General features: G+C 54.8%; 681 protein-coding genes, 10 tRNA genes, 2 other RNA genes and 10 pseudogenes (1 of these 703 running past the window's edge). 297 read left to right on the top strand and 406 right to left on the bottom strand.

The window, feature by feature from the left end; translation table 11 throughout:
• The 9 genes from METLA_RS0120380 to METLA_RS0120340 all read left to right on the top strand — a co-directional run.
• A partial coding sequence (locus tag METLA_RS0120380) for an MFS transporter (RefSeq protein ID WP_024300324.1) occupies nt 1–1,029 on the top strand: 1,029 nt, incomplete at its 5' end.
• An 83-nt stretch (nt 1,030–1,112) separates the two neighbouring features.
• A complete protein-coding gene (locus METLA_RS0120375; protein WP_024300323.1) occupies nt 1,113–1,376 on the top strand; it encodes a hypothetical protein in 264 nt (87 codons plus the stop codon).
• 348 nt (nt 1,377–1,724) lie between these two features.
• Nucleotides 1,725–2,816 (top strand): MBL fold metallo-hydrolase, encoded by a 1,092-nt coding sequence (locus METLA_RS21625; protein WP_024300322.1) that lies wholly within the window; start codon nt 1,725–1,727, stop codon nt 2,814–2,816.
• Between the two features lie 183 nt (nt 2,817–2,999).
• Nucleotides 3,000–4,250, top strand: a complete 1,251-nt coding sequence (locus METLA_RS0120365) for an NAD(P)/FAD-dependent oxidoreductase (RefSeq protein WP_024300321.1) — start codon at nt 3,000–3,002, stop codon at nt 4,248–4,250.
• A 170-nt stretch (nt 4,251–4,420) separates the two neighbouring features.
• The gene (locus METLA_RS0120360; RefSeq protein WP_024300320.1) at nt 4,421–6,124 is read left to right on the top strand and encodes a SulP family inorganic anion transporter; all 1,704 of its coding nucleotides are present in this window, start codon (nt 4,421–4,423) and stop codon (nt 6,122–6,124) included.
• A gap of 95 nt (nt 6,125–6,219) precedes the next feature.
• Complete coding sequence (locus METLA_RS0120355) at nt 6,220–6,780, top strand: DnaJ domain-containing protein (protein ID WP_024300319.1); 561 nt, start codon at nt 6,220–6,222, stop codon at nt 6,778–6,780.
• Between the two features lie 120 nt (nt 6,781–6,900).
• Nucleotides 6,901–7,443 (top strand): DnaJ domain-containing protein, encoded by a 543-nt coding sequence (locus METLA_RS0120350; RefSeq protein WP_024300318.1) that lies wholly within the window; start codon nt 6,901–6,903, stop codon nt 7,441–7,443.
• A 279-nt stretch (nt 7,444–7,722) separates the two neighbouring features.
• Entirely contained in the window at nt 7,723–8,286 is a 564-nt protein-coding gene (locus METLA_RS0120345; RefSeq protein WP_024300317.1) for a J domain-containing protein, read from the top strand.
• A gap of 246 nt (nt 8,287–8,532) precedes the next feature.
• Complete coding sequence (locus METLA_RS0120340) at nt 8,533–8,793, top strand: type I secretion C-terminal target domain-containing protein (protein WP_024300316.1); 261 nt, start codon at nt 8,533–8,535, stop codon at nt 8,791–8,793.
• Nucleotides 8,794–8,825: 32 nt separating this feature from the next.
• Here METLA_RS0120340 and METLA_RS0120335 read toward each other — a convergent pair whose 3' ends face one another.
• The gene (locus METLA_RS0120335) at nt 8,826–9,317 is read right to left on the bottom strand and encodes a macro domain-containing protein (RefSeq protein WP_024300315.1); all 492 of its coding nucleotides are present in this window, start codon (nt 9,315–9,317) and stop codon (nt 8,826–8,828) included.
• Between the two features lie 290 nt (nt 9,318–9,607).
• Here METLA_RS0120335 and METLA_RS0120325 point away from each other — a divergent pair, with 290 nt between their 5' ends.
• On the top strand, nt 9,608–9,868 hold the full coding sequence (locus METLA_RS0120325; RefSeq protein WP_024300314.1) for a hypothetical protein: 261 nt from the start codon (nt 9,608–9,610) through the stop codon (nt 9,866–9,868).
• A gap of 4 nt (nt 9,869–9,872) precedes the next feature.
• Here the strand turns inward: METLA_RS0120325 and METLA_RS0120320 are convergent, their stop codons facing one another.
• Entirely contained in the window at nt 9,873–11,918 is a 2,046-nt protein-coding gene (locus tag METLA_RS0120320) for a DNA topoisomerase 3 (protein WP_024300313.1), read from the bottom strand.
• Between the two features lie 36 nt (nt 11,919–11,954).
• On the bottom strand, nt 11,955–13,328 hold the full coding sequence (gene ppnN, locus METLA_RS0120315) for a nucleotide 5'-monophosphate nucleosidase PpnN (protein WP_024300312.1): 1,374 nt from the start codon (nt 13,326–13,328) through the stop codon (nt 11,955–11,957).
• A 183-nt stretch (nt 13,329–13,511) separates the two neighbouring features.
• Between ppnN and METLA_RS0120310 the strand changes: the two genes are divergently transcribed.
• Entirely contained in the window at nt 13,512–14,171 is a 660-nt protein-coding gene (locus METLA_RS0120310; protein ID WP_024300311.1) for a hypothetical protein, read from the top strand.
• A 111-nt stretch (nt 14,172–14,282) separates the two neighbouring features.
• Here the strand turns inward: METLA_RS0120310 and METLA_RS0120305 are convergent, their stop codons facing one another.
• From METLA_RS0120305 to METLA_RS0120295, 3 genes are all read right to left on the bottom strand, one after another.
• The gene (locus METLA_RS0120305) at nt 14,283–15,674 is read right to left on the bottom strand and encodes a sigma-54-dependent transcriptional regulator (protein WP_024300310.1); all 1,392 of its coding nucleotides are present in this window, start codon (nt 15,672–15,674) and stop codon (nt 14,283–14,285) included.
• Nucleotides 15,674–17,137, bottom strand: a complete 1,464-nt coding sequence (locus METLA_RS0120300) for a sensor histidine kinase (RefSeq protein ID WP_024300309.1) — start codon at nt 17,135–17,137, stop codon at nt 15,674–15,676. Before METLA_RS0120300 ends, METLA_RS0120305 begins: the two co-directional genes overlap by 1 nt.
• A gap of 155 nt (nt 17,138–17,292) precedes the next feature.
• A complete protein-coding gene (locus tag METLA_RS0120295; RefSeq protein WP_024300308.1) occupies nt 17,293–19,020 on the bottom strand; it encodes a SulP family inorganic anion transporter in 1,728 nt (575 codons plus the stop codon).
• Between the two features lie 302 nt (nt 19,021–19,322).
• Between METLA_RS0120295 and METLA_RS0120290 the strand changes: the two genes are divergently transcribed.
• The 10 genes from METLA_RS0120290 to mltG all read left to right on the top strand — a co-directional run bounded on the left by METLA_RS0120290 (nt 19,323) and on the right by mltG (nt 27,493).
• Nucleotides 19,323–19,868, top strand: coding sequence for a YceD family protein (locus tag METLA_RS0120290; protein WP_024300307.1), 546 nt, complete (start codon nt 19,323–19,325; stop codon nt 19,866–19,868).
• Nucleotides 19,849–20,031: a 50S ribosomal protein L32 gene (rpmF, locus tag METLA_RS0120285; RefSeq protein ID WP_024300306.1), complete on the top strand. Its 183-nt coding sequence runs from the start codon at nt 19,849–19,851 to the stop codon at nt 20,029–20,031. Before METLA_RS0120290 ends, rpmF begins: the two co-directional genes overlap by 20 nt.
• Before the next feature lie 80 nt (nt 20,032–20,111).
• A complete protein-coding gene (gene plsX / locus METLA_RS0120280) occupies nt 20,112–21,140 on the top strand; it encodes a phosphate acyltransferase PlsX (protein WP_024300305.1) in 1,029 nt (342 codons plus the stop codon).
• Complete coding sequence (locus METLA_RS0120275; RefSeq protein ID WP_024300304.1) at nt 21,137–22,105, top strand: beta-ketoacyl-ACP synthase III; 969 nt, start codon at nt 21,137–21,139, stop codon at nt 22,103–22,105. The genes plsX and METLA_RS0120275 overlap by 4 nt, the downstream gene beginning before the upstream one ends.
• Nucleotides 22,106–22,189: 84 nt before the next feature.
• The gene (fabD, locus tag METLA_RS0120265; protein WP_024300303.1) at nt 22,190–23,140 is read left to right on the top strand and encodes an ACP S-malonyltransferase; all 951 of its coding nucleotides are present in this window, start codon (nt 22,190–22,192) and stop codon (nt 23,138–23,140) included.
• Nucleotides 23,133–23,861 (top strand): 3-oxoacyl-ACP reductase FabG, encoded by a 729-nt coding sequence (gene fabG, locus METLA_RS0120260; RefSeq protein WP_024300302.1) that lies wholly within the window; start codon nt 23,133–23,135, stop codon nt 23,859–23,861. The genes fabD and fabG (METLA_RS0120260) overlap by 8 nt, the downstream gene beginning before the upstream one ends.
• A 204-nt stretch (nt 23,862–24,065) precedes the next feature.
• Nucleotides 24,066–24,296: an acyl carrier protein gene (gene acpP, locus METLA_RS0120255; RefSeq protein WP_024300301.1), complete on the top strand. Its 231-nt coding sequence runs from the start codon at nt 24,066–24,068 to the stop codon at nt 24,294–24,296.
• Nucleotides 24,297–24,389: 93 nt separating this feature from the next.
• Nucleotides 24,390–25,634 (top strand): beta-ketoacyl-ACP synthase II, encoded by a 1,245-nt coding sequence (gene fabF, locus METLA_RS0120250; RefSeq protein WP_024300300.1) that lies wholly within the window; start codon nt 24,390–24,392, stop codon nt 25,632–25,634.
• Between the two features lie 34 nt (nt 25,635–25,668).
• The gene (gene pabC, locus METLA_RS0120245) at nt 25,669–26,505 is read left to right on the top strand and encodes an aminodeoxychorismate lyase (RefSeq protein WP_024300299.1); all 837 of its coding nucleotides are present in this window, start codon (nt 25,669–25,671) and stop codon (nt 26,503–26,505) included.
• Nucleotides 26,495–27,493 (top strand): endolytic transglycosylase MltG, encoded by a 999-nt coding sequence (gene mltG, locus METLA_RS0120240; protein ID WP_024300298.1) that lies wholly within the window; start codon nt 26,495–26,497, stop codon nt 27,491–27,493. The genes pabC and mltG overlap by 11 nt, the downstream gene beginning before the upstream one ends.
• 288 nt (nt 27,494–27,781) lie before the next feature.
• Here mltG and METLA_RS0120235 read toward each other — a convergent pair whose 3' ends face one another.
• The 3 genes from METLA_RS0120235 to METLA_RS0120225 form a co-directional block, all read right to left on the bottom strand.
• Entirely contained in the window at nt 27,782–29,332 is a 1,551-nt protein-coding gene (locus METLA_RS0120235; protein ID WP_206740956.1) for a hypothetical protein, read from the bottom strand.
• Nucleotide 29,333: 1 nt separating this feature from the next.
• Nucleotides 29,334–34,304 carry an AAA domain-containing protein gene (locus METLA_RS0120230; RefSeq protein WP_024300296.1) on the bottom strand — a complete coding sequence of 1,657 codons (4,971 nt, stop codon included), beginning with the start codon at nt 34,302–34,304 and terminating at the stop codon, nt 29,334–29,336.
• A 209-nt stretch (nt 34,305–34,513) separates the two neighbouring features.
• Nucleotides 34,514–36,208 (bottom strand): ABC transporter ATP-binding protein/permease, encoded by a 1,695-nt coding sequence (locus METLA_RS0120225; RefSeq protein ID WP_024300295.1) that lies wholly within the window; start codon nt 36,206–36,208, stop codon nt 34,514–34,516.
• A 225-nt stretch (nt 36,209–36,433) separates the two neighbouring features.
• Here METLA_RS0120225 and METLA_RS0120220 point away from each other — a divergent pair, with 225 nt between their 5' ends.
• Nucleotides 36,434–36,724 carry a hypothetical protein gene (locus METLA_RS0120220; RefSeq protein ID WP_024300294.1) on the top strand — a complete coding sequence of 97 codons (291 nt, stop codon included), beginning with the start codon at nt 36,434–36,436 and terminating at the stop codon, nt 36,722–36,724.
• Nucleotides 36,725–36,857: 133 nt separating this feature from the next.
• On the opposite strand, the gene METLA_RS0120215 is transcribed toward METLA_RS0120220, so the two are convergent.
• Nucleotides 36,858–37,679, bottom strand: a complete 822-nt coding sequence (locus METLA_RS0120215; RefSeq protein ID WP_024300293.1) for a deoxynucleotide monophosphate kinase family protein — start codon at nt 37,677–37,679, stop codon at nt 36,858–36,860.
• Nucleotides 37,680–37,812: 133 nt separating this feature from the next.
• Between METLA_RS0120215 and METLA_RS0120210 the strand changes: the two genes are divergently transcribed.
• The 6 genes from METLA_RS0120210 (at nt 37,813) to METLA_RS0120185 (ending at nt 42,478) form a co-directional block, all read left to right on the top strand.
• A complete protein-coding gene (locus METLA_RS0120210; RefSeq protein ID WP_024300292.1) occupies nt 37,813–38,790 on the top strand; it encodes a DNA polymerase III subunit delta' in 978 nt (325 codons plus the stop codon).
• Nucleotides 38,791–38,795: 5 nt separating this feature from the next.
• Nucleotides 38,796–39,143 carry a PilZ domain-containing protein gene (locus tag METLA_RS0120205; RefSeq protein ID WP_024300291.1) on the top strand — a complete coding sequence of 116 codons (348 nt, stop codon included), beginning with the start codon at nt 38,796–38,798 and terminating at the stop codon, nt 39,141–39,143.
• A gap of 170 nt (nt 39,144–39,313) precedes the next feature.
• Nucleotides 39,314–40,096: a TatD family hydrolase gene (locus tag METLA_RS0120200; RefSeq protein WP_024300290.1), complete on the top strand. Its 783-nt coding sequence runs from the start codon at nt 39,314–39,316 to the stop codon at nt 40,094–40,096.
• 89 nt (nt 40,097–40,185) lie between these two features.
• Nucleotides 40,186–41,202 (top strand): beta-N-acetylhexosaminidase, encoded by a 1,017-nt coding sequence (gene nagZ, locus METLA_RS0120195; RefSeq protein WP_024300289.1) that lies wholly within the window; start codon nt 40,186–40,188, stop codon nt 41,200–41,202.
• A complete protein-coding gene (locus METLA_RS0120190) occupies nt 41,196–41,744 on the top strand; it encodes a hypoxanthine-guanine phosphoribosyltransferase (protein ID WP_024300288.1) in 549 nt (182 codons plus the stop codon). The genes nagZ and METLA_RS0120190 overlap by 7 nt, the downstream gene beginning before the upstream one ends.
• Entirely contained in the window at nt 41,741–42,478 is a 738-nt protein-coding gene (locus tag METLA_RS0120185; RefSeq protein ID WP_024300287.1) for an S-methyl-5'-thioinosine phosphorylase, read from the top strand. The genes METLA_RS0120190 and METLA_RS0120185 overlap by 4 nt, the downstream gene beginning before the upstream one ends.
• A 44-nt stretch (nt 42,479–42,522) precedes the next feature.
• Here METLA_RS0120185 and METLA_RS0120180 read toward each other — a convergent pair whose 3' ends face one another.
• On the bottom strand, nt 42,523–43,347 hold the full coding sequence (locus METLA_RS0120180; RefSeq protein ID WP_024300286.1) for an MOSC domain-containing protein: 825 nt from the start codon (nt 43,345–43,347) through the stop codon (nt 42,523–42,525).
• 22 nt (nt 43,348–43,369) lie between these two features.
• Nucleotides 43,370–43,771: a PilZ domain-containing protein gene (locus METLA_RS0120175; RefSeq protein WP_024300285.1), complete on the bottom strand. Its 402-nt coding sequence runs from the start codon at nt 43,769–43,771 to the stop codon at nt 43,370–43,372.
• Between the two features lie 410 nt (nt 43,772–44,181).
• Between METLA_RS0120175 and METLA_RS0120170 the strand changes: the two genes are divergently transcribed.
• The 10 genes from METLA_RS0120170 (at nt 44,182) to METLA_RS0120125 (ending at nt 50,839) form a co-directional block, all read left to right on the top strand.
• Nucleotides 44,182–45,381 (top strand): ABC transporter substrate-binding protein, encoded by a 1,200-nt coding sequence (locus METLA_RS0120170; protein WP_024300284.1) that lies wholly within the window; start codon nt 44,182–44,184, stop codon nt 45,379–45,381.
• Nucleotides 45,378–46,346, top strand: a complete 969-nt coding sequence (locus tag METLA_RS0120165; RefSeq protein WP_029646862.1) for a PQQ-dependent catabolism-associated beta-propeller protein — start codon at nt 45,378–45,380, stop codon at nt 46,344–46,346. Before METLA_RS0120170 ends, METLA_RS0120165 begins: the two co-directional genes overlap by 4 nt.
• Nucleotides 46,343–47,077: an ABC transporter ATP-binding protein gene (locus METLA_RS0120160; RefSeq protein ID WP_024300282.1), complete on the top strand. Its 735-nt coding sequence runs from the start codon at nt 46,343–46,345 to the stop codon at nt 47,075–47,077. The genes METLA_RS0120165 and METLA_RS0120160 overlap by 4 nt, the downstream gene beginning before the upstream one ends.
• 6 nt (nt 47,078–47,083) lie before the next feature.
• On the top strand, nt 47,084–47,887 hold the full coding sequence (locus METLA_RS0120155; RefSeq protein ID WP_024300281.1) for an ABC transporter permease: 804 nt from the start codon (nt 47,084–47,086) through the stop codon (nt 47,885–47,887).
• Between the two features lie 93 nt (nt 47,888–47,980).
• Complete coding sequence (locus tag METLA_RS0120150) at nt 47,981–49,558, top strand: hypothetical protein (RefSeq protein WP_024300280.1); 1,578 nt, start codon at nt 47,981–47,983, stop codon at nt 49,556–49,558.
• Nucleotides 49,559–49,822: 264 nt separating this feature from the next.
• Entirely contained in the window at nt 49,823–50,305 is a 483-nt protein-coding gene (locus METLA_RS0120145; protein ID WP_024300279.1) for a hypothetical protein, read from the top strand.
• A gap of 73 nt (nt 50,306–50,378) precedes the next feature.
• A tRNA-Gly gene (locus tag METLA_RS0120140) sits at nt 50,379–50,453 on the top strand.
• 53 nt (nt 50,454–50,506) lie between these two features.
• Nucleotides 50,507–50,580 (top strand) — tRNA-Cys (locus tag METLA_RS0120135).
• A gap of 8 nt (nt 50,581–50,588) precedes the next feature.
• A tRNA-Gly gene (locus tag METLA_RS0120130) sits at nt 50,589–50,663 on the top strand.
• A 101-nt stretch (nt 50,664–50,764) separates the two neighbouring features.
• Nucleotides 50,765–50,839, top strand: a tRNA-Gly gene (locus METLA_RS0120125).
• A 99-nt stretch (nt 50,840–50,938) separates the two neighbouring features.
• Here the strand turns inward: METLA_RS0120125 and METLA_RS0120120 are convergent.
• From METLA_RS0120120 to METLA_RS0120085, 8 genes are all read right to left on the bottom strand, one after another.
• Nucleotides 50,939–51,505 carry a YceI family protein gene (locus METLA_RS0120120; protein ID WP_024300278.1) on the bottom strand — a complete coding sequence of 189 codons (567 nt, stop codon included), beginning with the start codon at nt 51,503–51,505 and terminating at the stop codon, nt 50,939–50,941.
• A 363-nt stretch (nt 51,506–51,868) separates the two neighbouring features.
• Complete coding sequence (locus tag METLA_RS0120115) at nt 51,869–52,423, bottom strand: ABC-type transport auxiliary lipoprotein family protein (RefSeq protein WP_024300277.1); 555 nt, start codon at nt 52,421–52,423, stop codon at nt 51,869–51,871.
• Nucleotides 52,420–53,334, bottom strand: coding sequence for an MlaD family protein (locus tag METLA_RS0120110; RefSeq protein WP_024300276.1), 915 nt, complete (start codon nt 53,332–53,334; stop codon nt 52,420–52,422). The genes METLA_RS0120115 and METLA_RS0120110 overlap by 4 nt, the downstream gene beginning before the upstream one ends.
• Nucleotides 53,321–54,094 carry an ABC transporter ATP-binding protein gene (locus METLA_RS0120105; protein WP_024300275.1) on the bottom strand — a complete coding sequence of 258 codons (774 nt, stop codon included), beginning with the start codon at nt 54,092–54,094 and terminating at the stop codon, nt 53,321–53,323. Before METLA_RS0120105 ends, METLA_RS0120110 begins: the two co-directional genes overlap by 14 nt.
• Nucleotides 54,091–55,224 (bottom strand): MlaE family ABC transporter permease, encoded by a 1,134-nt coding sequence (locus METLA_RS0120100; protein WP_024300274.1) that lies wholly within the window; start codon nt 55,222–55,224, stop codon nt 54,091–54,093. The genes METLA_RS0120105 and METLA_RS0120100 overlap by 4 nt, the downstream gene beginning before the upstream one ends.
• Before the next feature lie 85 nt (nt 55,225–55,309).
• Nucleotides 55,310–56,965 carry a thiosulfohydrolase SoxB gene (gene soxB / locus METLA_RS0120095; RefSeq protein WP_024300273.1) on the bottom strand — a complete coding sequence of 552 codons (1,656 nt, stop codon included), beginning with the start codon at nt 56,963–56,965 and terminating at the stop codon, nt 55,310–55,312.
• 47 nt (nt 56,966–57,012) lie between these two features.
• Entirely contained in the window at nt 57,013–57,798 is a 786-nt protein-coding gene (locus METLA_RS0120090) for a TMEM165/GDT1 family protein (protein ID WP_024300272.1), read from the bottom strand.
• Nucleotides 57,799–57,893: 95 nt separating this feature from the next.
• Nucleotides 57,894–58,850 (bottom strand): ZIP family metal transporter, encoded by a 957-nt coding sequence (locus METLA_RS0120085; protein ID WP_024300271.1) that lies wholly within the window; start codon nt 58,848–58,850, stop codon nt 57,894–57,896.
• Nucleotides 58,851–59,072: 222 nt separating this feature from the next.
• Between METLA_RS0120085 and METLA_RS0120080 the strand changes: the two genes are divergently transcribed.
• On the top strand, nt 59,073–59,804 hold the full coding sequence (locus METLA_RS0120080) for a hypothetical protein (protein ID WP_024300270.1): 732 nt from the start codon (nt 59,073–59,075) through the stop codon (nt 59,802–59,804).
• 261 nt (nt 59,805–60,065) lie between these two features.
• Nucleotides 60,066–60,506, top strand: a complete 441-nt coding sequence (locus METLA_RS0120075; RefSeq protein ID WP_024300269.1) for a hypothetical protein — start codon at nt 60,066–60,068, stop codon at nt 60,504–60,506.
• 115 nt (nt 60,507–60,621) lie between these two features.
• On the opposite strand, the gene METLA_RS0120070 is transcribed toward METLA_RS0120075, so the two are convergent.
• The 11 genes from METLA_RS0120070 to METLA_RS0120020 form a co-directional block, all read right to left on the bottom strand.
• Nucleotides 60,622–60,984, bottom strand: a complete 363-nt coding sequence (locus tag METLA_RS0120070; RefSeq protein ID WP_024300268.1) for a hypothetical protein — start codon at nt 60,982–60,984, stop codon at nt 60,622–60,624.
• A gap of 31 nt (nt 60,985–61,015) precedes the next feature.
• On the bottom strand, nt 61,016–62,239 hold the full coding sequence (locus tag METLA_RS0120065; RefSeq protein ID WP_024300267.1) for a beta-ketoacyl-ACP synthase: 1,224 nt from the start codon (nt 62,237–62,239) through the stop codon (nt 61,016–61,018).
• A complete protein-coding gene (gene fabG, locus METLA_RS0120060; RefSeq protein WP_024300266.1) occupies nt 62,239–62,964 on the bottom strand; it encodes a 3-oxoacyl-ACP reductase FabG in 726 nt (241 codons plus the stop codon). The genes METLA_RS0120065 and fabG (METLA_RS0120060) overlap by 1 nt, the downstream gene beginning before the upstream one ends.
• On the bottom strand, nt 62,957–63,406 hold the full coding sequence (locus METLA_RS0120055) for a hotdog family protein (RefSeq protein ID WP_024300265.1): 450 nt from the start codon (nt 63,404–63,406) through the stop codon (nt 62,957–62,959). The genes fabG (METLA_RS0120060) and METLA_RS0120055 overlap by 8 nt, the downstream gene beginning before the upstream one ends.
• Nucleotides 63,403–64,584: a beta-ketoacyl-[acyl-carrier-protein] synthase family protein gene (locus tag METLA_RS0120050; protein WP_024300264.1), complete on the bottom strand. Its 1,182-nt coding sequence runs from the start codon at nt 64,582–64,584 to the stop codon at nt 63,403–63,405. The genes METLA_RS0120055 and METLA_RS0120050 overlap by 4 nt, the downstream gene beginning before the upstream one ends.
• Nucleotides 64,565–65,128 carry a DUF3261 domain-containing protein gene (locus tag METLA_RS0120045; RefSeq protein ID WP_245598836.1) on the bottom strand — a complete coding sequence of 188 codons (564 nt, stop codon included), beginning with the start codon at nt 65,126–65,128 and terminating at the stop codon, nt 64,565–64,567. Before METLA_RS0120045 ends, METLA_RS0120050 begins: the two co-directional genes overlap by 20 nt.
• Before the next feature lie 14 nt (nt 65,129–65,142).
• Entirely contained in the window at nt 65,143–66,378 is a 1,236-nt protein-coding gene (locus METLA_RS0120040) for an NAD(P)/FAD-dependent oxidoreductase (protein WP_084480200.1), read from the bottom strand.
• A 63-nt stretch (nt 66,379–66,441) separates the two neighbouring features.
• The gene (gene waaA / locus METLA_RS0120035; RefSeq protein WP_024300261.1) at nt 66,442–67,710 is read right to left on the bottom strand and encodes a lipid IV(A) 3-deoxy-D-manno-octulosonic acid transferase; all 1,269 of its coding nucleotides are present in this window, start codon (nt 67,708–67,710) and stop codon (nt 66,442–66,444) included.
• 113 nt (nt 67,711–67,823) lie between these two features.
• Nucleotides 67,824–68,549, bottom strand: a complete 726-nt coding sequence (gene dnaQ, locus METLA_RS0120030; RefSeq protein WP_024300260.1) for a DNA polymerase III subunit epsilon — start codon at nt 68,547–68,549, stop codon at nt 67,824–67,826.
• A gap of 19 nt (nt 68,550–68,568) precedes the next feature.
• The gene (locus tag METLA_RS0120025; protein ID WP_024300259.1) at nt 68,569–69,102 is read right to left on the bottom strand and encodes a YcxB family protein; all 534 of its coding nucleotides are present in this window, start codon (nt 69,100–69,102) and stop codon (nt 68,569–68,571) included.
• 29 nt (nt 69,103–69,131) lie between these two features.
• Nucleotides 69,132–70,439: an NAD(P)/FAD-dependent oxidoreductase gene (locus METLA_RS0120020; protein ID WP_024300258.1), complete on the bottom strand. Its 1,308-nt coding sequence runs from the start codon at nt 70,437–70,439 to the stop codon at nt 69,132–69,134.
• A 256-nt stretch (nt 70,440–70,695) separates the two neighbouring features.
• On the opposite strand from METLA_RS0120020, the gene METLA_RS0120015 reads away from it, so the two are divergent.
• Nucleotides 70,696–73,398 carry a hypothetical protein gene (locus METLA_RS0120015; RefSeq protein WP_024300257.1) on the top strand — a complete coding sequence of 901 codons (2,703 nt, stop codon included), beginning with the start codon at nt 70,696–70,698 and terminating at the stop codon, nt 73,396–73,398.
• 408 nt (nt 73,399–73,806) lie between these two features.
• Nucleotides 73,807–74,844 (top strand): class II fructose-bisphosphate aldolase, encoded by a 1,038-nt coding sequence (gene fba / locus METLA_RS0120010; RefSeq protein ID WP_024300256.1) that lies wholly within the window; start codon nt 73,807–73,809, stop codon nt 74,842–74,844.
• Nucleotides 74,845–75,190: 346 nt separating this feature from the next.
• Here fba and METLA_RS0120005 read toward each other — a convergent pair whose 3' ends face one another.
• From METLA_RS0120005 to METLA_RS0119985, 4 genes are all read right to left on the bottom strand, one after another.
• Nucleotides 75,191–77,044 carry a DUF3732 domain-containing protein gene (locus METLA_RS0120005; protein ID WP_024300255.1) on the bottom strand — a complete coding sequence of 618 codons (1,854 nt, stop codon included), beginning with the start codon at nt 77,042–77,044 and terminating at the stop codon, nt 75,191–75,193.
• A complete protein-coding gene (locus METLA_RS0120000; protein ID WP_198408484.1) occupies nt 77,041–77,523 on the bottom strand; it encodes a three component ABC system middle component in 483 nt (160 codons plus the stop codon). The genes METLA_RS0120005 and METLA_RS0120000 overlap by 4 nt, the downstream gene beginning before the upstream one ends.
• Nucleotides 77,508–78,716, bottom strand: a complete 1,209-nt coding sequence (locus METLA_RS0119995; protein WP_024300253.1) for an ABC-three component system protein — start codon at nt 78,714–78,716, stop codon at nt 77,508–77,510. The genes METLA_RS0120000 and METLA_RS0119995 overlap by 16 nt, the downstream gene beginning before the upstream one ends.
• A 583-nt stretch (nt 78,717–79,299) precedes the next feature.
• Nucleotides 79,300–80,571 carry a HEAT repeat domain-containing protein gene (locus tag METLA_RS0119985; protein WP_152539508.1) on the bottom strand — a complete coding sequence of 424 codons (1,272 nt, stop codon included), beginning with the start codon at nt 80,569–80,571 and terminating at the stop codon, nt 79,300–79,302.
• 856 nt (nt 80,572–81,427) lie between these two features.
• On the opposite strand from METLA_RS0119985, the gene METLA_RS21170 reads away from it, so the two are divergent.
• Together METLA_RS21170 and METLA_RS0119975 are read left to right on the top strand one after the other, a co-directional pair.
• The gene (locus METLA_RS21170) at nt 81,428–81,922 is read left to right on the top strand and encodes a DUF1097 domain-containing protein (RefSeq protein ID WP_245598835.1); all 495 of its coding nucleotides are present in this window, start codon (nt 81,428–81,430) and stop codon (nt 81,920–81,922) included.
• 400 nt (nt 81,923–82,322) lie between these two features.
• Nucleotides 82,323–83,720 (top strand): L,D-transpeptidase family protein, encoded by a 1,398-nt coding sequence (locus tag METLA_RS0119975; RefSeq protein WP_024300250.1) that lies wholly within the window; start codon nt 82,323–82,325, stop codon nt 83,718–83,720.
• A gap of 174 nt (nt 83,721–83,894) precedes the next feature.
• Here the strand turns inward: METLA_RS0119975 and METLA_RS21620 are convergent, their stop codons facing one another.
• Nucleotides 83,895–86,210: an Ig-like domain-containing protein gene (locus METLA_RS21620; RefSeq protein ID WP_024300249.1), complete on the bottom strand. Its 2,316-nt coding sequence runs from the start codon at nt 86,208–86,210 to the stop codon at nt 83,895–83,897.
• A gap of 223 nt (nt 86,211–86,433) precedes the next feature.
• Nucleotides 86,434–88,392, bottom strand: a complete 1,959-nt coding sequence (locus METLA_RS0119965; RefSeq protein WP_024300248.1) for a DUF6600 domain-containing protein — start codon at nt 88,390–88,392, stop codon at nt 86,434–86,436.
• A 356-nt stretch (nt 88,393–88,748) separates the two neighbouring features.
• On the opposite strand from METLA_RS0119965, the gene METLA_RS21615 reads away from it, so the two are divergent.
• Nucleotides 88,749–89,456, top strand: coding sequence for a hypothetical protein (locus METLA_RS21615; RefSeq protein ID WP_024300247.1), 708 nt, complete (start codon nt 88,749–88,751; stop codon nt 89,454–89,456).
• 776 nt (nt 89,457–90,232) lie between these two features.
• Here the strand turns inward: METLA_RS21615 and METLA_RS24005 are convergent.
• The 11 genes and pseudogenes from METLA_RS24005 to METLA_RS0119905 form a co-directional block, all read right to left on the bottom strand.
• A pseudogene (locus METLA_RS24005) lies at nt 90,233–90,526 on the bottom strand (DUF6600 domain-containing protein); the annotation flags it as partial.
• A 482-nt stretch (nt 90,527–91,008) separates the two neighbouring features.
• Complete coding sequence (gene sbcB / locus METLA_RS0119950) at nt 91,009–92,478, bottom strand: exodeoxyribonuclease I (protein WP_024300245.1); 1,470 nt, start codon at nt 92,476–92,478, stop codon at nt 91,009–91,011.
• Nucleotides 92,479–92,491: 13 nt separating this feature from the next.
• Entirely contained in the window at nt 92,492–92,887 is a 396-nt protein-coding gene (locus tag METLA_RS0119945) for a CBS domain-containing protein (RefSeq protein WP_024300244.1), read from the bottom strand.
• Between the two features lie 87 nt (nt 92,888–92,974).
• The gene (nqrM, locus tag METLA_RS22310) at nt 92,975–93,160 is read right to left on the bottom strand and encodes a (Na+)-NQR maturation NqrM (protein WP_084480198.1); all 186 of its coding nucleotides are present in this window, start codon (nt 93,158–93,160) and stop codon (nt 92,975–92,977) included.
• A gap of 204 nt (nt 93,161–93,364) precedes the next feature.
• A complete protein-coding gene (locus METLA_RS0119935) occupies nt 93,365–93,700 on the bottom strand; it encodes a DUF2845 domain-containing protein (RefSeq protein WP_024300242.1) in 336 nt (111 codons plus the stop codon).
• Between the two features lie 204 nt (nt 93,701–93,904).
• Nucleotides 93,905–95,125, bottom strand: a complete 1,221-nt coding sequence (gene nqrF, locus METLA_RS0119930; RefSeq protein ID WP_036281947.1) for an NADH:ubiquinone reductase (Na(+)-transporting) subunit F — start codon at nt 95,123–95,125, stop codon at nt 93,905–93,907.
• A 10-nt stretch (nt 95,126–95,135) separates the two neighbouring features.
• Nucleotides 95,136–95,744, bottom strand: coding sequence for an NADH:ubiquinone reductase (Na(+)-transporting) subunit E (nqrE, locus tag METLA_RS0119925; RefSeq protein ID WP_024300240.1), 609 nt, complete (start codon nt 95,742–95,744; stop codon nt 95,136–95,138).
• On the bottom strand, nt 95,744–96,439 hold the full coding sequence (locus tag METLA_RS0119920; RefSeq protein WP_024300239.1) for an NADH:ubiquinone reductase (Na(+)-transporting) subunit D: 696 nt from the start codon (nt 96,437–96,439) through the stop codon (nt 95,744–95,746). Before METLA_RS0119920 ends, nqrE begins: the two co-directional genes overlap by 1 nt.
• Nucleotides 96,436–97,371 carry a Na(+)-translocating NADH-quinone reductase subunit C gene (locus METLA_RS0119915; RefSeq protein ID WP_024300238.1) on the bottom strand — a complete coding sequence of 312 codons (936 nt, stop codon included), beginning with the start codon at nt 97,369–97,371 and terminating at the stop codon, nt 96,436–96,438. Before METLA_RS0119915 ends, METLA_RS0119920 begins: the two co-directional genes overlap by 4 nt.
• The gene (locus METLA_RS0119910; RefSeq protein WP_024300237.1) at nt 97,364–98,566 is read right to left on the bottom strand and encodes an NADH:ubiquinone reductase (Na(+)-transporting) subunit B; all 1,203 of its coding nucleotides are present in this window, start codon (nt 98,564–98,566) and stop codon (nt 97,364–97,366) included. The genes METLA_RS0119915 and METLA_RS0119910 overlap by 8 nt, the downstream gene beginning before the upstream one ends.
• The gene (locus METLA_RS0119905) at nt 98,566–99,921 is read right to left on the bottom strand and encodes a Na(+)-translocating NADH-quinone reductase subunit A (protein WP_024300236.1); all 1,356 of its coding nucleotides are present in this window, start codon (nt 99,919–99,921) and stop codon (nt 98,566–98,568) included. Before METLA_RS0119905 ends, METLA_RS0119910 begins: the two co-directional genes overlap by 1 nt.
• A 378-nt stretch (nt 99,922–100,299) precedes the next feature.
• On the opposite strand from METLA_RS0119905, the gene METLA_RS0119900 reads away from it, so the two are divergent.
• Nucleotides 100,300–100,785, top strand: coding sequence for a flavin reductase family protein (locus METLA_RS0119900; RefSeq protein ID WP_024300235.1), 486 nt, complete (start codon nt 100,300–100,302; stop codon nt 100,783–100,785).
• A 198-nt stretch (nt 100,786–100,983) separates the two neighbouring features.
• Here METLA_RS0119900 and METLA_RS0119895 read toward each other — a convergent pair whose 3' ends face one another.
• Nucleotides 100,984–104,391 (bottom strand): mechanosensitive ion channel domain-containing protein, encoded by a 3,408-nt coding sequence (locus METLA_RS0119895; protein WP_024300234.1) that lies wholly within the window; start codon nt 104,389–104,391, stop codon nt 100,984–100,986.
• A gap of 407 nt (nt 104,392–104,798) precedes the next feature.
• Here METLA_RS0119895 and METLA_RS0119890 point away from each other — a divergent pair, with 407 nt between their 5' ends.
• Together METLA_RS0119890 and ilvD are read left to right on the top strand one after the other, a co-directional pair.
• Nucleotides 104,799–106,559, top strand: a complete 1,761-nt coding sequence (locus METLA_RS0119890; RefSeq protein WP_024300233.1) for a L,D-transpeptidase family protein — start codon at nt 104,799–104,801, stop codon at nt 106,557–106,559.
• A gap of 340 nt (nt 106,560–106,899) precedes the next feature.
• Nucleotides 106,900–108,753 carry a dihydroxy-acid dehydratase gene (gene ilvD, locus METLA_RS0119885; protein ID WP_024300232.1) on the top strand — a complete coding sequence of 618 codons (1,854 nt, stop codon included), beginning with the start codon at nt 106,900–106,902 and terminating at the stop codon, nt 108,751–108,753.
• A 256-nt stretch (nt 108,754–109,009) separates the two neighbouring features.
• On the opposite strand, the gene METLA_RS0119880 is transcribed toward ilvD, so the two are convergent.
• The 7 genes from METLA_RS0119880 to METLA_RS0119850 all read right to left on the bottom strand — a co-directional run bounded on the left by METLA_RS0119880 (nt 109,010) and on the right by METLA_RS0119850 (nt 116,316).
• Complete coding sequence (locus tag METLA_RS0119880) at nt 109,010–109,909, bottom strand: hypothetical protein (protein ID WP_152539507.1); 900 nt, start codon at nt 109,907–109,909, stop codon at nt 109,010–109,012.
• A gap of 47 nt (nt 109,910–109,956) precedes the next feature.
• A complete protein-coding gene (locus METLA_RS0119875) occupies nt 109,957–111,852 on the bottom strand; it encodes a protein-disulfide reductase DsbD family protein (RefSeq protein WP_024300230.1) in 1,896 nt (631 codons plus the stop codon).
• A gap of 92 nt (nt 111,853–111,944) precedes the next feature.
• The gene (locus METLA_RS0119870; protein WP_024300229.1) at nt 111,945–112,844 is read right to left on the bottom strand and encodes an FAD:protein FMN transferase; all 900 of its coding nucleotides are present in this window, start codon (nt 112,842–112,844) and stop codon (nt 111,945–111,947) included.
• A 5-nt stretch (nt 112,845–112,849) separates the two neighbouring features.
• On the bottom strand, nt 112,850–114,073 hold the full coding sequence (locus tag METLA_RS0119865) for a DUF3570 domain-containing protein (protein ID WP_024300228.1): 1,224 nt from the start codon (nt 114,071–114,073) through the stop codon (nt 112,850–112,852).
• Between the two features lie 38 nt (nt 114,074–114,111).
• A complete protein-coding gene (locus METLA_RS0119860; RefSeq protein ID WP_024300227.1) occupies nt 114,112–114,324 on the bottom strand; it encodes a DUF4266 domain-containing protein in 213 nt (70 codons plus the stop codon).
• 5 nt (nt 114,325–114,329) lie between these two features.
• Entirely contained in the window at nt 114,330–114,839 is a 510-nt protein-coding gene (locus METLA_RS0119855; RefSeq protein WP_029646842.1) for a TlpA family protein disulfide reductase, read from the bottom strand.
• A gap of 73 nt (nt 114,840–114,912) precedes the next feature.
• Nucleotides 114,913–116,316 (bottom strand): hypothetical protein, encoded by a 1,404-nt coding sequence (locus tag METLA_RS0119850; protein ID WP_152539506.1) that lies wholly within the window; start codon nt 116,314–116,316, stop codon nt 114,913–114,915.
• Between the two features lie 222 nt (nt 116,317–116,538).
• Between METLA_RS0119850 and METLA_RS0119845 the strand changes: the two genes are divergently transcribed.
• From METLA_RS0119845 to METLA_RS0119805, 8 genes are all read left to right on the top strand, one after another.
• A complete protein-coding gene (locus METLA_RS0119845) occupies nt 116,539–117,594 on the top strand; it encodes a hypothetical protein (protein WP_084480196.1) in 1,056 nt (351 codons plus the stop codon).
• On the top strand, nt 117,594–118,034 hold the full coding sequence (locus METLA_RS0119840) for a hypothetical protein (protein ID WP_245598834.1): 441 nt from the start codon (nt 117,594–117,596) through the stop codon (nt 118,032–118,034). Before METLA_RS0119845 ends, METLA_RS0119840 begins: the two co-directional genes overlap by 1 nt.
• 74 nt (nt 118,035–118,108) lie before the next feature.
• Nucleotides 118,109–119,893, top strand: a complete 1,785-nt coding sequence (locus METLA_RS0119835; RefSeq protein ID WP_024300222.1) for a sensor histidine kinase — start codon at nt 118,109–118,111, stop codon at nt 119,891–119,893.
• On the top strand, nt 119,887–121,257 hold the full coding sequence (locus tag METLA_RS0119830) for a sigma-54-dependent transcriptional regulator (protein WP_024300221.1): 1,371 nt from the start codon (nt 119,887–119,889) through the stop codon (nt 121,255–121,257). Before METLA_RS0119835 ends, METLA_RS0119830 begins: the two co-directional genes overlap by 7 nt.
• A gap of 431 nt (nt 121,258–121,688) precedes the next feature.
• Entirely contained in the window at nt 121,689–121,871 is a 183-nt protein-coding gene (gene hemP, locus METLA_RS0119820) for a hemin uptake protein HemP (RefSeq protein WP_024300220.1), read from the top strand.
• 78 nt (nt 121,872–121,949) lie between these two features.
• On the top strand, nt 121,950–122,795 hold the full coding sequence (locus METLA_RS21160; RefSeq protein WP_024300219.1) for an energy transducer TonB: 846 nt from the start codon (nt 121,950–121,952) through the stop codon (nt 122,793–122,795).
• A 2-nt stretch (nt 122,796–122,797) separates the two neighbouring features.
• A complete protein-coding gene (locus tag METLA_RS0119810; RefSeq protein WP_024300218.1) occupies nt 122,798–123,499 on the top strand; it encodes a MotA/TolQ/ExbB proton channel family protein in 702 nt (233 codons plus the stop codon).
• Nucleotides 123,499–123,921, top strand: coding sequence for an ExbD/TolR family protein (locus tag METLA_RS0119805; protein ID WP_024300217.1), 423 nt, complete (start codon nt 123,499–123,501; stop codon nt 123,919–123,921). Before METLA_RS0119810 ends, METLA_RS0119805 begins: the two co-directional genes overlap by 1 nt.
• Before the next feature lie 290 nt (nt 123,922–124,211).
• Here the strand turns inward: METLA_RS0119805 and bfr are convergent, their stop codons facing one another.
• A complete protein-coding gene (gene bfr, locus METLA_RS0119800; RefSeq protein WP_024300216.1) occupies nt 124,212–124,679 on the bottom strand; it encodes a bacterioferritin in 468 nt (155 codons plus the stop codon).
• A gap of 327 nt (nt 124,680–125,006) precedes the next feature.
• On the opposite strand from bfr, the gene METLA_RS0119795 reads away from it, so the two are divergent.
• The 7 genes from METLA_RS0119795 (at nt 125,007) to METLA_RS0119765 (ending at nt 131,593) form a co-directional block, all read left to right on the top strand.
• Nucleotides 125,007–127,184, top strand: a complete 2,178-nt coding sequence (locus METLA_RS0119795; protein ID WP_024300215.1) for a TonB-dependent receptor — start codon at nt 125,007–125,009, stop codon at nt 127,182–127,184.
• 152 nt (nt 127,185–127,336) lie between these two features.
• Nucleotides 127,337–127,666, top strand: a complete 330-nt coding sequence (locus METLA_RS0119790; RefSeq protein WP_024300214.1) for a Spy/CpxP family protein refolding chaperone — start codon at nt 127,337–127,339, stop codon at nt 127,664–127,666.
• 101 nt (nt 127,667–127,767) lie between these two features.
• Nucleotides 127,768–128,454 (top strand): PepSY-associated TM helix domain-containing protein, encoded by a 687-nt coding sequence (locus METLA_RS0119785; RefSeq protein WP_245598833.1) that lies wholly within the window; start codon nt 127,768–127,770, stop codon nt 128,452–128,454.
• A gap of 2 nt (nt 128,455–128,456) precedes the next feature.
• Nucleotides 128,457–129,140: a Fe2+-dependent dioxygenase gene (locus tag METLA_RS0119780; protein WP_024300212.1), complete on the top strand. Its 684-nt coding sequence runs from the start codon at nt 128,457–128,459 to the stop codon at nt 129,138–129,140.
• A 6-nt stretch (nt 129,141–129,146) separates the two neighbouring features.
• On the top strand, nt 129,147–130,589 hold the full coding sequence (locus METLA_RS0119775; protein ID WP_024300211.1) for an ATP-binding protein: 1,443 nt from the start codon (nt 129,147–129,149) through the stop codon (nt 130,587–130,589).
• A complete protein-coding gene (locus METLA_RS0119770) occupies nt 130,586–131,263 on the top strand; it encodes a response regulator (RefSeq protein ID WP_024300210.1) in 678 nt (225 codons plus the stop codon). The genes METLA_RS0119775 and METLA_RS0119770 overlap by 4 nt, the downstream gene beginning before the upstream one ends.
• Nucleotides 131,264–131,344: 81 nt before the next feature.
• Nucleotides 131,345–131,593, top strand: a complete 249-nt coding sequence (locus METLA_RS0119765; RefSeq protein WP_024300209.1) for a type II toxin-antitoxin system Phd/YefM family antitoxin — start codon at nt 131,345–131,347, stop codon at nt 131,591–131,593.
• A gap of 149 nt (nt 131,594–131,742) precedes the next feature.
• Here METLA_RS0119765 and METLA_RS0119760 read toward each other — a convergent pair whose 3' ends face one another.
• From METLA_RS0119760 to METLA_RS0119700, 12 genes are all read right to left on the bottom strand, one after another.
• Nucleotides 131,743–132,018: a DUF2442 domain-containing protein gene (locus tag METLA_RS0119760; RefSeq protein ID WP_029646841.1), complete on the bottom strand. Its 276-nt coding sequence runs from the start codon at nt 132,016–132,018 to the stop codon at nt 131,743–131,745.
• Between the two features lie 147 nt (nt 132,019–132,165).
• Nucleotides 132,166–132,555 carry a tautomerase family protein gene (locus METLA_RS0119755; RefSeq protein WP_024300207.1) on the bottom strand — a complete coding sequence of 130 codons (390 nt, stop codon included), beginning with the start codon at nt 132,553–132,555 and terminating at the stop codon, nt 132,166–132,168.
• 74 nt (nt 132,556–132,629) lie between these two features.
• The gene (locus METLA_RS0119750) at nt 132,630–133,079 is read right to left on the bottom strand and encodes a DUF6998 domain-containing protein (RefSeq protein WP_024300206.1); all 450 of its coding nucleotides are present in this window, start codon (nt 133,077–133,079) and stop codon (nt 132,630–132,632) included.
• Between the two features lie 219 nt (nt 133,080–133,298).
• Nucleotides 133,299–134,069 carry a hypothetical protein gene (locus METLA_RS22810; RefSeq protein WP_152539505.1) on the bottom strand — a complete coding sequence of 257 codons (771 nt, stop codon included), beginning with the start codon at nt 134,067–134,069 and terminating at the stop codon, nt 133,299–133,301.
• Nucleotides 134,070–134,071: 2 nt separating this feature from the next.
• The gene (locus METLA_RS0119740; protein WP_024300204.1) at nt 134,072–134,503 is read right to left on the bottom strand and encodes a hypothetical protein; all 432 of its coding nucleotides are present in this window, start codon (nt 134,501–134,503) and stop codon (nt 134,072–134,074) included.
• 221 nt (nt 134,504–134,724) lie between these two features.
• Nucleotides 134,725–135,585, bottom strand: coding sequence for a sulfite exporter TauE/SafE family protein (locus METLA_RS0119735; protein WP_245598832.1), 861 nt, complete (start codon nt 135,583–135,585; stop codon nt 134,725–134,727).
• A 20-nt stretch (nt 135,586–135,605) separates the two neighbouring features.
• Nucleotides 135,606–138,059 (bottom strand): heavy metal translocating P-type ATPase, encoded by a 2,454-nt coding sequence (locus tag METLA_RS0119730; protein WP_024300202.1) that lies wholly within the window; start codon nt 138,057–138,059, stop codon nt 135,606–135,608.
• A gap of 39 nt (nt 138,060–138,098) precedes the next feature.
• On the bottom strand, nt 138,099–138,707 hold the full coding sequence (locus METLA_RS0119725; protein ID WP_024300201.1) for a hypothetical protein: 609 nt from the start codon (nt 138,705–138,707) through the stop codon (nt 138,099–138,101).
• A gap of 101 nt (nt 138,708–138,808) precedes the next feature.
• The gene (locus METLA_RS0119720; protein WP_024300200.1) at nt 138,809–139,117 is read right to left on the bottom strand and encodes a hypothetical protein; all 309 of its coding nucleotides are present in this window, start codon (nt 139,115–139,117) and stop codon (nt 138,809–138,811) included.
• A gap of 142 nt (nt 139,118–139,259) precedes the next feature.
• On the bottom strand, nt 139,260–139,439 hold the full coding sequence (locus METLA_RS0119715; protein ID WP_024300199.1) for a heavy metal translocating P-type ATPase metal-binding domain-containing protein: 180 nt from the start codon (nt 139,437–139,439) through the stop codon (nt 139,260–139,262).
• 391 nt (nt 139,440–139,830) lie between these two features.
• Nucleotides 139,831–140,028 carry a hypothetical protein gene (locus METLA_RS0119705; RefSeq protein ID WP_024300197.1) on the bottom strand — a complete coding sequence of 66 codons (198 nt, stop codon included), beginning with the start codon at nt 140,026–140,028 and terminating at the stop codon, nt 139,831–139,833.
• A gap of 422 nt (nt 140,029–140,450) precedes the next feature.
• A complete protein-coding gene (locus METLA_RS0119700; protein WP_024300196.1) occupies nt 140,451–141,491 on the bottom strand; it encodes a hypothetical protein in 1,041 nt (346 codons plus the stop codon).
• A gap of 487 nt (nt 141,492–141,978) precedes the next feature.
• Here METLA_RS0119700 and METLA_RS24000 point away from each other — a divergent pair, with 487 nt between their 5' ends.
• The 8 genes from METLA_RS24000 (at nt 141,979) to METLA_RS0119660 (ending at nt 152,175) form a co-directional block, all read left to right on the top strand.
• Entirely contained in the window at nt 141,979–142,068 is a 90-nt protein-coding gene (locus METLA_RS24000; RefSeq protein ID WP_036281936.1) for a potassium-transporting ATPase subunit F, read from the top strand.
• Nucleotides 142,068–143,876: a potassium-transporting ATPase subunit KdpA gene (kdpA, locus tag METLA_RS0119690; RefSeq protein ID WP_024300195.1), complete on the top strand. Its 1,809-nt coding sequence runs from the start codon at nt 142,068–142,070 to the stop codon at nt 143,874–143,876. Before METLA_RS24000 ends, kdpA begins: the two co-directional genes overlap by 1 nt.
• Nucleotides 143,877–143,894: 18 nt before the next feature.
• Complete coding sequence (gene kdpB / locus METLA_RS0119685) at nt 143,895–145,967, top strand: potassium-transporting ATPase subunit KdpB (RefSeq protein WP_024300194.1); 2,073 nt, start codon at nt 143,895–143,897, stop codon at nt 145,965–145,967.
• 47 nt (nt 145,968–146,014) lie between these two features.
• Complete coding sequence (gene kdpC, locus METLA_RS0119680) at nt 146,015–146,602, top strand: potassium-transporting ATPase subunit KdpC (protein ID WP_425411754.1); 588 nt, start codon at nt 146,015–146,017, stop codon at nt 146,600–146,602.
• 33 nt (nt 146,603–146,635) lie between these two features.
• On the top strand, nt 146,636–147,568 hold the full coding sequence (locus tag METLA_RS0119675) for an MCP four helix bundle domain-containing protein (RefSeq protein WP_024300192.1): 933 nt from the start codon (nt 146,636–146,638) through the stop codon (nt 147,566–147,568).
• A gap of 112 nt (nt 147,569–147,680) precedes the next feature.
• Nucleotides 147,681–148,703, top strand: coding sequence for a magnesium/cobalt transporter CorA (corA, locus tag METLA_RS0119670; protein ID WP_024300191.1), 1,023 nt, complete (start codon nt 147,681–147,683; stop codon nt 148,701–148,703).
• 9 nt (nt 148,704–148,712) lie between these two features.
• Nucleotides 148,713–151,454 carry a sensor histidine kinase gene (locus METLA_RS0119665; protein ID WP_024300190.1) on the top strand — a complete coding sequence of 914 codons (2,742 nt, stop codon included), beginning with the start codon at nt 148,713–148,715 and terminating at the stop codon, nt 151,452–151,454.
• A 25-nt stretch (nt 151,455–151,479) separates the two neighbouring features.
• The gene (locus METLA_RS0119660; RefSeq protein ID WP_024300189.1) at nt 151,480–152,175 is read left to right on the top strand and encodes a response regulator; all 696 of its coding nucleotides are present in this window, start codon (nt 151,480–151,482) and stop codon (nt 152,173–152,175) included.
• 39 nt (nt 152,176–152,214) lie between these two features.
• On the opposite strand, the gene METLA_RS0119655 is transcribed toward METLA_RS0119660, so the two are convergent.
• The 11 genes from METLA_RS0119655 to METLA_RS21145 all read right to left on the bottom strand — a co-directional run bounded on the left by METLA_RS0119655 (nt 152,215) and on the right by METLA_RS21145 (nt 164,406).
• On the bottom strand, nt 152,215–152,487 hold the full coding sequence (locus METLA_RS0119655) for a hypothetical protein (RefSeq protein WP_024300188.1): 273 nt from the start codon (nt 152,485–152,487) through the stop codon (nt 152,215–152,217).
• Nucleotides 152,488–152,668: 181 nt separating this feature from the next.
• Entirely contained in the window at nt 152,669–154,426 is a 1,758-nt protein-coding gene (gene dsbD, locus METLA_RS0119650; RefSeq protein ID WP_024300187.1) for a protein-disulfide reductase DsbD, read from the bottom strand.
• Between the two features lie 62 nt (nt 154,427–154,488).
• On the bottom strand, nt 154,489–155,922 hold the full coding sequence (locus METLA_RS21610; protein WP_084480195.1) for a nitrous oxide reductase accessory protein NosL: 1,434 nt from the start codon (nt 155,920–155,922) through the stop codon (nt 154,489–154,491).
• Nucleotides 155,906–156,433, bottom strand: coding sequence for a TlpA family protein disulfide reductase (locus METLA_RS0119640; RefSeq protein ID WP_024300185.1), 528 nt, complete (start codon nt 156,431–156,433; stop codon nt 155,906–155,908). Before METLA_RS0119640 ends, METLA_RS21610 begins: the two co-directional genes overlap by 17 nt.
• Nucleotides 156,430–156,930 carry a nitrous oxide reductase accessory protein NosL gene (locus METLA_RS0119635; RefSeq protein WP_024300184.1) on the bottom strand — a complete coding sequence of 167 codons (501 nt, stop codon included), beginning with the start codon at nt 156,928–156,930 and terminating at the stop codon, nt 156,430–156,432. Before METLA_RS0119635 ends, METLA_RS0119640 begins: the two co-directional genes overlap by 4 nt.
• A gap of 2 nt (nt 156,931–156,932) precedes the next feature.
• A complete protein-coding gene (locus METLA_RS0119630) occupies nt 156,933–157,928 on the bottom strand; it encodes a hypothetical protein (RefSeq protein WP_024300183.1) in 996 nt (331 codons plus the stop codon).
• Complete coding sequence (locus tag METLA_RS0119625) at nt 157,925–158,605, bottom strand: ABC transporter ATP-binding protein (RefSeq protein WP_024300182.1); 681 nt, start codon at nt 158,603–158,605, stop codon at nt 157,925–157,927. Before METLA_RS0119625 ends, METLA_RS0119630 begins: the two co-directional genes overlap by 4 nt.
• Before the next feature lie 3 nt (nt 158,606–158,608).
• Nucleotides 158,609–159,856: an ABC transporter permease gene (locus METLA_RS0119620; protein ID WP_024300181.1), complete on the bottom strand. Its 1,248-nt coding sequence runs from the start codon at nt 159,854–159,856 to the stop codon at nt 158,609–158,611.
• Nucleotides 159,853–160,149, bottom strand: a complete 297-nt coding sequence (locus METLA_RS0119615; RefSeq protein WP_024300180.1) for a hypothetical protein — start codon at nt 160,147–160,149, stop codon at nt 159,853–159,855. Before METLA_RS0119615 ends, METLA_RS0119620 begins: the two co-directional genes overlap by 4 nt.
• A 504-nt stretch (nt 160,150–160,653) precedes the next feature.
• A complete protein-coding gene (locus METLA_RS0119605) occupies nt 160,654–162,801 on the bottom strand; it encodes an InlB B-repeat-containing protein (protein ID WP_084480194.1) in 2,148 nt (715 codons plus the stop codon).
• A 315-nt stretch (nt 162,802–163,116) separates the two neighbouring features.
• Nucleotides 163,117–164,406 carry a sulfite exporter TauE/SafE family protein gene (locus METLA_RS21145; protein ID WP_024300178.1) on the bottom strand — a complete coding sequence of 430 codons (1,290 nt, stop codon included), beginning with the start codon at nt 164,404–164,406 and terminating at the stop codon, nt 163,117–163,119.
• A gap of 304 nt (nt 164,407–164,710) precedes the next feature.
• On the opposite strand from METLA_RS21145, the gene METLA_RS23665 reads away from it, so the two are divergent.
• Both METLA_RS23665 and METLA_RS0119590 read left to right on the top strand, forming a co-directional pair.
• Nucleotides 164,711–165,070, top strand: coding sequence for a hypothetical protein (locus METLA_RS23665; protein ID WP_024300177.1), 360 nt, complete (start codon nt 164,711–164,713; stop codon nt 165,068–165,070).
• 141 nt (nt 165,071–165,211) lie between these two features.
• A complete protein-coding gene (locus METLA_RS0119590; RefSeq protein WP_342665888.1) occupies nt 165,212–167,695 on the top strand; it encodes a heavy metal translocating P-type ATPase in 2,484 nt (827 codons plus the stop codon).
• A 674-nt stretch (nt 167,696–168,369) separates the two neighbouring features.
• Here the strand turns inward: METLA_RS0119590 and METLA_RS0119585 are convergent.
• The 3 genes from METLA_RS0119585 to METLA_RS0119575 all read right to left on the bottom strand — a co-directional run bounded on the left by METLA_RS0119585 (nt 168,370) and on the right by METLA_RS0119575 (nt 175,478).
• Nucleotides 168,370–170,274, bottom strand: coding sequence for a DCC1-like thiol-disulfide oxidoreductase family protein (locus METLA_RS0119585; protein ID WP_024300175.1), 1,905 nt, complete (start codon nt 170,272–170,274; stop codon nt 168,370–168,372).
• A 153-nt stretch (nt 170,275–170,427) separates the two neighbouring features.
• A complete protein-coding gene (locus METLA_RS0119580; RefSeq protein ID WP_024300174.1) occupies nt 170,428–174,168 on the bottom strand; it encodes an AAA family ATPase in 3,741 nt (1,246 codons plus the stop codon).
• Nucleotides 174,165–175,478, bottom strand: coding sequence for an exonuclease SbcCD subunit D C-terminal domain-containing protein (locus METLA_RS0119575; protein ID WP_245598831.1), 1,314 nt, complete (start codon nt 175,476–175,478; stop codon nt 174,165–174,167). Before METLA_RS0119575 ends, METLA_RS0119580 begins: the two co-directional genes overlap by 4 nt.
• 241 nt (nt 175,479–175,719) lie before the next feature.
• Between METLA_RS0119575 and METLA_RS0119570 the strand changes: the two genes are divergently transcribed.
• The 5 genes from METLA_RS0119570 to METLA_RS0119545 all read left to right on the top strand — a co-directional run bounded on the left by METLA_RS0119570 (nt 175,720) and on the right by METLA_RS0119545 (nt 182,956).
• Nucleotides 175,720–176,676, top strand: coding sequence for an NAD-dependent epimerase/dehydratase family protein (locus METLA_RS0119570; protein ID WP_024300172.1), 957 nt, complete (start codon nt 175,720–175,722; stop codon nt 176,674–176,676).
• A gap of 12 nt (nt 176,677–176,688) precedes the next feature.
• Nucleotides 176,689–177,915, top strand: a complete 1,227-nt coding sequence (locus METLA_RS0119565; protein ID WP_024300171.1) for an aminotransferase class I/II-fold pyridoxal phosphate-dependent enzyme — start codon at nt 176,689–176,691, stop codon at nt 177,913–177,915.
• Between the two features lie 223 nt (nt 177,916–178,138).
• A complete protein-coding gene (locus tag METLA_RS0119555) occupies nt 178,139–180,511 on the top strand; it encodes a caspase family protein (RefSeq protein ID WP_245598830.1) in 2,373 nt (790 codons plus the stop codon).
• A gap of 17 nt (nt 180,512–180,528) precedes the next feature.
• On the top strand, nt 180,529–182,133 hold the full coding sequence (locus METLA_RS0119550; protein WP_024300169.1) for a protein kinase domain-containing protein: 1,605 nt from the start codon (nt 180,529–180,531) through the stop codon (nt 182,131–182,133).
• A 13-nt stretch (nt 182,134–182,146) separates the two neighbouring features.
• Entirely contained in the window at nt 182,147–182,956 is an 810-nt protein-coding gene (locus METLA_RS0119545; protein ID WP_024300168.1) for an alpha/beta fold hydrolase, read from the top strand.
• Between the two features lie 37 nt (nt 182,957–182,993).
• Here the strand turns inward: METLA_RS0119545 and METLA_RS0119540 are convergent, their stop codons facing one another.
• The 14 genes from METLA_RS0119540 to METLA_RS0119470 all read right to left on the bottom strand — a co-directional run bounded on the left by METLA_RS0119540 (nt 182,994) and on the right by METLA_RS0119470 (nt 204,198).
• Nucleotides 182,994–184,661 carry an FHA domain-containing protein gene (locus tag METLA_RS0119540; RefSeq protein ID WP_024300167.1) on the bottom strand — a complete coding sequence of 556 codons (1,668 nt, stop codon included), beginning with the start codon at nt 184,659–184,661 and terminating at the stop codon, nt 182,994–182,996.
• A gap of 94 nt (nt 184,662–184,755) precedes the next feature.
• Nucleotides 184,756–186,267 carry a type VI secretion system contractile sheath domain-containing protein gene (locus METLA_RS0119535; protein ID WP_161635434.1) on the bottom strand — a complete coding sequence of 504 codons (1,512 nt, stop codon included), beginning with the start codon at nt 186,265–186,267 and terminating at the stop codon, nt 184,756–184,758.
• 8 nt (nt 186,268–186,275) lie between these two features.
• Complete coding sequence (locus METLA_RS0119530; protein WP_245598829.1) at nt 186,276–187,364, bottom strand: autotransporter outer membrane beta-barrel domain-containing protein; 1,089 nt, start codon at nt 187,362–187,364, stop codon at nt 186,276–186,278.
• A gap of 461 nt (nt 187,365–187,825) precedes the next feature.
• Nucleotides 187,826–189,442 (bottom strand): type VI secretion system-associated protein TagF, encoded by a 1,617-nt coding sequence (gene tagF / locus METLA_RS21605; RefSeq protein ID WP_024300164.1) that lies wholly within the window; start codon nt 189,440–189,442, stop codon nt 187,826–187,828.
• Nucleotides 189,439–192,984 (bottom strand): type VI secretion system membrane subunit TssM, encoded by a 3,546-nt coding sequence (gene tssM, locus METLA_RS0119515; protein ID WP_024300163.1) that lies wholly within the window; start codon nt 192,982–192,984, stop codon nt 189,439–189,441. Before tssM ends, tagF begins: the two co-directional genes overlap by 4 nt.
• A gap of 8 nt (nt 192,985–192,992) precedes the next feature.
• Nucleotides 192,993–194,309, bottom strand: coding sequence for a type IVB secretion system protein IcmH/DotU (gene icmH, locus METLA_RS0119510; RefSeq protein WP_024300162.1), 1,317 nt, complete (start codon nt 194,307–194,309; stop codon nt 192,993–192,995).
• 5 nt (nt 194,310–194,314) lie between these two features.
• Complete coding sequence (gene tssK / locus METLA_RS0119505; RefSeq protein WP_024300161.1) at nt 194,315–195,652, bottom strand: type VI secretion system baseplate subunit TssK; 1,338 nt, start codon at nt 195,650–195,652, stop codon at nt 194,315–194,317.
• 34 nt (nt 195,653–195,686) lie between these two features.
• On the bottom strand, nt 195,687–197,255 hold the full coding sequence (gene tagH / locus METLA_RS0119500; RefSeq protein ID WP_024300160.1) for a type VI secretion system-associated FHA domain protein TagH: 1,569 nt from the start codon (nt 197,253–197,255) through the stop codon (nt 195,687–195,689).
• A gap of 161 nt (nt 197,256–197,416) precedes the next feature.
• The gene (tssJ, locus tag METLA_RS0119495) at nt 197,417–197,908 is read right to left on the bottom strand and encodes a type VI secretion system lipoprotein TssJ (protein ID WP_024300159.1); all 492 of its coding nucleotides are present in this window, start codon (nt 197,906–197,908) and stop codon (nt 197,417–197,419) included.
• Nucleotides 197,909–197,980: 72 nt separating this feature from the next.
• Nucleotides 197,981–200,044 carry a type VI secretion system Vgr family protein gene (locus tag METLA_RS0119490; protein ID WP_024300158.1) on the bottom strand — a complete coding sequence of 688 codons (2,064 nt, stop codon included), beginning with the start codon at nt 200,042–200,044 and terminating at the stop codon, nt 197,981–197,983.
• Nucleotides 200,045–200,144: 100 nt separating this feature from the next.
• Complete coding sequence (locus METLA_RS0119485; protein ID WP_024300157.1) at nt 200,145–200,438, bottom strand: PAAR domain-containing protein; 294 nt, start codon at nt 200,436–200,438, stop codon at nt 200,145–200,147.
• A gap of 15 nt (nt 200,439–200,453) precedes the next feature.
• Nucleotides 200,454–201,044, bottom strand: coding sequence for a DUF6931 family protein (locus METLA_RS0119480; protein ID WP_024300156.1), 591 nt, complete (start codon nt 201,042–201,044; stop codon nt 200,454–200,456).
• Nucleotides 201,045–201,219: 175 nt separating this feature from the next.
• Nucleotides 201,220–202,611: a Re/Si-specific NAD(P)(+) transhydrogenase subunit beta gene (gene pntB / locus METLA_RS0119475; RefSeq protein ID WP_029646829.1), complete on the bottom strand. Its 1,392-nt coding sequence runs from the start codon at nt 202,609–202,611 to the stop codon at nt 201,220–201,222.
• Between the two features lie 15 nt (nt 202,612–202,626).
• Nucleotides 202,627–204,198: a Re/Si-specific NAD(P)(+) transhydrogenase subunit alpha gene (locus METLA_RS0119470; RefSeq protein WP_024300154.1), complete on the bottom strand. Its 1,572-nt coding sequence runs from the start codon at nt 204,196–204,198 to the stop codon at nt 202,627–202,629.
• Nucleotides 204,199–204,451: 253 nt separating this feature from the next.
• On the opposite strand from METLA_RS0119470, the gene METLA_RS0119465 reads away from it, so the two are divergent.
• Nucleotides 204,452–205,336 (top strand): GGDEF domain-containing response regulator, encoded by an 885-nt coding sequence (locus METLA_RS0119465; RefSeq protein WP_024300153.1) that lies wholly within the window; start codon nt 204,452–204,454, stop codon nt 205,334–205,336.
• 202 nt (nt 205,337–205,538) lie between these two features.
• On the opposite strand, the gene coaBC is transcribed toward METLA_RS0119465, so the two are convergent.
• Nucleotides 205,539–206,744 carry a bifunctional phosphopantothenoylcysteine decarboxylase/phosphopantothenate--cysteine ligase CoaBC gene (gene coaBC, locus METLA_RS0119460; RefSeq protein ID WP_024300152.1) on the bottom strand — a complete coding sequence of 402 codons (1,206 nt, stop codon included), beginning with the start codon at nt 206,742–206,744 and terminating at the stop codon, nt 205,539–205,541.
• A gap of 100 nt (nt 206,745–206,844) precedes the next feature.
• On the opposite strand from coaBC, the pseudogene radC reads away from it, so the two are divergent.
• From radC to METLA_RS0119420, 7 genes and pseudogenes are all read left to right on the top strand, one after another.
• Nucleotides 206,845–207,366: pseudogene (gene radC, locus METLA_RS0119455) on the top strand (RadC family protein); the annotation flags it as partial.
• Between the two features lie 222 nt (nt 207,367–207,588).
• Nucleotides 207,589–208,022, top strand: a pseudogene (locus METLA_RS0119450) (transposase); the annotation flags it as partial.
• 44 nt (nt 208,023–208,066) lie between these two features.
• The gene (locus METLA_RS0119440; RefSeq protein WP_024300148.1) at nt 208,067–208,294 is read left to right on the top strand and encodes a zincin-like metallopeptidase domain-containing protein; all 228 of its coding nucleotides are present in this window, start codon (nt 208,067–208,069) and stop codon (nt 208,292–208,294) included.
• A 66-nt stretch (nt 208,295–208,360) separates the two neighbouring features.
• Nucleotides 208,361–208,960, top strand: a pseudogene (locus tag METLA_RS22300) (helix-turn-helix domain-containing protein); the annotation flags it as partial.
• A gap of 134 nt (nt 208,961–209,094) precedes the next feature.
• On the top strand, nt 209,095–209,358 hold the full coding sequence (locus METLA_RS22295) for a hypothetical protein (protein ID WP_152539504.1): 264 nt from the start codon (nt 209,095–209,097) through the stop codon (nt 209,356–209,358).
• Between the two features lie 12 nt (nt 209,359–209,370).
• Nucleotides 209,371–209,688 carry a transposase gene (locus METLA_RS22290; protein ID WP_084480191.1) on the top strand — a complete coding sequence of 106 codons (318 nt, stop codon included), beginning with the start codon at nt 209,371–209,373 and terminating at the stop codon, nt 209,686–209,688.
• Between the two features lie 244 nt (nt 209,689–209,932).
• The gene (locus METLA_RS0119420; protein ID WP_084480190.1) at nt 209,933–210,433 is read left to right on the top strand and encodes a transposase; all 501 of its coding nucleotides are present in this window, start codon (nt 209,933–209,935) and stop codon (nt 210,431–210,433) included.
• An 84-nt stretch (nt 210,434–210,517) separates the two neighbouring features.
• Here METLA_RS0119420 and METLA_RS22285 read toward each other — a convergent pair whose 3' ends face one another.
• Nucleotides 210,518–210,757 carry a helix-turn-helix domain-containing protein gene (locus METLA_RS22285; RefSeq protein WP_024300146.1) on the bottom strand — a complete coding sequence of 80 codons (240 nt, stop codon included), beginning with the start codon at nt 210,755–210,757 and terminating at the stop codon, nt 210,518–210,520.
• Between the two features lie 103 nt (nt 210,758–210,860).
• Here METLA_RS22285 and METLA_RS22805 point away from each other — a divergent pair, with 103 nt between their 5' ends.
• Together METLA_RS22805 and METLA_RS0119405 are read left to right on the top strand one after the other, a co-directional pair.
• Complete coding sequence (locus tag METLA_RS22805; RefSeq protein ID WP_152539503.1) at nt 210,861–212,021, top strand: hypothetical protein; 1,161 nt, start codon at nt 210,861–210,863, stop codon at nt 212,019–212,021.
• Nucleotides 212,022–212,306: 285 nt separating this feature from the next.
• Nucleotides 212,307–212,612 (top strand): tyrosine-type recombinase/integrase, encoded by a 306-nt coding sequence (locus METLA_RS0119405; RefSeq protein ID WP_198408522.1) that lies wholly within the window; start codon nt 212,307–212,309, stop codon nt 212,610–212,612.
• A gap of 135 nt (nt 212,613–212,747) precedes the next feature.
• On the opposite strand, the gene METLA_RS0119400 is transcribed toward METLA_RS0119405, so the two are convergent.
• From METLA_RS0119400 to METLA_RS23320, 12 genes and pseudogenes are all read right to left on the bottom strand, one after another.
• A complete protein-coding gene (locus METLA_RS0119400; RefSeq protein ID WP_024300143.1) occupies nt 212,748–219,029 on the bottom strand; it encodes a DEAD/DEAH box helicase in 6,282 nt (2,093 codons plus the stop codon).
• Nucleotides 219,022–222,360 (bottom strand): STY4851/ECs_5259 family protein, encoded by a 3,339-nt coding sequence (locus METLA_RS0119395; RefSeq protein ID WP_024300142.1) that lies wholly within the window; start codon nt 222,358–222,360, stop codon nt 219,022–219,024. The genes METLA_RS0119400 and METLA_RS0119395 overlap by 8 nt, the downstream gene beginning before the upstream one ends.
• 216 nt (nt 222,361–222,576) lie before the next feature.
• Entirely contained in the window at nt 222,577–223,416 is an 840-nt protein-coding gene (locus METLA_RS0119390; RefSeq protein ID WP_152539502.1) for a hypothetical protein, read from the bottom strand.
• 32 nt (nt 223,417–223,448) lie between these two features.
• Entirely contained in the window at nt 223,449–225,095 is a 1,647-nt protein-coding gene (locus tag METLA_RS0119385; protein ID WP_024300140.1) for an AAA family ATPase, read from the bottom strand.
• A 14-nt stretch (nt 225,096–225,109) separates the two neighbouring features.
• On the bottom strand, nt 225,110–228,391 hold the full coding sequence (locus METLA_RS0119380; RefSeq protein ID WP_024300139.1) for a DEAD/DEAH box helicase: 3,282 nt from the start codon (nt 228,389–228,391) through the stop codon (nt 225,110–225,112).
• 14 nt (nt 228,392–228,405) lie between these two features.
• Complete coding sequence (locus tag METLA_RS0119375) at nt 228,406–229,536, bottom strand: restriction endonuclease subunit S (RefSeq protein WP_024300138.1); 1,131 nt, start codon at nt 229,534–229,536, stop codon at nt 228,406–228,408.
• The gene (locus METLA_RS0119370) at nt 229,533–231,137 is read right to left on the bottom strand and encodes a type I restriction-modification system subunit M (protein ID WP_024300137.1); all 1,605 of its coding nucleotides are present in this window, start codon (nt 231,135–231,137) and stop codon (nt 229,533–229,535) included. The genes METLA_RS0119375 and METLA_RS0119370 overlap by 4 nt, the downstream gene beginning before the upstream one ends.
• The gene (locus METLA_RS0119365) at nt 231,138–232,991 is read right to left on the bottom strand and encodes a DNA recombination protein RmuC (protein ID WP_024300136.1); all 1,854 of its coding nucleotides are present in this window, start codon (nt 232,989–232,991) and stop codon (nt 231,138–231,140) included.
• A gap of 8 nt (nt 232,992–232,999) precedes the next feature.
• Nucleotides 233,000–236,380: a type I restriction endonuclease subunit R gene (locus METLA_RS0119360; RefSeq protein WP_024300135.1), complete on the bottom strand. Its 3,381-nt coding sequence runs from the start codon at nt 236,378–236,380 to the stop codon at nt 233,000–233,002.
• A 49-nt stretch (nt 236,381–236,429) separates the two neighbouring features.
• Nucleotides 236,430–237,923, bottom strand: coding sequence for a sigma-54 interaction domain-containing protein (locus METLA_RS0119355; RefSeq protein WP_024300134.1), 1,494 nt, complete (start codon nt 237,921–237,923; stop codon nt 236,430–236,432).
• 199 nt (nt 237,924–238,122) lie between these two features.
• Nucleotides 238,123–238,413 (bottom strand): annotated as a pseudogene (locus tag METLA_RS23660) (transposase); the annotation flags it as partial.
• A gap of 281 nt (nt 238,414–238,694) precedes the next feature.
• Entirely contained in the window at nt 238,695–238,967 is a 273-nt protein-coding gene (locus METLA_RS23320; RefSeq protein ID WP_024300133.1) for a hypothetical protein, read from the bottom strand.
• 384 nt (nt 238,968–239,351) lie between these two features.
• Here METLA_RS23320 and recC point away from each other — a divergent pair, with 384 nt between their 5' ends.
• The 3 genes from recC to recD are packed head-to-tail and all read left to right on the top strand — an operon-like array spanning nt 239,352 to nt 248,673.
• The gene (gene recC, locus METLA_RS0119340; protein WP_029646819.1) at nt 239,352–242,894 is read left to right on the top strand and encodes an exodeoxyribonuclease V subunit gamma; all 3,543 of its coding nucleotides are present in this window, start codon (nt 239,352–239,354) and stop codon (nt 242,892–242,894) included.
• Nucleotides 242,891–246,613 carry an exodeoxyribonuclease V subunit beta gene (recB, locus tag METLA_RS0119335; protein WP_024300131.1) on the top strand — a complete coding sequence of 1,241 codons (3,723 nt, stop codon included), beginning with the start codon at nt 242,891–242,893 and terminating at the stop codon, nt 246,611–246,613. The genes recC and recB overlap by 4 nt, the downstream gene beginning before the upstream one ends.
• Nucleotides 246,610–248,673 carry an exodeoxyribonuclease V subunit alpha gene (gene recD, locus METLA_RS0119330; RefSeq protein ID WP_024300130.1) on the top strand — a complete coding sequence of 688 codons (2,064 nt, stop codon included), beginning with the start codon at nt 246,610–246,612 and terminating at the stop codon, nt 248,671–248,673. Before recB ends, recD begins: the two co-directional genes overlap by 4 nt.
• A 140-nt stretch (nt 248,674–248,813) precedes the next feature.
• Here recD and METLA_RS21600 read toward each other — a convergent pair whose 3' ends face one another.
• Together METLA_RS21600 and METLA_RS22275 are read right to left on the bottom strand one after the other, a co-directional pair.
• Entirely contained in the window at nt 248,814–249,800 is a 987-nt protein-coding gene (locus METLA_RS21600) for a DUF4268 domain-containing protein (RefSeq protein ID WP_024300129.1), read from the bottom strand.
• Nucleotides 249,801–250,109: 309 nt separating this feature from the next.
• Nucleotides 250,110–251,234 (bottom strand): annotated as a pseudogene (locus METLA_RS22275) (IS3 family transposase).
• 299 nt (nt 251,235–251,533) lie between these two features.
• On the opposite strand from METLA_RS22275, the gene METLA_RS22270 reads away from it, so the two are divergent.
• Nucleotides 251,534–252,571 (top strand): IS4 family transposase, encoded by a 1,038-nt coding sequence (locus METLA_RS22270; RefSeq protein ID WP_161635433.1) that lies wholly within the window; start codon nt 251,534–251,536, stop codon nt 252,569–252,571.
• 254 nt (nt 252,572–252,825) lie between these two features.
• Here the strand turns inward: METLA_RS22270 and METLA_RS0119305 are convergent, their stop codons facing one another.
• Genes METLA_RS0119305 through METLA_RS0119290 form a run of 4 tightly spaced genes read right to left on the bottom strand, consistent with a single transcriptional unit; the run spans nt 252,826 to nt 258,867 of the window.
• Nucleotides 252,826–253,479, bottom strand: a complete 654-nt coding sequence (locus tag METLA_RS0119305) for a hypothetical protein (RefSeq protein WP_024300126.1) — start codon at nt 253,477–253,479, stop codon at nt 252,826–252,828.
• Nucleotides 253,476–255,515 carry a hypothetical protein gene (locus METLA_RS0119300; RefSeq protein WP_024300125.1) on the bottom strand — a complete coding sequence of 680 codons (2,040 nt, stop codon included), beginning with the start codon at nt 255,513–255,515 and terminating at the stop codon, nt 253,476–253,478. Before METLA_RS0119300 ends, METLA_RS0119305 begins: the two co-directional genes overlap by 4 nt.
• 20 nt (nt 255,516–255,535) lie before the next feature.
• The gene (locus METLA_RS0119295; RefSeq protein ID WP_024300124.1) at nt 255,536–257,812 is read right to left on the bottom strand and encodes a hypothetical protein; all 2,277 of its coding nucleotides are present in this window, start codon (nt 257,810–257,812) and stop codon (nt 255,536–255,538) included.
• On the bottom strand, nt 257,809–258,867 hold the full coding sequence (locus METLA_RS0119290) for a tyrosine-type recombinase/integrase (RefSeq protein WP_024300123.1): 1,059 nt from the start codon (nt 258,865–258,867) through the stop codon (nt 257,809–257,811). Before METLA_RS0119290 ends, METLA_RS0119295 begins: the two co-directional genes overlap by 4 nt.
• Nucleotides 258,868–259,162: 295 nt before the next feature.
• Here METLA_RS0119290 and METLA_RS0119285 point away from each other — a divergent pair, with 295 nt between their 5' ends.
• The 6 genes and pseudogenes from METLA_RS0119285 to METLA_RS22260 all read left to right on the top strand — a co-directional run.
• A complete protein-coding gene (locus METLA_RS0119285; RefSeq protein ID WP_029646815.1) occupies nt 259,163–259,477 on the top strand; it encodes a transposase in 315 nt (104 codons plus the stop codon).
• Nucleotides 259,435–260,343 (top strand): IS3 family transposase, encoded by a 909-nt coding sequence (locus METLA_RS0119280; protein WP_152539500.1) that lies wholly within the window; start codon nt 259,435–259,437, stop codon nt 260,341–260,343. The genes METLA_RS0119285 and METLA_RS0119280 overlap by 43 nt, the downstream gene beginning before the upstream one ends.
• A gap of 121 nt (nt 260,344–260,464) precedes the next feature.
• Nucleotides 260,465–260,656: a hypothetical protein gene (locus tag METLA_RS21590; RefSeq protein ID WP_024300120.1), complete on the top strand. Its 192-nt coding sequence runs from the start codon at nt 260,465–260,467 to the stop codon at nt 260,654–260,656.
• Nucleotides 260,657–260,709: 53 nt separating this feature from the next.
• Entirely contained in the window at nt 260,710–261,024 is a 315-nt protein-coding gene (locus tag METLA_RS23995) for an IS30 family transposase (RefSeq protein WP_152539534.1), read from the top strand.
• A gap of 122 nt (nt 261,025–261,146) precedes the next feature.
• A pseudogene (locus tag METLA_RS22265) lies at nt 261,147–262,260 on the top strand (IS3 family transposase).
• A gap of 66 nt (nt 262,261–262,326) precedes the next feature.
• A pseudogene (locus METLA_RS22260) lies at nt 262,327–262,485 on the top strand (JAB domain-containing protein); the annotation flags it as partial.
• Between the two features lie 27 nt (nt 262,486–262,512).
• Here METLA_RS22260 and METLA_RS0119255 read toward each other — a convergent pair.
• Genes METLA_RS0119255 through METLA_RS0119245 form a run of 3 tightly spaced genes read right to left on the bottom strand, consistent with a single transcriptional unit; the run spans nt 262,513 to nt 264,799 of the window.
• The gene (locus METLA_RS0119255; protein ID WP_198408521.1) at nt 262,513–263,106 is read right to left on the bottom strand and encodes a uracil-DNA glycosylase family protein; all 594 of its coding nucleotides are present in this window, start codon (nt 263,104–263,106) and stop codon (nt 262,513–262,515) included.
• A 24-nt stretch (nt 263,107–263,130) separates the two neighbouring features.
• The gene (locus METLA_RS0119250; RefSeq protein ID WP_024300115.1) at nt 263,131–263,901 is read right to left on the bottom strand and encodes an exodeoxyribonuclease III; all 771 of its coding nucleotides are present in this window, start codon (nt 263,899–263,901) and stop codon (nt 263,131–263,133) included.
• Between the two features lie 7 nt (nt 263,902–263,908).
• Nucleotides 263,909–264,799, bottom strand: a complete 891-nt coding sequence (locus tag METLA_RS0119245; protein WP_024300114.1) for a phosphoribosylaminoimidazolesuccinocarboxamide synthase — start codon at nt 264,797–264,799, stop codon at nt 263,909–263,911.
• Nucleotides 264,800–265,302: 503 nt separating this feature from the next.
• Here METLA_RS0119245 and METLA_RS23815 point away from each other — a divergent pair.
• On the top strand, nt 265,303–266,901 hold the full coding sequence (locus METLA_RS23815) for a CBM96 family carbohydrate-binding protein (RefSeq protein ID WP_024300113.1): 1,599 nt from the start codon (nt 265,303–265,305) through the stop codon (nt 266,899–266,901).
• A 90-nt stretch (nt 266,902–266,991) separates the two neighbouring features.
• Here the strand turns inward: METLA_RS23815 and METLA_RS0119235 are convergent, their stop codons facing one another.
• The gene (locus METLA_RS0119235; RefSeq protein WP_024300112.1) at nt 266,992–267,585 is read right to left on the bottom strand and encodes a DedA family protein; all 594 of its coding nucleotides are present in this window, start codon (nt 267,583–267,585) and stop codon (nt 266,992–266,994) included.
• A 480-nt stretch (nt 267,586–268,065) separates the two neighbouring features.
• On the opposite strand from METLA_RS0119235, the gene METLA_RS0119230 reads away from it, so the two are divergent.
• From METLA_RS0119230 to METLA_RS0119165, 14 genes are all read left to right on the top strand, one after another.
• On the top strand, nt 268,066–268,323 hold the full coding sequence (locus tag METLA_RS0119230; protein WP_024300111.1) for a hypothetical protein: 258 nt from the start codon (nt 268,066–268,068) through the stop codon (nt 268,321–268,323).
• An 88-nt stretch (nt 268,324–268,411) separates the two neighbouring features.
• The gene (locus METLA_RS0119225; RefSeq protein WP_024300110.1) at nt 268,412–269,779 is read left to right on the top strand and encodes an efflux transporter outer membrane subunit; all 1,368 of its coding nucleotides are present in this window, start codon (nt 268,412–268,414) and stop codon (nt 269,777–269,779) included.
• 62 nt (nt 269,780–269,841) lie between these two features.
• Nucleotides 269,842–270,195, top strand: a complete 354-nt coding sequence (locus tag METLA_RS0119220) for a hypothetical protein (protein WP_051459810.1) — start codon at nt 269,842–269,844, stop codon at nt 270,193–270,195.
• Between the two features lie 226 nt (nt 270,196–270,421).
• The gene (locus METLA_RS0119215; RefSeq protein ID WP_024300108.1) at nt 270,422–271,216 is read left to right on the top strand and encodes an energy transducer TonB; all 795 of its coding nucleotides are present in this window, start codon (nt 270,422–270,424) and stop codon (nt 271,214–271,216) included.
• A gap of 15 nt (nt 271,217–271,231) precedes the next feature.
• The gene (locus METLA_RS0119210) at nt 271,232–271,894 is read left to right on the top strand and encodes a MotA/TolQ/ExbB proton channel family protein (RefSeq protein ID WP_024300107.1); all 663 of its coding nucleotides are present in this window, start codon (nt 271,232–271,234) and stop codon (nt 271,892–271,894) included.
• 6 nt (nt 271,895–271,900) lie between these two features.
• On the top strand, nt 271,901–272,311 hold the full coding sequence (locus tag METLA_RS0119205) for an ExbD/TolR family protein (RefSeq protein WP_024300106.1): 411 nt from the start codon (nt 271,901–271,903) through the stop codon (nt 272,309–272,311).
• A 196-nt stretch (nt 272,312–272,507) separates the two neighbouring features.
• Nucleotides 272,508–272,987: a nuclear transport factor 2 family protein gene (locus METLA_RS0119200; protein ID WP_024300105.1), complete on the top strand. Its 480-nt coding sequence runs from the start codon at nt 272,508–272,510 to the stop codon at nt 272,985–272,987.
• A gap of 226 nt (nt 272,988–273,213) precedes the next feature.
• Nucleotides 273,214–274,404 carry an NAD(P)/FAD-dependent oxidoreductase gene (locus METLA_RS0119195; protein ID WP_024300104.1) on the top strand — a complete coding sequence of 397 codons (1,191 nt, stop codon included), beginning with the start codon at nt 273,214–273,216 and terminating at the stop codon, nt 274,402–274,404.
• 121 nt (nt 274,405–274,525) lie between these two features.
• Nucleotides 274,526–275,830 carry a hypothetical protein gene (locus tag METLA_RS0119190; protein WP_024300103.1) on the top strand — a complete coding sequence of 435 codons (1,305 nt, stop codon included), beginning with the start codon at nt 274,526–274,528 and terminating at the stop codon, nt 275,828–275,830.
• Nucleotides 275,831–276,099: 269 nt separating this feature from the next.
• Nucleotides 276,100–276,723 carry a cytochrome c oxidase assembly protein gene (locus METLA_RS0119185; protein ID WP_245598827.1) on the top strand — a complete coding sequence of 208 codons (624 nt, stop codon included), beginning with the start codon at nt 276,100–276,102 and terminating at the stop codon, nt 276,721–276,723.
• Entirely contained in the window at nt 276,720–277,853 is a 1,134-nt protein-coding gene (locus METLA_RS0119180) for a c-type cytochrome (protein WP_024300101.1), read from the top strand. Before METLA_RS0119185 ends, METLA_RS0119180 begins: the two co-directional genes overlap by 4 nt.
• Nucleotides 277,850–278,842, top strand: a complete 993-nt coding sequence (locus METLA_RS0119175; RefSeq protein ID WP_024300100.1) for a cytochrome c oxidase subunit II — start codon at nt 277,850–277,852, stop codon at nt 278,840–278,842. The genes METLA_RS0119180 and METLA_RS0119175 overlap by 4 nt, the downstream gene beginning before the upstream one ends.
• A gap of 115 nt (nt 278,843–278,957) precedes the next feature.
• The gene (gene ctaD / locus METLA_RS0119170) at nt 278,958–281,501 is read left to right on the top strand and encodes a cytochrome c oxidase subunit I (protein ID WP_024300099.1); all 2,544 of its coding nucleotides are present in this window, start codon (nt 278,958–278,960) and stop codon (nt 281,499–281,501) included.
• Complete coding sequence (locus METLA_RS0119165) at nt 281,498–281,887, top strand: hypothetical protein (protein WP_245598826.1); 390 nt, start codon at nt 281,498–281,500, stop codon at nt 281,885–281,887. The genes ctaD and METLA_RS0119165 overlap by 4 nt, the downstream gene beginning before the upstream one ends.
• 181 nt (nt 281,888–282,068) lie before the next feature.
• Here the strand turns inward: METLA_RS0119165 and METLA_RS0119160 are convergent, their stop codons facing one another.
• From METLA_RS0119160 to METLA_RS0119135, 6 genes are read right to left on the bottom strand one after another with little or no spacing between them, the layout of a single operon-like run.
• Nucleotides 282,069–283,514, bottom strand: a complete 1,446-nt coding sequence (locus tag METLA_RS0119160; RefSeq protein ID WP_024300097.1) for an efflux transporter outer membrane subunit — start codon at nt 283,512–283,514, stop codon at nt 282,069–282,071.
• The gene (locus tag METLA_RS0119155; RefSeq protein WP_024300096.1) at nt 283,511–284,491 is read right to left on the bottom strand and encodes an efflux RND transporter periplasmic adaptor subunit; all 981 of its coding nucleotides are present in this window, start codon (nt 284,489–284,491) and stop codon (nt 283,511–283,513) included. Before METLA_RS0119155 ends, METLA_RS0119160 begins: the two co-directional genes overlap by 4 nt.
• Nucleotides 284,481–285,233, bottom strand: coding sequence for an ABC transporter ATP-binding protein (locus METLA_RS0119150; RefSeq protein ID WP_024300095.1), 753 nt, complete (start codon nt 285,231–285,233; stop codon nt 284,481–284,483). The genes METLA_RS0119155 and METLA_RS0119150 overlap by 11 nt, the downstream gene beginning before the upstream one ends.
• A 2-nt stretch (nt 285,234–285,235) precedes the next feature.
• Complete coding sequence (locus METLA_RS0119145) at nt 285,236–286,396, bottom strand: ABC transporter permease (protein WP_024300094.1); 1,161 nt, start codon at nt 286,394–286,396, stop codon at nt 285,236–285,238.
• A 33-nt stretch (nt 286,397–286,429) separates the two neighbouring features.
• On the bottom strand, nt 286,430–287,035 hold the full coding sequence (locus METLA_RS0119140) for an NUDIX domain-containing protein (RefSeq protein WP_024300093.1): 606 nt from the start codon (nt 287,033–287,035) through the stop codon (nt 286,430–286,432).
• Nucleotides 287,032–288,159, bottom strand: a complete 1,128-nt coding sequence (locus tag METLA_RS0119135) for a PQQ-dependent sugar dehydrogenase (RefSeq protein WP_024300092.1) — start codon at nt 288,157–288,159, stop codon at nt 287,032–287,034. The genes METLA_RS0119140 and METLA_RS0119135 overlap by 4 nt, the downstream gene beginning before the upstream one ends.
• 112 nt (nt 288,160–288,271) lie before the next feature.
• Between METLA_RS0119135 and htpX the strand changes: the two genes are divergently transcribed.
• From htpX to METLA_RS0119090, 9 genes are all read left to right on the top strand, one after another.
• Nucleotides 288,272–289,147 (top strand): protease HtpX, encoded by an 876-nt coding sequence (gene htpX / locus METLA_RS0119130; RefSeq protein ID WP_024300091.1) that lies wholly within the window; start codon nt 288,272–288,274, stop codon nt 289,145–289,147.
• A 199-nt stretch (nt 289,148–289,346) separates the two neighbouring features.
• Complete coding sequence (gene cysM, locus METLA_RS0119125) at nt 289,347–290,237, top strand: cysteine synthase CysM (RefSeq protein WP_024300090.1); 891 nt, start codon at nt 289,347–289,349, stop codon at nt 290,235–290,237.
• Nucleotides 290,167–292,299, top strand: a complete 2,133-nt coding sequence (locus METLA_RS0119120; RefSeq protein WP_245598825.1) for a C4-dicarboxylate ABC transporter — start codon at nt 290,167–290,169, stop codon at nt 292,297–292,299. The genes cysM and METLA_RS0119120 overlap by 71 nt, the downstream gene beginning before the upstream one ends.
• Nucleotides 292,300–292,311: 12 nt before the next feature.
• Nucleotides 292,312–292,896 (top strand): YdbL family probable chaperone protein, encoded by a 585-nt coding sequence (locus METLA_RS0119115; protein WP_024300088.1) that lies wholly within the window; start codon nt 292,312–292,314, stop codon nt 292,894–292,896.
• A 3-nt stretch (nt 292,897–292,899) separates the two neighbouring features.
• Nucleotides 292,900–294,234 (top strand): 23S rRNA (uracil(1939)-C(5))-methyltransferase RlmD, encoded by a 1,335-nt coding sequence (gene rlmD, locus METLA_RS0119110; RefSeq protein WP_024300087.1) that lies wholly within the window; start codon nt 292,900–292,902, stop codon nt 294,232–294,234.
• 2 nt (nt 294,235–294,236) lie between these two features.
• Nucleotides 294,237–294,725 carry a L,D-transpeptidase gene (locus METLA_RS0119105; protein ID WP_024300086.1) on the top strand — a complete coding sequence of 163 codons (489 nt, stop codon included), beginning with the start codon at nt 294,237–294,239 and terminating at the stop codon, nt 294,723–294,725.
• Nucleotides 294,726–294,822: 97 nt separating this feature from the next.
• Nucleotides 294,823–295,173 (top strand): endonuclease domain-containing protein, encoded by a 351-nt coding sequence (locus tag METLA_RS0119100; RefSeq protein WP_024300085.1) that lies wholly within the window; start codon nt 294,823–294,825, stop codon nt 295,171–295,173.
• Nucleotides 295,174–295,219: 46 nt separating this feature from the next.
• A complete protein-coding gene (gene truA, locus METLA_RS0119095) occupies nt 295,220–296,023 on the top strand; it encodes a tRNA pseudouridine(38-40) synthase TruA (RefSeq protein WP_024300084.1) in 804 nt (267 codons plus the stop codon).
• The gene (locus METLA_RS0119090) at nt 296,001–297,302 is read left to right on the top strand and encodes a styrene monooxygenase/indole monooxygenase family protein (RefSeq protein ID WP_024300083.1); all 1,302 of its coding nucleotides are present in this window, start codon (nt 296,001–296,003) and stop codon (nt 297,300–297,302) included. The genes truA and METLA_RS0119090 overlap by 23 nt, the downstream gene beginning before the upstream one ends.
• Before the next feature lie 147 nt (nt 297,303–297,449).
• Here the strand turns inward: METLA_RS0119090 and METLA_RS0119085 are convergent, their stop codons facing one another.
• The 10 genes from METLA_RS0119085 to METLA_RS0119040 all read right to left on the bottom strand — a co-directional run bounded on the left by METLA_RS0119085 (nt 297,450) and on the right by METLA_RS0119040 (nt 306,670).
• Nucleotides 297,450–297,800, bottom strand: coding sequence for a DUF3147 family protein (locus METLA_RS0119085; RefSeq protein WP_024300082.1), 351 nt, complete (start codon nt 297,798–297,800; stop codon nt 297,450–297,452).
• Between the two features lie 11 nt (nt 297,801–297,811).
• Complete coding sequence (locus METLA_RS0119080) at nt 297,812–298,738, bottom strand: cation diffusion facilitator family transporter (protein WP_024300081.1); 927 nt, start codon at nt 298,736–298,738, stop codon at nt 297,812–297,814.
• 92 nt (nt 298,739–298,830) lie between these two features.
• Complete coding sequence (locus METLA_RS0119075; RefSeq protein WP_024300080.1) at nt 298,831–299,451, bottom strand: class I SAM-dependent methyltransferase; 621 nt, start codon at nt 299,449–299,451, stop codon at nt 298,831–298,833.
• 86 nt (nt 299,452–299,537) lie between these two features.
• Nucleotides 299,538–300,164 carry a cation diffusion facilitator family transporter gene (locus METLA_RS0119070; protein ID WP_024300079.1) on the bottom strand — a complete coding sequence of 209 codons (627 nt, stop codon included), beginning with the start codon at nt 300,162–300,164 and terminating at the stop codon, nt 299,538–299,540.
• 495 nt (nt 300,165–300,659) lie between these two features.
• The gene (locus METLA_RS0119065) at nt 300,660–302,033 is read right to left on the bottom strand and encodes a DcaP family trimeric outer membrane transporter (protein WP_161635432.1); all 1,374 of its coding nucleotides are present in this window, start codon (nt 302,031–302,033) and stop codon (nt 300,660–300,662) included.
• Nucleotides 302,034–302,068: 35 nt separating this feature from the next.
• Complete coding sequence (locus METLA_RS0119060; RefSeq protein ID WP_024300077.1) at nt 302,069–302,530, bottom strand: hypothetical protein; 462 nt, start codon at nt 302,528–302,530, stop codon at nt 302,069–302,071.
• 212 nt (nt 302,531–302,742) lie between these two features.
• Nucleotides 302,743–304,098, bottom strand: coding sequence for a chromate efflux transporter (gene chrA, locus METLA_RS0119055; protein WP_024300076.1), 1,356 nt, complete (start codon nt 304,096–304,098; stop codon nt 302,743–302,745).
• A 148-nt stretch (nt 304,099–304,246) separates the two neighbouring features.
• On the bottom strand, nt 304,247–304,765 hold the full coding sequence (locus METLA_RS0119050; RefSeq protein ID WP_024300075.1) for an O-acetyl-ADP-ribose deacetylase: 519 nt from the start codon (nt 304,763–304,765) through the stop codon (nt 304,247–304,249).
• Between the two features lie 112 nt (nt 304,766–304,877).
• Nucleotides 304,878–305,489 carry a hypothetical protein gene (locus METLA_RS0119045; protein ID WP_024300074.1) on the bottom strand — a complete coding sequence of 204 codons (612 nt, stop codon included), beginning with the start codon at nt 305,487–305,489 and terminating at the stop codon, nt 304,878–304,880.
• Nucleotides 305,490–305,656: 167 nt separating this feature from the next.
• Nucleotides 305,657–306,670, bottom strand: coding sequence for an efflux RND transporter periplasmic adaptor subunit (locus METLA_RS0119040; protein ID WP_024300073.1), 1,014 nt, complete (start codon nt 306,668–306,670; stop codon nt 305,657–305,659).
• Between the two features lie 192 nt (nt 306,671–306,862).
• Here METLA_RS0119040 and METLA_RS0119035 point away from each other — a divergent pair, with 192 nt between their 5' ends.
• The 4 genes from METLA_RS0119035 (at nt 306,863) to METLA_RS0119020 (ending at nt 310,210) form a co-directional block, all read left to right on the top strand.
• Nucleotides 306,863–307,099, top strand: a complete 237-nt coding sequence (locus METLA_RS0119035; RefSeq protein WP_024300072.1) for a TIGR02647 family protein — start codon at nt 306,863–306,865, stop codon at nt 307,097–307,099.
• A 77-nt stretch (nt 307,100–307,176) separates the two neighbouring features.
• Nucleotides 307,177–307,866, top strand: a complete 690-nt coding sequence (locus METLA_RS0119030; RefSeq protein ID WP_024300071.1) for an O-methyltransferase — start codon at nt 307,177–307,179, stop codon at nt 307,864–307,866.
• 6 nt (nt 307,867–307,872) lie between these two features.
• On the top strand, nt 307,873–309,015 hold the full coding sequence (locus METLA_RS0119025; RefSeq protein WP_024300070.1) for a HupE/UreJ family protein: 1,143 nt from the start codon (nt 307,873–307,875) through the stop codon (nt 309,013–309,015).
• Between the two features lie 22 nt (nt 309,016–309,037).
• Nucleotides 309,038–310,210, top strand: coding sequence for a tetratricopeptide repeat protein (locus METLA_RS0119020; RefSeq protein ID WP_024300069.1), 1,173 nt, complete (start codon nt 309,038–309,040; stop codon nt 310,208–310,210).
• 164 nt (nt 310,211–310,374) lie between these two features.
• Here the strand turns inward: METLA_RS0119020 and METLA_RS0119015 are convergent, their stop codons facing one another.
• Nucleotides 310,375–311,493: a DUF4331 family protein gene (locus tag METLA_RS0119015; RefSeq protein WP_024300068.1), complete on the bottom strand. Its 1,119-nt coding sequence runs from the start codon at nt 311,491–311,493 to the stop codon at nt 310,375–310,377.
• A 391-nt stretch (nt 311,494–311,884) separates the two neighbouring features.
• Here METLA_RS0119015 and mnmH point away from each other — a divergent pair, with 391 nt between their 5' ends.
• The 4 genes from mnmH (at nt 311,885) to ppdK (ending at nt 318,621) form a co-directional block, all read left to right on the top strand.
• Nucleotides 311,885–312,970, top strand: a complete 1,086-nt coding sequence (mnmH, locus tag METLA_RS0119010) for a tRNA 2-selenouridine(34) synthase MnmH (RefSeq protein WP_024300067.1) — start codon at nt 311,885–311,887, stop codon at nt 312,968–312,970.
• Nucleotides 312,963–315,224 carry a selenide, water dikinase SelD gene (gene selD, locus METLA_RS0119005; RefSeq protein ID WP_024300066.1) on the top strand — a complete coding sequence of 754 codons (2,262 nt, stop codon included), beginning with the start codon at nt 312,963–312,965 and terminating at the stop codon, nt 315,222–315,224. The genes mnmH and selD overlap by 8 nt, the downstream gene beginning before the upstream one ends.
• A 127-nt stretch (nt 315,225–315,351) precedes the next feature.
• The gene (locus METLA_RS0119000; protein WP_024300065.1) at nt 315,352–315,789 is read left to right on the top strand and encodes an NUDIX domain-containing protein; all 438 of its coding nucleotides are present in this window, start codon (nt 315,352–315,354) and stop codon (nt 315,787–315,789) included.
• Nucleotides 315,790–315,870: 81 nt separating this feature from the next.
• On the top strand, nt 315,871–318,621 hold the full coding sequence (ppdK, locus tag METLA_RS0118995; protein WP_024300064.1) for a pyruvate, phosphate dikinase: 2,751 nt from the start codon (nt 315,871–315,873) through the stop codon (nt 318,619–318,621).
• A gap of 57 nt (nt 318,622–318,678) precedes the next feature.
• Here the strand turns inward: ppdK and METLA_RS0118990 are convergent, their stop codons facing one another.
• The gene (locus METLA_RS0118990; protein WP_024300063.1) at nt 318,679–319,581 is read right to left on the bottom strand and encodes a TIGR01777 family oxidoreductase; all 903 of its coding nucleotides are present in this window, start codon (nt 319,579–319,581) and stop codon (nt 318,679–318,681) included.
• Between the two features lie 191 nt (nt 319,582–319,772).
• Here METLA_RS0118990 and METLA_RS0118985 point away from each other — a divergent pair, with 191 nt between their 5' ends.
• Nucleotides 319,773–320,447, top strand: a complete 675-nt coding sequence (locus METLA_RS0118985) for a transaldolase family protein (protein WP_024300062.1) — start codon at nt 319,773–319,775, stop codon at nt 320,445–320,447.
• On the opposite strand, the gene METLA_RS0118980 is transcribed toward METLA_RS0118985, so the two are convergent.
• The 3 genes from METLA_RS0118980 to METLA_RS0118965 form a co-directional block, all read right to left on the bottom strand.
• The gene (locus METLA_RS0118980; protein ID WP_024300061.1) at nt 320,448–321,488 is read right to left on the bottom strand and encodes an MJ1255/VC2487 family glycosyltransferase; all 1,041 of its coding nucleotides are present in this window, start codon (nt 321,486–321,488) and stop codon (nt 320,448–320,450) included.
• 328 nt (nt 321,489–321,816) lie between these two features.
• Nucleotides 321,817–323,124 (bottom strand): lysophospholipid transporter LplT, encoded by a 1,308-nt coding sequence (lplT, locus tag METLA_RS0118970; protein ID WP_198408481.1) that lies wholly within the window; start codon nt 323,122–323,124, stop codon nt 321,817–321,819.
• A gap of 13 nt (nt 323,125–323,137) precedes the next feature.
• Nucleotides 323,138–323,932: a UDP-2,3-diacylglucosamine diphosphatase gene (locus tag METLA_RS0118965; protein WP_024300059.1), complete on the bottom strand. Its 795-nt coding sequence runs from the start codon at nt 323,930–323,932 to the stop codon at nt 323,138–323,140.
• Nucleotides 323,933–324,368: 436 nt separating this feature from the next.
• Here METLA_RS0118965 and METLA_RS0118960 point away from each other — a divergent pair, with 436 nt between their 5' ends.
• From METLA_RS0118960 to METLA_RS0118950, 3 genes are all read left to right on the top strand, one after another.
• Complete coding sequence (locus METLA_RS0118960) at nt 324,369–326,339, top strand: diguanylate cyclase domain-containing protein (protein ID WP_161635431.1); 1,971 nt, start codon at nt 324,369–324,371, stop codon at nt 326,337–326,339.
• A 375-nt stretch (nt 326,340–326,714) separates the two neighbouring features.
• Nucleotides 326,715–327,797: a hypothetical protein gene (locus METLA_RS0118955; protein WP_024300057.1), complete on the top strand. Its 1,083-nt coding sequence runs from the start codon at nt 326,715–326,717 to the stop codon at nt 327,795–327,797.
• A 237-nt stretch (nt 327,798–328,034) separates the two neighbouring features.
• Entirely contained in the window at nt 328,035–328,616 is a 582-nt protein-coding gene (locus METLA_RS0118950) for a hypothetical protein (protein WP_024300056.1), read from the top strand.
• 170 nt (nt 328,617–328,786) lie between these two features.
• Here the strand turns inward: METLA_RS0118950 and METLA_RS0118945 are convergent, their stop codons facing one another.
• Nucleotides 328,787–330,277 (bottom strand): L,D-transpeptidase, encoded by a 1,491-nt coding sequence (locus tag METLA_RS0118945; protein ID WP_024300055.1) that lies wholly within the window; start codon nt 330,275–330,277, stop codon nt 328,787–328,789.
• 586 nt (nt 330,278–330,863) lie between these two features.
• Between METLA_RS0118945 and METLA_RS0118940 the strand changes: the two genes are divergently transcribed.
• Nucleotides 330,864–331,283, top strand: a complete 420-nt coding sequence (locus METLA_RS0118940; protein WP_024300054.1) for a hypothetical protein — start codon at nt 330,864–330,866, stop codon at nt 331,281–331,283.
• A gap of 209 nt (nt 331,284–331,492) precedes the next feature.
• Here METLA_RS0118940 and ccmI read toward each other — a convergent pair whose 3' ends face one another.
• The 11 genes from ccmI to rlmB all read right to left on the bottom strand — a co-directional run bounded on the left by ccmI (nt 331,493) and on the right by rlmB (nt 339,710).
• On the bottom strand, nt 331,493–332,728 hold the full coding sequence (gene ccmI / locus METLA_RS0118935) for a c-type cytochrome biogenesis protein CcmI (RefSeq protein ID WP_024300053.1): 1,236 nt from the start codon (nt 332,726–332,728) through the stop codon (nt 331,493–331,495).
• Nucleotides 332,725–333,183: a cytochrome c-type biogenesis protein gene (locus METLA_RS0118930; RefSeq protein ID WP_024300052.1), complete on the bottom strand. Its 459-nt coding sequence runs from the start codon at nt 333,181–333,183 to the stop codon at nt 332,725–332,727. Before METLA_RS0118930 ends, ccmI begins: the two co-directional genes overlap by 4 nt.
• A complete protein-coding gene (locus METLA_RS0118925; RefSeq protein ID WP_024300051.1) occupies nt 333,180–333,707 on the bottom strand; it encodes a DsbE family thiol:disulfide interchange protein in 528 nt (175 codons plus the stop codon). Before METLA_RS0118925 ends, METLA_RS0118930 begins: the two co-directional genes overlap by 4 nt.
• Nucleotides 333,700–335,655 (bottom strand): heme lyase CcmF/NrfE family subunit, encoded by a 1,956-nt coding sequence (locus METLA_RS0118920; RefSeq protein ID WP_024300050.1) that lies wholly within the window; start codon nt 335,653–335,655, stop codon nt 333,700–333,702. The genes METLA_RS0118925 and METLA_RS0118920 overlap by 8 nt, the downstream gene beginning before the upstream one ends.
• Nucleotides 335,656–335,693: 38 nt before the next feature.
• The gene (locus METLA_RS0118915; protein ID WP_024300049.1) at nt 335,694–335,924 is read right to left on the bottom strand and encodes a DUF2283 domain-containing protein; all 231 of its coding nucleotides are present in this window, start codon (nt 335,922–335,924) and stop codon (nt 335,694–335,696) included.
• Between the two features lie 65 nt (nt 335,925–335,989).
• Nucleotides 335,990–336,433 carry a cytochrome c maturation protein CcmE gene (gene ccmE / locus METLA_RS0118910; RefSeq protein WP_024300048.1) on the bottom strand — a complete coding sequence of 148 codons (444 nt, stop codon included), beginning with the start codon at nt 336,431–336,433 and terminating at the stop codon, nt 335,990–335,992.
• Nucleotides 336,430–336,594 carry a heme exporter protein CcmD gene (gene ccmD / locus METLA_RS0118905; RefSeq protein ID WP_024300047.1) on the bottom strand — a complete coding sequence of 55 codons (165 nt, stop codon included), beginning with the start codon at nt 336,592–336,594 and terminating at the stop codon, nt 336,430–336,432. The genes ccmE and ccmD overlap by 4 nt, the downstream gene beginning before the upstream one ends.
• The gene (locus METLA_RS0118900) at nt 336,591–337,355 is read right to left on the bottom strand and encodes a heme ABC transporter permease (protein ID WP_024300046.1); all 765 of its coding nucleotides are present in this window, start codon (nt 337,353–337,355) and stop codon (nt 336,591–336,593) included. The genes ccmD and METLA_RS0118900 overlap by 4 nt, the downstream gene beginning before the upstream one ends.
• A 320-nt stretch (nt 337,356–337,675) precedes the next feature.
• Nucleotides 337,676–338,350: a heme exporter protein CcmB gene (gene ccmB / locus METLA_RS0118895; protein WP_024300045.1), complete on the bottom strand. Its 675-nt coding sequence runs from the start codon at nt 338,348–338,350 to the stop codon at nt 337,676–337,678.
• Nucleotides 338,350–338,970, bottom strand: a complete 621-nt coding sequence (ccmA, locus tag METLA_RS0118890; RefSeq protein WP_024300044.1) for a cytochrome c biogenesis heme-transporting ATPase CcmA — start codon at nt 338,968–338,970, stop codon at nt 338,350–338,352. The genes ccmB and ccmA overlap by 1 nt, the downstream gene beginning before the upstream one ends.
• Nucleotides 338,967–339,710: a 23S rRNA (guanosine(2251)-2'-O)-methyltransferase RlmB gene (gene rlmB / locus METLA_RS0118885; RefSeq protein ID WP_024300043.1), complete on the bottom strand. Its 744-nt coding sequence runs from the start codon at nt 339,708–339,710 to the stop codon at nt 338,967–338,969. Before rlmB ends, ccmA begins: the two co-directional genes overlap by 4 nt.
• Nucleotides 339,711–339,885: 175 nt before the next feature.
• Here rlmB and mutL point away from each other — a divergent pair, with 175 nt between their 5' ends.
• Nucleotides 339,886–341,712 carry a DNA mismatch repair endonuclease MutL gene (mutL, locus tag METLA_RS0118880; protein ID WP_024300042.1) on the top strand — a complete coding sequence of 609 codons (1,827 nt, stop codon included), beginning with the start codon at nt 339,886–339,888 and terminating at the stop codon, nt 341,710–341,712.
• A gap of 64 nt (nt 341,713–341,776) precedes the next feature.
• On the opposite strand, the gene METLA_RS0118875 is transcribed toward mutL, so the two are convergent.
• From METLA_RS0118875 to tssA, 12 genes are all read right to left on the bottom strand, one after another.
• A complete protein-coding gene (locus METLA_RS0118875) occupies nt 341,777–342,442 on the bottom strand; it encodes a hypothetical protein (protein ID WP_152539499.1) in 666 nt (221 codons plus the stop codon).
• 311 nt (nt 342,443–342,753) lie between these two features.
• Nucleotides 342,754–343,425 carry a hypothetical protein gene (locus tag METLA_RS22785; RefSeq protein ID WP_152539498.1) on the bottom strand — a complete coding sequence of 224 codons (672 nt, stop codon included), beginning with the start codon at nt 343,423–343,425 and terminating at the stop codon, nt 342,754–342,756.
• 3 nt (nt 343,426–343,428) lie between these two features.
• Nucleotides 343,429–343,923: a M23 family metallopeptidase gene (locus tag METLA_RS22255; protein WP_152539497.1), complete on the bottom strand. Its 495-nt coding sequence runs from the start codon at nt 343,921–343,923 to the stop codon at nt 343,429–343,431.
• 131 nt (nt 343,924–344,054) lie between these two features.
• Nucleotides 344,055–346,739, bottom strand: coding sequence for a type VI secretion system ATPase TssH (tssH, locus tag METLA_RS0118865; protein ID WP_024300039.1), 2,685 nt, complete (start codon nt 346,737–346,739; stop codon nt 344,055–344,057).
• Between the two features lie 39 nt (nt 346,740–346,778).
• Nucleotides 346,779–347,843, bottom strand: coding sequence for a type VI secretion system baseplate subunit TssG (tssG, locus tag METLA_RS0118860; protein WP_024300038.1), 1,065 nt, complete (start codon nt 347,841–347,843; stop codon nt 346,779–346,781).
• The gene (tssF, locus tag METLA_RS0118855; protein WP_024300037.1) at nt 347,807–349,696 is read right to left on the bottom strand and encodes a type VI secretion system baseplate subunit TssF; all 1,890 of its coding nucleotides are present in this window, start codon (nt 349,694–349,696) and stop codon (nt 347,807–347,809) included. Before tssF ends, tssG begins: the two co-directional genes overlap by 37 nt.
• Nucleotides 349,697–349,699: 3 nt before the next feature.
• A complete protein-coding gene (tssE, locus tag METLA_RS0118850; protein WP_024300036.1) occupies nt 349,700–350,203 on the bottom strand; it encodes a type VI secretion system baseplate subunit TssE in 504 nt (167 codons plus the stop codon).
• A gap of 6 nt (nt 350,204–350,209) precedes the next feature.
• Nucleotides 350,210–351,007, bottom strand: a complete 798-nt coding sequence (locus tag METLA_RS0118845; RefSeq protein WP_024300035.1) for a type VI secretion system accessory protein TagJ — start codon at nt 351,005–351,007, stop codon at nt 350,210–350,212.
• Between the two features lie 65 nt (nt 351,008–351,072).
• Nucleotides 351,073–351,561, bottom strand: coding sequence for an Hcp family type VI secretion system effector (locus METLA_RS0118840; RefSeq protein ID WP_024300034.1), 489 nt, complete (start codon nt 351,559–351,561; stop codon nt 351,073–351,075).
• An 82-nt stretch (nt 351,562–351,643) separates the two neighbouring features.
• Nucleotides 351,644–353,137, bottom strand: coding sequence for a type VI secretion system contractile sheath large subunit (tssC, locus tag METLA_RS0118835; RefSeq protein ID WP_024300033.1), 1,494 nt, complete (start codon nt 353,135–353,137; stop codon nt 351,644–351,646).
• 2 nt (nt 353,138–353,139) lie between these two features.
• Nucleotides 353,140–353,676: a type VI secretion system contractile sheath small subunit gene (tssB, locus tag METLA_RS0118830; protein ID WP_024300032.1), complete on the bottom strand. Its 537-nt coding sequence runs from the start codon at nt 353,674–353,676 to the stop codon at nt 353,140–353,142.
• Nucleotides 353,677–353,710: 34 nt separating this feature from the next.
• Complete coding sequence (tssA, locus tag METLA_RS0118825; protein WP_024300031.1) at nt 353,711–354,748, bottom strand: type VI secretion system protein TssA; 1,038 nt, start codon at nt 354,746–354,748, stop codon at nt 353,711–353,713.
• Between the two features lie 574 nt (nt 354,749–355,322).
• Between tssA and METLA_RS23810 the strand changes: the two genes are divergently transcribed.
• From METLA_RS23810 to METLA_RS0118780, 8 genes are all read left to right on the top strand, one after another.
• Complete coding sequence (locus METLA_RS23810; RefSeq protein ID WP_024300029.1) at nt 355,323–356,897, top strand: CBM96 family carbohydrate-binding protein; 1,575 nt, start codon at nt 355,323–355,325, stop codon at nt 356,895–356,897.
• Nucleotides 356,898–357,064: 167 nt separating this feature from the next.
• Nucleotides 357,065–358,198 carry a CBM96 family carbohydrate-binding protein gene (locus METLA_RS23805; protein WP_152539496.1) on the top strand — a complete coding sequence of 378 codons (1,134 nt, stop codon included), beginning with the start codon at nt 357,065–357,067 and terminating at the stop codon, nt 358,196–358,198.
• Between the two features lie 293 nt (nt 358,199–358,491).
• Nucleotides 358,492–360,333 (top strand): excinuclease ABC subunit UvrC, encoded by a 1,842-nt coding sequence (uvrC, locus tag METLA_RS0118805; protein WP_024300027.1) that lies wholly within the window; start codon nt 358,492–358,494, stop codon nt 360,331–360,333.
• Complete coding sequence (gene pgsA, locus METLA_RS0118800; RefSeq protein ID WP_024300026.1) at nt 360,323–360,886, top strand: CDP-diacylglycerol--glycerol-3-phosphate 3-phosphatidyltransferase; 564 nt, start codon at nt 360,323–360,325, stop codon at nt 360,884–360,886. Before uvrC ends, pgsA begins: the two co-directional genes overlap by 11 nt.
• 85 nt (nt 360,887–360,971) lie before the next feature.
• On the top strand, nt 360,972–361,571 hold the full coding sequence (locus tag METLA_RS0118795; RefSeq protein WP_024300025.1) for a TetR/AcrR family transcriptional regulator: 600 nt from the start codon (nt 360,972–360,974) through the stop codon (nt 361,569–361,571).
• Nucleotides 361,572–361,604: 33 nt separating this feature from the next.
• The gene (locus METLA_RS0118790) at nt 361,605–362,309 is read left to right on the top strand and encodes a TIGR00266 family protein (RefSeq protein ID WP_024300024.1); all 705 of its coding nucleotides are present in this window, start codon (nt 361,605–361,607) and stop codon (nt 362,307–362,309) included.
• Nucleotides 362,310–362,794: 485 nt separating this feature from the next.
• Nucleotides 362,795–365,080, top strand: coding sequence for a bifunctional SulP family inorganic anion transporter/carbonic anhydrase (locus tag METLA_RS0118785; RefSeq protein WP_024300023.1), 2,286 nt, complete (start codon nt 362,795–362,797; stop codon nt 365,078–365,080).
• Between the two features lie 118 nt (nt 365,081–365,198).
• Nucleotides 365,199–365,597, top strand: coding sequence for a hypothetical protein (locus tag METLA_RS0118780; protein ID WP_024300022.1), 399 nt, complete (start codon nt 365,199–365,201; stop codon nt 365,595–365,597).
• A 31-nt stretch (nt 365,598–365,628) separates the two neighbouring features.
• On the opposite strand, the gene METLA_RS0118775 is transcribed toward METLA_RS0118780, so the two are convergent.
• From METLA_RS0118775 to speE, 3 genes are all read right to left on the bottom strand, one after another.
• Nucleotides 365,629–367,137 carry a YifB family Mg chelatase-like AAA ATPase gene (locus tag METLA_RS0118775; protein ID WP_024300021.1) on the bottom strand — a complete coding sequence of 503 codons (1,509 nt, stop codon included), beginning with the start codon at nt 367,135–367,137 and terminating at the stop codon, nt 365,629–365,631.
• Between the two features lie 19 nt (nt 367,138–367,156).
• Nucleotides 367,157–367,420, bottom strand: coding sequence for an accessory factor UbiK family protein (locus tag METLA_RS0118770; protein ID WP_024300020.1), 264 nt, complete (start codon nt 367,418–367,420; stop codon nt 367,157–367,159).
• 137 nt (nt 367,421–367,557) lie between these two features.
• The gene (gene speE / locus METLA_RS0118765) at nt 367,558–368,409 is read right to left on the bottom strand and encodes a polyamine aminopropyltransferase (RefSeq protein ID WP_029646803.1); all 852 of its coding nucleotides are present in this window, start codon (nt 368,407–368,409) and stop codon (nt 367,558–367,560) included.
• Between the two features lie 83 nt (nt 368,410–368,492).
• Between speE and speA the strand changes: the two genes are divergently transcribed.
• From speA to METLA_RS0118750, 3 genes are all read left to right on the top strand, one after another.
• The gene (speA, locus tag METLA_RS0118760; protein WP_024300018.1) at nt 368,493–370,331 is read left to right on the top strand and encodes a biosynthetic arginine decarboxylase; all 1,839 of its coding nucleotides are present in this window, start codon (nt 368,493–368,495) and stop codon (nt 370,329–370,331) included.
• Nucleotides 370,328–371,191, top strand: a complete 864-nt coding sequence (locus tag METLA_RS0118755; RefSeq protein ID WP_024300017.1) for an NAD(P)-dependent oxidoreductase — start codon at nt 370,328–370,330, stop codon at nt 371,189–371,191. The genes speA and METLA_RS0118755 overlap by 4 nt, the downstream gene beginning before the upstream one ends.
• A gap of 181 nt (nt 371,192–371,372) precedes the next feature.
• Entirely contained in the window at nt 371,373–372,644 is a 1,272-nt protein-coding gene (locus METLA_RS0118750) for an HD-GYP domain-containing protein (protein WP_024300016.1), read from the top strand.
• A gap of 243 nt (nt 372,645–372,887) precedes the next feature.
• On the opposite strand, the gene METLA_RS0118745 is transcribed toward METLA_RS0118750, so the two are convergent.
• From METLA_RS0118745 to METLA_RS0118730, 4 genes are all read right to left on the bottom strand, one after another.
• Complete coding sequence (locus tag METLA_RS0118745; protein WP_024300015.1) at nt 372,888–374,177, bottom strand: right-handed parallel beta-helix repeat-containing protein; 1,290 nt, start codon at nt 374,175–374,177, stop codon at nt 372,888–372,890.
• A gap of 743 nt (nt 374,178–374,920) precedes the next feature.
• Nucleotides 374,921–375,964: an IS110 family RNA-guided transposase gene (locus tag METLA_RS0118740; RefSeq protein WP_024298166.1), complete on the bottom strand. Its 1,044-nt coding sequence runs from the start codon at nt 375,962–375,964 to the stop codon at nt 374,921–374,923.
• Between the two features lie 253 nt (nt 375,965–376,217).
• Nucleotides 376,218–376,586, bottom strand: a complete 369-nt coding sequence (locus tag METLA_RS0118735; protein ID WP_024300014.1) for a hypothetical protein — start codon at nt 376,584–376,586, stop codon at nt 376,218–376,220.
• A gap of 81 nt (nt 376,587–376,667) precedes the next feature.
• Nucleotides 376,668–377,117, bottom strand: a complete 450-nt coding sequence (locus METLA_RS0118730) for a hypothetical protein (RefSeq protein ID WP_152539495.1) — start codon at nt 377,115–377,117, stop codon at nt 376,668–376,670.
• Between the two features lie 1,099 nt (nt 377,118–378,216).
• Between METLA_RS0118730 and METLA_RS23800 the strand changes: the two genes are divergently transcribed.
• Nucleotides 378,217–378,357, top strand: a complete 141-nt coding sequence (locus METLA_RS23800) for a phage integrase N-terminal SAM-like domain-containing protein (RefSeq protein WP_152539494.1) — start codon at nt 378,217–378,219, stop codon at nt 378,355–378,357.
• Between the two features lie 346 nt (nt 378,358–378,703).
• Here the strand turns inward: METLA_RS23800 and METLA_RS0118720 are convergent, their stop codons facing one another.
• From METLA_RS0118720 to mtgA, 5 genes are all read right to left on the bottom strand, one after another.
• Nucleotides 378,704–379,396, bottom strand: a complete 693-nt coding sequence (locus tag METLA_RS0118720; RefSeq protein WP_024300011.1) for a TPR end-of-group domain-containing protein — start codon at nt 379,394–379,396, stop codon at nt 378,704–378,706.
• 122 nt (nt 379,397–379,518) lie between these two features.
• Nucleotides 379,519–380,811, bottom strand: coding sequence for a DEAD/DEAH box helicase (locus METLA_RS0118715; RefSeq protein ID WP_024300010.1), 1,293 nt, complete (start codon nt 380,809–380,811; stop codon nt 379,519–379,521).
• Nucleotides 380,812–380,850: 39 nt separating this feature from the next.
• On the bottom strand, nt 380,851–381,858 hold the full coding sequence (gene moaA / locus METLA_RS0118710; protein WP_024300009.1) for a GTP 3',8-cyclase MoaA: 1,008 nt from the start codon (nt 381,856–381,858) through the stop codon (nt 380,851–380,853).
• Nucleotides 381,859–381,982: 124 nt separating this feature from the next.
• Complete coding sequence (msrB, locus tag METLA_RS23990) at nt 381,983–383,059, bottom strand: peptide-methionine (R)-S-oxide reductase MsrB (protein ID WP_024300008.1); 1,077 nt, start codon at nt 383,057–383,059, stop codon at nt 381,983–381,985.
• A 98-nt stretch (nt 383,060–383,157) separates the two neighbouring features.
• Nucleotides 383,158–383,889: a monofunctional biosynthetic peptidoglycan transglycosylase gene (gene mtgA / locus METLA_RS0118700; RefSeq protein ID WP_036281905.1), complete on the bottom strand. Its 732-nt coding sequence runs from the start codon at nt 383,887–383,889 to the stop codon at nt 383,158–383,160.
• Between the two features lie 194 nt (nt 383,890–384,083).
• Between mtgA and METLA_RS0118695 the strand changes: the two genes are divergently transcribed.
• The gene (locus METLA_RS0118695; RefSeq protein WP_024300006.1) at nt 384,084–384,521 is read left to right on the top strand and encodes a host attachment protein; all 438 of its coding nucleotides are present in this window, start codon (nt 384,084–384,086) and stop codon (nt 384,519–384,521) included.
• 115 nt (nt 384,522–384,636) lie between these two features.
• Here METLA_RS0118695 and METLA_RS0118690 read toward each other — a convergent pair whose 3' ends face one another.
• Nucleotides 384,637–386,250: a DNA recombination protein RmuC gene (locus METLA_RS0118690; protein ID WP_024300005.1), complete on the bottom strand. Its 1,614-nt coding sequence runs from the start codon at nt 386,248–386,250 to the stop codon at nt 384,637–384,639.
• 138 nt (nt 386,251–386,388) lie between these two features.
• On the opposite strand from METLA_RS0118690, the gene METLA_RS0118685 reads away from it, so the two are divergent.
• Nucleotides 386,389–386,931: a hypothetical protein gene (locus METLA_RS0118685; protein ID WP_024300004.1), complete on the top strand. Its 543-nt coding sequence runs from the start codon at nt 386,389–386,391 to the stop codon at nt 386,929–386,931.
• An 86-nt stretch (nt 386,932–387,017) separates the two neighbouring features.
• Here METLA_RS0118685 and METLA_RS0118680 read toward each other — a convergent pair whose 3' ends face one another.
• From METLA_RS0118680 to prmB, 12 genes are all read right to left on the bottom strand, one after another.
• Entirely contained in the window at nt 387,018–388,901 is a 1,884-nt protein-coding gene (locus METLA_RS0118680) for a potassium transporter Kup (protein WP_024300003.1), read from the bottom strand.
• Nucleotides 388,902–389,028: 127 nt separating this feature from the next.
• Nucleotides 389,029–390,123 (bottom strand): threonine synthase, encoded by a 1,095-nt coding sequence (thrC, locus tag METLA_RS0118675; RefSeq protein ID WP_024300002.1) that lies wholly within the window; start codon nt 390,121–390,123, stop codon nt 389,029–389,031.
• 7 nt (nt 390,124–390,130) lie between these two features.
• Nucleotides 390,131–391,441, bottom strand: a complete 1,311-nt coding sequence (locus METLA_RS0118670; protein ID WP_024300001.1) for a homoserine dehydrogenase — start codon at nt 391,439–391,441, stop codon at nt 390,131–390,133.
• A gap of 39 nt (nt 391,442–391,480) precedes the next feature.
• Nucleotides 391,481–392,665 carry an alanine transaminase gene (alaC, locus tag METLA_RS0118665; RefSeq protein ID WP_024300000.1) on the bottom strand — a complete coding sequence of 395 codons (1,185 nt, stop codon included), beginning with the start codon at nt 392,663–392,665 and terminating at the stop codon, nt 391,481–391,483.
• 58 nt (nt 392,666–392,723) lie between these two features.
• Complete coding sequence (gene kdsB, locus METLA_RS0118660) at nt 392,724–393,494, bottom strand: 3-deoxy-manno-octulosonate cytidylyltransferase (protein ID WP_024299999.1); 771 nt, start codon at nt 393,492–393,494, stop codon at nt 392,724–392,726.
• Nucleotides 393,491–393,682, bottom strand: a complete 192-nt coding sequence (locus METLA_RS0118655; protein ID WP_029646799.1) for a Trm112 family protein — start codon at nt 393,680–393,682, stop codon at nt 393,491–393,493. Before METLA_RS0118655 ends, kdsB begins: the two co-directional genes overlap by 4 nt.
• Nucleotides 393,672–394,670 carry a tetraacyldisaccharide 4'-kinase gene (gene lpxK / locus METLA_RS0118650; RefSeq protein WP_024299997.1) on the bottom strand — a complete coding sequence of 333 codons (999 nt, stop codon included), beginning with the start codon at nt 394,668–394,670 and terminating at the stop codon, nt 393,672–393,674. The genes METLA_RS0118655 and lpxK overlap by 11 nt, the downstream gene beginning before the upstream one ends.
• The gene (locus METLA_RS0118645; RefSeq protein ID WP_024299996.1) at nt 394,667–395,104 is read right to left on the bottom strand and encodes an ExbD/TolR family protein; all 438 of its coding nucleotides are present in this window, start codon (nt 395,102–395,104) and stop codon (nt 394,667–394,669) included. The genes lpxK and METLA_RS0118645 overlap by 4 nt, the downstream gene beginning before the upstream one ends.
• A complete protein-coding gene (locus METLA_RS0118640) occupies nt 395,101–395,718 on the bottom strand; it encodes a MotA/TolQ/ExbB proton channel family protein (RefSeq protein WP_024299995.1) in 618 nt (205 codons plus the stop codon). Before METLA_RS0118640 ends, METLA_RS0118645 begins: the two co-directional genes overlap by 4 nt.
• 59 nt (nt 395,719–395,777) lie before the next feature.
• A complete protein-coding gene (locus tag METLA_RS0118635) occupies nt 395,778–396,938 on the bottom strand; it encodes an MFS transporter (protein WP_024299994.1) in 1,161 nt (386 codons plus the stop codon).
• A gap of 87 nt (nt 396,939–397,025) precedes the next feature.
• A complete protein-coding gene (aroC, locus tag METLA_RS0118630) occupies nt 397,026–398,114 on the bottom strand; it encodes a chorismate synthase (protein WP_024299993.1) in 1,089 nt (362 codons plus the stop codon).
• A 1-nt stretch (nt 398,115) separates the two neighbouring features.
• The gene (prmB, locus tag METLA_RS0118625) at nt 398,116–399,048 is read right to left on the bottom strand and encodes a 50S ribosomal protein L3 N(5)-glutamine methyltransferase (protein WP_024299992.1); all 933 of its coding nucleotides are present in this window, start codon (nt 399,046–399,048) and stop codon (nt 398,116–398,118) included.
• 89 nt (nt 399,049–399,137) lie between these two features.
• Between prmB and METLA_RS0118620 the strand changes: the two genes are divergently transcribed.
• The 5 genes from METLA_RS0118620 (at nt 399,138) to METLA_RS21105 (ending at nt 403,147) form a co-directional block, all read left to right on the top strand.
• On the top strand, nt 399,138–400,019 hold the full coding sequence (locus METLA_RS0118620) for an HDOD domain-containing protein (protein ID WP_024299991.1): 882 nt from the start codon (nt 399,138–399,140) through the stop codon (nt 400,017–400,019).
• A 45-nt stretch (nt 400,020–400,064) separates the two neighbouring features.
• Nucleotides 400,065–400,946: a globin domain-containing protein gene (locus METLA_RS0118615; protein ID WP_024299990.1), complete on the top strand. Its 882-nt coding sequence runs from the start codon at nt 400,065–400,067 to the stop codon at nt 400,944–400,946.
• Nucleotides 400,947–400,997: 51 nt separating this feature from the next.
• Nucleotides 400,998–401,276 (top strand): hypothetical protein, encoded by a 279-nt coding sequence (locus tag METLA_RS0118610; protein WP_024299989.1) that lies wholly within the window; start codon nt 400,998–401,000, stop codon nt 401,274–401,276.
• A gap of 85 nt (nt 401,277–401,361) precedes the next feature.
• Entirely contained in the window at nt 401,362–402,675 is a 1,314-nt protein-coding gene (locus tag METLA_RS21565) for a TerD family protein (RefSeq protein WP_024299988.1), read from the top strand.
• A 166-nt stretch (nt 402,676–402,841) separates the two neighbouring features.
• Nucleotides 402,842–403,147 (top strand): hypothetical protein, encoded by a 306-nt coding sequence (locus tag METLA_RS21105; protein ID WP_051459807.1) that lies wholly within the window; start codon nt 402,842–402,844, stop codon nt 403,145–403,147.
• Between the two features lie 334 nt (nt 403,148–403,481).
• Here METLA_RS21105 and METLA_RS0118595 read toward each other — a convergent pair whose 3' ends face one another.
• From METLA_RS0118595 to METLA_RS0118580, 4 genes are read right to left on the bottom strand one after another with little or no spacing between them, the layout of a single operon-like run.
• On the bottom strand, nt 403,482–403,988 hold the full coding sequence (locus tag METLA_RS0118595; protein WP_024299987.1) for a CinA family protein: 507 nt from the start codon (nt 403,986–403,988) through the stop codon (nt 403,482–403,484).
• A gap of 1 nt (nt 403,989) precedes the next feature.
• A complete protein-coding gene (lpxA, locus tag METLA_RS0118590; protein WP_024299986.1) occupies nt 403,990–404,766 on the bottom strand; it encodes an acyl-ACP--UDP-N-acetylglucosamine O-acyltransferase in 777 nt (258 codons plus the stop codon).
• Nucleotides 404,767–404,771: 5 nt separating this feature from the next.
• Complete coding sequence (gene xerD / locus METLA_RS0118585) at nt 404,772–405,656, bottom strand: site-specific tyrosine recombinase XerD (RefSeq protein ID WP_024299985.1); 885 nt, start codon at nt 405,654–405,656, stop codon at nt 404,772–404,774.
• Entirely contained in the window at nt 405,653–406,150 is a 498-nt protein-coding gene (locus tag METLA_RS0118580; protein WP_024299984.1) for a methylated-DNA--[protein]-cysteine S-methyltransferase, read from the bottom strand. Before METLA_RS0118580 ends, xerD begins: the two co-directional genes overlap by 4 nt.
• Nucleotides 406,151–406,702: 552 nt before the next feature.
• Here METLA_RS0118580 and METLA_RS0118575 point away from each other — a divergent pair.
• The 6 genes from METLA_RS0118575 to METLA_RS0118550 all read left to right on the top strand — a co-directional run bounded on the left by METLA_RS0118575 (nt 406,703) and on the right by METLA_RS0118550 (nt 414,288).
• Nucleotides 406,703–409,267, top strand: coding sequence for a hypothetical protein (locus METLA_RS0118575; protein WP_024299983.1), 2,565 nt, complete (start codon nt 406,703–406,705; stop codon nt 409,265–409,267).
• Between the two features lie 123 nt (nt 409,268–409,390).
• On the top strand, nt 409,391–411,265 hold the full coding sequence (locus METLA_RS0118570; protein ID WP_024299982.1) for a GMC family oxidoreductase: 1,875 nt from the start codon (nt 409,391–409,393) through the stop codon (nt 411,263–411,265).
• Nucleotides 411,266–411,465: 200 nt separating this feature from the next.
• Complete coding sequence (locus tag METLA_RS0118565) at nt 411,466–412,392, top strand: malate dehydrogenase (protein ID WP_024299981.1); 927 nt, start codon at nt 411,466–411,468, stop codon at nt 412,390–412,392.
• Between the two features lie 13 nt (nt 412,393–412,405).
• A complete protein-coding gene (locus METLA_RS0118560) occupies nt 412,406–413,101 on the top strand; it encodes a VIT1/CCC1 transporter family protein (RefSeq protein WP_024299980.1) in 696 nt (231 codons plus the stop codon).
• A gap of 7 nt (nt 413,102–413,108) precedes the next feature.
• Nucleotides 413,109–413,414 (top strand): GIY-YIG nuclease family protein, encoded by a 306-nt coding sequence (locus METLA_RS0118555; protein ID WP_024299979.1) that lies wholly within the window; start codon nt 413,109–413,111, stop codon nt 413,412–413,414.
• Entirely contained in the window at nt 413,407–414,288 is an 882-nt protein-coding gene (locus METLA_RS0118550; RefSeq protein ID WP_024299978.1) for a carbohydrate kinase family protein, read from the top strand. Before METLA_RS0118555 ends, METLA_RS0118550 begins: the two co-directional genes overlap by 8 nt.
• 109 nt (nt 414,289–414,397) lie before the next feature.
• On the opposite strand, the gene METLA_RS0118545 is transcribed toward METLA_RS0118550, so the two are convergent.
• Both METLA_RS0118545 and METLA_RS23380 read right to left on the bottom strand, forming a co-directional pair.
• Nucleotides 414,398–414,883, bottom strand: coding sequence for a hypothetical protein (locus METLA_RS0118545; protein ID WP_024299977.1), 486 nt, complete (start codon nt 414,881–414,883; stop codon nt 414,398–414,400).
• Nucleotides 414,884–415,891: 1,008 nt separating this feature from the next.
• Nucleotides 415,892–416,863, bottom strand: a complete 972-nt coding sequence (locus tag METLA_RS23380; protein ID WP_220096015.1) for a hypothetical protein — start codon at nt 416,861–416,863, stop codon at nt 415,892–415,894.
• A 641-nt stretch (nt 416,864–417,504) separates the two neighbouring features.
• Here METLA_RS23380 and METLA_RS0118535 point away from each other — a divergent pair.
• Nucleotides 417,505–418,662, top strand: coding sequence for a helix-turn-helix domain-containing protein (locus METLA_RS0118535; protein WP_024299975.1), 1,158 nt, complete (start codon nt 417,505–417,507; stop codon nt 418,660–418,662).
• 89 nt (nt 418,663–418,751) lie between these two features.
• Here the strand turns inward: METLA_RS0118535 and METLA_RS21100 are convergent, their stop codons facing one another.
• Entirely contained in the window at nt 418,752–419,312 is a 561-nt protein-coding gene (locus METLA_RS21100) for a hypothetical protein (protein WP_024299974.1), read from the bottom strand.
• 198 nt (nt 419,313–419,510) lie between these two features.
• Nucleotides 419,511–420,065, bottom strand: a complete 555-nt coding sequence (locus METLA_RS21090; protein ID WP_024299973.1) for an REP-associated tyrosine transposase — start codon at nt 420,063–420,065, stop codon at nt 419,511–419,513.
• 134 nt (nt 420,066–420,199) lie between these two features.
• Between METLA_RS21090 and METLA_RS23985 the strand changes: the two are divergent.
• Nucleotides 420,200–420,316, top strand: a pseudogene (locus METLA_RS23985) (IS91 family transposase); the annotation flags it as partial.
• Nucleotides 420,317–420,674: 358 nt separating this feature from the next.
• Here METLA_RS23985 and METLA_RS0118520 read toward each other — a convergent pair.
• From METLA_RS0118520 to ffh, 6 genes are all read right to left on the bottom strand, one after another.
• A complete protein-coding gene (locus METLA_RS0118520) occupies nt 420,675–421,022 on the bottom strand; it encodes an EF-Tu C-terminal domain-related protein (protein WP_024299972.1) in 348 nt (115 codons plus the stop codon).
• A 285-nt stretch (nt 421,023–421,307) separates the two neighbouring features.
• Nucleotides 421,308–421,649, bottom strand: a complete 342-nt coding sequence (gene rplS / locus METLA_RS0118515; protein WP_024299971.1) for a 50S ribosomal protein L19 — start codon at nt 421,647–421,649, stop codon at nt 421,308–421,310.
• A gap of 8 nt (nt 421,650–421,657) precedes the next feature.
• Entirely contained in the window at nt 421,658–422,401 is a 744-nt protein-coding gene (gene trmD / locus METLA_RS0118510; protein ID WP_024299970.1) for a tRNA (guanosine(37)-N1)-methyltransferase TrmD, read from the bottom strand.
• An 8-nt stretch (nt 422,402–422,409) separates the two neighbouring features.
• Nucleotides 422,410–422,922, bottom strand: a complete 513-nt coding sequence (rimM, locus tag METLA_RS0118505) for a ribosome maturation factor RimM (RefSeq protein WP_024299969.1) — start codon at nt 422,920–422,922, stop codon at nt 422,410–422,412.
• 8 nt (nt 422,923–422,930) lie between these two features.
• Nucleotides 422,931–423,182: a 30S ribosomal protein S16 gene (gene rpsP / locus METLA_RS0118500; protein WP_024299968.1), complete on the bottom strand. Its 252-nt coding sequence runs from the start codon at nt 423,180–423,182 to the stop codon at nt 422,931–422,933.
• Between the two features lie 263 nt (nt 423,183–423,445).
• Nucleotides 423,446–424,804 carry a signal recognition particle protein gene (gene ffh, locus METLA_RS0118495; RefSeq protein WP_024299967.1) on the bottom strand — a complete coding sequence of 453 codons (1,359 nt, stop codon included), beginning with the start codon at nt 424,802–424,804 and terminating at the stop codon, nt 423,446–423,448.
• 202 nt (nt 424,805–425,006) lie between these two features.
• On the opposite strand from ffh, the gene METLA_RS0118490 reads away from it, so the two are divergent.
• From METLA_RS0118490 to METLA_RS0118475, 3 genes are all read left to right on the top strand, one after another.
• Complete coding sequence (locus METLA_RS0118490; protein ID WP_024299966.1) at nt 425,007–425,801, top strand: cytochrome C assembly family protein; 795 nt, start codon at nt 425,007–425,009, stop codon at nt 425,799–425,801.
• Between the two features lie 35 nt (nt 425,802–425,836).
• A complete protein-coding gene (locus tag METLA_RS0118485; RefSeq protein ID WP_245598824.1) occupies nt 425,837–426,031 on the top strand; it encodes a DUF1289 domain-containing protein in 195 nt (64 codons plus the stop codon).
• A gap of 220 nt (nt 426,032–426,251) precedes the next feature.
• Nucleotides 426,252–426,566: a hypothetical protein gene (locus METLA_RS0118475; protein WP_024299964.1), complete on the top strand. Its 315-nt coding sequence runs from the start codon at nt 426,252–426,254 to the stop codon at nt 426,564–426,566.
• Nucleotides 426,567–426,663: 97 nt separating this feature from the next.
• On the opposite strand, the gene METLA_RS0118470 is transcribed toward METLA_RS0118475, so the two are convergent.
• The 3 genes from METLA_RS0118470 to METLA_RS0118460 form a co-directional block, all read right to left on the bottom strand.
• Entirely contained in the window at nt 426,664–427,374 is a 711-nt protein-coding gene (locus METLA_RS0118470; protein WP_024299963.1) for a DUF3313 domain-containing protein, read from the bottom strand.
• Between the two features lie 184 nt (nt 427,375–427,558).
• A complete protein-coding gene (locus METLA_RS0118465) occupies nt 427,559–427,948 on the bottom strand; it encodes a hypothetical protein (protein WP_024299962.1) in 390 nt (129 codons plus the stop codon).
• A 122-nt stretch (nt 427,949–428,070) separates the two neighbouring features.
• A complete protein-coding gene (locus tag METLA_RS0118460) occupies nt 428,071–428,421 on the bottom strand; it encodes a glycine zipper 2TM domain-containing protein (RefSeq protein ID WP_024299961.1) in 351 nt (116 codons plus the stop codon).
• Between the two features lie 264 nt (nt 428,422–428,685).
• On the opposite strand from METLA_RS0118460, the gene rapA reads away from it, so the two are divergent.
• The 3 genes from rapA to METLA_RS0118445 all read left to right on the top strand — a co-directional run bounded on the left by rapA (nt 428,686) and on the right by METLA_RS0118445 (nt 433,572).
• Nucleotides 428,686–431,505 (top strand): RNA polymerase-associated protein RapA, encoded by a 2,820-nt coding sequence (gene rapA / locus METLA_RS0118455; RefSeq protein ID WP_024299960.1) that lies wholly within the window; start codon nt 428,686–428,688, stop codon nt 431,503–431,505.
• Between the two features lie 123 nt (nt 431,506–431,628).
• Nucleotides 431,629–432,456, top strand: coding sequence for a CvfB family protein (locus tag METLA_RS0118450; protein WP_024299959.1), 828 nt, complete (start codon nt 431,629–431,631; stop codon nt 432,454–432,456).
• A gap of 87 nt (nt 432,457–432,543) precedes the next feature.
• Nucleotides 432,544–433,572 (top strand): glycosyltransferase family 4 protein, encoded by a 1,029-nt coding sequence (locus tag METLA_RS0118445; protein WP_024299958.1) that lies wholly within the window; start codon nt 432,544–432,546, stop codon nt 433,570–433,572.
• A gap of 44 nt (nt 433,573–433,616) precedes the next feature.
• Here the strand turns inward: METLA_RS0118445 and METLA_RS0118440 are convergent, their stop codons facing one another.
• The gene (locus tag METLA_RS0118440; RefSeq protein WP_024299957.1) at nt 433,617–435,197 is read right to left on the bottom strand and encodes a peptide chain release factor 3; all 1,581 of its coding nucleotides are present in this window, start codon (nt 435,195–435,197) and stop codon (nt 433,617–433,619) included.
• 192 nt (nt 435,198–435,389) lie between these two features.
• Here METLA_RS0118440 and METLA_RS0118430 point away from each other — a divergent pair, with 192 nt between their 5' ends.
• The 4 genes from METLA_RS0118430 (at nt 435,390) to METLA_RS0118415 (ending at nt 436,867) form a co-directional block, all read left to right on the top strand.
• On the top strand, nt 435,390–435,659 hold the full coding sequence (locus tag METLA_RS0118430) for a DUF2442 domain-containing protein (protein ID WP_024299956.1): 270 nt from the start codon (nt 435,390–435,392) through the stop codon (nt 435,657–435,659).
• Between the two features lie 31 nt (nt 435,660–435,690).
• On the top strand, nt 435,691–435,915 hold the full coding sequence (locus METLA_RS0118425) for a hypothetical protein (protein WP_024299955.1): 225 nt from the start codon (nt 435,691–435,693) through the stop codon (nt 435,913–435,915).
• A 16-nt stretch (nt 435,916–435,931) separates the two neighbouring features.
• Nucleotides 435,932–436,096 (top strand): PIN domain-containing protein, encoded by a 165-nt coding sequence (locus tag METLA_RS23865; protein WP_342665881.1) that lies wholly within the window; start codon nt 435,932–435,934, stop codon nt 436,094–436,096.
• Between the two features lie 381 nt (nt 436,097–436,477).
• Nucleotides 436,478–436,867: a glycine zipper family protein gene (locus METLA_RS0118415; protein WP_024299954.1), complete on the top strand. Its 390-nt coding sequence runs from the start codon at nt 436,478–436,480 to the stop codon at nt 436,865–436,867.
• A 476-nt stretch (nt 436,868–437,343) separates the two neighbouring features.
• Here METLA_RS0118415 and parT read toward each other — a convergent pair whose 3' ends face one another.
• Together parT and METLA_RS0118405 are read right to left on the bottom strand one after the other, a co-directional pair.
• Nucleotides 437,344–438,231 (bottom strand): type II RES/Xre toxin-antitoxin system toxin, encoded by an 888-nt coding sequence (parT, locus tag METLA_RS23305; RefSeq protein ID WP_198408480.1) that lies wholly within the window; start codon nt 438,229–438,231, stop codon nt 437,344–437,346.
• 267 nt (nt 438,232–438,498) lie between these two features.
• Entirely contained in the window at nt 438,499–439,434 is a 936-nt protein-coding gene (locus METLA_RS0118405; protein WP_024299952.1) for an extracellular catalytic domain type 1 short-chain-length polyhydroxyalkanoate depolymerase, read from the bottom strand.
• Nucleotides 439,435–439,957: 523 nt separating this feature from the next.
• On the opposite strand from METLA_RS0118405, the gene METLA_RS23785 reads away from it, so the two are divergent.
• Complete coding sequence (locus tag METLA_RS23785; RefSeq protein ID WP_024299951.1) at nt 439,958–441,937, top strand: LamG-like jellyroll fold domain-containing protein; 1,980 nt, start codon at nt 439,958–439,960, stop codon at nt 441,935–441,937.
• 153 nt (nt 441,938–442,090) lie between these two features.
• Here the strand turns inward: METLA_RS23785 and trhP are convergent, their stop codons facing one another.
• Nucleotides 442,091–443,431: a prephenate-dependent tRNA uridine(34) hydroxylase TrhP gene (gene trhP, locus METLA_RS0118395; protein WP_024299950.1), complete on the bottom strand. Its 1,341-nt coding sequence runs from the start codon at nt 443,429–443,431 to the stop codon at nt 442,091–442,093.
• A gap of 200 nt (nt 443,432–443,631) precedes the next feature.
• Here trhP and METLA_RS0118390 point away from each other — a divergent pair, with 200 nt between their 5' ends.
• The 3 genes from METLA_RS0118390 (at nt 443,632) to METLA_RS0118380 (ending at nt 446,835) form a co-directional block, all read left to right on the top strand.
• A complete protein-coding gene (locus METLA_RS0118390; RefSeq protein ID WP_024299949.1) occupies nt 443,632–444,108 on the top strand; it encodes a putative lipoprotein in 477 nt (158 codons plus the stop codon).
• A 33-nt stretch (nt 444,109–444,141) separates the two neighbouring features.
• Complete coding sequence (locus METLA_RS0118385) at nt 444,142–446,109, top strand: hypothetical protein (protein WP_024299948.1); 1,968 nt, start codon at nt 444,142–444,144, stop codon at nt 446,107–446,109.
• A 219-nt stretch (nt 446,110–446,328) separates the two neighbouring features.
• The gene (locus METLA_RS0118380) at nt 446,329–446,835 is read left to right on the top strand and encodes a DUF1993 domain-containing protein (RefSeq protein WP_024299947.1); all 507 of its coding nucleotides are present in this window, start codon (nt 446,329–446,331) and stop codon (nt 446,833–446,835) included.
• A gap of 289 nt (nt 446,836–447,124) precedes the next feature.
• On the opposite strand, the gene METLA_RS0118375 is transcribed toward METLA_RS0118380, so the two are convergent.
• Complete coding sequence (locus tag METLA_RS0118375) at nt 447,125–448,204, bottom strand: tryptophan 2,3-dioxygenase family protein (RefSeq protein ID WP_024299946.1); 1,080 nt, start codon at nt 448,202–448,204, stop codon at nt 447,125–447,127.
• Between the two features lie 202 nt (nt 448,205–448,406).
• On the opposite strand from METLA_RS0118375, the gene hppD reads away from it, so the two are divergent.
• The 6 genes from hppD to METLA_RS0118345 all read left to right on the top strand — a co-directional run bounded on the left by hppD (nt 448,407) and on the right by METLA_RS0118345 (nt 455,496).
• Nucleotides 448,407–449,462: a 4-hydroxyphenylpyruvate dioxygenase gene (gene hppD / locus METLA_RS0118370; protein ID WP_024299945.1), complete on the top strand. Its 1,056-nt coding sequence runs from the start codon at nt 448,407–448,409 to the stop codon at nt 449,460–449,462.
• The gene (locus METLA_RS0118365; protein ID WP_024299944.1) at nt 449,462–450,577 is read left to right on the top strand and encodes a homogentisate 1,2-dioxygenase; all 1,116 of its coding nucleotides are present in this window, start codon (nt 449,462–449,464) and stop codon (nt 450,575–450,577) included. The genes hppD and METLA_RS0118365 overlap by 1 nt, the downstream gene beginning before the upstream one ends.
• Nucleotides 450,574–451,554, top strand: a complete 981-nt coding sequence (locus METLA_RS0118360) for a fumarylacetoacetate hydrolase family protein (protein ID WP_024299943.1) — start codon at nt 450,574–450,576, stop codon at nt 451,552–451,554. The genes METLA_RS0118365 and METLA_RS0118360 overlap by 4 nt, the downstream gene beginning before the upstream one ends.
• Nucleotides 451,545–452,192 carry a maleylacetoacetate isomerase gene (maiA, locus tag METLA_RS0118355; RefSeq protein ID WP_220096014.1) on the top strand — a complete coding sequence of 216 codons (648 nt, stop codon included), beginning with the start codon at nt 451,545–451,547 and terminating at the stop codon, nt 452,190–452,192. Before METLA_RS0118360 ends, maiA begins: the two co-directional genes overlap by 10 nt.
• Entirely contained in the window at nt 452,179–453,474 is a 1,296-nt protein-coding gene (locus METLA_RS0118350) for an aminotransferase class V-fold PLP-dependent enzyme (protein WP_245598823.1), read from the top strand. Before maiA ends, METLA_RS0118350 begins: the two co-directional genes overlap by 14 nt.
• Before the next feature lie 66 nt (nt 453,475–453,540).
• Nucleotides 453,541–455,496, top strand: a complete 1,956-nt coding sequence (locus tag METLA_RS0118345) for an acetoacetate--CoA ligase (protein ID WP_024299940.1) — start codon at nt 453,541–453,543, stop codon at nt 455,494–455,496.
• A 58-nt stretch (nt 455,497–455,554) separates the two neighbouring features.
• Here METLA_RS0118345 and METLA_RS0118340 read toward each other — a convergent pair whose 3' ends face one another.
• On the bottom strand, nt 455,555–456,457 hold the full coding sequence (locus METLA_RS0118340) for a hypothetical protein (RefSeq protein WP_024299939.1): 903 nt from the start codon (nt 456,455–456,457) through the stop codon (nt 455,555–455,557).
• Nucleotides 456,458–456,686: 229 nt separating this feature from the next.
• Here METLA_RS0118340 and dusA point away from each other — a divergent pair, with 229 nt between their 5' ends.
• The 6 genes from dusA to METLA_RS0118310 all read left to right on the top strand — a co-directional run bounded on the left by dusA (nt 456,687) and on the right by METLA_RS0118310 (nt 462,677).
• Complete coding sequence (dusA, locus tag METLA_RS0118335; protein WP_024299938.1) at nt 456,687–457,625, top strand: tRNA dihydrouridine(20/20a) synthase DusA; 939 nt, start codon at nt 456,687–456,689, stop codon at nt 457,623–457,625.
• A 40-nt stretch (nt 457,626–457,665) separates the two neighbouring features.
• The gene (folE, locus tag METLA_RS0118330; protein ID WP_024299937.1) at nt 457,666–458,214 is read left to right on the top strand and encodes a GTP cyclohydrolase I FolE; all 549 of its coding nucleotides are present in this window, start codon (nt 457,666–457,668) and stop codon (nt 458,212–458,214) included.
• A gap of 1 nt (nt 458,215) precedes the next feature.
• Nucleotides 458,216–459,181, top strand: coding sequence for a ferrochelatase (gene hemH, locus METLA_RS0118325; RefSeq protein WP_024299936.1), 966 nt, complete (start codon nt 458,216–458,218; stop codon nt 459,179–459,181).
• 107 nt (nt 459,182–459,288) lie between these two features.
• A complete protein-coding gene (locus tag METLA_RS0118320) occupies nt 459,289–460,860 on the top strand; it encodes a MutS-related protein (RefSeq protein WP_024299935.1) in 1,572 nt (523 codons plus the stop codon).
• Nucleotides 460,857–462,056 carry a formate-dependent phosphoribosylglycinamide formyltransferase gene (purT, locus tag METLA_RS0118315; RefSeq protein WP_024299934.1) on the top strand — a complete coding sequence of 400 codons (1,200 nt, stop codon included), beginning with the start codon at nt 460,857–460,859 and terminating at the stop codon, nt 462,054–462,056. The genes METLA_RS0118320 and purT overlap by 4 nt, the downstream gene beginning before the upstream one ends.
• 12 nt (nt 462,057–462,068) lie before the next feature.
• Nucleotides 462,069–462,677, top strand: coding sequence for a lytic transglycosylase domain-containing protein (locus tag METLA_RS0118310; protein ID WP_024299933.1), 609 nt, complete (start codon nt 462,069–462,071; stop codon nt 462,675–462,677).
• A 125-nt stretch (nt 462,678–462,802) separates the two neighbouring features.
• Here the strand turns inward: METLA_RS0118310 and METLA_RS0118305 are convergent, their stop codons facing one another.
• From METLA_RS0118305 to METLA_RS0118290, 4 genes are all read right to left on the bottom strand, one after another.
• Entirely contained in the window at nt 462,803–463,222 is a 420-nt protein-coding gene (locus tag METLA_RS0118305) for a DUF6691 family protein (protein WP_024299932.1), read from the bottom strand.
• Between the two features lie 4 nt (nt 463,223–463,226).
• Nucleotides 463,227–463,658: a YeeE/YedE family protein gene (locus METLA_RS0118300; RefSeq protein ID WP_024299931.1), complete on the bottom strand. Its 432-nt coding sequence runs from the start codon at nt 463,656–463,658 to the stop codon at nt 463,227–463,229.
• 15 nt (nt 463,659–463,673) lie between these two features.
• Complete coding sequence (locus tag METLA_RS0118295) at nt 463,674–464,972, bottom strand: OmpP1/FadL family transporter (RefSeq protein ID WP_024299930.1); 1,299 nt, start codon at nt 464,970–464,972, stop codon at nt 463,674–463,676.
• A gap of 206 nt (nt 464,973–465,178) precedes the next feature.
• Nucleotides 465,179–465,808 carry a class II aldolase/adducin family protein gene (locus METLA_RS0118290; protein ID WP_024299929.1) on the bottom strand — a complete coding sequence of 210 codons (630 nt, stop codon included), beginning with the start codon at nt 465,806–465,808 and terminating at the stop codon, nt 465,179–465,181.
• A gap of 259 nt (nt 465,809–466,067) precedes the next feature.
• Between METLA_RS0118290 and METLA_RS0118285 the strand changes: the two genes are divergently transcribed.
• The 6 genes from METLA_RS0118285 (at nt 466,068) to METLA_RS0118260 (ending at nt 473,792) form a co-directional block, all read left to right on the top strand.
• Nucleotides 466,068–468,734, top strand: a complete 2,667-nt coding sequence (locus tag METLA_RS0118285; RefSeq protein WP_024299928.1) for a bifunctional diguanylate cyclase/phosphodiesterase — start codon at nt 466,068–466,070, stop codon at nt 468,732–468,734.
• A gap of 76 nt (nt 468,735–468,810) precedes the next feature.
• Nucleotides 468,811–469,176, top strand: a complete 366-nt coding sequence (locus tag METLA_RS0118280) for an antitoxin Xre/MbcA/ParS toxin-binding domain-containing protein (RefSeq protein WP_024299927.1) — start codon at nt 468,811–468,813, stop codon at nt 469,174–469,176.
• Entirely contained in the window at nt 469,173–469,706 is a 534-nt protein-coding gene (locus tag METLA_RS0118275; RefSeq protein WP_024299926.1) for an RES family NAD+ phosphorylase, read from the top strand. The genes METLA_RS0118280 and METLA_RS0118275 overlap by 4 nt, the downstream gene beginning before the upstream one ends.
• 196 nt (nt 469,707–469,902) lie before the next feature.
• Nucleotides 469,903–472,188: a nitric-oxide reductase large subunit gene (locus METLA_RS0118270; RefSeq protein ID WP_024299925.1), complete on the top strand. Its 2,286-nt coding sequence runs from the start codon at nt 469,903–469,905 to the stop codon at nt 472,186–472,188.
• Nucleotides 472,189–472,451: 263 nt separating this feature from the next.
• Nucleotides 472,452–472,841, top strand: coding sequence for a DUF488 domain-containing protein (locus METLA_RS0118265; protein WP_024299924.1), 390 nt, complete (start codon nt 472,452–472,454; stop codon nt 472,839–472,841).
• 6 nt (nt 472,842–472,847) lie between these two features.
• Nucleotides 472,848–473,792, top strand: coding sequence for a hypothetical protein (locus METLA_RS0118260; protein WP_024299923.1), 945 nt, complete (start codon nt 472,848–472,850; stop codon nt 473,790–473,792).
• 33 nt (nt 473,793–473,825) lie between these two features.
• Here METLA_RS0118260 and lipA read toward each other — a convergent pair whose 3' ends face one another.
• The 12 genes from lipA to METLA_RS0118200 form a co-directional block, all read right to left on the bottom strand.
• Nucleotides 473,826–474,788 carry a lipoyl synthase gene (lipA, locus tag METLA_RS0118255; protein WP_024299922.1) on the bottom strand — a complete coding sequence of 321 codons (963 nt, stop codon included), beginning with the start codon at nt 474,786–474,788 and terminating at the stop codon, nt 473,826–473,828.
• Complete coding sequence (lipB, locus tag METLA_RS0118250) at nt 474,785–475,393, bottom strand: lipoyl(octanoyl) transferase LipB (protein WP_024299921.1); 609 nt, start codon at nt 475,391–475,393, stop codon at nt 474,785–474,787. Before lipB ends, lipA begins: the two co-directional genes overlap by 4 nt.
• Before the next feature lie 43 nt (nt 475,394–475,436).
• A complete protein-coding gene (locus tag METLA_RS0118245; protein WP_024299920.1) occupies nt 475,437–475,700 on the bottom strand; it encodes a YbeD family protein in 264 nt (87 codons plus the stop codon).
• Nucleotides 475,697–476,536, bottom strand: coding sequence for a D-amino acid aminotransferase (locus METLA_RS0118240; protein WP_024299919.1), 840 nt, complete (start codon nt 476,534–476,536; stop codon nt 475,697–475,699). Before METLA_RS0118240 ends, METLA_RS0118245 begins: the two co-directional genes overlap by 4 nt.
• Nucleotides 476,526–477,704: a D-alanyl-D-alanine carboxypeptidase family protein gene (locus tag METLA_RS0118235; RefSeq protein WP_024299918.1), complete on the bottom strand. Its 1,179-nt coding sequence runs from the start codon at nt 477,702–477,704 to the stop codon at nt 476,526–476,528. Before METLA_RS0118235 ends, METLA_RS0118240 begins: the two co-directional genes overlap by 11 nt.
• Nucleotides 477,705–477,737: 33 nt before the next feature.
• Complete coding sequence (locus METLA_RS0118230; RefSeq protein ID WP_024299917.1) at nt 477,738–478,613, bottom strand: septal ring lytic transglycosylase RlpA family protein; 876 nt, start codon at nt 478,611–478,613, stop codon at nt 477,738–477,740.
• Entirely contained in the window at nt 478,606–479,577 is a 972-nt protein-coding gene (gene mltB, locus METLA_RS0118225) for a lytic murein transglycosylase B (protein WP_024299916.1), read from the bottom strand. Before mltB ends, METLA_RS0118230 begins: the two co-directional genes overlap by 8 nt.
• 11 nt (nt 479,578–479,588) lie before the next feature.
• A complete protein-coding gene (gene rodA, locus METLA_RS0118220; RefSeq protein ID WP_024299915.1) occupies nt 479,589–480,719 on the bottom strand; it encodes a rod shape-determining protein RodA in 1,131 nt (376 codons plus the stop codon).
• Entirely contained in the window at nt 480,709–482,553 is a 1,845-nt protein-coding gene (mrdA, locus tag METLA_RS0118215) for a penicillin-binding protein 2 (protein ID WP_024299914.1), read from the bottom strand. Before mrdA ends, rodA begins: the two co-directional genes overlap by 11 nt.
• A 14-nt stretch (nt 482,554–482,567) precedes the next feature.
• Entirely contained in the window at nt 482,568–483,056 is a 489-nt protein-coding gene (mreD, locus tag METLA_RS0118210; RefSeq protein WP_024299913.1) for a rod shape-determining protein MreD, read from the bottom strand.
• Complete coding sequence (gene mreC, locus METLA_RS0118205; protein ID WP_084480184.1) at nt 483,043–483,924, bottom strand: rod shape-determining protein MreC; 882 nt, start codon at nt 483,922–483,924, stop codon at nt 483,043–483,045. Before mreC ends, mreD begins: the two co-directional genes overlap by 14 nt.
• Nucleotides 483,925–484,058: 134 nt before the next feature.
• Entirely contained in the window at nt 484,059–485,105 is a 1,047-nt protein-coding gene (locus tag METLA_RS0118200) for a rod shape-determining protein (RefSeq protein ID WP_024299911.1), read from the bottom strand.
• Between the two features lie 246 nt (nt 485,106–485,351).
• Between METLA_RS0118200 and gatC the strand changes: the two genes are divergently transcribed.
• The 4 genes from gatC (at nt 485,352) to METLA_RS0118180 (ending at nt 489,090) form a co-directional block, all read left to right on the top strand.
• Nucleotides 485,352–485,639, top strand: coding sequence for an Asp-tRNA(Asn)/Glu-tRNA(Gln) amidotransferase subunit GatC (gene gatC / locus METLA_RS0118195; protein WP_024299910.1), 288 nt, complete (start codon nt 485,352–485,354; stop codon nt 485,637–485,639).
• 14 nt (nt 485,640–485,653) lie between these two features.
• The gene (gene gatA, locus METLA_RS0118190) at nt 485,654–487,105 is read left to right on the top strand and encodes an Asp-tRNA(Asn)/Glu-tRNA(Gln) amidotransferase subunit GatA (RefSeq protein ID WP_024299909.1); all 1,452 of its coding nucleotides are present in this window, start codon (nt 485,654–485,656) and stop codon (nt 487,103–487,105) included.
• Between the two features lie 10 nt (nt 487,106–487,115).
• Complete coding sequence (gene gatB, locus METLA_RS0118185) at nt 487,116–488,549, top strand: Asp-tRNA(Asn)/Glu-tRNA(Gln) amidotransferase subunit GatB (RefSeq protein WP_024299908.1); 1,434 nt, start codon at nt 487,116–487,118, stop codon at nt 488,547–488,549.
• A 94-nt stretch (nt 488,550–488,643) separates the two neighbouring features.
• Complete coding sequence (locus METLA_RS0118180; protein WP_024299907.1) at nt 488,644–489,090, top strand: Rsd/AlgQ family anti-sigma factor; 447 nt, start codon at nt 488,644–488,646, stop codon at nt 489,088–489,090.
• 59 nt (nt 489,091–489,149) lie between these two features.
• Here the strand turns inward: METLA_RS0118180 and METLA_RS0118175 are convergent, their stop codons facing one another.
• Nucleotides 489,150–491,816 carry a UPF0182 family protein gene (locus METLA_RS0118175; RefSeq protein WP_024299906.1) on the bottom strand — a complete coding sequence of 889 codons (2,667 nt, stop codon included), beginning with the start codon at nt 491,814–491,816 and terminating at the stop codon, nt 489,150–489,152.
• 582 nt (nt 491,817–492,398) lie between these two features.
• On the opposite strand from METLA_RS0118175, the gene fusA reads away from it, so the two are divergent.
• Nucleotides 492,399–494,483 (top strand): elongation factor G, encoded by a 2,085-nt coding sequence (fusA, locus tag METLA_RS0118170; protein WP_024299905.1) that lies wholly within the window; start codon nt 492,399–492,401, stop codon nt 494,481–494,483.
• Between the two features lie 231 nt (nt 494,484–494,714).
• On the opposite strand, the gene METLA_RS0118165 is transcribed toward fusA, so the two are convergent.
• From METLA_RS0118165 to METLA_RS22225, 3 genes are all read right to left on the bottom strand, one after another.
• On the bottom strand, nt 494,715–496,397 hold the full coding sequence (locus tag METLA_RS0118165; protein ID WP_024299904.1) for an AIPR family protein: 1,683 nt from the start codon (nt 496,395–496,397) through the stop codon (nt 494,715–494,717).
• A gap of 640 nt (nt 496,398–497,037) precedes the next feature.
• Nucleotides 497,038–497,388: a hypothetical protein gene (locus METLA_RS0118160; protein ID WP_024299903.1), complete on the bottom strand. Its 351-nt coding sequence runs from the start codon at nt 497,386–497,388 to the stop codon at nt 497,038–497,040.
• A 344-nt stretch (nt 497,389–497,732) separates the two neighbouring features.
• Nucleotides 497,733–498,476, bottom strand: a complete 744-nt coding sequence (locus tag METLA_RS22225) for a lytic transglycosylase domain-containing protein (protein ID WP_024299902.1) — start codon at nt 498,474–498,476, stop codon at nt 497,733–497,735.
• A 240-nt stretch (nt 498,477–498,716) separates the two neighbouring features.
• On the opposite strand from METLA_RS22225, the gene METLA_RS0118150 reads away from it, so the two are divergent.
• Entirely contained in the window at nt 498,717–499,250 is a 534-nt protein-coding gene (locus METLA_RS0118150) for a hypothetical protein (protein WP_024299901.1), read from the top strand.
• A 25-nt stretch (nt 499,251–499,275) separates the two neighbouring features.
• Here the strand turns inward: METLA_RS0118150 and METLA_RS0118145 are convergent, their stop codons facing one another.
• From METLA_RS0118145 to METLA_RS0118120, 6 genes are all read right to left on the bottom strand, one after another.
• Entirely contained in the window at nt 499,276–500,847 is a 1,572-nt protein-coding gene (locus METLA_RS0118145) for a metallophosphoesterase family protein (RefSeq protein WP_024299900.1), read from the bottom strand.
• Nucleotides 500,848–501,101: 254 nt separating this feature from the next.
• Entirely contained in the window at nt 501,102–501,509 is a 408-nt protein-coding gene (locus tag METLA_RS0118140) for a hypothetical protein (RefSeq protein WP_024299899.1), read from the bottom strand.
• A gap of 64 nt (nt 501,510–501,573) precedes the next feature.
• Nucleotides 501,574–502,113, bottom strand: coding sequence for a GTP-binding protein (locus METLA_RS0118135; RefSeq protein WP_024299898.1), 540 nt, complete (start codon nt 502,111–502,113; stop codon nt 501,574–501,576).
• A gap of 14 nt (nt 502,114–502,127) precedes the next feature.
• Nucleotides 502,128–503,120 carry a hypothetical protein gene (locus METLA_RS0118130; protein ID WP_206740955.1) on the bottom strand — a complete coding sequence of 331 codons (993 nt, stop codon included), beginning with the start codon at nt 503,118–503,120 and terminating at the stop codon, nt 502,128–502,130.
• A 589-nt stretch (nt 503,121–503,709) separates the two neighbouring features.
• A complete protein-coding gene (locus METLA_RS0118125; RefSeq protein WP_024299896.1) occupies nt 503,710–503,895 on the bottom strand; it encodes a hypothetical protein in 186 nt (61 codons plus the stop codon).
• A 2-nt stretch (nt 503,896–503,897) separates the two neighbouring features.
• Complete coding sequence (locus METLA_RS0118120) at nt 503,898–506,249, bottom strand: DNA translocase FtsK (protein ID WP_024299895.1); 2,352 nt, start codon at nt 506,247–506,249, stop codon at nt 503,898–503,900.
• Nucleotides 506,250–506,464: 215 nt separating this feature from the next.
• Here METLA_RS0118120 and trxB point away from each other — a divergent pair, with 215 nt between their 5' ends.
• From trxB to infA, 4 genes are all read left to right on the top strand, one after another.
• Nucleotides 506,465–507,418: a thioredoxin-disulfide reductase gene (gene trxB / locus METLA_RS0118115; protein ID WP_024299894.1), complete on the top strand. Its 954-nt coding sequence runs from the start codon at nt 506,465–506,467 to the stop codon at nt 507,416–507,418.
• Nucleotides 507,419–507,478: 60 nt separating this feature from the next.
• Entirely contained in the window at nt 507,479–508,174 is a 696-nt protein-coding gene (gene aat / locus METLA_RS0118110; protein ID WP_024299893.1) for a leucyl/phenylalanyl-tRNA--protein transferase, read from the top strand.
• Nucleotides 508,171–508,890: an arginyltransferase gene (locus METLA_RS0118105; RefSeq protein WP_024299892.1), complete on the top strand. Its 720-nt coding sequence runs from the start codon at nt 508,171–508,173 to the stop codon at nt 508,888–508,890. Before aat ends, METLA_RS0118105 begins: the two co-directional genes overlap by 4 nt.
• Before the next feature lie 154 nt (nt 508,891–509,044).
• On the top strand, nt 509,045–509,263 hold the full coding sequence (gene infA / locus METLA_RS0118100; protein WP_024299891.1) for a translation initiation factor IF-1: 219 nt from the start codon (nt 509,045–509,047) through the stop codon (nt 509,261–509,263).
• A gap of 35 nt (nt 509,264–509,298) precedes the next feature.
• On the opposite strand, the gene clpA is transcribed toward infA, so the two are convergent.
• Nucleotides 509,299–511,569: an ATP-dependent Clp protease ATP-binding subunit ClpA gene (gene clpA, locus METLA_RS0118095; protein ID WP_024299890.1), complete on the bottom strand. Its 2,271-nt coding sequence runs from the start codon at nt 511,567–511,569 to the stop codon at nt 509,299–509,301.
• Nucleotides 511,570–511,580: 11 nt separating this feature from the next.
• A complete protein-coding gene (gene clpS, locus METLA_RS0118090) occupies nt 511,581–511,904 on the bottom strand; it encodes an ATP-dependent Clp protease adapter ClpS (RefSeq protein WP_024299889.1) in 324 nt (107 codons plus the stop codon).
• A 259-nt stretch (nt 511,905–512,163) separates the two neighbouring features.
• Here clpS and METLA_RS0118085 point away from each other — a divergent pair, with 259 nt between their 5' ends.
• The 7 genes from METLA_RS0118085 (at nt 512,164) to METLA_RS0118055 (ending at nt 519,829) form a co-directional block, all read left to right on the top strand.
• The gene (locus METLA_RS0118085) at nt 512,164–512,625 is read left to right on the top strand and encodes an NUDIX hydrolase (RefSeq protein ID WP_024299888.1); all 462 of its coding nucleotides are present in this window, start codon (nt 512,164–512,166) and stop codon (nt 512,623–512,625) included.
• Nucleotides 512,618–513,709 (top strand): tRNA 2-thiouridine(34) synthase MnmA, encoded by a 1,092-nt coding sequence (gene mnmA / locus METLA_RS0118080; protein WP_024299887.1) that lies wholly within the window; start codon nt 512,618–512,620, stop codon nt 513,707–513,709. Before METLA_RS0118085 ends, mnmA begins: the two co-directional genes overlap by 8 nt.
• A 32-nt stretch (nt 513,710–513,741) precedes the next feature.
• Nucleotides 513,742–515,106 (top strand): adenylosuccinate lyase, encoded by a 1,365-nt coding sequence (gene purB / locus METLA_RS0118075; RefSeq protein ID WP_024299886.1) that lies wholly within the window; start codon nt 513,742–513,744, stop codon nt 515,104–515,106.
• Nucleotides 515,107–515,286: 180 nt separating this feature from the next.
• The gene (locus METLA_RS0118070) at nt 515,287–516,516 is read left to right on the top strand and encodes a nucleoside recognition domain-containing protein (RefSeq protein WP_024299885.1); all 1,230 of its coding nucleotides are present in this window, start codon (nt 515,287–515,289) and stop codon (nt 516,514–516,516) included.
• On the top strand, nt 516,517–517,806 hold the full coding sequence (gene mtaB / locus METLA_RS0118065) for a tRNA (N(6)-L-threonylcarbamoyladenosine(37)-C(2))-methylthiotransferase MtaB (protein WP_024299884.1): 1,290 nt from the start codon (nt 516,517–516,519) through the stop codon (nt 517,804–517,806).
• 54 nt (nt 517,807–517,860) lie between these two features.
• On the top strand, nt 517,861–519,336 hold the full coding sequence (locus METLA_RS0118060; protein ID WP_024299883.1) for a lipopolysaccharide biosynthesis protein: 1,476 nt from the start codon (nt 517,861–517,863) through the stop codon (nt 519,334–519,336).
• A 10-nt stretch (nt 519,337–519,346) separates the two neighbouring features.
• On the top strand, nt 519,347–519,829 hold the full coding sequence (locus tag METLA_RS0118055; RefSeq protein WP_024299882.1) for a GDP-mannose mannosyl hydrolase: 483 nt from the start codon (nt 519,347–519,349) through the stop codon (nt 519,827–519,829).
• Nucleotides 519,830–519,877: 48 nt separating this feature from the next.
• Here the strand turns inward: METLA_RS0118055 and METLA_RS0118050 are convergent, their stop codons facing one another.
• From METLA_RS0118050 to METLA_RS23005, 6 genes are all read right to left on the bottom strand, one after another.
• Complete coding sequence (locus tag METLA_RS0118050; RefSeq protein ID WP_024299881.1) at nt 519,878–521,539, bottom strand: glutamine--tRNA ligase/YqeY domain fusion protein; 1,662 nt, start codon at nt 521,537–521,539, stop codon at nt 519,878–519,880.
• Between the two features lie 187 nt (nt 521,540–521,726).
• The gene (locus tag METLA_RS0118045; protein WP_029646789.1) at nt 521,727–524,264 is read right to left on the bottom strand and encodes an EAL domain-containing protein; all 2,538 of its coding nucleotides are present in this window, start codon (nt 524,262–524,264) and stop codon (nt 521,727–521,729) included.
• Nucleotides 524,255–526,420, bottom strand: coding sequence for an HDOD domain-containing protein (locus tag METLA_RS0118040; protein WP_024299879.1), 2,166 nt, complete (start codon nt 526,418–526,420; stop codon nt 524,255–524,257). The genes METLA_RS0118045 and METLA_RS0118040 overlap by 10 nt, the downstream gene beginning before the upstream one ends.
• Before the next feature lie 176 nt (nt 526,421–526,596).
• Entirely contained in the window at nt 526,597–527,559 is a 963-nt protein-coding gene (gene dmeF, locus METLA_RS0118035; RefSeq protein WP_024299878.1) for a CDF family Co(II)/Ni(II) efflux transporter DmeF, read from the bottom strand.
• On the bottom strand, nt 527,525–527,734 hold the full coding sequence (locus tag METLA_RS0118030; RefSeq protein WP_024299877.1) for a hypothetical protein: 210 nt from the start codon (nt 527,732–527,734) through the stop codon (nt 527,525–527,527). The genes dmeF and METLA_RS0118030 overlap by 35 nt, the downstream gene beginning before the upstream one ends.
• A gap of 37 nt (nt 527,735–527,771) precedes the next feature.
• Nucleotides 527,772–528,326, bottom strand: coding sequence for a hypothetical protein (locus tag METLA_RS23005; RefSeq protein ID WP_161635429.1), 555 nt, complete (start codon nt 528,324–528,326; stop codon nt 527,772–527,774).
• 288 nt (nt 528,327–528,614) lie between these two features.
• Between METLA_RS23005 and METLA_RS0118020 the strand changes: the two genes are divergently transcribed.
• On the top strand, nt 528,615–528,998 hold the full coding sequence (locus tag METLA_RS0118020) for a DciA family protein (RefSeq protein WP_206740954.1): 384 nt from the start codon (nt 528,615–528,617) through the stop codon (nt 528,996–528,998).
• Between the two features lie 10 nt (nt 528,999–529,008).
• On the opposite strand, the gene lpxC is transcribed toward METLA_RS0118020, so the two are convergent.
• The 19 genes from lpxC to rsmI all read right to left on the bottom strand — a co-directional run bounded on the left by lpxC (nt 529,009) and on the right by rsmI (nt 549,243).
• Entirely contained in the window at nt 529,009–529,932 is a 924-nt protein-coding gene (gene lpxC / locus METLA_RS0118015; RefSeq protein WP_024299874.1) for a UDP-3-O-acyl-N-acetylglucosamine deacetylase, read from the bottom strand.
• 124 nt (nt 529,933–530,056) lie between these two features.
• Nucleotides 530,057–531,211 (bottom strand): cell division protein FtsZ, encoded by a 1,155-nt coding sequence (ftsZ, locus tag METLA_RS0118005; protein ID WP_024299873.1) that lies wholly within the window; start codon nt 531,209–531,211, stop codon nt 530,057–530,059.
• Nucleotides 531,212–531,237: 26 nt separating this feature from the next.
• The gene (gene ftsA / locus METLA_RS0118000) at nt 531,238–532,464 is read right to left on the bottom strand and encodes a cell division protein FtsA (protein ID WP_024299872.1); all 1,227 of its coding nucleotides are present in this window, start codon (nt 532,462–532,464) and stop codon (nt 531,238–531,240) included.
• A complete protein-coding gene (locus METLA_RS0117995) occupies nt 532,442–533,242 on the bottom strand; it encodes a cell division protein FtsQ/DivIB (RefSeq protein WP_024299871.1) in 801 nt (266 codons plus the stop codon). The genes ftsA and METLA_RS0117995 overlap by 23 nt, the downstream gene beginning before the upstream one ends.
• 2 nt (nt 533,243–533,244) lie before the next feature.
• On the bottom strand, nt 533,245–534,165 hold the full coding sequence (locus METLA_RS0117990; RefSeq protein ID WP_024299870.1) for a D-alanine--D-alanine ligase: 921 nt from the start codon (nt 534,163–534,165) through the stop codon (nt 533,245–533,247).
• On the bottom strand, nt 534,158–535,075 hold the full coding sequence (gene murB / locus METLA_RS0117985; protein WP_024299869.1) for a UDP-N-acetylmuramate dehydrogenase: 918 nt from the start codon (nt 535,073–535,075) through the stop codon (nt 534,158–534,160). Before murB ends, METLA_RS0117990 begins: the two co-directional genes overlap by 8 nt.
• The gene (murC, locus tag METLA_RS0117980; RefSeq protein ID WP_024299868.1) at nt 535,069–536,520 is read right to left on the bottom strand and encodes a UDP-N-acetylmuramate--L-alanine ligase; all 1,452 of its coding nucleotides are present in this window, start codon (nt 536,518–536,520) and stop codon (nt 535,069–535,071) included. The genes murB and murC overlap by 7 nt, the downstream gene beginning before the upstream one ends.
• Nucleotides 536,520–537,572 (bottom strand): undecaprenyldiphospho-muramoylpentapeptide beta-N-acetylglucosaminyltransferase, encoded by a 1,053-nt coding sequence (gene murG / locus METLA_RS0117975; protein ID WP_024299867.1) that lies wholly within the window; start codon nt 537,570–537,572, stop codon nt 536,520–536,522. Before murG ends, murC begins: the two co-directional genes overlap by 1 nt.
• A complete protein-coding gene (ftsW, locus tag METLA_RS0117970; RefSeq protein ID WP_024299866.1) occupies nt 537,557–538,732 on the bottom strand; it encodes a putative lipid II flippase FtsW in 1,176 nt (391 codons plus the stop codon). The genes murG and ftsW overlap by 16 nt, the downstream gene beginning before the upstream one ends.
• Entirely contained in the window at nt 538,729–540,099 is a 1,371-nt protein-coding gene (murD, locus tag METLA_RS0117965; RefSeq protein ID WP_024299865.1) for a UDP-N-acetylmuramoyl-L-alanine--D-glutamate ligase, read from the bottom strand. The genes ftsW and murD overlap by 4 nt, the downstream gene beginning before the upstream one ends.
• A 23-nt stretch (nt 540,100–540,122) precedes the next feature.
• Nucleotides 540,123–541,205, bottom strand: a complete 1,083-nt coding sequence (gene mraY / locus METLA_RS0117960) for a phospho-N-acetylmuramoyl-pentapeptide-transferase (RefSeq protein WP_024299864.1) — start codon at nt 541,203–541,205, stop codon at nt 540,123–540,125.
• 3 nt (nt 541,206–541,208) lie between these two features.
• Nucleotides 541,209–542,570, bottom strand: coding sequence for a UDP-N-acetylmuramoyl-tripeptide--D-alanyl-D-alanine ligase (locus tag METLA_RS0117955; RefSeq protein ID WP_024299863.1), 1,362 nt, complete (start codon nt 542,568–542,570; stop codon nt 541,209–541,211).
• Nucleotides 542,571–542,579: 9 nt separating this feature from the next.
• Nucleotides 542,580–544,049: a UDP-N-acetylmuramoyl-L-alanyl-D-glutamate--2,6-diaminopimelate ligase gene (locus METLA_RS0117950; RefSeq protein ID WP_024299862.1), complete on the bottom strand. Its 1,470-nt coding sequence runs from the start codon at nt 544,047–544,049 to the stop codon at nt 542,580–542,582.
• A complete protein-coding gene (locus METLA_RS0117945; protein WP_024299861.1) occupies nt 544,036–545,874 on the bottom strand; it encodes a peptidoglycan D,D-transpeptidase FtsI family protein in 1,839 nt (612 codons plus the stop codon). Before METLA_RS0117945 ends, METLA_RS0117950 begins: the two co-directional genes overlap by 14 nt.
• Complete coding sequence (gene ftsL, locus METLA_RS0117940) at nt 545,871–546,119, bottom strand: cell division protein FtsL (RefSeq protein WP_029646786.1); 249 nt, start codon at nt 546,117–546,119, stop codon at nt 545,871–545,873. The genes METLA_RS0117945 and ftsL overlap by 4 nt, the downstream gene beginning before the upstream one ends.
• A gap of 24 nt (nt 546,120–546,143) precedes the next feature.
• On the bottom strand, nt 546,144–547,070 hold the full coding sequence (rsmH, locus tag METLA_RS0117935; RefSeq protein ID WP_024299859.1) for a 16S rRNA (cytosine(1402)-N(4))-methyltransferase RsmH: 927 nt from the start codon (nt 547,068–547,070) through the stop codon (nt 546,144–546,146).
• A 24-nt stretch (nt 547,071–547,094) separates the two neighbouring features.
• Nucleotides 547,095–547,562 (bottom strand): division/cell wall cluster transcriptional repressor MraZ, encoded by a 468-nt coding sequence (gene mraZ / locus METLA_RS0117930; protein WP_024299858.1) that lies wholly within the window; start codon nt 547,560–547,562, stop codon nt 547,095–547,097.
• A 361-nt stretch (nt 547,563–547,923) separates the two neighbouring features.
• Nucleotides 547,924–548,320, bottom strand: an RNA gene (gene rnpB, locus METLA_RS21630) — RNase P RNA component class A.
• A 50-nt stretch (nt 548,321–548,370) separates the two neighbouring features.
• Nucleotides 548,371–549,243, bottom strand: coding sequence for a 16S rRNA (cytidine(1402)-2'-O)-methyltransferase (gene rsmI, locus METLA_RS0117925; RefSeq protein WP_024299857.1), 873 nt, complete (start codon nt 549,241–549,243; stop codon nt 548,371–548,373).
• Nucleotides 549,244–549,377: 134 nt separating this feature from the next.
• Here rsmI and METLA_RS0117920 point away from each other — a divergent pair, with 134 nt between their 5' ends.
• Genes METLA_RS0117920 through METLA_RS0117910 form a run of 3 tightly spaced genes read left to right on the top strand, consistent with a single transcriptional unit; the run spans nt 549,378 to nt 551,789 of the window.
• Nucleotides 549,378–549,776, top strand: a complete 399-nt coding sequence (locus tag METLA_RS0117920) for a YraN family protein (RefSeq protein ID WP_051459803.1) — start codon at nt 549,378–549,380, stop codon at nt 549,774–549,776.
• A gap of 9 nt (nt 549,777–549,785) precedes the next feature.
• Nucleotides 549,786–550,373 (top strand): SIS domain-containing protein, encoded by a 588-nt coding sequence (locus tag METLA_RS0117915; protein WP_024299855.1) that lies wholly within the window; start codon nt 549,786–549,788, stop codon nt 550,371–550,373.
• Nucleotides 550,374–550,391: 18 nt separating this feature from the next.
• On the top strand, nt 550,392–551,789 hold the full coding sequence (locus METLA_RS0117910; RefSeq protein WP_024299854.1) for an FAD-binding oxidoreductase: 1,398 nt from the start codon (nt 550,392–550,394) through the stop codon (nt 551,787–551,789).
• Between the two features lie 81 nt (nt 551,790–551,870).
• On the opposite strand, the gene crp is transcribed toward METLA_RS0117910, so the two are convergent.
• From crp to METLA_RS0117895, 3 genes are all read right to left on the bottom strand, one after another.
• Complete coding sequence (crp, locus tag METLA_RS0117905) at nt 551,871–552,524, bottom strand: cAMP-activated global transcriptional regulator CRP (RefSeq protein WP_024299853.1); 654 nt, start codon at nt 552,522–552,524, stop codon at nt 551,871–551,873.
• A 148-nt stretch (nt 552,525–552,672) separates the two neighbouring features.
• Entirely contained in the window at nt 552,673–553,716 is a 1,044-nt protein-coding gene (locus tag METLA_RS0117900) for a hydantoinase/oxoprolinase family protein (RefSeq protein WP_024299852.1), read from the bottom strand.
• Nucleotides 553,701–554,702, bottom strand: a complete 1,002-nt coding sequence (locus METLA_RS0117895; protein WP_024299851.1) for an ATP-grasp domain-containing protein — start codon at nt 554,700–554,702, stop codon at nt 553,701–553,703. Before METLA_RS0117895 ends, METLA_RS0117900 begins: the two co-directional genes overlap by 16 nt.
• 109 nt (nt 554,703–554,811) lie before the next feature.
• On the opposite strand from METLA_RS0117895, the gene METLA_RS0117890 reads away from it, so the two are divergent.
• Nucleotides 554,812–555,498: a HisA/HisF-related TIM barrel protein gene (locus tag METLA_RS0117890; RefSeq protein WP_024299850.1), complete on the top strand. Its 687-nt coding sequence runs from the start codon at nt 554,812–554,814 to the stop codon at nt 555,496–555,498.
• A 58-nt stretch (nt 555,499–555,556) separates the two neighbouring features.
• Here METLA_RS0117890 and fae read toward each other — a convergent pair whose 3' ends face one another.
• The 13 genes from fae to METLA_RS0117825 all read right to left on the bottom strand — a co-directional run bounded on the left by fae (nt 555,557) and on the right by METLA_RS0117825 (nt 567,942).
• Nucleotides 555,557–556,066 (bottom strand): formaldehyde-activating enzyme, encoded by a 510-nt coding sequence (gene fae / locus METLA_RS0117885; protein ID WP_024299849.1) that lies wholly within the window; start codon nt 556,064–556,066, stop codon nt 555,557–555,559.
• A 104-nt stretch (nt 556,067–556,170) separates the two neighbouring features.
• On the bottom strand, nt 556,171–557,019 hold the full coding sequence (locus tag METLA_RS0117880) for a triphosphoribosyl-dephospho-CoA synthase (RefSeq protein WP_024299848.1): 849 nt from the start codon (nt 557,017–557,019) through the stop codon (nt 556,171–556,173).
• Nucleotides 557,016–557,936, bottom strand: coding sequence for an ATP-grasp domain-containing protein (locus METLA_RS0117875; protein WP_024299847.1), 921 nt, complete (start codon nt 557,934–557,936; stop codon nt 557,016–557,018). The genes METLA_RS0117880 and METLA_RS0117875 overlap by 4 nt, the downstream gene beginning before the upstream one ends.
• Nucleotides 557,937–557,945: 9 nt before the next feature.
• Complete coding sequence (gene mch, locus METLA_RS0117870) at nt 557,946–558,929, bottom strand: methenyltetrahydromethanopterin cyclohydrolase (protein ID WP_024299846.1); 984 nt, start codon at nt 558,927–558,929, stop codon at nt 557,946–557,948.
• Between the two features lies 1 nt (nt 558,930).
• Nucleotides 558,931–560,025 (bottom strand): ATP-grasp domain-containing protein, encoded by a 1,095-nt coding sequence (locus METLA_RS0117865; RefSeq protein WP_024299845.1) that lies wholly within the window; start codon nt 560,023–560,025, stop codon nt 558,931–558,933.
• A 39-nt stretch (nt 560,026–560,064) separates the two neighbouring features.
• Nucleotides 560,065–561,006: a beta-ribofuranosylaminobenzene 5'-phosphate synthase family protein gene (locus METLA_RS0117860; RefSeq protein ID WP_281171961.1), complete on the bottom strand. Its 942-nt coding sequence runs from the start codon at nt 561,004–561,006 to the stop codon at nt 560,065–560,067.
• Between the two features lie 93 nt (nt 561,007–561,099).
• Entirely contained in the window at nt 561,100–561,762 is a 663-nt protein-coding gene (locus METLA_RS0117855) for an HAD family hydrolase (RefSeq protein ID WP_024299843.1), read from the bottom strand.
• Entirely contained in the window at nt 561,755–562,684 is a 930-nt protein-coding gene (locus METLA_RS0117850) for a hypothetical protein (RefSeq protein ID WP_024299842.1), read from the bottom strand. Before METLA_RS0117850 ends, METLA_RS0117855 begins: the two co-directional genes overlap by 8 nt.
• 187 nt (nt 562,685–562,871) lie before the next feature.
• Nucleotides 562,872–565,286 (bottom strand): patatin-like phospholipase family protein, encoded by a 2,415-nt coding sequence (locus tag METLA_RS0117845; RefSeq protein ID WP_152539491.1) that lies wholly within the window; start codon nt 565,284–565,286, stop codon nt 562,872–562,874.
• A gap of 310 nt (nt 565,287–565,596) precedes the next feature.
• Entirely contained in the window at nt 565,597–565,962 is a 366-nt protein-coding gene (locus tag METLA_RS0117840; protein WP_024299840.1) for a hypothetical protein, read from the bottom strand.
• A 170-nt stretch (nt 565,963–566,132) separates the two neighbouring features.
• Nucleotides 566,133–566,209, bottom strand: a tRNA-Met gene (locus METLA_RS0117835).
• A gap of 52 nt (nt 566,210–566,261) precedes the next feature.
• On the bottom strand, nt 566,262–567,353 hold the full coding sequence (gene ychF / locus METLA_RS0117830; RefSeq protein ID WP_024299839.1) for a redox-regulated ATPase YchF: 1,092 nt from the start codon (nt 567,351–567,353) through the stop codon (nt 566,262–566,264).
• Nucleotides 567,354–567,417: 64 nt separating this feature from the next.
• Nucleotides 567,418–567,942 carry a protein YgfX gene (locus tag METLA_RS0117825; protein ID WP_024299838.1) on the bottom strand — a complete coding sequence of 175 codons (525 nt, stop codon included), beginning with the start codon at nt 567,940–567,942 and terminating at the stop codon, nt 567,418–567,420.
• Nucleotides 567,943–568,006: 64 nt separating this feature from the next.
• Between METLA_RS0117825 and METLA_RS0117820 the strand changes: the two genes are divergently transcribed.
• The 3 genes from METLA_RS0117820 to METLA_RS0117810 all read left to right on the top strand — a co-directional run bounded on the left by METLA_RS0117820 (nt 568,007) and on the right by METLA_RS0117810 (nt 570,297).
• A complete protein-coding gene (locus METLA_RS0117820; RefSeq protein ID WP_024299837.1) occupies nt 568,007–568,225 on the top strand; it encodes a TraR/DksA C4-type zinc finger protein in 219 nt (72 codons plus the stop codon).
• A gap of 13 nt (nt 568,226–568,238) precedes the next feature.
• A complete protein-coding gene (locus METLA_RS0117815) occupies nt 568,239–569,642 on the top strand; it encodes a cytochrome P450 (protein ID WP_024299836.1) in 1,404 nt (467 codons plus the stop codon).
• Between the two features lie 88 nt (nt 569,643–569,730).
• Nucleotides 569,731–570,297: a YbhB/YbcL family Raf kinase inhibitor-like protein gene (locus tag METLA_RS0117810; protein ID WP_024299835.1), complete on the top strand. Its 567-nt coding sequence runs from the start codon at nt 569,731–569,733 to the stop codon at nt 570,295–570,297.
• A gap of 242 nt (nt 570,298–570,539) precedes the next feature.
• Here METLA_RS0117810 and yidD read toward each other — a convergent pair whose 3' ends face one another.
• From yidD to METLA_RS0117790, 4 genes are all read right to left on the bottom strand, one after another.
• Entirely contained in the window at nt 570,540–570,920 is a 381-nt protein-coding gene (yidD, locus tag METLA_RS0117805) for a membrane protein insertion efficiency factor YidD (protein ID WP_024299834.1), read from the bottom strand.
• A gap of 133 nt (nt 570,921–571,053) precedes the next feature.
• Entirely contained in the window at nt 571,054–573,681 is a 2,628-nt protein-coding gene (gene clpB / locus METLA_RS0117800) for an ATP-dependent chaperone ClpB (RefSeq protein WP_024299833.1), read from the bottom strand.
• 170 nt (nt 573,682–573,851) lie between these two features.
• On the bottom strand, nt 573,852–574,085 hold the full coding sequence (locus tag METLA_RS0117795) for a FitA-like ribbon-helix-helix domain-containing protein (protein WP_024299832.1): 234 nt from the start codon (nt 574,083–574,085) through the stop codon (nt 573,852–573,854).
• 67 nt (nt 574,086–574,152) lie between these two features.
• Nucleotides 574,153–575,175, bottom strand: a complete 1,023-nt coding sequence (locus METLA_RS0117790) for an asparaginase (protein ID WP_024299831.1) — start codon at nt 575,173–575,175, stop codon at nt 574,153–574,155.
• A gap of 58 nt (nt 575,176–575,233) precedes the next feature.
• Here METLA_RS0117790 and METLA_RS0117785 point away from each other — a divergent pair, with 58 nt between their 5' ends.
• Nucleotides 575,234–575,731 (top strand): dihydrofolate reductase, encoded by a 498-nt coding sequence (locus tag METLA_RS0117785; protein ID WP_024299830.1) that lies wholly within the window; start codon nt 575,234–575,236, stop codon nt 575,729–575,731.
• A gap of 418 nt (nt 575,732–576,149) precedes the next feature.
• Here METLA_RS0117785 and cynS read toward each other — a convergent pair whose 3' ends face one another.
• The 8 genes from cynS to METLA_RS0117745 form a co-directional block, all read right to left on the bottom strand.
• Nucleotides 576,150–576,593: a cyanase gene (cynS, locus tag METLA_RS0117780; protein ID WP_024299829.1), complete on the bottom strand. Its 444-nt coding sequence runs from the start codon at nt 576,591–576,593 to the stop codon at nt 576,150–576,152.
• A gap of 142 nt (nt 576,594–576,735) precedes the next feature.
• Nucleotides 576,736–577,950: an NAD-dependent formate dehydrogenase gene (locus tag METLA_RS0117775; protein ID WP_024299828.1), complete on the bottom strand. Its 1,215-nt coding sequence runs from the start codon at nt 577,948–577,950 to the stop codon at nt 576,736–576,738.
• Nucleotides 577,951–578,076: 126 nt separating this feature from the next.
• Complete coding sequence (locus METLA_RS0117770) at nt 578,077–578,994, bottom strand: LysR family transcriptional regulator (protein ID WP_024299827.1); 918 nt, start codon at nt 578,992–578,994, stop codon at nt 578,077–578,079.
• 123 nt (nt 578,995–579,117) lie between these two features.
• The gene (locus tag METLA_RS0117765; RefSeq protein ID WP_024299826.1) at nt 579,118–579,549 is read right to left on the bottom strand and encodes a TOBE domain-containing protein; all 432 of its coding nucleotides are present in this window, start codon (nt 579,547–579,549) and stop codon (nt 579,118–579,120) included.
• Between the two features lie 21 nt (nt 579,550–579,570).
• Nucleotides 579,571–580,650 carry a molybdenum ABC transporter ATP-binding protein gene (modC, locus tag METLA_RS0117760; protein ID WP_024299825.1) on the bottom strand — a complete coding sequence of 360 codons (1,080 nt, stop codon included), beginning with the start codon at nt 580,648–580,650 and terminating at the stop codon, nt 579,571–579,573.
• Nucleotides 580,647–581,333 carry a molybdate ABC transporter permease subunit gene (gene modB, locus METLA_RS0117755; RefSeq protein ID WP_024299824.1) on the bottom strand — a complete coding sequence of 229 codons (687 nt, stop codon included), beginning with the start codon at nt 581,331–581,333 and terminating at the stop codon, nt 580,647–580,649. The genes modC and modB overlap by 4 nt, the downstream gene beginning before the upstream one ends.
• A 10-nt stretch (nt 581,334–581,343) precedes the next feature.
• Complete coding sequence (gene modA, locus METLA_RS0117750) at nt 581,344–582,111, bottom strand: molybdate ABC transporter substrate-binding protein (RefSeq protein ID WP_024299823.1); 768 nt, start codon at nt 582,109–582,111, stop codon at nt 581,344–581,346.
• 41 nt (nt 582,112–582,152) lie between these two features.
• Nucleotides 582,153–583,652 (bottom strand): alginate export family protein, encoded by a 1,500-nt coding sequence (locus tag METLA_RS0117745; protein ID WP_051459802.1) that lies wholly within the window; start codon nt 583,650–583,652, stop codon nt 582,153–582,155.
• A gap of 193 nt (nt 583,653–583,845) precedes the next feature.
• Between METLA_RS0117745 and METLA_RS0117740 the strand changes: the two genes are divergently transcribed.
• Complete coding sequence (locus tag METLA_RS0117740) at nt 583,846–584,667, top strand: TOBE domain-containing protein (RefSeq protein ID WP_024299821.1); 822 nt, start codon at nt 583,846–583,848, stop codon at nt 584,665–584,667.
• A 71-nt stretch (nt 584,668–584,738) separates the two neighbouring features.
• Here METLA_RS0117740 and METLA_RS0117735 read toward each other — a convergent pair whose 3' ends face one another.
• From METLA_RS0117735 to METLA_RS0117710, 6 genes are read right to left on the bottom strand one after another with little or no spacing between them, the layout of a single operon-like run.
• Nucleotides 584,739–585,203 (bottom strand): SRPBCC family protein, encoded by a 465-nt coding sequence (locus tag METLA_RS0117735; RefSeq protein WP_024299820.1) that lies wholly within the window; start codon nt 585,201–585,203, stop codon nt 584,739–584,741.
• Nucleotides 585,204–585,258: 55 nt separating this feature from the next.
• Entirely contained in the window at nt 585,259–586,383 is a 1,125-nt protein-coding gene (locus METLA_RS0117730) for an ABC transporter permease (RefSeq protein ID WP_024299819.1), read from the bottom strand.
• A 2-nt stretch (nt 586,384–586,385) separates the two neighbouring features.
• Nucleotides 586,386–589,154 (bottom strand): ribosome-associated ATPase/putative transporter RbbA, encoded by a 2,769-nt coding sequence (gene rbbA, locus METLA_RS0117725; protein ID WP_024299818.1) that lies wholly within the window; start codon nt 589,152–589,154, stop codon nt 586,386–586,388.
• Nucleotides 589,151–590,218, bottom strand: coding sequence for an HlyD family secretion protein (locus METLA_RS0117720; protein WP_024299817.1), 1,068 nt, complete (start codon nt 590,216–590,218; stop codon nt 589,151–589,153). Before METLA_RS0117720 ends, rbbA begins: the two co-directional genes overlap by 4 nt.
• A gap of 22 nt (nt 590,219–590,240) precedes the next feature.
• Nucleotides 590,241–591,656 carry an efflux transporter outer membrane subunit gene (locus tag METLA_RS0117715; RefSeq protein ID WP_024299816.1) on the bottom strand — a complete coding sequence of 472 codons (1,416 nt, stop codon included), beginning with the start codon at nt 591,654–591,656 and terminating at the stop codon, nt 590,241–590,243.
• Nucleotides 591,646–592,254, bottom strand: a complete 609-nt coding sequence (locus METLA_RS0117710; RefSeq protein ID WP_024299815.1) for a TetR/AcrR family transcriptional regulator — start codon at nt 592,252–592,254, stop codon at nt 591,646–591,648. Before METLA_RS0117710 ends, METLA_RS0117715 begins: the two co-directional genes overlap by 11 nt.
• Nucleotides 592,255–592,339: 85 nt before the next feature.
• Between METLA_RS0117710 and METLA_RS0117705 the strand changes: the two genes are divergently transcribed.
• A complete protein-coding gene (locus tag METLA_RS0117705; RefSeq protein WP_024299814.1) occupies nt 592,340–593,365 on the top strand; it encodes an HlyD family secretion protein in 1,026 nt (341 codons plus the stop codon).
• Nucleotides 593,366–593,371: 6 nt separating this feature from the next.
• On the top strand, nt 593,372–594,994 hold the full coding sequence (locus tag METLA_RS0117700; RefSeq protein WP_084480180.1) for a DHA2 family efflux MFS transporter permease subunit: 1,623 nt from the start codon (nt 593,372–593,374) through the stop codon (nt 594,992–594,994).
• A 118-nt stretch (nt 594,995–595,112) separates the two neighbouring features.
• Here the strand turns inward: METLA_RS0117700 and METLA_RS0117695 are convergent, their stop codons facing one another.
• Both METLA_RS0117695 and hemL read right to left on the bottom strand, forming a co-directional pair.
• Nucleotides 595,113–595,499: a hypothetical protein gene (locus tag METLA_RS0117695; protein ID WP_024299812.1), complete on the bottom strand. Its 387-nt coding sequence runs from the start codon at nt 595,497–595,499 to the stop codon at nt 595,113–595,115.
• Nucleotides 595,500–595,710: 211 nt separating this feature from the next.
• Nucleotides 595,711–596,988 carry a glutamate-1-semialdehyde 2,1-aminomutase gene (gene hemL, locus METLA_RS0117690; protein WP_024299811.1) on the bottom strand — a complete coding sequence of 426 codons (1,278 nt, stop codon included), beginning with the start codon at nt 596,986–596,988 and terminating at the stop codon, nt 595,711–595,713.
• A 21-nt stretch (nt 596,989–597,009) separates the two neighbouring features.
• Between hemL and METLA_RS23000 the strand changes: the two genes are divergently transcribed.
• From METLA_RS23000 to METLA_RS0117665, 7 genes are all read left to right on the top strand, one after another.
• Entirely contained in the window at nt 597,010–597,168 is a 159-nt protein-coding gene (locus tag METLA_RS23000) for a hypothetical protein (RefSeq protein ID WP_161635428.1), read from the top strand.
• Nucleotides 597,169–597,171: 3 nt separating this feature from the next.
• Nucleotides 597,172–597,268, top strand: an RNA gene (gene ffs, locus METLA_RS22215) — signal recognition particle sRNA small type.
• Nucleotides 597,269–597,307: 39 nt separating this feature from the next.
• Nucleotides 597,308–598,912, top strand: coding sequence for a DNA polymerase III subunit gamma/tau (gene dnaX, locus METLA_RS0117685; protein ID WP_024299810.1), 1,605 nt, complete (start codon nt 597,308–597,310; stop codon nt 598,910–598,912).
• A gap of 15 nt (nt 598,913–598,927) precedes the next feature.
• Nucleotides 598,928–599,251: a YbaB/EbfC family nucleoid-associated protein gene (locus METLA_RS0117680; protein WP_024299809.1), complete on the top strand. Its 324-nt coding sequence runs from the start codon at nt 598,928–598,930 to the stop codon at nt 599,249–599,251.
• A 2-nt stretch (nt 599,252–599,253) separates the two neighbouring features.
• Nucleotides 599,254–599,850, top strand: a complete 597-nt coding sequence (gene recR / locus METLA_RS0117675; protein WP_024299808.1) for a recombination mediator RecR — start codon at nt 599,254–599,256, stop codon at nt 599,848–599,850.
• A gap of 212 nt (nt 599,851–600,062) precedes the next feature.
• Entirely contained in the window at nt 600,063–600,401 is a 339-nt protein-coding gene (locus METLA_RS0117670) for a histidine triad nucleotide-binding protein (protein WP_024299807.1), read from the top strand.
• A gap of 120 nt (nt 600,402–600,521) precedes the next feature.
• Nucleotides 600,522–601,052 carry a hypothetical protein gene (locus tag METLA_RS0117665; RefSeq protein WP_024299806.1) on the top strand — a complete coding sequence of 177 codons (531 nt, stop codon included), beginning with the start codon at nt 600,522–600,524 and terminating at the stop codon, nt 601,050–601,052.
• Nucleotides 601,053–601,098: 46 nt separating this feature from the next.
• Here the strand turns inward: METLA_RS0117665 and METLA_RS0117660 are convergent, their stop codons facing one another.
• The 3 genes from METLA_RS0117660 to moaD are packed head-to-tail and all read right to left on the bottom strand — an operon-like array spanning nt 601,099 to nt 602,616.
• A complete protein-coding gene (locus METLA_RS0117660; protein ID WP_024299805.1) occupies nt 601,099–601,917 on the bottom strand; it encodes a DUF2797 domain-containing protein in 819 nt (272 codons plus the stop codon).
• A gap of 8 nt (nt 601,918–601,925) precedes the next feature.
• Nucleotides 601,926–602,381 (bottom strand): molybdenum cofactor biosynthesis protein MoaE, encoded by a 456-nt coding sequence (locus tag METLA_RS0117655; RefSeq protein WP_024299804.1) that lies wholly within the window; start codon nt 602,379–602,381, stop codon nt 601,926–601,928.
• Between the two features lies 1 nt (nt 602,382).
• Entirely contained in the window at nt 602,383–602,616 is a 234-nt protein-coding gene (gene moaD / locus METLA_RS0117650) for a molybdopterin converting factor subunit 1 (protein ID WP_024299803.1), read from the bottom strand.
• A gap of 74 nt (nt 602,617–602,690) precedes the next feature.
• Between moaD and moaC the strand changes: the two genes are divergently transcribed.
• A complete protein-coding gene (moaC, locus tag METLA_RS0117645) occupies nt 602,691–603,167 on the top strand; it encodes a cyclic pyranopterin monophosphate synthase MoaC (RefSeq protein ID WP_024299802.1) in 477 nt (158 codons plus the stop codon).
• Nucleotides 603,168–603,348: 181 nt separating this feature from the next.
• Nucleotides 603,349–604,389: a UDP-3-O-(3-hydroxymyristoyl)glucosamine N-acyltransferase gene (lpxD, locus tag METLA_RS0117640; RefSeq protein WP_024299801.1), complete on the top strand. Its 1,041-nt coding sequence runs from the start codon at nt 603,349–603,351 to the stop codon at nt 604,387–604,389.
• A 273-nt stretch (nt 604,390–604,662) separates the two neighbouring features.
• Here the strand turns inward: lpxD and METLA_RS0117635 are convergent, their stop codons facing one another.
• From METLA_RS0117635 to glcE, 8 genes are all read right to left on the bottom strand, one after another.
• Nucleotides 604,663–604,854 carry a hypothetical protein gene (locus METLA_RS0117635; RefSeq protein WP_024299800.1) on the bottom strand — a complete coding sequence of 64 codons (192 nt, stop codon included), beginning with the start codon at nt 604,852–604,854 and terminating at the stop codon, nt 604,663–604,665.
• A 429-nt stretch (nt 604,855–605,283) separates the two neighbouring features.
• Nucleotides 605,284–606,723 (bottom strand): hypothetical protein, encoded by a 1,440-nt coding sequence (locus METLA_RS0117625; RefSeq protein ID WP_024299799.1) that lies wholly within the window; start codon nt 606,721–606,723, stop codon nt 605,284–605,286.
• On the bottom strand, nt 606,720–607,451 hold the full coding sequence (locus METLA_RS0117620; protein WP_024299798.1) for a type III pantothenate kinase: 732 nt from the start codon (nt 607,449–607,451) through the stop codon (nt 606,720–606,722). Before METLA_RS0117620 ends, METLA_RS0117625 begins: the two co-directional genes overlap by 4 nt.
• Complete coding sequence (gene birA / locus METLA_RS0117615; protein WP_024299797.1) at nt 607,448–608,443, bottom strand: bifunctional biotin--[acetyl-CoA-carboxylase] ligase/biotin operon repressor BirA; 996 nt, start codon at nt 608,441–608,443, stop codon at nt 607,448–607,450. Before birA ends, METLA_RS0117620 begins: the two co-directional genes overlap by 4 nt.
• A gap of 49 nt (nt 608,444–608,492) precedes the next feature.
• Nucleotides 608,493–609,071 (bottom strand): PilZ domain-containing protein, encoded by a 579-nt coding sequence (locus tag METLA_RS0117610; RefSeq protein ID WP_024299796.1) that lies wholly within the window; start codon nt 609,069–609,071, stop codon nt 608,493–608,495.
• A gap of 132 nt (nt 609,072–609,203) precedes the next feature.
• Nucleotides 609,204–609,458, bottom strand: coding sequence for a PA3496 family putative envelope integrity protein (locus tag METLA_RS0117605; RefSeq protein WP_024299795.1), 255 nt, complete (start codon nt 609,456–609,458; stop codon nt 609,204–609,206).
• 244 nt (nt 609,459–609,702) lie between these two features.
• A complete protein-coding gene (gene glcF / locus METLA_RS0117600) occupies nt 609,703–610,914 on the bottom strand; it encodes a glycolate oxidase subunit GlcF (protein ID WP_024299794.1) in 1,212 nt (403 codons plus the stop codon).
• The gene (gene glcE / locus METLA_RS0117595; RefSeq protein WP_024299793.1) at nt 610,914–611,984 is read right to left on the bottom strand and encodes a glycolate oxidase subunit GlcE; all 1,071 of its coding nucleotides are present in this window, start codon (nt 611,982–611,984) and stop codon (nt 610,914–610,916) included. Before glcE ends, glcF begins: the two co-directional genes overlap by 1 nt.
• Nucleotides 611,985–612,282: 298 nt before the next feature.
• Between glcE and METLA_RS0117590 the strand changes: the two genes are divergently transcribed.
• The 3 genes from METLA_RS0117590 to METLA_RS21560 all read left to right on the top strand — a co-directional run bounded on the left by METLA_RS0117590 (nt 612,283) and on the right by METLA_RS21560 (nt 616,526).
• On the top strand, nt 612,283–614,826 hold the full coding sequence (locus tag METLA_RS0117590) for an AMP-binding protein (RefSeq protein WP_161635427.1): 2,544 nt from the start codon (nt 612,283–612,285) through the stop codon (nt 614,824–614,826).
• Between the two features lie 24 nt (nt 614,827–614,850).
• Complete coding sequence (locus METLA_RS0117585) at nt 614,851–615,540, top strand: CDP-alcohol phosphatidyltransferase family protein (RefSeq protein ID WP_024299791.1); 690 nt, start codon at nt 614,851–614,853, stop codon at nt 615,538–615,540.
• A gap of 65 nt (nt 615,541–615,605) precedes the next feature.
• Nucleotides 615,606–616,526, top strand: coding sequence for a phosphatidate cytidylyltransferase (locus tag METLA_RS21560; RefSeq protein ID WP_024299790.1), 921 nt, complete (start codon nt 615,606–615,608; stop codon nt 616,524–616,526).
• A gap of 9 nt (nt 616,527–616,535) precedes the next feature.
• Here the strand turns inward: METLA_RS21560 and METLA_RS0117575 are convergent, their stop codons facing one another.
• From METLA_RS0117575 to METLA_RS0117535, 8 genes are all read right to left on the bottom strand, one after another.
• Nucleotides 616,536–616,883 (bottom strand): hypothetical protein, encoded by a 348-nt coding sequence (locus METLA_RS0117575; protein ID WP_024299789.1) that lies wholly within the window; start codon nt 616,881–616,883, stop codon nt 616,536–616,538.
• Between the two features lie 7 nt (nt 616,884–616,890).
• On the bottom strand, nt 616,891–617,739 hold the full coding sequence (locus METLA_RS0117570) for an amidohydrolase family protein (protein ID WP_024299788.1): 849 nt from the start codon (nt 617,737–617,739) through the stop codon (nt 616,891–616,893).
• Entirely contained in the window at nt 617,740–618,417 is a 678-nt protein-coding gene (locus tag METLA_RS0117565) for a hypothetical protein (protein WP_024299787.1), read from the bottom strand.
• A gap of 77 nt (nt 618,418–618,494) precedes the next feature.
• On the bottom strand, nt 618,495–620,045 hold the full coding sequence (locus METLA_RS0117560; protein WP_024299786.1) for a SulP family inorganic anion transporter: 1,551 nt from the start codon (nt 620,043–620,045) through the stop codon (nt 618,495–618,497).
• Nucleotides 620,046–620,337: 292 nt separating this feature from the next.
• Nucleotides 620,338–620,769 (bottom strand): type II toxin-antitoxin system VapC family toxin, encoded by a 432-nt coding sequence (locus METLA_RS0117550; protein ID WP_024299784.1) that lies wholly within the window; start codon nt 620,767–620,769, stop codon nt 620,338–620,340.
• Complete coding sequence (locus tag METLA_RS0117545; protein ID WP_024299783.1) at nt 620,756–621,016, bottom strand: AbrB/MazE/SpoVT family DNA-binding domain-containing protein; 261 nt, start codon at nt 621,014–621,016, stop codon at nt 620,756–620,758. Before METLA_RS0117545 ends, METLA_RS0117550 begins: the two co-directional genes overlap by 14 nt.
• Nucleotides 621,017–621,100: 84 nt before the next feature.
• Nucleotides 621,101–622,696, bottom strand: coding sequence for an RNA repair transcriptional activator RtcR (rtcR, locus tag METLA_RS0117540; protein ID WP_024299782.1), 1,596 nt, complete (start codon nt 622,694–622,696; stop codon nt 621,101–621,103).
• A gap of 1 nt (nt 622,697) precedes the next feature.
• On the bottom strand, nt 622,698–622,997 hold the full coding sequence (locus METLA_RS0117535; protein ID WP_024299781.1) for a hypothetical protein: 300 nt from the start codon (nt 622,995–622,997) through the stop codon (nt 622,698–622,700).
• A 217-nt stretch (nt 622,998–623,214) separates the two neighbouring features.
• On the opposite strand from METLA_RS0117535, the gene METLA_RS0117530 reads away from it, so the two are divergent.
• From METLA_RS0117530 to METLA_RS0117505, 7 genes are all read left to right on the top strand, one after another.
• Nucleotides 623,215–624,441 (top strand): RtcB family protein, encoded by a 1,227-nt coding sequence (locus tag METLA_RS0117530; protein WP_024299780.1) that lies wholly within the window; start codon nt 623,215–623,217, stop codon nt 624,439–624,441.
• Between the two features lie 100 nt (nt 624,442–624,541).
• Nucleotides 624,542–624,616, top strand: a tRNA-Arg gene (locus METLA_RS0117525).
• Nucleotides 624,616–624,685, top strand: a tRNA-Met gene (locus METLA_RS0117520). The genes METLA_RS0117525 and METLA_RS0117520 overlap by 1 nt, the downstream gene beginning before the upstream one ends.
• Nucleotides 624,686–625,073: 388 nt before the next feature.
• The gene (locus tag METLA_RS0117515) at nt 625,074–626,237 is read left to right on the top strand and encodes a slipin family protein (RefSeq protein ID WP_024299779.1); all 1,164 of its coding nucleotides are present in this window, start codon (nt 625,074–625,076) and stop codon (nt 626,235–626,237) included.
• 197 nt (nt 626,238–626,434) lie between these two features.
• Nucleotides 626,435–626,713 (top strand): type II toxin-antitoxin system RelE/ParE family toxin, encoded by a 279-nt coding sequence (locus tag METLA_RS22210; protein ID WP_084480178.1) that lies wholly within the window; start codon nt 626,435–626,437, stop codon nt 626,711–626,713.
• A gap of 9 nt (nt 626,714–626,722) precedes the next feature.
• On the top strand, nt 626,723–627,031 hold the full coding sequence (locus tag METLA_RS0117510; protein ID WP_024299778.1) for a HigA family addiction module antitoxin: 309 nt from the start codon (nt 626,723–626,725) through the stop codon (nt 627,029–627,031).
• A 305-nt stretch (nt 627,032–627,336) separates the two neighbouring features.
• Nucleotides 627,337–627,789 carry a hypothetical protein gene (locus METLA_RS0117505; RefSeq protein ID WP_024299777.1) on the top strand — a complete coding sequence of 151 codons (453 nt, stop codon included), beginning with the start codon at nt 627,337–627,339 and terminating at the stop codon, nt 627,787–627,789.
• A 275-nt stretch (nt 627,790–628,064) separates the two neighbouring features.
• Here the strand turns inward: METLA_RS0117505 and METLA_RS0117500 are convergent, their stop codons facing one another.
• From METLA_RS0117500 to METLA_RS21555, 14 genes are all read right to left on the bottom strand, one after another.
• Nucleotides 628,065–628,382 carry a hypothetical protein gene (locus METLA_RS0117500; protein WP_024299776.1) on the bottom strand — a complete coding sequence of 106 codons (318 nt, stop codon included), beginning with the start codon at nt 628,380–628,382 and terminating at the stop codon, nt 628,065–628,067.
• Between the two features lie 237 nt (nt 628,383–628,619).
• Nucleotides 628,620–628,901, bottom strand: coding sequence for a c-type cytochrome (locus tag METLA_RS0117495; protein WP_024299775.1), 282 nt, complete (start codon nt 628,899–628,901; stop codon nt 628,620–628,622).
• A gap of 12 nt (nt 628,902–628,913) precedes the next feature.
• Nucleotides 628,914–630,134, bottom strand: a complete 1,221-nt coding sequence (locus tag METLA_RS0117490) for a molybdopterin-dependent oxidoreductase (RefSeq protein WP_024299774.1) — start codon at nt 630,132–630,134, stop codon at nt 628,914–628,916.
• Nucleotides 630,135–630,191: 57 nt separating this feature from the next.
• Nucleotides 630,192–632,579, bottom strand: coding sequence for a S8 family peptidase (locus METLA_RS0117485; protein WP_024299773.1), 2,388 nt, complete (start codon nt 632,577–632,579; stop codon nt 630,192–630,194).
• A gap of 482 nt (nt 632,580–633,061) precedes the next feature.
• Nucleotides 633,062–633,337, bottom strand: coding sequence for a cupin domain-containing protein (locus METLA_RS0117480; RefSeq protein WP_024299772.1), 276 nt, complete (start codon nt 633,335–633,337; stop codon nt 633,062–633,064).
• 159 nt (nt 633,338–633,496) lie between these two features.
• Nucleotides 633,497–634,873 (bottom strand): methanethiol oxidase, encoded by a 1,377-nt coding sequence (gene mtoX, locus METLA_RS0117475; RefSeq protein ID WP_024299771.1) that lies wholly within the window; start codon nt 634,871–634,873, stop codon nt 633,497–633,499.
• A 21-nt stretch (nt 634,874–634,894) separates the two neighbouring features.
• Entirely contained in the window at nt 634,895–635,176 is a 282-nt protein-coding gene (locus tag METLA_RS0117470) for a DUF4242 domain-containing protein (RefSeq protein ID WP_024299770.1), read from the bottom strand.
• 50 nt (nt 635,177–635,226) lie between these two features.
• Nucleotides 635,227–635,823, bottom strand: a complete 597-nt coding sequence (locus tag METLA_RS0117465; protein ID WP_024299769.1) for a TetR/AcrR family transcriptional regulator — start codon at nt 635,821–635,823, stop codon at nt 635,227–635,229.
• A 262-nt stretch (nt 635,824–636,085) separates the two neighbouring features.
• Nucleotides 636,086–637,291 carry a tyrosine-type recombinase/integrase gene (locus tag METLA_RS0117460; RefSeq protein WP_024299768.1) on the bottom strand — a complete coding sequence of 402 codons (1,206 nt, stop codon included), beginning with the start codon at nt 637,289–637,291 and terminating at the stop codon, nt 636,086–636,088.
• Between the two features lie 10 nt (nt 637,292–637,301).
• The gene (locus METLA_RS0117455; protein WP_024299767.1) at nt 637,302–637,550 is read right to left on the bottom strand and encodes an excisionase; all 249 of its coding nucleotides are present in this window, start codon (nt 637,548–637,550) and stop codon (nt 637,302–637,304) included.
• Between the two features lie 22 nt (nt 637,551–637,572).
• A complete protein-coding gene (locus tag METLA_RS23355; protein WP_206740953.1) occupies nt 637,573–637,731 on the bottom strand; it encodes a hypothetical protein in 159 nt (52 codons plus the stop codon).
• A 57-nt stretch (nt 637,732–637,788) separates the two neighbouring features.
• Nucleotides 637,789–638,109, bottom strand: coding sequence for a hypothetical protein (locus tag METLA_RS21075; protein WP_024299766.1), 321 nt, complete (start codon nt 638,107–638,109; stop codon nt 637,789–637,791).
• A gap of 409 nt (nt 638,110–638,518) precedes the next feature.
• Nucleotides 638,519–639,586, bottom strand: a complete 1,068-nt coding sequence (locus METLA_RS22760; protein ID WP_152539490.1) for a hypothetical protein — start codon at nt 639,584–639,586, stop codon at nt 638,519–638,521.
• A gap of 68 nt (nt 639,587–639,654) precedes the next feature.
• The gene (locus tag METLA_RS21555; protein ID WP_024299765.1) at nt 639,655–640,323 is read right to left on the bottom strand and encodes a type II secretion system protein; all 669 of its coding nucleotides are present in this window, start codon (nt 640,321–640,323) and stop codon (nt 639,655–639,657) included.
• A 509-nt stretch (nt 640,324–640,832) separates the two neighbouring features.
• On the opposite strand from METLA_RS21555, the gene METLA_RS0117435 reads away from it, so the two are divergent.
• The 14 genes from METLA_RS0117435 (at nt 640,833) to METLA_RS0117370 (ending at nt 651,294) form a co-directional block, all read left to right on the top strand.
• Nucleotides 640,833–641,093 (top strand): hypothetical protein, encoded by a 261-nt coding sequence (locus tag METLA_RS0117435; protein WP_024299763.1) that lies wholly within the window; start codon nt 640,833–640,835, stop codon nt 641,091–641,093.
• Nucleotides 641,075–641,440: a hypothetical protein gene (locus tag METLA_RS0117430; RefSeq protein WP_024299762.1), complete on the top strand. Its 366-nt coding sequence runs from the start codon at nt 641,075–641,077 to the stop codon at nt 641,438–641,440. Before METLA_RS0117435 ends, METLA_RS0117430 begins: the two co-directional genes overlap by 19 nt.
• The gene (locus tag METLA_RS22755; protein WP_152539489.1) at nt 641,430–641,813 is read left to right on the top strand and encodes a hypothetical protein; all 384 of its coding nucleotides are present in this window, start codon (nt 641,430–641,432) and stop codon (nt 641,811–641,813) included. The genes METLA_RS0117430 and METLA_RS22755 overlap by 11 nt, the downstream gene beginning before the upstream one ends.
• On the top strand, nt 641,806–643,314 hold the full coding sequence (locus METLA_RS0117420) for a type II secretion system protein GspD (RefSeq protein ID WP_024299760.1): 1,509 nt from the start codon (nt 641,806–641,808) through the stop codon (nt 643,312–643,314). Before METLA_RS22755 ends, METLA_RS0117420 begins: the two co-directional genes overlap by 8 nt.
• Before the next feature lie 13 nt (nt 643,315–643,327).
• Nucleotides 643,328–643,717, top strand: a complete 390-nt coding sequence (locus METLA_RS0117415; RefSeq protein WP_152539488.1) for a hypothetical protein — start codon at nt 643,328–643,330, stop codon at nt 643,715–643,717.
• Nucleotides 643,708–645,198, top strand: coding sequence for a GspE/PulE family protein (locus METLA_RS0117410; RefSeq protein ID WP_024299758.1), 1,491 nt, complete (start codon nt 643,708–643,710; stop codon nt 645,196–645,198). The genes METLA_RS0117415 and METLA_RS0117410 overlap by 10 nt, the downstream gene beginning before the upstream one ends.
• Nucleotides 645,199–645,235: 37 nt before the next feature.
• Nucleotides 645,236–646,438 (top strand): type II secretion system F family protein, encoded by a 1,203-nt coding sequence (locus METLA_RS0117405; RefSeq protein ID WP_024299757.1) that lies wholly within the window; start codon nt 645,236–645,238, stop codon nt 646,436–646,438.
• Nucleotides 646,439–646,467: 29 nt separating this feature from the next.
• Nucleotides 646,468–647,229, top strand: a complete 762-nt coding sequence (locus METLA_RS0117400) for a hypothetical protein (RefSeq protein ID WP_024299756.1) — start codon at nt 646,468–646,470, stop codon at nt 647,227–647,229.
• Between the two features lie 313 nt (nt 647,230–647,542).
• A complete protein-coding gene (locus METLA_RS22995; RefSeq protein ID WP_161635426.1) occupies nt 647,543–647,863 on the top strand; it encodes a hypothetical protein in 321 nt (106 codons plus the stop codon).
• Complete coding sequence (locus METLA_RS0117390; RefSeq protein ID WP_024299754.1) at nt 647,853–648,551, top strand: type II secretion system protein; 699 nt, start codon at nt 647,853–647,855, stop codon at nt 648,549–648,551. Before METLA_RS22995 ends, METLA_RS0117390 begins: the two co-directional genes overlap by 11 nt.
• Nucleotides 648,552–648,584: 33 nt before the next feature.
• On the top strand, nt 648,585–648,974 hold the full coding sequence (locus METLA_RS0117385; RefSeq protein WP_024299753.1) for a hypothetical protein: 390 nt from the start codon (nt 648,585–648,587) through the stop codon (nt 648,972–648,974).
• Between the two features lie 8 nt (nt 648,975–648,982).
• A complete protein-coding gene (locus METLA_RS0117380) occupies nt 648,983–649,288 on the top strand; it encodes a hypothetical protein (protein WP_024299752.1) in 306 nt (101 codons plus the stop codon).
• A 174-nt stretch (nt 649,289–649,462) separates the two neighbouring features.
• Nucleotides 649,463–650,770, top strand: coding sequence for a hypothetical protein (locus tag METLA_RS0117375; protein WP_024299751.1), 1,308 nt, complete (start codon nt 649,463–649,465; stop codon nt 650,768–650,770).
• Complete coding sequence (locus METLA_RS0117370) at nt 650,770–651,294, top strand: hypothetical protein (RefSeq protein ID WP_024299750.1); 525 nt, start codon at nt 650,770–650,772, stop codon at nt 651,292–651,294. Before METLA_RS0117375 ends, METLA_RS0117370 begins: the two co-directional genes overlap by 1 nt.
• 340 nt (nt 651,295–651,634) lie before the next feature.
• Here the strand turns inward: METLA_RS0117370 and METLA_RS22205 are convergent, their stop codons facing one another.
• The 5 genes from METLA_RS22205 to METLA_RS0117350 all read right to left on the bottom strand — a co-directional run bounded on the left by METLA_RS22205 (nt 651,635) and on the right by METLA_RS0117350 (nt 654,397).
• Entirely contained in the window at nt 651,635–651,874 is a 240-nt protein-coding gene (locus tag METLA_RS22205; protein WP_084480176.1) for a type II toxin-antitoxin system HicA family toxin, read from the bottom strand.
• The gene (locus METLA_RS22200) at nt 651,871–652,200 is read right to left on the bottom strand and encodes a type II toxin-antitoxin system HicB family antitoxin (protein WP_084480175.1); all 330 of its coding nucleotides are present in this window, start codon (nt 652,198–652,200) and stop codon (nt 651,871–651,873) included. Before METLA_RS22200 ends, METLA_RS22205 begins: the two co-directional genes overlap by 4 nt.
• A 349-nt stretch (nt 652,201–652,549) precedes the next feature.
• Nucleotides 652,550–653,041, bottom strand: a complete 492-nt coding sequence (locus METLA_RS0117360; RefSeq protein WP_024299748.1) for a sigma factor — start codon at nt 653,039–653,041, stop codon at nt 652,550–652,552.
• Nucleotides 653,038–653,610: a hypothetical protein gene (locus METLA_RS0117355; RefSeq protein WP_024299747.1), complete on the bottom strand. Its 573-nt coding sequence runs from the start codon at nt 653,608–653,610 to the stop codon at nt 653,038–653,040. Before METLA_RS0117355 ends, METLA_RS0117360 begins: the two co-directional genes overlap by 4 nt.
• A 19-nt stretch (nt 653,611–653,629) precedes the next feature.
• Complete coding sequence (locus METLA_RS0117350; RefSeq protein ID WP_024299746.1) at nt 653,630–654,397, bottom strand: DnaT-like ssDNA-binding domain-containing protein; 768 nt, start codon at nt 654,395–654,397, stop codon at nt 653,630–653,632.
• 298 nt (nt 654,398–654,695) lie between these two features.
• Here METLA_RS0117350 and METLA_RS0117345 point away from each other — a divergent pair, with 298 nt between their 5' ends.
• From METLA_RS0117345 to METLA_RS0117335, 3 genes are all read left to right on the top strand, one after another.
• The gene (locus METLA_RS0117345) at nt 654,696–655,823 is read left to right on the top strand and encodes a helix-turn-helix domain-containing protein (RefSeq protein WP_024299745.1); all 1,128 of its coding nucleotides are present in this window, start codon (nt 654,696–654,698) and stop codon (nt 655,821–655,823) included.
• The gene (locus tag METLA_RS0117340) at nt 655,823–656,374 is read left to right on the top strand and encodes a PIN domain-containing protein (protein ID WP_024299744.1); all 552 of its coding nucleotides are present in this window, start codon (nt 655,823–655,825) and stop codon (nt 656,372–656,374) included. Before METLA_RS0117345 ends, METLA_RS0117340 begins: the two co-directional genes overlap by 1 nt.
• A gap of 62 nt (nt 656,375–656,436) precedes the next feature.
• Nucleotides 656,437–657,291, top strand: coding sequence for a hypothetical protein (locus tag METLA_RS0117335; RefSeq protein WP_024299743.1), 855 nt, complete (start codon nt 656,437–656,439; stop codon nt 657,289–657,291).
• Nucleotides 657,292–657,452: 161 nt separating this feature from the next.
• On the opposite strand, the gene METLA_RS0117330 is transcribed toward METLA_RS0117335, so the two are convergent.
• The 6 genes from METLA_RS0117330 to METLA_RS0117310 form a co-directional block, all read right to left on the bottom strand.
• Complete coding sequence (locus tag METLA_RS0117330) at nt 657,453–657,698, bottom strand: hypothetical protein (RefSeq protein WP_152539486.1); 246 nt, start codon at nt 657,696–657,698, stop codon at nt 657,453–657,455.
• 34 nt (nt 657,699–657,732) lie between these two features.
• Complete coding sequence (tnpC, locus tag METLA_RS0117325; protein WP_024297764.1) at nt 657,733–659,325, bottom strand: IS66 family transposase; 1,593 nt, start codon at nt 659,323–659,325, stop codon at nt 657,733–657,735.
• A 64-nt stretch (nt 659,326–659,389) separates the two neighbouring features.
• On the bottom strand, nt 659,390–659,740 hold the full coding sequence (gene tnpB, locus METLA_RS0117320; protein ID WP_024296659.1) for an IS66 family insertion sequence element accessory protein TnpB: 351 nt from the start codon (nt 659,738–659,740) through the stop codon (nt 659,390–659,392).
• On the bottom strand, nt 659,728–660,015 hold the full coding sequence (gene tnpA / locus METLA_RS22195; RefSeq protein ID WP_024297133.1) for an IS66 family insertion sequence element accessory protein TnpA: 288 nt from the start codon (nt 660,013–660,015) through the stop codon (nt 659,728–659,730). Before tnpA (METLA_RS22195) ends, tnpB (METLA_RS0117320) begins: the two co-directional genes overlap by 13 nt.
• A 73-nt stretch (nt 660,016–660,088) precedes the next feature.
• Nucleotides 660,089–660,667, bottom strand: a complete 579-nt coding sequence (locus METLA_RS0117315) for a hypothetical protein (protein ID WP_152539485.1) — start codon at nt 660,665–660,667, stop codon at nt 660,089–660,091.
• A gap of 21 nt (nt 660,668–660,688) precedes the next feature.
• Entirely contained in the window at nt 660,689–661,540 is an 852-nt protein-coding gene (locus tag METLA_RS0117310; RefSeq protein ID WP_161635425.1) for a hypothetical protein, read from the bottom strand.
• A gap of 274 nt (nt 661,541–661,814) precedes the next feature.
• On the opposite strand from METLA_RS0117310, the gene METLA_RS0117305 reads away from it, so the two are divergent.
• Genes METLA_RS0117305 through mobF form a run of 3 tightly spaced genes read left to right on the top strand, consistent with a single transcriptional unit; the run spans nt 661,815 to nt 667,067 of the window.
• On the top strand, nt 661,815–662,126 hold the full coding sequence (locus METLA_RS0117305) for a hypothetical protein (RefSeq protein ID WP_024299739.1): 312 nt from the start codon (nt 661,815–661,817) through the stop codon (nt 662,124–662,126).
• Entirely contained in the window at nt 662,123–663,943 is a 1,821-nt protein-coding gene (locus METLA_RS0117300; protein ID WP_024299738.1) for a type IV secretion system DNA-binding domain-containing protein, read from the top strand. The genes METLA_RS0117305 and METLA_RS0117300 overlap by 4 nt, the downstream gene beginning before the upstream one ends.
• Nucleotides 663,944–663,953: 10 nt before the next feature.
• Nucleotides 663,954–667,067 (top strand): MobF family relaxase, encoded by a 3,114-nt coding sequence (gene mobF / locus METLA_RS21550; protein ID WP_024299737.1) that lies wholly within the window; start codon nt 663,954–663,956, stop codon nt 667,065–667,067.
• Between the two features lie 243 nt (nt 667,068–667,310).
• Here the strand turns inward: mobF and upx are convergent, their stop codons facing one another.
• Entirely contained in the window at nt 667,311–671,213 is a 3,903-nt protein-coding gene (gene upx, locus METLA_RS0117290) for an anti-phage protein Upx (RefSeq protein ID WP_245598822.1), read from the bottom strand.
• Between the two features lie 2,592 nt (nt 671,214–673,805).
• Between upx and METLA_RS0117280 the strand changes: the two genes are divergently transcribed.
• Both METLA_RS0117280 and METLA_RS23980 read left to right on the top strand, forming a co-directional pair.
• Nucleotides 673,806–675,068 carry a type IV secretion system DNA-binding domain-containing protein gene (locus METLA_RS0117280; RefSeq protein WP_024299734.1) on the top strand — a complete coding sequence of 421 codons (1,263 nt, stop codon included), beginning with the start codon at nt 673,806–673,808 and terminating at the stop codon, nt 675,066–675,068.
• Between the two features lie 1,077 nt (nt 675,069–676,145).
• Entirely contained in the window at nt 676,146–676,259 is a 114-nt protein-coding gene (locus METLA_RS23980; protein ID WP_084480172.1) for a DUF4236 domain-containing protein, read from the top strand.
• 188 nt (nt 676,260–676,447) lie between these two features.
• Here METLA_RS23980 and METLA_RS0117275 read toward each other — a convergent pair whose 3' ends face one another.
• The 9 genes and pseudogenes from METLA_RS0117275 to METLA_RS0117235 all read right to left on the bottom strand — a co-directional run bounded on the left by METLA_RS0117275 (nt 676,448) and on the right by METLA_RS0117235 (nt 687,587).
• Nucleotides 676,448–679,498, bottom strand: coding sequence for a type I restriction endonuclease subunit R (locus METLA_RS0117275; RefSeq protein ID WP_024299733.1), 3,051 nt, complete (start codon nt 679,496–679,498; stop codon nt 676,448–676,450).
• Nucleotides 679,485–680,951, bottom strand: coding sequence for a restriction endonuclease subunit S (locus METLA_RS0117270; protein WP_245598821.1), 1,467 nt, complete (start codon nt 680,949–680,951; stop codon nt 679,485–679,487). Before METLA_RS0117270 ends, METLA_RS0117275 begins: the two co-directional genes overlap by 14 nt.
• A gap of 13 nt (nt 680,952–680,964) precedes the next feature.
• Nucleotides 680,965–681,297, bottom strand: a complete 333-nt coding sequence (locus tag METLA_RS0117265; RefSeq protein WP_024299731.1) for a hypothetical protein — start codon at nt 681,295–681,297, stop codon at nt 680,965–680,967.
• A gap of 6 nt (nt 681,298–681,303) precedes the next feature.
• The gene (locus tag METLA_RS0117260; RefSeq protein ID WP_024299730.1) at nt 681,304–681,525 is read right to left on the bottom strand and encodes a ribbon-helix-helix protein, CopG family; all 222 of its coding nucleotides are present in this window, start codon (nt 681,523–681,525) and stop codon (nt 681,304–681,306) included.
• A 117-nt stretch (nt 681,526–681,642) separates the two neighbouring features.
• Complete coding sequence (locus METLA_RS0117255) at nt 681,643–684,015, bottom strand: type I restriction-modification system subunit M (RefSeq protein ID WP_024299729.1); 2,373 nt, start codon at nt 684,013–684,015, stop codon at nt 681,643–681,645.
• Nucleotides 684,016–684,044: 29 nt separating this feature from the next.
• Nucleotides 684,045–685,499 (bottom strand): ATP-binding protein, encoded by a 1,455-nt coding sequence (locus tag METLA_RS0117250; protein ID WP_024299728.1) that lies wholly within the window; start codon nt 685,497–685,499, stop codon nt 684,045–684,047.
• A gap of 99 nt (nt 685,500–685,598) precedes the next feature.
• Nucleotides 685,599–685,885, bottom strand: a pseudogene (locus METLA_RS23600) (transposase).
• 8 nt (nt 685,886–685,893) lie between these two features.
• Entirely contained in the window at nt 685,894–686,961 is a 1,068-nt protein-coding gene (locus METLA_RS0117240; RefSeq protein ID WP_024299727.1) for a helix-turn-helix domain-containing protein, read from the bottom strand.
• 5 nt (nt 686,962–686,966) lie between these two features.
• Complete coding sequence (locus METLA_RS0117235; protein WP_024299726.1) at nt 686,967–687,587, bottom strand: hypothetical protein; 621 nt, start codon at nt 687,585–687,587, stop codon at nt 686,967–686,969.
• A gap of 637 nt (nt 687,588–688,224) precedes the next feature.
• On the opposite strand from METLA_RS0117235, the gene METLA_RS0117230 reads away from it, so the two are divergent.
• From METLA_RS0117230 to METLA_RS0117210, 5 genes are all read left to right on the top strand, one after another.
• On the top strand, nt 688,225–688,479 hold the full coding sequence (locus tag METLA_RS0117230) for a DUF6794 domain-containing protein (protein WP_245598820.1): 255 nt from the start codon (nt 688,225–688,227) through the stop codon (nt 688,477–688,479).
• 27 nt (nt 688,480–688,506) lie between these two features.
• On the top strand, nt 688,507–689,469 hold the full coding sequence (locus METLA_RS21545; RefSeq protein WP_024299724.1) for a putative zinc ribbon protein: 963 nt from the start codon (nt 688,507–688,509) through the stop codon (nt 689,467–689,469).
• Nucleotides 689,470–689,829: 360 nt separating this feature from the next.
• Complete coding sequence (locus METLA_RS0117220) at nt 689,830–690,918, top strand: OST-HTH/LOTUS domain-containing protein (protein ID WP_024299723.1); 1,089 nt, start codon at nt 689,830–689,832, stop codon at nt 690,916–690,918.
• Between the two features lie 226 nt (nt 690,919–691,144).
• The gene (locus METLA_RS0117215) at nt 691,145–691,492 is read left to right on the top strand and encodes a hypothetical protein (RefSeq protein WP_024299722.1); all 348 of its coding nucleotides are present in this window, start codon (nt 691,145–691,147) and stop codon (nt 691,490–691,492) included.
• 116 nt (nt 691,493–691,608) lie between these two features.
• On the top strand, nt 691,609–691,995 hold the full coding sequence (locus METLA_RS0117210; protein ID WP_024299721.1) for a competence protein CoiA family protein: 387 nt from the start codon (nt 691,609–691,611) through the stop codon (nt 691,993–691,995).
• Here the strand turns inward: METLA_RS0117210 and tnpC (METLA_RS0117205) are convergent.
• The 3 genes from tnpC (METLA_RS0117205) to tnpA (METLA_RS22180) all read right to left on the bottom strand — a co-directional run bounded on the left by tnpC (METLA_RS0117205) (nt 691,992) and on the right by tnpA (METLA_RS22180) (nt 694,274).
• Nucleotides 691,992–693,584, bottom strand: coding sequence for an IS66 family transposase (tnpC, locus tag METLA_RS0117205; protein WP_024297764.1), 1,593 nt, complete (start codon nt 693,582–693,584; stop codon nt 691,992–691,994). The two genes, METLA_RS0117210 and tnpC (METLA_RS0117205), sit on opposite strands and share 4 nt — an antisense overlap.
• 64 nt (nt 693,585–693,648) lie before the next feature.
• Nucleotides 693,649–693,999, bottom strand: coding sequence for an IS66 family insertion sequence element accessory protein TnpB (tnpB, locus tag METLA_RS0117200; protein ID WP_024296659.1), 351 nt, complete (start codon nt 693,997–693,999; stop codon nt 693,649–693,651).
• A complete protein-coding gene (gene tnpA / locus METLA_RS22180; RefSeq protein WP_024297133.1) occupies nt 693,987–694,274 on the bottom strand; it encodes an IS66 family insertion sequence element accessory protein TnpA in 288 nt (95 codons plus the stop codon). Before tnpA (METLA_RS22180) ends, tnpB (METLA_RS0117200) begins: the two co-directional genes overlap by 13 nt.
• 252 nt (nt 694,275–694,526) lie before the next feature.
• Here tnpA (METLA_RS22180) and METLA_RS0117195 point away from each other — a divergent pair, with 252 nt between their 5' ends.
• The 6 genes from METLA_RS0117195 (at nt 694,527) to METLA_RS0117170 (ending at nt 699,740) form a co-directional block, all read left to right on the top strand.
• The gene (locus tag METLA_RS0117195) at nt 694,527–695,069 is read left to right on the top strand and encodes a hypothetical protein (protein ID WP_152539482.1); all 543 of its coding nucleotides are present in this window, start codon (nt 694,527–694,529) and stop codon (nt 695,067–695,069) included.
• Nucleotides 695,070–695,605: 536 nt separating this feature from the next.
• Nucleotides 695,606–696,106 carry a low molecular weight protein-tyrosine-phosphatase gene (locus METLA_RS22740; protein ID WP_024299719.1) on the top strand — a complete coding sequence of 167 codons (501 nt, stop codon included), beginning with the start codon at nt 695,606–695,608 and terminating at the stop codon, nt 696,104–696,106.
• Between the two features lie 9 nt (nt 696,107–696,115).
• Nucleotides 696,116–696,835, top strand: a complete 720-nt coding sequence (locus METLA_RS22735) for a dienelactone hydrolase family protein (protein ID WP_024299718.1) — start codon at nt 696,116–696,118, stop codon at nt 696,833–696,835.
• A 424-nt stretch (nt 696,836–697,259) separates the two neighbouring features.
• Complete coding sequence (locus tag METLA_RS0117180) at nt 697,260–698,084, top strand: hypothetical protein (RefSeq protein ID WP_024299717.1); 825 nt, start codon at nt 697,260–697,262, stop codon at nt 698,082–698,084.
• A 387-nt stretch (nt 698,085–698,471) separates the two neighbouring features.
• Nucleotides 698,472–699,140, top strand: coding sequence for a PIN domain-containing protein (locus tag METLA_RS0117175; RefSeq protein ID WP_024299716.1), 669 nt, complete (start codon nt 698,472–698,474; stop codon nt 699,138–699,140).
• Nucleotides 699,141–699,263: 123 nt separating this feature from the next.
• Nucleotides 699,264–699,740 (top strand): C40 family peptidase, encoded by a 477-nt coding sequence (locus tag METLA_RS0117170; RefSeq protein ID WP_036282517.1) that lies wholly within the window; start codon nt 699,264–699,266, stop codon nt 699,738–699,740.
• A 55-nt stretch (nt 699,741–699,795) separates the two neighbouring features.
• Here the strand turns inward: METLA_RS0117170 and METLA_RS0117165 are convergent, their stop codons facing one another.
• Together METLA_RS0117165 and METLA_RS0117160 are read right to left on the bottom strand one after the other, a co-directional pair.
• On the bottom strand, nt 699,796–700,542 hold the full coding sequence (locus METLA_RS0117165) for a phosphate/phosphite/phosphonate ABC transporter substrate-binding protein (protein ID WP_024299714.1): 747 nt from the start codon (nt 700,540–700,542) through the stop codon (nt 699,796–699,798).
• Between the two features lie 12 nt (nt 700,543–700,554).
• A complete protein-coding gene (locus tag METLA_RS0117160; RefSeq protein ID WP_024299713.1) occupies nt 700,555–701,031 on the bottom strand; it encodes a PAS domain-containing protein in 477 nt (158 codons plus the stop codon).
• A 297-nt stretch (nt 701,032–701,328) separates the two neighbouring features.
• Between METLA_RS0117160 and METLA_RS21540 the strand changes: the two genes are divergently transcribed.
• The 4 genes from METLA_RS21540 (at nt 701,329) to METLA_RS0117135 (ending at nt 704,394) form a co-directional block, all read left to right on the top strand.
• Nucleotides 701,329–701,919 carry a hypothetical protein gene (locus METLA_RS21540; protein ID WP_152539481.1) on the top strand — a complete coding sequence of 197 codons (591 nt, stop codon included), beginning with the start codon at nt 701,329–701,331 and terminating at the stop codon, nt 701,917–701,919.
• A gap of 185 nt (nt 701,920–702,104) precedes the next feature.
• Nucleotides 702,105–703,049 (top strand): tRNA (adenosine(37)-N6)-dimethylallyltransferase MiaA, encoded by a 945-nt coding sequence (gene miaA, locus METLA_RS0117145; RefSeq protein WP_024299711.1) that lies wholly within the window; start codon nt 702,105–702,107, stop codon nt 703,047–703,049.
• Between the two features lie 86 nt (nt 703,050–703,135).
• Nucleotides 703,136–703,699 carry a DUF447 domain-containing protein gene (locus tag METLA_RS0117140; protein ID WP_024299710.1) on the top strand — a complete coding sequence of 188 codons (564 nt, stop codon included), beginning with the start codon at nt 703,136–703,138 and terminating at the stop codon, nt 703,697–703,699.
• A complete protein-coding gene (locus METLA_RS0117135; RefSeq protein WP_024299709.1) occupies nt 703,696–704,394 on the top strand; it encodes a (5-formylfuran-3-yl)methyl phosphate synthase in 699 nt (232 codons plus the stop codon). Before METLA_RS0117140 ends, METLA_RS0117135 begins: the two co-directional genes overlap by 4 nt.
• 215 nt (nt 704,395–704,609) lie before the next feature.
• On the opposite strand, the gene METLA_RS0117130 is transcribed toward METLA_RS0117135, so the two are convergent.
• Nucleotides 704,610–706,631 (bottom strand): sensor domain-containing diguanylate cyclase, encoded by a 2,022-nt coding sequence (locus METLA_RS0117130; RefSeq protein WP_024299708.1) that lies wholly within the window; start codon nt 706,629–706,631, stop codon nt 704,610–704,612.
• Between the two features lie 372 nt (nt 706,632–707,003).
• Between METLA_RS0117130 and METLA_RS0117125 the strand changes: the two genes are divergently transcribed.
• From METLA_RS0117125 to METLA_RS0117100, 6 genes are all read left to right on the top strand, one after another.
• Nucleotides 707,004–707,081, top strand: a tRNA-Arg gene (locus METLA_RS0117125).
• A 166-nt stretch (nt 707,082–707,247) separates the two neighbouring features.
• Complete coding sequence (purE, locus tag METLA_RS0117120; RefSeq protein ID WP_024299707.1) at nt 707,248–707,757, top strand: 5-(carboxyamino)imidazole ribonucleotide mutase; 510 nt, start codon at nt 707,248–707,250, stop codon at nt 707,755–707,757.
• The gene (locus tag METLA_RS0117115) at nt 707,754–708,848 is read left to right on the top strand and encodes a 5-(carboxyamino)imidazole ribonucleotide synthase (protein WP_024299706.1); all 1,095 of its coding nucleotides are present in this window, start codon (nt 707,754–707,756) and stop codon (nt 708,846–708,848) included. Before purE ends, METLA_RS0117115 begins: the two co-directional genes overlap by 4 nt.
• 93 nt (nt 708,849–708,941) lie before the next feature.
• Nucleotides 708,942–710,330 (top strand): MFS transporter, encoded by a 1,389-nt coding sequence (locus METLA_RS0117110; protein ID WP_024299705.1) that lies wholly within the window; start codon nt 708,942–708,944, stop codon nt 710,328–710,330.
• A 345-nt stretch (nt 710,331–710,675) separates the two neighbouring features.
• Nucleotides 710,676–712,736: a carbon starvation CstA family protein gene (locus METLA_RS0117105; protein ID WP_024299704.1), complete on the top strand. Its 2,061-nt coding sequence runs from the start codon at nt 710,676–710,678 to the stop codon at nt 712,734–712,736.
• Between the two features lie 78 nt (nt 712,737–712,814).
• Nucleotides 712,815–713,030, top strand: coding sequence for a CstA-like transporter-associated (seleno)protein (locus METLA_RS0117100; RefSeq protein ID WP_036281857.1), 216 nt, complete (start codon nt 712,815–712,817; stop codon nt 713,028–713,030).
• 98 nt (nt 713,031–713,128) lie between these two features.
• Here METLA_RS0117100 and METLA_RS0117095 read toward each other — a convergent pair whose 3' ends face one another.
• Nucleotides 713,129–713,914, bottom strand: coding sequence for a DNA/RNA non-specific endonuclease (locus METLA_RS0117095; RefSeq protein WP_024299702.1), 786 nt, complete (start codon nt 713,912–713,914; stop codon nt 713,129–713,131).
• Between the two features lie 295 nt (nt 713,915–714,209).
• Nucleotides 714,210–714,632 (bottom strand): hypothetical protein, encoded by a 423-nt coding sequence (locus METLA_RS0117085; protein WP_024299701.1) that lies wholly within the window; start codon nt 714,630–714,632, stop codon nt 714,210–714,212.
• Between the two features lie 258 nt (nt 714,633–714,890).
• Here METLA_RS0117085 and METLA_RS0117080 point away from each other — a divergent pair, with 258 nt between their 5' ends.
• Together METLA_RS0117080 and METLA_RS22730 are read left to right on the top strand one after the other, a co-directional pair.
• Nucleotides 714,891–715,580 (top strand): hypothetical protein, encoded by a 690-nt coding sequence (locus tag METLA_RS0117080; RefSeq protein WP_152539480.1) that lies wholly within the window; start codon nt 714,891–714,893, stop codon nt 715,578–715,580.
• Nucleotides 715,581–716,240: 660 nt separating this feature from the next.
• A protein-coding gene (locus METLA_RS22730) for an IS630 family transposase (RefSeq protein WP_152539479.1) occupies nt 716,241–717,376 on the top strand; the annotation gives its coding sequence in 2 pieces (ribosomal slippage) (nt 716,241–716,670 and nt 716,670–717,376; 1,137 coding nt in all).
• A 20-nt stretch (nt 717,377–717,396) separates the two neighbouring features.
• On the opposite strand, the gene METLA_RS0117065 is transcribed toward METLA_RS22730, so the two are convergent.
• Nucleotides 717,397–718,074, bottom strand: a complete 678-nt coding sequence (locus METLA_RS0117065; RefSeq protein WP_152539478.1) for a C40 family peptidase — start codon at nt 718,072–718,074, stop codon at nt 717,397–717,399.
• Nucleotides 718,075–718,080: 6 nt separating this feature from the next.
• On the bottom strand, nt 718,081–718,290 hold the full coding sequence (locus tag METLA_RS0117060) for a hypothetical protein (RefSeq protein ID WP_024299696.1): 210 nt from the start codon (nt 718,288–718,290) through the stop codon (nt 718,081–718,083).
• Nucleotides 718,291–718,731: 441 nt separating this feature from the next.
• On the opposite strand from METLA_RS0117060, the gene METLA_RS0117055 reads away from it, so the two are divergent.
• From METLA_RS0117055 to METLA_RS0117035, 5 genes are all read left to right on the top strand, one after another.
• Nucleotides 718,732–720,045, top strand: coding sequence for a tyrosine-type recombinase/integrase (locus tag METLA_RS0117055; protein ID WP_024299695.1), 1,314 nt, complete (start codon nt 718,732–718,734; stop codon nt 720,043–720,045).
• A 627-nt stretch (nt 720,046–720,672) separates the two neighbouring features.
• Entirely contained in the window at nt 720,673–720,882 is a 210-nt protein-coding gene (locus tag METLA_RS0117050; protein WP_152539477.1) for a helix-turn-helix transcriptional regulator, read from the top strand.
• A gap of 96 nt (nt 720,883–720,978) precedes the next feature.
• A complete protein-coding gene (locus tag METLA_RS0117045) occupies nt 720,979–721,896 on the top strand; it encodes a toprim domain-containing protein (protein WP_084480235.1) in 918 nt (305 codons plus the stop codon).
• Nucleotides 721,896–723,887 carry a DUF927 domain-containing protein gene (locus METLA_RS0117040; protein ID WP_024299692.1) on the top strand — a complete coding sequence of 664 codons (1,992 nt, stop codon included), beginning with the start codon at nt 721,896–721,898 and terminating at the stop codon, nt 723,885–723,887. The genes METLA_RS0117045 and METLA_RS0117040 overlap by 1 nt, the downstream gene beginning before the upstream one ends.
• Nucleotides 723,880–724,392: a hypothetical protein gene (locus tag METLA_RS0117035; RefSeq protein ID WP_152539476.1), complete on the top strand. Its 513-nt coding sequence runs from the start codon at nt 723,880–723,882 to the stop codon at nt 724,390–724,392. Before METLA_RS0117040 ends, METLA_RS0117035 begins: the two co-directional genes overlap by 8 nt.
• A gap of 854 nt (nt 724,393–725,246) precedes the next feature.
• Here METLA_RS0117035 and METLA_RS0117030 read toward each other — a convergent pair.
• The 26 genes from METLA_RS0117030 to METLA_RS0116895 form a co-directional block, all read right to left on the bottom strand.
• A tRNA-Pro gene (locus METLA_RS0117030) sits at nt 725,247–725,323 on the bottom strand.
• Between the two features lie 106 nt (nt 725,324–725,429).
• Complete coding sequence (locus METLA_RS0117025; RefSeq protein WP_024299690.1) at nt 725,430–725,783, bottom strand: MerR family transcriptional regulator; 354 nt, start codon at nt 725,781–725,783, stop codon at nt 725,430–725,432.
• Complete coding sequence (gene ihfA / locus METLA_RS0117020; protein WP_005369653.1) at nt 725,764–726,063, bottom strand: integration host factor subunit alpha; 300 nt, start codon at nt 726,061–726,063, stop codon at nt 725,764–725,766. Before ihfA ends, METLA_RS0117025 begins: the two co-directional genes overlap by 20 nt.
• A 4-nt stretch (nt 726,064–726,067) precedes the next feature.
• Nucleotides 726,068–728,443: a phenylalanine--tRNA ligase subunit beta gene (gene pheT / locus METLA_RS0117015; RefSeq protein ID WP_024299689.1), complete on the bottom strand. Its 2,376-nt coding sequence runs from the start codon at nt 728,441–728,443 to the stop codon at nt 726,068–726,070.
• A gap of 14 nt (nt 728,444–728,457) precedes the next feature.
• Entirely contained in the window at nt 728,458–729,477 is a 1,020-nt protein-coding gene (pheS, locus tag METLA_RS0117010) for a phenylalanine--tRNA ligase subunit alpha (protein WP_024299688.1), read from the bottom strand.
• Between the two features lie 186 nt (nt 729,478–729,663).
• The gene (gene rplT, locus METLA_RS0117005) at nt 729,664–730,026 is read right to left on the bottom strand and encodes a 50S ribosomal protein L20 (protein WP_024299687.1); all 363 of its coding nucleotides are present in this window, start codon (nt 730,024–730,026) and stop codon (nt 729,664–729,666) included.
• 15 nt (nt 730,027–730,041) lie between these two features.
• Nucleotides 730,042–730,239, bottom strand: a complete 198-nt coding sequence (rpmI, locus tag METLA_RS22170) for a 50S ribosomal protein L35 (protein ID WP_024299686.1) — start codon at nt 730,237–730,239, stop codon at nt 730,042–730,044.
• 149 nt (nt 730,240–730,388) lie between these two features.
• Nucleotides 730,389–730,919 (bottom strand): translation initiation factor IF-3, encoded by a 531-nt coding sequence (infC, locus tag METLA_RS0116995; RefSeq protein WP_084480170.1) that lies wholly within the window; start codon nt 730,917–730,919, stop codon nt 730,389–730,391.
• 15 nt (nt 730,920–730,934) lie between these two features.
• Entirely contained in the window at nt 730,935–732,842 is a 1,908-nt protein-coding gene (thrS, locus tag METLA_RS0116990) for a threonine--tRNA ligase (protein ID WP_024299684.1), read from the bottom strand.
• A 67-nt stretch (nt 732,843–732,909) separates the two neighbouring features.
• Nucleotides 732,910–732,986 (bottom strand) — tRNA-Val (locus METLA_RS0116985).
• 77 nt (nt 732,987–733,063) lie between these two features.
• Complete coding sequence (locus METLA_RS0116980) at nt 733,064–733,444, bottom strand: TraR/DksA family transcriptional regulator (RefSeq protein WP_024299683.1); 381 nt, start codon at nt 733,442–733,444, stop codon at nt 733,064–733,066.
• A gap of 142 nt (nt 733,445–733,586) precedes the next feature.
• Entirely contained in the window at nt 733,587–733,853 is a 267-nt protein-coding gene (locus tag METLA_RS0116975) for a hypothetical protein (protein WP_024299682.1), read from the bottom strand.
• 204 nt (nt 733,854–734,057) lie between these two features.
• Entirely contained in the window at nt 734,058–736,625 is a 2,568-nt protein-coding gene (gene mutS / locus METLA_RS0116970) for a DNA mismatch repair protein MutS (protein WP_024299681.1), read from the bottom strand.
• Between the two features lie 136 nt (nt 736,626–736,761).
• Nucleotides 736,762–737,256: an REP-associated tyrosine transposase gene (locus METLA_RS21535; protein WP_024299680.1), complete on the bottom strand. Its 495-nt coding sequence runs from the start codon at nt 737,254–737,256 to the stop codon at nt 736,762–736,764.
• 501 nt (nt 737,257–737,757) lie between these two features.
• Nucleotides 737,758–738,975, bottom strand: a complete 1,218-nt coding sequence (locus tag METLA_RS22725; protein WP_161635424.1) for a prepilin-type N-terminal cleavage/methylation domain-containing protein — start codon at nt 738,973–738,975, stop codon at nt 737,758–737,760.
• Between the two features lie 12 nt (nt 738,976–738,987).
• Entirely contained in the window at nt 738,988–740,235 is a 1,248-nt protein-coding gene (locus tag METLA_RS0116945; protein ID WP_024299677.1) for a pilus assembly PilX family protein, read from the bottom strand.
• Between the two features lie 23 nt (nt 740,236–740,258).
• Nucleotides 740,259–741,071 carry a PilW family protein gene (locus METLA_RS0116940; protein ID WP_024299676.1) on the bottom strand — a complete coding sequence of 271 codons (813 nt, stop codon included), beginning with the start codon at nt 741,069–741,071 and terminating at the stop codon, nt 740,259–740,261.
• Nucleotides 741,062–741,685, bottom strand: coding sequence for a GspH/FimT family pseudopilin (locus tag METLA_RS23780; RefSeq protein ID WP_281171959.1), 624 nt, complete (start codon nt 741,683–741,685; stop codon nt 741,062–741,064). The genes METLA_RS0116940 and METLA_RS23780 overlap by 10 nt, the downstream gene beginning before the upstream one ends.
• Nucleotides 741,686–742,364: 679 nt before the next feature.
• Nucleotides 742,365–743,120: a rhomboid family intramembrane serine protease gene (locus METLA_RS0116930; RefSeq protein WP_024299674.1), complete on the bottom strand. Its 756-nt coding sequence runs from the start codon at nt 743,118–743,120 to the stop codon at nt 742,365–742,367.
• A gap of 121 nt (nt 743,121–743,241) precedes the next feature.
• Complete coding sequence (locus METLA_RS0116925; protein WP_152539473.1) at nt 743,242–744,747, bottom strand: hypothetical protein; 1,506 nt, start codon at nt 744,745–744,747, stop codon at nt 743,242–743,244.
• Between the two features lie 96 nt (nt 744,748–744,843).
• Complete coding sequence (locus METLA_RS0116920; protein WP_024299672.1) at nt 744,844–745,815, bottom strand: COX15/CtaA family protein; 972 nt, start codon at nt 745,813–745,815, stop codon at nt 744,844–744,846.
• The gene (gene ygfZ / locus METLA_RS0116915; protein WP_024299671.1) at nt 745,812–746,795 is read right to left on the bottom strand and encodes a CAF17-like 4Fe-4S cluster assembly/insertion protein YgfZ; all 984 of its coding nucleotides are present in this window, start codon (nt 746,793–746,795) and stop codon (nt 745,812–745,814) included. Before ygfZ ends, METLA_RS0116920 begins: the two co-directional genes overlap by 4 nt.
• Before the next feature lie 288 nt (nt 746,796–747,083).
• Nucleotides 747,084–747,443: a low molecular weight protein tyrosine phosphatase family protein gene (locus METLA_RS0116910; protein ID WP_024299670.1), complete on the bottom strand. Its 360-nt coding sequence runs from the start codon at nt 747,441–747,443 to the stop codon at nt 747,084–747,086.
• Between the two features lie 149 nt (nt 747,444–747,592).
• On the bottom strand, nt 747,593–748,369 hold the full coding sequence (locus tag METLA_RS0116905) for a hypothetical protein (RefSeq protein ID WP_024299669.1): 777 nt from the start codon (nt 748,367–748,369) through the stop codon (nt 747,593–747,595).
• Nucleotides 748,370–748,443: 74 nt separating this feature from the next.
• Nucleotides 748,444–749,421, bottom strand: a complete 978-nt coding sequence (locus tag METLA_RS0116900; RefSeq protein ID WP_024299668.1) for an ABC transporter permease — start codon at nt 749,419–749,421, stop codon at nt 748,444–748,446.
• On the bottom strand, nt 749,418–751,613 hold the full coding sequence (locus METLA_RS0116895) for an ABC transporter substrate-binding protein (RefSeq protein WP_024299667.1): 2,196 nt from the start codon (nt 751,611–751,613) through the stop codon (nt 749,418–749,420). The genes METLA_RS0116900 and METLA_RS0116895 overlap by 4 nt, the downstream gene beginning before the upstream one ends.
• Before the next feature lie 124 nt (nt 751,614–751,737).
• On the opposite strand from METLA_RS0116895, the gene METLA_RS0116890 reads away from it, so the two are divergent.
• Entirely contained in the window at nt 751,738–752,520 is a 783-nt protein-coding gene (locus METLA_RS0116890) for an enoyl-ACP reductase FabI (RefSeq protein ID WP_024299666.1), read from the top strand.
• A 155-nt stretch (nt 752,521–752,675) separates the two neighbouring features.
• Here the strand turns inward: METLA_RS0116890 and METLA_RS0116885 are convergent, their stop codons facing one another.
• Genes METLA_RS0116885 through METLA_RS0116870 form a run of 4 tightly spaced genes read right to left on the bottom strand, consistent with a single transcriptional unit; the run spans nt 752,676 to nt 755,383 of the window.
• Nucleotides 752,676–753,143, bottom strand: coding sequence for a nucleoside deaminase (locus METLA_RS0116885; RefSeq protein ID WP_024299665.1), 468 nt, complete (start codon nt 753,141–753,143; stop codon nt 752,676–752,678).
• A gap of 2 nt (nt 753,144–753,145) precedes the next feature.
• Nucleotides 753,146–754,210, bottom strand: a complete 1,065-nt coding sequence (metA, locus tag METLA_RS0116880; RefSeq protein WP_024299664.1) for a homoserine O-succinyltransferase MetA — start codon at nt 754,208–754,210, stop codon at nt 753,146–753,148.
• A 12-nt stretch (nt 754,211–754,222) separates the two neighbouring features.
• Nucleotides 754,223–755,068 carry an ATPase gene (locus tag METLA_RS0116875; protein ID WP_024299663.1) on the bottom strand — a complete coding sequence of 282 codons (846 nt, stop codon included), beginning with the start codon at nt 755,066–755,068 and terminating at the stop codon, nt 754,223–754,225.
• A gap of 15 nt (nt 755,069–755,083) precedes the next feature.
• Nucleotides 755,084–755,383, bottom strand: a complete 300-nt coding sequence (locus METLA_RS0116870) for a DUF6763 family protein (RefSeq protein ID WP_024299662.1) — start codon at nt 755,381–755,383, stop codon at nt 755,084–755,086.
• Nucleotides 755,384–755,635: 252 nt separating this feature from the next.
• Here METLA_RS0116870 and METLA_RS0116865 point away from each other — a divergent pair, with 252 nt between their 5' ends.
• The 3 genes from METLA_RS0116865 (at nt 755,636) to METLA_RS0116855 (ending at nt 758,785) form a co-directional block, all read left to right on the top strand.
• Nucleotides 755,636–757,108, top strand: coding sequence for a helicase HerA-like domain-containing protein (locus tag METLA_RS0116865; protein WP_024299661.1), 1,473 nt, complete (start codon nt 755,636–755,638; stop codon nt 757,106–757,108).
• Nucleotides 757,109–757,230: 122 nt separating this feature from the next.
• Nucleotides 757,231–758,199, top strand: coding sequence for a prolyl aminopeptidase (gene pip / locus METLA_RS0116860; protein ID WP_024299660.1), 969 nt, complete (start codon nt 757,231–757,233; stop codon nt 758,197–758,199).
• Nucleotides 758,200–758,212: 13 nt separating this feature from the next.
• Nucleotides 758,213–758,785, top strand: a complete 573-nt coding sequence (locus METLA_RS0116855; RefSeq protein ID WP_024299659.1) for a UbiX family flavin prenyltransferase — start codon at nt 758,213–758,215, stop codon at nt 758,783–758,785.
• Nucleotides 758,786–758,855: 70 nt separating this feature from the next.
• Here the strand turns inward: METLA_RS0116855 and METLA_RS0116850 are convergent, their stop codons facing one another.
• The 9 genes from METLA_RS0116850 to METLA_RS0116805 form a co-directional block, all read right to left on the bottom strand.
• Complete coding sequence (locus tag METLA_RS0116850; RefSeq protein ID WP_024299658.1) at nt 758,856–760,457, bottom strand: tetratricopeptide repeat protein; 1,602 nt, start codon at nt 760,455–760,457, stop codon at nt 758,856–758,858.
• Nucleotides 760,458–760,485: 28 nt separating this feature from the next.
• Nucleotides 760,486–761,613, bottom strand: coding sequence for a pyrroloquinoline quinone biosynthesis protein PqqE (gene pqqE, locus METLA_RS0116845; RefSeq protein ID WP_024299657.1), 1,128 nt, complete (start codon nt 761,611–761,613; stop codon nt 760,486–760,488).
• A complete protein-coding gene (pqqD, locus tag METLA_RS0116840) occupies nt 761,591–761,863 on the bottom strand; it encodes a pyrroloquinoline quinone biosynthesis peptide chaperone PqqD (RefSeq protein ID WP_024299656.1) in 273 nt (90 codons plus the stop codon). Before pqqD ends, pqqE begins: the two co-directional genes overlap by 23 nt.
• 167 nt (nt 761,864–762,030) lie before the next feature.
• Nucleotides 762,031–762,711 carry a 4'-phosphopantetheinyl transferase family protein gene (locus METLA_RS0116830; RefSeq protein ID WP_024299655.1) on the bottom strand — a complete coding sequence of 227 codons (681 nt, stop codon included), beginning with the start codon at nt 762,709–762,711 and terminating at the stop codon, nt 762,031–762,033.
• Nucleotides 762,712–762,729: 18 nt separating this feature from the next.
• Nucleotides 762,730–764,403 (bottom strand): gamma-glutamyltransferase, encoded by a 1,674-nt coding sequence (gene ggt / locus METLA_RS0116825; protein ID WP_024299654.1) that lies wholly within the window; start codon nt 764,401–764,403, stop codon nt 762,730–762,732.
• 1 nt (nt 764,404) lies between these two features.
• Nucleotides 764,405–764,566 carry a hypothetical protein gene (locus METLA_RS23300; RefSeq protein WP_198408479.1) on the bottom strand — a complete coding sequence of 54 codons (162 nt, stop codon included), beginning with the start codon at nt 764,564–764,566 and terminating at the stop codon, nt 764,405–764,407.
• A gap of 25 nt (nt 764,567–764,591) precedes the next feature.
• Nucleotides 764,592–764,954, bottom strand: a complete 363-nt coding sequence (locus METLA_RS0116815) for a DUF2782 domain-containing protein (RefSeq protein ID WP_024299653.1) — start codon at nt 764,952–764,954, stop codon at nt 764,592–764,594.
• Between the two features lie 242 nt (nt 764,955–765,196).
• On the bottom strand, nt 765,197–765,619 hold the full coding sequence (locus METLA_RS0116810) for a hypothetical protein (RefSeq protein WP_152539472.1): 423 nt from the start codon (nt 765,617–765,619) through the stop codon (nt 765,197–765,199).
• Nucleotides 765,620–765,762: 143 nt separating this feature from the next.
• A protein-coding gene (locus METLA_RS0116805; RefSeq protein WP_024299651.1) for a DUF2058 domain-containing protein crosses the window boundary here: on the bottom strand, nt 765,763–765,887 show its end. It continues 451 nt past the right edge of the window; only the last 125 of its 576 coding nucleotides appear in the window; its start codon lies off the right edge, out of view; the stop codon is at nt 765,763–765,765.

The raw sequence follows: 765,887 nt of genomic DNA, 5'->3' as shown, positions 1-765,887 counted from the left end.
GGCATGATCGAAGGCGTCGGGGCCGCCGCCGCGCAAATCGTCAAAATCTTTTCCGGCGCCCTGAGCGACTTCTGGGGACATCGCAAACGCCTGATCCTGCTCGGCTACGGCTTGGCCGCGTTAAGCAAGCCGCTGTTTCCGCTAGCCGGCTCGATCGAGACGGTGTTCGCCGCGCGCTTTCTCGACCGGATCGGTAAAGGCATCCGCGGCGCGCCGCGCGATGCGCTGATCGCCGATGTCGCGCCGGCCGGCATTCGCGGCGCCTGCTTCGGCCTGCGCCAGGCGATGGATACGGTCGGCGCGGTTCTCGGCCCCTTGCTGGCGATGCTGCTGCTTTATCTTTATGACGGCAACCTGAAGACGGCGCTCTGGTTCGCGGCCCTGCCTGCCGCGCTGACCGTGATTCTGATCACCGCCGGCATCCAGGAACCCACGTTCCATGCGGGACGGCACCGTTTTCGCTCACCGCTGCATTTTGATACGCTGCGGCTTTTTCCTTTATCCTATTGGCGCGTCGTGACGATCGGCGCGATCTTTACGTTGGCTCGCTTCAGCGAAGCCTTTCTGGTCCTGTGCGCCCAACAGGCGGGATTGTCTGGCGCGATCACCCCATTGGTGATGGTGGTAATGAGCCTGCTCTACGCGCTGTCTGCCTACCCTGCCGGGGTGTTGTCGGATGTGATGAACAAAAACCATCTGCTCTCGCTCGGCCTTTTATTGCTGATCGCGGCCGATCTGCTGCTGGCGCGGGCCGATACGCCGTTTGCCGTGCTGCTCGGCGCAGGCTTGTGGGGCCTGCACATGGGCTTCACCGAAGGCATCCTGGCGACACTCGTCGCCAGCACGACGCCGCCGGAACTGAAAGGCTCCGCCTTCGGACTGTTCAATTTCGTCAGCGGCCTGTTTGCGCTGCTGGCCAGCGTGCTCGCCGGCGGGCTTTGGGACGTTTACGGCGCCTCCGCAACATTTTACACCGGCGCCGGCTTTGCCGCGCTGGTTCTGTTTTTGACCGCATGCGTCAGAAAATAAAACCGAATCCAACCGCGGCCAGCCAGAAAACACAAAACGACTCGCAGCAAATTCAACCCGACTGAATCGAAAAGGCAAAAACCATGTCCGAAGCCCAAGCCATTGCTCATCTACTGCAAACCTGTAAAGAGCTGAGCGTCTTTTGCAGCCAAAACGGCTGGATCATCAACGAATCGATCCACTATGAAATCATCGAACGACAAGCGGATAGCCTGTTGATCTATGTGACTTTCCTGGAAAGCATCATGGAAGGCTCCGGCTGCCAGTGCGATCAGAAATCCTGTTATGGTCGTTTGCGGCTCAAATTGAATGCGGCGGGGAAAATTATCAGTGTTGAACCGGCATGATGCTTTGATGGCGGAGACTCTATTCGCTAATTCGGCCCTCCTCGCCCCTGCCGTATAACGCCCGTTTCATCATGTTTCATGGAAACATTTGTTAATCGAAATGAAACATGTTGAAACACGCCGCTGACAAGTCTCGGCGCGGCAAGACTTTTAATTAAGATCGCCCAAAACATCTCGATCAATGAGACAAAAATCCTTTAATACCAACGTGTTAAACTAAAAGGCTGGCGTCATGTCGAATTAGAGGAAATCGCCCTATCGGCTATTCTGGCACACGCCTTGCTGTAACAAGACTAAGCACAACGGCTTTGCAGCGTTCCAAGCCCTCACAATAAGCGGAGAGACAAAATGATTTTCAAACAATTATTCGACCCCGAAACCTGGACCTATACCTATTTCATCGCCGACCCCATCACCAAGGACGCGGTGCTGATCGACCCGGTCAAGTCGCATATCGATGAATATATCGCCCTGCTCGACGAACATGAGCTGAAGTTGAAATATTCGCTCGAAACCCATGTGCATGCGGACCATATCACCGCCAGCGGCTTGCTCAGACAAAAACTCGGCGCGGAAACCGGTGTGAGCCAGTTGTGCGGCGCGATCGGCGCGTCCTTGCAACTGCAGGACGGTGACGTGTTGGAATTCGCCGGCGGCGAAAAAATCAAAGTCATCGCCACCCCCGGCCATACCCAAGGCAGCACCTCCTTCCTGTGGCGGGACCGTTTGTTTACCGGAGATTCGCTGTTCATCGGCGGCTGCGGACGCACCGACTTTCAAAGCGGCGATGCCGGCGCGCTGTACGACTGCATCACCCAACGCCTGTTTACCCTACCCGACGATACGCTGGTTTATCCGGGCCATGACTATCAGGGGCGCTGGGTCAGCAGCATCAGGCAGGAACGCACGACGAACCCGCGCCTGGCCGGAAAGTCGCGCGAGGAATTCATCAACATCATGAACAGTCTGAATTTGCCGAAACCGCGATTGATCGACGAAGCGGTACCGGCCAACCGTTACTGCGGCCTCGATGAAGATGAACGTCAGGATGCGGTAGCCCGCCGGGAGACGAGCCGCCCGGAGCGGACAACCACCAGCGCCCAGGATCTGGTCGCGATGGCCAAACAGCAAATCACCGAAATCGGCGTCGACAAGGCCAAGCAGTTGTTGGCCGAAGGCCATATTACCGTTGTCGATGTGCGCGAGGAGAGTGAATATGCGGCCGGACATCTGGATAAAGCCCTGCCGATTCCACGCGGCGTGTTGGAATTCAAAGTCGGCACCACGCCTGAACTCGCGGACAAAGCGAAAGCAATTCTAGTGTATTGCCGGACCGGCGGCCGCGCGGCAATGGCTGCGCAAACTTTACAATCGCTGGGCTATCTGCATGTGCTGTCGATCGCGGGCGGTTATGAAGCCTGGCAAAAAAGCCTCCAATAAAATGAAAAATAAAGCACGGGTTGACATAGCCCGTGTTTCGAGTAAAAAGACAATAGTTGAGCGATCCGGTCATTTATCGATCGATCGATCGATCGATCGATCGATCGCTCAACCAACTCAATACAATACCTGTTAGATGACCGAATCGCGGCACTAACCCCATAATAATTTCGAGGAGGCTTTATGTCACAACACCATACCCTTTTGATAGTCGGCGGCGGCGCGGCCGGCGTTTCGGTCGCGAACAACATGCTTCGACAGAATGCGAATATCAATATCGGCCTGATCGAGCCTTCCGAAAAGCATTATTATCAGCCTGGATTTACGATCATCGGCGGCGGCGAATACACCCTGAAAGAAGCCACACGCAACGAAGCCGATCTGATCAATCCGAAAGTCACCTGGCTCAAGGAGTATGCCGACAGCTTTCAGCCGGAACAAAATACCGTGACGCTGCGCTCCGGTGAAACGGTCACCTATGATTATCTGGTCGTCTGCCCCGGCCTGCAACTGGACTGGGACAAGATCAAAGGACTGAAAGAGACCCTGAACAAAAACAATGTCTGCAGCAATTATTCGCCGGATACCTGTGAATATACGTGGGAATGTATCCAAAACATCCAGTCGGGAACTGCGTTATTTACGCAGCCGCCTCCACCGTTCAAATGTGCCGGCGCGCCGCAGAAGATCATGTATCTGGCGGCGGACCGTTTCCGTAAAAAAGGCATCCTGGACAAGTTTACGATCGAGTTCTGCAATGCCGGGCCCGCGATGTTTGGCATCCCGTTTTTCGCGAAGGCCTTGGAGAAAGTCGCCGCCGGATACGGCGCGAAAAAATCTTTCAATCATAATCTGGTCGCGATCGACGGCCCCGGCAAAACCGCCACATTCGAAACCACCGACAGCGCCGGCAATAAACAGCAGGTCAGCAAAAAATTCGACATGATCCATGTGACGCCGCCGCAAAGCGCCCCGGATTTCATCAAGCAAAGCCCACTCGCGAACGCGGCCGGCTGGGTCGACGTGAATGACAACACCCTGCAACACAACAAATACCCGAACATCTTCGGCCTGGGCGATGCGGCCTCGACCTCGAACGCGAAAACCGCCGCGGCAGTGCGCAAGCAGGTGTCGGTGGTGGTCGACAACATTTTGTACCTGATGAAAAATAAGCCGGTCGAAGGCAAGTACGACGGTTACGGCTCTTGCCCGTTGACCACTTCGCTGAGCACGGTGATGCTGGCCGAATTTTCCTATGGCGGTAAAGTCACGCCGTCATTTCCATTTCTGGACCCGCGGAAAAACCGCTGGATCTGGTGGTGGGGCAAAAAGGTCGGATTCCCTTGGCTGTACTGGCATTTGATGATCAAAGGCTACCGGATCGACATTCCTCACCGCGAAAGCTATGCGAAAAAATTCATGAAGGAGGATTGAGGCAGAGCCAGACCATCGTTCCCACGCTCCGCGCGTGGGAATGACTTTCGCACCGCTTCCGTGGTGCGGGGCACAAAGTACCGCCATATTTCCAATCCCTCCTTCACTGATCCATTGCTGTTTTTTGCCGATTCATCGCGTTTACCTTTTCACTCACCCTATTGCCTTCCATGCGCCTGACTGACTTTCTGCCCATTTTCGGCTGGCTCAAGACCTACTCCCGCAACGATTTCCATGGCGATCTGTTCGCCGGCGCGATCACGGCCATCCTGCTGGTGCCGCAAGGCATCGCTTATGCGCTGCTGGCCGGCATCCCGCCAGAGTTGGGTTTATATGCCAGCATTTTGCCGCCGGTGCTGTATGCGCTGTTCGGCACCAGCAGGACGCTGTCGGTCGGACCGGTATCGATCGCGGCGGTGATGATTGCCAGCGCCGTCAATGCGCCTGAGATTAGCGCCTTGCAACAACCGGTGCAAAGCGCGGTGATACTGGCCGCCGAGACCGGCGTGCTGATGCTGCTGATGGCCCTGTTGCGCCTGGGCGGCCTGGTCAATTTCATCAGCCATCCGGTACTGACCGGCTTTACCAGCGGCGCCTCGATCCTGATCGTCTTCACTCAATTGCCGCCGCTGCTCGGCCTGGCGAAGCTGCCCTGCGTAGACAGTTTGAGCTGCTATACCGATACCGTGCGCACGGCGAATACGGCAACCCTGATCACCGGCTTTGCCGCGGTTTTGCTGTTGATCCTGTTTGGCAAGCCGCTCACCGGCCTGCTCAAAAAAACCGCCATGAAACCGGTATGGATTACCGCGATCAGCAAGTGTGGCCCGTTATTGACCGTCGCTCTCGGGGCGACCGCGGTCGAGCTATGGGATCTCGACACGGCCTATCAGGTCGCAACCGTCGGCCGGATTCCGGCGGGCCTCCCTAGGCTACGCATCGATGCGATCGATCCCGTCCATTGGCGACTGCTCTTGCCTTATGCGGCCCTGATCGCGCTGATCGCCTATGTCGAAAGCGTCGCGATCGCGAAGGCGATCGCGCACCTCAAAGGCGAAAAGATCCAGCCGAATCACGAACTGATTGGTCTCGGCGCGGCGAATATCGCCTCGGCGCTGTCCGGCGGCATGGCGGTGGCCGGCGGTTTCAGCCGCACGATGGTCAATTTTTCGGCCGGCGCGCGCACGCAAATGGCAATGCTGATGGCCGCCGCCTTTGTCGCGCTGGCCCTGATGTTTTTCAGCCCCTACTTTGCCGCGATACCGAAGACAATACTCGCCGCGATCATTCTGGTCGCGATTACGCCGTTGATCCGCCTGCAAAACATCGTCCATACCTGGCGCTATGACGCCAGCGACGGCATTGCCGAAGGCGTCACTTTACTCGGCGTGCTGGTGCTCGGCATTGAGGAAGGCATCACACTCGGCATCATCCTAACGCTGGTCAGCTATCTGAGAATCACCAGCCATCCGCATATCGCGGTGGTCGGGCGCATCCGGGGCACCGAGCATTTTCGCAACATCCAGCGCCATGACGTGAAAACCTGGCGGCATTTGCTGCTGCTGCGCGTCGATGAAAACCTGACCTTCGCGAACGCGAATTATGTCGAGGAATTCATTAGCGACCAATTGCAACGGCAGCCGGACATCAAGCATGTGGTGCTGATCTTCGCCTCGGTCAGCTATATCGACAGCACCGCGCTCGAAGTGCTCGAAAGCCTGAATGACGCGCTGAAAAACCTGAACATCAGGCTGCATCTTGCCGAAGCGAAAGGTCCGGTGCTCGATAAATTGCACAAAACCGATTTTTTCAACCATCTGCAGCCCGGCAAAGTTTTTTTCCGAACCCAGGATGCGATCAATGAGTTGGCTTGACGCTCCACAATATTAAAAAAATCTTAACTTAATATTGAATTAATAATCCTCTGTGCTAGGCTTAATCCATCCCGTCAAATGTTTCGGAGACCCGTATGGAACCCAGCGAATTCAAAGACTTTTACGAGATTCTCGAAATCAGTCCCAATGCCAATAGCGATACGATAGATCGGGTATTTCGCTATCTGGCGCAACGCTATCACCCCGACAATCAAGCCACCGGCGACCACTATCGCTTTGCCGGCATCGTCAAAGCCCACGAAGTGCTAAGAAATCCGGAAAAAAGAGCGCAATTCGATATCGAATACAAAAAAAATCGCGCCCGGTGCCTGCCGTCCTCCGAAGCCAGCCAGAAACCGAGAACGCCTTACGAAGACAACATGATGCAGGAAAGTTTATTGCTGCTGCTCTATGTCAAACGCCGGTGCGACATGAACAATCCCGGCTTGGGCAACCTCGAACTGGAACGCCTGTCCGGCTGTCCGCGCGAACATCTCGAATTCCATCTCTGGTATTTGAAAGAAAAAGGCTGGATTACACGCCTCGAAAACGGCTTGCTGTCGATTAGCGTCAGCGGAGTCGACCAATCAAACCAGACCGCCAGACGCACGCAAAGCGCAAAACTGCTGACTGCCCAGTTTGACTACGCACATTGAATCCGGCGCCCCAGCAAGATCCGTGCTTTCTTTTGCGCGCACAACTAAGACTTTAGCCTAATCAGAATTTGTATTAAGCTAAACTAAGTCAAGTTAAAACCGCAATGGCACAGTCAAGCTATGGACGCGTCTACCTTCATCGATTATTACGAAAACCTGGAAATCAGCCCGAATGCCGATGCTGAAACGATAGACCGTATATTTCGTTATCTTGCCGAGCGCTATCATCCCGGCAACCAGAGCACCGGCGATCACATGCGCTACAGAGATATTGTGCGGGCCCATGAAACGCTGAGCGATCCGAGCAGGCGCGCACAATACGATATTCAGCATAAAAACAATTCAGACTACCGCCTGAAATTAGCCGAGGAAGCGAGCGATCCCGAAAATATCGAGCACGATGTCGATATTCAAGAAAAACTGCTCGCGATTCTTTATGCCAAACGCAGACGAAACATCGAAAATCCAGGCATGGGCAATCTCGATCTTGAGCGCTTGTCAGGCTGTCCGCGCGAACACCTGGAGTTTCATCTCTGGTATCTCAAAGAAAAAGGCTGGATCGGCAGGCTCGAAAACGGCATGATCGCGATTACCGCAGACGGCGTCGATTACGCCAACGCCGAGTCCCAACGCGAATCCACGATAAAATTGCTGACGACCTAAATCAACGCCTAAAAACAAACGGGCAAGGATTTTTGCATGCCTAGCGCCCGAATTAATCTTTATTTAATTTAAGCCGGGTAAAATCGCGAAGAGCCTATTTTTGCCGTCGATTTCACGATTCTCCCTCCGTACTGACACGCTGAATTTCTGACATCGTTAAGCGTCTTGAAAAGGCTGCCTTGGTCGTTTTAGCACCCCATCGATGCATCGACGAGTGTATGCCATGCGAGTTGTTGCCGACCGCCCATCCGATCATGCCAGACTTTCGGGAGGAATCCAATGGAACCCAGCGAATTCAAAGATTATTATGAGATTCTCGAAATCAGCCCAAACGCCAATTCCGATACGGTAGACCGGGTATTTCGTTATTTGGCGCAACGCTATCATCCGGATATCCAGGACACCGGCAACCAGCACCGCTTTGTCGAAATCGTCAAAGCCCATGAAACCTTAAGAAATCCGGAATCCAGGGCGCAATACGATATCGAATACAAAAAATATGTTGGCCGTTACGCAATAGCCCCCGAGGTAAGTCGCGAGCCTGAGGCGCCTTACGAAGACAGCGTGATACAGGAAAAACTGTTGTCGCTGTTGTATGTGAAACGTCGCCGCAATATGAATAATCCCGGTCTGGGCAATCTCGAACTGGAACGCTTATCCGGCTGTCCCCGCGAGTTCCTCGAATTCCACCTCTGGTACTTGAAGGAAAAAGGCTTGATTTCAAGGCTGGATAACGGCTTAATGTCGATCACCGCCACCGGCGTCGATCAATCAAACCAGGGCGCTAAACGGTCACGCGCCGCCAAGTTCCTGACCGATAGCCGCGGCCTCGTAATGGCCTGACGAATCCCCCCTCCGGATAAAGAATTCCCGCGCCGATTTGCTGATCGGCGCCAAGTCCCGCCTTCTTCCACCGCCGGGCCTAGTACTTTCGTACAATTCACAACCCGTCAAAAACCGGTACACTATGGCCACTTCTGAACAAGCGGCAAGCGGCGTTAACCGACTACGACTAGATGATAGATGTTGCAACGAACTGCGGAATTGCCGCTGCGAATCATTCCGCATCGGCTGGACGGGAGAATAGAGATGAAAGACTTTCAAAATAGCCAACAAGAGACTCCGGCACAAACACCGGACTCATTAAGCCTGCAAGACCTGTTGATCGACGCGGAAACCGATGCGTTAAGCGATTATCTGGCACTTTCGATCAGCCGCGACGGCATATCGGCGAGGATCAGCGTCACCACCACCGACGCCGATCCTACGACCTACTCATCCGTCTTTTCCGGCATCCAGGAAATCGATCTGCAAACCTTGCTGACCAATCTGCCGGCCGATTCAGGCTGAGCGAATTCTACGCGGATGGAGGCCCTGCCTTGTTATAATCCGGGCTCCCGTGCCGTTTGTCCCGGATGATAAACGGTATAAACATAGACCGGAATATCCAGTCCGCCCAAGCGCTCGTCGATCAAAGGCCAGACATCGTCCCAGTCCAGATCGCCCACGCCGGTCGCCAGACGCGGCAACGCCACCGATGTCAGCTTTTCGGCGGCAATGATCTTCACCAATGCGCTGAGGGCGTGCCGGACATTACTCAGCGTCGCCTTGCCGTGCCGATGATCTTGGCTGTCGACGCCTTCCTGGGTAATCAGATTGATGATCCTGACGTTATCCGGCCCTCCCCACAGCCACGCCTCGCCCGGTTTGGTGTTGTGCATATGGCACCAGCGGTGAAAATCCTTGTGCATGGACGGATACTTGTTATGCAGCTCGAGCGCGAGCCCCTTGTCCATCGGATCGTTGATCCCGACGCCATGCGCAATCGCCTGCGCCTTGCTCAATAAAATATCGCCTTCGACTCGGTAAATCATAGTATTCTCCTGCATTATTATATGCTTGGCCCTGTTGCCGCCAAGCCTTGGTTAGACAGCCAAATCGCGATTGATTCCGGCTTTTCGGCCCGAATGATGGCCCTCTCCCTGCGTTTTGCCGTTTTTTATTATTTCCCGGCATCACTCAAGGCGCCGCAGTAGATGAATCGACAAAAAGCTTACAATGGCGCGAGAATTGCTGTAAATTTCAGACCCATCCAATATTGATTCGAAAACATTCCGTAGCGGATGATGTCTATAGTGTAGTTTATCGGTTTGAGGCTGTTTTTATGAAATTAAAGCAATGGCTGGCTTCCGCTCGGCAATCCATGCAGGAGCAGCCGATCGGCACGCTGCTGACGCTGTTGTTGGGCTTGCTGGCGATCATCCTGCTCAGTCTGTATTACCGGGTGTATCTGGACGATGAACACTGGGAAAAATTCAAGGTCGAGCATCACTGTGAATTAAGGATCAGCAAAACCGGCACGCAACGCGCGAGTTGGGCCTGCGATGACGGCAAAACCTATTTCCGCTGGCGGCAACAACGCTGAACGCTCAGCGCGGCTCGGATGCCGCCGCCCTGATGCCGACCTCGCCGCGCGCGTCCAGCGTCAGCAAGGCGTTCAATTCTTCGCCGTTGAACTTGACCGGATAAGCCTGCCGCGTGCAGCCCTGGCGCAATAATTCGGCCGCCATCGCGCGGGAAACCGGCGCCCCGAAAGTCTCTTTCCAGAGCACAAACGTGCAGCCCTTGCGCCAGTCGCTGCAGCCGTAGCCTTTGCGGCCTTCAATGATCGGGGCGCGGCATAAAGGACAGTTGCCCAGAGCGGCCTGATCAGCGGAGCGCCCGGACGGCGCCACGATATGGCGGGTAAATTGAATGATCCCGTCCATGAACCGCCGAGGATCGTAATCATTCTGTTCGATTTTTTTGAGTCGCGACTCCCATTCGCCGGTCATCGCGGCCGACTTCAAATGCTCGTCGCCGATCAACGCGATCAGCCGCTGGCCCGCCTCGGTGCTCAGCAGCAGCTTTTTTTGCCGGCGGATATAGTTGCGCTTGACCAGCACTTCGATGATAGCGGCCCGGGTCGCGGGCGTCCCGAGACCTTTTTCCTTCAACGCTTCCTTCAGCATGTCGTCATCGCAGGTTTTGCCGGCCGACTCCATCATGCCGAGCAAGGTGGCTTCGTTATAATGCTTTGGCGGCGTCGTCTTGCCCTGCTTCAGCGAAGGCAGGTGCGGGCCGGTTTCGCCCTGGATAAAGGCGGGCAGGATTTTCTGATCCTGATCGGCCTGGGCAGGCGCGGCATCCTGATACAGCACCTGCCAGCCCGGCGCCTCGATCACCGTGCCGGTCGCCTTGAAAGGGATTTCGGCCGTTTCGCCGAGCACGGTCGTGATCCGTTTCAGACAAGGCGGATAAAAAGCCGCGATGAAGCGTACCGCGATCGCCTGATAGACTTTTTCTTCATCGGCGTTCAACGCGCGCGGCAAGGTCGTGGTCGGAATGATCGCATGGTGATCGGTCACGCCGGCGTCGTTGAACAGCCGGCCGCTCAGCGCCAGTTGTTCCAGATTCAAGCCCGCGATCTGCGCGTCGAAGCGCGCCCGCAAGGTTTTCAGCAGCGGCTTCACCTGCGGCTTCATGTCCGCGCTCAGATAACGGCTGTCGGTACGCGGATAAGTGATATGCTTCTTTTCGTAGAGCGACTGGGCCAGACGCAAGGTCTGGTCGGCCGTGAAGCCATGGCGAATGCTCATGTCCTTTTGCAGGTCGGTCAGATCATACAGCAGCGGCGGATAAACCTTCTCCTGCTTGCCCTTGACCGAGGTGATGCGGAAATCCTGTCCGTCGATCCGGGCCCTCAACGCCTCGGTCTCGGCCTTTTTCTCGAAGCGCCCGCCGGCATGTTGAAAATCGGCCGCGCGGTACAGGGTATGCAGTTCCCAAAAATCCTTCGGTTTGAAATCGGCGATGTCTTTATCGCGCTGCACGATCAGTGCCAATACCGGCGTTTGCACCCGGCCGACAGTCCACAGCAAGGAACCCTGACCGAACTTCAGCGTGTAATACCGGGTCGCATTCAAACCGACGATCCAGTCCGCCTCACTGCGGCACTTCGCGGCCCGGTACAGGCCTTCGAAGGCCTGGCCGTCGCGCAACTCTGCAAAACCCTGGCGGATCGCCTCGTCGGTCAGCGAGCTGATCCACAGCCGCCGGAACGGTTTATGCTCCAAGCCGCACCAGGACAGGATATAACGGAAGATCAGCTCGCCTTCCCTTCCGGCGTCGGTCGCGCAAACGATGTCGCTGGCGCCCTGCAACAGGCGTTTGGCGGTATTCAGTTGCTTCTGCGCGGCCGCATCGCCCCTTGCCCTCAGCGCGAAACGCTCCGGAATGATCGGCAGGCTCTCCAGCGACCAGCGCTTCCAGGCCGGGTTGTATTGATCGGGCTCCTGCAATTCGACCAGATGCCCGAACGCCCAGACGATCTGATAGCCGTTGCCCTCCAGATAGCCGTCGCGCCGGTTGTTCACGCCCAGGCAGCGCGCAATGTCCCGCGCCACCGAAGGCTTTTCGGTCAAAACCACTTTCATCGGAACTGCCAAAACCCAATCTCTATCATGTCGCCTTTACTGAATAATCCGATAACATGGCACATATTTCTTGCCCGGCAGCTTCATCCGGTGCTGCTCGACGAAAGACGCCAACAGCGCATCCATCAACTCCATGATGCCGGCATCGCCCTGAATCTCGAAATGGCCGAATTGTTCGACCGCGCGAATGCCCTCGGCCTTCACATTACCCGCGACGATGCCCGAAAACATCCGGCGCAGGTTCGCGGCCAGCACATGCGTTTCCTGGTTCTTGTGCAAGGCCAGATCCTTCATGTTTTGATGCGTCGGCGCGAAAGGCGTTTGAAATATTTTGTCGATGTGCAGCAACCAGTTGAAATAATAGGCATCGCCGGTCGACTTGCGGAAAGCGCGCACCTCGCGGATGCCGGCCTCCATCTCGATCGCGACCTGACGCGGGTCGCCGATGATGATGCGGTAACGCTGTTGCGCCTTCGGTCCCAGCGTGCCGGCGATAAAAAGGTCGATTTGCTCGAAATACTCTCCGGCGCTGTCCGGGCCGGTAAAAATCAACGGAAACGGCATCGCCTCGTTATCCGGATGCAGCAGAATGCCGAGAACGTACAAAATTTCCTCTGCCGTGCCGGCGCCGCCCGGAAACACGACGATGCCGTGACCGGTACGCACGAAGGCTTCCAGGCGCTTTTCGATGTCCGGCATGATCACCAGATCGTTCACGATCGGATTCGGCGATTCGGCCGCGATGATGCCGGGCTCGCTGATGCCCAAATATTGGCCCTGCTTGATGCGCTGCTTGGAATGGCCGATCGCCGCGCCTTTCATCGGGCCCTTCATCGCCCCCGGTCCGCAGCCGGTGCAAATATCGAGACCGCGCAACCCCAATTCATGGCCCACCTGTTTGCTGTAGTCGTATTCCTTGCGGCTGATCGAATGGCCGCCCCAGCATACGACCAGATTCGGATTGTGCATCGGCCGCAGTATGTTCGCATTGCGCAGAATGTGGAACACCGCGTCACTGATGCCCTGCGAGGTTTCAAGATTGAAAAGGGAATTTTTATAGATCTCGTCGCTGACATAGATGATGTCGCGCAGCACCGCGAACAAATGTTCCTTGATGCCCTTGATCATCTTGCCGTCTACGAACGCATGCGCGGGCGCGGCCTTCAACTCCAGCTTGATGCCGCGCTGCTCCTGCACGACACGGATCGAAAACGATGCATAACGCTCCAGAAGCTCCTTGCCGTCATCTATCGAACTGCCGCAATTCAGCACCGCCAGCGCGCAATTGCGAAACACCTTGTACAGGCCGCCCTGGCTGGTATCCAAGAGCTTGCCGACCTCGGCCTTCGAAAGGATATCCAGTCGGCCTTCCTCGGGCGAAATTACAGCATCGATCACTTCAAACTTCATTTTCTTCCTCTAATATTATAATTTTTGAATAGTATGACGATGACCGTATCACCCATTTAGGGTTTTGTCGATTGCCGGCACACCTGACGTCGCTTAAAGAATTGCGGTCCGATTCATGGCCCGTTCAGCAATTCCGACTATGATTCAATCAACATTCAATCTTTCTCGTCAAAGGTTAAAATCATGCACCTGATCATCAAAAGACTCATTCTGGTCGGCTTGGCGGCGCTGCCTGCGGCTTGCGCAACCTACCCCCATTCCTATTACGGCCCTGGCTATAATTCCGGTTACAGTTCCGGAAGCAGTTACTATCCGGGATCCTACGGCAGCGGTTACGGCGTGGTCGAACGCAACTACTACAACACCTATTCCTACCCGACGCCGGTTTACCGCACCGAAACGCACCATCACCATCATGACGACCACGATCGCTATGATGGCCACGACGGCCGCCGTTATCAGGACAACCGTCGTCCGTTGCCGGCCCCAGGGTCGTTCAATCGCTATCCCGACGCACACGATCACGACAAAAATAACCATTATAGCTGGAACGCTCAGACTCCGAAGCGTTACGACAACCGGCAAAACGCATGGGATCATGATCGTCATGAGCATCGGAACGAAGAACGGCAACACCGTCCGGACGATCCGAATGCACACGGCCAATGGCAGCGTCAACAAAATTGGGGGCGACAAGAAGCCAAACGCCAAGACAACGATTTTTCCGGCCGCGCCTCTTTCCGGGCAAGATCGGAACGACAAGACAACGCGCCGGCACCGCGCGATGACCGCCGCGGGCAACGCGGACAGCGGTCACGCCAATCTTCGGAGCGCGACGAGTAACGGCTTCTGGCTCGCGTAAGCGGAAACCTGGTCGCGCAAAGGCACTGCGCCGCATCCTAAAGACGCGTTGCCGGTTTATAGGGCGGACTTAAAACCAGAGATCAAAAAGGATTATTCAACGCTTTTCAGATTGTATTTACGCACCCGATAACGCAGGGTTTCGCGTGTCGCGCCCAAATCCCTGGCGGCCGCGGTCAGATTGTAGTCCGCGCGTTCCAGCGCGGTTTTGATGATGAACTTATCCATGTCGTCGAGCGCCATGCTGCCATCCAAAGGCAAAAGCAGCATGTTTTTGTCGGTCACCCCGGCTTGCGCCAAAGGGCCCGCCTGGCCCGGCAATTGCAGCCATTGACCGGGAAATTCCGGCCCATCGGCAAACAACACGCAGCGCTCGATCACATTGCGCAATTCGCGCACATTGCCCGGCCAGTCATGGCTCTTCAGCTTGGCCCAGACGTCCTCCGGAATATCCTTGACCCGCCGGCCGGCTTTCGCGTTGTATTCGGCGACAAATATCGGCACCAAATCTTCGAGATCTTCTTTGGCGGCGCGCAGCGGCGGCAGCATCACCTTGAACACGCTCAGGCGGTGATAGAGATCGCCGCGAAAACTGCCTTCGCGCACCATCTGTTCCAGATCGCGGTTACTGGCCGCGACGATCTGCACATCGACGCTGACCTCTTTCTCGCCGCCGAGCCGGCGCACCTTGTGATCCTCGATCGCCTTCAGCAGCTTGGCCTGTAGGTCGAGCGGCATTTCGCCGATTTCATCCATGAACAAGGTGCCGCCGTCGGCCTGTTCGAGCAGCCCGCGATGACGACTGGTCGCGCCGGTAAACGCGCCCGGTTCATGGCCGAACAATTCGGATTCGAGCAATTCACGCGGCAGCGCGGCGCAATTGACTTCGATCATCGGCTGCTGCGCGCGGGCGCCGCCGTAATGCAGAATCTTGGCGACCAGCCCCTTGCCGGTGCCGCTTTCGCCGCCGATGATCAGCGCGCTGAACGGCACTTCGGTCAGGCGCTGCAACAATTCTCGCACGGCCTGCGCCTGCCGGCTCCGGCCGACATAGGCATTCGGCGAATAGCGTTTATGGCCGACGCTGGCCTGCTCGTGCACCCGCCTGACGATCGCGGCGCTGCGCGCGGCGCTTGCGACGACCAGATCGAGCCGCTCCAGGTCGCAGGGCTTTTCCAGAAAATCATAGGCGCCGAGCCGTAGCGCCCGGACCGAATCGGGCACGCTGCCGTAACCGGTCAGAAACAGCCACTCGGCATGCCCGGCCTTCTTTTTCATTTTTTCCATCAAATCCAAAGCATTGCCGTCCGGCAGATTCAGGTCCGAAAGAATCAGTAAAGGGGCCAGATTTTTTTTGACCAGCCAGTTTTCGGCTTCGGCCAAGGTCGCCGCCAACACGACCTCCCATCCGGCTTTTCGGTAATGCAGCGAAAGCTCGGAACCCAACAGTTTTTCATCCTCGATGATCAGCAAGGTTTCTATCATCAATGCGACTCCTGATCCATGACCGGTAAAAATAACGATACACAGGCGCCATGAGGCGCCCGGTTTATAAGCCTGATGCTGCCGCCGGTATCCTTCACGAAACGCTGCACCATCGTCAGCCCCAGGCCGGTGCCCCGTTGCCGGGTCGTGCGAAACGGCCGGATGCCCTGATCGAGCAATTCCTGCGAAAAACCGGGTCCGTCATCCGTCACATCGATCCGTATGCCTTCGGCGCTTTTCGCCGCCTCCACCCGGATCGTACCGGCATGGCCTTCAAGCGCATCGGCCGCATTCAAAATTAAATTCAACAAGGCTTGCCGTAGGCCGCCGGCCGGCATATGCGCGTATAGGGGCGAATCCGCGGCGATCTCCAGACGGATCGCCTCGGCGATTTGGTAGCGGGTCAACGCGGCCAGATCGCGAATCAGCATCGCAATGTCGATGTCGGCGGCGATTTCCGGCACATGGCGGCTCTGGCTCAATAGATCGTTCAGCAAATGGCCGAGCCGTTTCAGCTCGCTGCCGATCAGTTCCATCCGGTCATGTTGCTCGGGATTGTTGATTTCGCGGCGCAAATTGCTGAACGCGATTTGTATGCCGGCCAAGGGATTGCGGATCTCGTGCGCGAGTTCGGCCGCGACTTCACCGACCGCAGCCAGCCGCTCGGCCCGGGCCAGGCTGGCCTGCTGTTCGAGCAAGGCCTGGGTCGCCAGTCTGACTTCGCGCTGCAAGGATTGCGCGTACAGCCGTTTGGCTTCCTCCAGCTCGGCCAGATGGCTGACCATGTCGTTGTAACTATTGAAGACAGGCAACAGCAAGGGATCGAGATGATCGGTCGTGATCCGGGTAAAATTGCCTTCGGTCAGGCGTTGCAACAGCAGTCTCAGGTCGTGCAACGGGTACAAAATCCGCCGGTAAAAAAAACCAAAGGCAACCACCACGATCGCGGCGAAGGTGATCGTGGCCAGATCGAGCTCGGTCTGCGTATCCGCGCTGATCTCGCCGAGCAATTTCTCGCGCTGCCCAAGCTCATTATCCAGCGTATCGCTGAGCAGGTTCAACGCGCTGATCAAACGCTCCTGTTTTTCACTGCCGCCGGGTTGCGGCCACTCATCCAGTATCGCCTTGACGATGGCCATGTTAGCCGCGGTGTTTTCGGCCAAAAAACCGCTTTCGGCAAACAAGGCGTTCAATTCGGCGACCGTGTTGCTCAACGCCTCGATCGTCGGCAGCAAACTCTCGGGCTCGACGAGCGGGCTGACCTTGATCAAATAATCGATCAGTGCGGTTTGCAGCGCGACCGACGCATGCTGCACGCTGTGCGAGTAATTCACATGCGAAAAAACGGTGTTGAAATGATGCAGATTGCGCCAGATCATGCCGATGAACATCGCCAGCATCAGCGACATCAACAACAAAAAAGCCAGAACGCGGTGTTGGACGGGACTATTCAAGAATTGCATAAAGTTGTATGAACACGACGCGAAGCGCTCGATGCCCAGGCTCTCTGGATTTAGTTAAAAACGACTTCTCGGCCGAAGACCTGCCAGGTTTTAAACCCTGGCAGGTCTGGGGGCACAAAGCCTCCCATCGAATCTAAAGCCGCTCCCCGCCCAGGTTACACTCTTTCCTTCAACGCAGACGGCTTTTCATTTGCGTAAGCCGGCAAACCGTGATGATCGGAACGCCGTCTGCACATATGGTCTCTTTTCATTTTGCGCACCGCCAGCGGGTGCCGCGAGTAAGTATCATGATATTCCATGCCGAAAAACTCGCAGGACCCGCCTGCGGCTTCATAATTGTGCTGGAAATCGTGCAGGAATTCCATCACGGTATGATCGATCATATAGGCATTGCTCAATTGAAAGATCACCTGTTTGCCCTGGTCGACCCCGGCCAGCGCGGTTTTCAGCGCCAGAAAGTTCGAAAAAATCGCCGCACCGACGATTTCGACCAGCAGCGAACCGTCTTCCATCGGCTCCAGCACAAAATGGATCTTGAACAGATTGTTCAATCTGACGCCTCTAAACATATGGATCGCAAATTTGACCGCGATGCCGATCGCCACGCCGATCAGCAAGTCGGTCGCCAGCACGCCGATGATGGTCACCACGAACATGAACAACTGTTCCTTGCCGATCCCCATCACTTTCGCAAATTCCTTCGGCGAGGCGAGGCGAAAACCGGTAAACACCAGCAGCGACGCCAAAGACGCCAACGGAATGCTGTGGATCAGGCGCGGAAACAGCACCACGAACAGCAGTAAAAACACCCCGTGAAAAAAATTGGCCCAGCCGGTTTTCGCGCCGTTATTGCAGTTGGCCGAACTGCGGACGATTTCGGCGATCATCGGCAGGCCGCCCAGCATGCCCACAACCAGGTTGCCGGCGCCGACCGCGGCCAAATCGCGATCCAGATCCGAATGCCGGCGATAAGGATCAAGCTTATCGACGGCGACGGCGCTAAGCAGGCTTTCGAGACTGCCGACCAGGCAAATCGTGACCACCGCTTCCCAAAATTCGGCCGTCGCAATTTTTGCGAAATCCGGAAAATAAAAACTGGACAAAAAATTATCCGAAATCGCGACCAAAAACTTCGGCCCGACCGTGGCTTCATGATGCGGCAGGAAACTCGCATCCGGCAGGAACAAATACATATGTTCATGCTCCAGACCGTAAAAACGCCCCAGGCCGATGCCCGCCAATACCACCAGGATCGGCGCCGGCAGCATTTTCAGCTTCGGCTCCCGGACCACCCGCCAGAAAATCAGAATCGCGATGCTGGTCACGCCGATCATCGCGATTTCGGGGTTCAGATTCATGATACTGTGCGGGATTTGCGCGATCGTCGAAAACAGATCGCCTTTTTCCGGCGTCACGCCGAGCATCACATGGATTTGCTTGGCCATGATGATGATCCCGATCGCGGCCAGCATGCCGTGCACGACCGAGGCCGGAAAAAATGAACTGAGCCGGCCGACCTTGAAAAAGCCCATCGCGATTTGCAGCGCACTGGCGACGACGATCGCGGCCAAGGTATAGCGGTAACCCGCCATCGCATCGCCCTGCCCGAGGTTTTGCACCGCGTCCAGCACGACCACGATCAAACCGGCGGCGGGGCCGTTGACGGTCATGAACGAACCGTTGATCCTTGAAACCAGCATCCCGCCGATGATCGCGGTGATGATGCCGGCCGAAGGCGGAAATCCCGACGCCATCGAAATACCCAAACACAACGGCAGCGCGATCAAAAACACCAAAAAACCCGACAACAAGTCGGCACGCCAATTTTCTTTTAGCCCGGCAATCCCCGTTTTGGGCAGGTCCGGCGATACAGTACTAGACATCAGTGTCTCCATTATTGATTCAGATGCCTAGGACATAGCGAATACCATGCCAGCTCGCTTAACTATTTATTCTATTGTTTTTATTATTATTTTTCCACGCACGCCGGCATTAAAAGCGAAAAAGCGGTGCAAAACCCCCGCTTTAAGGGGGTATAACACCAAGACCTTACTTGACGTATGCGGCTTGGGACACCGCCTGCAAGAAGCGCGCGAATTCCTCCGTCAAAAAAAGCCTCGTGATAAGGCCTTAAAATCATTTAGCATTTGACCCTGGCAGGGTTTCACGATAATATTACCGATTTATGTTAGATCGCCTGCCCCGATATATTGACCCACTGCACCTCGCCGACAAGCGCGGTGAACTTAAAGGGGAGCTTTCGCTAAAAGATTTTGGCCGCCTCGGCAACATGCTGTTCGATACCGATGGCAAAGTCGTCGTCGATCTTTTTTTCAGCCGTGAAGGCAGACAGGCCAAGATCGAAGGGAAGATTGAAACCCATCTGCAACTGATCTGCCAGAATTGCCTAAAAGCCCTTGATTGGCCCGTGCAAGCGGAAGTCCATCTGGGCATCGTCAATTCGCTGGAGCAAATAGACCGTTTGCCTCCAGGCTTCGAGCCTTTGTTCGTGGAAGGAGAAAAAGTTTTTCTTCAGGACATCATCGAAGACGAATTGTTGCTGAATCTTCCCCAATACCCGAAACATCCCGAGCCCTGCGCGGATCAGGATACGGGTAGCCGTACGCCGAGTCAACCCGAGGCGGATCGGCAAAAACGACAAGACAACCCCTTTTCCATTTTAACCAACTTAAAAAATCTGGAGAGCCCTCATGGCAGTACAAAAAAGTAAAGTATCCCGTTCAAGACGCGGCCAACGCCGTTCACACGATGCCTTGACCACCCGCGCGCTGTCGCAAGATCCATTGACCGGTGAAACCCATCTGCGTCATCACGTCACGCCGGATGGCTATTTCAAAGGCCGTCAAATCACAAGCACCAGCGACGAAGAATAAGCCTCGAGCTTTAGTTCGACCCGATACCGAACCCTTGCCGGTTCGGTTTTTTAGTTTTTAATGCGGAGACATCGGTTAAGGTGAGTTTAACAATTTCGATTGATGCGATGGGCGGGGATTATGGCCCGGAAGTAACGATCCCAGCCTCGCTGGAGTGCTTGAAGAGCAACCCGGATTTGAGGCTGATTCTGGTGGGCAATGAAGCCGTCATCAAAGAGAAGTTGGGAGACCGCCTCGAGACTTATCGCGACCGACTGACCGTCCATCACGCCTCCCAATGCGTCGAAATGGACGAACCGCCGTCGAAAGCCTTGAAAAACAAAAAGGACTCATCGATGCGGGTCGCGATCAACCTGGTCCGCGACGGCGAGGCCGATGCCTGCGTCAGCGCCGGCAACACCGGCGCGCTGATGGCGACCGCCCGTTTCGTGCTCAAAATGATACCGGGCATCGATCGCCCCGCGATCATTTCGACACTTCCCTCCATTCACGGCCATACCCACGTGCTCGACCTCGGCGCGAATGTCGATTGCAGCGCGCAGCATCTGTTCGAATTCGCGGTAATGGGCGCCGAACTGGTCAAGGCGGTCGAGAACATCGAATCGCCTCGGGTCGGTTTACTGAACATCGGCGAGGAAGAAATGAAGGGCAACGAGCAGGTCAAGGCCGCCGCGAAACTGCTCGAAGCGTCGTCGTTGAATTACATCGGCTATGTCGAAGGCAATTCCCTGAACGCCGGCGCAATCAAGGTCGACCTGATCGTGACCGACGGCTTCGTCGGCAACGTCGCGCTGAAGTCGATCGAAGGCGCCGCGAAAATGATCGGCACGCTGCTGAAGGAAGCGTTTTCGCTTAACCTGTTGACCAAATTGGCCGGCCTGATCGCTTATCCGGCATTATCCTCATTCAAAAAGCGCATCGACCCGCGCCTTTACAACGGCGCCAGTTTTCTTGGCCTGCGCGGCCTAGTGATCAAGAGCCACGGCGGCGCCGATGCGCTGGCTTTCAAAACCGCGATACAGCTGGCTGAGATTGAAGTCAAAAAGGACGTCATCAAAAAAATCAGTCAGCAGGTCGAACGAAACCTGTCTTTGGAAACGCATTCATGACCCGCTATTCAAGAGTCATCGGAACCGGTGGCTATCTTCCCTCCGAAATTTTAACGAACACGCAAATTTCGGAAACGGTTGACACCTCCGACAGTTGGATCTTCGAACGGACCGGCATCAAAAGCCGCCGTATCGCCGGGGCCGACGAAACCGCGGCCAGCATGGCCGAAACGGCCGCCCGCCAGGCGATCGAGATGGCCGGCATCGATGCCGAGGAAATCGACCTGATCATCGTCGCGACCGGCACGCCCGACCGCGTCTATCCGAGCACCGGCTGTTTGTTGCAGCAACGTCTCGGCATCAAAAACTGCGTGGCTTTCGATGTACAGGCCGCCTGTTCCGGTGCGATCTTCGGCATGAGTATCGCCGACCAATATATCAAGACCGGCGCGGCCGGCAAGGTCCTGGTCGTCGGTTCCGAGCTCTGCTCGCGGATCGTCGACTGGACCGACCGCACCACCTGCGTCCTGTTCGGCGACGGCGCCGGCGCGATCCTCTTGGGCGCTTCCGAGGAAAACGGCATCCTATCCACGCACATCCATTCGGACGGCGAATACGAGGAACTCTTGTATTGCCCGAACCCGCAGGCGGCGCCGAACGGCCATCAACATGAGCCGGGCCATATCAGCATGCGCGGCAATGAAGTCTTCAAGGTCGCGGTCAATACGCTCGGCCGCATCGTCGATGAAACGCTCGAAGCGAATCATCTGGAAAAGGAATCGATCGACTGGCTGGTGCCGCATCAGGCCAATATCCGGATCATCCAGGCCACCGCGAAGAAACTGAAAATGTCGATGGAACAGGTCATCGTCACGCTCGAAAACCAGGGCAACACGTCCTCCGCCTCGGTGCTGCTGGCCTTCAACGAGGCCGTGCGCGACGGACGCATTCAGCGCGGCCAGGTGGTCCTACTGGAAGCGTTTGGCGCCGGCTTTACCTGGGGTTCGGCGTTGTTGAAGTACTAAAAGCAGGCGAAAGTCGCAAGGCTCACCTTGCCGCTTTCGCCTCGAAAAAAAATAACAAAGCCTTTAAAGACACTCGACACATCCATGAGCACACAAACCTACGACTTAGCCTTCGTTTTTCCAGGCCAGGGATCTCAGTCGGTCGGCATGATGGCCGATCTGGCGGACAGTTTCCCCGAAATCAAACACACCTTCGAACGCGCCTCCGACGCCTTGGGCAAGAATTTGTGGGCACTGGTCAGCGAAGGCCCCGAAGCGGACTTGAATCAAACCCAAAACACCCAGCCCGCGATGCTGGCCGCCGGCATTGCGATCTGGGAAGTCTGGAGCAGGCAAAGCCGCGTGCGCCCGGCCTGGACCGCGGGCCATAGCCTCGGCGAGTACAGCGCCCTGGTCGCCGCGAATGCGATCGCCTTCGAAGATGCGATCCGGCTGGTCGCGACCCGCGGCCGCCTGATGCAGGAAGCGGTCCCGCAAGGCATCGGCGCGATGGCGGCCATTTTGGGCCTGGAAGATCATCAGGTCGCGGAAGCCTGCGAAAAAGCCGCGCAGGGCGAAGTCGTCGCGGCGGTCAATTTCAACGCGCCGGGTCAGGTCGTGATTGCGGGCAACGCGAGCGCGGTGCAGCGTGCGATCACCGAAGCGCAGGCGCTCGGCGCCAAGCGCGCGCTGCTGCTGCCGGTCAGCGTGCCGTCGCACTGCGCGCTGATGGCCGGCGCCGCCGAAAAACTCGGCGCTGAGCTGGAGCAAATACCTTTTCACAGCCCCGACATCACGCTGATCCATAATACCGATGTGATGGCGCACAGCGCGCCGGAAGTCATCCGCAACGCCCTGAAAGAACAACTCTACAAACCGGTGCGCTGGGTCGACTCGATCCAATTCATGCACGACCAGGGCGTCACCCGCTTTGTCGAATGCGGCCCCGGCAAGGTGCTGATCGGCCTGAACAAACGCATCGTTAAGGGGGCCGAGCATGTGTCGATCTTCGATAGCAAATCTTTACATACTACTTTGGAGCTGTTAAATGGCTAAACAAGTCGCTTTAGTGACAGGCGCCAGCCGCGGCATCGGCAAGGCGATTGCCGAAAGACTGGCCGCCGACGGTTTTTTTGTGGTCGGCACCGCAACCTCCGAGAGCGGTGCGGAAGCCATCTCGGCTTATCTCGGCGAAAACGGCAAAGGCCTCCGCCTCGACGTCGCGGACGCCGATTCAATTGCCGGGGTGATCAAAACCGTCAATGACGAATTCGGCGCGCCGGCCGTGCTGGTCAACAACGCGGGCATCACCCGCGACAATCTGTTGATGCGGATGAAGGACGAGGAATGGGATGCGATCATCAACACCAACCTCGCCTCGGTTTTCCGGATGAGCAAGGCGGTGCTGCGCGGCATGATGAAGGCCCGCACCGGCCGCATCATCAGCATTTCCTCGGTCGTCGGCTCGACCGGCAACGCCGGCCAGGCCAACTATGCCGCCGCGAAAGCCGGCATCGTCGGTTTCAGCAAATCGCTGGCGAAGGAAGTCGGCTCGCGCAACATCACGGTCAACGTCGTCGCACCCGGCTTCATCGACACCGACATGACCAAGGATTTGGGCGACGACATCAAGACCTCGCTGTTAGCCTCGATTCCATTGGAACGGCTCGGCGCGCCCGAGGAAATCGCGCATGCGGTCTCGTTCCTGGCCTCGCCAGGCGCCGCCTATATCACCGGCGAGACCCTGCATGTGAACGGCGGCATGTATATGCCGTAACTTCCGATCTCATTTCGCCACGGACTGATGGAAAACGGGCGGCCGGCCAGCTTAATATTGTGACTTTGGCTTCAGATTACAGTATAATTTTGGCTACCGTCTGGAATTTCCGTGGACGGGATTTCTAGTAATACCAACAACAATATCATTGTAAATATATGATTTATATCTACTGTATATTTACTTTGCTTGAGGATAATAATTATGAGTAATGTTGAACAACGAGTAAAAAAAATTGTTGCAGAGCAATTGGGCGTTAAAGACGATATCGCCAATGACGCATCTTTCGTAGATGATTTGGGCGCCGACTCTCTTGACACCGTCGAACTCGTTATGGCGCTTGAAGAAGAATTCGAGTGCGAAATCCCAGACGAAGAAGCTGAAAAGATCACCACTGTTCAGCAAGCAATCGACTACGTCGTAAAGAACACCTAAGACTAGCGATTCATTAGTGGATGACATCCTGCGCATCCACTAAGCTTTACCCCCCGATTTTTCTAAAATACAGATTCCACACGGTAACACACATTGAGCACACGTCGAGTCGTAATCACCGGTTTGGGCGCCATTACGCCCTTAGCAAACACGGTGGCAGAAACCTGGGACGGCATCATCAACGGCAAAAGCGGCATCAGCCCTATCGATTCCTTTGATATTTCGCCTTTCGCTACCACCTTTGGCGGTGTGATTCGCAACTTCGATGTCACCCAATACATCCCGGCCAAAGACGCGCAGCGCATGGATGGATTCATTCATTACGGCATGGCGGCCGGCTGTCAGGCGTTCGAGGATTCCGGCATCGAAGTGACCGAAGCCAATGCGGAACGGATCGGCGTGGCGATCGGCGCCGGCATCGGCGGCGTCACCGGCATCGAAGAATGTTATGCGGTGTACGATAAAAGCGGTCCGCGCCGGATTTCGCCGTTTTTCGTGCCCGGCAACATCATCAACATGATTTCCGGCAACCTGTCGATCAAATACGGACTGAAAGGCCCCAATTATGCAATCGTGACCGCCTGCGCGACCGGTACCCACAACATCGGCGATGCGGCACGGATGATCCAACACGGCGATGCGGACGTAATGCTTGCGGGCGGCGCCGAGCGCTGCACCACTTCGCCGACCGCGATGGGCGGCTTCATTTCGGCGAAAGCCTTGTCGCGCCGCAACGACAATCCGACAGCGGCCAGCCGGCCCTGGGATAAAGACCGCGACGGTTTCGTACTCAGCGACGGCGCAGGCGTGGTCGTGCTCGAAGAACTCGAACACGCGAAAGCGCGCGGTGCCAAGATTTACGCGGAAGTGGTCGGCTTCGGCATGAGCGGAGACGCTTACCACATGACCACCCCGTCACCCGGCGGCGAAGGCGCGGCGCGCTGCATACGCAATGCGTTGCGCGATGCCGGCTTGAATGCAGACGCAGTCGATTACATCAATGCGCACGGCACCTCGACGCCGGCCGGCGATGTCGGCGAAACCCAGGCGATGAAGTCGGCACTGGGCGACCACGCCTACAAAGTTGCGGTCAGCTCGACCAAGTCGATGATCGGCCACATGCTGGGTGCTGCCGGCGGTATCGAAGCGGTATTGACCGCGCTCAGTATCAAGCATCAGATCGCGCCGCCGACGATCAATCTGGACAACCCCGATCCCGAATGCGATCTCGATTATGTACCGAATGTCGCGCGCGACATGAAGATCAATGTCGCGATGTCCAATTCATTCGGCTTCGGCGGCACCAACGGCACGTTGATTTTCAAACGCTACGAATAAGCGTCGATCCTGCACAGGGTCGCCCTGTCCGCCAATGCTGCTTGTCAATGGTGACCCCGGAGAGACCCTGCCCGTTGCGGACCGTGGCCTGCAATATGGCGACGGCTTGTTCGAGACGATCGAAATCAACGGCCAAAGGCCGGTTTTTTTCGATCGGCATCTGAAGCGACTCGAAGACGGCTGCCGGCGGCTCTCGATTCCGTGTCCCGCGCCGGACATTCTTACCGAAGAAGCCGGCCTATTGTGCCGGCAAGCCCCGGCCCAGGCCGTACTGAAGATCATCGTGACCTCGGGTTCCGGCGGACGCGGTTACCGGCGGCCGGAGGCGATACAAGCGACCCGGATTCTAAGCCTGCATCCCTACCCCGATTACCCGGACGCCTTTAGCACGGAGGGCATCAATGCCCGCATTTGCCAAACGCGCCTCGGCATCAACCCGGCCTTGGCCGGCATCAAACATTTGAACCGCCTGGAGCAGGTGCTCGCCCGCGCCGAATGGAGCGATCCTGCCGTTCAGGAAGGCATCATGCTGGACAACGCCGGCCTGGTGATCGAAGGCACCATGACCAACCTGTTTTATGTGAAGGATCACGCGGTTTATACCGCAGCGCTTGAACAAAGCGGTATCGCCGGCATCATCCGCGGCCTGATCATGGAGCTTGCCAATCAGCATCAACTTACGGTTAATGAACGGAGTTATTCCCCCGAACACTTATTGTCGGCCGATGAAGTCTTCGTCTGCAACTCGATCATCGGCATCTGGCCGGTCAAACAGGTCGAACAGAACGCTTTCGCTCCGGGACCTGTCACCCGGAAGCTCCAGCAATGGTTAGCCGACTATAAACAAGAGACGCTTCGCCGTGAGCAATAAAATCGTTGGCTTGACCTTATTATTCATCAGTTTCATCGGAGGCTGGGCCTGGATGGACTACCGCCAGGCCCTGCAGGCGCCGGCCGTCAAGGACAATCCGGTCGTGATCGAAATCGTCAAGGGCGATTCGATGGGGCGGATCGCCGAAAAATTGGCCGAACAGCACCTGAGGGTCAGCTCCTTATGGTTTAAGGTGATCACACTGCAAAAACAAGCGGCCGCCAAGCTGAAGACCGGCGAATATGAATTCGCCACCGGCCTGACCTTGCCCGAGATTATCGACCAGATCGCGGAAGGCAAGACCCGCCAGCACAGCATCACATTCCCGGAAGGCTGGAGCCTGGACGACATCCTGGCTGAAATGAACAACAATCCGCATATCGAGCATACGCTGAAGGATGCTTCGCCGGAAACCTTGCGCGCCCAGCTCGGCATCAGCGAAAGCAAAGCCGAAGGCCTGTTTTTCCCGGATACTTATTTCTTCGAGAAAAACATGTCCGATGTCTCTTTGTTGAAAAGGGCCTACGACAAGATGCAGCTGGTATTGCAGGAAGAATGGCCGCAAAGAGCGGCGAATTTGCCGATTAATTCGCCCTACGAGGCGTTGATCCTGGCCTCGATTATCGAAAAAGAGACCGGCGCGGAAGATGAACGCCCCCTTATTGCAGGCGTTATGGTCCGCCGCCTGCAAAGCGGCATGCCGCTGCAGACCGACCCGACCGTGATTTACGGCATGGGCGACAACTATCACGGCAATATCGCCGAGCCGGATCTCAAAGCCCAGACGCCCTACAACACCTACCTGATCAAAGGCCTGCCGCCGACGCCGATTGCGATGCCGGGACGCGAGGCGATACATGCCGCCCTGCACCCCGATGCCGGCAACAGCCTGTATTTTGTCGCGAAGGGCAACGGCACGCATGTGTTTTCATCGACCCTGCAAGACCACAATCATGCGGTCGAGCTGTTTCAGAAACAGAAAAAATGAGCCGTATTATTCGCAAATAAATGGCCAAACCGCTACCGACCGAGTCCGACCATTACGTCAAGTAATGAATAAATTTTGCTCAGTTTTTTCTTGAGTTTTAATATGCAAAATCTCTGAACCTGATCTGACAGTGATAGACTGAATTCGACCCAAAACCGTCCTTGACATCAGTTATTTTAACTTCTGGTTAGTGTCGGCCAACAGTCTGTCCTCGAGCATAAAGAGACATGTATAGCCCGGGTATTGGAAGATATACAACTGGTAGGGTTGTGTACTTACCGTTTTCATCTATAAATTAGATTTATTTTTATAGGTTATCAATGGCACTGGCTTCTGAGGCTGCGGATGGTTGTAATTCTTTTTTGCTATCTGGAGATAATCAATGTCTAATAAATCGTCTAAATTTCTTTTATCTCGAGACCACATCAGGTTATAGTTAGTAACAGTTTTTAATCTCTCCTTCAACACGTCTTCTATGCGAGTTACTCTGTCTGGATCGGAAGTCATAAAGCCGATTGGGAAAGTAACCCCACTAGTTTTATTAGGTTGAAGATGAAATTGAGCAATTGCAAAATACCCTTGGAATACCATTAATTCGACTCGATCAAGCGGTGATGCGTTGTAGAGTGCAACCCCGTGTGGTAATCGCTGTGAAAAAGCCTTTTTTCGAGGATGGTAATAGTCGTCGTTGTTTTCAGTGGGGAATAGCGTTACCAAGCCTTCATGCGAATTATCACTTTTCTTTAACACATCGTCTATTTTGGCAATAAATTCCGCAAGTTCATTTCCACTATCCGCCCAAAGCGGCACATTTGCTGGCAACCAATAGATTCGCCCTGCTTTTTTATCTTCCGACTCTGACAAAAAATTTTTTAGCCATCTTTCCACTTCGATACGATTATTTCTTAGATATACTGGTCCCAAGAGTGCCCGTGTATTAGGGTTTCCATAGCCTGTTTTCTTGCGATCCCTGTCTAGTAACCAAGCACTCAAGTCGAAACGTTTATCAGATATATATCTCTTAAGAACCTCATCACCGAATAGTTCGCAAAATTTATCGATAGATATCCCTTCGTCGGAAATCTTTAGTTTCCCTAAGTAATCAGCTATCTTTGCCTCAAGCTCATTGGAAAGCGGAAATTTCCGAGCTTCTCCAACCTTTTGACTTACATCTCGAATTATTCTTACATCATGATCTCGAATTGGCTCAAGTTCTATTACCATATCAATAGGTACCTGCAATGTACGTTGTTGTTGGCATTGCCCTATTTTATAAAGTCGAGTCTTTTGTGCTTCATGTGATGACCGCGTATTCTCTAAATGCGCTCGATATTGGCGACTGAAAGCTTCACATAATTGATCTTGTGATGCTTTCATGAGTTCTGAGTCAGCTTCGATTTCTGGTAAACCCCATCGGGTTCCTGAATAATTGGCCTTCGAAAGTAATTGCAAAGATAAGAGATCGAACACTGCTTTTTCTTGACGCTCTTCAAAAACCGTTAAAGAGGGAACCAAATCCACTCCATTAGCTGATTTCGTTTGTAAAAGAGAAGAAGGCTTTATGCTGCCATCTGCATTGATGACGGCAAGTCTTTTTTCAAACAAACTGTTAAGCAGAACCTCTCTTTCCTGATTATTGAGTCCAAAGTAATTTTGAAGATCATTAGGATGGATTGTTCCCAACATTAATAGCAATCTACATGAAAATTCTTCCATAGCGGGTAATGGTTGTTCTGTTGTCCATGAACATTCAAACTCGTACATCCTTGCTGGTAACATCAAAGAAATTACATTCGCAGTCCTTCGTGTTTCTTTTTTTGAATCAATATCTATATTCAAGTTATCCATTTCTCCCCCCATTTAAGGAATCTGCACCAACGATTTTGTAGTCACTTTCCTTGGCTATTGCTTGTTCTTTGACAAACTTAAAAACCCTTGCTAATGGATCGTCGCTATTCATGTTTTGCCACATACGGCAAGCTCCAATAATAATTAATCGCTCTTGTGCTCGCGACAGAGATACATTGATTCGAGGCTCATCTACTAGAAATCCTTGTTGTTTATCAATGGAATCTCTAACCAAACTTAAAATTATTATGGGGTTTTCCTGACCTTGATAAGAATCTACAGTATCGATTTTTATCAAGTTTCGCAAAGGTCCCGCCCATTCCGCTTGACTGAGCTTCTGTTCAAGAAGGTCTAGTTGTGCTCGGTACATGGTGATAATACCAATTACATATTTTTGAGATTCCGTATGAGATTCACGGATGTGTTCTAAATGCGGACTCTGAGAAAGTAAGCATAAATAATCTAAAATTATATTTATTTCATGATGATTAACATATCCTTTGCCCTTACCATTGCGATTAGGCTCTTCACCTGTTGCACACTCGCCTTGTCCACTATCTATCCATACTACAGGTGTATTCCAAGGATGCGGCATAGCAGAATACCAATCAGGAGAAGAACCACGTCCAGTTTTTAACTTTGTGAGCTCATTTGCATAGAAACAATGTGAGACTAAATCACCAATCGGTTCGCACATCCTATATTGTGTATCAAGAGTAATTCCTTTAGTGGTTTCAAATAGTCTTTGAAAATCTGTTTTTATGATGCTTTTTTGAGAGATACCAAGTCGTTTGGCAACAGATTTGAGATGATTCTTATCATAAAGAGGCGGTAGTTGTCTGTGGTCTCCTACCAATAGTACCCGCCTACCAGATTGAATAGCAATCATAAGTTCACTTGCTTGGGCACGAGCCGCTTCATCAACAATCACCCAATCAAAATCAGTTTCAGCAATACCAAGTTGTTTCTGTCCTAAACCAACGAGAGTTCCACAAACAAGCTGTCTAGTTTTTACTAAAAACTGGTCATAATTGGCTTCCCCCGTTTTAAGTACATCAAGCCATTCATGACTGAGTTTCAATAAATTGGATAATTTTGTAGTTGCAGATGGGTTATTGATTTCATGCGAATCGGCGATTATTTGCACAATAGTTTCCCAACGTTTTTCGCTATTAATCAACCTATTGGCATCAATCGGAAAACGACTATTAACAAAAGACTGAAAAGCATTTTCTTGTTTTTCTTGTTCATTTATTAGGTCTGCCAATCTGTCTTGGTCTTTTTCAGATTGAACAGGTCTAGATGTTATCTCTGTAATTCCTTCAGCACATTTTCTTAAAGTATCAAGCAATGGAGATATATTCCTGTGGACGGCGGCGACCTCTCTGACAAAACTATCTGGCAAAACTAAACTTCGAGAAAAAGTACATATGCGTTGATCATATTCTCGATGAAATTGGTGACGCATTCGCCTTTGAAGAGCCCTTGTATGTGTATCAAGCAACTCGGTAGCAATCATGTTTTCTTGTCCAATACGGACTACTGATAACTCAGTCTTATGATCCTTGCATACCTCCCTAACCTTTTTAGCCACATTATCAACAGATGTGTGGGATTGTCCAACTAAAAGAATATTGCGAGCACCAAGATCATGAAAAAGGTAATGTATAAAAATACTGATAAATGCAGTTTTACCTGTACCTGGAGGTCCTTGAAGAACGCCCAAAGGTCCCCAAGCCGTGAGTTGACGAAATGCCTCTTCTTGTTTTGGGTTTAGTTTTTTACCATTGGAATTATATCTTGAAATTATCTGATCATCTGGTTCATCCTCAAGCTGTACCAAGTCAGGGGCTATTTTAATGTCAAAATAGTCCATGAGCTTGGGTATTGAAGCTGCGTTATCTAGAACCCTCTCAAGTGCTTTATGCCTTCGATCTCGTGATGCTTTATTTCGCACCGATTCAAGTTGAAGGATATTGCCTTTTTTTAGATGATTTTGTAACTTGGCACGTTTGGGATTCAAGAAAAGGAAGTCAGCATTAGTTTGGTAAACATCCAAGTTACCTAAGCTGTTATCTTCCCCTTCTTCTTTAACTAATACAATGTCATCTATTTCAAAATCGAAAGTTCTTCCTGAGTTGTTAATATAAGGAATTAACAGATGACCGTTAAAGTTTTCTTGGATTTCTGTGTCTCCTATCTCTACCGTTAAGAGCGTCTCCTTTTCTGTTTCGGCTAGAGTCCTCCAAATATCCCTTACAGAAACATATTCAGTTTCAAGTCCATCTTCTGTAGTTGCATCTTCTATAGAAGTGAATTTTTCCTCTAAAAGTGTAAGTACGCTATCAAGGCTTAGTAAAAAATTTAAAACTGCTCGAGTTGAACTGGGATTTGGAAAGCCTTGTTTAATCACAATTTTACAGCTCAATTGTTCCTGTGATTTTTTGCTAGCTTGAACAACTTCGCTGAGCGGAATATTTGGCTTGAAGCGAACATCACGAATTTGCCGTTGTTCGGGATCAAATGTTATAGAAAGTGATGAGTTAACCGAAGTGAGATAACAGTGAAGGAGCTCTGTGTTTCTCCTATCCCACACCGTGTTGCAATGATAGAACGCTCCATCATGTTCAAGTTCAAAGTCAGAACTGGGGAAAGAGTAATCGTTCCAAATAAAATAAATCGAGGGTTGCTCTGGAGCGGTTTTTTCTGTTGATTTTGACGCTAAAGCAGCTTTCAAAGCTTCTTGCAGAGGAGACAGCGCAACTGGAATCCCATTAGGGGACTTAAATCCACGATTTATTTCTTCGGTGATTACAGGAAAGTCATCCCCCTCAATCAGTTCTTTAATCATCTTGTAAGCAGCAAACCTATCTCTTTCCTCTGCGTCAGCGGCAGCAGGATTTGAAGGTCCGTACTCAAGGTTGAATGGTTCAGTTTGTTCACCGAAATCCAACATATCAAGTAGAATGACGACAGGGAGTTTTACTTCGTTATTATCCGATTCCACATCTGTGGTGGTTTTAACTAAAATATTATCGGGGTGAATATCACCATGGGTTAGACCTTGTTCATGCAGATCAATCAGTGTAGTGACCAAAGAAATCGCAACCTGTAAGCGATGCTCACTATCTTCTATCTCGGATATAGCTTCTTTCCATAGCTGTCCTGGTTCAATCCGTGTGATTAGGTAAAGTCCACCACTTTCTAACAAGCCATAATCAATGATTTGAGGGGTAGGGATGTTACTCTTTGCAATATGTTCAATGCGTTGTCGAAATCTCAATATCCGTCGATTTTCTCCCGCGCGATTTTGTTGAGATTTAACCTGTTGCCAAATTTTAACGTATGCTTCTGACTCATCCGCAAATGTACGATATTTGCTTGTCTCGCCACCAACAGAGGGATTCTCTCCAGGTGCAGGAGGATATTTCATAAATAGATTAATTATGCCCCAGTTTCGTTTTACAAAATCACCCTCCATTACAGCGTCAAAGGCACTAAAATCATCAGATAAATTCGATGCTAATCCTGTTGTATCATTAAACTGGGACAGCATTTCAGAGGCATTTGCGAATCTATCTTTTGGCTCAAAGGATAATGCTTTAATGAACCAAGAATTTAAGCGACCCTGGAAATCATCTGGATTTGGTTCCTTCCAAACAAGAATGCCATCATCATCTTTTTTGAGTGTCTGCTCTTTAAAACAAATGCGATAAGCGATGGTTGCTAACATAAATACATCTTGACGGAAAGCGTCTAATATCTCTCCTTCTGTTTTATAGGCATCCTCTGGCAGCTTTAAATTGCTACTTTGTAATTGCTCACGCAAGTCTCTAATCGTCCCTCTTTCTGGAAAAAATGCTGTTGCAAATCCTGAAACAACAATACTTGCTTGTTCACTAGCGTACCAAAGATTATGGCCGTCCACATCTCGATGTCCAATGCCAATACTATGGAGTTCTGAAAATGGAACTAATAATGCTCGCACTAAATCAAGTCGTGATTCAGTATCAGATTGATTAATCTGGCCATTAATAAAATCGTCAAGTCGAGTATAGGTACGGCGAATTTCATAAATTTCGGTAACATCCTCAGTAATATCATCTTTTCCAAGAGACATTTTAGAGCGGAGAAGATACTCATCTAGCCTGTTATTCCTATCACGGGCATATCCCAATATCCGTGACTCTCTCAATGCAATATCAGCCCATTGATTCTGAGTAGCAAAACCAGTTCCAAGTTGGCTAAAATCCCATCGCCGCATTAAAGCGAGTTCATGTGCTGCGTCTTCGTGAAATCCTTTAAACTCCTTGTACAATTGGCTCCTATGGGTAAACCAAGGAGTTTCTTCAGCAATGAAATTGTGAATCTTGAACTGTTTTGGTCTAACTTTTGGGCTATCAAAGAAACCTTGTAATATTGGCAGATATTCCTTGCTGTTAGGTCTAGGTTTTCTTAGCGTTTCAAACAGATGCTTTGGTACGTCACTGTGTCCAACGATCTCATCATAAACTGAACTTGAAATTTTTAAGAAATCATCAAGCGTATGAACAAATCTTTTCTCTTTATTAGAGATTTTTTCAGGAGTTGAATTTCCACACAATACGACGTGAGCTTCGACAAAAAGAGAATATCCTAATTTATGCTTTAATTCTTTTTCCAAGAGCTTACCTAAACGAATCGCATGTACTCGCTTTGTTGCATATGGGCTTTTACCCCTTGATGAACCATTGATATACCATTGACCACCAATGTCTTCTAAATCACCATTCCATTCTTTAAGCTCTACTAATAACAAGCGGTCGTGTGTTATGATTAGAACATCAATATCCATTGAGCCTTGATCATCTACGACTAAAACTCCGGCATATGCGTACCAACTATCACGAAATGCTTCCATTTTAGTAACGGCTCGGATTTCACTAGCGTGAAGTCCATTGGCACCTAGAATTTTTATTTTCACTAAAATTTATCCTTAAAATATTTTTTCTATAAACATTATGTTGTTAACTTATAAAAAAGTAGCAGATAAATGATTTGACGAAAAGAAGTTTGCTTGACAGGTAGCTGAGTCAGCTTACTAACTTAAACCTGCCAATCATAACCGAAGTTTTCGATTAATTGAATGTCGCAAAATGGCCGGCTTGAGCCGATCAAAATTATCTGCGCTTTCTAAAGCTTGAGTTTCCGTTGGTGAAAAGCCTGCGCAGCCGGCTGATGCGTAATCGTCAAAATGCCTGCATGAGGTAATTCGTGGGCCAATAATTTGAGCATTTTCGCCTCGTCATCGGGCGGCAGTGAGTCGAGAGCTTCCTGCACGAAAATCCATTGCGGCCGATGCAATAACGCGCGCACCAAGCCTAAACACTGCTGCTGTTCATTTGACAGCACATCTTCCCAGGCATCGACTCGGTTCAGTTGATGGATAAGGGCTTTTTGGCCGACTTGCTCAAGCTTTTTTTCTACCTCGGCCAGGTCAAACGCCGCCTTGGTTTTGGGGTAGCAAATGGCTTCAAATAACGACTTTGCAGGCAGGTAGGGCTTGGGCGGCATAAAGAATGTCGATTGGCCCGCCGGAACTTCAATTTGGCCGGATCCCCAGGGCCATAAACCGGCAATCGCCTTAAACAGCTTGGCTCCATTGTTGGCTTGATCGGCAATCAGCACATGCTCGCCCGCTTTGATTTCATGATTGACAACGATGGAAAGTTTTTCGCCTTCCTGGCCTTCCAGCCTGATGTTTTTGAACTTTAGCGCCGAAACATTGGCCTCATTGACATGGATTTGCTGTGAATTCAGATCGGAAATGTCACGTTCCAGATGATCAAGTGCATTCATGAGCCCTAAAACCCGCTCGACCGATGTTCGCCATTTGGCGATTTGGGCCATGTTGTCGACCGGCCAGGACAAAGCGGAAACCATATGCTGAAAGGCCTGGACGGATTGAATCAACATCCCCAATGAAATGGCGCCGGCGATATAACGAGGCGATGCGACTAAAATCGGCAAAGCCATAGAGGCGACCGAGTAGCCGGAAGTAAATATCTGAATCCTAATCCAAGCTGTCGTTTGTTCGGCATAGGACGCGATAATCGCTTGAAACGAATCGAGTAGCCGCTCTTGTTCGTTGATCTCGCCGCGAATCAGTGCGATAGCTTGAGAATGATTCTGGATATCGATCAGGTCGTGCCGAAAATTAGCCTCTTGGGTTTGTCTTGTATGCGTGGCCGATGTCATCGGTTTACCCATCCACCAGCCAAAAATCGAAGCGCAGATTGAGTAGCTGATCGAAATCCAGACCAAGTATCCCATCACCGGAATCGAAACGCTGCCGAACTCAAATACCACTCTTCCGGAGATGCCCCAAAGAATAGGGGTAAAGCTCGCCAACATCAGTAAACAGTAAAACAATGAATGACTTAGCGCTATAGCGTCTTCGGTCGCAATACGAATGTCTTCGGCGATGCGGCCGTCCGGATTGTCATGGTCATTTTGGGATAAAAAGGTAATCTGATAATGGCGGCCTTGTTCAATCCATTTGGCAATGACTTTTTCGGTTAGCCATGTCCGCCAACCAATCAATAAGCGCCGTTTGACGATTAAATGGACTGTAGCGATAGTGATGCCGCCAATGAAAATCAGCATCAATACGACGGCCTGGTTTTTTACGCCAGCCATTGATCGCTGCTCAATGGCATCAAAAAGATCTGCATTCCATTGGGTAATATAGACTGCCAGTTCAATTTGCATCACCGTCAGACCAATCAGCAAGACAGTCTCTACCCCTATGATTAAGCGGTTTTTGGAACGCCAAAAAGGGCCCGCCAACCTCATAAACTTAATAAAAAAATTTTCTTTATGATGCATCAATGATTACCTCCCGAGACGTAACAGTTTAAAGATTGCCCTAAAGAGTTTTTTCATCTGATATTTACGAACAAATTCATAAAGATTGCATTAAGCTTACGCTATTCATCAATTGATTTGTGGGAGAATCGGCATAAATTATCGGAGATCTCGGTAGCAGTACGACTATATTTTATGGATCATTTATGGTAAAAATGACCAGTACGCTTACAGGAGGAGGCAACCATGACTAGACATCTATTATTTGGACTGATCAAATTTTTAATGGTGTCTGCGCCCTTTTTATCCATGGTGATGATGATCCTCGCCTTATGGGGGGTCGTAGGAAAGACAATCTATCCCGATCTTGATGCCGCAAAGAAAGGCATCGCGTTTGGCACCCAAGAAGCTAAAAATTACCTGGTCAACGAGACGAAAAAGAGTGAGCAATGTCCCGAGGAATTAAAGAGCCCGGACATTGGGCCGGAAAAAGAAAACCCGATGCCTAATAAAATAGACTGGGAGCATATTGTTTAAACCTTTGAGACATTGAGTCGACCCTGAAAGAGAGTCACTAGACGGATTGGGGTCGACTTTTTCCTATCAATGCCAGATCCAATTGAGGCTGACTTTTTGAAGCCGCCGGATCGAAAACCCAGAGCTTTACAGTTTACTCGTTGGTTAAGGCATCATCGTAGCAGTGGTTTCGCCACTCCTTTTCCACCGCGATGGCGAGTTGCTCAAGCGTGCCATTGTTGTAAATCACCACGTCTTTTTCCCCGATTGCGATGCCCAACTCGGATGCATGCGCATTGACTTTTTGCGCGTCATTTCGAACGATGTGCCAGAGGGTTCCGTTATGGCGGCGCAGGAAATCGGCCTCATTCTCGAAGCGTATATCCTTGATGATGATCACCTCGCTTGCCTCCAAAAAAGGTACGCCCCTGGTCGGCTCGGCTATCGGGCGTTGTGCTCTACGTGCAAAATAATCCGGGAAATCCGTCAGGGCCAAGGCTTCGATCAAATCAAACATTTGCCGGGGCGACAAGTTCCAGAACGGGTCCATCGTATCGGCAGCATCGCTATCCCAGGTTTGCCGGCAAGACAGGTCGAAGAAGGCTTGCGCGGCCAGCTTGAACGGCGCCTTGGCGTCTTGCAACGACGGCGTCATTAAACCTTTGTCTTGGCTAACAGGCGAGTGAATCGCACGCTCTGCCCGCATCAACCAATGCTCCGGATTGTGCGCGCGCATCCAGTCCGTACCCACATGCTGAAAGAATTCACGCGGTGAACGCCCCCATAAGGGAATCCTGTTTTCCTTGATGCTGTCGTTCCAGGTTTCTGCGTCAGTCAAGCCGAAGAGCGCCTGACAGCCGATCTTGAGCGGGTCTGCAAGCGCATAGGCGGCGACCTTGCGATGCCGGAGCAACATCGACGCCACGGTATCCTTTCCCGACCTGGCCGGCGCCGCAATGCCGATAATTTTTCTCAACACATCCTCCAATGAAACCATCAAACCGCTTGACAGTTTATGTTACAAAAAACGACTATAAGGGCACTATGTTAACGTCAAAGAAAAACAGAAAACAAGCCGCCTTCGCCGACTCGCCTTCGGCCTTGCAGCGATGAAACCGTTACTGCCCTGGCAGCAAGCCCAATGGCGCCAGCTTTGCGGCTATATCCGCCAACAGCGCATCCCGCAGGCGCTGCTGATCACCGGCAACAAAGGCCTCGGCAAGCGCGAACTGGCCGAACGCTTCGCCGCCGCCCTACTCTGCCAGGCGCCGAATGCCGACGGCGAAGCCTGCGGCCAGTGCCACGGCTGCAAGCTGTTTGCGGCCGGCAACCACCCGGACCTGTTCACGGTCGCCCCGGACGAACCCGGCAAAGCGATCGGCATCAACCGGATTCGCGAACTGATCGTCGATACGCAGCTCAAACCGCAATACGACGCCTATCGCGTCGTGATCATCGACCCGGCCGATCAATTGAACCGGCCGGCCGCGAATGCATTTTTGAAATGCCTCGAAGAGCCGACCGAACGCACTGTGATCCTGTTGATCAGCGCAAAACCCGCCAAATTGCCTATCACGATCGCCAGCCGCTGCCAGCGCCTGGCCGTCACGCCGCCCGACCGCGCAACCCTCGTGGCCTGGCTGAAGGCGCAGGCGATCGCCGATGCGGAAGCCTTGGCGACGCTGGCCCAAAATGCGCCGTTCGCCGCCCTGCACTATGCGAAGGAACACGCCTTGACCACCCGAAGCGACTGCTTCAAGGCCTGGCTCGACATCGCCAAACACCGCGCAAGCCCCATCGCGGTGGCGGAAGACTGGCAGAAACTGCCGCTCCCCTCGCTGCTCGCCTGGCTGACCTCCTGGCTGATCGACCTGATCAAATGCAAATTTCGCCCGGACGGCAATCTGTTGCAGGATTCCTCTCTCCGCGCTCCCTTGCAAGAACTGTCCGGCCGGCTAAACTTGAGAGACCTTTATCAGTTGTACGATTTATTGTTGGCTGCGCGCGAACGGCTCGATAGCCAAATCAATAAACAGATGATGTTGGAAGAAATTTTAATTCACTGGTCTGAACTCAACCGGAGCTAATCATCATGTCGGACTCCACTCCACGGCAAGGCATTCTGTCATTATCGATCAAGGAAAAAAGCGCGCTGTACATGGCTTATATGCCCTTCGTGACCAACGGCGGCCTGTTCATCCCGACCACGAGGCCTTACGAAATGGGACAGGAAGTGTTTATTTTGCTGAGCCTGATGGAAGAAACCGAACGGCTGCCGATCGCCGGCAAGATCATATGGAAAAACCCGCCCGGCGGCGTTTACCGCGCCTCGGGCATCGGCGTGCAATTCAGCGATCAGGACGGCGGCCAGGCGCGGAATAAGATCGAAACCTATCTGGCCGGCGCGCTCGAATCGGACAAACCGACGCACACGATGTAAGACACGCAAACCAACTTTTACACACGGCGCGCGCCCAATCGCGTAAAATATCATCCGATACCGGCAGCATTTGCCGGTATTTTGTAGACCGGGAGCCATGCCGCGACGGCCCTCCCCGTTTCCGAACCTCTGCGCTTTTTCTTTCCCGCTAGATATTTACCCCAAGCCCCATGCTTATCGACTCGCATTGCCATCTCGACCGCATCGACCTCGGCCCTTACCAAAACGATTTTTCCTGCTTTCTGAAAGATGCGGAAAACCATCGCATCGAGCATATGCTCTGCATCTCGATCGACATGGATGCGTATCCTGCGATGCTCGATCTGGTCAAGGACCACCCGCAGCTCTCGGCCACAGTCGGCGTGCATCCGAATGCGCATGACGGCTTCGAGCCTACGCTGGAGCAGTTGCTCGAACTGGGCAGTCATCCGAAGGTGATCGGCATCGGCGAAACCGGGCTGGATAATTTCCGCAGCAGCGGCGATCTTACCAGGCAGCACGACCGTTTTAGGACCCATATCCGCGCCGCGAAAGCCTTGAACAAGCCGCTGATCGTCCATACCCGCGAAGCGCGCGAGGACACGCTGCGCATCCTGCGGGAAGAAGGCGCCGAAACCTGCGGCGGCATCATTCATTGTTTCACCGAAAACTGGGAATTCGCCGAGCAAGCGCTCGACCTGAACTTTTATATCTCGTTCTCCGGCATCGTGACTTTCAACAGCGCGCAGGACATCAAGGAAGTCGCGAAAAAAGTGCCCGCCGACCGCTTCCTGATCGAAACCGACTCGCCCTACCTGGCGCCGGTGCCGTTCCGCGGCAAGCCGAATTACCCGACCTATGTGCGGTATGTCGCCGAGCAGATCGCCGAATTGCGCAACACCTCGTTTGAAGAGATTGCCCAAATCTCGACGCGGAATTTTTATACGCTGTTCAAGATGAATCAAGTCATATAAGCTTCATTTATCTTTTGAAGCCCAACTCATCGGAACGTTTAATTCAGGTGCGCAATGCGCACCCTACGACTATATAATCAATCCAGACCATGACGACGACCCCATCCCTCGGCCCGGTCATGCTCGATGTCGAGGGGCTTACCCTGGCCGCGCATGAAATCGACAAGATCCGCCACCCGAATACCGGCGCGGTGATCCTGTTCGCGCGCAATTACGCCAGCCCCGAACAGGTCGAGGCCTTGGTCGCCGCCATTCGGAAGGCGCGCGGCGGCGACATCCTGATCGCGGTCGACCAGGAAGGCGGCCGCGTGCAGCGCTTTCAAACCGGCTTCACGCGCCTGCCGCCGGCTGCGCGTTATGCGGAAAGACCGGAACTGGCCGAAGCCGCCGGCTGGCTGATGGCGAGCGAACTGCTCGCGGTCGGCGTCGATTTCAGCTTCGCGCCGGTCCTCGACGTCGATTGCGGCATCAGCCAGGTGATCGGCAACCGCTCGTTTTCGACCGATCCCGGCCTCGCCGCGGCACTGGCCTCGGCCTTCCAAAAAGGCATGCACGCGGCCGGCATGGCCGCGACCGGCAAACATTTTCCGGGGCACGGCGCGGTCGCGCCCGACTCGCATCTGGCCTTGCCGGTCGACGATCGCGATCTTGACAGCATCAAAGCCAGGGATTTGCTGCCTTTCAAACGGCTGATCGCCGAAGGGCTCGAAGGCGTGATGCCGGCGCACGTGATTTTTTCCGCCGCCGACGACAAGCCGGCCGGCTTTTCGCCGTTCTGGATTCGAGAGATTTTGCGCAGAGAATTGCAGTTCAACGGCGCGGTGTTCAGCGACGATTTGAGCATGGCCGGCGCTTCCTGGGCCGGCGATTACCCCGAGCGCGCCAAGATGGCACTCGCCGCCGGCTGCGACATGGTGCTGGTCTGCAATAATCCGGAAGCCGCCGAACAGGCGCTGGAAGCGCTGCCGATCAAACCCGACCCGAAGCGCCAAAGCCGCCTCGCCGCGATGCGCGGCAAACCGCAATTTAACCGCGAACAGCTGCTGAATTCGGTACAATGGCGGCAAATTTCCGATCAGATCAACCACACTTTTCATTCATGTTAAACGAAATCCAACAGGTACAAGAAACGGCCGATTTATTATTCGGCGAACAGGAAGTCGAAGCGGCGCTCGACCAAATGGCCGAGCAAATCAACCAGAAACTGGCCGGCACCAATCCGGTGTTTCTTTGCGTGTTGAACGGCGGCATCGTCGCGGCCGGGCGTCTTTTGACCCGGCTGACCATGCCGCTGACGATCGACGCGGTCAACGCCAGCCGCTATCAGAACAAGATCATGGGCAGCACGCTCGAATGGACCTTGAAACCCGCAACACCGCTGCACGGCAGAACCGTGCTGGTCGTCGACGATATTCTCGATGAAGGCATCACCTTGAAAGCGATCGTCGATCATTGCCTCGAACAAGGCGCGGAGGCGGTCTATAGCGCGGTGCTGGTCGATAAAAGGCTCGACCGGGCGAAGCCGATCCGGGCCGATTTCGTCGGCGTCGAGACCGAAAACCGCTATCTGTTCGGCTACGGCATGGACTACAAGGGCTATTTGCGCAACGCGGCCGGCATCTATGCCTGCAAGGAAGGCGACGCATGAGCAGACTCGCGATCATCGGCGGCACGGGCCTGACGCAGCTTGCAGGTCTTACCATCGTCAAGCGCGACACCGTGGCCACGCCTTACGGCCGGCCCTCGGCCGAATTCCTGACCGGCGACCTCTACGGCCGCGAAGTGATCTTTCTGGCCCGGCACGGCAACCCGCATTCGATCCCGCCGCATAAAATCAATTACCGCGCGAACCTCTACGGACTCCAACAGCTCGGCGTCGAACAGATCATCGCGGTCGCGGCGGTCGGCGGCATTACCTCCGAGATGGGGCCGGCGCATATCGCAATTCCGGATCAGATCATCGATTACACCTACGACCGCAAGCATACCTTTTTCGAGGATCAGGACGATCCGGTCACCCATATCGATTTCACTTACCCGTACAGCCAAGCTCTGCGCACCGGACTGATCAAGGCGGCCGCGAAGGCGAATATCCAGGTTTCGCCCCTGGGCACCTACGGCTGCACCCAAGGCCCGCGTCTCGAATCGACCGCCGAAATCCGCCGCATGGAGCGGGACGGCTGCGACCTGGTCGGCATGACCGGCATGCCGGAAGCGGCGCTGGCCCGGGAACTCGGCATCGACTATGCCGCGCTGGCGGTGGTCGCGAACTGGGCGGCCGGCAAGACCGAAGGCGAGATCACGATGGCGGAGATCGAGCAGCATCTGCATAAGGGCATGGCCGATGCGGGGGAGATTTTGAAACAGTTTATTGCGGCGTAAAAATGGTTCGGGTTCCCACGCGGCGCGCTGGAACCCGATAAACTTCACAATGGCGGCTGGTTCGGCCCGGTCGTTTTGATCTGCACCTTATCGCCGATCGCCAATTCGCCGCAGTTATCGTGCAGCGCATTCTGACCGAAATACACCTTGTTCTGCCATTTGCGGGTCCGGTTCAGCGTGATCAAGGGCTCCTTGCCGGTTTCCGCGGTTGCAGGGTCTATCGTCGGTACCGCGCAGCGCGAACAGGGCTTCGGCAGGCGGAAATCGATCGCGCCGATCCGTATTTCGCGCCAGCTATCTTCCTCGTAGCCTGCGCAACCTGAGATCACCAGATTCGGCCGAAAGCGTTCCATCGCCAGGTTCAAGCCCATTTCCTGATTTAAAACAGCCAACGAATTTTCCGAAACGAGCAAAAACGGAAAGCCATCCGAAAAAGCGGTATGATCCGTACTTGATCCATAATTCGGATCGACCGGCCGAATCGATTGATCCGGCAGATAGACCAGCCGGCAATTTTGTCCTAAAAACCGGCTAAACCAAAGGTCGGCCGCGTTGGAAACGGCGCGTGCCCGGCATAGGTCGTGCCAGACGGTCACATCCATCCATTCGCCCTCGGCAGGCAGCAACGACAAACCCAGAGGCTCCATGCCCGGCGCGGACAGCAGCAGTTCACTCCCGGTCAAAGCGGTTTTGATCAGCGCCATGCGCGGCAGTTTGCGCTGACTCAGAAACAGGCCGTCGGCATCGACGAGCATCCATTGCCTGTCATACCGCAAGCCGGTCGGCGCCACCTGCCAGCGGTCGACCCGTATGCCGGCCAGAGACTTGACCGGGTAAATATAAATACCGCTTAATTGAAAATCAGACATTCGGCGTCAAACCCTGTTCGCTTTATTTAATCAGTAACTCGCGTTGCGTCTGCAACATGCAGTCGCCGAGTTCGTCATTGTATTCGACAAATTTTATGCCGTATTCCCGGTCTTCCGTTTTCCTGATGACGCTCCCTTTGATTTCGAAGCCTTTACCGGTGTCGAATCTCAACCGCACGAACACTGTTGCCCCGACAGCCAATTTTTCGGCGCTGACGATCAAACAACCCCGGCTGCTGATGTCCATCAACTCGACCGGAATCTCCCTCCCAAACCAGGCCAGACCGATCCTCGCGAATCCATGCACCCTGCGCACCGAGGCCGCGATGTCCTTGCGAATATAACGCACGGTCCGGCGCTGATTGACTATTAGGTCTTCTTCGATTAGAGCGGCAAAATCCTCATTATCAGCATATTGGGACATAACAGAACTCGACCAGGAGAATGATTTGGAACCCTAAGTATCGAACTTTTTCAAGCAAATATCAAATTCGGCATTCGGCCATGCGCTTAATGAGGTTACGCACGATTATTCTCCACGAAAGATCCGAAAGGCACGAAAAAATGGAGGGGAAAATTGGGCGCAAAACAGCGGGTTATAAAATATAAGGTGATGTTTTTGAGATGTACCGGGAAATAGGTTGCGGTTTTATCGAGTCGGTTTATCAAGAATCCATGACAAGGAATTATCAACCGAAAGCAACGGTTGAACCGGATTGTGCGATGAAATTTTTCGTGTCTTTCGTGTATTTCGTGGACAATGCATAACATCCGCTAAATAAAATTCGCCAAATCCGTTAAAATTGAATCCCACGCCATTTTCATCGCTAGGACATGACAGGATTTTTCAAGCTCCCACTCAGGAAAACGCTCCATCTCCTATGGCTCGCGCCATTGACCCTGACCGGGCCGGCATTCGCCAAAGCCAAGCCGACTCCGGTGCCGATCGCCTATCTGACGCAGGAACAAGAGGCTCCGCCGCCGCTGTCGAATCTGGACCCTTTCATCAAGGACAAGGGACTGCCCGGCGCCGAGCTCGCAATCGAGGACAACAATACGACCGGACAGTTTACCGGCCAGCAATTCGCCTTGAAGGCCTTTACCGCGCCCCTGCAAGGCGATCCACTCGCGACGTTCAAGCAAAACATCGGCGGCAAATACCACTTCGTCATAGTGAATCTGCCGTCTGCCCAGTTGAATAAACTGGCCGACCTGCCGGAAGCGAAAGACACCTTATTGCTGGACATCGCCACGCAGGACGACACCCTCCGCAACCCCGATTGCCGCGCGAACGTGCTGCATCTGTTGCCGAACCGGGCGATGCGCGCCGATGCGCTGGCGCAGTACCTGCTCAAAAAACGCTGGACCAAACTATTCCTGCTGCAAGGCAATCATGACGAAGACCGGCTGTATGGCGATGCGGTCAAGCGCGCGGCCAAGCGCTTCGGGCTCGAAATCGTCAGCGAAAAAGCCTGGGAGCACTCGTCCGATGCGCGCCGCACCGCGCAAGCCGATGTGCCGGTCATGACGCAGGCGGACGAATACGATGTGCTGGTCGTGGCGGACGAACGCGGCGAATTCGGCGAATACCTGGACTACCGCACCTGGCTGCCCCGCCCGGTTGCCGGCACCCAGGGCTTGACCGCGACGTCCTGGCACCGGACGCACGAGCAATGGGGTGCGGTGCAATTGCAGAACCGTTTCCAGGAAAAATACGGCCGCTGGATGGAAGAGATCGACTACGGCGGCTATTTGGCGGCCAGAGCGGTCGGCGAGGCGGCGACGCGCGCGCAATCGGGCGAATTGAAGCCGGTCAGGGACTACATGCTGAGCCCGGCCTTCGCGCTGCAAGGCTACAAAGGCACGCCGCTGTCGTTCCGCCCCTGGGACGGCCAATTGCGGCAGCCGGTATTGCTGGCTGCGCCGCGCTCCTTGGTCGCCGTCGCACCGATCGAAGGCTTCCTGCACCCGAAAACCGAACTCGACACCCTCGGCTACGATCAACCCGAAACCACCTGCCCCTTGCACAAATGATCAATAAATCGCTGCTTTCCGCCTTCATCGCGGTGTCCGCCGCCGCGCTCGACGCCAGCGCCGAAACGCTGTACGTGACGCTCGAAAAAGACAATGCACTGGCCATCGTCGATCCTATCGCAGGCAAACTGGTCAAGACCGTGCCGGTCGGCCAGCGCCCGCGCGGCATCGCGCTGAGCCCTGATTTCAAGTCGATCTATGTCGCGACCAGCGACGACGACACGATCAAGATTCTCGACGCGGAAACGCTGAAGGTGACCGGCAAACTGCCATCCGGCGAAGACCCCGAGACCTTCGCGCTGAATCCGGACGGCACGATGCTCTATGTCTCGAATGAGGACGACAGCATGGTCACCGTGATCGACCTTGCGAAACAGAAAGCGGTCAAACAAATCAAGGTCGGCGTCGAACCGGAAGGCATCACGACCAGCCCGGACAAAAAGTGGGTGATCAGCGCCTCCGAAACGACCAACATGGTGCACTGGATCGATGCGAAGACGAATGCAGCGGTCAACCATACCTTGGTCGACCCGCGCCCGCGCGCGGTCGCCTTCACGGCCGACAGCCAGCAGTTGTGGGTCACCTCCGAAATGGCCGGCACCTTGACCATCATCGATGCGAAAACGCAGCAGATCGTCAAGAACATCAAGCTTGAAGTCCAGGGCGTGACCGCCGACAAGATCCAGCCGGTGGGCGTCGTGATCGACAAGGACAGAAAACGCGGCTATGTCGCCCTGGGCCCCGCGAACCGGGTCGCGGTGATCGACGCGCAAAAACTGACCGTCGAAAATACGCTGCTGGTCGGCTCGCGCGTCTGGAATCTGGCCTTCTCGCCCAATCAACAGCGGCTTTATACGACCAACGGCGTCAGCAACGACATTTCGATCATCGATCTCTCAAGCCAGACCGTGACCCAATCGGTCGGCGTCGGCACCTATCCCTGGGGCATCGCGGTCAAGCCATGAACACGAGCCCCGCTTTATCCATCACCGATGTAAATTTTTCCTACGGCGCGAAAAAAGCACTCGATGGTGTCAGCTTCGAGATCAATCCGGGCCATTGCACGATGCTGCTCGGCCCGAACGGCGCCGGCAAAAGCACGCTGTTTTCGCTGATGACCCGCCTGTATGACACGCCGAGCGGCCGCATCGAACTGGGCGGCCATGACATCAAGCAAGAGACCTGCAAGGCGCTCGCCACCCTCGGCATCGTCTTTCAACAGACGACGCTGGATCTGGACCTGACTGTGCAGCAAAACCTCCGCTACCATGCTGCGCTGCACGGCATCAGCGGCAAGGTCGCCGATGCACGCATCCTGGAAGAACTCGAACGCCTCGGCATGGTCGAGCGCCGCTTCGAAAAAGTCCGCCAGCTGAACGGCGGCCACCGCCGCCGCGTCGAAATCGCCAGGGCCTTGCTGCACAAACCGTCGCTGCTGCTGCTCGACGAGCCGACCGTCGGCCTCGACGTACCGAGCCGCACCTCGATCGTCGATTATGTGCACCGCCTCGCGAATACCGGCAACATCGCGGTGCTCTGGGCCAGCCACCTGATCGACGAAATTTATCCTGACGACCGCCTGATCGTGTTGCACAAGGGCAAAATCAGGGCCACCGGCAGCGTCGATGCCGTGCTGCAAACGACCGGCGCGCCGCAGATCAAGGACGCTTTTTTCAAACTGACTCAGGGAGATTGAACCCCGATGAACATTCTGCATTTCTGGCGCGCGATGTGGGGCATCACCGGCCGCGAACTCCGGCGCTTCGTGACCCAGCGCGAGCGATTCATCTCCGCGCTGGTCAGGCCGTTGATCTGGCTGTTCGTCTTTGCCGCAGGCTTTAGGGCCGCCTTAGGACTCGCGATCAACCCGCCCTACCAGACCTACATTCTTTACGAAGTCTACATTACCCCAGGGCTGATCGGCATGATCCAGCTGTTCAACGGCATGCAGAGCTCGCTGTCGATGGTTTATGACCGCGAAATGGGCAGCATGCGCAGTCTGCTGGTTAGCCCCTTGCCGCGCTGGTTTTTGCTGTTATCGAAACTGTTGGCCGGCACCTTCGTGTCGATCCTGCAGGTCTATGTATTTCTCGCGATCGCTTGGGCTTATAAGATTCACGCGCCCTGGCAGGGTTATCTTTATATCATCCCGGCACTGATCCTGTCCGGCCTGATGCTCGGCGCCTTGGGACTCTTGTTATCCTCGTTCATCAAGCAGCTCGAAAACTTTGCCGGCGTGATGAATTTTGTGATCTTCCCGATGTTTTTCCTCTCGACCGCGCTCTATCCTTTATGGAAGCTGAAAGAATCAAGCCTGCTGCTGTACAATCTGGCAAAATACAATCCTTTTTCGCAAGCCGTCGAATTGACCCGCTTTGCTCTCTACGGCCAATATAACCAGGAAGCGCTGCTTTTTACGCTGGCCGCCTTCATTGTTTTCATTAGCGCCGCAATTATTGGCTATAATCCATCCAAAGGAATGATGACCAAAAAAGGCGGAGGTTAATCATTTCCCGAGTGGTGTTTTGCGTCTGAACGCTTGCCAAACCCCTCATTCGATCAGCAACTTCTAACGAGACCTCATCCCTTCGGTGACTACGTGAAAAACTCTTTTTACCTTGTTATTCCCAAACAGGAAGACAATCCGCAGCGCATTAAAGAGTTCGAAACCAAGCCCCTGCAACAGTGGATCGACGAGATACCGGCCGCGAATCCGGGTCTGGCGACGCGACTGCTGCACGATTTGATTATAGAGTTCAATACTTTAGCGGTTGCGGCCGAACTCCGCATGACGGCTCTCGAGCAATTGCGCCCCAGCCTACTCGCGATCGAAGAAAATCTGCGCAGCCGGCTGACCAAAACCGGCTTCCCGAAAGAAGAAAACGAGCAAAAAATCTTCAATGTGCTCGTCTCTATCGAAAAGGAATTGACGCTAAGCTATTGGATCGTGCTGAAAGAGCTGTCGCAAAAGAATTTCGGCTGGTTTCAGGGCAAACAACTGCCTTTGGCCCTGCATCGCTGTATAGACGGGCTCAGCAGCATCGTGATAAGCCATTACCTGATGCGCATGCCGATCCCGGACTGGATCTGGATCGATCTGCATTCGCTCTATAAACTCGGCGTCTCGCTCAAAAAAGACACGGCCAAGCTGGTCGTCGACCCGTCCAATCCCTCGGAAAAAAACAGCCCCGAAGACTGTTACAAGCAAATCCTGCTGCTCAGCCTGGCGGCCCCGAGCGGCCTGATGCAAAAAGAAGTTTTGCTGATTCACCAATTCATCAAAACGATCTGCGATTCGATCCAGATCAAAAACACCCCGGTATCAGGACAAGCGGTGCAATGCGTGATTCTGACCGACGAAGACCGTGCACCCTATTTTTTGAAAGAAGACGCAGGCCGGCCGGATTCGGCCGCGTTGTATCTGGATTTGACCAAAATCTTCAAACTGCTCGAACACAAGGCAAGACTCGCCAATACCGGCGAAGGCCGCTTCAGCTCGGTACTGATCGCCTATAACGAGCGCACGCCGACATTCGATCTGCTGGAGTACCTTTTCCACCGCTGGTCCGGCTTTGAACTGGAAAGCACCGTATTATTCGGCGATCGTCTGGACCGCCATATGACCCTGGGACTGATCCCGACTTACGAACTGCTGAACGATCAGATCCCCCTTGCCGAGAGCAATGCGGAACTCTTGGCCCACACCGCTTCCGAAAGCCTGTTGACCGGCCGCTTCGAACAGAGCGGCCTATTAACCATCGGCCGCCTGGTCAGCCTCAGAAAAGCAGATAACCCGGATAACACCCGCACGCTCGGCATCGTCAATCAGCTTCTGATCGAAAAACAGACCAACAACCTCGTCTTCGGCGTTGAATCTTTGACTTCGCAATGCTACCCGGTCACCTACAACCTGCTAGACGCATCCAAGAAGGAAGAACCGCTCAAAGCGCTGCTTTACGCCTCCGCGGAAACAGACGGCGATAAAAGCTATCTGATCACCGACAACTTCATGCTGAAAAACGGCGATGTGGCCCGCATCCTGTGGAAGAACGAAGATTACCCCGTTAGCTTGCACAACCGCAAAAATATCGGCCTGGGCTACTGGCAATTTCAATGTGTCAAAATTATGGAAAGCACCAAACTCTCAAGCGCAAAAAAAGGCTATGACTTCATCTAGCCTGCTTGTAAAATCCGGCAGTCAAACACAAATCACTTGAAAAGTTTTTTCATCGTGGTAACTTGTGCGGTCGAGTGAGCAATAGAAAAAAAAGTAGGAAACAAGGTTGCGGCAGAATCAACCAAGCCCGCTACACTCCGCGTGCAGTGAATTTTGACTCAGGCACAAACCTGACCCGCCCGAAGTGAACGGGCGGCCGAGGAGAGAGTGGTCAGAATTCCAATGCAACTACAATAATAAATATCAACATCGTGAGGATGAGAAATGAGTAACGAAGATAACGCAAACAAATCGGTAGAGTCCGCAAAAAACCTGATTGGCAATCTGACCTCAGCCGCGTTGAACTTAAAAGAAACCAAACCCAAAGTCTTTTACGGCGCTGTCGGCGGCGTTGCCCTGCTGATTCTGATTGCGATGTTCAGCGGCGGGGAAAATCGTCCGGCCGTTCAACAATATGCCAAGAAAGCTCTCGTAGCCGGTCAAACCTATGCCTTAAAATCACCGAACAGCTACGATCCTGCCTCCACGATCCGCCTCGTTCCGGCTCCCGGCGCCCTGGCCGCTTACGATGACACCGAAGAAGCGGATCGTACCGGCACCTGCCAACACTTCCCACAAGGCACCTCCGTCAAAGTCTTGCGCTTACAGGACGCTTTCGAGACAGCCAATAGCTTCGCCGAAGTTTCGGTCGAAGGCGGCGAGTGCAACGGCAAGACCGGCTGGGTCTTGGCGATCGACCTCCAATAAAAATATAACGCTGTCGCGAAAAATTGTTTGACACAATCGATAAATCCTATATAATGTGCAAATAATTTCTAGCGCGGGAATAGCTCAGTGGTAGAGCACAACCTTGCCAAGGTTGGGGTCGCGAGTTCGAATCTCGTTTCCCGCTCCAAATAATACAAAAAAAGCCGCGAAACTCGCGGCTTTTTTATTTAAGTTGATCAAGGCTGCGTAGCAAAATGGTTATGCAGCGGCCTGCAAAGCCGTATATACCGGTTCGATTCCGGTCGCAGCCTCCACTCTCGTTGCGGGAATAGCTCAGTGGTAGAGCACAACCTTGCCAAGGTTGGGGTCGCGAGTTCGAATCTCGTTTCCCGCTCCAAACAATACGAAAAGCCGCGGAACTCGCGGGTTTTTAGTGCATAGCAAGATCGTTATGCCGCGATACCGGCTCGGTTCCGGTCGCAACCGCCCTCTCTCGTTGCGGGAATAGCTCAGTGGTAGAGCACAACCTTGCCAAGGTTGGGGTCGCGAGTTCGAATCTCGTTTCCCGCTCCAAATAAAAGTACAAAACCCGCTAGGCCGCAAGGCCTAGCGGGTTTTTTATTGCCCAGCGGCCTCCCCCTCAACGCCTGGCCTGACACAGACCCGGAATTCTCAATCCTTGATCGCCTCGATTTGAATGCTTACCTTCACCTCATCGGCCAGCGCCGGCGCATATTTATCGACGCCGAAGTCGGAGCGCTTGATCGTTGTGGTCGCATTCGCGCCGCAAACATTTTTCATCGAAATCAGATTGACACCGCAGTGAAAGCGGTCGACGGTCAAATGCACCGGTTGAGTCACCCCGTGCAGCGTCAGATCGCCATCCGCGCCGACCAGTTTCTCCTTGTCGAAAGTCAGCTGTTTAGATTTGAAGAGGATTTTCGGGAAGCGAGCGACATCGAGAAAATCCTCACCGCGCAGATGTTTTTCCAGATCGGCGAGCCCGGTGCTGATCGAGGCCGCATCGATCGCGATGTCGATCGAGCCGGATGCCGATGCGGGCGCAAGCGTGATCTTGCCTTCGGTCTGGTTAAAGCGGCCGCGCTGGATCGAAAAGCCGAGATGATCGATTTCAAAGCTCGGAAAAGTATGGCGTGGATCGACGGTATAGTTATCGGCGGCCGTTGCAGAAAAACTCAAGGCGCCGGCAAAAATCGAGGCGAGCAATTTAGGGTGCATCAGAGATCCTTATCGATTAAAAGATTTGTAAATAACGGATAGCACGAAACGTACAGATTTTATTTATTATCAATAAATAGGAAACAATTAATTAACTTTTCCCCGCCTTGTTAATTTATAAAAAACTAATATACTAAGACCATAGTTTTTAGCAAACTTTATGCCAAGTTTGCCGATAAGTCTCTCTAAAAAGAGCGGCCGCTTCAACCGCTGATGGCTTCAGCACGGCATATCCTCTAAGCCCTTTTTCATACACCTCCTCGAAGTGTGAAAATTCGGAATACCCCCTATTCCGGAACGTTTATCTCCCAGCGCCATTAGGCGCTGGGAGTATTTTTTTCTCCCTTTTCCTTGTTTAGCATATCACGGTTTCGCCAGACTTCGGAGCCAAGCCTGAACCTGTTGACTCGCCTGCCCCGCCGATTCCGCAAAGCCTCTGACCGCGCCTTGCGCATCGGGACCGACTTTTCCGCTGCGTATAACAAATTCCTGAGCGCCCAGCTTGTCTTTACCGCCGACCGCAAACGCATCCGCCGAAAAACGCAGCAGCACCGAGGCGCTGCCGGGGGTTTCGAATTGCTGTTCGAAATTCAGCAACTGGATCACCAGGGAATAATTCGGATCAAGGCGTCCTGCCGCGAAATGCAGCTTAAGCAGTTCCGGCGGCGGCGCAATCCACTGATCGAGGTTGTAAAAACGCACGCGGGTCGGCTGGTCGTAAAGCAGGCGGTAACGGATACGGTTATCGCTCAGCCATCTCGGTGCGCTAACCTTGATTTCGGCCGAAGCCGATTGTTGCAGACCACTGGCCGGCAACGCGTTGCCGACGCCAAAATCGTGCAGCGCCGGCGCCTGCACCGCTTCGGTACAGCCGAGAATCGACACGCTTACAGCGCAAATTATCCAGAGCTTTGTCATGGGTGTTCCTTATAGCCGGGTTCGCCGGGAGCAGGCGCCTGCCGCGCGGGACCGAAGATCAGCGACTGCGGATTGCTTTCGAGCAGGTTCGCGATCTTATTCACTTCCTGCGTGGTCGCTTGCAGCTCGCTCAACAGCTCGTTGACTTTCGGCAAGGTGGTTTGCATGACCTGGTCGCTCGCCTCCTGGCCGGTTTTGGCCAGTTTTTCGGCTTTTTGGCCCAGTGTCTTGACATCCCTGCTCAGCGCCTGTAAATCTTTGGTCAACACATCGATGTTGTCGAGCGTTTTTTCGGCCCGGTTGCCGAGCCTCGGCACCTCGGACAGCGCCTTGTCGAGGCTAAGTTGCAACTGATTCAGTTTATCCGACAGGCTTTTCAGGTTGCTCAGGATGTCGCCGACGTTTTTTTGATTTTCATCACTCAAAAACTCGCTCAGACGCGCCATGATATGCTCGGCTTTATTCATGATATCCTCGCCGGTATGCATCAGTTTATCGGCCATGGACGGCATCAGCGGTATCCTGTTGGCCGGATCGTCGCCGGGCGGCAGACGCATGCCGGGATGCTCCGGGTCTTCGAGGTTGATTTGGGTCAGGCCGGTGACGCCTTTGAGCTGCAAGTTTGCGTACACGCCCTTGCTCAGCTCGATCTCCTTGTCGACCTCGATCGGCACCAGGATCGTGCCGGAATCGTTCGGATCGAAATGCACGTCGAGCACTTTACCGACCGAGATGCCGCGGTAAAACACGGTCGATTCGGGATTCAGGCCGGTCACCGATTGGCGCGTCGAGACGTAATAAATATCGCGCTCGCGCTCGAAATGGCCGATCCAATAAACCACCGCGCTCGTGGCAGCCGTCAAAGCAATCAAGAAGACGCCGGTGATCAGCGCGTATTTATTTTTGCCCATGCCTCGTCTCGAGATTTTGAAAGACCCGCCGCGCGCGGTTGTTGTGAAAGAAACGCTCGACAAACGGATGCGGACAGTTTAACACCGATTCGAGCGTTCCGTAGGCGACCAACTGATTGTCGGCCAACACCGCGACCTGAGTACAGAGATCGCGCAGGATGTCGAGGTCGTGGGTCACCATCACGGCGGTAAATTGCAGATCGCGATGCAACTCGGATAAAAGACTCACGAAATCCTCGCTCGAAATCGGGTCGAGGCCCGAAGTCGGCTCATCGAGCAGAAGCAGACTCGGTTCGAGGATCAGCGTGCGCGCGAGCGCGACCCGCTTGGTCATGCCGCCCGACAAATCGGCCGGCTTCAACCGGGCGTCCTGCGCCGATAGCCCGACGCGGGACAGCTTCATCAACACCAGACGCTTGATCATGTCTTCGTCGTCGAAGCCGAGCTCACGCAGCGGAAAGGCGATATTTTCGAACACATCGAGCACGCTGAACAGCGCCCCCTTCTGAAACAAGACCCCGCAATTGTTGCGCAGGCGCTGGCCGATTTGATGCAGCGATTCCCCCATTACGAAGATTTCGCCCTCGCTGGGTGTGGTCAGGCCGATGATCTCGCGCAGCAACGTGGTCTTGCCGCAGCCGGAGGCGCCGACCAGGCCGAGAATTTCGCCCTGCGCGAGACTCAGATTGATGTCCGCATGCACGACCTTGTCGCCGAAGCGGGTCCAGACATGCTCAAGCCGGATCGCATCATGCTTCATATCGGCATCCCGACGCCCATGAACATGATCGCGAACACCGCATCGACCATGATCACGATCGTGATCGAGGCCACGACCGAGTTGGTCGTTTCATTGCCAAGGCTTTCGGTATTCGGTTTGATCCTGAAACCGAAATGACAGGCAACCAGCGCGATCAGGAGGCCGAACACCGCGCTTTTCAGCAGGCCGATGAACACATTCAACAGCGGCACCGCGTCCGGCAGTTTCAAAAAGAATTGCATATAACTGATATCGAGCGTGTTTTGTGCCGAAAACATGCCGCCGAGCAGCGCCGCGCTGCTGGTCCAGACGCCAATCAGCGGCATCACGATCGCCAGGGCCACGACTTTCGGCAACACCAGGCGCAATGAATGCGATATACCCATCGCCGAAAGTGCATCGAGTTCCTCGGTGACCCGCATGATGCCGATTTGCGCGGTCATCGCCGAGCCGGAGCGTCCGGCGACCAGGATCGCCGCGAGCAAGGGTCCCAGTTCACGGATCACGCTGAGACCCAAGATATCGATGATGTAGATTTCCGCGCCGAATAGTTTCAATTGCAATGCAGACAGATAGCTCAGCACGATGCCGATCAAAAAACCGACCAAGGCGGTAATGCCGAGCGCGCGGACGCCCGACTCATAGATCGTGATTGAAATTTCGGACCATGGCGCGCTGCCGGGATGGCGCAGCAAATAGCCCGCATCCAGCAGCAACTGGCCCAGCAAGGTGACCAGGTTAGCCGTTTGCCCCAAAAAGTCGATCAGGGCGTGGTAAAGAAACAGCAGAATGACGCCGATATGACGGGGCGGCGGCGCGGTATCGGGAATTTCCTGTTCCTGCCAGCGCTCCAGCATACGCTGGTGTTCGGGGCGTAGCGCCAACCCGGCCGGCAAGGTCTGACCCCAGGCTTCCCAAAGGATCAGCGCGGCCGCGCTGTCGAGCACCTCGATCGCTTCCAGATCCCAGTGCAGCGTGCGGTTCCGCGCATAGTTTCTGAGCTGCCGACGCAATCCCGGCGCGTCGGACAGATTGCGCAAATTCCATTCACCGGATAATTTGACGCCGGACAACCGACCCTGTTGTTCAATCGGTTCCAGCGCGAGAAGGGACTCGGCCCGGTCAGTCATAAAGCATTGCGAAGCGCTTGGTCAAAGGACATGGGATAGGCAGAAAGGAGTACAGGACCATCATACCCGTATCGACCGCAGCGGGCTATCCTGACCGGCGGTTTTTTAGGTGCTCGCTGACGATTTCGAAAATCGGCCTGCCGGATGCGGGAGCGGCGACGGTCGCCCAGCCGGAAACCTTGTATGGCTTTCCGGCTTCGACCGGCTGCCCGTTATGGAGCCGCATCGCGCTGATTCGCCTGCCGAATCCGGCCGAGGGATCGCAGTCGAAACGCATGCCGCCGGTTCTGACCATGTCGCCGCCCTGCCGGTAATACGGGTCCGGGTTAAACAGATTGTCGGCCACGTCTTCCAGCACGCTCTTCACTTGCGCTCCTGTCATCGTGACGGCATAGGTTTCGGGATAAGTGATCGCGGACTGGTTCATCACGTCTTCGACCGTAATCGTCTGGCCCGGCAGCACGACCGTGCCCCAGCGGAAACCGGGCGACAGCGCGATGTCGGCGCCGTATTCGTCGCGCAGCGCCTCCAGAATCAGGCCGTCGAAAGTGCCGTAAAAATTATCCCGGCGGTATAACAGTTCGTTGGCCTCGGCCAGAGGCCGTTGCAAGTCGTTCAGATACGGCGCCCTGAGATTGTCGATCAGACTCTGCATCTCGGGGTCGGGTTCCAAGAGGTCCGCGAAGACCGGCAGCAAGCGGTAGCGCAGGTCTTGCAGCCTGCCCTTCGCGATCTTCAAATCGAACACGCCCAGAAACTTGCCGTGACTGCCGGCGTTCGTGACCCAGGTTCTGCCTTTCGCATTCGCGACCGGAATCGGCTCCGGGATCGCATCATGGGTATGGCCGCCCAAAATCAGATCGATGCCGGTGACTCTGGACGCCAGTTTCAGATCGACATCCATGCCGTTATGCGACAGCAAGATCACGACGTCGGCCTGCTCCATCTTCCGTATCTTATCGACCAGGGCCTGCAAGCGCCGCTCCTCGATGCCGAATTGCCAGCCCTTGACGAAGCGCTGCGGATTCGCGATCGGGGTATAGGGATAGGCCTGGCCGATCACCGCGATGCGGGCTTTACCGGCCTCTTTGATCAGATAAGGCTTGAACAAGGCCGCGTCATCCTTTTCGGCCGCGAAGGCTTCCTCATCGGTCAGCGCGACATTCTGCGCGAGAAAAGCGCCCTTGAAGCGTCTCAGGTTTTCGCTTAGCCTTTCCTTGCCGTAGGTAAATTCCCAATGCCCGGTCATCGCATCGACGCCCAACCGGTTGCAGGCATCGACCATGTCCTGCCCCCGCGTCCATAACGCGGTCGCCGAGCCCTGCCAGCTGTCGCCGCCGTCGAGCAACAGGGTCTTGTCGGGACCGCGCAAATGTCTGATCGTTTTGACCAGCGTCGCCAGCGGTGCAAAGCCGCCCATTTTGCCGTAGCGCAGCGCCGACGAGGTAAAATCCAGATGCGTAAAGGCATAGGCCTCGCGGCTGTTTGGCCGAATGCCGAAACGGCGCAGGAATTGCTCGCCGCTCAGGTGCGGCGGCGCATTTTTACTGTCGCCGACGCCGAGGTTGACCGCAGGCTCCCGGTAATACATCGGCAGCAGCTGCGCATGGCAATCGGTCAGATGCAGGATCGAGATCTCGCCGAATTCAGGCTGACCATAATAATCGCGCGACGCCGCCGAGCAGCCGTAAAGCGCGGCCGGCGACAATGCAAGGTTTTGCAGGAAACGGCGGCGGTTCATTCGGGGTTCAAGCGTGAGACAGGATGAGTGACTTTAAGCGATATCCCTTATTGCAAATAGTGCGGCACCTTCTGCTTTATCATCTCCCAAATGGGTAAGGGCTGTCCTTTTACAACCTCATAAGCGTTATACGCCCGATAGGCCGCGAAGGCCGACAGAATCAAGAAGATCACGCCGCTGATGCGGTGCAATAAGGCCAACGGAAATCTCTGCAGGATCGTGCGTCCGGCCAGTACGCCGATCGCCGAGGTCGTAACCAGCGCGAGGGTCGAACCGATCCAGACCGCCACGGGCATCGACGTGCTGCTTAATGCGACGACCGCGAGTTGGGTCTTATCGCCGAACTCGGCGACCGTAATCAATAAAAAGGTCGTGAAGAAGATGCCGTGCCCGCTTTTTTCCTTGACCTCCTCGTCATCGTCATCGGTCACCCGCAGGGCATGAATGCCGAAAACGCCGAACAACAAGGCGACCGTCGCCGCGACGATGTACTCCGGCAGCCAACTGGCAATCGCGGCGCCGAACACGACCGCGAGCGTATTCAGCAACGCGAACGCGGCGCTGGCGCCGAGCAGCACCGGCAACGGTTTGTGCTTGGAAGCCAGCGCCATGCACACCAACTGGCTTTTGTCGCCGATTTCGGCGGTCACGATCAACGCGAAGCTGGTCGCCGCGGTGGCCGCGATTTCGCGCCAATTGCCGGTTGCCAGCAAAGCCGAGAATTTGTCTAAAAACGCTTGTAACTGTGGTTCTATCGGCAGAGCCTGCATCCAGGCGGCGACGCCGTTTATCCAGGCGATCAGGTTTTGCAGTAATTGTTCGGCTTTGTCCATGCAATGGGTGGGTATAGACGGGGTGATTAGAGTTAGGAAAAGGAAAAGCGTATCAGGCGGCCTAAGCCGCCCGATTCATTAGGCTGCGGCAGGGATCAACCCAGCATATTGTCCAAGATCATCATGATGATGAATCCGAACATCAACGCAAAGGTCGCATAGCGGGAACGGTCGCCGGTGTTGCCATGCGTTTCGGGAATGATTTCCTCGCTGATCACGAACAGCATCGCGCCGGCCGCAAACCCCATCGCGATCGGCAGAATCGGCTGGAATACCGTAACCATCGTGATGCCCAGTAAGCCGCCGACCGGTTCGACCAGGCCGGTGAAGGCCGCAATCCCCACCGCGCGCCATTTGTTGTAACCCAGACCGACCAAGGGCAGCGCCACCGCCAAACCTTCGGGAATATTTTGCAGGGCGATCGCGATCGCCAACACGATGCCGGTTTTCATCTCGCCGGTGCCGAAACTGACGCCGACCGACATGCCTTCCGGAAAATTGTGAATCGTGATCGCGACAATGAACAGCCAGATTTTATTGAACGAGGTTTTGCGCAGATCGGAAACCGCATCAAAATGCACATGCGGCAACTGGCGATCGGCATAGTGCAGAAACAGCGCGCCGAGCAACATACCGAACGAGACCAAATAGATGCCCTTGCCGGCCCAGACCGCATTGCCGAAACCGATGCCCGGCACCAACAGCGAAAACGCAGTCGCGGCCAGCATCACGCCGGCCGCGGCGCCGAGCATGCTGTTGAACAGATTATTCGAAATGTTCCGGAAAAACAACGCCGGCAGCGCGCCAAACCCGGTCGCGAGACCGGCAACAATGCTGGCCAGAAAACCGATCACGACGACTTTGCCGAAGATCAGGTATAAGGCGCCGAAAATGACCACTTGCGACGCCAGAAACAAACCGGCAACCGTGGCCCAGCGCTGCAAGGGCGGCATCGCCAACAGCTTTTGATAATAAGGACTGGCAAGCGCCCTGGCTAACTGGGCCTCCAAATACAACTGCATCTGTTTAAACTTTTGGTTGGATATAGTCATCGCGTCGCCCGCCTCTGCCTGCTAAGTTCATAATGACCGGGATTATAACCAAATCCGCGTAAAACGCGAATTCCGCCCCCTGTGATGCTTGACCATAGTAAAACTTATGCGAATTGAGACCCAGGTAAATCTTTAATTTTTCCGGCTCTGTTATGATCCGTCAGCCTTTGCTCTGGCTCAAAACCCGACAAAGCCCCGTCAATAAAAACAGAGGTCGAATTCATGAAGAAACTATTCGCATATAGCGCATTAACCTTATCCGCCTTATTCTCGGCATCGCTGCACGCAGACGGCGCCGCCACCTTTTCCGGTGTCACCAGTTCGAATACCAGTCTGTTGCTCGATACCAGCTTGGGCGATGCTGCAGCCCCTATTCTGAGCACTACCCTGAAGGTGCCCGGCGATAAAAAAAGCCTGCTGATCGGCGTTTCCCTGGAAAGCAGTTTGATCACGAAAACGAAAAAGAAAGGTCTGCCGGAGGCTTGCGCCGGTGTCGAGGTCACGGTCAAGATTGACGGCATTCCGGTTGCTCCGGGCAAGGTGCGCTTCCATACCAGCTGCCAAAAATACGATGCTCTTTTCAGCGAAGTCACAACGCAATGCGCCGATGCCGATGCCGACGGTTTCATTCAGGCGGCTAACGAATGCGCCTTTACTGACCAGGATATCGCTAAAATCATGGAAACCACCTCGGCAAATCACTTCAACTTTATTGCCCCGGATGTCGGCGAAGGCGATCACACGATTACCGTCGAAGCCAGCGTGAGCGCCAGCGCGGCTGACGGCATCCTCGGCCCGGACAGCAACAACCGCACGGTCGCGAACATCAACGCCAACAGCCTTGCTGCCATCAACCTCGGCACTTTGAGTGTACAGGTCGTGCGTTCCGCAAAAACACATCATCACGAAGATCACGATCATCATGGCGATGACGATAGCATTACCGCAGAATAAAGGCCTGGCTAAAAATAACGCTTAAAAACGTTATTCCGTTGGCAAATCCCAATCCATTCCCGTTTACGTCTTCTGCGTAAACACCCCGCTTGACAGGCGAACGAGCAGCATAGCGGCTCGTTCGCCTCTTTCTGATACCCTCCCTCTAACCTGTTTCTCAGACGAACTCACGCGTCGTTTTCAGCGCGGATTCGTTCATCATTAATTCAGCTTGGCCGCAGTACTCTGTAACCTCACTCAACTCTCGTGAAAGGTTCTTCTATGAAAGCTTTATTGATTAGTTCATTATTGATCGCCTCCGGCGCCGTCATGGCGGAGCAAAGCCTGCTGGAAGGCGTAGCCAAACAGGCGGCCAATAACACCGCGGCCGCGGTCGCGCCGGGCGTCGTCGCAGGCGCCGAAACAGCCGATCAAGCCTTGAAGGACGCCAAACAAGTGAAGGATGCGGTGCAAAATACGCCTGAGGCGGCCAAAGACCAGACCCAGAAAGCGATCGAGGGAACTGCGAAGCAAGCAACGCCCGAGCAAGTCAAAGAGGGCGCCGAAGCCGTGAAGAGCGGCTCGGAAACCGTCAAAAAACTGCAAGGCGAGGTCAAAGCCCTGCCGAAATCCTCCAAGCAGACGGCGAAGTCGCTGAAGCACAAGTCAACGGCGAAGGCGCAGCAGAAAGGGACAGAAAAAGCGCTGGAATTGTTGAAGTAAACCGCAAACCTGGCAGGAGCGTCTTTAGCCGAGGCTGAAAACGCTCCTGCAACCCATTGATCAGGGTAAGGCGCATGATAAGCGCCCTACCCTTGATCAAGCCACGATTCTTGGATCACTCCTGGGTATCGTTGACCAGGTCATAGGTGATGTTCGGATTGAAGCCCATTGGCCAGTAGATCGCGGCAGCAGGCGGCCAAAAGATCGAAACGACGCGGAATTTGGTCCGCAGTCTGCCTTCCTTGAGGGTTTGGCCGTCTTTTTCCAGACGGTAAGGAATCCCGCCGCCCGGAGGCATGCCGGCCGCAGTCCAGAAAAACGGCTTGGTCGTGACCTTGCCGCCCGCATCGACCGAAACCGGCTGCGGCCTTTCATAGATATACAACTTGGAGCCTTCCGGCACCTTGAAGGTCCCGGTCGTCGTACAACCGGTCACCAAAATCAACGACGCAAACAGCAAACTCATTTTTTTTATCATGCTTATTTCCTCGGGTTGATTCGGGATTGTTTCAATCCCAACGTTTAAAAATCAGGGAGGTGTTGATGCCTCCGAAAGCAAAGTTATTGCTCATCACATAGCTGCAATCTAGCTTGCGAACAGCGCCAATAATATAATCCAATGGGGCGCAATTCGGATCGATCGTTTGCAGATTCGCGGTCGGATGAAACCAGCCTTCGTTCATCATCTGGATGGCCGTCCAGGCTTCCAGCGCGCCGCAGGCGCCGAGCGTATGGCCGGTATAACTCTTCATCGAACTGATGGGCGTATTGGCGCCGAAAATCGCCGCAGTCGCGTGACTCTCGGCCCCATCGCCATGCTCGGTCGCGGTGCCGTGCGCGCTGATATAGCCGATCGCGGCAGGCGGCAGCCCCGCATCCTCCAAGGCGAGCCGCATTGCGCCCTGCATGCTGCGGCTGTCCGGCTGGGTCACATGCAGACCGTCCGAATTGGTGCCGTAGCCGACCACTTCCGCATGAATCGTCGCGCCGCGCGCTTTGGCGTGCTCCAGTTCTTCGAGGATAAAGGTGGCCGCGCCTTCTCCGATTACCAGTCCGTCGCGGTTCAGATCGAACGGCCGCGGCGTCGTCTCGGGCGCGTCATTTTTCAGGCTGGTCGCATAGAGCGTGTCGAACACCGCCGCCTGACTGGCCGAAAGCTCATCCGCGCCGCCGGCCGCCATCAGGGTCTGATGGCCGTATTTGATCGTCTCGTAAGCATAGCCGATGCCCTGGCTGCCCGACGTGCAGGCGCTGGATGTCGTATACACGCGGCCGTTGATGCCGAAGAACAGGCCGATATTGACTGCGGCGGTATGCCCCATCATCCGTATATAAGACGTCGCATTCAGCCCGTCGGTCCTGTGGTTCAAGAGCATATTGCCGAAGTCCGCGATCGCATCGAAACTGCCCGAGCAACTGCCGTAAGCCACGCCCATCTGCCCGCTCTTTAAGACCTGATCGTTCAACAAGCCGGCATCGCCAAGCGCCAGCTCGGTCGCATAGGTCGCCATCAATGCGACCCGCCCCATGCTGCGCGTCTGTTTACGCGAATAATGCTCGGGCCGCTCAAAATCGACCGGCCCTGCAAGCCGGGTATTCAAACCCTGGTATTTGTCCCAATCCTGCATGTAGCGGATGCCGGTCGTCTGCGTTTTTAAATGCTCGGAAATACTCTGCCAGTCATTGCCGATCGGAGACAGCCCGGCCATGCCGGTGACAACCACACGCTTCATCAGCACAGGCCTCCGTTGACCGCGATGACCTGACGGGTGATATAGGCCGCATCCTCGGACAATAGAAAGGCGACCGCCGCGGCGACCTCCTTCGGCCGCCCGACCCGGCGCGCCGGAATCATCTTCTTGATCTCATCGAGCGGCAGTTCCTCGACCATCTCGGTCTCGATCAGGCCGGGCGCTATGCAATTGACCGTGATCTCGCGCTTGGCCAGTTCCAATGCCAGTGCCTTGGTCGCCCCGATGATGCCGGCCTTCGCGGCGCTGTAATTGACCTGGCCTCGGTTGCCGATCAGGCCGGACACCGACGACAGCGTCACGATGCGGCCGGGCCCCCGCCGCCGGACCATCGGCATCACGATCGGCTGCAACACATTATAAAAGCTGTCGAGGTTGGTATGAATCACGCTGTCCCACTCTTCGCCGGTCAGCGACGGGAACGCATTGTCGGCGGCGATGCCGGCATTGCAGACCACGCCGTAATAGACGCCGTTCGCATCGATATCCTCGGCCAGCTGCTGCGCGCACTGCACACGGTCGCCGACATCGAATTGCAGAATCCGGGCGCCGCGCCCGAGGTTTTCGATTTCGCTGGCGACCGCTTCAGCTTGGTCGCGCCGGCTGCGACAGTGCAGCACCAGGTCATAGCCCTGGGCCGCCAGGTACAAGGCGATCGCCTTGCCGATGCCGCGGCTGGAGCCGGTCACTAAGACAGTCTTATTCATCATCATTCTTTATCATATCGATGGGCGCCTGATAAACATTCAGCGTGGCGCTGACTTTAACAAGCTCGCCCGTAATCCCGCAGTTGAACACCAACAGGCGTTCGTCCTGCATCACTTTCTCGGCCCGCACGGTCAGGGTCGAGCCAATCTCGAACGCGGGCACGTCACTCTCGTAGCGCCGGGCGCCGAGCAGAAATCCGAGCCGAATCGGCTCGCCCACCCGTTTGGCGTGGATGCCCGCGTAAAGCCCTATCGTCTGTGCCATGTATTCGATGCCCGCCCAGGCCGGCACCGCGTTACCGCCGCCGAACAACGCATCGCCGCGCACGGTCAATTCGGCGGTGACCGAATCCTCGTCCCAGGCAAGCACCTTATCGAGCCAGATCATCTTGCCGGTATGCGGCAGTAATTCGGCGACGTCCATCCGCAAAAAATCGATCATGCCCGGCCCACGACAATCGAAATATTGTTGCCGCCGAACGCGAACGAATTGCTTTGGCAGGTGTTGATCCTCCGCTTCAATGCCGCGCCCTGCCGCACCAGATTCAATGCGGCCAGCTTCGGGTCGATTTGATCCGCGTTGATGTTCGGAATCAACCGTCCCGTATCGTCATCGCCGTTCAGCAACAGCCAGCAAAAACCGAGTTCGAGCGCGGCCGCCGCGCCTAGCGTATGGCCGGTCATACCCTTGCTCGAACTGGCCGGTACATCGGCGCCGAACAGCGCGTTGACCGCCTTGCTTTCCATGCTGTCGTTCAACACGGTCGCGGTGCCGTGCAGGTTCAGGTAGTCGATCTCTTCGGGGCGCTTGCCGGCGTCCTGCAAGGCCTTCTGCATTGCCTGCCCGACCGCCAGCCCTTCGGGGTCGGGAGCGGAGAAATGATAGGCATCGCTGGTCGAACCGATCCCCTGCAACTCGACAGGCCCTGCTTCCCGGCTCAGCACAAACAGGCTGACCGCCTCGCCGATGTTGATGCCGTCCCGGTGCAGTCCGAACGGCTTGCACAAGCCGCTGCTCAAGGATTCCAGCGCCGCGAAACCGTTGATCGTCAGATTGCACAGCGTATCGGCGCCGCCGACGATCACCGCATCGCAGAGACCCAAGCGGAGCAAGCGGCGCGCGGAAGCGAGCGCCCGGCCGCTCGATGAACAGGCAGTCGACAGCGTATAGGCCGGCCCGCCAAGGTTCAGATAGGCCGCCAAAAAATCGGCGCCCGCCCCCATCTGCTGCTGTTTGTAATGAAATTCGCTCGGCAAGACGCCGCTTTCGGCCTGCTCGGCCAACGCCAGTTCGGTACTTCTGACGCCGGACGTGCTGGTGCCCAATACGCAGCCGATACGATCCCTTCCGAAGCGTGCGATCATGCGATCGACCGTGCCGCGAATTTGCTCCAAGGCGGCCAGCAACAGGCGGTTATTTCGGCAGCGGTGGTAACGCAAGTCATCGCCGATCTCCGGCAGCTCGGCCTCGACCCTGCCCACCGCAAACATTCGTCCGGGGCTGAACTGGTCGGTAAACACCAGTCCCGAACGCTCGCCGGCCAACAGATTCCGGAGCACCTCGCTCTTGCCGTTGCCGGCCGCGCAGAGTAAGCCTAGATCATTCAGATACAACTTCATAGCTGACCGTATCGATCGTAAGCCGGTAATGATATTGCAGATTGGTCAGCTCGACCGTTCTCGGCCAGGCGTCTTCTTGACTGATATAGCGCACTTCGATGCGCGGTTTGCCTTGTTCGGACAAGCGGCGAAAATCCGGACCGGCCTCCAATTTCAACTGTTTCGGCAGATTTTTTTGCAATACGGCGAGCGGCCAATAAACCAGCTGTAAATCCGCGATGATCAACTCCGGCGCGACCAGCTCCGGAACCAAAGGATTTTTATCGGCCTCCAAGGTCTTGCCGTCGTAGGACAGGTTGAACAGGCTCAGGCCGTCCTGGGTAAGGCCGGCCATCGCGATATGCGCGCTGTCCAGTTCCAATATGCAGAGCAGCGTTTTCTCGCTTCCCGGCCAATGCGCGGTCAACTGCTGCACGATGCGCCGAGCAGGGCCCTGCGGCGGCGCGATCGGAAATAACGGACGCGGCCTCGCCGCTACCGGCTCAGCCGGAGGAGGGCTTACGCCAGGTGCTTGCGTCGCCGCGCAGCCGGTCAGACCGATCACGCACACGAGCGGAGCTAGCCGTCGTCGCGGCATAATTCGGCAAGCGTATCCAGCCGCGAGCGGGCATTCTTCACATACGGATTGTTCTGATCCCAGGCATAACCGGCCAGAATCGAGCAGATCATCGCCTTGACCTCGGGCTGTTGATCCGGATGAAAAATCACGTCCTGGAAGCGGCCCTCATACCAGGCATCGACAAACACCCGGAACGTATCGACGCCGCGCTTCAACGGCTGCGCGTAATCGTGCTCCCAATCAACCGACTCGCCTCGGAACTGGCGGTCGAGCACTGCCGTTGCCAGCGACGCCGATTTCATCGCAATCGTCACGCCCGAGGAAAACACCGGGTCGAGAAATTCGCCGGCATTGCCGAGCAAGGCATAGCCCTTGCCGTAGAGACTTTTCACGTTCGCCGAATAACCCACCAGCGTGTTGATCTTGTCGTCAAATACCGCATCTTGCAAAATCCGGCGCAAGCCCGGAGCCTGAGCAATCAATGCCTGCAGCTGCGCCCCATGATCCTGTCCCGGCGTATAAAACGCCTGCTCGGCGACCACGCCGATGCTGCTGCGGCCGTTACTGAACGGGATCAGCCAGAACCAGACATCCTTATGCTCGGGATGCACGGTGATGAGTATTTTATTGCGGTCGAACTCAGGGTCGGTGATCCTGTCTTCGATATGCCCGAACAGGGCCTGCCTGACCGGAAACCCCGAAGGCGACTCCAGATCGAGCAGGCGCGGCAATATGCGCCCGAAGCCGCTCGCATCGAGCACGAAATCGGCGGCATATTCATAGACTTGACCTTCCGTATCGGCAACGGTCAAATGCGTCTGAGGGCCGGAAAAATCCACCGACTTCACTTCCATTTGCCAGTGAATATCGACGCCCATCCGCGCCGCTTCATCGGCCAACAGCGCGTCGAAACGGCCGCGCTGCACCTGAAAGGTCGTGCCGATGCCGGCGCTAAACTTGTTTTCGAAATCGAACTCGGTGTAATGGTCGCCAAAAGCGAAGGCCGCGCCGTTTTTAAACTGAAATCCCGCATTGACGACCGCATCGAGCATGCCGGCCTCCTTGATGAATTCCATGCACTGCGGCAACAGACTTTCGCCGATGCTGAAGCGCGGAAAACGCTGGCGTTCGAGGATAGTGACCGGATAGCCCTTTTGCCTGAGCAAGGCGCCCGCGATACTGCCGGAAGGACCGGCGCCGATGATGATGACTTTGCTTTGACGCGACTTATCCATGCGGGGTATTTATCCTTGGCATGAGTGGGGTTAATGGACGAAATCTAGGCACTTTGGACGGGGTTAAGCTTTCGGCATTTCGGCTTCGATCAGCGTCGCAATCGCCGCGATCGCTCCCCGATTTTCCTGTAAAAATGCCCCGGCGCGACGCGCCAGCTCCGTTCGGTGTTCCGAATCAGCATACAATGAATGGACCGTGCTGACAATGTCTTGTTGCGTCCGGCATTGCAGCGCGGCGTTCCTCGCCAGCACCCCTTCCGCTATCTCCTTGAAATTGACCATGTAAGGGCCGAACATCACCGGAGCGCCGACTGCGGCCGCTTCGAGCAGATTGTGGCCGCCGACCGGCACCATGCTGCCGCCGATGAAGGCGATATCGGCCGCCGCATACAGCATCTTCAGCTCGCCCATCGTATCGGCGATATACACATCGGTCGCGGCCGCGCAGCGGTCTCCCGAGGTCCGCATCACGACTTGCAGTTGCCGTTCCTCGCAGAGCTTTTTGACCTCGGGGAAGCGCTCGGGATGCCGCGGCACGATCACCAGCAGCAGTTCCGGAATCATTGCCTTGAGTTCAGGGTAGCTATCCAGAAACACCGCTTCTTCGTTCTTGTGCGTGCTCGCGATGATCCAGACGAAGCGGCCGCCGAAGACCGATGATTTGAGCCGCCGCCCCTCCTCTATCGTCTCTTCGGCGATTTGAATATCGAACTTCATGTTGCCCAACACCTTGACCGTATCGGCCCGCGCCCCGATGCTCACGAAGCGCTCCGCATCGTCCCGGGTTTGCGCGGCAATCAGGCTGACCTTGGCCAGTGACGAGCGAATCAGCGACGGAATCTTCCGGTAGCCGCTTGCGGATTTTTCAGACAGGCGGGCATTGATCAAAAACAACGGCATGTTTTGTTTACCGCACGCCGCATACAGATTCGGCCAAATCTCGGTTTCCATGATCACCGCAAGACGGGGCTGGAAGCGTTTCAGGAAACGCCGGGTCACACAAGGCAGATCGTAGGGCAGATAAACGTGCGTGACTTGATCGCCAAACGTCGCCTGAACCCTGGCCGAACCGGTCGGCGTCGTGGTCGTGATCAACAGTTTCGCGCCCGGATGGCGCGTCAGCAATAAGCGCAACAACGGAAACAGCGCCTCGGCCTCGCCGACCGAAACAGCATGAAACCAGATCACATCCTGGGGATGGATGCCGCGATAAAAACCGAAGCGCTCGTTCCAGCGCTGCCGGTAGGCCGGTGCCTTGATGCTGCGCCAGAGCAGACGCAGAATAATGAAGGGGGTCAGTAAATAAAAAACTAAGGAATAGAAAGCGAGCATGCAATATTCAAATGGGCGCGATCGAGCGAGATGACTGGCACAATGCGAGGGAAATCCGGCAGGGCTTTTTGCGCATCGGCAAAGATTTCATTCCTGTCCTGTTCGCGGCAATCTCATTGATTCCACAAACAGGTCCCGCCCGCCTTCTCTATCGCCGCCAGACGCTGCTGATGCGCCTCCAGTTCCTCGGCGGCGCAGGCGATCACCTTCAACGGCGGCCGGTCTGCGGCGATGCGCTGAATCACCTGGGCCTCCGTTGCCGCGGCCTGCCCTTCGGATGCTTCATCGAGCAGCGAGAACTGCCCGCCGGTCATCAATAAATAAACGTCGGCGAGGATTTCGGCGTCGAGCAACGCGCCGTGCAGCTCCCGGTGACTGTTATCGATGCCGTAGCGCTTGCACAGCGCATCCAGACTGTTTCTTTGGCCCGGATGTTTCTGGCGGGCGAAGGCCAGCGTATCGAAGACTTCGCAGTACCGGGTTATCGGCGCCAGAGGATCCGCCAGCAAGGCGAACTCATGATTGATGAAGCCGACATCGAACGGCGCGTTGTGAATGACCAGTTCGGCGCCATCGACGAAGGCCAGAAAATCCTCCGCGACGCCGGCAAAGCGCGGCTTGTCTTCCAGAAACTGGTTGGTGATGCCGTGCACCTCGATCGCGCCGGCGTCGATCACGCGCTCCGGATTGATGTAGACATGAAAACGGTTGCCGGTCAGCCGCCTATTCACCAATTCGACACAACCGATTTCGATGATCCGATGGCCTTGTTCCGGGCTCAGACCGGTCGTTTCGGTGTCGAGCACCACGAGGCGGGAATTGCTTGCTTGCGTGTTCATCGCAGGATACCGGCTTGATTTAACCGGCGTAACGCTCGATCATCTTCTCGGCCTGCTCGGCGAACTTCTCCAGATCGCCTTTCTTGACCGCATCGACCGGAATCACCAACGCGGTACTCAGCGTGATATAGATATAGACATAGCGTTTGCCGTATTCGACCCGAACCAGTTCCTGCCAGGCCATCTTGTTTTTGCCGCTCGGCGAGGTTTCAAACAGATAAGCCGGATTGGCCGGATCGATCGTCAGCGTATAGGTACCGAACATCGCCTTTTTTTCCTTCGGCGTATACTGCTTCAGGACTTGCCGGCGCATGTCGTACAGCATCACTTTCGGCGACAACAGCGCCCACAGCACCGCGACTAACCCGATATAGCCGGCCGACTTGATGTCGCCGTAATAATAGTAATAAAACGTGCCGACCAGCACCATGATGCTCGGCACGATCCAGCGGTTTTTATTCAGTTGGCCTTGGACATCTTTCGAATTCAGATATTGCACTTCGTTGAAATTGACCAGATCTTCTTCTCTGAACTCGTATTCTAATTCCAGCATGTTCTTTTTCTAATAATGTGTGGATAAAATCAGTGCAGCTTGATCATCGCGTGCACGGTGCGTCTAAATAAATTGGACAGGGTCAGCATCGCGGTGCGGAAATAACCGTGAATCGCGACCTGATGCATCTTGTACAAGGACAAATACACGACCCGGGCAATAAAGCCGCCGACGCTGACCGAGCCCATCAAATTGCCCATCAGGTTGCCGACCGTCGAATATTTGCCGAGCGAGACCAGCGAGCCGTAATCGTAATAGACGAATTTGACCGGCGCTTTGCCAACCAAACGATTGCGGATCGTCTTACACAAGGCGCTCGCCTGCTGATGCGCGGCCTGCGCGCGCGGCGGCACATTGCCGGCATGGCCGGTCCAGGCGCAGGCCGCGCAGTCGCCCATCGCATAGATCGACTCGTCGGCGGTTTGCAGAAACTCATCGACGACCAGCTGATTCAGGTGATTGGTTTCAAGGTCGTCCAGTTGTCTCAGCCAGTCCGGCCCCTTGATGCCGGCGGCCCAGACCTTCAGGTCGGCCGGAATGATCTCGCCGTCGAGCGTCTTGATATGGTCCTGGGTCACCTCGGTGACCCGGCAGCCCAGTTTCAGATCGACGCAGAGCTTGAGCAATTGCTGTTTGGTCGCCTCGGCCAGTTTGCTCGGCAAGGCCGGCAGCAATTGCGGCGAGGCCTCGATGATCGTCAAGCGGACATTGCTGGACTCCCGAAGCCCGTAGACCGCGAGCAGATTGGTCACCTCGTGCAGCTGCGCGACCAGTTCCACCCCGGTCGCGCCGGCGCCGATGATCACGATCGACAAAGGTTTATCATTGGCGCCTTCCAGGCCCGCAAAGGTCTTGATATAGGTCTCGACCAATTGCTTCTGGAAACGGAAAGCCTGCAAGGTCGTATCCAGAAACAGGCAGTTCTCGGCAACGCCCTTGATGTTGAACGAGTTGCTGACGCTGCCGACCGCCATCACCAGGGTGTCGTAACCGAAGGTTCGCCGAGGAATCAGTTCCTCGCCGCTGTCGCTCAGCGTCGGGCTGACCGTGATTTCTTTTTTGGTCCGGTTCAACCCTTCCATCTTGCCGAGCCGGAAGCGGAAATGATTCCGGTAGCCCTGCGCGAGATATTCGACCTGTTCCGATTCGTCCAGCGTGCCGGCCGCAACCTCGTGCAGCAGCGGTTTCCAGATATGCGTCGAGGCGGCATCGAGCAGCGTCACCTCGGCCCGGCCGCTCTTGCCGAGCTTGCGGCCCAGCTTGGTCGCGAGCTCCAGACCGGACGCACCGCCGCCGACAATCACAATCTTGTGTTTTTCGTTATTCGTCTCCGCCATGACAATCCTTCAGCACTAGATAATTCGAATGTTGCGACATTATATCGAATCAGGCATCTTGAGGCTGATTTTATTGAATCAGCAAGTGTTTGCGTTGGCAGTTTAGGTGCAGTAAAGTACGGACTACCGGGATTAGTCAGGCGCTGGCTAGGGATACCGGTTGGGATCATCCAGTTCAGACGACTTCCCTTCCGACCGTAAAACAAGCACCCCTCGGATGGACCCTCAATATTCAACTCGAAAAACGGGCGGCATCATGAATAATACGAACAACAATAATCCTGTCACCGATCGTGATTTCAAGAAACCGGTCAGCTGGCTGCTGGGCCGGGAACTGTTGGCCGGCCTGAAATACATCGCGGCCTATTCGTTCATGGGCGACAAGCTCGATGCGAAGGACTGGATGCAGAACAAAGCCGAAAACGTCCCGAACATCGATAACATCAAGCCGGGAGAGAGCTACTGGTTTGACTTCATCGCCGATACCGGAGACGGCATGCTGCCGGTGTATAACATCGCTTATTTGTGCATGAGCGATTTATGGCTGGATAACAACGCCAAACCGGACCAGGCGATACTCTTGGAAGCCAACTCTACTTCCGAAAAATTGCCGCGCGGCGAGTTTTTGTTCATCGGCGGCGACACGGCCTATCACATCGCCGATATTGCTTCTCTGAAAGAGCGTTTTCAGACGCCGTTCAACTGGGCCTACGAAGACTTGACGGAATTGGGAAAACAGATCGACAAACGTCCGATTTACGGCATTCCGGCCAACCACGACTATTACGATGCGCTGGACGGCTTCAATCGGCAATTCCGCAGGCCATTCAATACCAGCGCAAACAGCGGCGAGCAGCTCGAACTCAAAGGTTTCGAGCGCGTTCAGGAAGCCAGCTATGTTGCGCTGAATCTGCCGTTCGGCTGGCAAATCTGGGGTTTCGACTCGCAGGAAGGCAAGATGGACATGCGCCAGTGGGCTTTTTTCGCCTCGACCTTTTACCCCGATCTGTTAAAGAAACCAGATTTTTTCTCGCAAGAAAGCCGCGATGAACTGAAAACCCGGATTCCGGACAAATTGATCATCGTCACGCCCGAGCCAACGACGGTGTTCGGCAAATGGCAAGCACCGGATGCTGCGGTGGTAAAAACCTTCAGCGACTTGGGTTTGCCGGTCAGTTTTTTACAGGAACACAAAGGTGCGCTCGACCCTAAAAAATGCCGCCTCGACATCTCCGGCGACATTCATCACTACGAGCGCTACTGGGGGGACGCGGAGCGGCCGAACTATGCCTCGGTAGTGGCCGGAGGCGGCGGCGCTTTTCTGCATCCGAGCCACACCGATCTCGACGAAGTCGAGCAACAGCAACTCTACCCTACCCGTCTCGATTCCCACCGACTCAGCATAAAAAGCCTGTTGTGCCCTTTGGCCATCTTCAACGGCGGCTTCATCTGGCTGGCCGGCGCCCTCGTTGGATTGCTCAGCTATTTCGCGGTTACGGTGCCGCAAAGCACTTGGTCGCTGATAGGCAGGTATTTTTTCCCCAATGACAAACGCCCTCTCGCTACCGCCGGACAAGACCTGTTCGAGAACATTCTCGCCAGAACCCAGACCGCGCTGAACACCGATACCCTCACCACAGCAAAAGCGTGCTGCTCCTCCGTCTACTTGTTCGATTTGGCCTATATCCTCGTCTTCATCGGATTTCTGGGCGTCTGGATCTATTATCTGCGCAGCCTCGGCAAACCCGCGCCGCAAGAGCCAAACAAGGTGCTTATCATCATCAATGCCTTGCGGGCTATTATCACGCCGGGACTCTACGCCCTGGAGAAGCTGTTCGATGAATTCCGTCAATTCGTTTCACCGATCTATACCCGCCTGGCGCGTTTATTCAACATCGCCAGCAAACCCTTTGTCACCGACACGGAACGGCTCGACTGGCGCGTGCAACGCTTATTTATTGTGTTGCCGGTCGTGGTTCTGTCGCTGCCTCTGCTGCACTGGATTTCGCTGCAACGCGATGAAGTTCCCCATGCCTTTTTGGCCAGCGTATTGATCGAACTGAATGCAGTCGCCGCCGTGCTGTTGTTCGTTTTGAACCGCATGTATAGCGACCTGCTGAATCAACGCGCGCTCAAAAAACCTTTCCATAAGTTCGATTTGTATCCGTTATGGGTCTTCGGCGGCATTCTGGCGCCGCTTTTTGCCGGTTACGGTTTTCTGCACTATGGGATTTATCCTGCCGCGATCATGACGTTCAATTTACTGATCGTGCTGATATGGACCTTGTGCATCGCGGGCCTGCCGCTGCTGGCCTATTTTGCGGGCGCCGCCTTGCTGCGCAGCAAAAAGGAGGCCGAGAGAAACCAGGTAGCCTATCAGAACAAATGCATCTTTTTCGGCATCGGCGCCTGGCATGCGATTTTGCAGGTTGCGACTCCGGTATGCCTGGCGCTCTTCAGCAGTTGGCTGCACATCTTTACGATCAGCGCCCTGGCGCTTGCCGTCACCGAAGCCGCCCGCCGTTACTTTGCCACCAATCGGGTTGCGGGCGACCCTGCATTGCCGAATCAATCAGCGATTGGCTACCAGATATTCCTTGCCTGGGGCGTATTCGGCGCGACCGTGCTGATCGCGGCCTGTTGGGGCGAAGCGATTGCGGTCACCACGCCACGTTTGGTTGCCGCCTTCGTGTTGGGCACCTTATTCAGTTGCATCTGGTTCGGCTGGTATCTGGCCGTTTCGCTTGCGTTCAACGGCCATAATAACGAAGCGGGCGGCGGCGCGCGCAGCGAAAACTACCGGCACATGCTCCGCATCGCTCTGCGTCAAAACAGTTTGACCGCTTATGTGATCGGCATCGACAAGCCTTATACCGATGCCGAGTTTAAAACGGGCAAGCCGGCCTTTCGATTGGTCGATAAATTTACGATCGAGATGCCCTCAAAAAGCGCCGGCTAATCTAAACCTGTCGGGGAGTGGTGGGAGCGACGCCTACGTCGCGATTAAAGCCTCAAGTCGCGACGTAGGCGTCGCTCCCACGGACGAGTTTTATTTAGTAGGGTGAGGAAAGCCACCTCATGCCTGTTATATTAAGGGCATTGCCCCGTCCGCAAGGTTTCACACAGACAGATTAACATCGAGATCGTTAAAACATTGGGACAGCAACGGACCATTCTGGTCTGGCTTTTTCAGGTTAATGACATTACCATGCGCCATGGCGGTGTGCCCTCCTGTGGGTGGTTGATCCGGGAGATCCTAACCAGACAGGCAAACCCCGCTTTCCTCTCGATTTATACGCCAGAAATGTTCATAGCTTCTGGTGACAATTTAGAATCTCAAATAACACCCAGCTAAGGAGAGCCGTTCATGGCTTTAGTTTCATTGCGACAACTTCTGGATTATGCGGCCGAGAATGGCTTTGCCGTTCCCGCATTCAATGTGAGTAACATGGAGCAAGTCCAAGCCATTATGCAAGCCGCCGATGCGTGTGACAGCCCGGTGATCATGCAAGGCTCGGCCGGCGCGAATAACTATGCCGGCGAAATATTTTTACGCCATTTGATTCTTGCCGCGGTTGAACAATATCCTCATATTCCGATCGTCATGCATCGGGATCATGCGCCCACGCCCGACATCTGCGCACAAGCCATTCAATCGGGATTCAGTTCCGTGATGATGGACGGGTCTTTGCTGGCAGACATGAAAACCCCCTCCTCTTTCGAGTATAACGTGGAGGTGACGCGTACCGTGGTCAGGATGGCGCATGCGTGCGGCGTATCGGTTGAAGGCGAGATCGGCTGCCTGGGTTCATTGGAACACAAAGCAGGTGACGCGACTCAAGGGGCATCGGAACACCCGGATCACAGCCGCCTGCTGACCGATCCCGATGAAGCGGTTGAATTTGTCAAGCAAACGCAAATCGATGCGTTAGCCGTAGCCATTGGCACAAGTCATGGCGCTTATAAATTCAGCAAACCGCCTACGGGCGATGTCTTGGTCATCAGCCGTTTAAAAACCTTGCAACAGCGCTTGCCTAATATGCACTTCGTCATGCATGGCTCCAGTTCGGTACCGCAGGATTGGCTAAAAATCATCAATGAATACGGCGGCGATATACCCCAAACCTATGGCGTGCCGGTTGCCGAAATTGTCGAAGGAATCAAATATGGCGTCCGCAAGGTCAATATCGATACTGACTTACGCATGGCATCTACCGGTGCCATTCGCCGACACTTGGCCCAACCGGAAAATGCATCGGAGTTGGATGCGCGTAAGACCTATAAGGCGGCCAGAGACGCGATGCAAGCGCTTTGTCAGGCACGTTATGAAGCATTTGGCTCTGCCGGGCACGCAAGCAAAATTAAAGCCATACCATTGCGCGAAATGGTTAAACGTTACCGGTAGAATCGTGCAACTGAGACGGCCCAGGATGTGATCGGCTTTTTGACCGGAGAAACTGCAAATACCTGATCAAACTTCCCTCCTGAGCCTAGGTTGCAAACGCTGTCACGCTAGGGGCTCACTAAAATTGATCGGCTCAAATCGGCCAGAAGCTGCCGATTAATTTTGATTTTAGAATGAACGATATTACGCTTTTAGAGGACAATCAACGCAGCCTTGGCTAGCAAAGCGTAACCGAAAGCAAAGTCTACCACGCAAGCGAAAGCATATCGTTCCCGCAATTACGCTAATCGCGGCTACGCGGGCTGGAAAATATTAGATGCCGGTTAACAGCCTTGCAAACTATTGTTTAGTTGCTCCAACTTATTGGTATAAGAGCATTTCCATCTCTGAAAGGCGTCAATAAATTTACGTTATTTAGTCCGTCGAACATTGTTGAAGGCACATGCTCGAACATAATGATTTGGAATTGCTGTTTATATTCTTTATTAATTGTGCCAATGAAATCATTCAGCATCTCGAAAGCAGTTCTAATTTTCGCTCTATCACTGTGTATCATGTTCTCAGGATCAACATCCTCTTCTTCTCCCCAGTAAGGGCGGCTGGGCTGGTCAACAATCAGAAAAGTTGGAACAAACTTAGACCTCTTGTTGATAGCTACCTCATGAAGAGACAAGAAATGGATGAGATGTAAGAACATGTGGTTAGAACTGCTTCCGATGTTCTCAATCAGTGTCGATTTAGGCTTTCTAAGCTGTATCTTCTTTTCTTTATAATTGAAGCTAGCGTACCAGGTTGCATAGTTCTCTAATGCAGTTTTGACCTGCTTCATCAAATCTGTTGCTACTTCATCGATCAAATTAATAGTCGCAGCGCGCTCAGCTTCCACATCCTTAACTTGTATTGCCTCGTATTCCCCCTCTAATCTATACAGGTCAGGTAATTCAGGCTTTTCAGCTCGCTTCTCATCCATACAGGTGTAAACACTGAGTTTGCCTCTGGCCTCGCCTAGAAATACCCACATATCATGCAACTGGTTGAAGGAGTTGGGGTTCTCTGGAAGAACTTGAAGCTCTTCCAACAACGCTTTTTTCTTATCTTCCAGCTGTCTTATTACACCATTCAACTGGCTTTCAACTGGTCGTTTGGCCCTAATCGCTTCGTCAATCACACGTAAATCAGCCTGTAGGCTACTGATCAGTTCATCAAAGATCTCCGATTTAACTATCTCGCTAGAGCGTTCGATCAATATCTTGAGAGGCTTCAGGCTGTCTTTCGACTGTTTTATCGTAGCTTTGTAGCTCTTGTACTCTTCGTTGAACTGGGAATATTTACGTATTTGCCGATTAATTGAAAACAATTGTGAATTAATATCCGATCGGCGCTTGGTAGAGGCATCATAGTTCGGCGTGATGTTGGATCTATCCAAGAGTTCACGCAGGGTCGTAGCTGTCACGTCCTTATCGAGTTCCGGGGTGAGGCCATACTCAGCAGCTCTCGCCGCGATATCTCGGATTTCGCTAGCAAACGAGCTTTGATTTTCTACGAGAGAGTTATTTTTCCGCTCTAGCTTATTAATTTCTTTGAGCAGCGCTTCCTTACGCTCGCGGGCGACGATATTTTCCAGGTCATCAATACCCAAGGCGAGGTCGAAAACTCTCGGCAATGCCTCGCGATATCGGTCTATCTCTTGTTTATCGAAGAAATTTTTACTATTGAGAATGATGTCGTCTGATATTGTATTGAAGAGGAAGAAGTATCGGAAAGAAACCCTAGAACCAGCTTTAATGACCTTACCACCAAAAGGCATACGGATCCGATCGTCAATGGAGAACTCCGTCTCAAGTATGCTGCGAAGATCGTCCTGATTGATGTTTGGCGTAAGTGTCCTTGGAATATCGCCCAGCGATGAAAAATAGTAATCAGATGAGACAACACTCCCAACCGGACTGCGCCGAGCAAGGAAAAAACTTTTGTCGTTAATATAAAACTTGATGCCGTACCAACTCACGTTGTCGTTAATAACATCATGAGGAATATCGTGATTACTAGCCAGGAAGCAGTAATCAAAGACCTTTAATATGGTCGATTTCCCCGTTTGGCTTTCACCTGTAATAACGTTCACTTTATTGCGATCAAACTCTAACGAACGAGTTTCGCCTTTTCGCGACCAAAGGACGATAGCGTCAATACCAAAGTTCACAGCTGTACCCTAAAGTTCAAGTAAAGCTCCTCCTCGGGTTCGAGAAGAAGCTCGGAAATTTTTTCAGAAGCTTGAGCAATCTTTTGGGCACGATGCCCAAAGTCCTTGTCGATCTCTAAAAGTTTCTGTCGTATAAGGGTTTTGCCAAGTTTTGCATAACCAAGATGGACGAGAAGCTGTATAGAGTTGATTGATAAGGGAAGGCTACTTTCGAAACGCTCATTAAAGTTCACGAAAAGTTGTGGGGAGCCTGATGTAAGCGCGGCTGACCCACGTCCCAGTGTCCCTTTGTGGGACATATAGGCCAGAGTGGGGCGATGGATGATCATTGGAATGATCAGCAGCGCCTTTGGGATGGAGAGGCTGTGTGAGTAATTGAGCACCGAGGCAAGAGCCAACACGCCTATGCCAACGTTGTTATAACCCTCCCAAAAGCCTTTGTTGGCCTTATCTGGTATTTGAATTACAGAGTCTTCCAATTTCTATGCCATCCAATCAATTTCTCATCAGAAAGATGGTAAAGCTCTCCGTTGCTGAGCTCAGTATTGAGTTTGCTACTCGCTATAGAGAACTCTAGTTGGCGAAGATCATACAACAACCCCTTCGCTTTGGCGACAACCTCATGGTCGAGACAGTCTTCGCACCAATGTTCAAATGCATTTCGCCATTTGAAGGTTACATCGCCGTGGAATGCCGCTACCTCGTCGGCAACCAGGTCTCCAGATTGTAGCCACTCATCCAGTAAGCGAGCTATTTTTAGCTTGTGCGTTGTGTACTCAAAAGCCTTTTCAACATCATCAACTTTCATGGCTTTAATGGCGATGAGTTGCTTAATGAATGTTTGTGCAAAAATATCGTCTGGGTAAGCCGCCACGAATGGCCTGCCTAATTGAAGCGGCTCCCTTGATGTGGCAAAAATGTTCCTGTAACGACCATAGAATGAATCAAAGTCAAGCTGGACTTTCTCGCCTTGTTTGATAGATATGTAATTGTCAGTTCGAATGTTCGAGTCCAGCCGTTCAAATACAATATCCACCTTAGAATTTTCAACCATCTTTTCTCGAATAGCTGTCTTTATTAAGGTATGGAGATCATCTAGACTCAGCTCCAGATGAATTTGGCTTAGGAAGAGCTGGAGAACTTCACCTTCAAGAGAAAGCACCTCTACTATGTAGGTCTTGATGGATGCGTCTTGGGTTTTTCCGTGCAATGACTTTATATGGTTGTACAACGTATCGAAATTCATCTCTGCAGCTTTGTAAGCTTCTAAGCCTTTCAGGAATTTGTTTCGTCTACTTTCCGACTTGTTGGTGACAAGGTGAAATTCAGTTTTCTTGATGAACTTGATTTGTTCCGATTTCAGGCTACGGCCATCTGTCTCGTCAGAGATGATCTTTGCCCAGTTGTGGAGAGTCTTCCAAAGATCGCCATCTAGTTCTGTCAGCGCGATAGGATTTCCAACTGCATTGTTCTGCACTGTGTGCTTTAGTTGGAAGAGAATTTGGGTATCGTTGTCGAGTTCGGTGTGAACGTCATCCTTAACCTCAAGACCGGCTGATTGACCTGACTTCAGGTTTAAGAGACGGTAGAGAAAATAATAATATTGATAGTGAAATCCGATTTCCTTGTTATCGGCATTGGTTTGTTCAGCAAAGCTTTTATTGTTAGCCACGTTCCTCGGCTCCCTCCACATGTCCTACGGATCCAGACGCGTAGATAGACGATTCTTTGGCATATTCGTAAAAGTACCCTTCTATTTCCTCCCGAGCATCGTACGGGCCGCTCCAAATCCAAATGTAGCCACCTACAGCCGAATCGTAGGGGGTTCTCTCAGCAGGGTCTTCATAATTCGCAAGAAACCACCGCATCCTTAGGTCCTTCTGTTCAAAAGGGTCTAAGTCTTTAAGATCACTGGGTCCGATTTCAGTAACCATCATAGAGTTCTACTTGCAATTAGAAAATTTCTGTTCTCTACCAAGAAAATTTTGTCGCCAGAGGAAATTTGTGAACCTAAGGATTTTCCATTCTGTATATCAGCGGTAACAAGCAGTAATGACGGATAACGATCGAATTAATGTCATTGAATCAGAAAGAGCTAGCGTCTGCAAGGGTTGATTTCCGCCTATCAACGTCAGATTCCATTGAAGCAAATTTTTGAAGTCGTCAGATTAAGCCCATAGTTTTACAGCGCGTAGGCTGGGTTGATAAACCCAGCCGCACCTGCCAATGCCATCCAGCTTCATCCCTTGACCATCTTATTGAGCCAAATTAACAATGGAATCAATCAATTCATTGGTTTCAGGGGTATCATCAGATTTAAGCGAGATAACTTTATTTGCTAAAGACTGTTTCTGATTTGTGGATGAATAGGGTACCGCGCCTTTAATAACAAAAAGGAGATTATATCGACCATTCTCGCTTGCTGGAGAAAATCGATCAAAAGCTAACTCTATTGTCCGTGGATCCCCAAGATCATACAAGAATTCAGAAGCATAGACTCGGATGGTACGATCTTCATTAGCTGTTGCGTCAACCAATTTTACAAGGTCGTCACTTGGAATATTTTGAATTATCTCTGTGCGCTTTTTTTTGTTATCTCGCATCATCTCTGTAAGCGCGACAATAATTCCCAACTGCGAACGATACGTTATGTCTTTCTTGCTTAAACCAGCTAGCAATGGATTAATCACATCAATTCCCAATTTGCTAAGTTGAGAACGTGCGTCTTGGCGAACATTTATCGCCTCAGAGTCAAGCTGTTCTATAAGGGCTTCAGGGGTATCGGCAGCAAGTGCTGATGGTAATAAATTAAATATCTGCCAAAACCACTCTTTAGATAACGAGGAACTTCCACTTCCTGCATCAACCATTCGGCCTTGGCATGGTAAACTTGCAAATACCTCACCTTTATCATTTACAAGTTTCCCTTCACTGGCATTTAAATGCCATTCAATCATTTTTCCAGACGCAAGATAGGGTTTTATCTTATCTAAGGAAATACAGTCAAATATAGATTCCGTTTTATCTGGAAATGACACAGCAAGACTGAGGTGTGGACTCCTAATATCCGTGCCAAATATTACAAAATCATAAGTTTTTCCAGATCTCTGATAACTTCCCAAGAAATCTTGATCTCCTCGTAATAACATTTGAGTTTCAGGCTCAATATTTGAGCCAATTCTCACTCTTAAATATCCATTATTCATCTCAGTTATGATTAGCTTGAATAGAACAACAGATAGAACAGCTACGCCTGTGAGAACAATACCCTGAGTTGGAAGATTTAAGCTTGCTGTTGAACCAAATGCACCTAGAATAATGCCGAGCCCAACGCATACGATCAGATTTCCTAGGTATTCATTAGCCAAGGAAAATTTGACAAAAAACACACCTAGCAGTATAAGTAAAAAGGCCACCATTATTCCCCATTTAAAGATCGGGCCCGCGCGGCGATTCCAGTCGAATTCCCGTTGTCTGGGTGGTGTTATATTCGGCTCGTGATTGTCTTCTTGAGGTAGTGAACTCATGTCAAAAAACCTAAAATACAGACCAAAAATTGTAATTTAAAGTTAAATTTCTACATGTTTGGTGTAGAGTTGTGCAGCTTAAGGTTAAGTAAACACCTATTCAGGCATATATTAAGATTAGATTATCTACACATAATGCCACTCTGATAATCTGTTAAATTAAATGCTACGGCATTTAATTAGAGTCTACTCAGAAAATACTATCTGTTTGATTTAATTGGTGAATAAGTTATTTTTCGATGATGTAAGTGCACGGTTTTTGAGCAACATACGCTTAAAGCCGTGCACCCTTTTTGCCCAGATTTGAATTTGCCAGGGCCGCAATGTAGTAAATTTGCTTCAGAATCACTTTATATCAATAACTTACGCCGAAACCGATAGATTTTATTGTTCATTAAGACTTTCTGAGCAGGCTCTAATTATTGATAGCAACCTTTAATGCTAACCAAAATACCCTCCTAAATAGGTGGCGCATACTAATGAATAGACGCTCAATGAGTAAGCCTTGACAGGTCGGAAAGGGTCGAATTCCGCCTATCAACGTCAGATTAAGCCCAGGGTTTTACAGCCCCAACCAACCAAAGCTTTTCGACTAACCCAAGGAAATCTGTTTCAAACAACAAGAGGCCGGAGCAATAATAAACCCGTGTTTTTTTGAGAAAATCATCTTACACGCGTCCAGAGTTATTTTCAAGATTTTATAGTCAACTATGCAGATTAAAACGTCAAAGGTCCGAATTAATCATTCGCATTTATTTGTTTAACAGGGAATATTTGGTAACATCCTGACGACCGATGGAAGACTCACCTGTTGAGCAAAGGCAAAAGATTGGACTTTCATCGGACCGCCTCCCTTATGAAAGCCATTTATATCACATCGTCGAGGCGCCATTTAGAGAATCACACTATTAACCAACTCACAGCACTTTCCTTCAGTATCGGCATCTTGGCGGGCGCCGCGACATTTTTTGCGGTAGGCCCGCTCAGCGGATATTTTTTCATCTGGGCGGCAACGATTCCTTGGGCGGCATATTTCGCGCTCGGTGCGAATGAAGCCGCCTTCAAGGGCACGATTACCTGTAGCATTTTCGGCGTCGTGATGGCTTGGATAACGGCTTTCCTGCTTATAAATGTGCCGTCCGACGCGCTGCTCGGGTTTCCTTTGATGGCGGCCTTAACCGTCACCATTGCGGTAATCGTGATGTGTCTCGCCGCGAGCATTCCTCAATTATCCACAATCCCGGCCAGCGTGTTCGGTTATTCGATGACCTTTGCCTATCTGCTGCAAACGCCTGACAAAATGACTGAGGACGTTTGCTTGGCGTCTCATTCAGCAATTCGCTCGTGGTGATTTCGGTTTCGATCGTGATCGGCGTTTATCTTGGCAAGTTTTCAGCGCAACTAGCCGAAAAATGGACGACGAAGTAATCAAGGGCGTATTGGTTTAGCGTCTTTCAAAACCCAGCGCGGTATCCGTAAAAAGACTGTATTGGTAAGTCCCCCTCTTTGAAAAAGAGGGGTTAGGGGAGATTTTTTCAAATAAATCCCCCTCGATCCCCCTTTTTCAAAGGGGGAAGTGAATAGTTACCGATTTATTCAATGTTGATATTGAAAATTCGCGGACCCAGTTGAACACACCAGGCCTTTTGCGTGCATGCACTTCCAATTGTGTCGCTTCTATCAATAATTGGCTGATTCTAATGTCTAACTTTTATTATTGCATCCCGCACCCGCCATTACCGCTTATGCCTATGAAGACATTGAAAAAAACATTGGCCGATCTGCTGCATCAGGATGCCGCCTTGCCTTGCGTGCTGTTGGCGGTCGGCATGCTCAGCGGCTGCCAACTTGAGCCTACAACAGAATACCTGCCGCTTCCACCGCCGCCTACAGCAACCTTCTCTCCGGCCGCTACAAGCGAGCAGCGGCCGAAACTTGCCGGCATCGCCGCCCACAAGTTTTCGATCGCCAAAGGCCGCCGCATTGTCGGCAGGCTTGCCGTGATCAGGGCGCAGGACGGCGACACCTTGTCCGACATCGCCCGGCATTTCGGCCTGGGCTATAACGAGATCACGCTCGCCAATCCCGGTATTCGTCCCTGGACGCCTAAAGCGGGCCAGCGCGTGCTGCTGCCGTTGCGGTTCATCCTGCCTGATGCGCCGCGCAAAGGCATCGTGCTCAATCTGGCGAACATGCGAATGTTTTATTTTCCCCCGAAACAGCCGGACGTCATGTTTACCTACCCGCTCGGCATTGGCCGTGAAGGCTGGAATACCCCTTTAGGACAAACCACTATCGTCGCAAAAAAAGCCAACCCGGCATGGGCTCCCCCGGAATCCATCCGACGCGAACACGCGGCAAAAGGCGACCCGCTGCCCGCCGTGGTGCCTCCCGGCCCCAACAATCCGCTCGGCAAGTATGCGCTATCGCTAGGTTTTAACAGCTACCTGATCCACGGCACCAACAAACCTTACGGCGTCGGCATGCAGGTCAGCCACGGCTGTGTGCGGCTTTACCCCGAAGACATCAAAGCGCTGTTCAAAAAAACGGCGGTCGGGATGCCGGTGCGGATCGTCCACCAGCCTTATATGACGGCATGGGTCGGAGACAGACTTTACCTGGAAGCCCACCAGCCGCTGCAAAAATGGGCCGGCCAGAAACAACGACTGCAAAAGTCGCTGCTGAAAAAACTGCGCCAAGCCGCCGCCGAAAAAGGCGTAACCGTAGATTGGGAAAAAGTCGACCGCACCCTGCAACGCGCCGACGGCATCCCCACCCCGATCCTGGCGGCCAGCCTGGATGTGCCGGAACTCGTCGCGAAAGCGCCGGAAGTGCAACATCCCGTGCATTTCTACGGGCAGCCGGTGGTGCCCGAATTGACCGGCAGCGACTGGGCGATTTTAGTCGCCGACTTTCACAACGCGGCGATGGCGCAACAACTGGCGGCGATGCTCACGCATCAAGGTCCGCCAATCCCGGCGCGAAAAGTTGAAAAAGACGGGACTAATCAAGTGATTGCCGGCCCCTTCAAAAACAAAAAAGAAGCCGAATTGATTGCACATCGCATCAGAATGGATTTCGAGATGGATGCCAAGCCGTTACCGCCAGGGACGGCGGCCCTACCGCAGGAAAACGCATCAACTCAGTAGCTGATGTTACATCATTGTCCACGAAAAACACTAAAGGCACGAAAGATTTCATCGCACCATTCATTCGGCCGTTACTTTCGGGGTTTTCGTGGATACCTTCAGTTAAGAAAAAAACGCCTGATTTCCACAGGGTAAGAGTCGACCCTGTGGAAAATCCGGTCATCTCATCTCATCTCATCTCTTCACCGTAACCGTTACGTTTGCCGAGGCAAGACCGCCCTTGCCATCGCTGACGGTATAGGCGAAGGTATCCGTTCCTACCGCGGCGCCCGTATAGGATAGGGTTTGACCATTGATGATCGTTCCTTTCGTGGTCGAAACAATAACCAATTTATCGGCATCGACATCCGTATCGTTACTCAATACCTTGATGCTGACGGTCCTTTTTACGCGAACCGTTGCCGTATCATTCACTGCAACCGGCGCATCATTGACCGGATTTACGATGATAGCTACCGTTGCCGACGCGGAACCGCCAACACCGTCTGAAATGGTATAGGTAAAGCTATCGCTGCCGTAGAAATTGGCACTCGGTTTATAGGTAAGGGTGCCGTCATTATTGTTGGTGGCCACTCCATGCCCCGGGGTTCCGACCGAGACGATGGAGAGGCTATTACCGCCACTCACGGAATCGTTGCTCAATACCGGAATGATCGTCGCGCCGTCTTCCTCCACGCTGGCCGTATCATCATTTGCGACGAGATTCGGATTAATGGACGCAGCCGTTGTGGCAGTCGCCGGAGATGAAGCTGGCGTTTGGTTATCGAAAGCATCGCGCGCCCTGACCTGAAAGGTATAAGAGGTTGCCGGCGCCAAACCGCTGATCACATAATTGGGGCTGGTCTGCCAGGCGCTATTAACGCAGCCGGTACCGCCGGCAACACATAAAAACTGGTACTCAACGGCACCGGACACATCGCTTGCCACTGTTGCCGCCATAGCGATACTCGTATCGTTTTGCGCGGTCGGGACCGTTTGCCAGCTCGGATTAGGAGTCGGCGGCGTAGTGTCACTCACAGGCGGCACGGTACCGGTAATGAAAAATTCGCCCTGACTGCCATAGCTGGAATAAGGGGTCGACGCATTGCCTACACCGGTGATCGCAAGATAATACCGCCCCGCGCTGACCGATGTATTAATCACGGCGTTCGTATTGTCAAGCGGATCGCTGGTGCTTATTTCAAAACCCGATGCATCGTAGAGCGTTGCCTTGACGTCCAAATTCGCGGCTCGTATTAGCGTGCCTGTCACATCGGGATGGGGGATCGCCACCGCCCATGCCGGTGTGACAGCAATATTCACAGCGCCGGCTCCGACATCCAAGGCAAACACATCAATATCGCCTTGCGTTTCGATAATGCCTTTATTGTCTGGGACAGTATTTCCTGGATCGTCTTGGGGGGTGGTTGCCAAAATACTGCCGTCGCTTTCAACGGCAAGCAGACTGGCTACGTCATTCGTATTGCCATGATCGTCCGCTTTAAACGTCAGTTTCGTGGCGATGATGCCGATGTCATCCTGCGTATTATTGGCATCCGGGTATTCCCCCTTGCTCCATTCCGTCACATTCTTGTAATAGCTGGCTCCCATGATCGGCGCCCAGGACGAATTGCCGCTGCCTAGACCAGTATAATAGCCCGCCGTGCTTGTGCCATCGTGAGAGAGCCCCAGATTATGGCCGAATTCGTGTGAGCTGGCTTCGGCCGTGGAAGCCAATCCCAAATTATTGTAATAAACCAGTGCGGGCGAATATTTGCTGACATAATCACTGCGGCCGAAAACGTTGACATAGGCGACACCGCCAGCTCCTTTGGACGGCATCGCCAGACCATATTGATCGACATCCTGGGTAATCAGCACCCGGCCGACCGTAGGCCCAAATGCGGCGGGTACTTCTGTGGTGACGTCGATATTGAAAGGCTCAAAATCCTCGGCAACCCGATGCCAGATCTCATGGATTCGATTGAGTTCGTTATCGCTGAAAGCACTGGCATCGCCGTCAGTATCGTAGGGCACCGCGGTTAAAGTCGGATTAGTCGAATTCCAGGCCGTGCCGCTAATCACATGACCATCAAAATCCAGAAACACTGTTCTTGAAGCGCCTGGCAGACTGTGCAGCTTAAATACGCCGGTCGCCGGCAATGCTGCGGCGGCTGAGACTTCCGCCGTCATTGAGCTGCTAGCCCCCGGCTCAGGCGTTACGGCCTCGATATAATACACGCCGCCGTCCTGATCCACCTGTAACGTATTTGCATCGTTCGCAGGAAATGAGAATTCATGCAGCCTCTTCATCGCTTTTGTCTTAGCCGTCGAGGGAAGTTTTTCGAGCGCCTTCCGTAATTGGCTTTGCGCCGGCAGATCCCGGATCTTGAAAGGGGCGTCTTTTCCATACATCCGACCCGCTCCCGGGTTGGCGATCGCGGTATCGTTGAGCCCAGTCAACAAGGCGAGCATGGCGGCTGCGGACAAATAAAAATTTTTCTGATGCATAAATGACATTTCCCCTGGTTCCGATTAACAATGGGTTCTAGCTAAATTGCTTATCGGATAAGTCTACACGGCTTACTTTTTTCTAAAACAAACGATGTTTTGGTTATGTGACGCGATTATCAATAATAAAAATTTGCGCCAATGCCATTTGAATTTAGAAAGAAATACACATCAGGAAACCGGATGGCGTTCTCCGCCATCCGGTCAACAGCGGACATTCGCTTTACTCTCTGCCTCTGCCAAATCCCCGCCCCACTCTGCCGCGACCGCCGCCCGGCTCGGTTTGCCGCATAGTCTCCGGCTGACGCATTTCGTTTTGCTGCTGTTGAATCGTTTGCCGTTGGCGTTCCATTTCTAACTGCTGCTGACGCGCCATTTCCTCCTGTTGCTGGCGAACCGCTTCCTGCTGCATGCGCTCCTGTTCGGCCTGTTGCTGACGCTCCATTTGCAGTTGCTGTTCACGCACGGCTTCTTCCTGCTGACGGATCGCCTCCTGCTGCATGCGTTCCTGTTCGCCCTGTTGCTGACGCTCCATTTGCAGTTGCTGTACACGCACGGCATCTTCCTGTTGCCGGATCGCCTCCCGCTGCATGCGTTGCTGCTCGGCTTGTTGCTGCCGCTCCGCTTCCAACTGCTGTTCGCGCACGGTTTCTTCCTGTTGCCGGATCACCTCCTGCCGCATACGCCCTTCCTCGACCTGTTGCCGGTTTTCGGTTTCCCTCGGCGGTTGCGGAACGATCTCTTGCTGTTCAGGTTCCTGTACATCTTGCTGACGCCACCCCCTATTCTCTCGATGCTGATGCGCGCCTTCTTCCTGTCGGCCGACTGCCTCCTGCTGCATGCGCTCCTGCTCGGCCTGCTGTTCGCGTTCCAATTGGCGTTGCTGCTCGCGCGGACCTTCTTCCTGTCGCATGCGCTCTTCTTCGGCCTGTTGCTGCCTCTCCAGCTCCAATTGCTGCTGGTTTTCCTGCATAGCGGGTTCATAACCTCGATTTCCATGCCGTCCAACCGACTCACTCTCCTGCCCTTGCGGAGCGATTTGCAGCCTTTCTTCAATGCGCATGGGCTGTTCAGGCACGTTCTCCTGTTCCTGGCGTTGCACTCGGCCCAAACCATTTTTTCGCCGATCGACAGTTTCATCCTGACCTGGCTCCGCCTGCAACGTTTCCTGCATGTCGGGCAAGGTCAGAAAAGTCGGCGCGGTTTGCGGCATTTCCGCTTCCTGAACATCGGGAGGTTTGGGGCGGCCGGTTAAACGGCCCGAGCGTCTGGGTTCAAGATTTTCGCCCGATGGGCTCTCGCGATCGGACGATAATTGCCTATGCACATCGATTCTCTCCGCCAATGCCTTGTCAGACTCCGCTTCGTCGCGGATCGTCTCGACTGTCGGTTGATTGTCAATGGGCCGATAAATCCTGACTTCTTCGCGACCTCTTTTCTGGCGCTCTCTTGGCCTATTATCACCGGGCTCCAGCACGACCGCCGGAGCAACAGGCTTGATCGACGAACCCGTCGCCCGTTCGATCCACTGTAGCGGTATACCCTGATTGACGATGTTCCGGTTATGCACGATCAGTGGGTCGGCATAGCGGGTTCTATGCAGAATCTCGCGGTTCATTTTGGGCGGAAGGAATTTGCGCGGTTTATTTCGGCGCGGAAAATCGCGTTCGTGGGTCGTCACCCAGCAATCCCAATAGATGTAACGATCGAAATTAAAATACGTGGTCGTATAGCTGGCATACGGGTTCCAGATATATTGGATCGGCAGCGGCGCCCAGGACACGTAACCGTCGCCATAACGCCAGACGACCCAGGCCGGCGACCACACCGCGCCCGGCACCCAAATCCATCCGTACCAGTCATCCCACACCCAGCGGCCGTAATGGTCGGTCGCCCAGCCCCAGACCCAATCCGATACCCACAGCCAGCCGTAATCATGGGTGTAAGCCCAGTAACCCTCCTGATACGGGCGCCAATACTCCGGCATATTGCGCGGAAACCAAACCCTGCCGTAGATACGGTGATGCACCCAGGTTCCGTATGGCGCCAGCTTTAAATAAAACAGCCTGGAGGCATCGTTTCGGAGATGATTCGCCTCCGCAGGGCGGACGAGCGGTAAACTGAGCAACAGCGCCAAAATCAGCGCCTTGCATAACCATCCTAATGACAAACGACTGTGCATAAATAACGACTCCTGGACGCTTTTATTCGATTTCAATAGAGACAGCCAAAAAGCGCCGTTGGTTTACCGGCAAGACGCCGTTTCTTTCCAAGGCCGGACTCGAAAACCGAGATTTGTGCAAGCAGCGGCGTCATTCACGCCGAGCAGAAAATTTGCCGTCCCTGGCAAAGCGGTTCCATCCCGCCATGATCCCTTTCCCGCCGTTCAAAGCATAAGACAATGCCGATTAATCATGATGCTTTTTTTCATGTTTATGTTCTTCTGATGAGCTACTGCTGGAACTGGAAGTCGACTCCTGAGGATGAGACTCTACGGGAGGCGGTAGCGGCGGGCTCGGCTCGGACACCGGAGCTGGAGTGGGCGCAGAGCTCGACTCAGACGACGATGATGAACTCGACTCAGACGACGTAGACGGGGACGACGATGAGCTCGAGTCATACGACGTAGACGGAGACGACGATGAGCTCGAGTCATACGACGTAGCCGAAGACGAAGATGAACTCGACTCATACGACGTAGATGGAGACGACGATGAACTCGATTCAGACGACGTAGCTGGGGACGACGATGAACTCGAGTCGTACGACGTAGACGGGGACGACGATGAACTCGAGTCGTACGACGTAGACGGGGACGACGATGAACTCGAGTCGTACGACGTAGATGGGGACGACGATGAACTCGAGTCGTACGACGTAGACGGGGACGACGATGAACTCGAGTCGTACGACGTAGACGAAGACGGCGTTGAACTCGATTCAGTCGACGGTGACGAATACGGCGTTGGGCTCGATTCAGTCGACGATGACGAATACGGCGTTGGGCTCGATTCAGTCGACGATGACGAATACGGCGTTGGGCTCGATTCAGTCGACGGTGACGAAGCCGGCGGTGTCAGACTCGGGTCATTCGCCGATGATGGAGCCGGCGCTGAATTCGTCCCGTCCACCGATGATGAAGCCGAACTCGGTTCATTGACTGTCGACGGGCTTGATCCATTTAAGCCGGACGCCTCTCCGGATGATGAAGGCTCAGGGTCCTGGCGGGAAGACGGCGATTCGTGAAGACTGTCTTCGCGCGGCAGGCTTGCCTTCGGTTCGGCTTGTTGCGGGTCGATATTTTCGCGCAGGCGTTCCCTATCCCGCTCCACTGATCCCTGCTCTTCAGACTTCCGGCTTTCCGGATCGACCGCCCGGCTGTCCCTTGGCGCCACATTGTCCGCTTTTATTTTCTCTTCGGCCTTCGCAGGCTCCTTGCTGCCTTGCGCCGAATCTAACGCGGAAGATTCTGGCTTAGATATTTCGGTTTGCCTCTTGCTTCTTCGAAGGTCAGTCCCTCCGAGTTTCTCCGCAGGCTTGGCCGACTGGTTTGGTTCGCCGGTTTGTTCCTCCGCCGACGCCTCTTTCGGTTCTATAGAAAGCCGGGCCTTCTTTTCGGCAAAACCTTTCGCGCGCAACTCCTGGTCGCGGATCGCGTCGAGCGTGAGCGGAATATCGATAGGCCGATAAATGATCGGCGCATTCTCTTTTGCGGCGCGCTTCTTTCGTACGGCCAGTTCGCCGGGGCCTGTCACAACCTTGGGATCGAGGGGAATGACCCTGCGACCGGTTGCTCGTGCGATCTTTTCGGGCGACACGCCGCGATTGAAGGGGCGCCGATCCAGCACGGTCGGCGGCTCCAACGCATGCGTCCGTCTGATCAGATCCGGGTTTTTTCTTGGATCGATAAATTTCGTTTTCGACTTATGATGATGGGGATGATGAGGAAAATCATGCTTACGAACAAAAACCCAACATCTCGGAGCTAACGAATCGACATCAACAGGAATAGGCTGCAATGGCGTGAACCCTATTTCATCATCTCCTTCCCGCCATTCGACCCATCCTGGCCCCCAAATTTTGTCCGGCACCCAGAACCAATGATCCTGATCATCCCTCATCCAAAGCCCATAATGCTCGGTGATGTCGCCCCACGCCGATTCGGCGACCCATAACCAGCCATAGATATCTGTATACACCCAATAGCCAATGGTATAAGGCATCCAATCCCCCGGAATATCTCGCGGATACCAAACCTTACCGAAAACCGGTTGTTCTTCCCAGTTACCGTAGGGTGACAAATCGGTGTAAAACATCACCACCGCATCGCTGTGCTCGATATTGGCCTGCGCCGTTCGGGCCACCGACAACCCGAGCATAACGGCCAATAGCAAAATTCGAAAAACCCATCGTATAGAAAAAAGAGCTTGCATAAAATACCTACTCATGTGGGATTGATGGAAGAAAAAATTCGGATCGGGGCCCGGACTTGATCTTAGTGATTGCTAGCTGAATGCAATCTGAATCAAACCACAAAAGAAACGTATTTTATTTACCAGTCATTTTCTAACGTTTTTACTATGACTTGGATGAGTGATAGAGATTATCGATACCTATTTTCGAGCTAGGCAGCAGAGAAAACACACCAGCAGACGCATGAATGATTAACTTATATTATAAGTTGACTTTATCTCGTCAATAAATCCGGCCGAGTTCCCAGAAATCCCAAGTGGTGCAGGAGGGTATTAGCCGCATTTCGATGCGGCTGAATTTAAGGAAGTTAACTTTGAGCGAACCCTTAGGCGGTCAGCGACTCGACCGTGGAATTTTCAATACCTAAAGACCGCATCTTTTCAAGCGCATAGGACTCCAGGGCGGCCAGCACCGCTTCATCCGCAGCGTCGTTTTTCAATTGCCGAAGGCGGGCAAAATAGTGCTCAAACGTAATCCCGGCGCCGGGCTTCAGGCCGGTCAGGCGGTCGATGCAGAACTGCCGCCAGCGCTCCTGCTCTTCGGCATTCAGCGATTCCGGGTAGTTTCTCGCGCGGTAGCGGAACAGCATTTCGGGCAGGCGGGGATCGGCAAAAGTCAGCGTCGAGGCGGCCAGTTGTTCCGGGGTCATCGAGCGCAGGCGAGTCATTTTGCGCTTGTCTTCGTCCGAAAAAAATCCGCCCTGATAAATCGTCAGATCCGGGTCCGTATCGGTTTCGAAGCCTGACGGTGCGCTGAATACCTGTACGATTTTCTCCGCGAGACCTGTCGCGGCTTTAATTTTCGCGATATGCGCATGGCAGGATGCCAAGTCGAGCGCCAAACGCTCGGCGTCTGGCGGACGGATCACCGAAATCGGCGCCAATACCGGGCATTTATTCAGGTGGACGGTCTTCAGCGGAATGCGCGCGGCGCCTTCGGGCAAATCCTCGGTCGCGGTAAAAAGGCGCCGGCCGATCTCTTCGGCGGACAGTTCGAGCATCGGTTCGGGATCGACCGACAGATCATAAACGATCACGCCGTTACTGTTGCTCGGGTGCCAGGCAACCGGCAGCACGATCGCCAGGCTATGCCGGCTCGACGGATATTTGCCGGAGACATGCACGACCGGTTCATAGCTGCCGATTTGCAGCAGCCTCAGCGCCTCGGTTTTGACGCGATGTTGAAACAGAAATTGGTAGAGCTTCGGCTGCACTCGGTTGAGCAATTGCGCGAGCGCGATCGTCGCCTGCACATCGGACAAGGCGTCATGCGCGGCCTCATGCGCGAGAGCATTGGCGACGGTCAGGCGATCGAGCCGAAGCGTCGGCGTGCCGTCTTCATTGAGCGGCCAGGCAATCCCGTCGGGACGCAAGGCGCGCGCCGCCCGCACCACATCGATCAAATCCCAGCGGCTATTGCCGTGTTGCCATTCCCGGGCATAAGGATCGTAAAAATTGCGGTAAAGACAGTTGCGCGTGACTTCGTCATCGAAACGCAGGTTATTGTAACCGAGGGTGCAGGTATTCGGCTGCGCGATTTCCTGATGAATCTGGCGGATGAATTCGGCTTCGCAAATGCCTTTTTGTTCGGCCGATTGCGGGGTGATGCCGGTAATCAGGCAGGCATCGGGATGCGGCAGGCTATCGTCCGCCGGCTTCAGATAGACGACCAGGGGATCGTCGATCGCGTTGCCTTGCAGGTCGGTACGGACGCCCGCGAACTGCACGGGTCTATCCCGGCGCGGGTCCGTACCGAACGTTTCGTAGTCGTGCCAATAGAATGAATGATCCGTCACGACCTACGCATCTTCATTGCGCCGTAGCAAGCGCTCTTAGCAAATCGGTCCGGCTGATGATGCCGACCAGTTCGTTGTTTTCGAAAACCGGAAAACTTCTGACCGGCAAATTCTGGAATTTTTCGGCCAGATCGACGATGCTGGATTCGGCCTGCACCGTGATCGGGTTCTTGGTCATGTAATCGCCGACCTTCCCGCTCATGCCCTGGTTATAAACGCCATCCAGGAAAACCTTCATGCCGTCCATTTCGGAAAACATGCCGAGCAAATGGCCCTGTGCGTCCACGACGGGGGCGGAGGTGATCTTGTGCTCGATCATGGTCTTCACGGCATCGATGACGTTGAGACTCGGCGTCAATTTGACCACGTGTTTGGTCATGTAGTCGGCTATAGCTATCTTGGTCAGCATAACGAACTCCTTGCAATGAACAGTGTTATCAATTTCGGCCTTAGCCGCAGCGAAGCCAAAATACCCGGCATTCAACCACGATCAAGGCTATTGGATCGACGCCTGTTCGGCCTCGATTTTTTTCCTTTTATCGCATTTTTCAACGCAAACGCATGATCCGGAATTCAAACCGCCGCAGGATCCTTTTATTGCGCGGCGACCGAACATCACACCTACCGCCATCAGGATGACTACCGCCAGCATGATCGCAAATGTCACTAAAAAATAAGTCATACAAAAATCTCTAAAAATCGATGAAGCCTTTTTCAGGATCGGGACAAACCCACGCCCGATGAGGCAAATGATACCGCTTACTGAAGTTTGCCGCCATTAAAATGAACGCGTCAAGCAAAAGACTGGCCGCACAGTTAAAAGTTTAGTTTACCGTCAATTTTTCAAGCCCAGCGGCGAGTCTAAGCCGCAGACAGCGCCTTAACTTTAACGGCTCCGTTTCAAATCGTTGATTTCAACCATCCGCCCATTTTCAAAAAGGAGCGATTGCCTGATCCGGTTTCTGCCGAAATCATAAACCCACTCTTCGACCTGAATTTCTTCGTACTCTTCAATGTCGAGCGTACGGCGGGGGTGATGTAAAGTGCTGCCGACGATTTTGGTACGATGGTAGATCGATGCAGGCTCGCCGCACGTCTCCAGAACCTTATAGGTATCGTCGCCGAGTTCGACTATATTGTGGCCGCAGCGCATCGTGGATGTGCTGAGCGCGGGTCCCGCCTGCATCAGCAAGACCAGCAGAACAAGGTTCCTGAAGCCCAAAAGCCTGTTTCTCTCAGGACGGGAGAGGATTGCATGAAAGCGCCAATGAGCCATGAACATAACGGAGAACAACTCCAAAATGAAGATTAACGGTGAACGGCTAGCGTGACTCGATCAAGCCGGCAATTTTTAAAAAGCACTAAATACGACAAAGCCCTCTTCCGCAAAGCGAACTTTACGAAAGAGGGCTGGCAGGCTTTGCTTTTAGCCGCCGAAGTCGTCGAGCATGATGTTCTCGGGTTCGACACCGTTGTCGAGCAACATCTTGATCACCGCGGCGTTCATCATCGGAGGACCGCACATGTAAAACTCGCAGTCTTCCGGTGCCGGATGATTTTTCAGATAGTTCTCATACAGCACGTTATGAATGAAGCCGGTATAGCCGGTCCAGTTGTCTTCCGGCAGCGGATCGGACAAGGCGACGTGCCAGGTGAAGTTCGGATTTTCCTTCGCCAGCATGTCGAAATCCTCGACATAGAACATTTCGCGCTTGCTGCGCGCGCCGTACCAGAAGGTCATCTTGCGCTTCGATTTCAGCCGGCGCAATTGATCGAAAATATGCGAACGCATCGGCGCCATACCCGCGCCGCCGCCGACGAAGACCATTTCGGCATCGGTCTCTTTCGCGAAGAACTCACCGTATGGACCTGAAATGATACATTTGTCGCCCGGTTTCAGGCTGAAGATGTAAGAAGACATCTTGCCCGCCGGTACGCTTTCGTCCGCTCTCGGCGGAGGCGTCGCGATACGCACGTTCAGCATGATTTCTTTTTCTTCCGGATAGCTTGCCATCGAATAAGCGCGCAAGACCGGTTCCTTCACGTCGGAGACATAACGCCACAGATTGTATTTATCCCAATCTTCATGGAAGCGCTCTTCGATCTTGTAGTCTTTATAGTTGACCACATGCGGAGGACACTCGATCTGAATATAACCGCCGGCGCGATAGTCGATCGACTCTCCGGCGGGCAATTCGAGCACCAGTTCCTTGATGAAGGTCGCGACGTTGTTGTTCGACTTGACCGTGCATTCCCATTTCTTGACGCCGAAAACCGAATCTTCGACTTCGATGTCCATGTCATGCTTGACGCTGACCTGACAGGAAAGACGTTCGCCGCAGGCCGCTTCGCGCTTGGTGATGTGGGTCAATTCGGTCGGCAGGATCTCGCCGCCGCCTGATTTGACCTTGACCTTGCACTGGCCGCAAGTACCGCCGCCGCCGCAGGCCGAAGACACGAACAAACCGTTGTCCGCCAACGCGGTCAACAATTTGGCGCCGACCGGCACATGAATTTTCTTTTCGTCATTGATCAGGATCTCCACATCGCCTTCGGCCACGAGTTTCTTTTTCGCGCCGATAATCACGAATACGAGCGCAATCACCAGCGCCGTAAAGATGAGTATCCCTAATAAAATATCCAGCATTAGATTACCCTTACAGTTGGATTCCGGAGAAAGCCATGAAGCCGAGAGACATCAGACCCGCAGTAATAAAAGTGATGCCGAGGCCTTGCAGGCCGACCGGAATATCACTGTATTTGAGTTTTTCGCGCACGCCGGCCATGACCGTAATCGCGAGCGCCCAACCCAGGCCGCTGCCGACCCCGTAGGTCACGCTTTCGCCGAAGTTATAGTCGCGTTCGATCATGAACAAACTGCCGCCCAGGATCGCGCAGTTTACCGTAATCAACGGCAAAAACACGCCTAATGCATGGTAAAGCGCAGGGAAAAACTTATCCAGAATCATTTCGAGAATCTGTACCAACGCGGCAATCATGCCGATACAGCTGAGCAACGCCAAAAAGCTCAAATCGACGCCTTCGATGCCGATCGCCGCCAGGGCATTTTCCTTCAATAATGCATGATAAACCAGGTTGTTGGCCGGCACGGTGATCGCTTGCACGATCATCACCGCGATGCCGAGACCTATCGCGGTCGAAATTTTCTTCGACACCGCGATAAAGGTGCACATCCCCAAGAAGAAGGACAGCGCCAGGTTTTCAATGAAAACCGATTTGATGAATAAACTGATATACGCTTCCATTAGTGGTGCCCTCCCTCACCGTGAGCAATCGACATGATTTTATAATCAACCGTTTCGCGCTGGTTCGGCTTATATTGACGCACGCCCCAGATGATTAGGCCGATGATGAAAAACGCGCTAGGCGGCAACAACATCAGACCGTTCGGATCGTACCAGCCGCCGTCTTTGGTCAGCTTCAGGATTTCGATGCCGAGCAGTTTGCCGGAACCCAGAATTTCGCGGAAGAACGCGACGGTGACCAGGATCAAGCTGTAGCCCAAACCGTTACCGATACCGTCCCAGAAGCTTTCGAGCGGCGGATTCTTCATCGCATAGCCTTCGGCGCGACCCATCACGATACAGTTCGTGATGATCAGACCGACGAAAACCGACAGCTGTTTGCTGACATCAAACGCAAACGCTTTCAACAACTGGTCGACCACGATAACGAGCGAAGCAATGATCGTCATCTGCACGATGATCCGGATGCTGCTCGGGATATGGTTGCGGATCGCACTGATCGCCGCGCTCGAGAACGCGGTAACCAGGGTCAACGCCAGCGCCATGATCAGCGAGGTCGACATTTTCGAGGTGACCGCCAGCGCCGAACAAATCCCGAGCACCTGCAAGGTGATCGGGTTATTTTCGACCAGCGGCGAGATCAAAACCTTTTTGGTTTCGTCATTTAGTCCTGCTTTATCTAATATTGCACTCATGATTTAGCCCCTTGATTCGCTCTAACTTTGCTCAGATACTTCGAAAAGCCTTCGGCGCTCATCCAGTATCTGATCAGATTGGTCACGCCGGTGCTGGTCAGCGTCGCGCCCGCCAGACCATCAACCTGGTATTCGGAACCCGGCTTGCTGGTATCGACGGTGCCTTTGATCAGGCTCAGCGCAGGCTCGCCCACATCGGCTTCGGCGATCAGGCCTTTTTCCATCGCCGGTTGATCGGTCACTGCATAGACTTTTTTGCCTTTCCACAATGCGCGCCAGTTCGGGTTCACGACTTCACCGCCGAGGCCCGGAGTTTCCGATTGGTCATAAAAGTTGATGCTTTGCACCGTTTGACCGTCCGCATCGAGCGACAAGAAACCGTACAGGGTCGACCACAGACCGTAGCCGCTGACCGGCAAAATGACCGATTTCAGCGCGCCGCCTTCCTTGACCAGGAAGACTTTGGCCAGCTTCGCCTTTACGCGGATATGTGCAATATCTTTATCCTTCGGGATCGCGACGCTTTGCGCAGGGTCTTTAGCGGCCTTGCGTTGATCATAAGCATTCGCGTCGATGTTTTCGACATAATCGCCGGTTTCCAGATCGACGACTTTCGCCTCGATCTTGTCCGCGAACGCCTTGTCGATATCCATCCCCTCTTCCAGCAAGCCGGCGACGTCGAGGATGTTTTTCTTCATGTCCAGATCTTTGTTATAGATCTGCAACGGTTTCAACGCGACGGCCGAGAACGACACCAAGATCGCGCAGATAAAGCACAACGACAGCGCGATCGCGATAGTCTTTTCGAGACTATCGTTGCCCATCGCCAAAACTTTGTCTTTATAGATAATAAACTTACGGTACTGCTCGTACTCATTCAGCTTGTTGCAAACCTTTTCCAGATGTTTGCATGGCTTTTGTTGGTTAGGCATGGCGTTTGATCCTTCTTCTGATATTGGCCTGAATTACGAAATAGTCGATCGTCGGCGCAAACATGTTCGAGAACAGAATCGCCAGCATAATGCCTTCCGGGAAGGCCGGATTGACTACGCGTATCAATACGGTCATGAAGCCGACCAGGGCGCCGAAAATCCAGCGTCCGGTGTTGGTCATCGCCGCGGAAACCGGATCGGTCGCCATATAAACCATGCCGAAAGCGAAGCCGCCGACGGTCAAATGCCAGTACCAAGGCATCGCGAACATCGGATTGGTGTCGCTGCCGATGAAGTTGAGCAACGATGCAGTCGTCACCATGCCCAGGAACACACCGGCCATGATGCGGTACGACGCGACGCGGGTATACAGCAGGAAGGCCGCGCCGATCAGGATCGCCAGCGTCGAGGTCTCGCCGAGGCAGCCCGGCTCGAAGCCGAAGAAAGTTTGCATCCAGGTGTAATTGGCTTTATAGACCGCATCCATGCCGCCGTTCGCAGCCAGACCCAGAGGCGTCGCCGCGGTATAACCGTCGACAGCAACCCAGACCGAGTCGCCGGAGATCGAAGCCGGATACGCGAAATACAGGAAGGCACGGCCGGTCAATGCCGGGTTCAAGAAGTTTTTACCGGTACCGCCGAACACTTCCTTGCCGATCACGATGCCGAATGAAATGCCGAGCGCGACTTGCCACAGCGGCATGTCGGGCGGCATGATCAGGGTATAGAGCATCGAGGAAACCAGGAAGCCTTCGTTGACTTCGTGGCCGCGTACGGTCGCGAACAAGACTTCCCATACACCGCCGACCGCCAGGGTCACGATATAGATCGGGAAGAAATACAGCGCGCCGTGCAGCAGATTGGACAGCGGATTCATCGTGTTATAGCCGAACACCGACATGATCACGCCGCGCCAGCCGTCGGTGCCTTCCTTGCCCAGCGCATTGATCGCGAGGTTCGCCTGATAACCGGTGTTGTATAACGCCATCAGGATACAGAAAGCGGTCGCGATAACCACGAAGGTCATCGTGCGTTTCAAGTCGTTGCCGTCGCGAACGTGGGTGGTGCCGCGCGTTACCGTGGGTGGCGTGTAGATGAAAGTATCGACCATCTCATAGAGGCCGTAATACTTTTCGAACTTGCCGCCTTTGGTAAAATGTGGCTCTAACTTGTCTAAAAATTCTCTCGCCGACATTATCCTTCCTTCTCAATTTTAGTTAAATTCGCTCTGAGTACCGGACCGAAATCATGCTTGCCGGGATCGACAAAGGTCATCAGCGCCAGGTCTTCTTCATCGAGTTCCAGGCAGCCGAGCAACTGGGCGTTATCGCTATCGCCGACGAGCAGGGATTTCAGCAACGGGGTCGCCAGAATGTCCAACGGCATCACGGTCTCGTAAACGCCGACCGGCACGATCGCGCGGTCGCTGCCGTTTCTATTGGTCGTGAACGGAAACAGACGGCCCGATTTGCGGTCCTGGCGGCTGGTGATATATACATCCAGCGCCGAATATTTGTCCTTGCCGGGCACGATCCAGCCGAACAGTTCGCGGGCGCGGCCTTCCTGCAACGCGGAAACTTGATTGTGGTAGCAACCCAGATAGGCAGCCCAATCGGAGGCCTGATGACCAAACAGCACCGAACCGGAAACGACCCGGTTTTCGACGGCTTCGAGTTCGCCCTTGACCAGGTCATCGGTGCTCGCGCCGACGCGGGTTTTGATCAGGCGCGGATTCTTGACCGTAGGACCGGCCAGCGCAACGACCCTTTCGACATTCAACTTGCCGGTCGTAAACAGCGCGCCGATCGCGATTACGGCCTGGTAATCCAGATGCCAGGCGGTCTTGTTCGCATTGACCGGATCGATCAAATGAATATGGGTGCTCGGGAGGCCGGCAGGATGCGGGCCGGAAAACTCGGCGACCTGAACCGAAGCCGTATTGCCGACCGCGACGTCCGCGCCGGCCTTTTTGCAGACATAGACCTTGCCATCGGTCAACCTTGCAATCACCGCCAGGCCGTTCGCAAAATCATTCGCGCGCGCCTTGATGATCACGGCAGGGTCGGCCGCCAAAGGATTCGTGTCGATCGCGGTGACGAAGATCGAGCGCGGCTTCGTGTCGACAGCCGGGATCTTGCCGTAAGGCCGGGTGCGCAGCGTGGTCCACAAACCGGACTGCAACAGATTATCTTTAACCTGTTCTTCGGTCAGGCCGGCCAGGTCGGCTTCCTTATATTGGGTAAACGAGACTTGCTCGTCGCCGGCCAGTTCGATCACGACAGACTGCAGCGCACGCTTCGCGCCGCGGTTGACCGCCTTGATCTTGCCCGCGCCCGGCGCGGTAAAGTTGACGCCCGGATTTTTCTTGTCGCTGAACAGGATTTGGCCCAGTTTGACGGCATCCCCTTCACTGACCAGCATGGTCGGCTTCATACCGACATAATCCGTTCCCAGAATCGCAACGGTTTTGACCGCGTTGCCCTTCTCAATCACCTGTTTGGGGCCGCCGGTAATCGGCAGATCCAAACCTTTCTTTATTGTAAATTGCATAGTTGAAACCTACTCTCCAAGCAAGCAGCCGCGAAATCGTCCCCTCATTCCGACCTCAATCAAATACAAGAGACACTTTGGTAAAAATCATCCTATTACATCATAAAACCCCGCCTTTCTCAACCCGCAAAAACATCAAGAAATCCTTGATTTCGTGGGTTTATTTGCCAAAATACCGGTTAACGCATTGATTCATAAGGCAGGCGTTTTAAAAACAACAAGCCGGCGGCGGCCATTCAAATGTCCGCACCAAGGTAGCGCTCGAAACGTATTCAGTTAACAAGCCTGTTCCGCTGTTGTACCATATACGGCAAGCTAATGTTGTTTCTTCAGCGGCAGGAAGAGGCAGCGCCTTATCAAATCAACATGGAGAAACTGATGGCTGTCACCGGCGATGAATTCAAACAAGCGATGCAACAGTGGGCGAGCGGCGTCGCCGTGGTCGCGACCCACTCCGAGAAGTTCGGCATTCAAGGCATGACTGTGACGGCTTTTGCGAGCGTCTCGATGACGCCGCCGCAGATTTTGGTGTGCGTCAACGAAGCCGCCGACACCGGCGAAGGCATCAAGGAAAGCGGACGTTTTTCGGTGAATGTGCTGAGCGACCAGCAACAGGACGTTTCGAATCACTTTGCCGGCGGCTTGAGCCAAGAGCAGCGCTTCGAAAACACGGCCTGGACGCCCGGCATTGCAGGCGTACCGCTGCTGAACGGCAGCCTCTTGTCGCTTGATTGCCGGGTCGTCGAAAAAGTGCGTGCGGGCACGCACTGGATCATCATCGGCGAAATCGAAGACGCGGTCTGCCGCAGCGGCGAACCGCTGCTGTACTTCCGCAGCCAATACCGGGCGCTGGCCACGGCATAAGCCCCTCTCTCGCCGCAGCCTTGAACCTTAAAACCGCAGTTAGTCCACGAAAAGCACGAAAGACACGAAATAAATCAAGGCGGTAGATCGCATGATTTGATCACCAGCAGGGTGCCGCTTTTCTAAGCGATAACTTTCTGAGTTTTTTCGTGATTTTGGTGTGTTTTGTGGATCAACTGATTTTTCTAGGTTGAAGCGCTAAGACGGCTTTTTCTGTATCAGGCCACCCACATCCCCGTTCACAGTACTGATATGAATCTCCCGCTGCGGGGACGGGATATGGATATGATGTTCGCGAAACAGCTTTTCGAGCCGGAGATGGATATTATGCGTCGCCTGCGTGCGATGCGACATCTCACTGACAAAAATTCGTATCGAAAAATTAAGTGAACTCTCGCCGAAGCCGACAAACAACACGCTCGGCTCCGGCTCGGCCAGCACCAGCGGCGTTGACTTGACCGTGTCGAGCATCAACTGGTGCACTTCCTCGACATTCGAGCCGTAAGCGATGCCGACCGGAATCACGACCCGGGTGATCGCGTCGGTCAGCGACCAGTTAGTCAACTGGTTGGTGATAAAGGTTTTATTCGGCACGATCAGTTCTTTTTGATCCCAGTCGATCAACGTAGTCGCGCGCATCTGAATGCGGCTGACCTTGCCGGTCACATCGCCGATCGTGACCGTATCGCCGACCCGCACCGGACGCTCGAACAGCAAGATGATGCCCGACACCAGGTTCGCGAAAATCTCCTGCAAGCCGAAACCCAAACCGACGCTGAGCGCCGCGACCAGCCACTGCACCTGCGACCAACTGCCGCCCAGTTCATTGGCCACGACCGCAAAACCGGCCGCGATCAGCGCATAGCTCGCGAGCTGATTGACCGCATAACGCACGCCCGCCTCGACCGACAAGCGCCGGAACACCAAGAGCTCCATCACGCCGGAAAAATTTCTGACCGCCACTACCGCGATGAAAACGTACAAACCGGCCAGCAGCAAGTTGGCCAACGTGACCGGCAAATAGGCCTCCTGCCCGTCCACCTTGCCCAAGTGCTGCCACAGGACGATGCGTTCCAGGAAAGAAAACGCCGGCAGAATATTCCGCCAAATGATCCCGGCACCGGTCAGCGCGGTAAATGCGATCAGCACGCTCATCAATTTGATCGTCTGCGCATTGATTTTCGGAATGTCGATCAACTGTTCATCGACCGGCAATATCGGTTCTTCGCCGCCGGCCGCGGTTTTTTCGCTCTGCAGCGCCGCCTTGCGCTTTTGCCGTGCATTTTTGATCGCGAGCTGGCGATTGGCCAGTGTCAGCCAGCGCAGCACCATTTCATGCACGATGACCAAAGCGAAAACGAGCCGCAGCGTCACGACCAGTTTCTGCTGCAATTCGATCGCGCTCAAATAATAGCCCGCCACCGCAAAACCCACCACAATCAAGGGCGACAGAGAAACCGCCGGATACCAGAGATAACGCAGGCGCGATACCCAGCCATTCGGATAGGTCAATATATGGCTCTTCAGCAGCCCTTCGCCCGGCTTCAGAACCCGGCTGAAAAACACCGTCATCGCGATCATGACCGCGATCAACGCCAGACGGCCGAGGCTATCGCCATAGATCGAACTTTTCGACGCGCCGGCGCTATAGATGATGAAGATGCCGGGCACCGCAATGAAACGGATCCAGGCAAAATGCCTGCGCATCAATTGCGCATTGGCTTTTTGCCACTGGAAATGCTTGACCGCAATCCCGTCCGCCGCAAACAGACGGTAAAAGAACTGCACGAGACACAGCGGCACGGCGGCGGTCTTCAGCCCCGCGCCCACCGCCTTGCTGAAATCGGCGGCCGGCCAACTGCTGTTCAAAAACCAGCCGAACAGATAAAACAGGGCCGGCCACGGCAAGACCAGCACAATCGTATAGATCAGGGCCTGCAAACCGTTATTGAAGCTATCGGTATAAATTTTTTCAGCCTTTTCCAGCTCCACCGCTAACTGCCTTCTGACCCACTTTCTGGTCAACAGCAAAAAACTCAGCCCCACTATCGCCAACAAGGCCAGAAACGCACGCTCCTGCGCCGACTTGAGCAGGTCTTCACCCGCCTCCAGCCAATTCAACGGCGACAGCAGCCATTGCACCGACTCATACAGCCCCGCGAAAAAAACCAGATTGACCGGTTCGGAACTGGGCACCCATAACAGGCGCTCGTCGAGGAAATTCGCAAATTTAACGATTTGCTCCTCCAGTTGCTGACGCGCAAAGTCAAAATCGCCCAATGTGCGCAAATAAGTCGCCTCAGCGGCCGACAGCCTGTTCAACAAATCTTTCTTGCTGTTCAACAAGACCCGCAATTCCGCCTGAATCATCATGCGCTGATCGAGCGGCCATTGGGGATCGACCTGGGAGCGCATCAACTCCTTCAGCTCGGTATCCAGATTCGCAAGCCGCTGCAACTGGTCATCGATCTTGTATTGCTCAAGGCTGGCCATCGCGGTTTCATTCTGAAGATTCTCGGATTGCAGAAGATAGCGGTCCTGATTGGCCAGATTGCGCCGCTGTTCGCGCAAAATCTTGCCCAACGCCGGGCTCAATTCCGCCAGACCGACTTTCTTTTCGGCGGATTTAAAATCGTTGCCCATGTTGGCCGCCGTGGCATCGATGGTATTTTTTTGCTCGGCAAACTGTTCGATCTTGCCGTTGATAATCTGCAAATCGCGCGTATATTGCAGATTTTCGCGCGTGATTTGCTGAATCAGGGGATGCTTGCCGGCAAGCTCCTTTTCGGCCTGGCTCAGCGCTTCCTGAATCTCTTGCGCTTCTTTTTGCCGGCGTTCGGCCAGCACAGCCTCAATCGTTTCGATGACAGGGCCCTGCTCGGTTCTTTTGATTTCGAGCCATTGCAGCTCGACTTTCAGAAAATCGGCGCGCGCCGGATTGCTGAGCGCTTCGGCTTCGAGCATTTTCAGCTCGGCGTTGCGGCGCTCAATCGCTGTTTTCAACTCGGCCTGCCGCGCCTCGCTTTCAAGCGGCGAAGCCAGACCGGCCGTCGGCGCCATCAGTTGATTCTGGTCGGTATCGATCGCCTGTTTCGCTGCGACGATTTGCTCTCGGATCAATTGCGGCCGGCTGTTTTGCTCGACGAGTTCGGTTTCTTTCTGTTTGATCTGGTCATCCAGATTGGCCGCCTTGCCTTTTTCAATGATCAGCCTTTGTTCAAGCTCCTCGGTCGGAATGCTGTCCCAATCCTCGCTCTTCTGCTTGCCGGCCTTTTGCGGATACGATTCGATCTCTTTCTGCAGCCTCCGGGTCTGGACCGGCGCGGTCTTCAATGCCGCTTTATAGCCCGCCTCTTGCTCCGCAAATTTTCCGCTATGGTCAAGGTTGTCTTCGGCCTCCTGATAAATCGCCAGCACCTTGGTCTTTAACGCATCCTCCAGGCCTTGCCGTTTATTGACCGCTTCAATTTTTTCCTGGATCTCTTTTTTGCCGATCTCGGAGGCTAACGCCTTCGGTTTGACGGCGGAAGCGTTCGATTCCGCCCAAAGCGGCCCGGCGCCGAAACTTAACAGCAGAATAATCGTCAGAACTACATTAATTTTCATGAACTTCGGCAAAAAAATATCAAAAATTGCAAAACAAATAAGTCGCTAGCGCCGCTTGGCTGACCGCCATTCTAGCCATCCTCAGGTTCGCTTGCTTTAACGTCTGCCTGCATGCAGGCACTATGAAATGAGCTGAACAGATCAACAATGATCCATTATAATGGGGCAAACGCGGCGAAATTTGCTGGGAAGCAACGGCAAGGACGGGCAACGGGGTCAATTACGCTAAAGGATTGGTACGGGAAAGGCTAAAACAACCGCGATTGATTGAAACGAAGTGAAAAAAGCCTCGCCAAGGCCTTTACAATCGCCAAGGCGATAAACATATGAATCCGTCTATAGTAGCAAAAATGATCGATCACATGGGATTAATTCAAGTTAACCCTGCTCGCAAAATCCCCTCTCTCATGAATCAAGAAAAGCGCCAGCGTTGGCTGCGTCTCGCGCGCCTCTTGCTGTGTCTGTCTCTCGGCTGGCAAATCTCGCCGCTGCGCGCGCAAGATGCCGCCATCCCGCAAACCGGCGTCGGCAAAGAGATTTTTACGTTGATCGAGTCGAAACGGCATCCCGAGCTGACGCAGACCGATTTCTCCAGCCGCGCCGAGGATTTGTCGCAGCTTTATCAAGCGGTCAATTACGACCTGGTGTGGCTGAACCGCGCCGATTCCGCGCCGTTGCTCATGCAAACCCTCGATCTTTTGTCCCATGCCGCCGGCGAAGGCCTGAATCCGCGAAATTACGATGCGGACAAGCTGAAAGGCATGCTGCCGTCCGCCTTGCAACTGCCTGTGGTCGCGGTCAGAAAACGGGCGCTGTTCGATACCGCCGTCAGCCTGTCCCTGCTGCGCTACCTGCATGATCTGCATTACGGACGCGTGAATCCGCACGGCATCAATTTCAACTTGAAGCTGCGCGATAAAAAGCTGATCGACTTGCCGGCCCTGATCCTCGCGAGCCGAAATCAAGGACAGATTGCCCAATTGACCGCCGCGGCCGAGCCGAAACTGGATCAATATCGAAAACTCAAACAAGCGCTGGCGCATTACCGCGACCTGGCCGCCCGTACCGCACAGCTTAATCTGGAAATCGGCAAATCGCTGCGCATCGGTGAAACGCATCCGCAACTGGAAGAATTACGGCGTTTTTTGATACAGACCGGCGAACTGCCGGAAAATGCGGCGCCCGCCAAGGCTTCGAAAACGACGCCGCGCTACGATAAGGAATTGGGCGAAGGGGTCAAACGCTTTCAAGCGCGCCACGGACTCGGGGCCGACGGCGTGCTCGGCAAAGGCACCGTCGCCGCGCTGAACGCACCGCTCTCCGAGCGCGTCACCCAAATCGAACTGGCGCTGGAAAGACTGCGCTGGCTGCCCGACATCGGTTCCGGCCCCTACATCCTGGTGAACATCCCGGCGTTTCAGCTGTGGGTGTATGAGGACATCAGCAAGGACGAACCCGCCGCACTCCGCATGCGGGTCGTCGTCGGCCAGGCGATGAAAACGCAGACGCCGGTATTAATGGCCGAAATGCGCTTCATCGATTTCATGCCTTACTGGAATGTCCCCTACAGCATCACCAAGAATGAGATCGTGCCGAAGCTGCTCGCCAACCCCGGCTACCTGAGATCCGAAAACATGGAGATCGTCGCCGCGTTCAGCGATAACGCTCAAGCGGTGCCGCTGACTATGGATTCTCTGATCCAGCTCAAACAGGGGCTGTTGAAGGTCCGCCAGCGCCCGGGCAAGAAAAACCCGCTCGGCAGAGTCAAATTCATGTTCCCGAACAAGGAAGACGTGTATCTGCATGACACCCCGTCGAAGTCGCTGTTCAGCCGCTCGACCCGGGATTTCAGCCACGGCTGCGTGCGCATCGAAAAACCGCAGGAGCTCGCCGAATTTGCGCTAAGAAATCAGCCCGAATGGACCCAGGAAGCCATTCAAGACGCGATGCAGTCGCCGAAGATGCAGCGCGTGATGCTGCAAAAATCGATACCGGTATTGTTCTTCTACACCACCGCATTTGCCGAACAAAACGGCGAAATCGCCTTTTATCGCGACATTTACGGGCATGACACAGTGTTGCTCGAAGCCTTGAAAAACCCCTCGGACTTGTCCGATCAATCGCTGTTCATCACCCAAACTAACGCCGTCGCCGAAGCGGTTCATTGAGCGTTTGCGGCAACCAGTTCAACGACAAGGGCGGCCTGTGGACGAAATCCGCTAACTACCACTCGCGCACACTGCGATACAACGCCGTATACCGCGCCGATCTGATACGTAAGGCGTCAAAATGGGCCGAGTGGCTGGAAGCCCGTTTTGTGACGTTGGACGTAACTAGAGTCAGGATAAGGTTTGTTACCGCATTTCCTGACAAACCCTGCGTAAATTCCTCGGATTCAATCTGATAGATTTGGTCTTGGCGCACTATTTTTTCCGATTTCTGAGATTGCCCCTAGACGATTAGAGTAAAATCGTACGATTTACGCTTTTATTTTCATCGAGGTATCTCATGCCACAATATCGTTCCCGCACCACTACCCAAGGCCGTAACATGGCTGGCGCAAGAGCCCTTTGGCGCGCCACGGGCATGAAAGAAGGGGATTTCAATAAACCCATCATCGCGATAGCCAACTCGTTTACTCAATTTGTACCCGGTCATGTACATTTAAAAGACATGGGGCAATTAGTGGCTCGCGAAATTGAAAAAGTCGGCGGCGTGGCTAAAGAATTTAACACCATCGCAGTCGATGACGGCATCGCAATGGGTCATAGCGGCATGCTGTATTCGCTGCCTAGCCGTGACCTGATTGCCGACAGTGTGGAATATATGGTTAACGCCCACTGTGCAGATGCTTTGATCTGTATTTCCAATTGCGACAAAATCACCCCGGGCATGTTGATGGCTGCATTACGCTTGAACATTCCCGTGATCTTCGTCTCTGGCGGCCCGATGGAAGCAGGTAAAGTGAATTGGCACGGTCAAACCCGCGCATTGGATTTAGTCGATGCCATGGTGGAAGCCGCTGATGACAATATCAGCGATGAACAAGTCACTGCCGTTGAACGCTCCGCCTGCCCTACCTGCGGTTCCTGCTCGGGCATGTTTACCGCCAATTCCATGAATTGTCTGACCGAAGCCTTGGGTTTATCGTTACCGGGCAATGGCTCCCTGGTTGCCACGCATGCCGACAGAGAACAGTTATTTTTACGTGCGGGTCGTCGCATCGTAGAACTAGCCAAACGCTACTATGAACAAGACGATGTCGCGGTTTTGCCGCGCAGCATTGCCTCATTTAAGGCATTTCAAAATGCCATGAGTTTGGATGTCGCCATGGGCGGCTCTACCAATACGGTCTTGCACCTGTTAGCGGCAGCCAACGAAGCCGGCGTAAATTTCAGTATGGCGGATATCGATGCCATTTCCCGCCGCGTACCTTGTTTGTCCAAAGTAGCGCCTGCCACCCAAAAGTATCACATGGAAGACGTACATCGCGCCGGTGGTGTCATGGGTATTTTGGGCGAACTGGATCGCGCAGGCCTTATCAATCGCGACGTACCGACCGTGCATGCCGATAGCATGGCTGCCGCTCTGGATGAATGGGATATCCTGCACACTCAAGATGATGCTGTAAAAACGTTCTACCGAGCCGCACCGGGCGGTATTGCCACTACCGTGGCTTTCTCACAATCCATGCGCTATCCAACCCTGGATGATGACCGCGCCGAAGGTTGTATCCGCGACAAAGCGCATGCTTATTCGCAAGATGGCGGTCTGGCGGTGTTGTACGGCAACATTGCATTAGAAGGCTGTATCGTCAAAACCGCTGGCGTGGATGACAGCGCGCTGAAGTTTACCGGTCGCGCGCGCATCTTTGAAAGCCAAGATGCGGCTGTTGCTGGTATTTTGAACGACAAAATCATCGCTGGCGATATTGTCGTCATTCGTTATGAAGGCCCCAAAGGCGGGCCGGGCATGCAAGAAATGCTTTATCCAACCAGCTATCTCAAGTCAAAAGGCTTGGGAAAAGTCTGTGCTTTATTGACCGACGGTCGTTTTTCAGGGGGTACGTCCGGACTTTCCATCGGCCATGCTTCTCCGGAAGCGGCTGAAGGCGGCGCGATTGGCTTGGTAGAAGAAGGCGATACCATTGAAATTGATATTCCTAACCGGACTATTCATTTGGCAGTGTCTGCAGAAACGTTACAAAGCCGCCGCGAGGCCATGGACGCCAAAGGCGCATATGCCTGGAAACCGGTCAATCGCGATAGAACCGTTTCCGCTGCATTGCGAGCTTATGCCGCCATGACGACTTCAGCCGCCAAAGGGGCTGTCAGAGACGTGTCACAGGTCGAAAGAACGTAAAACCAATCTATCGCTCAAACGCCCGCAACTCGCGGGTGTTTGAGCCCATGCAATATTCTTAAAAGAATGTTTTCTTCTCGTTTTGATTGACATTTTCTGCTCCGTTTTATCGTCCTTCTGGACATTCAAAAGTAGCAGGTGCTCCACTTAACCGGCTGTTCAATTTTCGGTACCCCCTCTGTTTGGGGATGCGACGCCGCTTTATGCCGTCGATCGGCGGCATAAAGCGGCGTTGCCCGGCATTATGCCGACGGGATTATTTCAAACACGTTTTCGGTGCGCCGGCAATCTTGCGGCTGGCTTTTTTTCCCTCGAATTCGACCGTGAGCGAGCAGGCAAACGGCTCGGCCAGCGGCAAATTGGTCAAAGACCAGTTGCCTTTATTATCGAAGCTGAGCGGTTGAGCCACGCTGATCGCCGCGCCTAAACCGTCAGCCCCTTGACTAATGTCGGCCACTAAATCGTTGCGGCTCAGAAATGCGCTTTTTTCTTCCGCAGTCATCAATTTATTCAACACAACCTTACCGCTCAGGGACACCGAGCCGTTCTGCCATTTTGTTTTCGCAACCAACCATTTACTGACATAAGCCTGGTCCCTGTCACCCGCCGGCCATACGCGTAGTTTGGCTTGTATCGCATTTGACGCGTACTTTTTCGCGGTGTCGGTTTCTTTGGCTTGGAATTTGACTTTATAGACTTTATTGGCCTGAGCCGCGCTCGGCGTAAATTGATAATCGACCGTCGGCAAGCTATTGTCCGCCGTATATTCGGCAGAAAACGAGCCGCTTGGGTATTTTCCGACAATTTCAAAACTGTCTTGCTCATTATCGCTGACCGACAGCGGGATGTTCAGCGTTTGGCCGACCTCGGCATCCCATTCCGCCCCGATCAGACCGAGCGTCGGCTTGGTGTTGGTCGTGGGAGAGCCGCCTTCGAGCAATTGCCGCAAAGCGGTCAGATTTTTCTTGTCTGTGTCATAGGCCGCTGCTACGCCGGGCCGCAAATTCTTCTGGCTGCCATCCATGCTCGTGTGGCAGAGCGTACAATCCGCTGTGCCGAATTGCCCGGCAATTTGCGGAGTTGCAGAAACCTTTGCGGTCATGCCCAAAGCGGCCAAGATCACAGCGCTTGATACAAGAATAGGATGGTATTTCACAAATAGATTCCTTAATAAAAAAGTAACAATGAAAGATGGGATGGGGGTTAGCTTTGCCGCTGCTCGGAACCGGCCAGAACACTGATCATTTTGTCGGTCGCTTTATAGTCGGTGCCGGACCAGAGCAACTTGCCGTCAGGGGATAGAATCGCGAAATAAGGCAAGCCGATTTTTAGCAGGCGATGCTCGGGATGCTCGCGAAATTTCTCAAACTCGGGTTCCTTGTCGACCAATTTGACCGCGACCGCTTGTTCCCTTAACGCCTGATTCAAGTGCGCATCGTTCGCGGCCTCTTCCTTGAAGGCTTTACAGTTGGCGCACCAGCTCGCATAGAAATCGATAAAGATGGGTTTGCCGGTTTGCAGAGCGACTTTTTGCGCGGCGGCAAAATTTCTGTGCCAGGAAATACCGGCTTCTTGCTCAATGGCCGGCGTGTTGTTCACGGCGCAGTCGGCCAACTGGGCATTGGCTTGAACCGTCGGGATGATCGGCGTGCGCCCCAATCCCGACACTAACAACCAAACGCCCCCAACCAAGGCCAGCACGCCGCAATAACGATGCATTTTTTGATTCGGCGCGGTATCGTGCGGCAATAAAGACAGGACGCTGCAATGCACGACCGCAACCCACACCGCCAGCAGGCCCAACGCCAATGACAATGTCACGGCCGCGTCGACGCCGAACACGCCCATGCCTTTGGCAAAGTAAAGATAAGCGAAATACAGAATCATCAAGCCGAACGCATATTTGATTTTATTCATCCAATAGCCGGCTTTAGGCAATTTCTTGAACTTGACGATGCTGACGATGAAAAACGGCAAACCGACGCCAAGGCCGAAGCCGCCCATCAATACGCCGCCTTGCGCAGCCACGCCCAATTTATCCCAAAACGTCAACTGTTGGCCCATGGCGGTCAAGGCATTCGCCTTCTCGGCGATTTGATCGGCGACCTGCAGCAACAAGGCAAAGACGATAGGCCCGACGCAGGGCGAAATGACCAGACCGGCGACGCTGCCCATCAACCAGGTGCCGGTCAAACCTTTCACCTGCGCCGAATGTTGGTCCAGCGAATACACCTCGTTTTGCAGGAAAGACAGTTCGTAATAACCCAACAGAGAGATCGCGAAAAATCCGAAAAACAGCGCAAAACCGATATTGACCCAACCCGATTGCATAAAGGTATTGAAGGCGCCGCCGGTCATCCCGGCCATCAAGCCCAACGCCGCGTAGGTGCCGATCATGCCCACGACATACGCCAGCGCATGCAGCTTTTCCTTGTCGGCGATGCCGTTGGCGCGGTTGACGATAAAGATCGAGGTGATCGGCAACATCGGATAAACGCAAGGCGTCGCGACCGACAGGATGCCGGCCAGAAACATCAGCCCCAACAGCAAAAAAGTGTTGTTCTGATTGGCTTTGAACAGCGCCATCAGGCGATCGTTGATACTTGCCGATTCAACCGCCGTCTCGGTTGCTGCGGACGCGGCAGCCGGCAATGCCAAATTCACCTGCGCGGTTTGCGGGCGGTAACACACATGGGTGTCGTCGTTGCATAATTGATAGCGTACGTCGAGCGCGACCGGCGCAGCCGTCGGCTCGCCATTCAGACGCTCCAGCGTCAGCACAAAATCGCCCTGATTACGCAATACGGTCGCTTTGACGGCCGGATCGTAAACGCCGCCGGGAGGCTGCATGTGCATGATCGCCAGATGCAATGCGGCCAATTTTGCGTCCGGATCCACGACGACCGGGAGATAAGCATTTTCCTCGCCGGCGTCGAGATAGGCATGGTGGTGCTCAGGGACCGTCAAGGTCAGGCGGTACTCGGCCGGCCATTGGGCTGAATTCAGCGCGGTCAGCGCCAACTCGGCTTTCGGAACGGCTGCCGAGGCAAGACTTGCCTGCAACAGCCAAAGCATCGTGATAAAAACAATTTTTTTCATAACCCTATTCTCTCGTGACCAAGCGCCTGCTTGGGAATGTCGTTTCGAAAGCTCCCGCCTCCCCTGTTTTGGATTCTGGAAGCCGGAAAAATCTAATGCTGCAATCGATCGATGAGCCGTCCGTTGCTTTGGCAACATAAAAACGGCAAGCCGCTGCCATGCAGCCAAGCCAAACCGTTCTTCGCTTTCAACATCGCGATGGTGGCGACGCTGCCCGCGACCACGCAATGCTGTGCGACGATACTGACCGCGCGCAAGCCGGCGACCGGCCAGCCGGTCTTCGGATTGAGCAAATGGCTGTAACGCACGCCATCAATCAATAAAAACCGCTCATAATCGCCGCTGCTGGCGACCGCACCGGCCGCCAGCCTGAATTGGGCAACGACTTTGTCCGGCTGCCGCGGGTCCCGAATCGCCACCGGCCAGCCTTGCCCATCGGGCAAGGGTCCGATGACGCTGATGTCGCCGCCCAATTCGATGATGCCGTGCCTGATCCCGTGTTGATGGCAGATGCCGACCGCAACGTCGGCGGCATACTCCTTGACGATGCCGCCGAAATCCAGCTCCATGCCGGTCTGCGGCAAATAAATCGCGTCGTCGCTCCATTGCACTTTGTGCCAGCCGATCAACGGCAATAACGCGGCGACCTCCTGTTTGGGCGGCAACTGCGTCTGCCGAGGCCCCCACAACCGGCGCAACACGCCCGAAGTCACGTCGAATAACTGCTGGCTTTCCAGATAGCATCGATCGGCATATTGCAACAACGCAAAGGTCTCGGCATCCAATGCGGTTTTAACGCCGGTTCCGGCCCGGCGGTTGATGGCAGAAAGCAGACTATCGTCGCGATAGCGCGAATAGCGCTGTTCGAGCGCCTCGATTCGCGTTTGCACCGAACGGAAAACGTCTTCGGCGCGTGCCGCGGAATCTGCGTAAAACTGCACGGAGCAAGGACTGCCCATCGCCTGAAACGGAAAATCGAAGACCTGCAACATCGACCTTAAAACTTCAAATTGAACGAGGCAGTGACCAAGTAATAACTGAAGTTACTGAAGTTATTGCTGCCGTTGCCGCCCAGTTGATAATTGGAGCTATGGTCATAATATTCGACCCCGGTTTGGAATTTCAGCGACTCCGCATAGCCGATGCTTTTGACTTCCTTGCTCAATTTCAAACCGGCCGAAATCGCGCCGAAGCCGGCCAGTCGGTAGTCGCTGGAATAACTCGAATAAGCTTCGGATCGCCCGCTGAATACCGTCTGATAAAAGTCGGCTTTATCTTGCGAGTAATAGCGGAAGCGGGGAATGATCTGCCAATCGTCGATGATCGGTTGATGCCAGCTGGCTTCAAAGGTATGCGCATTGATGCCCCAATCGTTGGTGCTGAAGCGATAATCGAGATGCAGCGCGGCATCGTTGAATTGACCGAAATGGCGGACATACTGGTTCAACCAGGCCCACTCGAATCGCTCTCGCGGCCGTTTATCCTGCTGAAAATCGGAAAAGGCATTGCCGTCGTAAAAGGCGACCCACTTGTAAGGGTCCGATAAAAAGCCGCTGTGATAGCCAAACGTAATATTGCTTTGCAGCAAGGACTCCTTGTTGATGATTTGCGTCACGCCCAGCAAATATTGTTGACTGGTTTTATGCGCCTTGAACGCGCTATCGCGGCTGTTCCAGGTCGACGGCGAAGGCGCAATCTCGTCAAAAGCGGCCGACGCGCCGAAATTGACGGTGGTCAATTTTTTATTGAGATCGAAACTCAAGTTGGTATTGAAATAACGCGAGGTGTAATCATGCTCCCTGGAAAAACCGCCGCCGACATTGACCGACGCGCTATCGAAAAAATAGGTCAGTCCCGAACTGATCGCATCGCGTTGCTCGCAGATCGATTTTCCGCACGAACTGGTCGGCGAAGCGCCGCTGATGAATTGCCGGACTTGTCCGTTCGCATCCTTGAAGTTATAGACGGGCGAAGCCCCGGACACCATGTCGCGCACGAGATTCACGGAAGCGGTCATCGCGCTGCCGATCGGCGCCGACAGCGCGCCTTGAAAGATATCGACCTCCATGCGCTGATTGCTTTCGGAATAATGGCCGTATTGGAAATCGGCGTTATAAGTTTCTTCGACGCGCCCGGCAACGGCCGTTTGCGACAACCCCGGCAGCAGCAGCGCCGCGCACTGCAAGCGCTTGACAGCGTTTGTCATTTTTTTAGTTTTCATCGCTAGAATACAACCTCGTCCCAAATCATTACGTCGTCTCAATTACAACCGCAACCGCCGCCACCGCCGCCATAACCGCCTGCCGCCGATTCCTTACTGAAAAACGCATGCTGGCGTAATTCAAACTCCAGGCCATCGGTGGTCAATCCCATCTGCGGCAGCGCCAGATTGCCGCGTTGTCTGGGCAAAACCTCGCTACAACCCGTGCTTAACACGGCCAATAAAATGATCGCTGCAATGGATGTTTTCATGATCTTTAATTCGCCGATAACAGACTGGTCACTTTTTGCTCGATGGCCTTGATATCGTCACTGACAAAGCCGTGATGAACATGTTGGACGACGCCTTTTTGATCGACAATGAACGAGGTCGGCATCGACTCGACGACATATTGGTCCGCCAACCCGCCGCTCGCATCGTGCAAAATCGTGAAATCGACCGGAATGGCCTGTAAAAATTTTTCGGCCTTGGCTTTGTCTTCATCGAGATTGACCGCGACGACCGCAAAACCTTTGTCTTTATATTTCTTATACAGAGCATTCAGCAACGGAAACGAGGTGCGGCACGGCGCACACCAGGAAGCCCAAAAATCCAGGTAAACGACTTTGCCCTGATAGTCTTTCAGGTTGTGGGTCTTATCCCCCTGTAAAGCCGGCAAGGTAAATGGCGGCGCCGATTGCCCGACTTCCGCCGCATTGGCCATTACGCCGGTCAAACACCACAGCAGCGCAGATAACACGAGTAGATAGAGTTTGTGCATATTCATCATCTTGATTGAATGAGTGAAAAACGATCCCGGAAGCATTCCGGCGCCGTAGCGCCGGAATGCTGGGATCACATCAATTTTGGCAATTCGCGCCTTTAACGGGCTGGGTTGCGCGTACGCCGCCCACCGCAACGTCAACCGAGCAAGGTGCCGAGTTGGCGTCGATCGTTATTGACGTTTTCCATTTACCGTTACGTTTTATGGCAGCCGTGCCCAATTGCACGCCGCTAACCGCATCGCTGATAACCGCGGTTTGGTTTTTGATAAAAGCTAAACGGTCGCCTTTGTTGCTGGAACGGTTCCACAGCAATTGCCCGGCAACCGTCAGTTTTTGCGGTTTTGACCGATAGCCGGCGCTGACCACCGTATTGCTTTTCACCGGACCATTTTGAGCCAATGGCTGCGCTGGCGTTGCCGGCAATACGTTGATCACGACGCCCTGCTCATCCGATGCGACCGGCTTGCCGGCGCCGTCATCCGCGACGACTTTGAGCTCAATTTCGACGGTCTGCGCTCTGCTGCCTGCATCCGGCGTCCAGGTGATGACGCCTTTGCTCATATGCAGTTGCGGATCGACGGTGTTTTCAAGCGCTGCGCCATAAGGCAAATGTTTTGCGATGATGGTCAGAGGACGGCTTGCGCAATCGAATGCGGTAACCGCCAAGGTCAACGTTTCACCGGCATGCACGGAAACATGATCCGGTGCAGAGAGGGTTGGGATGATTTTGGCTTTTTTGGATTTCCCTGAATCATCATCTTGCTCATCGTTACCGTCATGATCGCGATCGTCATCGAGTTCCTGCCCATGTTCATCATCGAGATCATCGACATCACTGCAAGAAGTCGGTGCCGGGGTTACGCAAACATTACCTTGCAATACTTGCGGCGCTATGCACGTCGGTGGCGGCGGGGTGACGCAAACATCGCCCTGCAATACTTGTGGCGCTATACAGGTCGGCGGCAAAGGCGGAGGCGTGACGCAAACATCGCCCTGCAATACTTGTGGCGCTATACAGGTCGGTGACAGAGGCGGAGGCGTGACGCAAACGTTGCCTTGTAACACTTGCGGCGCTATGCAGGTCGGTGGCGGCGGAGTTACGCAAACATTGCCTTGCAGCACTTGCGGTGCGATGCAAGTCGGTGGCCGCGGCGTTACGCAAACGTTGCCTTGCAGCACTTGCGGTGCGATGCAAGTCGGTGGCGGCGGCGTTACGCAAACGTTGCCTTGCAGGACTTGCGGCGGCAAGCAAATCGGTGTTTGTGCGGCCAGATAGGCGGCCAGCCCTGCTCGGCCTTCGGCCTTGGTAAACTTGCCTTGAGTATGGCAAGAGGAACACGCAGGCGCGCCGTTGGCTTGCATGATGGCTGGAGTGGCATGAGCAACATTCGCGGCAAGCGCAGCAAATGCGATCAATAATAAACTCAACAATGGCGTTGCCGTATTTCTTCTTATTCGTCGCAATAAATCAATCGACATGAGTGCTCTCCGTTATGTTTAGCTGGATGCTCATCAGACTTCATCGACGGATACCTGTCCTTTCACCCAAGAGATAGCCTGACTTGAATGTGACAGAGCAAAAACCAAGCCAACTCTTTTCATTGACACGAATTTTGACCGCACCTCATTCATCGCTCTTGCAAAATTCGCGCGAACATTCAAGAATGACGCCCCATTTCTCCCAAAGCCCGGATCATGCACATGAGGAAAAGACGCCACCCCAGACCTGCGCAAGTTGTCTTTGCGGTTTGGATGCTGCTGGCGTGGAGTCTGGCATCTTTGGCTTGGGCGGCCGATGCGGCTCAGCAAGGCTATCGTTTAGGTAATGGTTACGCGTTAGGCAATAGCGGTTTGCGTTTGGGTGGATACTCCGATATTAAAGTGCATGCGCTCGGCGCTGATCCTTGGGAATTTACCGCAGACGATCTCAGCCTCTTTATTTCTTGGGACAAGAATGGGCCGATACGTTTTTTTGCCGAATTGGAAAGTGCCGATACTTTTTCGGCTTCTGAACATCAGTCGTTCAGCACCCGCAATATACATTTCGAATCCGAGCGGTTTTATTTTGACGGCCTGATCAACGATAAATTAGCACTCAGATTAGGCAAGTTTTTAACCCCGATCGGGCATTGGAATTTATTGCACGCCGCGCCCTTGGTATGGACAGGCCAAAGGCCGGTTGCCAGCGAAAATTTGTTTTCGACCCATGCCGCCGGGGCAATGCTGCACGGCACGATGTTAGTTGATAGCCGGCAATTGGATTATGCCGTCTACGGCGATGTCACAGACATTATCGATCCGCATTTATCGGACAATCCCTTTAAAGACGCATTCGGCGGGCAGGTGGGTTACCAGTGGACGGACAACCTGCACATTGGGATTTCTTTCGCTAATTTCGTACTGAAAGATCATGTAGACGAACGTAAATCTCTGGTCGGCTTCGATGCGTTATGGAAGTTCAAAAAACACGAAATCAGCAGTGAAATCGTCTATCGCAACAAGGGTAATGAGGCAAACGGAAAAGCTATGTTGCAAGGCTTTCTGCAAAGCGTCACCCCTCTGCCGAGCCATTGGTTTTTGGTGAGCCGCTACGAGGCTTTTCAACAACTGCAGGATAAAACCGGCCATGTCGGCGTCATCGGTTTGGCTTACCGGCCCAGCCCGCCGCTGGTCTGGAAACTGGAATACCGCTTGGGCGTCAACAATGACGCATTAGCGCCAAATGGCCTAACGGCGTCATTTGCGGTATTATTCTGATGTACCGCAATCTCGTTCTGATCCTATGCCTTGTGCTGGCGGCGAGTTTTCGAAGCGCAAACGCCGAGCCGATTGCGGTGGTGACATCGGCCTCCAGCCCGCTCAATCACCTGTCCCGCGATACGTTGAAACTGATCTACCTGCGCAAAATCCAGCTCGACGAGCAGGGCAAGCGCTGGATTCCGACCAACCTGCCGCTTGCCAGCCCGCTCAGAAACGATTTTTCGTTGTCGCTGTTTTCGATCTTGCCGGAAGAGCAGGAAGATTATTGGAATGCGCAGTATTTTCACGGCATTACGCCGCCGCCGGTGATGAGCTCGGAAGAAGCGGTCTTACGCTTTGTCAGCTCCACGCCGAGTTCGATCGGTTATGTCCGAAAAACGCTTGTCGATGCGCGGGTAAAAGTCTTGCTTTTACTATCCCCTGGCACCAAACCTTAAAAATAACCCTACAAAAATTGCATGTATTTTCAGAAGTCATACCAAAATTGCAGACTTTTTTTGCATAGTGCCCGATGAGAATCCAGCGTATCTTTTTACTTTCCTTTTTGGCCTTGTTGTTTTTAGGCGGCGCGCCGATCGCGTTGTTGTCGTTTTATGCCTCGCGGACGACGTTGGAGCGCGAAATCAGCAACAGCCTTGAAAACGATGCGGTGATGTTGATGCAACAGATCGACGTGTTGATGTTCGAGCGTCTGCAAAACATTCATTCCTGGAGCCATTTGGACATCGTTCAGGAAGGCCGTATCGGCGATGTCGACAAGCAATTGGCGCAATTTCTTTCAGTATTGGATAGCAGTTACCCGGACGTCTATCGCGCGTTGTTTTATTTGAACGCTGCGAACAAGATCGTCTCGGCTTCCAACCCGGCGTTGATCGGCAATACGTTGAATCCGCAGCCGGACTGGATCAAAGCCATCGTGCCTTATGGCGACTTGGTACTGGAAAACCCGAAACTTGCCCCGCCTTATGACGATCCCAGCCTGTTGATTCGGGCCCCGGTGCCGGACACATACGGCGCCGGCGAGCAAGGCCAGTTATACGGCATTTTCAACCTGGAGCAGATTTTTCAGTTGTTCGATCAGGCCAGCAATTCGGAATCGGGTAAACGCTATATCGTGCTATTGGATGCCGACGGACGCGCCCTGGCCGGCTCGACGCGCATCCGCGATGCCGGGTTATTACTGGCGCGCACGTTTGCCGATTGGAAACCGGCAGAGGCGCACGGCACCTTCATCCACACCGGCGAGCCGTTGACGCAATCGCGCGTCTTGGTCGGCCATGCCAGTTCGCTAGGTTATCAAGGCTATGCCAATCTCGGCTGGTCGCTGTTGATCATCCAGTCAACCGAGCAGGCTTTTCATTCGATCTGGATTTTATGGTTGTGGTTCGGCGGTTTATTTTTAGTAACCAGTTTGATCGCGGTCGTCGTGGCGCAGTGGACGGCCAAGCGCATCAGCCATCCGATCTGGGTGCTGACCCGCTGGGTGCGAAACTTTCAACATCATCCTACTGCAATACAACCCACAGCCTCGGGCGTACATGAGGTCGCCGAGTTGAGCAACGCGTTCGCGCAGCTCAGCGAAGATCTCGAACGCTCGCGGCAACAGGTCATCCGCGCCGCCAAACTGGCGGTGGTCGGCGAAATGGCCGCGATCATGGCGCATGAAGTCAGGACCCCGTTGGGCATCCTGCAAACCAGCGCGCAAATTTTACGCTTGGACAATGCGCTCAGCGCGGACGGGCGCGACATGGTGCGCATCATCAACGAAGAAACCGCGCGCCTGAACCGTCTGATTTCAGCCTTGTTGGATTGCGCCCGGCCCAGGCCGCCGCAGATGCAAGCCCACTCGTTGGCGCTGATCATTCAGCGCGCGCTCGATTTACTCGGCAAACAGGCCGATAACAAATCGATCGCGATCGAATGGTCCGACCTTGCCGGCGATGCGTTGATCGAATGCGATGAAGAGATGTTGGTGCAGGTGTTCCTGAACCTGGTTTTGAATGCGATTCAAATCTTGCCGCAAGGCGGGCGCATCCGTGTGCAACTCGAAGATGCCGATGCGGAGCATCTGCGCCTCACGATCGAAGACAGCGGCCCCGGCATTCCCGAAGAGATTCGCCAGCGCTTGTTCGATCCGTTTTTCACCACCCGCGAATCCGGCATCGGGCTCGGCCTGACCGTCACCCAACAAATCATTTCCGCGCACGGCGGCTCGATCGACATCGGCAGCAGCCGGTTCGGCGGCGCCTGTTTCATCGTGCTATTACCCCAACATCAAACTGAACGAACATGCTAACCGGATCCCGCGTTTTAATCGTCGACGATGAAGCCAATGCCCGCCGCGTATTGGAAGTGTTGTTGCGCAAACTCGGCTGCGCGGTCGTCTGCGCCGAAAATGCGCCGACCGCTTTGGCCATATTACGCGAGCAAACGGTCGATCTGTTGATCACCGATCTGAACATGCCGGACATGTCCGGCCTGGAGTTATTGACCACGCTGCGCGCGGAGGGCCATGCATTTCCGGTCATCGTGGTCACCGCTTACGGCACGATCGAAAGCGCGGTCGAAGCAATGAAGCAAGGCGCCTTCGATTTCATCATCCGCCCGCTCGATGTCGAACAGGTCGAATTACTGGTGCGGCGCGCGCTCGACATCAGCCGCATCCACCGCGAAAACCAGTTTCTGCGCGATGAAGCCGGCAAAGGCTGGGATCATTTCATCGGCCAAAGCGCCGCCATGCGTCAGGTGTATGAATTGATTCGCCAAGCCGGGCCGAGTAAAGCCAGCCTCTTCGTCTATGGCGAAACCGGCACCGGGAAGGAATTGGTCGCCCGCGCCGCGCACGCCAACTCCGGCCGCCAAGGCTTGTTCGTGCCGATCAATTGCGCCGCGATACCGGCCGACATCTTGGAAAGCGAGTTGTTCGGCTATGTACGCGGCGCGTTTACCGGCGCGCACAAGGACCGCGTCGGCAAGTTCGAGTTGGCCGACGGCGGCACCTTGTTCCTGGATGAAATCACCGAAATGCCGACCCATATTCAGGCCAAACTGCTGCGCGTGTTGCAGGAAAGCCAAGTCGACCGCTTGGGCAGCAACCGCAGCATCAAAATCGATATTCGGGTGGTTGCCGCGACCAATCGCAACCCTTTGACTGCAGTCCAACAAGGCTGCCTGCGCGAAGACCTCTACTACCGACTGAATGTATTGGCAATCAAATTGCCGCCGCTGCGCGAACGGCGCGAAGACATTCCATTGCTCTGCGCGCATTTCATCGAAAAATACCGCTCATCGTTAAATTATGCCGGCATGGCGCGGTTGTCCGATGACATCAGCCAAGCATTGATGGCCTATGCCTGGCCCGGCAACGTGCGCGAACTGGAAAACATGATCGAACGGGCGATGGTGTTAAGCCAGGGGCAAAGCCTGAATCTAAAACATTTTCCGCAGGAAACCCTGGACTTGCCGGCGCAGTCGGCACGGAACACACCGGCACCGGCCGATCAGGATTTTGATTTGGATGCCAATGTCGCAAAACTGGAAACGCGCTTATTGACGCAAGCGTTACAGATCAGCGCGGGCAATAAAGCGAAAGCGGCGCGCCTATTGCAAGTCAGCGAGCGCACCTTGTGGTACAAACTGAAAAAATATGGCATTGGTTAACGAATCCTGCCCCGCTGTAATCGATCTTGCGCGCAACCCCATTCGCCCGCGAGGGAATTCCCCTGCTAACTATTCGGAATCGGCTGAAACGAGCCGCCAATGAAGCCCGACACATTAAGTTTTGAGTCGACTCTTATCCTCTGCCGGGGCTAAATCAATGCCCTGGCGTTTGCGCAAAAAACTTGATTTCGCAAATGATAATGATTATCATTTTACTGAAGCCATGATTTGGCCTCTCGCTGCTTTCGTTCAGCGCGCCTGCAACCCTCTCGGCAGAGCGCGCTGAACATTTTTTGATCGCATAAACCCTAGCGAGGACTCTTATGTTAAAACCACAACCTGCTGCTGAGAAAGGTGAGTTGGCGCGTCTGCATGCGGCAACCTGCTTGTCTGCCGGTAAAACCGCAGTCGTTTACCATTAACCGAAGCCGATGAAAATCTCTAAAGACCCCCGGCACGGCGATGCGGTGCCCCCCAAGGATGCCCACAACGAAAGGCGCAGCCTCAGCAGCGGCGCACTTTTCGGAACACGGAATGAAATCGTGATCGTGCATAACGACGAAGAATACCGTCTGCGCATCACCAGCAACGGCAAGCTGATACTGACCAAATAACATTTCCGCCAAATCCATAGCCAGCCATCCCAAACCAGGTAGCCAGCCAACCTTGATACCGATAAAGGAGGCACGGCAATGCCGGCAAGCGTTCATCAAATCGATTTTACCGCATCCCCGGATCGCTCGGACGGCGCGACCCGTCTGCATCTTGCGCGCAGCAAGGTGATTCCTTTTGCCCCCGAAACCGCGCCCCTATCGTCGCGGCGTCCAATCCCGGCTCTGCCTAGCTGTCAGCACCATGAAGCGATCGCCGCCGTGCTGTTGGCGCTGACCCTACATGTGACCGGGTATGTCTTGATGCCCTACCCCGCGCCAGAAGAACCTGTCACGCCGCCGGCGCCGATACAAGTCTCCTGGATTGCGGCGCCCCAGCCCAAAGCCGAACAAACGCCGGCCGCGCCGCCGAAACCGCAACCGCCGACGGTCAAGCCCAAAGCGAAACCGAAGACCGTCAAGCGCGTAAAAACCCAGCCCAAAGCCGTGCTGTCGACGAGCGCGCCGGCAACGACAATGACCGCCGCGCCGGCGGAAACAGCCGAAAAAACGCCAAAACCTGCCGCCGAAGCGCCGGCCGCCATGCCCCAGGCAAGCGCTGCGCCAGCGCCCGCCGCACCGGCAACGAACAGCCAACCGCCGCTGACGTTGCCGAATCTGAACGCCGACTATCTGAACAATCCGGCGCCCCGCTATCCCGAGGATGCGCGCGAAGCCGGCGAACAGGGCAAGGTCCTGGTGCGGGCGCTGATCAATGTTGACGGTACGGTCGCCGAACTTGCGCTGCGCAAGAGCAGCGGTTTTACAGACCTCGACCAATCCGCCCTGGAGACCGTCAAAAAATGGCGCTTCGTGCCGGCCCGGCGCGGCGGCGATGTCGTGTCGGCCTGGGTCGTGGTGCCGATTACTTTTTCTTTGGAAGGATAATAATGAATACAACGCCCCCTCTAGAACCCTCTTCCCTGCAACATTTTCTCGCGCAAAGCGACGGCGTCGGCCAGGCGCTGTTCGTGATCCTGATCGCAATGTCGATCGCCAGTTGGTATTTGATCATCATCAAAGCCTGGCAGGGCATCAAGGCAAGAAGTCACTCCGCGCGCTTTCTGCAAACTTTTTGGGACACCGACTCGTTGCAGCAGATCACCGAACAGTTGCAGCAGGACACGCCCAAAGAGCCGTTTTCGCTGTTGACCCGGCACGCGCTCGCCTCCAGCCAGCATGGCAAAGAGCGCTTGCACACGGCCGGTTCCGCGTCCGAATTCCTGACCCGCGCGATGCGCCGGGTGATCGACGAAGAAACCGCGCGCCTGGAATGGGGGCTGACCGTGCTGGCTTCGATCGCGAGCACCGCGCCGTTCGTCGGCCTGTTCGGCACCGTGTGGGGCGTTTTTCACGCGCTGACGAATATCGGCCAGGGCGGCGCGGCCACTTTGGAGCGAATCGCCGGCCCCGTCGGCGAGGCGCTGATCATGACCGGTTTGGGCCTTGCGGTCGCGATTCCGGCCGTGCTCGCCTACAACGCCTGCGCGCGCTCGAACCGCCTGGTGCTGGCGAAACTCGATGCGTTCGCGCATGACCTGTTCGCGCTGCTGACCACAGGCTCCGCGCCGGTCGTCTCGGGAGAACACTAATGGCGTTCGGCGGCTTCAATCAAAACCATAACGCGCGCCCTGTCGCCGAGATCAACATGGTGCCGCTGATCGACGTGATGCTGGTGCTGTTGATCATTTTCATGATCACCGCGCCGTTGATGACGCATGCGGTCAAGATCGACCTGCCGAAAGCCGACAGCGAAGCGCAGACGCAGGAAACCCCGCATATCGATTTGGCGATCGATGCGGACGGCCAACTCTTTTGGGATGCGGCCGCCGTCAGCCGCGACCAGCTTAGGCAAAACCTGCAACAAATCGCCACAGAAATGCCTCAGCCCGAACTGCACGTCCGCGCCGACCAAAACGTGCCTTACCGCGCAGTCGCCGAGGCGCTCGCCGATGCCGCCAAGGCCGGCGTCAGCCGGATCGGTTTCATTTCGGAGCCTGAAGCATCCCAGTAAAGATCAAAAAATCGCGCGCCAAGGCGGCAGGCTTCGTAGACCCCGATAATGTGCTGAACGGCTCTGCGGTATCCAAGGGATCGATGAAGGCGCGACGGGGTCGTTAAATACGCCCGGCATCGGCTATGCGGCCTTTAGCCCGGACTTCCACTTCGATGCTGCCGAAGGCCTGCACCCTATGGTTTGGACTAACGCGAATAAAGAAAGATACACGCGGGGCAATGGAGGCTCTCTCCGTTGCCCTCCGCGCTGTCTACGCGCTCGGCGTTCGCGTCGTTGCGAGCTCTTCCTTAAAGCTGCGATTGCAAATAGTTTTCCAGCCCGATCCGCTCGATTAGTCCCAATTGTTTTTCCAGCCAATGCGCGTGATCGTCCTCGGTGTCCTCCAGCATCGACCGCAGAATCTCGCGCGTTTGGTAATCCTGCTTTTGCTCGCATAGCGCGATGGCCTGCCGCAACGCCGCAACTACGCTGAGCTCGACCGCGAGATCGTTTTTCAGCATCTCCGGGACGCTGCCGCCGACATGCAAAGGGTCGCGTTTCGATAAATCGGGTATGCCTTCCAAAAACAGAATGCGCTTGATCAGGGCATCGGCATGGCCCAGTTCATCCTGCACCTCATGGCCGATCCGCTCGTACAGTTTGTCGAAGCCCCAGTTTTGATACATTCGGGAATGAATGAAATATTGATCCGCGGCGGTCAGTTCGCCGGCCAATAGTTGATTCAACTGCTCAATGACTTGTTTATCGCCTTGCATAGACTGTCCTCCTAATCGCCAAAGCAAACGATACCGCTATCGCTCACTTACCAAATGCGGATAACCGGGGTGACGATCCGCGCTGTTTCGGATTATAGGCCTGGCAACGTTATCCGGCAATCGATTACGCAGACATTCACCGCTTGACAGCGCTCTCAAAACTATTATAATGAGAATCATTATCGTTTATATTTAATAGCCAGAATCTTTGCATTCCAAGATTCGGCTTATGCCCGATTTAACCGGGCGCTTGACTACAATTTCAATTCAGCCACCCAGCGTTTCCCGCCAGGCAGCCATTAATTAGAAAAAATAATGGGGGAACGTATGTCCGAAAGTTTAACGAAACGCGCCACGCGCCGATGGCGCATGGGGGCTTTGCTGCCTTTGGGCGCAGTCTTGAGCGGCATCGCGGCAGCGGCCGAGGCGCCGCCGGCCGAAGGCGCCGGCGAGGAAATCGTGCTGAAAGACGTGAAGGTCAAGGCCGCGCGCGACAAAAAAACCGGGGCCTACAAAGCCGATACCGCCTCGACCGGCAGCAAGATCGCGATGCCGATTCGCGACATTCCGCAGTCGGTCAGCGTGGTCAAGAAGGAATTGATCCAGTCGCAAAACGCCTTCAATCTGCGCGATGCATTGAAAAACGTCAGCGGCTTGACGATAGCCGCCGGCGAAGGCGGGCGCACCGGCGATTCGATCACCCTGCGCGGCTTTTCGGCGAATTCCGATCAGTATCTGGACGGCGTCAAGGAAAACGGTCAATACAGCCGGGATACGTTCTTTCTGGAACGCGCCGAAGTGTTGAAGGGCGCCTCGTCGATCCTGTTCGGGCGCGGCACGACCGGCGGCGTAATCAATCAGATTTTCAAGAAGCCGACCGGCCAGAATCATGTGATCGGCGATTTCACTTACGGCACCTACGATTTCAAACGCTCGGCGATCGATGCGGAAACCGCTTACGACAATGTGTCGGCGCGGCTGAACATGATGTGGCAGGACAGCGATTCGTTCCGCGATTACAACTATTTGAATCGCTGGGGCATCGCGCCGTCGTTTCGGTTCAAGATTTCGCCGGATACAGAGTTGTCGGCGAACCTGCTGCATCAGGAAGAAGGCGGGGTGTTCGATTATGGTGTGCCGATCTATCGCGGCAAGCCGGCCGATGTGCCGATCAATCGCTATTACGGCTTTACCGACAACCAGATGCAGGATACCGATGTGAATGTCGCCACGGTCGCGCTGTCGCACCGCTTCAATGAGGCGTTGTCGGTCAAGAACACGGTGCGCTACGGCGACTACGACCGCAACTACCTGACGCATCTGTTCGGTGCGGTCAATGATACGGGATTGACGTCGACGGTAGCAAGAACCCAGGCGCTGCGCGCGAACAACCAGGAAAACCTGTACAACCAGACCGATTTCGTGTTCAAAAAACCGATCCTCGGTTTCAACAACACGGTGATGTTCGGCGCCGAGTTCGGCTGGGAAAATTATGACTTCAAGTCGAAGAACTCGACCGGCGTGCCATCCATCTCGATTTTCAATCCGGTGTTGACGCCGTCGGTCGGCTCCGGTTTGGCAACCGATTTCAGCGGCACGCTGGCGACCGATCGCTACACCGAAACCCGGACTTATGCCGGCTACCTGATGGACCAGTTCGAGTTGACGCCGGAGTGGAAGTTATTGGCCGGCGTGCGCTACGACGTGTTTTCGGCTGCGCAAAACGACCGCCTGAACAATGCCAACGATTTCGGCCGCATCGACCGCCAGTGGAACCCGCGCGCCGGCATCGTCTGGCAGCCGACCAAAGCGCAGTCGTATTATTTCAGCTACGGCACCTCGTTCAATCCGTCCGCCGAAGCCTACAGCCTGAGCGAGGCGACCAATACGCTGCCGCCCGAAAAGAACCGCAATTTCGAGATCGGCGCGAAATACGACCTGCTCGACGGCAAGCTGTCGGCGACCGCCGCGCTGTTCCGGCTCGAAAAAAACAATGCCCGCACCGCCTCGCCGACCAATCCGGATCTGACCGTGCTGTCCGGCGAGCAACGCACCGACGGCTTCGAACTGGGCTTGGCCGGGGAAATCCTGCCGCGCCTGGACTTGTCGATGACCTACGCCTATCTGGATGCGGAAGTGACTCGATCGAATTCGACGGCGGTCGGCACGATCAGCGGCCAAACCAAATCCTTGCAGGGCATGATTCCGGTCAACGTGCCCCAACATAGCGGCGTGACCTGGCTCAGCTATCATCTGACCGACGCCTGGGAGATCGGCGGCGGCGTGTTTTACAGCAGCGAGCGCCATACCGACACGGTCAATGAAGTGACTTTACCCGGCTATGCGCGGCTCGATGCGGTGCTGGCGTATCATCAGAAACATTACGATGTGCAGTTGAACATGTTTAACCTGACCGATACGGTCTATTACGAGTCAGGGCAGACCCGTTCGGCCTTGCCGGGCGCGCCGCTGTCCGGGCAATTGTCGATGCGGGTGAAGTTTTGACACGCTTTGCAGCGCACGCCCGGTAAACTGAAACTTCCATATTGTTTTCACAATTGCTGCAAATTGTTTGCATGGTCGCCGATTATATTAAGCATCAAGAACGGCGAGGTGCCGTTCGAATCCCCATCATTAATCCTAATGAGAATAAGACCATGAACAAAACTTTACTGACACTCGCAATCGCTTTGACTTTCCCGTTAACCGCGGCCGCATTTCCCGGCGGCCAGGGACCGGATTCGGATGCACATCAGGGCCAGAGAATCGAACGCCTTACCAAGGAACTGAAGCTGACGGACGAGCAAAAAAGCCAGGTGGAGGCGATCTTCAAGGAGCAGCATGAAAAAGCCAAGGCGCTGCACGAAGAAACTCACACCAAACTCTCGAAGGTGTTGAGCCCTGAACAATTGACCAAGCTGGAAGACCTCAAAAAGCAGCGCCGGGAGCACTGGAAGCATAAAAAAGGCTTGGAAAAACCCGAGTAATCTATGTTCATCTATCATCGCCTGAAAGTCCGATAGACGTTTTAACAAGCATCGCAATTGAATAACTCCATTCCCAGACACGGAGCCCCATGCACCTATCCATGAATCCTAGCACCGAGCCCCGCCGGAAAACCGGCGGGGGCTATCTGTTCTTGCCAAAACGCTGGGCGCGCGGCAGCTTCTTGAAATGGCTGCGCCGCACCCATGGCTGGATCGGTCTGTGGGGCGCGTCGCTGGGACTGTTGTTCGGCTTTTCCGGCATCCTGTTGAATCACCACGAGGTGATGAAAATTCCGGCCGCCAAGGTCGAAACGACCGAAGCGCAATTGGCCTTGCCGGAGCCGCTCCCCGGCGACCCGCAAGCGCTCGCGGCCTGGCTTGGGGAAAAATTCCGGCTGGACGCCCGGCACGCGAAGATCCTGCGCGAGCCGGCCAGGACGGCGCTCTGGAACGGCGTCAGCGTCGAACAGCCGCCGCGCTGGCAGATCACGCTGCGCACGCCGCGCGACTCGGTGCAGGCCGAATACTGGCCGGGCAACCGTTTCGTGACCGTCAAACACGGCTCCGGCAATCTGTTTGCGCTGTTGACCAATCTGCACAAAGGCGTCGGACTGGGTGTCGCTTGGGTGCTGCTCGCCGATACGCTGGCCGGCGGCTTGATCGTGTTGAGCCTGACCGGCATCCTGCTATGGACGCGCCTGTATGGCGGCCGCCTCGCCGCCGCAGGAGTCGGGCTCGGCTCGCTGGGGCTGGCATTCGGTTTGGCTTGGCAAGCGCTCGGAGGTTAGCCGTGCTGATTCAAATCCCCGAAGTCTTATCTTCCGATGAGCTGGCGCAATGCCGGGCGCTATTGGCCGGCGCGGATTGGGCAGACGGCCGCTTGACCGCCGGCACGCAGTCGGCCAAGGTCAAGCAAAACCTGCAATTGCCGGAACTGAGCGCGGCCAGCCTGGCCGCGCGCAAAATCGTGCTCGCCGCCCTGAACCGGAATGCGCTGTTTCTTTCGTCGGCTTTGCCCAAGCGCATCTTTCCGCCGCTGTTCAACCGCTATGAAGGGGACTACAATACCTTCGGCAATCACATCGACAATGCGGTACGCACCTGCGCCGACTCCGGGGTGCGCGTCCGAACCGATCTGTCCGCGACGCTGTTTCTCTGCGATCCCGACAGTTACGAAGGCGGCGAACTGGTGATCGAAGACACTTACGGCGAACACGCGGTCAAACTCGCGGCCGGCGACATGGTGCTGTATCCCGGCTCCAGCCTGCACCGGGTCGAACCGGTCACACGCGGCGCCCGGCTCGCATCGTTTTTCTGGATCGAGAGTATGGTGCGCGAGACCGAACGACGCCGGCTATTATTCGAAATGGACATGGCGATCCTCGAACTGCGCGAAACGCAAGGCGATATTCCCCCGGCGGTGAACCTGACCGGCTGCTATCATAATCTACTGCGCATGTGGGCGGACATGTAAAATCCGATGCCTAAATCGATCCGCTTCAAGCTGTTTTTGACCTTGCTCCTGACTACGCTGCTGATAGTTGCGGGCATGTATGCCTTCATGCGCTGGTCGCTGGATCGGGGCTTTGCCGAGTTCGTCGAGAAACGGCAGCAGGAACATCTGACCACCTTGCTCGAAAACCTCGGCGATTATTACGCCACCGATCCCGACTGGAAACAGTTGACCGGCAACAAGCACAAATGGCTGGAATTATTAGCGCAGAGCCATGAGCGCCGGCATCATCTTTCGTTAAAGTGGTTAAAGCAGACATTGAACGATCCGCCCGATGTATGGCCGCCCGATCTGCCCAGCCCCAGAGCCGAACGCCGCTTTCGGCCGCTGGAGTTGAGCATTATGCTATTGCGTTCCGACAAAACGATCATTTTCGGACGCCGCGAAGGCTTGGCGCAATTGACTTTACACCCTATCCGCCATCAACAGCAGGTGGTCGGGTATCTGGGGATGCTGCCCGGAAAACCGCCCAATCAGCCGATCGAGCTGCAGTTTATCGAACGGCAAACCCAGTCCTTTGTCTGGATCGCGCTGCTGATGGTTTTTCTGTCGGCGGTTCTGGCCTTGATATTGGCTTATGTGCTCGGCCGCCCGTTAAAGCGTATCGCCGGCGCGGTTAAAACCCTCGCCGTGGGACGCTACGACATGCGTCTGCCGGTCGAATCGACCGACGAATTGGGGCAGTTGGCGCGCGATTTCAACGAGATGGCGGCCGCTCTGGACCAGGCCGAACAGGCGCGGCGGCGCTGGATCGCGGATATTTCGCATGAACTGAGAACGCCGATCGCGGTACTGCGCGGCGAACTCGAAGCCTTGCAGGACGGCATTCGCCCCCTGACGCGCGCCGCGGTCGATTCGTTGTATGGCGATCTGATGCGCCTGAATCGCCTAACCGACGACCTCTATCAATTATCGCTCTCCGATCAGGGCGCCTTGAGCTATCGCAAAGCCGCGGTCGATCCGCTGACGATTTTGCAGGCGGATAGGGACGCCCTAAGCCCCGAATTTGCCGCCAAACACATGACCGTCAACCTGACCGGCCAACGGGAATCCCCGCTCACCCTCCATGCCGACCCGGACCGTTTGTCGCAGCTGTTTCGCAACCTGTTGACCAACAGTATGAAGTATACCGATGCAGGCGGCCGACTGGACATTACGGTCTCGCGGCAGGAAGGCAATCTGGTGATCGAATTTGCCGACAGTGCGCCGGGCGTGCCGGAATCGGCGCTACCGCACCTGTTCGACCGCTTTTACCGGGTCGAAAGCTCGCGCAGCCGCAATCACGGCGGCGCCGGCCTCGGACTGGCGATTTGCAGCAATATCGTCAAGGCGCATCGCGGCTCGATCCGTGCAAGCGCCTCCTCGTTGGGCGGACTGCTTGTCCGCATCGAACTCCCGGTGAACGGATGAAACAGATACTGATTGTCGAAGACGAGGCCAAGCTTGCGCAGTTGGAAGCCGATTATCTGCACGCGGCGGGCTTTGGCAGCACGATTCTGAGCGACGGTCTCGAAGTCGTGCCCTGGCTCAGGCTGCATCGGGCCGACCTGGTGTTGTTGGATCTGATGCTGCCCGGACGGGACGGCCTGGAACTGTGCCGCGAGATACGCGCTTTCAGTGCCGTGCCTATCATCATGGTCACCGCGCGCATCGAAGAAATCGATCGCCTGCTCGGCCTGGAACTCGGTGCCGACGACTATATCTGCAAGCCGTTCAGTCCGCGTGAAGTGATCGCGCGCGTCAAGGCGGTCTTACGCCGCCTGCAGCCGCCCAAACCTGAGCCTACCGAGCATGCGCTGATGCTCGATTCCTCCTGTTTTCGCGTGCGGGCCGGCGGCCGGGAAACCGAATTGACCGTGGTCGAATTTGAATTGTTGCAGGCCTTGTATCGGCAGCCCGGCCGCATCTTGTCGAGGCAACGGTTGATGGATTTGATCTACCCGGATCAGCGCATCGTTTCGGACCGGACGATCGACAGCCATATCAAGAAGCTGCGCAAAAAATTGGCCGAACTGTTGCCCGGAACGGAGGTCGTGCATTCGGTTTATGGGGCCGGTTATCGTTATGAACCTCCAGCCGGCTAGGTCGGGCAATAAAGATTCATAATCGCTTGATCTACTTTATTAGCCAGACTAGAGTAAGCTCGTCTTTTTGTGGAGAATGCCATGCAAACCGTAAATATGTTGCAAGCCAAATCTTCTCTATCCCGCTTAGTAGAGGCGATTGAGCAAGGGCAGGAGCGTGAAATCATCATTGCCCGGAATGGCCGCCCGGCCGCCAAACTTGTTCCGATGGATACCGCACCAGTCGGGAAGCGGATTGGTGTAGCCAAAGGCTTGTTCGTGGTGCCGGACAGCATCGATGCACACAACGACGAAGTGGCTCAGTTATTCATGGGCCAGGTGCCATCTTGAATTTGCTGCTGGATACTCACGTTGCACTATGGGCTATTACGGATAGCCCGAAATTGCCGCAATCGGGCACAAAAAGCGTGCCCGACCTACTGGGCTGCAAAACCGCAACAGGCCGGCGCAACAGGCCGGCGCGTCCCTTGACCTTTTTGTTAGGCGCTGGCGTGGCTGACTAGCGGAAATTGCTCGGGATGAAGGATTGATTCAACGGCTAGGTCAATATCCAAATCGGGCCAGTAAAGATGATTCGAAGAAGGAAGTTCAACATGCAAAATCTTGCCAATAGTGGCATCACGGAACCACGGAAATTCGGAAAATGGTAAGAAAAGCTCTTCATCTCCCAACAGCAACCAGAAGCCGTATTGAGAGATATGAGTGACTTCAACTGGGGAAATGCTGATGCCAAGCGTCGCGGATGTCACATTCATGCTCCTGTATAAGGCGAAGTGCTTCGTGGAGTTCACATCGAGAAAGATCGACAGATTGAGCGCGTAGTGCGGATGCCGTCAGGTGATCCGCCATCCTACGGCGGAACCGCTAGCGCGTTCCGCCTTACGGGTTACGGGTTACGCGATTTACACATTGATTTTATAGTTCAATTTAACTTCGTCACCATGCATGCCTCTGAAGCCCCAGTTACAAGCAGGACTTTCTTGAATACATATTTCGACGTCTTGATGCTGAATATTTACTTTGTCCTTGATGTTGTCGAAGAGCAGCCTGATTAGCTTTTTCTTAGCTTCAACGGATCGTCCTTCGATTATAGTTATTTCGATGATTGTGTATGCATCTGTACGTCCACCGGGGCAAAGCATGTCTTCTTTTTCCATCAAGAAGAAACGATGCGCTCGTTTGTCAGCCGGAAACTGCAAGGCCTCCATTACGCACTCATGAATGACCTCTGATAGACGTTCCCGAACGGGCGCCAGTTTTTCTTTGATACCGTAAATCTTAATTTGAGCCATTACTTATTCCTTGTGACGCGTAACGTGAAAGTGAGGGGCAGCCCGCTTTTGGGCTGTCCCTCTCGATTGACGGGTTATGCCTGCGACGTATTTTCGGTGAGTGCAAGTTTTCTTGCCTTTGCAATATCAAGTTCAAAGTTGCCAACCTGCTCATAGAAGCGAGCGGCCTCCACTGCCGATTTAACGCTGCCGTAATAAATGGTTGAAAGCTTCCCGTCCAAGTACTGAATGATCATCAAGTCGTCAACAACATGAACGGTTTTTGATGAGATGGGGACGAAGCCTGTTTTCTGCGCCGTAGTTTTGACACTAATTCTTCTGCCATTTTTGCAGACCACATCAAAACCGTGCTGGTTGGGTGTGTGTGCAAGCGTACCGCCTACTTCTAGGGCACAGTAGAACTCGCCGAGCCTGCCTATCAGATGGCGAACCTCAGTTGGCTTTACGCCAAATATCTCGACCTCAAGCTTGATTAACTCAAGATACTTGTCGTAGAGAACCCTAATTTGCTCAGGTGTGATCATGTGCCCCAGCAGGCATAACGTAGAGCTAACCGGGCGCGGCCCGGGAAGCCAAAAAACAAAACCGCACTATCCCCGCGCTCCGGTTGAGCGCAATGTTAGACCGGATGCGTGATTGCAAGACCTGACCCGTTTTCTCCCGGCGACATGCCACGGAACGGAAACGAGTAAGCGCGTCAGGCGATCCGCCATCCTACGGCGGAACCGCTAGCGCGTTCCGCCTTACGGGTTGGTTCTAAACAATTCTTCATTTTCCTTGGGATCGTAGCCCTTACAATCAATGCAGTGATGGCAGTCAAGAACAGAAACCCCATACTCAAACTCTTTTAGGTTAGGATCATTAGCCAAACCTTTTGTAATAAATTCCCTAGAATAGGGTATTTCAGTTATTCGTGAAAAAACCATTTCAGGCTCTTTCACCAGATCAAATGTGATAATTTCCAAGTCCGAAACCACTTTAACCGCTTCTACATCATTATATTCAGACCCGATTTCATGTTCGCAATCATCTATATTTTTTAGGCAGATATTACATCGCCCATCAAAGGCAGTACATTCAATTCCATTGTATCTTCTTCCTGTTCGGTGATCGCAATCAATTGGATCAACGCCACATATTGAACATGTATATTTCTCAAACCCTCGAAGGCTAAACCCAAAATCTTTATGTAAAAGCATATTTGGGCAATCAGTATAGTAATGGCCATCCTTGAATTTAAATTCACATTGATAGTTTTCAGTTAGATACTTACCAATTTGATGCATATTTTGAGCTATGGGCACCCGCTCTTCCTTGAGAAACCAGAAGACTTTTAACAGCTTTGATAACGCTGTTCTTAGATCAAGCTCCGGGCATGGTGACAATTCATTTTCTACTCTGTCAATCAAGGCATGTGCGGAAACCCAAGATTCTTTGGCTACTTCATTAGGGTTAGCCCCACCAAAGGTCATTAATATTGCCTGGAAAGCTGGATGTTCGTCTAATGAACTCAAGACTAGTGCTCCTTCAAACGATCAAGAACTTCTTTAACTTCACTCTCAGTACCCTCAATGATGATTTCCTTGTATTTGTCGCCCTCTTCTTTAATGTACTTAACTCTAACTTTTTTGTTTTCTTCCAAGTTATCTTTTATCCAATCTGTAATAAAATTAGCAAACACAGCAAAGGGTATTCCATATATCAACGGTAAAATTGTGTCGATACTTCGGAGTGCTAAATAGTTATGATTTTCCCCTCTGACGACTACAGATTCAATCCCTGATTCTTTAAGGTCCTTTCTTAAGTCGGGAGCATGTTCGTTAATTATATCTATTCCATCATTAGAAGATTCCGGCATTATATACGCCACACCTTTATGGAACTCGATATTCCTATCAGACAATATAGACTTTATACCATTAATATCTACTTCATTTATCTCTAACATTACCTTACCTTATTGGTATCTACTTAAGCATATAACTAAAATTAGACCCCAAAAAAAGACCTAAGAGAAGTTGGGGTCAAGACTTACAATCCAACAACTAGTTACTAATTTGAACGATCGGTATGCGTCTAACTGCAGTGTAACTCCCGGATTCCGCTGCGCTACATCCGGACTACGCGCTGTCCTACGCGCAAAATCCGGCTTGAAGCCGGACCAGCGACCTACATATTTTGGATGTTGTTGACCAAATCACCAAAGTAAGCGATCAACTCATTCAGGTAAGCGATCATCTCGTTCACCCATTCCTGCATCATCATATAGTGATTGTGATGCTTGAAATGCTGGTCCATGTAAAAACCGAAACCGCGGTAGAAGGTGTTGACGCCCATGAACACCATGATCGCGGCGGCGGCCTTGTACATCAGGCCGCGGATATTCGCCTTGATCTTGCCGAAGGCGAGGCTGATGAACAGCATCATCGGCAGGGTGCCGGCGCCGAACGCGAGCATCAAGGCTCCGCCTTCGAGCACGGTCGTCGCGGTGGTCGCCTTCACCGCCATCGCAAAGGTCAACGGGCACGGCATCATGCCGTTCAACAGGCCCGCCAGCATCGCGCCGCCGATCGGGCCTTTTTGCCTGGAGGTCGCATAGCCTTTGCGCAGCCATTGCGACGGCAAGAGGCGCAGCGAGCCTTGCCAGGGCAGCCAGCCCAGGATGCCGAAGGCGAGACCGATCACCACGATGCCGATGATCATCTGCAGGATGCTCTGGATTTTGCCGAACAGGCCGCCGGACACCAGCACGACGCCGAGCAGCGCGGCGGTGACGCCGATCAAGGTATAGACCGAGATGCGCGAGACCTGATACATCAGATAAGGCCAGTACGAGCGCTGTTTGCCCGAATTCATGAAATAGCCTGATACCAGCGCGCCGCACATGCCGAGACAATGGCCGCTACCGAGGAAGCCGGCGATGAAGGCGAGCGTGTAATCGAAGCCGCCGGCCGCATTCACGACCTCGGCCATGCCGTGCATCGCTCCGTGATCCATCGCCGCGTGCCCCATCGCCGCGTGTTCCATCATTGAATGATCCATCTAAAACCCTATTTTTTACTCAAACGCAACGAATTCAGAATCACCGACAGCGAGCTCAAGGCCATCGCGGCGGAGGCGATCATCGGATTCAGCCTGCCGACCGCGGCGACAGGAATCGCGATCGTGTTGTAGCCGAAAGCCCAGAACAGATTCTGCTTGATGATGCGGATCGTGTCGGTGCTCAACTCGATCGCATCGGTCACCTTGGTGATGTCGCCCTGAGTCAAGGTCATGTCGGCCGACTCGATCGCGATGTCGGTGCCGCTGCCGACCGCAAAGCCGACATTCGCGGCGGCCAAGGCCGGCGCGTCATTGATGCCGTCGCCGATCATGCCGACGACTTTGCCTTCCGCTTGCAGACGTTGAATGATCGCGAGTTTTTCTTCCGGTTTCGCATTCGCTACGATTTCAAAAATACCGACCTTCGCCGCGATGAACTGCGCGGTCTTTTCGGTGTCGCCGGTCGCCATCACGGTCTCGACGCCGAGCCTATGCAGGCGCGCGATCGCCTCGGCCGCATGCGCCCTCGGCTGATCGGAGATGCCGAACACCGCCGCTTCCTTGTTATTGACCGCCATGTACACCGGCGTCTTGCCTTGTTCGGCGAATTGGCCGGCCGCGGCTTCCAGATTCTGTACGTCGATGTCGCGCTGGCGCATCCAGGCCAGATTGCCGAGCAGCAAGGATTTGCCGTCCACTTCGGCTTCGATGCCGCGGCCCGGTTCGCTGTAGAAATGCGCACAGTCCTTGAGTTCGATGCCCTGCTCGCGCGCATACTCGACGATCGCCTTGCCGAGGAAGTGCTCGGAGTTGCGCTCGGCCGAGGCGGCCAGCATCACGAGCTTTTCCTCGCCGAGGCGCGAGACTTTCAACAGATCGCTGACCTTCGGCTTGCCTTCGGTGATCGTGCCGGTTTTGTCGAACACGATCACGTTCAGCTTCGCCGCGACTTCGAGGCTCTCGCCGTTGCGGATATAGATGCCCTTCTTCGCGGCCTGGCCGGTGCCGACCATGATCGACGCCGGCGTCGCAAGTCCCAACGCGCAGGGGCAGGCGATCAGCAGCACGGTGATCGCATTGCCGAGCGCGAAGCCGAACGGCGCGCCCAGCGCCATCCAGCCGGCAAAGGTCAGCCCGGACACCGCCATTACCGACGGCACGAACACCGCGGAAATCTGATCGACCTGTTTCTGGATCGGCAGTTTGGCCGATTGCGCCTGATCGACCATGTGCACGATGCCCGCCAGCACCGTATCCATGCCGACCGCGGTCGCGCGGATTCTCATCACGCCGTTGCCGTTCACGCAGCCGCCGATCACCTGATGGCCGACGTCCTTGACCACCGGCATGCTTTCGCCGGTCACCATCGACTCATCGACGGTCGAAATGCCGTACACGACCTCGCCGTCGGTCGGAATCCTCTCGCCCGGCCGCACTAACAGGATGTCGCCGACCGCGACGCTTTCGACATCGACGACGATTTCCCGATCGTCCCGGATCAAGGTCGCGGTCTGCGGCTGCAAGTCGACCAGTTGCCGGATCGCTTCGCCGGCCTTGCCCTTGGCCCTTTCTTCGAGGTAACGGCCGAGCAGCACGAACACGATGATCGCGGCGGCCGCTTCGAAATACATGTGGCCGCGCCGCCGGAGGAACGACGACAGGCTAAAGGCATAAGCGGCGCCGACGCCGAGCGCGATCAGCGTGTCCATGTTCGCGGCCTTGTGCTTGGCCAGCCTGATCGCCTTGTCGAAAAACGGCTTGCCGGAGCCGAACACGACCGGCGTCGCGAGCATGAATTGCAGCCAGTGCATCGGGCGCGACTTCGCCATGCTCATGCCGAGCACGATCACCGGCGCGCTCATCACGGCCGACCACAAAAACCGCCGCCAGGCCGAGCGGATACGGAACTGTTCCTTTTCGATCAGTTTCTTGCGTTGCGACAAGGTATCCATCGCATAAGCCTTGTAACCGAGGCTGGCGATCTTCGCCGACACCTCGTCCCGGTTCAATTGCCCGACCACGGTCAGGGTCTCGGTCGCGAAATTGACGCTGGCCTGTTTGACCTTCGCATCGCGATTGAACACCATTTCGAGCAGCAGCGCGCAGGACGCGCAGGTCATGCCTTCGATCGCCAGATCGACTTCCTGCACGCCGTTCGAGAAATCGGCTTTTTTACGCTGGCCGCTTGAACTGGGCTTGCTGGCCAGATTGCCGAGCACCGCATCCAGCATCACCAGCAGATTCGCCTTCGGCAGACGGTTCGGATCGAATTCGATCACGACCGTGCCGAGCGCCGGCGTCGAACGCACCCGTTTGATTTCGGCGCGTTTTTTGAGCAGGATTTCGAGGATGTAACAACGCTCGTCGTCCTTTTTTAACATCGGCGCCACGATCCGTATCCGCCGTTGCAGCTGATGCCGTATCTGAAAATGTCTGTAGCCTGTCGCGGCAAGATCGTTCATCGATAATTCCTACTTACTCATTACTGAATCTTCTGGCGCTTAAGGTTTCGGCCGGCGCGAACGCATCAACAGATAAATCATATAAAACGCCGCCATCCATTCGTAGCGGTACCTGAACGGACGCGGAATCCATTCCTTGGTGATGTGGTCCCAATGCAGACGGATCAGGAACAACACCAGCATGTCGTTCAAAAAATCGATCACCATCTTTTCCGGGTCCTTGAAAAACTTCCCCGGTTTGGTCAGCCCCGTGGTCACGATCTTCGCGGCCTGCAAGGTTTCCTTCGCATCGTCGTATTTATTGCCGAACCAGCGGAAGACCTTGATATTCTTGAGTCGGTTCTTGACGCGCTGCTTGGCGATCTGCACGGCTTTCGGCCGGGCTTCCGCCAGCGCTTCTTTCTCCAGTTCGCTGACGATCCGGAACAACAATTTGCACAGGCCCGTGAAATCGTGCACCGTTTCCTGATAACGGATGGCCAATTTTCTCTGGCTTCGATACACATGAACCCGGTAAACGCCGTCCACAGCCAACAGCCGTCCGGTCAACGCTTCAGCTATCTGTTCGTCACAAAACGCGGAAGGTATTTCAAAACGAACGTGCTCTGACCCGCGATAGCGTAATACAAACTCTTTTTGAATAGCCATAAGTCAAAAAACACTCGGAATAGACAAAAACGGGTGATTCCCTCATCAAGAGAAATCACCCGTCTCTGCAAAAAAGGGGAAGGGAAATACCCTGCGGCTTGTCAGCTCTCTTCCTGCGTCTCCGCGACGATGTCTTCCAGATTTTCTTTTTGCTGCAACACAAAGTCCTTGCCGGAATCGATCGCTTTGTTGGCGCTCGCGATGATTTGCTTGCGGTATTTATACACATAAATACCGGCCACGACGCCGGCCCCAAACACCAGAACGGGGTATTTCGTTAATTTACTCATCAATTTTGCTCCTGTATGTACGGTAACGGAAGCCATCGAGCCTTTCACAATTTCCTTGCCCATGGAATCCTTGACTTTACTCATTTCCTTCATCACGCCTTTGCCATGTACATGCGCCATCACGACACTCCTCTTGTAGTTGAATCCAAAACCTTCGCCGACCGGCAACTGCCGCACGGCATACGGACGCTGCCGTGAACATCGGCTTTGCTGAAAATCTGTTTATAGGGGGGGACAAGGAAGGGGCTGGAAAAAACGCAACTCAATCGTTTTGATCCGTTTGATCGGCAAGCGTGAGCACATCATCCTCATGCAGCATCTGATAAATGCCCATGCAACCCTCGCAACAAAAATCCTTGTCACCCTCCTTCGTGCGCAACTTGAAACCTGGGGTCAACACCGGCAATCCGCAAAGATCACACGCCTTATCGATTTCGCTCATATCAACATCAGTTTATTACGTGGTAGGAAAATGCTACTAAACTCGGCGACCAGACGCAATGCCTTTCTAAAAAAAATAGCGGCAAGCAAAAAAACCCGATCCACACGACCGTTGCGGCGTACGAACCGGGCAAGGATGACAATGAAGAGAGGGTAAAAATTAACTTCCCGAAATTCGGCTTGATCATTCCCCTTCGTGCTCAAAGGATACGTTCTGCGTAGGCATGGGATTTGCCTTACTCAGCCGGAGCGTCCTTAGGCGAGTTCCCGCACCGAGCGCTCATCGTTATACACAAATCCGTCACTCCGGCAAGTATGACGACACTGATGTATAACGAAGAGCGCCAAGCATGGGAACTAACCCTGAGGGGAAACCATGAACGGGGCAAGCCTCAGCTTCTGATCGCTTGATTGCCGGCTTTCATCACCGCCATTCTGAGCGCGCCGGTCAGGCTTGCACCCAACCCGATGCGGGTTGCCAAGGCAGGAATTAGAATCATCGACGCCAACGCGAGACCGGTTCCCAACAACAAGGCGCCGTTATTGCCGGAAGTTTTTGTGACTTTGGACTGTGCTAATTGTTGACTCATTATTATGACCTCATGACAGAGTAATGCTTTATCAATAAATAAGCAGATTCAATGCCAAAATTTCAAAAGAGTCGTAAAATTTCGAAGGCGCTTGCCCTCACCCGCTCAAATGGCCGGTTTTACTGGCTTTGGACTGACTTTGGTTGACGTCCTCCCGAACAATCGTCCACCTCGGTCTCCCGCCTATCATGCAAGTTCCCTATTTTTTCATGGAGATGCGTGATTTGACTTATTTGGACTGCGTTAAATAACATAGTTTAATTATTCCCGGCTTAATGAATTTAATGTTACGTATTGTCCACAAAAAACACGAAAGGCACGAAAAAATGGATGGGGAAATGGGTTGCGGTTTTCTTGAGTCTGCCTTTCGTGGATATTAATCGTAATATCTGAAAACGCTGGCGATGCGGCCGCTTTGCGGCTCAGGCGATCAGCCGCACCTTCGCAAAGCCGCCGTTTTCGGTCCGCAGGTTGGTCACCTGCCCCTGATAAATCCGCGCGGCGACGCCGAGAATCCGGTCGCGATACACGAACAGCCGGTAATCGGTCTTGAAGGATTGACCGTCCGCGCCTAACGTCAGTGAAGGCGGAATCCGCCGCTGGATCAAGGTCTCTTCATGCACGAGTTCGGCCAGCTTGTGTTTGGTCAGCTTGTCGCCGACATAGACGCCCCGGCTCGCATAGCCGGTCTCGGGCTTGAACACCCATTGTTTGCGCGTGCCCCAGGCTTCCTCGGTCGTCAGTTCGGCCAACAACCGGGTTTCCGGTACCGTCGCCGCCAACAGCGAGACTTCCGCGTCCGAGAGCCCGAAGCCCTGCATGATGGCAGGCCGCGACCACAGCATCATCCGCCGCTTGTCGGCCAGCAAGCCGTAGGCATGGGGATTCGGGCTCAGGCACACCTGCCCTTGCAGGTAGGCCGCGCGGATGTGTTCCATCTCCGGCGTTTGCAGATAAAAATCGCAGTGCCGGTTATAAATCATCTCGACCGCTTTGCCGTTGAGATAAAGCCCGCCCTCTTGCGTCGCAATCTCCGAGGGATCTGCGAGCACCGTCTCGATACCGGCTTTGTTGAACAGCGCAGCAAAAACCTGCATTTCGGCATAAAGCGGCTGCTCTGCCGGCTTTTCATCCAGAATCACCAGGGTTTGGGGGCGCAAATCGGGAGCATTCCGGTAGCGCGCATAGTCGTCGTAGAATGTTTTCAGCAGCCTTGAGCCCAGCCGCGCCGGAAATTCGACCGCTTCCGGATCATCAAACAGGCTCGCATACCAGATGCCGCCGGCATTGGTATTCACCTCGATCAGCTTCGGCCCGGCCTCGGCCAAATGAAAATCGTAACCCATCATCACCGCATGATGACCGGGATCGAAGCGCGCGCTTACCGGCAATAGGCTCTCCAGATGGCTCCGGTAGGCGGCATTGCCGCTCAATTTGTGCAGCAGGCGGACGAGACGGATCATGCGCCGTAAATCCCGGCGGGACAAATCGGCGGGATAGGGACTAATAGGGAGAGATGGTGGATTCATTGCCCTCTACGGCAGGATGGTGAAATGGTTAAAACAAACAACAAAGGCGCGCATTCTACCGAAAATGCGTCGATGAGTTCAGGAAGTTGTCTTACGTTCGGCCACAATTGCGGACAACAAAATGACTTTTTCGCAGCATAATCATCTAAAGATAGAAGCAATTTTTACATCTTTTTTATTTTTGAATGCGTAATCTATTCCGCAATCAAACCGATCGAGCCGGGAATCACTGTTTTCTGTTGCATCCCGACACTGAGAGGTTAAGAGGAACCTACGGACACCGATGAGGCCCCGTAGCTTTGCAAACCGTACTGAATCTTAAGAGAACTTGTATGGACATCGCATTTATCTTTCTTTGCGCAGGGTTTTTCCTGCTGACCGGCGCTTTGGTCTACGCCTTCGAAAAATTAAGGAGTTCGTCATGAGCGGGCTTTATCTCCTGAGCGCGGGCATCGCATTGGTGATTTTCATTTACCTTGCTTTTGCATTGTTTTTTCCGGAGAAATTCTGATGACAAGCAATGTTTTTTTACAAATCGCGGTTTATCTCGCCGCTTTGCTGGCATTGGCGAAACCGCTCGGCTGGTACATGGCCCGCATTTATCTGGACAAGCCGATCAGGCCAATGCGCTGGCTTATCCCGGTTGAAAGACTGATCTACCGTCTCAGCGGCGTCAATCCGAAACAGGAAATGCGCTGGACCGAATATGCTGCCGCCCTGCTGGTTTTCAATCTATTGGGTTTCTTTGCCGTGTTTGCCTTACAAAGACTGCAAGCTTATTTGCCGTTCAATCCTCAGCATTTACCGGCCGTCAGCCCGGATTCGGCGTTCAACACCGCGGTCAGTTTTGCAACCAATACCAACTGGCAGGGCTACGGCGGCGAAACAACGATGAGTTACCTGACCCAGATGCTCGGACTGACCGTGCAAAACTTCGTCTCGGCAGCAACTGGCATGGCGGTGTTGGTCGCGCTGATTCGCGGTTTCATCCGGCGCAATCAGGAGACGATCGGCAATTTCTGGATCGATCTGACCCGCGGCACGCTCTATATCTTGATGCCGCTGTCGCTGCTCTTGGCATTGATTTTGGCCGGGCAAGGCGTCGTACAGACCTTCAAGCCCTATCAAAGCGTCGCGTTGACCGAGGCGGCCCGCTACGAGCAGTCTAAGCTCGGTGACGACGGACAGCCTCTCAAAGACGCCGAAGGCAAGCCGGTGCTTGAAAAAATCGCCGTGCATGAACAAACCCTGGCGCTGGGTCCTGCGGCTTCGCAAGTCGCTATCAAACAGCTTGGCACCAACGGAGGCGGCTTTTTCAACGTAAACTCGGCGCATCCTTTCGAAAATCCGACGCCGTTGTCGAATTTTCTCGAAATGCTGGCGATTTTGCTGATTCCGGCCGCGCTCTGCTACACCTTCGGCATGATGGTCGGCGATGTCCGGCAAGGCTGGGCGATTCTAGCGGCGATGACGATCGTTTTTGTTACGCTGGTCTTCGTGACCGTCACCGCCGAACAGCACGGCAATCCAATCTTGACAACTCTCGGCTCGGATCAAAACCCGTCGAACACCCAAGCCGGCGGCAACATGGAAGGCAAGGAAACCCGTTTCGGCATCGTCAATTCGGCGCTTTGGGCGGTCGCGACGACCGCGGCATCGAACGGTTCGGTCAATGCGATGCACGATTCCTTCACGCCGCTCGGCGGCATGATGCCGATGTGGCTGATGCAGCTTGGCGAAGTGATTTTCGGCGGCGTCGGCTCCGGTCTGTACGGGATGATCGTGTTTGCGATCGTGGCGGTGTTCGTGGCCGGGTTGATGATCGGCCGCACGCCGGAGTATCTCGGCAAGAAGATAGAGATTTTTGAGATGAAAATGGCCGCCGTCGCGATCCTGATTCCGCCGCTGATGGTGTTGGGCGGCACGGCCGCCGCGGTAATGATCGATGCCGGTAAAAGTTCGCTATTCAACCCCGGCGCGCACGGTTTCAGTGAAGCGCTCTATGCGTTTTCGTCGGCCGGCAACAACAACGGCAGCGCATTCGGCGGACTGTCCGCGAATACGCCTTTTTACAATCTGATGCTCGGTCTGGCGATGCTGTTTGCGCGTTATTGGCTGATCGTGCCGGTGTTGGCGATCGCGGGCTCCCTGGCCGCGAAGAAGATCGTGCCGGTCAGCCCCGGCACCTTGCCGACGCACACGCCTCTGTTCGTGGCGTTGTTGATCGGCACCGTGCTGATGGTGGGCGCGCTGACCTTTGTTCCCGCGTTGGCGTTGGGGCCGATCGTCGAACATCTGCAAATGGCAAAAGAACCGTAGGCTGGATTGGAGAATTTTATGCGTAAAAAATCGGTTTCCACCGCGTTATTCGACCGGCAAATTTTACAGGAAGCGCTGCTCGATGCCTTCCGCAAATTATCGCCCCGGCAGCAGGCGAAAAATCCGGTGATGTTCGTCGTTTACATCGGCAGTCTGCTGACGACTTTTTTATGGATTCAATCACTCAGAGGGCAAGGCGAAGCCGAACCGGGTTTCACCTTGGCGGTCGCTTTATGGCTATGGTTCACGGTGTTGTTCGCCAACTTCGCCGAAGCGGTCGCGGAAGGCCGCAGCAAGGCGCAGGCGGCTTTCCTGCGCAGCGCCAAGCGCGACATCGCGGCGAAAAAACTCGACGAACCGCGCTACGGTTCGAACTACAGCAAGATCGCCGGCTCGACGCTGCGACGCGGCGATGTTGTGCTGGTCGAGGCCGGCGATTTCATTCCCGGCGACGGCGACGTGATCGAAGGCGTCGCCTCGGTCGACGAAAGCGCAATTACCGGCGAAAGCGCGCCGGTGATCCGCGAGTCCGGCGGCGACTTCAGTTCGGTCACCGGCGGCACGCGGGTGCTGTCGGACTGGCTGGTGGTCAGAATTACGGTCAATCCGGGCGAAACTTTTCTGGACCGGATGATTGCAATGGTCGAAAGCGCCAAGCGCCAGAAAACCCCGAATGAAATCGCCCTGACGATCCTTTTGGTCGCATTGACGCTGGTATTCCTGCTCGCGACCGTGACCCTGCTGCCGTTCTCGCTGTACAGCGTCGAAAGCGCCGGTTCCGGCAAGCCGATCTCGATCACGGTGCTGGTCGCGCTGCTGGTGTGCCTGATCCCGACCACGATCGGCGGCCTGTTGTCGGCGATCGGCGTCGCCGGCATCGGCCGAATGATGCAGAAGAACGTGATCGCGACTTCCGGCCGGGCCGTCGAGGCCGCCGGCGACGTCGACGTGTTGCTGCTCGACAAGACCGGCACGATCACCTTGGGCAACCGCCAGGCCTCGGCCTTCATTCCGGTCAAAGGCGTCATCGAAAAGAACTTGGCCGATGCCGCGCAACTGGCCTCATTGGCCGACGAAACGCCGGAAGGGCGCAGTATCGTGATCCTGGCGAAACAAAAATTCGGCTTTCGCGAGCGCGACGTGCATTCTTTGGGCGCCACTTTCGTACATTTCAGCGCGCAGACGCGGATGAGCGGCGTCAATATGGAAGGCCGGCAGATCCGTAAAGGCGCGGCTGACTCGATCCGCGCCTACGTCGAAGAACAGGGCGGCAAGTTTCCGCAGGAGATTCAAACGCTGGTCAACGATGTCGCGCGCCGCGGTAGCACCCCGCTGGTCGTCGCGGAAGGCGCGCATGCGCTGGGTGTGATCGAACTGAAAGACATCGTCAAGGGCGGCATCAAGGAGCGCTTTGCAGAACTGCGCCAGATGGGCATCAAAACGATCATGATCACCGGCGACAACCGCCTGACCGCCGCCGCGATCGCCGCCGAGGCGGGCGTGGACGATTTTCTCGCCGAAGCGACCCCGGAAGCCAAGCTCAAGCTGATCCGCGAGCATCAGGCTGACGGCCGCCTGGTCGCGATGACCGGCGACGGCACCAACGATGCGCCCGCGCTGGCCCAGGCCGACGTCGCGGTGGCGATGAACAGCGGCACCCAGGCCGCCAAGGAAGCCGGCAACATGGTCGATCTGGATTCGAATCCGACCAAACTGATCGAGATCGTCGAAACCGGCAAGCAAATGCTGATGACGCGCGGCGCCTTGACCACCTTCAGCATTGCGAACGACGTGGCGAAATATTTCGCGATCATTCCGGCCGCTTTTGCCACGACCTATCCGGCGCTGAATGTCTTGAACGTGATGCAGCTCGCGACGCCGGATAGCGCGATCCTGTCGGCGGTGATTTTCAATGCATTGATCATCATCGCGCTGATTCCGCTGGCATTGAAAGGCATCCGCTACAAGCCGGTCGGCGCAGACATGCTGCTGCAAAACAATTTGCTGATCTATGGCGTCGGCGGACTGATCGTGCCGTTTATCGGCATCAAGGCGATCGATTTGCTTCTGGTCGAACTGGGCCTTGTGTAAAGGCCAAAGGTGGATGCAATCCGCTTATCCGTCCTACTCACTCTAATATGGTGCTAGACATGATTAAACTTATCAAACCTGCGGTTATGATGTTACTGATCTGGACCTTGCTGACCGGTGTTATGTATCCGGCTCTGGTGACGGGGCTTGCACATGTGCTTTTCCCCAATCAGGCCAACGGCAGCATCCTGAGGGATAAGCAAGATAAAGCGGTGGGGTCGGCGTTGATCGGGCAGCCGTTCAGCGGCAATAGCTACTTTTGGGGCCGGCCTTCGGCTACCGCACCCTACCCCTATAACGCGGGAGCATCCAGCGGCTCCAATTTAGGCCCGACTAATCCGGCGCTGGCGGATGCAGTGAAACACCGGATCGAGGCTTTGCAGGCGGCCGACCCTGAAAATAAAGCCCCGGTTCCGGTCGATCTGGTCACCGCTTCCGGCAGCGGATTGGACCCACATATCAGTCCGGCAGCCGCGGAATTCCAAATCAAACGTATCGCCAATGCGCGCCATATCGATCCGAAGAAGCTTCAAGAAATGGTGCGGATGCATACCGAGGGCCGACAATGGGGCTTTTTAGGAGAGCCCAGGATTAACGTCCTGACCTTAAATCTGGCATTGAACGCCATGCAGTAGAAGCGAACTTAAACGAAAACTAGAGGCTGGAGTATGGAACAAAAAACGAAGAGAAGATTATATGATTTCTTGCCCTGGATACTGGCTTTTGCGGTCTTGGCGGCATTCACCCTCTTTGTCTTTGTTTATCGAGAGGGGGCTAATCCATTCGAGACGCAGTTTATGAAGGTTAATTTGTTATCAACGATGAAGATTCATCTTCTCGAAGCCGTTGAGGCCGAAAAAAACGCCGTACTTGCCATTACCGATGAGGCATCGGAAGATTTCGCCGCCCAAGCTCGCCAGGCTGCCGATCGCGTAGAAAACAGTCGGAAGGAAATCGAATCCATCATTTATCGAGAGAAACTCCCTCGAGAGACAGGGATGATGAATGAGTTCAATTCTTGCTGGTCGCACTATAAGAAATTAGACGAAACGATTCTGAATCTTGCAACTCAGAACACCAATTTCAAGGCCCAGAAGATCTCCGCGACGCAATGCGCTGAAGAAATGCAGCGTTTTGAAGAGAGCTTGAACCGCCTCATCCAACGATACACACACCGCAGCCAGTGTAACGATGCCGTCATGCACTCGTATGAAGCGCTCACGGCCAGCCTGAACGTCTTCGCTCTTCACAAACCGCATATTGAAGAGACGGACGATCAAGCGATGGATCAGATCGAGCAACGCATTCAATTTTATGACGAATTGGCCAGGAAGGCTCTTGGGTCTCTTGATCGCCTTGAAGGACTCAGCGATGATGAAGACCTGAAGGCCGCAGAGGCCGCATATGGTCGATTTATGGATTTGACCCGGGAGGTTTTAAGGCTTTCCCGGCTGAATACGAATATCAAGTCGGCGGAACTCTCCCTTGGGAAAAAAAGGTTGATTGCTTCACAATGCCAGGAGATCCTCGCCGCCCTCAAGGAGACAGTCCAACCTCAGGGTAATTATTCACTGCCCCGTTCAAAAAAGGGGATTGAATAAATACGGCGCAACAGTTCAAATCGGCCAAAATAAGAGTAGCCTAATCCCTTCCTCAGGGCACGGCGTGAATACATCAGCCATAAAAATTATGAATGAGGCTTCAGACTGAGATATGGAAAACCCGCAATTGAATTTTGCGTTTCCGGAGCACCCCATCGATCCTTCGATGGTGATGAACTGTGTGGCCTACAGGCACGGCAAACGCATAGGCGCGATCACGTTGGAGGCGATCAGCGATGTGCTTGCCGAAGAGGGAACCTTCGTCTGGCTCGGGCTGCGCGAAGCCGATAAGGTCTTGCTGGCAAAAATCCAGAAAGAGTTCGGATTGCATGAACTGGCCATCGAAGACGCCTGTTCGGCGCATCAACGGCCGAAACTGGAAGAGTATGGAGACTCTCTGTTCCTGGTATTGCGGACCGCGCAACTGACCGAAGACCAGCAGGTTTCATTCGGCGAAACCCACTTCTTCATCGGCGCGCGTTTTTTGGTTTCGGTGCGGCATTCATCGTCCTTGAGTTATACGAAAGTGCGCGAGCGCTGCGAGAACATGCCGGAGCAGTTGGCCAAGGGTCCCGGTTTTGCGCTGTACGCGCTGATGGACTTCATCGTCGATCATTATCTGCCGGTTGCCGAAGGCTTAGGACAGCGACTCGAACGACTCGAAGCGGATATTTTCGACAAGGATTTCCGCAGTGAAACGTTCGCACAGCTTTACGACCTAAAGCGCGATTTGCTGCTGCTGCAAAGTGCGACGATGCCGTGGCTTGACATCTGCAGCGAACTGATGCGTTTTCATACGCACATCATCCCGAAGGAAACGCGCTTTTATTTCCGCGACGTGCACGATCACGCGCAACGCATCCACCAGGCCGTCGACGGCATGCGCGATATGCTGAACGACGCGATGCAGGTGCATTTGACGATGGCGACGGTGCGCCAGAACGAAGTCGTCAAACGGCTGGCCGGCTGGGGCGCGATTTTGGCGGTACCGACGATGGTGTTCAGCTTATACGGGATGAATTTCAAGCATATGCCGGAACTTAACTGGCGCTATGCCTACCCGGCAACGCTCTTGATCGTGACCATCGGCTGTATCTGGCTGCATCGCCGCCTCAAAAGCATCGGCTGGCTGTGAGGCCCACGGATGTCCAGCATCGAACGCCCCGACCCCGATGAACTCCTGGCCCGCGTCGCGCGGGAACAGGCGAAGGCCCGGCGCGGGCGCTTGAAAATCTTTTTCGGCGCCGCGGCGGGCGTCGGCAAGACCTACGCGATGCTGCTGGCGGCGCGCGAAAGGCGAGCGGAAAACCTCGATGTGGTCGTGGGGTTGGTCGAAACCCACGGCCGCGAGGAAACCAAGGCCTTGCTGGAAGGCCTGGACGTCTTGCCGGCCAAACAAATCGATTACCGCGGCACCGTGCTGCGCGAATTCGATCTGGACGCGGCCTTGAAGCGGCGCCCTTCAATCATTCTGGTCGATGAACTCGCGCATACGAATGCGCCGGGCTCGCGCCATCCGAAACGCTGGCAGGACATCGAGGAATTGCTCGATGCCGGCATCGACGTTTATACCGCGTTGAACGTGCAGCATCTCGAAAGCCTGAACGACGACATCGGCCAAATATCTGGCATCCGCATTTGGGAAACCGTGCCGGATACCGTTTTCGAAGAAGCCGACGAGGTCGAACTGGTCGATCTGCCGCCCGATGAACTGCTGCTACGGCTCAGGGAAGGCAAGGTCTATCTGCCGCAGCAGGCGCAGGAAGCGATCCGCAATTTTTTCCGCAAGGGCAATCTGATCGCGCTCAGGGAATTGGCGCTTCGGCAAACCGCGCACCGGGTCGATGCGCAGATGCTCGATTACCGGGAAGACAATGCGATTCGCGAGGTCTGGCAGGTCAGCGAACGGATTCTGGTCTGCATCGGTCCTAATGCGCTGGCCGAACGGCTGGTCAGGGCCGGCAAGCGCTTTGCAGTCAGCCTGCGCGCCGACTGGATCGTGGTTTATGTCGAAACCCCCGAATTGCAGCGCCTCCCCGCCGAAAAGCGCGATGCGGTGCTGCGTGTTTTACGCACCGCGGAACAGCTTGGCGCGGAAACCGCCACGCTGAGTTCGCCGAATATGAGCGAAGCGATCATCAAATTCTCCAGCGACAGAAACGTGACCAAGATCATGATGGGCAAACCGTCCCGCCGCGGCTGGCGGCGCTTTGTGCTGGGCTCGGTCGTCGACACCTTGATCGGCGAGGCGCACAACATCAATATTTATTTGCTCGGCAGCCCGCAAAAATCGCGGGAAGAAGAGGATGCTCCGCTACTGGCCGCGCGCCGCAGAGATGTGTTGCCGGGTTTGCTGCAACGTTCGAAATCCCGCAAAAAAGGCTATTATCTCGGTTATTATTGGGCGGTCGGCGTGACCTTGATCAGCGCGGTGCTCGCCCGGTTGATGCACGGGAGCTTCGAGCAATCGAACCTGGCGATGATTTTCCTGCTCGGCGTCGCGCTGATCGCCGCGCGCTTCGGCCGAGGGCCATCGGTGCTTGCGTCGATTCTCGGCGTCCTCGTATTCGATTTTTTCTTCGTGACCCCTTTTCACAGCTTTGCGGTCTCGGACACCCAATATCTGGTCACGCTCAGCGCGATGCTGATCGTCGCGATGCTGATCAGCAATCTGACTGCGAATGTACGCTCCCAGGCCAAGGTCGCCGCGCACCGCGAGCGGCGGGCCTCGGTGCTGTATGCGATGAGCAAGGATCTGGCGGCGGCGGAGAGCGAGACGGAGATCGTACGCACCGCGGCGCGCCACATTCATGCCGAATTCGGCAGCCGCAACGTGATACTTTTTCCGGACGCGAGCGGACGCATGATCTATCCAAATGAACCGGGCATGCCTGAATCACTCTCAGGCGCCGATCTCAGCGTCGCGCAATGGGTCTTCGATCATAACGAAATGGCCGGCCAGGGCACGACGACCTTGCCCGGCGCAAAGGCGATCTATTTTCCGACCGATGACGGGAGCACCGTGCTCGGCGTGCTGGCGCTGGTGCCGGTCAATCTGCGCCGGGTATTTCTGCCCGAGCAGCAAAAACTGCTCGCTACATTTTTGCGGCTGATCGCGCAGGCGGTAACCCGCTTGCGGCTTGCCGAACAAGCGAAAATCGTGCAGTTGCAAATCGAAACGGAAGGCCTGCGCAACTCGCTGCTCAGTTCGATCTCGCATGACCTCCGCACGCCCTTGGCGACGATCGTCGGCTCCGCGAGCATTCTCGCGGAAGACGACGGCAGTTTGAAAGCCGAAGACAAGATCGAAGTGAGCCGCGCGATTTACGACGAGGCGAGGCGCATGTCGAATCTAGTCAGCAATATACTCGACATGGCGCGGCTCGATGCCGGTACGATTCAGTTGCACAAGGAATGGTATCCCCTGGAAGAGATTATCGGCACCGTGTTAACCCGTTTCGACAAACGGACCAGCGACCGTCAGGTCAAGGTGACTTTGCCGCCCGGTATTCCGATGATTTATGCCGATGCGGTGATGATCGAACAGGTGTTGACGAATCTTTTGGAGAACGCCCTGCGTTATACGCCGGCCGGCAGCCCTTTGGAAATTGCAGCGGAAATGTCCGACGATTGGGTCGAAATTTCGCTCGCCGACCGCGGCCCGGGGATTCCGGCGGGACTCGAAAACCGTCTGTTCGAAAAATTCTACCGGCTGCATGACGAAACCGCGCAAAGCGGTGTCGGCCTGGGACTTGCGATTTGCCGTGCGATCGTCGCGGTGCATGGCGGCTCGATCCGCGCCCATAACCGTGCCGATGGCGGCGCGATTTTTTCTTTCCTATTGCCGCTCGACCTTCAGCCCCCGGCCGTCGCACAGGAAGAATGAATCGGGCTCTGAGTCCTAATCAAAAATGACCGCGCTAAAACTCAAAATCATCGTGATCGAGGATGACCCCCCGATCCGCCGTTTTTTACGCACCGCGCTCGACACGCACGGTTTTGAAGTGTTCGAAGCGGCAACCGGAAAACAGGGCGTGATCGAGGCGAATAGCCGCAAAGCCGATTTGATCATACTCGATCTGGGACTGCCGGACATGAACGGCGTGGACGTTGTCAAGGCGGTCCGCGCCTGGTCCGAAATGCCGATTATCGTGCTGTCGGCGCGCAGTGCCGAAGCGCACAAGATCGAAGCGCTCGATGCCGGCGCGGACGACTACCTGACCAAACCCTTCGGTCTCGGCGAGCTCTTGGCCCGTATCCGCGTGGCGCTGCGCCATGCCGCCATCCCTCCCGAACAAACCGAGGCCGGCGTGTTCGTGACCGGCAATCTCCATGTCGATTTAATCAACCGCCGGGTTTACAACGACGATCAGGAAATTCACCTGACGCCGATTCAATACCGGCTGCTGGCGGTGCTGGTCAAACACGCCGGCAAGATATTGACGCATCGGCAGATTTTAAAAGAAGTCTGGGGGCCGAATAGCATCGAAAGCCCGCATTATCTGCGGATTTACATGAGCCAACTCCGGCATAAACTCGAATCCGACCCGGCTCAGCCCAAATATCTATTGACCGAATCCGGGGTGGGTTATTGGCTGAAAGTTTAGAACAGGCCGGTTAACTCGGCATTTTGGGAAAAGCGCGCCTCATTTATCGCCGGATTGGAAAGGCAGCAGGTTTTTCCCCTGATGCTGTAGCTGCCGGGCCGTGCGGATGATCTTTTTGCGCTCCTTGTGCGCATAGATACCCGCCGCCACGCCGAGACCGAACACCACCAGAGGGTAGCGCGCGACGCGGTGAACCACCTCCGTGGCGATCTGGGTGCCGACCGTGATCAGGCCCAATTTGATCAGGGCGTCGGTTTTGGTGCCGAAATCATCTTCAGTCAGGCTCTCTGTTTGGTTTTGCTCGTTTTGCATGCGGTTTCCGTGTGTTTCCTGGTATCAAATAATAGATCTTTGCAAGCTGATGCGTCTTTGCCATTAAGTTAAGCCGTTCGGTTCGCTGAGCGAAGTCGAAGCGATTTGTTGGCTTCGGCTTCGCTCAGCCTACGATTAAGTTTTACGAGGAAGCGCTTAAATTAATGGCAGCGTGCCCGCATCACCGGGTTTCTGTCGTGGTAAGCCTTTCGATATGCGTCAGAAAGGCCTCGCTGTCCATAGTGCCGACGATCCGGAATGCTTTTTGCTCCCGCTGATCCGGCCCGAAGAACAGGATCGCGGGCGGTCCGACCAGCTGAAAGCGCCGGAGCAGTTCCCGTGCCGCCGCGCCCTCCTCGGTCACGTCGGCCTGCACCAGCGTCAATGCCGACAATGCCGCGCGCACCCTCGGATCGGAAAAAGTCAGGTTCTGCATCTCCAGACAGGATACACACCAGTCGGCATGGAAATCAAGCATCAGCCATTGGCCTTTCCTCCCGGCCTCGGCCAGCTTTTGTTGCAGGCCGGCCGCGGTCTCGACGTGTTGAAAGGCCAGCGGCTCGGCCTGGCAGGCAACCGCCGCCGTGCATAACACTGCCAGATAATCGCGCTGCGGACGGGTCATCACGCCAACCAGCAGTAACAAGCCATAGATGAAGACGATCGCTCCGGTGACCTTCCAGAGTTTTTTGGAACCCAGATACAAGAGCGGCACGGTCAGCAGCAAACTCCACAACACCCACATCACCGAAGACGGCAGGATGCGCCCCAGCAGCCAGATCGCGACCGCCAGCAGCCCCACGCCGAAGACCGTCTTCGTGACATGCAGCCAGGCGCCGGCGCGCGGCATCAAGCGTCCGGCCGAGGTGCCGATCAGGAGCAGCGGCAGCCCCATGCCCAGGCCCAAGGAAAACAGCGCCAGGCCGCCGAGCAGCGCATCGCCCGACTGGCCGATATAGATCAGCGCGCCGGCCAACGGCGCGGTCACGCACGGACCGATCGTCAGCGCCGACAGCATCCCCATCATCGCCGCTCCCAGCCAGTTGCCGCGCCGTTGCCGGGAGCTGATCGAGGTGATTCGGGTTTGAATGAAGGCAGGCATCTGTAACGTGAACAAGCCGAACATCGACAGCGCCAACAGCACGAAGATCCCGCTCGCGCCGATCAGCACCCAGGGCTGCTGGAAGAAGGCTTGCAGATTCTGTCCGAACAGCGCGGCCAAAATCCCGAAAACGGTATAGGTCAGCGCGGAGGCGAGCACATAGCTGAGCGACAGGCCGAAGGCCCGCCGCGTGGTCAGTTCTGCGCCGTCGCCGATCACGATGCCGGAGATGATCGGAATCATCGGAAAAACGCAGGGGGTAAATGCCAACAGCAGGCCGAAACCGAAAAAGCTCAGCAGGATCAGGCCGAGCGAATGCCCCGCCAACACCGCCGCGATCCGCTCCGGCTCCGCGGCAACCGGCGGCATGATGCTGCCCGCCGCGGCATCGCCGGCCTCCGGCAGGTCGAACGCCACGGTTTTGTGAATCGGCAGATAACAAACGCGGTTTTCGGCGCAGCCCTGATAGCTCAGATCGATCACGACCCGGTTTGCCTTGGGGTCCAGGCGCCGAAGCGGCAGTTCGGCCGTCACGTTGTCGCGGAGGATCTCGACGGTGCCGAGAAATTTATCCTGCTTGACCTCGCCCTTCGGCAAAACCGGGCTCCCCGCCTCGATGCCGGGGGTTTGCGAGGCAAATTTGAATTTATGCCGGTAGAGATAATAGCCCTCGGCAATGGACCAGGAAAACCTTAGCGTCCCGGAATTTTTGACCGCATGCGTCAATTCAAACGCCGCCTCGGGATCGAGCAATTCCGTCTCATCGGCCCCGAAGACCCCGCATGCCGGCCAAAATAGCAGGCAGAAAAGCAAAATTGAAATCGGCAGTTTTCGCATGGTTCAGGTTCATTTTCGTCCCACCGGCGTTAGCGCCTGGCGGGACGAAGCTTGAGGAAGGGTCAATAATCCGGCGCGCTGCGGAAGGTCCATTGGACCGCCAGGTTCGCGAAGAAGCCGTCACCCAACTGCACTTGCTGAAAAGGTTGGCCTCTTGGATTGACGACATCCTTCGAATTCAGGTCTTCATAGATCGGCAAACCGACCGAACCGCGCAATTTGAAATTGCCGCCGAAGGCGTTCAGGAAGCGATAGTCGCCGACAAACGCAAGATTGGTGACCGTACCGCCGCTGTTGCCGATCTTGACGCCATTATCTATGCTTTTCTCGGTGTAACTTGCGTCCACTTCCACGCCGAACATCAAATCATAGTTTGGCGTATAGTGTAATGCCAAACCGACCGCAGCCACGTCGCCAAAGGCGTAGTTATCGTCGTTTTTGGGGTTGGCCGTATAGAGCGCGGACGTATGCAACCAGAAGTCTTTCCAGCGCTGCGAGTACAACAGGCCGCCGGTAAAGGTCGCGGTATCCTTGCCCAATTGCAGGGCGGGGCCGGTAGTAACCAGCTGTTTTCCGCTGATCGGATCGAGCGCCCGCGTTGCGCTGAACTGACCGGTCGGCAAGGTCGTGCCGAGCAGCACGCTGACAAATTTGTCCCAACGCGTGCTGCGCCACACATTGTAACGTCCCTCCAGAGTAATGTCGCCGATGCCGTTTTCATTGCCTATCGTTTCGCCGAATGTCGAACCGGCTGGCGTTGTCGTTTGCGTTAAGGTGTGGGTTCTCCGCTCCAACCAGGGCACATTGATGAACAGCGCCAGATCATCGGTTGGCGAATAGTTCATGATCAGCGCCTGTTGATGGCCTTCGAGCTTGCTCGGCGCGCGCGGTTGCGCCTTGTTCGCGCCGATGAAATCCCCCGGCGTCTTGCTGCTGGCGGAGCCGACCTTGACCCGGTCCTTCTCGGTATAGCCGTAAACCATGCCGACGCTGAAGTTGCCCTTGCCCGGCGTCACCGCGGTGCGGATCCGGAACGGCGCGGTCGTGCCGACCGGCGATATGTCCTGGTAAGCGATATTGAAATCGATCACATCGCCGCCTTCCTTGGCCGCGAACGCTTCGGCCTCGTCCCGCTTCGCAAAAGCGATGTAGTTCGGCACCATGTCCGGAATCACCTTGCTGCCGACCACATAGGTCGCCTCTTCCGCATCGATCAGCTGGCCGGAGACCCAGTCATGCACCTTGACCGACGCGAACGCGGAGATGCCGCCGGCATCCTCGACTTCGCGCAACATACAAGCGACGCCGCAGGTATATTCCTTTTTGCCGTCCTTGTAGACCAGTTCGGCGGCGCTCTTTTGGTATTGGTCGATATACATGCCGCAAACCCTGCAACTTGACCGTTCATGTTGATGTTCCTCTGCCCGGACTTGGGCAGACAGCAACAGAAACAAGCCTATTGCCGGCAGTATCGCTATGTTAATTACCGCTTTCATAAAAACCTCCCTTGTTCAGGACTGTGGTAAAAAGCTTTTCTAAGGCATCCGCCTCGGCTTCGCCGCTGATTTTTCCGCGCAGTATGCCTTCCTCGTCGATCACGACCGTGGCCGGCAGGAATTTCACGCCGAATTGTTTGGCCGCCGCGCCGTATTGATCGACCAGCAGCGGATAAGTCAGTTGCCTGAATGGTTCGAAGCGTGCGTCGTTTTTTTCGACCGGACTGACGTTGACCGCGACCGGCAGGAAGCTCCGGTCCTTGTATTTTTGATAGAACCTTTCGAGCGTGAATAATTTTTCTTTCTCGCAAAAGCCGCAATCGATCGCCCAGAAACGGATCAGCACGACCTTGCCGCGCACATCCTTTGGCAGCGTGAACGGCTTGCCCTGCAAGTCGGCCAGCGTGACCGTCGGCACAGTATCGCCGATCTGCAAGCTCCCTTTCTTGCCGCATGCGCTCAGCAAGGCTAAGGCAACAAAGGCCAACAACAGCCAGGGTCCGATTTTCATGAGCGGCGATCCAGCGACTCGATCACGGCCGGCGTCACGTCCTGAAAGCGCAGGATCGTTTTGCCTTTATGGTCTTCCAGAAACTCCTGCGCCGCCTCCTGATCCTTGAACGGCAAGAGTTCATGCCCCATCGGCCCCAACACGTCGGAGCCGATCACGTAAAACGCGGTTTTCGCGTCAATCAGTTCGACCTCGTAATAATCGGTCACATAAATGCTCTGGATTTTGTCCGCCGATTGGCCGGGCGTGTATTTCGCGGTATCGAAAATATGCTTGAACATGTCCTTCGCGCCGTCATAGAAAAAGGCCTCGCCGCTTTGAAACACGATGCGCGCGACCCATTTCGGGTATTTGTAAACGAACATGCCGCAGACCGGGCAGCGGTCGGTTTTCTTGATCGTGACCTCGCCGTCGCCGCTGTAACTCGCGCCAGCAATGCTGAGCAACAAAATCAAAGCCGGCAGGCGCAAAGAATGAAGCTGAATACGGGTAGGCATCGTTACATGACCAGATTGGAAACAAGGATTTGATAAGTGACCAGGGCGGTAAACACCGCGTATAAAAGGACCGAGGCCAGCGTCAGCCGGGATATGTAAGCGCCAAGCACGCGCTTCAGGCTCTCGACCTCGATAAAAGCCATCAGCACACCGGCGCCGATACCCGAGACGACCGCGCCGAACAGCAGCATGTACAGCAGATAACCGATGTAGTGATAGTCTTCCATAATGATGCAGAACGGACAGTGATGTGTCGGCAGTTCGTAGATATAGAGCGAGATGAACGAGACGATCGAAACCAACGCAATGACGAACGCGGCCAGACTCAGCCCGGCATAGAGATAGCCGCCCTTGCCTTTCCGATAGAAAAAGAGGCCGCCGATCAGAGCGCACAGCATCGTGCCGTAAAAGACCCACATCATCGGTTTGGCCGGCAAGGAAGCGATTTCGGAGCCGAGCCCCCCTTCCTTCTCCGAACTGAACAGGCTGCCGCAGCAGGAGGTGATCACATCCGCCTTCATGTCCAGGAAATAGGCGCTTTCGATCAGCATCTCGACCACGATGATCGGCGCGATGACCGCCAGCAGCCCGTATTTCTTTTTGATCAAGGGATAGTCGTAGCCCTGGTTGTCGGCATGATTGAAGACCAGCCAGAGGCCGGCGAGGATGAAGTTGACGATCTTCAGCACCAGCGTCGGGTAGCCGAACGCATTCACGTTCAAGGTGCCGGCCGCGCACATCGCGCCGACGAACAAGGGGCACAGCGTGTCGGCCGTGAACACGAACAGGAACAGCGACAACAGTTGCAGCGCGAAGACAAAACCGAGCAGCGTCGAGATCAGATAGGTCTTGCGTTCGAGCGTCAGCTGCAATTCATCCCCGCTTTGAATGTCCCAATGCCGGATGATTTGCGCGCCAAAGTAGGCCGCGTAAACCACCATGAAACTGCTGACGTAGGACGCCAACAGATTCGCGATCACGGTCGGATGCAGGATCACGCCGGCATGTCCTCGATCCTGCCGTCGCGCAGATTGACGACCCGGTCCACCATCGCGGCCTCATAGACCAACGGATCATGGCTGGTGATGATCACCGTCTTGCCTTCCGCCTTGAATTTTTCGATGATTTCCATGAAGCGGTACGACAGCTTGGTGTCGAGATGCGCGGTCGGCTCGTCGGCGATGATGATGCCGGGATCGTTGATCAGCGCGCGCACGATAGAAACCCGTTGCGCCTCCCCGCCGGACAGCCATTCCACCTTCGCGTTCGCCTTGCTCGACAGGTTCAGTTCGTTCAGGCCGTGCAGCGCCTTGATCCGCAACTGCGAGCGCTTTTCGCCGAGCGGATAGGCCGGCAGCATCACGTTTTCCAGCACCGAGATGCCCTTGATCAGGTTCGGCTGCTGAAAGATGAAGCCAAAGGTCTTGCGGCGAATGTCGGTCAGGAAGCGTTCGGGCAGACTGGTGATTTCGCGCCCGTTCAATTTGACCCTCCCTGCGGACGGCCGGCTCATGCAGCCGACGATGCTGAGTAGCGTGGTCTTGCCGGAGCCGCTCGGCCCTTTCAATACGGTCACATGATTCTCCGCAATACACAGATTCACGCTGTTCAGCGCCGAAAACTCGCTCGGATTGCCGGCGTTGAACACTTTTTTGACATTGACCAGTTCGATCATGGCTTATTCTCCGGTATGCCGCATCGCGGAATCGGGATCGATCGTCGCGGCGCGCCAGATCGGCACGATCGTCGCGACGGTGTAGGGAACGACGGTCAGGAAAAACAGCGTGGTCAACTGCTCCGCGTTGATAAATGGGGTCAGATCGAAATTCGGATACAGGCTCGACCAGCCTTTCAAGGCCGGCTCGAACACCAGCGAGCCGGTGAAAAAGACATGCACATAGGCGAGGATCACGCCGCCGAAAAATGCGCTCAGCGACACGATCGCGCCTTCCCAGAACTTCATCAGAATCACATCGGACGTTTCCCAGCCGACCGCCTTCAGGATGCCGATCTCGCGCCGCTCGCCCGCGCTGAGGCCGGACGCCTTGTCCCAGGCAAAGATCACGAACGCCAGCACCGCCGCCGAGAACACCACGATCATCATGCCGCCCCGCCAGTTGAAGATCGAGTCGTAGGTGCGCAAAATCTCGTCGCGGATGATCGGCCGCGAGTCGATCAGGCGCTTCTTGATCTTCGCCGCGACGGTGGCGACTTCGCTCGGGTTTTTGACCGTCACGATCACATCGGTCACATGCTGCCTGTCGATGCCGAACAGTTTCCGAAAATCGTCCTCGGTAATCAGCATCAGGTCGGAAGACACCAGTTCGGATTGCGACGACAGCGTGCCGGCGATGCGAAGGTTCATGATCGTGCCGTCGAAGGCGCGAAACGGCATGTAATCGTCCCGAGTGAGTTTGCGCAGGCGCGCGATGCCGTTGCCGATGATCAAGGTGCCGGGCTCCAGCTTCGCCCCGTTCAATTCGAACAAGGGCTTCGACGATGCCGCTGAGTCCGCATCACCCGCCTCGCCTTCGACGGTTGCCGTTTTCGCGTGGGACTCGCCCGCCGCCGTTTTGGGCGGCGTCAACAGGGTGTAATTCGCGCCGACCAGGCTGTCGTAGTAATAACCCCACAAACGGCTTTCGACCCCAACGACGCCGCGAATCTGTTTGATCGTGTCGATATAACCGACCGGAAACAGATCGTGCCGCCCGGCGAGGATTTTTTGCACGACGATTTCCGGCGAGCCCTTCAGGATCAGCGAGGCTTCCTTCTTGATCGAATAGGTAAAGAACATCGTCGAGGCCAGAATGAACACGATCAGCGTGTACAAGGCCAGCAAGCCGAGGTTTTTCACTTTCCGGCGCAGCAGCGAGGAAATCGTGAAATCGATGATGTAGCGTTGCTTTTCAATCCAGGCATTCATCGGCTTTGGGTGACTCCTGTCGGTGGCTGGGTGAAGGAGCCGGAAGGGAAATGTTCGAGGGACAGGGGATGATCCTGAAACGGGGTGTTCAAATCGGCCTGGGACAGATGCCGCGTGTAACGCGCCTCGGTAAACAGACACAAGTCGGTCAGTCCCAGCCGCTTGACCAGCGCGGATTTTTCATTCAGGCTGTCTTGCGCCGCGCCTTCGCGAACCGACGCATGCACGAGAAGCAGGCCCAGGACAAGAACCTCGGCGCTCAGGCAGTAAAAAAATAGCGTGGAATTGCGCATGGCTGAATGATCACGACGGCTGACGTCAAAGTTCTTTTTTGCTTAGGAAAATCACCGAATGCGGCGCTTGATACCATACTGTTGGCCGGTCATCTCTATTAGGAGTTTATTATCCGCAATTTCTATAAGATTTGTAAAAATGAATATTATGAATTTATCATACGCAAATGATCGAAGTTCCCAATAAATAGACGGCATGATTTATGCCAATCTTAATAAGTTATTGATTTGGTCTTGTGGCACCAGCATTCAGCCGGAGAAATTAATTAAACATTGTCCTTTGACATACAAGAAGTGTGTGATTTGACACAATATAGGTAACGCAAAACCTAAGTTGACTTCCCAGACTAAACGCGCTCAGCCTTTTTTGACCGCAAGCGTTGCCGCCCGTTAGCAGCCTCATAATCGGTAAAACCGTATCGGGAGAATACCTTTTTATCAGCGCCCCCGGCGGCAAGCAAAAAAACGCCTCTTGAAAGACAAGAGGCGTCTGTTTGATGGCTGTCAGTTAAACACGGCGGTAACGCTTTGATTCTGAGTCACGGGCACACTGCATTTCTTCGAAGTCGAGCCTTCGCAAACACTGCCTGACCAGTTTTTAAACGCATGCTTTCTGGACGGCTTGGCGGTCAGGGTTACGGTTTTACCGGCCTTGAAAGACTTGCTGCAGGTTCCTTTGCGGCAGCTAACGCCGCCGGGTTTGCTGACTACTCGGCCGGCACCGCTCACCGTCACCGACACTCTGTAGGCGGTAGGCGCGACTGCAAAATTCGCGGTCACGGTTTTGGCGCTGTCCAGGGTCACGTTACAAGCGTCTGTTCCCGTGCAGGCTCCGCTCCAACCGCTGAACACATAGCCTGCCGCAGGGGTTGCGGTTAGCGATACCGCCGTATTGTAATCCAGGCTTGCCGTGCAGGTAGCCGAACCCAGCGCACAGCCTGCATTGCCGGCAATACTGCCGCCATTGGCGGTTTTATTGAGGGTCAGTGCGAACTGCTGCAAGCTGAAGCTGGCGCTTACGTCTTTAACGGCGTCCATCGTCGTATTGCATAGGCCCGAACCTATGCAGGCGCCGCTCCAGCCATCAAACACACTGCCGGTATCCGCCGTTGCGGAAAGCGAAACCGCGGTATTGGCCGGCAGATCAATGGTGCAGGTCTGGCCGCAATCGATGCCATTGCCTGATACAGAACCGAAGCCATTGCCTTGTTTGGCGACCGTCAGCGAATAGCTTTGCGGATTGGCGTGATTCGGATCGACCACATTCAGCACAAAAGCCTTGTTGACCGCCGCATTGGCCGCATCGGTCACGGCTATGCTGAATGCAAAGCTGCCCGCTGCCGTCGGCGTTCCCTGCAACACGCCGGTATGCTTGCCGTTGGCGTCCTGTTCGAATGCCATGCCCGCAGGCAGTGCGCCGTCAGTCACATCGATGCTGTAAGGCGAATTGCCGCCCACCACCACAGTGCGTTGTGTATAGGGCTGATTGATTTCACCGTCCTGAAGATTGTCGATGACGCCTAAGCCCGCTTCGGCATCAAATCCGGCCATTTGCGCGCCGATATAGTCGCCCACGACGATTTCCAGGGAGCAATCGACTGGCACGCTGATCACCTCGCCCGGGCGTGCAGGATCGTTGCGGGTTACGTTTACGGTTCCGTCTCCATGCAGGCCATCGGCGCCGACCTTGTCGCACATGGCTTCTCCGGATTCGACATCGAAGGTTGCATCGCTCCCGGCATATTTATAAAACTCGTAACGCCGAGTCACCACTTCGTCGCCATCCGGGAAATCTTCGGCCGCGGCAGCCAAGCGGCCTTTCGCGCCGCCCGGTTTTTTAGGATCATTCAGTTTGGCGAACTCGGTTTGCATCATCCGCCACTCCATTTCGACCTCGGGCAACACATCAATGCCATCGCCAGGCTTATCGTTCAGCCAGTTTTTGTCATCGGGAGCATTCGGATCATCGGAAACCAAATCCTTCAGCGCCACAGCCTGGTTGTTTTTTGACGATGTTTTGATTTCTTTGGCCCAAACAGCCTCGCCAAACTGTGGCAGAACCGGAGGCGCGACTTCCGGGGCTGGCGGTAGCGGTGCCTGAATCGCGGCGACGACCTGCGCAGGTTGACCATCAGCCGGCGGATTATAAACCCAACTCGGCGTGGCGACATTCACTGCCGGCCCGTGAATTAACGATCCGGGGTTTGCCGGGTCTTCGATAAGCCAGTGATAGCGAACCACGGAGGGGGTCCCATAATAACCCACGCCGAAATGCTCGCAGCCCTCGTTAACCGCAGGATTGGTGCACATGTGGCCGTCGGTTGGCGCCAGAGGCGCGGCGGGGACAGCGGTATAAGCCAGGAATGCGCCGCTCGCGTCCTTTTTACTTTCGTAACGCACGAACACCCGCGGATTTCCGCTGGGGTCAACATCCTCGCGAATCACAGGCGCCCCATAATGATTCCAGTCATAGGTATAGGTAATATCCTGGCTATGAACGCCGTCCAATTCTATTTCGAAGCCGTGGCCAGACTGATTCGTGTCGTTGACCACATCAAAATTATTCAGGTCGCCATAAGCCGTGGAAGCCATCGCGGAATGGCCGGACAAAGCCATCGCCGCTAGAGCCAATGACAAATATCGTCTCTTCATTTTTCACCTATCGTGGTTGGATTTGATAATTAGGGGTATGCCGGATCAGGTGAACCACCGCGCCTTCGCGGGCTCAATCGATCGAGCCGCCAGAGAGTCTGCAACTCACGGCTTCCGTATATGCCGACCTGATGAATATAGGTTCATTTTTCGGCCAAAATCATCAGCACCCAGCCTAGCAAAGGAATATAAATCGAACCTTAAAAAGCGCAGGCCGCACCAACCTAATCGCTTCAAAACAGCCCTTAGCAAAGGCTTAACGATTTTGGCCGACGGTGATTAATGAATAACGTTAATTGACAGCGGCTACCGATTCTAAAAATACATCAGCAATCGGCTCCACAAACGTTTGAACTCCCTGATCAAACGTTCATATTCGGCTGCCGTTTCCGGCGCTGCGGGCTCAGCGCCTGCCGTTGCATGCGGTTTCGGTGCGGGCGTCGCCTCCACGACGATAAAGGTCCCCGGCATCATGCCCATCCAGCAGCTCCAGGGCACCACGCCGGCTTCCGGGGGCGTGAATTCGATCACCTGTTTGCCCGGTTTCAGGGTGATCTTCAGATCGTATTGAGGCACGATGATCTCCTTATTGCATTCGTTCAGCTCTTCGCCGTTGATCACCCATTTGACCGGAATGCCTTTGCGCAAGGTAAAACGATTCGGCGAAAAGCCGGTGCTCAGCACGTCCATCGTGATCGTTTGTTCGGTCGCGAAAGACGGCGTTTCGGAGGCGACCGGCGCCAGCTTCTGCGCCACACGCGCGACCAGCGTATTGAAATCGATTCCGGTGCCGGTGACCGCCAGGCCCCGGTTCAGCATGATCGCCCCCAGCATGATTACAATCACGCCCGAGGCCTTCACTATTTTCGGCGTCAGATTCGCCGACAACAGGCTGGTCAGAAAGCCGAAGCCCATCAGCAGCGGCAAGGTGCCGATGCCGAAAAAAAACAGAATCGTCGCGCCTTCCGACCCACTGCCGGTGCCGGCGGCCATCACATACATCGCCTGCAACGGACCGCAGATGATCATCAGGCCGTTCAACAGGCCGATGACAAACGGGTTGCTGTGCTTACGGTATTCCTTGCCGACGAAACGCATCAAAAACGCCGGCGGCTTGATCTGAAAATGGCTCAAGGCCGGAAACACTTCGAACATGTGCAGGCCGAACAAAATCAGAAAAACACCCGCCGCAACGCCGACCACGCCCTGCGTGAACGGCGTAAACGCCACGATCGCCCCGAAGGCGCCAAACAGCGCGCCGATCGTGGTATAGGACAGCGTCTTGCCGATCCCGTACAAGAGATGCGTGCCGTAGGATTTATGCCCCCTGGCGGCGGTTTTTGCGGTATAGCCCAGAATCAACGGACCGCACATCCCGACGCAGTGGAAACTGGTCAAAAAACCGATCAGCATCAGCAAACCGTAGCTGATATCGCGGCCGAGTTTCGGCATCTCGGCATGATCCATGAACCAGCTGTCGAGCCAGAGGATGAAGCCGATACCCAGCAGCGCCAGGGTGACGGCGGCAATTCTTTTCAGGGCTTTGCCGAAGCGGCCCGGTCTTGAATCAGTTTGGCTTGAATCGGCGTTGGGTTTGATGGTCACCGGTTATATCCTGTGATTGATCAGTGATGGTGAAGGGGCAGGCGTAAAACCTATTTCAGCATACCTTTTGATGCCGACGCAATGGAACGTTTGCGCCGAATCGCCGTCACACGACTTGAAATTTACATACTGACTCTGCATTTTCAACACGATGAGATGACGCACTGTTGCCGAAGTTTACCGACAGCGCCGACGCCCCGAACCGATACGCCACAGCAGGCGGAATTGGTAAGGAAATTGCATGGCTATTGACTTCTCCGTTTAAAATGCTTTAACTAATACCCTGCCATTCTTGAGGAATATGATGAATCACTTAACCCAAAGCGAGAAAAGCAACATCGCCCAATCAAAATCGGACGATGCCACAAACTCGACGCGGCAGGCCGACATGATCGCCAGAGGCCTGACAACTAGCATCGTGGTATCAACAATCATTCATGCCGGCCGCGGCATCGTCGTCGCTGCGACCAGAAAGCCGGTCATCATGTTCGGTCTGGGTATCGTTGCTGGCTATTTCGTACACAAATATCGCAAGGAGATCGTCTCGGCATCCCGCACAACACTCGAAGAAAGCCGGGATTTTGTGTTGCGGCAAAAGGATCATCTGCAAAATCTGATCGAGGAAACCCCGGAAGAAAGGGATACTCCGAAGAGTTTGCACTAAGTACTTTTTCTGCTTCCCACGAGGGAATCCAGGGGTGGACGCGCCGGCGTCCCGTGTCGCGACGCAAGCGCGTCGTGACGGCATTCCCACGCGGCGCGCGGGAACGAGAGAAGATACGAAGCGCCGCATCGACAAACAACAATGATGGACACCCAACAGATGCTTGCACCCCACGAAAAACTCGCGCACGGCAAAGTCGTTCATCAGCTCAAGCGGCGGATTCGCGTCATTGCCCCGGTGCTGCGGGGGGATGTCGAACGCGCCTATATACTCGAAATTCTACTGCAAAAGCGCGACGGCATCATCAAGGTCAAAACTGTTCCCGACATCGCCTCGGTGGTGATTCATTTTGATCCTGAAAAGCTGCCGAAGTCCCGTTTGCTGACGCTGCTGGATACGCTGCTCGGCAATCTCGGCAAAAAAAAGCCGCTCGCGCTGTACGAAACCGCGCCGAATCCGGCGCCCGCCGAAACCGGCAGGCCGCTCGAACACCACCTGAACGTGGACGGCATGACCTGCGCCTCCTGCGCGCTGCTGATCGAAATGCTGTTGCACCGCGACCCGCGCATTGCCTCGGCCACGGTCAATTTCGCCAGCGAAACCGCCGCGGTCAGCGGCCATATCAGCCAGGACGCCGTGTGCGGCCTGATCAACCGGATGGGCTACCACGCCCAGTCCTTCGACTCGCTCGCGCAGCGCAAACTGCTGGTCGAACGCGAGAAAAAGCACCTGCAAACCGCCCGCCGCCGCGCGATCCTGGCCGGCGCGCTGAGCCTGCCGGTGATGGCGATCGGCATGCTGGCGCCGGCGTCGAGATTCTGGCACTGGTCTCAACATCTGCTCGCGATGCCGATCGTGCTGTGGGCCGGCCGGCCCTTCTTCGGCAAGGCGTATAAACTTGCCAAACAAGGCGCGACCAACATGGACACCCTGATCGCGCTCGGCGTCGGCTCGGCTTACGGCTATAGCGTGGCGTCCCTGCTGAAGGGGCGCTCCGGCCTGTATTTCGACTCCGCGACCGGCATTCTGACCTTCGTGCTGCTCGGCCGCTATCTGGAAGAAAAAGCCAAAGGCAAAGCGCATGAGGCGATCCGCGCGCTGGTCAATCTGCAGCCGCAAAACGCGACGGTGCTGAAAGGCGGCATCAAAGCGATCGTCCCGCTGACCGAGGTTCAAGTCGGCGACATCGTGCTGGTCCGCCCCGGCGAGCGCATTCCGACCGACGGCACCGTGATCGAAGGCTTCTCGAACGTCGACGAGTCGATGGTCACCGGCGAAAGCCTGCCGATCGTCAAACAGACCGGCGATGCGATCGTCGGCGGCTGCATCAACGGCAACGGCTTGCTCAAAATCGAGGTCAATGCGATCGGGCCCGATACCGTGCTCGCCAACATCATTCATATGGTCGATCAGGCGCAGTCGTCGAAACTGCCGATCCAGAAATCGGTCGACCGCATCTCGTCCGTCTTCGTGCCGTCGGTGATGGCGGTGTCGACGCTGACCTTTCTGTCCTGGATGATGCTCGGCGCCCGTTTCCCGGCCGCCTTCAGCAATGCGGTCGCGGTGTTGTTGATTGCCTGCCCCTGCTCGCTCGGGCTTGCGACCCCGATGGCGATCATGGTCGGCACCGGCGAATCGGCGCGGCACGGCATCTATATACGCAACGGCGAAAGCCTGGAGTTGGCATCGAAACTGACCACGATCGTATTCGACAAGACCGGCACGATCACCGAAGGCAAGCCGGAAGTCACCGACTTCATCGCGGTTTCCCGTTTATCCGAAGACAGGATTCTCGCCCTCGCAGCCGCCGCGGAATCGGGCTCCGAACATTTCCTCGCCAAAACGATCGTCGCTTACGCGCATGAGCGTCAGATTGCCTCCCTACAGGTCGAGGAGTTCGCGAGCATTCCGGGGCACGGCGTGCATGGCCTGATCGATGGCAGCAAGGTGATGCTCGGCAACCGCCGCTGGCTTGAAGAATCGGGCATCGACCTCGGCGCTTTGACAACGCAGGAAACGACTCTGTCCGAGCAGGGCAAGACCCCCGTTTATCTCGGCGTGGACGGCAGCGCCGCCGCGTTGTTCGGCATCGCCGACCGGCCGCGCGAAAATGCCGGACAAGCGATCGAACGGCTGCGCAAACTCGGCATCGAGCCGATGATGGTCACCGGCGACACCGAGCAAACCGCCCGCTACATCGCCCGTCAGGTTGGCATCGAAAAGGTGGTCGCCCATGCCCGGCCGGAACGCAAGCTCGAAATCGTCCGCGAATTGCAAAGCCAGGGCGCGAGGGTCGGCATGATCGGCGACGGCATCAACGATGCGCCCGCGATCGCCGCGGCCGATGTCAGTTTCGCGATCGGCACCGGCACCGATGTCGCGATCGAAACGGCGGATCTGATTCTGGTCAGCGGCGATATCGGCAAGGTCGCCGAAGCAATGGAATTAAGCGGCGACACCCTGCGCGTCATCAAACAGAACCTGTTCTGGGCGCTCGGCTACAATACCGTCGCGATTCCGCTGGCGGCGCTCGGCAAGCTGAACCCGATGATCGCCTCGGCAACGATGGCGTTCAGTTCGATTTCTGTCGTGTTGAATTCGTTGCGGCTGCAACGGAGAGGCTAGGATAAAAAAGTTATCGTTGGCTGAGCGGAGCCGAAGCCAACAACTCGCTTCGACCCTTCGAGGGGCTCAGGACGGCGCTTTGCTCAAGCAGCTGGAGCATTTTTTCCTTTCCCCCAAACGCAAAAAACCCAGCCGTTAAGCTGGGTTTTTTGGTATATCCGGTCAGTTTTATTACAAAACTACTGAGCTGATATTTATTACAAACCAACTGAGGTTGAAGAGGTTGGTCTTTGCTTTTCGCCGTCTTGCGGATCCAAGCAGCCAGTCAAACCTACGATAGTCAGAGTCAGAGCCAGAAGTGCTAAAATTTTCTTCATAATAATATCCTCCAAAAGGGGTTAAATTATTTTTATAGTGGAGTGCTCTTGTGAGCACCCGCATTTTATACCACGACTTACTTTTTGATGCAATAAAACAAACCGACCGTTCGCTCAATAATTAGAGAGCAACGCTAGATGCAGAAGTTGGTCTTTGCTTTTCGCCATCTTGTGGGTCCAAGCAACCGGTCAGGCCAACAATCATCAGAGCCAGAGCGAAAACTGAAAGAACTTTTTTCATAATATCCTCCAAAAACGTTTAAATTATTTTTATGTGTGCGCCCATAAAAGCACCGCTAATTTATACCATGCCATCGGCGATCAGGCAATAAAAAATAGGCGTCTGGGACAGCCGCATTACAGCTCGTTGATGTTGCTTGGCAATTCGATACGGATCGAACCGTCCCGCCAGGCCGCGGTGCCGATCTCCTGCCACGGCGAAGCGAAATTCTTGTGCAGCTGGTCATCGACCCACTGCGTCGGCGATTCGATTTTTTTGAGCTTCAGATGGAAGACCGTTTGATCGAGCCGTAAACCGATTTTTTGCCCCCAAAACGCGGTCACTTTCATGATGAATTTCTTCAGCCGCGTCTCGTTGATCGTCGGCGTCACCGCGATATTCGCCCACATCGAATGCACGCGTCCCCAGTTCGGCGCGACCAGCCTGCCTTGCTCGTTCACGAACGGCAGCCATTGCTCGCGGCCTTCCGCGTCGGTATAGGTAATCCCGATGATCCTGTCATAACCGGCAAAATGATCGTGCAGATACAGCGCATGCGGCGCGATGCCGAGAAAAAGCTGCGACACCGAGATCAACTCGTTACTGCTCTTGATCATGGCCGCCAACGCCGGGCTCTCGGGTTTGTTCAATTTAAAGCGGTACAGGATGCCGTAATGAATCGTGCTGTTCAGTTGCAGCAGGATGATCGCGACCAGGATTTTCGCCAGCTTGCGCGCAAAGGCTTTCGGTTTTTGCTGGGCATACAGCTCGAATACGCGATGATAATAAGTCTGATCCGGCAAAGGCTCCGCGCTGACGCAATCGGCGGTACAAGCCACGCGCGCGCGATTATCGGCGATTTGCCGATATTTTTTCGCGGCCAGATGATAGATGCCGGGCAGTTTCAGCACTAAGCCCAGAGGGCTTAAATAACGCATCTTAATCAGTATCTGGATATAGGTGTCTAGCCCTGCGTAAAGCCGATTGTTCCGGTCCAGCGCATACAGATCGGTCAACAACACCTCCTGGCTCAACACGCTTAACGCCGGGTACTGTGCCGCATGATCCTGCGCGCCTTTGAAGTCGATGCAGCGGAAAATGTCGAAATGATTCAGGATCAGCACCGTGCGATTGCAAAGCGGGCACAACTGATCATAAAACACGGTCAACACAGGCTCTCTGGCCGTCACAATCCGGCCGATCCTTCGCCACCAACTGAACGGCACGAGCAAGGTATAAAAGACCAGCATGCCCATGCCGAACGGATAAATGTTCAACGACAGCGTGATGCCAAGATGCATGCCGATGCCGATGAACAAATACACCGGACGCAGGTTGCGCCGGTTGAAGAAGGCCAAAAACGTGAACTGGAAAACCAGGATCGTATAGCCGATCGCCTTGACCAGCGCTTCCTGGTTCAGCAAAAACGACATGTCCAGCGCGGACACATAATAAGGCTGGGTCGATGGCAGCCAGGAGCCCAGGCCGTTGCGCCAATGCTCGGCAAACAATTTATGGATCGCCGAATCGAAATACAGAAAACCGAGGCAGATCGCGACCGGAAGATAATAAGCCAGCGCCGACACCATCGGCTTCGGGTAGCTGCGGTATTGCCGAAACGGCGTGCCGAGCTTGCGGCGCAACGCGTCGATCGCAAACGCGCGGTCGCCCGGCATGAACAGCAGGAAGAAATTGGCCCCGGTCATGAACATGTCGAAACCGCCGTCGAAATCGCGCTGCATCGGCGTGAAATTGACGAACACGATCCAGAACAGGTAGTTCGCCAGCAGCGAAAACCGGTAGCGATAGCCGATCACGACGAAAAACGCGATCAAGGCCCACAGTCCCAGGAAAAACGGGATCGTCGGGAATTCGACATCGATATACGGAATCGGGTCGAAAATCAGATGATTGAAATAACTTAAAAACAGCACTTCCTGTAGCGTGACCAGGCCGTAAAAAAGCCGGAACAAGCCGATGCCGGTCGCGGGAACCTGCTTCGCGTACAGGCGATGAATCAGCGAGAGAATAAATTGCATCATGCGGTGGGTGGATAGGATTGGTCGATTCGGGCCGCTACAATGCCAACATTTGGACAAAACATCAAGCCCACAATAAAAGAAAGGTTATTAAAGCGGGCAAAATGAGCACGATAGCTTCTGCTTTGGGGAGTTTATGGCTAACCGCTCCCTAAATTACACTCCCTGCACATCGACATGGCTCGATCCGCCGCTGACCCGCCTGACCTGAATCCGGACGCCGATCCGTTCGGTCATTTCCTGAACGTGCGAAATCACGCCGACCTTGCGGCCGAGGGACTGCAAGGTGTCCAGCGCATCCATCGCCACGCGCAGGGTTTCGGCATCGAGACTGCCGAAGCCTTCGTCGATGAACAGCGATTCGACCTTGACCCGGTTCGACGACAATGACGCCAGCCCCAATGCCAGCGCCAGCGACAATAAAAACGATTCGCCGCCGGACAAGGAATGCACCGAGCGGATTTCATCGCCCATATCCTGATCGACGACCTGCAAGGCCAGCGTGTCCTTGACCCGTTCCAGGCGGTAACGGCGGCTCAGGTCTTTCAGATGCTGATTGGCGTAGCCGAGCAGGATGTCCAGCGTCAGTTGCTGGGCGATGTTGCGGAATTTTTTGCCGTCCGCCGAACCGATCAGCGCGCCGAGTTTGCCCCAGGTCTCGCTGACCGCCGCTTGCGTCCCGATTTGAGCCTGCAATTCGGAAGACGTCTTGATCCTGGCCTCGTCGGCCCGGCGTTGCAGATCGAGCTCGGTGCGCTGGTTCTGCTCCGCGGCAAGCTGGTTCTGCAACTCGCTCAGCTGCGATTGCAGCGCGTCTTCGGTATCGAGAGAAGCGCGCGTCTCCCGATGCGATTCGCATTGCCGGCGGCGCTCGCTCAGAACGCTTTGGGCTCCCGTCAGGGCCTCCTTCAGCGTGTCCAGCGCGAGCCTTTCGGCGGCAATCTCGCTGCGATTCTGCTGCAAAATCTCGCGCAAATCGGCCGCTTCGATCGGTTTATCTGCGGCGTGCGCTTGATTGAATGCGGCCAGCCAAGCGCTCAAGGCCTGCTGCGCGCGGCCAAGCTGCGCCTGCCTGGTGTTCCACTGGTGTTGGGCTTGCTCCCGGGCTTCACGGCAGGTCGCCAAACGGGTTTGGCTTTGCGCGGCGGCTTCGGCCGCGGCCTCGAATCGTTTTTTGGCGCCGGAGATGTTTTGCTCGAGCCGCGTCTCGATCACACTGACCGCCTGCCCGTCGAACAACGCCGCGCGTGCAGTCTTCTTGCCCGCCAATTCACGGTCAATCGCCGCGAATGCGGTCTGCGCGGTAGACACTTGCGCACCGGCCTGCCCGAGATTACCGGTCAATGCTTTCAACTCGGTCTCGAAGACGACGATCTCCGCCGCCAGTTGCAGTTGCCTATTCTGCTGATCCTGCCAATGCTGCGCCTGTTTGCTGCATCGGCTTGCGAAATCTTCCGGCGCGCGGATCCAGTCCTGCCGCCATCCGGCATCCGCGAAGGCCACATCCAGCTCGGCCAGCTGCCGGTCGAGCTGCTCCGCTGCGCTTTGGCGCGTTGCGGCCGCGGCTTGCCGGTTGAATTCGGCTTGTTTCAGCGCCTCCCCGGCCGCATCGAACTGCTTTTGCACGGTATTGCGCTTTTCGAACAAGCCTTCGAAGCGTTGCCGCGCCTCCGTCAAGCGGGCATTCACCTTCGTCATCGCCTGCAATTCAACGGCGATTTTTTGCTGTTGCGCCTCGGATGCGACGATCTGGCTGGCGAACCAATCCGGATACGCTGCCGCCTCCCGTGCAGCCAGTTCGGCCTTCAGCGGCTGAGCATGCCACTGGATTTGCTGTTGGCCGATTTGATCGGCCGTTGCCGCCAGATCAGCTTTCAATTCGGCGATCTGTTTATCGTGCTGCTCAAGCGAAAGGCCGAGACGGCTGTCCTGTTGTTCGCCCTGTTGGCGCCGCTCCAGGCAAGCCGCCACTTCTCGCTCCAGCGCATCCAGCTGGTCGCGATAAGGATGCCGGATATCCGCAAAGGGGTGCTGTAGGGAACCGCACACCGGGCATGCTTCATCATCCCGTAGCGTCGCGCGCATTTGCTCGACATTTTGACTGCTGGCCATTTTGGCCAAGTCGAACATTTTGCCGGCCTGTTCGTGACATGCGATCCAGTTCGGCAATTCCTGACGCAGCGCCTGCCGTTCGGCGCTTTGCCGTTGCCGGCTCTCGGTTAAGCCCTGCAACTTTTCGCTTTGCACGCCGTGGGCGGATTGCAATTCCAGAAGCCGCCGCCAGACCGCTTCGGCCGTCCTGAGCCGTGCCAGCCGCTCCTGGCTGCCGCGATTGGACTCCAGCAAGGCCGCAGCATCGAAGGCGGCGGCTTCCTGCGCCAGGGTCTTCTGTGTCTGTTCGGCCTGCTCGCTGTCGCCGCGCAGTTGTTCGAGCAGGGTTGCCGACGCCGCGACCTGACGCCGGCATGCAGCCAGTTCATGTTCAGAGGCCGCCAGCGTGTTGCCGGCAGTTTGCAGCCGGACCAGCGTCTCCCTGCCCTGCGCGAACAAAGCCTCCCAGCGCGGCCATTGCCGGCTCAGGGTTTCCAGGTGCGCGTGTTCGTTCAGCCAGGCCGAAACCTGTTCGCGCGCCGCCGCGGCGGCATGGTTTTCTTTCTCTTTGCCCGCGAGCGCGCCTTTGATTTTATCCAGGGCCTGCCCGGCGTCCTGCCATTGCCGTTGCTGCTGCGCGTGCGCCGGCTTCAGCGTCTCGATCTCCGCATCCAGTTGCCGCGCTTTGTTCAGTTCGGGGAGCGCGGCCGCCTTTTGCCGTTCGGCCTCCTCCCTCTGCTGTTGCGCCTGTTGCTGCACATCCCTGCCCGCCTGCGCGGCCGTCTCGGCCTCGGTCAACGCGGTCTCGGCCCGGCTCAGGTTTTGCAGGGCCTCCTCGCATTCGCCGGCCAAACGATCGGACTCCCCCAACAGCGGACGCGCATCCTGCAACGCTTCGATCAGCGCCAAGCGCTCGCGGCGCGGCTGCGCCTGACTATCCTCGCGTTGTATGCTTTCCCATTGGCCTTGTGCCTCCTGTTCGGCTTTCTGCAAGTCGCGATAACGCCGATGCCATTGCAACTGTGCTTCGAGCGCCGTTTTGTGCTGCGTGTTGTTCTCGATCACCTGCGCGAGCGTTTTGAGTTTCTCCTCCAGTTCCTCACGAGCGGCCGTATCCAGCGGCAGTTGTTCGGTAAGCCGGGCTTGCAGTTGTTCGAGCGTGTATTTTTCGAGTTTGGCGCGCTCGAACGCCCGGATCGAAATCCGGCTGTACAGGTCGGTGCCGGTCAGCGTTTCGAGCAGGGTCGCGCGTTCGTCGTCGGGCGCTTTCAAAAACACGCCGAATTCGTTTTGCGCGAGCAGCACCGCGCGGGTGAACTGATTGAAACTGAGCCCGATGCGCTGCTGTATCGCTTCCAGCACTTCGGTCTTGACGCCACCGATACGCTGTTGATCGGCCCGGCTGATCAGCGTCATCTCGGAGGCTTGCAGCTTGCCGTCCGCCTTGCCGCGCGCCCGGCGCACGCTCCAGCGGGCGCGATATGACTGCCTGTCGCCGCCGGCAAAATCGACTTCGGCATAACCTTCCGCACAGCCTCGGCGCAACAGATTGCGGACATCGTGCTGCATCACCGTTTCAGCGCCGACATCCTGAAGCCGCGCGCCGCTGGAAGTGACCTGATGCAGGCGCGGCGTCTTGTCATACAAGGCCAGACACAGCGCATCGAGCAGCGTGCTCTTGCCCGCGCCGGTCGGGCCGCTGATCGCAAACAGCCCGGCAGTGGCCAGCGGCGCTTGTTCAAAATCGACCCCAAATTCGCCGGCAAGCGAGGCCAGATTTTTTCCTCGGATCGCCAAAATTTTCATTGCGCCGCCTCGGCCGGTTCGATCAGCAATTCGATAAATGCGGTGCACAGCGCCGCCGGCAACGCCTCGCCGTACTGCGTTTGATAATGCCGCTGCAGGATGTCTTCGGGCTGCATTTGGCTTAATTGCGCAAGCTCGGCGTCGGCATCGGGGCCGAAGGAGGCATCGCTTCGCCGGTAGCTGGCATCGATGCCGGCGAAGCGGAGCGGCTTGTCTTTCAACGCCGATTCGATCGCCGCGCGCGCGCCCGGCTCGGGGCAGTCGAAACGCACCCGGACTTCCAGGTAAGGCCATTGCTCCTCGGGCAAATCCTCCAATGCGAGCGCATGCAAGGCTTCGAGCACCTCCGGCAATGGCGCCGGCTGCGCGGGGATGCGCAGCATGCCGACCGCACGCGGCACCCTGAGCGGCTCGATCGTCTTGGCGCTCTCGCCGTCCAGTTCGATCAATATCACCTGATGCGGATAGTCGATTTCGGCAAACGACATCGGCAATGGACTGCCGGAGTAACGAATCCGTGCCTTGCCCGACACCGCCTGCGGCCGGTGCAGATGCCCCAGCGCCACATAAGCCAGGCGTTCGTCGAATATCGCCGCGGACAACATTTCGGCCCCGCCGATCACGATACGCCGCTCCGACTCCTTCGATACATCGCCGCCCGCCATATGGCAATGCCCGAGCGCTAACAGCGCCTGCCCGGGCTCACGCCGGCTCAGCGCCAGCTCGAATCCCTGCCGGTACACTGCCGCCATGCCTGCCAGATAGGGATCATCGCCGGTTTCGATCCGCGGCACATCGCCGGGGCGCAAAAAAGGCACGGCCAGGCACCAGGCGCGCACCCGGCCCTGCCGGTCCGGCAAAGGCACCAATAGAGACTCCAGATCGATATCGCCGCCCGGCGTGCGGCGAGTCTGGCCGATCACCGTAGTTTCGAAGACTTCGAGCAGCGGCGCCGGCGCCTCCAGGCGTCCTGCCGAGTCGTGATTGCCCGCAATCAACACGATGCGAAGCGCCGGCGCCGCCTCGCGCGCGGCATGGAGAAATCGGTACAACTGTTTTTGCGCAAGCGAGGACGGATTCGCATTGTCGAAAATGTCGCCGCTGACCAGCAGCGCATCGATGTCCAGCGTCCTTATCTGAAGGACCAGCCAGTCGAGAAAACACTGATGTTCATAGGCGCGGTCGAAGCCGCGCAAGGTCTGGCCCAGATGCCAGTCCGAGGTATGCAAAACTTTCAATGGAGCCTTTTTCGTGGGTAACTGATGTGATGCATTGTCCACGAAAAACACGAAAAACACGAAAATTTTCATAGCTCAATCCGTTCAACCGTAGCTTTCGGATAGAGGACCAAGTTGACCCGCGAACCCAAGCGCATGCTCGGAACACGGTTATTTGTATCAACTTTGCTCCCTCCATTTTTTCGTGCCTTTCGGGTTTTTCGTGGAGATTCATCGTACGTCACATCAGGCAGGCAACTGACGCTTGCTAAAATTGGCCGAATGCCGGAACATCTTAGCCAGAAGAATCATCAAGCGGCACCGGAGAGTCTAAATGAAAAAGCTATTGGTCACAGGTGCGACCGGGCAAATCGGAGCGGAATTGTCGCCGGTCCTCCGAAGCCTGTACGGCGCCGAAAACGTGATTGCGGCCGCCAACCACCCGCCGCCGTCCGGCGAATTTCCGGCATCGGGGCCTTTTTACCGGCTCGATGTGCGCGATGCGGACAGCCTCGAACGGATCGTCGCCGAACACCGCTGCGACACGATCATTCATCTGGCCGCGCTGTTGTCCGCGGTCGCCGAGGACAGGCCGCAGGAAGCCTGGGACATCAACATGAACGGCTTGTTGAATGTGCTGGAGGTCGCCAGAAAACACCGTTGCGCGGTATTTTTCCCGAGTTCGATCGGCGCCTTCGGGCCAGGCACGCCGGCGAACGATACGCCGCAGGACACCCTGCAGCGGCCGACCACGATCTACGGCATCACCAAGGTGTCCGGCGAATTGCTGTGCGACTATTACTACCGCCACTTCGGCGTCGATACGCGCGGCCTGCGTTATCCGGGCCTGATTTCGAGCCAGGTACTGCCGGGCGGCGGTTCGACCGATTACGCGGTCGAGATTTTTTATGCGGCATTGACCCGCCGGCATTACGATTGTTTCCTGAGCGCCGAGACCCAACTGGACATGATGTACATGCCCGATGCGATCGGCGCCGCGATCAAACTGATGACGACGGACCCCAGCCAATTGCGCCACCGCAATGCCTTCAATGTGACCGCGATGAGTTTCACGCCCGCGGAGCTGGCGGCCGAAATCCGGAAGCATATTCCCGAATTCACGATCGCTTATGCGATCGATCCGGTGCGCCAGGCGATCGCTTCCTCCTGGCCCCGGCACATGAACGACAGCGCCGCCCGCGCCGAATGGGACTGGCGGCCGCGCTTCGATCTGGCGGCGATGGTTCAGGATATGCTTGAAAAAATCGCGGCCAAACTGCAAAACGGCTAACCGGAGGTCATCATGTCGCTTACAAAAATAGAAACGCAGCTGCAAGATAAAGTCAGTCAGCTGCAACGGCAAGGCATCAGTAAGGGCCGCGAGAAAGTGGTGACCGGCATCCTGCCCCCGGCGGACGGTTTCGGGCCGCGCTATGTGCTCGAAGGTTACGGCGATGCGCCTTATCTGCGCATGAACTCGAATGCCTATCTCGGGCTTGGACTCGACCCGCGCGTAATCCGGGCCGAAGCCGAAGCGGTCGAAAGCTATGGCGCGGGGCCCGGCGCGGTGCGTTTCATCAGCGGCACTTACCAGCCGCATGTCGAGCTCGAAAAAAAACTGGCCGAATTCCATGACCGCGAAGCCGCGATGCTGTTCAGCGCAGCTTATGCGACGATGCTCGGGGTGCTGCCGCAGCTGATCGCCGAGGATACGCTCGTGGTCAGCGATGCGCTGAATCATAACTGCATCATCAACGCGATCCGGCTCGCCCAGCCCGCCCGCAAGGAAGTGTTCGCGCACGGCGATATCGCCGCGCTGGACCGCATCCTTGCCGCCTATCGCGGCCAGGTCAAGCGCGTTTGCGTGGTCGTCGACGGCGTCTTCAGCATGCGCGGCGATCATGCGGAACTCGACCAAATCAACGCGATCTGCGGCCAATATGAAGAGTCTTACGAACAAGGTGTCATCACGCTGGTTGACGACTCGCACGGCGTCGGCGCATTCGGCAGGAGCGGACGCGGAACCGAGGAAGTGAGCGGCGGCAGGGCCGACATCCTGGTCGGCACGCTCGGCAAGGCCTTCGGGGTCAACGGCGGCTATGTCGTCTCCAGCGCGGCGGTGATTGCCTATCTGAAGGAAAGCGCGCCGCTTTATATCTATTCGAATCCGATCACGCCCGGCGAAGCGCAAGCGGCCTTGGCGGCCTTAGAGATCGTCGACAGTCCGGAAGGGATTGATTTGCTCGAAAGACTGCGCGGCTTGAGCCGCCGTCTCAGGTCAGGGCTCGAACGCCTGGGCTTTGAAACCCTACCCGGCGCGCATCCGATCGTGCCGATGCTGATCCGCGACACCGATAAAACCACCCGGCTGGTCGAGCATTTGTTTGCTCGCCAGATCCTCGCCACCGGGCTGAATTATCCGGTGGTTCCGAAAGGCGAACAGGAAATCAGGCTCCAGGTTTCGGCAAATCATACCGAAAAGGATATCGATTATTTACTGGACAGCCTCACTGAGGTTACGCACGATTAATCTCCACGAAAAACACGAAAGGCACGAAAAAATGGATGGGGTCGTGTTTTTCGTGGACAATGCGCAACATCGGTAATTGAACTAAACTTCTCGCCAACTTGCCGTTCCGCAATGGCTCGTTTAACATGGCCTTTTAGGCGAATCAAGCCCACATCCACTGCTCCTAATGCTAAAGGGGACAAGCTCCATGAAACCAGTTTCTAAGTCAGGCGTTTTCGACACTATGGCAGTTAAATCCTCGAAAATACAAAATTTTTGTCTGATCACTTCGCTGATCACCCTGGTCGGCTGCGCAGCCACCAGCGTTTCGGAGCTGAACGACTCGAAAGCGACGGCAGGCTACGATCCGAAAGACACCGACAAACTGTTCGTGGTCGACTGCCTGTTGCCGGGACAGGTTAGGAAGCTCGGCGCGCAGGCGATGTACCTGACCGCGCGGCGGCCGATCCAGACCACCGCCGGCGACTGTGAAATGCGCGGCGGCGAATATGTCGCGTATGACCGCGCGAATGCGGCGTCGTCCTTGAAGATCTGGCTACCGCAGGCGCAGCAGGGCGATGCCGAAGCGCAGGTCAAGGTCGGCGAAATCTATGAAAAAGGGCTCGGCGGCATGGCCGATCCGAAGCTGGCCGCCGAGTGGTATCTGAAGGCGGCGGAGCAAGGCAATTCGCAGGCGCAGATCAACCTGGGCTACCTTTATGAGAAAGGCCTCGGCGTCAAGCAGGACAAGGCGACCGCACTGAACTGGTACCGCAAGGCATCGGGACTGGCCGGCTCCGATCTGCAATTCTCGACCGTGATCGAGGCCAATTATCAGCAGCAGCTGACGCAACTGCGCGAGGAGTCGCAAGGCTACAAGGAAGAAGCGGAATCTCTGCGCACGCAGCTGGACGCCACCCGGCAACAATTGAGCGAACAAAAACAGCAATCGCTGACGATAGCAAGCCAACTGGATGCAACACGCCAGCGCTTGCAGCAGGAAAAAGGCAAGGCCAACCGCAACGATGAGCTGATTCAGTCGTTGCAGCAGGAAGTCGAAACCAAGAAGTCGAATTTGAAAAGCCAGCAACAGCAGGTTTCCGAACTCGAAAAACAGTTGAAGGCCGAAGAGAAACAAATCAAGAGCCGGCCGAAAACGCAAAAAATTGCGCGCCAGGAGGTAAAGCCTGCCCCGGTCGCGGAAGAAGTCCCCGAAGCCGTCGAGGAGCCGCAAGCGCAGGTTTCAGAAGACAAACTGGCCGAAATGGAAGCGCGTCTGAAAGCGCTCGAAAGCGAATACCAGGCCCATGCCGCGCACATCAACATGGACATGAATTCGATCGAGGAAAAGGCCAAACAGGCCGGCAGTACGCAGGAAAAACTGGCCGTTGAGACGTTGCGCAGCAAACTGTCCCAGTCCCAGAACCAGTTGCGTGCGCAAGGCGGGCAAATCAAGGAACTGAAGACGGCGATTGCGTCCGAGAAGCGCAATCTGGCCGAGCCGACGATGCTCGCGAAAGCGGGTCCGACCATCGAAATTCTCGATCCGCCGGTCAAGCTGACCCGTGGCAACTCACCGAGTTTCCGTCTGCGTTCGGCGACCAAAATCAAGGCGATCATCGGCAAGATTTCCTCTCCGGGTGACCTCAAAAGCCTGAAGATCAATCAACAAGCGGTTCAGCCCGACAAGGACGGCGTCTTCAAGTCCGAAATCCCGATCGATTCGGCTTCGACGGCGGTCAAGATCGTCGCGACCGACAAACAAAACCGGCGCAGCCTGATCAGCTTCAATTTGCTCGCCCCGACCCAGGCCGCGGCGCAAACGTTTGACGACGGAGCCGAAAGCGCCGGTTCCAGCGCGTATCCGTCGGTCAATTTCGGCAAATATTATGCGCTGATCATCGGCAACAATAACTATGCGAACATGCCGACCCTGAATACTTCGGCAAATGACGCCAAGGCGGTCGACGAAGTCTTGCGCTCGCGCTACGGTTTCAAGACCAAACTGTTGATCAACGCGAACCGGCATCAGATCATGACCGCGTTCAACGACCTGCGTCAGAGCCTGACCGACAAGGACAATCTGTTGATTTATTACGCAGGCCACGGCGAAATCGACAAGAGCGACGAAAGCGCCTATTGGCTGCCGACCGACGCCGAACCGAACAATACCGCGAACTGGCTGTCCAGCTTCAACGTGACCAAATATCTGACGGTGATTCCGGCCAAGCATATTCTGGTGATCGCCGACTCCTGCTATTCGGGCGCGATGACGCAGGGCGCGATCGTGCGCCTGCCGAAGGACATGGCGGAGGACAAGCGCGAAAAATGGCTCAAATTCATGATGAACCGCAAGGCGCGCACGGTGATGACGTCCGGCGGCGAGGAACCTGTGCTGGATTCCGGCGGCGGCAATCACTCGGTCTTTGCCAAGGCGCTGCTGAGCGCGCTGAAATCGAACAAAGGCATGATGGTCGATTACGAGCTGTTCCGCATCGTTTCAGGACAGGTCAAGAAATCCGCATCGATGGTCGGCTTTCAACAATCGCCGGAATATTCCGCCTTGCAGCATGCCGGCCATGAAGGCAGTCCGTTCTTTTTCGTTCCGAAAAGCTAACCCGACCCTGACCCGTTATGACAGATAAAACCGCCGACGATAATGCCGATGACGCGACCCGGATTGCGCCGAGGCCGGCCAATCTACCGCATACGGAGCCGGCAACCCCGAGCCCTGAATCAGGTCCGGCCGCGAGCCTGCATCAGCCGGCAGAGGAGACTGACGCCACGGTCGTGACCGCCGTCAAGACCAGCGCCCCGCCGCCGGCTTCGACCTACGCTTCAGGCCAGGATGCCGCGACGATTGTCAGCCAGACCGCCCGCACCGAGCCGCCGGCCGCCACCTCGCGCACAGCCGGCAGCGCCAGAACCCTGGGATTTAGCGTAGCAACCCCCTCCGCCCCGCTGGCCGTCGGCTCGGTAATCAAGGACCGTTTCGTGATCAAAGAAGTGATCGGCTGCGGCGGCATGGGCACCGTGTTCCGGGCGACCGACCTGCGCCGGGAGGAAGCACTCGATGAAACCCCGGATGTCGCGATCAAGGTGTTGAATGCAGAATTCCGCGAAGACCCCGAGCTCTTCATCGCACTGCAAAGGGAAACCAAGAAAACCCAGCAACTGGCGCACCCGAACATCGTCACCGTTTATGATTTCGACCGGGACGGCAGCAATGTGTTCATGGTGATGGAAATTCTGAACGGCCAGTCGCTCCGGCAATATATCCGGGAACATGCCCCAGGCGGCCTGCCGTTCAAGAAAGCCTGGCCTATCATCAAAGGCCTGGCGCTGGCCCTGGCTTATGCGCACAAACGCAACATCATCCATTCGGACTTCAAACCCGGCAACGTATTCATCACGATCGACGGCGATGTGAAGGTGCTCGACTTCGGCATCGCCTGCGCGGCAACCCGCACCGACGCCACCCATGACAAAACGGTTTTCAATGCCCGGGATCTGGGCGCGCTGACGCCCGAATACGCGAGCCTCGAAATGTTCGAAAATCAGCCGCCAGACCCGCGCGACGACATTTATGCGCTGGGCTGCGTGACCTACGAACTGTTGACCGGCAAGCATCCGTTCGGCAAGATTGCCGCACCGAAAGCCTGCGAGGTCAATCTGCAGGCGCCGGTGATTCCGGGTCTGAAGCGGCGGCACTGGAACGCGCTGCAGCATGCGCTCGCCTTCAAAAAAGAGCAGCGCACGCCTTCGGTCAATCAATTCATCAATGAATTCGAGCCGCGCGCGAAACTTCCCTGGATTTTATCCGGCATCACCGCGCTGGCGCTGCTCAGCGCGGCGGGCGCTTACGTCTATCTCTATTACAATGTCGATCCCCTGGCCGACAAGGTAATCGCGCTGACACCGGAACAGGAACTCAAGGTCAAGGATCTGCTGGAACTCGCGCAGATTCACTATGACGTCGGCTTCATCACCGCGCCTTCCGGCAGCAATGCATTATGGGCCTACCGTCAGGCGCTCGAAATCGACCCCTATAATAAACCCGCCAAAGCCGGACTCGAAAAAATCGCGAATCTGTGCGAGCAACAGGCGGAAGAATTGTTCGAACAAAACAATATCGCCGAAAGTCTGGTCAAGATCGAAGAAGGGCTGGAGGCGGTGCCGAAACATGACGGCTTGTTGGCCTTGAAAAAACAGATTCTGGAAGTGCAAGGCCAGAATTAACGCGTCTAAAGGCATGATCCGGCGCCTTGCCTGGCTTTGCTGTTTGCCGATGCTCGCGGCCGGATGCGCCGCTCCCGAAATCCGCCTCGACCGGGAGGCCGAGCGCCTGCATTTGAGCCGGACCGTCGTCAAAGGCACGGACTATCAACATGTCGTTTATCGCAACCTGGCCCCCATTCAAAACGGCGAGCTGCACGTCTATCTGGACGGCGACGGCTCGCCCTGGATTCGCCATCGTTCGATCGCGGACAATCCGACCCCGCGCAATCCGCTCGTGCTCCGCTTGACCGCGCAGGACCCGAGCGCCTCGGTTTACCTGGGGCGCCCCTGTTACCATGGTTTCGGCGCCAAGCCGCCCTGCACTGCCGAACTCTGGACCAGCCGGCGCTATTCGAAGACCGTGATCGAGACGATGAGCGCCGCGCTCGGTGAAATCCGGAAGGACTTGCATCCTCAAAAAACGGTATTGATCGGTTTCAGCGGCGGCGGCGCCTTGGCGATGCTGATCGCCGAACGCCTGCAAGGCATCAGCGCCATCGTGACCGTTGCCGGCAATCTCGACACCGACGCCTGGACGGCACGGCATCGCTATTCGCCTTTAACCGGATCGGAGAATCCGGCCAAGCATCCTCCCCTCTCCGGCCAAATTTTTCAACTGCACCTGGCCGGCGCCAAGGACGCGAACATTCCGCCGGACTTGATCCTTCCGGCCGTGCGGCGGCAGCCTTCAGCCAAATTTGTCGTGATGCCAGGCGCAGATCATGATTGCTGCTGGGAGACACATTGGCCTTCGATACTCGAAATGCTCAAAGACCGCCGATAGCATGCGGAAAAATGGTGCGCGATGCGCGCCCTACGGACTACCCTGGCTTCGCCGCAGCAGACAGTAGCGGCGGGCTGAACTTGAAGCCGAAATGTTTCGGGTCTTCCCCGATCACCGCGGCCGAGAAGATATAGAAGACATAGTCATAGGTTTCTTTCGGAATCTGGTATTGCTGGATGAATTTCCAGAAATTCTTGTCGCGCGGATTGTCGGGCATTTTCTTGATCATTTCCCTGACCCGGTTTTGCCCGTAATTGTAACTCGCGATCACCAGCAGGCCGGAAGCCTGCGCCTCGGTGCTGTAGATCAGTTTCAAATATTTGGCGCCGGCGCGGGTCGCCTGATTGAAATCGAAGCGCTGATCCTGTTCGTCATAGTCCCGCGTCGCCGCCAGCGGGCCGGATTTCAGCCCGAAATCCTCGCCGGTCGAAGCCAGCAGCTGCCAGGCGCCCTTTGCGATGCCGAAACGGGTCTCGGGACCGACCGCCGCCGCATCGTAATTGCTTTCCTGCAGCGGCAGATAGATCAAGTGCAGCGGCAAGCCTTCCTTGTCCAACGCGGCCAGGATCGTCGGCGCGTAGGCGTTGTTTTCGAGCGCCGCCATCGCCTGCGGCATTCGCGATGACGACTGCCAGTATTTGATATAACGCCTGACCTCATCGACAAAATCTTCGGGCAACTCCAGTTCGCTTTCGCCGAATTCCCGCGCGACCCTCGTGATCAACTCTTCTTCATAGCGCGCCGCGGTCGGGAAACGGATGCGCAGCGATTCGGCCTCCTGCACGTATTCCTGGTATTTGGCCTTCATGCCTTGCAGGCGTTTGCGTTCCTGCGCCAACCTTCGGCTTTCCGCGGCGATCTTCTCCTGCTCGGCCCTGATCTGATCCTGATCGGCCTGCAGTTTTTGCTGAGCGAGCGTATTGATCGTTTGTTCGAGCACCTTGGCGCTGGATTCTATCGTCAACTCGGCGCGCGACAGGCTAACCTCCAGCGTCTTGATGTCATAAAACAAGTCGAGCGCGAGCGTGCGCGCATTCGACAAGGCGATCCGCTGATAGGTCACCACGCCGACCGCCACCAAAAACAGCGCGGCCAGCACCGAAATCCATTGGTTGTATTTCTTGCTATGAACCACCCGATCCTCGCGAATCAGCGTGCGCACCATCCGCGTATAGTCGCCGGCGTCCTCGGCTTCTTCCGCCGACATCAGCCGCTCCCTGACCGCTTCCCTGGACAACTGGCGCTTATCCGCCGCCTGCCCGCTCAGCGTAGCGTCGGATGGCGGCGCCGGCGCGGGATTTTCACGCGGCTGCGGCGCCTTGCTCGCCGCCTGTCCCGTCGCCTGAATGCGCAGAAAAATGCCGGGATTGCCCAATTGCACCCGAACCGGCAGCGTCAAGCGGGATTTTGACTCGACCCGTAGGCCGTCAATAAAGACGCCATTCGCGCTGTTCAGATCGACCAGCCACCACTCGCCCGCTTCCCGTTTGACTTCGAGATGATGGCGGCTGATCACGCCGCTGTCCAACACCACCCGATTGTCCTGCGCGCGCCCGGCGGTGAAGCCCTGGGTAAAAAAATAGTCCTTCTGCGTTTTTCCGGAAGCGTCCTCGACAAAGACCTGCAAGCCGGGCCGGGCTATTACGGTCCGGTCCGAGTCCGGCGGCGGAATGGGCGGCTTGAAAACGGTTCTATCGTCCTGCATTGGAAACGCCGGCTTGGCTTAATGGAGGCAGATGAAATGGCGGCATCACAAGCATGATTTGAAAGGTTGCGCGGTCAAATTGGCGTATTTTAACTCAAGCGCTCCAAAAACCGCGCAAGGCGGATGGCGGATCGGCGAGCGCCTGAAATCTTGCCAGACGCGCGATATTGGCGCTGCGGTGGCTCAGAAACGGCATGATCCCGAGCCCCAGCACTTTATCGATCGCCCGGTCGTTCAGACACACCTCCGCGCACGGCAACAGTCTGGCATCGCCGTCCTGCTTCAAGCTATACGCCGGCAAATCATCGATTTGCAAATGATCGCCCGGCTGCATCGAGTCGCCGTTTTCGAGATAGGAGCGACCGAGCAGCAGCGCGCAATAAAAAGCCGGATTGCCCCATAAAAAAGCCGCGTGCGCGAACGGCGGCTCGGCTTCCTCGAACGCGAACGACTCGATAGGATCGGCATCGCGTCCATACGGCAAACGCAGCAAAATCCGCGGCAGCGCCAAGCCGAGCCACGGCGCCGCAGGGCTCTGCCGCAGCGCCTCCCAGCGTTTTGCCGCTTCCGGCGTCATCCCGGCCCAATCCTGCGGACCGGGCGACTCGGCCAGAGTACTGCATCCCAAAAGCCCGGCATCGGCCGCCGCGATAAAAGGCCCGCCGGCCCGGGCCGCCAACAGCCCGCAGGCCGCCAGCAAGGCGACATCTTCCGGGCTGTTGCCGAAACTGAAGTTGCCGATCACCAGCGACCAGGGCTCGCCGCCGAAGCCGCCGGTATTTTGTTCCACCAGCAGGCGGTACAAGCCGGAGCCGCTCAGGTTTTCACCCGCGGCGCTCACGGCGTCATACAATTGCGCCTTGCCGGCATCCAGCACATGCAACGATAAACTTTCGCCGGTCTCCAGGTGCGAAACCAGGGACCACAGCGCTCTCCAGGCGGCTTCGAGCGCCTGGAACTCGGGATGGTGCAAAAGCTCGCGCATTTTCGCGCTCAACGCTTCGTCGACCGCCTTCAGATAAACGTCCTGGAAGGGCGGCGCATCGGGAACGATATACTGGGCGACTATCCGTTCGAGGGTGTTTTCGACAATCGATTTTGCCCTGGCCTCGGGCGAGGCTTCAGGGCGATCGGAACTCCCGCCGAGCAGGCGCTCAAAGGTCGTCTGATCGTCTTCGTCTGTTGTCCGTCCCGTATCGGGCGCAGGCGCCTCCGGAGCGACCTGTACTAGGCTGCGCAGCTCCTCGGCCGCCTGCGGAAACGTCGCGGCATCGTAGAGGCGTTCCCTGATCCGCGCCAGCCCCCGAAAGAGTTCCAGGTTTTGAAACAAGGCATCGGGGTGGAAGTCTTCGATCTGCCGAAACGCCAAGTCCACTTCGGCATCGAGCCGCAAACGCAGCCGGGGGGCGATACGCGCCATCACCGCATCGAAATTGTCGATGTCCACGCGCAGGATGGAACGCTCTTCAAGCTTTTTCGGATCAGCGCCTTGACCGCTGAAATCGCCGAGGATAAGGATGCGCATCGGCTCGCCTTCCGGTTTTGGGGTATTGAAATCCGCTCCCGGCCGGGTGAACGTAAAGGACAGTCGCGTGGTTGCGGACATCATCTCACCTAAAATTCGCCGCGCACACCCAGGTTTATCGTATGCTCGGCCAGGCTTTGACGCCCCACCATCGCCTCATAAAACAGAAATGCGGAGACGCCATGGGTGAATGTCGCCGACATCCCCGCGCCCAGATTCGCATAGTTGCGGTCCGCACCGTCGCTGACGACGGTGAAGACACTCTGCGCAGGATCGTTGCTGAATTGCCAATTGACCGGCCGGCTACCGTCATGAAACTCGTGTACCCATTCGGCCCTGGCGGTCGGCATCAACACGCCGAACGGCATGCTCATCGCGTAGGACAGTTGCCCGCCCAATGCGGTTTGCAGGGATACGGCATTTTGCTTGCCGACCGTCGCCAGGCTGCCGAAGCCCGGAGCGCCGGGATTGCTTGCATTTTCCTGAAAACCATCGATTTGCACATTTTGATAGCTGACCCGGCCATAGGGTCCGTAGGTCAAACTCTGGTCATGAAAATCGTAGCCGCTGGAGACATTGAATGAGAAATCGTTGCCTTGGGTGGCGCCTTTGGCGGTTTGATTGACCGGGCCGCCAAATCCTGGAAAATTGATATTTCTCCGCATATCGTAATCGTTCCAGCCGCCGGTAAAGATACCGTCGACGTAAAAATCGTCTTTGTAGTAAGTGCTATAGAGCGAATAGCTGTAACCGTCCAGGTTCAGGTTTCCTCTCGTTGCGTCGAAGTCGGATTTGACCGCGTTATAGCCAAACGTTCCGCCGAATACGAAATTATCGGTGAAGCGGTAATCGACGCCCGCCGTGACCCCTTGGCTATCGTATTCGAAACCCAGTTCCCGATCCGTGCGGTCCTTGTCGCCGACGCCGAAGTTGCCGTTCACGAATACGCCGAGCTTGTCAAAAGGGCTATCCTTGTCGCCGCCGGCGCCGCCGGACACCTGTCCCGGCCCCCCGAAGGCCAGCCCGGAAGGCAGGGCATTGCCGTTCAAACCGCTGACGTCGAAGCCGCCCCCAACGCCTCGGCGTAACAGCATCAGCCGATTTTTGACATTGCGAAACTGCTGATTCGCAACAGAAATCGCCAGCGTCGATGGCGCAAGCGCCTGAAGAGGAGTCAATTGTTCGACTGCGTTATTATTGGTGGACTCGCCTGGCCCGCCAAAGTTTACAGAACTACAAGTGCTAGCAAGATCCTGTTGCGCTGATGTCGCGGTATTTGAAAATCCAATGTTACTGCATGGGTTTTGCAATGCAAAAGCCTCGTAACTGGTCATGGCCAACAATCCGGCCGTCAAAGTTCCATAAACAATAGAGGGTCCGTTCAATTTGGATACGGCAAGTGTTTTTGATAAAAGGTGTGAATGCTTAATATTGTTAAATGACATCATGGTAAGTCGCGCTCCTTCTTTCGGGACATTTGTTTAACCGCGGAAAACCAGCGTTTATCCTGTACTATTTTCCCGTTATCTTTTGCAAAATCGGTGACAAGATACACGGCTTTTTGTAGCGGCCCCAAGCTTTATTCAAAACATAAAGCTATTAAAATTCATACACATTAAACTCTTTATTAAAGAACTTTTCAAAGTTTTTCGTACGCGGCAGTTACCACGACGACCGAGATATTGTCCCTGCCGCCCCGGCTTTCCGCTTCGCGAACCAGATTTTGCACGATGTCGCGGGGAGAACCTTGGCTACAAAAAGATGCGATGTCGGCATCCGTCAGTTCCTTGATCAGGCCGTCGCTGCATAAAATAAACAGGTCCCGATCGGCGATCTCGCCTTCGCCGCAATCGATCTCCAACACCTCATCCGCGCCGACTGCGCGCGTAATCACGTTTTCGTGGACGGGAACAGTCGATGTCTCGGAGGCGTCATATCCCATACCCGACGCGGACGATAAGGAATGATCCTGGGTCAGTTGCTCGATGCGCCCTTGCCGGTAACGATATAAGCGGCTGTCTCCGGCCCACAGGTAGCGGAAACGGTTGCCGGCAATCAACAGCACCACGATCGTGCTGCCGATGATCTGGTCGTTGCCCCGGCTGTCGGCCAGCTGCAGCAGGTCGCAGTTGACTCCTTGCAGGCTCGCTTCGACTTGCTCGCGGTAGCGTTCAAGGTCGTCGCTGCGGGGAATGTTCGCCAACGCGCTGACCAGGGCCTGACTCGCGACATCGCCCGCGCTGTGCCCGCCCATGCCGTCGGCGACCGCCCACAGGCCGGCATCGCGCCGGTCCAGAATCGCATCCTCGTTGATCCTGCGGCGCATCCCGACCACGCTGAGGCCGGCGCTTTCGATGACCCAGCCCTGGCCCAAATTCGCCAGGCGCTCGCGTTGCTCGCGGCCGACCGTAATCTCATCGTCATCTCGCGCCAGAGGGTCCGCGCTTTGCCCGTATGCGGCAGCCTGAACTTCGATGCCTTGCTGCGAGGGCATGTCGAATGTCTCAGCAAAACTTTCGCTCAGCTGCACGTTCGAAAACTGCCATTGGCGATGCGGCCATGCGCCGTTCAGAAAGCCGGCGAAGGCATCGACCGGCGGCATCCCCTCGCACAGCAACAAAGCCGTTTTTGCTTCTTCAAACGCGGTTGACCGCCAGTAACTGCACCGCTCCAGAAAACGGCTGCCGAACTGGCCGCCGATCTGACGCAAGGCCTGCGGCGTATCCAAAGTACTGTCGAGCCGGAAATGAAACGCCTGCCGCCCCGACGCGGTGTCGATGCCCTCCCGGCCGTAGCGAAGCGGGCGCGCCGGGACGAAGTCGCCGAGGCGCAGGCGTTCGAGCCGGGCATCGAAGCTGTCCAGGTCGAAATCGTAGTCCAGCGAGCCCAGCGCGAGGTCCGACAATGCGTCGAACCAGCCGCAATCGGGTTCGAACAAGTCAGTCAACGGCCAATGGGTCACTTTCGCGGCCAGAGTCAACGGAAAATAACGCCCTACCCGGTCGACGCTCGGCATTATCACCCCGGCCCAGGCATCAGGGCCGCATTGGCCTGACGCCAGGGCGAACTGCCAGATCGGACTGTACAGGAAAGTCTCGAGCCAGGCCTGTCCCAATTGCTCGCGGCTCGCCAGCAAACCGGCCTGCAGCCATTGGTCCCAGGGTTCGATGAAATGCCGCGGCAAACGCCGGGACAGAAAGTCGCCGTGACTCGGAATCTTGCCGTAAAAACCCGGCGCGGATTCGGGATGGCTCACAGGCCTTCCGGACAGCGGAAACCTTGCAGCTCCCGAAGATTGAACGGATTCATCACGCTGGCCGCGCGCAGTTCATAACGGGCGCTCATGCCTTCCAGTTGAAAGGTCAGATTGAATTTTTCCGGCGCGGAGGTCGGCTCGATCGTGGCTTCGTCGAGTAGACGAAAAAAAGCCCAGGTGCCTTCCTTGCTGCGGCTGACCTGGCGTCCGTCGAGGGTTTCGAACACGATGCGCACGCCCTGGCTCGGGGTCGGTCCCGGCCACTTCAGGCTAACTGCCTGTTCCGGGCCGTGCCGGTAGACCGCTTCCTGGCCTTCGATCTGCAGGCGGAAGGTGCCGACCTTCGGGTCCAACGCCTGCGGTTTCAATTCGAATTGCACCTGCGGCGAGGCGCCAGCCGCGAAAAAGGCGTCGCGAATTTTGGCCGCCAGCTGGAAGCGCCGAATCGATTCCTGCGAGAGCCCCAGCGGTTTTTCGGCCGCCATTTCGGACCAGACCGGCTTGCTGGTATCGACGAAGGGTTTCAGGTTGGCTTGGAAAAACTGGTCCATCAGGCCGGACGGTGCGAAGATTTTCGCAAAATCGGCCAACAAGACATCTTGGTTCGTGCCGGTATTGAACGGGTAGCGGCCGGTCAAAGCCATCTTGCAAGGCGATGCGACGCCGGTCTTGACCATCTCGCTCAACTGCCCTTTGGCGGCCGAGGATAGTTTCTGGCCGCCGCTGTTCACGACGATTTGCAGCCAGCCTTTCAACGGCTCCGGCAGGCGGGCAAATTCGAGTTGCGCCTGCTTCAGCACATCCGCGCCGCCGCCGCTGAACAGGTTCGCCTGATTCTGCAGGGCCTGGCCGCCGGTGTTCGCGCTGCTCAACTGCAAAAAATAATCGCGCAGACCCTTCAGCTGCTGCAGGACCGGGTCCAGCGCGACCGGCTTGTCCGGCCCGCCGCGCACCAGAGCGCTCAAAGGCTCGAACTGCACCTCCGCCGCGATCGCAGGGTCAGGGCCGCTGTCGAGACCGGCCGCGTTTTTGGCCATCGCGAGCAATTGCGAGGTCTTCGCGTCCGGCGACTTCAACGCATTGCCGACGGCTTTCGCGATCGAATCGCTAGCCTCCTTGCTGAGCCGGCTGAACGAGGTATTCTGATCGATGCCGTCCAGCAATTTGCGCAAGGGGCCGTCGGGCCGGGACAAGATGTCGAGCATTTGCGCGGTCTGGCTGGTCGTCAACGCGGGCTGCAGCCTCAGCTTGGCCAACAGGTCCGACCATACCGTCTTGTATTCGTCGATATAGAGCTTCTTCAATTCGCCATGCAGCTTTTCGATTTCCGCGATGTCGAGTCGGGTCTGGCTGCCCAAGACCCAATTTTGCTCGACCGCGTCCTTCACGAAGTCGCGGCTTTGGGTCAAAAACAATTCCTTGTAGCCGTAGCCGGTGAACACCGCGGGGATCGCATAGGAGGAAAAATCCTTGCCGTCCGCCAACGCGAACACGCGCGCGCCGTCCGCGCCCAGAGCCTTGCCCAACTCAAAATCGTGCCCCTGTTCGGTCACCGCTTCGGACTTGAAGCGGGAGTAGATCTGGCCGATCAACGGCACCTGCGTCAGTTTTCCGCGCACCGAGTTCACGAACACGTCGTCGATCGGCGCCGGGTCGAGTTCCAGTTTGAGCAAGTTGTCCAGATGGCGGACCAACTGGGCGACGGCCTCCGGATCGCCGGCATAGTGCTGGTCCCAGTCCGCGCGGATCCAGGTCATCGCGGTCTCCGGCGCCAGCCGCTCGGTCTGGTTGAACATCAGATAGACCTTCAACAACTGATACAGTACGTCGAGCTTGTTGCCTTCCGCGCCCTGCATCCTTTCCTTCAGGCGCTGCATGATCGCCGGCAGGAAATACTCGCGCAGCATCGCGTCATAAGTATGATGGGCGGCCGCCTCGATCTTGTCGCCCTGCGACAGGCCGAATCCCATCATCAGGCCGCCGTCCTGGTAGACTTCCGCGACCCCCAGCAGAATGTTCAGGCGCGGCAACAGCACCCGGAAATTATCCTGGCTGTCGCTCGCGTTCAGCTTCAGCGAGCGGTACTGGGCGATCTGTTCCTCGACCTTTTCGAGCGCCGAGCGGTTATTGAAATAGCTGACCGTCCACAGCGAGATCACGGCCAGAAAGACCAGGCCCGCGCCGATGTAGGCGCCGAGCTGCAGCCAGCGCGTGCGTTTTTCGAGCTTCGGATCGGTGCCTGCCAGTTCCGCTTCCGGAAACAGCACCTCCTGCAACAAACGCGTCAGAAAGTAGCTCTTACCTTGTCCGCTGTACATCGGAGCCGCCTGCCGGTCCAGGTGAAAGGCGCCGGCCAGAATGCCGAGCATCCTGTCGATCGGCGTGCCTTCCTGGGTGCCGCTGGTGAAGTACACGCCGCGCAGCAGCACCGGCTGTTCGTAACGGTTCGCCGCGAAAGTCGCCTGCAGGTAGTCGACCATCGCAGGTTTCGCCAGCGCCATCTGCTGCGGAAAATCCAGGATACTCGCGCGCCGGCGCACGTCGCGTTCGTCCTGAATGCGCCCGATCGTCCGGCTCTGCAAACGCTGCAGCAATTCTTCATAGGCATCCCCGAAACGCGCCGGCAAATCCGGCTCGCCGCTCAGGGTGTCGGCGGCAAAGGTTTCGCCCCATACCTGCGCGCGCTGCTCCTGGGTCAGATCGGCGAAAAAATCGTTGAAGCCGGCCACCAGGTCGGCCTTCGTGAACATCATATAGACCGGCAGGCGCACGCCGAGCTGTTGATACAGCTCATGAATCCGGGCGCGCACGGCCTTCGCGTGCAAGAGGCGCTCCTGCTCGGACTGTTGCAGCAAATCCGACAGGCTGGTCGCCACAATCACCCCGTTCAACGGCCGGCGCGGCCGGTATTTTTTGATCAGCGACAGAAAGCCAACCCAGCCGGCCGCATCGACCGCCTTGTGGCTTTCCTGCGTGGTATAGCGGCCGGCCGTATCCAGAAACACCGCATTGTCGGCGAACCACCAGTCGCAATTACGGGTCCCGCTGACGCCCTTGATCGCGTGCTTGCCGAGTTTTTCGGCCAACGGGAAATGCAGGCCGGAATTGACCAGCGCGGTGGTCTTGCCCGAGCCCGGCGCGCCGATGATCGCATACCAGGGCAGTTGATAGACGAACTGGCCACCGGACTTGCCGTCCTTGCGCGATTGTTTCAATACCGCGAACGCTTCTTCGAAGCCCTTCCGCAGCGTGTCGACCTCGTCGGCCGAGGCGTTCGCGATAGGGTCCGCATCGGCCGCCACCAATCGCTCGACCAGTTGTTTTTCGGCGCTGCCGGCGCGCAGCTGCATGACCAGCCGAAAAATCACCCAGATCACGAACAATGCAACAATCACCAAGGTTCTGGTGAGCACCGACTCCAGCGGCACGCTGCCGGCGATCGCGATCAAGGGTCCCGCCAGCCAGATCAGGCAGCTCAGCGCCGCCAGACCCAAAAACTGAATCACCCACTTATTCGTAAAAAATGCCTTGAGCTTTCCCATCTGTGCTCTCACTGAATCTGTAAATCGACGCGGCGATTGATCGCCCGGTGTTCCGGCGTGTCGTTGGGCGCCAACGGTTCGCCCTCGGCCCGGCCTTCAAAGCGGATCTTGCCGCTCTGCGTCGCCAGATCGTTCAACATTTCGCTGACTTTTTTCGCCCGCGAGGTCGACAAATGCCAGTTCGACGGAAACCGCGCCGAGACGATCGGCTTGTCGTCGGTATGGCCGGTGACCAGCACATTGTCCTTGCCCACCGCGAACTCGTCGGCGATTTTTTTCAGCATCGGCATGAACTCGGGCTTGAGCTGATCGCTGCCGGAGGCGAAGGAATTGCGGATTCTAAGCAGTCTGTCGTCGACCACCTCGACCATGTCCTTCGCGATTTCGGCCGCCAGCACCCGTTTGAAGCGTTCCTTCCGATCCGGGTCGGCGGGCTTCACGACCGGCGCCGCGCGCGCGATCTCGACCGGCTGTTTGGCGAGCGCGAACAGTTCCTTGTAATCCTGGTCCGAACGGGCATTCAGCGCCAGCACGAAACCGATGTAGACCAGGACCAACAACACGCCGAGCACCGCGCCGACCACCCAGAGCGGCACATAGCGCACCAGCGCGTTGCGCACATCCTTCAGCCCGCGCCAGCGCGGCGACAGTTCGCGTTCGCCGTCGCCCTTCACGCGCTGGATCAATTGATACAGTTCGGCGCGGTATTTTTCTAACTCGTTCGCGCCGTTCGTCAGTACCCGGTATTTGCCTTCAAAACCGAGGCTGATGAACAGATAGGCCAGTTCGATCAGCGCCAGGTTTTGCGCCGGCTGTTTGACCAGCGCCGCGACGATGTCGAAAAACTTCTCGCCGCCCCAGGCTTCCCGGTGAAAGGAGATTAGCAGGCTCTGATGCCCCCAGTTGCTTTGCGATCCCCACGGCGTATTCAGGATCGCTTCATCCAGAAAGCTGCAGAGCGCGTAACTGGCCATGCGGGTCTGATCGGCGCCGAAGCCGGCTTGCAGGAGGCGGTTTTCGAACAGGGTCACTTCGCTGGTCGCGCGCTGGCGCAGCGCATCGACCGCCGGATACATCGCGGTTTGCCTGAGCCGCCCGGCCAGAGAAATCAGCGACAAGGCGGCCGCAACGATCGGATTTTCCTTGAATTCGGCGGCGGGCAGTTCGGCCGAAGTAACCGGCCGGTAGGCCGGAGACGGAGGTGGAACGGCCGGCTGAGCCTCCGCTGCCGGCGGCGCGGCCGCGGGCCGCTTTCCGCCCGGCATCGGCCGGATGATGGTGCGGTCGCCGTCATCGAAGGGACCTGAAGGATCGTTTGGATTCATGCCGTTCAACCTTTTCTAATTGCCCAAAACTCAAGTTCCAGTTCCGGAAAACTGCCGCCGATATGGATCGCGAAACCGCCGGAAGCCGCCATCTTCGCCCATAACTCGCTTTGCTTGTTCAGCTCGAAATACGAATAACCGGCATGGTAAGGAATCTGCCGCGGTGCGACCGGCAAGGCCTGGATCGCGATGCCGGGCAATGCCGAACGCACCAGCAATTGAATATCCTCGACCGGCCCGATTTTGACCTGCGGCGGAAAATGGCTGCGGATCAGTTCCGAAGACACCTGGGCCTTGGCCGCGAGCACGAAAATCGCGCCTTCCAATAGCGTCAGCTCCGGTCGTTTCGCGACATACACGCCTGGCCGGGCTTCCGCGAGCGGCAACTGCACCGCGTTCTGCTCCAGCACCATGCTCAACAGGCTGCGCAATTCGTCGATCAACGGGATGAAAGTGGCTTTCAGGTCGTCGTGCTTATAGTCGGGGAAGGCGATCGGCCGTTTGTTCGGCCGGTAAAAGGTCGCCAGTTCGCCGGCCATTTGCAGGCACAGGCGGAAAAAATCTTCCGGATGCAGCACCTGGGCATTGGCCAGATGCGCCAGGAGCGGCTCGTAACGGTTGATCAATTGCAGCAGCATGAAATCGGCGATTTCGGCGACGCCGCCCTGGCTGCTACCGGCCACCCTGCCGGCCAACGCTTCGCCGCGGGTATGCAGGAGGCCCTGCAACTCCCCGGCAAAGCCGCCCAAAAGTCCTGCAGATGAGCAATGCACCGCAGGCGGAATATACTGCTTGTCGAGGATCACCGTTTTATCGGCGCGCACTTCAATGATCCTGGCGATACCCAGGCACACATAACCCGATCGCTCCTGGCTTTCGCACATCAGGCGCGGCTTCAGCGCGCCGATCTGCACCTCGTAACGGCCGTCCGAGCCGCTGTTATGGTCGCGGACTTGGCGCTCGGTCAGACGATAACGCGCCATGTTGTCCGGAAAGGACTCGCTGTCGACCTCGGTCGAATCCGGCCGGCGCAGCGGCAACGCCAGATAGACGACGCTGGCCTTTTCGTTCTCCGGCACATCCAGGGGTATCGGCAGTTCATCGTCTTGCGGCAAACTGAACGGCGTGCCGTCCGGAAACACGCCGCTGCACTCGCTGAGGCCGACCTTGCCGATCGCCAGACAGCCATGATCGAGTTTCAGGCTCGCAAAGCCCCAGGAATAGGCGCGTACAGCGAGCGACAAGCCATGCAACAGGCTTTCGAAATAACGGTCATGCTGCTGGAAATGCTGGGGCCGGAGAAACATGCCCTCGGACCAGACTACCCTATTGTTTTCAGACATATTTTTGGTTCCCGGCAGGAATGCGGTGATATGGTTAGCGTTTTGACGAGCGGCTCAGCAATTGCATCTGCTGCTCATAGGCATCGCCGAATGCATCGCCGAAAAAATCCTCCTGAGCGGCGGACTTCAGCTTCGGATACAGGATCGTATAGTGCTCCCAGCATTTGGCTTTTTTCTGAAATAGCAGACCTTCGCCTTGCGTTTTCTCGATCGATTCGGGATCGAAGCCGCGCAGGACGCCCGCTAGTGCGGCCTGGATGCCGGCGGTCATCGCCATTTGATGATTCATGATGTCGCTAAAACCTTCGCGCACCGCTTCTTTCGGGGTCAGGAAGCCGGGATGCGTCGGCGCCAGGATCAGCTGGATCGCGTCATCGACATTCGGGGTGAATTTCAGCGGATTATTGTCGACCGAACGCATCGTGGTCACCGAAACGCGAAACTGACTTTTCAATTCCGCGCGCGCGCGCAGCACGCACATCAGCCCGTCCACCATGCTGCGCAACAGCTCGCCCGAGGTTCTCAGCAGTTCAGGCCACTGTTCGGGGGGCAGAAACTGCGGGTCGTCGATGCCCGCGCCGGCTAAAAACGCGCGAATCAATTCGCTGTCCGCAGGAACGCTTGGCTGCGGCTCGGGCGGGCGCCGGGGCGCCTCAACCGGCGCCGCTTCGGGCATTGCAGCAGGCGCCGCCGGAATCTCAGGCTTGATGGCGCCGGTAACGGCAGCCGGCGTTATTTGTGCTGCTACGCCGGCCTGGCGAGCAGGGCCGGCCGGATCGAAGGAGTTTGCCGGCAAGGGCGGAGCAGGCTCGGTTTCCGCTTTCAACTCCACAGGCTCGGAGAAAGGAGAAAACGGCAACTCCGACTCCGCGTGCGGCGCGTCTGATACTGCCGCCGAATCGGCTGCCGTCTGGCTCTCTTCGGCAAAAAAATCGGCCGGCAATTCGGGGAAATCGAGCGGCAGCGACGGGCTCGCCGTTGGCGGAGCACCGGCTATCGGCGCGGCAAGAGAGCCGGGCAAATTATCCAGGGTCGACAGCAAATCGCCGACGTCCAGGTCATCCGCCGCACCTCCCTTAACGGAAGCAGCAGGCTGCACTGCCGGCGGCGTAAAGATTTGATGAAAAATCGAGGAGTCGGGCTGCTCGATGAAACTTTTCTGCCTATCTGCCTCCGGCGCCGGCTTTTGCGGGGCAGCAAACGGGCCGTCCAGAGGCCCCCCGCCGGCGAGATCCAACTGGCGAACCGGCTGCGCGGCATAAGGTTCCGAAAACGCCGGCGCGGACTCGACGATCGAGACCTGCAATTCATATTCGCCGACGCGCAGCCTGTCGCCGTCCGCCAAAACCGCCCGGCTTTGTTGCAGCAACTGGCCTTGCGGTTCCAGGTAGGTGCCGGCGGCGCTGCTGTCCTGAATGAAATACTGCCCGCCTTCGTATTGAATCTCGGCATGCCGGCGGGAGATATATTTCTCCGGGTCCGGCAACGCCAAACGGTTATCCGACGAACGGCCGATCGATCCGCCCTGCGCATCGAAACGCGCGCTGATCTCCTCGGCCAGCGGCATACCCTTGTAACTGACCGCTTTAATGATCAAAGTCATAGCCGCTCCCGCCGCTGAAAGGCCCCCGGCAAAATCGAAGCCGCCGATGAATCAATTGAAATGTTGAGGATAGCCAGCCGGGTCATTGATTGGGAAGAAGGGGCAACCGTTAAAAATGCTTATGATACAAACATTGCAACATTTTCAACAAGCCCATTTCCCTACGGCTCTTTTTTAACCGGCTCGATGCGCACTTCATTGCCTTGCAATTTGATCGCCACGGAGCGGGTTTGATGGGCCGCCACCGGCAGCGTGGCGCGCCATTGCGCGGTATCCAGTTGTCTGAACGCGGCAAAGACCCCCAAGGTTTTGATGTCGGGATCGAGCTGCAGCGACAAGCTCTGCTGATCGTTCGGCTTGATCAACAATTCCTGCTTACGCGCCATTTCGGCGGACAATGTCGCCTGATCCTTATCGAACAGCGAAAAAAAGTCGGCAGAATTAAAGGCGCTGGTTTCCCGCAATTGATAAATCCGCAGCATCACCGGCGCGCCGGCGCCGCCCGCATCCGCGTTCACATTCGCGGCGCTGCTGATTTTCAGATTCACGATTGTCGGCGGCTCGGGCGCGGCCGCCGGAGGCGCCGGCGGCGGACTGCTACAGGCCTGCAGCAACGCGAGCACACCCATCGATACAAAACCGAACCGGTTCATTCATTCATCTCCCATTTTTGATCCATTCTAAAAAGCGCTGCATTTTTCATCCAAGTTAACCTGCGACAAGCATCAATTGATCATCACAAGGCCGCCCTTCACTGTCAGCATCGCGCTTCCATCGACCGACGTTTTCAAGCCTTTCACATCCGTTTGCAGCGATCCCTCGATCGAGATATTCAGGCCTTTGATCGTCACGCCGCTCTGATCGATCTTGACGCTGCTTGATCCGACCGTCAGCTCGATCGATTGCATCGCCGATTCCTCGATGCTACCAAGATTGACCTGTACCGTGTGATTGCCCGTTTTGACCGTCAGGTCATGATTGCCGGTATCGACGCTGACCGCGCGGTTGCCGGTTTTTACGGTCAAATTGTCATTGCCGGTATCGATGCGGGCGGATCGATCGCCGGTTTTGACCGTCAGTTCGTGATTGCCGGTATTGATGCTGACCGTACGATTGCCGGTCTTTACCGTCAGGCTGTCATTGCCCTGATCCAGGGTCACCGTCCGGTCGTTGTAAATGTCTATCGTCTGATTGCCCTGATCCTTCTTGTCGAAGCCGACCTTTTGCACGTCGTTGTTCTCGACGATCCGGGTGCAGTCTTTCTCGGCATGGATGTAAAGCTCTTCCTCGCCTTTCTTGTCCTCGAAGCGGATTTCGTTGAAATTATCCGCGCCCCCCTCCTTACTGCTGCGGGATTTGATGCCGCTCTGGGTTTGGTTGTCCGGAAGCACATAGGGCGGCATTTGCTCGGCGTTATAGACCCGTCCGGTTATGATCGGCCGATCCGGGTTGCCTTCCAAAAAATCCACGATCACCTCCTGACCGACGCGCGGGATGTGCATCGCTCCCCATGCTTTACCGGCCCAGACCTGCGCGACGCGCACCCAGCACGAACTGTTTTCATCTTTCTTGCCGAGTCGATCCCAATGGAACTGGACCTTGACCCGTCCGTATGTGTCTGTCCAAATTTCTTCGCCTTTCTTGCCGACCACGATTGCGGTCTGCACCCCCTGAACGATCGGCATAGGCGTCAGCCGGGGCGGCCTGAACTGGTTTTCCGCCGTGGCGGGAAGCACCCGGAAGGCGCACTGGTATTCCTCCTCGCAATCGGTAATTCCATCCGACTCATAACCATTGTTCTGCAGCTGAAGGCTCGAAGACACGATCGCGTATTCGCGGTTTTGATCCGCCACCGGAAAATCGACCAACTTAAACTTCATACCTGCCGCCAATTGCCGGGCGTTTCCGCGCGCGGCAATTTGTTCGAATTGGCTGCGCAACTCCTCCAGACGCACCTTGCTGTACTGCTCGCCGTCGGACTTCTCTTTATAGCCGCCCGGATAATCGTAAACTTCTTTGCCGCTTTCCGTATGCGCTCCGGGTTTGGACGACTTCGCCGTCAGATCGGTGTTGGGCGCCTCGAAATCGTAGTCGTCCAATTCGTAATTGCCCGACTGGATTTCCTGGCTCACATTCCATTCATAAAGGTGCCCTTCCTTGCGGCGATTTTGATTCGCCGGTTGAAAAAAGGGAATGTTCGCATTGACCGGTGCTTTTTTTTGCGCCGCGACCGAATCGCACAGCACCAGGGTATGGGCAGAATGGCTATGATTGAAATAGTAATAAATGCCTTCATCTTCCAGCAGCCGGCTGATGAAATTAAAATCGGTTTCGCGGTATTGCACGCAATATTCGCGCGGCGAATAGGTGCCGGAAAGCTGCATGCCGACATCCGAAACCCCGTGCTCATTGAGGATCAGTTTGACGATATCCGGCACCGACTTTTCGGTTGGCATGATCCGGCAATTGCTGCGCCGCGTTAATAACCAGGCCTTGGGTTTTAGCGTCGCCCGGTAATGATAAAAACGCCCCATCATGCCGCTGCGGCTGGCCCGTGTCACTATGCCATGCAGAAAACGCTGCCCGCCTTCCAGCAAATGTAAAGTGACGGTCATGTTCTTGCCCAGCAACTGCTTCAAGTCAATATTATTTTTTTCGCTGAGCAGATCCAGCTCGTACTCGAACAATTGACTGAGCTGTTCGCTGCCGGACACGCGCCACAGAAATAAGTCATTTTCGCCCAAAGGCGTCTTAACGGAAGCACTACGGCCAACTTGAGAAATGGGCATAAACAATTCCTGATCAATTCGAATTTAATTTTGCCAACAGACGGACGATCTCATAAAAACGGCAACCGCATACTTTACAAGACTCGCTGAACCACCGCTTCTAGCCGCCGATCAAAACGGTAAAACAACCCAAAATAATCGCGCCGCCATGTGACATCGAATCCCCCATGCGGGCGGCGGGCATGTTGCCGATCAATACCGTAGCGGAACCCTTCACGATGACATCCGGCGGCCCCACGCAAACCGCCATATCTCCCATCCTTGCCGCAGGCAAACCGCCTATCAATGTGGTCACCGCGCCCGGCGGAAGGATCGGACCACCGACATGCGGCACGGGGCCGTTAAACATCGGACAAATATGCATGTCGGAAACTCGCGCCGCGGGTTGGCCCATCGTTTACACTCCTGTTCAGCCTTGCCAGGGACGGCCGTTGCCGCCATTCGCGATATCGGCGCCTTGCTCCAAAAAGTAGCGGTATTTTGCCGCCGCTTTTTCCGGCTCGCGCGATACCGCCGCCAGCATCACCGCCCCGGCGACCGCCTTGGATGATAGATTTTCCGGCGCCGTTACCGGCGGAGAATTTTCGGGGGCCATGCTGCCGTCGCTCCAAAACGCGGCCATCGCCGCCCATGCCGCCGGGCCGTCAAACGCGGTGGCCTGCGCCGCGGCTTCCGCCAACCGGCGATTGGCCTCGGTCGGTTTATACACCCACTGTTCCGCGGCTTCGAGCGCCTTAAGGGAGGACGGCGGCGCATCCTGGGCCATCATGCCGCGCGTACAAATACACGCCCACCAGGCGGCCTCGCGTTTGGGCAAGGCACGCGCCAGGAAACGCACCGCATCGGGATAAAGCTGGCGTTCCAGCAAGGCATTCAAAAACTCCACCGGCTCAGGATCGGCTTCGAGACACTTGACCGCCTGGGGATCGAGTTCAATATCTCGACAAACCGCCGCCGCTTTCGGCACAGCGACCTTCTTTAATGCATCAAAACCGGCCATCTGCTTTTCATTACCCTTTAACTTTTCAAACCCGGAGAAATCGCGCTTCGTCCGCTCGATCTTCCCTGCCGCATGCCAATACGGCAGGGAAATGCAGGCATCGACTTTAACATAGAATCAATCGGCAAACCACGACAAGATCGCGCTTTTGCGCAGGCACCGATCGAAGCATTCATCAACTGCGCAACGCCTTCAACACCGCCTGCAACCTGTCGTTCGCATCGCCGAACAGCATCCGCGTATTGTCGAGCACAAACAGCGGGTTGCCGACGCCCGCATAACCGGATGCCATGCTGCGTTTCATTGCGATCGTCATGCCGCCTTTCCAGCATTCCAACACCGGCATGCCCGCAATCGGACTGTTCGGGTCGTCCAGCGCGGAGGGGTTGACGATGTCGTTGGCGCCGATCACCATCGTCAGGTCGACGTTCGGGAAGTCCTCGTTGACTTCGTCCATTTCGTAAACGATGTCATACGGCACCTTCGCCTCGGCCAGCAGCACGTTCATGTGGCCGGGCATGCGCCCTGCGACCGGATGGATGCCGAAACGGACTTTTTTGCCTTTGTCCCTGAGCAGTTTGGTGATTTCGTTGACCGTGTGCTGCGCCTGCGCGACCGCCATGCCGTAGCCGGGAATGATCATGATGTTTTTCGCGGCGAGCAATTGCTGCGCGGTTTCTTCCGCATCGATCGGCTGCACGTCGCCTTCGATGACCGCGGCCGCGCCGCCGGTGCCGGTGCCGAAACCGCCAGCGATCACGCTGACAAAATTGCGGTTCATCGCCCGGCACATGATGTAGCTCAGGATCGCGCCACTGCTGCCGACCAGGGCGCCGGTCACGATCAACAAGTCATTACTCAGCATGAAGCCGGTCGCGGCCGCGGCCCATCCGGAATAACTGTTCAACATCGACACCACGACCGGCATGTCCGCGCCGCCGATCGCCATTACCATGTGCACGCCGAACGCAAGTGCAATCGCGGTCATGACCAGCAGCGGAACGGTGCCGCCGCCGCTTTCGGCCTGTTGTAAAAACAGATAGCCGAAATAAATCACCAGGACCAGCAGGCTCAGATTCAGCCAATGACGGGCCGGCAACAACAGCGGTTTACCGTTGATGCGTCCGCTCAGCTTGCCGAACGCGATCACCGAACCGGAGAAGGTCACCGCGCCGATCAGGATGCCTATATAGATCTCGACTTCATGAATGGCCTTTTCGACGCCGGACAATGTGCCGCCTTCATCCATAAAATTTGCATAGCCGACCAGCACCGCCGCCAGGCCGACCAAACTGTGCATGATCGCCACCAGTTCGGGCATTTGCGTCATCTCGACCGTTTTCGCGGCCTTGAAACCGATCGCGCCGCCGAGCAGCAGGGCGGCGATCAGGATCGAATACGCGGTGACCGAGCCGCTCAGCACGGTCGCGGCGATCGCGATCGCCATGCCGAGCATGCCGTAGTAGTTGCCGCGCCGCGCGGTTTCCTGGTTGCTGAGGCCGCTCAAACTCAAAATGAACAGCACCGTCGCGGCGATGTAAGACATCGTGACTAAACTTTGTGACATGTTTTTTCCTTATGCTTATTTTCTGAACATTTCGAGCATGCGCCGGGTTACCCAAAAACCGCCCGCGATGTTGATCGAGGCGATCAGGATCGCAAGCCCTGCCAGTACGCTGATCATGATGCCCGGCGCGGAAACCTGCACCAACGCGCCGATCACGATGATGCCGCTGATCGCATTGGTCACGCTCATCAGCGGCGTATGCAGCGACGGCGTCACATTCCAGATCACCTGATAGCCGACGAAGCAGGCCAATACGAACACGGTGAAATGCGACATGAACGAGACCGGCACGACCGCGCCGAGACCGTACAGCGCGAGGGCGCCGATCACCAGCGGAATAAACGGCCTGACCGCTGCAGGAATCAGGCGGTTATTGGCCTTGGCTTTTTCCGCCACGCCGGGGTTGGCCGGCGCTTCGGTCTGCGGCGCGGGGGCGGCCGATAATTTCGGCGGCGGTGGCGGCCAGGTGATCTTGCCTTCCTTGATCACGGTCGCGCCGCGGATCACTTCATCGTCCATGTTCACGTTGAGCTCGCCGTTTTTTTCCGGGCTCAATTCGGTCAGCAAATGCCGTAAATTGGTCGAATACAATTGACTGGATTGATTCGCGAGCCGGCTCGGCAGGTTCGTGTAGCCGATGATCGTGACGCCATGCTTGACCACGACCTTGTCCTTCTCGGTCAGCGCACAGTTACCGCCCTGCTCGGCGGCCAGATCGACGATCACGCTGCCCGGTTTCATCGACTCGACCATGCCCTTCGTGATCAACTCCGGCGCCGGCTTGCCGGGAATCAATGCGGTCGTGATGATGATGTCGACCTCCATCGCCTGACGCGCAAACAAGGCCATTTCGGCCTCGATGAATTCCTTCGACATCGTTTTCGCATAACCGCCGGTACCGGAGCCTTCTTCCTTGAAATCGAGCATCAAGAATTCGGCGTCCATGCTCTCGATTTGTTCTTTCACTTCGGGACGCGTGTCAAACGCCCGGACGATAGCGCCCATGCTTTTTGCCGCGCCGATCGCGGCGAGACCCGCCACGCCGGCGCCGATCACCAGCACTTTCGCCGGCGGAATCTTGCCGGCCGCGGTAATCTGGCCGGTGAAAAAGCGGCCGAAATGCTGAGCCGCTTCGATAACGGCCCGGTAGCCCGCGATATTCGCCATCGAACTCAAGGCATCGAGTTTTTGCGCCCTGGACATTCTCGGCACGCTGTCCATCGCCAGCACGGTCACCTGTTTGTCGGCCAGTTTCTGCATCAGCGCCGCATTTTGCGCAGGCCAGATAAAACTGATCAGATGGCCGCCTTCGCGCAGCAGATCGGTTTCGTCTATCGCCAATTCAGGATGGCGCTCAGGCGCTCTGACCTTCATCACAAGGTCGGAGCCCTGCCACAATGACTTGGCGTCATCAACGATTTCGACGCCCGCTTCCTGGTAGGCCTCATCCGAAATATTTGCGCCCTGCCCCGCCCCTTTTTCAACACATACCGAAAAACCCAGCTTCATGATTTGCTCAGCGGTCTCCGGCGTCAGCGCGACGCGCTTTTCGCCTTGATGAATTTCTTTAGGTACACCAATCTTCATAGAGTCTCCTGTATTTTGGGAAGGGCTGGATAAGCCAGAGCTAATTCGGTTTCGACCTCGGCAAACGAGCATAGAAGATTAGCAGGCGCATTTCAATAAAAATCTGGCACGGCAGCCATTCACTCCCTGACGTCAATGATTGGCATGCCGTCCCTGCCTCCTGATCAGACAGAAAACCTATTTAAAGCGCTAGACCTTACCGAAGGCTTAAAATAGACTAGACTGGTTGTATCGATTTTATTTGCGCACCGCGATGGATATTCTGGTCATAGAAAAAAGTGAAGTCTGCCGTTTCATTCTGGATCAATGCCTGACCTCGCTCGGTCATGTTGTTCACGATGCCGGCAAAGCGGAAGCCGCACTGCCCTTCATGCTCTCCCATCCAGTCGATTGCGTTTTTATGGATATCGATTTCGGCCGTGAACGCGCCGTCGAGGCGATCCAAGCGATCAGGATGGAGCATCAGGGCGAATGGTTTCCGATCGTGGCGCTGAGTTCGGGAAACGATGATGAAGCGTTTGCAGGCGCGATACTCGCCGGCGCCGACGCCCTGCTTCCAAAGCCCTTGAGCCGTCATCGCATCCTGATGCAATTGATCGCGCTCGAAAGAATGACGCTTGCGCGGCAAACTCTGCAGACCAACCAAGACTTGGTCGCCGCGAACCGGGCTTTGCTCGAGCTATCCATGTTTGATGAAATCACCGCCCTGGCCAACCGGCGTTACTTTGAGAAAACCCTGAACCGGGAAAAGAAATTGGCCAAACGCGAACGCCATCCGCTGACATTGCTGATCTGTGAAATCGGCAATCTCTCAGGGCCGGGCCTGGCGGAGGAAGACGAAGCCAGAAACCGGCAGCTTACTGCGATCGCCGCCGCGATCGAATGCATTCCGTCTAGACCGACCGATTTTGTCTGCTGTTACAGCGGCGACCTTTTCGCGGTGATCCTGCCGAATACCGATGAAAAAGGCGGGCGGCATATCGCGGAAAGGATTCAGGCTTCGGTCAAGCCGGTCCTGGCCGACTGGCCTAAAACGCCGCTGACGTTCCGTATCGGCTCGGCAACAGACAACAGTCAATACCAGACGATCGATGATTTGATCAACGCCGCCTTGGCGGCTTTGAAAAACGGCGAGTAAGTCCATTATGCGAATTGTGCCGGCATCCTTTTCAACCTTAAAACCGCAGTTAGTCCACGAAAAGCACGAAAGACACGAAATAATTCAAGGTGGTAGATCGTGTGAATCGATCACCCGGAGGATGTCGCTTTTCTAAGCAATAACTTTCTGAATTTTTTCGTGATTTTGGTGTGTTTTGTGGCTCAACTGATTTTTCTAGGTTTCAAGATGCCGGCGCCTTGACCCTCAGCCTTTCCGCAATCAGCCCAATCAACCGTTCGGCCAGCCGTTTTTTGTCGGTCATCGCCAGCGTTTTCCTGCCGTCTCGCCAAAAAACCTCCAGCGCATTGTGTTCGCTGTCGAAGCCGCCCTGCGCCTGCCCGACCCAATTGGCTGCGATCATGTCCAGATTCTTGTGCGCCAGTTTGTCCAGCGCATAAGCCTCCAGATCGGTCGTTTCGGCCGCAAAGCCGACCGTAAAGGGACGCCGGCTCAAGGCCGCGACTTCGGCCAGGATGTCCCGGGTTTTTTGCAGCGCAAGCGTCACGTGCTCGCCCTGTTTCTTGATTTTTTCCGGCTGCCTCTCGGCCGGCGTGTAATCGGCCACCGCGGCCGCACCGACATAAATAGCCGAAGTTGGAGCTCTGGCGATCACCGCCGCGTACATTTCAGCGGCCGTTTCGACGAGAACGAGCTCGATATTCTCCGGCGGCGGCAACTGCGCCGGCCCCGACACCAGCGTGACGGTTGCGCCCGCGTTCCTTGCCGCTTCGGCCAAGGCATAACCCATTTTGCCGGAACTGCGGTTCGTGATGTAGCGCACCGGGTCCAAGGGTTCCCGCGTCGGGCCGGCGCTGATCAGCACTTTCAAGCCTTTAAGGCAGAGATCGGCGGGGGCCGCGAAGAGCGCGGCGCAAATCTCCTGCGGCTCCGACATCCGCCCGAAACCGGTTTCGCCGCAGGCCTGCTCGCCTTGGGCGGGGCCGATCAGCTGCACGCCATGCTGGCGCAAGGTCGCAACATTCTCCTGAGTCACAGGCTTGCCCCACATCGCCTGGTTCATCGCCGGCGCGACATAGACCGGGCAAGTCGCGGCCAGGTACAGCGTCGTCAATAAGTCATCGGCCAGGCCGTGGCTCAATTTTGCGATCAGGTTGGCCGTGGCGGGCGCGATGACCATCACATCGGCCCAGCGCGCGAGGCTGATATGATCCATCGCGTTTTCGCTTTCGGCATCCAGTAGATCGCTGTGCACCGCATTGCCGGACAGGGCCTGGAACGTCAGCGGCGTGACGAACTGGGCGGCCGCTTGGGTCATCGCGACGCGCACCTCGGCGCCCTGTTTGCGCAGCAGCCGTACCAACTCTGCCGACTTGTAAGCGGCAATGCCGCCGCTGACGCCCACTAAAATTCGTTTCGCTTCGCTCATGCTGAACTGGATCAAAAATGCGCATTATGGCAAGGATGCGCGAATTCTTCTACGCTTAACGTCTAAGGTTTATCTTTTTTACTAAGCGGGAGTATTGCGCATGGGGATCAAAGATTGGGCCGAGGAAGACCGGCCTCGGGAAAAACTGCTGCAGCGCGGCTCCGGCGCGCTGACCGACGCCGAACTGCTGGCGATATTTCTGCGCACCGGCACGCCCGGCAAATCGGCGGTCGATTTGGCGCGCGATCTCTTGAGTGATTTTGGCTCGCTCAAAGCTCTGCTCGATGCGGACCGCCAGCATTTTTGCCGGGCGAACGGCCTCGGCGACGCCAAATACGCGCAGATGCAGGCGGTGATGGAGATGGCGCGCCGGCATTTCAAGGAAGTCCTGCAGCGCGGCAATGCACTGACCAGCCCCGAGGCGACGCGCGCCTATTTGAGCGCGCAGCTTCGCGGCTACAGCTACGAAGTCTTCGCCTGCCTGTTTCTGGACAACCAACACCGGGTCATTCAACTGGAGGAATTGTTCAAGGGCACGATCGACGGCGCGGTGGTGTACCCTCGCGAAGTCGCGAAAAAAGCGCTGCATCACAACGCGGCGGCGGTGATCTTCGCGCGCGATGTTATCAAAAGATAGTTTTTGTTGTCATTCATTAAGTGAGTGAGTGTAAATACTATGCTGAAAGCTAATTGTTGGCAAATAGACTCGACAGTTAGAAATAATTCTTTGTCACCGTTGACAAACTTTCAGCGAATAGTGGTGGTGCCGAAAAATTGAACAGCCGGTTAAGTGGAATACCTGTAACTTTTGAATGTCCAGAAGGACGTTAAAACGGAGCAGAAGATGTCACTCAAAACGAGAAGAAAACATTTACCGGCGTTCAAAGCCAAAGTTGCCATGGCAGCGTTGGCGGGGGATAAAACGCTAGCGCAACTGGCGCAGGAATTCGAAGTACACCCTAACCAACTCACCGACTGGAAACGGCAACTGACGGAGCGGGCAGCCGAGGTCTTTGGCAAACCGGCAGAAACGGAGTCGTCCGCTGTAGATCTGCAGGCGTTGCATGCCAAAATAGGCCAGTTGACCCTGGAGAATGATTTTTTAGCAGGCGCGCCCACCAAGGCGGAATTGCTGAGCGCAAAGCGATGATAGACCGTGATTCGAAACTCTCGATCAGCCGTCCGGCCGACTTGCTCAAACTGAGCCTAGGTAGCCTCTACTATTTACCCAAGCCCGTGTTGGCCCGTGATTTGGACATCATGCGCACCCTTTTGGAAGCGAAGGGTACGCCAAGGAAGAATTGCGAGCCGAAATTGCCAGTATGATCTTGGGTGACGAGCTTGGGATTGGCCATGATCCAGGTCAACATGCGGCTTATGTCGGATCGTGGATCAAGGCTCTTAAGGAAGATCCTTTAGAGATATTTCGTGCGGCGGCTGATGCTGAAAAGATTCATAGTTATGTGTTGGCGTTCGAGCAGGTGCAGGATCAGCGGCAAATGAACGATCTAAGGTGGAATAGTTCAGACTTGATCGGACACCACGCTTGAAAAGAGCGAGGGTTACTGGTGAGATAGAAGTGTCAAATTTCATCACACCGAAACGAGGTAACCCTCATGCTTGAGAATAACGTAAGAATCATCAAACATAAAATCGGCTTGCTGAATCTGGCCGAAGAACTCGGTAAAGTCTCGAAAGCCTGCAAGACCATGGGCTTGTCGCGGGACACGTTTTATCGTTACAAGGCGGCGGTGGAAACCGGCGGGACTGAAGCTCTGTTCGATAAGAGCCGACGCCAGCCGAATCTGAAGAATCGCGTCGATGAGCCGACAGAGCGAGCGGTTCTGAACCATGCCCTGGATTACCCAGCACATGGCCAAATTAGGGTCAGCAATTAACTGCGCAAGGCCGGTGTCTTCGTCTCGCCCAGCGGCGTACGCAGTATCTGGTTGCGGCACAACCTGGCAAGCTTCAAGGAGCGCCTGAAGGCTCTGGAAGCGAAAGTAGCGGAGCAAAGCTTGATTCTGACCGAGGCGCAGGTTGCCGCCCTGGAAAAGAAAAAGCAGGATGACGAAGCCAGCGGTAAAATCGAAACGGCGCCCCCTGGCTATCTGGGCTCGCAAGACACCTTCTACGTCGGCACCTTCAAAGGCGTCGGGCGGGTGTATCAGCAAACCTTTGTCGATACTTACTCGAAGGTCGCCTTCGCCAATTTACAAGAATGGGAGTTATGAATCGGCTCTGTACACGACAAAAAACCTAAACCATTGATTTGCAAGAAGGGCAAATAAGGAGCTTGAAAGTCCATCGCTAATTGGTTTCACTCTCTTGCGACCAAACAGGAGGTGAAATGGAATTGAGCGATGGACTGAGAGTGATTCTAAAAGGACATTTAGATTGGGGCAAGTGCCGGTTGGATTGTTTTGTTGGGATGCTATTGGCCTTAGTGCGGCTGAAACGCATGAACCTGACGCAACTGGCCTTGGCCTTTGCCAGTCAGGCGAAGCCGAAATCGCGCTATCGGCGGTTGCAGCGATTTTTTCAGGAAGCCGTCTTTGATTATGATGCGATTGCGCGCTTGATCATGCAGTTGTTTGATTTTTATGAGAAATAGTACTACTTCACGTTGGATCGGACGAACTGGAAATGGGGTGAAAAGAATCTCAATATTCTGACGCTAGGCATCGTCTACAAAGGTGCGGCGATTCCCGTATATTGGCTGATATTGAATAAACAGGGCAACTCCAACCAGCGCGAGCGCATCGCCTTGTTGCAAAGATTTATAGCTCGCTTTGGTCGGCAGGGTATTTTGGGCGTCCTGGGCGACAGGGAGTTTATTGGCGATCGATGGTGGCAATGGTTAAGCGATCAGGACATTCCTTATCTGATCCGGATGAAGGAAAACCAGTTGTTGACGGCTCGCCCGGGTCAGGTGTCGCTTTAAAATAAAGCACCATACTTTCACGACTTGTAAGATGTTGATTTGAAAAAAATTCCCTTGTTTTGATTTAAAATAAAGCCCCATACTATTTGTCCAAAAACTGGCTTTCATATGCCTGGATAATTTTCTAAGATATTGTTTAAATTAAATGTTTTTCAAAAAGTATGATGCTTTATTTTAAGTATGAGACTTTATTTTAAAACAACATCAGGAACGTCCTGTCCGCTCGCTGTTCGCCGACCTGGACGTGGGCAAAAGCCGCGCGCTGAGAAAAAAGCGCCACATCGGCCAACAGTGGGTATGGCTCAGCGGCATGAAGCTGGACAGCGGTGAACTGTTGATCCTGGTGGGTAACCAACGTTTTCCGCAGCCGGTGGATGTCTATGGTTTGCGTTGGGAAATCGAGAATCTGTTCCAATGCCTGAAAGGCCGGGGCTTTCATCTGGAAGAGATGCGTCTGACCCGCTATTTTCGGATCAAAAAGGTGATGGCATTATTGGCCATTGCCTTTTGTTGGGCGCATAAGACGGGGGAATGGAAACATCAGGTCAGGCCCTTAAAAACGAAAAAGCATGGACGACCGGAGCAGAGTTTGTTTCGCTATGGGCTGGATTATCTGACAGACAGCCTTTTGCATGGCCTCCAAAAAATTGAGGACAGGTTCAGGCTATGGGTGTTGTTTTTATGTCCGCCCGACATGATCGTAGTTGACGGGCAGAATCCCGAAATAATAGCTTTCCAAACATGAGTGAGAGCCTGGGGATAAATTTTTTGTCGTGTACAGAGATGAATCGGTTGAAAATTCACTTGGTGAATGGCATCAAATATATACTTATTCGCCCTGAAAGCGTAATAATTCATCAGGGGATACAGATAGCGCTTCTGCCAAGCGACAAATATTCAACAGTGCAATATTCCGTTGTCCACGTTCGACGCCCCCTAAATAACTGCGCGCCACTCCGCTTTCAAGCGACAAACGCTCCTGCGACCAGCCGCGCCGTTTACGCAGCTGAATCAGGCGTTCCCCAAAGAGTATCCGAGGATCAGTTGTAGATGAAACATGTTCAAGCATGTTTTTATACTACGGATCAGCATTTTATAAGGCCACGCTCTATGAGTGACAATTTTGATTTTTCGGCTTATATTGGTATTTTTTTGTTTCGCCGCCTTTCGCTATGTCCCATTCAACGATTCATCCGAAACTTGCCCACTTAACAAGTGAACAGATCGATACCTTGATTCAGGCCTACTACGCCAAAACCAAAGTCTCCGACTTGATTCGCCTATTCAACATCGACTGCGCGCTCCCTCAACTCTATAAATTATTTCCTCCAGAAATCAGTTCAGAGTTATGCCCTAACTGTGAGTCAGTCATGGTGTTACCGCGAATTTCCCAAGGTGGGTATCGAAATGAATACAAGAACGGTCTACACTGCTCCCATTGTCAGCATAGGAAAACCAGAGCATGCGCCTGCTCCTATTGCAGCAAAACGAACAAACAGCAAAAGAAAATCCCATCCATTCAGCCCCAAGCTCCTAGCCGAACGACGCATCACTCCCTCAAAGCCGCCGACTTGTCTCTCGAACAAGCCGTATCGTTATTATCTTTGATGCAGTGTTATGGTCCTGCGAGAATCAAAAACGGCATGAAATTTCGCCTTTCAAACGGTTCGAAGATGCCATTTGCGCCATCAGGCGGTTATGGTGAAGACCTTTTGTCGCGATTGATCGAAGCCGGACTGCTTAAGATTTCGGGCCAAGCACACACCAAATCCATTGCCTTATCAAATAATAAAATGGCCATTACTTTTAACGCGCAGTGGAGTCTGCCAGATACCGTTTCTTCCGAATTGATTCAAGACATCGAAGCCCGCGTAATTGAGTGCAACTGGCCGACGCCCTGGTACGAGCAAGTGTCAGATCTGGCCTTGGATATTGCATTAGCGGAGTGCAGAGAATTTTATGATTATTGCGCGGCGAAGCGGATGTTTCCTGAAGCCGATGAGCACAGCGTTACCGCCATGCTCAGAAATCAGCTAGAAGACTTTTCGACAGGGCAATGCTTCCGCATCATCCAATCGTGTGCCCAATATGCCTCAGACTTTATGGTCAAACAGACGGCTACCCCAAGGCAAGCCGCTGACTATATGATTGGTGCGTGTCAACGGTGGGCAGATAAGGCTAGAGCTGAAAATTGGGTCGTCACTGCCTTTCGAAGAAATTTCCATTGTCCGCGCAGCATGGTGAGCTGCACGCTGTACGATTTCATTTTGAAAACTAATGACGAGGGAATTGAAACACCGATAGCGCTTATTCAACTACCCAACCTTAAATAAAGCAATCAAAAATCCCTGGATTGATGAGGAGGCCATCACCGAAACCGCGCATGGCTTGAGCCTTATCCAAAAACCGGATCAGCTAGCGTTACTCGGGATGTTGAGGGAAGTACAATTACCCATAACAAAGGTAAGATTGGAAAACGGCGTCTAAATTTTGCCACTTTAACAACAAAAGAGCGTTTAAATTTTTCAGAAGCCAACCACTATCATGTTGATATTATTACCATATGTAAATTTTATGACTGGAAAAACTCAGCGCTCAATAGTGGCAAATATTGAAAGCTGTTTTCCAGCGATGAGTCCGGCGCCCTCTTCCGTCCGGTCAGCAACAATACGAAAGGCGGAGGGGCGAAGGCGATCACCCCCGACGGCATCTATAAGCTAGTGCGCGCTTATTCCAGCGAGCTGGGTTTTACGATTGGCGCGCATTCCTTACGCGCTACCGCCGCCACCAATGCGCTCGACCATCAAGCCGATATCGCCAAGGTGCAGGAATGGCAAGGCCATGCGAACATCGCCACGACGCGGATTTACGATCAACGCAAGACCCGGCCGGAGGACAGTCCGACGTTTAAGGTGAATTATTGAGGTCCTGTTTGGCTACTTGGAAATTTCCAGCTCATTTGGATAGAGTGATAATAAAATACCTATCTCACGGGACGCTTCTTGCATCACTCTAACAAGGTCATGTCTGGTCCGATTACCTGGTAGTCTTTCAGAGACTCATTCTAACACCTCTACAAGCACATCTGTTGCCCATCGCTCACCATTTACTGCCTGTGCTCTTCCGCAAGCGTCAGACAGGGAAGCCAATTGATAATCTACGCTATCATCAAAGTTGAAGTAACTCTCGGCGGCTTTCTCAAACCGTATGTTCCAATAATCAATCCCCTGATCGAGCCTGACTTTTATTGCCTTGCCTGTGTCTAATTTAATAATTAGTTTCCTATGATGAGGAATATCTCTCACACTACCGAAAATATTCAATATCACAGGGGCATCCAGCTTTTTACTGATCCACTTCTGAGAAAAAGATTCAAATTCATCTCGACTTATCCAGTCATGATGAGTCCGGTTTCCTTTTCGCTCTTTCGGCTTGAACAGTGTATTGACAGTTAAGGCATTACCATTCGCATTCTTATCAAAGACCGGCTTAAGTAAAGCACTCAAAAGCGTTACAGCGGCTGGGTTCTGAATATATCTGTCGGAGTAAACAACCTCTGTTACTTTACCATTCTCCCACAAAGCGCTTAGTTCTTCATGTTTACTAAAAATATGTTTCCAGAATCTGTATCCAAAGCTATTTAGAGCACCATTAAGTTCTGAAACGATTTCGATATCGAAAACCAATGATTCAGCTTTGGTCATCCAGCGAGATGTATCAACTTCTGTTAATTCTGCCGAATCGATTGCTTCGACTTCAACTACCATCTCACCCCGCTGATGCCATGAAGAACCTGGAACCAATGCATCAGAAAACTTCGAAGCAATTGTGAAAACAGCTCCATCTTTTATAACTTGTGCAACGATAGGATTGCTGTCATCAAATGAGCTTTTGAAAATACGAGCCCCAACAACGGACAGACGATAGAGATCATGTTGGAGGTCGATATCTTGCGGCTCAAATCCTAGTACCAAATCAACCTTTACATTATCTTGCAGAAGATAATTGTGAATTGCTCTTCGGAACTCTGGAGCAAGCAGATCCCACTCATTTTCATTTCCCTTAAGCCACAATACAAGACGTTCAGCACCTTCATTAATATGTCTGCGTAATACTTCTTCAACTGAGCCAGGGCAGTATTTTGCACCAGTTAACAACTGCTCATCTTGGGGTAGCTCAACATGACGAGCAAAGTTAGTCCCAAGCCATTCCAAAGCTAATTTACGGTCCAGTGAGTCATGATCATGACGGGTTTGGGAATCCAATAAACACTCACTGCAAGCCGTTTCACAGTGGCTACATTCCAATTGTTTAACCATTTTCTCTAGCAATGTTTCGATATGAATCGGCGCACTAGAAGCGAATCCTGCTCCACCGCTTATTATGTCGTACAATTGAATAACCCGAATGGCTGCACCGTTTTCTAACCGCGCAGGACGAATTGCATAACCTAGCTCAGAAGGGGAAATACCAAGAATGCCAGAAAGTGCAGCCCGTAATGCAACGGCTAACGTAATCGCTATCGACTTGGTATCATCCAAACCATCGGCGAGGAACTCTCCAGACACTGGGCGACGGAGAATCAATTCAAAAACATCGGTGTAAGCATAGGCTCCCAAAACGACATTTGGAACCAGATTCGCCGAGCCTGAACATGGTAAACGCCTGTTGTTTTTATCTTTGTCTTCTTTGCTTGGGCGAGGGGGAAAATGGCTGCCTGCAGGCGACAATCCGGAAGGATATTCTTCAGCCGTAACCATAGAATCTGCTCTTCCGCAGGATAAGCAAAGTGCATAGCCATGACCAAGCTCACCTGAGCTATGGTGAAAAACTTTGCCATTGACCCCATAGGTCATATAACCAAGTTCCGGATTTGGAAGAGGCACTTTATTCGCATCAACGAATACCCAAGATGGCTCAACAGGTATAAATTTTTGGTGCTCAATGTTATTGGATACGCTTTCATACGCATCAGTCACAAAACCAGCCGGCTGCAAAACTTTTTTAATATTGGCGAGTTTTATTGGTCTCCTACAGTCAGCATTTGTGCAGACTAGTTCTGAGTTTTTAACAACACCTTCTTCGTAACCAAGCCCACCACAGCTGTCGCATCGCCATGCGATATCAAATTTCTGTGCTTCATTGGTATTGCTATTTAGATTATGCCAATGCAACGATACACCAGCCGAACGGAACACTCTTCCGTCTAAAATAACTTCGGCTCCCGGTGCATATTCTCGAACAGCAATAGCAAGGTTGCGCGATGGCAATCCTTTATATCGGGATACATTATCATCACGGTCTTTCGTAGAAGTTTTGTTAGATTCCTTCTCACGTATGTAATCCTCAATCGTAAAATTATCGAAATTTACAACATCAGTAGGAAAACCATAGCCAGGCAAGAATGTGCGTGCAGCCAAATCTCGCAAAAGATACTCTTCTGAATGACGGCGCTTTTCTATTTGAATGCGCATTAAATAGGGACTATTCGGTTTTGCGTTACTTTCTTCGGCAACAAGATAACGATAATCCTCTAACCAACGCGACTGAAGCTGTTTGATTTTGATAATAGTCTCAGTTCGCAACTGGAATGACGACAAACCTTGTAACGCGGTACCTTTTGCCAAGTCGTTTACAGCTTGGTCTAAATCTAATGTTGCTTTTCCAAGCCAACTGATAAAACGATCACAAAGGGAGTCGCCATGCTCGTCATTAAAAAACCATTGTGTATCGAGCCGGGTCTTTTCTTTTGTTGTTACACCCACCTCATGGCATAAAAAATTCGCCAACATCAGCGAATTGACGTGCCTTTGAACTAATCTAGCGGAATTAAGAGCAACTGCAGGTGCTGGTATGACAGTTTCAAAAGGCCAAGATGGATTTGCAAAAACCTGTTGATCATGAGGATTACCCTTACACAGGGTATAAGCAAGTGCTCTTGCTTCCTTACTGCGTCCAGCCCTCCCTGCACGCTGTAAATAGTTTGCAGGATGCGGAGGTACGTTATTCATTACAACGGCAGCAATACCACCAATATCTACCCCCATTTCCATAGTCGTGGAGCAATTGAGTACGTTGATTTGGCCTTTTTTAAACAGTTCTTCGTAGTCTTCGAGCCGCTCAGAAGATTGTTGTGCCGAGTGCTCCGCAGTGCGATAGTAAAACCCTCCTTCGACGGCTCTATCGTTAAGATTCGTCCATAGATTTTGCGATCTTAGATTTCTAATCGCCTCGTTGCTACCAACCAACTTTCTCACTTTTTCCAGTCCGAGGACATAATCTTCCTGCGAATGATCAAACTCCCAAACCTCTGGCAACATGACCTCTGTTACCTTAAAGCGGTTACGTTCTTCATCTGTCAAACGATTGAACTTGATATGAGTGGGAAGGTAAGGGGTTAAGACTTTAAAAGCGGTATCCAACAATTTATTAGTGACCGGACAAACAAACGCTCTATCGACTAACGAAAACGTCATTTGTTCTTTTGCCAGATAGAATCGGTTCCCATCGGACTTCAATACCCGGTTGTTCTCGGTCAATTGCAACCACGCTTTCCCTAACCAAAAATTCACACGGTCAACATCGCCCTTTTTGGCTGGATCGAGGTTGGCAGCCAATAGCAGCATTTTGATCAATCGCTGGCTGTAATTTCCATTACGAATGTTTGGCCATCGCTTTACTTGATTATCGTCGGCTTCTTCGGAAACTGGGTTTCGCAACACCTTAGGCGAAAAGCGAGTGCCAATCCATGAGCGCCAATCCTCCTCAAGTTGGATAAAGCTCCCTTCTCTTACATAAAAATCGAGAGCAACTTTTAGGAAGTCTTTCCAATCAGTCAGAGAAAGCTTACTGTCTTCCCAATAATCCGGCAAAGTACTTATATTTTTTAGACCACTATAACCGACCTTAACCAAGCCTTGGGTTTCAAGACTGTTTTTAAATTTAGGTCTACGCATAAATTCACGAAACATCAGCATTTCAGCTAATTTTAAAGGCCCATCATTTGGCCTAAAAATTTCCGGCTTATGATATTGGTTATAATGCAGCATCGATGTTTTAATGTCGGTCTTTTGCCTAAGCTCATTGGCCAGTTCACCCCATGTGAGCTCGGCCAATGTCGTTACAGCGCCTGATGCCACGGTTCTCGCCTTCTCTTCAAGCACATTTGCCATCGCAACCATTCCCATAGCCCTAAGGTTATTGGCTTGATCCAACAAATCTTGTGCCGTGACTCCCTCGGCAGGCGTGGATTGATTTGACAAAGTCCTTTGGTGAGATGAAAGCACTTCTACGATAAGACCACGCACGCGATTTCGTTCCGCTTCTTGCTGCATACTCACCGCCATACGTGCAGTCCCCTGGCGACTGTCGGTAAACGTAATCAGTCTGCGACCACGGCCGGGCAGTGATTGCGGTCCGTGCCCTTTTTGCCCATCTTCATTTTTGAAATCAGGGCAATATTCCAAGACGGTGGGTACTGCATTCGCTACGTAAAACGGAGAACCCAATAATGATCGCCGAAAAGGTAAAGCCCCCTTGCTACCCGCATATTCACAGCCAACTTTACTACAAACCACCTCACCATCATTCAGGCCAAGACGCACAGTCTCTCCTGATTTAACGTGAAATTCAGCGCTGTTCATATCCAGATCAACGGGAATAAACCCTAGGTCTTCATTAGGACTGGAAGACAAAATAAGTAGATTTTTGGCGGAACGCTGGGACGACTCCCTATCGGATGGCGTTTCGTCGTTATCTACCTCGCTCAACAAAGAAAACTCATCGCCCCCCGATTCGTTCCATTGCACCAATTTGCCCCGTTTATCCCGTGCCAATAAATGCGGTTCGTTGCATTCATTACAAAAGCCCACTTCAAAAACAGGGCTGCCACAGCTACAGGTTTGGCGCCGGCTTACATAGACATAACCGAAAGGCCAATTTCCTGGTAGAGGTGTATTCCTTTTCGCCTCACAATCTTTATTAAAACACGACCAAAGACCTTGAATGGTACGCTGAAAAAAATGCGCTCTAAGCTTCAAAAACGCGGGTTCGTCTTCGGAGGACTGAGTACCTGTACAAACATCTAGCCAACGTAGAAACTCGGATTGAGAAAGGCTATGACCTGTTCGTCGACTGAATTGATCGGCAATTTCCGTCAGTTTTAGCGGCCTAGGTGTAGTGACTAAAATATCCCTAAGCAATCTGGCTTCCGGCGAGTGTGTAAGCATTTGGTAACGCTCGAAATGAATATGAGGCGCCTTGGTGTTCGTAAGCGGTATCGCTTCCAAATCATCTAGTTTGACGGGAACATTTTTGCTATTCGGCAGACTCGGAATAACCCGGTTTCCACCCAAAACATCGATTTGATCGATTGGTACTCCGGATAAATCCGAAAGAAACTTCTTCAACTGTTGTTCAGTATCGCCACCTGCGATGGTTGCGGAAGTTGCCACAAAGCGGACCTGTTGAGGGCTCACGCCAAAGGCGTGCATCACTCGACGCAACTGCAACGCCAACTCCGCTGCCTGTGAGCCGGCATAGGTATGAGCTTCGTCCAATACTATCCAGCGAAGAGACTGTTCTTTCCGGGACTGTTGTAAGATCGGCGCATCAATCTGGCGCACAAGCATATATTCCAGCATCGTGCCATTGGTGACGAGGATTGGCGCCGGCTCTTCCCGCATCAGTTCACGAGATAAGATCTCATTTAGTTTTAAAGCCTGCTCACTTCTGACTTTCGCACGATGCTCTTCCGTTTTACCGTTGTAAAGGCAATAACGAATTCCTTTATCAAAGGACTGAGTCCAGGCATTTAAACGTTCTCTTTGCGAGTTAATCAGTGCATTGAGAGGATAGAGAAATAATGCGCGAACACCAATCAGTGGTTTGCTGCCGTTGTCCTTATATTCCCGGTAAAGGTCTTCCAGTACCGGGACCATAAAGCATTCTGTTTTCCCTGAGCCGGTGCCGCTAGTCACAACGACAGAATGCTTCTTCTCGAGTAGCGATCTCCAACTCGCAAGCTGATGGGTAAAAGGATGCCAGTTCGCGCCGAAACGGTAGCGGCCGTTTTGCTCGCCATCAAGCGACTCGACCACTTCCTTGCTTAAAAGCCCCCCTTTGATTGCCAAATCATGCATCGTGATGTCTGATTCTTGCCAACCAAACATCTGCTCAAAAATAGGCGGTGCTAGAAAAGAGCCATCCTTTCCGCATTCAGACTTCATTAAAGAGCTTAAGTGCTCACGCAATGCAGGATTAGTAATTCCCAGAACGCCCAGTGTTGCTTCGGTTGAGCGTGATAAAGACTGGTCTACAAGAGAAGAAAAATATTTAGACATGGAATTCCAATTCCTTATTTTTTAATTTGTTATTTGCGGCAAAACGAAGCAGAGAATACTGATACACATAAGCAAACCACTGGCTATCAAAATCTCTCACTTGCCTTAAAAAGAATATTGCATCTGTTGAATTAACGAAAACATCGTCGAATTTGCTTTTCCCTAATGCTACAGCAGCAGCAAATACAGGTAGATATACAACTGCATTGCGATAGTCCATTTCGGGCTCGAATGAAATGGGACTTTCTTGTTGGGATAAACACCAGCGTTTCAAACGACTACCACCAAACTCTGGCCAACTATCGTCCCTTCTCGCTCGAATCAGCTCCTGATACCAACTGGAAACAACACGTTGCATCGTCGCCTCTGGCATTTGAACCTCTTGGGGAAGGCTACCATCATTGAGCCACTGTTGTATATTGCCGTTATATGACGGAATTGCCTCACCGAGGCGTTGATACATTTTCTTGATAAGCTCAGGTATGAAGTCCTCCCTAACACCTTTCTGCATTAAGTAAGACTTTAATTTATTCGCTGCGTTTTTTATCTCTAAAATTGGAAACAGCTCCCATATAAAAGGGAACTCAGCCTCAATACGAGAGATAAAGTCGACAGACATTTCAAACTTAAACATCGCCATTGCCAAAGCAGATGGGATCCTCGCTAAGGCACGCCAAGCTTCAAAAGTGGACAGCGGCAAATAACCGTAATTGTCGTATAAAGCCCGTAAGAATTGCCAACTGCTGTGTGCAGGATCCAACACCATTGCATTCAACACTGCATCAAATGAATTCGAAGACGATGTAGGATTGAACATTAACACCGCTCTCTGCAGATTGCGTATCTCACTAATACGCTCACCCTGTTCTAAATTTCCAGCTAAGAATAAGGGCCGAAACGCAACAGATGAATTTTTTTGAGGAACAATTAACCAAGGACCCAATTTGTCAGTAATATCCGGTAGTTCAAATTCACCTGTAGCGACACCTTGTGTCATACGAGAACGTAGCTCGATTGGGTGACGCTCAGGCTCACACAACAGCATTAGCATAGGTTTGGGCAACTTGCCACGCTTGCTGATGTTAGCTGATGAAACCAATAACCGCCGACTAACATCAAGCTGCATTTCAACAGCATATCTACCGATGCGACAAACGATATTATTGTCGATGGTCAGTTCTACGATTTGGTCAATGCCAATTTGTAAGGAAAGTAAGCTCTCTATCTGGTCTTTCAGGTTAAAGAGATTCACTTCAAGGGGCTTATCACTAACCCGTACATGCCATGTATAGCGTGCATTAGAGGCCATGCCTCCCTTTAAACTCAATTCCATTGTGTACTTGGTTGTTGACTGCTCTGCCCGTCCAAACAAATAAATACGCCCCCCCAAAAGTTCTGAAATGGGCAAGGATTTTGGTAAAGGCAGTTCATCTTTATCAAATGCTAAATAACCCGACGTAGGAAAAGGTAAATCTATGCGAATTGGATCGCTTTCGAGATTAGGGGTTATAAGCACAGACACATGCGCGGGGGGCATCCCGACCACTTCGAGAGAAAATTCCGTGTGATCATCATGTCGCACACGCCGTACCGTAACATGGGGCGTTTCCAGTTGATAAAGACACGGAGTTTTGGTGTAAAACAGTATACTCCCTCGATTAGACTGCTCTCCGCTCTTTAGCTTAATTTTAAAATCAGCCGGGAGGATTCCAATACGTTTACGCAGGAGTGTTATGTTTTCATTATTGCGAACTGACAAATAGTGACGCCCCAGTCGTTGTTGCAACGAGCACGCATCAACCGCTTTGCCTGAAAGATGGATATACGTCCCTTTCGCACCAAGGGCCGGATCAGAAATAATCCATTCAACTGCGGGTACACCTAAAAATACGGTACTTGGCAAACTGGGCCATTTTAAAACATTACCTTTCAAGTCAAGTGCGAGACTTGTCGAGACCAAATCACCTGTTCTAATGCGAAATGTTTCTTCAGTCGTTACGCTGACAACACATTGGCCTTGAACATTAACAGCATCACAACCAAGACATTTATCGTATTCGGTAAAAACGCCACCCTCAACATCAATTGCCGAGTCGTTTGGCAGCAAAAGCAATAGATCAGTACATTTCGTTCTAAAGCTAGCTTGCCCACAAAGTTGCCAATGCTCGTCTACAGACTCAAAGCCAAGCGGTATTTCCCCGACGGTGACTGCGGTATTTTGAATAGGTATTTCGGAGAGTACGGAGCCTCCATATAAAGCGACGAGAGTCAGCCCATCACTCGGCGATTTTCGTTTACATCTAACGCGCCCCTGTTTCAGGCGAACCCTGGCTCTTTTATTTTCTAAAACAGCGTAACCAGCTCCTAAGCTGACCAACTGTTTTTCTGCTTCATAAATTGCTAGCTCAAAGCGGCATGAAGGGGGCTCACCATCCAGGTTGAATGTCACCTCGTTTGGAAAGGTAATTTCTGTTTGAAGGGCATCACTGCTTTGCTTGGTAAAAAAGTGTATACAGTTCCAACTTCTCTCAGCGGCTCGTTGCGCGCGCGTTTTTGTTGAAGCTGTACGGAGTAAGCCATTAAGAAACTCATTCCCCGTTTCTTCATCGAGGGGTATGGGAAAGCGTTCACGCCATTTTGGACTGACTGCATCAAGCTCACTCACAGGCTCATCTTGTTTGTCTAACCCGTACAAATGAACAATAGAGACTAATTCGTCCGCCATTTGCGCAACCAGCTCCACCGATGTGTCTTCCGAAAAAACTTGTGGCAGCCCCGCTTGTTCAATCAGGTTGGTCGCCAGCTGTCTTGTGGTATAGCCTAAAAGCTCGGCACTTTCGTATTGCTTAAGGATCCTTGCAAATACAGACTGGAAGCGATTATTTGATTGCTTAAGCAGGCGAAATGGCAATCCTCCTTCACTGAATACCGAGCCAAGGAAATTTCTCCGCTCCGATTCATAAAAACGGATAGGACGGTCCCAAAACTCTTCAAGACCTTTAGGTACAACTCGTCTCAACTCACCTGCAGAAAGTGTAAAACCTAATGTCGACCATATCGGGTCCCAACTCCAGCCGCAATCGCGCTCATATTCACGCCGATACCACTCCGCACAAAACAAGGTAAAGCAAGCGTTTGCACTTTTATCCTGGGTAAAGCTAGCTTTATTGCCAAACTCTGAGAGCAAACGCTTTAAATCACCGTACTCCTCATTACTAACATGATATTCATAAAGCGGGCGCTGATCAGGCTGCTTCAATGATCTTCGATTTAAAAAGGCAGCGAGCCAAATAGAAAATTCTAATATCGAGGGAGCTCTAACTCTATGCATACTTATCGTCATTTATTTCAACCTATACTTTTATTGATTTTTTTATTCTAAGGTGAACCATATATCATCAAATCAGCCGCTGCGTCTTTTTAAGATAAAGCCATTTACCTAAAAACTTTACATCAGCTTTCTTAATAATGAGTCCTGGTCGAACAATCACGACTTACCGCTTTACGGATATTGTGCTCGCTCGATTTCGTGTTGTATTACCATAACTTAAATATTAAATACTTGTGACGCTCGACCATTCTCAATCAATTCATCTAAAGAGATTAACGTTCTATATGCTTCATCTCGACTGATAATGTTTAAATTAGCCAAATCAGCATGAGTGCCTTTCTCAACATCAGCCATAAATCCATGACCCGAGCGAACTGCGCCAATCTCGGTAATAAAATATCTATCATGGAAAAACTTATCTGGTGCTTCTATCCATTCAAAGGAGATTGGGCGAACATTCAGCGAGCGATAGCTTCCATCATAGGCGTTTTGGGCACTCACCGTGTTCAGTGCGGTTACAATTCTTAATTTTCGTACTGAAGAATTCGCCAACCGATTAAAAATTTCAACGAGAACAGCGTTATCGACAAGCCTAAAGTATGGGTCAATGATAGTGATTTCCTCACTTATCAATGCGAGAGGAAGTAATACATTTACAATATCTTGTGCTGTACGACTAACTGAAATAGAGGGTGGGGTTTCCCATTCACTACAACCTATATTGATTCGATCGACATTAATGCAACCATCGCTCGCAGACTCTGAAATGGTGATCGAGAATTCTCTAATTTTCCTTTGTTCTTGCCACCATATATTCCAATCTTCAATATCTATACCTCTTCGATCTGCTGGGAGAATAAACTCATCATTGTCTTTTGATCGAACTAATCTGTTCAGATAATTCTTTATTGACTGTTGTTTGACAGGCTGAAGATCTGAGGCTTTAACATACCTCATTGCCTCGCGTGCCCAAGCCTTTACATCGGCGGCAATATAACGGCCTTTTTCGAAGCCAAAATGCTGTCTCACCAGTCCGTAATATTCGATATCGGCCATACAGGCAGGATCAAATGCCACCTCCTTATACATTAAAACAGTTCCCCATCACGTTCATCGAAAAAGCCATGTGGCCAATCGTGTTCAAAATCGCCATCCATAGTTATAGCTAACCGTTCAGCAATTGTGCCGTCTGGTGATGGTGATAGATAAACAACACTAATGTCATCGGGACTAATAATATTATTATCAGTTTTCGCTTTATTAGATTCCCGAATTCTCCGTAACAGGCGCAATACAATATGTTCGCTGTGAGTTTCAATGAGAAAACTATGTTTATCTCGCGTTGTTAAAAATAGATCGGCCAACTCAACCTGAAATCGAGGATGAAGATGAAGCTCGGGTTGCTCAATACCAATCAATCCTAGCGAGTCATAATTTGACGCAACGACAAGTGGCAATACTTGCGAAATGCCTGTGCCTAATTGGTTTGCCGAAAGGTAAATATCCGTTCGCAATTCCCTGAAATATACATGGCGCTTGTTTATTAACCCAAGCATTGCCGGATTTGAATCATCTTGCAGATGAAGCGTGTCAATTAGAGATCGGTTGATTACCTCGTACCCAGAATCGAGTTTATCTTTTGAATAAAACCATTTACTGGTATTCCTTAGTAACTTCTTTATCGAATCATCACTACTTGGATCTTTGTGCAACAAATCCCAGGCTGCCGACCCATCCACCCAATCAGCCTGTTCAGGATGCGGATTCGGCACATATTCATTATCCGGGACGACACGCAACGGCCCTATCAAAATACTTTTATCAATAGTCTCCAGTAGCTTGTCGAGGGGCAATACAAACGCCTGACTTAATACTTCACGAATAACAAGAAAATTAAGATGATCGCCGGAATTATGAAAGTCCTGACCATCAAGGTTCGTCATAACTGGAAAACCAAGCATTGGGATTGCACCATGTTGACAAACTAAACTTATAGGAGCTATACAATTTACAAACTTTTCCTCAGCACTTTCTATATCTGCTATAGCTGCCGTTTCCACGGGATTTGGGTTCAGGTTTTTTAAATTCAGCTCAAACTCGGTATGTAACTCTTCAATATCAAATAACTCACGCTCATTCTCCGGTCCGTAATGTGATTGCATCCAGTCTTCGTAGTCGCAAGGAAGTAACAAAGGATGTTTAGTATTTAACTCATTGATCACTGTATTCTTTTGGTCTTCACTTGATGTAATACAACCGATATAGCGTCCATTTATCCAAACACGGTAATTTTTTACAAAGGCTTTCTTATGTCGAGTTGACCAGCTAATTTCAAATTCCACCGCGCCGGTTTCAATACTTCCACCAAAATCCTTCATAAGAACAATCTCGGGACCTATGCGCATAACATCAGCCATCCTACTAACATCTGTAGCGTAACTAACGAATGGTGTATTGCCAGCATCAAAATACAAGCGAATCTTAATGGATTGATTAGTATCCTGTCCGTAGACAAGAGAGCGGAATCCCCCAATCATCTTATCGCCTAATGCATCCAGCTTTTGCGGATTACAGTGGCCTTTGCTCAAAATCTGCTGAACATAGGCTAAAGCCATCAATACCGAGCTTTTACCTACACTGTTTGGCCCAAATAACAGCGTAACCGGAGCTAATTCGATAGACTGTGTGGATTTAAAAGAGCGAAAATTGGTGAGTGATATTTTTGTAATTTTCATGATGAGAATTTCACTTAGGCAGAGCCAATAACTTTTAAGTCAGCCATCGTCGTTTTTTTAATATATAAGGCCGTACTGCCTAATAACTTTAAACCTTCATGCGTAATCTGTTCCACACTCAATCCCGGCTGCACAATAATCACGTGGAAATTTAAAGCGCTTGTTCTGGCCCTATCTCTAATTGCAGCTAAATCTTCAATGGCACCTTTTAGAAACCGAGAATATCCTCGCGATCGCCATTGTTCTTGGCGGCGTTTTATATGGTGGTACAGATAATTGAGATTGAGGTGCTTCCAACGAATACTTCGTTGAGCTTGTCCGCAAACTTCGTAGAGGTCTTTAAGTCTTGCTCCGGGATTATCTTCCGATGAAAACTTGCAGTGGACTAACGTTAAAAGTATTGCATCATCAAGAACTTTTAAGGCAACTAAATCTGCCGATTCGCCGGAGCCATCATCATTGACAACCACATCATAATCGTCTTGGATATGCTGAAAGTAAGCCCATTGGATCGAGTTAGAAACTCTCTCATATCGCATCGACTCACTTCTTATATCAACTCCAGACCAATCAAAAACCGATATATCGTCTTTTGAATAAATCCCGATGCCCTCATTAACGGATACAATATGTGCATTGTAAGAGAATGAGCTGTCGGCATAATAAATAGTAACGGGATCTGAAACCATATATTCGGGTAACGGTATTGGCTCCGAACTCCCTCTGTGAATGGAAAGCTCGATACCATCTACCAACCGATATTGGTATCCTTTTCCTGATCCGTCTCCACCAATTACCAGTTTGTATATCGAGAAAAAATCGTCGCTAGCAAAAACAATGCGTACACTTCCATCGTTTTCTTTGCCATCAACCTTCAAATCCACCAAGTAAAACGGTACGGCCTTTTTACCAAAGTAAAAATCCACCTTGTCTTCAAATGCGGTTAATAATTGCTCGCCCCATTGCGCAGATAATGGATGGCCATGATATGGCTCCCGCAAACGTTCTGGTCTCAGGAAGTTTCGAGTAATGTTTTCCTCGTCAGGCACATCGGTAATAACCTTATCCCATGCTTTTTTTACCCAACCGCACCAATCGGCAATCGATCCGCCTTTTTGTGGCGACCAGACCTTACCTTTTCTCTGCGAACAGCCCCAAATAACCCGCTCGCCTGATTCATACCCCAATGCAGCGATATTACTCAAACTGGACTGTGACGCTTCGATTAAAGACAGTCCCTCGGTCACATTCGGGCCAAAATATTGGGTAAAGCTAATAGCTCCGATTTGGGCGGCGCCCAGGTTTCTCGCCAGAGGGTACTGAATACCATTAAAAACATTGAAGATCCGGTTTCCGCTTAACAACTCACAGCGACCATCGCAAATGGATTCAGCCAAGCTTCCAACACGAAAAGCCTTATAATCATTCGAAAAAACAAAAAGCGCCTTACGGTCTTTATCCCAGTGTGCAATGAGTAACTTGTAGTTGCTATCTCTTAGATCTTTGTAAGAGCCCCACTTAACGGGTGCCGTTTGAATGGCGAGCACGACCAGCAGATTCTCATCATCTGCGATGGCATGCCAATACTCATCAAATTTTGGAAGATCTTCAGCAAAGCGCTCAGGCAGCCATTGTTCACAAGAGGCATGAAACAGCATGACGGTATACGAAGGCTCCAAATTCCATAGCGATATTTGGTTGTGCAAATTTCCTTTGTTTTTCAACGCATCAACAACTTCCTGAAGCCGTATTTCCCTCTCAATCCTGCCTTCGGATAGCCTCCGCAAGACGCTATCCCAATCGGCACCAAGCGCATATAAATTCTGTAACGCTCCCTCAACTGCTGGATCGGCAACGTTCATAACCACACTTGCTTGACCGAGCTTTTGGGAATGACTTACTCGGGTAAAACGCCCGATAAACTGCAAAGTTACGGCAAGGCTTTTGTGGTAGTCGTGCAGGGCTGCAATTTTCAAATTGGGCAAATCGTAGCCCTCCCCCAGCATGTCCACACAGATCACTATTTTCGACTGTCTCGACAGCAAACCATCGAGTCGCTTTTTAATTTCGGGCTTTCCATAGACAGAATGCACGACTATGGGATTGAAATCGGAAGCAATCGCCTGATACACCCCCAAAAGCGATTCCGCACGCTTCTTACTACTGGTTCGAGCCATCATTAAGTGATCGAACCCTTCACTTAGGTCGTTTCTTAATTTGTTAACCGCCTTCTCAGCAATAGAGCGATCGATGTCATCTGCATAGTATTCTTCTACCGGCAGCAGATTTACCTGGGTAAAATAACCGGCTCGTTGCGCTTCACCCATGGTGTAGTTATAGATAATTCGCCCACCCAATGCCTTTTTGTCGTTTCTAAACGGTGTCGCGGTAAATTGAATGACCTTTTTGCCCTTAAACCGCTCACGGATAGCCAACCATGAATTGGCAGAAATATGATGTGCTTCATCAACGAACAGGTGAGTGCATCTCTGGCAAAGCTCGTCTACAGCTTGAGCATTACTTGCACTTAGCGCACTGGTTGTCGCAATAATTACATTGGACGCGTCCGCTAGACTTGCAGCCTCCTCACTAGTTTCGAGGCCCGATTTCAGCACCGCCACATACGGATAATTAATATCAAGAGGCACAACGCCCAGTTCTGGAAGATAACCAAGTGAGAAGAATTTGTTGGCTATCTGTGTTCTCAAGGAATCGGACGGAACAATAACCAGAATTTTTTGACATTGTTGATAGACCATGGTCGCCAGCATGGTTTCTGTCTTTCCTGTGCCGGTAGGCAAAACAACCGTGGCAGGCTCTAACTCCCTGTCTGTAGCGAAATAAGCAGATATTGCATGTAGCGCACCTAACTGAGGTCGCCGTAAGCCGGTAACGTATTGCTCAATGTCTTCTTCTTTAAATTGAAAAAGTCCTCGCCAAGATTGAATAATACTATCCGGCTCCTGATTCGGGCTTTTTGTCGGAGGATGCTCCCACTGCAATGGAGTGTCTTTCGAGAGCCCAACAATATCAAATTGCTCCTTACCTTTCAGCGCTAAAGCCCCCTCAGGACAACGCCCTTTGGCATTCCATTTTTTTAGATAAATTTTATCAAACAGCGGTTTAAGCTCGCTCGTCAGTTCGAAATACCCCGAAAATTCAGCATCTCTTACGCAAAATTCGACAACTATCGGCCGGTAGAGGCAATGATGAATTCGATTACTCCCGATTTTGATATTAGGAGCAAACCATCCGGGTATTGTGATTTCTTTTTTTAACGGCTCAAACAAATCCATCTGCTCCCAAACTCCTATAACTGGCCTGCAAATGCTTTTTGACTGAGGGATGAAAATAGCTCTTCAAAGCCCGCTTTAGCCAATTGAATAGAATTCTTGTTTGTCAAAATCTTTTTTTGAATCACAGAATATTTTCTCTGCAATTCAATTGGCGGGAGATATACGGGAAGTTCCTTGATAATCCCCATGTTAAGGCCATCCATAACAGCTCCTTTCGCAGTTCTTGATAGATAATCCTTTGCATGAGGGTGCATTAAAAAATAGGAATGAAGAAACTCGGGCGTACATTTTTCTTTATCGAGAGTAATGCAACACAAATGCTTTGTGTTAATCGCCGTTGGACAATTATCCGGAACAATTGCAGTTCTCCCGCATGTTCCCATTATTGTGATAAGAATATCATCTGGATAAACGGTATATCTTTTTAACTCCTGATATTTTTCTTCAGATATATATCTTGGCTTGGCCCAACAAAATGTATTGGAAACGGCGTTATCGATTCCCAGTACAGCGATCCCATCGTCGGTAAATTCACTGTGTAATAACTGACTACCAAAAGGCCCTGTTCTTATGCTTCCCTTTTCGTCTAATGCCAATTTCTCCGCAGGCACTGGCTCCCATCCATTCGTCACCGGGTCGCCAAACATATCCAGAAATAGGGCACACAGGAATTCGTCGGTGAGTTGGATGGCTTGCTGGCGTTTGCAGCGGATGGCATCGGCTTTGTCTAGGATGGCGGCAATGCGTTTTTGTTCTGGTAGGGATGGAAGGGGAATTAGAGCATCCGTAAGCATTCCCAGTTTTATATATTTGATTACTCCTCCTATACTCATTTCTCTTAATCGATTGACGTATGACTCCATGAAATAGTATAGAAAACGAGTGTCTAGCAGATTACTCTGCTTTACTACAACGACATATGTTCTTTGATAAGCGTTAAATTTTCCTTTGTAGTGTTTTACGTTCAAGTCACCATTACCGGCTACTAACACCGCATCTACATCAAAAGCGTATTCGTCAATAGCTAGTGAAGTCCGCGAGCAAGTGAAAAATGGGTATTTTCCATCCTTCATTGCCGCATTGGCATCAAGCTTCCCTGTTTTGATATCAACCAGACAACCAAGCTCAACCAAAGGATAGCTCACAGCATCTCCTCCAACTCATTCAGGTCATCCATAATCTCTGTTTCCAACGACTTCAACTTTTTTAAAATCACCCTGGGATCTTCGTACGCTTCTTCCTCAAGCGCTACTTCCTTGTAGCGGTTAATGGACAGGTCGAATTTGTTGTCGGCAATGGCTTTGGCATTCACCACAAACGCTTTCCTGGTCTTATCGCCAAAGATTTTTTCAATCTCGGCTGCTGGCGCATTGGCTTCAATAAGTCCCCGATATTTTTTCCATTGCGCAATGGCATCTGGTAAGTCATTATTGCCTTCGCCTTTAAGCGGCGTACGCTTGTCGTCGAGCGAATAACCGTCCGCTTGTAGGTCATAGAACCAGACGTGTTCGGTATTGCCACCTTTGGTAAATATCAGAATCGCGGTGCTGACCCCTGCGTAAGGTTTAAACACGCCGCTAGGCAAGCTGACAATGCCTTCGAGCTGGTTGTTTTCGATTAACTCCCGGCGCAGTTGCTGGTGAGCGTTGGAGGAGCCGAACAATACGCCGTCGGGCACGATCACCGCCGCGCGACCACCGAGTTTCAGTGCACGTAGAATATGCGCGACAAACAATAATTCTGTTTTTTTGGTTTTCACCAACCCCAGGACATCGGGATTAGTGTTGGTTTCGTCCAGGCTGCCTTTAAACGGCGGATTCGCCAGAATCACATCAAAAAAGTTTTCTTCCTGATGGGGAAAATGTTCTTTGATGGATTTGTTTAGAGAGTCCTGATACAGAATATTCGCACTGTTGACGCCATGCAGAGCCATATTCATACTGGACACGCGCAGCATGGTAGTATCGAAATCGAAGCCCCAGAACATCTGCTTGTTGATATGGTCGCGGTACGGCTCCAACAAGTCGCCGGTGTAGTGCTTGTTACCCTCCTCGTCTTCGAATATGCCCGCATCGCTGGAATACTTACGATTTAAGTACTCCATGGTCCGCGCGAGAAACCCCGCGGTGCCGCAAGCCGGATCGCAAATTACCTCGCTCGGCTGCGGATCGATCAGTTCGACCATCGCATCGATGATATGACGCGGCGTGCGGAACTGGCCGTTAATGCCGGCGGTGGTCAGTTTACTGAGCAGATATTCGTAGATATCACCTTTAACGTCGCTTTGCGTGAGCGGCAGTTCGTCGACCATTTCAACCGCAGAGACCAATACCGACTCATTTTTGATTTCCAGATCGGCATCCTGCATGTATTCGCCAATATGACCCAAGGCTTCCCGTGCACTGCCTTCATTACCCAAGCTATCTTCGTCATCGGATTGCTGGCCCAACTTGGCAAAATAAGGGTAAACATTGTTTTTAAGGTGCTTGTGCAGCTCTTTACCGCTGAGGTTTTTAAAGTTTTTCCAGCGCAACAATTGGCCTTCAGGCGTATTGGGAAACAGACGGTCAAAGTCTTTACCGGTGCGTGCGGCTTTCCGCTCGGCCACCTCTTCCTGCATGTCCAGCATGCGGGCAAAGATGAGGTAGCTGATTTGTTCGATTACGGTTAACGGGTTAGTGATACCTCCGGTCCAAAACTTTTCCCAAAGCTTGTCAATGTTGTTTCTTAATTGGCCTGTTAGCATTTAGATGTTCTCTGTAATTACTTCAGTGTCTTGCTCTTCTGTTTTGTTAAGAGTGTTTTCGGCATCTTCACCCGCCACTTCTACTGGAATAAAGTCGATTTCCAGCGCGGCTTTTTCGGCAAAATATTCAGGCAATTCGGCTCTGATGGCAGGCGCCAAGTTTTTAAACTCACCGACTTGCTTGACCAGATTGCCTTTACCGCTTACGAGTTGATTTTCGGCTCTCGTATACGCCTCATTCGCACGCTCTAAACCCTTTTTAATGTTTTCAAAACTGGAGAGGAAGATATTGAGCTTTCTGAACACGGCTTCGGCCTTGCTTGCCAGGGCGGCAGTATGCTTGTTTTGATCTTCGTAACGCCATAACTGGCGAACAATGTTCAGGCTGGTCAGCAAGGTGGTTGGCGTTGCCACCAGCACGTTGTGTTCAATAGCGTATTGGAAAAGCGTCTCCTCGGCTTTCAGTGCCTCGACAAAGGCCGATTCGATAGGAATGAACATGAACACCATTTCTGGCGATTTCAATCCTGGAAGTCTGTAATAATCTCGATCGGCCAGTTCTTTGATTCGGCTGGCAACGGCTTGCACATGTTCTTTTAGCGCTAAAGTGCGTTCAGTTTCATCTTCTGCATTGACAAAGCGAGTATATGCATTGAGTGAAACTTTGGCGTCGATAATGAGATGCTTTCCTTGTGGCAGGTAAACCACGGCATCCGGTCGCTGCCGCCCTTCTTCCGTGGTGAAACTGACTTCACGCTGGTAGTCTTTGCCCAGTTGCAGGCCGGAACGATCCAGCACGTTTTCCAGCACCAGTTCGCCCCAATTGCCCTGCAGTTTTTTCTGGCCGCGCAGAGCCGTTGATAACTCATGCGCTTCGGCAGTGATTTTTCGGTTCAACTCTTTGAGCGACTCCAGTTCTTTGCGCAGTTCGCCTTGCTGGGTGGTTTCACGGTGGTGGATGTCCTGTACTTCTTTTTTAAAGCTGTCGATGGATTGCTGAAAAGGGTTCATGATCGAGCTGAGCGTGAGCTTGCTGCTTTCTTGCAGCGATTTGGCTTTGGCTTCCAGTATCTCGTTTGAAAGTAGCTTAAACTGCTCGGCTAAACTGGCTTTTTGTTTTTCAAAGTTAGCCACTTCGCGCGCATGGCTGGCTTCACGCTCGTCCTGTTCGGTTTTTAGTTTGGTGTATTGGCTATTCAGATCCGTTATGCGTGTCTGCAGTGTATCCTGTTTTTCAATCGCACCGGCTAACAGCACTTTCGCTTCCAGGAGTTGTTCACGCGCTTCTTTTTCAGAGGTTTCCAGCGCCTTGGCTTTTTTACCTTCTTGCGCCAACTCATCTTTTAAGCGATTGACTTCTTTGCGCTCTTCTTGAAGCGCATTTTCATTCGCTTGCAGACGATCACGTAAATCTTGCTGTTGTTGGTTAATGGAACGAGCTTCAGTTTGAGCTGTATCCCGTTGCTTTTCAGCTTCGTGATGTTGATGATTAATTATTTCGAGTTGTTGGCGCAAAGCCTCGCGTTCAGTTTTAGCTTCGGTTTGCACTTCTATTAGGCGTTCCTCCAAGTTTTGACATTTATCTTTTGCGGCTAATAATTGTTGCTCTAACTTATTTTCGCCTAACGCTAATTGATGATTTTTACCTTGCAGTTCCTCATGCTGTACTCGAACGGAAGTAAGCAATTCAGTGTTTTTACTCAGTTCCTGCTTTGTCTGGTCTAGCAAGCCGTTCAGCTCGGTATTGCGGCGGCTGTGGCGCAGTGTCGCCGCCAAATAACCAATTACGCCCACGGTAATCATGGCTACGCAGAAAATGGCTGTAAGTTCAGTGGTCCATTGAATGGCCGGCATGTGTCCTCCTAGGTATTTGCTGTCTGCGTGTCAGCACGCAAAAAAGGTTGAAGCACTTCGATCAGATCGTTTACATCATCGGGTTTGAATATTCCATCAATGCCCTCGTGAGAGATACTATCGAAAGGGGGCTCATAGAGCTTCTCCACCACAATAGAACCATGCTGGGCAATGTAATTTTTCAATAAATTTAAAAATCGCACTTGCTGGGCAGTGAGACTGGGATGGCCATGCAGAAACCCTTTGAAATGCTCTTCAATTGCATGCGGGTCGAGGCCAATCAGCTCCCGAACCGTTAGCTGCAATTGGTCAGCAGTGCGCCCATAAAAATCGTTAAGCACTTCCAGGCTGACGCCCGGATGACTGGTGAGTATCGTGGAGGTCAGTGACTTTAGCTCTGCTTCGGCGATGGCTTCGCCCTTGCGTATTTTTTGCAGGGTTGGATTCATAGCAATCATGTTATCCAAAATGCTTTTCAGCCGACGACGGTAAATCATCGCTTCGTTGGCGCCGGCAATTTTGATTTCCCGCTCAAACTCCTCAACTCCATTATCACCGGTTTTGGTCCTTGGCGTGGCATAAACTCCCCCGCTACCCGACTGCCGGTATTTCATAATGCTGCGCAATTCTTTACGGGCGGTTTCGAGTTTCTCAATGCTGGGTTGCTGCCAGAACTCTGCGCTGCGTACCTCGGCAATCACTGTATCTTTCTGACGAACGGCTTGAATGTTAACAGCAAGTTTGTCGAGCTCGGCCAGCAATTGATCGCGACCATCATCAAAGCAGCTGGCTTGTTCGACCAGGCAGAGTTCGATGTTGGCGATGAGTTTATCCAAGGCGGTAGCGTGCTTATCACGCAAAACCCTAGCTGACATCAAAGGGGCAATCGTGTTCACTAGGAGATGCTGAGTTTTCGCATCCAGCGCTTTTAACAAATCGGTTTGTTGTAGCTGATGCACCACGCGCAGCTCTCGTTTAACGGCGATACTGGTGTCCGGCAAATCATTAATATCTGCGCGTAGAAGCTCTACAGCCGCATCAAAAGCTTGGGCATGGCACTGTTTAAGCGCGGCTTGGGCAAGCTCCAAGCGCACCTCAAAAGTAGTTTGTAATAGGGACTTGCCGCCCGTGTCTTCCGGTTCTTGGTATTCTTCTTCGAAAAAATCGAAGTTGCCATAATGGTCAAAGATCAAAAACTCGGTTTTATGCTTGCCTGGACCGAACAGATTTGGGCGCAGGCGCGTTCCGCGCCCAATCATTTGCCAGAATTTCACCCAAGACTTGACCGACTTGGCAAAGACCAGGTTGACCACTTCGGGCACATCGATCCCGGTGTCGAGCATATCGACCGATATCGCAATCCGAAACTCGTTGTCGGCCTTTTTGAATTCTTTAATGAGACTTTCGACATGGGGAATCGCATTGTGAATCACCTTGCACACTTTACTGCCGAACTGGGGGTAGAGTTTGCAAAAGAGCTTTTCCAGGTGTTCGGCATGATCTTGGCGCTGTGCAAAGATGATGGTCTTACCGACTAAGGAGCCCGTTTCATCTTTAATGCCGTTGTTGATGAGATTTTCCAAAATGATACGGTCGGTATCTTCACTGAAAATTTTGCGACCTATGTCCTTCCCGGCAATGGTAGTCTTTTTAGCTTCTTCCTCGCCCAAATCTTCTTCCAGTTGGCGTTTTTGCTCTTCTGTTAGATCGTTGTAATGAATCCCGTCACGTAAAAAATCGGTGGTAAGGTCTTTGGCCCGGAACGGCACCAGATAAGGCGGCTCGTTATTGATCGCGGCATCAAGGCCAAACTCAAAAGTGGGGTCCGTCGTTTCACAGTCGAACATATCGAAGGTGTTTCGGCTGATGAACTTCACCGGTGTAGCGGTAAGTCCCACTTGCAACGCGTCGAAATAGTCGAACAAATCCCTGTATTTGTTATAAATACTGCGATGGCTTTCATCCGCAATAATGAGATCAAAAAAACCGACGTCGAGCTGGGTGAAACGGTTCATCATGCCCGGATAGGTCGCGATATAAACGCGCGCAGTTTGGTCGATTTTATTGGTTTCCCCAATGATACAGCGTGGTTCGCTGGGTAAGTTTTGCTTATAGGCCTCGTCGGCCTGGATACGCAGTTCTTTGCGATCACATAGGAACAATACACGCTTAGCCCAGCCTGTACGTAACAGAAGTTCGGCCAATGCAATGGCTACACGGGTCTTACCGGTTCCCGTTGCCTGAATGATCAATGCCTTGCGGCGTTGGTTCTGAAAGTGCGCCGCGACTGTTTTTACCGCTTCGATCTGATAAGGTCGATCGGCAATGCTCAGCTCGGGATTGAATTTTTCTAACTCAGCACTGCGGTAATGGCGTTGATAGATTAAATAGTCCAAGCTGTCTTTGCTGTAGAAGCCATAGACCGGACGGTAGGTGTTGTACTGGTGATCATCCCAAATAAAGGTTTCATAACCGTTGCTATAGAAAATAACCGGACGCTGGTAGCCCATGTATTCAAAAGCGTCTGCGTAAAGACGCGCCTGCTCACGCCCTGCTTGCAGGTTGGTATTACCGGATTTTTTCGCTTCGATCACCGCCAAAGGCTGGCCGTTATTGCTCCAAAGGACGTAATCGACATAGCCTTTGCCCGACTTGTTATCCGGGTAGACCACCTCAAATTCTTGCCCCACCTGCTCGGGACTATGAATATCCCAGCCAGCTTGCAGTAACATGGCGTCAATAAGCAAGGCTCGCGTTTTGGCTTCATTCCATTGCAGGCTATCGGCCACCTGCTGACTTTGTTGCTTACGTTTTTGCTGGTCTGGCTTGGCAGGCGCTTCCAAACGGTCCATGTTTTTGGTACGTTCACGCTCAAGCTCCTCCATAACCCGCTGCAGTTCTTCTTGCTGTTTTTGCAGCTCCTTTTCATAGCTGGAAACCGACTTTTGCAGTTGGTTTAGGGTAGCAGTGGGGTCTTTTATGTCCTGAAAGGCAGAGATAGCCTCTTTCTTCTTTCCGTAGTATTTGATCCCCATGTACATGGCAAGCTGATGCGCCGTACCGAGAGCCAGATGAGCGTTACGAATCTCGCCCTCAGCGCCATGAGCGGTATCATTGCCTTGAATTCGCAAGAAATTAATCTGGTGAATAAGCGATTTACTGACACATTCTTCAAACACCGGATTTTTGATCAGCTCATAAAAGCTGGATTGCGGCAAACGTGGCAACCGCTCTTCCTTATAGATCGTTTTAGTGAGCTCTTCCGCGAAGCCTCTCAGCCGCGTTAATGCACTGCCGGGATCGATATGCAGCACAGCCTCAGCCAAGCCGCCTATATTGGCCAGCACATCATTCTGTGGGCGAAGGAACTCAAAATTGGTAGATTTCATAAATATTATTCTGTCCATACCGGCTCTATAGCGAAAGCCGTGCCAATGTTTATTTCACATTGTATTTTTCGATCCAATTATTCAATGTCTGGTAATTTTTCAGCCCTAGCATGGCCGCGGCTTTACTTTTATTTCCTTGATTTTCCTTGATTGCACGTTCAATATAATGCACACTCACTTCCTTTATAATTTCATCAATATCAATACCTTGCGATATATCTCGCCACAATATTCCATCTCGAGCTGGACGGGTTTCAAGTAATGCATCGCGGATGTCCTCTTCCGACAAAAGCTCACCTTGCTGCCATAAAGAGGCTCGAAGAATGGTCGCTTGGAGTTCTCGCACATTTCCCGGCCAACTGTAGTTGGATATAAATTTTATTGCATTAGCAGAAAGTTTTTTATGGATATAGCCGGGTGCATCGCTGGCATCGAGGTTCACTTTCTCCAGCAATTTTTTGGCAAGAAGAGGCAAATCGCCTTTCCGCTCACGAAGCGGAGGAAGAGTAATCATACCTATGGCCACCCGATAGAATAAGTCTTCGCGAAATTTTCCCTCAGCAATATCGTCAATTAAGTTACGGTTAGTGGCTGCGATAATGCGCACATCGGCTAGTTTTTCAGTTGTGGAGCCTACCAAAGTGAATGTGCCTTGCTGAATAACCCGTAAAAGCCTCACCTGGGACTCCAACGGCAACTCGCCAAACTCGTCCAAGAATAATGTGCCTCTCTCAGCCTGTTCAAAATACCCCTTTCTCGATTCATGAGCTCCGGTGAATGCACCTTTGGTATGACCAAATAGCGTCGTATCAATCAGATCTTTCGGAATCGCACCACAATTTAATGTGAGTAGCGGCTTATCTGCGCGGCGACTCGCATTGTGAATTGCCTTGGCAAAGAGCTCTTTTCCTGTCCCGGTTTCACCATAAATCAGCACCGGAACATCTCGTTGAGCAATGATCGCCGCTTTCTGTTTCAGGGTTTCCATGATATCAGATTGGGTCAATATATCCGCAAATGCAGCAGAATTTGGCGTTTGCCCTGAAAACAGGCTTGAGAATTTTGCATCGGTCTTTTTTGCTAACGCCGGCAAGAAATCAGCAAAAATATCAAACGGAATATCTGGCTCGGATACCCCCTGCTCGATAGATGACTGCACGAACTTCGTCGAGTATTTCGCTTTCCCTAACAGAATCGAGACGGCAGTCATGGCGGGAGTACCCGACGTTATTTGGATAATCAGCTCTGCGTTTGGATAGGCCTTTTGAGCTTCATTTAACATTGAGTCAAAGGCTCGATAAATATCTCCAAAATGAGTCGGATCCGATAATGAAACCGGATTCTTTATAATGGTTATATCGACGCGCTCTTCAATATGGCGGATAAATGAGGTAATCTCTGTTTCAGGTTTATCGTATATCAGATAAAGGACATCAAATCGCGAGGCGACCAAAATGCTTACTAAGGGCCCTAAACGTTCCCTATTTGCAGCCTCACGAATATCTGTGTTACCAATCCATGAAAAGAGCAATCTATTTTTCATTAAAAACTTTATCAAATATATAAAATTTATTACACTCAGTATGTGCAAAAATGAAACTCAGTCAATCTAATGATCTTTGAGGATTGTCCGAAAAATCCCGATTTTTCGGACAGAGGTGGCCCCAAATCTTTGAACAGCGATCATCGATTTTAAAGTGGAATTCCTGCCGATGATTACGCTGCCATTTTGACCGGAGGCAACTACCGGTATAAGCCTCATAAGGTGTTTTTCGATTCAGGCTTGAATGGGGCCTAGATCGATTGTACCAATCCACATATTGCATGATCGAGGCTCTCGCCTGAGCGACCGAATCATAAGCGTGTAGATAAACACACTCATATTTCTCCGACCGCCACACGCGTTCGACGAAGACATTATCCCGCTAGCCCCCCCGGCCGTCCATGCTCAGCCGGCAACCGTTTTCCAGCACCGTATCGACAAACGCCTGGGCGGTAAATTGACTGCCCTGGTCCGTGTTGACGGTCTCGGGTGTGCAGTACCGCCGTTGCCCAGTCCTGTATCATGAATTAATGACTAAAAACAAAACAACACAAGGAATCCGAGCAACGAGCCGTTCGATTATTACTGAATGTGTTGACCTAGGCAAGAAAAGCCGTCGACAATTAGCAAAGAGGGTCAATCGATCTAAAAGCAGCGTTCATCGACACCAACAAGCGCAAGCCCGGCGTCATCTGAGAGATAAGCGCAGGCAGCTCCAACTCCCAAAGTGAGAATTTCGGAAAGTTAGCGATTCTGGAACGGTATTCCCCTCTATTGCATTACTTCCTCAAAGTTCTCTACGCCGGTCATCAGAGAGTCGGCGGCAAACTTTTCATCCTGGATGCGCTCCTGTCGGCTTTTCTTGTCGAAATAACGCCTGGGATTGCCGCACATCCAGCAACTGCACTTGGCGGGCGTATTCACGTGCCGGCCCAGCACGGCTGAATCGCCCTGCCTGCTTTCGCCGATCGCATGATCGGTGACGCGGGCTTTTTTCAGACGTTGCAGATGATGGCGTCTGATTCCTCGGATCAAGTCTTTCATGAGCTTCCTTTAGGCAGATTGGTTTTCGTCGTAAGGCAAGGTTGCGTTGGCGGGGTATTCTGACTTATCCGTTTACACGATTTCAAGCACTTTTTCTGGAGTTAAGCCAGAGGCGCATAGTGACGCTTTTCGATGCCAAGTCACGCCGGCAACCTTGACAATCGGAATACATTGCCCGCCGAAATGCTTTACAAGAAATGCTTTACAATTACCTCAATGTTACGGCATTCGGATTTATCAAATGGTGCGCGGTGCGCACCGCGCCTCACAATTGATGGGTTCTGGTGACAAACAAAAGACGTAAATTTTAATGCACGAAAAAGTTGGCACTTTTGTGGAAAATATTGGAAGCTAATATACCTCAATGGACAAATGAAAAAGACTATGACCGACAGCCAACTGACTCCAGGCTTCATGATCATCCATGGCAACCAACCCGAGTTGTTACGTCAGGTCATAGTCAGTTGGATGAAAGCGCATCCGCTCGATCCCCTCGAAGATGAAGTCATTCTTGTCCAAAGCAATGGGATTGCGCAGTGGCTCAAGCAGGCCCTGGCCGCGGACGAATCGGCATCGCTAACCGGCGGCTGCGGCATCGCGGCTGCCTTGCAGACGCTGCTCCCGTCCCGCTTTGTCTGGCAAGCCTACCGGGCGGTGATCGGCAAGGACGCCGTACCCGACGCCTCGCCTTTCGACAAGCCTCTGCTGGTTTGGCGCTTGATGCGGCTACTGCCACGGCTCACCCAAGAAAAAGGCTACGAACCGCTCGCGCGCTTTTTGAGCCAGGATAGTGACCAAAGAAAACGCTACCAACTGGCCGAACGCCTGGCTGATTTGTTCGACCAATATCAGGTTTACCGAGCCGATTGGTTGGCGGCCTGGGCCGAAGGCCGGAACATCCTGATCGATTATCAAGCCAGCCAGACCCCATTGTACGAAGAGCAGGTTTGGCAGCCGATGCTCTGGCGCGCCTTGCAGGCGGATGTCGGTGATGGCAGCCATACCAGCCGCGCGGCCGTGCATCAACGCTTTTTGGTTTTAGCTTCGGGGCTTGCGCGTCGCCCCGATGATTTGCCGCGGCGCGTTATCGTGTTTGGGCTGTCATCCCTGCCGAAACAGTCGCTAGAAGTGTTGATGGCGATATCCCAATGGACACAGGTCGTATTGTGTATCAATAATCCTTGTGAACATCATTGGACCAACATTCTGACCGAGAAAGATTTTCTCAGGCGCATAGGGCGTCACACCAAAAAACCTACATTGCCGGAGAATCTGAAAGAGGAAGAACTTCACTTTCATGCGCATCCGCTGCTCGCCGCCTGGGGTAAACAAGGCCGGGATTACATTTCCCTGCTGGATGAAATGGATGAACCGGGCAAATATCGACAATTGTTTGCCGAAATCGGTCAGCGCATCGATTTGTTCGGTCCTCACGGAGAAGGGTGTTTGCTGAATCAGCTTCAGGACGATATCCGCGATCTGCGGCCCATGTCCGAAAGTCGGCATCAATGGCCTCCAGTCGATCCGCAACGGGACCCGTCGATTCGCTTTCATGTCACCCATAGCCCCCAGCGCGAAGTTGAAGTGCTGCACGATCAGCTACTCGCCGCGCTCGACGCCGATCCTTCTCTGAAGCCACGCGAAATCATCGTGATGGTGCCAGACATCAATCAATTCGCGCCCCATATTCAGGCGGTTTTTGGTCAACTCAACCCGGCGGATAAGCGCTACATCCCTTACTCAATAGCCGACTTGGGCAAGCGACACCAGGCGCCGCTGGTCTATTCGCTCGAACTCCTTCTAGGTATCGATCAATCGAGATTGGCGGTCAGTGAGGTATTAGATCTGCTCAATGTGCCGGCCGTTCGCAAACGCTTCAACATCGAAGAGTCCGACCTGCTCTTGCTGCATCAATGGATCGCGCAAGCGAACATCCGTTGGGGGCTCCATGCTCGGCATCGTCAAAGCCTTGGGATCAATTTCGACTACGAGCAAAATACCTGGACATTCGGCTTAAAGCGAATGCTGCTGGGGTATGCGGTCGGCGTCGATCCAACCGGGCGCCAGGCGAACGACTGGAACGACATTGAACCCTACGGCGATGTCGCAGGTCTTGACGCCGCCCTGGCCGGACCGCTTGCCCATCTATTGACAAAAATCGAGGCTTTGCTGCAAACCTTTGCCAAGCCCGTCGCCCCGGCCGAATGGGGGGAAAGGTTGCGGAACCTGTTGCTGGATTTTTTCGAGAGCACGGATAACGACGAAACGTATCTGCTACTACAACTCCAGACATCCCTCGAACAGTGGGTCGATGCTTGCGAAAATGCGGCGCTCACGGAACCCTTGACGCTGCCCGTTGTGCGTGATTATTGGCTGTCGCAAATCGACCAGGGCGGCTTGTCGCAACGCTTTTTTGCCGGAAGCCTGACTTTCGCCACCCTGATGCCGATGCGCGCGATCCCTTTTCGGCGGATTTATTTATTGGGCATGAATGACGGTGACTATCCTCGGACGCATCCCGCGATGGATTTCGATCTGATGGCCAAGGACTATCGGCTGGGCGATCGCTCGCGCCGTGAAGACGATCGCTATCTGTTCCTGGAAGCCTTGCTTTCTGCACGCGAGCACCTTCACATCAGCTGGGTTGGACGTAGCATTCATGACAATACCGAGCGTCCTCCGTCTGTGCTGGTCAGTCAACTGCGGGATCATATTGCCACCTGCTGGCGACTCGAAGAATCGGCCGGGGGAAAGAAACTGCTTGAAGCGCTGACCATCGAGCATCGCATGCAACCGTTCAGCAAAGACTATTTCGGCGGCAACCAGGCAAAATCGTCGTTGTTTACGTATGCGCGCGAATGGCGGCCGACACAGGCAACCCGGGCTGCATCCGCCAAATCATCGACTGCTAGCCTGGCCCTGCCCGTTTTCGATGTCCCCGTTTCATTAGACCAATTGATTGGCTTCATGAAGGATCCGGTCAAGACTTTCTTCCGCGAGCGACTCGGGGTTTACTACGAACTCGATGACCTGACCAGCGAGGATCAGGAACCCTTTTCGATCGGCCCGCTTGCACAGTGGGCCCTCCAGAATGAGTTAATCCAAGTCCGCCTGGATGCCAAACGCCAGGGCAAGTCGGAATCCGAATCTGTGCAGCGGCAGCTCGCGCGCGTTCGCCGTCAGGGCATTTTGCCGACCGGTAGCGTGACCGAGTTGCTACAGGAATGGCTTGCCGAACCCCTGGATGCGATGTTCGATCAGTACGAGACTGCCTGCCAAGCGTGGCCGATGCCCCTTGAAGACGAAGATATTGCCTTCGAGCACACCGTCAATGGCCAAATGCTAAAGATACAGGGTCGCCTTACGCAACTGTTTGCAGACGCTGAGCAGGCGCGTTGCCGGATTGAGATCAATACCAGCAACCTGATCGAGAACAAGACATACCGACGAGACAGACTGATCTCGGCATGGATTCAGCACCTCGCAGGGCATCTTGACGGCCAGCCGCTGACCACGCATCTGATCGGCAAGAACGGCCAGGTCGTTCTCCGTCCGCTTGATCCTGAATGGGCGACACGCTGCTTCAAGGATTTGATCGAAGCTTATGTTGCCGGTTTATGCTTCCCCTTGCCTTTCGCCCCCAAAACCGCGTTAGCCTGGCTGGCGAAAGGGGGTAAGGGCTTCAGCGGACCGCTCAACGAATGCCGCTCTGACGCCGTAGTGGCCGCAAAAAAAACCTATGAAGGAAACCACAAATCACCCGGCGAAGCGGCAAACAACCCTTACTTGCAGCGCATCTATCCGACCCTCGACAGCCTTTGGTCCGATGGCGACTTCACGGTTTGGGCTGAGCGGCTGCTGTCTCCGTTGGACGAAAACGTTGGAAAAAAAGCCGAAACGGATCAAGGCGCTGGAGAGTCAAAATGAACAAGGCCATTACCCCTACGGAGCTAAATCAACTGACCTTTCCGTTGACGGGCAGCCATCTGATTGAAGCCAGTGCCGGCACCGGCAAAACGTTTACGATTGCGGCGCTGTATGTCCGACTCGTTCTCGGTCACGGCGGTCATCATGCTTTTTTGCAAGGCCGACCGCTGACGCCGCCGGAAATCCTAGTCGTGACCTTCACCGATGCCGCCACTAAAGAATTGCGGGACCGAATCCGAGCCCGTTTAGCAGAAGCGGCCGAATATTTCCGAGCTGAACCTGCGACGATTTCACTACTCCAACAGGGCGAGGATTTACTTTACGACCTGCGAGAGGAATATGAGCCAACATTATGGCCGACCTGTGCTCGCAAACTCCAGCTGGCTTCGGAATGGATGGATGAAGCTGCGGTTTCCACGATTCATAGCTGGTGTAACCGCATGCTGCGTGAACATGCGTTCGACAGCCAAAGCCTGTTCACGCAAAATCTTGAGACCGACCAGTCCGAACTGTTGTCGGAAATTGTGCGCGATTACTGGCGAAATTTTTTCTATCCATTGGGAATGGAAGACTTCGTTACGGTCCGTACTTATTGGGAGCAACCGAGCGCGCTTGAAAACGCGATAGTACCTCTGATTGAGCATGCCGATATATTGGACCACAATATTCCGCCGCATGAGCACTTGCAAAGAACCAGGGAAGATAAAAAAGTAGCGCTTGATCAGTTGAAACAACCGTGGGCGGCTTGGGCTCAGGAGATCAAAGAGTTATTCAATGACGCCAAACAAAAAAAGCTGATTGATGGCAAAAAATTGCAAGCAAGATGGTATGAGCCATGGCTAAATAACATCTACGAATGGGCAATCTCACCCACTCAAGAATTATTTGATATTGCCACAGGCTGGTCACGCCTCACCCCAGAGGGAATTGACGAAGTATGGAAAAATGGACAGCCTCCAAATCACCCGGCCTTTGCCGCCATTCCCCCATTGAAAGAAGCATTGACCAATTTGCCAAGTCCAAAACAAGGGATTTTGAGTCATGCGGCACACTGGATTGCCGAGGCATTCGCCACAGCACAAAAGCAGCGCGCCCAAATGGGTTTTAACGACCTGCTGACCGGCCTAGAGGCCGCGTTGAACGGTAAATATGGCGATCGGCTCGCACAGGTGATCCGCCAACAGTTCCCGGCGGCGCTAATTGACGAATTCCAGGACACCGATCCGGTGCAATACCGAATCTTCGAACGTGTCTACGAGATTGACCAGCATCGGCAAGACTGTGCATTGATCCTGATCGGCGATCCCAAGCAGGCGATTTATGCTTTCCGTGGTGCGGACATCCACACCTATTTGAAAGCGCGCGCAGCCGTTCAGGGCCGTCTCTACACGTTGAGCAAGAATTTCCGTTCAACACAGGAGATGGTTAATGCGACCAATCATTGCTTCGATTTGATCGAGAAACAGTCAGGGAATGCAGGCGCCTTTCTTTTTCGCAAGAACGGTAACAATCCGGTGCCTTTCCAACCCGTTCTCGCCCAGGGGCGCAAAGATCGGTTCATGGCCGACAACAAACACGTGCCCGCGCTGACAGCGGTGGTCATCGCGGCGGAAGAGACACTGAGCAAAGAGGCCTATCTTGAGCAGATGTCCGAGATTTGCGCGACCCAGATCGTGACCTGGTTGAATCAGGGGCAACGGCACACAACAGGATTCATGGCTGAAGAAGGCCATTTAGTCCCTCTCAAGCCCAGCGACATTGCGATCCTTGTCAACAATGTCAACGAAGCGGGCAGCATTCGCCAGGCGCTATCACGCAGGGGTGTTCGCTCCGTTTACCTCTCCGACAAAGACTCCGTCTATGCCTCCACACAAGCCATGGAAATTTATCGTTGGCTGTCAGCTTGTGCCGAGCCGGATAACGATCGGCTACTACGGGCTGCCCTATCGACCTCGACCCTTGGCCTGTCTTTTGCCGAACTGGACGCGCTCAATCATGATGAAGACGCTTGGGAGAGTCGAGTCCTCCAATTCAAGGCTTATCGTGAAATCTGGCAGCGACAAGGCGTGTTGCCGATGCTGCGCAGCCTGCTCTTCGATTTCGGCTGTATTGAACGCTTGTTGCAAACGCCGGCCGATTTGGCGGGCGTCAGTGGCGAGCGCATCCTGACCGATCTTTTGCATCTGGCGGAACTGTTGCAACAAGCCAGTTGCACCTTGGAGGGCGAACACGCCTTGATTCGCTTTTTGGCCGAACAACAAGCATCGCCTTCCAGTGATACGGAAGCGAAAAAAGTCAGGCTTGAGAGCGATGCCGATCTGGTCAAGGTCGTGACCATTCACAAATCCAAGGGACTGGAATACCCTGTAGTCTTCCTCCCGTTCATCTGCGCCACCCGCCAAACCAAAGATACCGATCTGCCTCTCAAGTGGCATACCGACGCCGGCGAGTTGCAGATCGCCCTGGACTGTACGCCGGAAGTGCTTCGCCAAGCCGACCAGGACCGGCTCGGCGAGGATGTGCGCAAGGTTTATGTCGCATTGACACGCGCGCGCCATGCGGCTTGGCTGGGGCTGTCGCCCCTCGAAGCCGCAGAGGTCAGTGCAGTGGGGCATCTATTGGGCATCGGCCGCACTCCAGCCAAAGAGTTTTTGAATGCCGTCCATTCCTTCGCGGCCGCACAACCTGCCATTACGGTCGTATCGGAACTGATCGTCGATCATACGTGCCTCGTACCCCTCGATGTTGACTCCACGCTAGGCCAAGCGCGCGTTCCCACCCACACTGCCAAGGAATACTGGCGAATCAACAGTTATTCCGGCCTGCGCACCGAGACCCACTTCCCCGATTCAAGCGGGCCTGTATCCTTCATCGATGACACGCCGCAAGCCGCCAATTTACAGGAAGTAGAGCTTGAAATCCTGTCGAGTGTGAACCTGGACGATGTACCAAAGACATCTATGCACCGTTTCCATAAAGGCGCGGAAGCAGGCACCTTTTTGCACGAATTGATGGAATGGGTGGCCTACTTTAGGTTTGCAGCCGCTTTAGAGAATCCGGCACCGCTACGTGACGCGATCGCACGCCGCTGTAAGATCCGGCGCTGGGATGCCTGGATCGACCCCTTGGATCATTGGGTGCATGCGATGCTCCAAACCCCGCTGCCCATTAGCGCCAATGCCCCCACTGTCAAAGGATTGCCAGCAAGCATTGTCCTCAAGGACTTGCAAACCTACAAAGTAGAAATGGAATTCTGGTTCGAAACGCACCACGTCGATCTTGAGCAATTGGACACGGCCGTCATCTCGCATACGCTCGGACAACGCCCACGCCCAAAACTGCTGCCTGAAACCATGAATGGCATGCTGAAGGGTTTCATGGATCTCGTGTTCGAGTATCAAGGCAAGTACTACGTCGCCGACTACAAATCCAATTGGCTTGGTCACCAAAACGCTAACTACAACCAAGCCGCGATGGAGGAAGCGATTCGCAGCCATCGCTACGATCTGCAATATGTCATTTATCTGTTCGCGCTCCATCGCTTGCTGAAGTCACGGATGCCAGATTATGACTATGACACCCATGTTGGCGGCGCGGTCTACCTGTTCATGCGGGGCATAGGCGCCGAGACTGCGGGTGTGCATTTTGAACGCCCTCCCAAAGTCTTAATGGATAAACTGGATGAGATTTTTAGCAACAGTGCCGGGAGAGCCGCATGAACACGATGTCAAGCAATAATCCTCTGCACGACGCTCATGCGATGATCGATCTTCTTGAGGCATGGGTTCAGCGCAATTGGCTGCGAGAAATCGACCTCGCCCTGACGCGTTTTCTTTGGCATGAAGTCAAAGACGCATCTCCTGAGTTGCTGCTGGCGATTGCTTTGACCAGTCATCAATTAGGCCGAGGACATGTTTGCCTTGACCTTGAAGCCACATTAAACGACCCTTATATAGCTCTTTCGCTTCCCCCCGATCAGTTTACCGATCATGAATTGGAACCGGTCAAGCGGCCGTCGGATTTATTAGCCGGCATGCCTTTGCCATTTTGGGCCGACAAGATCAGGCATCCCGATTTGGTTGCCGAAGACCATGGCCAGTCTCCTCTGGTGTTTGACGGCGAGAGACTCTACCTGCGCCGCTACTGGCAATATGAACGCAATGTCGAAGCCGCCATCGAGCACCGGCTGAGCCGCGGTGAACAAATTCGCCTCACATTGCCGGAGCCCGAATTGCAAGCCAGCCTTTCGGCGCTCTTCCCCAAGGAAAAAGCCGGTCCTACCCATTGGCAAAAGATCGCCTGCGCGCTTGCATCGCGTAGTGCGTTCAGCATTATCACCGGAGGCCCCGGCACCGGAAAAACGACCACCGTGGTCAAATTGCTGGCATTACTCCAAAGCATCGCACTCAAGCATCATAGCAACCGCCCTTTACGCATGCGTTTGGCCGCCCCCACCGGGAAAGCGGCCGCGCGCTTGAAGGAGTCGATCTCCGGCGCGATCCATCGTCTACCGGATGTCGTGCTGGAACAAGCGGGACTTCGCGACGCCATACCCATCGAAGTCATCACCCTGCATCGGTTGCTCGGCACCCGCGCGAATACCCGGCAATTCAAACATGACGCCAGAAACCCGCTCGCACTCGATGTGCTCGTGGTAGACGAGGCTTCGATGGTCGATCTGGAGATGATGGAGGGAGTGTTGTCGGCGCTTCCGGAACACGCCCGACTGATCCTGTTGGGCGACAAGGATCAGCTTGCCTCCGTAGAAGCCGGCTCGGTCTTAGGCGAACTCTGCCGCCATGCCAAGGATGGGCGTTTTACATTGGACACCGCAAGCTGGATCAAACGTATTACCGGCGAGACGATAGAAGCAGATCTTGTCGACGATCAAGGGCTTGAGCTGGATCAACATATCGTGATGCTGCGCGAAAGCTTCCGATTCACCTCCGAGAGCGGTATCGGCCAGTTGGCTGCTGTGGTTAACGCGGGCGACACCGCGCAAATCACCTCCGTGTTGCGACAGGGTTATGCCGATCTTTCAAAACACGACCTGATGTCCATCGATGATCCAAAGCTGGAAGATATACTGGTTGGCCAAACCAATACCGAAGACGCATCCGAAGCAGCCAAAGGCTATGCGTATTATCTATCCATGATCGGTAAGCATCGACCATCCATCGATGCAGCCAAATCCGACTTTGACGCCTGGGCTCGCACCGTTTTGGCGGCCCACAGTCAATTTCAGATTTTATGTGCGCTCAGAAATGGGCCCTTTGGCGTCACTGGGCTCAACCATCGCATCGCCGAAACCCTGAACAAACGGGGTTTGATCCATACCGCCACGACCTGGTATGAAGGCCGACCGATATTGGTTACAAAAAATGACTATCGCCTGGGTTTGATGAACGGCGACATCGGCATCACGCTCAGTTACCCTCAACGGGACAAGCAGACCGGCCAACTCTCTTCAGTAACGCGTGTAGCATTTCCGAAAGGCGACGGCACCGACGGCATCCACTGGATTCTGCCCAGCCGTCTGTTATCGGTCGAAACCGTATTCGCGCTCACCGTGCATAAATCCCAAGGCTCCGAATTTGAACACTGCGTGCTGATTCTGCCCCCGAAGCGCAATCCGGTTTTGACCCGTGAATTGGTCTATACGGGGATCACCCGTGCAAAAAAATGGTTTTCTCTGGTCAGCATCGGCAACGCTAATATGATCAACGAGACCTCGACGAGAACAGTGCAAAGATCGGGTGGACTTTTTCTGAAAAAATAAGCGTAAAACCTACCCCATATCCTATGGCCGTTATGCAAAGCTTTGCATAACGGCCATTTCTTGCCGCTCGATGTGTGCTCTGAAATGGCTGGTTTATATCATAAACTGCTAATTTATAACGCCTTACTCTGTGGCAAATTTTAAAGCGAAGTGGAAAAATTGTCTAACAGCAGCGCATTGTTGGCATAGGTAGCAATTGGCGCGACCTTTGCACCCAAGACTTCTTTTATTTTAAGCAGCTTTTTGACGTGCCACGCTTGAACTTGCTCTAACTCAGAGTCTGGATCAGCTATAGATGCATCGCAATAAAACGCCAGACGCGAAGCTCTTTTATTGTCGAGTCGTTCCCATTCGATTGGCTCCCCAAATGCAGTCTCTAGCGATTCTTTATATTTTAGTAGTTCGTCAAAAACGTATTTGTTTTTATCATAATCTCCCAAGTCAATGTATAACTCTGCTCTAGCTTTTCCTCCGGCCGCAAAATTTGCTCCGTAGTATATCCCTTTGACGCCGGATGAAAATGAGTACCAATTTTGAGGCTGCCCAGCTTTAGCAGATGTAAATCTGTGATTTTCACGAAGATCATCAATCAGTGACTGAAAATAGGATTGATACCTTTCGCCTTTTGATGAAACCGACGCGCTTTGCCCACGACCTTTTTTAGTTTTTTGCCATTCGTTAGGCGATGCGGCTAATTTGAATGAAAACGCTGGTTTTGAGTCATCAATTTTTATGACTTCAACAACCACACCAAAAAAGGATGTATCGCCATCAGTTCTCTGGTTAAGCCAATCCAATGCTTGTCGATGTTCTTCCCTAATCGACTCGGAAATCCAGATGACAATCGAAGCATCAAATCCCGCTGAGTAGGTCAATAATTTTCCCAAGTGATCATGATCGGTTTGGGTAAGCTGGTTTTCAATTATGACGGTATGAGATGTACCCAAATCTTTCGCAAGAATATCTAAAGAGAAATCTCCAACGCTTGCTTCTCTTTCTGTGAGTTCCAAATCCATACCGAGCGCCTTCCCAAGTTCTTCGATATTTGCAGCAAGCCATGGCGTGAAATCTGATGCCTCATGCGGCCAAATATCTCTTAGAGATACCTTTTTAAGCTCTCCAAACAATGCAATGTACTCCTATAAAATAAAGCATGTAACAAGTAATTAGAGGTTTATGTATATCATCTCTGATCACTTACCTACTAAGCGACAAGCCAATCAGACATTCGCAAAGGTCTAATTGTATATCTCTCCGAATTGGATATTATATAGTTTCTCTAGAGGTGGTACCGAAAAATTGAACAGCCGGTTAAGTGGAACACCTGCTACTAGAGGAGGCCCCAAACCTTTGAACAGCGATCATCGATTTTAAAGTGGAATCCCTGCCGATAATTACGCTGCCATTATGACCGGTGGCAACATGCCGGTATAAGCCTAATAAGGTGTTTTTCGATTCAGACTTGAATGGGGCCTGGATCGATTGTACCAATCCACATATTGCATGATAGAGGCTCTCGCCTGAGCGACCGAATCATAAGCGTGTAGATAAACACACTCATATTTCACCGACCGCCACACGCGTTCGACGAAGACATTATCCCGCCAGGCTCCCCGGCCGTCCATGCTCAGCCGGCAACCGTTTTCCAGCACTGTATCGACAAACGCCTTGGCGGTAAATTGACTGCCCTGGTCCGTGTTGACGATCTCGGGTGTGCCGTACCGCCTGAACGCGTCCTGAAGGACATCGACAGCATGACAGGCTTCCAGGGTAATCGCCAGTTTGGCAGCCAATACTTTGCGACTGGCCCAATCCACCACGGCCGTCAGGTAAGCAAAACCTTTGGCGAGACGAATATAGGTCGTATCCAGTGCCCAGACCTGATTGGCACGATGGATCGCCATGCCGCGCAGCAAGTAAGGATAGATTTCATGTCCCGGCTGCTTCTTACTGGTGTTGGGCTTGCAATACAGCGCCTCAATACCCATCCGCAGCACTTGTGCCCTGTGGGTATCAAGGTTTTGACATGCTTGCGACCCACTGTGATGCCTTGCTCGTGCAATTGATCGCGCAGCATTCTGGCACCCATGAACGGATGTTTCAAATGCAGTTCATCCAATCGCCGCACTTGTGCCCTTTGGGTATCACGTCCAAATCACGCTCCGAGACGGGCCTAGGCAAGTAATAGACACTACCCCGGCTGAGTTTGAGTAAATCTGCCTGACGGCTAATCGACAATTTCGCGTGACGGTCTATCATCGCTTTGCGCTCAGCAATCCCGCCTTGTTGAGCGCGCCCTCTAAAAAATCATTTTCCAGCGTCAACTGGCCGATCTTGGCATGTAACGCCTGCAGATCGACAGCGGGCGACGCCGACTCTGTGGGTTTACCAAAGACCTCTGCCGCCCGTTCCGTCAGCTGCCGTTTCCAATCGGTAATCTGGTTCGGGTGAACCTCGAATTCCTGCGTGAGTTGCGCCAGGGTTTTATCGCCCGCCAGCGCTGCCATGGCGACTTTGGCTTTGAAAGCCGGTGAATGTTTTCTTCTCGTTTTGATTGACATCTTCTGCTCCGTTTTATCGTCCTTCTGGACATTCAAAAGCAGCAGGTGTTCCACTTAACCGGCTGTTCAATTTTTCGGTACCACCTCTACTTTTGAATGTCTAGAAGCTCTGTACACGACAAAAAACCTAAGCCATTGATTTGCAAGAAGGGCAAATAAGGAGCTTGAAAGTCCATCGCTAATCGGTTTCACTCTCTTGCGACCAAACAGGAGGTGAAATGGAATTGAGCGATGGACTGAGAGTGATTCTAAAAGGACATTTAGATTGGGGCAAGTGCCGTTTGGATTGTTTTGTTGGGATGCTATTGGCCTTAGTGCGGCTGAAACGCATGAACCTGACGCAACTGGCCTTGGCCTTTGCCAGTCAGGCGAAGCCGAAATCGCGCTATCGGCGGTTGCAGCGATTTTTTCAGGAAGCCGTCTTTGATTATGATGCGATTGCGCGCTTGATCATGCAGTTGTTTGATTTTTATGAGAAATCGTACTACCTCACGTTGGATCGGACGAACTGGAAATGGGGTGAAAAGAATCTCAATATTCTGACGCTAGGCATCGTCTACAAAGGTGCGGCGATTCCCGTATATTGGCTGGTATTGAATAAACAGGGCAACTCCAACCAGCGCGAGCGCATCGCCTTGTTGCAAAGATTTATAGCTCGCTTTGGTCGGCAAGGTATTTTGGGCGTCCTGGGCGATAGGGAGTTTATTGGCGATCGATGGTGGCAATGGTTAAGCGATCAGGACATTCCTTATCTGATCCGGATGAAGGAAAACCAGTTGCTGACGGCTTGCCCAGGTCAGGAACGTCCTGTCCGCTCGCTGTTCGCCGACCTGGACGTGGGCAAAAGCCGCGCGCTGAGAAAAAAGCGCCGCATCGGCCAACAGTGGGTATGGCTCAGCGGCATGAAGCTGGACAGCGGTGAACTGTTGATCCTGGCGGGTAACCAACGTTTTCCGCAGCCGGTGGAAGTCTATGGTTTGCGTTGGGAAATAGAGAATCTGTTCCAATGCCTGAAAGGCCGGGGCTTTCATCTGGAAGAGATGCGCCTGATCCGTTATTTTCGGATCAAAAAGGTGATGGCATTATTGGCCATTGCCTTTTGTTGGGCGCATAAGACGGGCGAATGGAAACATCAGGTCAGGCCCTTAAAAACGAAAAAGCATGGACGTCCGGAGCAGAGTTTATTTCGTTATGGGCTGGATTATCTGACAGACAGCCTTTTGCATGGCCTCCAAAAAATTGAGGACAGATTCAGGCTATGGGTGTTGTTTTTATGTCCGCCCGACATGATCGTAGTTGACGGACAGAATCCCGAAATAATAGCTCTCCAAACATGAGTGAGAGCCTGTGGATAAATTTTTTGTCGTGTACAGAGGTCCAGACTAATACAGATTAACAGTCATGATGGTATTTAACAGGCTGTTGATTTTCTCTGATTTTTGACGTCACCGATCAATATACAGATATATTTAAGAAAATACACGCTATATATTGTGATATATTAACACGAATAGTCAGTTTTTCAACAACCTGTTAAGCATGAGCATTTGAACAAATTCTCATGCTACTCCTTCATACATCAATGGCAGGGCTACTCGTCGTTCTTACTTCTTTCTACTGTCCTGAGTCCGCCCATTTTTGCTCGCTGAGCGGGGGTTAATAGATCATGCAATATTGCAATCTCGCTACTTAATTGGCGATTTTGCTTTTGCAGTCTTGTTACCCTATCAATCAATTCCTCATTTTCCTGCCGCAATTTATGCACTTCCAATGCTTGTTTATTGATATCATCAAGTAAATGCGATGCAAAAAAAGCTTCCACAATGGCTCGCAGCTCTGCTTCCGAATTCGACTTTTCCCGTCGTTTTAATATTCCGACTTCCCGCTCCAGCTCACGTTTCGTAAGTTGCTTTGATTTGTTGGGTTTTCCTTTGTGTAAATCAGTGAGTTTTTCTAATTCCTCATTCAGTCGATCGATGTAATCGCAAAGCTCCGGCTGGCGACGCACATTAATAAGACTGCGATCTCGACCGGCAATTTTAGCGATATTAGCCAGAACGAGTTTTCGATCTTTGGGATTCGCTGCATTACCAGATTTGATTATTTCAGACAAGCGGTTATATTCTAGATTAACCGCTTGATACAGTGCTTTTGTTGATGGAGTCCCTTCAACTACCCAAAGGGGGTCATGCTTTGTTTCCGCCTTGGGGGGAGACTTTTTGGGTAGTCTGTCTCGGATGCTCATTCAATATTTGCCAATGGCTTCAGTTCGGGAAAAAGTTGGGTGGCATTTTTGATCGCCTCGCGACTGGCACGTTTCAGACTAGGCAGTTGAAATGTCTGCTGCTCGATGAAATCGACATGACTGATCAAAATTTGAGTCTGTTTAGTCAAGTGGGAATTGCGTGAAGCAGTAAAATTTACACAACCTTCACATTTTTCCCAAGACGTGCCTTTAGGGTTAGGGGTGCCAGAAGAATCCTTGCATTGGGCTGCATGTTCAAAAGATTTATGTAACAGACACCAGCCATATTCATGGGCCGTCACCTGCTCAATTTGATCGCAAAATGCCTCGATGTGGATCTCCGCTTCCTCAGGGCTCACCACTGTTATCTGCTCGCCTAAAGTCTTCTTGATAAACAGCGCCATTGCACCGACAAAATCAGGATCGATAACACTGTCGTGTAATACGCGTGGCACCAGTTCCCTGATGTATGCTCGGTTTATGCGCGTAATTTCATCTGCGTCCAGCTTGTCAAATGTGTATCGCTTGGTCCACCAATGATTGTAAGAATGCAGTGCGTGTTGGCGAAATAGTTCTTCAACATTTCCGTCGAATTTTCTTAACGCAAACTCAGCGAATGCATGTCGGAATTGGTGGCTAGCGATGCGCTCATGAAGGTCTAGGAAATCACCTTCGACTTTTGCCTCCACACGGGCGCAAAAAGCGGCGTAGTATTTTTTTAAATTCTTACCCGCTGTCTCTACTGAAATTAGCCGAGGTTCTAACCGGGCTTTAGCTTTCGGTGGAAGCACAGAGAACAAAGGTAGCTTTGTGCTGGTTTTATCGTAATATGACAAGTGAAGAATAGCACTGAACGCTTCGTCAATATAGTTGGTCACACCTTGTTCGATTCTCAGCCCCTTGTGCGTTTTCAAAATCGAAGGGCGCATTGTGGCGTCTTGACCGGTTAACGAGTTTGATGGGGTAATATCTATTCCTCGAAGCGTTCGTATTTCAGAAGGCCCCCTTTTTCCCATAACCGACAAAAAGATAATGTAAATTGCTGTTCCAAGTTGTCTATAGTCGCGAACAAGATCATTATAAAACTTCCATGGAAATTGAAATGGTTGATCCGCTGCCAGCCTGATCTGCTCTTCCGTATGAAGCTTTAGCAACTCGTTATGTAAAGGCAATGCAAACTCTATTTTACAACGGTTAGCTTGAGAGCCCCTTGAATTTCCCGATGGGGAGTTTGACAAGCAGTTAATGTTGCTTGTGTTCCGATACATAAAACAATGCGTTTTAGACTTGGATCCCCAGAATGCAGAGTGTAGGTTGATAATATCGCTCTCACGGGCTACCTTGAAGTATAATAGAAGTTGCTTTGTGCGGTATGAGCGCAGAGTTGCTATTGCATCTGCGAGGAGAAGATGAGCTGTTACAAACGGGATACTCCCATATGAACCGCCTGTTTTCCAGTCAGAAAAATCGATGCCTCTAGCTTCCAATTCTTTGCCTAGCACTTTATAAGTCATTGCTCTGGTTGCTAAAAATTCAGGACCATCACTGACGGCTCCTTCTTGGTAAGCCTTATAAAAAAAACGAAGAACTGTAGTCGCTCGTTCTACGACGTGTTTACCATTCGGTTCAGCTAGCTTAATAAGTCGGCGTTGGCTACTAGATTCTTCACACCAGCCATAAAACACCATGGCTGTTAGTAGATTAGCCCAGTCAGATTTATCCAGTTCGCAAAGAGCTCTCCCTTTGTACTTTTGTTCAATCAAAGCCAACAATCGCATAAGGATGTCTGCTTTTCTGAAATCATTTCCTTGTATCGTTGCTTTTTCTTCGACAATCCTCGGCGACCACCATAACAATAACAGGCGTTGGGCAAGTAATATTCGCTCAGTATTCAACGGATAATCCGCAAAATCAATTCTAGAGTGGACAATTTCCCCATGGAAGATGTTCAAGATAGTCCATTGTGCCTTCGGCCCTATGCTTAAATTTAATGACTCCAGATTTGCTTGTTGTATTGCGGTGAGTGTTTTGCTCAAAGTATGTTCCCTTATTAGGCTCAGGATAGCGATGGAAAAGGAAAATCAATTTCGGCAGCTATGCGACGCCCAGACTGCTTTAATTTATCGTCGAAGCTTTCAAAAACCTGGTGATAGTGAATAAGTTGTGCTAGATAGCGCGTGCAAATATCTTCGCGGTCACTGGCCAGCAGAGATGGCAGTTGACCTTCAAGGTGTTGGATGTATCCCCACATCATCCCTGCAGTCATATCAGTTTCGATGATAAGGGTTTCATTTCCATTGAGAATTTCTCCGGCAATGGTCAACTTCTCTTGTTCGTCTAGCCTTGACAACAGTGTTGTCTGATCGATCCTGGAAGAATGAATTCCGCAAAGTTTTTCGAGTTCTTCAATGCTCACTTTGCGGTTAGATTCGGCAAGCCTCTCCGCTATCTGTTCAGCTAGCTCTATTTTGGCGTCACCCACTTTTCGAGCGAATGCTCTGACAGGTTCTATGATTTCAGTTATACCTATTCGAGCATATCCATCCTTATAAGTGTTCCGCCCCGTTGCTTCACTATGACCAGCGACTTCAGCCGCTACGCCCATGATGCCATCGATCTTGACACTTCTGTTACTCTCAGCTTCTATTTCAACTACTAAGGACTCGCCTATAGGGCCTACAGGCAGCTGGATGTGTTTATCTGGATTATTCCTTTTAAGGGCAACTCGATTCTGTAGAATTGCTATGAAAGCCTGAGCTTCGCGGGAGGCCTCGATACCAGCATCGGATAGAAATGTGTCGTGCCATACAGTCCCTGGTACGCTGATCAATTCCAGCGGAAGGTAAGTGTTGGTAATTTGGGAATGTGTTGCTTGGCAAATCATACCCGCTATCAGCCCTTCAACATAGCGCCCTTTTGGATTGTGATTTTTCAGTTGTACCTGAGCTTGTTTCTTTAGATTTAGCCAATTGCTGTAAATTTCGAAAGGTGGTGTTCGACGCTTATAGATCGCCGACTCCACGTCAGTGTGACGACGCTTAGCGTGCGCGTTTTTGGAACGGCGCATTTTTAAAGTGGAGATTTGTAAACTTGAACTGTTTTCAGTTTTATGAACACTATCGATTGTCAGGCTTTTGATCCCGCTTTTTTGAGCGCGTTCAGAAGCGAGCATCCACTGCATAGCGAGCTCTTCAAGAAGAGTTGGTACAATCCACTCAATTCCCCAAATACAGGGCTGTTTTATTTTTACGCCACGCCCAGCCGGCCCAAGATATGGTTTTAGGGGGAACCACTCTTTATCACCTGGCCCATAGCCCTTCGCATTAAATCGAATGCTACCGTCTGCTCTAACAAAACGATTAAGTAAGAGTTGATGTTGCTTTTGAGAAAAAGGAGTTACATCGCCAAACTCGTTTGGGGCCAGTGCCGGTCGGAGTTTTTTTAAACAATAAAACTGCCATTCAGCGAGTAAAGGGTCGTCTTGTATGCACTTCCAAGCTGCTGGAAAAACCTTGCGCACTACATTGAGGTTAATATGAGGGGCTTTGGAGTTATAGAGACAGCTATTCCAATTTTCAAATTTCTTTCGAGCTTCGTTTAAAGTGCAGCCTTTCGTTTGCTCTAGCGCTTCTGAAATGACAGCTTCACTAAGCATAGCTTGCCGAAACTTGTGAAAGTGTTGCATTAGCCAGATCACACCGTAACGTAGGCCCATTTGTAACTCTTGATTGGAGAATAGAGATTCTGGAATTCCAAGGAAGCGCCCAAGAGGTGGTTTTTTGGTACTCTGAGGTTGTCTAGGAATAGACTCTCTCAAAATTATGCTCGCATCTTTTAGTAAGCCCGGCCAAGTAGACACTTTGCCGAAACGATGAACAAGCGCCGTTTCCAGCATTTTGGTCATTACTAGAATAAAGAGGTAGGTTTTATTCGGAGTCTCGTGATTTTTGAGATGTTTGAACCAGTCACTAAAAATGAGTGACGGTAAGAGGTAAATCAGGTCATCACCATCTTGGGTGTTGTTTTTCAAATAGCTTCGCTGATTTTCTTTGAGAAATTTTAAGAATGACTTAACTGCATTGTTTCTAAGTCTTTTGGGTCCGATATTTAACCTAATGGCATAATCAGGCAACGTGAAGTAATAAAGAACCAGATCGAGGAGAGCATCATCTTCGTAGCCAGCTGGCAAAGTCAACACGTCAAAGCGGCTTTTATTGGGTACCTCAATAATAACTTGAAACTGAGACAAGCGACGACTTGGTAGATCCTTCGGGTCTAGGTGCTGCTCAGCAATCATTCTTAGTATGTCTTCTCTACTATAGGCTATGGTCATCCAATCTTCCTAGTCTGAATAGAGTGGTATTTGTTGGCCATCATATCAAGTTCAGAGAGAACATGGTTACGACCATGCAGCAGGGCGTCAAATTGAATGTATCTTTTTGTGGTTTCGATATCATTGTGGCCGAGCCGCCGCGGCACTATAACCCAGGGATCTCGACCAGTTTTATAACATTCGTCTACGAGATGAGTGCCAAAGCTCTTGCGAAGCCTGTGATACCCCTGGCGGACATTTCGACACAAAGCAGCAGTCTTATAAGCATCTGAAAAAACACTACTTGCGTATTGATCATTTTTTATTGGGTAACCGTCCTTGCGGCATAACAATGGACCTTGGCCACCGTTGATCCTGATTCTCCATCGCTTCATGTAATCCATGATCGATTCACACAAGTCTGGTGGTAGATAGAGATCACGGTTTTTACCCCCCTTGCCTTTAATTTTTATTTTTGCAGTACCCCAAAGCCCTTTGTTTCTGTCTTTCGCCTCGTTTATTTTTTGCCTCACATCATTGGCATTCAGTTTCAATACTTCGAAACCTCGAGTACCGCATTCGTATCCGAGTCGTAGAGCTATACGGTCTCGTGCCCGAATAAATGGGTCTCGCCCGACGACTCCGGCCTTTAATTTGTCGAAAGTTTCTCTATCGATATACAAAGAGTGAAAACTGTGCTGGCTTGCCACGTACACGGTATTTTCAGGAGCCTCTTTATCGTAAAGGTGACGGTAACTCCAATGGAAATCAGGCATCGCATCAAGGTAACCTTTTTGTACTTGCCACTCATAAAAGCTTTTTAATGTGGTTATGTGGTGTGCCATGGTTTCAGGCGAATAACTCCTGGCCTGAAAAAGTTCTCCATGAAGATATCCTGTCATTTGACGAGGCGTGATCTCCCTCCAATCTCCGATACTTCTAATGACTTTCAAAAATGAGAGCAGATCAGCAGCATAGGCCCTGCATGAATTTAACGAATGCCCAATGGCAAGATCAGCAAGAAATAGATTAACGTGCCATAACAGTTGCCCAGTTTCATCGACGATGACGTACATATCGCAAGTCAGTGGCTTGCCAGATACAATGCTCTCCGCGTATTTACAATTTCTAACCAGTTTCGACACCATAAATATTGTTATATTGTTAGCTTATGTTGACATTTTATTTTAACCAAGTTAACCAGCTTACATTCAACTCATTAAGTGCAATCGATTTTTAAAGAATTAGAGCGGTCAGATGGTGTAAAGTTCTGGCTTTCCAATCCGACCAAAGACGAGAGAGCTTATTGAAATGGTTTAATGAACCCGGACACCTCTCAAGGCAGACTGTATACTGTCAATAGAGGTTACCATGACGAACGACATAAAACACAAGCGTCCCAAATACAGCCTGGCGTTCAAGCAAGATGCCGCCAAGCTGGTTCTTGAAAAAGGCTATAACCAACAGCAGGCCGCCGATCACTTGGGCATATCCTTAAGTGCCTTGGGGCGTTGGGTTCGAGCCGAACGTAAGCCTTCGGCCAATGAATCGGTAATGAAAAAGCCAAGCTTGAGTCTGACGGATCAAGATGAATTGATCCGTTTACGCAAGGAAAATGAACAGTTGCGGATGGAGCGCGAGATATTAAAAAAGGCCGCAGTCTTCTTTACGAAAGAAGCCGAATAAAGTACGGGTTTATTCAGGCGCAACAGAAGACGTATCCAGTCACCGTACTTTGTCGAGTGATGGAGGTTAGCACCAGTGCTTATTATGTCTGGTGTAATGCCGCGGCAGTTGGCGATAAAACACAACAGGATCAGGCGCTGGTGGATAAACTCCGGCAGATTTTTACCGACAATAAACACTGCTTTGGTTCCCGTCGGCTATCGGATCGACTGAAAAAACAAGGCTTTGCCGCCGGACGTTTTAAAACGCGGCGAATCATGCGGGAGTTAAACCTGCAGGTTCGCTACCCCAAGCGGTTTAAAGTCACTACCGACAGTAACCATAACGAGACCCTGTCGCCCAATCGTTTGGATCGGCAATTTCAAGTCGCTAAGCCCAATCAGGTGTGGACGACCGATATTACCTATGTTTGGACGCTACAAGGCTGGCTGTATGTCGCCGTGGTGATCGATCTGTTTTCCCGCCAAGTCGTGGGCTGGGCGATTGACGACCACATGCGGACCTCGCTCTGTGTCAAGGCCTTGCAAATGGCCTTCTGGCGCCGAAAGCCACCGCCGGGCCTGTTGCATCACTCGGATCGCGGCAGCCAGTATGCGAGTCGGGAATATCGCCAACATCTGGCGGTGATGCGTATGGAGCAAAGCATGAGCCGCAAAGGCAATTGCTGGGACAATTCGCCGACCGAACGATTTTTTCGCAGTTTGAAACATGAACAGCTCAACTACGAAAAATTCAAAACCCAAGAAGCGGCCAAACTGAGTGTGATTGATTATTTGGCTTTTTATAACGGTCGTCGATCGCACTCGGCATTGGGCTATCAATCCCCGATCGAATTCGAACGGGAATTTTATAGAAGCGCTGCCTAAATAGGTGTCCGGTTTTTGTTGACCATTACATATGAAGAGATACAGCCACCTGACCGAAGGGTAACGATAGCAGAGTGCGGCGCTCAAGGCAGCAGAAAAAGATCAGACGAGCATTGCCCGTGTGGTAGGCGTTTCTGAGTCCACGCTCAGCCGCGAACTCAAGCGCAATAGCGGACAGCGCGGTTACCGGCCGAAGCAAGCGCAGATCAAGAGCGCTAAGCGCCGCCGTGAAGCGGGCAAAGCGATCAAAATGACCGCCGAGGTGATCCGCATGATAAAGGCGCAGATTCAAGAGGATTGGAGCCCCGAGTAAGCCTCCGGATGGTTGAAAGCCTTTTAATCAGCCATGAACGCATTTATTAGCATATCTGGGCAGACAAACGTGTAGGCGGTGAACTCTTTAAGCACCTTATACAGAGTCAAAAGCAGCGGAAAAAGCGCTACGGATCAAAGGATAAGCGCGCGCAGATCAAAAACCGGATCCGCATTGACGAGCGCCCCGCGATTGTCGAACAGAAGGCCCGTATTGGGGATTGGGCGATCGATACGGTGATTGGCCAAAACCATCAGGGAGCGTTGGTCACCGTGGTTGATCGCGTCTCCAAACTCACCCTGATCAAGAATGTTGACAGCAAGCACGCCGATGTCGTCACCGAGGCGACTGATCTCCACCACGAGTAGTGGACGCTTTAAAAAGCGAGTATTCTCAACCGAAGAGAGGTACTTGCATGAGCACGAAATCGACTGGTTAGAAAGCCAGCTACACACGGCATAACGCCGAATACAAACAAGAAAGCCTAAAGCTGGCGGCTCAGATTGGTGTCGCCAAGGCCGCCAAGCAACTGGGTTTACATGAATCCCAGCTCTACGCCTGGCGTAAACACTTGGAACACGCCCAGACCGTTAAAGAGCGAGAAGCGTGCTTGGCGGCAGAAAATGCTCGATTAAAACGCCAACTGGCCCAACAGGCTGAGGAGTTGTCGCTATTACTTGTGCCCTGTGGGTAAAAAATGCGGCAACGTACTTTACTCAACAGCTCAAGCGAGGTACGAATACATGAAAAATCATCAAGCTGATTATTCCCTGGCTTTTATGTGTCAGTGTTTTAAGGTATCGCGAAGTGGCTATTACGCTTGGCTGCGCCGAAAGCCCTGTGCACGGCATCAACAGCGGATATTACTTGACCAGCAAGTGAAAACCCTATTCCACAAGCACAAGCAGCATTATGGCGCTGAACGACTGCAGCGAAAATTGCATAAAGAAGATGGTCGATCCTACAACCCAAAAACGATCGCCGCCAGCCTGAAACGCCAAGGCTTAGTAGCCAAGGCTGCTCGCAAGTTTAAGGCAACGACCAACAGCAAACACAATTTGCCGGTATTCGATAATCTGTTGCAATAAGACTTTTCAGTCACGGACCCAAATCAGAAATGGGCGGGCGATATCACGTATTTGTGGACGGACGAAGGTTGGCTCTATCTGGCTGTCATCATTGACCTGTTTTCTCGGCAAGTCGTTGGTTGGTCCATGGCCGAACGCATGACGACGGATTTGGTATGCAATGCGCTGAAAATGGCTATTTTTCGGCGTAAACGTCCCAAGGGCGTTATTATCCACTCGGATCAAGGCAGCCAATATTGTTCGCACGCCTACCGGCAATTGCTACGGCAACATGACATGTTGGGTAGCATGAGCGCCAAAGACAATTGTTATGATAATGCCTGTGCCGAGAGCTTTTTCCATTCGCTCAAGGTCGAAGCCATTCATGGTGAACAATTTCGCTCTCGCGAAGCCATCCGGCAAACCGTGTTTGAATATATCGAAACAGATTACAATCCTGTTAGGTTACATTCTGCCAATAGCTTTCAAAGTCCATTAGAATTTGAGGCCAATTTTAATCATTCACTCGCTTCTTGATCTGCCCAATTTTGACGGTGGGGAACATTGTCAACAGAAGTACTAAATACAGACTTACCTTTGACAAATAACCATCCCTCCGGCATCGCCGAACCCAGCCAGGCGGACCGACAGATCACCGATAAATTGAAACAGGCATTGTCTCTATTCGATATTCGGGTGCTCGATCATTTCATCATCGGCGACGGCATGCCCTATTCGTTCGCAGAGCATGGCTTGATTTGAAGACGAAAGCCGGAATGCGGTTACGAATCAGCCTTTGCGGACTTGCCGCCAGGCCGGATGCGCTTCCAAAAGCGACAAGGCTTCTTCCAGCAAGCTAATGCCGGGCTCCATCCTGTGCCAGGTCGAAGCTCCAGACGGGTGCGGCAGCGGAATCGCCTCCGCTTGATGGCCGTGAAAGTTGACCGTATGCACCTTGCCGATCACTTCGTTCAATTTTTTGACCTCGATCAACTGGCTGATCGCGAGTTTGCCGACCGGCAGGATCAACGCCGGTCTGATCAAGTCGATCTCGGCCCTCAACCAGGCCGCGCAATTGCCGATTTCATCGAGACTCGGCACCCGGTCGCCGCCCTTCGGGTTTTTACCCGGAAAACAGCGGCACACCGCGGCCATGTAGACCCTGCTTCTGAAGGTTTCCTCGTCCAGCCCGATCCGTTCAAACCATTTGAATAGCGTCTTGCCGGCAGTCCAGGCGAACGGCTTGCCGAAGCCGCCTTCCTTGTCCCCAGGCGCCTGGCCTATCAACAAAATTGGCGAAAACACGGGGCTGCCGCTGACCACCGGGCCGATCATCAGCGGGCATTTTTTGCAGCCCGCGAGCGCTTCCCGATGCACGCGCATCGATTGTTCTTGTATAAGCATCAATTACAGCTCGATGTCGATGCCGACCGGGCAATGATCGGAGCCTAGGATGTCCGGCAGGATGAAGGCCTGTTTGACACGATCGATCAGCGGATTGCTGGTCAGCACATAATCGATCCGCCAGCCGATGTTCTTGCCGCGGGCGCCGGCGCGGAAACTCCACCAACTGTAGGCGACCGTATCGGGGTAAAAATGGCGGAAGGTATCGACGAAGCCGGCATCGATGAAGCGGCTGAAACCGTCGATCTCGACCTGCGTGTAACCGGCCGATTTATTGTAATTCGGCTTCGGCCGCGCGATGTCGATTTCATGGTGCGCGACATTGAAATCGCCGCAAACGATCACCGGCTTCCGGCTTTGCAATTTCAACAAATAAGCCAGAAACTCGGCATCCCAGGTCTGTCGGTAGTCGAGACGGACCAGTTCCTGACCCGAATTCGGCACATACACGTTGACCAGATAAAACTTCTCGAATTCCGCCGCCAGCACCCTGCCCTCGCGGTCGTGCGCCTCGATGCCGATGCCGATATCGTTAGCGATCGAGATAGGCGCCTTACGGGACAGCAGCGACACGCCCGAATAACCCTTGCGTTCGGCCGAGTTCGAATAGAGATGGTAATGGTCGATGCCTTCCAGCGCCTGCTCGATCTGATCGACCTGCGCCTTGGTTTCCTGCAGCAGAATGCAGTCCGCGTCGAGCCGCGCCAGCGTGTCGGCAAAGCCCTTGCCCTGCACCGCGCGAATGCCGTTCACATTCCAGGAAATGATTTTCATGACTTTCTTATCGGGTCAGGCGGACTTCCGCTTCTTTATACTTGGCCGCGCAATAGCCCGCCACCTCGGCCGGCAACGACGGCCCCGGCGCGGTCTTGTTCCAATCGAGCGTTTCGAGGTAATCGCGCACATATTGCTTGTCGAAGCTCGGCGGGCTGATGCCGACCCGGTATTGGTCGGCCGGCCAGAAGCGGGACGAATCCGGGGTCAGGATTTCATCGATCAGATACAACGTGCCGTCCGCATCGACGCCGAACTCGAACTTGGTGTCGGCGATGATAATGCCGCGCTCTTTCGCATAGGCGGCGGCTTCCTTGTAAAGTTTGAGGCTGGCCTCGCGCACCTGATTGGCCAGGTCTTCGCCGATCAATTCGACCGTTTTCGCAAAGCTCACATTCTCGTCGTGATCGCCGACTTCGGCCTTCGTCGATGGCGTATAGATCGGCTCGGGCAATTGCTGAGCCTGCTGCAAGCCTTCGGGCAGCGTGATGCCGCAAACCGCGCCGGTTTTTTGATAATCCTTCCAGCCGGAGCCGATCAGATAGCCGCGCACGATCGCTTCGACCGGCAACGGCTTCAGCTTCTTCACGACGATCGAACGGCCTTCGACCTGAGCGCGTTCGGCCGGGTCGGGAATGATTTGTTCCAAAGGGATATCGACCAGATGGTTAGGAATCACATCTCGCATTTTCGCAAACCAGAAGTTCGATATCTGCGTCAACACGCGCCCCTTGCCCGGAATCGGATCGGGCAGAATCACGTCGAAGGCGGACAGCCGGTCGGTCGTCACGATCAGCATGTGCTGGTCGTCGATGTCGTAAATATCGCGCACCTTGCCGCGCGCACGGAGTTTTAAGGAAGTCAGTGCCGATTGGTACAGCGCCGCGGGAGCGTTCATGGTGCCTCGCTGAAGGATTCAAAAACGTTGCATTTTAGCATTATTTTTCGCGACAGGGGATCGGGGATCGGCGAAAGAACCGCAGACGGCAATTAACCACTCTGAAATGCACGGAAAAAACTTTTGACTACCCAATATTAATCCGGTTGCAAGCCCTTTTATGCCAACGGAAGCATTATCTTTTTGATCCGTCGATACAAATTCCCGGCATTCCGATACCTACAATCCATCCTTAATTTATTCTTAATATCAAACACTTATCTCTAACATAGCCCTCTCTTACAATTTCAGAGAGCTGTGCTACGCTTCATTTCGATTAGTTAATATATTCCAACTGATCGAATAACAAATATTGCTAGACTTGAATATAACTATTTTTGAATACAATTCATCTATGATGTGCGCTTCTCACTCTAACAGCATGTTTCTGAGAGCGAATCATGAAATAGCTGCTTGTATTCTTGAATATTTTCACACACACATCAGATACATTTTCAATCCTCATGAAAAAAAATAAAATACACCAAAGAAAAGACCGTTTTAGCGTCAAATCACTGGCCGTCATAGGCTCATTGACCACGATGGCAGTTTCGCCGATCGCGTTCGGCGACACGGTGCTGGTAGCTGATACTTATGTCGACATCCAAAAGGGCTTAACCAAAAATTTCGGCAAAAAAACTGCGCTTCTAGTGGTAGCCGGTAAATCCAATGGCTTTCTTAAATTCGACCTGGAAAAATCCACGCCGAATCCGGCCATGGTAGCCAAAGCCACACTGAAAGTTTTTGTCTCCGGCATCAAAAAGAACTCAGTCGGTAAGCTGCAAGTCAAAACCGTAAACCTTGATCAAACCGCACTGAAGAGCATTCAGGAATCCACGGTTAACGGCGCCACTAACCTTAATCTCGACCCTGTCGCCCTCAGCGAAATCAGCGGAATCAACACCTCCAGCGTCAACCAATGGGTGGAATTTGATGTCACCGACGCCGTTAAAGCCGCTATTGAGAAAGGCACGCCAGACACACAGATCGCATTTGCATTAATTGGCACGGACACGCTCAATGTCAAACTCGAAAGCAAAGAGAGCAAGGCCGCCGGAAATGCCGCAGACTTGAATATTGTTTACGCGACAACGGGGGTCGCGGGCACAGCGGGCGCAGTAGGAGCAACCGGAGCCACTGGTGCCACGGGAGCGACCGGTGCCACTGGAGCGACCGGCCCTGCCGGCGCTCAAGGTTCAATCGGCCTCACAGGAGCTATAGGCGCCACAGGCCCGCAAGGTCTCCAAGGCTTGCTTGGCCCCACCGGCCCAATCGGTCTCACAGGCTTAACAGGTGCCACAGGTGCGCAAGGCCTCCAAGGCTTGCTTGGCCCCACCGGCCCAATCGGTCTCACTGGCTTAACAGGCGCCACCGGTCCGCAAGGCCTCCAAGGCTTGATTGGCCCTGAGGGCCCAATAGGTCCGCAAGGTATCCAAGGCTTGATTGGCCCAATCGGTCTCACAGGCTTAACAGGCGCCACAGGCCCGCAAGGTCTCCAAGGCTTGATTGGCCCTGAGGGCCCAATAGGTCCGCAAGGTATCCAAGGCTTGATTGGCCCAGAGGGCCCAATAGGTCCGCAAGGTATCCAAGGGCTGATTGGGCCTACCGGCCCTGTCGGTCAAGTGGCCGGCACTGTGGTTAAAACCATTACCCAAAACACCCCGCTTACAGGACAACTGATCAACGCGACCTGCGATGCGGGCCAGACCTTGGTTGGCGGCGGGGTTAATGTGCCGAACATCGCGAACGTATTGCCGTTGAGCAGCGTACCGGTGCTGGATAGCATTACAGGTCTGCCGATCGGCTGGCAGGGATCGTTCGGTTTACTGGATACTTCGGTTGTAGGAACTCTGGTTGACACGACTGTAAATTTACTAACTTCAGTAGTCTCATTATTGGGTATTGATGTACTAACGGGAATTACTGGTTCCAGCCTGAACTCCGGTGCGCTTACCGGAACGGTAGCAGGTATTTTACCAGGCGTTGCTTTACCAACACTTGATGCAAATAATAACCCAGTGCAGTACACCGTTTATGCAGTCTGCGCTACTGCGGCGCAGTAATCGGTAAGAGGCGTTTGCATTCGTATTACGCCGTCCACTTGACCGCCCGGAATCTTCCGGGCGGTTTTTCTTTTCGATACCGCCGAATGGCTACCTCTGCAATCGGTTACGCCGTTTTTGCAGTAAACGCCGCTCCAGATGATGGAAATAGCGACTGATGCCGAATACAAAGGCGGTCGCCAACGGCAACGCGAAATACCAATGCGTTTTGGCGAAATCGACGACTTTCAGGATTTCATCGCCAAACACATACGCAGGCGTAATCGTAATCGCCGCCCACACCCAGGCGCTCAGCAGGTTGATCAAGGCAAAGCGCTTTGCCGAATATTTGGTGATGCCTATCGACATCGGAATGACCGTGCGCAAACCATATAAATAGCGCTGCATAAAAATGATCGGCCAGCCGTATTTTTTAAGCAGCAAATGCGCGATCGCGAATTTGCGCCGCTGCTTGTGCAGTTTGCGTTGAATCAGCCCCTTGTTGAAGCGGCCGATATAAAAATAAAGCTGATCCCCGGCAAAGCCGCCAAGTCCGGCCACGAGCACCGACAGCCAATAGGACATGTCGCCGGTATGCGACATCACCCCAGCCATGATCAGGCCGGTTTCGCCTTCTAATATCGACCATAAGAACAGGATAACGTAACCGTATTCCTTAAGCCAACCTACAAATAAATCTTCCATCAATGCTTGCGTTTCAGTGAGACTCCGCTCTTATATTAGCCACGGTTAACTCCATCCGCAGTCTTTGATTGGTGGGGCCGTTCGCATTCCGCGATGAACAGGATCCGGCGTCCGAAGACTATAGGTGAATAACTCGTTTAAAGCAACCGATTGCTGCCATTTTATCGGCATTAAGCGGTAACTTTCGTCGAAATACGCCAGATGCAATCACGCAGAAGGGAGATTTGAAAAAGGTCATCCGAACAGAGCATCCGCAACGGGCCGATCCCCTGATAAAGGCAACAAAGATTGGCCTCCAGAAAAAACCTTGCCCCCGACTTAGTGAATCGAGGCATTTTTTCCGCCCAAGGTGGGGTTTTTTGATTCTGAAACGTCTTACACAATAATAGCCCCTAAGAGACCCGCGACGAAAGGCCGCAGCTTTAGGGCAACGTATCATCGGTCAACGGCCTATTTCGCATTTCAGGTATTTTTATGAGGATGAAAAAGTCGAGTACAAGCGCAGAGGATTTGGTGCCACCCGAGCAAAAATTTCCGTCGGCCCGTTATTTTCAGATTCACTTTCACTTTCACTTTCAATATTTGCAGGAAATCATCGCCGACCTGCACCTGCAAATGGAAAATGCCAATCAGCAAATTGCCGAATTGCAGAGGCAATTGCAGCTCAACCATGCCGTAAATGACACGCCGCCGCACGACTTTGGCAAAAAACCGGAAGGTTGTCTTGAGCGCGGATAATCGAAGGCCGCGGACGCCCCCAACCGAAACCCAGTCCTTTGCATCTCCCGCTCATCCTTAAGAAACGGAAGTCTTTGACCGATAACGCATGCCTCACGATTTGAAACAAGCCCTTGCCGGGCTCTTTTGCTTGCTGTTGGCCGGCTGCATGACCACGCCCGAGCGCGAGAGGAAGACCGCCTTGCCGCCGCTACCGGGACAATGGTCCGCCGAACGGCAAAAACAAGATCCCATGCAGGACCATTGGCTGGAGACTTTTGCCGATCCTTTACTGACGCAGACGGTGCGCACGGCTATCGCCGACAATTACGATTTGCGGGCAACCGCCGCCCGCATCGACGCGGCGCGCGCCAGGATGCGCATCGACGGCGCCGGGCGCTGGCCGCAACTGGCATTGCTTGCCGGTTACCGGCGCGGCGATCCGGGAACGAGCGCCCCGGAAATCGGCGCCTTCACGGCGCTGTTCGATCTCTCCTGGGAACTGGATGTCTGGGGCCGCATTCGCGCCGCCCAGCTGGCATCAGGACAGGACGTCGAAGCGGCAAAGGCCGATTGGCAAGCCGCGCGCTTGTCGCTGGCGGCGCGCACCGCGCAGAATTATATCGAATTGGCCGAGGCGCGCGCGCAGGTCATGGTCGCCGAACAATCGATGCGCGAGCGCCGTACGCTGGTCGATCTCTTGCGCGGGCGCTTCCGGCGCGGACTGACCCCTGCGCTGGATTTGCGGCTGGCGCTGACCGATCTGGCGAATGCCGAAGCCCAGCTTGCCGAGCAGCGCACGCGGGAACAAAACCTGACCCGCGATTTGGAAGTCCTGCTTGGCCGCTATCCCGACGGCCGTTTTGCCAAGGCCGAAGCGCTGCCGCCGTTGCCGCCCGCCGTGCCGGCCGGCATTCCATCCGAACTGCTCGAACGCCGTCCCGATTTGAATGCGGCCTTCGACCGCCTGTGCGCCGCCGATAAACGCCTCGAAAGCGCCCGCAAGGCCTTATTGCCCCGCTTCACGCTGACCGGGAGCGGCGGCGCCGGCAGCGCCGCCTTGACCGAACTGGTCGATCCGCGCGCGGCGGCCTGGAATCTGGCGCTCGGCCTATTGCAGCCGATTTTTACCGGCGGACGCCTGCGCGGCGAGATCAAACTGCAAGAGGCCAGCGTCGAGGAAGCGCTGAACGGCTACCGGAATGCCGCGCTGAATGCCTTCCGCGAAGTCGAGCAAACGCTGGCAGCCGAAGATCGCCTGCGCGAACAGGAAAGCGCCTTGCGGGAAGCGGTCAAACAAACCGACGCCAGCCGCAAACTGGCGGTGTATTCGTACCAGCACGGCCTGATCGAGATTCTGACCCTGCTGGACAGCTACCGCAGCACCCTGAACGCGCAAAGCGCGCACCTGACAGCGCGCCGGCAATTATTGAACAACCGCATCGATTTATATTTGGCTTTGGGCGGCGGCTTTTAGGCATCATCCGGCACTACAAAAATGATCTTTTCCATCGCTTGAAACAAGACAGGAGAAAACCCGTGATCAAAAACCTCACCCTGATTTTGACCGTCACCGCGGCTTTGACAGGCGCCCCGCACGTAAACGCCGGCACGCTCTCAGCCGTCAAATGGGCGACCGCAGGCTGCGGCAACAAACCCGAAACGCCCATCATCGATCAAAGCAACGCCGAAGCCTTCAACAAAAGCGTCGCCAAGATCAATGACTGGCAACAACAGGCGAAGACCTATTATGAATGCCTGATCAACGAAGCCAACCAGGATAACGCCATCATCGCCGATAGCGCCAATGCCGCGCAGGCCGAATACCGCGCAACGGTCGAAAAGATCGGCAAAGACGCCGACGCCGCCAAGAAGAAACTCGACAGCCAATAACGCCGCTTTTGCGGGCGACAGCGGCAAATGCCGCATTTTTTTTCTCCGCAGGATGGGGTTTTTTTATTCTGAATCGTCTTATAGGGGATAGAGTCGGCTCGGGAACTGAGCACGGTTTTTTGCGCGTTGAGTTTGGCGGATTCCCGGCCGATTTATTGGGAATTTGCCCATCATCTGCGTCACACCCCGCGCCGCTCAAACGGCTTCATGACGATAAGGTAACATTATGCATTTTTTCAATTTCCGGGAGGGAGGGACGCGCGCGCCGGATTTCGCTTATCCGGGCGGCACGTCAACCCATCCGTTTTCTTCATGGCAGGCGCTGCTCCATGCGCTGCGCCTTGAAAAACGGCCCGGCTATCTGCTGGGCGAGATCGTCCTGACCGTTTTGCTGCTGCATCTATTGGTGCTGCTCTGGTTGTTTGCGCCGTCCGAGCCGATCGCCCAGGCCAAACCGCTGATGATGGAAGTATCGCTCGTCGCCGCGCCGAAACAGGAAACCCATGTCGCCCCGCCGGCGCCGCCGAAACCGCCCGAGCCTCCCAAACCGAAGCCAAAGAAAAAACCCGTCGCCAAGAAGAAGCCGGACGTGCGCAAGCCGCCCAAACCCGTGTCGAAAGATGCGGTGGCCTTGCCTAAAGCCGCGGAAACCCAGGCCGCAGAGCCGGAGACCACGCCGTCACCGCCCGCGCCGCCGTCCCCACCGGCCAAAACCACAGCGCCGCCTGCGGAAACCTTTACCGAAGCAAATTTCCGCGCCAATTACGGCTTCAACCCCAAGCCCGAGTATCCGCGCCTGGCGCGCAACCGGCACTGGGAAGGTAAGGTCTTGCTGAAGGTGCAGGTCTCCGCCGAAGGCCTCAGCGAAAGCGTCGCGGTCCATCGCAGCAGCGGCCATGACATCCTCGACGAATCGGCGGTCGCCGCGGTCGAAAAATGGAAATTCATTCCGGCGATGCGCGGCAGCACCGCGGTCGCCAGTTCGGTGATCGTACCGATTATTTTCACCTTAAACAATTGATAGCAGGAGACATCAGTGCCATTCCACATCCCCCCTACCGTGATCGTCGACGGAACCCTCTACGCCTTGCTGGCTTTTTCTATCGCCACCTGGTCGCTGATCGTATTCAAAACCTGGCAGTTCGCCCGCAACGGCATCGATAACCGACGCTTCGCCAGCGCATTTTGGGATGCGCCCGATATCAGTAGCGCCGAATCCCTGCCCCTATTCACCGCACGCGGCCCCCAGGCACGGATCGCCCAACACGGTTTCGGCTGGCTGAACGAAATGCACGCCACCTCCGGCCAGGCCATTAAATTCCACGGCTCGCCGGAAGAATTACTCGGCCAGACGCTGAGAGTACAGACCCAGGAAGAACAGCGCACGCTGGAAAGCGGCCTCACCCTGCTCGCCAGCATCGGCAGCACCGCACCTTTCGTCGGCCTGTTCGGCACCGTGCTCGGCATCATGCATGCATTGCATGAAATCAGCCAAAGCGGCTCGGCCAGCCTCGACGTGGTGGCCGGCCCCATCGGCGATGCCTTGATCGCAACCGCGGTCGGCATTGCGGTCGCAGTGCCGGCGGTGCTCGCATATAACTTTTTCCTGCGCCGCGTCAAAAATCACCGCCTGGAACTGGACCATTTCGCCGGCAGCTTTCTGCATCTGGTATTCAACACCGACAACAAACAAGGATAACGCGCCATGGCCTTCAATACTCAATCGGAAGATCAGGACGCGGTCAGCGAAATCAACGTCACGCCGCTGGTCGACGTGATGCTGGTGCTGGTGATCATTTTATTGGTCACCGCGCCGCTCTTAACGCAATCGGTCAAGGTCAACCTGCCGAAAACGGCGGAGACGACGCCGGACGTCAAAGACCAGCCGCTGCAGCTCGGCATCGACGCGCAAGGCCTGGTCACGCTGAACAAAAACCCACTCGCCGACCTGCCGGCGCTGGAAGCCGCGTTGGCCGAAGAACTCAAAAACAATCCGGAAACAGCGGTGCATCTGTACGCCGACCAGGGCGTCATCTACTCGAAAGTCGCGGAAGTGATGGCCGCCGCGCAACATGCAGGCATCACCAAACTGGCGTTTGTGACGGTGGAACAATAAGGACTTGGCAAGCCTTGGAAAGCTAACGGTAATGCTTCATTGGATGGATTGCCGTACAAGCAGGCTTCAATAGGTTTTGTTTGGAATATCCCCTGTCGTCGCCTGAACGGACAACCGGATTGAAGCTATTGATTGTCTCTTACGAATGAGAGGAGAATACAGTGGATCTTTCTAATTGATCATTTAGGAGTATTTCATGACTACAGTCCATCAACCGCGTCCACCATTTCCCCCGTTCAACCGCGAAACCGCCGCGCAAAAAGTTCGCATGGCGGAAGACGCCTGGAACAACCGCGATCCTGAACGCGTCGCCCTGGCCTATACCGTAGACAGCCAGTGGCGCAACCGCGCCGAATTCCCGGCCGGCCGCGAGCAGATCATCGAGTTTCTGACGCGCAAATGGCAGACCGAGCGGGAATACCGCTTGATCAAGGAATTATGGGCGTTTGACGGCAACCGGATCGCGGTCCGCTTTGCCTATGAATGGCATAACCAGAACAGCGACTGGTTCCGCTCCTACGGCAACGAGAACTGGGAGTTCGACGAAAACGGCCTGATGCACCGCCGCTACGCCAGCATCAACGACTTGCCGATTCAGGAATCCGAACGCAAGTTTCATTGGCCTCAGGGCCGCCGCCCCGACGATCATCCGGGACTGAGCGACCTCGGGCTTTAGCAGGCCGCAGGTCAAAGCGAAATAACCTTCCGGCCGGACGGGTTTTGTAAACCCGTCCGTAACGTTTTGGCAAAGTTATAGGTTCCAATGACATGCGCTAGTCAATAAGCCGTATCACTCATTCCGGAACATTGCTGTCGAGGAACCGCTCGTAAATTGCCCAGTCTCATTAGAATATCTGGAAGCCTCTTCGGAGTGACTGTCTTTAATCTATGAGGAGGGGAAAATGTCAAACTATCGATATCTTATCATTGGTGGCGGCATGACGGCATACGCCGCGATCAGTGGCATTCGAGCCGTCGATTCGGATGGCTCCATAGGCCTGATCAGCGCGGAATCCCATGCCCCCTATAAACGCCCGCCTCTTTCCAAAGGCTTATGGCAGGGAAAGCCGATCGAAAAAATCTGGTATCCGCTAGACGAGCTGAAGGTAACCTTGCATTTGGGACACTACGTGCAAACCCTGGCACCCGCGGATAAAACTGTCATCGATGATCAGGGAGACAGCTACCACTATGAGAAACTGCTCATTGCGACCGGCGGAGATCCCGTAAAACTTCCATTCGGCGGTGATGAGATCATTTATTTCCGCGACCTGGATGATTATCAGAAACTTCGTGCCCTGAGCGAACAAAAGCAGCGTTTTGCCGTGATCGGCGGCGGCTTCATTGGTTCGGAAATCGCCGCGGCGCTGGCCATGAACGGCAAACAAGTGGTGATGCTCTTTCCCGAAGAAGGGATAGGCGCGGCCCTGTTTCCACACGGACTGAATCAGTTCCTGAACGGCTATTACCGCGCCAAGGGGGTCGAAGTCTTGCCCCGCCAAAAGGTCACTGGGCTGGCTCGCAAACAGGGCCGCTTATTCCTGGATGCCCACGGTGCCGATGGGGCTGAAAGCCGCATCGAAGCGGATGCGGTGGTGGCCGGGATCGGTATTAAGCCCAATGTCCGCTTGCTCGAACAGGCTGGATTGGCTGTCGATAACGGCATCGTCGTGGACGAGCTGTTACGTACGGAAAACCTGGATATTTTCGCGGCCGGCGATGTCGCCAGCTTCTACAACCCCAGTTTAGCTATCCGCATGCGGGCGGAACACGAGGACAATGCCCTGACCATGGGCAAATGCGCCGGCCGGAACATGACCGGTGACGCGCAGCCTTATCATCATCTGCCTTATTTTTACTCCGATCTATTTGAACTGGGCTATGAAGCCGTCGGCAAGACCGATTCCCGCTTGGAAACGATGGAAGATTGGGTCGAGCCTTATAAAAAAGGCGTGATCTATTATCTGCAGAATAATCGGGTGCGGGGCGTGTTGTTATGGAACGTTTGGGAACGCGTGGACGCGGCTCGCGCGCTGATCGCCGAACCGGGACCGTTCACCCCTGCAGATCTGAAGGGAAGATTGTTGTCTTGATAAATCATGCCAATGCATAGTGATGTTTCCAACTCCTGCATCATGACTCAACGGCCTGCTTTGATTCGCCTTACCACCTGAGAAGCCTGCTTCGCTACTCTAGAAACGCAGGAGGTTAACCATGGAAACAAGAGCATTTCCGCCGGGCGTCAATACGGCCTTAGATTTCTCTTTGTTTGAAGCCCTGTATGGACGGCGGGCTCGCCGCTTCTCGCTCGGCGCCTCCATTCCTGATGGGCCGCTCGCGTTCGCTTCACGCCATGATCCGATGCCGCTCAGCGAGCTGGAACAGATGATGGTGCTGACCGCAGCGGCGGGCAACACCGGCTGGCATTACATGATCACGCGCCATGCCCGCTACGCGCCGCATCTCTCGAACTACTCCGCTGCCGCCGGCGGCAGGACCTTTCCATCGTCTGCGGGTTCTCACACGAGCGAAGTTTTCTTTACCGATGACGACGGCGTCTATTTCTTTGCCACCCGCGATGCACCCGCACTGGTAGTGCGCGAAGCGGATGAACCGTTCGACCTGGAATCCCTCCTTATGGCCCATAAGAAGCGCATCCGCAAACTGGCGACGGGGCGTCTTTACATTCCGGCGGAGGAGCCGTTCATGGAGGGGCACAACACCTGGTGCGCGAACCTCCCCGGCAGCACGCTGGTCATTCCGGTAGGCGACGTCGCGCAGCACCTGCTCCTGATGCTTTGCTTTCTGGTGCAGAACGGCTATTGCCTCTATGACGATGTGAACCGGCAGGCCATTGACGGACTGGAGCGCTTTCCCCGGCTTGTTAATACGGACAAGCCTTTCCCGCTCACTTTCATCGAGCAGTACGCGCTGACCGAACTGACGGCGGAGCTATCCATTGCCTGTTTTGCCGGTATGCTGATGCTGCAGGCGATGGGCCTGGGCGGTTGGATGTTTGACGGGATTGACCGGCATGCTGTGCTGGGCGCCAGCGGCGACCCGAGTGTGCCAGGACTGGGTTTTCGCTATGATACCGATGCGCGCTGGTCCATCCCCAACCCGACGGGGCTTTCCGGCGTGTTTGAAGGCTATTGCCCGCCGCATTATGCCGATATGCGCGCTGCCATGGAAGCTATCGCCCTGCGGAAGTTCGGTCCGGGCGGGCCGTATAACCCGAATACCCCCGGGCCGTGGAAAGAAAGCGCGAAGATACGCGGTAGCGCACAGGTGCATAGCGAAGAATTCAAGGCCTGCGTCGCACTGCAAGCGCAATATATCTACGACCGCTTCGGTAAATTTCCCGGCACCGTCCCGAGTATTTTTTGTTTGACGTATCTCCAGGCTCATCACCTTGATCTGGAGTTCTACGACCATCATTTCCAAGCCGGTGCTTACCTGCAAACCCACGCCGAGCACATGGCGCGTTGGCATGGAAATACGGATAAGCCAGATGACTAGGCATGGCCTATCGGGTTTGCGAGCGGTTGTATAGCTAGGGCTTTTTTTCAGTCCGATGAACTTTATCCAATTTACTTCGACAAAAAGAGTGCAGCGATTGTCGATTATTCTAGCGCTCTGCCTTCGAGCCTTTTAGAAATGATGTCGAGTCTCTGTTAACAGACGGCCTTGAAAAACCGGCGCATCCTCTAAGAGGCGAAAATATTTTAGATGGAGAACGGCGAATGCGAGTTAGACCTCTAAATTTATTGACGTTTGCGGAATTGTCGGTGTTGGCGGCATTGGCATTTTTGCCGCTTTACCACGACGAAATCCGCGGCCAACAATCATGCAGGATGATTACCCATATCGCGCTGATGACAATCGCAGCGCCCGTGCTGGCCGGCTGGCTTCGCAAACAGGCCCGTTCTGCTACTGAACTTGCCAGTATGACTTCGCTGCCGGCGGCTACCGCGCTGCAAGCCGCTTTGTTTATTGCATGGCACTCACCGCCCGGCCTGGCGATGGCTGGGCACGGGGGCGATAGCATCATCATGCAGGCGACGCTGTTTTTTTCTGCCCTCTGGTTTTGGCTTACCGTCTTCAATCAGGACGGCAGGCATTCATGGCGGGCGGTCGTCGCGTTGCTGTTGACCGCTAAGCTGTTTTGTTTGATCGCCGTCCTGCTGACGTTTGCGCCGCGTGTGCTTTATGTTTCTGGCGCTATGGCACCCAACCCGGCGATGGCGTCTGATCTCGCCGACCAGCAGTTGGCAGGGCTGCTGATGATCACCGCCTGTCCCCTCACATATGTGCTCGCTGCGATTGTGCTCATTTATCGTTGGTTTCAGTCGCTGTGTGATTCCCGAAGTGACGTTGCTCAGTCGGCATTGGTTTCGGAAAACGTGTCATGATGGAATGGGTCAGAAGGTATTGGCGTTTCCTTCTGCTTTGGACGCTCGGTCTTTTGGCCGGAGGCATCGCCCTCGCTTTGATGGGCGCCTATTCCGGCATTTTAAACATAGCGGCGAGCGCGGGCCATCCCGCCTGGCTTGAGTCGTTTCTGCAGTTGGGCAAGGAGCGCTCGGTTAAATTCAACAGCAGAGCGATCGCCCCCCCGGCGCTGGAGCCAGCCGAACTGGTGCCGCTGGGCGCGGCGCATTTTCAAGGGACCTGCGCGATTTGCCATGGCTCGCCGCTGCAACCGGTCAATCCGATTTTTGGGCACATGCTGCCGCATCCTCCCGATCTTCAGCGGCATGCCACGCACTGGACGCGCGAGCAACTGTTCTGGATTGCGCGTCATGGCCTTCAATTGACCGGCATGCCGGCGTGGAGCGGTCAGAACCGCGACGATGAAGTCTGGGCTGTCGTGGCCTTCCTGGAAGCCTTGCCGTCAATGACCGAGGCCGACTACCGCCGCTATGCAAGCGGCCATAGCAAGACGCAAGACTATGCCGACGCGCAGCTCGTCAGCGCCGGACGGCCCCGATTTGACCTGACCGCTTGCAGCCGTTGCCACGACACGGCCGATGCCCCGCCGACAAGCCCTTATATACCGCGCATTGGAGGTCAGGAGGAGGCTTATCTGAAAAGGGCGCTGCACGACTTTCAGGACGACATGAGGCAAAGCGGCTTTATGGAACCCGTAGCAGGCGATCTCGATGATGAACACATTGAGCGTTTGGCTTCCTATTACGCCGCTCAGAGACCGGCTTTTCGCCAACCCGCGCGGCCCTCCTCGGCCGATGAGAGCGAGTTAGGCCGTCAACTGGCCGAACAGGGCGACCGCACGCGCAAAATTCCGGCCTGCAACGCGTGCCATGGCCGGAAGGGGCGCGAGGACTATCCTCGTCTGGCCGGGCAGTCAGCACAGTATATCGGGCAGCAATTGCACATCTGGCGGCAAGGCGGCCGTGACAAGACGCCGCACGGCGCGATGATGGCCGTCGTTGCGAAGCGGATGACCGAGCAGCAGGTCGCGGCCGCGGCTTCGTTCTTCGCGAATCAGCCGCCATGGACAGAACGGTCTCCGCGTCCATGAAAATAATCAGCCATGGCTTTTTGAGACTGTATTTAGTCATCGCGCTAACCGCGATGGTGGGTTGCGAAGGCGAGCAATCGGCATTCGCCGGCCTCGGTCCGGTTTCGTCGCGAATTACGCTGCTGATGTGGGTCATGTTCATTGCCGCAGCGTTGATAACGGCTTTCATATGCCTGCTGATTTTTATTTCAATAGCCGGCCCCAGCCGTTGGCGGCAGAAGTTGAGCAGTGAACAAGGCGTGGTTCTCGGGGGGATCGTTTTCCCGGTAGTGACCTTGAGCACTCTGCTGATTTACGGCTTTATGGTGTTGCGGGAGGGCGAAAATCTGGTTCACGCAGAAAATCCTGTGCGTATCTCTGTCGTTGGAGAGCGTTGGTGGTGGCGGGTGATATATCTCCACGACGACGGACAGACGACGGAAAGTGCCAATGAAGTGCATATCCCGACAGGACGCACTATCGAACTCGAGCTATCGACAGCGGACGTGATTCACAGTTTCTGGCTGCCGGCGTATGCCGGCAAGGTCGATATGGTTCCCGGCCGCATCAACAAGTTGCATTTAATTGCCGATAAACCCGGCGTCGTGCGCGGACAATGCGCGGAATATTGCGGCGGCGCCCACGCGCTGATGGCTTTTTATGCCGTGGCGATGCTTCCCGCCGATTATGACGCCTGGCTTGCGAAAGAAAGGTCGGGTGCGAAACCGGCTTCTGAAAAAGAGGGCGAAAGGCTTTTTTTCGCCAGCGGATGCGGGGGCTGCCATAGCGTTCGCGGCAGCCGGGCCAACGGAGAGATAGGACCGGATTTGACACATGTCGGCGGCAGGCTATCGCTCGGCGCCGGCATCCTGCCCAACGAACCGAAAAGCTTTGCCCAATGGATCAGCCGTCACCAGACGCTTAAACCCGAAAATTTGATGCCGCCTTTCGATTTCTTTTCCGAAAGCGAGCTTCAGGCCTTGTCGGCTTACTTGAACGCCTTGGAATAATCGTCATGCTGCATGTTAATGAATGCAGCCTGGCGATCAGCCGGTCATTCTTTACGGCGGCGCTGGTGTTTTATACCCGTGGCAGGGCGATACGTTATTTCATGAGGGGGAGTTTGTGACCAACACCACTGAAAAACAGGCGGCACTGCCCAACAGCTTGCCGCGCCCGCCCGGTGAAAAGGAAGAGCTGTTGCGCATCTGGGAGACCCCGAGCGGCTGGCGCTGGATTACCGCGGTCAACAACACCGTCGTGGGCTTGCTGTATCTCGGCGCCGCCTTCGCCTTTTTTGTACTTGCAGGCCTCTTGGCCCTGGTGATGCGTACGCAGCTGGCCATACCCGAAAATGATCTGGTCAGTCAAGATCTCTACAATCAAATCTTCACCGTGCACGGCACCACGATGATGTTCCTGTTCGCGGTGCCGGCCATGGAGGCGCTCGGAGTGCTGTTGCTGCCCCAAATGCTGGCCGCAAGAGACCTGCCGTTTCCGCGCCTGAGCGCATTTGCCGTTTGGGCCTACATCATCGGCGGCGGGGTGTTCTTCTCGACAGTCTTCTACGGCCTGGCGCCCAAAGGCGGCTGGTTCATGTATCCGCCGTTGACGCTGACCGAATATTCGCCCGGCGACAACGCCGACTTCTGGCTGCTCGGCATCGGTTTCATCGAAATCTCCGCGATCGCCGGCGCCATCGAGATTATCGTCGGCATTTTGCGGACCCGCCCGCCCGGGATGTCGCTCGATAAGCTGCCCATTTTCGGCTGGTCGATGCTGGTCTTCGCCGGCATGATCGTGGTGGCGTTCCCGGCGGTCATTCTCGCGACGATGTATTTGGAAATCGAACGATCTTTCGGCTGGCCTTTTTTTACCGCCGCTCAGGGCGGCGATCCCTTGCTGTGGCAGCATTTATTCTGGTTTTTCGGTCACCCGGAAGTGTACATCATTTTCCTGCCGGCGGCCGGGCTGGTCTCGATGATTGTGCCGACCATGGCACGCAGGCCGCTGATCGGTTACCGGCTGATCGTCGTGGCCCTGATTGCGACCGGTTTCTTCAGTTTCGGCCTGTGGGTGCATCACATGTTCGCCACCGGCATCCCGTCGCTCAGCATGGCTTTTTTTTCGGCCGCGAGCATGACGGTCGCGGTACCGTCCGGTATCCAGATCTTTTCCTGGATCGCCACCATCGCCGCGGCCAAGGACCGGTTTCGGCTGACGACACCGGGGCTGTTCGTGCTGGGCATGCTGTTTATTTTTACGATCGGGGGGCTGACCGGCATCATGGTCGCGATGGTGCCGTTCGACTGGCAGGCGCATGATACCTATTTCATCGTCGCCCACCTGCATTATGTCCTGGTCGGCGGCATGGTCTTCCCGCTGTTCGCGACCTTTTATTACTGGGCGCCGATGCTCAGCACGCGGATGCTGTCCGAGCGCCTCGGAAAATGGTGTTTCTGGCTGATATTTATCGGCTTTAATGTCGCCTTCATGCCCATGCATATTTCCGGTTTGCTGGGCATGCCTCGCCGGATATGGACCTACTCCGAGGCGTCAGGCTGGGGACCTTATAATCTGATATCCACGCTAGGCGCTTATCTGATCGGCGCGGGAGTGCTCGTTTTCATCGTGGATCTGATACGCAATTTCCGAGTCGGACAGGGCGGACAGCTCAATCCCTGGCAAGCAGGAACCCTCGAATGGCTTTCTGCCGATCTATATTCCACGCGCTCCATTCCCCAGGTGAGCAGTCGAGAGCCCTTATGGACGCAGCCCGATCTGTCCGAAGAGGTCGACTCAGGCCAGCATTATTTGCCCAATGCTCCGACCGGCGCACGCGAGACCTTAGTCACCTCGGTCATCGAAGCCAAACCGCAGTACGTGATCCAGATGCCGGGCAACGGCTGGGCGCATGTGCTGGCGGCCGTGTTTACCGCGGCCTGTTTTCTGCTGTTGACCATCAAAGTGGTGGCGCCGGCTCTTGTTTGCGGAGTACTGGCGATCTTGTGTGGCCTAGCCTGGGTATGGGAGCTCGATAAAGGCCCCGGTAAAGGCCCGGTGGACATCGGCGCCGGTATCGAGCTTCCGGTTTATGTCTCCGGCCCGATAGGCCACGGCTGGTGGGCCATGGTGATTCTGATGGTCGTCGCCGGCTCGCTGTATTTATCCTACTTGTTTTCCTATCTTTATCTCTGGACCGTAGCGCCCAAGGTTTGGCCTTCCGATGCAGGAGGCCTGCCAGACCTTAAGTGGCCTGCCCTCAGCGCCCTGCTGTTTACTGCCGGCGCGGCATTTTTTGCGGTCGCAAGGAGAACGCTGCCGGCACCGGGTCACCCGCATTTAGGGACGCCGCTGCTGGTGCTGCTAGGCGCCCTCTCGAGTATCCTTGCCGTGTACTTGGCGGTCGGTTGCCACTGGCAGGCGGGACTCAGGCCCACCGTGTCGAGCTATGGGGCCATGGTCTACACGGATGGCATTTTAACCGGACAGCTCGTTTTTACCGTGCTGATTATGTCGTTGTTTGTGATCGCTCGGCACTTTACCGGCAAGCTCGACCGAGTACGTTGCGCTACGCTCGAAAACACCGCCTTGCTGGTTTATTACACTGCGGCGCAAGCGCTTGTCGGGCTCGTTGTGATTCATGGCTTTCCGAGAATGATTTTATGATGAAGGCATCGAAAAACCCCTCTTCCAAACAAGCCGTCGGCACTGTGCTGATCGCTTTGATCGGTCCTTTAACGATTTGGGCGCTGCACTTTTCTGTGGTGTACGGGGCACACCATCTCGTCTGCGCCGCACTCGCGGGCAATTACGTCGGTTTTGGGATGCAGACGACCGTAAGCGTTGCAACCGTTGCGGCTCTGCTGGCATTACTGCTTCTGATCGTGAAGCCCGATGTTGTGCTGCGTATGAAGAGAGACGAGGCGATGCCGAAAAACTCCCGGTTGTTTCTGACAGACGTCATGCGGTTGCTTGCATTGCTGTCTTTGTTTGGGGTTTTATGGGCCGGCAGCGCTGCCTTTTTTTTCCCGGCCTGCATGTCGCTCGTATGATATGAGATAGATCTACTTAGGATATGGTCATAAACAACTTCCCGATAAAATTTTCCGTTCGTCCTGAGCTTGTCGAAGGATGGACGGAAAATTCCCGGCTCATGCTGTCACCCGTTCATGCTTCGACGAACTCAGCACGAACCGGTGACAGCATTTACGGAAGTTATTTTTGACGGAATCCTTAACCGCCTTTCGGACCCAAGGAAGACTCCTTGACCTGCCAGCCGCCGCCCAATGATTTGTAGAGGGCCACTCTTTGTCCGGCGAGCTTGGCTTGACTATCGATTAAAGCCAACCGTCTAACAAGCAGTGCGCGTTGGGCGATCAGCACGTCCAAAAAAGCGGTCAAGCCGTTGCGGTAGCGTTCCTGTGCCAGCGCGAGCGCCAGCCGGTCCGCCGACTCGGCTTGCTTCAATTGTTCATGGCGCTGCCGCTCCTGTTCGAGAGACGCCAGCGCATCTTCGACTTCCTTGAACGCATTCAGCACAGCCGCCCGATAGGCGTACAACAATTCCTGATGGCGGGCTGTTTTACCTTCGATATTGGCTTTGATGCTGCCCCAGTTGAAAATCGGAAACGCGAGGGTCGACGCCATCGACCAGGATTTGCCGAGCATCGTGAAATCGGTGATGTCGGTATTTTGGAGGCCGATGAAAGCGGCAAGATTGATGCGCGGATACTGCGCGGCGACCGCGGCGCCGATCTCCGCATTCGCGGCCGCAAGCTGTCTTTCGGCGCTGCGGATGTCGGGTCGGCGGCGTAACAATTCCGACGGTAGGTCGGCGGCGACCGGCGTTGACGGAAGCGGGATGGCTGAGGCTTGCCGCAGGCGTGCGGCCAATTCGCCCGGCGTTCTGTCCAACAATACGCTCAAGGCGTGCATGGCCAGTTTGATCTGGTTTTCATAGAGCGGCCGTTCCGCCGCGGTCGCATCGGCCTGCGCCTCGGCTTGCGCGACGTCCAGGGAGGAGGCAAGCCCGGCTTTTTGCCTTTCCTGGGTCAGATGCCAGGTATCGCGCTGCGTGATCAGGTTATCATCGACGACGGCAAGCAGCTGCTGATTGGCGCGCAGGGTAATGTATTGACTGGCCACTTCGCCGAGCAGACTGACCTGCAAAGCTCTGCGGTTTTCGGTTTCGGCTTCGACAGTCGCTTCCGCCGCTTCGACGGTCCGCCGGATACCGCCGAATAAATCGAGCTCCCACTGCGCATCGAAACCCGACTGGAAGATATTGATCAGCCGGTTGCCGATGCCGAAGGCGCCGCCGGCCGTACCCGTCGTGCCGGAGGACGAGGTGATGCTATTCAGACGCCGCGAGACGGTGCTTTGGCCGGAGAGCGTCGGCAGTCCCGCGGCGACGGCCTGCGTCCTTTGCGTGCGGGCGATGCGGATGCGCTGGAATGCCTGTTTCAGGTCCAGATTGGCCGTGATCGCTTCGTCAATTAAGCGGTCCAAAACCGGATCTTCGAAGGTTTTCCACCAGATATGAGAATTTTCAAGATTGCCTGGCGCAGATTGGTTTTCGCTCCATTGGGCGGGCGTTGGCGCCTCGGGAGGGACATAATCGGGGCCGACCGTACAACCGGCGATGAACCCCAAGAGGCAAAGCGTCAGGATTCTGTTCATGCCGGCGGCAAAGGACTGGCATTGGCCGGGGCCGAATCGCGATCGAAATCCGGCGCTTCGATGAACACATCGAGCTGCTGGCCGACATACACCGGCATCTTGCTGCGGTTGAAGCTGTACAGCGCCTGCAAGACCCGCGTATCGACGCGTTCGGTGCTGTCGCCGGTCAGCGACTTTTTCGGCACCACATAAGGCTCGACCCAGACCAACGCCAAATCGGTCTGAAACCTGCGGTTGCCGCGCAAATAGGCGACGGCCTTGCTTCGGGGACGAAAGCGCCAGGCGTCGTTTTCGTCGATGTCGACCCTGACATGAAGTTCGTCCAGATTGCCGACGATCATCAAAGGCGTGCTGAGCGGCCCCGCCTGGGCGAACTCGCCGGGCCGCACATTCACTTGCAGCACTTCGCCGTCAACCGGGGCCGTGACCCGCAATAAATCGAGCGTAGTCTGGCTCGCCTTGACCGCAGCTTCGGCTTGCAGCACCTCGGCCCTGGCGCTGTCGAGCTTGCGCCTTGCGATCAAGGTCGCATTGCGGCGCCGCTCCAGTTCTTCGGTGCTGATCGCGCGTCGGTCCTGGACCGCGTCGGCCAGACGCTGCAACACCTCGGCGTCCCTGACCCCCGCTTCGGCTTCGCCGACAGACGCCTTCGCTTTCGCAAGATCGGCCTCGCGCACGGTCGATTCTGCCAGCGCGGCGCGGTCGTCGATTAAAAACAGGATATCGCCGAGTTTGACGCGATCGCCGACCTTCACCTTGACCGCTTTGACGAGGCCAGCCAAGGGGGAGCCGATCGCGATATTCTGGCTTTTCGCCTCGACAATGCCGGCCCCGGCAATGAAGGTCGCATAGGGCGAGATCGCGGGTTCCGCCGCGGCCTGTGCGATCGGCGCCGGCTTATTGCTGCTGACGACCTGGAACACGCCGAACAGGAAGCCGGCGGCGGCCAGTGCGGGCAGCGTATATTTAGGTAACATCGTGGGCTCCTTGCTCGGTGCGGCCGGGATTGGCATTGGTCGAAGGCTGGGATTGCTGCACCCGGACAATTTTTCCGTCATCCATTTGCGCGATCCGGTCGGCGAAGCTGAAAATGCGGGCATCGTGCGTCACGATCACCAGCGCCCTGGAATGATCGACCGCGACCGCTTTGAGCAATTCGAGCACATGCATTCCGGTTTCATGATCGAGCGCGCTGGTCGGCTCGTCGCAGACGATCAGCCTCGGGCTATGGATCAACGCGCGCGCGATCGCGACCCGCTGCTGCTGGCCGCCGGAAAGCTGGGAGGGCAGCGCATCCGCCCGATCCCCGAGGCCGACCTGATCGAGGACAGCGGCGGCTTTGCGAACCGCTTCGCGCCGCTTCATGCCGTTGATGATCAGCGGAATCGAGACATTTTCGGCCGCATTGAGTGCCGGCAACAGGTTATAGGCCTGGAACACGAAGCCGATATTTTGGGCGCGAAATTTGAGTTTTTGATCATTTTTCAATTTCAGCAAATCCTCGCCGAACACCTGGCAGAGGCCGGAATCCTGGTCCAGAATGCCGGCGATCACCGAAATCAATGTCGTTTTACCGCATCCAGAAGGCCCGACCAACATCATCAACTCGCCGACATGGACTTCGAGATCGATGCCTTGCAGCGCGGTAATTTGCTGCGAGCCGGTGTCGTAGGTCTTTACGACGTTTTGACACAAAACGGCCAGCGTATCGCCGCCCATGCTCAGCCTTTGAACACGACCGCCGGTTCCAGCATGATCACCTTGCGGATACTCAATAAGGCCGCGAAGACGCAGATCATGCTGACACCCATGCCGCTGAACACCAGCAATTGCCAGGGGAACTTAAAGGCCAGGATCGTATTGCGCATCGCATAGCCGAATAAGGCGGTCAGGCCGACGCCCATGCCGTAGCCGATGCTGCCGACCAGCACCGCCTGCAGCAGGATCATCCGTAGCAGCACCCAGTTGCTGGTGCCCATCGCCTTCAGTACGCCGAACTGCCTGAGATTTTCGAGCGTGAAGTTGTAAAAGGTCTGGCCGGCGATCGCCGCGCCGACGATGAAGCCGAGCATGACCGAGATGCCGAAGTTGATCGGAATGCCGGTATTTTTCAGGAAATAATTGTAAGTCAGCGCCTTGAATTCTTCCTGAGTATAGACGGCCAGTCCGGTTATCCGTTGAATCCTTTGGGTCAGTTCTGCGATGTTTTGGCCCGCCTTGGCCTTGACCAGAACGAACGAGAGCAGTTTCCTTTCTTTCGGCGCATAGAGCAGTGCGCGGTTATAGGTCGTATAGATGACCGGCTGGGATTGAAAAGTGCGCGTGACTTTCGCGATGCCGACGACGATCGCCCGGCGGTCGTTCAGTTCGAGGGAATCGCCTATCGTCAGCGGCACGAGCTTGCCGTCCTTGATCTGAGGTGCTTTCGCGAGTTTGGTGTTCGCGCCTTCGAGATCGACGAGCACGCCGTCGCTGCGGCGCAAGTCTTCGAGTTTTCCGCTCAGCATAGCGGGAGGCCCGCCGATCAGGGTCGCATCGTCCAGTCCGATCAGGTTGCAGGTCTGAAACGTGCCGTCGTACAGGCGCGCCTTGATCAGCCCCTTGTATAAAGGCACCGCCCAGCCGACGCCGGCCACGCCGCGCACCCGGTAGAGCTCGGTGTCCTGCATCGGCTTGACGTCATCGATGAACTGAACCTTGGGGTCCATCACCCAGATGTCGGCCAGCCCGACATCCGAGACAAAGCTGTACGATCGCGCCATCAGGCCGAGAAAAATGGCGGGCTGCTGGGTCATGATCAAGGAGGCGAAGGTCAGCCCCATCACGATGCCGAGATACTTGCCCCGGTCCCCCATCAGCATGGTCAGCGCGATGTAATTCATGGTGTTATATTCCTTTCTGACAAACCTCTGTCCTTATGCCTCACGACACCATCTTTGTCTCAGCTTATCCCGGTTCAGCGCCAGCCATTGCAGCGCCAGGATCGGAATCGCGGACTCGATCTCGCAGCTTTCGAGCATCCGATAGGCTTCGTCGAACGGCGCCGGACGCACCAGGATGTCTTCGTCTTCATGATCGAGGCCGTGAATGCCGCCGACCTGACGGCTGTCGATCTTGCCGCAAAACAGCGTGATCATTTCCGCGCAGCCGCCCGGGGTCGTATAGAATTGCATCACCTCGATCAACTCCTCGATCACGCAGCCGGCCTCTTCCTGTGCCTCCCGGTGCGCGACGTCCTCGGCGGTCTCGCCCTCCTCGATCGCGCCGGCGACGATTTCGACCAGCCAGGCCCGTTCCGGGCAGCCGATCGCACCGATCCGGAACTGCTCGATCAGGACGACCTCGTCCCGCTCCGGATCGTAGAGCAACACCGCGACGCATTTGCCGCGTTGGAACAATTCGCGTTCGATCTCGCCGCTCCAGCCGCCCGCAAACAGGGTGTGCCTGAGCCGGTATTTTTCGAGGCGGAAAAATCCCGCATAGCCGGTTTCCTTGCTGATGATTTCAAAGGCCTTGTTCATTTTTTCGCTGGGTATTGCACTCTATAGATCACGCCGAGGTGATCGTCGCTGATCAATAAACTGCCGTCCGGCAGGGTCAGTAGGTCGACCGGCCGTCCGAGCACGGTTTCGTCCCGAGTCAGCCAGCCGTCGATGAAGACTTCTTCGCTGACCGCTTTACCGTCTTTGAAACTGACCAGGGCGACCCGGTAACCGTCCGGCTCGGAACGGTTCCAGGAGCCGTGCTGGGCGACGAACAGCTGGTTGTGATAATGCGCCGGAAACTGCGTGCCGCGGTAGAATCGAATGCCCAACGGTGCAACGTGCGCCTTGAATTTCCAGGCCGGCGGCGTATAGTCGGCGCAATTCTTGCCGTTGCCGTACTCCGGATCGATGACCTCGCCGCCGTGGCAATAGGGATAACCGAAATGCTCGCCGACCTGGCTCCAGCGGTTCAATTCCTCGGGCGGCAGATCGTCGCCGAGATAATCGCGGCCGTTGTCGCTGAAAAATAACGTATCGGTGCCGGGCTGCCAGTCGAAGCCGACCGTATTGCGGATGCCGCGCGCGATGATCTCGAAATCGCTGCCGTCCGTATTGACCCTGACCAGAGAAGCGTAGATCGGCTTTTCCGGCTCGCAAATATTGCAGGGCGCGCCGACCGCAGTATAAAGCTTGCCATCGGGACCGATACGCAAATATTTCCAGCCGTGATGCTTGTCGGTCGGCAGCTTGTCGTAAACCGTCACCGGTTTCGGCGGCTTCTGCAAGTGTTGCAGGATAGCGTCGAAACGAACGATCCGGCTGATTTCGGCGACATAGAGCGTGCCCTGCCAGAAAGCGACGCCGTTCGGCATCGTCAAATCCTCTGCGATCACATCGCGCGTTTCGGCGCGGCCGTCATTGTCCTTGTCCTGGAGCGCGTAAACCTTGCCTGAAACGCCGGAACCCGCAAACACGACGCCGTTGTCGCCGAGCGCGAGGCTCCGTACATTCGGCAAATCGCTCGCATACAGCGAGATCGTAAAGCCCGGCGGCGCATGCAACTTCGCAATCACCTGCTCGGGCGTCTGTTGCCGCGCGCAGGCGGGAAAGACCACACCGCTCAGCAGGACCGCAAGCCCGATTGATTTCGTCTTGTTCATAACGCCCTCGCTCGTTAAACTTTATTTGTATATTATCACTCTGACCCGTATTGAATTCATTTATTCAATCCCTATTTTGTTAACATCCCAACTTGTCATCCAGGCAAACACTATGATGCGAATTTTTCTGTTTTTAGCGACCAATATCGCGATACTGATCGTGATCAGTATCGTTTTCAACGTGCTGGGTTTAAGCGGCGCGCTCGATGCCCGGGGCGTCAATCTGAACCTGAACGCGCTGTTGATCATGTCCGCGGTGATCGGCATGAGCGGCTCGTTCATTTCGCTGGCAATGTCCAAATGGTCCGCGAAAAACGCGATGGGCGTGTATGTGATCGAACAACCGCAAAATCAGACCGAAAAATGGCTGGTCGATACGGTCGCCCGCCTCGCCAGACAGGCCAATATCGGCATGCCCGAAGTCGGCATGTTTCAGCAGCATGAAGCGAATGCGTTCGCGACCGGCATGAGCAAAAACAGCGCCTTGGTCGCGGTCAGCACCGGCCTGCTCGAAACGATGAGCGCCGACGAGGTCGAAGCGGTGCTCGGCCACGAAATCACCCACGTCTCGAACGGCGACATGGTCACGATGGCGCTGATGCAGGGCGTCGTGAACACCTTCGTGTATTTCTTCGCGACGGTGATCGGTCATGTGGTCGATCGGGTGGTGTTCAAGACCGAGCGCGGTTACGGCCCGGCCTATTACATCACGCAAATAGCCGCGCAGTTGGTGCTCGGCATCCTCGCCTCGATGCTGGTGATGTGGTTCTCCCGCCGCCGCGAATTCAGGGCCGATGCGGGCGGCGCAGCGCTGGCCGGACGCCAAAAGATGATCGGCGCGTTGCGCGCCTTGCAGCGCAGCCATGAGCCCTCGGCGCTGCCCGATCAGTTGGCCGCGTTCGGCATCAATGGCGGCGGCGTGATGCGCCTGTTCATGAGCCATCCGCCATTGGAAGAGCGGATCGCGGCATTGCAAAACAGCCGTTGATCTATAAAACCTTACGGACGGGTTGAATAACCCGTCCGGCATCACGCTCCCAACGGGACGGGTTATTCAACCCGTCCTCACCTTTTCAATTCACCCGCCTGCCCCCGCGTCCCCCCGGACGCACCGTTAAATTCCGATCGGCTGTTCCGCCCATTTTATGGGATAATTCGCCGAATTTTTGCAATTGATCCCATCACACATGACTTACCCCACCATCGAAGCCTTCGTCGGCAATACCCCGCTGGTCCGCTTGCAGCGCCTGCCCGGACCGAACAGCAATACGATCCTGGTCAAGCTGGAAGGCAACAATCCGGCCGGCTCGGTCAAGGACCGTCCGGCGTTGAGCATGATTCAACACGCGGAAGAAAGAGGCGAGATCAACCCCGGCGACCGGCTGATCGAGGCGACCAGCGGCAACACCGGCATCGCGCTCGCGATGGCCGCCGCGATCAAGGGCTACAAGATTACCCTGATCATGCCCGACAACATGAGCGCCGAGCGCCGCGCTTCAATGAAGGCCTATGGCGCAGACATCATCCTGACGCCGGCCGCCGGCAGCATGGAAGCCGCGATCGATCTGGCCCGCCAGATGGAAGCGAACGGCGAAGGACGCATACTCGATCAATTCGCGAACCCCGACAATCCGCGCGCGCATTACGAAGGCACCGGCCCCGAAATCTGGCGCGACACCCACGGTTCTATCACTCACTTCGTCAGTTCGATGGGCACGACCGGCACGATCATGGGCACATCAATGTTTCTGAAGGAGAAAAATCCCGCGATTCAGATCATCGGCGTGCAGCCGGAAGGCGAATCGAAGATTCCAGGCATCCGCCGCTGGCCCGAAGAATATCTGCCGAAGATTTACGACCCGAGCCGCGTCGACCGGATCATCCTGGTCGATCAGCTGTCGGCCGAACAGACCACGCGCGACCTGGCCGCGATAGAAGGCATTTTCGCAGGCGTCTCCTCCGGCGGCGCGGTGTATGCGGCGCTGCAACTGGCGAAGGAAGTCGAGAATGCAGTCATCGTCGCAATCATCTGCGACCGGGGCGACCGGTATTTATCGACGGGTGTATTTCCAGACTAAGCGCCGGCGGGCATCGTCAAGGCTTCTGACCCTCGGCGGATTTATGATCCTGCTGGGGTTCAGCGCCCAGAGCGGCGCGCTCGACAACATCGCACTCGACGTCGGCGCGCTGCATGCGCAAGGCTGGAAACTCGAAGGCGTAAAAATCGCCTTGAACGACCTTCCCGAGCGCCGCCAGCAACTGATCCTGACGATCGGCAAACTGAGCCTGCCGAAACCTCTCGACGACCTGAAACTCGCCGACATCCGCTGCACCTCCTTTACTTGGGGCGACAACCAAGTCATCTGCGAGCGCGGCAAGGCGCGAATCGATTCCAAACGCTGGCGCTCGCCCGGCGCCGATTTTTCGTTTCGACTCGGCGAAAAATCCAGCCGCGCGAAAATCACCGATCTCCGTCTGTTCGGCGGCACGGTCGATGCCGAATTGACCGAACAGGCGATGCGCTGGCAGGTCAAGTTGAAGGCGGAAAGGCTCGACGGCGTGCTGCTGCAAAAACAGCTCGGCTTCCTTCCTGCCGAAATCAAAAACGGCGAGCTCGGCCTTGCGCTGACTATTTCAGGCCGCCAAAGCGAAATCGACGAGTTCGACCTGAACGCCAATACCGACCGGCTGACCCTGCAAACGGCGGACGGCAAGACCGCGACCGAGGCACTCTCATCCAACACGCAGCTCCATGCGGTTCACGCCGACGGGCTCTGGCATTGGCGCCTCACCGAACAGTTGACCGGCGGCGCGCTGTATCTGGAGCCCGTCTATCTCGAAGCGGGCAAGGATGTGATCAAGTTGACCGGAGAAGGTTTCTGGAGTCCTACAGGGCAACGCGTCGACATCGACTCCTTCGTTTTCGATCATGCGGGCACCGCCACGATGACCGGTCGCGCCGCGCTCGCACTCGGCGCGCAAGTGAAATTGACCGAAGCCGCGGTCTCCGTGCAAACGGACGATCTGAAGCCGTTTGCGTCGGTGTATTTACAGCCTTTCTTCGCCCAAACCGCGCTCGAAGGCCTCTCGCTGCAAGGCAAGGCGAAGGCCGATGCGGCGTTGACCGAACTGGGTTTGACGAGCCTTACGGCGAACTTCTCCGATCTTGCGGTTCAGGACGAAAGCGGCCGCATCCATGCCGAAGGCGGCAAGGGAGCCATCCATTGGACGAGCGATTCTGCCGTTTCCATCCCATCGACGCTAAGCTGGCAGGCATTATCGCTGTATGCGCTGCCGCTAGGCCCGGCCGAACTGTCATTCGTAAGCCGCGCGAACCAGATCGAATTGCTGAAAAAAACCAAAGTGCCCTTCCTTGGCGGCAATATCGCGATCAAACGCTTCAACTACCAAGGCCACCCGGAAGCCGAACCCGACGTGTATTTCGAAGGCAGCCTGAACAATGTCTCGCTCGAACGTCTGTCTTCCGCTCTAAACTGGACGCCGCTGTCGGGCACGCTCAGCGGCAACATTCCGGGCATCGAATACCGCGACAAAACCTTGAAACTGGGCGGCGAATGGGTGATCAAAGTTTTCGACGGCGTGATCAGAATCGCGAACCTGGCGTCCTCTGGCCTGTTCGGCGATTTGCCGAGATTGTCTGCCGAAATCGAACTCGATCATCTGGATCTCGACCAGTTGACCCGCAAATTCCAGTTCGGCGGCATTACCGGCCGCTTGTCCGGCTTCGTGAAGAATCTGCAACTCGAAAACTGGCGGCCGGTCAGTTTCTATGCCTGGTTCGGCACGCCGGACGACGACGATTCGCGGCACCGGATCAGCCAGAAAGCAGTCCAGAATATCGCGAACATCGGGGGCGGCGGCGCGGCGGACCTGTTGTCGCGCAGCTTTTTGCAGTTTTTCGAAACCTTCGGTTACGACAAGATCGGCCTCGGCTGCTACCTGCATGACGGCGTCTGCCAGTTGATGGGGATCGAGGCCACCGAAACCGGCTACCGCATCATCAAGGGCGGCGGCCTGCCGAGAATCGACGTGATCGGTTATAATCCTCGGGTTAACTGGAGCGTATTGATGGAGCGCCTGGAGCGCATTACCACCTCGGATCAAGTCATTATCAAATAATCAGGTGCAACCATGAAAAAATTTTCGCTGTTCGGCGCGCTGCTGCTCTCCGCCTGCGTCACGATCAATATCTATTTTCCGGCCGCTGCGGCCGAAAAAGCCGCGGATGAAATCATCAAGGACATTCAGAACGTCGCGCCGGCGAAGCCGGAGCCCAAATCCGGCCTAGATGCCGATCATGCAGAACTTTACCGCTGGATCGATATGGCGGTCGGCACGTTCATTTCGAACGCTCAGGCCGCCGAAGCCGATTTGAGCATCGACAGCGCCGAAATCCGGCAGCTGCGCGCATCGATGGAAAAGCGCTTCGCCGCTTTGCAGCCCAACTATGCGGCCGGCTACATCGGCATCAAGGCGGACGGTTTTTTGAGCGTTCGGGAAGGCGCGAATGTGCCGCTGAAAGAACGCAATCAGGTGACCAAGCTGGTCGCGGCCGAAAACAAGGACAGGCAGACGCTGTATCAGGCGATCGCGAATGCGAACGGCCACCCCGAATGGCTGGCGCAGATCAAATCGACCTTCGCCGCGCGCTGGATCAGCAACGCCCAGTCCGGATGGTGGGTTCAATCATCGAACGGAAGCTGGAAACAGAAATAAACAATGGCAGGCAACAGAGCAAGAAAGAAAACCTTACCGGAAACCCCGGTCCGGGTCACGATCGAATCGCTCGCGCATGACGGGCGCGGCGTTACGCATGTGGACGGCAAGGTCGTATTCATCGACGAGGCATTGCCCGGCGAGGAAGTCGAATTCGTTTACACCGAAATCCGCCGCGATTTTGCCGAAGGCAAGGTCGTGAACCTGATCACCCGCGCCGACGCGCGCAGCGAGGCGGCCTGCCCGCATTACGGCGTCTGCGGCGGTTGCAGCTTTCAGCATGTCGAAGCGGCCGAGCAGATCCATATCAAGGAGGACTTGCTGAAGGAGCAGTTCAAACGCATCGGCAAGGTCCCGGTGCCGGAGCTCTGGCAGCCGTTGACCGGACCGCATTGGGGCTACCGGCGCAAGGCCCGCATGGGCGTCAAATATGTCGCGAAGAAAAACCGGACCCTGGTCGGTTTCCGCGAACGCCGCCACCCCTATCTGGCCGAGATCGACAACTGCATGGTGATGCACCCTGTCGTCGGCGAGAAACTGGTCAACCTGTCCGAGATGATCTCGGGCCTCAGCATCCGCGAAAAAGTACCGCAGATCGAAGTCGCGATCGGTGACGAGCAATGCGTGCTCGCGGTGCGTGTCATGGAACCTCCGACCGAGGCCGACAAGGAAAAGATGCGCGCGTTCGCGCGCGAACACGGCGTGTCGATCTGCCTGCAACCGAAAGGCCCAGATTCGATCGTGCCGCTCGACGGCGAGCCGGAAGTGACTCCGACCTATGCGCTGCCCGATCAGGCCATCGAATTCAAATTCCGCCCGGCGATGTTCACCCAGGTCAACTATGAGATCAACCGGCAGATGATCAACCGGGTGCTCGACACCTTGGAACTGAACGAGAACGACACGGTGCTGGACCTGTTCTGCGGACTCGGCAACTTTACCTTGCCGATGGCGCGCTATGCCGGCCGCGTGGTCGGCATCGAGGGCGACCAGCCGCTGGTCAACCATGCGAAGGACAATGCCCGCCACAACGGGATCGAGAATGTCGAATTCTACGCGGCCGACCTCAGCAAGGATGTCTCAGACCTGCCCTGGTTCAACCGCAAATACAACAAGATCCTGCTCGACCCGTCGCGGGCCGGCGCCTCCGAAGTGCTGAAGTATTTCAAGAAATGGCAGCCGGAAAGGATCGTCTATGTGTCCTGCAATCCCTCGACCTTGGCGCGCGATGCGGGCATCCTGGTCAACGAACTCGGCTATAAGCTGGTCAAGGCCGGGGTGATGGACATGTTCCCGCAGACCGGGCATGTCGAGTCGATGGCGCTTTTTGTGAAATAGGAATGGCCGATTTTTACCTCGACGTTTCGATCGGCAAGCAATGTATGGCGCTGATCGAAAACGGCCTCCCCTTGAAAACCTATCCGGTCTCGACCGCCAAGAACGGTGCCGGCGAACGGAAAGGCAGCGAATGCACGCCCAGAGGCTGGCATAGAATCCGCGCGAAAATCGGCCGGGGTGAACCGATCCATACCGTGTTCAAGGGCCGCCGTCCGACCGGCGAGCTCTACAGCCCCGAACTCGGCCGCCTTAACCCAGAGCGCGACTGGATTCTGACCCGCATCCTCTGGCTCGGCGGCCTCGAACCCGGCCATAACCGCTACCGCGAAGTCGACAGCGCCTGGCGCTATATCTACATCCACGGCACACCGGATGAGCTGATGCAGGGCAGACCCGCGTCGCACGGCTGTATCAGGATGTTCAATGCCGATGTGCTGGAGTTGTTCGATCGCGTCGAGGCGGGAATCAAAGTATATATCCATGAAGACTGACGCGGCCTAATGAGTCACGGCTCACACATATCAGGGCAGAACAAGCCCTCTCCAAAGGGAGAGGGTTGGGTGAGGGGAAATCAAAACCATCAACCTTATGAATTTAACAGAAAAAGCCAGATCGCTCAGAAGCGACCAGACAGACGTAGAGCAGCTTTTATGGCAACAATTGCGCAACCGCCGTTTTTATAACTATAAGTTTCGCAGGCAATTCCCTATTGCTCCCTATATTGCCGATTTTGCTTGCCTCGACCTAAAACTAATCATCGAATTGGATGGTGGTCAGCACACCGAACAAAAGCTCTACGATAACCAGCGCGACATATTTCTTGAACAACGAGGATTCAAAGTCATACGCTTTTGGAATAATGATGTGATAGATAATTTGGAAGGAGTTCTTGAGTCTATCCGCTTGGCTATTTTAAAAATTACGGATAAGAATGAGTGATTCTTTAATTTCCCCTCACCCAACCCTCTCCCTCCGGAGAGGGCATTTGCGCATCGCGCTCGGCATCGAATACGACGGCAGCGGCTTTTGCGGCTGGCAATTCCAAGCCGAACGGCGCAGCATACAATCCACGCTGGAGCAGGCGCTGGCGAAAGTCGCGAATGAACCGGTCACCGTGATTTGTGCAGGCCGGACCGACGCCGGCGTGCATGCGATCGAACAGGTCGTGCATTTCGATACGACCGCCGAAAGGGAACCGAATTCCTGGGTCATGGGCGGCAACACCCACCTGCCCGACGGCGTGCGCATCCTCTGGGCCAAACCTGCGATCGGCGACTTTCACGCGCGCTACAGCGCGATCGCGCGCTTCTACCGCTACATCATCCTGAACCGGCCGGTCAAATCGGCGCTGACCCCGACGCAAACGACCTGGTGCCATGCGCCGCTGGACGCAGACCTTATGCATCAGGCCGCGCAGCACCTGATCGGCCACCACGATTTTTCCTCGTTCCGCGCCCAGGGCTGCCAGTCCAAGAGCCCGTTTCGGCAAATGCATTTCGTCGAGGTGTACCGCGAGGGCGACCGGGTGATCATGGACATCGCCGCGAATGCGTTTTTGCACCACATGGTCCGCAATATCGCCGGCACCCTGATCGCGATCGGGGCCGGCAAGCAGCCGGTCGACTGGACACGGGAACTGCTGAACGTCAAGAAGCGCGCCCTGGCCGGCGTCACCGCCCCGCCCCACGGCCTGTATCTGGGCGGCGTTTTTTATCCTGAATGCTACCAACTCGCTAATCACCCAATCTTCAGCAAATTGCCTGCGGATGCGCAAAGGCACCGTGATTGAAAATCAAGACATTCTGCCCCCTAAATCAACGATCGGGATAATAATGAGCAGTCGCAAGATCACAATACTCGGCGGCGGGCAGGCAGGTCTCCAGCTCGCATGCGGCCTCCTGCACAAAGGCTATCAGGTCAAGGTGGTGCAGAACCGCACACCGGAGGACATCCGTTCCGGCAAGGTGCTATCGAGCCAGTGCATGTTCGGCCAAGCGTTGCAGAACGAGCGCGACCTCGGCCTCGATTTCTGGACCGAGGAATGCCCAACGATCGATTCCATCAATTTTGTCGTACCGGCACCGGATGGCTCCGGAAAGAAGCAGGTCGATTGGAACGGCGGGCTCGATCGCCCGGCACAAAGCGTCGACCAGCGCCTCAAATATCCCGTATGGCTGCAGGAGTTTGAGCGCCGTGGCGGCAAGCTGGAAATCAGGGAGGCCACCGTCGCTGATCTGGATGACTATGCCGCCACCTCGGATCTGACGATCGTTGCCGCCGGCAAAGGCGACATCGCCAAGCTGTTCGAGCGCGACTTAGAAAAATCCCCCTTCGGCCAACCCCAGCGCGTGCTGGCGTTGACTTACCTGCACGGCATGACGTCGCGGCCGGACCATTCGGCAGTCAACTTCAACCTCATTCCGGCCGTCGGCGAATATTTCTTGTTTCCGGCGCTGACCCACAGCGGCCCCTGTGACATCATGGTGTTCGAAGGCATTCCCGGCGGACCGATGGACTGCTGGAAGGACGTGACCAGCCCCTCGCAGCATCTCGAGCGCTCGAAATGGATTCTCGATAAGTTTCTGCCCTGGGAGGCGGAGCGCTGTCGCAACGTAGAGCTTACGGACGCCAACGGCATTCTTACCGGCGCCCTCACCCCGATCGTGCGCAAGCCTATCGGGCGGCTGCCTTCCGGCAGGGCCGTGCTGGGCTTGGCGGACGCCGTCTGCCTCAACGATCCGATCACCGGGCAGGGCTCGAACAATGCGTCTAAGGCCGCCAAGATCTACTTGGATGCTATCGTCGCCCATGGCGATCAGCCGTTCGACGAGGCGTTCATGCAGGCGACCTTTGACGGCTACTGGAACTATGCACAATTTGTTACCGGCTGGACCCATTTGCTTCTGCAGCCGCCGCCTCTCCATGTCTTGAAGATCATGGGGTCGGCGCAAACCTATCCGCCGCTGGCAAGACGCATAGCCAACGGCTTTGACAACCCGCTAGACCTGTTCCCGTGGTTTGCCGTGGACGAGGAGGCGGATCGGTACCTGCAGCAGCTCGCAGAGTGAGGGAGGTCTGCTGATTCACCCCCGCCGAAAAACGAGCTGAACACCATTAGGTAAAGGTGAACAGATTTGGAAAAATCCAGAACTTCCGGATAAATCCAGAGATTCAATCAAAATGCGGGCTTTCGGCTCTTCTTAAAATGGTCGTTGTTACAGCAACTCTATACCGTAACGGCGAACAACGAGCGCGAATAGACCAAAGCAAATGATTGTGATGATGATGCAAGACAGCAAAGTCAGCCAGAAGCCAATGCGTGGGAGCAGCACAGGAAAAATCAGAAACATCGGCAAGGTTGGCACGACATACCAGAACGTATACCACGCATGGTTAGCAATCTTCTCCTGCGGTTGTTTTTCAACATAGAGCCAGATAAGCGCCAATATCGTCACCAGCGGAAGCGCCGCAACAAAAGCGCCTAGTTTGTCACTGCGCTTTGCGATTTCTGACACCAGCACAACAACAGCGGAAGTCAGGAAGTACTTTGTTATGATCCAAGCCATGATATTTCCATTTAGACTATGTGGTCTGGAGCTAGCACGCACGGTTGCCCCCCGTCGCCTAGCTCAACTTGCATAGTCGCATGCTGAATGTGAAAACGATCATGCAATTCCTCCGCTATCTTAGCCATGAACACATCACCGGGGTGACCATTTGGCATGACGAGATGAACAGTCATCGCTGTTTCCGTGGTACTCATGCCCCAAATGTGAAAATCGTGTATTTCCGTAACGCCCGGCAGCCCCGCTAGGTAATTTCGGACAAGCAGTGGATTGACGCTCTCTGGAACGGCATGCAGGGCTAATTTTATCGACTCCCACAGGAATCCCCATGTACTGACCAAAATGACAATGACAATGAGCAAGCTGATTGCTGGGTCTAACCAAAACCAACCCCCGACAAGGATTCCTACGCCGGCAAGTACCACCCCAAGCGAGACAGCAGCATCTGTTGCCATGTGCAGGAATGCGCCGCGAATATTCAAATCTGTTTTTCTACCGGACATGAACAATAACGCCGTCGCCGTATTAATCAGCACACCCAAAGCTGCAATCCAAATGACCGTTTCAGCGGCAACAGGCAGCGGGCTCATCAGGCGCTGCATAGTTTCCCAAGCGATACCCCCAGTTACAACCAACAGCAAGACAGCATTAATCAGTGCCGCTAGGATGGACGAACTGCGTAGACCGTAGGTGAAATCTTGAGACGGAGGGCGACGCGACAAAACACTGGCTCCCCATGCGAGTAGCAGACTTAATACATCGCTCAGGTTATGCGTGGCGTCTGCCAGCAAGGCTACTGAATGCGCCAGAAAGCCATAAATGCCCTCGACTGCGACAAATCCGATGTTAAGCAGAATGCCGACGGCAAAAGCACGCCCGAAATTGGCTGGTTTGTGACCATGAGTATGCTCATGGTCATGATGGTGCGTGTGTGTCATGTATAACCTTAAAAAAGCCGTGTTTTCTATTTAGGACGCATGCCAGTTATCTCGCTTGTCGAACGCAATTTCGACGGTTTGAATAGCTAGCTTTATTTAGGTTGCCTATAGAAATGGCAATAAAGATACATTTGCTCTACACCACTCGGTGTAACATGCGGTTCTTTGTGACTGCGCTTTAATTCAAACTCCTCTCCTAGTATATGCTCTATCTGATCTGGAGTGTATCGTTGTACTGGCAAACCACTACACTTGGGCGGTGCTTCTGGTGCGAACGTACCGATAATGAGGTGCCCACCCTGCCTTAACGCCTTAAGAAGGTTGTCCCTGTATTTTCGCTGCTGCTCGGGGGCAATGAGAAAGTGAAATACGGCTCGATCATGCCATAATTCATAGTGATTCATCGGCAAATCAACTTCGGTGATATCCCCCTCCAGCCATGAAATTAAGTCGGTTCTTTTTCCTAACCGTGCCTTAATCGTGGACAAGGCTTTCTCCGATAAATCGAGAACCGTTATTGATCGATAGCCTGCGCCCCACAGGTCATCGACCAACGTGGAAGCGCCCCTGCCGACATCAATGATGGGAGCGTCATCCGGCAAACCAAGCTCCTTAATCCAGCTCAGGGAGGTCTGCAAATGAGGTTCATACCAACCAACTTTCTCGGTCGGTTTCGTCGAGTATACTTGTTCCCAGTGATCTTTTGGGTTCATTTCACCCAGCCTAATCGTGTTTCATTGAACATTATGCCTATGTTATCAATAGGTCAAAGATAATCGGGCATAACACTGAGTGAGCATCACAATAACGAAGGCGATGTATGCAGTGCTCGAATGGACTGCCGCAAGATACTGAACGCAGAGCTGAGAAAGAGGCTTGCAATAAGGCTGCCAACAACAATATCCGGCAAGCGTGAGGCGAGCAGAGAGCTACCAGCAGCGGCTAGCAAGACACTGACGTTCGCGATCAGGTCATTTCTGGAACATAGCCATGTGGAACTCATGTTGAGGTTATCGCTCCGGTGACGATAGAGCAGCAAGAAACAAACAAGATTTGCGGCAAGTGCTACTCCGCCGATGATCCCCATTGTTTCCACACTCGGCATGATAGGGTAAAACACCTTATAGGCGGCTTCCGCCAGCACACCAAGACCAAAGGCGAGCATGAATACACCCTTCACCAAAGCCGCCCCTGCCTGCCAACGTGCCGAACGCGCAAGTACGAAAAGGCTGAACCCATACACCAAGGCATCGCCGAGCATGTCGAGAGCGTCCGCGAGAAGCGAAGTGGAGTGAGCCAGCAGTCCCGCCCAGCCTTCTACAAAAAACATCGTGGTATTGATGATAAGCACGATCCACAACACTCGCCCATGCTTAGTTCGCATGGCAGTTATCTCGCAGCTTTTATCTTCACAGCAATTTGCCATCAGTTTTAACCCATAACCAAAGCACAGTAAGCGCGTCAGTTTGAACTATGCTTCAACTTAGCGTCAATCTTTCAAGCGAACTCGCGTCATATCAGGGTCGGTTCTGCCTTCCATGAAACACTATTATCAAGCCTGCTTCAGATAGTCTGCGTATTTTATGATTGTCCGAAAAAATCCTAATTTGTAGGATAGGCAGAAGAACTGAACGTCGGCTTTGGGTCGTCCTGAGACGATCAAACTCAGTCATATTTACAGTTGCCAATGGCTGCTTTCGTGTAATGACATTGGGTTGGTTTCTCATAATTTTCGCCGGCCTATTTGACTGGAACACCCCCCAGAATTAAGGCTTTGGACGAAAACAACCGACTCCAGACCTCGGCTTCAACTCCGCTCTCCCCCGATCTTCTCGTAGAAAATCGGGAAGCTATTCCTGTCGACATCCTTAACTTCACCGATTTGCTCCATCGATTACCCCAAGCCGCCTTGTCTCGATACCTAAAACTGGAACATTGCCGAAAACTGCACGCGATGCAAATCCCCATTGGCGCCGCTTTCGATTTCGCGCATCGCATAGGTGTATTCCAGGCCGAAGGTGGTTTGCAGCAAGGGGCTCCATAACAGGTTGATCAGCCCCGACTGCGCCCATTTGGAAACGGTGCCGGAAACGAAGTGCGGGTTGTCGGCGTAGGCAAAGCCATAGCCCACGGTCGAGCGCCATTCCTGTCCCCACCAATGCCGGTAGGCGAGATAACCGCTGTAAGCGTCGAACAAGTGAATTTTACCTTCCGTATCGAGCGCAGCGTCGTTGAACAGATTGTTCGAAGAATAGCGGCCTAGCGCATTGCCGTAAGCCAGCATGAAACGGACGTCGTCGCGGCCGTAGGCGTTGATTTTTCCGGCCAGGCTGACCGCGCCGCCGAAGGCGCTGTCGGCGGTTTTGTCCGCGATACGGATATCGCGCGCCATCGCCGCCAGCGATAGCGTTCCCCACGGCTGGGTCGTGCTGAAGCGGGTCACGATATCCGGCGCACGGTCGTCATCCGGCGTTAGCCGAATGCCTTGCGGGTTGGTCAGCGTACTTTCCGGCGATTCGAGCGCGACATGCCAATCGATCGGGTTGTTGCCGATGCTGAACGGTTGCGTCCAGCGCACCTGCGGCTGGCGCACGAAGATTCTGCCGAGCGGCCCGCCGACGAAATCGTTCAATTCCGGCAAGGCCTGCGCGTCCATGAACGTGGTCCAGGTCTGGCCGGCGAGGAAACGGCCCAATTGCCCGTAGGCATGGCGCATGCGCGGCGCGTAGGAATTGCTGACTCTTTCGTCGCCGGGGGACTGGAAAGCGAAAAAATCCAATTCGAGATAGGTATTCAAATCGCCGAGCCGCGTCGGCGTGAAACTTTTCAGCCAGAACCGGCTTGAGCGGGCATGAAAATTGATCTGATTATCCTCGGCGTGGCTGTCGTCGACCGGAATCGAGCCGGGCACCAACCACTGGTCGCCCTGGTTCGTGCGGCCGTTGTCGCCTGTGCTCTGGCTGTTATAGATCGCGTCCAGTTTGACGAAACCGCCTATCGCCAGCGAGGTATCGGTGCCCGGAATTTTGATCGAACCTTTGGTCGCGCCGGCTTCGACCGGTTTGGCGGCGGGCTTCGGCGCCGTCTCCGGCGTCGCCGCGGCGGTTTGCGGGGGCTTTGCAAGCTCGACCTGCGCGGGCGCCGCGCTTGCCGCCAGTTCTTTTTCTTCGAGCTTTTTTTCCATGGCCTCCATGCGCGCGGTCAATAACTTGAGTTGTTCCCTGAGGTCGTTGACGGTTTGCTGGAGATTTTCCTCGGCATGCGCGAACGGCATCAGAAAAAATGCCAGGAGCATAAAAATGGCGATACGGTTCAGCATGATTCAAGCACTCAATGCGGCAATTGTCGGAATGAACGATGGCATTCATTGCAAATCGCAACGATTTGCTCGAGACGTTTCGGAATGCCGTCGACATAATTTTGTTCGGCCTCCTGCTTTAGCTGAGCGACTTGCTCCTTTAATCGGCCGCTCAAATCCAGAAAGGCCAGCCTGTCTTGCGGATTCAACGCCAGTGAAGGCAGCGCGTTGGGTATCTCCTGCACCGTCCCGAGCATCACCCCGGCGACTTCCGCCATTTCCTGCAGGCGTAGACGGCGCTCTCGATCCAGTTCCACTTCGGTCAGAAGATGTTCAAACATCAGATCGTTCAGCCGGCTCATCAGATCCTGCAAACGTTCGCTCTGAATGGCATGCAGCGCCGGCTTGCCGGTGTCCTGGAGGGTTGAGGCGTGTCTTTCGGCGCCGCAGGCGAGAAGCCATAAGGCGCAAATGCTTGGAATCGATCGCTTCATAAGGTTTTTCTCGTTAAAAAAGCGCGGATGGCGAGGAGGAAACAACTGTACAGATGGATTTAGCGTAGGCTATGTTGCCAACGACGAGGAAGACATTCAAGCCATTGGGCATCGAATGTCAGGGAGCGCGGCTGCTCGCTGACCTAGGCGATGGAGGGTTGCGGCGAATATACGAAGGGATCCGCTTCTACAACAGTCTGAACGCCAAGCCGTCAAGCCAGCCAGATACGGACGACGGTAACGGCCAAGCCCGCCGCGCCGCAGGCCGCGATTACCGGAATCACCCCGACCTTGTAACGCAACAGCACCAGCAGCGCGCCGGCGCCGATCAGCGCCGAGATGAAGTCGAAGCGCCCGGAGAGGCCCTGCGGCCAGAACACATGAAAGGCGAAGAACACGGCCAGATTCAGGATCACGCCGACCACCGCGGCGGTGATGCCGGTCAGCGGCGCGGTGAATTTGAGATTGCCGTGCGTCGACTCGATCAACGGCGCGCCGGCCAGGATGAACAGGAAGCTCGGCAGGAAGGTGAAATAAGTGACCACGAAGGCCGCCGCCGCGCCCGCGAGAAAGCGCTGCTCGGGTCCGAATAGCGTCTCGCCCCAGCCGGCGACGAAACCGACGAAGGAGACGACCATGATCAAGGGGCCCGGCGTGGTTTCGCCGAGCGCCAGGCCGTCGATCATTTGCTCGGGGCTGAGCCATTGAAAATGCTCGACCGCGCCCTGGTACACATAAGGCAGCACCGCATAAGCGCCGCCGAAAGTCAGCAAGGCGGCCTTGGTAAAGAACCAGCCCATTTGCGTCAACGCCCCGTCCCAGCCGTAGCGCGCGCACAAAAAACCCAGCATGCCGCCCCATAGGATCACCCCGGCCATTAGCACTTGGGCGAGGCGCTGCCAGCGAAAACGCGCATGTTCCGGCGTCGGCGTGTGATCGTCGATCAACGCCGGACCGTAACTTCGCTGGGCGGCGCCATGACCGCCGACCGCGAATTTTTCGGGTGCCCACTTGCCGCCGATTGCACCCAGCACCGCCGCGCTCAACACGATCAACGGAAACGGCGCATGCAGCAAGAAAATCGCCAAAAACGCCAGCGCCGCAATCGCCCAGAGCAGCGTATTTTTAAGCGCCCGCGTCCCGATGCGGTAGGCCGCGAACAGCACGATCGCGGTCACCGCGGGCTTGATGCCGTACAGCATTCCGGCCACGGCCGGCACTTGCCCCCAGGCCAGATAAATCCAGCTCAATCCGAGCAGAATGAACCATGAAGGCAGCACGAACAGCGTGCCGGCGATCACCCCGCCCCAGGTCCGATGCATCAGCCAGCCGATGTATGTCGCCAATTGCTGTGCTTCGGGGCCGGGCAGCAGCATGCAGTAATTCAGCGCATGCAAATATCGCCGCTCGGAAATCCAGCGCTTGTTCTCGACCAAATCCTGGTGCATGATCGCGATCTGACCGGCGGGCCCGCCGAAGCTGATAAAACCGAGTTTGAGCCAATAGCCGAAGGCCTGACGCAGCGTCACGGGCTGGGGCGGCGTCTGGGACGAATCGGGTGAATTCATGATGCGCTTCCTGAAGCGTAGTTTGATTGATGGAAGCCGCGGCATCGCTCGGGCTGCTCAGGGCGGCCCGAGCGATGCCGCCAGCTTGAATCTGCGAATTATAACCAAACCCGCCCCAGACCTGACGCGAATCTTGCGGTGTTTTGATTCAGGCTTGATTTGAAGCAATCAGTTTTTGATAAACGGCCAGATCGACCGCAGAGAAACAGCAGAAAACGACCTCCTCGATCGAGGGAAGACGGCCGACCGCCGCCACGACAGCCCGATAAGCCACTTGCGCGGCCAAATCGGCCGGATAGCCGTAAACGCCGGTGCTGATGCCGGGAAACGCGAGGGTGCGAAGCTGATGCTCGGCGGCAAGCTCCAGCGCGCGCCGGTAACACGAGGCCAGCAGTTCGGGCTCATGGCGGGTTCCCCCATGCCAGATGGGGCCGACCGTATGGATCACATGACGGGCCGGCAGGTTGTAACCCTGGGTCAGCTTCGCATCGCCGACCGCGCAGCCGCCCAGCGTCCGGCATTCCCGCAGCAATTCGGGCCCCGCCGCGCGATGAATCGCGCCGTCAACGCCGCCTCCGCCGAGCAGGCTGGAATTGGCCGCATTGACGATCGCATCGACCGCCAGCGTGGTGATGTCGGCCTGTAAGGCGATAAGTTTTGCAGTCATCCGTCACTCCGACAATAAATGCACGCATGAAACCGACTCAAGAAAACCGCACCCGATTTCCCCATCCATTTTTTCGTGCCTTTCGGGTTTTTCGTGGAAATTAATCGCGCGCCTACCAACCGCCGCCCAAATCATAGATTGCATCCTTCACCAGGCCGGTGCCGATCGCGATCATCAAAATATCGGACGCGACCCGCACAAAACGGTAGCCCGGAGGCGGATACCCGAGCCCCGCCAGCACGGGCGGCGGCACATCGTAATAAATCACATTGCGCGGCAAGGGCCGGCCGATCACCCATTTTCTTGCCTGACCGGGCGGCATGCAGCCGTTGTGTTTCTTGGCCAGCCCCGGAGGGCAACGGCCGCCGCGGTATTCGTCATGGTAATAATTGTAAACGCTCGTGCGGTGCTGGTCGCCGAAGTATTCTCCCCCGCTATAGCGAGGCCCCTCGTAGCGCCGGTCACCACGACGATCCGCATGATCGCTATCCCGCTGATTCCGATAGCGGCTGTCGCCGTTCCAATCGCGCCGATCATTTTCCCTATCGTAACGCCCTCTGTCGGAATAATCCCGTCTATCCGGCCAAGGCTGATCCTGCTGATTTTTCCCGCCGTGTGGATTGCCGGCCCATGACGGCTTGTCCGCGAGCGCAGGATTTGCGGCCAACGCCGCAGCGGCCACCACTAACGCGAGGCATTGAGTTTGAAAAGCCGATGTCGCCATGATCTGTCCCCTCACTGGATTTGAAACATTGAATCGTTAGACCGCTTGCCGGATTATCTCCCCGACGCCTGCGCGCAACGGCCTTTTTACTTGAGTTTCAGCATAAACCTCGACGATGAATATTCGCTTAAAAGCTGCGTTTGTTGACTGTTGCTTGCGCCGTCGGTTCAATCATCCTCATCGGGTATTTGCGCGCGGAATTCCTCGGACAACAGCATTTGCCCGCCGACCGTCACGACTTCATCGCCGGGCTTCAGCGCGTCCCTGACAAAATAGCCTCCGGCCATCGGGGCATAATCTGCGAGCAAGCGCCGGCTGAAGACATCCTCGGCGGTTTTGACATAGACGAACGCCTGATCCAGCGACCAGATCAGCGCGGAGCCGGGTATCGCAACGCCGGCTTCCCGGGCGCGCCCTTCCGGCAGCCACACGCTGACCGTCATGCCGGGCCGGATGCGCTTACCGCCGGTGCGGAAAAAATAGCTCGCGCCCTGCACGGTCTGATCGATTTGCGGTGCGGGCGAAATATAAACCGCCTTCTCCGCCTGGCTTCGATTGCCTTCCGGATCGATAAAAACCGCCGCCTCGGCGGCGGGCAGCTCCTTGCCGGCCGGCAACGTGACCAGCAGCAAGGTCTCCTTGCCTGATACGAAATCGCCGAGGCGGTCCTTGTCGGACGCAAACGCCCAACCGGCAAGCTCGCTTCCCCAGGCCACCCTAGCCTCTTCGAGCACCGCATCGCTTTGCGCGCGCCGCGCTTCAAGCTGCGCCTTGTCGGTCTGCCAGAGCGATTGCTGCTCCTGTACGATCCGTTTCGCGGCAACTCCATGCCGGTATAAGTCTTCGGTGCGCCGGATGCTCTGCCCGGACTGCGTCAGCCTTGCATTGGCGCTCTGCTGCTCGGATAAAGCGACCCGGTACTGGCTTCTGATCGTCACCAGCGCCTGAACATTGATCGCCTTGCCGTAGGCGGCGAACTCCGGCTGATAAGCGGCCGGCTGCACTTTGATGATCTCCAATCCGACCAGTTTTTGCTTTTCCTGATCAAGCTCGACCACCGGCAGACCGGCCTCTGCCTCCGGCTTGACCGCTTCCGCCTCACCCTCGGCGGCCGATACCGGAACGCCGAGCGGACACAGCGCGGCAAGGAGCAGAAACAGGCGGAAAGCAGAGGTCGACATCAGGCAACGCTTGGGCTGGAGACAAGGCTCATAGCATAGCCGGTATGCTGCCGGGCGTAAACCTGAAGGGAATACTCGAGATCATGTCTTGAACGGTTTGAACAGGCATAGCAAATTCGGGTTACAATGCGAAGACAAACTGATCGCTGCGGCAAGGCAGCATTTCCCCCTACTGAAAAAGGAGCGTTTCCCGTGCTTTACACCCCAGAAATCGTCGAAGAGCTGAACGTGCTGACCCGTTATAATCTGACCACCACCCTAGAAGGCATCAAGGTTCATAAAAATGCCGATCCGGGCGTGATCGCAGCGACCCTGCGCCTGTTCCATAAAGGCCTGGTGACTCAGGAAGACGGCGGCTATCTGACCGCGCTCGGCCGCGAAACCGCCGAACACGCGCAGGCGGCACTGGATATTCTGACCGCGGCTTGATAGATTAATCAGGCCTTAGCGTGAAGGGGGGATTATGCCCCCCTTGTTCCGTCGATCATTTGACTCACTCACTGCCGATGCCCGATAGTACATCCCCCAAACCATCCAGCTCGATCGCCTTGATTCCGGTAGACCCCGCGATCGAAAACTATATGCGCGGCCTGCTCGGACGCACCGACGCTCCGGTGCTGCACGACATGGAAGCATTGGCCGCCCGGAGGAATTTCCCGATCGTCGGTCGTCTGGTCGGGGTGTTTCTGGAAGCGCTGGCCAAATCGGTCAACGCAAGGCGCGTGTTTGAGTTCGGCAGCGGCTACGGCTATTCGGCCTACTGGTTTGCCAAGGCGGTCGGCCCCGAAGGCCGCGTCGTCTGCACCGACGGCGATCCGCAAAATCTTCTCCAGGCCGAACGCTTTTTGCAAGAGGCCGGCTTATGGGACCGGATCGACTTCCACACCGGCTTCGCGCAGGACATCTTCGCTCAAACCGACGGGCTATTCGACATTTGCTATAACGATGTCGACAAAGGCGGCTACCCGGAAGTCTGGCGCCTCGCGAAAGACCGCATCCGCCCCGGCGGCCTCTATATCGCCGACAATGTGCTCTGGCACGGCCGCGTCGCGGTCGAGGAGTTTACCGACATCGCGCCCGGCTGGACCGAAGCGATACGCGAACATAACGCGTTGATCTTCGACGACCCCGATTTCGATGCGTACATCAACCCGACACGGGACGGCGTGATCGTCGCGCGCAAATTGGACCGCTAACCCCCTATGCCGGCCCGCCTCGTCTTCTGCTTGCTGATCCTGGTTTACACGCCGCTCCTGCATGCGCACAAGGCCAGCGACAGCTATCTGACCCTGAAAGTCGCGGGCGACCGCATCGACGGACGCTGGGACATTGCGCTGCGCGATCTCGATTACGCGCTCGGCCTCGACAGCGATGACAACGGCGAAATCACCTGGGGCGAGGTGCGCCGCCGCCGCGCTGCGGTTTTCGACTACGCGCTGAGCCGGCTGAACCTGAGCGGCGGCAATCCCCCCTGCCCGCAGCAAGCCGGCGACTATTTTATCGACAGCCATACCGACGGCGTCTATGCGGTGCTGATGTTTACGGCCGTTTGCGGCACGGCATTGTCTAACATCGGCGTCGACTATTCGCTGCTGTTCGATCTCGACCCGCAGCACCGCGGCCTCTTGCGCGTCGAATACGGCCAGGCGACGCATACGGCGGTGCTGAGCCCGACCCATCACAATCAGCCCATCGAGCTGGCCGAAGTCAAACCCGGCGCCGCCTTCCTGCAATACCTGAGGGAAGGCGTCTGGCATATCTGGCTCGGTTACGACCACATCCTGTTTCTGCTGAGCCTTTTGTTTCCGGCCGTACTGATCCGCCAGGAGCGGTCTTGGCGGCCGGCCGAACAGTTCCGCCCGGTGCTGCTCGAAGTCGTCAAGATCGTGACCGCCTTCACCGTCGCGCATTCCTTGACCTTGAGCCTTGCGACGCTCGGCGTGATCGAGTTGCCCTCGCGCTGGGTCGAATCGGCGATCGCGGCCTCGGTCGTGCTGGCGGCGCTGAATAATGTGTATCCCTTGATCAGCAAGAAATTGTGGCTGGTCGCCTTCGGTTTCGGGCTGATCCACGGCCTCGGCTTCGCGAACGTGCTGAAAGACCTGGGACTGCCGAACAACCTGCTGATCCTGGCCCTGCTCGCCTTCAACCTCGGCGTAGAGGCCGGCCAGCTCGCGATCGTCGCGGCGTTCCTGCCTGCCGCTTTTTTCTTGCGGCGCAGCTGGGGCTACCGCCAGCTGTTGGTCCATGCGGGATCTGTGCTGATTGTGTGCGTCGCGCTGATCTGGTTCGCGGAACGGGCGATGAACACCCAACTGGTCGACTGGGAGTCTTTGTTCAAATGAACGGCAGGAGCATGCCCGATAAATGAAACGCAAACTCGTCGCCGCGATCAGCGCGATCCTGCCCCTCCATCTGGCCCTTGCGGCCCCCTATAAACCCGATTATGACGCCCAGGTACTCGAGCACCTGCCGGCGGTATCCGGCCCCGCAAACCGGGAACTGCGCGCATTGCGCCAGCAATTGGCGGCCAATCCAGGCCGGACCGAACTCGCGCTCGATCTGGCCGAACGCTATATCGCGCGCGGCAAAGCCGAGGCTGACCCGCGCTATTATGGCTATGCCGAAGGCTTGCTGAAAGCCTGGCCCAAAACGCCGGAGCCGCCGCCGAAAGTGCTGCTGCTCGGCGCGCTGATCAAACAGCACCGGCACGACTTCGACGGCGCCTTGCAGGATCTTGATACGCTGCTGCGACGGCAGCCGGACAATGCGCAAGGCTGGCTGACCCGCGCGGTAATCCTTCTCGTGCAGGCCCGTTACCCCGACGCGCTGCAAAGCTGCGCCCCGCTGATCGAACTCGACGACGCCTTGCTGGCAGGCACCTGCCTGGCAGAGGTCAACAGCCTGATGGGACAGGCGCGAAAGAGTTATGATTTTTTGCAGGAGACGTTGGCCGATCAAGCGGAAGCCGGCGCCGAACAGCGGCAATGGACCCTGACCGTGCTGGCCGACATCGCCGCCCGTCTCGGCAAGCCCCTGGAAGCGGAAAAGCATTTTTCCGAAGCCATCCGCATCGATTACCCGAATGTTTATCTCTTCGGCGCCTATGCGGATTTTTTGCTCGATCAACACCAGCCACAGAAAGTGTTGTCGCTGTTGCAGGACAAAAGCCGGATCGATGCGCTGTTTTTGCGCAGCGTACAGGCCAAACAGCAACTCGGGAGCAGTAATCTGGCCCAGGCGACTCAAGAACTCGAGGCCCGCTTTGCGGCCAGCCGGATGCGCGGCGAAAACCTGCATCAGGGCGACGAGGCGCGCTTCATGCTGCATCTATTGAACAAACCCGAAGACGCCTTACGGCTGGCCCAAGCGAACTGGCAGGCGCAACGCGAACCGAAGGATGCGCGCATTTTGCTGGAAGCGGCATGGGCCGCGCAGGATGCAGAAGCCGCGAAACCGGTGCTCGATCTGTTGAGTGCAAGCGGAATGGAACATCCGCAGTTGCGGCAATTGGCCGCAGAAATCAGGCAACTGCGGTAGAGGGCGGCAAGGGATGGACGAAAGCGATAGAGTATGAGGGGACGGGATATGAGTCCCGCCCTCATGCTTTAATACCGGAAGGGAGCGAACAAACCTGAAGGGCGGATTGAATAATCCGCCCTTCATCAGCTTAGGCAAACGTCTTTGCGCCAACCCTAGCCGATTCAGGCATGCTGATGCTTGCAGCAGCGCCTGCGGCACCAGATCACCAGCCCTGCGATGAGTCCGACAAGGATCAGCCCCGGAATCACCACGAACTTCAGGATATAAGGCCAGCAGGATGGCGGCGGCGTTTGCGGTCTGGCCGGCCAAGGCTCTGCCAGATAAGGAAACTCGCTCAACAACGGCTTGTCGTTGACGGTCGCACGCGGCCACTGCTTGGTATCGATGAAGGCGTTTTCCTGCAACGGGCAATCGCCCTGGTTACAGGTCAGCAAGGCCACATCGTCGGTCAAGCGCCGGCCGTTCGGAAAGCCCGGTGCAAAGCGGTTCGTGTAAACCATCACATCCGGCACCATGTCGTAATGGCGGATCAGCAAACCGCTCAATTGATTCAACTGCGCCAGCGGAGGAATGCAGGCCAGGAAAAAATCCTGCAATTTCTTCCGGGATACGGCCTTTTCCTTGATCAAGGCGACATGCTGATTCGGATGCACCGTATTCAAAATGTCGAAGCGCCCCAATTGCGTCCGGTTCGAGCGGCCGACATGATCGATCTGCTTGCCGTCTTTAACGCTCTTGGATGTTCCCCACAACAGCCAGTCCTGCTGATTGGCCGGAAACGCGGCTTTCGGAATTTTCATCACCATCGTGACCACGTTCACGTTAAAGAAACGGGGGAAGATGAAAGGATCGTCGCGAACGCCGGTGTACATCACGATGCTTTCGGGATTCTTCAGGCCTTTGACGGTCTTGTCCTTCAGCGATGCATCGTCGTTCAGATGGAGCGTAATCTGAGCGTCGGCTTCGATCGTTTCGGGATTCACGATCGTGCCGCCGTAGCGAGCCTTATCTTCCGCGTTATCGAATTTGAGCTTGCTGTGCAGGTCGAAATGGACCGTATACTCGTAAGGCGCAAAATCATAGGGCGGCGCCGCGGTCAGGGAACGTCTGACATTGAAGACGACGATCATGTTGTCGCCTTCTGGATAAAAGAATAAGCCGGTAATATTCGGCTCCTGTGTCTTGGGATCAAGATTGATCGGATCGGCATGATCCGAAGCAATAGACAAGGAGGACACCAGCGATAACAACGAAAGCAATAGAATGCGCGCGTATAACATAACAACCCCTTTATTCTGTTAAAAATTTGGGTGGAGACTGCATGCGTCCGCGGCAGCTTAATACGAAATTTCTTATACTTTATTTAATCGATGGCGGCGTTGATTGGCGGCTAACTTGGGGCGCATGGCGCGTCATCATATACCCGTTCAAGTAATGATACAAGCCTCTAGCCAATTGAGCTGAACCCGCACCGGCACGACCGATCAAACTCAATTCGTTCTATGCACTATATCGACAGCATGACGCCGAAATCGCGAAGACATTCTGTAAAATGACCCGCTGCGATTTTTTGCTGTTACTATAAAGAGCATCGGCAATAACAGAGACGACTCTGTTCCGCCCAGACCACACAAGCCAAATTTTGGCCAAACCCCGTATCAAATACCCGCAATGAACAACCACCCCACCCTCCCCGCCTCCGAGGCTTTCAGACTCCTGAGCACGAACCATCGGCTGTCCGTGATCGATGTCAGGTCGGAAGGCGAATATCACAAGGCGCATTTTGCGAATACGGTCAATATCCCGATTCTTTCGGATGCCCATCGTCATGACGTCGGGTTGACCTATAAGACCGAAGGTTCGGAAGCGGCGAAGGTCTTGGGACACCAACTGGTCAGCGGGGACTATCAAGACGCGCTGATTCGCCGCTGGTGCGAGGCGATCAAAACACACGCCGAGGCGCCGGCCTTGCTTTTTTGCTGGCGCGGCGGCCTCAGGTCGCGCATCGCGCAGGACTGGATTTATCAACAGGGTCTGGAAGTGCTTCGCGTCGAGGGCGGTTATAAAGGTTTACGCCACGAAGCGCTGAAAGCGCTGGAAAATCCGGCGCCCTTTGTGATTCTTTCCGGTATGACCGGTTCCGGCAAAACCCGTTTACTGCACCGGCTCCCTAACTTCATCGATCTCGAAGCCCTTGCCCATCATCGCGGCAGCGCCTTCGGATCGCATTTCGGCACCAGCCAGCCGCAACAGGCAACCTTCGAGAACGGCCTGGCACAGGCGCTTTATCGGGTTGCGCCGAACTATGTGCTGGAAGATGAGAGCCCCAATATCGGCCGCTGCCATCTGCCCGACGATTTTTATGCGCGCATGACGACCGCGCCGATGGTCAGTATCGAAATCCCGGCGAGGCAACGCGCATTCGCGATCCATCAGGAATACATTCAAGCGCCTTTGGCCGGAGGCATGCGCCTGGAGGCGCTGGAACAAAGCTTTCTTTACAATATCGACAGGATCAAGAACAAGCTCGGCGGCCTGGAGTGCGACAAGATCAAGACACTGCTGACGCGGGCGTTCGTTATCGAAGCGTTGGCTGAAGACAGCACGGATGCGCATATGGACTGGATCGAACGTTTGCTGACCGCCTATTACGACAAGCAGTATCTCTATTCGCTGTCGTTAAAATCACGCAAGACTCTGTTTCAAGGTTCCTGGGAGGACTGTCTGGAATTTTTACGGACGCAGCCCCATGATTAACCGTACAATGCCGACCGTCTCGGACCTGGTCCTGCTCGGCGGCGGGCATGCCAACATCCAGGTGCTGAAAATGCTGGCGATGAATCCGATCGGCGGCCTTCGAATCACCCTGATATCCGACCAGACCCATTCGCCTTATTCCGGCATGCTGCCCGGCTATCTAGCGGGCTATTATGGCTATGAAGACTGCCATTTCGACCTCAGACGGCTCTGCGAAGAACTCGGCCAGCGTTTTATCAAGGCCAAGATCATCGGCATCGATCCCGAGCGAAAAAAGATCCAGTTGGAAAATCGCCCCGAAATCCGTTACGACTGCGCCTCGATCAATGTCGGCATCGCCCCCAGGCGCATCGAGAATCTGGCGCCGGCGTCCGCCGCGAAGCTGATCCCGCTCAAGCCGATTTCGCAATTCATCGCGCATTGGGACCGGCTGATCGCGGACCTGAAGGCTTATCAAGGCGCCGCGCCTTTGCCGCTGGCCGTGGTCGGCGCGGGCGCCGCGGGCGTCGAAATCGCGATCATCCTGAAAATGCTGATCGATCAAAATGACTGGAACGCCGAAGTCAGCTTGATTCACCGGCATGACTTCCTGGTTTCGGCCCAAGACACTCGCGCCCAGAAGCAACTGTCAACAACGCTCGCCGCCGCCGGCATCCGGGTTTTGCCGAATACCGAAGTGCTGCGATTGCAGGAAAACGGCCTGCGGCTGAAGGACGAGCGAGGCCAGCTACATACGCAAGAGGTTTACCGGGCATTGATCGCAACCCAGGCCGCCGCACCGCCGTGGTTTAATAGCTCGGGGCTGCCGGTCGACCCGGACGGCTTTGTAAAAGTCAGCGAAAAACTGCTCGTCGAGCATCAAGACGCCCTCTTTGCCGCCGGCGACTGCATTCATTTTGCGCCTTCGCCGCTGAAAAAGGCCGGCGTGTATGCGGTTCGGCAAGGCCGGATTCTTGAGCACAATATCCGCGCTTTTTTCACCCGCCAGGACGCGATGAAAACCTTCCGTCCGAAAAAAGCGGTGCTGTCCCTGATTACGGTCGGCGACCGCAAGGCGATCGCGCATCAGGACAGCGCATCGGTCCTGCACTGGCTGCCGCCATCGCTGTTATGGCGCGTCAAGGACACCATCGACCGGCGCTTCATGCAGCGTTTTCAGGCCCGAACCTTTGCGCTAAAACCTGCGCATTTCAATCCGGTGATGCCTCGGCCCAAGTTCACCTTGGTTCCTGAAGACTGGCAAGACAACACCTGCGGCGGCTGCGGCAGCAAATTGGCCGCCTCCACGCTGACCCAAAGCCTGAACCAGCTGACGATACCGCAGGACGATTCGGTATTGCTCGGCGTCAAGGACGGCGAAGACTGCGCGTTGACACGCTTTTCCGAGCAAGCCCTGTGCCTGCAAAGCCTCGACCAATTCCGCGCCTTCCTATCCGATCCCTTCGTATTCGGCCAAATTGCCGCCCAGCATGCGCTCAGCGATGTCTATGCGATGGGCGGCACGGCGAAGACCGCGCAAGTCGGTTTGACGCTCGCCCCCGCCACCGCAAGGATTCATCGGGAAGATATTTTTCAGCTGATGTCCGGCGTGCTGGATAGCTTGACCTCAAGCGGCGTTGCACTCGTCGGCGGCCACACCGGCGAAGGCGCCGAACTTGCGATCGCAATATCCGTCCAGGGCGAAGTCGGACCGCAGCAGGTGCTCAGAAAACAATTGACCCGAGCGGGCAACCGCCTGATTTTGACCAAACCGATCGGCACCGGCGTGATCTTTGCCGCCAACATGCTGGCCCAGGCGAACGGCAAATGGGTAGATGCGGCGCTTTTCAGCATGCTGCAATCGAACAAACTCGCGCTGGAAGCGATCCGCCCCTTCGACATTGCCGGCTGCACCGACATTACCGGTTTCGGCCTGTTGGGTCATGCGTTTGAAATGATCGGCAAAAACACGATAGGCGTCAAAATCGATTATCAGGCGATTCCGTTGTTCGACGGCGCCCGCGACTTATTTGCCAAGGGCTATTCGGCCTCGCTGGCCGAAAGAAATTACCAGTCCTTGCGGTCGGCCTTAAGCCCCGATCTGAACCCGGCAAATTTTCCCGCGCTGTTCGATCCCCAAACCAGCGGCGGGCTTTTGTTTTCGGTGCCCTTCGAACAGACGCAAGACTGTCTGCAAGCACTGTATCGAAGCCATGTCGTCAACGCCTGCGTGATAGGCGAAGTGATTGACCGGAACGCAATGATCGTCATGTGACGGAACCTAGGCAAACGCAATAAGCCGGGCCGCGGATCATCCGACGACGTTTCAACCTCTGTCTTGACCGAAACCGGACACACCGGGTTACAATCTGACTTCCTTCAGCTACTTTTCTCAGTAAGCCATGGCCAAACCCGTCACTCCCCTGATTGCCGCCGACATCCTCATCGAATTGATCGATCTTCCCGAACGGCCCTTCGTCTTGATCGAACGCGCGTTTCCGCCTTACGGCTGGGCGATACCGGGCGGCTTCGTCGATGTCGGCGAAACGGTCGAGCATGCCGCGATCCGCGAAGCGAAGGAAGAGGTCGGGCTCGATGTGCGCCTGACCGCCTTGCTCGGCATCTATTCGGACCCGAAACGCGATGCCCGCGGCCATACGGTCACCGCCTGTTATGTGGCCGAGGCGCACGGCATGCCGAAGGCCGCCGACGATGCGAAGAACTGCGCGATTTTCACGTTTGCGACTCTACCCGAATTACTGGCCTTCGATCATGCCGAGGTGCTGGCCGATTACCGGAATTATTTGGCGACCGGCAAGGTCACACCGTTGCGCCAGTAGCGAGCCAAGGCGGCACACCGCTGCCCCTAAGATACCGGCGCATCCTATCCGCATCGAAACGACCCAAGGGAGACCCGCCACATGGCAACGCAATATATCTTTTCTTTCCAGAACGGAGACGGTAAAAACAAGGCGCTGCTCGGCGGCAAGGGCGCGAATCTGTGCGAGATGACCCAAATCGGGCTGAACGTGCCGCCGGGTTTTGTGATCTCGACTGCCGCCTGCCTCGATTACCTTCGCGACCGCCGCCTGCCCGACGGCCTGATGGAAGGCGTCAAACGCCATATCGAAGCCATCGAGCAGACGACCGGCAAGCGCTTCGGCGGCAACAGCCTGCCGCTGCTGGTATCGGTGCGCTCGGGGTCGGCGATCTCGATGCCGGGCATGATGGACACGATCCTGAATCTCGGCCTGAACCGGGAGACGCTGCAAGGCTTGATCGAAGAAACAGGCGATCCGCGCTTCGGCTACGATGCCTACCGCCGCTTCATCCAGTTGTTCGGCAAGGTCGCGCTCGGCATTGCCGACGAAAAATTCGATCTGCATTTCGACAACGTCAAGAAACAGGCCGGCATCAAGGCCGATGTCGCGCTGGATGCCGACCATCTGAAGGAAATCAGCGACCTGTTCCTGCAAGTGGTCAAGGAAGAAACCGGCCGGCCGTTTCCGGAGGACGTGTACGAGCAGCTCGAACTTGCGATCAAGGCCGTTTTCGAATCCTGGATGGGGCGGCGCGCGGTCGATTACCGGCGCGAATTTCGGATCACCGAGAAGATGGCCAACGGCACCGCCGCGAACATCGTCACGATGGTGTTCGGCAACATGGGCAACGACTGCGCGACCGGCGTCGGCTTTACCCGCAATCCCGGCACCGGCGCGAACGAAATGTACGGCGAATATCTGGTCAATGCACAGGGCGAGGATGTGGTTGCCGGCATCCGCACTCCGAAGCCGGTGCAGGAGCTGACCCGGGAGATGCCGGACCTGTACCGCCAGCTGACCGAACTGCGCGACAAGCTCGAACAGCATTACCGCGAGGTGCAGGATTTCGAATACACGATCGAGCGCGGCGTGCTGTACTGCCTGCAAACGCGGAGCGGCAAGATGAACGCGGCCGCGATGGTCAGAACCTCGGTCGAAATGGTCAAGGAAGGCCTGATCAGCAAGGAGCGCGCGCTGCTGCGGATCAACCCCGAATTACTCGAGCAGTTGCTGCATCCTCAGCTCGACCCGCACAACAAGATACCGCCGCTCGCGCAAGGTCTGCCCGCATCGCCCGGAGCCGCCTGCGGCAAATGCGTCTTCGATGCCGACACCGCCGCAATGATGGGCAAGGCCGGTGAAAAAATCATCCTGCTGCGCGAAGAAACCAAGCCGGAAGACATCCACGGTTTCTTCGCCGCGCAGGGCATTTTGACCAGCCGCGGCGGCAAGACCTCGCATGCGGCGGTGGTCGCGCGCGGCATGGGCAAGGCCTGCGTTGCCGGCGCCGAGGACATCAAGGTCGACGTGCGGTCGCGGCGCGCGCTGGTCGGCGACGTGCTGATCCGCGAAGGCGACATCCTGACCATCGATGGCGGCAGCGGCCTGATCTATCTCGGCGAAATACCGACCGTCGCGCCGACCGTATCGTCCGAATTGCAGACCTTGTTGTCCTGGGCCGACAGCTACGCGGAGCTGAAGGTGTACGCGAACGTGGACACGCCCGAAGGCGCGAAGAAGGCGCTCGCTTACGGCGCGACCGGCATCGGGCTGTGCCGCACCGAAAGGATGTTCAACGCGAAGGAGCGCCTGCCGCTGGTCGTCGACATGATTCTGGCCGAAGACCCGGACAGCCGCGCCGCCGCGCTCGAGAAACTGCTGCCGATCCAGCGCGAGGACTTTGTGCAATTGTTCACCGCGATGGCCCCGCATCCGGTCACCGTGCGCCTGCTCGATCCGCCGATGCATGAATTTCTGCCCAGCGAACATCAACTGGAGGACGAAATTCAGGCCTTGAACAAATACGAGACCATGATCAAGGGCCAGCGCGTGACCCTCGAAACCTTGTCCGGGCACGACGTGCTGCCGGCGCCGTTCAACCTGCTCAGCGAGGACGTAATCGGCAAGGCGATCGCGAAAAAACAGCTGATGCTGAAAAAGGTCCGCGACCTCTCGGAAGTAAACCCGATGCTCGGCCATCGCGGCGTCCGCCTCGGCATGTCGTATCCGGAAATCTACAAGATGCAGATTCGCTCGGTGCTGGAAGCGGCGGCGATCTGCGCCCAACAGGGCCTCGCCATCGCGCCCGAGATCATGGTGCCGCAGGTGATTACGGTCGAGGAACTGAAGCGGGTGAACAAATATGTCGCCGAAGTCCGGCAGGAAACCGAAAGCCGCTACGGCCTGGTATTGAATTTCAAATTCGGCACGATGATCGAGACCGTACGCGCCTGCACGCGCGCCGGCCAGCTGGCCGAAGTGGCCGAATTCTTTTCGTTCGGCACGAATGATCTGACCCAGGCGACTTTCTCGTTCTCCCGCGAGGACGCGGAAAACAAGTTCTTGCCGCTGTACAACGAAGTCGGCCTACTCGAGGATAACCCCTTCGAGGTGCTCGACGTGAAAGGCGTCGGCCAGTTGATGAAGATGACCGCCGAATTCGGCCGCCGCACCCGGCCCGGCATCAAGATCGGCATCTGCGGCGAACAGGGCGGGCATCCGCAATCGATCCGCTTTTGCCACCATATCAAGCTGGATTATGTGTCCTGCTCCGCCCCGCGCATCCCGATCGCAAGGTTGGCGGCGGCGCATGCGAAACTGCTCGAACATGAGTTTTCCGAACAATCGTAGCCTCGATGCAGCGTAGCGAGATCGAGGGATAAAACCCTCGATCTCGCAAGACAGCATTTATTTCGCCGCCAACGCCGCCCGCAGCGCCCCGTCCAAATCGGGATAATGAAACTTGAAGCCCTGCTGCAACAAACGCTCCGGCAACACGCGCTGGCTGCCCAACACCAGCTCGGACATCTCGCCGAGCAGGCATTTCAACACGATCGCCGGCGCGGGAAACAGCGCCGGTCGATGCAGACGGCGCGCCAGCGTACAGGTAAACTCCCGATTCGTGACCGGATTCGGCGCGGTGGCATTGTAGGCTCCCTGCATCGATTCATCGGCGATCATCGTCAGCGCTATGTCGATCCAGTCCTGCCGGTGTATCCAGGACATCCATTGCCTGCCGCTGCCGAGCCTGCCGCCGAGTCCGAGACGGAAAGGCGGCAGCATGCGCTGCAATAAGCCGCCGTCTTCCGCAATCACCAGGCCGGTCCGCATCAGGCAGACACGCACGCCGAATTGCGCAGCCCGTCTGGCCGCCGCCTCCCAATCCGCGCATAAGCGATGCGAAAAATCGGGACAGCCGAGGGATTCTTCGGTCAGCTCCGCATCGCCCTGATCTCCGTAATAGCCGATCGCGGAGCCGCTGATCAACAACTTCGGCCTGACGCTCATTCGTTCGATGCAATCGACCAGTTGCTCGGTCAGAACGATCCGGCTTTTTCTGATCAACTGTTTGCGCGCCTCGCTCCAGCGCACGTCGAAGATCGGTGCGCCGGCCAGATTAACGATCACCTCGAATGACATCTCCGGCGCCAGAAAATCCACGTGGCCGAGCCCGAACACTTCCGGCCCGAACAATGGTTCGACAAGCTCCGGCGTCCGGCTCAGCACGGTCACGTGATGGCCTTCGCCAACCAGGGTTTTGACCAAGGCCTTGCCGATAAAGCCGGTGCCGCCGGTGACTAGAATTTTCATCTGAGCGCCCTCCTGATCAAATGGATGCCGTATCGTTCCGAATTGACTCGAAACGCAACGGGGATTTACTTCAATATACCAGAATCGCTGAAGACGCCAAGCCTGACGCGAAAAATCGAAAACGCTAAACAGACTTTGCCGGGGCAGCCCGCTCCGTTAAAATCTCCGCTTATTTGATCAGGACGTTTACCATGTTTGAGTTATATCTCGATACCGCCGACCTTAGCCAAATCGCGCGTTTCGGCGCCTCCCTGCCGGTGCGCGGCATCACGACCAATCCGTCGATCCTGGCCAGGGCGAATAGCGGCCTGACCGAATTGCTGCCGAAGGTCGCCGAGGTCTTGGGAAAGGAGGCCAGAATTCATGTGCAGGTGGTCAGCGAAAGCGCGGACGCGATGGTCAAGGAAGCCTTCAGCTTGCAGGAGCTGCCTTATGACATCGTGGTGAAGGTGCCGGCGACCGAGACCGGCCTGGCCGCAATCCGGCAAATGAAGGTGCGGAACATTCCGGTGCTGGCGACCGCGATTTACAGCGTGCAGCAGGGATTTCTGGCCGCGTTGTGCGGCGCCGATTACCTGGCGCCTTATGTGAACCGGATCGATGCGATAGGCGCAAACGGCGTCGGCGTGGTCGCCGACTTGCAGCACCTGCTCGACCGCCATCAACTTGCCAGCAAGCTGCTGCCGGCCAGCTTCAAAAATACCCAGCAGGTGCTGGAGGTACTAAAGGCCGGCGTCGCCTCGATCACGCTGCCGGCCGACATCGCCGCCGAGCTGTTCGCGCATCCTTCCGTGGAGCCGGCGGTGAATCGCTTCAGTCAAGACTGGCAAACCGTCTTCGGGCAAACCTTATCGTTTGAAAGCTAGCTAATCGTTCAATTGCAGCACGTTGACTTGGCTCCAGCCGGCCTCGATGAAATCTTCATCGACAGGCGGCATGCCGTTCAGCATCCAGCGCACCAGGATATTCGCGACATTCGGATAAGTGACCCTGACCCGGTGCGGATTTTCGAGCCAATGCGCGATCGCCTTCGCATCGAGCTCGTGCATGATGCGTCCATAGCCGAGCTGCTTTAGCGCGGCGGCGTTCGAGATTTGCTCCAGCTGCGAATGCAGCGGCTTGATCAGGATCTTCTTGCCCAATTGCAGCGCCTCGCTGACCAGTTCGAAGCCGGCGTTGCTGATGATGCCGGCGCAATCGTGCAGATCGTTATGGAAGCCTTCGCGCGACAAGGGTTTGACTTGAATATGCGCCGAAGGCGATGCGATCGCCGCCGGCGTATACAGCATAAAATCAAACGCCTTGAACGGCATCAACAGCCTGACCACATCAGTAGGATTCTCGAACGGCAGATATACGACGATCTTGTTCGCGGCGGACTGCTGCGGCGGCTCATGCGGCGCGATGATCGGCGGCAGGATAGGCTGGCCGAAATGATGCCAGTGCAGGCCGATATTCCGCCGCGTCGGCGCGAAATATTTCATCACGCTTGCGGCGATCACATCGCCGCCTTCGCGCGGTACGCGGTGATTGAACGCATACTGATGGCCGATGCCCAAAACCTTTTTGTTGCCGAGCTTGGCCGCCCAAGCGGTGACAGGTTCGAAATCGCTGAGCACCAGATCGTAACCGCCGAGATCCAGCGCCTTGACTTCCCTGACGAAATTGATCGGACGGGCGTCGCATGCGGTTTTCAGATAGCTGACATCGCCGTTCTGGGTATGAAAGGTCAACCCTTCCCTGACGTGGTAACCGTTGAAGATTTCCATATCGAAATACTTGGCCGCATCGCGTCCGCTAAACAGATAAGTCACCTCAACGCCGGCCTCGGCAAGCGCTTTGGCCATTTCGCGCGCGCGCGTGATATGGCCGTTGCCGGTACCCTGCACTCCATAAAATATTTTCATGCGGCTTTATTTTCCCTTTGCATCAGAAAATCCTTCCACTCCCCGGCTTTTGAGGCCAGGGTTTCCCAGTGCGTCACGGTCGTGTAATGCCATATCTTCTTGCTCATGTCGGATTGATATCCCGCGTAAAATAGCAAGCGTTGATGACAAAACGTTAACCGTTCGATGACGGTTTGATGAAGGCGACAGGAATGCGCTTGGGTTTGTTGGTCAACTTTGGCTGTTATCCGAAAGCAACGGTTGAACGGGTTGGACTAATAAATTTTTCGTGCCTTTCGTGTTTTTCGTGGACAATGCGGTAAATAGATGAGTCCTACAGCCGGACGGTTTACGGATTCAAGTCCTGGTCATGACGATGCCGATGATGGATCACGCCCATGCTGAGCGCGATAAACAAGCCGAACACGATCACGACCGTGTCGATCGAAAAGCCGGCCCGGATCATCAGCGAGTACGCGCCGAGCAGCAACAGAATGCTCAGGTTTTCATTGAAGTTCTGCACCGCGATCGAGTGACCGGAACCCATCAGCAAATGCCCGCGGTGCTGGAGCAAGGCGTTCATCGGAATCAAAAAGCTGCCGGCCAGTATGCCGATCAGGATCAGCAGCAAGGACGCGACCCGCCAGTCGGTCACCCAGACCATCGCCAACACGACCAGCCCCATCGCGATGCCGAGCGGCAAGACTCTGACCGCATGGGTGACCGGCACCGCTTTGGCCGCAATCACCGAACCGATCGCCAGACCGACCGCGACCATCGCGGTCAATTGCGTCGCCCGCTCCAGATCGAGTTCCAGCGCGGCGGCGGCCCAGGTCAGAATGATGAAACGCAGACTGGTGCCGACTCCCCAAAACAGCGAGGTGACCGCGAGCGACACCTGCCCCAGGGGATCTTTCCAGAGCATTCCGAGACTCAGGCAGAACTCCTTGACCAAAGACGCCGGATCGCGATGCGTCAACGCATGTTCGATCTTCAGTTTGGGGATGTAGACGTTCAGGACTGCCGCGATCAGATAAATCCCGAGGATCACCAGAATCGCGAATTCGGGCGCGGTATCGATGCCGCCGTTGAACGCCAGTTCGCTAAGGTGCTGCACGATCTGCGCCTCGACCCGAGGGCCGATCAGTACGCCGCCGAAAATCGCGCCCAAAATGATCGCCGCGACGGTCAGCCCTTCCATCCAGCCATTGGCCCAGACCAGCCTTTCGAGCGGCAGACACTCGGTCAGAATGCCGTATTTCGCCGGCGAATACAGCGCCGCGCCGAGGCCGACAAAGCCGTAAGCGATCAAGGGATGCAGGCCGAACAACATCGCCAGGCAGCCGACGATCTTGATGCTGTTGCTGATGAACATCACCTGGCCTTTCGGCAAGGCATCCGCATAGGCGCCGACAAACGGTGCCAACAGAATGAACGCGAACACGAAAAATTGTTGCAGCACCGGGATTTGCCAGGCCGGCGCCGCCATCGATTTGAGCAGCGCGATCGCCGCGAACAGCAGCACGTTATCGCCGAGGGAGGAAAAAAACTGCGCGGCCAGAATCGTGTAAAAACCGCGCGTCATCGGAAGCGCTGCGCCCGCGGGAGTCGCGGCAACAGGATTCAGGGCGGTAAAAGGGTTTGAGGTTTTATGCATGGGGGCCTGCCGGTCAGTCATGAACACTCGTTTCGAGAGGCCTTTGCGCTGCCAGCACGGGCTCTTCTTTCTTGATCCAGTGCAGCAATTCCAGCTCGCCATTGAAATGCTCGACGATCGCGGTGCAGCTTTCGACAAAATCGCCGGTATTGACATACAAAAACCCTTCCATCTCCTTGATTTCGGCATGATGGATGTGGCCGCAGATCACCCCGTCCAGCCCCTTGTCGCGCAAGGTGCTGACGATGCTTTTTTCGTATTCGGATATGAATTGCACGATATTCTTGACCTTGAACTTCACAAACGCGGCCAGCGAAAAATGCGACTGAATCCCGAGCCAGCGCCGGATCGTCCGCAAGATGCGATTGATCCAGAGCAGAAAGTCATAACTCACGCTGCCCAGTTTGGCGATCCACTGATGGTATTGGGCGATCGTGTCGTACTCGTCGCCATGCACGACCAGGAACTGCTTGCCCTTGGAGGTGGTGTGCACATCCATGTTTTTGACCTCGATATCGCCGAACACATAATTGTTGTAATCCCTGACATTTTCGTCATGGTTACCGGGCACATAAATGATCTGCGTGCCGTGCCGCGCTTTCCTGAGCACTTTCTGGATCACCGTATTGTGATCGCGCGGCCAGTACATTTTCTTCGACAGCGCCCAGAAATCGATGATGTCGCCGACCAGATACAGCTTTTCGCTGTCGTTGTGCTTCAAAAAATCGAGCAGCACATCCGCCTGGCATTGCGTGGAGCCGAGGTGCAGATCTGAAATCCAGATGGTTCGGTAAGAGATGTTGTCCATAGGCAATTGATGTTTCTTGTGATCTCAGCGCAGACCGATGCGGCATTGCCGATGCATGCTGCCGCATCGCCTCCTCAACGGTTTACAGTCTGCGCGATGCTAACAGAGACAAATGAAAGTTATGTGACAGGCGGAACGGTGAACCTTCGATAGGCTCGAAAGATGGGCACTAACCCTGTTAGAGTTTTATCAAAAACTGGAAAATAAGCGGCTTATATGTTAAAAATAACTTAACGCCACAAGTCTTGGTCATCGATAGCTCTCGGCAACAACCAGACGACGGCAACCCGGAGATTAACGAATTCTTTCGCATTCTTTTGAACGCCACCGCCGGTTATCTATCTTAGTAACAAAAGGAACAGAACCGGTTTTTTAACAATTTCCAAGCAAATTTTTTGGCGGCATGCCATTTCAAATCAGATCGCAACTTATCAAAATGGTTTTTCTCATTGCAATGTGCCTGCTGGCCAATAGTGCATTTGCGGGCACATCCACCGAACTGCGGTCGAGCAGCCAGACTTCGGCGCCTTATTCGCTAGAGCTGAGCGCAAAAGAAAAAGTTTGGCTTGCACGCCATAAAACAATCCGGGTCGCTTTCGACGACTCCCTGCCGCCTTACAGTTTTGTTGATCAAAACGGAAAGTTCAGCGGCATCGCAGTCGACATTTTCAATGCGCTCAGTCAAAAACTCCCGATCCGCTTTGAACATCAGCCGCGAAAAAGCTGGAATCAGATCTACAGAGCCGTTGCCGAACGTCGCACGGATATTGTGGCGACCATGGTGGACCGGCCGGAACGCCGCTTATTATTTAATTTTACCCACCCCTATCTGACCAAATCCCTGGCCATCATCACCCGGAAAAATGACACGGCGATCAAAAAGCCCAGTGATCTTGCCGGAAAAACCGTCGCCTATATCCTTAACTATCAATATGCCGAGGGCATCAAAAAAAAGCATCCGTCCATCAAACCCCATGTCGTGAAGTCGATGCGGGAATGTCTACAATCGGTCAGCACGAAAAAAGCGGATGCCTGCATCACCTTTGTCGGCACCGCCAGTTATTTACAAACCGAATACCGATTAAGCGACATCAAATTTGCGGGCTTTTATGAACGCCGTACCGCCGATGAAAGCATTGCGGTGCGCGGCGATTGGCCGATACTGGCCGGTATTATGCAAAAAGGGCTGGATGCCTTAAGCGAAGCCGAAATGAACGCGATCTATTTCAAATGGGTGCCGCCGCCCGCTGTGGCCCCTGTCGTAGCCAAAGAAAGCCCAGCCCCAAAAAGCATCGTGCACACCATCAAGACCGCTCCTCCCCGCCGCGAAGAGAATTATTGGCTATCCACCTGGCCATTGCTCGCGGTTGTCGGCGTGGTCGGCTTATGGACCCTGCGCGTCCGGCTCCATCACCGGCATCCGGTACCGCCACCGCAGAATCCCTTCTCGCCAGACTCTCAGACCGTAACGGCCTCTCCGAACGATTTTGAAGAGATGCTGCTGAAACGCGCAACCGAACTGAAAAACCGCGATACCCGGTTTCGCAATCTGATCGAAAATCAGAGCAAAAATTATTTTTTCTTTCAGTGCGACAAGCAGAGCAAAATCACTTATGTCAGCCCCTCCGTCTCGGCAATACTCGGCTATAACCCCGAAAAATTCATCAGCACTTTTCAGAATCGTATTACCGACCATCCGGAAAACATAAGAATCAGCAGGCTGCTGGAGTTATGCCGCCAGGGCAAGCCCTGCCCGCCCTATGCGCTTGAAGTCTATGACAGCGACAACGAACGGCGCTGGCTCGAAATCACCAGCGAGCCGGTTTATGACGAGTTCGGCAACTGCATCGGCGTGGACTGCCTGGTTTTCGAAATCACCAAACGCAAACAGGAAGACGAACGCCTCATCTGGCTGTCCTTCCATGACGAACTTACCGGCCTTGCCAACCGCCGGATGTTGGTCGATCGTTTACAACAGTCGATCACGATGGCGCATCGCAGTCGGGTGTCCTTGGCGGTGCTTTTTCTGGATCTGGACGGATTCAAATCGGTGAATGATAAGATGGGTCACGCGGCAGGCGATTATGCGCTGAAGGAAGTGGCGATAAAGCTCTCGGGGATAGTGCGAGACTCCGATACCGCCGCGCGTTTAGGCGGCGACGAATTTGCCTTGTTGCTGCCGGACGGCGACGAGGCAGCCGCGACTGCGGTCGCGAAAAAAATCGTGGACACCCTGAATAAACCGATCGCTTACGGCGAGACCTCGATACAATTTGGCGTCAGCATCGGCATCGCCCTCTACCCCCGCCACGCTACCGACAGTGATGCATTGCTGCACTATGCCGATGCCAGCATGTATTATGCTAAACAAAAACGGCTGGGCTATTCGTTTCAGGCGGAAAGTTGAGAACTGCTGTGATGCATCGTCCACAAAAAACACGAAAGGCACGAAAAATTTCATAGCACCCTCCGTTCAACCTGATGTGCCATCATCTTCGAAGATGATGGCACAGGCTACGCCTGCCCCACACTTCTGCCGGTAAGGTCATTGCGCTTGGCCGGACTGCGCGTAAAACGCACCGGAATGCACGCCGACCGGAACGACAAAGCACCATTCTACTCTAATGTATTGCCTATCGGGATGTCCGGGATAACCGCGTGTTGTGGTCTAATATGAGCACCATAGACAAGGCGTGTTTTTATCGCCCCATAGCGAATCGTATCGCAGTGTAACTTTGCGGGACAAGATTGGATTCCCCGCTATTTTTTGACAGGCCTTATCATGAAAAAAATCGTGAACCGTCGGCTGCTGATGGTATTGCTACTGTCGCTGGGGGCTGCGGATGTTTACAGCGACGCGGATCACTCGAAGTCTTGCGGTTTCTTTGCTGGCAGATTGAGCGACCTAAATCTGCAGCGGCCGCAGCGGGTGCTGCTGATTCCCTTACTGAGCAAAGACCCGCACTCGACCGAGAGTCCAAGGTGGTCCGAACAGCCGGCCCGCACGCTGAAAGCCTTTTATAGGAACCAGTTCCATGCGGACGTTACCGTGCTGCGCGATCTTTGGAGCTGGCCCGATTATTATCGCGAAGTCGAGCAAGTAGCGGAGCAAGCGCCGCCTTTCGACCGGGTGGTTTTCATCAGCCACGGCGGTTTTGACGGGCCCGTCCTCAAAAATGCGGTGTTTTGGCAAAAACTTGAGATCACGGGGAACACAGGCAAATTGCTTCAGCTTTCCGAGGCGCAACCGGGGCTTGAGAATGCGATGTCGATCACCTACGACACCCGCAAAAACACCGTATTCAGCGACTATATGGCCACGCGCTGGCCGGAAATGGCGCCGATGAAATCGAGCGACACCTTCCATCTGCTGAAAGGGCTCGAAAAACAGTTGCAGCCGCTGGATCACGCCTGCTACGCCCGTTATTGCGCGCCGGAACGCCTGGCTAGCCAGCCGGAGAGGCTGCGGCCCTACTTGCTCGATAGCTGTGAGCTAATTTGCCGAGAACCCTTGTTCGAGCAAAAAACCGCCGCTGAAATATCCGAGGAAAGATTCTTTCGCTTCACCAAATCGCTGGCTTCTCTGACCAAGGAAAACGGCCTGATATTTTTCGGTGCCTGTAACCCTGGCAGCGCGGCTTCGATGAAAACGCGGGAGCATGATGAAACCGAGCTGTTAATCAATTCAACCATCGCGGGCGGCCCGCATCGGAGTTACGTGCATCTGGTCAGCGCAGCAACCGGCCGCATCGCCGCAGGGCCAATCGGGCAAAGCAGCGCCGATGACATCATAAACCGTGTTACGCTGTTCGAGAACAACCGCGCTCAGCGCAATCTCTGCATCGCCTCGCCTTCGGCACGGTGAGCGCCTGCCAAAGAACATCGTGTAGAAGAAACCGTAACCGAGCTGATCGATAAGGCGATTTCCGGAAATGAGTTTACCCGAAATGAAATATTTGCCGTTGGCTGAGCGGAGCCGAAGCCAACGAGATAATGACATCGACTATAGATGCATTCTTTCTAAAAAACCACCTAAGGTTTTCAGATGCGTCATATCGAGGCGGTTTCTCCACTGATAGTATTTGACAGACCGAGGCATTGAATGAGCCGGGCCACTTCCTTGTTGACGCTCTGCAGGGCCGGCTTCCTGCTGGCGACCTGCTCGGCAACGCCCGCCCTGACCGGCAATGCGACGCCACCGCTCCCGCCAGTGTCGTGTACGGTGGTGGAAGGCAAACCGTCAGCGCAAGACCTACTCACTGCCCAAGCCCTCCAGCGCAACATCAAGACCTGCCCGCTCTACACGATTCCGGCCGCCAACGGCCTTGCTTCATGCCGTATCCGCTATCAGGACGATGCGGTCGTCGTGTTGGAATACCAGTTTAAAGAAGGAGGCTGGCTGCATGTCAAACGCGATCAGCGCATCGAATACACGGAGCAAAACGCCAGTTTTACGCTGCCTTCCAATCAAAAACCGGAAGCGGTCCTTGCCGGCGCCGAGCGCTCGGCTTTCGGCGACACGGGCTGCGGCATCGCCTGGCGCGAGCCCGAGACGCGCCCGGCCGAGAATTCCAACAATCTTACCGAAACCGTGTTTCGCGGCGATGTCTGTAATTGCCAGGCCGTCATTCGTCGCCAGGCCGATGGGCGTGTGGTCGGGCTGATGCTGAAGAGCGCATGCTAATCTGAAAATCGCGCTCAAGACAGATTTGTCCCACAGGCCGGGGTTACAATCCTTGGACTGAACGTTTCGCGCCAACGGCAAGGCTTCAAGAAAATGTTCGGACGGGTTTACAAAACCCGTCCGGCGTAGGTCATACTGAAAAGCCGGATTTCTGCAATTAAATAGCCTGCCTACCTGACAACGACTCTGCCGGGATTCTCTTGCCTGATCGCCGTCTCGGCACGGGCCTGCTGATTCGTGCCTTTGCTGTCTTTGGCCGGCACATGACCGGCCTGCATCGGCTCGGGCGCCTTATTCATCACCGTCACCGGCAGGCCCAGCGCCCCCCAGTTATAAAGCCACCCGGCATCCTCGGAGACATTGGGCCAGCGCTTGTTTTGGTCTTTGGTAGCCATGTTGATGCAGCCATGGCTGGCGGGACGGCCAAAACTATTGTGCCAAAACGCGCCATGGAAGGCATAGTCTCTATGGAAGAACTGCGTATACGGGACGTCTTCCACTTCATAGAAACCGGGCTGCCCCTTGCCGACATCGCTACGCATTCTCTTGTGGCGGTAACGGTCATAGATATAAAAGGAACCCGTCACCGTGGGGGTTTTGCTTTTGCCCGTGCTGACCTTGAAGGTGCGCACCACTTTGCCGTTTTCCACAGCCTCCACACGCTGGCTGTCCAGGTAGACGAAAAGCCTCCGGTCCGTGCCGGTGCTGAATTGCTCGATCAGGGCTTGCTTCAGCATCCCGCCGCGCTCGCTTCTTAAATGTTGCCCGTCGTCGCTGACTTCGATGGCGCTTGAGGCCGGCCATGCAGGCTGGGGGGTAAATCTAAGCTGGCGAGGCCCAATCCAGCGCCATTTTCCAGAGATGGCTTGGCCATCACGGGTTTGCACCTTGAGATGGCTCGCCGCGTTGGCCCGATCGGCCAACGCTTCATTAAAAGTCACTTGCAGCGGCAACATCAAGCCTAGATTGGTCAATCCCTTGACATTCGTCTCGGCGGCAAGGGGTGGCGCGGTTGTCAATTCCAGATCGAGCGGCGGCAGGGATACGCCCGTGGGGGTTTTATAGTTCACCTGGACCGCATACTTATGGTCTTGCCCATAAGCACTCGCCAGCAACCGGATGTTATGGCCCGTGGCATCGTGTTCCGTCTTCAACGTCAGGCCGCCGGTGGCCTGCACCTCCCCCACGGGTCGGTCGAAATGCAGGGTCACCGAGGCGTCCGGGCCCAACCGGGTAAGCGTGGGCCCTTCCAACTTCGGTATGGCGGCCGTTGTGAAGTTAATTTCACGGGTTTCGGACTCTCCGGACCAATACCGCTCCGCCGTCACCTTGATCTTATGGCGAGCCTCGAAAGCTAGAGGGACAGGCAGGCTAAGGCGGGTTTGATCCTTCGCCGCAAACAGGACTTTTCCCGTGCCGTCGAGCAGTTCAACCTTGGACAAGCGGGCGCCCAAGCCCACCGCCTCCAGGGTAATGGCTTTGTGCGGATCAACGTCGTTGCCGCCTTGCAAGGATGTCATCGAAAACCCATAGGGCAGCATGCCTTGGCTGACGAAGGTTTCGTTCGAATTGGCTTGCGCGACTACCGACAAAGTCATAATCGCCGCGACCGACCAGAACAGAATCGGTTTGATCGAACCGAAATATGTGGCCATTTTCATCGAGTCACTTTGCACACAAATAGGTGTATTGATTAAAAGCTGGGCATACCCGCTCACAAGCCTCAAGGCATCCCCTTCGGAGAGCCCCGCCAGAAGGCCGATCCTCGGTTCGAGGACACCCTCAGTTTTATGCCCATTCCATTGCCCTCATTATACTAAAGATAGTTCCTCCAGAAGAAAACCTTGCCAAATCAGCCCCAACGGAACAGGGTAAAATCATTGCGGGTAGCCAACGGGTTGCTCACTTTTTGAACAAGGCGGGGGCAAAAAGTTTCACCTAAGCTCGTATGGCGGTTTCGCGCACGAATGCAGGGATGCAGGAGGTAGAGCAACGCATGGAGCAGTTGCCGAGCCAACCGCCATAGCGGATGCCATCACAAAGCTTCGATGCAAATGAAAAAAACCAGCCGACAAGGTTTTTGACAACCATGGTTTGAGAGACTTCGATAAGGTATTGCCTGCTGCGAATCTACCTTCTGGATAGCATTCAAAATATGTTGAAAATAAAGTTAAAAGCAAAGAAGATATACTAAGTGGAATTATTTATTGGGCTTTTAGGGCTGGGCAAGATTCTGAAGGGTGTAAGATGAGTGAGAACGAGAGAGTCGGAAAATTAATCTGTGTTGTAGCGAGCGCATCTGTATTTGTGTGGTTTTTGCTCTCACAAAACTACAATTCTGAATATGATCTCCTTGCCAATTTCTACTACAACATGAGTGTCTATAAAATAGAATTTTTCTGTGAAGAGGTGCGCTCATCCCTCTGGCCCCACGAAATTAAGCAAGAGTGCTGGGATATTATAATAAAAACCAAGTATCTTGTACTTTTCTCTCTTCTATTAGGAACTTATGGATATATGATTTGGAAATCCCTGTTGCCTAATCCAACTCCAAATATTAGCAAAATACTGGATGAGTGGAATGCAAAAAGGCCTAAAAAAACCTCTAAAAATACCGGCCCAGCAGTAAAGCATAGCAACGAAGTCGATCCTTGGAATAAACCATGACTGTCCTGTAACTAAAACGCGTTAAGACGCAATTTAGGAGCGTAACTAGCGATAGCCACATACTATCAGCGATCCGAGATTTGTCACTCCGGCCTGAATGTTTCAAGCCAACTTCAAAGCAATAAGAGAATGTGCGGACGGGTTTACAAAACCCGTCCGGCCTAGTGATGCGGGGCGCATGCTAACCCGAAAATCGCCGGCACGAACGATTATTCAACTCGCTGGTTAATCACGACTTTATAATCGCCCGATCCGGATACGGCCGCTTTTTCTACCGCCCCGATCAAATCCCCCGGCTGCGTAACGGCCTGACCGGATTTGGAGATGCGCGCAAGCAATCTCACCTCGCCGAAATTCGATAATTTCATCGCCGGCATCATCGCCATCGTATCGTCGAGCGTGACCTTGAGCGGCAGGTCGGAGACCTGTTTGCGCACGATCGCGAGCGGCATTTTAGGTCCCGTCAGGGCCTGGGCATAGATGAATAAGGTGTCGCCGGGACTTGCGGCTTGCTGGAGTTCCGGCGCCAGGCTGACTTCGACGCTAATCGAAGGGGCCGCAGTAGCGGCAGCCGGCGGTGTCTGCGGCTCGCTTGCCGCAACCTGCGCCTGCCCCGGGAGCCCTGCAATGATGTTCTGCATTTCCTTCCGCGGCTCGGAGCCTTCCGGCAGCAAGGATTCTAGCTTCCGCCACAGCACCGCGGCGCCCTGCGGGTCGCCTTGCTGTACCTTGGAAAGGCCCGCAAGCCAGAGGCCGTTCGGGTTTTCGGGTTCGAGTTTCAGCGCCTTGAAGATCAGTTCGGACGGTTTGCCGGCCAGGTTTTTCTCGGCGGCGAAGGCCAGCGCTTCCGCGTAGAGCAGCATCACGTCGGGCTTGTCGCCCATCAGACGATAGGCATTCCCGAATGCGTCGGCGGCTTTCGGGAATTGTTCGAGATATTTGTACGACTTGCCGAGCATCAGCCAGCCTTCGGCGTCGTCGGGGTTCGCCTTCATCTTCTCGGCCAGCCCCGCGACCATTTTTTCGATGTCCGCGGCATTCGGCATGCCCGCCGGCGCGGCTTGGGCGAGTTCTGCGCCGTGCTCGACCGCATCGAAGCGTCCGAGCGCAAGATACAGCGATCCTGCCAATACCGGCACCGCCACGGCAACCAGGTAAACCATCCAGCGGCCCTGGGTATTGGCGGCCTTGACCTGGCTTTCGATCGAAAGATCGTCGCTGAGCGCGAGTTCCAGTTCGGCGACCTGCTCGTCGAATTGCGCCTGGCTAATGCCGCCGGCGCGCAGATTGTTTTTAAGTTCGGCGAGCCGAATCCTGGCGATCTCGATATTGCGATGATCGAGATCGGCCTGCTGCAATTGGCGGGCGCGCCACAACGGCGGCAAGACGAACGCAAAGGCGACCAGGATAAATGCGGCCGCGATCAGAAAAAATACGATGTTCAAGAGCGGTCACCTTCATCCAGTAAGCGGCGAATCTTTTGCCTTTGTTCGTCGCTGAGCGACGGCTTCGGGCTGGTCTGTTTGCGGCGGATCAACACGATCACGAATAGCGCGCCGATCAGAAAAAACAGCACCGGCCCGAGCCAGAGCAGCAGCGTTTTGACCTTGAACGGCGGCTTGTATAACACGAAATCGCCGTAGCGCTCGGTCATGAATTTCACGACTTCGTCCTTCGACTGGCCTTTTTCCAGCATTTCATAGACCTGCCGGCGCAGGTCGGCGGCGAGGTCCGCATTCGAATCGGCGATGGTCTGATTCTGGCAGACCAGGCAGCGCAGTTCCGAGGTCAGCGATTCGTAGGCTTCCTGCTGTTCGGGATTCTTGAATTCGCGGTATTCGACGCCGGCGCTGCTCACGCCAGCCAGCAACAAAAGAAAAATCAGAGTAATCGGTTTCATTCGGCTTGCAGTTTTGCGATCAGAGGCAGCAGGGTTTGCTGCACGGTTTCAGGCGTCACGGGACCGGTATGTTTATGGCGGATGACGCCTTTCTTGTCGACCACGAAGGTCTCCGGCACGCCATAGACGCCCCAGTCGATGCCGATCCGCCCTTCCTGATCGCTCACGCTCATGTCGTAAGGATTGCCGAGCTGATTGAGCCAGTTCAAGGCATCGTCCCGCGCGTCCTTGTAATTCAGTCCGATGATCAGCGCCGCGTGCTGCTGCGCCAATTGATTCAGCACCGGATGCTCGGCGCGGCACGACACGCACCAGGACGCCCAGACATTGAACAGCCAGACCTTGCCTTTCAAATCCTCGGGCGACAGTTTTTGTTCGGGATTATCGAGCTTCGCCGCGCTGAACGCCGGGGCCGGCTTGCCGATGAACGGGGACGGGATCTCGGTCGGGTTCAGTTTCAAGCCGATCGCGAGGAACACGCCCATCACGATGAAGATAATCAGAGGGATCAGGTATTTAAGCATTGGCGTCTTCCTTGTTTTTCGCGTTGATCCGGTAGCGCCGATCGAGCGCGGCCAAGAGGCCCCCGGCCGCCATCAACATCGCGCCCAGCCAGATCCAGCGGATGAACGATTTATAATAAATCCTGAGACTCCAGGCGCCCTGATTGCCCAGAGGCTCGCCGATCGCGACGAACAGGTCACGGAACAGGCCGGCATCGATCGCGGCCTCGGTCATCGGCATTTTCTGCACCTGATAGACGCGTTTTTGCGGCTGCATCTCGGCGACTCTTTTGCCATCATGATCGACCGTCACGAACGCCTGTTCGGCGACATAATTGGGACCCTGCGTTTGCTTGACGCCGTGGAAGCGGAAGCTGTAGCCGGACATGTCCAATGCCTCGCCCGGCGCCATACGCACGTCTTTCTCGATGCTATAAGCCGAGGTCAGCGTGATGCCGACCGCAAATACCGCGATGCCCGCGTGCGCGAGCGTCATGCCGTAGAAACCGGAAGGAATGCCCGCGAGCCGCTGCCAGGAGAAGCCCTTCGCGCCCATGCGGTCGTAAAAAGACAGCCCGGTGCTGGCCAAGGTCCAGAACGCAAGGCTCAAGCCGAACACCGCCGCCCAGGAATAAAACGGCATCAACAGCGGCAACAGCAAGCCCAGCACGATACAGGCCAGCGCGATCCAGCGCACCCGCAGCGCCAGCGCGCCAAACAGGTCGCGTTTCCAGCGCAAGAGCATGCCGAGGCCGACCGCGACCGCGAGCGGCGCGGTCAATGGAATGAACACCGCGTTGAAATACGGAGGACCGACCGAAATCTTGCCGAGTCCCAACGCATCGATCACCAAGGGATAGAGGGTGCCGAGAAGGATGCTGGCCGCGGTCACGACCAGCAGGATGTTGTTCACCAGAATCACCGATTCGCGCGACACCCAGTCGAAAGTCGCGCTACTTTTGACGGTCGGCGCCCTGACCGCATACAGCAGTAACGAGCCGCCGACCACGACCCCGAGGAACACCAGGATGAACAGACCGCGCGCCGGATCGCTCGCGAACGCATGCACCGAGGTCAGGACGCCCGAGCGGACCAGGAAGGTGCCGAGCAGACTCAGCGAAAAGGCGAAGATGGCCAAAAGGACGGTCCAGGTCTTGAACACGCCGCGTTTTTCGGTCGCGGCCAAGGAATGGATCAACGCGGTGCCGACCAGCCAGGGCATGAACGAGGCGTTTTCGACCGGGTCCCAAAACCACCAGCCGCCCCAGCCCAGTTCATAATAGGCCCACCAACTGCCGAGCGCAATGCCGATGGTCAGGAACATCCAGGCGATATTGGTCCAGGGCCTGGACCAGCGCGCCCAGGCCGCATCGAGCCGGCCTTCGAGCAGCGCTGCGATCGCGAACGCGAAGGCGACCGAGAAGCCGACATAGCCCATGTACAGCATCGGCGGATGGATCGCGAGACCGGGGTCTTGCAGCAGCGGGTTCAAGTCGCGGCCTTCGGCAGGCGCCGGAAACAGCCGCTCGAACGGGTTCGAGGTCAACAACAGAAACAGTAAAAAGCCGATCGCCACCAGCCCCATCACGCCGAGCACCCGCGCGACGGTCGCCTCCGGAATGCTCTTGCTGAAGCGCGCGACCAAGCCGGTCCAACACGACAGCACCAGTGCCCAGAGCAAGAGCGAGCCTTCATGCGCACCCCAGACGCCCGAAATCAGGTACAGCGTCGGCAGCGCGGTATTCGAGTTGGTCGCGACATAGGCGACCGAAAAATCGTGCGTCAAAAAGCTCGTCGTCAGGCAACCGAACGAGATCGCCATGAACAAGAGCTGGGCATAAGCGGCGGGCCGGGCGACGCCGATCCAACCGGCAATCGCGCGCGCGGAGCCTGCGATCGGCAAGATGGCCAAGACGACAGCCATGCACAGGGCCATGATCAGCGCGAGGTGTCCTATTTCGGGTATCATTGGGGTTGACCTTTTTTGTTGCTGTCCATGTGGATTATTTAACTGGCCCGCTTACGGGATTGCATCAGCTTGGCTTGCGTGCTTTCAAGGATAAAGTCTCTTAAAAAAACGCTGGCTTTGAGGATTTCGACACCGATCAACTCACCCTCGGCATTCAATTCGGCGGTAATGTGAGGGCTCAACTCCATGCTCCCCGCCTCCTCTTCGTCGGTCATCGCCAAATGGATCACATCCTCATCGGGGAAATAGGTCATTTTGGGATTATTCATAAGTCAGTCTGCCCGTCGTCAATCGGTAAAAATGCACGTTTTAACGGGCATTTTTCTAATTAAACCTATTTGCCTTCGGCAGGCGCACCCTGATTTTTCAGGCTCGCCTTCACTTCCGGCGGCATGTAGTTCTCATCATGCTTGGCCAGCACTTCCTCGGCGATGAAGACGCCCTGGTCGTTCAATTTACCGTGCGCGACGATGCCCTGGCCTTCCCGGAACAGGTCAGGCAGGATGCCGGTGTATTCGACGACCACTTCCTTGCTGAAATCGGTCAAGGTGAAGCGCACGGTCATGCCGTCGCCGGGACGCGACACCGAGCCTTTGACCACCATGCCGCCCAGGCGGAACAACGCGTCCTTCGGCGCCTTGCCGGCCACGACATCGGTCGTCGAGAAAAAATACATCAGGTTGTCGTTAAATGATTTCAGCGCGAAAAATGTCGCCGCGCCGATGCCGACCACCATCAGGCCGATCAGCAGCAATCGCTGTTTTCTAGCGGGTTTCATCCTTCCTTCCGTTTACTTTTTAAGAGTTGCCGGCGCAGCCATTGTTTGCGCTGCATGACCGGAATCATGATGTTGGCGGCGAGCACCGCCAGGGTAATACCGTAGGCGGTCCAGACATAAAAGCCGTAGCCGCCCATCGCGAAAAATTCCTGCAAACTCATGACGCAGCCCCGAAAAATTTGTTGCGAACCCATTGCGCCGAACGCTCGCGCAGCAAGACTTCGACGCGCGCGCGTTGCAGCATCGCGATCAAGTAATAGAATTTGAAAGCGAGCGCCATCAACAGCAGCGGAATCAGCATGCTGACATGAATCGACGGCTTGTCCATCTTGGTGACCGTCGGTCCCTGATGCAGCGTGTTCCACCATTCGACCGAGTAATGAATGATCGGGATATTCACCACGCCGACCAGCGCCAAAATCGCGACCGCTTTCGAGGCGATGCGCTTGTCGTCGATCGCGCCGTAAAGTCCGATCACGCCGAGATAGAGGAACAACAGGATCAGTTCGGAAGTCAGCCTGGCATCCCAGACCCACCAAGTTCCCCACATCGGCTTGCCCCACAAGGAGCCGGTCACCAGCGCGACAAAGGTAAAACCGGCGCCGACCGGCGCGCTGCTGATCGCGACCACCTCGGCCAGCTTGATCCGCCAGACCAGGCCGATCGCGCCCGCCGCCGCCATCACGGTATAGATGAACAAGGACATCCAGGCGCTCGGCACATGGATATAGATGATCCGGTAACTGTCGCCCTGCTGGTAATCCGCCGGGGCGAGATACAGGCCGCCATACAGGCCGGCAGCGGTCAACAGGATGAAAATGGCGCTCAGCCAGGGCATCAGGCGCTCGGTCAGCGCATAGAAATGCGGCGGCGAGGCCATGCGGTGAAAAAATCGGACTACGGAATCGGGTACTAAAAACATTGCATGCAAAGTACAGAGTTTAAGGCGAAGGGTGGCTAAGCGAAAGCATCCACTATTTCCGACGCTCTTTATCACACACCGCCGGAGCGGTGCAGCCGGTGTTCCCGTGCTCTGGTAAACTGCCATTAAGTAATGGATGGCCGGTCCCTTCTCCCTCCGGGAGAAGGCTAGGATGAGGGGGTCAAAATAAAGTATTTTTCCTTATTTGATTCCCCCTCACCCCGCCCCTCTCCCGAAGGGAGAGGGAGATACCCGCCTTAACTTAATGGCAGTGACACGAAGCGCGGAAACGATAAATCGAAATATTTTACGGGATATTGCTAATTAATACTCATTTTTAATGCCGCCGCGGTCGGCCAGGGCGCCAGGACCAATGACAAGAGCAGGATCGAAATCAATATGCTGATCTGCGCATCGACCGGCAAACCGCCGGCCGCCATTTGCACCGCATTGCCGGCGAAGATCAGCACCGGCACATAGAGCGGCAGCACGAGCAGCGACAGGATCATGCCGCCGCGCCTGAGGCCTACGGTCAACGCGACGCCGATCCCGCCGATCAGGCTGAGCACCGGCGTGCCGAGCAGCAACGTCAACAATAATACGCCCAGGGCATGATTGGGCAGCCCCAGAAACACCGCGAGCAACGGCGCGACCAGCAGCAGCGGCAGACCGGTCACCAGCCAGTGCGCGATCACCTTGGCCAGCACCAGCAGCGACGCCGGATGCGGGCTCAGCAGCATCTGTTCGAGCGAGCCGTCATCGAAGTCGGAGCGGAACAGGCTGTCCAGCGACAACATCGCCGCCAGCAGCGCGGCGACCCAGATTACGCCCGGCGCGATAGACTGCAATAAATGCGGCTGTGCGCCGATGCCGAGCGGAAACAGCGTAATCACCAGCACAAAAAACAGCAAGGGATTGATCATCTCCGCGCGCCGCCGAAACGCCAGCACCAGATCGCGGCGGACGATGGCCAGAAAAGCTCGAGTCAGTGTCATCAGGATAAATAAATACGCTGCACGACCGCGTCATGCAGATCGATGTCATGGTGTGAGGTTAAAACGATCATGCCGCCGTCGGCGCAGTGCTCGCGCATCAGCGATTCGATCAGCGCGATGCCGGCCCGGTCGAGCGAGGTAAACGGCTCGTCGAGAATCCATAAGTGGTTGCCGGTGATCAACAGGCGCGCCAGCGACAGGCGCCGCTTCTGACCGGCCGACAAGGCCTGCGCCGGCACATCGTCATAGCCCGCCAAGTGCACCTTCTCCAGCGCATCGGCGATCGTAAAACGTCCGGGCCGGCCCAGGGCTAGCGAGACGTTCAGATTTTCGAGCACGGTCAGTTCCTTCTTGATGCCGTCCAGATGGCCGACATAGGCCATGTCCGCATAATAGCGGCTGTCATCGATCGCTTCGCCGCGCCACAGCACCTGACCCGCGTCGGCCTCGCGAAAACCGCAGAGGATGCGCAGCAAGGACGTCTTGCCGCTGCCGTTCTTGCCTTCGAGCAACAGGACCTGCCCTGCATGCAGGGTAAAATTCAGTGCCTTGAACAGCACGCGGTCATCGCGTATGCAGCTCAAATCGACGCCCGCGAGCATCATCGGCTTATCCGTCATGCCGTCGTCCGCTGCCGCAGAACCTCATATAACAATACGCCGGTCGCAACCGACAAATTCAGACTTTCGACGCTGCCCCGCATCGGCAGAGAAACCAGCATATCGCAGGCTTCCTGGGTCAGACGCCGAAGGCCCTTGCCTTCCGCGCCGACCACCAGCGCCATCGGCACGCTAAAATCGGACTGATAGGCGCTTTGCGCGGTGTCGCCGGCCGCGCCGAACACCCAGATGCCCTGCTCTTTCAGCCAGCGCAAGGTGCGGGCCAGATTGGTCACCTGATATACCGGCACCGTTTCGGCCGCGCCGCTCGCGACCTTGCAGACGGTCGGGGTAATGCTGGCCGCATTGTCCTTCGTGACAATCACGCCGTGGACGCCGGTCGCATCGGCGGTGCGCAGGCACGCGCCGAAATTATGCGGGTCTTGCACATGATCGAGCACCAGGAACAAGGCCGGCGCGGTCAGATTCTCGACCGCCGTTTTCAGATCGTGCTCCGGCAACTCGCCGGGCATTTCGACTTCGACCACGATGCCTTGGTGTTGACCGCCTTCCGCAAAGCGATCCAGCTTCTTGCGCTCGGTCTTCTCGGGCCGGATGCCGAGCGCTTCCAGGTCGGCGATGGCCCGCGCCAGGCGCTGATCCTGCCGTTGGCCGTCGATCCAGGCCTGGGTAATTTTGTCCGGCGAATAGTGCAACGCCGATTGCACGGCATGCAAGCCGAAGATTTTGCTTAATTTCATCAGTCGTAAGGGTGCGCATCGCGCATCTTTTCTGGGTTAGATAGAGTCGAAGGTGCGCGATGCGCACCCTACCCGAAAATCGTTCAATTATACCAGTATGATTTTGATTCGGGCGACTGTTGTACGCTTTCCGGCCGATCAACGGTAAAATAAGCCTTTTTTTGAACTCACGCGAATGCGCATTCATTTACTCCCAACCCAGCTCGTTAACCAGATCGCGGCGGGCGAAGTGGTCGAAAGACCGTCGTCGGTGGTCAAGGAACTGGTTGAAAACAGCTTCGATGCGGGCTCCCGGCAGATCCACATCGACATCGAACAAGGCGGCGCCCGGCTGATCAAGATCCGCGACGACGGCAGCGGCATCGACAAGGACGATTTGCCGCTCGCACTGTCCCGCCATGCAACCAGTAAAATCGCGACGCTCGACGACCTCGAACACGTCGCCAGCATGGGCTTTCGCGGCGAAGCGCTGCCGAGCATCAGCTCGGTCGCCCGCCTGACGCTGATTTCAAGGACCGATGGCGCCGATTGCGCCTGGCAGGTCCGTGCCGACGGCACCGAAAGCAACTTCGATCCGCAACCCGACCCGCACCCCAAGGGCACGACCGTCGATGTGCGCGACCTGTTTTACAACACGCCGGCGCGCCGCAAGTTTTTAAAATCCGAAAAGACCGAATTCGACCATATCGAAACGCTGATCAAACGGATGGCATTGAGCCGTTTCGACATCGGCTTTAGGCTGACGCATAACCAAAAAGAAATCCTGAACCTGAAGCCGGCCCTGGCGCCCGCCGAACAGGAAAAGCGGATCGCGAGCATCTGCGGTTCGGCCTTCATCGACCAGTGCGTGAAGATCGATTTTGCCTCCTCCGGGCTGGAGCTGACCGGCTGGGTCGGTCTGCCGACCTTTTCGCGCAGCCAGCCGGACATGCAGTTTTTCTATGTGAACGGCCGCCTGATCAAGGACAAGCTGGTCGCGCACGCGGTCAAGCAGGCCTATCAGGACGTGCTCTATCACGGCCGCCAGCCGGTGTTCGTGTTGTATCTGACGCTCGACCCGGCGCTGGTCGATGTGAACGCGCATCCGGCCAAGCTCGAGGTGCGCTTCCGGGAGGGCCGCCTGGTGCATGACTTTCTGTTCAGCGCGCTGCACCGCTCGCTGGCCGAAGTGCGTCCGGGGCAGCAGCAAAATACCGTCACGCTGCCGATGGTGGAATCACCGGCCGAGCCGTTCGCCAAGCCGCAAATTACCGAAGAACGCCGGCCGCCGGCATTTCAGCCGCGCCCGCCGCAGCAGGCGACTCTGCCGCTGTCGGTGCAGGAAGAAATCCGGGCTTATGGGGCGCTGCACAGCACGCCGGTTTCGCCGCCGCCGATGCTATCTCCCACACCGATGCAGGCCACGGAAAAAACGGATGATCATCCATTGGGCTATGCGGTCGCGCATCTGCACAACATCTATATCCTGTCCGAGACGCCGACCGGGGTGATCCTGGTCGATGCGCACGCCGCGCACGAGCGGGTCAGCTACGAACGCCTGAAACGGCAATACGAACAAGGCGCGGTCGCGCAGCAGCCGCTGCTGTTGCCGATCAAGATCCAGGTCAGCGCCCGCGAGGCCGATCTTGCCGAACAGTCGCATGATTATTTTGCCGCCCTGGGCCTCGAAGTGAATCGATCCGGCCCGGAAACGCTGATCTTGCGTTCGGTGCCGGCCCTGTTGGCCGGGGCCGATGCCGAAACCTTACTGCGCGATGTGTTGGCCGATCTTTCGGTGCATGGCGTGAGCCAACGGGTGCAGCAGCAAGCGAATGCCGTCCTGGCCACGATGGCCTGTCACGGCTCGGTCAGAGCGCACCGGCGCCTGACTGTCAGCGAGATGAACGCTTTACTTCGGGATATGGAACAAACCGATCGCAGCGGCCAATGCAACCACGGCCGCCCGACCTGGATTGAACTCTCAACCCAGGAGTTGGATAAGTTTTTTATGCGGGGGCAATAGATGCACTGCTGCCGCACTTCGGCAAAGTGACTGAACGGATGTCGGCCTACATCGTAAACATATCTTATGAATTACGGGTTGAGCGGTGCCGACCAGCTTCATCGTATGGCCAATCGAGTCCATACTTAACATAGTATTTTTGCAACATAGCAGGGTTGCCAAAGACCCTAGCAAAGCCGAGATTGAAAGCAATAAATCGATCCGGAGGGCTACTAGTGCCCTCCTGCGTCATACGAACGTTGGGATGTTTCTTGGATTCGTAGTCATCTTGAGCTCCATGCTGAAAGGGTGACTTTAAACGAGGATTTACTTTGGCCAAAAGTGCCGTTGCCTCAGCTGGGAGTATGTCTGGATGTGCGGGATTTGCGCCGGAGAATATCACCTTGTGGTATCCGTCTAAACCGTAAAAGCGGTAGAAGCACATCAAATCATAATCAGAAACCAAAATTGTGCCGTTGGCTAATGTCACCAGTCCGGTAGAAGGATCGGACTTATCCTTAACCGACATCGGCTTCGGCGCATATCTGCCCTGGAAATAACGCGCAGGACGCTTCGGACAGCGGATTATGAGTAACAATCCTTCTTCACGAGTAAAATCACATAACACGTCTATATCGGCAGGAGCCATGCCAGAGAGGCGCGACAGGTGGATGTCGTGGCTGCTCACGAGTTCGTTTTGAGCTACTTTGCTTTCGAATTCTGCGACAAGTCGAGATGGGAGTGCAGGCATAATCTGGTCCAGACAAGTTAAGTTATACAATAACAAAGATTATGCGAATTCTGAGCCCGCACAATCATCTCATGGATACCGTCCACAGTCGATTTTGCGACGGTGAAAAAACCATCCGGCGCAATTGTTATTGCGGCCGGAAAACGATCACGAAACATTCGGAACGGGGTTAAAAAGCCCGTCCCGCCCAAGCTTTCAATGAGGGCCATTTATCAAGCGCTCTCTCCAAAATACCTCGCTGGCACTCTTCGTGCCACTGAGATTAGCTGCATGCACTATGACAAACAATAAGTTACCCAAGATGTCACACCCTATGACTTGGAATTTATCGAGTTTATAGGGTCGCTTTTTTTGAAAAACTTTCCATTTTTAATAAAAACATACTTCCTATCTTGATTTATTTCGACATAGCTTCCGTCTTTTTTAGGCATAACAAATGGAGAATATACTATTATATCGACATTTTCTCTTGAAATATTAAGTGATATTTTTTTGGAAGAGCAATGAATATCGCCATTTTCTTCTACCACTTCATCTAAAGTACCCCAGTTATAAAAATTGTTGCCTTTGGCAATTCCAATGACAATGGTCCCGTAACACAACTCTGCCCCCGTATCTATTAAAACAATAGACTCAATATGATCTTGACCAATCAATACCACGTCTTTGTCAAGCGGAAACTCGTTTACGGCAATTACTGAGTCATCCCCCAATGTAAACATTGTAGAAATATTTGAATCGACATCAATTCCTAACGATTGAAGAGCAACAGCACTACCACAAACCAACAACGACACTTTGGATTGAAGAGGGTATCTAACGTTGCAGGGCACGTCATTGAAAGTTATATCTTTGGCAATAACTTTTGTGACTTCAATCCGATCTATTGCTGACGCACAATTAACATTTATTACTCCAATTAAGATAATTAAAGTTAACCTGACACACTGATTGATTGGGTTACTGACAATCTTAGAATACATTTTCTATCCAGGAATCGGTTGATTAAGAGGACACTTACCAAATATTTTTATTGGGCTAATACGATCTTGTAAACCTAAGCGAGGAACAAGTGCCGTACGTATTTCAAAATGTAAATGCTGGTCGTCTTTTGCCATTCCTTGAGCATTACCGGATTCCCCGGTCTTTCCTAATAGTGTATTTATCTCAACCTCAATACTCAGATTTTCTCCAAGCTCGTAATAACACTTACTCAAGTGCGCATAAAATGCAAAATAGGTGGCATTTTCATAATTAAACTCAAGGCATAGCTGTACTCCGTAATCGCCACGATCACGTATGAAACGGATGATGCCATTACTAATTGCATAAAATGGGGTCCCAATTTCAGCAGAAAAATCCCAGCCTTGATGCGGTTTTGCCGTGCCATCAGCGCGCTTTCTTACAAGCCCAAAAGTATTATTTGTTGATTTACGTCTAATTATATTAACAGCTAGAGGCCAAGTAACCGACTCATTCATAATGATATACAAAAAATTAAAGTTAATTCAGAGATGCTGATTAGGCGGAGAGGGGCTCACCTATATTAGATTACAATAACATAATGGGGGCAGGCCTTGTATTTTGCATACCTACCCACCGGGAACTTTACTTACTCAAATCCATACCCAAAATCCCCATCCTGCACACTTACATGCACCCGTTCGATGGACTTGCCTTCCATCATCCGCGTTAAAAACTCCTCGCTGATCCGCGGCAACACGGTGTTGGTCAAAATCGCATCGATCATCCGCCCGCCGCTTTCGAGTTCGGTGCAGCGGCTCGCGATCAACTTGATCACCTCGTCATCGTAACTGAACGGCACCTTGTGGCTTTCGGCGATGCGCTTCTTGATGCGGCCGAGTTGCAGGCGAGCGATCGCACCGATCATCACGTCGCTGAGCGGATAATACGGAATCACGACCAGACGCCCGAGCAAGGCCGGCGGGAACACTTTCAAGAGCGGTTCACGCAGCGCCTTCGAAATACCTTCCGGGTCCGGCATCAGTTCGGGGTCGCTGCAAAGCCCCGCGATCAGGTCGGTGCCTGCATTGGTGGTCAACAGGATCAAGGTATTCTTGAAGTCGATCACCCGGCCCTCTCCGTCTTCCATCCAGCCTTTGTCGAACACCTGGAAGAAGATTTCGTGCACGTCCGGATGCGCTTTTTCGACCTCGTCGAGCAGCACCACGCTGTACGGACGCCGGCGCACCGCCTCGGTCAACACGCCACCCTCGCCGTAGCCGACATAGCCCGGAGGCGCGCCTTTCAGGGTCGAGACGGTATGCGCTTCCTGGTATTCGCTCATGTTGATCGTGATCACGTTCTGCTCGCCGCCGTAGAGTGTTTCGGCCAGCGCCAATGCGGTTTCGGTCTTGCCGACGCCGGAGGTGCCGGCCAGCATGAACACGCCGATCGGTTTGTTCGGATTGTCGAGGCCGGCGCGCGAGGTCTGGATGCGTTTGGCGATCATTTCCAGCGCATGGCGCTGGCCGATGATGCGCTGTTCGAGCAGGTCGGGCAGTTTCAATACCGTTTCGATCTCGTTCTTGACCATGCGGCCGACCGGGATGCCGGTCCAGTCCTGCACGACCGCGCCGACCGCCTGTTGATCGACGGTCGGCAGAATCAATGGCGACTCACCCTGCTGGGCGTGCAGTTGCGCTTGTAGATCTTTCAATTCGGCCAGCAGGGCTTCGCGGTCGCCGGCTGCCTCGGCCGGGGCTTCCGCGGCTTTATCGACCGCATGACCGGCGCTGCGGAGCTTCGCGCGCAGTTCGAGAATCTTGCCGACCAGTTCTTTCTCGGCGTTCCAGCGCGCGTCGAGTTCCGCAAGACGGGCTTTTTCGGCTTCCAGTTTTTCGTTGGCCAATTGTTCCCTGGCGGTGACATCGACGCCGACCGTTTTTTCGCGTCCGATGATCTCCAACTCGGTATCGAGCGCTTCGATGCGCTTACGGCAGTCGTCGACCTCCGCCGGCACCGCATGCTGGCTGATGCCGACGCGGGCGCAGGCGGTATCGAGCAGGCTGACCGCCTTGTCCGGCAATTGCCGGGCCGGAATGTAACGATGCGACAATTTGACCGCCGCTTCCAGCGCTTCGTCGAGCACCAAGACCTGATGATGTTTTTCCTGCACCGACACCACGCCGCGCAGCATCCGAATCGCTTTTTCCTCGCTCGGTTCGAGCACCTGCACGACCTGGAAGCGGCGGGTCAGCGCCGGGTCTTTTTCGATGTGCTTCTTGTATTCGGCCCAGGTGGTCGCCGCAACCGTGCGCAAGGCGCCGCGGGCCAGCGCCGGTTTCAACAGGTTCGCCGCATCGCCGGTGCCGGCCGCGCCGCCGGCGCCGACCAAGGTATGCGCTTCGTCAATGAACAGAATGATCGGCTTCGGCGAGGATTGCACTTCCTCGATCACCTGGCGCAGGCGGTTTTCGAATTCGCCCTTCATGCTGGCCCCGGCCTGCAACAAGCCGACATCCAGGGTGCGTAGGGTCACATCCCTCAGCGACGGCGGCACATCGCCGGCGACGATCTTCAGGGCGAAACCTTCGACCACGGCGGTCTTGCCGACGCCGGCCTCGCCGGTCAAAATCGGATTGTTCTGGCGGCGGCGCATCAGAATGTCGATCACCTGGCGGATTTCTTCATCGCGGCCGACGATCGGGTCGATCTTGCCAAGGCGCGCCTGTTCGGTCAGATCGACGGTAAACTGTTTCAAGGCTTCCTGCTTGCCCATCGCGGCCGGGGCGATCGCGCCGCTGGCTTCGCCGGGCGCCGCGCCGGCCTGGAAACCGTCGGTCGCTGCCAAGCCGTCTTCGGGCGAGCCAGCCACGATCTTGGCCAATTCCTCGGTCAATGCATCGGTTTTGATTTTTTCGAACTCGCGGGAGATGCCGACCAGTTCGTTGCGCAGTCCTTTGGTCTTCAGCATGCCGACAACCAGATGGCCGCTGCGCACCTGGCTTTCGCCGAACATCAAGGTACCGTACACCCAGCCGCGTTCGACCGAATCCTCGATGTGCGGCGAGAAATCGGAAATCGAAGTCGAGCCGCGCGGCAGGCGGTCCAGCGCATTAGTCACGTCGCGCGCGAGCACCGAGACATCGAGGCTGTAATGCTTGAGAACCCGGTGCAGATCCGAATCGGGCAGTTGCAGGAGCTGGCTCAGCCAGTGCACCAGTTCAACATAGGGGTTGCCTCTGAGTTTGCAAAATACCGTCGCGCCCTCGACAGCCTTGTAGCAAACCCGGTTTAATTTTCCAAACAGCTTTACTCGGCTAATTTCTGCCATGGTTCTTTCCCGTTTATGATTGGTTTTATGGTGTGTTCATCAAGCTCCGCCCAGTTTGATGAACGGATCGAGCATCAAGTCATCGGCATCGCGCCGGCCGGGCCGCGGCCCGAGCCACATGCTCCAGCCCAGCTGGGCCGCGCCGTTCATGCAGGAAGCATGCGCGGCCTTCGGCTCACCGAGCGACAGTTCCTGCGGCACCTGATCCTGTTGCAGAATCAGGTTCACATCCCAAACGAATTCATCGCCGACATAATTGCGCACGATCGCGGTCAACTCCGCCAACGCGTCGGCGCCCGGCAGCAGAGCCAAATATTGATGCAGCGGCAGCGGACCCAGGATCAATCGGAATTTATGCTGGCAACCCCAGACATAAGCGCCCAGCAAGGCCGATTGTCCGAGGGACGCGACCTGCGGCGAGAAGCCCAGACGGGTATGCTCGTCTCGTTGAATCTCCATCCACTCGCCGACAAATTCCTCGATTTGAACATTCAGAGACAAAATGTCAGCGATGATCGCCTGCAATCCGTCGGGATTTTTGGCGTGCTGAGAAAAGCGTCCGGCATAAAAGCGCTTGGCCCGGTCGGGCAGCGCGTCGCGGCCGTGGAAGGCTTTGCCGCTGAGGCCCAGCAAGGCGTCGACATAAAACGGGAAGCGATCGGAGTCGGGCCGGCCGTAGACCACTTCCGGGCGAGAGTTCGCCCAGGCGCGGTAAAACAGGCAAAGCATCCGGTGATGGAAGATGTCCGCAAAACCGGCGATGGTGGAATCGTGATGATTTCTGAGCCTATCTCTGGCATATTCGGTCAGATGCAGCGGCAGGGCGCCATGCGGACCGAATAAACCGAAAAAATTCACCGCCAGCCGCGGCGCGGCGCCGTCACCTTGGGTATAGGAAGCCAAGGCGGCGGGCGGAAACTGCAGTTCCGGCACCTGACCGAGGCGCACCGGATCGTCGGCGGCCTTCAGGCTGGTGCCCAGTTTGGGTTTGTCGGGATTCAGCGCTTCGAGCAAACGCAGCGCTTCGAAAAAATCGAAACGGTACGCCGCGTGTTCAAGCTCTTCGATCAGAAAATGTGACGTCGTCCGATTCTCGCCGGCCATCTGGCCACCTCGCCGCGGTCGGTTGAACGCACCACGGTTTCGACAAAAGAATTGATCGAAACATGGTTCGCAAAGAATTGTTCCAGCACCTTGCCCATCAAGAAATAGCCGCCGCCTTCAAAGGCCGATTCATCGAGCAACAGCGAAACCTCCAGCCCTCGCCCGAAGACGATGGGGCCTTTCATGTCGATGCGTCTGACTACATTTTTCGCGCTGACCGACACCACCCCTTCGATCTGTTTTCTTTTCGCGGAATCGCGCTGATCGGCGTAAAGGCTCAATAGCTCTCGCAACGCGACCGCGCCCTGCTTGGCGTCGGTATCGATCAGCGACAGGTAGTTCAGCGACAGATGGCTGATCAAACGCCAGACGCTATCCCCTTCGTAAGCGGGAGGCAACGGCCGGGTCGGCCCCGCGATGCAGCGGATCGCTTGCACCGGCGCGCTGATTTGCAGAGTAAAATCGGTGTCGCCGATGCCGACCGGCATGACCAAGGGCAAATCGCGATTCGTGCACAGCGTCTCCAGACCCAGCATCGTGACCTCCGGTGCAAACGGCGCCTGCGCCGCATCGACCAGAGAAATGAACAGTTCGCTGCCGATGTAGCTGGAACGGATGCCTTCGCGACGTTGCTTCGAAGACAACACCCGCCGCCTTCGGTTCAGCGTATAAAAAGCCGTTTCCGCCTGACTTTGATAAGCGCTGCGCGAGCCGTAAAAAGGCAAAAAAGCTTGCTCGCTATATTGTTGGTTACCGTAACCGGTGACTTGCCCGACGCTGAAGATTTCATAATCCATCGGCCGGGTACGGTCCACCACGATATGGTATTCGGATTGGCGCGGATCGACGTGGACACGGTCGGTACGTTTCGGAAACAGATTGATCGCCGGCACGCAAAACAACGCCAGATTGGATTTGTCCAGTGCATGGATCAGGTTCGCGTCACTGCGGTCCAGCAGCACGAACAGCTCCAGTTCATTGCCTTCGCATTGTCTTACCAGAGGCTCCAGACCGGACAATTCGACAAACAAAAAGCGCTCGGGAAAGGCAAAATATTCCTGCAGCATGCGGTATCCGTCGAACGAGCGCGGCGTGTTGCGCAGCATCGCCTCGTCCTCGGCGAAACCCAAGCCGCGCGCGAGTCCCGCGCCGCTCGTATATTCCACCTGCGCAGAGCCGTTTTGCTGAAACTTGCAGGCAATCCCCTGAGTGTTGGCCAAAAATTGCTCATACAGGCGGTAAGGAATGCCGCCGGTGCCGCGCAAAAACAGCGAGAGCTTGTCCAGCGCCATTTTATTGAAGCGTACATCGGCGGTAGTGCGCAGCACGATACGGATTGCGGCCTTGACATTGGCCAGATGTTTGGCCGAAGACAGGCCGCTGGCGGAAACCGCGGCCAGCGTCGGCAGGTATTCGACCTGCTGCACTTCCAACGGAAACAATTGCAGCGGATGGGCGGTTTGATATTCGCAGGCAGTCTGCTCGCCTTTGCCGATCTGGCTGCGGAGCGTTGTACCCTTGGGGACCAGAAAACCTTCCGCCAGGCCCGATTCGGTCAGATCGGGCTTGAATTCGACCACGGTCATCGACGGCGTCGTCGCGAGGTAGTGCGGGTAAACGATCTCCAGGAGATTCTGGGTAAAATTCGGAAATTCCGAATCGATCTTGAGTTGCACGCGCGCGGCCATGAACGCGAAGCCTTCGAAAAGGCGCTCCACATAGGGATCGGCGCATTCGAACGTATCCAGACCCAAGCGTGCGGCGATTTTCGGATATTCGGCGGCAAATTCGGCGCCGATTTCACGAACTTGCTGCAGCTCGCGGTTGTAGTAATTCAATAAACGGGGATCCATGCCCTAACCTCCCAGATCCTTGACCGTCACTTCGCCCGTTTCCAGGTCGAAGCTGCTGCGGATGAATAAATGCGTCGGCAACGGCTGCGCCCATAACTCGCCCTCGATCGTGAAGAAAACCGCATGCTGATTCATTTTTTTATCATCGGCCACCAGCTTGACAATCAGCGAATCGGCAAGAATTCTCGGTTCAAAATCGATGATCGCCTGTTTGACCTTACGCTCGATTTTTACCATATCCAAGCTGCTCACAGAAGCGCCGGAAGCTAATGGTGTGCCGTAGTTGATCACCGAACGCGCGACGAAAGGAAAATCCGCCAAATCGACCATCGTATCGAATGCCGAGGTGTTCAACAGCCAACTCAGATCGCGCAGCACGCTTTGACGCAACTGGCGCAGCGACAATACCCGCTGTTCCCGGCTTTCGGCGGACTTGTCCGGGGAGTCGTCGGTCAGCCGGTCCAATAAGGACGGCTGCAAACGCTCCTGATTGGTCAGTTCGGCCATGACGTTTTAGGTTCCCGGCGCATTAAAAACCAGCTCCCGGATTTCGAACAGGGAATAATCCCGACTGTCCGTGGCCAAGACTTTTTGGCCGAGGCCGAACGCATGGCCTGGATGCGGCTCCCGCCATTCGGTCTTGCGCGCCAGACGGATGTCGGAGTCTGCCGACGCTTCCGAGCCGGGATAACGTGCGGGAATGAAGCAGACAGCGGCGCCGCCGTTCGCCCAGGTCACCTGTGCGGGCAGCCAAACCAGATCGCGTAAATCGACCGGCGCCTCGACCACCAACTTCTGGATATTGGCGCAGGGCACCCAGTAATATTTGCCGTTCACGATCAGTTCCAGCACCGGCCCCAAACGCGTGTCGGTATCGGCCAGCCATTGAAATGGCTCGCCGTTGATCGTGCCGCCAACCGTCGGCGCCTGTTCATAGGCCTGATCCCTGACCTGCAACGCCTCCTCATACTTGCCGGCCACCGCCAGCTGCAAGGACTCCAGCAGCAGGGCCTGCCATTGTTGCGGCTCGCCGAACATGATCGGCGTCGTTTGCGCCTTGAACACTTTCTCCCGCAATAGCTCACAGCGTATCGTTTCGCGATAGGTCTGCACCATCGGTAGATTGGCCGCGTCAAGCTCTCCCGACACGTTCAATTGGTTCAATGCCCGCTCCCAATTACCGATGACCGCCAGCAATTGAAAAAGAAAAACCCGGTATTTGGGATTGGAAGAGTCTTTTCTGATCTGATCCTGCAACTGTTTCAGCGACTCGTCCAAATCACCCATTTGCAAACTTGATAAGGCGTTCACAGGACGCTCCTTGCATGAGAGAAAAAACGACCAGGCAGAACGAAGCTCCGCCTGGTCCGTTCAAATTACTGCGATTTGCCGGCTTCGATGTCCCATTTGTAGGTTACTGCTCCGCCTTCCTTGCCGCCTTTCTCGTTCTGTTCTTGATACTCAATATCGATATGCGCGAAATTCAAAGTCACATTTTCGGTCAGTCTGTCTTCACCGCCGGAGCCGCCGGTAGAAACACTGGTCACCATGACCTTTTTCAGCACAATCTTGAAATAAACGAGCGCCTCCGTACCCGCTTTCTGACAGGTTAAAGTCACCTCGTCAATGTGCGTACCGTCGCAGCATTTCAAATATAAAATCGGGCTGCTTTTGTCGATCCACTTGGTAAAAGACAAGTCTTGCACGTTGCATTTGCCCGCGCCGCCGCCGCCGCCTTCATGAAAACTGCCGGAGTTGCTCGCCCCCCAAGACCACGCCAATACATCAATCGCCCCCTTATGTCCGTCTCTCTTGCTTTCGCCGTCAATTCCGTTCGAAAACTTAATATTTATATCTAACGCCATAAATTTCTCCTCGCTATTGAAAAAAATGAACACATAAGCGCAATCCCCCCTCATAAATCATGGGGGGGATCGCAATCCCACTTTATCCGCCGCCCTTGGCCGAAGGCAGTTTCGATACCAAGCGCAGCGAGACGGTCAACCCCTCCAACTGGTAATGCGGGCGCAAAAAGAATTTCGAAGAATAATAACCCGGATTGCCTTCCACTTCTTCCACGACAACCTGGGCTGCTGCCAGGGGTTTTTGCGCCTTGGTGGTTTCGCTGGAAAACTGGGGAGAACCATCCACGTACTGCAATATCCAGTTATTAAGCCAACGCTCCATATCGTCGCGCTCCTTGAATGAGCCGACCTTATCGCGCACCATGCATTTCAGATAATGCGCAAAACGGCAGGTCGCAAACAGATACGGCAGCCGCGCCGCCAGATTGGCGTTCGCGGTCGCATCCGGGTCTTCGTATTCGGCCGGTTTTTGCAGCGATTGCGCACCAATAAACGCCGCAAAATCGGTATTTTTCTTGTGGATCAACGGCATGAAACCGCTCTTGGCGAGTTCGGCCTCGCGCCGGTCGGTGATCGCGATTTCGGTCGGGCATTTCATGTCGACGCCGCCGTCGTCAGTCGGGAACGCATGCACCGGCAGGCCTTCGACCGCGCCGCCGGATTCGATGCCGCGAATGCGCGAGCACCAGCCGTAGAGCTTGAATGAACGGTTGATGTTGACCGCCATCGCATAAGCCGCATTGGACCAGGTATATTTGCTGCTGTCCGCGCCGGCCGTATCCTCTTCGAAATCGAATTCCTCGACCGGATCGGTTTTCGCGCCATAAGGCAAGCGACTCAGAAAGCGCGGCATCGCCATGCCGAGATAGCGCGCATCCTCGGATTCCCGCAAGGAACGCCACGCGGCATATTCCGGCGTCGAGAATATTTTGGTTAAGTCGCGCGGGTTCGCCAGTTCCGACCAGCTCTGCATTTGCATGACGGTCGGCGCAACGCCACTGATAAACGGCGTATGCGAAGCCGCGCTGATCTTTGCCATCTCGCCCAGTAATTCGACGTCCGGCGGGCTGTGATCGAAATGGTAATCGCCGACCAGGCAACCGAAGGGTTCGCCGCCGAAGGTGCCAAATTCTTCTTCATAGAGTTTCTTGAACAACGGGCTTTGATCCCAAGCGGTGCCCTTGAACTTCTTCAGTGTTTTTCCCAGCTCATTTTTGGAAATGTTAAAAACACGGATCTTCAGTTGCTCGTCGGTTTCGGTATTGTTGACCAGATAATGCAATCCCCGCCACGCGCTTTCGAGCTTTTGGAAATCGGGATTGTGCATGATCAGATTCAACTGCTCGGAGATTTTTTGATCGAGACCGGCAATGATCGACTGTATGCTGGCGATGACGTCATCGGAAATTTTTGTGACATCCTGCAACGCGTATTGCGCCAGCGTGGATACCGCCGAGTTGACCTGATTGGCCGCCTCGGTGCCGGGCTTGAATTCCTTGGACAGCAACGCCGAAAATTCGTCGAGCTCCAGGGCTGCCGTTGCGCCTTGTTGGCTTTGACTTTCCAGTTCCGCCATGATCAGCCTCCGGTGCTTTCTGATGAAGACGCGTCGCTCTTGGAATCGGCAGGTTTTGCCGACGCCACCAGCGACTGTAACAAGGCCGGATCATTGATCAATTTACCGATCAATTCTTCCGCGCCGGTTTTGCCGTCCATATAAGTGATCAAATTCGCAAGTTGCTGTCTGGCTTCGAGCACCTTGTCCAGGCCCGCCACTTTTTTAACCACCGCGGCCGGCGAAAAATCATCCATGCTTTCAAAGGTAATGTCGACGCTCAGATTGCCTTCGCCGGTCAGGGTATTCGCTACCGGAAAGGCCACCCGCGGCTTCATCGATTTGAGCCTGTCGTCGAAATTATCGACGTCGATTTCGAGCAACTTGCGATCCGAAACCGGAGGCAACGGTTCGGACGGTTTGCCCGACAAATCAGAGAGAACCCCCATCACGAAAGGGAGTTGTACTTTCTTTTGAGAACCGTACACCTCGACATCGTATTCAATCTGCACACGCGGCGCGCGGTTTCTTTGGATAAACTTTTGACTGCTTTCGGCCATATCCTACCCTCCACTTCAGTTTGATAAAAAATAATTATTCATTCGATTCCGGCCCCTTGATCAGGCCCATTTGGGAAACCGCATCCGGCAATAAATTCTGCAGGATTTCCATAAAATCCGCTGTCACCAGGTGCTTTGCACGATGCAACAATATAGGCACCGGGCTCGAAGGCTCGGATTCCGCATAATATTTGCAGATCAGATCCAAAGCTTTCAGTACATCCTGGCGAGAGTTAATAGCGCCGACTCCGGCGGCTTGTTTACGGGGCGAGGCGCCTTCCTGAGCCGCTTGCTCATCGGTTGGCTCTTCCTCGCCGGATGTTTCTTCCGCTGCCAGCGCGCCAATCGTCGAATATTGGTCGTAAGCATAGCGCATGTCTTTCAAGGACGTGGCCAGACCCGACAAGTCCGCGCCGTTACCGAACCCCACCTTGCCATTCACAAAGGACTGGATTTGCGAGACCAAGTCCGCGCTGTCGTTGATTGCCTGGTACATGGACTTGAGCATTTCGGGGGAAAAATCCAGGAAAGCGGCTTTGATCACGCTCAAATCGGGCTTTTCTTCTCCCTGAGGCGGGCTGATCTTGTCGGTCGCGATCTGAATATCGCGCAGGCTATAGCGGCCGACCGCTTTTGAATCCACCAACGGCGCCAGACTCAAGGGCTTAAGAACGGAATCGAAATTGCTCAATTCTTCGAGGATGTTGATGCGGGCGGTCGGATCGAGATTATCTTCCGGGTCCAGCACGGGGTGAATGTCGTCCCAGTATGTCTCCAGCAGGCCGACCAGTAAGGCCAGGCCGTCCCGGAAGCCCGACACGCCTTCCAGCGGAATCAGCGCTCTTGCCAGATAAACGGCGACTTGTAGGTCTTTGCTTCGCTGCAAGATTGCCAGCGCGACTTTTTGAATGTCGCGCCAGTTCGGCGGCTGCGCCTTTTCGCCGGTGATCGGATCTTCCGGCTTACCCTGGATAGCCTTGGCTAACTCCATGTATGCAGGGTCATACTCCAAATAATCCCCGCAAGGATTGTCCGGTGAAACTTCTTCCAGTAACTCTTCCAAATCAGCCATAAATCGCCTGTGCAGTTCATTAAGACGGTAAAGCGCACACCATAGTAATCGAGTCCAAACCCAATTAAAAGGAAAAAATTTAGGCTGCATAACCCCCGAGGAGAAGCTCTTTGCAGCCCGATAAAAATCAAACCCTTCCCCTCATCCGCAACGCTTCTCTTTTTCAAGGCCGGACATCGAGTTAAGCGGGAGACAATACTAGTATGTTAGGCTCAGAGAGCCGGCTAGTAAAAATAGATATTCAACTAACCGGCCCTGGTTAAATACTAAAGTTGCCAAGAGTCAGCGCAGGACTAACATCGAAAAGCCGTTTAGCAAGGGCAGCTAGTTAATGTGTTCTTATGGAAATCTTCAGGTTGGGAAAAGCTTTTCACTGTAAAGTGAGCAAAACCGCAGCAGTTTTTCCGTTGGCCGAAATGACCGGCCTGATCCATCTTGCTTACAGAACACTGCCGGCGCAAGAGATACGTAGGCGAATACGCATCTTCCGCGCCAGAGTGATTGGCGTGATTTATCTTGGCAGGCTTTAGCCATTTTTGACGATTGAGTTACCCAGTTTTTTCATCAATCTTTAATGAATTGCGAGTTCATCATGAAAAAAAATAAAAAACCACACGGTGCGAAGCATAGTACAAAATACCAAAGCGTCAAATCACTGACCCTCGTCGGCTCGCTGGCCGCGGTAGCGGCTTCGCCGCTGGCGTGGGCCGATTCGACGCTGCTGGACGACGCCTATGTGCAGATCGGCACTAGCCAAAACACAAATTTCGGCAAAAAAAGTACGATTGCGGTAACCGCGGGCAAAACCACCCGCCGCGGCTTTCTTAAATTCAGATTGGATACGTTCGATCCGCCCGCTACCCCAAACTCAGTTACCAAGGCCACACTGAAGGTGTTCGTGTCGTCCGTCAAGAATGGCTCCGCGGGCGTCGTAAGAGTGCATCCGATCGACCTGAATCCCAACAATACCTTCAATGAAGGGACGATTACCGGCAATTCGGCGCCAGCTTTCGCTCCTGTTTCGATCCGTGATAGCGCTACGGTCAATATCCAGTATCTGAATAAATGGCTGGAATTTGACGTCACCGATTTTGTTAAGAACAATGTCAATAATGGCGAGCTCGCTTTTGCCTTGGTTGGCGACGGCACACTGAATATCAAATTCGATAGCAAGGAAAGCAAGACCACAGGCCATGCCGCGGTATTGGACATCGTTTATGCATCCGACTCAGGTAATATCCCTCCTATCGGTCCGACTGGTGCAACTGGTGCAACTGGTGCAACTGGGGCGACAGGAGCCACCGGACCAACCGGTCCTGCTGGCACCGGATCAAGTGCGACCGGACCTAAAGGGGATACCGGCGCCACCGGGCCAACTGGCCCCACCGGTCCTTCTGGCACCGGCGCAGGTGCGACAGGCGCAACCGGCCCTGCTGGCGCCACTGGCGCTCCGGGAGCCACTGGCGCTCCGGGAGCCACTGGCCCTGCCGGAGCAACTGGCCCTGCCGGAGCAACTGGCCCTGCCGGAGCAACTGGCCCTGCCGGAGCAACTGGCCCCGCCGGAGCAACTGGTACTGCCGGGGCAACTGGCCCTGCCGGCGCACCGGGAGTTCCAGGCGCTACCGGCGCACCGGGAGCCCCAGGCGCCACTGGCGCGCCGGGCGCCCCAGGCGCCATCGGCGCACCGGGAACCCCAGGCGCCACCGGCGCTCCTGGTATCAATGGAACCAATGGTGCACCTGGTGCACCTGGTGCTACGGGCGCCACCGGTGCAACTGGAGCCACCGGTGCGACTGGAGCCACAGGCGCCGGCTTCTCAAGCACCGTGGTTAGAGTGACGTCGGCCCAACTGGATTTAGGAGCACTCCTGGGATCGTTGCTGAATAACGGCAATCCGACTGTCGTAGAGTGCAATACCGCTGCCGGTGAAAAAGTAGTCGGCGGCGGAGCGTTTGTCACGGGCGCCTTATTGGGATTGGTTGTTCCATCCAGCACCGGTCCTACCGCAAACGGCGCCATAATCACCGTATCGAATCCTAATAGCCCGACCGTGGCGACAGGTTGGGGCGCGCAATTTGGCACATTGTCCTCCTTGCTTGGCTTCTTGTCGGGCAATTATGGCGTTAGCGTAGTTTGCTCCAAGCCTTGACGTTAAAGCAGACAAGGCAACTCGGTTAAGATCGATGACCCACAACAACTAACCGAAAAACCCATAACCCCGCCCGGCTTCTCGCCGAGCGGGGTTTTTTACGATCGGCTTTACACCGGAGTCAACTCCCGGTTTTGCTCAATCCTTGGAAAAATTACGAGATCATCATGAAAAACACCAATAAACCCCATCATACAAAAACAAGATACCCAAGCGCCAAAGCACTGTCCGTCATCGGCTCATTGGCCGCGTTGACGGTTTCTCCGGTCGCGTGGAGTAATCCAACCTTAGCGGCGGACACCTATCTGAAACAGGGCCTATCCAAAAATTACGGCAAGCAAACCGCGATTCTGGTGACAGCAGGCAAAACCAAAACCGATGGTTATCTTAAATTTAATCTGAAAGATTCAACCCCCACCCCCAGCGATGTTTCAAAAGCCGTACTGAAGGTTTTTGTCTCCGGCATTCCGAAGACCCAAAGCGGCGAGCTGACCGTTCGCAAACTGGTCAATGACACCTGGACTGAACTAAACCTTATTAATCCTCGCACCATTGATAATGCCAGCGACCCGAATCCGTTGCCGCAGGCCACGGTCAATGCCCAATCCGTCAATCAATGGCTGGAATTCGATGTCACTCACTATGTTCGCGCCAGCTTGGGCTTGGAAGGGCCGCATGTGGGTATAGCCGACAGTACCATCGGCTTTTTGCTGACCGGCAGCTCAGGGTCGTTTAACGCTAAAATCGTGAGCAAAGAAAGCAAGGCTTTGGGCAATGCGGCGGAACTGGACATCGTTTATACGACCGCGGGCATACCAGGCGAAACCGGTCCAACAGGAGCGCAAGGCCCGGCAGGCGGCGGGGCAATAGGCGCTACAGGCCCTCACGGCGCTACAGGACCGCAGGGCCCGGCCGGAGCTACAGGCCCTCAAGGCCCGACCGGCCCCGCTGGAGGCCCGGTCGGAGCCACAGGCCCTCAAGGCCCTACAGGCGCACCTGGCCCTGCCGGGCTACCCCAAAAAACGGTAGTGAGATCGGTTTCCGGGACAGTATCCTTGCTTACCGCGTCCACGATAACCAAGGATTGTGAACCAGGCGAGTCGGTTGTCGGCGGAGGCGTCATGGCTACAGGCGGACTGCTGGGGCTGGCTATAGCCGTCAACAACGGGCCATCCGCGAATGGCTTGCTGATCAACAATGGCACACCGACCGGGTGGGGGGCTAATTTTGGCACGCTCGACGCCATTACTTCTTTATTAGGCACCAACTATACCGTTACCGTCATATGCTCGACTAATTGATATCCGTCGCGCCTCTGCCGTCAAATGATGGCCGAGGCATTCCGGACTTGAAACAGCAACATCAAAAACCCCGCCCGGCATGGCCCGTGCGGGGTTTTTTATAGCGATAAACTCACGCTTCCGCCACTCGAATCGAGCGCTATTCGACCGATAATTTTGCATCGCTAAATTGCCGCGCGTTAAGATAGCGCCGGTTGCCGGCCTCTGAAACCGATGCCGAATCATTGATGGCACGGATTCGCCCGTCGTTGTCAAAAAACTATCGCCCTCGCCGATTCGAAATAAAGCCCCCGATGCATCCTGAACAACCTGAAAATGCCTTCGATGCGAAGGGTTTCATCAAAAACCTGACCACCCGCCCCGGCGTTTATCAAATGCTCGACGCCCACGGCGAGATCATTTACATCGGCAAGGCAAAGAATCTGAAGAACCGCGTTGCGACTTATTTCAACAATAAAGCCGCATCGATCAAGCAGCACACAATGGTAGCGAAGATCGCCTCTATCACCGTGACCGTAACCCATACCGAAGGCGAGGCGCTGCTGCTCGAATCGCAACTGATCAAGCGCCACAAGCCGCGCTACAACATCTGCCTGCGCGACGACAAATCCTATCCTTATATCTATCTGTCCAGCGCCCACGATTTTCCGCAAATTACCTTTCACCGCGGCGCCAAAAAGCGGCCGGGCAAATATTTCGGGCCGTATCCGAGCGTCGGCGCGGTCCGGGAATGTTTGAAACTGCTGCAAAAAATCTTCCCGGTCCGGCAGTGCGAGGATTCGGTGTTTCAAAACCGCACCCGTCCCTGCCTACAATATCAGATCGAGCGCTGCACCGCGCCCTGCGTCGGCCTGATCGACAAACCCGGCTACGCACAGGATGTCGAAAACACCATCCTGTTCCTCGAAGGCAAAGGCGGCCTGGTGATCGAACAACTAATCGTAAAAATGGAACAGGCCGCCGCGGCGCTGCAATTCGAGCGGGCCGCTCAATACCGCGACCAGATCGCCAAATTGCGCGCGGTACTCGAAAAGAATTTCGTGCACGGCGAACGCGGCGACGTCGACATCATCGCCTGCGCGACGAAAGCGAACATGGCCTGCATTCAGGTGTTTTTCATCCGTAGCGGCCAGCATCTGGGCAATAAACAGTTTTTCCCGAAGATGTCCGATGAACACGATCCGGCGGCGATTTTACAGGCGTTCATCGCGCAATATTATCTGGAACGGCCGCCGCCGCATGAATTGATCGTCAGCCATCCGCTCGAAGAAAACGATCTGATCGCCGAGGTACTGGCCAATCAGGCAAAGCACCAGGTCGCGATTTCGGCGAATGTGCGCGGCGAACGGCTCAAATGGCTGCAGATGGCAACCGAGAATGCGGCAACCTCGCTGCAGAACAAGCTGGCCGACAAACAGGGCTTGTATGCGCGCTTTATCAGCCTGCAGGAAGAGTTGGGACTCGCCGCATTGCCGAAGCGCCTCGAATGCTTCGACATCAGCCATCATCAGGGCGAACAGACCGTCGCCTCCTGCGTGGTGTTCGACCGCGAAGGCCCGGCCAAATCGGCTTACCGGCGTTTCAATATCGAAGGCATCACGCCGGGAGACGATTATGCGGCGATTCATCAGGCGGTTTCGCGGCGCTTCAAGCGCCTGAAACAGGGCGAACACGAGGCGCCGGACATTCTATTTATCGACGGCGGCAAGGGACAAGTGCATGAAGCGCAAAAGGCATTGGCGGAATTGGACATAAACAATGTTATGATAGTGGGCGTTTCGAAAGGTCCGGACCGAAAACCGGGCATGGAAAAGCTGATCCTGGTCGATCATAATCAGCCGCTCGCGGTCAATCCGGGAGCTGGCGGCTTGCTGCTGATTCAGCATATCCGCGACGAGGCGCACCGTTTTGCGATCACCGGACACCGGCAACGGCTGGGCAAGGTCAAGAAACGCTCGGTATTGGAGACGATCGACGGATTGGGGCCGAAAAGGCGGCAGCTATTATTAAAACAATTCGGGGGGCTGCAAGGCGTCACCCAGGCGGGTGTGGATGCGCTTTCCAGCATAGACGGCATTAGCCGTCAATTGGCGCAACGTATATACGACAGCTTTCATCAAGCAGATGACCATTGAATTCAACATACCGACGAATCTGACCCTGTTGCGAATCGCGCTGATTCCTTTATTGATGGTCGTATTTTATTTGCCCTGGGCCTATGCGAATATCGCCTGCACCGCGATTTTTATCGCGGCCGGCATTACCGACTGGCTGGACGGTTATCTGGCCCGAAAAATGCAGCAGGAGACGCCGTTCGGCGCCTTTCTGGACCCGGTCGCCGATAAATTGATGGTCGCTTTCGTGCTGGTGCTGATCGTGCAGCAACAGGCCAACCCGTATCTGGCGGTGCCGGCCGCGATCATCATCGGCCGTGAAATCACGATCGCCTCGCTCCGGGAATGGATGGCCGAAATCGGCCAGCGCGCCAAGGTCAAAGTTTCGATGCTCGGCAAATGGAAAACGACCGCGCAAATGGTCGCGATCACCCTGCTGCTCTACCGCGAAGATTTGCTCGGCGTTCCGATCAATGCGGTCGGCTACGTGCTGCTGTATATCGCGGCGGTATTGACTTTATGGTCGATGATCAATTATTTGTGCGCGGCGGTTGCCGCCATCAAGGAACACTGAATTTTTAAATTCCGGGCTTTATTTTTGTTCCGGGACACAATCAACCCAAGATACAGCTCATTGAATCGGCTGTGAAAGAATAACAATGGATCAGGAAAAAGAAGATACTCAGACCAAAGCCGACGCGCAGGATGAGATTTTGCTCGCGGCGCTGAAACTGTTCGCCGAAAAAGGCTTTTTCAACACCTCGCTGACCGACATTGCCGATGCGGCCGGCGTCAAAGGCAGCAGCGGCATCTACCAGCATTTCAAAAACAAGCAAATGATCGCGGCAGCGCTCTATGCGAATATTTTCGACAGCTTGAACGTGTCGATCGACGATATTCGCCGCAAGAATCAAAAGCCTGCGGAGCAGCTGCGCGGTATCGTCGACCTGTTGTTCAAACTGACCGATGAAGCACCGCATGTGATGCAATTATTGTTGGTATTGAATATCAACGAGATATTGCCGGACGAAAAACCGCTGCTCGAAACGCCGCCGTTTGCCAAAATCCTTAAAATCTTCCAGGCCGGCACGAAAACCGGAGAAATGCGGAACCTTTCCCCGCATTTGTGTTTCGCCTATTTTTTCGGCATCATCCACCATACCCTACGGATGGTGTTGACCGGCGCGCTGGACAAGAAAGCCGACACCTACCAGTCGCAAACCTGGCTGGCCGCGTGGAACACAATCGCCAAAAAATGATCCGTCACTAAATCCATCCAGAGCAAAGTCCCCATGGCCCAATTCACCGTCACCGGAGATGTCGATCCCTTTCTGCATATCAGCCTGGCCAGCGGCGAAAAGATTTATTGCGAATCGAACGCGATGGTGATGATGGAGGACACCCTGGAACTGAAGGGTAAAATGACCGGCGGGCTCGGCGGCGCCTTGATGCGGCGGCTGGCCAATGACGAATCGTTTTTTCAGCAGCATATCGAGGCAGTGCGCGGCGCCGGCGATTGCCTGCTGTCGCCTACCCTGCCCGGCGCGATCCAGGTGCTGGATGTCGGCGAGACCCACTACATGGTCAGCGACGGCGCTTTCGTCGCCGCCGACCACAGCGTCAATCTGAACGTCCGCACCCAGGGAGTCGGTTCGGCGCTGTTCGGACAGACCGGCGGCTTTTTCATTTGCGAGGCGTCAGGCCGCGGCAAACTGGCCGTCTCCGGCTTCGGATCGAGCTTTGTGCTCGATGTCGAACCGGGCAAGGACATGATCATCGATAATGCACACGTGGTCGCCTGGGACAGCCGCCTGCACCACGAAATCTCGGTCACCACGCGGCAGGGCGGCGGCTTGCTCGGCCAACTGGTCAACAGCGTGACCAGCGGCGAAGGCATGGTGCTCAAGTTCTCCGGCAAAGGCAAGGTCGTGATCTGTTCGCGCAACCGCGAAAACTTTCTCAGCTGGCTGTTGAAAGGCATGCCGGCCAATCGCTAGGGATTTATCTTGCCGGTTAAGCCCCGCCAGGTTTTTAATCCTGGCGGGGCGGTGTCGACTGAAACGACGTTGTTTTTGACCGAATCCTGAAGACGGACGCGCAACACTGTTTCAGTTTCCTGCAAGACGGCGCTCTAGCCTATACCCATACAGTCCCCTAAGCATTACCCTTCGTTAACCCCTCCCCCTCAATGTTGCCGTGTTTAACCAGCATGACATCGCTTTGCTCAACCTTACTCGATGATTTCCCGGGAGAAACGGCAAGAGGCGAGGGAACACGGACGGTCATCAGACACTCTTATTTTTTTGATTCCACAACTAGGGAGATCTTTACCAACAAATTACGCCGTAGACTCCGGAAACTCACCTTGGCTAGGTCTTTATTGACAAATCTTTTATCTCAGGCAAAATAATATCGAATCGATATTATCTGGCAACTGGCCTTAACGCACCTTCGCGACTCAACGATTCTCGGGATAAAAATAATGCTTAATTCATTCTCAAAAAATTTGAAAGACGATATTTCCGCCGGCATCGCCGTCTTTTTGGTTTCCGTCCCGCTTTCCCTGGGCATTGCGATGGCATCGGGCGCGCCGCCCCTGTCCGGCTTGATTACCGGCATCATCGGCGGCTTGATCGTTTCGCAGCTTAGCGGTTCGACGCTCGGCATCAACGGCACGGCCGCGGGCCTGACCGTGATCATCCTCGCGGCGATACAACAACTGGGCTTCAATGCGTTTCTTCTGGCGGTGGTGTTGGCCGGTTTGATACAGATCGGCATGGGGATTTTGAGAGCCGGCGTGATCGCCTATTATTTCCCTTCCTCGGTGATCAACGGCATGCTCTACGGCATCGGCCTGATCCTGTTTTTGAAGCAAATCCCGCATGCAGTCGGCTACGACCGCGATTACGAAGGCGATGTCAACTTCATCCAGAGCGATCAATATTCCTCTTTCTCGGAATTGAGCCATATGCTCAACAGTTTATCGCCGGGCGCGGTACTGATCTCTTTGCTGTCGCTGGCGAGTTTATTGATTTGGGAGTTCCTGATCAAAGACAAGCATCCGCTTCTGCGCTTACTGCAGGGCGGCTTGGTAGCCTTGCTGGTCGGCGTGCTGGCTAATCTCCTGCTCGCCAACTTTTATCCGGCCTGGGAACTGAAAAACGCGCATTTGGTGATGATTCCTGTCTTCGAGCATCCGTCGGATGTCCTCAGCCAGCTTTATTTACCGGATTTTGCGCGGCTTTTCGATCCGAAAGTCTATTGGTTTGCTCTGACGATTGCGCTGGTCGCGAGCATCGAAACCTTGCTGACAGTTGAAGCGGTGGACAAGCTGGACCCCTATAAACGCATCACCCCGACCAGCCGCGAATTGATCGTGCAAGGCATCGGCAATATCTGCGCCGGCTTTATCGGCGGCCTGCCGATGACGCAATTGATCATCCGCAGTTCGATCAATATCGAATCCGGCGCCAAAAGCCGGACAGCGGCGCTCGTTCAAAGCCTGCTGCTTTTATTTACCATCATTTTCATCCCCGGCGTATTCAACTTGGTGCCGCTGGCGAGTCTGGCCAGTATCTTGCTGCTGGCCGGCTACCGTCTGGCCAGACCCCAGGTATTCGAAAACATGTACATGGCGGGCAAGTACCATTTCATTCCGTTTTGCGCGACGGTGCTCGGCCTCGTGCTGACCGATCTTTTGACCGGCATCGCGATCGGCATGTCGTTCGCTTTGATTGCGATCCTGATCGAAAATTACCGCGGTTCGTTCTACCTGCGTGAAACGCACATCGGCAACAAGACCGTGCTGCGCCTTTCCGAACAGGTTTCATTTTTGAACAAGGCCAACGTGCAACGGACCCTGAAACAGTTGCCGCCGGGCTCCGAGGTCGTGATCGACGCGACCCGGTCGAAATTTATCGATTATGACATTTTTGAAATCATCCAGAATTTCAGATCGGAAGCCCAACTCAAGGGCATCAAGTTGACGGTCGAGAACCTGCGCGGCTATGGCACCTTGCCTCCACCCGAAACGGTTGGCGCCCAGACCTCGGCCTCGCAACAGTCGCTGACGCCGGCCGAAGTGCTGGCCATACTGAAAGAGGGCAACGAGCGTTTCGTGAACAACCTGAAGTCGAATCGCAACCTGCTCGAACAGGTCAACGACACCCGCAAAGGCCAGTTCCCGATCGCGATCATCCTGAGCTGCATCGACTCCAGAACCTCGGTCGAACTGATTTTTGACCAGGGCCTCGGCGACGTGTTCAGCGCCCGGGTCGCGGGCAATGTCGTGAATGACGACATTCTCGGCAGCATGGAATTCGCCTGCAAACTGGCCGGATCGAAACTGATCGTCGTGCTCGGTCATAGCCTTTGCGGCGCAGTCAAAGGCGCCTGCGCCGATGTCGAACTCGACCATTTGACCGGCCTGCTGCAAAAAATCAAGCCGGCAGTTCATGCGGTTCGCGCGGAGTTCGACGCGAAGAATCCACCCGAACAGCCCGTGCTGGTACAGAAAGTCGCCGAACGCAACGTTCACTTGAGCGTCGAACAAATCAGGAAACAAAGTCCGTTGCTGGACGGCATGGCGAAGGCTGGCCAAATCGACATCGTCGGAGCCATGTACGATGTGGAGACCGGGCAGGTCGAATTTTATGCCGATACGCAGACCGCAGCTGCCTGCTGTCAAGCGCATCCGGCCGCCGTTGCGCCGGCTGTTACTAACGTCATACCCATCGGGTTGCAGGCTTTGGGCAAATCCGCGGTATGAGGTAAAATGATCGGCTAGCCGCGGCCGCGTTGGACACACGGCAGCGGCAAGTCCGGCCAGATGCCGTTTCTGCCGGCCCTCAACCTATGAACCCACTCACTCAAAAAGAGAAAACACCATGAAAAAATCTTTGTTTCTGGCGGCCATGCTGGTCTCCGGCTCTGCGTTCGCGACGACCGATCATTATTTGCTGCGAGACGGCAACCACGTCCATCACCTGAAAATCACCCAGCTGAACGATGAAATCACGGTCAGCACCGATGTCGATTTCGAGCCGAATGCGAATGAAAAAGACGCCAAGGCCTGTTCGGCGGACGTTTCAGGCGAAGCCAAGAAGACCGGCGAAAACCAATTGCTGATGAAGAAGCATATCGAGGGCCAGGCCGATTATTGCGAACTGAAGATCCAACTGAGCCCGAACGGCGCGAAAATCGAGCAATCGGAACATTGCAGCAATTTTGCGGCAGGCATCTGCCATTTCAACAGCGACGGCAAGGAACTGGTCAAGATCAAATAAATCCGGCCTAGCGTCTCGATCGGCGGCACAATCATGACCGCCGATCCAGCTTCCGGTAGCCGATCGCCTCGCTCAAATGCGCGATCTCTATCGTTTCAGAGCCAGCCAGATCGGCGATCGTGCGCGCCAGCTTCAAGATCCGATGATAGGCGCGATTCGACAAGCCGAACTTGTCCATCGCCTGCTCCAGTAAGCGGTGGCCGGGCTCGGACAAATTGCAAAACTGTTTGACTTCCTTCGCGGTCATCCCCGAATTGGCCTTGCCGGTGCGCGCGACGGCGAGCATCCTCGCCGCGGCGACGCGCGCCCGTATCACCGCGCTGCTTTCCTCCCCATCGGGCGAGCCTTTGCGCAACACCTCATGCGGAACCCGCGGCACTTCCAGATGCATATCGATCCGATCGAGCAGCGGCCCCGAAATCCGGGCGCGATAGCGCATCACCTGTTCGGAGGTGCAATGACAGCGGCCCGACGCATCGCCGAGATAACCGCAGGGGCACGGATTCATCGCGGCAACCAGTTGGAAACGGGCCGGAAAATCGGCCTGCCGGTTCGCGCGCGAGATCGTGATATGGCCGGTTTCGAGCGGCTCACGCAGCACTTCGAGCACTTTCCGGTCGAATTCGGGCAGTTCGTCCAAAAATAAGGTGCCGTTATGCGCGAGCGAGATTTCGCCGGGCCGAGGGTTACTTCCGCCACCGACCAACGCCGCAGCCGAGGCGGTATGATGCGGTGCACGGTAAGGCGGCCTCAGCCAATTTGCGACATCGAGGCCGTGATCGCTGACCGAGGCGATCGCGGCGGTTTCCTGGGCCTGCTGCTCGGTCAACAATGGCAGAATGGTTGGCAGACGCGAAGCCAGCATCGATTTGCCGGTGCCGGGCGGGCCGAGCATCAGAAGATTGTGCGCGCCAGCCGCGGCGATTTCGAAGGCGCGTTTGACGTGGTACTGGCCGTGCACATCGGCAAAATCGAGATCATCGCTAGGCCGCTCGGGCGCGCTGCACTCAAATTCGGCCGCGATCGATTTCTGCCCGGCCAGATGCGCGCACACCTCGAGCAAATGCACGGCCGGAATGATTTCGATGCCCTTGACCAGCGCCGCCTCGGCGGTGTTGTCTCTGGGCAGGATCAGCTTGCGCTGGTTATTGCGCGCCTGAATCGCAACCGGCAACACGCCGTTGACCGGCCGCAGTTCGCCGCCGAGTGAAAGCTCGCCGATGCATTCGAACTCCGAAAGCTTGGCGCCCGGAATTTGACCGGAAGCCGCCAGAATGCCGAGCGCGATCGCAAGATCGAAGCGTCCGCCTTCCTTCGGTAAATCGGCCGGCGCCAGATTGACCGTGATGCGCTGAGCCGGAAATTCGAAACGCGAGTTCTGAATCGCGCCGCGCACCCTGTCCTTGCTTTCCTTGACCGCGGCTTCCGGCAACCCGACGATATTCAACGCCGGCAGGCCGTTCGCGACATCGACCTCGACCATCACCAGCGGCGCTTCGATGCCGGTGCGCCCGCGGCTGTAAACGACCGCCAGAGCCATCGCGCCGACGCCTACGCGCTTACAACTCTTCCTTGGACAGCACCTGCTGTTCGAGCGCGGCGACGCGTTTTTCCAAGGCTTCGAGGTTGGCGCGGGTTTTCGCCAGCACCAGCTTTTGCACTTCAAATTCTTCGCGGGTGACCAGATCCAGCTTGCTCAAAGCGCCTTGCAGCACCGCATGAAAGTTCTTTTCGAGGTCTTCTTTAATATGATTCAGACCGGGTGGAATGGTATTGGCCAGCTTGCTGGCAATTTCATCGATTGACTTTGCATCAAAAAACATCGGTAAACTCCGTAGGAATATCGCCGTAGCGAAATGGGCGGCTGAAAACCGCCGAGGATGAGAACGGGGAGGCCCAGGCCGCCCCGCCCTGACTTATCTTAAGTATAGACTCAGGTTTAGACAATAAAAACCGGAGCTCAGCCGCCGAACGCCTTTTTGAAAAACTCCGGCTGCGCCAACGCGGCCTTGTGCATGTCGACATTGTAAAAAGTCGTATCGAAAGGCTTGTTCGCCGACTCCTGTTCGCGGAATTGCTTCAGGCTGCTCTTGCCCGCGATCGTCGCGCTCCACCAGCCGGAGGGATAGATGCATTGAGGGAAGAACAGGGTCTGCAAATGGGCAAAGCCTGCGGACTGCATCGCGCCGCGCATTTCGCCGATCAGCTTCATGTAAAACAGCGCCGATTCGCTTTGCTGCACGACCATGCCGTTTTCGGACAAACAGTTGAAGCAGTCGCGGTAAAACGCCTCGCTGAACAAGCCTTCGGCGGGGCCCGCAGGATCGGTGCTGTCGACGATGATGATGTCGACCGAATTCGGCTCGGCGTCCTTGACCCACTTGATGCCGTCGATGAATTTCAAATCCGCGCGCGGATCGTTGTTCGACTCGCACAGTTCCGGGAAATAGATTTCGGCCAGGCGGGTCACGCGCTCGTCGATGTCGATCTGCACCGCCTTTTCGACCGCCGGATGCTTCAAGACTTCCCGCAACGTGCCGCAGTCGCCGCCGCCGATGATCCAGACCCGTTTCGGATCGGGATGGGTATAGAGCGCCGGATGGCTGATCATCTCATGATAAAAAAAGTTGTCGCGCGTCGACACCATCGTGCAGCCGTCGATCACCATCAGGTTGCCGAAGCTTTCGGTCTCAAAGATTTCCAAATGTTGAAATGGCGACTGCTCTTCGTGCAGCTTTTTCTTGATTTTCAGCGAAAAGGCCGAGGCGACGCCGGGCGCTTCTTCGGTAAACCATTCGTTGGGATTGATCATTTGCGTTCCTGTAAGAATAAACGGGTAAAATAGCACGCATTATATATTAGAATTCCGCACATACGTCATCTTGGAGATCAACTTTGAATTCGACTGCTTACCCACACTGGACCCTCCGCGATTCCGCGGAAACCTATGCGATCGACAGCTGGGGAGACGGTTATTTTACGATCAACGCGGCAGGGCATGTCAGCGTGAAGCCGAGTTCCGACCAGAACGTGGAACTGGATTTATACGAAATCGCCCACTCGCTGCATGAAAAAAACCTGTCGCTGCCGGTGCTGGTGCGCTTCACCGATATTTTGAAGGACAAGGTCAACCGGCTGAACCGGGCGTTCGAGAAAGCCTGCGCGAAATACGACTATCAGGGCCGTTACACGCCGGTGTATCCGATCAAGGTCAATCAGCAGCGCCAGGTCGTCGAAGGCATTCTGAAGGCCGATCACATCGGCCTCGAAGCGGGCAGCAAGCCGGAGCTGCTCGCGATCATGGCCTTGTCGAATCAAAAAGTGGTGGTCTGCAACGGCTACAAGGACAGAGCCTACATCCGCCTCGCGCTGATCGGCCAGAAAATGGGCCTCGATCTGTATCTGGTGATCGAAAAGCCGATCGAACTGGAATTGATCATCGAAGAATCGCACAAACTGAACATTAAGCCGAATATCGGCGTGCGCGTCAGATTATCGAGCATCAGCGCCGGCAAATGGCAAAACAGCGGCGGCGAAAAGTCCAAATTCGGCCTGCACGCGCACGAACTTCTGCAACTGGTCAAAGGACTGAAACAGGCCGATCTGCTCGATTCCCTGAAACTGATGCATTTTCACATGGGCTCGCAGATCGCGAACATTCACGACATCAAGGTCGCGTTGAAGGAAGCCGGCCAGTTTTATGTCGAACTGCGCCGCCTCGGCGCGCCGATCCGCATCGTCGATGCGGGCGGCGGCCTCGGCGTCGATTATGACGGCAGCCGCTCGCGGCGCGAATCGTCGATGAATTACAGCGTCGATGAATACGCGCAGAACATCGTGCGCAGCTTCTCCGAGATTTGCGCGGAAAAACAGGCGCCAGAGCCGGACATCATCACCGAGTCGGGGCGCGCGATCACCGCCCATCATGCGGTGCTGATCACCAATGTGACCGACATCGAGTCGCCTTACCGGGACGGCGAGCCGCCGGCCCTGGCGGAGCGCATCAATCCGGTCGAACTGTACCATGACGCGCAGTTCGAGCTGGCGGAAGCGCGCGCGCGCTTTGCCCAGGACAAACTCGACATCGAAGGCCTCGCCCAGGCCGAAAACGCCTACGCGCTGCTGTGCCGGCAATTGCAGCACCGGCTGAATCCGAACACGCAGAGCGAAGAAGCGATTTTGCAGGAATTGAACGAAAAACTGGCCGACAAGGTGTTCTGCAATTTTTCGCTGTTTCAGTCGATGCCGGACATCTGGGGCATCGACCAGATCTTCCCGATCATGCCGATTCATAGGCTCGATGAAGAACCGACCCGGCGCGCGGTATTGCAGGATCTGACCTGCGATTCGGACGGCCGCATCGACCAGTATATCGACGGCCAGAACATCGAAAAAACGCTGCCGGTGCACCGGATCGACAGCCGCGAGCCTTATCTGATCGGCTTCTTCATGGTCGGCGCCTATCAGGAAATCCTCGGCGACATGCACAACCTGTTCGGCGACACCCATGCGATCAATATCGAACTGGACGAACACGGCTATCATTTTTTCGATTTGCAGGAAGGCGAGCATGTGTCCGACCTGCTCGATTACGTGCATATCAGCCCCGAGGAATTGAAGGCGGCCTACCGCGATAAACTGGCCGCCAGCGGGCTCGGCGTAGAGGAACGGCGCGCCTATGAACAGGAACTCAGCGCCGGCTTGACCTCCTATACTTATCTGGAGAAAGCATGAAAGCCGGCATGATCGGGCTCGGCGGCATGGGCGCGGGCATGGCCCGGAATCTGGCCAAGGCCGATTTTTTGACGGGCGTTTACAATCGCACCCCGGAGACAGCCGAAGCGCTCGCGGAAATACTCGGAGTCACCGCTTTCAGCAGCATTGCGGATCTGGCCGGCGCGGTTGATGTCGTTTTGCTTTGCGTCTCGGCCGACCCGGATGTACTCGCGGTCGTCGACGCGATACGGGAATCGGTCAGGCCCGGAACGATCGTGGTCGATATGTCGACCGTCAGCCGCCGCACCGCACAAGAAGCCGCCCGCAGGCTGGCCGAGAAACAGACCTTCTTTCTCGATGCGCCGGTGTCGGGCGGCGTCGAAGGCGCGAAGAACGGCACTTTGGCGATGATGGTCGGCGGCGATCCTGCTGTATTCGAAAGGGCGAAGTCGGTACTTTCTGCGATGGCGACTCGGATACTCTACATGGGCCCGACCGGTGCCGGCCAGGCGACCAAGGCGGTCAATCAAATCATGTGCGCGGGCATCAACGAGGCGGTCACCGAGGCACTGGCCTTCGCCGAGGCACAAGACCTGCCGATGGACAAGGTGATCGAGGTGATCGGCGGCGGCGCGGCCGGCAACTGGTTTCTGGACAAGCGCGGCCTGACGATGACCCAGGGCGTTTTCAAACCGGGCTTCAGGCTCGCCCTGCATCACAAGGATCTGAAGATCTGCCAGGCGATGGCGGCCGAAGTCGGCGTCGAAATTCCGCTCAGCGATATGTCGGTCAGGGATTATGAACGGCTGATGGCCGAAGGTTACGGCGATGAGGATATTTCGGCAATGTATCGTCTGAAAAAAAATGATCGCCGATGAATGCCCACCGGCTCCTTGCAAATCGAGCTATAGAATACGCAGCAGAGAGTCCGGATAAACGAACCGTTAAGGATTCGTTTGTGAAAATTCTTTATCATTCAACAGAGTCGGGTAGGATGCTCGTTTAAGGCTAAATGCGCCTTTTTCTTGCATCGATCACACAGTTTGAAACGAGTCCATTATGTTTGACGACGATGATAATATTTTTCTAGATACCCAGAGCTCTTTACTGAAAATACATGCGAATGACCTCCGGGTAGGAATGTATGTATCAAAGCTCGATCGGCCGTGGCTGGAGACGCCTTTTTTGTTTCAAGGATTTGAGCTAAAAAACCAGGCCGACATCGATGCCGTTAAGCAGCACTGCGACTATGTATTTATCGATGTTTTCAAGCAAAACAATTTAATCCGCGAATCACCCGGTACGCCTTATAGCAAAGGTTGGCTGGAAAGCCGTACACCGCCGAAGAAGAGCGCTAGTTTTGAACAGGAAATCGAGCGGGCGGGCACTACCTACCGAAAGACCAGTCATCTGATTAAAAGCTTCATGGATGAAGTCCAGCTCGGCAACAGCATCAACGTTCAAATTGCGGAAAAGTTCGTCGCGGAATGCGTAAACAGCATTTTGCAGTCGCCGGATGCCTTGTTATGGATGACTCAGCTTAAAAATCAGGACCTGTATACCTCCCAACACAGTATGAATGTTTGCATACTAGCCATTGCGCTCGGCAGGCATCTGAACCTTTCCGTCCATGAACTGAATCATCTCGGCCTGTGCGGCATGATGCACGACATGGGTAAAATGCGTGTGCCGCTGGCAATTTTGAATAAACCGGGCAAACTGACCCCTGCCGAACGCAATATCATGCAGAGCCACGCCGAATTAGGCTGGAAGCTATTAATGTCGAGCTCCGACATGTATGCGGGCGCGATCGATGTGGCCTATAGCCATCATGAAAGATTGGATGGTGCGGGATATCCGAGAAAACTGAACTCCGAGCAGATCACGCCTTATACGCGCATGGTGGCCATCGTCGACATGTATGATGCGATGACGAGTGATCGTATCTACCAAAAGGGACGGAACCATCTGGATGCGATCAATACCATGCTCAAGGCTGGCGATTCTCACCTTGATTCGGCGTTAACCTATAAGTTTATTCAATGCCTTGGCATCTACCCTCCCGGCAGCGTTGTGGAAATGAATAACGGAGAAGTCGCCATCGTCATCGAAGTGAATCCGAAGCTTAAAATCAGGCCGAAAATCATCCTGCTGCTGAATGAAAACAAACAGCCGAGAAGCCCGCGCATAATAGACCTGGCGAAACTCGATCTGGATGCCAGCGCAAGACCTTATACGATCAAGCAAATCGTCAGACCGGAAACCTACGGCATCGATTTGAACCGGCTCTATCAAATGGGGCTTATCCAACACGCCGTGGCTGCGGTTTGACGGATAACCTGCCCTGCCGTACGTCAGCGCGGACTCTTTTACTTCGGCAGGACGGGTTTTGAAAACCCGTCCGAAAGGTTTCAATTCGTTTCGAAGTTCAGATAAATTTGGGGACGGGATACATATCCCGTCCCGCTCAAGGTATAGATCGGGGCTTGGGAAGCAGTCATAGCGTGACAGTCAATCGCTAAACGCATTTACTGTTCCACTGTCCTCGAATCTAAAGCATGGTTTAAGAGCTTTCTAGTGCCTCAATTGGTCAGATGGCAATGGTCCGTAGGGGATGGCGTCCAAGGAGATGTCTAGATCCGTGCCGTAACTGCTTTTACACCCCCCCCCTTCGCATTGCGCGGGGTTTCCGTTGGAATTGGCTATATTGCCTCCGCCGTCGGTAACTCCATTTACATCGAATCCGAGGTCGGCATTCTTATTAGCGAGGTTTTTCGATAACGTCACACCGGCTAAGTAACTGCTTTTACAAACCACCCCTTCGCATTGCGCGGGGTTTCCGTTGGAATTGGCTTTATTGCTTCCGCCGTCGGTAACTCCATTTACATCGAATCCGAGGTCGGCATTCTTATTAGCGCGGTTTTTCGATAACGTCACACCGGCTAAACCGGCTGGGTAAGGGGTTCTCATAGGCGGATTGGTCCCCATCTCCAAAGTTGCCCGAGCCGTCACACCATCATCATCAGACAAGACTTTTTCCGACGAAAAACCATTACTTTTCAATAGATTGCCACTTATCTTTGTGTCTTGGCCTGGACAACTGGGGTGCCCAAGATCTTCCACGCAATTTAACGCGATAAGTATCCCCGAGTGGCCGCTACGGTAGATCTTATTCTTCACGATCCGGTTTCCCTGCAACCCCCAAGTAGGTACCAACCGTTCGTCAGTATACATCGTGATGCCCATCGCGTTCTCTCGGAAGATGTTGTAACGAATCGTGTTGTTGTTGGTTTTAAAGCCGTGCTCGGGAAAGAGATTGACCCCAGTCGTGTTGCCTACGAACTTGTTATTTTCGATCAGTATATCGTCAGCCTCCTGAATACTGATTCCTTTCCAATTATTTTTGAACACTGAGTTTATCACCCTCCCTCCTGGAGCATGGAAAAAATCCAGGGCGACTCCGGGTATTTCTGAGAAGGTACAGCGCTTAACCGTGAAGTTGGGCCCGGCCTCAATGAAAAATCCGCGGGGGCTGCTGCCTTTTGTTATCTTGAGGTTCGACAGCGTCCCGCCATCCCCCAGCCAAAAGATTGAGTTAGTTTGGAGCACCCCATTACGTATTACGAGGCCATTGCCAAAAACACCAATGCTGTTTATCGTGAGGGTGAACCGGTTAAGGTTGAAAAACTTGTTGTTCTCATTCTCCCAACTGACTTGATCGCACGTTGTATTTTGAGTGAGACGATAGCCTCCGGGGACAGCGATTACCGCCGGGCAGTCTAAGGGGGTATTAGCACGCGCCTCACCTAAAGGCAACCATGCAAATGATAAAAAAATAATAAAAAAATATATAAACCTATTCATGGGTTTCCTCCTCTTTTTGAAGTATTCGGCCAGCCTTGGCACATAGACACAAGCTTGTACTTGCGCAAAAAAAGCCTAACCCCTAATATCGCCATAACGAAGTCACTTCGGTAGTCCGGCTTTTCGTTTTTCGCGATCCACGACTTTTTGCCTTCATCTTTCGACAGGTCTATCTTTAATTATCACTCTTGGATTACTGATTTTTCAATTAGTAAGAATACTTAGTCGATCCTGAAAAAAGATTATCAGCCATTGTCTGGCTGAGTCGATCAAAGGCACTCAGACGATTACCCGTGAGGTTCCGGTGTAGATCCCTCGAAGCTAGCAGATGCAAAGCCTTCAATAGCCGATCGCCGCGTAAATTGTACTGGCTCCGACTCTTCATCAATGCAAAAAAGAGCCGCATCCAGAGGCTGAAGTTCCAGAAAATAATGGGGTCATATATGGTCCGCCCCGTATTGCAAGAAAAAATTCACATGTGACATAAAGAAATAATGCGCCCATATATCCGGCCTTATGATGAAGTGCTCAATGACTTCCGGCCCTGATGGAATTCGCGCATTCCCACCTCATCAGGTCTACGGCTTCAAATGAGCCCGAGACCCCAGCAGGCTCTTGGAATGCAGGTGTTACCTTTTATGCCATCACTTGAATGTTATCTCCGCAATTCGTTGCTGATGTTTACCCGTTTCACTGTTTGGCTCGACAGGAAGAGCTTCCCCTTTTGAAGAGTGATATGGCCCTCATGCTGCCGCCCGATAATTTTCTTTCTTGGTCAGCAATGCCCAGGCAATGCGGGCATTCTTGTTGGCCACCGCGACATTGGAAATATTTTCGCCGCGTCGACGCTTGATGTCGCTGATCCAGAGATGATGCTTGTCCTCGTGCTTGTGTGCCACCCGCGAAACCGAGCGCCCGCCGTGAATCAGCAACGTCCGCAAATAGGCATCGCCACGCTTACTGATGCCTAATAGCGTCGGCTTGCCGCCGGTGGAATGCTGCCGGGGCACCAACCCTAACCAGGCTGCCAGTTCCCGACCGCTTTTAAAGACGCTAATGTCGCCGATGGCCGCGAGCAGCGCGGTCGCGGTTAGTAGCCCCACGCCCGGAATCGTCATCAACCGTTGGCAGTCTTCATGCTGAGCGCTGATGGCCGCTAATTTCCGTTCAAGCGTCGCAATGCGTTGATCCAAATACCCCATTTCATCATAAAGTTCATTGAGCAATTCCCGGAATAAGGCGGATAAGGCATTCTCCGAATCTTCCAGAAGCGCCGGCAAGGCTTTCCTGACATGATGAATGCCTTTCGGGATCACCAGGCCGTATTCCAATAATAGACCGCGCACCTGATTGGCTTGCGCGGTGCGCCGGGACACCAGCTGGCTACGCACCCGATGTAGGCTTTGAATGTCTTGTTGTTCGATCCCCTTGGTCGGCACAAAACGCATGTTGGGGCGTTGTACCGCCTCGCAAATGGCTTCTGCATCGACCGCGTCATTTTTGTTCGATTTGACGTAGGGCTTGACGAACTGCGGCGCCATCATGCGCACCGTATGGCCGAACGCGCTAAAACGGCGCGCCCAATGGTGGGCTCCGCCACACGCTTCCAGCCCAATCAGACAAGGGGGCAGATTGGCCACGAAAGCGGCCAGTTGCTTGCGACTGAGCGTTTTGTTGATGACGCGCTGCCCGGCAACATCGACACCGTATAAATGGAAGCTTTGTTTAGCCAAATCAATGCCCAATACTTTGACGACATTGTCGGTGTTTGTATGATCGTTTGCCATGGTCTGCCTCGCTTCTGTTGAGAGGGTATAGAAAATACCATCTTGGCCCCATTTCGGCCGCTTGGGAAGTGGGGCGGACCATTCCATTAGGTTAATTTATGCAATTTAACCTGACCCCATTGACTCCATTATCGTAAAATTGGTAGTGATCAGCGAAAATCTTAGAAGTCGCTATGTGTATAAAGCCACCTAACGTGAAAGTAAGGTGCACCGCGCTTTTGCGGCGTCCCTCTTGACTGCCGGGTTGGACAGATTACTCATGAACACAGCGTAACTCTAAGGCTGACCATTTGCCACCAGCATCTAAACAAGAATCAGAAGCAAGATATTCTCTGATGCTTGGGATGATACCCAAAATGCTTGCGAGGATAAGGAGTACAACAGCAGCTCTGCTTAGAGAAGGCAAGCTGCCAATAAGAAGAAATACGCCAACGCCAGCGCTGAGGAAAGCTAACGCCCACGACAAGAAATTGCCTGCGCTGAATAGCCACCCCTCGGGGTTAGGCGTGGGCGGGCCACCAGCAAGCCAAGCTCGATAAAAAGCACTGTTGAGGTAAACGATAAAAAGGGCAATGCCAGCGAGTAGCAAACTCCAGCGAACAGTTATTTTCACAATGCTCATGACGATGCCTAACGTTCGCCATAACCGGCGTGCAAATGCGGAGCGCAGCGTAGCTTTTGCGCGTCCGCGTTGATGGCGTTGTTAACCAAGACTGTTCCAAAATGCCAGTTCATAAACGATTTCTTCCGGCGATGGCTCCGCTTGCAGGAACCCACTATACGAATCCATTACGACTGCAACGCGCCCATCATTACTCACGACTGCAAGATGCCCCTTCGAAAGCGATGCAATCTCTTTCAACTGGCCAACTACCGCCATGTTCACGCCAGCAAGGACAGGCAACTCAGGCACCCACTCATTTTTGTCCTCGAAAGTAATCCCAGACGCCTTTCGAAACCAGAGAAAATAATCCCCAAGCGGTAGCTCTTTGGCCCTTTCGAGGAACCACGAGATTGCATTGTTCTCGTACGAGGTTTGCAGAAGCTCTATTCCTTCTCCCGCTTCCGTGCCTGAATGCAGCCGTGCACAGCGAGCAACTGCGCGCTTAAGTTGTTCCGGGGTTTTTGGGTGGAACAATTTTGCATGCGACATTAAGACGCTTTTAAGCCCCTCGGAGGCACCCGCGTACAACTGCTCGAGTGCTAGCCTCTGAGAGTTCTTGGTGGCCAAGTCAAAAAGTATTCGCTTCTGCATCCTCATGAATTGGCTAACGCCAGCTTAAGCCGTGGCCCTGCCGCAGCGAAGCGAAGGCAGGGGCGTCGGATTGAAGCGATAGTTGTACGGCATTTGGCTACCTCTGGCGCGTGCTGATATTGGAAGCGGACTCTACGCAGACGAGCTGCATTACTCCTAGCTTTTGAGCTGACAATGGACAAACCTCGAGTGTTGCGAATGCATCCTGCTCAAACGAAACCATGCTTTTGAGACTATCCGGCATGGACTCGTTCTCGGATGGCACAACACCGAGAAGCCGCTTGGTGCCGACTGGCCAAATTCGGATTGACGGGGTGCCGTTGTATACCGAGACGCGACCGCGGAAGGTGCTGCATTGGCCGACGATGGCAGGATTGCTTTTGCACGGAACAGGTTCAGCACGTGCAGCGCTGACCGTAATGCAGCAACCAAGAAGCAGTAGCCAAACTCTCATGACGTACAACGTAAAGCTAACCGGGCGCGGCACGGAAAGCTGAAAAAATAAAACCGCATTGTAACCGCGCTCCGGTTGAGCGCCATGTTAGATGCGGTCATTGTCATTGCTCCTTCGGTGTTGGTGAAACATTAAGCTCAGCACCCATAGTTTCGAGAATCTGCCGCACACTTGCGATTGCATCGTCGTGGACGTTGCGCAAAGTGATGCACTGGCGAGAACGAATTCCGCGAGCCATGCTCTTGAGTTCGCTCGGAGATGTATTGATTGCTCGACGGAGACGTTTCGTAAGCTCAGTTCGGGCGTGTCCATCCCACCCTGTGAACCCAACATCATGCTCCTTCCAGCCAAGAATCTCGATTGTTGCCATAAGCATCTAACTACAATTATGCATCCTAACAGACGCAAAAAATTTCGTCATAAGACTGTCTAAATATTTATAAAATCAAAAAACTGATTTCTATTCAATAATGTGCAAAAAATTATCACATCCCAATCAAAATGCAATACTAGTCACAAAATTTATCTGGTAAGCCGCCCAAGTTGCTAGATCAAGTTCGTGACAAAATCCACCCGAAGCATTACAGCATCCGCACCGAGCTGGCTTATACGGACTGGATCAATCGATTTATTCTGCACTTCGACAAGAAACATTCCGCGCGAGACGGGCACCTGAGATTTTGATCCGCGACGGCAAGGGCGCAAAAGGCCGGATGGTTTATTGCATGCCTTTATACATAAGTCCGTCATTCCGGCAGGGATTGCCGGAATCCAGGCTACAGAGAGGTTTAGAGCTTACCATCCCTGGCCTGGATACCCGCTTCCCGGCGGGTATGACGGTATCTATGTATAACGATGAGGGTTTATTGGGTTCAGCCCTTACAGGCGCATTTGGTCAAATTGCGCGGAATGAACGGGGCCAGGTCTTGAAGCAAAGCAATATTTTAAACATCTATTGCCATTGCAAAACCTGCCCCCGCGAATGATGGCGACAGTAAGCGTTTTAGGAGAGGCTATTTGCCCCGCTCTTTCAAGCGTCGGCTGAAGTTTTGTCTTCTTCCGCTTCAGACGCCTCATCCGCAACCGTCTCTTCTGCCGGCTGAGCCGCTTCCTCCGTCTTCTTAGTCCGGGATTCCAAGAACTCGACGAACCAGGCCTGGTTCTGCACGCCCGCCATGTCCGGATCGTTCACGATGCTTTGCGTTTCCGGCAGATAGCCCTTGTCGCGTGAAGTTTCCAGGGCTTTCAGGCAAGCCTCGTTCTCTCCGCGCAACGCATGGATACAGGCAAGGTTGTAGGAGGCCGCGCCGGCCTGAATCGAATTGGCTCTTTCGAATTCGTGTTGTGCCTTCACATACAATTCGGAATTTTTCGCCGCGTTTTGCAGCCTCGCCATATCCATATAGCAAACGCCGCCGTCGATCGCGGCCGCCAGATAATTCGGGTCCAGAGTCAGGCAAAAGGCGAATTTCAAAATCGCATCGCGGTAAAGCGCCAGAGACTCTTCGCCGGTCTTGGTGTTGGCTTGAAGAAATAGCGCATTCCCCCAATTATAAAGGGCTTCCGCCCGCAACGGATCGTCATGCACGATGTCGGCATAGTCTTCATAGACTTTCTTGAACAGATACTCCGCCTTGCTGCCTTCGCTCTTGCGGGCCTCCTTGGTCTGCTTGATCGCGGAATTCAGGCGCGAGCGCTTGGTTAACGAATTCAAAATCGACATCGTGTGCTTCCTCGGTAATAGTTATTAAATCCAAAAGCATAGCAACTTGCTTGCGGAAAGATCAAGGTTAAATATAGGACGGCGGGGACGAGAAGCGGGTGCTCCCCGCCCTCCCCTGTTTGTTACTTGCCCGGAGCACGCCGCTGTGGTTTGCCAGCCGATTTGCCCGCTGGTTTGCCGCCGGTACGCGCCGGCGTCTTTTGGTGATGCCGGTAATCTTTTTTGCCGGACGGATTCTTGGGCGCCTTCGAACTCGGCTTATCCACCACTTTCAGCGATACCGGCTCATAACCGGTGTCGGCAACCCTGGGCAGTTCGCGTCCGAGCAGTTTTTCGATCTGGGCCAGCTGATAGGCTTCCTCCGGACAAACCAGCGAAATCGCCTCGCCGTTCGCGCCCGCGCGGCCGGTGCGGCCGATCCGGTGGATGTAATCTTCCGGCACCTGCGGCAGATCGAAATTGATCACATGCGGCAAGTCGTCGATGTCGAGACCGCGCGCGGCGATGTCGGTCGCGACGAGGGCTGCGACCTGGCCGGCCTTGAACTGTTCGAGCGCTCTTGTCCGCGCGCCCTGCGATTTGTCGCCGTGCAGCGCGGCGGTGCGGATGCCGTCCTTGACCAACTGCTTTTCGAGCCGGTCCGCGCCGTGCTTGGTGCGCACAAAGATCAGCACCTGCTTCCAGTTGTTGCTGCCGATCATATAAGACAAGAGCTCGCGCTTGTATTCCTTGCCGATGCCGTAGCACAGCTCCTTGATATTGTCCGCGGTCTTATTGCGCGGCGCGACCGATACCTCGGCCGGTTCGTGCAGCAATTGTTTGGCGAGTCCCTTGATTTCCTCCGGAAAGGTCGCCGAAAACAGCAGGCTTTGCTTCTTTTTCGGCAAATGCCCGATGATCCTGCGGATGTCCGGCAGGAAACCCATGTCGAGCATCCGGTCGGCCTCGTCGAGCACCAGCATTTCAATATGCGACAGGTCGACGTGTCTTTGCAGCAAATGATCGAGCAAACGTCCCGGCGTCGCGACAACGATGTCGCAGCCTCGTTGCAGGCTGCGGATCTGGCCGTTGATGCTGACGCCGCCGACGATCACTTCGGCGAATAACGGCAAATGCTTGCCGTAGGCCCTGACGCTGTCATAGACCTGCGCGGCCAGTTCGCGAGTCGGCGCGAGAATCAGCGCGCGAACCTTACGCGGTTTTTGCGGTTTGGCTTCGGATTCGGCCAGAAGCTGCAACAGCGGCAGCGTGAAGCTGGCGGTCTTGCCGGTGCCGGTCTGGGCGCCGGCCAGCACGTCCCGGCCTTCTAGAATCAGCGGGATCGTTCGTTGTTGGATCGGGGTCGGGGTCAGATAGCCCTGTTCCGCAACCGCTTGCAAGAGCGGCGCGGCAAGGCCGAGTTGTTCAAAAGACATCAAGAAACTCGATAAAATAGAGAAAAGGAGACGCGCGGCCTAGCCGCCGGTCATGTTCATGTAACGCAGGATCACCGGTTGTTCCTGCAGATTGAATTCGTGTTGGGCCGGTTTGATCTGCATCGCATCGATCAGGGTTTGTTTCAGCAGGTTGATATCGCCCGGATGCGCGCGGACCACTTGTTTCAGATCGACCGAATGTTCGTTGCCGAGACAGAGCAGCAGGCGGCCTTCGGCGGTCAGCCGGACCCGGTTGCAGGTGCTGCAGAAATTGTGGCTGTGCGGCGAGATGAACCCGACGCGGGACTTCGTGCCGGCGACTCTAAAATAATTCGACGGGCCGCCGGTTTTTTCGGGCGTCGCGAGCAATGAAAAGCGCGCCGCCAAATTCTTCTTGATCAGATCGCTCGAATAATAAGCCGTGGAACGGTCGTGGTGTTCGACGACGCCGAGCGGCATTTCCTCGATAAAGCTGATGTCGATCTCGCTGTCGACCGCAAACTGCACCAGATCGCAGACCTCAAGGTGATTGTTGTCTTTCAGCACGACCGTGTTGATCTTGATCCGCTCGAAACCCTCGGCCTTGGCGGCCGCGATGCCGTTCAGCACGGTTTGCAGATTGCCGGTGCGGGTGATCGCCTTGAATTTTGCAGGGTCCAGCGAGTCGAGGCTGATATTGATGCGCTTGACGCCGGCTTTTTTCAAGGCCGAGGCCATCGTTTCGAGCTGAGCGCCGTTGGTCGTGATCACCAGTTCCTTCAGTCCCTGGAGCCTGCCGAGACTCTCGAACAAATCCAGCGCGCCTTTGCGGACCAGGGGTTCGCCGCCGGTAATGCGGATTTTTTTGACGCCGAGTTCGGTAAAGGCGGCCGCGATCGTCTCGATCTCTTCGAGGGTCAGAATCTGCGCGCGCGGCAGAAACGTCATCTCCTCGGCCATGCAATAGACGCAGCGGAAGTCGCAGCGGTCGGTGATCGAGATGCGCAAGTAATCGATCTTTCTGCCGAAACGGTCTATCAGTTGATTGGCTTCAGAAACTGGGTTCATTGAGGCGCTAAGCTCAGGGTTGCCGGGTCCGCCCGCCTAAGGCGCCGGACCGCCGCAACAGGGTCATAAAGACTGGATTTTATCATAGTTCGGGCCGGCAGTTACGCCGCGCCTCGGCAATTGACTATTTTCCGAATGCGGGCAAAAACTGGCCATAGCCTTGTTTTTCCATGTCTTCGACCGGAATGAAGCGCAGCGCGGCCGAATTGATGCAATAACGCAGACCGGTCGGCTCTGGGCCGTCGGTAAACACATGGCCGAGATGCGAGCCGGCGGCGCGGCTGCGCACCTCGGTGCGCGGAATGATCAACAGAAAATCCTTTTTCTTGATTATATTGTCTTCGACCAGGGGTTTCGTAAAGCTCGGCCAGCCGGTGCCGGAATCGTATTTATCCTTCGACGAAAACAGCGGTTCGCCGCTGACCACGTCGACATAGATGCCGGCGCGTTTTTCATTCCAGTAGGGATTATCGAACGGCGGCTCGGTCGCTTCTTCCTGCGTGACTTGATATTGCTGTTCGGTCAGGCGCTTGGCCAATTCTTCCTGCGACGGCTTGATAAAGGCGCGCCCATCTATCTTGGGGGCAATAGCCAAGTGCAGATCGGCGCCCCAGGTTTTTTCCAGATATTGATCGCGGCCCGACCGGTAGCGCCAAAATTTGTAGATCAGCGGATTGTTTTTGTAATAATCCTGATGTTTATCCTCGGCCTGATAAAAATACTCGAACTTCCGGACTTCGGTCACGATCGGCGCCGAATAACGTTTCGATGCGGCCAGTTCCGCAAGAGACTTTTCGGCCAGCGCCTTTTGTCCGTCGTCATGATAAAAAATCACCGAGCGGTACTGATTGCCGCGATCGACAAACGAACCTCCGCTGTCGGTCGGATCGATCATGCGCCAGAAGGCTTGCAGTAACGTCGTATAATCGATTTCGCTCGGATCGAAATAAACCTGCACGCTTTCGACATGGCCGGTCTGGCCTGCGCTCACCTCTTTGTAGGAAGGATTCTCGACCTGACCGCCGCTGTATCCCGAGATGACTTTTTTGACGCCGGGGAGTTTTTCAAAACCGGCTTCGGTGCACCAGAAACAACCGCCCGCAAAGGTCGCGACCGCCCATTGCGGATTGTCTTCGGCCCGACTCTCGGCGCCTCGCATCAGACAGCTAAACAGCATCGTCAGCATGACAAACTTTTTCATATAAATTTCCTCTGCGGGTAAGACCCGGGACTAAAACCGATGTTCAACGACAAGGCAGGATCGTGCATTCAACATAAAGAGCCAACATTGAAGCGATCTCAGCGCGGATAGACGATATGGCGCATTTGCCGGAGAATCCATTGTTGCCGCGCATGCACATAAGACGACGGACGCGCCGCCTTCAGGCGCAGCGGATTCGGCAGCGTCGCCGCGAGCAGGGCCGCCTGCGGCCGGCTCAATTGACTGGCCGGGCTGCCGAAATAGCGCCGGCTCGCCGCCTCGATGCCGAACAGATGATCGCCGAATTCCGCGATGTTCAAATAAACGGTCAAAATCCGCTCCTTGCTCCAGAACGTCTCCAGGAGGAGCGTAAACCAGACCTCGAAGCCTTTGCGGACAAAGCTTTTGGACGGGCTTAAAAACAGGTTTTTCGCGACCTGCTGCGAAATCGTGCTCGCCCCTCTGAGGCGGCGCCCCTCGGCATAGTTATCGACCGCCGCCTGAATCGAGCGGAAATCAAACCCCGCATGGTCAAAAAAACGCTGATCCTCGGACGCGATCACCGCCTGGTAAGCGGCCGGCGCAATCCTGTTGGCGCCCACCCAGTGGTAATCGATCGACTTGAATGTGGTTTCGTAACGGAAATCCTCGACATGGCGATTCAGCATGAACGCGGTCGTCGGCAGCGGCAGCCAGCGAAACAACAGGCAAAATCCGACCGATGAAGCCACGAAGGCCAGCATGGCCTGCCAGGCGAATTTGTATAGGGTGGCCCGAAGCGCTAACGGCGGGGAGTGACGGTGTTTTGAGTGGCGTTTTTTTCTGGTCAAGCGAGAGATGGGGTCTGGGTGGCCGAAACCTGCAACCCCATATCATAAAGCCTTTGAGCCGGCTTGGATACCCGCCGCCGTTTTTTGCAGGAAAGCGCTAGGTAATCATACCAATAGCCAACCACAAGGCGTGCGCGCACAATAATCAGGGTTGACTCCAGACACCCCATTCATCAATCACTGAGGATACACCTATGACCACCTGGGTAGTTGTTGCAGATCATACGCGCGCGCGTTTTTTTCAGATGGATTCGTCTTCCTCGCCGTTAGAGGAATTCGATACGCTAGTCCACGAAGAAGGGCGCATGCATGACCGGGAGATGACGTCGGACCTGCCCGGCAGGGTCAAGAATCCGGGCGGACTCGGCGGCCATGCCTTCGAACAAGAGACCGATCCGAAAAAGCACGAGGCCGAGGTGTTCGCAACCCAAATCGTGCATTCTATCGAACTCGCGCATAATACCAACCGCTTCGACCGATTGATCGTGGTCGCCGATCCGTCCATTCTGGGCTTGATCAGACAACACATGCCGAACCATGTGAAAACGCATATCAGCCTGGAACTGAACAAAAATCTTGCCAACCTGAGTGCGGCCGACATCAGAGCGCATCTGCCGGCCATTTTACCGTAATAGCCCTATGGCGGCACCGGAGACTGGCCTAAGCCGCGTATAACGTGCGCCGAATCAGGTCAGTCCCCGCGCTCATTGCAAGACCGGTGCCCGGTCAAAGTTAAGCGGATACGCTTCAATCCGGCTCCGGCAAAGCAATCGGCTCCGCATCGCTCTCGATGCCCAGTATCTCGACGCCGCGCAATTTTCTTTCCATCGCCGAGGTGCGCGTCGTTTGCAGTTTTTCCAGCGAAATCGATGCGGTCGAGAGTTGTTTATAGACCAGATTCAATTGCTCGGAATACTTGCCGAATTCGGTCTTCACCTCGGCCAGCACCTTCCAGACTTCGCTGCTGCGTTGTTGCACGGCCAGCGTCCGAAAGCCCATGTGCAGGCTGTTCAACAAAGCCGACAAGGTGGTGGGCCCGGTAATCGTGACCCGGTAAGTGCGTTGCAGTTTTTCGAACAGCTCCGGCGAACGCAAGACTTCCGCGTACAAACTTTCGACCGGCAGAAACATGATCGCAAAATCGGTCGTATGTGGCGGGTCGAGGTATTTGCCGGCGATGTCTTTCGCGAAACTTTCGATCGCTTTCAATAACTGTTTTTGTGCCGCATCGACCGCCGCCGGATTGCCTTCGTCCAGCGCGCCGAGCAGCAACTGATAGCTTTCGAGCGGAAATTTCGAATCGATCGGCAGCCAGACGGTCTTGTCGTCGGCCTTGCCCGGCAATTTGACCGCATATTCGACATTCGCCTGGCTGCCTTTTTTGGTTGCGACATTCACGTCGTACTGCTCGGGCGCCAGGATTTGCTCAAGAATGTTGCCGAGCTGATATTCGCCGAGGATGCCGCGCGTCTTCACATTCGACAACACTTTCTTCAAGTCGCCGACCCCGACCGCCAGCGTCTGCATCTCGCCCAGCCCCTTATGCACCTGCTCCAACTGGTCGCTGACCCGTTTGAACGACTCGCCGAGACGCTGCTCCAGCGTATTGTGCAGCTTTTCATCGACAGTCTGGCGCATTTCATTCAGCTGCCGGGTGTTGTCCTCCCGGATCGCCTGCAACTGTTTTTCGATCGTTTCCCGGATTTCGTTGATGCCGGCCTTGGCCAACTGATTTGCTTCCTGCTGCTGGCGGTTCAAATCGCTAAACTTAAGCCGGAGCTGTTCGTTGAAATCCTTGATGCCTTCGGCAAACTTGCCTTCGAACGAACCGAGCCCCGCGCTCAGCTCCTGCCGGTTTTGCTGCGCGTCGGCTTTGATGCCTTCCTGAAACTGGGTTAAGGTTTCGGCGGTTTTGTCGCGAAAATCGTCCTGTTTCCGGCTCAACGAGTCGCCGGTCACCTGAAACGACCGGCCGACGCTTTCCCTGAATTCGTTCGCGTTATTGATCAGCCTTTCGGACAGGCTGACCAAGCCATTCTTGAACGTGTCCATCTGCGCATGCTGGGTGCGCTGGTTTTCGGCGATCCGGTTCAGCAAGGTATCCTGGAGATTTTTAAACGCCTCCTGCAACTCGCGCCGATTTTCCGCGCTAACCTCCCGGAGTTCCTTCCGGAATTCGGCAAAGCCCTGCTTCAAGGCGGTTTCCTGATCTTTTAACGCCCTCATCGTCACCTCGGCATCGACGCCCTGCGCCGCCGTCAGCAAAGCCTGCAAACGCCGCAACGCGAGCCACTGCATGATCACGATGATCATCCCTAACAAACCGGCGATGATCGCCACCGGCATCCAGTCAAACGCCATACAATTCCTCTACCGTTGATGAAGTCAATTTGCTTGAAAATGACAAGATGCCGGCACTACAATAGCGGCGGCCGACTCATTTTGTTAGCCAGTTCAGTCCTGCACAAATACCACAATAAAAATAACCCGGGGTACCTCATGTCCAAGCAAGCGCTTATTCCAGCGACGATTCTAACGCTATTCTCTCTCGCCGGCACGCCCGGCATTGCCGCACAATCCGGCACCGATGCGGTGACGCCTCCCGCCAAGGAAATCAGTCCGGTCGGCAAAGTCCCTTATCAAAACGACAGTTGGACCGACACGCAATCCATTCAAGGCGACCGTTCGCTGGTACTGGAAATGCAGAAGGTCCCGCCGGGATCGCGTCTCGTGGTGCAGCAAGTTTCGGTGGTCGCCGAAACCGACGACTCCGCGATTGACGTCAGTTGCTTCGTTTATGCCGGCACGCAGGACAACCGCATCACTCAGGTCAGCCCCAGCCACCCGCTGATGTTGGGACCTCAATCCCGCATTGCTTCGCCGGCGCACACACGAATCGCCGCGCGCGTCGCCAGCCAGCCTCTCACACTCTATGTCGAGTCCGGTTTGGTTCCCGAAATCAACTGTAGATTTTCCGACCCGCTGCAAGGCCATGCCGCCGCGATCTCCGGCACGGTCACCGGCTATCTGATTGCCAAATAAAACAGTCGCCTGAAAACGGCAAGACCTCCGAGGCTTTAAAAACCCCAGAGGTCTTGCAGTCCCGCCCCGTTCACCCTAGCAAAGCGCTATAGCTCAACCCTGACCCCCAGTTCGACCACGCGGTCCACCGGAATCTTGAAAAAGTCGATCGGGCTGGTCGAATTGTCGAACAAGAAACAAAAGATACCGCGCCGCCAGGGCGGCATCGGACTGCGCATCCGGAATGAGACCCGCTCGCTGCCGATGAAAAAAGACACCTTTTTCGGATCGAAAACCAGGCCTTCCCGGTTCAACAATTCGAGCGCCCGGCGCACGTCCGCGTTCTGCTTGAAACCGTAATACAGTTTCACCCGGTAGAATTTGCGGTTTTTACCGAACATGCGAATCTTGAGCCGGTGCGCTTCGTCCACATAAGGCTCGTCTTTGGTGACGATGGTCAGCACGATCACCTGCTCATGCAGCGCGTGATTGTGTTCGAGATTGTGCAGCAGCACCGGCGGCACGCCTTTGAGCGTTCTGGCAAGATAAATCGCGGTGCCTTCGACGGTGACCAAGTGGCCGGTGATTTCCTGTTCGAGCTCCTCGAACAGCAAATGCTTCTCTTCCATGTAGTCGTGCAGCAGCGCGCGCCCCTTGATCCAGGTGGTCATCGCGATATAGACCAGCGCGCCGACCCCCAGCGGCACCCAGCCGCCGGTCTGAATCTTCAGGCTGTTCGCAAACAGAAACTGGAAGTCGATCGCCAGGAATATCGCCAGGAAAGCCAAGCTCTTGACTCTTTGCCATTGCCAGAGCGCCTGGATCACGATAAAAGCCAACACCGTATCGACGATCATCGTCCCGGTCACCGCAATGCCATAGGCGGACGCCAGCGCCGAGGTCGACTGGAAATTGAACACCAGCGTGGTCACCGCGATCATCAAGAGCCAATTGACGGCCGGCAAATACACGCGGCTCTTTTCGCCGTCCGAGATATGCAGGACATTCAGGCGCGGGCAATAGCCGAGCTGAATCGCCTGCCGTATCACCGAGAAGGCGCCCGAAATCACCGCCTGCGAAGCGATCAGCGCCGCCAGTGCGGCCAAAATCAGCAGCGGAAAACGCGCCCAAACCGGCACCATAAAATAAAACGGGTTTTGCACCGCCTCGGCATTTTCGAGCAGCAAGGCGCCCTGACCGAAATAATTCAGCAGCAAGGCCGGAAAGACATAACCGAACCAGGCCAGGCGGACCGGTTTCAGGCCGAACGGTCCCATATCGGCATAGAGCGCCTCGGCGCCGGTAATCACCAGCACGATCGCCCCCATGACCAGAAAGCCTTTCCAGCCGATTTCGCACAAAAATTGCGCGGCGTAAACCGGATTGACCGCCAGCAGCACATCCGGATGCTGCAGCAGATTGATCAATCCCGTCAGCGCGAGCACGCCGAACCATAACACCATCACCGGCGAAAAAATTTTGCCTATCCTGACCGTGATCGAGGATTGAAAGATGAACAGTCCGCCCAACACCAGCAACGCGATCGGCCTGACATCGTCGGTCCACGCAGGGGAAATGACTTGCAGCCCCTCGAGCGCGCCGAGCACCGAGATCGCCGGGGTGATGATGATGTCGCCGAAAAACAGCGAAGCGCCGAGTATGCCGAGACTGACGACCGCGGCCGTTTTACGGGGATCGTCCCGACAAGCATTTAAGGCCAGCGCCATCAGCGCCATGATGCCGCCCTCGCCTTTATTATTCGCGCGCAGGATGAAAAGCGTGTACTTGCAGGCGACGACCAGGGTCAGCGACCAGAATATCAGCGACAGCACGCCGAGGACATGGGCTCTATCGACCGTGATGCCGTCCTGGAAGACTTTCTTCAACGCGTAGAGCGGGCTGGTGCCGATGTCGCAGAAAACGACGCCAACGGCGCCAAATGCCAGGCTGGCGAGTTGTTCACGAACGGGGGGACGGGAATCTGAGGGCATGACAGTATCCTCAAGAAAAAGAAGCCAACCCGGAAAAATTCAAAAGGCCGGACCGCCGACAACCGGCAATCCGACCCTCCGCGAGTGGATAATAAGAAATTTTGTGGCCTTGAAAGGGCTGGCGATTTTACATATGATCCAGAATCGCCCGCTTGACCGCATCGAGTTCGGCGTCGATCGTCAAGGTGCGCGCCGCCGCGCATTGCTTGATTGCGGTATCCGGGTCTTTCAGTCCGGTGCCGGTCAAGGTGCAGACGATCTTGCTGCCTTCGGGAATCTTGCCGCTCTTGATGTCGCGCCAGGCGCCCGCCAGCGAAGTCGCCGAGGCCGGCTCGCAGAAGATGCCCTCATGCTGCGACAGCAGCTTTTGCGCTTCGAGAATCTCTTCGTCGGTAAATTTGTCGAACCAGCCGCCGGATTCCTTTTGCGCGGCCCAGGCGAAATCCCAGGATTGCGGGTTGCCGATGCGGATCGCGGTCGCGATCGTTTCCGGATTGTCGATTGGATGGCCTGCCAAAAACGGCGCGGCGCCAGCCGCCTGGTAGCCGCACATGACCGGGCGCTTCGAAGTCACCGCCTTGTGCGTGTCGCTGTCGGTCGAATATTCCTTGTAGCCTTTCCAGTAAGCGGTAATGTTGCCTGCGTTGCCGACCGGAAGGCAATGATAGTCCGGCGCCTCGCCGAGCGCGTCGATGATTTCGAAGGAAGCGGTCTTCTGGCCGTCGATCCGGTACGGATTGATCGAATTCACAATCGTGACCGGCGCCAGCTCTGCGACTTCCTTGACCAGAGTCATACCCTGGTCGAAATTGCCCCGGATCTGGATGATCGTCGCATCGTACATCAGGGTTTGCGCGAGCTTGCCGAGCGCGATCTTGCCTTCCGGAATGATCACGAAGGCCTTGATGCCGGCGCGCGCGGCATAGGCCGCCGCCGCGGCAGACGTGTTGCCGGTCGAGGCGCAGATGATCGCGCGGCTGCCTTCTTCGACCGCCTTGGTGACCGCCATCGTCATGCCGCGATCCTTGAACGAACCGGTCGGATTCAGGCCCTCGAATTTGACGTAGATATCGACATCCTTGCCGGACAGGCGCGGAATGTTTTGCAGCTGAATCAGCGGGGTGTTGCCTTCGTTCAGGCTGATGATGCGCGTCGAGGCCGAAACCGGCAGACGATCGCGGTAGCGGTCGATCAGACCGGTGTAATGTTTTGCAATAGACATGTGTTATTTATCCCAAGGTTTCCAGGCGAATCCGGCAGACTTGGCCGGTCACGGTTGGCAAGGCTTCGATCTTCCGGATCGCATCGTTCATTTCTTTTTCGAGCGTGACCTGCGTCAGCAAGATGATCGGCACCGCCGTTTCGTTTGCCAGTGGTTCTTTTTGAATGATCGCTTCGATGCTGATCTGATGGTCGGCCAGGATTTTGGTCACGTCGGCCAGCACGCCGGGCTTGTCTTCGGCATTCAGGCGCAGGTAATAGGCCGACTTGAAGCGGTCGGGTGAAAGTATCGGGATGTCCTTGATCGCATCGGACTGGAAGGCCAGATGCGGAACCCGGTTTTCCGGATCGCTGGTCAAGGCGCGGGCCACGTCGATCACATCCGCGACCACGGACGAGGCGGTCGGATCGGCGCCCGCGCCGGCGCCGTAATACAAGGTCGGGCCGACGGCATCGCCCTTGACCAGCACCGCGTTCATCACGCCGTTCACGTTCGCGATCAAGCGGCGTTCGGGGATCAGGGTCGGATGCACGCGCAGTTCGATGCCCTCATCGGTTTTGCGCGCGATGCCCAGATGCTTGATCCGGTAGCCGAGTTTTTCCGCATAATCGACATCGAGACGGGTAATCTTGGTGATGCCTTCGGTATAGACCTTGTCGAACTGCAACGGAATGCCGAATGCGATCGAGGCCAGGATCGTCAGTTTGTGCGCGGCGTCGATGCCTTCGACATCGAAGGTCGGATCGGCTTCGGCATAGCCCAGAGCCTGCGCCTCGGCCAGCACGTCCGCAAAATCGCGGCCTTTTTCGCGCATCTCGGTCAGGATGAAATTGCCGGTGCCGTTGATGATGCCGGCCAGCCATTGAATCTGATTGCCGCTGAGGCCCTCGCGGATCGCCTTGATGATCGGAATGCCGCCGGCAACCGCCGCCTCGAACGCGACGATCACGCCTTTCTCGCGGGCTTTCGCGAAAATTTCGTTGCCGTGCAGCGCGATCAGCGATTTGTTCGCGGTGACCACATGCTTGCCGTTTGCGATCGCGGCCAACACCATGTCCTTGACGGGACCTGAGCCGCCGATCAATTCGAGCACGATGTCGATTTCGGGGTCGTTGATCACATCATAGGGATCGGCCGTGACCGTGATGCCTTCGGTGCTGCAAATGCGCGGCTTGCCGAGGTCACGACTCGACGCGCGGGTCACGATGATTTCGCGCCCGGCCCGGCGGGCGATTTCGACCGCATTACGCCTCAGGACATTGACCGTGCCGCCGCCGACCGTCCCTAGCCCCAATATTCCGACTTTTACCGGTTTCAAAACAATCTCCTGATCCGTTTTTTAATAAAAAAACGGATATTATACAACCTTGTCCTTTTTCATCATATGGCGAATACCACGCACCGCCTGCCGGGTGCGGTGTTCATTCTCGATCAGGCCGAAGCGGACATGATCGTCGCCGTACTGGCCGAAGCCGATGCCGGGCGCGACCGCGACTTTCGCCTCGATCAGCAGCTTTTTCGAGAATTCCAGGGACCCCATCGCTTTATAAGGCTCGGGGATCGGCGCCCACACGAACATCGTCGCCTTCGGCTTCTCGACCGGCCAGCCGGCCGCGTTCAAGCCTTCGCAGAGCACGTCGCGCCGCCGCTGGTACATCGCGGCGATTTCCTGCACGCACTCCTGCGGCCCTTCGAGCGCGGTGATCGCGGCGATCTGGATCGGCGTGAAGGTGCCGTAGTCGAGATACGATTTGATCCGCGCCAAGGCGCCGACCAGCTTCGGATTGCCGCACATGAAGCCGACGCGCCAGCCCGGCATGTTGTAGCTTTTCGACAGCGAGAAAAATTCGACTGCGATGTCTTTCGCCCCCGGAACCTGCAATATCGAAGGCGCCTTGTAGCCGTCGAAGACGATGTCGATATAGGCGATGTCGTGCACAACCCAAATATTGTGTTCTTTCGCGAGCGCGATGATCTTTTCAAAAAAGTCCAGCTCGACGCATTGACTGGTCGGATTGCCCGGAAAATTCAAAATCAGCATCTTCGGCTTCGGCCACGATTCGCCGATCGCGCGCTGCAATTCCTCGATGAAATCGACGCCCGGCACCAAGGGCACGTGGCGCAAATCGGCGCCCGCGATCACGACTCCGTAAGGATGGATCGGATAGGCAGGATTCGGCACCAGCACCACGTCGCCGGGGCCCAGGGTCGCCAGCGCCAGATGCGCGAGGCCTTCTTTCGAGCCGATCGTGACGATCGCTTCGGTTTCCGGGTCCAGGTCAACATCGAAGCGGTTCTTGTACCAGGTGCAGATCGCCTTGCGCAGGCGCGGGATGCCTTTCGACATCGAATAGCGGTGCGTGTCCGGCCGCTTCGCCGCTTCGAGCATCTTGTTCACGATATGATCCGGCGTCGGCTGATCCGGGTTGCCCATGCCGAAATCGATAATGTCCTCCCCCGCCGCTCGCGCTTTGGCCTTCAGTTCGTTCACGATATTGAAAACATAGGGGGGCAAGCGGCTGATACGAGGAAATTGGTCCATTTATTCAGATCTATACAAAAAATAATTGAAAGGGTCCGTCATTGAGCGACGGCATAGTCTAGCCCGCCGAGCCGAGAAACTGCTCGACGCGCTGCAAGTCTTCCAGCGTATCCACGCCGGCCGGCGGAATTTGATCGACGATGCTGACCGCGATCGCTTCGCCTTGCCACAGGATACGGAGCTGTTCGAGCGACTCGGTTTTCTCGAGTACCGAAGCATCCCAATGGCAGTAACGGCGCAAAAAATCGACCGTGTACGCATATAGGCCGATGTGCCGGTAATAAGGCATGTTGCCGGACAACGTCCGGTTGCCGGCGGCAAAGCCGTCCCGATCCCAGGGAATCGGCGCACGGCTGAAATACAGCGCGTAGCCGTGCCGGTTCAAGACGACCTTGACCGCGTTCGGATTGAAGACTTCCGCGCTGTCGTGAATCGCGGCCGCCAAGGTCGCGATGCCGGCCTGCTCTTGGCCGGCCAACACTGCCGCGGCCGCGCGCAGGTACTTCGGATCGAGCAAGGGCTCGTCGCCTTGCAGGTTCACGACGATGTCACCGCTGGCCCAGCCGAGTTTTTCGGCGACCTCCGCGATGCGCTCGGTGCCGCTCTGGTGATCGGGACGGGTCATCACCGCGTCGATGCCCAATGCCTGAACGGCGCGGAAAATCCGCTCGTCGTCGGTCGCAACCACGACCGCGTCCGCCGCGGCCTCGCGCGCGCGTTCGCAGACATGCGCGATCATCGGTTTACCCGCGATAGGAAGCAAAGGCTTGCCGGGCAGCCGGGTCGATCCGTAGCGCGCCGGGATCACGACCTTGAAGCGAACGCTCATCTGTAGGCTTCGACTTCTTCGAAACTGAGCGCGCGCGCCTCGTCTTCGAGCATCACCGGAATATCGTCGCGGATTGGAAACGCCAGCCGGTCGGGCTTGCAAATCAGTTCCTGTTTGGCCTTGTCGTAAACCAGCGAACTCTTGCAGATCGGGCAAGCCAGAATGTCGAGCAATTTTTTATCTATCATGGGTCTCACTTAATAATTCGATTAACCGCGCCGCAAAAGCCGGGTCCAGATTAGCCTCTACCGGAACGGCCCAAAGCCTTGCGTTGGCAAATTGTTTACATTTTACCGCATCCTTCTCGGTCATTAGAACCGGAAGCGCATCGCCATAGTCGACATCCCGAGCCTGAAAGGCAAAATGATCCGGAAAATCATGTGTGATGCAAGTCAGCCCCGCCCTTTCGAGGCCCTGAAAAAACCGCGCCGGATGGCCGATCCCGGCGACTGCATGGCAAGGGGCGGACTTGAATTCGGCCAGCAGCCTGCGCTCGCCGGTCATCAGGTTGACCGCTTCCTGCATCGTCATTCGCATCGCAAACTCGCCGGGCCGCGCCTCGCCGCCGTTCACGACGATCAGATCGACTTCCTTGAGCCGGGTGACAGATTCCCGAAGCGGCCCCGCCGGCAGGCACCAGCCGTTGCCGAAGCGCCTTTCGCCATCGATCACCGCGATCTCGATCGTTCTGCCGAGCGCGTAATGCTGCAAACCGTCATCGGACAGCAGCACGTCGCAAGAGGCCTTATCGAGCAGCGACCGGCAAGCCTCCGGGCGCCGCGGCGACACCGCCATCGGGCAGCCGGTTTTTGTCGCGATCAACAGCGCTTCATCGCCGACTGCGCCGGCAGCGCTCGCCGCATCGACCCATTGCGGCCATCCCTCAGGCTTGCCGCCATAACCCCGGCTGACGATGCCGGGATGGTAGCCTTGTGCCTTTAAAAACTGCGCCAGCCAAAGGACCAAAGGCGTCTTGCCCGCGCCGCCGACCGTGATATTGCCGACCACGACCACCGGAACCTTAAAGGTCGTGGTTTTACGAAGCCCCAGGCGATAGCCCGTCCTGCGCAGCCAGACGATGGCTTCGAACAGCTTGCTCAAGGGCCAGAGCAGCGCGCCGACGGCGGTTTTTTGATACCAGACCTGCGCCGCCAGCCGCGACAGCCGTTTTGTCATGGCGCAGATTTCGGCTGCTGCGCTTCGAAGGTAATATGCGTAAAACCGGCCCGGCCCGCCGCATCGAGCGCGCTGATCACCGCCTGATGCGGCGTCTTGCCGTCCGCGCTGATGATGAAAGGCAGGTCGGTGCCAGTGGTCGCCATTTTTTGCAGTTCGCGCAGCAAGGTCTCCGGTTTTTGGTCGACCAATTGGTGCAGCATGCCGTCGGCGCCCTTCACATAATACAGTCCGTCCGCATCGATCACCAAGGTAATCGATTTTGGCGGCGCTTCCGCCTCGGCTGCGCTGGCTTCGGGCAATCTGATTTTAACTTGGGTCTGCCGGTTGAACGTCGTGGACACCATAAAAAAAAGCAAGAGCACAAACAGCACATCGATCATCGAGATCAAGGTGATATCGATTTTTCGCCTTTTTTTACGATGGAAATTCATAGAACGGCCTCGCGCTCGCCGTGCATCATCTCGATCAGACGCAACGCTTCCATTTCCATGTTGATCACAAATTCATCGACTCGGCGTAGGAAATAGCGATGAAAGATCAGGCTAGGAATCGCGACGGACAGACCGGTCGCGGTCGTGATCAGCGCGACCGAAATGCCGCCTGCCAGCACCGTCGGATCGCCGGCGCCATGATGCAGCAGTTCGGAAAAAATCTCGATCATGCCGAACACGGTGCCCAGCAAACCCAGCAAGGGAGAGACTTCGGCAATGGTGCCGAGCGCATCCAGAAAACGCTCGAGATCGTGCGTCACCTGACGCCCGACGTCTTCGATCGATTCTTTCATCAGCTCGCGTCCGTGATCGCTGTTCGCGATGCCGGCCGCGATGATGTGTCCCAAGGGCGAACTGGTTTTGAGCCGGCGCAGCGTCATTTCGTCGATCCGGTTTTCACGATGCAGCTTCCAGACTTGCAAAACCAGATCCTGCGGCATGATTTTTTTGCGCTGGAGGGTCCAGAACCGTTCCGCAACAATGCCCATCATGCCGATCGAACAGATCATCAAGGGCCACATCATCCAGCCGCCGCTTTTAATTATTTCAAACACATTACACCTTGTTATTCAAAAAAGTTTGCGAAGTCACGAACTCGCCTAAACCTTGTATTTTAGCCTTGCCGCGACGATTTCGCCATGCTTCCGCGCATCCCTGCAAAGGCGATCACAAAAGCCAAAAAACATAACAGCGCCGCAATCGTAAAAATCATGCCGGCGCCGATCTTATCCCAGTAATAGCCGCTGTACAGACTGCCGAGCATGCCGCCGACGCCGAAACTGAAACTGCTGTACAGCGCCTGCCCCTTGCTCAGATGCTGCTCGCCGAAATACTGCTGCACCAAATGGATCGCCGCAATATGCGCGGAACCGAAACTCGCCGCATGCAGCAGCTGCGCCGACACCAGCAAGGCCGGATTGTCGGCGTACCAGCCGATCAGCAGCCAGCGCGCGGTCGCCAACAGCAGACTCCAGAGCAGAATGCCGCGCAGGCTGAAACGGCCAAGCAAGGGCCGCATGAAAATGAACAGGATGATCTCCGCGAACACGCCCAGCGCCCAGAGGCTGCCGGTCGTCGCGGCCGAATAATCCAGTTGCTGGAGATAGATCGAATAAAAAACATAATAGGGCCCATGCGCGGCCTGCAACAGCATCGACACGACCAGGAAGGCCAGCACCTCGGTCTTCTTCAATACCGACAGCACGCCGGACGACTCCGCGTGCGACTGGCGGGGAGCGGTTCCTCGCAGCATCAGCGTCACGATCCAGTTCAACAGCAGCAGCGTGACCAGGAACAGCGGCAGCTGCGCGATCGGCTGGCGGTCAAACCACCAACCGAGACCCAGCACCGTCACGATGAAGCCGATCGAGCCCCACAACCGTATCCGGCTGTAACGGTGCGAATCGTCGCCGAGATGCGCCAGGGTGACCGCCTCGAAAAGCGGCAACGAGGCGTTCCAGAAGACGCCAAAACCGAAGGTGCAGGCCGCCAGCTCGACATAACCCCGCACGGCCAGAAAGCCCGAAAAAGCCAGCGCCGAGAAAAACAGCGTCACCCGGATCAGGCGCAGACTCCTGCCGGTCCGATCCGCGATCCAGCCCCAAAAATTCGGCGCGATGATCCGGGTCCCGACCAGCACCGCGGACAGATTGCCGATCTGCACCGCATCGAGACCGAGCTGTTTCAGGTACAGGTTCCAATAGGGCAAAAAGCCGCCGAGCGTACCGAAATAAAACAGATAGAAACCCGACAGGCGCCAATAGGGAATGGACATCAAAGCGGTCTAGGCAAAAAGGGAGTCACGGCCGGGACTTGCTGCAGACGCAGGGACAAAGATTGCTTTGCCTTGCGCCTTTGGAACCTATCGTAAAATCGGCAAGCCGGAGCGCACATCGCTATTCTGCGCCCGATGCCGGAGATAATGATCCATGATCACGATCGCGACCATCGCCTCCGCGATCGGCGTCGCGCGGATGCCGACGCAAGGATCGTGGCGGCCTTCGGTGACCACTTCGATCGGCTCGCCGCGCACATTAATTGATCGACCGGGCAGGCGCAGGCTCGAAGTCGGCTTCAGCGCAATGCTCGCGATCACGTCCTGGCCGCTCGAAATGCCGCCCAGAATGCCGCCGGCATGATTGCTCAGAAAGCCGTCCGGGGTGATCTCGTCGCGGAACCGGGTACCCTTGCTGTCGATGCAGGCGAAACCGTCGCCGATTTCGACGCCCTTGACCGCATTGATGCTCATCAACGCATGCGCAAGATCCGCATCGAGCCGGTCGAAGATCGGCTCGCCGAGGCCCGGCGGCACGTTCGTCGCGACCACATTGATGCGCGCGCCGATCGACTCGCCTTCCTTGCGCAAGGCGTCCATGTAGGCTTCGAGCTCGGGTACGCGCGCTTGATCCGGGCAAAAGAACGGATTCGTGTTCACGACCGACCAGTCCAGCTTGTCGATCTTGATCGGACCCAACTGCGCCAAGAAGCCCCGAATCTCGATGCCGGCCTTTTCCTTCAGGTATTTTTTCGCGATCGAGGCCGCCGCGACCCGCATCGCGGTTTCGCGCGCGGAGGAACGGCCGCCGCCGCGGTAATCGCGAAAACCGTATTTTTGCTGATAGGTATAATCGGCATGGCCGGGCCGGAACGACTCGGCGATTTTTGAGTAATCCTTCGAGCGCTGATCGGTGTTTTCGATCAACAGCCCGATCGGCGTGCCGGTCGTTTTGCCTTCGAACACGCCGGACAGGATCTTGACTTCGTCCGCCTCGCGCCGCTGCGTGGTATGCCGGGAGGTGCCGGGTTTCCGGCGGTCGAGATCGAGCTGGATGTCAGCCTCAGAGAGTTCGAGCCCCGGCGGGCAGCCGTCGACGATGCAGCCGAGCGCGGGCCCGTGGCTTTCGCCGAAGGTGGTGACGGTGAACAGTTTTCCGAAGGTATTGCCAGACATATTAATCCAAAGCCGCGATGAATGAGTCGTGATAGAGCGCGAGTTGCTCGCCGGTCAGCAAGAACACGCCGTCGCCGCCGCGCTCGAAATCGAGCCAATAAAAAGGAATGTCCGGAAACGCGTCCTGCAGCGTTTGCGCGCTGCTGCCGACTTCGACGACCAGGATGCCCTGTTCGGTCAGATGGTCTTTCGCTTCGGCCAGGATGCGCAGCACGATGTCGAGCCCGGTCTTGCCGCCGGTGAAGCCCATCTCGGGTTCGGCGTGGTATTCGGGCGGCAGGCTTTCCCATTCGGCGACCGCGACATAAGGCGGATTGCTGACGATGATGTCATAACGCTTATTCGGCAGCGCATCAAACAAGTCGGACTGATACAGCGTCACCGAATCCTCGGACTGATGCTTCCTGACATTGATTTCGGCCACCGCCAACGCATCGGGCGACAAATCGACCGCATCGACTGAAGCGGTCGGAAATGCATAGCCGCAGGCGATCGCGATACAGCCGCTGCCGGTGCACAAATCCAGGATAGCATCGACGCTATCCTCGTCGACCCAGGGCGCAAAACGCTGTTCGATCAGTTCCGCGATCGGCGATCTCGGCACCAGGACCCGCTCATCGACATAAAACGACAGGCCCGCGAAAATCGCTTCATGGGTCAGATACGCGGCCGGCTTTCTTTCGTTGACCCGGCGCTCGACGATGTCGATCAAGGCCTGGCGTTCCGGATGCGTCAGCACCGCTTCCAGATAAAACGGCGACACGTTGTAAGGCATATGCAGCGTGTGCAATATCAATCCGGCCGCCTCGTCGATCGCGGTCAGCGAGCCATGGCCGAAATAAACCTGGGCATCGCTAAAGCGGCTGGCCGCCCAACGGATATAGTCCCGTATCGTGGTTAAGGTCGCGATGACCTCGGTCGATGTATCCTGCATGATAAGAAAATCTTGGCCGTTCGGCCTTTGCACAAAGAGGCGAATTTTAAACTAAACTTGCCTCATTGTCCGAATTTTAAAGCCATTCCATGCCAGTTGCCGAACCGATCACCCCAGCCTCCGACGCCATGCCAGCCGAAAACAGGCTACTTGAGGCGTGCCGCCGGCATCTCGAAAACAACGAGCTGATCCTGCCGACGATCCCCGAGGTCGCCTTCAAAATCCGCCGCGCGATCAATGATGAAAAAGCCAACAGCACCCGAATCGCCCGCATCGTGCAGCTCGACCCTTCGCTGACCGCGCGCCTGATCAAGATTTCGAACAGCGCCCTGTACTGCGGCCGCAAAACGATCGAAAGCTGCCCGGAAGCGATCACCCGGCTCGGACTGAAGGCCGCGCAAGACATCATCACCGCGTTTTCGCTGAAAACAGTCTTTACCGCCAGGTCGCCGTTCATCCGTCATAAAATGATCGAACTGTGGACACACAGCAGCTTTGTCGCCTCGATCAGCGCGGTGCTCGCGCATCAGGCGAAAGGTTTCGACCCCGACCGCGCGATGCTGGCAGGGCTGATCCACGACATCGGCAAAGTCCCGATACTGACCTTTGCCGATCAGCACATCGAACTGGCCTTGAACGCCGATCATCTGAACGAAACGATCGACAGACTGCACGGACCGGTCGGCCTGAATCTCATCCGGCAATGGAGTTTTCCGGCCGACTTCGACGATGTCGTGACCCACTCGGAAGACTGGCAGCGCAATACCGGCGCACCGGCCGATTACGCGGACATCGTGATGCTGGCGCAATTACACAGCCTGATCGGCAAGGTCGGCTTTAAAACGCTGCCGAAGATCGGCACCCTGCCAGCCTATCACAAGATCTCCGGCGCCTTCGACGCGGACGGCAGTATCACGATCCTGGACATCGCCAAGGATGAAATCGAGATGGTTCAGCAAATGCTCGGCTGAATCGCCCGGCATCCCCTCCCCTTATTAAATGAATACGATTGAGCCATGAAAACCCAAAGATTGTTAGTCAAAAACTGCATCGACGACATCGCGGACAGCCGGGAAGAACTTTCGCGCCTGTTCTACCGCGAACTGTTCCATCTCGACATCAATCTGAAAAAAGTCCTGCCGGGCAACACCGTGTTTCTGAACCGGAAGTTTTTCAACATGCTGGCCGCGCTGCAGAACGTCAAATATCTCGAAAACATCGCCGAATCGGTCGTCAAACTGGGCGAGCGCCATCTGGTGAAATACGGCGCGCAAATCGAGCATTTCGATACGCTGAAACAGGCGCTGCTAAAAGCGCTCGCAGAGCATCTCGGCGAGCGCTTCACGCCCGAATTGCAAGCCGCCTGGAACGGCGTTTTCGACGACGTCGCCCGCGTGATGAAACAGGCGATGAGTACATGCGATCGCCGCGCCGAAGCGCGCCCGCTGTATGACGAAAGCACCTACGACCCGAATCTGCTGGATGAAATCGGCGGCGAGGCAGGCGTTTACCGGGTGCACGAGCGTTTCTACGAAGTGATGTTCAACCATCCCTGGCTCGGACAATTCTTTTTCGGCAAGTCGGAAGAGGTGTTGATCACCAAGCAAACCCAGTTCATGGTCGCGGCCTTCAACGGCCCGAACACCTACACCGGCGACACCCCGGCCTTCGTGCACATGCACATGTTCATCACCGACGAAATGGCCGATCTGCGCGAACAAATCCTGCGCCAGGCGATCCTCGACGAAGGCTTGTCCGCCTCGGTCGCGGACCGCTGGCTGAAGGTCGACCAAAGCTACCGCTCGGCCATCGTCAAAAAATCGGTCGACGAATGCGTGTTGAAATGCGTCGGGCAGGTGCCGGTGACGGCCGAGAAGCCGTTAAATTACGAGGCTTGATTTGGATAACAGTATCTACAGTACATACTGCGCGGCGGCAGGCGCCTGTGCGTGCCAGAGCATGCCGCGCCGGGCCACTGGCTGGTCGAGCACATCGGCCTCGACGCCTTCATCAAGCTGTGCCGCTACCACAGCGGCGAACGCATCGAACTCGACCGTTGCGCCCAGGCGATCCGGGCCGTGTTCGAGCAACAGGTCGCGCGCGAATACGCCCAGGGTGCAAGCAACGGCGAATTGGCGCTGCGTTACGGCTACACCGAGCGCGGCATCCGCAAGCGCGTGGAGATCCGCGAGCCGTCGCCGAACTTTGATTTATTCGACGAGTTGTAGCGCGCAGCCTTAAGATATATTTGATAACCGAGAGGTTATACTTATTGCTTTAATCGTCGCTATTCTTACTTAGGAAGGAAAAAGCATGAGCTTAAAGCTTGAAAGAGGGGCCAATTTTTCTTTAACAAAACTAGTACCCAACCCCACCCACTTTTTTGTCGGGTTAGACTGGCCAACTAAACCACAGTCCAACGAAGCTTTCGACATAGACGGTAGCTGTTTTTTGCTTAGTGAGCAAAACCGCGTCCGCAATAACACTGATTTTATCTTTTACAATCAGAGGCAAGACTCTGTCCAATCTGTTTGGTTGCTTGAAGACGTTGAACAAGTTCAGTTTAGTAAGGGCAAAACTGGATTCGGTGTTGATCTGGCAAGAATACCCGCTGAAATAAGCCATGTCGTTTTCTGCCTCACCATTCATAATGCAGAAGAAAAACAGCAAAGTTTCAGTATGCTGGACTGGTTAAGCCTGAATCTAGTGGAACAGGAAACGCTAACAGAAATCGCTGCATTTCGATGCGAACAAGAACTGAGCAAGGAAACAGCCATTTTATGCGGCGAGCTTTACCGGCATAACCAAGAATGGAAGTTCAAGGCAATCGGTCAAGGGTTCATTAATGGCCTAGGGGCATTGGCCGAAAATTTTGGCGTGGTGCTTGACAACGTCGCTCCCAATTCAGAAGAGACTCCAGAAGATACCAATGAATTGGTAATTACTAAGAAAAAACGCAGATCCCCCCAAGAAGTCATCGCTGAGCAAATGACACTCATTCAAGGCAAAATGAAGCAGTTGTTACCGCAGATTATCTCGTCGTCAACCAACGGTATTAACGAAAGCAGCACACGTTTAGTCCTTGACCGGATTTTTCAGGATGTATTGGGCTACTCTATCGATGAAATTAAAACCGAGCAGAAAATTCAAGGTCGTGCCGCCGATTATGTGTTGGCTCCGGATGGGCGTGACACCATCGTCATAGAAGCCAAAAGAGCGGGAACACCTTTGCGTCAAAAACAAATTTTTCAGGCTACCTCTTACGCGGCCTACTCGGGCATACAGTGGGCCATATTGACCAATCTGACTGAGTGGCAGTTTTACAAGGTGTCTACCGTTGATAAGGTTGATCCGCATTGGGTGTTCACTATTGATTTAAATAAAGGACTGGACGATGAAAATACCTACAACTTGTTATTGATTTCCAAATTCGGAGTTGTGAGAAAGGGGCTGATTGAAAAAGTTTGGCTCAAGCGGGTTTGCCTTAAAGCAGAAACCCTAATTGCAGCTATTTTGAACGATGAAGTCATTAGCAAGATAAGGCTTATCATTGGTAAAGAAACGGGGGGGCAAATTACTAATGACGAGGTAAAAAGAGCGATCGAAATGGATGTTTTGAAGATTTAGGACCGATCGGGTGGAGGTAACGGGATTGCGCCCGTTACCCCTCCCACACCACCGGACATGCGGTTTTCCGCATCCGGCGGCTGAACCTAGCGACTCAAGTTGTCGCAAAATCTGATGGCACCCACAGGCCCCATCGCCGCAAGCGCGCGTTGTTCAAGACGGTTTTATGGTTCCCACGCGCCGCGTGGTAACCGAGGTCGGACGCGCCAGCGTCCCGATCCGCGATGTCGCCGCGATATGGACTGCACTTGAAAACCACCTGCATTTGATCGCCCAATCGCCGGATTTACCAGCCGAAATCAGCAGCTTCAAATCATGGAGCGCAAAACGCTTGCTCGAAGTGCGGCAAGAACAAAGGGCTGAGCGTATCCTGAAACGATTCGCTTTTTATAAAAAGGCGCATAAAACAGACTGCTGTTATCAGGACTGGGAAGAAGGCTCGCAACCCGAGAAAATGCAAACCCTGCAATGATGCCGCAAAAAATCGAATACATCCACCAGAATCCCGTTAAACGAGGCTATTTCGACGATCCTGTGTACTGGCGTAATTGCAGCGCGCGTAGTTACACTGGGAAAACGGGGTGTTGAAAATCGATACGGAATGGTATGGCTGAATCGCGACGCTGGCGCGTCCACCCTGCATTCCCACGCGGCGCGCGGGAACGAGATGACAGATCTCGCAAATTTCGGCGGAACAAAACCATCAGGCCATAAAAAGGGCTTAGACTTTCATCTAACCCCTTGTTTTATCTGGAGCTGGGACTCGAACCCGCGACCTGCTGATTACAAAACGGCTATTCGCCGCATCAGGATTCCGAATTATCGGCCTGTACATATTCGCCAAGCAAACACTGCAATGCTTTCTGCACGGTCTGCCTGCGTACCGCATGACGGTCGCCTTCGAAATGCTGCTCAATACAATGGCTGGGCTGCCCGCGCCGTTGCCAGGCGATAAAGACGAGACCGACCGGCTTTTCCTCCGTGCCGCCGCCGGGCCCTGCGATACCGGTGACGGCCAGGGCAATATCCGCCTCGCTATACTGCAAGGCGCCGGCGGCCATTTCAGAAGCAGTTTGCGAGCTGACCGCGCCATGGGCTTGCAAAGTGCCGTCACTGACCCCGAGCATCGCGATTTTCGCGGCGTTGCTGTAGGTCACGAAGCCGCGGTCGAACCAGGCCGAACTGCCGGCGATTTCGGTCACGCTTTGCGCGATCCAGCCGCCGGTGCAGGATTCGGCCAGGGCCAGCAGGTGGCCTGCCTCGCACAGCTTCTGACCCAACTGGCCTGCGAGCGCTAGTAAATCGTCCTGCATCCTAATCGGCCGAAATGTCGACAAAGCCGTGCACGCCGCGCTTGGATTTGACCGCCAGCCAGTCCTTCAAAAACTTCAGCTCCTCGGTTTCCTCCAGGGCATCCAGGCTTTTTTTGTGCCGCAGCAGACGAAACGCCTGCGACAGCACGTTGTAACGCTCGCCGGTGATGCCTGCGCGTTTCAGGCCGACCGTATTCAGCCGGTAATGCTTGGCCGGACGGCCGCCGACCAGCGTGAACGGAATCACGTCCATGTTCAGGCCGGTGGTGCCCTGCACGATCGCGAACGATCCGATCCGGCAAAACTGGTGCGCGACGACCGCGCCGCCCATAAACACATTGCTGCCGACTTCGACATGGCCGCCGATCGCGACATTGTTCGCGAAGATGGTTTTGTCGCCGATCGTGCAGTCGTGCGCGACATGGCTGTTGTTCATGAAAAAGCAGCCGGAGCCGATCTTCGTCTCCCCGTTTTCCTTGGTCGAGCGGTGCGCGGTGAAGCCTTCGCGGAATACGTTGTTGTCGCCGATGGTCAGCCAGGTGACCGTTTCCGGCTTGAAGCCGATATCCTGAGGCAGGCCGCCCAACACCGCATGCGGGTGCAAAATATTGCCCGCCCCCATGCGGACATGGCCGTGCACGACCGCATGCGCGCCGACCTCACAGCGGTCGCCGAGCACCGCGCCGCTTTCGATCACCGCGAACGGACCGACGATGATGCCGTCTCCAAGCGTGACGCCGGGGGCGATATAAGCGGTCGGGTGAATCTGTTGTGTCATGTGTATTAGCCTCTTGGATGAAATTTGGAGTGTAAATCTTTGAGCCGTTCGCGTGCGATATGCGTGTAGATTTGCGTGGTCGACAGATCGGAGTGGCCGAGCAGCAATTGCACCACGCGCAAATCGGCGCCATGGTTCAGCAAATGCGTCGCAAACGCGTGGCGCAAGGTATGCGGCGACAGTTCCTTGCCGATGCCGGCTTTCTTCGCATGGCGCTTGATGATATGCCAGAACGCCTGCCGGGTCATGCCTTCCGCCCGGTTTGTCACGAACAGATAATCGCATGGCCGCGCGCCGAGCAGGTCCGGGCGCGCCTGATTCATGTAGGTTTCGAGCCAGCTCATCGCGACTTCGCCGACCGGCACCAGCCTTTCCTTGTTGCCTTTGCCGGTGATGCGGACCACGCCCTGGCGGAAACTGATCTGCTCGAACTTCAGCCCGACCAGTTCGGATACCCGAAGCCCGGTCGCATACAGCATTTCGAGCATCGTCTTGTCGCGCAGGCCGAGCGCATTCGACACCTCGGGCGCTTCGAGCAGCCGTTCGACATCCTTTTCCGACAGCGACTGCGGCAACGGCCGGCCGATGTACGGCGATTCGATCAGCGCGGTCGGATCGACATGGACCCGGTTTTCGCGCAAATAATACCCGTAAAAACCGCGCAAGGTCGAAAGAATGCGTGCGGTCGAGCGGCTGCCGATGCCCTGCTGGTAGCGGAAAGCGAGAAAACGCGACAACTGCTCGCCATCGGCTTCGAGCAGCGATTTGCCTTTCAGCCAGTTTGCGAAAATCCGCAGGTCGCTGCCGTAGGCAGCCAGCGTGTTTTCGCTGAGCCCCTGCTCGGCCCAGGCGGCATCCAAGTATTGATCGATCGCATCCGCGGCTTTCATCGGCACTGTTCCGCCTCGAACCGCAACAATTTGATCTTGATGTCGAGCAAGGCGCCCTCGGTCGCGCCGCAGTAGCCGCCGAGGCCGGATGCCGAAACGATTCGGTGACAGGGGATGATCGGCGCGTAGGGATTGTCGCGGCAGGCATTGCCGACAGCGCGAGGCGACGAATTTAAGATATTGGCCAAGGCCGCATAACTGAGCGTCGTGCCGCAAGGAATCCGGCACAGTTCCTCCCAGACTCGGCGCCGGTAAGGACTGCCCTGCGCCAGCAGTTTCAACGCTATCGTGTTGTCCGCACCGGACCCGTAGGCATCGAACACGCGCTGCCAATGCTCGCTGGGCGGCGGCGCCGTCTCATGATCGAGCAGCCAATCGGTATTGACGATCACATCGCCGCATACAGTCAAAGCCAGCCGCCCGGCTGGCGTTTGTATCGAAACGACCTGCTCCGGCCCGGCGCAGTGCGCCACCCATGTGATCGAAAACGGCATCGCTTACCCCTTTATCTTTTGTTGAACAATCCGGCCTTGCCGGTCATCCGTACGGTGTTCACAGGAGATCTGAAACTGTTGGGACATTTCAATGATCCTTATTCGCGCCTGACGCAATCTCATGGTTGACAACAATTCCCGGTTGGGTTCAAAATCAGACTGATTTGCTTGGTTAGGCGCCTAGCCAACTCAGCCTTAACGAAAGTCTTTTTTAATCAAGAGCAAGCCCCCCCAAAGACGACGACGTTAACGCGGTTGAGCACTATTCTAACCGAGTTTGCCGAGGAAGCATCCAAAACGGATAGGCCTCGGGTGAACTGCCTCGGCGCTGAGCCAAGGCAGTGGGCAATGCCGAGATTTTCAGGAATGGGGCTTGTTAATGCTGTCTTTCCTGCCCTGGATGCCGATTGCTAGCGATAAGAAGAACAAGTGGCCGCATCCAAGCCATCTCACACTCAACCGCTTCATCAACGGAGGTCAACCACACCATAGCGCAGTGCACCCGTGCAATCCATTTGCATGACTTTCACAATAATAATGGGGAGAATACATATGAAACTGAAAAAATCAGCCTTTGCGCTGATGCTGTCCGGCGTCGGATTTTTCGGCCTCGCCGGCTACAGCAGCGTAAGCATGGCGATCCTTTTTAGCAGTAATGTCTGCAAAAACCAGCAAGGCGAGATAATCGACGAGGCGATGTGCGCGAAACGCGACGCCGCCAGCTTGAAAGGCGCGGAAGAGGATTATTTCCGCGATATGGACTACGGCATCACCAAAGCCCCTGAAGAACTGGCCAAGACGCTGGCTCCCTTCGTGCCCGGCATTACCCCGGAACAGGCAGCCAAGAGCGTCGCGACCGGCCGCAACAACTGGATCGTATGGACCGCAGGTAACGACCGCTTATGGGATACGATCAGTTATCGCAGCGTGGGTAACCTTGATTTTCTGAAAACCCTATCCAATCACCCCAACCTTAAATTCAGTCGCAGCAATCGCTGGAACTACCTGGGCCTGGTCAACGAGCCCTGCTTCGAAAAAGGCACCGGACCACGCAAGGATCGCTTCGGGCTCTGGCTCGACGTGCGCGCGAAAGATTGCGCACCCGACCCGTTCGAAAATGAAGAAAAATACCCCGGCGTAAAATACGGCGCGCGCGGCAACCGGCCCAGCTTTCCAGCCGGCTCCTACTACGGTTATGCGACCGGCATCGTCGGCCTGCGCTTGTTCCCTAATCCGGACTTCGATGCAGCCGCCGAAAAAAAATGGGATCCCGAACGTTACTACACCGATCCGAGTTATTACAACAACAAGGATCTGGTCCGGCCTTACCGTGTCGGCATGTCCTGCGGTTTCTGCCACGTCGGTCCGAACCCGACCAACCCGCCCGCCGATCCTGAAAATCCGAAATGGGAAAACCTGAACTCGAACCCTGGCGCGCAATATTTCTGGATCGACCGGATCTTCTCCTGGGAAGCCGACCCAAGCGCTTTCCCGTTCCAGCTGTTCGCGACCTCGCGTCCCGGCGCACTGGATACCTCGTTGATTTCGTCCGACTACATCAATAACCCGCGCACGATGAACGCGGTTTACAATCTGGTACCGCGCCTGCTGAATGCGAAAAATTTCGGCGAGGAAAAACTTGGCGGCGGCAGCCTGAACAACAGGCAATTGAATGATTATGTCAAATCCGGACCACTGACCGAATTCTATAAAGCCCCGGACACGGTCTTTACCCCGCACGTTCTGAAAGACGGTTCCGATTCGGTCGGAGCGCTCGGCGCCTTGAACCGCGTCTTCATCAATATCGGCCTGTTCAGTGAAGACTGGTTGACGCACTTCAACCCGTTGATCGGCGGCAAGCCCATCACCCCGATTACGATCAAGCAATCACGTAAAAACTCGTCCTACTGGCAAGCGAACGAAGCGCAAACGCCCGACCTGGCGCTGTTCTTCATCGCCGCCACCCGCCCCGACCTGCTGAAAAACGCCCCCGGGGGCGATCAACATCTGACCCAGGACGCGGCCGTCTTGACCCGCGGCAAGGAAGTCTTCGGCGAACGCTGCGCGCGCTGCCATTCCAGCAAGCTGCCATCTAAAGCTTACGAATTCTTCAAGGGTAGCGACGTCGTCGGCAAGAATTACCTGAAACATTGGGATAATTACTGGAAATGGACGCAAACCGATGAATTCAAGAAAGCGATCGGCGAGATCGTCAAAAAAGACGATTTCCTGCAGGACAACTTCATGTCCACCGACCTCCGCGTACCGGTCACCTTGCTCGAAACAAACGCTTGCAGCCCACTCGCAACCAATGCGATTGAAGGCAACATCTGGAACGATTTCTCTTCGCAATCGTACAAGAATCTGCCGTCGGTCGGTAAGTACACCGTGCATCATCCGATGACAGGCAAACCCTGGCAATTCGACATGCCGGGCGGCGGCCGCGGCTTTACCCGTCCGGCTTCACTGGTCAGCGTGTGGTCAACCGCGCCGTTCTTTGTGAACAACGCGCTCGGCGAGTTCAACCCCAGCCCATCGGTCGAAGCCAGACTGCAATCGTTCGATAATTCGATCGAGCAACTGCTGTGGCCGGAAAAACGCAAAGGCAATATCCAGTATCAGACCGCGAACGGCAAAATGCTGCCGGGCTGGATCGATAGAACCTTCGCATCCAGCTATCTCAGGGTTCCTAAAGGCTTCCTGCCTGACCTGCTGGATAAACTGGTCGGCAAGATTGACGGCGGCAAGTTTGCAGGCGAACAAGGTCTTGAAATCGGTCCGATTCCGAAAGGCACGCCGGTCAACCTGCTGACCAACATCGACCTGGATCAACGCACCGGTTTGTGGAACAGACTGACACACGGCGTCAAGCTGCTCGATGTGCTGTTCACGCTCAAGCATGACCTGAAGAAGCTGCCGAAAGATGCGACCGATGAGCAAGCCGCGAAGGTCTTCGCGAATGCGGTCGAGCCTCTAGTCAACGCGAGCAAATGTCCCGACTACATCGTCAACCGCGGCCATTATTTCGGCACCGATTACTTCAAGGAAGCCAATAAAGAGCCGGGCCTGAGCGATGCCGACAAGAAAGCGCTGATCGAATTCCTGAAGACTTTCTAAGCCTTCGTTTCGATCGGGAGCGGCACGACGCCGCTCTCTCCGGACACTCAGGGACAGAACAGCGAGACCGCCCGACCGTAACCGATCGGGCGGTCTTCATTCATCAGAGCAGGAGAACAGATAATGACCGATAACTATAATACGGCAACTTACGATTACATCGTCGTCGGCTCGGGCGCGGGCGGCGGCACCGTCGCCGCACGGCTCGCCGAAAAGGGCAAGAAAGTGCTGGTGCTGGAAGCCGGCGGCGACCCCAAAAAACTGCAAGGCGACAACCTGGCCTTCCCCGGCGAAAAACGGCTGCCAGACGACTATGACGTGCCGGTCTTCCATCCGTTTTCGACTGAAAACGAAGCGATGCGCTGGGACTTTTTCGTGCGCCATTATGAAACCGAATCGCTCCAGGCCCTCGACCCCAAATACACCCCGGCCGAAAAAGGCGTACTCTACCCGCGCGCCGGCTGCCTCGGCGGCTGCACCGCGCATAATGCGATGATCACGGTTTATCCGCACAATGCCGACTGGGACGAAGTGGCCCAGATCACCGGCGATGCGTCCTGGAACGCCGACAACATGCGCAAATATTTCGAGTCGATGGAATACTGCCAGCACCGGCCGATCCTCAGAAAGCTCGCCACCTGGCTCGGCATCAATCCATCGCGCCACGGCTTCAATGGCTGGTTCCAGACCGAAGCCGCGCTGCCGCTGCAAGCCTTGGCCAAGGACAAAAAACTGGTCGCGGCGATACTCGACTCCGCGCTCAAGGCGGCCGGCACGCTGCCGAACTTTTTTGAGCGCCTGAAATGGCAGATCGAAGGACTCGCCGATCCGAACGACTGGCGCCTGGTCAAGGAAAACTCGACCGGCCTTCGTTATCCGCCGCTCGCGACCCAAAACGGCAACCGCCACAGTACCCGCGAACGCTTGCTGGTGGTGCAGCAAAAACATCCCGACAATCTGACCATCGAACTCGATGCGCTGGTCACCAAGGTAATCCTCGACGAAAACAACCGCGCGGTCGGTGTCGAATACCTGAAAGGCGCGAAGCTGTACAAAGCGCACGCGAATCCGAGCAAACAGCCCGGCGAGCCGCGCAAAGTCTATGCCGCGAAAGAAGTGATCCTGGCCGGCGGCGCCTACAACACGCCGCAGCTGTTGATGCTGTCCGGCATCGGCCCGAAGGAAGAACTGCAAAAGCACGGCATTCCGGTCAAGCATCACCTGCCCGGCGTCGGCACCAATTTGCAGGACCGCTACGAGGTCGGCGTCGTGAATAAAATGACTCAGGACTGGGAAGTGCTGAAAGGCGCCAAATACGCGCCCGGTGACCCGCAATACAACGAATGGAAAAACGAAAACAAGGGCGTTTACACGACCAACGGCGCGGTGCTGGCGGTGATCAAAAAATCGTTCGAGGAACGGCCGCTGCCCGACCTGTTCTGCTTCGCCCTGCTCGGCAATTTCAGAGGCTATTTCCCCGGCTACTCAAAGCTGATCAAGGACGGCCTGAACTACCTGACCTGGGCCGTACTGAAGGCGCACACGGTCAACCGCGCCGGCGAAGTCCGGCTGGTCTCCAGCGATCCGCGCGACCGGCCTTACATCAACTTCCGCTATTTTGAAGAAGGCAACGACACGCAGGGCCTGGATCTCGATTCAGTCGTCGAGGGCGTCAAATTCGTGCGCAGCATCGCCAAGCCGCTGTTCGCGCAAGGCATCCTGACCGAAGAAGTCGCGCCCGGCAAGGATGTGCAAACCGACGAGCAATTGCGCGATTTCGTCCGCTACAATGCCTGGGGCCATCACGCTTCCTGCTCCTGCCCGATCGGCGCCGACAACGACCCGATGGCGGTGTTGGACAGTCAGTTCCGCGTCCGCGGCATCCAGGGCCTGCGCGTCGTCGACGCGTCGGCATTCCCGAAGATCCCGGGCTTCTTCATCGTGTCTTCGGTCTATATGATCGGCGAAAAAGCGGCCGATGTGATATTGAACGGTTGATCAGCAATTCAGGGTGGGCGGCACTTTCTGCCCACCTCCTTTCCTTTAAATAGCGGACATGAGTTATCCTAATAGGAATTAATCTGCTCCGATTATACTCAGCCTCAGGGAGGGGGAATAACGGATTCCCCCGCTTGAACGGCTACCTGACGAGTTAAAGCGGACCCACAAAACTATAAACTGTTGGAGTTCGGTGACTCATGAAAATTGCCATCATCGGCACCGGCCATGTCGGCTCGGCGATCGCTTATGCGCTGGTACTGAAAGGTCTCTGCGCTCATCTGGTGCTGGCCGGCAGGAATCTTGCCAAGGCACAAGGCGATGCACTGGATTTACAACATACGCTGGCTTTTTGCGAGCGCTCGATGATCATCGAAAGCGCCGCGCTCGAAGAGGTTGCCGATAGCGACATCCTGGTCGTGACCGCCTCGATGCCCACCTCAAGCCCTATGTCGTCTCGCCTCGAACTCGGCCCGGCCAATGTTGCGTTGTTCCGGCAATTGATCCCGATGCTCGCGCGCAACAATCCGAATGCGATTTTGCTCGTCATCACGAATCCGGTCGACATCATGACTTATCTGGCGACGCAGATCTCCGGATTTCCGTCCGCAAGAATCATGGGCGTCGGCACCCTGGTCGACTCGGCCCGCTTCCGGTCGCTGCTGTCGCTGGAAGAGCAGATCCATCCCGACGATTTACGCGCCTATATCCTCGGCGAACACGGTCCGAATCAGTTCCCGTTGTTCAGCGCCGCCTCGGCCGGCAGTGAGCACATCGACGATAATCCCGCGCGCCGCGATATTTTCAACGCCGTGCACAGCGCCGGTTTCGATGTTTACAAAGCCAAGGGTTACACGAATTATGCGATCGCCGCGGCAGCCTGCGAGGTGATCCGGGCCATCGTTTACGACTCGCGCCGGACCATTCCGCTCAGCACCTACCTTGATGATTGGCTCGGCATTCAGGATAATTGTTTCAGTATTCCGGTCGTGGTCGGCCGGCGCGGCATCATCCGCCATCTGCATCCCGACCTGGACCGGTCGGAAAAGAAAGCATTGGAAAAGGCCGCTAGATTGATCAAAGACCAGATCGATCGCCTGCTTTTGCCCGAAGACAGCTTGAGTTAACCAGGAAACCCACATGCACCCCCATCAACCGGAATCTCATCGCACCCATCGCACCGGCTGGCTGCGCGCCGCCGTATTGGGCGCCAACGACGGCATCGTCTCGACAGCCAGCTTGATCGTCGGTATTGCGGCCTCGCAGGCCACGCAGCACGATATTCTGCTGGCCGGCGTTGCCGGAGCAGTCGCCGGCGCGATGTCGATGGCGGCTGGCGAATATGTCTCGGTCAGCTCGCAAGCCGATACCGAAAAAGCCGACCTGGCGCGCGAACGCAAGGAACTTGAGGAAAACCATTCATATGAGCTGAACGAGCTGACCGCGATTTATATCCAGCGCGGCCTCGATCCCTTGCTCGCCGAACAAGTCGCGGTCCAGTTGATGGAGCATGACGCGCTCGGCGCGCATGCGCTGGAAGAATTGGGCATTTCTGAGCAAGGCACCGCCCGTCCGCTGCAGGCCGCCCTGACCTCGGCGGCCACCTTTGCGGTCGGCGCGGCGCTGCCTTTGCTGGTAGCTCTATTTTCACCCGTCTCCATTCTCGCCGTCACGGTGTCGTCGTCATCGCTGCTGTTTCTGATGCTGCTCGGCATCGTCTCGGCCTATACCGGCGGTTCGAGCCTGATCAAGGGCGCGGTTCGGGTCACTTTCTGGGGCGCGCTCGCGATGGGTCTCACCGCCGGCGCCGGCGCGCTGTTCGGCACGGTGGTTTAAACCGGCGATGTGGTTTGTCTATATCATCCTCTGTAGCGACGACACCTTGTATACCGGCATCACGAATGACGTACGGCGCCGTTTCGAGCAACATGCGAGCGGGCGCGGCGCGAAATATTTCTACGGCCGCCGGCCGCAGCGGATCGTTTATCTGGAATCGGGCCATGACCGCAGTTCCGCGACCCAACGCGAACTGCGCCTGAAAAAGCTGAACCGGCAACAAAAGACCTTGCTGATCGCATCGGATTGCAACCGGATCGACGATCTCCTGATCGGTTCAACTGCGCAGCAAGCGGTGGAAGACCATGCCTAACCAATCACTGATTCATATCTTCGGCGAAGTGCTGTTCGACCATTTCCCGGATGGCAGCCGTGTTCTGGGCGGCGCGCCGTTCAATGTCGCCTGGCATTTGCAGGCCTTCGGGCAAGCGCCCCGCTTGATCAGCCGTATCGGCGATGACCCGGAAGGCCGAGAAATCGTCCAATTGATGCGCGACTGGGGCATGCGCCCCGATGCGCTGCAAACCGATACGATACATCCGACCGGCAGCGTGCAAATCTCGATTGCTGACGGCGAGCCGCATTACGACATCGTCCCCGATTGCGCCTACGATTTTATCGACCAGCACCCCTTGGCCGAACATCCCAGCACAGGCATTCTCTACCACGGCTCGCTGGCTCTGCGTAATCCGATCTCGCGCGCGGCCTTGCAAACAGCCAAGGCCAATCATCGAGGCAAGATTTTTATCGACGTCAATCTGCGTCCGCCCTGGTGGCAGCCCAGCACACTACAGCCATTACTGCACGATGCGGACTGGATCAAGCTGAACGAAGACGAACTGCTTACGCTATGCCCCGGCCCTGCCGATTTGGAAACGGCAATGCAGGCGTTCTTCGAGCAGTTCGCTCTAGAAACCTTGTTCGTGACCCGAGGCGCACAAGGCGCGCTGGCTTATGACCGGCAGCATCGGTTTGTCTCGGTCAAACCGCCTGCCACAACGACCGTGATCGATACCGTCGGCGCAGGCGATGCATTTGCCGCGATATTGCTGTTGGGTCTGACCCAGCAATGGCCGCTGCCTACGACACTGGAACGCGCGCAGGCGCTTGCGAGCGCACTGGTGGGCAGACGCGGAGCGACGGTGGCTGACGAGGATTTTTATCGCGCCTTTGCAGAGGCCTGTTGACAGAGACAGGCTAACGGATACCCCCGGCTTTCCACGGTAGCGGAGGATCCGAAAGTCTCCCGCGCAGAGAGAAAATTGCTGCGCGGGAGACTTCATAGAAAGTTACTGATTAACTTGGCTTTCTATAGTAGGAATCGTCCTTGTCTACATGGCAGTCTTTGTTTCTTTTTCCATTAAACTCATAAGTGGTGCCGTACTCGTCCGTACCATACCCGTCCATCTTGTCTCCATCATCATGTATTCTACCGTACATGGAGTATCCGTAGTCATAGTCTGACGTGCTGGTAGTATGCCAGGCATTCTCGTCCTTATTCATATAAGCATGGGCATATTTGAATTTATGATCAAGCCTGTCGCTGTGACCGTATCCCGGGGAGTAGTCATCGAATTTTATACAATCCTTAAACTTCTTCCCGTAGTTGTTTTTGAATTCAACCTCGTAAGTAAACCCACCCGGCCCCTTATCGTAGTGCTTTTCGTAGTCACCGCCATCCTCCGCTAACGCAAGATTAGTGCAGCCGAGCGCTATCCCAATACTAACGGCAAACCCGAGAAAGTTACGTTTAAAGAAACCTCTATTATTTAAGTTACTCATGGTTATCTCCTAATCAATAGATTAAAATGCAACACCCAATATTAATTATCGGTATTCCGTTGCTCTTAATGGCATCCTGTCGAGTACAACGCGTTGGCAAGGGTGCGCTAAACCTGCCATCAAAACCCGGAAACACTATAATAAATAGCACCGGTATTTTTACACAAGACCACCACAAAAAAGATAAGTTAGGCCGTAAAATATACCCTATAATACTTTTACGCCTAACCCAAAAAATCCAAAGCAGCCTAATCTCGACGGTTATATTTTTACCTAAAAAAACATAAAAATACCATCGCACCAAAGTAGGGGATTTCATAAATATATTAATAAATATTATTAAAAATAACCTCAAGCATATGATTTTTTATTATAACTTTACAAACAAGCAATTATCCAATAAAGATAATAAACATTAATATATTATTTTATAAAAACAGCATATTACCTTAATATAATTAACGCCATCAATCCAGAGCCATGAGAATAAAATAAGCAATACCACATATCGATTTTAACCCGACATTATGAGCATCATGGATAATTTGATATTTAAAAACTGCTACCATGCCAGGAGGTTTTTCCGCTTGAACCTTTTCCGGCCAACACGAAATACACTATAAGGTTTATTTACGGGAAGTAGTGATTGATGGACCGTTGTCTTTGCTTTCCCAGCATCCCTGGAACGCATCAACCGCCTGTATGAGGCTTCGGACATTAGCGATTTGGCTTGCGCGCTGTTCGATGTGCAGCCGGGATACGACTGGAATTGCGCAGCGGAGGATATCAGTCTTTATCTGGAGCGATACATGCTTTTAGATCCTTTCGTGGCCGCGTGAAATCGCCAACCTACGGAGGCGATCAGGTTATTTCGCAGTAGGGGACTTCAAAGCAGTGATTAGGCCGTGATAAGCCGTCGTATCGATCAGCGTCAGAGTGAGAACGGCCAGAAAGCCTCCCGCACGCATGGAGAGAAATTGCTGCGCGGGAGACAGGCTAGACCACTACTTATTGAATAGGTTGGGTGTCCAGGGTAGATGGAGCATCCAGGCTAGATGGAGTATCCGGGCTGGATGACGTATCAGGGCTAGACGGGACATCCGGGCTGGATGGAGTATCCGGACTGGATGGAGTATCCGGGCTAGACGGGACATCCGGGCTGGATGGCGTATCCGGGCTAGATGGGACATCCGGGCTGGTTGGCGTATCCGGACTGGATGGCGTATCCGGGCTAGACGGGACATCCGGACTGGATGGCGTATCCGGGCTAGACGGGACATCCGGGCTGGATGGCGTATCCGGGCTAGATGGAACATCCGGGCTGGATGGCGTATCAGGGATGTTTTGATTGTCTCTAGTGCACGTGTCTAAGTCGGTTCTTTTTCCCTTAAACACGAAAGTGTCGCCGGACTGGGTGACGCCATCCCCCTTGATCCTTTCTCCGTGATGATGTGTTCTGCCATGAATGCCAACACTAAACTCAGGTACCGAGCTGCTAGTATCGGAAGGTAGCAAGCCGGCTGAATTAGAGGATACCAAGCCGGTAGCCTGCCAGTCCTCCTCGTCCATATTCAGCTTATCGTGCGCGTAAGTTAACGGATCAACCAATCCAAGGCTTTCAAGCCCATGGATGTCAAGGGACCCAGGGGCGTCAGGAGCAAAGGTAAAACAAGTATCAAACTTTTCAAGCGTGTCAAACTTATCTACCTTATCACCCGATGCGATCTTATCACCATGGATAAATTTGACATGAACAGCATAGGTAAGACCCTCTGGTCCATCGTTTTCATGCTTGTTTTGGTCCCATTCATGCTTGTTTCGGTCCCCTTTATCATCGTGTGCTAACGCAAGATTCACGCAACCTAGCGAGATACCGAGACAACAAGCAAGCCCAAGGCAGTTACGCATAAAGCGGCTTCTAACATTCGGACTGCGATCAATATATTGTGTCTTAAAATATTCAGCATTTAAGAAACTCATAGATATCTCCTATCAATAGATATTGATTAAAATACAACGTTCGATATTTAATTATCGGTATTCCGTTGCTTTTAATGGTGCCATGTCGAGTATAATGCGTTGACAGGGGGCGCGCGATAGCTGCCGCCCCACGGCGATACTATAAAAAATATCGCCTGTTTTCGTATAAGGCATCCTCTGCAAAGACAGACCAGGCTGTAATAAATACACATTATAATATTTTAAATTCCAATGTCACTTCACCAAATCCGCCAAATCTCGACGGTTATATTTTTACAGCATAAGATATAAAAATACTATCCTACTAAAGTAGGGAATTTCACGCACACATTAAAAATGGCATGAAATACAACACCAAGCATATGATTTTTATGTTAGTTTTAAGCCACAAGATAAAGACTATAACTAAATAACGAGGCGACAGATAAGCCATAAAAACACTGCATCAATTGAATCGACACTTTCAAAAAAACCGAACATCAAATAAGTAATATTACGTATAGACGTCAGGAAAATATTCTGCGTATTATAAACAATTTTAAAACCGATCCATGACACCAATGACAAAAGATTTTTTCCTTTGAACCTTTTCCGGCCAATACGAAATACACTGTAAGATTTATTTACGGGAGGTAGGATGGATGGCACGTTATCTTTGCTTGCACCAGCATTTCTTGGAACTCATCAACCGTCTGTACGAGGCTTCGGACATTAGCGATATGACTTGCGCGCTGTTCGATGGCCTACGTCTCGTGATTCCCTTTCACAACGCCATGTTCCTCTCGGTCGATGGCGGCACTTTTGAATTGCAGCCAGGATACGGCTGGAATTTCGCAGCGGAAGATATCAATCTTTATCTGGAACAATACACCCCTTTAGATCCGTTTGTGACGGCGTTGCCATTGCCGCAGCGATTCAACCGGGCGATTCGCCTTTCGGACTTGACCTCCAAAGCTTATTTGGCTCGAACAGGGTTTAGCGACTTTCAGAGCCGCCTGCCTTTTCAGTATGCCTTGAGCGTAGCGGCTGCGTGGAACCGGCAACCGATGGCGGTGCTCAGGTTATACCGTAGCATGCAAGGAGGGGACTTCAAAGCAGAAGAACTCGATCTGTTGAGCAAATTGGCGCCTCACATTGCCCATGCCCTTTTTTTACAGAAAGCGTTGCTTGATGAGGATGTGCACCTTGGCACCGAGATAGTCGTGCTAGCCGCCGACGGGCGGATCATTTTCAACAGCGAAACCGCACGGGATATCCCGCCGGAGGTTCGAAATGAATTGATCCTACTGGATGAAGAGGATGGATCGCTGTGCCTCAGTAATGATTCGAAATTCTACCGAGCGCGTGTGGTCGCCTGGCGGCCTCCCAGTTTGCTCACCTGTTTTGCGAAACGCGCCGGAACAACATCAAATCGGCAAAGAGTCGAGGGCGCCTTGCCGTCTGACGGCAACGGCAATGACGCCTTCAATTCTGCAAGCCGAAATCTCAACATCATCGCAATCGAGCCCTTTCGTAGGCGCGAAGACATTGCCAGCCGGCTGCAATACGCCGGCATGTCGTCTCGGGAAATCGAGGTGGCCCTAAGAGTCATGTCAGGGTGTTCCAATGCCGATATTGCCCGCGCCCTGTTTATCGATGAGAAAACAGTAAAGGACCACTTAAGCCACATCTTCCAGAAAATCAAGGTACGCAGCCGAACGCAGTTGATCTCCCAAATAGTCGGGCTGAATTTCATATGGCGCAGCGCAGATAAGTCTTCAGGGAGTTGCGAGAAAACACAGGCAGAGGATCGCCCATAAGGCGCTTTGACTTTCCGTAGCGTGTAGCCCGGAGAAATCGTGCCGTGCTGGAGAATCCATAACAGTCCGGAGGAAGAACGAAGCAGCCATCAGCTAAGAGACATCTTAGCCTGTAGAACGGCGCTGATTATGTCAGATTTACATTGCAGCACGGCTTCTCGCAGTTGCATATAGGTCGCCGGCTCAGGTAGGTCATAGGATAATGTGGCTGAAATCTGCTTCGCTAATGATGACATACTATCAGGAAGCTGCGGCTCGGCAATGCCCTCCAGGGCGTAAAAGCGCGTCAAAACGTCGGCAAAAGCCGTCCATGTTTTGGGTATATTCGCATTGGGAAAATAAGCTTGCAGTTTCGTTCCGATGACTGCGCTCTTGATCTCCCACGCTTTATAAGCCTGGTCAAATTCGGCTTGTTCCTGGGGTGTTACCGGAATCGGAGGAGTTCTCCGAATCTCTTTGCGTAGATGAGCGAATTGGATCGACATAAAGAACTCCATGACAGACTCGCTGATTTCGGAGACCAAAGTGGTTTTGATTTCGAGTGATTTTTGTCGATTTTGCCAATTTCGGGTTATGAATGGAATGATTAAACCGCTGAGCATCGCGCCAATGATCAGCAAAGTTAAGGGGTGTCTTAATAGAGAATCCATCAAGTTGCTCCAGTTCGATTGGTGGGAAGGCATGAATAAGCGCGTAGGAAAATGGTATAGACGCCTCCCCTTCCCAACGATCGCGATGTGCCAAAGTGGAAGGATTCAACACCTACTTGAAAGAAGAAGAGGAATCCATACCATTATCCTACGGTTCTGCAAAATGGAGGATTAACTGCGGCGAATTTACCTTACAGGTTAAGAGGGTTCGCCGCCAAATGGCAAATCAAGCATAGTGGACGCCCCGCCCCAATCCAGAGGATAAATACCCCGCTCGACATCGCGGTGAAAGGTAGAATACGGCCAATCCCGTACTTGCGTCACCAAGCCATGTTTAACCGGATTAATGGCATTGTAATCTCTATGACGAGAATAACCCGATTCCGTGGTAATGCAATGCTCCCAATAGCGCCGTTGCCAAAAAGTGGATTCGCGGTGTTTGATTTTGGAGGCCGTCATCCAATTCGTTCGATGATAATGTTCAGCACAGGCCAAAGACACCCGGCGTTTGATCAAGCTCCATCGCATGGCATAATTGGCGTCTCCCGCCGGCAATGTCCAAATCGTGTGCAGATGGTCTGGCAGTAAAACCCAAGCATCGATGGTGAAGGGATGGCGCGATTGTACCTTTTTGACGGCGTCGCGCAACGCCCCACGTACCGGAGCATCGCAAAGAGTCGGGCGACGACGATAGGTCACTACCGTGAAAAAATAAGTTGCGCCCGAAATATCGGCGCGCCGATAACGTGACATAACAAAACCCAGCCGTCAGACAGGTTTTGATTATAGCAAAAAGTCATTAAATGTAGGGTGGGCAGCGCTTTTCTGCCCACCATCTAGCATCGCAAACCCGTTCCGCGTAGGCACGAAAAGCACGTGCCCACCCTACCCGGCTTCGGAGCCGCCCTCCGATCCCGTGTCCTTGCTGCGGCGGCGCTATGCGGATTGTGAAAACCAGGATACCCTCTCCGTTCACAGCCGGGCGGTCGGCGCCATCCGGCTAACAGCAGGGAGGCACAACCGCTTATGTAAACGCATTCGTCAATCCGGGGGATCGACATTGGCATTTTCCAGCCGAGAATCGCGCTCGCCCGAAAAAGGTTAACATTCACTGCTATCTCGTCAATTTCCGGCTCACGGCATTGCCAGCGCGACGCCCAGGGCTCATTTTTGCGTACTGCGGCTTTCGACAAGCTACAGCGACCCGCGACATCCGAAAAGCTATTTTCTTATAATAAAGTCCGCCTTCCACCACCGGGCTCGTCCAACAACCGGTTCAGATTGTGGTTCGCTTCGCTCACACAATCTAACCTTATTCGTTAGGCATTTGGCGCTGCAAAATCAAAAATAAAATCAAAGGGATCATAGCTTGCCTTGTTCCTTGGTGCGAACTTCTGCTGCGTGTGCTGCAAGATTAAGGATGCTTGTGACCTTGCCATAGCCAACGGTTTTAGAGCCTTCCCGGACTAAAAACACAGTGCCTACCGCAAGCTTTTCGTCGTGTGCTTGAGGGCTGGCAAAGCGCAATGTTGCTTTTACGTTGCCTCCCGGTTCAACTCTCTCGCAGCCGATAAAGGTTTGCTGAGCGTCCCAATCTGTACCATCGTAATAGAACTGACCTCGATAACCAGTGCCAATGTAGCCCTGACGTCCCCCGGCCTGTGTTGGGAGATAAGTAATCTCAGCTTCAATGTCTGGCAGATATTCCATGAATGGTATTTTTGGATGTGCCTAACTATTATAATTAGGCATCCTAAAAGACGCAAAACATTGCGTCACTCAGTTGCCTAATAGATTTCGAAATCCCAAAACCGGTTTATTTTCACTCATATGCGCGAAAATATCACATCCCAATCGAAATGCAACGCCCTTCAGGAAATTTATCTGGAAAGCCGACCAAGTTAGTAACAAAATTCGCCTGCAACCAAGCTGATAAGATTTCACGCAAAAAAAAGGCGACCCACGGTCGCCTTTTTTTCTTCTGTAAAAAACTTCTTACAGTTTTTCTTTAATTCTCGCTGCCCGACCAGTCAAATCACGCAAGTAGTACAGTTTCGCTCTGCGTACATCGCCGCGGCGCTTAACTTGGATTTCGCTGATCACCGGGCTGTGCGTTTGGAAAACGCGCTCTACGCCAGTGCCGTGCGAGATTTTTCTGACGGTGAAAGCAGAGTTCAAACCGCGGTTGCGCTTCGCGATGACGATGCCTTCGAACGCCTGAATTCTTTCACGCTCGCCTTCCTTGACGCGTACTTGTACGACAACGGTATCGCCGGTCGAAAAGTCCGGGATCTGCTTTAATTGTTCTTTTTCCAATGCTTCAATAATATTGCTCATTACCACACCTAATAAACATCAACTTCAATTTTAAATTCGTTCAGCAGGGCTTGCTGTTCCGGGCTTAGCTGCTGGTTTTCCAGCAAGTCCGGGCGTCTCTGCCAGGTTCTGCCGAGCGCCTGTTTCATCCGCCAGCGCTCGATTTCGGCATGATTGCCGCCCAACAACACCTTCGGCACCGGATAACCATCCAGATGCTCGGGCCGGGTAAAATGCGGACAATCCAACAATCCGTTTCGGTGCGAGTCCTGCTCCGCGGAGGCTTCATCGCCGAGCACGCCGGGCAGTAAGCGCGTAATGCCGTCGATTACGATCAGGGCCGCGAGTTCGCCGCCGCTGATCACATAGTCGCCGAGCGACCATTCCTCGTCGCAATCGAGCTCGACGAAACGTTCGTCAACGCCTTCATAACGCCCTGCGACAAGAATCAATTGACTGAGCTGACTGGCCTCGGCCAATAGTTCCTGGGTCAATAACTTGCCTTGAGGACTTAAATAAACCACTTTGGCCGGGCTTGCACCCGCCGCTTTCGCCGCCGTTACCGCATCATGCAGGGGCGGGTATTTCATCACCATGCCCGGGCCGCCGCCGTAAGGCCTGTCGTCGACGGTTCGGTGCCGGTCTTCGGTATAGTCCCTGGGGTTCCATACGTTCAGACTGACAAGTTGCCGCTCGATCGCCCTGCCGGTCACGCCATAGCTTGCGGCGCCGGCGACCATGTCCGGGAAGATCGAGACGACATCAAAACGCATGTCGGCTGTTAAAACTCAGGGTCCCAATCGACGACGATGCAACCGCCTTCGCGGTCGACCTTGACGATGACCTGACCCTTGATAAACGGCACCGCGCGTTCGCGTTCGCCTTTCACGATCAACACATCATTCGCGCCGGTTTCGAGCAGGTTATCCACCACGCCCAGCACCACACCGTCGGTCGTCACGACCTCTAATCCGATCAGATCGGACCAGTAATATTCGCCTTCGGACGTTGCGGGCAGTTGCTCGCGGCGAATGAAAATCTCCCAACCGACCAAGGCTTCCGCCTGACTGCGATCATCCACACCCTTAATCTGGGCAACGATGCCGCCGCCTTGCAGGTGGCCGCTGACGATTTCAACCGTCTTCGTCTCGCCTTTTTTTATCAAAAGCCAGGGCGAATAATTCAGGATATTTTCCTTCGGACTGGTGTAAGAAAAAATCTTTACCCAGCCTTTGATACCAAAAACGCCGGAAATTTTGCCGACGTCGACGGTATTATCGTGTTCTCTGGTCAAAATCCGGTTTAGGCAATTGCCTTCGCAGCGTCTTTGATCAATCTCGCAACGCGGTCGGAAGGTTGCGCGCCATGAGATTTCCAGTATTCAACGCGCTCGCTGTCCAAACGCAATCTGACTTCGCTGCCGCGTGCCAGAGGGTTGAAGAAGCCGAGGCGCTCGATGTAACGACCGTCACGACCGCTTCTGCTGTCAGCGACGATGACGTGGTAAAAAGGACGATTTTTCGCGCCGGTTCTAGTAAGGCGAATGGTTACCATTAAAGTTCCTCAAAACATTTAATTCAAAAAAATTAATCTGCCTATTCTACGCGATTTTACTGATATGTAAAGCGATGAATAGGCACAAAATTAGGGTTTGTTGATTTTTGTTGCGTGGCGGATGTGACTTGGACTGACGCCGGAAGCGATGCACAAAGCCAATTCCCTCTCCTTTTGAGAAAGGGAATAGGACGAGAGTTTAAAATGCCTTTTTGATCGCCCTCACCCTGCCCTCTCCCAGAGGGAGAGAGGGTTTTCAAACCTCAGCGCCGCAAGCCGCGCACGTTGCTCTTGATGCCGCGGATCATGTTCGCCATGTTGCCGCCGGCTTTCAGCTTCTTCATCATTTTTTCCATCATCATGAATTGCTTCAGCATCCGGTTGACCGCATTCAAATCCTGGCCGCAGCCGTCGGCGATCCGTTTTTTGCGAGTGCCTTTGATCAGATCGGGGAAGCGGCGTTCTTGCGGCGTCATCGAATTGATCACTGCGATCTGGCGGGCCAATTCCTTGTCGTTGACTTTCTCTCTGACTTCTTTCGGCACGGTGTTCATGCCTGGCAGCCTGTCGAGCATCGTGCCGATGCCGCCCATGTTTTGCATTTCAACCAACTGCTCGCGGAAGTCTTCCAGGTCGAAGCCCTTGCCTTTTTGAATCTTGCGGACCAGCTTTTGCGCTTTTTCCTTATCGACTTTCTGTTCGATCTCCTCGATCAGCGTGAGCATGTCGCCCATGCCGAGGATACGCGAAGCCACCCGATCCGGATGGAAAGGTTCGAGCGCGTCGGTTTTTTCGCCGACACCGATGAACTTGATCGGCTTGCCGGTAATATGACGGATCGACAAGGCCGCCCCGCCACGCGCATCGCCGTCAGCCTTGGTCAGAATCACACCGGTCAACGGCAAGGCGTCGTTGAAGGCTTTCGCGGTGATCGCGGCGTCCTGACCGGTCATGCTGTCGACCACGAACAAGGTTTCGATCGGCTTGACCGCGGCATGCAGTTCCTTGATTTCGCCCATCATCTCGTCATCGATGTGCAGGCGGCCCGCGGTATCGATGATCAACACGTCTAAAAATTTACGCTTCGCGGCGTCGATTGCGGCATTCGCAATATCGATCGGTTTTTGGCTGTCATCGCTCGGATAAAATGTCAGACCCACATCATCCGCAAGCGTTTCCAGCTGCTTGATCGCGGCCGGACGATAGATGTCGACACTGACCACGCCGACTTTTTTCTTTTGGTTTTCCTTCAGCCAGCGGCCCAGTTTGGCGACCGTGGTGGTTTTACCGGCGCCCTGCAAGCCCGCCATCAGCACGATCGCGGGCGGCGTGGTGCGCAGGTTCAGCGCTTCATTGCGCTCACCCATCACCTTGACCAATTCGGACTGCACCAGCTTGACCATCGACTGACCCGGTGTCAGGCTGCTTTGCACGGTTTTGCCCAAGGCTCCGGTTTTGACGCGATCGATAAAATCGTTCACCACAGGCAAGGCGACATCGGCTTCCAGCAAGGCCATGCGCACTTCGCGCAGGGTTTCTTTGATGTTGTCCTCGGTCAGGCGACCCTGGCCTTTCAGTTTTTTGAGGGTATCACTTAATCGATCGGTTAAATTATCAAACATGGCGTAAACTTATTGGGTGACAAGGAAAACTAGACCCGCGCAAATGCGCTAGGATCAGGACACGCTAACAGGCTATACTAACATACCTTGAGCGGTCCTGTAATCCTCACCGTTTTTCCCATAGACAGTGGCAGGCACAATCCGCGCTCAAAGCCGCGTCAGCGATCCGAATCAGACCCGTTTTCGACCACGAAATTGTTTAATGACCACTATCCAGCTTGCTCTTCTTGCCATCGGCGCCTATGTCTGCAATGCGCTGCTGATTGCCCGGCATTTTCATAAGGATCGGAGCGAAAAAGCGCCGCTGTCGCCCGGCTGGATCGCGGTCATCGCGCATTTCGCCTATATCGCGGTCAATTTCACACACTACCACGGCTTTAATTTCAGCTTTTTCAGCACCGCCTCCTTGGTGTCGATGATCGTCGCCTTGCTGCTGTTGGTTGCGACCCTCAACAAGCCGGTCGAAAAACTCGGCGTGATTCTGTTTCCGATCACCGCCCTGATGCTCGGGCTGGATTTAAGCGCCTCCGAAAAGCCGCATCCTTTGCACATTCATAACTGGCAGATGAGCACGCACATCCTGACCTCGATCATCGCGTTCAGCCTGCTGAACATCGCCGCATTGCAGGCGATATTGCTCGCGGTTCAGGATCAGCAATTGCGCAGCCATCCGCCGAAACGCTATATTCAATCGCTGCCGCCGTTGCAGACGATGGAATCGCTGCTGTTTCAGATGCTCAGCGCCGGTTTGTTTTTTTTGACGATTTCACTGATCAGCGGCTTTATTTTCGTCGAAGATTTGTTCGCCCAGCATCTCGTGCATAAGACGGTGCTGTCGATTCTGGCCTGGATCAATTTCTCCGGCCTGATCCTCGGCCGCATCCGCTATGGCTGGCGCGGACGGACCGCGATTAAATTGACGCTGTGCGGCTTTCTGTCGCTGCTGCTCGCCTATTTCGGCAGCAAGCTGGTCCTGGAACTGATTCTGCACCGCTGATGCCGCGCCCCTTTTCACAACACCCCCGAAACACGATGAACTCTTGCCAGGAAGCCCCCGCCTCGCCTTGCGTCAACGTCTGCTGTCTTGATCAAAACAATCTCTGCGTGGGCTGTTTTCGCACGCTCGACGAAATCAAGGAATGGCGGCAAATGGACCCGGCCGCGCGCACGGCCATTCTGCTGCAAACAGAAAGGCGGCGCCGGCACTATCCCCTGGCCGATCAATGATTTCCGAGTCTCCACTGGAAGCGCAACCATGAAACAACTCCATCGCAAAGAGCTATTCGGCTGGTCGGTCTTCAACGAGGAACGCAATCTGGATTTTCACATAATGTGATAAATATACCTATAGAATCCGGGCGGTTTTTATTCTATAGTTAGCTAATGGAAAAAATGACAGCATTTTTAAGGTCAGAATACCGCCATCACTAACAGAGTCACTATTACAATGAATATCATCAATTTACGCAAAAACGTGCGGCGCACCTCGGATACGCGCCCAAATGAGGATCGCCGGAGCGCCTCCAGCCAATTCGGCACCACCGAATTGCAGGAAAAAATACCAGGCAGAGAATCGACCTTTGCCAAATTGAACCGCCGCAAAGCAGAAAGACGCCAAAAGGATCGCAGAAGATCGCCCTCCGATGTGCAACAAGAACATGAAATTTTGCCGCCCGGCACTCAATATGCACGGTTCAAGCTGACCCATGGCGAGCGGAACCTGATTCAGGATATGTTTTTGAGCGACCTGGAAAACGAGTAAGCCGTTTTATCCGCATCCGACAAAAAAGGGGCTTTAGCTGCGTTTGATCACAGCCAAAGCCCCTTTTTTCATTGTTCTCTAAAGTCCGGCCAAAATCTTAGAAGCCAAATAACGAAACGTCTGGCGCCTGACAATTCGGATTCCCCGCCTTCTCGCAAAGCTGATAGCTCAATTGCTGAGCCCAGTACAGATAAGCCTGCTCGACATCATCCCAATCATTGAATGATCCCGCCAAGGTTTTGCCGCCGGCCCGGCAGTCGGCCGAGGCCATCAGCAATTCGCCGGTCGTCGAATCGGTCACTTTTCTTTCGATGCTGGCCTTGCCGACAAACGATTCGGTGCCCAAAACCAGGTGCTTCAGCAACGATGACGCGCGCGCCGAAGGATACAGCGTCGTGAACTGATCCAACAACAGGGTCGAGGTTTCCGCGTCGGTAATCGCCAACTGCACCCGCAACGTATCCGGACCCGGCTTGCTGACCAATTTGAAGTCCTTTTTCAGCGCTTCGCGCACCCGGTATTCGAACAATTCCTTCAGCCGGCTGCTTTCAATCTGCGGCCTGTCGTTCAAACCGGAATCCTTGGTTTTTCGGATCAAGACCGGGGCGACGATGACTTTCTTGTAATGCGACCAATCCGCACCCTGTTTCCAGTAACTCAGCAAGGCATCATCGTCCCGATCTTCTTTCAGGATCGAATAGTCGCTCAGAAAGTCGCTGGTATCGACATAGCGGGCCTGATAGGTCCTGGCGCAACCGGCGGCCGATAAAAACAGGAGGATTGTTACAATACGCGAAAAGATAGTCATGGCATCCACTCTAAGCCGGTTGAAAATAAACCAACAACACGGCTTAAAGTGTAATCCAATTTCCCGCTTTGACTATGCCGGCCCGATGAAGCCAGCCTATGGAGGCGAAAAAACTCAAGACCTGCCCGCCGAACCGGCGAGAGGCCTTGATGTCTGCTTGAGATGAGCGAGAGAAGATTGGCGCTTAGTAGCCGCCGAAGCCATTGCCCAGATATGAGCCGGCTGCGGCGCCGACACCGGCCGCCAGCGGGTCGCCCGAACCGAACTGATAACCCAGCGCACTGCCGATTACACCGCCCGCCAAACCGTTGGTGGACGGCCGGCCGCCGGGATAATACGAGACCGGAGGCGGTGGAGGTGGCGCCTGATAAACCACTGCCGGCGGTGGCGGCGCATAATAACTTACAACCGGCTGCGGGTAGTAATAGCGCACTTCAGGGGCAGCGTAATAATCGACATGATGGTCATGATGATGGTGATGCCCATGGTGATGTCCCCAGCCGTCTGCCAGGGAAACTCTCGACAGCATCATTGCACAAACCGTCAAGGAGATGAATAACAATGATTTTTTCATAAGATCGTTCTCTATGATGTTGATCAAACGCTAAAAATAACAACTGTAATCTTTTTTGTTGGCTAAATTATGCATGCTTGTAGCTGAATGATGCCTTAACGAAAAAGATAATTTGATCGGGGCTATCTGCCGATTTCGTTGCCGATCAGGGAGCCGGCCGCCGCACCTACGCCAGCCGCGAGCGGATTGCCGTTGCCGACCTGATAACCCACGGCGCCGCCGACCACACTGCCCGCCAATCCCGATGTCGAGCGGCGATCCGGAGCATGATAAGGCTGCGGAGCAGGAGCCGAATAGTAACGGGGGGCCGGAGCAGGAGGTTGCACAGGCACATAATAATGCACGACCTCGTCTCTGTGCCCATGCTTATGATGTCCTTTGGCTTTGCCTGGATGTCCGCCGGAAGCATCGGCAGTGCCCGCGAAACACAGGGCCACCGCAAATAGGGGTAATGCGATCAGTAATTTTTTCATAGTCGTTTAGGTATAGTGAGTTAAGAGATGATGGGGTGTCGTAAAGCGTAACGCGATTTTCTTGAGAATAGCATAAGCTGCATCAACTGAACAGAGACTTAACAGATAGCCCCGCGAGCTTCGATTATGCCTTGTAACGCCAAAGGATACATTGATCGATCTCCCTATTTCAGGATCATTTAGCCGTAACTTTTATCTACAACGCTTATACAACGCTTATAATAGTCACCCTCTTCTATAGCAAAAATATGAGCGAATCGATAAATGGAAAATTTCATTCCGGGACAACGCTGGATCAGCAACACCGAATCGGAATTGGGACTGGGGCTGATTCTCGAAGCCGCCTACAACCGGGTCACCGTACTGTTCCTCGCAACCGGCGAAAAAAGAATTTATGCGAGCGACAACTCGCCGCTGACGCGCGTTAAATTTTCAGTCGGCGACACAATCGAAGCCATCGACGGCTCCAAGATCACCGTTCATAATCTGACCGAAAACAATGGCCTGATCACTTACATCGGCAAAAACAATATTGGCCAGGAAGTTCGCCTGGAGGAAATGGAACTGAACCATCATATTCAGTTCAACAAGCCCCAGGACCGCCTGTTTACCGGCCAGTTCGATCCGCCCGCCTGGTTTTCGCTGCGCTACGAGACCTGGCGCCGGCTGCGCGAGCATCACCAGTCGCCGGTCAAGGGCCTGATGGGCGGCCGCACCAGCCTGATCGCGCATCAAATCTATATCGCGCACGAATGCGCGAACCGGCTCGCGCCGCGCATCATGCTCGCAGACGAGGTCGGCCTCGGCAAAACGATCGAAGCCGGGATGATCCTGCATCACCGGCTGATCAACGGGTTGTCGAGCCGGATATTGATCATCGTGCCGGAGACGCTGCTGCATCAGTGGCTGGTCGAAATGCTGCGCCGTTTCAATCTGCGTTTCAGCATCATCGACGAGGAACGCTGCCGGAACGTCAACCTGGAAAACGAACTCTCCGACGATGAAGCAGACGAAGAGCCCGGCGAAAACGAAGACGTGTTCGTAAACGAACAACTGGTCTTATGCAGCCAGTCTTTCTTCAGCCGCTACCCGAACCGCCAGCGCCAGGCGCTCGAAGCCGGCTGGGACATGGTGATCGTCGACGAGGCGCACCATCTGGAATGGAGCGAAGACCATCCGAGCCCCGAATATCTGTTCATCGAACAGCTCGGCCTGCAAACCCCAAGCCTGATTTTGTTGACCGCGACGCCCGAGCAATTGGGCAAGCTGAGCCATTTCGCCCGCCTGCGCCTCCTGGACCCCGACCGTTTCTACAGCTACAGCCGTTACCTCGAAGACGAACACCTGTTCGAGCCGGTCGCGAAGGCGGCGCAGGCGCTGCTCGCCGAGCAGACCCTGACCGAAGAATCCACAGCCGCCTTGCGGGCGCTGGTCCAGGATGACAATGTCGAAGGCCTGTTGAAAAACCTGAGCCATCCGGAAAAATCCGCGCACGCCCGCGCGCAATTGATCAACGTCTTGCTCGACCATCACGGCACCGGCCGTATCCTGTTCCGCAACTCCCGGCATACGGTGCAGGGTTTTCCGGACCGCGAACGCTACGGCTATGCGCTGGAAGGCCGGGAAAACCTCGGCGATCTCGAACAGGATCCGCGTTTCGCCTGGCTGGTCGATACGCTCAAACAGTTCGCCGGCGACAAGGCGCTGTTGATCTGCAAGGAGGCGCAAACCGCAATCGCTCTGGAAGAAACGCTCAGAAACCGCACCGGCATCGCCGCGGCGGTGTTTCATGAAGGCATGACGATCATCGAACGCGACCGCGCGGCCGCCTATTTCGCCGATCAGGAAAGCTCCGCGCGCCTGCTGATCTGCTCCGAAATCGGCAGCGAAGGCCGCAACTTCCAGTTCGTGCATCAGCTGATCCTCTGGGATCTGCCCGCCAACCCGGATCTGCTGCAACAACGGATCGGACGTCTCGACCGGATCGGCCAGAAACACATCATCCGCATCCACGTGCCGTATTTGCGCGGCAGCGAACAGGAACTGCTGTTCCGCTGGTATGACGAAGGCCTGAACGTGTTCCGCCACAATAACTCGGCCGCGCAACACGTCGCCGACGAGCTCGCCGGCGAGTTGAGTTCGCTGCTGACGGCGCGGGACTTCGCCCCGCTCGACGCCTTCATTGCGCTTACCCGCGAGCGCAGCGCCGCGATCGAAATCGAACTGCACCAAGGCCGCGACCAGTTGCTCGAATTGAACTCCTGCCGCAAGGAAGTCGCCGATCAATACATCGACGCCTTGCAGCGCTACGAACGGCAAAGCCATCTGTGGCAATACATGGAGGACGTGTTCGAAAGCTACGGCGTCGATACCGAATTCCATTCGCTCGACTGTTTCATCATCAAACCGAGCGAGCATTTGCGCATCTCGCATTTTCCGAACCTGTCCGAAGACGGCATGACGGTCACGATCGATCGCTCGATAGCGCTCGCCCGCGAGGACTTCCAGTTCCTGACGATGGAGCATCCGATGGTGTTGGGCGCTATGGACCTGGTGATTTCGAGCGAGACCGGCAATGCCTCGATCAACGTGGTCAAGCATCCAAGCCTGAAGGCCGGCCAATTCCTGCTCGAATGCCTGTTCGTGGTCGAATGCAGCGCGCCGCCCGAGTTGCAGCTCGGACGCTTCCTGCCGCATACCCCGGTGCGCGTGCTGATCGATCAAAACAAGCAGGACCAGACCGATACGGTAGACCATGACGACCTGATCGATGCCGGCGTCAATTTCGACAAGAGCAAGATCGTCACGTTTATCAACAACCAGCGCAGTCACCTGAATCAAATGCTCGACGCTGCCGAACAACGCGCCAAGACCGACATGCAGACGCTCGTTCAGGACGCGACCCGCGCAATGCTCGAATCGCTGGCCGAGGAAATCAAACGCATGATGCGCCTGCAAAAAGTCAATCCGTCGATCAAGCCCGAAGAAATCGAACACCTGAAGGAAATGACGATGCTCGCGCATGACAACATCGAATCGGCCGAGCTGAAACTGGATGCGGTGCGGTTTATCATCACCAATTAAAACTAAGGATTAGGTCAAAATAATTTCCTTGCAGTCACCACAGACCTGCCAGGTTTTTTATAAACCTGATAGGTCGTTTACCAAACGAGCATTACAAAACTTCCGGCACAACCTTATTCCCCCATGATCAACATCGGCAAAACCAATCAACTCAAAGTCGTCAAAGTGCAAGGCCCGAGCATTTACCTCGGCCTACCCGGATCACCGATGGTGCTCTTGACCGGCAAAATACCGCCCAAGTCCTACCAGATGGGCGACAGCGTGACCGCCTTCGTCTATATCGACGGCGAAGGCCATCTCGCGGCGACCCTGCAAACGCCTCTGGCCGAAGTCGGCGACATCGCCTGGCTGAAAGTCGCCGCTGTCAACTATTACGGAGCGTTTCTGGACTGGGGCGTACCGAAGGATTTGCTGGTGCCGTTCAACGAACAAACCGCCGAAATGCAGGCCGCCCGGTCTTATCTGGTCAAGCTGATCGAAGATGCCAAAGGCCGCATCGTCGCGACTGCCAAGCTCGACCGTTTTCTGTCCGACGAAGGCCCCGACTTCAAAACCGGCCAGCAGGTCAGTCTGATGATTGCGGAGCATACCGAACTGGGCGCCAAAGCCATCGTCGACAACACCCACTGGGGCATGCTGTATCAGAACGAAATCCTCCAGCCGCTGCGCAAAGGCCAGAAAATCACCGGCTATATCAAAAAAGTCCGCGACGATCACAAGCTCGACCTGACCCTGCATGAACCCGGTTACGGCAAGATCGAACCCTTGGCCGACAAGATTCTGGCCGAACTCGACAAAAGCGGCGGCGTGCTGGCGCTGGGCGACAAAAGCCCTCCCGAAGCGATTTATGCGGCCTTCGGCGTCAGCAAAAAAGCCTTCAAACAGGCGATCGGCGCGCTTTATAAAAAACAGTTGATCGTGATCGAGGACCATTCGATCCGGCGGATTTAGCCGCCTTGCCGGCGAGGCGTTTACTGTAACAAAGCCGTGTTAGGCTGGGGGACTCTACCGAACGCTGACTCAAGCAGGAGAGCCCCCTTGAAAATCGCCTTGATCACCGACGCCTGGCATCCGCAAATCAACGGCGTCGTCACGACCCTGACCCACACGACGGAGATTCTGCACCGGCTCGGCCATACGGTCGAGCTGTGCGCCCCGGACCGTTTCTATACCTGGCCCCGCCCCGGCCACCCGAGCGTCGGCCGGGCGTTGTTGCGCGGCCCGCGCCTCCTCCCTACCCTGCAAGCCTTCAAACCGGACGCGATCCATCTGGCCTCGGAAGGCTGTGTCGGTTTCGCCGCCAGACGCTACTGCCACGAGCGGGGCTATCACTACACGACCTCGTTTCACACCCGTTTTCCCGAATATTTCAAGATGCGCATCGGCCTGCCGCTGTGGATCAGCTACGGCTACATGCGCTGGTTTCACAGCGAAAGCACGCGCGTGATGGTCACCACCGAATCGATGCGGCAGGCATTGTCCGCCAAGGGTTTTGACAGGATGGTGATCTGGTCGCGCGGGGTCGATACCGACTTGTACCGGGCGCGCGACAAAGGCTTCCTGGCCGGCGAGCGCCCGATTTTCGCCTATGTCGGCCGCGTGGTGATCGAGAAAAATGTCGAGGATTTTTTGAGACTGAATCTGCCCGGCACAAAGTATGTGATCGGCGACGGCCCGATGCGCGCGGAACTGGAGCAGAAATATCCCAAAGCGCGCTTCGTCGGCTTTCAGACCGACGAAGCATTGGCCCGCTATATGGCCGCGGCGGATGTGATGGTGTTTCCCAGCCATACCGATACGTTCGGCCTGGTGATACTCGAAGCGCTCGCCTCCGGCGTGCCGGTCGCGGCGTTTCCTGCACCCGGCCCGATAGACATCATCGGCAACGCGCCGGTCGGCGTGCTCAGCACCGATCTGCAACAGGCCGCGCTGGATGCGTTAAAACTGAATCCCGCCGATTGCCGCCGGCATGCGCTGAATTACTCCTGGGAGCAAAGCGCCCGCCAATTCGCCAGCCATTTGACGCCGATGGTTCGCATGAACGGCGAGACGCGTTTTGTATCCTAAAAGATGTAGCCTCGAGGCAGCGTAGCGGAATCGAGGCATGTAAATTACAACTCCCGGGTCGCGCTAAACTTGATATCCGGCCAACGCTCCTGGGTCAACTGTAAATTCACCCGGCTGGTCGCCAGATAAACCAAAAACCCGCCGCCGTCCTCGGCCAGATTCTCGAATGCCTTGTTCTTAAACTCTTCCAGCTTGGCCGGCTTGTCCGACGACACCCAGCGCACGGTCGACACGCTCACCGCATCGTAGACGCATTCGACGTTGTATTCGTTTTTCAGCCGGTGCGCGGTCACGTCGAACTGCAACACGCCGACCGCGCCGAGAATCAGGTCGTTGTTTTTGAGCGGCCTGAACAACTGCGTCGCGCCTTCCTCGGTCAACTGCACCAGGCCCTTTTGCAAGGCCTTGGCTCTTAACGGGTCTTTCAACACGACCCGGCGGAACAATTCCGGCGCAAAATACGGAATGCCGCCGAATTTGAGCGTTTCGCCCTGAGTAAAGGTATCGCCGACCTGAATCGTGCCGTGGTTGTGCAGGCCGATGATGTCGCCCGGATAGGCCTCCTCGACCGCCTTGCGAGTGTCCGCCTGAAAGGTGATCGCGTTGGCAACCTGAATGGCCTTGCCGATCCGCACATGATGGATCTTCATGCCCTTGTCGAACTTGCCCGAACAAATCCGCATGAAGGCGACGCGGTCGCGGTGCGCAGGGTCCATGTTCGCCTGAATCTTGAACACGAAGCCGGTGAATTTTTCCTCTTCGGGATCCACGACGCGCTGCTCGGCTTGGCGCGGCAACGGCGGCGGCGCGAATTCGGCGAATGCGTCGAGCAATTCGAGAATACCGAAATTGTTGATCGCGGAGCCGAAAAACACCGGTGTTTGCTCTCCGGCCAGATACGCCTCCAGGCTGAACTCATGGCTCGCGCCCTTGACCAGCTCGATCTCGATGCGCAGTTCCTCGGCCTGATCGCCAAGCAACTCGTCCAGCTTCGGACTATCCAGCCCCTTGATCACTTCGGCTTCCGCGATCCGGCCGCCGTGCTGCGGGCTGAACAGATGAATCTCATCCTTATAAAGATGATAAACGCCCTTGAAGCGCTTGCCCATGCCGATTGGCCAGGTCATCGGCGCGCATTGAATCTTCAACACATGCTCGACCTCGTCCAACAGTTCGATCGGCTCGCGCCCTTCCCGGTCCAGCTTGTTGATGAAGGTCAGGATCGGCGTCGTGCGCAGGCGGCAGACTTCCATCAGATTGATCGTCCGCTCCTCGACGCCCTTCGCCGAGTCGATCACCATCAGCGCCGAATCGACCGCGGTCAAGGTGCGGTAGGTATCCTCGGAAAAGTCCTCGTGGCCCGGCGTATCGAGCAGGTTGATGATCGCGTTCTTGTGCTCGAACTGCATCACCGAGGTCGTGACCGAAATCCCTCGCTCCTTCTCCATCTCCATCCAGTCGGACGTCGCATGCCGCGCCGCCTTCCGCCCCTTCACCGATCCTGCCAACTGAATCGCGCCGCCGAACAAGAGCAGCTTTTCGGTGATCGTGGTCTTACCGGCGTCAGGATGCGAAATGATCGCAAAGGTGCGGCGGCGTTTAAGTTCTGAAAGGACTTCGGACATACTCTATGAGTGAGTGCAAAACCGCGTATTGTAACGCATTTTTGCAAGAATCGCATGATCCTGATGCGACCAGCAAACTCGATCCTGGTTTTTTATATTACAATCTGACCTTACCGTTACTGAAAAATAATGGGGTATAAAATGCCCGTCATTTCCTACTTTTGCGGCTATAGCGCATAGCAGGAGCCGACAATGATTAAAATCATTCGAGCAGAGCACATCCGCCAAAAAATTTTGCGCCTGTATTTTTCCGATAGCTCATGGGGAGATTACGACCTGCAACCTTTGATCGATCGACAGACCGAATTGACGCATTCCTTAAATGACGATTCGTATTTTCAACAATTTTTTTTGGCGTTAGGCGCATTATGCTGGCGCAACGGCTTGGAATTAAGCCCCGGCAGCATTCATCAAAAGCTGAAAGGACGTCAACAATTGCATGATGAAACGAAAGTAGCCTAACCTTTTTATTATTTCTAATAAGAGAGCCTCCATGTTGCAAGACCAAATCATTGCTGAAATTAAACTCATTCCCGATGAAAAGCTGGCCGAGATTTACGATGTGATCCACTACTATAGGCTCGGCTTGACACAGGATAAGCAAACACCAATCAAGCAGCGTCCTATCGGCCTAGCCAAGGGACAAGTGCAAATTCCCGCCGGTTTTTTTGAGCCGCTGCCGGACGAAATACTGGATGCGTTTGAAGGAATAAAATGAAAATCCTGCTGGATACTTGCTGAGCCTTGATGAAAAAGCCGTATTTCAGTTAAGCCGTTTGCCTAATCACCATCGCGACCCTTTTGACAAGATGCTGATTTGCCAGGCAATCGCGCACGATTTAACCATTTTGACATCGGATAACATGATTATTCAGTATCCTGTAGCCATGTTTTGGTAATCTGAAATTTGGCGCTTTCCTAATTCAGAAAAGGATTGGTAATAACCAATTGGCCTTTGATGTTCTGGCCGGATTGCATGTCTTCCGATTACAGAATCGCACAGCCAGCCTCCAGCGCTGAACTGACAATCATGCTGTCGTATAATGAAAAACCAAAGAGGGTAGGGTACGCACCGCGCACCTTACCCTATCTGCATCAATATGCTTCCGCCATCGGCCAAAAAGCAGGCAATTGATAAGCTCGCTTCAATATTCGACATAGGACTTAAAAGTGGCTATTTTAATGCCGCTCATACAAAACAGCGCCTTGTTAACCTTTAGTTATTTCTAAATTTATAATATTATATTAAGGATTAAAGATATCCCATTTTGGAGAAAAACTTGAAAAGAAATAATTTACCGACAATCTTGGCGCTTTCTGTATTAGCCACTGGATGTGCCTCTATGAGTGGCTGGCATCCGATTGTTGATCCTCGTATGGACCCTCATCCAGAAACCGTTCAGCGCGACATGGTAGAGTGTAAGGTGCTGGCAAAACAAGCCTCGGATATCACAAAAGAAGTCGCTATGGGGGCAGGTGTTGGCGCTGTTACGGGTGCAGCGGGTGGCGCAGCTATTGGCGCGATAGCGGGCAGTGCTGCAACAGGTGCCGCGGGTGGTGCTATTTTGGCCATTCCCGCTGGATTGTGGAAAGGTTATGAAGCCAACGAGGACTTTAAACGAGCATTCAAAACCTGTATGCGTCAGCGTGACCATAAACTGGTCAACTAAAGCCAGGTAGATTGAGTTAATAGCTTTATCGGCAATTGCTCCTGTATTGCTCCACCTCCTGCATCTATGCAGTCGTCGTTAACCCAACATTCAAGGCGTCAAATATTGGGTTGCGAAAAATGCAACCCAACGCGACTCGTTCGCTCCCTGCTCTTTCACCGTTGTAGGGTACGCATTTATGCCCTTCAGGGTATACCGCGTACCGCTTCCAGTCGAGTTCCCATACGGCCCCGGCTGCTTTACCTATTGCGCCGTACCGCGCGGCTGGATTGAGGTACGAAACCCAGCACTTCCGAAGCAAATAAGCTGGGTTTACGCGAAGCTCCAACCCAGCCTACATTTTTTCTTCTGCCTTTAAGGATTTTTGATGCACCAAAACGTTAGGATTGGGGCTGCACTCCGTAAGATGGATTCGTCGATAGGCAATTCGCCATAGCCTTAAAGCGTGTTGGCGTTTTGCTATCGCGAAAACCGCCCTACCCTTTGCCTAAAAGCCGTTTGTCCCAATCAATCTTTTCGGGAGGAGAAACGATTAACTTTTTGGCGTCCGGATGATTGGGATTGACCAAGGCATTTGCATCCAAGCGGGCGATTACGGAAGGAACGATCAAAATGGCTGTTCTTGCTTCTTGTAGCCATTGATCGCCGAAAGTTCTGGCGTACGGGCTGTTTTCGCGATCCCACCCGGGAGCCAGCGAATCCGCGTTCTGCGTTTCAATCGAGATACCGCCCGGCACTTCGGCGACCACGTAAGCGTGGGTAACCGGTATACGGCCGATATTGGCATGGGCCAATATTTCGAGCATCGCGCAGGAATAGCTCAACGAGCCATAGATGAGCGGCCGGCCTGGGCTGTTCCTGCGGCCGCCGACCAAAGCCGCGCCGGTGCCGTCCCAGATCGGGAAGCGGCTGTCGCTGATTCGGAAAATCCGCATCAGGCCGCAATGCCGTAAAACAACTTCCAGAGCAGTTCCTCGACGCGGCGCGCGCCGATTTCGGTCAACGACACTTTCGAGGGGCGATTGATTTTCCAGCATCGGATGGGGCGTGTGCAGAAACGTCCTCGCAGCATCGTCGGAGTGCCAGACATATTGCGCCGTCGCATAAACCCTGGCCAGACGTTCGGCACGTCCCGATTCTTCCGCGGTCAATTTGGTACGGCGGCGCTTGTAGGTCGCCTCGGGTACGATTTGATATGACAGCCGCTTTTTTTCTTCGAGGGTCGAACAAATACGTTCGACGCTGGCCTTCAATGCTTTCTTGGGCAGGCCTTCGGCAACCAGATGATCAAGCTCGGAAAACGAATGCGGAACAACGTCCAGATCCATTACGGAGGCAATGTTTTCAGGAGTAACGAGTAACATGATGAAAGCTCGCGAGTATCATTTTTCCCCACACTCATGGATCAAGCGATACTTTCTGTCACGCGAAAAATGGGGGGTACAAGTTCCATACCTTTGAATGGACATACACGAACAACGAAAAATCCTCCCCTTCATCGCTGCTTCGTTGGCCCGCTTGGAATGACCCGTCAACGTCCGCAGCCCTATCCCATTACTTGATGACGATACGCACATTGACCCTGGACGCGCACCCGGACAAGCCGGGCACGGCCCCCCGGCGATAAGCACCTAAGGAATGGGGTGCTCCTCGAAAAACTCCCAGCTCAAGCCGGTAGCGTTGGGTCCTTTAGGATCCACTAACGGGTCGCAGTCGCAGCCGCCCGGATAGGTGTGCTCGGCGCCATCGATCAGGTATCGCTCGATGAGGGTGTTCCCTGCCAAATCCTCATAGATCTGGTGGACGTAGTTGCGCCCGTTGGGAACCTGGCCATACTCGGTGGCGTCCGCGATGTCGTCGATTCCGTCAATGGTTGCCCATTGACCGACGATCCGGTCGACCGTCGGCGGCGGCACGACGGTGTCGGCGGTGCCCTGCCAGAGGATGGTCGGCACGGCGCGCGCCCGGACGTTCATCTCGATCAGAGCGGCCTCTCCCGACTCTTCCGGGGTCTTCACTGTGGAAGGGTCGCAAAGGTATTCGCAGCCGGCGATGATGCTGGAGGCGGCGTATACATCCGGGTAGGTAACGGTCATGGCATTGGCCATGACGCCGCCGGCCGATGTGCCGGTGACATAGATGCGGTTGGGGTCTACTGTGTAGTGGCTGCGGACATAGTCGGTAATACCGGCGATGATGGCGGGCTCGCCCTTGCCGCGATGCTGATTTTTCGACAGGCTCCAGTTCCAGCAGAGATTGAGGTTTGCAAGGATGCTCTGGGCCGGGTAGACGACAATGAATCCTTGTTGCTCGGCCAGTTTGCTCCAACCGGTCCGCTTCTCGTAATGGTGGCTGCCCCGAGAGCAACCATGCAGCGCCACGACCAAGGGCATCGGAATCCCCTGCTGGTACGAGGAGGGAACATGACCGTGGAAACTCCTGATGCCCTGGCTGCTGGCATACAGGCTGGCGAAGGTGGTGCCTACGGCGGCGTGTGCCGGGCTAAGGATAGCAAGGGCAGTCATATAAAGGGCTAACGCCGCGAGGAAACGCATGGTGAATTTCATCGAAACTCCATTCGATATGGTTGTCTGAAAATGACGCAATCATCAACTCAACATAAAAGTAAGTCAAATGATCTATTAGAATATCTTAAGCTGCGCTAGAGATACCCAGTAGGTTGCAATCTTTAATACGCTTTAGCCGGATGGATCATGTTGCCCAGTCCGCGCTTTTTTGACGCTTGAGATACCAAAACTTTAAGGCGAGGATGAAATCCAGACCCTCATCGTCGTGGCAACATGCGTTTTTCGCTTCGATTTCCGCAAGGCTGGTGGCGCCGTAGTAATGGCGGATTTCACCGCAGCATTGCGGCTGATGGTTTTTCGAATAACCGGTAATAGCACACTAAATTTGAACAGCGCTTAATATATCGCACCCCTCAAATCCTTACCATGCTGAATCAGTTGCAATGCGAAAGTCAAGACCATTCCGCACCAAATTTGTGAGCCATATCACAATATTTATAAAAGCCCCAACTAAACTTTAGCTCCGATTCTTATCTTTTAAGAGAGGACTAAGCTGACTTCTATGAACAATTTTCTGACTATGACTTTTTCGCGCGAGCACTGCCCGCGCTTTTTTTTGCCCGTGCTTGCCCTGTTTTTATTCAGCGGCAATTTATGCGCCGGCACAGTAAACCTTGTCTGGGATCCGAGCACGTCATCCAATGTGGGGGGATATAAAGTCTCTTACGGCACCAGCCCCGGCAATTACACGGCAACCGTTGATGTGGGCAACCAGACCAGTTACGCGGTTTCGGGGCTAACGGAAGGCTCCACATTCTATTTTGCGGCGAAGGCCTACGATACGACCAAGGCCACCGAAAGCGCTTATTCCAATGAAGTCAATTTGACCGTCCCTACCACGACGACGGCATTAACGGCTGACTTTACAGCCAGTAAAACCAGCGGAGATTATCCTCTGGTGGTCAGCTTCACACCGGTTACGACCGGGACGGTCACCGGCTACACTTGGGACTTCGGCGATGCCTCGATACCCTCTGCGACCAGCCAGTATCCCACGGTGACCTATACGAGTCCGGGAACGTATAGCGTCAGCCTGACCGTCACCGGCCCCGGCGGCAGCGCGACCAAAACCCAGCCGAACGCCATTACCGTGACGACGCCGCCACCTGTAGCCAATTTTTCAGCAACCCCGACCTCCGGTGTAGCGCCGGTCGCGGTCAATTTCACCGATACCTCGACAGGCAGCATTAGCAGCAGATCTTGGAATTTTGGCGATGGCACGACCAGTACGGAAGTCAATCCGAGCCACACCTACAGCGTGTCGGGCTCCTACACGGTCAGTTTAACGGTCACAGGACCGAGCGGCAGCGGCAGCGACACCAAAACAAACAACAACTTCATCAGTGTCTCCTCTTCATCGATCACCACGAATCAGCTAACAAGCAATAGCAATGGCCTAGTGGCGGCCTACGGTTTCGAGGAAGCCAGCGGCACGATGATTGCCGATGCCTCGGGTAACGGCAATAACGGCACGATTAACGAAGCAGTCAGAATTACCGCCGGTAAATATGGAAATGCATTGAAGTTTGATGGCGTCAATGACTGGGTCACTGTCAATGACAGCGCCTCGCTGGATCTTTCAGCCGGCATGACGCTCGAAGCCTGGGTATACCCGCAGTCACTGGCCGGTTGGAATAATGTCATCTTGAAGGAAGTATCAGGAGGCTTGAGTTATGGTCTCTATGCCAATTCGGATGCCGACGGAGCGAGTGCTTATATCAATAATGGTAGTGACCGCGGTGTCGCCGAACCAGCACAGTTGGCATTGAATCAATGGACGCACCTGGTAGGAACCTATGATGGGCAAGTTCAGCGGCTTTATATCAATGGCATCGAAGTCGCCAAGACTGCCCAGAACGGCCTGATTCAACAATCCAGCGGCGTATTGCACATCGGCGGCAATAGTGTTTGGGGTGAATATTTCCAAGGCTATATCGATGAGGTGCGGATCTACAATCGGGCTTTGACAGCATCCGAAGTCAACTCCAACTTAGCAACCGCCATTAGTGTTTCAAATCCTCCGCAGTTTGTCATGGGCGACAAAAACCTGGAGCCTTGGATCGATTACAGAGCTCAGGGCACTGCCGAAGCGTTCCAGACGACGCCCGCAAAGTCCAGCGTATTGACCACAGTGGAAATTTATCTGGACGCCAGCTCAACCGCAACGGAGCTGGTTGCCGGTATCTATAAGGACAATAACGGTCACCCTGGGACTCGCGTGGCTACAGGCAAGATAAGCAAACTTAAGGCGGGAGCGTGGAACTCAATCCCGATTCCCCCAGTTTCTGTAACCGCGGGCCAACCTTATTGGATTGCGATACTGGGAACGAAAGGGAAAATGGCTTTCCTGGACCAAGTGGGATCGTCAACCGGCTTGATGGAAACCAGCGCATCCAAAACGCTGACGAGCTTACCGAGCACATGGAAGGGTTCTACAACTAAAGCCAAGGCGGCAATGACCACCTATGGAGGTGGATATTAAACATCGGATCATAAATCCCTAATTGGGTATGCCGACGGAACGGGTGAAGCATCAGGCGAAACCCTGTATCCGTCGGCACCTTTAGCTGTTTGTCACCAACCCAATGTAGCGCGGATGGGTGAGGCACGAAACCCTGCTCCCGAAGCAAACTTTTTAGAAATACCGCGCCACTAAACCGTATCCCGCATTCGCCGCCGGAAGCGGTATTTTCACTTCATAGCCGGCACCCGGCGCTTCCTGCATTTCCTGCCCGTGCATGTCCTGCATTCGTTCGACGACGATGTCGCGGTTGCCTTCGGGCAAAACCAGCTCGATGCGGTCGCCGACCGCAAACTTGTTTTTCACCTCGATTTCCGCAAGCCCGGTCGCGCTGTCGTACTTTCTGATTTCGCCGCAGAATTGCTGCTGACGGCTAAGCGAATAGCCGGTGATGTAGTTCTGATAGTCCTGGGTGTGATGGCGCTGGTAGAAACCGTCGGTATAGCCGCGGTTGGCAAGGTTTTCCAATACGCCGAGCAGTTCCGGGCGGAACGGGCGGCCAGCCACTGCATCATCGATCGCCTGGCGGTAGGTCTGCGCGGTGCGCGCGACATAGTAGTGCGACTTGGTGCGGCCTTCGATTTTCAGGCTGTCGACGCCGATCTCGACCAGGCGCTGCACATGCTCGATCGCGCGCAGGTCTTTCGAGTTCATGATGTAGGTGCCGTGCTCGTCTTCCAACACCGGCATCAACTCGCCCGGGCGGTTTTCTTCCTGCAGGAAATAGACGTTATCGGCCAGCGGATGGCGTTCGGCGCCGCCGCAACTGGCGGTGCTGAGGTCGTTCATCGTCAAGGCCCCGCCGTTCAATACATAATCGCCCTCGGCGTTTTCATGCGCCGGCAGCGTATCGTATTTCCAGCGGCAGGAGTTCGAGCAGGTGCCCTGATTCGGATCGCGGTGGTTGAAATAGCCGGACAGCAGGCAGCGCCCGGAATAGGCGATGCACAGCGCGCCGTGCACGAACACTTCCAGCTCCATATCCGGGCATTGCTGACGGATTTCGGCGATTTCGTCCAGCGACAGTTCGCGCGACAAGATGATGCGTTCGACGCCGACGCTTTGCCAGAATTTGACGGTCGCGTAATTGACCGTATTGGCCTGCACCGACAGATGCACCGGCATGTCCGGCCAGGTTTCGCGCGCCAGCATGATCAGGCCGGGGTCGGCCATGATCAGCGCATCCGGCTGCATCGCGACGATCGGCTCCAGGTCCTTGATGAAGGTCTTGACCTTGGCATTGTGCGGGATCACATTCGTCGCCAGGAAAAATTTCTTGCCAAGCCGGTGCGCTTCGGCGATGCCGATGCCGAGATTTTCGGCTAGGAAATCGTTGTTGCGCACCCTGAGACTGTAGCGCGGCTGCCCGGCGTACACTGCGTCGGCGCCGAATGCGAACGCATAGCGCATGTTTTTCAGGGTGCCGGCGGGAGAGAGAAGTTCGATTTTTTTCATGGGGTTAAAACTGGATTTGGCAATCGGCTATTTTAACTGATTACCGGACTATGAGTCCGGTAATTGTAGGGAATTACCGCTAACGCGGCCTCAACACGGCTTGTTTTTATCACCGATAAAGGGTCTAATTTACCGAAAATACCCGGCAATATTGGGTATGTTTTTCCACTAAATCACCTTAACTTTAGCGGCAGATCATCATGCATTCTATTCCAGTACGCTTTCATCACAGCCGTATCCAGGCCGCATTTCTGGCACTTCCGCTGATCGTGGCCGGCTGTTCGTTCTCGGATAGCTCGAAGAGCATTTCCAATAGCGTCGAGAGCGTTTCCGACAGCGTGGGGAGTATCTCCGATTCATCAGGTTCGAGCGAGTCTTCAACGTCGAATAAAGAAAAGAAATACCAGAATGAAGTGTCAGACTACACGATGGCTTATGTGAAATCCTCCGCTGCGGAGGCTGATTACACGAGTTATCTGAAAGGCTTGAGCGATATTGCCGCCAAGATCGGCATCGTTAATTGGGACCAGGAACCCAAAACCTACCTGGCGATCGGCAAAGGCTTGAAAAAAGCCGGGGTTGAAGGTGTCGCCTACGAAACCTATAAGCAGAATTTTGCAGGCTCCGATGCAGAGAAGATGCAAAATATTCAAAAAGGTTACGAGTCGGAAAAATAATTCCCTCGCAGACTCTGGCCGGCTCCCCGGATCATGATACGCTCGAAGTGGCAGTCGCTCGGCATACCTGCGGTGATGGCGGCCTTGGTTTTGCTGTCGCCCTCCCTAGAAGCGGCGACCTTCAATTACCTGTACATCGAAGCCAGCGAAGGGAATTCGAGCGGAGGGCATGCTGCGATTCAATTCGATGACGACATCTATCATTATCAGCATGTGGATTCCGGCCTGATTCGGCTGTTCCGGCAGGAAAAAGCCGACTTTCATTTTTTATACCGGTATTTGCAGAATCGCCCGCTGCATCAAAGCCGCATCGAGGTCAGCGAAGACACCCTCGATCTGCTGAAAGATCAATTCAAATGGCAGTTCTTGACGCAGGAAAGGCAGTTCAAACGGCTCGACGATCTGCATCGGGACAGGCTCTTTATCCGGCACTTGCTGCATCGATTGACGGCCGAGCCTGCTTGGTTTGATGCCGATGCGGCCTCGGTTTTGCGCTTAAAAGGCGTCGGGCTGTTTTATCCGGAGCCGGGCCGGCAGCCTCAATACACGGACAACGAATTGGCCGGGCAGCAGTCGCTCGGCATTCAAAACTTGTGTCAAAAAATCGAGCAGCGCTATGGGACGGGCTTTTTGCAAAGCCGGCGCGCACAGATCGAAGCGCAAATCAAAGCCTTGGCGCCAAGCCGTTGGCCTGCGCTCGATACGAATTCATCCGCTGAAAAATTCCCGGCCTCCCTCTATTCCTTCAGCGAAAGCTACGCGGACTCCGTGACTTCCTTATTTGCACTCGAAGCCCTGCTCGATGCGCGTCCCTTGCAATCCGATGCGCTGGTGCTGACGCATCAACCCGCCTTCAAGATTTCCGAAGCGGAAAGACGAAGTTTGCGGCTGTTACGGGACGATCTGGAAACCGGGCTGATTAAAGCGATCGCTTCCAGCCGGCCGGACTGGGGCTATGCGGTTTTAGTCAATCTGGCCCGGTATCTCGCGCTTGAGGCCTCGTTGCAGTCGGGCTACTGGGCTTTTATTGACGATTTTGCCGACAACAGCGAATGGCTCAGGCCGGATCAATACCTTGAACATCAGTCCCAGTTACGGATTCTGATTAATGACGCCAGGACCGCTTGGGATCGAATCCGCCAGTCGGCCGCGTTCCGTCAACGCTTGAGCGAAGCCGAATACAGCCGAATCGAAATGGCGGCCAATCGTTATAGCGAACTGCTCAAGAGCGAGCAGCGCCGTGATTTCCGCTATCGAGGCCAGCAAGCCCTGCCCGCCAAGAGCATCGGTTTTCCGGCGGGGCCGCGGCCGTATCTGACAAAGGAGCAATTGACGACCGCGCTGTCCGCACTGGATCAGCTTGAACACAGCCTGTTTGAAACGTTGGGGCAAAGCTATCGCTATGATCTGATCACCCGCAATTGCGTCACCGAATTGTTCAAAACCATCGATCAGGCGATGTCAGCTCCCTTTCGAACAGGAGATAAACCTGCGAATCCGGAAGCTTTGACGATCAAGGAATCCGAAAAACGCCTGGGGGGATATGTTCCGATACCTTATCACTTCATCCCTTTCGTCTCCTACCAAGCGGTTCAGCATCGTTACCGCGTGTTAGAGAGCCGCGACCTGGATTCTTACCGGGGCCTCGAACTGGCAAAGCTCAGAGCTCGACAAAACGAGCTGATCACCGCGATCAGGGAATCGAACATCGTGAGCAGCCGCTTATACCAATACAATCCTGACGATGCCTTATTCGTGTTTTTTACCGACGACAGCGTGCTGCTCAGGCCCCTGTTCGGTGCGGTCAATACCGCCGCCGGGATCGGCCAAAGCGTTTATGGGCTTTTCAGCTGGCCCCTGGATGCGGGAAAAAATTTGCGCTCAGGCGCAACCGGCATCTTAATGAGCCTGCCCGAATTATTTTTTTTCAATATGCGCAAGGGCAGTTACAAATATTTGTCCTTCAAGCAATTGACCGATGCGGGCTTGCCGAACGATTGACATCATCGCAAGGGCGGATAGGGAACAAACGGCGCAGCTCATCAATCTCAGGACTGCTGACACGCATCAATACGCTTCGCTTTTATGACTAAAAAACATCGAAGGCGAGGGCGAACGCGGGTTAGGCCGGTTTCGACCGATGCGATTGACTTTTGTGAACCGGAAACTAACACCTGTTATAGTTACAACTCTTCCCAACGCATTTACCGGAGATTCATCATGTCACTTTCGATGTACCAAGCCTCTGTCCCAGTCTTCGTCCGTATGCTGGATAATTTATCGAGAATACTCGAACTGGCTATTCAGTACGCCGACGAGAAAAAAATCGATCCGGCCGTTTTGATCAATGCGCGCTTAGCGCCCGACATGTACCCTCTCTCCCGGCAAGTGCAAATAGCCACCGATATGGCGAAAGGCTGCGCCGCGCGTCTGGCCGGCCTGGAAGTCCCCATTTATGACGATAACGAATCCACCTTTCCGGAGTTGCTGGCGCGCATCGCCAAAACGATCGCGTTTGTTCAAAGCGTCAGCCCCGCAAAAATCGACGGCAGCGAAGAGAGACAGGTCACGCTCAAATTGCGCAACCAGGAAGTCAGCTTTTTAGGCCAGCCCTATCTCGTGCATTTCGTGCTGCCCAATTTTTATTTCCACATTACGACCGCTTATGCGATTTTGCGGCATAACGGCCTGGCGATCGGCAAAAAAGATTTCATCGGCGGCCTTTAAATCAGGGCCATTACCGTAAAAATGGATTCTAATGTGGGTGGATAAGCGTAACGCGTCCACCTTACATTTTCTGTTGTCCCTTCCTGCCCCGGTTATTTTGTTGCGCATGACGCCGAAGACTGGGCCTGCATCGCACTCAAATACCTCACGATACGCTCGATGATCTGCCGGCGCTCTGTTGCCGGCAGCATTCGCCCCAAGGGCGGCATGGTCGTACCGGGCTTCAGGCTGAATTCCGGCCCGCTTTTGCCATTATTTTACCCGCGTAGCCGACTTATGCAGAGTATCCTTAGTGTCGATCCTGTTGAAACCCCAGGTCGCGCAGCAAAGAATCCGGCAACGCAGGCAACAGCGAGCGGGGAATCAGGAAGGTGGATAAATTGAACAAGTCGGCGAAGATACGTTTACCGCTGACGGTCGCCTTCAGATAATCATGGCCGCTCGAGCCGCCGGTGCCGATCTTGCTGCCCAGCATCCTTTGCGCCATCAAGGCATGGCTGCTGCGCCAATGGGTCAAGTGTTCGTCGATGTCCATCAGACGGCTTAATACCCGGAAGGGCAGTTGCAGCAACGGCTCGTCCCGGTAAAGCTGGATGAAAAGAGCCGCCAGTGTGGCTTTATGGCTCAATTGAAAGCGTCCCTGTTGCCGGTATTGTTCGTAAAGCCGTTGCTCGAACAGGCAGTCAAAGCTTTGACGGGTCGCTGCATGTTCGGCAATTTGCTGTTGTTTTTCCTTGTCGCTCAATACCGGGTTGTTTTGAATGATGTCGGCGTCGCTGGCGAGCATTTTATCGACCGCAAGGCGATAGCTGGCCCAGAAACTAAAGCCCCCGCATTCCAAAAACGGCGTTCGGGCCAGCCAGGCATCCACCCATTCAAACAGCGATGTCTGCTTGGCGATCCGTTCCAGATAGGCGCAATCCTCCGGGTTGAAACGTCCGAAACTGACGTTACTGAAATGATGCGACAGGCCCAGACGCAATTCGATTTCGCGAAACTGCTTGCTTTGAAATCCCGAGGCCGGAATCAAGAAATTACGAAAATCCAGAAAGTCCAATGGCGTCATTGTTTCGATGATGCCGATTTGCTGATTGATCACCGCCTGGATGCGAATGATCCGGTCGAGACGCACCGAGATGATGTGCAGCCTTTTCTCATCCAAAGGTGTTTGGGAAAATAGCTCCAGCACCGAAAGCAGTTCGTGAAGGATTTGTTTGAACCACAATTCATAAGTCTGATGGGTGATGATAAATAGCATTTCATCATGCGCTTCCTTGCCGTATTTGCCGCTTTCGGGGTCTTGCGCATTCAGCAGCGTGTCCAATTGCAGGTAATCGCTGTAATAAAGCGGCTTGGAATGCTGGCTCATGGCTTGATCCTCTCTGATTCGGAATGGAAGGGGTGGCTTTTTCCGTTAGCTATCAAAATACTGCATAACTTTCATTTTAACAATCGATCGTCGGATTGCCGGTAAAATTGCGCCGAGAAGACAGGTCAATCCTGTTGCGGCCGTGAAACTTAATCCTGTGGAATCGGGTCACATCGTTTATAAATGAGACGGAGGACATGCAATGGTTACTGCATCGAATCCGGCCGGAACCGATGGTTTCGAATTCGTCGAATATACCGCGCCGGATACCCGTAAGTTAGAACAACTATTCAAGCAACTGGGTTTTGCCGCCGTTGCCAGGCACCGCTCCAAGGATGTGGTGCTTTACCGGCAAGGCCAGATCAATTTTGTGATCAACCATGAACCGGGCAGTTTCGCGCAAGCCTTTGCGAAAGTGCACGGTCCTTCGATTTGCGCGTTTGCGATCCGGGTAAAAAATGCCGCCGAATGTTTTGAGCGCGTCGTCAGATTAGGCGCCCAGCCTTACCATGGCGATATCGGCCCGATGGAATTGAACATTCCGGCCATCCGCGGCATCGGCCGCAGCCTGATCTATCTGGTCGATCGCTACGGCGAAGAGCATTCGATTTATGATGTCGATTTCAACCCGCTGCCGGGCGCCGATTTAAATCCTCGGGGCGCGGGGCTGACCGCGATCGATCATCTGACCCATAATGTTTACCACGGCGGCATGGACAAGTGGGCGGATTTTTATCAGCGTCTATTTAAATTTAAAGAAATCCGTTATTTCGATATCCACGGTAAAGTCACCGGTTTGAAATCCCGCGCGATGACCAGCCCCTGCGGCAAAATCCGTATTCCGATCAATGAACCGAGCGATACTAAATCGCAAATTCAGGAATATCTGGACGCCTACCATGGCGAGGGCATTCAGCATATCGCGCTGGCGACCGACGACATCTACGCCGCGGTCGAAAATCTGCGTAGCAACGGCATTCGCTTCATGGACGTGCCCGATACCTACTATGAAGCGGTCGATGCCAGGGTGCCCGGCCATCAGGAGTCCTTGGCGCGCTTGCGGCAGGACAGGATATTGATTGACGGCGCCTCTGCGCGCGGCACCGGTTTGCTGCTGCAAATCTTCACCAATACCGTGATCGGCCCGATCTTTTTCGAAATCATTCAGCGCAAAGGCAATGAAGGCTTCGGCGAAGGTAACTTTCAGGCGCTCTTTGAGGCGATCGAGCGCGATCAGATCCAAAGAGGAGTCATCTAATGCCGTGGATTCAGCTACCCAGAGTCGAAGGCAACGCATCGCGACAGGCGCATGCCGATCTTCCGGCCGGCACCTTTGAGCGGGAGCTGGGCAAGGAGGGCTTTTATGGCCCTTCCACACAGATGCATCACCGCCACCCGCCCACCGCTTGGACGACGATCGGAGGGCCGCTGCGGCCTCACGCCTTCGACACGCAAAAACTGGAACCGCAGGAAACCTGCCCGTGGCAAGCTGCCTTGCTGTTCAGCAATGCGCATACCCAAATCCGCTTTCTGAAGCTCGAACACGACATGGATCATCTGGTGCGCAATGCCGACGGCGATGAATTGATCTTCGTGCATCGGGGCGAGGGTGAGTTGTACTGCGATTACGGCCATTTAGGTTTTGGCGAGGGCGATTATCTGATGCTGCCGCGCGGCACGATGTGGCGCCTCGAAATCAAGGAAGCGGTCAGCGCCCTGCTGATCGAGGCAACTCATGACAGCTACAAGTTGCCGGACAAGGGACTGGTCGGCAATCAGGCGATCTTCGATCCTGCGGTGCTGGAGGCGCCGAAGATCGATGAAGCCTTCATCGCCCAGCAAAACGAGACGGAATGGCGCGTGGTCGTTAAAAGAAGCAACCGGCTGAGCACCCTCACCTATCCGTTCAATCCGCTCGATGCGGTCGGCTGGCACGGCACGTTGATGCCGGTTCGCCTGAACTGGCGCGATATTCGGCCGTTGATGAGCCACCGCTACCATGTGCCGCCTTCGGCTCACACCACCTTCGTCTCGAACCGTTTTGTGGTCTGCACGTTCGTGCCACGGCCGTTCGAGACCGATCCGAACGCGTTGAACGTGCCTTTCTTTCACAGCAATGACGATTACGATGAACTGATTTTCTACCATGCCGGCCAGTTTTTTTCCCGCGATCACATCTATCCGGGGATGATGACCCTGCATCCCTCCGGCATTCCGCACGGCCCGCATCCGAAGGCGCTGCAGAATGCCGAGAAAAAGCGCGGCACGATGACCGACGAGGTCGCAGTAATGATCGATACGAGGGATGCGCTGGAGGTCTCCGAACAGGCCGAAGCGATCGAGTGGCCCGGCTACGTGGATTCCTGGAAATGAAGCTCGCGACGCTCAAATCGGACAGCCGTGACGGCAGCCTCGCCGTCGTGAATCGCGAACTGACCCGGGCCCAAACGGTTCCGGACATCGCCCCGACCTTACAGGACGCCATGGATGACTGGGCCGGGGTTGAGCCGCGGCTGCAACAGGTTTATCAGGCGCTTAACGCCGGTGACTGCGAATCGATTCCGTTCGATGCCAGCCAGGCGGCGGCGCCGTTTCCGAGAGCCTATCAATGGCTGGACGGCAGCGCCTACCTGAGTCATGTCGAACGGGTCCGCAAGGCGCGCGGCGCCGATTTGCCAAAGAGTCTGCTCGACGATCCGCTGATGTATCAGGGCGCCTCTGACGTGATGCTCGGCCCCTGCGATCCGGTCGAAGCCGCCAGCGCGGACTGGGGTATCGATTTCGAGGCCGAAGTCGGCGTGATCACCGATGATGTCGAATACGGGATATCGATCGATAAGGCCGCTTCCCACATCAAGCTGGTTCTGCTGATCAACGATGTTTCGTTGCGCCATCTTATTCCGGGCGAACTGGCCAAGGGCTTCGGATTTCTGCACGGCAAACCGGCCAGCGCCTTTTCGCCGGTCGCGGTGACCCCCGACGAACTCGGCGCGGCCTGGCAGGATTCCAGACTCCATTTGCCGCTAACGGTGCATTGGAACGGGCGCTTATTCGGCGAGGCGAATGCCGGCACCGACATGCAATTCAATTTTGCTCGGCTGATCGCGCATGCGGCCAAGTCGCGCAAGCTGACGGCCGGCACGATCATCGGCGCCGGTACGGTGAGCAATTACGACTCAACAGCCGGCTATGCCTGCATCGCCGAAAAAAGGCTCGTCGAAATCCTCGAAACCGGCGCGGCCGTGACCGAGTTCATGCGTTTCGGCGACCGCGTCCGGATCGAGATGCTGAATCAGGAGGGACAATCGATCTTCGGTGCGATCGAACAGGAGGTCAGGCCGTGTCGTTGATCCTGTATAGCTATTTCAGAAGCTCCGCCGCGTACCGGGTGCGCATCGCATTGAACCTGAAAAATATCGACTATCAAATCCGCTCGATTCATCTGCTCAAAAACGGCGGCGAACAATTTAACGCCGATTACCTGGCGCTGAATCCGCAGGGACGGGTACCTGTTCTGGTCGTGCAAGATCAGGTTCTGACTCAGTCGTCGGCGATCATCGAGTATCTTGAAGAGATCTACCCGGTCCCGCCGCTCTTGCCTACCGATCCGATTGCACGCGCCTATGTCCGCTCTTTGGCGCAAATGATCGCCTGTGATATCCATCCGCTGAATAATTTGCGGGTGCTGAACTATCTAAAGAACACATTTAATCATGATCAAAAACAAGTCTGGTACATTCACTGGATACTGGAAGGATTTGCCGCGCTGGAAATGCGGCTGCAAAAAAGTGATTATCCGGGGCTGTTTTGTTTTGGCGATGTCCCAAGCATGGCCGATGCTTTTCTGATACCCCAGGTCTACAATGCTTTGCGTTTTGATTGCGAAATGGAAAGCTTTCCGTTGATCAGCGCTATTTATCACAACTGCATGCAGGAAACGGCCTTTCAGAACGCCGCACCGGAAAATCAGCCGGATGCGGAACCCTAAGTGCGACGGCGCCAATATCGTCCGCTTGTCGGCTACCCAGACCTTCGGCATGAATTTAATGCACACAAAAACCGATTCGCTTGAGCAACACGTGCTGGCGCTCGGTTCGGATGAACTGGATGAAGAGCGTATTAGCCGGCATCTGCGCCCCCTGTTTTCCCGCTCGCTGCACCACTCCCGCGAGGTGATCTATCTGGCGAATCACTCCCTCGGCCGGGCGCTGGATCAGACCGAAAACGACGTGATCGAAGGACTAGGGCATTGGTATGCGGACCGCGAAAATGCCTGGACGATGTGGCTGGAGGAAATGGCCGCCTTCCGCGGGCGGGTAGCGACGCTGATCGGCGCGCCGCGCGCCGATTGCGTGGTGCCGAGAGCCAGCGCGGGCCAAGGCCTGCGAACACTACTGAATTGCTACGCCAGCCCGATCCGGGTCATCACCAGCGCCGACGAATTCAATTCGATCGACCACATCCTGAAGACCTATGCCCGCCGCGGCCGCATTCATTTGACGCGTATCGCCCCAAAAGACGGCCGCCTGTATCGGCTTGAAGACTTTCTCGATGCGGTCCGGGACGAAAGCGATCTGGTCGTGCTCTCGCAGGTCATGTTCACCACCGGACAGCAACTATCCTTTTTGCCTTCCCTGATCGATGCGGCCCATCAGCAAGGCGCCAAGGTGCTGCTCGATCTGTACCATGCGGCCGGCGCCGTGCCGGTCGACGTCGCCGCTCTGGACATCGATTTTGCCCTCGGCGGGAGCTATAAATATTTACGCGGCGGCCCGGGCGCCGGCTGGCTTTATCTGCACCCGCGCCATCTGGACGGCACGCTGGAAACGCTGGATAGCGGCTGGTTCGCAGAGTCTGAACCCTTCGCTTTCGCAAGACCGCAAGCGCCCGAATTGGCGGCCGGCGGCAATCGCTTCCTGGAGTCCACGCCCGCCGTCCTGCCCTTTTATCAGGCCCGGGCGGGACTGCTGCTGACGCTTTCGCTCGGTGTCGAACGTCTGCGCCGCTACTCGTTGAAACAACAGCTTTTCCTTGAGGAATCACTGCGGCGATCTGGCATTCCCTGCCTTGGCCGGGCCGAAGAACGCGGCGCCTTTATCGCAATCCCGCATCGACACGCCCAGGTCGTCGCGGAAACACTCGAGCAAGCCGGTGTTATCTGCGATGCCCGCGAAGGACTGCTGCGCTTTTGTCCGGATATGCTGAATACCCGGGAAGAATTGACGATTGCGGCCGATAAACTGGCTGAAATTTGGACGCGCTTGCCATAGCACCTGCATGAACTAACCGAAACCATTTCCGTTCTAACGTGACGTATTTAGCCATCGGGGAACGACGTGAATTCAGTGCTTTGGCAGCCTTCGACGGCGCGGCGAGAAAACGCCAACATGACCCGCTTCATGAAACGGGTCATGAACGAATATGGTGTCGATGTTAGCGAGTACCCGTCGCTTTACCGATGGTCTATCGAAAATCCCGCCGCCTTTTGGGATTTGCTGTGGGATTTTGCAGGCATAAAAGCCGTCCGCAAAGGGAAGGTCATTTTATCGGATCCGGATAAAATGCCCGGCGCCAAATGGTTCCCCGATAGCCGGCTCAACTATACGGAAAACTTATTGAGCCATTGCGATAAACGGGGCTCCGCGATCAGCTTTCGCGGAGAAAACGGCGAAACCCGCCGACTTTCCTACGATGACCTCCATCGCCAAGTTTCCCAAGCCGCTCAGGCGCTACGGAATGACGGTGTCAAGCCTGGCGACCGCGTGGCCGGCATTTTGCCAAACCTTCCCGAAACAATCATCGCGATGCTCGCCACCGCCAGCCTCGGTGCAATCTGGAGCAGTTGCTCGCCGGATTTTGGGGTGCCCGGCATCGTGGACCGTTTCGGTCAAGTAGAGCCCAAGGTGATGTTTGTCTGCGACGGCTACTTTTTTAATGGCAATTCATTCGATCGCACGGATCAGATCAAGCCTTTGCTGAAGGCGCTGCCGTCGGTGCAAAAAGCCGTGTTGATTCCTTATTTGAAGCGCGAAGCGCGCAGCGACAGCCATCAGGCAAGGCCTTGGCAAGACTATCTCGCGGATTTTCCGGAAAACCATCCTTTAGAATTTGTGCCGATGGCGTTCGATGATCCGTTGTTCATCCTCTATTCCTCCGGCACCACGGGGCCGCCGAAATGCATCATACACGGTATCGGAGGCACCCTGATCCAGCACCTGAAAGAGCATTTACTGCATGTGGACATCCATCCCGGAGAGCGTTTGTTTTATTACACCACCTGCGGCTGGATGATGTGGAACTGGCTGGCTTCCGGACTGGCATCCGGAGCAGAGCTGATACTTTATGACGGCTCGCCCCTTTATCCTAAGGCTGACGCGTTATTCGACCTGATTGACGAATTCCGGATCACGATCTTCGGGGTTTCCGCGAAATATATCGACGCGCTCAAAAAATCCGCGGCTGTCCCTAAAAAAACTCACAAGCTGTCATCGCTGAAGACAATTTTATCCACCGGCTCGCCCCTAGCACCGGAAGCGTTCGATTTTGTCTATCACGCGATCAAGTCAGACCTCTGCCTGTCATCGATTTCCGGCGGCACCGACATCATTTCCTGCTTTGTGCTCGGCTGCCCGCTCCTGCCGGTGCGCCGGGGAGAAATCCAGTGCCGGGGGCTCGCGATGAACATCGATGTTTACGACGAGAACGGCCGGCCGCTGCTAGAGGAAAAAGGCGAACTGGTCTGCAAGGCGCCGTTTCCTTCGATGCCGGTCGCTTTCTGGAATGACCCCGGACAGAACCAGTATCATGCGGCCTATTTTGAAAAATATCCGGGCGTGTGGCACCACGGAGATTATGTGGCGCTGACCGAAAACGGCGGCATGATCATCTACGGACGCTCCGATGCGGTGCTGAACCCCGGCGGCATCCGAATCGGCACCGCCGAAATCTACCGGCAGGTCGAGCAGATCGATGAGGTTCAGGAAAGCCTGGTCGTCGGGCAGGACATCGGTGGCGACTGCCGAATCATTTTGTTTGTGATTCTGCGTGACGGCGCGGCGTTATCGGATGCATTGAAGATGAAGATTAAGCAACGGATCCGGCAGAATGCCTCACCTCATCATGTACCGACGGAAATCCTGCAGGTGGCCGACATCCCCCGCACCCAAAGCGGAAAAATTGCCGAGTTGGCGGTGCACAATATCCTTCACGGACGTCCGGTAAAAAATCAGCACGCACTGGCCAACCCCGAGGCGCTGGAACAGTATCTGCGAATGAAAAAATTACTCACTTAACCGCCTGTTCAAGCGTTTAGGCTCAACAAATGCCGCTGCCGCAGCGTGCATTGAGGGTTCAATGCACGGCCGCCAATTCGCGCCTTTGCGCATCCAGTCCGTCCCAGAATGCGGCGACGCCGTCCAGCATCTGATTGCCATGGCGAATAAATCCGTCCTCATCCAGTTCCAGCGTGAAATAAAGCTCCTCCAGTTCTTCCTGCGTATGGGCGGCATGTTGCGATTCGAGCTGATCGTGCCAGACAAAAAAGCCCATCGGCAAATCGGCGCCGTTTATTTCGTTAAAGCGTCTGAAGCCCTTGATCAATTGCCCCCAGAATCCGGCGGCAGCCCAGTTTTCGACCGCATAACTGGCTGCCTGGGATACCTGATAGTCATCGCCCCCGTAAAGCCGGATCAGTTCATTGCAGAAAAACAGCGTGGAAGCGCTTCCCTGTTTGGGTTGGCCGATGTCGGCAAACGACAGGCCGAGCTTTTTCGCGATGTGATACAGCCATTCGAAATGGCCGGCACCGAAACGAAAGATGCCACCTTCGATGCTGCCTTCCGTCGATCCGAGGGCATCACCGCCGTTTGTTGGCGCGGCCGGCTTGAAGCAAACACCGATTTCATTGGCCAGAATTTCTTTGGATGCCCGCATGCTTTCGAGCGTCTCGGCATGAATCATCTTGTTTAGCTGAGCGATCAGAAACTGATTCGAAAATACCGAGAATTGTATGATAAACGCCTTGATTTGAGTCAGGCTTTGGTCGCCCTGTTCGAACCAGACGGTGTAAGGGTTATGGGTTATAATGCGATGGTTTAACAGCTCCGCGTTGATGCGGTGTTGAAATTTGAGCAAGCGTTTGGCTTTCGTGAGCGAATACCCGCGATGCCCTGCACTGAGTGCAAGCAGCGACGGCAGGGTCAAATTTTCGATATGATGCTTTTGCGCAAAATCGGCCAACGGATTGTCTTGCATGATGCACCTCCGATAAAGGTTGCTTAACGGGCATTTTGACATACCGGGATTGGATAAGTTTCTGGGACGCGGCGTAGCGCCGGGCTCAGAAGCTCCGGTCAGGTTTGTCAATCTATCTCAGTCCACAGTATAGAAGAGCAACAGTACGAAACAACAAACAGGCTCTAATCATTCGATGGAAAACCGCATAAATCCAGGATACCCGTGTCATCGCTTCTCGGTCGCCCCGATGCTGGATTGGACGGATCGACACTGCCGCTTTTTTCTCCGGCTGATTTCGAAACAGGCGCTGCTTTATACCGAGATGGTCACGACCGGGGCGCTGCTGCATGGCGACCGGCAGCGGTTTTTGCAATTCGATCCGAGCGAGCATCCGCTCGCTTTGCAATTGGGCGGCAGCGATCCGGCCGGTCTGGCCGCGTGCGCGAAGATGGCCGAGGATTTCGGCTATGACGAGGTGAATCTGAATGTCGGCTGCCCGAGCGACCGGGTGCAGAGCGGGAGTTTTGGCGCCTGTTTGATGGCGGAGCCGGAACTGGTCGCCGAATGCGTCGGGGCAATGCGGAAGGCCGTTTCGATTCCGGTCACCGTCAAGTCGCGAATCGGCATCGACGACCGGGATTCCTACGAAGAACTGATCAAATTCATCGGCACGGTCGCTGAAGCCGGCTGCGACACCTTCATCGTGCATGCGCGCAAGGCCTGGCTGAAGGGCTTGTCGCCGAAGCAAAACCGGGAAGTGCCGCCGCTGCGCTACGATACGGTCTATCGATTGAAACAGGATTTCCCAACCCTTCAGATCGTGCTGAACGGCGGCATCACCACGCTGGATCAGGCGGAGGACGTGCTCGGAAACGGTGTCGACGGCGTGATGGTCGGACGGGAGGCCTATCACAATCCTTATATCCTGGCCGAGGTCGACCGACGACTGTTCGGCGCATCGGCCGAAGTCTTTACGCGCGCCGAGATCATCGAAAAGTTGTTGCCTTACATTGAGCAACAACGGGCCGAAGGCGTGCGTTTGCACAGCATCACCCGGCATATCCTCGGCCTGTTTCACGGCGAGCCCGGCGCCAGGTCCTGGCGCCGGCATTTGAGCGAACATGCGGTCAAATACGACGCGGACGCATCGGTTGTCCGCGAAGCATTAAAATTCACGATTCAATGATGTATACTGCATCACCTTTAGTTATATTGAGATTTCGATTGTGGAAGAGTATTTTTCGAAAATTATCGCCGCGGTGGGCGAGGATCTGAACCGCGAGGGGCTGATCGACACGCCGAAACGCGCCGCCGAGGCGTTCAAATTTTTGAATAACGGTTACGAAAAAAGCCTTGACGAGGTCTTGAACAACGCGGTTTTCACGGCCGAGACCGAAGACATGGTGATCGTGAAGGACATCGAATTGTATTCGTTGTGCGAGCACCACCTGCTGCCGTTCATCGGCAAGTGCCATGTCGGCTATCTGCCGCGCGGCAAGGTGCTGGGCCTGTCGAAAGTCGCGCGTATCGTCGATATGTACGCCCGGCGCCTGCAAATCCAGGAAAAGCTGACCAAGCAGATCGCCGATGCGATCGAAACGGCGGTCGACGCGAAAGGCGTCGCAGTCGTGATCGAGGCAAAACATTTGTGCATGATGATGCGCGGCGTCGAAAAACAGAATTCGGTGATGACGACCTCGGTGATGACCGGCATCTTCCGTAAAGAAATGAATACGCGTTCGGAATTCCTGAGTCTGATCAACCGCCAGTCATAACATGACGACGAAGAAAACCGGAGTATTGCTGGTCAATCTGGGTTCCCCTACCAAACCGACCACCGCGGCGGTCCGCCGGTTTTTAAAGGAGTTCCTTTGGGACCCGCGCGTCGTCAATATTCCCCGGCCGTTGTGGTGGCTGATTCTGAATTTTTTCGTGCTGCCGACGCGCCCGCGCCGGTCTTTTTTGGCCTACCGTAAAGTCTGGGACGAGAAAGGTTCGCCGCTGATTTATCTGACCCGGCAGCTGCGCGAAAAAGTGGCGGCCAGACTGGCCGCGCAAGGCATCAGCGTGCGCGATGCGATGCGCTATGGCGAACCGACGATCGCGGAGCAGCTGCGCGCCTTCAAGGAAGAAGGCATCGACTCGCTGGTGATCCTGCCGCTGTATCCCCAGTATTCCTCGACCACGACCGCCTCGGTGTTCGATGCGGTAGCCGATGAGCTGAAACAATGGCGGCACATCCCCGAGGTCCGCTTCATCAGCGATTATTATCGCGATCCGGGCTACATCGCCGCGGTCGCCAAGTCGATCGAACACGCCTGGCATTTGCGCGGCAGGCAGGAACTGTTGTTGATGTCGTTCCATGGCCTGCCGGAAGTGCTGAGCAAATGGGGCGATCCGTATTTCGAGCATTGCAGGCAAACGGCCGCCAGTATCGCGAAACAACTCGAGCTTGAGGAGCACGAATGGCAGATGGTGTTCCAATCGCGCTTCGGCAAGGCCGAATGGTTGAAGCCGTATTGCCTGGATACGCTGAAAGAGCTGCCGAAACGCGGCATCAAAACGGTCGACATGGTCTGCCCCGGCTTTGCGGTCGATTGCCTGGAGACGCTCGAAGAGATCGCGATCGCGAACAAAGAAGAATTCATCAAGGCCGGCGGCAGCGCCTATCATTATATTCCGGCGCTGAACGATTCGGATGCGCATGCGGATGTAATCATCAACCTGCTTACACAAAAGTAGGTTGATGAGACTGTTTTTTGGCAACCCATCGTTCTTAGTTTCTATCTGTCTGGCTTAACGAAAGGCTGCTAACCCACCCACCCTATCGCTAACACGAGAGATCACCGATGACGGAAACGCTATTACAAAGCTGGCAGAATGTCTGGCCCGAGATCAAATCCACCCAGCCTTTGGACACCGGCACTGGCGTGATCGATCAGAGCGCTTTCAATACGATCGAAGTCGATAACGTTTTCGAATCGGTCAATCATTGTTCGACCACGCTCGGACAGGCGTTTTTATACCGCTCGCTATCCCGCCCCCTGGACGATCTTGACCAACTGCACGCAAAGCAGGAAGCGGTCGCTGAACTCCAGCAAAATCAGGGGCTCCGGGAAGCGCTCGAACGCCTGCTACAACATGCGGCCGACACTGAAAAAAATCTGTATAGGCTGTTTTATGCGGAATTTGTCGGCTCGTTCGGCTCCGCGCGCGGCGAACACGAAATCGAGGGCTACGGCTACGCCCAATACAAACGCGGCGTGCGCTTCATGCTCGATCTGGTCGACGGCATTCGCCAGCTTGATGCGCCTAACAGCCGATTTCTGAATGGCGTCTTCGACAAAATCAACGCGTTCGCGGCAAGCCGCGATTATTCGCTGATGGCGGGACCGGTCTACGTGACCGAAGGCGTGATTCAAGCGAAGGAGGAAAAGCAGGGCTGGTTTCCGATTTCGGTGATTTTTAAACCCCGCCTGTTCAAACCATTGATCTTCCTCGCTCTGGCCTTTCTGCTCGGGCTGCTGCCGATGGCGATAGGCATCACCTCGCCCGCGCAGATCATTTTCTTCGCCCCGCTGTTCCTGGTTTATTTCCCTATCGTCGGCGGCTACGACCGCGACACCTGCATCATTCCTTTGCGCAATCAGTTTCGCAGCTCCGACGCAGTCGGCGAAGCGCTGGACGCGCTCGGACAATTGGACGAATTGCTGGCCTTCGTCAAATTCTCCGAAGCCTTCGGCGGCGACATGGCGCAGCCTAAGCTGATCGACGCGCCGCATCACCGGATCAACCTGAGCGCTGCGCGGAATCCGGTGCTCGGCAAGATGAATCCTAATTATGTCGCGAACGATTTCGTGCTGGACGACGACAAGCTGGTATTGGTCACAGGACCCAACAGCGGCGGCAAGACCGCTTTCTGCAAAACGATCACGCAAATCCAGTTGCTCGCGCAGATCGGCTGCCATGTGCCGGCCAAGGCCGCGACCTTGACCGTGGCGGACCGAATCTTCTATCAGGCGCCCGAAATCAGCCATCTGGTCGACGGCGAAGGCCGCTTCGGCACCGAATTGAAGCGCACCAAGGACATTTTCCTCGCGACCACCGCGAAAAGCCTGGTCGTACTCGACGAGATGTCCGAAGGCACCACCTTCGAGGAAAAAATGGAATCGTCGACGAACGTGCTGACCGGTTTCTATCGCAAGGGCAACAGCACGGTGCTGATCACCCACAATCATCAACTGGTCGATCATTTCATCGCCCAAGGCATGGGCGTCGCCCAACAGGTCGAATTCGCGCATGAGGCGCCGACTTACCGGCTGATTCCGGGCATTTCGCGCGTCAGCCACGCCGACCGCGTCGCCAAGAAAATCGGCTTTTCGAAAGAAGACATCGACAATTATCTCGCGGGTTCATCATGAAAATAGGCACGGCATTATCGAACAGCGCAACCAAGGCCTTGTTGCTCGGCAGCGGCGAGCTCGGCAAGGAGCTGGTCATTTCACTGCAGCGCTACGGCATCGAAGTGATCGCGGTCGACCGTTACGCGGATGCGCCGGCGATGCATGTCGCGCACCGCAGCCATGTGGTCGACATGACCGACGGCGAGGCGGTCAAAAAAATCATCGCGCTCGAAGCGCCTGATTACATCATTCCGGAAATCGAAGCGATCGCGACCGATGCCTTGGCCGAGATCGAACGGGAAGGACGCTCGACGGTCGTGCCGAATGCGCGCGCGATTCAATTGACGATGAACCGCGAAGGCATCCGCACGCTCGCCGCGGAAGAGCTGAAATTGCCGACCTCCGCTTACGCCTTCGCGGAAAGCTTCGCGGAACTGAAAGAAGCCGTTGACGAAAAAATAGGCTATCCTTGTTTCGTTAAGCCGACGATGTCGTCATCCGGCAAGGGCCAGTCGATGGTCAAGGACCCGGAGCAACTGGAAGCCGCATGGAATTATGCGAAAGCCAGCGGCCGGGTCGATACCGGCAAGGTGATCGCCGAATCCAAGATCGATTTCGATTTCGAGATTACCTTGCTGACCGTGCGCGCGCTGAATCAACACGGCGAGATCGAAACCCGTTTTTGCGCGCCGATCGGCCATCGTCAGGAACACGGCGACTACCGCGAAAGCTGGCAGCCGCAGCCGATGACGCCCGCGGCGATCAAAGCCGCAGAGGACATTGCGTTAAAAGTCACCGGCGCGATCGGCGGACGCGGCCTATTCGGCGTCGAGTTGTTCGTGAAGGGCGATAAAGTCTGGTTTAGTGAAGTCAGTCCCAGACCGCATGACACCGGCATGGCTACAATGATTACGCAGCAACAGAATGAATTCGAACTGCATGCCCGGGCGATACTGGGCTTGCCGGTCGATACCGGACTCTTGAGAATTGGCGCCAGCGCGGTTATATTGAGCCAGGAAGAAGCCGACGATGTGGTTTATGACGGGCTTGCCGCTGCATTGAGCGTGCCGGGCTGCGAAATCCGTCTGTTCGGCAAGCCGCGCGCGTTGGTGAACCGGCGCATGGGCGTTGCGCTGGCAAGCGCGGAAACGATTGAAGAAGCAAAAGAAAAAGCGGTAAAAGCCGCCAACTTGGTCATTATCAATCCAGGATAAGGAGGTGTAATCATGCTGAGATTAGCCACAGTTATAATCACCCTAGGCGCATCCGGTACAGCGCTGGCCGACATCTATAAATATGTCGACAGTTCCGGCCGCTCCTACTACACCAATGTTAAGCCCCAATCCAGCAACAACTCATACAAGCGCATCATGGAAACGAAACCGTACCATTATGCGCGGCCTGCCCCCGCGATGGCCGGTTACAGAAATTATGTCGGAGGCAGCCCAAACAAGCAAAAATTCAGCGACCTGATCAATACGGCGGCTTACCGCCATCAAGTCGATCCGAAACTGGTGCATGCGGTGATCCAGACCGAATCGGCCTATAACGCCGGCGCGATTTCATCGGCGGGCGCGGTCGGCTTGATGCAGTTGATGCCGGACACCGCAAGGCGCTACGGCGTGGACGACCGCCGCGATCCGGATCAGAATGTCGATGGCGGCACGCATTATTTGCACGACCTGATCCGGATGTTCAGCCCGAATCTGGAGCTGGCCGTTGCGGCTTATAATGCCGGCGAAAACGCGGTGATCAGACACAATTATTCGATCCCGCCGTATCCCGAAACCCAAAACTATGTCAAACAGGTTTTGGCGAGATATAACCGGCTGTGACTTATCACCGGCTGTCTTTAGTAAGATAAGCCCCGGCTTGGGTGCCGGGGCGATCAAGAGAGGCGCCGCCGTCCTGAGACGAAGCGCGCTTTATCCAAGAGAGGGGCCTTTCCGGCCGTTTAGATTTACCGTTTAGGCCGATGCAAAATGTGAAACAGCCACATTCCGAAAAGCATCGCACCGACAAACACAATGTTTCCCTGAAGCCCATAAATCAGCCCGGAAAACGCAGGGCCGGGACAAAAACCCGACAAGCCCCAGCCGATGCCGAACAACGCCGCGCCAGCGAGAAGGCGGCTGTCGATTGAGTTCGTCGCCGGCGCTTGAAAGCTGTCCGTGCAGACAGGTCTGGAGCGTTTGAGGATGAACCACTGCAGCGGCATCAAGGCCGCGAGCGCACTGGCCATCACCAGCAGCAGACTCGGGTCCCATTGCCCCGCCACATCCAGAAAGCCGAGCACCTTGCCCGGATTGATCATTTGCGAGACATACAGCCCCAGCCCAAACAAGGTGCCGCAGAGTAATGCGGATAAAGCCAAAACCATCCGATCAACTCCCCGCGCCGAGCAAATGGCGCGCGATGTACACGGTGATACCGGCGCTGAGCATGAAGGTCAGCGTCGCGGCCAAAGAACGCTTCGACAGCCGCGCCAGCCCGCAAATACCGTGGCCGCTGGTACAACCGCTGCCGAGGCTCGTGCCATAGCCGACCAGCAAGCCCGCGGCCGCCATCAACGGCAGCGAATCATTAACTTGCACATCGACCGGCAGCCAGCCGGTCTTGCCGATCAACAGCGGCCCCAGCACGAGGCCCGCCAAAAAGCACAGCCGCCAGCCGGGATTGACACACCGGAACGAAAACAGGTCGCCGGCAATGCCCGAAATGCCGGCACGCCGCCCGTTCAGCAGTAAAAACAGGGCCGAGGAAAGACCGATCAGCAGGCCTCCCGCCAGCGCCGAAAAAGGGGTAAAGTTTTCCATAACACCGGCCTTTCGTTAATTAAAACGCTTGGACCAGCCCAGCTGAAAGGAATACTGATCCATTTCCAGTTCGATGTTCTGCTGCGGACTTAGCGGATTAGGCCCTTTGACCGAGTTGCTCGGCGAATACATGAAAGCAAAACTCACTTCGTCCTTGTCGCCGATCGCGCGGCTGAACCCGGCCGTCACGTGATACTCCTGCACCCCCGGAGCCAATATGTTGAATAACACCTCGGACTCAGGAATGGGCTGCTCGCCGTAGCTCAGGCCGGCGCGCCAAGTCCAGTTTTCGTTTGGCCGCCATTCGGTACCGAATTTGAAGATGGTCATGTCCTTCCAGCCGAAACCGGGGCCACCATCCTCGCCGAGTCGCTTCGTCAACAGATTCGGAAACATCGGATTGCCGACCGAATCGATTTGGCTGTAACGGATGTGCTCGACGTCAAAGGACGTCGTTATCTCTTTATTGATGTCCCAGGCCAGACCGAAGTTGAAGCTTTCGGGAATATCAAAGCCTCCTTGTTCGGCAAACAGCCCTGCATAGTCGTCTAATTTGGACATCGTGATACGGCTTTTGTAGGATGCCCCAAATCTGACTCCCGGAATCAATTCGACCAAGCCGCCGACCCTGACTCCGCCGCCGAAGGAATAGTTATAGCCCTGGTTAGACAGATGCTCTGGATTACTCGAAAACGGCGCGAACGCATTCAGTCCGCGAGCCTTGAAGCGCTGAATCGCAAATATCGGCGCGATACCGAGCGAAAATCGGCCATCGCCAAAGCTGTGTGCATAACTCGGCACGATGAACGCCTGAGCCTTATCAATGCCGGTCGTTCCGGCGCAAAAAGTGCCGCTGCCGCCTGGGAATGGGCATAAAGGATTCGGCTTTGCGACATAATCGGTATTCATGCCGCCGTTGCCGTACAGCGTCACGCCGACCGCCTGCTCCTTGTCGATCCGGTAATTCCAGCCGAATGCCGGCACCGGAAACCATTCGCTGTCGCTTTCGACGGTACCGGAGTTCAATGGAAAAGCGCCCGGCGCCAGCGTCGGCGTGCCATCGACGGTATATTGGCGGCGCGGGCTGAACAACTCGATTTCCGCATCCAGCCGGTCGCCGATATAGGCGATGCTGGCCGGATTGACCGCGGCCGCGAACGAATCCAGCGGCCGCGCGGTGCTGGCGCCGGCCAGGGCTTTGCTGCGGGCGCCGTAGCCGTGCGCGAAATAGCCGTTGGTTGCTTCCGAAATGGCCGGCAGCCCCCCCAGAACGACCGCAAACGTGGCGGTTCGGTAGATATTTTTCGAAATCATGGTTGCGCTCTCCCTAATCGTTTTACAGAATATTCAAATAAAGCGATATTAACAAGCTCATGATTTTCAACAAAATGATATTAATCGATTTACATAGCGAATAATTCGATAAGAGTTCGCGGCTTTGCAGAGCGCCGAGCTGAGGCTCGGCGCTCCCAGAAAAAACCAGGCAGGCCTTCAGCCGGAAAGTTACTTTTTAGGACATCCTAAGCGGGATCGATCCGCGCAAACGCCGTTGCCAAACAACGCGTCATCAACCAGCAGGCCTGCTCCGGCGTCTGGCCGTAGGTCAACAAGCCGTCTTGATGCCCCAGCATCACGATCACGCCTTGTTCCTGATGGCTTTGCGCCTGGGCGCTGACCGCTTGCGCCATCGCCGGCGTGCCGTAGGCGATATCCGCCGCCACGCACGGCAATTCCAAAGACTCGGCGTGACGCCAGATTTCGGGGCTATGGCCGTGCGCCACACAGCGAACCGACGGCGCGGCCTGATAAATAGCCGCATGCGTCAAGGCTTCCGAAGACGGCGGCAACGGCCCTTCGGCGGCCAGATAATTGTCTTCGGGCCGCGCCTGCCGGACCCAGGCATAATGCTCGGCCGTCAACCGCGGCAAATGGCCGGTCTGGGTGCCGGTGACCCAAAAGCCGCCAGCATCCAGCCGAAGGCTCAAGTTGCCGTAGCTCAACCCGCCATAACGCGCCGCATCCTGCCCGATCACGCCGAGCCGCCAGAGCAGGCTGCGCCAGGCGTTCAATTCGGCGAAGCCGGGCATGCTTCCGGCAGGCGTAAAGTGATAGTCCAGGCGGTATTTGATGACGCCTTCCTGTTCGCTCATGGTGTGTGCTTGCTGGGGCAGGAAAATAATGGGGGTCGACTTTGCACTGAATTTACGTCTAAACTTGGGAGCCAATTCGTATTTTATCACCCCTGTAAAATGCGGATCGCGACAATCCATCGTCACAATCGCTTATTATATGAAGCACTTCACAATAAACTCAGATGGCATGGATTCGCGAAATAAACGGTAAAAAATAGTTAAGCTTCTTGTGTTTAACTAATGCGGTACTGCCAAGCCCGGAGGGTGTCATTTTAAGATGGAAAAAATTAAACCCCATGTTGCGGTTGAAGAAGAGCATTGGAAGACCGAGCACAAACTGAATGCATCACGGATTCAGCGACTCAATCAAGTCTATACCGCGGTCGCCCAAACGAATCGAATTGCCAGACACACGAAACATGCGGGCGAATTGTTCGACGCGGTATGCCGCATCGCGGTTGAGCACGGCGGCATGAAAATGGCCTGGGTCGGCATGAATCGCCCCGGCAGTGGCCGCATTGACGTGATCGCCTGCCATGGCACCCATCTGGACTATCTGGATGATCTTGCGGTTTCGGTAAGATCCGATGTTCCTGAAGGCCTTGGCCCTACCGGCACCGCCTTGCGTGAAGGACGCGCGGTTCTGCTCCAGGATTTTGCGGTGAATCCTGCCACGCAGCCCTGGCAGGCCCGCGCGCTTCAATCGGGCAATTGGCAGGCAAGCGCGGCATTCCCGATTCTGAGAAATGGGGCGCCTTATGCGGTACTGACCCTTTACCACGACGAAAAAAATGCCTTTAACGAACTGATCGTCAGCCTGTTAAATGTGATGGCCGATGACATGGGTTTTGCGCTCGACGCAATCGATGCCGAAGCCGAACGCCAAACCATGCTGCGCGAGTTACGTAACAGCGAGGAGCGCTACCGCTTGTTGCTGGATTTGGTCCCCGATCAAATCTGGATCGCAGGGCCCGACGGACATCTCGACTATGCCAACCAGCGCGCGCTCGATTATTTCGGCTATAGCCTTGAGGAAATGCAGGGCTATGGCTGGCAGAACATCGTCCACCCCGATGATTTCGCCGGCGTATTAACTACCCTATCGGAGTCGCTGCAAACCGGCAAAAACTTCAAAGGCGAGTACAGAATCCGCCACCATTCGGGCGAATACCGCTGGTGCTCGGCCAGGGCGCATCCGGTTTTTGATGACGACGGCCATATCAAGAAGTGGTACGGTATCACCACCGATATTACCGAGCGCAAGCAAGCCGAGGAGCGGCAACGGTTAACCGCCCGTATTTTTGATAGTACGTTGGAGGGCATTATCGTCACCGACGCCGCTTGTCATATCATCGAGGTCAACGACGCCTTCATAGAAATCACCGGCTACATGCGCGAGGACGTGATCGGCAAAACCCCACGAGTTTGGAAATCCGACCATCATAGGCCGGAGTTTTATCAAGCAATGTGGCAGGCGATCAATACAACGGGCCACTGGAGCGGGGAAATATGGAATCGCCGTAAGGACGGCATGGTATATCCCGAATGGATCACGATTTCGGCGATAACCGATGATAACGGCAAGGTAAGTCATTACTTCGGGATTTCATCGGATATTACCCTGCTGAAACAGCATGAAAAGCAACTGGAATTCATGGCGCATTACGATGCGTTGACCGGCATTCCCAATCGCGTGCTGCTCGTTGACCGCATGCAACTCGCCTTGGCGAGGACGCGCCGCGAAAACAACCTGCTGGCGGTTTGCTATCTGGATTTGGACGGTTTTAAGCCGGTTAACGACACCTGGGGCCACGATGTAGGCGACATGGTGTTGATCGAAATCGCCAATAGGCTCAGCCATTCCTTGCGCGGCGGCGATACCGTCGCGCGTCTCGGCGGCGATGAGTTCGTCATTTTATTGCTGGGCATCGAGAATGCCGATGAATGCTACAACAGCCTGAATAGGCTGGTCTCGGTTATCGCACAAAGCATTGTTCTCCAGGGTCAGCTTTATACATTCACCGCCAGCATTGGCGTCACGCTTTATCCGCATGACAATGAAGATCCCGAGACCTTGCTCCGTCATGCCGATCAGGCGATGTATCAGGCCAAGAAATTAGGCAAAAACCGCTATCACATTTTCGACCCGACCGAGGATGTGCTGTTCAAAACGCATCACGATAAAATATCCACGATAGCTCAGGGCCTGCTCGATCAGCAATTCGAGCTGTTTTATCAACCCAAGGTGGCTTTGGCCGAGTCGCGTATCGTGGGAGCCGAAGCGCTGATCCGCTGGCGCCACCCGGAACGCGGCCTGTTGCCGCCCCATGATTTTTTGCCCTTGATCGAAAACACCGAGCTGGATATTCAGGTGGGCGAATGGGTGATCAATACGGTGTTGATGCAAATAGAACGCTGGCGCCAAGAAGGACTGTCGCTTGAAATCAGCGTCAATATCTCGGCGAATCACCTGCAATCGCCGGGGTTTGTCGCCAAATTGCAGCAAAAACTGGCCCTTTATCCGGATTTGCCGCCCCGGCAATTGCAAATCGAAATATTGGAGACGGCCGCCTTAAGCGACATTGCCGCGGTATTAGGCATTATCGAAGCTTGCGCGGCGATCGGGATCAGTTTTGCGCTGGACGATTTCGGCACCGGCTATTCTTCTCTGGCCTATTTGCGCAGGCTGCCGTTCAACACGCTCAAAATCGATAAGAGTTTCGTGCGCGACATGCTGATCAATTCGGATGACCGCGCCATTGTACAAGGCGTTATCGCCTTGGCCGCCACCTTCAATCGGGTCACGGTCGCCGAAGGCGTGGAAATCCAGGCTCTCCTGAGCACCTTACGGGATATGGGCTGCGACATTGCCCAGGGCTATGGCATCGCCCACCCGATGCCGGCAAGCGATTTCGTGCCGTGGTGCCGGAATTTTCGGATATAGGCCAATGCGGGAATTGGCTTTCCGCGAATTGCGCCTTATAATCGAACCCTATTTATGGCCAATCAACGAGGCAAGCATGGCACACGTCGATTTTTTACAACAGGTTATCACCGAGGACGGCCTGGTCGCGGCGAGTACGCTGGCTAAGGTTCTGCACATCACCCAGACCGATCTCGCCGAAGTCACCGGCCTATCTCTGGATTCGGTTTCCAAACGCGCCCGGCTCAAAAGCCGTAGCACTCAGGCCAGATTGCGTGACACGGTCGAAATCATCAACCGCGTCGCGGCCTGGTCCGGCGGCGTCGGCCGGGCATTTGCCTGGTTCCGCTCCCAGCCGCTGCCGTCGTTCGGCGACAAGACCGCCGAAGACCTCGTCAAGGAAGGCCGCGCCGATGCAGTCAAAACCTACCTCGCGCGCATCGGCGACGGCGGCTACACTTGACCCTAGCCGTCCGCCATTTTACCGGTCTCGTGTATCGGGCGCATCATCCGAGGTGGGCGTTTACGCCGCTGTCCGGCGAAGGCGCGAAAAAATACGGAGGCCGCTTCAACCGTCCTGGAAGTGAGGCACTTTACACCTCGTTGGATTTGACCACCGCCTGGATGGAAGCGCAGCAAGGCTTTCCGTTCAAGCCGCAGCCGATGACGATGGTCGCCTATCAGGTCAACTGCGCAGATATCGCCGATCTGCAAGACCTAGCCGTGCAGCAAAGTCTTGACTATGACTCCACCGACCTGGGTTGCGCCTGGGAAGACCTGGCATTGCAAAACCGCGAACCGCCGACTTGGCGGCTGGCCGATCGCTTGCAGGCCCAAGGCATCGCCGGTATTCTGGTACGGAGTTTCGCGCCCGGCTGCACGGATGACAGCCGTAACCTAGTGCTCTGGCAATGGTCGAACGCAGAGCCGCATGCGATTCAGATCATCGATGACCAGAATCGGTTGCCGAAGACGCAAGATTCATGGGTTTGAAGCGGAAAAGATGGGGCTGAACCTCCTGCAATCGCCTGTGCCTGTATCTGTCTCGATTCAATACCGACAACGCGGTCAAGGAACGCTAGTCAATCCGACATTTCCCCCGAGCAGAGATTAAAAAATGCTACGCGCGGCGGGAAAAAGACAAATACGCTAAGCCTGACACATGCAATAGAGTCGCTGGGAGAATGCAATGGAAACCTACAGAACCACATTCACGATCAAGCGGCTATGGCTGATTCTGGCGGGCAGCATGATCGTCATGTTCGCGGTATTGCTGTATTTTGGCCGCGAAATTTACCACTTGGCGCCGCCGATCCCTGCGCGAGTCGAAACCGCAGCCGGCGAGGCGCTGTATACCCGCGCCGATATTCAGCGCGGCCAGAATGTTTGGCAATCCCTCGGCGGCATGCAGCAGGGTTCGGTCTGGGGCCACGGCGGTTATCTTGCGCCCGACTGGAGCGCCGACTGGCTGCACCGGGAAGCCGAGGCCCTGCTGGCGCTGATCGCCGAACGCGATACTCCCTCCGCATCCGGCAAGCTTCGGCATAAAATTCATGAAGCCGTGCTGCAAGAGGAGTTGCGTGAGAACACCTTTGATCCGGGGACCGGCGCGATTACGGTCAGCCCGGAACGCGCTGAGGCCATTCGCCATGTCGCCTCACATTATCGCGGCCTGTTTCAAGCGCACGAGGACTACCAGGAACTTCGCCGCGACTACGCCTTTCCGCTGCATTCATCCCTTAACGACGAAGATGCCCATGCGCTGACCGCGTTCTTTTTCTGGACCGCCTGGAGCACGGCGACCCAGCGCCCCGGCGATGACATCAGCTATACCAGCAACTGGCCTTATGATCCCTTGGTCGGCAATACGCCCAGCGCCAGCGTACTGATCTGGAGCATCCTCTCCATTCTGCTGCTGCTCGGCGGCATCGGCGGCCTGGTCTGGTATTACGTGCGTCAATACGACGTCTGGCGCGCCGACCTTGAACCGGAAACCGGTTATGCCAAAGAAGATTTTTTGACGGATGCCGCGATCACGCCGTCGATGCGGGCGACCGCGAAATATTTCTGGGTGGTGACCGCGTTGTTCGCCGCGCAGGTTTTGCTGGGCATTGTCACTGCGCATTACGCAGTCGAAGGCCAGGGACTTTACGGCCTGCCGCTGGTCAATTATTTGCCTTATGTGATTACCCGCACCTGGCATACGCAACTGGCGGTGCTCTGGATCGCCACCGCCTGGCTCGCCACCGGACTCTATGTGGCGCCGCTGCTTTCCGGACACGAACCGAAATTCCAGCGTTTCGGCGCCAATTTTTTATTCTTCAGCCTGCTGCTGATCGTCGCCGCTTCGTTCGCCGGCCAGTGGCTGGCGGTGCACGGGTATATCGATGATCTGAAAGTCAATTTCTGGTTCGGCCATCAGGGTTATGAATACGTCGACCTTGGCCGGTTCTGGCAGATCTATCTGTTTATCGGTTTGCTGCTGTGGGTCGTGCTGGTACTCCGGGCCTTGTGGCCTGCGCTACAGGAAAAGACCAACCAGTCACTGGTGTTTCTGGTGATTGTATCCACGATCACGATCGGCTTGCTGTTCGGCGCCGGGCTGCTGTGGGGGCAACACACCCACATCAGCATCATGGAATACTGGCGCTGGTGGGTCGTGCACCTATGGGTCGAAGGCATCTTTGAAGTTTTCGCGACCGCGATCATCTCTGCCCTGTTCGTGCGCATGGGCATTTTGCGCGTCTCCGTCGCCACCACCATGATTCTGTTTGCCACCATCATCTTTCTCGGCGGCGGTGTGCTCGGCATCTTCCACCATTTGTACTGGAGCGGTACGCCGATCGCGGTATTGGCGCTCGGCGCGGTCTTTTCCGCGCTCGAAGTCGTGCCCTTGATGGTCGTCGGTTTTGAAGCCTACAATCAGGCAAGAGTCGAAAATCAGCGGCTCTGGGAGAAAGCCTACCACTGGCCGTTCATGTTTTTCACCTCCGTACTGGTCTGGAACCTGATCGGCGCCGGCCTGTTTGGTTTCCTGATCAACCCGCCGATCGCGCTGTATTACATGCAGGGCCTGTACACCACAGCCAACCACGGCCATGCCGCCTTGTTCGGCGTCTATGGCATGCTCGGCATCGGCCTGATGCTGTATTGCCTGCGCGGCCTGACCGATATCCGGCAATGGAACCAGAAGCTGCTGAAAATCGCCTTTTGGGCGTTGAATATCGGCCTGGCGATGATGACATTTCTATCGCTGTTGCCGCAAGGACTCTGGCAAACCTACGCCAGCGTCAAACATGGCTATGCCTACGCCCGCTCCACCGAATTCATACATAGCACACTGATGGAAGCCCTCGTCTGGGCGCGCGTTCCCGGCGACCTGGTTTTCGGCATCGGCGTTTTTGCCTTTGTGGCGTTCGTGTTGCAGGCATTCAGGAAAAGAGCGGCCACGGCAGCAACGGATTTGAATCGATGAGTCGTGTCGAGGTCTAATTTCTCAAGGCCCAGCCCCCGATGGTCGTCGAGGTTTGGGCCCTATTAACCTAGAAAAATCAGTTGATCCACAAAACACACTAAAATCACGAAAAAATTCAGAAAGTTATTGCTTAGAAAAGCGACACCCTCCGGGTGATCGAATCACGCGATCTACCACCTTGATTTATTTCGTGTCTTTCGTGCCTTTTGTGGACTCACTGCGGTTTTAAGGATTAACGACGTTGGCCGTGATTGGAGGGACTGATGGTTGTTCGTGTTGTCAGGCTCGGCAGCGAGCGAGTGGAAGGCGAAGGCACGCGCATCGGCACGGTGCGCAGGCCTCCGCGCGGCGTGCCGAAAGCCGAGTTTGCGGCAAAAAACTGGTACGACGTGTGGTTCCCGAACCTGGCGCCGAGCCTCGAAGCGATGAAGCTGGCCCACGAAGCCAGGACGCCCGCAGACTGGGCTGCGTTCTTCAAGAAATATCGCGCCGAAATGGCAACGCCCGAGAACAGCCACGCGATCGAACTGCTCGCCGCGCTGTCCCGCCAAAGCAATTTCTCGGTCGGCTGCTACTGCGAGAACGAAGCCCATTGCCACCGTTCGGCGTTGCGCGAGCTTCTGGCCGAGAAGGGCGCCAAACTGGAAGAGTGAAAGCCGATGACAACGACCAAGAAATTGAAATGGCTACTGGTGCTGGTCCTGATCTTCGGCGGGTTCGCGATCTATAAATTTTTCAGCGTGCTCGCGGCCGATCTGTCTCTAAAGGAATATGCCTGGCTATTCAAGATCGTTTCGGAATTCGGCCTGTTCCTGTCGGTGATTATCTCGGTCGGCTATGTGCATCATTGGCTGATCGCGGAGGAAGAGCACCGCGAGTCGGCAATAAATTTGCGCGAGACGCTCGAAACGTATGTGAATAAAATATTATTCAACTCGGTCAAACGCGGATTCTTGGGCATCACCCAGAAAGAGTTCGATTTCAGCCAAATCATGGCTGGCTTGAAGCCTGGCGATTATGTGTATTGGCTGATCACCTTCGATCCCCGCTTCAAAAACAAGTCACGGGAATTGGAAAATGCGATCAAAAACGGCGTGCATTTCCGCTTGCTGATATTAAAAGACGGCAGCCGGATCGGCGAATTGCGCGCAACCGAAACCACCGGTTTCAACCCGCATGAGTTTAATGAATACAGCAAGTTATTCAAGGTCTCGCTGGAAGACGTGATCGGGCGTCTCGACGATGCGACCCCAGGTTCGCTCGGCGTTTTCATATACGACGGCCTGCCCTGCGTCCCCTTATTCATCATCATTCGCAACGAATCGAAAAAGGTCGCGGTTTACAATAGCTTTTATCTGACCGAGCCGGTTTCGAAAATGCCTTATCTGAATTGGGAAACCGTCCTTAAATTGGGCAACCAGAATTCTTTCGAGTCGGATGACTGGAATATGGCCGATCTCTTTTTTGATTATTTCAAGACGCGCTGGGAAATCGAAAGGTCCAAGTTAAGCGCAGGCGATAATTTCGGGCAGGCCGAGCCCGCTAATTTCATCCATGCCCCGGCCGCAGCCAAAAAGCTGTGTTTGACGCTTTATAACGAATAGCCGGCATCGGCGAACAAGCCGACTGCCGCGTCTTCAGTCACTGAGGACGCCTTGCGCCTGCAAGTCGGCATGATAGGACGAACGCACCATCGGCGCGCTGGCAACCTGTTCGAATCCCATTTCCCTCGCAACCCGGCCGTAGTCGTCGAATTCCGCCGGCGTGATATAGCGGTTGACCGGCAGATGCGCCTTGCTGGGCTGCAAATATTGGCCGAGGGTCAGCATCGTGCAGCCGTGGTCGAGCAGGTCCTGCATCACCTGATAGACTTCTTGCGTTTCCTCACCGAGGCCGAGCATCAGCCCCGATTTGGTCGGCGCCTCTGGCCGCGCTTTTTTATAGCCTTCGAGCAACTTTAAAGAACCCGAATAGTCGGCGCCGGGGCGGGCCTGTTTGTAAAGCCGCGGCACCGTTTCGAGATTGTGATTGAACACATCGCAAGGCTGCTCCGCCAGGATCGCGATCGCCTTGTCCATGCGCCCGCGAAAATCGGGTACCAGGATCTCGATCTTGGTGCCCGGCGATTGCTGCCTGATTTCCTTGATGCAGCCTGCGAAATGCGCGGCGCCGCCGTCGCGCAGATCGTCGCGGTCGACCGAGGTGATCACGACATATTTCAGCGCCAGCGCCTTCAGCGCCTCGGCCAGTTGGCGGGGCTCGTTCGGGTCGAGCGGCAGCGGCTTGCCGTGTGCGACATCGCAAAACGGGCAGCGGCGCGTGCACAGGTCGCCCATGATCATGAAGGTCGCGGTGCCGTGCTGGAAGCACTCGGCTAGATTCGGACAGGCCGCTTCTTCGCAGACCGTGTGCAGGTTATGCTCGCGCAGCAACTGTTTGACCCGGCTCACTTCATTGCCGGCGGACAGCTTGACTCTGATCCATTCCGGCTTGCGCAGCGGCGCCTCGGTGGTTTCGACCTTGACCGGAATGCGCGCGAGTTTTTCGGTGCTGCGTTGATGGGTTTCCGGCGTGGCGCGGGAAGGCGCTTGATAGGTCATGAGTGTAGTTTTTCCGTCAGTATGTGCAGTACGCGTTCGGCCAGTTGATCGCGATCGACCGCAATGCCGAGATCGGCCAGTTGGGTCACCTCGAGTCCGGCATAACCGCAGGGATTGATATAGCTGAACGGCGTCAAATCCATCGCGTGATTCAGGCTGAGGCCATGATAGCAGCAATTGTTCTTGATCCGAATCCCGATCGAGCCGATTTTTTTGCCGTTCACATAAACGCCAGGCGCTTCGGGGCGGGCGATGGCGGCAATGCCGTAGTGAGCCAGCGTATCGATCATCGTTTGTTCGAGCAGCGTGACCAGAGGGCGCACACCCAGTTCGCGGCGCTTGAGGTTCAGCAGCGGATACACGACCAGCTGCCCCGGTCCGTGATAGGTGACCTGCCCTCCCCGATCGGTCTCTACAACCGGAATCGCGCCGGTATTCAACAGATGCTCGCGCTTGCCGTTCAGGCCGAGCGTGTACACCGGCGGATGTTCGACGACCCATATCTGGTCGTCCGTCTCCGGCGTCCTGTCCAGGGTGAAACGCTGCATGGCCTGCCAGGTCGTTTCGTAGTCCTGTAAGCCGAGTTGCCGGATCATCATCGTCATAGAAAAAAGCCGATAGCCTAAGGGCTTACCCCCTGAGTCCGACTTATAACGTCATCAAGATGTGCGGGCTGCGGTTCAGGTCCAGGTAAATCGCATCCAGTTGCTGACGGCTGTTCGCTTCGATCACGACCGTGATTGCGGTATAGTTGCCGCCCCGGCTCGGCCGCGAGGAGACCGCGCCTTCGCCGAGGTTCGGCGTATGTCGGCGCACGATTTCGACGACAAGCAGGTCGAGCTCGGGACTGCTCTTGCCCATCGCCTTGATCGCGAAGGTGCAGGGAAAGGTTAACAGGGATTTTTCGCTCATGAGGATTGTTTATAGGCCTGAAACAGGCGGCTCATCGTTTGCCAGACCGGCCCCGGCTTGCCGTCGCCAACGGGCTGGTCATCGAGTTCGACGACCGGCACGATTTCGCGGATCGAACTTGCGATCCAGATTTCATCGGCTTGTTTCAGGTCCTCGATCGAAAAGGCTTGTTCACGACAAGGTATATGGCCTGTCTCGGCAATTTTCAAGATCACCTGCCGGGTGATGCCGGATAAAATGCCCTCGCTCAAAGGCGGAGTCAGCAAAACGCCGTCGATGACCGCGAATACATTGCTTGAGGAGCCTTCGGTCACGCAGCCGTTTTTAACCAGGATCGCTTCCGCGCCGCCGTGCTCGAAGGCTTCCTGTCTGAGCAGCACATTGGCGAGCAAGGTGATCGCCTTGATATGGCAATGCTGCCAGCGGCTGTCTTCGAGACAAATGGCCTTGATGCCGGTATCGCGGGCCGAATAAGGCGGGATAGCCGCACTCAACGCGAAAACGGTCGGCGCGACGTGTTCCGGAAACAGATGATCGCGCTTGGGAGCCGCGCCGCGGGTAATTTGCAGATAAATGTACTGATCGGTGCCGTCTTCCAAAAGCGGGGCGAAAATGCCGCGCCATTCTTCCAGACTGTGCGGATTGCCGATGTGGATGCAGGCGAGACTGTTGTCGAGCCTCGCCATGTGCGCTTCGAATTCAAACAACCGGCCGCGGTAGGCCGGGATCACTTCATAGACCCCGTCGCCGAACAGAAAGCCGCGGTCCAGTACCGGAATGTGCGCATCTTCGATAGGAAGATAGCGCCCGTTCAAATAAACGGGTTTAGTTGCCATCCGATTTCGCGAAGCGCATCAACACGCCATCGAGGAGACGGCGGAACATATTGCCTTCGCCGACTGCAGTCAACGCGATCAGGTCTTTCTGGTCAACCACCTTGTCTTTGTAGGTGACCTCGACCGTGCCGAACTTGTCGCCGGCCTTGAGCGGAGCGACGATCGGCTCATTGATGTGGATGGCCGATTTCACATCCTTGCTGCCGCCGCGCGGAACGGTCGCATGCAGGCTTTCCGCAAGACCCAACGCGACGGTTTGGGCGTCGCCTTTCCAGACCCGCGCATCGGACAAGGTCTTCTTGCCTTCGTAGAGGCGCGGCGATTCGAAGAAGCGGAAGCCGTAATTCAGCAGATTCTGGTTTTCGACGGCCCTGGCGCTGGCGCTTTTGGTGCCCATCACGACCGAAATCAGGCGCATGTCGTTTCTCAGCGCGGAGGCGACCAGGCAATAACCCGCATCGTCGGTAAAGCCGGTCTTGACGCCATCGACCGTGCTGTCCCTGGACAACAGCAAGTTCCGGTTATGCTGGACGATGTTGTTGTAGGTGAATTCTTTTTGCGAGAACCAGGGGTAATACTGCGGAAACTCCCTGATCAGCGCGTTCGTCAATATCGCCAGATCCCGCGCCGAGGTGTAATGGTCCTCGATCGGCAGGCCGTCGGCGTTTTTGAAATGGGTATTTTTCATGCCCAGACGCGCGGCATGCTGGTTCATCATATCCGCGAAGGTGGATTCGTCTCCGGCGATGTGTTCGGACAGCGCGACGCTGGCATCGTTGCCGGACTGGATGATCACGCCTTTCAGCAGGTCTTCGACTTTGACCTGCGCGTTCACTTCGACGAACATCCGGGAACCCGAGGTTCCCCAGGCTTTTTTACTGATCGTGGCAAGGTCGTCCAGGTGCAGGTGGCCGTTCGCCAGTTCCTTGAACACCACATAGACGGTCATGATCTTGGTCAGGCTGGCCGGCGCCAGCTTTTCGTCGGCATTGCTTTCGGCCAGCACTTTGCCGGTCTGGAAGTCCTGCACGATATACGCTTTCGCATCGATCGTCGGCGGCGCAGGCGTCTGGATCTCAACGGTCTCCGCATGGGCCTGCAACACGGTGGCAAGCAGGGCAAGCGCACAAAGATTTACGATCAGTATCGAATTTCTATTAAAAAACATTACACTACAAGGCTAACTGAATAAATATTGGCGCTATTGTACCATGACGCTTGCGTTTTGGTCGTTTTCAGTCACGTATTGAGCGCCGGTGATACCCAGCTTGGCGAGTTGCAGATTCAGCTTGTCGGCCCCGGATTTGCTATCAAGCGGACCGATTTGAACGGTGTAAAGCGTGGAATTGCGCTGAGGCGAAGGGAGAATTTTGGCTTTGGCCAGATGCTTGGCGGCGATTTTACTTCGGACTTTCTGAGCCTCCCTGGAGCTTTTGAAAGTGCCCACCTGCAGATAGACGCCTTGTTTTCGCTCCTCTTTCGCGGTCTGTCGCATCTTGCGTATCGCCTGTTCGGCCGATATCGACTTGATTTCGACCTGCGCGAGCCCTTTCATTTCCAGTTCTTGGGCGGCGGCGTAGGACAAATCCAGCAGACGATTGCCGACAAAGGGACCGCGATCGTTGATGCGCACGATCACCTTGCGGTTGTTTTCGAGATTGGTGACCTCGGCCCAGGAAGGGATCGGCAGGGTTTTATGCGCGGCGGTCAGCGCATACATATCGAAAACTTCGCCGGTGGCGGTTTTTTTGCCGTGGAATTTTGGCCCGTACCAGGAAGCGATACCCTGTTTCAGGTAGCGTGCGATGCGCGGCAGCAAGGCTTGATCCTGAGCGGATTCCTGCTCGGCTTCGCCGGCGGCCTCTTCGGATTTGCTGACGTTCAGTACGGTGTGATGGCGGAATTGATGGTTGGCGGTCAGATGCCGCCCAGGCCATGTTTGGGATTCGGATGCCGCGTTTTCTGTGGCGGAGGGCGGGACGGCGAGCAGGTCCGCCGCATTGGAAGAAGTATTGACATGGGTCGTTGAGCAACTGCAAAGCACAGTTATAGAGAGAGCCGGTATGATTTTATTCATAGGGGGATGGTAATTGATAATTTAAGAGGGCCTGGCTGAGCTGATAAACGGCCATGGCGTAGAGCGAACTGTGGTTATAACGTGTGATCACGTAAAAGTTGTCTAAAACAGCCCAGAGTTCATCGCCATGCTCTTGTTCGAGCGCCAGAAAATTTACTTTACTGTCTAAAGGTAGCGGTCTTGAAAATTCAACACGACCCGATTCTAACTCACCTATTCTTAAATTCGCCTTAAATTTATTATTTAAAAGTGCTTTGTAGCTCCCATTTTTGGTAAAAACCTGCACCGCAACCGGCTGGTTTTTGACCCAGCCATGGGCCCTGAAATAGTTGGCTACACTGGCGATCGCGTCTTTTGGGTCGTGCCATAAATCGCGGTTGCCGTCCTGATCGAAATCGGCCGCAAAAGAACGGAAGCTGCTCGGCATGAATTGCGGCATTCCCATCGCGCCGGCATAAGAACCTTGCGGCTGCAAGGGATTGATCTTTTCTTCGCGGCACAGGAGCAGAAACTGCTCCAGTTCGCCGGTAAAGTAACGGCTGCGCGGCGGATAGTTGAAAGCGAGCGTGGAGAGTGCGTCGATGACCCGGTAGGAACCGGGGCGGCGGCCGTACAGCGTTTCGACGCCGAGAATCGCGACGATGATTTCCGGCGCTACGCCGTATTGCTCCGAAACCTGCTTCAGGGTTTCCGCATGTTGCCGCCAGAACGCCGCGCCTTCCTTGATCCGCGCCTCGGTCAGGAAAATCTTGCGGTATTTGTGCCAGGGCATCGCCTCCGCGGGCGCGGCAATTTTTTTCAGCACATCGTCGTTGATTTTGACCTGACCGAACACATCAGCCAGTTCGTCCTCGCCAAAACGGTGTTTGGCGACCATCGTGTCGATGAATGCGCTTTTTTCGCGCTGCTGCGCGCAGGAGATGGTCAGGAACAGGCTACAGATCAGAGCGGTGCGCACGAACATAAGGAAATTCCTCAAGCGATCGAAAATTTTTGATGGGTATGGATCGACATCAGAATGCCGAAACCGGAGAGCAAGGTCACGATCGAGGTGCCGCCGTAACTGATCAAGGGCAGCGGCACGCCGACGACCGGCAGGATGCCGATCACCATGCCGATATTCACGAAGACATAGACAAAGAAGGTGAAGGCCAGCGCGCTGGCCAGCAAACGGTTGTAACTGTCGCGCGCCTGCGAGGCGATATACAGGCTGCGCGCGATGATCAATAAATAGAGCGTCAATAGGCCGATACAGCCGAACAGGCCGAACTCCTCCGCGAACACCGCGAAGATGAAGTCGGTCGAGCTTTCCGGCAGAAAGTCGAGCTCGGACTGCGTGCTGCCGAGCCAGCCCTTGCCGTAAATGCCGCCGGAGCCGATCGCGATCTTCGACTGGATGATATGGTAGCCCCGGCCCAGAGGATCGGCTTCCGGATTCAAAAAGATCCGCACCCGGTCGCGCTGATAGTCGTGCATCAAATGCCAGATGACCGGCGTCGAGGCGCCGACCCCCCCGATGATCGCGAGAACGAACCAATAAGACAAGCCGGCAAAAAACAGCACCGCAGCTCCCGCCGAAGCGACCAGCAGCGCGGTGCCGAGGTCCGGCTGCTTCGCGATCAACAGGGTCGGCAGGATGATCAGAAAAGCGGCGATCAGGACTTGCTTAGGCTTTGGCGGCAAGTGGTGTTCGGCCAGATACCAGGCAATCATCATCGGCGTGGTGATCTTGATCATCTCGGACGGCTGAAAGCGAAAAAAACCGAGGTCGAGCCAGCGCTGCGCGCCTTTGCCGATCTCCCCCATGATCAATACCGCGATCAACAAAAAGATGCCGATGCCGAACAATATCGCCGAATAACGCTTGAACTGCATCGGATTGACCTGCGCCAGCGCGGTCATCAACAGAAACGCGAGGCCGACGCGCGCCGCCTGCCGCAGCAATTGGCCGAAGTCCTGGCCGCCGGAGCTGTACAGGATCACAAAACTCAACAGCGCGGTCAGAAACAGGCAGAGGAACAACGGAATGTCGATATGCAGCCTGCGCAGCAGCTTGCCGATCATCGACGGGGGTTGCAGATGTTCGAGGCGGGTTTCAGTCTTCATCAAGAGTCTTTAAATATTGTTTGATCACTTTGCCGGCGATAGGCGCTGCGACCGTACCGCCGTGACTGCCATGCTCGACGACCACCGCGACCGCGATTTTCGGGTCGTCGGCCGGCGCAAAGGCGACAAAGAGCGCATTATCGCGCAGTTTAAAGTCGATTTCGCTCTCGTTGTATTTGGCGCCCTGCTTGATCCCGAACACCTGCGCAGTGCCGGTCTTGCCGGCAATCTGGTAAGGAATGCCATAGCCGATCCGTTTTGCGGTGCCGGCGGCGCTATGCACGACGTTGATCATGCCGGCAAAAATCGCGTCGAGATGGCCGGCTTTCAGCGGAATGGTCTCGCCATGTTTTTCCGGCCCCTTCAGTACGCCTTGCGGGGTGATCAGTTTATCGACCAGAAACGGCGTGACCACCTCGCCGTGATTGGCCAGCGTCGCGGTCGCCCGCGCCAATTGCAGCGGTGAGACCTGGTGATAGCCCTGGCCGATGCCGGAAATCAGCGTCTCGCCCTCATACCATCTCTGTTTTCTCTTGGCTTGCTTCCAGGCCGGCGACGGCAGCAAACCCGACGTCTCGCCGTAAAGATCGATTCCGGTTTTTTCGCCGAAGCCGAATTGCTGCAAGAAATCATGCATGTTCTGAATGCCGAGCATCTGCGCCAGGCGGTAAAAATACACGTCGCAAGATTCGGTGATGGCCCGGATCATGTCGACCGAACCGTGTCCGCCCTTGCGCCAGTCGCGGTATTTGTGATCGACGCCGGGCAAGGTGTAGTAGCCGGGGCAATACAGGCTTTGCGGCGCGTGAATCTTGTCATATTCGAGCCCTGCCAGCGCGATGAAGGGCTTGAGCGTCGAACCGGGCGGATACAGGCCGCGTAGCGCGCGGTTATAGAGCGGCTGATTTTCCGACTCGTTCAATGCCTTATAGGCTTCGCCGGAAATGCCGACCACGAAAGGATTCGGATCGAAGCCGGGACGGCTCGCAAACACCAGCACGCCGCCGGTCTTCACATCGATCGCGACCACCGCGCCGTTATAAAAGTCGAGCGCGTCATAAGCGGTTTTTTGCAGATCGATATCGAGCGTCAGGTAGAGATTCGCGCCGGGAACCGGTTTGACTTCATTGATCGTATTCAGCGAGCGTCCCTGCACATTGGTTTCGATCTCCGCGTAACCGGTCTTGCCGTGCAGTTGGGTCTCATAAGTCCGTTCGATGCCCAATTTGCCGATGTAATTGGTGCCCTGATATTCGGGCATCGGCAAGTTCTTCAGTTCCGTCTCGTTGATGCGTCCGACATAGCCGACCACATGCGCGGCGAGATCATAATAAGGATAATGCCTCACCTGGTGCGTCTTGATTTCGACGCCTGGAAAAAACGGCATCGACACCGCGAATTTGGCGAGTTCCTCATCAGTCATCGCGGGCAAGAGCGCCACACTGTTGAAGCGCTTTTCGCGTTTGCGCTGTTTGTGGAATTGTTCGATTTTCTCGTCCGGCAGATCGAGCAACGCTTGCAGCCGGGCCAAGGTGTCGTTGATATCCTCGATCTGCTCGGGGATCAGCTCGAGGCTGTAAGACGGGGTGTTCTCGGCAAGAATCTTGCCGTTGCGATCGTAAATGATGCCGCGAGTCGGCGGCACCGGCGTCAGTTTGATGCTATTCTCTTTCGCCAACGTCGCATAGTGCTCATGCCCGACGATTTGCAGATAAACGAGCCGCACGATCAGGCCCACGGTCAACAGCACGATGAAGGTCAGCGCGACATAGATGCGGCGCAAAAACAGGCGGCTCTCGGCCTGATCATTTTTTATCAAAAACACGCGGTCCATAGCTCAGACCCCGCTTATCTGACGCGTTTGGCCAGACGCACAAAGCGCAATGTCGTATAGACCAGCGGCCAAGCCAAGGTACCGGTCAGTACCGGCAACCAAAAAGTCGCATGCAATTGTGCCGGATGCTGCGCGTTTTTGATAAAGAACAGCAACAACTGCGACAGCAGCAAACAGAAAAAAATGAACAGGGCCTGCTGTATCAATGGGTACAGGCGCAAGCGTTTGTGCAGTTTGAGACAAAGATAAATCACCAGCGAATAGGCCAGCGCATATTGGCCTAATAGCCTGCCGATCAGCACATCGGCCAGCAGGCCGAATGACCAGGCATGAAAGATGCCGACGCGCTCGGGCACCGCCAGCGACCAATAGATCAGGCTCAGCAAGACCCAGTCCGGATTTAAAAAAGCCCAATCGCCGGGCAGCGGCGCGATTCTCAAGGCCAGCGCCAATCCCAGGGTAATCACGATGCGGCCCCAGGCATACCGGCTATTCAATAGCATCTTCGAGCACCTCTTTCTGTTCGGTGGCCTGTTTCGAGTCCAGGGGAATCGGCGTCGAGTTGCTCCACACGATCATCAGCTCCCGGCTGCGGTCCAGGAAGGCTTTCGGAGTTGCTGTCACGGTCGCGAACGGTTTATCCGATTCGGAAGTGAATTTATCGACGACGGCGACCGGATAGCCTTGCGGAAACACGCCGCCAAGGCCCGAAGTAATCAACAAGTCGCCGGGCTTGATGTCGGCGTCGTTCGGCAGAAACGGCAGGACCAGGCGATTGATCTGGCCGCTGCCGACCGCGATCGTCAACAGGCCGTTCCGGTTCACCTGCACCGGTATCGCATGGTTCGGGTCGGTGATCAGCATCACGTCCGCTGACATCGGGAAGGATCGAATCACCTGGCCGACCACGCCGTTTTCATCCATCACCGCTTGCTGCGGGTGTACGCCGAAACGGGTGCCTTTGTTCACGGACACGATATGTTCGTAAGGCGCCATCTTGATCGATAAAAGCTCCGCGATCATCACCTGTTCGCCGAGTTTGAACGAATTTTCGAGCAGCGCGCGCAGACGGATATTTTCTTTTTCGAGCGCGTCGAGTTTCAACAGCCGGGTTTGCTGCATCAGGTGGTCTTCCCGCAAATGTTCATTTTCTTTTTTTAAATCCGTGTGCGAATGGATTGAATCGGCGGTTTGCCTGAACAGGGTGATGGGCATGTCGACCAGGTATTTGACCGGATCGGCCAGCAGCGACAGCGCGGTGCGTAAAGACTCCAGATGCCGGGTTTTTTGGTCTAAGGACAGCAAGGCGATCGAGGTCAGCACGGCGATCAACAAACGGGTATTGATCGAGGGGCCGGTAGCGAATAACAGTTTGATGGTGAAAATCCTCGGCGGTAACTCCCGGTCGCGGCAAACTGACCTGCGACCGGCAGTTGTCGTAACGTGTTAAGCAAACAACGGCGCGGGACTGACACCCCGCGCCGCGATCCGGGCAATGAAGCGGATCACTCCAACGAAAATGCGGAGACGCCCTTCTTGTCCATCATTTCGAGCACCATGCCGCCGCCGCGCGCGACGCAGGTCAACGGATCGTCCGCGATAAACACCGGCAAACCGGTTTCCTCGGCGATCAGCCGGTCAATATCTTTGAGCAGCGCGCCGCCGCCGGTCAGATAGATACCCCGGTTCGCGACATCCGCGCCCAGTTCGGGCGGCGTTTGCTCCAACGCGGCCTTGACCGTGCTGACGATGCCGGACAGCGGCTCCTGCAAGGCTTCGAGAATTTCGTTGCTGTTCAGCGCGAAACTGCGCGGCACGCCTTCGGCCAGATTGCGGCCCTTCACCTCGATTTCCTTGACTTCGCTGCCGGGGTAGGCGGTGCCGATTTCCATCTTGATTTTTTCGGCGGTCGCTTCGCCGATCAGCGTGCCGTAGTTGCGGCGCACATAGTTGATGATCGCGTCATCGAAACGGTCCCCGCCGATCCGCACTGACGATGAATACACGATGCCGTTGATCGAGATCACCGCGACTTCGGAGGTGCCGCCGCCGATGTCCAGCACCATCGAGCCGCAGGCTTCGTCGACCGGCAAGCCGGCGCCGATCGCAGCGGACATCGGTTCCTCGATCAGATACACTTCGCGCGCGCCCGCCATCGCGGCAGACTCGCGGATCGCGCGGCGTTCGACCTGGGTCGAACCGCAAGGCACGCAGATCAAAATGCGCGGGCTGGGGCGCAGAATTTTACTTTTATGCACTTTTTCGATAAAAAAGCGCAGCATGCGTTCGGTGACCGCGAAGTCGGCGATCACGCCGTCTTTCAGCGGGCGGATCGCGGTAATGTTGCCGGGCGTCCGGCCGAGCATGCGTTTCGCGTCGGCGCCGACGGCCGCGATCGTCTTCGCGCCGCGGACTTTGTCTTCCTTGATCGCGACAACCGAGGGCTCGTTCAGGACAATGCCCTGCCCCGGGATATAGATCAAGGTATTAGCGGTTCCAAGGTCGATGGAGAGATCGTTGGAAAAGATTCCACGAATTCTTTTGAATAGCATTTGAGGATGGTTCCTGACAGGAAATAAATTGGACTACTTTATCAATCGAGCGGGTATTCGAGCAAGATATAGTATCATATTTTAAGGACCGGATTCTGAATACCTCTTGGCGCTTCCCGCCCGCGGCTAGCGTGCAAAATGTGGCTTCTCGCCAGGGCACGGTGAAACTCCGCATCATAGAGGGCCCCCTCCCCTTATATCCAGCTTATATCCGGCGGCTGTTTTAAATATTTTTGGAGCAAATCGATGTCGTTAACGGCAGAGGAAGTAAAAAAAATCGCGCATCTGGCGCGCCTTGGAATCGACGAACAGGACGTGCCGCATTATGCGGAGGATTTGTCCGGCATGCTGGAACTGATGGCCGCAATGGGCGCGGTCGATACCGGCGATGTGCAGCCGATGGCGCATCCATTGGACTTGCAGCAACGCTTAAGAGCCGATGCGGTGACCGAGCGCAACGAGCGCGAAAAATTTCAGGCGATTGCGCCGCAAGTCGAGGCCGGGCTGTATCTGGTGCCGAAAGTGATTGAATAAAGGAAAAACCTCGAATGTATAACAAGACCCTCGCGGAGCAGGCCGAAGGACTCCGCAACCGACAGTTTTCAAGCCGCGAATTGACCGAGGCTTATCTCACCCGAATCAAACAACACCCAGAACTGAATGCGTTCATCACGGTGACCGAAGACCTGGCCTTACGGCAGGCCGACGCCGCGGACGCCCGCCTCGCGCAAGGCGATGCAGGCGTATTGACCGGCATTCCGATCGCGCACAAGGACATTTTCTGCACCGATGGCGTCAAGACCAGCTGCGGCTCGAAGATGCTCGACAACTTCATCGCGCCGTATAATGCGACGGTCGTCACGAACTTGCAGCAGGCAGGCTCGGTGATGCTCGGCAAATTGAACATGGACGAATTTGCGATGGGCTCGTCGAACGAGACCAGCTATTACGGCCCGGTCAAAAATCCTTGGGATTTAAACGCGGTGCCGGGCGGCTCGTCCGGCGGTTCGGCCGCGGCGGTCGCGGCAAGGCTCGCGGCCGGCGTGACCGGCACCGATACCGGCGGCTCGATCCGCCAGCCGGCGTCTTTTTGCGGTATCACCGGGCTTAAGCCGACCTACGGCCGCGTCTCGCGCTACGGCATGATCGCCTATGCCTCCAGCCTGGACCAGGGCGGTCCGATGACGCGAACGGCCGAGGATGCGGCGATCCTGTTGCAGGCGATGGCCGGCTTCGACGGCCGCGATTCGACAAGCGCCGAGCGGCCGGTTCCGGATTACCGGGCCGCTTTGAACCACCCCCTCGACGGCCTGAAGATCGGCCTGCCGAAGGAGTTTTTCGGCGAAGGTTTGTCTTCCGATGTCGCTTCGGTGATCGAAGCGGCGATTGACGAATACCGCAAGCTGGGAGCCGAAATCGTCGAGGTCTCGATGCCGAATCTGAAGCTTGCGATCCCGGCGTATTACGTGATCGCGCCGGCCGAATGCTCGGCGAACCTGTCGCGCTTCGACGGCGTGCGTTTCGGCTACCGCTGCGCAAGTCCCGCCGACCTGACCGATCTTTATACCCGTTCGCGCGGCGAAGCCTTCGGCCGCGAGGTCAAGCGGCGGATATTGATGGGCACCTACGCGCTGTCGGCCGGTTATTACGACGCCTATTACATCAAGGCGCAAAAAATCCGCCGCCTGATCAGCGAAGACTTCAAAAAAGCCTTGGCGGGGGTCGATGTGTTGATGGGACCGGTCGCGCCGTCGGTCGCGTTCGGCATCGGCGAAAAGCTCGGCAATCCGATCGAGATGTATCTGTCCGATATTTACACGATCGCGGTCAACCTGGCGGGGCTGCCGGCGATGTCGATCCCGGCGGGGCTCGCGTCCGGCAAGCCGGTCGGCCTGCAAATCATCGGCGATTATTTCGCCGAAGACCGCCTCTTGGCCGTCGCGCATCGCTATCAACAGGCCACCAACTGGCATCAACTCACCCCGCCCGGATTTCAATAGGAGACTTGCTATGGAATGGGAAACCGTCATCGGCCTGGAAATTCATACCCAGCTTGCCACAAAATCGAAAATCTTTTCCGGCGCCGCGACCGCGTATGGCGCTGAACCGAACACCCAGGCCTGCGCGGTCGATCTCGGCCTGCCGGGCGTACTGCCGGTCTTGAATCAGGATGCGGTGCGTATGGCAGTCAAATTCGGCCTCGCGATCGAGGCCGAGATCGCGCCTTATTCGGTGTTCGCACGCAAAAACTATTTCTACCCCGATCTGCCGAAAGGCTATCAGATCAGCCAGTTCGAGCTGCCGATCGTCGGCAACGGCCATCTGGATATCGAAGTCGACGGCGAGACCAAACGCATCGGCATCACCCGCGCGCACCTCGAAGAAGACGCCGGCAAATCGCTGCATGAAGACTTTCACGGGCTGACCGGCATCGACCTGAACCGCGCCGGCACGCCGCTGCTCGAAATCGTCTCCGAGCCGGACATGCGTTCGGCGAAAGAAGCGGTCGCCTACATGCGCAAGCTGCACGAACTGGTGCGCTATCTCGGCATTTGCGACGGCAACATGCAGGAAGGCTCGTTCCGCTGCGACGCGAACGTGTCGGTGCGGCCGAAAGGCCAGAAAGAGTTCGGCACCCGCGCCGAACTGAAAAACATCAATTCGTTTAAGTTCGTCGAGAAAGCGATCAATTACGAAGTCGAACGGCAGATCGATCTGATCGAAGCCGGCGGCAAGGTGGTGCAGGAAACGCGGCTGTACGATGCGGTGAAGGATGTGACCCGTTCGATGCGCAGCAAGGAAGAGGCGAACGATTACCGCTATTTCCCCGACCCCGATCTGCTGCCGGTGTCTATTTCGGAAGAATTTAAAGCCGAGGTGCAGGCGACGATGCCGGAATTGCCGGAGGCCAAGAAGCAGCGCTTCAAGGACCAGTTCGGGCTCGACGACGAAAGCACGGCGATTCTGACCTCATCGCGCGAGATGGCCGATTATTTCGAGGCGCTGCTGCAAGCTTCAGGCTGCGAGGCGCGGCTCTGCGCGAACTGGGTGACCGGCGAATTGGCGGCCGCCTTGAATAAGTCGAGTCTGGAAATTAGCGACTCGCCGGTGGGTTATCAACGGTTGGCGGGACTTTTGCAACGGATTGCCGATAACACGATCTCCGGCAAGATTGCGAAGCAGGTTTTCGAGGAAATGTGGCAAAATGAAGCCGGCGCGGACGAGATCATCGACACCCAAGGCCTGAAACAAATCACCGACACCGGCGCGATCGAGGCCATCATCGACAAGATCATCGCCGACAATCAGGGCCAGGTCGAACAATACCGGAGCGGCAAGGACAAGGTGTTCGGCTTTTTTGTCGGCCAGGTGATGAAGGCGATGCAGGGCAAGGCCAATCCCGAGGAAGTCAACCGGATGCTGAAAGAGAAATTGCAGCCCTAACCTTCAACGGCTTGGCGACGGCCGCTGCGGACCGCAGCGGCCGGCATAATAAATCAAAATAATAAAATTTAACCACTCTCGGGGGAGAACCATCATGACGACGGCAGAGACGGTGAGACCGGAAAGAAGGCAACGCAGCGCTCAACTGATCGCTGAATTGCAAAATGAAAGGAAGGATTTGTGGGCCTTATATTGCCGGATAGGCGATCTGAAACCGTTTACCGACACAGAGCGGGTCAAGACCAAACTGGCCCGGTTTGCGGAAGTCCTGGTCGACTATGTGTCGCTAGGGCATTTCGGATTGTACGAACGCATATTGGCCGGCACCGAGCGCCGCGCAAGCATCATGAACTTTGCGACCGACATTTATCCGGAATTCTCCGAGGTGACCGATCTGTCGGTCGCTTTCAATGACAAATACGAGCAGACTCAAGACGCCGGCGCCTTGACGACCCTGGCGGACGACTTATCGGCACTCGGCGAAGCCCTGGCCAAGCGCTTTGAACTGGAAGACCAGCTTTGCGCGCTGATGCGACGCTAAGCGGATCTCGATTCCCGCAAAAAAAGGCGGGCAACAACCCGTGTTGCCCGCCCTGCTGATTATTGAGGAGTGACGACTTCCTTCGCGGTTCCCGTCCCGCCGGTTTCCGAGGCCGCTTTCAAAAACCGCTGTTTCAGGCGATCGAATGCGGCCCACAAGGTTTTATCCATCACGACTTCATTGCCCATCGACACGATCACCCGGCGTAATTCCGGTATTTTGACCTTGGTCGAGACCAGATAAACCGGCTGCACATAGAGCACGGTTTTGCCCATCGGCAGAATCACCATGCGCCCCAGTTTGACCTCCGAACCGGACTGATCCCACAAGGTGAATTGCGCGGAAATTTCGGGGTCCTGATTGATCAGGGCTTCGACCTGCGCCGGGCCGTTCACCTGCACTTCCTTGCGGAACTTATAGATCGTAATACCGGGTTTGTAGTTAAATCCGCAAGTCTCCTTATCCAGAATACTCGCAACGCCGATCATGCTCAGATTGTCCCGGCTCACCGGCGTCATCGGATTGATCATCACGAATTCTTCCATATCCTTACAGTTGCCGAAATCCATCGTCTGGTAGTACGGCCTGACCTCCTGATTGCGCACATTCGCGAACTGCCAAGTTTCGGCCTGCTCATAAAACAGTTCGGGAATGGTTTGATGATATTTCGCATACACCTTCATCTGCATGTAAAAAAGGTCGCGCGGGTAGCGCAAATGCTTTTGCAACTCGACCGGCATTTCCTCCATGTTTTTGAACAGACTCGGATACGCGCGCGCATAGGCATTGATGATGACATCCGAAGGATCGGCAATGTAATAATCGACCGTACCGTCAAACGCATCGACGACGATCTTGACTGAGTTGCGGATATAGTTGAACGGTTGATCACCTTCCAGATAATCATCCGCGGCCGGTTTCGAGGCCGGATACCACTTCGATATGGTATAGGCATCCTGTATCCAGTAGAAGCGGTCCTTGGTCATCACCAGATAAGGATCCTTGTCCAACTGCAAAAAGGGTGTGATCGCGTTGATACGCTCGATAATGTTCCGGCGAATCATCGCTTTACTGTCTTCGGTGGATATCCCCAAGGAAAAGAATATTCTTTCATCCTTGAAATATAAAGCCAACAAGGCCTTGCGGAACAGAGATCGTATCGGAATGCCGCTTTGGCCAGTATATTCTTTTTCATCGACGTTTTGATCGCCGACTTCAGGCCCTTTACCGACTTCAAGCCCTTTAACCTTTAGCTTGTTGGGCACGATGGCGTAGTCATACTTGCCTTCGCCGTAATAGATCTCAGGGTTTTTCGTGCTGAGCCCAACCTGCGAAGACATATTCAAATCGCGCAGATAAAAAACCAGCGGCATGTCCGCGTCTTGCGCAGCCGGCGAGACGACCGCGCCGGTACCGTGCGTATAACGCAAGTGTGTGTTTTCCCAGTTTTGCGCCGATTCGGGAAGCTTGCTGATATTAACTTCCCGTGGAGCCAGATTGACCTGCCGGATATGGTCCAGCAGGAAATATCTATCCTCATCGACCGACAAGAACTGATAATAAGGCCGGATCACCTGCAATTGCTGATAGCTGTCGATCAGAAACTCCCGGTCCCAGACCGGAATGTTTTCGAAGCGCTTCTGCGCACTCCAGGTCGTGATGTCCTCGGCCGCATTCACGTTGATGTCCTGATCGATGACGCGGATATTTTTCAGGTCGTAGGCATTCAGCGTCGCATCGATGTTGAACTGCATGAACGGCTTTTCGGCCTTGACCGGATTCGGATTGACGATGTATCTCTGCATGCCTTCAGGAATGGAATCGACATTCGGCAAATACCATACGCACAGAAACGCTGCGGAAGAAATCAAAAACGGGGCCTTGATCCGGTGTTCCTTCGAGAAGATGAACAGACAGGCGGTCACCGCGACAGCCAGGAACGTGATGATGCCGATCCAGATCAACGGCAAGCGGTAAAAAATTTCGACGAATCCCGGCCCGTAAAATACCGGCGCATGATTGTGCGAATAAAGCAGCGAAAAGCGATCCAGCATGAAGCCCCAGACCACGAACAGCACGACGAAGCCGAGCAAGACGGTCAGATGAATCTTCGCGCCGATGTGGTATTCCTTGTTTTGATTCGGAATGAAAACATGCTCAAGCCAATATAAAGTGCCGACCGAGGCAAAAATGATGATCGCTGCGGACAATAATTCTTTCTGGATCAGCAGGTAAATCGGATACGACAGCATGTAAAAGCTGACATCGTTGCCGTAAACCGTATCGGCGACGCCCGAGGACTGACCGAAAAAATATAATAATGCAGCATCCCATTGCTGATAGAACGGCATCGCGATGAGCACGGCCAGAATCAGCGAGATCGGCGTATAAACCATGACCGAATCGCCCATGAACACATCGGCGAAACGCTGGAAACGCCGGCGCTTATCCAGATCGGCCAGGACTTCATCCGGCGGATTCAGCCCCAGGTAACGCGAAGCGATCCAGAAATGAAAAAAGAAAATCAGGAAAAAAGCCAGAGTCACGCCACCGGACAGGAAAAACCGGTACAGCAGCCTGAGCCAAAAATACGGTTCCTGTTTCAGCGATTGAAACCACCACAGGTCAACGAACAGATCAAGGAAAATGAAATAAAAGGCGGCAATGATGACCGCGATTCCCAAGATCGCTCCAATCAACGCGGGTATAAACCTCAGATTCCGCATAGTATCCTCATGCTTTAATTAGAATGTATTGTTTTGATGCCGAGCCGCGCATCGTCTTGATGGGCTCAGGGCAAAGAAGGTCCGATCATGACCGTATTTTAACACCCAACAACCGGAGCGCAGTCGCTTTTATCGCAGGGCCTTCAGGAATGGCGCCGCCGTATGCGTCACCCTGGCATTTTGGGGGTACTATTGCGTACATCCGGAAATAATGCAAATGCGCCGCTCTGAAGCGCCCCGCCGCCGTCCAGAGCTAAAAAATCGCCAAGACCGGAAGGCCGGGCGGTACGTATTTGATGTTTTTATATATTTTTTTAAAAGTTTTAGGTTAAAATAGTCGGCTATCGAAACTGGGCGAGTGCTCGGCACTAACCTTAGGTTAAGGCCTTCGCTCGACGTTGCCCCAACCGCCAGGCTTCGATGCGTTCCGTCCAAACCCTTGGTTACCATGACTGCGGTCTTCGGCATCAGGCAGCAGGTCACGCCTTGCACCGTTCAATCCTCCGGTCGAATTTGCTTGAGAGAATGCGCGCGGACGGTTAATGCAAAAAGATTTTTATGCCCAACATTTAGAGTAACAACATGACTGACATAAGCCTTTACAGAAACATCGGCATATTCGCGCACGTGGATGCCGGTAAAACCACCACGACCGAGCGTATCCTGAAACTCACCGGCAAGATTCACAAGCTGGGCGAGGTACATGAAGGCGAGTCCACCATGGACTTCATGACGCAAGAAGCCGAACGCGGAATCACCATTCAGTCCGCTGCGACGACCTGTTTCTGGAAAGACCACCGCTTCAACATCATCGACACCCCAGGCCACGTTGACTTTACGATCGAAGTTTATCGCTCGCTGAAAGTTCTCGACGGCGGTATCGGCGTGTTCTGCGGTTCCGGCGGTGTTGAACCGCAATCGGAAACCAACTGGCGTTATGCCAATGACTCTAAGGTTGCACGAGTCATCTATGTAAACAAACTGGACCGTATCGGCGCCGATTTCTTCCGCGTGGTCAAGCAGGTCGAAGACGTACTGGGCGCAGTCCCTCTGGTCATGACCTTGCCGATCGGCGTTGAAGATCAATTCTCGGGCGTGGTCGATCTGTTGACCCGTAAGGCATGGATCTGGGACGATTCCGGAGATCCGATGAACTACCGCATCGAAGACGTTCCTGCCGACATGGCGGACAAAGTCGAAGAATGGCGCGAAAAGCTGATCGAAACCGCAGTCGAGCAGGACGACGACGCGATGGAAAAATATCTGGAAGGCGAAATGCCCGATATGGATACCATCAAACGCTGCATCCGCAAAGGCACCATCAGCATGGCGTTTTTCCCGACTTATTGCGGTTCGTCTTTCAAAAACAAGGGCGTGCAATTGGTACTGGACGCGGTTGTCGACTATTTACCGAATCCGACAGAAGTCAAGCCACAACCTGAAACCGATCTCGAAGGCAATCCGACGGGCGATTTTGCGATCGTCGATCCGAAGCGCCCGCTGCGCGCTTTGGTATTCAAGATCATGGACGACCGTTTTGGCGCGCTGAACTTCATCCGTATTTATTCGGGCACGCTGAAGAAAGGCGACACCCTGCTGAATACCTACACCGGCAAAAACGAAAGAGTTGGCCGTATGGTGGAAATGCACGCCGACAACCGCTCCGAAATCGAAACCGCTCAAGCAGGCGATATCGTCGCACTGATCGGCCTGAAAAACGTGCAAACCGGACATACCTTGTGCGATCCCGACAAGCCGGCCACGCTTGAACCGATGGTTTTCCCTGATCCCGTCATCTCGGTTTCGGTGACCCCAAAAGATAAAGGCTCCAACGAAAAAATGGGCATCGCGCTGGGCAAGATGGTCCAGGAAGATCCGTCCTTCCATGTGATGACCGACGAAGAAAGCGGCGAAACCATTCTGAAAGGGATGGGCGAGTTGCACCTCGACATCAAAGTCGACATTCTGAAACGGACCCACGGCGTTGACGTCGTCGTCGGCAAGCCGCAGGTGGCTTACCGCGAAACGATCACCCGCCGCATCGAAGACAGCTACACGCACAAGAAGCAATCCGGCGGTTCCGGTCAATACGCTAAAATCGATTATGCGATCGAACCGGGCGAGGCAGGCAGCGGCTTTGAATTCGTATCTGCGGTCACCGGCGGTAACGTACCGCGCGAATACTGGCCGGCGGTCGAAAAAGGCTTCAAGAGCATGCTGGGTCAAGGTGTCTTGGCAGGCTATCCGTGCTTGGACTTCAAAGTTACCCTGCTGGACGGCGGCTTCCACGCGGTTGACTCTTCATCGATTGCGTTCGAAATCGCCGCGAAAGCCGCGTTCCGTCAATCGATTCCAAAGGCTGCACCGCAATTGATCGAACCGATCATGAAGGTTGACGCGTTCACACCGGAAGACCATGTCGGTGACGTAATCGGCGACTTGAACCGCCGCCGCGGCATGATCAAATCGCAAGATCCAGGCGTCACCGGCGTTCGGATCAAGGCGGATGTACCGCTGAGCGAAATGTTCGGCTACATCGGCGACTTGCGCACGATGACTTCCGGCCGCGGCCAGTTCTCGATGGAATTCTCTCACTACCTGCCATGCCCGAAAAACGTGGCTGACGAAGTAATCAAGGAAGCCTTGGAACGCAAAAAAGCGAAATAATCCGGACAACACCGGGTTAGACACAAAAAAGGCCGGGCAGCTTTGCTGTCCGGCCTTTTTTATTTGATCTGTAAAAAGGCTAACTGATTAAAAATGTCAAACCCGCCATTAAAAATAAATTAAATCAATACTTTGCAATACCCTCCGCAGCAAAAAAAGCATCAAAAAACCGTGAATTAGTTAATAACAACCTGGCGTAGCTACTTAGCTATGGGAGATTGCGACAGTAAGCTAAGGTGAATCCGATTTGCATTCATTTTTTTCTTGACTCTGTATATAAGAGGCAATTTTTGTTTTGGTTTTGGCGTCTTTAAAATATCGGTTAAAGGAAAACGAATCTTCTTTTTCCTGTGTTGCCTTTACTAATTTAGCTATATATTCTATCGCTTCAGGTATTAACTTAATTGCATCGTCCTCATTCAGTCGATTAATTAACCTTGCATCACATATTTGTGCAACAGCAAAAAGTACATGATAAGCGCCATCGATTAGAAAAAGGTGATCGGCATTGAAAGGCCCCTGCTTTCTAATGTCTGATTGCAAACTCTTTTTAAAGGACTCGATTGAGTTTAATATTTTTAAGGAACATAGCAATTCATCAGCAAGCAATTCATCAGTAAAGACCTGATCATACAAATCTGAGAATATTCTACCCCTGTCCTTTTTCGCTACCTCCGGCAATTCTAGCCCATATGCTAAATGTGATTGACCTGCTGTTAAGGCATCAATTCGTAGTGACTTAGGTTTATCAGAATGCTGACTCTGCTTCCTTTCGTAAAAAAAACCCATCCCTTCGAATGCCTCTTCGAGCTTTTTTTGTATATCATCATTTGAGCGTAAATCCCTACCTTTTATTGGTGTCTGACTATTAGTAGACTCTGCTATTGCCAGGCTAACGGGTTGTGATTTTGTTTCAATTATTCGAACCAAAATTAGAACGTCATTTAGTTTTTCTGGAGCTATCTGACTAGCTTCAAACAGCGCATTTGACGTCTGGCCACCATTGACAATCTGTATATTCTTAAGTTCGACAATAGGGGCTCGTTTGCCTTTAGGATATGAAAAAGAATCACATGTTATCGTGATACCATTGTTTAAATACCAAAACAATGGATTTGACTCAGAAAGCGCTGTTTCAATTATTTTTCGGTTAATTTTGTTAGTTCGACTTAAATATACGCGAACGTTGTCATTAAATATTTCTTTTTTTACTGAGGAGGGATTCTCTGGGTCAGAGATAATTCTTACTATTTCACCCGCTTCAACCGTGCATATTAGTCCACGGATACTACCATCTGTTCTATCAAAATAATCTTTGTCTACCACCTGAATTTGATCATTAATTGCAATCGACTTCTTATCAATAAACATCTCGACGATTGAGTCAAGACTATGATGATGAACATTAAAATACTTAAACTTACCCAATGACACATTTGCGCGTACTTTTTCATCACCCTGCATAGGCAGAGTATTGCCGCAAAAATGAACCTCGATTGATGGCTTAGGTTTATTTAGAGCTGTCCACATTTCTTGAACTTTATTCCATAAAATCGGGTTACATGTGTTTTCCAAAGATTTGTTAAGGTCTAGGAGGTCGTCAAAAAATGAAACTAATTTATCAATCTCCCCACTTGGAAAATTTTTCTTTGTGTTATCAAAATTCGCTGCATATTTAAATTGAAAAACATGAATAGAATTACTTCCATCTCTATCGTCTACAAAGACAGCATCAACACCGCGATCTTTTGCTCCGTCTGTTATTGAATCTTCAGCCTCTTCGTCCGAAACATTCAATAATGATGAGACCATTAAAATAGGAAATGCCTTTTGCTCGGTATCAACACCATTCTCTGGGTCTAAATATGCTTTTACTTTATGATCTAAAGTATTCCAGTCCAGTAGGTTTGCCATCTCTTTTCCTTTCAACCAAAACGTTCTTATATTTCTTGAGTAGGAAGATATCATAGACCGATCTCGCTATTTTATCTACGAACACCAAGCGCCGCATTTTTTAACCTGTATGTTCAACAACTGAAACGCGACGCTGGCGCGTCTTAGCCGGCATTCCCACGCGGCGCGCGGGAACGAGATAATCTTTTTCAGGCTCCTACGTGCCACGTGGGAATCCAGGGCGGACGCGCCAGCGTCCCGTTGCAATCCCGATCAGGCATGCGGGGACGAGAGCTCAATGAGGAGGACTTCATGGGCGGGCCGATCTCACTATATTATCTACGAACACCAAGCACCGCATTTTTATCTGGTTCCCACGTGCCACGTGGGAATCCAGGGCGGACGCGCCAGCGTCCCGTTACAATCCCGCTCAGACATGCGAGGACGAGAACTGAATGAGGAGGACTTCATGGGCCGATCTCGCTATATTATCTACGAACACCAAGCGCCGCATTTATTAACCTGTACGTTCAACAACTGAATCGCGACGCTGGCGCGTCTTAGCCGGCATTCCCACGCAGCGCGCGGGAACGAGATAAATGCCTGAACCGAGCCTTTCAACCCAGCCTCTGCGCAATAAGATGAGTTGGGAAACACGAAATCAGGGCAATGGCACCGCTTCACCCTTGATAACATCCACGGCAAAGCACCGCCCGACTTCGTCGGTAACGATGAGTTTGCCCGAAGCATCAAATACCATCGACGCGAAGAATATATCTTGAACGTCGCCCTCCAGGTCAGGGCTGCGCTCGTTGTCATAGACCTTGATGGTCGCAATCAACTTTCCCGTTGCATCGTCGATGACATCAAGCAGTCCGCCGCTCTGGCCGATGCTATCGTCATGTGTACCGATATGTTGAGCATAGCGCTTGCCATCGCGGACCAGCGGCGCCACTTCGGGTGGCGGCGGGCGGTCAAATGATCCCAGAAATTGATCTAAGTCGTCGGACATTGGAGACTCCTTGGTTGTGGGTTAGATGGTTTCAGCATACCCTTTCTGTATGGCGCATGTGGTCAGCATGACTGACATTAGCAAACCGCCCAGGGTCAACATTCGCGTCATACGCCGTTATCTGGTTCCCACGCGCCAGCGTCCCGTTGTAATTCCGATCAGCGTGCGGGAACCAGATGACAGGGCCCGCAGTATTCTCTCAACAAAATCATGAGGCCATAAAAAAGGGCTTAGACTTTCATCTAAACCCTTTTATATCTGGAATTGACAATGAGACTCGAAGCGGCGACCGGCTACTTTGATCAAAGAAAGCGGTCAAGGCCCGCCGTATGCCAACCCCTCATTCAATTACACGTCACATTCCATTCAAGCACCCGCCCCGCACAAGGACCAACTCTTTTCCTAAAGTAGCTGCGGATCTGATCCGGGTTCTGCTGCAAGGCCAATACCTCGCTGACATAATGCTGCGTTTCGGCATAGGGCGGAATGTTGTGATGGTGCCTGATCACCGCATTTTCGCCGGCATTATAGGCCGCTACGGCCAGACGCAAATCGGAATTGAACAGGTGCAGCAAGTGTTTCAGATAACGCGTACCGCCCTCGATGTTTTGTACCGGATCGTAACTGTCGTTCACGCCGAAACGCGCGGCGGTCGCCGGCATCAACTGCATCAAACCCACCGCCCCGGCCGATGAAACCGCCGACGGATTGTAGGCGGATTCGGCCTGAATCACCGCATGCAGCAATTTGGGATCGACCTGATGTTTATCGGCGGTCTTCGCGATCAATTGCTCGAATTGCTGCTTGTTTTTACCACGCGACACCCGCACGGTTCTCAAAGGCATGGCGTTAACCGGTTTGGACTTCGCCGCAGGCTTTTCCGCTCGCCTAGCCTGCGGCCGATAGGTTTCACCGTTCACATTGACAATCACGTTACCCGAAACATTTTCCGGATGAATCTTCGTATAGCCGTTTTGGTTCGAATAAAATTCTTGGCCGTTGATATGGATGGAGATATCCGCCTGAGGCGCCGAGCAGAAAGCCAGCGCACACAAGGCGATGCGGGTTTTTATTGGTTTAATGAACATATCGATCCCATGCAGTGCGGTTTCGGGCGAAAAAACAAACGCCCACGAAGATACCTTAATTTAAAATTAAAGCATAATTTTCGCCGTTAGCCAAGCCGACAGCACGATTCACCGCCCGCCTCCGCAATTATTTCCTCCCGATCTTGTCATAAACTACAGTGGAATCAAACGGTTTTAAACCCGATTTGACTTTTGCTGATTTTATGATTTTATGAGCAGGTCTGCCTGCCGGAGGTTACTATGAAACCAGACTGTCATTATTTGCGCGCACCTTACGATAATCCTGTGATAACGATTGTGCAGGGTATAGACCGGGATGTTGAACATGGGGAAGACCTGTTGATGCTGGGTCTCGGGATCGTGATGCTGTCGTCCACGTTTGCGCCGGTCGCGCCGCCGACCGTGCTCCTGCCCTTGGTCGCACTGACATTCGCGATCACGGTGTGTTTCGCGCACCGGAATTATCAACGCATGGAACGCAAACTGTTCGCCTCGATGAAGCAACTGACCAGCCAGGAACTTGCCCTGCTCCGTCCGATCGCTACGGTGTTTTCCGAGGCGCCGGCCGGTTCATTGGCCGAATCATTCAACCCGGCCAAAAATGTGAAAAGAACGTTGAAAAGCGCGCTCGGCGGCGTGTTGATCAACCCCTTGTGGATGCCGATTTTTTATATGATGGGCATCCAGATCAAGGCGGAAAAAAATCTGATGACGTTGAATCGAGCCATTATCGGGGTCGAGCGCAGAATCCTTCCACCATCGACTTTAGCCTGACGCAGCGCCCAGGTTGGCGGGAAGCTTAGGTACCTGTCAACAGCCGTTGCCATAACGGCTCGGGCAGCTCAAAGTCGCGCATGCGCTGTACGACACCCTCGACTTCATAGGGTAAGGTGACATAGTTCAACATCTTTTTCTCCCGGTCGTAAATCGCAAATTGCGCGCCGCGATTGCCGTTGCGCGGCTGGCCGATCGACCCCGGACAGACCAGCGCATGTTTATACGCGCTCAAATCGATCACTTCCTTCGTCACATGATGATCCGCCCTGCGCTTGTCGCGCGCAAAGACTCCCGGCATGTGCGAGTGGCCGTGGAAACACAGCGCCCGGTTTTTATCCTGTAAGCAGTCCAGATTGTCATCGGCGGTCATCGAATAGACATAGCCGTAAAAGAACGTCGGATCGATCGGCGCGCCGTGCACGGCGAGCCATTCGTCGTTTTCGAGCACGGCCGGCAGGTATTTCAGCCAATCCTTGTGCTCTTCGGATAAGCGTTCCGCGGTCCATTTGATCACGGCTTTGGCGGTTTGCGAAAAGCCGGTTTCCGCCTTATTGATCGCGGCGGCATGGTCATGATTGCCCTTGATGATGTTCAAGGAACAGTCCTGCAATCTTTCGATGCATTCGGCGGGATCGGGGCCATAGCCGACAATGTCGCCCAGGATGATGCCGTCCTGAATATTTTCGGCTTCCAAATAGCCCAGCACACGCTCAAGCGCCGGATAATTGGCATGAATATCGGCCAGCAACGCAAAATAGCGTGAGGCACCACGCCTCGAAGCCGCAAGTTTCTTGCGATGCTTTGCCGCCGATTCCTTGGTAAACAATAACAGCGTATCGATCAATTGCCGCACCAACTGCGTTTTCTCTTCGCTGGGCATGAACAACGAACGCAATTGTTCGGCCACGATCACGTTGCAGTGAGTATCCTCAAAAACGGCATCGATCGAATTCGCAAGATCCCGCCCCATCTGTTCGATAAAATCCTGATCAAGCCATGCATAGGTTCGAATGTAGACGCCGAGCATGATAGAAAAGGAAACGAAATTGTCCCAGGCGTAATATTCGTCATCCAGATAAAACACCTTGCCTTCCGCATCCACGCCAAAATTCGATAGCCCCTCGTCCAGCTTCATCTGCGTCCGTTTGGCGAGATGCAAGTAGCTGGCAAATACCGCATGCAAGATGCGAAGATATTGGCTTCTCGTCGCATCCGATTCCGGACGGACTTCGAGCAAGGCATGAATGGGCGGCAGGCGCGGGCAAATATTGCCGATAATGACCGCTTGCGCGGCATCCACGCCTGCGCTCGCATCGATCAGAAACCAGGTTTTATGCGGATGATGCACGCCGAGCTCGCGCTCTTTTTGCAGCGCGGTGTTGATCCAGCGCACCGCCTTGGCCTTATTGAAGCTCAGCTCGCTGCGTAATTTGACGACCTCTTTGGCTCCGAGGTAAATACGGGTATTCGGCCGGCCGACAAACTCTGAACCGTAGGCCAACGCCGTCACATCCTGGGAAAGAATTTCGGCAATGATGTCGACGTTGTAATGGTCACCGCCGTCGTGAGAACCGATCAGTTCTATTGTTTGCATGATTCAGAGCGGAATGAGCGGAAAAAAATCGGGGAAGCATCTTACGCTTGTGCGTGGCGTTGCTGACAGGAAGAGATAGCGCTCTACCGAGCGGAAAAAAGGACTTGTGACGACTCAACGCGTCGATCATTGAATCGTCAGGCAATGGGGTTCGGCAAAGCTCCCTTTCGCCAACGCCCGCCGCCGACTGGCGTCAAACAGAGGCAAAAACCTTGTTTGCGCCAATCAAGCGGAGGAGGAATTATCCTAAGCGCTTATGGGCAAAGCGGCGCAATCATCGGCAAGTTGCTTCTTACCGCGGACCAGCCCATACCCAGGTTCGCGCTCTTGCTGGTGATCAATACGACCATAGAATCCGGCTTGTCCGGCACGGTCGCCATGAAGTGGTAGGTTTTCTCGGTAGTCATTTGCACTTCCTTGATCATATTCTGCACGGTTTTGCCGCGTTGGCTGGACAGCAGCGATTCAACCGCACGGACATTTTTTCCGCGCATCATGTCGACCGCCGCGGCCGCAACCGCTTCCAAATAGGAAGAGGTGAAGTAAGGTACGTTATGCGCCACGCCAAGCAATAAGCCGCTCGACAAATCGACAACCGCGCAGCCCAAGGCGCCGTCAACATCGTTCACAATTTTACGTACAACATCATCAAGTTTAGCCATGTATTTTCTCCGTTGAGTTAAATTAATCGCACTAACAATCAAAAACTATGCTGGGTCAATCGACTTATGCATATTCCAGGGTCGTCAACAGCGTATTCAGCAATAAATTCACATCCTCGCTCTTACGCACATCGACATGAAGAACGGGCCAGGGATCGCCCCGTTCCGCAAGACATTGGTAATAATCATCGACACTGGGTTTGGTCGACATATCATAGTGAGTCACCCCGATCACCGCCGCGCCTTGATTCAGAAAAGCGGCATTCAGGTTTAAAAAATAATCCAGTTCGCCCATCGGGTCCGGATGGGTGTTGTCCACCAGCACGATCAGTCCGAGCGCGCCCTTGGTCAACAAATGGCACATGAAATCGAAGCGCCTTTGCCCTGGAGTCCCGTAAAGATAGATTTTTTCACCATCCTCCAGCGTCAGCTCGCCATAGTCCATCGCGACCGTCGTTGAACTTTTGCGGCGAACGACGCTGTCTTCCGTGGGTTTTGCTTCAGTTGAAATCGGCACGACTTCGCTGATCGTGGCGATCGCGGTGGTTTTTCCTGCGCCGACGCAACCGGTAAAAACAAACTTAATTTTATGATTCTTGTCCATTACGCATCCAAGACTTAGGCCGTGTGGGCTTTATTCAGTCGTGATCTGATTTTAGAAAACAGACTGACTTTTTCAGGATTCAGTTGTTTGTTATGGATATCAGCCTCCGAACTCTGCTCGATCAATCCGACGATCTCGCAGGCATTATAAAAATCGTAGATCAGCTTGATCGGAATGCCGGTTTTTTCCGCAACCCCCTGCAAGCTGACCGCGTTGCTTTGCATAAATGCGGCCAGTTTGATCAAGTCCTGACAATCGGAAAGATTTAAATCCGGCCAACGTTTCAATCGCACAGGCTTATGCGCATCAGCCCCTTCCAACAACCGCCCTTGGGATGATTTGTACACGCCGTACCAGAGCAGGCTTCTCAAGGTATAAGGCCTCAAATCTTCGGCTTCGGACAACTGATCGAGCTCTGCCTCGGTCACATTGGCTCGGGTCGTGCAGGAAATCAAATCCTGATCGGCGGTAAAAAACGGCGCCAACAGGTCTAGGCTGGCCGGGCTGTAAAACACCTGCTGCTCGGGATAAACATAAATACGGCCCGGAGAGTTGGGTATATTCAATTCGTATATCAGTAGGCCGTTTTTGTCCGCCGCGCCCAGCAGTTGCCCGATAAAACCTTGCCGCGGGCTGAACGCCTCTGCCAGCACCGGGGCGGCCGTTACTTCCGCTACCGCGGCCACCGCGGCCGTGATATTCACTGGCGGCACCTCCACGGCTCCCATCGCGGGCCCCTGATTTCTGCGCTCGGTCAGCGTATCCTCGCACAGCAAATTGAACAGCTCGATCATGGACCGGATACGCGGTACGCTGCGGGAATCGCACAACAACCACATATCATCGCTTGCACTGTCCGCATTGCTTTCTTCCTTGGAGGTAAAAATGCAGCGGTCACGCGGTAACGCTTTCAAGTTATCCTCTTGCTCCATCCGCGCATTCAGGCTTTCCGGCAACAGGTAATAATCTGCCGGAGAAGCAGTAACAAGCCGCCAATTTCTAAGCAAGCCTCGCTCAGCCAGGGACAGAACAGACTCGATGTTCCGCGCCTCGAACTCACTAAATCCGACTAATTTGAGGTTAATTGAACCTTGCGACATGTTTTTTATTATTTAATGTAAAAAATGAGAATTCCGGCTTAGTGCTTGATTTTTCCGCTTTAACTAAGACGTCTATCTAACCTTGGCATAAGTATAGTTCGATTTATTAATGCTGCCTGGGAATCCCAATAAAAAGTTTTGGTGATTCATCTAAAAATTATGTATGATAAAAAGTTTTTTTATTCTTACGAAAGTCAGTCTGACTTCCTTTCGTTTTCCCTTCCCGGGACATACCGCGCAAGCCGGTTCATCCTGTTCAGCGCCGCTCGAAAGCTTGCAAGCACTGCCTCAGAATTGTAGCTGAACAAAAATGTAGTTGAAGACTAAGGAATTTCAACGCCGCATCCAGAACAATCTGTATTTTTTTATCGAGCGCCTGTGCCGACAGCGTTTACGGCACATCGATACGGAATAGGCGGAAAGAAGAAACGCGGTTTTTTTGCGAAAGAAGAAGTGGCCCAGCCAGAAAACAGACTGGGCCAAGCACTTGAAAGGATTACTTTTGCAAGGAATAGAGCAAGGCGGCGATGATTAACTGTAAAAACACCAAGCCCCAAAAATAGAGTCCAAAGAGCACGGCCTTGACCTGGGTCGCATGCTCTTTAGGATGTCGTCTGACCAGCAGCCAGCCGCCGCCGGCCGCCAGGATCAGAATAAGGATGCCGATCAGGGTCAATTGCACGGCTAATCCCTGATCGGCGCAGGCGCCAGCACGACGCGGGAGCCGTTCGATTCGGCAGGGCTGACCACGCCCGCCGCTTCCATCGTTTCGATCATCGTCGCGGCGCGGTTATAGCCGATCTTGAAGCGCCTTTGCACACTCGAAATCGAGGCCTTGCGGGTCTCGGTCACAAACTGTACCGCCTGATCGTACAAGGCATCGCCTTCGGCATCGCCGAAACTGCCGGCGCCGCCGCCCCCACCATAACCTTCCCCGCCATCGGATGCTTCGCGGGTAATGTCTTCGAGATAATTGGCCGGTCCCGTCAGCTTCAAAAACTCGACGACGCGATGCACTTCATGATCGTCGACAAACGCACCGTGCGCGCGCACCGGAATGCTGGTGCCCGACGGCAAGAACAGCATGTCGCCGTTACCGAGCAACGCTTCCGCGCCGCCCTGGTCGAGAATGGTCCGCGAATCGATACGGGATGAAACCTGGAATGAGATACGGGTCGGCACGTTGGCCTTGATCAATCCGGTCAACACATCGACCGACGGCCGCTGTGTCGCCAAGATCAGATGAATACCGGCCGCGCGCGCTTTTTGTGCGAGCCGCGCGATCAGTTCCTCGACCTTTTTGCCGACGATCATCATCATGTCGGCCAATTCGTCGATTACGATCACGATGCTCGGCAGCATCTCCAACACCGGCGGCTCTTCGTCCTCGGCCAGCGGATTCAGCGCCTGAAACATCGGGTCCTTGATCTTCTCGCCGCGCGCTTCCGCGTCCGCAACCAGCTGATTGAAACCGGCCAGGTTTCTGACGCCCATTTTCGACATCAGCTTATAGCGCCGCTCCATCTCGGCGACCGCCCAGCGCAACGCGTTGCTGGCCTCCTTCATGTCGGTCACGACCGGTGTCAACAGGTGCGGAATGCCTTCATAAACCGACAATTCGAGCATTTTCGGGTCGATCATGATCATCCTGACCTGCTCGGGCGTCGATTTGTACAGCATGCTCAAGATCATCGTATTGATCGCGACCGACTTACCCGAACCGGTGGTGCCGGCAACTAGCGCATGCGGCATCTTGCCGAGGTCGGCGACCAAGGGCGCGCCGGAAATATCCTTGCCCATCGCCAGCGTCAGGTTCGATTTTGACTTGACGAAAGTGCCGGAAGCGAGCAAATCGCGCAGGTTGACCATTTCGCGTTCGCGGTTCGGAATTTCAAGTCCGATCACCGATTTGCCCGGAATCACTTCGACGATGCGCACGCTGGTCACCGACAATGCCCGCGCCAAATCTTTCGACAACGAACTGATCCGGCTGACCTTAACGCCGGGGGCCGGCTGCAATTCGAAGCGGGTAATCACCGGCCCCGGCAGAAATCCGACGACTTCGACGTTGACATTGAAATCCTGCAGAATGTTTTCGACCAGCCTGGACATTTCTTCCAGATCGGTCTGCGTATAGCCTTTTACCCGCGTATCGCGGTTATCCAGCAATTCGAGCGACGGCAAAGCCCCCCGATTCTGATAGCTCCCGGCCGCTACTTTTGTTTTTTTTGCGACCTGCTTGGCCACTGCTTTTTGCGCATCGGCCAGCACCTTCTCCAGCACCGGAGACATTTTTGCCGCGGCTTTTTTGAGGGCTTCGACCTCGGCTTTGGCAGGCGGCGTCGGCGCGGGCTTGGGCGGAACGAACGCCGGGCTGAAAGGCTCTTCCAGATCATCCAGCTCATCCGCATACGCGTCCTCGTCCTCCCGCACCGCGAATTTTCTTGTACCGAAACCGACCACACGGCCAAGCAATGCTTTGGACAGCAGCACGGTATATTTGCCGATTAAATCCAACACCGCAAGCCAGGAGACTTTGGTCACCAGCGTAATACCGGCGAGCAAGCCGACCATCAAGAATAAGGTCGCGCCGGAATTACCGAGCTTGACGACCAGCGTATTGCCGATTTCCTGCCCGACGATGCCGCCGGTGCTGTTCGGCAGGTCGATGCCGGGGCGCAGCAAATACAGATTCAGCAAGGCGGTCGCCGATATCAGCGTCACGAAGACCCCCACCGGATGCAAAACCAGCGGAATGATCTTGGGGACTTCCTTCTGTTGGTGCAGTTTGTAGCCCGCCCAAAAAATAATCAACGGGAAGGGATAGGCCAATAAGCCGAAGAAGCTGAAACTCAAATCGGCAAGCCAGGCGCCGAACACGCCGCAGGCATTGGCGATCACCTTCGTCGTCCCGCTATGCGTCCAGCCGGCGTCCTCGAGGCTGAAAGTCGCCAATGCGATTAGGAAAAACAAGCCGCAGGCAAAAAAAACCAAAACGGCGATTTCCCGTAAACCACGAACAGTTTTTTCTTCCATTACAGCAAACATGACATTTCTCGGAGAAAATAAAAACTTAATAAAACATGATTATAGATCAAGCAACCGAGAGATTACATTAATAATTTTGCGGGCATGGCTTGGTTTTTCGGTGTCCGATCCCCAATCTATGCCAATATGATTTGCAGTTTACGAAGCCAGCGTTCGCCTGCATAATTGATCGCAAAATTTTGTTTATCCCTGACGAGGTCTTAATGAGCACCACCAAACACTGCCGATTATTAATTCTTGGCTCCGGCCCGGCCGGCTATACCGCCGCCGTCTATGCTGCACGTGCGAATCTGAATCCGGTCATGATCACCGGCCTACAGCAAGGCGGCCAGTTGACCACCACGACCGAGGTGGATAACTGGCCCGGCGACGTCGAGGGACTGCAAGGCCCCGATCTGATGGAAAGAATGCGCAAGCATGCCGAGCGCTTCGACACCGAAATCATCTTCGACCATATTCATACCGCCGATTTGTCGGTGCGGCCGTTTGTGCTGACCGGCGATGCCGGCAGCTATACGTGTGATGCGCTGATCATCGCGACCGGCGCGTCGGCCCGCTATTTGGGACTCGACTCCGAGGAAGCTTTCAAAGGCCGGGGCGTCTCCGCGTGCGCGACCTGTGACGGTTTTTTCTACAGAAACAAACCGGTCGCGGTGATCGGCGGCGGCAACACCGCGGTGGAAGAAGCACTTTATCTGGCAAATATCGCCTCGCATGTGACTGTCGTGCACCGCCGGGACAAATTCCGCTCAGAAAAAATCCTCTCGAATAAATTACTCGAAAAAGCCGCAAACGGCAACGTAAGCATCGAATGGAACCACACCCTGGATGAGGTGCTCGGCGACGACATGGGCGTCACCGGAGTCCGGATCAAAGACACACAAACCGGCACCACCAAGGAAGTCGACGTGCACGGGGCCTTCATCGCGATCGGCCATACGCCGAATACCAGCATTTTCGAGGGCCAGATCGACATGGAGCATGGCTATATCAAGGTCAAAAGCGGCATTGCCGGAAATGCGACCGCGACCAGCGTCCCCGGTGTTTTTGCGGCCGGCGATGTGATGGATGCGGTCTATAAACAGGCTATCACCTCCGCCGGAGCGGGCTGCATGGCCGCACTCGATGCGGAAAAATATCTCGATGAATTGCAATAAAGGCGCACGGTCTAATAGCGCGGCGGCAGCTTAGCCGCGCTATTAGCCTGTACCTGACCGATGAAGATCACCCTACTCGATCCCCGCCGGCCGGAGCAAGCGTTCCCGCCGCTCCATACCGCGCTGGCCGAACCTAACGGCCTGCTGGCGGCGGGAGGCTGCCTGTCGGTAACGCGTTTGTTAAACGCCTACCGGCACGGCGTGTTTCCCTGGTATAACGAAAACGAGCCGATCTTGTGGTGGTCGCCCGATCCGCGGCTGGTATTGTTTCCAGAACGCCTGCAAGTCTCGCGCAGCCTGAAAAAAACGCTACGCAAGGACAGGTTTACCGTGACATTCGACACCGCCTTCGACAAAGTGATCGCCGCCTGCGCCGATGCCCGGCAAGACCGCGAAGGCACCTGGATCACGCAGGACATCAGGCACGCCTATCAAGAACTGCATCTTTCGGGCTTCGCGCACTCGGCCGAAACCTGGTGCGACGGCGAACTGGTCGGCGGTTTATACGGCGTTGCGATCGGCCGCGTCTTTTTTGGCGAGTCGATGTTCCACACGCTCACCGATGCGTCGAAAGCCGCGTTCGCGGTGCTGGTTCAGCAGTTGCAAGACTGGAATTTTGCCCTGATCGACTGCCAGGTTTACACCCCGCATCTGGCGAGTCTCGGCGCCGAACTGATCGGCCGCGATGCGTTCAAGCGCCTGCTCGACCGTTACTGCCCCGAGCCCGCCGCGGCCAGCGCCTGGCAATCACGATGACATCGATCCCCTTATTCATCACCGGCGACCATCCATGCAGCTATCTTGACGGCGAAAGCGCGCGATCGGCATTCGTGCATCCCGCTTTTCGAATGACTCCGTCAATCTATGCGGAATTGCTGAAACACGGTTTCCGGCGCAGCGGCAATGATGTTTATGCGCCGCATTGTACGCAGTGTTCCGCCTGCCTCTCGGCCAGAATCCCGGTCGCCCGCTTCACCCCGGACCGCCGGCAAAAACGCTGCCTGAAAAAAAATGCCGAAACCCGCGTCGTGATCAAACCCGCCGTGTTCGAACAAGCCCATTACGACATGTATCTGCGCTATCAAAACAGCCGGCATCTGGATGGAACGATGGCGCATGCCAGTCCGGAAGAATATATCGATTTTCTCGGCAATACCTGGTGCGACACCATCTTCGCCGAGTTTTCGATTGCCGGCGAGCCGGCCGCGATCGCGATTATCGACCGCTTCGCCGAGGCCTGGTCGGCGGTTTATACTTTTTTCGATCCGAAATTTGCCGATTTTAGCCCCGGCGTCTATGCCGTATTATGGCAAATCGAAGAAGCACGCCGGCAGCAACGCGAATTCCTGTACCTCGGCTACTGGATAAGAAACTGCCGGAAAATGGCCTACAAGAGCAACTATCAACCGCTACAGCTGCATATCGGCCAGGAGTGGCGGGAATTTTCCAGTTTATCGGCCGCCACGCCATAACGAAGTGTTATGGCCTTCTCCCTTGAAATCCGCCGAATCAGCCGTTTTTTCTGATTAAATCATAAATCACGATTGCGCTATCCACGATGCTCTTTTGTTGTTAGACGCTTCCTTGTGCTATCATTACGGGTTTTTAACACCCAGGATTAAAACCATGGCAAAAGAAGATCAAATTGAAATGGAAGGCAAGGTCATCGACACCCTTCCGAATACGATGTTTAGAGTGCAGCTTGAAAACGGCCATATCGTGACCGCACACATTTCCGGCAAGATGCGCAAGCACTATATCCGCATTCTGACCGGCGATAGCGTCAAGGTCGAAATGACGCCTTATGACTTAACCAAAGGCCGCATCACCTTCCGGATGCGCTAATCCCTGGCTCATCCAGGGATCGCGCGTCCGTCGTCTCAGCTGCTTTCGGGCACGATCAAGTCCTTACTTTCAATCGCAAAAGCCAGTTCGTTGTTTTCCACGTAAATTCTGACATGGCCGCCATGGGTCAGCTTGCCGAACAGCAAGTCGTTCGCCAACGGTTTCTTGATTTTTTCCTGTATCAGCCGCGCCATCGGCCGGGCTCCCATTTTCGGATCGCAACCGTTTTCGGCCAGCCATAACCGAGCATCGTCGTCGAGCGTCAACGTCACGTGGCGATCGGCCAACAAAGCCTCCAGCTCGAATATAAATTTATCGACCACATTCCCGACGACCGAGATATTCAACGGCTTGAACTGAATGATCGCGTCCAGGCGGTTTCTGAATTCCGGTGAAAATCCTCTTTCGATCGCTTTCAGGCTGTCGACGGCATGATCCTGCTGGGTAAAGCCGATCGAAGCGCGACCGCCCTCTTCGGAGCCCGCATTGGTGGTCATCACCAGGATGATGTTGCGGAAATCGGCTTTGCGGCCGTTATTGTCGGTCAAGGTGCCGTGATCCATCACCTGCAAAAGCAGGTTGAATACGTCCGGGTGCGCCTTTTCGAGCTCGTCCAAAAGCAGCACCGCATGCGGATGCTTGGTGACTTGCTCAGTCAGCAGTCCGCCCTGGTCGAAACCGACATAGCCGGGAGGCGCGCCGATCAGGCGCGATACGGTATGCCGCTCCATATATTCGGACATATCGAAACGAATCAGCTCGACGCCCATGATTTTGGCCAGTTGCCGGGTGACTTCGGTCTTGCCGACGCCGGTCGGCCCCGCGAACAGGAACGAACCGATCGTCTTTTGCGTCTCGCGAAGCCCCGCCCGCGACAATTTGATCGCGGAAGCCAGCGCCGCAATCGCTTCGTCTTGACCGAAAACGAGCATTTTCAGATTCTTTTCGAGGTTGGCAAGTTTGTCGACATCATTCGATGAAACCGTCTTGGCCGGCACCCTGGCAATTTTCGAGACGATTTCTTCGATGTCACCTACCTCGATCACCTGCTTGCGCTCCGTCTCGGACAGCATGCGCTGCCGCGCGCCGGCTTCGTCGATCACGTCGATCGCCTTGTCCGGCAGATGCCGGTCGGTAATATAACGGTCGGACAACTCGGCCGCCAGACGCAGTGACTCGGCCGAATAAATCACATCGTGATGTTCCTCGAAACGGGCTTTCAGGCCTTTCAGAATCAGCACGGTATCTTCGACCGAAGGCTCCAGCACATCGACCTTCTGGAAGCGGCGCGCCAATGCGTGATCTTTTTCGAACACGCCTCGGTATTCCTGGAAGGTGGTCGAGCCGATGCAGCGCATTTGCCCGGAAGCGAGCAAGGGCTTGATCAGATTCGATGCATCCATCACCCCGCCCGAAGCGGAGCCGGCGCCGATGATCGTATGAATCTCGTCAATGAACAGGATCGAATCGGGCTCTCGCTTCAATTGATTGATCAATGCCTTCAGGCGTTTTTCAAAATCGCCGCGGTATTTGGTACCGGCCACCAGGGCGCCCAGATCCAACGCATAAATCACGCTGTTGACCAGGACGTGCGGCACGTTATCCTCGACGATGCGCTTGGCAAGTCCTTCGGCGATCGCCGTCTTGCCAACACCGGCCTCGCCGACCAATAACGGATTATTTTTCCGGCGCCGGCACAGAATTTGAATCGTGCGCTCGACTTCCGCCTCCCGTCCGATCAACGGATCGATGCGTCCGCGGCGCGCCTCCTCGTTCAGATTGGTCGTATACTTATCTAACGGGCTGCCTGAAGGTTCTGCATCCGGATTCGAGGTGTCGGCGCTGCGGTCTTCGCTGGCCTGATTTTCCTGATCGACTTTCGAAATGCCGTGTGCGAGATAATTGACGACATCCAGTCTTGATATGTCCTGTTTGTTCAGCAGATAGACCGCTTGCGAGTCCTGTTCGCTGAACAGCGCGACAAACAGATTCGCACCGGACACTTCTTTTTTATCAGAAGCCTGCACGTGAAAGACGGCGCGCTGCAATACCCGCTGAAAACCCAACGTCGGCTGAGTTTCGCGCTGCACGCCTTGCGGAATCAGCGAAATAGTTTCGTCAATGAATTGCGTCAGCTGCCCTCTCAGCAGTTTGATATTGCAACCGCAGGCCTTCATGATCGCTTCGGCGGAAGGATTATCCAGCAATGCCAGGAGCAAATGTTCAACCGTTATAAATTCATGCCTTTTTTCATGCGCATTCTTAAAGGCATTATTCAGGGTAACTTCAAGTTCTTTACTTAACATAAGCTCACCAATTATGCTTCTTCCATAGTACACATCAAGGGATGTTGATGTGCTCGTGAATATTCATTGACCAGATACACCTTGGTTTCCGCCACATCCTTCGAAAAGGTCCCACACACGCCGACTCCCTGCATATGCACCTGCAGCATCACCTGCGTGGCTTTCTCGTGCGGCATGCCGAAAAACTCCATTAGGATTTCAACCACGAAATCCATCGGCGTGAAATCGTCATTCAACAGGATAACCTTATAAAGCGGCGGCTTTTTAAGTTTTGGTTTGGCTTCCTGCAAAGCCAGGCCGTTATGGTTATCATGGAATGGTTCAAAATCAGACATAGACATCGTGGCAAAAAATCTTTACAAGCTTAACAATAATACTAAATGATAGTTGATTTCAAGCCTATTAAGCATTGCGCAAGCCATCGCCCCCCCTCATGCTCGAAGTATAGCGCTTTTTAATATGCCTTCGCTGACTAATATCAGCAACCAATTTACTTCGTTGCATTGGACAGAATGCACGCGCAGAGTTCAATTCGTTGTCCCCGTGAACGACAAATCGAGTAAAATAGCCGTTTTGTATTGTTGAGGAAAATGAATGGTTTGGAAGCCGCATGTGACCGTGGCCGCGATCATCGAGCGTGATCAACGATTTCTGCTGGTGGAGGAAGAGACCACCGACGGCATCAGACTGAATCAGCCGGCGGGCCATTTGGAAGAAGGCGAAGATTTGCTGACCGCGGCGCGGCGCGAGGTTTTCGAGGAAACCGCCTGGCGTTTCGAGCCGGAACATCTGGTCGGGATTCAACTCTGGCGGCGAAATCCCGAATCGCCGAGCTTCCTGCGCGTCTGTTTTTCCGGAAACTGCCACAGCCACGAACCCGAAGTCCCGCTGGACAACGGCATCGTCGCGACGCATTGGCTGACGCGCGACGAACTGATGGCCGATCCGCAACGACTCAGAAGCCCATTGGTCGCGCTCTGCGTGGACGAATACCTGGCCGGCGCCCGTTATCCCTTATCGTTAATCCAATCCCTGCTCGATCTGAACCATGGCTAAAAATATCATTGTCGGCATGTCGGGCGGCGTCGACTCCTCGGTCACCGCGCTGTTGCTGCTGGAACAGGGCCACCAGGTCACCGGTCTGTTCATGAAAAACTGGGAAGAGGATGACGGCACCGAGTATTGCACCGCGATGCAGGACCTCGCCGACGCGCAGCAGGTCTGCGACCGGCTCGGCATCGAGCTGAAGACGGTCAATTTCGCGGCCGAATATTGGGACGAAGTGTTTGAAGTGTTCTTGTCCGAGTTCGAAAAAGGCCGCACGCCGAACCCCGACATCCTCTGCAACAAGCATGTCAAATTCAAGGCGTTTCTGAACTACGCTATCGAAGACCTCGGCGCCGAATACATCGCGACCGGCCACTATGCCCGCGTCGAAGAGCGCGGCGGCGAATACTTCCTGCTGAAAGGCCTCGATCCTGCCAAGGAACAGAGCTACTTCCTCTATACGATGGGCCAAAAGCAATTGTCGCGCACGCTGTTTCCGATCGGCCATCTGCACAAGACCGAAATCCGGGCGCTGGCGGAAAAGGCCGGCTTCGACAATTGCCGCAAAAAAGACAGCACCGGCATCTGCTTCATCGGCGAGCGCAAGTTCAAGGAATTCTTGCAGCGCTACCTGCCGACCCAGCCCGGCGACATCCGCACCCCGGAAGGCCGCACGATCGGCCGCCATCACGGCCTGATGTACTACACGCTCGGCCAACGCCAGGGACTCGGCATCGGCGGCGTCCAGAACACACCCGACGAGCCTTGGTATGTGCTCGAAAAAGACCTCGACAACAATGTGCTGCTGGTCGGCCAGGGCCACGATCATCCGTTGATGCTGCACAATACCCTCGAAGCCGGCCAACTGGACTGGTGCAGCAACCGGCCGTTGACCGAAACAACCCGCTGCGCGGCCAAGACCCGCTACCGTCAGGCCGATCAGGCCTGTACGCTCTCGCCACTGCCGGACGGCCGCTGCAAGGCCGTATTCGACGAACCGCAACGCGCGATTACGCCGGGGCAGTCGGTCGTGTTTTATGACGGCGAGATTTGTCTGGGCGGCGGCATCATCGAAAGCAAGACCAACGCATAATTTTTTCCTATCATCTTTAGACTGTAATCTTCATGACTCAATTTTCCCTTACCGCCATCTCCCCGATCGACGGCCGCTACGCCGACAAAGTCAGCGCTCTGCGCCCGATTTTCAGCGAATACGGCTTGATCCGCTACCGCGTGCTGGTCGAAGTGCGCTGGCTGCAGGCGCTGGCCGCGCATCCTCAGATTAGCGAAGTGCCGCCATTCAGCGCGGCGGCGACGCAGGCATTGAATGCGATCGCGGCCGATTTTTCGGAAGCGGACGCGCAAAGAGTCAAGGATATCGAAAGAACCACCAATCACGACGTGAAGGCAGTCGAGTATTTTCTGAAAGAAAAAATCGCAGGCCAAGCCGAGCTTGAAAAAGTCTCCGAGTTTTTCCATTTCGCCTGCACCTCCGAAGACATCAACAACCTGTCTTATGCGCTGATGCTGAAGGAAGGCCGCGCGGCGATGCTGGAGCAAATCGATGCCTGCGGCGCGGCGATCAAGAAGCTCGCGATCGAATACGCGGCCCAGCCGATGCTGTCGCGCACGCACGGCCAGTCCGCGAGCCCGACGACCGCCGGCAAAGAGTTCGCGAATGTCGCGGCCCGGATCGAACGCCAGCGGCAGCAATTGGCGAATGTGCAATTGCTCGGCAAGATCAATGGCGCAGTCGGCAATTACAACGCGCACAGCATCGCCTATCCCGAAGTGGATTGGGAGGCGTTTGCGCAAAATTTCGTCGAATCGCTGGGCCTGACCTTCAATCCTTATACAATCCAGATCGAGCCGCACGACTACATCGCCGAATTTTTCCATGCGCTGTCGCGCTTCAATACGATCCTGCTCGATTTCGACCGCGATGTTTGGGGCTATATTTCGCTCGGCTATTTCAAGCAAAAAACCGTCGCCGGCGAAGTCGGTTCCTCGACGATGCCGCACAAGGTCAATCCAATCGATTTCGAAAACTCCGAAGGCAACCTCGGCATCGCGAACGCGTTGTTCGGCTTCCTGGCCGAGAAGTTGCCGGTGTCGCGCTGGCAGCGCGACTTGACCGATTCGACCGTGCTGCGCAACATCGGCGTCGGCATCGCCCATACGGTGATTGCGATTCAATCGACCTTGAAAGGCATTGGCAAATTGCAGATCAATAGCGATGCCATCGAAGCCGATTTGAACGCGAACTGGGAAGTGCTCGCGGAACCGATTCAAACGGTCATGCGCCGCTACGGCATCGAAAAACCCTATGAAAAACTGAAGGAACTGACCCGCGGCCAGCGCATCACGCCGGACGATATGCGGGCATTCATCGAAAAACTCGATATTCCGGCGAACGCGAAGGCCGACCTGCTGGCCTTGACGCCGCGCGGTTATACCGGCTACGCCGAAGCCCTGGCAAAAAAAATCTAGTCCGCTCTTGAAAAATGCGAGATGTCTCCTAGACTTCAATTCAGTGATTTGTCATACCGAATGCCAACTCATTGGGTCTCTCTCGCCCCGTTATGAGAGCTTGGTACTCCTCTCCCCGGCTGCGCCTTTTGGCGCAGCCTTTTTTTTGTCCGCGCGATTCGGAAGGATCAACGGCCGATGCTGCTTAACCTGATCTGGATCGGCTTTTTTCTGATCGCCTTCGTGACCGCCGCGGTCAAGCTGATTTTTTTCGGCAATACCGAAATCTTCGCGGCCATCATGACCGCGCTGTTCAGCCAGTCGAAAGCCGCGTTCGAGATTGCCTTGGGCCTGACCGGCGTGCTGTCGCTCTGGCTCGGCATCATGCGCGTCGGCGAAAAAAGCGGCTTCATTCAATTGCTGACGCAAGGCTTGACGCCGCTGTTCAGCCGCCTGATGCCGGACATTCCGAAGCATCACCCGGCGCTCGGCGCGATCGTGATGAACATCTCGGCCAACGCGCTCGGCCTCGACAATGCCGCGACGCCGCTCGGCATCAAGGCGATGCAGGAATTGCAGGCACTGAATCCGAAGCCCGAAACCGCCAGCAATGCGCAAATTTTGTTTCTGGTGATCAACACTTCCTCGGTGACGCTGTTTCCGGTCACGATCTTCACTTATCGCACGCAGCTCGGCGCACTCAATCCGACCGACGTGTTCATCCCGATCCTGATCGCGACCTACTGCTCGACCTTGGCAGGCCTGTTGGCGGTCGCGTGGATGCAACGCATCAATCTGCTCGACAAAGTCGTGCTGGCCTATCTGGGCGGCATGACGCTGTTAATCGGCGCCCTGCTTGCTTATTTTAGCGGCCTGCCGCAAGAAGACATGCTGGAACAATCGGCGCTGATCAGCAACGTGATTTTGTTCTCTCTGGTGATCGTCTTCATCGCCGGCGCGCTGTATAAAAAGATCAACGCCTACGAAGCGTTCGTCGAAGGCGCGAAGGAAGGCTTTCAGACCGCGATCACGATCATTCCGTATCTGGTCGCGATGCTGGCCGCGATCGGCGTGTTCCGGGCCAGCGGCGCGCTGGAGCTCTTGAACGACTTGATGCGCTATCTGGCCGTTTTATTCGAACTCGACAGCCGTTTCATCGACGCCTTGCCGACCGCACTGATCAAGCCGTTCAGCGGCAGCGGCGCGCGGGCGATGATGATCGACACGATGAAAACGCTCGGCGCCGACTCGTTTGCCGGCCGCCTGTCCTGCATCATCCAGGGCAGCACCGAAACGACCTTTTATGTGCTGGCGGTGTATTTCGGCGCGGTCGGCATCAAAAATATCCGCCATGCGGCCGGTTGTGGGATAATGGCCGATTTTGCGGGCGTAATCGCCTCCATTTTGATTTGTTACTGGTTTTTCGGATAAATGTTAGTTCACTTGCAAACCCTCGGCTGCCGGCTCAACGAAGCGGAACTTGAAACTTGGGCGCAGGATTTTAAGCGCGCAGGGCACGGCATCACGGCGCAGCCGGAAGCCGCGCAATTGATCGTGCTGAACTCCTGCGCTGTGACCCAGGATGCGGCCCGGAAATCGCGCCAGCTGATTCGAAGGATTCACCGCGACAACCCGCAGGCGAAACTGGTCGTCAGCGGCTGCTATGCAACCTTGAACCAACAGCAGGCCGAAGCCGAGATGGGCGTCGATCTGGTGATCGGCAATCAGGACAAGGACAAGCTGGTCGACTTAGCCCTGAGCGAGTTGAATCTCACCAGCATGCCGGCGCAGGCGACCGAACCCGGCGAGTTTTCGCTGTTTACCCGCGGCCGCCAGCGCGCGTTCGTGAAAGTCCAGGACGGCTGCCGCTACCGCTGCACGTTCTGCATCGTGACCGTCGCCCGCGGCGAGGAAAAAAGCCGGCCGATCGCCGCTATCATCGAGGAAATCAACACCCTGCATCAACAAGGCATCGCCGAAGTGGTGCTGACCGGCGTGCATCTGGGCGGCTACGGCAGCGACCAGGGCTGCAATCTGGCCGATTTGATCCAGGCGATCCTCGCGCAAACCGACATTCCGCGCATCCGGCTCGGCTCGCTCGAACCCTGGGAACTCACCGACAGTTTTTTCGAGTTGTTCGAAAATCCGCGCCTGATGCCGCATCTGCACCTGCCGTTGCAGAGCGGTTCGGACAGCGTGCTGCGGCGCATGGCAAGACGCTGCAAAACCCAGGAATTCACCGAAATTATCCATCGCCTGCGCCGGCAAATCCCGCATTTCAATGTCACGACCGACATCATCGTCGGCTTTCCGGGCGAAACCGAGCAGGAATGGCAGGAAAGCTTCGATTACATCGCGGCCACCGGCTTCGGCCACATCCATAGCTTCACCTATTCCCGCCGCGAAGGCACCAAGGCCTCCTCTTTGCCCGGCCAGGTGAACAATTCGCTCAAAAAACAGCGCAGCGCCGCCCTGCATCGTCTGGCCGAAGAGATGAAGCTGAAATTTTACCAGGACAATCTGGGCCGGGAATTTTCGGTATTGTGGGAAGGCTACAGCGAGCCTTGCGGCGAAGACCGGCAACGGGTGTTTGGCTATACGCCGAATTATCTGAAAGTCGGCTGCATCGTGAGCCGGAACCGGTCGGTCGAAAACCAACTGATTACAGCCCGGCTGACCGAAGCCGGCCAAAACTGGATTGCCGGCGAATTGGCCGAATAGGACAACAAACTCCGGTTAATTCTTCTTCAACCCCAAAATAAACCGCGACAGCAGATGAGCATCATCAAAAAACTCGCCTCGCAAACCGCGATCTACGGCCTCAGCAGTATTTTTGGGCGGTTTCTGAATTATCTGCTGGTGCCGCTCTATACCTATCATTTCTCTGCGGCCGAATACGGGGTCGTCTCCGAGTTTTATGCGTATGCGGGCTTTTTTGCGGTGCTCCTGGTGTTCGGCTTCGAGACCGGCTATTTCCGCTTCCGCGACAAGAACGACCCGCAACGCGATAGCGCTTATGCGACCGCGTTATGGTTCGTGTTGGGGGTCAATATAGGTTTTCTACTGTTGATCCGGTTCGTCGAGACCCCGCTTTCGGAGGCCCTGCATTATGCCCACCATCCCGAATACGTGCAGTGGTTTGCGATCATTTTGGGTCTCGATGCGATCGCCTCAATTCCGTTTGCGAGATTACGCGCCGAAAACAAGGCGTTTCGCTTTGCCGGCATCAAGATCGTCGAGATTCTGATCACGGTGGGGCTGAGCCTGTTTTTCATCGCCTATTGCCCGCCGCTCTACGCGAAAAACGAACAAATCTGGTTCGCGCCGATCTATGATCCCGGCATCGGCCTCGGCTATGTGTTCATCGCGAATCTGGCCGCCAGCGGGGTCAAATTCGCGCTGCTGACTCCGCAGTTGAAAGGGCTTCTGTGGGGCTTCGACAGGGCGCTGTTCCTTAGCATGCTGCGCTACTCGCTGCCGATGGTGGTGATCGGCTTCGCCGGCATCATCAATGAAATGCTCGACCGCGCCTTGCTGAAGTATCTGTTGCCGCACGATCCGTTGACGAACATGCGTATGCTCGGCATCTACAGCGCCTGCTACAAGCTGTCGATCCTGATGTCGCTGTTCATCCAGGCATTCCGCTATGCGGCCGAACCGTTCTTCTTCGCCTATGCGGACAAGAGCGATGCGCGCCAGGTGTATGCGGACGTGATGAAATATTTCGTGATTTTCTGCATGGCCATCTTTTTATTGGTGACCCTGTATATCGATTTCTTCCAATATTTTATCGGCACCGAATTTCGCGCCGGGCTCGGCGTGACGCCGATCCTGCTGCTCGCGAATCTGTTTCTGGGCATTTATGTGAACCTGTCGATCTGGTACAAACTGACCGACCGGACGCTGATGGGGGCGTTCGTATCGCTCGGCGGCGCGCTGATCACGATAGGCCTGAATCTGTGGTGGATTCCGCTGTATGGCTATGTCGGTTCGGCCTGGGCAACGCTGGCCTGCTATGCGGCCATGGCGATCGTTTCGTATCTGTTGGGACGAAAGTATTACCCGGTCGCCTACGACCTGAAACGGATACTTTTCTATATCGTCTTCGGCCTCGGCCTGTATTTCGCCCGCGAGCCGCTGTCGACGAAAGCTGCCGCTTTGCCGTCCTGGCTGATCGCCGCGCTGCTGATGCTGAGCTATTTATCGGCCGCGGCGCTGTTGGAACGCCGCCGGCGCATTGCCATTCAATGAGGAATCGACCATGCACCTTAGCGATCGTGATTTTTTGGAAGTGATCGAGCGGACGCCGCTGGTGTCGATCGATCTGGTCATTCAGGACGATGCCGGCCGGGTGCTGCTCGGCTGGCGCACCAACGAACCGGCAAAAAACACCTGGTTTGTGCCAGGCGGGCGCATCCGTAAAAATGAAACGCTGGACGCCGCATTCCTGCGCCTCACCGCTGCCGAACTGGGCAAGGCGGTCGACCTTGAAGAAGCGGTGCCGCTTGGCGCCTATACGCATTTGTACGAAACCAATTTCGCCGAAGTGAGCGGCATCGGCACCCATTATGTGGTGCTGGCCTATGCACTGCGCCGAGCCGAACTGCCCGAACAGCTGCCCGCGGAACAGCACAGCGATTATTGCTGGCTGAATGCTGACGAGGCGCTCCGCGATGCGGAAGTACATCCGAATGTATTGCCGTATTTTGAAGCCCTTTCAGGATTAGCCTCCGCCAGGCCATGATGATTCAAAAAAACCTGCCGGTTTTTTAAAACCCGGCAGGTTTTTTGATCAATCCTTTACCCAGCCTTCCCTGAGCGTGACGGTCCGGTTGAACACCAGATTGCCGTCCTTGCTGTCTTTGTCGAGACAGAAATAGCCGATCCGTTCGAACTGGAAACGGCTTTCCGGCTCCGCATTCGCCAAACTGGCTTCGACCCGGCAGCCGGTCAAGACCTGCAATGAATTCGGGCTCAGCGCATCCAGGAAGTTTTCTTCATTGTCCGGCTGCGGCACCGAGAACAGGCGGTCGTACAGACGCAGTTCCGCCGGCAGCGAATGTTCCTCCGAAACCCAGTGGATCACGCCTTTGACCTTGCGCCCTTCCGGATTCTTGCCGAGCGTCTGAGGATCGTAGGTGCCGCGCAGTTCGACGATATTGCCATCCGCATCCTTGATCACCTCGTCGCAGCGGATCACATACGAGCCGCGCAGACGCACTTCGCCGCCCGGCACCAGACGCTTGTATTTCGGCAGCGGATTTTCGGAAAAGTCGTCGCGCTCGATCAACACCGTTTTCGCAAACGGAACGCTCCGTGAGCCGAGCTCAGCGCGCTGCGGATGATTGCCGAGGCTCAGGTTTTCGACCTGCCCGTCCGGATAATTCGTGATCACGACCCGCAAAGGCTCCGCGACCGCCATGGCCCGAAGCGAGTTCTGGTTCAGATCCTCGCGGATGCAATGTTCGAGCACACTCATCTCGATCCAGGAGTCTTTCTTGGTCAGGCCGATCCGTTCGCAAAAATCGCGGATCGCGTTTGGTGTGACCCCCGCCCTGCGCAGCCCGGCGATCGTCGGCATGCGCGGATCGTCCCAGCCCGACACATGCTTTTCGGTGACCAATTGATTCAGTTTGCGCTTGCTGACGATCGTATATTCTAGCTGCAGGCGGGCAAATTCGATTTGCTGCGGCCGCCACGGCGTATCCAGTTGCTCGAGCACCCAGTCGTACAAGGGCCGGTGATCTTCGAATTCGAGCGTGCACAACGAATGCGTGATGCCCTCGATCGCGTCCGAAATGCAGTGCGTGTAGTCGTACATCGGATACAGGCACCAGTCGTCGCCGGTACGCTGGTGATGCACCCGGCGAATCCGGTACAGCGTCGGATCGCGCATGTTGATGTTCGGCGACGCCATGTCGATCTTCGCGCGCAGCACATAGTGCCCGTCCGCATACAGACCGTCGCGCATGCCCTGGAATAGGGCCAGATTTTCCTCGATCGAACGGCTGCGGTCCGGACTGGCTTTGCCCGGCTCGGTCAAGGTGCCGCGATAGGCGCGAATTTGCTCCGGCGTCGAACTGTCGACATAGGCCTTGCCGTCTTTGATCAGTTGCACCGCATAATCATAGAGCTGGCCGAAATAGTCGGACGCATGGCGCAATTCGCTCCACTCGAAACCGAGCCAGCGCACGTCTCGCTTGATCGCCTCGACATATTCATCGCTTTCCTTCTCGGGATTGGTATCGTCGAAACGCAGATTGCAGGTGCCGTTATATTCGAGAGCGAGGCCGAAATTCAGGCAGATCGATTTGGCGTGGCCGATATGCAGATAACCGTTCGGTTCCGGCGGAAAGCGGGTCGCGACCTTGCCGTTGTGTTTGTTGGTTTTTAAATCGTTACTGATCAGATGGCGAACAAAATTCGCCGGCGACGGATTCTCGTTAGTGGACATGAACTCTTGGCTTTAAGGTTTTATGCGTGTTGCGCCGATTAATCAGGCGCGAGTTATCGCAATGTTTTTGGCAATCCCAAATGCTACTTGATTTGCCGAACGCAGTAAAGATCAAAAGCCCGAAATCGTTGAGGCGCGGCAGGTTTTCAGCGCAGCAACGGCTCTCCTTTAACAGTACGGCGCAATTTCAGAGGTCATCCGGCCGCGCCGTTTGATCTTCGTGAAGCGGCTTGGGCTTGCCGGTGAAATAGCCTTGCGCATAATCGACTTGCAAGCCGGTTAGGGTTTGCAGGATCACCTGATTTTCGACAAATTCGGCAATCGTCTTTTTGCCGAGCACATGGCCGATATCGTTGATCGATTTGACCATCGCCAGATCGACCGAATCGTGCTCAATGTCTTTGACGAAAAATCCGTCGATCTTCAAAAAATCGACCGGCATATGCTTAAGATAGGCAAATGAAGACAAACCGCTGCCAAAATCATCGAGTGAAAACTTGCAGCCGTATTCTTTCAGGCGGTTCATGAAATCGGTCGCGAGCGTCAGGTTCGCGATCGCCGCGGTTTCGGTAATTTCAAAGCAGACTTTGGCTGGCGGCATCGCCGTTCTGACATACTCGCTTTCGATAAAACCCAAGAGGCCAGGATCGCTCAGACTGGCGCCGGAAAGATTGATCGAGCACAACGACAAGCGCTCCAGGCGTTTGCGATGCTCCGTAAAATAGTCGAACACATGGCGGATCACCCAGCGGTCGATTTTGGTGGCCAATTGGTAACGTTCCGCGGCCGGCAGAAAAGCATTCGCCGTGACGATATTGCCATTCTTGTCCTTCATCCGCAGCAGAATTTCGCAGTGCTCGCCTTCGTCGGCGCCGAGCGGCACAATATCCTGCGTATAAAGACAAAAAAGATCCTGTTCCAGCGCATTATTGATCCGAACCACCCAATTCATCTCGCCGTGGTGCTGCACCAGCGCCTTGTCATCTTCCCGGTAAATGTGCGTCCGGTTTCTGCCGGCTTCCTTGGCCGTAAAACAGGCCATATCGGCCTGCTTCATGTGAATATCGGCGCCGCCTTTACATAAGTCGACCATCACCAGGCCGATACTGACGCCGATCCTAAAACTTTTGTCTTGCCAAAAAAACTGGAATTGTTCGACCGCTTGATGAATTTTATCGGTTACCGCCAACGCCGCTTCGAGCGGACAATTTTCCATCAAGATCGCGAACTCGTCGCCGCCCAGGCGCGCGAGCGTATCGCTACGCCGGATCACTGTCGAAAACAAGTTGCTGATTTGCCTGAGCAATTCGTCTCCGGCCGCATGGCAGCAGGTGTCATTGACGATCTTGAATTGATCGAGATCGATATAGCACAAGGCATGTTGAGCCATGCCGCTGTCCGTCAAGACAACGACGCGTTCGAGGCGCCGATCAAACTCCTGCCGGTTAATCAGTTGCGTCAACGCATCATGGCTGGCCTGATAGGACAGCCTCTCGGTCAATTGCAGCGCTTCGGTCACATCCTCCTGGATGGAGACATAATGGGTGATTTCGCCTTCCGAATTAATCACCGGCGCGATCGACTCCCGCGCCCAGTAAAGATCTCCGGATTTTTTCCGGTTTTTCAAAACGCCTCGCCAGACCTGCCCTGACGAGATGGTATCCCATAAAATCATGTAACTGTCCTCCGAGAAGCCGGAGCTGAAAATCTTGGGCGTTTTACCGATGACCTCTTCTGATGAATAGCCCGTCGTTTCGGTGATTTTACGGTTCGTATATTCAATAATGCCGTTCCGATTCGTGATGAAAATCAGATTCGGGCTGTTGTCCATCGCGTGATACAGCTTGCAAAGATCGTTTTCAACCAGTTTTCGCTCATGGATGTTCCTGATTACGCCAAAAACTCTTGGCAGCGCGTTGGCTTGACCATGAGCCAGGCTGAACAAATCGATCGAATGCGGATTAATGTCCATCGAGGTAATTTCAACATGCTTTACCCCCTCTCCATTTTGACATTGCAAACGTAACTGGGTGGTCACAGGATGATGATAAAGGCCGTTGCTTTTGAATACCGCTTCGGCTTTTTTCCAGTCTTCCTGATAGACCACCTGCGAATAATGCTTTCCTGTCATTTCTGCCAGCGAACCTCCGAGCAAGGTTTCCGCCGCTTTATTCAAAAAGGTAAAATTGCCCTCCTCATCCATCAGAAAAATGAGGTCCGGAGAGTTTTCTACAAAAAACCGGTGCATTTGTTCCGAATGATGAAGCCGGCTCAAAATCCGCTGGTTTTCATCCTGCAAACGGATAATTTTTTGCGCTTTCGCGACCGTATTTTTTAACGCTTTGACTTCATAAGGTTTTTTAATGAAATCATGGACAAAATTGTAGCGCAGGGCATGCCGCGCCTCGACAAAACCGGCTTCGCCGCTGATCACGATCACTTGCGTATTCAGCATCATGTCCGCGATATGCGTCAATACATCATATCCGTTTAAATCCGGCATGTTCAGGTCCAGCAAAACCAGCTCCACCGGATGCTTGTTTAAAAAGTCGATGGCCGCGCGGCCGCTGGGCGCCACTGCCACTTTATGCCCGTCCAACTCAAAAACCTGGCGCAAACTGTCTCGCGCCCGCTTTTCATCATCGACGATCAAGAGTTCGATCACTCCGCCCTTGGCGTTGTCTGAAACGGCTATTCGAGAGATGTGACTTGAATCTAAAAGCATGACAATTCACCGTTACATTTTTCGGTCAGGTTTGAAGGGACTCTCGGTAGAAAAACATGAAAAACCGTCCCGGTCGCCGCGGATGAATCGCAGCGTATCATGCCTTTTAACTCATCGATCAGGCACTTACAGATCGTCAAGCCAAGCCCCGCGTGATTTTTACCTTTGCGGCTAACCACAGGCGCATATAATTGCCGCAAGACTTCCTGAGGCAGGCCCGGACCTTCATCCTCGACCCTGATCTCGATCAATCCGCCGGCCCCGAAGTCAACGTTATCTTGGGTCGTAATCGTTATTTTGCTGCCCGGTTTTGATGCTTCCAGCGCGTTTTTTATCAGGTTGATCAGCAGCTGTTTCAGTTTGTTTTGACTGATGAATAGCGTGGGTATGGCATGATCCAGCTTCAGCTCGATGTTGATTCCGCGTAAGGCAAACATCCCCGTTTGAAAAAGATTTCCCAGATCAATGATCAGCGCATTGATATCGACGCTGCCGGATTCATCATGCGGCGTATCGTCGATCATATTTGGCAAACTCGACAGCAGTTTGCCCACCCTGTCCATTTCGTCCTGAATGATTCTGATTTCATTGGCGTTTTCGCCGCCCAATCTTTGCGCAAGCAAATAAAGATAATTTTTAATGATACTGAGCGGATTGCTGGCTTCATGCACCAGCTTTTTAGTCTGCAGGCGGTAATTTTCACGCACCTCTTCCAATTTTTGCAGGGTCGTCCGCTCGCTCGAACTGAGATTCAGCAGCGCGCGCGCCGCTTCCCTGGAAAAAATCAGCATAAATTCGGCTTTTGATGCTATCGTCTGCATATCGGATTTGCTGATACCGACCGCGATGACGCCAACATTCTGCGCATCTTCATACAGCGGAATCAACATCAACCCTTCGGCACCCAACAAGCGACAAATTTGCTGATCCACGATAGATCTGAGGCTTTTCGAGCACGCATCGAACGAATGCATGATTCGTCTATGCAAAAGACACTTGGCAAGCAAACTATGATCTGGAGACAGGTTAATGATGACGGATGACCATAGAAAACCCTCTTCCGGGTGTCCGGGCACCCCGACCAGGTCATTCGTTTCAGAACGGAATAGGAAAAAAGCAGCGACCTGAAAGCCGAATAGGACGCTCAAGTCTTTCTGAATAACGCCGACAAGATGACTCATTTCCAGGGACGCATCCAATTGCTGACGAACCGCGGTAGACAGCATCATGGATTTGATGCGTTCTCCTAGGCTGTTCCGAATCGCTTCCCTTTGGTGTACAGGGGTAAGGCACTTTAAGCCCTTGCCTTCGGCATGAGCCACCGTTATCCCTATGTCATCCGCTGATTGCCGGACCAAGCTGCCGACTTCATCGAGCATATCTTCAATCAGCGGCTCATTGATACCGAAAAGCCTATCGGCCAAATCCAATACGTCCTGCCTGTCGGCAGTGTCGATGCTGGCAATTTGGCCGGCAAGATTGATAATTTTTACCAATTGGGAGCTATCGGCAATCGCATCGAACGCTTGATGTTGATGACACACCGCATCGGAGATAAAAGACTGAAGGTTCCACTTTTCAATCATATGGCCGCCAACGTCATTATGCCGGGCGCCAAACAATTGTGTTTCAAGCTCACCTTCCCGTCCGTCCAGGTGCTGCGCCAGAAATATCGGGTAGTCTTGCGGGAAACAATCCAATAAAACCAATTGACCAATTCGATGCAGCAAACCGGTCAAATAAGCTTCCTCCGGAAACGGATAAGCCGTCAATTTTGCCAATTTGTGCGCGAGATGGGCGCAGGTTAGCGAGCGGTACCAGATAAGCTCGAGGGAATCATGATTTGCCCGCGGCATTTGAGAAAAATACTGCTGAACCGAGCGGGTGATCGCAATGGTTTTTACGGTGGACAAGCCTAAAACAATGATCACTCTATTTAAGTCGGTGATCTCTCCCCATTGCCGATAATAGGAAGAATTGGCCGCCGCCAGCACCTTCGAACTCAAACTGGCATCTTGGCCAATGATGTTCGCCAATTCCTTAAAATTCACCTCGACACGCTGGGTGACCCTGATCAGATCAAGCAAGACCTTCGGTACGACCGGCAGATTGTTGAGATCAACCCTGGATAAGATCGACAGTACGGCATTCTCCATAGCTCTATTTCGCCTGATTGTGTTGCAGTGAACAACATCTGAGTCAATGACTTAAAACGCGGACTCGCTCTACCGACAAAATGACACCGTGTTTGCGCACCGAAGTCATAATGTTTATTTAAGTTTAGCAGATTTGAGCCGTCTTATCGTCAAAACTATTTGCTGTCCAGCTACCACTAGGCGCAGTCCGTGTCACGGCAGCGCGTCACTTCCACGGTGACATGCGACAATTTATTCAGGCCTCCCAGCTTATTGAATTTTTTCAACAAATTCTTGTAATACTCCGGATTCTTCGGATCATGGGTCACAATCGAAACAATCAGCGCATAATGATTCGGCGCGATCCGCCAAATATGCAGATCGGCAACCCGGTTATCGGCATCGCTCTCGATCCGTTCGACAATTGCCTGACGATAATCGGAAGCGAGGCTCTCATCGAGCAGGACGGGACAGGTTTCCTTGACCAACGCATAAGACCAGCGGGTAATAATAATCGCACCGACCGCGCCCATGGCAGGATCGAGCCAAATCCAGCCGTAAAACTTGCCCAATATCAGGGCAACGATCGCCAGCACCGATGTCAGCGCATCCGCCAGCACATGCAGGTAAGCCGCCTTCAGGTTATGGTCATGATGATGATCGTGGTCGTGATGCGCATGATGGCCGCCATGATGATCGTGAACATGATGATCTTTCAGCAACAGCGCGCAAATCAGATTAATTCCCAAACCGATGCCGGCGATCGCGATCGCCTCATCAAAATGAATCGTGTGCGGATGAAAAAAACGGTTGCCGGACTCGACAAGCATCAGCAAGGCCGCGATGCCGAGTGCGATCGAGCTGGCAAAGGCGCCGAGCACGCCGACCTTGCCGGAACTGAAGGCAAAAGTCTCATCGTGAAGATGCGCGCGCGTATAGCGGTAGGCAAGCAAGGTAATCAAAAATGCCGCCACATGAGTTCCCATATGCCAGCCGTCGGCAAGCAATGCCATCGACCCCAGCTTTAAGCCGGCTACGATTTCGAGCACCATCGTCACGAACGACAGCACCAGGACTTGCCGGGTGCGTCTTTCGCCTTTTTTGTTGATCAACGCAAAGTTGTGATCATGTTGCAAAAGACTGATGGTACGGGCATGCATAAGAAAAATCCTGAGTCTGTTTTTTGTGAGGCCGATATAAAAAAGGAACGCCGAAATAAAAGCTGAATCCCGGATGGCCCCAGCCCCAATAGACGCGGCCATGCGCCAATGCCTCCGTGCTGCTGGCCGCTAAGAGTAGCCAATCACCCGCGGTAAAATAATTGCCGAGTTTCATCGCCGCCTCCTCAAGTGTGTTCAAACCGGCTTAGGTCTTAACGCCGGCCCGAACCGCCGCGCCCACCGCCAAAATGATGACCGCCGCCTCCGAACGATCCCCCCGGACTGGAGCGAAAGCCGCCGCCACCACGAGGGCTGCCGCCTCCCCATTGATGGCCGCCCTCGATACTTCCTCCCCGGCCCGAATGCCATCCGCCAGCGTCACCTGAACGGCCTCCCCATGAGCGGGCGCCGCCGTGTTCTCCGCCCGGTCTGCCGCCATGTCCCCAACCACCTCCTGAACCGCCGTCCCAATGATGGCCGCCGCCTCCGCCTCCGCCTTGCCAGTAGTGTCCGTCATGCCCGCCCCGATAATAACGACTTCCGCCGCCATAGTAGTAAGGCCAATAACCGTAGGAATAATAGGGCCGATAACTGTAATAGGAATACGGCCAATAGCCATAACTCCCATAACCATAACCGACTCCGAACGAGGGATAATAAGAGTCATAGCCGTAATACCCCCCCGCAGGGCCATAATAGTAACAGCCCTGAATGGCCAGCAGCATCCCCGTTGCCACGGCCAGATTGAGCAAGCGTTTCATCTTCATTGAACTTCCCCTGATGGATAGGCCACCCGATACGGATAGCCGCGGTAAATGAAGCCATTAGATAAATGCAAGCAGGCAGGGTTCCTTGGTCGGACGTGACACTCTTTTCAAAACAGCCTGCTATTGACTCGGGACGTCGCGCTACCCTATGATGAATCAATCTAGAAACTGGGGCCGGCCCTAAACGGGCCGCGCTCATTTTAACCCGCGTTCGCGCCTCCCTGACTGATGGCTTTCAAACTAGCACAATCTTTTCAAAACCGCACCTTGGCCGTGTACCTCGGCCGTATGGAACAACAACAAGCGTTGCTCCGGCGCATCCGCGCCGACCTGCCGCCGCCCTTAGCGAGCCATGTGCTGCATTGCGTGGTGCATGAAAATAATCTGCTGCTGTATACCGACTCGGCGGCGTGGGCTTCGCAATTGCGTTTTTTGAAACAGGAAATTCTGCAAGCAGCCGGCAAGGCACGGAATTATGCATTCGAAAAACTGCAAATCCGCATTTTGGCCGATCAAATCAGCGCGAGCCCGCGCGCTGAAAGCAAAGCGAATCTGCCTTCGGCGGAAAAAATCGCGATGCTCAGGCATCAGGTGGATGACATCCGGGACAGCCGGCTGCAGCAAGCATTGCAACGGCTGAGCGCAACGCTTGCGAGACTGAAGGACGAATAAAGCGGGGGTATCAGGCGGCCGGTCTTGGCGCCTCGGCCGAGCGCATGAAGGAAATCGGCGCATCGTCTTCGTTTTCGAAAGTGACCATTTCCCACGCATCCTTATCGTCCAATAAGGTCCGGAGCAGTTGGTTATTCAGGCCGTGGCCGGATTTATAGCCGGTAAACTCGCCGATCAAACTGTACCCGAGCAGATATAAATCGCCGATCGCGTCGAGGATCTTGTGTTTGACGAATTCGTCGGCATAGCGCAGGCCGTCTTCGTTCAGGACTTTCGCATCGTCGACCACGATCGCGTTATCCAGGCTGCCGCCCAGCGCCAGATTGTTGCGCCGCAGCATGTCGATGTCTTTCATGAAGCCGAAGGTTCTGGCGCGGCTGACTTCCTTCACGAAGGTCGTCGAGGAAAAATCCATCGTCGCGGTTCTGAGGTGCTCGGCAAAGGCCGGGTGCTCGAAATCGATCGTGAAAGTCACCTTGAAGCCGTCGAACGGATCGAAGGCCGCCCACTTATCGCCGTCTTCGACCCGGATTCGCTTTTTAATCCGGATATACTGTTTGGCTGCATCCTGTTCATGAACGCCTGCCGATTGCAGCAAAAACACAAACGGACCGGCGCTGCCGTCCATGATCGGCACCTCGGCCGCGCTGACATCAATCAGGGCATTGTCGATGCCGAGGCCAGCGAAAGCGGACAACAGATGTTCGATCGTCGAGATCTTGACATCGCCGGCAACCAGTGTAGTCGAAAGCACCGTTTCGCCGACATTTCTCGGCGAGGCCTGAATCGTGACCGGCTGCTCAAGATCCACCCGGCGAAAGCGAATGCCGGTATTCGGCTCGGCCGGGTGCAGGGTCAAATAGACCTTGGATCCCGTGTGCAGGCCGACGCCGGTGGCTCTGATCGAATTTTTCAAAGTACGCTGTTTAATCATAAATGATCTGTAGAATTTAAAGCATAGGAATAGCTCATTCTATCATGTTCGGTCCGCAAAAACAGAAACCGCACGCGCCGCCGGCCGGATTTGCAGAGCGGAGCCCGGCCGGCACCGCGATCCGTTAATCGGCCTGACGGCGCAAGAATGCCGGAATATCCAGCAGTTCCAGATTCGTTTCCTTGCCGGCCGCCGCGTTGAAACGCGCTTCCCGGCCTTCCGGTTTATTGCGCATCACGGTCGGTTTGTCGAATTCGTTATAGCTGACTTCGCCGGCCGCGGCTCTATGCATCAGTTTAACCGGAGCTTTCGCCTGCTGCCGCGGCAAGCCCATGCCGGTCGCGACCACGGTCACCTTGATTTCATCGCCGAGACCCGGATCGATCGCTGTGCCGATCTTGATGATCGCATCTTCGGAAGCAAATTCGTGCACGATTCTGCCGACTTCATCGAATTCGGCGATGCCCATGTCGGCAGCGCTGATATTAACCAGAATGCCTTTCGCGCCTTGCAGATTGATGTCTTCGAGCAACGGGCAGGCGATCGCTTTTTCGGCCGCTTCACGCGCGCGCTGGTCACCGGTGGCGGCACCTGTGCCCATGATCGCCGCGCCCATGCCCTTCATGACCGTGCGCACGTCAGCAAAGTCGACGTTGATCATGCCGGGATGCACGATCAGTTCGGTAATGCCCTGAACCGCATCCAGCAATACATGATTGGCCGCCTTGAACGCATCGACCAAGGACACGTTATGGCCTAACACCGGCAGCAACTTCTGGTTCGGAATCGTGATCAACGAGTCGACATATTTTTCAAGCTCTGCGATGCCTTGCTCCGCAATCGCCAGTTTCTTCTTGCCTTCGAACAGGAACGGCTTGGTGACGACCGCGACGGTCAGGATGCCCATTTCGCGCGCCAACGACGCAATCACCGGAATCGCGCCGGTACCGGTGCCGCCGCCCATGCCGGCGGTCAAGAACACCATGTCCGCGCCTTCCAGCACTTCCTTGATGCGGTCGCGGTTTTCTTCGGCAGCCTGGCGGCCGACTTCAGGATTCGTGCCCGCGCCGAGGCCCTTGGTCAGCTCGACACCCAGCTGGATGATCGTGCCCATATTCAGTTTTCTGAGCGCCTGCGCGTCGGTATTCGCGCAAATGAACTCGACACCCTCGATGTGGCTGTTCACCATTTGACTGACGGCGTTGCCGCCGCCACCGCCGACGCCAATCACCTTGATCACCGCCGATTCGGTACATGTATCGATTAACTCATACTTCATAACCCACCCCTAATTCGCCTTTGAAATTAAAAATTACCTTGAAACCAATTTTTGATTTTTGACCACCAGCCAGTTCCATCGTATTCGATGGTTTTTCCGTAACTTTGGTGTTCCCTGCCGTAAATCAATAAGCCAACGCCTGTCGAGTAAATCGGATTTCTGACCACATCCGGCAATCCGGTCACGTTTTGCGGAACCCCCATCCGTACCGGCATGTGGAAAATCTCCTCCGCCAACTCGATCAATCCCGTAACCTTCGAACTGCCGCCGGTCAACACGATACCGGCGGCAATCAGTTCTTCGTAGCCGCTGCGCCGAAGTTCCGACTGCACCAGCATCAACAATTCTTCGTAGCGCGGCTCGATGATTTCCGCGAGGTTTTGCATCGAAATCTTGCGCGGCGCGCGGTCGCCGATGCTCGGCACGTCGATCGAGCCTTCGACATCGGCGAGCTGGGTCAGGGCGCAGGCATGTTTGCGTTTAATCTCTTCCGCATTCACGGTCGGCGTTCTCAAGGCGACCGCGATGTCATTGGTGACTTGATCGCCGGCGATCGGAATCACCGAAGTGTGCTTGATCGCGCCATCGGCAAACACCGCGATGTCGGTCGTGCCGCCGCCGATGTCGATCAGGCAGACGCCCAGCTCTTTTTCGTCTTCGGTCAACACCGCATTGCAGGACGCCAGTTGTTCAAGCACGATGTCATCGACCTCGAGGCCGCAGCGACGGATGCACTTGATGATGTTCTGCTGCGCGCTGACGCTGCTGGTCACCATATGCACCTTCGCTTCGAGCCGAATGCCGGACATACCGATCGCTTCCTTGATGCCTTCCTGCAAGTCGATCACGAATTCCTGCGGCAAAATATGCAGAATCTTTTGATCGGCCGGAATCGCAACCGCGCGCGCCGAATCGATCACTCGATCGATGTCGTATTGCGTGACCTCCTTGTCCTTGATCGCGACGATGCCGTGCGAATTCAGGCTTTTGATATGGCTGCCGGCAATTCCCGCAAACACCGACTTGATCTGGCAGCCGGCCATCAGTTCGGCCTCCTCGATCGCGCGCTGAATCGAATTGACGGTCGATTCCAGATTCACCACGACACCCTTTTTCAAGCCGCGCGACGCGGTCTGGCCGATACCGATCACCTCGATATGGCCCTCGCTGGTGATCTCTCCGACAATCGCGGCGACTTTGGTGGTGCCGATGTCCAGACCCACGATTAAATTACGTTCTGTTTTTTTTGCCATATTTTTTACTCTGTGAGGCTCTATTCGTTTGATCTTCGCTGACCGGTTTAGGATCCGCCAGTTTGCTCCAGTCGACCGGCGGCGCATCCGGCCGCCAGGTCACCGCATAACCGTTCGGATAACGCAAATCGGCGATCGCAATCGCATCCGCCTGCTCCGGGCCCATCACCTGCAGCGTTCGTAAAAAACGCTGCAATTTCTTTAACTGGTCTTCGCGTCCCAACAGGATTTCCATGCCGTTGGCGAGCCGGATCTTCCAGGCCCAACGGTCATTGATCGCAAATTCGGTCAATATCATCGCCTGATCTTCCAGCGCGGTGGTGACGCCTTTCATGATTTCGAGCACTTTTTGTTCCTGCAACGCAGGGCCCGACACCTTCGGCAGTATCAGAAACTGATCCACATTGCGCGGTGAAAAAATCACGCCCTGCTCGGTGATCAGGCTGTTTTCGCCCCAGCGCGCGAAAGCGGTTTTCTCTCCCACCCGAATGTCGATCGCATCCGGCCACACCCGCTTGACCTCAACCCCTTCAACCCAGGGCAATTTTGCAACCGCATCATGCACCGACTGCATGTCGGTGGCTAGAAAACCTGCCTGCACCAACGGCGACAGAGTATTTTTAATTTCGTCCTTGGTCAGGTGCTGGAACACGCCCCCAATCCTGACATATTTGATCGGCGTAACATGGGAACTGTAAGGCCTGATGCCTTCACCAAATTTCCAGGCCAGGACGCCAATCACGCCTAGCACTGCCAGGATTTTCCAGCTTGCATTCATCGTTACCGGCAACTGGTCGCCAAAATCCGCCACACCAATTGATCAAAATCGAGCCCGGCCTGGCGCGCCGCCATCGGCACCAGACTGTGATCGGTCATGCCCGGCACCGTATTGATTTCGATCAATTGCGCCTGCCCGCTATGGTCGATGAATACATCGACCCGCGCCCAGCCTTGCACGCCGACCACCTGGCTGGCGCTGACCGCCAGTTCCTGCAATTTCGCCTCCTCGACTTGATTCAGGCCGCAAGGGCAATGGTATTGGGTCGTGTTCGCATGGTATTTCGCATCATAATCGTAAAACGTATGCGGCGTTTCGAGGCGGATCGCCGGCAAGGCTTCGCCGTTCAGGATGCCGACCGTGTATTCCTGCCCGGTCACCCAGGCTTCCGCATACACATCGCATTTGTACGAGGCGGCCAATTGATAGGACGCGACCAGTTCTTCGCGGTTGTGCGCCTTGCTCATGCCGATGCTGGAGCCTTCCTGCGCCGGCTTCACGATGACCGGAAAACCCAATTGCTCGATGCAGCTGTCGATATCACCTTGATCCTTCAACAAAGTCCAGGCCGGCGTGGGCAGGCCGAAGCCGCGCCAGCACAGCTTCGTGCGCAGCTTGTCCATGCTCAATGCCGATGCCAAGACGCCGCTGCCGGTATAAGGCATCTGCATCACTTCGAGCACGGCCTGCAGCACGCCGTCTTCGCCGCCGCGGCCGTGAATGATGTTGAACACGCGGTCGACCGCGACGCCTTGCAAGGCCTCGATAGGACTGCCGGTCACGTCGATCGCGACCGCATCGACGCCCTTGCGTTTCAAGGCTTCATAAACCGCCGAGCCGCTTCTGAGCGAGACCGGCCGTTCCGCGGCGGTTCCTCCCATCAATACGGCAACGCGCCCAAATTGTTCCGGATTGTTATACACTCAGAGCCTCACTCGTTTCGCCCACCATACAGACCTCGGTCTGCAGGCTGATACCATAATTGTTGTTGACGGTTTGCTGAACATGGGCGATCAGCGCCTCGATATCGGCCGCCTTGGCATTACCCGTGTTCACGATAAAATTCGCATGTTTCTCGGAGACGCAGGCGCCGCCGATCGCATAGCCTTTCAAGCCGGACTGTTCGATCAAGCGTGCCGCATGATCACCCGGCGGATTCTTAAACACCGAGCCGCAGCTCGGCTGATGGGTCGGCTGGGTCTTGCCGCGCCGGTCCAGCAATTCCTTGATTTTTTGCTGGCTGGCTTCGGTGTCGCCGTTCGGCAGCCGCAAGACCGCCGAAATGAACCATTCTTTAGTCGCGTCGAAGCCTTTGACCGAGCGGTAGCTGATTTGAAAGGATTCTTTGCCGCGCCCTACGACCTCGCCGCGCGCCGAAAGCATCTCGACGCTTTCCACGATCTCCCAGGTTTCGCCGCCGAAGGCGCCGGCGTTCATCTTCAACGCGCCGCCCATCGTGCCCGGAATGCCGGCCAGAAACTCGGCCCCGCATAAGCCCTGTTCGCCGCAAAAACGCGCGACATGCGCGCAAGGCACGCCGGCCTCGACATAAACCGAACCGTCGGCCAGGCGCTTCATTTCCTTCAAGCGCCCTTTCGTGTTGATCACGGTGCCGCGGATGCCGCCGTCCCGGACCAACAAATTGCTGCCGAGTCCGATCCAGAACACCGGCTCTTCGGGCGGCAATTGCCGGGTGAAGTCGATCAAATCCTGCCGGTCGAAAGGGATATACATCCGGTCGGCAGGACCTCCGACGCGCCAGCTGGTATGCTTCGTCAACGGTTCGTTTTCAAGCAGGCGGCCTTTCATCGCATTCATCTCAAGATTCAGCATGCGACCAGCGCATCCTGCAGCAGCGTCGGCAACTGCGTCGCGATCTGGCCGACATTGCCCGCACCCATCGTCATGATCACATCGTTCGGCTTCACGATGCCGGCCAGCACGTCCGCCAACTCTTCCCAGTTCTCGACAAAAATCGGGTCGACCTTGCCGCGGTTCCTGATCGCCCGGCTCAACGCGCGGCCATCCGCGCCGTGGATCACCGCTTCGCCGGCGGCATACACATCCAGAAGGACCAGCACGTCGACCGTCGACAGCACGTGCACGAAATCCTCGAACAGGTCGCGCGTCCGCGTATAACGGTGCGGCTGAAACACCAGCACCTCCCGGCGATCCGGCCAGGCCTGACGCAGCGCCTCGAGGGTCGCGGCGATTTCGCGCGGATGATGGCCGTAGTCGTCGACCAGGGTCAGCTTGCCCTCCGGCAAATCGATATCGCCGTTGATCTGGAAACGCCGGCCGACGCCCTTGAAGGCGCGAAGGCTCGCGACGATCGCGCTGTCGTCGACGCCGAGGCGGGTCGCGACGCTGATCGCGGCCAGCGAATTGAGCATGTTATGCCAGCCCGGCAGGTTCAGGGTCACTTCGAGCGGCGGAAAATCGCCGCGCCGGAGCGCAGTAAAGGTCGTATGCATGCCCTGCTGCACGATGTTCACCGCGCGCACATCGGCGTCTTCATGCACGCCGTAGGTCGTGACCGGCTTCGACAACTGCGGCAGGATTTCCCTGACGCCCTCGTCGTCCATGCACAAGACCGCCATCCCGTAAAACGGCAGGTGATGTAAAAACTCGATAAACGTATCTTTCAGACGCTGATAGCTGCCCTCGTAGGTCGCCATGTGGTCCTGATCGATATTGGTCACGATCGCCATCATCGGCTGCAAGTACAGGAAAGACGCATCGCTTTCGTCGGCCTCGGCGACCAGATAATTGCCGAGGCCCAGTTTTGCGTTGGTGCCGGCGCTGTTCAGGCGGCCGCCGATCACGAAGGTCGGATCGAGGCCGCCTTCGGCCAGCATACTCGCAACCAGGCTGGTCGTGGTGGTCTTGCCGTGCGTGCCGGCGACCGCAATACCGAAGCGGAAGCGCATCAGTTCGGCCAGCATCTCCGCGCGCGGAATCACCGGAATCCGCTCCAGATAGGCCTGATCGACCTCGTCATTGCTGCGGTCGACCGCGCTCGATACGACCACCACATCGGCTTCGGTCACATTCTCGCGCTTATGGCCGATCGTGACTTCGACGCCCAGGCCGGCAAGCCGCTGCGTCACCGCACTTTCTTTGATGTCCGAACCGGAGACCTCGTACCCCAGATTCCGCAAGACTTCCGCAATGCCGCTCATGCCGGTGCCGCCGATGCCGACGAAATGAATCCGTTTGATGTTGCAGAGCACCGCGGCCGGTCCATTGATATTCGCATTGATATTCGGAATGTTCATCAGCTCGCCTCGGCAATACAGTAATTGACGACCGCCTCGGTCGCATCGAGCCGCGCGCATTGCTTCGCCGCAGCCGCCATCGTTGCCAGCTGAGCGCGCATGCGGCTCACGGCTTCCGCCAGTGTTTCGGGCGTCAAATCCTTTTGCAGCAGGATCACGCCCGCGCCGGCATCGCTCAGATAATGTGCGTTCGCGACCTGATGGTCGTCGATCGCCCAGGGCAACGGCACCAGAATCGCCGGGCAACCGACCGCGGCCAGTTCACTGACCGTCATCGCGCCGGCCCGGCATATCGCCAGATCGGCCCATTGATAAGCCTGCGCCATGTCCTGAATGAAAGCCTTCGCTTCCGCATTGACGCCAAGGTCACGGTAACGCGCCGCGACCTCTTCCTGCATCGCCGATCCGGTTTGATGGAGCACCTGAATGTCTGTCAACCGCGCCATCGCCTCCGGTACGATCTCGTTCAGCCGTTGCGCGCCCTGGCTGCCGCCGACAAGCAAAATTTTCAAGCCTGACTCGGCCTGACCTTGTTGATCGTCGTGCATCGATAAAAATTTTTTTCTGAGCGGATTGCCGGTGCAAATCGCCTGCCGCTTTTTTGCGAAACTGTCTGGAAAGGCTTCCAGGACACGGTCGGCCAGACGCGCGAGCCAGCGGTTGGTCGTGCCCGGCACCCGGTTCTGTTCATGAATGATCAATGGGATGCCGAGCATTTTGGCCATCAGTCCGCCGGGCCCCGCGACAAAGCCGCCCATGCCCAGCACCACATCCGGCTTACGTTTCTTCAGCAATCTCGCCGCCTGCAGGCAGGCCTTGACCAGCTTGAACACCGCGGTCAATTTCGACAACGCGCCCTTGCCCCGAACGCCTGCGACCGACAGCCAGTCGATCGCGATGCCGTGCTCCGGCACCACCTTGGCTTCAAGGCCGCTGCGGGTGCCTAGCCAGGAGACTTCCCAGCCTTTCTCCAATAACGCTTCCGCGACCGCCAAGGCCGGAAAGACATGTCCGCCGGTGCCTCCGGCCATGATGACTATGCGTTTTGCCATCTCGATTTTCCTTTTGGCGTGCTCGCGTGAATTTCCGCGATCTCGGTATGCACCCGAAACAATAAAGCGACCGCCATACACATCACAATCATACTGCCGCCGCCGTAACTCATCAGCGGTAGCGTCAACCCTTTCGTCGGCAAAATGCCCATATTCACGCCCATGTTCACAAAGGCCTGGAAACCGAACCACAATCCCAGCCCGTAGGCGATAAACGCCGCAAACAGTTGCCCCGCCTTTTCGGCCGCGGCCGCGATCTCGAACGTGCGCCAGAAGAACAGCGCAAACAGTCCGATTACGGTCACGACACCAAGCAATCCCAACTCCTCGGCGATCACCGAAAACAGGAAGTCGGTATGCGCCTCGGGCAAATAAAACAGTTTCTGGATGCCGCTGCCCAAACCGACGCCGAGCCATTCGCCGCGTCCGAACGAAATCAGCGCCTGTACCAATTGGAAGCCGGTGCCGAGCGGGTCGGCCCACGGATCCAGAAAGCCGGTGATCCGCTTCATCCGGTAAGGCTCGAAATAAACCAGCAAGGCGAACGCGACGACGCCGACCACACCCAGCGGAAACAGGATCGACAAACGCGCGCCGGCCAGAAACAGCATGCCGATCACGATCAACAAAATCACCACCGCGGAACCCAGGTCAGGTTCCATCAGCAACAATAACGCAACCACCACGAACAGGCCGAGCGGCGCGATCAGGCCCATCACCGATGACTGCAATTTGGCCTGCCGGCGGTTCACGTAGCCAGCCATGTAGATCACCGCAAAAAACTTGACCGCCTCGGACACCTGTATCCTGAGGCCGGCTATCGTCAGCCAGCGGGTACTGCCCTTGACCCTCACGCCCAGACCCGGAATCAGCACGATCGTCAGCAATACCATCCCGAAAGCCAATAACCAGGGGCCGATTTTTTCCCATTTGCCGACCGGCACCTTCATGATCACCCAGCCCATGCCGAGCCCGAGCAGGATATGCACCAGCTGGCGGATCGGATAATGCAGCGAGGTCTCGCCCTGTTTGACGCCCAGATGCAATGACGACGAGGTGACCATCACGAAGCCGATCAACAACAGGCCAACCGAGGTGAGCAGCAGCACCGAATCGAAATGCCAGCGTTTGACTCTGGGCGGGCGGTTCTCGGTGCTCACGCCAGCAGTTCCTGGACCGCTTTGGCGAATTTTTCGCCGCGCTCCTGATAGTTTTTATATTGATCGAGGCTCGCGCAGGCCGGAGACAGCAACACCACGTCGCCGGGCTCGGCCAGACTGGCCGCAATCCGCACCGCTTCCTGCATGTCTTGCGCGCGGTACGCCGGCACACAGCCGGCCAAAGCCTGTTCGATCAGGTCCGCATCCCGGCCCATCAACACCACGCTTTTGACTTTTTCCTGTACGGCCGGCCGCAATTCACTCATATCGGCGCCTTTCGCGTCGCCGCCGGCCAGCAGGACCACCTTGCGGTCGCAGCCTTGCAGCGCCGCGACGCAGGCGCCGATGTTGGTCGCCTTCGAGTCGTTGATCCAGGTCACATCCTTGATTTTGCCGACTCGCTGCATCCGGTGCGGCAGCCCCCGGAAACGTCTGAGCGCATCGCACATGGCGTCCGGATCCAAGCCGACCGCAATCCCCAGCGCCAGCGCGGCCAGCGCATTGGCGGCATTATGGCGGCCCTCCAGGCGCAGCTCGGACAACTCCATCAGCTTTCTGCCGCCGTAGACCAGGCATTCGACGCCCTCGATTTTCGCCAGCGTGAAATCGGCGGCTTCCTTGATCGAAAACGCATAAGTCCGCCGGCCTTTACGCCGCATCGCGTTGACGCGAGGATCATCGGCGTTGATTACCATCACCCCGTTGCCGTCGAAGACGCGTTGCTTGGCGCCGGCATATTCCTCGACATCCCGGTGCCGGTCCAGATGATCGGCCGAGATGTTCAGCACGGTCGCGGCGGCTGCATTCAAGGCGGTCGTTCTTTCGAGTTGAAAACTCGACAATTCCAGCACGAACAAATCCGCCGGCGTCTCGAGCAGATCCAGCGCCGCGGTGCCCAGATTGCCGCCGACGCCGACCAGCTTGCCCGAAATTTTGGCCATCTCGCCGAGCATCGTCGTGACCGTGCTCTTGCCGTTCGAGCCGGTAATCGCAACGATCGGCGCATTCGTCGAACAGGCAAACAGATCGATGTCGCCGAGGATCACCGAGCCGTTCGCAACCGCCTGAGCGATCGCGGGTTCGGTCAGCGCCACGCCGGGGCTGATCACCAGATGCGACGCGACCTGGAAGGCTTCTTCGTTGAATTTGCCGGTAAAGATCGGCACATCCGGCATCTGTTCGGTAAACTCCTTCAGCGACGGCGGATTGTCGCGGCTGTCGACGACCGCAAAATTGAAGCCGAGCCTTGAAAGATATTTCGCGACCGACAGCCCGGTTACGCCGAGGCCGACCACCAGCACTTTCGCGCGCCGGGGATCCAGTGCAAAACGGGAAATCAGTTTTTTAATAGTCGGGGCATTTTCCATGCTTCACCTCTCACTCACAGGCATCAACGCAGTTTCAGGGTCGCGAGACCGATCAGCACCAGAACCACGGTGATGATCCAGAAACGCACGATCACACGCGGCTCGGGCCAGCCTTTCAATTCGAAATGATGATGAATCGGCGCCATCTTGAACACCCGTTTGCCGGTCATCTTGAAAGACGCGACCTGGATGATCACCGACAGGGTTTCCATCACGAAGACGCCGCCCATGATCACCAGCACGATTTCCTGACGCACCATCACCGCCAACAGGCCCAGCGCCGCGCCGAGCGCCAGTGCGCCGACATCGCCCATGAACACCATCGCCGGATAGGCGTTGAACCAGAGAAAACCGAGCCCCGCACCGATCAGCGCCGAACAGAACACCAGCAGTTCGCCGGAATGCGGCAAAAACGGAATCGCGAGATAATTCGCGAACGCCGCGTGCCCGGACAGATAGGCAAAAATGCCGAGTCCACCGGCCACCATCACGGTCGGCATGATCGCCAGACCGTCCAGGCCGTCGGTCAGATTCACCGCATTGCTGGTGCCGACGATCACGAAATAAGTCAAGACCACATACAGCCAGCCCATGTTGAATACGACATCCTTGAAGAACGGCACAAAAAACTGCGTTTCGACAGGCAAGGTCGCGGTTTTGTATAGAAATACCGCGGCCGCGAAACCGATCACCGACTGCCAGAAATATTTGGCTTTCGCGGACAGGCCGTCGCTGTTGCGCTTGATCACTTTCCGGTAGTCATCGACAAAACCGACGATGCCGTAACCGAGCGTGACCAACAAAATCGTCCAGACATAGTGGTTGCTCAGATCGGCCCAAAGCAACGTGCTGACCGCGATCGCGACCAGAATCATCGTGCCGCCCATCGTCGGCGTGCCTTTCTTTTCGTAGTGCGATTCGGGACCCAGTTCGCGAATGCTTTGACCGATGTTTTTATGGGTCAGCTTGCGGATCATCAGCGGCCCGAACAGCAATGAAATAGCCAGCGCGGTCAACGAGCCCAAAATAGCCCTAAAGGTCAGGTAATGAAACACCCGAAAGGCGCTGTCAAATGACATTAAATAATCTGCAAAGTACAGTAGCATCGATTACGCTCTAAAATTTTCCACCAGTGCCGCCGCGACATTTTCCATCCGACGTATTCTCGACCCTTTGATCAGGATCGTTTCATCACCCGTCAATTCGTGTTCCAGTGCCGCGATCAGGTCTTCCTGAGTCTCGTAAAAAGAGGCCCCTTTGCCGAAGGCTTCAACCGTGGCCTTGGCATCGGAGCCCGTGGCTAGCAGGCGCACAACTCCACTCGACTTGATCAACCCGCCCATGTCCCGGTGCATAGCCAGGCTCTCGGGACCCAACTCACCAAACGCGCCCAGCACCAGCCAGGGCTTTTGTCCGACGCCGGCCAGCACCTCGAGCCCGGCCTTCAGCGAACCCGAGTTCGCATTATAGGTATCGTCGATCACAATATTGCCTTTGCGGCCGACCCAAGGCTGCAGCCTGCCGGTGACCGGCTTGACCGCCTGCAGGGCCTCTACGATCTGTTCCAGACCCAGGCCCAGCGCCAGACCGGCCGCGGCCGCGGCCAACGCGTTCACCACGTTGTGCCGGCCTGCCAACTGCAAACGGCAAGGCATGCGGCCTTGGGGCGCGGAAAGCATGAAGCGGGTCCTGAACCGATGATCGATGATCTCGGTTTTGATGTCCGCCGCGGTAATGTCGCTGTCGCCGCTCAAACCGAAAGACAGAACCTTGCGCGCGCCCGCCACCGAACGCCAGTAATCAAAGAAGGCATCATCGCGGTTGATGATCGCCACGCCGTCCGACTTCAACGCCGCAAACAGCTCGCCCTTGGCCCGGGCCACCCCTTCGACGCTGCCGAAACCCTCGATGTGCGCGGGGCCTGCGTTCGTGATGATCGCCACATCCGGCTCGGCATAGGCCGCGGTGTAGGCGATTTCGCCCGGATGATTGGCGCCCATTTCGACCACCGCGTAACGGTGCCGCTCCGCAAGGCGCAGTAGCGTCAACGGCACGCCGATGTCATTGTTCAAATTGCCTTTCGTATAGAGCACTTCGCCAGCGGCCCCAAGCACCGCAGCAGTCATTTCCTTCACGGTCGTCTTGCCGTTGCTGCCGGTCACGCCGACGACTTTCGCGCCGGCCTTCTTGCGCCAGGCGCCGCCCAGTTCGGCCAGGGCCAGATGGGTGTCCGCGACCGCAATCGCCGGGATGTTCGCGTGGACTCCCCTGTGCACGACCGCCGCTACCGCGCCGCTTTGCGCGGCCTGGTCGACAAAGTCATTGCCGTCGAAGTGTTCGCCCTTAATCGCGATATATAACTCGCCCGGCTGCAAGGTCCGGGTATCGATGCTGACCGATCCGAAGACGCCATCGCCGCCGACCAGCTCCCCGTTCAGAAGCTCTGCGCATTCACTCAACCGCATTTCCACTCTTGTTCCTCAATCGGTCGTCCTCAATTCTAATGCTCTCTGCACCGCTTCGGCGTCGCTAAACGGATAGCGCACGCCGGCGATTTCCTGATAATCTTCATGGCCTTTGCCGGCAACCACGATCCAGTCGTTTGCGCCCGCCTCCAGAATGGCCGTTTCGATCGCCTGTTTTCTGTCTCTGATCACGCGCACCCGCTCTTTCCGGCACCCGGTCAGGATGTCATCCACGATGTGCTGGCCGTTTTCGTGACGCGGATTGTCGTCGGTCACGATCACATGGTCGGCCCACCGTGAAGCGCCGGCGCCCATTTCGGCGCGCTTGCCCCGGTCCCGGTTGCCGCCGCAGCCGAACACGATCCATAAGTCCTGCCGGCAGTGCTGCCTGACGCTCGCCAACACTTTATCAAGCGCATCCGGCGTGTGCGCGTAATCGACAAACACCCAAGGCTGCCGGTCGCCGCCAAAGCGCTCCATGCGTCCCTGAACCGGGATCAGCGCGCGCAATTTGATAACCGCGCGGTCGATCGGTTCACCGATCGCCAGCAGCACCGCCAGCACGCTTAAACAGTTGTCGATATTAAAGTCCCCAAACAACGGCGTCTGTACGGTCACACTCTGCTCGCGCCAGCACACATCGAACTCGATGCCGTCCGGCTGATGTCGGACAGCCTCGGCCTTTAGGCTTTCGCCCTTAGGGCTGGTTTTTCCTTGCCGGCTATGTCCCCATACCGTCACGCTGTCCGGCATTGCGGCCAATATTTGCCCGCTGTAGTCATCGTCCAGATTCACCGCCGCAAACTTGAGGCCCGGCTGCCTGAGCAGGGCCAGCTTGGCCGCGACATAGGCTTCCATCGTGCCGTGATAATCGAGATGATCGCGGCTGATATTCGTGAATACCGCGCCCTCAAAATGCACTCCGTTGACCCGGCCCTGTTCGATACCGTGCGATGAAACCTCCATCGCGACGGATGTCTTGCCCTGTTTCAACAGTTCGGCCAGCATGCGCTGCACCGCGAGCGCATCGGGCGTGGTATTCAGCGTCTTGTTCAGCCTGCCCCATTCGCCCCAACCCAGGGTGCCGATGATGCCGCAAGCGGGCAGCAACTGGCTTAAAAACTGGGAACAGGAAGTCTTGCCGTTGGTGCCGGTAATGCCGAACACGCGCATCGCCGCAGACGGATCGCCGTAGAAGCGCGCGGCCAGATCGCCCAGTTTCCCGCTCAAATCTTCGACCGCCAGCAAGCGCGCTTCGTTTAATCCGGCCGCCAGTTCGGCCCCGCCGCCCGCCGGATCATACAGAATGACTGTAGCGCCGCGTTCGAGTGCCTGCGCCGCATGCTGTAACCCATGCTGATTCGCGCCGGCTAAGGCGATGAATGCGTCGCCCGGGGCAATCTGCCGGCTATCCAACGTCAGACCGTTGATTTCGCTATCCTGCAGGAGCGCCATCGGAGCGGCGAGTAACTCAGTCAATGTCATGGCTGTCTGCCGGCGAATTTCTATGAGACAACATGATCGGCATCGTATCTTCCCTGTCCGGTGGAATATCGAGCACCCGCAAGGCGCCGGTCATCACCCGGGAAAATACCGGAGCCGACACCAGGCCGCCGTAATACTTGCCCGCCGAAGGTTCATCGATCATCACCGTGATGATCAGCCTCGGGTCGCTGGCCGGCGCTATGCCTGCGAATACCGCGAAATATTTGTTGCTGGTGTAGCCGTGCGCGCCGGCGGCCTTCTTGACCGTGCCGGTCTTGCCCGCCACCGTATAGCCATCCACCCTCGCCTCATAGGCGGTGCCGTCCTTCATGATCACGGTCTCCATCATCTTGCGCACGCTTTGGGCGGTCTTGGCCGAAAACACGCGCACCGGATTCGGATCCTCATCGCGTTTCAACAGACTGACCGAATGCAAAACGCCATCGTCGGCCAGCGCGGTGTAGGATTTCGCCAGTTGCACAACCGAGGCGCTGAGTCCGTAACCGAACGATAGCGTCGCCCGGTCGAAGTCCTTCATTTTCGAATAATGCAACAGCCGTCCGGACGCTTCGCCCGGAAATCCGGCCTCCGCCGACTTGCCGAAACCGAGCTGGTTATAAATGCCCCAAAAATATTTCGGCGGCATCTTCAATGCCATCTGCGATACCGCGACATTGCTGGATTTCTTGATCACATGCGTCAAATCCAGCGTGCCGTAATTATGCACATCCCGGACCGTATGCTTGCCGATCGGAAACACGCCGTGGGTCACGAACAACGCATTCGGGCGTACATAGCCGCCATCCAGCGCCGCGGCGACCACGAACGGCTTCACGGTCGAACCGGGCTCGAAAATCTCGGTCATCGCCCGGTTCCGGTAAAGATTCTCCTTCAAGTCTTCCCGGGCATTCGGATTGAACGGCGGTAAACTGACCGCGGCCAGAATCTCGCCATTCTTCGCATCCAGCACCACCAACGAAGCGGATTTGGCGTTATTCTCGGCCACCGCGCGCTGCAGTTCCTTATAGGCAATGTACTGAATGCGCTGATCGATGCTCAATTGCAGATCGCGCCCCGGCGCCGGATCGCGAACGTTTTCGACATCCTCGATGATATGCTGCTTGCCGTCGCGGATCACCCGCTTACGCCCCGGCACGCCCTTCAACACGTCTTCGTAGCCCTTTTCGATGCCTTCCTGGCCGGCGTCGTTCAGATCGGTAAAGCCGACCACATGCGCGGAGACCGCGCCGGCCGGGTAAAAGCGTTTGAATTCGCGGTCGAAATTGACGCCGGCGATCTTCAGGTTCTTCACCTGCTCGGCACGCGGCGGCTCGATTCGACGAATCACGTAGGCAAATTGCCGCTTCGGATTGTCATTCAGCAAGCCGGCGACTTTTCCCGGCGGCAAATCGAGCAGACGCTCCATCTCGCGGATTGCGGCCCGGGTCGTCGCGCGATAATCTTTCAACCGCACCGCGATTTCTTCCGGGCTTTTTTTGCGTTTCTTCAGCTCATCCTCGAAGTCCTGTTCGGCCTGATGATGATCCTTCGCGTTCACCCAGATCGACTGCATCGGCGTACTGACCGCCAACGGTTCGCCGTTTCTGTCCCGAATCATGCCGCGATAAGCCGGCACGACCACATCGGTGACGTAGGTTTTATTGCCCTGTTTCTGCAAGAACTGCTTGTCGAACACCTGTAAATCGATCGCGCGCACCACCAGAACGGCCATGCACACCAGCACCGACAAAACGAGCAGCTTTCTCCTCCGCTCGCAATCGACCGGCGTCGATCCTGATTTGACTCTGCCGCGAAAATCTCTCATGGTTTCAAATAAACGATCTTGTCGCGTTCAGGCATGATCAGTTTCAGTTGTTCGCGCGCGCTCAGTTCGACCTTGCTTTGATCCGCCTGAGTCGTCAACTCCAATTGCAGTTGCCCCCACTCCACATCATACTGATCCAGAATCTTTTCCTGTTTCTGAATCTCGATAAAAACCTGACGCGAATGGTATTTGCTGTAAATCGCGGCCAGCGCCGACGCCAGCAGCAGCGCAAATAACGCACCCATAGCCAAATTTTTGAATGCCGCCACTTAAACTCTCTCTGCCGTCCGCATCACCGCGCTGCGCGCCCGCGGATTTTGCCCGGTTTCTTGCCGACCGGCCTTGATCGAAGAACCGATTTTTTTCAATACGCCTTTTTCAATCTCGCTTTCCCTGATCGGCAATCTGCCGGGATCATATTTGCTGCCCGACTCGTTGCGGATGAAGCGTTTGACGATGCGGTCTTCCAGTGAATGAAACGAGATCACGACCAGCCGCCCGCCGGGCTTCAACACCTGCACCGCCTGCCGCAGCACGGTCTGCAATTCATCCAGCTCGTGGTTGATTTCGATCCGTATCGCCTGGAACGTGCGGGTCGCGGGATGCTTGTGGCGCTCGATGATCGGCGACGCCTCGGCAATCAGTTCGGCCAGTTGCCGGGTCGTTGTGATCGGGGTTTCTACCCGGCGGGTCACTATCGCCTTCGCAATGCGCCTAGCAAAGCGTTCCTCGCCGTATTCGAACAAGACCCGGACCAACTCTTTCTCTGCCACCGTCGCCAGCCAGTCCGCCGCCGAAGGACCCATGCTGCTGTTCATCCGCATGTCCAAAGGGCCGTCCTTCATGAAGCTGAAGCCCCTGTCCGGATTGTCCAGCTGCGGCGAAGAAACGCCGAGGTCCAGCAAGATACCGTCGAGTTGACCGACCAAGCCTGCGCGCTCGACAATCGCGGCCAATTCCGAAAAACAACCGTGAAACAAGCGAAAACGGCTGTCCTGCCGCAAATCTTGCGCCGCATCGGACTCGATCGCTTCCACATCGCGGTCGATCGCCAACAGGCGCCCATCCGCATGCAGCCGCTGCAGCAGCGCCCGGCTATGGCCGCCGCGCCCGAACGTACAATCCAAATAAATTCCGTGAGGCTTGACCGCCAATTGCGCAAGCGCCTCTTCCAGCATGACCGGTAAATGCAACACAGCTTTTCTCTTTAAAATGACAACTTAAAATGATAACGGGCCGAGCTCGTCCAATCCGTCGTTGTCATCGCCGGCCAGCCATTCGGCTTCCTTGGCCGTCCATGCGTCTTCATTCCAGATTTCGAATTTGTTCAACTGTCCGACTAAAACGATCTTCTTTTCCATGCTAGCAAAACGCCTGAGTTTTTCCGGCAACAATAACCTGCCCTGCGCATCCGTTTCACATTCCGAAGCATTGCCGATCAGAAAGCGGCGCAATTTACCCGCCATCTTGTTCAAGGTCGGTAATTTGCTGATCGTATGTTCAAGCTTTTCCCATTCGGGCAGCGGATAGAGCCAGAGGCAGCCGGCTTCGCCGACGCACAATTCGTTGACTGCGACGGTCACAACCAGTTGGCGATCGCAACACTCCTGCAGTTCGTCCCGGTAACGGGTCGGAATTGCCAGGCGCCCCTTGTCGTCAAGATTGAGCGAACTGATGCCCCGAAACAAAAACTCCCCCAGGAACTAGAAAAAAACCAAAATTTTCCACTTTTTACCACTTAGGCGCCACTATAGATTTCTAGCGAACCAGAGTCAAGAGCCTTTATCACAAATTTCTTTCTTTTTTGACAATGACTTACAGAGAGCGCATTCGAACGCCAGAATGAAAAACGGGGCAACAAAAAATAATTTTTTTGTATCAGAAGGTTATAAGCGAATAATAAGAAATTACTTTAACAACGCATAAAAATCGCAATGCGCCCGGAAAAATCGATAATCCGGAAGGAAGAACGCAGGAAGGGAAGGAGGGATGTAAAAAAAGATATAACCTGAACGTTTGAGTTACCCCAAAGAAAGGAAAAATAAAAACTGAAAGAGTCAGCCTGTAAGCCGGGTTCTGTCTTGAACAGCCATTCATCTAGGTTGCAAGTCACCTTGCAACTCAAGCAATCTACCCAGGAACCGCGCGGGCCGCGCGTTTGTTCCTCTATTTGATCTTGCTCCGGGCGGGGTTTTCCATGCCGCCTCTGTTACCAGAGACGCGGTGCGCTCTTACCGCACCTTTTCACCCTTACCCAGCCCCTAAATTTCCTGAAGCCTTGACGCGGGTCAAAATTTCAGGAAATTTAGAAGATGGGCGGTATATTTTCTGTGGCACTTTCCGTAGGCTCGCGCCTCCCAGGCGTTACCTGGCGCCCTGCCCTATGGAGCCCGGACTTTCCTCCATTCCATCCTTACGATGAAACAGCGACTGTCCAGCCGACTCTTTCAGCGTGCAGTGTATCACAATACTGTCATAATCGGCGAATATAAATGATTAATCCCTATCATTATTCTCTTTTTCCGAACCGATAGCCAAAGCCGCCTGATACAGCGCTTTCTTGCGCGCCCCGGTGATCTCGACCGCCAGCGCAACAGCGCTTGAAACCGAACACTCTTGCAGCAAAATCTCGAGCACTCTTTGCTGCTCAGCGCTAATCTCGGCCCGCCGATCCTCCTTCGGCGCCCCTTCGACGATGATCACAAATTCGCCTTTCTGCATATTCGGATCGGTTTCGACCAAGGCCTTCGCCTCAACCAGCGTGGTTTTGACGATCGTCTCATGCAGCTTGGTCAGCTCCCTCGCGATCACGACTTGGCGCTCCTTCGGCAGCACCTCGCCCATGTCCTGCAAGGACGCCAGCACCCGATGGCAGGATTCATAAAAAATCCAGGTATCGGGGAAGGCGGCCCGGGCCTTGAAAAAAGACTTTCTTTCCGCCGACGTTCTCGGCGCGAAACCTTCGAATGCGAACCGCGCGGTCGGCAAACCCGCCGCCGACAAAGCCGCGATCAACGCACAGGCGCCCGGCAGCGGCGAAACCTCGATGCCGGCATCCCTGACCATCCGCACCAACGGCATGCCGGGATCGCTGACCAGCGGCGTCCCCGCATCCGACACCAGGGCAACCGACAGGCCAGAGCGCAGTTTTTCGAGCAAATCTGCCGAGGCGCGTTCTTCATTATGCTGATGCAACGAGATGACTTTCTGATTAATGCCATAATGTTGCAATAAGGTTTTGATATGCCGGGTATCCTCGGCCGCGATCAGATCGACCCGACGCAGCGTCTCCACGGCCCGGTAACTGATGTCGCCGAGGTTCCCTATCGGGGTTGCTACCACATACAATTTGCCACATTCGCTGATCATGCATCCATCCCATCAAAGCTCTCATCAAGACAGGCAGGAAGAACCCTGCCAAAATCGTTCCGCCTGCTTGCTGAAATGCCGGTTAATCTTCAAAGTACGGGATTATAACCCGACGCAACCCAACCCTTGCCGCCATGAAGCATAATAAAACCTCGCTGTTGACCCTGCTGACCGGCATTCCCGCCAAGGCGCCCCACCTCCTGCGCGGCAATAATGCGGAAGAAAAGGCCCTGCAATTTCTGCTCGGCAAGGGCCTGACGCCGGTAGGCAGGAACTTTCGCTGCAAACAGGGCGAACTGGATCTGATCATGAAAGACGGGCGAACCCTGGTGATCGTCGAAGTCAGGTTCCGCCAATCGAACCATTACGGCAGCGCCCTGGAAAGCATCACCCGCAGCAAGCAATCGCGTATAATAACGGCAACCCAGGTGTACTTATCCAAGCAAAAACTCGACTGCCCTCTTCGCTTCGACGCGGTAGCGATCTCCGGCGACGGCGGCATCGAATGGATACCCAATGCCTTTTCATCGTAAGACCCGCACATGAGTTTACAAGAACGCGTCATCAACCATTTCACGAACAGCATCCATACCCAGCAGGAAGCGATGCTCAATCTGTCCGAACTGATCGGCTTCGCCTCGCAACGCCTCGTGCACGCACTGCTCAACGACAATAAAATCCTGGCCTGCGGCAATGGCGGCTCGGCCAACAACGCACAGCTGCTGGCCGCCTCGCTGGTCAATCGTTATGAACGCGACCGCCCCTCGCTGCCGGCCATTGCGCTGGGCACCGGCATGACCATGCTGACCGCGATCGCGAACGACATGCAATACGACGACGTTTTCGCCAAGCCGCTCCGGGCGCTCGGACACAGCGGCGACATCCTGGTGGTTTATACAATCGGCGGCCACTCCGCAAATACGCTGAAAGCGGTCAACAGCGCGCACGACAAGGATATTGCAGTGATCGCGCTGACCGGCGAGAACGGAGGCAGCATTGCGCCGCTGCTGCGCGAAAACGACCTGGAGCTGCGCGTACCGTCGAATTCCGCCGCGCATGTCCTCGAAACCCACCTGATGATCACGCACTGCCTATGCGACCTGATCGACTACCAAATCTTCGGCGGCTGATCAGGCTGCGCCGCGGCCATGGATAAGCCGCCTGCATTGGCGGCCGGCTTTTTGTCCCGGTTGCGGGCTATCCTGCCGCCGGAGGCCGTTCTGACCCGTCCCGAAGACTGCTGGGCCTACGGCTATGACAACAGCCGCCGCCAGTCCCTGCCGCAGGCGGTCGCGTTTCCGACCGGTCATGAGCAAGTCGCCCGAGTCGTCGACGCCTGCAACCAATACCGGGTTCCGTTGACCGCGCGCGGGCGCGGCACCAACACCGTCGGCGCGACCGTTCCGCTTCAGGGCGGACTGGTCTTGTCGCTCGAACGGATGAAGAAGGTGCTCGAATTTTCGCCCGAGAACCGTTACCTGATCGTCGAGCCGGGCCTGACCAACCAGGAAGTGCAGGCCATTGCCGGCAGCCGCGGTTTTTTCTGGCCGCCCGACCCGACCAGCGCAGCCTATTGCAGCCTCGGCGGCAATCTGGCCTGCAATGCGGCGGGGCCGCGCGCGGTCAAATACGGCACCCCGAGGGAGAATACGCTGGGCCTGCGCGCGGTCACCGGCGCGGGCCTGGAACTCCGCACCGGCGTCCGCACCAGCAAGGGCGTGGTCGGCTACGACCTGACGCGCTTGCTGCTGGGCTCGGAAGGCACGCTCGCGATCATCACCGAAGCAACCCTGAAACTGACGCCGCTGCCGGAAGCGACCCAGACCCTCAGGGCTATCTACCGAAGCGTGCTGGATGCGGCGGAAGCCGTATCGAAGATCATGGCGCAGCCTATCATACCGTGCGCACTCGAATTCATCGACGGCAACGCGATCGCGATGATCCGCGACCATTCCGCCTGCGACCTGCCCGATCAGGCCGGCGCCCTGCTGATGATCGAAGTCGACGGTCCCCGCGAAGGATTGGAAAGCGCCGCCGCGAAGGTGGCCGAAGCCGCGCACAACGACGGCCTGCTCGACCTTCGCATCGCCGCCACCCGACAGGAAGTCGAAGCGCTCTGGCAAACCCGCAAGGCCCTGGCCCCAGCCCTGCGCAAGGTCGCGCCGAAAAAAATCAACGAAGACATGGTCGTGCCGGTCACCGCGATTCCGGACCTGATCGAGGGACTCAATCGGCTATCGGCCAAATACGCACTGCCGATCATCAACTTCGGCCACGCCGGCAACGGTAATATTCACGTGAATTTATTGCTGAACCCGGACAGCCCGGAACAGAGCCGGAAGGCGCAAGACTGCCTCGATGAGGTATTCACGCTGGTACTGGCGCTACGCGGCACCTTGTCCGGCGAGCACGGCGTCGGTTTGGAAAAACGCGATTTTATCGCCCGCGAACTGGACGCAAATGCGCTCGAACTGATGCGTGCGATCAAACGGCAATTCGATCCGAATGGGATATTGAATCCCGGCAAGCTATTGCCGCCGGGTTGATGCGAATGCGACGAGATAATGGATTTGCATAACCCCCTCTCTGAGAGAGAAATGGCTATTTTTTGAAGAACTGCGAGCGCCTTACCGGGTCCCGAACACCACGATCGTCTTGCCGTGCGCGCTGATCAATTCTTTTTCCTCCAACTCCTTCAACACGCGTCCGGCCATCTCCCTTGAACAGCCGACCAACCGGCCGATTTCCTGGCGGGTAATATGCAATTGCATCCCGTCCGGATGCGTAATCGCATCGGGCTGCTTGCTCAGATCGAGCAAAGTCCGCGCGATCCTTCCTTCCACATCCATGAAAGCCAGATCGCAAAACTTGCGACTGGTCATCAATAAGCGCGACGCCAATTGATCGCCCAACAGATAAAGCAGGTCGGCCGCATAGTCCAGCAGTTCCTTTTTCAACACTTGCTTGAAGCGGTCATAGCCGATCTCGGCCAAATGGCACGGGCTACGCGTTTTTACGCTGACTTTGCGCACCTCGGTGCCTTTAAAAACGCCGACCTCGCCGATGAACTCATTTTTATTCAAATAGGCCAGGATGATCTCCTGATTGCCGTCTTCATCTTCGGCGCAAATACTGACCGAGCCTTCGATAATGAAATACAGCCGATCGCCGACATCGCCGGGCCGGATCACGGTCGCCTTGGCGGGATATTTCTTTTTATGACACAACTGCAAAAATGCGTTCAGTGCTTCTTGGTTCGATACCGGTGTATTTTTTAACATGATGCTCCGTCCACAGCGATCCCTGCTGAAAGTTATCTTCTACTGACCCGAGTGTAGCAAAAAACTACAGAACCCAGCACAAAACATCAAGATTTTTCTGCTCTGCCGCCTGTTTTTCGGGGTATTTACCGGCAGCCCGGTAAACAGGTTAATGCCCGATAGCCAGACTCGCGACCGCAACGGCCGGCGCGCAATCGGCGGCGGTCATGCCGTTTGCATTGAGCTCGGCCGGGAATAAGGTCGAGAAATCGAGATAAGGATGCCCGAGTGTGCCGGCAAGCCGCCTGATCAAAAAGCGCCCCACCCCCGCGCCGACGAACGGACTCGACGCGGCAAGCCCGCCTCGCGCCAATTGTTTTTCAATGCCGCGCTGAATCTTATCCGATTGTTTCTCGCGCAGATTTTCGGCCAATCTTTGCCAGCGCGGCAGATCTTTAGGATCGAAATCGCAGCCGATCATCCGCGACAGCCGTCTGGCGCTCGCCAGCACCGTTTTTTCGGCGCCGTCGGCCGTATCGGCCTGATCGTGCGCCTCGTTCAACTCGCCGGTCAGCCGGTACACATCGGCCATCGTCGCGAAATATTCGGCCATCAGCCCGACTTCCCGGCCCTGATCTTCGACGCTGTCCGCAATCGCCATCACCGCCGACCTGACGATGCCGGTGTAGATCAGCTCCTGAGCCACCAGTCGCTCATAGTCGGTATAGCCTTCGGCGATGACCCGGCTTCGATCGAACGGCAAAATATCGGTCGTGGTGCTGCCGATGTCGATGAACAGGCCGCTGCCGACTTGCTGCGCGGCATAACTTGCGCTGGCCAGCCAGTTTGCGGACGCTATCGCGGCATAATGCTTGTGATCGACCTCGGGCGCCTTCAGAAAGCCTAGCTTGCCGGCATAAAGCACTACATCGGCGCCCGGCAAAAGCTCGCTCATCGCCTCGATGATCGTCTTGACGCCGTCATCACGGCCCTCAAACAGATCGACCAGTTCGCCGGTCATCGTGATCGCATGGCGATAAGGCGCGGGCGGCAATTCGCTCATCACCGCCGCCACCGCCGCCCTCAGTTTATCGAGCCCAAGCCACAACGGGCACGGCTTCTGCATAATCGCGGCCAATTCGCCTCGGCTGTTCAGTACCGCGGCTTTGACATGCGCGCCGCCGATGTCCCAGCCGATTATTTCATTTGCCATGGATTTCCTATTTGAACGGTTACCGTTTGATTCGCGGCGCGCCGAATGACCGGATCGCCATGCAAGAGCTGCAATACCAGCGCGGCGACATTGATCCCCAAGGCGGAATTCAGCCCCGCGAAGGAAGACGTCAACCTAGGGTTGATTTCCAGTACCTGCGCCTGCTCTGGCGTTTCGATCAGATCGATGCCGGCGTAGCCCCATAAGCCGGGTACCGCGAGCGCAATCTCCGCGACCAGGTTCTGATAAGGACTCGGATCAAAGCCGTGATTGACTCGAATGGCGGCGAGCCGGTACTGATTATCGACGACGTCGAATTGCTGCAAATTGACCGACAAAATCCAGGCCTGCCCGTTTTTGAACAAACAGGAAAGGCTGGTTTTCTCGCCCTGCACATGCGGCTGGATAATATAATGCCCAGCCCCCCGCAGTCGCCCGGCCGCCCGCTCGAAGTCATCCGCATCCCGAAGCAGGTAACTGTCGCCGCAACCGGCGCCGTCTATCGGCTTGACGATGCTCTCGCCCGGAAAACCCACGCATTCATCGAAAAGCCGGGTCGCAACGGTCGGAATTTGCCGGCTCAGCAGACAGTGGTAGGTCGCGTATTTGTCCGCCGCCAAGCGCACCGCCGCAGAATCCGGCGCCAGCAAGGTTTTGCCGAGACGCTCGACCGTCTGCGACAAGGTGAATAAAATCGCCTCGAACTCCGGCGCAATCGGCCAGACCGCATCATGCCGTTCGACCAACTGTTCGAAACGTTCGAGACAGTCATCTTGCGGGCCGATCACGGCTATCTCGACAGTTGGCGGCGCAAGCTCATCCCAAAGGCGCGTATCGAGCATCACCGTCACATCCAGTCCCGGAATCTCGTCCAGGCCGTCCAGCAAGGCCTTAAGCATCATCAGACCTTCGCGGACCAACGATGCGGGCAGCGTTTCCCGATTGAACCCGCCGCCGCTGATGTATTCGAACACCAGAATTTTCATTGCGCTTCCTTTAATTCGTTTTTCATCGCTTGATCGAAAGAGCATCGATGCCATCAAACGGAATATTGTATCATTGCCGCCTTAAGCTTTTGGATGAACTCCCTACAACATGCAAGTCATTCCGGTGATCGATTTGAAAGACGGCGTCGTCGTGCACGCGAGGCAGGGCAAGCGCGAGTCTTATTTGCCGATTCATACCGATTTATGCCCGTCCGCGGACATAAGCGAGGTGATCGGCGCCTATCTGAAATTATATGATTTTCAGATTTTTTATATCGCCGACCTGAATGCGCTGGAACAACAAGGCGATCATCGCGCCTTGATCCACGCCATGGCCGAGCGTTTTCCGGAACGCACCTTTTGGCTCGACAGCGGCCTCTGCGCCGGGCCTGCGCACGGCAATCCGCCCGAAAATATCAGGACGGTGCTCGGCAGCGAATCGTTGCGGGATGACAGCGTGAACTTGCTCGAAACCTACGCGAAGGACTTTATTTTGTCGCTGGACTCTGTCGGCACAAGATGCCTGGGCGCCGAAAGCCTGTTTACCACACCAAGCCATTGGCCGAACGACATGATCATCATGACGCTGGAGCGCGTCGGCAGCGGGTCGGGCCCGGATTTGGAAAGACTGGCAGCATTTTGCAAAAATCATCCCGGCAAAAATTTCATCGCCGCCGGCGGCATCAGAAACCAGGGAGACTTGCTGGAACTGAAAAAAATCGGCATTCACCAGGCGCTGGTCGCCAGCGCGCTGCATTCGGGCGCGATCGGGCGCGCCGAACTCGCCGCGCTTTAGACAAAAAAATACCCCAACGAGTGGGGTATTTTTTTGCGCCTAAAAAGCTAAAAGCTGATTAGTTGGCAGCGAATGGGTGTTTCGCAGTGCCTTTGGCAGCAACAACTTCAGCAGCGGTAGGAGAACCGGCAACAGCGCGCGCGAGTGCTTCTTTGGTTGCTTTATAGTTGTACTCTTGGATTTTCGCGTCGTCTTCAGCAGCCCAGTGAATGAAAACGCCAACGCTGATGAACAGGTCATCGGCTTCATCAGCTGGGATGGTGCCGTCTTCAACGCTGTCAGCAACAGCCATCGCCACACCGCGTTGTGCTGGGCCAAACATTTGCACAGCTTGCTTGGCGCCTTTGATGGTGACTTTATTGAACAAAATGGTTGCTGGCTTAACCATCAGGTTTGGAGCAACAACAGCCAACAAAGTAGAGAAACCGTCTTTGTTGTTGGTCAAAGCGATTGCAAATGCGCTTTCAGCAGCAGAACCTCTTGGTCCGATGATCAGGTCGATGTGCGCAACTTCGTTGCCTTCGCCAACTAAAGATTCACCAACGCACAATTTATTGATTTTAGCCATGCTTGTTTTTCCCCTGTGAAGAAAAAAGTTATAAAAAAATGATTCCAGTATCATTACGATTGTTAGCGGATATCCGCGACTGACATAGCGCTATTATGGCTACATCAAGCACTCAAGCTATCTTCTAACAATACCGTAAAAAGTGTTGCCACGGTTAGATCAGCCGTCGTGCCAGGGTTAATGCCCTTGGACTTGAATTCCTGATCTATCCGATAAAGCAACGGCAACATTTGCTCGGGACTTTCTGCTTGCAGAAGCGCATCGCCAAGCTCAGCCATCCTGGCTTTTACCATCCCGGTGTATTGGACACCATACTTCCTTTCGATATGACTATCGGGAAATCGGCTCAACAATCCGGCATAAACCAGTAGAGCCGCCCAATTACGACCAATCCTTCCACTTATAACATTGTAATACAATTTTGTGGAGAAATCGAATATATCTTGATAGTTTGAGCTATATTGAAAGGCTATGCGGTCTCTCGAAGCCGCCAGACGCATCGCTTCGAGCAGGTTCACGCCGGCTTTTTGATGCACATCCTGCTCGCTTGCATTGCCGAGTCCGCCGGGAGCGGCCAGCGTGATCGCCCTGAAAACCCAGTCCGCATCGTCTATCGTGGTTGACTCCAACACGCGCCCCAAAGCCTGCCGCAACGGCTCACCCTGCAACTGATACGCCGCCTGCACCAGCGGCGCGCACAGCAACAAAATCCCGAGATTCGTATTGCAGCCGACCGCCTCGCGCGTCGCCTTGACCGCGTAATAGATTTTCTCGCCCAGAGAATAGGCCGGATTGCACAAGGGGCCGGCGCTGACTTCGGCGCTCAGCCTGAAGTCGGCCACCGTCATGTCGTGGCCGTCCGCATAGACGCTGACATTACCGGGTTTGAACGCCTGCAATTCGATTTCGCAGGCTTCGCGGAACAGCGCTTCGAGCGCTGGAGGGGCGATCATGAAACTTCGACTGGCGCCTCAGAGCGACTCAGACCCAGATAGCGCCCGAGCAGATCCTCGACCAGCAGCTCCGCGACATTCACATCGCAAACGCTTTCGAGCCCTTTCCAGGCCGGCACGCTGTTCACTTCGATCACCGTGTAATGGCCATCCCGGTCGAGCATGATGTCGACGCCCGCATAATCCATTTCGAGCGTCCGGGTCGCCCTGATCGCCAGCCCGGCCAGTTCATCGCTCGCCTCGATCCATTCGCAGTCCGCGCCCTGAGCGACATTGTTCAGCCAGGACTTGCCAAGCCGCCGCATCGCGGCGACCGCACGGCCGTTGATTACAAACACGCGATGATCGTAATAACCCTCTCCCGCCGCATGCACGAAGCGTTGCAGATAATACACGCCGCGGCTCGAGGTCAGCCAGAACAGATCGGTCATTTTTTCGATCCGGCGGATGCCTTCGCCCTGCGAGCCGAACAAGGGCTTGCTGATCAATAAATGGCCGCCTTGCAATTCATTCTCGGCGATCCGCCGCGCTGCCTCAGGATCGCGCAGTACCCAGGTCGGCGGCGTCGGCAGGCCCGCGCGCTGCAACAGAAAGCTGGTCATGCCCTTGTCGACGCTGCGCTCGATCGCGCGGCCGTCGTTATAGACCGGAACCCCCAGGAGCTTCAGCGCGTGCAGAATATCCAGATACAGCACCACTTCCTCAAGCGAGCCGCCGGGAACCCCGCGCACGAACACCGCATCGGGAAGCGCCTGATCAAAGCCCGGAATCCAGACCGGCAGGCGACCGGAGGCCAGCGCAAACCGGCATTCGGTCAGCGAAACGTATTCCGCCCGGCAGCCGTACTCGGCAAACGCCTGCGTCAGCCGTTTGCCGTGCCAGCCCGGATCGTCGGTAACTATTGCGATGCGGCGCACGAATGCCTTTTACGCGCCGAAAGATTGATCCAGCAAGGCATTGTCGAGCTTGCCGGCGCGGAAGCTCTTGCCCGATTCGACCGCGGTCACGATCACGCTGGCAGGGCTGAACAACATCGCATCGATCTTGAAGAAATCGTATTCGTATTGCTTGAAAATATCCGCAAACGGCTTGCCGTAATCTTTCGAAGTCGAACTCGGCAATTCTCTCGCGAGCTTTTCGGCCGCTTCGTCGCTGCCCTTCACGAACAAATGCACCTGACCCGCGAACAGAATCGCGTCATTGGTGCGCCCCATCGCCTTGACGAAGTTCGGATGCGGCGGGCAAACCGGCGCGCTGCCGGAGCCGTCGATGATGTTTTCAAGCGGGAAATGCAGTGCATGTGCCTTGTGCATCGCAACCTCGAGCACGCGCGCGACGACCTGCAAACCGCCGGCCAGCGAGCTGGTCGGCGTCACGATGATGGTCAATTTACTGGGGGCGACCTTGCAGGCACTGGCAACTCTTTCGACGATCTCCAGCGGCGGAATCGCATCGTTTTCGATCACCAGCACGGTCGAATCAAAGCGGTCGCGGTAATCCAGCTCCTTGTACAATTCCTCGACCGACTCCTCCTTGCCTTCCTTCAGCTTGGTCGCCAGCGCGCGCGCAGGGCCCGAGCCGAGCGCATAATATTTCTCGTGCGACAGACTCCAGCCCGCATACTGGCTGCCGAGACAGCCCAATACCGGATTACCGGTATGCACGTTCACGGTCAAAGGCCAGTTCGTGGCGTAAGGGCTGTGACTCAGTGTGACCGTGCCCATGCCGCCGAGACAGATTTCGGCGATGATCCGGCCGGCCTCGAGACCGCCCGGCACCTTGATGCCGGCATCGATGATCGTGCAGCCGTTGCCGAGAGTCTCGACCGCCACCCGCAGCTTGTCCGCATTCGCGATCAAATGCTGCACCAGAGGCTGGGTCAACTTATTCACACTCGCTTGATATTCCATCTCACTGAACCTTTATTAATTGATTGAAAATTTGTTGCTGCCGGGTCGCCAGCACCGCCAACACCTGCCGCGGCTCGCTGCGACGGGCAGTGATGCTGCACACGGGCTGCCCTGGGCGGCAAACCGCACCGCTCCCCGGCCTGTCCTGCGTCCACTCGGGCCAGTCAAAAGCATCGGAAACTCGCAAGTCCTTATCGGCATAAACGACCTGGAAGCCAGCAAAACCTCGCTGCTTCGGCAACGCCTCCGGCAACCGGCCTTGGCAGGCCTCGACATGATGCATCAGTAAATCGCCGTATAACTGCATGCTCGCGGACGGGCGCGGATTGATTTCCAAGGCATAGACGCGCTCGCCGTCCTGAATGTAATCGAGCGAATTCAGCCCCTTCAAGCCAAAAGCGCGGACGCATCGAGTCAACCAGTCGAAAATCAGCATTTTCTGACTGCGGGATAAAGTCGAGTGATTAATGAGTCCGGAAAAAGCAAATTCAAGGCCAGCTTCTAACTTGGCGGTAAATTGCAGATTGAAGCCGATCACGCGCGCGTCTCGCGTGTCGGCCAAAAACAGCACCGAACCTGGCGTTCCGGACTGGAATTTCTGCCAATAAACGCCTTCATGAACCGGATAATTCGGATCATGACGGCGAATCCCCAGACCGCCCTGCCCTTGCATCGGCTTGCTCAGCCAATCCTGGCCAGAGTGGGGCATCGCAAATGAAACTTTTGGAAAAGGAATCTTTAGCTCGGTCAACGCAGCAAAAAACCCTTCCTTATCCTGAAAACTGCGAAATACGGCCGGCGTATTGCCCAGAACCGTAAACCGCTGATTCAGATAATCCAACGTTTCCGGATGCGATTCCAGGCCGCTGCCGTAAATGACCTGACCGACATCGTAATGCCCGATCAAATCCTCCAGAACCGGCACCACATGCTCGACCGCCAATGACGGTGCCCGACGCACCTTGACAGAATGCATCCGAGTATCCAGATCGGCATAAAGATCGAGCACCAAGGTCTGAAACCCGGCTTTGCGCGCCGCTTCGGCCAGCATACGGCCGGAACTGGCAACAATCAGCAAACATTTTGAACGATTCACTAGGACATACCCTTATCCGCTTTCGCAGGTCCGTTTAACTCACAACGACTCGACAACCACCAGCCCACCGCTGTTGCGGGCGCTCGCACCGATAAACACCAGCGTATCGCTGGCCGCAAATTTTCGCCGCGCCAAATCGACCAGAGCCTCCGCCCGACCGGCACCATTCACCATACAAAATCCGGTCGGCCCCCAGGACGTTTGCCCGACCGCGACCGCGCCCTGCTCGGCCAGCCATTCCATCGCGGCGGCTACCTCCGGACTGGTATAAATACCGCCCTGCACCGCCGCAAAATGCTCGCCGACCGAACGCTGCAGACGCGTAATCACCTCGCCAAACCTGACGATGTCGTTCTCGGCGATCGCCGGCAGCGCCTGCATCAACAGCAAATAGCACAATTGTTCGGCCTCGCGCCGGGGAAACGGCGGCAGCTCCTGAAATGCCTGGATTTCCTGCAAGCCGTGCAGCCCCTGGCCGCGCTTGTCGAACACCAGAATAAAACGCCAGGCCTCCGGAATCGCCATCCGCGCCAACAGCGGCGGCGTAATCGTATGTTCGCCGCGGCCGCCGTCGACGACCAGACCGCCCTGCTCGAACACGCCGATGCCGATGCCGGAACGCAGCCCCCGGACCATCACCTTCGCGATGTCGCGAACACTCAGCCCCAAATCATAAAACGCATTCAGCGCCGCCCCGATCGCGAGCGACATCTGCGTGCCTGAACCGAGGCCGACATGCTCGGGTATCGCGCTTTCGATGTGGATTTCGAGCGTATCCGGCACGTTGAGCGCCTTGCACAGTGTCGTCAGGCATTTTTCCGCGCGCGCGGCCGAAGGCCCCGAGATAAGGCGCCGCTCCGCCTCGACCACCGTCAACCGGGTCGACTGCTCATTCAGCGCCACGCCAATGCTGCCGAAATGCCGCCCGAGGGAACCGCTCAAGTCGATAAACCCCATATGCAGCCGAGCCGGCGCGGTCACAGATACTTTCTGATGTCGAAATTGCAAGGAATTATTTCACAGACTGCATTGAAAAAACGGGCAATTATACACGATCGGGTTGACAGCGGCGACCTAACAGTGCATCAAATCCAACAGTTCGCCGAGATCATTCAGCACGAACCTGCAACGCGCAGCCGTTGCCGCCTCCACCGGCAAGGCCGACGGCACCATCACCGGCAAAGCGCCCGCCCTGGCCGCAGCCTCGATGCCGGCGGATGAATCTTCCAGCACCAGGCAGCGGTCGATCGCCACATCGAGCGTCGCCGCCGCTTGCAGAAAAATATCGGGCGCCGGCTTGCCGCGCTCGACATGATCGCGCGCGATCAGCGCCGCAAAGACGCCTTCGAGCCCGGCCAAGCGCAGACATTCTTCCGCATTGATTAAGGTACTGTTAGTCGCCAGACAAAAAGGGATGCCTTCCTGATCCAGATAATCCCGCAGCGCATGAAAGCCGCGCTTGACCTCGATGCCGTGCGCCGCCACATGGTCGCGCCAGCATGCCGCGCTCAGGCGGTTAAACTCGCTCGTATCGAAACCGGGACCGCAGAAGCCTTCGATTTCCTGCAGCACCGCATCGATAGCCAAACCGGTCAACGCCTCGAGAAAGGCATCCGGCAAGTCATAACGCATCGCCCGGCCGGCTTCGCGCCAAGCGATCCGATAGGTCTTTTCGGTATCGAGCACCAGGCCGTCCATGTCGAAGATAACCGCCGCAAACTCACCCCGCTTAAGCATCGATCACCCGGATGTATTCGCCGTGCGCTTCGCGGCTGGAGCCGACCACGATATGCTGCGCGCCCCGCGCATTCCGCTCGAGCATGCCCGATACTTCGACCCGCTCTCCGTTAACCGCCTGGCCGGTATAAGTCGCGGTGAAACAGACGATAGAGGAAATCGCCTGATGCTCGATGCGATAAACGGACGGATAATCGAACGCGCGCGTATCGTCCGTAATCCTGCAGATCAGCGTAATCGGCTCAAGCTTCTGATAGCACTCCTGTCCGCCTGTATCTTCCGGCTCGATCAGGCTCAGGTCGAACTTGCGCCCATTCACCATCGCCTTGTTGAATTTACGCTTTTCGTGCCAGACATAATCCTCGTAACCAAGCGAACAATCCCGGCGCCGATACGATTCCCGCCAGTCGCTGTCAGTTAGCTCCTGCAAGCGGTTTTGTTCGATCAGCGTCCTGACGGCGGCCCTGCATCGATGGAACGCCTCGCGCCCGTAACAGACCAGATCGATGTCCGAACTGTCTTTTTGCACGCCGACCAGGACGGACCCGGTGATGCCGACCCTTTCCAGGTCCATTCCTTGTTGCTTGAGCAATTCGCCGAGCATCAAAACGTCGCGCTCGATCGGATCATGCTGCTCACTCCGCATGATATGCAAGAGGCGCTGCCTAGGCTGATGGCGCTTGGCGATTCTTTCGACATCAACCGCATGCAGCTCCGCATCCAGGACGGGCGAATAATGCAGATAATCGGGGTGATGCTGGCGCAAAAAGGCATTCGCCTCATCGGTCGCCTGCTTGCGCCAACGGCCGCCGTCATGCACATAGCGCAAAAAACACAGCGCCTTGCCCTGCTCCAGGCCGGGGTTGACGACCGCAAACAACAGGCCTTCGGCGGTTTCGATGAAATCTTTGGGGAACAACATGAACAGACAATCAGAGAAATTTATAAAATGCTTATATAGGTTAGATTCTACCGGGCAACGTCCCGCGTGTCTAATCGATCGAAAACCTGAACTCCCGGCGCGTTTTTCCTCCGATCCTTTCAATCCGGAAGACGGCGCCTCGAGGCCATTCGCCTTCCCTGGCAAATAGATCGGCAATGCCAGGACGCTATAACGATCCCAACAATTGCTTCGCCTCCTCGTTGTTATGCTGCGAACCGTTTTTTCCGTCCCGCGCCTTGATCTTGTTCCAGATCAGTTCTTCGCTGTCTTTCGACAACACCCAGCCCAACGCGGGCGGATTCTCGCCCTCGTTCAGATCGATCCGAAAGTGATAGAACTCCGGCTTGGCGCTCTCCGCTAAATGGCAACCTTCCGGCCAGTTCCGGCACGCATTGACCCAGGCAATCAGATGCTTCACCCCGGCGATGCCATGCCCTTCGCGCGCGTTCAAAATGCCGAAGATCGGCCCCAGCGTTTCATTCGCGCCGTTGTGATCGGTCAGGCGGGTGAATTTACCGTTGAAATCGGTGACCGCCGGCAGCGCATCGGGCACCTCCCCTTGCGGTTTGATCCACAAATCGTTAGGGCATTCGACCAGACCGTCGGCATCCTTGCCGCAAACCAGATTGCTGTCGTTGGTGATCAGCACGACGATCGGCTTGATCGCATAGCGTTCGAAAAAGGATTTCCCGTCGCCGTCTTTCGCAGGCGTATCCAGCGTTTGCAGCAACGCCTGCAGCGTGATCGCGCCGTTGTTGTCGAAATAACCGCCGTCGAGCAGGTGTCCGTTATCCTCGCGCATATCAAACCAATCGCCGTCATAAGGCAGCGTGCCGGGCGGACTGACATAGGTAAAGCGCGCGCTGTTGCCGGCCGCGGCCGACAGCGGCATATCGCGCTCCCCGAGCAACTGGATCAAATCGACATCGTCCGCGAAGGTGGATGGATCGAGCGGAAAAGGACTGGTGATCACCTTTCTGCCGGTTTCCAGATGCGTGTCGTTCAGCAGCAGCAACGGCCGCCATTTGCCGGCGCCGCCGGGCTTGCTCCAGGTGTCCGAATAAGCCTCCGCCATCCCCGCGCCACCGTCGAACGCCTTCGACCAGGCTCTTTCCCAGCCTTGCTCCAAAGCTTTCTGCCGGTCCGGCAAAATGCCGACCGGTAAAAAACGCTGCAACAAGTCATTGAAGAGCAGCGCCGAAACGGTCGGCCCCAGGAAGTCGTGCGATAACATATCGCGCGCGCGGCTTTGCAGACAATCCTTGCCGGCAGCCTGCGCGCAGTCGATGTTTTGTTTCAGCAAAGCACTGTAAAACGCGGCCCCGACGCTGCCCCCGGAGACGCCGCTGATCGCAAACACCGATTCGGCAAATTTCGGATGGTTATCGGCCAGATGCGTCAACACCGCCGTGGTCCATTGTGAGGCGCGAATGCCGCCGCCGGCCGCCGCGACGAAAATCATCGGTCTGACCGCGGCGGCTCCGGGCGGATTGCGTTGAGTCCATTGCTCAGCAAATGCCTCCAGCGGAAAGCGCTCGGCCTTTGTACCCGATAACAGACGAATCCCGTGATTATCGTTAAAGACACTGAAAACGGCCGCGGTCAGGAATAAAATCGACAACACCGGAAAATGCGTCGCAGTGCCATAATCGCGCTCGCCGCTCCGGGTAACGATGCTACGGATGATGAAATTGCCGGTCGCGGTCAGCGAACTAAAACCCAGCACCGCCATACCGGCCGCGCCGAAAGTGAAGCCCAGCCAGACCGGCGCAAAGGTCGCCAATATCAAGAGGACGAGCACATAAGCGATCGTAAAGACGCCGGACGACTTATGCAATTTGTCCAAATGCGCCCAATGCGCCTCGACAGGAATGCCTTTTTTTGCGCACACCGTTTGAATCCATTGACGCCGACACATCGCCAGCGCGTAAAACAAAATCGCAAGACCAAAGTCCGCTGCGATCACCAGTCCGTGCGGCGAAAAAAACGAGATCCGACCTTGCTTGACCGGCATCCATAAGGCCAACAGAGAAACCAGGAAAGCCAACATACCGAGGATTCTCGGCCAATGCTCGACCCAGCCCGGTTCAGACTCCATAGCCTTGGCGCAGCAGTCCTTGCCCTTGACCAGACGCGCGAGCCATGTTTTTTCCTGCAACACCTCACGCAGATGATGCCGGCCGCTTTGCTGCTCGCCGGGCTCTTCGGCGCGCTTCTCGACCATCTCCATCACCTTGCGGGTCCCGATCCAGGCTTGAAACGCCCACAAAAACACACCCAGAAGAAAAACCAGCGCATGTCCCAGGCTGGTGCTGAGCCGAATGGTCAATTCCGCCCCTTGGCTGTTGGGCAGAAACAAAAATACCGCGGCGAAAACCAGGATGAATAAGGTGACCCGGCTGCACCGGATCAAATCGAAGAAAAAATCATATTTTTGCCAGGCTTCGGACAGTTTGGCCAACCAAGCGCCGAATGCGTGTATCAATGCATTGATGCACGCCCAAAACGGAAACGCATTACCGGGCGCCGGCAGCAAGCATTGCTTGAGCCGCGACAACAGATTTTTAATGAGTTGCTGCATGAATCCCCCCAAAAAAGACAGATGAACAGGCGCGATGCCTGCCGTCAATAAATCCGGCGGAGATGCCATAGATGCCATCACAGAGAAAAATGAAATGATCCGCCGGGTTGGGCCGCCATTATTCCGGGCGGTCTCACGTTCATGCTCCCTGCGGCTGATAAAAACCTGCCGAAAAAACAGCGGGTCCGGCTGACGAAAATAGCCTAACAAAATTTATAAGTCAATGCCCATGCCGCCGATTCACCAAATCGTAATTTAGTTTGCAAAATTATCGCTAATTGTCTTGAAGAAGATTTTTGAATTCGACTGGTTATGCTTTCAAGTCTTTCCCATACACGCTCCCAATCGCTCGGATAAACCATACCGGGCGACTAAAAATGATGAAAACAGCAATGATTGGCGTAGTCGGGATTGGCGTAATATCAATAATGAACAACCCAAGTAAACTCAGGAAACACTTAATCCTTGCTTGCCTGGTTTGCTTTTCAGAATCAACTCCAAGCCTTTCTAGGAAATGTGGCTTGTTGTCGTATAAGTCACTGGACAGGCTGATGAACCATTGCGGACGCGCAATGACAATGTACATTCCTATCAAGCAGCCAGGGGATACTGGCCCAAAACCGATGATGGCAAAGATAGAGAAAACCAGAAGGCATTTAAATTGCGCTGCATTCATCGTTCAGAGCTTAAATGATTGATTGAGGGGACGCGCTATATAAAGCTTTTTGTCCAGAAATAGCCCTACAGTGTTGCGATTTGTTGTGAGTTTTTATCTTAAATTGCCCCGCCAGTGCCCCATAGGCAATAAAAAAGGCCCTGTGATTGCTCGCAGGGCCTTGAATTCTATGGTGGCGATGGGTGGGATCGAACCACCGACCTTGGGGTTATGAATCCCACGCTCTAACCGGCTGAGCTACATCGCCTTCTTGAGATCTTCAAAAAGAAGCGGAATTATAAATATCAAAATTCCGTTTGTCAAACATTGAATCGAAAATGCACCACATCGCCGTCCTTCACGACGTAGTCCTTGCCTTCGAGACGCCATTTGCCGGCATCTTTCGCGCCCTGTTCGCCTTTGTGCGCGATGAAATCTTCATAGGCGATCACTTCGGCGCGGATGAAGCCGCGTTCGAAATCGCTGTGAATCACGCCGGCCGCTTGCGGCGCGGTCGCGCCGACCGGGATCGTCCAGGCGCGGACTTCCTTCACGCCGGCGGTAAAATAAGTCGCCAGATTCAATAATTGATAGCCGGCACGAACCACGCGGTTCAGGCCCGGCTCTTCGAGACCCAGGTCATCCAGGAATTCTTTCTTTTCCTCGTCATCGAGCAAGGCGATTTCGGCTTCGATCGCCGCGCAGATCGGCACCACCATCGCGCCTTCCTTGTCCGCAAAAGCCTGCACTTTTTCGAGCAGTGGATTGTTCTCGAAGCCGTCGTCCTGCACGTTCGCGATGTACATGGTCGGCTTGATCGTCAACAGGCAAAGGTCCCTGACCAGCGCATGTTCGTCGTCGGACAGACCCAGCGCGCGCGCCGGCTGACCTGCGTCCAGTTGCTGATAGATTTTTTCGAGCACCGCCTTTTTCGCCAGTTCATCCTTGTTGCCGGATTTGGAGGCTTTCTGGGCCCGCGTCAGCGCTTTTTCGACGCTCGCCATGTCGGCGAGCGCGAGTTCGGTGTTGATCACTTCGATATCCGAAATCGGATCGACCTTGCCGGCGACATGCACGACATTTTCGTCATGAAAGCAGCGCACCACATGCGCGATCGCATCGGTTTCACGGATGTTGCCGAGAAACTGGTTGCCCAATCCCTCGCCTTTGGAAGCGCCGGCGACCAGGCCCGCGATATCGACGAACTCGATCGTGGTCGGCAACACGCGTTCCGGCTTCACGATTTCCGAGAGTTTGTCCATCCGGGTGTCGGGGACCGGCACGACGCCGACATTCGGGTCGATCGTACAGAACGGATAATTTTCGGCCGCGATCTTGGCCCGGGTCAACGCGTTAAACAGGGTCGATTTGCCGACGTTCGGCAGGCCGACGATTCCACAATACAATGCCATAGGGTGCTATTTTTCGAATCAGAAAGGGTACTTAAGAGGCGCAATTATACAGACAATCGCCTATTCAGGCAGTCGAGATTTTCAGTTTCACGATCAATCGGCGAAATTCGTGCTCGGGCAGCGCATCGTTCACGATCAATATCGCCCTTTTACGGGCGCCTTCCGGCTTGAAATGCAGCCAGATCGCAAACGGCGTCACGACGGTCGACGGAAGGATCAGGACCGCTTCGTCATTGATGTTCCAGCCGGAGGCGTCGTGATAACGAATCGCATCGTGCCGATGGTTAACGTCTCTAACGGCGAAGCCAAGATGAATCAGCAGCGCCAGGCCCGGCAGGAGTTTTCCGGGCCAGGGCAGCGCGCTGATCAGGCAGGCGCAAAGCGCCAGGCCGTGCGCGGCGATCAGCGCATATTGCAAGCGCAGGGACGGCGCGACTGCAAACAGGACGGGCGGAATAGGAGACTGTCTGGACACGATGAATGATTGGCCTGGTTCAAAAGACGGCGCGCGCACCTTGACTTGCGTGACCGGAAGATACCAAAATGGACGACGAGCTTGCGGCGGCCTGAAACTTTTGCCCCTGTCCATTTTCCAATGGCTTGTTGTAACCCTTTCAGAATACACCCAATTCACCTTTTTAGAGTAGATCACGATGTCAACAGCATGGGCGGGCGGCACGGACGCCATCCTGGAAAGAATGGAGCAAATGACTAACCTCTTCATCGAGGAGCAGCGCAAATCGATGTATGCAGGCGAATCGGCCACGCATTGCGAGGAATGCGGCGAGCCGATTCCGGAAAGCCGGCGCCAGGCGATTCCGTGCAAATACTGCCTGGCTTGCCAGACCGAGCTCGAAAAGAGCGCTAGGTAAACTCCCTGATCGCATGCATTCTCCCCAACATTCCTCCGAATTGCCCGGCCCCAAAGGTTTGCCGATCCTTGGCAATCTCTTGCAAATCGACTTACCCAAACTGCATCTGATCCTGGAGGAATGGGCCAATCGATACGGCGACATGTACCGCTTCAAACTGGTCAATAAAGCGGTCGTGGTGATCGGCAACCCTGAGCTAGTCCAGCAAATCCTGCGCGATCGTCCGCAAACGTTTCGCCGAGGCGGTTCGATAGAACAGATATCGAGAGAACTCGGCACCCATGGCGTTTTTGCGGCCGAGGGCGAACAATGGCGGCGTCAGCGCGCGCTGACGATGCAGGCATTCAAGCCGGAACCGCTACGGCGCTTCTTTCCGACCCTGCGCGTCATCACCGAGCGATTGCAAAGCCGCTGGAGCCACATTGCCGAAACCGGAAATCCGCTTGCAGTCGACAAGGACTGGATGCGCTTTACGGTCGATGTGACCACGCAATTCGCGTTCGGTTACGACATCAACCTGCTCGAAAACGAAAACGCCGACTTTCAGCGCCATCTGGAAAGCCACTTGCCCGGACTCAACCGCTGGGCGAACGCGCCGTTTCCATACTGGCGCTATTTCAAGCTGCCCAGCGACCGCGCGATGGAAAAATCGCTGGCGATCATCAAGGAAACGATCAACGGCTTCGTGCGGCAAACGCGGGAGCGGCTTGAACAACAGCCGGAACTCGCCGGCCAGCCGGCAAACTTCCTCGAAACCTTGCTGCTGGCGCGGGACGAAGACGGCGCCCGGTTGTCCGACGAGGAGATTCTAGGCAACGTGTTCACGATTCTTATTGCGGGCGAAGACACCACCGCGCACACCTTATCCTGGCTGCTGCACCTGCTTTGCGAACACCCGGACGTACAACGGAAGCTGCAGCAGGAAGCCGATACGGCCTTAGGCGATCACACCCTGCCGCCCGAGCTCGGCATCCTCGAAAACATGCCTTATCTCGAAGCCGTCGCCCAGGAAACCCTGCGCTTGAAAAACGTCGCGCCGATTTTATTTCTGGAACCCAATCAAGAGGTCGAACTGAACGGCGTCACGATCCCCCAAGGCACCCTATTGATGCTGCTGAACCGTTATAACGCCTTGCAGGACGCAAATTTCTCCGCTGCGCGTCAATTCAAGCCGGATCGCTGGCTCGATGCGAACCCGGCCAGTTGTCCCCATAACCGCAGCGCCTTCACCCCTTTCGGCGCGGGACCGCGCTTTTGTCCCGGACGCAGTTTGGCGATGCTCGAAATCAAAATGGCGATCGCCATGCTGGCCAAAAATTTTACCGTCATCCCGGTAGACACGGGACAGCCGGTGCGGGAGTTGTTTTCGTTTACGATGATGCCGGAGAACTTGAACGTCCGCTTCAAAAAAAGATAATCCCTATCGATTCGATACGACGACATAGAACCTTTAGCATCCTCCGAAGTCTTAGATAGTCACTGCTGTTTAACGCAAGGAGAAACCGATGCAAATCAAAAAACTCCAGCCCTGCCTGCGCTTGTTCGGATTGATTTTCTGCTGTTATTCCCCCCTGTCGCTTGCGCTTGAAGAAGGTGCCGCCATGCCGATGACGCTGAAGTCTCCCGCTTTTGCCCATCAAACCGATATCCCCAAGGAATTTACTTGCGACGGCTCGAATGTTTCGCCCGCTTTGGCCTGGGCTAATGTTCCGCAAAACGCCAAGAGCCTCGTGTTGATCGTGGACGATCCCGATGTGCCGGCGCCTTTCCTGCCGCTCAGGACCTGGGTGCACTGGCTGCTTTACAACATCCCGCCAACGGTTTCGGAATTGCCGCAACAACTTGCTCCGCAGAAATTACCCCAAGGTACACTACAAGGCAAAAATGACTGGAAAGGTACCGGCTACAATGGCCCATGTCCACCTTTTGGCAAGCACCGTTATTTCTTTAAACTTTACGCGCTGGACACGGTATTGCCGGATTTGAATCAGCCCGATAAGGCCGCGCTGGAGAAGGCGATGGCGGGACATATCATCGGTCAGGCCGAATTGATAGGAATTTATAAGCGTTAACAACAGTTCATAGCGCTGGATCAGTAAAATCTGCCCGATCTTCAGCCCCCGCTTTATCGCAACTTCGCGTGGGAAATCTTCTGCGCGAAGACATCGAAAGCGCATGTAGCCTTACATCGTGGGAGCGGTTTTTAACCGCGACCGTACGCAGACATATCTCCGGGCATGATTGTCGCGCTTGAAAAGCGCTCCCACCGAAATGAAACGATTTAGCTCCGCCGCGCTGAACAAAACATTGCGTTTTAAAAAGAACAATCGCAAGGCCCATCGCAGGGCAAATCCGGCAGATCGCAGTGGATGCCGTCGCAGGCGCCCGCTTTCTTCGAAGGGCAAGCATCTATGCAATCGCAGCCACAGTCGCAATCGCAACACTCATCGCAATCATTCTGGCCACGCCGGCGTTGGCGGTTTCTGATCAGGGTTTCGTTGGCTTCCTTGCAGTCTCGAAAACGGGCGCGGATATCCGCGTAGCCGCCGACGGGGCCTTTATCCCGCACGATTTTTTTGACCGCCTCGGAACAGGAATCGCCACCATGCAGGACCGCATAAGCGCAGCGGAAGCCCTTGATGGGCGAGATGAATTTTTGATAGAAAACAATCAGCAGGATGACGAGGGTTTTCACATGCGTATGCTGGTATATTAGGAGAGGCGTTAGCCGCGACAGTCGCGGCTAACGCTCCTAAAGCATAGCAAATTCTCGGCAATCGAGAATGAGGACAAGCCGGGCTTTAACCCGGCCTGCCTCGTCTTGCGGATCAGGCTTTCACAAACCGCAAAGCCCCGTCTACCGCTTCGACTTTCACCGTATCGCCCGCGCTGAAGCGGCCGGACAGGATTTCCTGCGCCAGCGGATTTTCCAGCTGATGCTGAATCGCTCGCTTCAAAGGCCGCGCGCCGTACACCGGATCGAAGCCGGCTTCGCCGAGACGGTCGAGCGCGGCCTCGCTGATTTCGAAGCCGATTTCTCGGTCGGCCAGACGCTTTTGCAGTTGGCCGATCTGAATCTTCGCGATCGCACGGATCTGTTCGCGTTCGAGCGGATGGAACACCACGACCTCGTCGATCCGGTTGATGAACTCGGGCCTGAAATGCATGCCGACGATCTCCATCACCTCGGCCTTCATTTCCTGGTAATTGGCCTCGGCCGCTCCCGGCGTCATGCCTCCCGCGGCACTCGCACGTTCCTGTGCTTCGCCCGCGAGTTCCTGAATCCGGCTCGATCCGAGGTTCGAGGTCATCACGATCACGGTATTGCGAAAATCGACCGTGCGCCCCTGACCGTCGGTCAGGCGTCCGTCATCCAGCACCTGGAGCAGCACGTTGAACACATCCGGATGCGCCTTTTCGACTTCGTCCATCAAAATCACCGAATACGGTTTCCGGCGCACCGCCTCGGTCAGATAGCCGCCTTCCTCGTAGCCGACATAGCCCGGAGGCGCGCCGATCATACGCGCGACCGAATGCTTCTCCATGAATTCGGACATATCGATACGTATCATCGCATCGACCGTATCGAACAGGAATTCGGCCAGCGCCTTGCACAATTCGGTCTTGCCGACGCCGGTGGGCCCCAGGAACAGGAACGAACCGTTCGGACGGTTCGGATCGGACAGACCGGCGCGCGCGCGGCGGATCGCGTTGCTGACCGCCTTCAGCGCCTCGCCCTGGCCGACCACGCGCCGGCTAAGCGCTTCTTCCATGCGCAGCAGCTTGTCGCGCTCACCTTCCATCATTTTCGACACCGGAATGCCGGTCCACTTCGAGACGACTTCGGCGATTTCCTCCTCGGTCACCTTGTTGCGGAGCAGCGTCATCTTATGCTGTTCGCCGGAGTCCGCCTGCTCCAATTGTTTCTCCAGCGCCGGAATGATGCCGTATTGCAGTTCCGCCATCCGGTTCAAATCGCTCGCGCGCTTGGCCGACTCCAACTCGACTTTCGCGTGATCAAGCTTTTCCTTGATCGATGCCGAGCCTTGTAGTGAGGCCTTCTCGGCCTTCCAGATTTCCTCCAGGTCCGAATATTCCTTTTCGACTTCGGCGATTTCTTCTTCGAGTATTTCCAGGCGCTTTTTCGACGCCGCATCGGCTTCCTTTTTCAGCGCGACCTGCTCTATCTTCAACTGAATCAGGCGCCGGTCCAGCTTGTCCATCGCCTCCGGTTTCGAATCCTGCTCCATCCGGATGCGGCTGGCCGCCTCGTCGATCAGGTCGATCGCCTTGTCCGGCAACTGCCGGTCCGCAATGTAGCGGTACGACAGGCCGGCCGCCGCGACGATCGCCGGGTCGGTGATGTCGACGCCGTGATGCACCTCGTATTTTTCCTTCAGGCCGCGCAGGATCGCAATCGTATCCTCAACGCTGGGCTCCTCGACCAGCACCTTCTGGAAGCGGCGTTCGAGCGCCGCGTCCTTCTCGACATATTTGCGGTATTCGTCCAATGTCGTCGCGCCGACGCAGTGCAGTTCACCGCGCGCGAGCGCCGGCTTCAGCATGTTGCCCGCATCCATCGCGCCTTCAGCCTTGCCCGCGCCGACCATCGTGTGCAATTCGTCGATGAACAGGATCACCTGCCCTTCCTGCTTGGCCAGGTCGTTCAACACCGCTTTCAGACGCTCCTCGAACTCGCCGCGAAACTTCGCGCCGGCGATCAGGGCCGCCATGTCCAGCGCCAGCACCCGCTTGCCCTTGATGCCTTCGGGGACTTCGCCGTTCACGATACGCTGCGCCAGGCCCTCGACGATCGCGGTCTTGCCGACGCCGGGCTCGCCGATCAGCACCGGGTTGTTCTTGGTGCGGCGCTGCAAGACCTGGATCGTGCGGCGGATTTCGTCGTCGCGCCCGATCACCGGGTCCAGTTTGCCCGCTTCGGCACGCTCGGTCAGGTCGATCGTGTATTTTTTCAAGGCCTGGCGCTGATCCTCGGCGCTCTGATCATCGACCGCCTGACCGCCGCGCATCGCCTCGATCGCCTTTTCGACCGCCTGCTTAGTGGCCCCGGCTTTTTTCAGCAAGTCCTGCAACAGCCCTTTTTCCTCGAACACGGCCAGTAAAAACAGCTCGCTGGCGATGAACTTGTCGCCGCGCTTCTGCGCCAGCTTGTCGGTCACGTTCAACAGCCGCGCCAGCTCGTTCGAAATCTGCACGTCGCCGCCCGCGCCAGACACGGTCGCCAGCCGGTTCAGCGCCTGTCCGAGTTCGGCGTGCAATGCACCGGTATTGACGCCGATCTGCGCGAGCAGCGGTTTGATGCTGCCGCCTTCCTGATCGAGCAAGGCGATCATCAGATGCACGGGCTCGATGAACTGATGGTCCTTGCCCAAGGCCAGACTTTGGGCTTCCGCCAGCGCTTCCTGAAATTTGCCGGTTAATTTATCCATCCGCATGTGGGTTTACCTCTATTAAGGAATTTATTAAGTTGCGGGGGATATGGGGCGTTAATGGCGAATTTTCAATCCGGCCAAAAAACGAATTATGGACGGATTAATCAAATCAATACCGCAGTTCTCAAAATCTTTAATGTTTCGTGTAGCCAGATTGAAGTGATTGATCCGTGTTATTGCCGCTCCATCGGATCGTGCGCCGCATGGCGCGGCAAATCCAATTCAACACCCTGTTCTTTGCCAAATAACTGCAACGCCATGTCGCCTAGCTTCACTTGCTGTGTAGTAACGGCTTGTTTAAGAATTCGGCGAACTTCTTCTTCCATCGACACACCGTGTTCCTCTGCAAGGGTGCGCAGCCTAAAAAATACATCGTCGTCTAATTTTCTGATGCTTATATTTGCCATGCGAGCCCCCATCAATCGGCCTCAAAATTCAACATTTCTCAAATGATAGCGCCTGCTAGCATCGCGATCAATGAACATGCTCCCCGGCCATATCGACCGCCAGAAAGGCCGCAATATCCTGCCCCTCCTGAAAATTCCCATACGCCAGCGCCAGTTTCACATAAGCCGCTTCGATCGATTGATTCCAGATCATTTCCGCACCCGCATCGAGCAAGCACCGCGTGCTTTCATACGCATCGGGCGATTGCCGCGCCGGCGCGAGGTAAAGCTTCACGCCCTGCTGCCGGCAGCGCTTGATGAACGCCAGCAGCGAATGATTGTCGCCCCATTGCAGGGTGCTGCATGCGGTGCCGGAATGGTATAGGTCATGCAATACCGCATCGACGCCGTCGAGGGAAAAATGCGCGTAATCAAGGCCCGGATAAGGCCGGATCATCAGGATGCGGTCTGAAAACAGCGGCTTCAACTTGGGCAATTCCGCTTGCCGCTTAAACGCCGGCATTCCGGTCCCGATAAACCGGCCGCCGTCATACTCCAAGTAGCTTTGCCCCTGCACGCTGAAAAAATCGCCGCTCAATTGCGGCGACGACGCCAGCCGCGCGCCACGGTGCACCTGTAGGGTCTGACCCTGATTGCGGTAAGGCACGAACACGCCGGGGTCCTTAATCTCTCGGATAAAATCGACCGCGCAATGAAAATTATCCAGCCCGTTGGCCTTCGGATGATCGAGCGGGTAATCGCTCGATACCATCAGCAAAGGCACTTTCAGCCCGTGGAAATAAAAGCTGAGCGCCGCCGCGGTGTAGGCCAGGGTATCGGTTCCGTGCGTCACGATCACGCCGTCATAGCGTTCCGGCTGTTTGGCCTCGATCGCTTCGATGATGATAGGCCATGCCGCAGGCGCGAGGTTTTCGCTGAGCATCCGAATCGGCTCGATCGACTCGAATGCGATGTCCTTCGCCGCCTCGGGGAAGCGCCACTGAAATTCGCCTAGCAACTTGAAAGGCGCCGACTCGGACGGCTTGATCGTGCCGTCGCTGGCGCTTGATCCGATCGTGCCGCCGGTGAATACAACCAGAATATGTTTCATAGTATGATGTTTATCTTTTTCTAAGCTCAAAGCGCCTCAGATTCTAAACCACCCCAACATGAAAATCTCACTTATCGTCGCGATGGCGAGCAACCGGGTCATCGGCCTGAACAACAAAATGCCCTGGCACCTGTCGGCCGACCTGAAACGCTTCAAAAAGATCACGATGGGCTCGCCGATCCTGATGGGCCGGAAAACCTTCGAATCGATCGGCCGCCCGCTGCCCGGCCGCACCAACATCGTCCTGACCCGGAACCCTGCCTACACGCAGGAAGGCTGCGTGGTCGTGAACGATCTTGAAACCGCGATCTGGACCGGCTGCCGGCATGCCGGCGAGATTTTCGTGATCGGCGGTTCCGATCTTTATCAAGCCCTTTTACCGAGAGCTGAAACAATTTATTTGACTGAAATCAGGCGGGAATTTCCGGGGGATACGTTTTTTCCGGAACTGGACATGAACGAATGGTCGGAGTCGGAACGGGAAGATGTCGATGATGATGTCGATACGGGCTTTGGATATAGCTTTTTACGGCTGGATCGAAAAATGAAACCGTAGATCAAGACCGAAAGCAAATTCAAAATCAGCCAAAACCGCGCGCCAGAAGAACAACAGAGCGTGATCGAGGGATTGAATCAATCCAATAACCCGCTCGCGGCCGCCGTTGCCAAGATGATGACCGAACCGCAGAGTTTGGGTTAACGGCTTTATCGCAAGCCAGTCATTGGAGCCGAATCAATAGTCCTCGTCTTCTGAATGACAGGGGGAGATGAAATCCTAGACGAATAGACCAATAATGCAGCAATGCCGGCTTCATTCAGGAAGCATAGCGCCGATTCAATATAAGCGCTCTCAATACGCAAATAGCCGGCCTCGACCAAGGTGTAACCTTTAAAATCAGACTCAACAATGGTAATGGATATGCTACCCTGCCTGACTTGCAGGAAAGACAGGCGAAGGCAGCGTCTTGAACGCTTCAATAGATTTTGTAGGGCAAGAACTTTCCGGACATCGTGATCTTGACCCGGTCGCCGTTCGGATCGGATTCGCGGCTCAAATCCATCTTGAAGTCAATTGCGCTCATGATGCCGTCGCCAAACTCTTCGTGGATTAGCTCCTTGAAGGTGGTTCCATAGACACTGATCAATTCGTGGAAGCGGTAGATCAGCGGATCGGCCGGAATATCGGTGGGCAATGACCCCTTGTAAGGCACCACCGTCAGCCATTGCCGTTCTTCCTCGGTCAGGCCGAAGAACTCTCCGACTACGGCGGCTTGATCTTTCGTGAGTGTCATTTGACCAAGGCAGGCCGCGGTGACCCATTCCTTGCTCTGGCCGACCCTGGCGGCGACGTCGGCCCATTTCAGACCCTGACTGACCTTGGCGGCGATGATTTTCTCGGTGACTTCGAACCTGTTCATGGGCTTCTCCTGGTATGTGAAAAAATGCGGAGCATCGGCACGGATCGATGGCAATTGATTACGACGCCTCGCGTTGAAGGATTGACGGCAGAGACGACCGGAAGGCATCGAATCCCGATGCCTTCCAGTGTCGGCTCAACGACTAAACCGCTACACCGTCCTTTTTGAACTTGGCGGCTTCTTCCGATCCGCCGGTGGCGTTGCCTTTGCTGTAGGAATGCGCGCCGACGCCGGCCAACTGGCCGCCTTGTACGATCAGGTACTCGTCGCGGATGGGCCGGCCCTCAAAATAGCATTCCAGGATCTCGCGGGTGCCGGCAGCGTAACGGGTCTGCGCCGACAGGCTGGTTCCGGAGATGTGCGGAGTCATGCCATGATGCGGCATCGTGCGCCAAGGATGATCTTGCGGAGCCGGTTGCGGGAACCAGACATCGCCCGCATAACCGGCCAATTGGCCGCTTTCCAGCGCCCTGACGATCGCGTCGCGATCGCACAGCTTGCCGCGCGCGGTGTTGATCAGGTAAGCGCCGCGTTTGAAGTTCTTCAGCGACTGCTCGTTGATCATGTGCTCGGTTTCAGGATGCAGCGGGCAGTTCAAGGTCACGACGTCGCACACCTGGGTCAGGCTTTCCAGGCTGGCGTGGTAAGTCAGATTCAGTTCCTTTTCAACCGCTTCCGGCAAACGATGGCGATCCAGATAGTGCAGCTTCACGTCGAAAGGTTTCAGCAGGCGTAATACGCGCAGGCCGATACGGCCGGCGGCCACGGTGCCGACATTCATCGCTTCCAGGTCGTAGGAACGCGCCACGCAGTCGGCGATATTCCAGCCGCCTTTGATCACCCAATTGTAGGACGGGATGTAATTGCGCACCAGGGCCAGCGTCATCATCACGACATGCTCGGCCACGCTGTGGCTGTTGCAGTAGGTGACTTCGGCCACGGTAATGTCGCGTTCGATCGCCGCCTGCAGGTCGGTGTGATCGGATCCGATGCCGGCGGTCACGATCAGTTTCAGATTTTTCGCCTTGGCGATGCGCTCGGCGGTCATGTAGGCGGGCCAGAACGGCTGGGAAATGACGATTTCGGCGTCGTGCAGCTCGCGGTCCAGCACGCTGTCGGCGCCGTCCTTGCTGGAGGTCACAACCAGTTGATGGCCATTCGACTCCAGATATTTACGCAGGCCCAGTTCGCCCGAAACGCTGCCGAGCAATGCGCCCGGCTTGAAATCAATCCTCTTTGGCGTCGGCAACGTTTGTCCGTCCGGGTAGCGCTCCGGCTGCGGGAGGTCATCGCGAGCGTAGGAAGTGGGATAGCCGTCGACAGGATCGTCATAAAGCACGCAAACAATTTTCGCCATGTTATTTTTTACCTTGTTATTGATTGGATGCCGGGGCATAACCTTGTATGCCCTGATGTATCCCGGCCGGGTAAAGGTATTGTCGGCTTAATCGGTTCTTGGCGTCCAATCGTTTGAGCGAATGGTTTAATAGCTCGCGGCTATCAAGGCATCGAATCGGTGTTGCAAATCCAGATGTTGGGCTATGTTCCAGGCCGCATCCTGTATCGGTGACGGCAAATCCTGGCGGCGCACGATCAAACCCACTTCCCGCGATAACTCGGGACTTAGCGGTATGGCGACGATCTCCTGATCGGGTTCGAACTGGTGTAACATGCTGTGCGGAACCACACTGTAAAAGCCGGCGCTGCGCACATGGGCGTATAAGGCGGAGATCGAGTCGGTTTCCAGCATGACCTTGGGCATCACCTCGGCTTCGCGAAAGGCCGCATCGATCAGGCGGCGGTTTTGCATGTTCTGCGTCAGCAAGCATAAAGGAAGTCCTTCGACGTCGCTCCAGCTCAAACGGCTTTTGATCAAATCAGGAGAGGGATTGCGGGCCAACAGCACATAGCGCTCGCGGAAGAGAGGCAAAGCCCTGAACCCTTTTAGCCTGGGGTCGCCCAGGTAAGTCAATCCCAAATCCAGTTCGAAGTTGTCGAGATGGCGGATGATTTCCTCGGCGCAAAGGGAAGCGAGTTGGATGGCGATGCCGGGATATTCGGTTTGAACAGGTTGCGTCAACAGCGGTGTAACGGCCAGCGTGGTAGGTATGGCCCCTATCCGTAAAATACCGGTGAGCTGTCGGCTGTACTGCGCGGCGGCTTGGCGCATGCCTTCCCAGTTTTGCGCTAAAATGCGCGCCCATTGCAAAACCCGCTCGCCTTCCTCGGTAAAGCCCTCAAAACGTTGTCCGCGTTGAATAAGGGTAATGCCCAGTTCTTCCTCAAGATGTTGAATCGCGGTGGACAAGGCGGGTTGAGATACATGACTGATGTCAGCCGCGCGGCCGAAATGCCTGGTTTTCGCGAGGGCGAGCAGATAATGGATTTGCCGGATAAACATGCAGGATGAGGACCATTCGGACGATGACGGTGATGGCCGAAAAGCGAAAGGATTCGGTCAAAAATAACTTCCCCCTAGACCTGCCAGGTTTTAAAAACCCGGCAGGTCTTCATCACCCGATCTTCAAGACGCCACGGCCAATATCACCGCGCTGGATTTGAACACCGCGGTCACCGTTTGCCCAATCTGCAAGCCGAGCGTTTCGGCGCTGTCATTGGTCACCGTCGCGGTCACCTGCTCGCCGCCCTTCAATTCGATGTCGACTTCGGTGTTGATCGCGCCCTTGATCAGTTTGACGATCTTCCCTTGCAGTTGATTGCGCGCCGAAATCCGATAGCCGCCAAAGTCGGTGACGATGATGACCTGCGGCGCCTTGACCAAGGCGATCGCCGGGATGCCGGGCTTGATGCCGAGCGATTCCGCCGATTCCTTGGTGATCATCGCCTTGATCGTAGTCTCGCCGCCCTTTAATAGGACGGAGACTTCGGTATAGATCGCACCGGTCTGCACTTCGCTGATCGTGCCGGTAAATTGGTTGCGTGCACTGACTTTCATGTTCGGTCTCCTTTGACTCTATCAATTCAATAAGGATGTGCCTTTGATCTGCACATAAACGCTTTTGCCCACCTGTAAATTCAGCAATTGCCTGGACTTGCGAGTGATATGCGCCAGCAGCGGCAACGCGCCGGCCTTCAGACGCAGGACCGTCTGTCCGTTCAAATGATCGGCCATGCCGATGATCGTGGCGGGCAGCACGTTCAGGATGCTGGTCGCATGCGGCGCTTCCAGCGTGATGCTGACGTCGCTGGCGTATATCTGTAGCCGTACCGGCGAGCCGATCGCGCCGTCTACCAATGGCATGCTCAGTTCGATGCCGGCACAGTCGACCCGGGTCAGAAGGTATTCGCTTTCATGCGCGGCGATGCGGCCTTCCCAGATCATCGCGGCCTGTTTGTCCTCCGCCTGCGGCAGATCGATCCGGCTCAGGGTTTCGGCAAGCGGGCCCGACGCCTGCACCCGGCCTTCGTGCAACACCACCAGATGATCGGCCAGTTTTGCGACTTCCTGCCGCGCATGAGTCACATACAGCACCGGGATGTCCAGCGCCTGATGGAGCCGCGTCAGGTACGGCAGAATCTCCTGCTTGCGCTGATAATCCAGCGCCGCCAGCGGCTCGTCCATCAGCAGGATGTCCGGCTGCAAGACCAGCGCCCGGGCGATCGCGACGCGCTGCCGCTCGCCGCCGGACAAACGCGCCGGCATCCTGTCCAGCAGATGGCCGATGCCCAACAGTTCTATCGTGTGGTCGAGACCTGCGGCCGCAGGCGTTTTGCCGATCCGCTTCAGGCCGAAACACACATTCTTGTAAACGTTCAAATGCGGAAACAGATTGGCCTGCTGAAACACATAGCCGAGCGCGCGTTGATGCGTCGGTAAAAACAGGCCGCGTTCGCTGTCCTGCCAGACTTTGCCGTTGATCGTCAGCCGGCCGACGGCCGGCCGTTCGAGGCCCGCGATGCAGCGCAGCAGGGTGGTCTTGCCGGAACCTGACGGCCCGAACAGCACGCTGATACCCGAACCCGGCAGGCGAAGATCGACATCGAGGCGAAAGGCGCCGTAATCGAGCGCAAAGCGGGCGGCGATCGCTTGAGTCATCGCATCGGCTCCACCGCAGGCCGGCTTTTCAGCACGCCATACAACAGCAGCAGCACCGTAAACGCAAACACCAGCAAGCCGCCGGCCAGCCAATGCGCCTGGGTATATTCGAGGGCTTCAACATGGTTGTAGATTTGTACCGACGCGACCCGGGTCTTGCCCGGAATGTTGCCGCCGATCATCAAGACCACGCCGAATTCGCCGACCGTATGCGCAAAGCCGAGGATCGCCGCGGTCAGAAAACCCGGTTTGGCGAGCGGAATCACGACCGAGAAGAAGGTATCCCAGGGCCCCGCGCGGAGGGTGGCGGCCGCTTCCAGCGTTTGCTCGCCGATCGCGGCGAAGGCGGTTTGCAGGGGCTGCACCACGAAGGGCAGCGAATACAGTACCGAGGCGACGACCAAGCCGCCGAATGTAAAGGGCAACGGCGTCAGGCCCAGTTCGGTCATCAGGCCGCCGACCGGCCCGTTCGGACCGAGCAGCAGCAACAGATAAAAGCCGAGCACGGTCGGCGGCAAGACCAAAGGCAGCGCCACCAACGCATTGCAGACACCTTTCCAGCGCGATTCGGTGCGCGCCAGCCACCAGGCCAAGGGCGTTCCGAGCAGCAACAGTAGCAAGGTTGCCAGGCTGGCGACCTCAAAGGTCAACCACAGGGCCGAAATATCGTCATCGCTGAGCATAGATTAGAGGTCAGTCGGCCAGACTGTAGCCGTATTTTTGCATGATCGCCCGCGCTTCGGCCGATTTTAAAAATTGCAGCAACGCGGGCGCTGCCGGATTGCCCCCCCCCTTATTCAGCAACACCGCATCCTGGCGGATCGGCGCATGCAGCGTTTCTGGCACGATCCAGCTCGATCCCTTGGCGATCTTGCCGTCCTCGATTACCTGCGACAAGGCGATGAAGCCCAGTTCGGCATTGCCGGTCGAGACGAATTGATGGGTTTGTGCAATGTTTTCGCCAAGCACGAACGAGGGCCCCAGTTTTTCGAACAGTCCCTGATTTTTCAAAACCTCCACCGCCGCCGCGCCGTAAGGCGCCAGTTTCGGGTCGGCCAGCGCCAGATGCCTGAAGCCGCCACCGTTCAGGATGGCGCCCTGATCGTCCACCAATCCCGGTTTGGCCGACCATAACACCAGCTTGCCGATCGCATAGGTGAAGCGGCTGCCTGGCACGGCCAGCCTGGACTTTTCCAGTTGCGTCGGTTTTTCGCTATCGGCGGACAGGAAAACTTCGAACGGCGCGCCGTTTTCGATTTGCGCGACGAATTTGCCGGAAGAGCCGAACGAGAGTTTGGCGCTGTGTCCGGTCGCTTTTTCGAAGGCTGCGGCGATTTCGTTCATCGGTTGGGTGAAGTTGGCGGCGACCGCGACCAGCGTCGTTTCGGCATAGGCCGGCGCGCAGGCGGCGGCCAGCGCGGCCGTGATAAGCGCCAAACGATAAAATCCTTTGCTAAACATGAGGAAGGCTCCTGACAGGATGAGAAGACGGCTTGGTCATTTCAAAACCGGAATTGGCTTTGCACATAAAAATAATCGACATCCTGGCTGTCCGGCGCGCCGGCGGTCGTTTTGGCGAATGCGCCCTTGAACAGATGCGCCCAGCCGGATTCGAAGTTCAAGCTGCTGTTGAAGTCCCAACGCGCCGACAGCTCGATTTGCTGGCCGATGAAATTATTCGTATTGCCGGTTTTGTCGCGCAATTTGGCCGACGTCCAGCTGTCCTTGTCCTCCGCCAGCCAGAAGAAGCGGTGGCTGATGAAGGCCTGCACGTCCGGAAGCGGGTTAAAACCGATGCGGTAGCCCGGCGTATTGATATTGCTGCGGGCAAAGGCGCCGTAGATGCCGGTCGGTCCGAATTCGAAGCGGCGGGCGCCGTAGAGGGTGTCGAATTGCTGATCCTTGTTGTCGTTGGGATCGTGATCGCCGCTGGCATAGTCGTAATGGAGCGAGAAACGCGGCGTCCAAAAAGCATCGAAAGTATAACCGACGTCGAGATGCTGATACCAGGCCGAATGGTCGAGATTCTTGCCGTCGCTCGCCTTGCTTGTCTCCCGCACCGTGCCGAACTGGCCGACCGTTTCGCTTTGGAAATCGAACTCCCCTTTCGCGGGCTTGATGTAAAAACGCATGCCTGGCGTAAAATAGCGGCGGTTGCGGGTCTGCATGCGCTTGCGGTCGCCTTCGTCGAGGTGGTACAAGTACAGTTCGGCATTGAACTTGCCGGGCAAGTCGTAGACCTCCAAAAACCCACCGGAAAACCACGCCTGCTCCTCGGGTTCGTCGAAGCTGTGGAAGTGGTCGAGCAGTTGCTCGGGATCGTTCGGATAGCGGCCGACCGGCTTGGTCGCGAAGGCGTTGAATTGCCAGCGGTTGTAATCGACGACTCGGAGCCGGAAGCCGTCGAAGCTGTTGATCGTGTTGCGCATCGCATTCCGGGCGATCAGGCGGCGGCTGCCGAAATTCAGGGTCTGCCGGCCGGCGATCGCTTCGACGCCCAAACCGCTATGGGCCAGGTTCTGATCGGACCAGGCCAGATAACCCTGGATGAAATCGGCTTCATCGACATGGGTATTGTTGATGCCGGAACCCTCGTCGGCGCCAAACTGGCGGGCATCCAGAAATTCGCCGCCCAGCCGCCAGTGTTCGGAATGCGCTTCCAGCCACAGGTCGGTCTGCAGCGAAATCTGCTGATCGCCGCCCTGACTGCCTTGCCGGAAGCTGCCGTCGATCGTTTCATAGCGGGTACGCTGTTCGAGCGATAGCGACAGCCACGCGGGCAAGCCCAACGCATCGTGCAGATTCCAGACCGGTTTCTCGTATTTGTACGAGCCCAGCAGCGCATCGGGCATTTGGCTCGAAAAGGCGGCAAATGGCGGTTGGGTATAGCTTTTCTTTTCCGCCGCCGCATCGGCCTGCGCGATGAAGCCTGAGGAAACGATAGTCAGACCGATGGCGCCGCCAAAACGGGAAACGATACTCTGTTTGTTTAGGGGATTCACAATGTTCGCCTTTTGTGAACGTCAAACGCCGTTCGTGTGGTAGTCGATTTCAAAAAGGGCTTTCCCAAGCCTGTATACGTTGAAGGACAGTAGTATATAGCGTTATGTATAAAAATACATAACGATCTTTTAGGCCGTATTGATGTCCTCCAGGAAATCACGATCCACCACTATTTTTTTCGATAGAGATAAGATGAAACCGACCGACAACGAATCCCAGCCTTGGATAGAAGGCGAATTGCGGCTTGCCGGAATGCTGGACAAGCGAATGATCGCGCTGTTGCAGGCGATTGAAGAAAGCGGCTCGATCAATCAGGCCGCGAAACAATCGGGCTTGAGTTACAAGGGCGCCTGGCAAATGCTGGAAAGGCTCAACAACGGGGCGCCGCAAGCCTTGCTGACCACAGCGATTGGTGGCAGCAAGGGGGGCGGGACCTCTTTAACCGCCGCCGGACACGCCATGCTGGCGTTATTTACCCGCCTGGAGCGGCAGCATAGCGAATTCATCGCCGAGTTGAATCGCCGCCTCACAGACGATCCCGATACGATTCTCTTTCTCCAGCGCCTGACGGTCAAAACCAGCACGCGCAACCAGCTTTTCGGCAGCGTGACCTCGATCGGCCGGGCGGAAGAGGATGCGCAGGTCACCGTGCGCTTGCAAGGCGGGGGGCAGATCTTCGTTTCTATGGGGACGGCGGCGCTCACCGAACTGTCAGTCGATGTCGGCGCCGATGCGGTGTTGATGATCAACAGCGCCGACATCCTGTTGTCGACCGATGCCGGCCATCAACGCACTTCGGCCCGCAACTGCCTGTTCGGTCATGTGATGCGCATCCGGCACGACATCGTAGACTCCGAAGTGATCATCTTGCTTCCCGGCGGAGAAATTCTGGCCGCGATGGTGACTCAACAGAGTTTGCAAGATCTGGCGCTGGTGCCTGGCATGCCGGTATGGGCGCTATTTAAAGCCAATGCGCCGATTTTAGGCATCAGTCCGGCATCACGAACAGATTGAAGCCCGAAATATTGGTTTGCCAAACAGCGTAAACCTGCGCGGCTTTTGATGTCAGTGATCCGATCATTGCGCTACTTCGCTGACTTCCATTTGGCTTGTAAAACATCACGCCGAGTGTCGAAGATTCGCGCCAGTCTATCCGCTATCAGCCAGCGGTTTAAAAGTTCTCCGAGCCAGCCGAAGGGCATGGCATAGAACATGATGTCTTCCAGCTGAATACCGCTTTGCGTTTCGCTCAGACACACTTCATGGCTCCAGAATTTGAATGGTCCGATGCGCTGTTGATAGACGAAGCGTTTCGGCTCGTCGCATTGGCTGACTTCGGAAAGCCATGCCATCGGAATGCCGAACACGACCTTCATCCTATAGCTGATCAATAAGCCGGCATAAATTTTTTCGGGCACATTGGAGGTGATTTCGACATGGAAAAAAGCCGGCGTGATGTCGTTCAGATGATGGGGAGAGGAAAAGAAATCCCATGCCTCCTGCACGGTCATATTCAGCTCTTGCCGCCGATAGAGTTGATGAATTTGCATGCTGACGCGTTACTCTCAGTTTCCTCAGATTTGTCTGCTCAGAATTTAGAATGGATCAGGCCATCGAACCGATGGTTTTGCGGAAGCGGCCCAGAGCCAGCACGAAGAAGACGCCGCCGATGCCGATCAATGCAAGAAACTCGGGCCAGACGATGCTGAAACCGGCGCCACGGTAAAGAATGGCCTGGGCGAGCGCGACGAAATGCGTGGTCGGCGCCGCCAGCATCAGGTTCTGCACCAGCTCGGGCATGCTCTCGCGCGGGGTGATGCCGCCGGACAACATTTGCAGCGGCAGCAGGATGACGAGCATCAGCATGCCCATCTGCGGCATCGAGCGCGCCACGGTGCCGAGAAAAATGCCCATTGAGGTAGTCGCGAACAAATGCAGCGCCATCCCCAGGACGAAAAGCCCGATCGAGCCTTCGATCGGCACTTCAAGCACGCCCTGCACGACGACGGCCAGCGATGCCGTCGCGACGATGACTACGATCAGGCCCATGGCCCAGACCTTGGCCATCATGATTTCGAACGGGGTCAAGGGCATCACCAGCAAATGCTCGATCGTGCCGTGTTCGCGTTCGCGGATCAGCGCCGCGCCGGTCAGGATGATGGACAGCATCGTGATGCTGTTGATCAGCTCCATCACCGATCCGAACCACACCGAACTCAGGTTCGGATTGAAACGGGCGCGCACTTCGAGTTCGGCAGGCAGCGTCGTGACTGCACGATGCCTCTGCACGAAGGCCGTCACCTCGCCGTTGACAATGTTCTGGACGTAGCTGTTGCCGATAAAGGCCTGCGACATGCGGGTCGCGTCGACGTTGAGCTGGATCGAAGGCGTCCGCCCGGCCAGCACGTCGCGCTGGAAATCGGGCGGGATATCGAGAACGAAGGTGTACAGCCCCGCGTCCATGCCGGGGTCCATGGCATACTGGTCGATGATCGCCGGCGTCAGGAAATGGGGCGGAAAGAAGGCATTGATGATGCGCGACGACAATGGCGAATGGTCTTCGTCAACGAAGGCGATCGGCGCCTTGTGCAGCGATTCGGGCAGGCTCTTCGCGGTCAGGTAGACCTGGACGGTGAAGGAGAACACGATCAGCACCATCATCAGGGTGTCGCGCCCGAGGCTGCGCAGTTCCTTGACGCCGAGATGAAATATATTCAGCCAAGTCTGCACGCCTAGCGCTCCTGTTTCTTCAACAAGATGACGCTCAAACCGAGAATCACCGGAATGGCGAGGGCGAGCGGCAGCAAGTAGGCACTCAGCTCGGCGAAACCCAAAGCCTTCGAGAAGGTGCCGCGGCAGAGAGTGATGAAATGCGTGGTCGGAAAAATCTCGCCGACGAAGCGCGCCCCGCCCTCCAGCGACGACACGGGGTCGATCATGCCGGAAAATTGCCGGGTGGGAATGATGGTGGCGATCGAAGTCGCGAAGACGGCGGCGATCTGGCTGCGGGTGAAAGCCGAGATCAATAGTCCCAGGCCGGTGGAGGCGGTCACGTAGAGCAGCGCGGCCAGGGTCAGCAGCAGGAAGCTGCCCTTGTGCGGTACGCCGAAAACGAACACCGCCAGCGCGCAGACGAGAAAGAAGTTGATCATCCCCATCGCGATGTAGGGCAGTTGCTTGCCGACGAGGAACTCCAGCTTGGTCACCGGCGTGACGTACAGATTCAGGATCGAGCCCAGCTCCTTTTCGCGCACCACGCTGAGCGCGCTGAGCATGGACAGAATCAGCATCAGCAACATCGGGATCACGGCCGGTACGATGGCCGGCAGGCTCTTGACGTCGGGGTTGTAGCGAAAGCGTGTCTCTATCGTCATGAGACCGGCCGGCACATGGCCCGTCGCATGCCGGCGCGCCTGCTCCAGCAGCCAGACCTGGTGCATGGCCTGCACGTAGCCAATCACGTTCTCGGCGCGGGTCGGCATCGCACCGTCGACCCAGGCGCCGATCTTGACGTTATCGCCGCGCTCCAGATCGCGTGCGAAGTTGGGCGGGATCTCGATCGCCAGGCTCAGTTCGCCGCTGCGCATGCGCCGGTCGAGTTCGTCGTAGTCGGTGATCGGCGGCTGAGCGATGAAGTAGCGCGAACCGCCGAGGTCGAGCGCGTAGTTGCTGCTGAGCAGGGTCTGGTCGCGGTCGAGCACGGCAAAGCGCAGATCCTCGACGTCCATGCTGATGCCGTAACCGAAGGTGACCATCAGCAGCAGGGTACCGAACAGGGCGATCAGCCAACGAATCGGGTCGCGGCGCAGCTCCATAGTTTCGCGCACGGTATAGCTGAACAGCCGCAACAGGCTGAAACGGGGATGCGGCGAGACTTGTTCCTTCTCCTCCGGCCGAAGAGGGGGAGAGAGTGATGCCTCCCCGATCTCAGGGACTCCGGCCGGCGCATCGTCAATTCCGCTCGCTGCCTTCAGATAGTCGATGAAGACCGCTTCCAGAGAGGCATGGCCGCTGCGTTCAATCAGTGCGGCGGGGCTGTCGCTGGCAAGCACCTTGCCGGCATGCATCAGCGAGATGCGGTCGCAGCGCTCGGCCTCGTTCATGAAATGGGTTGAAATAAAGATGGTGACGCGATCGCGGCGTGACAGGTCGATCATCAGCTCCCAAAAGCTGTCGCGCGCGACCGGATCGACGCCGGAGGTCGGCTCGTCGAGAATCAGCAAATCGGGCTTATGGATTACCGCGACCGCCAGCGAAAGGCGCTGCCTGATGCCCAGCGGCAAGTTGTCGGGCAGGACGTCCATCACCGGCCCGAGCCCGAAGCGATCGGCCATCTCGGTCACGCGAACGGGAATTTCGGCTTCGGGCAGGTGAAACAGCCGGGCGTGCAGTTCCAGATTTTGCCGCACACTCAGTTCGGAATACAGCGAGAACGCCTGCGACATGTAGCCGACGCGCCTCCGCGTGTCCAGATTGCCGGCGTCTACGCCCCGTCCGAACAGCAAAGCATCGCCTTCGCTCGGTTGCAGCAGGCCGGTCAGCATCTTCATCGTGGTCGACTTGCCGCAGCCATTGGAGCCGAGAAAGCCGAAGATTTCGCCGCGCTCGATACGCAAACTGACGCGATCGACCGCGACGAAATCGCCGAAGCGCATCGTCAGATCATGGGCTTCAATCGCAATTTCCGGCTCGCCCCCGGTGTCCCGCGCCGGAATCACGATTGCCTTGTGGCCCAGGCGCTTTGCCTCCGGCAGCAGCCGGATAAAAGCCGCTTCCAGCGTACCGGCACCGGTTTTTGCGCGCAGTTCCGACGCCGTGCCGGTGGCCAGGATTTTGCCTGCATCCATCGCCACCAGCCAGTCGAAGCGCTCTGCCTCGTCCATGTAGGCGGTCGAGACCAGCACGCTCATACCCAAATGGCGCGCGCTTAGGCGCTCGATCAGCTCCCAGAACTGGGCGCGGGACAAGGGATCGACGCCGGTCGTCGGCTCATCCAGCACCAGGAGGTCGGGATCGTGAATCAGCGAACAACACAGTCCGAGCTTTTGTTTCATGCCGCCCGACAGTTGCCCGGCCTGCCGGTCGCGGAAAGGGCTCAAACCGGTGCTGTCGAGCAGTTCGGCGATGCGTTGATGGCGTTCGGCTTGCTCGTGGCCGAACAAGCGGCCGAAAAAATCGACGTTCTCGAATACCGAGAGCGTGAGATAGAGATTCTTGCCCAGTCCCTGGGGCATGTAGGCGATGCGCGGGCAGACCGCGCGGCGGTGCGCCGCGTCCGCAATATCGCCGCCCAACACCTCGATCCGGCCTTTCTGCATTTTCCTTGCCCCGGTCAACAGCGCCATCAAACTGGACTTGCCGACGCCGTCGGGGCCGATCAGACCGACCATGCGGCCGCTCGGAATATCCAGACTGAGGTTGTCGAGGGCGAGATTCCTGCCGTAGCGCAGGCTGACACCCTGCACGCGGACGGCCGGCCCTGCAGGCGTGTGGCCGTTCATTTGATCAACTTGATCGCGAGTTCGGCGGGCCATTCTACGGCCGGGTCGATTTTGACATAGGCCATGCCGGGCAAACCGGTCTTGACCTGTTCGAGATGCTGTTTCAATAGCTCGGGAGCGATCCTCGCACGCACGCGGAACATCAACTTCAGGCGTTCGCTCTCGGTCTCGACGGTCTTTGGCGTGAACTGGGCGACACTGGCGACGAAGCTGGCTTTGGCCGGAACCACAAGATTTGGCGCGGCATCGAAGACGAGGCGGATTTCGCTGCCTAGTGCCACATTACCGGCGGCCTCGGTAGGCAAAAAGAAGGTCATATACACATCGGACAGATCCACCATGTTCAGCACCCGGCCGCCGGCATCGAGCACTTCGCCGGGCTCGGCGACCCGGTACTGCACGCGGCCGTCGCGCGGCGCCTTCAGTGCGCGGTCGTCGATATCGGCCTTCAGCCGCGCGACGGTCGCTTTGGCTGCCTCGATCAAAGACTGCGACTCTACCACCTGCGACTTCGACGCCTCGATGCCGGCGCGCGCGGCCGCGACCTGCGCCTCGGCGGCCCTGACGGCCGCCTCCGCTCCCAGCACCCGGGCGCGGTTATCGTCGACTTCCTGCTGCGGGATAGCGCCTTCGCCGACGAGCCGCTGCGAGCGCTTCAAACGCTTGCGGGCAACGTCGAGTTCGGCCTGGCGCTGGGCGACAACCGCCTGGGCGGCGAGGCGTTCGCTCTCGCGTTGAACCACGATCGATTTCGCGGTCAGATAGGCGTTTTCGGCCTGGCGCACCTGCGCCTCCGCCTCGGCCTTTTGGGCCAGCAGCACTTCCGAATCCATCCGCGCCAGCAGATCGCCGGCCTTTACGAAGTCGCCTTCGTGCGCCAGAATCTCGATGACTCGGCCGGACGTCTTGGTGGCGATGTCGATTTCTGTCGCTTCGATACGGCCATTGCCGGAAACGATGCCCGCCGGCAGCCCGTTCGGACGCAAGCTCCACCAGACGGCCGCGGCCGCGAACACGGCTCCGGCAAGAATCCAGGTCAGTATCGATTTTGTCTGTGCGCTCATCAATCCTCCCGGCAGGTTTCAGTTATGTCGATAGGGCGTTCGCGCCGCCGCCCAGCGCCTTGTACAAGGCGATCAGATTGGTCGCGGTGTCCGCCTCCGAGCGGGCCAGATCGATTTCGGCGATATACAGAGCGCGCTGCGCGTCCAGCACGTCCAGAAACGAGCTGACGCCTTCCGTATAGCGTAAATTCGACAAACGGACCGATTCCTTCAGATCGGCCACCGAACGGGCTAGAGTCTGCCGCCGGATTTCTTCCTTCAGGTAGCGGGTCAGCGCGATCTCGGTTTCCTGCAGCGCCTCCAGCACCGCCTTTTCATAGTTCAGATAAGCTTCCTTCTGCTTCGCATCGGCCAAATCGATGCCGGCGCGGATGCGGCCGAAATTCAGCAAGGGCTGCAACAGATTGGCGGCGGTGCCGTAGGAAAACGACGCCGATTTGAACAAGCTTTCGATGTCGGTATTGCGCAGCCCCAAGAAGGCCGACAGCGATAGCTTCGGAAACAGTTCCGCGATCGCAGCCCCCTGCATCGCGGTCGCGGCCGCGAGACTGCGTTCGGCGACGCGAAGGTCGGGGCGATGGCGTATCGTTTCGGCCGGGGAAGCCAGAATCCCGAGCGCCGGCGCCGCCGGCACCGCGCCGCTGGAATTCAGCTGCTTGTCCAGGGAACCGGGACGCCCACCCGCCAGCACTTCGAGCTGGCGCAAGGCCGAAACCCATCGGGCTTCGAGCGCCGGAATCTGGGATTCGGTCGCGGACGCCTGCGCCCTCGCCCGCACCACGTCGTGTTTCGTGCCGACGCCTTCGTCGTTGAGCCTTTCGGTCAATCGCAACGTCTTCTGCTGCGACTCCAGGTTTGAGCGCGTAATTCTGAGTTGGTTCTGAAGGCTCCTATAATCGACATAGGTGCGCGCGATTTCGGAAGTCAGTACGACCTGCGACTGGCGATATTGCTCCGCTGCGCCTTCCAGATCCGCGGAGGCGGCCTCCAGGCGCCGCTGCTGGCGGCCGAACAGATCGATTTCCCAGAGCGCATCGAAACCGAGTTCGAACAGATTGAACTTGAGGCCGGGCGCGAACCCCGGAAACGGATTCTCGTTGCGCTGCGCGCCTGCAGCCACATTGACGGTCGGAAACAATTCCGCGCGCGTGCTGCGGCGCTCGGCGCGGGCCTGGTCGATACGGGTCAGCGCAATCTTGATATCGAGGTTGCCGGCCAGCGCCTGCTCCATCAGACGGTCCAGTGCCGCATCGCCGAAACTTTGCCACCAGCGCCGCAACGCTTCTGCGCCAACAGGCGTAGCGCCCTCTTTCGCCGGTTTCAAGCCGGAGGCTTGCCAGCGCTCGGGAACGGTTGGCGCGGTTTCCTTGTAATCGGGCCCCATAGCGCAGCCGGCCAAACCGGCGGCGATCAAACATGACGCTAGACTAGGCTTCATAGCGATGTCCCTTCAGAAACAAGGCAACGGCAGCATTGATCATATTTTCCTTCTCCGCAGCGTTCAATCCGTCCTGCATCCCAAGCAGGCAACGAAAATGCTCGTCCCCCTTCAACATACTCAGAAACAGACGGCTCGATGCCTCGACATCGGCAATTTGCATCGTGTCGCTCGCGGCCAGCTCGGCAAGGTAAGAGGACAGTTGCGTCAGAACCGGTTCGGGGCCGGATCGGTAGACCTGAGCTCCCAATTCCGGAAAATGTTGCTGCTCGGAGATGATCAGCCGGTAAAGCTGCAGCGACTCGGGCGCATAAATCAGATCGACGAAAGCGCGGGCAATCCTTTTCAGTCCGACTTCGGGATTCTGGTTGTTGCCCTGCGAACTAGCGAGCGTTATGAGCAGGGATTCGCACTGTTCGGCGATCACCGCCGAGAACAGTTCCTGCTTGCCGTGAAAATGGCTGTACAGCGTCGGCTTCGAGACCGGCGCGGCCTCTGCGATCGCTTCCATGCTGACGCCGCTGTAGCCGTGCGCGAGAAATGCCTGCCTTGCGGCAGCCAGGATGGCCTGTCGTTTGGATGGGGAAGCGTGAGTCATGATCTTACTCTAAAAATTTGATTGCTTATGGATCGGGTTCGTGAGTAAAATAAACTAAACCGTTTAGTTTAGCAATCCTTAATTTATGCACACTCCCTTTTACAAGACACCGTTGTTCATGATCGCCCTCCTACTGCTGGCGGCATCGGCCGGCGCCTTTTATTGGCTCAAAATCGTGCATCCTTTCGAGAGCACCGACAATGCCTATCTGAAGTCGCACATGGGCCTGATCAGCCCGAAAGAAAGCGGCTATGTGAAGGAAGTGCTGCTCGAAGACAACCAACATGTGAAGCGCGGCGATCTGTTGGTGGTGATCGACGACCACGACTTTCAGGCCAAGGCCGCGCAGGCCGAGGCACAGGTCCTGCTCGAAAAGGCCAGCGCCGAGACGCTGGAAACCGACAAACGGGCGCAGGGTGCGATGATCCGCCAGGAGCACGCTAACATCGCCGTGGCCGAAGCGAGCGTCGAAAAGTCGGCCAAGGATCTGAAACGCTTTACGAACCTGGCCGACGAAGGCGCCATTTCCGCGCAAAGCCGCGATGCGGCCGATTCGGCTTATAAACAGGCCAAGGCCGAGCGCAACAAATTCGTTTCAGCCAAAGAGGGCGCGGAAAGCCGACTGTCTACGCTGGATGCCCGCATGACCGAAAGCCGTGCCCGCCTGAAAGCGGCGGAGGCGATGCTGGAACTGGCCCGGATCGACCTGGCGAATACCCGCATCGTCGCACCGTTCGACGGCGTGATCGGCAACCGCAGCGTGCAGGTGGGCCAGCTGGTGCAACCGGGCAGCGCGCTCGCCTTCTTGATTCCGGCCGACGGCCTCTTTGTCGAAGCCAACTTCAAGGAAACCCAGATCGCCCAGATGACAGCGGGACAGGCGGTTGAAATTCGGGTCGATGCGGCTCCCGGCCGCGTTTTCGAGGGCATCGTTGACAGTTTTGCGCCGGCTTCCGGCTCCGAATTCAGCCTGCTGCCACCGGAAAACGCAACCGGCAACTTCACCAAGATTGTGCGCCGGGTACCGGTAAAGATCAAGTTCCGCGCGGGCACCGATCTTGACGGCCTCAGGCCCGGGCTCTCGACCACGATCAAAGTCAGAGTGCGGTAAACGGTCATGTCCGTCAGTGAATCATTACCCACTCGCCCTGAAGACAAGCAGCATGCCTCGGCAATAATAACGATCGAAAACCCACCCCATGGCGAGCTGACGACCCCGCAATGGCTCGGCTTCACCGCGATGGTCTTCGGCATTTTCATGGCGATTCTGGACATCCAGATCGTCGCGAGTTCGCTGGAACAGATTCAGGCCGGGCTATCGGCGACCAAGGACGAGATCACCTGGGTGCAGACCGCCTATCTGGTGGCGGAAGTCGTGATCATTCCGCTGTCAGGCTGGCTAGCGCGCGCCTTTTCGACGCGCATCTTGTTCGTGCTGTCCTGCGGCGGTTTTACCCTGATGAGCCTATGCTGCGTGCTGGCCTGGAATCTGCCGTCGATGGTGGTGTTCCGGGCTTTTCAGGGCTTGTTCGGCGGCGCGATGATACCGACCGTATTTGCGGTGATCTACACCTTGTTTCCGCCGCGCCTGCAACCGACGATGGTGATCGTGGTCGGCATGGTGGTGATGATTGCACCGACCGCGGGCCCTGTGCTGGGCGGCTATCTGACCGAATTCGTGTCCTGGAAGGCGCTGTTTCTGATCAATCTGGTGCCGGGCGTGCTGGTGTGTTTGGCGACATGGCAGTTCGTGCGTGTCGATGAGCCCGAGTGGGATTTGCTGAAGAAGATCGATTTTCTCGGCATCGTCTATATCGTAGTCTTTCTCGGCAGTTCGCAATTCGTGCTGGAAGAAGGCGTGAAGGAGCAATGGTTCGAGAGCCGGGAGATCGTGTTTTTCACATGCGTCGCGGTCGCCTCGGGCATGGCGATGCTTTACCGCGAACTGACGATAGATCATCCTATCGTCGACCTGTGGGCGTTCCGCAATCGCAACTTCACGGTTGGCTGCACGCTCGGTTTCATACTCGGCATCGGCATGTTCACGCTGATGTTTCTGATGCCGGTCTATCTGGCCAGCGTCAAGGGACTGAACAGCCTGCAGATCGGCCAGTACATCATGGTCACCGGCATGTTCCAGTTGCTGTCCGCCTTCGTCGCGGGCCCCTTGGTGAAACGCATCGATTCGCGGCTGATGCTGGCGCTGGGTTTGTCCGGTTTCGCGCTGGGTTGCTGGATGAACGGCAATCTGACCTATGACTCCGGCTACTGGGAGTTTTTCTGGCCGCAGGCGATTCGGGGCTTTTCGTTAATGTATTGTTTCCTGCCGATCAATTCCCTGGCGCTGGGCACCTTGCCGCCGGAGGAAGTCAAGAATGCCAGCGGGCTTTACAATTTGACGCGCAACCTGGGCGGCGCGATCGGCCTCGCGGTCGCGAATACGCTGATGATTCAATTGAACAAGGGCAATTACGCGGCGCTGCGCGAGCATGTGACGCCAGGCTCGCCGCAGGCACAGGCGCTATTGGGCGGTTTGCGGGAGCGGTTGTCGGGTAGCGGATTGCCGGATGCGGAATCGGCGGCGCTGAAGCAGCTTTACGGAATGGCGATGCGCGAAGCCGAAGTGCTGACGCTGAATATGATGTTTCATATTCTGGCGGCGGTGTTTTTTACCACGCTATTGCTGATGCCGTGGGTCAGCAAAGTCTCGGCTGACAGCGGAGCAAGCGGCGGGCATTGAGGGAAAGAAACCCACCGGGATTCGGCCGGGCTTCCAAAAAGGTAAGGCGAAGCGGGAAGTAAACGGAATAAGCTTATCGGGAAGCACGAAGCCTCCCGATAAGCTTTCAAGCAAGAATTTAGAGTAAACCTTTCAGCGCGGTGAAGTCTTGCAGCGCTTTTCTCAACAGTTGTTCTGCTTCTGGAATATTGCCAGCTTTAGCAGCGTTGCGAGCGTTTTTCAATACAACGTTAGCGCGGCTGCGAGCGATATCAACCTTGTCGTTTGCGTTGATTTCTTTGCTCATGTCTGATGCTTCTTTGGTCAGGCTGGCGATCGTTTCAGCATCGCCGCCGGAAGTTGCAGAAGCCAGAGCCGCTTCGATTTTCTTAATGGTCAGATCAATCGCATCTTTTGGAGCATATACGATTCTGCCGTCAGAAGCTTCCGCCATTGCAGAGGTAGAGAAAACACCCATGGAAGCGCCGACCAGTGCAGCAAGTGCGATTTTTTTCATGATTTTCATATTGTTAGAGTCCTCTGTTTTTTTTGTTATTTGATTTTATAAATCAGTAACGGTTTTGAAACGGTATTAGTGTACCGTCTGCGATTCTACCACAATTTATAATTTATTTGGCAAGCCTCCGCGCAAGATAGTTTGCAAGGTAAATCCAGCAACCCTCGCGAATGCGATCAATCCTACAGGCACGCGCCAAAATCATTTGAGCAACAGGCCCTTACTGTGCCTTGAAACAAAGCGCCGCTTTCTCGAGTGTACGGCTCAAATCCTGTTCGCTGTGCGCGGCCGACACGAAGCCCGCCTCGAATGCGGAAGGCGCGAGATACACGCCTTCCGCCAGCATTGCATGGAAGAAGCGCTTGAAGCGCTCCTGATCGCATTGCATCACGTCGGCAAAGCTTGTCACCTTGTCCTTGGCGCTGAAGAATATCCCGAACATGCCCCCGACCGCGTTAGTCGTGAAACCGATGCCGGCTTGATCAGCCACCGCTTGCAGGCCGCTCATCAGACTTTGGGTTTTCGCGCCGAGCGCTTCGTAAAAACCCGGCTGCTGTATCAGTTCCAGGGTCGCGAGACCCGCCGCCATCGCGACCGGATTGCCTGACAAGGTGCCCGCCTGATAGACAGGGCCCGCCGGCGCCAAAGATTCCATGATCTTGCGGCTGCCGCCGAACGCGCCGACAGGCATGCCGCCGCCGATCACCTTGCCTAAGGTGGTTAGATCAGGTTTGATCCCGTAAACGCCTTGCGCGCCCTGCAAACCGACGCGGAAGCCGGTCATCACTTCGTCAAAAATCAGTACGCTGCCGTATTGATCGCAGACTTTCCTGAGCGTTTCGAGAAAGCCGGGTACCGGCGGGATGCAGTTCATATTGCCGGCCACCGGCTCGACGATGATGCAGGCGATCTGTTCGCCGATTTGCGCGAACAGCTCGGCAACCGCCTCGCTGTCGTTGTAGGTCAGGGTGAGCGTATTTTCCGCCACCGCCTTCGGCACGCCCGGCGAACTCGGCACACCGAAGGTCAAGGCGCCGGAACCGGCCTTGACCAGCAGCGAATCGGAATGGCCGTGATAGCACCCCTCGAATTTGACGATTTTGTCGCGACCGGTATAGCCACGGGCCAGACGGATCGCGCTCATCGTCGCCTCGGTGCCGGAGCTGACCATGCGGACCAGTTCGACCGAAGGCAACAGCTCGATCACCTTTTGCGCCATGCGCGTCTCGATTTCGGTCGGCGCGCCGAAACTCAGCCCCTTTTCGGCCGCCGCCTTGACGGCCGCGATCACCGCGGGATGCGCATGCCCCAGAATCATCGGCCCCCAGGAGCCGACATAGTCGATATAGGCCTTGCCTTCGCTGTCGTAAATATACGCGCCTAGCGCCCGGTCGATGAAGACCGGCGTGCCGCCGACGCCGCTGAAAGAACGCACCGGCGAATTGACGCCGCCCGGAATCACGCGTTTTGCTTCGGAAAAAAGGGTTGCTGCTGTCATATTGTTCGTTTTCAGGTTAGAATGAATGCGCTTATCGAATCGGCTAACTTTAGCATGATTAAGCCCATGCTGTTACCGCCGATTCGGGATCGAAAAAAAATTATTGCAACAAGGCTTGCATTTTTTTCAAATCCCGCAGATAATAGCCAACTCACAGCCGCTAAGGCTGAATTATGGTGACCGTATCGGTCCTCTCGCAACGATACGCTGCAAACCCCGCCAGGTCCGGAAGGAAGCAACGGTAGCAGCAGATTCGTGTGCCGGGATGTGGCTGGTGCGGTTACCGCCCTACTCGCTTTTTATCCGTACCGAGCCTGAAATGAGTTACCAGGTTCTCGCCCGCAAATGGCGCCCGCATAATTTCTCCGAAATCGTCGGTCAAGAACATGTCGTCAAGTCGTTGATTAACGCCTTGCAGCATGATCGTCTGCATCATGCCTATCTGTTTACCGGCACCCGCGGCGTCGGCAAAACCACCCTGGCCCGTATTCTGGCCAAAGCCATCAACTGCGAAAATCTACAGGATTATAATCCCTGTGGCGCCTGCAAGGTCTGCCGCGATGTCGATGAAGGCCGTTTTCTGGATTTGATCGAAGTCGATGCCGCCTCGCGCACCAAGGTCGAAGACACCCGCGACCTGCTCGACAATGCCCAATATGCGCCGAACCAGGGCCGCTTCAAGGTCTATCTGATCGACGAAGTGCACATGCTGTCCGGCCACAGCTTCAACGCCCTGCTGAAGACGCTCGAAGAGCCGCCCGCGCATGTCAAATTCCTGCTCGCGACGACCGACCCGCACAAGATTCCGGTCACCGTACTGTCGCGCTGCCTGCAATTCAACCTGAAACGCTTGTCGCCCGAACAGATCAGCGGACAGATGGAATTCATCCTGAACCAGGAAACCATCGCCTTCGAAGCCCCGGCCCTGAAGCTGTTGGCGCGCGCCGCCGACGGCAGCATGCGCGACGGCCTGAGCCTGCTCGACCAGGCGATCGTGCACGGCAACGGCAAGGTGACTGCAGACGATGTCGGCTCGATGCTCGGCGTGATTGCGCAGCAACCGGTCGGCGACCTGCTCAATGCGCTGGCCGCTCAGGATGCGCCAGGCCTCTTGCAAATCATCGCCGGCCTGGCCGACTTATCGCCCGACTTCAGCGGCGTGCTGCGCCAACTCCTGCAAGCCCTGCATGCGATCGCGGTGCTGCAGCAGGCGCCGGTGCATATCGATGCGGGCCTCGACGGCGAACTGATCAAAACCCTGGCGGCCCAACTGCCGCCCGAAGACGTGCATCTTTATTACCAGATCGGCCTGCTCGGCCAAAAAGATCTGGACCTCGCGCCCGACCCCAGAAGCGGCTTTGAAATGGCGCTGCTGCGCATGCTGGCGTTTCGGCCGGTCGCAGGGGATATCGCCCAGGAAAAACGCCCGCAACCGGCTGCGAAACCGGCTCCGGCATCGATACCGACCCGGCCGGCACCCGCGCCCGCCGTGAGCCAACCGGCGCGCGAAGAACCCCGAACACAAGCACCTGCGCCAGCCCTGCCCGCCACCGACAACTGGCTGGAGATGATCGCGGCGATGCGGCTCGAGAGCATTACCAAACAACTGGCGCAGCAATGCGCCTTGCAGTCGATCGACGATCATGCCTGCACGCTGTTGCTGGACCCTGCGTATCAGACCATGCTGTCGCCGATGCGCATCGAAAAACTGCAAGCCTCGCTGCGCACCTTGCGCGGCAAACCGCTCAAACTGACGATCCTGATCGAAAAACCGACCACCGCGACGCCGGCCGAGCAACTGCTGAAGCAGCGCGAAGACCAGCAACAGGCCGCGGTCGACGCGATCGAAGCGGATCAAAACATTCAGGCCCTCAAAGAACATTTCGGCGCACGGGTCATTCCCGGCACCATTGAACCCGTTTAATCCAGGAGAATACCCATGAAAAATCCTCTCGGCAGCATCATGCAGCAAGCCCAGAAAATGCAGGAAGACTTCAAACGCGCGAAGGAAGAAATCGAAGCGATGGAAGTGACCGGCCAAGCCGGCGGCGGCCTAGTCACGATCCTGATGACCGGCAAGCGCGAAGCGCGCAAGGTCACGATCGACCCGTCCCTGATCGGCGACGACAAGGACATGCTCGAAGATCTGGTCGCGGCCGCGATCAATGACGCGGTCAACAAGGTCGCGAAGATGAAGAAAGAAAAGATGACCGAAATTACCGCCGGCCTGCCCTTGCCTCCCGGCTTTCAAATGCCGTTCTAAGCATGCGCGACAACGGCCTCCTGGGCCGGCTGATCCAGCACCTGCGCTGCCTGCCCGGCGTCGGCCCGAAGACCGCGCAGCGCATGGCCTTCCACCTCTTGCAAAAAGACCGCCAGGGCGCGCGCACGCTGGCCGAAACCCTGCTGCTGGCGATCGACCGCATCGGCCAATGCGGCAACTGCCGCACCCTGACCGAAAAGCCGCTCTGCGACCTCTGCGCGAATCCGGCGCGCGACAAATCACTCGTCTGCATCGTCGAAAACCCATCCGACGTCTGGATCATCGAACAGGCGACCGTGTTCAAGGGCCTGTATTTCGTGCTGCACGGCCGCCTGTCGCCACTGGACGGCATCGGCCCCGGCGAACTCGGCCTCGACCAGCTCGAACAGCAGCTGGCCGCGGGCCAGATCAAGGAACTGGTGCTGGCGACCAACTCGACCGTCGAAGGCGAGGTAACCGCCTTCTTCATCGGCGAACTCGCCCGCAAGCACCATGTCCAGGCCAGCCGCATCGCGCACGGCGTGCCGATGGGCGGCGAGCTTGAATTCATCGACAGCGGCACGCTGCTGCATGCGTTTAACGGGCGCCGTACGATTTAAGCCCCTCCGACCATTTCAAGCCGCATACGCATCGCGCACCTTCTGGGCCTGCCAACGGAACGCTTTGAAAAAGCGTGCGCGATGCGCACATTGTTTCCGACGATTAAAGTCAGCCCCGCAAACTTCGGTTCGGTATAAAATGCATCATCCAATGCGATATCTTCTACGCATCAACCCATGATTATTACCTTCCCCTGGAACAAGGCAAAACGATGACGAACTGTTTATTCTGCAAAATGGTCGCCGGCGATATCAAACCGGACGTGGTTTACGAAGACGACACCCTCATGGCGTTCCGCGACATCAACCCGCAGGCCCCGGTCCACATCCTGGTGATCCCGAAACGCCATATCGCCACGCTGAACGAACTCGACGACGCCCATCTGGGAGGTCAACTGCTGCAAACCGCGGTCAAACTGGCCGAACAGGAAGGCATCGCCGAGGAAGGCTACCGAACGCTGTTCAACTGCAACCGGAACGGCGGCCAGGCGGTTTATCATCTGCATTTGCATCTGCTCGGCGGGCGAGCTCTGCATTGGCCGCCGGGCTAATTCAAAATCAATTAGGCGCTTTTATTAGAAAAATACAACGCGTCGATGACCAATAGGTGGTGTCGCCGGTTATCCCGGCATCGGACACTCTATATTTCTCCGACCCATAGAGACTCTTTTATGCCCCTCCCCAGCAAACCGAATCCCTTATTGATTGCCGCAGCGCTTAGCCTGACACTCGTGCAACCGGCCCCGGCGCAAACCGCGAGTCCCGAACGTTTAGAGGAAGTGACCCGGCACGGCATGCATGTCATGCCTTTCGACCTGAAACAGACCCGGCACATCTTTGCCAAAACCGAGACGGGCGGGATTCAGCAGGTGATTATCAGAGAACAAGGCAATGCCGAACAAATCGAATTGATTCGGCGGCACCTGAAGAAAATATCACAGGAATTCAGCCGCGGCGACTTTTCCAATCCGGCCAAAATTCACGGCGAGAACATGCCCGGCCTGACCGAATTGCGCCGCGCCAAACCCGAACAGCTTCATGTCGTATACAAGGAACTCGACAACGGCGCCGAAATCACCTATGCCTCGAAGGAGGCCGGCCTGATAGATGCAATCCACCGCTGGTTCGGCGCCCAATTGGCCGATCACGGCTCGGACGCCATGCCGGGACACCCGCATGGCGCGATGCACGACAGGCATTAGCAGGACAGGCGCCTCGGAAAAACCCACTCCGAAGCCGGCTTATCAACTACGCTCCGGAAAACTCGACCTCGTATCCGGTAAACTTGCGAATATTGATCACGCCGCTATCGAGCAGCAGGTACTGGCCTTTGATGCCGTGCAGAACGCCCGCAACTTCCGGGTTTTTGTCCAGATTGAACGATGCGACCTTGACCGGATACTGGTCGACCGGATAGCGGATATCGACGCCGGGTTGATCCGTCAAAAATTCGATCGCCTGGTTGCCGTACCGGGCGATCAGCTCATCCAGCTCGGCTCTGCATAGCTCCCGCAACCTATCGCGCTCGGCCTGAAGATCGACCGGACTGACCTGGTTCTTCAGCATTTGCTGCCAGCGGGTCTTGTCGCTGATGTGCCTGGCGATAATCACTTCGATCAGGCCGGACACATGGCGCGACGGCACACGGAAGATCGGCAGGGCCTGCACCGCGCCCTGGTCTATCCAGCGCGTCGGGATTTGCCCCTCTCGGGTGATGCCGACCTTGATGCCGCTCGAATTGGCCAGATAGACGATATGCGGCTGCATGCAGAACTGCTCGCCCCAGGCCGGCTCGCGGCAGGTGCCGGCCGCGTAGTGGCAGATTTCCGGCTTCATGATGCACATGTCGCACTGCGCCAGCTTGATGAAGCAGGGGTAGCAGTAACCCTGGCTGAAACTTTTTTTGGTCGCCTTGCCGCAGTGCACGCAAAAAATGTTGCCGGTGTAGCGCAGCCTGATCGTCTGCCCAAGCAAGGGGTTCAACTCCACCGTCTGATCGCCGAGCGGCAGGCGGTACTCTACCGGCAGCTCCAATTTGACCTGCATTTTGTCCAATACCCCCAACATCCTTTGCCTCACTCGCTTTTCAAATAGCCGTCGGTATTTTCGGCGACCCAGCGCTCGCCCGTGGCTTGCAATCTTTCTTTTTTCCAGAACGGCGCCTTCGACTTGAGCGCCTCCATGATGTGTCGACTCGCATCGAACGCATCGCCGCGGTGCGAAGTCCACACCGCGACCAGCACGATCGGCTCTCCGGGCAAGATATCGCCGACCCGGTGTACGACCAGCGCATCGAGCACCGGCCAGCACTCGGCGGCCTCCTGCACGATTTTTTCGAGCGCTTTCTCGGTCATGCCGGGATAATGCTCAAGCGTCATGCCGGCGACCTCATCGCCTTCGTTGAAATCGCGCATCGTACCGACGAACAGGCTCAAAGCGCCGAATTTGCCGGCCATTTGCCCGGCCGCGTCTTGATAGGCGCGCGCCTCAAACCACGGATCGAACGGCTCAATCGAAATTTTGACCCGCATGCTAGCCTCCGGTCACCGGCGGAAAGAACGCGACCTCATCGCCATCCTTCACAAGGCTGTCCCAGTCCGCATAATCCAGGTTGATCGCGACCAGGATCTGCTCCGGCGGCGGCAATTCGGGCACACATTGCCGCCACAGCGTGTCCGCGGTCAGAGGTTCGGCGATCGACACATTGTCCTCCGAACGCCCGACGCGTTCCTTCAGACTGGCAAAATAGCGAACTTTGATTGACATAAACCTTCACGCAATGATAAAAATCAGCCTTTGTGCTCGAAAACGAGCGTTTTGATCAGTTATTCTACCGAATTGTGACGCATACTCCACATTTTAATCAGGCCGGCGAAGCGATCATGGTCGACGTCGGCGAAAAGGCCATTACCCAGCGCACCGCAATCGCGGAGGGCTATATCGAGATGCAGCCAGCCACCTTGAGCATGATCCTGAAGGGCGAACATAAAAAAGGCGACGTGCTGGCCGTGGCGCGGATTGCCGGCATCATGGCCAGCAAGAAAACGGCCGATTTGATCCCGCTTTGCCATCCGCTGCCGATTACGCATGTGACGGTCGAATTCGGCGCCGAGGCGGAACACAGCCGCATCCGCTGCCAGACCTTGGTCAAGACCTGCGGCCAGACCGGCGTCGAAATGGAAGCGTTGACCGCCGTGCAAGTTGCGCTGCTGACCATTTACGACATGTGCAAGGGGGTCGACCGTGGCATGACCATGCAGGCCGTGCGCCTGGTCGAGAAAGACGGCGGCAAGTCCGGCCGCTGGCGGCGCGGCTAATACCGCCCGCCGCCGACACCGCATTCCTCGGCGGCGCTGTTTGGCGCCAACTGATCATCAAATGAACCCCTGAAGTCCAACATCGCTTGGACTTTGTTTCGAATCCAATATGCCGGGTTGCGGCCGCGCCTGACCCGGCCGACAAGACCGACATCAGACCCACGCAAAAAGCGAGAACTCCATGCCAATAACCGTAAAAGAACTAGCCGAACTCTGCGGAGCCCGTATCGAAGGCGGCGACGCCGACAAGATAATCCATTCTGCCGCCGACATCAGTTCCGCGGAACCTGGGCAGGTCACGCAATTGACCAACAGCAAATACGCCGCGCACCTGCAACAATCGGCCGCGTCGGCTTGCTTGATCGCTGAAGGCTTTGCCGTTCAGGAAGTTCCCGAAACCTTGGCGTTGCTGGTCTGCAAGGACCCCGAACTGGCCTTCATCGAGGCGGTCAAACGCCTGCATCCCGAACGCACCTATGCGCCCGAGATCGCACCGCAGGCCGTGCTTGCGAGCGATGTGACGCTGGGCGAGGCGGTTTATATCGGTCCTTACGCGGTGATCGGCGAACAGACCCGCATCGACGATCACAGCGCGATTCTGCCGGGCGCCTACCTCGGCCGCAACGTCAAGATCGGCAAGCACTGCCGCATCCATCCTTATGCTGTGATCTACGACGACGTCGAGATTGGCGATCATGTGACCATCCATTCCGGCGCGATCATCGGCGCGGACGGCTTCGGCTATAAATTCAGAAACGGCGCGCATGTCAAAGTGCCGCAAATCGGCAATGTCAGGATCGAGGACAACGTAGAAATCGGCGCCAATACCTGCATCGACCGGGGCGCCTTGGGCAGCACTGTGATCGGCACAGGCTCCAAAATCGATAATCTGGTGCAGATCGGCCATAACAACAAGGTCGGCCGGCATGTGATCATGTGCGGACAGACCGGCGTCTCCGGTTCGTGCACAATCGACGACTATGCGATTCTGGCCGGCAGCGCCGGCGTCGCGGACCATGTCACGATCGGCAAGGGTGCTGTGGTGTTGGCGCGCTCCGGTGTCGCCGGAGACATTCCTGCGGGCGCACAATATTTCGGCAGCCCGGCCAAAGATAAAAAAACCGCTTACAAGGAACAGCTGGCGATACAGAAATTGCCCGATCTGATCAAGAAGGTCAAACAGCTGGAGGAAAAATTACAGGAACTGCAGAAGGAACCCTAGCCGCCAGGTCATGAGGATTTGCTACGAAGGATCGAGACTGCCCTTCTTCCTGTGATAAGGAAGAGCGGCGGGCGGTTCTTTCATTCGACAAATCGCCAAGCCGCGAGCCGTTTTTCCCGGAACCGGGAAAAGCGGAGTGGTCAATCGGATAAGTCGATCAAGAGGATCACATCTGTTCCCGCGGGGCCGGCGGAATCAGTGTTGAGGAGTGGGGATTTTTTTATGCGAAAAGAAATCCCCCTGCCGGCAAGCGCCGCCAGGGGGAACTACTTCTTATTGTTCGGTAGTATTTTTGGTTTTTCTTTGAGACAATTTCGCATCAACTTCTGCGTTGCTTTGAGCAACAGTACCGCTTTCCAGATGCTTCGTTTCGTCTTTCTTCAGCAATACAACCAGCAGGATGATTGATGCGATTGCAACGCCAACGATGATCCAGGTGTTATCTTTTTCTTGTGCTTCAGCCATTTTTAAATCCTCTATAGTTATTAATTTTATAAGCCCCTCTCCTCAAAGAGAGCAACCCATCAAAAATTTTAACGAGTTGGTTGTCGGTTTATATCTGAACAACGGCGTAATTTTTAACATGAGATAAGCCCCTGTGTCAAAGCCATATGAAAAAAAAAATCCATCGCCTATGGCTTCCAAAATCACCCATCGAAAAAAAAGGCTCATCCAGACATATAAAAAGCCGCCACAACAAATTGAAATCTATTGTTATTTCTTTAAAGCACACCGTAACTTAAAGCAAAGCTCCAAACAAACTTCGGACGCCCTCCTGCGAACTTTGCCGCCTCAAAATAGCGACAAAACTGGGCGACTTTCACCCTCTTCTTTTTCAGGGTTTTGACAAAGCCCCCCCTGCGGAACATTGCCCAACCCTCAAAATCCGTTCCGTTAATGCGGTACGGATTGATTCTTGGGGCAGTTTTGCTCGGTATCCGCCATCCTGCGCAGCTTGATATCGGGATGGCTTTTTTCCAGCGCCTGCAGGCTGCCGGCAATCGATTCGGCACCGGCAAACAGCGCAAACTTTTGCCGTTTGCTCTTATAGCGCGGCTTCACAATCGAATTGACGCCTTTGTCGAGCAGCCTTTTTTGCATTTGCACGGCATTCTCTTCCCGATTGAACACCCCGAGCGATATTTGCCCCTTCTCTTCACCGGAAGGCAACGGCCAGGCATCATGAAGCCCCTGCGCTCGCAACAGTTGAATAGTGGCCTTGGTGCCTTCCGCGCTGCCCGATGAAGCATACAGCACCAGATAATCGCTGATCACTTTGCCATCGCGGAATATCGGCTTCATCTGGCCCTTAACACCCGCAACCTGTCTCTGCCAGGCACTCAGACCTTGCTCATTCGAAAAAGGCCCCGCCTCGTAACAAACGAGTCTGGCAGGCTTTGCGTCTGCCGTAGCGCTCGGCAGCTTCGGCGCCGGCTTTCCGGGCGCTTGCTGCACAACCGGATCAACGGCTTTCAATGCCGCATGTTCGGCGCTGACAACATTGCCGGATGGGGTTACGGCATCAGCTTGCCGAGTCTGCCCCGTCGTCTGCGTCCCTCCGCTACCGGCAAATTCCGCAGCGGAGGAATCCGATTGATCGGAGCGATTTTCCAAACACAGAGGATCGTTATCGGGCAACGCCTTCATCTGTATCGTCGGATATTGTTTACCCAACTCACTCAGGCGGCCGGCAAGCGCGACGGGACCTGTAAACACAGCATATTTCTGCGCCGCCTCCTTGAAGCGTGGCTTGACGACCGCCTCGACGCCCCTGCCCCGCAAGTCACTTTGCATGCGTGCAGCCTGGGCTTCCCGGTGAAACATGCCGAGCGAAATATAGCCCTTATAGTCGCCCGCGGCGAGTGGATAGGCGTCACGAAGACCCTGTTCGCGTAAGGTTTGCATCGCGACCTTCATGTCCTCCGGGCTGCCCGTGACCGGGTAAAGCAGCAGATAGCCGATGATGTCCTGCCCGTTGCGCATGATCGGCTTGACGTCGCCTTGAACTTCCTTGGCGGCTTGACTCCAGGCCTTCAATACCTGCGCATTCGCAAAGGGTCCGGCCTGGTAACAGGCGAATGCGGCGGGCGGGGTGTTCTGCGATGCCGCCTCCTTGGCCTCTTGCATACGACTTTGATCCTGCATTGATGCCGCAAGGCTGGCTTGGGCAGCTGCAGGCGGCTCTTCCTGCTCTCCCGCCAACACGATAGCCTCCCGGGGCATGCCCGCATCCGGCGCAGGCACAGCAGCCGCCTGATCAAAGGCACCGCGGTGGTACTCGTACATCAACAGGGTCAAATTCGCCAAAAGCACGAGAAAAAAGACTGATTTCATAGATATGATTCGACAAGCAGGGACAGTCCGCGGAGCACCAGATCGGCATCGGTCCGACAGGCGCAGCCGAGCTGGCCTGCGATCAACTGCGCATCGCCGCCGGTCAACAGCAACTGACAGGGTTCGGGTTGCGCGGAAAAAACATGTTCGATCAGGCCGGCCGCAGCGCTCAGCACGCCGCTGTAAATGGCCGCGCCGGTATGGTTCGCGGGGCCCACCGCAAAGGCCGAAGCCTCGTAGCCCAGCGCCTCGGTGCCGGCAGAGAGCGATTTCTTCATCAGCTCCAGGCCGGGGCAAATCATGCCGCCGAGGTGCAGGCCGTGCGCGTCGAGCAGATCGACCGTGATCGCGGTTCCGCAATCGACGATGCAGGCCGGCAACGCGTAATGGCGGCGCGCCGCCAGCAAGGCCAGCCAACGGTCAACGCCGAGTTTTTCGGGCTGGAGATAGGCGTTCCTGACGCCGAATGCCTCGGCCTCGGATTTGGCTTCGATGATCGTGATGCCGGGCCATAGACTGCCTGCGACCGAACGCGTGACCCCGGCAAGCCGGCGGGCGCTGACACAGGCGATGGCCAGCCGTTCGGGCGGCGGTATGCCGCGCCAGACCTCGGCCAGGCTGGCTTCGGTCAGTGTAGCATTCGCCAACGCGGAGCCTGCGGCCAGTCCGCCCGGCCCCGATGTCGCCCATTTCAGGCGGGAGTTGCCGATATCGACCAGCAGATTCACGGAAACGCGCGCCGAAAGCTGACTTCGCCGGAAGCAAAGGCGCGGAGCCTGTCATCCGCATCGCGCATCAACAAAAATCCCTGGGCATCGATGCCTTCCAGGGTGCCGTCGAACTGCTGCGCGCCGATAAAGACGCTGGCCGACTCGCCGCGCAAGCAATCGTATTCCCGCCATTCGTCCAGATAGGCCGCAAGGCCGGTCTGCTCGAATCCGGTCAGCACCTTCAGCAACTGGCTGATCAATTCGCCGGCCAGTTGATTCCTGCCGATGAGCCGGCCGCCGGCAATGCGGCCGAGGTCGGTCCACGGCTGATCGATAGATTGGGCTTCTTCCTCCGGCAGAAACAGGTTCAGGCCGAGGCCGGTCACCGCATAACAGGGGCCTTCATTTTCGCCCGCCACCTCGATCAGAATACCGCCCAGCTTTTTGCCTTCGCTGTAAATGTCGTTCGGCCATTTCAGGCCGGCATTGTCGATGCCCTGCCGCCGTAGCGCCCGAATCACCGCGACGCCGATCGCCAGGCTCAACGCCGAAATCGCGGCCGGCCCGTGCTGAAAACGCCAGAGGATGGACAGCAGGATGTTGCTGCCATAGGGTGAAATCCATTGCCGGCCGCGCCGGCCCTTGCCGGCGGTTTGCCGCTCCGCGAGACAGACAGAGCCCGAAGGCGCATTTTGCCGCGCCAGGCTGCTCAGATGGGTATTGGTGGAGTCGATTTGATCGTGAATTTCGAGCCTGGAAATCTGAGCCCGGTGCTGTTCACCGAGATGGCCGAGGATTTTGGCGCTATCCAGAAGCTCTATCGGCCGGGACAGACGATAGCCCTTGCCGCTGACCGCCGCATGCTGAACCCCTAGAGACTCCAGCCCGTTCAACTGTTTCCAGACCGCGGAACGGCTGACCCCCAAGGCCGCCGCCAGTTCGGCGCCGGAATGAAATCCACCATCGGCCAATAGGGCCAGGATTTTTTTTTGACTGTCGGAAATCAGCACGGATGTCTTGCTGCACTCATGCCTGCAAGGTTTGATCGATACGCGGGCATCAAGCCTGTTGCCCCCGAATCTGCGCCAGCTGGCGCTTAATCACATGCTTGATCAACAGTTCGCGGTCTTCTTCTTTCATGTTCAGGTAATCGACGCTGACGATATACGGATAACGCGGATCGTTTTCCGGATTCTGCCGGCATTGAACGACCCGGCAACAGGTCGTGACCTGCGCCCGCGATGCCGGCAACAGAATCTTCACCTCCAGATAATCACCTTCGTTAAAAGGCAGCTCGCTGCCGAAGGCAAGACCCGACGCGCTCAGATTCACATGGCAGGCGTTTTTTTCTCCGGCCCGGTCGTGCTGCCGCGACAGGAACTCGGCCAGCATGTCCACCTTGTAATTGAGCAATTTCAAATAGCCCGCGACATCGGGCTCAGCCGTCTCGATCCTCTTCAACAGGCCATTCATTTCCTGCGCCACCGCCGCCATGATTTGCGGCAAGGCATCACCGGTCAGCACATTTTCATCGATGTGGCTGACCCCAGCCGCTTCCTGACCGGCGATTTTTCGATAATAAAGATCGACTTCATCGTTGATACGAAAAAATCGCCGTCTGTCTCCGGCTTCTGGCATGAGGCTTAGCACTCCTGAAATCTGCTTAGTGTGCCGCAAAAACGCGGCCGAAAATGATAAATTTTGCGCAAAATCACACCCTTCTCACGTCGAACGTGCGCGCGATGCGGCTATCCATCATTCTCGCCACGATCAAAAATCGAGATCGCCTTCATCGAAATCGCCCAACTGTTCCCTGAGGCGTTTTTCCTCCCAGTACATTTCAATTTTTCTGCGCGCCGCCATTTTTTTCACGGCCGATTCATCTTCGGTCGGAAAGGAGATGTATTCATCGATCAAATGCAGGTCATAATCTTCAATCTCGATATCGGCATCGTGCTTGCTTTTTTCGATTTCGGGCTCGGCTTTGGGTTTTTCCGCTGCGGATGGCTGTGTGTCTTTCGTCATAAAAAATCAACCGATAAAAATGCGATTTATAATTATCTTAAAGACTGTTGTAAAGAAAAAATAATTAAACCCGTCAAATTCCACTGGGCCTTCCTGGAACCGACGCGCGCCGCCGAAATTTTGCTCGACGGCAAACGCCGCGCCGCCGCCTTCTCCGCATCCCGCCTCCCCATCATCCGCAACATCAACCGGATCAATGCCTTACACAATCCAGGCCGTTTAGAAGCCGCAGCGCTTCAAGCCGCTAGTGCAATAATTCTATCCAATGCACGACTTTTTGCTGAGAAGCCGCTTGCAAATGTGTCAAACAGCCGACATTGGCGGTCGCGATCAGATCCGGCCGAGCGGCCTGCAAGGCTTGCAGCTTGCCATCGCGTAATTTTACGGACAATTCAGGCTGTAGTAACGAATAAACGCCGGCCGAACCGCAGCACAGATGCGCGTCGCTGACCGGCGTCAAGCGATAACCGATCTTTTGCAGAATCGCTTCGGGAAGACCCTTGAGCCTTTGCCCATGCTGGAGCGTACAGGGGGACTGAAAGGCGATGCTGTGGCCGCTGGCCTGGAAGCAAGACAAGTCTTCACCGGCCAGCACTTCCGCAATATCCTTGACCGCCGCCGAAAAGCGCGCGGCTTTTTCGGCATAGACAGGATCCTCTTTGAATAAGCGGCCGTAATCCTTCGCCATCACGCCGCAACCCGACGCGGTCGATACGATCGCCTCCATGCCTTGCTCCAGATAAGGAACGCAGGCATCGATATTTTTGCGCGCCAGCGCGAGCGCCCTGTCCTGCGCCGACAAATGATAAGGCAAGGCACCGCAGCAGGCGCCATTCTCCACTTGCAGCAACGCAATGCCCAGCCTGTCCAGCACCCTGGCTGCCGCCAGATCGATAGCCGGCGCCAGCGCAGGCTGCACGCAACCCGGCAGAATCCCCATCTTGCGCGCATGCTTCGATCGCGGCCAGGGGCCTTGCGGCGTTGCGTGCGGAATCTTGCTGTTCAGATCGGGCGGCAACAGCGGCCTGAGCCGGCGCGCCATCTTCAGCAATAATTCAAACCGGCGCCGATAAGGAAACACCCGCACGAGGACATTGCGCTTCAAGCGATCGATAACCCCTCTCCCCGCCTGCCGGTCGACGATGTCCCTGCCCGCGTCCAGAAGGCGCCCGTATTGCACGCCGGAAGGGCACGTCGTTTCGCAGGCGCGGCAGGTCAGGCAGCGGTCCAGATGCGTCTGCGTCAACCGCGTCGCGGTCTGGCCTTCGAGCACCTGCTTGATCAGGTAAATGCGTCCGCGCGGGCCGTCCAGTTCATCTCCGAGCAGTTGATAGGTCGGACAGGTCGCATTGCAAAACCCGCAGTGCACACAGGCGCGCAATATCGCTTCCAGTTCGCCGCGCCCCGATGCGTCGAGATGCGTTGCGTCGATATGATCGGCCAACCGGGTATGCATTACCAATCCTGATACAGTCTATGGGGATTGAACAGGCCGTAAGGATCGAACGCCTGTTTGACCTGTTGATTCAGTTGCCTCAATTTGCCGTTCAAAGGCTGAAACACCTCGCCGCCTCGCTCTTTGCCTTTAAACCGCAGCGCATGCCCGCGCGCCTGTTCGGCCGCCGCAAACACCGCCTCTGCCGGTGCCGCCGTCTTGAGCCAGCGCAAACCGCCGCCCCAGTCATAAATCCAGTCGCCCGCAAGCGCCAATGGCTCGGCCGCAGGCGGCACACTCAAGCGCCAGATATTCATTTCGGTTGCGAAAAAATCGAGCCGCTGATCGTTCAAATCATGCCAATAAGCGCTATCGGCCGTTACAGCCCCGCCGCCGATGCGCAGCGCGGCCGTTTTGACCGCCTTCTCGCCGCCGGACAGCCTGACATGCAGCAGGCGCCCGTCATAACTGAGCCCCGAAACCGGCAAAGGCCCTGAAGCCAGTTCTGTCATTTTAGTCAAGGCCTCGGTAAGAGGCAGTTCAAGCACACAAGTCAGCTCGGTTTCGGGCAACGGCAGCACTTTCAGCGAGATTTCGAGCAGCACGCCCAGCGTGCCGAGCGCGCCGACCATCAGCCGCGACACGTCGAAACCCGCGACGTTTTTGATCACCTCGCCGCCGAACGCCAGCACTTCCGCCTTGCCGTTGATGATCTTGCAACCCAACACGCAATCGCGGGCCGAGCCCGCAAAGGGCCGCCGGGGTCCCGAAAACCCGCAGGCGATCGTGCCGCCCAGGGTCGCCGAAGCGCCGAAATGCGGCGGCTCGAAAGCGAGCATCTGGCCGCGTTCGGCGAGCGTCTGCTCAAGCTCCGAAAGCGGAGTGCCGGAACGCGCGGTCACGACCAATTCGGACGGATGGTAATTGACGATGCCGCGATGACTGCTCACGCTTAATCGCTCGCCGGCCGTTTCCCTGCCGTAAAAAGCCTTGCTGCCGCCGCCGGTGATAAAAAGCGGCGTTTTGGCAGCCATCGCCCGCGCGACGCGCTGTTGCAGACTTTGAGTATGGTCGTTGGACGCCGCCGTCATCGGGAAGTGGAGTTAAAGAGTTTATCCAGCATGGGTAGGACAGATTGTCGATGGGATGGGCTTCTCAGGTCAATAACAAATTGCCGCGCGCACCGAACAATACTGGTTCACAATCATGCTCGCCCGGCGCATCAGCACCCGGCACAGCCGCTATCAGAAATTCTTCGACTATGGAGATGCCGGATACAGCTTTTCCCAAGCCGCGCTGAAAGCATCATCCCGCCCATTGATCCGTGCATGCCGCGCGAATTACAATTCATTTCAACCACGGCAATTTAAGCACGGGAAACTGAGAACTATGCAGGCGGAAATCAGATCCACGACAACCACGTTGGCCGAGCTTTTGGCTCAGATAGCCGAGACCTTTGGCGACAGGCCGGCCCTGATCAAGCGTTCAGGGCTGCGCGACGATGTCTGGAGTTACGCACGCCTGAACCGGGTCGCGAGGCATGTGGCGCGCCAACTACGTGAAGATTACCGGTTGCCTCCCGGTTCCAAAGTCCTGGTTCAGGGCTTCAACGATCCGCAATTGGTAGCCGTTTATCTGGGGTGTTTGGTCGCCGGGGTGATCATTGTGCCGCTTGACCAGCATTCTTCTCCGGATTTCATTGCCCGTATCGCCGCATCGGTCGAAGCCTCGGCATTTATCGGCAGTAATGCGGCAGCGCAGCCTCCCGCCATACCACAGATCAATTTGACCGATCTGGACTGGTCCGAACGGCCGGAGGCGGCCCTGGCATTCAGTCCCCAACCCGACGATGTCGCCGAGATTATCTTCACATCCGGCACGACCGGCCAACCGAAAGGGGTCATTCTGACCCATCGCAACATTCTCTTCAGCATACAAGCGATCCAGGACGTCTATCCGTCATGGCCCGAGGTTCGCTTTCTATCGCTGCTGCCGCTCTCGCATCTGTTCGAACAGACTGTCGGCTTGTTTGCGCCCTTGCTGCATGGCGCAACTTTGTTTTACCCGGACGGCCGGCATTCCTCGGCCATTCTGCAAAAACTCGCGAAGAAGCAGATTCACGGCGTCGTGGCGGTGCCGCAGCTACTGACCCTGCTGCTCGGCGCGATCGAAACAGCGATCATCGGCAACGGACAAAAACGGTTATGGCAGCATTGGCCTCGACTCGGTCGGCATTTGCCGTTTGGCTGGCGACGATTTTTCACCGATCTGTTATTTCCCGAGGCAGCCCGCTTGCCGGAATTTTTCGTCTGCGGCGGCGCGGCGTTGCCTCTGCATTTGGAACAGCATCTGGAACATCTCGGCATCCGCGTTGTACAGGGATACGGCGCAACGGAATGCGCGCCGGTAATTGCGACCAACCATTTCGATCGAAGAATTCAGGGCGCTGTCGGCTGGCCAAAGCCTGGCATCCTAGTCAAACTCTCGGAGCAAGGCGAAATCCTGGTCAAAGGGGACAATGTCACTCAGGGCTATTGGAAAAACGCGGGAGCGACCCGCGCCGCGTTCACCCAGGATCATTACTACCGGACCGCCGATCTCGGCGAAATCGGGCCACACGGCGAACTCTATGTGAAAGGGCGCAGCAACAATTCGATCGTGCTGGCAAGCGGCCTGAACGTCTTTCCGGAAGACATCGAACCGATCGTCGAAGCCGAGCCCGGCGTCGCCGGCTGCATCGTGATGGCATTGCCCGATGCCGCGGGGTCTGACTGTCTCACCGCGGTCCTGCGGTTATCGGAAGATACCGAAGAACCGGCGGAACAAATGCACATCGCCCACCATGCGGTACGCTTAGCCAATGCGAAGCTGGCCCCGCATCAGAGAATCGCCGCCGTAAGAATTTGGCACGGCGACTTTCCGCTCACGCCGTTGCTGAAAATCCAGCGCTGGAAAGTGCGGGAGGCGCTGCTGAATCAAAATCCGCGGGACATGCACACGGCAAATCAGCTTCCTGACCCCGGAGAACTGGCCACCCTGGAACAATTATTGGCTACCGTCTGCAAGGTTCCGCTGCAATCGATCTCGGAAAGCTCCGATCTGGATCTGGATTTGGGACTGGATTCGCTGGACCGGGTCGAGTTGGCGGTATTGCTGGAACAGAAACTGGGCGTACATCTCGATGATGCCGACCTGATCGGCATCCGCCGCGTCGGCGATCTCGAAGACTTGGTCAAACGCAGCGAGAAAGCCACGGCGGCGGAAAGATTCCCGGCTTGGCCGTTGACCGGAGCGGCCGGCGCGGCGCGCCGTTTGCTGCAACAAGCGATCGCGTTCCCTGCCCATCGCTTGGTAAGCCGTTCGTTCACCGTCACCGGTGCCGAGAACCTCAGCGATCTTGCCCTGCCCGCGCTGTTTATCGCGAATCACAGCAGCCATGTCGACACGCTTTCGATCCTGCGCGCGCTGCCGGCGCCGATTCGCAGCAAATTGGCCGTCGCGGCCGCGGCCGATTATTTTTTCAGCAACCGCCTGCTGGCAATCTCGCTTCCGCTCGCGATCAACGCCTTTCCGTTCACGCGCGAAGGCTCGATCCGCACCAGCCTCGAATATTGCGGCGAATTGATCGACAAGGGCTGGTCGGTGTTGATTTACCCCGAAGGAACCCGCTCGACGAGCGGCCGATTATTGGACTTCAAACCCGGCATCGGGTATCTAGCCACGGGGCTCGGCGTTCCGATCGTGCCGGTCGCGGTCAGCGGCGGCTACCAAATCCTGCCGAAGGGAGCCGTCTGGCCGCACCGTCACCAGGTTCGCGTGCATTTTGGGGCGCCGGTCACTATCCCGTCCAGCATCGAAAAACAGGACGCCACAAGCATCTTGCATGCGGCCCTGTTACAATTGCTTGACGAACCCAGTGACGAATCCGCCTGAAACCTGAGCGCTAGCGAGGACGACATGCCAAATGACAGTAATTCGAAGAACGCCGACCGGCGCTCCGTGCCGGCGCGCGAAAACCGCTGGTCAAAAAAGGCGGCGCGCTGGTTGGCGCAGGCCAATGTTTCGCCCGATACGATTTCGATCTGCGGGGTGCTGGCGGCCCTGGTCAGCGGGCTTGCCTTCGGTCTGACCGCAGGCGCCGGCCCCATCCAAAGCCATCTGTTGTGGATCGTCGCCGGCACGATGGCGGGACTGCGCCTGATTTGTAATATGCTGGACGGCATGGTCGCGGTCGAATGGGGGAAAGGCTCGCCGCTGGGCGCGTTGTATAACGAGATTCCCGACCGCATCGCCGATTTCATCATTCTGGTCGGGGCCGGCTACAGCGCCGGCGGCCATGTGGATCTGGGCTATATCACTGCCGCGCTCGCGGTATTTACCGCCTATGTCCGCGTCGCGGTCAGAAGCGTCGGCGCGCCGAGCGATTTTGGCGGCCCGATGGCAAAACCCCAGCGCATGGCGGTGATCATCGCCGCCGCGGCCTACCTGGGATTTACGCCCGAGCACTGGCATCCCACGTTCGGCGATACGCAGCCCTTGGGGTTGATCAGCCTGGCCCTGGCGATCATTTGTGCGGGCAGCCTCCTGACGGCGGTCTTGCGACTCCGGCGCGCGGCTCGTTATCTGCGCGCTTCGGCAAACGATTGACGAATCGGCAAAACGATTACACCTTAAAAATACATGATTTTTTGATCACATTAGGATAAGTCGCGATGATGCTACCGGCAAACCCCATCGACAGCCCCTTGTTTCTGCCGGCAGCCTACCGCATCCTGATTCTGCTGGGCCTCAGTCTGGCGCTGATTCTTTGGGTCGAACGCAGGAATTTAGGCCGGATACTGCAAGCCTCGTTATTCCTGAAGTGGCGGACCTGGGCCATCATCGCGCCGCTTTTCCTGGGTGCCGTGCTCGGCGGCCCTCTAACTTTATGCCTGCTGGTCACCGCGATCTCCTGGCAAGGCATCCGGGAATATGCGGCGCTGGTCAGCCTGGCACCGGCCTATCGCAACGTGCTGCTCGGCATGACCCTGATCGCGGCGCCGGTTGCGGTGCTGTCGCTCGACGGATTTTTTCTCCTGGCCCCGTTGCTGCTATTGGTCGCCGTCGCACAGCCGCTTGCCTTCCAGGCGGTTGCCGGCGGCGTCCGGCAACTGGCCCTGTCGACGCTCGGTTGGGCGTACATTGCCTGGCTGCTCGCGCATTTGCTGCTGATCGCGGTCCACATTCCGGGAGGTTCGGGGATTCTTTTGGTCCTCGGCGCGTCGGTCGCACTCAGCGATAACGGCGCGTTCGCGGTCGGCAAGCTGTTTGGCCGTCATCAATTATCGCCGGCCCTGAGTCCGAATAAAACCTGGGAAGGGGTGGCGGGCAACCTGATCGGCGCCTATGCCGGAACCCTGCTAATGGGCTTTGCCTTGCCGCAGTCGTCTTACGCCTTTCTATTGATCTCGCTGCCGCCGATCATCGCGATCGGCTCGTTATGGGGCGACTTGTTCGAATCGGCGATCAAACGGGAAGCCGGCGTCAAGGATGCCGGCGACTGGCTGCCGGGCTTCGGTGGTCTCTTGGACCGGATCGACAGCCTGATCCTGGTCGCGCCGCTGACCTATTATTTTTTGCGCCTGACCCAGTAACGGACGGGATTAACGTCCCATCAAATACATGCCCAGCACGATACAGGCCATGCCGGCAATATTGACCGGCTTGATCGGAATGCCGTAGGCGAACAGTCCGATCAGGGCCGCCCAGATGAATGTCGACGCATAAACCGGATACAGGACGGTCGGCGATCCGCCTTTTTTAAAGGCGGCGATGAACGACACCATCACGCTGATGTAGCAGACGACGCCGGCCCACAGCCGGGCATTCAATATATACGAGAGGATGCCGCCGCCCGCCGCATCGGCGCCGGTCTTGTAAAGAAACTGGCCGACCGCTCCGGCGACTGCGGCGAACACGAACAATAGTACCGAAATGATGGGTGTTTCCATATCAGCCTCAACTCAGGGATGTTGTCGTCAGATGACCGGTTTGCGCGAGGATCGCTGCCAGGTTTCCGCCCAGTATTTTGTCTTTCTCCGATGCCGGAAGACTTAGCGCATCAATCTTCGCCAAGGCATCCCCCACATCCTGGCACATCACCGGCACATCGGAGCCGAATATCAGCTTGCCGGCGCCGATCGTTTTGCACAGGCGCCTGAGCTTTTGGGTCGTTGCGATATAGCTTGAGGTATCGACATAGACGTTGTCGAGCCGCCGCGCCAATGCGATCGTTTCCTCGAAGCGCTGCACGCCGGCATGCGCGATGATGAAGGTGACGTCCGGAAACGCTTCGGCCAGCCATTCCGGCTCCGCCGAGGCCGAAGAAATGCCGAGGTGCATGAACACAGGAATCCTGCTTTCTCGGGCCATTTCGCACAGAGCGATCATGTTCTTGCCGCGCAGATCGGTCGGATATTGCACCAAGGCCAGCTTGATGCCCCGAAACCCTTGCGCAAGGCAGCGCCGAAGCTCCGCCAAGGCATGGGGCGATTCGGGATTGATAAACACAAAACCGTAAAATCGGTCCGGACGTTCGCGCACGGCCCGCAGCGCATCCTCGTTGCGCGGGTCGCCGAGCAGGTTCTCGCGGAAAGCGCGCGAATTGACCAGCTGCCGCGCCTTGAACATGCCTAGAGTCCGAAACAGCAGATGGCTGCGGAATAGAAGTGAATCGTGAAGGGTGATCAAATCGAGGTTGCGGACGCCGACACCGACCAGAACGGTCTCGGCTATGCCTAATGCGTCCATTCGTTGCAGGATCGGCGCATAATCGCCAACGATATGCCGGTGTCCGTCGATGATCATCTAAGACGGCCTCTTCTGCGGATCAGCCGGCACAACGCCGGTAAAGCCGCCTGATTTCAGAAAAACCGCGATCCTGGCCAAGAGCGCATCCGTGGTGTAAACCTGATCGTGGCTCAATTCGGTACAGAAAACCGTCTTCGATGGAGGAAGACAAAAGGCTTCGCGGTGGCGATAGGCGTCGAACTGGTCCGCTCTGATGCCCAGCTGCGCGGCCATATTAGATACGCCTTTCTCAAGGATCACGCCATCTTCCGCTTGAATGACCGGCAGTTGGTCCTTATCGCGGGATGCCAGATCGAACAGCATCTTGCCGTTGCTGAATGCCGCCGCAATCGATCCCAGCTGTTCGATGACCAACTCCGGAACCGCCTCCTGAAACGGAGAACGCAGATAAACGACGCGCCCCAAATTCACTATCGGCTTCACGCTCAAGGCCTGACGCAAGATGAACCCTCCGGATATATAGCAAATAAAATGGCAGCGCGCATACCGCTCGATCTTATACCATTCAAGAAACCAGGCCAGCTGCCGTGCCGACCCATCAATCCCGAAAAATTGGCAAAGCCGGGGCAGGAAAACTTCGTATTCGGTGTTGTCCCGAAAATAATCCCGCACATGCGCCTTTTTGCTAGCGTCAGCGGTAATGCCGGTCAGTATCACCAGCGCTTCTTTTTCCATCGTCGATGATCCCGTCTTCACCGGCCCCTTACCGCCAATAGTGGATTCGATTGCGGAATGCGCATTAAATTCCGCTATCAATCCTCAACCAGCAGCCACTTTGCGCTCAAAAATATCAGCCCCATCAGCAAATAGGCCAAAGCCCATTCCCATGCCGGCGTCAACGCCAACGCAGTATCGCTGGGTGTCCAGCGGTAGGAATGCATCAGACCCGATGCGGACAACAGGCTGGCCGAACCCGACCAAAGCGCGGCCTTGATGAAATGACGCTCGATCACCGCGACCGTCAACGCGGCCAAGATCATCGCGCTAAAAATAAAACCCTGTTCCAGCGCAAAGGCGCCGCCGATCCAGATATCGGCCTGTGCAAAACGCGCCAGCACTGCGTCCGAGAAGGCGGGCATCGGTTCGCCGCCGTAGTCCGCCGCGCGCACCCCGCTTTTGGCCATGAACGCGCCCCAGGCCGCGATGCCGGGCAACAGCCCCATCACGACCGCCGGCGCATGGCTTTTCGGGGTTTCCTGGAATGCCTGCGCCGCGATTACGATGCCGATCCATAACACGATCGCCATGCCGGCGTCGATCGGCACCGCCCAGGCGATGTAGGACAGGCTGCCGGTCAGGCAGATCAGCGTGATGAAGGCGCCGTTCAATATCGAATAGCCGGCGCGGGCGCCCATCGCCTTCCAGCCCGGATGGCCGATATAGATCGTGGTCGGAAAGCAGGACCCGAACAGGCTGGCCGCCAGTGTGCCAATGCCGTTCGCGGCCAGCGAAGAACGCGTCGGATAGCTGTCGCCGGCCGCTTCGGCCGATTCGATGTTTTGCAGCGAGCCGATCAGATTGAACAGCCCCATCGGCACGATCACGGACAGATAGCTCAGGCTATCCCTGGAAACCAGGGCCTGCAGCAAATCACCGGCCACCGGTAGCGGCCAATACCAACGGATCGGATTATCCGGCAACGGACCGACCGGCGCGAGCCCCATCCCCCAGGACAATAAGACGCCCAATATCACCGCCACCAAGCCGCCCGGCAGATTGCCGCGAAAGCGCAGCCGGCCGAAATAAACCAGCAGGATTACCGCCAGCGTGACCAGGCCGACGACCGGATGCGCATAGGCGCGGAACAAAAACCCGAGCGCAATGAAGGTCAGTGCAATGCCGGCCAGGGTGGACAGTAAGGCCGCGCGCGGCGTCGCCTTTCTTAGCCTCTCGACCACGAACGCGCCGCCCAGCTCGATCAGGCCGGAGCCGAAACAGGCCAACAAGCCCGCCTGCCAGGCGATCGTTTCCGGATTTGCAGCCCCGCTGGCTTCCGCGACCAACTTCGCGGGCAGCATCACCAGAAAAATATACGCGAACAGCGACACGGTGTTGATGCCGTAAGGCAAGGCGCAAATATCGTCGCGGCCGGTCGCCGCTGCCAGGCGTTTGGCCTGATAAGCGTAAAAGATATTGCCGAACAATACCGATACCGCCGCGCCTGGCAAAATGTGCCGATAGATCAGATCGTCCGAAAAGCCCAACACGTGACCGCACAAACCGACGATCACCAGCAACTGCACCAGATTATCCAAAGCCAGACCGAAAAAGCCGTCGATGTCGGCGCGTACGAACCATTTCACCGAGAAATCCTAAATAACTGATGTTTATGCATTGTCCACGAAAAACACGAAAGGCACGAAAAATTTCATAGCACAATCCGTTCAACCGTTGCTTTCGAATAGCGGCCAAAGTTGACCGGAAAACTCAAGCACATTCCCGTCTCTTTCAGATAATTCAGCATCCGTGCCTTATGCACTTTCCTGATACACATCAAACACGGCATTTTGTAATACTCTTCTTTAAACCAAATATCCCCATCTATTTTTTCGTGTCTTTCGTGGATATTAATCGAGCGTAACATCAGTAAATAATTTATGACTGAGCATTTTCTGCCGGCACCGTGACAACGGGTTTGAGCCCCATTTTCAATGCACGCCGCGCAAAACGCCGGTCGTCGAAGCTATAAAAAATATCGCAGTGCTTGCTGGCCAGTAGATGCAGCGCGTCGGCAAAATCCAGGCCTTCGGCATGCAGCTCCAAGGCATCGGCGACGACCGGCCAGCTTTCGACGCTGACATTGGCAAGCCCTAACAAATGCCGGATGACGCGCGCAAAATCACCGCTGCCGAAACCATAGAAGGCTCTGAGTACCCATTCCAATTCCAACACCACCGTCAGGGGTACGAATAATTGGGGCGATTCGATCATGATGCGCCGGGCAATCGGCCGTTGTTTTACCGCCTCGGGATCATGGGGGGCATCCACATAAAAGCGCGCCAGGATATTGGTGTCAATCGCAATCATCGCGCGTCTCACGCATCGCCTCGGCGACATCGAATTCGGACAAGCGTCTTTCTCCGGTTTTTTTACAAACCAGCATGCCATAACCCTCTTCGGGGAGGCTCGGTTGAACCCGGCGCTTCACTTCGACGCGCAAGGCATTGCCTTCCAGGATGAATTCAAGCTGGCAGCCCGGCGTGATCCCCAAGCGGCGGCGGATATCCGCAGGAATCACAACCTGGCCTTTTTCGGAAACGGTGACGGTTTGCATGGCGAATAGCCCCTCTTACACTGTAAGACGAAGTGTACCACTTTCAATGCCATTGTCCATTCGGGTATGGAAGCTAACTGATCGTCAACCTTGCATGCAAACCGCCTGAAACGTCAGCCCAAAGCGCTGCAAATATTGTTTCAAGCGGTGGCTGTCGTTCACGCTGGCTTTTAGATTGCGGCTGGCGTTGTACAACTTCCGCCCCGCCTCGGCCATGCTGCGGCTTTCGCGGCATACCCTCACGACTTCGGCAAGCTGCATCCGGTCGAACAAATCCAGCTCGCTGAGCGTCTCCGCCGGCAAGACTTCAGCCAATATCTCCGTAGCACAAGTCTTTTCCCGAATGAATCCGGACCACGCCTGTTTGAGCCGCTCGATTTCGCCCGTCACGATGTCCTCGGTAATCCGCCCGCCAGTCGCCAAGGTCGCCATCCGAGTCACGCTGGAATTCAGATCGCGGAAATTGGCCCGCCACAGGGCTTCGGCAGAATAGGCAAAAGCCAGATATTGCGCCCTCGCCGCCTTGTTGAAGCTGACCTTGTAGCCAGCCTTGACCGTGAACTGCTGCAATTCGTGTTCGAGATTCGGCTCGAAATCCTCGATGCGCTGCTTCAACGCCGGCAATTCGTAGGTCCAGAGATTGATCCGCGCCAGCAGATCCTCGCGGAATTGCCCCGTGCGTACCTGTTCGTACAGATTGCGGTTGGTGCCCACGATCAATTGAAAATCGCTGCCGGTTTCACGATCGCCGCCCAGCGGCATGAACACCTTGTCTTCGACCGCGCGCAGCAGCATCGCCTGTTCGTCCAAACCCAATTCGCCGATTTCGTCGAGAAACAAGATTCCCTTGTCCGCCTCGCGCAGCAGCCCCATGCGCGGGCTCAGCGCCCCGGTAAACGCGCCTTTGACATGGCCGAACAGCGCCGACATCGCATTGTCGCCGCGCAGGGTCGCGCAGTTCACCTCGACCAGCCGCCCGGTCGCCTGGCCGCGCTGTTTTTTCAATTCGTAGATGCGTTTGGCGAGGCGCGATTTGCCCGCGCCGGTCGGGCCGGTCAACAGCATCGGCGCGGACGACTTGATCGACACCTGCTCCAGCTGCGAAATCAGCCGGTTGAATGCGGCATTGCGGGTCTCGATGCCGCTTTTCAGATAGGCGATGCCGTCGCGGGCCTCCTTCTCGAAACGCGAGGCGATCTGGTCGTAGCGCGACAAATCCAGGTCGATGATCCGGTAACTGCCCTGCACCCCTTCCTTGCTCGGCGAAGCCTGTAGCAATTTACCCGGCAAATAGTTTGCTTCGGTCAACAGGTACAGACAGATTTGCGCGACATGGGTGCCGGTGGTGATATGAACGTAATACTCGCTCTGCTCCGGATCGAAGGCATAGCTACGTGTAAAGTCGAGCAACTGGCTGTAAACCTGTTCAAAGTCCCACGGATCGGCATAATCGACCAGATGGGTCGTGATCTCAGTATTCGGCGACAACGCGCGCATGTCCGCGACCGTGATGTCGGCCAGTTGCTGCTCGCCCGGATGATGCAGCAAGACGAACTCGTCGACCGGCAAGCTATCGTGCATGACCAATGATACGGTCGGCCGCCAGCGTTCGTGGCGTTTTCGGCCCAAACCGCCGTGATCCAGGCGGGCACCCAACAAACCGATCAAAACCGTCTTCATGTCACCGTTTACCCTTGTCTTGATGCCGGCCTTGGACGATCAGCGATTTGCAACATGTCGGGTCGTAAGCGATTACTTTCTGAACGATCCTCTCGCCGGGCTTGAGGCGCATGGTCGAAACAAACTCGCACATGCCGTCTTGCGTTAATTTCCCTTGCCTTACAAATCGACTGGTTTCGATAAAGTCACGGGGATACTTAAAATGCACGACATTCTGGCCTGTCAGCGTCGTTTCCTGCGCACGAGCCTGTGTAAAAACCCAGAATGCTACCAAGCCTAATTTAACTATCCGCTTCATCATGCCGAGCACCGAGTCAATCTATTTTTATCGATCGTATTTTATCTTTCTGGATAACTATAGCATAAACGGTTTTTTCCCTTTCTTTGACACATCACTCAAGCCGACAAATATTTTACTTATATGACATAGCTTTACAAATATTCACCGAATCATTTCGACTATTGGCACCCGTATTGCTATATCCAATGTGTCAACCATTAACAAGGAAAAAAAAGCGATGACCACCCTTTACGAAGTCCTGCACGAACCCGGCCGGCATCCGATCAAATCCTGGACGCGCGGCGTCAGCTTCGACGACAACTCCAAACAGCAATTACGGAATATCGCCACGATGCCGTTCATCCACAAATGGATCGCTGTGATGCCGGACGTGCATCTGGGAAAAGGCGCGACGATCGGCAGCGTGATACCTACGATTGGGGCGGTGATTCCTGCCGCGGTCGGCGTCGATCTGGGGTGCGGGATGATGGCTGCAAAAACCAGCCTGAGCGCAAGCCAGTTGCCGGACTCTCTGGAAGCGGTGCGCAGCCGGATCGAAACGCTGGTTCCGCATGGACTGCAAAAAATCGCGCGCGGCGCCCGCGACAAGGGAAGCTGGCACGAGCCGCCCGAAGACGTATTGACTGCCTGGACACCGCTACACGACCGTTTCGACCGCCTGTGCGAAAAACATCCGTTCCTGATAAAAACGAACAACCTGAAGCAGCTCGGAACGCTCGGCACCGGCAACCATTTCATCGAGATTTGTCTCGACGAGAACAATGCGGTCTGGATCATGCTGCACAGCGGTTCGCGCGGCGTCGGCAACAAGATCGGCTCGCACTTCATCGCTCAGGCAAAACATGACATGGAGCGCTGGTTCATCCATCTGCCGGACCGCGATCTGGCCTATATCCCGGAAGGCAGCGCGCATTTTGAAGACTATATCGAAGCGGTCGCCTGGGCGCAGGATTTCGCCCGAATCAACCGAGAGGTGATGATGGCGCGAACCGTGCGGGCGCTCCGCGACGTGCTGGCAATCCCGTTCGAGACGCATGTCGAAGCGGTCAACTGCCACCATAACTACATTCGCCGCGAGCATCATTACGGCGAAAACGTCTGGGTGACCCGAAAAGGCGCGGTTAGCGCGCGGCTCGGCGAAATGGGGATCATTCCGGGCAGCATGGGCGCGAAATCGTTCATAGTAAAGGGCCTCGGCAACGCGGAAAGCTTTTGCAGTTGCAGCCACGGCGCTGGCCGCGTGATGTCGCGCACCGAGGCGAAGAAGCGCGTGTCGCTGGCAGAGCATATCGAGGCGACCGCCGGCGTCGAGTGCCGCAAGGACAGTGAGGTGATCGACGAAACGCCGTCCGCCTACAAGCCGATCGACCAAGTGATGGCCGCGCAGGCCGATCTGGTCGAAATCGTGCACACCTTGAAGCCGGTCGTCTGCGTCAAGGGATAACCGAATTTGGCGAGCCGTTGTCAGCAGCGGCGCAGGTTCCAAAGCCTGCCTGACGCGAGCGTTTAACGCAGCGCGTATCGATGACAACAAGACGCCAAACGCCGCCGTAGCTCAGCCAGGAAGAGCGCCGCGCCCGACGCGGATGTCGCAGGTTCGAATCCTGCCGGCGGCACCATTGCTATAGCTCAGTGGGTAGAGCAACTGACTCATCATCAGTCTGTCGCCGGTTCGACGCCGGCTAGCAAACTTACCTTACCAAGGTAGCTTGATAAACCGGCCCGCAAGGGCCATGGCGGACCTCCGGGCCGCGAGTTTGGATTCTTCAAGGAAGCAGCATGCGGCTCGTTTAGCGCATGTCGGCCGGGATGCCGCAATCCGAACCCAAAGCAACATCGGCAAAGCCTGCCGGCGAAGATCGGCCAGCGCGCGCCGCGCAGGACGCGCGACGCCCACCGGTTGGAGCGCCAGCAGCCCGCGTCGATGCGGAGGTTCCGCCAACCTTCACTTATTAAATGGCGTAGGGTGGATAAGCAAAGCGCATCCACCACCAAGACCTATAAGGTGGATGCGCTGCGCTTATCCACCCTACTTTGGAGTGAATCTTCACGGCCATATGTTTTACGGAGAATATGATGTCAATTAACAAGAAAATGATCATCACCGAAGCCCAGCGCGGCCTGTTGTTCAAGGATCAGCAGTTCGTGAAGGTCCTGTCTCCCGGCGTCTACCGGCTCTGGGACTGGCTGAACCGCTACCAGTTGCAGATCGTCACGATCACGAATGCCTTGCAACAAACCGTCGGCGGCGATCTGTTGAACCTCGCGCAACTGCACGCGCAAACCTTTGCGCCGCACTTGCAGCTTTGGGAAACGACCGACAACGAAGTCGGCCTGGTCTATCAAAACAACGTGCTGAAAGACATCAAGGCGCCGGGCCAACAGGGCGCGTACTGGAAAACGCAGAACGAAATTCGGATCGATAAACTCGACATCAGCCGGGAACTGGCCCTGCCGAAGCCGCTCGCCGCGCAATTGTGCAATGCGAAGGAAGACATGCTGAAGCGAGCCGCGCTGAATGCGATCGCGATCTTCAACATTCCCGACCATCACGTCGGTTTCCTGGCCGTGGACAACGAAATCCAGGCGGTGTTGAGCGCGAGAGTACATGCCTGGTGGCGGTTCAATCATAATCCGACGCTGACCCTGTTCGACCTGCGTCTGCAAAACATGGAAGTAAATGGCCAGGAAATCTTGACCAAGGACAAGGTCAGCCTGCGCGTGAATCTGTCTGCGACCTGGCAGATCAGGGAAGCGGAAAAAGCCCGCGCGGAACTGGCCGACGCGAAGGAGTATCTGTACCGCGAACTGCAACTGGCCCTGCGCACGGTCGTCAGCACGCAAACCTTGGACGAACTCCTGGCCGACAAGAACTCGCTGAACCGGCAGATTCTTGAGATCGTGGCAACGAAAGCCTTAGTTTACGGCATCGAAGTCAAATCGGTCGGCGCGCGCGACATCGTCCTGCCCGGCGACATGAAAGCGATTTTGACCCAGGTCGTCGAGGCACAAAAAATGGCCGAAGCGAACCTGATCAAACGCCAGGAAGAAACCCAGGCGACCCGGTCGTTGCACAATACCGCCAAGGTGATGGAGGGCAATCCGATTCTGTTGCGTTTGAAGGAGTTGGAGTCGCTCGAAAAAATCACCGCGCGGATCAATACGTTGAATGTTTATGGCGGATTGGATAGCGTGATGAATGGAATGGTGAAACTGATAGATAAAACGAATCCGGTTTAGTGTAGCCATATCAAGCAATGCAGCAAAGCTAAACGGCAATACGGACCAATCCAAGGAATCCTAAGGTTCGCACGGAATGTCTACAGGGCTCTACAGCCAATCCCGATGACATGTTACCGGTACGTTTATTTTCCTGGAACAAATCAGGGGCTAGCCTCGCTTGACGCTATTATCGTTACGCGTTACTATCGCCCAACATGATCGTTTCATTCAAATGCAAAGATACGGAGGCTCTCGCAGACGGCAGCCGAGTTCTACGCTTCGCAAACTTTGAAAGAGTTGCTTTGCGTAAACTTAGGCAATTGCAAATCGCCGAAAATATTGAGGACTTAAGAGTTCCACCCGGAAATCATCTGGAATCGTTAATAGGAGACCGAAAAGGACAGCATAGCATCAGAATAAACGACCAGTTTCGCATCTGCTTTCGCTGGACGTCTGCCGGCGCGGCGGATGTGGAAATTGTTGATTATCATTAGGAGGCCCGCATGACACGCCTTGATCCCATTACACCCGGTGAGTTGCTTCTTGAAGAATTTCTGAAACCAATGGAAATTTCGCAGTATCGTCTGGCTAAAGAAATTGGGGTTCCTGCACAAAGAATTGGCGAGATTGTAAGCGGAAAGCGCCGTATAACAGCGGATACCGACCTTAGGCTTTGCCGTTTCTTCGGTCTATCCCGCGGTTATTGGCTGCGCGCCCAAGCCGAGCATGACACTGAAGTCGCTGAAGAGGCACTCGCCGATACGCTCGCCAAGATCCGGCCCTGGCGGGAACAATCACACCATTGTGCATAGCTGAGCCGCACACGGCTTGCCTTTAATTTTCCGATATTGTCCGTTGAACGAAACATTGAAACCGCCGCAGCAAACGAGATAGATGACCCACCGGAATTGGTTAATCTGCTGATCAATGAGGTGGATAAAGTTGATAGGTGTGCCGAATAAACTTCCATTTAAAGTCAAATTAACCGAGTTGCTATAATGTACGAATTAGGTATAGCCACATGAGCGGAGCACTGACGCGTCGTATCCTCTTTCAACGATAGAATTGGCTAGAAAGCATTTACTCACAAAATCACTTGGATATTAGGGGGGCTACTATGATTGGATTTGAAATGAAGGCGACAGGCTCAGGCGGATTCAGGCAGAACCGGGGGGCATGGACGGAAGGTAGTTTGATAGCTTTAAAAGTTTTTGCAACCGCAGGGAGTCTTGCAAATAAGGACTCGCTGCACTCTTCGCAGCGCGGAATAATTTCTCAGATCGAATCAAATTTCAGTGCGATTGCAAAAAACCGATTCAAGAAGGTTTGTTCATGCAGCTTAAATTTCACCTTATTTATGAAGGGTGACATTAAATTCAAATATTACTTTGATTCATCAAAGAAATCCGAGCAAATCCAGAGCGAACTTTACAATATATTCGCCTCGGCTACAGACGAAATTGGTGACCAGGTTATTATTTATTTCTGCGCCATAGTTGACGATTTTATTCTGACGAATTTCAACAATTACAGCGAGCCCTTGATTCTCACAATCGAAGTCGACCTATGATTAGTCTTCCGGCAAAATTTCATTTTCTCCAGCCCGCGTACGGCTCAGAATCGTTATACACATCTTAGCAAGAGCGGCAGTTCTTGTAAGGTAAATTGTTAATTTTCCATTCGCGGCGGTGTTGACCTGTGGTTTTCGGCGCCGCTCCAAGCCAGGTAGGGGGCGCATCGCGCCCCTTTACGATGCCAAATTACGGCGATAACCTTGGCAAACGAGATAGATGGTTCACCGGAATTCGTTAAAACGGCCTGACTTGTAAATGGCTACTCGCTGAATTAAGAGTAAAGCATGGCCAGCAGGAAGCCCAAGAGCGCAACCATGCAAGCGCTGGCCCACCAAGCGGCATGCCGCTGCAGCTTGAACCAGAAGGCCAAGGGAAACAGCCCAAGGGCGATATACATGCATCCGCCCAAAACTGCCGGACGACCTTCGAGAAATATATCGGCTCCACCCAGCTTGGATGTGTGCCCCGAGTAGGTTCCGCTGAGGATGGACCAGAGCCCAAGCCCAATCAGTACAACACTGATAAGCGATGCCAAGACACGGGCAACTCGCATGTCTCGGCGATTATCGACTTCTGCTTCGGACTCCATAACTTTCCTCTTAACGACTAACTACGACTGCGGCACGCTCACAGCTTGCCTTTAATTTTCCGATATTGCCCGTTGAACGAAACATTTTCTCGTTCCCGAGGGCTCCGTGGGAATGCCGTTAAGACGCGCAGCGTCACGTCCCGCCGAGCCAAGCCCATCCTTTCGGTCTTTTGTGAACTTCAAGCCCCTATTAAAAGTCCGATGAACACATTGTTGCGGCCTATGCCCCATTCCCGATCATTTTCCATAATTCTTCGCCAAATAAGCCACGATCGGATCTACGTCTTCCGGTTTGATCGGGGCGCCCATGACCTTGATCATTTTATCGACAACCTTTTGCCATCCTGACTTATCCAGTAAGCCCCCATTCATCTGGATATAATCGAGACTGTGGCACATCATGCAATTGGCCACTACCAGCGTTTTTCCCTGCCCCTCTTTCAATTGAATGCGGCTTTCATCGGCAAGCGCGGCTGATGCTATCAATAAGAGGTTTACGAACAGAAATCCTGTTTTCATGGTCGCCTCCCGTCAAATGACTTGCAGATCGATTGTCTGCACCAGATTATGGTGATAACCCGCAGGATTTGGAATCAGCTGAAGGGTCTGCGTCACACCGCTACGGTTCGTCGCCTTGACCATCAGGCGATAGCTTCCTTTTTTGTGCGGCTTGAAGCGGAAATGCCATTGTCTCCAGGAAAAGCGGCCGTAGTCATCCCCGATCACGGCCTCCCGCCACGACTTTCCTTCGTCGATGGATACCTCAACCTGCTGAATCCCATAGCCGCCATCCCAGGCGATCCCTTTTAGATCAATCGATTGACTCAGTCTGAAGCGTTGTCCGCTCTCGATATTCGTGATCAATGAATTGACCATCATTTCGGTTATCGGCGTATTCATCTGATTTTCCTGCGACAGGAATCTTTCCTGCATCGGAAACGCTTCCTTCGGCAGGCGATAGGCGGTTTTTATCCAATAGCCTTCGAAGGGTTTGGCGATCGCGTCGATCGAAGTCAGATGCTTGACCCAGTAAGTCGCCGTCCACCCCGGCACGACCAGGCGGACCGGGAAACCATTCCAATGAGGCAAGGGTTCTCCGTTCATCTCGAACGCAATCAGGGTGTTTTCATCAAGCGCTTTCGCTATCGGCAGGCTTTTGGCGAAATCCGGCGTCTGGGCGATCATTCCCGAATCCGCCGCATCGAAGACGACCTCCACGGTGTCTTTTTTGAGCCCGGCCTGGTTCAGAACCTCCTTGAGCCTGACGCCTTTCCAGCGTGCATTGCCCATTGCGCCATACCCCCACTGAATGCCGTGAACATGGGGCCGAACCATGCCGCGGCGATTTCCGGCGCATTGACAAACGGCGGCGATTTCGACCGATTCAAATCGGCTTTTGAGTTCCTCAATCGTAAATTCGAGCGGTTTTTCGACAGATTCACCGCCGATCCGCAGCTTCCAATCCTGCACATTCACATTCGGGATATTGGCCAGATGGTAGCGGACGAAGAAGGCGTCATTCGGAGTGAACGGCGTGTTGAAGTAAGTAACCGGCGTTTCGAAATTTGGCGGCCGAAAGGATCTTTTGATCAGCGCCTGCTTGCCGGGCAAGGCCTCCATAACCTCCGCCGGCAATTCGGGCAAGCCTTGCGAGGCGGTGCCGGATAGAGCGATGCGTGGAATTAAAGCGCCGCCGGCGCAGGCGGTAACTCCACCCGCAATGCGTTTGAGAAAGTCTCGTCTAGTGATCATAACATTCCCCTTATTGGCCCGGCTTGAAATGCCAGTTGCCTTGCCGCTATGCGGTTCTTACAGCTTAATATCAGTCACAACAGGATTGCCAAAGGTTTTATCCGCTTTTTTGGCTCCGCAACCCCTGTCCTTAATCTTTCCATCCGGATATAAGTCGACCTCAAAGGGTGGCGCTATGCTCCTTGGGCAGCTATCATCGTCTGGATGGGCATCCGGGATTTCGTCGAGAACTTCATGGTAAACGCTGGCAAAATGACTGTAATCCTGAGGAGTGGCGTCGTTTTTAATGGCTAGCACTCCCGGGCAATGGTAGGTTACGTTGTATACGACTGTGAAGTTCTGTTTCGGTTTCAGAATGATGGCGCCTTTTTTGAGCGTGCGGGCCGCATCCAAGACTATCGCAGCCGCTGCACAATTCTCTCCGTCGTCATCCACTCCATTCACATTCAGACGCACCAGGCCGGTGGCTATACCATCGCCTAAATCCGGAGTCGTGATGATTTCATTGTAAGGGCTACGGCTCTGGATTGTCACATTGACCGTTTTGGTGACGGCGCCAGTCCCCTTTACCGTTGCAGGCGCGGAGATTTTGACCACGGCAAGGTCGGCGACAGCTTGAATCAACCCAAAACCGGTGACGTAATCAAAGCCGGTGTCAAAGCCGCGAGTGCCCGGATCATTCATGTCGAGCGCACCGGCTTTCATCCATGCGTAGGTTTCGTCGGGCGTTAAGGTCGGATCCAGAGCCTTCAGCAGCGCGGCAACGCCGGTGGCATGCGCAGTTGAGGCAGAGGTGCCGAAGAAGTTAGGGGCGCTGCCTTCGTCCTTCGTATCAACTCCGAAAAAAGAGGTATCGACTCCATCCGGCGCCGCGACAGCGGGTTGGTCGCGAATCTCCGGTTCAACAAGACGACTTCCAGCCGTGTCAAAAAGAATGGGGGTGCCTCCGGCCGAAGAATAGCGCTCGATCAGCGGTTTTTTTACTCCGAACGTTGGGGTTTTCCGGTAGTCTACAGCGCCGACGCTGAGCCCTCCCCGTGAGTTGCTGTGTCCGAAGATGGTAGCACTATTGGTTTTGAATTGAGCGAATTTGGAGCCTATTCCAAAATTAACCATCTTCATTTTCCCCGGTTTAGGCCCGGACAAATGCGTTAGCCATATACCGACAGTGGCTTTTGGCCCGCTATTGATGATGCCTAACGCTTCGATAGGATCTCCATGCAAGTTGTCGTCATTGCTCCAAAAAAGAGGAGATTTGCAGGCTGGATACGTCACAATGATGTCCATATCGCTTGCCGAGCCTGGTGCTCCGCTGACCGAAAAGAATGGCTGGTCCCATTGAAAGTCCAAGATCAACTCCGCGCCTGACGGAATGGTGATCTTCTGACAGGTATTGACACCGCTACCCGGATTAAAATCGTGCATCTCCGAGCCATCGAAAAACTTTCCACTGGGACGGAATTCCGACTCGTACGCATTGCGATCCGCATTAAAGGCGGCACTGAAATAGGCCACGCCCATTGCTTTGACGACATCGACCGCCTGCGCGACGATACCGTCCTGGTAGAACGGCTCATCTAAGTAGACGATATCGTCAGTGATCACTTTCGCCCCCGCGTTGGCTAAGGCAATAATGCCTTTGGCAAAACCCGGCTGACTTTCGGGGCCGAAGGCGGTATGAAAAAACAAGCCGGCGCCCGGCGCGACATCATGGATCACCTCCATCAAGGCGCGCCCTTCATCAGTACCGTCCCTGTCTGCGGTTACGCACAGGTTGCTCCCGTTGCTGTCGGTCAAGTCACTCAATACTACGACGTTTGCAGGCAGTTCTCCGCTCGCAACACCCGCCGAAGCGCCGCCGAGACAGTTATAGCTGTCAGACAAGACACCCACGGTGACGCCGGTGCCGTCAACATCGAACGCTGAACGGGCGAGATTAGTCCGCATCGCAGCGTCCCCCTGGCTGGTCACGGCGCCGGCATTCGTAAGGGCATAGGCTGGGCGAGCGAACTGTAGGGAGGAAAGCTCTTTCAGAGCCGGAATAGCCGAAATCGGTAGGAGACCCGAAAACATGTGCCCGAACACCGTGACCTTTTGTACGCCAAGGTTGTGCAGATCGGAGGCGAGCGCCTCGGGATCACCCGATGCGGCGGCGTGGATAAACAATGATCCTGCAGCGGTCCGCACCAATGGGTTGCGCGATTTAAAGGCCTTGGCGGAAGCCCCCTTAACACTTGCCTGCTGGAGATAAGCCTGATATTCGGAGTGCAAGACCCAAAGGTCTCCCCCGATCTTAGCTAAGACTTGTTTCGAGGGCAATTTGCCGGACAGCGAGTTCTGCAATCCCGCTAACTCAGTCAATCCAAGACTGCCTCCTGCGGCCTGGGCTTGAAAGGTTGTGACCGCTAAAATTATAAGCAGCAAGCTCTTTACTATATTATTCATGATGCCACACGCATTGCTAGGGTTAGCTTGTAGCCATATTTGCCTGGCTAGATTTACTACTTTTTTTCATTTTTTGATCATTGTTATTTGGCAAATAACGCTTATTGATTCGTTAACTGTTTGAGAACTGCCATGGCATACCAATAAGCAACCGCCTCAGATCATTGGGTAAGCTCATTTTCTTATTATTTGCTTAACGCTAACATTGGTAGTAATACCTAAGGAGACTCTGAATAAAATTCGTGAGGCAGGTTTGCCGCATTCAAATTGAGGGATGATTCGGATGAAACAAGTCAGCTTTGCAGCATTGGCCTATGGAGCCAAATTACCGGGAAAACTTTCTGTCGGAAATGGAAGGGGTGATTTCTTGGAAGAGACTGTTTTTTCTTGTTCCCACGGACTCTCACACGCCGCGGGGAGACGGGAAACCGTTAACCGTAAGTCGAAAAAAAAGGCATCCGAAGATGCCTTTTTCAACCCGCTTAATCGTAGCTGTAATGCTTGCGCAATGGCTTGACGACTTCCCAATGGCTGTTCAGGCCTTCCGGGAAAACCACCAGGTCGCCCGGCAGGATGCGCACCGGCTCGCCGCCTTCCGGCGTGACCAGAATTTCGCCTTCCAGAATATACGCGGTTTCGGTCTCGTCGAAGTCGATCGGGAACTGGGAGACTTCTTTTTCCCAAATCGCCCAATCCGCAACGCCCAGTTCTTGCAGGCGTTCTTCGCTCGGGTTATGTTCAATCGTGATTTGCGGCATGTGTGTCCTAAATTAATAAAGATTTATCGGAAGCCAATTTTAGCATTTTTCCCGTCTTCCCGTTTCCGCGGTCTCCGTGGAAATGCCGTTCGGACGCGCCGCGTCACGTCCCGCAGCGCGGGTTGGCTAGATTCTCACGCGGCGCATCGGAACCCGAAACTACTTTTTCGCCAACAATTTTTCAACGACATCCGGCTTATTCGCGCTATACAAGGAATAAGCATTGAACACCATCTGATGCGCCCGCCCAAGCTTTTCCTTGGTAAAATCGATCGCGAATTTCTCCGTCAACTGCTTGCCGTCCCAGGTATAGCCTTTCAAAAACTGCTCGTTGTCCGCGCCTTTCTTGTCCCAGTTCGCCAAGAGCGATGAGGTAAAGTACACGCGCTTGCCGTCCCAGCTCGACGACACCATGTTCACCTGCGCGCCGATCTTTTGCTCGAAAACCTGTTTCGGCTTGAACGGATCGCTGATGTCGAACGCGCGCGTCTTGCCGTCCATGAAGGTGTTGACCCAGAGCGTCTTGTCGTCGCTCGAAATCGAGATGTCGACCGGCAGCGGCACCTTGGCCGGATCGCCGACATCGGCGACTTCCTTCGCCTGCCATTCGCCCTTGTCGTCCTCGAAGATCAGCCAGATTTTGGAGGTCAGCGCGGTGCTGGTAAAGCAGTAGTTGTGATTCTCGCCCCAGGCGCAGCGGATTTCGAGCGGCGCGCCCGGCACGTCGAAGATTTTCTTCGGCTGCTTGCTGTGCAGGTTCCACTGCACGACCGTATTGCCGAAGCGTTTCATCGCTTCCGGATCGTTCAGCATCTTGCCGAAATCCATCATGTAATTCGACCAGCCGGTAAACGACGAGGTCAGCATCAGGTTGCGCCGCGGCAGCACGCGCAGGTCGTAGCCGTAGCCGTCCGCGTATTTGCCGGTCTTGACCGCGGCTTGAAGATCGCTGTCGGTCGGCGTCCAGTGCGTGGTGACGTAATCGCCGTCATTGGTGTACTCGACGATGCCGGTGCGGCCGCCGTGGTCCTTGTTGTTCGACAGGCCGGTAATGATCATCCGGCCCGGCAGCGCATAGGTGGTATGGGGGCCGACCACGCCGCCGCTCTTGGCGACGAAATCGGTGATCGTCTTGACCAGCTTCGGCTTGGCAGGGTCCGTGTGCACGTCAAAGATGAACATCTTGCTGGTGTCGAGCGATGCGGCCCATAAAAACTGGCGGTCATCGGTAAAGCCGGAGTGATGCGCCTCGTTGCGGCCGCCGACCGACAGCGTGCTGACGACCTTGCCGTAATTCGGCGATTTCGGATTCACATCGACCGTGACCAATTTGTCCTGTTCGTCGCCGACGCCTTCCGCGCCCAATGTCCAGACATAGATGAAATCTTCCTGGCCGACGATCTTGGCCATGTACGGCGACTGGCAGGTTTCATCGGCAATGACGCCTTGACTGCCAAGACCCGCCAGGGCAAGGGTGGATGCCGCAAAGGCGCAAGCCCGAACCAGGGCGCGCAGCGGGTGTTTATGCTTTTTCATGACTGGCCTCTTTTGTATTTATTATGAATGGCTTTCGGCGGTAGTCGGATCGATGATCGTCTTGACCTCGGAAATCCGATTCGCCGGAAAGCCGCCTTTCTCGGCATGTTCCTTGATGCTGGCCTCGTCGGGTGCGATATACACGCAATAGACCTTGTCGCCGGTTACATAGCTTTGCAGCCACTGGATTTTTGGCCCCATCGCCTGCAGCACGCTGCACGACTTTTGCGAGATGCCTTGCAGTTGCTCGACCGTTAAGGCGCCGGCGTTCGGAATGTCGCGTTCGATGATGTATTTTGGCATTGCAATTCTCCTCTTGGTTGGGGATGACCGGCTGTTTGACGCCGGGAAGATCAGGTCTTGAAATAATCGCCGAGCAAATCGTTGCAGCACTGCTTCAGCGGCTCGGATGACTGTTCAATTTTCATGCGCAATAAAGCGCCCTGCCAGGCATTGACCAACAGATCGGCCATCGCTTCGGCTGGTTTATCGGTTCTGACCGTGCCCTGCCGCTGCGCGGTCAACAGCCCTTGCATCAACAAATCACGGTAGCGGCGCACGGCCTCTTGCAGCGACGCCCGGCACAGGTCGCTGGTGTCGCCGACCTCGCCCATCAGATTGCCGAGCAGGCAGCCGCCTTGGAAATTACCTTGCTCAAGCGCGGCGATCAGTTCGTCGAAATAACGCTTGATCGCGGCCAGCGCATCGCCATCCTGGTTTTGCAAATGGCCGTCCAGCTGCCGGATGAACGGCTCGATGTAGTGTTGGATCACTTCGGCCGCGAAACGCTCCTTGCTGCCGAAATAATTGTAAAAAGACCCCTTCGGAATCTGCACCGCATCGAGAATCTCCTTCAGCCCGGTGCCGTGATACCCCTGCCGCATCAGCAAGGCCACACCCTGGCTTAGCAGATTCTCGCGGTTGAACTGCTTTTGCGATTTAGTGCCCATGTGAAAAATAATACGACCGGTCGTCTTAGGTTGTCAAGAAAAAACGCGCCGCGCAAGGCTTGGCCTTCCCTGCGCCTTTCCCCACTCCCCCGCTTCGCATTACAATACCCTCAACTTAATTCACGACATCAAGCCTTTATGGAAAAAATCAAAGTTCTGTTCGTCTGCATGGGCATTATGCGAACATGAACAAAGCCCTTTAGATGTCAATGACTTGAAGCTTCCCCCAAAATCCCCCCAAAATCCCCCCAAAACGGATCAGCTACTTAATAGCGATTTCAAGCCATTCAGCTCCCCTGGAATCATTGTAAACAGCCGTCATTTTTGCGGATTTGTGACCAAGTAATCGCTGTGTATCAATGCCCTGATCGCGATATAGACGTTCTGCTAGTGACCGTTGCTCGTGGAATGTTGGTGGATATCCCGTCCAGATAATGCCTGATTTTTCCCGTGCTTTCTGAAATCCTTTGCTGACAGTGTTTTTGTGTACCGGATCGCCAATTTCTTGCTTAAATCCACGTTTGGTATGATGGATCAGGAAGGGCGAAAGGGAGTGTTTTTGGCATCTTGCTATAACATCCCCAAGACTAGTGTCAATGCATTCCAAGCGGAGTTGTAATGGGATTTTCAGCAAAGTGCGTGTTTTTTGCTGCGGTACATGCAAAAAATCACCTTCAATGAAGGAGTAGGCTTTGATCGGATATGGTTTTTCCTGGATGAACGCTACAAATGCGGCGTCCCACTCCGGGTCGCGCTTGAAACGTGCGATAGCAATATCTTCTACGCGCTGTCCTGTAATCAGCGCCAAAAGCATTGCATTTTGCACCCATGGCTGGAGATATTCAGCAGCATCAAAGATGCTTTGCCAAACGTCGAGCGTAAGTCTTGCCCGTTTCACTCGTACTGGCTTATTCTTGGTCATGGCTGCGGGATTGGCTTCGGCTTCGCCTGCTTGTATCGCCTCCATAAAAACATCTACCAAGGTCGAGCGCAATGCTTGCGCCATGCGTTCTTTTCCGGAGGCCCGATAAGACTCCAGATTTTTTACGATATCTTTTACCGTGATGTCTTTGATGCCAGTATCACAAAAAATGGTGCCAAGGCATTTTGCTAGGTGAATCCTTGTTCGATAGGTGTTTTGCTTAATCTCGCCAGTTTGCAAACGGTCCTTAGTGACTTTTAGATACTCTTCAATCCACTTATTAAAAGGTATGCCGCCTGCTTTATTGGATGATTGATTGGCCATGATATTGTCTGTTGCTGATTGTGCCAGTTGGGCATAAATCGCAGCATTCAACTGTTTAGCGCGATTTTTGGCGATGTCTTCATCTGTGCCAAGCCCCCAGAACGTGCCGTTTCGAGGGTCCTTGTATTGAAATGAGAGGCGACCAGTCCGTTTATCGAGTTTGCGATAAAGATTGGGGATCTTACTCAGATCACTATGGGGTAGAGATCGGCGACGTGACATACTTCAAACACTATTTGCCCAAGATGGCCATTACAACCGTATCAACTGGCTCCACATTGAAGTCAACGGCTTGCGGAATCCGAATAGTCCTTTGCGGTTTTTGAAAAGTTGCATCGCTCTGCACGAGCCAATCTCGACCCACTTTTTGAGCCGGTGGCGTTATGCAGCCATTTCTGGCCCAAGCTCGCAATGTATTGGGAGTGTATCGCCCCTCAAATTTCGTAATATTCCACTTTTCTAGTGGTATCAATGCACTCATTACAAATATCCTCGAAACCTCATTAATATTTTGTTGAAGTATCATTAATTATTGGCCTGGGTGATTGCATGCTTCGGTCAAGCTGATACCCAATCTCTTCTCCGACAAAGTCGACAGCGTTGCCGATTAATGAGCATCCAGCCAATAAAGCAATTAAAATCAAAACCAAAATTTTTTTCATTGGTGCCTCGCTTTAGCGTTTATATGGTTGAATATCATGCTCAGAGGAAATTTTTTGTTAATGATTTTGGATAGCAGCTCGCAATTCGAGAACATCAGTTTGGCTTGTTGCGAACTGTTGATCGAACATTTCATCGAAGTGTTTTTTGCGCTCTTCCAGTTTTTTTATACGCTCCGCTCGATTTTCCGCATTCGAAGCCAATTTTAATGAACCCCACGCGGCTTCGAATTCTTGATCGAACAAGTCTGCCGCCAAGTGCTGGTCAATGTAGTGCCGCTCCTGCGCTGTCAGCACCTCGTTTTTTCCGCTGAGCGCAAACAATAGGATGATTGCCGTAGTTGGCGCTGTAATCAATACTCCGGTGAATAGGTCTTTCATCGCTATACAATAATCTCTTTATCAAATTTACATCGCATCGAAAAGCATCGTTTTTTGCTCTATTTCGATTTTTTTTGTAGCCCCGGATTCTCAAAACCCTGCCGGTCAGAGTCCGCGATAAACATGCTCGCAGCCGGACATGGCCACCTCGCGGGAGGGATCCACGTTAGGGGAAGACATCAATCCAAGTCGCTCGTATTTGTTACGCTTGTTGCTATCACATTTCTACACTCACCTTCATATATCTGTGAACGAATCGAACCCATTGCATAAATGTTGGCGGCTTTGCAACCAAATTTCCTCGCTACCTGCGAGTGTGTGAATCTGTCAAACTCCGGCCAAAGTACCGTGCAGCCGGACAAAGAAACTGTAAATAAAATAAATATTGATATGGTTTTAGTGATGCTCATTATTCTGGTGTCGCCTTGAACGACTCGTTCGACCTAATATCATCGTCAGAGGAAATCGACTGGTCCGAGCCTTCCGATTTGCGGAAGCTCAAACTACGCCCGCTTTCTTGTGAATGTTCTGCTGAACTGAAATTACGACTGGATGAACTAGAGGAGTCTCTGGCCTCCTGTGTTGCTTCAGTGCCATTATGGCTTGAATCTGATGCTGCAATGACAACGTCAAACCGACGGCTTTGTATACTGTCTGCGCTGAATAACGGAGAACCATTTATTGTGGCAATGCCTTCACGAGGTCGAATCTCGACAGAACCGCATTGAATGAGAATTTTGGCTGGGTCTCTCGCTCCCTGAATTGTTGGAATATTACAGGCCTCGATTTCGTTTATCTGGCGAAATGCCTGGTTGAGAATGTCTCTTCTCTGGGCGTTTCGCTTAATAATTGCTGTTGCCGTCCTTCTTACCTCCGCTTCGCTATGAAATACACCAAACTTGGCTAATTCATCAATTGATCCCGCAAGTAATTCTGCATACCAAATCCAGCAGCCAAAATATCGTCTCAGTTCCTCGAAATCTGGGTGAATATCAGTCACAACCCATGTTGGTATCGTTAACTGTAATTCTTCTCTCTCGGAAAGCCGCATTCTATCGGACCAGCCTATTGTCCCGTCATGCCATATCACAAAAGGAAATTTAGAGTGAGATGAGTTCGACAAAATCTTGCAGCCAGCGAAATCTGGATCGGTTTTCTCCAGGGCTGACAACGCGGAAATGAGCAAACTTGTCCCGGATAGTGAATAGGTAATATCCGTTTTTGTCGATTTATCAACGCCACTTCGGTGAGTTCGGGAGCGGCTAGTTTCCCTACGATTTTCACGTGATTTTTCCGTTCCAGTCCTTCTACTACTTTTCTGATCTTGCGAAATCGACATCGATTTTTCGCGGCTTATTTTGCTGTTAACGCTGGTTTTTTGATCTTTCGATGCATCCGCACCTATGTCCACGCCGGATTCTGCAAGACAAAAAGGAGAAAATAATGCGAGGGTGATGATTAACGTTGTTAATCGCATTGCGGGCCCGTTTCTTGGTGTGAGAATGAAAGACCGGAACGAGCCCCAAATGGGGCTCGCCTAGTGGGTTAGATGGACATGCAGAAAAATCCGGGCGTGTTTTCGTTAGTGCTGGGGTCCGGTGCAGAGTAAGTGCCTGCAAGAATTTGAGCGGCAATTGCATCAACGTCATCTTGGGTTGCATTCGCCGGCGTCGGTGCCCCACGGAAGTTGCCGAACCACAACATCTGTCCGCTGATTCCGTCCAACTTTTTGTCCAACTCAATCAATACACTGGTCGGAATATTGGTTGCACAAACTTCCACGGCCCCCGAATTATCCGTGTAAAAACTTCTCAAGAATGTTTGCCCGCCAAAGGGATTTTGAACATGCGTCGAGTTTTCATTTCCGTCAATGAGCCTCAGGTTTCTGAGCCACTTCGTCGCCTGCAGAGACTCTGCCTGATCGATGATCCCGTCCTTGTTCCCGTCGACCGAGACGAATTCCCCCGAAGGGATGAACGCGCCATCCCCCAACAAACCGGTTACCCGGGGATTTTCCGAGCTGAGCGTCACCGCACTTTTCAGGGATTGAATCTGATTGATGAGCGCCTTTTGTTTGGCGGAATTGATGAATTCGCCCCCTCTCAGCACGCCGGCGATCAAAAGCCCGGTCACAACCAGACCGATTGAGATTTCGATCATTGTGAAGCCGGCCTGCCCGGAAATGGATGGGGTATTCAAACCATTTTTTTTCATTTTGTTTCCTGTGCTTGTTAAGTAAAAAACGTCGCCTTATCTGCGACGACTTAATTATCCCCAACGCTGGAAACGCTAAAAATGTCGATTTTTGATTACCTTTTGTCATTTCCCTGACTTCCGATATTGGCTTGAAAGTTAAACAAAGGGGGCTTGATGTATTTGATTGAAGACAACCTTGGGGAAACGCAAGCCATGAGGAGGATGATCCTCCTTCTTCAGAGAATAATGATGGACGATAGGCTTACCGGGCGAGAAATTCGCGTTTTATTAGCCGTACTGTCTCTGGCGGGGTTAAACAATCAGCGGGTTCCAGTCCCGATCGATGACATCTGTTGTCTTACCGGAATTTTGTACGCAAACGTGTGCGCGACGATTCGGAGGCTGGATAGTTTGGGATGGGTATCAAGAATTCGCGGAAATGGTCGGGGTAATGTTTCTCTCATTGCGCTCCGCATTTCCTGATAAGCGGATATGGGTATGAAAAGACGAATAATTGGAGTTAAAAAATGAATGAAGAACTCAATGAATATAAAGCGCTGGCAGCTGCGGTAGTGAATAGTGCATTCCGCGAACTGATACATTCTGATAGAGCGATAAGGGATTCCGCCCGTCGATTTTTCTTCGATGAAAGCCAAGACGGTCGGCGAATCAGAGACATCTGGTTTGCCTGGTTGGGGTTGTCCGAGTCGGCAGCCAAACAAAAGGCGGACGAAATCATCGCTGATTATAAAAAAAGGGAGATGACTTTATGTTCTTTCACAATTTAACAAAAGCAAAATTAGCATTAATTGGGTGGCTGGCATATGCCTCCACTCAATTCATTCAATTTGAATTGGTGGATGCGCACGGACCTGATCCAGAGTTTCAGGAAGCAGCCGACAAATTCAATGGTTTCTCCCTATCCATGCCGGAGGTCATTTTAGGGCGATTGGAGCTGGTAGCGAGCCTGGGCGTTGCTGGCCTATGGGCTGAGCCGATGGGTGATATGAGGTACAACGAAGAATGGATGATTGGCTATCTTGTTGGCGGCTTGCGAAACCTGGGCGACAACTTTGAAAAAGAAACCAATGAACTGCTTCGTACCAAGAAAAGGGTGGAAAATAATGAAAATTAATACGTTAGTCATCATTACTTTGATGATTGAATTGACCGGTTGCGCTGCAATGAAGAGCGAGCTTGCTTACCGGTTCAAATTGGCTAGTTGTGTTTCAGAAGCTAACGGAGTCATGAACACCCATCGTTTCGGAGAAGGAAAAGATAGGGCAACTATTACTTGCGAAAGACTATTGATTAATGAAAACCCTCATCCTGAAACCGTCTATCGCGTGCTCGGCGGCAGGGACGCACCCGATAAGTATTTATTGGCCGATACCATTAAAGCACAGAATGAACGAGAAAAAGAAAAGCGGCGGCTAATCATCAACAAACTGGTCAAAAAGGCGCAAAAGGAGTTGAAACAAAAAACCGAGGTTCCCGTAAATGAATAGATTTTTTCTGGCGATCCCTATATTGCTGATGCACGTCGGTTGCACTTCGGTGAATAAAAAACCGGATGTGAATTTTAGCGACAGTCTGGCACTCGTTCATTCCGTTGAGCCATTGCCGACGTTACCGAAAGCAGTTGCCGAATCGCCGAAACCTCACTTACCCTTGGCTTCCCTGAGCGTTGTTGATGCACCGGCAGTTGAGGTGCTAAAAGCCTTGGCGAAGGACCTCAATCTGGACTTTGACGTGGAAAGCGATATTCAAGGCCCGATTACCATGATGGCGAATCAACGCCCGATCGACGAGATCTTAAACCGGATGAGCGATCAGGTAGCGATGGTGTGGACCTTCGATGCAGGCCGAATTTCGGTGAGGTCCGATCGCGCATTTGCGAGGGTCTATAGCCTTCCGCTGGTGAATGCCACGACCCATGTGATCAGCGACAGCCAGTTCGGCGATACAAACGGGTTGAGCGGGGGAAATGTTTCAGTCAAAACCCAATCGGAGAAAAATTTCTGGTTGTCCGTGTCGGACGGCGTAAAAAAGATCCTCGCGACCGAGGCAAGGACAACTTCCGAACAAGACACCCAGAATCCGAAAGGCGCCTTGTCCAAACCGGACGTCGGGAAAACCGAAGTGTCCTTGGCGCCCGACCTGGGGTTGTTGACGGTCGTGGCTACCACCAAACAACACCGGCAGGTGACCGATTACATCAATCGGTTACAAATTGCCGCGAAAAGGCAGGTTTATGTCGACGTAAAGATGATCGAGGTTAAGCTCGACTCCTCGAACGAATTGGGAATCGATTGGAAATCGCTGAAAAACAAGGGGCTGGTTTCCGAGGGAAATTTTGTTGGCGCCGCCATGGCATCAAGCCCGCATCTGATGATCGGGTATGTGGCCAAGAACTTCGAGGCGCATTTGCGCGCACTGGGGGAGCAAGGCAAGGCTCGGATGCTAAGCCAGCCCAAGCTGCTGGTCCAGAACGGGCAAGCGGCCAGCATCCGTGCGACCGATTCGCTGGTTTATTTTACGACGATGGTTAGCCAGGCCCAAACCTCGAGCACCGGCGTCATCACGCCTCCCGTCGTGACGACGACACCGCACACGATTGACGTAGGCGTTACGATGACGTTGATGCCGGCGATTTCGAGCGATGGCAGCGTCAATCTCCACATCCGGCCGCGGGTGACGCGTTTAGTCAGCTATGTGAAAGATCCGAATCCGTTGCTTGCCGAACAACACGTCGAATCTCAGGTTCCGCAAATCGAGCAGCGTGAAATGGAAAGCACGATGCTGGTCGAACCCGATAAAGAACTGGTTTTAGGGGGACTCATCTTGGAAGCCAAGACCAAAAACTATGTCGGCGCGCCCTTTTCCGAGCAGCTACCACGTTGGCTTTCTTGGCTGAACTGGGTCGTCGGCTACAACAAAGAACAATCCAACCGCTCGGAGCTGGTTTTTTTGATTTCCTGCCATGTTGATAATGGGGTATCGACTTGAGGAGGAAAATATCATGCAGAGAAACCCAATGGACTTCATCATTTACGACGGCGTCCTCGATGACAAAATTCTGGATATCGCGCCCAATCGCGATGCGTTTAATGGCGGATACCTGATTTTCATCGGTTTAACCAACGCCACTTCACGCTTGGTCGGAACGGCCACGCCTTACAAAAGATTATTGGGGTTGGCAAAGCAATTTGAACAATTTGGCGTGTCGATCGAGCGGGTTGTCGTTACGCCATGTAGTACGAATTATTTGCCGAGCCGGCAGAGGGTCGCGACGGCTTTGGAAAAAAGCATGGGAGGCAGACGCGAACTGGGTCATTTGGATCAGGTTTTAGAAATGGCCAAACCCGCTTTACGCAAGTTGTTTGAAAACAAAGAGTACGTATGCGATTAGGCCAGATTTTGATAAACAAAGGCGTTCTCGATAATGAGGAACGCGAGATTGCGCTGTTCGAACAGCCTAGGACAGGCAAGCGCTTTGGGGAAACTTGCCTGGCAATGGGTTTATTGAGCGAAGACCAGCTTGTGCGCGGACTTGCCGAGCAATATCAATTACAGACGATTCATCTCCTTGACGGACTTGCCGAGGAGCCGCTCCTCTCTGCCAACGTTGCAACGCAGCATCGCATTTTGCCACTGTTAATCAAGAACAAACAGGTCTTCGTCATAGACGATCCGACCAAAATTCATGTCGCGGACATCATTCGAAAAGAGACAAAACTCACCCAGATCGACTTGCGGCTGGCCACTTCAAAATTGATCGACGAAGGGTTAGTGAAGATATACGGCGGCGACTCGCTGTGGATCCGCTCGCTTTTTCATACCGGCCTCGAAAACCAAGTGGTTGAAATCGTCGAGGCCGTTTTGACGCATGGCGTTCGCATGGGCGCGTCGGATATTCATTTTGTGCCCGGCTGCGGCATCACGCGTTTATATTACCGAATTGATGGGGTAATGCAGCACGTCAAATCGCTGCATGTCGACTTGAATGCCGGGGTAGCAAATTATTTGAAGGTGTTAAGCGGCTGCGATATTGCGAACACGCGCTTGCCCCAGGACGGTCAGTTTGAACGGTTATTCGGCGATAAAAAGATATCGTTCCGGCTCTCGTTTCTCCCTACCCAGGTAGGAGAATCCATTGTCATTCGCGCGTTATTGCATGGGGACGCGTTGGCGTTGGAGGAAATGGATCTGGTCAGCGATGATAGGGAAGCTCTGTATAACATCTGCCGCAAAAGTGCTGGCGGCGGGCTTATTGTGGTGTCGGGACCGACTGGCAGCGGCAAGACAACCCTCCTGGCGGCGTTGGCCAAGCACCTTTTGAAAGGCGACAGAATGTCTGCCGTTTCGCTGGAGGATCCGCCTGAGTACCGGCTTCCCGGGGTTCGCCAGTGCGCGGTTTCTGACAAACTTTCGTGGGCTTCAGGTTTAAAAAGCATTTTGCGGCACGATCCGGATCTGATCATCATCGGCGAGATCCGTGATGAGGAAACCGCGGTGCTTGCGGTTTCGGCCGCGTTGACGGGTCATCGGGTTCTGACCACCATCCATTGTCATTCAGCCGCCGGCGTCCAGAATCGATTCCTCGAATTGGGCGCCTCCGCGCAAACTTTCGACAGGGTCATCAAGGGCATTATTTCAACTCGATTGTTCAGGCGCGTTTGTCATTGCGTCCACGAACGAAGCCAAGAAACCGAATGCCGGCTGTGTCGGGGTTCAGGCTACAGCGGCCGCATCGCCGCAATGGAGATCATCGAGACGTGCAGTGGTTATCAAGCGCCCCTTGTTTCCCTGGAAAATCGCGCTCGCGAGCTGGTACAGCAGCAGGTAACCTCAAAACAGGAATTGATACGTGTTCTCGGGATAGACCTATGAATAATTTTTTCAGTTTTTCAGTGAAAAATTTCATCTTATGAGCCGTTTTACGTATGTTGCCGTCAACAGTGCCGATTTCAAGCGCTTGACGGAAGGCGAAGCGGAGGCGTCCGATATTGAAGAACTGGAGCGCATGCTGATCGAACGCGGACTTTTGTTAATGGATGCTCGCCCAGCGAAAAAATGGCGGATTTTCAAACATGCCATTTCGATGAACGACAATGAACGAGCTGAATTTTTGGAGTCGGTTGGCGAAATGCTCGAGTCTGGCATTCCGATTGGAGAAGCGCTCGAAGAAATGATTGAGAGCGAAGTCAAGCAGAAAACCGCCTCTTCGAGATTAGCTGAAAAATTGTTCGACGGGGTAACGCGAGGGGAACCGCTGTCCGTTTGTGTTGCCCGTGAAGCGCGGGCGATGGACCCGGTTTCGGCCGGTTTAATTCAAGCTGGCGAGACATCGGGCGACATGGGAACCGCCCTGCTCTGCGCGGCTAAAATTTTACGTCGCCGCGTGGAGGTTAAATCAAAGATTCTTCACGCGTTGATTGGCCCGCTCTTGACTTCACTTGCCGCTTTGACAGCCCTCGGAGTCTGGATCATTTATTTGGTACCGCGTTTCATCGCCTTTCTGGCTGATGCCGGCGTAAAGCCTCCGGAGCACATTACATTTTTAGGCGAGGTCTCCCGGCTCTGCACGTTGCATTGGCAATTGATTTTGGGTATTGGGTTGGGAATCACCATTCTTTTGCTGCTTATCTTGCGAGTCGAGGCGGCCAAAATGGTGATAAGCCGATACGTTGGGTGGATTTTTGCCGCTTATCGGATGAGCGAGCGCGTTCAGCTGCTGGCCATGATCGGCGGATTGTATCGTGCGGGCATTTCGCTCGACAAGGCGGTCGATCTTAGCGCATCGACGGCTGCCGACCCTATTCTAAAAAAAGGCCTCGATCGGGTCAGTCGCGGTCTTCATTTGGGTAAAAGTTTTGGAGAGATGTTGTGCGAATTCGGGCTATTTCCCCAACAAACGTTGAAGATTGTCAGGATAGGCGAAAAATCGGGGATGTTGGGCGCGGCCCTCTTACGTGCCGAATCCCTTCTTTCAAAACGATTGCAAAAGCGGATTGACAGTCTGCTCGGCGCTCTTCCCCAGGTTTTGATATTGATCCTGGGTGGTATGTTTGCGGCAATGGTATGCGGCGTGGTGTTGCCGATTTACGACGCCGTTTCAACCATCCAATAATCAAAATCCAGATTTTTACAGGAAAACTTATGAAAAACAAAATGCTGAAACTGGCTTTGAGTTCATCCCTGCTTATTACATGCGCGGCCACGTCTGTTTCATTTGGCCATACATCAATTGAAAAAGAACTGATTGATTCGACAACTACTAATAGCAATAACGTAGTTATTGCTCATGGCTGTACAGCTAACAACGGGAAAAAAATTCCTGTTGTTGCTCAATCCGTATTATTCCCCACGGTGAATCCGGTACTTTTCAGATCGACCGACTTAGAACACCCTGCGACAGACCTTACCCTTGATGACGTTCTGCGCTCTGGCTCCTTAGCGGATATTCCCCAACTCATTCAGAGTAAAGAAATTTTCAAGTTTCAGCGCGAGAAGAAAGATTCTGCGGGTAATGTAATAGGATTCGAGGGTTTTAATGGAAAGTTGAATCCGGATTTTCACGGTCTTGTTCCATTCTCGACTTTTCCTTTGTCATTCAAGCCTGAATCATGCGCTCTTCGCCTTGTCGTCAAGATCGCCGTTGCTGATATATGCAGAATGTCATTCCCACCTCGAAAAGGCACGGCAAACCTTTGGATACCCGGCGTTACAAATAAGTTTACCGAGATTTTGGACGGTACGAACACCCCAAAACTTGTAGGATGGACGCCCAGCTTAATTTTTGAGCGTCCGGCGACGATGCCGATTGATAGCGTCACTTGCGGCGAAGGCTACGATGTTCTTGTCTTTCCTTCCGACGAAGATGTCGATGCCAACTTACCGATCAAAAAACGCTGGGGTTAAATATTTCACCTTTCTCAATGTGTCCCACGTTGGGACACATTCTATTCGCGCCATTCCGCTCATGCCTGGGGGCATAGTCCCATCCCTTACTGTCCCACGTTGGGACACCTTTATCGCAAACATTTCCCTCGTGCCTGCGGCATAGACCAACATTCCTCACTGTCCCACGTTGGGACAGTTTCATTCCAAACATTTGCATCATGCCTGAGGTATAGACCCCATTCTTGACTGTCCCACGTTGGGACACTTTCATCGCAATCGTTTCCCGCTCCTTTGATATTGAGTTGTAGCTCAAATTTATTTGGTGGGTGTTATGAGAAAAATTCATTCGCGACTGTTGATGGTCATGCTGTTGGGCGTAGCCTCTACCGCGTCGGCGGTTGTCGGTGTCAGAAAAGGAGAATTGAATACCGGGATATTATCTTTGCTAAGCCATTCAAAAATTTTTTTTACGCCCGCAGAGCGTAGTGCGATTGATCGTAACGGGAAACCGATTGAAAGGCCGGTTGGCGAAATCAGGGTTGATGGAGGCCCGAAACGACAAATCATTATCAAATCGATGCCCCAGTCCATACATAAACCTGGAGGTTTTGGCCGCAGGTCGAATTCAAAGGAGCTGTTTGATGCTGATTGAAAAAAATTTTGGATTTACCTTACTAGAACTTTCAATCGCCCTGGCTGTGGTTGGGATTTTAACCGCGGATCTCGGTCTTCCGCTTGCATCTCGAATGATTGAGCGCAATCAGGCCAAACAGAATGAGCAAATGATCAAGGATGCCAAATCCGCTCTCATCGGGTTTGCGATCAAAAACGGCCGTCTGCCCAGGCCTGCGGTTTCCGCATTTGATGGTAGCGAGGCGTCTGGCTGTGTTGGCGACAACGGCCAATGCCGGGGTTTCCTGCCTTGGACCACGATTTCCCTGTCCAGGATGGATCCCTACGGCCAACTCTTAAGCTATTCCGTTTCGGAAAACCTCGCTGTCGCAGTCGATAACAGCAGCGAGGGCAATCTGCAAATTTCTACCAGGACGATGAAAGGCGAAGAGATCGCGTTGAGCACATCGGCGGCGGCAGTCATTGTCTCACACGGAAAACGAAACTGGGGAACACAGGGAAATGGCGAAGCGCGAGCTGACTTATCCGCGTCCAACCGGGACGAGGACAGCAATGCAGTCGGCGCCCAATATTTCCAGCGGCCTGCGCTGGATCAGCCAAATTTTCCCGGCGGCGAATTTGATGATGTGGTCGAGTTTTTATCGACCGAGCTTTTGATCGGAAAAATGGCCGGTAGCGATGGCACCGACCATTTCCTGTCTCGCTGATATTAACTTGTCATCAACACAGTGGATTGCGCCATGATCAGACAACACGAAGTTAATGAAAAATTGAAACAACTCATTTGGGCCAACGGGATACGGGTCTTCATCGATTTGAATGGGGAGCCTGCCGAAAAATTGATTTGGGTCGGCGAGCGCGGTGAGTTGGTTGCGGTGGACAACGAGGAAGAAAACAAGGGATTTTGCTTTCATCTTGAGGATGACGGGGATGAAAAAATCGCCGGGGTGCTTCCGAGCGAGTTAATTCGGCTTGCAGAAGAGCAGGATTTTTCCGATTCCATGCGCATCGAGGAAATTGTACTGATTCTTCAAGCCCACATTCTCTCTTCCGCCTGCCAAAAATTTTTGGATTGGATAGACAAAGGTGAAGCCTGGCTGGAATACATCGACTTTATGAAAACGAGGTAAGAAATCTTATGGGTATTTTAAAACCGCTCAAAAAAAACGAGTTTCAAACAGTAGCATTGAAATTGTCGAAATCTTTGCACGAAAGGTTGCGCAATGTCCAGGAGCTCGCCAACGAGGCCGACTTGGAATTCGACGTAAACGATCTTCTGGTGCCGTTGTTGGAAAAAGCCGTTGCAAAGGCCGAGAAAGAATTGGAAGGCATTTCTACTAAGACAAAACCGGAATCCAAAGAGCAAAAAACAAATGCTGGCGGTGGTGAAACTGATAAAACTAACACTCCTAACCTGAGCCAAACAAATCAGACCAGAATGTAAAAAAAGCTCACTCCCAAGGTGCCTTGCCGGCGGCTATTCAATTTAGCCGCCGGCATTTTTTTATTATTCGCTACTCGACATCTGCCGAAAACCTACCATATTGCCCGGATACTTACAAAAGCATTTCCTCTGTCATTGATATTACGTCATAACAATTTTTTACGGAGTAGTGCTGTGAATAAAATTTATTTTGTTGGCAAAGATGGAGAGGTAAGGGTTAGTAAGTGGGATTTATTTGGTAACTTGAGGTTTTACGAAAGGTTTGATGGGCAAGGTGTTATTGATGGTCCTGTTGTATTTGGCGTTGGAGGTGAAATTTCAGTTCAAACTTTGCCAATGGTAAAGGGAAAATCTGGAAATATGATGCTACGTCGCAAAATCAAGGAATTTTCGGGATCGAGCGACTTAGCTATTTCAATAATGATTGGATCCTTATCTGAGAATAATAGCGCAGTTTGGTGCTTCGCGAAAATGGATAGTTCACGAGACTTCAGCAGCGAAGATATGAAGTGGTGGGTAATGGGCGTCGAAAATATAGCCGAATTGATGGGGTGGACAGATCAAATTGTCTTGTTCGAACTTCACGGTTCGCGGCATCTTGTCGTCATTGATTATCACGGAGTTATTGTCGGGTATCATGATTGCGCTGGTGCTGATCTTGTGGAAATTGGTAGGGTAATTCAATCCTGGTTAGGGCGACGCTGGGGAGGAAAAGGCATCATTACCATCGACTGTGAGTGGAATGGCGCGCAGGCCTCATCTTGGTTGGAAATCGGGGCTAAATTCATGATCGATAGACCGGTCGTTAGTGAATTTCCTGAGGTAATTTTTTGCCACCCGAAAATCATCCGGTCTTCGCCCAATTTTGCGACGGAGGAAATGCGGCGCTCCTCTAGGGATAGACGAATTGGTGCATTTTTTTATACTTGCGCAATTGGCGTGGCAATTGGAAGTTTGTGGTTTGCCGGCGGGCTCTATCGTTCCGGGGTGGCTAATCAAGACGCATTTTTTAGGGTTGAGGAAGAGCGTCGAGCTTTGGTTGCCAAGATCGATACGTCGCGCGAGGTCCTGTTGGGTAACGAGGCTTTTTTGAGAACGGCGTTGACCGTGGCGGACTCTATCAGCGGAGCGCCCAGTTTGCAGGATGGCTTTCAGGTTATCGCAAATGCCGGGCTTGGCGAAAGGATTAATCTTGAAAAAATATCGATTGTCAGGGCTGATGATCGGGGGGGTTCCGTTATGACGATGTTCGGCACGGTGACCCCGGTTTTCCAATCAGGAAAAGTTTACTCTGCAACGCTCAAATTCTTACAGGGATTTTGTAATCTGTTGTCCGAGAAGAATCCTGCCATTGTCGAGAGCGCTAAAATCGAGACCTTGGGTTTTATTGTGGGAGACAGCAACGCTAGCATCACCGAGCCAGCGGCTTCGTTGACGTCAATGCCTTTCCAAATTCTTGTTAGCATGCGGAGAGCCATTTGATGATGCGAGTCATTCTTTCAATTTTGATTTTTTTGGGGAGCTGTGGTGGCGGATATTTTGTGTGGCGGCAGGCGGAAAAATTCTCGTCCCAACAATCTGCCTTGGTTGATCTGGCAAAAGCGAATTTGGAGAGGGGTAAATCGGAGATAGAGCGCATTAAAACTGAAAATTCTGAAACCAAATACAGAATTAATATGCTTCGCAATTCTGGATTTTTTGATCTTAACAGAGTTAGAACTTTGGATTTATTCTCTGCCCTGGGTAAGGAGTTTTCATTTTCCTTACAGGACGATGAATGGAGCAAATTGGACAACGGCAAAAAATTGACGGCCAAAATATCGGCAACATTTCCTCACGAAATGGATTTATTAACCTTTCTACATCGGATTACCCAGGGCAAATTAGGGTTACTAACATGGGACCACCTTGAAATTTCTCGCGCCACCACTGGCCTGTCTCTAGTTGCTACTGTGACCTGGTTTGGCGTGACGAAGAGCATGCCTGGAATGGCGAGAACCCATTAGCATCAAATTGCCCCCCTACCTCATCGCGTGGATGGACCGGCACCCCGAAAACCGGGCTGTTTTGATCGAGACAGTCCTGAATGGCTTTTATCGGATTCAGTTAGACATCCAAGCCTACCAACGAAAAAAAACGGCGTCAAGAGACACCCTAGCCGGGTAGTGGTTCACTTAAATTATACCCATGTGAACTCTTTCGACGGCTATGAAACCTTATCGGATCGGCATGACCAAGAGAACGAACCCACGCAAATCTAAAAAACGTGGACCTTATAAGAAAAAGCTCAAAAATGAGCAAAACAAAACTGATAGATAAATTCAAGAATATTGGCGCAAACCAAGCTTATAGAGCGAAATGTATGTTGTAGAAATCTTTCTTTGATACTCCCGCTTGTTTAGCCATATAACCTACCAAATCATGGCTAAATGGCGCTTTCGGACAATCAACAGTTACTTTTCCAGGAAATTCTGGCTTTTTCCATTGCTCATGCGAAGAGTTTTTCTGTACATACAAAGAAAATCCAAGATGGGCTAGGACTGCTTTTACTTGGCTGCAAGTTAAAGGTGGATGATGACCGCTCACGCGTGCCCGTGATTATAGGGTCCATGAGGGATTACTGGACTAAATGCTTCGCCAATCCATTGTTTTAACGAGCGACACCGCGTAAAGAGGTCTAACGTATAGAACAAAGCCCACTCTGAGAAATCTGCTTTTCTCAACAATAAGTATGGTGCATAGTTCTTTGACTCGCCCTCTAGCGCATCATATAGATACTCATCTATTTCTTCTTCGAGCTTCTGTTTTGCTTCTTCAAGAGTGTCGCCAACAGCATACAATGAGAAATCTAAACAGCGCGCAGACCAATAGCTGTCGTGTTTTTTAGCGATACAATGTAAATTTTTAGCCACCCTTAAGCCTCCTAAAATAATTTAGCGTACGATTTGTATGCTTCTTATCTCACTTGGTAACGCAAAAAGCCGCACTTCTTTACTTCTTTTGGGCGACCATGTGAACAAAGTATAATTGTCTTACACGCTCTTTACAAGTTCATCTATACAAAGCAAACCCAACACTTACTACTTTTCGCACTAATTAGACAAGCCTTAGACTTAAAATTCATAAAAAATTCTTAGCATCTTATGCATGATGGCTCTCTACTTTCGGTTAATAGGCTTAAATTTCAAACTGAACCACTACCGCCAAGAATTTGAGCATCCCGGCGGTAGTTCTCCGCCGGGGATGGCGCAGTACTGGACATCAGGCAAAGTCGAATAACGTCGTCTGCTGGGGATCGGGGCGCATTTTCGCCAGAAGTTGATTGATGCGGCGCGGGGTACGGCCGACCCGCGAGGCAATCTCCGCAACCGATTTACCAGCCGCAGCTGCTCGCCAGACTTCCCCGGTTATCCCTCCTCCGAACCTCGGGACCTGCAAAATTCTCTCGGGCTCGGGCTCGATTACTGCGAAAATTGCCGCATCGTCCGATACGATCGGCATATCCCGATCGTCGCCGTCCGCATCGAGCTCAGCGCCGTATCGCCCCTGCGCGGCGTATCGCCGACAAGCGTGCTCGAACTGACGTAGAGCCCACGTCTCAAGAGTTGCCCCACGGTCGGGACGATAAGTTTTGCTGGCATCATGCCAGGACAGCCAGGCGGTGCCTAGAATATCGCCCGACTCGATATTGAAAGATCGGGCGGTTTTGTATAAAAAACATTTGTTTTTGTTGAAAAATTTTTCAAAGATCATTTTATTCCTCCACCGAGCCAGCTAAATTGCCCGCGCCGATCCCTAATCGCCGCCAGGCCTGCCGCGTGATCAACCGGATGAGCGACCCGCCTGGGCCTGTCCCAAGCGTGGGCTGGCCAGTCTGGCCAGCCGGATTCGATCAGTTGGCCGTATATCGGGCAAATGTGATCCTCGACTGCGCGCAGAGACCCGGTCCGGACGATAGCGACGTTGTAGCCGTGGGCCGACGCCACCGCCAGCACGAGCGGATGCTGGTACGTCTCGGCAAGAGACGCCGCGTGCAGGTGCAGGTGCGCCGCGCGTATCAGCAGCCGGATGGCCGTCTCCAGAGGCGGAGTCGAGGGGTCTGCCACCGCCCGTGCGATGCTAATGAACTGGGCGGGCGCTGGCGGCCACTCGAGCTGCTCGCGACAACGATCAATGGCCGCCGACAGGATTCCGGCGGGTAACCGGGCATTTACTAACATCGACTCCCATTCTATAAAAGCCTGGTCGAGAGAACCGGGGTGGCTCGTCCAGCGGTGGCGGTAGATCGCGGCCATTCGCCCAAAAATCACGCCGGCGGCCATCGTCTCAGGGGGTAGATGGCTATCGGCTGGCGGCTGGCCGTGCTCGAGCGAGGAGTATCCGGCGGAGTTCGTCAGAGTATGAGTCTGTATGCTTTTGTTTTTCATTGGTTTTTTTCTCATTTTTTTGGTTTAATCGGCGCGAATATTGATTTTGTGCATGCGCAAAAAAGTGCGATGACCAGCACCTGGCCTCGCCCTGGCTGCGCCAGTAGAGGCGGTACTCGGGCAGGAGCGCCTCCCAAAAGTCAGCTGGCACGCCGACATCCCGCAGCGTCGAGGCGACCGCATCGGGTGGCACCCAGTCGAGACGCATCCGGCCCGCAGCAGGAGTAGTCAGAGGATTATCCGTTTTCTGTAGAGCGCCCGTGTCCTCGCTCTCCGGTGGTGCCACGGTCGTGCCCGAGTTGTCTGCACAGACCACGGATGACGCGGCCTGCACCGTGTCCTGGTCCTCGTGCCCCGGTCGTGCCCTGGCTGTGCCCTGGTCCTGGGACCCAATGGCCAGCGGCAACCGGTAGATGAGGTACCGCCCTTCCGGGCACGTGACTCTAACTAGCTGGTCCAGCGCGACCCGGACGGCTTTTTGGCTGGGGCGGATGATCTGCCGATTGACAGACTGGGCCCCGATTTCTGCGAGGCAGTCGAGCGAGATCCGGCGCGCCGGGCCTCCCACAACTTTTGTTTTATAATTCATGTATTTACGCAGGCAGCGAAAATACAAAATTTGCGCAAGATGCGGGAGATGGTCTAACGCGTCATACTCTGGATCGGTGATCAATGTCTGCATAACATCAGCTCTGTGGCTTGTTGAACGTACAGGACATTATGCCCATATTTTTTTTGGTGTTAAGCGCAAAAAAGATCAAAAAAAGTCGTATTTCAATTTTTTTAATTTTCCTTGTAAATCAATACCAAAAAATCGTAAAGCATTGATTTTTATGCAAACATCGAAATAGCGCAAATGTTGCTCTATTTCGATGCGCAAAATTCACCTCGGACGATAGAATTCAAAATCTTGATAAGATGCTGAGCCTGCATTCTCTTTCAAAACTTGACTTAACTTGACGCGTCACTATAATGCGCAGATGATAAAGAGGCTGAATGTCACGAAAGCAAATCAAGCCATGGTTGCCGCAGGTTTAACTCAAACCGCAGTAGCAGACTCGCTTGATGTCTCCAAAGAAGCTGTTTCCCAATGGCTGAACGAAAAATCGTTCCCTCGTCCAAATAAATTACTGCAATTCGGCAAACTGCTTGGATTGAGCTTTGACGAGCTAGTGATCAAGGAAGACCCGCATACACCGATCGTGGCTTTTCGCAAGATGAAAGGCACGAAAACGAAAGACCATCACATTGAAAAAGCCCAAGAAATGGGGCGTTTTTTACGTTGCCTGGTGCCCTACTTGCCGTTTGACATTCTGGAAATGCCTCCGGTACTGAAAAATCCGAACTGCGATTATGATTATCTTCAAACGATCGCAGCTAAAGTACGAATGGAAATCCATGTCGATGATGACGAAACAATTGATTTTGCCCACTTGATTCGCCGCTTTACTGATTTGCAAGCAGTCGTTATCCCCGTTTTATGGGGCAGCAAACAAAGACACGAAAACGCGGTTCATATTTTTCTACCGGATTCGCAAACTACCTGGGTCTACCTAAATCTTGATGTCAATATTCACGATTTTAAGTTTTGGATGGCTCACGAACTCGGCCACTGCTTGTCGCCTTCACTACGAGGGGAGGAAGCGGAAGATTTTGCCGATGCTTTCGCCAGCACATTGCTGTTCCCTGAGATAAAAGCAAAACGCGCCTACCTGGAGATCAGCCAGCAAAGAACTCTGAAAGGCAAACAAGATTGCCTTTTGGCTATTGCTAATCGAGAGGTCATTTCACCCTACACGGTTATTGTGCAGGCCAATCGGTATGCAGAATCCAGTGGCAATCCCCAGCTTGACTTCGGCAAAAATATTTGGGGAATTATTACCAACTTTAACAAGGGATATAAGAACGTCAGCGAAGCATTGTTTAGCGATTTGCAAAATCTCAATGCGCGCGAATTCATTCAAAAAGCGGAAGAAGCGTTCGAAACCCCGTTTTTCAATATTTTAAGCAGTTATCTCAAGGCGAGCGGCAAAGGTTCAGGCATTGTGCACACCGTCACCGATATGCCGCTCCTCGATGCGAGGAGTTTGCACGCTGAGCTGACTTAATGCCGCAATCCAAGATTTTGGTCGATACCAATGCCTACTTGAGGCTCGCCAAAACTGTCCGACCGCTCCTGTTTGTTACCTTTGGCAAAAAGGAATATTGTCTTTACATCATTCCAGAGCTAAACAAAGAACTTGCAAATCATCGTTTCAAGTCTAAGTTCCCCTGGATCGACGAAGCGGAATATCAGCAAAATCGCCAATACCTCCCTCAAATTGGAAAAAAACAACGCCGAGCTATTGATCAGGCATTCGAGTACATTTGGGATTATGTACAAACCGATTTGCCTGGCCCCTCGAAAGTCGATGCGCTTTACATTGCTTACGCGTTAGAACTGGATGTGCCGGTCGTAACCGATGACCAAGACATGACAGAACTTGCACATGCCTTCGATGCCAAGGTCATGTCTACTCTCGACCTCCTCAAACTGATGCTCGATTGCGGGCATGTCACTATGAAAACCATAGACGGACTGATCGATTATTGGCGTTATATCGGCGACCGGCCCGCCAATCTTGAACAAGATTATTTACGCCTGTTTCCCGAGAGCTGAAAACCAAATTTCCTCATGGTTGGATAATGTGGATACCTACCAACCCAACACAAGGAAAACTCATGAAGCAAAGAATTCAGACTGTCGGCTTACTGCTGACCATGACATTCGTCGCGACAGGATGCGTCAGAAACACAAAACAGATCACAACCTCGATTCCCGCAAATGTCCAGCAGGCGCAACCCAAAACGGAAAAAACAAATCTGCGCAAGGAAAGCGCAAAAATTTTTCTCTATGATCCGCGGGATCCAGCTAAACCGAACTGGTTCCCGGACCTTTGCGAAAATCCCTGGCCACTATCGAAAGACGTCAAAAGCGTTGAACTCAAAGGAAGTTGTCTCTACCAATTCGACCGGTTGGGTCGGCTGATTGAAATGAGGCGAGCCGACGGCCAAAAGGTTTCGTTAAAATACCCAGGAGACTCGATGTCGCCGGTTCGACTCATAGGGTCAGATGGCTTCAATACCAATATCGTTTACGACCCGTTTGCGAATATCGACAATGAGATAACGCAAACGCCAAGCTTTGAGTTCCGAGGTATTCGGCACGAACATTGGCAAATGGACTCGCCAAACCTTTTGATCGAGAGGCTGAAAAATGCAGTGAACGGAAAAATCGTAATTGAAAATTTTTTCGATCCCGGAACGGGGCAAATGATCGGCTTCAAAAACGATAAAATCAAAACGTTCATCAAAGTCGAAAATGGCAGGGAGCCTGACATAAGGGTCGTTAAAGTCCTTGAGACTCCAATCGATTCTGATGACAATTGGTCGGAAACGGTCGAGCTGACGTTTAAAAATCAATTGCCGATAAAAATCAACGAGAAAACTTATTCACATAAATTTGACGATCGAGGAAATTGGGTCGCGCGGAATGATGCCGAAACCCACGCTGTCAGAAAAATTGAATATTATTAAAAATACCTGCCATTCAATCAGCATTGAGCATACGAGTGCAGCATCTCGATGCTCAATGCCAGCGAAATAACGGCAAATAGGGTGCCTGTCCGATAATTGTAAACCCGTTTACACAAAATTCGGGCCCCTCTCTCGAACAAACGGCAGCAAGGCAATTTGCCTCAAATTTTTATCTTCATCCCCTTATGCAACACTGCTGGGCCCGCCAACAGATTATCTTTTCCATTCCCATCTGGCGCAATGTAAAAAAAGACCCAATCCGGTAAGTTTGTCGATATGCGCAAAAAGAGTTGCTCATAATCAAACCCATCAACAGTTTTTTCTTCGAATCGATACCGATGGCCAGCGATCAATCCATTCTCCTTGCGCGCACCGATTATTTTACTAAATCCGATGTAAGCGTCCAACCCTACCACATAGCGAGGTTGATGGGGGCGTGATTTAATGTGATTTGCCGAAAGGCAGTAGTTCGTCGATACGGCTGTTAGGCCAGGTAGGCAGTTTTTCGAGGGTGTCTTTTAGCCAGGCCGAAGGATCGAGGCCGTTGAGCTTGGCCGTGCCGAGCAAGGTTTGAATCACAGCCGCGCGTTTTCCGGCGCGTTCCGAGCCTGCAAAGAGCCAGTTCTTTTTACCCAAAGCGATAGGTCGGATGCTGTTTTCAATCGGGTTGTTGTCGATTGGCAGATCGCCGGTTTCAGCATAGCGTGTGAGAGCGATCCAGCGTTTCAAGCTGTAGTCGATGGCTTTAGCGGTCGCGGTATTGGGCGCGGCGTGGGTTCGGGTGCGTTGCAGCCAGTCGTGCAGGCCGGCCAGTGCCGGCCGGCTTTTCTCGGCACGCAGGCGTTGGCGTTCCGCTGAACTCAGGCTTTGGCCTTCGGCTTCAATCGCATACAGCACCGCGATGCGCTGTAAGGCTTCTTGCGCAATCGGGCTCTGGCTGGCCTGGAACAGGTCGAAGAATTTCCGCCGCGCATGCGCCCAACACGCCAGTTCGATACATGGCTCAAGCCGAAGTCGAGTTTCGGGATGGGCGCGGGCGGCCGCAAACAAGGCTTTATAGCCGGCGTAGTCGTCGACCACGAGATGGCCTTGCCAATCGCCTAGAAACTGCCCGGCATGCCGGCCGCTGCGACCGGCTTGATAGTCGAAGACGATGATCTTGGGCCCCGGTTGTAGGTCATTGCTGCGGTAGGCCCACAGGTAGGCTTTCTTGGTTTTGCCGTTGCCGGGATCCAGTTGCGGCACCGGCGTTTCATCGGCATGAAGACTCGGCCGTTGTTGAAGATGCCAGGCCAGGCGATCCGCCAAAGGTTCCAAGGCGACGCCGAGACGTCCGACCCAGTCGGCCAGGGTGGAACGGGACAAGATCACGCCGTCGCGGGCGGCGATCTGCTCCAAGCGGTAGAGCGGCAGATGGTCCTGGAATTTGCTGATCATCACCCAGCTCAACAAGCCGACCGCCGCCAGACCGCCATCGATCACCGCCGGCGGAATCGACGCCGCCGTCACGGTCTCGCAGCTCCGGCAGGCATATTGCGGGCGGATATGGCGATGGACGAAGAACTTCGCCGGCTCGACATCCAGTTGCTCGGTCACATCTTCGCCGATCTTGACCAACTCCCGGCCGCAGTGCCCGCAGGTGCAGGATTCGGGTTCGTGGCGGTGTTCGATGCGCGGCAAGTGAGACGGTAACGGTTGCCGGCCGGCGCGCAGGCGTTTGGGGCGGACCACCGTGGTACAAGGACTGGCATCTTGCAGTTGCTCGACTTCCGCGTCGATGGCCGAAATATCCGTGTTCCAGGTTTCCTCGAACACATCCCGCTGCAGCGGGGCCAAGGCTTCGCTCTTGGTGCTGAAACGGATGCGCTTGTAATACGCCAACTCGTGGGTCAGCGCGGCGATTTTGACGTCTTTGCTCTGAATGGCTTTGGCATCCCGCTCAGCCTGCTCGATCAGCGCTTGAATCAATGCGGCTACTTCGGTTTTTGCCGAAGGCTCCAGGTTCAACTGATCGAGTTTGGCGAGGGGATTCATGGCCGTTATTATACTGCATAAACCCACTGAACGCCTTGATTTTACTAGGTTTCAATACCGTACCTTACACCCGCCATTCTGTTGACGGTTGTGCCGATAGCCGTTGCCAATCGACACCAGCCACAAGCCACTGCCACTGGGCCTGACTGAGCGCAAAGACCGGGTCAGAGGCTTTGGGCCAAACAAAACTGCCTCGATGCAACCGCCGCTGGCACAGCCAAACCCCATTGCCGTCCCACAGCAACAGGCGCAAGCGGTTGCCGGCACGGTTGCGGAAGATGAAGGCCGATCCGCAGCCAGGCGGGTGCCCCAGGCTTTGCTGGACGATTGCGGTTAAGCCATCCAGGCCGCGCCGCATATCGACCGGCGCCACCGCCAGCCAGATCTGTGCCGGACTCGCAATCAAGCCAGGCATCGCAACAACTCAGCCACCCAGCGCGCTGATACGGTAGCGGACAACTCCAGGCGGTGGCCTTGGGCATGCGTGAAGACAATCGCGGCAGGCGCAGACGGTTGAACATGCACTGGTATTAAGGCTGCCGACTCTGGCTGGGGCAATTTGCGATAGTCGCTCAAACGCGCCGTGAAGGTACGGACATTGAGTTGCCGCTCGGCGCAATACGCGGCTTGTGATAGCCCGCTACGTTGCCACGCTTCAATATGCTGACGCCATTTCGCTGTGATAGCCATGCCAAAACTCCTGACAAAAAAAGGACAGGATGCAACAGACGAAAATTATTTTATAGGCGGTACGGTTGAACGCTTACAATCCGATCCCATGAAAGCCGGAATAGGCAAAGCAAGGAAATATGATTTGATCCTGCTTTTGTCCATTAAAATCATGACACTCTGCCTTAACCAGTTTGGCTTTCGTGGTTATGGGGCCACCGGCAAGACATGACCAATTTTCACAGCCTGGGCCATCAACCAGGATGGCCCGATGATGGTCTCTTTCCCCCAAAAAAGCCACGTTTTCATACTCGAAGATCTTTGTTCGAAATGGCGGTGAAAAGGCATCGCGAATTGCTGTCTCGACGATAGCACTCATTTTTAGGGTAGCGTCCTCGTCATCACGGGCCTCAGTCAGCGACATCCTGACTTCGAGATGACTAATATTTTTTCCAGAGATATTTAAAGTTTTATGTCCTCCAAGTACCGGCTTCACAGCCGAACAACCCACAAGCGCCGCTAATACAACAGTCACCGCATATAACGCAGTAGCTTGATCATCAAAACAGACCTTCATAAACATTTCCCCATTAATAAATCGTGTCCCATCAATTTCAATTGATGAGGAAATGAAATTTTGATTACAGTCTGACTCCGGCAACGAAGGATGCAAAAACCCCTCCGAAGGGATGCCTCAAATTTTTATCTTCACTCCCTTGTTCAAAAGCGCAGGACCTTCCAATGGCTCATCCTTCTTTCCGGCATTTGGGGCAATATAGAAAAAAACCCAATCCGGCAAATTTTTTGAAATCCTCAAAAAGAGTTGTTCATAGTCAAACCCCTCGACAAGTTTTGATTGAATTTTATGCCAATGTTCATTGATCAAGCCGGCTTCATCGCGTTCCTCTGTAATTTTGCCAAAGCCTATGCCAAAAAGGCCATCGTATGCGTAACAGGGATGGGTTGTTTTGCTTGCCGCATCCTCGACGCATTCCGTTTTTGTCATTTGTCCAATCCATCCCGACTTGGATGGAATCGGAGGCGAGGCAAGGCACGACCAATTTTCGCATCCTGGGCCATTGACTCGAATATATCGATGCTGATCAACGGCACCAAATACTGCCTCATTTTCGAATTCGAAAATCTTGGCCTCATATGGCGGTAAAAATGCTTTGCGAACCGCAGCTTCCATAATGGCGCTCATTTTTAGAGTCGCATCTTCTTCATCGCTCGCATCATTTGCCGGCATCCAGGCTTCGAGATGACTCGAATTTTTAACCAAGTCCAAATAGCTCCCGGATGTCAAAATTTTAGCGGCGTAAATTCCAGCTCCAATGCCATTGGGTAGCGCACCGGAAATCTGGGGCCTTCCGACGTCCAAAGCGATTCCACTCGCCTGCCAGAGTACCGTATCGGTTAGCTTACTGTGGCTTTTGGGTAGCCCATAGGTAAGCATTGCTACCTTTTTATTAGTCGTTCCCCCGCAACCGCTAACTGCAATCGTCAGACATAACAAGAACATCGCCTTCGTAGATTTAGCTTTCATCATAAAAATACAGAATAAAGAAAGAAATTTCCCCGCTACGCGGGGCCCCTATTTTATTACACACCCCACGCACCTTCGGTGAAACAGCCCCCGCCCGCTGGAAGCCGCAGCCGGCAAGGGTTTGCGCCGTGTCCCAGTGATGGGACTCGCCTGTTTTACGGTGTCCCAGTGATGGGACAAGCCGCGTAGTTCCAGGCTCGCAGCCCGGTCAAATTTACGGGTATTTCCCGCATCGATGATATTTCTCCGTCCAATATACATAGGGAAATCATCCATGAAATCCATCAAAGTTTACCTTGCCGACGAGCTCTACCAGGCGATAAACAGCCTTGCCGAAAGCGCCGGTAAATCCAAATCCGCGCAAGCCGAAAGGCTACTCTATGCCGCCATTTATCATCAAAAAAGCAATGAAGAGTTGCGAACAATCCGCGCAGAAATTCAAGTTATTTTGCGCACGATTGCTTCAATCTATTTGATCACAAAGCGCGGCTTGTCGGCAGCCGATGAAGACCAAATCGGCGAAAAAATCGATGCTGTTTTCCAGCGTCTGCTCGAACGGGCGCGCGATCTGGAGGTGGATTTATGAGCGCAAGAAAAGGTTGGGTCCATGATTTTATTCGCGGCTGGAACGTAACCAAAACTCAAGGGGAAATGTTATTTTTCTCGGTGCTATGGGGTGCCCTATCGCTAATGCTCATTGTCAGCGTCATGTCGATAATTACGGTCGGAAAACGCGCTACGGCATTTGAACGAATCATTTACTACGCGTGGCTGGAAGCAAAAATCTATTCCGTATTGTACCCCTCAGGACGCATTCAAATTACCTTGGACGGAAGCCAAAAATCGTTCCGTTCAAGCGAAATATTAAAAGAACCCGGCGTCATTGCCAATGCTGAAAAAATCAATCGACAAATCGTTTTTTGTCTTTCTGTCGGAGGATCATGCAGCTTGGGTATTATGATTTTTTATGCTCGCCGGGCTCGTATAAAGGGCGAAGAACTACGCCTTGACGAATACCTGCGCGGCGCGCGAATCGTAGACCCAGAAGTGCTGGAGAAAGCATTGAAGGATGAAGGTCTCAACTCGGATTTGCAGGTCGGCAACGTGTCACTGATTATCGACACCGAGACACAACACACGATGATTAGCGGCGCTCCGGGCACCGGAAAATCGGTGCTTATTTCCGGGCTGCTTGACCAGATTCGAGCGCGAGGCCAAAGGGCTATTATCTATGATATTTCAGGAGATTTCGTAGAGCGATTTTACCTGCCGGGAGACACGATTTTAAACCCGATGGACGGCCGATCACCATCGTGGAATCCGTGGGTGGAATGCACGTCGGAATTCGACTTTGAGCGCATTGCCGAGAGCCTGGTACCGGAAGGCGAAGGTGATCGATTCTGGGCCGACGTCGCCCGCGCACTGGTCGCAGGAGCCATGTTGAAAATGTGGCGGGAAGGCAATTTCAACCTCTTGCGCTTGCTCGAACTGATGCTGGTCGCCGACATGAGCGAACTCGCCGAAGCCGTCAAAGGCACCGAAGCAGCCTCGCTGATTACCGGCGATGAATCGGGCTCGAAGCTGGCCATTTCGATCCGGGCGAGTGCGGCGGCGTATGTGCGCTGTTTAAAACTTTTACCGGTCAAAGGCGATCCATTTTCGATCCGAAAATTCATTGAGGAAGATGGAAACGGCTGGCTTTTTATTAGCAGTCGGATCGACTATCACGCGGCGCTTAGGCCACTGCTGTCGTGTTGGTTGGATTGCGCAGCCGCCGCACTATTGTCAATGAAACCGGATCGTCAACGGCGGATTTTTTTCGTGCTCGACGAGCTGCCGAGCCTGCAAAAAATGCCCTCGATACCGCGCCTTTTGGCAATGGGTAGAAAATACGGAGCGGCCGGTATTTTGGGAATCCAATCGGTCGCTCAACTCCGGGAAGTGTATAAAAAAGACGGCGCGGAAGCACTGGCCGGCCTGTGTTCCACACACGCTATTTTTCGGGCTCCTGACCCCGATACGGCGGATTGGGCGTCGAGAATGGCAGGCGAAAGGGAAACCGATCAGGCAGGCGAGAGTCACGCTTATTCGCCGAATGAAAGCCGCGATGCAGTGACCCTGAACGGCGGCCGCAAAATCGATAAATCCCTCTTGCCATCAGAAATTTCCGGTCTGGAAAACCTCCGGTGTTTTCTGAAACTGGCTGGCAATTATCCAATCACAAAAGCCAGTTTAATCCCCCAAAACAGGCCCTCCTTGGCAGAGCCTTATGTCACCTCTGATCCCGGCTTGTCCATTGGTTCACGGATGGGATTAGTCCCTCAAATCGAAGAAAACCCGAGCGTAATACAAGATCCATCTATTTCCCTTACCGATGATGTTGCGATGGATAAATTATTGTAGGAGAACATCAATGCTATCGGTCAGCCAAATTACCAACAGCGCTGGAGCGGCCACCTATTTCGGCGGGAAGGACGATAAAAACAACGAAGACTATTACACCAAAGAAGACGTTTCTGCGGAGTGGCACGGCAAAGGTGCCACTGCCCTAGGACTGAGTGGTGAAGTCGATCCAGAGCGGTTCAAGGAGGTTTTGGAAGGCAATTTAGGCAACGGCGTCACGCTTGGGCGAATCGGTCAAAACGGCGAAAACGAGCATAAAGCTGGCTGGGACTTGACGTTTTCGGCGCCAAAATCCGTATCGATTTTGGCGGAAGTTGGCGGTGATAAAAGATTGATAGACGCGCATAAAGAGGCTGTTAAAGCCACGCTCGACGTGATTGAATCCAGGGCCGCCATGACGCGTGTAAAGATGGGCGGTGAAATGGAAAAGCAATTGACCGGCAATTTGGTGGTTGCCGCGTTCAAGCATGAAACATCCCGCGAAATGGATCCCCAATTACACACCCATGCAGTCGTCGCAAATGCGACGCTGAGTGAGGACGGAAAATGGCGAAGTCTCGAATCAAAAGATATTTATCGCCTGCAAAAAGAAGCAGGATTGATTTATCGACAAGAACTGGCAGCCATGACGCGCGCATTGGGTTACAGCATCGATAAAACGACAGTTGGAGAAGGAAAAAAAGGCGCACTGAGTTTCGAAATTGCGGGCGTCCACAAGGAATTGATGGACCATTTTTCCAAGCGCAGCCAGCAAGTAGAGGCCGCGCTTGAACAGAGAGGAAAAGACAGAAACAGCGCGACCGCGGCAGAAAAAGAAGTTGCAGCGCTGGCGACTCGAAAGGTCAAAACCACTGGTGACCGGGAAGAACTGCGTAACCAATGGAAAGCCGAAGCTGAAAAATTTCAGGATCTCAATCGTTTCGTCAAAACTGCCGAAAACTTCGCGGTTGAAGGCGGTTATAACAGTCGATCATTAAAGGAAGACAAGATCAACAAAGCAAATGAGGCGATTCAATTCGCGGTCCAAAAACTGTCAGAACGCGAAATGTCATTTCGAAAATCGGACCTTTTGGCAGAAGTCAGAAACCGAAATTTTGGCTCACTGGCTTCCGAAAAGGACATACAAGCCGCACTTTCGCGATGGGAAGGTCGAAGAGAAATTTTGCAACGAACAGTCGCTGATCGGTGGAATTCAAAGAAAGAAGTCGAGGGTTATACCACACCCGAAAATGTCAGAATCGAAGCCCAAATGATCACGGCGGCTTCGCTGGGAAAAGACCGGGTTTCAAGCATCATGAGCGATGCAGACGCGAAACGATTTGTTGCAAAAACCAGCACAAAAGGCCCGTACAAATGGTCGGATGATCAGTTAAAAACCACCGCCGCTTTGTTGTCGTCAAGGGATCAGTTCAATGCCGTGCAAGGGGCCGCCGGCGCAGCAAAAACAACCACAGTTTTGAAGACCTATATCGCAGAAGCGAAACGACGCGGGTACGATGTCCAGGGCATGGCACCAAGCGGAGCGGCCGCCAAACAACTCGAAGAGGGCGGCGGATTAAGCAGCAAAACAGTTGCAAAATTCCTGATCGATTTGAAGCGCGAAGAAGCCGAAAACAAAAAATTATTAAAGGAGCTCCACTATCGGACAAAAAAAGCCAATACCCCGCGATTCGAGCCCAATGTGGCACATTCGGCATGGAAAGGCTACTTTGTCAAAAAGATCGATGGCACGTGGCGCAAGGCCAACGTGATCGACTCTCTACTTCACCACACAATCAACCTCATCTATAAAGAATACCAAAAACACAGGGCCTATCAGGCGCAGGCGAAGCTCGAAAAATCTGGCTATTCGAAGCGGGTATGGATCGTCGATGAAGCCGGCATGGTGGGCACCAAGCAGATGAAGGAACTCTTGAACGCAGCAAACAAATGGAACGCTCGTGTGATCTTCGTGGGCGATACCAAGCAGTTGGCTTCTGTTGAAAGCGGACGCGCCTTTCATCAAATGCAGAGCGTGATGCGGACGCACAGACTCGAAACCATCGTCCGTCAACGTGATCAAAACTTGCTCAGCGCGGTCTACGCCTCCTACCGCGACCGGGCCGATATCTCGGTTCACACCATTCAAAAGGCAATGAAAAACCTCAAGGAAATTGGCAGCGATGCAATTGATCGATACAGAACCGTTGCCAAAGAATACACCAAATTATCGCCGGAGCAGCGCGAAAAAACGTTGGTGTTGGAACCTAGCAGAAACGGGCGAAACATCGTCAATCAAATGATCCGGGACGAACTGAAAAAAGAAGGTACCGTGCACGGCCCCGAATTTGGATCAAGCCGCCTTGTTGCCAAAGGCTTTACTGAGGCGGAAAAAGCGCAGGCCGACAGTTATAGACCAGGAGACGCCATCAAATTCCAGCGCGATTACAAAAACCTGGGGGCCAACAAGGACGCCGATTACCTCGTTGACAAAGTCGACAAACGGAATAACGTCGTCCACTTAACCTCCTCACATGGAGAAACCGTGGCGTGGAATCCGGCCAAATACGGCAAAGCGGAAGCCTTCGATCGTGTAGGCGGTGGCTTGGCCGCAGGTGACCGCGTCATCTGGACCAAAAACGACAAAAATCGGGACATGATGAATTCCGACAAGGCCACGGTGTTAAAAATCGAAGGTTCCGTTGCGACTTTCAAAAACGATGCCGGCAAAAAGTTCGATGTAGATCTGAATAAATGGGGGCATTGGGACTTGGCCTATGCACAGACAGTCCATTCAAGCCAAGGACGTACAGCCGAACGGGTCATCGCACATTTGGAATCAACCCGGGCAAATCTAGTACATCAAAGGTCCTTATATGTGGCAATAAGTCGCGCAAAGGACGAGGCCATAATTGTCACAGATAACGCGGAAGAACTGAAGGCAGCGGTTTTCAATCGCTCGGGAGAAAATAGCATTGCAAACAAAGATGGTCATGACCAAAACGACAAGGAGACAATTCAGCCTACCCGAACACTCACACCACCCAAGATTTCACAGGAAGACCTAGACATTTTGCTCGGAAATAACAGAAAAAGTAAAGCAGTCGAAGCCGACAAAAATCGTAGTGCTGGACTGGATCGGTAAAGGCAAATGGCGGTTGAGCCTGGGATTGCGTATTCTTGCTCAATGCTGCCGTCTAAAATTATGTAAATTGGCCAGCTTTTCCTACTCTAAAGCGGCCACTAGCTATCGATCGTGGAAATGAGCTGCAGTCGGCCAAAACCGGTCGATCAAAATTTCAGAATAATGACCGTTGAATGTTCAAAAGCAGTTATATAACCTCTTTTCGATGATTCGATAGCTTGGAAATTTAATATCCTCCACAGATTAACAACTATAGAGTGCCAGGAGATCGTCGACCGAACCAACATGCGTCTTAGATAAAGCTTCGATTTTTGAGTACTGCATAGGTACAACTCCGCTACAAACAAGGCACGAAACGATATTGGGCTCTTGAATGCCTGTGAAACGTTGTAAGTGCTCAAGATTTCGTTCGAGGATAGAAACGCGGATTAAGTGCTTTTTTAAACTATCAGGCTTTCCATCAACATTTGCACCTTGAAAACTGGAAATCAATGCCGCAATCTCTGAATAGTTTCGAGCTAACGACAGATCTTTACACTCAATTACCAAAACGTCTTGTCGATCCGGCCTCCAGGCAAGGACATCGACATCACCGAAGTTCTGTTCCGTCTTTTGGTTGAGAATTTCTGGAATTTCAATGTTTTCTCGAATTTTCCAGCCAGCATCCAACAAACGTTGCGCAACCTCAGCGTTGAAGCTATGCCCCTCACTAGCCTTTCCCCACCAAGTATTTTTCATTTCGTCGGACCGAAAAAAGGACTGGTCAAAGCGGCCACTATAAGTTTCAGCAACGACATAAGCAAAACCTTTTCGGAGCGCAGCAGGGGCAATAAGCAATTGCGAATCATTGCTTTCGTCTACTTTCAGAATTGGACGAGTCACGAATGACAACCTTCTGCCAAACCGCCATGGATAAATGTCTTTTATCGCAAAGCCTTTCGATGGTTTATCCCAGCGGTGTCGAGTTTTAAGCGAAAATTGCTCAAGGAACTTTAAGGCAGAATCTTCTGAAACTTGGTCTGAGCAAACCAAAGGGAAATATTCGCTTTGGGAAATGCTATAGATTGCAGAATGATCGGTGATACCTTTGTCCTCTAAGGAATCAATTATGTTGCGAGCCTCATCCAAGTCAAAGCCCATCTCGACTCTCCAAATGCGCAAGAATTCCTCGTCGATTTGGCCTTTACTTGTAGAAGTAAAAACCGGTTCGTCGTAGTTCTTTTTTTGCAAAGGGGCGTTGGCGATGAATTTCTCACCCAACACCCGCGACAACATTGGCTGAACTACCAAATCCACAAAATCATCACGCAATAATACATCGCCAAGAGAGGAAATTGTAAGTTCAGGTGCCAGCGCGCTGTAGTGGATTGCATCAGAGAGGCCTCCGATGCGAACAAGCAAAGAAGCCCGCGCTATCAATTTGCTCAATTCAATGTCCGATAGCTGTGCGCCATCATTCAAAGGGCATACGCACACGGCCATCTCAATCAACACGCGGCTTGCAATGCCAGCGCCGGCAAACTTTGATGTCTGCTCTGTATATTTTTGGACGGTGCTATCAACGCTGCCATGGAGTCCGATGATTGCCGCTGAAGTTCGCTTCCACCAGTCCAATTCCACGCTAGATTTTTCGTTGTTGGCAACTAACCTCTTTAGTGTTGAAACGCGTTCAAAGCAAACAAGCATTTCGCAGATTTCTGCTAGCAATACATCGACGACATTTCCTAGAAAGTTGGTACAAGCTTCCCTTCCTTCAATTTTGTTGCCCAACATTCGATCATATACACGCCAACCCAGACCAATTTTCGCCGTAGCGTCGTCAATCTCGTCTATGATGACAAGCTTTTCCGATAGCGTATCATGCACATAATCAATAAAGTGGTGAGCATGGATGACATGGAAACTACGGGCTTCCTGATTTTGAACGACATTCCTTGTAATCTCTTCTGCTTCTCTATCACTATCTGTCACGTTTAGAAGATGCAGGAAAGCACGCGAAATATTGAGGACAAATAACCGCTCTGCGACATTCTCTGCAATGCCAAAACCGCTTAAAAAACCTGCTTTGAAGACCGCTTTAATGGCATTCGGCTCCTCGTACTCTTTAATGACACAAAATTCGCTTAGGTCATCGGCCTTGGCTTTTTGTCCAGGTTCCTTCGGCGGATCAATATCTTGAAACTCGACATACACTTTTAAATTTGTTGTCTTTGTCAGATGCCCTGCGTACCTATCGAGTTTACTACCGATGCGGTGCAGCCATTCGTTTGCCATCTCCCACAGCCGAAATTCAATGTCTCTGTCTGCAATATTTGGGGCAGTTAGTGAAAGCCATAGCAGCAATTTACCTTCATAAACAGACGTGAACATCCCATCCAGCGCGTGACCCACTGATGCATAAAGACGGCGAGCACTCTCGCTGGTAAAAAATGGGTTAGGCCCTAAATGCTGAACATCGTGCCAGACACCGGTATTATCGACTGCGCGATGGCGATCATAGCCAAGATCGGCCTCAGCTCGCACCCCTCGAAGAAGGTTAACAGGAAGATTGAGCATCAAAGGCTGCTCGGGCGAAACCTCCTCGTCTAAGAGCTGGGCGTGCGGCACAAAGTGTCCGTCATTGCTGCGCACCCAGCCGATGAGGTTCAGTATGCCGTTCGGGTTGACAATACGCACTCCATTCTTCGTCACAGCCTCAAGTCCATCTTGAATACGCCAGAAATAACTGGGATTCATATCACTGAGCCAACTAAGGCGAACGAGGTCGGCTGCGGACATGCTTTCGAAACGCCACTTAGGATGATTGACCTTGATTTCTTGAGTTAGATAGCCCTTTCCCCATCCGCAGCCGACCAGGACTATCACGCCTTTCTTAAAGTCGGAGCGTTTCGATAGTTGTTCTATCGCGCTGCTGATTGATTCCTGCAAAGCATCTGTAAGCGCGCCCTCGTCCTGATACGCTGACTTAAAACCACCATCGTCATGCGTTGCCACGGAAGTCAGAAACAAGTGGTAAGAAATGAAATAACCGTGATCGACCTCAAATGCGAATGTAGACAAGCGATTCGGGCCTAATTTTTTCCACAAGACGGGAGCACGCCTCCGTCCACCCAATAGCGGTGTATTGAAGAATAATTCTGTGTAGTTCTTTGCAAGCGAACTATTAAAGGCATCAGTCAGACCACCTTCAATCATATGCGCTATCACAAAATCCCTGGCCGCAACGGATAGTGCTGATGGTAAGGCAACTGAGAGGTGTGTGCTGGATTGGAGTATAAGCGGACAGCGATCCAAATCGCTACAGCCAATTTGCTGCTCGACTAGACTATCTCGCATCTGATGATCAAACAGGAATGGTGCGATATCAGATTTAGTGACCCCTTTCTCCCTAAGTTCCTCAAATGAGAGGGTAACCCTTGATATTAGAGCATTGCGTCCTGGAAGTTTACGTGCAGAAAGTGCTGTATTCCGCTCATCCGATCCAAGTTGATAACGGCGCAAACCTGCCTGTTCGCAAACTATGTCAGATATGATAAGAATGGCATGAAAACTTCTTTTGATCCGCCCGAATTCCCCAGTATCAGGCATTGTTGAAACAACTTCCAAAATACGTTGTGTGTAGAAGCCAGCTGCTTCCCAGACGCCTTCAACAAGACGATAATTTCCGTTGCAGTCAGTTACTAGTGATACAAAGACGTCTTCCGCAGGGTCTTCACCTATTACACATCGAGATTTTCCAATTTGAAAAAACCAGCGCACCGCATTATCAATATTAGGTTTCTTCCTACCTTTACAGAAAATCACAGCCAATGCGACCAGTGTTTCAAGCCTGATACACGCCGTTTGGTATTCTGGGAGCGTCAAAAGACCTGCCAGAAGCGGAATGGTAATGTTGGGATCGTAGTGGGATAGATCACGGATGAGAGCCTTGTTGTCGTCTGCAATCTCTTGGATGGTTACAGATAGTGAAGCCCATCGCATTTGCTCATCAAAAATTGACTTAAGTACTTTCCAGTCGATATTCGCATCATCATGTGACATTAGAATTTTTTCTCCTTGATCTTTTAGTTGGTGGTGCGAATATAGCGGATGGGATTTTGAAAACAGGCCGGTATCACGTAAAAGCGAATTGCCGCCATAGATCAAACAGCGGCCATTAAAGCACATCATCTTAACAGACAACTATAGGTCGACTTCTGCCGGTCAATCCACATAAAACCAACCATTGCCAATGGCCGCTTTGCAATAACTTCAGATTGCTGGTTTGAAACAAGGATAGCTGGCCGTTTTATTGGAATGCTCAGGATTACATCCGCCTTTATTATGTACCCATTTTATCCACAATAACTGTGGATAATGTTGTTAGTCGAGAGCGTCAAAGCCTGAATTCACGCGGCCTCCGGTCGATTAGATCAAAATTTGATCATACGATCCTGTCCAGGAAGAAAAGGGACAAAGTGTATCCCGAAGATACACCTTGGTGGAAATGCTTTCCCAGCCCTACCCTTGGAGAGATATATTCCGAGATTCATATGGTGTGAGCAAGGACTAGACGAAGTTGTATCTAATAGATACAACTTCGCGGCGGTGAACAATCTCCAATCTGCCGTCTTTGTCTCCTTAAAGCGGCTACGGGAATTTTTTCATCAGCACTTCCAAATTCTTAACAGAACTCGGATATGTATTGACCCGTCGGCCATGGTGTCACATCATGTGACACTCATTCAGCGAGCCACCGCAGTTTGACCGTCACTGGCGGCCGAAGATGATCGAGGCAAACGGTTCGCTACGCTCGACCGGCGGCGCCCCGGCGGCGATGGCTCGGCATCAAGGGCAAAGTGTATCTAAAAGATACAGCCGACCGGCGAAGGTGATCGTAAGTTGACCGGCGGCGATACGGCGGCAGGAACTCGGCGCGATCGATCGGCGGCGGCCAGGGCAACCGGCTCGCTGCGTACCACCGCGGCGACCCGGCGGAGATGGATCGGCATCAAGGGTAAAGTGTATCTAAAAGATACAGCAGACCGGCGAAGGCTATCGAAACATGAATGGCGGCGAACCGAAGCAGGGAAAACGGTGACAAAGGCCATGGTGTCACATCATGTGACACTCATTCCATCGCCAGTTTGACCGCCACGGGCGACCGAAGGATAATCGAGGCAACCGCCGGCGTCAGCAAAAAAGTGTATCTAATTAGATACACTTTTGAACACCGCTTCCCTCGCCCCTGCTGAATGTCTTACGTGAATCGCGGTAGCCCGGCAGCGATAGCGCCCCAAAGGCTTAGCAAACACAGCGTCGTAGCACGATTGGATCCGCAAAGGAGACACACACCCGCTTACGCTCCACCGGCGGCGACCCGGCTGCGATGGGCCGGCATCAAGGGCAAAAGTGGTATCTAAAAGATACAGCCACCGCGAAGGCCTTCGTAAGTTGACTGCTATGATCCGGCGGCAGGAACCCGGCGCGACCGATCGGCGGCGACCCTGGCGGCCGATGGCTCGGCATCAAGGGCAAGTGGTATCTAAAAGGTGCAGCAGACCGGCGAAGGCTATCGTAAGTTGCGGCGATACGGCGGCAGGAACCCGGTGCGACGAATCGGCGGCGGCAGGGCAACCGTGCCCGCTGGTCCACCGCGGCGACCCGGCGGAGATGGCTCGGCATCAAGGGTAAAGTGTATCTAAAAGATACAGCGAAACAGACAGCGACCGGCAAAGGTATCGTAAAGTTGACCGGCGGCGATACGGCGGCAGGAACCCACGCCCGATGGCGGCGGCCAGGGCAACCGGCCCGCTGCGCTCCACCGGCGGCGACCCGGCTGCGATGGCTCGGCATCAAGGGCAAAGTGTATCTAAAAGATACAGCCGACCGGCAAAGGTGATCATAAGTTGACCGGCGGCGATACGGCGGCAGGAACCCGGCGCGACCGATCGGCGACGGCCAGGGCAACCGGCCCGCTACGCTCGACCGGCGACGCCCCGGCGGCGATGGCTCGGCATCAAGGGCAAAGTGTATCAAAAAGATACAGCCGACCGGCGAAGGTGATCGTAAGTTGACCGGCGGCGATACGGCGGAGATGGATCGGCATCAAGGGTAAAGTGTATCTAAAAGATGCAGCCGACCGGCGAAGGCTATCATAAGTTGCCGGCGATGCGGAGGCAGGAACCCGGCGCGACCGATCGGCGACGGCCAGGGCAACCGGCCCGCTGCGCTCCACCGCGGCGACCCGGCTGCGATGGCTCGGCATCAAGGGCAAAGTGTATCTAAAAGATACAGCCGACCGGCGGAGGCTATCGAAACATGAATGGCGACGAACCGAAGCAGGAAAACGGTGACAAACGGCCATGGTGTCACATCATGTGACACTCATTCCATCGCAGTTTGACCGCCACGGGCGACCGAAGATAATCGAGGCAACCGGCCGGCGTCAGCAAAAAGTGTATCTAATAGATACACTTTTGAACACCGCTTCCCTCGCCCCTGTGAATGTCTTACGTGAATCGCGGTAATTTTTCATTGATACGCCCAAATTCTTAGCAAAAACACATTGTCTGTATAGGACAATGTGCTTCGATACCTTCTATCATCAAAGAAAAAGTGTCACATAATGTGACACTTTCTTCATCGAATAGCTGCCCTGTGCTGCCAAGCATTTCAAGCATTTCAAAAAATCGTTTCCCAAGCAACTGATATCTCCAGTGATCCATGTTTGGATTAGTTCATTTTTGGAGAGAAATAATGTTGTCTAGATTTGTTAAACAGCTATTTGGCGGTGAAGAAGATTTTGTTGAAGCCGAGAAACTGATCAACAGAATAAAACGAAACGGGAAGGCTTCGGATATTCATATTGGAAATGTGCCTCTTATACGTGATACCGAGACCCAGCACATGATGATCAGCGGTGCCGTTAGCACCGGTAAAACAGACCTGATATCCGGCATCCTTGATGAGATTCGAGCGAGAGGACAACGTGCTATTATTTTCGACCTCAATGGTGAATATATTGCGCGATTTTATCGTGAAGGTGACACGATCTTAAATCCGATGGATAGCCGTTCACCTGCTTGGAATCCTTGGATAGAGTGTGCCTCGGAATTTGACGTCGAGAGCATCGCCGAGAGCCTGGTACCTGAAGGCGAAGGTGATCGATTTTGGACCGATGCTGCCAGAGCACTAATCGCAGGCGCTATATTAAAAATGTGGCGGGAAGGCAATTTTAATTTGAATCGTCTGCTCGAATTGATGTTGGTAGCCGACATGAGCGAATTAGCTGAAGCAATCAAAGGAACTGAGGCTGCGGCATTAATACCAGGAGATGAGTCCGGTTCAAAATTGGCACTTTCGATTCGGGCAAGTGCTGCGGCCTACGTGCGGTGCCTGAAGCTTTTGCCGGCAGAAGGAGACCCATTTTCGATCCGAAAATTCATTGAAGAAGATGGAAACGGTTGGCTTTTTATTAGCAGTCGGATCGACTATCACTCGGCGCTCAAACCGCTTTTGTCGTGCTGGTTGGATTTCGCAGCCGCCGCCCTATTGTCGATGAAACCGGACCGGCAAAGACGAATTTTTTTCGTCCTTGACGATCTTTCCAGCCTGCAAAAAATGCCGTCCATTCCTAGGTTATTGTCGATGGGGCGAAAGTACGGCGCAGCCGGCATTTTGGGAATTCAATCGGTCGCTCAGCTGCGTGAAGTCTATAAAAAAGACGGAGCGGAGGCATTGGCCGGCCTTTGCTCTACTCATGCGATTTTCCGGGCGCCGGACCCTGACACAGCCGACTGGGCATCAAAAATTTTGCCCGATGCCCAGGGTGATAAGCAGGTCTGGCCAGCTCATATAAGCCAGCTGAAAAATTTGGCCTGTTATGTAAAGCTAAATGGCTATCCAGTTACGAAAGCCAATCTAACAATAAAGGATAGGCCTAATATTGCTGAGCATTTTATTGAAACCGACTTTTGCCAAAGTATTGCCTCAAAGTTGGAAATGAGCCCTGGAATATGATGATTTTCCAATGGGTAGTGCACCATCCAGAAAGTGGATTGGTATAGCAATAGTCTTGTTCGAAATACCAGACAGTATCGATGATCCCAACAACAAAGTGACTCAGATCTGTTTGGTTTCCGATTTTGGAGGACCACAAAAAGTGTATTTAATAGAGACAATCGACCGAGCAACTATTGCAACATGACCGATGCGGCGGATTGCCAGGGGAACAGCAGACCCGCTGCGCTCTGGCCGGTCCGACCGGTACCGGCCAGAGCGATCGGGCGTCAAGACCGAAGTGTATCTATTAGATACAGCGATATTTTAATTATCTGATGATAATTGGAGTAATCATGAATAGTGATTTTGAAAAGTGAAATTTTTCACTGAAAAAGTGAAATTTTTCACTGAAAAAGTGAAAAAATTATTCATAAATACTTCCCTGAGCGAGGCTTCTCCCCTCTCCAAGATGACTTTATCTGTCTGTCAGACGCTAAGCATGCCCGGATCAAAACAGCTTCTGGTTGTTTTGGGAGTCGCTCAATGAGGATCTGCTTGACGACGACGACACCAGCTGTTCTGTTTAGGTCGACGCGCCTATCGCTCGGAGGACACCGAAGCGGACTTGGAAGCCAAAGGCTACTGCATGCAGCCAGATTCCATCGCAAAGGCGCTCGCGGCAAGCCACTGACCGCCAGGAAAAAGCAATGGCAACAAGACCCGTTCCAAAACCCGCTGCCGGGTCAAGCACCTGTTTGCCTGGATGGCTCAATGGGCGGCAAGGCCGTGCGTTGCACCGGTCTCGCCCGCGCTGAAGTGTGCATCGGATTCATGAACCTAGCCTATAACAGGCGGTTTTGCACCCTCCGCAAGATAGCTGCGACTAGAAGATGCAGAACAGGGCTAAAAACCCAATGAAAAACACATGAAATCATAAAATTATGCTCAAAAGCCGATTTTGATCGCGCTGAATGGCTGGAATTCTGTTTTTTGTAATTTTAGAGTTTCCCTTATGGGGATTACCAAAGCGGAACTTAATCTAATGCGAATATAATCAAGCTTTAGACTTAATTTATTTGCTAGATAGAGGTGACTATGTTTAGATTCAAGCAAAGAACGAGAATGGCCAAAGGCGTGCGACTGAATATCGGCAGCAAAGTGATCAGCCTATCGCTTAGCGGAAGGGGCTGGACAATGAATATCTGGTAACAGGTGGGAAGGCATTGTTTTTCAGCGCGACCAGCAGCTCAAACTGCTGTGCGCATTCCAACGGTTCGGATTTTCGTTTTTAGCGCAATATATCGAAATCCAGCAGCTTCGCCTTGGCGGTTCTGTAGGCGACATTCATTTGCTTCACGTTGAAATTTGACAGATTGGCGTTCTATTTGGCTCATAACTCAGAAAAGGTTCTGTTGTGAAACATTATTTTTAACCATATTTGGTTGATAAGTCGTATTAAACACGGTATCTGTTAGCCAACGCTTAAAGTTAGGATTGTCGCTAAACTGCTTGAACAGCTCTGTGTGATCAGCCAGTAACTCAAGAATGACTCGGTTCAGCGCCTTGTCATGTTCAAGGCGTGCATTTTGTTTGTCGGAGTGCTGCAAGGCGTTTTGATAGGCTTTATCCTGAGAAACGCGTTGTGGAATTTCCTCGGTAATCACCTTTCGAATCTTGTCGCCATCCTTCCAATCGATGTTGCCGAATAGGTCGTTAAATGCCCTGATGATGTTGGACAACTTGTCGATTTCAGGATCTCCGCCACCGCCGCCGGCAGTGGTCGGTACCGGTTCCACACTTCCATCCACATCAGCCATTTCCATGCTCAGCGCGGCTTTGACTTCCGGACGATAACTGTCCATATCGATGGCATCGAGCACGCCTTTGGACAGGTCATCTTCTTTCGGCGCCGGCAGCTTCGGGAGCAGGAAATTCAGGAAGATCGCCAACTTTTCCCAGGCCGGATGGCCGTAGGTCAGAATCGCACCGAGAAAACCATAATTGCGCACGAAGGCCTTGGCTTTTCCTTTGAACTCGATCTGGCTGTCTTCATCCAGCTGGTTCACGTACGCCTCGACGCAAGCATCCAGAATCGGGTCCAGTTTGTCGCGATCGGCACCTTTGACGTACAACGCCACCAAGTCTTCCACCTGAGACCAGGCATACACCTGATGGCCGTCCAGATCGTTTTTCAGGTCGTGCAACTTGTTAGGATCGGTTTCGCCAACCTGCACCGTGGCACGGTAATATTCCTGAAACGCCGCCTTCACCGCCTCGGCATTGTCGGCAAAATCCAGTACGAAGGTATCGTATTTCTGCGGATGGGCACGATTCAGCCGTGACAAGGTCTGCGCGGCCAGCACTCCGGCCAGAGGCTTATCGACATACATCGTGTGCAGCAAGGGTTCGTCAAAACCGGTGACGAATTTGTTGGCGACAATCAAAATCCGATACGGATCCTGTTTCAATTTGGCCGGAATGTCCTTGCTGGGAAAATCGTTTAAATCCGCCTCGGTCTTTTTCTTGCCCCCGATCTCGTGCTCACCCGAGAACGCCACGATGGCCTTATACGGGCTTTTGATTTCCCGCAGGTAATCGCTGATCTCGCGGTGATAATCGATGGCCCGTGCGATGCCGTTGCAGACCACCATCGCTCGCGCCTGCCCGCCGATCTTGCGTTTGCCGATCACTTGCGCGGTGAAATGGTCGATCATGATTTCGGCCTTGCGGCGAATGGCCTTGTCATGCGATTCGACGTAATGGCGGATTTTCTTTAGCGCCTTGACCTTGTCAAAATCCGGGTCGTCTTCCACGGTCTTGGCGACGCGGTAAAAACTGTCCACCGGCGTATAATTCTTGATGACATCCAGGATGAAGCCTTCCTGAATCGCCTGCTTGGTGGTGTAGGTTAATTCCGGCGGCGAGCGGAAATGCACCTCGTCGCCTTCCTGGTAGCGCTCGCCGAACAACTCCAGGGTTTTGTTTTTCGGCGTTGCGGTAAAAGCAAAGTAACTGGCGTTGGCCAGCATCTTGCGCGACTCGATCAGTTTGTTGACCGCGTCCTCGACCGACTCTTCGTCGTCCTCGTCGTCGCCGGGCGCGGCGGACAAGGCGATGTGCATCTTGGCGGTGGTTTTGCCGCCCTGGCTGGAATGGGCCTCGTCGATCAGCAACGCAAAACGTCGTGAACCCAGGTCGTCCAGCTCATCCAAGATAAACGGAAATTTTTGCACCGTGGTGACGATGATTTTTTTGCCCTTGCGCAGAAAGCCGCGCAGCTCCTCGGCGCTATCGGAATGGCCAAAGATCGAGGCGACATGGTCATAGCCCTTGATGGTCTTGGCAATCTGCGTATCCAACGCGCGCCGGTCGGTGATCACGATCACCGAATCGAACTGGTTGCTGTTGGCCGCGTCGGCTTGCTTCAACTCCACCAATTGATGCGCCAACCAAGCGATGGTATTACTCTTGCCGCTGCCGGCCGAATGCTGGATTAGATAGCGCTTTCCCATGCCTTCGGTACCGCAACGACGTAGCAAGGCCCGCACCGTGCGCAGTTGATGGAAACGCGGAAACACCTGTTTGCGCTTTTTCTTGCCGCGCTCGTCTTCCTCTTCAACAATCTGGGCAAAATTTTCGATGAGATTGGCCAGCGATTCCTTGGTCACCACCTGCTTCCACAGATAATCGGTTTTCAGCCCGTCCGGATTGGGCGGATTGCCGGCGCCGCTGTTCCAGCCCTGGTTAAAGGGCAAAAACCAAGAGGTTTTGCCGGTCAGATGCGTGCAAAAAGCCACCTCGCTATCGTCCACCGCAAAATGCACGATGCAGCGGCCCATTTGAAACAGCAATTCGCGCGGGTCGCGGTCGGTCTGATATTGAGTGATGGCGTCGGCCACCGTCTGCTTGGTCAGCGAGTTCTTCAGTTCAAAGGTCGCCACCGGCAGGCCATTGATGAAAATCGCCAAATCCAGCGAGCGCGCGGTTTCATCGTTGCTGTAGCGCAGTTGACGGGTCACGCTGAAAATATTCTTGGCGAAATTCTCCGCCGAACTGGCATTGCCCGGTGTCGGCAGGAATTTATACAAATCGACATGCACAGGGCCGTGGCTGACGCCCTTGCGCAGTACATCCACCACGCCGCGCTTGGCAATCTCGCCCTGGATACGGTGCAGAAACTGGGTGCGTTTGATACCGTCCTGTGCCAACTCCAGGGTTTCGACGATCTTGGGCTGGGTAGCTTGCAGAAAGGCTAACAATTTGACGACATCCAGCGCCACATCGCGGTTGTAATCGCTCGGCTGACCTGGCTGATAGCCGCCAACGCTGTAATAGCCCATTCTCGATTGGACCGCGTTATCCGCTGCAGCGGCCGGGCTCTGCTGACCAGTGAGACGTTTAATAATCCTGGCTTCCAGGCCTTTTTCGCTGGTGTCAGTCGGCGCCATCGGACTCATCCTCTTCAATGTTTTCGTTGTCATCTTCGGCCAACGCCGCTAAATCCTCGTCAGCCACCTCGTCATCCGGGCCGGGCACCCAATTGCGAACATCGATTTGACCGGTGACGACGTCGGCAATCAGGCGGTCACGATATTCGCGAACCAAATCGATTTCCTTCATTGCTTCATCTATGGCTTGGTCTACTTGGACTAGATCGCTATCCAGAGTTTTACAGATTGAAACTTGCTCTTCGTATGGTGGTAATGGCACCGAAAACGAACCGAGCATACTCCTGCTGACTCGATCTCGTGTACTGCCTCGAACTAAAGATCCGACCCATTTAAGAAAGGGTGAACTGGACAAGATATGGACTATGAACTGGGGTACTACATGATCCGCGGTCTTCAAAATACAAACATCTACAGATGTAATCATTTGACAGCCAAGATCAGGCGCAATACAAGCTCGAGCAACGGGATCTCCTAAACGGCATATGAGAACATCACCGGGATCAATACCAGTACATTTTAAATCCCTAAAAGATTGTTCAGAGATATAGCGGAAACCTTGATCTTTGAAACGTCCAACTTTAATGTTGCCCGTCTGAATCAATCTGATACCTTTATCGGTTATGTACGGTATTTCGATCCAATCACCATCCACAAAGGATCTTGCTGCCCCAGAAGATAAATTCTTAATCCTAGTAGCCGTCCAATGTGTAGGAATCTCACATAGCCAAGGTATTCCTGATGGTTGGAGACTTGAGTCAAGCTCTTGACTCCTTGTAACCGCTTGGGTGATCAAAAGCTGCCGACTCTCGTTCAATAGACTTATTAACTCGCGCTTAGCCTTTATGAAGCGGGCAATATGAGCATCTTGCACTCGCAGATAAGCGACGATCTGATCCTGTTCAGGCCTTGTTGGCTGGATCAACGGAATATCGAGAAACTGGTTTGGGTATAGTCGTAATCGTGATGCACGGATTCCTGTCGAGCGGCAATTGTACTCAGACACGTAGGCGCGAGTGCGTAGCAAATAATCGAGGTAAGCTGGGTTGAACGAATCCGCACAATGAGGTCTGTAGACGCCATAAGCCGGACTAACCAATCCGGTGTGGCGAGCGGCTCCTAACGCTGCCATCCATGCCCACAACGTATTAACCACAATATCGCTGGGACGGCAAAGCTTATGTCCGACATAACTTTCCGCCTTGAACATCGTGACGTTTTTCTGGCTGCGAGGCGTAACACCTGTCAAATGTGATACTGACAGAAGCTCCTCAGAGCCATTATGCGAGCGTTCATCGATTTCGCGAAAAAATACTTTGGTACGTTGCTCAACCCAATGCGCAGGTACTTCGGGAAGCCAAGGCATTTTTGGTTTTCGATATTCTGGGTAGCGCGCAGCATCCATTACTTGTATGTCCTTGTTTGAAGGTTTGAATGATGAGATTTCCAGCATTTTCTCGGCAAGTTTATTTCTTGCCCTGCCCGACCAGAAAGCCGACCAATCCCGAAGCGATGGCGCTGACGATACCGGCCGCCCATTTTTTGTCTTCCGGCATCCCAATCGAGAAGGTATAAACGCAGCCGATAAAGACAACGCCAACAATCAGCAGCGCAAACCAAAACAACGCGAAGGTCATCTTGCGTTTCATGTCAGCGTCGGCCATTTCCTGCGCGCGCCGGGCGGCGGCATCTTCCGGCGTTTCGTTATTCACCGATAATTCGTAGCGGTGATCCCGGCCAACAATCTGGCTTAAGTTGATCGGCGAATTGCCGCCATTTTCCTGAGTGGACTCGCTCATGAAAATTTAGATGCCGACAATTTCAGTCAGCAGTTTCTTGTTCTGGTCGAGAATGCCTAAGCGTTTCTTTTCTGTTTTGGCTTCGGCAACCACGTCATACAGGGCAATCGCTTTACGGAGTATTTCCGCCTTGGTGGTGTGATTGGACGAGGCAAGTTGTTCTAGTCGTTCGTTGAGCTCGGGCGATAAGTTCAAACTGAGACGGACTGATTCTTTGTCGGTTGCCATACGGTTCTCCTGCGGCTAAAAAACGTCATTTATGCGTAAATAATACACCTTTTAAGCACCAAGGCAATACTTCATCACCCTGCCTGATGATCCCAGCCACCGAGTAGTTAAAGCCGTTCATGCCGCCCCGACGATTTTATGGAGCAAGCCTTCGGTTTGCCGTTCCAGGGACAGAATGTCGGCGCGGATTTCCTCCAGCGTCCTGAGCGGCGCGGGGCGGTAGAAATAACGGGCAAACGAGATTTCATAGCCGATTTTGGTGGCGTCCATCGCAATCCAGGCATCGGGGGCATGCGGCAAGACTTCACGCGCGAAAAAGGCTTCGATACCGCCGGGCTCGGTCAGCGGCACTTGTTCGGTATCGCGCAAATCGCTATCGGCTTCGTATTCGAGCATGTAGCGGTCTTTGCCGTCTTGCTCCAGATAAGCGCCGTCGTAACCGGGTTCGAAGAATTCGTTGGCCTTGAGTTTGGTGCGTTTGGCGATCACCGGCGGCGCAGTTTCATCACGCCAGCTCACAGCTTTGTAGATGATCTTTTTGTCAGAAGCGCTGGGTTTCTTGTCGAGCTGTTTCATGGCCGCATCGAAACGAGCGCGGAACTGGTTGTGATCGTCAAAGATGTCTTCGCCGAGTTCCTGCTGCGCTAAACGGGCCAGTTCGACCAGGGCTTTGTCACGCAGCCAGGTGGCAGGATCAAGCAGTTTTTTCCGGCGCTTTTCCGGCACGGCTTTTTTGGCGGGTTTGCTGTCTTCGTCATCGCCATCGTCCGCATCGTCGTCGCTATCGTCGCCTTTCAGCCAAGCTTCAATCTCGGGTCGCAATTTGGCAAACTGATCGTAGAGTGCCTCACCCCAGCGACCGTACATTTCGCTACGTAAGGTTTCATCGCCGGAGGCAAAGCGAAGGGTTTCAATCGCACTGCGTTTGAGCTGGCTCTTCAGGCGTAACGGCCGTTCGACGGTGATTTTCCAGTAGCCGAAATCGGCGTTATCAAACCACTTGGATTCTGGCGTTGCTTTTGCCGCTTCATCATCGTTTGGCGACAGTTGTAGGTAATGCTCCAGAATGCAAGCAATGTCAGCCTCACCGAGCGCGCAGTTTTTCTTGCCCAGGTTACGGCGCAAGGGCTGGAACCACTGGCTGGCGTCGATCAGTTGCACTTTGCCCTCGCGGTGTTCGGCCTTGCGGTTGGTCAGCACCCAAATGTAGGTAGCGATGCCGGTGTTGTAAAAGATATTCAGCGGCAAGGCGATGATGGCTTCCAACCAGTCGTTTTCGATGGCCCAGCGGCGGATGTTGCTTTCACCCTGACCGGCGTCACCGGTGAATAGCGCCGAACCGTTATGTACCAAGGCGATGCGACTACCCAGCGGGGTGTTGTGCTTCATCTTCTGCAGCTTGTTGACCAGGAACATTAGCTGGCCGTCGCTGGAACGGGTAATCAGTTTGTATTCCGGGTCGCTGTCGTGGGTGACCATGAAGCGCGGGTCGCTAAAGCCAGTTTTGCCACCCATGCGTTCCAGGTCGGTTTTCCAGCTTTTGCCATACGGCGGATTGGACAACATGAAATCGAATTCACGCGCAGGGAACTGGTCGGCCGACAAGGTAGATTTATCGGCGCCGCCGACGATGTTCTCGGCTTCTTCGCCCTCGCCCTTTAGCAGTAAATCGGCTTTGCAGATAGCATAGGTTTCTGGGTTGATTTCCTGCCCGAATAAATGAATCGACACTTCCTTGCCATGGCTAGCAGCCAGTTCCAGCAGAGTTTCCTCGGCCACGGTCAGCATGCCGCCGATACCGCAAGCGCCGTCATACAAGGTATAGGTGCCGGATTCGATTCGGTCGGCGATCGGCACGAACAACAACTTGGCCATCAGTTTGACCACATCGCGCGGCGTCCAGTGTTCGCCGGCTTCTTCGTTGTTGTCTTCGTTAAAGCGGCGGATCAATTCCTCAAACGCCGTGCCCATACCATGATTGTCGAGTCCCGGGAGTTTGATGCGGCCATCGCCATCCAGCACTGGTTGCGGCGACAGATTGACGTCGGGATTGAGAAAATCTTCGATCAGATAACCCAGGACATTGGCATCGACCAAGGTCTGAATCTGGTCGCGGAATTTGAATTTGGCCAGGATTTCTTGAACATTGTGGGAAAAGCCGTCGAGATAATCGATGAAGTTATCGCGCAATCTTTGGCCTTGACTGCTGGCCGCTAGGCGCGACAGGGTAAATTCCGAAGTGTTGTAAAAAGCCTGACCAGCCGCCATGCGCAACGCACCTTCCTGATCGACCACGCAGTGCTGATCAAGAAATTTTTTGCGTTCCAATACGGCATCTTTGGTGGATTCCAGCACCGCATCAAGACGACGCAGCACGGTAAAAGGCAGAATCACATCGCGGTATTTGCCGCGCACGTACACATCGCGCAGACGGTCATCGGCGATGTTCCAGATGAAGTCTGCAATCCATTTGAGTTGGCTTTGATCCATATAATTGTTGTTCCGAGGTGTTTACCTGATCAGTCGTTCAGTTCAGGTTGATTCAATTCCGACGCTCCCATCCAGTAGCACAGCAACGGTGCAGGCAAGCGCATGATTTGGGTGACGGTTTCGCCGGTCTGCGGCAAGCCGGTCATCAAACCGAAGTCGTCAAGCGATTTAGTAACGACATAACCGCGGGCGATTTTTTTTTGCTCGCACAGATCGAGCAATCCTTTTAATTCCCGCGCACCGGTGTGCTGAGCGCGGTATTTGACTTCGAAAGGGATAAATTGCCCGCCGATTTCGGCAACCAAGTCAACCTCGCGCTCTTGTTTGCCCCGCCAGTAGGTGAAGCGTACATTTTGGGCATAAAAACGCGCGAACAGATGTTTGAACACCGCCGTTTCCGTAGCCACACCCAGTGCGGCAGGATCGTCAATGATACTTTTGCCCTTGAGCAATACGGCGGGCGCGATCGCGGCATCGGCCAAGTAAATTTTGAAACGCCCTTTGAGGACATCCTTGCCGTAACCGAATGGCGGTAGCCGATAGATCAGATGGCAGGCCTCCAGTAATTCAATGAAATGCTGGGCGGTGGGACGTTTGACCTCCAGGTTGCTGGACAGATCGGTGATATTCAGCAAACCGCCGTCATGCATGCACAGGTAAAGGAAGGTATGCTCAAGATCAAGGATCCGACGCACCCCAAACAGCGCAGTCATATCGCGTTTGAGCGCCTTATCGATAATGTCTTCACGCAGCAGGCGCTGGGCCTGGGTGATGCTTTCTACTTGCGCGGTTTGCGGGAAACCGCCGCGAATCAGATACTCGTGGAAATGACCGACATAGGGTGCGGCGATTTCTTGCGCCCGGTAAAACTGCGGTGGCGTCCAGTCGAACAGCTCTGTCAGACTTTTTAACGGCGGCAATGGCGGCAGTTGGACTTTTTTGATTTGCAGGTATTCGTAAAACGATAGCGTGGTCAGCCGGATGGTATGCCAGCGGCCGACGCCGGACTCCTGATCCGCTTCAACCAAAGGCATGGCCGAACCGGTAAAGACAATGCGGCGCTGTTTGTTGAAATCGATCTGATGTTTAACCCAAGTGCCCCAATCTCGGATAAACTGAGCTTCGTCGAGAAACAAATACTCAGGACCATCAACACGCGGCTCACGCTCACGCCAGGCTTCCAACACCGCTTCAATGCCGGCGAGCTTGAGTACGGGATGATCGAAGGTCGCGTAGAGAATATTGGCGGCAACGATGCCTTGTTTCAGCAGTGCATCGATCTGCTGCTGCAGCAATGTCGTTTTACCGACTTGGCGTGCCCCGGACAACAGTATTGCGCGATGTACGGGCGGATTAGTCACCCAACGGTTTAACTGCCGCCAAGCCGCACGCTGCCATCCCGGTAAATCGGCAATGGGTTCGCCGCGCCACCAGGGATTGAATTGGGCCAATACCGCAATCAGCTCTTCTTTTGATACCTTCATCTACAAATTTTAGCAATTTTTTATTATTATTGCTATGTATAGATGACAATAAAATAATAATTGGCTCTTCCGTCTTTCCCGTGGTAGCCACAATATCATCTAGTGTTTCGCAAACAACGTGCGAGACACTTGGACATCCATCCAGATGTGCTGGAACAATCGCCCCAGATTATAAATCCCATAACAGCGACGCTTGATGACTTTGATCTTGTTGTTCAGCCCTTCCACGAAACCGCTAGTTTGTCGCCGTAAAAATAGTTGGTGATTTTATCGCGCCAGTTGCTCAAGGTGATAACAAACGGGTCAAAACTCACTAATCCCAATGCTTTGACCTGCGCAAGCCATTGATCAAACTGCTTCTCGGCCTGCGCCTTGTCGAGTTTCATGTGCAGAATTACTTAACTGCTGCCAAACCCCTCCCGCCGCTCTCATTTTTTACATAAGCATCGTTTCTAAAAACCACCAGCTTTTCCAGTTCATCCAAAGGAATATTTAGCTCTTTCGATATTGTCGACTTGGTAATTTTTTTACTCCACAACTCCTTAAAAACCATCTCCCATAACGTCGACGAAATAGTCCCTACCGAATTGGGCTCTGTGTTTTTAAACCGCAGATTGATTTCGATACAAAAGTTCCTATATTGCCAATCGCTCAAAATACCCAATTTATTAAGCCGGTAACACAGCGACGCTAAAGACACCTTCCATCTAACCTTTTTCTCGATCAAATACTCGATTGTCGGATTCCTTATGATCTCAGACCTAACATCGCCTTCAGGCATTAAAAAACACGATGCAAAAGTGTCCGCTTCCCGCTCAATTGCTTTCCCATGATCTAACCTGCCGCCAACATGCATGACAAGATGCCCAAGCTCATGAGCCGCATCAAATCGGCTGCGTTCAACCGTTTTAAAAGAATTTAGAAAAATATAAGGCGTTTTATTGCGCCAAAAGGAAAATGCATCCACTGTCTTAATATCTTCCTTAAGGGACAGCATCCTTGCGCCTTTCGATTCCAACAACTTGATAATATCGTTGATCGGACTTTGGCCTAGGCCCCAATATTCTCGCAACGCCAATGCTGCACTTTCTGGCGTGTAATCAGCACTTAAATCCGGAATATCCAATTCTGGTAGATTGAAACGATTCGCTACCCAATCTGCGAACATAACGCCAAACTCGCCGCTTGCCAAAGATGCGTCTCGGTCCTTGATGGTCAGTGTCGATAACTTTCTAAAGCTAACGCCTTCGCAGTTTATCCCTTCGATATCGTCCCCGAAAAAGAATTGCATCGGAAAATTCAATGCACTCGATAACTTTTTAATCGTTTCTTCTTCCGGCTGGTTTTCGCCGGCCTCGAGTCTGGTCAACGTTAAGGGCGTTACGCCAATAATCTCTGCTAGCGACTTTTTCGTGTGCTTTCTGCGTTTTCTCGCTAAAGAAAGCCGCTGCGGGTTAAACATCTTTTCTAACCCTTAAAGCTAATTTTAACATCGTCGTCATAAGTAGATTCGGAATCGCTCGATCCTTTCGTTGGGCTTGGGCCGTTCATGTCGTGCTTTTCTAAAATGAAAATTCGCTCCTTAAATTGTGAAAACTCGCCGTTCTCCAGTATTTGAGTCGGCTTAGACAACTCGGCATTCACAACGCCGTCTTTTTCGCTCACGCAAATCACCCAAACATTGGGGTTGGTCGATTCGCGTCCGAATAAATCAACCTGATTGGAACTGATGGCTTTACTCTTGGCCGAGCCTCCGCGCTTGGTGAGCGGCTGCGGATCGTGGGATGAATTACAGGCGTAATCCACATTTTGATAAATAACCCTTAACTTCTTGTCAGAGTTTTCGATATATTCGATGCCGTTCTCGACCAACTTTGTCCACGTTGCCCCGTCAACAAATAGATCGCGCATAGAACGCACGCCTTCATGGTAAGCAAAAGTACCGGCGGCGTTGACCGGGTGGTTCGAAACAGCATTCCGCTTTTGGGAAATTGCCCTGATAGCAACTTCGGCCAATAGCTCCTTTTTTAAATCAAACAACGCTAAACGGTTCTTTACCTCGTGCTCGACTTTCAAGATTTTTAGCATTTAAATAATCCTATGTTGATTTTTCAAGCCTAAATTGTGGCAGGAAAAATCAACATGTCAAGTAAAAAGGATGCGCGAGGCACTCGCCGCATCGGTCGCGATTTAGGTCCCAATGTTGTTCAAGATAGTTATCGCAAAAATCATGCTGCATTCCTCAAGTTTTCTCGCGTCGCCAAGTCGGGGTTGAGGGCGACGGCGCCAATCGGATTACAGGTACGGGAAAGTGATCCTGTCTGCCCCATTTTTTCGAATGCCCCCTAACCTAACCCTTTAGCACAGGGGCAAGCTAGAAAATATCGTGGTCAATTGATGCTAATTCTTGAAATGATTTCATCAAAAAAACTGTCCAAAATAATTTTTTAACTATTTAAAAATCAATGCGTTACAATGGAGTTTGCACAAAATAATTTTATACTAAGCCTTTGATTTTGCGGGAATTAACACCAGACTGTTAATCACCGATGAGCTAACATGCGTTCTAAGTAAATTGTAATGACCGTTGCAAGGCGATCGCTGATCAATATCCCAAGCCTGAGCCCTCCCCTGGCATGCCGGCTATCGTACTATCCACAAAATTTCTGGATAAGTCTGGGAGCCTACCAGCGCTACCCATGGCAAACAGCGGAGTTGAATTAGATTGACCAAAAATTGGCCAGACTTTCTTGAACAACACATGCTGCCGCCGGAGACTGTCGACGAGGCCATCGAACGTTTAATGTCTATACTTGACGATGAGCAGAAAACTACCGTCGCGGCGATGCGCGAGGAAGATCTGATCGATTTGCACTTCGGTCTTGGTATGGTGATCCGGAACGCTTTTCGGTTGCATGCTCCGGAAAGCAAATTGCGGGTTTCCTCTGTGTTACGCATCCAGATGATGCTTCAGAAGTGATTATTCAAGAAGAATGGAAAAAGATTCGTGAGTGATTTAAATAAGATACCGTTTGGATTAAGAGTATCTGACGACGAGCTTGTTGATGTCTATGATGTCCCTAATGGAAAGCAATGCGGCTGTGTATGCCCATCGTGCCATACGCCTTTAGAAGCTAGGCAAGGCGATAGAAATGTTTGGCATTTTGGGCATGCCAGCAAAAAGGTCTACAAGGAAACCAAAAACGAATGTGAGTATTCTTTTTATTTGTCGCTGCGTATGATGGCACGGCAGCTAATCGGTAATCAATTAACTCTCCACTTGCCAGAACTGATAGGAAAAATAGAGTATTACGAAGGTATACTTAGGTATAGGCAGAACAAGGAATTTATCGTTACAAAAGAGAGAAATATAACGATCGAAGCCCTTAAAGTGGAAGACACATTCTCTGGTGTGGCCGTTGATCTTATCGGATCCATAGAATCGTTCAAGTTCGTAATTTATTTCACCCACCCCGGTAGGGTTGTACCAGATGCTCTATTTAGCCCTGAAGATACAAAATGCGGGATAATTGAAATCTCTCTGGATTCGTTATTGTGTAAATTCAAAGCCGCCAAATCAGAGAGCAAGACCTATCATGGAATACTGGCTGATTTTCTGACTCATGACAAGGGTTCAAAAAGGTGGATATTTCATCCACGATTTGAGCAATGTGCATTTTCCATGCTTGAAAGCTTGGAGAAAGGGGCTGTGAATCTTACATACAATATTATTCCTCTTAACCCTACCAATCATTCAAAGTATTCAATTCCAAAGCCATCTACACCAGAAAGCCAGAAATTAGCCAAATTTTATGATTTCGGAACAGAAAAGCCGTTAAACAGCTTGGTTAATTTTGTATGTGTAATGTGTGATTCTCATTGGGAAGGTTATAAAGCAGGAGGAAATATCTGCCCTAAATGCAATTCTCACCTCTATAGTAAGCAAATTGGAGAATCCCTGTCTTATTAATTGTACAGCTCGCGTTTGAAAACGGCCCAACTTGCATTTATCGCTGATTTTGGCTCGAATTAACCAACTGAAAATTCCGCTGAGCTCGAATTAATTACAACTGAGCTTGCGTTTATTCCTTCGGGCTCGCATTTACCATTCTCTGGCTCATTTTAACTGCAAATATAAGCTGGTTACATTCACTCGAAATTGGCGATCATCCACTTCGTAATGAAGGGGGCAAAACTGACCCGTAGCAGGCCTAGATGCTTTTGAGAGGTGAGTCAGCAACTGGGGGCTAAACAGTCCGTCAGGCTATTTATTATTGCTGCGTTATTGCAAGATCCGACCCTATTGCGGTAAAAAACTTAGAAACAGAACATGAATACAAATCAGGATCTTTCTGCTATCAGAGACGAAGTATTCCAGAAAATTGGCAGGAATTTGGTCAATTTTCAGAAAATAGAGCTCTTGTTGAAACATTTGATAGCGAATGGACAGGTTTCTGGTTACATAAACGAATTCCCAAAAAGTCAGAAAAAGAAAGTCGCTGATACAAGAAAGAAGACCCTGGGCACACTCGTTGGCGAATTCGTCGAAACTGCATTTCAATCGCCCAATTCATCACCTGAACCAACTGCTGAACGCATAGAACCGTATATTTCTTTTTCCTTTTCAGTCGAGGCTGACGGTGATTTTTATGAAAGTAAAAAGCGGGAGCTAAAGGCATTGGTCGATGACAGGAATGACTTGATTCATCATTTATTGCCACGCTTCAATCCAGAATCTCTTAATAGTTGTTTGGAAATCAGAGATTACTTAGATCAGCAAAGAGAACGATTAATACCTGAGTACGAGTATTTGAAGTCGATCATTGAAAGCTTCGAAGAAATAAAAAAAGAATACACGGCTTTTCTTTCCTCTGCTGAAGGTAAAAAGGCGTTTGAACTCGGTTTTCTGCAACAAAGTTCTATTGTTCAATTGTTATTAAACGTAGCCGTTCAAAAACCAAGACCTGATGGTTGGACATTTTTGAGCGTGGCTATTCAACAAATTAGGCAAATATTGCCTGGTGAAATGGAGCAACTAGAAAATAGATGGGGGTATCAAACTTTGCCTGACTTAATGGAGGCATCGGAGTACTTTGACATCATCAAAGAAGAACTCAACAATGGTGGTTATCGTTGGGCCTATCGCTCAAAACCGGCACTTGCTTATGCCGCCAGTTACCGGCTTATTCAGGCAATCACTGATACAGCGAATAAAACCGGTAAAACCGATGACTGGACATCGTTAGTCGCAACGGCCAAGCAAATTGACGCGTCCTATTCTAACGAATTATCTGAAGTCACTGAAAAGCTAGGCTACCAATCATTGTATAATTTCATGGTCGAATCTGACCTTTTTGAGTGGCGGACAGGTAAAGGGGATGGGGTTCATAACATTTGTTACCGGCTAAAACAAAGTTAATCTGGCATATTCTAAACATCTAAATCAATCAACAGCCATGTAGGCCGGGATAAGCGGGAGCGTTTCCGGAAGACTTTAAATTGCCAGAAACGCCTATCGGTTTATTTTGGTCTTGAATTTTGGCTAAACAGAAAGGCAGAGATGTATTTTATGGCTGTCAGCCAAAGCCGCAATGTTCAGCAACAAATAGAAAACTTATTGGCATCACATTGAGAGCCTTCCAATTATGGCGAAAAACATACACTTTGAACTTCAAAAAACGAGACTTTGCGCTGCGCTTATACAAACCTGGATTTTAGGCGATATTTCGCTCTTTGAAGAATTAAAATCTGCCCTCTCAAAAGAGCTTGGAAATGGATGGTCATTAATGTCTGCCCTGCAATTTATGTCCGGAAAAGCTGCAAAAGCCGCTTTAGACCAAAGCAATCCAGAGGATCAGGTGCTCTTACTGATAACCCACCAAGTTGCAAAAGAGGTATGCAGTAAGTACGGATTGAGTAATGTCGATGCCCTCACCGAGGCAGATCAAGCGGAATTTAGGGCTTTGGTGATGTCCGTAAAAAATCGGCAATAGCTTGGTGTGGTTGGAAACTGCTCAGCAACGATGGAATTATTCAGGAATTACCGCAACGAAGGCCTCACAAAGATCATTGCAAAATGCTGAGAAAAAGCTAATAAAGGGGATTTGTATTGCCACTTAGAGCCAGACTGAACAACGAAGATATTTTCGCTTTCAATTACGATGAGGATGGTTGGTCCGAACTGAAAAAACAGCCTGTTTTTATGCAGTGCTGTGACACCAAGGCCGTTTTAAAGAAAAGCAAATTAGGCACTTTGTTTTTCGCTCATCATGGAAAAGGCGATTGTTCATCTGAAGGTGAATCCGCCGAGCACATCTACCTCAAGAGCCTCATCGCAAAGACCGCCGCACGCCTTGGCTGGAATGTTGTCACGGAAAAAGAAGGTGAAACCCCGGATGGAGAAACGTGGGTGGCCGATGTGTATTGCACAAAAGGCAGCGCCAAATGTAAGCGTCCAACCCTACCACATAGCGAGGTTGATGGGGGCGTGATTTAATGTGATTTGCCGAAAGGCAGTAGTTCGTCGATACGGCTGTTAGGCCAGGTAGGCAGTTTTTCGAGGGTGTCTTTTAGCCAGGCCGAAGGATCGAGGCCGTTGAGCTTGGCCGTGCCGAGCAAGGTTTGAATCACAGCCGCGCGCTTTCCGGCGCGTTCCGAGCCGGCAAAGAGCCAGTTCTTTTTACCCAAAGCGATAGGTCGGATGCTGTTTTCAATCGGGTTGTTGTCGATTGGCAGATCGCCGGTTTCAGCATAGCGTGTGAGAGCGATCCAGCGTTTCAAGCTGTAGTCGATGGCTTTAGCGGTCGCGGTATTGGGCGCGGCGTGGGTTCGGGTGCGTTGCAGCCAGTCGTGCAGGCCGGCCAGTGCCGGCCGGCTTTTCTCGGCACGCAGGCGTTGGCGTTCCGCTGAACTCAGGCTTTGGCCTTCGGCTTCAATCGCATACAGCACCGCGATGCGCTGTAAGGCTTCTTGCGCAATCGGGCTCTGGCTGGCCTGGAACAGGTCGAAGAATTTCCGCCGCGCATGCGCCCAACACGCCAGTTCGATACATGGCTCAAGCCGAAGTCGAGTTTCGGGATGGGCGCGGGCGGCCGCAAACAAGGCTTTATAGCCGGCGTAGTCGTCGACCACGAGATGGCCTTGCCAATCGCCTAGAAACTGCCCGGCATGCCGGCCGCTGCGACCGGCTTGATAGTCGAAGACGATGATCTTGGGCCCCGGTTGTAGGTCATTGCTGCGGTAGGCCCACAGGTAGGCTTTCTTGGTTTTGCCGTTGCCGGGATCCAGTTGCGGCACCGGCGTTTCATCGGCATGAAGACTCGGCCGTTGTTGAAGATGCCAGGCCAGGCGATCCGCCAAAGGTTCCAAGGCGACGCCGAGACGTCCGACCCAGTCGGCCAGGGTGGAACGGGACAAGATCACGCCGTCGCGGGCGGCGATCTGCTCCAAGCGGTAGAGCGGCAGATGGTCCTGGAATTTGCTGATCATCACCCAGCTCAACAAGCCGACCGCCGCCAGACCGCCATCGATCACCGCCGGCGGAATCGACGCCGCCGTCACGGTCTCGCAGCTCCGGCAGGCATATTGCGGGCGGATATGGCGATGGACGAAGAACTTCGCCGGCTCGACATCCAGTTGCTCGGTCACATCTTCGCCGATCTTGACCAACTCCCGGCCGCAGTGCCCGCAGGTGCAGGATTCGGGTTCGTGGCGGTGTTCGATGCGCGGCAAGTGAGACGGTAACGGTTGCCGGCCGGCGCGCAGGCGTTTGGGGCGGACCACCGTGGTACAAGGACTGGCATCTTGCAGTTGCTCGACTTCCGCGTCGATGGCCGAAATATCCGTGTTCCAGGTTTCCTCGAACACATCCCGCTGCAGCGGGGCCAAGGCTTCGCTCTTGGTGCTGAAACGGATGCGCTTGTAATACGCCAACTCGTGGGTCAGCGCGGCGATTTTGACGTCTTTGCTCTGAATGGCTTTGGCATCCCGCTCAGCCTGCTCGATCAGCGCTTGAATCAATGCGGCTACTTCGGTTTTTGCCGAAGGCTCCAGGTTCAACTGATCGAGTTTGGCGAGGGGATTCATGGCCGTTATTATACTGCATAAACCCACTGAACGCCTTGATTTTACTAGGTTTCAATACCGTACCTTACACCCGCCATTCTGTTGACGGTTGTGCCGATAGCCGTTGCCAATCGACACCAGCCACAAGCCACTGCCACTGGGCCTGACTGAGCGCAAAGACCGGGTCAGAGGCTTTGGGCCAAACAAAACTGCCTCGATGCAACCGCCGCTGGCACAGCCAAACCCCATTGCCGTCCCACAGCAACAGGCGCAAGCGGTTGCCGGCACGGTTGCGGAAGATGAAGGCCGATCCGCAGCCAGGCGGGTGCCCCAGGCTTTGCTGGACGATTGCGGTTAAGCCATCCAGGCCGCGCCGCATATCGACCGGCGCCACCGCCAGCCAGATCTGTGCCGGACTCGCAATCAAGCCAGGCATCGCAACAACTCAGCCACCCAGCGCGCTGATACGGTAGCGGACAACTCCAGGCGGTGACCTTGGGCATGCGTGAAGACAATCGCGGCAGGCGCAGACGGTTGAACATGCACTGGTATTAAGGCTGCCGACTCTGGCTGGGGCAATTTGCGATAGTCGCTCAAACGCGCCGTGAAGGTACGGACATTGAGTTGCCGCTCGGCGCAATACGCGGCTTGTGATAGCCCGCTACGTTGCCACGCTTCAATATGCTGACGCCATTTCGCTGTGATAGCCATGCCAAAACTCCTGACAAAAAAAGGACAGGATGCAACAGACGAAAATTATTTTATAGGCGGTACGGTTGAACGCTTACCGCCAAATTAGCCTTTGAGGTTCAATGGACTCACCAGACGAATGATGAGTTCTTGCGGCGGCAAAAGAAATATTTGGCATCGGGCGTCAGAGCCGCATGGCTTTTCAAACTAAAGTCCAACAAGTATTACATTGACGAGGATCTCCCTCATGGGTTCGACATCCCGGTCTTTGGTATGAAAGCAAAATCTAAAGGCGTTGAAAGTCTTTATTTTCCACAGTTTAATGAACCGGTCGATTCGTTCATCGAAGGCATGCTCCAAGGAAAATTAACTTGGAGCCCCAAAACTGGGCAATCGCTCATCGCGCAAGTGATTCCTCATTATGAGCGATGCTGGAACTGCAGAAAGGTAACAGGAGTCGTTCTTGGTGTTTCCATCAAGGATAAAAATGGCAATGAACTAAGTTTCAATCGGTTCACTAATGATGGTATTCCGCAGTTTTTGCTGAGTCACGGGGTTTCACAGCATCTTTCGAGACACAAAATCGGCCGGATAGAGAAACGGTATAGCAAAACCCAAAACACAAGCTATCTATCAAACGGTTGCTTTTATTGTAATGCACTGATGGGCAATTTCTTTATCGATAATGCGGTTCGTAATTATTTTGATGGTTTTCGAGAGCCTATATGTGAATTTGTATTTCCATATGGACAAGAAGGTTTAAGAGTGAAGAGTGATTGGTATTTTAATGGCCGACAAGCGGATCATTATTTCTAAATGACACGTTAAATGCCTAAACTTTAGCGCTAGTGCGACAAGCTTCGCTTGTCGCACTAACACAAAGCCTAAAGAGGACAGTCGTCCGTAATCTGACTGGAACCAGACTTTCAAAAGTTTGAAATTTCTATTCACTGAATGTCTCAAATTGGCCGAACCCTGCCATCTCTTTCAACCAAACTCAGGATTGCCATCAGGCTGAGCATCAACACGCTTTAGCCAAGGCATGCAGCATTACTAAGCGAAATTCCAACCAGATTTTGCACAAAGCCGAAAAATCAATATGATATAAACGTGCTCGTCCAAAATTTATTGATCTTAAGTTTTTGATATCATGTAATGATTCTCCTTCATACCTGATCCACTTCAATGGCGGGAGATTCCTTGGCCTTTACTCGGTTGAGGTGTAATGATAATGAACCTTGATGCCCAATTCTTCCCCAAAATAATCGCATAAGTTATTGTTTTTATTAGGTCGCTTTTATCTATTTTTGAGCGTATTTTTCGGATTAAAATTGTTATAAGTTATTGTTTCTATGAATAAAATTAAGGTTCTTTTTGTCTGCATGGGCAACATCTGCCGCTCGCCGACTGCGGAAGGCGTGTTCACCAAATTGGTGAATGACCGCAAGCTGGCGCCGCATTTCCAGATCGACTCGGCCGGCACCCATGCCTATCACGTCGGCAATGCGCCGGACCTGCGCGCGGAAAAGGCGGCCGGCGAACGCGGCGTCGACATTTCGCATTTGCGCGCCCGCAAGGTCGTGCTCGGGGATTTCGAAGATTTCGATTACATATTGGCGATGGACGACGAAAATTACGCGATCCTGTTTTCGGCTTGCCCGGCTTCACATCGGCATAAAATCAACTATTTCCTCGACTATGCGCCGCATCTCGGTAAACGCGAAGTGCCGGACCCTTATTACGGCGGCGCCTACGGTTTCGAGCGGGTGCTGGACATGGTCGAAGAAGCTTCCGAAGGCTTTTTGAACGCTTTGCTCGAAACGGGCAAAATCAAAGCAATGGCTAAATCCTAGGAGAACGTGATGGCGATCATCTCAAATACTGTCAACTACGTGGACGGCGATACCGTACTGGAAGCCTTTTTCGCCTACGACGACGCGATCGTAGGCCGCCGGCCGGCCGTGCTGATTAATCACACCTGGGGCGGGCGCGACGACTTTGTCGCAAACAAGGCGATCAAGCTAGCGGAACTCGGCTATGTCGGCTTTGCGCTCGACATGTACGGCAAAGGCGTGCTGGGCTCCGGCCCCGAGGAAAACGCCAAATTGATGCAGCCGTTCATCGACGACCGCGCGCTGCTGCAAAGAAGAATCGGCGCGGCGCTGGCCACGGTCAAACTGCTGCCCTGGGTCGATGACAAAAAATGCGCCGCGATCGGCTTCTGCTTCGGCGGCCTGTGCGTGCTCGATCTGGCCCGCACCGGCGTGGACATCAAGGGCGTGGTCAGTTTCCACGGTATCCTGGCCGCGCCCGGCAATACCGAAGGCAAGCCGATCAAGGCGAAAGTGCTGGCCCTGCACGGCCACGACGACCCGCTGGGGCCGCCGGAACAAGTGCTCGCCTTCGCGCAGGAAATGACGAAGGCCGGCGCGGACTGGCAGGTGCACGTCTACGGCAACACGATGCACGCGTTCACGAATCCGATCGCGAATAATCCGGACGTCGGCAATGTCTATCAGGCCGATGCGGATCGACGTTCGTGGATTGCGATGAAGAATTTCTTGGAGGAAATTTTGGGTTAATCCGAAGAGGTTGATGATCTGCTCCGACCGCCGCGCGACTGTCCCGTTTAACGCCAGCGGGAAAAATCGATTGGCAAGCATGCCAACCACTGCAATCAGTTACCACCGAATGCCTAAAATTACTGCGAAATAGCTCACAATTTTATCTAAAACATTTTCGTAACTCATTATGCCAGCCCACCACAAAATCAATAATTTTTTGTTTTATTTCATAATGTTATAAACACAAAACCGCAAAAAAGAAGCACAGCACATCTAAATTAATCATCGTGATGTTCTTAATTAGCACGCCCCCTCGAGACAATTTAACTCCTTTTTAAGATCCTATCCCTTACAATCCAGTCATCAGCCAACAAGGTTACTGGCTGAAAAACGTCATAGAATTACAATAACTTAGAATAATCTTAATCGATTGGAGAAAACCATGCTGTCTCAACATAAGATGAGTTTGCTAGCCACCGTCATTTTAGCTTCTTCCGCTGTCGGCACAGCTTCTGCTGCCGACCTCGCCGCCAACGCCACAGTTACCGCGTCCGTGGCACCCGCGGTGACAGTACCGGCCGTCCCCCTTGTCCCTAACCTGATCGAAAATGTAAACGGCGCAGTAAATACCCTTGTTCCTACCGTAGCGAACAATGCCAACAACGCCATCAATACTCTCGTACCTACCGTTGTCAACGGGGCCAACGGACAAGTGGCTGGCGTTTTTGCCGTTACTGAAGACGTCACCCTCTCTGCGGGCGGCACGGTTCACAATGTTCTGGCTACCGTTAACGGCGCACTGATCAATCCAGTCGGCACTGTTGGCGTCGTCGCAGGCAACATTCCACTGCTTGGCAGCAATGTTCTCGGCCTAGTCGGTGGCGTTCAGGGGGTCGTTGGACAGACCGGCCTTATCGGCAAACTTTCGACTCTGACTGCAAACATTCTTGGTAATACACTCGGCACTGTAGCTGGAAGCCAAGGCCTGGTAGGGAACCTTCTCGGCAATACCCTCGGCACTGTGACTGGCAGCCAAGGCCTGGTAGGCAACCTTCTCGGCAACACGCTCGGCACTGTGGCTGGCAGCCAAGGCCTGGTAGGAAACCTTCTCGGCAACACACTCGGCACTGTGGCTGGCAGCCAAGGCCTGGTAGGCAACCTGCTCGGCAATACGCTTGGCCCTGTTGTCGGCGGTCAAGGTCTGGCAGGAAACCTGCTTGGCAATACGCTTGGCGCGGTTGCCAGCGTACCTGGCTCGCTCCAGTAAATACTGTTGCCAATCAATCTGCTTTTGGCGCAGCGCAAGGCTTCTTGTGCTGCGCCTCTCAGGCCCGACCGGGTCAAATGCTGCCATACCCGCCTGGATCAGGCCTCCTCCCCCGAGCTCGCAAGAGTTCAAATCCATTCATTCTTCCCTTTACCCTGGAACTCGTGGTTGCACAAACCGTCGAGCTTGCCGGATCGATTGAGGATTAAGCCAAACCCTACATGACTCCGTATTTTAGCTCCTCTCTTTTACCCTCATCTTTGAGCCGCCCCTTCGCTGATTTTTGACGATCTTAGCGAATACATTCTAACCTTTGCATTTATTCCATTCAAAGCTACATTTACCTCAGCGAACATCAAAACCTTCATTTCAATCCAGCTTCAAAATATGCCTAACCCAAGCACCGCTTTTCCGCTCAAAGTTGAAAAAACCGACTACAGAATTTTGTTGATAGATCTCGAAAATTGCCCCAATCAGATTCGGCAATTGATGAATAATTTGGAGCAATATGCACAGATTGTGGTCTGTTATGCGCAAAGCGGAACCAAAATTCCGTTGGACTGGATCATTCCGCTGACAACCGTCGTCAATCAAAACCGCTTGAAAATCGTCAAAATGCCGAATGGCGGCAAGAATGCGGCAGATTTTGGCATTGCCTTCTGGGCCGGGCTTTTGATGGCGCAAACGAATAACGATGCGCATTTCGATATCGTGTCGGACGATGCCGATCTGGATCATGTCGTCAGTTTACTGAATGATCAGCAACGCAGTGCGAAAAGAATCCGCACCCAAAAGCAAAACGATGCAGCCCCCATCGCCAAGAATCCGCCGACCTCTGCACAGGAATACTGCATACATCTGGATACGCATCAAAAGAACCGCCCGGTTAAAAAAGAAACCTTACTTAACCACATCAAAAGCAAATTCAACGGCGCGGGAATCGATGCGGAAAAACTATTCGAAGAACTGAGCCGGCAAGGCGCCATCAAGCTCGTCGACAATAAAATCAGCTATAACCAGAAGAAAATCATCGAGCTGGCGAAACAGCCCGCTTGAATGAACCGCCTTTTTGTTTTGGGACGCTTCACAGCCGACCCGGCTTTGGATTATTATTTAGCCAGATTATTAACAATACAGGCCAGCGCATTGAAATCTCTGATTAAAATTAATAGGCCGACTATGTTTTCACGGCTGGCGCTGGCGGCGGCCATCGCCCTCTTGGCCGGCTGTTCGAGCGCGCCGAAAATGACGCCCGTACAGCCGCAGCCCATGCGAACCAACCTGCCTCCGGTCACCCATTATGCGTTGAGCCTGGTCGGCGCGCCTTACCGCTACGGCTCGGCATCGCGGGAGGAGGGCTTCGATTGCAGCGGCTTCGTGCGGCACGTCTATCAGCGCCAGGGCATCCTGTTGCCGCGCACGGCGTGGGAAATGGCCGGCGCCCTGCCCCGCGCAGATGACTTGCGCTCGGGCGATCTGGTGTTTTTCAACACCGGCGGGGGCGCGTTTTCGCATGTCGGCCTGTTCGTCAACGGCGACCGCTTCGTGCACGCCTCCAGCAGCCGGACCGGCAAGGTGATGGTTTCGAGCCTGAACAATCCCTACTGGCGCAAGCATTTTGTCGGCGTGCGCAGGCCGCTTGCCGGTTTGCATTGAAAGCCCCATTCAACACAGTTCGAACAGGCCAGCGCCCGGAACGCGAAAGCGTCAATTAAACGGACAGGGTATCCATCAGATCGATCATAAATTCCATTTCTTCGTCATCGACCTTTTCCCAAGACGTGAACCCCAGGCTTTCCAGAACGCCGGCGCCTTTCTCGTCGCTCGCCATTCCGGTCAGACATTGTTGAAACTGCTCGCGCTTGTCGAGCAATCCGGGGCCGATCATCAATGAATGATGAATCACGCTGATCTGGCTGCGCACCAATATTTTGAGCTGCTTTTTGATCATCTCGGAGAGATCGTCGTAGGCTTCGGCCAGGAAGATGCCGACATCCGCATCACCGCGCAGCAAATGCTTGGCGACCTGCACATAGGTGTCGCACGACAGGCTTTGCATGTTTTTCGCATCCAGATCACCCGGTTCGAGCATGATCATGCCCATCATTTTGACATCCGGATCATCGGTAAACGCCAGTTTGACGCCCGGCGTCAATTCCGCCACATCATCGACCGGATTGGCCGCGCCGACCGCGATGATCGCCTCGTCGGACACGCCGACCGGCTTGACCAGCGGCAGAAAACCTTTTTCCCTGACCAGCATCGCCGCATCATACGGGTTGGCATAAATCAGGTTGACCTTGTTTTGCGCGATCGCCTCGCGTTGCGCAGTGAAATCATTGTACATTTCCAGGTGAATCGGCTCGCCGGTCTGCTTCTGTAGCCAGGTATTGAAGATATACCAGCCGGACAAATGATCAGGCGTAAAATCGGGACTAACGGTAAACAGAAAGGACATGAAGTTTCCTGATCAAAATAATGTCGGATAGAGCTTGCGGCATTCTTCCACCTTCGTGCGGGAAGGTTTCCGGCGCACCGAGGTATAACCGACGACCACGCCTTTGCGGATATTCGGAATCACGGTCGCCTTGACCCAATAATAGCCGCCGTCCTTGCGCAGGTTTTTGACGAAACCCTGCCATTTTTCGCCCCTTTTGACCGTATCCCACAAGTCCTTGAAGGCGGCGGACGGCATGTCGGGGTGCCGCAATATCGAATGCGGCGCCCCGATCAATTCCGCTTCGGTATAGCCGGACATTTCGATAAAAGACTGATTCACATGCGTGATGACGCCGTTCGGATCGGTCGTCGAAACGATCAGCTTGCCGTCCGGATAAGGGGTTTCGATCTCGGTATATAAGACTTTACGTTGCATGCCGCCGAACAAATTCAGCGCGGCCTCCTTAAATTCGCCGACAATATCTTCCGGCTTCATATCATTGATCATGTTGTTTCCCAACCACGACTTTTATTTGAAAAATTGGCGATAGCAAGCGCCAGACTTCCGCACCCTTTACGCGCCGCGCGGCAGCCGACTTTGCATCAAGCTCCTCATATTCCATAGTAACTATATGGTTATAGGCTGATTGATACGGCAAGTATAGCAGCCGATAAAAATTTAGCTGCCGCCGCACAAATTTTTTCAAGCCGCCCCTGCGACCTGAAAAGCCCCACGGCCGTCTTGACATTGGCGCCGAACTCGGCTAACTTCGACGCCATGATGCAAGACGGAGTCCGGAACATTATGAAACCTCTATATGGCGCTATTTTTGTTATGTCATTGGCGATCAGCACGCCCCTCCGCGCCGATGAGACCGAAGATGATAACTATTATCCGTCGCCCGCAATGAATCAATACGACACTGCGCCCTACGACACCTCACCTGCAACAAATCAATCGGCTACCCCTTACTACACGCCGCCCGCAACAAATCGATCAGTAGCCCCCGACTACGCGCCGCCCGCGGCGAATCAAAACGCTGCGCCCTACTACACGCCGCCCGCGACAAATCAGTTCTACGGCCCCTACTACGCGCCGACCCAACGCTATTTACCGCCTCCGCCGCCCAATTACGTGCCGCGTCCTTTCAAGGCAGACCCGGCTTTTACGCTGCTGGACATCCTGATTTACCGTCCGGTCGGTCTGGCCGCGACCATCGCCGGCGCGGGACTGGTCGTGGGCCTGTCGCCATTAATCGGACTGGCGTCCATACCCAGGCCGCATGATGCGTTTCCGCAAGCGTTTGACATTCTGGTCAACGCTCCGGCCGAGTATACTTTTATCAGACCGTTGGGCGAGAGGTCGCTCCCTTTCCCTTATCTGCCCCATTACTGACACTCGGCACAGAGTTTTTCCGACAACGCCGCCGACCGGGTTTTGGAAATCCGGCCGCAGGTTTATTGAAGCCGTGAAGCTGACTTGAAAGGATGGGGCTGTAAACCTCGTCCCGTTTCCCGCGTCATTTGCCAACCGATTCTAAGTCACCCCGGCTCCTTTTCCCGAACAACCGCAAGCCTCCGATGTCACACCGTTTATCCCTCCCTCCCGCGATAGCATTGATGGGCCCCACCGCTTCGGGAAAATCCGCGCTCGCCGTGCAGCTGGCATCCGCGCTCGACGGCGAAATCATCAGCGTCGATTCGGCGCTGGTATTCCGAGGCATGGACATCGGCACCGCCAAGCCGAGCCTGGAAGAGCGGGGCGGCATTCCGCACCATCTGATCGACATTCTCGATCCGGCCGAAGCCTTTTCGACCGGCCAATTCAGAACGCAGGCGCTGAACCTGATCGACGCCATCAGCCGGCGGGGAAAACTGCCGATATTGGCCGGCGGCACGATGTTGTATTTCAATGCCTTGACCCAAGGTCTCGCAACCTTGCCGGAAGCCGTTCCGGACATCCGGGCCCGGCTTGACCATGACCTGCACCAACTCGGCTCGGCCGCCCTGCATCAACGCCTGCAAGCGGTCGACCCGGAGGCCGCCGCCAGGATTCATCCGAACGACCCGCAGCGCATCCAGCGCGCGCTGGAGGTTTTCGAAATCAGCGGCAGGCCGTTGTCGTCCTTTTTCGGCGGAACGCAGGAGCCGGCGCTGCCCTGCCGCCTGATCAAGCTGATCATCGCACCGGAAGAGCGAGCCACGCTGCATCTGATCATCGCCGAGCGCTTCCGTCAAATGCTCAAAGACGGCCTGATCGAGGAAGTCGACGCGCTGTACCGGCGCGGCGATCTGAGCGAAAAAACGCCGGCTATCCGCGCAGTCGGCTACCGCCAGGTCTGGGCCTATCTGGCCGGCGAATACGACTATGACACGATGACCGAAAGAGGCATCATCGCGACCCGGCAACTGGCCAAACGCCAGTTTACCTGGCTGCGCAGGGAAACCGACGCGCTACGCTATCACACCGGCCAATCCGGCCTGCTGCGGCAGGCATTGGCCGATATTCAGCGCCAACTCGCCTGAGCGCCGCACGCTTTTACCGTATTTTTAAATGACTCGGAGCGCATCTTGCTCTAGGATATTCGGACATTTGCCGTTTGTTTAACTTCATGATTCTGGAAACGATCGTTACCACCCAACACCCCGAAGGACGCCCCCACATCGCGCCGATGGGCATTCATAGCCACGGCGAAGAGCTGGTCATTCTGCCTTTTCACCCTTCCGCCACGCTCGACAATCTGGCCGCGACCCGAACCGCGGTGATCAACTACTGCGACGACGTGCGCGTGTTTGCGGGCTGTCTGACCGGACGGCGCGACTGGCCGCTCAAACCGGCCGAAAAGATTGCCGGCCATGTGCTGGCTTCGGCACTCGCGCATAGCGAAGTCGAAGTCGTGCGGATTGAAGAAGACCCGCTCCGGCCGAAATTTTTCTGCCGCCCGCTGCATGAGGTCAATCACGCGCCGTTCAAGGGCTTCAACCGTGCCCAATATTCGGTGCTCGAAGCCGCGATTCTGGTCAGCCGGCTGAGCAGGCTGCCGATCGAGCGGATTGACCGGGAGTTGGCCTATTTGCGCATCGGCATCGAAAAAACCGCAGGCCCCAGGGAACTGGAAGCCTGGGGCTGGCTGATCGCGCATATCGAAGCGTTTAAGAAAGGAGAGCAGGCATGACCCGGATGCTGGCCAGCGTGAACAGCCTAGAGGAAGCCCAACTGGTCTATCAGGCGGGTGCCGACATCATCGACCTGAAGCAGCCGGCCGAGGGCGCGCTCGGCGCGCTGCCGCTGGAAGACGTCGCGCAGATCCGCGCCTGGTGCGCGGGAAAAGTCCCGGTCAGCGCCACGGTCGGCGATCTGCCGATGCAGCCTCAGTTGATCGGCGCTGCGGTGCAGGCAATGGCCGCAACCGGCGTCGATTACATCAAGATCGGCTTTTTTCCGGGCGGCGACTGGCGCGGCGTCGTACAGAAATTAGCCGAATTGACGCAAAAACACTATGCCTTGATTGCGGTATTGTTTGCGGATACGCAGCCCGATCCGGCTTTCGTCCTGACCCTGCATCAGGCCGGCTTTAAAGGCGTGATGCTGGATACGATGGACAAAAGCCGAGGCTCCTTGACGCAGGTCATGCAGGCCACAGAAATCGAACGCTTCGTCGATGCGGCCAAAAGCCACAATCTGCTCTGCGGCCTGGCCGGTTCGCTGCGGTTGAATGACATCCCTGCCCTGCTGCGTTATCAGCCGGATTATCTCGGCTTCAGAGGCGCGTTATGCCTTCAGCACACACGAACAGCGAGTGTAGACCCCGAAGCCGTGGCGCGCATCAAGCAGGCGCTAAAAACCCGCATAGCGATAGAGACGGCTTGAGCGGCCGGCAATAACAAAGCGGAAGAGTGGCTAACCCGCCCGCCCCCCAGGATTGGGGTCACTAATAGCTCCCGAAATAAACTAAAGCGAAGTGGGAGCGGCTTGCAACCGCGACTCAAGGCCGCGTTCGCAGGTCTGTCCCCACCCCGATCGCGCTTAAAAAGCGCTTCCACATGGAGTGCATCCAATCAGGGAAAGCATTTGTATGCCGATCCTTAGTTTCCGATATTCCGCCCGAGCACAGCCGGCTTACTCACGGACGGCAGGTCACTGAACAAAATAACCCGGTTGCGGCCGGCCATCTTCGCGCGGTACATGGTCTGGTCGGCCGCCTCGATCAGATCGGTGTAATGCCCGAAATTCGGCTGATACAGCGCCACGCCGATGCTGACCGTCAGCTCCAGCTGTTGAAACCTGGGCTTCAAATCATCGCCGCGCCGCGCGATTTCGAGGCGGATGCGCTCGGCGTAAGCCCGCACGTCATCCTCGTCGGTATTCATCAGCACAAACAAAAACTCCTCGCCACCAAAACGCCCAATCAGATCGCCCGGCCGGGTCAAGCGCTTCAGCATATCCGCGACCAGGCGGATGATTTCATCGCCTTTCTGATGCCCGCACTGGTCGTTGAACAACTTGAAACGGTCGATATCGACAAAACCCAACGCGATGCCTTTCAGTTCGTGCGCGGGCCGTTGAAAAAGTTGGTTCAACGAACACTCGAGCATCCGCCGGTTATAGAGCTGCGTCAGCGAATCCAGCTGCGCCTGCTGCCGCTGCATTTCGTAATGTTTCGCATTCATCAACGCGATGCCTAATTGCTCGGCCACCGCAACGATCTCTTCGAGGATACGCCCTGCCATCGATTTTTGCTTGATCGCGTAATCCGCGTAAATCATGCCGGCCAGACAGCGGTGACGCAGCACCGGCACCGCGATAAATTCGGCGGTATTGAATTTTTTGAGCAGTGGATTTTTCGGTTCGAGCGCGGCATCGATCAGCACCGCTTTCTTTTCGCGCAAACAGTCCAATAACATGCCGGATAGACAGCCGATATCGATTTCCAATGCCCTTTCGTGAATTTCAGGATAAGCATGCGAGGCGGCCAGACTACGGCGCTGCGGATTGACGCTAAACAAGATCACGCGGTCGAATTCAAAATCGTGCTTGATCGTCTCCAAGGTCCAGGGTACAAAATACGCAGGGTCCAGACTCTGATGCGGCGCGGTGAGACTGGCCGAAATATTGCGCGAGGTGGCGCCGGGCTCGCCCGGGTGATGCTGAACTCGGCTCATCGTGATGCTCGCCTGCAACAGCCTTGCCCTCAGACGGTTGACATCTGGAAACGCGATACTATAGAACTCCTGCGCCGCCTGCATCGCTTTATCGGTTTCTTGCAGCAGACTCTCCAGCTCCAACGCCTCGATCGGCAGCAGTTCAAATACCTGCGGCGACAATTGCGGCGGGCCTGCATGGCTGATCGAGGAAATTCCCTGCAACCAGGCCGTATAATTCGCAAACGCGACGATCGCGATTTCGGCACGGTACGGATAATAGGGCGAACCGGGGTCGGGCAGCACATGATGACACGCGGCAACCGCCACAATCGGCGCAGGCAGTTGCCATTGCAGGCACAACACCTGCCCCATTTCGACATGGGTCATGCCGAAGAAATGCCTTTCTTCCTGAAGCAACGGATGCACGCTATTAGGCAAGGAAGCGATAAATTGGCTGTAAGTCATTTTGCCGTGGGTTTCCAGCGCCAGTTTGCCGATGTCATGCAGCAAACCCGCCGTATAAACCATTTCAGGATCGGCAAGTTTTAATGCGATCGCGATTCTTCGGCTCAATTCGGCGACAAACAGGCAATGTTGCCAAAAGAATAAAAAATCGAATTCACCGGACTCGCGCCGAATCATGCGGCTGAACAGCAACATGGCCAAAGCCATCCGGCGAACTTCGTCGACACCTAAAAGATGCACCGCGCGCCGAATCGAAGTCACCTTGTTCGGCAGGCAATAGGCGGCGGAATTGACTGTTTGCAGCACCTTGATCGCCAGCGCCGGATCGGTTTCGATGATTTTCGCCAATGCGTCGATACGCACATTCTCATCGCGGGTCAAATTGACCAATTTGACCGCGATCGCCGGCATTAGCTGCAAATTCAGCGATTCGCTCTTTAAGATCGCTTGCGCTGCCGTTTTGATGCGGTCTAACTCGTCGCTTTCTGCGCCAGCCATGATCAGTCTACCTTCAGCCTTCACCTCGCCGCCTCACTCATTAGTTTGATCAAACAACGACTTTTTCCCGCCATGAGTTACAAAAACTTAAAACTCACCTCTCTCTGGACATTTACTGAGACCACAGCCCCTTAAAAACGTTTAAGGAAATCTAAATAAAAATATAGACCTCAAGAAAGATGCCTCATAGCGAATCCCGTCGAATTTATTGATAGCGTTCACGCGGCTTTCCTTCCCGCCCAAAATTAGCGAAGGAGCTTAATCGAAGATCAACATTCCCTATACCCGGATGGCAGAACCCAGCCTTTTTCCGCCGGCTCCGGGAGCTAGTACTTGTTCTCATCGAGTCAGTCTTGTTAGAATGGCCCCACTGTCCCCGTAGCATAAGCTGGATAATGCACCTTCCTCCTAAGAAGGCGACTGGGTGTTCGAATCACCCCGGGGACGCCAGCCTTAGCCGGCGATTCCGCCGAACCCTCTGAATCTCCGGCCGTCCGGTCTTTTTTGACTTTAACAAAACATCGCCTTGCTATTTATGCGATAATTTTCCCCCTTAAATTTTCGATCGGACCGGGTGCGTTGATCGCAGACCGTTTTTTATCTTTAGGAGTACAACATGGCAGCACTGGTTGGCATCATAATGGGCTCGACCTCTGACTGGGAAACGATGCGCTATGCCGCGGAAACGCTGCAGGAGCTGGGCATTCCACACGAAGTCGAGGTAGTCTCGGCGCACAGAACGCCGGACAAACTGTTCCATTATGCTGAAACCGCCGAGTCCAAGGGCCTGGAGGTAATTATCGCGGGCGCGGGCGGGGCGGCGCATTTGCCGGGCATGACCGCCGCGAAAACTACGGTGCCGGTGCTGGGCGTGCCGGTGCAGTCGAAAACGCTGAATGGTCTCGATTCGTTGCTGTCGATCGTGCAAATGCCGGCCGGCATTCCGGTCGGCACCCTGGCGATCGGCAAGGCCGGCGCGATCAATGCCGCCCTGCTGGCCGCCTCGATCGTCGGCAACAAACATGAGTCCTACCGCGCCGCCTTGAACGACTACCGGCAAAAGCAGACCGAATCGGTACTGGCCGGCGCCGACCCGCGCGGCACCGGCGAAGGCGGGCTCGTATGAGAGTCGGCGTACTCGGCGCGGGCCAACTGGCCCGCATGATCGCGCTGGCGGGTTATCCGCTGGGCGTCGACTTCATCTTTCTCGATCCTGCGCAGGATGCCTGCGCGAACAAGCTCGGCACGCATCTGCACGGCGCTTATGACGACCCTGACTTGCTCGCCCAGCTGGCCGAAGCGTCCGACGTGGTCACTTACGAATTCGAAAACGTGCCGGCCGATGTCGCGCACTTCCTGGCGACCCATACCGAAGTGCATCCGTCTCCAAATGCGCTTGCTGTCGCGCAGGACCGTCTGGTCGAAAAAAATTATTTCCATTCGATCGGCATTCCGACACCCGATTTCGCGCCGATCGACAGCCTGGCCGATTTGACCCAAGCGATGGAAACCATCGGCTGGCCGGCGATCGTCAAAAGCCGCCGGATGGGTTATGACGGCAAAGGGCAAGCCTTCATCAGGACGCCTGACGATTTGCTGCAAGCCTGGGAAGCAATGGCCGGTGTCCCGGCGGTCGTCGAAGCGTTCGTGCCGTTCGACCGCGAAGTCTCGATCATCGCGGCGCGCAACCCGCAAGGCGAAATCGCGTTTTATCCGCTGTCCGAAAATCTGCATAAAGGCGGCATCCTGCGCGTGTCCGAATGCCTGGACGGCGATCCGATGCAGCAGCAGGCGGAAGACTATGTCACCCGCCTCCTCGAAGCGCTCGATTATGTCGGCGTGCTGGCGCTCGAACTGTTCCAGGTGAACGGCCGCTTGGTCGCGAATGAATTTGCGCCGCGGGTGCATAATTCCGGGCATTGGACGATCGAAGGCGCGGAAACCAGCCAGTTCGAAAATCATTTGCGCGCGATCCTGTCGCTGCCGTTGGGTTCGACAAAGCCCGTTGGCCATGCCGCGATGGTCAATTTCATCGGCGGCCTGCCGGAAACGGCCGAGGTGCTCGCGATCGAGCATGCGCACCTGCACCTGTATGACAAGGCGCCGCGCAAAGGCCGCAAGATCGCGCATGCGACGCTGCGGGCGGAATCGCACGAGCAATTGTCGGCCAAACTGAAAACACTCAGCGCCCTGGCGGACCGTGTCGACGATTCATGAAGCCGGCCTGCGCACAAAGTCGATTTTAACCGCCGAAAGCCATCACGCCCGGCGTCAAACGTAGACATCATCATTGAATAGGAGATTTCGGTTGTGACCCCAATACAGGATATCGCCAGCCCGATGACGCGGACCGAAAAACGCGCCACCTGGTCGCTGGCCAGCATTTACGCCTTCCGGATGCTCGGCCTGTTTTTGATCATGCCCGTCCTGTCCCTATTTTCCGAACAGATCGACGAGGCCACTCCCGCGTTGATCGGCCTGGCGATCGGCATTTACGGGATCATGCAATCGCTTCTGCAAATTCCGTTCGGCCTGATCTCCGACCGCCTCGGCCGCAAGAAAGTCATCGTCACCGGCCTGCTGCTGTTTTTTGCCGGCAGCGTGGTCGCCGCGCTCTCGACGAACATCTACGGCATCATCATAGGCCGGGCGATTCAAGGCTCCGGCGCGGTCGCTGGACCGGTGATGGCGCTGGTCGCCGACCTGACCCAGGAAGTGCACCGCACCAAGGCGATGGCCCTGATCGGCGCCAGCATCGGCGTCTCCTTCGGCGTCGCGATCACCACAGGCCCGCTGATTGCCTCCTACATCGGCATACACGGTATTTTCTGGCTGATTTCGGCGCTGGCCTTGGTGGCGATCCTGATCATCCTGCTGCTCGTGCCGAATCCAAGGCAGCCGAAAAAGCATCGCGAAGCGGAGGTGGTCCCCGGCCATTTCAGCGACGCGCTAACCAACGTCGAACTGTTAAGGCTCAACTACGGCATTTTTATCCTGCATCTTGTGATGACCGCGAGCTTCGTAGTCGTGCCGCTCTTGATGCGCGATGCGGGACTGATCCCGGCGCAACACTGGATGGTGTACCTGCCGGTTTTCGTGCTGTCTCTGGCATTCATGATTCCGTTTATCATACTGGCCGAGAAGAAGCAGAAGATGAAGGGCGTTTTTATCAGCGCGATTGCGGTATTGATTCTGGCCTTTCTCGGCTTGATGCTGTTCCATGCCGTGCTGATACAGATCGTCGCCTTGCTACTGTTGTTTTTCAGCGGCTTCAACCTACTCGAAGCGACCCTGCCCTCGCTGGTTTCGAAGACCGCCCCCGGCGATCTGCGCGGTACTGCGATGGGCGTCTACTCGACCTGCCAATTCATGGGCGCCGGCATCGGCGGCGCGGCCGGCGGCTGGTGTTACGGACATTACGGCGCGAGCGGCGTGTTCATGGCCTGCGCGGCATTGACGTGCAGCTGGCTGCTGCTGGCGTTCGGCATGAAGGCGCCCCGCCACTGGGTCAATATGCTGCTGTCCCTGGACCAAATCGAGTTGCAAAAGATCGACGAGTTTGAAAAAAATATCCTGGAAATCGCCGGCGTCGAAGAGGTCACCCTGCACCCCGAAGAAACGGTGGCCTATCTGAAAGTCGATAAACGGCAGTTGAATACCGATGCACTGCAAAACCTGATCGTGCAATATAGCAAGTAGCCTCGATGCAGCCTTAGCGGAATCGAGGAAATCGAAGCCGCAATCCAGAGCGAGTGTTGACCGAATCGCTAGAAGCCTCTGCATGAGCGAGATCCTCGCGCCCATCGCACTTCATGGAGGTTACGCTCCCCAGATAATGCGGCTCGCCCAATCAGCATTGCCAGCCGCGTCGATCAAAATCCCGACTTCAAATAGACCGGTTTTATCCCGTTCATTACGTCATTCATGCAATGAAACCGGCTTTTCAGCTGGCGCTGCGTGAATCACGAGTTTTTTAGCGTATAAATCCTGCGTAGGCGCCAGGCGCCGGCACCCAGTCATTTTCAATTCAACACAGGGCATCTCATGCTTAAAACTTTCATCTGGATACTGATCGGAGGCCTCGGCGCCGCCGCCGTCGGCGGCATTGCGCTGCAGCGCGGCGAAACGATCAATTCGCTGTGGTTCATCGTCGCCGCGCTCTGCGTTTATTCGCTGGCCTACCGCTTCTATGCGGCCTGGATCGCGGCCAAGGTGCTGGCTGTCGATGCCACGCGCGCGACCCCGGCCGAGCGGCTCGACAACGGCCGCGATTTCGTGCCGACCAACAAATGGATCGTGTTCGGCCATCACTTCGCGGCAATCGCCGGCCCCGGCCCCCTGGTCGGCCCGACGCTCGCGGCGCAATTCGGCTATCTGCCCGGCACGCTGTGGATCTTGATCGGCGCGGTGCTCGGCGGCTGCGTGCAGGACATGGTGACCCTGTTTTTCTCGACCCGGCGCAATGCGCGCAGCCTCGGGCAAATGGCGCGCGACGAGCTCGGCGTACTCGGCGGCAGCGCCGCGCTGATCGGCACCTTCGCGATCATGATCATCCTGATCGCGGTGCTCGGCCTGGTCGTCGTGAACGCGATGAAACACAGCCCCTGGGCGACCTCGACCGTCGCCGCGACGATTCCGATCGCGATGATCGTAGGACTTTACATGCGCAGCATCCGCCCCGGCCGAGTGCTCGAAGCCTCGATATTTGGCGTTGCTTTACTGCTCGCCTCGGTCGCTTACGGCGGCTTTGTCGACCGCAGCGAAACCTGGCGCGTGGTGTTCGATCACGACGGCCTGACCTTGGCCTGGTGGGTGATCGGTTACGGTTTCGCGGCCGCCGTCCTGCCGGTCTGGCTGCTGCTCGCGCCGCGCGATTATCTGTCGACCTTCGTCAAACTCGGCACGATCACCTTGCTCGCGGTCGCGATCATCATCCTGCGCCCGGACGTCAAGATGCCCGCGCTGACCCCGTTCATCGACGGCTCGGGACCTATATTCGGCGGCAAGCTGTTTCCGTTCGTGTTCATCACGATCGCCTGCGGCGCGATTTCGGGCTTTCATGCATTGATCTCCTCCGGCACCACGCCGAAACTGTTGACCAACGAACGCGACATCCGGATGATCGGCTACGGCGGCATGCTGCTCGAATCGTTCGTCGCGATGATGGCGATGGTCGCCGCGACCGTGCTCGAACCCGGTGTGTTTTTCGCGGTGAATAGTCCTGCCGGCGTGGTCGGCGCGGAAGCGGCCGACGCGGTCGCGAAGATTTCTTCCTGGGGCTTCCCGGTCACGGTCGAGCAGATGCAGACCCTGGCCGCGCAAATGGGCGAGACGACCCTGTTTGCGCGCACCGGCGGCGCCCCGTCGCTGGCGGTCGGCATGGCCAGCATCTTCGGCAGCGCATTCGGCGACGGTTTGCTCGCCTTGTGGTATCACTTCGCGATCATGTTCGAGGCGATCTTCATCCTGACCACGCTGGATGCCGGCACCCGCGTCGGCCGCTTCATGCTGCAGGACATGCTCGGCAATTTCTGGCCGAAGCTCGGGGAAACCTCCTGGACGCCGTCGGTGATTCTGACCAGCGGCATCGTCGTCGCCGGCTGGGGATACTTTTTATACATCGGCGTGATCGATCCGAACGGCGGCGTGAACATCCTCTGGCCCTTGTTCGGCATCGCGAACCAGATGCTTGCCGCGATCGCGCTCTCAGTCGCGACCGGCATCCTGGTCAAATCGGACAAACTGAAGTATGCCTGGATCAGCGGCATACCACTCTCCTGGCTGGTCACGATCACCAGCGCGGCCGCCTGGGAAAAGCTCGTCAGCGCGGATATCCGCATCGGCTTCTTCGCCGCCGCAAACGATATGAGCGCGAAACTGGAAGGCGGCCTGTTGCCGCCCGAGAAAGCCAACATCGCGCCGCAATTGATCTTCAACCTGCATCTGGACGCGGTGATCACGCTGTTCTTCGTGACATTGCTCTGGCTGATCGTGTTGGATATGCTCCGGGTCTGTTATCGGCATCTGGCAGGCAAACCGGTGCCGCCGTTGTCCGAAGCGCCGCACAGCCCGAGCCAATTGGTCGAAAACTGGGCGCGGGACTGATGACGGCATGGACAGATATATTGCTCCAGCAATATCTGAATACACCACATCCCTGTAGCAAATGCAGGTGGTAGAGTCATGCAGAAGCCATTACCGATGAGCAAGCACCTGAAAACCATCTGGAAAGCCGTTCGCCGCCTCAGCGGCGACGACGCCTACGAACGCTATCTTGAGCACTATGCGCGCTGTCATGCGCACGGTGAGGACCATCAATGCACCGGCCCATTGAGCCGGGCCGAGTTTTTCAAGCAATGGCAGGATCAGAAATGGGAGGGCATCAAGCGCTGTTGCTGACAAGTCCGCCAACATTTCAGGAATGTGCGCCGGCGTCCTTCTCCGGCGCAGAAACTAGGATCACGGGGTGAGATGACATCTCACGCCGTTTTTTTTGCTTAACTTTTATCGCAGCCGCGCGGAAGCACCCAGGATGAAGCAGGCTTATCGTGCTTCGCGTAGTCCGCCACCGGAATGGTCTCGCCGGTCAGCCGTTCCAATTCATCGATGCTGACAAGATAAGGGTCCAGATTCCGCTTCGTCGCCGCCGGCGAATTCGGCACCACCCAGGCAATCGCACGCTCGTCCTGCCCGGCCCCGCGGATAATCACCTTCCAGAAGGCATCCGGCGTCGCCACGCCGTGCGACTGAATAAAATAGTCATCCGCCGGATTGTTGCCCCAGATCACGCCGCCGATCACCAGCAATTCGTCGATGTCGCGGTAGCATTCGACGATTTCCTCGGTCAACAGCCAGGCGCCCCGGTTCATATTCGCGGCTTGAGGCAGGATATTGGTCATGTAGTTGCTCTGCCGGATCGCCGTTTCCGAATAGTCCAGATGATTGGCCGGCACTAAATGGCCGCGGTCATAGCTGTTGCCGTAGGCCTTGGCACTGGCCTGCTGACATTCTTTCGGCACATCCGGATCGATACGGAAAGACGAGGCCCTGGCTTTGTTGCCCGTGTCGTGCTGGGCGTTATACATAAACTTGACCGGCCCTTTCCTTGCGCAATCCAGCCAGACGGTGAAGCCTTCATAGTCCAGCTTCTGGATATGTCCCCCGGCGAAGCTTCCGCCCCGGACAGCCCCCATCGTAGGCCGCATGATTTGGGCAGTCGTCGGCGCAGTCGCGCAAGCGACCAGCGAGATTGACAAAGACGCAATGATCGCGCTCAGCTTCATGATTTTCACTCGATAGACTCCATGTTTCGGTTAGCAAAAAGGCCGCTATGATAAACGATGCCATTAAGCTAATGCGAATCGAGATGAAACCATTGAATCCCTTTGATTTCCTTATGAGTTACCGGAAAGATTCTGAACGTTTGACTAAAAAGGCAAACCACTGCGTTATTCGCGCGCTGCATTACCGCCAACGAGCAAATGCTGAGGATTGGATTTGACGACGGCTTGAATTTGATTATTTGATACAAAATCTCCTGCGTCTTGGGTTACGAGAAAATTCTGCTTTTCCGCTCTGTTATTCTTCGGGAGAATTGCTTAAGCACTCGGCGTCGTAACGCTGCTGCAAAGCCAATCTGCGCCTCGCGTTAGGTTTAAAATGCAAATCTCGTATCTGCTCCGCCAGGCGCTGACATTCGTTCTCTAACCACTGCCCAGAGTACCGGTAATTTTTGTTGTATATCCAGGAAAACCCTTTGGAGTCACCTCGATAAATCGTCGAAGACTCTAATTCCAGATCCAGCGGTTCCTCTTCGGCATTGCCAAGGGATGGCAGCAGCAGGAGAAGACACAATAAAAATACCCCATTTTTCATATAAACCTCTGCTTGAAACTGGGATTCCGTAAAACGGCTTCTCTTTATTTCCCCGATTAGACCGGTAGAGTGCATATCGTTATCCATAAATGCCGTCATACCCGCCGGGAAGCGGGTCGACTGCATGGATGCTGCAATCAATGGGCAAGACGTAAGCGTTCACCTCCCCCTTTGAAAAAGGGGGACCGAGGGGGATTTATTTGAAAAATCTCCCCTAGCCCCTCTTTTTCAAAGAGGGGGACTAAAAGGTTACGGCAAGACTTCCCTTTCCAAAAGTGTGAGCCCGTTAAAATCAACCCGCCAAGAAATGACACATAATCTGACCCGCCGATAGGGCTTGGTGTTCTTAAAGATCGAGTTCATCGGCTGTGATTTTTAACACTCATGAACGGTCTCATTATGAAAAAATTTTCTAAAATCGCTGTTATCGGCCTCCTCGCATCCGGCTTTTTAGGGTTTGCACACACTTCATCGGTTATCGCCGCGCCCAAATCCAGCCCAACACTCAAAGGCTCCCTGCCAAAAGGCAAACCCTTTCAATATCTTAATGCCCGCATCGATTCGCTTCAGGCACAAATCAACAAACTGATCGGGCAGGTGTCGAGTTTAGAGGCTTGGCAAGCAAAAGCGGAAGCGGCCCTCATCACGTTGCAAAAAAACACGGCCGACAACGCCGCCGCGATCGCCCTGTTGACGAGCGAGCTTGATAACATCAAAAGTATTCTTGATACGAAGCAAGACATTATTACCGGCACATGCCCGGATGGCCAGTACGTTTACGAAATATCCCAGTCGCCAGCAACTTTGATATGCCGCGCCGATTTAGGCGCCAATGGCTTGACTGCCTTCACCGTGCAAACAACTCAAGAGATTGCAGCCTCCAGCAGCGCTGTTGTAGCGGCAGAATGCCCAACCGGCAGCGTTCCGACCGGCGGTTCCTATGAGGCGGCTCCCGGCCTAACCATCACTGCATCAGGCATCGCCAATAATGGCTATTCCGTTGATGCCGCCAACACAACCGGCGCGGCACTCACCTTAAATGTAACAGGAACTTGCGTGGGCGTAGCGCCTTAGGATATGGTCATAAACAACTTCCCGATAAAATTTTCCGTTCGTCCTGAGCTTGTCGAAGGATGGACGGAAAATTCCCGGCTCATGCTGTCACCCGTTCATGCTTCGACGAACTCAGCACGAACGGGTGACAGCATTTACGGAAGTTATTTTTGACGGAATCCTTAAGGCAGCTCTGAATAAATAGGTTTTATGGCGGGGCTACTTGCCGAAAATGGCCCTGCCCCCATAATCTGACGCCCACTTCGGGGTAATTTTCGTCCATCGCCCCCGGTTTTCCAGGACGATGGACGTATTGGTTCCTAGGCCGCCAGCCATCAAAGGCCTCCCTCCCCCCCAATCAACATTTTCCGCCGATTCTCAGCATCTAGCACCTTAGTGCAACTATCCCAATCAATATCAGCAACCTGACTAATGATAAAAATTTGGGAAAAGCCTGTTTAGTATCCGGTATTGAGGCTCGCCAGCCCCACCAAGGAAATTAGTCATTAAACGCACCGCCAGAGCATGCTGCCAGCACATCATAAGCCTATCCCATGCACTTACGACGCAACTAACCGAACAGAAAAACGAGCACTATTTCGACCTAGTACTCATTCATTGTTGTTATGTCGGCTGGTAGGCCCCAATATATTCAGTTTCAATGTAAATGGAGCTGGACAATTGGCGAAGAAATACAGAGTGCGGCTAACCGAAGAAGAGCGTAGTTATTTGGAAAGCTTGGTGCATAAAGGAAAAGTGGCAGCCCACAAAAGGCTTCATGCTGAAATATTGCTCAAGGCCGATAGTAGTGCCTGGGGTGATCAATGGCAGGATAGCCAAATCAGTGAGGCCTTTGGCATCTCAACGCGAACCGTGGAACGGGTCAGGCAGCGCTTGGTTCAAGAGGGATTAGAGTCGGCCTTAGAACGAGCGAAACCGAGCCGGGTTAGAAACCGTGTGATTGATGGTGAAAACGAAGCCCATTTAGTGGCATTAGCTTGCAGTGATGCGCCGGATGGCTATAGCCGTTGGACATTACGCTTGTTGGGGCAACGTATGGTGGAACTGGGCTACGTGGAAAGCGTATCGCATGAAACGATTCGGCAGACGTTAAAAAAAATGAACTGAAACCCTGGCAAAACAAAGAGTGGTGCATACCCGCCCAAGGGAGTGCGGAATTTGTCTGTGCGATGGAAGATGTGCTGGATGTTTACAAGCGTTCCTACGATGAAGACCATCCACTGGTCTGTATGGATGAAAGCAGCAAACAGCATATTAAAGAGACACGCCAACCGCTACCGGCCAAACCGGGCTCGGTCGAAAAGTACGATACGGAATATGAGCGCAATGGCGTCAGTAATCTGTTTATGTTCTTTGAGCCGTTAGCAGGCAAGCGGCAAGTCGTGGTGACAGATCAAAGGACCGCCGTGGACTGGGCGCATCAAATACGCAACTTGGTTGATGTTATCCACCCTCACGCCAAGCGCATTACCCTGGTGATGGACAACTTAAATACCCACACCGGCGCATCGCTCTATAAGGCGTTTGCGCCCGAGGAAGCCCGGAGAATTTTGGATAAACTAGACATCCACTACACCCCCAAGCATGGTAGCTGGTTGAATATGGCAGAAATAGAATTGAGCATTTTGTCCCGGCAATGTTTGGAGCGGCGCATTCCAGACCAAGAGACTTTAAAAAAGGAAGTCGCCGCATGGCAAGATCAACGAAATGCTATCGCAAGCCCCATGCAATGGCGATTTACTAATGAGGATGCGCGGATAAAATTGAAAAAACTTTACTCGACAGTACAAAAATGACTGGGTACTAGTATATAACGCTAAGCTATTTTCACCCATTGAGTTTGGACATCTGCTAAGGCTAAGTCCATACTCAAACTAGCCGGTGTCACTTCTCCCGAACGAAGGTTTCCAAGCGCTTGCCCACAGACCTTGACGTGGGCATCGGCATACAATTCAGAGCAAATAACGGCGCGTTTGGGAAAGCTGATCGGTTTTCCCTGCGTATTCCAAAATCCCTTGCGGGATTTCCATAAAATACTGCCAATCGAAAAAAAGCTGTAAGAATAGTTTTGCTGTTTTAAAGCATTTACGGCAAGTTCCCAACGCTGATCCTGCGTCAGCGCATGATTCCTGCGTATGCGAATGAGATGATTATGAGCATAATCGAAAACCGAAGCCACGCAAACACCTTTGCGCGTAGCTTCGCACAAAGTTCCGGAGCCAATATGAACGGCGGCATGTTCCCAACGCGCATCATCCTGAGCATAGCCTCCTTGCACTTGAACACTACGAATGGCTTTGCCAATGATACCCGGCTTTAATGCGCTGACAAGAACAAGATCGCCTGGCAACCAGGCATTGAAATCCGGGCAAAATCCCCAGTCGCGAAGGTGTTTTGGAATCGGATAATCCGGCTTCCAGGCTTTCAAATCAGGGCTACTCTCTGCCGTATCCGGATTCAGGAAGAACTGTGACAAAACGGTGCCCCAACTCAATCTGTATTACGAAATCAAAACAGAATTGACCCTATCTTGATCATCATATTCAAGCGTCACTTGAATGCCAGGACGAAGACCCAGTTCTTCAGCCGTTTGCCCACGATAGCCTTCGATTTTCCCAAAAGAAAAAGCCGCCAGGCTATCCCTACTTTTATCATCCGCGTAAGCGACTCCATTCGATACGCGTACAATCAATGCTTCATCTTTTTTCATTGTCTATTTCCTCCTAATGCTGCCTTCTTTCAGAAATAACGATAAAACTTTGCTATGTTCACTGCTATTGTTGCGGATCAGATAATAGCGAATTTGCAGTTGGAATAGCTCTGTGACAAAGTAATGAATTGCCGGTTCCTAGCAAATCAAAAACCTAATGTTTTGAAGATTGAAGCATTACAGTTTTCAATTACTATTAACGTCTAGATTTCATTGGTCGGGACGAGAGGATTTGAACCTCCTAGCCCTTGCACCCCATAAGGGTAAAATATCGCTTCAAGCCGTCTCTACCGGTTTCACACGTCACAAAAATAGCCTTGTTTTTCCGTAGTTTATTGCGCTATCCGCTCTCAGGCTGTATCATGCGGCTGCATTAAATCTCACAAAAAAAGTTACCCGAAAGTTACCCGGAAATTTCAGGTAAAACCGTACAGGTGAATTATGGCATCAAATCGATTAACCCCGTTAGCCTTTAGTAAACTTAAAGCGACCGAACAAGAACAAGCCATATCGGACGGCGGCGGCTTGTTTATCCGCATCCGATCAATAGCCGACGGTGGCGCTCTTACTTTTCGGTACTGTTACCGGATCGATGGTAAGCAACGCTGGAAAAATCTGTCTGCAAAAACCCTTACAGCCGCGAGAGACGAACGCGACAGTATCAAAGCGCAGGTTAAAAAGGGAGTCGATCCCGCGCTGGAAAAAAAACTTGAACAAGAGCGCCAGCGGCAAAAGCAGCTAGAGGAACAGGCCGAGCTTACCAAACAGCAGGCGCTTATCACCGTTCGCGACCTGTTCGAGCGTTGGGCGGCGACCGACCTGCAAAACCGTAAGGACGGCGGCAAGGAAATTAGGCGCATGTTTGAAAAAGACGTGTTGCCGATTATTGGCGGCCTTGCCGTGGCCGATGTGAAGAAGGGCCATATTACCGAGATCACCGATGCCCTACTGTTGCGCGGCGTCAACCGCATGGCAAAGCTGATACTGTCATTGGTGCGGCAGATGTTCCGCTTTGCCGTGGATCGAGACATTATCGAGTTCGACCCCACCGCCAGCATCCGCAAGGCTAAGATCGGCGGGAAATCCGTTGAACGCGACCGCGTGTTATCGGAGGATGAAATCCGGGCGCTATACCGGCAACTGCCCGACGCCAACATGATTCCTTCAACCGAGTGCGCCATATGGATCATGCTTTCGACGTGTTGCCGCGTGGGCGAACTCTCGAAGGCGAAATGGGAGCATATCGACTTCACCGCAAAGACTTGGCTGATTCCCGACGAACACAGTAAGAACGGCAAGCCTCACACGATTTATCTGTCCGACTTTACCCTGGCGCAGTTCAAACGGCTAGCGGAATTTCGGGAGTCCGACATTTGGCTATTCATGGATCGAACCAAGACAACCCACGTCTGCGACAAATCCATATCGAAACAAGTAAACGACCGGCAGACCGCCCGCGACCTAAGCAACCGCAGCCAGCACAAAGACGCCTTGCGTCTGACTGGTGGAAAGTGGACTCCGCACGATTTACGTCGCACAGGGGCCACTATCATGGGGAATTTGGGCATCTTGCCCGACGTGATTGAAAAGTGCCTGAATCACACAGAGCAGAACAAAATGAAGCGGGTTTACCAGCGGCAGGAATTGAAAGCAGAACAGGCGGAAGCGTGGCGCAAGCTCGGGGAGCGACTGGAGCTTTTGGCTCGGGCGGATGGTGGTAACGTGGTCACATTCCCAACAGCCGCGAAAGCCTAATAATCATCCTCGGCAACAGCAATATACAGCCGACTACAAACTATATTTAGTGATTTTTGATTAAGAGGGAGACTTGTAGAATCAATCAGTTAGAGAAAGCCTTCTCTTTTTACTCTGACCGGATCGAAATTTTTTTTAAGAAACGCAGAGAAAACAGCCTTAGGTATGTAAAATACTATCAATGCCTATCGGGCAGAAGCATAGAAACTCCCGCAGGCGCGCTAACGTCCACGGGAGCAGTATTGCATTTACATCAAATTAACTTAAACCACGCAATGCGTGATTACCGCTTTTGTAGTATTTTTGCGGATTTTGACACCCAAGCGACAACTTGGGCGTATTCATTATGATTCATTCTGAGAATGATTGAATAGCCCTTTCGAGGGCAAAGCAGACTCAGAATCAAGCGTTACGCGTAGCCTATTGTACGCATACGTTCGCGCATGTCAAGAAAGGCAAAGCGGACTCAGAATCAAGCGTTAAGCGTAACCCCATATCAGACATGATTTTGGTGGCTATCGCTTTTGAATGTGCGGCGAATTGTCGCGCCTGAACCCCGCAAGTAATGCTTACAAAAGCGCATCATGTTTTGCGTCCTAATTCGGCTAGATGCCGAAGGATAAAAAGATGGGTGCTCACATCACCAACACCTCCCCAATGATCTTGCGGCCAAATGCGGCTGCACAAACCCTAGGCGTTTCAATCGCGACATTCTGGCGAATCGTCAAGCGCGGCGACCTGCGGACGGTCAAGATTACGGAGCGCAGCACCGGCGTGCTTCAAGCTGACCTCGAAGCTTACATCGCGCAGCGTATCAGCTCAAACACTGCCGCATAAAAAAACCCCGTAACCTTCTACCAAAGGCCGGGGCTTTGCGGTCTATCATTGCCAAATTGAACAGTGTTATTTTAACAGATAACGCTTTTGGCGGCGATGACTCGCACCCTGGCAAAAAGGAGTTTTGCCATGATAGAAAACCAATTCACAGCCGCGGCAAAGGCCGCTGGCATCAACATAACCGGCGCGATCATTGCCGACGGCGCCCTCCACCGTTGCCACCTGGACGGCCAGAAAGCCGGATCGAAGAACGGCGCTTATATTCTGCACCTTGACGGCCTCCCGGCAGGCTGGGCGCTGGATTACAAGACCGGCCATTCCTTCACATGGCGAGCAGACGGCCAGCGGGCGCGGTTATCCGATGCAGATCGGGCCGCCATTGCAGCCGAACGCCAGCGCCGCGAGATCGAGCGCCAGCAAACACACCGAACAGCCGCCGAGAAAGCCCGCTTTATCTGGGCCAAGACGCAGCACATTACAGACCCAAGCCAACACCCTTATTTGATGAAAAAGCGCATCCAGGCAAACGGGGCGCGGCTGAGCTCTTACCAAGGCCGGGCGTCTCTGGTCATTCCTATCCTTGGCGAATCCGGCTTAACTTCGCTCCAATTCATCGAGGCCGACGGCAGCAAGCGGTTTTTGCCGGGCGGCGAAATAAAAGGCTGTTCCGTGGGTATCGGCATGTCTGGCGTTACTCAGGCTGAACCGGGGCGGATTCTGATAGCCGAAGGTTTTGCCACCGGGGCGAGCCTGCACGAATGGTTTAAACAGCCTTGTATTGTGGCGTTCAATGCCGGGAACCTGGAGCCAGTCGCCAAGCGGATCAGGGCGCTATATCCGAACCATGAGTTGATTATCTGCGGCGATAACGACGAATCCGGCACCGGCCAGAAAGCGGCGCGGGCGGCGGCGCTGGCCGTGGGCGGGCGTTATCTGTTACCGCCAATCGTGGGAACTGACTTCAATGATGCAATTAATACCTGGAAGGACGCGGCGAGCGTGGAGGTAGCGTAATGATTGAATCACTAGAAAAGTTCTCTGGTTCCCCAAAAAACCAAAATTTCAATACTCCGCCATTCGAGTCTTTACCGAATCATGGCGAGGCGAAGCCGAAAGAATCGCGCAATCCCTTGGATATTGAAAAATCCAAGGGAACCGAGGGAACCGGGGTAACCACCAGCAACGGCGCGGCTTTCAGCGGTTCCCCCGAAAAAAACACAGAGGGAACCGGGGGAACCACCACTGATTTAAACGATGCAACCGACCCGCTGCATGATAGCGGCGAAGACCTGGAAAAGATCGATATTGAAAACTTGAAAATGCCTTGTTTTTTGGTCAAGGATGATTGGTTTAGCATGGGCGGCAGTAAGTGCAAGCCGGGAGTCTGGCATTGCAGGATGACGGAAGGCACCGAAACGAAACCACCGGCTTTTATTCCGGCGCGAATTTGTTCTCCCCTTTACATCGATGGACTGACCAACACCGAGGACGGGCAGTTATTCGGGCGTTTGCTGAGGTACCGTGATTCTTTAGGCCGCTGGCACATGTGGGCTATGCCAATGGAGCTATTGCGCGGATCGTGCGAAGAATTGCGCGGCGAATTGTTGGCGTCTGGCGTCGAGATCGAGCAGCGCAACCGGGCGCAGCTTGCCGATTATCTGCAATGGGAAACACCCAAAAAGGTTATCACGGCGGCCACCAAAACCGGGTGGACTCAAAACGGCGGCGCGTTCGTGCTAAAGGATTGTGTTATCGGCGCTGACAATGTGTATTTTCAAAGCGAAAGCCCATTATCCGAAGGCGCGGCGCGTACCGGCGGCAATTATCACGAATGGCGGAAAATGGCCGGATTCTGCGAAGGCAACCCGGTTTTAATGGTTTCGCTTTGCGTCCCGCTGGCCGCGCCATTGCTGGCGAAAGTCGGGCGCGATTCCGGCGGCGTTCATTGGATGGGCGATAGCAGCATAGGCAAAACCACGGCGCTTTGTGTCGGTTCTTCCATATGGGGCGGCGAAGACTTCAAGCGCACTTGGCGGGCGACCGGCAACGGTTTGGAAGGCGTAGCGGCGCAATTATCAGACACCTGTTTATGTCTGGACGAAATTAACGAGGCCGACCCGAAAGAAATCGGCGCGATTGTTTACAGTCTGGGCAATGGCGTAGGCAAAACGAGAGCAAGCCGGATCGGCGCGGCGCGGCGCGTTCACCGCTGGCGCTTGACGCTGTTATCGACTGGGGAGCGATCCATTGGGGCCATGATGCAGGAAGGCGGAAAACAAGCCAAGGCCGGGCAATTGGTGCGATTACTGAATATTCCGGCGGCGCGACAATTTGGCATATTCGACACCCTGCACGACTTCAAGGACGGGCGGCAAATGGCCGACTATTTCAAAGCCGAATCCGCCAAGCATTTCGGGCACGCGGGCGTTAAGTTTGTCGAGCATATCATCAATCAAGGCAATGCAGACTTCGGCGCGATCCTGGCGCAAATCGAAACACAGTTCGGGCACACCGATAGCCAAGCGGCGCGGGCCGCTTCCCGGTTCGCCCTGTATGCGATGGCGGGCGAGCTGGCAATCGAGGCCGGAATATTGCCATGGGAACAAGGCGCGGCGCTGGACGCCTGCAAAACGATGTTTACGCAATGGTTGACGCTACACGGATCGGGAGCGACTGAGGACAAACAAATCCTGCAAGGGATCAACGATTACATTCTAAAATTTGGCGATACCCGGTTTACTGATAAGGGAGGCGAGCACTCGCCGAAAACCGAGCGGGCCGGATGGTACACGGACGGGCCGGGCGGGCGGGTTTATATGCTCACTTCGGCGGCATTGAAGGAGGCGGGCGGCAATTATGATTTTAACCGGGTTCTCAGCGCATTGGATGGCGCGGGCTGGATTGTCGAGCGAGACAAAGACAAACGATCGAAAAAAACCACGATCCACGGCGAAAAGATAAACCTGTATTGGGTTAAACCCGATGAGGACGGCGGCCATGCTTGAAGGATTGCTTTCGACACTGACTAAGCCGGTTCCCCCGGTTCCCCCGCTAAAAATTCAGAGGGAACCGCTGGAGGGCGCGGATTTACTGGAGGTTCCCCCGGTTCCCTCGGTTCCCCCAGAAAAAACGAAAACCAACGCAGAAAACACAAAACCAGCCGAGCCAAAAACAAACCCCGCCATCACCTGCAAGACCTGTATTCACTTCGAGAGCTACCACGCCCACGGCGGCGGTGCTGGTATATGCAAGGCAGATGTTATGCCGTTCGGCGCGTGTCACTGGGCCGATGACTCGCACCAGTGCGACAAATACTTATCGAGCGCCAGCAGCGAAGCCGCCCACAATGCCGAGGGCCGATACTTCAAGTTTTTGATAACCCGGCAGGACGGCACACAGTTCTATTCGTGCTCAATGCCAAGGATGACAATCAAGGAAGCACGGGAGCAGTACCCGGACGCCACAAATATTAAGCCCGTCGAGGGCGAGGATTACGCCGATGAGCATTGACCCGGAAGAAATATTAACAAATGCTAACTTTTACTAAATGGATCACCCGTATGCTTACTATCAAGTAATAAGATCATGAAGTTACCAACACAAACAGAGCGGCAAAGAATGCGCATCCCGGCTATGCCTTGGATGAATGGCTCAATATAGTATGGCAAAGTGCGATAAAAGTGCGATATTCAGCAAGTCGCACACGCCATTGCCTTGCGGCCCAAGGCTGTTGAGAAATGTTGAGATTCTCAGCAAGTCGCATATGCCATTGAAATGAATTTACTATAAATTACTAAATCGTGACCGCGCCGAGACTGCATGGGCGAAAACCTGACATTCAAGCCAATGTGATAATGTAACATCGACACCAGAGAGCCGGGGCAACCCGGCTTTTTTGTGTCTGGCGCAAAGAGTACGCAGTTGGCAAGTGAAGCGGTACGAGCTTGATACGAGTGTGTGAACAAAATACGAGAGCGTGAACAAGAAAAAGCGGGATTTCCCGCTATTCAATCAAACAACGGAATCCTAAACTTTCACTCCAGAAAACTCCAGGTTTAAGCCGGGGCAATTCGGCTTTACAAGGTGGTGAACAAAAAAAGGATCAAGATTGCTGACAAATGCTGACATTCAGGCCGAGTACGAGTCAAAGTACTGCAACCTTGCCTGTAACCATCGCCTCCGCAACATTCAGGCCGAGTACGCACCGAGTACGAACCGATAATACTAAGTTTTTACTAGGTTTCACTCTGGCGGATCGGGAGAGATGAGCAACTCATTTTTACGAAAAGTTACCCGAAAGTTACCCGGAAACCTGATTTTTGATTTTTGATGATTACATGGACTTTCTAAGCCCTTGATTTAAATGGTCGGGACGAAAGGATTTGAACCTTCGACCCCTTGCACCCCATGCAAGTGCGCTACCAAACTGCGCTACGCCCCGATGATTTGACAATTGCCCTGGCTGAGCGCCATCGCAATTCAGAAAGAAAAAACTATATACGGCTTTTGAGAAAAGTCGAAGAGGATAGATTATATTACAAAGCGCTTTATTTAAGCAATTCCAGAATGTCTTCGAGTTCGACGACCATTTGCTGGATCAATTGCTTGGTGCGCGTCGCATCTTCCTTGTGCTCGTCGCTGGTCAGATGCGCCCTGGCGCCGCCGATCGTATAGCCTTGCTCGTACAACAGCGAACGGATCTGGCGGATCATCAGCACATCGTGGCGCTGGTAATACCGGCGGTTGCCGCGGCGCTTGACCGGACTCAGTTCGGTGAACTCCTGCTCCCAATAGCGCAGTACATGGGGTTTGACTGCGCACAGTTCGCTGACTTCACCGATCGTGAAATAGCGTTTGGCCGGTATGGGCGGCAATTCGTTATTATGACTCGGTTCCAGCATAAGCTTCTACCCGCGCTTTGAGTTTTTGACCAGACCTAAATGTTACCACACGCCGGGCGGTAATGGGTATTTCTTCCCCGGTTTTTGGATTTCTCCCCGGACGGCTGTTCTTGTCGCGCAGTTCAAACTTGCCGAAACCGGACAGTTTGACCTGTTCGCCGCGCTCTAGAGCGGTTTTGATTTCTTCAAAAAACAGCTCCACGATGTCTTTGGCTTCGCGTTTGTTAAGGCCGAGCTCTTCGAAAAGTTTTTCAGCAAAATCAGCTTTGGTTAATGCCATTTAATCAATCCCTCAACTTCGCACCAATTTTATTTTTCAAGTTTTCCAAAAGCTTAGATACTATAGCATCGATTTCGGAATCTGTCAGCGTCTGCGCATAATCTTGCAAGGTCAGGCTCAGGGCGATGCTTTTATGCCCCGCCTCGACGCCCTTGCCGCGATATACGTCGAACGGTACGACGGTTTGCAGCGCAGGTTCCTGGAGTTCGCTAACGCATGCTGTGATCTGCTCGGCCGTCACCTCTTCTGTGACGATCAAGGCCAGGTCGCGCCGCACCGACGGATATTTCGACAGCGGCTTGAACCGCGCCTTTGGTTTCGCGAGCAGCGCATCCTGATCCAATTCGAACAGGAAGACCCGGCACTCGAAGCCGAATTGTTTTTCGAGATTAGGGTGCAGCATGCCGATCAGGCCGATCCGCTGACCATTCGGCGCCAGGATCTCGGCGGTCTGGCCGGGATGCAGGGCAGGATGTTCGCCCGGCACGAAGCGCGCCGCAGAGCCAGTCAACGCAAACAACGCCTCAATATCGGCCTTGATGTCGAAGAAGTCGACCGCGCGCGCCGCCTCGCCCCATTGTTCGGGATGCGCGCTGCCGAGCGCGATGCCGGCCAGCATCTTTTCCTGCAACACCTTGCCTTCGGAGCGGATGAAACGCAAGCCGGTTTCGAAAAAGCGAACCCGGTTTTGCTGGCGGTTCACATTGTGTTCCGCCGCCTTGATCAGGCCGCACCAGAGCGTGCCGCGCATCACCGACAATTCGGAAGAGATCGGGTTTTGCAGGCTGATCATCTCGGCACCCGGTGTGAGCGCCTGCTGCGTTTCCGCATCGACAAAGCTGAAGGTGATCGCTTCCTGATAGCCGCGATCGACCAAAAGGTCGCGGGCACGATCCAGCTCCAGCGCCGACTCGGTCGCCTTGTGCAGTTCGGTGCGCACCAGGAGGCGGTTGCTCGGCAGGTTGTTGTAACCGTAGATACGCGCGATTTCTTCGATCAGATCGGCTTCGATCGCGACATCGAAACGGAAGCCCGGAGGGGTCACCCGCCAGCCGTCCGCGGTCGCCTCAACCCCCATGCCCAGACGACTGATGATGCCGGCGATTTGTTCGTCACTCGGCAAGAGGCCGAGCAGCCGCTCGATCCGTTGCCGGCGCAGTGCTATCGGCGCGCGTTTCGGCAAATGCGCTTCGGAGACCGCTGCGCCGAGCAAACCGACGCTGCCGCCGGCGATTTCGGTAATCAATTGCGTCGCACGCTCTATCGCGCGCTCCTGCAGGAAAGGATCGACGCCGCGTTCGAAGCGGTGCGAGGAATCGGTATGCAGGCCGAAACGGCGCGCCTTGCCCGCAATGCTTTGCGGCGCAAAGAATGCGCATTCGAGGAAAATGTTTTGCGTGCCCTCGCCGACCGCCGATTCGCTGCCGCCCATCACGCCGGCCAGGGCCAGCGCGCGCGCGTTATCGGCAATCACCAGCGCTTCGGCATCGAGCTTGATCGTCTGGCCGTTCAACAGGGCCAGTTCTTCGCCGTCCTCTGCCCAGCGCACCTGGATGCCGCCGCTCAGCTTGTCCGCATCGAAAGCGTGCAGCGGCTGACCGAGTTCGAGCAACACATAGTTGGTCACATCGACGACGGCGCCGAGGCTTCTAAGGCCCGAACGCCGGAGCCGTTCCTGCATCCACAGCGGCGTTTCGGCCTGTGGATTGACGCCTTTGATCAGGCGGCCGAGATAGCGCGGGCAGGCGGAGGCCACGTCGACGCGAATGTCCAGCGTATCGCGATGCGCGACCTCGGCCTTCTTCAGCGGCGTGGCTTGGCAGTCGATTTGATTCAGCACCGCGACTTCGCGCGCGAGGCCCTCGACGCTCAGGCAATCGGCCCGGTTCGGGGTCAGGTCGACCTCGATCAGGTTGTCGTTCAGCGCCAGATAGTCGCGAATATCGACGCCGACTGGGGCGTCCTCGGCCAATTCCATCAGGCCGTTCGACTCCTCGGCCAAGCCGAGTTCCTTTTCGGAGCACAGCATGCCATAGGATTCGACGCCGCGCAGCTTGGATTTTTTGATCTTGAAATCGCCCGGCAGCACCGCGCCGATCAAGGCGGCCGGAATCTTCAGGCCGGGGCGCACGTTGCTGGCGCCGCAGACGATTTGCAGCGGCTCGCCTTGACCGACTTCTACCTTGCAGACGCGCAGGCGATCCGCATCGGGATGCTGCTCCATCGCGAGCACTTCGCCGATGACCACGCCGCTGAATACCGCGGCGGCCGGGGTGACCGAATCGACTTCGAGACCGGCCATGGTCAATTGCGCGACCAGTTCTTCGGTGCTGACGGCCGGATTGACGTAGGTTCTTAACCAGGCTTCACTAATTTGCATGACTTATCGACGGCTTACTTGAATTGTTGCAGGAATTTCAGGTCGTTTTCGAAGAACAACCGTAAATCGTTGATGCCGTAACGCAGCATCGCGAGCCGTTCGACGCCCATGCCGAACGCAAAACCGGTATATTTTTCGCTGTCGATGTTGACCGCCTTGAACACCTCGGGGTGGATCATGCCGCAGCCCATCACTTCGAGCCAGCCGGTATGACCGCACACCCGGCAACCGGCGCCATTGCAGATCACGCATTCGATATCGACTTCGGCCGACGGCTCGGTGAACGGGAAATAGGACGGACGGAAACGGACCTGGCTGTCTTTTTCGAAGAAGGCCTGTAAAAAGTCGTACACGACGCCTTTCAGATCGGCGAAACTGACATCGCGGTCGACCAGGAAGCCTTCGACCTGATGAAACATCGGCGAATGGGTCAAATCGGAATCGCAGCGATAGACGCGGCCCGGCGCAATCACTTTCAACGGCGGCTCTTCGGATTCCATCACCCGAATCTGCACCGGCGAGGTGTGCGTCCGCAGCACCGTATGCGCATCGAAATAGAAGGTGTCGTGCATCGCCCGCGCCGGGTGGTGGGCAGGAATGTTCAAGGCCTCGAAATTGTGGTAATCGTCCTCGATTTCCGGCCCTTCGACGGTCTTGAAGCCGGCGCTGGTGAAAATCTTCGAAATCCGCCGCAAGGTGGTCGTGACCGGATGCAGACCCGCGGCCGCCTGGCCGCGGCCAGGCAGGGTCACATCGACCCGCTCGCTCGCGAGGCGCGCGGCCAGTTCATTGGCTTCGAGCAGCTCTTTGCGGCCGTCCAGCTGTTCCTGAAAGCGGTCTTTCGCCTGATTGATTTTTTGGCCGGCTTCACGGCGTTGTTCGGGATCGAGCGTGCCGAGTTCCTTCATCAGCTGGGTCAATAGCCCCTTTTTGCCGAGATAGTGAACGCGGACCTGATCGAGTTGCGTGAGGTCTTGGGCATCCGCAAGCGCTTTAGAGGCCTGCGCGAGAATTTCTTCAGGAGTGGAAGACACTGCTTGGCTCGCTGGTAGAATGGAAGAAAATAGAGTTACGCTAACACGACAAAGCGGCACATGGACCGACCTGCGATCCTGCCGCTTTGTTTGAATTCTGTTCTTGGGTTTGGTGTTCCGCCCGCGCTTTTGGAAAGGCGGGCGGAGACAGGGTATCTCCCGATTGCCCGGGAGATTCAGACCGGCTTACAGCGAGCTGACGTTGGCTTTCGCAATTTTTGCGATTTCGGCGAAAGCTTCCATGTCGCGCACGGCGATGTCGGCTAACACCTTACGGTCGATCGCGACATTCGCGTTCGAGAGGCCGTTGATCAGACGGCTGTAGGACATACCGCACTGTCTGGCGGCTGCGTTGATACGCACGATCCACAACGCACGGAATTGGCGTTTTTTCTGTCTGCGGTCGCGGTACGCATACTGACCGGCCTTGATCACCGCTTGCTTCGCAACGCGATAGACCCGGCTGCGGGCACCGTAGTAGCCTTTCGCCTGTTTTAAAATTTTCTTGTGTCTTGCTCTTGCGGTGACGCCGCGTTTAACTCTAGCCATCGTAATCCTCCCGGCTTAGGTGTAAGGCAGCATACGAGCCGCGCTACGTACATCGGATGGATGAACCGACGCAGGACTACGCAGTTGGCGTTTCCGCTTGGTGCTTTTCTTGGTCAGAATATGACGCTTATGCGATTGCCCGCATTTGAAACCGCCGTTGCCGGTGCGTCTTAAACGCTTAGCGGCACCCCGGTTGGTTTTAATTTTCGGCATTTGTTTGCTCCAACATTAAAATAAAAATCCCTGAGAAAAATAACCCAGCAAGGCAAAATGCATGGCCCTGAAGAATTAGGCGCATCCTATGGATTTAAGATGCTGGCAGCCTCGTCCTGAGCTGCGCAAGATTGCGTTAAAAACGCGAATTATTTTTTCTTTTTGGGGGCCATGACCATGATCATTTGGCGGCCTTCCATCTTCGGAAACTGCTCGACGACTGCAACGTCTTCCAAGTCTTTCTCGAGGCGTTTCAACTGCTCCATTCCGATTTCGCGGTGCGCTAATTCGCGCCCACGGTAACGCACGGTGATTTTGGTCTTATCCCCGTCGTTCAGGAACTTGATCAGGCTTCTAAGTTTGACCTGATAGTCGCCTTCATCGGTTCCCGGCCTGAATTTGATTTCCTTGACCTGAATTTGCTTTTGTTTTTTCTTGGCAATCGCCAGTTTTTTGTTTTGATCAAACTGGTATTTGCCATAATTCATGATCTTGCAAACCGGGGGGTCCGCATTCGGCGATATTTCGACTAAGTCCAGATCGGCCGCATAGGCTATCTGCTTGGCTTCATCGATCGAAATAATGCCCAACGACTCGCCATCAGCGCCCGTTACCCGCACCCGTCTGGCGGTAATCGCATCGTTCAGGCGGGTTTCATCTTTTTTAGCAGCGATATTCAAATCCTCCAGCTACAATCATTTTCTATCCGCAATCTCTTGATTTAGCCGTTCGCCAAATTCCTGGATCGTCAGACTGCCCAAGTTGTCACCCTTTTGCGTGCGCACCGTAATCGTCCGTTCTTCGAGCTCTTTATCGCCGATGATCAACAAATAAGGCACGCGCTGCATCGAGTGCTCGCGAATTTTAAACCCGATCTTCTCATTTCTCAAGTCAATTTTGACTCTGTAGCCCTGTTTTTCAAGGGTTTTCATCGTCTCGTGCGCATAGTCATCGTGCCGATCCGCGATTGTCAACACGACCGCCTGTACCGGCGCCAGCCACGCAGGGAAGGTGCCGGCATATTGTTCAATCAGAATACCGGTAAAGCGTTCCAGCGAACCGAGGATCGCCCGGTGCAGCATCACCGGCGTCTGCCGTGAACTGTCTTCGGCGATATAGGTCGCGCCGAGACGGCCCGGCATCGAGAAATCGACCTGGATCGTGCCGCATTGCCAGACCCGGCCGATGCAGTCTTTCAACGAGAATTCGATCTTCGGACCGTAGAAAGCACCCTCACCCGGCTGCAAATCCCATTTCAGCCCTTTGTTGTTCAAAGCCAGTTCGAGCGCGCTTTCGGCCTTATCCCAGACCGCGTCGTCGCCGACCCGGTTTTCCGGACGGGTGGACAGCTTGATAATCACTTCATCAAAGCCGAAGTCCTTGTAAACTTCGAACAGCATGTCGATAAAGACCGACACTTCGTCCTGAATCTGCGCCTCGGTACAGAAAATGTGCGCATCGTCCTGCACGAAATTTCTGACCCGCATCAGGCCATGCAGGGTGCCGGAAGGCTCATTGCGGTGACAGGAGCCGAACTCGGCGATGCGAATCGGCAGATCCCGGTAGCTCTTCAGGCCCTGGTTATAAACCTGGATATGGCATGGGCAGTTCATCGGCTTGATCGCATAGTCGCGATTTTCCGAATGGGTCGTGAACATGCCGGCGCTGAACTTATCCCAGTGTCCGGATTTTTCCCATAAGGAACGATCGACGATTTGCGGCGTCTTGACTTCGCCGTAGCCGTTCACGCGCAGCTTCTCGCGGATGTATTGCTCGATCTGCTGATAAATGGTCCAGCCTTTCTCGTGCCAGAACACCATGCCGGGCGCTTCTTCCTGGGTATGGAACAAGTCCAATGCCTTACCCAATCTCCGGTGGTCGCGCTTTTCGGCCTCTTCGAGGCGCGCGATATAGGCTTGCAACTCCTTCTTGTCGCCCCAGGCGGTGCCGTAAATGCGTTGCAGCATTTCGTTGTCGGAATTGCCGCGCCAATACGCGCCGGCGATCTTCATCAGCTTGAACGCGGTCAATTTGCCGGTGCTCGGCACATGCGGGCCGCGGCACAAATCGGTAAAATCGCCCTGGTTATATAAGGACAGCGCCTGATCGGAAGGAATCGACTCGATGATCTCGGCCTTGTAATTCTCGCCGAGTCCGCGGAAATATTGCACCGCTTCATCGCGGGACAGGATCGAGCGAGTTACCGCATGATCGTCGGCCGCGAGCTTTTGCATCCGCGCCTCGATCGCTTCGAGATCTTCCGGAGTAAAGGGGCGATGATAGGCAAAATCGTAAAAGAAGCCGTTCTCGATGACCGGCCCAATCGTGACCTGCGCTTCGGGGAATAATTGCTTGACGGCCTGAGCCAACAGGTGAGCGGTGGAATGGCGAATGACATCGACGCCGTCGGCGTCTTTCGCGGTGATGATTTGCAGCGAGGCGTCCTGATCGATCAGCGTGCTCGCGTCGACCAACTTGTCGTTCACCTTGCCCGCCAGAGTCGCCTTGGCCAGCCCAGAACCGATGGACTGCGCAACCTCCAGCACCGTAACCGCACGATCGAAATCGCGCTTAGAGCCGTCGGGAAGAGTGATTACTGGCATGTTAGCTCAAAATAATTCGGATTCCAAAATAAAAAAAAGCACTGCGGAGCAGTGCTTTTTGGGTATCTGGTAGGCGCGATTGGACTCGAACCAACGACCCCCACCATGTCAAGGTGGTGCTCTAACCAACTGAGCTACGCGCCTGAAGTATTGTCACTTCATTTAGCTATTATAACGACCGATTCACGAAAAGTAAATCATAAATTTCAAATTAATCGAATTCACTCATTCCTCATCTTTTCATAGAGCCGTTGACACGCCACGCAGCGCTTAGCGGTCGGATAGGAAAGCAAGCGCTTAAAATAGATAGGGCGACAGCAATCGAGGCAGATGCCGTATTTGTCTTCGGCAATTCGCATCAGCGCCGCTTCAATATCCCTGACCTCGTTTAGGTAGTGATTCAGGTCGATCATCTTCAGCCCCGCCAGCAGATGCGCCAACGCCCCCGCCGCGGCCTGATAAACCACCCCTGCAATCGTCACACCGCCTTCCTTATCAAGCGCCAAAAGTTCGTTGTGCAGATCGGAGCGCACCCTGTAGAATCGGTCTTGCAACAGATTTTTGAAGTGCTCAACCTGGAACCCGCTCAACTTTTCGGACATACCCCGCTCTCCCCTTTCAGCTCTTGCATGATTTCCAGTTGCGATGCACTGAATAGCCATCAATCCCCCGCAGGTTTGACGAATACGCTGAACATAACGCCCGACTCACCCCAAAACCGACAACGCCGCGCGGACTCAGTCTTCAGGAAGACAGGCGCCGGTGAATGTTTTTATAGGCAATCTTCAGCTCTTCGCCGACGATCCGGGTTTTTTCAAGCAATTCGGTCGAGGTTTCTTTGCTTTCATCAATGATTTCGGCAAACTTGTCTTTAAAATGCCCCCACTCCCTCTCGCTCTCTTCCCATTCGTCTTTCAAATCCGCGCTGGCCAGATGAAGCTGAAGCCTGATTTCATCACGTTGCTGCTTGAGCGTTTCAGATAACTTAGCAAGTTCTTCATGCAGTTCCATACGAGTTCCCCGAAGATTTTTTGAGGTATTCAATCTATCGGATTTTTCAGCGCATCGCCATTGGTACAATTGCCTAAGTATTCATACTAATTGCATGGTTAGGCCATTTTCGCTAAGCGGCGCTTATACCGGCAAAGACCGGTAAACCTTTGATTTTTCGAATGACTGAGACACCGGACTGATGTTACGTATGCTTAATATCCGTTACAACAACGCCTTGAGCCGGTACAGCGCCTCCAAAGCCTGCTTCGGACTCATCTCGTCCGGATTGATGTCTTCGAGCGCGCCGACCACAGGATGGCATTCCGGCGCGGAAAACAGGTCCAGTTGATTGATGCCCGATTCGGCCTGCTGCTCGATATAGGCCGTGTTTTCGAGGTGCTCCAGTTTCGCCTTGGCCTTGTCGATCACCCCGCGCGGCACGCCGGCCAGCGCGGCGACCTGCAAGCCGTAGCTCTGATTGGCCGGCCCCTCCTTCACCGCATGCAGGAACACGATCCGGTCGCCGTGCTCCATCGCATCGAGATGCACGTTGCAGATCGATTTGCGCTCTTCGGCCAATGTCGTCAGTTCGAAATAATGCGTCGCGAACAGCGTGAAGGCCTGCGTCACCTTTGCCAGATGATCCGCGCAGGCCCAGGCCAGCGACAGGCCGTCGAAGGTGCTGGTGCCGCGGCCGATTTCATCCATCAGGATCAGGCTTTGCGCGGTCGCGTTATGCAGAATATTCGCGGTCTCGGACATCTCGACCATGAAGGTCGAACGGCCCGAGGCGAGGTCATCGGAGGCGCCGATCCGGGTGAATATCTTGTCGACAGGGCCGAGTGTCGCCGACTGCGCCGGCACGAAGCAGCCGACATGCGCGATCAGCACGATCAGCGCGGCCTGCCGCATGTAGGTCGATTTACCGCCCATGTTCGGACCGGTGATCACCAGCATCCGCCGCTCGCCGGTCAAATTCAAATCGTTCGGCACGAAAGGCACATCGGAGACCTGCTCGACCACCGGATGCCGGCCGCCTTCGATCAAGATGCCGGGCTCGGCCTGCAAAACCGGCCGCGACAGATTCAGCGTTTCGGCGCGCTCGGCAAAATTAGCCAGCACGTCGAGTTCGGCCAGGGCCGAAGCGCATTGCTGCAATTCGCCCAGGGAACTCCCGATCACGTCGAGCAACTCGTCGTACAAGGCCTTTTCGAAAGACAGCGATTTTTCGCGCGCGCTCAGCACCTTGTCCTCGAATGCCTTCAGTTCCTCGGTGATGTAGCGTTCGGCGCCTTTCAGCGTCTGCTTGCGGGTGTAGTGCACCGGCACCTTGTCCGCGTTCGCATTCGAAATTTCGATGTAATAACCGTGCACGCGGTTGTAATTGACCTTCAGGTTCGCGATGCCGGTCGCCTGCCGCTCGCGCTGTTCCATGTCGATCAGAAACTGGTCCGCGTTCTGGCTCAGGTTGCGCAGCTCATCGAGCTCCTCGTCATAGCCCGCCGCGATGACCCCGCCGTCGCGGATCAGCATCGGCGGATTGTCGATGATCGCCCGTGTCAACAATTCCAGCATCGCCGGATGCTCGCCGATACCGGCGCGCAGCTCGGTCAGATGCGGATCATCGCTCGGGGAGAGTTGCGCCTGAATGACCGGCAAGGCCGCCAGCGTCGAACGCAGCACCAGCAAATCGCGGGGCCGCGCCGATTTCAAGGCGATCCGGGTGCTGATCCGCTCGATGTCGCCGACCTGGCGCAGCGTGTCCTGCAGAGTCCGATAGAGATCAGCCTGCAACAAGGTTTCGATGCAGGCATAGCGCCGGTTCAACAGATCATGATCCCTGAGCGGCCGGTTCAGCCAGCGCCTGAGGCAGCGGCCGCCCATCGCGGTCAGGGTCTTGTCCAGGACGCCGAGCAGGGTATATTGCAATTGCCCGCTCGGATGCGCATCGATTTCGAGATTGCGGCGGCTGGAGGCATCGAGCTGGATGCAGTCGTCGCTCGCCTCGGTGCGGATGCCCTGGATGTGCGGCAGCACGTTTTGCTGGGTGTCGCGCACATATTGCAAGAGGCCGCCGGCCGCCGCGATCGCCGCGTTCAGCTCTTCGCAGCCGAAGCCTTTCAAGTCGTGCGCCTTGAACTGCTTCAACACCAACAGGCGCGCGCTCTCGGCTTCGAAATGCCAGGGCGGACGCCGGCATAGGCCGCTGCGCTGTTTCAGACTCTCCGGCAACGGCCAGCTTTCGCTATACAGCAGCTCGGCCGGATTCAGCCGGCCGACTTCGCTGAGCAACTGGTCTTCGGATGTGACTTCCTGCAGCACGAAACGGCCGCTGGTCAAATCGAGGCTCGCGATGCCGTAACGCTGCTGCAAAGGACAAAGCGCGACCAGCAGGTTGTCCTTGCGGTCTTCGAGCAATGCCTCGTCGGTGACCGTGCCGGGCGTGATGATGCGCGCGACCTTGCGCTCGACCGGCCCCTTCGAGGTAGCCGGGTCGCCAATCTGCTCGCAAATCGCGACCGATTCGCCGATGCGTATCAAGCGGGCGATATAGCCTTCCGCCGCATGATAGGGGATGCCCGCCATCGGTATCGGCTGCCCCTGCGACTGGCCGCGGCTGGTCAGCGTGATGTCGAGCAGCCGCGCGGCCTTTTTCGCATCATCGTAGAACAGTTCGTAAAAATCCCCCATCCGGTAAAACAGCAGGGTATCGGGGTGGTCGGACTTGATGCGCAGATACTGCTGCATCATTGGGGTGGGCGGCGGAGTGGATGGCTGGCTCATATTCATCGGACTATTTTATCCGATGTACCAACGAACCGTAACCTTGAAGCGCGAATTGCCGCCATTTAATCGCCGAGGTTACTTTTCGTGCCTTTCGTGTTTTTCGTGGACAACGCATAACACGAGGGCACGGCCAGAGGCTCTAGGCGCTTTCCATGCGCCAGGACAAGGGATAGACGCCTTGCTGCACATATTGGAAAAAAGTCGAATAAGGCCAGTCGGAAACCCCTTTGACCAGGCCCTGATTGACCGGATTGTAATGCAGAAAATTCATATGGAGAGCAAAGTCCCGATCGCCGCGCAGCGGATAGCCGAAGAAACGTTTGCGATCAAGGTCGTCCTCATCGTCGCCCTGCAGATCATCATACCCGCCGGCCAATTTGATGAATTCCGCTTTGATCTGCCGCCAAAGCAGGGCGAGATCCCCTCCCTGATCCGGCAGCGTCAAAATGCCTTGCACGTATTTGGGCAAAATCACCAGCGCATCGAGATTAAACGGATGCATCTGCTTGATTTTGACCAATTCGAGACATAACGCCCGAATCGGGTGCATCGTCTCGCCCGCGCTCCATTCCGGCAGCGCCAGCGTGAAAAAATAAGTGTCGCCGTTGATACGGTAAGGGGTTAATTCGCTCATGATCGGTTCGCCTTGAAAAGGTTAGACGGCAATGCAATGCGACTAAGCCCAGAAAAAAGAGCCTAATGCTTGCGTCTTTGGAACAAAAAACAATATATCCAAATTTTTCAAGCAATAACCGGACCACGTTATCAAATATTAATAAATTCAACTCGATAGATGTCTACCTTTTACCTGCGGAGGATGACGCTGCGTGATTTGACACAGTCTTCCAGCACAAAATAGGGCAAATGCCTTAATTTAAAGAAAAGCTTTCTGAGCCGATCAGTGGCCGCCTGCCGGTTTAGTCGGCGCCGGCGTCGATCCCAGAAACTCCAGCACGGGAATGAGAAAAAACCTGCGAACCATGGGGGACGGGTTGAAAAAACCGTTCCGCACCAGACCTTTTCGCCGGACGGGGCATGTTGCCCCGTCCGCAGGATTTCCTCAAGCTTTAGGTCATCGGCAGGTCCAAAGCGAAGGGGACGGGATTGCAAATCCCGTCCCGCATGAGACTTCTCACTACCCCCCCACCGTAACGGATATATCGGCATCGCAGTTAGCTCTAGAGTCCACATCCAAGCCTTGAGTTTTTATGTACGCGCCGGCTTTAGATCCGGTTATTTTAACGCCATTGAATCCCACACTTTTTAAAAGTTTTTCCGCATCTACAACAGCCATTCCGGTAATGTTAGGAACCAGGCAGAGCTGAGCGATATTGACTTTCCCACTCGCAGGAATATTTATAGGGAGCGATAGGTTGCCTTTTACGCAGACCAGATCCTTCGGCAGCGGCAAAAGACTCCTGACTAGCGTTTCTACCGGAGCTATCAAGCCTTGAAGCGGCAGATCATCAAACGCCAAATTAACGCTTAAGCCTACTTCTTTCCCTCCTATGCCCAGCGAGACAATATCCTCGTTTAAATTCTCTATTCTGCAAATATACGTACCTTTTGTACCCGAAAGCCCAAGTAAACCATTAACCGTAACTACTGCGCAAACAGCCAGAGGATTAGTACTAATCTCCAACTTAGCACCCAGTGCAAGCGACTTTTCGCTTACAAAATCGCCTGCAGTAATAGCGGCCGTAACAAGACCTTCACACGCATTTCCTCCTGTCGGCGGCGGATCCGACGGTGGTGGATCCGACGGTGGTGGATCCGACGGTGGTGGATCCGATGGTGGTGGATCCGATGGTGGTGGATCCGATGGTGGTGGATCCGACGGTGGTGGATCCGACGGTGGTGGATCCGACGGTGGTGGATCCGACGGCGGTGGAGTCACCGGCGGCAACGTAGGCAACCCTGCCAGCAGCACCACGCCGGAATTCACCGTATCGCCGCTGGCGATGTAGGAAGTCAGCGCCACGGTCTGGGTTTCGCCTTTCGGATCTGTCCAGTTAACCCGGACACCAACTTTTTTGCAATCGACTGAATTAGGGCAGCTTGTAATCGTCCAGGTGCGGGCAAAACTGCTGTTATCGCCCGCGTAGGAGGTTGGGGCATCGTTACCCGAAGCCATGCCGGTGTAAGTGTCTTTATTGGCGAAGCTGCGCAGTTCTTCAATTTTATCTTGCGCCAAATTCAAGGCGCGGGTTTTCATGCGGCTATCGCCGCTGTTGATCAGAGTAACACCCTGTAATCTGGCCAGCCCCAGCATCGCCAGCGCCACGACCAGAGCGGCGATCAAAGCCTCCAAAAGGGAAAAGCCGCGCTGAGAGGCATACAGCAATTTTTTCATGATCATTTCTCTCTAAAAGTCTTTCCAGGTCCCCGGCAAGCGGGAAGCATTAATGGGGCGCGAGTTGATGGTCTGCATGCCCACGCCGTCGCCGACGCCATGTACCTCGATGTTGGCATTCATTTTATTGACACCGCCGTTAACCCCTAGCGAGCCATATACGGTCACATCCCCCCATCCGTTCATAGGGTCTGTGACACAACCATTTACCTCGAGAAAAAACAAAATCCCGTAAATCGTCGTGTTACCGGTCGGTTTAGGACACCCATGTTCAAAAACAATCATCACGGGGTCAGTCGCAGAGCCATAAATACCGCCGGGCCAATTGCCGGTGCTGCTCACCCAGTAAAGCCCAGGGTCAGTGCTTAGCGTCGTGGAAGCCGCGGCTTTAAATTGAGCCTGGCTGACCTGAAAGTAATAATCCCAAATAGAATTGTGTGGATAGGCCGTGTTGTTTTGCAATACACCATCATGCAGGGCCAGGTGGGAGCGCCCCGTTCCAGCAGCGGAAGGATTGCAGCCACCGCCAGGTCCGCAATAGTTCAGGCAGAAGTTTCCACCGACATATTCAGGCTTCGAAGTCATGATAGAGCGTTCCAGCTCATTATCGACTTTTCCGTTACCGTTCGTATCCGTCCATTCCCCGGCATCCACGACGCCATTGCCATTCAAATCAATCCACTCGTTAGCATCCTTGTTGCCATCGCCATCAAGGTCATGCCAATTGGGATAAATATCCGGCGTACCTGTTGTGGAAGTCATACAGCCATCCAAGACCAATGGGGGTGGCAGTTTACCTGCCGTCGTCAGAAGACCGCCGGGTTTTACATAGGCCTCGGCCGTGCCGGAAATGGACGCGTCGGAATCACCCGTCGCGGTTGATCTGACACGGATAAACTCGGATGTGGCGCTGGGCCTGGAATAGACCAACGAGCTAATGTTGTAGGCTTCGCCCGTGCTTGTGCCGGTAACCTGTGGCCGTGTTGGGCACCCGGTTGCAGGACAGGCTAATGTATTGGCGCCAGTGGGCCAAGGCACATTGTGTCTGCCTGCCCAAGCGACCCCATATTCCAGCCCGGCTTCGGCCGCCTCTTGCGCCTCGCGGGCGCGCAGATCGTTGCCGGTAATTTTTTGCTCCATCAACCCGGAGCGCGCCGTGGTCAGCGCGATAATGGCCATGACTATCGCCATCATCACCACCATAATCAAGGTGACGGCGCCTTTCTGAGGCGATTGGGACTTGCGGTTTGAAATTTTCATCGACTCAACACGGTGGTGGGGGGTTAAGGAATGGCGTCCAGAAATTTGTCGTTCCGTATCCGGACTTGTTCGGTAATGGTTTGCTTGACGTCATTGTCGTCGCGCAATTGGCCCTCCAGCTTAATTGTGACATAGCGCACATACAGGCAGGCAGGATCCGGGCTACCATCTCTCGTACAGGTGTTGCAGGCTTCGCCCGCGTCACAGGTGAAATTATGATTGTCATCCCCATTAAAAAAACCATCGCCATCATCATCAACTATCATGCTGCTGACATTGAGGGCTTTTGAAGTTAACGTGAACCTCAACCCGGTAATTTCCACCTCCGGTTCGGTGACCGACTCCCATTCGCCATCGTCGCAGTCTTCGTTGGTGTCGCCGCTGCTGCGCATTTCCAGTTCGCCGGCGTCTCCGTTCAAACGAAAACCGAGCCTTTCATTGCTGTCGACTGCGGGCGGCGTTTCGTCCGGAACCCCATCGTTATCGGGGTCCTCATCGCGATTATAGGCATAGACGATACAACTGCCGCCGTTATAAACCGCCAATTCGGCAAAGTTAGGATCAGCAGAATCAAAAAAAGGATTGCCTTGCAGAGAGGCAAAATGGGTTGCAGGATCGGATGTCACAAAACCTGCTCGACGAATATCGCGTTCCATCGTATCCATCATCGCGCGCATATCCTGATTTAAACGGACGAGTTTAATGTTTTCGGATTGGCCCCGGACCGAAGTGACATAGACGCTCATACCGCCGGCGACAACGATTATCCCGACTAACATGCCGATCAGCAATTCGATCAGGGTGACGCCGGCTTGCGGCTTTCGAATTATGGACATGACTGGTAACCTGCCATGGTGCCGCAAATTCGGACTCTTCCGAGAGGGCTGACACTGACCTCGGAGCTATGATGATTGGATTGGAGGGTGACGAAGCCATTATTAGGATTGCTGCTCCGAATGGGAAGAAAGGTGGTATAGGCGACACTGCCGTCAGCGCCGTCACTGAACGCCGCCGACGACAACAGAGTCGAACGATAATCGCTGCCATTGCCGGTTTTGAGCACGGTACCGTCATCCAACGTGATGGTGTAAGCCCAGTTACTGCCTGTCGTAAACGTCACGCGTACCGGCTTGTTGCGCACGACCGCTTCACTGCGCGCCCAGCGCAAATCCGCCAGCACCGCTTCTGCGGCGCCCGTGATGCGTTGCTTGTCTATCGCGGCTTGAAAAGACGGGGCGGCCAATGCAGCCAGAATCGCAATAATCGCAATGACGACCAGCGCTTCAATGAGCGTGAAGCCGGATTGTTTCCGGTGCGTGCGCGTTGCTGCCTGGCGCAATGCCGGACTGTGCGCGCGTTGATTCAGCCGCGCCCGCGGCTGGGCAATCGAACCCGCCGCATTGATCAATTCAACGCCTGGGCAGGGGGGAATAAACGACCGCATTTCCATGTTAAATCCTTGCTAGATTACAAGCCGGCATCGACAATGCACAGCCCTGTTTATATTGATGCCGCCCTGCCAAATCGTGAGTCATACACACGGCAAATCGCGTTGAGGCGCATGAATTTTTTCTTCCGCAGAAATCGCATGTAGCCCCGATCCCACTGCCATTAAGTTAAGGTTTTCCTCGCATAACTTATCGTTGGCTGAGCGGAGCCGAAGCCAACAAATCGCTTCGACTTCGCTCAGCGAACGGCTTAACTTAATGGCAGTGAGCCCCGATCCCATTGAACGTTCTGTTCTTGCGGCTCCGGATTTTGCTGATAACGTCTTCGTTGATCCGATTGGACGCAAGCACTGACATTTCCCGTAAGCCTTAACGTACAAAGAAAGTCTATTGAATGTAGTTGACGAAATAAAATAGTCAACCCGAATGCGCGTTATTCAGGCGCCTTGTAAAAAGCAGTCGAGAGGATAATGATGAACCGGAAGGCGTTGACAGTCCGTGGGAGCGACGCCCACGTCGCGATTAAAGCCTCAAGTCGCGACGTAGGCGTCGCTCCCACCGCGCGAAAACCTTACAAGACTTAGCGCTGACTGAGCGGAACCGACACATCGCTTCGGCTCCGCTCAGCGAACGGCTTAACTCAATGGCAGTGATGCACTGTGTAGAAACGGGGACCGGCCATCAAAGCCGATATTTCGCGCTTTGATTCGGCATCAGCCGGTTATGTTCGTCGATATAATCCTGCCGGCTGATCGGCTTGATCAGCAGCAATCCGGCGACAAAGCCTCCGGCATGCGCCCAGAAGGCGATTTGCGCGGGGCCGCCGACCGCGGGCACCGCGCTGATCAGCTGGATAAAGAACCAGTAGCCGAGCATGTAAACGGCCGGAATCGCGGCGGTGGTGATGAAAAATCCCAACGGAATCAGCGTATGCACATAGGCTCTCGGATAGAGTCTCGCATAGGCGCCCATCACGCCGCCGATCGCGCCGGACGCGCCGACCATCGGCGTGATCGCGGCAGGATCGGCGAAGATTTGCGCCGCCGCAGCCGCCAGTATGCATACAGCATAAAAGCCGAGAAAGCGGAAGGGCCCCATCGCATCTTCGACGTTGTCGCCGAAAATCCATAAGAACCAGAGGTTGCTGATGATGTGAAACCAACCGCCGTGCAGGAAGGCATGCGTGATCAGGGTGGAGAGACCGTCCTTGCCGTCGAGTACGCAGGCCATGTTTTCCGCCAGGTCGATCCGAGTGCCGACTGGCACGCTATTCAGCAGCTCGCCCGGAATCAGGCTGTACAGACACAACGATCTGGCCAGCGGCACGTCGCTGCCCGCGCCCTGCACGAACATCCAGACGAAAAGATTCACCACGATAAGCCCGATCGTCGCGACCGGCGTGCGGAGGGTGGGATTTTCATCGCGAATCGGAAACATGGTGTCCTCCTTTATTAGGCAAGTTCTAGCCGGCCGCCTCGACCGCTGCCCGCCAATGTAAACCGAATCGGTTAGGATTTCAATCGCAATCCCTTATGCAAAGCGGATTGCCGGAGCAGCTCTACTCTCTTGCGATCAAATGTTCGAATAGAAACGGATCGTCGAAATAACGCCTGCCGGTGAGGGCAATCGCATGCACGCCCCATTGCCGCATCGCGCCCGGACTCGGCACGCCGAAAGGCCAGAGCAGGAAGCGCTCGAAGCAGGAACTGGAGGGGATAATTCCGTCCGGCCCGAAAAGACTGCGCCGCGATCCGTCCGGCAGGGGCATCGACAACAGTTCATCGTAAGCCTGGACTTGATAGAGGGTTGCCGGTGCCTTGTCGCTTGCCGCGATCACCGCCGTTTGCTGCAGGTAATGCGTTCGGCTTTCTAATCGCAGCAACAGACGCTGCCCGGGCTGGATGGGGTCAATGCGTTTCGGACTCAGCACCGATTCCGCACCGTCTGTCGGCGGAATGTTCAGATAGCCTTGCCCCGGAAACACCATGTAATAACAGCCACAGGCATGGATAGTGTCATAGGCGATCGGAATGCCTTCGGGACTCAGGGTGACCCGCCAGATCACGCTGTCCAATTCTCCGCCGTACCAGTCAGTCGCGCTGGTTTTTTCGCGCTCCGGCAGCCAGATTTGATAGACCAATTGCAATAGGATGCGGCCCTGCCGGCGAGTATAGGCGTACTTTTGATAGACGATTGGCTGTCGGGTATCGATGTGCGGCTCGCCCTTTGCATTCAGCATCGCCGCGCCGATCTTGTCATTATCGTTACGCGTGTCGATTTCCCAGATCGGCGCGAAGTGCGTGAACAAGCTCTTTAGCTGTGGGTCAGAAAGCTCCGGAATACCCAGGGGATTTTGATATGCCGCGCGCAGCATCGCGGCAATTTCGGCAGCAGTCAAAAATCCGCTTGACGCCGGCACATAGCGGATCACGCGACCTTGCACGGGCAATTCGTCAACCGGCCTCCTAAAGCTCGCTACCAGCTTTTGATGCAGATTTTTCAGCCCGAGCTTGGCCGGATATTGCGTGAGCCAATACGCGCCGACGATGCGTTGCCAGGTTCGATAGGTGTCGAGGGCACGGACTTGCTGCCGCAGGATAGGTTTGGATTCTGGCCGCAGCAAAGCCTCCTCAACCAGACGATTGCCGCATTGCTGCAGCACCTGTTCCAGAGAGCCCGGCAAGGGCGCCGCGGCGAGCACCGTTTTTGCGGCGGCCGTCGGCAGATTCGCAGATTCCTTAAGCCGCAAAGAGGCGTCCAGTTGCCGCATGCGTTGCAGCCACTGCGCATGGGCGGCATCGGTCAAGCTCTGTGTGCGGAAGGAAGCGAGAAAGCGATCGGCTCGCAGCGATGGAAAACCGGTGACCTTGGTTGTAGCAGGATCGATCAGTTGGTATTCGGCCAACAGGGTATCGAGTTTTTGGTACCAATTGAGACAAGCGGCTTCATCCGGTTCCAGCGATTCGACGCGAACGGCGGGTTCTGTGCAGCCCTGTCCCAACAAAACCAGCAGCAAGACGACTGCTATTTGCACTCGGGACGGACTCAGAAAAGTATTCGCCATTTGCCCCCCTTGGGCTTATGATCAAAAACAGGCGGGGCGCCTGAAGTCGCCCCGCCAGGATCGCATGTTGTTAAGTTCGTCGTGCTTCATCCAATTTCAGCGCTGATTCACTGCCGAATAACGCAGCCCCATATACAGGAAAAACTGCACCCCAAAGATCAGGTTCGCCATCAATAGATGAATCGGCTGCGCGACCGGCGGCATGCCGAGGCGGTCCAGCGTCACGCCGGCGAGGATCGCGGTTACGATCAGGCCGATCAGCACATAGCCGGTACGCAGGAACAGACTTTGCCGGTCGCAGGCCTGCCGCAGCTTCCAGAACACCCAGAAATTCGTGAGCAGGATGATCGACGAGAACGACCGGTGCACATAAAAAATGATCGGAAAATCGTCGCGCCAGAATTGCCGGTCGATATAGCTGTGTTCGTGCGAGATGAAATCGACCGCTTCCCGCACCTGCGTGCCCATCGCGACCTGCAGCAAGGTCATGCCGATCGCGACCAGCAGCACGGTCTTGGCGCGCGGCGTCAGCCGGCTGCTGTCGATGTTGGCGAAAGTCTCGCGCTGCGAGCGGGTGATCGTGTAGATCACCAGCGCCACGATCAGCAAAGCCATCAGCATGTGCAGCGTGATCATGTACGGTTTCAGATTGCTCGCGACCACCGTCGAGCCGAGCCAGCCCTGAAAGCCGATCAGGAACAGATTCGTCAGCGACAAATAGAAAATCGCCTTGTCGCGTTTCAGGAAGATGCGCGATACCCAGGCGGTCAGCAGTACGAACAGGCCGGTGGTCGCGCCGACCAGCCGGTTCGAGTATTCGGTCCAGGTCTTGACCGGGTTGAACTCGGTATTCTTGTAGCCGCGCTGCGCGTAAATCTCGTGGTAGTTGGCCGGCAGCTGCGACTCGTCGGTCGGCGGAATCCAGCGGCCGAAGCAGGTCGGCCAGTCCGGGCAGCCCATGCCCGCGCCGGAAGCCCGGACGATGCCGCCGGCCAGGATCACCAGATACACCGCGAAAATGGTTAACAGGCCCAGGCGGCGGAAGTTCAGAATGGCTTGGTCGTTCATGCGAGAGGTAACGGTAACAATCGGAGGGAAATTTCGGGATGATCCTTCAGCACCAGGTCATATTCGCCGCTGTCGGAAACCAGCAGCACCGCCAGCAGATGACAAATGCCGTCACGGCTGATCGCGGTCAATACCTGACCGCGGCTTTGCTCGCCACCGCTGCGGTCCCGGATGGCCGCATTGGCCGAGGGCGCGGTGCCGAGCGCGCATTCGGCCAGAAACAGTGCACGCTTGGCCTTGCCTAGATAGTGCGTCCGCGCGACGATTTCCTGACCGGTGTAGCAGCCTTTCGTGAAGCTGATGCCGCCTAGTTTGTCCAGGTTCAACATTTGCGGAACGTGTTCTTCCGAAGTGGCCTGGCTTAGCCAGGGGATACCTGCAAGCAAATCGAGCAAGCGCCAGTCTTCCGAGTTGCCGGGCGCATAGCCTTGACCCAAGCGATCGGTCCACAGGTTTTCCGCCTGTTCCGGCTCGGCGATCACGAGCGTGCGATACGGCGTCGAACCGAGCGATATCAATACCATGCCATCGACACAACGAGCCGCAAACAGCGGTTCGGCGGCTGTTTCGCTCCAGCCAAGACCCAGCAGACACAGTTCGTTCGAACGGTCGGCAAACCTTACGTCCGAGCGCAGCACATATTTTTGCAGGCGGGTTTTGACCGGCTCCAGCAACTCCTGCGGCAACACGAGCAAATACTCGTCCGCTTTTTTCGCGAGCAAAAACGTCGCGATCGCGCGGCCTTTCGGATTGCAGAATGCGCCTATCCGCGCCTGGGTTTCAGTCACCTCGAAAACATTGCAGGTGGACTGGCCTTGCAGCAGTTTCGCCGCATCCTTGCCGGAGACCGATAACACGGCCAGATCGGAAATCGGGTAGATATGAGGCTGATCGGATTGGGATTCGGCAAAAACGATGCGGCCATCGTTCTCGATCACGGCCAGCTCGGAAAGCAGAAAGTTTTTCCATTGCGGATTCATGGAACTCTTCGAATAGTGAAAAGCCTCATTATACCGCGTTATTTGTCACAGACAGATAAGCGGACTGTATGCTCTTCGATGTCATGACAGTTCTGCAGGATGTGCTGACGTAGAAGGCGCATCAATCGCAAACCATGCGCTTCGCCTACCCTTCGCATTGCCCAATAAGTAGCCTCGATGAAGCGCAGCGGAATCGAGGGATTTGTGGCTTCGATTTTCCTCGATTCCGCATGGCTACATCGAGGCTACTTGCTTAGTGAAAATACCTTTCAAGGTAGGACTACATGCTCACTCGCTTGCCCCTTGCCTGAAATGTCCATGCCCCTGCGGCAAAAATGGGGTGACCTTCGTTTTGAGCAGTTTGACCAGAGCAGGCTCCATGAACTTGTATTTGTCCGGGATGTTGAGGCACACAACACGCTTGCCCACAAGGCTCGCCTTGAAACCAGCGGATAGCTTCCTCTTGTGCGTTTGCTCCATAACGAAGATCAGATCCGCCCATTCAATGAGTTCAACAGACAAAGGCGTTTCGGCGTCGTGGCTCAGACCCGCGGATGCGCACTCAATACCAGGATGCTCCGCAAACACCTGTTCAGCCGTGGGGCTACGCCACCGGTTCTTGCCGCAGATAAAGAGAACGTTGCTCATGCCGCAGAGTTATCTGACTCCTGATTTAACGTGCTGCCGCAGACAGTCACGTGGAAGGAAATATGAATGGGTCAAGGCTTGCTTATGCAAGGAACAAGACCTAATCCCATGCTTTTACTTCACTTCGTTCAGCAACATATATGGTCTTCCTATGGCCCTTCATGCCAATGCTTCAGAAACAAAACACCAACCTCAACGACCGATCGAGCATCTGTAAGTATTTGGGGGTGGAGATAAAGCATAGTGGGCGCTGCATCCTCTGCAAACGAGTGCAAGAAGGTAAAACATGGGGCACCGATAGCGGGTTGCTCCCGATCAATCTCCTCTAGCCTCGCCCAATTCATAGCTCTAATACACTCGACTTTCTCGCTCTCAAGTCGGCTGTAACGTTCTCTCTCTGCGGGAGTGAATTGCGCCGGTGGGACATAAAGGGGTATACGATGCGCCAAAGCGTCCCTGAAGGACTTTAGGTAGTCACCGTGCCAACCACTACTTTCCTTTGACGACAGACATTCTCGTAGTTCACTCGGTAGATACCTCCGCGTTGATTCTAGAAACAACCCAACTTTCATACGGCCACCAATCTTTGCTTCTAAGTTGTGGCGCAGCACATATGCCCAGGCCCAATTGTCAAAGATGCCTGATAGATTAATCACGAAAGCGTGCAAATTGATCTGCACATCATCAAGATCCATTCTGGGTAAAGGGCATTGAGCAGATGGTGGAAACAAGTAGAAGACGTTCTCGATGCTTCGCCTGAGCACTCGGATGCGTCGCGCGGCTCCATGCAGGAGATGTTCCTTTACTCGCGCATCTGCAGCGGAATTGCCTTGAAACACGGTTTGTAACATGAGTTCTTGTAACTCACGCGCGATATTGCGCTCTTCCAGCAACAAGTGAGCTGCTTGGTCTTCGGTGTAAGCCATGAGATGATGCCCGCTAAAGACGGCTAAATTATTTTATATTCATTCATACTAGGAACCGTCTTACACATATGCCATTAAGACAGTCTAACCCGTGGATCGACCAGCGTATAAGAAATATCGGTCAGCAACAACCCAAGCACATACAGAATCGAACCAAGAAACACCATCGCCCGCACCATCGCAAAATCCTGGCTGTTGATCGCATCGATCGTATAACTGCCGAGACCCGGAATGCTGAAAAACGACTCCATGATCAGGCTGCCCATGAACAACAGCGGCAGCACGACCACCACGCCGGTCAGGATCGGAATCATCGCATTCGGCAGCACATGCTTGAACAAGGTCTGGGTTTCGGTCAGACCCTTCGCGCGCGCGGTGCGCACATAATCCTTGCCGACTTCTTCCAGAAATAGGGTCCGGTACCAGCGCACGCCGGAACCGATGCCCGAAAACACGCCGATCACGACCGGCAGGATCAAAAACTTGAAGGCGCCGAAGCCTTCGTCGTAACCGGAGATCGGCACCAGCTTGAGCAATTTTCCGATCATGAACTGGCCGCCGATGATGTAGAACAGCGACGAGATCGACATCAGGACCACGCACAGCACCAGCCCGCCGAATTCCAGATAACTGCCGCGAAACAGCACCATCAGCAAGGCAAAGCCGATATTGGTCAACAGGCCGACGACCAGACTCGGCAGCGCCAGCGCCAAGCTCGGCCACATGCGCTGCTGAATGTCCGCGCCGATGTTGCGGCCGCTGTCGGAGACGCCGAAGCGGAACAGGAACAGGCCTACCGATTTTTGATAAAAAATCGTCTCGGTGACTTTGTCGCCGCCCTGCGCCTGCTCGTTCCAGAGCGTGGGCAAGTCATAGCCATGCTGATGCTTCCAGTTCGCGATCGCCTGCGGCGTCACATGCTTTTGGCCGAGCTGCATCCTCGCCATGTCGTCGGGGCTGTTCACGACGAAAAACAGCACGAAGGTCAGGATGTTGATCCCGAGCAGGATCGGAAACGCATAGAGCAGGCGGCGGATAATGTAGTAGATCATCGTGAGGCTTCCGTTTGAATGGCCAAGGCTTCCGGCAGGAGGCGATGGGTGCGGCGGCGATAGGCGCTGACGGCGGGCGCGAACAGCAGCACGACCAGCGCCCCGGCGGCGGCCAACGGCCAGAGCACCGGCCGGTTCCATTGCCTCCGCAGTTCGGCGCGCTTGATAGGATCGATCCGGATGTATTTCAAGCGGTTGTTCGCCATCAGATTCGGTTTCAGATTGCTCGCCCAACCGTGATAGAGCGAGAAAGTCTTCGGATGAAAACCGAACACCCAGGGCACGTCGCGGCGCACGATCTCCTGCATCTGCCGGATGATTTGAAGACGCGGCTCGCCGTTCTCCATGTTGCGCATCTGTTCGAACAGACGGTCGAATTCGGCATTCTGATAATTGCCCGCGTTCTCGCCGCTGTGTTTGACCTTGCCGTTGAAACCATACAATAACGAGAAAAAGTTTTCCGGATCCGGATAATCGGCGTTCCAGCCCCAGACAAAAATCTGCGCGTTACCCGCGCTCATCTTTTGCTGGAAGCGGTTGTAATCGGTCGCGCGGATCACCAGTTGAAGGCCGAGCTTCTGGAACTGCTTGCGGTACCAGTTCATCAGCGGCTTGTCATCGACGCTGGTCGCGGTGGTATCGAAATACAGGATCAGAGGCTCCCCGGTTTTCGGATCGACGCCGTTCGGATAGCCGGCCTCGGCGATCAGTTTTCGGGCCGTATCAATTGATTTGCGCTGCGGCTTGCCGTTCATCCAGTCATAGACATAAGAGTTGATGCCGGCCTCGCCCTCTTCGTTGCCGAAAATGCCGGGCGGTATCGCGCCTTGCGCGGGCACGCCACGCTCATTCCGGAAGATCGCAATGAATTCCTCGTAGTCGATCGCGATCGCGATCGCCTGGCGCAGTTTCCGGGCTTTTTCACTGTCGCCGCCGACCGTCGCATCGAGCATGTTGAAGCCCATATAGAAGATCGAGGTTTCGACCGAGGTATGCAGGCGGATGTCCTTCTCCTTAAGACTCTCGGTCAGGATCACGCCGCCGCCGGTAAACTGCACCGCCTGATCGAAACTGTCGGAGGCGATGCCGGAGGAATCGTAATAGCCCTGCAAAAATTTGCTCCAGTTCGGAATCGTTTCCTTTTCGAGCGTCACGACGACTTTTTCAATGAAAGGCAAGGCTTTACCGGCATCCTGCAATAAGCCCTTTTCGGCGTCCCCGACCTCGCCTTCGGCAGGATAGGCTTCGAGATGGAAATTCGGGTTCTTGAACATCATCATGCGCCGGTTCGGATTATTCTCGGCCAGATAATAAGGCCCGGTGCCAACCGGATACCAGTCCAGCGTGATGTTTTTGTCGCTAAAGCCCGGCTGGTCGTAAAACGCATCGGCCTCCCAGGGCATCGGCGCGAAAAACGGCATCGCCAGCCAGTAGCTGAACTGCGGGTACTTGCCCTTGATCCGAATCCGGTAATGATAACGATCCAGTGCTTCGACGCCGGTCATTGGCAGAGCTCTGAGCGCGTCCTTGGGTTTGTCCGCGCTTTGTTTGGCGAAGTCGTCGAAGCCGATGATATAGCCCTTCATGATTTCCGCGATCGGCGACTGCGTTTTCGGATAAGCCAGACGCTTGATCTGATAGACATAATCCTCGGCGGTCAGCTCGCGTGTGGCGGTCTCGGCAAAATCGCTGACGGTCGCCAAGGCATCCACTTCGGCTTTATCGAGACGGTGATAGCGGTAGTTCCCGGCCTTGTCCTGCGCGAAGGCCGGATGCGGCTGAAAGCGGATGCCGGGCTTGATTTCGAGCAGATAATCGCTGTAGGCGATGTCCTTTGCCTCGGCATCCGGGCCGAGCTTTTGACTCTCTTTATCGTAATAGATGATTTCGGGCAGGCGGGCGGCGGTCAGCGGCGTCAGTTCATAGGGCCGTTTCAGATAATGGTATTGCAGCGGCGGCTCGTAAATCTGCGCGATGAACGCATATTCGTTCTCGCTGTAGGCGACCGCCGGGTCCAGGTGCTTCGGCCGTTCCGCGAACGACATATACAGCACCGCCTGCTTGTCGTCCTGCTCCGGATAGGGATCGTTCCAGGGCGAGCCGGTGCACGCAACCAGCAGAACCACAACAAAAAACAGGACGCAAGGCAAAATGCCGGCGCGGCGAAATTTGATTGACAAAAGACTGGACATCGCAGGAGTGGTCGTAGATACTTTGCGGCTTATTTTATCGTGTTTGTACAGCAACACCTGAACTTCGATCGTCAAGGCGGCTGGCATGCACAGAGTATATCAATAAAAACAACGGGAGATCAGAATGGGTTTCATGCAAGGCAAGCGGGTCTTGATTGTCGGTCTGGCGAGCAATCGTTCGATTGCCTGGGGTATCGCCAAGGCGATGCACCGGGAAGGCGCCGAGCTGGCGTTCACCTTCCAGAACGACAAGCTGCAAAGCCGGGTCGAGGAAATGGCCGCCGAATGCGGTTCCAGCATCACGATCGAATGCGATGTCAGTTCCGACGAGCATATCGACAATGTCTTCAAGGTCCTGGGTCAGCATTGGGACGGTCTCGATGCGATCGTGCATTCGGTCGCTTACGCGCCGCGCGATGCCTTGGACGGCGATTATGTGAACGCGACCACCCGCGACAATTTCCGTATCGCGCACGACATCAGCTCATACAGCTTCACCGCGCTGGCCAAGGCCGGCAGAAGCCTGATGGCAGGCCGCAACGGTTCGCTGTTGACCCTGACCTATCTCGGCGCCGAACGCGCGATTCCGAATTACAACGTGATGGGCGTCGCGAAAGCGAGCCTGGAAGCGAATGTACGCTACATGGCGGTCGCGCTGGGCGCTGAGGGCACGCGCGTGAACGCGATCTCGGCGGGCCCGATCCGGACCCTGGCCGCTTCCGGCATCAACAACTTCAAGGCGATGCTGAGCAAGGCGGCCTATACCGCGCCATTGAAACGCAACGTCACCATCGAGGAAGTCGGCAATGTTGCGGCCTTCATGTGCTCCGATCTGGCCTCCGGCATCACCGGCGAAGTGACTTATGTCGATTGCGGCTACAACATTGCGGGCTTGGCGGCCTCCTGAGGCGATATTCTTAGAAAGAAGACCCATAGCCGATTGCAAAAATATCGTTGGCTGAGCGGAGTCGAAGCTAATTGTTGGCTTCGACTCCGCTCAGCCAACGTATCCATAAACCGCCTTAAGCCCGATTTCCTTCCGGGCATCGGCGTAAAGCCGAATCAATATCGCACCTTATCGCCCTTTTCCGCCCAGGCGGCAAAAGGGCTGCCGGAGTCCGGCAGATCGAGATGCAGCATCGCGATGCGGCGCTCGGCAGGCTGAATCGCCAGCTCCTCATAGATGAAGCTGTCGTCAAATCCCGCCGTGGCCGCATCATGCCTGTCACAGGCGAAATAGACCTTTTGCAGCCTTGCCCAATAGATCGCGCCGAGGCACATCGGGCAAGGTTCGCAGCTGGTGTAAAGGATGCAGTCGGTTAACTGAAAATTCTGCAATTTCTGACAGGCGAGCCGAATCGCCAGGATTTCGGCGTGCGCGGTCGGGTCCAGATTAGTGGTCACCCGGTTGCCGCTGCCGGCGATGATTTCGCCGTTTCTGACGATCACCGCGCCGTAAGGTCCTCCCTGCCCCGATTCGACATTCCGCACCGCCAGCTCGATCGCCTGCTGCAAGAATTGCTGATGCACGCTCATAACCCCAAAGGATTCTCCGGATCGATGCCGTCCATGAACGGCAGGCGGCGATCCTGGTTGGTCAGTTGATAAACCTTGCCGAGCCAGTTGTCGAACAGGGCTCTCGCGGTATCGCGCCAGGTATTGTCGATCGTATCGAGCACCTGATTTTCCGGAAACTCGTCCAGAGCACCACCGGATTGCCGCGCCTCGATCACATGCTGGCGATAGTCGCCGAAGATGCGCTGCGCCTCCGGCGTGAAATAATTAACCGGAAACGGCGGATACTCGTCGATTTCGCCGCGATAGTAGCGCAGCACCTCGCGCTTGTATTCCTTCAGCAGGCTGATGTCGTCGTATTCGGGATGCCCCTGAAAGAACACGATACGGAAGCCGTCCGGGCTGACCGCCAGATGCACGCCGGCATCCTTGCTGACCGCCAGCACCTTCAATCCTTTCGCTTCCATGTCCTTTTGAAAAATCTCGTTGAAGCGCGAATGCGGCACATCGAAGCGGGTGTTGATTTCGGCGACCAGAGGATGCGTGCGGTTGACCAGACGGTGCGCGAATACGCCCCAGCGCTTGGCCGGCAGCCGGGTGCGTTCGATGCCGTAGCAATACTCGATCAGCGCATGCGTCGCAAGGCACGAACATAATACCGACGTCACGTTTTCCTTGGCCCAGGCAAATACCTCGGTCAACGGCTGCCAGAAATCTTCCTCGGGCAAGTGCGGATGGGTCACGTTCGCGCCGCTGATGATCAAGGCGTCCAGGCCGTCCTGCTTGATCTTTTCGAACGACTCGTAATACTTCGCGATATGCTCTTTCGCCGCCTCGCCTCGGGGCAGGCCCTCGATCGTGAAGGGATGCACATGAAACTGCGCGATCTGGTTGCAGGCGCCGACCAGCCGGAAAAACTGCCGTTCGGTCGCTTCCAGCGCCGCATCGGGCATGATGTTCAACAGGCCGATGTGCATCTCGCGGATGTCCTGATGGCTGGCGCGGTCGACCTCCAGGATCACCTCGCCTTCTTCCTTGAGCCGTGAGAATGTCGGTAAATCGGTGTGAGCGACTAATGGCATCAAATCAATCCGTCATTGCTGGGCCGCGATCGCCGCGGCAATCAGGCGGATAAAATCGTCTTCGGTCTCAACCTTCGCCGCCTCGTGCGCATTGATCGTATAACCGTACTGGTCGGCGATCGCCTGGTAATGCGGCAGTCTGGACTGATACAGTTCCGGAAACACCCAGGTCACGAATTCATTAGGAGGTATCTCGTCGGTCGTGGCATAGTTTTTCAGCGCCATGAATTCAGGGAGCTTTTCGTCGAGAAACTCTTCCCGGTAATACAGCGGTTTCGGCTCGGCCTTGGCGCGCGCGATGATCGTTTGCTCCAGATCGTTCGGGATTTCGATATAGACGATCAGCGTGTGCTTGGCGAGATTTTCGATCACTTCGGGGCAATCGAGTTCGGAAACGCTGCCGCCGGCATCGTTGATGAAATGCTTGTAGCCGTAGATGTCCTGTGCCTTGGCGATGAAATCCTGCACATCGTTCATCGCGCAGATTTCGGCCTGATGATGCAGTTTTTGCCGGCGCTTGAATTCCTCGAGCGACAGCCCGTGCAAGTTCGGATTTCCGAGTTTGCCGAGAAAACTCGACACCGGCGCCAGATTTTCGACCGTGATGTTGTTGCTGATCCGTATAGAATCGGACAGCAGCAAGTCGCGCAGGAACGGCACATGCATCGCCTGGCGCTTGATATTGTCCATGATCGGCTCTTCCAGATAGCGGGTGCCGATCCGGTAGTCGCCCGAATAGTGAAACCACTTGGCCTTGGGCAATTTGTTCGCGAGCGTGGTCTTGCCGGCTCCCGACATCGCGAGCAAGGTGATCCGCTTCGTCTCCCAATCCAGGAATTCCTGGGGGTCCATTCTCATAATGTTGTGTCCTGTTTAATCCAAATAATCTTCGAAATCGATGTCCTCGGGGTTGCGCCGATGCTCGTCCGTGTCGGTATAGCCCAGATCGTCGCCTTCGATGTCGTCGAAAGGCGCGCTCCAGTCTTCCGGTTCCTCGATAAAATCGAAAGTCGAATTATACCAGCTCTCGTGATCGTATTCGCCGATGTCGCCGTCGAGATACTGCACCTCGATCGAATCCTCGCCTTCCTCGATGTTGATCACTTTGAAAGTCAGATTGTTTTCCAAATCCTTGTACCAGTTTCCTACGATGGGATCTGCCACGGTTGACATAAGGGTTACCTCGAAAATTTAGAAATGCTGTATGGGATAATAAAACGGCAGGTTTTCATGCGCGCCCCGACCGATAGCGCGGAATCATCGTTTCCCTGATGACAGTGTTGGATATGCCCTGCCGAACTCGGAAACAAACTTTTCCCGGCCAGGCGTTAATAGTTTGGTAATAGTTATAGAGGAAGCGCCGCTTTCTTGCAAGATGGGGCTGTGCTACGATGGCTCATCACACGACTCTTAGCAGGCCTCACCATGCAGGAATTATTTATCGGAGGACAGAACGGCGTCAAGGTCTTATTGAATGCCGCGATGGCCAACCGGCACGGCATGATTTCCGGCGCGACCGGCACCGGCAAAACCGTGACCCTGCAAATCCTGGCCGAAGGTTTCTCGAAGATCGGCGTGCCGGTGTTTCTGGCCGACATCAAGGGCGATTTGTCCGGCATCGCACAGCCCGGCCAAATCAACGACAAAATCAACGAACGCGTGCAACTGACCGGCGTGACCGGCTTCCAGCCGCGCGGCAATCCGGCCGTATTTTGGGACGTGTTCGGCAAAAGCGGACACCCGGTGCGCGCCACGATCGCCGACATGGGGCCGCTGTTGCTGAGCAATTTATTGGAGCTGAACGACACCCAAAGCGGCGTGCTCTACAGTGGTTTCAAAATCGCCGACGATAACGGCATGCTGCTGCTCGATCTGAAAGACCTGCGCGCGTTGTTGACCTGGATGGGCGAGCATGCGAAAGAATTGCAGGCCGAATACGGCACGATCGCCTCCGCCAGCCTAGGCGCGATACAGCGGCAACTGCTGGTGCTCGAACAGCAGGGCGCCGAAAGCTTCTTCGGCGAACCGGCGCTGAATCTTGAGGACATCTGCAAGACCGACTTCTCCGGCAACGGCGTGATCAGCATCCTGGACGCGACCGAGTTGACGACAAAGTCGCCGCGCCTGTATGCGACCTTCCTGCTCTGGCTGCTCGCCGAACTGTACGAAAACCTGCCCGAGGCCGGCGACGCCGAGCGGCCGAAGCTGGTGCTGTTTTTCGACGAGGCGCATCTGATGTTCGAACAAGCGCCGAAAGCCTTGACCGACAAGATCGAGCAGATCGTCCGGCTGATCCGCTCGAAAGGCGTCGGCGTGTATTTCATCAGCCAGAGCCCGCTCGACGTGCCGGAAGACATTCTCGGCCAGCTCGGGCTCAAGATCCAGCATGCGCTGAGGGCGTTTACGCCGAAAGACCAGGCGGTCGTCAAGAGCGTCGCCGGCACCTTCCGCGCCAATCCGGCCATCGATACCGAGGCCGCGATCCTGGAGCTGAAGAAAGGCGAGGCACTGGTTTCGGTGCTCGATCATGACGGCAGCCCGACGCCGGTCGAACGCGTCTTCATTCGCCCGCCCGAATCGCAGATCGGCCCGCTGACCGATACGCAGCGCCAGGACTTACTCAGCCGCTCGCCGTTCAAAGGCCGCTACGACCAGGCGGTCGACCGCGAGTCGGCCTACGAACTGCTCAAGCAAAAAGAGCAGCTGGCCAGCGCGGCGGACCTTGAAGACATTCAAGCCAAGGTTACCCGGAAAGAGACAGGCTCTCCACGGCAGACCCGCGGCCGCGAAACCGCGACCGAAGCGCTGCTCAAAAGCGCCGCGCGCAGCATCGGCAGTCAGGTCGGAAGGCAGATCGTCCGCGGGGTGTTGGGGTCGTTGCTGGGCGGGCGGCGTTGACATGAAAAAATCCGCCAGGCCTCTCCTCGCCTCGGACTCATACCCCGGAAAACCCGGCAAGTTTTATCAAAACGGTACGCGCAGCGTACCCTACGCAGAAGGGAATTTAACCCACTTACCGCATGAAAACGTTATACCCAGAGATCGACCCCAACCCTATTTTTTATCTTGAAACCGGCAGCCAGCATGCGGTTTACGTCGAGGAAAGCGGCAATCCCGAAGGCATTCCGGTCATTTTCCTGCACGGCGGCCCGTGCTCGGGCACCAAACCCGATCATCGGCGCTTTTTCGATCCGGCACTCTACCGCATCATTCTGTTCGATCAGCGCGGCTGCGGCCAGTCGAAGCCGTTCGGCGAGATCGAGAACAACACGACGCAGGATCTGATCGACGACATGGAGCGCATCCGCATCCATCTGAACATCAGCCAATGGCTGCTGTTCGGCGGCTCCTGGGGCGCCGCGCTGGCGCTGTTGTATGCCCAGCAGCATCCGGGCCGGGTGCTCGGCATGATCCTGCGCGGCGTATTCCTGGCGCGGCAGATGGATATGGACTGGTTTCTGAAAAACGGCGCGGGACGCATCTATCCCGAACAATGGCAACTTCTCTACGAAAGCATCCCCTCGCGCGACCGGGTCAATCTGCTGCAAGGGCTTTGCAAAGCGATTGCCGGCGACGACGAGATCGCCCAGCGCCGGGTCGCCCGCGCATGGTCGGCCTGGGGCGGGCAAGTCGCGCTCGGCAACGCTTTTGAGGCCGACGAAAACAGCCATGTGACCGAGCAAATGGTCCAGCAGGCCGCGATGGAACTGCATTATGCCGAACACAGCTATTTCATCGAGGAAAACCAGATTCTGGACAACTGCAACAAACTGCACGGTATTCCCACCGCAATCATCCACGGCCGCAACGACCTGGTCTGCCCGATCGAAGCCGCGTTCAGCCTGCAACACGCCCTGCCCGAGGCCGACATGATCGTGCTGCCGAACGCAGCCCACATCGCCCAAAGCGAGGAGATGATCGACGCCCTGGTGAGCGCGGCCGACCGGTTTGCGGAACAACTGGCGTCCCGTGTCGCCGCCGGGGTGTGAGGAAGGAATCCCCATGCAGAAAAAACGTTTGATCATTGCGATGACAGGCGCGACCGGCGCGGTCTATGGCGTCAGGATGCTGCAACACTTGCAGCCGCAGCCGGAATGGGAGACCCACCTGGTCATCTCGGATGCCGGCGTGGTGAATCTGAAGCACGAGATGAACATGAAGCGCGCCGATCTGTATCGCCTGGCCGACGTGACCCACGGCATCAGCGACATCGCCGCCAGCATCGCCAGCGGCGGTTTCAAGACCGAAGGCATGATCATCGCGCCCTGCTCGATGAAGACGCTCGCCGCGGTCGCGCACGGCTTCGGCGACAACCTGATCTCGCGCTCTGCCGACGTGGTGCTGAAAGAACGGCGGCGCCTCGTGATCATGCCGCGCGAAACGCCGCTGAATCTGATGCATATCCGCAATATGGGGACCGTCACCGAAATGGGCGGCATCATGTTTCCGCCGATGCCGGCTTTTTACAGCAAGTCGGACTCCTTGGCCGCGATGGTCGATGAAACGGTCGGGCGGGTGCTCGATATGTTCGGCGCGAATGTCGAAGGGCTCTACACGCCTTGGGCAGGATTGTAGGGTGCGCACCGCGCACCTTTCCAAAACTTTCCGGCAGGTCGAGACTTCGAAAAGGCACGCAATGCGTGCCCTACGCTGCGGGCTTCACGTCGAACGCCACGCAAACCCGCTCCTGGTCCGAATGAAACGGAATCGTGCGATGAAACAACGAGGAAGGAAACAACACCAGATCGCCGACCTGTTGATCGACGATTTGGCTCGGAAAATTGTCATGCAGCCTCGGATAATCGTCGCCGTCGGTGCTGTAGGCAAAGCTGCCTTCGTGACCGGCTATCCTTTCGGGCAGCTTCAGATAGACGCAGCCGCTGATCCAGCCTTCCTCGTGGATGTGCGAGGTCAGATAGCCGCCCTGCTTCATCCTTAAATACCAGGAGCTGGTAAATTCGACCCGGTGCGGAAAGGCCTTGATGATTTCCTCGCGGCTGCCGGCAAAATGCTGCCGGTATTCCGCAATTTTCTGGCGAATCAGCGCGGCCAGCTTCTGGAAAGACGGTTCCGATCTCAGCAATAAATTACCGGCGGACTGCATGCCGTAATACAGCCGCCCCTGCTTTCTTTCCGCGATCGCGAGATGCTGAATGTCCTGCAAGAGTTCGTGCAGCAGCGGGCTATCGGGCGCGGCCAGTTCATTGATCCGCGTATGCAGCACATAGTCCATCGGCTCTTTGCAGAATTGATAGGCATTTTGCTGACCGAAGTTGGTCGCATAGTGGGCCGCCAGCGCGCCGAGCAGCACCGAATGATGCTTGGACTGGGCTGCAAGTTGGTCGAAGCGTTGTTTGAACGGCTCGAACTGTCCGGTTTTGTACAGGCATTGCAGCGCCCGCTCCTTGCTGTCGGCAAAGTCGGAGGCTTCGAAATAGGGAATCGCGTCATGTAGACGGCCGGCGAGGCAGAGCGTCTCGCCGAGGTTGTATTGCGCCCGGCCATGCTGAGGCTCTGCCGCCAATGCCCGTTCATAGCAGCGCACCGCCTCTTCCATCTCGCCGCGGTCGCGCAGGGTTTCGCCGAGCGAATTCCAGGCATCGGCAAAATCGGGATCGAGATTGACCGCTTCCCGAAACTCCAGGACCGCATCCTGATGCCGCCCCAGCCCGTACAAGACCGTCCCGAGATTGAAGTGGCCGCGCGCGTCAGTTTGAATCGCCAGCGCCTTGCGGTAGCATTGCTCGGCCTCTTCGAGCCTTCCTTGCAGTTGCTGCACGGCGCCGAGATTGCCGAGCGCCTCAAAAAAACGCGGCTCCAGATCGACGGCCTTCTGGTAATGCTGCGCCGCCTCCTTCAGAAATCCCTGTCCCTGCAACAGCGCGCCCAGATTGAAATGCGCGGACGGCAACGACGGCTTCAGTTGCAAGGCCTTACGGTAACAGGCGACCGCCGCCTTCTGATCGTTCAGCTGCGTCTGCAGCACGCCCAGGTTGAAATGGATTTCGGCAATGTTCGGATCGATCGCCAGGAGCTTCCGGAAACTGGCCGCCGCCTCGCGCAATCTCCCCTGCCCTTGCTGGCAAAGTCCGATGATGTTGTACAACACCGGCGCTTTCGGATAGGCGCCGAGCAATGCCTGCGCCTGAACCTCGGCCTGCTGCAAACGGCCGCTTTGGTAAAGTTGATGCAGGGCCTGCAATTCGGAAGGCTGCGGCTGTTTCGGAATTTTCAGTTGGGGTTTCACAAGAATCCGCGCTAAGTGGAGCCAACCGTCAGGAAAGTAGCTTCGAGTTCTTGCTATTCCGGAAAATCAGCGGTTTTTCATTGACCGCTAAAGCACTGTCTCTCGCCGAAGCGATCGCCTCCTCGATCAAATGATGATCCGGCGACTTGCTGCACACCGGATCGGCCGCGTACATGTCGCCGGCCAGCAGATAGGCCTGGCAGCGGCAGCCGCCGTGATCTTTTTCTTTTTCGTCGCAGCTGCGGCAGGGTTCTTTCATCCAGTCGTCGCCGCGGAAGAAGTTGAACGCTTTCGATTCGTTCCAGATCTCTTCGATGCTGTAGTCCTTCACGTTCGGGCAGTCGAGCCCCGGCAGGTCGCGCGCCGCGTGACAAGGCAGCGCCATGCCGTCCGGCGCGATCGTCAGGAAGGTCGTGCCCCAGCCGTTCATGCAGGCTTTCGGGCGGTCTTCGTAATAATCGGGCACCACGTAATAGATTTTCATCCTGCCCGCGACCTTTTCCTTGAACGCCTGCGCGATCGCCTCGGCCTCTTCGAACTGCTCCTGGGTCGGCATCAACAAATCGCGGTTTGCATGCGCCCAGCCGTAATACTGCGTATTCGCGAGTTCCAGGTAGTCGGCGCCCAGCTCCTCGGCCATCGCCAGGATTTCGGGCATCTGATGAATATTCTCGCGGTGGATCACCACACAGAGCACCATCGGATAGCCGTGTTTCTTGACCAGATGCGCGACTTCCTTCTTATGTTCGAACGATGCGGTGCCGGCGATATGGTCGTTCAACTCCTGCGTGCTGGCCTGGATACTGACCTGGATATGGTCGAGCCCGGCTTCCTTGAGCTGCACGATTTTTTCCTCGGTCATGCCGTAGCCCGAGGTAATCAGGTTCGAATAATAACCCAGCTCCCGCGCATGCTTGACCAGCTCGACCAGGTCTTTGCGGGTCAGCGGTTCGCCGCCGGAAAAACCGAGCTGCACCGCGCCCATCTTGCGCGCTTCGGTGAGCACGCGCTTCCAGTCCTCGGTCGTCAGTTCGGACGGGTATTGGCTGTAATCGATTGGATTCGAGCAATACGGGCACTGCAACGGGCAGGCGTAGGTCAGTTCCGCCAGCAGCCAGCGCGGCGGGGTAATCTTAGTGTTGTTGAATCCAGCCATTTTTTAAAGCGATGTCGAGGAAAGCGGTGATGTCGTGGATCAGACCCGAGGCCTGGAACTTCTGTTCCAGCTCGCCGACGATCTGGCCGAGGTTATGCGCGCCGTCGCACAGTTGTAGAATCTCGGCCGAGCTTTGATTCAGTTCGACCATGCCTTCGGGATAAAGGATCACGAATTTTTGCTGAGCTTCTTCCCATTGCAGGCGGAGCATGGGCGAAAATTTGATCGGTTGTTCGGGATTGATACTCATTGGCAATGTGTGCGCCTGTCTGTGTGGAAGTTAGGCGGCGGTCTTTTTTTGATCCGCCGCCAGCATGCTTTCGATGCTGTTGGAAACAGGCAGCATACTGACCGGGCCCAAAATGTCAAATAATTCAATGGACGATTCTTCAAAGCCGGCCGTCCGGCCCGCCGAATTCAAAGCGCCCTGATGAGGATCTGATCGATCGCCCCATCGACCGCAACCGCTCCGCAAATGTCGTCGCTCACAGCAAATCCTGAAAGCGACCAGTCTCCGGCATGGCCGCAGGACGTGGGTACGTCGAGCATCCTCTCGGGGTTGAGGGGGTCGATCACGCAATGCGGTAGCCCCAGACTGATACCTTGACCGACCGCCTTGACGAAGGCTTCCTTGCGTGTCCAGAAGCGGTAAAACGCGTGCAATCGCTCCGCTTCGGGCAAAGCCAGCCAATACGCCTTTTCCTCCGCACCGAAGCATTTATCGGCCAGTGCGTCCATATTCGCTCGGGGTTTGCAGGATTCTATATCGATGCCGACCCGGCAGCCGCGGCTGATGACGACCGCCATCCGGTCGGCCGTATGCGAGAGGTTGAAAGCGAAATCCGGAAAATCGGGCAGATAAGGTTTGCCGTGGGCATGGCGGGCGAACCGCAAGCGTTCCGGCGCGATATCGATCGCTTTGCCAAGAATGATTCGCAGTCGTCCCTGTGCCTCGACCTGACGCGCTTGCCTTTGCGGATTTTTGATGCGTTGCGCGCGGCTCTGCTCGTCGCTGTCGAGCAGGTGCCAGTAATACGGCAATTCGGCCGGAAGCGCTGAGACCCTGCCGAACCGGATATTCAGCACATGGAGGGTCATTGTTGCATCCTGCCCATGCTAGGGTCCAACGAGAGCCATCCCCTCGCCGCGCGGATCGCTGCCGGCGCTCAACTCGCGAGTCTTTTTATTCCAGAGTACCGCCTGCATGTCGCCGTAGCGTTCAGGCACGACGGTCAATTGATGGCCTTTCGCGGCAAGGTCTTTGACTTCACTTGCGTTCAATGCACCGGGTTCGTATTGAATCGCATCCGGCAGATATTGATGATGAAAGCGCGGCAAGCTGACCCACGAAGCGGGTTCGTGCCCCTCCGCGTAGTCAAGCGCTGCGAGCAGCACCATCGAGATGATCCGACTGCCGCCCGGCGTGCCAAGCACCGCGACGCCGCGCTCGTTTTCGAGAAAAGTCGGCGTCATGCTCGACAGCATCCGTTTGCCCGGCTGTATCGCATTCGCCGCGCCGCCGACCAGGCCATAGACGTTGCCGGCGCTGCTCGCGAAATCGTCCATCTCGTCATTCAGCAACACGCCGGTTCCCTCCGCGACGAAGCCGGAACCGAACTGAAAATTGATGCTCAGGGTCGCCGCGACGCGGTTGCCGTCCTGATCGATGATCGAAAAATGCGTCGTATTCGCCGCTTCCGCCTCCTGTTCGTCTTCCCCGGACAACATCGCGCTCGGCAAGGCCTTGTCGAAGCGGATCGTGCTGCGCAGGCCCGCCGCATAATCGGCGTTCAACAAGCGCTCGACTGGAATGGATACATAATCGGGATCGCCGAGGTACAAGGCGCGGTCGTGATAGGCGCGGCGCATCGCCTCGACGATCAGGTGCTTGCGCGTCGCCGGGTCCGCCTGTTTCAAATCATAGGCCGACAGCACATTCAACGCCTCGATCAACACGATGCCGCCCGACGAAGACGGCGGGGAACTGGTGATCTTGATGCCGTGGTAGTTGCCCTTGAGCGGCCGCCGTTCGACGACGCGGTAGGATTCGAGGTCCTCTTCGGTCCAAATGCCGCCGGCAGACCTGACACTGTTGACGAGCTTTGCCGCCACCTTGCCCCGGTAAAATCCGTCCCGGCCCGACTTGGCGATCTGTTTGAGCGTAGCGGCCAAATCCGGCTGGCGCAGAATCGAAAAAGGCGCCGGCAGCCTGCCTTGCGGCAAAAAGATGCGCGCAGAGGAGCGAAAACGGCCGACGACCTGCTGCCGGGTCCCGAGCAGCTTCAGGAATTTGTGGCCGACTGCAAAGCCGTTTTCGGCGATCCGAATCGCCGGCGCGAGGCTTTCGGCGAGCGGCAGGCGCCCGTAACGTTCGGACAAATGCGCGAGCGCGGCCGGCATGCCGGGTATCGCGGCGGCCAGCGCGCCGTCGACCGATAACTTCGGATCGGCCTTGCCCCGGCTGTCCAGAAACATGTCCTTGCGCGCGGCGAACGGCGCCTTTTCGCGGCCGTCGATCATCGTCTCGAAGCCGTCGGAGGCCCGGTGCAGCAGCCAATAGCCGCCGCCGCCCAGCCCCGAACCGGACGGTTCGACCACGGCTAAAACCGCGCTGACCGCCACGGCCGCATCGAACACATTGCCGCCTTTGTTGAGGATTTCAAAGCCCGCGCGCGTCGCCAAAGGATGCGCGCTCGCGATCGCGGCCTGGGGTGAGGGTGCGACAGCATTCGCCGGTAGCGCCGCCGGCGCGAACAACAGCGCCGCATACAGGCAGATCAGGCGTTTCATGTCAGGCATCCGGCTCATCGTACAGCTTCAACACCATGCGTTTAAACCAGGCCGGACGAAACAATACGATATAGATGCCGACCACGCTGGTCACCGGCATCGGCCCGATGCCGAGAATGGTCAGCAGAACCAACACGATCACCAGCTTTAGTCTAAGACCCATCGCTTATCGCCTATCCACCGCGTGACTAATCCCACTCCAGGATCTTCCACATGTTGATTTGATTGCCCCGGTCCAGATCGTTGCCCTGCACGTCCATCCTGCCGTCGCCGTCCGAGTCGATGAAGTAATACGGAGGACCGACATCCGGGATCACCTTGATCATATACAGCTGGGCGCCATGACGGTATTCCTGGATCGTATTCTTGCCCTTGCGGATGATCGTAATGTCGGGCTCCAGCGTTTCGCCGCTCTGTACCGGCATCGGCGGTTCGGGCACCTCCTCGGGCGCATCTTCCAGCTGCGAGGACCCTTCTTCCACCCGGGGAGGCTTTTCGTCCACCGCATAGGCCGGCAGTGCAAGACACAATAAGAATAAAAATCGGCGCATGGCGGCGGCTTCCAAAGTCAAAAATCGGGTTATCTTAATCGTTCAGGCGAATTCGCTGCAAATAAATCACTGCGACCTTTCGTCCTGCATTAAGCACTACGCAAAAACTGATTTTACTCAGTTGAGTCAGCTATTGCATGGGCTTTAGAAGGTCCTGCGGCTCCCCACGTTCAAATTCTGTGAATGCGAGGCGTTTAAATGCAAACTGGAGCCGTTTTAAAAACAATACAGATAACGTGTAGTTAGTCACTTACCGTGTGGACTAGAATCGGATCTTTTTGCCAGGAGTTCATCAACGGCTTTCTTCTTCGATCCACAACGCGACGGTTGAGAATTTCAGCCGCTGTACTCGGGCCTGAATTTCTAGAGTCATTCAATGACGAACGGTTGACATATTCGCGCGCCGAAACGGGCGTATTTTTGAAAACCGCGCCATCGATGCGCTTGATCAGCCGCCTTGCCACTTCATCAGGGTATACCTGGACCAATGCATGCCTTTCCTGTTCGTTTGAGTCTATATCCTGAATCGACAGGATTTCAATGTCTTGAACAGATATTTTGGTTCTGGAACCGACCAAGAAACTATCGTTAAAAGCCGGCTCAATGAAAGCCGCTATCTCATATTTCTTGGTGTTTATGGGTATATTTCTAAAAAATATTATCATAGCCCCCCCTTGCATTACATGATTAGCCCCTGCCTGCCAGTATAGAGCCCCTGCTTTAGATCAGACAATCGATATTTATTGGATATTAATATCTACAATTCCGATATTAAAACTGAACTCCTGGCAATAAGCATGCCTACGACTTACCACATCAAATCATCGGGTATCTCGTATTGCGCATACGGATCGTCGCTCGGTTGGACCGCTTGAGCGGAGGCATCGTTCCACACGATCACACAGGCCGGATCGCGCTCGCGGATCTTTCCGG

The organism is Methylomicrobium lacus LW14 (genome assembly GCF_000527095.1).
Classification (GTDB): Bacteria; Pseudomonadota; Gammaproteobacteria; order Methylococcales; family Methylomonadaceae; genus Methylomicrobium; species Methylomicrobium lacus.
The sequence above is the reverse complement of the archived record's forward strand: the minus strand, read 5'-3'. Positions and strand labels throughout refer to the sequence as shown.

Bases quoted from the DNA above. Each gene is read 5' to 3' on its own strand.
- METLA_RS0120350 (WP_024300318.1), top strand. From the start codon at position 6,901: ATGGACGCGTCTACCTTCATCGATTATTACGAAAACCTGGAAATCAGC.
- METLA_RS0120120 (WP_024300278.1), bottom strand. From the start codon at position 51,505: ATGCACCCTAAATTGCTCGCCTCGATTTTTGCCGGCGCCTTGAGTTTT.
- METLA_RS22725 (WP_161635424.1), bottom strand. From the start codon at position 738,975: ATGAAAAAATTGCTGTATGCCTCTCAGCGCGGCTTTTCCCTTTTGGAG.
- METLA_RS0117710 (WP_024299815.1), bottom strand. From the start codon at position 592,254: ATGACTCACGCTTCCCCATCCAAACGACAGGCCATCCTGGCTGCCGCA.
- METLA_RS0117820 (WP_024299837.1), top strand. From the start codon at position 568,007: ATGTCAACAGCATGGGCGGGCGGCACGGACGCCATCCTGGAAAGAATG.
- METLA_RS0117950 (WP_024299862.1), bottom strand. From the start codon at position 544,049: ATGACATTGACTGAGTTACTCGCCGCTCCGATGGCGCTCCTGCAGGAT.
- METLA_RS0120200 (WP_024300290.1), top strand. From the start codon at position 39,314: ATGCTTATCGACTCGCATTGCCATCTCGACCGCATCGACCTCGGCCCT.
- METLA_RS0117670 (WP_024299807.1), top strand. From the start codon at position 600,063: ATGACGAACTGTTTATTCTGCAAAATGGTCGCCGGCGATATCAAACCG.
- METLA_RS0119550 (WP_024300169.1), top strand. From the start codon at position 180,529: ATGACAGATAAAACCGCCGACGATAATGCCGATGACGCGACCCGGATT.
- METLA_RS0117370 (WP_024299750.1), top strand. From the start codon at position 650,770: ATGATGCGAGTCATTCTTTCAATTTTGATTTTTTTGGGGAGCTGTGGT.
- METLA_RS0119750 (WP_024300206.1), bottom strand. From the start codon at position 133,079: ATGATCACACCTGAGCAAATTAGGGTTCTCTACGACAAGTATCTTGAG.
- METLA_RS0118635 (WP_024299994.1), bottom strand. From the start codon at position 396,938: ATGTCCATTCCCTATTGGCGCCTGTCGGGTTTCTATCTGTTTTATTTC.
- METLA_RS0117900 (WP_024299852.1), bottom strand. From the start codon at position 553,716: ATGGCAAATGAAATAATCGGCTGGGACATCGGCGGCGCGCATGTCAAA.
- METLA_RS0117490 (WP_024299774.1), bottom strand. From the start codon at position 630,134: ATGATCACTAGACGAGACTTTCTCAAACGCATTGCGGGTGGAGTTACC.
- METLA_RS0120165 (WP_029646862.1), top strand. From the start codon at position 45,378: ATGATCAATAAATCGCTGCTTTCCGCCTTCATCGCGGTGTCCGCCGCC.
- METLA_RS0119565 (WP_024300171.1), top strand. From the start codon at position 176,689: ATGTCGCTTACAAAAATAGAAACGCAGCTGCAAGATAAAGTCAGTCAG.
- ygfZ (WP_024299671.1), bottom strand. From the start codon at position 746,795: ATGAATCCGCAATGGAAAAACTTTCTGCTTTCCGAGCTGGCCGTGATC.
- ffh (WP_024299967.1), bottom strand. From the start codon at position 424,804: ATGTTTGATAATTTAACCGATCGATTAAGTGATACCCTCAAAAAACTG.
- METLA_RS0118375 (WP_024299946.1), bottom strand. From the start codon at position 448,204: ATGAGCCAGCATTCCAAGCCGCTTTATTACAGCGATTACCTGCAATTG.
- icmH (WP_024300162.1), bottom strand. From the start codon at position 194,309: ATGAATCCAAACGATCCTTCAGGTCCCTTCGATGACGGCGACCGCACC.
- METLA_RS0117175 (WP_024299716.1), top strand. From the start codon at position 698,472: ATGCCTAACCCAAGCACCGCTTTTCCGCTCAAAGTTGAAAAAACCGAC.
- METLA_RS0117825 (WP_024299838.1), bottom strand. From the start codon at position 567,942: ATGGACAGGGGCAAAAGTTTCAGGCCGCCGCAAGCTCGTCGTCCATTT.
- lpxD (WP_024299801.1), top strand. From the start codon at position 603,349: ATGCCAATAACCGTAAAAGAACTAGCCGAACTCTGCGGAGCCCGTATC.
- METLA_RS0118770 (WP_024300020.1), bottom strand. From the start codon at position 367,420: ATGTTTTTTGATGCAAAGTCAATCGATGAAATTGCCAGCAAGCTGGCC.
- METLA_RS0117310 (WP_161635425.1), bottom strand. From the start codon at position 661,540: ATGAAAGCTAAATCTACGAAGGCGATGTTCTTGTTATGTCTGACGATT.
- METLA_RS0118360 (WP_024299943.1), top strand. From the start codon at position 450,574: ATGAAGCTCGCGACGCTCAAATCGGACAGCCGTGACGGCAGCCTCGCC.
- METLA_RS0119740 (WP_024300204.1), bottom strand. From the start codon at position 134,503: ATGTTAGAGATAAATGAAGTAGATATTAATGGTATAAAGTCTATATTG.
- METLA_RS0119100 (WP_024300085.1), top strand. From the start codon at position 294,823: ATGAATTTAACAGAAAAAGCCAGATCGCTCAGAAGCGACCAGACAGAC.
- METLA_RS22255 (WP_152539497.1), bottom strand. From the start codon at position 343,923: ATGAATGAGTCGGTTACTTGGCCTCTAGCTGTTAATATAATTAGACGT.
- tssA (WP_024300031.1), bottom strand. From the start codon at position 354,748: ATGGCTGATTTGGAAGAGTTACTGGAAGAAGTTTCACCGGACAATCCT.
- METLA_RS0118260 (WP_024299923.1), top strand. From the start codon at position 472,848: ATGACAACGACCAAGAAATTGAAATGGCTACTGGTGCTGGTCCTGATC.
- fba (WP_024300256.1), top strand. From the start codon at position 73,807: ATGGCTTTAGTTTCATTGCGACAACTTCTGGATTATGCGGCCGAGAAT.
- METLA_RS0120065 (WP_024300267.1), bottom strand. From the start codon at position 62,239: ATGAAGCGTGTGGTTGTCACCGGCATGGCCGGGCTGTCTCCGATCGGC.
- METLA_RS0120085 (WP_024300271.1), bottom strand. From the start codon at position 58,850: ATGACTATATCCAACCAAAAGTTTAAACAGATGCAGTTGTATTTGGAG.
- METLA_RS0118950 (WP_024300056.1), top strand. From the start codon at position 328,035: ATGAGCCGGGCCACTTCCTTGTTGACGCTCTGCAGGGCCGGCTTCCTG.
- METLA_RS0118575 (WP_024299983.1), top strand. From the start codon at position 406,703: ATGAAACTGAAAAAATCAGCCTTTGCGCTGATGCTGTCCGGCGTCGGA.
- METLA_RS0118305 (WP_024299932.1), bottom strand. From the start codon at position 463,222: ATGGTTTTGGCTTTATCCGCATTACTCTGCGGCACCTTGTTTGGGCTG.
- METLA_RS0120080 (WP_024300270.1), top strand. From the start codon at position 59,073: ATGAAGAAACTATTCGCATATAGCGCATTAACCTTATCCGCCTTATTC.
- METLA_RS0117850 (WP_024299842.1), bottom strand. From the start codon at position 562,684: ATGTTGTTCCCCAAAGATTTCATCGAAACCGCCGAAGGCCTGTTGTTT.
- METLA_RS0118980 (WP_024300061.1), bottom strand. From the start codon at position 321,488: ATGAAAATATTTTATGGAGTGCAGGGTACCGGCAACGGCCATATCACG.
- murB (WP_024299869.1), bottom strand. From the start codon at position 535,075: ATGCTGAATCTTGAGATGAATGCGATGAAAGGCCGCCTGCTTGAAAAC.
- METLA_RS0117530 (WP_024299780.1), top strand. From the start codon at position 623,215: ATGACCACCCTTTACGAAGTCCTGCACGAACCCGGCCGGCATCCGATC.
- METLA_RS0118175 (WP_024299906.1), bottom strand. From the start codon at position 491,816: ATGCGGAATCTGAGGTTTATACCCGCGTTGATTGGAGCGATCTTGGGA.
- METLA_RS0117055 (WP_024299695.1), top strand. From the start codon at position 718,732: ATGGCATCAAATCGATTAACCCCGTTAGCCTTTAGTAAACTTAAAGCG.
- METLA_RS0117510 (WP_024299778.1), top strand. From the start codon at position 626,723: ATGACACGCCTTGATCCCATTACACCCGGTGAGTTGCTTCTTGAAGAA.
- tssK (WP_024300161.1), bottom strand. From the start codon at position 195,652: ATGTCTGAAAACAATAGGGTAGTCTGGTCCGAGGGCATGTTTCTCCGG.
- METLA_RS23380 (WP_220096015.1), bottom strand. From the start codon at position 416,863: ATGAGTTTCTTAAATGCTGAATATTTTAAGACACAATATATTGATCGC.
- METLA_RS0119015 (WP_024300068.1), bottom strand. From the start codon at position 311,493: ATGTTATACGCGCGCATTCTATTGCTTTCGTTGTTATCGCTGGTGTCC.
- hemP (WP_024300220.1), top strand. From the start codon at position 121,689: ATGAAAATCTCTAAAGACCCCCGGCACGGCGATGCGGTGCCCCCCAAG.
- miaA (WP_024299711.1), top strand. From the start codon at position 702,105: ATGTCACACCGTTTATCCCTCCCTCCCGCGATAGCATTGATGGGCCCC.
- METLA_RS0120110 (WP_024300276.1), bottom strand. From the start codon at position 53,334: ATGGGCAAAAATAAATACGCGCTGATCACCGGCGTCTTCTTGATTGCT.
- METLA_RS0117270 (WP_245598821.1), bottom strand. From the start codon at position 680,951: ATGCTGGAAATCTCATCATTCAAACCTTCAAACAAGGACATACAAGTA.
- METLA_RS0119975 (WP_024300250.1), top strand. From the start codon at position 82,323: ATGAAGACATTGAAAAAAACATTGGCCGATCTGCTGCATCAGGATGCC.
- METLA_RS0117455 (WP_024299767.1), bottom strand. From the start codon at position 637,550: ATGAGTGCATTGATACCACTAGAAAAGTGGAATATTACGAAATTTGAG.
- METLA_RS0119830 (WP_024300221.1), top strand. From the start codon at position 119,887: ATGCTAACCGGATCCCGCGTTTTAATCGTCGACGATGAAGCCAATGCC.
- ihfA (WP_005369653.1), bottom strand. From the start codon at position 726,063: ATGGCATTAACCAAAGCTGATTTTGCTGAAAAACTTTTCGAAGAGCTC.
- METLA_RS0118555 (WP_024299979.1), top strand. From the start codon at position 413,109: ATGTGGTTTGTCTATATCATCCTCTGTAGCGACGACACCTTGTATACC.
- METLA_RS0118570 (WP_024299982.1), top strand. From the start codon at position 409,391: ATGACCGATAACTATAATACGGCAACTTACGATTACATCGTCGTCGGC.
- METLA_RS0118785 (WP_024300023.1), top strand. From the start codon at position 362,795: ATGCTTAATTCATTCTCAAAAAATTTGAAAGACGATATTTCCGCCGGC.
- pntB (WP_029646829.1), bottom strand. From the start codon at position 202,611: ATGTCACAAAGTTTAGTCACGATGTCTTACATCGCCGCGACGGTGCTG.
- METLA_RS21160 (WP_024300219.1), top strand. From the start codon at position 121,950: ATGCCGGCAAGCGTTCATCAAATCGATTTTACCGCATCCCCGGATCGC.
- METLA_RS0118690 (WP_024300005.1), bottom strand. From the start codon at position 386,250: ATGGCGTTTGACTGGATGCCGGTGGCGATCATCGCCGGTTTGTTAGGG.
- METLA_RS0119025 (WP_024300070.1), top strand. From the start codon at position 307,873: ATGCCGGCCCGCCTCGTCTTCTGCTTGCTGATCCTGGTTTACACGCCG.
- METLA_RS0119700 (WP_024300196.1), bottom strand. From the start codon at position 141,491: ATGATCCGTCTCGTCCGCCTGCTGCACAAATTGAGCGGCAATGCCGCC.
- METLA_RS0119135 (WP_024300092.1), bottom strand. From the start codon at position 288,159: ATGAACAAGACGAAATCAATCGGGCTTGCGGTCCTGCTGAGCGGTGTG.
- mutS (WP_024299681.1), bottom strand. From the start codon at position 736,625: ATGAATATGAGCCAGCCATCCACTCCGCCGCCCACCCCAATGATGCAG.
- METLA_RS0118685 (WP_024300004.1), top strand. From the start codon at position 386,389: ATGTCCAAGCAAGCGCTTATTCCAGCGACGATTCTAACGCTATTCTCT.
- METLA_RS0119020 (WP_024300069.1), top strand. From the start codon at position 309,038: ATGAAACGCAAACTCGTCGCCGCGATCAGCGCGATCCTGCCCCTCCAT.
- METLA_RS0116920 (WP_024299672.1), bottom strand. From the start codon at position 745,815: ATGAACGACCAAGCCATTCTGAACTTCCGCCGCCTGGGCCTGTTAACC.
- nqrM (WP_084480198.1), bottom strand. From the start codon at position 93,160: ATGACTTATTTTTTAGTGACATTTGCGATCATGCTGGCGGTAGTCATC.
- METLA_RS0119785 (WP_245598833.1), top strand. From the start codon at position 127,768: ATGAATCCTAGCACCGAGCCCCGCCGGAAAACCGGCGGGGGCTATCTG.
- ccmD (WP_024300047.1), bottom strand. From the start codon at position 336,594: ATGAGTTTGCAGGAATTTTTCGCGATGGGCGGCTACGGCTTTTATGTC.
- METLA_RS0119190 (WP_024300103.1), top strand. From the start codon at position 274,526: ATGGAAACAAGAGCATTTCCGCCGGGCGTCAATACGGCCTTAGATTTC.
- METLA_RS0119985 (WP_152539508.1), bottom strand. From the start codon at position 80,571: ATGAGTTCACTACCTCAAGAAGACAATCACGAGCCGAATATAACACCA.
- METLA_RS0119865 (WP_024300228.1), bottom strand. From the start codon at position 114,073: ATGAAAACTAAAAAAATGACAAACGCTGTCAAGCGCTTGCAGTGCGCG.
- METLA_RS21565 (WP_024299988.1), top strand. From the start codon at position 401,362: ATGAGCTTAAAGCTTGAAAGAGGGGCCAATTTTTCTTTAACAAAACTA.
- METLA_RS0119440 (WP_024300148.1), top strand. From the start codon at position 208,067: ATGATCTTGGGTGACGAGCTTGGGATTGGCCATGATCCAGGTCAACAT.
- METLA_RS0117050 (WP_152539477.1), top strand. From the start codon at position 720,673: ATGGGTGCTCACATCACCAACACCTCCCCAATGATCTTGCGGCCAAAT.
- mtoX (WP_024299771.1), bottom strand. From the start codon at position 634,873: ATGAAAAAGCATAAACACCCGCTGCGCGCCCTGGTTCGGGCTTGCGCC.
- METLA_RS0117610 (WP_024299796.1), bottom strand. From the start codon at position 609,071: ATGCCAGAAGCCGGAGACAGACGGCGATTTTTTCGTATCAACGATGAA.
- METLA_RS0119080 (WP_024300081.1), bottom strand. From the start codon at position 298,738: ATGACACACACGCACCATCATGACCATGAGCATACTCATGGTCACAAA.
- METLA_RS0119915 (WP_024300238.1), bottom strand. From the start codon at position 97,371: ATGCCTAACCAACAAAAGCCATGCAAACATCTGGAAAAGGTTTGCAAC.
- METLA_RS0117665 (WP_024299806.1), top strand. From the start codon at position 600,522: ATGCCCCTCCCCAGCAAACCGAATCCCTTATTGATTGCCGCAGCGCTT.
- METLA_RS0117570 (WP_024299788.1), bottom strand. From the start codon at position 617,739: ATGATCATCGACGGACACCGGCATATCGTTGGCGATTATGCGCCGATC.
- METLA_RS0117415 (WP_152539488.1), top strand. From the start codon at position 643,328: ATGCAGAGAAACCCAATGGACTTCATCATTTACGACGGCGTCCTCGAT.
- METLA_RS0119635 (WP_024300184.1), bottom strand. From the start codon at position 156,930: ATGCCTACCCGTATTCAGCTTCATTCTTTGCGCCTGCCGGCTTTGATT.
- tssB (WP_024300032.1), bottom strand. From the start codon at position 353,676: ATGGCCGAAAGCAGTCAAAAGTTTATCCAAAGAAACCGCGCGCCGCGT.
- METLA_RS0119835 (WP_024300222.1), top strand. From the start codon at position 118,109: ATGAGAATCCAGCGTATCTTTTTACTTTCCTTTTTGGCCTTGTTGTTT.
- METLA_RS0118595 (WP_024299987.1), bottom strand. From the start codon at position 403,988: ATGCAGGACGATTTACTAGCGCTCGCAGGCCAGTTGGGTCAGAAGCTG.
- METLA_RS0119895 (WP_024300234.1), bottom strand. From the start codon at position 104,391: ATGAAAATTAATGTAGTTCTGACGATTATTCTGCTGTTAAGTTTCGGC.
- METLA_RS0120300 (WP_024300309.1), bottom strand. From the start codon at position 17,137: ATGCAATTCTTGAATAGTCCCGTCCAACACCGCGTTCTGGCTTTTTTG.
- METLA_RS0118425 (WP_024299955.1), top strand. From the start codon at position 435,691: ATGTTGCAAGACCAAATCATTGCTGAAATTAAACTCATTCCCGATGAA.
- kdsB (WP_024299999.1), bottom strand. From the start codon at position 393,494: ATGAGCGTTCGCTTCAAGGTCGTGATCCCGGCGCGCTACGGATCGACC.
- METLA_RS0117655 (WP_024299804.1), bottom strand. From the start codon at position 602,381: ATGCGGGTCAAAATTTCGATTGAGCCGTTCGATCCGTGGTTTGAGGCG.
- tssJ (WP_024300159.1), bottom strand. From the start codon at position 197,908: ATGAACCGGTTCGGTTTTGTATCGATGGGTGTGCTCGCGTTGCTGCAG.
- METLA_RS0119675 (WP_024300192.1), top strand. From the start codon at position 146,636: ATGGAACAAAAAACGAAGAGAAGATTATATGATTTCTTGCCCTGGATA.
- METLA_RS0117790 (WP_024299831.1), bottom strand. From the start codon at position 575,175: ATGAAACATATTCTGGTTGTATTCACCGGCGGCACGATCGGATCAAGC.
- METLA_RS0117220 (WP_024299723.1), top strand. From the start codon at position 689,830: ATGAATACAAATCAGGATCTTTCTGCTATCAGAGACGAAGTATTCCAG.
- METLA_RS0120290 (WP_024300307.1), top strand. From the start codon at position 19,323: ATGTTAGATCGCCTGCCCCGATATATTGACCCACTGCACCTCGCCGAC.
- METLA_RS21075 (WP_024299766.1), bottom strand. From the start codon at position 638,109: ATGAAAGACCTATTCACCGGAGTATTGATTACAGCGCCAACTACGGCA.
- METLA_RS0118875 (WP_152539499.1), bottom strand. From the start codon at position 342,442: ATGCCTGCACTCCCATCTCGACTTGTCGCAGAATTCGAAAGCAAAGTA.
- METLA_RS0120340 (WP_024300316.1), top strand. From the start codon at position 8,533: ATGAAAGACTTTCAAAATAGCCAACAAGAGACTCCGGCACAAACACCG.
- METLA_RS0117035 (WP_152539476.1), top strand. From the start codon at position 723,880: ATGCTTGAAGGATTGCTTTCGACACTGACTAAGCCGGTTCCCCCGGTT.
- rplS (WP_024299971.1), bottom strand. From the start codon at position 421,649: ATGAGCAATATTATTGAAGCATTGGAAAAAGAACAATTAAAGCAGATC.
- METLA_RS0117505 (WP_024299777.1), top strand. From the start codon at position 627,337: ATGATTGGATTTGAAATGAAGGCGACAGGCTCAGGCGGATTCAGGCAG.
- METLA_RS0117500 (WP_024299776.1), bottom strand. From the start codon at position 628,382: ATGGAGTCCGAAGCAGAAGTCGATAATCGCCGAGACATGCGAGTTGCC.
- METLA_RS0119105 (WP_024300086.1), top strand. From the start codon at position 294,237: ATGGCCGATTTTTACCTCGACGTTTCGATCGGCAAGCAATGTATGGCG.
- tnpC (WP_024297764.1), bottom strand. From the start codon at position 659,325: ATGAATCCCCTCGCCAAACTCGATCAGTTGAACCTGGAGCCTTCGGCA.
- METLA_RS0117255 (WP_024299729.1), bottom strand. From the start codon at position 684,015: ATGGATCAAAGCCAACTCAAATGGATTGCAGACTTCATCTGGAACATC.
- lpxK (WP_024299997.1), bottom strand. From the start codon at position 394,670: ATGACAAAACGGCTGTCGCGGCTGGCGGCGCAGGTCTGGTATCAAAAA.
- METLA_RS0120320 (WP_024300313.1), bottom strand. From the start codon at position 11,918: ATGAAAGTGGTTTTGACCGAAAAGCCTTCGGTGGCGCGGGACATTGCG.
- METLA_RS0118965 (WP_024300059.1), bottom strand. From the start codon at position 323,932: ATGGACAACATCTCTTACCGAACCATCTGGATTTCAGATCTGCACCTC.
- METLA_RS0118560 (WP_024299980.1), top strand. From the start codon at position 412,406: ATGCACCCCCATCAACCGGAATCTCATCGCACCCATCGCACCGGCTGG.
- METLA_RS0119795 (WP_024300215.1), top strand. From the start codon at position 125,007: ATGTCCGAAAGTTTAACGAAACGCGCCACGCGCCGATGGCGCATGGGG.
- METLA_RS0118105 (WP_024299892.1), top strand. From the start codon at position 508,171: ATGACATCGATCCCCTTATTCATCACCGGCGACCATCCATGCAGCTAT.
- METLA_RS23355 (WP_206740953.1), bottom strand. From the start codon at position 637,731: ATGAAAAAAATTTTGGTTTTGATTTTAATTGCTTTATTGGCTGGATGC.
- mreD (WP_024299913.1), bottom strand. From the start codon at position 483,056: ATGCTATTGAATAGCCGGTATGCCTGGGGCCGCATCGTGATTACCCTG.
- METLA_RS0118620 (WP_024299991.1), top strand. From the start codon at position 399,138: ATGCCAGTTGCCGAACCGATCACCCCAGCCTCCGACGCCATGCCAGCC.
- METLA_RS0117715 (WP_024299816.1), bottom strand. From the start codon at position 591,656: ATGAAGCCTAGTCTAGCGTCATGTTTGATCGCCGCCGGTTTGGCCGGC.
- METLA_RS0119050 (WP_024300075.1), bottom strand. From the start codon at position 304,765: ATGACTGCAAAACTTATCGCCTTACAGGCCGACATCACCACGCTGGCG.
- METLA_RS0118475 (WP_024299964.1), top strand. From the start codon at position 426,252: ATGAATATCATCAATTTACGCAAAAACGTGCGGCGCACCTCGGATACG.
- METLA_RS23810 (WP_024300029.1), top strand. From the start codon at position 355,323: ATGAATTGCGAGTTCATCATGAAAAAAAATAAAAAACCACACGGTGCG.
- METLA_RS0118755 (WP_024300017.1), top strand. From the start codon at position 370,328: ATGAAAGCCGGCATGATCGGGCTCGGCGGCATGGGCGCGGGCATGGCC.
- METLA_RS0117170 (WP_036282517.1), top strand. From the start codon at position 699,264: ATGTTTTCACGGCTGGCGCTGGCGGCGGCCATCGCCCTCTTGGCCGGC.
- prmB (WP_024299992.1), bottom strand. From the start codon at position 399,048: ATGCAGGATACATCGACCGAGGTCATCGCGACCTTAACCACGATACGG.
- METLA_RS0119040 (WP_024300073.1), bottom strand. From the start codon at position 306,670: ATGTCGACCTCTGCTTTCCGCCTGTTTCTGCTCCTTGCCGCGCTGTGT.
- METLA_RS0117890 (WP_024299850.1), top strand. From the start codon at position 554,812: ATGCAAGTCATTCCGGTGATCGATTTGAAAGACGGCGTCGTCGTGCAC.
- metA (WP_024299664.1), bottom strand. From the start codon at position 754,210: ATGCCATTAGTCGCTCACACCGATTTACCGACATTCTCACGGCTCAAG.
- METLA_RS0118900 (WP_024300046.1), bottom strand. From the start codon at position 337,355: ATGTTTTTAGTACCCGATTCCGTAGTCCGATTTTTTCACCGCATGGCC.
- METLA_RS0119465 (WP_024300153.1), top strand. From the start codon at position 204,452: ATGGATATTCTGGTCATAGAAAAAAGTGAAGTCTGCCGTTTCATTCTG.
- METLA_RS0119285 (WP_029646815.1), top strand. From the start codon at position 259,163: ATGACGAACGACATAAAACACAAGCGTCCCAAATACAGCCTGGCGTTC.
- tssE (WP_024300036.1), bottom strand. From the start codon at position 350,203: ATGGCCGAACTGACCAATCAGGAGCGTTTGCAGCCGTCCTTATTGGAC.
- METLA_RS0118290 (WP_024299929.1), bottom strand. From the start codon at position 465,808: ATGAGCGAACAGGAAGGCGTCATCAAATACCGCCTGGACTATCACTTT.
- METLA_RS0118280 (WP_024299927.1), top strand. From the start codon at position 468,811: ATGGCACACGTCGATTTTTTACAACAGGTTATCACCGAGGACGGCCTG.
- METLA_RS0117495 (WP_024299775.1), bottom strand. From the start codon at position 628,901: ATGAAAACAGGATTTCTGTTCGTAAACCTCTTATTGATAGCATCAGCC.
- ftsA (WP_024299872.1), bottom strand. From the start codon at position 532,464: ATGGCAAAAAAAACAGAACGTAATTTAATCGTGGGTCTGGACATCGGC.
- nqrE (WP_024300240.1), bottom strand. From the start codon at position 95,744: ATGGAAGCGTATATCAGTTTATTCATCAAATCGGTTTTCATTGAAAAC.
- METLA_RS0118040 (WP_024299879.1), bottom strand. From the start codon at position 526,420: ATGGAGAATGCCGTACTGTCGATCTTATCCAGGGTTGATCTCAACAAT.
- METLA_RS0117305 (WP_024299739.1), top strand. From the start codon at position 661,815: ATGAAATCCATCAAAGTTTACCTTGCCGACGAGCTCTACCAGGCGATA.
- METLA_RS0120115 (WP_024300277.1), bottom strand. From the start codon at position 52,423: ATGACAAAGCTCTGGATAATTTGCGCTGTAAGCGTGTCGATTCTCGGC.
- METLA_RS0117350 (WP_024299746.1), bottom strand. From the start codon at position 654,397: ATGCAGACATTGATCACCGATCCAGAGTATGACGCGTTAGACCATCTC.
- METLA_RS0118150 (WP_024299901.1), top strand. From the start codon at position 498,717: ATGAAACCAGACTGTCATTATTTGCGCGCACCTTACGATAATCCTGTG.
- METLA_RS0117045 (WP_084480235.1), top strand. From the start codon at position 720,979: ATGACTCGCACCCTGGCAAAAAGGAGTTTTGCCATGATAGAAAACCAA.
- METLA_RS0120345 (WP_024300317.1), top strand. From the start codon at position 7,723: ATGGAACCCAGCGAATTCAAAGATTATTATGAGATTCTCGAAATCAGC.
- METLA_RS0119660 (WP_024300189.1), top strand. From the start codon at position 151,480: ATGACCGCGCTAAAACTCAAAATCATCGTGATCGAGGATGACCCCCCG.
- modB (WP_024299824.1), bottom strand. From the start codon at position 581,333: ATGCTCAGCGATGACGATATTTCGGCCCTGTGGTTGACCTTTGAGGTC.
- METLA_RS0118920 (WP_024300050.1), bottom strand. From the start codon at position 335,655: ATGATACCCGAAATAGGACACCTCGCGCTGATCATGGCCCTGTGCATG.
- METLA_RS0120225 (WP_024300295.1), bottom strand. From the start codon at position 36,208: ATGCATCATAAAGAAAATTTTTTTATTAAGTTTATGAGGTTGGCGGGC.
- METLA_RS0119155 (WP_024300096.1), bottom strand. From the start codon at position 284,491: ATGTTACCTAAATATACGCTGCCCGCACTGGCCGCCGCCGGCTTCCTG.
- METLA_RS22210 (WP_084480178.1), top strand. From the start codon at position 626,435: ATGATCGTTTCATTCAAATGCAAAGATACGGAGGCTCTCGCAGACGGC.
- METLA_RS0120305 (WP_024300310.1), bottom strand. From the start codon at position 15,674: ATGATAGAAACCTTGCTGATCATCGAGGATGAAAAACTGTTGGGTTCC.
- mnmH (WP_024300067.1), top strand. From the start codon at position 311,885: ATGAACAACCACCCCACCCTCCCCGCCTCCGAGGCTTTCAGACTCCTG.
- METLA_RS0119860 (WP_024300227.1), bottom strand. From the start codon at position 114,324: ATGAAAACATCCATTGCAGCGATCATTTTATTGGCCGTGTTAAGCACG.
- METLA_RS0116980 (WP_024299683.1), bottom strand. From the start codon at position 733,444: ATGTCCGAAAAGTTGAGCGGGTTCCAGGTTGAGCACTTCAAAAATCTG.
- rapA (WP_024299960.1), top strand. From the start codon at position 428,686: ATGGAAAATTTCATTCCGGGACAACGCTGGATCAGCAACACCGAATCG.
- METLA_RS0116940 (WP_024299676.1), bottom strand. From the start codon at position 741,071: ATGTCCATAATTCGAAAGCCGCAAGCCGGCGTCACCCTGATCGAATTG.
- msrB (WP_024300008.1), bottom strand. From the start codon at position 383,059: ATGAAAAAGTTTGTCATGCTGACGATGCTGTTTAGCTGTCTGATGCGA.
- fusA (WP_024299905.1), top strand. From the start codon at position 492,399: ATGACTGACATAAGCCTTTACAGAAACATCGGCATATTCGCGCACGTG.
- cysM (WP_024300090.1), top strand. From the start codon at position 289,347: ATGACTTACCCCACCATCGAAGCCTTCGTCGGCAATACCCCGCTGGTC.
- METLA_RS0119655 (WP_024300188.1), bottom strand. From the start codon at position 152,487: ATGCAAAACGAGCAAAACCAAACAGAGAGCCTGACTGAAGATGATTTC.
- METLA_RS0119290 (WP_024300123.1), bottom strand. From the start codon at position 258,867: ATGTACGTCATCGTCGATGAAACTGGGCAACTGTTATGGCACGTTAAT.
- METLA_RS0119120 (WP_245598825.1), top strand. From the start codon at position 290,167: ATGCAGTCATCGTCGCAATCATCTGCGACCGGGGCGACCGGTATTTAT.
- METLA_RS0120295 (WP_024300308.1), bottom strand. From the start codon at position 19,020: ATGTCTAGTACTGTATCGCCGGACCTGCCCAAAACGGGGATTGCCGGG.
- METLA_RS0118060 (WP_024299883.1), top strand. From the start codon at position 517,861: ATGAGCATCATCAAAAAACTCGCCTCGCAAACCGCGATCTACGGCCTC.
- METLA_RS0118020 (WP_206740954.1), top strand. From the start codon at position 528,615: ATGGAACAACAACAAGCGTTGCTCCGGCGCATCCGCGCCGACCTGCCG.
- METLA_RS0117590 (WP_161635427.1), top strand. From the start codon at position 612,283: ATGCAGGCGGAAATCAGATCCACGACAACCACGTTGGCCGAGCTTTTG.
- METLA_RS0120210 (WP_024300292.1), top strand. From the start codon at position 37,813: ATGAAACCGTTACTGCCCTGGCAGCAAGCCCAATGGCGCCAGCTTTGC.
- METLA_RS0119730 (WP_024300202.1), bottom strand. From the start codon at position 138,059: ATGAACGATCTTGCCGCGACAGGCTACAGACATTTTCAGATACGGCAT.
- METLA_RS0117680 (WP_024299809.1), top strand. From the start codon at position 598,928: ATGAAAAATCCTCTCGGCAGCATCATGCAGCAAGCCCAGAAAATGCAG.
- glcE (WP_024299793.1), bottom strand. From the start codon at position 611,984: ATGACGGCGGCGTCCAACGACCATACTCAAAGTCTGCAACAGCGCGTC.
- ilvD (WP_024300232.1), top strand. From the start codon at position 106,900: ATGCCACAATATCGTTCCCGCACCACTACCCAAGGCCGTAACATGGCT.
- METLA_RS0119295 (WP_024300124.1), bottom strand. From the start codon at position 257,812: ATGACCATAGCCTATAGTAGAGAAGACATACTAAGAATGATTGCTGAG.
- METLA_RS0116925 (WP_152539473.1), bottom strand. From the start codon at position 744,747: ATGGCGAATACTTTTCTGAGTCCGTCCCGAGTGCAAATAGCAGTCGTC.
- htpX (WP_024300091.1), top strand. From the start codon at position 288,272: ATGATGCGAATTTTTCTGTTTTTAGCGACCAATATCGCGATACTGATC.
- tnpC (WP_024297764.1), bottom strand. From the start codon at position 693,584: ATGAATCCCCTCGCCAAACTCGATCAGTTGAACCTGGAGCCTTCGGCA.
- METLA_RS0117135 (WP_024299709.1), top strand. From the start codon at position 703,696: ATGACCCGGATGCTGGCCAGCGTGAACAGCCTAGAGGAAGCCCAACTG.
- METLA_RS0117215 (WP_024299722.1), top strand. From the start codon at position 691,145: ATGGCGAAAAACATACACTTTGAACTTCAAAAAACGAGACTTTGCGCT.
- METLA_RS0119145 (WP_024300094.1), bottom strand. From the start codon at position 286,396: ATGAATTACATCGCGCTGACCATGCTGATGGGGGACCGGGGCAAGTAT.
- selD (WP_024300066.1), top strand. From the start codon at position 312,963: ATGATTAACCGTACAATGCCGACCGTCTCGGACCTGGTCCTGCTCGGC.
- METLA_RS0117410 (WP_024299758.1), top strand. From the start codon at position 643,708: ATGCGATTAGGCCAGATTTTGATAAACAAAGGCGTTCTCGATAATGAG.
- METLA_RS0119890 (WP_024300233.1), top strand. From the start codon at position 104,799: ATGAATCAAGAAAAGCGCCAGCGTTGGCTGCGTCTCGCGCGCCTCTTG.
- METLA_RS21100 (WP_024299974.1), bottom strand. From the start codon at position 419,312: ATGGATTCTCTATTAAGACACCCCTTAACTTTGCTGATCATTGGCGCG.
- fabD (WP_024300303.1), top strand. From the start codon at position 22,190: ATGAGCACACAAACCTACGACTTAGCCTTCGTTTTTCCAGGCCAGGGA.
- lpxC (WP_024299874.1), bottom strand. From the start codon at position 529,932: ATGATTAAACAGCGTACTTTGAAAAATTCGATCAGAGCCACCGGCGTC.
- METLA_RS0118545 (WP_024299977.1), bottom strand. From the start codon at position 414,883: ATGAGTAACTTAAATAATAGAGGTTTCTTTAAACGTAACTTTCTCGGG.
- METLA_RS21170 (WP_245598835.1), top strand. From the start codon at position 81,428: ATGAAAGCCATTTATATCACATCGTCGAGGCGCCATTTAGAGAATCAC.
- METLA_RS0116945 (WP_024299677.1), bottom strand. From the start codon at position 740,235: ATGAAAATTTCAAACCGCAAGTCCCAATCGCCTCAGAAAGGCGCCGTC.
- METLA_RS0117095 (WP_024299702.1), bottom strand. From the start codon at position 713,914: ATGAAGCTGAGCGCGATCATTGCGTCTTTGTCAATCTCGCTGGTCGCT.
- METLA_RS0120310 (WP_024300311.1), top strand. From the start codon at position 13,512: ATGCACCTGATCATCAAAAGACTCATTCTGGTCGGCTTGGCGGCGCTG.
- clpS (WP_024299889.1), bottom strand. From the start codon at position 511,904: ATGTCTGATTTTGAACCATTCCATGATAACCATAACGGCCTGGCTTTG.
- dusA (WP_024299938.1), top strand. From the start codon at position 456,687: ATGCTGGATTGGACGGATCGACACTGCCGCTTTTTTCTCCGGCTGATT.
- METLA_RS0116905 (WP_024299669.1), bottom strand. From the start codon at position 748,369: ATGGCTTACACCGAAGACCAAGCAGCTCACTTGTTGCTGGAAGAGCGC.
- modA (WP_024299823.1), bottom strand. From the start codon at position 582,111: ATGTTTAGCAAAGGATTTTATCGTTTGGCGCTTATCACGGCCGCGCTG.
- METLA_RS0116975 (WP_024299682.1), bottom strand. From the start codon at position 733,853: ATGGAACTGCATGAAGAACTTGCTAAGTTATCTGAAACGCTCAAGCAG.
- METLA_RS0120020 (WP_024300258.1), bottom strand. From the start codon at position 70,439: ATGGCGGAGACGAATAACGAAAAACACAAGATTGTGATTGTCGGCGGC.
- METLA_RS0117085 (WP_024299701.1), bottom strand. From the start codon at position 714,632: ATGCAGTCGACCCGCTTCCCGGCGGGTATGACGGCATTTATGGATAAC.
- METLA_RS0119255 (WP_198408521.1), bottom strand. From the start codon at position 263,106: ATGCGCGTGCATCGGGAAGCGCTCGCGGGCTGCAAAAAATGCCCGCTG.
- METLA_RS22285 (WP_024300146.1), bottom strand. From the start codon at position 210,757: ATGCTTGAACATGTTTCATCTACAACTGATCCTCGGATACTCTTTGGG.
- ppdK (WP_024300064.1), top strand. From the start codon at position 315,871: ATGGCAACGCAATATATCTTTTCTTTCCAGAACGGAGACGGTAAAAAC.
- ftsZ (WP_024299873.1), bottom strand. From the start codon at position 531,211: ATGAAGTATGAGTTAATCGATACATGTACCGAATCGGCGGTGATCAAG.
- mnmA (WP_024299887.1), top strand. From the start codon at position 512,618: ATGGCTAAAAATATCATTGTCGGCATGTCGGGCGGCGTCGACTCCTCG.
- METLA_RS0118945 (WP_024300055.1), bottom strand. From the start codon at position 330,277: ATGAAAATGGCCACATATTTCGGTTCGATCAAACCGATTCTGTTCTGG.
- METLA_RS0116815 (WP_024299653.1), bottom strand. From the start codon at position 764,954: ATGCGCCGATTTTTATTCTTATTGTGTCTTGCACTGCCGGCCTATGCG.
- METLA_RS0117130 (WP_024299708.1), bottom strand. From the start codon at position 706,631: ATGGCTGGCGCAGAAAGCGACGAGTTAGACCGCATCAAAACGGCAGCG.
- tssF (WP_024300037.1), bottom strand. From the start codon at position 349,696: ATGGATCCCCGTTTATTGAATTACTACAACCGCGAGCTGCAGCAAGTT.
- METLA_RS0117400 (WP_024299756.1), top strand. From the start codon at position 646,468: ATGAAAAACAAAATGCTGAAACTGGCTTTGAGTTCATCCCTGCTTATT.
- METLA_RS22735 (WP_024299718.1), top strand. From the start codon at position 696,116: ATGGCGATCATCTCAAATACTGTCAACTACGTGGACGGCGATACCGTA.
- METLA_RS0120335 (WP_024300315.1), bottom strand. From the start codon at position 9,317: ATGATTTACCGAGTCGAAGGCGATATTTTATTGAGCAAGGCGCAGGCG.
- METLA_RS0118120 (WP_024299895.1), bottom strand. From the start codon at position 506,249: ATGGAAGAAAAAACTGTTCGTGGTTTACGGGAAATCGCCGTTTTGGTT.
- METLA_RS0120275 (WP_024300304.1), top strand. From the start codon at position 21,137: ATGACCCGCTATTCAAGAGTCATCGGAACCGGTGGCTATCTTCCCTCC.
- METLA_RS0118180 (WP_024299907.1), top strand. From the start codon at position 488,644: ATGACGACGGCAGAGACGGTGAGACCGGAAAGAAGGCAACGCAGCGCT.
- METLA_RS0118745 (WP_024300015.1), bottom strand. From the start codon at position 374,177: ATGAATAGGTTTATATATTTTTTTATTATTTTTTTATCATTTGCATGG.
- METLA_RS0119640 (WP_024300185.1), bottom strand. From the start codon at position 156,433: ATGAAAATCGGACCCTGGCTGTTGTTGGCCTTTGTTGCCTTAGCCTTG.
- ppnN (WP_024300312.1), bottom strand. From the start codon at position 13,328: ATGAAGTTTGAAGTGATCGATGCTGTAATTTCGCCCGAGGAAGGCCGA.
- METLA_RS0119480 (WP_024300156.1), bottom strand. From the start codon at position 201,044: ATGGCCGGTTTTGATGCATTAAAGAAGGTCGCTGTGCCGAAAGCGGCG.
- METLA_RS0118565 (WP_024299981.1), top strand. From the start codon at position 411,466: ATGAAAATTGCCATCATCGGCACCGGCCATGTCGGCTCGGCGATCGCT.
- METLA_RS0119140 (WP_024300093.1), bottom strand. From the start codon at position 287,035: ATGAACAAGGCCTTTGAAATCATCAGCAAGGAAACCGGCTATGCGGGA.
- murG (WP_024299867.1), bottom strand. From the start codon at position 537,572: ATGGCAAAACGCATAGTCATCATGGCCGGAGGCACCGGCGGACATGTC.
- moaD (WP_024299803.1), bottom strand. From the start codon at position 602,616: ATGTCAATCAAAGTTCGCTATTTTGCCAGTCTGAAGGAACGCGTCGGG.
- METLA_RS0117405 (WP_024299757.1), top strand. From the start codon at position 645,236: ATGAGCCGTTTTACGTATGTTGCCGTCAACAGTGCCGATTTCAAGCGC.
- tagH (WP_024300160.1), bottom strand. From the start codon at position 197,255: ATGACTTTGATCATTAAAGCGGTCAGTTACAAGGGTATGCCGCTGGCC.
- clpA (WP_024299890.1), bottom strand. From the start codon at position 511,569: ATGTTAAGTAAAGAACTTGAAGTTACCCTGAATAATGCCTTTAAGAAT.
- METLA_RS23980 (WP_084480172.1), top strand. From the start codon at position 676,146: ATGTTTAGATTCAAGCAAAGAACGAGAATGGCCAAAGGCGTGCGACTG.
- dsbD (WP_024300187.1), bottom strand. From the start codon at position 154,426: ATGCGAAAACTGCCGATTTCAATTTTGCTTTTCTGCCTGCTATTTTGG.
- METLA_RS0120160 (WP_024300282.1), top strand. From the start codon at position 46,343: ATGAACACGAGCCCCGCTTTATCCATCACCGATGTAAATTTTTCCTAC.
- METLA_RS0118645 (WP_024299996.1), bottom strand. From the start codon at position 395,104: ATGAATTTCCATCGTAAAAAAAGGCGAAAAATCGATATCACCTTGATC.
- tssC (WP_024300033.1), bottom strand. From the start codon at position 353,137: ATGGCGGAACTGGAAAGTCAAAGCCAACAAGGCGCAACGGCAGCCCTG.
- METLA_RS21105 (WP_051459807.1), top strand. From the start codon at position 402,842: ATGGTTCCCACGCGCCGCGTGGTAACCGAGGTCGGACGCGCCAGCGTC.
- METLA_RS0118385 (WP_024299948.1), top strand. From the start codon at position 444,142: ATGATACGCTCGAAGTGGCAGTCGCTCGGCATACCTGCGGTGATGGCG.
- METLA_RS0118930 (WP_024300052.1), bottom strand. From the start codon at position 333,183: ATGAAACCGATTACTCTGATTTTTCTTTTGTTGCTGGCTGGCGTGAGC.
- METLA_RS0117920 (WP_051459803.1), top strand. From the start codon at position 549,378: ATGAAGCATAATAAAACCTCGCTGTTGACCCTGCTGACCGGCATTCCC.
- METLA_RS0118295 (WP_024299930.1), bottom strand. From the start codon at position 464,972: ATGATTTCGAAAAATATCTACCGAACCGCCACGTTTGCGGTCGTTCTG.
- recB (WP_024300131.1), top strand. From the start codon at position 242,891: ATGAACAAGGCCATTACCCCTACGGAGCTAAATCAACTGACCTTTCCG.
- METLA_RS0119065 (WP_161635432.1), bottom strand. From the start codon at position 302,033: ATGCTCCTGGCATTTTTTCTGATGCCGTTCGCGCATGCCGAGGAAAAT.
- fabG (WP_024300266.1), bottom strand. From the start codon at position 62,964: ATGAATAAGACTGTCTTAGTGACCGGCTCCAGCCGCGGCATCGGCAAG.
- METLA_RS0120180 (WP_024300286.1), bottom strand. From the start codon at position 43,347: ATGTCTGATTTTCAATTAAGCGGTATTTATATTTACCCGGTCAAGTCT.
- METLA_RS0117880 (WP_024299848.1), bottom strand. From the start codon at position 557,019: ATGATCGCCCCTCCAGCGCTCGAAGCGCTGTTCCGCGAAGCCTGCGAA.
- hppD (WP_024299945.1), top strand. From the start codon at position 448,407: ATGGTTACTGCATCGAATCCGGCCGGAACCGATGGTTTCGAATTCGTC.
- METLA_RS22225 (WP_024299902.1), bottom strand. From the start codon at position 498,476: ATGTTCATTAAACCAATAAAAACCCGCATCGCCTTGTGTGCGCTGGCT.
- METLA_RS0119555 (WP_245598830.1), top strand. From the start codon at position 178,139: ATGGCAGTTAAATCCTCGAAAATACAAAATTTTTGTCTGATCACTTCG.
- dnaX (WP_024299810.1), top strand. From the start codon at position 597,308: ATGAGTTACCAGGTTCTCGCCCGCAAATGGCGCCCGCATAATTTCTCC.
- aat (WP_024299893.1), top strand. From the start codon at position 507,479: ATGAAGATCACCCTACTCGATCCCCGCCGGCCGGAGCAAGCGTTCCCG.
- METLA_RS0117280 (WP_024299734.1), top strand. From the start codon at position 673,806: ATGTTGTCTAGATTTGTTAAACAGCTATTTGGCGGTGAAGAAGATTTT.
- METLA_RS0120360 (WP_024300320.1), top strand. From the start codon at position 4,421: ATGCGCCTGACTGACTTTCTGCCCATTTTCGGCTGGCTCAAGACCTAC.
- METLA_RS0118140 (WP_024299899.1), bottom strand. From the start codon at position 501,509: ATGGCTAAACTTGATGATGTTGTACGTAAAATTGTGAACGATGTTGAC.
- METLA_RS0118340 (WP_024299939.1), bottom strand. From the start codon at position 456,457: ATGCAAGACAATCCGTTGGCCGATTTTGCGCAAAAGCATCATATCGAA.
- METLA_RS0119755 (WP_024300207.1), bottom strand. From the start codon at position 132,555: ATGGCTCAAATTAAGATTTACGGTATCAAAGAAAAACTGGCGCCCGTT.
- METLA_RS0119845 (WP_084480196.1), top strand. From the start codon at position 116,539: ATGAGGAAAAGACGCCACCCCAGACCTGCGCAAGTTGTCTTTGCGGTT.
- rplT (WP_024299687.1), bottom strand. From the start codon at position 730,026: ATGGCTAGAGTTAAACGCGGCGTCACCGCAAGAGCAAGACACAAGAAA.
- METLA_RS23320 (WP_024300133.1), bottom strand. From the start codon at position 238,967: ATGAAAGACTTGATCCGAGGAATCAGACGCCATCATCTGCAACGTCTG.
- METLA_RS0118680 (WP_024300003.1), bottom strand. From the start codon at position 388,901: ATGCCCTCAGATTCCCGTCCCCCCGTTCGTGAACAACTCGCCAGCCTG.
- alaC (WP_024300000.1), bottom strand. From the start codon at position 392,665: ATGGACCAATTTCCTCGTATCAGCCGCTTGCCCCCCTATGTTTTCAAT.
- METLA_RS0119200 (WP_024300105.1), top strand. From the start codon at position 272,508: ATGACTACAGTCCATCAACCGCGTCCACCATTTCCCCCGTTCAACCGC.
- METLA_RS0119045 (WP_024300074.1), bottom strand. From the start codon at position 305,489: ATGGCGACATCGGCTTTTCAAACTCAATGCCTCGCGTTAGTGGTGGCC.
- kdpC (WP_425411754.1), top strand. From the start codon at position 146,015: ATGGTGCTAGACATGATTAAACTTATCAAACCTGCGGTTATGATGTTA.
- METLA_RS0118145 (WP_024299900.1), bottom strand. From the start codon at position 500,847: ATGCAAACAATAGAACTGATCGGTTCTCACGACGGCGGTGACCATTAC.
- METLA_RS0118135 (WP_024299898.1), bottom strand. From the start codon at position 502,113: ATGGACAAGAATCATAAAATTAAGTTTGTTTTTACCGGTTGCGTCGGC.
- METLA_RS0120055 (WP_024300265.1), bottom strand. From the start codon at position 63,406: ATGATCGATTTTTTGCGGATGGACGTCGCCGAATTACTGCCGCATACC.
- hemH (WP_024299936.1), top strand. From the start codon at position 458,216: ATGACGACGAAGAAAACCGGAGTATTGCTGGTCAATCTGGGTTCCCCT.
- METLA_RS0117575 (WP_024299789.1), bottom strand. From the start codon at position 616,883: ATGGAAACACCCATCATTTCGGTACTATTGTTCGTGTTCGCCGCAGTC.
- METLA_RS0119725 (WP_024300201.1), bottom strand. From the start codon at position 138,707: ATGGCTATTCAAAAAGAGTTTGTATTACGCTATCGCGGGTCAGAGCAC.
- METLA_RS0118235 (WP_024299918.1), bottom strand. From the start codon at position 477,704: ATGTTTTTTAATAGAAATTCGATACTGATCGTAAATCTTTGTGCGCTT.
- METLA_RS0118160 (WP_024299903.1), bottom strand. From the start codon at position 497,388: ATGTCCGACGACTTAGATCAATTTCTGGGATCATTTGACCGCCCGCCG.
- tssG (WP_024300038.1), bottom strand. From the start codon at position 347,843: ATGGCCGGCGAGAATCGGACGACGTCACATTTTCTGATCGAAGAGCTT.
- METLA_RS0119175 (WP_024300100.1), top strand. From the start codon at position 277,850: ATGAAAATAATCAGCCATGGCTTTTTGAGACTGTATTTAGTCATCGCG.
- METLA_RS0120040 (WP_084480200.1), bottom strand. From the start codon at position 66,378: ATGGATAAGTCGCGTCAAAGCAAAGTCATCATCATCGGCGCCGGTCCT.
- METLA_RS0119215 (WP_024300108.1), top strand. From the start codon at position 270,422: ATGCATTTTTTCAATTTCCGGGAGGGAGGGACGCGCGCGCCGGATTTC.
- METLA_RS0118990 (WP_024300063.1), bottom strand. From the start codon at position 319,581: ATGAAAATTCTAGTCACCGGCGGCACCGGCTTTATCGGCAAGGCCTTG.
- METLA_RS0120205 (WP_024300291.1), top strand. From the start codon at position 38,796: ATGTCGGACTCCACTCCACGGCAAGGCATTCTGTCATTATCGATCAAG.
- METLA_RS0118055 (WP_024299882.1), top strand. From the start codon at position 519,347: ATGCACCTTAGCGATCGTGATTTTTTGGAAGTGATCGAGCGGACGCCG.
- METLA_RS0117550 (WP_024299784.1), bottom strand. From the start codon at position 620,769: ATGATTGCGATTGACACCAATATCCTGGCGCGCTTTTATGTGGATGCC.
- METLA_RS0117770 (WP_024299827.1), bottom strand. From the start codon at position 578,994: ATGTTTATCCGGCAAATCCATTATCTGCTCGCCCTCGCGAAAACCAGG.
- modC (WP_024299825.1), bottom strand. From the start codon at position 580,650: ATGACTCAAGCGATCGCCGCCCGCTTTGCGCTCGATTACGGCGCCTTT.
- METLA_RS0117585 (WP_024299791.1), top strand. From the start codon at position 614,851: ATGCCAAATGACAGTAATTCGAAGAACGCCGACCGGCGCTCCGTGCCG.
- METLA_RS0117435 (WP_024299763.1), top strand. From the start codon at position 640,833: ATGAATGAAGAACTCAATGAATATAAAGCGCTGGCAGCTGCGGTAGTG.
- recR (WP_024299808.1), top strand. From the start codon at position 599,254: ATGCGCGACAACGGCCTCCTGGGCCGGCTGATCCAGCACCTGCGCTGC.
- METLA_RS0120100 (WP_024300274.1), bottom strand. From the start codon at position 55,224: ATGACTGACCGGGCCGAGTCCCTTCTCGCGCTGGAACCGATTGAACAA.
- METLA_RS0120365 (WP_024300321.1), top strand. From the start codon at position 3,000: ATGTCACAACACCATACCCTTTTGATAGTCGGCGGCGGCGCGGCCGGC.
- purE (WP_024299707.1), top strand. From the start codon at position 707,248: ATGGCAGCACTGGTTGGCATCATAATGGGCTCGACCTCTGACTGGGAA.
- METLA_RS0117355 (WP_024299747.1), bottom strand. From the start codon at position 653,610: ATGGCCGCCGGCGTGATTTTTGGGCGAATGGCCGCGATCTACCGCCAC.
- mobF (WP_024299737.1), top strand. From the start codon at position 663,954: ATGCTATCGGTCAGCCAAATTACCAACAGCGCTGGAGCGGCCACCTAT.
- METLA_RS0119360 (WP_024300135.1), bottom strand. From the start codon at position 236,380: ATGAAATCTACCAATTTTGAGTTCCTTCGCCCACAGAATGATGTGCTG.
- METLA_RS0117735 (WP_024299820.1), bottom strand. From the start codon at position 585,203: ATGCAAATTCATCAACTCTATCGGCGGCAAGAGCTGAATATGACCGTG.
- METLA_RS0119735 (WP_245598832.1), bottom strand. From the start codon at position 135,585: ATGATGGAACACGCGGCGATGGGGCACGCGGCGATGGATCACGGAGCG.
- METLA_RS0120050 (WP_024300264.1), bottom strand. From the start codon at position 64,584: ATGAAGTTGTATCTGAATGATCTAGGCTTACTCTGCGCGGCCGGCAAC.
- METLA_RS0117080 (WP_152539480.1), top strand. From the start codon at position 714,891: ATGAACGGTCTCATTATGAAAAAATTTTCTAAAATCGCTGTTATCGGC.
- METLA_RS0117385 (WP_024299753.1), top strand. From the start codon at position 648,585: ATGATCAGACAACACGAAGTTAATGAAAAATTGAAACAACTCATTTGG.
- METLA_RS0118450 (WP_024299959.1), top strand. From the start codon at position 431,629: ATGATCAACATCGGCAAAACCAATCAACTCAAAGTCGTCAAAGTGCAA.
- METLA_RS0119805 (WP_024300217.1), top strand. From the start codon at position 123,499: ATGGCGTTCGGCGGCTTCAATCAAAACCATAACGCGCGCCCTGTCGCC.
- METLA_RS0119615 (WP_024300180.1), bottom strand. From the start codon at position 160,149: ATGCGCAATTCCACGCTATTTTTTTACTGCCTGAGCGCCGAGGTTCTT.
- METLA_RS0117565 (WP_024299787.1), bottom strand. From the start codon at position 618,417: ATGGAAAAAGAAGCGCTGGTGATACTGACCGGCATTACCGCTGACGCT.
- METLA_RS0119715 (WP_024300199.1), bottom strand. From the start codon at position 139,439: ATGAGCGAAATCGATAAGGCGTGTGATCTTTGCGGATTGCCGGTGTTG.
- METLA_RS0118165 (WP_024299904.1), bottom strand. From the start codon at position 496,397: ATGGCAAACCTACTGGACTGGAATACTTTAGATCATAAAGTAAAAGCA.
- METLA_RS0118780 (WP_024300022.1), top strand. From the start codon at position 365,199: ATGAAAAAATCTTTGTTTCTGGCGGCCATGCTGGTCTCCGGCTCTGCG.
- METLA_RS0116910 (WP_024299670.1), bottom strand. From the start codon at position 747,443: ATGAGCAACGTTCTCTTTATCTGCGGCAAGAACCGGTGGCGTAGCCCC.
- mutL (WP_024300042.1), top strand. From the start codon at position 339,886: ATGCGCATTCATTTACTCCCAACCCAGCTCGTTAACCAGATCGCGGCG.
- METLA_RS21540 (WP_152539481.1), top strand. From the start codon at position 701,329: ATGAAACCTCTATATGGCGCTATTTTTGTTATGTCATTGGCGATCAGC.
- METLA_RS0118730 (WP_152539495.1), bottom strand. From the start codon at position 377,117: ATGTCGCATGCAAAATTGTTCCACCCAAAAACCCCGGAACAACTTAAG.
- METLA_RS0117485 (WP_024299773.1), bottom strand. From the start codon at position 632,579: ATGAATAATATAGTAAAGAGCTTGCTGCTTATAATTTTAGCGGTCACA.
- METLA_RS0120025 (WP_024300259.1), bottom strand. From the start codon at position 69,102: ATGCTGGAATTAGAATACGAGTTCAGAGAAGAAGATCTGGTCAATTTC.
- METLA_RS0119090 (WP_024300083.1), top strand. From the start codon at position 296,001: ATGCGCAAAGGCACCGTGATTGAAAATCAAGACATTCTGCCCCCTAAA.
- METLA_RS0118720 (WP_024300011.1), bottom strand. From the start codon at position 379,396: ATGTCGATTTTGAATTCGTTAACCAAGCGCTCGCGCCTGAATTCCGCG.
- tnpB (WP_024296659.1), bottom strand. From the start codon at position 693,999: ATGCCTGGCTTGATTGCGAGTCCGGCACAGATCTGGCTGGCGGTGGCG.
- METLA_RS0119165 (WP_245598826.1), top strand. From the start codon at position 281,498: ATGATGAAGGCATCGAAAAACCCCTCTTCCAAACAAGCCGTCGGCACT.
- METLA_RS0117895 (WP_024299851.1), bottom strand. From the start codon at position 554,702: ATGAAAATTCTGGTGTTCGAATACATCAGCGGCGGCGGGTTCAATCGG.
- METLA_RS0117140 (WP_024299710.1), top strand. From the start codon at position 703,136: ATGATTCTGGAAACGATCGTTACCACCCAACACCCCGAAGGACGCCCC.
- METLA_RS0117515 (WP_024299779.1), top strand. From the start codon at position 625,074: ATGTCAATTAACAAGAAAATGATCATCACCGAAGCCCAGCGCGGCCTG.
- METLA_RS0119070 (WP_024300079.1), bottom strand. From the start codon at position 300,164: ATGGCAAATTGCTGTGAAGATAAAAGCTGCGAGATAACTGCCATGCGA.
- METLA_RS0119225 (WP_024300110.1), top strand. From the start codon at position 268,412: ATGCCTCACGATTTGAAACAAGCCCTTGCCGGGCTCTTTTGCTTGCTG.
- METLA_RS0118925 (WP_024300051.1), bottom strand. From the start codon at position 333,707: ATGCTTAAATACCTGATCCCTCTGATTATCTTCATCGTGATGGGCGTG.
- METLA_RS0117740 (WP_024299821.1), top strand. From the start codon at position 583,846: ATGAAACCGACCGACAACGAATCCCAGCCTTGGATAGAAGGCGAATTG.
- METLA_RS0118490 (WP_024299966.1), top strand. From the start codon at position 425,007: ATGACCACTATCCAGCTTGCTCTTCTTGCCATCGGCGCCTATGTCTGC.
- METLA_RS0120170 (WP_024300284.1), top strand. From the start codon at position 44,182: ATGACAGGATTTTTCAAGCTCCCACTCAGGAAAACGCTCCATCTCCTA.
- METLA_RS0119195 (WP_024300104.1), top strand. From the start codon at position 273,214: ATGTCAAACTATCGATATCTTATCATTGGTGGCGGCATGACGGCATAC.
- gatC (WP_024299910.1), top strand. From the start codon at position 485,352: ATGTCGTTAACGGCAGAGGAAGTAAAAAAAATCGCGCATCTGGCGCGC.
- METLA_RS0117420 (WP_024299760.1), top strand. From the start codon at position 641,806: ATGAATAGATTTTTTCTGGCGATCCCTATATTGCTGATGCACGTCGGT.
- METLA_RS0119590 (WP_342665888.1), top strand. From the start codon at position 165,212: ATGATGGACACCCAACAGATGCTTGCACCCCACGAAAAACTCGCGCAC.
- mraY (WP_024299864.1), bottom strand. From the start codon at position 541,205: ATGCTACTGTACTTTGCAGATTATTTAATGTCATTTGACAGCGCCTTT.
- clpB (WP_024299833.1), bottom strand. From the start codon at position 573,681: ATGCGGATGGATAAATTAACCGGCAAATTTCAGGAAGCGCTGGCGGAA.
- METLA_RS0119230 (WP_024300111.1), top strand. From the start codon at position 268,066: ATGAAAAAGTCGAGTACAAGCGCAGAGGATTTGGTGCCACCCGAGCAA.
- METLA_RS0117380 (WP_024299752.1), top strand. From the start codon at position 648,983: ATGGGTATTTTAAAACCGCTCAAAAAAAACGAGTTTCAAACAGTAGCA.
- ccmB (WP_024300045.1), bottom strand. From the start codon at position 338,350: ATGACACTGACTCGAGCTTTTCTGGCCATCGTCCGCCGCGATCTGGTG.
- METLA_RS0117180 (WP_024299717.1), top strand. From the start codon at position 697,260: ATGCTGTCTCAACATAAGATGAGTTTGCTAGCCACCGTCATTTTAGCT.
- METLA_RS22755 (WP_152539489.1), top strand. From the start codon at position 641,430: ATGAAAATTAATACGTTAGTCATCATTACTTTGATGATTGAATTGACC.
- METLA_RS0116830 (WP_024299655.1), bottom strand. From the start codon at position 762,711: ATGACCCTCCATGTGCTGAATATCCGGTTCGGCAGGGTCTCAGCGCTT.
- METLA_RS0119160 (WP_024300097.1), bottom strand. From the start codon at position 283,514: ATGAACAGAATCCTGACGCTTTGCCTCTTGGGGTTCATCGCCGGTTGT.
- METLA_RS0118535 (WP_024299975.1), top strand. From the start codon at position 417,505: ATGGCACGTTATCTTTGCTTGCACCAGCATTTCTTGGAACTCATCAAC.
- METLA_RS0116930 (WP_024299674.1), bottom strand. From the start codon at position 743,120: ATGTTTCCGATTCGCGATGAAAATCCCACCCTCCGCACGCCGGTCGCG.
- METLA_RS0118790 (WP_024300024.1), top strand. From the start codon at position 361,605: ATGGCCCAATTCACCGTCACCGGAGATGTCGATCCCTTTCTGCATATC.
- METLA_RS0116890 (WP_024299666.1), top strand. From the start codon at position 751,738: ATGGGTTTCATGCAAGGCAAGCGGGTCTTGATTGTCGGTCTGGCGAGC.
- METLA_RS0117625 (WP_024299799.1), bottom strand. From the start codon at position 606,723: ATGAAATCAGTCTTTTTTCTCGTGCTTTTGGCGAATTTGACCCTGTTG.
- METLA_RS0117855 (WP_024299843.1), bottom strand. From the start codon at position 561,762: ATGCTTAAGCGGGGTGAGTTTGCGGCGGTTATCTTCGACATGGACGGC.
- cynS (WP_024299829.1), bottom strand. From the start codon at position 576,593: ATGAACAGGTTCGAAGTCACCGAGAAAATCATCGCCGCCAAGGTCAGT.
- METLA_RS0119945 (WP_024300244.1), bottom strand. From the start codon at position 92,887: ATGCTGACCAAGATAGCTATAGCCGACTACATGACCAAACACGTGGTC.
- METLA_RS0119850 (WP_152539506.1), bottom strand. From the start codon at position 116,316: ATGTCGATTGATTTATTGCGACGAATAAGAAGAAATACGGCAACGCCA.
- METLA_RS0117465 (WP_024299769.1), bottom strand. From the start codon at position 635,823: ATGGGCACTAAATCGCAAAAGCAGTTCAACCGCGAGAATCTGCTAAGC.
- METLA_RS0118695 (WP_024300006.1), top strand. From the start codon at position 384,084: ATGACCACCTGGGTAGTTGTTGCAGATCATACGCGCGCGCGTTTTTTT.
- METLA_RS0117345 (WP_024299745.1), top strand. From the start codon at position 654,696: ATGATAAAGAGGCTGAATGTCACGAAAGCAAATCAAGCCATGGTTGCC.
- corA (WP_024300191.1), top strand. From the start codon at position 147,681: ATGGAAAACCCGCAATTGAATTTTGCGTTTCCGGAGCACCCCATCGAT.
- METLA_RS0117115 (WP_024299706.1), top strand. From the start codon at position 707,754: ATGAGAGTCGGCGTACTCGGCGCGGGCCAACTGGCCCGCATGATCGCG.
- METLA_RS0119575 (WP_245598831.1), bottom strand. From the start codon at position 175,478: ATGAAAATTTTCGTGTTTTTCGTGTTTTTCGTGGACAATGCATCACAT.
- METLA_RS0117840 (WP_024299840.1), bottom strand. From the start codon at position 565,962: ATGAATGCAGCGCAATTTAAATGCCTTCTGGTTTTCTCTATCTTTGCC.
- METLA_RS0117845 (WP_152539491.1), bottom strand. From the start codon at position 565,286: ATGCAGCAACTCATTAAAAATCTGTTGTCGCGGCTCAAGCAATGCTTG.
- METLA_RS23785 (WP_024299951.1), top strand. From the start codon at position 439,958: ATGAACAATTTTCTGACTATGACTTTTTCGCGCGAGCACTGCCCGCGC.
- thrS (WP_024299684.1), bottom strand. From the start codon at position 732,842: ATGCCAGTAATCACTCTTCCCGACGGCTCTAAGCGCGATTTCGATCGT.
- METLA_RS0119965 (WP_024300248.1), bottom strand. From the start codon at position 88,392: ATGCACAGTCGTTTGTCATTAGGATGGTTATGCAAGGCGCTGATTTTG.
- METLA_RS0118200 (WP_024299911.1), bottom strand. From the start codon at position 485,105: ATGCTATTCAAAAGAATTCGTGGAATCTTTTCCAACGATCTCTCCATC.
- METLA_RS21610 (WP_084480195.1), bottom strand. From the start codon at position 155,922: ATGAAAGCGGTAATTAACATAGCGATACTGCCGGCAATAGGCTTGTTT.
- hemL (WP_024299811.1), bottom strand. From the start codon at position 596,988: ATGACAGCAGCAACCCTTTTTTCCGAAGCAAAACGCGTGATTCCGGGC.
- METLA_RS23005 (WP_161635429.1), bottom strand. From the start codon at position 528,326: ATGAAGATGAAACGCTTGCTCAATCTGGCCGTGGCAACGGGGATGCTG.
- METLA_RS0117785 (WP_024299830.1), top strand. From the start codon at position 575,234: ATGAAAATCTCACTTATCGTCGCGATGGCGAGCAACCGGGTCATCGGC.
- soxB (WP_024300273.1), bottom strand. From the start codon at position 56,965: ATGAACCGCCGCCGTTTCCTGCAAAACCTTGCATTGTCGCCGGCCGCG.
- METLA_RS0118840 (WP_024300034.1), bottom strand. From the start codon at position 351,561: ATGGCGTTAGATATAAATATTAAGTTTTCGAACGGAATTGACGGCGAA.
- METLA_RS0118655 (WP_029646799.1), bottom strand. From the start codon at position 393,682: ATGATAGATAAAAAATTGCTCGACATTCTGGCTTGCCCGATCTGCAAG.
- murC (WP_024299868.1), bottom strand. From the start codon at position 536,520: ATGAACATTCCGAATATCAATGCGAATATCAATGGACCGGCCGCGGTG.
- METLA_RS0117995 (WP_024299871.1), bottom strand. From the start codon at position 533,242: ATGAATGCAAGCTGGAAAATCCTGGCAGTGCTAGGCGTGATTGGCGTC.
- METLA_RS0117815 (WP_024299836.1), top strand. From the start codon at position 568,239: ATGCATTCTCCCCAACATTCCTCCGAATTGCCCGGCCCCAAAGGTTTG.
- lipB (WP_024299921.1), bottom strand. From the start codon at position 475,393: ATGACGATGATGATCCGGCAACTCGGCTTACAGGACTACGAAACGACC.
- METLA_RS0117240 (WP_024299727.1), bottom strand. From the start codon at position 686,961: ATGTTTAACCCGCAGCGGCTTTCTTTAGCGAGAAAACGCAGAAAGCAC.
- METLA_RS0117025 (WP_024299690.1), bottom strand. From the start codon at position 725,783: ATGCTGGAACCGAGTCATAATAACGAATTGCCGCCCATACCGGCCAAA.
- METLA_RS0119905 (WP_024300236.1), bottom strand. From the start codon at position 99,921: ATGCAATTTACAATAAAGAAAGGTTTGGATCTGCCGATTACCGGCGGC.
- METLA_RS0118750 (WP_024300016.1), top strand. From the start codon at position 371,373: ATGTTTGACGACGATGATAATATTTTTCTAGATACCCAGAGCTCTTTA.
- METLA_RS0118440 (WP_024299957.1), bottom strand. From the start codon at position 435,197: ATGTCCGAAGTCCTTTCAGAACTTAAACGCCGCCGCACCTTTGCGATC.
- METLA_RS0118915 (WP_024300049.1), bottom strand. From the start codon at position 335,924: ATGAATAATCCCAAAATGACCTATTTCCCCGATGAGGATGTGATCCAT.
- METLA_RS0117100 (WP_036281857.1), top strand. From the start codon at position 712,815: ATGCAGAAGCCATTACCGATGAGCAAGCACCTGAAAACCATCTGGAAA.
- METLA_RS0119355 (WP_024300134.1), bottom strand. From the start codon at position 237,923: ATGAAAAATAGATTGCTCTTTTCATGGATTGGTAACACAGATATTCGT.
- METLA_RS0117810 (WP_024299835.1), top strand. From the start codon at position 569,731: ATGCAAATCAAAAAACTCCAGCCCTGCCTGCGCTTGTTCGGATTGATT.
- METLA_RS0118265 (WP_024299924.1), top strand. From the start codon at position 472,452: ATGGTTGTTCGTGTTGTCAGGCTCGGCAGCGAGCGAGTGGAAGGCGAA.
- lipA (WP_024299922.1), bottom strand. From the start codon at position 474,788: ATGACCTATCAAGCGCCTTCCCGCGCCACGCCGGAAACCCATCAACGC.
- rtcR (WP_024299782.1), bottom strand. From the start codon at position 622,696: ATGAAGACGGTTTTGATCGGTTTGTTGGGTGCCCGCCTGGATCACGGC.
- pheT (WP_024299689.1), bottom strand. From the start codon at position 728,443: ATGCAAATTAGTGAAGCCTGGTTAAGAACCTACGTCAATCCGGCCGTC.
- METLA_RS0117470 (WP_024299770.1), bottom strand. From the start codon at position 635,176: ATGCCAAAATACATCATCGAACGCGACATTCCGAACGCCGGCGCCTTA.
- METLA_RS24000 (WP_036281936.1), top strand. From the start codon at position 141,979: ATGAGCGGGCTTTATCTCCTGAGCGCGGGCATCGCATTGGTGATTTTC.
- bfr (WP_024300216.1), bottom strand. From the start codon at position 124,679: ATGCAAGGCGATAAACAAGTCATTGAGCAGTTGAATCAACTATTGGCC.
- METLA_RS0119540 (WP_024300167.1), bottom strand. From the start codon at position 184,661: ATGCAGGACGATAGAACCGTTTTCAAGCCGCCCATTCCGCCGCCGGAC.
- METLA_RS0117775 (WP_024299828.1), bottom strand. From the start codon at position 577,950: ATGGCGAAAATTGTTTGCGTGCTTTATGACGATCCTGTCGACGGCTAT.
- METLA_RS21560 (WP_024299790.1), top strand. From the start codon at position 615,606: ATGATGCTACCGGCAAACCCCATCGACAGCCCCTTGTTTCTGCCGGCA.
- METLA_RS21620 (WP_024300249.1), bottom strand. From the start codon at position 86,210: ATGCATCAGAAAAATTTTTATTTGTCCGCAGCCGCCATGCTCGCCTTG.
- purT (WP_024299934.1), top strand. From the start codon at position 460,857: ATGAAAATAGGCACGGCATTATCGAACAGCGCAACCAAGGCCTTGTTG.
- kdpB (WP_024300194.1), top strand. From the start codon at position 143,895: ATGCGTAAAAAATCGGTTTCCACCGCGTTATTCGACCGGCAAATTTTA.
- METLA_RS0118430 (WP_024299956.1), top strand. From the start codon at position 435,390: ATGATTAAAATCATTCGAGCAGAGCACATCCGCCAAAAAATTTTGCGC.
- METLA_RS0118940 (WP_024300054.1), top strand. From the start codon at position 330,864: ATGAGTGAGAACGAGAGAGTCGGAAAATTAATCTGTGTTGTAGCGAGC.
- METLA_RS0117275 (WP_024299733.1), bottom strand. From the start codon at position 679,498: ATGGCGCCGACTGACACCAGCGAAAAAGGCCTGGAAGCCAGGATTATT.
- METLA_RS0119840 (WP_245598834.1), top strand. From the start codon at position 117,594: ATGTACCGCAATCTCGTTCTGATCCTATGCCTTGTGCTGGCGGCGAGT.
- METLA_RS0120075 (WP_024300269.1), top strand. From the start codon at position 60,066: ATGAAAGCTTTATTGATTAGTTCATTATTGATCGCCTCCGGCGCCGTC.
- gatB (WP_024299908.1), top strand. From the start codon at position 487,116: ATGGAATGGGAAACCGTCATCGGCCTGGAAATTCATACCCAGCTTGCC.
- METLA_RS0117545 (WP_024299783.1), bottom strand. From the start codon at position 621,016: ATGCAAACCGTCACCGTTTCCGAAAAAGGCCAGGTTGTGATTCCTGCG.
- METLA_RS0119855 (WP_029646842.1), bottom strand. From the start codon at position 114,839: ATGAATATGCACAAACTCTATCTACTCGTGTTATCTGCGCTGCTGTGG.
- METLA_RS0117260 (WP_024299730.1), bottom strand. From the start codon at position 681,525: ATGGCAACCGACAAAGAATCAGTCCGTCTCAGTTTGAACTTATCGCCC.
- METLA_RS0119490 (WP_024300158.1), bottom strand. From the start codon at position 200,044: ATGCCCATTTCTCAAGTTGGCCGTAGTGCTTCCGTTAAGACGCCTTTG.
- ychF (WP_024299839.1), bottom strand. From the start codon at position 567,353: ATGGCATTGTATTGTGGAATCGTCGGCCTGCCGAACGTCGGCAAATCG.
- METLA_RS0117160 (WP_024299713.1), bottom strand. From the start codon at position 701,031: ATGATCAATGATATGAAGCCGGAAGATATTGTCGGCGAATTTAAGGAG.
- METLA_RS22270 (WP_161635433.1), top strand. From the start codon at position 251,534: ATGCTATTGGCCTTAGTGCGGCTGAAACGCATGAACCTGACGCAACTG.
- METLA_RS0118350 (WP_245598823.1), top strand. From the start codon at position 452,179: ATGCGGAACCCTAAGTGCGACGGCGCCAATATCGTCCGCTTGTCGGCT.
- METLA_RS0119000 (WP_024300065.1), top strand. From the start codon at position 315,352: ATGGCCAAACCCGTCACTCCCCTGATTGCCGCCGACATCCTCATCGAA.
- tssM (WP_024300163.1), bottom strand. From the start codon at position 192,984: ATGGGAAAGCTCAAGGCATTTTTTACGAATAAGTGGGTGATTCAGTTT.
- METLA_RS0117910 (WP_024299854.1), top strand. From the start codon at position 550,392: ATGGATAAGCCGCCTGCATTGGCGGCCGGCTTTTTGTCCCGGTTGCGG.
- tnpA (WP_024297133.1), bottom strand. From the start codon at position 660,015: ATGGCTATCACAGCGAAATGGCGTCAGCATATTGAAGCGTGGCAACGT.
- METLA_RS0120105 (WP_024300275.1), bottom strand. From the start codon at position 54,094: ATGAAGCATGATGCGATCCGGCTTGAGCATGTCTGGACCCGCTTCGGC.
- crp (WP_024299853.1), bottom strand. From the start codon at position 552,524: ATGTTAAAAAATACACCGGTATCGAACCAAGAAGCACTGAACGCATTT.
- METLA_RS0119400 (WP_024300143.1), bottom strand. From the start codon at position 219,029: ATGTCTAAATATTTTTCTTCTCTTGTAGACCAGTCTTTATCACGCTCA.
- METLA_RS23805 (WP_152539496.1), top strand. From the start codon at position 357,065: ATGAAAAACACCAATAAACCCCATCATACAAAAACAAGATACCCAAGC.
- METLA_RS0119870 (WP_024300229.1), bottom strand. From the start codon at position 112,844: ATGTTGCAGGTCTTCGATTTTCCGTTTCAGGCGATGGGCAGTCCTTGC.
- METLA_RS0118735 (WP_024300014.1), bottom strand. From the start codon at position 376,586: ATGAGCATTGTGAAAATAACTGTTCGCTGGAGTTTGCTACTCGCTGGC.
- METLA_RS0118715 (WP_024300010.1), bottom strand. From the start codon at position 380,811: ATGTCTTTTGAACAACTCGGCCTTGCCGCGCCGCTCTTGCAAGCGGTT.
- METLA_RS0119250 (WP_024300115.1), bottom strand. From the start codon at position 263,901: ATGAAAATCATTTCCTGGAATGTGAACGGCATTCGCGCGGTGCAGGGC.
- METLA_RS0117105 (WP_024299704.1), top strand. From the start codon at position 710,676: ATGCTTAAAACTTTCATCTGGATACTGATCGGAGGCCTCGGCGCCGCC.
- rpmF (WP_024300306.1), top strand. From the start codon at position 19,849: ATGGCAGTACAAAAAAGTAAAGTATCCCGTTCAAGACGCGGCCAACGC.
- METLA_RS0118085 (WP_024299888.1), top strand. From the start codon at position 512,164: ATGGTTTGGAAGCCGCATGTGACCGTGGCCGCGATCATCGAGCGTGAT.
- METLA_RS0118380 (WP_024299947.1), top strand. From the start codon at position 446,329: ATGTCACTTTCGATGTACCAAGCCTCTGTCCCAGTCTTCGTCCGTATG.
- METLA_RS0117235 (WP_024299726.1), bottom strand. From the start codon at position 687,587: ATGCTAAAAATCTTGAAAGTCGAGCACGAGGTAAAGAACCGTTTAGCG.
- xerD (WP_024299985.1), bottom strand. From the start codon at position 405,656: ATGAAAGCCGCGGATGCGATCGATCAATACTTGGATGCCGCCTGGGCC.
- trxB (WP_024299894.1), top strand. From the start codon at position 506,465: ATGAGCACCACCAAACACTGCCGATTATTAATTCTTGGCTCCGGCCCG.
- METLA_RS0116865 (WP_024299661.1), top strand. From the start codon at position 755,636: ATGCAGGAATTATTTATCGGAGGACAGAACGGCGTCAAGGTCTTATTG.
- kdpA (WP_024300195.1), top strand. From the start codon at position 142,068: ATGACAAGCAATGTTTTTTTACAAATCGCGGTTTATCTCGCCGCTTTG.
- mch (WP_024299846.1), bottom strand. From the start codon at position 558,929: ATGGAATATCAAGCGAGTGTGAATAAGTTGACCCAGCCTCTGGTGCAG.
- fae (WP_024299849.1), bottom strand. From the start codon at position 556,066: ATGGCTAAAATCAATAAATTGTGCGTTGGTGAATCTTTAGTTGGCGAA.
- METLA_RS21625 (WP_024300322.1), top strand. From the start codon at position 1,725: ATGATTTTCAAACAATTATTCGACCCCGAAACCTGGACCTATACCTAT.
- METLA_RS0116895 (WP_024299667.1), bottom strand. From the start codon at position 751,613: ATGTCCAGTCTTTTGTCAATCAAATTTCGCCGCGCCGGCATTTTGCCT.
- lplT (WP_198408481.1), bottom strand. From the start codon at position 323,124: ATGCATAAAACCTCAAACCCTTTTACCGCCCTGAATCCTGTTGCCGCG.
- METLA_RS0120375 (WP_024300323.1), top strand. From the start codon at position 1,113: ATGTCCGAAGCCCAAGCCATTGCTCATCTACTGCAAACCTGTAAAGAG.
- METLA_RS0118740 (WP_024298166.1), bottom strand. From the start codon at position 375,964: ATGGCAAACGATCATACAAACACCGACAATGTCGTCAAAGTATTGGGC.
- METLA_RS0120355 (WP_024300319.1), top strand. From the start codon at position 6,220: ATGGAACCCAGCGAATTCAAAGACTTTTACGAGATTCTCGAAATCAGT.
- METLA_RS0118615 (WP_024299990.1), top strand. From the start codon at position 400,065: ATGAAAACCCAAAGATTGTTAGTCAAAAACTGCATCGACGACATCGCG.
- METLA_RS0117720 (WP_024299817.1), bottom strand. From the start codon at position 590,218: ATGAGCGCACAGACAAAATCGATACTGACCTGGATTCTTGCCGGAGCC.
- METLA_RS0117795 (WP_024299832.1), bottom strand. From the start codon at position 574,085: ATGGCAAATATAAGCATCAGAAAATTAGACGACGATGTATTTTTTAGG.
- aroC (WP_024299993.1), bottom strand. From the start codon at position 398,114: ATGTCTGGCAATACCTTCGGAAAACTGTTCACCGTCACCACCTTCGGC.
- METLA_RS0120070 (WP_024300268.1), bottom strand. From the start codon at position 60,984: ATGATAAAAAAAATGAGTTTGCTGTTTGCGTCGTTGATTTTGGTGACC.
- rlmD (WP_024300087.1), top strand. From the start codon at position 292,900: ATGGCAGGCAACAGAGCAAGAAAGAAAACCTTACCGGAAACCCCGGTC.
- pqqD (WP_024299656.1), bottom strand. From the start codon at position 761,863: ATGAGTATCAATCCCGAACAACCGATCAAATTTTCGCCCATGCTCCGC.
- METLA_RS0117360 (WP_024299748.1), bottom strand. From the start codon at position 653,041: ATGATCTTTGAAAAATTTTTCAACAAAAACAAATGTTTTTTATACAAA.
- METLA_RS0119775 (WP_024300211.1), top strand. From the start codon at position 129,147: ATGCCTAAATCGATCCGCTTCAAGCTGTTTTTGACCTTGCTCCTGACT.
- chrA (WP_024300076.1), bottom strand. From the start codon at position 304,098: ATGAATTCACCCGATTCGTCCCAGACGCCGCCCCAGCCCGTGACGCTG.
- METLA_RS0117430 (WP_024299762.1), top strand. From the start codon at position 641,075: ATGTTCTTTCACAATTTAACAAAAGCAAAATTAGCATTAATTGGGTGG.
- trhP (WP_024299950.1), bottom strand. From the start codon at position 443,431: ATGAAAAAAATCGAACTTCTCTCTCCCGCCGGCACCCTGAAAAACATG.
- METLA_RS0117700 (WP_084480180.1), top strand. From the start codon at position 593,372: ATGTCCGTCAGTGAATCATTACCCACTCGCCCTGAAGACAAGCAGCAT.
- infA (WP_024299891.1), top strand. From the start codon at position 509,045: ATGGCAAAAGAAGATCAAATTGAAATGGAAGGCAAGGTCATCGACACC.
- METLA_RS0118550 (WP_024299978.1), top strand. From the start codon at position 413,407: ATGCCTAACCAATCACTGATTCATATCTTCGGCGAAGTGCTGTTCGAC.
- ccmA (WP_024300044.1), bottom strand. From the start codon at position 338,970: ATGACGGATAAGCCGATGATGCTCGCGGGCGTCGATTTGAGCTGCATA.
- recC (WP_029646819.1), top strand. From the start codon at position 239,352: ATGACCGACAGCCAACTGACTCCAGGCTTCATGATCATCCATGGCAAC.
- METLA_RS0118985 (WP_024300062.1), top strand. From the start codon at position 319,773: ATGTTTGAGTTATATCTCGATACCGCCGACCTTAGCCAAATCGCGCGT.
- METLA_RS0119790 (WP_024300214.1), top strand. From the start codon at position 127,337: ATGAACAAAACTTTACTGACACTCGCAATCGCTTTGACTTTCCCGTTA.
- thrC (WP_024300002.1), bottom strand. From the start codon at position 390,123: ATGTCTATTGCAAAACATTACACCGGTCTGATCGACCGCTACCGCGAT.
- METLA_RS0117040 (WP_024299692.1), top strand. From the start codon at position 721,896: ATGATTGAATCACTAGAAAAGTTCTCTGGTTCCCCAAAAAACCAAAAT.
- METLA_RS0118050 (WP_024299881.1), bottom strand. From the start codon at position 521,539: ATGTCCACTAACGAGAATCCGTCGCCGGCGAATTTTGTTCGCCATCTG.
- METLA_RS0118240 (WP_024299919.1), bottom strand. From the start codon at position 476,536: ATGGCAACTAAACCCGTTTATTTGAACGGGCGCTATCTTCCTATCGAA.
- METLA_RS0119605 (WP_084480194.1), bottom strand. From the start codon at position 162,801: ATGAAGAGACGATATTTGTCATTGGCTCTAGCGGCGATGGCTTTGTCC.
- rlmB (WP_024300043.1), bottom strand. From the start codon at position 339,710: ATGAAATTAAGCAAAATCTTCGGCTTGCATGCCGTGCAATCGGCGTTG.
- METLA_RS0119705 (WP_024300197.1), bottom strand. From the start codon at position 140,028: ATGAGTCAACAATTAGCACAGTCCAAAGTCACAAAAACTTCCGGCAAT.
- METLA_RS0117915 (WP_024299855.1), top strand. From the start codon at position 549,786: ATGAGTTTACAAGAACGCGTCATCAACCATTTCACGAACAGCATCCAT.
- METLA_RS22740 (WP_024299719.1), top strand. From the start codon at position 695,606: ATGAATAAAATTAAGGTTCTTTTTGTCTGCATGGGCAACATCTGCCGC.
- METLA_RS0119720 (WP_024300200.1), bottom strand. From the start codon at position 139,117: ATGGCGCATGTACATGGCAAAGGCGTGATGAAGGAAATGAGTAAAGTC.
- waaA (WP_024300261.1), bottom strand. From the start codon at position 67,710: ATGCTCGCTTTCTATTCCTTAGTTTTTTATTTACTGACCCCCTTCATT.
- METLA_RS0118485 (WP_245598824.1), top strand. From the start codon at position 425,837: ATGAACTCTTGCCAGGAAGCCCCCGCCTCGCCTTGCGTCAACGTCTGC.
- METLA_RS22785 (WP_152539498.1), bottom strand. From the start codon at position 343,425: ATGTATTCTAAGATTGTCAGTAACCCAATCAATCAGTGTGTCAGGTTA.
- METLA_RS0119380 (WP_024300139.1), bottom strand. From the start codon at position 228,391: ATGGATTTGTTTGAGCCGTTAAAAAAAGAAATCACAATACCCGGATGG.
- mtaB (WP_024299884.1), top strand. From the start codon at position 516,517: ATGTTAGTTCACTTGCAAACCCTCGGCTGCCGGCTCAACGAAGCGGAA.
- rpsP (WP_024299968.1), bottom strand. From the start codon at position 423,182: ATGGTAACCATTCGCCTTACTAGAACCGGCGCGAAAAATCGTCCTTTT.
- METLA_RS0117765 (WP_024299826.1), bottom strand. From the start codon at position 579,549: ATGAAAGTCAGTGCACGCAACCAATTTACCGGCACGATCAGCGAAGTG.
- METLA_RS0118045 (WP_029646789.1), bottom strand. From the start codon at position 524,264: ATGCTTTTAGATTCAAGTCACATCTCTCGAATAGCCGTTTCAGACAAC.
- METLA_RS0116870 (WP_024299662.1), bottom strand. From the start codon at position 755,383: ATGTCAACCGTGGCAGATCCCATCGTAGGAAACTGGTACAAGGATTTG.
- tnpA (WP_024297133.1), bottom strand. From the start codon at position 694,274: ATGGCTATCACAGCGAAATGGCGTCAGCATATTGAAGCGTGGCAACGT.
- METLA_RS0118520 (WP_024299972.1), bottom strand. From the start codon at position 421,022: ATGGAATATCTGCCAGACATTGAAGCTGAGATTACTTATCTCCCAACA.
- METLA_RS0119115 (WP_024300088.1), top strand. From the start codon at position 292,312: ATGAAAAAATTTTCGCTGTTCGGCGCGCTGCTGCTCTCCGCCTGCGTC.
- METLA_RS0118470 (WP_024299963.1), bottom strand. From the start codon at position 427,374: ATGACTATCTTTTCGCGTATTGTAACAATCCTCCTGTTTTTATCGGCC.
- METLA_RS0118030 (WP_024299877.1), bottom strand. From the start codon at position 527,734: ATGAAACTCGGCAATTATTTTACCGCGGGTGATTGGCTACTCTTAGCG.
- METLA_RS0119060 (WP_024300077.1), bottom strand. From the start codon at position 302,530: ATGAAGCGATCGATTCCAAGCATTTGCGCCTTATGGCTTCTCGCCTGC.
- METLA_RS0117250 (WP_024299728.1), bottom strand. From the start codon at position 685,499: ATGAAGGTATCAAAAGAAGAGCTGATTGCGGTATTGGCCCAATTCAAT.
- METLA_RS0118320 (WP_024299935.1), top strand. From the start codon at position 459,289: ATGACGGAAACGCTATTACAAAGCTGGCAGAATGTCTGGCCCGAGATC.
- METLA_RS0119365 (WP_024300136.1), bottom strand. From the start codon at position 232,991: ATGCCGGCCATTCAATGGACCACTGAACTTACAGCCATTTTCTGCGTA.
- METLA_RS0120015 (WP_024300257.1), top strand. From the start codon at position 70,696: ATGAATAATACGAACAACAATAATCCTGTCACCGATCGTGATTTCAAG.
- METLA_RS21535 (WP_024299680.1), bottom strand. From the start codon at position 737,256: ATGAGCGAATTAACCCCTTACCGTATCAACGGCGACACTTATTTTTTC.
- METLA_RS0117460 (WP_024299768.1), bottom strand. From the start codon at position 637,291: ATGTCACGTCGCCGATCTCTACCCCATAGTGATCTGAGTAAGATCCCC.
- dnaQ (WP_024300260.1), bottom strand. From the start codon at position 68,549: ATGAACACGCAAGCAAGCAATTCCCGCCTCGTGGTGCTCGACACCGAA.
- METLA_RS22805 (WP_152539503.1), top strand. From the start codon at position 210,861: ATGTCCCATTCAACGATTCATCCGAAACTTGCCCACTTAACAAGTGAA.
- rbbA (WP_024299818.1), bottom strand. From the start codon at position 589,154: ATGAACGGCCACACGCCTGCAGGGCCGGCCGTCCGCGTGCAGGGTGTC.
- METLA_RS0117390 (WP_024299754.1), top strand. From the start codon at position 647,853: ATGCTGATTGAAAAAAATTTTGGATTTACCTTACTAGAACTTTCAATC.
- recD (WP_024300130.1), top strand. From the start codon at position 246,610: ATGAACACGATGTCAAGCAATAATCCTCTGCACGACGCTCATGCGATG.
- METLA_RS0116855 (WP_024299659.1), top strand. From the start codon at position 758,213: ATGCAGAAAAAACGTTTGATCATTGCGATGACAGGCGCGACCGGCGCG.
- METLA_RS0119900 (WP_024300235.1), top strand. From the start codon at position 100,300: ATGGCTGTCACCGGCGATGAATTCAAACAAGCGATGCAACAGTGGGCG.
- moaA (WP_024300009.1), bottom strand. From the start codon at position 381,858: ATGAACCCAGTTTCTGAAGCCAATCAACTGATAGACCGTTTCGGCAGA.
- METLA_RS0118300 (WP_024299931.1), bottom strand. From the start codon at position 463,658: ATGGAAAACTTTACCCCTTTTTCGGCGCTGGCGGGAGGCCTGCTGATC.
- METLA_RS21090 (WP_024299973.1), bottom strand. From the start codon at position 420,065: ATGTCACGTTATCGGCGCGCCGATATTTCGGGCGCAACTTATTTTTTC.
- METLA_RS0119470 (WP_024300154.1), bottom strand. From the start codon at position 204,198: ATGAAGATTGGTGTACCTAAAGAAATTCATCAAGGCGAAAAGCGCGTC.
- METLA_RS0119390 (WP_152539502.1), bottom strand. From the start codon at position 223,416: ATGGCCGATATCGAATATTACGGACTGGTGAGACAGCATTTTGGCTTC.
- METLA_RS0117340 (WP_024299744.1), top strand. From the start codon at position 655,823: ATGCCGCAATCCAAGATTTTGGTCGATACCAATGCCTACTTGAGGCTC.
- METLA_RS23780 (WP_281171959.1), bottom strand. From the start codon at position 741,685: ATGGAAATGCGGTCGTTTATTCCCCCCTGCCCAGGCGTTGAATTGATC.
- nagZ (WP_024300289.1), top strand. From the start codon at position 40,186: ATGACGACGACCCCATCCCTCGGCCCGGTCATGCTCGATGTCGAGGGG.
- mltB (WP_024299916.1), bottom strand. From the start codon at position 479,577: ATGTTCGTGCGCACCGCTCTGATCTGTAGCCTGTTCCTGACCATCTCC.
- glcF (WP_024299794.1), bottom strand. From the start codon at position 610,914: ATGCATACCCGGTTGGCCGATCATATCGACGCAACGCATCTCGACGCA.
- METLA_RS0117265 (WP_024299731.1), bottom strand. From the start codon at position 681,297: ATGAGCGAGTCCACTCAGGAAAATGGCGGCAATTCGCCGATCAACTTA.
- uvrC (WP_024300027.1), top strand. From the start codon at position 358,492: ATGCATCCTGAACAACCTGAAAATGCCTTCGATGCGAAGGGTTTCATC.
- pgsA (WP_024300026.1), top strand. From the start codon at position 360,323: ATGACCATTGAATTCAACATACCGACGAATCTGACCCTGTTGCGAATC.
- METLA_RS0120190 (WP_024300288.1), top strand. From the start codon at position 41,196: ATGTTAAACGAAATCCAACAGGTACAAGAAACGGCCGATTTATTATTC.
- METLA_RS23000 (WP_161635428.1), top strand. From the start codon at position 597,010: ATGAATGCGCTTATCGAATCGGCTAACTTTAGCATGATTAAGCCCATG.
- METLA_RS0119075 (WP_024300080.1), bottom strand. From the start codon at position 299,451: ATGAACCCAAAAGATCACTGGGAACAAGTATACTCGACGAAACCGACC.
- METLA_RS0118795 (WP_024300025.1), top strand. From the start codon at position 360,972: ATGGATCAGGAAAAAGAAGATACTCAGACCAAAGCCGACGCGCAGGAT.
- tnpB (WP_024296659.1), bottom strand. From the start codon at position 659,740: ATGCCTGGCTTGATTGCGAGTCCGGCACAGATCTGGCTGGCGGTGGCG.
- METLA_RS0119665 (WP_024300190.1), top strand. From the start codon at position 148,713: ATGTCCAGCATCGAACGCCCCGACCCCGATGAACTCCTGGCCCGCGTC.
- METLA_RS0118580 (WP_024299984.1), bottom strand. From the start codon at position 406,150: ATGCCGTTTTCGATCACATGGGTGGCGCACTGCGCCGGGCCGGAGCAG.
- METLA_RS0119570 (WP_024300172.1), top strand. From the start codon at position 175,720: ATGAAAAAGCTATTGGTCACAGGTGCGACCGGGCAAATCGGAGCGGAA.
- trmD (WP_024299970.1), bottom strand. From the start codon at position 422,401: ATGCGTTTTGATGTCGTCTCGATCTTCCCGGACATGGTCGCCGGCGCC.
- METLA_RS0117165 (WP_024299714.1), bottom strand. From the start codon at position 700,542: ATGTCCTTTCTGTTTACCGTTAGTCCCGATTTTACGCCTGATCATTTG.
- pqqE (WP_024299657.1), bottom strand. From the start codon at position 761,613: ATGGCTGGATTCAACAACACTAAGATTACCCCGCCGCGCTGGCTGCTG.
- METLA_RS0119770 (WP_024300210.1), top strand. From the start codon at position 130,586: ATGAAACAGATACTGATTGTCGAAGACGAGGCCAAGCTTGCGCAGTTG.
- METLA_RS0117195 (WP_152539482.1), top strand. From the start codon at position 694,527: ATGAAAGCAAAATCTAAAGGCGTTGAAAGTCTTTATTTTCCACAGTTT.
- METLA_RS0117480 (WP_024299772.1), bottom strand. From the start codon at position 633,337: ATGCCGCAAATCACGATTGAACATAACCCGAGCGAAGAACGCCTGCAA.
- METLA_RS0118285 (WP_024299928.1), top strand. From the start codon at position 466,068: ATGGAAAAAATTAAACCCCATGTTGCGGTTGAAGAAGAGCATTGGAAG.
- METLA_RS0119030 (WP_024300071.1), top strand. From the start codon at position 307,177: ATGCCCGATAGTACATCCCCCAAACCATCCAGCTCGATCGCCTTGATT.
- METLA_RS23665 (WP_024300177.1), top strand. From the start codon at position 164,711: ATGAATCACTTAACCCAAAGCGAGAAAAGCAACATCGCCCAATCAAAA.
- METLA_RS0119245 (WP_024300114.1), bottom strand. From the start codon at position 264,799: ATGAACGCTCCCGCGGCGCTGTACCAATCGGCACTGACTTCCTTAAAA.
- METLA_RS0118270 (WP_024299925.1), top strand. From the start codon at position 469,903: ATGGAAACCTACAGAACCACATTCACGATCAAGCGGCTATGGCTGATT.
- METLA_RS0118460 (WP_024299961.1), bottom strand. From the start codon at position 428,421: ATGAAAAAATTACTGATCGCATTACCCCTATTTGCGGTGGCCCTGTGT.
- METLA_RS0117335 (WP_024299743.1), top strand. From the start codon at position 656,437: ATGAAGCAAAGAATTCAGACTGTCGGCTTACTGCTGACCATGACATTC.
- ccmE (WP_024300048.1), bottom strand. From the start codon at position 336,433: ATGAAACCCGCTAGAAAACAGCGATTGCTGCTGATCGGCCTGATGGTG.
- speE (WP_029646803.1), bottom strand. From the start codon at position 368,409: ATGATCAATCCCAACGAATGGTTTACCGAAGAAGCGCCCGGCGTCGCC.
- ggt (WP_024299654.1), bottom strand. From the start codon at position 764,403: ATGAAACGCCTGATCTGCCTGTATGCGGCGCTGTTGTTCGCGCCGGCG.
- METLA_RS0119765 (WP_024300209.1), top strand. From the start codon at position 131,345: ATGCAAACCGTAAATATGTTGCAAGCCAAATCTTCTCTATCCCGCTTA.
- METLA_RS0119395 (WP_024300142.1), bottom strand. From the start codon at position 222,360: ATGCATAGAGTTAGAGCTCCCTCGATATTAGAATTTTCTATTTGGCTC.
- METLA_RS0119085 (WP_024300082.1), bottom strand. From the start codon at position 297,800: ATGGCTTGGATCATAACAAAGTACTTCCTGACTTCCGCTGTTGTTGTG.
- METLA_RS0119910 (WP_024300237.1), bottom strand. From the start codon at position 98,566: ATGTCGGCGAGAGAATTTTTAGACAAGTTAGAGCCACATTTTACCAAA.
- mrdA (WP_024299914.1), bottom strand. From the start codon at position 482,553: ATGGACCGCGTGTTTTTGATAAAAAATGATCAGGCCGAGAGCCGCCTG.
- METLA_RS0117705 (WP_024299814.1), top strand. From the start codon at position 592,340: ATGCACACTCCCTTTTACAAGACACCGTTGTTCATGATCGCCCTCCTA.
- METLA_RS0117695 (WP_024299812.1), bottom strand. From the start codon at position 595,499: ATGAAAATCATGAAAAAAATCGCACTTGCTGCACTGGTCGGCGCTTCC.
- METLA_RS0119810 (WP_024300218.1), top strand. From the start codon at position 122,798: ATGAATACAACGCCCCCTCTAGAACCCTCTTCCCTGCAACATTTTCTC.
- METLA_RS0118405 (WP_024299952.1), bottom strand. From the start codon at position 439,434: ATGAAATTCACCATGCGTTTCCTCGCGGCGTTAGCCCTTTATATGACT.
- METLA_RS22995 (WP_161635426.1), top strand. From the start codon at position 647,543: ATGAGAAAAATTCATTCGCGACTGTTGATGGTCATGCTGTTGGGCGTA.
- METLA_RS0119180 (WP_024300101.1), top strand. From the start codon at position 276,720: ATGATGGAATGGGTCAGAAGGTATTGGCGTTTCCTTCTGCTTTGGACG.
- METLA_RS0118960 (WP_161635431.1), top strand. From the start codon at position 324,369: ATGGTTTTTCTCATTGCAATGTGCCTGCTGGCCAATAGTGCATTTGCG.
- METLA_RS0120155 (WP_024300281.1), top strand. From the start codon at position 47,084: ATGAACATTCTGCATTTCTGGCGCGCGATGTGGGGCATCACCGGCCGC.
- METLA_RS0119370 (WP_024300137.1), bottom strand. From the start codon at position 231,137: ATGCTAACAGGCCAATTAAGAAACAACATTGACAAGCTTTGGGAAAAG.
- METLA_RS0120325 (WP_024300314.1), top strand. From the start codon at position 9,608: ATGAAATTAAAGCAATGGCTGGCTTCCGCTCGGCAATCCATGCAGGAG.
- rodA (WP_024299915.1), bottom strand. From the start codon at position 480,719: ATGAAGACTGAAACCCGCCTCGAACATCTGCAACCCCCGTCGATGATC.
- METLA_RS0119485 (WP_024300157.1), bottom strand. From the start codon at position 200,438: ATGGGCCAACCCGCGGCGCGAGTTTCCGACATGCATATTTGTCCGATG.
- METLA_RS0118390 (WP_024299949.1), top strand. From the start codon at position 443,632: ATGCATTCTATTCCAGTACGCTTTCATCACAGCCGTATCCAGGCCGCA.
- nqrF (WP_036281947.1), bottom strand. From the start codon at position 95,125: ATGCTGGATATTTTATTAGGGATACTCATCTTTACGGCGCTGGTGATT.
- METLA_RS0118465 (WP_024299962.1), bottom strand. From the start codon at position 427,948: ATGAAAAAATCATTGTTATTCATCTCCTTGACGGTTTGTGCAATGATG.
- METLA_RS0119760 (WP_029646841.1), bottom strand. From the start codon at position 132,018: ATGAATGTGACATCCGCGACGCTTGGCATCAGCATTTCCCCAGTTGAA.
- METLA_RS0117605 (WP_024299795.1), bottom strand. From the start codon at position 609,458: ATGACGAAAGACACACAGCCATCCGCAGCGGAAAAACCCAAAGCCGAG.
- METLA_RS0120185 (WP_024300287.1), top strand. From the start codon at position 41,741: ATGAGCAGACTCGCGATCATCGGCGGCACGGGCCTGACGCAGCTTGCA.
- METLA_RS0117660 (WP_024299805.1), bottom strand. From the start codon at position 601,917: ATGTTGGGGGTATTGGACAAAATGCAGGTCAAATTGGAGCTGCCGGTA.
- METLA_RS21555 (WP_024299765.1), bottom strand. From the start codon at position 640,323: ATGAAAAAAAATGGTTTGAATACCCCATCCATTTCCGGGCAGGCCGGC.
- dmeF (WP_024299878.1), bottom strand. From the start codon at position 527,559: ATGCATGCCCGTACCATCAGTCTTTTGCAACATGATCACAACTTTGCG.
- rsmI (WP_024299857.1), bottom strand. From the start codon at position 549,243: ATGATCAGCGAATGTGGCAAATTGTATGTGGTAGCAACCCCGATAGGG.
- METLA_RS0117060 (WP_024299696.1), bottom strand. From the start codon at position 718,290: ATGAAAAAAGATGAAGCATTGATTGTACGCGTATCGAATGGAGTCGCT.
- gatA (WP_024299909.1), top strand. From the start codon at position 485,654: ATGTATAACAAGACCCTCGCGGAGCAGGCCGAAGGACTCCGCAACCGA.
- METLA_RS0119545 (WP_024300168.1), top strand. From the start codon at position 182,147: ATGATCCGGCGCCTTGCCTGGCTTTGCTGTTTGCCGATGCTCGCGGCC.
- METLA_RS0117535 (WP_024299781.1), bottom strand. From the start codon at position 622,997: ATGATGAAGCGGATAGTTAAATTAGGCTTGGTAGCATTCTGGGTTTTT.
- METLA_RS0119625 (WP_024300182.1), bottom strand. From the start codon at position 158,605: ATGATCGAACTGGTCAATGTCAAAAAAGTGTTCAACGCCGGCAATCCG.
- METLA_RS0119150 (WP_024300095.1), bottom strand. From the start codon at position 285,233: ATGGGCGGCGATACGCTGGCCGTTTTGTGTCAAAACGTCGTAAAGACC.
- METLA_RS0118245 (WP_024299920.1), bottom strand. From the start codon at position 475,700: ATGAGCGAAAAATCCCTGTTAACCTTTCCCTGCACCTTCGCGATCAAG.
- pabC (WP_024300299.1), top strand. From the start codon at position 25,669: ATGCTGCTTGTCAATGGTGACCCCGGAGAGACCCTGCCCGTTGCGGAC.
- METLA_RS22295 (WP_152539504.1), top strand. From the start codon at position 209,095: ATGGAATTGAGCGATGGACTGAGAGTGATTCTAAAAGGACATTTAGAT.
- METLA_RS0117635 (WP_024299800.1), bottom strand. From the start codon at position 604,854: ATGGCTGAAGCACAAGAAAAAGATAACACCTGGATCATCGTTGGCGTT.
- METLA_RS0118955 (WP_024300057.1), top strand. From the start codon at position 326,715: ATGAAAAAAATCGTGAACCGTCGGCTGCTGATGGTATTGCTACTGTCG.
- METLA_RS0120090 (WP_024300272.1), bottom strand. From the start codon at position 57,798: ATGGACAAAGCCGAACAATTACTGCAAAACCTGATCGCCTGGATAAAC.
- METLA_RS0119875 (WP_024300230.1), bottom strand. From the start codon at position 111,852: ATGAAAAAAATTGTTTTTATCACGATGCTTTGGCTGTTGCAGGCAAGT.
- METLA_RS0120220 (WP_024300294.1), top strand. From the start codon at position 36,434: ATGACTAGACATCTATTATTTGGACTGATCAAATTTTTAATGGTGTCT.
- METLA_RS0119585 (WP_024300175.1), bottom strand. From the start codon at position 170,274: ATGATGCAATTTATTCTCTCGCTGATTCATCGCCTGTACGCGAAGCAG.
- rpmI (WP_024299686.1), bottom strand. From the start codon at position 730,239: ATGCCGAAAATTAAAACCAACCGGGGTGCCGCTAAGCGTTTAAGACGC.
- parT (WP_198408480.1), bottom strand. From the start codon at position 438,231: ATGTTACTCGTTACTCCTGAAAACATTGCCTCCGTAATGGATCTGGAC.
- METLA_RS0118365 (WP_024299944.1), top strand. From the start codon at position 449,462: ATGCCGTGGATTCAGCTACCCAGAGTCGAAGGCAACGCATCGCGACAG.
- METLA_RS0119620 (WP_024300181.1), bottom strand. From the start codon at position 159,856: ATGAATGCCTGGATTGAAAAGCAACGCTACATCATCGATTTCACGATT.
- METLA_RS0116875 (WP_024299663.1), bottom strand. From the start codon at position 755,068: ATGAGAATGGACCCCCAGGAATTCCTGGATTGGGAGACGAAGCGGATC.
- tssH (WP_024300039.1), bottom strand. From the start codon at position 346,739: ATGGCAGAAATTAGCCGAGTAAAGCTGTTTGGAAAATTAAACCGGGTT.
- lpxA (WP_024299986.1), bottom strand. From the start codon at position 404,766: ATGACACAACAGATTCACCCGACCGCTTATATCGCCCCCGGCGTCACG.
- METLA_RS0119535 (WP_161635434.1), bottom strand. From the start codon at position 186,267: ATGTCCGCAACCACGCGACTGTCCTTTACGTTCACCCGGCCGGGAGCG.
- coaBC (WP_024300152.1), bottom strand. From the start codon at position 206,744: ATGAGCGAAGCGAAACGAATTTTAGTGGGCGTCAGCGGCGGCATTGCC.
- METLA_RS0119580 (WP_024300174.1), bottom strand. From the start codon at position 174,168: ATGAAAATTTTGGCGATCCGAGGAAAAAATCTGGCCTCGCTTGCCGGC.
- METLA_RS0118310 (WP_024299933.1), top strand. From the start codon at position 462,069: ATGCTGAGATTAGCCACAGTTATAATCACCCTAGGCGCATCCGGTACA.
- METLA_RS0120175 (WP_024300285.1), bottom strand. From the start codon at position 43,771: ATGTCCCAATATGCTGATAATGAGGATTTTGCCGCTCTAATCGAAGAA.
- pip (WP_024299660.1), top strand. From the start codon at position 757,231: ATGAAAACGTTATACCCAGAGATCGACCCCAACCCTATTTTTTATCTT.
- METLA_RS0119385 (WP_024300140.1), bottom strand. From the start codon at position 225,095: ATGAAAATTACAAAAATATCACTCACCAATTTTCGCTCTTTTAAATCC.
- METLA_RS0118230 (WP_024299917.1), bottom strand. From the start codon at position 478,613: ATGAATAAAATCATACCGGCTCTCTCTATAACTGTGCTTTGCAGTTGC.
- fabG (WP_024300302.1), top strand. From the start codon at position 23,133: ATGGCTAAACAAGTCGCTTTAGTGACAGGCGCCAGCCGCGGCATCGGC.
- acpP (WP_024300301.1), top strand. From the start codon at position 24,066: ATGAGTAATGTTGAACAACGAGTAAAAAAAATTGTTGCAGAGCAATTG.
- METLA_RS23815 (WP_024300113.1), top strand. From the start codon at position 265,303: ATGAAAAAAAATAAAATACACCAAAGAAAAGACCGTTTTAGCGTCAAA.
- METLA_RS0119920 (WP_024300239.1), bottom strand. From the start codon at position 96,439: ATGAGTGCAATATTAGATAAAGCAGGACTAAATGACGAAACCAAAAAG.
- METLA_RS0117945 (WP_024299861.1), bottom strand. From the start codon at position 545,874: ATGAGAGATTTTCGCGGCAGAGTCAAATCAGGATCGACGCCGGTCGAT.
- METLA_RS22760 (WP_152539490.1), bottom strand. From the start codon at position 639,586: ATGCGATTAACAACGTTAATCATCACCCTCGCATTATTTTCTCCTTTT.
- METLA_RS23300 (WP_198408479.1), bottom strand. From the start codon at position 764,566: ATGGGTCTTAGACTAAAGCTGGTGATCGTGTTGGTTCTGCTGACCATT.
- METLA_RS0117300 (WP_024299738.1), top strand. From the start codon at position 662,123: ATGAGCGCAAGAAAAGGTTGGGTCCATGATTTTATTCGCGGCTGGAAC.
- purB (WP_024299886.1), top strand. From the start codon at position 513,742: ATGACTCAATTTTCCCTTACCGCCATCTCCCCGATCGACGGCCGCTAC.
- METLA_RS0120145 (WP_024300279.1), top strand. From the start codon at position 49,823: ATGAGTAACGAAGATAACGCAAACAAATCGGTAGAGTCCGCAAAAAAC.
- METLA_RS0119205 (WP_024300106.1), top strand. From the start codon at position 271,901: ATGGCCTTCAATACTCAATCGGAAGATCAGGACGCGGTCAGCGAAATC.
- METLA_RS0116900 (WP_024299668.1), bottom strand. From the start codon at position 749,421: ATGATCTACTACATTATCCGCCGCCTGCTCTATGCGTTTCCGATCCTG.
- METLA_RS0116810 (WP_152539472.1), bottom strand. From the start codon at position 765,619: ATGATAATATTTTTTAGAAATATACCCATAAACACCAAGAAATATGAG.
- METLA_RS0119305 (WP_024300126.1), bottom strand. From the start codon at position 253,479: ATGAGCATCCGAGACAGACTACCCAAAAAGTCTCCCCCCAAGGCGGAA.
- murD (WP_024299865.1), bottom strand. From the start codon at position 540,099: ATGGAAAATGCCCCGACTATTAAAAAACTGATTTCCCGTTTTGCACTG.
- METLA_RS0118775 (WP_024300021.1), bottom strand. From the start codon at position 367,137: ATGGCTCTGGCGGTCGTTTACAGCCGCGGGCGCACCGGCATCGAAGCG.
- METLA_RS0119235 (WP_024300112.1), bottom strand. From the start codon at position 267,585: ATGGAAGATTTATTTGTAGGTTGGCTTAAGGAATACGGTTACGTTATC.
- ftsL (WP_029646786.1), bottom strand. From the start codon at position 546,119: ATGGGTGCGTTATTTGCGCTGCTGCTGGCGTCGGCGCTGGCCGCGATT.